This window comes from Campylobacter concisus, assembly GCF_003048775.2.
GTDB lineage: Bacteria > Campylobacterota > Campylobacteria > Campylobacterales > Campylobacteraceae > Campylobacter_A > Campylobacter_A concisus_I.
Map to the genome: position 1 here is coordinate 920,849 of NZ_CP049272.1, position 910,472 is coordinate 1,831,320.

Annotated in this window: 882 protein-coding genes, 18 tRNA genes, 9 rRNA genes, 2 other RNA genes and 10 pseudogenes (1 of these 921 cut by a window edge); 319 read left to right on the forward strand and 602 right to left on the reverse strand. The window is 38.0% G+C overall.

Annotation, left to right across the window (positions count from 1 at the left end; all coding sequences use genetic code 11):
- The 15 genes in view from CVT17_RS04655 to CVT17_RS04725 are tightly spaced (at most 59 nt apart) and all read right to left on the reverse strand, a layout consistent with a single transcriptional unit that may run on beyond the window.
- Positions 1-145, reverse strand: the 5' end (the start) of a protein-coding gene (locus CVT17_RS04655) for a PAS domain-containing protein (protein ID WP_072594212.1). It extends 356 nt beyond the left edge of the window; the window shows 145 of its 501 coding nt (coding positions 1-145); it begins with the start codon at positions 143-145; the stop codon falls past the left edge of the window.
- Between the two features lie 21 nt (positions 146-166).
- Positions 167-1,405 carry a type II secretion system F family protein gene (locus CVT17_RS04660; RefSeq protein WP_107858771.1) on the reverse strand — a complete coding sequence of 413 codons (1,239 nt, stop codon included), beginning with the start codon at positions 1,403-1,405 and terminating at the stop codon, positions 167-169.
- Complete coding sequence (locus CVT17_RS04665; RefSeq protein ID WP_107858770.1) at positions 1,402-3,153, reverse strand: GspE/PulE family protein; 1,752 nt, start codon at positions 3,151-3,153, stop codon at positions 1,402-1,404. The genes CVT17_RS04660 and CVT17_RS04665 overlap by 4 nt, the downstream gene beginning before the upstream one ends.
- A 9-nt stretch (positions 3,154-3,162) precedes the next feature.
- Entirely contained in the window at positions 3,163-3,702 is a 540-nt protein-coding gene (locus CVT17_RS04670) for a hypothetical protein (RefSeq protein WP_107770368.1), read from the reverse strand.
- On the reverse strand, positions 3,699-4,577 hold the full coding sequence (locus tag CVT17_RS04675; protein ID WP_107770367.1) for a transformation system protein: 879 nt from the start codon (positions 4,575-4,577) through the stop codon (positions 3,699-3,701). Before CVT17_RS04675 ends, CVT17_RS04670 begins: the two co-directional genes overlap by 4 nt.
- Positions 4,570-5,397 carry an ATP-binding protein gene (locus tag CVT17_RS04680; RefSeq protein ID WP_054196616.1) on the reverse strand — a complete coding sequence of 276 codons (828 nt, stop codon included), beginning with the start codon at positions 5,395-5,397 and terminating at the stop codon, positions 4,570-4,572. Before CVT17_RS04680 ends, CVT17_RS04675 begins: the two co-directional genes overlap by 8 nt.
- Positions 5,390-6,910 (reverse strand): pilus (MSHA type) biogenesis protein MshL, encoded by a 1,521-nt coding sequence (gene mshL, locus CVT17_RS04685; RefSeq protein ID WP_107858769.1) that lies wholly within the window; start codon positions 6,908-6,910, stop codon positions 5,390-5,392. Before mshL ends, CVT17_RS04680 begins: the two co-directional genes overlap by 8 nt.
- Positions 6,888-7,301, reverse strand: a complete 414-nt coding sequence (locus CVT17_RS04690) for a hypothetical protein (RefSeq protein WP_188116659.1) — start codon at positions 7,299-7,301, stop codon at positions 6,888-6,890. Before CVT17_RS04690 ends, mshL begins: the two co-directional genes overlap by 23 nt.
- Complete coding sequence (locus CVT17_RS04695) at positions 7,301-7,948, reverse strand: pilus assembly protein PilO (protein ID WP_107858768.1); 648 nt, start codon at positions 7,946-7,948, stop codon at positions 7,301-7,303. Before CVT17_RS04695 ends, CVT17_RS04690 begins: the two co-directional genes overlap by 1 nt.
- Positions 7,945-9,465: a C4-dicarboxylate ABC transporter gene (locus CVT17_RS04700; RefSeq protein ID WP_107858767.1), complete on the reverse strand. Its 1,521-nt coding sequence runs from the start codon at positions 9,463-9,465 to the stop codon at positions 7,945-7,947. Before CVT17_RS04700 ends, CVT17_RS04695 begins: the two co-directional genes overlap by 4 nt.
- A gap of 59 nt (positions 9,466-9,524) precedes the next feature.
- Positions 9,525-10,394 carry a GTPase Era gene (gene era / locus CVT17_RS04705; RefSeq protein ID WP_084107945.1) on the reverse strand — a complete coding sequence of 290 codons (870 nt, stop codon included), beginning with the start codon at positions 10,392-10,394 and terminating at the stop codon, positions 9,525-9,527.
- Positions 10,391-11,713 carry an HslU--HslV peptidase ATPase subunit gene (gene hslU / locus CVT17_RS04710; protein WP_021089127.1) on the reverse strand — a complete coding sequence of 441 codons (1,323 nt, stop codon included), beginning with the start codon at positions 11,711-11,713 and terminating at the stop codon, positions 10,391-10,393. Before hslU ends, era begins: the two co-directional genes overlap by 4 nt.
- A gap of 8 nt (positions 11,714-11,721) precedes the next feature.
- Positions 11,722-12,255: an ATP-dependent protease subunit HslV gene (gene hslV / locus CVT17_RS04715; RefSeq protein WP_107858766.1), complete on the reverse strand. Its 534-nt coding sequence runs from the start codon at positions 12,253-12,255 to the stop codon at positions 11,722-11,724.
- Positions 12,256-12,702: a 50S ribosomal protein L9 gene (gene rplI, locus CVT17_RS04720; protein WP_107858765.1), complete on the reverse strand. Its 447-nt coding sequence runs from the start codon at positions 12,700-12,702 to the stop codon at positions 12,256-12,258.
- Between the two features lie 23 nt (positions 12,703-12,725).
- A complete protein-coding gene (locus CVT17_RS04725) occupies positions 12,726-13,949 on the reverse strand; it encodes an argininosuccinate synthase (RefSeq protein WP_107858764.1) in 1,224 nt (407 codons plus the stop codon).
- Positions 13,950-14,150: 201 nt separating this feature from the next.
- Between CVT17_RS04725 and CVT17_RS04730 the strand changes: the two genes are divergently transcribed.
- Genes CVT17_RS04730 through CVT17_RS04755 form a run of 6 tightly spaced genes read left to right on the forward strand, consistent with a single transcriptional unit; the run spans position 14,151 to position 19,726 of the window.
- Positions 14,151-16,253 (forward strand): TonB-dependent receptor domain-containing protein, encoded by a 2,103-nt coding sequence (locus CVT17_RS04730; RefSeq protein WP_107858763.1) that lies wholly within the window; start codon positions 14,151-14,153, stop codon positions 16,251-16,253.
- Positions 16,247-17,074 (forward strand): alpha/beta hydrolase, encoded by an 828-nt coding sequence (locus tag CVT17_RS04735; RefSeq protein WP_107697727.1) that lies wholly within the window; start codon positions 16,247-16,249, stop codon positions 17,072-17,074. The genes CVT17_RS04730 and CVT17_RS04735 overlap by 7 nt, the downstream gene beginning before the upstream one ends.
- 33 nt (positions 17,075-17,107) lie before the next feature.
- Positions 17,108-17,353, forward strand: coding sequence for an RNA-binding S4 domain-containing protein (locus CVT17_RS04740; protein ID WP_103620389.1), 246 nt, complete (start codon positions 17,108-17,110; stop codon positions 17,351-17,353).
- Complete coding sequence (gene tsaE, locus CVT17_RS04745; RefSeq protein ID WP_107697726.1) at positions 17,353-17,751, forward strand: tRNA (adenosine(37)-N6)-threonylcarbamoyltransferase complex ATPase subunit type 1 TsaE; 399 nt, start codon at positions 17,353-17,355, stop codon at positions 17,749-17,751. The genes CVT17_RS04740 and tsaE overlap by 1 nt, the downstream gene beginning before the upstream one ends.
- Positions 17,744-18,472, forward strand: a complete 729-nt coding sequence (lptB, locus tag CVT17_RS04750; RefSeq protein ID WP_107697725.1) for an LPS export ABC transporter ATP-binding protein — start codon at positions 17,744-17,746, stop codon at positions 18,470-18,472. The genes tsaE and lptB overlap by 8 nt, the downstream gene beginning before the upstream one ends.
- A gap of 3 nt (positions 18,473-18,475) precedes the next feature.
- Positions 18,476-19,726, forward strand: a complete 1,251-nt coding sequence (locus CVT17_RS04755) for an RNA polymerase factor sigma-54 (protein WP_230853325.1) — start codon at positions 18,476-18,478, stop codon at positions 19,724-19,726.
- A 98-nt stretch (positions 19,727-19,824) separates the two neighbouring features.
- Here CVT17_RS04755 and CVT17_RS04760 read toward each other — a convergent pair whose 3' ends face one another.
- The 3 genes from CVT17_RS04760 to CVT17_RS04770 are packed head-to-tail and all read right to left on the reverse strand — an operon-like array spanning position 19,825 to position 21,107.
- Positions 19,825-19,998, reverse strand: a complete 174-nt coding sequence (locus CVT17_RS04760; protein WP_196373551.1) for a hypothetical protein — start codon at positions 19,996-19,998, stop codon at positions 19,825-19,827.
- Between the two features lie 42 nt (positions 19,999-20,040).
- Positions 20,041-20,871: an adenylosuccinate lyase gene (locus CVT17_RS04765; RefSeq protein WP_107858761.1), complete on the reverse strand. Its 831-nt coding sequence runs from the start codon at positions 20,869-20,871 to the stop codon at positions 20,041-20,043.
- Between the two features lie 50 nt (positions 20,872-20,921).
- Positions 20,922-21,107, reverse strand: coding sequence for a hypothetical protein (locus CVT17_RS04770; RefSeq protein ID WP_107858760.1), 186 nt, complete (start codon positions 21,105-21,107; stop codon positions 20,922-20,924).
- Between the two features lie 112 nt (positions 21,108-21,219).
- Here CVT17_RS04770 and CVT17_RS04775 point away from each other — a divergent pair.
- Together CVT17_RS04775 and CVT17_RS04780 are read left to right on the forward strand one after the other, a co-directional pair.
- A tRNA-Arg gene (locus CVT17_RS04775) sits at positions 21,220-21,296 on the forward strand.
- Positions 21,297-21,367: 71 nt separating this feature from the next.
- Positions 21,368-22,102, forward strand: a complete 735-nt coding sequence (locus tag CVT17_RS04780; protein WP_107708489.1) for an imidazole glycerol phosphate synthase — start codon at positions 21,368-21,370, stop codon at positions 22,100-22,102.
- Here the strand turns inward: CVT17_RS04780 and murG are convergent.
- Together murG and CVT17_RS04790 are read right to left on the reverse strand one after the other, a co-directional pair.
- Entirely contained in the window at positions 22,094-23,116 is a 1,023-nt protein-coding gene (murG, locus tag CVT17_RS04785; protein ID WP_107858759.1) for an undecaprenyldiphospho-muramoylpentapeptide beta-N-acetylglucosaminyltransferase, read from the reverse strand. The two genes, CVT17_RS04780 and murG, sit on opposite strands and share 9 nt — an antisense overlap.
- Positions 23,113-24,273 (reverse strand): FtsW/RodA/SpoVE family cell cycle protein, encoded by a 1,161-nt coding sequence (locus CVT17_RS04790; RefSeq protein ID WP_021091312.1) that lies wholly within the window; start codon positions 24,271-24,273, stop codon positions 23,113-23,115. Before CVT17_RS04790 ends, murG begins: the two co-directional genes overlap by 4 nt.
- Before the next feature lie 92 nt (positions 24,274-24,365).
- Between CVT17_RS04790 and murI the strand changes: the two genes are divergently transcribed.
- Entirely contained in the window at positions 24,366-25,154 is a 789-nt protein-coding gene (gene murI, locus CVT17_RS04795; protein ID WP_107770358.1) for a glutamate racemase, read from the forward strand.
- 70 nt (positions 25,155-25,224) lie between these two features.
- Here the strand turns inward: murI and CVT17_RS04800 are convergent, their stop codons facing one another.
- The 8 genes from CVT17_RS04800 to pbpC all read right to left on the reverse strand — a co-directional run bounded on the left by CVT17_RS04800 (position 25,225) and on the right by pbpC (position 39,518).
- A complete protein-coding gene (locus CVT17_RS04800; RefSeq protein WP_196373552.1) occupies positions 25,225-25,815 on the reverse strand; it encodes a DedA family protein in 591 nt (196 codons plus the stop codon).
- A 138-nt stretch (positions 25,816-25,953) separates the two neighbouring features.
- The gene (locus CVT17_RS04805) at positions 25,954-26,733 is read right to left on the reverse strand and encodes a MetQ/NlpA family ABC transporter substrate-binding protein (protein WP_107770357.1); all 780 of its coding nucleotides are present in this window, start codon (positions 26,731-26,733) and stop codon (positions 25,954-25,956) included.
- A 75-nt stretch (positions 26,734-26,808) separates the two neighbouring features.
- A complete protein-coding gene (locus tag CVT17_RS04810) occupies positions 26,809-27,591 on the reverse strand; it encodes a MetQ/NlpA family ABC transporter substrate-binding protein (protein WP_107770356.1) in 783 nt (260 codons plus the stop codon).
- 259 nt (positions 27,592-27,850) lie between these two features.
- Positions 27,851-28,525, reverse strand: a complete 675-nt coding sequence (locus CVT17_RS04815; RefSeq protein WP_087585899.1) for a methionine ABC transporter permease — start codon at positions 28,523-28,525, stop codon at positions 27,851-27,853.
- Positions 28,525-29,481: a methionine ABC transporter ATP-binding protein gene (locus CVT17_RS04820; protein WP_107770355.1), complete on the reverse strand. Its 957-nt coding sequence runs from the start codon at positions 29,479-29,481 to the stop codon at positions 28,525-28,527. Before CVT17_RS04820 ends, CVT17_RS04815 begins: the two co-directional genes overlap by 1 nt.
- A complete protein-coding gene (locus CVT17_RS04825; RefSeq protein ID WP_107858758.1) occupies positions 29,481-32,105 on the reverse strand; it encodes a valine--tRNA ligase in 2,625 nt (874 codons plus the stop codon). The genes CVT17_RS04820 and CVT17_RS04825 overlap by 1 nt, the downstream gene beginning before the upstream one ends.
- A 122-nt stretch (positions 32,106-32,227) precedes the next feature.
- The gene (locus tag CVT17_RS04830) at positions 32,228-37,348 is read right to left on the reverse strand and encodes an alpha-2-macroglobulin family protein (protein WP_107858757.1); all 5,121 of its coding nucleotides are present in this window, start codon (positions 37,346-37,348) and stop codon (positions 32,228-32,230) included.
- 1 nt (position 37,349) lies between these two features.
- A complete protein-coding gene (pbpC, locus tag CVT17_RS04835) occupies positions 37,350-39,518 on the reverse strand; it encodes a penicillin-binding protein 1C (protein ID WP_107858756.1) in 2,169 nt (722 codons plus the stop codon).
- 65 nt (positions 39,519-39,583) lie between these two features.
- Between pbpC and CVT17_RS04840 the strand changes: the two genes are divergently transcribed.
- The 5 genes from CVT17_RS04840 to CVT17_RS04860 are packed head-to-tail and all read left to right on the forward strand — an operon-like array spanning position 39,584 to position 46,639.
- Entirely contained in the window at positions 39,584-41,617 is a 2,034-nt protein-coding gene (locus CVT17_RS04840) for an ATP-dependent helicase (protein WP_107858755.1), read from the forward strand.
- A gap of 54 nt (positions 41,618-41,671) precedes the next feature.
- Positions 41,672-42,865, forward strand: a complete 1,194-nt coding sequence (locus CVT17_RS04845; protein ID WP_107770350.1) for an efflux RND transporter periplasmic adaptor subunit — start codon at positions 41,672-41,674, stop codon at positions 42,863-42,865.
- Positions 42,866-44,794: a MacB family efflux pump subunit gene (locus CVT17_RS04850; protein WP_107770349.1), complete on the forward strand. Its 1,929-nt coding sequence runs from the start codon at positions 42,866-42,868 to the stop codon at positions 44,792-44,794.
- Position 44,795: 1 nt separating this feature from the next.
- Positions 44,796-46,142 (forward strand): TolC family protein, encoded by a 1,347-nt coding sequence (locus CVT17_RS04855; RefSeq protein ID WP_107770348.1) that lies wholly within the window; start codon positions 44,796-44,798, stop codon positions 46,140-46,142.
- A 32-nt stretch (positions 46,143-46,174) separates the two neighbouring features.
- On the forward strand, positions 46,175-46,639 hold the full coding sequence (locus CVT17_RS04860) for a flagellar protein (protein ID WP_230853270.1): 465 nt from the start codon (positions 46,175-46,177) through the stop codon (positions 46,637-46,639).
- Positions 46,640-47,147: 508 nt separating this feature from the next.
- On the opposite strand, the gene CVT17_RS04865 is transcribed toward CVT17_RS04860, so the two are convergent.
- Entirely contained in the window at positions 47,148-47,579 is a 432-nt protein-coding gene (locus tag CVT17_RS04865) for a GatB/YqeY domain-containing protein (protein ID WP_107770347.1), read from the reverse strand.
- A gap of 30 nt (positions 47,580-47,609) precedes the next feature.
- Complete coding sequence (locus tag CVT17_RS04870; protein WP_107770346.1) at positions 47,610-48,512, reverse strand: disulfide bond formation protein DsbA; 903 nt, start codon at positions 48,510-48,512, stop codon at positions 47,610-47,612.
- A 130-nt stretch (positions 48,513-48,642) separates the two neighbouring features.
- Here CVT17_RS04870 and CVT17_RS04875 point away from each other — a divergent pair, with 130 nt between their 5' ends.
- On the forward strand, positions 48,643-50,181 hold the full coding sequence (locus CVT17_RS04875) for an inorganic phosphate transporter (RefSeq protein ID WP_107770345.1): 1,539 nt from the start codon (positions 48,643-48,645) through the stop codon (positions 50,179-50,181).
- Between the two features lie 105 nt (positions 50,182-50,286).
- Here the strand turns inward: CVT17_RS04875 and CVT17_RS04880 are convergent, their stop codons facing one another.
- Complete coding sequence (locus CVT17_RS04880; RefSeq protein WP_107770344.1) at positions 50,287-52,860, reverse strand: ATP-dependent Clp protease ATP-binding subunit; 2,574 nt, start codon at positions 52,858-52,860, stop codon at positions 50,287-50,289.
- A 208-nt stretch (positions 52,861-53,068) separates the two neighbouring features.
- Here CVT17_RS04880 and CVT17_RS04885 point away from each other — a divergent pair, with 208 nt between their 5' ends.
- The 6 genes from CVT17_RS04885 to CVT17_RS04910 are packed head-to-tail and all read left to right on the forward strand — an operon-like array spanning position 53,069 to position 57,964.
- On the forward strand, positions 53,069-54,385 hold the full coding sequence (locus tag CVT17_RS04885) for a S41 family peptidase (RefSeq protein WP_410369078.1): 1,317 nt from the start codon (positions 53,069-53,071) through the stop codon (positions 54,383-54,385).
- A 17-nt stretch (positions 54,386-54,402) separates the two neighbouring features.
- The gene (gene purC / locus CVT17_RS04890; RefSeq protein ID WP_021091373.1) at positions 54,403-55,113 is read left to right on the forward strand and encodes a phosphoribosylaminoimidazolesuccinocarboxamide synthase; all 711 of its coding nucleotides are present in this window, start codon (positions 54,403-54,405) and stop codon (positions 55,111-55,113) included.
- Between the two features lie 8 nt (positions 55,114-55,121).
- Positions 55,122-55,358, forward strand: coding sequence for a phosphoribosylformylglycinamidine synthase subunit PurS (purS, locus tag CVT17_RS04895; RefSeq protein WP_021091323.1), 237 nt, complete (start codon positions 55,122-55,124; stop codon positions 55,356-55,358).
- The gene (gene purQ / locus CVT17_RS04900; RefSeq protein ID WP_107770343.1) at positions 55,355-56,020 is read left to right on the forward strand and encodes a phosphoribosylformylglycinamidine synthase I; all 666 of its coding nucleotides are present in this window, start codon (positions 55,355-55,357) and stop codon (positions 56,018-56,020) included. The genes purS and purQ overlap by 4 nt, the downstream gene beginning before the upstream one ends.
- Positions 56,014-57,309 (forward strand): SH3 domain-containing protein, encoded by a 1,296-nt coding sequence (locus tag CVT17_RS04905; protein WP_107858754.1) that lies wholly within the window; start codon positions 56,014-56,016, stop codon positions 57,307-57,309. Before purQ ends, CVT17_RS04905 begins: the two co-directional genes overlap by 7 nt.
- Positions 57,290-57,964, forward strand: a complete 675-nt coding sequence (locus CVT17_RS04910) for a lysophospholipid acyltransferase family protein (RefSeq protein ID WP_230853327.1) — start codon at positions 57,290-57,292, stop codon at positions 57,962-57,964. The genes CVT17_RS04905 and CVT17_RS04910 overlap by 20 nt, the downstream gene beginning before the upstream one ends.
- Before the next feature lie 146 nt (positions 57,965-58,110).
- On the opposite strand, the pseudogene CVT17_RS09570 reads toward CVT17_RS04910, so the two are convergent.
- Both CVT17_RS09570 and CVT17_RS09575 read right to left on the reverse strand, forming a co-directional pair.
- Positions 58,111-59,163, reverse strand: a pseudogene (locus tag CVT17_RS09570) (methyl-accepting chemotaxis protein); the annotation flags it as partial.
- A 27-nt stretch (positions 59,164-59,190) separates the two neighbouring features.
- A pseudogene (locus tag CVT17_RS09575) lies at positions 59,191-60,087 on the reverse strand (Cache 3/Cache 2 fusion domain-containing protein); the annotation flags it as partial.
- Positions 60,088-60,334: 247 nt separating this feature from the next.
- Between CVT17_RS09575 and htpG the strand changes: the two are divergent.
- Positions 60,335-62,191 carry a molecular chaperone HtpG gene (gene htpG, locus CVT17_RS04920; protein ID WP_107858751.1) on the forward strand — a complete coding sequence of 619 codons (1,857 nt, stop codon included), beginning with the start codon at positions 60,335-60,337 and terminating at the stop codon, positions 62,189-62,191.
- Positions 62,192-62,249: 58 nt separating this feature from the next.
- On the opposite strand, the gene CVT17_RS04925 is transcribed toward htpG, so the two are convergent.
- The 18 genes from CVT17_RS04925 to mltG form a co-directional block, all read right to left on the reverse strand.
- Positions 62,250-66,956, reverse strand: coding sequence for a hypothetical protein (locus CVT17_RS04925; RefSeq protein WP_107858750.1), 4,707 nt, complete (start codon positions 66,954-66,956; stop codon positions 62,250-62,252).
- 225 nt (positions 66,957-67,181) lie between these two features.
- On the reverse strand, positions 67,182-68,039 hold the full coding sequence (gene sdhE / locus CVT17_RS04930; protein ID WP_087585917.1) for an 8-methylmenaquinol:fumarate reductase membrane anchor subunit: 858 nt from the start codon (positions 68,037-68,039) through the stop codon (positions 67,182-67,184).
- A 2-nt stretch (positions 68,040-68,041) separates the two neighbouring features.
- Complete coding sequence (gene sdhB / locus CVT17_RS04935; protein WP_107858749.1) at positions 68,042-69,007, reverse strand: 8-methylmenaquinol:fumarate reductase iron-sulfur subunit; 966 nt, start codon at positions 69,005-69,007, stop codon at positions 68,042-68,044.
- A 9-nt stretch (positions 69,008-69,016) separates the two neighbouring features.
- Positions 69,017-70,879 (reverse strand): 8-methylmenaquinol:fumarate reductase flavoprotein subunit, encoded by a 1,863-nt coding sequence (gene sdhA / locus CVT17_RS04940; protein ID WP_107858748.1) that lies wholly within the window; start codon positions 70,877-70,879, stop codon positions 69,017-69,019.
- 396 nt (positions 70,880-71,275) lie between these two features.
- Positions 71,276-72,289, reverse strand: a complete 1,014-nt coding sequence (locus CVT17_RS04945; RefSeq protein WP_107858747.1) for an ABC transporter substrate-binding protein — start codon at positions 72,287-72,289, stop codon at positions 71,276-71,278.
- Positions 72,290-72,300: 11 nt separating this feature from the next.
- The gene (locus CVT17_RS04950; protein ID WP_107858746.1) at positions 72,301-73,077 is read right to left on the reverse strand and encodes an ABC transporter ATP-binding protein; all 777 of its coding nucleotides are present in this window, start codon (positions 73,075-73,077) and stop codon (positions 72,301-72,303) included.
- On the reverse strand, positions 73,074-74,084 hold the full coding sequence (locus CVT17_RS04955; protein WP_107858745.1) for a FecCD family ABC transporter permease: 1,011 nt from the start codon (positions 74,082-74,084) through the stop codon (positions 73,074-73,076). The genes CVT17_RS04950 and CVT17_RS04955 overlap by 4 nt, the downstream gene beginning before the upstream one ends.
- Positions 74,077-74,916 carry a class I SAM-dependent methyltransferase gene (locus tag CVT17_RS04960; protein WP_107858744.1) on the reverse strand — a complete coding sequence of 280 codons (840 nt, stop codon included), beginning with the start codon at positions 74,914-74,916 and terminating at the stop codon, positions 74,077-74,079. Before CVT17_RS04960 ends, CVT17_RS04955 begins: the two co-directional genes overlap by 8 nt.
- 91 nt (positions 74,917-75,007) lie before the next feature.
- On the reverse strand, positions 75,008-76,513 hold the full coding sequence (locus CVT17_RS04965) for a TonB-dependent receptor (protein ID WP_230853271.1): 1,506 nt from the start codon (positions 76,511-76,513) through the stop codon (positions 75,008-75,010).
- A 231-nt stretch (positions 76,514-76,744) separates the two neighbouring features.
- Positions 76,745-77,194, reverse strand: coding sequence for a TonB-dependent receptor plug domain-containing protein (locus tag CVT17_RS09340; RefSeq protein ID WP_230853272.1), 450 nt, complete (start codon positions 77,192-77,194; stop codon positions 76,745-76,747).
- Between the two features lie 210 nt (positions 77,195-77,404).
- A complete protein-coding gene (locus tag CVT17_RS04970; RefSeq protein ID WP_107770336.1) occupies positions 77,405-77,833 on the reverse strand; it encodes a heat-shock protein in 429 nt (142 codons plus the stop codon).
- Positions 77,834-77,872: 39 nt separating this feature from the next.
- Positions 77,873-78,424 carry a 2-oxoacid:acceptor oxidoreductase family protein gene (locus tag CVT17_RS04975; protein WP_021085834.1) on the reverse strand — a complete coding sequence of 184 codons (552 nt, stop codon included), beginning with the start codon at positions 78,422-78,424 and terminating at the stop codon, positions 77,873-77,875.
- Positions 78,421-79,266 (reverse strand): 2-oxoglutarate ferredoxin oxidoreductase subunit beta, encoded by an 846-nt coding sequence (locus CVT17_RS04980; protein ID WP_107858743.1) that lies wholly within the window; start codon positions 79,264-79,266, stop codon positions 78,421-78,423. The genes CVT17_RS04975 and CVT17_RS04980 overlap by 4 nt, the downstream gene beginning before the upstream one ends.
- Positions 79,256-80,386, reverse strand: a complete 1,131-nt coding sequence (locus CVT17_RS04985) for a 2-oxoglutarate synthase subunit alpha (protein WP_107858742.1) — start codon at positions 80,384-80,386, stop codon at positions 79,256-79,258. Before CVT17_RS04985 ends, CVT17_RS04980 begins: the two co-directional genes overlap by 11 nt.
- On the reverse strand, positions 80,383-80,694 hold the full coding sequence (locus CVT17_RS04990; protein ID WP_021091402.1) for a 4Fe-4S dicluster domain-containing protein: 312 nt from the start codon (positions 80,692-80,694) through the stop codon (positions 80,383-80,385). The genes CVT17_RS04985 and CVT17_RS04990 overlap by 4 nt, the downstream gene beginning before the upstream one ends.
- Positions 80,695-80,702: 8 nt before the next feature.
- Positions 80,703-81,596, reverse strand: coding sequence for a malate dehydrogenase (locus CVT17_RS04995; RefSeq protein WP_107770332.1), 894 nt, complete (start codon positions 81,594-81,596; stop codon positions 80,703-80,705).
- Positions 81,597-81,600: 4 nt separating this feature from the next.
- Positions 81,601-83,775, reverse strand: coding sequence for an NADP-dependent isocitrate dehydrogenase (locus CVT17_RS05000; RefSeq protein WP_107858741.1), 2,175 nt, complete (start codon positions 83,773-83,775; stop codon positions 81,601-81,603).
- A gap of 83 nt (positions 83,776-83,858) precedes the next feature.
- Positions 83,859-84,803, reverse strand: a complete 945-nt coding sequence (gene mltG / locus CVT17_RS05005; RefSeq protein WP_107858740.1) for an endolytic transglycosylase MltG — start codon at positions 84,801-84,803, stop codon at positions 83,859-83,861.
- 73 nt (positions 84,804-84,876) lie between these two features.
- Here mltG and CVT17_RS05010 point away from each other — a divergent pair, with 73 nt between their 5' ends.
- Positions 84,877-87,342 (forward strand): AsmA-like C-terminal domain-containing protein, encoded by a 2,466-nt coding sequence (locus CVT17_RS05010; RefSeq protein ID WP_107858781.1) that lies wholly within the window; start codon positions 84,877-84,879, stop codon positions 87,340-87,342.
- 224 nt (positions 87,343-87,566) lie between these two features.
- Here the strand turns inward: CVT17_RS05010 and hypA are convergent, their stop codons facing one another.
- The 16 genes from hypA to flgH form a co-directional block, all read right to left on the reverse strand.
- Positions 87,567-87,908, reverse strand: coding sequence for a hydrogenase maturation nickel metallochaperone HypA (gene hypA, locus CVT17_RS05015; protein ID WP_103593337.1), 342 nt, complete (start codon positions 87,906-87,908; stop codon positions 87,567-87,569).
- Positions 87,908-88,900: a hydrogenase expression/formation protein HypE gene (gene hypE / locus CVT17_RS05020; RefSeq protein ID WP_107770329.1), complete on the reverse strand. Its 993-nt coding sequence runs from the start codon at positions 88,898-88,900 to the stop codon at positions 87,908-87,910. The genes hypA and hypE overlap by 1 nt, the downstream gene beginning before the upstream one ends.
- 8 nt (positions 88,901-88,908) lie before the next feature.
- Positions 88,909-89,997 (reverse strand): hydrogenase formation protein HypD, encoded by a 1,089-nt coding sequence (gene hypD, locus CVT17_RS05025; RefSeq protein ID WP_107770328.1) that lies wholly within the window; start codon positions 89,995-89,997, stop codon positions 88,909-88,911.
- Positions 89,997-90,236 carry a HypC/HybG/HupF family hydrogenase formation chaperone gene (locus CVT17_RS05030; RefSeq protein WP_054196671.1) on the reverse strand — a complete coding sequence of 80 codons (240 nt, stop codon included), beginning with the start codon at positions 90,234-90,236 and terminating at the stop codon, positions 89,997-89,999. The genes hypD and CVT17_RS05030 overlap by 1 nt, the downstream gene beginning before the upstream one ends.
- Positions 90,236-91,048: a hydrogenase nickel incorporation protein HypB gene (hypB, locus tag CVT17_RS05035; RefSeq protein WP_107770327.1), complete on the reverse strand. Its 813-nt coding sequence runs from the start codon at positions 91,046-91,048 to the stop codon at positions 90,236-90,238. The genes CVT17_RS05030 and hypB overlap by 1 nt, the downstream gene beginning before the upstream one ends.
- A 170-nt stretch (positions 91,049-91,218) precedes the next feature.
- Positions 91,219-91,824, reverse strand: a complete 606-nt coding sequence (locus CVT17_RS05040) for a GDYXXLXY domain-containing protein (protein WP_107770326.1) — start codon at positions 91,822-91,824, stop codon at positions 91,219-91,221.
- Positions 91,821-93,080, reverse strand: coding sequence for a DUF2157 domain-containing protein (locus CVT17_RS05045; protein WP_107770325.1), 1,260 nt, complete (start codon positions 93,078-93,080; stop codon positions 91,821-91,823). The genes CVT17_RS05040 and CVT17_RS05045 overlap by 4 nt, the downstream gene beginning before the upstream one ends.
- Positions 93,081-93,175: 95 nt before the next feature.
- The gene (locus CVT17_RS05050) at positions 93,176-93,544 is read right to left on the reverse strand and encodes a Na+/H+ antiporter NhaA (protein WP_087577088.1); all 369 of its coding nucleotides are present in this window, start codon (positions 93,542-93,544) and stop codon (positions 93,176-93,178) included.
- A 16-nt stretch (positions 93,545-93,560) separates the two neighbouring features.
- A complete protein-coding gene (gene nikR / locus CVT17_RS05055; RefSeq protein ID WP_021091291.1) occupies positions 93,561-93,974 on the reverse strand; it encodes a nickel-responsive transcriptional regulator NikR in 414 nt (137 codons plus the stop codon).
- 45 nt (positions 93,975-94,019) lie between these two features.
- The gene (hypF, locus tag CVT17_RS05060; protein ID WP_107770324.1) at positions 94,020-96,245 is read right to left on the reverse strand and encodes a carbamoyltransferase HypF; all 2,226 of its coding nucleotides are present in this window, start codon (positions 96,243-96,245) and stop codon (positions 94,020-94,022) included.
- A complete protein-coding gene (locus CVT17_RS05065) occupies positions 96,229-97,701 on the reverse strand; it encodes a hypothetical protein (protein ID WP_107770323.1) in 1,473 nt (490 codons plus the stop codon). Before CVT17_RS05065 ends, hypF begins: the two co-directional genes overlap by 17 nt.
- The gene (locus CVT17_RS05070) at positions 97,698-98,240 is read right to left on the reverse strand and encodes a HyaD/HybD family hydrogenase maturation endopeptidase (protein ID WP_012001820.1); all 543 of its coding nucleotides are present in this window, start codon (positions 98,238-98,240) and stop codon (positions 97,698-97,700) included. The genes CVT17_RS05065 and CVT17_RS05070 overlap by 4 nt, the downstream gene beginning before the upstream one ends.
- Positions 98,240-98,920 (reverse strand): Ni/Fe-hydrogenase, b-type cytochrome subunit, encoded by a 681-nt coding sequence (gene cybH, locus CVT17_RS05075; RefSeq protein ID WP_021091370.1) that lies wholly within the window; start codon positions 98,918-98,920, stop codon positions 98,240-98,242. The genes CVT17_RS05070 and cybH overlap by 1 nt, the downstream gene beginning before the upstream one ends.
- Positions 98,921-98,929: 9 nt before the next feature.
- Positions 98,930-100,648: a nickel-dependent hydrogenase large subunit gene (locus CVT17_RS05080; protein ID WP_107858739.1), complete on the reverse strand. Its 1,719-nt coding sequence runs from the start codon at positions 100,646-100,648 to the stop codon at positions 98,930-98,932.
- A 9-nt stretch (positions 100,649-100,657) separates the two neighbouring features.
- Positions 100,658-101,803, reverse strand: coding sequence for a hydrogenase small subunit (locus CVT17_RS05085; protein ID WP_107858738.1), 1,146 nt, complete (start codon positions 101,801-101,803; stop codon positions 100,658-100,660).
- A gap of 344 nt (positions 101,804-102,147) precedes the next feature.
- Positions 102,148-102,855: a flagellar basal body L-ring protein FlgH gene (flgH, locus tag CVT17_RS05090; RefSeq protein ID WP_072594280.1), complete on the reverse strand. Its 708-nt coding sequence runs from the start codon at positions 102,853-102,855 to the stop codon at positions 102,148-102,150.
- A gap of 68 nt (positions 102,856-102,923) precedes the next feature.
- Here flgH and pta point away from each other — a divergent pair, with 68 nt between their 5' ends.
- Together pta and CVT17_RS05100 are read left to right on the forward strand one after the other, a co-directional pair.
- Positions 102,924-104,291, forward strand: a complete 1,368-nt coding sequence (gene pta / locus CVT17_RS05095) for a phosphate acetyltransferase (protein ID WP_107858737.1) — start codon at positions 102,924-102,926, stop codon at positions 104,289-104,291.
- Position 104,292: 1 nt separating this feature from the next.
- Entirely contained in the window at positions 104,293-105,489 is a 1,197-nt protein-coding gene (locus CVT17_RS05100; protein WP_107858736.1) for an acetate kinase, read from the forward strand.
- Positions 105,490-105,635: 146 nt separating this feature from the next.
- On the opposite strand, the gene lpxD is transcribed toward CVT17_RS05100, so the two are convergent.
- The 12 genes from lpxD to CVT17_RS05160 all read right to left on the reverse strand — a co-directional run bounded on the left by lpxD (position 105,636) and on the right by CVT17_RS05160 (position 118,162).
- The gene (lpxD, locus tag CVT17_RS05105) at positions 105,636-106,589 is read right to left on the reverse strand and encodes a UDP-3-O-(3-hydroxymyristoyl)glucosamine N-acyltransferase (protein WP_107770316.1); all 954 of its coding nucleotides are present in this window, start codon (positions 106,587-106,589) and stop codon (positions 105,636-105,638) included.
- Positions 106,589-107,050, reverse strand: coding sequence for an acetolactate synthase small subunit (gene ilvN / locus CVT17_RS05110; protein WP_223154493.1), 462 nt, complete (start codon positions 107,048-107,050; stop codon positions 106,589-106,591). Before ilvN ends, lpxD begins: the two co-directional genes overlap by 1 nt.
- A gap of 2 nt (positions 107,051-107,052) precedes the next feature.
- On the reverse strand, positions 107,053-108,747 hold the full coding sequence (locus tag CVT17_RS05115; RefSeq protein WP_230853328.1) for an acetolactate synthase large subunit: 1,695 nt from the start codon (positions 108,745-108,747) through the stop codon (positions 107,053-107,055).
- A 270-nt stretch (positions 108,748-109,017) separates the two neighbouring features.
- Complete coding sequence (mnmH, locus tag CVT17_RS05120) at positions 109,018-110,025, reverse strand: tRNA 2-selenouridine(34) synthase MnmH (RefSeq protein ID WP_107770314.1); 1,008 nt, start codon at positions 110,023-110,025, stop codon at positions 109,018-109,020.
- Positions 110,012-110,494, reverse strand: coding sequence for an HIT family protein (locus CVT17_RS05125; RefSeq protein WP_021091390.1), 483 nt, complete (start codon positions 110,492-110,494; stop codon positions 110,012-110,014). The genes mnmH and CVT17_RS05125 overlap by 14 nt, the downstream gene beginning before the upstream one ends.
- The gene (gene trpC / locus CVT17_RS05130; RefSeq protein ID WP_107770313.1) at positions 110,494-111,279 is read right to left on the reverse strand and encodes an indole-3-glycerol phosphate synthase TrpC; all 786 of its coding nucleotides are present in this window, start codon (positions 111,277-111,279) and stop codon (positions 110,494-110,496) included. Before trpC ends, CVT17_RS05125 begins: the two co-directional genes overlap by 1 nt.
- Positions 111,276-112,541 (reverse strand): tetratricopeptide repeat protein, encoded by a 1,266-nt coding sequence (locus CVT17_RS05135; RefSeq protein WP_107858735.1) that lies wholly within the window; start codon positions 112,539-112,541, stop codon positions 111,276-111,278. The genes trpC and CVT17_RS05135 overlap by 4 nt, the downstream gene beginning before the upstream one ends.
- The gene (locus CVT17_RS05140; protein WP_021091298.1) at positions 112,520-112,885 is read right to left on the reverse strand and encodes a YkgJ family cysteine cluster protein; all 366 of its coding nucleotides are present in this window, start codon (positions 112,883-112,885) and stop codon (positions 112,520-112,522) included. The genes CVT17_RS05135 and CVT17_RS05140 overlap by 22 nt, the downstream gene beginning before the upstream one ends.
- Positions 112,882-113,589, reverse strand: coding sequence for a tRNA1(Val) (adenine(37)-N6)-methyltransferase (locus tag CVT17_RS05145; RefSeq protein WP_107858734.1), 708 nt, complete (start codon positions 113,587-113,589; stop codon positions 112,882-112,884). Before CVT17_RS05145 ends, CVT17_RS05140 begins: the two co-directional genes overlap by 4 nt.
- Positions 113,586-115,838: a vesicular transport factor Uso1p gene (locus CVT17_RS05150; protein WP_107770310.1), complete on the reverse strand. Its 2,253-nt coding sequence runs from the start codon at positions 115,836-115,838 to the stop codon at positions 113,586-113,588. The genes CVT17_RS05145 and CVT17_RS05150 overlap by 4 nt, the downstream gene beginning before the upstream one ends.
- 2 nt (positions 115,839-115,840) lie before the next feature.
- Positions 115,841-116,797, reverse strand: coding sequence for an NAD(P)/FAD-dependent oxidoreductase (locus CVT17_RS05155; protein ID WP_107770309.1), 957 nt, complete (start codon positions 116,795-116,797; stop codon positions 115,841-115,843).
- 24 nt (positions 116,798-116,821) lie between these two features.
- Positions 116,822-118,162 carry a class II 3-deoxy-7-phosphoheptulonate synthase gene (locus CVT17_RS05160; RefSeq protein ID WP_107858733.1) on the reverse strand — a complete coding sequence of 447 codons (1,341 nt, stop codon included), beginning with the start codon at positions 118,160-118,162 and terminating at the stop codon, positions 116,822-116,824.
- Between the two features lie 144 nt (positions 118,163-118,306).
- Here CVT17_RS05160 and rarD (CVT17_RS05165) point away from each other — a divergent pair, with 144 nt between their 5' ends.
- From rarD (CVT17_RS05165) to CVT17_RS05185, 5 genes are read left to right on the forward strand one after another with little or no spacing between them, the layout of a single operon-like run.
- Positions 118,307-119,194: an EamA family transporter RarD gene (gene rarD, locus CVT17_RS05165; RefSeq protein WP_107858732.1), complete on the forward strand. Its 888-nt coding sequence runs from the start codon at positions 118,307-118,309 to the stop codon at positions 119,192-119,194.
- Positions 119,195-119,210: 16 nt separating this feature from the next.
- A complete protein-coding gene (gene rarD, locus CVT17_RS05170) occupies positions 119,211-120,065 on the forward strand; it encodes an EamA family transporter RarD (RefSeq protein ID WP_269059515.1) in 855 nt (284 codons plus the stop codon).
- Entirely contained in the window at positions 120,058-120,510 is a 453-nt protein-coding gene (locus tag CVT17_RS05175; RefSeq protein WP_107858730.1) for an aryl-sulfate sulfotransferase, read from the forward strand. Before rarD (CVT17_RS05170) ends, CVT17_RS05175 begins: the two co-directional genes overlap by 8 nt.
- Positions 120,511-120,548: 38 nt before the next feature.
- Complete coding sequence (locus CVT17_RS05180) at positions 120,549-122,288, forward strand: McrB family protein (RefSeq protein WP_230853274.1); 1,740 nt, start codon at positions 120,549-120,551, stop codon at positions 122,286-122,288.
- Positions 122,285-123,481 (forward strand): McrC family protein, encoded by a 1,197-nt coding sequence (locus CVT17_RS05185; RefSeq protein WP_107858729.1) that lies wholly within the window; start codon positions 122,285-122,287, stop codon positions 123,479-123,481. The genes CVT17_RS05180 and CVT17_RS05185 overlap by 4 nt, the downstream gene beginning before the upstream one ends.
- 79 nt (positions 123,482-123,560) lie before the next feature.
- On the opposite strand, the gene CVT17_RS05190 is transcribed toward CVT17_RS05185, so the two are convergent.
- From CVT17_RS05190 to CVT17_RS05255, 14 genes are all read right to left on the reverse strand, one after another.
- Complete coding sequence (locus tag CVT17_RS05190) at positions 123,561-124,616, reverse strand: glycoside hydrolase family 3 N-terminal domain-containing protein (RefSeq protein ID WP_107792937.1); 1,056 nt, start codon at positions 124,614-124,616, stop codon at positions 123,561-123,563.
- The gene (locus CVT17_RS05195) at positions 124,613-125,503 is read right to left on the reverse strand and encodes an NAD(P)H-dependent glycerol-3-phosphate dehydrogenase (protein WP_107858728.1); all 891 of its coding nucleotides are present in this window, start codon (positions 125,501-125,503) and stop codon (positions 124,613-124,615) included. The genes CVT17_RS05190 and CVT17_RS05195 overlap by 4 nt, the downstream gene beginning before the upstream one ends.
- A 12-nt stretch (positions 125,504-125,515) precedes the next feature.
- The gene (gene gatB, locus CVT17_RS05200) at positions 125,516-126,937 is read right to left on the reverse strand and encodes an Asp-tRNA(Asn)/Glu-tRNA(Gln) amidotransferase subunit GatB (protein WP_107858727.1); all 1,422 of its coding nucleotides are present in this window, start codon (positions 126,935-126,937) and stop codon (positions 125,516-125,518) included.
- A 164-nt stretch (positions 126,938-127,101) separates the two neighbouring features.
- Positions 127,102-127,785, reverse strand: coding sequence for a F0F1 ATP synthase subunit A (locus CVT17_RS05205; RefSeq protein ID WP_103628838.1), 684 nt, complete (start codon positions 127,783-127,785; stop codon positions 127,102-127,104).
- Positions 127,786-127,850: 65 nt separating this feature from the next.
- Positions 127,851-128,612, reverse strand: coding sequence for a TSUP family transporter (locus tag CVT17_RS05210; RefSeq protein ID WP_103582860.1), 762 nt, complete (start codon positions 128,610-128,612; stop codon positions 127,851-127,853).
- A gap of 154 nt (positions 128,613-128,766) precedes the next feature.
- Complete coding sequence (locus tag CVT17_RS05215; protein WP_103582861.1) at positions 128,767-129,303, reverse strand: superoxide dismutase family protein; 537 nt, start codon at positions 129,301-129,303, stop codon at positions 128,767-128,769.
- Positions 129,304-129,369: 66 nt separating this feature from the next.
- Positions 129,370-130,137 (reverse strand): TIGR02757 family protein, encoded by a 768-nt coding sequence (locus CVT17_RS05220; RefSeq protein WP_107858726.1) that lies wholly within the window; start codon positions 130,135-130,137, stop codon positions 129,370-129,372.
- Positions 130,134-132,005: a flagellar hook-associated protein FlgK gene (flgK, locus tag CVT17_RS05225; protein ID WP_103600858.1), complete on the reverse strand. Its 1,872-nt coding sequence runs from the start codon at positions 132,003-132,005 to the stop codon at positions 130,134-130,136. The genes CVT17_RS05220 and flgK overlap by 4 nt, the downstream gene beginning before the upstream one ends.
- Before the next feature lie 3 nt (positions 132,006-132,008).
- Positions 132,009-132,440 (reverse strand): flagellar export chaperone FlgN, encoded by a 432-nt coding sequence (flgN, locus tag CVT17_RS05230; protein ID WP_107770297.1) that lies wholly within the window; start codon positions 132,438-132,440, stop codon positions 132,009-132,011.
- Positions 132,441-132,453: 13 nt separating this feature from the next.
- On the reverse strand, positions 132,454-132,657 hold the full coding sequence (locus CVT17_RS05235; protein WP_072594307.1) for a flagellar biosynthesis anti-sigma factor FlgM: 204 nt from the start codon (positions 132,655-132,657) through the stop codon (positions 132,454-132,456).
- A 58-nt stretch (positions 132,658-132,715) separates the two neighbouring features.
- The gene (locus tag CVT17_RS05240; RefSeq protein WP_054196705.1) at positions 132,716-133,015 is read right to left on the reverse strand and encodes a rod-binding protein; all 300 of its coding nucleotides are present in this window, start codon (positions 133,013-133,015) and stop codon (positions 132,716-132,718) included.
- Complete coding sequence (locus tag CVT17_RS05245; protein WP_107770295.1) at positions 133,015-134,067, reverse strand: flagellar basal body P-ring protein FlgI; 1,053 nt, start codon at positions 134,065-134,067, stop codon at positions 133,015-133,017. The genes CVT17_RS05240 and CVT17_RS05245 overlap by 1 nt, the downstream gene beginning before the upstream one ends.
- A gap of 64 nt (positions 134,068-134,131) precedes the next feature.
- Positions 134,132-134,698: a 16S rRNA (guanine(966)-N(2))-methyltransferase RsmD gene (gene rsmD, locus CVT17_RS05250; protein WP_107858725.1), complete on the reverse strand. Its 567-nt coding sequence runs from the start codon at positions 134,696-134,698 to the stop codon at positions 134,132-134,134.
- Entirely contained in the window at positions 134,695-135,039 is a 345-nt protein-coding gene (locus CVT17_RS05255; RefSeq protein ID WP_103600853.1) for an ornithine carbamoyltransferase, read from the reverse strand. The genes rsmD and CVT17_RS05255 overlap by 4 nt, the downstream gene beginning before the upstream one ends.
- A 120-nt stretch (positions 135,040-135,159) precedes the next feature.
- Between CVT17_RS05255 and CVT17_RS05260 the strand changes: the two genes are divergently transcribed.
- Genes CVT17_RS05260 through CVT17_RS05275 form a run of 4 tightly spaced genes read left to right on the forward strand, consistent with a single transcriptional unit; the run spans position 135,160 to position 137,919 of the window.
- Positions 135,160-135,555 carry a FlaG family protein gene (locus tag CVT17_RS05260; RefSeq protein WP_107697661.1) on the forward strand — a complete coding sequence of 132 codons (396 nt, stop codon included), beginning with the start codon at positions 135,160-135,162 and terminating at the stop codon, positions 135,553-135,555.
- A 2-nt stretch (positions 135,556-135,557) separates the two neighbouring features.
- Positions 135,558-137,318: a flagellar filament capping protein FliD gene (fliD, locus tag CVT17_RS05265; RefSeq protein WP_107858724.1), complete on the forward strand. Its 1,761-nt coding sequence runs from the start codon at positions 135,558-135,560 to the stop codon at positions 137,316-137,318.
- A 9-nt stretch (positions 137,319-137,327) separates the two neighbouring features.
- A complete protein-coding gene (gene fliS, locus CVT17_RS05270) occupies positions 137,328-137,699 on the forward strand; it encodes a flagellar export chaperone FliS (RefSeq protein WP_072594313.1) in 372 nt (123 codons plus the stop codon).
- Entirely contained in the window at positions 137,692-137,919 is a 228-nt protein-coding gene (locus CVT17_RS05275; RefSeq protein ID WP_054196712.1) for a hypothetical protein, read from the forward strand. The genes fliS and CVT17_RS05275 overlap by 8 nt, the downstream gene beginning before the upstream one ends.
- Before the next feature lie 14 nt (positions 137,920-137,933).
- Here the strand turns inward: CVT17_RS05275 and rnpB are convergent.
- The 4 genes from rnpB to CVT17_RS05295 form a co-directional block, all read right to left on the reverse strand.
- Positions 137,934-138,259, reverse strand: an RNA gene (gene rnpB / locus CVT17_RS05280) — RNase P RNA component class A.
- Between the two features lie 180 nt (positions 138,260-138,439).
- On the reverse strand, positions 138,440-139,057 hold the full coding sequence (locus CVT17_RS05285; RefSeq protein ID WP_159070453.1) for a Type 1 glutamine amidotransferase-like domain-containing protein: 618 nt from the start codon (positions 139,055-139,057) through the stop codon (positions 138,440-138,442).
- A gap of 457 nt (positions 139,058-139,514) precedes the next feature.
- Positions 139,515-140,639: a tRNA pseudouridine(13) synthase TruD gene (truD, locus tag CVT17_RS05290; protein ID WP_107858722.1), complete on the reverse strand. Its 1,125-nt coding sequence runs from the start codon at positions 140,637-140,639 to the stop codon at positions 139,515-139,517.
- The gene (locus CVT17_RS05295) at positions 140,617-141,438 is read right to left on the reverse strand and encodes a thiamine-phosphate kinase (protein WP_107858721.1); all 822 of its coding nucleotides are present in this window, start codon (positions 141,436-141,438) and stop codon (positions 140,617-140,619) included. Before CVT17_RS05295 ends, truD begins: the two co-directional genes overlap by 23 nt.
- A 61-nt stretch (positions 141,439-141,499) precedes the next feature.
- Here CVT17_RS05295 and CVT17_RS05300 point away from each other — a divergent pair, with 61 nt between their 5' ends.
- Positions 141,500-142,513 (forward strand): hypothetical protein, encoded by a 1,014-nt coding sequence (locus CVT17_RS05300; protein WP_107858720.1) that lies wholly within the window; start codon positions 141,500-141,502, stop codon positions 142,511-142,513.
- 11 nt (positions 142,514-142,524) lie between these two features.
- On the opposite strand, the gene CVT17_RS05305 is transcribed toward CVT17_RS05300, so the two are convergent.
- The 7 genes from CVT17_RS05305 to CVT17_RS05335 form a co-directional block, all read right to left on the reverse strand.
- Positions 142,525-142,965, reverse strand: coding sequence for a hypothetical protein (locus CVT17_RS05305; protein ID WP_107770286.1), 441 nt, complete (start codon positions 142,963-142,965; stop codon positions 142,525-142,527).
- Positions 142,962-144,386 carry a Mur ligase family protein gene (locus tag CVT17_RS05310; RefSeq protein WP_107770285.1) on the reverse strand — a complete coding sequence of 475 codons (1,425 nt, stop codon included), beginning with the start codon at positions 144,384-144,386 and terminating at the stop codon, positions 142,962-142,964. The genes CVT17_RS05305 and CVT17_RS05310 overlap by 4 nt, the downstream gene beginning before the upstream one ends.
- Positions 144,383-145,165, reverse strand: coding sequence for an alpha/beta fold hydrolase (locus CVT17_RS05315; protein ID WP_107770284.1), 783 nt, complete (start codon positions 145,163-145,165; stop codon positions 144,383-144,385). Before CVT17_RS05315 ends, CVT17_RS05310 begins: the two co-directional genes overlap by 4 nt.
- Complete coding sequence (locus CVT17_RS05320; protein ID WP_021091404.1) at positions 145,155-145,385, reverse strand: type II toxin-antitoxin system Phd/YefM family antitoxin; 231 nt, start codon at positions 145,383-145,385, stop codon at positions 145,155-145,157. Before CVT17_RS05320 ends, CVT17_RS05315 begins: the two co-directional genes overlap by 11 nt.
- Positions 145,386-145,449: 64 nt before the next feature.
- The gene (locus CVT17_RS05325; RefSeq protein WP_107858719.1) at positions 145,450-146,490 is read right to left on the reverse strand and encodes a D-alanine--D-alanine ligase; all 1,041 of its coding nucleotides are present in this window, start codon (positions 146,488-146,490) and stop codon (positions 145,450-145,452) included.
- 10 nt (positions 146,491-146,500) lie between these two features.
- The gene (ruvA, locus tag CVT17_RS05330; protein WP_107770282.1) at positions 146,501-147,055 is read right to left on the reverse strand and encodes a Holliday junction branch migration protein RuvA; all 555 of its coding nucleotides are present in this window, start codon (positions 147,053-147,055) and stop codon (positions 146,501-146,503) included.
- A gap of 17 nt (positions 147,056-147,072) precedes the next feature.
- On the reverse strand, positions 147,073-148,986 hold the full coding sequence (locus CVT17_RS05335) for a flagellar assembly protein A (RefSeq protein ID WP_107858718.1): 1,914 nt from the start codon (positions 148,984-148,986) through the stop codon (positions 147,073-147,075).
- A 123-nt stretch (positions 148,987-149,109) separates the two neighbouring features.
- Between CVT17_RS05335 and murJ the strand changes: the two genes are divergently transcribed.
- From murJ to CVT17_RS05385, 10 genes are all read left to right on the forward strand, one after another.
- A complete protein-coding gene (murJ, locus tag CVT17_RS05340) occupies positions 149,110-150,510 on the forward strand; it encodes a murein biosynthesis integral membrane protein MurJ (protein WP_107858717.1) in 1,401 nt (466 codons plus the stop codon).
- A complete protein-coding gene (gene cysS / locus CVT17_RS05345; RefSeq protein WP_107858716.1) occupies positions 150,497-151,891 on the forward strand; it encodes a cysteine--tRNA ligase in 1,395 nt (464 codons plus the stop codon). Before murJ ends, cysS begins: the two co-directional genes overlap by 14 nt.
- The gene (locus CVT17_RS05350; protein ID WP_107858715.1) at positions 151,884-153,608 is read left to right on the forward strand and encodes an ABC transporter ATP-binding protein; all 1,725 of its coding nucleotides are present in this window, start codon (positions 151,884-151,886) and stop codon (positions 153,606-153,608) included. Before cysS ends, CVT17_RS05350 begins: the two co-directional genes overlap by 8 nt.
- 53 nt (positions 153,609-153,661) lie before the next feature.
- Positions 153,662-154,735, forward strand: a complete 1,074-nt coding sequence (locus CVT17_RS05355; protein ID WP_107770541.1) for a quinone-dependent dihydroorotate dehydrogenase — start codon at positions 153,662-153,664, stop codon at positions 154,733-154,735.
- 11 nt (positions 154,736-154,746) lie between these two features.
- Positions 154,747-155,988 carry a M16 family metallopeptidase gene (locus tag CVT17_RS05360; RefSeq protein WP_107776514.1) on the forward strand — a complete coding sequence of 414 codons (1,242 nt, stop codon included), beginning with the start codon at positions 154,747-154,749 and terminating at the stop codon, positions 155,986-155,988.
- A gap of 26 nt (positions 155,989-156,014) precedes the next feature.
- Positions 156,015-156,884, forward strand: a complete 870-nt coding sequence (dapA, locus tag CVT17_RS05365; RefSeq protein WP_035167707.1) for a 4-hydroxy-tetrahydrodipicolinate synthase — start codon at positions 156,015-156,017, stop codon at positions 156,882-156,884.
- Complete coding sequence (locus tag CVT17_RS05370; RefSeq protein ID WP_087577136.1) at positions 156,884-157,672, forward strand: enoyl-ACP reductase; 789 nt, start codon at positions 156,884-156,886, stop codon at positions 157,670-157,672. The genes dapA and CVT17_RS05370 overlap by 1 nt, the downstream gene beginning before the upstream one ends.
- A 33-nt stretch (positions 157,673-157,705) precedes the next feature.
- On the forward strand, positions 157,706-158,251 hold the full coding sequence (gene pgsA / locus CVT17_RS05375; RefSeq protein WP_107858714.1) for a CDP-diacylglycerol--glycerol-3-phosphate 3-phosphatidyltransferase: 546 nt from the start codon (positions 157,706-157,708) through the stop codon (positions 158,249-158,251).
- Positions 158,252-158,448: 197 nt separating this feature from the next.
- The gene (gene rseP, locus CVT17_RS05380; RefSeq protein ID WP_107770273.1) at positions 158,449-159,558 is read left to right on the forward strand and encodes an RIP metalloprotease RseP; all 1,110 of its coding nucleotides are present in this window, start codon (positions 158,449-158,451) and stop codon (positions 159,556-159,558) included.
- The gene (locus CVT17_RS05385; protein WP_196373553.1) at positions 159,555-160,193 is read left to right on the forward strand and encodes a YggS family pyridoxal phosphate-dependent enzyme; all 639 of its coding nucleotides are present in this window, start codon (positions 159,555-159,557) and stop codon (positions 160,191-160,193) included. The genes rseP and CVT17_RS05385 overlap by 4 nt, the downstream gene beginning before the upstream one ends.
- A 58-nt stretch (positions 160,194-160,251) precedes the next feature.
- Here the strand turns inward: CVT17_RS05385 and CVT17_RS05390 are convergent, their stop codons facing one another.
- The 7 genes from CVT17_RS05390 to CVT17_RS05420 all read right to left on the reverse strand — a co-directional run bounded on the left by CVT17_RS05390 (position 160,252) and on the right by CVT17_RS05420 (position 166,201).
- Positions 160,252-160,821, reverse strand: a complete 570-nt coding sequence (locus CVT17_RS05390) for a ComF family protein (protein ID WP_107770272.1) — start codon at positions 160,819-160,821, stop codon at positions 160,252-160,254.
- Positions 160,821-161,378 carry a YajG family lipoprotein gene (locus tag CVT17_RS05395; RefSeq protein WP_107770271.1) on the reverse strand — a complete coding sequence of 186 codons (558 nt, stop codon included), beginning with the start codon at positions 161,376-161,378 and terminating at the stop codon, positions 160,821-160,823. The genes CVT17_RS05390 and CVT17_RS05395 overlap by 1 nt, the downstream gene beginning before the upstream one ends.
- Before the next feature lie 11 nt (positions 161,379-161,389).
- A complete protein-coding gene (locus CVT17_RS05400) occupies positions 161,390-162,112 on the reverse strand; it encodes a hypothetical protein (protein ID WP_107858713.1) in 723 nt (240 codons plus the stop codon).
- Entirely contained in the window at positions 162,106-162,336 is a 231-nt protein-coding gene (locus CVT17_RS05405) for a 2-hydroxymuconate tautomerase family protein (RefSeq protein ID WP_009294206.1), read from the reverse strand. Before CVT17_RS05405 ends, CVT17_RS05400 begins: the two co-directional genes overlap by 7 nt.
- A 173-nt stretch (positions 162,337-162,509) precedes the next feature.
- Complete coding sequence (lepA, locus tag CVT17_RS05410) at positions 162,510-164,300, reverse strand: translation elongation factor 4 (RefSeq protein ID WP_107770268.1); 1,791 nt, start codon at positions 164,298-164,300, stop codon at positions 162,510-162,512.
- 118 nt (positions 164,301-164,418) lie between these two features.
- Positions 164,419-165,339, reverse strand: a complete 921-nt coding sequence (locus CVT17_RS05415) for a cation diffusion facilitator family transporter (protein ID WP_107858712.1) — start codon at positions 165,337-165,339, stop codon at positions 164,419-164,421.
- Positions 165,317-166,201: an ABC transporter six-transmembrane domain-containing protein gene (locus CVT17_RS05420; protein ID WP_107858711.1), complete on the reverse strand. Its 885-nt coding sequence runs from the start codon at positions 166,199-166,201 to the stop codon at positions 165,317-165,319. Before CVT17_RS05420 ends, CVT17_RS05415 begins: the two co-directional genes overlap by 23 nt.
- Positions 166,202-166,364: 163 nt before the next feature.
- Between CVT17_RS05420 and CVT17_RS05425 the strand changes: the two genes are divergently transcribed.
- From CVT17_RS05425 to CVT17_RS05435, 3 genes are all read left to right on the forward strand, one after another.
- Complete coding sequence (locus tag CVT17_RS05425; RefSeq protein WP_107770265.1) at positions 166,365-166,739, forward strand: cupin domain-containing protein; 375 nt, start codon at positions 166,365-166,367, stop codon at positions 166,737-166,739.
- 43 nt (positions 166,740-166,782) lie between these two features.
- Positions 166,783-167,403: an NAD(P)-dependent oxidoreductase gene (locus CVT17_RS05430; protein WP_230853329.1), complete on the forward strand. Its 621-nt coding sequence runs from the start codon at positions 166,783-166,785 to the stop codon at positions 167,401-167,403.
- A gap of 115 nt (positions 167,404-167,518) precedes the next feature.
- Positions 167,519-167,935, forward strand: coding sequence for an Rrf2 family transcriptional regulator (locus tag CVT17_RS05435; protein ID WP_107770263.1), 417 nt, complete (start codon positions 167,519-167,521; stop codon positions 167,933-167,935).
- A 149-nt stretch (positions 167,936-168,084) separates the two neighbouring features.
- Here CVT17_RS05435 and CVT17_RS09580 read toward each other — a convergent pair whose 3' ends face one another.
- The 11 genes from CVT17_RS09580 to CVT17_RS05490 form a co-directional block, all read right to left on the reverse strand.
- Positions 168,085-168,528 carry a ComEA family DNA-binding protein gene (locus CVT17_RS09580; protein WP_107770208.1) on the reverse strand — a complete coding sequence of 148 codons (444 nt, stop codon included), beginning with the start codon at positions 168,526-168,528 and terminating at the stop codon, positions 168,085-168,087.
- Between the two features lie 224 nt (positions 168,529-168,752).
- A 5S ribosomal RNA gene (gene rrf / locus CVT17_RS05445) occupies positions 168,753-168,871 on the reverse strand.
- A gap of 133 nt (positions 168,872-169,004) precedes the next feature.
- Positions 169,005-171,908 (reverse strand): 23S ribosomal RNA (locus CVT17_RS05450).
- Positions 171,909-172,234: 326 nt separating this feature from the next.
- Positions 172,235-172,310 (reverse strand) — tRNA-Ala (locus tag CVT17_RS05455).
- Positions 172,311-172,322: 12 nt separating this feature from the next.
- Positions 172,323-172,399 (reverse strand) — tRNA-Ile (locus CVT17_RS05460).
- A gap of 94 nt (positions 172,400-172,493) precedes the next feature.
- Positions 172,494-174,004: ribosomal RNA gene (locus CVT17_RS05465) — 16S ribosomal RNA — on the reverse strand.
- Together the 16S, 23S and 5S rRNA genes with 2 tRNA genes alongside form the textbook arrangement of a ribosomal RNA operon.
- A gap of 264 nt (positions 174,005-174,268) precedes the next feature.
- Entirely contained in the window at positions 174,269-175,609 is a 1,341-nt protein-coding gene (locus CVT17_RS05470) for a DUF945 family protein (protein ID WP_107770262.1), read from the reverse strand.
- Entirely contained in the window at positions 175,606-176,172 is a 567-nt protein-coding gene (locus tag CVT17_RS05475) for a DedA family protein (protein ID WP_107770261.1), read from the reverse strand. Before CVT17_RS05475 ends, CVT17_RS05470 begins: the two co-directional genes overlap by 4 nt.
- A complete protein-coding gene (locus CVT17_RS05480) occupies positions 176,172-176,768 on the reverse strand; it encodes a lipid-binding SYLF domain-containing protein (RefSeq protein ID WP_054196777.1) in 597 nt (198 codons plus the stop codon). The genes CVT17_RS05475 and CVT17_RS05480 overlap by 1 nt, the downstream gene beginning before the upstream one ends.
- A gap of 9 nt (positions 176,769-176,777) precedes the next feature.
- Positions 176,778-178,331, reverse strand: coding sequence for a ribonuclease Y (gene rny, locus CVT17_RS05485; RefSeq protein WP_107770260.1), 1,554 nt, complete (start codon positions 178,329-178,331; stop codon positions 176,778-176,780).
- Positions 178,264-178,896, reverse strand: coding sequence for a 5-formyltetrahydrofolate cyclo-ligase (locus CVT17_RS05490; RefSeq protein WP_107770259.1), 633 nt, complete (start codon positions 178,894-178,896; stop codon positions 178,264-178,266). The genes rny and CVT17_RS05490 overlap by 68 nt, the downstream gene beginning before the upstream one ends.
- Before the next feature lie 49 nt (positions 178,897-178,945).
- Here CVT17_RS05490 and CVT17_RS05495 point away from each other — a divergent pair, with 49 nt between their 5' ends.
- The 4 genes from CVT17_RS05495 to radA are packed head-to-tail and all read left to right on the forward strand — an operon-like array spanning position 178,946 to position 182,114.
- The gene (locus CVT17_RS05495) at positions 178,946-179,578 is read left to right on the forward strand and encodes a TlpA family protein disulfide reductase (protein ID WP_107770258.1); all 633 of its coding nucleotides are present in this window, start codon (positions 178,946-178,948) and stop codon (positions 179,576-179,578) included.
- A complete protein-coding gene (gene ftsY, locus CVT17_RS05500) occupies positions 179,578-180,444 on the forward strand; it encodes a signal recognition particle-docking protein FtsY (RefSeq protein WP_107770257.1) in 867 nt (288 codons plus the stop codon). Before CVT17_RS05495 ends, ftsY begins: the two co-directional genes overlap by 1 nt.
- Positions 180,437-180,799 (forward strand): VanZ family protein, encoded by a 363-nt coding sequence (locus CVT17_RS05505; RefSeq protein WP_107859011.1) that lies wholly within the window; start codon positions 180,437-180,439, stop codon positions 180,797-180,799. Before ftsY ends, CVT17_RS05505 begins: the two co-directional genes overlap by 8 nt.
- Entirely contained in the window at positions 180,774-182,114 is a 1,341-nt protein-coding gene (gene radA, locus CVT17_RS05510) for a DNA repair protein RadA (protein ID WP_107859010.1), read from the forward strand. The genes CVT17_RS05505 and radA overlap by 26 nt, the downstream gene beginning before the upstream one ends.
- 143 nt (positions 182,115-182,257) lie before the next feature.
- Here the strand turns inward: radA and CVT17_RS05515 are convergent, their stop codons facing one another.
- The 4 genes from CVT17_RS05515 to fliL all read right to left on the reverse strand — a co-directional run bounded on the left by CVT17_RS05515 (position 182,258) and on the right by fliL (position 184,051).
- Positions 182,258-182,467 (reverse strand): hypothetical protein, encoded by a 210-nt coding sequence (locus CVT17_RS05515; protein ID WP_196373554.1) that lies wholly within the window; start codon positions 182,465-182,467, stop codon positions 182,258-182,260.
- Complete coding sequence (locus CVT17_RS05520; protein WP_196373555.1) at positions 182,457-183,029, reverse strand: hypothetical protein; 573 nt, start codon at positions 183,027-183,029, stop codon at positions 182,457-182,459. The genes CVT17_RS05515 and CVT17_RS05520 overlap by 11 nt, the downstream gene beginning before the upstream one ends.
- A gap of 144 nt (positions 183,030-183,173) precedes the next feature.
- Positions 183,174-183,518 carry a holo-ACP synthase gene (acpS, locus tag CVT17_RS05525; protein WP_107770253.1) on the reverse strand — a complete coding sequence of 115 codons (345 nt, stop codon included), beginning with the start codon at positions 183,516-183,518 and terminating at the stop codon, positions 183,174-183,176.
- Complete coding sequence (gene fliL, locus CVT17_RS05530; protein ID WP_084042196.1) at positions 183,515-184,051, reverse strand: flagellar basal body-associated protein FliL; 537 nt, start codon at positions 184,049-184,051, stop codon at positions 183,515-183,517. The genes acpS and fliL overlap by 4 nt, the downstream gene beginning before the upstream one ends.
- A 58-nt stretch (positions 184,052-184,109) precedes the next feature.
- Here fliL and ybaK point away from each other — a divergent pair, with 58 nt between their 5' ends.
- On the forward strand, positions 184,110-184,592 hold the full coding sequence (gene ybaK, locus CVT17_RS05535; RefSeq protein ID WP_107859009.1) for a Cys-tRNA(Pro) deacylase: 483 nt from the start codon (positions 184,110-184,112) through the stop codon (positions 184,590-184,592).
- Here ybaK and CVT17_RS05540 read toward each other — a convergent pair.
- On the reverse strand, positions 184,581-185,567 hold the full coding sequence (locus CVT17_RS05540; RefSeq protein ID WP_107770251.1) for an SAM-dependent methyltransferase: 987 nt from the start codon (positions 185,565-185,567) through the stop codon (positions 184,581-184,583). The genes ybaK and CVT17_RS05540 overlap by 12 nt on opposite strands.
- The gene (locus CVT17_RS05545; RefSeq protein WP_054196787.1) at positions 185,564-186,172 is read right to left on the reverse strand and encodes a trimeric intracellular cation channel family protein; all 609 of its coding nucleotides are present in this window, start codon (positions 186,170-186,172) and stop codon (positions 185,564-185,566) included. Before CVT17_RS05545 ends, CVT17_RS05540 begins: the two co-directional genes overlap by 4 nt.
- Before the next feature lie 117 nt (positions 186,173-186,289).
- Between CVT17_RS05545 and CVT17_RS05550 the strand changes: the two genes are divergently transcribed.
- Positions 186,290-186,952: a lipid-binding SYLF domain-containing protein gene (locus CVT17_RS05550; protein ID WP_107770250.1), complete on the forward strand. Its 663-nt coding sequence runs from the start codon at positions 186,290-186,292 to the stop codon at positions 186,950-186,952.
- Positions 186,953-187,042: 90 nt separating this feature from the next.
- Here CVT17_RS05550 and CVT17_RS05555 read toward each other — a convergent pair whose 3' ends face one another.
- Positions 187,043-187,252: a hypothetical protein gene (locus CVT17_RS05555; RefSeq protein WP_002942234.1), complete on the reverse strand. Its 210-nt coding sequence runs from the start codon at positions 187,250-187,252 to the stop codon at positions 187,043-187,045.
- A gap of 150 nt (positions 187,253-187,402) precedes the next feature.
- Between CVT17_RS05555 and CVT17_RS05560 the strand changes: the two genes are divergently transcribed.
- From CVT17_RS05560 to modD, 10 genes are all read left to right on the forward strand, one after another.
- Positions 187,403-187,849, forward strand: a complete 447-nt coding sequence (locus CVT17_RS05560) for a Fur family transcriptional regulator (RefSeq protein ID WP_054196789.1) — start codon at positions 187,403-187,405, stop codon at positions 187,847-187,849.
- Positions 187,850-187,950: 101 nt separating this feature from the next.
- Complete coding sequence (locus CVT17_RS05565) at positions 187,951-188,274, forward strand: HMA2 domain-containing protein (protein ID WP_021091233.1); 324 nt, start codon at positions 187,951-187,953, stop codon at positions 188,272-188,274.
- The gene (locus CVT17_RS05570; RefSeq protein WP_084042189.1) at positions 188,267-188,917 is read left to right on the forward strand and encodes a ferritin-like domain-containing protein; all 651 of its coding nucleotides are present in this window, start codon (positions 188,267-188,269) and stop codon (positions 188,915-188,917) included. Before CVT17_RS05565 ends, CVT17_RS05570 begins: the two co-directional genes overlap by 8 nt.
- A 31-nt stretch (positions 188,918-188,948) precedes the next feature.
- Positions 188,949-189,260 carry a hypothetical protein gene (locus CVT17_RS05575; RefSeq protein ID WP_051288446.1) on the forward strand — a complete coding sequence of 104 codons (312 nt, stop codon included), beginning with the start codon at positions 188,949-188,951 and terminating at the stop codon, positions 189,258-189,260.
- A 9-nt stretch (positions 189,261-189,269) separates the two neighbouring features.
- Positions 189,270-189,584, forward strand: coding sequence for a hypothetical protein (locus CVT17_RS05580; protein ID WP_103589312.1), 315 nt, complete (start codon positions 189,270-189,272; stop codon positions 189,582-189,584).
- Entirely contained in the window at positions 189,584-189,907 is a 324-nt protein-coding gene (locus CVT17_RS05585) for an oxidoreductase (RefSeq protein WP_107770248.1), read from the forward strand. The genes CVT17_RS05580 and CVT17_RS05585 overlap by 1 nt, the downstream gene beginning before the upstream one ends.
- A complete protein-coding gene (locus tag CVT17_RS05590) occupies positions 189,891-191,966 on the forward strand; it encodes a heavy metal translocating P-type ATPase (protein WP_107696246.1) in 2,076 nt (691 codons plus the stop codon). Before CVT17_RS05585 ends, CVT17_RS05590 begins: the two co-directional genes overlap by 17 nt.
- Positions 191,967-191,980: 14 nt before the next feature.
- Complete coding sequence (locus tag CVT17_RS05595) at positions 191,981-193,444, forward strand: alanine/glycine:cation symporter family protein (RefSeq protein WP_230853275.1); 1,464 nt, start codon at positions 191,981-191,983, stop codon at positions 193,442-193,444.
- Positions 193,445-193,456: 12 nt separating this feature from the next.
- Positions 193,457-193,714 carry a helicase gene (locus CVT17_RS05600; RefSeq protein ID WP_103625175.1) on the forward strand — a complete coding sequence of 86 codons (258 nt, stop codon included), beginning with the start codon at positions 193,457-193,459 and terminating at the stop codon, positions 193,712-193,714.
- Position 193,715: 1 nt separating this feature from the next.
- Entirely contained in the window at positions 193,716-194,549 is an 834-nt protein-coding gene (gene modD / locus CVT17_RS05605) for a ModD protein (RefSeq protein WP_107770246.1), read from the forward strand.
- Between the two features lie 355 nt (positions 194,550-194,904).
- On the opposite strand, the gene CVT17_RS05610 is transcribed toward modD, so the two are convergent.
- The 5 genes from CVT17_RS05610 to abc-f form a co-directional block, all read right to left on the reverse strand.
- On the reverse strand, positions 194,905-196,845 hold the full coding sequence (locus CVT17_RS05610; RefSeq protein ID WP_107859008.1) for a BCCT family transporter: 1,941 nt from the start codon (positions 196,843-196,845) through the stop codon (positions 194,905-194,907).
- A gap of 126 nt (positions 196,846-196,971) precedes the next feature.
- Positions 196,972-198,417 (reverse strand): DKNYY domain-containing protein, encoded by a 1,446-nt coding sequence (locus tag CVT17_RS05615; protein WP_107770244.1) that lies wholly within the window; start codon positions 198,415-198,417, stop codon positions 196,972-196,974.
- The gene (locus CVT17_RS05620; RefSeq protein WP_107859007.1) at positions 198,417-199,928 is read right to left on the reverse strand and encodes a DKNYY domain-containing protein; all 1,512 of its coding nucleotides are present in this window, start codon (positions 199,926-199,928) and stop codon (positions 198,417-198,419) included. Before CVT17_RS05620 ends, CVT17_RS05615 begins: the two co-directional genes overlap by 1 nt.
- Before the next feature lie 73 nt (positions 199,929-200,001).
- Positions 200,002-200,340: a hypothetical protein gene (locus tag CVT17_RS05625; protein WP_196373556.1), complete on the reverse strand. Its 339-nt coding sequence runs from the start codon at positions 200,338-200,340 to the stop codon at positions 200,002-200,004.
- Positions 200,341-200,437: 97 nt separating this feature from the next.
- Complete coding sequence (gene abc-f, locus CVT17_RS05630) at positions 200,438-202,369, reverse strand: ribosomal protection-like ABC-F family protein (RefSeq protein WP_107859006.1); 1,932 nt, start codon at positions 202,367-202,369, stop codon at positions 200,438-200,440.
- Positions 202,370-202,473: 104 nt separating this feature from the next.
- Between abc-f and CVT17_RS05635 the strand changes: the two genes are divergently transcribed.
- The 3 genes from CVT17_RS05635 to CVT17_RS05645 all read left to right on the forward strand — a co-directional run bounded on the left by CVT17_RS05635 (position 202,474) and on the right by CVT17_RS05645 (position 204,987).
- A complete protein-coding gene (locus CVT17_RS05635) occupies positions 202,474-203,793 on the forward strand; it encodes an MATE family efflux transporter (protein ID WP_107859005.1) in 1,320 nt (439 codons plus the stop codon).
- The gene (locus CVT17_RS05640; RefSeq protein WP_196373557.1) at positions 203,769-204,431 is read left to right on the forward strand and encodes a M48 family metallopeptidase; all 663 of its coding nucleotides are present in this window, start codon (positions 203,769-203,771) and stop codon (positions 204,429-204,431) included. Before CVT17_RS05635 ends, CVT17_RS05640 begins: the two co-directional genes overlap by 25 nt.
- Before the next feature lie 70 nt (positions 204,432-204,501).
- Positions 204,502-204,987, forward strand: a complete 486-nt coding sequence (locus CVT17_RS05645; protein WP_021091236.1) for a tetratricopeptide repeat protein — start codon at positions 204,502-204,504, stop codon at positions 204,985-204,987.
- 164 nt (positions 204,988-205,151) lie between these two features.
- Here the strand turns inward: CVT17_RS05645 and CVT17_RS05650 are convergent, their stop codons facing one another.
- Positions 205,152-207,218: a TRAP transporter permease gene (locus CVT17_RS05650; protein ID WP_103619015.1), complete on the reverse strand. Its 2,067-nt coding sequence runs from the start codon at positions 207,216-207,218 to the stop codon at positions 205,152-205,154.
- Between the two features lie 87 nt (positions 207,219-207,305).
- The gene (locus CVT17_RS05655) at positions 207,306-208,247 is read right to left on the reverse strand and encodes a TAXI family TRAP transporter solute-binding subunit (RefSeq protein ID WP_072594373.1); all 942 of its coding nucleotides are present in this window, start codon (positions 208,245-208,247) and stop codon (positions 207,306-207,308) included.
- 314 nt (positions 208,248-208,561) lie between these two features.
- On the opposite strand from CVT17_RS05655, the gene CVT17_RS05660 reads away from it, so the two are divergent.
- The 4 genes from CVT17_RS05660 to CVT17_RS05675 are packed head-to-tail and all read left to right on the forward strand — an operon-like array spanning position 208,562 to position 211,774.
- Positions 208,562-209,434 carry a phosphate ABC transporter substrate-binding protein gene (locus CVT17_RS05660; protein ID WP_107859003.1) on the forward strand — a complete coding sequence of 291 codons (873 nt, stop codon included), beginning with the start codon at positions 208,562-208,564 and terminating at the stop codon, positions 209,432-209,434.
- Between the two features lie 4 nt (positions 209,435-209,438).
- Positions 209,439-210,296 carry a phosphate ABC transporter permease subunit PstC gene (pstC, locus tag CVT17_RS05665; RefSeq protein WP_107859002.1) on the forward strand — a complete coding sequence of 286 codons (858 nt, stop codon included), beginning with the start codon at positions 209,439-209,441 and terminating at the stop codon, positions 210,294-210,296.
- A complete protein-coding gene (locus CVT17_RS05670; protein WP_107859001.1) occupies positions 210,283-211,140 on the forward strand; it encodes a PstA family ABC transporter permease in 858 nt (285 codons plus the stop codon). Before pstC ends, CVT17_RS05670 begins: the two co-directional genes overlap by 14 nt.
- Positions 211,109-211,774: a phosphate ABC transporter ATP-binding protein gene (locus tag CVT17_RS05675; RefSeq protein WP_107770236.1), complete on the forward strand. Its 666-nt coding sequence runs from the start codon at positions 211,109-211,111 to the stop codon at positions 211,772-211,774. The genes CVT17_RS05670 and CVT17_RS05675 overlap by 32 nt, the downstream gene beginning before the upstream one ends.
- 26 nt (positions 211,775-211,800) lie before the next feature.
- Here CVT17_RS05675 and CVT17_RS05680 read toward each other — a convergent pair whose 3' ends face one another.
- Genes CVT17_RS05680 through CVT17_RS05695 form a run of 4 tightly spaced genes read right to left on the reverse strand, consistent with a single transcriptional unit; the run spans position 211,801 to position 214,814 of the window.
- The gene (locus CVT17_RS05680; RefSeq protein ID WP_107770235.1) at positions 211,801-212,673 is read right to left on the reverse strand and encodes a carbon-nitrogen hydrolase; all 873 of its coding nucleotides are present in this window, start codon (positions 212,671-212,673) and stop codon (positions 211,801-211,803) included.
- A 1-nt stretch (position 212,674) separates the two neighbouring features.
- Positions 212,675-213,601 (reverse strand): cation diffusion facilitator family transporter, encoded by a 927-nt coding sequence (locus tag CVT17_RS05685; protein WP_107770234.1) that lies wholly within the window; start codon positions 213,599-213,601, stop codon positions 212,675-212,677.
- A 2-nt stretch (positions 213,602-213,603) separates the two neighbouring features.
- Positions 213,604-214,572, reverse strand: a complete 969-nt coding sequence (locus CVT17_RS05690; RefSeq protein ID WP_107770233.1) for an agmatine deiminase family protein — start codon at positions 214,570-214,572, stop codon at positions 213,604-213,606.
- Positions 214,569-214,814: a CBU_0592 family membrane protein gene (locus CVT17_RS05695; RefSeq protein WP_021089339.1), complete on the reverse strand. Its 246-nt coding sequence runs from the start codon at positions 214,812-214,814 to the stop codon at positions 214,569-214,571. The genes CVT17_RS05690 and CVT17_RS05695 overlap by 4 nt, the downstream gene beginning before the upstream one ends.
- Before the next feature lie 110 nt (positions 214,815-214,924).
- Here CVT17_RS05695 and CVT17_RS05700 point away from each other — a divergent pair, with 110 nt between their 5' ends.
- From CVT17_RS05700 to CVT17_RS05715, 4 genes are all read left to right on the forward strand, one after another.
- Entirely contained in the window at positions 214,925-215,578 is a 654-nt protein-coding gene (locus CVT17_RS05700) for an amino acid ABC transporter permease (protein ID WP_107770232.1), read from the forward strand.
- The gene (locus tag CVT17_RS05705) at positions 215,565-216,233 is read left to right on the forward strand and encodes an amino acid ABC transporter permease (protein ID WP_107770231.1); all 669 of its coding nucleotides are present in this window, start codon (positions 215,565-215,567) and stop codon (positions 216,231-216,233) included. The genes CVT17_RS05700 and CVT17_RS05705 overlap by 14 nt, the downstream gene beginning before the upstream one ends.
- 1 nt (position 216,234) lies before the next feature.
- Positions 216,235-216,972 (forward strand): amino acid ABC transporter ATP-binding protein, encoded by a 738-nt coding sequence (locus CVT17_RS05710; protein WP_107770230.1) that lies wholly within the window; start codon positions 216,235-216,237, stop codon positions 216,970-216,972.
- Between the two features lie 93 nt (positions 216,973-217,065).
- Positions 217,066-217,926, forward strand: a complete 861-nt coding sequence (locus CVT17_RS05715; RefSeq protein ID WP_021091264.1) for a cysteine ABC transporter substrate-binding protein — start codon at positions 217,066-217,068, stop codon at positions 217,924-217,926.
- Positions 217,927-218,334: 408 nt separating this feature from the next.
- Here the strand turns inward: CVT17_RS05715 and CVT17_RS05720 are convergent, their stop codons facing one another.
- The 4 genes from CVT17_RS05720 to groES all read right to left on the reverse strand — a co-directional run bounded on the left by CVT17_RS05720 (position 218,335) and on the right by groES (position 222,070).
- Complete coding sequence (locus CVT17_RS05720; RefSeq protein ID WP_107770229.1) at positions 218,335-219,702, reverse strand: phosphomannomutase/phosphoglucomutase; 1,368 nt, start codon at positions 219,700-219,702, stop codon at positions 218,335-218,337.
- Between the two features lie 133 nt (positions 219,703-219,835).
- On the reverse strand, positions 219,836-221,470 hold the full coding sequence (groL, locus tag CVT17_RS05725) for a chaperonin GroEL (protein ID WP_002940160.1): 1,635 nt from the start codon (positions 221,468-221,470) through the stop codon (positions 219,836-219,838).
- Between the two features lie 22 nt (positions 221,471-221,492).
- Positions 221,493-221,801: a monooxygenase gene (locus tag CVT17_RS05730; protein ID WP_107775559.1), complete on the reverse strand. Its 309-nt coding sequence runs from the start codon at positions 221,799-221,801 to the stop codon at positions 221,493-221,495.
- Between the two features lie 8 nt (positions 221,802-221,809).
- Positions 221,810-222,070, reverse strand: coding sequence for a co-chaperone GroES (gene groES, locus CVT17_RS05735; protein ID WP_107770227.1), 261 nt, complete (start codon positions 222,068-222,070; stop codon positions 221,810-221,812).
- A 166-nt stretch (positions 222,071-222,236) separates the two neighbouring features.
- Between groES and CVT17_RS05740 the strand changes: the two genes are divergently transcribed.
- The 3 genes from CVT17_RS05740 to CVT17_RS05750 all read left to right on the forward strand — a co-directional run bounded on the left by CVT17_RS05740 (position 222,237) and on the right by CVT17_RS05750 (position 227,391).
- Positions 222,237-224,780: a tryptophanyl-tRNA synthetase gene (locus tag CVT17_RS05740; protein ID WP_107859000.1), complete on the forward strand. Its 2,544-nt coding sequence runs from the start codon at positions 222,237-222,239 to the stop codon at positions 224,778-224,780.
- A gap of 29 nt (positions 224,781-224,809) precedes the next feature.
- On the forward strand, positions 224,810-225,787 hold the full coding sequence (locus CVT17_RS05745; protein ID WP_196373558.1) for an MFS transporter: 978 nt from the start codon (positions 224,810-224,812) through the stop codon (positions 225,785-225,787).
- A gap of 248 nt (positions 225,788-226,035) precedes the next feature.
- Positions 226,036-227,391 (forward strand): hypothetical protein, encoded by a 1,356-nt coding sequence (locus tag CVT17_RS05750; protein ID WP_107858999.1) that lies wholly within the window; start codon positions 226,036-226,038, stop codon positions 227,389-227,391.
- Between the two features lie 600 nt (positions 227,392-227,991).
- Here the strand turns inward: CVT17_RS05750 and uvrB are convergent.
- Entirely contained in the window at positions 227,992-229,968 is a 1,977-nt protein-coding gene (gene uvrB, locus CVT17_RS05755; protein WP_107858998.1) for an excinuclease ABC subunit UvrB, read from the reverse strand.
- Positions 229,969-230,093: 125 nt separating this feature from the next.
- Here uvrB and CVT17_RS05760 point away from each other — a divergent pair, with 125 nt between their 5' ends.
- The 9 genes and pseudogenes from CVT17_RS05760 (at position 230,094) to CVT17_RS05800 (ending at position 239,284) form a co-directional block, all read left to right on the forward strand.
- Entirely contained in the window at positions 230,094-230,327 is a 234-nt protein-coding gene (locus tag CVT17_RS05760; protein ID WP_107858997.1) for a hypothetical protein, read from the forward strand.
- 13 nt (positions 230,328-230,340) lie between these two features.
- Positions 230,341-230,577: a hypothetical protein gene (locus CVT17_RS05765; RefSeq protein WP_054196819.1), complete on the forward strand. Its 237-nt coding sequence runs from the start codon at positions 230,341-230,343 to the stop codon at positions 230,575-230,577.
- Complete coding sequence (locus tag CVT17_RS05770; protein WP_103592913.1) at positions 230,574-230,990, forward strand: type II secretion system protein; 417 nt, start codon at positions 230,574-230,576, stop codon at positions 230,988-230,990. Before CVT17_RS05765 ends, CVT17_RS05770 begins: the two co-directional genes overlap by 4 nt.
- A complete protein-coding gene (locus CVT17_RS05775) occupies positions 230,990-232,843 on the forward strand; it encodes a primosomal protein N' (protein ID WP_107770223.1) in 1,854 nt (617 codons plus the stop codon). The genes CVT17_RS05770 and CVT17_RS05775 overlap by 1 nt, the downstream gene beginning before the upstream one ends.
- A 51-nt stretch (positions 232,844-232,894) precedes the next feature.
- Positions 232,895-234,356, forward strand: a pseudogene (locus CVT17_RS05780) (MBOAT family O-acyltransferase).
- 10 nt (positions 234,357-234,366) lie between these two features.
- A complete protein-coding gene (locus CVT17_RS05785) occupies positions 234,367-235,461 on the forward strand; it encodes a hypothetical protein (RefSeq protein WP_107770221.1) in 1,095 nt (364 codons plus the stop codon).
- Positions 235,462-235,528: 67 nt separating this feature from the next.
- Complete coding sequence (gene ispG / locus CVT17_RS05790) at positions 235,529-236,587, forward strand: flavodoxin-dependent (E)-4-hydroxy-3-methylbut-2-enyl-diphosphate synthase (RefSeq protein ID WP_107770220.1); 1,059 nt, start codon at positions 235,529-235,531, stop codon at positions 236,585-236,587.
- A gap of 10 nt (positions 236,588-236,597) precedes the next feature.
- On the forward strand, positions 236,598-238,010 hold the full coding sequence (locus tag CVT17_RS05795; RefSeq protein WP_072594392.1) for a replicative DNA helicase: 1,413 nt from the start codon (positions 236,598-236,600) through the stop codon (positions 238,008-238,010).
- Entirely contained in the window at positions 238,010-239,284 is a 1,275-nt protein-coding gene (locus CVT17_RS05800; RefSeq protein ID WP_107859045.1) for a ComEC/Rec2 family competence protein, read from the forward strand. Before CVT17_RS05795 ends, CVT17_RS05800 begins: the two co-directional genes overlap by 1 nt.
- Here the strand turns inward: CVT17_RS05800 and CVT17_RS05805 are convergent.
- From CVT17_RS05805 to CVT17_RS05840, 8 genes are read right to left on the reverse strand one after another with little or no spacing between them, the layout of a single operon-like run.
- A complete protein-coding gene (locus CVT17_RS05805; protein ID WP_087586594.1) occupies positions 239,281-240,144 on the reverse strand; it encodes an EamA family transporter in 864 nt (287 codons plus the stop codon). The genes CVT17_RS05800 and CVT17_RS05805 overlap by 4 nt on opposite strands.
- Complete coding sequence (locus tag CVT17_RS05810; RefSeq protein WP_107770217.1) at positions 240,137-241,372, reverse strand: TolC family protein; 1,236 nt, start codon at positions 241,370-241,372, stop codon at positions 240,137-240,139. The genes CVT17_RS05805 and CVT17_RS05810 overlap by 8 nt, the downstream gene beginning before the upstream one ends.
- Positions 241,369-244,395 carry an efflux RND transporter permease subunit gene (locus CVT17_RS05815; RefSeq protein WP_107770216.1) on the reverse strand — a complete coding sequence of 1,009 codons (3,027 nt, stop codon included), beginning with the start codon at positions 244,393-244,395 and terminating at the stop codon, positions 241,369-241,371. Before CVT17_RS05815 ends, CVT17_RS05810 begins: the two co-directional genes overlap by 4 nt.
- Positions 244,392-245,135, reverse strand: a complete 744-nt coding sequence (locus CVT17_RS05820) for an efflux RND transporter periplasmic adaptor subunit (RefSeq protein WP_107770215.1) — start codon at positions 245,133-245,135, stop codon at positions 244,392-244,394. The genes CVT17_RS05815 and CVT17_RS05820 overlap by 4 nt, the downstream gene beginning before the upstream one ends.
- Positions 245,132-246,397 (reverse strand): TolC family protein, encoded by a 1,266-nt coding sequence (locus tag CVT17_RS05825; RefSeq protein ID WP_107770214.1) that lies wholly within the window; start codon positions 246,395-246,397, stop codon positions 245,132-245,134. Before CVT17_RS05825 ends, CVT17_RS05820 begins: the two co-directional genes overlap by 4 nt.
- A complete protein-coding gene (gene fliP / locus CVT17_RS05830; RefSeq protein ID WP_107859044.1) occupies positions 246,397-247,128 on the reverse strand; it encodes a flagellar type III secretion system pore protein FliP in 732 nt (243 codons plus the stop codon). The genes CVT17_RS05825 and fliP overlap by 1 nt, the downstream gene beginning before the upstream one ends.
- A 2-nt stretch (positions 247,129-247,130) precedes the next feature.
- A complete protein-coding gene (locus CVT17_RS05835; RefSeq protein ID WP_107859043.1) occupies positions 247,131-247,910 on the reverse strand; it encodes a flagellar motor protein MotB in 780 nt (259 codons plus the stop codon).
- Complete coding sequence (locus tag CVT17_RS05840; protein ID WP_021091276.1) at positions 247,910-248,677, reverse strand: motility protein A; 768 nt, start codon at positions 248,675-248,677, stop codon at positions 247,910-247,912. Before CVT17_RS05840 ends, CVT17_RS05835 begins: the two co-directional genes overlap by 1 nt.
- A 136-nt stretch (positions 248,678-248,813) precedes the next feature.
- Between CVT17_RS05840 and glmU the strand changes: the two genes are divergently transcribed.
- The 7 genes from glmU to truA are packed head-to-tail and all read left to right on the forward strand — an operon-like array spanning position 248,814 to position 255,186.
- The gene (gene glmU / locus CVT17_RS05845) at positions 248,814-250,121 is read left to right on the forward strand and encodes a bifunctional UDP-N-acetylglucosamine diphosphorylase/glucosamine-1-phosphate N-acetyltransferase GlmU (RefSeq protein ID WP_107859042.1); all 1,308 of its coding nucleotides are present in this window, start codon (positions 248,814-248,816) and stop codon (positions 250,119-250,121) included.
- Positions 250,108-251,280: a bifunctional phosphopantothenoylcysteine decarboxylase/phosphopantothenate--cysteine ligase CoaBC gene (gene coaBC, locus CVT17_RS05850; protein ID WP_107859041.1), complete on the forward strand. Its 1,173-nt coding sequence runs from the start codon at positions 250,108-250,110 to the stop codon at positions 251,278-251,280. The genes glmU and coaBC overlap by 14 nt, the downstream gene beginning before the upstream one ends.
- Entirely contained in the window at positions 251,277-251,963 is a 687-nt protein-coding gene (locus CVT17_RS05855) for a hypothetical protein (protein ID WP_107859040.1), read from the forward strand. The genes coaBC and CVT17_RS05855 overlap by 4 nt, the downstream gene beginning before the upstream one ends.
- Before the next feature lie 3 nt (positions 251,964-251,966).
- The gene (gene uppS / locus CVT17_RS05860; protein ID WP_107859039.1) at positions 251,967-252,638 is read left to right on the forward strand and encodes a polyprenyl diphosphate synthase; all 672 of its coding nucleotides are present in this window, start codon (positions 251,967-251,969) and stop codon (positions 252,636-252,638) included.
- Between the two features lie 7 nt (positions 252,639-252,645).
- Positions 252,646-253,434, forward strand: a complete 789-nt coding sequence (locus CVT17_RS05865; protein WP_107859046.1) for a prepilin peptidase — start codon at positions 252,646-252,648, stop codon at positions 253,432-253,434.
- Positions 253,427-254,455 (forward strand): LptF/LptG family permease, encoded by a 1,029-nt coding sequence (locus tag CVT17_RS05870; RefSeq protein WP_107859038.1) that lies wholly within the window; start codon positions 253,427-253,429, stop codon positions 254,453-254,455. The genes CVT17_RS05865 and CVT17_RS05870 overlap by 8 nt, the downstream gene beginning before the upstream one ends.
- Positions 254,455-255,186 (forward strand): tRNA pseudouridine(38-40) synthase TruA, encoded by a 732-nt coding sequence (gene truA / locus CVT17_RS05875; RefSeq protein ID WP_107770209.1) that lies wholly within the window; start codon positions 254,455-254,457, stop codon positions 255,184-255,186. The genes CVT17_RS05870 and truA overlap by 1 nt, the downstream gene beginning before the upstream one ends.
- Before the next feature lie 341 nt (positions 255,187-255,527).
- Here the strand turns inward: truA and CVT17_RS09585 are convergent, their stop codons facing one another.
- The 11 genes from CVT17_RS09585 to mqnE form a co-directional block, all read right to left on the reverse strand.
- Entirely contained in the window at positions 255,528-255,971 is a 444-nt protein-coding gene (locus CVT17_RS09585; RefSeq protein WP_107770208.1) for a ComEA family DNA-binding protein, read from the reverse strand.
- A 224-nt stretch (positions 255,972-256,195) separates the two neighbouring features.
- Positions 256,196-256,314, reverse strand: a 5S ribosomal RNA gene (rrf, locus tag CVT17_RS05885).
- A 133-nt stretch (positions 256,315-256,447) separates the two neighbouring features.
- Positions 256,448-259,351: ribosomal RNA gene (locus CVT17_RS05890) — 23S ribosomal RNA — on the reverse strand.
- A gap of 326 nt (positions 259,352-259,677) precedes the next feature.
- Positions 259,678-259,753 (reverse strand) — tRNA-Ala (locus CVT17_RS05895).
- Between the two features lie 12 nt (positions 259,754-259,765).
- Positions 259,766-259,842: transfer RNA gene (locus CVT17_RS05900), tRNA-Ile, on the reverse strand.
- Between the two features lie 94 nt (positions 259,843-259,936).
- A 16S ribosomal RNA gene (locus CVT17_RS05905) occupies positions 259,937-261,447 on the reverse strand.
- A gap of 363 nt (positions 261,448-261,810) precedes the next feature.
- Entirely contained in the window at positions 261,811-262,512 is a 702-nt protein-coding gene (locus tag CVT17_RS05910) for a pilus assembly FimT family protein (protein WP_087577762.1), read from the reverse strand.
- Positions 262,513-263,730, reverse strand: a complete 1,218-nt coding sequence (locus CVT17_RS05915) for a glycosyltransferase family 39 protein (protein ID WP_107770207.1) — start codon at positions 263,728-263,730, stop codon at positions 262,513-262,515. It abuts the gene before it with no gap.
- A gap of 9 nt (positions 263,731-263,739) precedes the next feature.
- Positions 263,740-264,180, reverse strand: coding sequence for a phosphoribosyltransferase (locus tag CVT17_RS05920; RefSeq protein WP_107770206.1), 441 nt, complete (start codon positions 264,178-264,180; stop codon positions 263,740-263,742).
- 12 nt (positions 264,181-264,192) lie between these two features.
- Entirely contained in the window at positions 264,193-265,485 is a 1,293-nt protein-coding gene (locus CVT17_RS05925) for an NCS2 family permease (RefSeq protein ID WP_107858936.1), read from the reverse strand.
- Positions 265,486-265,496: 11 nt separating this feature from the next.
- Positions 265,497-266,561, reverse strand: coding sequence for an aminofutalosine synthase MqnE (mqnE, locus tag CVT17_RS05930; RefSeq protein ID WP_107858935.1), 1,065 nt, complete (start codon positions 266,559-266,561; stop codon positions 265,497-265,499).
- A gap of 110 nt (positions 266,562-266,671) precedes the next feature.
- On the opposite strand from mqnE, the gene CVT17_RS05935 reads away from it, so the two are divergent.
- The 7 genes from CVT17_RS05935 to CVT17_RS09595 all read left to right on the forward strand — a co-directional run bounded on the left by CVT17_RS05935 (position 266,672) and on the right by CVT17_RS09595 (position 273,178).
- Positions 266,672-269,167 (forward strand): HD domain-containing protein, encoded by a 2,496-nt coding sequence (locus CVT17_RS05935; RefSeq protein ID WP_107858934.1) that lies wholly within the window; start codon positions 266,672-266,674, stop codon positions 269,165-269,167.
- Between the two features lie 3 nt (positions 269,168-269,170).
- Positions 269,171-270,982, forward strand: coding sequence for a glutamine--fructose-6-phosphate transaminase (isomerizing) (gene glmS / locus CVT17_RS05940; protein ID WP_107770202.1), 1,812 nt, complete (start codon positions 269,171-269,173; stop codon positions 270,980-270,982).
- Positions 270,983-271,129: 147 nt separating this feature from the next.
- Positions 271,130-271,918, forward strand: a complete 789-nt coding sequence (locus CVT17_RS05945; protein ID WP_107770201.1) for a peptidoglycan-binding protein — start codon at positions 271,130-271,132, stop codon at positions 271,916-271,918.
- 1 nt (position 271,919) lies between these two features.
- A complete protein-coding gene (locus tag CVT17_RS05950; protein ID WP_084041528.1) occupies positions 271,920-272,342 on the forward strand; it encodes a gamma-glutamyl phosphate reductase in 423 nt (140 codons plus the stop codon).
- Positions 272,343-272,484: 142 nt separating this feature from the next.
- Entirely contained in the window at positions 272,485-272,706 is a 222-nt protein-coding gene (locus CVT17_RS09590; protein WP_223154482.1) for a DUF4172 domain-containing protein, read from the forward strand.
- A gap of 81 nt (positions 272,707-272,787) precedes the next feature.
- Entirely contained in the window at positions 272,788-272,985 is a 198-nt protein-coding gene (locus CVT17_RS05960; RefSeq protein WP_141081831.1) for a hypothetical protein, read from the forward strand.
- An 88-nt stretch (positions 272,986-273,073) separates the two neighbouring features.
- Positions 273,074-273,178, forward strand: coding sequence for a Fic family protein (locus tag CVT17_RS09595; protein ID WP_107770537.1), 105 nt, complete (start codon positions 273,074-273,076; stop codon positions 273,176-273,178).
- A 179-nt stretch (positions 273,179-273,357) separates the two neighbouring features.
- Here the strand turns inward: CVT17_RS09595 and CVT17_RS05970 are convergent, their stop codons facing one another.
- Entirely contained in the window at positions 273,358-273,852 is a 495-nt protein-coding gene (locus tag CVT17_RS05970; protein WP_107770200.1) for a hypothetical protein, read from the reverse strand.
- 11 nt (positions 273,853-273,863) lie between these two features.
- Positions 273,864-275,063: a tetrahydrodipicolinate N-succinyltransferase N-terminal domain-containing protein gene (locus CVT17_RS05975; protein WP_107770199.1), complete on the reverse strand. Its 1,200-nt coding sequence runs from the start codon at positions 275,061-275,063 to the stop codon at positions 273,864-273,866.
- 163 nt (positions 275,064-275,226) lie between these two features.
- On the opposite strand from CVT17_RS05975, the gene CVT17_RS05980 reads away from it, so the two are divergent.
- Entirely contained in the window at positions 275,227-275,829 is a 603-nt protein-coding gene (locus CVT17_RS05980; protein WP_107858933.1) for a YagU family protein, read from the forward strand.
- Positions 275,830-275,912: 83 nt separating this feature from the next.
- Here the strand turns inward: CVT17_RS05980 and CVT17_RS05985 are convergent, their stop codons facing one another.
- The 6 genes from CVT17_RS05985 to thiC form a co-directional block, all read right to left on the reverse strand.
- Positions 275,913-276,365, reverse strand: coding sequence for a hypothetical protein (locus CVT17_RS05985; protein WP_107858932.1), 453 nt, complete (start codon positions 276,363-276,365; stop codon positions 275,913-275,915).
- A gap of 171 nt (positions 276,366-276,536) precedes the next feature.
- A complete protein-coding gene (locus CVT17_RS05990; RefSeq protein WP_107858931.1) occupies positions 276,537-277,226 on the reverse strand; it encodes a cytochrome-c oxidase in 690 nt (229 codons plus the stop codon).
- A 104-nt stretch (positions 277,227-277,330) separates the two neighbouring features.
- Positions 277,331-278,668 carry a PFL family protein gene (locus CVT17_RS05995; protein WP_107858930.1) on the reverse strand — a complete coding sequence of 446 codons (1,338 nt, stop codon included), beginning with the start codon at positions 278,666-278,668 and terminating at the stop codon, positions 277,331-277,333.
- A gap of 9 nt (positions 278,669-278,677) precedes the next feature.
- Positions 278,678-278,944, reverse strand: a complete 267-nt coding sequence (locus CVT17_RS06000) for an ACT domain-containing protein (RefSeq protein WP_107776492.1) — start codon at positions 278,942-278,944, stop codon at positions 278,678-278,680.
- A 138-nt stretch (positions 278,945-279,082) separates the two neighbouring features.
- A complete protein-coding gene (locus tag CVT17_RS06005; protein ID WP_107793769.1) occupies positions 279,083-280,183 on the reverse strand; it encodes an Mrp/NBP35 family ATP-binding protein in 1,101 nt (366 codons plus the stop codon).
- Positions 280,177-281,475, reverse strand: coding sequence for a phosphomethylpyrimidine synthase ThiC (thiC, locus tag CVT17_RS06010; protein WP_107858929.1), 1,299 nt, complete (start codon positions 281,473-281,475; stop codon positions 280,177-280,179). The genes CVT17_RS06005 and thiC overlap by 7 nt, the downstream gene beginning before the upstream one ends.
- A 147-nt stretch (positions 281,476-281,622) precedes the next feature.
- Between thiC and CVT17_RS06015 the strand changes: the two genes are divergently transcribed.
- From CVT17_RS06015 to CVT17_RS06030, 4 genes are read left to right on the forward strand one after another with little or no spacing between them, the layout of a single operon-like run.
- Positions 281,623-282,741 (forward strand): bifunctional 2-C-methyl-D-erythritol 4-phosphate cytidylyltransferase/2-C-methyl-D-erythritol 2,4-cyclodiphosphate synthase, encoded by a 1,119-nt coding sequence (locus tag CVT17_RS06015; RefSeq protein WP_107858928.1) that lies wholly within the window; start codon positions 281,623-281,625, stop codon positions 282,739-282,741.
- Entirely contained in the window at positions 282,738-283,628 is an 891-nt protein-coding gene (locus CVT17_RS06020) for a response regulator (protein ID WP_107858927.1), read from the forward strand. The genes CVT17_RS06015 and CVT17_RS06020 overlap by 4 nt, the downstream gene beginning before the upstream one ends.
- A complete protein-coding gene (locus CVT17_RS06025) occupies positions 283,606-284,787 on the forward strand; it encodes a sulfate adenylyltransferase (protein ID WP_107858926.1) in 1,182 nt (393 codons plus the stop codon). The genes CVT17_RS06020 and CVT17_RS06025 overlap by 23 nt, the downstream gene beginning before the upstream one ends.
- Before the next feature lie 8 nt (positions 284,788-284,795).
- A complete protein-coding gene (locus tag CVT17_RS06030) occupies positions 284,796-285,263 on the forward strand; it encodes a phosphatidylglycerophosphatase A family protein (RefSeq protein WP_107858925.1) in 468 nt (155 codons plus the stop codon).
- 53 nt (positions 285,264-285,316) lie between these two features.
- Here the strand turns inward: CVT17_RS06030 and CVT17_RS06035 are convergent, their stop codons facing one another.
- From CVT17_RS06035 to CVT17_RS06045, 3 genes are read right to left on the reverse strand one after another with little or no spacing between them, the layout of a single operon-like run.
- On the reverse strand, positions 285,317-285,778 hold the full coding sequence (locus CVT17_RS06035; RefSeq protein WP_107858924.1) for a response regulator: 462 nt from the start codon (positions 285,776-285,778) through the stop codon (positions 285,317-285,319).
- Positions 285,779-285,827: 49 nt separating this feature from the next.
- Positions 285,828-286,781, reverse strand: a complete 954-nt coding sequence (hemH, locus tag CVT17_RS06040; RefSeq protein WP_107858923.1) for a ferrochelatase — start codon at positions 286,779-286,781, stop codon at positions 285,828-285,830.
- Positions 286,781-287,650: a Gfo/Idh/MocA family protein gene (locus tag CVT17_RS06045; protein WP_107776484.1), complete on the reverse strand. Its 870-nt coding sequence runs from the start codon at positions 287,648-287,650 to the stop codon at positions 286,781-286,783. Before CVT17_RS06045 ends, hemH begins: the two co-directional genes overlap by 1 nt.
- A 167-nt stretch (positions 287,651-287,817) precedes the next feature.
- Between CVT17_RS06045 and alaS the strand changes: the two genes are divergently transcribed.
- The 6 genes and pseudogenes from alaS to CVT17_RS06075 all read left to right on the forward strand — a co-directional run bounded on the left by alaS (position 287,818) and on the right by CVT17_RS06075 (position 294,617).
- Positions 287,818-290,376 carry an alanine--tRNA ligase gene (alaS, locus tag CVT17_RS06050; protein WP_107770185.1) on the forward strand — a complete coding sequence of 853 codons (2,559 nt, stop codon included), beginning with the start codon at positions 287,818-287,820 and terminating at the stop codon, positions 290,374-290,376.
- Entirely contained in the window at positions 290,373-290,873 is a 501-nt protein-coding gene (locus CVT17_RS06055) for a 3-isopropylmalate dehydratase (RefSeq protein WP_084042051.1), read from the forward strand. The genes alaS and CVT17_RS06055 overlap by 4 nt, the downstream gene beginning before the upstream one ends.
- Positions 290,870-291,412: a septum formation inhibitor Maf gene (gene maf, locus CVT17_RS06060; RefSeq protein ID WP_107686902.1), complete on the forward strand. Its 543-nt coding sequence runs from the start codon at positions 290,870-290,872 to the stop codon at positions 291,410-291,412. The genes CVT17_RS06055 and maf overlap by 4 nt, the downstream gene beginning before the upstream one ends.
- Positions 291,409-293,337: a transglycosylase domain-containing protein gene (locus CVT17_RS06065; protein ID WP_107691670.1), complete on the forward strand. Its 1,929-nt coding sequence runs from the start codon at positions 291,409-291,411 to the stop codon at positions 293,335-293,337. The genes maf and CVT17_RS06065 overlap by 4 nt, the downstream gene beginning before the upstream one ends.
- Before the next feature lie 9 nt (positions 293,338-293,346).
- Complete coding sequence (locus tag CVT17_RS06070; protein WP_107770183.1) at positions 293,347-293,634, forward strand: ComEA family DNA-binding protein; 288 nt, start codon at positions 293,347-293,349, stop codon at positions 293,632-293,634.
- Between the two features lie 281 nt (positions 293,635-293,915).
- Positions 293,916-294,617: pseudogene (locus CVT17_RS06075) on the forward strand (phosphoethanolamine transferase).
- A 214-nt stretch (positions 294,618-294,831) separates the two neighbouring features.
- Here the strand turns inward: CVT17_RS06075 and glyS are convergent.
- The 13 genes from glyS to CVT17_RS06140 all read right to left on the reverse strand — a co-directional run bounded on the left by glyS (position 294,832) and on the right by CVT17_RS06140 (position 304,860).
- On the reverse strand, positions 294,832-296,850 hold the full coding sequence (glyS, locus tag CVT17_RS06080; RefSeq protein ID WP_107858922.1) for a glycine--tRNA ligase subunit beta: 2,019 nt from the start codon (positions 296,848-296,850) through the stop codon (positions 294,832-294,834).
- A complete protein-coding gene (locus CVT17_RS06085; protein WP_159070458.1) occupies positions 296,847-296,999 on the reverse strand; it encodes a hypothetical protein in 153 nt (50 codons plus the stop codon). Before CVT17_RS06085 ends, glyS begins: the two co-directional genes overlap by 4 nt.
- A 3-nt stretch (positions 297,000-297,002) precedes the next feature.
- Complete coding sequence (locus CVT17_RS06090) at positions 297,003-298,406, reverse strand: endonuclease/exonuclease/phosphatase family protein (RefSeq protein ID WP_107858921.1); 1,404 nt, start codon at positions 298,404-298,406, stop codon at positions 297,003-297,005.
- On the reverse strand, positions 298,403-298,882 hold the full coding sequence (locus CVT17_RS06095; RefSeq protein ID WP_085658320.1) for a tRNA (cytidine(34)-2'-O)-methyltransferase: 480 nt from the start codon (positions 298,880-298,882) through the stop codon (positions 298,403-298,405). The genes CVT17_RS06090 and CVT17_RS06095 overlap by 4 nt, the downstream gene beginning before the upstream one ends.
- A 74-nt stretch (positions 298,883-298,956) precedes the next feature.
- On the reverse strand, positions 298,957-300,144 hold the full coding sequence (locus CVT17_RS06100) for a CCA tRNA nucleotidyltransferase (RefSeq protein WP_107858920.1): 1,188 nt from the start codon (positions 300,142-300,144) through the stop codon (positions 298,957-298,959).
- On the reverse strand, positions 300,104-300,520 hold the full coding sequence (locus CVT17_RS06105) for a CiaD-like domain-containing protein (protein WP_103623912.1): 417 nt from the start codon (positions 300,518-300,520) through the stop codon (positions 300,104-300,106). The genes CVT17_RS06100 and CVT17_RS06105 overlap by 41 nt, the downstream gene beginning before the upstream one ends.
- Entirely contained in the window at positions 300,517-300,762 is a 246-nt protein-coding gene (locus tag CVT17_RS06110) for a hypothetical protein (protein WP_021091490.1), read from the reverse strand. Before CVT17_RS06110 ends, CVT17_RS06105 begins: the two co-directional genes overlap by 4 nt.
- Entirely contained in the window at positions 300,759-301,826 is a 1,068-nt protein-coding gene (leuB, locus tag CVT17_RS06115) for a 3-isopropylmalate dehydrogenase (protein WP_107858919.1), read from the reverse strand. Before leuB ends, CVT17_RS06110 begins: the two co-directional genes overlap by 4 nt.
- A gap of 4 nt (positions 301,827-301,830) precedes the next feature.
- Entirely contained in the window at positions 301,831-302,310 is a 480-nt protein-coding gene (locus CVT17_RS06120) for a 3-isopropylmalate dehydratase small subunit (RefSeq protein ID WP_107858937.1), read from the reverse strand.
- Positions 302,311-302,433: 123 nt separating this feature from the next.
- A complete protein-coding gene (locus CVT17_RS06125) occupies positions 302,434-302,616 on the reverse strand; it encodes a YgaP family membrane protein (RefSeq protein WP_107858918.1) in 183 nt (60 codons plus the stop codon).
- A gap of 5 nt (positions 302,617-302,621) precedes the next feature.
- Complete coding sequence (locus CVT17_RS06130; protein WP_021091464.1) at positions 302,622-302,783, reverse strand: YgaP family membrane protein; 162 nt, start codon at positions 302,781-302,783, stop codon at positions 302,622-302,624.
- Positions 302,784-302,793: 10 nt separating this feature from the next.
- A complete protein-coding gene (locus CVT17_RS06135) occupies positions 302,794-304,131 on the reverse strand; it encodes an NAD(P)/FAD-dependent oxidoreductase (RefSeq protein ID WP_107858917.1) in 1,338 nt (445 codons plus the stop codon).
- A gap of 84 nt (positions 304,132-304,215) precedes the next feature.
- Positions 304,216-304,860 carry a Crp/Fnr family transcriptional regulator gene (locus CVT17_RS06140; RefSeq protein WP_107858916.1) on the reverse strand — a complete coding sequence of 215 codons (645 nt, stop codon included), beginning with the start codon at positions 304,858-304,860 and terminating at the stop codon, positions 304,216-304,218.
- A gap of 83 nt (positions 304,861-304,943) precedes the next feature.
- Between CVT17_RS06140 and CVT17_RS06145 the strand changes: the two genes are divergently transcribed.
- A complete protein-coding gene (locus CVT17_RS06145) occupies positions 304,944-305,903 on the forward strand; it encodes an SLAC1 anion channel family protein (RefSeq protein WP_107858915.1) in 960 nt (319 codons plus the stop codon).
- 20 nt (positions 305,904-305,923) lie between these two features.
- On the opposite strand, the gene CVT17_RS06150 is transcribed toward CVT17_RS06145, so the two are convergent.
- The 7 genes from CVT17_RS06150 to CVT17_RS06180 form a co-directional block, all read right to left on the reverse strand.
- A complete protein-coding gene (locus CVT17_RS06150; protein WP_107858914.1) occupies positions 305,924-306,775 on the reverse strand; it encodes a hypothetical protein in 852 nt (283 codons plus the stop codon).
- Positions 306,776-306,943: 168 nt separating this feature from the next.
- Complete coding sequence (locus CVT17_RS06155) at positions 306,944-307,840, reverse strand: DUF4299 family protein (RefSeq protein WP_107770174.1); 897 nt, start codon at positions 307,838-307,840, stop codon at positions 306,944-306,946.
- Positions 307,841-307,859: 19 nt separating this feature from the next.
- Positions 307,860-308,219 carry a DsrE/DsrF/TusD sulfur relay family protein gene (locus CVT17_RS06160; protein WP_085658300.1) on the reverse strand — a complete coding sequence of 120 codons (360 nt, stop codon included), beginning with the start codon at positions 308,217-308,219 and terminating at the stop codon, positions 307,860-307,862.
- Between the two features lie 74 nt (positions 308,220-308,293).
- A complete protein-coding gene (locus tag CVT17_RS06165) occupies positions 308,294-308,893 on the reverse strand; it encodes a LysE family translocator (protein WP_107770173.1) in 600 nt (199 codons plus the stop codon).
- Between the two features lie 108 nt (positions 308,894-309,001).
- Positions 309,002-310,048, reverse strand: coding sequence for a type II asparaginase (locus CVT17_RS06170; RefSeq protein ID WP_107858913.1), 1,047 nt, complete (start codon positions 310,046-310,048; stop codon positions 309,002-309,004).
- A gap of 85 nt (positions 310,049-310,133) precedes the next feature.
- Entirely contained in the window at positions 310,134-310,469 is a 336-nt protein-coding gene (locus tag CVT17_RS06175) for a branched-chain amino acid transporter permease (protein WP_107858912.1), read from the reverse strand.
- Positions 310,466-311,128 (reverse strand): AzlC family ABC transporter permease, encoded by a 663-nt coding sequence (locus CVT17_RS06180; RefSeq protein WP_107858911.1) that lies wholly within the window; start codon positions 311,126-311,128, stop codon positions 310,466-310,468. The genes CVT17_RS06175 and CVT17_RS06180 overlap by 4 nt, the downstream gene beginning before the upstream one ends.
- Positions 311,129-311,231: 103 nt before the next feature.
- Here CVT17_RS06180 and CVT17_RS06185 point away from each other — a divergent pair, with 103 nt between their 5' ends.
- Entirely contained in the window at positions 311,232-311,681 is a 450-nt protein-coding gene (locus tag CVT17_RS06185) for a tetratricopeptide repeat protein (protein WP_087577719.1), read from the forward strand.
- 191 nt (positions 311,682-311,872) lie between these two features.
- On the opposite strand, the gene flgG is transcribed toward CVT17_RS06185, so the two are convergent.
- Both flgG and CVT17_RS06195 read right to left on the reverse strand, forming a co-directional pair.
- Positions 311,873-312,661, reverse strand: a complete 789-nt coding sequence (gene flgG / locus CVT17_RS06190) for a flagellar basal-body rod protein FlgG (RefSeq protein ID WP_021091447.1) — start codon at positions 312,659-312,661, stop codon at positions 311,873-311,875.
- 15 nt (positions 312,662-312,676) lie between these two features.
- Positions 312,677-313,486: a flagellar hook-basal body protein gene (locus CVT17_RS06195; RefSeq protein ID WP_103648248.1), complete on the reverse strand. Its 810-nt coding sequence runs from the start codon at positions 313,484-313,486 to the stop codon at positions 312,677-312,679.
- A 190-nt stretch (positions 313,487-313,676) separates the two neighbouring features.
- On the opposite strand from CVT17_RS06195, the gene CVT17_RS06200 reads away from it, so the two are divergent.
- Together CVT17_RS06200 and rpoD are read left to right on the forward strand one after the other, a co-directional pair.
- A complete protein-coding gene (locus CVT17_RS06200; RefSeq protein WP_107770166.1) occupies positions 313,677-316,616 on the forward strand; it encodes a TonB-dependent hemoglobin/transferrin/lactoferrin family receptor in 2,940 nt (979 codons plus the stop codon).
- A 152-nt stretch (positions 316,617-316,768) separates the two neighbouring features.
- The gene (gene rpoD / locus CVT17_RS06205) at positions 316,769-318,625 is read left to right on the forward strand and encodes an RNA polymerase sigma factor RpoD (protein WP_103604792.1); all 1,857 of its coding nucleotides are present in this window, start codon (positions 316,769-316,771) and stop codon (positions 318,623-318,625) included.
- A gap of 288 nt (positions 318,626-318,913) precedes the next feature.
- Here rpoD and CVT17_RS06210 read toward each other — a convergent pair whose 3' ends face one another.
- Genes CVT17_RS06210 through CVT17_RS06230 form a run of 5 tightly spaced genes read right to left on the reverse strand, consistent with a single transcriptional unit; the run spans position 318,914 to position 323,231 of the window.
- Positions 318,914-319,432 (reverse strand): flavodoxin family protein, encoded by a 519-nt coding sequence (locus CVT17_RS06210; RefSeq protein ID WP_107770165.1) that lies wholly within the window; start codon positions 319,430-319,432, stop codon positions 318,914-318,916.
- Positions 319,429-320,646, reverse strand: a complete 1,218-nt coding sequence (locus CVT17_RS06215; protein ID WP_107770164.1) for a radical SAM protein — start codon at positions 320,644-320,646, stop codon at positions 319,429-319,431. Before CVT17_RS06215 ends, CVT17_RS06210 begins: the two co-directional genes overlap by 4 nt.
- 8 nt (positions 320,647-320,654) lie before the next feature.
- Positions 320,655-321,464, reverse strand: a complete 810-nt coding sequence (locus tag CVT17_RS06220; protein WP_107858910.1) for an ABC transporter substrate-binding protein — start codon at positions 321,462-321,464, stop codon at positions 320,655-320,657.
- A gap of 19 nt (positions 321,465-321,483) precedes the next feature.
- Complete coding sequence (locus CVT17_RS06225; RefSeq protein ID WP_107770163.1) at positions 321,484-322,251, reverse strand: ABC transporter ATP-binding protein; 768 nt, start codon at positions 322,249-322,251, stop codon at positions 321,484-321,486.
- Entirely contained in the window at positions 322,248-323,231 is a 984-nt protein-coding gene (locus tag CVT17_RS06230) for a FecCD family ABC transporter permease (protein WP_107770162.1), read from the reverse strand. Before CVT17_RS06230 ends, CVT17_RS06225 begins: the two co-directional genes overlap by 4 nt.
- A 232-nt stretch (positions 323,232-323,463) precedes the next feature.
- Between CVT17_RS06230 and CVT17_RS06235 the strand changes: the two genes are divergently transcribed.
- Positions 323,464-324,198: a HugZ family heme oxygenase gene (locus CVT17_RS06235; RefSeq protein WP_196373559.1), complete on the forward strand. Its 735-nt coding sequence runs from the start codon at positions 323,464-323,466 to the stop codon at positions 324,196-324,198.
- Positions 324,199-324,480: 282 nt separating this feature from the next.
- Here the strand turns inward: CVT17_RS06235 and CVT17_RS06240 are convergent, their stop codons facing one another.
- The 7 genes from CVT17_RS06240 to CVT17_RS06270 all read right to left on the reverse strand — a co-directional run bounded on the left by CVT17_RS06240 (position 324,481) and on the right by CVT17_RS06270 (position 331,758).
- The gene (locus CVT17_RS06240) at positions 324,481-325,236 is read right to left on the reverse strand and encodes a flagellin (protein WP_188116648.1); all 756 of its coding nucleotides are present in this window, start codon (positions 325,234-325,236) and stop codon (positions 324,481-324,483) included.
- Between the two features lie 84 nt (positions 325,237-325,320).
- On the reverse strand, positions 325,321-326,613 hold the full coding sequence (hisD, locus tag CVT17_RS06245; protein ID WP_103579500.1) for a histidinol dehydrogenase: 1,293 nt from the start codon (positions 326,611-326,613) through the stop codon (positions 325,321-325,323).
- Entirely contained in the window at positions 326,610-327,461 is an 852-nt protein-coding gene (locus tag CVT17_RS06250; RefSeq protein WP_107858909.1) for a pyridoxal-phosphate dependent enzyme, read from the reverse strand. Before CVT17_RS06250 ends, hisD begins: the two co-directional genes overlap by 4 nt.
- Positions 327,454-328,545, reverse strand: a complete 1,092-nt coding sequence (locus CVT17_RS06255; protein ID WP_107858908.1) for an OmpA family protein — start codon at positions 328,543-328,545, stop codon at positions 327,454-327,456. Before CVT17_RS06255 ends, CVT17_RS06250 begins: the two co-directional genes overlap by 8 nt.
- Positions 328,542-329,855 (reverse strand): MotA/TolQ/ExbB proton channel family protein, encoded by a 1,314-nt coding sequence (locus CVT17_RS06260; RefSeq protein WP_107770157.1) that lies wholly within the window; start codon positions 329,853-329,855, stop codon positions 328,542-328,544. Before CVT17_RS06260 ends, CVT17_RS06255 begins: the two co-directional genes overlap by 4 nt.
- A gap of 4 nt (positions 329,856-329,859) precedes the next feature.
- Positions 329,860-330,924, reverse strand: a complete 1,065-nt coding sequence (fbaA, locus tag CVT17_RS06265; protein WP_107770156.1) for a class II fructose-bisphosphate aldolase — start codon at positions 330,922-330,924, stop codon at positions 329,860-329,862.
- A gap of 15 nt (positions 330,925-330,939) precedes the next feature.
- Positions 330,940-331,758, reverse strand: coding sequence for a peptidylprolyl isomerase (locus CVT17_RS06270; protein WP_085658279.1), 819 nt, complete (start codon positions 331,756-331,758; stop codon positions 330,940-330,942).
- Positions 331,759-331,853: 95 nt separating this feature from the next.
- Between CVT17_RS06270 and nth the strand changes: the two genes are divergently transcribed.
- Positions 331,854-332,486: an endonuclease III gene (gene nth, locus CVT17_RS06275; protein ID WP_021091542.1), complete on the forward strand. Its 633-nt coding sequence runs from the start codon at positions 331,854-331,856 to the stop codon at positions 332,484-332,486.
- Here the strand turns inward: nth and dsbD are convergent.
- Entirely contained in the window at positions 332,479-334,209 is a 1,731-nt protein-coding gene (gene dsbD / locus CVT17_RS06280; RefSeq protein ID WP_107858907.1) for a protein-disulfide reductase DsbD, read from the reverse strand. The two genes, nth and dsbD, sit on opposite strands and share 8 nt — an antisense overlap.
- Positions 334,210-334,314: 105 nt before the next feature.
- Here dsbD and ppk2 point away from each other — a divergent pair, with 105 nt between their 5' ends.
- Positions 334,315-335,124, forward strand: a complete 810-nt coding sequence (ppk2, locus tag CVT17_RS06285) for a polyphosphate kinase 2 (protein ID WP_021091543.1) — start codon at positions 334,315-334,317, stop codon at positions 335,122-335,124.
- A gap of 51 nt (positions 335,125-335,175) precedes the next feature.
- On the opposite strand, the gene CVT17_RS06290 is transcribed toward ppk2, so the two are convergent.
- The 4 genes from CVT17_RS06290 to CVT17_RS06305 form a co-directional block, all read right to left on the reverse strand.
- Positions 335,176-335,607 (reverse strand): trehalose-6-phosphate synthase, encoded by a 432-nt coding sequence (locus CVT17_RS06290; protein WP_107858906.1) that lies wholly within the window; start codon positions 335,605-335,607, stop codon positions 335,176-335,178.
- A 126-nt stretch (positions 335,608-335,733) separates the two neighbouring features.
- Complete coding sequence (gene dnaK, locus CVT17_RS06295) at positions 335,734-337,608, reverse strand: molecular chaperone DnaK (RefSeq protein WP_021091424.1); 1,875 nt, start codon at positions 337,606-337,608, stop codon at positions 335,734-335,736.
- 35 nt (positions 337,609-337,643) lie between these two features.
- Complete coding sequence (gene grpE / locus CVT17_RS06300; protein ID WP_107858905.1) at positions 337,644-338,186, reverse strand: nucleotide exchange factor GrpE; 543 nt, start codon at positions 338,184-338,186, stop codon at positions 337,644-337,646.
- Positions 338,183-338,977 (reverse strand): HrcA family transcriptional regulator, encoded by a 795-nt coding sequence (locus tag CVT17_RS06305; protein ID WP_107776503.1) that lies wholly within the window; start codon positions 338,975-338,977, stop codon positions 338,183-338,185. Before CVT17_RS06305 ends, grpE begins: the two co-directional genes overlap by 4 nt.
- A gap of 346 nt (positions 338,978-339,323) precedes the next feature.
- Here CVT17_RS06305 and CVT17_RS06310 point away from each other — a divergent pair, with 346 nt between their 5' ends.
- Both CVT17_RS06310 and CVT17_RS06315 read left to right on the forward strand, forming a co-directional pair.
- Positions 339,324-339,569 carry a DNA-binding protein gene (locus CVT17_RS06310; protein WP_072594609.1) on the forward strand — a complete coding sequence of 82 codons (246 nt, stop codon included), beginning with the start codon at positions 339,324-339,326 and terminating at the stop codon, positions 339,567-339,569.
- Complete coding sequence (locus CVT17_RS06315; protein ID WP_021091517.1) at positions 339,570-339,743, forward strand: hypothetical protein; 174 nt, start codon at positions 339,570-339,572, stop codon at positions 339,741-339,743.
- A 103-nt stretch (positions 339,744-339,846) separates the two neighbouring features.
- Here the strand turns inward: CVT17_RS06315 and kdsB are convergent, their stop codons facing one another.
- The 6 genes from kdsB to CVT17_RS06345 are packed head-to-tail and all read right to left on the reverse strand — an operon-like array spanning position 339,847 to position 345,173.
- Entirely contained in the window at positions 339,847-340,560 is a 714-nt protein-coding gene (gene kdsB, locus CVT17_RS06320; protein WP_107858904.1) for a 3-deoxy-manno-octulosonate cytidylyltransferase, read from the reverse strand.
- On the reverse strand, positions 340,557-342,020 hold the full coding sequence (gene thrC / locus CVT17_RS06325; protein WP_107858903.1) for a threonine synthase: 1,464 nt from the start codon (positions 342,018-342,020) through the stop codon (positions 340,557-340,559). Before thrC ends, kdsB begins: the two co-directional genes overlap by 4 nt.
- The gene (gene cutA, locus CVT17_RS09600) at positions 342,017-342,331 is read right to left on the reverse strand and encodes a divalent-cation tolerance protein CutA (protein WP_107770150.1); all 315 of its coding nucleotides are present in this window, start codon (positions 342,329-342,331) and stop codon (positions 342,017-342,019) included. The genes thrC and cutA overlap by 4 nt, the downstream gene beginning before the upstream one ends.
- Before the next feature lie 50 nt (positions 342,332-342,381).
- The gene (locus CVT17_RS06335) at positions 342,382-343,302 is read right to left on the reverse strand and encodes a tetraacyldisaccharide 4'-kinase (RefSeq protein ID WP_107770149.1); all 921 of its coding nucleotides are present in this window, start codon (positions 343,300-343,302) and stop codon (positions 342,382-342,384) included.
- The gene (locus tag CVT17_RS06340) at positions 343,295-344,425 is read right to left on the reverse strand and encodes a DegT/DnrJ/EryC1/StrS family aminotransferase (RefSeq protein ID WP_084109354.1); all 1,131 of its coding nucleotides are present in this window, start codon (positions 344,423-344,425) and stop codon (positions 343,295-343,297) included. The genes CVT17_RS06335 and CVT17_RS06340 overlap by 8 nt, the downstream gene beginning before the upstream one ends.
- A gap of 10 nt (positions 344,426-344,435) precedes the next feature.
- Complete coding sequence (locus tag CVT17_RS06345; RefSeq protein WP_107858902.1) at positions 344,436-345,173, reverse strand: NAD+ synthase; 738 nt, start codon at positions 345,171-345,173, stop codon at positions 344,436-344,438.
- 120 nt (positions 345,174-345,293) lie between these two features.
- Here CVT17_RS06345 and CVT17_RS06350 point away from each other — a divergent pair, with 120 nt between their 5' ends.
- Entirely contained in the window at positions 345,294-345,896 is a 603-nt protein-coding gene (locus tag CVT17_RS06350) for an MBL fold metallo-hydrolase (RefSeq protein WP_107770148.1), read from the forward strand.
- A gap of 150 nt (positions 345,897-346,046) precedes the next feature.
- Here CVT17_RS06350 and CVT17_RS06355 read toward each other — a convergent pair whose 3' ends face one another.
- From CVT17_RS06355 to CVT17_RS06370, 4 genes are all read right to left on the reverse strand, one after another.
- On the reverse strand, positions 346,047-347,345 hold the full coding sequence (locus tag CVT17_RS06355) for a porin (protein ID WP_107770147.1): 1,299 nt from the start codon (positions 347,343-347,345) through the stop codon (positions 346,047-346,049).
- A 196-nt stretch (positions 347,346-347,541) separates the two neighbouring features.
- Positions 347,542-348,075 carry a thioesterase gene (locus tag CVT17_RS06360; RefSeq protein ID WP_107770146.1) on the reverse strand — a complete coding sequence of 178 codons (534 nt, stop codon included), beginning with the start codon at positions 348,073-348,075 and terminating at the stop codon, positions 347,542-347,544.
- 8 nt (positions 348,076-348,083) lie between these two features.
- Positions 348,084-348,953, reverse strand: a complete 870-nt coding sequence (gene cmoB / locus CVT17_RS06365; protein WP_230853330.1) for a tRNA 5-methoxyuridine(34)/uridine 5-oxyacetic acid(34) synthase CmoB — start codon at positions 348,951-348,953, stop codon at positions 348,084-348,086.
- Between the two features lies 1 nt (position 348,954).
- Positions 348,955-349,122, reverse strand: coding sequence for a hypothetical protein (locus CVT17_RS06370; protein ID WP_002942642.1), 168 nt, complete (start codon positions 349,120-349,122; stop codon positions 348,955-348,957).
- Between the two features lie 93 nt (positions 349,123-349,215).
- On the opposite strand from CVT17_RS06370, the gene CVT17_RS06375 reads away from it, so the two are divergent.
- The 4 genes from CVT17_RS06375 to CVT17_RS06390 are packed head-to-tail and all read left to right on the forward strand — an operon-like array spanning position 349,216 to position 352,171.
- Positions 349,216-350,295 (forward strand): transglutaminase-like domain-containing protein, encoded by a 1,080-nt coding sequence (locus tag CVT17_RS06375; RefSeq protein WP_107858901.1) that lies wholly within the window; start codon positions 349,216-349,218, stop codon positions 350,293-350,295.
- Entirely contained in the window at positions 350,292-350,615 is a 324-nt protein-coding gene (locus CVT17_RS06380; RefSeq protein ID WP_107770143.1) for an aryl sulfotransferase, read from the forward strand. The genes CVT17_RS06375 and CVT17_RS06380 overlap by 4 nt, the downstream gene beginning before the upstream one ends.
- Positions 350,608-350,865: a heavy-metal-associated domain-containing protein gene (locus CVT17_RS06385; RefSeq protein ID WP_107770142.1), complete on the forward strand. Its 258-nt coding sequence runs from the start codon at positions 350,608-350,610 to the stop codon at positions 350,863-350,865. The genes CVT17_RS06380 and CVT17_RS06385 overlap by 8 nt, the downstream gene beginning before the upstream one ends.
- Positions 350,866-350,881: 16 nt before the next feature.
- Entirely contained in the window at positions 350,882-352,171 is a 1,290-nt protein-coding gene (locus CVT17_RS06390) for a M28 family peptidase (protein ID WP_107858900.1), read from the forward strand.
- An 87-nt stretch (positions 352,172-352,258) separates the two neighbouring features.
- On the opposite strand, the gene CVT17_RS06395 is transcribed toward CVT17_RS06390, so the two are convergent.
- Genes CVT17_RS06395 through CVT17_RS06425 form a run of 7 tightly spaced genes read right to left on the reverse strand, consistent with a single transcriptional unit; the run spans position 352,259 to position 358,763 of the window.
- Positions 352,259-353,536, reverse strand: coding sequence for a dihydroorotase (locus tag CVT17_RS06395; RefSeq protein WP_107858899.1), 1,278 nt, complete (start codon positions 353,534-353,536; stop codon positions 352,259-352,261).
- Positions 353,537-353,538: 2 nt separating this feature from the next.
- Positions 353,539-354,468, reverse strand: coding sequence for an aspartate carbamoyltransferase catalytic subunit (locus CVT17_RS06400; protein WP_107858898.1), 930 nt, complete (start codon positions 354,466-354,468; stop codon positions 353,539-353,541).
- A gap of 16 nt (positions 354,469-354,484) precedes the next feature.
- On the reverse strand, positions 354,485-354,895 hold the full coding sequence (locus tag CVT17_RS06405) for a tetratricopeptide repeat protein (protein ID WP_107858897.1): 411 nt from the start codon (positions 354,893-354,895) through the stop codon (positions 354,485-354,487).
- 9 nt (positions 354,896-354,904) lie between these two features.
- Positions 354,905-355,132, reverse strand: a complete 228-nt coding sequence (locus CVT17_RS06410; RefSeq protein ID WP_021089755.1) for a hypothetical protein — start codon at positions 355,130-355,132, stop codon at positions 354,905-354,907.
- The gene (locus CVT17_RS06415) at positions 355,129-356,154 is read right to left on the reverse strand and encodes a DHH family phosphoesterase (RefSeq protein WP_107858896.1); all 1,026 of its coding nucleotides are present in this window, start codon (positions 356,152-356,154) and stop codon (positions 355,129-355,131) included. The genes CVT17_RS06410 and CVT17_RS06415 overlap by 4 nt, the downstream gene beginning before the upstream one ends.
- A gap of 9 nt (positions 356,155-356,163) precedes the next feature.
- Positions 356,164-358,356, reverse strand: a complete 2,193-nt coding sequence (flhA, locus tag CVT17_RS06420; protein WP_107770138.1) for a flagellar biosynthesis protein FlhA — start codon at positions 358,354-358,356, stop codon at positions 356,164-356,166.
- 2 nt (positions 358,357-358,358) lie between these two features.
- Positions 358,359-358,763 carry an RrF2 family transcriptional regulator gene (locus tag CVT17_RS06425; protein ID WP_072594593.1) on the reverse strand — a complete coding sequence of 135 codons (405 nt, stop codon included), beginning with the start codon at positions 358,761-358,763 and terminating at the stop codon, positions 358,359-358,361.
- A 146-nt stretch (positions 358,764-358,909) separates the two neighbouring features.
- Between CVT17_RS06425 and rpsO the strand changes: the two genes are divergently transcribed.
- Positions 358,910-359,182 carry a 30S ribosomal protein S15 gene (gene rpsO, locus CVT17_RS06430; protein ID WP_004317763.1) on the forward strand — a complete coding sequence of 91 codons (273 nt, stop codon included), beginning with the start codon at positions 358,910-358,912 and terminating at the stop codon, positions 359,180-359,182.
- 394 nt (positions 359,183-359,576) lie between these two features.
- Positions 359,577-361,856 carry a molybdopterin oxidoreductase family protein gene (locus tag CVT17_RS09455; protein WP_307781498.1) on the forward strand — a complete coding sequence of 760 codons (2,280 nt, stop codon included), beginning with the start codon at positions 359,577-359,579 and terminating at the stop codon, positions 361,854-361,856.
- Positions 361,857-362,004: 148 nt separating this feature from the next.
- Here the strand turns inward: CVT17_RS09455 and cmoA are convergent, their stop codons facing one another.
- The 12 genes from cmoA to CVT17_RS06500 form a co-directional block, all read right to left on the reverse strand.
- Positions 362,005-362,709, reverse strand: coding sequence for a carboxy-S-adenosyl-L-methionine synthase CmoA (gene cmoA / locus CVT17_RS06445; protein WP_107858895.1), 705 nt, complete (start codon positions 362,707-362,709; stop codon positions 362,005-362,007).
- Positions 362,706-363,599 (reverse strand): bifunctional riboflavin kinase/FAD synthetase, encoded by an 894-nt coding sequence (locus CVT17_RS06450; RefSeq protein ID WP_107858894.1) that lies wholly within the window; start codon positions 363,597-363,599, stop codon positions 362,706-362,708. Before CVT17_RS06450 ends, cmoA begins: the two co-directional genes overlap by 4 nt.
- Positions 363,565-364,278 carry a 23S rRNA (cytidine-2'-O)-methyltransferase TlyA gene (gene tlyA, locus CVT17_RS06455; protein ID WP_107858893.1) on the reverse strand — a complete coding sequence of 238 codons (714 nt, stop codon included), beginning with the start codon at positions 364,276-364,278 and terminating at the stop codon, positions 363,565-363,567. The genes CVT17_RS06450 and tlyA overlap by 35 nt, the downstream gene beginning before the upstream one ends.
- Positions 364,268-366,211, reverse strand: a complete 1,944-nt coding sequence (gene ligA / locus CVT17_RS06460; protein ID WP_107858892.1) for an NAD-dependent DNA ligase LigA — start codon at positions 366,209-366,211, stop codon at positions 364,268-364,270. The genes tlyA and ligA overlap by 11 nt, the downstream gene beginning before the upstream one ends.
- A 41-nt stretch (positions 366,212-366,252) precedes the next feature.
- Positions 366,253-366,597: an NADAR family protein gene (locus tag CVT17_RS06465; protein WP_230853276.1), complete on the reverse strand. Its 345-nt coding sequence runs from the start codon at positions 366,595-366,597 to the stop codon at positions 366,253-366,255.
- A gap of 82 nt (positions 366,598-366,679) precedes the next feature.
- Positions 366,680-367,819, reverse strand: coding sequence for a dihydropteroate synthase (gene folP, locus CVT17_RS06470; RefSeq protein WP_107858891.1), 1,140 nt, complete (start codon positions 367,817-367,819; stop codon positions 366,680-366,682).
- Positions 367,816-368,436 (reverse strand): DNA polymerase III subunit delta', encoded by a 621-nt coding sequence (locus tag CVT17_RS06475; protein WP_107770132.1) that lies wholly within the window; start codon positions 368,434-368,436, stop codon positions 367,816-367,818. The genes folP and CVT17_RS06475 overlap by 4 nt, the downstream gene beginning before the upstream one ends.
- Positions 368,437-368,979, reverse strand: a complete 543-nt coding sequence (locus tag CVT17_RS06480; RefSeq protein WP_072594585.1) for a HobA family DNA replication regulator — start codon at positions 368,977-368,979, stop codon at positions 368,437-368,439.
- A complete protein-coding gene (locus CVT17_RS06485; protein ID WP_107770131.1) occupies positions 368,979-370,181 on the reverse strand; it encodes an aspartate kinase in 1,203 nt (400 codons plus the stop codon). The genes CVT17_RS06480 and CVT17_RS06485 overlap by 1 nt, the downstream gene beginning before the upstream one ends.
- Positions 370,181-370,645, reverse strand: a complete 465-nt coding sequence (locus CVT17_RS06490; protein WP_021091471.1) for an RNA pyrophosphohydrolase — start codon at positions 370,643-370,645, stop codon at positions 370,181-370,183. Before CVT17_RS06490 ends, CVT17_RS06485 begins: the two co-directional genes overlap by 1 nt.
- A gap of 63 nt (positions 370,646-370,708) precedes the next feature.
- Complete coding sequence (locus tag CVT17_RS06495) at positions 370,709-371,806, reverse strand: PepSY-associated TM helix domain-containing protein (RefSeq protein WP_107698298.1); 1,098 nt, start codon at positions 371,804-371,806, stop codon at positions 370,709-370,711.
- Between the two features lies 1 nt (position 371,807).
- A complete protein-coding gene (locus CVT17_RS06500) occupies positions 371,808-373,754 on the reverse strand; it encodes a TonB-dependent receptor domain-containing protein (RefSeq protein WP_107698297.1) in 1,947 nt (648 codons plus the stop codon).
- Positions 373,755-373,860: 106 nt separating this feature from the next.
- Here CVT17_RS06500 and CVT17_RS06505 point away from each other — a divergent pair, with 106 nt between their 5' ends.
- The 6 genes from CVT17_RS06505 (at position 373,861) to CVT17_RS06530 (ending at position 378,882) form a co-directional block, all read left to right on the forward strand.
- Positions 373,861-374,745 (forward strand): AraC family transcriptional regulator, encoded by an 885-nt coding sequence (locus tag CVT17_RS06505; RefSeq protein ID WP_107858890.1) that lies wholly within the window; start codon positions 373,861-373,863, stop codon positions 374,743-374,745.
- 54 nt (positions 374,746-374,799) lie between these two features.
- Positions 374,800-375,846, forward strand: coding sequence for a radical SAM family heme chaperone HemW (gene hemW / locus CVT17_RS06510; RefSeq protein WP_107858889.1), 1,047 nt, complete (start codon positions 374,800-374,802; stop codon positions 375,844-375,846).
- Between the two features lie 67 nt (positions 375,847-375,913).
- The gene (tatB, locus tag CVT17_RS06515; RefSeq protein ID WP_085658241.1) at positions 375,914-376,312 is read left to right on the forward strand and encodes a Sec-independent protein translocase protein TatB; all 399 of its coding nucleotides are present in this window, start codon (positions 375,914-375,916) and stop codon (positions 376,310-376,312) included.
- Positions 376,312-377,070: a twin-arginine translocase subunit TatC gene (tatC, locus tag CVT17_RS06520; protein WP_107858888.1), complete on the forward strand. Its 759-nt coding sequence runs from the start codon at positions 376,312-376,314 to the stop codon at positions 377,068-377,070. Before tatB ends, tatC begins: the two co-directional genes overlap by 1 nt.
- The gene (gene queA / locus CVT17_RS06525; RefSeq protein ID WP_107858887.1) at positions 377,063-378,085 is read left to right on the forward strand and encodes a tRNA preQ1(34) S-adenosylmethionine ribosyltransferase-isomerase QueA; all 1,023 of its coding nucleotides are present in this window, start codon (positions 377,063-377,065) and stop codon (positions 378,083-378,085) included. The genes tatC and queA overlap by 8 nt, the downstream gene beginning before the upstream one ends.
- Positions 378,082-378,882 carry a hypothetical protein gene (locus CVT17_RS06530; protein ID WP_107858886.1) on the forward strand — a complete coding sequence of 267 codons (801 nt, stop codon included), beginning with the start codon at positions 378,082-378,084 and terminating at the stop codon, positions 378,880-378,882. The genes queA and CVT17_RS06530 overlap by 4 nt, the downstream gene beginning before the upstream one ends.
- Positions 378,883-378,897: 15 nt before the next feature.
- On the opposite strand, the gene ruvX is transcribed toward CVT17_RS06530, so the two are convergent.
- The 4 genes from ruvX to ilvC are packed head-to-tail and all read right to left on the reverse strand — an operon-like array spanning position 378,898 to position 382,462.
- Positions 378,898-379,281, reverse strand: a complete 384-nt coding sequence (ruvX, locus tag CVT17_RS06535) for a Holliday junction resolvase RuvX (protein ID WP_107858885.1) — start codon at positions 379,279-379,281, stop codon at positions 378,898-378,900.
- Positions 379,278-380,048: a DNA-processing protein DprA gene (locus CVT17_RS06540; protein ID WP_107858884.1), complete on the reverse strand. Its 771-nt coding sequence runs from the start codon at positions 380,046-380,048 to the stop codon at positions 379,278-379,280. Before CVT17_RS06540 ends, ruvX begins: the two co-directional genes overlap by 4 nt.
- Entirely contained in the window at positions 380,045-381,436 is a 1,392-nt protein-coding gene (locus CVT17_RS06545) for a divergent polysaccharide deacetylase family protein (RefSeq protein WP_107858883.1), read from the reverse strand. Before CVT17_RS06545 ends, CVT17_RS06540 begins: the two co-directional genes overlap by 4 nt.
- A gap of 3 nt (positions 381,437-381,439) precedes the next feature.
- The gene (gene ilvC, locus CVT17_RS06550) at positions 381,440-382,462 is read right to left on the reverse strand and encodes a ketol-acid reductoisomerase (RefSeq protein WP_107770120.1); all 1,023 of its coding nucleotides are present in this window, start codon (positions 382,460-382,462) and stop codon (positions 381,440-381,442) included.
- 143 nt (positions 382,463-382,605) lie between these two features.
- On the opposite strand from ilvC, the gene CVT17_RS06555 reads away from it, so the two are divergent.
- The 11 genes from CVT17_RS06555 to CVT17_RS06605 all read left to right on the forward strand — a co-directional run bounded on the left by CVT17_RS06555 (position 382,606) and on the right by CVT17_RS06605 (position 389,869).
- Positions 382,606-383,424: an HDOD domain-containing protein gene (locus tag CVT17_RS06555; protein WP_107770119.1), complete on the forward strand. Its 819-nt coding sequence runs from the start codon at positions 382,606-382,608 to the stop codon at positions 383,422-383,424.
- The gene (locus CVT17_RS06560) at positions 383,421-385,340 is read left to right on the forward strand and encodes an RNB domain-containing ribonuclease (RefSeq protein WP_107770118.1); all 1,920 of its coding nucleotides are present in this window, start codon (positions 383,421-383,423) and stop codon (positions 385,338-385,340) included. Before CVT17_RS06555 ends, CVT17_RS06560 begins: the two co-directional genes overlap by 4 nt.
- Positions 385,333-386,331 carry a DNA polymerase III subunit delta gene (holA, locus tag CVT17_RS06565; RefSeq protein WP_107770117.1) on the forward strand — a complete coding sequence of 333 codons (999 nt, stop codon included), beginning with the start codon at positions 385,333-385,335 and terminating at the stop codon, positions 386,329-386,331. The genes CVT17_RS06560 and holA overlap by 8 nt, the downstream gene beginning before the upstream one ends.
- Positions 386,332-386,408: 77 nt before the next feature.
- The gene (gene rpsF / locus CVT17_RS06570; RefSeq protein WP_021091458.1) at positions 386,409-386,828 is read left to right on the forward strand and encodes a 30S ribosomal protein S6; all 420 of its coding nucleotides are present in this window, start codon (positions 386,409-386,411) and stop codon (positions 386,826-386,828) included.
- A 13-nt stretch (positions 386,829-386,841) separates the two neighbouring features.
- Complete coding sequence (locus CVT17_RS06575) at positions 386,842-387,399, forward strand: single-stranded DNA-binding protein (protein WP_107770116.1); 558 nt, start codon at positions 386,842-386,844, stop codon at positions 387,397-387,399.
- Between the two features lie 15 nt (positions 387,400-387,414).
- Entirely contained in the window at positions 387,415-387,675 is a 261-nt protein-coding gene (gene rpsR, locus CVT17_RS06580; RefSeq protein ID WP_107770115.1) for a 30S ribosomal protein S18, read from the forward strand.
- Between the two features lie 563 nt (positions 387,676-388,238).
- Positions 388,239-388,314: transfer RNA gene (locus tag CVT17_RS06585), tRNA-Lys, on the forward strand.
- Between the two features lie 13 nt (positions 388,315-388,327).
- A tRNA-Glu gene (locus CVT17_RS06590) sits at positions 388,328-388,403 on the forward strand.
- Between the two features lie 16 nt (positions 388,404-388,419).
- Positions 388,420-388,495 (forward strand) — tRNA-Val (locus tag CVT17_RS06595).
- Positions 388,496-388,507: 12 nt separating this feature from the next.
- Positions 388,508-388,584, forward strand: a tRNA-Asp gene (locus CVT17_RS06600).
- A 265-nt stretch (positions 388,585-388,849) separates the two neighbouring features.
- The gene (locus CVT17_RS06605; protein WP_107776425.1) at positions 388,850-389,869 is read left to right on the forward strand and encodes a bifunctional 3,4-dihydroxy-2-butanone 4-phosphate synthase/GTP cyclohydrolase II; all 1,020 of its coding nucleotides are present in this window, start codon (positions 388,850-388,852) and stop codon (positions 389,867-389,869) included.
- Between the two features lie 37 nt (positions 389,870-389,906).
- On the opposite strand, the gene panB is transcribed toward CVT17_RS06605, so the two are convergent.
- Positions 389,907-390,716, reverse strand: coding sequence for a 3-methyl-2-oxobutanoate hydroxymethyltransferase (gene panB / locus CVT17_RS06610; protein ID WP_107770113.1), 810 nt, complete (start codon positions 390,714-390,716; stop codon positions 389,907-389,909).
- Positions 390,717-390,802: 86 nt separating this feature from the next.
- Here panB and CVT17_RS06615 point away from each other — a divergent pair, with 86 nt between their 5' ends.
- Together CVT17_RS06615 and ssrA are read left to right on the forward strand one after the other, a co-directional pair.
- On the forward strand, positions 390,803-391,207 hold the full coding sequence (locus CVT17_RS06615; protein ID WP_035167557.1) for a histidine phosphotransferase: 405 nt from the start codon (positions 390,803-390,805) through the stop codon (positions 391,205-391,207).
- 26 nt (positions 391,208-391,233) lie between these two features.
- Positions 391,234-391,592: a transfer-messenger RNA gene (gene ssrA / locus CVT17_RS06620) on the forward strand.
- Between the two features lie 49 nt (positions 391,593-391,641).
- Here ssrA and CVT17_RS06625 read toward each other — a convergent pair.
- From CVT17_RS06625 to CVT17_RS06635, 3 genes are read right to left on the reverse strand one after another with little or no spacing between them, the layout of a single operon-like run.
- On the reverse strand, positions 391,642-392,529 hold the full coding sequence (locus CVT17_RS06625) for a cache domain-containing protein (RefSeq protein ID WP_107770071.1): 888 nt from the start codon (positions 392,527-392,529) through the stop codon (positions 391,642-391,644).
- Entirely contained in the window at positions 392,522-392,893 is a 372-nt protein-coding gene (locus CVT17_RS06630; RefSeq protein WP_107770070.1) for an HIT family protein, read from the reverse strand. The genes CVT17_RS06625 and CVT17_RS06630 overlap by 8 nt, the downstream gene beginning before the upstream one ends.
- A 15-nt stretch (positions 392,894-392,908) precedes the next feature.
- A complete protein-coding gene (locus CVT17_RS06635) occupies positions 392,909-393,949 on the reverse strand; it encodes an AI-2E family transporter (RefSeq protein WP_087579026.1) in 1,041 nt (346 codons plus the stop codon).
- A gap of 51 nt (positions 393,950-394,000) precedes the next feature.
- Here CVT17_RS06635 and CVT17_RS06640 point away from each other — a divergent pair, with 51 nt between their 5' ends.
- On the forward strand, positions 394,001-394,177 hold the full coding sequence (locus CVT17_RS06640) for a hypothetical protein (protein WP_159070457.1): 177 nt from the start codon (positions 394,001-394,003) through the stop codon (positions 394,175-394,177).
- Here the strand turns inward: CVT17_RS06640 and CVT17_RS06645 are convergent.
- From CVT17_RS06645 to galU, 13 genes are all read right to left on the reverse strand, one after another.
- The gene (locus CVT17_RS06645) at positions 394,165-395,244 is read right to left on the reverse strand and encodes a cytochrome C (RefSeq protein ID WP_107858882.1); all 1,080 of its coding nucleotides are present in this window, start codon (positions 395,242-395,244) and stop codon (positions 394,165-394,167) included. The genes CVT17_RS06640 and CVT17_RS06645 overlap by 13 nt on opposite strands.
- Before the next feature lie 23 nt (positions 395,245-395,267).
- Positions 395,268-396,278: a Holliday junction branch migration DNA helicase RuvB gene (ruvB, locus tag CVT17_RS06650; RefSeq protein WP_021090089.1), complete on the reverse strand. Its 1,011-nt coding sequence runs from the start codon at positions 396,276-396,278 to the stop codon at positions 395,268-395,270.
- 49 nt (positions 396,279-396,327) lie between these two features.
- On the reverse strand, positions 396,328-397,434 hold the full coding sequence (locus CVT17_RS06655) for a sensor histidine kinase (RefSeq protein WP_107858881.1): 1,107 nt from the start codon (positions 397,432-397,434) through the stop codon (positions 396,328-396,330).
- Complete coding sequence (locus tag CVT17_RS06660; RefSeq protein WP_107858880.1) at positions 397,418-398,086, reverse strand: response regulator transcription factor; 669 nt, start codon at positions 398,084-398,086, stop codon at positions 397,418-397,420. The genes CVT17_RS06655 and CVT17_RS06660 overlap by 17 nt, the downstream gene beginning before the upstream one ends.
- 90 nt (positions 398,087-398,176) lie before the next feature.
- Entirely contained in the window at positions 398,177-399,112 is a 936-nt protein-coding gene (gene nrfD, locus CVT17_RS06665; protein WP_107858879.1) for an NrfD/PsrC family molybdoenzyme membrane anchor subunit, read from the reverse strand.
- A complete protein-coding gene (locus CVT17_RS06670; protein ID WP_004317626.1) occupies positions 399,105-399,668 on the reverse strand; it encodes a 4Fe-4S dicluster domain-containing protein in 564 nt (187 codons plus the stop codon). Before CVT17_RS06670 ends, nrfD (CVT17_RS06665) begins: the two co-directional genes overlap by 8 nt.
- A gap of 9 nt (positions 399,669-399,677) precedes the next feature.
- Positions 399,678-401,951 carry a thiosulfate reductase PhsA gene (phsA, locus tag CVT17_RS06675; RefSeq protein WP_107858878.1) on the reverse strand — a complete coding sequence of 758 codons (2,274 nt, stop codon included), beginning with the start codon at positions 401,949-401,951 and terminating at the stop codon, positions 399,678-399,680.
- Positions 401,952-402,244: 293 nt separating this feature from the next.
- Positions 402,245-403,732: an anaerobic C4-dicarboxylate transporter gene (locus CVT17_RS06680; protein WP_107858877.1), complete on the reverse strand. Its 1,488-nt coding sequence runs from the start codon at positions 403,730-403,732 to the stop codon at positions 402,245-402,247.
- Between the two features lie 91 nt (positions 403,733-403,823).
- Positions 403,824-405,224 (reverse strand): aspartate ammonia-lyase, encoded by a 1,401-nt coding sequence (locus CVT17_RS06685; RefSeq protein WP_072595163.1) that lies wholly within the window; start codon positions 405,222-405,224, stop codon positions 403,824-403,826.
- A gap of 688 nt (positions 405,225-405,912) precedes the next feature.
- Positions 405,913-407,502 (reverse strand): ABC-F family ATP-binding cassette domain-containing protein, encoded by a 1,590-nt coding sequence (locus CVT17_RS06690; RefSeq protein ID WP_107859023.1) that lies wholly within the window; start codon positions 407,500-407,502, stop codon positions 405,913-405,915.
- Positions 407,503-407,562: 60 nt separating this feature from the next.
- Positions 407,563-408,108: a DUF1287 domain-containing protein gene (locus CVT17_RS06695; RefSeq protein ID WP_107859022.1), complete on the reverse strand. Its 546-nt coding sequence runs from the start codon at positions 408,106-408,108 to the stop codon at positions 407,563-407,565.
- A gap of 3 nt (positions 408,109-408,111) precedes the next feature.
- Entirely contained in the window at positions 408,112-409,332 is a 1,221-nt protein-coding gene (locus CVT17_RS06700; RefSeq protein WP_107770744.1) for a glucose-6-phosphate isomerase, read from the reverse strand.
- Entirely contained in the window at positions 409,329-410,150 is an 822-nt protein-coding gene (galU, locus tag CVT17_RS06705; protein WP_103630602.1) for a UTP--glucose-1-phosphate uridylyltransferase GalU, read from the reverse strand. The genes CVT17_RS06700 and galU overlap by 4 nt, the downstream gene beginning before the upstream one ends.
- Positions 410,151-410,276: 126 nt before the next feature.
- Here galU and CVT17_RS06710 point away from each other — a divergent pair, with 126 nt between their 5' ends.
- From CVT17_RS06710 to CVT17_RS06775, 14 genes are all read left to right on the forward strand, one after another.
- A complete protein-coding gene (locus tag CVT17_RS06710) occupies positions 410,277-410,912 on the forward strand; it encodes an IMPACT family protein (RefSeq protein ID WP_107859021.1) in 636 nt (211 codons plus the stop codon).
- A 36-nt stretch (positions 410,913-410,948) separates the two neighbouring features.
- Entirely contained in the window at positions 410,949-411,776 is an 828-nt protein-coding gene (lgt, locus tag CVT17_RS06715; protein ID WP_107859020.1) for a prolipoprotein diacylglyceryl transferase, read from the forward strand.
- A gap of 106 nt (positions 411,777-411,882) precedes the next feature.
- Complete coding sequence (locus tag CVT17_RS06720) at positions 411,883-412,581, forward strand: fumarate reductase cytochrome b subunit (RefSeq protein WP_107859019.1); 699 nt, start codon at positions 411,883-411,885, stop codon at positions 412,579-412,581.
- A gap of 14 nt (positions 412,582-412,595) precedes the next feature.
- Complete coding sequence (locus tag CVT17_RS06725) at positions 412,596-414,614, forward strand: fumarate reductase flavoprotein subunit (RefSeq protein ID WP_103583750.1); 2,019 nt, start codon at positions 412,596-412,598, stop codon at positions 414,612-414,614.
- Positions 414,607-415,326: a fumarate reductase iron-sulfur subunit gene (locus CVT17_RS06730; protein WP_021091811.1), complete on the forward strand. Its 720-nt coding sequence runs from the start codon at positions 414,607-414,609 to the stop codon at positions 415,324-415,326. The genes CVT17_RS06725 and CVT17_RS06730 overlap by 8 nt, the downstream gene beginning before the upstream one ends.
- Positions 415,327-415,688: 362 nt before the next feature.
- Positions 415,689-415,901 (forward strand): winged helix-turn-helix domain-containing protein, encoded by a 213-nt coding sequence (locus CVT17_RS06735; protein ID WP_107859017.1) that lies wholly within the window; start codon positions 415,689-415,691, stop codon positions 415,899-415,901.
- A gap of 13 nt (positions 415,902-415,914) precedes the next feature.
- Positions 415,915-416,589 carry a restriction endonuclease gene (locus CVT17_RS06740; RefSeq protein ID WP_230853277.1) on the forward strand — a complete coding sequence of 225 codons (675 nt, stop codon included), beginning with the start codon at positions 415,915-415,917 and terminating at the stop codon, positions 416,587-416,589.
- 234 nt (positions 416,590-416,823) lie between these two features.
- Complete coding sequence (locus CVT17_RS06745; RefSeq protein WP_107697618.1) at positions 416,824-417,555, forward strand: phosphatidate cytidylyltransferase; 732 nt, start codon at positions 416,824-416,826, stop codon at positions 417,553-417,555.
- Positions 417,537-418,646, forward strand: coding sequence for a 1-deoxy-D-xylulose-5-phosphate reductoisomerase (dxr, locus tag CVT17_RS06750; protein WP_107859016.1), 1,110 nt, complete (start codon positions 417,537-417,539; stop codon positions 418,644-418,646). Before CVT17_RS06745 ends, dxr begins: the two co-directional genes overlap by 19 nt.
- Complete coding sequence (locus CVT17_RS06755) at positions 418,633-419,868, forward strand: uracil-xanthine permease family protein (protein ID WP_107770737.1); 1,236 nt, start codon at positions 418,633-418,635, stop codon at positions 419,866-419,868. The genes dxr and CVT17_RS06755 overlap by 14 nt, the downstream gene beginning before the upstream one ends.
- Positions 419,868-421,160, forward strand: coding sequence for a M99 family carboxypeptidase catalytic domain-containing protein (locus tag CVT17_RS06760; protein ID WP_107770736.1), 1,293 nt, complete (start codon positions 419,868-419,870; stop codon positions 421,158-421,160). The genes CVT17_RS06755 and CVT17_RS06760 overlap by 1 nt, the downstream gene beginning before the upstream one ends.
- Positions 421,157-422,164, forward strand: coding sequence for a tRNA (adenosine(37)-N6)-threonylcarbamoyltransferase complex transferase subunit TsaD (tsaD, locus tag CVT17_RS06765; RefSeq protein ID WP_107770735.1), 1,008 nt, complete (start codon positions 421,157-421,159; stop codon positions 422,162-422,164). The genes CVT17_RS06760 and tsaD overlap by 4 nt, the downstream gene beginning before the upstream one ends.
- A gap of 95 nt (positions 422,165-422,259) precedes the next feature.
- Positions 422,260-424,347, forward strand: a complete 2,088-nt coding sequence (locus tag CVT17_RS06770; protein ID WP_107859015.1) for a dynamin family protein — start codon at positions 422,260-422,262, stop codon at positions 424,345-424,347.
- Positions 424,340-426,172 carry a dynamin family protein gene (locus tag CVT17_RS06775; protein ID WP_107859014.1) on the forward strand — a complete coding sequence of 611 codons (1,833 nt, stop codon included), beginning with the start codon at positions 424,340-424,342 and terminating at the stop codon, positions 426,170-426,172. Before CVT17_RS06770 ends, CVT17_RS06775 begins: the two co-directional genes overlap by 8 nt.
- 49 nt (positions 426,173-426,221) lie before the next feature.
- Here CVT17_RS06775 and CVT17_RS06780 read toward each other — a convergent pair whose 3' ends face one another.
- Positions 426,222-428,675 carry a molybdopterin-dependent oxidoreductase gene (locus tag CVT17_RS06780; RefSeq protein ID WP_107770732.1) on the reverse strand — a complete coding sequence of 818 codons (2,454 nt, stop codon included), beginning with the start codon at positions 428,673-428,675 and terminating at the stop codon, positions 426,222-426,224.
- Positions 428,676-428,837: 162 nt separating this feature from the next.
- Here CVT17_RS06780 and CVT17_RS06785 point away from each other — a divergent pair, with 162 nt between their 5' ends.
- Genes CVT17_RS06785 through CVT17_RS06795 form a run of 3 tightly spaced genes read left to right on the forward strand, consistent with a single transcriptional unit; the run spans position 428,838 to position 430,323 of the window.
- On the forward strand, positions 428,838-429,131 hold the full coding sequence (locus tag CVT17_RS06785) for a putative quinol monooxygenase (RefSeq protein ID WP_107770731.1): 294 nt from the start codon (positions 428,838-428,840) through the stop codon (positions 429,129-429,131).
- Positions 429,132-429,163: 32 nt separating this feature from the next.
- Positions 429,164-429,385: a hypothetical protein gene (locus tag CVT17_RS06790; protein WP_021091847.1), complete on the forward strand. Its 222-nt coding sequence runs from the start codon at positions 429,164-429,166 to the stop codon at positions 429,383-429,385.
- A 50-nt stretch (positions 429,386-429,435) separates the two neighbouring features.
- Positions 429,436-430,323 (forward strand): hypothetical protein, encoded by an 888-nt coding sequence (locus CVT17_RS06795; RefSeq protein WP_107859013.1) that lies wholly within the window; start codon positions 429,436-429,438, stop codon positions 430,321-430,323.
- 234 nt (positions 430,324-430,557) lie between these two features.
- Here CVT17_RS06795 and CVT17_RS06800 read toward each other — a convergent pair whose 3' ends face one another.
- From CVT17_RS06800 to CVT17_RS06825, 7 genes and pseudogenes are all read right to left on the reverse strand, one after another.
- On the reverse strand, positions 430,558-433,296 hold the full coding sequence (locus tag CVT17_RS06800; protein ID WP_107859012.1) for a M16 family metallopeptidase: 2,739 nt from the start codon (positions 433,294-433,296) through the stop codon (positions 430,558-430,560).
- Between the two features lie 74 nt (positions 433,297-433,370).
- The gene (locus CVT17_RS06805; protein ID WP_087579056.1) at positions 433,371-434,087 is read right to left on the reverse strand and encodes a transporter substrate-binding domain-containing protein; all 717 of its coding nucleotides are present in this window, start codon (positions 434,085-434,087) and stop codon (positions 433,371-433,373) included.
- A 194-nt stretch (positions 434,088-434,281) separates the two neighbouring features.
- Positions 434,282-434,893: pseudogene (locus tag CVT17_RS09605) on the reverse strand (methyl-accepting chemotaxis protein); the annotation flags it as partial.
- Positions 434,894-435,448: 555 nt separating this feature from the next.
- Positions 435,449-436,234 (reverse strand): annotated as a pseudogene (locus CVT17_RS09610) (nitrate- and nitrite sensing domain-containing protein); the annotation flags it as partial.
- Positions 436,235-436,619: 385 nt separating this feature from the next.
- Entirely contained in the window at positions 436,620-437,393 is a 774-nt protein-coding gene (locus CVT17_RS06815) for a basic amino acid ABC transporter substrate-binding protein (RefSeq protein WP_107770727.1), read from the reverse strand.
- An 11-nt stretch (positions 437,394-437,404) separates the two neighbouring features.
- Entirely contained in the window at positions 437,405-438,133 is a 729-nt protein-coding gene (locus tag CVT17_RS06820) for an amino acid ABC transporter ATP-binding protein (RefSeq protein WP_107770726.1), read from the reverse strand.
- Positions 438,126-438,836: an amino acid ABC transporter permease gene (locus CVT17_RS06825; protein WP_085658195.1), complete on the reverse strand. Its 711-nt coding sequence runs from the start codon at positions 438,834-438,836 to the stop codon at positions 438,126-438,128. Before CVT17_RS06825 ends, CVT17_RS06820 begins: the two co-directional genes overlap by 8 nt.
- Positions 438,837-438,986: 150 nt before the next feature.
- Between CVT17_RS06825 and putP the strand changes: the two genes are divergently transcribed.
- Complete coding sequence (gene putP / locus CVT17_RS06830) at positions 438,987-440,474, forward strand: sodium/proline symporter PutP (RefSeq protein ID WP_103649160.1); 1,488 nt, start codon at positions 438,987-438,989, stop codon at positions 440,472-440,474.
- A gap of 58 nt (positions 440,475-440,532) precedes the next feature.
- Here putP and mnmC read toward each other — a convergent pair whose 3' ends face one another.
- The 14 genes from mnmC to CVT17_RS06900 form a co-directional block, all read right to left on the reverse strand.
- Complete coding sequence (gene mnmC / locus CVT17_RS06835; RefSeq protein ID WP_107858494.1) at positions 440,533-442,401, reverse strand: bifunctional tRNA (5-methylaminomethyl-2-thiouridine)(34)-methyltransferase MnmD/FAD-dependent 5-carboxymethylaminomethyl-2-thiouridine(34) oxidoreductase MnmC; 1,869 nt, start codon at positions 442,399-442,401, stop codon at positions 440,533-440,535.
- Positions 442,398-443,840 (reverse strand): N-acetylmuramoyl-L-alanine amidase family protein, encoded by a 1,443-nt coding sequence (locus tag CVT17_RS06840; RefSeq protein WP_107770724.1) that lies wholly within the window; start codon positions 443,838-443,840, stop codon positions 442,398-442,400. Before CVT17_RS06840 ends, mnmC begins: the two co-directional genes overlap by 4 nt.
- The gene (locus tag CVT17_RS06845; RefSeq protein ID WP_021091713.1) at positions 443,837-444,928 is read right to left on the reverse strand and encodes a nitronate monooxygenase; all 1,092 of its coding nucleotides are present in this window, start codon (positions 444,926-444,928) and stop codon (positions 443,837-443,839) included. The genes CVT17_RS06840 and CVT17_RS06845 overlap by 4 nt, the downstream gene beginning before the upstream one ends.
- Positions 444,929-446,134 carry a tyrosine--tRNA ligase gene (gene tyrS, locus CVT17_RS06850; protein WP_107858495.1) on the reverse strand — a complete coding sequence of 402 codons (1,206 nt, stop codon included), beginning with the start codon at positions 446,132-446,134 and terminating at the stop codon, positions 444,929-444,931. It lies immediately after the preceding gene.
- 10 nt (positions 446,135-446,144) lie between these two features.
- Positions 446,145-448,334: a RelA/SpoT family protein gene (locus tag CVT17_RS06855; RefSeq protein WP_107858496.1), complete on the reverse strand. Its 2,190-nt coding sequence runs from the start codon at positions 448,332-448,334 to the stop codon at positions 446,145-446,147.
- Positions 448,321-448,536: a DNA-directed RNA polymerase subunit omega gene (locus CVT17_RS06860; protein ID WP_084041541.1), complete on the reverse strand. Its 216-nt coding sequence runs from the start codon at positions 448,534-448,536 to the stop codon at positions 448,321-448,323. The genes CVT17_RS06855 and CVT17_RS06860 overlap by 14 nt, the downstream gene beginning before the upstream one ends.
- 18 nt (positions 448,537-448,554) lie before the next feature.
- Complete coding sequence (gene pyrH / locus CVT17_RS06865; protein ID WP_107858497.1) at positions 448,555-449,271, reverse strand: UMP kinase; 717 nt, start codon at positions 449,269-449,271, stop codon at positions 448,555-448,557.
- A gap of 73 nt (positions 449,272-449,344) precedes the next feature.
- Complete coding sequence (locus tag CVT17_RS06870; RefSeq protein ID WP_107858498.1) at positions 449,345-450,565, reverse strand: murein hydrolase activator EnvC family protein; 1,221 nt, start codon at positions 450,563-450,565, stop codon at positions 449,345-449,347.
- A complete protein-coding gene (locus CVT17_RS06875) occupies positions 450,562-451,377 on the reverse strand; it encodes an FtsX-like permease family protein (protein WP_107858499.1) in 816 nt (271 codons plus the stop codon). The genes CVT17_RS06870 and CVT17_RS06875 overlap by 4 nt, the downstream gene beginning before the upstream one ends.
- Positions 451,364-452,035 (reverse strand): cell division ATP-binding protein FtsE, encoded by a 672-nt coding sequence (locus tag CVT17_RS06880; RefSeq protein WP_021091805.1) that lies wholly within the window; start codon positions 452,033-452,035, stop codon positions 451,364-451,366. The genes CVT17_RS06875 and CVT17_RS06880 overlap by 14 nt, the downstream gene beginning before the upstream one ends.
- Positions 452,019-453,206, reverse strand: coding sequence for a tRNA (guanosine(46)-N7)-methyltransferase TrmB (gene trmB, locus CVT17_RS06885; protein ID WP_107770719.1), 1,188 nt, complete (start codon positions 453,204-453,206; stop codon positions 452,019-452,021). The genes CVT17_RS06880 and trmB overlap by 17 nt, the downstream gene beginning before the upstream one ends.
- Positions 453,206-453,631 (reverse strand): hypothetical protein, encoded by a 426-nt coding sequence (locus tag CVT17_RS06890; protein ID WP_223154479.1) that lies wholly within the window; start codon positions 453,629-453,631, stop codon positions 453,206-453,208. Before CVT17_RS06890 ends, trmB begins: the two co-directional genes overlap by 1 nt.
- 106 nt (positions 453,632-453,737) lie before the next feature.
- The gene (locus CVT17_RS06895) at positions 453,738-454,412 is read right to left on the reverse strand and encodes a fibronectin type III domain-containing protein (RefSeq protein WP_167496279.1); all 675 of its coding nucleotides are present in this window, start codon (positions 454,410-454,412) and stop codon (positions 453,738-453,740) included.
- Complete coding sequence (locus tag CVT17_RS06900) at positions 454,345-455,316, reverse strand: RluA family pseudouridine synthase (RefSeq protein WP_107770718.1); 972 nt, start codon at positions 455,314-455,316, stop codon at positions 454,345-454,347. The genes CVT17_RS06895 and CVT17_RS06900 overlap by 68 nt, the downstream gene beginning before the upstream one ends.
- Positions 455,317-455,368: 52 nt before the next feature.
- Here CVT17_RS06900 and CVT17_RS06905 point away from each other — a divergent pair, with 52 nt between their 5' ends.
- Positions 455,369-456,475, forward strand: coding sequence for an FtsW/RodA/SpoVE family cell cycle protein (locus CVT17_RS06905; RefSeq protein ID WP_087577608.1), 1,107 nt, complete (start codon positions 455,369-455,371; stop codon positions 456,473-456,475).
- 37 nt (positions 456,476-456,512) lie between these two features.
- Here the strand turns inward: CVT17_RS06905 and CVT17_RS06910 are convergent, their stop codons facing one another.
- The 4 genes from CVT17_RS06910 to CVT17_RS06925 form a co-directional block, all read right to left on the reverse strand.
- Positions 456,513-457,790 (reverse strand): aminotransferase class V-fold PLP-dependent enzyme, encoded by a 1,278-nt coding sequence (locus CVT17_RS06910; RefSeq protein ID WP_107770717.1) that lies wholly within the window; start codon positions 457,788-457,790, stop codon positions 456,513-456,515.
- A 70-nt stretch (positions 457,791-457,860) separates the two neighbouring features.
- Positions 457,861-458,466, reverse strand: coding sequence for a thiamine phosphate synthase (gene thiE / locus CVT17_RS06915; protein WP_107770716.1), 606 nt, complete (start codon positions 458,464-458,466; stop codon positions 457,861-457,863).
- The gene (locus tag CVT17_RS06920) at positions 458,459-459,205 is read right to left on the reverse strand and encodes a hydroxymethylpyrimidine/phosphomethylpyrimidine kinase (RefSeq protein ID WP_107770715.1); all 747 of its coding nucleotides are present in this window, start codon (positions 459,203-459,205) and stop codon (positions 458,459-458,461) included. Before CVT17_RS06920 ends, thiE begins: the two co-directional genes overlap by 8 nt.
- A complete protein-coding gene (locus CVT17_RS06925) occupies positions 459,202-460,533 on the reverse strand; it encodes an aminotransferase class V-fold PLP-dependent enzyme (RefSeq protein ID WP_107858500.1) in 1,332 nt (443 codons plus the stop codon). The genes CVT17_RS06920 and CVT17_RS06925 overlap by 4 nt, the downstream gene beginning before the upstream one ends.
- 110 nt (positions 460,534-460,643) lie before the next feature.
- On the opposite strand from CVT17_RS06925, the gene CVT17_RS06930 reads away from it, so the two are divergent.
- Genes CVT17_RS06930 through CVT17_RS06940 form a run of 3 tightly spaced genes read left to right on the forward strand, consistent with a single transcriptional unit; the run spans position 460,644 to position 463,125 of the window.
- The gene (locus CVT17_RS06930) at positions 460,644-461,480 is read left to right on the forward strand and encodes a DUF234 domain-containing protein (RefSeq protein WP_107858501.1); all 837 of its coding nucleotides are present in this window, start codon (positions 460,644-460,646) and stop codon (positions 461,478-461,480) included.
- Positions 461,477-462,466: a sensor histidine kinase gene (locus CVT17_RS06935; protein WP_107858502.1), complete on the forward strand. Its 990-nt coding sequence runs from the start codon at positions 461,477-461,479 to the stop codon at positions 462,464-462,466. The genes CVT17_RS06930 and CVT17_RS06935 overlap by 4 nt, the downstream gene beginning before the upstream one ends.
- Complete coding sequence (locus CVT17_RS06940; RefSeq protein ID WP_107858503.1) at positions 462,463-463,125, forward strand: cysteine hydrolase family protein; 663 nt, start codon at positions 462,463-462,465, stop codon at positions 463,123-463,125. The genes CVT17_RS06935 and CVT17_RS06940 overlap by 4 nt, the downstream gene beginning before the upstream one ends.
- Here the strand turns inward: CVT17_RS06940 and CVT17_RS06945 are convergent.
- The 16 genes from CVT17_RS06945 to CVT17_RS07020 all read right to left on the reverse strand — a co-directional run bounded on the left by CVT17_RS06945 (position 463,122) and on the right by CVT17_RS07020 (position 483,033).
- On the reverse strand, positions 463,122-463,796 hold the full coding sequence (locus CVT17_RS06945; protein ID WP_107858504.1) for a DUF6882 domain-containing protein: 675 nt from the start codon (positions 463,794-463,796) through the stop codon (positions 463,122-463,124). The two genes, CVT17_RS06940 and CVT17_RS06945, sit on opposite strands and share 4 nt — an antisense overlap.
- 14 nt (positions 463,797-463,810) lie before the next feature.
- Positions 463,811-467,428 carry a DNA polymerase III subunit alpha gene (gene dnaE / locus CVT17_RS06950; RefSeq protein WP_107858505.1) on the reverse strand — a complete coding sequence of 1,206 codons (3,618 nt, stop codon included), beginning with the start codon at positions 467,426-467,428 and terminating at the stop codon, positions 463,811-463,813.
- A gap of 312 nt (positions 467,429-467,740) precedes the next feature.
- Complete coding sequence (locus CVT17_RS06955) at positions 467,741-468,592, reverse strand: universal stress protein (protein ID WP_021091781.1); 852 nt, start codon at positions 468,590-468,592, stop codon at positions 467,741-467,743.
- 17 nt (positions 468,593-468,609) lie between these two features.
- The gene (locus tag CVT17_RS06960) at positions 468,610-470,808 is read right to left on the reverse strand and encodes a polyribonucleotide nucleotidyltransferase (RefSeq protein WP_107858506.1); all 2,199 of its coding nucleotides are present in this window, start codon (positions 470,806-470,808) and stop codon (positions 468,610-468,612) included.
- The gene (locus tag CVT17_RS06965) at positions 470,798-471,496 is read right to left on the reverse strand and encodes a hypothetical protein (protein WP_021091548.1); all 699 of its coding nucleotides are present in this window, start codon (positions 471,494-471,496) and stop codon (positions 470,798-470,800) included. The genes CVT17_RS06960 and CVT17_RS06965 overlap by 11 nt, the downstream gene beginning before the upstream one ends.
- A complete protein-coding gene (locus CVT17_RS06970; protein WP_107770708.1) occupies positions 471,497-473,656 on the reverse strand; it encodes an LPS-assembly protein LptD in 2,160 nt (719 codons plus the stop codon).
- On the reverse strand, positions 473,649-474,098 hold the full coding sequence (locus CVT17_RS06975) for an RDD family protein (protein ID WP_072595114.1): 450 nt from the start codon (positions 474,096-474,098) through the stop codon (positions 473,649-473,651). The genes CVT17_RS06970 and CVT17_RS06975 overlap by 8 nt, the downstream gene beginning before the upstream one ends.
- Complete coding sequence (purD, locus tag CVT17_RS06980; protein ID WP_107770707.1) at positions 474,095-475,339, reverse strand: phosphoribosylamine--glycine ligase; 1,245 nt, start codon at positions 475,337-475,339, stop codon at positions 474,095-474,097. The genes CVT17_RS06975 and purD overlap by 4 nt, the downstream gene beginning before the upstream one ends.
- Before the next feature lie 233 nt (positions 475,340-475,572).
- Positions 475,573-476,211: a uroporphyrinogen-III synthase gene (locus CVT17_RS06985; RefSeq protein ID WP_107770706.1), complete on the reverse strand. Its 639-nt coding sequence runs from the start codon at positions 476,209-476,211 to the stop codon at positions 475,573-475,575.
- Positions 476,204-477,364 (reverse strand): multidrug effflux MFS transporter, encoded by a 1,161-nt coding sequence (locus CVT17_RS06990; RefSeq protein ID WP_107770705.1) that lies wholly within the window; start codon positions 477,362-477,364, stop codon positions 476,204-476,206. The genes CVT17_RS06985 and CVT17_RS06990 overlap by 8 nt, the downstream gene beginning before the upstream one ends.
- Positions 477,365-477,477: 113 nt before the next feature.
- A complete protein-coding gene (locus CVT17_RS06995; RefSeq protein WP_107770704.1) occupies positions 477,478-478,122 on the reverse strand; it encodes a cupin domain-containing protein in 645 nt (214 codons plus the stop codon).
- 555 nt (positions 478,123-478,677) lie between these two features.
- Positions 478,678-479,046 (reverse strand): TIGR02328 family protein, encoded by a 369-nt coding sequence (locus tag CVT17_RS07000; protein WP_084042241.1) that lies wholly within the window; start codon positions 479,044-479,046, stop codon positions 478,678-478,680.
- Positions 479,030-479,434: a YbgA family protein gene (locus tag CVT17_RS07005; RefSeq protein ID WP_103649135.1), complete on the reverse strand. Its 405-nt coding sequence runs from the start codon at positions 479,432-479,434 to the stop codon at positions 479,030-479,032. The genes CVT17_RS07000 and CVT17_RS07005 overlap by 17 nt, the downstream gene beginning before the upstream one ends.
- Positions 479,435-479,818: 384 nt before the next feature.
- Complete coding sequence (gene guaA / locus CVT17_RS07010) at positions 479,819-481,351, reverse strand: glutamine-hydrolyzing GMP synthase (RefSeq protein ID WP_107770703.1); 1,533 nt, start codon at positions 481,349-481,351, stop codon at positions 479,819-479,821.
- A gap of 10 nt (positions 481,352-481,361) precedes the next feature.
- Complete coding sequence (gene nhaD / locus CVT17_RS07015; protein WP_021091705.1) at positions 481,362-482,750, reverse strand: sodium:proton antiporter NhaD; 1,389 nt, start codon at positions 482,748-482,750, stop codon at positions 481,362-481,364.
- 115 nt (positions 482,751-482,865) lie between these two features.
- The gene (locus tag CVT17_RS07020) at positions 482,866-483,033 is read right to left on the reverse strand and encodes a hypothetical protein (protein ID WP_167496277.1); all 168 of its coding nucleotides are present in this window, start codon (positions 483,031-483,033) and stop codon (positions 482,866-482,868) included.
- Between the two features lie 30 nt (positions 483,034-483,063).
- Between CVT17_RS07020 and CVT17_RS07025 the strand changes: the two genes are divergently transcribed.
- The 4 genes from CVT17_RS07025 to CVT17_RS07040 are packed head-to-tail and all read left to right on the forward strand — an operon-like array spanning position 483,064 to position 488,936.
- A complete protein-coding gene (locus CVT17_RS07025) occupies positions 483,064-483,513 on the forward strand; it encodes a hypothetical protein (RefSeq protein WP_107858573.1) in 450 nt (149 codons plus the stop codon).
- Positions 483,507-485,324 carry an excinuclease ABC subunit UvrC gene (gene uvrC, locus CVT17_RS07030; protein ID WP_107858507.1) on the forward strand — a complete coding sequence of 606 codons (1,818 nt, stop codon included), beginning with the start codon at positions 483,507-483,509 and terminating at the stop codon, positions 485,322-485,324. Before CVT17_RS07025 ends, uvrC begins: the two co-directional genes overlap by 7 nt.
- Complete coding sequence (locus CVT17_RS07035) at positions 485,321-486,076, forward strand: hypothetical protein (protein WP_107858508.1); 756 nt, start codon at positions 485,321-485,323, stop codon at positions 486,074-486,076. The genes uvrC and CVT17_RS07035 overlap by 4 nt, the downstream gene beginning before the upstream one ends.
- Positions 486,066-488,936, forward strand: coding sequence for a response regulator (locus CVT17_RS07040; protein WP_107858509.1), 2,871 nt, complete (start codon positions 486,066-486,068; stop codon positions 488,934-488,936). The genes CVT17_RS07035 and CVT17_RS07040 overlap by 11 nt, the downstream gene beginning before the upstream one ends.
- Here the strand turns inward: CVT17_RS07040 and CVT17_RS07045 are convergent.
- On the reverse strand, positions 488,933-490,204 hold the full coding sequence (locus CVT17_RS07045; protein ID WP_107770698.1) for an anthranilate synthase component I family protein: 1,272 nt from the start codon (positions 490,202-490,204) through the stop codon (positions 488,933-488,935). The two genes, CVT17_RS07040 and CVT17_RS07045, sit on opposite strands and share 4 nt — an antisense overlap.
- 152 nt (positions 490,205-490,356) lie before the next feature.
- Between CVT17_RS07045 and CVT17_RS07050 the strand changes: the two genes are divergently transcribed.
- On the forward strand, positions 490,357-491,097 hold the full coding sequence (locus CVT17_RS07050; protein WP_107770697.1) for a sulfite exporter TauE/SafE family protein: 741 nt from the start codon (positions 490,357-490,359) through the stop codon (positions 491,095-491,097).
- Positions 491,098-491,124: 27 nt separating this feature from the next.
- On the opposite strand, the gene CVT17_RS07055 is transcribed toward CVT17_RS07050, so the two are convergent.
- The 24 genes from CVT17_RS07055 to lpxB form a co-directional block, all read right to left on the reverse strand.
- The gene (locus CVT17_RS07055) at positions 491,125-492,585 is read right to left on the reverse strand and encodes a class I SAM-dependent methyltransferase (protein ID WP_107770696.1); all 1,461 of its coding nucleotides are present in this window, start codon (positions 492,583-492,585) and stop codon (positions 491,125-491,127) included.
- Positions 492,585-493,664 carry a phosphoserine transaminase gene (gene serC, locus CVT17_RS07060; protein ID WP_107770695.1) on the reverse strand — a complete coding sequence of 360 codons (1,080 nt, stop codon included), beginning with the start codon at positions 493,662-493,664 and terminating at the stop codon, positions 492,585-492,587. Before serC ends, CVT17_RS07055 begins: the two co-directional genes overlap by 1 nt.
- Before the next feature lie 2 nt (positions 493,665-493,666).
- Positions 493,667-494,833: an exodeoxyribonuclease VII large subunit gene (gene xseA / locus CVT17_RS07065; protein WP_107858510.1), complete on the reverse strand. Its 1,167-nt coding sequence runs from the start codon at positions 494,831-494,833 to the stop codon at positions 493,667-493,669.
- On the reverse strand, positions 494,826-495,548 hold the full coding sequence (gene ubiE / locus CVT17_RS07070; protein WP_107770693.1) for a bifunctional demethylmenaquinone methyltransferase/2-methoxy-6-polyprenyl-1,4-benzoquinol methylase UbiE: 723 nt from the start codon (positions 495,546-495,548) through the stop codon (positions 494,826-494,828). Before ubiE ends, xseA begins: the two co-directional genes overlap by 8 nt.
- 12 nt (positions 495,549-495,560) lie before the next feature.
- Entirely contained in the window at positions 495,561-496,967 is a 1,407-nt protein-coding gene (locus tag CVT17_RS07075; protein ID WP_223155869.1) for a CHAD domain-containing protein, read from the reverse strand.
- Positions 496,968-497,107: 140 nt separating this feature from the next.
- Positions 497,108-497,518 (reverse strand): Fur family transcriptional regulator, encoded by a 411-nt coding sequence (locus CVT17_RS07080; protein ID WP_107858511.1) that lies wholly within the window; start codon positions 497,516-497,518, stop codon positions 497,108-497,110.
- A 72-nt stretch (positions 497,519-497,590) separates the two neighbouring features.
- Positions 497,591-499,417, reverse strand: coding sequence for a 1-deoxy-D-xylulose-5-phosphate synthase (gene dxs / locus CVT17_RS07085; RefSeq protein WP_107770692.1), 1,827 nt, complete (start codon positions 499,415-499,417; stop codon positions 497,591-497,593).
- The gene (gene fliH / locus CVT17_RS07090) at positions 499,410-500,273 is read right to left on the reverse strand and encodes a flagellar assembly protein FliH (RefSeq protein WP_107770691.1); all 864 of its coding nucleotides are present in this window, start codon (positions 500,271-500,273) and stop codon (positions 499,410-499,412) included. Before fliH ends, dxs begins: the two co-directional genes overlap by 8 nt.
- Positions 500,270-501,301, reverse strand: coding sequence for a flagellar motor switch protein FliG (gene fliG, locus CVT17_RS07095; RefSeq protein ID WP_021091747.1), 1,032 nt, complete (start codon positions 501,299-501,301; stop codon positions 500,270-500,272). Before fliG ends, fliH begins: the two co-directional genes overlap by 4 nt.
- Positions 501,301-502,998, reverse strand: a complete 1,698-nt coding sequence (gene fliF / locus CVT17_RS07100; RefSeq protein WP_107770690.1) for a flagellar basal-body MS-ring/collar protein FliF — start codon at positions 502,996-502,998, stop codon at positions 501,301-501,303. Before fliF ends, fliG begins: the two co-directional genes overlap by 1 nt.
- Positions 502,988-504,100 (reverse strand): histidinol-phosphate transaminase, encoded by a 1,113-nt coding sequence (hisC, locus tag CVT17_RS07105; RefSeq protein WP_107770689.1) that lies wholly within the window; start codon positions 504,098-504,100, stop codon positions 502,988-502,990. Before hisC ends, fliF begins: the two co-directional genes overlap by 11 nt.
- A complete protein-coding gene (gene pheA / locus CVT17_RS07110; RefSeq protein ID WP_107770688.1) occupies positions 504,100-505,179 on the reverse strand; it encodes a prephenate dehydratase in 1,080 nt (359 codons plus the stop codon). The genes hisC and pheA overlap by 1 nt, the downstream gene beginning before the upstream one ends.
- Positions 505,163-506,386 (reverse strand): diaminopimelate decarboxylase, encoded by a 1,224-nt coding sequence (gene lysA, locus CVT17_RS07115; protein ID WP_107770687.1) that lies wholly within the window; start codon positions 506,384-506,386, stop codon positions 505,163-505,165. Before lysA ends, pheA begins: the two co-directional genes overlap by 17 nt.
- 55 nt (positions 506,387-506,441) lie before the next feature.
- Entirely contained in the window at positions 506,442-507,506 is a 1,065-nt protein-coding gene (locus CVT17_RS07120; RefSeq protein WP_107858512.1) for an LptF/LptG family permease, read from the reverse strand.
- Entirely contained in the window at positions 507,503-508,051 is a 549-nt protein-coding gene (gene pth, locus CVT17_RS07125) for an aminoacyl-tRNA hydrolase (protein ID WP_107776346.1), read from the reverse strand. The genes CVT17_RS07120 and pth overlap by 4 nt, the downstream gene beginning before the upstream one ends.
- Positions 508,052-508,063: 12 nt before the next feature.
- On the reverse strand, positions 508,064-508,600 hold the full coding sequence (locus CVT17_RS07130; protein WP_107858513.1) for a 50S ribosomal protein L25/general stress protein Ctc: 537 nt from the start codon (positions 508,598-508,600) through the stop codon (positions 508,064-508,066).
- A gap of 118 nt (positions 508,601-508,718) precedes the next feature.
- Positions 508,719-509,711: a transaldolase gene (locus CVT17_RS07135; protein WP_107858514.1), complete on the reverse strand. Its 993-nt coding sequence runs from the start codon at positions 509,709-509,711 to the stop codon at positions 508,719-508,721.
- A 6-nt stretch (positions 509,712-509,717) separates the two neighbouring features.
- Entirely contained in the window at positions 509,718-510,344 is a 627-nt protein-coding gene (serB, locus tag CVT17_RS07140; RefSeq protein ID WP_085658146.1) for a phosphoserine phosphatase SerB, read from the reverse strand.
- 8 nt (positions 510,345-510,352) lie between these two features.
- Positions 510,353-510,850, reverse strand: coding sequence for a chemotaxis protein CheW (locus CVT17_RS07145; protein ID WP_072594427.1), 498 nt, complete (start codon positions 510,848-510,850; stop codon positions 510,353-510,355).
- Between the two features lie 9 nt (positions 510,851-510,859).
- On the reverse strand, positions 510,860-513,214 hold the full coding sequence (locus CVT17_RS07150) for a hybrid sensor histidine kinase/response regulator (RefSeq protein WP_107770750.1): 2,355 nt from the start codon (positions 513,212-513,214) through the stop codon (positions 510,860-510,862).
- An 8-nt stretch (positions 513,215-513,222) separates the two neighbouring features.
- Positions 513,223-514,176 (reverse strand): chemotaxis protein, encoded by a 954-nt coding sequence (locus tag CVT17_RS07155; protein WP_021091802.1) that lies wholly within the window; start codon positions 514,174-514,176, stop codon positions 513,223-513,225.
- Positions 514,176-514,967 carry a UDP-2,3-diacylglucosamine diphosphatase gene (locus tag CVT17_RS07160; RefSeq protein ID WP_084109472.1) on the reverse strand — a complete coding sequence of 264 codons (792 nt, stop codon included), beginning with the start codon at positions 514,965-514,967 and terminating at the stop codon, positions 514,176-514,178. The genes CVT17_RS07155 and CVT17_RS07160 overlap by 1 nt, the downstream gene beginning before the upstream one ends.
- A gap of 63 nt (positions 514,968-515,030) precedes the next feature.
- Entirely contained in the window at positions 515,031-515,516 is a 486-nt protein-coding gene (gene greA / locus CVT17_RS07165; RefSeq protein WP_072594430.1) for a transcription elongation factor GreA, read from the reverse strand.
- 3 nt (positions 515,517-515,519) lie between these two features.
- Positions 515,520-516,554: a lipid-A-disaccharide synthase gene (gene lpxB / locus CVT17_RS07170; protein WP_103599820.1), complete on the reverse strand. Its 1,035-nt coding sequence runs from the start codon at positions 516,552-516,554 to the stop codon at positions 515,520-515,522.
- A 102-nt stretch (positions 516,555-516,656) separates the two neighbouring features.
- On the opposite strand from lpxB, the gene surE reads away from it, so the two are divergent.
- Both surE and CVT17_RS07180 read left to right on the forward strand, forming a co-directional pair.
- Complete coding sequence (gene surE / locus CVT17_RS07175; RefSeq protein WP_107858515.1) at positions 516,657-517,433, forward strand: 5'/3'-nucleotidase SurE; 777 nt, start codon at positions 516,657-516,659, stop codon at positions 517,431-517,433.
- Positions 517,423-518,073 carry a tRNA threonylcarbamoyladenosine dehydratase gene (locus tag CVT17_RS07180; protein WP_107858516.1) on the forward strand — a complete coding sequence of 217 codons (651 nt, stop codon included), beginning with the start codon at positions 517,423-517,425 and terminating at the stop codon, positions 518,071-518,073. Before surE ends, CVT17_RS07180 begins: the two co-directional genes overlap by 11 nt.
- Positions 518,074-518,413: 340 nt before the next feature.
- Here CVT17_RS07180 and CVT17_RS07185 read toward each other — a convergent pair whose 3' ends face one another.
- From CVT17_RS07185 to gap, 40 genes and pseudogenes are all read right to left on the reverse strand, one after another.
- Positions 518,414-519,928, reverse strand: a complete 1,515-nt coding sequence (locus CVT17_RS07185; protein WP_084109476.1) for a 2-isopropylmalate synthase — start codon at positions 519,926-519,928, stop codon at positions 518,414-518,416.
- Positions 519,929-520,073: 145 nt separating this feature from the next.
- The gene (pssA, locus tag CVT17_RS07190) at positions 520,074-520,805 is read right to left on the reverse strand and encodes a CDP-diacylglycerol--serine O-phosphatidyltransferase (protein WP_107858517.1); all 732 of its coding nucleotides are present in this window, start codon (positions 520,803-520,805) and stop codon (positions 520,074-520,076) included.
- Positions 520,798-521,424 carry a phosphatidylserine decarboxylase gene (locus CVT17_RS07195; RefSeq protein ID WP_107770754.1) on the reverse strand — a complete coding sequence of 209 codons (627 nt, stop codon included), beginning with the start codon at positions 521,422-521,424 and terminating at the stop codon, positions 520,798-520,800. Before CVT17_RS07195 ends, pssA begins: the two co-directional genes overlap by 8 nt.
- A 2-nt stretch (positions 521,425-521,426) precedes the next feature.
- Complete coding sequence (ftsH, locus tag CVT17_RS07200) at positions 521,427-523,352, reverse strand: ATP-dependent zinc metalloprotease FtsH (protein WP_107770755.1); 1,926 nt, start codon at positions 523,350-523,352, stop codon at positions 521,427-521,429.
- Positions 523,345-524,178, reverse strand: a complete 834-nt coding sequence (locus CVT17_RS07205) for a 50S ribosomal protein L11 methyltransferase (RefSeq protein ID WP_107858518.1) — start codon at positions 524,176-524,178, stop codon at positions 523,345-523,347. The genes ftsH and CVT17_RS07205 overlap by 8 nt, the downstream gene beginning before the upstream one ends.
- Positions 524,178-524,543 (reverse strand): chemotaxis response regulator CheY, encoded by a 366-nt coding sequence (locus tag CVT17_RS07210; protein WP_002939933.1) that lies wholly within the window; start codon positions 524,541-524,543, stop codon positions 524,178-524,180. The genes CVT17_RS07205 and CVT17_RS07210 overlap by 1 nt, the downstream gene beginning before the upstream one ends.
- 63 nt (positions 524,544-524,606) lie before the next feature.
- Positions 524,607-525,317, reverse strand: a complete 711-nt coding sequence (hisA, locus tag CVT17_RS07215) for a 1-(5-phosphoribosyl)-5-[(5-phosphoribosylamino)methylideneamino]imidazole-4-carboxamide isomerase (RefSeq protein ID WP_107770757.1) — start codon at positions 525,315-525,317, stop codon at positions 524,607-524,609.
- Entirely contained in the window at positions 525,317-525,928 is a 612-nt protein-coding gene (gene hisH / locus CVT17_RS07220) for an imidazole glycerol phosphate synthase subunit HisH (RefSeq protein WP_107770758.1), read from the reverse strand. Before hisH ends, hisA begins: the two co-directional genes overlap by 1 nt.
- Positions 525,925-526,821, reverse strand: coding sequence for a PDC sensor domain-containing protein (locus CVT17_RS07225; protein WP_103560684.1), 897 nt, complete (start codon positions 526,819-526,821; stop codon positions 525,925-525,927). Before CVT17_RS07225 ends, hisH begins: the two co-directional genes overlap by 4 nt.
- Positions 526,822-526,823: 2 nt before the next feature.
- A complete protein-coding gene (gene pglF / locus CVT17_RS07230) occupies positions 526,824-528,605 on the reverse strand; it encodes a UDP-N-acetylglucosamine 4,6-dehydratase (configuration-retaining) (protein ID WP_107770759.1) in 1,782 nt (593 codons plus the stop codon).
- Entirely contained in the window at positions 528,606-529,697 is a 1,092-nt protein-coding gene (pglE, locus tag CVT17_RS07235; protein WP_107858519.1) for a UDP-N-acetylbacillosamine transaminase, read from the reverse strand.
- A 48-nt stretch (positions 529,698-529,745) separates the two neighbouring features.
- Complete coding sequence (gene pglD, locus CVT17_RS07240; RefSeq protein WP_107770761.1) at positions 529,746-530,336, reverse strand: UDP-N-acetylbacillosamine N-acetyltransferase; 591 nt, start codon at positions 530,334-530,336, stop codon at positions 529,746-529,748.
- Positions 530,323-530,928 carry an undecaprenyl phosphate N,N'-diacetylbacillosamine 1-phosphate transferase gene (gene pglC / locus CVT17_RS07245; protein ID WP_021088589.1) on the reverse strand — a complete coding sequence of 202 codons (606 nt, stop codon included), beginning with the start codon at positions 530,926-530,928 and terminating at the stop codon, positions 530,323-530,325. Before pglC ends, pglD begins: the two co-directional genes overlap by 14 nt.
- Positions 530,921-532,036 carry a N,N'-diacetylbacillosaminyl-diphospho-undecaprenol alpha-1,3-N-acetylgalactosaminyltransferase gene (pglA, locus tag CVT17_RS07250; protein ID WP_107858520.1) on the reverse strand — a complete coding sequence of 372 codons (1,116 nt, stop codon included), beginning with the start codon at positions 532,034-532,036 and terminating at the stop codon, positions 530,921-530,923. The genes pglC and pglA overlap by 8 nt, the downstream gene beginning before the upstream one ends.
- 2 nt (positions 532,037-532,038) lie before the next feature.
- A complete protein-coding gene (locus CVT17_RS07255) occupies positions 532,039-534,138 on the reverse strand; it encodes an STT3 domain-containing protein (RefSeq protein WP_107858521.1) in 2,100 nt (699 codons plus the stop codon).
- Complete coding sequence (gene pglJ, locus CVT17_RS07260; protein WP_107858522.1) at positions 534,131-535,255, reverse strand: N-acetylgalactosamine-N,N'-diacetylbacillosaminyl-diphospho-undecaprenol 4-alpha-N-acetylgalactosaminyltransferase; 1,125 nt, start codon at positions 535,253-535,255, stop codon at positions 534,131-534,133. Before pglJ ends, CVT17_RS07255 begins: the two co-directional genes overlap by 8 nt.
- Positions 535,252-536,295: a glycosyltransferase gene (locus tag CVT17_RS07265; RefSeq protein ID WP_107770765.1), complete on the reverse strand. Its 1,044-nt coding sequence runs from the start codon at positions 536,293-536,295 to the stop codon at positions 535,252-535,254. The genes pglJ and CVT17_RS07265 overlap by 4 nt, the downstream gene beginning before the upstream one ends.
- Positions 536,292-537,350, reverse strand: coding sequence for a glycosyltransferase (locus CVT17_RS07270; RefSeq protein WP_107770766.1), 1,059 nt, complete (start codon positions 537,348-537,350; stop codon positions 536,292-536,294). The genes CVT17_RS07265 and CVT17_RS07270 overlap by 4 nt, the downstream gene beginning before the upstream one ends.
- Complete coding sequence (locus CVT17_RS07275; protein WP_107770767.1) at positions 537,347-538,279, reverse strand: glycosyltransferase family 2 protein; 933 nt, start codon at positions 538,277-538,279, stop codon at positions 537,347-537,349. Before CVT17_RS07275 ends, CVT17_RS07270 begins: the two co-directional genes overlap by 4 nt.
- Positions 538,280-539,041: a glycosyltransferase family 25 protein gene (locus CVT17_RS07280; RefSeq protein ID WP_107858523.1), complete on the reverse strand. Its 762-nt coding sequence runs from the start codon at positions 539,039-539,041 to the stop codon at positions 538,280-538,282.
- Positions 539,042-540,559, reverse strand: coding sequence for an MATE family efflux transporter (locus tag CVT17_RS07285; protein WP_107858524.1), 1,518 nt, complete (start codon positions 540,557-540,559; stop codon positions 539,042-539,044). It abuts the gene before it with no gap.
- Positions 540,559-542,685 carry an STT3 domain-containing protein gene (locus tag CVT17_RS07290; RefSeq protein ID WP_107858525.1) on the reverse strand — a complete coding sequence of 709 codons (2,127 nt, stop codon included), beginning with the start codon at positions 542,683-542,685 and terminating at the stop codon, positions 540,559-540,561. Before CVT17_RS07290 ends, CVT17_RS07285 begins: the two co-directional genes overlap by 1 nt.
- 8 nt (positions 542,686-542,693) lie before the next feature.
- Positions 542,694-543,926 carry a nucleotide sugar dehydrogenase gene (locus CVT17_RS07295; RefSeq protein ID WP_107858526.1) on the reverse strand — a complete coding sequence of 411 codons (1,233 nt, stop codon included), beginning with the start codon at positions 543,924-543,926 and terminating at the stop codon, positions 542,694-542,696.
- Positions 543,923-544,363: an ecotin family protein gene (locus tag CVT17_RS07300; RefSeq protein ID WP_107770771.1), complete on the reverse strand. Its 441-nt coding sequence runs from the start codon at positions 544,361-544,363 to the stop codon at positions 543,923-543,925. Before CVT17_RS07300 ends, CVT17_RS07295 begins: the two co-directional genes overlap by 4 nt.
- Entirely contained in the window at positions 544,360-545,682 is a 1,323-nt protein-coding gene (locus tag CVT17_RS07305) for a UDP-glucose dehydrogenase family protein (protein WP_107770772.1), read from the reverse strand. Before CVT17_RS07305 ends, CVT17_RS07300 begins: the two co-directional genes overlap by 4 nt.
- An 8-nt stretch (positions 545,683-545,690) precedes the next feature.
- Positions 545,691-546,674: a UDP-glucose 4-epimerase GalE gene (gene galE / locus CVT17_RS07310; RefSeq protein ID WP_107858527.1), complete on the reverse strand. Its 984-nt coding sequence runs from the start codon at positions 546,672-546,674 to the stop codon at positions 545,691-545,693.
- Between the two features lie 80 nt (positions 546,675-546,754).
- A complete protein-coding gene (locus tag CVT17_RS07315) occupies positions 546,755-547,603 on the reverse strand; it encodes a DNA ligase (protein ID WP_107858574.1) in 849 nt (282 codons plus the stop codon).
- Positions 547,603-548,181: a DNA-3-methyladenine glycosylase I gene (locus CVT17_RS07320; protein WP_107858528.1), complete on the reverse strand. Its 579-nt coding sequence runs from the start codon at positions 548,179-548,181 to the stop codon at positions 547,603-547,605. The genes CVT17_RS07315 and CVT17_RS07320 overlap by 1 nt, the downstream gene beginning before the upstream one ends.
- Positions 548,182-548,190: 9 nt before the next feature.
- On the reverse strand, positions 548,191-549,249 hold the full coding sequence (locus tag CVT17_RS07325) for an NAD-dependent epimerase (RefSeq protein ID WP_107858529.1): 1,059 nt from the start codon (positions 549,247-549,249) through the stop codon (positions 548,191-548,193).
- 45 nt (positions 549,250-549,294) lie between these two features.
- Positions 549,295-549,972, reverse strand: coding sequence for a DUF4272 domain-containing protein (locus CVT17_RS07330; protein ID WP_230853278.1), 678 nt, complete (start codon positions 549,970-549,972; stop codon positions 549,295-549,297).
- 42 nt (positions 549,973-550,014) lie between these two features.
- Positions 550,015-551,358, reverse strand: a complete 1,344-nt coding sequence (locus CVT17_RS07335) for an FAD-dependent oxidoreductase (protein WP_107858531.1) — start codon at positions 551,356-551,358, stop codon at positions 550,015-550,017.
- A 128-nt stretch (positions 551,359-551,486) separates the two neighbouring features.
- On the reverse strand, positions 551,487-552,968 hold the full coding sequence (locus CVT17_RS07340; protein WP_230853279.1) for a TonB-dependent receptor domain-containing protein: 1,482 nt from the start codon (positions 552,966-552,968) through the stop codon (positions 551,487-551,489).
- 15 nt (positions 552,969-552,983) lie between these two features.
- Complete coding sequence (locus CVT17_RS09365; RefSeq protein ID WP_230853280.1) at positions 552,984-553,484, reverse strand: TonB-dependent receptor plug domain-containing protein; 501 nt, start codon at positions 553,482-553,484, stop codon at positions 552,984-552,986.
- A gap of 432 nt (positions 553,485-553,916) precedes the next feature.
- A pseudogene (locus CVT17_RS09370) lies at positions 553,917-554,117 on the reverse strand (DUF2625 family protein); the annotation flags it as partial.
- Between the two features lie 21 nt (positions 554,118-554,138).
- Positions 554,139-554,282 (reverse strand): hypothetical protein, encoded by a 144-nt coding sequence (locus tag CVT17_RS09375; RefSeq protein ID WP_230853282.1) that lies wholly within the window; start codon positions 554,280-554,282, stop codon positions 554,139-554,141.
- 86 nt (positions 554,283-554,368) lie between these two features.
- Entirely contained in the window at positions 554,369-554,521 is a 153-nt protein-coding gene (locus CVT17_RS09380) for a DUF2625 family protein (RefSeq protein WP_230853283.1), read from the reverse strand.
- A 136-nt stretch (positions 554,522-554,657) separates the two neighbouring features.
- Positions 554,658-555,476, reverse strand: a complete 819-nt coding sequence (fabI, locus tag CVT17_RS07350) for an enoyl-ACP reductase FabI (RefSeq protein ID WP_087577534.1) — start codon at positions 555,474-555,476, stop codon at positions 554,658-554,660.
- Between the two features lie 436 nt (positions 555,477-555,912).
- Complete coding sequence (locus tag CVT17_RS07355; RefSeq protein ID WP_107858532.1) at positions 555,913-556,593, reverse strand: triose-phosphate isomerase; 681 nt, start codon at positions 556,591-556,593, stop codon at positions 555,913-555,915.
- The gene (locus tag CVT17_RS07360) at positions 556,590-557,792 is read right to left on the reverse strand and encodes a phosphoglycerate kinase (protein ID WP_107858533.1); all 1,203 of its coding nucleotides are present in this window, start codon (positions 557,790-557,792) and stop codon (positions 556,590-556,592) included. The genes CVT17_RS07355 and CVT17_RS07360 overlap by 4 nt, the downstream gene beginning before the upstream one ends.
- 16 nt (positions 557,793-557,808) lie before the next feature.
- On the reverse strand, positions 557,809-558,807 hold the full coding sequence (gene gap, locus CVT17_RS07365; protein ID WP_107858534.1) for a type I glyceraldehyde-3-phosphate dehydrogenase: 999 nt from the start codon (positions 558,805-558,807) through the stop codon (positions 557,809-557,811).
- Between the two features lie 79 nt (positions 558,808-558,886).
- On the opposite strand from gap, the gene nadD reads away from it, so the two are divergent.
- Entirely contained in the window at positions 558,887-559,768 is an 882-nt protein-coding gene (nadD, locus tag CVT17_RS07370; RefSeq protein WP_107770781.1) for a nicotinate (nicotinamide) nucleotide adenylyltransferase, read from the forward strand.
- On the opposite strand, the gene CVT17_RS07375 is transcribed toward nadD, so the two are convergent.
- Positions 559,752-560,735, reverse strand: a complete 984-nt coding sequence (locus CVT17_RS07375) for a YeiH family protein (protein WP_107776311.1) — start codon at positions 560,733-560,735, stop codon at positions 559,752-559,754. The genes nadD and CVT17_RS07375 overlap by 17 nt on opposite strands.
- Positions 560,736-560,838: 103 nt before the next feature.
- Between CVT17_RS07375 and CVT17_RS07380 the strand changes: the two genes are divergently transcribed.
- Positions 560,839-561,774 (forward strand): sugar transferase, encoded by a 936-nt coding sequence (locus CVT17_RS07380; RefSeq protein ID WP_107858535.1) that lies wholly within the window; start codon positions 560,839-560,841, stop codon positions 561,772-561,774.
- A gap of 92 nt (positions 561,775-561,866) precedes the next feature.
- Here CVT17_RS07380 and argS read toward each other — a convergent pair whose 3' ends face one another.
- From argS to gpmI, 6 genes are read right to left on the reverse strand one after another with little or no spacing between them, the layout of a single operon-like run.
- Positions 561,867-563,450 (reverse strand): arginine--tRNA ligase, encoded by a 1,584-nt coding sequence (argS, locus tag CVT17_RS07385; protein ID WP_107770784.1) that lies wholly within the window; start codon positions 563,448-563,450, stop codon positions 561,867-561,869.
- A gap of 9 nt (positions 563,451-563,459) precedes the next feature.
- Entirely contained in the window at positions 563,460-563,681 is a 222-nt protein-coding gene (gene tatA / locus CVT17_RS07390; protein WP_107770785.1) for a twin-arginine translocase TatA/TatE family subunit, read from the reverse strand.
- Positions 563,682-563,731: 50 nt separating this feature from the next.
- Complete coding sequence (gmk, locus tag CVT17_RS07395; RefSeq protein ID WP_054197076.1) at positions 563,732-564,343, reverse strand: guanylate kinase; 612 nt, start codon at positions 564,341-564,343, stop codon at positions 563,732-563,734.
- The gene (locus tag CVT17_RS07400) at positions 564,344-565,786 is read right to left on the reverse strand and encodes a Highly acidic protein (RefSeq protein ID WP_107858536.1); all 1,443 of its coding nucleotides are present in this window, start codon (positions 565,784-565,786) and stop codon (positions 564,344-564,346) included. It lies immediately after the preceding gene.
- Between the two features lie 57 nt (positions 565,787-565,843).
- Entirely contained in the window at positions 565,844-566,605 is a 762-nt protein-coding gene (fliR, locus tag CVT17_RS07405; protein WP_103600644.1) for a flagellar biosynthetic protein FliR, read from the reverse strand.
- Positions 566,606-566,609: 4 nt separating this feature from the next.
- Positions 566,610-568,073 carry a 2,3-bisphosphoglycerate-independent phosphoglycerate mutase gene (gene gpmI, locus CVT17_RS07410; protein ID WP_107858537.1) on the reverse strand — a complete coding sequence of 488 codons (1,464 nt, stop codon included), beginning with the start codon at positions 568,071-568,073 and terminating at the stop codon, positions 566,610-566,612.
- 79 nt (positions 568,074-568,152) lie between these two features.
- On the opposite strand from gpmI, the gene mraY reads away from it, so the two are divergent.
- The 7 genes from mraY (at position 568,153) to CVT17_RS07440 (ending at position 575,712) form a co-directional block, all read left to right on the forward strand.
- Positions 568,153-569,217 (forward strand): phospho-N-acetylmuramoyl-pentapeptide-transferase, encoded by a 1,065-nt coding sequence (gene mraY / locus CVT17_RS07415; RefSeq protein WP_107770789.1) that lies wholly within the window; start codon positions 568,153-568,155, stop codon positions 569,215-569,217.
- A gap of 8 nt (positions 569,218-569,225) precedes the next feature.
- Positions 569,226-570,443, forward strand: coding sequence for a UDP-N-acetylmuramoyl-L-alanine--D-glutamate ligase (gene murD, locus CVT17_RS07420; protein WP_107770790.1), 1,218 nt, complete (start codon positions 569,226-569,228; stop codon positions 570,441-570,443).
- A gap of 144 nt (positions 570,444-570,587) precedes the next feature.
- Positions 570,588-573,491, forward strand: a complete 2,904-nt coding sequence (locus tag CVT17_RS09385; RefSeq protein WP_230853284.1) for a hypothetical protein — start codon at positions 570,588-570,590, stop codon at positions 573,489-573,491.
- A gap of 33 nt (positions 573,492-573,524) precedes the next feature.
- Positions 573,525-573,980 carry a M23 family metallopeptidase gene (locus tag CVT17_RS07425; protein ID WP_230853285.1) on the forward strand — a complete coding sequence of 152 codons (456 nt, stop codon included), beginning with the start codon at positions 573,525-573,527 and terminating at the stop codon, positions 573,978-573,980.
- Entirely contained in the window at positions 573,977-574,450 is a 474-nt protein-coding gene (locus CVT17_RS07430) for a hypothetical protein (protein ID WP_072594473.1), read from the forward strand. Before CVT17_RS07425 ends, CVT17_RS07430 begins: the two co-directional genes overlap by 4 nt.
- A gap of 17 nt (positions 574,451-574,467) precedes the next feature.
- A complete protein-coding gene (locus CVT17_RS07435) occupies positions 574,468-574,920 on the forward strand; it encodes a hypothetical protein (protein WP_107770672.1) in 453 nt (150 codons plus the stop codon).
- A 234-nt stretch (positions 574,921-575,154) separates the two neighbouring features.
- Complete coding sequence (locus tag CVT17_RS07440) at positions 575,155-575,712, forward strand: hypothetical protein (RefSeq protein ID WP_107770671.1); 558 nt, start codon at positions 575,155-575,157, stop codon at positions 575,710-575,712.
- A gap of 505 nt (positions 575,713-576,217) precedes the next feature.
- On the opposite strand, the gene CVT17_RS07450 is transcribed toward CVT17_RS07440, so the two are convergent.
- Positions 576,218-577,249, reverse strand: coding sequence for a 3'-5' exonuclease (locus tag CVT17_RS07450; RefSeq protein ID WP_107858541.1), 1,032 nt, complete (start codon positions 577,247-577,249; stop codon positions 576,218-576,220).
- A 63-nt stretch (positions 577,250-577,312) separates the two neighbouring features.
- Between CVT17_RS07450 and waaC the strand changes: the two genes are divergently transcribed.
- The 8 genes from waaC to CVT17_RS07490 are packed head-to-tail and all read left to right on the forward strand — an operon-like array spanning position 577,313 to position 584,107.
- Positions 577,313-578,287, forward strand: coding sequence for a lipopolysaccharide heptosyltransferase I (waaC, locus tag CVT17_RS07455; RefSeq protein WP_107770668.1), 975 nt, complete (start codon positions 577,313-577,315; stop codon positions 578,285-578,287).
- On the forward strand, positions 578,280-579,173 hold the full coding sequence (locus CVT17_RS07460) for a lipid A biosynthesis lauroyl acyltransferase (RefSeq protein WP_107858542.1): 894 nt from the start codon (positions 578,280-578,282) through the stop codon (positions 579,171-579,173). The genes waaC and CVT17_RS07460 overlap by 8 nt, the downstream gene beginning before the upstream one ends.
- A complete protein-coding gene (locus CVT17_RS07465; RefSeq protein ID WP_107770666.1) occupies positions 579,167-579,871 on the forward strand; it encodes a glycosyltransferase family 2 protein in 705 nt (234 codons plus the stop codon). Before CVT17_RS07460 ends, CVT17_RS07465 begins: the two co-directional genes overlap by 7 nt.
- Positions 579,868-580,929: a putative lipopolysaccharide heptosyltransferase III gene (gene rfaQ / locus CVT17_RS07470; protein ID WP_107858543.1), complete on the forward strand. Its 1,062-nt coding sequence runs from the start codon at positions 579,868-579,870 to the stop codon at positions 580,927-580,929. The genes CVT17_RS07465 and rfaQ overlap by 4 nt, the downstream gene beginning before the upstream one ends.
- A gap of 4 nt (positions 580,930-580,933) precedes the next feature.
- Positions 580,934-582,007: a glycosyltransferase family 4 protein gene (locus CVT17_RS07475; protein ID WP_107770664.1), complete on the forward strand. Its 1,074-nt coding sequence runs from the start codon at positions 580,934-580,936 to the stop codon at positions 582,005-582,007.
- On the forward strand, positions 582,004-582,801 hold the full coding sequence (locus tag CVT17_RS07480; RefSeq protein ID WP_084041301.1) for a polysaccharide deacetylase family protein: 798 nt from the start codon (positions 582,004-582,006) through the stop codon (positions 582,799-582,801). The genes CVT17_RS07475 and CVT17_RS07480 overlap by 4 nt, the downstream gene beginning before the upstream one ends.
- On the forward strand, positions 582,801-583,304 hold the full coding sequence (locus tag CVT17_RS07485) for a hypothetical protein (protein WP_084041300.1): 504 nt from the start codon (positions 582,801-582,803) through the stop codon (positions 583,302-583,304). Before CVT17_RS07480 ends, CVT17_RS07485 begins: the two co-directional genes overlap by 1 nt.
- 17 nt (positions 583,305-583,321) lie before the next feature.
- Positions 583,322-584,107 (forward strand): glycosyltransferase family 25 protein, encoded by a 786-nt coding sequence (locus tag CVT17_RS07490; RefSeq protein ID WP_107858544.1) that lies wholly within the window; start codon positions 583,322-583,324, stop codon positions 584,105-584,107.
- 9 nt (positions 584,108-584,116) lie between these two features.
- Here the strand turns inward: CVT17_RS07490 and CVT17_RS07495 are convergent, their stop codons facing one another.
- The 3 genes from CVT17_RS07495 to CVT17_RS07505 are packed head-to-tail and all read right to left on the reverse strand — an operon-like array spanning position 584,117 to position 586,965.
- Positions 584,117-584,887 carry a polysaccharide deacetylase family protein gene (locus CVT17_RS07495; RefSeq protein WP_084041298.1) on the reverse strand — a complete coding sequence of 257 codons (771 nt, stop codon included), beginning with the start codon at positions 584,885-584,887 and terminating at the stop codon, positions 584,117-584,119.
- A complete protein-coding gene (locus CVT17_RS07500; protein WP_087580315.1) occupies positions 584,884-585,933 on the reverse strand; it encodes a glycosyltransferase family 4 protein in 1,050 nt (349 codons plus the stop codon). Before CVT17_RS07500 ends, CVT17_RS07495 begins: the two co-directional genes overlap by 4 nt.
- A 3-nt stretch (positions 585,934-585,936) precedes the next feature.
- Positions 585,937-586,965, reverse strand: coding sequence for a glycosyltransferase family 2 protein (locus CVT17_RS07505; protein WP_159070446.1), 1,029 nt, complete (start codon positions 586,963-586,965; stop codon positions 585,937-585,939).
- 86 nt (positions 586,966-587,051) lie between these two features.
- Between CVT17_RS07505 and CVT17_RS07510 the strand changes: the two genes are divergently transcribed.
- A complete protein-coding gene (locus CVT17_RS07510; protein ID WP_107858546.1) occupies positions 587,052-588,221 on the forward strand; it encodes an O-antigen ligase family protein in 1,170 nt (389 codons plus the stop codon).
- Between the two features lie 61 nt (positions 588,222-588,282).
- Here the strand turns inward: CVT17_RS07510 and uvrA are convergent, their stop codons facing one another.
- The gene (uvrA, locus tag CVT17_RS07515) at positions 588,283-591,111 is read right to left on the reverse strand and encodes an excinuclease ABC subunit UvrA (RefSeq protein WP_107858547.1); all 2,829 of its coding nucleotides are present in this window, start codon (positions 591,109-591,111) and stop codon (positions 588,283-588,285) included.
- 174 nt (positions 591,112-591,285) lie between these two features.
- On the opposite strand from uvrA, the gene CVT17_RS07520 reads away from it, so the two are divergent.
- The 14 genes from CVT17_RS07520 to CVT17_RS07585 all read left to right on the forward strand — a co-directional run bounded on the left by CVT17_RS07520 (position 591,286) and on the right by CVT17_RS07585 (position 603,418).
- Positions 591,286-591,570 (forward strand): NADH-quinone oxidoreductase subunit I, encoded by a 285-nt coding sequence (locus CVT17_RS07520; protein ID WP_021091598.1) that lies wholly within the window; start codon positions 591,286-591,288, stop codon positions 591,568-591,570.
- A 108-nt stretch (positions 591,571-591,678) separates the two neighbouring features.
- On the forward strand, positions 591,679-592,092 hold the full coding sequence (ndk, locus tag CVT17_RS07525) for a nucleoside-diphosphate kinase (RefSeq protein WP_107858548.1): 414 nt from the start codon (positions 591,679-591,681) through the stop codon (positions 592,090-592,092).
- A 16-nt stretch (positions 592,093-592,108) separates the two neighbouring features.
- Positions 592,109-592,468 (forward strand): hypothetical protein, encoded by a 360-nt coding sequence (locus CVT17_RS07530; protein WP_107775990.1) that lies wholly within the window; start codon positions 592,109-592,111, stop codon positions 592,466-592,468.
- A 12-nt stretch (positions 592,469-592,480) separates the two neighbouring features.
- The gene (rpmF, locus tag CVT17_RS07535; protein WP_002942540.1) at positions 592,481-592,627 is read left to right on the forward strand and encodes a 50S ribosomal protein L32; all 147 of its coding nucleotides are present in this window, start codon (positions 592,481-592,483) and stop codon (positions 592,625-592,627) included.
- 3 nt (positions 592,628-592,630) lie between these two features.
- Positions 592,631-593,620 carry a phosphate acyltransferase PlsX gene (gene plsX, locus CVT17_RS07540; RefSeq protein WP_084041292.1) on the forward strand — a complete coding sequence of 330 codons (990 nt, stop codon included), beginning with the start codon at positions 592,631-592,633 and terminating at the stop codon, positions 593,618-593,620.
- Positions 593,621-593,623: 3 nt separating this feature from the next.
- Positions 593,624-594,631 carry a beta-ketoacyl-ACP synthase III gene (locus tag CVT17_RS07545; protein ID WP_107858549.1) on the forward strand — a complete coding sequence of 336 codons (1,008 nt, stop codon included), beginning with the start codon at positions 593,624-593,626 and terminating at the stop codon, positions 594,629-594,631.
- Positions 594,632-594,868: 237 nt separating this feature from the next.
- Positions 594,869-595,468 carry a peroxiredoxin gene (locus CVT17_RS07550; RefSeq protein WP_021091673.1) on the forward strand — a complete coding sequence of 200 codons (600 nt, stop codon included), beginning with the start codon at positions 594,869-594,871 and terminating at the stop codon, positions 595,466-595,468.
- Positions 595,469-595,590: 122 nt separating this feature from the next.
- Positions 595,591-596,673 carry a PilZ domain-containing protein gene (locus tag CVT17_RS07555; protein WP_085658080.1) on the forward strand — a complete coding sequence of 361 codons (1,083 nt, stop codon included), beginning with the start codon at positions 595,591-595,593 and terminating at the stop codon, positions 596,671-596,673.
- Between the two features lie 8 nt (positions 596,674-596,681).
- Positions 596,682-598,970, forward strand: coding sequence for an ATP-binding protein (locus tag CVT17_RS07560; protein WP_107770657.1), 2,289 nt, complete (start codon positions 596,682-596,684; stop codon positions 598,968-598,970).
- 58 nt (positions 598,971-599,028) lie between these two features.
- Complete coding sequence (plsY, locus tag CVT17_RS07565; protein WP_107770656.1) at positions 599,029-599,640, forward strand: glycerol-3-phosphate 1-O-acyltransferase PlsY; 612 nt, start codon at positions 599,029-599,031, stop codon at positions 599,638-599,640.
- The gene (locus tag CVT17_RS07570; protein WP_107770655.1) at positions 599,637-599,963 is read left to right on the forward strand and encodes a dihydroneopterin aldolase; all 327 of its coding nucleotides are present in this window, start codon (positions 599,637-599,639) and stop codon (positions 599,961-599,963) included. The genes plsY and CVT17_RS07570 overlap by 4 nt, the downstream gene beginning before the upstream one ends.
- A gap of 76 nt (positions 599,964-600,039) precedes the next feature.
- Complete coding sequence (hsrA, locus tag CVT17_RS07575) at positions 600,040-600,711, forward strand: homeostatic response regulator transcription factor HsrA (protein ID WP_021091657.1); 672 nt, start codon at positions 600,040-600,042, stop codon at positions 600,709-600,711.
- Positions 600,712-600,749: 38 nt separating this feature from the next.
- Complete coding sequence (locus CVT17_RS07580) at positions 600,750-601,967, forward strand: sensor histidine kinase (RefSeq protein ID WP_196373560.1); 1,218 nt, start codon at positions 600,750-600,752, stop codon at positions 601,965-601,967.
- Between the two features lie 2 nt (positions 601,968-601,969).
- Positions 601,970-603,418: a Ppx/GppA phosphatase family protein gene (locus CVT17_RS07585; RefSeq protein ID WP_107858550.1), complete on the forward strand. Its 1,449-nt coding sequence runs from the start codon at positions 601,970-601,972 to the stop codon at positions 603,416-603,418.
- Between the two features lie 60 nt (positions 603,419-603,478).
- On the opposite strand, the gene CVT17_RS07590 is transcribed toward CVT17_RS07585, so the two are convergent.
- The 10 genes from CVT17_RS07590 to CVT17_RS07635 all read right to left on the reverse strand — a co-directional run bounded on the left by CVT17_RS07590 (position 603,479) and on the right by CVT17_RS07635 (position 611,873).
- A complete protein-coding gene (locus CVT17_RS07590) occupies positions 603,479-604,357 on the reverse strand; it encodes an excinuclease ABC subunit A (RefSeq protein ID WP_107858551.1) in 879 nt (292 codons plus the stop codon).
- Positions 604,354-604,671 (reverse strand): flagellar motor switch protein FliN, encoded by a 318-nt coding sequence (fliN, locus tag CVT17_RS07595; protein ID WP_021091807.1) that lies wholly within the window; start codon positions 604,669-604,671, stop codon positions 604,354-604,356. The genes CVT17_RS07590 and fliN overlap by 4 nt, the downstream gene beginning before the upstream one ends.
- Positions 604,668-605,087, reverse strand: coding sequence for a chemotaxis protein CheX (locus tag CVT17_RS07600; RefSeq protein WP_084041241.1), 420 nt, complete (start codon positions 605,085-605,087; stop codon positions 604,668-604,670). Before CVT17_RS07600 ends, fliN begins: the two co-directional genes overlap by 4 nt.
- 78 nt (positions 605,088-605,165) lie before the next feature.
- Complete coding sequence (gene trpA / locus CVT17_RS07605) at positions 605,166-605,915, reverse strand: tryptophan synthase subunit alpha (RefSeq protein WP_107770651.1); 750 nt, start codon at positions 605,913-605,915, stop codon at positions 605,166-605,168.
- On the reverse strand, positions 605,908-607,089 hold the full coding sequence (gene trpB, locus CVT17_RS07610; RefSeq protein ID WP_107770650.1) for a tryptophan synthase subunit beta: 1,182 nt from the start codon (positions 607,087-607,089) through the stop codon (positions 605,908-605,910). The genes trpA and trpB overlap by 8 nt, the downstream gene beginning before the upstream one ends.
- Positions 607,082-607,693 (reverse strand): phosphoribosylanthranilate isomerase, encoded by a 612-nt coding sequence (locus CVT17_RS07615; protein ID WP_107770649.1) that lies wholly within the window; start codon positions 607,691-607,693, stop codon positions 607,082-607,084. The genes trpB and CVT17_RS07615 overlap by 8 nt, the downstream gene beginning before the upstream one ends.
- Positions 607,680-609,296: an anthranilate phosphoribosyltransferase gene (trpD, locus tag CVT17_RS07620; protein WP_107858552.1), complete on the reverse strand. Its 1,617-nt coding sequence runs from the start codon at positions 609,294-609,296 to the stop codon at positions 607,680-607,682. Before trpD ends, CVT17_RS07615 begins: the two co-directional genes overlap by 14 nt.
- An 83-nt stretch (positions 609,297-609,379) precedes the next feature.
- On the reverse strand, positions 609,380-609,952 hold the full coding sequence (gene recR / locus CVT17_RS07625) for a recombination mediator RecR (protein ID WP_107858553.1): 573 nt from the start codon (positions 609,950-609,952) through the stop codon (positions 609,380-609,382).
- Entirely contained in the window at positions 609,949-611,205 is a 1,257-nt protein-coding gene (locus tag CVT17_RS07630; RefSeq protein ID WP_107858554.1) for an ArsS family sensor histidine kinase, read from the reverse strand. Before CVT17_RS07630 ends, recR begins: the two co-directional genes overlap by 4 nt.
- The gene (locus CVT17_RS07635; RefSeq protein WP_021091583.1) at positions 611,202-611,873 is read right to left on the reverse strand and encodes a response regulator transcription factor; all 672 of its coding nucleotides are present in this window, start codon (positions 611,871-611,873) and stop codon (positions 611,202-611,204) included. Before CVT17_RS07635 ends, CVT17_RS07630 begins: the two co-directional genes overlap by 4 nt.
- A 122-nt stretch (positions 611,874-611,995) precedes the next feature.
- Here CVT17_RS07635 and dnaJ point away from each other — a divergent pair, with 122 nt between their 5' ends.
- A complete protein-coding gene (gene dnaJ / locus CVT17_RS07640) occupies positions 611,996-613,138 on the forward strand; it encodes a molecular chaperone DnaJ (RefSeq protein ID WP_107770647.1) in 1,143 nt (380 codons plus the stop codon).
- A gap of 642 nt (positions 613,139-613,780) precedes the next feature.
- Here the strand turns inward: dnaJ and pyk are convergent.
- Positions 613,781-615,232 (reverse strand): pyruvate kinase, encoded by a 1,452-nt coding sequence (gene pyk, locus CVT17_RS07645; RefSeq protein ID WP_107858555.1) that lies wholly within the window; start codon positions 615,230-615,232, stop codon positions 613,781-613,783.
- Between the two features lie 91 nt (positions 615,233-615,323).
- On the opposite strand from pyk, the gene CVT17_RS07650 reads away from it, so the two are divergent.
- A complete protein-coding gene (locus CVT17_RS07650; protein ID WP_107696007.1) occupies positions 615,324-616,379 on the forward strand; it encodes a TRAP transporter substrate-binding protein in 1,056 nt (351 codons plus the stop codon).
- Positions 616,380-616,500: 121 nt separating this feature from the next.
- On the opposite strand, the gene CVT17_RS07655 is transcribed toward CVT17_RS07650, so the two are convergent.
- Genes CVT17_RS07655 through gatC form a run of 9 tightly spaced genes read right to left on the reverse strand, consistent with a single transcriptional unit; the run spans position 616,501 to position 623,958 of the window.
- The gene (locus CVT17_RS07655; RefSeq protein ID WP_107858556.1) at positions 616,501-617,289 is read right to left on the reverse strand and encodes a shikimate dehydrogenase; all 789 of its coding nucleotides are present in this window, start codon (positions 617,287-617,289) and stop codon (positions 616,501-616,503) included.
- Entirely contained in the window at positions 617,286-618,131 is an 846-nt protein-coding gene (locus CVT17_RS07660) for an SPOR domain-containing protein (protein WP_107770644.1), read from the reverse strand. The genes CVT17_RS07655 and CVT17_RS07660 overlap by 4 nt, the downstream gene beginning before the upstream one ends.
- Positions 618,132-618,144: 13 nt before the next feature.
- Entirely contained in the window at positions 618,145-618,687 is a 543-nt protein-coding gene (locus tag CVT17_RS07665; RefSeq protein WP_103600211.1) for a DUF1882 domain-containing protein, read from the reverse strand.
- Entirely contained in the window at positions 618,687-619,931 is a 1,245-nt protein-coding gene (locus CVT17_RS07670; RefSeq protein WP_107770643.1) for a serine hydroxymethyltransferase, read from the reverse strand. The genes CVT17_RS07665 and CVT17_RS07670 overlap by 1 nt, the downstream gene beginning before the upstream one ends.
- Positions 619,928-621,436: a lysine--tRNA ligase gene (gene lysS, locus CVT17_RS07675; protein WP_230853332.1), complete on the reverse strand. Its 1,509-nt coding sequence runs from the start codon at positions 621,434-621,436 to the stop codon at positions 619,928-619,930. Before lysS ends, CVT17_RS07670 begins: the two co-directional genes overlap by 4 nt.
- A 4-nt stretch (positions 621,437-621,440) precedes the next feature.
- Positions 621,441-621,908: a Fur family transcriptional regulator gene (locus tag CVT17_RS07680; RefSeq protein ID WP_021091630.1), complete on the reverse strand. Its 468-nt coding sequence runs from the start codon at positions 621,906-621,908 to the stop codon at positions 621,441-621,443.
- A 1-nt stretch (position 621,909) separates the two neighbouring features.
- Positions 621,910-622,521 (reverse strand): CvpA family protein, encoded by a 612-nt coding sequence (locus CVT17_RS07685; RefSeq protein ID WP_107770641.1) that lies wholly within the window; start codon positions 622,519-622,521, stop codon positions 621,910-621,912.
- Positions 622,521-623,660: a type IV pilus twitching motility protein PilT gene (locus CVT17_RS07690; RefSeq protein WP_103577001.1), complete on the reverse strand. Its 1,140-nt coding sequence runs from the start codon at positions 623,658-623,660 to the stop codon at positions 622,521-622,523. Before CVT17_RS07690 ends, CVT17_RS07685 begins: the two co-directional genes overlap by 1 nt.
- A gap of 10 nt (positions 623,661-623,670) precedes the next feature.
- Positions 623,671-623,958 (reverse strand): Asp-tRNA(Asn)/Glu-tRNA(Gln) amidotransferase subunit GatC, encoded by a 288-nt coding sequence (gatC, locus tag CVT17_RS07695; RefSeq protein ID WP_072594515.1) that lies wholly within the window; start codon positions 623,956-623,958, stop codon positions 623,671-623,673.
- A gap of 127 nt (positions 623,959-624,085) precedes the next feature.
- Here gatC and CVT17_RS07700 point away from each other — a divergent pair, with 127 nt between their 5' ends.
- The 7 genes and pseudogenes from CVT17_RS07700 (at position 624,086) to CVT17_RS09460 (ending at position 627,881) form a co-directional block, all read left to right on the forward strand.
- Positions 624,086-624,649 (forward strand): hypothetical protein, encoded by a 564-nt coding sequence (locus CVT17_RS07700; protein WP_103588521.1) that lies wholly within the window; start codon positions 624,086-624,088, stop codon positions 624,647-624,649.
- Positions 624,649-625,656 carry an L-seryl-tRNA selenium transferase gene (locus CVT17_RS07705; protein WP_107858557.1) on the forward strand — a complete coding sequence of 336 codons (1,008 nt, stop codon included), beginning with the start codon at positions 624,649-624,651 and terminating at the stop codon, positions 625,654-625,656. The genes CVT17_RS07700 and CVT17_RS07705 overlap by 1 nt, the downstream gene beginning before the upstream one ends.
- Positions 625,653-625,985 carry a hypothetical protein gene (locus tag CVT17_RS07710; RefSeq protein ID WP_107858558.1) on the forward strand — a complete coding sequence of 111 codons (333 nt, stop codon included), beginning with the start codon at positions 625,653-625,655 and terminating at the stop codon, positions 625,983-625,985. The genes CVT17_RS07705 and CVT17_RS07710 overlap by 4 nt, the downstream gene beginning before the upstream one ends.
- Positions 625,972-626,601, forward strand: coding sequence for a type III pantothenate kinase (locus tag CVT17_RS07715; RefSeq protein ID WP_107858559.1), 630 nt, complete (start codon positions 625,972-625,974; stop codon positions 626,599-626,601). The genes CVT17_RS07710 and CVT17_RS07715 overlap by 14 nt, the downstream gene beginning before the upstream one ends.
- Complete coding sequence (hisG, locus tag CVT17_RS07720; protein ID WP_084109560.1) at positions 626,598-627,206, forward strand: ATP phosphoribosyltransferase; 609 nt, start codon at positions 626,598-626,600, stop codon at positions 627,204-627,206. The genes CVT17_RS07715 and hisG overlap by 4 nt, the downstream gene beginning before the upstream one ends.
- Positions 627,207-627,390: 184 nt before the next feature.
- Positions 627,391-627,569 (forward strand): annotated as a pseudogene (locus CVT17_RS07725) (cytochrome c3 family protein); the annotation flags it as partial.
- 117 nt (positions 627,570-627,686) lie between these two features.
- On the forward strand, positions 627,687-627,881 hold the full coding sequence (locus CVT17_RS09460) for a NapC/NirT family cytochrome c (protein WP_320205177.1): 195 nt from the start codon (positions 627,687-627,689) through the stop codon (positions 627,879-627,881).
- A gap of 552 nt (positions 627,882-628,433) precedes the next feature.
- Here CVT17_RS09460 and CVT17_RS07735 read toward each other — a convergent pair.
- The 15 genes from CVT17_RS07735 to CVT17_RS07805 form a co-directional block, all read right to left on the reverse strand.
- Positions 628,434-629,078, reverse strand: coding sequence for an ABC transporter ATP-binding protein (locus tag CVT17_RS07735; protein ID WP_107770637.1), 645 nt, complete (start codon positions 629,076-629,078; stop codon positions 628,434-628,436).
- A complete protein-coding gene (gene tsf, locus CVT17_RS07740) occupies positions 629,078-630,142 on the reverse strand; it encodes a translation elongation factor Ts (RefSeq protein WP_107770636.1) in 1,065 nt (354 codons plus the stop codon). The genes CVT17_RS07735 and tsf overlap by 1 nt, the downstream gene beginning before the upstream one ends.
- Positions 630,142-630,930 carry a 30S ribosomal protein S2 gene (gene rpsB / locus CVT17_RS07745; RefSeq protein ID WP_107770635.1) on the reverse strand — a complete coding sequence of 263 codons (789 nt, stop codon included), beginning with the start codon at positions 630,928-630,930 and terminating at the stop codon, positions 630,142-630,144. Before rpsB ends, tsf begins: the two co-directional genes overlap by 1 nt.
- A 145-nt stretch (positions 630,931-631,075) precedes the next feature.
- Entirely contained in the window at positions 631,076-631,291 is a 216-nt protein-coding gene (locus tag CVT17_RS07750) for an acetyltransferase (RefSeq protein ID WP_021091731.1), read from the reverse strand.
- A gap of 77 nt (positions 631,292-631,368) precedes the next feature.
- On the reverse strand, positions 631,369-632,148 hold the full coding sequence (locus CVT17_RS07755; RefSeq protein ID WP_107858560.1) for a DUF4198 domain-containing protein: 780 nt from the start codon (positions 632,146-632,148) through the stop codon (positions 631,369-631,371).
- Between the two features lie 154 nt (positions 632,149-632,302).
- Entirely contained in the window at positions 632,303-633,034 is a 732-nt protein-coding gene (gene pgeF / locus CVT17_RS07760) for a peptidoglycan editing factor PgeF (protein ID WP_107770632.1), read from the reverse strand.
- Between the two features lie 9 nt (positions 633,035-633,043).
- Positions 633,044-633,658 carry a riboflavin synthase gene (locus CVT17_RS07765; protein ID WP_107770631.1) on the reverse strand — a complete coding sequence of 205 codons (615 nt, stop codon included), beginning with the start codon at positions 633,656-633,658 and terminating at the stop codon, positions 633,044-633,046.
- A 215-nt stretch (positions 633,659-633,873) separates the two neighbouring features.
- Positions 633,874-634,845: a YwqG family protein gene (locus tag CVT17_RS07770; RefSeq protein WP_196373561.1), complete on the reverse strand. Its 972-nt coding sequence runs from the start codon at positions 634,843-634,845 to the stop codon at positions 633,874-633,876.
- Entirely contained in the window at positions 634,736-635,590 is an 855-nt protein-coding gene (locus CVT17_RS07775; RefSeq protein WP_107858562.1) for a CbrC family protein, read from the reverse strand. The genes CVT17_RS07770 and CVT17_RS07775 overlap by 110 nt, the downstream gene beginning before the upstream one ends.
- Before the next feature lie 192 nt (positions 635,591-635,782).
- A complete protein-coding gene (gene accA, locus CVT17_RS07780; protein ID WP_107858563.1) occupies positions 635,783-636,718 on the reverse strand; it encodes an acetyl-CoA carboxylase carboxyl transferase subunit alpha in 936 nt (311 codons plus the stop codon).
- Position 636,719: 1 nt separating this feature from the next.
- The gene (locus CVT17_RS07785; RefSeq protein ID WP_107770628.1) at positions 636,720-637,931 is read right to left on the reverse strand and encodes a beta-ketoacyl-ACP synthase II; all 1,212 of its coding nucleotides are present in this window, start codon (positions 637,929-637,931) and stop codon (positions 636,720-636,722) included.
- 33 nt (positions 637,932-637,964) lie between these two features.
- Positions 637,965-638,198 (reverse strand): acyl carrier protein, encoded by a 234-nt coding sequence (gene acpP, locus CVT17_RS07790; protein WP_021091725.1) that lies wholly within the window; start codon positions 638,196-638,198, stop codon positions 637,965-637,967.
- Between the two features lie 88 nt (positions 638,199-638,286).
- Positions 638,287-639,030: a 3-oxoacyl-ACP reductase FabG gene (fabG, locus tag CVT17_RS07795; RefSeq protein WP_021083753.1), complete on the reverse strand. Its 744-nt coding sequence runs from the start codon at positions 639,028-639,030 to the stop codon at positions 638,287-638,289.
- A 56-nt stretch (positions 639,031-639,086) separates the two neighbouring features.
- A complete protein-coding gene (locus tag CVT17_RS07800) occupies positions 639,087-639,506 on the reverse strand; it encodes a hypothetical protein (RefSeq protein ID WP_107770627.1) in 420 nt (139 codons plus the stop codon).
- Positions 639,507-639,875, reverse strand: coding sequence for an L-arabinose ABC transporter (locus tag CVT17_RS07805; protein ID WP_230853286.1), 369 nt, complete (start codon positions 639,873-639,875; stop codon positions 639,507-639,509). It abuts the gene before it with no gap.
- An 84-nt stretch (positions 639,876-639,959) separates the two neighbouring features.
- Here CVT17_RS07805 and CVT17_RS07810 point away from each other — a divergent pair, with 84 nt between their 5' ends.
- On the forward strand, positions 639,960-640,481 hold the full coding sequence (locus tag CVT17_RS07810; RefSeq protein WP_107770626.1) for an ATP/GTP-binding protein: 522 nt from the start codon (positions 639,960-639,962) through the stop codon (positions 640,479-640,481).
- Between the two features lie 18 nt (positions 640,482-640,499).
- Here CVT17_RS07810 and CVT17_RS07815 read toward each other — a convergent pair whose 3' ends face one another.
- A complete protein-coding gene (locus CVT17_RS07815) occupies positions 640,500-641,240 on the reverse strand; it encodes an EI24 domain-containing protein (protein WP_107770625.1) in 741 nt (246 codons plus the stop codon).
- Positions 641,237-641,932, reverse strand: a complete 696-nt coding sequence (dut, locus tag CVT17_RS07820; protein ID WP_107770624.1) for a dUTPase — start codon at positions 641,930-641,932, stop codon at positions 641,237-641,239. Before dut ends, CVT17_RS07815 begins: the two co-directional genes overlap by 4 nt.
- Positions 641,933-642,061: 129 nt before the next feature.
- Here dut and CVT17_RS07825 point away from each other — a divergent pair, with 129 nt between their 5' ends.
- Positions 642,062-642,250 (forward strand): hypothetical protein, encoded by a 189-nt coding sequence (locus tag CVT17_RS07825; RefSeq protein ID WP_021091806.1) that lies wholly within the window; start codon positions 642,062-642,064, stop codon positions 642,248-642,250.
- On the opposite strand, the gene CVT17_RS07830 is transcribed toward CVT17_RS07825, so the two are convergent.
- Complete coding sequence (locus tag CVT17_RS07830) at positions 642,247-644,319, reverse strand: EAL domain-containing protein (protein ID WP_159070447.1); 2,073 nt, start codon at positions 644,317-644,319, stop codon at positions 642,247-642,249. The genes CVT17_RS07825 and CVT17_RS07830 overlap by 4 nt on opposite strands.
- A 373-nt stretch (positions 644,320-644,692) precedes the next feature.
- Between CVT17_RS07830 and CVT17_RS07835 the strand changes: the two genes are divergently transcribed.
- Positions 644,693-645,232: a hypothetical protein gene (locus CVT17_RS07835; protein ID WP_107858565.1), complete on the forward strand. Its 540-nt coding sequence runs from the start codon at positions 644,693-644,695 to the stop codon at positions 645,230-645,232.
- On the opposite strand, the gene CVT17_RS07840 is transcribed toward CVT17_RS07835, so the two are convergent.
- Together CVT17_RS07840 and ciaB are read right to left on the reverse strand one after the other, a co-directional pair.
- Entirely contained in the window at positions 645,225-647,108 is a 1,884-nt protein-coding gene (locus tag CVT17_RS07840) for a putative bifunctional diguanylate cyclase/phosphodiesterase (RefSeq protein WP_230853287.1), read from the reverse strand. The genes CVT17_RS07835 and CVT17_RS07840 overlap by 8 nt on opposite strands.
- A 453-nt stretch (positions 647,109-647,561) precedes the next feature.
- Complete coding sequence (gene ciaB / locus CVT17_RS07845; protein ID WP_107858567.1) at positions 647,562-649,403, reverse strand: invasion protein CiaB; 1,842 nt, start codon at positions 649,401-649,403, stop codon at positions 647,562-647,564.
- 90 nt (positions 649,404-649,493) lie between these two features.
- Between ciaB and CVT17_RS07850 the strand changes: the two genes are divergently transcribed.
- Together CVT17_RS07850 and CVT17_RS07855 are read left to right on the forward strand one after the other, a co-directional pair.
- A complete protein-coding gene (locus CVT17_RS07850; protein ID WP_103629349.1) occupies positions 649,494-649,907 on the forward strand; it encodes an acyl-CoA thioesterase in 414 nt (137 codons plus the stop codon).
- A gap of 148 nt (positions 649,908-650,055) precedes the next feature.
- Complete coding sequence (locus tag CVT17_RS07855) at positions 650,056-650,694, forward strand: Crp/Fnr family transcriptional regulator (RefSeq protein WP_087577832.1); 639 nt, start codon at positions 650,056-650,058, stop codon at positions 650,692-650,694.
- 80 nt (positions 650,695-650,774) lie between these two features.
- Here CVT17_RS07855 and CVT17_RS07860 read toward each other — a convergent pair whose 3' ends face one another.
- The 11 genes from CVT17_RS07860 to CVT17_RS07910 form a co-directional block, all read right to left on the reverse strand.
- A complete protein-coding gene (locus CVT17_RS07860) occupies positions 650,775-651,641 on the reverse strand; it encodes a formate/nitrite transporter family protein (RefSeq protein WP_107858568.1) in 867 nt (288 codons plus the stop codon).
- A gap of 162 nt (positions 651,642-651,803) precedes the next feature.
- On the reverse strand, positions 651,804-652,250 hold the full coding sequence (locus tag CVT17_RS07865) for a hydrogenase 3 maturation endopeptidase HyCI (RefSeq protein ID WP_021091859.1): 447 nt from the start codon (positions 652,248-652,250) through the stop codon (positions 651,804-651,806).
- A complete protein-coding gene (locus CVT17_RS07870; protein ID WP_084109581.1) occupies positions 652,250-652,594 on the reverse strand; it encodes a formate hydrogenlyase maturation HycH family protein in 345 nt (114 codons plus the stop codon). The genes CVT17_RS07865 and CVT17_RS07870 overlap by 1 nt, the downstream gene beginning before the upstream one ends.
- A complete protein-coding gene (locus CVT17_RS07875) occupies positions 652,591-653,415 on the reverse strand; it encodes an NADH-quinone oxidoreductase subunit B family protein (protein WP_021091627.1) in 825 nt (274 codons plus the stop codon). Before CVT17_RS07875 ends, CVT17_RS07870 begins: the two co-directional genes overlap by 4 nt.
- A complete protein-coding gene (locus CVT17_RS07880; RefSeq protein ID WP_054197155.1) occupies positions 653,412-653,951 on the reverse strand; it encodes a formate hydrogenlyase complex iron-sulfur subunit in 540 nt (179 codons plus the stop codon). Before CVT17_RS07880 ends, CVT17_RS07875 begins: the two co-directional genes overlap by 4 nt.
- Positions 653,948-655,684 carry an NADH-quinone oxidoreductase subunit C gene (locus tag CVT17_RS07885; RefSeq protein WP_107858569.1) on the reverse strand — a complete coding sequence of 579 codons (1,737 nt, stop codon included), beginning with the start codon at positions 655,682-655,684 and terminating at the stop codon, positions 653,948-653,950. Before CVT17_RS07885 ends, CVT17_RS07880 begins: the two co-directional genes overlap by 4 nt.
- Complete coding sequence (locus CVT17_RS07890) at positions 655,681-657,162, reverse strand: hydrogenase 4 subunit F (protein WP_087577837.1); 1,482 nt, start codon at positions 657,160-657,162, stop codon at positions 655,681-655,683. The genes CVT17_RS07885 and CVT17_RS07890 overlap by 4 nt, the downstream gene beginning before the upstream one ends.
- A 2-nt stretch (positions 657,163-657,164) precedes the next feature.
- The gene (hyfE, locus tag CVT17_RS07895) at positions 657,165-657,809 is read right to left on the reverse strand and encodes a hydrogenase 4 membrane subunit (RefSeq protein ID WP_107858570.1); all 645 of its coding nucleotides are present in this window, start codon (positions 657,807-657,809) and stop codon (positions 657,165-657,167) included.
- A 1-nt stretch (position 657,810) separates the two neighbouring features.
- On the reverse strand, positions 657,811-658,731 hold the full coding sequence (locus CVT17_RS07900) for a respiratory chain complex I subunit 1 family protein (protein ID WP_084041928.1): 921 nt from the start codon (positions 658,729-658,731) through the stop codon (positions 657,811-657,813).
- A 9-nt stretch (positions 658,732-658,740) separates the two neighbouring features.
- Entirely contained in the window at positions 658,741-660,708 is a 1,968-nt protein-coding gene (locus CVT17_RS07905) for a proton-conducting transporter membrane subunit (RefSeq protein ID WP_107858571.1), read from the reverse strand.
- Position 660,709: 1 nt separating this feature from the next.
- The gene (locus tag CVT17_RS07910) at positions 660,710-661,279 is read right to left on the reverse strand and encodes a 4Fe-4S dicluster domain-containing protein (RefSeq protein ID WP_103577080.1); all 570 of its coding nucleotides are present in this window, start codon (positions 661,277-661,279) and stop codon (positions 660,710-660,712) included.
- Between the two features lie 462 nt (positions 661,280-661,741).
- Here CVT17_RS07910 and CVT17_RS07915 point away from each other — a divergent pair, with 462 nt between their 5' ends.
- From CVT17_RS07915 to CVT17_RS07925, 3 genes are all read left to right on the forward strand, one after another.
- Complete coding sequence (locus tag CVT17_RS07915; protein WP_107858572.1) at positions 661,742-662,827, forward strand: MBL fold metallo-hydrolase; 1,086 nt, start codon at positions 661,742-661,744, stop codon at positions 662,825-662,827.
- 44 nt (positions 662,828-662,871) lie between these two features.
- Positions 662,872-663,159, forward strand: a complete 288-nt coding sequence (locus CVT17_RS07920) for a hypothetical protein (RefSeq protein ID WP_107770675.1) — start codon at positions 662,872-662,874, stop codon at positions 663,157-663,159.
- A 552-nt stretch (positions 663,160-663,711) separates the two neighbouring features.
- Positions 663,712-663,864 carry a hypothetical protein gene (locus CVT17_RS07925; protein ID WP_159070448.1) on the forward strand — a complete coding sequence of 51 codons (153 nt, stop codon included), beginning with the start codon at positions 663,712-663,714 and terminating at the stop codon, positions 663,862-663,864.
- A gap of 3 nt (positions 663,865-663,867) precedes the next feature.
- Here CVT17_RS07925 and CVT17_RS07930 read toward each other — a convergent pair whose 3' ends face one another.
- From CVT17_RS07930 to petA, 3 genes are read right to left on the reverse strand one after another with little or no spacing between them, the layout of a single operon-like run.
- Positions 663,868-664,911, reverse strand: coding sequence for a c-type cytochrome (locus tag CVT17_RS07930; protein WP_107770612.1), 1,044 nt, complete (start codon positions 664,909-664,911; stop codon positions 663,868-663,870).
- A gap of 2 nt (positions 664,912-664,913) precedes the next feature.
- Positions 664,914-666,158, reverse strand: coding sequence for a cytochrome b (locus CVT17_RS07935; protein WP_103641610.1), 1,245 nt, complete (start codon positions 666,156-666,158; stop codon positions 664,914-664,916).
- Positions 666,159-666,168: 10 nt separating this feature from the next.
- Entirely contained in the window at positions 666,169-666,672 is a 504-nt protein-coding gene (gene petA / locus CVT17_RS07940; protein ID WP_021091707.1) for a ubiquinol-cytochrome c reductase iron-sulfur subunit, read from the reverse strand.
- Between the two features lie 321 nt (positions 666,673-666,993).
- Between petA and CVT17_RS07945 the strand changes: the two genes are divergently transcribed.
- From CVT17_RS07945 to CVT17_RS07960, 4 genes are read left to right on the forward strand one after another with little or no spacing between them, the layout of a single operon-like run.
- Positions 666,994-669,264: a sensor histidine kinase gene (locus CVT17_RS07945; RefSeq protein ID WP_103600573.1), complete on the forward strand. Its 2,271-nt coding sequence runs from the start codon at positions 666,994-666,996 to the stop codon at positions 669,262-669,264.
- Positions 669,254-670,351: a hypothetical protein gene (locus CVT17_RS07950; RefSeq protein WP_103600574.1), complete on the forward strand. Its 1,098-nt coding sequence runs from the start codon at positions 669,254-669,256 to the stop codon at positions 670,349-670,351. Before CVT17_RS07945 ends, CVT17_RS07950 begins: the two co-directional genes overlap by 11 nt.
- Complete coding sequence (locus CVT17_RS07955; protein ID WP_107770611.1) at positions 670,348-671,040, forward strand: hypothetical protein; 693 nt, start codon at positions 670,348-670,350, stop codon at positions 671,038-671,040. The genes CVT17_RS07950 and CVT17_RS07955 overlap by 4 nt, the downstream gene beginning before the upstream one ends.
- Before the next feature lie 12 nt (positions 671,041-671,052).
- Positions 671,053-672,858, forward strand: a complete 1,806-nt coding sequence (locus CVT17_RS07960) for an HsdM family class I SAM-dependent methyltransferase (protein ID WP_196373562.1) — start codon at positions 671,053-671,055, stop codon at positions 672,856-672,858.
- A gap of 141 nt (positions 672,859-672,999) precedes the next feature.
- Here the strand turns inward: CVT17_RS07960 and mnmG are convergent, their stop codons facing one another.
- Complete coding sequence (mnmG, locus tag CVT17_RS07965; protein WP_107858977.1) at positions 673,000-674,862, reverse strand: tRNA uridine-5-carboxymethylaminomethyl(34) synthesis enzyme MnmG; 1,863 nt, start codon at positions 674,860-674,862, stop codon at positions 673,000-673,002.
- 168 nt (positions 674,863-675,030) lie between these two features.
- On the opposite strand from mnmG, the gene CVT17_RS07970 reads away from it, so the two are divergent.
- The 6 genes from CVT17_RS07970 to CVT17_RS07995 all read left to right on the forward strand — a co-directional run bounded on the left by CVT17_RS07970 (position 675,031) and on the right by CVT17_RS07995 (position 681,793).
- Positions 675,031-678,483 (forward strand): acyl-[ACP]--phospholipid O-acyltransferase, encoded by a 3,453-nt coding sequence (locus CVT17_RS07970; protein WP_107858976.1) that lies wholly within the window; start codon positions 675,031-675,033, stop codon positions 678,481-678,483.
- Between the two features lie 225 nt (positions 678,484-678,708).
- Positions 678,709-678,840 carry a transporter substrate-binding domain-containing protein gene (locus tag CVT17_RS07975; protein ID WP_223315380.1) on the forward strand — a complete coding sequence of 44 codons (132 nt, stop codon included), beginning with the start codon at positions 678,709-678,711 and terminating at the stop codon, positions 678,838-678,840.
- A gap of 9 nt (positions 678,841-678,849) precedes the next feature.
- Positions 678,850-679,602, forward strand: a complete 753-nt coding sequence (locus CVT17_RS07980) for an amino acid ABC transporter substrate-binding protein (RefSeq protein ID WP_107858975.1) — start codon at positions 678,850-678,852, stop codon at positions 679,600-679,602.
- A gap of 9 nt (positions 679,603-679,611) precedes the next feature.
- Entirely contained in the window at positions 679,612-680,364 is a 753-nt protein-coding gene (locus CVT17_RS07985) for an amino acid ABC transporter substrate-binding protein (protein ID WP_107858974.1), read from the forward strand.
- A gap of 23 nt (positions 680,365-680,387) precedes the next feature.
- Entirely contained in the window at positions 680,388-681,056 is a 669-nt protein-coding gene (locus CVT17_RS07990) for an amino acid ABC transporter permease (RefSeq protein ID WP_107858973.1), read from the forward strand.
- Positions 681,056-681,793, forward strand: coding sequence for an amino acid ABC transporter ATP-binding protein (locus CVT17_RS07995; RefSeq protein WP_107858972.1), 738 nt, complete (start codon positions 681,056-681,058; stop codon positions 681,791-681,793). The genes CVT17_RS07990 and CVT17_RS07995 overlap by 1 nt, the downstream gene beginning before the upstream one ends.
- A 33-nt stretch (positions 681,794-681,826) precedes the next feature.
- On the opposite strand, the gene fldA is transcribed toward CVT17_RS07995, so the two are convergent.
- The 4 genes from fldA to CVT17_RS08015 all read right to left on the reverse strand — a co-directional run bounded on the left by fldA (position 681,827) and on the right by CVT17_RS08015 (position 684,655).
- Entirely contained in the window at positions 681,827-682,318 is a 492-nt protein-coding gene (fldA, locus tag CVT17_RS08000) for a flavodoxin FldA (protein ID WP_107770607.1), read from the reverse strand.
- Between the two features lie 11 nt (positions 682,319-682,329).
- On the reverse strand, positions 682,330-683,043 hold the full coding sequence (locus CVT17_RS08005; RefSeq protein WP_107770606.1) for a UDP-N-acetylmuramate--alanine ligase: 714 nt from the start codon (positions 683,041-683,043) through the stop codon (positions 682,330-682,332).
- 3 nt (positions 683,044-683,046) lie between these two features.
- Positions 683,047-683,358, reverse strand: coding sequence for a DUF2325 domain-containing protein (locus CVT17_RS08010; protein ID WP_002939277.1), 312 nt, complete (start codon positions 683,356-683,358; stop codon positions 683,047-683,049).
- A 133-nt stretch (positions 683,359-683,491) separates the two neighbouring features.
- A complete protein-coding gene (locus CVT17_RS08015; RefSeq protein ID WP_107858971.1) occupies positions 683,492-684,655 on the reverse strand; it encodes a sugar transporter in 1,164 nt (387 codons plus the stop codon).
- A 169-nt stretch (positions 684,656-684,824) separates the two neighbouring features.
- Here CVT17_RS08015 and nifJ point away from each other — a divergent pair, with 169 nt between their 5' ends.
- The 4 genes from nifJ (at position 684,825) to CVT17_RS08035 (ending at position 691,018) form a co-directional block, all read left to right on the forward strand.
- A complete protein-coding gene (gene nifJ / locus CVT17_RS08020; RefSeq protein ID WP_107858970.1) occupies positions 684,825-688,427 on the forward strand; it encodes a pyruvate:ferredoxin (flavodoxin) oxidoreductase in 3,603 nt (1,200 codons plus the stop codon).
- Positions 688,428-688,602: 175 nt separating this feature from the next.
- Complete coding sequence (locus tag CVT17_RS08025) at positions 688,603-689,208, forward strand: LemA family protein (RefSeq protein WP_103579474.1); 606 nt, start codon at positions 688,603-688,605, stop codon at positions 689,206-689,208.
- A gap of 51 nt (positions 689,209-689,259) precedes the next feature.
- Entirely contained in the window at positions 689,260-689,766 is a 507-nt protein-coding gene (locus CVT17_RS08030) for a DNA-deoxyinosine glycosylase (protein WP_107858969.1), read from the forward strand.
- A 106-nt stretch (positions 689,767-689,872) separates the two neighbouring features.
- Positions 689,873-691,018 (forward strand): toxin-antitoxin system YwqK family antitoxin, encoded by a 1,146-nt coding sequence (locus CVT17_RS08035; RefSeq protein WP_107858968.1) that lies wholly within the window; start codon positions 689,873-689,875, stop codon positions 691,016-691,018.
- Between the two features lie 394 nt (positions 691,019-691,412).
- Here CVT17_RS08035 and CVT17_RS08040 read toward each other — a convergent pair whose 3' ends face one another.
- Complete coding sequence (locus CVT17_RS08040) at positions 691,413-691,961, reverse strand: NAD(P)H-dependent oxidoreductase (RefSeq protein WP_054197179.1); 549 nt, start codon at positions 691,959-691,961, stop codon at positions 691,413-691,415.
- Between the two features lie 65 nt (positions 691,962-692,026).
- Between CVT17_RS08040 and CVT17_RS08045 the strand changes: the two genes are divergently transcribed.
- Positions 692,027-692,338 (forward strand): hypothetical protein, encoded by a 312-nt coding sequence (locus CVT17_RS08045; RefSeq protein ID WP_107858967.1) that lies wholly within the window; start codon positions 692,027-692,029, stop codon positions 692,336-692,338.
- A gap of 9 nt (positions 692,339-692,347) precedes the next feature.
- Here CVT17_RS08045 and CVT17_RS08050 read toward each other — a convergent pair whose 3' ends face one another.
- The 9 genes from CVT17_RS08050 to CVT17_RS08090 form a co-directional block, all read right to left on the reverse strand.
- Positions 692,348-692,770 carry a threonylcarbamoyl-AMP synthase gene (locus CVT17_RS08050; RefSeq protein WP_021091590.1) on the reverse strand — a complete coding sequence of 141 codons (423 nt, stop codon included), beginning with the start codon at positions 692,768-692,770 and terminating at the stop codon, positions 692,348-692,350.
- The gene (locus CVT17_RS08055; protein WP_107858966.1) at positions 692,767-693,654 is read right to left on the reverse strand and encodes a DMT family transporter; all 888 of its coding nucleotides are present in this window, start codon (positions 693,652-693,654) and stop codon (positions 692,767-692,769) included. The genes CVT17_RS08050 and CVT17_RS08055 overlap by 4 nt, the downstream gene beginning before the upstream one ends.
- A 5-nt stretch (positions 693,655-693,659) precedes the next feature.
- Positions 693,660-694,337 carry a DUF799 domain-containing protein gene (locus CVT17_RS08060; RefSeq protein WP_103629292.1) on the reverse strand — a complete coding sequence of 226 codons (678 nt, stop codon included), beginning with the start codon at positions 694,335-694,337 and terminating at the stop codon, positions 693,660-693,662.
- Positions 694,327-694,731: a DUF4810 domain-containing protein gene (locus CVT17_RS08065; protein WP_107858965.1), complete on the reverse strand. Its 405-nt coding sequence runs from the start codon at positions 694,729-694,731 to the stop codon at positions 694,327-694,329. The genes CVT17_RS08060 and CVT17_RS08065 overlap by 11 nt, the downstream gene beginning before the upstream one ends.
- Positions 694,716-695,384, reverse strand: coding sequence for a CsgG/HfaB family protein (locus CVT17_RS08070; RefSeq protein WP_107858964.1), 669 nt, complete (start codon positions 695,382-695,384; stop codon positions 694,716-694,718). Before CVT17_RS08070 ends, CVT17_RS08065 begins: the two co-directional genes overlap by 16 nt.
- Before the next feature lie 46 nt (positions 695,385-695,430).
- On the reverse strand, positions 695,431-696,789 hold the full coding sequence (locus CVT17_RS08075; RefSeq protein ID WP_107858963.1) for an MATE family efflux transporter: 1,359 nt from the start codon (positions 696,787-696,789) through the stop codon (positions 695,431-695,433).
- Between the two features lie 78 nt (positions 696,790-696,867).
- The gene (locus CVT17_RS08080) at positions 696,868-698,199 is read right to left on the reverse strand and encodes an acetyl-CoA carboxylase biotin carboxylase subunit (protein WP_072595397.1); all 1,332 of its coding nucleotides are present in this window, start codon (positions 698,197-698,199) and stop codon (positions 696,868-696,870) included.
- Positions 698,199-698,645: an acetyl-CoA carboxylase biotin carboxyl carrier protein gene (gene accB, locus CVT17_RS08085; protein ID WP_107858962.1), complete on the reverse strand. Its 447-nt coding sequence runs from the start codon at positions 698,643-698,645 to the stop codon at positions 698,199-698,201. The genes CVT17_RS08080 and accB overlap by 1 nt, the downstream gene beginning before the upstream one ends.
- Before the next feature lie 109 nt (positions 698,646-698,754).
- On the reverse strand, positions 698,755-699,597 hold the full coding sequence (locus CVT17_RS08090) for a DUF3737 family protein (RefSeq protein ID WP_107858961.1): 843 nt from the start codon (positions 699,595-699,597) through the stop codon (positions 698,755-698,757).
- A gap of 118 nt (positions 699,598-699,715) precedes the next feature.
- Between CVT17_RS08090 and dcd the strand changes: the two genes are divergently transcribed.
- From dcd to CVT17_RS08130, 8 genes are all read left to right on the forward strand, one after another.
- On the forward strand, positions 699,716-700,276 hold the full coding sequence (dcd, locus tag CVT17_RS08095; protein ID WP_021091674.1) for a dCTP deaminase: 561 nt from the start codon (positions 699,716-699,718) through the stop codon (positions 700,274-700,276).
- Between the two features lie 216 nt (positions 700,277-700,492).
- Positions 700,493-701,488, forward strand: coding sequence for a UDP-N-acetylglucosamine 4,6-dehydratase (inverting) (gene pseB, locus CVT17_RS08100; RefSeq protein WP_107770592.1), 996 nt, complete (start codon positions 700,493-700,495; stop codon positions 701,486-701,488).
- Positions 701,485-702,603 (forward strand): UDP-4-amino-4,6-dideoxy-N-acetyl-beta-L-altrosamine transaminase, encoded by a 1,119-nt coding sequence (gene pseC, locus CVT17_RS08105; protein WP_107770591.1) that lies wholly within the window; start codon positions 701,485-701,487, stop codon positions 702,601-702,603. Before pseB ends, pseC begins: the two co-directional genes overlap by 4 nt.
- Positions 702,600-703,280 carry a pseudaminic acid cytidylyltransferase gene (gene pseF, locus CVT17_RS08110; RefSeq protein WP_107770590.1) on the forward strand — a complete coding sequence of 227 codons (681 nt, stop codon included), beginning with the start codon at positions 702,600-702,602 and terminating at the stop codon, positions 703,278-703,280. The genes pseC and pseF overlap by 4 nt, the downstream gene beginning before the upstream one ends.
- A complete protein-coding gene (pseG, locus tag CVT17_RS08115) occupies positions 703,281-704,153 on the forward strand; it encodes a UDP-2,4-diacetamido-2,4,6-trideoxy-beta-L-altropyranose hydrolase (RefSeq protein WP_107858960.1) in 873 nt (290 codons plus the stop codon).
- Positions 704,138-704,596: a UDP-4-amino-4,6-dideoxy-N-acetyl-beta-L-altrosamine N-acetyltransferase gene (gene pseH, locus CVT17_RS08120; protein ID WP_107858959.1), complete on the forward strand. Its 459-nt coding sequence runs from the start codon at positions 704,138-704,140 to the stop codon at positions 704,594-704,596. The genes pseG and pseH overlap by 16 nt, the downstream gene beginning before the upstream one ends.
- 3 nt (positions 704,597-704,599) lie before the next feature.
- Positions 704,600-705,631 carry a pseudaminic acid synthase gene (gene pseI, locus CVT17_RS08125; protein WP_107770587.1) on the forward strand — a complete coding sequence of 344 codons (1,032 nt, stop codon included), beginning with the start codon at positions 704,600-704,602 and terminating at the stop codon, positions 705,629-705,631.
- Complete coding sequence (locus CVT17_RS08130) at positions 705,628-707,649, forward strand: motility associated factor glycosyltransferase family protein (RefSeq protein WP_107770586.1); 2,022 nt, start codon at positions 705,628-705,630, stop codon at positions 707,647-707,649. The genes pseI and CVT17_RS08130 overlap by 4 nt, the downstream gene beginning before the upstream one ends.
- 264 nt (positions 707,650-707,913) lie before the next feature.
- Here CVT17_RS08130 and CVT17_RS08135 read toward each other — a convergent pair whose 3' ends face one another.
- Positions 707,914-709,419, reverse strand: a complete 1,506-nt coding sequence (locus tag CVT17_RS08135) for a flagellin B (RefSeq protein WP_107858958.1) — start codon at positions 709,417-709,419, stop codon at positions 707,914-707,916.
- 189 nt (positions 709,420-709,608) lie between these two features.
- On the opposite strand from CVT17_RS08135, the gene topA reads away from it, so the two are divergent.
- From topA to crcB, 3 genes are all read left to right on the forward strand, one after another.
- On the forward strand, positions 709,609-711,726 hold the full coding sequence (gene topA, locus CVT17_RS08140; protein WP_196373589.1) for a type I DNA topoisomerase: 2,118 nt from the start codon (positions 709,609-709,611) through the stop codon (positions 711,724-711,726).
- Between the two features lie 684 nt (positions 711,727-712,410).
- On the forward strand, positions 712,411-713,250 hold the full coding sequence (locus CVT17_RS08145) for a biotin synthase (RefSeq protein WP_103579450.1): 840 nt from the start codon (positions 712,411-712,413) through the stop codon (positions 713,248-713,250).
- Positions 713,250-713,603, forward strand: coding sequence for a fluoride efflux transporter CrcB (crcB, locus tag CVT17_RS08150; RefSeq protein WP_107858956.1), 354 nt, complete (start codon positions 713,250-713,252; stop codon positions 713,601-713,603). The genes CVT17_RS08145 and crcB overlap by 1 nt, the downstream gene beginning before the upstream one ends.
- 665 nt (positions 713,604-714,268) lie before the next feature.
- On the opposite strand, the gene CVT17_RS08155 is transcribed toward crcB, so the two are convergent.
- Positions 714,269-714,751, reverse strand: coding sequence for a hypothetical protein (locus tag CVT17_RS08155; protein ID WP_107858980.1), 483 nt, complete (start codon positions 714,749-714,751; stop codon positions 714,269-714,271).
- Positions 714,752-714,868: 117 nt separating this feature from the next.
- On the opposite strand from CVT17_RS08155, the gene CVT17_RS08160 reads away from it, so the two are divergent.
- The 3 genes from CVT17_RS08160 to CVT17_RS08170 are packed head-to-tail and all read left to right on the forward strand — an operon-like array spanning position 714,869 to position 718,115.
- Entirely contained in the window at positions 714,869-716,032 is a 1,164-nt protein-coding gene (locus CVT17_RS08160; protein WP_107770581.1) for a cation:proton antiporter, read from the forward strand.
- 2 nt (positions 716,033-716,034) lie between these two features.
- On the forward strand, positions 716,035-717,312 hold the full coding sequence (locus CVT17_RS08165; RefSeq protein WP_107858955.1) for a citrate synthase: 1,278 nt from the start codon (positions 716,035-716,037) through the stop codon (positions 717,310-717,312).
- Positions 717,309-718,115: a 3'(2'),5'-bisphosphate nucleotidase CysQ family protein gene (locus CVT17_RS08170; protein WP_107858954.1), complete on the forward strand. Its 807-nt coding sequence runs from the start codon at positions 717,309-717,311 to the stop codon at positions 718,113-718,115. Before CVT17_RS08165 ends, CVT17_RS08170 begins: the two co-directional genes overlap by 4 nt.
- A 3-nt stretch (positions 718,116-718,118) precedes the next feature.
- Here CVT17_RS08170 and CVT17_RS08175 read toward each other — a convergent pair whose 3' ends face one another.
- From CVT17_RS08175 to CVT17_RS08205, 7 genes are read right to left on the reverse strand one after another with little or no spacing between them, the layout of a single operon-like run.
- Entirely contained in the window at positions 718,119-719,675 is a 1,557-nt protein-coding gene (locus CVT17_RS08175; RefSeq protein ID WP_107858953.1) for a class I SAM-dependent methyltransferase, read from the reverse strand.
- A gap of 8 nt (positions 719,676-719,683) precedes the next feature.
- Positions 719,684-720,181, reverse strand: coding sequence for a redoxin family protein (locus CVT17_RS08180; RefSeq protein ID WP_085658673.1), 498 nt, complete (start codon positions 720,179-720,181; stop codon positions 719,684-719,686).
- Between the two features lie 48 nt (positions 720,182-720,229).
- Positions 720,230-720,907 (reverse strand): molybdate ABC transporter permease subunit, encoded by a 678-nt coding sequence (modB, locus tag CVT17_RS08185; protein WP_107770578.1) that lies wholly within the window; start codon positions 720,905-720,907, stop codon positions 720,230-720,232.
- The gene (locus CVT17_RS08190) at positions 720,904-721,761 is read right to left on the reverse strand and encodes a sulfate/molybdate ABC transporter ATP-binding protein (protein WP_107858952.1); all 858 of its coding nucleotides are present in this window, start codon (positions 721,759-721,761) and stop codon (positions 720,904-720,906) included. The genes modB and CVT17_RS08190 overlap by 4 nt, the downstream gene beginning before the upstream one ends.
- Entirely contained in the window at positions 721,758-722,153 is a 396-nt protein-coding gene (locus CVT17_RS08195) for a TOBE domain-containing protein (RefSeq protein ID WP_107793245.1), read from the reverse strand. Before CVT17_RS08195 ends, CVT17_RS08190 begins: the two co-directional genes overlap by 4 nt.
- Positions 722,150-722,905 carry a molybdate ABC transporter substrate-binding protein gene (gene modA, locus CVT17_RS08200; protein WP_107858951.1) on the reverse strand — a complete coding sequence of 252 codons (756 nt, stop codon included), beginning with the start codon at positions 722,903-722,905 and terminating at the stop codon, positions 722,150-722,152. Before modA (CVT17_RS08200) ends, CVT17_RS08195 begins: the two co-directional genes overlap by 4 nt.
- Positions 722,906-723,688 carry a TOBE domain-containing protein gene (locus CVT17_RS08205; RefSeq protein WP_103583155.1) on the reverse strand — a complete coding sequence of 261 codons (783 nt, stop codon included), beginning with the start codon at positions 723,686-723,688 and terminating at the stop codon, positions 722,906-722,908.
- Between the two features lie 165 nt (positions 723,689-723,853).
- Between CVT17_RS08205 and CVT17_RS08210 the strand changes: the two genes are divergently transcribed.
- Genes CVT17_RS08210 through CVT17_RS08220 form a run of 3 tightly spaced genes read left to right on the forward strand, consistent with a single transcriptional unit; the run spans position 723,854 to position 727,613 of the window.
- Complete coding sequence (locus tag CVT17_RS08210; RefSeq protein WP_103588304.1) at positions 723,854-724,564, forward strand: MlaA family lipoprotein; 711 nt, start codon at positions 723,854-723,856, stop codon at positions 724,562-724,564.
- A 2-nt stretch (positions 724,565-724,566) separates the two neighbouring features.
- Positions 724,567-725,169: an ABC transporter substrate-binding protein gene (locus tag CVT17_RS08215; RefSeq protein WP_107858950.1), complete on the forward strand. Its 603-nt coding sequence runs from the start codon at positions 724,567-724,569 to the stop codon at positions 725,167-725,169.
- Complete coding sequence (locus tag CVT17_RS08220; protein WP_107858949.1) at positions 725,169-727,613, forward strand: efflux RND transporter permease subunit; 2,445 nt, start codon at positions 725,169-725,171, stop codon at positions 727,611-727,613. Before CVT17_RS08215 ends, CVT17_RS08220 begins: the two co-directional genes overlap by 1 nt.
- Positions 727,614-727,620: 7 nt before the next feature.
- On the opposite strand, the gene CVT17_RS08225 is transcribed toward CVT17_RS08220, so the two are convergent.
- On the reverse strand, positions 727,621-728,196 hold the full coding sequence (locus tag CVT17_RS08225; protein WP_107858948.1) for a BON domain-containing protein: 576 nt from the start codon (positions 728,194-728,196) through the stop codon (positions 727,621-727,623).
- A gap of 75 nt (positions 728,197-728,271) precedes the next feature.
- Between CVT17_RS08225 and CVT17_RS08230 the strand changes: the two genes are divergently transcribed.
- Positions 728,272-728,369 (forward strand) — tRNA-Sec (locus CVT17_RS08230).
- A 6-nt stretch (positions 728,370-728,375) separates the two neighbouring features.
- Here CVT17_RS08230 and CVT17_RS08235 read toward each other — a convergent pair.
- Entirely contained in the window at positions 728,376-729,035 is a 660-nt protein-coding gene (locus CVT17_RS08235; RefSeq protein ID WP_107770571.1) for a molybdate ABC transporter permease subunit, read from the reverse strand.
- Positions 729,036-729,043: 8 nt separating this feature from the next.
- Positions 729,044-729,742 (reverse strand): molybdate ABC transporter substrate-binding protein, encoded by a 699-nt coding sequence (modA, locus tag CVT17_RS08240; RefSeq protein WP_107858947.1) that lies wholly within the window; start codon positions 729,740-729,742, stop codon positions 729,044-729,046.
- A gap of 124 nt (positions 729,743-729,866) precedes the next feature.
- Here modA (CVT17_RS08240) and CVT17_RS08245 point away from each other — a divergent pair, with 124 nt between their 5' ends.
- The 11 genes from CVT17_RS08245 (at position 729,867) to CVT17_RS08295 (ending at position 738,647) form a co-directional block, all read left to right on the forward strand.
- Positions 729,867-730,955 (forward strand): nicotinate phosphoribosyltransferase, encoded by a 1,089-nt coding sequence (locus CVT17_RS08245; protein ID WP_107770569.1) that lies wholly within the window; start codon positions 729,867-729,869, stop codon positions 730,953-730,955.
- Between the two features lie 8 nt (positions 730,956-730,963).
- On the forward strand, positions 730,964-731,461 hold the full coding sequence (locus CVT17_RS08250) for a chemotaxis protein (protein ID WP_107770568.1): 498 nt from the start codon (positions 730,964-730,966) through the stop codon (positions 731,459-731,461).
- A 112-nt stretch (positions 731,462-731,573) separates the two neighbouring features.
- Positions 731,574-732,389, forward strand: coding sequence for a menaquinone biosynthesis family protein (locus CVT17_RS08255; RefSeq protein ID WP_230853333.1), 816 nt, complete (start codon positions 731,574-731,576; stop codon positions 732,387-732,389).
- Positions 732,386-732,655 carry a flagellar biosynthesis protein FliQ gene (fliQ, locus tag CVT17_RS08260; protein WP_223154533.1) on the forward strand — a complete coding sequence of 90 codons (270 nt, stop codon included), beginning with the start codon at positions 732,386-732,388 and terminating at the stop codon, positions 732,653-732,655. The genes CVT17_RS08255 and fliQ overlap by 4 nt, the downstream gene beginning before the upstream one ends.
- On the forward strand, positions 732,652-733,449 hold the full coding sequence (locus tag CVT17_RS08265; protein ID WP_087577894.1) for a UDP-N-acetylmuramate dehydrogenase: 798 nt from the start codon (positions 732,652-732,654) through the stop codon (positions 733,447-733,449). Before fliQ ends, CVT17_RS08265 begins: the two co-directional genes overlap by 4 nt.
- An 8-nt stretch (positions 733,450-733,457) precedes the next feature.
- Positions 733,458-733,946, forward strand: a complete 489-nt coding sequence (locus CVT17_RS08270) for an addiction module antitoxin (RefSeq protein ID WP_107858946.1) — start codon at positions 733,458-733,460, stop codon at positions 733,944-733,946.
- Between the two features lie 62 nt (positions 733,947-734,008).
- Positions 734,009-735,106 (forward strand): recombinase RecA, encoded by a 1,098-nt coding sequence (gene recA / locus CVT17_RS08275; RefSeq protein ID WP_087577896.1) that lies wholly within the window; start codon positions 734,009-734,011, stop codon positions 735,104-735,106.
- Positions 735,106-736,356 (forward strand): phosphopyruvate hydratase, encoded by a 1,251-nt coding sequence (gene eno, locus CVT17_RS08280; RefSeq protein WP_107858945.1) that lies wholly within the window; start codon positions 735,106-735,108, stop codon positions 736,354-736,356. Before recA ends, eno begins: the two co-directional genes overlap by 1 nt.
- A 104-nt stretch (positions 736,357-736,460) precedes the next feature.
- The gene (locus CVT17_RS09465; RefSeq protein WP_180378667.1) at positions 736,461-736,643 is read left to right on the forward strand and encodes a hypothetical protein; all 183 of its coding nucleotides are present in this window, start codon (positions 736,461-736,463) and stop codon (positions 736,641-736,643) included.
- A 5-nt stretch (positions 736,644-736,648) separates the two neighbouring features.
- Positions 736,649-737,509, forward strand: coding sequence for an AMIN domain-containing protein (locus tag CVT17_RS08290; protein ID WP_107858944.1), 861 nt, complete (start codon positions 736,649-736,651; stop codon positions 737,507-737,509).
- A 76-nt stretch (positions 737,510-737,585) separates the two neighbouring features.
- On the forward strand, positions 737,586-738,647 hold the full coding sequence (locus CVT17_RS08295; RefSeq protein ID WP_107775523.1) for a tyrosine-type recombinase/integrase: 1,062 nt from the start codon (positions 737,586-737,588) through the stop codon (positions 738,645-738,647).
- A gap of 222 nt (positions 738,648-738,869) precedes the next feature.
- Here CVT17_RS08295 and CVT17_RS08300 read toward each other — a convergent pair whose 3' ends face one another.
- From CVT17_RS08300 to CVT17_RS08330, 7 genes are all read right to left on the reverse strand, one after another.
- On the reverse strand, positions 738,870-741,860 hold the full coding sequence (locus CVT17_RS08300) for a molybdopterin dinucleotide binding domain-containing protein (RefSeq protein WP_107770562.1): 2,991 nt from the start codon (positions 741,858-741,860) through the stop codon (positions 738,870-738,872).
- Positions 741,861-741,873: 13 nt separating this feature from the next.
- Positions 741,874-742,611 (reverse strand): 4Fe-4S dicluster domain-containing protein, encoded by a 738-nt coding sequence (locus tag CVT17_RS08305; protein ID WP_107770561.1) that lies wholly within the window; start codon positions 742,609-742,611, stop codon positions 741,874-741,876.
- A gap of 192 nt (positions 742,612-742,803) precedes the next feature.
- Positions 742,804-743,937 (reverse strand): glycerate kinase family protein, encoded by a 1,134-nt coding sequence (locus tag CVT17_RS08310; RefSeq protein ID WP_107858943.1) that lies wholly within the window; start codon positions 743,935-743,937, stop codon positions 742,804-742,806.
- Positions 743,934-745,328 (reverse strand): GntP family permease, encoded by a 1,395-nt coding sequence (locus tag CVT17_RS08315; protein WP_107858942.1) that lies wholly within the window; start codon positions 745,326-745,328, stop codon positions 743,934-743,936. Before CVT17_RS08315 ends, CVT17_RS08310 begins: the two co-directional genes overlap by 4 nt.
- A 166-nt stretch (positions 745,329-745,494) precedes the next feature.
- Positions 745,495-746,463 (reverse strand): phospholipase A, encoded by a 969-nt coding sequence (locus CVT17_RS08320; RefSeq protein WP_230853288.1) that lies wholly within the window; start codon positions 746,461-746,463, stop codon positions 745,495-745,497.
- The gene (locus CVT17_RS08325) at positions 746,453-747,028 is read right to left on the reverse strand and encodes a molybdenum cofactor guanylyltransferase (protein ID WP_107858941.1); all 576 of its coding nucleotides are present in this window, start codon (positions 747,026-747,028) and stop codon (positions 746,453-746,455) included. Before CVT17_RS08325 ends, CVT17_RS08320 begins: the two co-directional genes overlap by 11 nt.
- A 105-nt stretch (positions 747,029-747,133) precedes the next feature.
- Positions 747,134-747,622 carry a hypothetical protein gene (locus CVT17_RS08330; RefSeq protein WP_107858940.1) on the reverse strand — a complete coding sequence of 163 codons (489 nt, stop codon included), beginning with the start codon at positions 747,620-747,622 and terminating at the stop codon, positions 747,134-747,136.
- Between the two features lie 128 nt (positions 747,623-747,750).
- On the opposite strand from CVT17_RS08330, the gene CVT17_RS08335 reads away from it, so the two are divergent.
- On the forward strand, positions 747,751-748,008 hold the full coding sequence (locus CVT17_RS08335) for a SemiSWEET family transporter (protein ID WP_021091682.1): 258 nt from the start codon (positions 747,751-747,753) through the stop codon (positions 748,006-748,008).
- A 466-nt stretch (positions 748,009-748,474) separates the two neighbouring features.
- Here the strand turns inward: CVT17_RS08335 and leuC are convergent, their stop codons facing one another.
- Together leuC and CVT17_RS08345 are read right to left on the reverse strand one after the other, a co-directional pair.
- Positions 748,475-749,740, reverse strand: a complete 1,266-nt coding sequence (gene leuC, locus CVT17_RS08340; RefSeq protein WP_107770556.1) for a 3-isopropylmalate dehydratase large subunit — start codon at positions 749,738-749,740, stop codon at positions 748,475-748,477.
- An 84-nt stretch (positions 749,741-749,824) separates the two neighbouring features.
- Positions 749,825-751,942: a TonB-dependent siderophore receptor gene (locus CVT17_RS08345; RefSeq protein WP_107858939.1), complete on the reverse strand. Its 2,118-nt coding sequence runs from the start codon at positions 751,940-751,942 to the stop codon at positions 749,825-749,827.
- A gap of 231 nt (positions 751,943-752,173) precedes the next feature.
- Here CVT17_RS08345 and CVT17_RS08350 point away from each other — a divergent pair, with 231 nt between their 5' ends.
- Genes CVT17_RS08350 through CVT17_RS09395 form a run of 3 tightly spaced genes read left to right on the forward strand, consistent with a single transcriptional unit; the run spans position 752,174 to position 754,107 of the window.
- Complete coding sequence (locus tag CVT17_RS08350; protein WP_107858978.1) at positions 752,174-753,496, forward strand: NFACT RNA binding domain-containing protein; 1,323 nt, start codon at positions 752,174-752,176, stop codon at positions 753,494-753,496.
- Between the two features lie 3 nt (positions 753,497-753,499).
- Positions 753,500-753,844 carry a hypothetical protein gene (locus CVT17_RS08355; protein WP_107858938.1) on the forward strand — a complete coding sequence of 115 codons (345 nt, stop codon included), beginning with the start codon at positions 753,500-753,502 and terminating at the stop codon, positions 753,842-753,844.
- Complete coding sequence (locus CVT17_RS09395; protein ID WP_230853334.1) at positions 753,844-754,107, forward strand: Rrf2 family transcriptional regulator; 264 nt, start codon at positions 753,844-753,846, stop codon at positions 754,105-754,107. Before CVT17_RS08355 ends, CVT17_RS09395 begins: the two co-directional genes overlap by 1 nt.
- A 149-nt stretch (positions 754,108-754,256) precedes the next feature.
- Here the strand turns inward: CVT17_RS09395 and CVT17_RS09615 are convergent, their stop codons facing one another.
- The 7 genes from CVT17_RS09615 to CVT17_RS08390 all read right to left on the reverse strand — a co-directional run bounded on the left by CVT17_RS09615 (position 754,257) and on the right by CVT17_RS08390 (position 760,999).
- Positions 754,257-754,700 (reverse strand): ComEA family DNA-binding protein, encoded by a 444-nt coding sequence (locus CVT17_RS09615; protein ID WP_107770208.1) that lies wholly within the window; start codon positions 754,698-754,700, stop codon positions 754,257-754,259.
- 224 nt (positions 754,701-754,924) lie between these two features.
- Positions 754,925-755,043 (reverse strand): 5S ribosomal RNA (gene rrf / locus CVT17_RS08365).
- 133 nt (positions 755,044-755,176) lie between these two features.
- Positions 755,177-758,080 (reverse strand): 23S ribosomal RNA (locus tag CVT17_RS08370).
- A gap of 326 nt (positions 758,081-758,406) precedes the next feature.
- Positions 758,407-758,482, reverse strand: a tRNA-Ala gene (locus tag CVT17_RS08375).
- Positions 758,483-758,494: 12 nt separating this feature from the next.
- Positions 758,495-758,571: transfer RNA gene (locus CVT17_RS08380), tRNA-Ile, on the reverse strand.
- 94 nt (positions 758,572-758,665) lie between these two features.
- A 16S ribosomal RNA gene (locus tag CVT17_RS08385) occupies positions 758,666-760,176 on the reverse strand.
- A 448-nt stretch (positions 760,177-760,624) separates the two neighbouring features.
- A complete protein-coding gene (locus CVT17_RS08390; protein WP_107770866.1) occupies positions 760,625-760,999 on the reverse strand; it encodes a RidA family protein in 375 nt (124 codons plus the stop codon).
- 96 nt (positions 761,000-761,095) lie between these two features.
- Between CVT17_RS08390 and CVT17_RS08395 the strand changes: the two genes are divergently transcribed.
- Positions 761,096-761,569, forward strand: a complete 474-nt coding sequence (locus tag CVT17_RS08395; protein ID WP_084041562.1) for a cysteine permease — start codon at positions 761,096-761,098, stop codon at positions 761,567-761,569.
- Positions 761,570-761,601: 32 nt separating this feature from the next.
- Here the strand turns inward: CVT17_RS08395 and CVT17_RS08400 are convergent, their stop codons facing one another.
- The 3 genes from CVT17_RS08400 to CVT17_RS08410 all read right to left on the reverse strand — a co-directional run bounded on the left by CVT17_RS08400 (position 761,602) and on the right by CVT17_RS08410 (position 764,568).
- A complete protein-coding gene (locus CVT17_RS08400) occupies positions 761,602-762,162 on the reverse strand; it encodes a Fe-S-containing hydro-lyase (RefSeq protein WP_107858996.1) in 561 nt (186 codons plus the stop codon).
- Positions 762,163-762,171: 9 nt separating this feature from the next.
- Entirely contained in the window at positions 762,172-763,017 is an 846-nt protein-coding gene (locus CVT17_RS08405; RefSeq protein ID WP_107770864.1) for a fumarate hydratase, read from the reverse strand.
- Between the two features lie 240 nt (positions 763,018-763,257).
- On the reverse strand, positions 763,258-764,568 hold the full coding sequence (locus CVT17_RS08410) for a hemolysin family protein (protein ID WP_223154498.1): 1,311 nt from the start codon (positions 764,566-764,568) through the stop codon (positions 763,258-763,260).
- A gap of 201 nt (positions 764,569-764,769) precedes the next feature.
- Here CVT17_RS08410 and CVT17_RS08415 point away from each other — a divergent pair, with 201 nt between their 5' ends.
- Positions 764,770-766,083, forward strand: coding sequence for a sodium-dependent transporter (locus CVT17_RS08415; RefSeq protein ID WP_085658562.1), 1,314 nt, complete (start codon positions 764,770-764,772; stop codon positions 766,081-766,083).
- 44 nt (positions 766,084-766,127) lie between these two features.
- Here the strand turns inward: CVT17_RS08415 and CVT17_RS08420 are convergent, their stop codons facing one another.
- Entirely contained in the window at positions 766,128-766,574 is a 447-nt protein-coding gene (locus CVT17_RS08420) for a DUF411 domain-containing protein (RefSeq protein WP_084109804.1), read from the reverse strand.
- Positions 766,575-766,682: 108 nt separating this feature from the next.
- Here CVT17_RS08420 and CVT17_RS08425 point away from each other — a divergent pair, with 108 nt between their 5' ends.
- From CVT17_RS08425 to CVT17_RS08445, 5 genes are all read left to right on the forward strand, one after another.
- On the forward strand, positions 766,683-767,651 hold the full coding sequence (locus tag CVT17_RS08425; protein ID WP_103641008.1) for a putative transporter: 969 nt from the start codon (positions 766,683-766,685) through the stop codon (positions 767,649-767,651).
- 437 nt (positions 767,652-768,088) lie between these two features.
- A complete protein-coding gene (locus CVT17_RS08430) occupies positions 768,089-768,892 on the forward strand; it encodes a M48 family metallopeptidase (RefSeq protein ID WP_107770861.1) in 804 nt (267 codons plus the stop codon).
- Between the two features lie 502 nt (positions 768,893-769,394).
- A tRNA-Ser gene (locus tag CVT17_RS08435) sits at positions 769,395-769,482 on the forward strand.
- A 337-nt stretch (positions 769,483-769,819) separates the two neighbouring features.
- On the forward strand, positions 769,820-770,113 hold the full coding sequence (locus tag CVT17_RS08440) for a hypothetical protein (RefSeq protein ID WP_107770801.1): 294 nt from the start codon (positions 769,820-769,822) through the stop codon (positions 770,111-770,113).
- On the forward strand, positions 770,113-770,325 hold the full coding sequence (locus CVT17_RS08445; protein WP_196373563.1) for a molybdopterin biosynthesis protein MoeB: 213 nt from the start codon (positions 770,113-770,115) through the stop codon (positions 770,323-770,325). Before CVT17_RS08440 ends, CVT17_RS08445 begins: the two co-directional genes overlap by 1 nt.
- Before the next feature lie 7 nt (positions 770,326-770,332).
- Here CVT17_RS08445 and CVT17_RS08450 read toward each other — a convergent pair whose 3' ends face one another.
- From CVT17_RS08450 to CVT17_RS08515, 14 genes and pseudogenes are all read right to left on the reverse strand, one after another.
- Positions 770,333-770,866, reverse strand: a complete 534-nt coding sequence (locus CVT17_RS08450) for a chemotaxis protein (RefSeq protein WP_107770799.1) — start codon at positions 770,864-770,866, stop codon at positions 770,333-770,335.
- A gap of 88 nt (positions 770,867-770,954) precedes the next feature.
- Positions 770,955-773,069: pseudogene (locus CVT17_RS08455) on the reverse strand (TonB-dependent siderophore receptor).
- Positions 773,050-774,150 (reverse strand): PepSY-associated TM helix domain-containing protein, encoded by a 1,101-nt coding sequence (locus CVT17_RS08460; protein WP_107858995.1) that lies wholly within the window; start codon positions 774,148-774,150, stop codon positions 773,050-773,052. The pseudogene CVT17_RS08455 and the gene CVT17_RS08460 overlap by 20 nt, the downstream one beginning before the upstream one ends.
- Positions 774,151-774,549: 399 nt before the next feature.
- Positions 774,550-774,957, reverse strand: coding sequence for a tetratricopeptide repeat protein (locus CVT17_RS08465; protein ID WP_107858994.1), 408 nt, complete (start codon positions 774,955-774,957; stop codon positions 774,550-774,552).
- A 135-nt stretch (positions 774,958-775,092) separates the two neighbouring features.
- The gene (locus tag CVT17_RS08470) at positions 775,093-775,920 is read right to left on the reverse strand and encodes an ABC transporter permease (RefSeq protein ID WP_107691631.1); all 828 of its coding nucleotides are present in this window, start codon (positions 775,918-775,920) and stop codon (positions 775,093-775,095) included.
- Positions 775,913-776,566: an ABC transporter ATP-binding protein gene (locus CVT17_RS08475; RefSeq protein ID WP_107770796.1), complete on the reverse strand. Its 654-nt coding sequence runs from the start codon at positions 776,564-776,566 to the stop codon at positions 775,913-775,915. Before CVT17_RS08475 ends, CVT17_RS08470 begins: the two co-directional genes overlap by 8 nt.
- 9 nt (positions 776,567-776,575) lie before the next feature.
- Positions 776,576-777,475 carry a NapH/MauN family ferredoxin-type protein gene (locus CVT17_RS08480; protein WP_103589144.1) on the reverse strand — a complete coding sequence of 300 codons (900 nt, stop codon included), beginning with the start codon at positions 777,473-777,475 and terminating at the stop codon, positions 776,576-776,578.
- Positions 777,476-777,477: 2 nt separating this feature from the next.
- Entirely contained in the window at positions 777,478-777,939 is a 462-nt protein-coding gene (locus CVT17_RS08485) for a c-type cytochrome (RefSeq protein WP_084109871.1), read from the reverse strand.
- Positions 777,939-778,487 carry a c-type cytochrome gene (locus CVT17_RS08490; RefSeq protein WP_107770795.1) on the reverse strand — a complete coding sequence of 183 codons (549 nt, stop codon included), beginning with the start codon at positions 778,485-778,487 and terminating at the stop codon, positions 777,939-777,941. Before CVT17_RS08490 ends, CVT17_RS08485 begins: the two co-directional genes overlap by 1 nt.
- Positions 778,484-779,161, reverse strand: a complete 678-nt coding sequence (locus CVT17_RS08495; RefSeq protein ID WP_084041224.1) for a 4Fe-4S dicluster domain-containing protein — start codon at positions 779,159-779,161, stop codon at positions 778,484-778,486. The genes CVT17_RS08490 and CVT17_RS08495 overlap by 4 nt, the downstream gene beginning before the upstream one ends.
- Positions 779,154-780,410 (reverse strand): nitrous oxide reductase family maturation protein NosD, encoded by a 1,257-nt coding sequence (gene nosD, locus CVT17_RS08500; RefSeq protein WP_107858993.1) that lies wholly within the window; start codon positions 780,408-780,410, stop codon positions 779,154-779,156. The genes CVT17_RS08495 and nosD overlap by 8 nt, the downstream gene beginning before the upstream one ends.
- The gene (locus CVT17_RS08505; protein ID WP_072595072.1) at positions 780,403-781,158 is read right to left on the reverse strand and encodes a cytochrome C; all 756 of its coding nucleotides are present in this window, start codon (positions 781,156-781,158) and stop codon (positions 780,403-780,405) included. The genes nosD and CVT17_RS08505 overlap by 8 nt, the downstream gene beginning before the upstream one ends.
- An 84-nt stretch (positions 781,159-781,242) precedes the next feature.
- Positions 781,243-783,831 carry a Sec-dependent nitrous-oxide reductase gene (nosZ, locus tag CVT17_RS08510; RefSeq protein WP_107858992.1) on the reverse strand — a complete coding sequence of 863 codons (2,589 nt, stop codon included), beginning with the start codon at positions 783,829-783,831 and terminating at the stop codon, positions 781,243-781,245.
- Between the two features lie 12 nt (positions 783,832-783,843).
- Positions 783,844-784,662 carry an ATP-dependent protease gene (locus CVT17_RS08515; RefSeq protein WP_107858991.1) on the reverse strand — a complete coding sequence of 273 codons (819 nt, stop codon included), beginning with the start codon at positions 784,660-784,662 and terminating at the stop codon, positions 783,844-783,846.
- A 417-nt stretch (positions 784,663-785,079) separates the two neighbouring features.
- Between CVT17_RS08515 and moaC the strand changes: the two genes are divergently transcribed.
- Genes moaC through CVT17_RS08530 form a run of 3 tightly spaced genes read left to right on the forward strand, consistent with a single transcriptional unit; the run spans position 785,080 to position 787,046 of the window.
- Entirely contained in the window at positions 785,080-785,556 is a 477-nt protein-coding gene (gene moaC / locus CVT17_RS08520; RefSeq protein WP_180381432.1) for a cyclic pyranopterin monophosphate synthase MoaC, read from the forward strand.
- On the forward strand, positions 785,531-785,797 hold the full coding sequence (locus tag CVT17_RS08525; RefSeq protein WP_021091143.1) for an HP0495 family protein: 267 nt from the start codon (positions 785,531-785,533) through the stop codon (positions 785,795-785,797). Before moaC ends, CVT17_RS08525 begins: the two co-directional genes overlap by 26 nt.
- 10 nt (positions 785,798-785,807) lie before the next feature.
- Complete coding sequence (locus tag CVT17_RS08530; protein WP_107770035.1) at positions 785,808-787,046, forward strand: hypothetical protein; 1,239 nt, start codon at positions 785,808-785,810, stop codon at positions 787,044-787,046.
- Positions 787,047-787,154: 108 nt separating this feature from the next.
- Here CVT17_RS08530 and CVT17_RS08535 read toward each other — a convergent pair whose 3' ends face one another.
- From CVT17_RS08535 to rpsJ, 43 genes are all read right to left on the reverse strand, one after another.
- Positions 787,155-787,949: an undecaprenyl-diphosphate phosphatase gene (locus CVT17_RS08535; RefSeq protein WP_107770034.1), complete on the reverse strand. Its 795-nt coding sequence runs from the start codon at positions 787,947-787,949 to the stop codon at positions 787,155-787,157.
- Between the two features lie 57 nt (positions 787,950-788,006).
- Positions 788,007-789,917 carry a transketolase gene (gene tkt / locus CVT17_RS08540; protein WP_107858990.1) on the reverse strand — a complete coding sequence of 637 codons (1,911 nt, stop codon included), beginning with the start codon at positions 789,915-789,917 and terminating at the stop codon, positions 788,007-788,009.
- A 133-nt stretch (positions 789,918-790,050) separates the two neighbouring features.
- Positions 790,051-790,950 carry a polyprenyl synthetase family protein gene (locus CVT17_RS08545; RefSeq protein ID WP_107858989.1) on the reverse strand — a complete coding sequence of 300 codons (900 nt, stop codon included), beginning with the start codon at positions 790,948-790,950 and terminating at the stop codon, positions 790,051-790,053.
- Positions 790,947-792,056 carry a DUF7488 domain-containing protein gene (locus CVT17_RS08550; protein ID WP_107770031.1) on the reverse strand — a complete coding sequence of 370 codons (1,110 nt, stop codon included), beginning with the start codon at positions 792,054-792,056 and terminating at the stop codon, positions 790,947-790,949. The genes CVT17_RS08545 and CVT17_RS08550 overlap by 4 nt, the downstream gene beginning before the upstream one ends.
- The gene (locus CVT17_RS08555; protein ID WP_002941513.1) at positions 792,053-792,367 is read right to left on the reverse strand and encodes a YbaB/EbfC family nucleoid-associated protein; all 315 of its coding nucleotides are present in this window, start codon (positions 792,365-792,367) and stop codon (positions 792,053-792,055) included. Before CVT17_RS08555 ends, CVT17_RS08550 begins: the two co-directional genes overlap by 4 nt.
- Before the next feature lie 3 nt (positions 792,368-792,370).
- Entirely contained in the window at positions 792,371-792,718 is a 348-nt protein-coding gene (gene panD / locus CVT17_RS08560; protein ID WP_002941539.1) for an aspartate 1-decarboxylase, read from the reverse strand.
- 2 nt (positions 792,719-792,720) lie between these two features.
- Entirely contained in the window at positions 792,721-794,004 is a 1,284-nt protein-coding gene (locus CVT17_RS08565; RefSeq protein WP_107858988.1) for a UDP-N-acetylmuramoyl-L-alanyl-D-glutamate--2,6-diaminopimelate ligase, read from the reverse strand.
- Positions 793,982-794,536 (reverse strand): histidine kinase, encoded by a 555-nt coding sequence (locus CVT17_RS08570; protein ID WP_103580096.1) that lies wholly within the window; start codon positions 794,534-794,536, stop codon positions 793,982-793,984. Before CVT17_RS08570 ends, CVT17_RS08565 begins: the two co-directional genes overlap by 23 nt.
- Positions 794,523-794,798, reverse strand: coding sequence for a NifU family protein (locus tag CVT17_RS08575; protein ID WP_021091089.1), 276 nt, complete (start codon positions 794,796-794,798; stop codon positions 794,523-794,525). The genes CVT17_RS08570 and CVT17_RS08575 overlap by 14 nt, the downstream gene beginning before the upstream one ends.
- A gap of 209 nt (positions 794,799-795,007) precedes the next feature.
- Positions 795,008-795,925, reverse strand: coding sequence for an NrtA/SsuA/CpmA family ABC transporter substrate-binding protein (locus tag CVT17_RS08580; protein WP_103580097.1), 918 nt, complete (start codon positions 795,923-795,925; stop codon positions 795,008-795,010).
- Positions 795,926-796,001: 76 nt separating this feature from the next.
- Positions 796,002-796,694: an ABC transporter ATP-binding protein gene (locus tag CVT17_RS08585; RefSeq protein ID WP_103580098.1), complete on the reverse strand. Its 693-nt coding sequence runs from the start codon at positions 796,692-796,694 to the stop codon at positions 796,002-796,004.
- Positions 796,691-797,440, reverse strand: coding sequence for an ABC transporter permease (locus tag CVT17_RS08590; RefSeq protein ID WP_103580099.1), 750 nt, complete (start codon positions 797,438-797,440; stop codon positions 796,691-796,693). Before CVT17_RS08590 ends, CVT17_RS08585 begins: the two co-directional genes overlap by 4 nt.
- Positions 797,437-798,045, reverse strand: coding sequence for a hypothetical protein (locus tag CVT17_RS08595; RefSeq protein ID WP_103580100.1), 609 nt, complete (start codon positions 798,043-798,045; stop codon positions 797,437-797,439). Before CVT17_RS08595 ends, CVT17_RS08590 begins: the two co-directional genes overlap by 4 nt.
- A 123-nt stretch (positions 798,046-798,168) precedes the next feature.
- Positions 798,169-799,173 (reverse strand): hypothetical protein, encoded by a 1,005-nt coding sequence (locus CVT17_RS08600; protein ID WP_103580101.1) that lies wholly within the window; start codon positions 799,171-799,173, stop codon positions 798,169-798,171.
- A 282-nt stretch (positions 799,174-799,455) separates the two neighbouring features.
- A complete protein-coding gene (rplQ, locus tag CVT17_RS08605; protein ID WP_002941584.1) occupies positions 799,456-799,812 on the reverse strand; it encodes a 50S ribosomal protein L17 in 357 nt (118 codons plus the stop codon).
- Between the two features lie 11 nt (positions 799,813-799,823).
- Complete coding sequence (locus tag CVT17_RS08610; RefSeq protein ID WP_103580102.1) at positions 799,824-800,840, reverse strand: DNA-directed RNA polymerase subunit alpha; 1,017 nt, start codon at positions 800,838-800,840, stop codon at positions 799,824-799,826.
- Between the two features lie 14 nt (positions 800,841-800,854).
- The gene (gene rpsD / locus CVT17_RS08615) at positions 800,855-801,481 is read right to left on the reverse strand and encodes a 30S ribosomal protein S4 (protein ID WP_103580103.1); all 627 of its coding nucleotides are present in this window, start codon (positions 801,479-801,481) and stop codon (positions 800,855-800,857) included.
- Between the two features lie 25 nt (positions 801,482-801,506).
- Positions 801,507-801,899 carry a 30S ribosomal protein S11 gene (gene rpsK, locus CVT17_RS08620; protein WP_021091081.1) on the reverse strand — a complete coding sequence of 131 codons (393 nt, stop codon included), beginning with the start codon at positions 801,897-801,899 and terminating at the stop codon, positions 801,507-801,509.
- Positions 801,900-801,921: 22 nt separating this feature from the next.
- Positions 801,922-802,290 carry a 30S ribosomal protein S13 gene (rpsM, locus tag CVT17_RS08625; protein ID WP_002941610.1) on the reverse strand — a complete coding sequence of 123 codons (369 nt, stop codon included), beginning with the start codon at positions 802,288-802,290 and terminating at the stop codon, positions 801,922-801,924.
- Positions 802,291-802,293: 3 nt separating this feature from the next.
- Positions 802,294-802,407, reverse strand: coding sequence for a 50S ribosomal protein L36 (gene rpmJ, locus CVT17_RS08630; protein WP_002941545.1), 114 nt, complete (start codon positions 802,405-802,407; stop codon positions 802,294-802,296).
- 189 nt (positions 802,408-802,596) lie between these two features.
- On the reverse strand, positions 802,597-802,815 hold the full coding sequence (infA, locus tag CVT17_RS08635; RefSeq protein WP_002848031.1) for a translation initiation factor IF-1: 219 nt from the start codon (positions 802,813-802,815) through the stop codon (positions 802,597-802,599).
- Between the two features lie 34 nt (positions 802,816-802,849).
- On the reverse strand, positions 802,850-803,608 hold the full coding sequence (gene map, locus CVT17_RS08640) for a type I methionyl aminopeptidase (RefSeq protein ID WP_072595226.1): 759 nt from the start codon (positions 803,606-803,608) through the stop codon (positions 802,850-802,852).
- Position 803,609: 1 nt separating this feature from the next.
- The gene (gene secY, locus CVT17_RS08645; protein ID WP_054197277.1) at positions 803,610-804,872 is read right to left on the reverse strand and encodes a preprotein translocase subunit SecY; all 1,263 of its coding nucleotides are present in this window, start codon (positions 804,870-804,872) and stop codon (positions 803,610-803,612) included.
- Positions 804,872-805,273 carry a 50S ribosomal protein L15 gene (gene rplO, locus CVT17_RS08650; RefSeq protein ID WP_021089212.1) on the reverse strand — a complete coding sequence of 134 codons (402 nt, stop codon included), beginning with the start codon at positions 805,271-805,273 and terminating at the stop codon, positions 804,872-804,874. The genes secY and rplO overlap by 1 nt, the downstream gene beginning before the upstream one ends.
- Before the next feature lie 15 nt (positions 805,274-805,288).
- Entirely contained in the window at positions 805,289-805,732 is a 444-nt protein-coding gene (gene rpsE, locus CVT17_RS08655; protein ID WP_002941646.1) for a 30S ribosomal protein S5, read from the reverse strand.
- A gap of 15 nt (positions 805,733-805,747) precedes the next feature.
- Positions 805,748-806,104, reverse strand: coding sequence for a 50S ribosomal protein L18 (rplR, locus tag CVT17_RS08660; protein ID WP_021091120.1), 357 nt, complete (start codon positions 806,102-806,104; stop codon positions 805,748-805,750).
- A gap of 10 nt (positions 806,105-806,114) precedes the next feature.
- Complete coding sequence (gene rplF / locus CVT17_RS08665) at positions 806,115-806,651, reverse strand: 50S ribosomal protein L6 (protein ID WP_054197279.1); 537 nt, start codon at positions 806,649-806,651, stop codon at positions 806,115-806,117.
- A gap of 193 nt (positions 806,652-806,844) precedes the next feature.
- Complete coding sequence (gene rpsH, locus CVT17_RS08670) at positions 806,845-807,240, reverse strand: 30S ribosomal protein S8 (protein ID WP_107770023.1); 396 nt, start codon at positions 807,238-807,240, stop codon at positions 806,845-806,847.
- Between the two features lie 9 nt (positions 807,241-807,249).
- A complete protein-coding gene (locus tag CVT17_RS08675) occupies positions 807,250-807,435 on the reverse strand; it encodes a type Z 30S ribosomal protein S14 (RefSeq protein WP_002941532.1) in 186 nt (61 codons plus the stop codon).
- A gap of 1 nt (position 807,436) precedes the next feature.
- On the reverse strand, positions 807,437-807,982 hold the full coding sequence (gene rplE, locus CVT17_RS08680; protein ID WP_002941643.1) for a 50S ribosomal protein L5: 546 nt from the start codon (positions 807,980-807,982) through the stop codon (positions 807,437-807,439).
- A 5-nt stretch (positions 807,983-807,987) separates the two neighbouring features.
- Positions 807,988-808,224 carry a 50S ribosomal protein L24 gene (rplX, locus tag CVT17_RS08685; RefSeq protein ID WP_002941666.1) on the reverse strand — a complete coding sequence of 79 codons (237 nt, stop codon included), beginning with the start codon at positions 808,222-808,224 and terminating at the stop codon, positions 807,988-807,990.
- The gene (rplN, locus tag CVT17_RS08690) at positions 808,224-808,592 is read right to left on the reverse strand and encodes a 50S ribosomal protein L14 (protein ID WP_021091075.1); all 369 of its coding nucleotides are present in this window, start codon (positions 808,590-808,592) and stop codon (positions 808,224-808,226) included. Before rplN ends, rplX begins: the two co-directional genes overlap by 1 nt.
- Positions 808,592-808,843 carry a 30S ribosomal protein S17 gene (rpsQ, locus tag CVT17_RS08695; RefSeq protein WP_021091107.1) on the reverse strand — a complete coding sequence of 84 codons (252 nt, stop codon included), beginning with the start codon at positions 808,841-808,843 and terminating at the stop codon, positions 808,592-808,594. The genes rplN and rpsQ overlap by 1 nt, the downstream gene beginning before the upstream one ends.
- A 1-nt stretch (position 808,844) precedes the next feature.
- Positions 808,845-809,039, reverse strand: coding sequence for a 50S ribosomal protein L29 (gene rpmC, locus CVT17_RS08700; protein ID WP_002941625.1), 195 nt, complete (start codon positions 809,037-809,039; stop codon positions 808,845-808,847).
- Positions 809,026-809,451 (reverse strand): 50S ribosomal protein L16, encoded by a 426-nt coding sequence (gene rplP, locus CVT17_RS08705; RefSeq protein ID WP_021091116.1) that lies wholly within the window; start codon positions 809,449-809,451, stop codon positions 809,026-809,028. The genes rpmC and rplP overlap by 14 nt, the downstream gene beginning before the upstream one ends.
- 2 nt (positions 809,452-809,453) lie before the next feature.
- Positions 809,454-810,152 (reverse strand): 30S ribosomal protein S3, encoded by a 699-nt coding sequence (rpsC, locus tag CVT17_RS08710; RefSeq protein ID WP_002941650.1) that lies wholly within the window; start codon positions 810,150-810,152, stop codon positions 809,454-809,456.
- 1 nt (position 810,153) lies between these two features.
- The gene (rplV, locus tag CVT17_RS08715; protein WP_009295259.1) at positions 810,154-810,486 is read right to left on the reverse strand and encodes a 50S ribosomal protein L22; all 333 of its coding nucleotides are present in this window, start codon (positions 810,484-810,486) and stop codon (positions 810,154-810,156) included.
- A gap of 11 nt (positions 810,487-810,497) precedes the next feature.
- Entirely contained in the window at positions 810,498-810,779 is a 282-nt protein-coding gene (gene rpsS, locus CVT17_RS08720; protein ID WP_002941639.1) for a 30S ribosomal protein S19, read from the reverse strand.
- Between the two features lie 2 nt (positions 810,780-810,781).
- On the reverse strand, positions 810,782-811,615 hold the full coding sequence (rplB, locus tag CVT17_RS08725) for a 50S ribosomal protein L2 (RefSeq protein ID WP_103641425.1): 834 nt from the start codon (positions 811,613-811,615) through the stop codon (positions 810,782-810,784).
- A 1-nt stretch (position 811,616) separates the two neighbouring features.
- Positions 811,617-811,898, reverse strand: a complete 282-nt coding sequence (locus tag CVT17_RS08730; protein ID WP_002941535.1) for a 50S ribosomal protein L23 — start codon at positions 811,896-811,898, stop codon at positions 811,617-811,619.
- Between the two features lies 1 nt (position 811,899).
- Positions 811,900-812,514: a 50S ribosomal protein L4 gene (gene rplD, locus CVT17_RS08735; protein ID WP_021092445.1), complete on the reverse strand. Its 615-nt coding sequence runs from the start codon at positions 812,512-812,514 to the stop codon at positions 811,900-811,902.
- Entirely contained in the window at positions 812,511-813,089 is a 579-nt protein-coding gene (gene rplC, locus CVT17_RS08740) for a 50S ribosomal protein L3 (protein WP_002941563.1), read from the reverse strand. Before rplC ends, rplD begins: the two co-directional genes overlap by 4 nt.
- 20 nt (positions 813,090-813,109) lie before the next feature.
- Positions 813,110-813,418: a 30S ribosomal protein S10 gene (rpsJ, locus tag CVT17_RS08745; RefSeq protein ID WP_009295257.1), complete on the reverse strand. Its 309-nt coding sequence runs from the start codon at positions 813,416-813,418 to the stop codon at positions 813,110-813,112.
- Positions 813,419-813,675: 257 nt separating this feature from the next.
- Between rpsJ and CVT17_RS08750 the strand changes: the two genes are divergently transcribed.
- The 4 genes from CVT17_RS08750 to CVT17_RS08765 all read left to right on the forward strand — a co-directional run bounded on the left by CVT17_RS08750 (position 813,676) and on the right by CVT17_RS08765 (position 819,277).
- Positions 813,676-816,654, forward strand: a complete 2,979-nt coding sequence (locus CVT17_RS08750) for an Eco57I restriction-modification methylase domain-containing protein (protein WP_107858987.1) — start codon at positions 813,676-813,678, stop codon at positions 816,652-816,654.
- A 44-nt stretch (positions 816,655-816,698) separates the two neighbouring features.
- Positions 816,699-817,793 carry an ATP-binding protein gene (locus CVT17_RS08755; RefSeq protein ID WP_107858986.1) on the forward strand — a complete coding sequence of 365 codons (1,095 nt, stop codon included), beginning with the start codon at positions 816,699-816,701 and terminating at the stop codon, positions 817,791-817,793.
- A gap of 78 nt (positions 817,794-817,871) precedes the next feature.
- Complete coding sequence (locus CVT17_RS08760; RefSeq protein ID WP_107691607.1) at positions 817,872-818,726, forward strand: S-adenosylmethionine tRNA ribosyltransferase; 855 nt, start codon at positions 817,872-817,874, stop codon at positions 818,724-818,726.
- Positions 818,726-819,277, forward strand: coding sequence for a ribonuclease HII (locus tag CVT17_RS08765; protein WP_107858985.1), 552 nt, complete (start codon positions 818,726-818,728; stop codon positions 819,275-819,277). Before CVT17_RS08760 ends, CVT17_RS08765 begins: the two co-directional genes overlap by 1 nt.
- Before the next feature lie 45 nt (positions 819,278-819,322).
- On the opposite strand, the gene tpx is transcribed toward CVT17_RS08765, so the two are convergent.
- The 3 genes from tpx to CVT17_RS08780 form a co-directional block, all read right to left on the reverse strand.
- Positions 819,323-819,847, reverse strand: coding sequence for a thiol peroxidase (gene tpx / locus CVT17_RS08770; protein ID WP_107858984.1), 525 nt, complete (start codon positions 819,845-819,847; stop codon positions 819,323-819,325).
- A gap of 14 nt (positions 819,848-819,861) precedes the next feature.
- A complete protein-coding gene (locus tag CVT17_RS08775) occupies positions 819,862-821,004 on the reverse strand; it encodes a trans-sulfuration enzyme family protein (RefSeq protein ID WP_107858983.1) in 1,143 nt (380 codons plus the stop codon).
- A 217-nt stretch (positions 821,005-821,221) separates the two neighbouring features.
- On the reverse strand, positions 821,222-821,677 hold the full coding sequence (locus CVT17_RS08780) for a DIP1984 family protein (RefSeq protein WP_107687371.1): 456 nt from the start codon (positions 821,675-821,677) through the stop codon (positions 821,222-821,224).
- A 99-nt stretch (positions 821,678-821,776) separates the two neighbouring features.
- On the opposite strand from CVT17_RS08780, the gene CVT17_RS08785 reads away from it, so the two are divergent.
- A complete protein-coding gene (locus CVT17_RS08785; protein ID WP_107858982.1) occupies positions 821,777-822,943 on the forward strand; it encodes a MalY/PatB family protein in 1,167 nt (388 codons plus the stop codon).
- Positions 822,944-823,440: 497 nt separating this feature from the next.
- On the opposite strand, the gene sodB is transcribed toward CVT17_RS08785, so the two are convergent.
- Complete coding sequence (sodB, locus tag CVT17_RS08790; RefSeq protein ID WP_107858981.1) at positions 823,441-824,058, reverse strand: superoxide dismutase [Fe]; 618 nt, start codon at positions 824,056-824,058, stop codon at positions 823,441-823,443.
- Positions 824,059-824,528: 470 nt separating this feature from the next.
- On the opposite strand from sodB, the gene CVT17_RS08795 reads away from it, so the two are divergent.
- The 3 genes from CVT17_RS08795 to CVT17_RS08805 are packed head-to-tail and all read left to right on the forward strand — an operon-like array spanning position 824,529 to position 827,358.
- Entirely contained in the window at positions 824,529-825,521 is a 993-nt protein-coding gene (locus CVT17_RS08795; protein WP_107770014.1) for a DctP family TRAP transporter solute-binding subunit, read from the forward strand.
- The gene (locus tag CVT17_RS08800) at positions 825,521-826,063 is read left to right on the forward strand and encodes a TRAP transporter small permease (protein ID WP_103629383.1); all 543 of its coding nucleotides are present in this window, start codon (positions 825,521-825,523) and stop codon (positions 826,061-826,063) included. Before CVT17_RS08795 ends, CVT17_RS08800 begins: the two co-directional genes overlap by 1 nt.
- An 11-nt stretch (positions 826,064-826,074) precedes the next feature.
- Entirely contained in the window at positions 826,075-827,358 is a 1,284-nt protein-coding gene (locus tag CVT17_RS08805; protein WP_021091123.1) for a TRAP transporter large permease, read from the forward strand.
- Between the two features lie 25 nt (positions 827,359-827,383).
- Here the strand turns inward: CVT17_RS08805 and CVT17_RS08810 are convergent, their stop codons facing one another.
- Genes CVT17_RS08810 through CVT17_RS08830 form a run of 5 tightly spaced genes read right to left on the reverse strand, consistent with a single transcriptional unit; the run spans position 827,384 to position 832,205 of the window.
- Positions 827,384-828,436: a GGDEF domain-containing protein gene (locus CVT17_RS08810; protein WP_103641186.1), complete on the reverse strand. Its 1,053-nt coding sequence runs from the start codon at positions 828,434-828,436 to the stop codon at positions 827,384-827,386.
- Complete coding sequence (locus tag CVT17_RS08815) at positions 828,429-829,508, reverse strand: GGDEF domain-containing protein (RefSeq protein ID WP_230853290.1); 1,080 nt, start codon at positions 829,506-829,508, stop codon at positions 828,429-828,431. Before CVT17_RS08815 ends, CVT17_RS08810 begins: the two co-directional genes overlap by 8 nt.
- Before the next feature lie 46 nt (positions 829,509-829,554).
- Complete coding sequence (locus CVT17_RS08820) at positions 829,555-829,713, reverse strand: hypothetical protein (protein WP_180997316.1); 159 nt, start codon at positions 829,711-829,713, stop codon at positions 829,555-829,557.
- A 10-nt stretch (positions 829,714-829,723) separates the two neighbouring features.
- A complete protein-coding gene (locus tag CVT17_RS08825) occupies positions 829,724-831,568 on the reverse strand; it encodes a mechanosensitive ion channel domain-containing protein (RefSeq protein WP_107770013.1) in 1,845 nt (614 codons plus the stop codon).
- A complete protein-coding gene (locus CVT17_RS08830) occupies positions 831,561-832,205 on the reverse strand; it encodes a carbonic anhydrase (protein WP_072595207.1) in 645 nt (214 codons plus the stop codon). Before CVT17_RS08830 ends, CVT17_RS08825 begins: the two co-directional genes overlap by 8 nt.
- A 170-nt stretch (positions 832,206-832,375) precedes the next feature.
- On the opposite strand from CVT17_RS08830, the gene CVT17_RS08835 reads away from it, so the two are divergent.
- The 5 genes from CVT17_RS08835 (at position 832,376) to frr (ending at position 835,355) form a co-directional block, all read left to right on the forward strand.
- Entirely contained in the window at positions 832,376-833,074 is a 699-nt protein-coding gene (locus CVT17_RS08835; RefSeq protein ID WP_107770012.1) for a Bax inhibitor-1/YccA family protein, read from the forward strand.
- A complete protein-coding gene (locus CVT17_RS08840) occupies positions 833,061-833,450 on the forward strand; it encodes a thiamine-phosphate pyrophosphorylase (protein WP_107770011.1) in 390 nt (129 codons plus the stop codon). The genes CVT17_RS08835 and CVT17_RS08840 overlap by 14 nt, the downstream gene beginning before the upstream one ends.
- A 66-nt stretch (positions 833,451-833,516) precedes the next feature.
- Positions 833,517-833,846, forward strand: a complete 330-nt coding sequence (gene secG, locus CVT17_RS08845) for a preprotein translocase subunit SecG (protein ID WP_072595204.1) — start codon at positions 833,517-833,519, stop codon at positions 833,844-833,846.
- 2 nt (positions 833,847-833,848) lie between these two features.
- Positions 833,849-834,808, forward strand: coding sequence for a polysaccharide deacetylase family protein (locus CVT17_RS08850; protein WP_107770010.1), 960 nt, complete (start codon positions 833,849-833,851; stop codon positions 834,806-834,808).
- Positions 834,798-835,355: a ribosome recycling factor gene (frr, locus tag CVT17_RS08855; RefSeq protein WP_072595202.1), complete on the forward strand. Its 558-nt coding sequence runs from the start codon at positions 834,798-834,800 to the stop codon at positions 835,353-835,355. Before CVT17_RS08850 ends, frr begins: the two co-directional genes overlap by 11 nt.
- Before the next feature lie 522 nt (positions 835,356-835,877).
- Here the strand turns inward: frr and CVT17_RS08860 are convergent.
- The 5 genes from CVT17_RS08860 to CVT17_RS08880 form a co-directional block, all read right to left on the reverse strand.
- Positions 835,878-835,967, reverse strand: a tRNA-Ser gene (locus CVT17_RS08860).
- 58 nt (positions 835,968-836,025) lie between these two features.
- Entirely contained in the window at positions 836,026-836,181 is a 156-nt protein-coding gene (locus CVT17_RS08865) for a hypothetical protein (protein WP_180997929.1), read from the reverse strand.
- A 32-nt stretch (positions 836,182-836,213) separates the two neighbouring features.
- Positions 836,214-836,287, reverse strand: a tRNA-Cys gene (locus CVT17_RS08870).
- 6 nt (positions 836,288-836,293) lie between these two features.
- Positions 836,294-836,380 (reverse strand) — tRNA-Leu (locus CVT17_RS08875).
- Positions 836,381-836,388: 8 nt separating this feature from the next.
- Positions 836,389-836,463: transfer RNA gene (locus CVT17_RS08880), tRNA-Gly, on the reverse strand.
- A gap of 105 nt (positions 836,464-836,568) precedes the next feature.
- On the opposite strand from CVT17_RS08880, the gene CVT17_RS08885 reads away from it, so the two are divergent.
- From CVT17_RS08885 to CVT17_RS08915, 7 genes are all read left to right on the forward strand, one after another.
- Positions 836,569-836,644 (forward strand) — tRNA-Ala (locus CVT17_RS08885).
- 102 nt (positions 836,645-836,746) lie between these two features.
- Positions 836,747-837,481, forward strand: a complete 735-nt coding sequence (locus tag CVT17_RS08890) for a spore coat protein (RefSeq protein WP_107858875.1) — start codon at positions 836,747-836,749, stop codon at positions 837,479-837,481.
- 75 nt (positions 837,482-837,556) lie between these two features.
- Positions 837,557-838,681: a PepSY-associated TM helix domain-containing protein gene (locus tag CVT17_RS08895; RefSeq protein ID WP_107770008.1), complete on the forward strand. Its 1,125-nt coding sequence runs from the start codon at positions 837,557-837,559 to the stop codon at positions 838,679-838,681.
- Positions 838,682-838,752: 71 nt separating this feature from the next.
- On the forward strand, positions 838,753-839,775 hold the full coding sequence (locus CVT17_RS08900; RefSeq protein WP_009494790.1) for a ribonucleotide-diphosphate reductase subunit beta: 1,023 nt from the start codon (positions 838,753-838,755) through the stop codon (positions 839,773-839,775).
- Positions 839,762-840,253 carry a hypothetical protein gene (locus tag CVT17_RS08905; protein WP_196373564.1) on the forward strand — a complete coding sequence of 164 codons (492 nt, stop codon included), beginning with the start codon at positions 839,762-839,764 and terminating at the stop codon, positions 840,251-840,253. Before CVT17_RS08900 ends, CVT17_RS08905 begins: the two co-directional genes overlap by 14 nt.
- Positions 840,254-841,021, forward strand: coding sequence for a carbon-nitrogen hydrolase family protein (locus tag CVT17_RS08910; protein ID WP_107770006.1), 768 nt, complete (start codon positions 840,254-840,256; stop codon positions 841,019-841,021).
- Between the two features lie 60 nt (positions 841,022-841,081).
- Entirely contained in the window at positions 841,082-841,714 is a 633-nt protein-coding gene (locus CVT17_RS08915) for a protein-L-isoaspartate(D-aspartate) O-methyltransferase (protein ID WP_107770005.1), read from the forward strand.
- 36 nt (positions 841,715-841,750) lie between these two features.
- On the opposite strand, the gene CVT17_RS08920 is transcribed toward CVT17_RS08915, so the two are convergent.
- The 7 genes from CVT17_RS08920 to CVT17_RS08945 form a co-directional block, all read right to left on the reverse strand.
- Positions 841,751-842,335, reverse strand: coding sequence for a hypothetical protein (locus CVT17_RS08920; protein WP_107770004.1), 585 nt, complete (start codon positions 842,333-842,335; stop codon positions 841,751-841,753).
- 222 nt (positions 842,336-842,557) lie between these two features.
- Positions 842,558-844,246: a TonB-dependent receptor domain-containing protein gene (locus CVT17_RS08925; protein ID WP_196373565.1), complete on the reverse strand. Its 1,689-nt coding sequence runs from the start codon at positions 844,244-844,246 to the stop codon at positions 842,558-842,560.
- Entirely contained in the window at positions 844,177-844,554 is a 378-nt protein-coding gene (locus CVT17_RS08930; protein ID WP_196373566.1) for a hypothetical protein, read from the reverse strand. The genes CVT17_RS08925 and CVT17_RS08930 overlap by 70 nt, the downstream gene beginning before the upstream one ends.
- Before the next feature lie 233 nt (positions 844,555-844,787).
- Complete coding sequence (recJ, locus tag CVT17_RS08935) at positions 844,788-846,362, reverse strand: single-stranded-DNA-specific exonuclease RecJ (RefSeq protein WP_107770002.1); 1,575 nt, start codon at positions 846,360-846,362, stop codon at positions 844,788-844,790.
- The gene (locus CVT17_RS09435) at positions 846,352-846,474 is read right to left on the reverse strand and encodes a hypothetical protein (protein WP_257638069.1); all 123 of its coding nucleotides are present in this window, start codon (positions 846,472-846,474) and stop codon (positions 846,352-846,354) included. Before CVT17_RS09435 ends, recJ begins: the two co-directional genes overlap by 11 nt.
- A 240-nt stretch (positions 846,475-846,714) precedes the next feature.
- The gene (locus CVT17_RS08940; RefSeq protein WP_084109917.1) at positions 846,715-847,266 is read right to left on the reverse strand and encodes an NAD(P)H-dependent oxidoreductase; all 552 of its coding nucleotides are present in this window, start codon (positions 847,264-847,266) and stop codon (positions 846,715-846,717) included.
- Between the two features lie 105 nt (positions 847,267-847,371).
- Entirely contained in the window at positions 847,372-849,006 is a 1,635-nt protein-coding gene (locus CVT17_RS08945; protein ID WP_107858874.1) for a CTP synthase, read from the reverse strand.
- Between the two features lie 125 nt (positions 849,007-849,131).
- Between CVT17_RS08945 and CVT17_RS08950 the strand changes: the two genes are divergently transcribed.
- The 4 genes from CVT17_RS08950 (at position 849,132) to CVT17_RS08965 (ending at position 854,036) form a co-directional block, all read left to right on the forward strand.
- Positions 849,132-849,347: a DUF4492 domain-containing protein gene (locus CVT17_RS08950; protein WP_021091886.1), complete on the forward strand. Its 216-nt coding sequence runs from the start codon at positions 849,132-849,134 to the stop codon at positions 849,345-849,347.
- A gap of 1 nt (position 849,348) precedes the next feature.
- Positions 849,349-850,884 (forward strand): cytochrome ubiquinol oxidase subunit I, encoded by a 1,536-nt coding sequence (locus CVT17_RS08955; RefSeq protein WP_107858873.1) that lies wholly within the window; start codon positions 849,349-849,351, stop codon positions 850,882-850,884.
- Positions 850,877-852,001 (forward strand): cytochrome d ubiquinol oxidase subunit II, encoded by a 1,125-nt coding sequence (locus CVT17_RS08960; protein ID WP_107858872.1) that lies wholly within the window; start codon positions 850,877-850,879, stop codon positions 851,999-852,001. Before CVT17_RS08955 ends, CVT17_RS08960 begins: the two co-directional genes overlap by 8 nt.
- Before the next feature lie 265 nt (positions 852,002-852,266).
- Positions 852,267-854,036, forward strand: coding sequence for an aryl-sulfate sulfotransferase (locus CVT17_RS08965; protein WP_107858871.1), 1,770 nt, complete (start codon positions 852,267-852,269; stop codon positions 854,034-854,036).
- A gap of 35 nt (positions 854,037-854,071) precedes the next feature.
- Here CVT17_RS08965 and CVT17_RS08970 read toward each other — a convergent pair whose 3' ends face one another.
- Both CVT17_RS08970 and CVT17_RS08975 read right to left on the reverse strand, forming a co-directional pair.
- Positions 854,072-854,422 carry a hypothetical protein gene (locus tag CVT17_RS08970; RefSeq protein WP_107858870.1) on the reverse strand — a complete coding sequence of 117 codons (351 nt, stop codon included), beginning with the start codon at positions 854,420-854,422 and terminating at the stop codon, positions 854,072-854,074.
- Positions 854,423-854,496: 74 nt separating this feature from the next.
- Complete coding sequence (locus CVT17_RS08975) at positions 854,497-854,700, reverse strand: hypothetical protein (protein WP_107858869.1); 204 nt, start codon at positions 854,698-854,700, stop codon at positions 854,497-854,499.
- Between the two features lie 244 nt (positions 854,701-854,944).
- Here CVT17_RS08975 and ilvD point away from each other — a divergent pair, with 244 nt between their 5' ends.
- Both ilvD and rmuC read left to right on the forward strand, forming a co-directional pair.
- On the forward strand, positions 854,945-856,618 hold the full coding sequence (gene ilvD, locus CVT17_RS08980) for a dihydroxy-acid dehydratase (protein WP_107858868.1): 1,674 nt from the start codon (positions 854,945-854,947) through the stop codon (positions 856,616-856,618).
- A gap of 80 nt (positions 856,619-856,698) precedes the next feature.
- Complete coding sequence (gene rmuC, locus CVT17_RS08985; RefSeq protein WP_107858867.1) at positions 856,699-858,267, forward strand: DNA recombination protein RmuC; 1,569 nt, start codon at positions 856,699-856,701, stop codon at positions 858,265-858,267.
- Between the two features lie 29 nt (positions 858,268-858,296).
- On the opposite strand, the gene CVT17_RS08990 is transcribed toward rmuC, so the two are convergent.
- The 13 genes and pseudogenes from CVT17_RS08990 to CVT17_RS09050 all read right to left on the reverse strand — a co-directional run bounded on the left by CVT17_RS08990 (position 858,297) and on the right by CVT17_RS09050 (position 869,705).
- Complete coding sequence (locus tag CVT17_RS08990; RefSeq protein WP_084109925.1) at positions 858,297-858,587, reverse strand: DUF5339 domain-containing protein; 291 nt, start codon at positions 858,585-858,587, stop codon at positions 858,297-858,299.
- Between the two features lie 115 nt (positions 858,588-858,702).
- Positions 858,703-859,347, reverse strand: coding sequence for a ferritin family protein (locus CVT17_RS08995; RefSeq protein ID WP_103600576.1), 645 nt, complete (start codon positions 859,345-859,347; stop codon positions 858,703-858,705).
- A gap of 93 nt (positions 859,348-859,440) precedes the next feature.
- A complete protein-coding gene (locus CVT17_RS09000; RefSeq protein ID WP_107858866.1) occupies positions 859,441-859,665 on the reverse strand; it encodes a DUF2798 domain-containing protein in 225 nt (74 codons plus the stop codon).
- The gene (locus CVT17_RS09005) at positions 859,662-860,222 is read right to left on the reverse strand and encodes an NAD(P)H-dependent oxidoreductase (RefSeq protein ID WP_107858865.1); all 561 of its coding nucleotides are present in this window, start codon (positions 860,220-860,222) and stop codon (positions 859,662-859,664) included. Before CVT17_RS09005 ends, CVT17_RS09000 begins: the two co-directional genes overlap by 4 nt.
- A 29-nt stretch (positions 860,223-860,251) precedes the next feature.
- A complete protein-coding gene (locus CVT17_RS09405; protein WP_230853292.1) occupies positions 860,252-860,461 on the reverse strand; it encodes a tannase/feruloyl esterase family alpha/beta hydrolase in 210 nt (69 codons plus the stop codon).
- Positions 860,427-861,824 (reverse strand): tannase/feruloyl esterase family alpha/beta hydrolase, encoded by a 1,398-nt coding sequence (locus CVT17_RS09010; protein ID WP_230853293.1) that lies wholly within the window; start codon positions 861,822-861,824, stop codon positions 860,427-860,429. Before CVT17_RS09010 ends, CVT17_RS09405 begins: the two co-directional genes overlap by 35 nt.
- 8 nt (positions 861,825-861,832) lie before the next feature.
- Positions 861,833-862,513: a putative quinol monooxygenase gene (locus tag CVT17_RS09015; RefSeq protein ID WP_107858864.1), complete on the reverse strand. Its 681-nt coding sequence runs from the start codon at positions 862,511-862,513 to the stop codon at positions 861,833-861,835.
- Positions 862,514-862,528: 15 nt separating this feature from the next.
- On the reverse strand, positions 862,529-863,965 hold the full coding sequence (locus CVT17_RS09020; protein WP_107858863.1) for a subtype B tannase: 1,437 nt from the start codon (positions 863,963-863,965) through the stop codon (positions 862,529-862,531).
- Between the two features lie 70 nt (positions 863,966-864,035).
- The gene (locus tag CVT17_RS09025) at positions 864,036-864,776 is read right to left on the reverse strand and encodes an SDR family NAD(P)-dependent oxidoreductase (protein WP_107858862.1); all 741 of its coding nucleotides are present in this window, start codon (positions 864,774-864,776) and stop codon (positions 864,036-864,038) included.
- A complete protein-coding gene (locus tag CVT17_RS09030; protein ID WP_107858861.1) occupies positions 864,773-865,414 on the reverse strand; it encodes an NAD(P)H-binding protein in 642 nt (213 codons plus the stop codon). Before CVT17_RS09030 ends, CVT17_RS09025 begins: the two co-directional genes overlap by 4 nt.
- A gap of 29 nt (positions 865,415-865,443) precedes the next feature.
- The gene (locus tag CVT17_RS09035) at positions 865,444-866,589 is read right to left on the reverse strand and encodes an iron-containing alcohol dehydrogenase (RefSeq protein WP_107858860.1); all 1,146 of its coding nucleotides are present in this window, start codon (positions 866,587-866,589) and stop codon (positions 865,444-865,446) included.
- Positions 866,590-866,663: 74 nt separating this feature from the next.
- Positions 866,664-867,338: an anaerobic ribonucleoside-triphosphate reductase activating protein gene (locus CVT17_RS09040; RefSeq protein ID WP_107769992.1), complete on the reverse strand. Its 675-nt coding sequence runs from the start codon at positions 867,336-867,338 to the stop codon at positions 866,664-866,666.
- A gap of 84 nt (positions 867,339-867,422) precedes the next feature.
- Positions 867,423-869,705: pseudogene (locus CVT17_RS09050) on the reverse strand (ribonucleoside triphosphate reductase).
- A gap of 387 nt (positions 869,706-870,092) precedes the next feature.
- Here CVT17_RS09050 and CVT17_RS09055 point away from each other — a divergent pair.
- Complete coding sequence (locus tag CVT17_RS09055) at positions 870,093-870,458, forward strand: hypothetical protein (protein ID WP_107858859.1); 366 nt, start codon at positions 870,093-870,095, stop codon at positions 870,456-870,458.
- 59 nt (positions 870,459-870,517) lie between these two features.
- Here CVT17_RS09055 and CVT17_RS09060 read toward each other — a convergent pair whose 3' ends face one another.
- Positions 870,518-872,893 (reverse strand): ribonucleoside-diphosphate reductase subunit alpha, encoded by a 2,376-nt coding sequence (locus CVT17_RS09060; protein ID WP_107769989.1) that lies wholly within the window; start codon positions 872,891-872,893, stop codon positions 870,518-870,520.
- A gap of 219 nt (positions 872,894-873,112) precedes the next feature.
- Positions 873,113-874,444: an adenylosuccinate lyase gene (gene purB / locus CVT17_RS09065; RefSeq protein WP_107769988.1), complete on the reverse strand. Its 1,332-nt coding sequence runs from the start codon at positions 874,442-874,444 to the stop codon at positions 873,113-873,115.
- A gap of 184 nt (positions 874,445-874,628) precedes the next feature.
- Here purB and CVT17_RS09070 point away from each other — a divergent pair, with 184 nt between their 5' ends.
- Entirely contained in the window at positions 874,629-875,537 is a 909-nt protein-coding gene (locus CVT17_RS09070) for a pseudouridine synthase family protein (RefSeq protein WP_107858858.1), read from the forward strand.
- Between the two features lie 277 nt (positions 875,538-875,814).
- Here the strand turns inward: CVT17_RS09070 and rlmN are convergent, their stop codons facing one another.
- From rlmN to CVT17_RS09090, 4 genes are read right to left on the reverse strand one after another with little or no spacing between them, the layout of a single operon-like run.
- Positions 875,815-876,951: a 23S rRNA (adenine(2503)-C(2))-methyltransferase RlmN gene (rlmN, locus tag CVT17_RS09075; RefSeq protein ID WP_107858857.1), complete on the reverse strand. Its 1,137-nt coding sequence runs from the start codon at positions 876,949-876,951 to the stop codon at positions 875,815-875,817.
- Positions 876,948-877,628: a purine-nucleoside phosphorylase gene (locus tag CVT17_RS09080; protein WP_107858856.1), complete on the reverse strand. Its 681-nt coding sequence runs from the start codon at positions 877,626-877,628 to the stop codon at positions 876,948-876,950. Before CVT17_RS09080 ends, rlmN begins: the two co-directional genes overlap by 4 nt.
- Positions 877,628-878,383, reverse strand: coding sequence for an imidazole glycerol phosphate synthase subunit HisF (gene hisF / locus CVT17_RS09085; RefSeq protein WP_107858855.1), 756 nt, complete (start codon positions 878,381-878,383; stop codon positions 877,628-877,630). Before hisF ends, CVT17_RS09080 begins: the two co-directional genes overlap by 1 nt.
- Positions 878,380-881,664, reverse strand: coding sequence for a DEAD/DEAH box helicase (locus tag CVT17_RS09090; protein WP_107858854.1), 3,285 nt, complete (start codon positions 881,662-881,664; stop codon positions 878,380-878,382). Before CVT17_RS09090 ends, hisF begins: the two co-directional genes overlap by 4 nt.
- A gap of 106 nt (positions 881,665-881,770) precedes the next feature.
- Here CVT17_RS09090 and rsmA point away from each other — a divergent pair, with 106 nt between their 5' ends.
- From rsmA to CVT17_RS09110, 4 genes are read left to right on the forward strand one after another with little or no spacing between them, the layout of a single operon-like run.
- Positions 881,771-882,613, forward strand: coding sequence for a 16S rRNA (adenine(1518)-N(6)/adenine(1519)-N(6))-dimethyltransferase RsmA (gene rsmA, locus CVT17_RS09095; protein ID WP_107858876.1), 843 nt, complete (start codon positions 881,771-881,773; stop codon positions 882,611-882,613).
- Positions 882,579-884,708, forward strand: coding sequence for a ribonuclease J (locus CVT17_RS09100; RefSeq protein WP_196373567.1), 2,130 nt, complete (start codon positions 882,579-882,581; stop codon positions 884,706-884,708). The genes rsmA and CVT17_RS09100 overlap by 35 nt, the downstream gene beginning before the upstream one ends.
- Before the next feature lie 9 nt (positions 884,709-884,717).
- Positions 884,718-885,671: a KpsF/GutQ family sugar-phosphate isomerase gene (locus CVT17_RS09105; protein WP_107858853.1), complete on the forward strand. Its 954-nt coding sequence runs from the start codon at positions 884,718-884,720 to the stop codon at positions 885,669-885,671.
- Position 885,672: 1 nt separating this feature from the next.
- Positions 885,673-886,446, forward strand: a complete 774-nt coding sequence (locus tag CVT17_RS09110) for a pseudouridine synthase (RefSeq protein WP_009295179.1) — start codon at positions 885,673-885,675, stop codon at positions 886,444-886,446.
- A gap of 430 nt (positions 886,447-886,876) precedes the next feature.
- On the opposite strand, the gene CVT17_RS09115 is transcribed toward CVT17_RS09110, so the two are convergent.
- The 15 genes from CVT17_RS09115 to pyrE form a co-directional block, all read right to left on the reverse strand.
- Entirely contained in the window at positions 886,877-887,386 is a 510-nt protein-coding gene (locus CVT17_RS09115) for a hypothetical protein (protein WP_107858852.1), read from the reverse strand.
- Complete coding sequence (locus tag CVT17_RS09120; protein WP_103600596.1) at positions 887,383-888,336, reverse strand: hypothetical protein; 954 nt, start codon at positions 888,334-888,336, stop codon at positions 887,383-887,385. Before CVT17_RS09120 ends, CVT17_RS09115 begins: the two co-directional genes overlap by 4 nt.
- Entirely contained in the window at positions 888,333-889,001 is a 669-nt protein-coding gene (locus tag CVT17_RS09125; protein ID WP_107858851.1) for an ABC transporter ATP-binding protein, read from the reverse strand. Before CVT17_RS09125 ends, CVT17_RS09120 begins: the two co-directional genes overlap by 4 nt.
- Positions 888,998-890,107, reverse strand: a complete 1,110-nt coding sequence (locus CVT17_RS09130) for an ABC transporter permease (RefSeq protein WP_107858850.1) — start codon at positions 890,105-890,107, stop codon at positions 888,998-889,000. The genes CVT17_RS09125 and CVT17_RS09130 overlap by 4 nt, the downstream gene beginning before the upstream one ends.
- The gene (locus CVT17_RS09135) at positions 890,097-890,282 is read right to left on the reverse strand and encodes a hypothetical protein (protein ID WP_054197437.1); all 186 of its coding nucleotides are present in this window, start codon (positions 890,280-890,282) and stop codon (positions 890,097-890,099) included. The genes CVT17_RS09130 and CVT17_RS09135 overlap by 11 nt, the downstream gene beginning before the upstream one ends.
- A gap of 1 nt (position 890,283) precedes the next feature.
- Positions 890,284-891,405 (reverse strand): nitrous oxide reductase accessory protein NosL, encoded by a 1,122-nt coding sequence (locus tag CVT17_RS09140; RefSeq protein ID WP_107858849.1) that lies wholly within the window; start codon positions 891,403-891,405, stop codon positions 890,284-890,286.
- A gap of 70 nt (positions 891,406-891,475) precedes the next feature.
- Positions 891,476-892,300 carry an SEL1-like repeat protein gene (locus CVT17_RS09145; RefSeq protein WP_107858848.1) on the reverse strand — a complete coding sequence of 275 codons (825 nt, stop codon included), beginning with the start codon at positions 892,298-892,300 and terminating at the stop codon, positions 891,476-891,478.
- 8 nt (positions 892,301-892,308) lie between these two features.
- Positions 892,309-894,924: a cytochrome c biogenesis protein gene (ccsA, locus tag CVT17_RS09150; protein ID WP_107858847.1), complete on the reverse strand. Its 2,616-nt coding sequence runs from the start codon at positions 894,922-894,924 to the stop codon at positions 892,309-892,311.
- Positions 894,925-894,938: 14 nt separating this feature from the next.
- Entirely contained in the window at positions 894,939-895,904 is a 966-nt protein-coding gene (gene nrfD, locus CVT17_RS09155; protein WP_103582149.1) for an NrfD/PsrC family molybdoenzyme membrane anchor subunit, read from the reverse strand.
- Position 895,905: 1 nt separating this feature from the next.
- Positions 895,906-896,577, reverse strand: coding sequence for a 4Fe-4S dicluster domain-containing protein (locus CVT17_RS09160; RefSeq protein ID WP_072595319.1), 672 nt, complete (start codon positions 896,575-896,577; stop codon positions 895,906-895,908).
- A gap of 20 nt (positions 896,578-896,597) precedes the next feature.
- Positions 896,598-897,356 carry an FKBP-type peptidyl-prolyl cis-trans isomerase gene (locus CVT17_RS09165; protein ID WP_107769978.1) on the reverse strand — a complete coding sequence of 253 codons (759 nt, stop codon included), beginning with the start codon at positions 897,354-897,356 and terminating at the stop codon, positions 896,598-896,600.
- A gap of 44 nt (positions 897,357-897,400) precedes the next feature.
- Entirely contained in the window at positions 897,401-899,467 is a 2,067-nt protein-coding gene (locus CVT17_RS09170) for a multiheme c-type cytochrome (protein ID WP_021090404.1), read from the reverse strand.
- Between the two features lie 95 nt (positions 899,468-899,562).
- Entirely contained in the window at positions 899,563-900,990 is a 1,428-nt protein-coding gene (locus tag CVT17_RS09175) for a c-type heme family protein (protein WP_107858846.1), read from the reverse strand.
- Positions 900,980-901,669, reverse strand: a complete 690-nt coding sequence (locus CVT17_RS09180; protein WP_054197345.1) for a response regulator transcription factor — start codon at positions 901,667-901,669, stop codon at positions 900,980-900,982. The genes CVT17_RS09175 and CVT17_RS09180 overlap by 11 nt, the downstream gene beginning before the upstream one ends.
- Positions 901,670-901,913: 244 nt before the next feature.
- Positions 901,914-902,522, reverse strand: a complete 609-nt coding sequence (gene pyrE, locus CVT17_RS09185; protein ID WP_087584876.1) for an orotate phosphoribosyltransferase — start codon at positions 902,520-902,522, stop codon at positions 901,914-901,916.
- A gap of 119 nt (positions 902,523-902,641) precedes the next feature.
- Between pyrE and CVT17_RS09190 the strand changes: the two genes are divergently transcribed.
- The 3 genes from CVT17_RS09190 (at position 902,642) to thyX (ending at position 907,351) form a co-directional block, all read left to right on the forward strand.
- The gene (locus tag CVT17_RS09190) at positions 902,642-904,009 is read left to right on the forward strand and encodes a Na+/H+ antiporter NhaC family protein (RefSeq protein ID WP_087577364.1); all 1,368 of its coding nucleotides are present in this window, start codon (positions 902,642-902,644) and stop codon (positions 904,007-904,009) included.
- Positions 904,010-904,131: 122 nt separating this feature from the next.
- Positions 904,132-906,603 carry a flagellar hook protein FlgE gene (flgE, locus tag CVT17_RS09195; RefSeq protein WP_107858845.1) on the forward strand — a complete coding sequence of 824 codons (2,472 nt, stop codon included), beginning with the start codon at positions 904,132-904,134 and terminating at the stop codon, positions 906,601-906,603.
- A gap of 118 nt (positions 906,604-906,721) precedes the next feature.
- Complete coding sequence (gene thyX, locus CVT17_RS09200; RefSeq protein ID WP_107789070.1) at positions 906,722-907,351, forward strand: FAD-dependent thymidylate synthase; 630 nt, start codon at positions 906,722-906,724, stop codon at positions 907,349-907,351.
- Positions 907,352-907,405: 54 nt separating this feature from the next.
- Here the strand turns inward: thyX and CVT17_RS09205 are convergent, their stop codons facing one another.
- From CVT17_RS09205 to ruvC, 4 genes are all read right to left on the reverse strand, one after another.
- Positions 907,406-908,512, reverse strand: coding sequence for a DNA adenine methylase (locus CVT17_RS09205; protein ID WP_107769972.1), 1,107 nt, complete (start codon positions 908,510-908,512; stop codon positions 907,406-907,408).
- A 1-nt stretch (position 908,513) separates the two neighbouring features.
- On the reverse strand, positions 908,514-909,029 hold the full coding sequence (luxS, locus tag CVT17_RS09210; protein WP_107769971.1) for an S-ribosylhomocysteine lyase: 516 nt from the start codon (positions 909,027-909,029) through the stop codon (positions 908,514-908,516).
- 134 nt (positions 909,030-909,163) lie between these two features.
- Positions 909,164-909,853, reverse strand: coding sequence for an MOSC domain-containing protein (locus CVT17_RS09215; RefSeq protein WP_107769970.1), 690 nt, complete (start codon positions 909,851-909,853; stop codon positions 909,164-909,166).
- 17 nt (positions 909,854-909,870) lie between these two features.
- On the reverse strand, positions 909,871-910,350 hold the full coding sequence (gene ruvC, locus CVT17_RS09220; protein WP_180378673.1) for a crossover junction endodeoxyribonuclease RuvC: 480 nt from the start codon (positions 910,348-910,350) through the stop codon (positions 909,871-909,873).
- Positions 910,351-910,472: the final 122 nt, after the last annotated feature.

Sequence of the window (910,472 nt, forward strand, 5' to 3'; positions counted from 1 at the left end):
TGTGCGGTTTTCCCAAGAGATCACCTTGTTTTACTCCTACGATATTTAAAAAAGGCTCGTTGCAATAAGTAATCCTTCCTTTTGTATCCGTTTTTGAAACTAAAAATGCGTTCTCATCAACGCCATATTCTCTTTCTATAGGCATTTTACTCCTTTAAATGTTGATTTAATTTTTAACAGCTTTCGCCATATCCCACATTGGCATAAATATACCAAGGGCGAGCAAAAGCACCATAGCTGCGATAAATATTAGTAGTATCGGCTCAATATAGTTTGAAATATTATCAATAATATCATTAAATTTCACTCTATAATAATCAGTAACTTTTTGTGTCATGTCGTCTAAGCTACCACTTTGTTCGCCAGCACCTATCATCTGTATGAGCATACCCTCATAAAGTCCAGTTTGCCTAAAGGCCTCGGTTAAGCTTATGCCACGGCCAACCAGTACTTTTACAGCAGTTAGCTTATTTCTTATATCTTGATTTGATACGGTGACGACAGCAGTATCTAGCGCATCAGCGATAGGAAGTCCTGCGCGAACAAGCTCTGTAAAGATTAGATTAAATCTACTCATATTTGCAAAAAATATTATCTTGCCCACAAGATAGACTTTTAGTAGATATTTATCGACCTTATCCCTAAAATTTTCATCATTTGAATATTGCTTTTTTAGCAAAAAAGCAAAAGCAACAAGAACAACTATTATATATATACCATAATTGCTCATTATGTATTCAATGTTTAGTAAAATTTTAGTAGGAAGGGGGAGGTCGGCATTAAGCTGGCTAAAAATTTCTCGAAATTGCGGAACAACTGATGTCATGAGCACAATAAAAGCCAAAATTATAGAGCATATTACGGTTATTGGATACCTTATAGCTTTTTTAAATTTTTGTTGGTTATCCCAGACTTCTTGCAAGATAGAAGCTAGCTTTGATAATGCATCAGCCATATTACCAGTGCTCTCTCCAAGCCTTACCATAGCGACAGTGACATCACCTAGCTCTTCTTGAAAATTTTCTATACTTTGAGTTAAACTTGCGCCTTGATTTAGGTCTTCATCTAGTGTTTGAAATATTGTTTTTAGCCTTTTATCCTCAGTAGCATTTGCTGTCTCTTTTATGCCATCATGTATTGATATACCAGCATTAGTCATAACGCTGAGTTGCCTTATGGTAGCGACTAGAGCTGGAATTTTTACTTTCGAAGAAGAGAAAATTTTGTTAAATTTTTCTTGCAAATCCAAAAAGTCATTGTTAATGCTTGAGACCTGAGCTTCTTTTATCTTTACTATCATGCCTTGAATATTTGCACGATTTTTAACATCATTTTTGCTATTGGCCTTTAGGCTCATCTTTTGGCGTTTGCCATCTTTTATATATTCTATTTCGTAAAATTTCATATCTTGGCAACTCTATATACTTCTTCGATTGTTGTTACACCATTTGCTGCGCGTATAACGCCATCATGGAACATATCTATAAAGCCTTCGTCATAGGCAGCCTTTTTAAGCTCTTCTTTTGAAGCGTTATTTGCTACGATACTTGCTATGTGATCACTGATAGATAATATTTCACTTATCATTTCACGCCCTAGATATCCGGTTTGTGAGCAGTGTTGGCAACCTACGCTTTTATAAAACTGATAATCTTCAGGGAGAAATTTCTTAATCTCATCAAGAGCTTTTTGAGATAGCGTGACTTTTTGTTTGCAATACGGACAAAGCTTTCTTACAAGCCTTTGAGCCTCAATGCAAACTAGTGCACCACTTACTAAATATGGCTCAATGCCCATATCAACCATACGAGGCAAAGCGCTAATAGCGTCATTTGTATGAAGTGTGGAAAAGACTAAGTGACCAGTTAGTGCCGCTTGAATTGCGATCCTAAGCGTCTCTTGATCTCTGATCTCGCCTATCATAATAATATCTGGATCTTGCCTCAAAATAGAGCGAAGAGCCGAGATAAAAGTAAGCCCAGCCTTCTCATTGACATGTACTTGTTGGATCATATTTAGCTGATACTCGACCGGATCTTCAACGGTAATAATCTTAGTTTTTACACTTTTTATATCATTTAATGCACCATAAAGTGTAGTCGTTTTTCCTGATCCTGTCGGACCAGTAACTAGGATGATGCCATAAGGTGCTTTCATACTCTTTTTAAACTTAGCAAAGTTATCTGGATGCATACCAAGGTCTTCAATGTTTATGATAACTTTTGATTTGTCCAAAATTCTTAAAACTATGCTTTCGCCGTTTAAAATAGGTAGTGTAGAGATACGAAAATCGTACTCTTTGTCTAAAATTTGAGCTGAAAATCTACCATCTTGTGGGCGGCGACGCTCCGCGATATCCATATTTGAAAGTAGCTTCATTCGGCTTACCATCGGAGGATAGATATCTTTATCAAATATAAATGTCTCACTTAGCATACCATCTATCCTGCTTCTTACGATACAGTTTGTCTCGGTTGGCTCGATGTGAATATCGCTCGCTCTGCTTTGAATAGATGTTTTTAAAATTATCTCAATTAGCTTTAAAATTCCAGAACTTTCTGTGCTTTGCCCTTGGCTACTGGAGCTTGAAAGCTCTTTTCTGATCTCTGTAATAACGTCTTTAATGCTTTCATTAAGAGCTATTTTGTTTATATATTTTTCTATCTGGGCTGGATCGGCGCAAGCTACTTTTAATAGCTTTCTGTTAAATAAATTTTGAACTTTATCTTGAATGATCACATCAAAAGGATTTTTAAAAGCAACATAAACGCTTATCTCGTCTTCTTTTACAGGGATCGCATTATATGATCTTAGCTGCGAGGTGCTTAGCTTTTCACTAATACGGTAGTCGATGTCTATATCATCAAGATCAAAAAATGTAATTTTAAATTTATCACATACATATTGGATGAAGCGTTTTTGATCTATCTGAAGACTAGTTGAAATTTCATCAATGTCAGTGTGTCCTCTTCTATAAATATCAGATAGAATTTCAAAAAAAATCTCTTCTTCTAGCATATTTTCTTCAAGCAAGATAGCCAAAAGACTTTTTTCGTTTATTTTTTTTATCTCTGCAATCTTTAAAATTTGCTCATCATTTAGTTTATTAAGTTGCTCTAATGTTTTTAGCGTTAAATTTTCTAAGTTATTCATCTCTTCTCTTTATCTATACTCAATCTGCGAAGTAAGATCGTCATTTTTAAAAATTTTTAAAATCATTTTTGCAAAATTTGAGCCAACGATTGCACTAAGTTCATATCTTGTATCTGAATTTGGTTCTTCAAAAATAAATACACCAAGCTCCTCAACGTATTCTTTTTTGACAAATTTATCAAATATAAATGAAAGAATGTAATCGCTCTTTGGAAGCCTAATATAGCTTATATCAGCCCCATCCAAGATAGCATGAAGCAATAGCTTTTTTTTAAGCAATATATCAGCAAAATATGCTGCATTCTCTCTTGAGCTTTGTGTTTTTGATAGCTTGCTTGCTGGAAGAGCGAGCCTATCTATATCATTTATTTTTAAGCAAGATATACCAAAGATATTAAGAAATTCTTCATTTTGTGAATCTTTTAAAAGATCTTGTATTTTTTGATTACAAATTTTAGGATATTCAGCTTTTTCAAAATAACTTTTAATGTCAGCCGTCCCAAACGCAAAGGCATTTAATGATAAAAATATAATAAGTAAAAATTTCACAACGTATCACTTTTTATCTTATTTATTAGCTCATTTATCTCGGGCTTATTTTTATTTTTATTATATTCTTCTAATGCGCGCAAGGCATCATCTTTTTGTTTTAGCATATATTTTGCCTTAGCAAACATGACCCAAGACTCCTCAATGCTACTATCTAAATTATTTGCCGATAGTGCCCATTTTATAGTGTCGCTATATCTTTTGTCTTGATAGCATCTTCTTGCTATTTTAAGGGCGATTTCTGGATTTTTATTTTTATTAAAATTTTCTTTTAGCATAGAAATTTCATTGTTTTCACTTGAAATTTGAATATCAATTTTTGGCTTTGCCTTTGGTTCCAATTCTATTATCTCTTCATTTGGTAGAGGCTGTTCATTTTGCATATTTTCATTTTCAGTTGGTAAATTTAGCTTTAGCCAACCGCCACCACTTCTTTGTTTTTTATCTGATGCTTGTTCTTTACTATCTTCATTCAGCTTTATGGATTGTTCTAGCTTTTTAGCTATTTTCTCGGCGAGTTCATCTTGTTTTTTATCTGATTCAAATCTCTCTTTTGCTTGCTCACTTTTTTGTTTGCCATCTTCTAAAATATTTTTGCTGACATTAGTTTCAGCAAAGGTTATGTTTTTTTCTTTTATATCTGTTTGTATTGTCAAATTTTTCTCAACTAAAGCTGGAGTACTAGTTGTCTCTTTTTTGTTTTTAGCATTTGAGAAAAATAAAAAAGCACCAAAAATAAAAGCAATTAGCAATACCGTAATTATTAAAAGGCCTAACTTTTTATGTGATAACAATTTTAAAAAGCTATTTTTATTCTTTTTTTCGTACTCTTCATAGAGCTTTTCTAGCCTTTGAATTTCTTGTAATTCAAGCATGAATTATTCCTGTATCAAGTGCAGACATTGTCAAAATTTTAATATTTGCGTCCTCGCTACTTAATTTTGATGGCTGATTTTGTTCATAATATTCACAAATTTCATAAAATTTATACATAATTTTATTTAGTGTACGTAAATTTCCGCAACAAAGCTCATAGGCCTTGTCATAGTCTTTTTTCTGAAAATTTAGGTATTTATCGTAGCCTTTTTGTCCTATTTTTCTTTGCAAATAAACTATGATTTCATTCGTGTTTGCACTTCCAAGCTCTATACTCTCCCAAATTCTAGTTTGAAAATAGTCCTTTGCTAACACATCTTCATTTTCAGTTTTATGAATAGTAAATAGAAATTTAAATAATCTTGTATCGGCCATTAGCCTTATTTTTTCGATCAATTCAGTAGGATAAAGTTGTGCTTCATCCAGAATGACAACTATTTGGTTTTGTAAAATTTCATCTTTATTTTTAAATTCTTTTGAGTAGTGTGCGACAAAACTTTCAAAATTATTTATATTATCAAGCTTATTTCCGTATATATCTTCACAAAGAGCTTCTATAAATGTAGCCTCGCTAAAAAAAGGATGCGGAAAAAAAATTAATTTTTTATCCTTTTGAAGATCAGAGGCTATCTTGTTTAACAAAAAGGTCTTTCCACTACCAGGCTTGCCATAAAAAAGTATAAGTTTTAATGGCTTTTTTAGAGCCGAAACGATCTTATTGTAACAAGTGATTGAGTTATCTAGATTAACAAAATCAGCTACTTCGTCTTCGTTGATAAAGATATCTTTTATATCTGTATAAATATTCTTGTTATTCATAGATCGTTTTAGAAAAACCTAAGTCTTTTAATGATTGATTAAGTGGCTTTTTTTTGTTAAAATCAACCACATGAGGAGTGATGACAAAGATAAGCTCTGTTGTTTTTATATTGTCTCTTGTGCTTTTAAAGATACCACCTATAAGTGGGATATCAGAAAGAAGAGGTACGGAAGTATTATTTTTACCCTTTGTCTGGCCTATTAATCCACCAAGAATAATAGTATCACCGCTATCAACTTGAACAACAGTTGAAAGCTTCTTTTGCACCGTATCTGGAGCAATCTCTCTTAACGCATTTTGTCTTGTGTCGTCTTCTGCGTATTTAAAGTTACTAAGCGATGGATTGATTCGAAGCATGATTTTATTATTATCAGAGACTTCTGGTAATAAATTTAATAATATGCCTATAAAAACAGAGTATTGTTTATAAGTAGTTGTCAGCCTATCACTATTGCTGTTTCCATTGTCGGTCTTTTGTTGAACACGGTAGTTTATGTTATCACCAACTGAGATTAGCGCTTGCTGATTATTAAGTGTTGTTACTTTTGGGCTTGATATAACCTTTGTCTTTCCATTTGTTTCAAGAAAATTTATCATTCCATCAAGACTAAAATTTAAATTAGCTGCGATATTTAATGTACGGCCAAATCCATCACTTAGGCTATTGCCTTTATTTGTCCAAGTAGCACTTGAGCTCGGATTATTTCTTGAATTACCAATGTATGTATTAAATCCAAGTTCAAATTTACTCCAATCAACACCTTGCTTATATTCATTATTTAATTCAACTGAAATAATAGAAACATCAATAATTACTTGTTTTTTTAGTCTTTTTTGCATTTCATCTATATATTTTTCGACTCGCTTAAGTTGAGAAGGAGTGGCCGTAACAGTGATAAGGCCTGCGTTTTGATTTATGATAGGATCAGGCGCTGTGATATGTTCGCTACTATTATTTAAAATAGCTTTAAGCTCAGCATCTAGTTTTTCCCAAAAGTCAAACCTCTCAGTAGTTTTTATAAGGTTGCTTGAGCCTTGAGAACTATCATCTTGGGAATTATCGCTACTACTTGAACCACTAGAAATTTCAGATGGAGTAGCATCCACTGAAGCTTGGGTGACAGCAGTTCCTTCTCTAATAGAAGTTATATAATCTAGTTTAAAAATTTGAGTTTTTAAAGATGAAATTTTTAATACATTATTTGAAAACTCGTAGCTTAAATTTTTCTCACTTAAAAGTAGGTCAAAAACTTCGCTAAGACTCATATTTCTGATATTAACGCCAAAAACTTTATCTTTTAGCTCCGTTTTACTATAAGTATCCTTTGCAACAATACTAAAGTTACACATCTCTGAAAGCTGATTTAACACATCTACTAGCGCAACATCATCTGAAATTTTCATATTAAAATTCTTGCTTAAACAACTACTTTCGTTGGCACTAGCATAATTCATATTTAGACAAATTAGTGCACCTATTATTAATATTTTATTTAATCTTAATCTCAACATTTTTACTTCCATTTTTTAAAATTAGCTCTTGTTTTTCATCGCCTTTTACTAAAAAAACACTATTTTTAGTAATATTGGCTATTTTGTAACCATCAACAATATCACCGACAGCATACCACTTGGAATCAATATTTGCTTTGTTTAATAAAATTGCTTTTAAACTAAGCCCTTTTGAAGCTTGAGGGGCAATTGATAAATTTTGATCTGTTACCGTCTTGATAGGTTCTTGCTTAAAAGGATTTTTTATGCTCGAAAGCTCAATATCACTAAGACCGCTTCTTTTTTCCTTTATTTTTTCAAAAATTTTATCATAAGAGTCCATTTCCTCTTGAAGCTGATTAGCAAAAGCAATATTTAAAAATAAAAAAGCAAATAAAATTTTTATTTTCATTAGTATTTCATCCCCCAAACAGATATTGAGATCTTAGCGCCAAGCTCTTTTTGGGTAGAATTTACATCCATTTTATGAAGATCAACCACTAGCTTTGATTCTTCAAGGCCATTTATATATGAAAGTATATCTTTAAAACCTCCCAAAAATGTCAAGTCAATATTTAAAATTTGCTCAATTTTTTGGAAATTTGGCTCTTTTATATCACTTTTTAACTCTAAAATTTTTATATTATTTTGCTTCGCTAAAGATACGATATTGTCTAAGAAATTTGCCCAATTTTGATCGTTAAATAATAAAAACGATAGTTCTTTTAGCTTTAAGTCAAAATGAGCATTAAATTTTAAAACGCTAGAATATTTGCCTTTAAGTGTTTCAAGTATTTTTGACTCTTCATTTATTTTAAAATTTTTATCCCCACTAGGTGAGCTAGTCGATCTTAAATAATCTCTTGTTCTTGAAAGATCATTGCTAATTTTAGTATGCGCATTAAGTCTTTCATCATAAAAATCTTGCGACGGATCAAAGCAAAGCATATAAACAATATAAATAATAATTAAAGCTGAACCCAAAAAAATTATATTTGTTTCGCTTTGCTTTTTTGCATCAAAATACTTATCTATTTTACTTAAAACGTCTTGTCTCATTGTCTAATCTCTATACTTATATTGCTTTCATATTCGTTGTTTTGCCTATCTTCTTTAATTTTTCTTGTATTTACTGAATATTTAGGCATCTTGCTAATATCTTTTATTAGCTGCGTAATCCTTTTTTCATTATCGCTAACAACCGTTACAGTTAAATTTTTATCATTATTTTTAATATTTGTTATAAAAATGCTATTGTTATTTATCATATCGGTAATTTCAAAAAGATTTAAACCTTTCATTACGTAGTGATCTTTTTTGTTTTCAATTTCTTGAAGCAATCCTTTTCTAAAATTTAACTTCTCTTCCTCTTTATCAGTTAATCCTTTTATATCGTTTTGCTCTTTTTTTAGTATTTCAAGAGTATTTCTTATTTGTGCTGCTTGTGCATTAAGAACATCAAGCTCATCGCTTAGTCTTTGCGAATCTGCCTCTAAAATACTGCCAGCTATATAATTATAAAATGGATAGGACATGCTTAGGCAAAAAGCAGCGGCACATGTCAGTATAAATTTACCGCTTTTTCTCTTTGTGAACGGATCAGGCCTAAGTAAATTTGAGAAGTTAAAATCGGCATTAAAGGCCTCTTTTTTGTAAAAATTTGCATATAAAGCCATCATGTTATATCGTTCGCTAATGGCTAAATTTTTAGAATTTATTACAGTGCTTGTATTTAATTTCGTAGCATTTGTGCCGAGCTTTGTATTGATAAATTTTTCAAAACGCTCTATTTTATAGTCACAGTCAATATAGATATTTTTTATATTTATGCTATAGATTCTATTGACAACATTTATCGTGTCATTTACGTAAAATATGTAGTCCTCAAAAACAGTATTTAGATCGTAGCTAAAGCCTTCTTCATTGCTATCTAAAAGTCCTCTTGTCTTTAGGATATCTAAAAAGCTTTCTAGGCTTACTCTTTCGCCACTTTGCTCTATAAATTTATCTTTTAGATAATTTAGTGTGTATCTTAAACCTCTTGATGTAAGGTATTCCCCATTTACATAAATGCTTATAAATGCTTCATCGGCCCTAAATGTCAAAAAACAATCACTCTGAGTGCTAGGAAGTAAGCCTTTTTTATATATAGCACTATATAAAAGCGGCTCTACAACGACATAATCTATAAAAGGTACTCTTTTAGAAATATTTTTAAAAATTTTATTTATCGTTTCATTTGTAGCAATAAAAACATTAAAAATTCTATCTTCTTTTTCAACATTGCTTTCAAAATAAACTATTTTATAGTCAATCGCAGGATCAAGAGAGAGCTCTTCGTAAATTTTGATCGAGATATTATTTTCAATATCCTCATCATCTATTGTTCTTGAGATGTTTATGGTAGCTGTTATTATATCTTTGTACTCGATGTAAGATATAAAGAAGTCTCGCTTTAAAATATTCTTTGAGAGACTTAGCGAATCGACATTGCTATTAGAAAATCTAAAACCTTCATATTCATAAGGATCTAGCGTAACGATTGGATTATCGTTAATTTTTCTAAGCTTTAACATAAAAATTTACCTCATAATGCTCTAATTGGGCTGTATTTTAATATTTTTACAATAAAAAATCAATATCCAATTATTTTATTAAGGCTCTTTTCTTCTTTACTCCAGCCTTTTTTAACGATTACATCGAGTTTCAAAAAGACCTTTGATCCGGTTAAATTTTGTATTAACTTTCTTGCAAAAATTCCTATTCGTTTTATCGTTTCACCATTTTTTCCGATGATCATACTTTTATGGATTTCACGCTCAGTGATGATACTTGCAAAAATTTCAGTAATGCCAGGTTTTTCTTTTACGCTTTTTATGATCGCATCGCTAAGATATGGGATCTCATCGCTTAAATTTTCATAGATCGCTTCAAGTATAAATTCTCTAAAAATTTCCTTCTCATTTGTCGGAGTAAGAAATTCTGGATCGTAAAAGTACTCATGCTCTGGCAAAAGCTTGCAAATTTCATCAAGAAGCGGCTTTTTATAGGTAGGCTGCTTGGTGCTAAAAGTAAGTAAGGCTGCAAATTTATCTTGAAATTTTTGATACTTAGTGATCTTTTCAAGTACCTTTGCATTTGAGCTCTCATCGACTTTTGTTAGTACTAAGATGTGTGGTTTTTCAGGATTTAGTGCCAGAAATTTCTCATAGTCTTCTGTATCATCATGGATGGGCGCTAAAAATACGATGAGATCACAGTCTCCCATCGATTTTATCGCTTGGCTAATTAGCAGTTGATTTATCACCTTGTTGCTTTCATGAAGTCCTGGCGTGTCGGTGAAGATGATCTGATCTTCACCATTCATAACGATGCCATTTATCTTTCTGCGAGTTGCGTTTTGCTTGTGCGAGACAATGGCGATCTTTTCGTTTAACAAAGCATTTAAAAACGAGCTTTTGCCAGCATTTGTGCGTCCTATGATGCTAACAAAGCCTGATTTCAAAGTATATACCTCGCTAGGTCTTGATCCTCAACCACGTCTTTTAGGCGCTCTTTTACGAGCTCTTTTGTTACATTTATCTTCTCGCCGCTCTTTTCGCTAGCCTCAAAGCTAATATCTTCTATCACGCGCTCGATTACCGTATGAAGGCGTCTAGCACCGATGTCTTCCATCTTTTCATTTGCGGCATGAGCGATCCTTGCTATCTCTTTTATCGCTTCATCGTCAAATTCTAGCTCGACATTTTCAGTTGAAAGAAGTGCGATGTATTGCTTTAAAAGCGAATTTTTTGGCTGAGTTAAAATTTGATAAAGCGCGTCCTCATCAAGGCTATCAAGCTCGACTCTTAGTGGGAAACGACCTTGAAGCTCTGGGATGAGATCGCTTGGTTTGCTTATATGAAAGGCGCCAGCTGCAATAAATAAGATATGATCTGTCTTTAAATTTCCAAATTTTGTATTTACATTTGAGCCCTCAACGATCGGTAACAAGTCTCTTTGCACGCCTTCTTTGCTAGGATCTTGCCTGTTTGAGCTACCTGAGCCAACGGCTACCTTATCGATCTCGTCTATAAAGATGATGCCCTCGTTTTCAGCTCTTCTTAAAGCCTCAGTTTTTACGCTTTCAAGGTCTAAAATTTTATCATTTGCTTCGCTTTGAAGGGCTTTTTTGGCGTCTTTTACCTTCATCTCTTTTTTGATGTTTTTACCGCCGATGCCAATTATCTTTATAAAGCTCTCTTGCATCTGCGCCATATCAGGTGGTACGTTTGAGCCAGCTTCAAGCGGGTTTTGCTGTACCTCGATCTCTATGCTTAGCTCGTCAAGCTCGCCGTTTCTTAGCCTATTTAGCATTTTTTCATAGCTCTTGGCATACTCTGCTTGTTTCTCTTCGCTAGCACCTTTTGGAAGTGGCGGCAATAGCTTTGAGACGATCTTTTCTTCGATGTAGGCGTTGATTTTGTCTTGGTTTTTCTCGCTTTGCTCGTTTTTTACGAGATTATATGAGGCCATTGCAAGGTCTCTTACCATGCTTTCAACATCGCGGCCAACAAAGCCAACCTCAGTATATTTACTAGCCTCAACCTTGATAAATGGCAGACCCATCATCTTTGAAAGACGCCTTGCGATCTCAGTTTTACCAACACCAGTTGAGCCGATCATCAAGATATTTTTTGGCATGATGTCATCTTGCAAGCTCTTTTCAAGCTTCATACGGCGATATCTGTTGCGAAGTGCGATCGCTATGATCTTCTTGGCGTCCTTTTGACCGATCACATAGTCATCTAAAAATTTAACAATTTCTCTTGGTGTTAAGTTCATTTTCTCTCTTATTCTAAAACATAAGTTTTGATGTTTGTATTTGTATAGATGCAAATTTCGCCGGCGATCTTAAGGCTCTCTTTGACTAGCTCCTCTTCGTCGATATCAGCAAATTTATCTAGAGCACGAGCCGCTGAAAGTGCGTAGTTTCCGCCGCTTCCGATAGCTGATATCTTGCCATCTTCTGGCTCGACCACATCTCCAGTGCCACTAAGCAAGAAAATTTTATCCCTATCAAGCACAAGCATCATCGCTTCAAGCTTTCTTAGATACTTGTCTTTGCGCCACTCTTTGCTAAATTCTATCACCGCCTTTAGCAAATCGCCTTTTGCATGTTCTAAATTTTTCTCAAACATATCAAAGAGATTAAACGCGTCAGCGGTGCTACCAGCAAAGCCAGCTAGGACTTTGCCGTTGTGAATTTTGCGGATTTTTACGGCATTGCCTTTTAAGACAGTATTACCAAAGCTCACTTGTCCGTCGCCGCCGATGACTGATTTGTTTTTGCCTTTGTAGGCTAAGATGGTTGTCGCATGAAACATCTACTCTCCTTGCACATCAACCTTCAAGCTCGCATTTATCGAGTGTCCTAGCTTTACATGAACATCATAAAGGCCGACTGCTTTTAAGTGAGTGTCCATGTCGATCGCTTTTTTTTCGACTACTAAATGGTGAGTTTTTTCAAGCTCTGCTGCGATCTCCTCTTTTGAGACCGAGCCAAAAAGAGAGCCATTTGCGCCAAGAGTTTTTTTGATGACGACTGTCACTTTTGCAAGCTCTTCTTTAAGTTTTTCTAAATTTGCGATCTCATATTTTAGCTCTTCGGCCTTTCTTTTTTGGGCCGCTTCATATTGGCGAAGGACATCTGGAGTAGCTGCTTTTGCAAAGCCTTTGCCGATTAAGAAGTTGTTGCCGTAGCCATCTTTTACCTCTTTTATCTCGCCAGCTTTACCAAGCGCTTTTACATCTTTTATTAATAATACTTTCATTTTTATCCTTTTAAATTTTATTTTTAGTCAAATTTTCGCCCATTTTTGCGTGCGATGATGAAACGAAGCGCATTTAGCTTGATAAACCCAGCTGCATCTTTTTGATCATAAACGCTATCTTCTTCAAATGTGCAGTATGCCTCGCTAAATAGATTATCATTTTTACTGCTTCTGCCAAGAATGGTCACATTGCCTTTATAAAGTTCAACTTTAACAGAGCCGTTTACGTGCTCTTGACTCTTGTCGATGAGAGCTTGGAGCATATTTCGCTCAGGTGACCACCAGTAGCCGTTGTAAATTAGCTCGGCGTATTTTGGCATGATCTCATCTTTTAAGTGAGCAGCACCGCGATCAAGCGTGATGCTCTCGATCGCCCTATGAGCTTTTAGCATTATCGTGCCACCAGGTGTTTCGTAGCAGCCGCGGCTCTTCATACCAACTGAGCGGTTTTCTACTATGTCAAGTCTGCCGATACCGTGTTTTGCGCCAAGGCGGTTTAACTCGGTTAAAATTTCAGCTGGGCTCATTTTTTTGTCGTTTACGCTCACTGGATCGCCTTTTTCATAGCCGATCTCGATGATCTCACTCTTATCTGGAGCATCTTTGGGGCTTACTGTCCATCTCCACATATCATCTTCTGGTGCGTGACTTGGGTCTTCAAGCACTAGACCCTCATAGCTTATGTGAAGTAAATTTGCATCCATTGAGTATGGGCTTTTGCCTGGTTTTTTGGTGATATCTATGCCGTTTTTCTCAGCGTATGCCAAAAGTTTTTCACGACTATTTAGATCCCACTCGCGCCATGGAGCTATAATAGTTAGGTTGTCGCCAAGCGCGTAGTATCCAAGCTCAAAGCGAACTTGATCGTTGCCTTTGCCTGTTGCTCCGTGACTTACGCCATCAGCGCCAACAAGTCTTGCGATCTCGCTTTGGCGTTTTGCTATTAGTGGGCGTGCTATCGATGTGCCAAGCAGATACTCGCCCTCGTAGACTGCATTTGCTCTAAACATTGGAAATACATAATCACGTACAAATTCTTCTCTTAAATCTTCTATAAAAATATTTTCAGGCTTTACACCAAGTGCTAGGGCTTTTTTACGTGCAGGCTCTAGCTCTTCGCCTTGGCCGATGTCAGCTGTAAATGTGACTACTTCGCAGTTATATTCATCTTGAAGCCATTTTAAAATGATACTTGTGTCAAGTCCGCCAGAGTATGCTAAAACCACTTTTTTTACGTCTTTTTTCATAGCTCTTCCTTTTGTTAAAATGGTCGTATTTTAGCCTAAATTGATTAATTTTTAATAAACTAATTTAATAAATAATGTAAGTTTTTTCTTAGAAAATTTTATAAAAAAGATTAGTATTTAGAATTATGATAATTAATATTGTTTTAAAAGATACTTCGCTAAATTTCAAACTTTTTCAAATTAAATTTTAAAAGGATAGTCGTGAGAAAAACAAAATTTATTGCCATCTGCCTTAGTGTTTGTGTGGCAAATTCACTCTTTGGAGCAGAGCATAAAGACAATAACGAAACAAGGCTTGATGGCGTCGTAGTAAGTGCGAGTGGCTTTTCGCAGCAGATCAAAGAAGCACCCGCGAGCATAAGCGTGATAAGTGGCGATGAGCTTACAAAAGATAGCTTTACTTCGCTCCACTCTATCGCTCAAAAGGTGCCAGGTGTAAATGTCGTTGGTGGCGAAGACGGAGCAGCTAGCGGTATCTCAATACGTGGCATGGAGAAGTCTCAAACGCTAGTTTTGATTGATGGTAAAAGAGTAAATTCAAGCAGCGCAAATCCAAAGGGCGGAGCAGGGGATATGAACTCAAATTTCATCCCACCAGCCGAGGCGATCGAGCGTATAGAGGTCATCCGTGGTCCTATGAGCTCGCTTTATGGTAGCGACGCGGTTGGTGGCGTGATAAATATCATCACTAAAAAAGATTTTTCAAAATTTAGTGGCAATGTCGGCATCTCAACCACGATAAACACTCATAAAGGTATAGGCGATGGCAGGCAAGGCGACTTTTATCTAAATTTACCTCTTTATAAAGACCTTTTTACACTTCAGCTTTGGGGATATAAAAAGCTAAGAGATGAAGATGGCTACATCGGTGGCTATCAAAAGAGTGATAAGAGAAATTTAAGCGCAAAACTTTGGATCACGCCAGATGAACACAATAAATTTTACATCCTTGGCTCAAACGAAAGGCATGATTACTCAAGAACTGTTGGCAAGTCAGCCGATCCAAATCCGAGAATGAACGTCTTAAACGCTTATGACTACGAGAAGAAGAGCTATGGAGTGGGCTATCTTGGCGAATTTGATAACCTAAATGCCGATATCAGCTACATTTATGATGAGACACAAAGAACGAGCCTTTTTGACAGCCTCATACCTGCAAAAGCTAAAAATCACAACTTTAATTCAAAATTTACAACCTTTCTTGGTGCTCACGCACTAACTTTTGGCTATGACTTTAGCAAGCAAAATGTCGGCACGACCTTCATCGTCTCAAACGCCTCAAGGAATGGTCTTAAAAATCCAAAAAGTTACTCAATGAGTGAGCATGCGGGATTTATCGAGGATGAGTGGCAAATTTTAGATGAGAAGCTATTTTTAACGCTTGGCTCAAGACTCACGCACAACGAATTTTTTGGTAACCACCTCTCGCCAAGAGCCTACCTAGTCTATAATGCCACAGATACGCTAAGTCTAAAAGGCGGCGTAGCAACTGGCTATAAAACGCCAAATGTAAATCAAATTTCTCCTGCGGTTGGCACTATCCAAGGTGGCTGGAGAATAGTTGATTTTGGTAACAAAGATTTAAAACCAGAAAAAAGCATAACTTACGAAGTTGGAGCATATTATGACAATCAGGCTGATTTTAGAGGCTCGGTAACGCTTTTTAGAAATGAGTTTAAAGATAAGATCCTAGACACTGATGGCAGTAATGTCAATAAAATTCCTGCCTTTGGCACTTGCGCAGGTGCACCACACGTTAATTGTCCTGGCTGGGGAACTTACTTTAACATAGAAGGTGCAACTGTTTGGGGAGTGGAGTTAAGCGGAGACTATGACGTTCTTTCAAATCTAAATCTAAGCTCAAACTACACCTATAATAAGTCAAAGATAAAAACTGGCAACCCAACGATAAATACGCCAAGAGGCCCTATGAAATTTAGTGAGACAAATCTTGGCAGACTTGATGCAAAAAGCCTTACAGCAACGCCAGAGCACGCATTTCATGCAACACTTGCTTATAAGCCAATTAAGAGCGTAAAAACATTCTTCACCACAAACTATGAGAGCAAGCTTACTAGCGTGAAATTTGGCCCTGGCAACAAAGTGAGTGAAAATGACAAAAATTTACTCACATTTGATACAGGTGTAAGCTGGGATGCAAATAAACACCTAACACTTAGCCTAAATGCCTACAATATCTTTGATAAAGTAAGATACGATGAGGCGCTAGCAGACGACGGCAACTACTACTGGTATCCGCAAGAGGGTAGGAGATTTTGGTTTAAGGTCGCTGCAAAATGGTAAGAGCGTTTAAATTTTTGCTTTTTACGCTTGGTGTGGCACAGACTTTGCACGCAGGACCCAGCCAAACGCCTGAGCCACTTAGCCAAAAAGCTGCTAGTAAATTTGAAATTTCAACCTTTAAAATGAGCGCAAATGATGAAATTTATAAAATTTTCACAGCCAAGCTAAAGGGGCAAAATGAGTTTAAAAATGTACTCTATCTACTGGATGCAAATGCCCAGTTTAACATGCTTTTAAATGAATTTGATGGCTCTTTTGCCCCGCTAATAATAGGCATAGGATATGATACAGACAAAAGCTACGAGGTAGAAAAACGCACAAGAGATCTCACACCAAAAGCAAAGGGTGAGGAATTTGACAAAGGTGGCAGCGCAGATGCGTTTTACTATTTTTTGACAAGAAATTTAGTGCCGCTTATCGATCAGAAATTTAACGTGCAAGACCTCCCAAGAAGCCTTTATGGACACTCTTTTGGCGGTCTTTTTACGCTTTATGCCATGCTTAAAAATGAGGGTATTTTTCAAAATTTCTTTATCGCTTCACCATCTCTTTGGTGGGGCGAGTCTGAGATATTAAAACAAAACGTGAGAGAGGGTAAATTTAAAGAGAAAATAAGAGCTAAATTTGTCTTTCTTAGCGTTGGCGAGCTTGAAAAGAGAAAAGGCAAAACAGACAAAGCTGGAACTTTAAAGGCGAGCGATCTAGCTCAAATTTTAAAGCAAAGTGGCATAAATTCCCACTTTGAGCTTTTTAAAAATGAAACCCACGGCAGCGTCATACCTCTAAATTTAAAAGAGCTTTTAAAATATCTGAAGGATTAAAAATTTAAGGCTATTTTTGTTAAAATCCGCCTCATGAGAGTAGATAAATTTTTAAACGTAGTAAATATCACCAAAAGGCGTGCCGTTAGCGAAGATATGTGCAAAAGCGGTGTTGTGAGCATTAACGGCGCGCAGGCAAAAGCGGCAAAAGATGTAAAGATCGGCGATGTTATTACCATCAAATTTCTAGCTCGTGAGGCGAGATACGAGGTGCTAGCGATACCAACTACAAAAAGCATACCAAAAAGCGCTCAAAGCGAATATGTAAAAGAGCTTTGATGGTTTTTGAGCTTTTAGAAAATGAGCTTGACGAGCTTGTGCGGGTGCTGCCAAAAAGTGGCGTGATGCTGCTAAGTGGCGATCTAGCAAGTGGCAAAACGACGCTTGTAAAGGCTATTATCAAGGCTCACGGCATAGATGAGAGTGTGACATCGCCGACATTTTCTTTGATGCAAATTTATGGTAAAGATATCTACCACTACGACATCTATCAGATTGGATTTGATGGGATGGCCAAAAATGGTCTTTTTGAAAATTTATTTGAAGAGGGGCTTCACTTGGTAGAGTGGGGCGATGAAAATTTAGAAAAGGCTCTAAAGAAAAACGGCGAGAGCTATACGATGATAAAAATTTCTCCTAGCAAAAATGGCAGAAAATACGAGGTTATAAGTGCATAAACTAGAAGTAAAAGATCTAAAAAAGACGATCAAAAAAACTGAAATCATAAAAGGCATATCTTTAGAGGTAAATAGTGGCGAAGTGGTGGGGCTTCTTGGACCAAATGGTGCTGGAAAGACGACTACTTTTTATATGATCTGTGGGCTCATCTCGCCAACTAGCGGAGATGTCTTTTTGAATGATCAAAAGATCACAAGCGTCCCGCTTCATAAAAGGGCACACCTTGGCATCGGCTATTTACCGCAAGAGTCAAGCATATTTAAAGAGCTAAGTGTAGAAGAAAATTTACTTCTTGGAGCTGAAATTTTAGACCAAAACGCAGAAGAGATCTCTAAAAAAGTAAATGAGATGCTAAATATGCTAAATATTGAGCCTATCCGCCTAAGAAAGGGCGTTAGCCTAAGTGGCGGCGAGCGCAGACGCTGTGAGATCGCTAGAAGTCTCATCATAAAGCCAAAATTTTTACTGCTCGATGAGCCATTTGCTGGTGTTGACCCGATCGCAGTTAGCGACATCCAAAGTATCGTTAGAGACCTTAAAAAGCTAGGTATCGGCGTTTTGATAACAGACCACAACGTCCGTGAGACGCTAGCCATTTGCGACAGAGCCTACGTTATCAAAGATGGCTCACTTCTAGCAAGTGGCAGTGCGAGTGAGGTAGCAAACAACAAGCTCGTTAGAACGCACTATCTTGGCGAAGAATTTAAGCTACTTGAGTAGATGATGCTAAGGCAAAAGCAAACTTTAGCACCAAAGATCAAACTAAACCAAACGCTGCGAAGCTGGCTTCCCATACTTCAAAGCGGGCTTGATGAGCTAAAAGAGACGCTTGAACCTTTTATAAAAGACAATCCATTTGCCACAATTGAGCATAAAAATTTAGAAAAAAGCGAAAAAAAGCGAAATTTTTTCGAGCAAGCCAGTAAAAATTCAGTAAGTGAGAGCATCGAGACTTTAAGCATCTATAAAGAAAGCCTCTATGAAAAGCTAATTAGTCAGATCAATCCACCACTTTTTCCCACGCAAAAGTCACAAGATATCGCGTATAAGATTATTGAGTGTTTAGATGACGAGGGTTATTTTTCCTATGATAATGAAATTTTTGCTGATTTTTGCGAGAGCGAAGTGGAGCGAGTTAGAGCGAGATTTGCCTACCTTGAGCCATGCGGCGTGGGCGCAAAGGATCTTAAAGAGAGCTTTTTGTTTCAGCTTGGCGAGGCAGAAGCAAGTGAAGATATCATAGAGTGCGCGAAAAAGATCATCTTAAATTTTGAAAGTATAGAAAAGCTTAGAAAACTTAAATTTTACGACGATGCGCTAAAGATAATAAAAAAGTTTAAAAATCCACCGGCTATCGAGTATCTAGAAGAGGCGAGCCAAAAGGTGCCTGACATCTTCGTGCTAAGCACAAGTAGCGGCGTGAGTGTGCAGATAAATGACGATTACTATCCTGAAATTTCGATTGACACCGAAGGATTAGACGAAAAAGAGGCCTTTGTAAGTTCGCGCATAAAAGAGGCTAGCGAGCTCATAGATGCTCTTGAAATGAGAAAATCAACACTTTATAAAATAGGGCTTATGATAGTTGAGTATCAGTACGACTACTTCTTGGGCGGCGATATAAAGCCTATGAAGCTAAAAGACCTAGCAGACGAGCTTGGGCGCAATCCGTCAACCATCTCAAGAGCTATTGCAAATAAGTATCTAAGCTGTGCAAGGGGTACTATTGCACTTAAAAATTTCTTTGCAACTGGCTTTGACGAGGAGACTTCAAATGCTGCGATAAAAGAATTTTTACTAGAGCTCATTAGAGGCGAGGACCACAAAAAGCCACTTTCTGATCTAAAAATTCAAGAGCTGATCCAGGCCAAATTTAACATCCAAATCGTTCGCCGAACCATCACAAAATACCGCAAAATCCTAAACATCGGAAGCTCAAGCCAGCGAAAAAGAGTCTATCAGATAAACGGCTAGTTACCACTCATTTACGGCAAAAAGTATGGTTTTGCGCAATTTGCGTAAAGAGTTTGCTACTAAGCCATTCGTACTCTTTACCACGTTTTTGTGTTGTGTTATACCTGCTGCATCGTCGTTACAAGAGCCCATACCACTAAAAACATTACAGCAAAAAGAGCTAAATTTTTCTTTGGCATAAGCGGTGCATTAAATATCTTAATGACTGATTTTGCAGTAGAGTTTAAAAAACCAAGTAACAACAATGGTGCATATGCTAAACATTTCGCCATTCATTTTTGTTCTTTTTAGCAGTCCTTATGGCAAGCCGTGCTTTAGCCAACCATCACAAAATTTTCTTGATTTTTAAAGTATGGCTTTAGACTCTCATAAGCAGATTGAATATTTTTAAATTTCTTTGCGTATTCTTCTTGTATGAGAAGATTTTTGTTGGCGTGCCTGTCTGGGTGATAGATATTTGCGAGTGAAAGGTAGCTTTGTCTGATGGTTTCAAAGTCATCATCTTTTTTGCAACCCAAAATCTCAAAATTTTCCTCAAGCAAATTTGCAAGCACAGAAAATCTACTTATAAATTTTGATGAGCTTTTTATCTTGATGCCTTGTTTAAAGGCTTTGTAATCTTTTTCATCATAGATAAAATTTACGCTAAATTTTGGATAGCTTCTTTTGTAGAGTAGTTTGTTTAATGTATATATGTCGTTGTCGTTTGAGATAGTAATGTTTAAAAAATCATCATTTTTGCTAAAAGCAACATTGCTTTTTACTAGACTCTCGCTGATATAGTTGGCAAAATCTCTGCAAAGTGCATCCTTTAGTTCAAATTTGGCTTCATTTTTTACAAAATTTACATTTAGGCTAATGACAGGAGTTAGAGTATTTTTTTGAATAAAACCAAGCTTTATAGTTTTATAGTTTGCAAAACGAATATCTAGTTTATCTTCACTTTGTTTTTCGTAAAGTTTTTTTATAAATTTTAAAAAGCATTTGCGTTGTGGGATCTCGCTCTCTTCATAAAACGAGATAATTTTATTTTTATTTGACAAAATTTTGGTGAAATTTTTACTTATCATATCTCTAAGCTCACAAAATAATTTATCGTTTTCGGTTAAAATGCTTAGAGATTCTAGTGTTTGTGTAACTTTCATTGCCTACTCCAAATAAAATATTACATGTTTTAGCAATAAGCATTCCAAATTTATATTTTTCTTATATCTTGACCTTTGATGTACTCAGCAAATTCGTCTTTTAACTTATTCTCTTTATACGAGATCGCCTCTTCTTTTGTGTGAGAAACGGCCTCTTTTTGTATTTTTTTAGCTCCGCCTTGCTCTTTGGCGAGTTCTTTTTTTATCTCTTTTAAGCTATCAAAAAAATCATTCATTTTTACATCCTTTTTCTTTTTGTAGAATTTTACTAAAACAGTTATAAAATTACAATGAATACAATTTTTTTTTAAGGAAAGTTTGGTTAATATCTCGACTTAACTTTCTTGTGCGCTCGTAGCTCAGCTGGATAGAGCATTTGATTGCGGTTCAAAAGGTCAGAGATTCGAATTCTCTCGGGCGCACCATCTTTTTAATTCTTAATGACAAACTTCATGATTTTTATAGTAAAATAAGCAAAAAAATTAAAAGAGAAAAAATGGATTTTCAAAATATTCAAAAACAAATTTCGGTACTAAAAGAAAGTTTGACAGCATTAGAAGAAAATAGTGAGCATGAGATCGGCTTGGCAGTTGGGGTTGTTGAGTTTAATAAAAACGCTGACGAACTTAAAAAAAAGCTTACAAATTTAAAAGGTGAAAGCGATTTCTTTAAAAGTGTCTTCAACACAGAGGACTATTATGAAAACATTAGTACTTATTTGGAGCAGATAAAGAGAAGCTTAAATTATAAAATTGAGAAAAACGGCGTGAGCTTTAAGGCAAATGAAAATTTACAAGAAAGCTATGTCGCTATTTTAAATATAATAGAAATTTTGGTAGCAGAGTATCAAATACAAAACAAAAATAAAGCGAAAAATCTCTTTTCTAGGACAACAGACACTACTCAAATAAAATCACTGCTTGCGGAGCTAAATACTCTACAAGAGCGTATACATAATGTTTTGCATATTCATTCTAGGATAGTTTCAAATGTTATTTTACAAAATTTTAAGATAATTTATACGTTCTTTTATAATTGTATTAAGGCAGCGAAACAACGCAAAGATGAACTTTTACTGGTGGAGATCGCGGGTATAACTGATAAGATAATAACTATGATAAAACCAGTCTTTAGTGCAAAAATTTTAAATACAAATGAGCTTATTTATCACTACTTGATCTTTGAGCTAAAAGAACTAAAAGCTTGTGCGATAGGCGAGGAGCTAGTTTAAAATTTTATCAATTATCTCTTTTGCTCCATTTGGCAAAAGGATCTCTTTTAGAGCTTTACTGCTTTTGTTTAGATCAAAATTTTCTATAATTCTTATAACTTCGTCTTTGTCTAAAATTTCTCCATTTTGCAAGCAAATTTCAGCAATGCCCTTATCTTTTAAAAATTTAGCGTTATAAAACTGATGATTGCCAGCAGCATAAGGAAATGGCACAAAGATAGATGGCAAAGCATTTGCACAAAGCTCCCAAAGCGAGCTAGCTCCTGCTCTTGATATGGCAAGGTCAGCTTTGCTCATCTTATTTTCTATCTCTTTACTAAATTCAAAAATTTCTAAATTCGTTTCATTAAAGCCAAGTTCATCATATTTTTTTTTAAGTTCATCAAAGCCGTTTTTACCACATTGATGAATTATATTTATGCCTTTTTCTTTAAGATATGGAGCTAAATTTATAGCTAGCTCGTTTATCGCTTTTGCGCCTTGCGAGCCGCCCAAAAACAAAATAGTTTTTAGCTCCTCTCTCACTCTTGCACTATTGAAAAATTTCTTTGCTACGGGATAAGGGTAGGGCGAAACTTCATCATAAGAGATAAAAAAGCCTTTCGCATAAGGCCTTAAAATTTTATTTAATTTGCCCATTACAGCATTTTGTTCGTGGATAAAAAGTGGTACTTTTGAGATGATTGCCGCAATGGCTGCTGGAGCTGCTGAATAGCCACCAACGCTAATGACTGCCTTAACGTCATTTTGCTTAAGAATTTTTCTACATTTTAAAGCAAGATTTACGATATTTGTTAGTGATTTTAGCTTAACAAAGCCTCTCTTATTTACCACACCACTGCTTGGTAAGAAAAATTTTTGTAAAAAGTTATCGTCATTTTCAAACCAAAATTTATCTTGTCCACTAGTTGAACCAATAAAAATGGGCTTGATACCACGAGTATTAAGCTCCTCACAAAAGCTCTTTGCAATCGCTAAATGTCCACCAGTACCTCCACCGCAAATAACAATCATAATTTTGCCCTTTTACTAACCATCAAAACCATGCCGATACCGATACAAATCGCAAGCACAGAGCTACCACCGTAACTAAGAAATGGTACAGCAATACCTTTGATAGGCGTGATCGATGTGATGCCATAGCTATTCATTAAAAATGAAAACGATAAGATAAGCCCGACACCAAGCGTAAATAGATGATATACCTTATTTTCGCTTCTAGCTGAAATTCTAAAAATTCTATAAAGTAGCGTTATAAATATAGCTACTATACACAAAATACCAAATACACCGACCTCTTCAGCAATACCAGCTAGTACAAAGTCAGTATGGACCTCGCTTAAAAAGCCAAGCTTAAATATACCAGCGCCAAGCCCTTCGCCAAAAAATTCGCCATGCTTTATAGCGTTTAATGAGTGAGAAATTTGATATGGCTCTGGCGCATCAGCCACTCTTAATACATCTGCAACGCTATCAGGCAAGAAAGAAAGCACCATATTTTGTATCGTGCCCCACCATGACTTTATACGTAAAATTCTATGCTCAGAGCTGATTATCGCTACTGTCATAACAAAAGCAGCTCCTAAGATACCGATGCTAAAAAGTCTCGCACTTGCTCCTGCAAAAAGTGCCATCGTCACAAATGTAAGCGCCAGTACGACCACTTGACCAAGGTCATTTTGCATAACAGCGATAAGAAAGATAGCAACACCAAAAAGAATAATATAAGGCATAAGTATCTTAATCTCGTCTAGCAGGGTCCTTTTGCCTTCACTAAATTTTCTAGTAAAACTCCAAGCCAAGAAGTAGACAAAACCGATTTTAAAAAACTCAACTGGAGCTAGTGAAAAACCAGGTAGCCTGATCCAACGCCTAGCACCACCAGCATCAGTCACCATAGAAGCTGGCAATGCATGCATTAGCCCCATGGCGATACCGCAAGATATAAGAAGGCCAAACCCTATCCAAACAAGCGTCTTTTCAGGATTTAGCCTAGAGAGCCACCACATAATGAAAATTCCGATACAACCAACAATAAACTGGCGGATAAAAAAGTGAAACTCGTCGTAATTAAAAAATAAAACCGTAAAAACTGGCAAAGATAGTGAAAAAATAATGCTTATAGCGATCAAAGTCGAACAAAGATAGAAAATGATCTTATCAACTGCCAAAATTTAACTCCAAGTTTAAAAAGTGCCAAAGTATAATAAAAAACGGCTTACAAAGATATTATTTGCTATAATTGCAGGCTTTAAGGAAGGGTATGAAAATAGGTATATTTGACTCAGGGCTTGGCGGGCTGAGCGTCTTAAATGAAGCTTTAAGCAAGCTTAGCGAGCATGAATTTTTATATTACGCAGACGTTAAAAATGTCCCATACGGACAAAAGAGCAGGGATGAGATCTTAAAATTTAGCTTTGATGCGGTGAAATTTCTCATAGAAAATGGCGCAAACGCCGTTGTAGTAGCTTGTAACACGGCAACAAGCGTAGCGATAAAAGAGCTTAGAGCAAATTTAAATATACCTATAATCGGCATGGAACCAGCTGTAAAAAAAGCTCATGACTTAAGCCATGATGATGCCTTAAAAACGCTTGTCATAGCCACTCCGGTCACCGTAAATGGTGCAAAACTAAAAGAGCTGATCGCAAATTTACACGCAAAAGATAAAACTGAGCTACTTGCTCTACCACGCCTTGTAAATTTTGCTGAAAATGGGGAATTTGACACCGAGAATGTGAAATCATATCTAAAAGAAGAGTTAGCTAAATTTGATCTAAGTAAATTTGGTTTTTTAGTGCTTGGCTGCACACATTTTAACTATTTTAAAGATAGCCTAAGAGAAATTTTGCCGTCAAATATAAGCATAATTGATGGCAATGAAGGGACAATAAATCGCCTTATAAGTGAGCTTGGACTAAAAATTTCTACTTTAGATCAAGCCCTAAAAGTTAGATTTTTCTATTCTGGTGATGAAGTATTCAGTAAATTTGAGCTAGATAAAATTTCAAGAAATTTAGCTAGATTAGAGAAGATGAGAGAGATTTACTAGACTAAATTTAGCTAAAACCTTGAGCCAAATTTTAGAAAATACATTAAATTTTACATACTTTTATATGTATTTAGGCTTTTCTTTGCTTTATTATATAGACCACGCTTATTACAGTAACTACAGCCAAAAGAGTGATCGTGATTAATAAAAGTGTCTGTTTGCTAGGATTTGAACCTAGAAAATAGCCAACTCCAAGCAAAACAGTACACCAAATCCCAGCTCCAAGTGTGGTAAATAGACAAAATCTAAATATATTCATCTTGGCAAGTCCAGCTGGTAGGCTGATGTATTGGCGAATGCCAGGAATCAGACGTGAGTTAAATGTAGAAATTTCGCCGTGTTTATTGAAAAATGCTTCAAATTTATCCATTTTTTCATGAGTAATTCCCACAAATTTGCCGTATTTTAAAACGATTTCACGCCCCAAAAAGTAGCAAAGATAGTAGTTAAAAATAGCTCCAAGCAGGCTTCCAAGCGTACCTGCAAGAAAGGCCAAAATTAAACTCATTTCACCTTTATGCGCCAAATAACCAGCTGGTATCATCGCTACCTCACTTGGAAATGGAAAAAATGAGCTTTCTAAAAACATCATGATAAATATGCCAGCATAACCCCAGCTACTTACGATCGCAACTATAAAATCAATAACATCATGCAGCATTTAAATTCCTGAAAAATTTTAAAGTGAGCCATTTTAGCAAAGCATAGCTTAAGCTTTTTGACAAAAATAAAGAGAGTTTGTAGCTTATTAAAACCAGATGAAAGTAGAAGCAAAATAGGGCGAAAGCTCGCCCAATTTTTAAAATGCAGGTATAACTTCGCCTTTATAGCGAGTAATGATGAAATTTTTAGTATCAGGGCTAAGCACCGCATCAATCAAAGCTTTGATCTTAGGGTTATTTTCGTTGCCAGCCTTTGTGACGATAATATTAGCGTAAGGACTGTTGGCATCTTCAAGCAAAAGTGCGTCTTTTGCCACGCTCATACCAAGATCAAGGACGAAATTTGTACTAATGGCAGCGATATCGACATCGTCAAGCGTTCTTGGTATCTGAGCACCTTCAAGCTCTACAAACTGTAAATTTTTAGAATTTTTAGTTATGTCATTTACGGTTGCAACTTTTACGTTTTTATCGATCTCTATAAGACCAGCTTTTTCTAAAATTCTAAGCGCTCTGTTGCCGTTTGATGGATCGTAAGCGATCGCCACTTTTGCGCCATCTTTTAACTCTTTTATATTTTTTATCTTTTTAGAGTAAAAGCCAAGTGGCTCAACATGGACATTTGCAACACTTACAAGATGCAAGCCTCTAGCCTTGTTTTGCTCCTCAAGATATGGTAAATGCTGAAAGAAATTTGCGTCCAAGCTGCCATCTTCTGTGGCAACATTTGGGATAGAGTAGTCTGAAATTTCAGAGATAACAAGGTTGTAGCCTTTATCTTTTAGCTTTGGCTTTACAAATTCTAAAATTTCAGCGTGTGGTACTGGCGAAACGCCAACAACTATGGTATGGTCCTTGTCGGCTGCGTGAAGGCTTAGAGCAACTAAAGATGCGGTTAAAAGTTTGATAAATTTCATTGTTTTTCCTTTTTTATTTGGTTTAAGCGACGCTAAAAAGGTAAAAGCTTCCACGTCGCTTATTTAAAATTTTAATTAAAATGCTGGAAGAATCGCGCCGTTGTATTTGATCTCGATAAATTTCTTAACTTCTGATGAGTTTATAGCCTTATCAAGAGCTTTTATTTTAGGGCTATTTTCGTTACCAGACTTTACTACAACGTAGTTTACATACGGGCTATTTTTGCTTTCAAGCACAAGTGCGTCTTTTACCGGATTAAGATTGGCATTTAGAGCGTAGTTTGTGTTGATAACTGCGATAGTAACGTCATCAAGTGTTCTTGGTACTTGAGCAGTCTCTATCTCTTCAAATTTAAGCTTTTTAGGGTTATCAACTATATCAAGTGGAGTTTTTAGTGGATTATCGTTTAGCTTAATAAGTCCAGCATTTGCAAGGATATCTAAAGCACGGCTTTCATTTGTCGGATCATTTGGGATAGATACGGTCGAACCATCTTTTAGATCTTTGATGTCTTTTATCCTTTTAGAATAAACTCCCATTGGCTCAAGGTGAACGCCAACTGTTTTTATAAGATGAGTGCCCTTGTTTTTGTTAAATTCGTCCAAATATGGAAGGTGCTGAAAGAAATTTGCATCTAAATCGCCATCTTCTGTTGCAAGGTTTGGCGTAGTGTAGTCGTTAAATTCTTTGATTTCAAGCGTATAGCCATCTTTTGCCAAAATAGGCTTTACAACCTCTAAAATTTCAGCATGTGGGATAGGTGTAGCACCAACGATTATTGTTTTTGATTTATCAGCTGCATTTGCACTTACACTAAGACCAAGAGCAACTAAAGAAGTGAGAAGTAGTTTTTTCATTTATTATCCTTTTTTAAAATTTGCCAAGCACCAAAAAAGGATAAATTTAAGCTAGAGGGTTAAATTTCTTTTTAAGCGCTTAAGCTAGTTCTAAGCACTTAAAAAGAAATTTTGTGCTTAGAGATTAGTCTTTCGACAACGCGTTTTTTACTAGGCGGCACATGTGGCACATATCTGATTTCATCTTTTATCCTTTCAGCTAAAAATTAATTCGGGCAATTTTAAGGAAAAAAGCTTAAAATCAGATAAAAACAAAGGCCTATTTTTTAGAAATTTTATATAAGTAGTTACCTAAAACTTGAAAAATTTGAACCATAATGATAAGAATAACCACGGTGTAGAGCATGATATCTGGGCGAAATCTTTGATATCCGTAGTTTATAGCGACAGATCCTAGTCCGCCGCCACCAACTGCTCCAGCCATCGCTGAAAAGCCGATATTTACGATAAGCGTTAGTGTAAAAGCCGAGATGATGCCAGGAAGCGCCTCTACAAACATCACGCGAAAGATGATCTGAAATTTCGAGCTACCAAAGCTTTGAGCAGCTTCGATGATACCTTTATCAACCTCTTTTAGCGCATTTTCAATGAGTCTTGCCACAAATGGAGCTGCTCCGATAGTTAGCGGAACGATCGCAGCTGTGGTACCGATACTTGTACCTACGATCATTTTTGTGACTGGAAATAGCACGATGATGAGGATGATAAACGGAAAGCTTCTAAGTACGTTTATAACGATATCAAGGATAAAGTAAAGCTGTTTGTTTGGCTTTAGTCCATCTTTGTCTGAAAGTATGAGCAAAACCGCAGGTATAAGGCCTATGGCAAAGGCAAGTAGGGTGGAGACGATGCTCATATATAGCGTTTCGCCGATAGCTGGCAAAAGTATCCTAGAAAAAACATCTGGAAATTTAGAAAAATCAATACCAAACATCAAGCAACCTCCCATAAAACGCCACTTTGCTTGATGTAGTTAAGTACGTTTTCTTTATCTTTTTCATCTATGTTTATGACAAGCGAGCCAAGAACATTTTCGTTTAGCTTCTCAAGCTTACCCCATACTATGTTAAAGTCGATATTTAGGCTTCTTGCCATGTGTGTGATCACGCTGTTTTGAGCCACTTCTTTTGGAAAAAATAGCCTGATATTTGTGCCAGTGCTCGGCAAAATTTCCACTTCACCCAAAAACTCTTTCATCTTCTCGTCTGGCTTTAAGAATAACTCTTCGATGCTTCCAGAGCCTATTATCTTGCCGCCTTCAAGCAAAATCGCGCGTTTTGCGATCGATTTTACTACCTCCATCTCGTGCGTGACGATGACGACGCTGATGTCTAGCTCTTTGTTTATCTTTTCAAGCAATTCTAAAATTTGATTTGTCGTGTTTGGATCAAGAGCCGAAGTCGCCTCGTCGCTCAGTAAAATTTTAGGATTTAAAGCAAGCGCTCTAGCGATCGCTACACGCTGTTTTTGACCACCACTTAGCTCGCTTGGATAGCTTTTTGCCTTACTTTCAAGACCGACTAAATTTAAAAGCTCTTTTACTCTTTTTTCGGTCTCATCGTTTTTGTAACCCCAAAATTTAAGCGGAGTAGCGACGTTTTCAAAGACATTTTTTCTAGCCATTAATGCAAAATGCTGAAATATCATCCCAACATCTCGCCTTAAATGTCTCTGCTGTGTCTCATCTAAATTTTTTATCTCTTGATCAAAGACTTTTAAGCTACCGCCTTGATAGCTTTCAAGCCCATTTATGCACCTTAAAAGCGTTGATTTACCAGCACCGCTGTGTCCCACGATAGCAAAAATTTCACCCTTTTTAACCTCTAAATTTATATCAAAAAGGATCTGCGTATCACCATAAAATTTGCTTAAATTTTCTATCTTTATCACTATTTTTCTCCAAGAGCTTCTAATTCTTCACATACTTTTTTAAATTTAGCCTCAGCGCTTCGCAAAGCCTCTTTGTTTGTCTCTATGACCTCTTTTGGTGCATTTGCCACGAAATTTTGATTATTTAACATACCTGAGAGCTTAGCTATCTCTTTTTCAAGCTTCGTCTTTTGAGACTTGAGTCTTGTGATGATACCGCTCATATCAAGCCCTTCAAGCGGGACAAATGCCTCTAAATTTTCGCTCACGTCTCTTATTGAATTTTCGATTTTCTCATCTACAAAGCCGATCTCTTCGCATTTTGCAAGCAGTTTGATGTACTCTTTAACCTCGTCAAGGTCTATTTTTTCATTAAATTTAACAAAGGCTTTTGCTATCTTTGAGTTGCCAAGATCGATAGTAGCTTTTGCACGGCGAATAGCGACGATCGCTTCGATAACTAGCTCAAATTTCTTCTCAACCTCTAAATTTCGCTCTTTTATCTCTGGGTAGCTCATCACCATAAGCGACTTTGCATCTTCCAAATTTATACCGCTAAGCTCTTGAAAAAGATACTCTGAAAGAAACGGCATGAATGGATTTAGCAATTTCATCACCTCTTTAAATATACTTCCAAGCTCTTTTACGCTCGCTTTATCAGCCTTGCTAAGCTCGATGCCCCAGTCACAAAACTCATCCCAAAGGAATTTATAAAGTGTGTTTGCCGCGTCGTTAAAGCGGTATGCGTCGATGTTTTCACGAACCTCTCTCACGCACTCGTTAAAGCGGCTATTCATATAAATTCCAAGCTTTGTTTCAAGCTTGATATCCTCTAAATTTGGAAATTTACTCTCATTTAGCATGAGGTATTTGCTTGCGTTATAAAGCTTGTTGGTGAAATTTCTTACCTGCTTCATCTTGGCGTCGCTTAGCTTGATGTCGCGTCCTTGAACGGCTAGAAGCGTTAGCGTAAAGCGCAATATATCGGCACTATACTCATTTATGCTATCAAGCGGGTCGATGACGTTGCCAAGGCTTTTACTCATCTTTCTGCCAAACTCATCCTTTACAAGCGCATGCAGGTAGATGTCGTCAAACGGCAGCTTGCCAAGGGCATTTTCACCCTGAAACATCATCCTAGCAACCCAGAAAAATAATATATCAAAGCCAGTTATTAGAAGGTTGTTTGGATAAAACTCAGCGAGGTCTCCTTCAAACCATTTTTCATTTTTTAGCTCATTTTCATTGCCCCAGCCAAGCGTGCTAAATGGCCAAAGACCAGAGCTAAACCACGTATCTAGCACGTCTGGATCTTGGTGGAAATTTTTACTTTTACACTTTTTACATTCACACGGCTCGCCCTCGTCAGCCCACATATGACCGCACTCATCGCAGTAAAATACTGGAATTTGGTGCCCCCACCAAAGCTGGCGTGAGATACACCAGTCTCTTAGCTCTCTCATCCACGCATTAAAGCTGTTTATCCAGTGTGGTGGGTAAAATTTAGCAAGGCCTTCTGAGACTTTTTGTATCGCCTCGTCTGCGATCTCTTTTTTGACAAACCACTGCTTTGAGATGTATGGCTCGACGACATTTTTGCAGCGGTAGCAGTAGCCCACTTGGTTTTCGTAGTCCTCGATTTTCTCGACATTGCCAAGTTTTTCAAGCTCGGCCACGACGATATCTCTAGCCTCAAGTCTCTCAAGACCTGCAAATTTATCGCACTTGTCGTTTAAAATACCCTTTTCATCAAATACAGTAATAAACTCAAGGTCGTGCCTTTTGCCAACTTCGTAATCGTTTTGATCATGCGCAGGCGTGACCTTAACAAGGCCTGTACCAAACTCCATATCGACATGCTCGTCTGCGATGATATCGATCTCTCTATTTACGATAGGTAGAACAACCTTTTTGCCGATTAAATTTTTATAGCGCTCATCGTTTGGATTTACCATTACGGCGGTGTCGCCAAAGTAGGTTTCAGGCCTAGTAGTAGCAACCACTACAAATTCGCTTGGCTTATCTGCAAAGTAGTATCTTAAATGATAAAGCTTGCCTTTATTTTCTTTGTGTTCGACCTCGATGTCAGAGAGTGCGCCATCGTGCGTACACCAGTTTATCATGTAGTTTTTCTGAACTATCAGCCCTTTGTTGTATAAATTTACAAAGGCCTTTTTCACAGCTCTTCTTAATCCCTCATCCATTGTAAATCTTTGTCTGCTCCAAGCCGGAGTGATGCCGAGCTTTCGCATCTGGTGGACGATCATGCCGCCGCTTTTTTCCTTCCACTCCCACACTTTTTCTACAAATTTCTCACGTCCAAGCTCTTCTTTTTTGATCCCTTGTGCTAGGAGCTGCTTTTCAACTACGTTTTGAGTAGCGATACCAGCGTGATCAAGGCCTGGCTGCCAAAGTGTCTTGTATCCGTCCATCCTTTTATAACGAGTCATGATATCTTGAAGTGTGAAGGTTAGGGCGTGCCCTATGTGAAGCGAGCCAGTCACGTTTGGAGGTGGCATCATAATGCAAAATTTACGTCCATCTTTTTGGATATCTTTGTTTGCGTCTATCTCGAAGTATCCGCGTTCTTCCCAAATTTTATAAAATTTGTCTTCTATCTCTTTTGCATTGTAAAATTCTGCCACTTTTGTCTCCTCAGTTTCGTTTAAAAAATGCTTAATGTTATCTAAAATTTGTTTAAAAAAATCTTTGCAAAAGTGGGGAAATATGGGCTTGGGGCGGTTAAACGCCCCAAAATTTATATGGCTTATTTGACAGTAAAGCTTCGCTGAGCTAGGTCGTAATCGTTTTGTCTTTCGTTATACATATTTTCAGTTGTGACCGCGCCAAGCGAGCATTTGCCACCAAGTCTTACACGATAAGGTGTATAAAGCACAGCCTCTCTTTTGTCGCTATCTAGTGCATAAAAACTTAAAACGTGATCATCTTTTATGCTCTGATATTCAAGCTCAATGCTATCTTTAAGGCTCTTATTAAAACCACTCAAATTTTCATTTATTGGCTCAAAGCAGCTGCTTACGATCTCGTTTATTACTCCATTTTTAACCATAGCTTTAGAATTTATCACTATTTTTGAATAGACAACATCATTTACTCTTAGGCTGTCAAGACCTAGCTCTTTGCCTTTTTCATCGACAAACGTTCTATAAATATCAAGCTCTTTTGGCTCTATTTTATGCTTGATCTCAAGTGGCACATAAGCGTAGCTTAAAATAGTGGCATATAGCTTGTTTTCACCAAGTGGTGTAATGGTAAAATTTCCATCTTTTGCTGTAAATGATACGCTTAAAAGGCCATCAAATTCTTTGCTTTCGCCATTGTAGCTAAGCTTAAATTTATTATTTTTCTCGCCAACATCTTTGCCAAAGTAAGCATTTAGTGCTCTAAGGGTAAATGCACGCTCTTGTGTTGAGCTAAGCTCATTTAAATTTGTGATCAAGAAATTTGCAAGATCATCTGAGTAGTCGTTTTTCTCAAAATATTTTGAGTGCAGATACAAGATAAATGCATTGTCTCTCATCTTTGAGCCAAAGCTAGAATAATCCCTGCTGTAATCAGCCGCCTGAGCTTTTTTAATATCTTTTAGCGCCGCCTTTGCTTCGTCATTTAAGCCGTTTAGCTTTAGAGCCGCTGCCATTAGATATTTATTAAGTGCAGTCGTATTGTAAGCTTTGTGATCATAAATTTTATTTAGCACTGATTTATCAGCAACATTTGCGCGGGAGCTTACATAGATAGCATATAGGGCTTCAATGTCTGTATTTGTATATTTTAAGAGCGAATTTAATGCTCTTTGCTTTACATTTTTATTTAGCTCATATCCAGCCTCTTCAAGATCAAGTAGCACGTCAGTTGCATAGATCGAAGCAAATGCATTTGTACTACCTAGATCGCTCCAGTAGCCAAAGCTACCATCTGGTTTTTGCATCTTAATTAGCTCACTCATACCGCTTGCAATAAATCTCTTTTGATCATTTTTTTCAAGCTCATCTTTTGGCTTTAAATTTAAAAGCGCAAGCAGCCTTGAGCTCCTTTGCTCCGCACATCCATAAGGGTACTCGACTAAATTTTTAGAAGCTGCTAATAATACGCTTGAGACCGAGCTTGACGCATCTATACTAACATTGTGAAAGCCTTTTGGAAGAGAGATCATGCTCTCTTTATCAAAGACGCTACTTTTTGCATAGGTGCTAATCGTATAAGGATTAACTACATCAAGTAAATTTTGAGCAGTTTTTGAGCTGTTTTTGTCGCTTATTGTTATATTGTATTCGCCAGCTCCAGCTTCAAGAGCTGAAATTTTAAACGTAAAGGCTTTATTTTCAAGCGGCTTTAAATTTATATTTTCTTTTGTTTTGATGCTTAAATTTTTACTGCTAGCCACTTTTATGGTTAAATTTTTATCCTCATTTGTTGTGTTTATGAGCCTTAAGTTTGCATTTAGCTCATCACCTTTTAGCAGATAAACTAACGCACTTGGCTTAATAATCACATCATCTTTTACTAAAATTTCTTTATTTATAGCGTTCATACTACTTTCATTATTTGCTACGACATCTACTCTAATGGCAGAGTTAAAGCCATTTGGCGTTTTAAACTCGTATGAAATTTCACCATTATCGTCAGCTTGAAGACTTACTAAATTTGCATATGTTTTTACTTTTTTACTATCGACCGGGCTAGCATGTTTTGCCATTTTTGCCTCCATGGCAAGTGCCGCCATATCGCCACCAAAGCTTAAAGTTTTGCCCTCAACCTTATAGTTTGTTAGCATATTATAAATGTCATAGTCAAAAACGCCATCTGGTAAAATTTTGTCAAAAAATTTAAGTGGATCAGCTGGCTTTTGTGACGTTATATCAAGCACGCCAACATCTGTGATAAATAAATTTACATAAGTTTTTGGCTTTGTTTTTATAGAAATTTTTATATTTTCATCGCTTTTTGCCGTATTTGGTGCATCAAGGCTTAGATCAAGTATCCTTGATGACTTATCAGCTTTAGCATAAACCTTACCGTAAGTCCTAAACGGAGTTAATCCGCCATCTGTCATGCGGTAGATATTTGCACTCACGTAAAGTCCGCTAAAATCAAAGTCAAGTTTAAATTTCACATTTGCTGAGTTGTTTTTTATCTTAACAACCTTGTAAGCTTTCACGCCACCATCTTCAAGTGTAACAAGGGCGATGCCTTCTTTTATAGCTGAGCTTATATCAGCACTTAGTTCATCGCCTTTTTTGTAGATATTCTTATTTAGTTTGATTTGAGATTTGCTAAGCTCTTTTGTAGGCGCTAGAGTTGAGTAGTTGTAGCCACTTACGTCCATATCAAGGCTTGTGCTTGCTCCACTTACTAGATTTGTAGCGATGATCACATATGAGCCACTTTGTGTAAATTTATAGCTAAACTCGCCATTGTCTTTATAAAAATTATCCACATCTTCTAGCGTTTGAAACCACTTTATATAGCCATTTGCATCTCTTTGGTATTGCCAAGTGACACGTTTTATATCAAATTTTAAATTTGATTTTACGGCCTTTTGACTTGACATATCTACTACAACCGTTTTTATTTTTACATCTTCGTTTGGCTCAGCAAATGTCGTACTTGCTGCGATACCGACCATATCCTTGTAAGGATAGAGCGTAAAGCTTTTTGTATCGCTTACGTTTTTACCATCATCATTTACATTGAAATTTATCACGCCTGTTATGATAGAAGAGGCATTTTTAGTACTAAAGCTAAGATCTATCATTTGACTTGATTTACCATCTTTTGAAAGAGTGAGATCGTTTTCAAAAGATGGATAAGCGCTTGGTTTTAGCGTATTGTTTTTAAATTTATACTCTTTAAACTCGCTATTTTTATATTCATCATCAAAAAAGCTAACCTGCATACTGCCATCAAGCTCACTAGCAGCGCCACCAAAGAGATAGTTACTAGCTAGATTTGCTCTAATAAGCTCATTTGCGAAGAATTTATCTCTCTCAAGCGTTATCTCATTTTTTATCCTATTTGGCATAAAACTCTCAACAAAAAATGGAACATTTGAGATCACTTTGCTTGCGTAAATTACTTGCATATTAAATCTACCGCTTAGATCGCTTAGTATCTCTTTTTCAAAATTTACCATGCCAACGTCATTTGTATTTTTTGAAATTTCAGCACTACTTTTGCCTTGTGGATCGAAAAATTTTATCTTTATAGGCATATTTTTTAAAGGATTAAAATCTCTATCTCTTAGATAGATTGCACCCTTTAAACTCTCATTTGGTCTTATGATATTTGAAGCAAAATGAACGTACGCATCGATACTCTCACTGGCATTTTGGCTCATAAATTTTGCTTCATTTAGCGCTTCGTCTTCTTTTAAAATAAGAAAATTTTGCTCTTTTCCAAGAGAGACAACCACTGAGGAGATATCTTTGTAAATATCTTTTTTATTGAATTTAAAAACGCCTATATCATTTGTCGCACCAACTGCGATCTCTTCGTTTTTCTTGCCATAAATTTTTACATTTGCATTTGGAAGCATTGTATTTTCGCCAAGACGATTTGCAAATACGAAAATTTCATCCTTACCAAGCTTTGCATTTACGGCGATATCACTTAGATAGACTACTTTTGAGACGCTCTTATCTTTGCCGTAGTTTAAATTTATCTTATAAACGCCGTCTCCAGCTCCGGCAAAGTCAAGTTTGATTTTATTTAGAGAAATTTCATTTAATGCGCCATCAAGCTTATAACTTTTGCTTGCTACTTTTGTGCTGAAGTTGCTTAACTCTTCGTTGTTGTCATTAAAATTTAAGAAATATCTAAAATTTTGATCGCTTAGCTTTTCAATGCTTACATTTAGCTCAGGCAAATTTGCACTTCTGATACCGATCTCACCGACGCTTGAGATATATGGTTCATTATTTATAAAATTTGCAAACGGAGTAAAATTGCCAGCTACTACTTCATAGCTACTTTCTTCTCTTACTACATTTCTATCATCGCCAAAGCCTGGCTTAATGGTGATTTCATAACTATTTTGTGGCTTAAAATCGTCACTTGTGATATCAATGTAGTAATAATACTCGCTAAGTTCTGAGTTTTCTTCATAGTTGTCACTATATTTAACATCACTAATGCTAAAGTTTTTTACACCTTTAATGTTTATAAATTTTTTTAAGTTAATGTCGTCATCAAGCCAATTTTTTAGATAAATTCTAAAGCCCAAGATGCCATTATCAAGGCTTACTGGATAAATTTCTGGTATCTCAAGACTCTTTGCATTATCATTTATATTTACGCTTTCTTCGCTTATTTCATCGGCAAAATTTACTATCGTTTCACCTGAAGGCGTTGCGCCAAATTTGCTCTCAAATTTTTCACCAAAATCAAAAACTGGATTGCTTAAATTTTTATCAAGATTAAGCTCAAAGCTATTGTTAGAAAGCTCAATTGCTTTAAATTTCGCATCTTTTACGGCAATATTTTTGATAGCTTCAATATTTACTTCATCATTAAATTTAAGTATATATTTGCTATCGCTTATTTTTTCTATCTTTGTTAGCTCAAATTCTTTCGTAGCAAAACTAGCAGTGCTTCCATTTTCAAGCTTGCAGCTATAATCCAAACCAGCATGCATATCTTTTGTAAAAAGCAGCAAGCTTTGATTATTAAATCTAACCGTACCATTTAATGCTGGTTGGCACAAAAGTAGCTTTTTATCGCTTAGCATACCAACAAAATTTTTATCTACTTTATCTTCTAGTCCAAACTCTACGCTTAGGGGTGATTTTATCTGTGCTGTACCATTTAGGCTCAAAGCATATAAATTTGTCATTCCCAAAAGTGTTAGAAGCGCTACTTTTTGCCACATTTTATCTCCTTATTTTTATTGTTATTTCACTTTGATTTGAGTTTTGATCAAGGCATTTTATGCTGTGCTCGCCAAGAGTTAGATCAAACTTTTTTTCGCTTGCATTTTCTATCTTAGAAAAGCTCAAATCATCTATTTTTAGGTAAATTTCATCGCCTAAAAACGCGTAGCATTTTACCATAACTTGTGTAATATTTTCATCTGTCACTATCTCTTCATTGTCATACGGATAGGCAAAAACTGGCTTTTTGTCTTTAAAAATTTCAGCACAAGGACTTTTTTGTATCTCATCTTTATCCAAAAGCTCATTTTTAACCAAAAAATCAAGCTCTTCGCCTCTTAAACTTTCGCACTTATCCTTTAAATCTACACCATTTATCCTATCATCAAGCGCCATTTTTTTACACTTTTCATAGTTAAAGGCATCAAGGCAGGTCGGTAGCTTTTCTATGCCATCTGGCTCACTCATAAATCTTAACTTCTCTTTTTGAGCGATTATCTTAAACATATCAAAAAGACTCTTTGATACGTCATTTAGTCCTGTTAATTTATCAGTTTTACTGGCATTAAAATTTCCAATCCAAATAGCAATTGTGTAATTTTCATCAACGCCTATTGCATAAAGATCACGTGAGCTTGCACTTGTGCCAGTTTTAAAGGCAATCTTTGGCGTGTTTTGCGCGTATTGCCAAGCGTTTTTTAGATATGATCTTGAGGCTTCGCTTAGCATTTTAGCGGTTAAATAAGCACTTTGAGGCGAGATGAGAGTTACATTTTTCTCCTCATTTTTGTAGTTTTTGCCAGCAAACTCAAGCGGCCTATAAATGCCGTCATTTGCATAAATAGTATAAAGATGAGCAAGATCAAGCAGGCTCATTTCAGCACTTCCAAGCGTTATAGAAGCTCCATAATACTCTTTATCTTCATCTACTAAATTTACCTTTTCAAGTAGTTCGTAAAGCGAATTGTCTTTTAGTTTTAAGTTTAAATTTATAACCGGAATATTTAGGCTGAAATTTAGAGCATCTTTTGCGCTTACGATACCTAAAAAATCATTACTAAAATTCTTTGGAGCATACTCTTTTATATAAATTTGCGTGTCTATTAACTGCGAATTTGGCGTTATAAGCCCACTATCAAGTGCTAGCGAATAAATAAAAGGCTTTAATGTGCTGCCGGTGTTTCGCTTCATATTTAGGGCTGAGTTTTTGCCATCGCGTGCGCGCTCATCGTGCGAGCCGATAAAGGCAACAACACTCATTTTTTTATTATCAATGACCACGGCTGCTGCGTTGTTTGCGTTTTTAGCCTTTAGCGAAAACATCGCATCTTTTAAAATTTTAAGCATATCTTTTTGTAAATTTAGATCCAAACTCGCCTTTGAAATTTGGTTTTTAAAAGCGACATTTGCATAATCTTCCGCGGTTACGATAGCTTTTGCTCTTACATTTTTAAATGGCTCAGCCTGCGCTCTTTTAAAGGCGCTAAGATCGATTAAATTTGCCTTGTAAAGCATCTTTATGACCCTGTTTTTTAAGGCATTTATGTTTGAAACGCGGTCTAGTCTATTTTTATTTGGATTTTTTGGTATCGTGCTTAAAAGTGCGGCCTGAGCGTAGCTTAGCTCATTTAGCTCCTTGCCAAAATAAAAAAAACTTGCCGCCTTTGCACCCTCGATATTGCCACCATATGGGGCTAAATTTAGATAAAAATTTAAAATTTCATCCTTGCTAAAGTGAAGCTCAAGCTGAAATGCTCTAAAAATTTCTCTTATCTTATTTTTATAGCTTCGATCACTTGGCTCAAGCATCCTAGCTACTTGCATCGTGATGGTACTAGCCCCTATGCGGTTGTCACTTCTTAGGTTGTGAAAAAATGCTCTAAAAATGGAGGCAAAATTTACTCCAAAATGGTAGTAAAAATACCTATCTTCAAAGAGCACTACGCATTGTTTTAGTGAGTTTGGGAAGCTTTGCTCGTGAAATCTCCAAATTCCATCACTACTAAGCTTCATATTTATAATGTTGCCATTTTTATCAAGCAAAATTTTGGCTTCGTCTTTTTTAAGCGCGTCTAAATTTAGTGGATAAATTTGATCAAGTATCAAAAAGATAGCGACCACTAAAGCCAAAAATAGGGCAAGGAATTTTAGAAATTTAAACTTTTTCATCCGCGTGATTATAGCTGTTAAAGTTTAAGTAGCTATAATTAGGCCTTTTTAAAAAAGAGGAAACAATGCCTTTATCTAGGTTAAACAAAGAACAATACACCGCCGCAACTGCGCCATTTGGACACAATCTCATCATCGCTTCAGCTGGCACTGGCAAGACTAGCACCATAGTCGCGCGCATCGCTCATCTACTAAATTTAGGCGTAAAACCAGAGAAAATTTTGCTTCTAACTTTTACAAACAAAGCAGCCAGCGAGATGATAGAGCGCTTAAATAGGTATTTTGATAAACAAATCACTTCTAAAATCACCGCAGGCACCTTTCACTCGGTCTCATTTTCGCTTTTAAAAAGCCTTGATAAAGGCGTCACGCTAAAGCAGCCAAGCGAGCTAAAGACGCTTTTAAAAAGTCTTGTTGAGAGGCGTAAATTTTACCATTTAAGCGACGTCAAGCCTTACGGCGGAGCCTATCTATATGACCTTTACTCGCTATTTCAAAACAGCGAGCAAGGCACCACCTTTGGCAAATGGATAAGCGATAAGAGCGAAGAGCAGGGCGTTTATGCCGAAATTTATGAAGATGTCTTAGAAGAGTTTGAGGCTGAAAAGGCTAAATTTGCCTACGCTGATTTTAACGACCTTCTTATCAAAATGCGCGACGAGCTAAAAAATGGGACAAATTTAGCTTATGATGAAATTTTGATCGATGAGTATCAAGATACAAACACGCTTCAAGGCAGCCTCATAGACGCATTTGCGACAAAGAGCCTCTTTTGCGTGGGCGATTTTGATCAGAGTATCTACGCATTTAACGGCGCAAATATCGAGATCATTGGCTCATTTAAAGATCGCTTCCCAAGCGCAAACATTTACGCTTTAAATGTAAATTACCGCTCAAGCTCAAGCATACTTGCCCTTGCAAACAAGGTCATAAACAACAATCCAAGGCTTTATGAAAAGCACCTCACAGTTAGCCGCGAGGGAAATTTCAAGCCTCCAAGGCTACTTGTCTATAACGAGCTTTTTGATCAGTATCAAAATATCGCCGACATCATCTCGCTCTCGCCATTTAATAGAGAAAATATCGCCATAATTTTTAGAAATAACTCATCAGCGGACGGTATCGAGGTTGCGCTAAAAGAGCGAGGTATCAGCTCAAAGCGAAAGGGCGGGGTGAGCTTCTTTGAGAGCCGTGAGATCAAGGCGCTCATCGACATCATGGGAATTTATGTCAATCCAAAAGATATAATGGCATTTATCCACATCTGCGAATACGCAAAAGGCGTTGGTAGCGCCGTTAGCAAAGAAATTTTTGACGCGCTGCTTAAGCTTGGGCATGGAAATTTGATAAAAGGGATAGTTGAGCCAGATGAGAGCGTAAATATCTCATCAAACAAAAGGCGAAACTACCAGCTTGGCCTTTTTGACGATCTTGACGAATTTGCCGAAGTTTCAAGGTTTTCTAAGCTTGGCTTTAGTGATAAATTCCTAGGCCATCCAGTGCTAAAACTACAAAAGCTAAGCGAGAGTGGGGCGCAGTTTTTATATGAAATTTACAACTTTTTAAGAGGAATGAGAAATATCTCAAAGCCAGCCACGATGATAAATGAGATAAAAACTAGCAAAATTTACTCTCTAATCGTTGAAAATCTCAGCACAAAAAGGGCAACTCTAAAAAACGGCAACGTCGACCTAGCACTCAAAGAAGAGGTCAAAGAGCGCATAATGGCAAAGAGCGTGGTGCTAAGCGAGCTAGCTAAAAAGTATCAAGATATCAGTAAATTTTATAACTTCTTAGCCCTTGGAAGCAACGAGATGAGCGAAGGGCAGGGCGTTAGCTTGCTTAGCGTGCATGCGAGCAAAGGGCTTGAGTTTGACCAAGTTTTTATCGTCGATCTTGCGCAAAACCGCTTTCCAAATTTAAAGCTAATGAGCATGGGTGGCAGCCTAGAAGAAGAGAGGCGGCTCTTTTACGTAGCCGTAACTCGTGCAAAAGACGAGCTCTATCTTAGCTATGCAAAATACGACAAGATAAAGAAGGTGACCTACCAACCAAGTAGGTTTTTGATAGAGGCTGGCATGGCGAAAGAGGAAGTTTAAAGAGAATTTTAATCTTATTAAGTAAAATTGACCAATTTTTTACAAAGAGAAGCAATGAAAAAATCTAAAATTTTAATAATCCTGCTTATTTTAGGCGTCGGTGGATATTTTATCTATGATAATTTTTTTAAGATAAAAGATGAAAAGGTGGAATTTATCACCAAAAAGGCAAAAAGGGGATCATTTAGCAAGAAAGTCGATGCAACTGGAGAGATTTTTGCTACCGAGCTAGTTGATGTGGGTGCGCAGGTAAGCGGCCAGATAAAAAAACTCTACATTAAGCTTGGAGATCAGGTCAAAAAGGGCGATATGATCGCAAGTATTGATAGTTCGACCCAGCAAAATAGCATAGATAATAAAGAAGCTCAGCTTGCTATCTACAAAGCTCAGCTTGAAAGTGCAAAAGTGGCTCTAAATATCGCTAAAACGCAGTTTGATAGAGAAAATGCACTTTTTTCCAGAAACGCCACTTCAAAACAAGAATTTGAAAGCGCAAAAAACACTTATAGCACAAATAGTGCCAAGATAAAGGAGCTTGAAGCTCAGATCAAGCAGACAAATATCGAGCTAAGTACTGCTAAGATAAATTTAGGTTACACAAAGATCACCGCTCCAAGAGATGGCACCGTAGTAAGCGTGCAGGTCGAAGAGGGACAGACTGTAAATGCCAATCAAACTACTCCAACTATCGTAAAGATCGCAGATCTTAGCTATGTTAAGATGAAGATGCAAATAGCCGAGGGCGACATCACAAAGATAAAAGTTGGTACACCAGTTGAGTACTCGATCCTCTCTGAGCCAACGAAAAAATTTCAAACGACGGTTAGCTCAATCGACCCTGGCTTAACGACATTAAGCGATGGTAGCTATGGCTCTAGCAGTAGTAGCAAATCCACAAGCTCAAGCACTTCAAGCAACTCAGCTGTTTATTATTATGCTCAAAGCATAGTTGAAAATAAAGATAAAATTTTAAGAATAGGCATGACAACGCAAAATGAACTCTTAATAGCAAACGTAAAGGACGCTATCATCGTACCAAGTATCGGCATCAAAAGAGATGAAAACGGCACATTTGTCTATGTTTTAAAAGATGGCAAAGCGGTAAAAACAGCGGTCAAAACCGGCATAAAAGACAACCTCGATACGCAGATTATCAGCGGTGTAAATGAGGGTGATGAGATCATCACATCACAAGGCTCAGCAAGCGAGATAGCCAAGATGATCGAAAAAGAAAATAAGAAGTTTTAAGTGATAAGTCTAAAAAATATCACAAAAAGCTTTAAGCTAGGTGAGAATGAAATAGAAATTCTTCATGGCATAAATTTAGAGATAAAAAAGGGCGAATTTATAGCTATCATCGGTCAGTCTGGCTCTGGTAAATCAACTCTGATGAACATCCTTGGTTGCCTTGATAGCCCAAGTGGCGGGCAGTACTTGCTAGATGGCAAAGATATATCAAAATTTGATAGCGACGCACTTGCTAAGCTTAGACGAGATAAATTTGGCTTTATCTTTCAAAGATATAACCTGCTTAGCACAATGAATGCTCTTGAAAACGTCGCACTTCCTAGCATCTACGCAGGAGCAAATAAGAGCGACCGAGAAAAAAGAGGGATGGAGATCTTAGACTCTCTTGGCCTTAGCGAAAAAGCAAAAAATTTACCAAATAAACTCTCAGGCGGACAACAGCAAAGGGTCTCCATAGCAAGGGCTCTGATGAATGGTGGCGAGATCATCTTGGCTGATGAGCCAACAGGCGCGCTTGATAGCAAAAGTGGTCTTAGAGTGATGGAAATTTTAGTGGATCTTTACAAAAAAGGTCACACCATCATCATCGTCACGCACGACCCAAAGATCGCCGAGTACGCGAGTAGAGTGATCGAGATAAAAGATGGCAACATCGTAAACGATAACGTAAAAAATAGTGAAATTTTTGAGGTCAAAAAGCAAACTCAGCCAGAAAAAAGCAAATTTACCTACTATAAAGATCAGCTAATTGAAAGCTTTAAAATGTCGGTAAATGCGATGCTAGCTCATAAATTAAGATCACTTTTAACCATGCTTGGCATTATTATTGGCATAACCGCGGTCATTAGCGTCGTAGCTCTTGGCAAAGGCTCACAGGAGCAAATTTTAGCTGGCATCAGAAAGATCGGTACAAATACTATCGATATCATGCCAGGAAAAGGCTTTGGCGATATGCTCTCAGGCAGGGTAAAAACGCTCTCTATAAGTGACGCAAATATGCTCTCAAAGCAGTCATTTCTGGACTCAGTCACTCCAAACACAAGTACTTCAGGCGTACTAACATATGAAAATATCTCCTTAACAGCGACACTAAAGGGCGGTGGAGTAGGGAGCTTTGACGTAAATGGACTAAAGCTAGAAAAAGGAAGAATTTACGATGACGACGAGGTTTTAAACTCAGATTCTGTCACATTAATAGATCAAAATACCAAAAACAGTATATTTAAAAATGAAGACCCTATCGGCAAGATCATTCTTTTTAACAAAAAGCCACTTCGCATTATAGGCGTTTTGCAAAAAGATGAGTTTAAAGTCGGTGATGCTAGCTTGCTTAAAATTTATGCTCCATACACGACTGTGATAAACAAGATAACGGGAGATAAATTTATTAGCTCAATAACCGTAAAAGTAAATGAGAGTGTAAATGCTCAGATCGCAGAAAAGAGCCTAACCGATCTTTTAACGATAAAACACGGCAAAAAAGACTTCTTTACAAGAAATTCTGATAGCATCAAGCAGACTATCGAAGAGACGATCTCAACCATGCGCCTTCTAATATCAAGTATCGCCGTAGTTTCACTAGTAGTTGGTGGTATAGGCGTGATGAATATCATGCTAGTTTCAGTTACAGAGCGTACCAAAGAGATAGGCATAAAAATGGCAATCGGAGCTAGGCAGAGCAACATCTTGCAGCAGTTTTTGATAGAGGCGGTGCTACTTTGCTTAATTGGTGGAGCTATCGGCATAGCCTTTTCTTATGCGATCGGCTACATATTTAATAACTTTTTAGATGGCTTTAGCATGATCTTTTCAAATGGCTCAATCGTACTTGCGCTTGTTACATCGATGGCTATTGGCATCATCTTTGGCTACATGCCAGCTAAAAATGCCTCAAAACTAAATCCAATAGATGCGCTTTCAAGGGAGTAATATGAAATTTCTAAGCCTAGCTTTAGTGCTCGTTTTAAGCGGCTGCGCTGTTAAAAATATAGATGAAAACTATAAGCAAATTTTACTTGAAGATAACGCCAGTGGCGAGCTAAATTTAGACACTTCTTGGTGGAAGCAGTATGAGCAAAGCTACCTTGATGAGCTTGTAGAACTTGCTCTTAAAAACAACACCGACCTTGCAAAAGCTGCGATAAATGTAAATAAAGCGCTCGCTCAAGCTGGCGTTTTAGAAGCAAATTTGATCCCTAGTTTTAACGCTGGTTTTGAGGCTGGAAGCAGTAAAAACATAAAAGAGGGCGGTGCGGTCACTAGAAGTTTTGGCTCAAGCATAGGGCTTAGCTACGAGCTTGATCTTTGGCAAAAGCTAGCAAACAGCAAAGATGCGGCGATGTTTGAAGCGGATGCTACTAAATTTGATCTAGAGGCTAGCAAACTAAGCGTTATAAACTCAGTAGCAGATGCCTATTTTCAAATTTTATATCTAAACGAGAGCATCAAAACTTATGAGCAAATTTTAGAAATTTATAACAAGCTAAATGAGATAGTTGGGCTTAAATTTAAGCTTGGCAAAGAGGAGGCGCTAAGCCTAAAACAGATAAACTCGCAGCTCTTAAGCGCTCAAAATAAGATAGAAAGTGCTAAGAAAGAGCTAGTGAGTGCTAAAAAAACGCTTAGGATTTTGCTAAATGAGAGGCCGGATTTTGAGCTTAAATTTGAGGGCCTCACGCTAAGCCCTGTAAAAAGTGTGGGCGTTGATCTAGATGTGCCAACAAGCGCCATAGCAAACCGCCCTGATCTAAGAGCGGCCATTTACCGCATAGAAGAGGGCATCTTAAACTACAAAGCGAGCCAAAAAGAGTTTTATCCAAGCATCACGCTAGGAGCCAGCCTTAAAAGCAGCACCGACAAAAAAGAGGAAGCCTTTAGCCTTAAATTTCTAAATGGAAATATCGCTTTAAATTTACCGTTTTTAAACTACTCTAAGCTAAAGTCAAATTTAAAGATTAGTGAGGTAAATTTTGAGCTTGCAAAGCTAAACTACATAAGCACTCTAAATAGCGCATTAAACGAAATAGACGCATTTTATAAAGGCTACCTAAACGACGAAGCGCTGCTTATAAACTATCAAGAGCAGATAAAAAACTACGAGGAAATTTCAAAAATTTACGAACTAAAATACTCCTATGGCAAGGTCGAGCTAAAGCAGTTTTTAGAGGCTAAAAATAGCGAGCTAGAGGCAAAAATAGGGCTTTTAAAAGCAAAATACACGCTTTTACAAGACGAGCTAAATATCTACAAAGCCATGGCAGGCAAATTTAATAGGTAAATTTATGAGCTCGGCTTGGGACTATGAGGCAAATGCGTGTAGCAGTGATGGCAAATTTAGCACCAAATTTGAAGGCTACGAGGTCGCCATGGGCGCTCCCAACCATTGGCGAGCTACGGCTTTTTATAAATAGCGAGCACTGTCTAAATTTAAAAAATGAGCCTTCAAACCACGAAAAAAGACTATCAAATTTTGATCAAAATTTAGTTAAAGATGACGATGCGCTTCAAATTTTACTTAGCGAAAGGGCGACTGCTTGCTTTTTGTTTTCAGAGGACTCTAAATTTCTAGCTTTTTCTGAATGGACGGCAGATAAAATGCAGATCGTAAAGGTAGTGCACCTAGCCGATATGAGCATAAAAACTGATAATAGGCGCAAAAGAGTAGTGGAATTTCTCTCATTTGATGATGGCTTGCTTGAAATTTTAGACTCGCCGATCTTTATGCCTAAAAACTACACACTGGATATCCGCACACTTTTTGACGATAAAATTTAATTCTTGAGCGAGCGCTTTATGTACATTTATCGCAGTTTCTGCAAGGTTAGTGCTCTGTGCTTAAAAGTAAGAACCACAAACTCCAAAGATAGCTCTTGCTCACTTTTTCAAAATAGGGTAGATCAAATTTTAAGTTATATATAAGATAAATACAAATTTCACATTTTTTGAAAAGTATAAAATTTAACTAATTTTCTTACAAATATTTTTATGTCAAATTTAATGGATAAATTAAAATCATACAAAAGATAAAATCCAAAATAAGCCTATAAATCAATATTTAAATTCATATAAAAGAAAAAATAAGAAAATTAAAATAACAATTTGAAAATTATAGTTTTCAATACAAATATATAAAAAATCTTGTGTTTTACCTTTTAACATATTCATATAAGTATTATGCTTTTAAAATTATCTTTTTAAAATGAAAGTCGTATTTGATTTTTTGAAAACTTACAACATTTAGAAGTAAGTTTTCAAAATTAGAAGTTTTATAAGATTGTAGATTTTAAGCCAAAAGCTCTTTTGCGATCATACTTATGCGTTTTGCTTCAGCACTTGCTCCGATCTCATCTTTTGCCATTTTCATTACAGTGCCTAAATTTTTACCAACTCTTTCAATAATCTTTTTTATTTTCTCTTTAAGCTCTTCATCACTTAGTTGTGCTGGCAAATATGCCTTAATAAGCTCAATCTCGCCCTGCTCTTTTTTAGCCAAATCCTCTCTAGCACCTTTTATATAAAGCTCAACTGAGTCAGCCCTCTTTTTGATCTCCTTTTGAAGCAGTGGAAGTACTACTTCATCAGTCATTTCGATCCTTTGATCGACTTCAACTTGCTTAAGTGCTGCATTTAGCGTTCTTAAGGTATCTCTTTTGAACTCATCTTTTGCCTTCATAGCCTCTTTTATATCAGCTAAAATTTGCTCTCTTATGCTCATTTTCTCTCCTTTAAATTTTTGAAATATTAACTAAAAATTTGTGATAATTTCTTGAAATTTTCCTTGCAGATAGGTCACCCCAACACCTTCTCTAAGCCCATCGTCGATAACTATAAATTTAGCTTCTTGCCCGCTTAGTAGCTCTTTTAAGAGTAGTGTCCCAGCGATGAGCGGATACTTTCTACTTCTTCCAACTGCCGCGTCAGCGCTTTTGTCATCCATCTTTAAAAGCTCATCCACAAACCAAGCAAGATCATCATTTTTAAGCTCAAATCCGCTTACTTTTTTTGGATCATAGTTCTCGTAGTTAAGTCCTAGTCGTAGCGCTGCGATAGTAGTTGGTACGCCAGAAGTCAGCACGATAAATCTATTTTTTAAACTATTTAAAAATTCTCTTGCATCTTTTGTATAAATTTTTGCATTTTCTTGCATTAAATCAAGTGTTTTAAATTTTTCAAAAAATGTAATAATGCCAAATTTAAAGCTCATAAAATTTCCATCTTCACCGATCTCTGAGCTTGCTCCACCGATGTCAATGATACTAAAATTTTCACTGATTCCAAGCTTTTTAAAAGCATTTTGAACACCCAAAAATGTAAGCTTTGCTTCTGCTTTACCGCTTATTAGATGAAAATTTATGCCAAATTTCTCTCTTATCTCGCTAAAAATTTCCTCACTATTTGACGCAACCCTAAAAGCCTCAGTTGCGACTGCTACGCATTTAAATTTATCAAAGTCAAATTTACTTTTAGCCTCCGCTATCGCTTCAAAGAGCCTATTTTTGGACTCATCTGCTATCTTGCCACTTTCATTTAGCCCTCTAGCAGCTCCTACTATATTTTCATAAATTTGCTCGTTACTAAAGCCATTTTCCTCTTTTTTGACAAGCGCTACGCGAAATGTGTTTGAGCCAAGATCGATCGCTATAACCAAAATTTATCCTTAAAAATTTTTGCAGATTCTAACATATGATAATTTAGTATCATTTAAAGTTGAAAAATTCTAAAAACTTTAATATTTTTCAAGATATAATCCCTATCAAAAACCTTATAAGGGGGCTTGATTGCTTCGAGATAACTTATTGGCATTTGTTATTTTTGCAATTTGTAGCGTTGGATTTTTCGTTTGGGGCTATCAGTACATCCCGACAAATAACTACTTTTTATTCTTGATCGCTGGCATGTTTGGTCTTTTTATGGCCTTTAATATCGGTGGAAATGACGTTGCAAACAGCTTTGGCACAAGCGTTGGCGCTAAGACTCTTACGCTTAAGCAAGCTCTCATCATCGCAGCCATTTTTGAGCTTAGCGGTGCTATATTTGCAGGATCAGAGGTTACAAATACGATTAGAAACGAGATCGTAAAATTCCCAAGCGATCTAAACCCGATGAAATTTGTCATCATCATGATCTCAGCCCTTCTTAGCTCTGGGCTTTGGCTATTTTACGCATCCAAAAAAGGTCTGCCAGTCTCAACCACCCACTCGATTGTCGGTGGCATCGTTGGCGCAGGACTTGCTATGGGCTTTATGATAAAAGATCCAGAACCATTTAGCATGGTCTCATGGAGCGAGATCGGTAGGATCGCCGTAAGCTGGGTCGTCTCACCACTGCTTGGCGGCGTGATGTCTTACATAATATTTGGCTACGTAAAAAGTAAGATTATTGAGCCAACACATGAACTTAAAATGAATCTAAAAGCTCTAAAAGCTGAGCGAAAAGCTTATAAAGAAAGCTTCATAAAAGCACTAAAAACAAAGCCGGCTGAGGAGCAAATAGCTACTCTTTCAAAGATTGCAGTTATCGATGAGGACGAGATCGAAACCACTGAATACAGCGAGTATCGCTCAAAAATCCGCATTATGAAAGATAGTGAAAAAGAGATAGATACCTTTAAAGCGATGAAAAAGCATATCCCGATCATCGCTGGATTTGCCGCGATGGTCATCTCATCAATGATGCTTTTTAAAGGGCTTGAGCATATAAATTTAGCCTTTAGTATCATCCAAACCGTCTGGATCATCTTTGTGATTGGGGCTCTAGCATATCTTGCAAGCCTTGCTATCATAAATGTCATGAGCAAAAACGATAGCGAAAAGAGCATCAATAGAATTTTTTCATGGTTTCAAATTTTTACCGCTTCATCTTTTGCATTTTCACATGGTGCAAACGACATCGCAAATGCGGTTGGACCATTTGCAGCCGTACTCGACGTGCTAAAAACTGGCTCTATAAACGAAAGCTCACCGATACCTAGCATCGCGATGGTAACCTTTGGCATCTCGCTTGTCGTTGGACTTTGGTTTTTAGGCAAAGAGGTGATCACCACCATCGGCTCAAAACTAGCTGAAATTTTACCGACAACTGGCTTTAGCGCCGAGCTTGCCTCAAGTATCGTCATACTTCTAGCCACAAAGCTTGGCATACCAGTTAGCTCGACGCATATCCTAATAGGCGCAGTTTTAGGTATCGGTATCGTAAATAAAAATGCAAACTGGAAAATGGTAAAACCAATCATCCTTGCTTGGCTCATCACACTTCCTGCAGCTGCTATCTCATCGGCTATATTTTACTTTGCTCTTGCTAAATTACTAGGCGTTTAGTTATATTTTTAAATAGCTAAACCGCCCTATTTTTTAGATATTTTTTGTATAAATTTTTATATGAAAGCTTGGCAAGTTGATCCAACCTGCCAAGTAAATTTGAAGTTATTTTTTCTTAATGATGATCTTCTCGCCGTCGCTATCGATGGTGATCTCATCGCCACTTTGAAGCTCATCTTTTAAGATCATATCAGCGATCTTATCCTCAACTAGCTCATAAAGCGCTCTTCTAAGAGGTCTTGCGCCATAAACTATGTCAAAGCCAGCTTTTGCGATAAATTTCTTAGCCTCTTCGCTTAAAATTGCCTTGATACCGCGGTTATGAAGAGTTTTTTCAAGCTCTTTAAACATGATCTCAACGATAGAGATTAGGCCTTGCTCATTTAGAGGGTTAAAGATGATAGTATCATCAAGCCTATTTAAAAACTCAGGTTTAAAGTAGTTTTTAAGCTCGTTTTTAACAGCCACATCACGATCTTCGCCCTTTAGCTCCATTATGAAATTTGAAGCAATGTTTGAAGTTAAAATGATGATAGTGTTTTTAAAATCAACCGTTACACCTTTGTTATCAGTCGCACGTCCGTCATCTAAAATTCCCAAAAGTATGTTAAATACATCTTTATGGGCCTTTTCAACCTCGTCAAAAAGTATGACTGAGTAAGGTCTTCTGCGAACTGCCTCTGTTAGCTGACCGCCCTCATCGTAGCCTACATATCCTGGAGGCGCACCAAGAAGCCTGCTCACGCTATGTTTTTCCATATATTCGCTCATATCAAAGCGGATAAGCGCCTTCTCATCGTCAAATAAGAACTTAGCCAAAGCCTTAGCAGACTGAGTTTTACCAACGCCTGTTGGTCCAAGAAATAAAAATGAACCAATCGGTCTTTGACCCTCATTTAGTCCAGCTTTGTTTCTCTTAACAGCACGTGCAAGTGCGTGTAGTGCGTCATCTTGACCGACAACGCTCTCTCTTAGATGCTCTTCGATGCGCAGATATTTCTCTTTTTCGCTTGTTAGCATCTTCTTAACTGAAATTCCGGTCCATTTGCTCAAAATTTCAGCCACAAGCTCTTCATCGACTTGATTTTTAAGAAGCACGCCCTCTTTTTTCATGTAATCCCATTTTTCTTCAAGCTCGTGTTTTTGCTTTTTAGCTTCTGCTATCTTGCCGTATTCTATCTCGGCAGCTTTTTGAAGATCGCCATTTCTTTTTGCTATTTCAGCTTGTGATTTTAAGCTATCTATCTCTTTTGTAGCTTTTGAAATTCCGCCAAAAACAGCTTTTTCATTTTCAAATTTTGTATCAAGTGCTAGCTTTTTCTCATTTAGATCAGCTATCTCTTTTTCGATCTCGCCAAGTCTTTCTTTATTTTTATCCGCATCTTCCATCTTTAGAGCTTCTTTTTCTACTTGAAGCGTTACAATCTCGCGTTTTATCTTTGAAAGCTCATATGGCTCGCTCTCTATTTGCATCTTAAGCTCAGCTGCTGCCTCGTCTATAAGGTCGATCGCCTTATCTGGCAAGAAGCGGTTTGCGATGTAGCGGTCACTTAGCCTTGCTGCGGCAACTAGCGCACTATCTGTTATCGTGATACCGTGGTGAACTTCAAGACGCTCTTTTATACCACGTAAAATTTGAAGTGCCTCATTTACACTTGGCTCTTTGACGTCTATTGGTTGAAAACGTCTTTGAAGTGCTGCATCTTTTTCAAAGTATTTTCTATATTCTTTTAATGTTGTCGCACCAACAGCGTGAAGCTCGCCGCGCGCAAGAGCTGGTTTTAGGATATTTGCAGCGTCCATTCCGCCCTCGCTCGCACCAGCTCCAACTATGGTGTGAATTTCATCTATAAAAAGTATAATATTGCCAGCTTTTTTCACCTCGTCGATGACAGCTTTTAATCTATCTTCAAACTCACCTCTATACTTTGCACCAGCTACGACTGCACTCATATCAAGTGCGATGACACGCTTGTTTGCAAGGCTTGTTGGCACATCGCGAGCCACTATCTTTTGAGCTAGCCCCTCAACGATGGCTGTTTTACCAACACCTGGCTCACCAAGCAAGATAGGGTTATTTTTGCTCTTTCTTATTAAAATTTGCATCATCCTAGTGATCTCTTCATCACGGCCGATGACTGGATCAAGCTCTTTATTTAGCGCTTTTTGCGTTAGATCGATACCAAATTTCTCTAAGCTATCAAGAGTATCATCGCCAGTTTGGCTATCTATCTTTTTACCGCCTCTTATGCTCTCAAGGTTCTTTTTGATCTCTAAGATATCGCAAAATTTGCTTAAAATTTGTTTGATCTCACTAAGTTCAAGAGATGAGATGATCCATGTATCAACAGCTATGTAGCTATCGCCCATACTTACCATCAACGCTTTTGCATTTTCAAGAGAATTTATAAGCTCTCTTGAAACTGAAACATTATCTTTTGTAATGTTTGAGCTACTTGGAAGTGAAGAAATTTTACTTTTTACTTCAAGCTCGACAGCATCTTTACTTACATTCATTTTATTAAACACTTGGTTTAAAATAGAATTACTATCTGCAAGCAAAGCCCAAAAAATATGAAGCGGAACAACTTGCGGATTTTTAGAAAATATCGCTAAACTAATACCTTTTTCAAGAGTTTCTTGCATCTGAGCTGTTAAATTTTCTGTTATATCAGCCATTAAATCTCCTTGGATTATTTTATATGGTCGCCATTATATAACTTTAGTCTTATATTGTCAAGTATTTTTATAATGCTTGTCACTCTTTTTATTTAATTGCTAAAATTTACCGTTATAAATTTTGTATCAAAAACTATCCAAAAGCAAAAATATAAGCTTAAATTTATACTTTTTTTAGCCAAAAGCTAATAGAATTGAGCCAAAAATTATAGGAGAAATTTTGAATAAATTTAGTAGATTTTTTGCACTAAAAATTACAGGTGCTTTGCTTATCTCAAGCGTAGCAGTGAATGCACTTTTTGCAAAGAGTGAAGACGAAGCAAGTGCGAAGCTTGAAGCACTTTCAAAGCTTACAAAAACAATTTCAACCGTTGAAAAATACTATGTTGATGACATTAAATTTAAAGAGATCATCGATAAAGCCATCGCTGGTTTAATGCAAAATTTAGATGCCCATTCAAGCTTTTTAAATGAAAAAGCTTACAAAGATATGCAGGTGCAAACAAGTGGAGAATTTGGTGGCCTTGGCATAACAGTTGGCATGAAAGATAGCGCACTAACCGTTATCTCACCGATAGAAGATACCCCAGCTGATAAAGCAGGTATAAAATCGGGCGATATCATCTTAAGAATAGATGGTAACTCGACTATCGGCACAACGATAGATGAAGCTGTAAATAAAATGCGCGGCAAGCCAAAAACTCCAATAACTATCACAATTTTACGAAAAGGTGAGCAAAAACCATTTGACGTAAAAATAATAAGAGATCTTATAAAGGTTGAATCTGTCTATGCAAAAATGATAGAAAATGACAACATTCTTTACGTGCGTGTCACAAATTTTGATAAAAATGTTGTTACAAAGGTAAAAGAAGCGATCAAAGAATATCCAAAAGCAAGTGGCATCATACTTGATCTTAGAAACAATCCTGGCGGACTTTTAAATCAAGCTGTCGATCTAGTGGATCTTTTTGTAGATAACGGCGTCATCGTCTCTCAAAAAGGTCGCGATGCATCTGAAAATGTAGAGTATAAAGCAAGCGCTAGTAAAACTCTTTCAAAACTACCGCTTGTTGCACTAGTAAATGGCGGAAGTGCTAGTGCTAGCGAGATCGTAAGTGGCTCACTTCAAGATCATAAACGTGCTGTAATAATCGGCGAAAACACCTTTGGCAAAGGAAGCGTTCAAGTAATCCTTCCAATAGACGATACAGAAGCATTAAGGCTAACCATCGCAAGATACTACTTGCCAAGTGGCAGAACCATCCAAGCGGTTGGCGTAACACCCGATGTAATCGTACATCCTGGTAAAGTACCACAAAGCGACGATAGTGCGTTTAGCATCAAAGAAAGTGAGCTAAAAGCGCACCTAAAAAGCGAGCTAAACAAGATAAATCCTACAAGCGAGGGCAATAAAACTGAAGCAAAAGATGATAAAAAGATAATCACGCAAAAAAAAGTTGATGAAGATATTCAATTAAAAACAGCAATTGATACGATCAAAATTTTAAAAATAAAACAATAAATTAGAAGGAGATCTCCATGCAAAAAAGAGAGCTTATTTACGAGGGAAAAGGTAAAAAAATGTATGCCACAGACGATGCAAATCTGCTTGTGGCTGAATTTAAAGACGATCTAACAGCATTTGATGCTCAAAAAAGAGGTAACGAAGCTGGTAAAGGCGCATTAAATAATAAAATTTCAACACAGCTTTTTAAGCTTTTGGAGAGTAAAGGTATCGTGACTGACCTAGTTGAGACTATTAGCGACACTGAGCAAGTAGTCAAAAAATGCGAGATCATACCTCTTGAAGTTGTTGTTAGAAATATCGCAACTGGTTCACTTAGCAAAAGGCTTGGCATAAAAGAAGGCACAGTTCTACCTTTTACTCTTGTTGAGTTTTACTACAAAAACGACGATTTGCACGATCCATTAGTAACAGATGAGCACTGTATCATTATGGGATTAGTAAAGAGCGAAAAAGATCTTCAAACTCTAAGACACACAGCAAGAGAGATCAACTCTATATTATTTAAATTTTTTGCCGAAAGAGATCTAAAACTAGTTGATTTTAAAATAGAATTTGGTATCGACAAAGATGGCAATATCATTTTAGCTGATGAGATAAGCCCTGATAGTTGTAGATTCTGGGATGCTAAAACTAATGAAAAACTTGACAAAGATAGATTTAGACAAGATCTTGGTAGCGTAAAAGTTGCTTATGAAGAAGTTTTAAGAAGAATTTTATCATAAGGACAAAGATGAAAGCTGTTGTAAATATAGCATTAAGAAGTGGGGTCCTTGACCCTGCTGGCAAAGCAGTAGAGCACGCTTTAAATTCTCTCGGATTTAGCGGTGTATCAAATGTCAGGATAGGCAAACAAATTGTTTTAGATATCGATGAGAGTGATAAAGCTAAAGCGAATGAGCAGCTAAAAGTGATGTGCGAAGAGCTTTTAGCAAATACCGTCATCGAAGACTATGAGATCGTGCTATGAAAGTAGCGATAATACTTTTTCCTGGCACAAACTGCGAAGAAGACACAGCTCACGCATTTAAATTACTTGGATGCCAAACACAGATCATTTGGCACAAAGAAGATAAGATTGATGCTGATCTAGTCGTACTTCCAGGCGGTTTTAGCTATGGAGATTATCTAAGAACAGCTGCGATAGCTAAATTTAGCCCAGCGATGCAGGCTGTAAAAGAGCATGCAAAAAAAGGCGGCTATATCTTAGGAATTTGCAATGGTTTTCAGATGCTGCTTGAGCTTGGGCTCTTAAAGGGTGCAATGAGAAGAAATGAAAATTTAAATTTCGTCTCAAAATATCACCACCTAAAGGTAATCTCAAATAACAATAAATTCTTAGCAAATTTAGCCAAAAACGAAGTAGTAAATATCCCTATCGCTCATGGCGAGGGCAACTATTATACTGATGAAAACACTCTAAAAAGCCTTTACGACAACGATCAAGTATTGCTAAAATACTGTGATGCTAAAGGCAACGAAATAAATCCAAACGGCTCAGTCGATAGCATAGCAGGAATTTGTGATGAGAGCAAAAAGATTTTTGGTCTTATGCCTCACCCAGAGCGCGCTTGTGAGAACATTTTAGGTACAGATGATGGTATAAAGATGCTAAAAGGCCTAGTTTGGTAAAACATTTTCTTTTTATCTCCCTACTCGTACTAAATTTATTTGCTGTAAATACCGATGAAGTAAGCGTTTTTGACATGATGGACGAAGCTAGAGAGGATAAATTTGTAAATAGCCCTACTTCAAATCCAAAAACTCAAAAACCGCCAAAAGAACAAGATTTTTCAAGAAAATTTGTATCACCACAGCCAGAGCGTATCACTCCAGAGCAGATGCGAAACATCGTGCCAACAAATGAGCCAGATATTAGCGTCCCAGACAATCAAGTATATGACAATATCAAAGTAAAAGAGCTTCTTTTAAAAGCCACAAACGTACCAAAAAATGTTGTTATAGGAGAAATTTTTAGTGTTGAGATAGTGGCTGATACACAAAATGACTTTGAGTTTGAGTTTGAGACACAGCTTGATGAAACAAATATCAAATGGCTAAATAAGAAAAATTTTCAATGGGTAAAAGGTGAAGACAACAAATATGTAGGTACTTTTTATCTTGAGGCAACAAGCATTGACGCAAAGACTTTAAAAGTTAGCTTAGCCCTAAAAAGAAATGGCGAAAACTATCAAAGCTCAAGTATAAATATCTTTTTACCAAAGCTAAAAGAGCTTAGAAGTGATGAGAATTACAACCACATCGTGGCTGATAATCTTGAAGTTAAGAAATTTAAGACAACAAAATTTGATGATATAAACAATATCATGGTTGTAGAAATTTATGGTAACAACGTAGATCTAAGTGCTTTTAATATAGAAAATAAGACAATTTTAAAGCAAGGCGTAGATACGATAAATGGCGACTTTAACTCACAAAGTGCATATTATTTTGCAGTATTTAAGCCAAACAAAAAATCGCTTGACTTTAACTACTACAACCTAAAAAAGGCTAAATTTGAAAGCTTTTCTTTACCAGTGAGTGTCGAAGATGACGATGTTAGCACACAAATCGGACTAAACCCAAAACAAAGTGAATTTAGCACCTATAAAGATGTCACGATCTACTCTTGTGCGGTAATTTTTATATTATTAGCTATTTGGCGCAGAAGGCTTAGCTACTTTTTCGTAGCAACCATTTTTATAGCACTTGGAATTTATACCTACAACCCTTTTGGTAAGGCTGTTCTAAAACCAGATATTAGCGTTTCTATATTGCCTACAAAAAACTCAACTATCTTTTACACATCCCGTAAAAATGAAAATGTAGAAATTTTAGACACAAAAGGCGACTACTCAAAAATTTTATTTGCGGACGGTAAAATCGGCTGGGTAAAAAAGGATAATCTTGTCAAAAATTAGAGCTTTATTTTTTGCTATTGAGTTTGTTATCAGCGTTGTTTTAGTCGTCTTTTTTATGTGGCTATTTAATAACAAAAATAGAGCCATAAGAAAATTTTGGGGAAGATCGCAAAGGTTTTTTGGTGGATATAAACTTGAAGTGATAGGCAATTTTAGTGACGAGGCAAATATCTTACTTATAAACCACCAAAGCATGCTTGATATCATAGTCATCGAAGAGCTTCACCCAAAAAATGTCTGCTGGATCGCAAAGGCACAGATCGGTAAAATTCCTATAATTGGTAAAATTTTAAGCTTACCAAAAATGATAGCGGTTGAGCGTGAAAATAAACATTCACTAATAAAGCTTTTAAGTGAAGCAAAAGATAGGGTTGAAAATGGTCGCGTTTTAGCCATATTTCCCGAAGGAACTAGATCTCAAACTAATAAGCTTTTACCTTTTAAGGGCGGTGCAAAACTATTAGTTGAAAAGCTAAATTTAAAAGTTCAACCTATCGTTATAGTAGGAAGCGATGCTATGAAAGTAAAAGAATTTAGCTTTAAAAAAGCAGATATCAAGCTCTTTTGTCTTGATTTAGTCGATACTTCAAAAGACAACTGGCTAGAGACGACTAGAGAGAGTATGCAAAAAGTCCTAGACGAAAATAGAAAATAAATTTGGCTTTGCAAATTTACAAAGCCCCCTGCTTCTATATCATTATCTATAAAAATTTGATTTTATATACTAGAAATTTTTATCAATAAATTTAAAAAGGTCTAGCGGGAGCTAGACCTAAAAATATTAGCTTAAGAGGTAAGCTTTCAAGTCCTAAAGACACTAAGTTTTGAATTTAATGCATCTGTCATCTTGTTTAGATGTTCTGCTGCTGAAGCTATCTCTTCGACACTTCTAGCATTTTCAGATGAAATTTGGTTGATATTTGAGATGCCTTCCATGATTTCATTTACATTTTTGCCAGTTGCTATGTAGTCTTGCATAGTCTTATCAGACATTGCTATAGCGTTATTCATTGTCTCACTCATAACATTTATAGTTTTTTCAACGTCGCTTGCCACGTGAGTTAGCTCTTGGATCTGTTTAGAGTTGATACCCATTTGCTCACTGCTATCATTGATCGCTTGAACGATGACATTGATAGTTGCATTTATCTCAGTTAAGCTCTTTTGAGTCCTCTCAGCTAGCTGTCTAACTTCATCAGCAACAACGGCAAAGCCACGTCCATGCTCACCTGCTCTTGCAGCCTCAATAGCGGCATTAAGTGCAAGTAAATTTGTCTGATCAGCTATATCATTGATAACAACAAGAACTGATTTTACCTGCTCGGCATCACGGCTAAGCTGATCGATCTTATCAGCCATTTGATTTTCTACATTAGCAGAATCAATAATCTGCGCTGATAGCGATCTTATAGCTTCAGTTGCCGTTTTTATATGTGTGCTAGCCTTTTGAAGGTCATCTTTGCCAGCTTGAGCTACCGCTAGAGATTCTTTCATATTTTCTTGCATTACTTTACATCTTTGATTTGTCTCTTCTACTATTTCAGTTGATTTTTCTACACGTTTGCCTGTTTGTAGAGATGTAGAACTAAGCTCATTTGCAACGGAGCTATTTTCGCTTGAAAGGTGCTTTGTATCACTTATTAATACCCTTATTCTTTCAATAAAATCATTTATATCTCTACTTATCTTAGCTATCTCATCTTTACCATAAATAGGAATTTTAATTGTAAAATCAGATGTTATCGCATTTAAATTTGTTCCTAGTCTATCGATAGGACTTGCAACCATCTTTTTAAGTAAGAGCATCGAAACAGCTATCAAAAGTAAGGTAACTATGATACTTGCTATGATGAAATTTTTACTAACTACTTTTAGTGGTGTTAAAAAATCATCAGTAACAGCTGAACCTAAAACCATCCAGTCTAGTTTATCAAATGACTCAAAAGCAACTATGCAGTCAACCCCATCAATTATAATAGGCTCAATGCCCTTTCCTTTTTTAACAATATTATCCATAGTAGTTTTTAATTCACTACTTAGCTCTTGATTTGCCTTGGTTGGATGAAAGTCAAATTTACCAGTTTTAGTATTGTAAAGAGAAAAATATCCATGCTTACCAAGTTTCATCTCAGAAAAAGTCTTTTTCATATTGTTTAATCCCTCGGTAGGATCATAACCAACAAATAAAATTCCTATTACCTCGTTATTTTCAATAATAGGATCATAAATACTCATATAGTTGCGTCCAAATAAATTTACAACGCCTATATACCTCTCTTTATTCATGATATTTTTATAGGCTTGACCGTTTTTGTCAATCATCGTACCAACAGCTCTACTACCATCAGCCTTCGTCACCGATGTACTAACTCTTAAAAAATTATCACCCGATTTTGCAAAAATGGTTGAAATTCCGCCTTTTGTAGCTTTATTAAATTTATCCAGAATATCGTAGTTGTTGTTTAAAATACCATTTTGAGATATTAGATCTATCGCCTCGTATTTGTCAGTCTTGCTCATCTGGTGATTAGTTGAAATTTTTCCAATCATCTCTTTAAAAACACTCATTATTAGCTCTGCACTACTTACATTATCTTTTTCAAATAATTTAACCGTATTCATAGCAAGCTGGACGTTTTGTTCTACTGTTGTAAGCACACCATCTTTTATCTCGCGCTCTAAAATATTTGATGTATATACAACAAAACATGTCATAGATACTGCCAAAACCGTAGCAATCGTTGCTGAAACTTTTACCAAAATGCTTCGTAAATTCATTTTGTCTCCTTTTTCCAAAATTTTTCACCTTGATTATAGCACTATTTTAAACAAACTTTATACAAGAATGCATAATTAATAATAATTAATAAATTATCATTATTATTTTATTCATAAATTATAACTTTTTTAAAACCATTTTAAAAATTTGATTTAAAAACCTTGATAGTAATGCTATCAAGGTTAAGTATATTTTTATCACTTTGTGTTATAATCTGCCAAAAATTTTAAAACAAGGAAAAGAAAAATGGCAGATAAATTTGAATTTCAAACCGAGGTCAATGACCTTTTAAATTTGATGATCCATTCTCTTTACTCAAACAAAGAGATATTTTTAAGAGAGCTCATCTCAAACTCAAATGACGCTCTTGACAAGCTAAACTACTTATGCTTGACTGATGAAAAGTATAAAAGTCTAAGCTACACTCCAAGGATCGACATCAAAGTAGATGAGAAAGCTAAGACTTTAACCATCAGCGACAATGGTATCGGCATGGATAAGGACGAGCTTATAGCGAATTTAGGTACCATTGCAAGAAGTGGCACAAAAGGTTTTATGAAAAATTTAAGCGGCGATGCCAAAAAAGATAGCTCGCTGATCGGTCAGTTTGGTGTTGGCTTTTACTCAGCATTTATGGTGGCAAGTAAGATCGAGGTCATAAGCAAACGAGCACTTAGCGACAAAGCCTATAAATGGACATCTGATGCAAAAAGCTACGAGATAGAAGATGCTAAAAAAGATAGCTTTGGAACGGACATCATCTTGCACTTAAACGATGATGAGTTTGCAAATTCTTGGCGTATAGAAGAGATAGTCAAGAAGTATTCAAATCACATTCCTTATCCTATATTTATGGATAAACAAAGCTATGTCGCTCCAAAAGAAGGCGAAAAAGAGGGCACGTATGAGACCAAGAACGAGCAGATAAACAAGGCAAATGCGCTTTGGAGGCTAAATAAAGCCAGCCTAAAAGAGCAAGACTATAACGACTTTTATAAGCAAATTTCTCACGATAGCAGCGATCCTCTCCTTTACATCCACACAAAAGCTGAGGGTAAGATCGAGTACTCAACTCTATTTTATGTACCAAGCACCGAGCCGTTTGACCTATTTAGAGTTGATTACCAAAGTGGCGTGAAGCTCTATGTGAAAAGAGTTTTCATCACAGATAATGCAAAAGAACTCTTGCCGCCATATTTAAGATTTATCAAGGGTATCATTGATGTTGAGGATCTACCATTAAATGTAAGCCGTGAAATTTTACAAGAAAATGCGATCATGCGAAGCGTCAAAGAGCAAAGCGTGAAGAAAATTTTAAGCGAGCTTGCAAAGTTAAAAGATAACGACCGCGAAAAATACATAAAATTTTACAAACTATTTGGCAAGGTTTTAAAAGAGGGGCTTTATGGATTTAACGCTGAAAAAGAGCAAATTTTAGATCTTTGTCTATTTAAAAGCTCAAAAAGAGATGGACTAATCAGCCTAAAAGAATACAAAGAGGCAATGAAAGAGGATCAAAAGTCGATCTACTACATCAGTGGCAACAACGAAAATATGCTAAGAAATTCGCCACTTCTAGAGAGCTTTAAGAAAAACGACATAGAAGTGTTAATAATGGATGAAGAGATCGATACGATCGTTATGCCAATGGTCAATGAATTTGACAAAACACCTCTAAAATCAGTCTCGCACGCTGATATAAATGATGAGATAAAAAGCGATGAAAAAGTAGACGAAAGCAAAGTTGCAAATACGCTTGTTAAAATGAAAGAAATTTTAAAAGATGAAGTCAAAGATGTAAGACTAAGCTCAAGACTCTCAAGCTCGGCTGCGGTGCTAATTTATGATAAAAACGATCCCGATTATGCTATGCAAGAGATGCTTAAACAAATGGGACAAAGCGCAAACGCTCCAAAAGTTAAACCGATCTTGGAAATCAACGCTGATCATGAAATTTTTGCAAAACTTGAGAAAAATGAGGCGATGGTTTATGACATAGCGCCTTTACTTCTTGATATGGCAAGGCTAAATGAGGGCATGAGCCTAGAAAATCCTGCTAAATTTTCAGAATTACTAACGAAAGTCATGTTAAAAGCTATCTAATTTTATAAAGCCCAAGAGAAATTTTGGGCTTTAACCTACTTCTATAAATTTAAATTTCTTATAATAAATCGACCTGTACGCCATCTTGTATCTCAAGAAAAACAGTGTGTCTTGTGTTTATTGTATTTCCATTGATGGTTTCTTGGCGAGCAAATGTCGCTTTATAGACTTGATTTACTGCGTCACCCTCACTTGTAACATCTACTTTGTTGTACATGTCACCGACAACGCTATGTTTTCTATTTAGCGTAGCAACATCAGCTTTTGTAGCTTTTACAAAGTCATGCGTGAGCTGTACTAGGTCCTTGCTGTCGCCTATTACTTTTAGAACTGTATTTACGCTATCACTAGCTGCACTATTGCTTGCATCCCTTGTGTTTCTGCTATCAATAATATCAAAGACACCATCTGGGCTAAATTTTATAGATACCGCCTGATCGGCACTTCCTAGCTGGATCTTTTCAAAGTTATTTATCTTTTTAACGTTATCTAAATTTGAAAAATCCACATCATCAACGACTATCAGAGTGTCCACGCCGCCTCTGCCATCTATCATTCTACCCTTACTATAAACAAAAGCATCGTCTAGGTTACCACCTTTTATATCGCCCTCTTGTCTTAGATATACTAGATCGCCAAAATTTGATTCGCCGTATTTACTAGCGTCACTTAGCTCGTAAGAATTTGTAGTCCCTATCTTTTTTAAATGTCCATTTTGAATAAGTGCTTCAACATAATTATTACTAAATAGATGCGTGCCGCTACCTTGTGCTCCAACTAGCATAGATGAAGGATATGGATCTTGGGGGCCATAAGTGTTTGCTACACTTTTTGGAAGCATATATAAAGATAAGTTCATCTCACCAGTTCCGTCCATATACTCCATATCAAGTTTATAAAAACCAGCTTTATCAAATGTAAAATCCCTACTCCACCACTGGCCATTTTTACCATATGATGCTTCCGTAGCTGGGTTTATATATGTTGTTGGACTTCCAAATTTTTGTGTCGTTCCATTTATAGTAAGCTCTGCATAGTTATGCAAGTCTGCTGCTCTTACAGAGTATATTCCAGGTGCACTTACATATATCCAGCCTTTCATCTTCATAACAAGATCAGATCCAACAGGATTTGACTCACCAAGAGTATAGTTGCCGGGTCTACCTTTTAAAACACCATTTGCAAAGCCTATGTTATCACCAGTGCCAGCAGCAGTATCGACACCATTTCTAAATTTCTTTGGTGCATATGGATTAGACGCATCGTATAAGGCACTATCTCCATGTCTACCAACTCTAGCTAAATCCTCTGCATGCATATTTCCTTGATTAGACAAAGTCTTATAGTGTGTTCCTGAAGCAAACTGCATAACATCATAGGTAGTAGAGGCACTTGGGGAATAAATTTCCATATAGTCTTTATAAATAGACTTACCTCCTCGCGTACTATAAACACCAGAATTGTTACCAACTCTAGCTCTCCATGACGGATCTACGTAGTTGTAAAACCACATATCAGCATCAAGACCGCTGTTACCAATAAATGTAACAGTACTAATAGATACGTTTCCTGCGGCGTCAGAATTTTTTATCATAAAATTTGCCCCAGTGCTATTGGCTGATATGGCAAAATTTTCAGAATAGCTATGTGTATTATCAAGAGACGAGCTTTTGTGAACAGAATTTAGCAAATCATAAAGATCGACTTTATTTATGGTATTTTTATTAAGAGTGTTGTTACCATTTGAGTCGGTTCCGATACTGCCTGAAATATCTACACTAGTAACATCAGACGTGGCATTTGGTGTAGCTATCGCATCTGGAGTAGCATCAAGATCGACTCGAACCAAGAGATCATCATCTTTTGTTTCATCACTCTTTAAAACAGTCGCTCTAATATTTGAGTATCTTTCATCTAGCTTTATCCCAAGTGCTTCAAAGTCCATATTTACACGCTTGTCCGCACCTACAACTAGATCTATATAGTTTTGTCCGTTTGGTAAAATTTTAGCATTACCAAGATTATCTTCAAGAGCTAAACGAAGCTTGGTTCCAGGAGCACGGTCTACACCAAAGACTATATTTGGTTGCTCATCGTTAGTAAGAGAAATATTGTACTCTTTTATAGTTTTGCTCTCATTATCAAAGTTATTTTTCTGAATAACTTTTTCATTATCTCCTGCCCTTAAGTATTTTGCGATATTTATAACTCCTCCATCTATCTGCGTAGCAAGCTTTACATCGTCAATATACTCTAAAATTCCAAAGTCAAATAATCTACCACGGACACCATCAGTCGTCGTAGCCTCGCCAGGTGTTGTGATAGTCGCTCTAACCGGCGTAGAATAATCCATAGAAATAGGAACGTCTGGTATGCCAAATTTACCACCAGCTATTGGAAGCGGTGCTGAACCATCACTTGGTATGGCTGTTAATCCATCGTCGCTTATGGTATATTTGACAGTTGTTGTAACAGATGGTATGGTAGGAGTTGATATCGTGACATTTATGCTGCTTCCTGGTTTTGTATTATTAGGTAGGTAGATATCAAGATCGCTTTGAGTAGATGACGAGCCAGAAGGAGTTGTGATACTATCTATCAGTCCATCACCATCATTATCCCTTGCAAACTGCACCTTTATGCTATTATCTAGAGTTATCTTGTCTGTGACTGGGGCCGCTTTATTGCCAGCTTTGTCAGTAAATGTAGTTGTAAAATTTGTCGTAAGCCCATAAAGCCTTGTGGTGGTCTCTATAGTGCCATTATTTACACCGATAGGCACACCATCATCTCTCGTGACACTATATACACCAGACGCGTTTTGAGAAATTTTAATAGTGATTTTATCTGTTTTACCGTCACTTCCTGCGATATCTATCTCAAATTTATCACCATCTTTTGCATCGTTTGGAATTTTTATCTTTATCGGTGTCTTTACGCCATCAGGGCTAAAGCCACTCTCCTTGCTGGTTAGAACACCATCTTTATCGCTATCTTTTGCAAACTGTACATGCGGGGATTTAATAGGTGCAACTGTATCGCTTGAAATTTCACTCACGCTTGAAGCTTTTGGGGTGCCAGTCGTGCCATCAATGATCGTCGTACTTAGCCTTTTTATGCTTGGATCGCTCGAGTTTGTTGGATCAGCAATTGTAATCTTGCCATTTTCTATAGGGATAATCTCTGTGCCACCATCAAGCGTAGCGGTAAGTCCGTCAGATGAGATGGTATATGTCTTTGTTACGCTTGTTGGTGTGCTAGCTGGATCATCAACTTTGATACGGATCTTGTCGCCAGCTGTAGCATTGTTTGGCACATAAATATCTATCATTAAGGCCGCGCTACCACTTTTTGCGAGCTCGGCTAAATTTATCATGCCATCTTTATTCTCATCAAGTGTAAAAACAGCGATTGGGTCATTGTTGTTTGCTATGGTTATGGTTTCAGTTGCGCCTGGATTGCCCGACTTACTTATCATTTGGATATTCACATTTGTTGGAGTTGAAGATGAAATTTTAACCGCATTTGCTACGTTAAAACCGACATTTCCACCACTTTCACTTGTGAGCAGATAGCTCTTACCGCTCTCTTTATCTACAAGCATATTACCAGATGTTTTAACCAGCACTTTTTCATGTAAAGTTCCGTCAGGATCAGTGGTAGTTAGTTTTATCTTGTCGCCTATTTTCATATTTGGTGATAAGATGACCTTTGCATCATCACTTGGTGTGCTAACTGTTGGACTAAAGCTATTTTCGCTTGCATCTATGACGCCATCTCGGTTTAAATCTTTATCCAAAACTACCTTTTTAAAAGCAAGAGTTGGAGTGATAGTATCAACACTTGTGGCTATATTTGCCACAGATGAATTAGTACCATTTGCTAGAGTGATACTAGAATTTACACTAAATGTAGCATTTGGAGCGACAGTGACACTTGGAATGATAAATTCTTTTTGCTCTGGGTTTATAGCATTTGGCACAATAGGTAAAATTTCACTTGGATTATTTATATTTATCACGCTTGTACCAGCTTGATCAACTTTATAAACAAGCATAGTCTTTACACCGTTATTTATGACTTCTAATGCCACTTTATCATTTGGCTTGAAGTCATTATTAAAAGCAACCGCTATACTTGTATGGTTTGGATCACCACCTGCTTCTGCAATATTTATATAGCCGTCGCCATCAATGTCTTTTAAAATTCTAACACTTGGTGCTGCAATAACTGGAATACTCTCTTTTTGCTCTACCGCTGCTACCGTACCGCTAATAGACCTATGTGCCAATGCCGACTCTTTTAATATGACTGGCAGTACAACCGCACCACCATCAACACTAATAATATTTGAGATATGACCTTGTGTATCAAAATTTAAACCATTTATGCTTGCAAAGCTACTACCGTGGTTTGAGCCATAAGAACTATGACTTGCGTTATGAGAGCTGTCGTCTTCGCCTTTGTTTTTTGTTTCTTCATTCTCAACAAAAAAATTTCTCTTATCTTCTTCTATCTGGGCTTCGCTGCCTTGCGTATTAAAATTTGCTTTTGATAGCTCTTTTGTGATGACGATAGTTTGGGGCTCAAGTAGCGCAATAGGCGAAGCGTGATAGAAATTTATAACGACTGTATCACCGCTGCTTTGTGTTATGATCTCGTCGCCTAAAAATATCTCATCTCCCTGTTTTAGTGCGATCAACTTTCCATTGCGTTTTACAAATACTTTTCCACTTATTTTTGCGACTATACCAACGTTTTGCATATTTAGTCCTTTAAATTTAATAATCAATCCATTTAAAATTTCACGCGATTATAGCTAAAAAATATTTTATATAAATAAAAGAATTTACATAATAAATTTTATTATTTTTGACCCATTTTTATATTAAAAAATAAATTAAAATTTTTATAAAATGCCAAATTTGCTTTGTTTGTAATAGAAAAATAAATTTTAAGAATTTCCCACGCCAAAAGACGTGGGATAAATTTACGCTATCTTGGTAGCGTCGATGATATTTAGATCAAGTCCAAGATCTTCAACAGATAGTCCAAGTGCAAGACCTACAAGCTGAGATAGGTGAATGATAGGCTTTCTCACATTTGAGTGGTTCTCATCTTGATATCTCTCTTGGTAGATGTCAAGTTGCATTTGACAAAGTGGGCATGGTGTGACAACTACGTCAGCGCCGTTTTCATCGGCGTTATTTACGATCTGGCTTGACATTTTTCTTACAGATGTACCAGCTGGGTAACTAGCGTGAAAACCACAGCAGTCAAGTCTTTTCTCAAATGGCACGATAGTAGCACCAAGTGCGCCTACAACAGTTTCAAAGCTCTTTGGATTGACTGAGCTTTCCCTGTTATGAAGATCTTTTTCAGGTCTTAGGCTATGACAGCCGTAAAATAGCGCTACTTTTAGCCCACTAAGTGGCTTAACAACCTTTGCTCTTAGCGTTTCTACGTTTTGATAAAGCACCCAAAGAAGGCTTGTGATCTCAGTTGAGCCATTATATTTCATATTACCTTCAGCCAAGAAAGTATTTATGCGGTCCTTTGCACCCTTATCAAGCGTAGTTTTAGCTCTTGTTAGAGTTAGCATACAAGTTGAGCATGTAGTAAGCATCGGCATATTCATCTGCTCTGCAAGTGCTATATTTCTAGCATTTGCCACAAGCGTAGCGATAGGATCAACGTCTTGTGCTTGTTGGGCACCACAGCAGCTCCAGCCCTTTATTTCGTGAAGCTTCCAGCCAAGTATCGGAGCGATAGCCTCAAGCGACATCTTAGCCTCTTTAGCTGCTTGAGAGAGTACGCATCCTGGGAAAAAAGCGAATTCGTTTTGCATAGTTACTCCTTACTAGCAGCTTTGCGAGCCGCATTTATCATTTTTACTAGATCATCATGTCCTTCAATATCCTCTTCGCCGAAAATATGAAGCGGATTCATCTTACCTGCAAGCATTAAATTTGCAGCGATATCCATTTTGCCCATATTTCTAAACACTCCCTCAGAGCGAAGTGCAAGCTTGATCTCATTTAGTCTGCCTGAGCCATCAACTAGATCGGTTAAGAACGCCTCAGCGTGATCTGGCCCCATACCATCATCAAAGCCTTTTTGTATAGCCATGATGCGAAGATCAGTTATGTCTTTGCATGCGCTTATGCCTTTTGGACAGCGATCAGCGCACTCTTGGCACTTTACACACATCCAAAGACCATTATCTATAGCTGGTTTTAGGTGCGGCATAGGATCTTTACTGCGTGAGTCAAAGGCAGCTCTATAAGCATGAACAAATACAAATGGCTGCATATAATCGCTCGCATCAGCTTCAAGTTTATTACACTCGCTAGCGCACGCACCGCAAAGTATGCAGTCCCATTCAAGCGCTACTTTTTCATACTCTTTTTGACTTTGCTTACAGCCTTTTTCTGCGCTAAATTCTGACTTAGCAGTGATGCTAGGCCTAATCTTGCGTAAATTTTCGATACTTGGCTCCCAGTCCACCATAAGATCAGATATAATCCTGAAATTTCCAAGTGGAGAAATTCTTATACTCTCTGGATTGTCATACTCAGCCAAAAGCTCGTTCATCTTCGTATCGCAAGCTAGATACGAGTGACCATTTACTCTAACAGCACACGCTCCACATATCGCTGAGCGGCAAGATGCTGTGAAATTTAGCGTCGCATCCTTTTTTTGTTTGATATCAAGAAGCACCGTTAAAAGAGTTTTGCCTTTGATCTCTTCATTTGTTAGCTCATAAGTTGATTCATATTTTTTAGTTCCGTCAAAGCGGTCGATAATAATTTTCATCCTAGCTCCTTACTCTGGCTTCTTGCCATCAAGTGAAAATATGCCTGTCACAACGTCTTTGTAGCTAAGCTCAAGCTTGCCGTCTTTTAGTGTGACTATGCTGTGTTTTAAGAAATTTATATCATCTCTTTTTGGATAGTCCTCTCTTGTGTGAGCGCCACGGCTCTCAAGACGATTTTGCGCTGCAAGGCATGCTGCACGAGAAAGAAGTATAAGGTTGCCAAGCTCGACATAGTCGGTAAATGCTGTGTTCATGACTGGGTTTTGATTTGGCACTTTAAGGGTGTCATATTTTGCTTGGATGGCTTCTAAATTTTTAGAGAGCTGATCAAGTTTTGCGCCAGTTCTAAAGATACCCATTAGATCCCAGTTGTTTTTACCAAGCTCTTCGCGAAGTGCGTACATATCATTTACACCGCCCTCGCCTGTTGCTATGGCTTTAAATTTATCCTGCCACATTTTTGCTAGCTCAGAAGTCTTTTTACCGCTTGCAAATTTTGCATTTTGCGCATAAGCTCCAGCACCCTTGCCAGCTAGATCGCCAGTTACAACTGCGTCAGTTAAGCTGTTTCCACCAAGGCGGTTTGCACCGTGGATAGATACGCATGAAGCCTCACCACCTACATAAATTCCAGGGATTTTTGTGCTCATATCATCAAATTTAGCTACCTCTATGCCACCCATTGAGTAGTGAGCTGTTGGACGGATAGGCACTGGTTGCTCAATTAGATCGATATTTTGGAAAAGCATAGCTGTGTGGCGAATTTTTGGAAGCTTTTTCATAATAGTATCTTTGCCAAGGTGGCGAACGTCACAAAGCACATAAGCGCTCATGCCCTCTCCAAAGCCTCTGCCTTCGCGAATTTCTGTCTCGATCGCACGAGCGACAACGTCACGAGGAGCTAGTTCCATCTTTTCGTGATAGTTTTTCATAAAGCGCTCGCCCTTGTTATTTAACAAGTATCCACCCTCGCCGCGAGCAGCTTCTGTGATTAGTGTGCCACCATTTTGAACGCCAGTTGGGTGAAACTGAAGCATCTCAGGATCTTCAAAACCAAGACCTGCTTTAAGCGCAGCAGCGATGCCATCACCAGTTGCTATAAAAGGAACTGATGTGCGGTTATAGAAAATTCTAGTGTATCCGCCAGTTGCGATGACTAGAGATTTGCAAAGAACTGGGTAAATTTGACCATCTTGGATGTTGCGAAGAACGACGCCTTCAACCTTGCCATCCTCAAGACCGATCTCAAGTAGCTCATGATCCATTAAAAATTTAACGCCAGCTGTGATAGCGTCATCAAGACAAGCGTGCATCAAAATGTGACCAGTTTTATCAGCCGCGTAGTTACAGCGTTTTTTACTAGCGCCACCCATGAAGCGAAACGCAACATCGCCATTATCTTTACGGGACACGTCGCCATTATCTATACGAGAAAAGAGCATGCCGTTGTGATCTAGCTCGTGAATGACTGCGCCTGCTGCCTCGCAAAATTTCACAACTGCATCTTGATCGGCAAGATAAGCCGCACCTTTAACTGTGTCATAAGCGTGAAGCTTGAAGCTGTCGCCATTACTAAAGTCAGTAACGCCGTTTATTCCACCCTCTGCCATACAGGTCGCATTACGTGATGGCATCATCTTTGTAGCAACAACGACGGTTGAGTTTGGATATTGCTTGCGAACGGCTGTTGCTGCACGAAGTCCAGCACCACCAGAGCCGATTATTAGCACATCAACAGATGGTAAGCCACTTTCATTGCCTTTTGGCAACTCACCAGCAAAAATATTGGTCGCACCAGCTGTTGTAGCTAGCGCACCTACGCTGATACAGGCACTTTGTAGAAATTCTCTTCTGGTAAATTTTTCACTCATTGATAACTTCCTATCTTAGTAAATTTTTAGCGTTTAAAACGCACCGCCAGTTTATTTCTTAATATTTTTTAAAACAGCTATATTAATTAAATAATTAATAATGAAAGATTACATTAAATTTACTTAGAAGAAACATAAAGATTTATTTTAGATTAAGAAATGAGAGCTGATATTAAAATCAAAAAAGATAAAATGGGCTTTTCAAGGTAGTTTATATAAATTTAGCGGTAGAAATTTTATAAGATATATAAAAATTTCTACCGATTTGAAGTTTACTTTTATTTTTGAGTTTTTAAGTTTTAAAAGCACTTTTTTAGGATATTAGAAAGATAAATTTACTTTTATACTTAAATAAATATATTAAATATAATAAATAACATTATTTTTGTCCTATTATCAAAATTCACCCTTTGGGTGCAAAATTTCTTTTAGCTCGCTATCACTTAGCTTGTAGTTATAAAATCTCTCATAAAACTCTTTTGTTTTTTGCTCTAAATTTAGATCGCTAAATTTCTCTGGGTAAAATGTCTTAGCCAGCCAAAGCGGATAGAGCGCACCTTCAGCACTTCTTACGCTCCAAAGATAAACGCCACTTGGCACTACAAAAATTTCTCCATTTTGCACAGCTTTTAGCTTGGCAAATGATGCGTTTTTAGCGATAGCATCGGCACTTTTTTGTGAATTTGTGATGATAATGTCTGGGTTAAAGATGATGACTTGCTCTTCATTTATCGCTTTTGAAATTTTAAAATCCCCATCGCTTAGCTCTGAGCTTAAATTTATACCACCAGCCACGCTAATATACTCTGCGCCGATATCCTTTGAGCTAATGGTATTAAAGTTCCCAGAGCTATAGTTAAGCACTAAAACTCTCTTTTTTGGCGTTAAATTTGCTGTTTTTTGGCTTACAAATTTTATGTTGTCGTTAAAATAGTCATTAAACTCATGTGCCCTTTTTATGCTCTTTTCGCCCCAAATTTCAGCGATCTTGCTAAAGCTATCTTGTATCTCTTTGATACTTTGAAATTTATCTATCTTCACAACTGCGATGCCAGCGCTCTCTAACTGAGCCTTGCTATTTTCATCAAACATCATGCCAACTGGCCCAAAAACAACTTGCGTTTTTGAAGCGATGATCGTTTCAATGCTGCTACTTAGCATGCCGCTTTTATTTTCGTTGCTCTTTATCTTTGGAAAAATTTTTGACATTAGTGGAGGCAGTTTTGGCGCACCGCTAATTATGTGATCTTCGTTGCCAAGCATCGCGGAGACCTGCACAAATGCCCCTATCAAAGGCGTTGCACGCTCGATAACATCAGGCACTTCTACCTTTTTATTATCGCTATCAAGCACCACTCTTGCTTGCAAACTAACAAGCAAAAAAGCCAAAAGTAAAATTTTCTTAAACATATTTTCTCCTTTTAATCCACCATCACGCAAGAGTAATGCTCGCGCTCATCGATGATATTTTTCACCACTCGTATATCTACACCGTAAATTTTCTTTAAATTTTCACCATTCATCACCTCGCTAGCCTCGCCGTAGATGTAGTTTTTATCACGCCCAAGCATCGCAACTTTTGCGTTTAGATAAAAGACTTGCTCTGGCTGATGAGAGGTGAGGATGATGATGTAGCCTTGCTTTGCGAGCTTTTTTATCTCTTTTAAAACTCGCATTTGGTTGCCAAAGTCTAAATTTGCCGTTGGCTCGTCAAGTAGCATCACCTTTGAGCGCTGCGCCAAAGCCCTAGCTATCAGAACCATTTGCCGCTCGCCGCCACTTAGATCGGTGTAAATTTTATCTTTAAAACTCTCTAAATTTAGCGTCTTTAGCGCATCTAGTGCTATCTTTTCATCCTCTTTGCTAGGGCGTTCAAATATACCAAGTCTTGCATTTGCACTCATCATCACCACATCAAAAACGCTAAAAGCAAATGGCGGAGTGTGAGCTTGCGGGACGTAGCTTATAAAGCTTGCTCGCTCCTTTTCGCTCATTTTTAGCGCGTCTTTGCCGTCTATTAAAATTTCTCCCCCAAGTGGCTTTAAAAAGCCAAGTATCGTCTTAAACGTCGTCGTTTTGCCAACGCCGTTGCTACCAAGCAGGCAAAAGATGTCGCCATCTTGTAAATTTGCATTGAAATTTTCTATAACGACCTTTTTGTCGTAGCCACAGCTTAAATTTTTTATCTCAAATTTCACGCAAAACCCTTTTTGCTCTTATAGAGCAGATAGACAAAAACAGGCGCGCCAACTAGCGAAGTGATGACGCCAAGCGGGATCTCACTTGCCATTAGGCTACGTGAAGTGGTATCTACTATCAGTAAAAATAGCCCTCCGCCAAGTAGCGAAGCTGGAAAGAGTGTGATGAAATTTGCTCCCACGACAAAGCGCATGATGTGAGGGATGACAAGCCCCACCCAGCCCACGATACCGCAAAATGAGACGCAAGTAGCGGTTAGAAGTGTCGAGGCGATGATGATTATGATGTTATAAAATTTCACATTTAGCCCCATCGCCCTAGCCTCTTCTTCGCCAAAGCTAAGCGTATTTAGCTTATAGCGAAGCATGAAAAGTGGCACAAGGCAGATCATAACTACGCAAAAAAGCAGAGCTAAATTTTTATATCCGCCGCTTCTTGCAAGGCTTCCCATCAGCCAAAAAGTGACTTCTGGTAGCTTATCTTCGCTATCGGCTAGAAATTTTATAAGCGAGCTAAGCGCCCCAAAAAGAGATGAAATGACGATGCCAGTTAGCACCATCACGAGTAAATTTAACCTGCCTTTTGCGATGACGCTGCTTATAAAAACGACAGCAAAAACCGCAAATAGACCACAAGCAAAGGCGCTAAGCTGCACGCCTATGTAGTTAAAATTTAAGATGATAGCCACGCTCGCCCCCACAGCTGCGCCACTTGAGACACCAAGGATGTCAGGCGAGACTAGAGGATTTTTAAAAAGACCTTGATAGACAGCTCCAGAGCTAGCAAGCGCTGCACCAACAAGGACGGCAAAAAGCACCCTTGGCAAGCGAATGAGCGTAAAGACCGTGTAGCCTTGCTCGTCGCTTGGCTGCTCGTTTAAAATGGCTGATCTTATAAACTCAAAAATTTGAGCGTAGCTTATCTCGTAGCGTCCGATACCTAATGAAAAAAAGAGCACCAGCAAAAGAAGCGCAAATAATGCGAAAATTATATTTTGACTACTCAAATTTCATCTCCCGCACGTCCCACCAAATGAGATAACTCTTGGTTTCTCTTTTAAATTTAAAGCCGCTTTTGGTCTTTGTGAGGTAGCTTTTTACATTTTCTTTGTAAATTTCTTCTTTTTCAGGCGTGATCTCACCGACAAATCTAAAATAAGAAAACGCCTCTTCAAGGCTAGCAAAATCCCTCTCATAAATGGTATCGATTATCTTTAAATTTGGATTTGCTCCCATGTCGTAAGCGATATTAAAGATAAAGTTATAGCCAAATCTCCTATCGCTAAGACCTGCCTCTTTTTCATCTTTTATCCCTTTTAAGAAGTCTTGCCAGAACGTTTTTAAGCTTGGATAATCCATTAAAAAAGAGGTCATCACGACATATTTTTTAGCAAATTTGTAAAGCTTTTTTATATCAAAAAGCCCAACTGAGCGTGATGCTAGCACGATGTCATACTTTGGCAAGTCCTTTATGCTCGCCTCATCGCTCCAGTCTTTTTGGATGAAATTTATATTTTTCGCTCCAGCCTCTTTTGCGTTTTTTTTAGCGTATTCAAGCATTTTAACAAACGGATCTAGCGCACTAACGCTCTTTGCTAGCTTTGCAAGTGGCACGCTAAGCCTTGCTGGACCACACCCCACGTCAAGCACACTGTCATCTTTTGTGATAGGTAAATTTGAGAGCAAATTTAATGTAGAAGCTGCCTCCATGCGCGTCATCTCGTTATACATATTCGCGACATCGTCCCAATTTACGCCACCTTCTTTGCCTTTTACCTTTTGCAAAGTAGGCAAAAACACTCGCTCCAAAATCGCTTGATAATCAACTAGCCCTTGCATCTCTCTCCCTTTGGTTATTTAAATCTGCCCTACAAAAAGGGCAAATTTAAAGAGCCTAAAGCCAAAATAAATTTGGCTTTAGTTTTTGGTTTTAGAATTTAACTTGAGCTGAAAGCATGAAGGTTCTGCTTTGTCCTAAGAAAAGTGAGGTTCCTTCTCTGTCTGGTATCTCTCCATTCACGTCAGATGGGAACATTCCCGCCCAGTATTTTTTATTAAAGAGGTTATTTATGTCAAATCTTATAGTTGTCTCTTTGCCTAGCCAAGCTTTTGTAGTGTATCTAGCTCCAACATCTGTTGTGAAGTAGCCATTTACACTATGAGCATTAGCATTGTCGATGTAGCGTTTACCTGTATAGTGGAAATTTGTTGTAAATGCAAGTTTATTTGTGCTAGGAACTGCGTAGTCAAACAAGACATTTGCTTGAAATTTTGGCTCACCGATAACTATTTTGCCTTCAGATACGCCATCTTTAGCATTTTTTATCTTAGCATCAAGAAGTGTAAAGCCACCATACATGCTTAATGTATCAACAAGCTTTCCGCCAGTAGTTAGCTCAAAGCCGCGGTTTCTTTGTGTGCCTTGAACTTTAAAATCAGCACTTGCTCCACTGCCAACTAGATATGCTATAGGACGCTTTATCTCAAAGATAGCAGCTGATAGGTCGAGCTCACCTAGTCTAGCTTTTGCACCAATCTCATATTGTTTGCTTCTAAATGGTTCTACCACTAAAGTCTCGCCTTTTCTAGCTCCGTTTGAAAATGTATATGTTGTTCCTTCGCTTGAGATACTATCTGCGTATGTTGTATAAAGGCTTACGTTTTCAAGTGGCTTATAAACAAGACTTACGCCATAGTTAAAGCCACTTTTATCATAGTTTTTCTCTTTAGAAGGATCTAATTTATAGCTTTTAAACCAGCTTCTTGAAACTGATAAGATAGTGCTGAAGTAGTCATTAAATTTAATATCATCAACAACAGATATATTTTTCATATCGCTACTACTACTTTTATATCTGCCACTTCCTTTTGCTACATGTGGATCGTTAAAGATTCTTGGATTATACAAATTTGACGTACCAAGATTTGCTCTACCACCACTATTTCTAGCACTATAAATGTTCCAGCAATATCCATTTGTAGCTACGGCAAAATTATGTGATAAAGAACCTGTTTCAAAATTTGTCAAACCTTTTAAGAACCAACTATCTACATCAAATCTACCAGATGCGCCACTGCCACCACTTTTAACAACTCTGTAATCTCCATTTTCATTTAAAAACGTCCCGCTTGTACCGTACATATCTCTGATAGCTTTTTGCCACTGATAGCCACCCTCAAAGTACCAGCTCTCACTTGGAGCATATTTTAGTTTTACGCTAGCTGTTGTTGTTTTTAGGTGATTACCACCAAATGTTTGTTCAAGCCCTCTTTTAGTATCTTTTACAGGGCTTGGTACATCAAATTTTGCCACTCCGTTTGTTAATGGCATACTAAAAGCACCTGGCATACCTGAGTTTTTATGCTCGTAATGGCTAAAGTTTGTCTCAAGTATTAAATTTTCTGTAAGGTAAAAATCAAGTCCTAATGAAGCCAAGCGACGAGAGAATTTACTATCTTTGGCATTCTTTTCACCGCCTGAGTAGTAAAAGACGCCTCTATATCCAACTTTTTCAAATTTATTTGAAGTATCAAGTCCGACGCCTAAATTTGACCTTGAGCTATAATCAGTCCAGATGATATTTTGAAGCGGAACTGGACGCTTGCGAGAGTAGAGGAAATATCCTGAAGGTGTAGCACCGCCATAAAGTGAGCCGGCAAGTCCGTTTTAGATTTGCAAACTTTCAAACATCGCCATAGGAACAGCTGTGGTAGATGTAGAGTAAAAGCCGTCCCAAAGGACATTGCCAACAACACTACCTTGAAAACCACGAGTTTGCGGACGACCGATTTCAGCTCCACCACGATATTGAATTTGTGCTGATGGGAAATATCTAACTGCTTCTTCAAAACCTTGGACACCTTGATTATCAAGCACCTCTTTTGAAATTGTATTTACTTGATAAGGCATATCTAAAACTTTTTTGTCAGCCAAAGGACCAGCAGCGACTCTTTTGTTTAAAATTCCCTCATCTATACCACTTTCGCTGATGTTATCACCGACAGAATTTACTTCAACGCCCTCAAGCTTTGTCGTTTGCACAGCAAAAACTTGACTTAAAAAACCACTGCACATCAAGAGCGCAGCACATGTTGCAACCGAGATTTTGTAACTCAATTTTTACTCCTTTTTATAAAAATTTTACGTCTGAAATATTACTAGAACAAATCTTAAATATAATTTATTAATTTATTAAATATATGAATATATATTTAATAAATTAATAGAGGTAAAATAGGTCATTTAAATAATAATATGAGATAAATTTATCGTTTTATTTTGTAGAAATTTTGGTTATTTTTTTATAATGAAGCGTTTTTTATAAGGCTAATTTTTAGTTAAAAAGTAATAAATCTCGCCGTAGTGTCTGACTGAGATGATCCAGTTTAAATTTATATCAAATATCTCAATATCATCAAGTGATGGATACCAGATATCGCTAAAAAATTTATCTAAATCATCAAAGCGCAAAATATCAATGCTCTCAAATTTATTAAAATTTATGTAAATTTCATTTGGCGTGGCGATGCCAAGCTTGCTAAAAGCGGTCTTGAGATCAAAATTTTCTTCGTCCGCATTAAAGCCATCAAGCTTGCTAAATTTATCTATCTTAAAAAACTCATCTATATTATCTAGGCTAAATTTATGAAGTAAATTTTCTCTTATCTTTAAGCACTCATCGTTTGACAAGCTCCTAATGATCGGCATCTCAAAGCCATATTCTTTGCGGAAATTTTCTAGTTTTATCTGATCCATTTTGGGAGGTTTTGGCTAAATTTAAATTTAGCCAAAAATTTATTTTAAAAGCTCTTTTGCGTATTTTAGGCCTAGCTCGTAAGCTTTTGCATTTGCCTCTTTGACCTTAGCTGGCACGCTTGCTAGCATCTCTTCACGCACTAAATTTTCATCCATGCACCCACTCATCGCCACAGCCACACCAAGGGCCACGACGCTTTGAGTGATGACGTTACCAACCTCGTCTTTTGCGATAGAGATGATAGGAATTTCATAAATTTTCCAGCGCTTTTTATCCTCATCGCTCACTTTTACCAAATTTGGCTCGACAACGATCGCGCCGCCCTCTTTCACGCCACTTTTAAAGGCGTTGTAGCTTATCTGCGCGGTGGCAAGCATAAAGTCTATCTCGCCCTCGTTTGCATAAGGGTATAAAATTTCTTTCTCGTCAAGTATGATATCGACCTTCGTTGGGCCGCCACGCACCTGAGATGTGTAAGTAGAGGCCTTCACGCCGTATCCGCCTGCTTTTATCTTGGCAGCTGAGAGGATCTCGCCTGCTAGTATGACGCCCTGTCCGCCAACGCCGACAAATCTTAGTTGTGACTTCATGCTAGCTCCTCAAAATTTATCGCTTCATTGCTCATTGCAGCCTTTCTTACCTTGTCGTAAGCTTTGGTGTATTCGATCTTTTCTTCATCTTTGTGAAGCACGCCAAGTGGGAAAATGCCCTTTTTCTCTTCGTCACTTAGCATGTCAAATTTGACCTTGCTCGTCGTGCGGCCTTTTATCCACTCTAAATTTTTCACCGCCTCGCCCATTTTATTTTTGCGGCCTAAATTTATATGGCAGTTTGAAAATACATCAAAAAAGCTGTATCCATCGTGGCTAAAGCCCTCTACAAAGAGCTTTGTTAGCTTCTCTGGCTCGATGACGCTACCACGCGCGACAAAGCTAGCACCTGCGGCGGTTGCGAGCTTACAGGCGTCAAAGCTAGGATCGATGTTGCCGTATTGCGCTGTGACCGTCCACATGCCCTTTGGCGTGGTTGGGCTGGTTTGAGAGTTTGTTAGCGCGTAGATGAAGTTGTTTATAAGGATGTGATTTAGCCCGATATTTCGGCGGCATCCGTGTATCGTGTGGTTGCCTCCGATCGCTAGTCCGTCGCCATCGCCAGTTACCACGATGACGTGTTTGTCTGGATTTGCCATCTTTACGCCAGTGGCGTAAGCTACGGCTCTGCCGTGAGTTGTGTGGATGGTGTTGCAGTCGAGATATCCGCTAAAGCGACCAGAACAGCCTATGCCTGAGACCACGCAAACATCGTTCATATCCCAGCCTATGGTGTCGATAGCGCGGATGAGCGCCTTTAGTATGACGCCGTCGCCACAGCCCCAGCACCAAAGAGTAGGCATTTTGTCTATTCGTAAATATTTATCATAATTAAAAGCCATAAATTTCTCCTATCTTCGCCTCGATCTCGCTTGGACTTATCGGTCTGCCGTTTGCTTTTAGCAGTTTTGCAAAGTCATCTCTTAAGATGATCTTTGAAATTTCGCCACTATATTGACCTAAATTTAGCTCACAGACTAAAATTTTCTTAAATTTATTTGATATCTCTTTTAGTTTTTTAGCTGGAGCTGGGAAAAGTGTGAGTGGCTTAAATAGCCCTACTTTTAGCCCTTTTTCACGTAAATTTAATATCGCTTGCTTAGCCGAAAGCGCCACGCTACCAAAGGCGATGATGCAAATTTCTGCATCTTCAAGCATAAACTCTTCAAATTTCTCGCACTCATCTACGTGTAAATTTATCTTATTAAATAGCCTATTCATCGAGTATTCAACGATCTTGCCATCTTCTGTTGGAAAGCCAGTTGAGCCGTGATGAAGCCCAGTGATATGGTAGTGGTAGCCTTTAAAGAAAGGATTTAGCGTGGCTGGCTCATCTGGTGCGGCCTCATAAGGTTTATACTCTTTTGGCTCGCCACTAAATTCTCTTCTTTTATAAATTTCTAGCTCGCTAATCTCTGGCAAACGCACCCTTGCTTGCATGTGTCCTATCGTCTCATCAAGTAGCAGCATAACTGGCGTCATAAACCTAGCTGCGAGGTTAAACGCTCGAACTGTTTGCGTATAGCACTCCTCTAGACTGCTAGGAGCTAGCACTATCATATTTACATCGCCGTGAGTTGGGTTTTTGGCCTGCAAGATATCGCCTTGTGCGACGCGGGTTGGTAAGCCAGTTGAAGGGCCACCGCGCATGACGTTTACAATGACAAGCGGTATCTCAGCGATAAAGCCAAGGCCTATTTGTTCAGCCTTTAGTGAAATTCCAGGCCCTGAGCTAGCAGTCATCGCCTTAGCTCCGCTCGCACTTGCACCAAGAGAAACTGAAATTCCAGCTATCTCATCTTCCATTTGTATAAATGTACCGCCATGTTTTGGCAAAAGCACGCTTAGCTCATGGGCGATCTCGCTACTTGGAGTGATCGGATATCCGCCAAAGAAGTTACAGCCACACTCGACCGCAGCCCTTGCTACTAGGGCATTTCCAGTTGATACTAGCTCTCTCATGCGCTCTCTCCAAGCTTTGCAAATTTATTTGCCTTTACGGCCGCAGCTCGCTCTTTGCTCTCAGGCGTTAGCTTTGCAAATTTAAAGCCTTTTTCAGCCACATAAATGGCAAAATCAGGACAGTGAAGCTCACAGTCGCGACAGCCTATGCATGAGTCAGCATAGACGACCTCTATCATCTTACCAAGCACCGCTTTTGGCTCAAGTCTCATCGCTAGCACGCCTGCTGGGCAGTAGCTCACGCAGACATCACAGGCCTTACACCTGCTCTCATCGACCCAAACAGGTACATTTTCTTTTATTATCATCTATATTCCTAATCCAAATTTTCTTTTAAAAATTTAATGTTTTTTCTAATATCAGCTTCGCTTTTACTTAGCTGCTCTTGCTCACTTTCATTTATATTTAGCTCTAAAATTTCTTTTAAGCCCTCACGTCCAAGCCTTACTAGCCTGCCGCAACTTAGCTCATCATCAAGAAGTACGCTAGCACTTAAAATTTCATCACTCTTGCCCATGATCGCTTCACACATTTTCACAACTGCAGCCGCTGGTGCGTAGTAAGCTGAAGTGCCAAGGAGCTTAACGATCTTTGCACCACCAGTGCTTGTCTCTTTTTTAAGAGTTGCAAGCTCATTTTCGTTTAAATTTTCGCTGATATTACTAGCTGATACGATCATCTCGTCGTTGTGAGCTCCAATTATCTTTGTCTTTAGCTCTTTTGCATCTTTATCTTTTAGAAGCGCTAGCTCATATCTGCATCTTGCGCCATCAAGCTCACCAGCCATGCCGATCACTTTATTTTTGCTAAAACCACTAAATTTATGAGCCGTCCAGACCATCACATCAAGCGGATTTGTCACGACGATTATCACCGCATTTGGTGCAAATTTTGCGATATTTTGAGCCGTTTGTTTTACGACTACGGCGTTTTTAAGGAGTAAGTCCTCTCTTGTTTGACCCTCTTTCCTTGGGCTTCCAGCAGTTACCACTACGATATCACTGCCCTCTATTAGCATAAAGTCATCGCCACCACAAACGGTAGTTTTCGCATTAAAAACGCAGCTTGACTGCGCTAGATCGATCGCTTTTGCACGTGCTACGTCACCAAATATATCCACAAGCGCGATCTCATCGCAAACTTCTCTCATGCAAAGCGCATAAGCTATGCTTGCACCGACGTTTCCAGCTCCAACTATACTTATTTTCATTTTCTCATCCTATTATTTGATTTAAAATTTTACTTGGTCTCATGACCTCATTTGCCCTCACTTCATCTGGCAAATAATATCCGCCAAATTCCACGCTTGCACCATCATTTTGTCTTATCTCTTTTAAAATTTTGCTCTCATTTTTTTCTAGCTCGTCTGCTAAATTTTCAAAAATTTTGCTTAAAATCCCGCCACTTTTTGCCATTTCTCTTGCCCAAAATAGTGCCAGATAAAAGTGCGACTCCCTGGTATCAAGAGTGGCATTTGGCGTTTTGTTTTCGTCCAAATAGCTAGCAACCGCTCTATTTAGCGCATCACTTAGCTCTTTTGCCTCTTTTTTTTGCTTAACAAACGCTAGATGTTCAAGCGAAGCACTAAGCGCTAAAAACTCGCCGAGACTATCCCAAAGTAGATGGTTCTTCTCTTTTAGCTCTTTTACAAGCGTTGGGGCCGTTCCGCCAGCACCTGTTTCAAACATCGCTCCACCAGCAAGTAGCGGCACAACTGAGAGCATTTTTGAGCTGCCGCCTAGCTCAAAGATCGGGAAAAGATCGGTTAAATAATCTCTTAAAACGTTACCAGTTACGCTTATAATGTTTTTGCCAGCTCTTATCAAGCTAAGCGTTTTTGTGGTTGCTTGCTCGTAGTTTAAAATTTCAAATTTTACGCCAGCGCTAGCAAATTTCTCTTTAAATCTTTCAAATTTAGCTATCAAATTTCTATCATGTGCACGGCTGTTATCTAGCCAAAAAATAAGCTCATCTTTTGAGATTTCGCCTCTTTTTAAAGCAAGCTCAAACCACGCATTTATCGCGTCTTCTTTAGCCTGAGTCATCCTAAAAATGTCGCCCTTTTTGACGCTAAATTTAAAAACGTTCTCGCCTGCCTCATCAAAAACTACAAATTCTCCGTCTTCTTTTGCGATAAAAGTCTTATCGTGGCTGCCGTACTCCTCAGCCTTTTTAGCCATTAGCCCCACATTTGCCACGCTACCGATCTTGCTCACATCAAGCGCGCCATGCTCCTTAAAGTCCGCTACGCAAGCCTCATAAACCCTAGCGTAGGTCCTATCTGGGATCATGCAAAGCGAGAAATTTAGCTCGCCGCTTCTATCTTTCACCTTACCAGAGTTTCTAATGAGTGCTGGCACAGAGGCGTCAATGATGACGTCATTTGGCACGTCAAAGTTGCTAGCATTTTCATTTAGTGCCCAAATTTTTGCCTTTTTGCTAAAAATTTCATCAAATTTAGCCAAAATTTCATCTTTATTTTTAAGAGTTGAAATTTTAGAAAACATATCTTTTAGTCCGTTTTTAGCCTCCACGCCGTGAGCTTTAAACTCTTCACCAAACAGCTCAAAAACCTCTTTAAAATAGCTTTTTATCGCATACGCAAAGATGACTGGATCGCTAACTTTCATCATCGTGCATTTTAGGTGTAGGCTCAAGGTCAAATTCTCTTTTTTTGCCTCTTCAAAACAGCTTTCATAAAATTTATCTAGCTCATCTACGCTTAAATATGTAGCGTCAACTATTTCGCCGCTTTGGATGGCAAGCTCTTTTAAAAGCTCTTTTTTGCCCTCTTTACTTATGAAATTTACATAAAATTTCTCATCTTTACTAGCGATAATAGAGCGCTCATTCTCATAAAAGTCGCCCTTTTGCATATAGCAAATTTTTGTCTTATTTGTCTTGTTCCAGTCACCATTGCTGTGAGGATGTTTTTTGGCAAATTCTTTAACCGGAGGCAAGACTCTTCTATCTGAGTTTCCTTGTCTAAGAACTGGATTAACCGCACTGCCAAGCACTTTTTGGTATTTTTTAGCGATCTCTTCGTCGTAGTCTGTGATGATCTCATCTGGATAAAAAGGCACGTTTATGCCTTTGCTTCTAAGCTCCTCTATCGCTGCTTTTAGCTGAACGAGCGTGGCTGAGATGTTTGGCAACTTTATAATATTTGCCTCTTTGTGACTGGTCAGCTCGCCTAAAAGCTCCAGCTCATCGGCCTTATTTAGTCCAAGCTCTTTGCTAAAAGCAGATAAAATTCTCCCAGCCAGGCTAATATCGGCCCTAGTTATGCTAATGTCAGCGCGTGATAAAAAGCTCTTTACGATAGGAAAGAGAGAGTAGCTTGCAAATAGCGGTGCTTCGTCAGTTTTGGTCCAGATAATGTCACTCATTTTAGCCCTTTTATTTTTTTAAAATTTATCACTTTCTTTATTAAATCTCGTTGTATTTTAGGCATTTGTCGCAAATTCTAGCTCTATTTTCCTATATTTTGGTTGTGCTCGCTTAAGGTTTTTGAAAAAATGTGTTTTTTCACCTTTTTGTCAAGCACAAAGTATAAATAATCGCTCTTTGCAGGATTTATCGCCGCTTTGATCGCGCTTATTGAGACCGAGCAGACTGGACTTGGCGGAATGCCGTCGTTTAGATATGTATTAAACTCGCTCATATCGCTTCTTATGCGCTCAGCCGTGATCACATCGTGTGAATAAATTCCATAGTTTAGTGTGCCATCCATTTGCAGCCTCATGCCTTTATTTAGGCGGTTATAAATGATTGAGGCGACAAGTGGCATCTCGGCATCATTCGCCGCTTCTTTTTGAATGATCGAAGCGATCGTTAAAATTTTAAACCATTTTTTCTCATTGTATTCGCCAAAAATTTTATTGCTGATTTCGCTTTGAGCCTTTCTTGATGAATTTACAAGATAAAAAGCAAGGTGCCTTTCGCTGATGCCTATTGGAATTTTATATGTATTTGGCATCAAAAAGCCATCACTCACTGGAGCAAGAGCGTTATATTCGCCATTTAGCTTAACTGGATCAAGTCCTAGCTGGGTGGCGATCTGGTTTAAAAAAACGATAGTCGTTTCGCCTGGTATTAGCGTTATCTCGGTTAAAGCCGCTTTTGATTTTGCAAGTTTTTTTAAAAAATCAACCCTTGAAATTTTATCTTGACCGATCTCTATCCAGCCAGATTGCGGAGAGCCGATAAAAAGTATGGCGTACTTGTCTATCACGCTTAAGTTAAAGTTGCGATTAGCTAAATAAGATATAATCTCGCCCACACTTCCCTTTGGTATAAAAACGACCTTGCTTGTGTTTATAGGGCGTGCCAAATAGACAAAAATACTTAGGAAAATGATGGCTACGATATCAAAAAAAATGTCTAAATATGGCTTTTTAATAAAATTTTTTATCATCTTGATTCTTTCATTTATCTTACTTTTAAAATACGGCATAAAAATTAACGATTTCGAGTTTTACGGCGTAAAATTGGAGCAATTATATATAAAATTAGATAAAAAAATAATTGCAAGAGCAAAGCAGATAAGGCTTCCAAATTTTAAGAAAGAGAGCAAGCAAAAAAGCAGCGACGAGCGCCTTTTAAACCTTAGTAAAAGCGTAGATTTTATAGATACGATTTTTCAAGAAATTTCACTTGAAAATGTGCAAGTAGGAGATGATTTTAAACTAAAAATTCTATTTTTAGATGATATATTTTTTGTTGATAGCCCTTATTTAAATGTGGATATTAAATTCCAAAACGAACAGCAAGACGGAATAGATCTTTTTAGTGTTAGAAATTTAAGCTTTAAGGATTTTAACGTCAGCATTAGCGGCGAAGGAAGTGCAGATTTTGATAAAAATGACTATAAATTTGAGGGAAATTTCACCTCTCATGAGCTGCATGGCAAGCTAAATTTTGCCCTAAAAGATACATTTTTAACTTACAAAGCTTATGATGTCGAGGCTGGAAGTATCAAAAACTTCATTGACGAGCTTGATAGACGCATAGAGCTAAATAGTGAAGTTAAAAACTGGATATATGGATACATCGTTGCTGATGATTACGAGCTTAAAGAGATAAATGGCAAGGCTGATCTAGCTAAAAATAACTTTTATCTAAATGATCTAAATGCCACCGCAAATACTAAAAATTTGCTCGTTAAATTTGAAAAAGGCTTGCCAGCCGTAAATGTAGGTGAGGCAAATATCACGCTTAAAAACTCAAAGCTTAAATTTGATCTTATTTCGCCTATTTACAAGGGCAAAAAGCTTGATGGCTCAAGCGTTGTGATAAATAATATCTTTGATGAAAAAAGCGCAAATTTAGAGCTTTTTATAAAGACAAAATCGATCTATGATGAAGCTATAAATGAGATATTAAAAGCCTATAAAATCATCGTGCCAGTAAGGCAGCTTAGCGGAAAAATGGATGCTAGCTTAAAAATTTTGATAAAGCTTGATGAGAAAAGCTTAGAAAATTTTGATGAAAAAAGCGTCATTGCAAATGGAGAATTTAAGCTAAGTGACGCGATTTTAGAGATTGCTGGAAGTAAATTTAATACCAAAAATGCTCTCGTAAAGCTTATAAATACGATAAATTTAAGCATCGATGCTACTGGCTTTGGGCTTGACTTTTTCAAGGCAAATGCCAAGGCTGATATAAATTTACAAAAAAGTACTGGCGAGATAAAAGGCGTGATAGAAAGCTTTGATCTAAAAGAAAAAAATGATGAAATTTTAGTCTTTAAAAATGAGCCATTTAACGCATTTTTGGACTTTAGCAAGGCTGATGAAACTTTGCTTAAGATAGAGCCATTTGGGCTTGATATGAGCTTTGGCAGTGAAAGTAAAATAGCAACAAAAAATAGTAAATTTTTCATAGAGAGCTCGCCTGTTTTGAAGGAAAATGGAGTGCATGGTTTTGATGAGCTTAGCATAAAAAGCAAGGATTTTACTGATCTTGAAATTTTTGCCAAAGAGGCAAACTTTGATTTGCCGTTTTTAGATAAAAATGGCTCAAAATATGAAAACGATGATCTTAAAATTTTAGTCTCAAAAGCTGGTGTGAAGGTAGATAGTGCAAGTAAAAAGCTAAGCCTAGACATAAAAGAAAAAGCCATAAACGTAAAAACTAAAGATCTAAATTTGCTAGTGCTTGACGATAACAAAACCAGCGAGCAAAGCACGCCGCTTGAGCTTTTAGCAAAAAATGGCGATATCATTTTAAGGGATCTAAACAAGACTTTGCCATTTGCTAGCTTTAGCGCCGAGAAAAAGGGCAAAAGCACCTCGCTAAACGGACTAGCAAAGCAAGGCAGAGTTGGATATTTTAGCGATGAGAAAAGCATAAATTTAGACGCAACTGATATAAGCGGCGAATTTATCAACGACCTTTTTGGCATCAAGAGCTTTGAGGGCGGTAAATTTCGCCTAAAAATGCTTGGAGAAAACTCTAAAAATTTCAAGGCTGAGGTGAGATTTTTTGGCACGTATCTAAAAGACTACATCTTTTATCAAAGGCTTTTAAGCTTTTTAAACTCGGTGCCGTCGCTTCTTAGCTTTAAAACGCCTGACTTTAACGACAAAGGTTTTACTGTTAAAAACGGCAAAATTTTACTTACTAGAAAAGGCGACGTGATCGAGTTTTTAGCGATTGAGATGATAGGCACGAGCGCAGATATCGGCGGACGTGGCACTATCGATCTAAAGAGCAAAAAGATAAACATCGACCTTGAGCTAAAGTTACTAAAAGACGCTAGCAGTATCATTGATAAAATTCCACTGGTAAATCAAATAATCCTTGGCAAGGACCGCTCGCTCTCAACAGTCATCGCCATACGAGGCACTACCGATAAGCCTGAGTACTCGACGCAGATCCTGCAAGACGCCCTGCTTTCACCACTAAAGATAATAAGAAACGTGATTCAGGCTCCGTTTTTGATATTTGAGTAGTTTAAATCTGCAACGCACGAAAATTATAGAAAAATTATTGACTACTTCTAAAGCCAAGAGTGGGCACTCATTTTTGATTATATATATTATCCTCGGCTCGCAAAGTGCGTAAAAAGGATATCAAAAGCTAAAGATCAAGGTTTTGATAGCTATTTTTTGATACTAGTGCTATTAAAATATTTTAATAAAAAACATAAAATTTTACATATAAAAATATGTAAAATTTACTTCATCTCAAGGCGCATCAGATACATATCCTCGCCGTCAGTTACCTTTAAATTTTGGCTTTTGCACTTTGGACAGGTGAAGTCATTTTCATTAAGCTCTCCGCCAAATCCGCAATCCAAACACTCTACAACAATGCCTTGTAAATTTATGACAAGCTCAGCGTTTTCACAGATCGTACCAGCCTTATAAACATCAAAAGCGCTCTGCAAATAGTGTGGCTCCACTCCACTTAAACGGCCGACCTTTATCTCGATCTTGCTTATCTCTTTGGCATTTTCTTTGGCGGCGTTTTTCTCGCAAAGGCTAACTAAATTTTGAACGATACTAAGCTCGTGCATTAGCAGATCCTTGGTAGTAGCTCGCCCTTTGGCGGCTCGAGAAATCTTCTTGATTTATAGGCGTTTTCGATGATGACGCGCTCGTTTTTAGCTTCCATTACCTCGCCTATTATCATCGCGTTTTTATCAAATTCTCGCAAAATCACAAGTGCGTCCTCGGCCTGGCTCTCATCAACTGCTATCACAAAAGTACCCTCATTTGCGAGCTCATAAGGCTCAAATCCAAATAGCTCACAAACACCCATCACTTCGTCTGCGACCTTGATATTTTCTTCAAAAACCAAGATGTCAAATTTACTAAATTTAGCCCACTCGTTTAGTACTGCACTTAGTCCGCCTCTTGTCGCATCACGCATGCACTGCGGCTTTATGCCAGCGCTAAATAGCTTTAAAGTAACCTCTTTTAAGCTCTTGCAGTCACTTTTTAGATCAAGTCCAAGCTCAAATTCTTCTCTTGCTGCTAGTACCACGCCGCCGTGTCTGCCAACATCTCCAGAGATTAAAATTTTAGCCCCAGCTTTTAAATTTTTAAGCTCCACGCCTTCGCAAACTATCTCGCCGATGCCTGCTGTGTTTATGAAAATTTTATCGCATTTTCCCTTTGGTACGACCTTTGTATCGCCACAAACTACGCTCACACCGCTATCTTTACAAGTTTTTGCAAGCGAGCCAAGCACACGCTCAAGCTCTTCTATACTAAGCCCTTCTTCGATGATGAGCGAGCAGCTTAGGTATTTTGCGCTTGCTCCAACCATCGCTAGGTCGTTTATTGTGCCGCAAGCCGCGATCTTGCCGATGTCGCCACCATTAAAAAAAATGGGAGTTACCACAAAGCTATCAGAGCTAAATGCGATCTTGCCGTTTAAATTTAATATCGCTGAGTCGTTGCTCTGCCTTAAAATTTCATTATCAAAAATTTTAAATATCGTCTCGTTAATAAGCGAGTTCATCTCCTCGCCGCCGCCGCCGTGACTTAGCATTATCTTTTTCATTAAATTCCTTAACCAACTCTTGCGTATTTAAAATATGCCGCACAAGCGCCCTCGCTTGAGACCATGCACGATCCTATCGGATTTTGCGGGTTGCAAACCTTGCCAAAGACTTTGCACTCTGTTGGCTTTGCTAGCCCTCTTAAAATTTGCCCACAAATGCAAGCCTTGCTCTCGCCAGCGCTCTCTATGCTGCAGTCAAACTGCACTCTGGCGTCAAGGTAGGCAAACTCATCTTTTAGTTTCATGCCGCTTTGCGCTATCTCGCCAAGACCTCTCCAGACAAAGTCGCAAGGCTCAAAATACTTAGCGATAAGCTCTTTTGCCTTGAGGTTACCCTCTTCTTTGACCGCCCTTGCGTACTCGTTATAGACTTCATAAGTGCCTGCGTTTTGCTGACGGACTAAATTTAGAACACTTGCCATGATATCAAGCGGCTCAAAACCACTAATGGCGATTGGTCTTTTAAACTCATTTGCTAGCTCTTTGTAAATTTTACTTCCAGTGATGACGCTTACGTGGCTTGGGCCTAAAAATGCGTCTATCCTCACGTTTTCATCGCTCATTATAGCTCTAACTGGAGCTGGGACTGTTACGTGATTTATGTGAAAATATAAATTTTTAATGCCCTCTTGCACCACTTTTTCAACTAAATTTGCGCTCATTGGCGTTGTAGTTTCAAATCCGATCGCAAAAAATATGACCTTTTTGTCTGGATTTTGCTTAGCTATATTTAGCGCATCAAGTGGCGTGTAAAGTGCTCTTATGTCGTGTCCCTCGCCGCGAAGCTTTTGCAAGCTTGTCTTTGAGCCAGGCACTCTTAGCATGTCAGCTAGCGTGCAAAAGATCACATTCTCCATGCTAGCTAGCTTACAGGCCTCGTCTATGCGGCTCTTTGGCATCACACAAACTGGACAGCCTGGGCCGTGGACGAAATTTATATGCTCTCCAACTAAGCTTGGCAGTGCAAATTTCATAATGCTATGCGTATGGCCGCCACAAATTTCCATGATACTTAGGGGCTTTGTGCTCTCTTTTTTTATGAGTTTTGAAAGGGCTAGGATTAAATTTTTATCGCGAAAGTCATTGATAAGATCCATCAAATTTTCCCCGCGTTCATATCATCAGCGATCTTTTGATAGACCTCTAAGCTCTCAAGCGCAAACTGCGTATCGATCTTTTGCATAGCGTATCCAACGTGGATTAGCACATATTCGCCAACTTTTACTTCTTCAGAGATGAGATCTAGGCTTACCTTTCTAGTAACGCCCAATGTCTCAACGGTGGCAACGTTATTTTCATCTATTTCTATTACTTTTGAAGGGATTGAGAGGCACATTATCTTAGCTCTTTTTTAAATTCCAAATAACTTATCCATTTATCAATGCCCTCACCTGTTTTGCTGTCTATCACAAAGATGTCAACCTTTGGATTTAGCTTTCTAGCGTCATTTTTCACTCGCTCGATGTCAAAGTCAAAGTGTGGTGCAAGCGAAGCTTTTGTGATGAGAAGCACATCAGCAGCCCTAAACATCACTGGATATTTGCTCACCTTATCATCGCCCTCTGGCACTGAAAGAAGCACAGCATTAAAATGTGAGCCAACGTCGTAGCTTGCAGGACAGACTAAATTTCCAACATTTTCTATAAAGACTAGATCAAGCTCGTTTAGTGGCAGGTGATGAAGCCCTTCATGCACCATAAATGCATCCAAGTGACAGGTCTGACCTGTACTTATCTGATGAGCTTTTGCGCCAGCTTTTACTATACGGTCGGCATCTTGATTGGTTTCAAGATCGCCCTCAACAACGCCTATTTTAAACTTACCAGCCTTTATCGTAGCCTCAAGAAGCGTGGTCTTACCAGCGCCTGGGCTACTCATCAAATTTACACAAAGTATCTTTTTCTCATCAAGATGAGCTCTATTGTGGGCGGCCTCTTTATCGTTTTCAGAGAGAATTTTCTCTATCACGTCTATGGTTTTGCTCTCGTTTAGCACAGGGTGTGCGTGAGCCTCATGGCTATGCTCATGTGCGTCATGAGCGTGATCTGTATGTCCATCATGAGTGTGTGGGTGCGAGTGAGTGGTGCCATTAGCGTGAGTGTGAACGTGGGCGTGATTACCCATTGAACAACCGCAATCTTTACACATTTTTTCATCCTTTTTTATTAATTTATGGAGATTTTAACTCTTAAATTTAAAAATAAAATTAAAATTTAGGAGTTTTTGCAAATAGATCAAAATTAATTAATTTATTTAAATTTTTATTTAAATTTAAAAATATAAATGAAATTTGCAAAAGAATTTTGACTAAATTTACTTTACTCTTTTTGCCTAATCTCATCCAACTTATCAAAATTTTCATCACCAAGTAGTTTTTTACTATTTTTTTGGGCATTCTTTTGGATTATTAGATCCTTTAGTCTAGCTTTGCCATTATCCATCACCATCAAAACAGCATACGCATCAACGTCTTCTTCTCTCATTTCATCTTCAGTATTAGCTGCACTATCAGGTGACATATAAAAGTGCTCTATGCCGTATTTTACGAGCGAGTAGCCGTCATATCTACCAGCTAAAAACACTCCATTTTCTGGCTTGCTTACACTAAATTTTTCAAAGCTGTAAGTACCATTAACATCTGGCTTTAAAACAGCATAAACTCTAGCCCCATCTCTTACTCTATCATCGTATTGGTCGATATAGCGGTCATCTTTATCATTTTCGTCAAAATTTCTTGAATGAAAATTTGAAAATTCATAGTTTAAATCAACATAGTTTCCGCGAAAAAGATCTCTTGGATCATAAAGATTTACCCTTACTCTTACCTCTTGTCCAAAATAAAGCGGCATAAGCGCGTAGCCAAGCATAATGCCAATAAGCGAAATTTGAAAAACTACAGCTACTATTAATACTTTTATCTTCATTTTTTACGTCCTTTTCTAGCGACAACTAGCACTATGAAAGCAAACACCATAAATAGCGCCGTAGCACCAATATAATCACCTATAAGTTGGAAATACCTCACGGCTGCAACCAAAAATATCATACAAAGACCAAGTTTTAACTCACCCTTTTTGATAAGAACCGCAGCTGTTATGATATTTGCGAGCGAAAAAAATATATTTGCGTAGCCAGGACCGTAGCTAAAGACAAATGGCAACGATACGAGCAGTGCCCCAAGCAGCAAGCCACTCTTGTTTTTTTCTTTAAAAAATAGTGCAAAATAAGCAACGCTAAATAAAATAAAGACAAAGCCAAAATTGCTTTTAAAAAACGACTTCACAAACCAAAGCTCTTCATCTCCAACCTCAAATAAATTTCTTTCTTCAAATAAAAATAGACAAAATAACAACACAAAAACGCCAAAATTTTTACCAAATTCTTTCGCAAATGCACCAAGCCCTACTCTAAATTTATCTAGTAGCGGCGAAATGCTAATAAGTAAAAGTGCATAAGATAGCGATACAATCGCAACCATCGGAAGTCCAAACAAAAATCCATAATCAAATATCGCTCTAAAACCACTAATGTAGCCGCAAAATGAAATGATGTATATAAAAATATCTATAAAAAGCACAAAAGCAAGCCATTTTGAGTCGTCTTTGTAAAGCGTATATGCGCCAAGCACTATAAAAATGATAAAGCCAAAGCCAAAGTCGCTCTGATAAGCTATCATAAAAAACCAAACTGTCGCAAAGATAAGGCTTTGGGCTACCAACACACCTTTTTTACTAGCAAAAGAAACCGCAAACGCTCCGATACTCCAAAGCAAGATACCGCCGCTTGGCTCATCACTAATGTTATAAATTTGAGCAATAAGCGCAATCGCCGCACCAAAGCAGAAATTTCCAAGAAAAAACATCGCCGTTGATAGATTTTCCTTTCCCTTTGCGAGATAGTAAATTCCACCAAAATTTACAAGCCCAAGCACAAACAATACAAGTGCTAAACGTCCTAGTCTTGGTATCTCTTCCCAATTTGCACCAACGAGCGTAAAAAAGGCTAGCGCAAAAAAGAGATATGCTACGAGTTTTAAGACAAAACTTATCTTGTCACTATGGGCATCAGGGTCGATGTCATATAAATTTGCTATTTTTATAGCAGTCTCTTTATCGACTATGCCGTCACTTTGCCACCGATCCAGCTCTTTTGTTAGAAAAATTCTATTTAAAAAGTTCATTATTCACACTCTCTTTTATAAGATATACAAAACACTAAATTTCCAGCAAGTGTCTTAAATGTCGTATTTATGTCCATTGACACTGCCTTAGTCTTTCAACAAAAAATATAATTGTGATTTAAAATATAAAAAAATACAGAAGCTAAAATGCCACCGATGATAAAAATTTTTAGCAAGGTAGCTTGGGCCAGACTCCTAAGCTTTGCTTTAAAAATTTCTCGCTTAAGCCTAAACCCAAGTAAAAAGAAAAAAACGGCAATCAAACTATCATTTACCAAAAGGATAAGGGGCTTTTGTATCGGCGATCTGCCAAAATTTAGCCTTGTATCGATTTGTAAAAATGAGTTATAAAAACTGCTTAAAAAAACATTTTCAAAGATAAAAGCCACTAAAGCAGCAGCGATAGGAAAGATACCACCGCTAGCTTCACCTATAAAAAAATCCCAAAAATTCCTAAAACACATAAAGACCCTTAAAAAACTAAAACCTAGGAATAGCTGCCCTTGTGAGTTTAGAAAATTTTACACCCTTTAAGCCGGCGATCCTTTCAGCAAAGCGTTCAATTTTGCCAGCCTCGCCTCTTATTGAAATCGTTTCTAAGCAGTTATGGTGATCGACATGAACATGGTTTGTGCAGATGATTTTCACATCAGAGCTATGCTCTATATCCATCTTTTTATTCACCAAATCGTTGTGATGATGCATATAAATGAGCGTCAAAACCCCGATCAACTCCTCACTAGCGTCCTTCCAGCTATCACTTACGATCTTTTCGCGTATCAAATCCCTCGTAAATTCGCTCCTAGAAGCGTAGCCTTGTTCGCTAACCTTTTTATCTAGTTCGTCTAGTAACTGACTAGGTAAAGAAACACTAAAACGTATAACACTATCCATTTTCTGCTCCTTTCTTGTTTGATTACCGTTTATAATCATTATACATCACTTATTAGAAAATGTGGATAAATAATAATAAATTTGCCCTAAATTTACGTTAGAATCGTTGCTACAGAATTTTTTATTGATATAAAATTTTAAATTTACTTTAGTAAATTTTTTGTAAATAAGTTCGAGTAAAGTCTTATTTTGAAAAACTCCGCCGCTTAGTAAAATTTCCATTTTTTCTTTTTTTGAAATTTCAAAAATAATATCAGCCAAGCCATTTATAAATGCCGTTGCAGCCACTCTTGGCTCATCTTTTAAAGCACTTTTAAAAGCTTCTTTAAAGCCGATCACTCCATCATCTAGGCTAAATTTATAACACACATCTAAATTTTTATCATAAAGTGCTTCAAGTCTCATACCACTCTCGCCCTCAAAACTCGAGTGGAAAAGCCCACAAATAATCGCCCCAAATGCGTCAAATATCCTACCAACTGAGCTAGTCTTTACTAAGTTTAATCCTTTTTGCTCCATTTTTTTAAAATTTGCAAGCATTTTTTCATCAAAATTTACTAGAAATTTACGTCCCTCGTCCTCAAGAGAGTATTTTAAAATAATAGAATATGCGATTAGATAAATATTTTTGATGCTGTTTTCGCCCCCAAATAGGCTAAATTCATCAAAGTGATAAACTCGCTCGTAACTCTTTTTATCTAGCCTAAAGACCTCGCCACCCCAAATTTTGCCATCTTCCCCGTATCCAGTGCCGTCAAAACAAAATCCAAGATACTCTTTGTCTACTAGTTCATTTTCAAATATCACGCTTAGCAAATGTGCGTAGTGATGCTGCAAATGAACTAGCTCAAAGCCCTGATCCTTTGCCCATTTTGTATTTAAAAAATTTGGATGCAGATCGGCTATAACTTTGTCTATTTTTAGATCATAAGTCGTTTCAAAAAGGGTAAAAATATCCTTAAATCTATCAAAAGTCGCTACGTTTTTTAGATCGCCGATATACGGGCTAATCATCAAAAGTCCGTCTTTGTATATACAAAATGAGCTTTTTAGCTCGGCTCCAAGGGCTAAAAATGTCCCTTTTTGCTTAAAATTTGTATGGATGAAATTTGGATTTAGCCCACGGCTCGTTCTTGTAAAAATCGGCTCATCACCAACGCAAAATGCGATACTATCGTCACTCGGTGAGTAAATTTCTCGGTCGTGATCAAGGTAAAAGTCTATGACATCACCTAGTTTTTCTCTTAGCTCGCTCTCATCTTTTATCACGACTTCACCTGAGATGTTTGCGCTAGTTGCGATGATGTCGTGCTCTAAATAATCAAAAAGCAAAAGATGTATGCCACTAAATGCGAGCATGACGCCAAGCTTATTTAAATTTGGTGCGACACTTTTTGCGATATTTGAGCCGTTTTTTGCTTCAAGTAAGACGATCGGCTTTAAATTTGAGCTAAGAAGCTTTGCCTCCGCCTCTGAAATTTGCGCTATTTTTCTAGCATTCTCTAAATTTTTACTCATCAGAGCAAAGGGCTTGCTTGAGCGGTGTTTTCTAGCTCTTAGCTCGCTAACTGTGCCTTCATTTGTCGCGTCACAAACCAGATGAAAGCCACCAAGCCCTTTAATGGCTAAAATTTTGCCCTCGTTTATGAGCTTAGCTGCCTCTTTGGCTGCTTCATTTTTGCTAGCCAAGACTTTGCCAAATTTATCTTTTAGATAGAGTTTTGGTCCGCAGTTTGGGCAAGATATCGGCTCTGCGTGATAGCGGCGATTAAGCGGATCTTTGTACTCGCTCTCGCAAAATTTGCACATTTTAAACTCGTTCATCGTCGTATTTATCCTGTCGTAGGGCAATGCTTTGATGATGGAAAATCTCGGTCCGCAGTTGGTGCAGTTTATAAATGGGTATTTGTAGCGTGGATTTGTGGGGTCATAAAACTCGCGTAAGCAGTCATCGCAAAGCGCGTAATCAGGCAAAATTGGCGCTTGCTTGGTCGCTGACTTTGAAGCGATGATCTCAAGCTTTTCATAAATTTTATCTATCTTAAATTTCTTTAGTTCATCAATCCTAGCAAGGGCTGGCAGCTTCTCATAAAGCTCTTTTTCAAAAGCCAAAAAGCTGGCCTCTTCGCCACTAAAATTTAGCTTCACGCCCTCGTCATCGTTGTAAATTTCACCAACAAGCTTAAAATTATGCGCCAAAGTATAGACAAAAGGTCTAAAGCCCACACCTTGGACTAAGCCTTTGATCTCATATCTAAAGCTTGATCTCAACGCCAAATCCGGGGTCAAAATTTGTTTTTATATTTGGGTTTAGGTGCTTTTTTATCAAGTTGCTAACTACCTTATTATAAAATAAATCCCCGCCTAAAGTAACATTTTTGATGTTAAATTTATCTCGTTTTTCATAGCTAAAATCGCTCAAAAAATGCGCCAAAGACTCGGTGCAACCAAAGCTGATATTCTTCTCTCCAGCGCCAGCAAGGACAAACGAAATGATACTTTTTACAAACTTAACCCCGTCTAAACCAAAGTCATCTTTCATCTTATAATCGATCCTAACTCCCTTTTGACCGCTAAAATCAGCTGCCATAAGGAGCAAATTCTCCCCTGCTTTTTTAAACTCATCACTTAAGCCAAGTATGCGCCCAGCTATGCAAAATAGCGAGAAAAAGCTAGCATTTGAGCTAAATTTACCACTTGGCAGGGCATGCTCTTTACTGAAATTTTCAAGTAGCCTTTCGCCGCCTTCCTGGGCTCTTATAAGCTCATAAATTTCTTCAAAGCTACTAAATTTTGGCAAAAATAGAAGCTGCGTTTTGCTTGATTTTGAAAGCAGGCAAATTTCGTCATCACTAAATTTGCTAAATTTTAGCCCCAAAGCTATATCGCTAAAATTACTAAGCCCAAATTCCTCGTTTTTTGCATAGAAAAATGGGCTTAAAACTGCGCTACTTTCAAGCAAAGTAAGCCTTGAAAGAGCATTTTTTTGCTCCTTTACTTTAATGCTTAAAAAGCTAAAATTTTCTTTATTTAGCTGCTCGCAAAGGGCGTAAAGAAAAAGGTCATTTGGCGCCATCACGTCAAAAAATAGCGGTGCGCCCTCGTGGTTTTGCCTGTAAATGGCTGTCGTTTTTAGTGCCAAAAGTGGCTTTTCAAAGCTAGCAAGCGCAATCTGTGCCCTATCATCGGCGATGAAAATTTTTGGTAGCTCTTTTAAATTTACAGGCATCAAGAAATTTGCATCAAAATTTACGCCAAGAGAAATTTCATATAAATTTTCATCTTGCTCTATGCAAACACTTTTGCCGTTTTTTAATAAATTTAGGCAGGTTTTTAGCTTTTCATTAAAATTACCAAGCGTTATCTCGCCATCAAATTTACTCAAAGAGAGCACGCCGCTTTCATTTAAAATAGCCTTGCCGTTAGCCAAAAATGCCGCCGCTTGAGATGGGCTAAGCGTGCCAAATTTTATCTCTTTTAGCTCATTTGCTTCATCAAGCTCATCTGCCACATCAACCTCGCTATGCTTTATAAAAAGGCTATAAGGCAAAATGGCGCTAGCTCTGTCTGCTAGGGCGCTAAGCTCATTGGCAAAGCCACTTACTTTTAGGCAAATTTGATCATTTTTACAGCTTATAGAGTGCTTAAGCTCCCCAGCTAATGAGCGTAAAAATGGTGCCAAAAAGGCTGGGTATTTAAAGCAGTAAAATTTAAAAGCAAGTATCATTTTAAACCTTTTTTGGCGTAGTCATCGAGGGTGTCGTTTAGGGTGAAATTTGCTACCTTCTCGCACTTAAAATCAAGCTCTTTTAAGTGATCAAGCAGCGTTTTTTCTAGGATATTAGAAGCTTTTATCACTTCATCTGAGAGGCTAAAATTTGATGATTCTATGCGGCTAGGCACGATGCCTAAGATTTTGGTTGTCGGCCTATCGCCTGCAAGCTCCATTAGATGAAGGGTTTGAAGCATCTCGATCTCGTGAGCCGAGCCGTCCCAGCTGATAAAATTTGGCACATTTAGAAAATCAAAAAAATAGACATCGCCCACGCTTGCGCCATTTGCGCTAATGCAATCAACGACGATAAGATAGTCAAATTCGCTTATTATGTGAGTTAGAGCGAGGGCTAAAGTGCCCCCGTCCATTAGAGTAAGCTCGTTTTTAGAGCTTGTAAATTTATAGTTTTTAGCCATCAAATTTACAAAATGAACACCTATGCCCTCATCGGCAAACATCACGTTGCCGATACCAAGAACCAGCACTCTCATCAGTGTTCTTTTACAAATTTATAGCCACTAACGATAGCGTCCATCGCTCCATTTTTGCCTTTAACAGCGTTAAATACCGCCATATAAACATGAATCGGCACAAATATCATAATGACCCACATACAAATTCTATGTATCGTTCTGACATTTGCTAGTCCGCCCATAAGCTCTTCAAAAAATCTCGCTGGCTCATAAAGTGCTCCGCCAAGTCCCTCATGATAAACATGAACGTAAAGCACAAGACCACTTAGGCAAATAAGAGTCAAAATAAGATAAAAGAAAAAGTATGAGGCAAACTGCAAAGGATTATAAACGCCCCTTAAATGCGGATGTGGCCCCATAAAAAGATAGTATTTGATCTGTGCGATCCAAATTTTTGGATTTAGAAAATCAACCACACTCATCCACTCTTTTTTACTATGTTTATCAAAGACAAATAGATAAAATTTAAAGATAAACGCCGCTATTAGCACAAAGCCAGCGATCTGGTGAGCCATACGCCACTTTGCTTGCATAAAATTTGTAGGCTCGCTCGTGATCTCTGGACTCACAAAAACGTACGAGATATAGTAGCCACTCACAACTAAAAGTGTGATCGCTGCAAATCTAATCCAGTGTGTCAGCCTAACGCCGATGGAGAATTCGTATTCGCTGATCCTGTCAGCATTTTTATGTGACATCTTTTCTCCTTACAAATTTGGATTTATCTTATAAGTACTCAAATCATTTCCCTTCGTATCCATAACATGCACAGCACACGCGATGCAAGGATCGTAAGAGTGAATTTTTCGTATTATCTCAAGTGGTTTTGAAAGATCAGCGATCTTTAAACCAACTAAGCACGCTTCGTAGCTGCCCATTTGATTTTGTGCGTCTTTTGGAGAGGCGTTCCATGTGCTTGGCACGACTGCTTGCCAGTTTGTGATAACACCATCTTTTATGCGGCACCAGTGGCTAAGCGCACCTCTTGGAGCATTGCCTTGGAAATTTCCTTTGTACTCTTTTTTGTTATCGATTACATATTTTGCGCAGGTCTCTTGATCTGATTTTAAATTTTCTACTAAGGCATTAAATGCGTCCATTGTATGCTCTGCGACTACTTTTGCCTCAAGCATACGAGTAGCGGTTCTGCCTAGAGTTGAGAAAACTGCGCTTAATGGCAAGCCACTCTTTGCTAAAAACTCATCAACTACCTTTTTAACTCTTTCATTGCCTCTAGCGTAGTTTATAACGATACTTGCTATTGGTCCTACTTGCATAGACATGCCATCATATCTTGGCGCTTTGATCCAGCTATATTTGCCTTTTGTATCAAAAAGCTTACTGTGAGCTAATTTACCCTCGGCGTCTATGCTCTCGCCGTCAATAAGGCCTGTGTAGTTTGCCTCAGTCTCGCCGTCATATGGGTGAAGTGCTTTGTCGTTTTTATACCAAGACCTAGTAGCTTCTTCGGTGATTTTATTTTCATCGATATCATAAACCTTGTTAAGATCGCCATTTAAAATATAGCCACCTTTAAATAGATGGTCATTTTTGCCGATCAAAAACTCATCGTAGCAGAGTAAATTTGCCACACCAACGTCGTTTAGAACGCTTGGCTCATTACCATAAGCTTTAGCCGCCATCAAGATATCTGGATAGTAAGCTCTATCAACAAATTCTTTGATCTCGGCAAATTTACTCATATATTCGCCCATTCTAGCTGGATCCATAAGGTCCATCACACAGGTCACACCGCCAACTGTTAGGCTTTGTGGATGTGGGTTTTTTGCGCCAAAGATTGCCATCATCTGAGCTGCTGTTCTTTGAATCCTTAAGCACTCTAAGTAGTGAGAGAGGACGATTAAATTTTGCTCTGGAGTAAATTTATATGTACTATGTCCCCAGTATGCGTTGGCAAATGGTCCAAGATTGCCCTTTTTAACAAAGGCTTCAACTCTCTCTTTTACCTCTTTTAGCTTATCAGCTCCCGTGGCAAATGGCAAACCAGTGTATTTAAACGCCTCTTCGCTAGCTTTATGCACATCTGCGCTTAGTGCAGAGACCACGTCTGCCCAGTCCATGCCATGAAGCTGATAAAAATGTACGATGTGATCGTGAAGATATAAAGCTGCGTTCATAAGCGTTCTAGTTAGCTCTGCATTTAACGGAGGCTTGATACCAAGAGCATTTTCAACTGCGATGATGCCTGCTCGGTAGTGTGAGTATGTACAAACACCACAAATTCTTTGCATGAAAAAGCCAGCATCTCTTGGATCTCTACCTTTTACGATCTGCTCTAAACCACGCCAAAGAGTTGAGCCAGAATACGCCTCTTTTACAACATTATTTTCATCTACAACAACTTCTATTCTTAAGTGTCCCTCGATACGTGTTATAGGGTCTATTACTATTCTTTTTTCACTCATTTTTTCACCTTATTCTTTATCTTTACTCATAGAAGCTATAACAGCGTGAGCTGCTATGCCAATGCCTGTAAGAGCTAAAATTCCGATGCCAACTTTATCGCTGATATTATCAGCTCCAAGACCTAAAACAGTATCAAAGAGTCTATCTGCCATAGGCTCTTCAAATGGTCCCATCGTATCCCAGAAGTCTGGCTCTGAGCAGCCTATACAGCCGTGACCTGCTTGAACTGGCCATGATGTGTGCTGGTTAAATCTCTCGCGTGAGCAGTTATTAAATGTATATGGACCTTTGCAACCTACTTTGTATAAGCAGTAGCCATTTTTTGCACCTTCATCACCGAAATTTTGGACAAACTCGCCAGCGTCAAAGTGACCACGTCTTTCGCAAAGATCGTGAATTCTTAAACCATAAGCCCATTTTGGTCTATTGTAAACATCAAGTGCTGGAAGTGTGCCAAAAAGCAAGAAGTGAAGCACGTTGCCAACGATATTTTTCTCACTTGGTGGACAGCCCGCAACATTAATAACTGGCTTATCAGTTACCTTTGAAAGTCCCACTGAATTTGATGGATTTGGCCTTGCAGCTTGAATGCCACCAAAGCTAGAACAGGTGCCGATCGCAAAGATAGCAGCTGCGTCTTTTGAAGCATTTACAGCATGAGTTTTACCTGTTGTGCCACGAGGTCCAACAGTTAGAAAATTTTCAGTCGCACCAGTTGGGATACCGCCCTCAACTAGCAGGATGTATCTGCCTTTGTATTTTTCGATTGCACTCTCTAAATTTTCTTCAGCCTGCCAACCAGAAGCTGCCATGATAGTTTCGTGGTATTCAAGGCTTATGTAGTCAAATATAAGACTATCTATGCTTGGAGCATCGGTTCTTAGTAAGCTCTCGCTACAGCCTGTGCATTCTGCCATATGAAGCCATATCACAGGAAGCCTATCGCTAAGCTCAGCAGCACGAGCAACCATCGGTGTCATCGCACTTGGTAGAGCCATAAAAGCTGTCATCGCACCAGCCCACTTCATAAAATCACGCCTCGTAAAGCCCTTCTCTTTTAAAAGCTGCGCAATACTCGAGTCGCTTTTCATCTTAGGCAACGCACTAAGCTCACTTAAGCGTCTATCTATCTTTTGACGCAAGTCATTATTCATATAAGCTCCTTTGCTTGAAAATTTTGCTTTTGTTAATAATATCTTTGTTTAAAGAAGTAAAAAATTATTTTATAAAATTAATATTTGTAATTAAATAAATTTTAACTAAAAAATTTAAAATCCCTTTTTTGCGATATATTTTCAAAATATAAAAAATAATATTTTGAGAAATTCTATTTTGTTTTGATGAATTTTCAATATTTTAAGCATATTATTCTGAAAGTAAATATCAACTATAATTCTTAATGATTTTTAAAAATTTAGCATATTTAAGACGAGAGAAATTTTTGAGATAAAAATTTTTAAAAGCCCAAATGGATGAAATTTAGGCTTTTAAAGTTGCATTAAAATGGCCAGATAGCTTCCATAAGCCTTGTACCCCAAGGTTTTTTGGTAGATTTGTCTAGCTCGCCCTCTGTTTTATACAAAATTTTAGCGTCAGCTATATATTTTGAGTCGATTTCGTTATTTTGTGAGATGTCGTAAGGTCTGATGACACCACTTACTTGCATGATCTGCTTTTCGCCGTTTATAAGTAGCTCGCGGCTACCTTCTATGAAATAGTTGCCGTTATTTAGTATTTTTATGATCCTGGCTGAAATGGTTGCGGTAAATTTCTCGCTTCTATTGCTCGTGCCACTTCCTGTAAATTTATTGCCACCGCCTGCTTTAAAGCCGATATCGCCGTATTTGTTTAGATTATCAGCTATATTTGAAAGTGGAGCAGCTCCAGCCGTAAACACACCGCCACCAAGCGAGATAGTGCTATCTTTATTTGTACTTTTACTTCCAGTTGAAGTTTGGCTTGCATTTTCTGAGATAACGATAGTCACGATATCATTTACATTCATCGCTTTTCTATCTGAAAAAAGAGGATTTTCGCCCTTGCCAAAGAGGCTGCCGGCGTTGCTTTGTCCAGTGCCACTATCTTTTGAAGGGAGTTGCTCGACATAAACTGGGGGTTTCATATTGATATGAGGATCAGCACTTGGTGTGCAGCCAGTGCAAATAATGCCCGCAGACAAGACGAGCCAAATCGTTTTATGATTCATAAAAAATGCCTTAAAATAAGTATCTTTGTGCTAAAATTAAGCAATTTAAGTTCCTAAAAAGGTCGCAAATGAAAAGTTGTTACGTTTTTACAGACAAAAATTTAGCACAACTGCAAGAAATTATAGCTACAAAATTCAAAAAAGTTGAGATTTTTAAGATAATCCCAGATGAAAACGATAAAAATAACTTAATAAATTCAAATGAAAAAGAGTTTTTTCTAAAATTTATAGATAAATTTGAAGAGTTAAAAGCCAAAAGCGACTTTGTCATAGTTCTTGGCTGTGAGAGCTTTAGTGTCTTTGGCAAAAGCGAGCTAAATTTAAAGCTAGCAAGAAATTTAAACGCTCCAATTTTTGACGAAAACGCAAGCGAGCTAAAAGCGCTAAATCCAAACTCAAAGCTTCTAATCACCGATAAATTTGATGAAATTTTGAGCTACAAAGCTGACATCATCACACCATTTAAATTTCAAAGCTTGCTTCTAAAAAGAGCTAAAGCGGCAAACAAGACCGTCGTTTTGCCTGAAAGTGACGATGAGAGAATTTTAAAAGCGGCTCATATCGTACTAGAAAAAGACGCGGCAAATATCATATTGCTAGGACTTGAAAATGAAATTTTAAAAAAAGCGGCCGCTTGTGGGCTAAATCTAAGCAAAGCCAAAGTGATCAATCCAGAACAAAATGAGCTGACAGATGAATTTGCAAAGAAAATTTATGAGCTAAGAAAACATAAAGGCGTTGATGAAGCCAAGGCAAACGCGCTTGCAAAAGATAAAATTTACTTTGCTACGATGCTAATTCACGAAGGCTTAGCCGATGCCTTGGTAAGTGGCGCTACGATGAGCACGGCTGATACGATCCGCCCAGCTTTGCAGATCATAAAAACAAAGCCAAATGTAAGTGTGGTAAGTGGGGCATTTTTCATGGCACTTGAAGAGGAAATTTTACTCTTTGCCGACTGCGCCGTCACGCCAAATCCAAGCGCAGATGAGCTAGCTAGCATCACGCTAAGCAGCGCTCAAACGGCAAGTGCTTTTGGACTTAGCCCAAAGATCGCCGTGCTAAGCTACTCTACGGCTGATAGTGGAAGTGGGCCCGATGTGGAATTTATAAAAGAAGCTGCCAAAAAGGCGAGCGAGCTTGATGCAAATTTAAAGATCGCAGCGCCAATTCAGTTTGACGCAGCAGTTGATCTAAGCGTGGCTAGTAAAAAGATGCCAAACTCAGAGGTTGCTGGGCATGCAAATGTCTTTATCTTTCCAAATTTAAACTGCGGAAACATCTGCTATAAAGCGGTTCAGCGAAGCGCAAACGCTCTAGCCGTGGGTCCGATACTTCAAGGGCTAAAAAAGCCAGTTAATGACCTAAGCCGCGGTTGCCTCGTTGAAGACGTGGTAAATACTATCTTAATCAGCGCCATACAAGCAGGAGAATAATATGAGAATTTTGGTTTTAAACTCGGGTAGTAGCTCAATAAAATTTCAACTTTTTGCAATGGATACCAAAACCAGTCTAGCAAGCGGTCTAGTCGAGCAAATCGGTAGCTCCAGCTCAAGAGCGGTACTAAAAGCAAATGGCGAAACCTACGAGATAAAACGCTTCATAAAAGACCACCATGACGGACTTGAGGCGATGAACGAGCTCTTTGTCACTTCACACACCTTGCACGATCTAAGCGAACTTGATGGTATCGGACACAGGATAGTTCACGGCGGCGAGAGCTTTTTTAGCTCAATGATCGTTGATGATAGTGTCATCAAAAAGATCGAGGAGATAAGTCCGCTTGCCCCACTTCACAATCCAGGGCACCTTGCTGGCATTAAAAACGCGATGAAAGAGAGCAAAAATGTGCCTCACGTGGTCGTTTTTGACACGATATTTCATCAAAGCATGCCAGAGTACGCCTACCGCTACGCCCTACCCTATGACGTTTGCAAGACTCATCACATCAGAAAATACGGCTTTCATGGCACATCACATAGATATGTTTGCAAGCAAGCAGCCAAAATGCTTGGCATAGAATTTGATAAATTTAACGCTATCTCACTTCATCTAGGTAACGGCGCCTCAGCCTGTGCGGTACAAAACGGCAAAAGTATCGATACCTCGATGGGGCTTAGCCCACTTGAAGGACTCATAATGGGTACAAGAAGCGGTGATATGGATCCAGCTGTGGTCATTTACTTGCTAAATATCGGCGTTTTAAAGTGGAACGAGATCGATAACTTTTTAAACAAAAAAAGCGGACTTTTTGGAATTTGTGGCTCAAGTGACATGAGAGAGGTTGTGGCTAAAATGCAAAATGACGAGCGAGCAAAGCTTGCATTTGAGATGTTTTGCTACCGAGTAAAAAAATATATTGGCTCATATTACGCCATTTTAGGACGCGTTGATGCACTTATATTTACTGGCGGTATCGGCGAAAACGCACCAAATACAAGGCAAAAAATTTGTGATGAATTAAAACATCTTGGCATTCACATAAATCACGATCTAAATTTCCAAGACATGCGAGGCGAGAGATGCATAGACGGGGATGATGCTAAGATAAAAACACTCATCATCCCAACAAACGAAGAGCTAGAAATCGCGATAGAAACGGCTAGAGTAATAAAAGAGAGCAAAGCCAAATAAATAGATATTTAAAATAAAATGATTAATTTGTGTTTTGCCAAACTCAACATATAAATTTTAAGTCTAGCTCGTTTTAAAATAGAATTAGCATTTTTAGGCTACGAGATAAAAAGCTTTTGCGATTTTAAGCTCGCAAAAGCTTGCAATCAATTTTTCTTAAAAAATCTCAAAATTTTTGCTTGGAGTTTAAACTGATCTGAAAGCTCCATTATTGGATAAGCTCCGGCGTATTTTTTGCCACCAGGCAGATCTTTGCTAACACCACCACGTGCTGCTATCTGTGCGAAGTCACCCACTTTTACATGACCAGCCGAGCCGCTTTGTCCGCCCATAACGACGTTTCTGCCTAGCACTGTTGAGCCAGCAAGGCCAGTTTGTGAGACGATGAGGCAGCCATTTCCAAGCTCGCAGTTATGGCCTATTTGAACGAGATTATCTATCTTTGTGTAGTTTGCGATCATCGTGCTTTCAAAGACGCCACGATCTATCGTCGTGCAAGCACCGATCTCGACAAAATCACCCAAAACTACGTTGCCATTGTGGTAAATTTTTACATGCTCGCCAGTTTTTGTATGTGCATAGCCAAAGCCATCGCTTCCGATCACACAGTTTGCCAGTAGGTGGCACTCGTTACCGATGACGCAGTCGTTGTAGATGACGACATTTGGATGGATGATGCAGTTTTTACCGATAGTTACGTTATCGCCCAAAAATGCCCCAGCCATGACTACCGTATTTTCGCCCACGCTCACATTTGAGCCTACATAGACATTTGGCATTATCTTTGCACTCTTGGCGATATTTGATGGCTTTGGCTCACAAAAAAGTGGCTTAGCATAATCTTTACTAAGCAAGGCAAATGCAAGGTGCGGGTTATCACACACAAGTGCGACCATGCCAGCTGGCACCAAGCCTAAAAGCGATTTTGTCACCAATATGGCTCCAGCATTTGAAGTGCTTATAAATTTGGCATTCTTCTCGCCATCACAGTATGTTAGCTCGGCCTTATTTGCATTTTTTAAAGAATTTAGAGCAAAAATTTCAAGATCTTCTCCGCTAAAAGTAGCATTTACTTTTGAGGCTATTTCACTTAGTTTCATCATATATCCATTATCACAGATCCGCCGCGCACGACATCAACTGGGTTAAATTTCTTTATCGATTTTAAAAAGTTCTCTATCCTACTCGCATCGTCAGCCACCATGACAACGATGTAGTTTTCGTTTGTATTTGTAACGATACCGTTATACGACTTTAGTATCGCCTCAAGACCGGCAAAATTTTCACCAAGTGGGATTTTCACAAGAGCCATCTCTTTTTCGACAAATTCGCCACTTTCTATGACTTTATACGTTGGGATGAGCTTATGAAGCTGTTTTACGATCTGCTCTAAAACTCTCTCGTCGCCACTTGTTACGATACTTAGCCTTGAGAAGTTGCTCTCAGGTATCGGAGCAACGGTGAGCGTATCGATGTTGTAGCCCCTGCCCGCAAAAAGCCCAGAAATTCTAGCCAAAACGCCGTGTTCATTTAAAACTATAACCGAAATCGTTCTTCTGATACTCATTTTTCTTCCTTGCTCTTTAATATCATATTATAAATCGCAGCTCCAGCTGGAACCATAGGAAGCACATCCTCAAAGCGGTCGATCCTAACGTCGATCATCGCTGATTTTTTGCTATCGATCGCCTCTTTTAAAGCCTTTCTAAACTCATCCTTGCTCTTGCAAACAAAGCCAATTCCGCCAAATCCTTCAGCTATCTTTACAAAATCAGGCTGCAAGCTAAGATCAGTCGATGAGTAGCGTTTTTCATAAAAAAATGTCTGCCACTGACGAACCATACCTAAGAAGTTGTTGTTTAAAATGATGTTTATAACTGGCATATTTATCTCATGAGCAGTCATTAACTCTTGGATATTCATAAGTATTGAGCCATCACCTGTAAAATTTATAACAAGATTTTCTGGTTTTGCACATTTTGCGCCGATCGCTGCAGGGAGGCCAAATCCCATTGTGCCAAGTCCACCACTTGTGACAAGCTGTCTTGCTCGGTTAAACGGATAAAACTGCGCCACCCACATTTGGTGCTGTCCGACGTCTGTTGAGATTATCGCATCAGCTCCTGCTATCTTTGCGGTCTCTTCGATGACCCATTGTGGCTTTAAGACCTTGTCGCTATCTGTGTAGCCAAGTGGATTTAACTTAGAATATCTATCTAAAATTTCTCTCCAAGGTGCGTAGTTTTCAGGCTTTGCATTGACTTCTTCATGAAGCTCAGTTAGCACGTTTGTAAGATCGCCAACGATTGGATAGTGAGCATTTATGATCTTTGAGATTGAGCTTGGATCGATATCGATGTGAATTATCTTTGCATGTTTGGCAAACTCATCCGTCCTGCCAGTGATCCTGTCACAAAATCTAGCTCCAAGCGAGATGAGAAGGTCGCACTCGCTAAGTGCCATATTTGAAGCGTAGCTGCCATGCATGCCCGCCATGCCTAAATTTAGCTCATCTTTTGCATCAAGCACTCCAAGAGCCATCAGCGTCTCAACCGCTGGGATGCCAGTTTTTTGCATAAATTTACGGATAATATCACTAGCTCCAGATGCGACCGCGCCACCACCGATGTATAGAAGCGGCCTTTTAGCTTCATTTATCGCAACTGCTGCTTTTTTTATCTGTTTTGAGTTGCCCTTATAGGTTGGCTTGTAGCTTGGGATAGAAATTTCCTTTGGATAGACAAAGTCACCAAGTCTTGATGTGATATTTTTTGGGATATCGATATGAACCGGTCCTGGACGGCCTGATCTTGCGATATAAAAGGCTTCTTTTATGATACGAGGTAGCTCTTCAACGCTATTAACTAAAAAGTTATGCTTAACACAGGGGCGTGAAATGCCGACCGCATCGATCTCTTGAAAAGCATCTGTACCGATCATAAATGTTGGCACCTGGCCGCTTATAAGCACGATTGGAATACTATCACTATAAGCTGTTGCAAGGCCAGTGACTGCATTTGTAAAGCCAGGGCCACTTGTCACAAAAGCAACGCCAACTTTACCACTAACCCTAGCGTATCCATCGGCCGCATGAACGGCTGCTTGCTCGTGGCGAACCAAAACGTGTTTAAAATAAGTCTGCTTGTATGTTTCGTCGTAGATATTTAAAGCTGCACCGCCAGGATAGCCAAAAACTATCTCAACGCCCTCTTCGTGCAAGGCCTCGCTTATCATCTGTGAACCAGAAATCTGTTTTATCATCACTTTAGCCTTTTGATAAATTTATCGCAGATTATATCCCAAAGCATTTTAAATCCATTTTAACTTTCTAGCGAAATTTAGGTATTGCTTTGATTTTCTTGAAAAATTTTTAACTAGCTTAGAAGAATAATACAAAATATTTTACATAAAATTAAACATATTATTTTTAGTAAAATTGATAAATTTAAGTGAGCAAAGACTATAAAATTTTAAGAGCTAAAACTCATTTGTATAAATTTTAGGCTTAATTTTTTAATTAAAATAAGCCTAAAATTTTGCTTCATTTTTTATATCATTTAGCTTTTTAACGGCTTCGTCAAAGTTATCAGAATTTATGAAAACATTAATATTTTCATTTTTCTTATAGACTTTATCGTAGTATTTTGTGAGTAAAATTTCAGCTACTTTAGCAATGTCATTTTCATTAAATTTAGCCACAGCTTCATCTCTAGCTTTTTTATCGATAAATGGTGAAATTTTCTTCATACACTCGTCAAAAAAAGCTTTATCCACACTTTTATAGTCATCTACTATACAAGAAATTCTTTTTTCTAAACTTGCACTTACTTCGACATTTATGCCACTACGCATTGCCTCATAAAGGCTCTTTGGCAAGCTTAATGAGCCTATCCTTCTGCTCTCACCCTCAATAAAGCAAATTTTATCTTCTAGCGTTATGAGCTTTTCAAATAACGCATCTTCAAAGCTTTTTTGACTTGGCTGCGCGCCATTTATCGCCCCAAAGACAGAGCCTAAATGATTTGCCATAGCTTCAAGGTCTATTGACGGGCTTAGAGTCCTTATTAGCTTACTTTTATAGCAGCCAGTATTGCCAAAAAGAGTGATAAATTTTGTGCTCAAAGGTCGATTTAGAAATTCTAAAACATGATTTCTATAAGCTTTATAGCCACTACTAAGCCTAAAAACTCTATATCCTATCATGCTAAGCACATAGCCAACAGAATTTGATCTAAGCCCACCTTTAGCGCAGTAGATACCAATAGCTGAACCAACCTTGGCTCTTTTATAAACCTCATCAATGATATTTTGTAAATTTTTGCAGATATATTTTGCGCCAAGACTCTTTGCTAGGAATCTATCGCTTTTATAGAGCGTGCCTACCTCTTTATGTTCTATGTCATTTAAAGCGTATAAATTTATGGCATCTTTTATGTGAGAATATAAAAATTCATGTGGCGATCTTGCGTCTATTAAAATTTCAAAAGAGCTTCTTTTCTCTAGCCACTGCTCTACATCAAGCTCAAATAACGGCACTAAATGCCTTTTTTAGTTTCTCAAAAAGTGGATGAAATGGTGTGCCATTTACTCTAACATCAGAGATGGTGGTTATAAAATTTGTATCTCCGCTCCACCTTGGCACAAGGTGATAATGCACATGCTCAGCTATCCCAGCTCCCGCTGCCTTGCCTAAATTCATACCTATATTTACGCCATTAGCATAAAGCTCTTTTTTTAAAATTTCAACTCCAAGCCTTACAAATTTACTCATCTCAAACCAAGTCTGCTCATCAAGCTCTTCGATCTTGTCGGTATGCTGATTTGGTATTATCATAAAATGCCCTGGAGAATACGGATATAAATTCATAATCCCAAAACAATGTTTAGCTCGAAAAAGCACACCATTTTTATCATCATCATCTGAGTTTATAACATCACAAAAAACACAGCTATCTTTTTTAGCGCTAAAGTATTCGCTTCTCCAAGGGGCACAAAGGTGCTGCATTACTCGCCCTCCTTTATCTTTTTGACGGCATTTTTTATATCATCTTGCCTCATAAAATGCTCTCCTATCAAGAAAGCATCTACGCCTATTTTACTTAGCTCTCTAAGCTGTTCATGCTCGTAAAGGCCACTTTCAGCAACTATTATCTTGCCATTTGGCAAAAGTGGTATGAGCTTCTCACAAAGGCTCATATCCATCGTAAAATCATCTAAATTTCTGTGATTTATACCTATTATATTTGCTCCTGCAAAGATAGCCTTTTTCACATCACTCGCGTCGTGAGTTTCAACCAAAACTTCAAGCCCTAAGTGATGAGCGTAGTCTAAAAGCTCTTTTAGCTCATTTTGAGTTAACGCTTTTGCGATGAGCAAGATAAAATCCGCCCCATAAACAAGAGCTTCAAGAATTTGATACTTATCAACGATAAAATCTTTTCTAAGGATCGGCCTTGATGCGTAGCGCCTAACTTGAGTGATATACTCGATGTTGCCTTTGAACCAATGTGGCTCAGTCAAGATACTAAAGGCATTTGAGTACTGCTCGTATTCTTGAGCTATTTTTATCGGCTCAAAATCCTCTCTTATCACGCCCCTACTTGGGCTTGCTTTTTTGATCTCAGCTATGATTTTTATAGGCTCATTTTGACTTGCTCTAAGTGCATTTAAAACATCTCTTGGCACGTATGGATTATACGCGAGCGAGCGACCAAGCCACTCCTCAGGGAAGTCTGCTTTTCTTTTTTCAAGATCATCTTTGGTTTTTTTAATTATCTCATCAAGTATCATTTTTTAAGCCTTTTGTTTAGATTTATTATACAGCGCTCTATTAGGTGCAAATGCTCTTTTGCCTCTTTTGAAGCTCTAAAATCAACATCTTTCATCGCGTGCTGCATAATGCTTTTTGCCTTTTTGCACTCACCAAGCTTAAAATATCCCCACGCTAGCGAATCCTCATAATAAGGCGACTCAGGCGAGATAGCAAGCGCCTTTTGCACAAGCTCTATACCCTTTCTAGGGTCAATATCATGATCTATCAGTAAGTAGCCATAATAGTTAAAAAACATATCATTTTCTAGCTTTGGCACGCTAGCTTCAAATTTATCTAAAATTTCAGACATTTTTTGTTCGTTCAAGTTGTCTTTATTCATCTCGTATTCGTAAATCGCGGCTTTTGCTAAAAAATTTAAATCCCTGCTATCGTTATAAATTTTAACAGCAAGTATATATGCATCACCAAAATTACTAGTTGCTGCATAAAGATCCATAAGTGCCACATCGTTGTAGCTATATTTTTTTAAAATTTCAATTGCTGCTTTGTAATTTTTATCATAGATAAAAAACTGCACGATCTTATCAATATACGAAGTATCGTGATTTAGCTCATAAAGCTCTTCAAAGAGCTCGATCACTTTTGGGAAATTTCTTTGCTGGGAGTAAATTTCAGCCAAAAGCTCGCAAGTCTTTAGCGTGCAGCCTTGTTCATCTCTAAATTTTTCAAGATATTTTGTAGCGTCTTTTATCTTATCCATGCGATTTATCAAAATATCAACGATACGGAGCAAATTTTCTTCTTCTTGCTTTAGCGAGTATGCCTCTTCAAAGTATTTTAGCGCAGTCGTTGTTTCATTTTGCATCATACAAATAGTGCCAAGCATGAGTAAATTTTGGGCATTTGGCTCTTTTGTGGCAAGCTCTTGCATTAAACTTTTAGCCTCATTTAGCTTTGAAAGATTTACTAAATTTGCCACCTTTATACGGATAAAATCGCTATCGTCTTTTAAGCTTTTTTCGCCTTCACTTATCAAAGCGTCTAAATTTTCATTTTTTGTAGCAAAGGCGAGTTTGATCGCCTCTTTTAAATAAGCTTTTTGATTCGTATCTTTAAAAATGTTTGAGTAAGCTTGAATGCTAGCATTCACATCTCCACTATCTTGAAACAATAAAGCCTGCATTAGACGTAAATTTATACTTTTATTATCGTCAGCCAAAAGTAGCTGCGAGTTAAAAAATACGCTCATAAAAAATACTAAAATTTTACGCCAATGCATTCTGCTTTTAGCTCCTTTAAATTTTTTTTAAAATAATTCCAAAACGGAAAAGTCCTACACTGCTGTGGCCTTAGCTCATAAACTGAGCAGTTTTTATTTTTTTCATCAAAAAATACACAAGCAAAGCCATCTTCATAAGGCTTCTCTTTTATGCTACACCTTAGCCCAACTCTTATTAAAAACTGCTTTTCAAACTCATCTTTACTCATATGAAATGCAGTGCAAAATTTTGAAATTTCTTCTTCATTTATCCAGATGTAGCCACTCTCTCCCGTGCAACACTTACCGCCGCAGCTCTCGCAAAAGCTGGCATCAAACTCATAGCTAAAGCCTTGCACTCTCACGTTAGCTCCTGATAATCAACGCTGTTTGTATCAGCTTTTTTAAAAATTTCAATCGCCTCTTTTGTATGCGAGCCATTTTCGCTCATCACTAAAGGCGGCAAAATTTTTAGCTTTGAGTTTGAATTATTTCTTACCTCAAATAAGGCTAAATTTGCTGGCTTATCAGCCTTTGTATGAATAAATTTTAGGCTTACTAAATTTAGTTTAAACTCTTTTAGACACATTGCGATCAGACTAAGATCATCAGGTGCGTAGCAAAAAAACGCCCTTTTGTGAGGCTTTAAATTTATGCTTATACCTCTTATAAAGTCTTTTAAACTTAAAGAGCTTGTGTATCTACTAGCTTTTATATGCTTATCTTCGCTCTGCTTTGCACCCTCGTGATAAAATGGCGGATTTGAGACGATGAGGTCAAATTTCTCACTATCTTTAAAATCTGCAAAATTAGCATTTATAATTTCTGCCTCCAAGCCGTTCTTACTGGCATTAAATTTAGAAATTCCACCATTTATTTGTAAGATATCAAGCAAGCTTAGGCTGGAATTTTTAAAGTCGCGTTTAAGCAGAAGCCCAAGTATCCCGCACCCTGAACCAACGTCTAAAATCCTGCCTGAAAAATTTTTCAAACTTGAGCTTATAAAATCATAAAGTACCAGCGTATCGCTGTTGTAGCGATAGCCACTTTTTAGCTGAGCCAAGATCATCTATAAACCTTGATGATAAAGCCACGCGTGACATCTTTTACGATCACTTCGGAGCTAAAGCTGATCCTTGCAAAATCGCCAAATTCTTCTTTTATAAGCTCGGCTGCTGCCTTTGCGCGCTCTTTACCAACGCCATAATTTACATAGTTATTTAGCCTGCCAAGATCATCTTTTTTGATGCTTTGCGCTACATTTGATGGGATGACAAAATTTTTCTTATCTACGATCGGAATTATCTCATAAAGGTAGTTTGAGTTAAATCTTTGCAAAAATTCGCTCACCTTATTCTTACACATCACGCTAATCTTATCTTTTGCGTCCATGTCATCACACTCAAGGCTAGAGATCAAAACTAGCTTTGTTGGCGTCTCTGGCTTAGTTGTCGCCTGCAAGATATTTTTTAAATTCACATTTTCATTTTCAAGCTCATCTTGTCTATTTAAATTTTGCTCGATATCTTTTTGAAGTTCGATGATTTTGGCATTTACTGGACTTCCTTTTGCGCTAGATGAGCTAAGTTCGTTTATTTTAGAATTTAACCTCTCAATCGTCTTATTGCTCTCATTTAACTTATGTTTTGCACTTTCAAGCTCATTTTGTAAGCTTAGTAAATTTTTACCACCGCTTTTATTACTATCAGCAAAAAGGGCCGACGTATCAGCTATCTTTTTTTGCAAAATATTTATTTGCTGGCGCAAAATTTCATAGTTTTGCATATCGATCTTTAGCGTTCTTTTTTGAGCTTCTAGCTCATTTTGCTTTGAAGCTAACATTTGACTAGTTTGTGTAAGATTATTTTCCAGCTCTTTTATCTTTTCATCTTTTAAATTTATCTTTGCACTTAAATTTTTTAATTCGCTGTCATTTAAACCAAGCTTTTGGGTCTGCAAAGAGATAGTTTGGTTTTGCTCAAACAAAGTTTTTAAAAATTTATTCGTCTTTGTATCAAGCGTCTTTAACTCATCTCGTGCATTTTTAAAGCTCTCTTCACTTAAATTTAGCTTTTTATTTAGCTCACTTAGACTTGCATTTGCATCTAAATTTTGCTTCTCTAGCTTTTTATTTATCAAATTTACTCGCTCAAGCTCTTTTTTAAGCGAATTTATATTTTCATTTGCGAGTTTATTTTCCTGCTCGCTTTTAAGATTTTTTTCTTTTAAATCATTAAAACTTTTATGAAGTGCCGCAAGAGAGGCATTTAGCTCTAAATTTTTACCATTATAGTTTTCAACTGCCAAATCTTTTGAGTTTAAATTTTTCTTTATCTCATCAAGCTCATAAATTCTGTCTTTTAAGGCAGTCTTGCTTGACTCAAGAGCCTCCTCAAGATCAATTATCTTATTTGCCTTTTTTGAAAGCTCATCCTCCATAACGCTTTTTTGCGTTTCAAAGCCATCAGTTAGTGCATTTATCTCTTTTTCATAGCTAAATTTTTGTGTCTTAGCGTCATTTTTTGCTCGCTCGATCTCCTCTTTTAAAAGCAAAATTTCTTTTTTTTCGTTTTTATCTTTTTCATTTTGAGTATTTTCATACTCTTTTATTAGCGCATCTTTTTGAGCCAGTGTCGTATTTAGCTCTATATTTTGCTCTTTTAAAGCTGTGTAATTTGCCTCAGCTGCCTCTTTAAATTTAGCAAAATTTGCTTCGATATCTTTTACCTTACTTTCATCGCCATTTTTTGCCTCATTTATCGCATTTTCAAGGTCTATTATCTTTTTTTCATAGGCTTTTGAGCTCTCTATCATATCAGCTTGAGCTTCATTTAGCCGTTTTGTGAGAGTTTGTATATTTTCAAAGTGTTGTGCTTCAAGCTCGCCAAGCGTCTTTTGGTTTTTCTCAACTATCTCATTTTTTTCATTTTTGATATTTTTTTTCATCTCTGAAATTTTGCTTATAAAGTCTAAATTTTTCTCGCTGATATCGACATTATCAGTAGCTAAAATTTTATTTTTTTTACTTAGCTCACGAACTTGCTCCTGAAGTTCGTTTACATCATTTGATAAATTTTGATCGTTCATTTCAGTAAAATTTTGGATATAGCTTTTTGGAGTTATATATCCGCCATATTCGTAAAGATCGTCTTTGCTGATGTATTTTTGTCTCTCTTCTTCTGGCAAATTATCAAAATTTATAGAATAAATCGTTTGATTAGTATCTTTTAGCGTCTCATCTTCTTTTGGAGATTTAAAAAACGATAGGCAAAAGCCAACTATCAAACAAAAAATAGCTAGTAAAATTTTATTTATCAAGCTTATGCCTTGCCCTTTAAAATGTCTTTTATGACGTGATGAGCGTGATTTAGAGCAACGACTATTGAGCCGCCATTTTTTAGCACGATATCACCGCCCACATAAAGTCCTGGCACGCTACTTTGGTAGCTACTATCAACTATTGGAGTGCCTTTTTCATCAATTTTTATCTGACATTTTTGTAAAAAATCAACCGGACTTGAGCCACCTATTGCATAGACAACTCTGTCATAAACGCGAATTTTGCCATTTTCATAATGCACTCTAACTTTGCCTGATTCGTTATCTATCTCTTTTATATCGTGATTTAGCCTAACTTTTATCTTGCCGTGCTTTTCTAGCTCCCAAAGTGCGCTTAAATTTGTCTCATTTACGCGGCTAAAATTATCTTTTCTATAAGCGATTGTGGTTTTATTGTATTGGCAAAGCTCGATCGCATACTCAACCGCTGAGTTTCCGCCACCTACAACAAGCACCTTTTCGCCGTTTGTGCAGCTATCAAGGTTAAAATTTACAACCGCGTTTAGTGAAGGTGGGATTTTATAATCAGGCTTATTTGGTCGTCCCATTTTGCCAATTGATATCATTACATTTTTAGCTTCATAGACGGCTTTTGAGGTAGTTACTTTAAAAATTTCTCCATCTTTTTTTACACTCTCTACTTCAGAGTTAAAAAAAGCTTCAATCTTTTCAGTATCAAGCAGCTTGTCAAAATAATCAAGCGTGCTCTCTTTCGTGCCATCCTCAAATGAAACTACACCATGTATCGTGCTATCTTGCCCTTTATACTCTTTATCTACGCGTTTATTATCTTTATAAAATTTTCTTATCGTTTGGCTGTGATTATCGCCTTTTTCAAGAAGCAAAACGTTGTTTAAGCCATTTCTTTTTGCCTCAACTACGCTAGCAATTCCACAGGGTCCGCCACCAACAACAATTAGATCATAAACATTCACCATCTTTTTCTCCAAATTTTATAAATTTTAAGCTTTTTTAACCAGATCAGCCATCAAAAAAGCAAGCTCAAGTGCCTGATCAGCATTTAGTCTTGGATCGCACTGCGTCTCATATCTCTCTTTTAGCGAGCTTTCAGTGATGTTTAGCGCGCCGCCGGTACACTCTGTCACATCTTTACCAGTCATCTCAAGATGCACGCCACCTGCTCTTGTGCCCTCAGCTTTATGAATTTCAAAAAAGCTTCTAACCTCGCTTAAAATTTTACTAAATTCACGAGTTTTGTAGTTATTTGAGGCCTTAACAGTGTTGCCATGCATCGGATCGATACTATAAACGATATTTAGCCCCTCGCGTTTTAACTCTCTTAAAATTTTTGGTAAATTTTCACCGATTTTATCTGCACCCATTCTGATTATCACATTTAGTCTGCCAGCTTCATTTTCTGGATTTAGTTTATTTGCAAGTGCGACGACATCTTCAGCCTTTGCACTTGGTCCGATCTTTACGCCGATAGGATTTTTCACACCACTTAAAAAATGTACGTGAGCGTCATTTATACCACGCGTTCTTTCGCCTATCCAAAGCATATGAGCCGAGCAGTCGTACCACTCACCGCTAAGACTATCAACCCTAGTCAATGCCTCCTCATAAGGTAGCAAAAGTGCCTCGTGAGATGTATAAACCGCGGTTTGATTTATGACTGGCGTATTTGCTGAAGTGATGCCACAAGCTGCCATAAATGAAAGCGTCTTTGTTAATTCATCAGCTAGTTTTGCGTATTTCTCGCCGATCTCTGGCTTTTTAACAAAGCCTAAATTCCACTTATGCACTTGATGAAGGTCGGCCAAACCACCTCTTGAAAAGGCTCTAAGTAAGTTCATCGTAGATGCGCTTTGATAATATGCCTCTATCATGCGTTTTGGATCAGGCACTCTTGCCTTTTCGTCAAATTCAAAGCCATTTATGATGTCGCCTCTATAGCTTGGAAGCTTAATGCCATTTACCTCTTCAAAATCGCTACTTCTAGGCTTTGCAAACTGCCCTGCCACGCGGCCCACTTTGACCACTGGATAGCCACCAGCAAAGGTTAAAACTATCGCCATTTGAAGTAAAACCTTAAACATATCTCTGATGTTGTTTGCATTAAAATTTGTAAAGCTCTCAGCGCAGTCGCCACCTTGAAGCAAAAATGCCTCGCCATTACAAACTTTTGCAAGTTCTTCTTTTAAACTTCTAGCCTCGCCAGCAAAGACCAAAGGAGGAAGCGATTTTAATTTTTCTTCGACCTCTTTAAGCTCTTTTAAATCTGGGTATTTTGGTTGTTGCAAGATATTAAATTCTCTCCAGCTATCGCGGTTCCAAGTCATTTATTTTCCTATCTTTTTTGCCTTAAATTAGACGCTGATTATATCACGGCAAACTTAAAAAATAAAAGCCATTAATGGGCTATTAAAGATATTTTGCCTACAATCGCTACTTTAAATTTACCCAAAAAGGAGCAGAATTTTTTCATGATAAAAGGCATATTTTATTCGCTTTTGGCATCTGTTTTGTTTAACTGCATCTACTACATGTCAGTGCTCATGAACCCCATCAGCACGCAAGCTCTTATTGGATACCGCATGATCTTTGCCATGCCTTTTGTCATCGCCGCCATTTTTTTGTTAAAACAGCAGCGAAATTTCAAATTTTTACTTCTAAAAATAAAGCTAAAACCTAAAATTTTACTAGTTTTGCTTGCTACCTCGCTCATTGTCTCATTTCAGATGTGGCTCTATCTCTGGGCTCCAAGTAACGGCGCAGCGCTAAAAGTCTCGATAGGCTACCTCATCATGCCAATAGTCATGGTCCTTTTTGGACGGATATTTTTCAAAGAGCACCTCTCAAAAATAAAGTTAGCATCGATATTTTTCGCTGCCATTGGCGTCTTTAGCACAGCGGTCATAAGCGGTGGCATCTCGTGGGAGAGCGCTGTAGTTTTTTGCCTTTATCCAGTCTATTTTGCCATTAGAAAGTACTACAACCTTGCAAATTTCTCAAGCTTTGTTATCGAGATAATTTTTATGTTTTTATTCTCATTTTATTTTGCGCTCACAGCCGATATGGACTACGTAATGAGCCAAAATCCAAACATCTACTATCTGCTCATCTTGCTTGGTGCTATCAGCGGCATAGCCCTCATCGCCCAGATCCTCTCAAGCACGCTCGTGCCGATAAATGTACTAGGTTTGCTTACATATTTTGAGCCTATAATGATGCTTTTTGTCTCATTTGCCATCGGCGAGAGACTGGAGAAAAGCTCATACTTTTTAATGATCTGCCTAGCCATCTCTGTCACACTTTTGATGATAGATAGTATAAATTCTATAAAAGGCGACAAAAATACCAAGACTAAATGAGAGCCAAAAAGGCGTTATTCTCGCGCTTAGCGCCTTTTTTATGTGGGGGTTTTTGGCGGTTTATTTCAACCTCTTTAGCAAAGATATCGATGCTTATGAAATTTTAGCCCACAGAGTCATTTGGTCATTTTTCTTAATGGCTGGAGTGCTTTATTTTAGTGGCAAAATGGGCGAAATTTTTACTTTACTTAAAGATATTCGTTCGCTAAAAACCTTATTTTTGAGTGGTATATTTATCACCACAAACTGGGGCGTTTATGTATATGCAGTTAGCAATGGCAAAATTTTGGACACAAGCCTGGGCTATTTTATAAATCCACTAATAAGTATGCTTCTTGGTGTTATCATCTTTAAAGAAAGGCTAAATAAAAGCGGAATTTTAGCCATTTGTATAGTCGTTTTAGCCATTAGTGTACAAATTTATGCCCAAGGTGGATTGCCATTAGTTTCCATTATCTTGCCACTTTCATTTGGATTTTACGCAGCAGTTAGAAAGATGGCAAAGATTAGCGCATTTAACGGGCTTTTTATAGAGACATTTTTTATGTTCCCATTTGCACTTGCTTACGTCCTTTACATAGCATTTTTAGATAAAAGCCACTTTGGACTAAATGAAGACTCACTTTTAATGATCGCTTCAAGTATCGTAACCATCGTGCCACTTGTCGCATTTAACGCAGCCGCAACAAGGATAAATTTAACAACGATTGGCTACTTGCAATACATCTCGCCGACCATCGCGATCCTTTGTGCGGTCTTCATTTACGGCGAAAATTTAGACGGCTATAAGGTCATCTCGTTTTGTATGATCTGGCTGGCACTTGCGATAATTAGCATAGATAAATTTAGAAAAAGGAGTAAAAATGAATAGCGTGACGATTTATTTGCTACTTGCGTTTTTTGCAGCGCTTATTTTATATTTTCAGATACAAAAACTAACCAGAAAGCTCGACGAAGAGGGAGCGGTTCCAGCTTATCAAAAGGCCGCACAGGAGGTTTTAGAAAATTTAAGCAATGCTGAGAAATATCCAAAATTTTGCAACGTAATATTTAAAAAAATAAACGCCTTAAGGCAAGATATTTTATTTGAAGATGCGCTAAATAGTGAGTCTGATAAAGATAAAGCGTTAGATGCTCTAGAGCAAATAAGAGAAAAATTAGAAACTTTATCAAAGCAAGAAAACTTAAGCTGGGAGAGCGAACTCTTTGCGATCTTGGACGAGCTAGATGGCTTTATAAAGATAAATTTCAAAAACGGCGAAGATAGAGCAGAGGAGTTAAGAGAGGAACTAAAGAGAGAATTTGATGGGTTGTGATATCAACTCAAATAAATTTTATATTTAAGGGAATAAGCATGTTTGAAGATATAGACTACGACGGTTTTAAGATTTATTGTGATGAGAATAAAAAAATGATAAAGAGCTCTACTGAATCCTATCAGTCCTATCTAAGAAGCTCCATTAATTTTTTAAAAGATAATAAAATTTATTCATTTTCTGATTATCACAATGCAGATAAAAAATACTTAGAAAAAGAATTTATAAAAACAGGTAGAGACGAACAAACTTTTAATAAATATATGCGTGCAGTAAATTATTATATAGAATTTAAAAGTGGCAAAGGAGACACAATGCCAATAACAAATAACCAACAACAAGAAAGAAAAGCAAATTTTTCACTAAATCAAATTTTATATGGCCCTCCAGGAACTGGAAAGACATATAAACTTTCAAAAATCATGAATAAATTTACTCAAAATCTCGATGTAAAATCGAGCAATGATACTGATGCACTATATGAAATGTTAAAAATAGAAACCTACACTTGGTCTCAAGTAGCAGCAGCTATCTTGTATGATGCGGCTATGTCAAACACTAATGGCGGTTGGCTTAGGTTAAACAACGGCATAGTAAATCACATTTTATTTAAATTAAAATCAATAAAATCGAATTCAAAAAAACCAAACCAGACAATATCAACAGACTTGCTGGTTCATACAAAAATGGATTGCAAATATGTAAATGTAAAAAGAAAAGGCTCACCTTTTATATTTGAGAAAAACGAGAAAAATGAATGGTGTGTAGATATAAAGCTACTTAATGATGAGTGCCCTGAAGCCATAGAGCTTTACGAAAAATACAAAGAGATAAAAGAGCAAAAGGTAGGAACAAGCTACACTAAAGAAAATTTTAAATTTATAACATTTCACCAAAGCTATGGATATGAGGAATTTGTTGAGGGCATAAAGCCTCTATTTGATAGCGAAAACGAAGATGGCGATATAACTTATGAGATATCAAAAGGAATTTTTTATCAGTGCTGCGAAAATGCCTTGCTTCTTAGTAATTACAAGGGCAAGCTTAGTGATTTTTGCGATTTGCCAAAAAATGAGCGACAAAAGTTTTTTAATGAAAACACACCAAAATATGCCATCTTTATCGATGAGATCAACCGTGGGAATATCTCTAAAATTTTTGGGGAGCTCATAACTCTTATAGAGCCGTCAAAAAGGCTCGGAGCGACTGATGAGATAATGGTGGAGCTACCATACTCAAAAGAAAAATTTGGAGTGCCGTCAAATTTATACATAATAGGCACGATGAATACGGCGGATCGCAGCATAGCCCTTATGGATACGGCACTTAGAAGAAGGTTTGAATTTGTGGAGATGATGCCAGAATACAATAATCTAAAAGAAGTTGCTGGCATAGATATCGGACAAATGCTAAAAACGATAAACGAACGCATAGAGTATCTTTACGACAGAGACCACACGATAGGACATGCTTATTTTATAAATGTGTCAGATATGGAAACGCTTGCAAATGTCTTTAAAAACAAAATTTTACCGCTACTGCAAGAGTATTTTTATGACGATTGGGAAAAGATAAGGCTAGTGCTAGGAGATAATCAGAAAAACAAAGATCTTCAGTTTGTTAAAATCAAGAAAAATATGGCTACAAAAGAATTATTTGGACCAAAAATCGACGATATAGACGATAAAGTACTATATGAGATAAGCGATCAAGAAACTTTCAACAACCCTCAAAGTTATATAAAAATTTACGAACAAAACAAAACGCAAGAGCAATGACCAAATACTTAATAGAGTTTGAAAAATTTCGCCCGGAAGACGACAAAGACCTATTTAAAGCCGTAGATGCATTTACTAGAGAAAATTTTGCCGCAGTAGAGTTTTTAAAGCCCGGTAGAGACAAAAAGAGCGATTTTTTACAAGCTCAAAACTATGTCGGTATCATCCAGACAAAAAGTGGCGATAGTCTTGAGATACTTCCAAAAATCCATGATAATGACAATGGCGGCAATAAAGAAGCGGTAGAAAATTCTAAAAGAATTTTACTAAGAATGTTAAAAACTTTAAAAAACCATCCATTTAAAAATATAAACATAGCAAATTTAAAAAGCCTAAATTTGCCGCTTCTTGAAATTTTTATATCGATGTTCTTAGATGAAGTATCAAAACTCGTAAAAATAGGCATAAAAAGCGACTATGTAGAGCTAGAAGATAATCTAAAATTTTTAAAAGGAAAGCTGAAAATCTCGGAGCAAATACGTAAAAACATCGTCCATAAAGAGAGATTTTACGTTTGCTATCAGGAATTTTCCATAGATAGAGCCGAAAATCGCCTCATAAAAAGTACGCTCGAGTTTTTATACAGGCACTCAAAATCAAGCAAAAATCAACGGCTTATTAGGGAATATTTATTTATTTTTGATGAAATTTCATCTAGCTCTGATATAAACGCAGACTTTAGCCGCTTAAAACTAAATCGCCAAACAAAACACTATGAGCAAGCGCTTTTATGGAGTAAGATATTTTTACAAAACAAGTCGTTTAGTCCGTATAGAGGTAGCGATGTGGCTTTTGCTTTGCTGTTTGATATGAATACGCTTTTTGAAAGCTATGTCGGAAATTTTATAAAGAAAAAGCTTCCATATACTATATTGCAGCATCGAGGAAAATATCTTATTGAAGAGCCAAAAAGAGACTTTTGGTTAAAGCCAGATATATTCTTAAAAGATAAATTTATAGCTGACGCAAAGTGGAAGATCGTAAAGTCAAGAGATGATATCTCACAAGCCGACCTATATCAACTCTACGCTTATGGTAAGAAATACGAGTGCGGCAGGCTTTATCTCGTATACCCAAGAATAAGTGGCGTTGACCAAAAAGCTATGAAATTTAAATATGAAAACAATATGTGGCTTAATGTTTTATACTTTGATTTAGAAAAAGACGAGATTGTTAGAAATTTACTAGTCTAAAGTACTTTTTAAAGTCTCTTAAAATTCCACTAATTTTCTATTTCTTTATAAAGTGGATTGCAACTCATTAGGGTGACCATTAAAGCTTCGCCTTTAGAGCCATTATCCTCTTGTATGAAGCGTCGATTCGCTCTTTGCTGATCTTTTTCTCATTTACCGCGTCAATTATGATCTGAGTGACTAGATCGGCTGTCCTTTGGTTATTTATCTTGAACTCGCTAAAAAGTAAGATATCGCCACCAGCATTTATAAATTTCACCACTTTTTGAGCCAAAGCTTCGTCGCCAACGCCTTTCATCAGCATATCATCGCTAATGACTACGCCATTAAATTTAAGCTCATTTCGCAAAAGATCGGTTATTATTTTTTTAGAAAGTGTGGCTGGATTGTCCTCGTCGATGCCTTTTACAAAAAGGTGTCCGACCATAATAATCTGCGCTCTACCTGTGCTTATGGCGTCTTTGTATGGCAGTAGAGCATCTTTGCTTAGCGTTACCTCGCTCTTATTTTTATGTGAGTCCTCTTTTGAGCTGCCATGCCCTGGAAAGTGCTTGATCGTAGTTATCACACCCTGCTCTTTAAATGCGTCCATAAAAGCATCAGCATAGATGACCACCTTGCTTGCATACTCACTAAACGCCCTTTGCTTAGCAGCAATGATCGGCGAGTTTTCATCGTGCAGATCGACCACTGGAGCGAAATTTAAATTTATGCCGCACTCTTTTAAATTTATAGCCATTTTTGAGTAGAGATCATATGCACTTTTGATGTCAAGCGTACTTGCGACCTCGTATGCGCTAGGATATGGGTCGTCAAAGCTCTTATCTTTCATTCGGCTCACATTTCCACCCTCTTCGTCTATAGCTATAAAAATTTTAGGACTTTTTTCTTTGATTGCTTTTATGCTAGCTTTTAGCTGGGCTTTGTTGGTGACGTTTCTGCCAAGTAGCATCACACCGCCAAATCTCTCATATCCAGCGTCGCTTAGCATAGCGCGAAACGCAGCGTCTTTTGTACTAGCTCCATTAAAGCCAACCATTATCATCTGCGAGACTTTGGCTCTTAGGCTCACTTCTGCGCCATTAAGCCCCAAAGCAAAAATGGCCACAAAAAATATAAATTTTAATGCTTTCATCTTCTTCCCAAAAGCGATTTTACGCTCTTAAAAACATCTTTGCCATTTAGCATATTTTCAACCTCACTAGCAATTGGGACATATATACCTCTCTCTTTAGCGATCTTGCTAATAGCCCTTGCAGTATCCACACCCTCTGCCACCTCGCCAAGCTCATTTAAAATTTTCTCTAGTCTCTCGTGCCTTGCGATGCCAAGGCCTACGCGGTAATTGCGTGAAAGTATCGATGAGGCGGTTAGAAATAGATCCCCTGCACCGCTTAGCCCCATAAATGTCTCATCTTTTGCGCCAAAAAATTTACCAAATCTAGCCATCTCTACAAGCCCACGTGAAATGAGGCTTGCCCTTGCATTGTTGCCAAGACCAAGTCCGTCACAGATGCCACCAGCTATGGCGATCACGTTTTTATACGCCCCACACACCTCAGCGCCGATCACATCATCAGAAGTGTAGGCTTTCATGTAGCTTGGGAAAAATGAGGCAAATTTTGAAGCTAAATTTTGGTTTTTAGAATTTACCACCAAGGCGCAAGGCAGCTTTTGCATGATCTCTTTTGCAAAGGTCGGCCCTGAAAGAAAGGCCAAATTTTCTCTATCAACAAAGTCTTCATAAATTTCATTTAGAAATTTAAGATTTGCCGTATCTATGCCCTTGCTGGCGACTAAGATCTTTTGACCTTTGTTTTTGTAGTTTTGCTTTAGCCATAAATTTGTAGCTTGCGTTGGGATTGTGCAGACTAGGTATTCGCACTCCAAAGCTTCATCCAAGCTTACAAAATTTGGCATCTCTCTTGGCGTTCTTGAGCTGATGACACACTCGTTATTTTCACTAAATGCGTGAAATAGTGCACTGCCCCACTTGCCAGCTCCGATGACTGCTATGCTCATTTTAGCCCTTTTTTAGCCTATTTTGGCCTTTAAAAGCTCATTGACCTTGCCTGGGTTAAAGGCACCCTTGCCCTCTTTCATCACCTGACCAACAAAGAAGCCAAACATCTTGTCTTTACCATTTTTATATTCTTCTACTTTGTCGGCGTTTGCAGCTAAAATTTGATCTATGATCGCAATAATCGCTGAGTCGTCGCTCACTTGTTTTAAGCCAAGCTTTTCTATGACACTATCGACGTCCGCATCATTTTCCATTATGTAGTCTAGCACCTCTTTTGCAGCCTTGCCGCTTATCGTGCCATCTTCTATACGTTTTAGTAAATTTATCATTTTAGCACTATTAACGGGGCTTGTCTCGATCGTTACGCCGTTATTTAAGCGACCAAGAAGCTCAACTATAAGCCATGTAGTAGCTAGTTTTGGCTGAATTCCAGCAGCGATCAACTCCTCAAAATATCTAGCCATCTCAACGCTTTGAGTTAAATTTAGCGCATCGCTCTCTTTTACGCCTAGCTCACTAACATATCTTGCGACCTTTTGCTCGGCAAGCTCTGGAATTTTTATCGCTTCATTATACATCTGCTCTGACACTTCAACAGGCAGCAAGTCAGGGTCAGGAAAATACCTATACTCTGCACTATCCTCTTTTCCACGCATTGATCTTGTCACTAAATTTGTCGTGTCAAACAGCCTTGTCTCTTGATAGACCTCTTCGTCATATTTGCCATCTTCCCAAGCTGCACTTTGGCGCTCTACTTCGTAGTCGATCGCTTTTTGGATAAATTTAAATGAATTTAGGTTTTTTATCTCAACTCTTGTATAAAGCTTGGTATCACCTTTTGGACGGATAGAGACGTTTGCGTCGCAGCGGAAGCTTCCCTCTTGCATATTTGCATCACTGATATTTAAAAAGCGAAGGATTGAGTGCAATTTTTTAAGATAAGCCACCGCCTCATCACTGCTTCTAAGGTCTGGCTCACTAACTATCTCAAGAAGTGGCGTGCCGGCTCTGTTTAGATCAACCAAACTCTCGGTTTCTTCATGGATGTTCTTTCCAGCGTCCTCTTCAAGGTGTGCTCTTGTTACGCCGATGCGTTTTTTAGTACCATTTACGTCGATTATTAGCTCGCCACCTTCTACGATAGGAATCTCAAACTGTGAAATTTGATATGCCTTTGGAAGGTCTGGGTAGAAGTAGTTTTTTCTATTAAAGACTGATTTTTTATTTATCTTAGCGTTTATCGCCGTACCAAAGCTGATCGCTTTTTTGACAGCTTCTTTGTTTAGCACAGGTAGCGCTCCAGGAAGTGCTAGGCAGGTTGGGCAAACGTGAGTATTTGCCTCGTCACCGAAGCTAGTTGAGCAAGAGCAGAAAATTTTAGTTTTTGTATTAAGCTGAGTATGAACTTCTAAACCGATAACGACTTCAAACATATTTTTACCTTTAAATTTATGCAAATTTTTAGTGCGTATTTTAGCGATACTTTCTTTTAAAATATCTAAAGGGGAGCTTTAGCGATCTATTTATATAGGTTAAAAAGGTTTTTGGAGAATAAATTTAAAAAGAGAAAAGCCATATAAAAATATGGCTTTAAATTTTAATGCTCGTGCTCGCTAATAGCGACTGCACCAGCTAGATAAACGTAAGTTAGCATCATGAAGATAAATGTTTGCAAAACAGCCATAAGTGTTAGAAGTGCAAAGGCTGGAAGTGGAGCAAACCATGGTGCAAGTGTAAGCATCGCAAGTAAGAACAAGTCATCGCCCTTGATGTTACCAAAAAGACGGAAAGATAGCGAAACTACACGTGAAAGATGCGAGATGACTTCAACTGGAAACATAATAGGAGCTAGAAATTTATTCGGTCCCATAAAGTGTCCAAAGTATTTGAAAAATCCATTTTCTCTAATGCCCTCAAAGTTGTAATAAACAAATACAACTAAAGCCAAAACTAGAGTTAAATTTAGACTTGATGTTGGTGACTCAAATCCAGGAATAATACCTACAACATTTGAAAAAAATACGATAAAACCGATAGTTGCAACAAGTGGAAGATATTTCCTAGCTAGTTTTTCACTGCCTAAAGTATCTCTTCCCATCGATATAACGCCCTCTAAATAAGCTTCAACTATATTTTGAAGACCTCTTGGTACAAGCTGCATCTTACTCCTTGCTATATAAGCAACTATGATAACAATCAAAGCTACAAGTAGAAAGTGAAATGCATAGATAAAGGCGTGGGAGTTGTTTAGAAAATTTGAAAACAAAAACAAATCTTTCATTAATTTACCTTGGATTTAGAATTTTGCGTGATTGTAACAAAATTATTGTTAAAACATTTTTAATTTTAAACTCTGAAATAATCGAAAATCAATTTACAAATAGTCACTGCAACTACCACTAGAAACATTGTTCTAATAAATTTTACCTCTTTTTTGATGACTAAATTTGATCCAAAATATGCGCCTAAGATTTGACCAACTGCCATCAAAAGTCCAACAGCCCAAAGCATCTGTCCGCCAGCTATAAAAATGCCAAGAGCAACGATATTGCTAGTAAAATTTAAGAGTTTCGTATGAGCGACAGCTTTTTTTAAATTTAGCCCAATTAGTGCCACTATCGCAAATGTCCAAAAAGAGCCTGTTCCTGGGCCAAAAAAACCATCATAAAAGCCAAGTATTAGCCCAAAAAATACATAAAATAGCTTTTCATTCATCTTTGCAGCTCTATCATTTTCGCCGACTTTTGGCATAAAAAGCGTATATATAAAAATAGCAATCAGTAAAAATGGGATAATTATCTTTAAAAAATTTGTATTTAAAAATAAGATAACCACCGCTCCGATGATAGCTCCAATAAAAGTAAAGACGATACCTACAAAACACTCTTTATAATTAATCAATCCCCGTTTTGTGAAATTTAGAGTCGCTGTAAAGCTACCAAAGACACCTTGAAGCTTATTTGTACCAAGTGCAAGGTGTGGTGGCACACCCATCGCCATAATAGCTGGAAGCGTTATAAGCCCACCTCCACCAGCGATAGAATCGATAAAACCACCTAAAAACGCAGCTACAAAAAAAACGACATAGCTAAGTAGATCAAATTCCATTTTTTGCTCTTTTGATAATTGAAATAAAAGCAGATTGTAATTTATTTGTACTTATCTTTTTGTAAAATTTTTATATTTGAAATGAGAGATTTTTAAAATTTATAAATTTTAACGAGCCTTTGGATCTAGCTCAAAGACTCGTTTATTAAAGTGACTACTTAATAACGCCACAAAGCATTCTAGCACCGCCACCGCCAAGTGCTTTTGGGTTGTCGCTATGATTATCACCACCAACATGAACCATTAATGAGTGACCTTTTAGCTCGTCAAGACTCTTTATCTTTGGAGCTAGCACTGGATAGTTCGCATTGCCCTCAGCATCTACGTAAAGTGCTGGCAAATCGCCTTTGTGACCTTTATCATCCCAAGCAAAAGAGTGCATTTTTGTGCCAGCTGGATCCCAGTGACCGCCTGCTTTCATGCCAAGGCCTTTTTCAGTCGCGCCACAGTCAGCATTTTCATGGATGTGAAAGCCGTGTAGCCCTGCAGTAAGTCCTTTTAAATTTGGAAAAAATGCAACGCCGTAGTTTGTCTTAACAGCTACTACTTCGCCGACACTCTTATCGCCCTTCTCGCTTAGCTCATTAACAGGTATAACTAGATGCTCTCCAGCCTTTGGATCAAAGTGATGGCCTTCGTGAGCAAAAAGCAAAGTTCCTAACACTGCACTTAGTAAAACGATTTTTTTCATACAAGCTCCTTATGGATAAAATTGTATGGCAAGTCTACCCTAAATTTAAAAATTTAGCAATAATTTTTATTGATTAAGATTTTTTATGATAGTTTCTAACTCTTTACTCTGCCCTATTCTATAAAGCGCAAAGTCGTATTTTATCGGATCAAACTCATCAAATTCTCTAAGTTTTTTTGTAAGATCCATGACTGCTTTGAAATCGTAGCTCTTTCTGTTTATAAGTCCTAAATTTAAAGAAACTCTATGCGTATGCACGTCAAGTGGCATCAAAAGCCTATCTTTTGGTAAATTTTTAAACAGTCCAAGGTCAATGTCGCTATCCCTTACCATCCAGCGAAGATACATATTGTAACGTTTATATGGGCTTTGTGGCTCTTTGTCAAAACTCTTACAAAAGAAAAACTCATATCCGTCAGAGCGGTAAGAATTTAGCTTATATATAAATTTTATAAGCTCATTTACGCCCTCTATCATCTCGCCATTTTTTGCAAGACCTTGGCGTAAAATTTCTTCTATGTCACCCTCTTTTTTTAGGCGTGAGAGAGTGATAAAAATTTCTTTTACATCTTTTTCATTTTGAAAGCGGTATTTGAAACTTGAAAGATTTTTCTTGATATTTTGCTCGCTCTCATCAAGCAAACCAAAATCAAGCGAATTTAGAAATTTCACTATCATTTTTGCGTTGCCATAAGCAAATAACGCACAAATGAGCGCTATGTTTGGCTCTTTAAATTTAGTGGCTACCTGAAGTGGATCTGGGGCTTCAAACAGCCCCAAATTTGTATTTTTGCTAAGTACGTGCGAGTCTAAAAGGCTCTTTAGTTCGATCATTGTTTTAGTGAAAGAAGCGTGTCAAGCATTTGATCAACGGTTGTGATGATCTTTGCTGCTGCGCCATAACTTGCTTGAAAGCGGATCAAATTTGTAAGCTCTTCATTGGTGTCTACGCCACTTGTTGATTGAAATTCCTCTTCAGCTGTCTTTTGCAAAGATGTATTTGTATCGTGGATCGTATTATTTGCCTCTGTATCACTCGCCATGTCAGTCGTAAGATAGCGGTAATATCCCTCGATCGTCTCATCTCTATCAAGCGCTATACCACTTGAGTAAAAGGTCTGCTTTTGATACTGAAGCTGGATCATTTTATTTGCAACTTCATTATTTCCGATAACTGGCTTTGAATAGGCACGAAGCTTTGTGTGGTCTTGGGTAAAATTTTGATTTATGCCGATACTATTTGAGTCAGTACCTGAAAAAAATCTATTTATGCCAACAGCGCCTGGAAAATTTGTACCGTGATCGACTATCGATATACTATAAAGCCCTTGAGCTTGTTTTGGAATGAGAGAAAATGTACCTTTTTGAGTATTTTTATCATAAAAATATGACGCCTCAAAAAAGTCATCAACGTCATTTAGCATATTATTATCTTTATTGTCATCTGAGTTTGAGTTAAAGTCTTTTACGATAGAGTTGCCATATCTTGTATCATTCATCGTCGTCGTACCATTTACATTTATAGTTTTTCTGGCCACGACATTGCCTTTGTTATCATAAACAATAGCTTCAAAACTTCCGTTTCTTATACTATTATCATGATTCATCAATGTCTTATCGCCTTCTAAATAACTTATCGGATCTGAGTTAGAAATTTCAACTGCGGATTCGGCATAGATATTATTTGTACTTGTTATTAAGGTTTTACTAAATGTATTTAGATTATCAATGTATTTTTGGATCGTTCCGTCGCTAAATTTATCATTATCTGGCTCGTAGTTTCTACCCCTAAGATCGAGTGCGGCTCCGATTTTACCGCCTGTAATCTTTTCTTCCATTGGGATTCTTCTACCGTCTTCTCTCTCATAATAAATTTTTGTATATCGTCCACTTTCGGTTGAACTCATAGAAATTTCATGAAAATTTACACCATCAACGATACTTACACCGCCAATGTTTAGATTGTAGTATTTTCCTTGATCTGTTATTCCTGTATCTACCCTAGAATTGCTCTTTAGATCGCTTTTATAAACTGCTGTATTTACCAGCTTTGACATAGCAAGCTCAAGCTCATCACGTTTATCACGAAGATCGTTTGCATTTATTTTTATACCAGCGTCCGCGCCTGATTCTATTCTTTGGATTTGCTTATTAATATTTGCTATTTGCCTGCCTAGCGAATTTATCTCATTTATATTTATTTTTATTGTTTCATCAATCTTTTCATGCATATCATAAAGCATCTTTGATGAGCGGTTGATACTTGCAGTCAATACACTTGCTTTATTTATCAAATTTACTTTCTGAGCACCTGCATTAGGGTTTGAAGCAAAGTTATTCCACGCGGAAAAATACTCCTGAATATCCTTCACCATTCCATTATCTTTTAGATCAGGAAAATATTTTGTAGCTTCTTGCAAAATTCTTTGTTTATAGGCTGTATTTTCTAAATTTGACGATGAGTATTTTAGTCTTGAGTAGGCAAACTCATCATGAAGCCTTGTTATAGTATCTACTTGTGTGCCTGTGCCAACTCCACCAGGGACTGTATTCATCGCTGGAGATGCAGATTGGACAACACGCTGCCTTGTATAGTAGTTGCTATCGGCGTTTGCGATATTATTTCCGGTTGTACTTATTTGAAGCTGGGCTGCATTTAGTCCTGAAACACCCGTGCCTAATGACATAAAAATATTAGCCATTTTTTAAACCCTTGATTTATAAAAATTATTATCTATGCTATTCCCATCTTGGCCGTATTCACTTGCTTTAGTGCCAAAAATCTTTTCATTAAGTGAGTCAAAAAATTCTTTAACAGCAACAACATGCCTTGCATATTCTTTATTAACTTTATGTAAATTTTCAAGCTTTGAACGCATAAGAACAAGCTTTGACTTCACTTCATCGTCTAAAACACTAGCAAGTGTAGTCGTACCGCTCTCTTTTGATACCTTTAAAAGCTCTTTATCTAGTGCTCTTTTTATATCTTCAAATGCACGAACTAAGGCATTTTTTTTCTTTACACTCTCATCAACACTTGAGTGCTTAGCTTCTTTTATATTTGCGATATCTTGTATGGTTAAATTTATGAGCTCATCAAGCTCGCCTATAGCCTCGTCCAAAAGCTTTTTTATCATTTAAATTCCTTAATTACAGCAACGCATCAGCCACAGCCCTAGCCGTTTTTGAGATATCAACCTGATAAGTACCATTTGCTATGGCATCAGCTATCTCTTTTAGCTTTGCGTTTTCGTTTGTTCTTACTTCTTTACTCTGAGTTTCGACCTTGGCATCGCTATTTTTATTTAGCGTATTTGCCTGAAAATTTGGTCTTTGATTTAAAGGCCTTATCATATTCATACCTCTTAAAATAAAATATTTATATCACTACATCGGCAGAATATAAATTTACTTAAGAGTCTCTCTTTAAAAAATCGTACAAAAGTTCTGAAAAACCAAGATTTCCACTCAATGCTTTACTCATTGCATCGTTATACATTGACCTATAGATATCGCTACCAGCAGCCTTTGGATATAGCGAGTTGTGCTCATCTTCTTTTAAAGCAATATCAAGCACAGCCTTTACCATATATGCCTCAAACGCATCAGTTTGCTCTTTTAAAAGTGCATCTTGTTTAGCATTTGCGTTTTTTATCTTATTTGTAGAAATTTCATTGTATGAATTTAGCGCTAAGGTGTTATCTATTTGCATTATATTATCTCCAAATCAACTTGTATCGCACCAACTCGCTTTAAATTTTCAAGTATCGATATAATATCGCTTGGTGTTGCCCCAAGCTTATTTAAAGCTCTTGTTACATTTGCAACGGTTGTTTTTTCACCTGAAATTTTAAGTAAATTTTGACTAGGTGCAACAGATGTGTCGCTTCCTATATTTACATCGTTTTGCGCTGCTTCATCGTAGCTATTTGGCTCTATTTTTATTGTGATTGCACCATGTGTTAAGACAACTGGACTAACCACAGCATTTATGCCACTTACTATCGTGCCAGTTCTTTCATCAACCACTATCTTTTCATCTGGCTTATACTCCACATCAAGATCAAGCACAGCACTTACAAGCTCGATAATACTAACATCATCTGGCTTTTTAACGATAACCGTTCTTGGATCGATCGCCTTTGCGGTATCGTCAGAGATATTTGCATTTATAGCATTTTGGATATCAAGAGCGGTTTTAAAATTTGTATCTTTTAGGCTTAGTCTTATACTATCTTGATTGTAAATATCATAAGTAACTTCTCGTTCAACCAAAGCTCCATTTAGGATAGAGCCAACGGTTGGGTGGTTGCCACCTGTTCTGCCCACGCTTTTACCACCGATACTTAAAGCACCCTGAGCCAAAGCATAAATATCACCATCAACGCCTTTTAGTGGCGTCATGAGAAGAGTACCACCTTGCAAACTTTTTGCATCGCCGATAGATGAGATCACGACATCAAGCTTATCGCCATGCCTTGCAAATGCAGGAAGCTTAGCTGTTACCATAACAGCAGCTGCGTTTTTTGACTTGATATCATCTGGGTTTATCTTTACGTTTACACCTTGAAGCATGTTTGATAAAGACTGGATCGTAAATTTTGACGTTGAGCCATCACCTGTGCCGTTTAGTCCGACAACTAGACCATAGCCTATTAGCTGGTTATCTCTTACGCCAACTATACTTGCAAGCTCTTTTATCTGCGTAGCAAAAGCTGAAGTAGCTATCACTGAAGCTGCTACAAAAGATAAAAATTTTTTCATATTTTTTCCTAAAATTTAGCTATTTTAGGTTTTTAAAGCAAAAGATGTTCCAATTTTTTATAAATTATTGGAAGTAAGAGAGCGAAGTAACTCCAAATTTTTTAAATTTTACAAGCTTATATGTAGAAATTTCATCGCTAAATTTAAAGTCACTGTTGTGCTCAAAAACTATCATGTAAATTTTCTCTTTTTTTAGCTGTGATATTAAATTTACAAGCTTTTCGTAGATATCATCAAAGCCAGCTCTTATGTCAAACGGTGGATCAAGGTAGAGCAAGACTTTACCACTTTGAGAATTTACAAGATCAGGCAAGACAGAAAAAGTATCACCATTTATCGCTTTTAAATTTGTAACTCCAAGGCTAGCAAGGTTGCTTTGCGTAATCTTAAAAGCAGCTCTATCTTTTTCTATAGCGATAGCCTCACGCGCTCCGTTGCTAACGGCCTCGCTTGCCATCACGCCACTTCCACCAAAACCCTCTATAAATGTAAGTGAGTAAATTTCATCTCTAATGACGTTAAAAAAGGACTCTTTTACGATGCTTTTTGTGCTTCTAGTCGTGCTTAGGCTTGGTAGTTCAAGCCTTTTGCCTTTAAATTTACCACTTGAAATTTTAGTGTAAAGCTTCACTGATTTGCCCTTAAAATTTCAAGCAAATCGGCTTTAAATTTATCTATCAAAAGTGAGATTTTCTCTTCTAAGCTCTTTTCATTTTTAGCTTCATTTAGCTCATTTACTTTTGAAATTTGCATAGCTGAGTAAAATTCTTCAAGCGTATCAAGGAGTGTCGTTTTAGTAAAAGGATGAGAAAGATGAGCATTTTTACCTATTATAAATAGCGGTTTTTTTGTCACGATCTCGCGGTCACTCACTACAAAATCACAATCCTTATGATGAGCAGCCAAATTTCCACAAAAAAGCAGCAGTGTCTTTTGAAGTAAAATACACTCGCACTCAAATGAAATTTTCATATCTCTTCCTATAAATTTTTGCTCGATTTTAGCCTAAATAATCAAAAATTTATATAAACACTAAAGGATTTTAAAATTTTACCGATGTAGAAGATAACGTAAGTTTTAAGGAGTAAAACTATGGAAATCTTTAAGGCAGCAGCAAATCAGGTGCTAGATACGAGCATGAGCACATCTGCTCAGCGTCAAATAGATAGCAGACCTATTGAGCATTCTGATATAAAATTAAATGCTGATAAAAACAATGAAACCAAAGATGTTAACGAGCTAGACGGACTTAGCAACGAAGAGCTTGCCAAAAGAACAAGAGAGGTCACTGACAGACTAAACTATCAAATGCAGCAACTCGATACTAATGTAAGGTTTGCTTACAATGAGAAGCTAAATTTAATGGTCGTGCAAGTAAAAGATGCTAAAACTGGCGAAGAGATAACACAACTTCCAAGCAAAGAGGCTATAAGAATAAGTGAGTATTTCAAAGAAAGTATCGGAATACTTTTTGACAAGGAGAGTTAAAAATGGCAGTAGGTAATGTAACAAATTTAGGCATCGGCACAAAAAATAGCGGACTAAATGATGATCTTATCAAGAAATTAAAAGAAGCAGATGAAGCAGGACAGATCAAGCCTTTAACAAAAAGGCTAGAGAGAAACGACCTAAAGCAAAAAGACCTTGCAGCGCTAAAAACTCTAGTTAGCAACGTAAACGTAAGTGGCAAAACACTTGGCGGAGAGGCACTTTATCTAAAAAGAACTACAAATAATGCTGGCAAAAGCGTAACAGCCTCAGCGGCAAATGGTGTTAGCGTGCAAAATTTTAGTATCGATGTGCAAAAACTTGCTCAAAAAGATACATTTCAAAGCTCAAATTTCAAAAACGCTTCAAACTTAGTAGGTGCGACAAATAACGGCTCTTTTGACATTGAGATCGATGGACAAAAATTTTCTATTAGCGTAACTAGATCAACCACATATCAAGATATTGTAGACAAGATAAATGATATTAGTGGCGGTAAATTGCAAGCTAGAATTTTAAACGTTGGCGGAGATAAACCAAATCAAATCATGCTTCAATCAGGCAACACTGGCGCAACACAGACTATTAAATTTTCAAATGATACAGCTGGCGTTTTAGATAAGCTAGGCTGGGATAGTACGCAGTTTCAAGATAAAGATGCAAATGGCACTCTGCTAACAAATCCTGATGGCACACCAAAGATGACATCAAATTTTGAAAAAAATAGAATTTTAAAGGCACAAGATGCGGAATTTACATATAACGGAGTAAATGTAAAAAGAAGCAAGAATACTTTCAACGACTTAAGACCGGGAATTTCTATTACATTAAATGAAACTGGTAAAACAAACGTAAGCGTCTCTCAGGATACAAAAGAGGTAATAAAAGCGGTTGAAGAATTTATCAAAGACTACAACCTAATGACCATGAACCTTGGTATAGCCACAAAATATGACGAGGAAAAGGGGGCTGGCACTTTCCAAGGCGTTAGCGAAATTTCAAGTTTAAGATCAAACATTGGTCGTCTTGTAAATGGACAAGATAGCGAAGGCAAAGCATTAAGTAAATATGGCATAGTGCCTGATAAAGACGGACAGCTTCAGCTTGATCTAAATAAACTAAATGCAGCTCTTAGCAAAGATCCTGAAGAGATTCAGAAATTTTTCATGGGATCAAGCAAGATCGAGCCAATAAGCTATATGGGAGCATCGACTGTTAGCGCTGGAGCATTAGACATAAAAGCTGGCGATCTTACGATAAACGGCAAGTCAGTTACATTCTCAACTACTGCCACAGCCACAGCCGAAGAGAACGCGCTAAAACTTCAACAAGCCATAAATGACGCTGGTATAACTGGAGTTACAGCTAGTCTTGATAAAAGTGGCAAAAGAATCGTCTTAAAAAGAAGCGATGGCGAAAATATCGAGGTAAAAGGTAAAAATTCAGCCTTAACAGCTCTAGGTATGAATGAAGCTACTATAAATCCAGTAACCAAAAAGACAGATGGGCTATTTACAAAGCTAGCTAAAATGCTTGATGGTGTCGTTGGCAAAAGTGGTACGATGGTTGCTATGCAAAATCAGTTAAAAGACGAGAATGAGTCGATCACAAAAAACAAAGAGAGCACACAAAAGCTTTTAGATGAAAAGTACACAACAATGCAAGAGCGTTTTATCAAGTATAACGCTATCATAGCAAGCTTAGAAAATCAGTTCTCAACACTAAAATCAATGATCGATGCAGAGATAAATAGCAGAAAATAAGAGAGAAAGATGAATCAAAGTGCATATAGTGCATACGCACAGTCTAGTTTTGGGGGCATTGAGTCCCCAACTAAATTAATAGAAATGCTTTATGACGGGATTTTAAAATTTATATTTCGTACAAAAAAGGCGATAGAAGCTGGAGATATAGAGAAAAAAGTTTATTATATAAATAGGACAAACGCTATTTTTGTTGAGCTTTTAAATTCGCTTGATTATTCTCAAGGCGATGTAGCTCACTATCTTAGCGGCCTTTATACAAGACAGATGCAGCTTCTTGCTATGGCAAATATACAAAACGATGTCGCAGCTTTAAATGAAGTAACCAATGTTGTAAAGCAACTATCTGAAGCATGGAGAGAGGTAACGTCAGGTGAATAGTTGGATCAATGAGTTTAAATTAGCATTGATAAACGAAGATACAGGCAAGATAGCTGCTTTATCACAAAATTTTAGTGAAGATATGTTTACTAGCCTAGCTCTAGCACAAGAAGCACAAGCACTAATTGGCGGTGCAATAGAGCTTTTAAAAAGTAAGTCTTCACACATCCAAAATGAGCTTATAAAGCTACAAAAAGCTCAAAAATACGTAACAAACTAATCAATTTTTATAAATTTAAAGGCACGGCGTTAAGCCGAGTTCTGTCTTGAGCGATCATTTATCTACGCTTGCTTTTACAAACAAACTCTAGCGAAGGGTTTTAATATAAGACCAAAACCATCCCTTCTTGCTGCAGGTTGGGTTTATATGGCCACGCAAGTTACCAAGCGTGCCGGTGGGCTCTTACTCCGCCGTTTCACCTTTACCGCCGAAGCGGAAGTCTGCTTTCTGTTACACTATCCCTTAGGTTTCCCTAGCCATCCGTTAGATGGAACCTTGTCTTATCGCAGCTCGGACTTTCCTCTTTTGTAAAAACAAAAGCGATCACTTACCGTGCCAGGTCAAAATTATAGCGGTTTTGGCTTAAATTTATAGCTTTAGCTTTTATTACAACTACACTTACTTCTTCTAAGCCATATAATTTTACACACAAAAAGCGACTTTATAGACAACCTTTTGAGCAAAAGCCTAGCTTAACATTTTATATAAATTTTACTCTTAAAACAGCTGTATTTTTATCTCAAAGTGAAATAAATTCAGCATTATTCATAGGTCGTAAATCGTACGAGTCCCCAAATTTCTCCATTATCTCGCACGTGGCCTGCGTAAAAGGCTCGCAGCCAAAGTGTGGCACGACGCAAAAATTAACTAAATTTAACCCCGTAAAATCGCTCATATTTGGGCTATTTTCATCCATTAGCGTAGCATATTTCGTATCTGGAGCCGCCGCTATCGCTCCCGCCGACTCACCGATATAAATTTTGCCCGCTTTGACTGCATTTTTTATAGCTTGCCAGACGCGCGATTTTTGCAGCTCGTTAAGCAGATAAAACGTATTTCCGCCGCTAACGTAAATGATGTCGCACTGACTAATAGTAGATAAAATTTTATCTTCACAAGATGGCTCATCTTGGCTAGATACTAGCGCTGCCGAATCCTTGGCGCAAGAGACGTCAAGGTGTCTTAGCTTCGCACCAAAATTTTCTAAAATCTCCGCCGCTTCGCCGACGTAGAAATTTACCTCTTCAAATTTGGCCGCAGTATCTATAAAAACAATATCTTTGCCTTGAAAATTTACCACTTCATTAATCTTGCTCGCAACCTCCGCAAAGTAAGAGCAAAGAAAAATATTTGCCATTTTTAATCCTTTTAAAATATAAATTTGCAAACCCATTATATCCAAACGAGCCTAGAAACACTTGTGTTTCGCGTCGCCAGCGCATCTTGCTTTACGGGTAAAATTTAGCGATTTTAGGATAAGGATCTTGGTGCAAAAATTTGATAAATTTAGCCACAAATTTAAATTTAAAATAATAAAGTAAAGTATTTTTGTACCGCTTGGCTCACAGCTTTTAAAGAGCGTCAGGCGAGGTGAATTTTGATTTGTGAAATTTAAACTTGAAAGTTAAGGCGAAGTTTTGCGAGATGGTTTTAAATGTTTTATGTGCCACTATGCTCGTAGCTAAACAAAAGAAGTAAATTTCGTCCAAAAATAAGGCATACAGCCTATCGCAGAGCAAAATTTATACTCTGCTTGCAGTTACCGGCATAGACACAAAAATCATTTAAAAGCGCTCACAAGACGAGTCGCCGCCCTATTCAAAGATGTTTTTATGCAAGATTTCTTCTAGCACCACCGTTGCGTAGCTGCCTTTTTGCAGCGTAAAATTTATCGTAAAGTGCGCTTTTTCCTCGTTGTATTTGTAGCTTGTATCCTCCAAGTAGCACCACGCAAAGCGCCTAGATCCCGTCATTTTAGCTTTGTGTTCATTTGCCTGCGCGAAAACTTGATCCTCTACCATTCTCGCCGCCCCCTGCGCCTCATACGCCTTCGCGCCCGCGATCAGCCCGCAGCTAGTGATATCTCTAGCGTCAAATCGCGCGCCCTCCGCGCCCAAATCCTCGCACAAAAAGCACTTGCCGTGCGGGTAGTGGCCCAAAACTTCGCCCTCTATCAGTTTAAAAAATCTCTTTTGCGATTTTAAATTTTTCAAAATCGCACTGTCAAAATACGGGTAAATTTGAGCTAGCTCTCCTAGGCTAAAATCCTGCGCAAACCTCGAAATCTCCACGCGTCTGCTAAGCCAGCGGTTAAAAAGATCGCTTTGATATGCCGAGATCAAAAAGTCGTTTAACTTTGGATTTTTACTCTTTTTGCCGTTTATCGTCCCATTTTTAAGTATCTCCAGTCCAGTTTCGGCGTTGTCGCCAAATTTACCAAAACGCTGATAGCCAAAGTAGTTTGCATAGCCCATTTTATCAATACTAACAAATGCTTGCTCTAGCTTTTTGGCATTACTTGGTAGCACCTTTTTTAAGCGGATAAAAAAGCTATTTCCCTTTAGATGTCCGATGCGAAGCTTATTTTTATGCGCATTTAGGCTTAAAATTTTCATCTTTTCGTGGCTAAAATTCGCTAAATTGCTCTCAAATTTGCGTGGCATAGAGATAAACTGCGTCGTCATGCCCTGCTTGTCCTTTAGCCCAGCATAGCCAAAGTCGCGCATCTTAGCTCCAGTGACCTCACTTAAGACGTGCAAGGCCTCTTGTGTCGTCATATCTTTTTTAGAAATTTCAACGATCAAGTGCTCGCCATCCCCACTAAATTCGTAAAGCGGTATCTCACGCACGACAAAATCATCTGAATTTTTAGAAAAATAAGCCTCGATGGGTGCATGAGTGAGCGCATAAAGTGGCTTAAAAGTGGTGGTTTCTTGCATTTTGTTTTAACCTTTTATTTGAAATTTTTGCAAAGACGTTAATCTTTGTCCGTGTTTTTGCGGCGATCCTTTTGATAGCGTTTAAATTTTTAGGACAAAAAGTAAATAAAATTTCATACTCTTCGCCGCTACTAAGCTCAAATTTACTTAGCTTTTTTGTAAATTTAGCACCCTTTTTGCTAGCCTTTAAAAGCTTAGCAAGATCAGCATTTAGCCCATCTGAGATATCCATAGCGGAGTTTATAAGATGAGCTGCTTTGTAGAAAAAATTATCTCTTAAAATAGGTTTTTTAAATCGCGAGTTTTTTGAAATTTTAGCTAGCCTCAGAAGCGAATTTAGCCCCTTTTTGCTACCTCCAAGCTCGCCCGTAAAAGCTACCAGATCTCCGTATTTTGCATTTTTTCTAAGCACAGCTTTACCATTTAGCTCGCCAATTATACTAACGCTTATATTTAAAATTTTGCTACTTATCGTGTCGCCACCGATTATCTTTACGCCAAACTCCTCGCACGCTCTGTTTATGCCAGCGCTTAGCTCTTTGATTTGCTGCGGCAAAAAATTCTTTGGCAAACTAAGTCCAAGAAGCGCAAATTTTGGCCTAGCATTCATCACGATTGTATCTGAAAAATTTACGATCATCGCCTTGTAGCCGATCTCTTCAAGGCTTAGCCAGCCATGCTTAAAGTGCGAGTTTTCAGCAAAAATATCCTTGCTAAAGACCTGCTTGCCAAGCACAGCCGCATCATCGCCAATATAAGCGTTACCAAAGCATTCAATCGTGAAATTTTCTTTATCCATCGGGCCATTATAATGAAACTCCTTTTAATTTTAGGATAAAATAAGCCAAAAAAGGAGCTAAATGCAAAAAATAGAAATTTTTAGATTTAATGCAAAAAAAGATATTTTGTCGTATTTTAAACCATATTTTTTAGAAATTTTAGATTACGCAAACCTTGATGAACTATTTTTGCATATTAAAAAAATTGATCCATATTTTCAGCCAACAACTGGCTTTGTGAAAGTAAATGATGTCGTAGTGAGCACTGCTGAACCATTAGTAAATTTATATGAAAAAATTGCAGACGAGCTTGTGATTTCGCCACTTGATGAAAAACGAGCGGTTTTAGATCTTGAGATAAATGATGACGACTTTTGGGAGAAATTTAAGCCATTTGATAAATTTTGTGATCAAGCAGACAAAGAATTTTATGCAAGCTTAAAGCCATATTTTTATGCTGATTTTGTGAGAGAATACGAGCCAAATTTTATAGGTGCAGCTGCTATCATACTGGCTCACCATCTTTATAAAAAAGAAAAAAATGATGAGATTATGAGGCTTATCAACAATGAAAATGGTATTTTAATAGCTTGCAAGATTGATGATTTTATCTTTAGCGGAAGCGAAATTTATAACGAAGCGATTAGGTTTTTTAAAGAAATTTTAGGGATAAAAGAGAATGAAACCTCAAAAAATGAGCTTGAAAAGATAAAGAGCTTGGATAAATTTAAAGAGTTTAAAATAGCCGTAAGCGATAAAATCCCTGAAAATTTAGATAAATTTAGAGCAAATTTTATAAATCTAAACAATAAATTTCCTTGTGGATTTGAACTTTTAAAAGCAAACGAAAAGCTTGCATTTACACTTGCAAGTAAGACTATCTTTAATGCGTTTGATAGCGGGGCTGATTTTTTACTAGCTAGCAATGAGGCTGAGTTTTATATGTTTGACACGCTTTCAAAAAAGCTTGAAAAATTTGTAAACAGAAGTTTGCAGGATTTTTATATTTTAAGAGTTAGCGAACTGATCGAGCTTGAAAATGGCAAAATTCCAGCAAGCCTAAAAGAGCATACGCTAAAAGTAATTTTAGTCTAAAACTAGAGAATTTATTTTTGCAAAGTTGCATTTTGCTCGCTTAGGGCTTCTTCTTTTTCGTCTTCTTGTCTTATCTCATCGTACCTTGCTTTGGCATTTTCATAAACACCAGCTGGAAGGCTTATGTTTAAATCGTCCCTTAAGCTCATCACATCATCACAAGCATTTTGGTAGCCAAGGTCGCAACTTTTCATGTAATAACTCACGCCAAGCTCAATATTTGAGTGCTTTTTTAGATCACTATCCATTTGCTCATTTATCTCTTCATTTATAAACATATCGCCCAAAGCTTCGCACGAAAGCACATCTTTTTGCTCACAGCCATCATAAAAAATTTCATACGCAGCTACGTAATCTCCGGCATTTAGCGTCTCAATGCCTCTGTCATAATCATCAATATCAAAGCCAAATGCCAAATTTAAAGCTAGGATTAAAAAAATTATCTTTTTCATATAAAGCTCGGTGCGTCGTTTGAAAATAGTATGAGATCGCCAGCACGCGTATTTTGAGCTAGAATTTCTTGCATTTTATTTTTATCCTTTAAGATGATGATCTTTGGCTTTACGATGTGCTTTAGTAAAACTTCAGCATTTAGCGAGCTTGTGATGATAACAAGATCAAAAATTTCATTTATCACCTTGGCTAAATTTGCATTTTGCTCCGCGTCACTCTCGACGATGCCTGGTGTTAGCAACACTTTTCTGCCAGCGTAGGTGCTTACAAGCTCGTAGCTTGCGCTCATGCCTGAGAAATTTCCATTAAAACTATCGTCAATTATCAGCTTGCCGCCAGCCTCGATCTTGCTTAGGCGGTGCTCGACGTTTTTCATCTTAGATAGCGCTTTATCTACCGCCTCATCGCTCATTTTTAGATATCTTGCCACCTTTATACAAACGGCTAAATTTGTAGCATTAAATTTACCAAGCAGCGGCGAAGCGTAACTCTTGTCATCAAGCATAAATGATATTCCATCTAAATTTGCATTGATATCTTTTAGACTCTCATCGTAAATTTCTATATTTTCGCTTGGCTCTTTTTTTGTCGAACTATGTAAAAATGCCATTTGCAAACGAGCGCTTTGAAGTGCTTCAAGCTTGGTAGAGCGGATATTATCAAGCGTTTTAAAATACTCAATGTGTTGCGCGCCGATTTCGCCTACGATTACGATTTGCGGATTTAGAAATTTAGTGATCTCTAAAATGTCACCCTTTAGCCTAGCACCTGCTTCAACGATGTAAATTTGCGTTTGCTCGTTTAAATTTTCATTGATATCTTTGATGATGCCAGCCATTGTATTTACGCTGCGAGGCGTCTTGTAGCAGACGAAGCTATCTTTTAAAATTTCAAATAAGAAATTTTTGATACTCGTTTTGCCGTAGCTTGCTGTGATCAAGATGATTTTTAGATCTTTATTTGCACCCAGTTTTTTAAGCGCCTTGTTTTTAAAGCCTTGAAATTTAATCTTTTCTAAAATTTCACTAAAAAATAGGCTCACAACCAAGACAAAAAGTGGCATCGGGGCTAAAAACGCCTTGTGGATGATGAAATTTAAAGCATAGTTTAGGATAATAGCGCAAGCAAGGATCACAAAAAAGTGCTTGATCCTGGCGGTAAAGACTAGCTTTTTATCAAGTTTTTTATGCCACAGATAAAGAGCTGGCAAAAGCGCAAAGTAAAAGTAGATAAAAAACCACTTGCCAGTCGTATAAAATAGCACCAAAGGCACGATGAAGAAAAAGACGTGCCAAGCGGGCTTTGTGAAGTGAAAGAGTACGCGCTCAGGCCTATATGAAAACCACTGAAAGCAAGTAATCACATAAAAAGCGAGCGCAAAGATAAATAAAACTGTGCTTATGCTTAAAAATACATTCATCTTATCTCCTCGATACCGCTCTCATCGTCAAGCACAACATTTTTTGCTTCATTTGGCTCAAAATTTATCCCTTTTTCTATCTCGTCACTTATAAATTTAGCGTGAAGTAAAAAGAAGAAGTGATCGCCACTAAGCGGGAAAAATGAACTATTTTTTATAAGCTTATGTATGCTCTCCCCGCTTGTTATAGGCGTTGCCTTGTCATTTTCGCCCCAGAATATCAAAGCCTTACCACTAAAGCTGGCAAAATGCTTTGTAAAATCCTCATCAACAACGTTTTTTAGGGTCTCATACATCACTCTACTCATACCACTCACATCTTTTGTAGCAAAGAGTTTATAAAATTTTCCAAATCCAAAAAGCTTAAAAATTTTAAAAATAGCGATCTTTGCTCGCACGATAAATGGCTTTTTGACAACTATGCCAGCTGAGCTTAAAAGCACAAGATGTGGCGGTTTTAGAAGCGTTGCGACCTTACCACCAAAGCTATGACCTACGATGATATCTGGCTTTATGCCAAGCTCATCACAGAAATTTTCAACAATTTTTGCATAATCGCTTGTTTTTAAAGGATCAGTAATTGAGCTTTTACCAAAGCCTGGCATATCGATATAAACATGGCACAGCTCGCTCAAATATGAGCCAAAAGCCTTTTTCATTATCTCTTTATTAGCGCCCCAGCCGTGCAAGAAAAGCACTATTTTTTTGCATTTTGGATTTACTACTTCGTAGCTGATCTCATACTCGTCTGAGCTGTATTTTACCGCCCTACTCGCCATCGTTCTCTCTTTTTTTTGCAGTATAAATACTCTCAAGCACGCTCACTGCTTCGCAAAGGCGCTCATACTCTTCCATATTTAAAAGCACTGCTTCAAATTTATTATTTTTAACAATGACCGCTCTTTTTAATTCATTAGCTCCCACACGAGAGAGCACTGAACTAAAATTTCTAACCACTTCAGTTGCTGTATAAATTTCATCTTTTGTAAAAGTTACCATTGTCGCTCTTTATGTAAAATTTTACGTAAAATATCACAAACTACTTTATAATCTACTAAATGGCCTAAATTTTTCCGCGACCTTTTACTGAAGTGATCGAGTTTATAAAGCTATAATCGATCTTTATATTACGCTCTCTTGGAAGTGAGTTTGCAAGAGCATTTAAAGTGCTTTCAAAATCCTCAAATAGATAGTTTGCAAGGCTTCCTGGATTTGGATTTATCTCATTTAGATAGACCTCATCATCTATCACAAAAAAGTCGCATCTAATGATCGCCCCGTCAAATCCACAATCATAAATTTTTGAAAAGTTAAATTTAAGCTTTTGCTTTAGCTCTTCAGAAATTTCAGCCTCTTTTACCTTATTTTCATTTGAAAAGCTAAGATACTTTTGCTCGTAGTCAAGAAATTCTTTCTTTTTTGGCTCTTCGATGATAGAAAATTTTATCTTTCCATCTATCTTACAGCCTGCAAGGTTGTACTCTTTTACTCCCTTTATAAAAGGCTCGACAAGCACATCCTTATCAAACTCAAATGCCACATCTTTTGCATAAGCTAGCTCGCTGGCGTCATGCACTATGTTTACACCTATGCTACTTCCAAGTCTTGCTGGCTTTAAGATAATAGGATAGTGAAATTTTGGCTCACTTTGACGAGTTAGCATCTCATAGTCAAGCGCCTTTACACCAGCCTTTTGTGCTAGAAATTTAGTAAGCTCTTTGTTGTAGCTAAGCGCACTTACTTCAAGCCTTGGACCTATATATTTTATGCCGTAAAAGTCAAAAAGTGCCGCTATCTTGCCATCTTCGCCGTCCATGCCATGGATCAAATTTATAATGACGTCGCACTCTACTTTTTTATCGCCAAAGAGAGAGTGTATGAAAAATTCGCCCTTAGACAAAATGAGCTTTTTTGAATTTTTGTATTTACCAGAGCTAAAGAAATTTGCTCTCATATCTTTCTCTTCGATCAGGTAAAAATCTCTATTTGCGTCGCAAAATATAAATTTTAGCTCTTGTTTTAGGACATTTTTTAAAACTATCGCACTAACTATGCTTATCTCATGTTCATAGCTCTTTGCTCCAAATATCACACCTAAATTCATCTTTTTATCCTTATCCTAATTTCTTTAATGCTTCTTTTATAAGATCACTTGTATTTTCACTCTTGCACTCAGGCAAAATTTTCACTATCTTCTCACGCTTAAAGCCAAGCGCTTCAAGTGCTAAAAGTGCCTCATTTTGGTAGCTTGGCACACTCTCGTCACTTATTAGCTTTGCGTCGCTTAGCTCAGCTATGATGCGTCTAGCTGTCTTTGGTCCGATACCTGGCACGCTTTTAAAGGTGTCTGCGTCGCCGCTTATTATGGCATTTGTAAATGCCTGTGAGCTAAGACTTGAGCAAACCGCCATCGCTGTGCTAGCTCCGATGCCATTTAGCTTGATAAGCATCTCAAACATCTTTTGCTCATTTGCGTCTAAAAAGCCGTATAGTAAATTTGCGTCTTCTCTTATGATCTGCGTTATGGCAAGCTCGATCTTTTCGCCTTTACTAAGTTTTGCTGAGCAAAAAAGTGAGATAAAAATTCCATAGCTTACGCCACTATTTGTTTTAAGTATCACAAATGCGGGATCTTTTTTGCTAACGATACCTTCGATCGCTTTTATCATCATTTAACCTTTTATTCTTAAAAATTTGTATCTGTGTAGTCTTCTAATTTATTTGACTTTTTGATCTTATACTCAGCCTCATCGCCATCGCCGATCTTCTCCAAAGTAATAGCATGAGCAGTTTCATTTTGCTTTGAGATATAAGTGACATTTTGTGGAGGATCAACGATAACAAATCTAATCTCATTTAGTTCAACCCAGTTGCCTCTATTTATCACTTTTGCAGAAAATATTCCATTTTGCATGATCTCAAGCTCATCTTTTAGAGTAGCTAGCAACTCTTTTTTATCTTTAAAAATTTTTAGCAAAGTGTTGTATTCATTGACTAGACCTTGATACTCTTTTAGCTTTTTCATGAAGGTAACTGGCGGTATCACTTTAGCTTTTGAGAGCTCTTCTACCTTTGCTTTTATGGTATAAATCGAGTCTTTATTTTCATTTATGACATTTTTCTTTGTTTCAATATTTTTTAGAAGCGAAGCAAGCTCTGCTTTTGTATATTCGATCTTATTTAATTGCTCTTGCGTAGCCTCAGCACTTTCGGGCATTTTGCTAGTATCGATTATAAATTTATTATCAGTGCCTCTTAGATATCTTACGTCTATTAAGTGTGAAGCTGTGATAGTGCAGTTTGAGCCGAGCGTATTTATTTGGATATTTTGAGCGGTTATAGAGCCACCAACGACGCTATTTATCTTAACTCTTTTTGCTACGACGTTTCCGCCTTCTAGCCTATCTATCTCGACATTTTCAGCTTCAACCTTACCGATATGGATAGAAATTTTTGCATTCTTTGCATAAATTTTAGCCTTTTGGTGTGTTTGACCGCCGATTATTACTTCATTTGCTTTAACCATCGCATTTGCACCGACGTTTCCTTTTACCTCGATCTCGTCAGCCTCTACGATGATGCCAGTGCCGATGGCATCTTTTATAGTATCAGTTTCCCTAACCACCAAAGTCACATTTGTATCAGTGCCTGCTTGAATAGAGCCAGTTGTTTTAAAATTTGCTTCATTTATCTCTATACGCTCTTCAATATCAAATGAGCCATTTTTCTCAACTACATATCCTGATTTTTTAGCGATATATATTATGCTATCGTCATTTTCTACTCTCTCTATATTTTCGCTTATACTTATCTCTTTGCCAGTATCTTCTTTTGGCTCTTCTACTGCTAATAATTTGCCTCTCGCATCACGGCCATTTTGCCCTTCGTGAGACTTTTTCTCTTCCATTATCACTTCATCTTGTGCCACGCCAAAAACAAAACCTCTATCAGCGTAATCAATCTTGTCTTCTTCTTTTATCGCATCAAGTTTATCTTTGTAGTAGTAAAGTATCTTTGCATCGGTAGCTTTTTTTGGATTTATACCTTGTGTTATATTTAGTATGTAGTCTTTATCAAGTTCGCCCTTTACATGCACAACTGAGGCGATTTGTTTTAGCTCGTCTTTTAGTTTGCCGATCCTTATACCTATTAAAATTTGAGCCTTCATAAGCTGTTTGGCGATATATTCAAAAAGCTTATCTTCGTAATGATGTTCGTATTCACAATCTTTTGTGGCTTTTACCTTTGCGACTACTTTTGTAACCATTGAATTTACACCGATTTCTATCTTTGGAAGCTTTGGCACAGCATTTAGCCTAACATCAAAAAATTCCACGTCATAGACCTGCTCGATCTCTAGTGTCTCGTCAAGATAAAATGCATTATCATCAAAAAAGTCTAAATTTTCTTCGGGGACAAAAACTGGCTCTTCATTATCTTTATTTTTATAATAAGTCAAAATATCTAAAATTTTAAAATCTATAAATTCTACCGGTACGCTGTGTTGCTTGCTTAATTCTTTAAGCGATATATAAGGTGTTGAAGTTTGAATTTGCGTTGGCGGTAAAAATCTCTCGTTTTCTTGCACGTTCTCGCTCAAAATTGATCCATTTCACATAAAATTTGGCTCTTATTATCGCCAAAATTTTATTAAATTTGGGTTATGTAAGCTTTAAAGCATCTTTTGTTACTATTGTGTTTTCAAATTTAATTTAGGTGAGCGATGTTTATAAAAGGTTTTTTTTCAAACTCAGTTGGCATTATGGTTTCAAGAATTCTTGGACTTATAAGAGACCTTTTAACAGCTTCCATCCTTGGAGCTGGCATATTTAGCGATCTTTTTTTTATCGCTTTTAAAATACCAAATTTATTTCGGCGTATCTTTGGAGAAGGTGCCTTTACGCAGGCATTTTTGCCAAATTTTGCAAATAGCAAGAAAAAAGCGATCTTTCAGGCTGAAATTTTCATCAAATTTCTACTTTTTATAGGCGCATTAACGCTTCTTGTAAATTTATTTACGCCCTACTTTATAAAGATCATCGCAAGCGGTTTAAGCGAGCAAAATATCATGGATGCAGTGCCGCTTGTGCGTATAAATTTCTACTATCTAGCCCTTGTTTATATCGTCACTTTCATGGGTGCGCTGCTTCAGTACAAAGGGCACTTTGCAACGACTGCGTTTTCTACAGCGCTACTAAATTTAGCCATGATCGCTTCATTACTTTTGGCTCGTGGCAATAGTGAAAGCGTGGTCGCACTTTATCTTAGCTTTGGCGTCGTTGCAGGCGGTATTTTGCAAATTTTGGTGCATCTAATCGCTATGAAATTTAACGCTTTAAATAAAATTTTTTGGGGCGGTCTAAGCGGATACTTTAAAGGCAAAAGAGCGCAGAGCAAAGGTTTTTTTATAAATTTTTATCACGGCTTGCTTGGCTCAAGTGCGATGCAGATAAGCGCATTTATGGACACTTGGCTAGCTAGCTTTTTGGTAAGTGGCTCGATAAGCTATCTTTTTTATGCAAATAGAATTTTTCAGCTCCCACTTGCCATCTTTGCGATCGCGCTCTCTCAGGCACTTTTCCCAAAGATCACCAGACTTTTAAAGCAAAAAGACGAAGCAAACGCCCTAGTTTGGACAAAAAAGAGCTTTTACTTGCTACTTTGCGCCCTACTTGCAGCCACGATCACAGGCGTCGTGCTAAGTGAGTTTATCATCTGGCTATTGTTTGAGAGAGGAAATTTCGTAAGGGCAAACACCATTGAATGTGCCAAGGTGCTAAGTGCCTATTTGGTGGGGCTTACGCCATTTGGACTGGCTAAAATTTTCTCACTTTGGCTCTATGCAAATATGAAGCAAAAAGAGGCAGCCAAAATTTCTATCGTCTGCCTTGTGATAAATTTGATCCTAGCTGTCATTTTGATGCAGAAATTTGGAGCAGCTGGTCTTGCATTTGCAAGCTCACTTGGGGGATTTTTACAGCTTATTTTATACATAAGAGCCTTTGGAGCTAAGCGATTTTTAGCTATAATCGAGCCTAAATTTATAGCCGCCATCGCTATTTTGGCGGTTTTGCTCTATTTTGGTTTAACATTTTTAAAGGATATATTTAATGCGAATTTTTGATACTTCTAAAAGAGAAAAGGTTGAGTTTAGCCCAATAAAAGAAGGTGAAGTTAGCATCTACCTATGCGGTCCAACGGTCTATGACGACGCACATTTGGGGCATGCAAAGTCAGCCGTTAGCTTTGATCTTTTAAGAAGGGTTTTAAAAGCGCTTGGCTACAAGGTTAAATTTGCAAGAAACTACACCGACATCGACGATAAAATTTTAAATAAAATGGCGCAGACTGGTCAAAGCCTAGAGGAGATCACAAACAAATATATAGCGCATTACGAGAGCGACATGGGCGCTTTAAACGTGCTTGATCCAGACTTTAAACCAAAGGCTACGCAGTGTTTAGAGGCGATCATTAGCTACATCAAGGTGCTTATGGATAGAGGCTTCGCGTATAAAACGAGCGATGGAATTTACTTTGATACGAGCAAGGATAGTGGATATTTTAGCATTAGTGGTAAGGATAATAACACCGATCTAATCGCGCGCGTGGCTAGTTTTGGCGAGAAAAGAAATGAAAAAGACTTCGTGCTTTGGAAATTTGACGAGAAATGGTACGAGAGCCCATTTGGCAAGGGTCGCCCTGGCTGGCACACCGAATGTGTGGCTATGATAAGAGAATTTCTAAGTGACAAAGAAAATGATAAATTTGAGATCGACATCCACGCTGGTGGCATCGATTTACTCTTTCCGCACCACGAAAACGAAGCAAGCCAGTGCAGATGCGCCTATCATAAAAATTTGAGCAAATACTGGATGCATAACGGCTTTATAAAAGTAAATAACGAAAAGATGAGCAAGAGCCTAAATAACAGCTTTTTTGTAAAAGACGCCCTAAAAAACGTTCATGGTGAAGTACTTAGATATTACTTGCTTACGAGCCATTACAGGGCGCATTTTAATTATTCAGATGAAGACTTAGTGGCTTCAAAAAAGAGGCTAGATAAAATTTATCGCCTTAAAAAAAGGGTTGATGGCGTGCAAGCTGGCGCTATAAACGAGAGCTTTAAAAATGAGCTACTTGAGGCACTAAGTGATGATCTAAACGCTTCAAAAGCACTTGCAAGTATTGATGAGTTTGTAAAAATAGCAAACGAAAGGCTTGATAATAGCCCAAAAGATAAAGTCTATAAGGCCGAAGTAGTGGCAAATTTGGAGCTCATAAGTGAAATTTTGGGCATTGCTATCACAAACTATGTGGAGTATTTTCAATTTGGTGTAAGCAACGAGCAAAAAGAGCATATCCAAAAACTTCTTGATGAGCGCGCGGTAGCTAAAAAAGAGAGAAATTTTGCAAGGGCTGATGAGATAAGAGATGAGCTTTCCAGCCTAAATATCTCTATCATGGATACACCAAATGGCGCAGTTTGGGAGAAAAACAATGAATAACTTTGGCTTAAAAGATGTACTAAAACGATTTGGCCCATATTTTAAAGACTACATCCCACACTTCATCCTAGCCTTCATCGGCATGGGGCTTGCAAGTGGTGGAACAGCAGTCAGTGCGTATCTGGTGGAGCCAGTATTAAATAAAATTTTCGTTGAAAAAAACGAAACATTGCTTTATTTGTTGCCATGTGCGATTATTGCCATTTATGTGTTAAAAAATATAGGTACATTTATGCAGGCTTATTTTACGGCATATATCGGCCAAGATACGATTAGAAGATTTCGTGAAAAGATGGTCGAAAATTTACTAAATTTGGACATGAAATTTTTTAATGATTTTAGAACAGGCGAGCTAATAAGCAGAACCACGAACGACATAGAGCGCATAAGATCTATTGTTTCAAGTTTCATACCTGAGCTTATTAGAGAGCTTGTAACTATCATAGGCCTGCTTTGTGTAGTCATATATCAAAGCCCTAAATTGGCGTTTTTTGCACTTGTGGTCATGCCAGTAGCCATTTATCCGATCTCGCGCCTTGCAAAGAAGATGAAAAAAATTTCAAAGCAGTCGCAAGAAAAGACATCCGATATCACTTCAGCCTTGAGTGAAATTTTTACAAATATCGAGATCATCAAGGCAAATAATGCCCAAAAATACGAGCATTCACGTTTTGTTGAAGAAAATAACAAATTTTTCAAGCTAAATCTTAAAACCGTAAAAATTGAGCAATTAGTAAGTCCACTAATGGAAACAATTGGCTCAATAGGCGTGGCAGCTGTCATCATAATAGGAGGCAAAGACGTCATCGACGGAAATATAAACATGGGTGCTTTCTTTTCATTTTTAACTGCGCTTTTCATGCTCTACACTCCACTAAAACGTATCGTAAATATATACAACAAAATGCAAGACGCCATCGCCGCGAGCGAGAGAACCTTTTTCTTGATGGATAAAGTAAGTGAAATAAAAGATGGCGAAAAAGAGCTAAGTGAAGAGATAAATTTGATTAAATTTAATGATGTCCGCCTAAGCTACGGTGACAAAGAGGTTTTAAAAGGGATAAATTTAGAGGCTCGTAAGTCAGAATTTATAGCCCTTGTTGGCTCAAGTGGTGGCGGAAAAACCTCGCTCATGAATCTGCTCATGAGATTTTACGACGTAAATAGCGGAGAAATTTTAATAAATGAAACAAATTTAAAAGATATCAAAATCCACTCACTTCGCCAAAATATCGGCCTTGTAACACAGCGTGTCTATATCTTTAACGACACGATCACTAAAAACGTGGCTTACGGCAGAGAATTTAACGAAGATGCCGTGATAAATGCGCTAAAGATGGCAAATGCTTATGAGTTTGTAAGCAAACTAGATGATGGTATCCACTCTATCTTAAATGAATTTGGCACAAACCTTTCAGGCGGTCAAAGACAACGCATCGCAATAGCAAGAGCGCTTTATCAAAACCCGCAAATTCTCATCTTTGACGAGGCCACTTCAGCACTTGATAATGAGAGTGAAAAAGAGATCACAAAAGCCATAAACAACCTAAGAAGCAAGAAGATCATCTTTGTCATCGCTCACCGTTTAAGCACGGTTGAAAGCGCTGATAAAATTGCGGTTTTAAGCAACGGAAGGATAGTTGATACTGGAAGTGACGAAGAGCTTAGTAAGAGAAATGAAATTTATGCAAAACTTAAAGGCAAAGCCTTAGTTTAAGGCGATTTTTGCTAAGATTTGCACAAATTTTTAGGCATTTTAAAGAGGTTAAAATGAGCTTAAACTACGAAACTTTAAAATCTATATTTTTTAAATTTGATCCTGAAACTGCCCACAAAATCGCAGAACTTGCAATGATCGGAGCAAATAAAATTTTTCCAGGATCATTAAGCTTTGTAGCAAACAAGTGCGTGGTAGACGACAATGCACTAAAACAAAATTTATTCTCAAGCACTTATCACAATCCAGTTGGCATAGCTGGGGGCTTTGATAAAAATGCCACAATGTTTGAAGCACTCACGGCTCTTGGCTTTGGGTATTTAGAATTTGGCACATTTACTCCAAAACCTCAACCTGGCAACGACAAACCAAGACTTTTTAGGCTCGTAGACGAAGAGAGCATCCAAAATGCGATGGGCTTTAACAACGATGGTTGCGAGGCTATTAAAAATAGAGTCAAAAAACTTTATCCTTATACTTTACCTATCTGGGCAAACATCGGTAAAAATAAGGTCACACCAAACGAAGATGCAATAAAAGACTATGAAATTTTAGTAAGAGAATTTAGCGAAATTTGCGACACCTTTGTCATAAACGTCTCATCGCCAAACACGCCAAATTTAAGAGCCTTGCAAGATGAGAGCTTCATAAAAGAGCTTTTTAGCGTCATTTTACCACTTACTAAAAAACCAATCATCTTTAAAATAGCTCCTGATATGAGCCACGAAGATGCGATCAAACTTTGTAGCTGCGCGATAGAAAACGGCGCTAGTGGCGTGCTTGTCTCAAATACAAGCGTTGATTACTCGCTCTCTCACTCGTCAAATTTAAAAGATTTTGGCGGACTAAGTGGTAAGGTGATCGCTCAAAAGTCAAAAGAGATATTTAAAGCCGTGGCAGACGAGCTTTATGGCAAGACGACACTTATCGCATGTGGCGGCATAGATAGCGGTGCAGAGGCATATGAGCGCATAAAAATGGGAGCAAATCTAGTGCAAATTTTTACAAGCTTTATCTTTAAAGGTCCGATGGTCGCAAGAGATATAAATTTAGAAATTTTAGAGCTTTTAAAGCGAGACGGCTTTGCCTCTATTAGCGAAGCAGTCGGCATAGATGTTAAAAAATAAAAGGCAAAAGATTGATAAAATTTAATAAAACAAAACTAGAAAACGGACTTGAAATTTATCACATACCAGTAAATCCGGACTCAAAAGTGATAAGCGTCGATGTCTTTTATAAAGTTGGTTCAAGAAACGAAGTGATGGGCAAAAGTGGCATCGCTCACATGCTCGAGCATCTAAATTTCAAATCAACCAAAAATTTACGAGCTGGGGAGTTTGATGAGATCGTAAAAGGCTTTGGCGGCGTAAATAACGCAAGTACAGGCTTTGACTACACCCACTACTTTATAAAAGCTTCAAATGAAAATTTAGATAAAACGCTTGGGCTTTTTGCTGAGCTTATGAAAAATTTAAGCCTAAAAGACAAAGAATTTCAGCCAGAGCGAGACGTCGTGCATGAAGAGCGTAGGTGGCGAACAGACAACAACCCTATGGGTTATCTATATTTTAGGCTCTACAACCACGCATTTATCTACCACCCATACCACTGGACGCCAATAGGCTTTATAAAAGATATCGAAAACTGGAAGATCGCTGACATAAAAGAATTTCACGCCACATACTATCAGCCCAAAAATGCGATTTTGATGATAAGTGGCGACATCGGCAAGGATGAGGCATTTAAACTGGCTAAGAAAAATTTTAGCGATATAAAAAACAAAAGAGCCATCCCAAAATCTCACTGTAAAGAACCTGAACAAGACGGCGCAAGAAGAGCTATCATCTATAAAGATAGCCAAACACAAATGCTAGCGATCGCTTATAAAATCCCAAATTTTAAACACGCTGATCAAGTAGGGCTAAATGCGATCAGTGAATATCTAGCCACTGGCAAAAGCTCTATTTTACAGCAACGTCTAATCGATGAGCTAATGCTCGTAAATCAAATTTATGCTTATAATATGAGCTGTGTTGATGAAAATTTATTTATATTTTTAGCAGTTTGCAACCCAGATGTCGAAGCAAACGTGGTTGAGGCTGAAATTTTAAAGATCATAGATGATTTAAAAAATAAACCAATCGACAAAGATGATGTTTTAAGAGTTAAAAATTTGATAAAAACTGATTTTATTTACTCATTTGAGAGTGCAAGCAAGGTTGCAAATTTATATGGTTCATACCTTGCTAGAGGCGACATAAAGCCACTTTATGAGCTTGAAAAAAATATCGATAAGATAGATGCCAAGCTTTTAAAAGAGATAGCAAATAGATATTTTAATGAAAAAACCAGCACAACAATAATATTAAAAAAGGAATAAACGTGGAAAATTCGCTTCAAGGTGCGATGACCGCACTCATTACGCCATTTAAAAATCAAAAAGTAGATGAAGTCAGTTTTGAAAAGCTAATAAAAAGACAGATAAAACACGGCATAGATGTCGTTGTACCAGTTGGAACTACTGGCGAGAGTGCAACACTGACGCATGATGAGCATAGAATTTGTATCGAAATAGCCGTAGATGCGTGTAAAGGTACAAATGTAAAAGTACTAGCTGGTGCTGGTAGTAACGCGACTCACGAAGCTATTGGTATCGCTAAATTTGCTCAAGCTCATGGCGCTGATGGCATCCTTTCAGTTGCACCTTATTACAACAAACCAACACAAGAAGGGCTTTACGAGCACTACAAAGCCATTGCAAATAGCATTGAAATCCCTGTGCTTCTTTATAATGTTCCAGGCAGAGTTGGCGTGGATATCTTGCCAGCGACTGTTTTTAGGCTTTTTAAAGAGTGTAAAAATATCTACGGTATTAAAGAGGCTACAGGCAGCATAGATAGATGCGTAGATTTACTAGCTCACGAGCCAAATTTAGTAGTCATTAGCGGCGAAGATGCGATCAACTATCCTATCATATCAAATGGTGGCAAAGGCGTTATCTCGGTTACTGCAAACCTCTTGCCAGATCAAATTTCACAGCTTACGCACCTTGCGATGAACGAAGAGTACAAAAAAGCAAAACTAATAAACGATAATCTATATACTATAAATAAAACGCTCTTTTGCGAAAGCAATCCGATACCGATCAAAGCGGCGATGTATCTAGCTGGACTCATCGACTCTTTGGAGTACCGCTTGCCACTTTGCAAACCAAGTAAAGAAAATTTTAAAAAGATAGAAGAAGTAATAAAAAATTACGAAATAAAGGGTTTTTAATGAAGGACACACTAAACGAATTTAAAGGTAAAACGCTAGTTATCAGCGGTGGCACTAGAGGCATTGGTAGAGCCATAGTTGAAGAATTTGCAAAAGCTGGCGTAAACATAGCATTTACCTACAACTCAAACGAAGAGCTTGCAAAAGAGCAGGCAAAAGAACTTGAGGCTACTTATAAGATAAAAGCCAGAGCTTACGCGCTAAATATTCTCGAACCAGAGACTTACAAAGAGCTATTTTTAAAGATAGACGAGGATTTTGATAGGATTGATTTTTTCATCTCAAATGCTATCATCTCAGGTCGCGCAGTAGCTGGTGGATACACTAAATTTATGAAGCTAAAACCAAGAGGCATAAACAATATCTTTACAGCAACCGTAAATGCCTTTGTCGTAGGCACCCAAGAAGCTGCAAAACGCATGGAAAAAGTTGGCGGTGGTAGCATCATTAGCCTATCATCTACTGGAAATTTAGTCTATATCGAAAACTACGCAGGTCACGGCACAGCAAAAGCAGCCGTTGAAGCCATGGCAAGATACGCTGCGACCGAGCTTGGAGAGAAAAATATCCGCGTAAACGTCGTAAGTGGCGGTCCTATCGAGACAGACGCACTAAGGGCCTTTACCAACTACGAAGAAGTACGCGACATGACGGCAAAGCTTAGCCCACTAAACCGCATGGGACAGCCTGCTGATCTAGCTGGAGCATGTCTATTTTTATGCTCATCTAAGGCTAGCTGGGTGACTGGGCATACATTTATAATAGATGGTGGCACGACTTTTAAATGAGAATAGTGAAATTTTAAGCATAAAGGCATATTTGTGAGTTTAAATTTACCAAACGCATTGGCATTTTTTAGGATACTACTGGCTCCACTTATGTTTTTTATGCTCGTAAATGCGCCAGGAATTTTTACACAAATTCACATAAGCTGGATAAATTACTTCGCAGCTCTTATTTTTGTGATCGCCTCGGTGACTGACTTTTTTGACGGCTACATCGCAAGAAGCTGGGATCAAAAGACCAAGCTTGGCGCTATCCTTGACCCGCTAGCTGATAAGATGCTGATATTGGCTGCATTTTTAGGTCTTATGATGCTTAGTAGAGCGAGCGCTTGGGCTGTTTATCTAATCTTGGTAAGAGAATTTTTTATAACTGGCTTTCGTGTCGTGATGGCAAGTGACGGCGTCGAAGTCGCTGCATCAATGGCCGGCAAGGTAAAGACCGTTTCACAGATGTTTGCGGTTGGATTTTTACTGATGAGCTGGCCTGGTGGCGAACTTTTGCTCTGGATATCTGTTGCGCTTACGCTTTATTCTGGGTTTGAATATATCTTTGCCTATATAAAGGCGATGAAAAAGAGCTAAAATTTCTTTCGTTCGTGAGGCCCAAAGTTTTTACTTGCAAAATTTATATAAACAATAAAAACTTCATTTTCTAAATAAGTAAAATTAAGTTAAAAATTTCTCCTAGCTAAAAGAAATTTTTAGCTAAATGCCGTTTGAGAGTAAATTTATAAACTTTGGCTAAAATCTCATCAATTTTTTTCAAAAAAAGGTAAGTTTTGAAAGGCATTCTCTTCACGCTAGCCCTGCTTTGCATCGGGCTTTATGCGTATTCGTTTTATTTTTTAGTGACCGTTTTAGCCATTAGTTTTCTCATATTTTTTCACGAGCTTGGCCACTTTTTGGCAGCAAGAACACTTAGTGTAAAGATAAACACCTTTAGTATTGGATTTGGCGAGAAAATTTACACCAAAAACGTTGGCGGCACCGACTACTGCCTAAGCGCGATCCCACTTGGTGGATACGTACAGCTAAAAGGTCAAGACGACACCGACCCAAAGACCAAAAACTACGACGTGGACAGCTACAACGTGCTAAGCCCTATAAAGCGAATTTACATCCTCTTTGCAGGGCCATTTTTTAACTTTATCTTGGCATTTTTAATATACATTTTACTTGGATTTATCGGTGTTGAAAAACGTGCGCCAATAGTTGGATATATAGTTGAAGGTTCAGCAGCCGCGAGCGCTGGCATAGCAATAAACGATAAAATTTTAGAGATAAATGGCGTAAAAATAACCGAGTGGGAAGAGATCAGCAAAAATGTAAAACTTGAGCCAAGCACCATTTTGATAGATAGAAACGGCTCAATTTTAAGCATAAATTTAACACCAAAGATAGGCGAGACGATAAATTTATTTAATGAAAAGATGCAGCAACCACTAATCGGCATTAAGTCAAACGGCGAAGTGATAAAAATTTATCACACAGGTCTTGGCAGCCTAAAATTTGCCTTTGGCGAGACTATCGAGGCTTCAAAACTCATCTTTAAAAGCGTTACTAAGATAGTCAGTGGAGCCGTGCCACTAAAAGAGGTTGGCGGTATCGTGCAGATTGCCGATGTCACCTCAAAGGCCGCTCAGATCAGCCTTAGCGTGCTACTTCTCATCACTGCGCTCATCTCTGTGAATTTAGGTGTTTTCAATTTATTCCCCATCCCAGCACTTGACGGCGGACACATACTTTTTAACCTATATGAGCTAGTTTTTAGACGCGAGGTAAATGAGCGGGTGCTAGTCATACTCACCTACTGCGGCTGGGTGCTACTGCTTTGTATAATGGTGCTTGCGACCTTTAATGATATCAGGAAACTAATCGGAGGTTTATGATGATAGTTTTAAAAGATCTACTTGAAAAGATAGAAAATTTAAGCAAAGACGTGACGCTAATCGCCGTTAGCAAAAATGTGACATGCAATGAAGTAAGGGAGCTTTACGCACAAGGGCAAAGAAATTTTGGCGAAAACAGAGTCCAAGAGCTAGCCAAAAAAGAGCTAGAACTGCAAAATTTTACTGATATAAAATGGCATATGATCGGTCGCTTGCAAAATAACAAAATAAATCAAATGATAAGTCTAAAGCCCACACTATGGCAAAGCTGCGATAGCTTTGAAAGGGCTGTAGAGGTCGATAAAAGACTCGATTACAAGCTCGATACTCTGCTTCAAATAAATTCGGCTGATGAAGACACAAAGCAAGGTGTAAGCGTAGCAAATGCGGTAGAAATTTATGAGCGTATCCAAAGCGAGTGCAAAAATATCAATCTAAAAGGTGTGATGAGTATCGGAGCACATGTGGATGAGCCAAAAGAGATTCAAAAAAGCTTTGAGCTAACTTATAAAATTTTTGATAGCCTAAAGCCAAAAGGTGCAACTATCTGCTCGATGGGCATGAGTAGTGACTTCGAACTAGCGATAAAATGCGGCTCAAATATGATTCGCCTTGGCACTATGCTTTATTTATAATTTTATCGCTTTTGCCTGATTTGCCTCTACTGCTGGGACTCGATAAATTTTTACTAAATTAATATTTAGCGTCAGCCAAAACTAGAGCAAAAAGTACTTTTACACCAACTTTTTCTAGAGTATTTTTAGCCTCAAGTATCGTTGTGCCAGTGGTTACGATATCATCTACTAAAATAACTGGCGCAGTGATCTTTTTTAGGATTTTAAAATTTCTTGGGTTATTTTGTCTAAATTGCAAATCCTTACCACTATAGCTGATCTTACTGATTGCATGCAGCGCATGAAATATGGGCTTTAGATTTTTAGCCCTTAGTGCATTTGCCAAAATAGCCGTGTGCGAGTAGCCAAAATGAACTCTATCATCTATTGGCAAAGCATAGACTTGCTCTGGAAAGCTAAAGCTTTTAGCAAATTTATTAAATGCAAATTTGGCTAAGTTTTTATATATAAAATATCCGTGCATTTGGTGCTTGGAGTGGATGAGTTCTTTTATTTCAGAGTAGCCGTAAAAGCTATAAATTTTAAAGCCCTCTAGTTCTCTTACTATCGGGCTTGGCTCGCTTAAAATTTGTGAGCAAATTTTACAAAACGTATTTAATGTAAAGCTCTTGCAAAACGCACAAAACATTAGCTATTTAAAATAGCAATTGCAGTGCGTTTGATAGCATCATTTATTATTTCAGTCAAAAATGATTTAAATGCTCCACCTGTGGGAATTAACTCAAATTTGGTTTGATTATTTGAAATATTTTTAACAATGCTTTGATCGCCTTTTTGGATCTTAAGTGTAATCTTAATATTACCTTTTGTATTATCAGTACCATATCCGCTCATATTTGCTTCAAACTCGTTGATAAAAATTTCAACCACGACGCCACCCATGCCATTCACATTTGCACCGCGCGCCATAAGCTCTTTTTTGAGCGAATCACTAAAATAAGTAGCAAGATCGTTTTGGAGCACGACATATTCTTTTACTGTTCCTTTGCTATCAGTAATCGTAGCAATGGTACTTTTGTTTTTGCGGTTGTCATGCACTGCACTTATATAGGCCTCAAAGCCGCTATTTTGGTGGTTCGCAGCAGCCTTATATGGATCAAATGCGACAACACTTTGACTTGGTGCACAACCAGTTAAAAATAAAACAAAAAGTCCAAAAATAGCTAAAAATTTAAATTTATTCATCGTTTTTCCTTTTAAAGTTTAGTGATCTCATCGGCTACTTTTATCGCAGCTTGCTTAACTAAAAGTGCGATAAAAAAGTCAAACTGACTAGACTCTGAAGCCTCTAGCTTCTCCACATGGTGCCTAGTCGAGATAGGTAAAGTTTTTTTGAAATTTATATTTGAAAGCACAAGAAGACCTTTTAGATGTCCATTTAAAATTTCTGAACTTCCCGAATAGCTTCCCCTAAGCTCGTCAAATCTAAAATCAAGCCTGTATGTATAAGGCGATGTTTGAGTATCGACAACAACGATCCCGCGAGAATTTAACTCACGTTGCAAAAACATGTAAAAAAGCACTTCAAGGCGCGGATTTGAGTTAAAAACTGCACTGTTTCCTTCGATACCTGTGTAATATATCGATCTAGCGCTATTTCTAGCATCGACAATCCTGTGAAAATAAACTTTTTTTAGCCCAACATTAGTATCGATCATGTTTTTTTCCAAGCAGCAGTTTATTGCTACATCACTTTTATATTTGACACCATTTATAAAAAGACCATCACCCCTGCCTTTACAAGCACTGCAATCAGCCGGTATCCTCATAACCTCTTCAAAATACATCTTATCTTCGCTGTTTATGCTCGCACTTTGCACGCCATCTATTCCTTCACATGATAGACAAAGGCTAGCTTTAGCCACACAGCCAGTTAGAAAGATAGCTGCAAAAACTGCCAGTAATGTCATTCTTAGCATTTTACTTCCTTTTGCTCTTTTTGTTTTTTACGGAGATTTTTCACACTCTCGCCTGCGATGCCGTAGTTATTCGTATCGATCTCATCGATAATGACAACGGTATTTTGAGCACTTCTACCTAAAATTTCACTTATTAGCTTTGTAACTCCACTTATCATCTTCTCTTTTTGCTCAACACTTGGGCTATCGCCCTCTTTTGTCACACAAATTTTCACAAATGGCATAGCGCTCCTTTTTTGTAAATTTAGTATTTAAACCTATCAAAACAACACAAGACAAGTCATAATGTCGTGAGATGATTTTGGATGTTGCGCATAAATTTTCGATCAAGATAGGACAAATAGTCCATCGAAGAGAGAAAATTTAAAGCTCATTCAAAGGCGCTCACGGCACGCCGCTAGTCTATTTTTAAGACTGATAAGAATGCCTCTTGCGGCAAATTCACCTTACCTATCGCCTTCATCCGTTTCTTACCCTCTTTTTGCTTCTCAAGCAACTTCCTCTTACGAGTGATGTCGCCGCCGTAGCACTTGGCTGTTACGTTTTTACCCATTGATTTCACTGTCTCACGAGCGATTATTTTATTGCCGATGCTAGCTTGTATTGCCACTTCAAAGAGCTGACGAGGCACGATCTCTTTCATCGCCTTTACAAAGTCCCTACCCTTTGTCTGCGCCTTGCTCTCAGGCACGATGATAGAGAGTGCATCGACCGTCTCGCCAGCCACTTTTACATCAAGCTTTACTAGATCGCCTACGCGGTAGTCGCTAGGCTCATAATCAAAGCTCGCGTAGCCTTTAGTGCTTGATTTTAGCTTGTCATAAAAGTCCATCACGATCTCGTTCATCGGTATGTCGTACTCTAGCAGCACGCGGTCAGTCGTGATGTAGTCCATCTTTGTTTGTATGCCACGGCGGTTGTTTAAAAGCGTGATGATGTTGCCCAAAAACTCACTTGGTGTGATGATAGTCGCTTTCACATATGGCTCAAGGATCGAGTCTATTTTATTTACTGGTGGCAGCTGGCTTGGGTTTTGTATCTTTAAATTTAGCCCATCAGTTTGGATGACTTCGTATGTCACGGTCGGCGCTGTGGCGATGAGATCAAGGTCAAATTCACGCTCCAGCCTCTCTTTAACTACCTCCATATGAAGAAGACCTAAAAAGCCAACCCTAAAGCCAAATCCAAGTGCGACCGAGGTCTCTGGCTCGTAACTTATCGAGCTGTCATTTAGCTTTAGCTTATCAAGTGCGTCACGCAAATCTTCAAATTTATCAGTTTCGATCGGATAAAGTCCCGCAAAAACAAATGGCTTAGCCCTCTCAAAGCCACCTACTGGCTCTTTTAATGGATTTCTAGCCTGTGTAATCGTATCGCCCACCTGGACGTCACTAACATTTTTAAGTCCGAGTACAACGATGCCTACTTCGCCAGCAGAAAGACTCTTTGTCTTGATCGGTGCTATAGGATTTGGATACATGAGGTCAAGCACGATGTGTTTTTTACCTGTGCCCATAACCAAAATTTCATCATTTTTTGAAATTTCACCATCATAAACACGCACAAGTGCAAGCGCGCCAAGGTAGTTGTCAAACCAGCTATCATAAATTAGTGCCTTTGCAGGCTTATTTGCATCACCATTTGGCGCAGGAATTCTTGTGATAATCGCTTCAAGCAGCTCTTTTATGCCGATGCCGCTTTTTGCGCTCACCTCAATCGCTCCAGAGCAGTCAAGTCCAATAATATGCTCGATCTCATCCTTTACTCTAGCAGGATCAGCCGCAGGTAGGTCGATCTTATTGATGACTGGGATGATCTCTAGGTTATTTTCAAGTGCGATATAGACGTTTGCGATGGTTTGTGCCTCTACGCCTTGACTAGCGTCCACTACTAGTAGTGCGCCCTCACAACTGGCTAAAGAGCGGCTCACTTCGTAGCTAAAATCGACGTGGCCCGGAGTGTCTATCAAATTTAGAACAAAATTTTCACCGTTTAGTGCGTAGTTTAGGCGAACAGATTGGGCTTTTATCGTGATGCCACGCTCTTTTTCGATATCCATCGTATCCATGATCTGGCTGCTCATCTCACGGTCACTGACGGCGCCACACTCCTGTATGAGGCGGTCAGCAAGCGTGCTTTTGCCGTGGTCGATATGAGCGATGATGCTAAAATTTCTGATGTTTTTCATATAAGCTTTACTTTTTACTAAATTTTGGGCTTTATTTTGCCTAAAGTTGATTTAAATGCCAATAAATATATTTTTATCATAAGCCCGTCACTAGAGCTTGGCTCTATTCTTAAAAATCTTAATGACAATGTCCAAAGTGCTCATGTCCTTCATCGTCATTTAACTCGCAGATGAGACCAGCTTTGTGCCCAAGGCTCTCGCTCTCAAACTGAAGCGTGACATGGCCGATGCCTGCATGAGAAAGCTCGTGCTCGATCTGCTTTATCATCTTTGAAATTTCAGCCACGCTTAGCGCATCATCCACCACCACGTGGGCTATGAGCGCATTTGTGCCAGCATTTATCGCCCAAATATGCAGGTCATGCACGATTTTAACGCCATCTACGCCTTTTATAACGCCTAAAATTTCATCCGTATCAAGCTTAAGCGGCACGGCTTCGATCAGGATATTAAAGCTATCTTTTAGCAAGCTAGCGCCACTTTTTATGATCAGCATCGAGACAAAAATACTTGCGATGCTATCGGCCTGCGTGAAGTTAAATTTCATCACAAGAAGCGCTGCAACGATGGCGCCAACTGAGCCAAGCGTATCACCAAGCACATGCAGATAAGCACCTTTCATGTTTAAATTTTCTTTTGTATCAGCGCTTTTATGCATATAAATAGCTACGACTAAATTTACCACAAGCCCCAAAATACTAACAAAAAGCATCGTTTCAGCCTCTATCTCTGGCTCACTAAAAAGCCTAATGATAGCTTCGACTATGACAAAGATAGCCAGCGCGATAAGAGCGATAGCATTTATGAAAGCAGCGATGATCTCGACCCTTTTGTAGCCAAAGGTCTTTTGTAAATTTGCCCTTTTTTCTGCGATCTTAAAAGCTACCAGCGACAAAAAGAGAGCCGCAGCGTCTGAGAGCATGTGAAATGAGTCGCTAATGAGCGCAAGCGAGTTTGAAACAAAGCCAAAAACGGCCTCAACTATCATAAACGTGAAAATTAGAAAAAATGAATTTCTAAGAACGCTCTTGTTGTGCATCATTATCCTTCTTTTGGGCGTCAATCCTCTTGCCTATATCTTTTAAATTTGAAAATTCCTCGATGAGCTTTGGCGAGTCGTCAAGACTGATGACGAAATTCCATATATAGGTCATCACAGAGTAGATGTGGCCGGCATTTGTCTGCTGCGAGCTTAGCACTATTATCGCCACCAAAAAGAGCAGCGAAGCACTAATGCCGATGATAAAATAGCTCATCGCCTCCCTGTTTGAGATCGCTATACGAAATTTAGAAACGACGTCGTAGTGCCTATTTAGCGTGCTTTTGTTAAAAACACCTATCACCTTTGCCTCTTTTTCTAGGCGGTCATTTAAGCGAAGATAAAGGTCGTCATTTTTCTTGATATATCTTGGTAAAAATATAAGAAAAACGATCATCACGACAAAGCACGCCACAGCGACCTTTGACTCGACAAAAATGAGCATAAACGCTGAGCCGATGATCGAAATAACCGATGTAAAAAACATAGGAAAATGCGTCTCAAAGAAATTTACAAACTCTCGCGAGAGCGCTACTCTAGCGATGATGGCGGAGTCGTCTTTGGCATTTTGTTTTTCATTCATGATGACATTTACAGCAAGCTTTGCGTAGATATTTGCAAAAACTTGCGTATCCACGCGGCGCCTAATGGCTCCTACAAGCCACGCTATGAGCACAAAAAGTGCGTAAATGAGGGCATTTAACGTATTTCCTTGCATGATTGCGTTTATCGCAAAGCCCGCAAATATCGGATAAGCAAGAAAAAGTCCGTTCTCTGCTAACACCAAAGCAAAGGTCAAAATGAGATTTTTATTGTGATCGGTCGCTATGCTCTTTAGCGTTTTAAAGGCATTATTTTGCAAATTTTAACTCCAAGTTATCATAAATCTTTCGTAAATTTTAGCCTAAATTTGCAAATTTTGATAAATTTTTGTTGTAACTCTTGACATTACAACTAAAAAATATTATACTTCGCTCATCAGTTGTAAATAAAAAGATTACAACAATAAAAAAAAGGAAAACAAAATGAAAAATTTTCAGGTTGCAAAGATCGCAAACGAGCCAAGAGTCGAGCTAAAAGAAGCTTTAAATTTAAGTGGCTGTGAGGTATCTATAAACGAGCTTCCAGCCAATGTGAGCGTGCCATTTGTCCATGCACATAAGCAAAACGAGGAGCTTTACATCATCCTAGAGGGTGAGGGTGAGCTTTTCATCGACGGTGAGGTGCTAAAAGTAAGCAAAGGAGATGCGGTGCGCATAGATCCAGATGGCAAAAGGTGCTTTAAAGCTGGCAAAAACGGCATCAAAATGATCTGCATCCAGACAAAACGCGGTAGCCTAGAGCAATACACAATGAGTGACGGCGTGATAGTTGATGACGTAAAGCCAAGTTGGCTGTAAATTTAAAGACAAATTTAAAGGAAAAACAATAAAAATAGCAATCATCGGAGCAAACGGCAAAAGCGGTGTAAATTTAGTAAATGAGGCACTAAAACAAGGTTACGACGTCACAGCGATCGTTAGAAACAAAGAGTATAAAAACGAAGACGTTAAGGTTGTCTATAAAGATATTTTCGAGCTTACAAAGGCTGATCTAGCAGGCTTTGATGCTGTTATCAGTGCATTTGCAGCATGGAGTGAAGAAACCTTCCCACTTCACAAAAAAGTGGCCGCTCACCTTATAAATTTACTAGAAGGCGCTAGCACAAGGCTTATCGTAGTTGGCGGCGCTGGTACGTTATTTGTTGATGACAAGGGCACAATGGTGATGGATACGCCAGACTTTCCGGCTGCATATATGGGTGTAGCAAAGGCGACAGCGGAGTCTTATTTTGAGCTAAAAGATAGGAGCGATTTGCTTTGGACATACGTAAGCCCAGCAGGCGACTATGACCCAAATGGTGCTCGTACTGGTAAATACGTGCTTGGTGGAGATAATCTCATCTTAAACTCAAAAAATGAGAGCTATATAAGCTATGCAGACCTTGCGCTTGCGATCATAGACGAGCTAAAAAACAAAAAATTTATACAAAAACGCTTCACAGCAGTTGGCGAGCGAGCATAAAAATTATAGATTTGACATAGCTGGCACAAAAAGTCGGCTTGTCAAATCTAAACTGAAAATAAACTGCTTTTAGTAAAAATTTAAAGTATAATCAGAAAAAATTTCAAGGACAGTTATGCAAGTAGGGATCAAGTTTTCAACCGCGATCCATGTAGTTTTAGCAGCTTGTTTTTTCAAAGGCGAGAAAGTCACGAGCGAATTTATAGCAGGTAGTATAAACACAAATCCTGTCATAGTTAGGCGTCTGCTTGGCACTCTAAAGGCTGCAGGACTCGTGAATATCGTAGCTGGAGTTGGTGGTGTGAGTCTTGCGAAAGAGCCAAAAGATATAACCCTCCTTCAAATTTTTAACGCAGTAAATAATAAAGAAAAACTTTTCAAGATCCACTCTGACTCACCTAAAGCCTGCCCGCTTGGTAGCAAGATCGAAGGTCTCTTAACCACCCCCCTCCTAAAAGCACAAGAAGCTTTAGAGGATAGTTTAAGAAGCATTACTTTACAAGATCTATTAGATGAACTTATTAATTTGTAAACTTAAAAAGTAAGCAGATTAAGTTATAAGATTTAAAAAGTAGGCTGATATATAAAAAATCAATCTATTTTATTTATTAGGAACGCTATGCGCTCCTAACTATTTTTATGTATCTTTATGTAGGAATTTTTATAAATTTCTAGATTTTATTACTCTTTGCTTTTCTCTTTTTTAGCTTTACTCTTTTGTGCTTTATCTTTTAGCTTTTCTTTCTTATCTTTTATCTCTTTTATACTATCGTCTTTAACACTATCTTTTTTCTCTTTTACTTCATCACTCTTTTTACTTGCTTTTTCTTTTATCTCATCTTTTTTAGATTTTATTTTTGATTTTGTGTCATCTATCTTTGTAGTGCCTGATACTGATATATCTGATTTTAAATTTTCAAATGTCTTGTCGCCTATACCATTTACATTTTTTATGTCTTCTATTGAGTTAAATTTATTCGCTTTTCTATACTCTATTATTGCATCTGCCTTTGAAGATCCTATACCATCTAAACTCATTAACTCTTCTTTTGTGGCGGTGTTTAAATTTATGGCTGCTAGTAATGTAGAAGCTGCTGCTAATAGTGAGAATATAATCTTTTTCATTTTTGTCCTTTTTGGGTAAATTTGGGTTTGGAGTCTATCATATTTGGTGTTTTTAGTCAATACTCGCATAAAAGAGCATAAGCTAAAAGATATTTATAAACATAGAGATAAAAAGTCTGATTATTTAAAAAATAAATAAATATAAGATTTGATATTTTGTTATAAATTAAGAAATAATATTTTAAAAGATAATTGTTTAGACAAAGAAGATTAAAAATTAACAAAGCCCGCAACGACCTACTTTTCCAACATCCCAGTAAGGGAGAGTATCATCAGCCAGGACGAGCTTAGCTTCTTGGTTCGAGATGGAGCAAGGCGTTTCCTCGTCTGTATAGTCACGGGCAGTGTTAAATAAAAGATATATTAGATAAATCTCTTATTTAACACTACTTGATAAAGTTAAAAGTCATAAACAAAGTTTTGCAAAAACATATCTTATTAAGTTTTTATCCTTAACAAGGAAGTGATGCTTATAAAAAGATAAGCAGACGAGCTATTAGTACTGGTCAGCTAAAGGACTTTCATCCATTACACACCCAGCCTATCAAACACATAGTCTATATGAGCTCTTAAAAGAAGATTCATCTTGGAGTTGGCTTCCTGCTTAGATGCTTTCAGCAGTTATCACATCCCAACATAGCTACCGAGCGGTGCTCTTGGCAGAACAACTCGTACACCAGTGGTTGGTTCGACCCGGTCCTCTCGTACTAGGGTCAACTCTCCTCAATCTTCTTACGCCCACGGCAGATAGGGACCGAACTGTCTCACGACGTTCTGAACCCAGCTCGCGTACCGCTTTAAATGGCGAACAGCCATACCCTTGGGACCTGCTCCAGCCCCAGGATGCGATGAGCCGACATCGAGGTGCCAAACCTCCCCGTCGATGTGAGCTCTTGGGGGAGATCAGCCTGTTATCCCCGGGGTACCTTTTATCCTTTGAGCGATGGCCCTTCCACACAGAACCACCGGATCACTAAGACCGACTTTCGTCTCTGCTTGACGTGTATGTCTCGCAGTTAAGCTGGCTTATGCCTTTATACTCTACGAACGATTTCCAACCGTTCTGAGCCAACCTTTGTAAGCCTCCGTTACATTTTGGGAGGCGACCGCCCCAGTCAAACTACCCACCAGACATTGTCCTACTTGAGGATAACTCAAGCTAGTTAGCTATCAGAATAAAAAAGAGTGGTATCTCAACAATGGCTCACCATAAACTGGCGTCTATGGATCAAAGCCTCCCACCTATCCTGCACATTTTTATCCCAATAGCAGTGTCAAGCTGTAGTAAAGGTCCACGGGGTCTTTCCGTCTTGCCGCGGGTAGGAGGAATTTTCACCTCCACTACAATTTCACTGGATCCCTCTTCGAGACAGCTCCCATCTCGTTACGCCATTCATGCAGGTCGATATTTAATCGACAAGGAATTTCGCTACCTTAGGACCGTTATAGTTACGGCCGCCGTTTACTCGGGCTTCGATCAAACGCTTCGCAGAGCTAACGTCATCAATTAACCTTCGAGCACCGGGCAGGCGTCACACCCTATACATCCTCTTACGAGTTAGCAGAGTGCTGTGTTTTTGGTAAACAGTCGGGAGGGACTCTTTGTTGTAACCTTCAATGCTTACGGAGTAAATCCTTAACAAAGTTAGGCACACCTTATACCGAAGATACGGTGCTATTTTGCAGAGTTCCTTGAAGAGAGTTCTTCCACGCGCCTTAGAATACTCATCCCACCCACCTGTGTCGGTTTACGGTACGGGCAACTATAACTAAACTTAGAAACTTTTCTTGGCTCGACAGTATCGGCAATTCGCTATCCATTCCGAAGAACTTCAAACGCCTGTGGGGTCTCGGCTTAAAAAGATCCGGATTTGCCTGAATCTTAACCTACACCTTTCGACTAGCACTACCATCCGCTAGCTTGCTTAACTCTAAGCGTCCTTCCATCGCACATTATAGTTGGCATTGGAATATTAACCAATTTTCCATCGCATACCCCTTTCGGACTTTGCTTAGGACCCGGCTAACCCTACGATGACGAGCATCGCGTAGGAAACCTTGGGTTTACGGCGTTGGGGATTCTCACCCCAATTATCGCTACTCATGCCTGCATGCTCACTTGTATTCGCTCCAGCACTCCTTACCGGTATACCTTCAACGCAAATACAACGCTCTCCTACCACTTAGTAAAACTAAGTCTAAAGCTTCGGTACTCATTTTAGCCCCGTTATATTTTCCGCGCAGAATCACTAGACCAGTGAGCTATTACGCTTTCTTTAAAGGATGGCTGCTTCTAAGCCAACCTCCTGGTTGTTTAAGTAACTCCACATCGTTTTCCACTTAAATGAGATTTAGGGACCTTAGCTGTTAGTCTGGGTTGTTCCCCTCTCGACGACGGATTTTATCACTCGCCGCCTGACTGCCATGATTACACACTAGGTATTCGGAGTTTGATAGGGTTTGGTACATTGGTGTATGCCCTAGCCCATTCAGTGCTCTACCCCCTAGTGTTACTACATGACGCTATACCTAAATATATTTCGGAGAGAACCAGCTATCACGATGTTTGATTGGCCTTTCACCCCTATCCACAAGTCATCCCATAGCTTTTCAACGCTAGCGGGTTCGGTCCTCCACCGGCTCTTACACCGGTTTCAACCTGCTCATGGATAGATCACATCGTTTCGGGTCTGCAACGTCTGACTAAACGCCCTATTAAGACTCGCTTTCGCTACGGCTCCGGGTTTCCTTAACCTTGCCAGACATCACAACTCGCAGGCTCATTATGCAAAAGGCAGTCCATCACCCTGATAAATCATAGGGCTCTGAATGATTGTAAGCAAATGGTTTCAGGTTCTATTTCACTCTGATCACCTCAGTTCTTTTCACCTTTCCCTCACGGTACTTGTGCACTATCGGTCTAGTAGTAGTATTTAGGGTTGGATAGTGGTCTACCCAGCTTCAGACAGAATATCACGTGTTCCGCCCTACTCAGGATACTGCTAAGTAAAACAAAGCTTTCATATACGGGAGTATCACCCTCTATGCTTAATCTTTCCAAATTATTCTATTAGCTAAGTTTAGTCTATATTGCAGTCCTACAACCCCGTTAGTAAACTAACGGTTTGCCCTCTTACGCGTTCGCTCGCCGCTACTAGCGTAATCTCTTTTGATTTCTTTTCCTGAGGGTACTAAGATGTTTCAATTCCCCTCGTTCGCTCCATATTAGGTAGTTAAGCTCGCGCTTAACTGGGTTGCCCCATTCAGAAATTCCCGGATCAAAGCCCCTTGACGGCTCCCCGAGACTTATCGCAGCCTGGCACGTCTTTCATCGCCTCTACTAGCCAAGGCATCCACCACTTGCTCTTTGTAGCTTACCTTTTCTATATTAGATTATTCTAATTCGCATCACTTCCTTGTTAAAGATAACTTTATGTTACTAAATTTAAATCCCAGCTCTCAAGACGGAAAGCATTGACTACTATTTAGATAAGTTTTAAATCCTAAATAGATTGTGATGTCAAACTTTTGCATTAAATGCAAAGAGAATAGAAATTTAAATCTTTAACAAGTCCTGTAAAATTGTTTTTAAAACTTGCTTGTGACTATTAACAATATTAATTAAAAGAACATTTAGACAAAAGTCTAATTAGAAAGTTTAATTTTTAAGCTCTCTAATTAGACTTAATATAGTTAAACTATTTTATGGTGGAGAATAGCGGGATCGAACCGCTGACCTCCTGCGTGCAAAGCAGGCGCTCTCCCAGCTGAGCTAATTCCCCAATTAAATTCTCTGGTGGGCCTAACAAGACTTGAACTTGTGACCTCACCCTTATCAGGGGTGCACTCTAACCAGCTGAGCTATAGGCCCCTATAGGTCTATCAATCTTTCAAAACTAAACAAGGATGATTGAGAATATCTTTCTTATAGATATCTTGTGAGAGAATATCTATATGTACTCTAGAAAGGAGGTGATCCAACCGCAGGTTCTCCTACGGTTACCTTGTTACGACTTCACCCCAGTCGCTGATTCCACTGTGGACGGTAACTAATTTAGTATTCCGGCTTCGAGTGAAATCAACTCCCATGGTGTGACGGGCGGTGAGTACAAGACCCGGGAACGTATTCACCGTAGCATGGCTGATCTACGATTACTAGCGATTCCGGCTTCATGGAGTCGAGTTGCAGACTCCAATCCGAACTGGGACATATTTTATAGATTTGCTCCATCTCGCGATATTGCTTCTCATTGTATATGCCATTGTAGCACGTGTGTCGCCCCGGACATAAGGGCCATGATGACTTGACGTCGTCCACACCTTCCTCCTCCTTACGAAGGCAGTCTCATTAGAGTGCTCAGCCGAACTGTTAGCAACTAATGACGTGGGTTGCGCTCGTTGCGGGACTTAACCCAACATCTCACGACACGAGCTGACGACAGCCGTGCAGCACCTGTCTTAACATTTCTGCAAGCAGACACTCTTCTATCTCTAGATGATTTGTTAGATATCAAGTCCGGGTAAGGTTCTTCGCGTATCTTCGAATTAAACCACATGCTCCACCGCTTGTGCGGGTCCCCGTCTATTCCTTTGAGTTTTAATCTTGCGACCGTACTCCCCAGGCGGTATACTTAATCCGTTAGGTGCATTACTGCCAAGACTAGCTTAGCAACAACTAGTATACATCGTTTAGGGCGTGGACTACCAGGGTATCTAATCCTGTTTGCTCCCCACGCTTTCACGCATTAGCGTCAGTTGAGTTCCAGCAGATCGCCTTCGCAATGGGTATTCCTGGTGATCTCTACGGATTTTACCCCTACACCACCAATTCCATCTGCCTCTCCCTCACTCTAGATTACCAGTTTCCCAAGCAGTTCTATGGTTAAGCCATAGGATTTCACAAGAGACTTGATAATCCGCCTACGCGTCCTTTACGCCCAGTGATTCCGAGTAACGCTTGCACCCTCCGTATTACCGCGGCTGCTGGCACGGAGTTAGCCGGTGCTTATTCGTTAGGTACCGTCATTGTTCTTCCCTAACAAAAGGAGTTTACGCTCCGAAAAGTGTCATCCTCCACGCGGCGTTGCTGCTTCAGGGTTTCCCCCATTGAGCAATATTCCCTACTGCTGCCTCCCGTAGGAGTCTGGACCGTGTCTCAGTTCCAGTGTGACTGATCATCCTCTCAGACCAGTTATGCGTCATAGCCTTGGTGAGCCATTACCTCACCAACTAGCTGATACAATATAGCCTCATCCTACACCGAAAAACTTTCCCTATCTAACTTATGTAAGACAGGAGTATAGAGTATTAGCAGCCGTTTCCAACTGTTGTCCTCTAGTGTAGGGCAGATTAGCTATACATTACTCACCCGTGCGCCACTAACTCATAAGAGCAAGCTCTTACTTGTCCGTTCGACTTGCATGTATTAGGCACGCCGCCAGCGTTCACTCTGAGCCAGGATCAAACTCTCCATATTAATTACCTAGCAAAATTTATTTGATAGGATTTTATTATGAAGTTTTTAATCAAAAAAACTTTTAGTTTTATTTATTAGTTTGTCTAATCTATTATAATTATAAAATAATAGACTGGCTCAATCGATCACTTGTTTAGATTTCAAAGATTGACTAATAGTTTAACAATTGTAAATTAAAAGAACTTTCTGCTCTGCGTTTTGCAAAACAGAAAGTGAAGTATATAGAAGTGATGCTTAAATGCAGATAAAAATCAGGCTAATTTTTTAAAAACCCATAAAGAAATTTTGAAGTCCAACTTTTCCATTAAATATAATATCTTTTTTGCTTGGATCATATTTAAATTCGCTTATTACTTTTTTGTCCTCTTCTTTAAAATATCCAGCAGATATCAAAGTAGGCTCAACAAAAGCTACTTCTGGCACTAATGTATTAAAAAAATTCGCCAGACTTTCATCGACACTTATTTTTCCACTAAGAGATAATTTATCAAAAATTTCTGACTGATTTGTTCCCTTTTTAAAGCCATTTACTGCTGCATCTAAATTTAGCTTTAGAGCCTTATCTCCCTTTTTGAAACTTAATGTATCTATTTTTATACTTGGATTTTTTTCTAATACTTGATCTATTATTTCATCAAAATTTAATCCAGCTAAAACATTATAATTTTCTTCATTATTTAAATTATTAAGCTTGTCTAATACATTATTTAATGCAGGCACATTGATATTTGCGATTTTGCTATCAAAGACAAAATCTGTATATTTTACTTTATCAACTGCTACTATACCTATTTTTATAACATCGTCTGATCTTCCAAGATCATTTGAGATTTCAAATTTTGAGTCATACTTAAAGTCATCTATCAAAATATTACTTATATCATTAGATGCGAAAGACACCCTTTTAAATTTAACTTTTGCCAAATAAGGTACAAGCTGGCTTTCTAAAATTTTTGAAAACTTAACTGGCTCTTTATAACTTGAGTCAATATAAAACCCTTCGATATTTAGATCAACTTTATTGTATTCACTAAAATCTTTCAAAACAATCTTATCTGCTTCAACCTTTAAGCTGTTTATACTATCTTTTGAATCAAGCGTCATACCAATCTTTATATCTTTTGTATTAAATGCAGTTTTTTGCTTATCATTAAATTCAATATTGCTAAATTTAATATCCACATCTTTATTGCCAGTTAGGCTGACTTTTGTTTTAGTTGTTGCAATAACATTTGAACCCATAAATGTTGCGATAATATTTTTAATCATATCGTTTTGAATAGAAATTTTTGAGTCTATTTCAAAGCCATCTATAAAAGCAAGCACTGTATGAGAAATTTCATTTTCTACTTTAAAAACCAAATCCTCATTTACATTTTTACCAAATATATTTTCCAAAAGATCTTTTGAAACACTAAAATCAAATGATCCTTTTGAACCAAAAAAACCTTTTTTGTAATTGTTATTAGAAATTTTAAAGCCCTTAATATTGTTTAGATCATTCACTATCCTTTGATAGTTTTTCTCCACCTCATTTGAAGCAAAATAAACCGCTCCAATGGCCACCACGATAACCACGATTAAAGCAGATATCACCTTTTTCATGCTTTTCTCCTTTTTGTAATATGTTGTAAAAAAAACCAAATTCCAAGCAACAAACAAACCATAGCAAGAGGCATAATATATCCATGCTCGCCAAGATAGTCGCTTACACCTACAAAATAATCACCCGCTTTAAAGCTGGCAAATCCGATAATGACCGCCCAAAGCACTGACGAGATCAAATTTATAATGCTAAATTTATAAAATGAATATTTCGTAAGTCCAAGCGCGATAGGAACCAAAGTTTTAACTCCGTAGATAAATTTTTTGATAAATATTATCTTATCGCCGTGTTTTTTGGCCAAAATTCCTGCATAAGCGAGCTTTCTTTTATGATTTTTGATATAAGGCATAAGTGAGTTTTTATTAAATCTTGCGACATAAAAAATTAGCGTGTCACCGATTGTATTTGCCACAGCAGCGACAATTATACTAAGAGTGATATCCATCTTGCCAGCAAAACTTAAAATTCCAGCGGCGATTAATGCAACCATGCCGCCACCAAGGCTATAAAAAAACAATACAATATAGCCATATGTTGAAACTGAGTTTATAATATCTTGCATTAATCTCCTAAAAGTTTAGATGCGGAGGCTATTAGCTGTTCATAGGCATAGCCACTTTGCTTTAAAATTTCTTCTCTTGCACTGATGACTGCTCCACCAAAGCTAGCTCCCGCAAAGAAACCATCATTTGCAGCATACGCGTAGATGTCGCTTGAAAATTTAAAATCGCTTACTTTACTGTAATTGCGTCCAATGTCACCAAAAGCTACTGAAAGCTTTGTATCAAGCGTGATCTTGGCATCTTTAATATCGTGGATAATGCTATCTTTAAATATAAAAAGTACAAGTGAACTATCTTCATAACCAAGCTGTATACCGATACTGCCGCCACTTATGCTAACTGGTAAAATTTCACTTGGCGAGTTAATGTTACCAACAACCATGATGCCATCTCCGCCCATGCCACCAACTACAAAACCGACCTTTTTAACACTTGGAAAGATGATCGTTGCTTTTGACTGCTCGATTAGCTCTTTTATAGGAGCATTTCTAGCACCTCTCATAGTTGTTATAAACGAGTTTGCCGAGTCTAGCACGAGCTCCTCGCTAGCAAAGCCAAGTGAGAAAAATAATAAAATTGAAAAAAGAAATTTCATATCTTGCCGTTATTTTGCAAAATCAACAGCACGAGTCTCTCTGATGACACTTACTTTTATCTCACCAGGATACTGTACCTTGCTCTCGATCTCTTGAGCTATCTCTTTTGCTACAAGCACTGCCTCATCGTCGTTTATGAGCTTGGCATTTGCAATGACGCGAATCTCACGGCCAGCGTTGATCGCATAAGCTTGCTTGATGCCATCTTTGCTTTTTGCGATGTTTTCGATCTCTTCGACACGCTTTAAGAAGCTCTCAAGTACCTCGCGCCTTGCACCTGGACGAGCTGCACTTAGTGCGTCAGCTGCGCAAACAGCCGCACTTTCTATACTTGTTGCCTCTTCGTGACCGTGGTGAGCATAGATAGCGTTGATAACTACTGGATGCTCTTTGTAGCGCTTACAAATTTCTGCTCCAAGATCAACGTGACTGCCCTCGTACTCGTGAGTTAGTGCCTTACCGATATCGTGAAGTATGCCAGCTCTTTTTGCAAGTTTCTCATCTCCGCCACACTCAGCTGCGATGATGCCAGCAAGGTGAGCTACTTCAAGGCTGTGAGCCAAGGCATTTTGACCATAGCTTGCTCTAAATTTAAGCTTGCCTATTAGTTTTATGATCTCTGGATGAATTTTATTTAGACCAAGATCCATGACGATATTTTCGCCCTCTTCTTGTATACTTTGCTCAAATTCTTCAGTCACTTTTTTGTGAAGGTCTTCTATCCTTGCTGGCTGAATTCTTCCATCCTCCACCAAAAGCTCGATCACTCTTGTTGCGATCGCACGTCTGTAAAGATTGAAGCTGCTTAGTATAATCGCGTGAGGTGTATCATCGATGATGATATCAACGCCAAGCACCATTTCAAGGGTCTTGATGTTACGTCCTTCTTTGCCAATGATCCTACCTTTTAGCTCATCGTTTTTGATATTTACGACATTTATCAGACGCTCAGCCGCAAATTCTCCAGCAAATCTTGACGTAGCCTGCGCCAAGATGTAATTAACCCTCTTTTTAGCCTCTCTTTTTGCCTCTTCTTCGTATTTCCTAACGATATGAGCGATATCCGCACGAGACTTCTCCTCGACCTTTTTAAGCACGACCTCTTTTGCCTCTTCTTCCGTTAAGCCAGCAGCGTGCTCAAGTACCCTTATCGCCTCTTCTACTTTGTTTTGATAAGTCGCTTTTAAATTTAAGCCCTCTTCGTAAGTTATCTTTGCGTCTTGCTTATCCTTTTCAAAAAGCTCTTTACTTTCGTTTAAAAGCTCTTGCTCATTTAGCAAAATTTTCTCTTTTTTGGTTAGTTCATCAAATTTACTTGCATACTCTTTTTGAAGCTTTGTCGTCTTGTCATCGTATCTTTTTTTAGCCTCAAATTCAGCCTCTTGTACTGAAATTTTAGAATTTTTAAGCGTTAGCTCAGCTTCGTATTCTATTGCTTTTGCCTTTGCTTTTGCTTGTTCTAAGAAGATGTTGTAGTTTGCATCATTTATCTTTTTAGCGTATAGATACCCTGCTCCAACGCCAGCCACACCGGCTCCTAAGCCTATTAAAACCTCTATCATTTATTCCTCTTTTTATATAATTTTTATTTGGGGTTATATAAAAGTCTGCTACCGCGTCTTGTGCATTTGAAAGCACATTTTTGGTGTAAAAGTCTTTTATCTCAAGAAAAACTATCCGTTTTGGCTTAATAGGCAAAGAGTCAAAAAATCTATCATAAAATCCTTTTCCATGCCCTATCCTAGCCATAGCTCCATCAACCCCAATCGCTGGAACTACTGCCATATCAAGTCTAACATTATCCATTTTTTTGCCAGATGGCTGTCTGACGTTAAATTTATAAGTTATAAATGGCAGTCGCAATCTTACCATCTTTAAGCTAAGACCTACCATAAAAGGGGCAAAAATTTCACATTTATGTGATAAATTTCGCCTTATTTTAAGTACATCGACTTCGTAGTTAAGTGGCAAATAAAACAGTACTTTCTTAGAATTTGTAAAATTTATCAAATTTAAAAGAGTTTTCGTAGCTTTATAGTGCGAGCATTTGGCCTTAAATTTAGTAAGTTTCATCAAATTTGCTCTTGCATTTTTTCTAAATTCATTTTTTTCTAAATTAACGCTCATTTTATGCTCTTTCTTGTATAATCCTGAAATCTTATTCAAAAGGAAATTTATGACATTAAAACGAGCAATTATAACATCACTTTGCATTTTTGCATTTTTTGGATGCGGCGACGAGAACAAGCAAAAAAAAGAGCAAAATACAAGCGAACAAACGCAGGGCAAAATTTTAGATAAAAATGCTAGCAAAGATGAAAATTTAAGCAAAGACTCACTCACTCCAAAAATGAGTGAAAGTGCCCAAGAAAACGAGGTAAAAGAGATAAATCTAAAGCTGCTAAATGGCACAACTATGCAGATTACAAAAAGAAGTAATGGCTTTGATGTAAAAGATGGTAAAAAAGCAACTCTTTATGTATTTTTCGCCACTTGGTGTCCTCCTTGCAAGGCTGAGATCCCACACTTAAATAACCTAAGCGAGAAATTTAAAAACGAGCTAGATATCGTTGGTGTGCTACTTGAAGACAAAAGTGAAGATGAAGTAAAAGATTTTGCTCAAAAATATAAAATAAAATATGAAGTCGCAGTTGGTGAGGGAAATTTTTTATTTGAAAAAGCGATGGGCGGTATAAAAGGCTTGCCTGCGTCAGCACTTTTTAAAGCAAATGGCGACTACGTTCAGGGCTACATCGGTCTTGTACCTGAAGAGATGCTTGAAAACGACATAAATAGGGCAACAAAATAATGCTTGATTTTCTAAAAAAAGGCCTTGAGAAGACTTTTGGAGCGATAAGCTCAGCGAAGAAGTCAAAAAAGATAGACAAAGAAAGCTTAGAAGAAATTTTACTTGAGGCCGACGTAGCTTACGAGATCGTGGAAGAAATTTTATACTACTTACCGCCACAAGATGAAGTGAGCAGAACTGATCTTAGGCGCGTTATGAGTAGCTATTTTATCTACGAAAATGAGCGTGTGATCGAGCCTGATAAGCCATTTGTCGATCTCATCCTTGGCGTAAATGGCGCTGGCAAGACGACAACGATCGCAAAGCTTGCAAATTTATATAAAAATAATGGCAAAAGCGTCATTTTAGGCGCTTGTGATACATTTAGAGCTGGGGCTATCGAGCAGCTGCGCCAGTGGTCGCTTAGGCTAAATGTGCCAATAGTCGCCACACAGCAAGGGCATGATCCTTCGGCTGTTGCTTACGATACGATCAGCTCAGCCCTTGCAAAAGGTATCGACCGAGTCATCCTTGACACAGCCGGCAGACTTCAAAACCAGACAAATTTAGCAAACGAGCTAGAAAAGATCGTTCGTATTAGCAAAAAGGCTTACGAAAAGGCGCCCCACCGCAAAATTTTGATTCTTGATGGCACGCAAGGTAACGCCGGAGTTGCACAAGCAAAGGCGTTTAACGATATCGTCTCACTTGATGGTGTCATCATCACAAAGCTTGATGGCACTGCAAAGGGCGGAGCACTATTTGGCGTAGCAAGAGAGCTTGAGCTACCTATATTTTATATAGGCGTTGGCGAGAGCATGGACGATATCATCAAATTTAATCCAGACGAGTTTTTAGACGAGCTGATGGACGCCATTTTTGAGTAGAGTGAAATTTCTTAGTAAAATTTGCTTTTTTATCGCTCTTTTGGCAATCGATTTTCTTGCATTTACTCCAAAAAGTCCCACGATCATCGAAAATTCGTGGGATAAAGCAAACTATTTTTTAGCTTTTTGCGTCCTATACATCCTGCTTTATCTTGGCTATGAGTTTAAAATTTTTAAAAATTTAGCCATACTTTTAGCCTTTGGCGTGCAAATAGAGCTCGTTCAGGCATTTTTACCAAACAGGAGCTTTAGCTTGCTTGACATCGTGGCTGACATGATCGGAGCGGCTTTTGGAGTGATGATAATTGAAATTTTAAAAAGGATAATTTATGGCAAAAGCAAAGCCAGTTTTTGAGTGTCAAGCGTGTGGTAATCAACAAGCAAAGTGGCTGGGCAAATGCCCGCAATGTGGAGCCTGGGACAGCTTTGTTGAGCTTAGTCAAGCAGAGATAAAGATAAGCAAAGAGATAGCAAAAAGTAGTGGCGCACCCAGCAAAGCCATAAGTATAGACGAAGTTGAAATTCAAAATTTCACGAGATTTAGCACCAAAGATAGCGAGCTAGACCTCGTTCTTGGTGGTGGCGTTGTCGAAGGCTCACTTGTGCTTATAGGCGGCAGCCCAGGAATTGGCAAATCAACATTGCTTCTAAAAATTGGCTCAAATTTAGCAAAAGACGGCAAAAAAACGCTCTATGTAAGCGGCGAAGAGAGCCAAAGCCAGATAAAAATGAGAGCTGATAGGCTAAATGCTGTGGATAAAAATTTATACCTGCTAACTGAAATTTGCCTAGAAGATATCATGCTAGAGGTGCAAAAGAGCGACTACAAGGTGCTAGTCATTGACTCCATACAAACGCTTTATAGCCAAAATATAAGCTCCGCTCCAGGCTCGATCACGCAGGTTCGTGAGATCACATTTGAGCTGATGAGACTTGCAAAGAGCCAAAATATCTGCGTTTTTATCATAGGTCACATCACCAAAGAGGGTTCGATCGCAGGACCTAGAGTGCTTGAGCATATGGTCGATGTGGTGCTTTATTTTGAGGGCGACGCGAGCAGAGAGTTAAGAATTTTACGTGGGTTTAAAAACCGCTTTGGCTCGACGAGCGAGGTTGGCATCTTTGAGATGAGCCAGCACGGGCTCGTGAGTGCAAACGAAGTCTCCAGTAAATTTTTCACACGTGGCGGAGCGATGAGTGGCAGTGCGATCACCATCATAATGGAAGGCTCAAGGGCACTTAGCATCGAAATTCAGGCACTTGTTTGTGAAAGTGCCTATCCAAAACGAAGCTCGACTGGCTTTGAGAGAAACCGCCTAGATATGCTGCTAGCCCTACTTGAGCGAAAGCTAGAAATTCCACTTGGACACTACGACGTCTTTATAAACGTTTCAGGTGGCGTTAAGATAAGCGAAACTGCGGCAGATCTAGCCGTCATAGCAGCGATAATCAGCAGCTTCAAAAACCGCCCTATCAGCAAGGATAGTGTTTTTATCGGTGAGCTAAGTCTAAATGGTGAGATAAGAGAAATTTTTAACCTAGATCAGCGATTAAAAGAGGCAAAAACACAGAAATTTAAAAATGCTATCATCCCAAACAAACCGCTTGACACACAAGGTCTAAAGTGCTTTTACGCCAAAGATATCACGCAAGTGCTTGAATGGATGTAAATTTATCTTGCCAGCAAATTAATATCAATACTTTGCTGGCTAAGCCATGTTTTGAAATTTATCTTTTGCATAAGTCTAAGAACATCTATGCTTTTTCTTTGAAATTTAAATTATAAAAATTCCATTCTTTGCTTATAAAATACCTATGCCCTCTTATCCACTTTAAGCTTTGCCACTTTTTCTAAAATTTCAAACATGCTCTTGCCACTATCAAATTCACTCTTTATAAATTTATAGATCTCCTTAAATCTCTCATCGGCTTCAAGCTTATAGGTTTGAGACTTTTTAGTAACTTGTATAGGTGTAAATTTCTTCTCTTTTTTATCTTCTTCGTTTTGTGTTTCAAGAATCATTGATGGAATTTATAGTCTCTTTTGTTAGCTCCTCATCAAGCTCTAAACCAAAGCGCTTTTTTAGTGCAAATTTAGTCCAATTAGCTTTAAACTCATCAACGCTCATATTGCTATCAAGTAACTCGGCTGTTTTTGTTCCACCAAAGGTAAAATCAGAGAAACCATGCTTTCTGGTATATCTTTTTATAAATTCATTAACGGATAAAGTCTCTGAGTCACCAAAAGCTCTCTCAAGCCCTAAAGCACCACTATCATCTATAAAATTCTTTAGCTCATCTATCTCACCTTTTGAAAAAGTATCGTCATAGCCCATAAGCTTGCCAAGTATGCTTACTCTCGCCTCTCCTTCACCTTTTACAAAGCCAGTGAGTGAGTGTTCATATCTGTCATATTCCCTTGCTTTAGCTTTATCGTCTAGGCTCATATACTTAGGAAATGTCATGCCATGACCCATATCGTTACTAAGTATCTCATTTATATCGTTAAATTGAAAGCCCATCTCTCTTGCTATGTTTTCTCTTGAGAGATAGTTAGGGGTTGAAAGATTATTAGAAATTTGCATTTTACTATCCTTAGTCTCTTTAGCTCCATTAAATCTTAATTAAAGATATCGTCTTTTCTTTAAAAAATTTTATAAAAATACATTTTTTAAATTTATTGGAAGTAGTTAAAAGATATTAAAAAGCTTTGTAAAAATGTATAAATTTTAGACAATCATCACTGCAGCTACGGCAAATCCGCCATCGTGAGTTATGCTAAGGCTTGCTTCTTTGATATTAAAATTTGTATAAATTTTTGGGCTAAATTTTATCTTTGGTGCGTTTTTTGCGTCTTTGCTAAGCTCAATGTCCAAAAAGCCACACTCTTTGCTGATACCCACACCAAGAGCTTTGCTAGCTGCTTCTTTGGCCGCCCAAAATCCAGCCAAAGTCGCATCATTTTTTGCTAGCGCGATCTCGTCATCACTAAGAAATTTTTTTAAAAAAAGCTCGCCGTAACGAGCTTTGAGTCTAGAAATTCTATCTATCTTAACGATATCAATGCCTATCATTGCACCACAAAATCAGTAAAAAATATGTTTTTTATGTAGCCATCATTTAGCACTTCATTTAGCTTGCCTACGATCTCGTCTTTTAGCCTATCTTTGCCTTTTGCAGTGCTTACTTCTTCGTAAGTTTTTGACGAAAGTGTTCTAATGATAATGTCTCTTAAAAGTGCTTTTTTCTTATCAAGCTCAGGAGTTAGCAACTCATCGCTTTGCTCCATATCGATCTTAGTTTTAAGAAATCTTGAGCCATTTTCGCTAAGTAAATTTACAATGAACTGATCAAGCGGATATATCGGTCCCATATTTGAATAGTCGTTGCTACCATGCTTTGCCTTATTTTGAGCTGGCATGGACTGCGTTTGAGTCTGAGCTGGTGCTTGCATCATGTTTGCCTCTTTTGGCTCGTCAGAACTAAGCATCAAAAACGCGACTAGCCCTCCAATAACTAGCAGCAAAACAAATATCGCAATGATAATTATCATTAATGCACCATTGCCACCTTTTTTTGCTTTTTTCTCTTCAACTTCTTCAGCCATCTTTCCTCCTTTAAGTTTTGGCTATAATTATACAAAAAATTCGCAAAAATGAGAAAAAATGACACATAAGACAAATGCTGCTAGAGCTTTAGATAAGCTAAAAATTAATTATGAAATTTTAGAATATGAAGTTGATTTAAACGATCTTTCAGCCCTCCACGTAGCAGCTAGCACTAAGCAAAATATAAAGCAAATTTATAAGACTATCGTTTGTGAGTGTGAGCCTAAAAATTTCGTTGTTGCTTGCTTACAGGGCGATTTGGAGCTTGATCTAAAAGCACTTGCTCACGCGTGTGGCGCCAAACGCTGCGAGCTTATAAATTTAAAAGACTTAGAAAAGATCACTGGCTACATCAGGGGTGGCTGCTCACCGCTTGCGATGAAAAAGCATTTTGCAACATTTATCGATGAACGCGCAAAAGAGCAAGAATGCGTGTTAGTAAGTGCTGGAGTAAGAGGCAAACAGATAAAGATAGCTCCAAATGATCTTTTAAAGGCTTGTGAGGCAAGTTTCGCCAATATCGCTAGGCTAGCTCTTTAAAAACTCTATAAATTTAAACTTCTCGCCTAAAAACTCGGGCGAGAGTAGAAATTTCGCCTGTTTAGCTGCATTTTCATAGGCTTGCTTGCTACCCTTTTCAAGCACCAAAGATAAAATTTCATCCACACCAAGATCGCAAACTAAAGCCTCGTTTTGTTTTTTAAATTTAAGCATCTTAAAGCCAGCCTCACTAAAAGCCTCTTTTACTTGCTTAAAGCAAAGACTATATGTTAGATCCGAGCTTTTAAAATATGGCTCAAGATCTGAAATTTCAAATAAAGAAAATACTTGATGATCTTTAAAAACTCTTAGGCTAAACTCATTTTTTGGCTCAAATTCGCCGTAGTCAAAGCTTAAAAATCTCACCTTTTTTGCCACACTTGCAAGTTGGGGCGCAAATTTAGCGTAGCTAGTTGATATCTCGCCCTTTTTTATGCCAAATTTCTTTGCAAGAGCTAGCAAGTTTTGATCTGCTTTTTGCCAGTGAAATTTTAGATCATCATCCACAAAAAGTATATTTTGTCCGTCTATCACCTCGCAACCAAATGCGTCAAGTAGCTCATTTGAGATGACAAAAATTTCATCAAACGAGCACTCGCATAAATTTTCATAGTGTTTTATTTTGATGTCATCGCCAAAGCGTTTTGCAAAAGTCTCAAGCTGTCTTTTACGTAAAATTTTATGAGGTTCGATGATTATAAACTCTAATTTTGGCAAAATTTCTGGCTCAAGCGTAAAAATTCCTTGCGCAAAATCAGCTAGCATATCGCCAGAGTTTGCGCCAATCTCTACGACCTTGCAAGAGCTAGAAATTTCGCCGTTTTTAAGCAGCTTTAAAAAGTAGTTTGCAAGGCAAGCGCCAAAGAGATAGCCAACGCTTACATTTGTATAAAAATCGCCCTTTTTACCTATATCTACGCCAAATTTATAGTAGTTTTCATTGACCCAGATATTAAAAAACTCGCTAAATTTCATAGATCAGGTAGCTTCCAACCTCTGTAAAATGCAAACATCCTAACTGTAATACCAGCAGCGAGCAAGAGCATAGTAAAAAATATATTGGTTAGGCCTAGATGATATAGCACAAAGTAAGCAAGCCCCACGCCAAGGCTTATCGTGCCGTAAAGTCCGGTGCGTAAAAACCATGGAATTTCGTTTAGCAAAATATCTCTTAAGATACCGCCGCCAACGCCGTTAAAAAAGGCGATCATCATGACGCCAAAGATGTTGTAGTTGTACTCAATGGCAACCATCGCACCAACGATCGAAAAACAAATAACATCGATCGCATCGGCGAAGATAAATACAAATTTTCGCTCCAAACCTTCTCTTTTTATGTGTAAATTTGCCACTCTTGAAACAATCAACATAAAAATGACAACGCTTACCGGCATATAGTGTGTAAATGAATAAACCGCCCTACCAACAAGCATATCACGCATGATACCGCCACCAAGTGCAGTCAAAAATGCAGACAAAAAGACTCCAAGCCAGTCACACTCCTTTTTTACTGCAAATAAAAAGCCACTAAGTGCAGCTGATGCGATACCGACGTATTCGACAAAAAGTATTAAACTCATATTTTTTCCTTAAAAGGTCGCATTTTATAATGAACTCTCATAAAAAATCATTAATAATATTTTTACCATTAGTTTATTTTAGGCTATAATAACGAAAAATTTAAGGAAGGAATTTTAATGAAAAGACTATTGATCATATTTCTTGCTGGTTTATTTTTCACGCCAAACTTAAATGCTGATGTGATCCAAAATCAAAAGCTAAAAAATGCAATAAATATTTTAAATGCTTTTGGTGCAAGAAATTTAAAGCCAAACACTAAATTTGAAGGCATAAAAGCGATCGCCATAATCCCTGATGTGACAAAAGCAGGCGCTATCGTTACTGGCTCAACAGGCAAAGGCGTATTTATCGCTAAAAACGATGATGGTGAATGGTCAAGCCCATTTTTTGTAAATTACACATCTGGAAGCATAGGCTTACAGCTTGGTTACAGCTCAGCTGACATGATCATATTATTTAAAAATTCAGAAGCTTATGCAAATTTATTTAATGCAAAAGATACGATCAGTCTAAAAGCAGAAGCAACTGGTGGCGTTGGTAACGAAGTAGCGATCACAAGTGATTTGCCTGAAATTTCAGCATTTGCTGAGGAGCGTGGCAAGACAAGTGGTGCTTTTGTAGGCGTTAGTCTAGATGTGGCAAGGCTTAAAATAAATATACAAGATACAAATGATTACTATGAGCGAATGTATGATTTTGAAAATATCTACAACAATAGTCCAAAAGCTAGTAAATACACTCTAAAATTTAAAGAAATAATCTCAAAATACTTCTTATAACTCAAATTTCTTGGCTCATTAAGTGAGTCAAGAGCTCTTTTTATTTTTACTTTTTTATTAATTTTATAGAAGTTATGGCTTAGCTTTTTGCTAAACCATAAATAGTGAAACAAAGCGTTTTTTAGGGATTGGAGAAAATTGAGTCATATACTCAAACGCTTCTTCGTAATCGCCATCTGTATATTGTGCAACTTGTTCGATGAGCTCATAAAGCTCCTCGTCGTCCATAGAATCAAAACTGCCTCTATTTTCTAAAACCTCTAACAAAACGGCGTCTAATTCAAGCTCGTCGTAAGTCATTTTATTCCTTAATTTTGATTTAAAAAATGCGACACTATACCAAAACAATCTTATAAAATACTTTACTTGAAATTCGTAAGAAATTTTATGCTTTTTTTATAAGTAAAGTTGTAAAATCCTTATATTCATTATCATTTTAGTTAGGTTTTTGTGGATAATTTTGAACTATTTTATAAGCATTTTAAAGAGTTTTTGGAAGCCTTTGGGCAAAAAAGCTCAGAGTTAAAAGAACAAATTTTGCATGTACTTTTCATTAGCAACTCTCATCTAAGTGCTCAAGAAATTTCTTCAGAAATTTACAAAATTCACAAGAATGAAATTTCAATGACATCAATTTACTCGTTTTTAAATTTTCTCGAAATGCATCATCTTGCAAACTGCTTTGAAGAAAATGGAGTAAAGAAATTTGAGCTAAATTTAAAATCCTCGCACGATCATTTGATATGTGAAATTTGTGAAAAGATAGTTGATTTTGAAGATGAGATGATAGAGCAAAGGCAAGAGCAAATTTGCAAAGAAAAAAATTTTAGTGAGCAGTCGCATACGATGATACTTTATGGCATTTGCAGTGATTGCCAAGAGAAAAATGGAAATTAAATTTTATCATTTCATTTTACTTTTTGATAATGAAAAACAAAAAAATTTCAGATTTATTTAAGCTGTGAAATAGATAATATGCAATTAAAAAAAGGATGAAAATGGATATAAAAACACAAACTTTAGCACAAGTTGCAAGCTATTTTTCAATGATAGCTCACACAAACGGTAGACTAAGAGTAAGAGTTAGTCCAAAGATAAAAGAGCTAAGTAGCAGCGTAAATTTAGCTAGCCTAGATGATGTGATAGCTCAGATAAATGGTATAAAAAATGTAAAATTTAACAAGCTAATCGGCTCTGTAACGATCGAATATGATCATGAAATTTTTCCAAAAAACCTTTGGGAAGATCTTTTAAAAGGGCAAAATTTGGAAGAGATTTCAACTAGAGTAAATGAAGTTGCAAAAGAAGTGAAATATGCTTAATGAACTTTTAAATGCATCATATACCAGCGAAAAGAATGCACTTAGCTTATATGAAAATTTAGCTTCATTTGGTGATGTTTTTAACGAGATCGCAAATATCAGAAAAAATGCGATCATCTTGATAGAAAAATTTGCGAGCACACATGATTATGAGCTTGCTTGCGAAAATGAAGCTATATTTTTGCCGGCAAAAAATAAAGAAGATGCGCTGATACAAGCTTTAAACTATGAGTTAGAGCTAAATAAAATGTATGAAAAATTTTGTGAAAGCTTAGATGATGAAGAGCTAAAAGATCTATTTTTTAGACTTTGGGCTACTTCAAATAACGAATATGTCGCCTCTTTAAAACAACGCTTAAAAGAAATTTATAGTGGCTGTGAAATAAAAAATGAGCTAAATTTAAATGAAATTTCACAAAATTTTGAGCAAAATGGCATAACAAATATTTTAGAAAACTATCAAAATGACTTTAATGAGATAACTAAAAGCTTGCAAAATATCGCAAGTGGCAAGGCTGATAAAAGCGAGTTAGCAAAGATAACTAATAATCCAAATTTCTCGTTTTTTAGCGGACTTGCGCTTGGGGCATTAGGCATTTCAGTAGTTAGTAAAAATTTTAATAAGGATGAAGAAAATGAATAATTTACAAAATCAAACAAAGAAAGGATTTAAAATGGCATTACCATTTTTAGCAGGTTTAGCAGTAGGCGGTTTAGCAATAGCTGCTTGGAATAAAAGAGATAAGATCAAAGAGTACGCCCAAGATGGCTTTGATAAAGGCAAAGAGGCCGCAAAAGATCTTTACAAAAAAGGTAAAAGTGTTGCAAAAGATGCAAAAGACTTTATAGTAAAAGAAGAAAAAAAAGCAAAACGTGGTGCTAAAAAAGTAGAAAAAGAGGCTGAAAAAGTGGTAAAGAAAACAAGAAAACCACGCGCTAAAAAGCCAGCCGCTCCAAAAGCTATCACACCAAACGATATAGCTTAAGGATAGAGAATGCAAGAAAATAGTCTTTTTACACTTTCAAGCACAAGACTTCCATTTGATCACTTCATCAGCGGTGCTTTAATCGCTGGTATGGGTGCAGCTGCACTTGGCTTTAGCGACTATCTAAATAATAGAGCGACTAAAAAAGATATCGCTAAAAAGATAGCAAAATACGCTGTAACAGGTGGTTTTGTAGGTGCTGTTGGCATTCATGCTTCAAATTTAATAGCACAAAAAAAATATCTAAATGCGGCAGCTTTTACAGCAGCTGGTATCGGCGGTCTTTTGATAGCAGAAAAACTAATAAAATTGGAGAGTAAATAATGAATAACCCTTACATTAATGAAGAAAACATAGCAAGTGAAACTGCAGCTAACAATGCAGCAGCTGCTCAGCCAAGCGCAATCGATAATGCAATAAACAATGCAGCTCAAAATTTACCATTTGTGCCTGAAAATTTTAATGCTGCTGGCTTTGTAAAAGGTCTAGTTTTAGGTGGTATCGCAGCTTATGTACTGACTAATCCAAAAGCACAAGAGTGCGTATTTAAAGCGATTATCAAAGGTGGCGAGCTTATAAATGCTGGCATAGAAGAACTAAAAGAGCGTTTTGAAGATGTCAAAGCAGAACTTGACTCACAAAAATAAGATCACTCTAGCTCACAAGAGTAAAAATAGAGCGAGGTTTATTTGCGAGAGCCTAAACGCTAGAAGCGACGTCAGCGCTATCGAGGCTGCGATCTCAGAGCGAACTGATGCACTAAGTGTTCGTGTAAATAAATACGCAAAAAGTATTATCGTTGAATACAATAAAAACTACGATAAAATTTTAAACTTTATAAAGAGCTATGAATTTCCAACAAAGGCTAAAGATCCAAATTTGCCAAGCAAGGCAAATATCTATAAGGCTGCTGCTGCACTTGGTATAACACCATTTATGAGCAATAAAACTCTAAAATCAGCCGTGACTCTTTATGCCACAGCGCCAAATTTAATAGAAGGTGCAAAAGAGCTAAGACATGAGGGCGTCACTTCAAAAGTGCTTGAGGCAACTGCCATTGGTACTAGCCTAGCAATGGGCGATCATTTAGCAGCAAATAGCACAAATTTGATGATAAATATCGGCGAATATATGGAAGAAAGTGCTAGTCACAAAAGCGATGATCTCATCAAAGAGCTAGCAAAACCAAATATCGAAGAAGTCTGGGTCGAGAGAAATTTAAATGGTGAAAAGACGCTTGAAAAAGTAAAAACCGAAAATTTAAAAAAGGGCGACATCGTAGTAGTTGGAGCTGGTGAGACGATAGGCGTTGATGGTTATATCGTTGAAGGTAACGCCGATGTAAATCAAGTCTCAATGACCGGAGAGGCTGAACCTATACCAAAAGCTAGAGGTGACCGTGTTATAAGTGGCACCGTGGTTGATGAAGGTAGGATAAAAATTTGGGCTGAAAATGTAGGTAGTGATACAGCAACAGCTAGGATCAAAGAGTACATACAAACTTCACTCAATGAAAAATCAGCCATTGGCGTAAAAGCGTTAAAACTAGCCGATAAACTTGTGCCTGTTACGCTCTCGCTTGCTGGACTTTCATACATTATAAATAAAAATATGAATAGTGTTGCTAGCGTACTTCAAGCGGACTACTCTTGCGCATTAAAGCTTGCTACACCAGTTGCTTTTAAATCAAGTATCTCAAAAGCAGGCAGAAATGGCATTCTTGTAAAAGGTGCAAAAGCGATCGAAGCTTTAAGCTCAGTTGACACTTTTGTATTTGACAAGACCGGCACTCTGACGCATGGACGCCTAAGCGTAGTTGAAATTTATTCATTTAAAGAGGGCTTTTCTCAAAATGATATATTAAATTTAACTGCAAGTGCCGAGGAGCACTACTTTCATCCAGTAGCCGAAGCAATAGTGGAAGCTGCAAATAAGCGTGGCTTCCACCATATTCATCACGATGAAGTTGAATTTATCGTAGCTCATGGCGTAAAAACTGCGATGCACGGCAAAGAGGTGGTTATAGGCAGTAGACACTTCTTGGAAGATGACGAGATGATAAGTTTTAAAGCTCATGAAGCTTTAATAAGCAAAGCATTAAATAGCGGCTTAACCTTACTCTACGTAGGATATGATAAAGAGCTAGTCGGCGTCATCGCTATGAAAGATGATATGAGAGAAAACGCAAAAGATATGGTTAAAAAGCTAAGAAGCCTTGGCGTAAAAGAGGTCGTCATGCTAAGCGGCGACATCAAAAGCAAGGCTGAAGAGGTGGCACGCGAGCTAGGGCTTGATAGGGTCTATGCAGAGTGCTTACCAACAGATAAAGCAGCTATCATCGAAGAGCTAAAGAGTGAGGGCAAAAAAGTAGCCTTTGTGGGAGATGGTATAAATGATGCTCCAAGCCTAACTAAGGCAAATGTGGGTATAAGTATGCACAAGGGTGCTGATATAGCTAAAGCGACGGCTGACATAAGTCTTTTAAAAGACGACATCATGAGCGTAGCTCTCGTAAAAGAGCTAGCAAATAAAACAATGGACTTAATTAGCTCAAATTTCCGCTCAACCGTCGGCGTAAACACAGCTATACTAAGTGCAGCGACACTTGGCATGTTAAATCCAATAGCAACTGCCATGCTTCATAATGGTACAACGATTTGGCTTTTATTAAATTCAATGAAGGGCGTAAAATTCAAATCAAAATAAATTTGAAAGGGTAGATGGTGCTTGATAGTTTCTTAAATTTTTTAAACGGTAAAATGGACGTAGCCAACGACTTTTTATATGGATATTTTTTAGTCATTATTCTTGTGGCTACGGGAATTTATTTTAGTTATTTGACTCGTTTTGTGCAGTTTAGGATGTTTTTTGAGGCTTGCAGAGTCTTAGTAGAAAAAAAAGACAAGTACAATAAGCACCATTTAACGCCATTTCAAGCACTTATGATCTCGACTGCTTCGCGCGTTGGAATAGGCAATATCGCTGGAATTTCAGCTGCTATCGCCGCAGGCGGTCCTGGTGCTCTTTTTTGGATGTGTTTGATGGCTTTTTTAGGATCAGCTTCGGCTTTTATAGAGAGCACACTTGCACAAATTTATAAGACAAAAGATGTTTTTGGGTTTAAAGGCGGTCCAGCTTATTACATCAAAAATGGCCTTGGCATAAAATGGCTGGCTTCGCTTTTTGCAGTAATCCTCATCATCACCTACGCATACGGCTTTAACGGCCTTCAAAGCTACACCATGACATCAGCCTTTGAAATTTACTACGACAAAGCTGGTAGCAATGTGAGCTTTGCACAAAGCGGTCTACCTGTTGGCATCGGCCTTATACTTACGGCATTTGCAGCGGTAATGTTTTTTAGTAAAAGTCACATCATCGGCAAAGTAAGCTCATACATCGTGCCTTTTATGGCACTTGCCTATATCTCATTAGCACTTATTGCTATCGTTTTAAATTTCAAAGAAATTCCTGATGTTATCAAGATGATCTTGGAAAATGCTTTTGATTTTAAAGCCATATTTGGCGGATTTGCCGGTAGCGTGATCGTAATAGGTATCAAAAGAGGCCTTTTCTCAAACGAAGCTGGCATGGGCTCAGCTCCAAACGCAGCAGCCGCAGCACATACTAGCCACCCAGTAAAACAAGGCCTAGTTCAAGCAATGGCAGTCTTTATAGACATGGCTATATGTATCGCTTCTGGTATGATCGTGCTATTTTCACAGGCATATCTTACGAAGCAAACTGGCTCAAGTGGCGAGGTGCTAACAGCACTTCCTCTCGTTCAAGCTGCAATGAAAGAGTATTTTGGTGAATTTGGAGTTCATTTTACCACTCTTGCAGTCGTACTTTTTGCCATCACTTCGCTTATTGGCAACTACTACTACGCTCAGGCAAATATGAAATTTTTAACCAAAAACCACAAGCTTACGTTGCTATTTAAGATAACGGCTGTCGTTATGATATTTATTGGTGCTCAAATGAATTTAAAGCTCGCTTGGAATATCGCTGATATCACAATGGCTGCAATGGCAACTATTAATATTATCGCTATATTCTTACTTTCAAAAGTAGTGATAATAGCAGTCAAAGACTACGAAGCTCAAAGAAAAGCTGGGATAAATCCAGAATTTGACCCAGAAAGTCTTGGCATCAAAAATACAAGTTGCTGGAATAAAAACTAAATGGAGAAGAATTTGAAAAACGATACAAAAATAAGTGGCAAACTACTTGACATAAATACTCACAGAAAGGTAGCAAAGGTCGGTATGGGCGTTACTTTAGCGACAGTTTGCTTAACGGCACTTTGCATGAATGGCAGAGGTATGAAAAAATTACACACAGTTTCAGGCATTGCATTTACTTGCTTTGCTCTTTATCATGCTGGGCTTTATGACAATGGAATCTTTAAAAAAATGATAATAAAAGCAAAAAATGAGGCAAAAAAGGCATAAAATGATACTTAGCGACGCAGAAATTCTAAGCTATATAAACGAAGATATACCTTACTTTGATCTTACTACGTCGCTTCAAAATATCGATAAAAAAGCCTTACTTGAAATTTATTCACGTGATGAAATTTGTGCTAGCTGCGTTGATGTAGCCGCAAGTGTTGCAAGGCTACTTGGGTGCGAGAGTAAAATTTTTGTGCAAAATTCTCAAATCTGCAAAGCTGGCGATGTGATCATAAAAATTTATGGAAACTATGAAAATGTGCATAAAGCTTGGAAGTTAGCTCAAGTCGTACTAGAATATGCCAGCGCCATCGCAACTTATACAAACAAAATGGTAAATGCCACAAAGTGCGTCAATGAAAAATGTGAAATTTTAGCAACCAGAAAGAGCTTTCCATTTGCTAAGAAATTTTGCGTAAAAGCCGTACTTGAAGGCGGTGGTGGCATCCATAGGCTTGGGCTTAGCGATAGTATTTTATTTTTTAAAAACCACATGAAAGCCTACGGTAGCTTTGATAAATTTTTATCGCATTTGCCAGAGTTTAAAGCAAAAATGGCTGAGCGAAAAGTATGCATTGAAGCTGAAAATTTAGACGAAGTAAGCAAGCTTTTAAAAGCAAATTGCGACGTCGTGCAGTGCGATAAATTTAGTCCAGAGCTCATCGAAAATGTACTCTCTTTAAGAGATGAGATTTCGCCAAATACCATTATCCTAGCAGCCGGTGGTATAAATTTATCAAATGCAAAAGATTACGCAAATGCCGATGCGATAGTAACATCAGCGATGTATTCAAAAGGCGTTGCTGATATCAGCACCAGACTTGAGATTTTGTAAATTTTTACAACGACGATACAGCAAAACATCTATCAAAGTTAAAAATTTACAGAAAATGCATTTTGGCTCTGGAATTTGAACGATACGCAACAAAAAATTAACATTTTTTATTTCAAATTTATCTCATAGCTACAAGCAAAAATACAAACTAATAAAGTTAAATTTTCTAATTTGTTTTCTCTAAAAAACAAGGACACTCATATCTTGCTTTACACCACGTGCATAAATTCAATTAAATTTTAAAATTTACAAACAAGTATATCACGCTTTTAAATTCAGTAACAAACGATAACGAGTGAGTAAAATTTAGAATTTGCCTAGAAATTTTCAAATTCCAGGCAAATTTCACTCAAATTTACTCTCTAACGACGTGTAAAAACTGCATGTGTTTGCGGTATTGCTCGATGACGTCGTTTATCAGCGTGGCCTCGCTCCAGCCAAGCACGTCATAGTCCTGACCGCCCTCTTTTAGATAGACCTCAGCTCTATAGTAAAGATCATCGCCGTCAAGCTCTCTGGTGTAGTCTGGGCTCTGACTTTTGGTGAGATAGACGCCATATCTAAAATCCATCTCATCGCCAAGCCCAACGTTTAAATTTACAAAATTTTCGCCATTTGTGACCTTTGCTTCAAGGCCGTTTTTGGCAAATTCCTCTTTTAGCTCATTAAACGCTTTTAGCACGACTTCGTTTAAAAATTTCTTGCCATCTTTCTTGCCTGGAAGCGTGATAATCGCACTTAGGCGCTCTTGCCACGGCTTTGAAAGATCACTAAGAGGCATATTACTAAAGTTATTTGTCTCTTTTTTGGTAACATCGACACGCAGCGCCTTAAATAGCCCGTAAATAGCGCCAAGTAGCACGATCGCAAATGGCAGTGCTGTGGTGATAGTAAGCGCTTGAAGTGAGGCAAGTCCGCCAGCTAGCATCAAAAATGCCGCCACGATGCCCACTGCAACGCCCCAAAAGACCTTTTGCCAAACTGGTGTATCGTCCTTACCGTTTGAGCAAAGCATGTTCATAACGATCGCTGCAGAGTCAGCTGAAGTGACGAAAAATATGACGATCATAAAGACTGCGATCACGCTTAGCACGCCTGAGAAGCTAAATTTTTCTAAAAACATAAATAGCGCTGAGGCTGAGTCAGAATTTACAGTCGTTGCTAGCTGGCTAAAGCCATTTTGCACGAGTGAGATCGCTGAGTTGCCAAAGAAGCTCATCCAAGCAAAAGTAAAGCCAGTCGGTACTAAAAGCACGCCTATGACGAATTCTCTTATCGTCCTGCCCTTTGAAATTTTGGCGATAAACAGCCCCACAAACGGCGACCAAGAGAGCCACCAAGACCAGTATAGCAGCGTCCAGCCGCCAAGCCAGCTATCATTTTGCTTCTCGTAGGCGTAAAGGTTAAATGTGTTTGAAATGAGCGTAGAGACGTAGTCGCCGCTGTTTTGCACAAACGACTTTAAAAGTTGTGTCGTATCGCCCAAAAATAGTATCAAAAACATAAAACATATAGCTAGCGCGATGTTTGCGTTTGATAAGATTTTGATGCCCTTATCCACGCCACTTGCCGCTGATATGGTTGCAGCCAAGCAAAGCACTATTAAAAGCGTGATGTGCATGGTCGGCAGCCCAAAAACGTGTGTAAGACCCGCATTTACCTGAAGTACACCATATCCAAGCGAGGTCGCCACACCAAAAAGTGTCGCCACAACGGCAAATGTGTCAATAGCATTGCCTATCTTGCCATAAATTTTATCGCCAATTATTGGATAAAACGCCGATCTAAGCGTGAGTGGCAAGCCGTGCCTATACGAGAAAAAAGCAAGTATTAACGCCACGATAGCATAAACCGACCATGCGCCCATGCCCCAGTGAAAAAAGGTGATATTCATCGCAAGCTTTTGCGCTGCGATAGTTTGCGCGTCGCCAACTGGTGGGTTTAGATAGTGCATGAGCGGCTCAGCCACACCAAAAAATACTAGCCCGATGCCCATGCCAGCAGCAAACAGCATAGAAAACCACGAGATATTTTTGTGCTCTGGCTTTACATGGTCAGCTCCAAGCTTGATCTCGCCAAGCTTACTAAAGCCAAGGATGATGACGCTAAGAAGTATGACGGCAACAGCAAGGATGTAAAACCAGCCAAATTTGGCCGCGATGTAGTTTTGCATACCTTTAAAAAACTCATTTGAGAAATTTGGGAATATCGCTGCAAATGCCGTTATTAAAACTATGATAACAAGCGATGGGATAAATACTGAATTGTTAAATTTTGACCTTTGAAATTTAAACATTTTTCTCCTTTTTTGTAAATTTCAGCTTCATTTCAAAATAACAAAAAAGAGTAAATGGGTCAAATTTTCTCTTTAAATTTTTATGAAATTTTAAGCTTTAGCCACCAAAAATAGCCACTTTGAAATTTATCTCAAGTCGCTTTTATCTCTCTTTGGTTTTGCAAGAGTTATTAGCACTATGACGACAAAAGCAATACCAAATGTGATATACAAAATGATCTTTGGCGAGTCATACTCTATCCTCGACCTTGCGACCTCTTCGCCGCTTGCCTCCACTAGCTCGCCGCGCTTTATCATCTGACTGATATCTTTTGCGCTAAGCTCTTTAGACGCTCTTGTTAAAATTTCAATTACGCTAAGATCAGCCACCTCATAAACGCTATGTCTAATACCATAAAATGGCTTTATACTGCTAAAAAAATAGACCTTATCGCCGTTTGCATAGACTGCGCCATACTCGCCATCTTTTACCAGCCCTATCTTGCGCCAAGATGAGCTTGGGGCAAATTTATATAAAGAGACGGTTTGTGCCACTAAGTGCCTGCCGTGCTTTGAGCGTTGCCACTCTTCGCCTTGCTGTAAAAAATACGCTGAACTCTCATCTACAAAAACGTCAGCATAGAGCCTTTTTAGCTCGCCTTTTAGCTGGTAGTCTGAAATTTTAGCTTGCTCGTTTTTACTGCCATCCCAAAAGTAAATTCCATCTTTGCTTGCAAAAAGAGGCCAAAAAGAGTGCACGTTATCCACGCTATAAATGGCGCTATAAGGCATATTTTGAGCGCTAAATTTGAACTCATTTGCAAACACCGCACCACTTTTTGGCTCAAAAAGATATTCTATATCGTGCTTAGCATCGTAGCAAATCCGGCGCGTCTCATCTGAGTAGCTTGCATCAAGCCTATAAAAGCCCATAAACAAGCTTTTGCCATCTGTGTAATATCCGCTAGCAGCGCCACTTTCTGTCGTGATGTATCTTAGCTCGCTAGAATCTGCGTCAAGCTTTTCGCCCTTGTAGTAAAGCGTAGCTCCATCTCTTGCAAAGCCAGCGTCAAATATGGGCTCTAAATTTGTGCTTTCAACCCTTTTTGTCCTGTAAAAATAAGGGCTATCATCGTAGCTTTTTATAAAGATGTGAGCAAGGTTTTTCATAATGGCACTAAATTCGCTAAATCCTGGCTCTTTCTCGCTTCTAGTAGCGCAATAATAGCTTATCTTGCCATCACTTATATAGCCATTACCAAGCACTTTTGTGCTTTTTGGATCAAGACCTGGCAAAATTTCTCTAGTGCAATAGACATGATTTTTATCAGCCGCCACATTTGAGTAGTCGTATGCGTGTTTTAGCTTTAAGACCCTAAAACTAGCCTTATGAGCGCCTTTTAGCTCATACTTGCCACTACCTGAAATTTGAACGTAAATTTTACCCTCAGGCGAGCGGTAAAACTCGCTATTATCAATGTTTGCAAAGCTTCTTTGATACTCGCCCTCATGCCATAGATAAAGCATCGCCAAAACAAAAAATAGCGTCAAGATGACTAAAAAATAAACAAACCTAATAGTAATTTTTCTCATTATCTATAATCATCCACCCTTTTTTTAAGCTCGTTTTTTTGCTTTTTGTTTTTAAAAATAGCGCCAACCACCGAGACTATAAACGCAATAGCTAAAAATATCCAGTAGGCATATTTTTGCGAATACTCATCAAAGTCGCTTATCGCATCGATCACCACCTCGCCCTCAGCTGGCACCATAGCGCCTTGATCTACCATTTTTACTATCTCATCTAGTTTTAAATTCTTAACATTTGAGCCATAAGGACGAGTGAGAATTTCAACCACACCAAGGTCGTTTATATCATAAACGCTGCTGTTAAAATGCCAGCCGTAGCCGACGTTATCAAAATAATAGGTCTTATCGTCGTTTGCATAGACCGCTCCGTAGCTATCGTTTCTTACAAAGCCGATCTTTCGCCACTGCTCTTTTGTATCAAGCATTACGATGCAAGTGTGGCGTGAGCTTAGGCTGTGGTTATTTTTTGTGTTATGCCAAATTTCATAGGTTTTTAAAAAATATGTCTTGCCATCACTTATTACCACGTCGCCATATAGCGGCGTTATCTCGCCTTTAAATGGATCATCTCCGTCCCTTACAAACTCGCCCTCATCTATGCTGTTATACCACTGCCACTTTCGCTCCCAGTGATAGATCCCACCTTTACCGCGAAAAAGAGCGTGATAGGCGTGCTTATCTTCTAGGTTAAACAGTGGCTCGTATGGGGCAAATTTTGGGTCAAATTCATGGTCATTTGCATAGACCATGCCGCTACTTGGCTCATAAAGATAGTGAATGCGCCATATCTCGCCGATATCACGCATTTGCGGGCTAAATTTGATCCCTAGTTTTGTGCTGTCATAATAGACATTTTCCCCATCAGTCGTAAAATGCACGCTCTTTCTGCCAGATACCTGCTCGATATAACGCATCTTGCTGGCATTTGCGCCATCTAGCTCTTTACCCTCATGATAGACCTTTACTCCGTCACTCGCGTAGCCAAAGCCCAAGATCGCTGCTAAATTTGCGTTATCAACCTGCCTAAATTTATAGATATGAGTTTGCGCTTTTGGTGTGTTAAACATTTTGTGCGAGAAGATGTCCCAAAACTCTTTAAGTGCGGAAATTTCGAGGTTTGTCTCGCTTACGCTATCGCAAAAATATGTAATCTTGCCGTCACCAAAATAGCCATTGCCAAGCGCTCTAACGCCATTTGGATCAAGCCCACTCATCACGAGGTTACCGCAATATACAGCCTCATCGCTAGCGCCAACGTTTCTGTTGTCGTATTTGCCGGTGTCAATGTATCTAAATTTACTGGCCCTCACGCCTATTAGCTCAAATTTACCGCCACTTGGCACCATGGCATAGACTTTGCCATCTTTGACGTAAAAAAAGCTATTATTTAGCTCTTTACTATCGCCAATGTCGTCATCTAAAATAGTAGTCAAACCAAAGATAAAAAAGTAGGTAGCAAAAAATATCACAACAATGGCGATTATTACAGAGATTAGCGGATGTTTTTTTAGCATTTTAGCCCCATTTCAAACAAATTTAGCGACCTTATCAAGCCACAAACCTTTCATACATTTAAATTTCAAAGTTCTATCCAAATATAAAATATCTAAATATCATAAGCCTAATATATGCAGATTTGCCCATCCAAAATAGAAAACAAGTGGCTGCTAACATAACAAAAAGCCTATAAATGCTAAATTCCAACGTGATCCCATAATAGATAACCCCCAAAGAAATAAAACAAAGATACAAGGCAACAAGCAAAAAGAATAAATTTTCTATCCTTGCAAAAAACCCTGACTCTTCGCTGCTTTTTGCGATTAGCCTAATTGTCTCTATCTTATTTAAAAATCCAACCCTCTTATATTTTATCCGGACTAGATCACCTACTTCATAATTTATATATTTTAGGCGAAAATGTCTCACTAAACCTCATCTTATCAACGATAATACTAAGGCTTACAACAGAATTTTTCTAACAACTCTCGTATTTAGCGCGCTTATCCTACCGATCTTTTTCAAGCTACTCTAGCTCCTCGGCGATCTCAAGCACTTCAAAATACTCATTTTCTAGGCTTTCTAGCTCAGCTTTTGCCTTTTCAAGCTCTTCATAAAGCTTAGTTAGTCCCACTTCTTGATAAATTTTTGGATCGCTAAGCTCCTCGTTTAGCTCGGTCACTCTTGCTTCAAGGGCCGAAATTTTATCTGGATATGTATTTAAAATTTGCGTTTGTTTGTAGCTTAGTTTTACGCCGGTTTTGCTCTTTTGCTTGGCTTCATTTTGGTTATTTGCAAGCTCTTTTTCAAATTTATCAAGCTCTTTTAGCTCATCTTCAAGCTCCAAATAGACGCTATATTCTTCATGCAAGACATTTATCTTTGTGCCCTCAAACGCCCAAAGTTTATTTGCCATCTTATCGACAAAATACCTATCGTGACTTACTAGTAAGATCGCTCCCTCAAAGCTTTGCAAGTAGTCTTCTAAGATATTAATAGTTGCGATGTCAAGATCGTTTGTCGGCTCGTCAAGCACCAGCACATCGTAGGTTTTTGTAAAAAGAAGCGCAAGTGCCACGCGGTTTTTCTCGCCGCCACTTAAAACGCCTATCTTTTTATCCAGAAATTCCTTTGGGAAGAGAAAATTTTTAAGATAGCCATAAACATGCATATTTCGTCCACGAACTAGCACGTGATCGCCGCCATTTGGGCAAAACGTCTCTATTAGGCTTTTATCATCATCAAGGACATTTCTAGCTTGATCAAAGTAGCCGATGCTCACCTCGCCTCTTTTTATCTCTCCACTACTTGGCTTTTCAAGTCCTAGTAAAATTTTAAGCAAAGTGCTCTTGCCACTGCCGTTACGCCCCACAATGGCGATCCTCTCGCCCTGCAAGACCCTTGCGTCAAATTTCTCAAAAAGCACTTTGCCGTCTATGCTTTTGCTTAAATTTTTAAACTCGAAGAGCATTTTTTTGCGGTTTTGGCTCTGCGTTTGGTTGAAATTTTTACTCGCACGCTCCAGCTCAAGTCTCACACGCCTTATCACGCCTGGGTTTTTCTTGGCTTCTTCTCGCATAGCAAGCACCCGCTCTTTTCTACCCTCGTTTCGCTTTAGCCTAGCTTTCACGCCTCTTCTTAGCCACTCCTCTTCAGCCTTTAGCTGTTTTAGCAGAGTCTCATGCGACTTTGCAAGGCTTGCTAAAATTTCCTCTTTTTTGGTTAGATAGTTTGCATATCCACCCTCGAAATTTTTTAAGCTTGCATCCTCGACCTCAACGCACCTGGTTGCCAGCGCATCGATAAAATACCTATCGTGGCTTATGAAAACTATACTTTGATTTGAGCTCTTTAGCATATCTTCAAGAAATTTGACCATGTAAACATCAAGGTGGTTTGTCGGCTCATCAAGCAGCAGCACATCTGGCTTTTTAAGGATGAGCGCACCCAGTGCCACGCGTCTGATCTCGCCGCCACTTAGCGAGCAAATGGGTCTATTTTCATACTCTTTTAGCTTAAATTCTTGCAAAATTCGCTCGATCTTATGCTCGATATTCCAGCCATCCTTTGCCTCTATAAACTTTAATAGTCTCTCTTGCTCTTTTAAAATTTCTTTGTTCTCTGGGTCATTTGCTAGCAAGACGCCACTTTTTTCATACTCGCTTATCGCATCAAATATCTCTTTTAGCTCATTATTTAGTGCCTGCCTTACGGTAAAAGTCGCGTTAAAATTTGGAGTTTGAGCTAGCATCTCGACGCTTATTAAGTTTTGCACTATGCGTCTGCCACTATCTACTGCCACTTCGCCAGAGATGATCTTCATAAGCGTGCTTTTACCGCTGCCGTTTTTACCGATGATCGCTATTTTTTCATTTTCATTTACACTAAAATTTACAGCGTTTAAAATCTCATTTGCGCCAAATTTTTTACTTACGTCTATCAGGTCGATTAATGCCATTTTTCTCTCATTTTTTAAATTTCTCGCGATTATATCAAAAAGGGAGCTAAAACCTAATTTTGGCTATAATCGCCAAAATTTTTAAAATAATTAAGGAAAATTTAATGAACTTATCTATGAGAAAACTCGTAGTTCCGATATTTTTGGATATGTTTTTACACTTCATTACGCTTATCATCAACACCTACATGGTTACAAAAGTGAGCGTACATCTTGTGGGTGCCATGGGTGCAGGTAATCAGGTGATGGATCTTTTTATGACTATTTTTAACTTTCTAAGTATCGGCTGCTCGGTCGTCGTCGCACAAGCCTTGGGAGCTAAAAAGAACGATCTTGCCTCAAACGTTATACACGCAAGTATCACGTCAAATACGCTCTTTGGTATCTTCTCGGCTACCATTATCTACGTCTTTGGCTACAACATCTTAAATTTACTAAACGTGCCAAAAGAGCTTATAAATGATAGCTTCTCATATCTTCATATCCTTGGCTTTGCCCTACTTTTTGATGGTATCGGCATGGTGCTAGCTGCAGTACTTCGTGTTTATAACCTAGCAACTGCTGTTATGCTAACTTCGATTTTAATGAACGTAATTACGATTTTAGGCAACGCTATCTCCCTTTTTGGCTGGTTTAATCTGCCAAATTTAGGTCTGCAAGGAGTCGCTATCTCGACACTTGTTGGCAGATTAGTAGGCATTTTTGTGCTAGCTTATATGCTAAGTCAAAAGGCAAAAGTTAAAATTTACTTTAAAAAGCTACTTGTCGTGCCATTTGAAATTTTAAAGAAAATCCTCTCAATCGGCCTTCCAAGCGCAGGCGAAAATTTACTCTGGATGGCGCAATACATGGTCGCTTTTGGCTTTGTGGCAAGCATGGGCGAGGCTAGCCTTAGCGTGCAGACCATTTACTTCCAGATCACGCTTCTTATCTTGCTTTGTGGAGCGAGCATTAGCGTGGCAAACGAGGTCATTGTAGGACATTTAGTTGGAGCAAGCGAGTTTAACGAGGCCTACACAAGGACATTTAGGGCGCTAAGACTTGGAGTTTTTATAACGCTTGTAGTCGTGCTTATAGCTTATGCGCTAAAGTATCAAATCATGGACGCACTGAATTTAAACGAAAATTTACGTGCGATCATGCTACCGCTTTTTACACTTTCGATATTTCTTGAAGCTGGCAGAACCTTTAACATAGTCATCGTAAATGCCCTTCGCGCAAGTGGTGATGCAAAATTTCCACTAGCAACTGGGCTTATCTTTATGTGGGGGCTTTCGCTGCCACTTGGATATTTTTTAGGCATCTATCTTGGCTGGGGAATTATCGGCGTTTGGATAGGATTTTGTGCTGATGAATGGCTAAGGGGCCTTGCAAATACGTGGCGTTGGAGAAGCAAAAAATGGCAAGAAAAACGCCTAGTTTAAAGCAAAAGAGCATAAATTTAGACTTTTATGGACTAAGCGTTTTAATAAATTTTAAAACAAATGTAAAATCCATGCGTTTAAAAGTTGGCAAGGACGCTAAGATCACACTATCTATGCCATTTTACAGCACACAAAAGATGGCTCTTAGCTTTCTTGAGATGCACAGATTTTGGCTTGAAAATACTTACAAAAAAGCTCTTGCAAATTTACCAAAAGATGATGAGATGAAATTTCTTGGGCAAGTTTATAAGATAAAATTTGATGAAAATTTTAAAGAGCCATTTTTTGATGGCGAGTTTGTCTTTACGCCAAATTTAAAAAGCCTTGAGTGTTTTAAAAAAGTAAGAGCAAAAGAGCTATTTTTAGAGCTTGTAAGCCATTTTCAGCCTTTTATAAATAAACCAATCAAGCGCATCGTCATACGAAATAGCAAAACTCGCTGGGGTAGTTGCAACCACAAAAAAAGCTACATAAACCTAAGCCTAAGACTCATAGAAAAGCCGCTCTCAGCCGTGCGCTACGTCGTTCTTCACGAGCTAACACACCTACTCTATCCGCATCATCAAAAAAGTTTTTACGATTTTATAGAAAAAATCATGCCTGATTATAGAAAGCAAGAGCAAATTTTAAAAGCGTAATTATTTTTCATCAAGTAAGTGTAAATTTAATATGATAAAATTGCGAGAAATTTTACAAAAGGAAATTTAAATGAAAAAAATGATTCTTGTATCGCTTTTAGCTGCTTGTGCTTTCGCAGGCGATTTTGAAGATGGCTTAAAAGCGTATGCTGGTTCAAATTTTAAAGAAGCTTTGGCTAAATTTGAAGCAGGATGTTTGGCAAATGACGTAAAATCTTGCGTAAAAGTTGGAGCGATTTACCAACTAGGAAAAACAGCTCTACCTAATCCAAGCAAGGCCTTAGAGTACTATAATAAAGCTTGCGAAGCTGGTGAGGTTGAAGGTTGCTCGGCAGCTGGTGGACTTTATCTAAACACTGAGCCGCAAAAAGCAAGAGAACTTTTTAACAAAGCTTGTGATAAGAATGATGGATATTCTTGTGAGATGGTAGGTTCTATCTTGATAGAAGCTAAAGAATTTAAAAAAGCTTATGAATTTTTAGTAAAAGGCTGCGAATTAGGCGATAAGATGTCTTGCGAATTTGCAGGCGATCTAAGACGCTCAAAACAACTATAATTTTTAGGCTTTCGAGCCTAAAAATTTCTTATTTAATTTATTACACCAATATCCTTAAACAAAAAATCCTAAAAAACACTTATTTTAAATAGAAATTACTCAAAGTATAAAGGTAGTCTAAAAATTTATATTAGAAATTTAGGCAAGAGTGCTCTTGCCTAAGATTAGATTATTTTTATTTGATCAAGTGGTTTGTCTTTAATGCCCCATTGAGTCATAAAAACAAATCCATAAAGTACAGCAGCTACGATATAAGCAGTATATTCGTTTGGTATAAGATTAAATTTCACACATATATTTGGTACAAGAGCTAGTGGCACAACAGGGATCAAAAGAATACGCTCCCAAATTCTAAGCTTTGTGACATAGTAGCCTTGAAGTAAGCTTGAAAAAGCAAACATTCCCACGATCGCCATACCAAAGACAAGTAAAATTTCAAGTGGATTGCTCATCCAGATTATTCCTTTTGAATCAAGCGGGTCGCCCTCATTTACGCTTTCTATTAGCATAAGTTTGTTGTTAAAGAAAAAGGCAAATGGCAAGATCGCCGTTCTTAGATCGTAAAAGAATCCTTGAACGCCAACGGTTATAGGATTCGCTTTGGCGATACCAGCTGCTGCATAAGCTGCGATGCCAACTGGTGGCGTGTCATCAGCTAAAATTCCAAAGTAAAAGACAAAAAGATGCACAGCAATGGCTGGGATTAAAAAGCCATTTTTGTGCGCCAAAAATAAAATAACAGGTGCCACAAGGCTTGAAACTACGATGTAATTTGCCGTCGTTGGAAGACCCATTCCTAGTATAAGTGACATCATCGCAGTAAGAAGCAATATCATAACTATATTATCACCAGCAAGTAACTCAACTAAATCTGAAAGTACTTGACCAAGGCCAGTTAGAGAGATAGAACCCACGATGATACCTGCAAGTGCGGTTGCAATGGCGATCGTTGTCATACTTTTTGCGGCTGCGACCATCGCCCAAAATATATCTTCAAAGCCTATTAATACATCATTTATTCCAACTTTTTCGCCACTTGCTAGTTTTTTAACTGGCTCTTGAAAGATCATTATTAAAAATAAAAATCCAATCGCATTAAACGCCGCAGCGATAGCTGACTCTTTTGCGATTAATAGTGTATAAAGCAAAATTAAAATCGGAGTTATATAGTGAAGTCCGCTTACAAAAATTTTAAATCTTGAGTGAAACTCGCTTTGGTTTATACCTTTTAAACCAAGCTTCACACTCTCTAAATGCACGATGAAAAATAGCGACAAATAGCACGCAAATGCAGGAATAACCGCTGCCATCATAACATTTGTATATGTCATACCCAAAAACTCAGCTATGATAAAAGCAGCCGCACCCATGATAGGTGGCATGAGCTGTCCGTTTACGCCAGCAGCAACCTCGATAGCACCGGCTTTTGTACGTGAAAGACCAGCCTTTTTCATAAGTGGTATGGTAAATGTACCAACGGTTACGACGTTTGCTGTGGAGCTGCCTGAGACCATGCCTGTTAGGCCACTTGCGATGACCGAGGCCTTAGCCGGACCGCCTCTATATTTTCCAAGAAGAGAGAAAGCTAAATTTATGAAATATTGCCCAGCACCTGCCCTCTCAAGCAATGAGCCAAAAAGAACAAAAAGATAGATAAAACTAACGCTAACTCCGATAGGCACACCAAAGACACCCTCAGTTGTCAAAAACATATGGCCTGCGATCTTTTCAAAGCTGGCACCCTGATGAGCGATGATGTCTGGCATATAAGGGCCAAAGTGATCATATATTAAAAATAATATACAAATAATTGGAAGTGCTGGCCCCATTACGCGCCTACCAGCCTCAAGCAAGACAATGATCGCCAAAAACGATATTACGATATCTTGTGTGATGTAGTCCCCTGTCCTATCAGCTAGCTCATAAAAATAAACAGCTGGATAAAGCACGGCTACAACGCCTACCACACAAAAGACCAGATCGTAAAATGGCAAACTAGAATGTGCCTTTTTATGAAAAGTGACTGGGTAGAGTAAAAATACAAGCCCAACCGCAAAGGCTAAGTGTATCGAGCGCGAAATGTTGGTATTTAGTGGAAAATAAGCTATGTAAAGCTGAAAAACTGACCAAGAAAAGCATACGATCGCAATGAAATAGTTGTAAAAATTGCTATTTATCTCCCTTGTTTTTACTTCGACAAATTGTTCTTCGTTGTCTTTGACTTCGTTCATCTCTCTCCTTTAAAATTTAAATATATAAATTTAGAAAAAATTTGCATATTTAAATTTTATCCAGAGGCAAAAGCCCCTGGAAATGGATTATTTTAAAATACCAGCCTCTTTAAATGCAGCCTCTGCAGCTGGGTGAAGCGGAGCTGAAAGACCTTGAACAAGATCTTCTTTGTTTACTGATTTTAGCGCTGGGTGAAGAGTTTTATACTCATCAAAGTTGTCTAAAATAGCTTTTATCACAGCTTTTACAGCCTCGTCCTTTGTATCTTTATTAGTTACTAAAACAGCTTTTACACCGATAGTATTTACATCGTGATCGACGCCATCATATGAGCCTTTTGGGATCACACCTTTTGCGAAGTATGGCTTCTCTTTAAGAAGATTATCAATCTCGCTGCCTTCGATATTTAGGATATCGATCGGCAAAGATGTCGCAGCATCAGTGATGTTTGCGGTTGGGTGGCCGACAACAAAGCTGTATCCGTCTATCTTTTTATCTTTTAGTGCGTGTGGGCATTCACCAACTGTTAAAACGCCGCGGTAGCCTAGTTTTGAAACGTCAAAGCCCTTTGCTTTAAAGACTTCAAGTGTACTCACTTCGTTGCCACTGCCTGGATTTCCGACGTTGTATTTTTTGCCTGCAAATGAAGCAAGATCGCTTGTTAGACCGCTATCTTTTGCCACAACAAATGCAAGAAGCTCAGGATAGATCGCAACTACTGAGCGTAAATTTTCATCTTTCGCTCCGTCAAATTTGCCAGTACCGTTAAATTTATCATAGACAACATCGCTTTGAACAAAGCCAAATGTAAGCTCTTTTTTCAAAACGTTATTCACGTTATAGACTGAGCCGCCAGTTGATTGGACTGAGCATTTTACATTAGTATTTTTGTTTGCTAAACGGCAAATCGCTCCACCTATCGGATAATAAGTGCCTGTCATGCCGCCAGTACCGATACTGATAAATTCTTTTGCTGAAAGAGTTGTTGCTAAAAGCAAGCCAGCAAGTGCCAAAGAAGTAGTTTTCATCTAAGATCCTTTCAAGAAATTTAAGGCTATTTTATTCTATAAATTTAGCTTTTTACCTTATTTGATATGATATTTTCATGCCGTTTTAGTAAAGTTGCAACCATTCTACACAATCAAGACTTAAAAAAATATTTTCTTAAGACTAAATTTATATTTATTTATTAGTCAAAATAAATTTGATAAACCGGCTATTTAAATATTATTTTTTATTGTATAATCCACCGCAGTTCTAAGTTTTAGAAAAACTGTTGCAAATTTACAACTAATCAATAGCTTTTACAAATGTTAATAACAATCAAATTTTGGAGGTTTTTATGAAAAAATCACTTATGTTGGCTGCTTCTATGCTGCTTTTATCTTTAAATTACGCTTCTGGTGCGGATGAAAAAACGCAAGTTAGCTTTAGTGGCTCATCTACTCTAGCTCCGGTCATCGCTAAAATTTCAACTGACTTTATCGAAAAGTACGAGACTTGGGACAAGGTTGATAGTGCTTTACCAAACAAAAATATCACCATCTTTGTCTCAGCTGGCGGCTCTGGCGCTGGCGTAAAAGCCGTGCTTGATCATGTCGCTGACTTTGGCATGCTAGCTCGCGATATAAAAGATAGCGAAAAAGCAAAGATAAAGGACATGAAAGCCTACACGCTTGGCATAGACGCACTTTGCGTGGCTGTAAACCCAGAAAATGAGGTGATAAAGCTAAAGGGCGGAAATTTAAGCAAAGACGAGATCGTCAAAATTTTCTCAGGCGAGTATAAAAAGTGGAGCGATCTTGACAAATCCCTACCAAATGACGAAATAGTCGTAGTTACAAGAGATCTTGGCGGCGGTGCTCACGAGGTATTTCAAAAAAAGATCATGAAAGATGTCAAAGTTAGTAAAAACGTCATCCAATCACCTTCCATGGGCGCGCTTGTCTCAAAGATCATCGAAAATAAAAACGCTATTGGCTATGCATCTTTTGGTATCACAAACCAAAACAAAGGCAAGCTAATACCGCTAAACGTTGACGGCGTTGAGCCAACTGTTAAAAATATAGTTGATGGCAAATACTACATCTCTCGTCCGCTCATCATCGTAAAAAGTGGCGATCTAAGCAAGAGCGAGCAAATTTTTGTTGACGTGCTAAATTCAGCTGAAGGTCAAAAGACTATCGAAAAAATGGGATTTATACCAGTAAAATAGTCTAATGACAGGGCAAATTTTTAAAGGCGCGATATATCTTTTCACACTTTTATCCGCCATGCTTTTGCTTTTACTCGTGGGATTTTTACTGATAAATTCCACGAGCTTTTTTGCAGAAGTAAGCCTTTTTGACTTCTTACTAAATGGCGACTGGGACGTTAGCACAGAGCCTTTTAGCTTTGGACTCTTTAATATCCTAGTCGCAAATTTTGCAGTTGCGTTTTTAGCTTGCATATTTTCATTTTTTATCTCGCTTGGCGTTACTATTTTTATCTGCTTTTTTGCGAGCGCCTGGCTTAGGCACGTGCTAGACTGGATGATACGGATACTAGCTGGCATACCCTCTATCATATATGGATTTTTCGCACTTTACACGGTTGTAAAAATTTTAGAGTCAGGGCTAAAAATGTCCGCTGGCGAGTCAGTCTTGGCCGCTAGCCTCATCCTTAGCGTCATGATACTGCCCTTTTTTACCTCGCATTTGCTTCAAAGTGTTGATCTGCTAAAACAAAATTTCAAAACAAACTCAGACGCGCTTGGCGTAAGCACTGGATATTTTATAAGAAAAATCATTTTTAGAAAATCTATAAAAGCTAGCATTTCAGGCTTTATACTCGCATTTTCAAGGGCAGCTGGCGAGACAATGGCTGTGATGATGGTCATAGGCAACACCCCGCTTTTTCCGCACCTACTCTCAAAAGCTCAGACCATATCATCTCTAATAGCCCTTGAAATGGGCATGAGCGAGGCTGGTAGCTTGCACTATCACGCTCTTATTGCAAGCGGATTTGTCCTGCTTGTTTTTATATTTATGCTAAATATTTTTATATTTAAATTTGAGAAAAACAATGAATGCTTTTAAAGATTTTATAGTCAAATTTTACGCTTATCTTTGCGTATTTATAGTGGTTGCGGTGATATTTTGGATATTTTATTTCATCTTTGCAAATGGCATCTCTCAGATAAATTTAGACTTTCTAACCAAAAACCCGCAAGGTTTAAATTTAGGTGAGAGTGGCGGCATAAGAGACGCTATCATAGGCTCATTTTTGCTGATGCTACTATCTATGATATTTTCTGCACTTCTTGGCGTTAGCTGCGCCATTTATAGGCAAATTTACTGCACCTCTGGCACGATCAAGCTTGGACTTAAATTTATCATCCAAACGATGGCTTCTATTCCTTCTATCTTGCTTGGGATGTTTGTTTATGGGCTTTTTATAGTTAGCCTTGATATCCCAAAGAGCCTGCTAACAGCTAGCATTACGCTTGCTTTGATGGTCTTTCCATTTGTGGAAGTTAGCACAGAAAAGGTGATCTCGCAGATAGATGAAAAGATGTTAAGAGATAGCTTTGCACTTGGCGTTGATAAAAATTTCATGGCTAGAAAGCTAGTTTTGCCAACTATTAGAAAAAATATCATATCTATTTTAATACTCGCTGGCAGCTACGCCATAGGGGCAACTGCGCCACTACTTTTAACAGGGGTCGTCTTCATGGCAAAGGCCGAAGGCCTGCTCTCGCCAGTCATGGCGCTACCTTTTCACCTGCACATGCTCTTAAGTCAGTCAGTCGCAACGCAAAATGCCTACGCCACGGCGCTTGTGCTCATTTTTATACTTATCATTTTGCATCTGCTTTCAGCCGTAGTTTTATTTGATATAGGAGAGAAAATTGCCAGATATTTTAAACATAAAAGAGCTTAGTATCTTTTACCAAGATAATGAAATTTTAAAAGATCTAAATTTAAATGTCGCCCAAAACGAGATCATCTGTCTAATGGGAAGCTCAGGATGCGGTAAATCGACATTTCTTTCGGTACTAAATGGCTTTTTGGAGCAAAAGGGCGGCAGATATAGCGGAGAGATCCTATTTAAAGGCGAAAATATCAAAAATAAGGGCAAAATTTGGCTCAGACGAAAGCTAGCCATACTCTTTCAAGACGCCACGCTCTTTCCTTTTAACGTTGAGAGAAATTTGACCTATGCGATGGAATTTTATGAAGGCAGCATAAAAGATAAGCAAAAAAGAGTAGAAGAGCTCTTAAAAAGCGTAAATTTACTGGGCGAAATAAACGACCTAGATATGCCAGCTAGCAAGCTCTCTGGCGGTCAAAAGCAAAGACTTTGCATCGCAAGGATGCTAACTACAAAACCTGAAGTGCTCATGCTTGATGAGCCTTGCTCGTCGCTTGATATGAAAAATGTCTTGATTATAGAGGAGCTTTTAAAAAGCTTGTCGCAAAGATACACCATCATCATCACCACGCACAACGAAGAGCAGGCAAAAAGGCTTGGCGGCAGGATAATTCGCATCGTAGATAAGAAATTTACATTTTAAAAGAGCTAGAATTTCTAGCTCTAAATTTAGTCTATAAACCTCTTTGTGATATTTGCGTAGGCATCGATCCTGCGGTCTCTTAAAAATGGCCAAATTCTGCGCACTTCTTCACTTCTTTTCATATCTATCTCAACGATCTTGCATAGCTCATCTGTGCTGTTTGCGCGGAAAAGCTGCTCGCCTTGTGGCCCAAAAACAAAACTATTTCCCCAAAATTTTATCCCATCCATGACGCCGCTATCATCTTTTTCAAAGCCCACACGATTTACTGCGACCACTGGCAGGCCATTTGCCACGCTGTGGCCTCTTTGCACTGCCACCCACGCTTCAAGCTGTCTTGACTTTTCATCATCACTATCGCCCTCAAACCAGCCAATAGCCGTTGGGTAGATGAGAATTTTCGCCCCTTTTAGCGCCATTAGCCTTGCTGCCTCTGGATACCACTGATCCCAACACACCAAAACTCCAAGCTTGCCAATACTGGTTTCAATAGGCTCAAAGCCGATATCACCAGGCGTGAAGTAAAATTTCTCGTAAAATCCAGGGTCATCAGGGATGTGCATTTTTCGGTATTTGCCAGCCACGCTGCCGTCGCGCTCGAAGACAAAAGCGGTGTTGTGATAAAGTCCGTCAGCCCTCTTTTCAAAAAGAGAAGTAACTAAAACCATGCCATTTTCTTTTGCCACCCTGCCCCAAAAAGCGACGTCTTCTTGCCAATCATTTGCGTGATCAAAGAAATTTGTATCCTCGCTTTGGCAAAAGTACTGCGTCTGGTGCAGCTCTTGGCAGACGACTAGATCGGCACCGCCCTTTTTTGCCTCGGCGATTAGCTCAAGCGTCTTTGCGATAGTCGCCTCTTTTGTGCCTTTAAATTCTTGTTGAAGTAGTGCTACTTTCATCTCATTTCCCTTCTTTGTCGTTGTACGGGTCTAAATGCGTGGTTATCTGCCACGAATAATCCCTAAATTTCTCTCTTATCTCGGCTTCAAGCGAGTCGGCCACCTCGTGCGCGTCGTAAAGCGAAATATCTTTGTCAAAAACTAAATGCAGCGTTAAAAATATGGCATTTGCGCTCTGCCTTGTGTTTAGATAGTGAAAATCAGAAATTCTTTCTTTTGCCTTTATCATTTTGATGATCCCCTCTGTGACTTCAGGGCTTGCTGCATGATCCAACAAGATACCAAAGGCGTCTTTACCTAAATTTATAGCACTTTGAGCGATGTAGCCGCTTATCACGATACCAAAGATCGCATCTATCATCACAAATCCGCTAAATTTAATGATAAGCAGCGAGATGATGACTGCAAGGTTGCTAAAAAGGTCGATCTTATAGTGCAGAGCGTCTGCTTTTATGATAAGGTTTCCGCTTTTTTTAGAAATTTGGTTTAAAAATAGCACCAAACATAGCGTCACCATGACCGAAAATACCATCACGCCAAGGCTTAAGCCAAGGTCTATCTCTAAATTTGGCTCGCTAAATTTCTTAACGCTCTCATAAAATATATATCCAGCAGCCAGCACGATGATGACGCACTCAAATAGCGCTGCCAACGCCTCTAGCTTTGTGTAGCCAAAGTTAAATCTCTCATCAGCTTGCTTTCTTGACTTTCTAAGCGCAAATAAATTTAAAAGCGAAACGATAAAATCAAGCATCGAATCAATCGCCGAGCCAAGCACAGCAACTGAGCCACTAAAAAGTCCAGCTGTAAATTTCACAAGTGCGAGTAAAAAAGCGCAAGCTCCGGCTGCAATAACTGCCTTATTTTCGCCTTGCGTGCACTCCTGCTTATTTATGCGGTTAAACTCATAATCAAACGGACTTGACAAGACTAAGACCTTTTATATCTATTTTGGCTTGAGCAGTGAAGCGAGCCATTTTGACGCACAAAAACTAGCGAATTTACACCGATGACCTTCCTATCTGGAAGCGCACGAGCTAGTAAATTTAGTACCTTTTCATCGTTTTCGTCATTATATGTTGGCACGATCAAGGCACCATTTATAAAGATGAAATTTGCATAGGTGCAGCCAAGCCTTTTGCCATCATAAAATTTAGGCTTAGGAAGTGGCAGAGCAAGTAGCTTAAAGCCAGTTTTTTTAAGCTCATCTTCCATCATTTTAAGCTCATCAAAGTGCTCATCACTCTTGTCATCGCAAGCTGCGTAAGCTATCGTATCAGGCGTGATAAAGCGCGCTAAAGTGTCGATGTGGCTATCTGTGTCATCGCCTCTTATAAAGCCATTTTCAAGCCAGATGATACGCTTTAAGCCAAATAAATTTTTTAGTTTTTCTTCGATCTGCTCTTTGCTAAGCGCTTTGTTTCTATTTTCATTTAGCAGGCATTTTGAGGTGGTTAAAAGCACGCCATCTCCGTTAAACTCGATGCTTCCGCCCTCTAGTATCATATCAACTGGCTCAAGCTTAGTTTTATAAATTTTAGCCAGCTCCAAATTTATCGCATCATCTTTTGAACTCTTAAATTTACCGCCCCAAGCGTTAAATTTAAAGTCATAGCTCTTAACGCCGTCCTTGGTGCAAACGTCGATCATGCCGTAGTCTCTGATCCAAGTATCATTAGTCTCAAGCTTAACAAACTCTACATTTTTAAATTTTTTAAATCTATCAAAATTTGCCTCATCAGGGCAGATGAGCACCACCTTTTCATAGGGCGTAACAGCAGCCACAAGCTCCTCATAGCCCGCCAAAATCTCCTCTAAATAAGGCTCCCAGTCGCTCTTACTATGTGGCAGCGATAAAAACAAAAGCTCCTGCTCTTCCCACTCTGCATACGCTCTCACGCTCTCTCCTTGTAAATTTTATAAATTCCATATATCGTAATGATTATCCAAAAGACCTCTATCAAAAATGAACCGAGGTTAAAGTGCACAAAAAGCGAGATTATAAGTAGCACAGCACCTGCTAAATTTATTATCTGGTAGGCTAGATCGCGGCTATTTAGGCGGCCGATCTGAAGTAAAAAATAGCCCATTACGATACAAATCATCCCTAAAAAGCCGATGATCTGAAAAAGGTCGATCAAATTTTATCCTTTTTGCAAGCTTAAATTTAATGCAAGATCATATCTAATTAGTTTTAAATTTATGATTATAAGATAAAATAACTCCATTTTTCAGATTGGATTAAAGTTTTATGGATTTTGAGTTTATTGAGAAATTTTATCCGCTTTATATTAAGGCTGGAGTGCTTACCTGTGAGATCGCCTTTTTAGGGATCGTTTTTTCTATTTTGATCGGTATTTTTTGTATGGCTGTGAAATTTTACAAGCTAAAATTTCTATCAAAAGTGATTGACTGCTACGTCGAACTCTCAAGAAATACGCCACTTCTTATACAGCTTTTCTTTTTATATTATGGCTTGCCAAAGCTTGGAGTGTCGATGAGCGGCTTTGCCTGTGCGGTCGCGGGACTTAGCTTTCTTGGAGGCAGCTATATGAGTGAGAGCTTTAGACTTGGCTTTGAGGCGGTTAGAAAGTCGCAGATAGAAGCGGGACTTAGCATCGCACTTAGCAAAAACCAGCTCTTAAGATATGTTATCTTGCCTCAAGCATTTAGCGTAGCAGTGCCAAGCATTAGTGCAAATATTATCTTTTTACTAAAAGAAACAAGCATCGTTAGCATCGTGGCACTCGCCGATCTAGTTTACGTCGCAAAGGATCTCATTGGGCTTTATTACAAGACAGATGAAGCGCTTTTTATGCTGGTTATTAGCTATCTCATCATCATCTTGCCAGTCTCGCTGGTGCTTAGCTACATCGAAAAAAGGGTGAGAAATGCAAGGAGTTAGTATTTTATTTGACACGCAAAATTTACTAAGACTCTTTGACGGTCTAGTCATTAGCACAGAAATTTCATTTATCTCTATCTTTATCTCTATAATCGGTGGCTTAGTGTTTGGCGTGCTTATGAGCATGAAAAACAAATTTATCTATTTTATTTTAAAAATTTGCCTAGAAATCGTTCGCATAATGCCTCAGATCGTTTGGCTATTTTTATTTTATTTTGGTGTCAGTAAGGCGTTTGATATTCACATTTCAGCATTTACAGCCTCACTCATCGTCTTTAGCTTGTGGGGAATTTTTGAAATGATGGACATCGTGCGTGGTGCAATAACATCAATACCAAAACATCAATTTGAATCAGCCGCATCGCTTGGACTTAGTAAATTTCAAATTTACTCTCACGTCATTATCCCACTTGCCACAAGAAGGCTAGTGCCTGGAGCTGTAAATTTACTAAGCCGTATGATAAAAACAACCTCTATCGTCGTACTAATCGGCGTTGTAGAGGTGGTCAAAGTCGGTCAGCAGATCATCGAGCGAAATGTATTTACAAATCCTATGGCACCATTTTGGATATACACGCTCATATTCTTTTTATATTTTGCGATCTGCTATCCAGTCTCAAAACTATCAAAAAAACTAGAAGAAAAATGGAGTTAAAATGAGCGAAAACATATTAGAACTTAAAAAAATAAATAAATTTTATGGAGAGCTTCACGCCTTAAAAGATATAAATTTAGAGGTAAAAAGCGGTGAAGTGGTCGTGCTTCTTGGACCATCGGGCTGTGGCAAAAGCACAACTCTTAGATGTATAAACGGCCTTGAGAGTATCGCAAGTGGCGAGATAATAATTGATGGTGAAGTGATTGATGCTAAATTTAATGATTGGCAAAGGATCCGCCAAAAGGTCGGCATGGTCTTTCAAAGCTACGAGCTTTTTGATCACATGAATGTTATAGATAACGTCCTTCTTGGACCTTTAAAGGTGCAAAAAAGAGATAGAGCCGAGGCTGAAAAAACCGCTGATATGTGGTTGAGCAAGGTTGGACTGCTTGATAAGAAATTTGCCTATCCAAAGGAGCTAAGTGGCGGCCAAAAGCAGCGTATAGCTATAGTAAGAAGCCTTTGTTTAAACCCTGAAATTATGCTATTTGACGAGGTTACGGCTGCGCTTGATCCAGAGATCGTTAGAGAAGTGCTTGACGTGATACTAAATTTAGCCAAAGATGGAATGACGATGCTAATAGTTACCCATGAAATGAGCTTTGCGAGGTCGGTTGCAAACAAGATCGTATTTATGGACGCTGGGGCGATCGTGGAGATCAGCGAACCAGAGGAATTTTTTACCAACCCAAAGAGCGATCGCGCGAAGAAATTTCTAAATTTATTCTCGTTTTAGAAAAAATAAGAGATAATTTGCCGTTTTTTCAAAATGCGTTTAGAGCGAAATTTTAACGCTCTTATTTATTTAACTTTTTTACAAGGAGAAAGAGTGAGAAAATTTAAATTTTTCTTATTAGCATTAATCGCTACCGTCTTTCTAACGGGTTGTGGTAATGACAAAGGTGCCGACACGGCAAAAGCTGCTTCAAACGAAGCTGATGCGATCGCAAAGATCAAAGAGCGCGGATATGTAAGAATTGGCGTTTTTAGCGACAAACCACCATTTGGCTATGTCGATAAAGACGGCAAAAACCAAGGCTATGATATTTACTTTGCAAAACGTATCGCAAAAGACCTACTAGGCGATGAGAGTAAGGTAAAATTTGAGCTAGTTGAGGCTGCTGGTAGAGTTGAAGTTTTAGTAGCTGATAAAGTAGATATCACGCTTGCAAATTTTACAAAAACACCTGAGCGCGCACAAGTTGTTGATTTTGCGCTTCCATACATGAAGGTTTCACTTGGTATCGTAAGCCCTGAAGGTGCGGTGATAAAGAGCATCGATGAGCTAAAAGACAAAACCCTAATCGTAAATAAGGGCACAACCGCAGACGCGTTTTTTACAAAAAATTATCCAGACATTAAGCTTGCAAAATACGACCAAAATACTGAAACATTCGCAGCTTTGGTTGATAAAAGAGGTGCTGCACTAGCGCATGATAACGCCCTACTTTTTGCCTGGGCGAAAGAGACTCCAGGTTTTGTTGTAGGCGTTGAAGCACTTGGTGATGTGGATGTTATAGCACCAGCTGTTAAAAAAGGCAACAAAGTTTTACTTGACTGGCTAAATAATGAGATCATTGAGTTAGGCAAAGAAAATTTCTTCCACAAAGACTATGATGCTACACTAAAACCGATCTACGGCGACAGTGTAAATCCAGAATCACTTGTCGTTGAAGGTGGCAAACTCTAAAAATTTAATGGCGTAAATTTTTACGCCATCTCTCTATCTTTTAAATTTAACGAATACACTTGTGAAGTTTTTTACCGGTAGGTTACACTGCATAAATTCCACAAAGGGCGGATATCTTACATGTCTGAGCAGTAAGCTAGTAGGCGAGCTCCTTGCAATAATGAGCTATTTTTAAAAAAGAATGCCGACATTAGATATAGGCTACTTGTGGATTTAAATTACATTATCCGCATGAAGGTTCAAAAAAGCTAAGATGCATGTTTTTGATAAATTTAAATTACAGATAGTATGTATGCAGAGAAAAATCCGCGAAAGCTAGGCAAGAAAGATAGATCTTAGTTTTTGAATGTCTAAATAAAATTTTAAAAGGCATTTTGGAGTAAATTTAGCCCAAAATGCCTTTGCAAGCTACATTAAGCTCTTTAGTAGATTTGTTACTTTTTGCTCGATCTCTTCTAAAAATTCCTTGCTCTTTGCCTCAAATCTAGTAACAATAACTGGCGTTGTATTTGACGCGCGTACCAGCGCCCAGCCATTTTCAAACTGAATCCTTATACCATCAATATCAATGATATTTTTTATCTTTGGCAGGTCGCAACTCTCATTTTTCACACAATCTTTTAGCTTGGCAACTATCTTAAATTTAGCCTCATCAGTCGTCTTTACCTTGATCTCATCGGTGCTAAAGACAAGTGGCATCTTATCAAGCTCGCCATCAAGGTCAAAGCCCTTGTGAACTAGCTCAAGCACCCTCATCATCGCATAAAGCGCATCGTCAAAGCCAAAATAGCGCTCTTTAAAAAAGATATGACCACTCACTTCAGCCGCAAGATCTACGTTTAGCTCTTTCATCATCTTTTTTATATTGCTGTGCCCAGTTTTCCCCATAAAAACTTCGCCGATCTTTGCGATCTCATCATACATATTTTGCGAGCATTTAACCTCACCAAGCACCTTTGGATGTTTCATATTTAGAGCATAAAGATATGCTAGTTCATCGCCTTTTATATCTCTTTTTGGCGTTATCACGGCGATCCTGTCGCCATCTCCGTCAAAGCCAAATCCAAGGTCAAATTCTTTCTTTTCGATAAGAGAAAATAGCTCTTTTAAATTCTCTTTTTCACTTGGATCTGGGTGGTGATTTGGGAAATTTCCGTCTGGATCTTCATATAAAATTTTTGCATTTAGTCCAAGAGCCTTGACGATGGGCACCAAGCTCACGCCAACAGCACCATTTGCGCAGTCGATGACAAAGGGCTTTTTGAAATTTTTAAGCTCACTAAATTCTTTTACAAAAAACTCAACATATTTTTCTAAGATATTAAATTTCTCACAGCTATCATCGTCTGCGATCTCTAAATTTGAGGCGATTATCTCGTTCACCTTATCTTTTAAAATTTGCAGATCTTTGCCAAAAAAGCTATCTTTTTTGATAGTGATCTTAAAGCCGTTGTACTCTTTTGGGTTGTGAGAGCCCGTGATCATGATATTTGCGTCGAAATAATCAGCATAAACGCTAAAGTAGCCAATAGGAGTTGGAAGTAAGCCGATGTTGTAAATTTTAAAGCCACCAGCCTTGTTTAGACCACTTAGTAGATACCTAAAAAGCGTGCTGGCACTAAGTCTTGCATCAAAGCCAACACTTAAAGTTTTTACGCCAAATTCGTTAAATTTCTTACCCAAAGCATAGCCGATGGCCTTGACGCTATCTTCTGTCAAGTCTTTCTCAAAAATACCGCGGATGTCGTATTCTCTAAAAATTTCATCATATTTCATTGTAAATTCTCCCTAAAAGAAAGCAAAATGATACAAGAATAAATTTAAAAAGGAGTAAATAATTTTATAAATTTAGTGAGGCTAAAGTTTAAATATAAATTCGAGCTAGAAGGCTCTAGCTCGAAAAGGGCTACTACATCATGCCGCCCATACCACCCATTCCGCCCATGTCAGGCATTGCAGGCATTGCTTTTTCTTCTTTTATCTCGCTGATAGTTGCCTCAGTTGTTAGTAGCAAGCTAGCCACGCTAACAGCGTTTTGAAGCGCAACTCTCTCAACTTTAACTGGGTCGATGATGCCAGCTTCAAACATATTTACATATTCGCCAGTTGCAGCGTTAAAGCCAAAATTTGCATCTTTGCTTGTCTCAACTGCGTTTGCGACAACGCCTGCGTCAAAGCCAGCGTTCTCAGCGATTTGGCGAAGTGGAGCACGAAGCGCTCTTCTAACGATCTCAGCACCGATTGCCTCGTCACCTTGTAAATTTAGATTTACACTCTTTGAAGCAAGGATAAGAGCTGAACCGCCACCTACTACGATACCCTCTTCAACAGCTGCACGAGTAGCGCTTAGAGCGTCATCTACACGGTCTTTTTTCTCTTTCATCTCAGTTTCAGTCGCAGCACCTACTTTGATAACTGCCACGCCGCCACTTAGTTTTGCAAGGCGCTCTTGTAGTTTTTCTTTGTCATAGTCGCTTGTTGTTTCTGCGATTTGTGCTTTGATCTGAGTTATTCTAGCGTCGATAGCTGACTTCTCGCCTGCGCCATTTACGATAGTTGTGTTGTCTTTGTCGATAACTACGCTTGAAGCTTGCCCAAGGTCGTTTATAGTGGCGCTTTCTAGTGTTCTGCCTAGCTCTTCGCTGATAACTTCGCCACCTGTTAAAATAGCGATATCTTCAAGCATTGCTTTTCTTCTGTCGCCAAAGCCAGGAGCTTTAACAGCTGAGATGTTTAGCACGCCACGAAGTTTATTAACAACAAGTGTTGCAAGGGCCTCACCCTCGATATCTTCAGCGATGATTAGAAGTGGTTTGCCACTCTTTTGTACTTGCTCAAGCACAGGGAGTAGATCTTTTAAATTTGTGATCTTCTTGTCAAATAGCAATATAAATGGATTGCTTAGCTCAACTTGCATCTTTTCAGGGTTTGTGATGAAGTATGGGCTTAGATATCCGCGGTCAAACTGCATACCCTCAACAACGCTTAGCTCGTCTTGGATAGACTTTGCCTCTTCTACTGTTATTACGCCATCTTTGCCGACTTTCTCCATCGCATCTGCGATAAGCTTGCCGATGCTTTCGTCTGAGTTAGCAGAGATGGTAGCGATCTGAGCGATCTCTTTTGAGCCTGATACTTTTTTAGAGATATTTTTTAGTGCGTCTATAAGAGCTGCCACTTCTTTATCCATGCCGCGTTTTACTTCGATAGGATTTGCGCCTGCAGTTACGTTTCTAAGGCCCTCTTTAAATATCGCGTGAGCTAGCACAGTCGCTGTTGTCGTGCCGTCACCTGCTTGGTCATTTGTCTTGCTTGCCACTTCTCTAACTAGGCTTGCACCCATGTTTTCGATAGTATCTTTTAGCTCAACTTCTTTAGCCACGCTAACGCCGTCTTTTGTGATGTTTGGCGCGCCAAAGCTCTTTTGGATAAGGACATTTCTGCCTCTTGGTCCCATTGTCACTTTTACAGCGTCATTTAGTTTTTTTACGCCCTCGTATAAGCGGTTTCTTGCATCATCAGAGTAAAAAATTTCTTTTGCCATTGTTTTTCCTTTCGGTTTTAATTTATTTTAAAAAATCAGCCTTATTTATCATTGACAAAGGCATATTAATATCAAAAATTTTGCCGCGAATATTTGAATAGCCGTTTTTAGCTAGTCTTTCACTGTGCATTTTTAGATATTTTTCCGCATTATCCTTATTGTCAAAAAGATAAATTCCGCCGGCTTCTTTTGTTTGTTTGTTCTCAGTCCAAATTTTCCATATCATACCGGGTTCCTGGTTAATGCTTTTAGCCAAATCCTCAAAAGCTTTTGACATCTCGTCTCCAAAAAGACCTTCTTGCGGAAAATCAACATACATAATTGCAGCCATCTGCAGCCTTATTTTAAAACGCCTAAAACATCGTCGATGTTTAAAACAAGATATGTTTTATCATCTAAATTTATCTCAGTGCCACCGTATTTTGCAAATACAACTTTATCGCCAACCTTTACACCCTCTACCTCAGCACCAACTGCTTTTATTTCTCCGCTTAAAGGTTTTTCTTTTGCGTTATCAGGTATAATAATGCCCGAAGCTGTGGTTTTTGTCTCCTCTACGCGTTCGACTAGAACACGCTTGCCTAATGGTTGAAAGTTCATTGTTCATCCTTTTGGTTTAATTGTTTTTTAGCACTCTTTATTTTTGAGTGATGAGATCCTAGCACTTTTTTCTAAAAAAGTCAATAATTTATAGTTAAATTTTATTAAAACTTTAGTCACTTACACTAAAGTTTTATGATATGTAAAACTAATATAAAGGAAATTTATGAAAAAAATAGCCTATTTAGTAGCAGCTTTGGCGCTGATAATCCTTTGCATTTTTGGCTTTATCTTTAGCTCTTTTGGCAATAAATTTATAGCCAGCAAGATAGAAAAAGAAGCACTTGCTCGCGGTATCGATGTGAAATTTAAAGATTTTAGCTTAGGATTTAGCACGCTAAATTTAGAAGCGACCGTGATGAATGCCATAAATTTAAGGGCAAGTGGCGAGCTTTCACTGCTTGCTCAAAGCATGAACTTAAACATAGATATAGACGCCGACAAGTCGAAGGCTAGCAAGCTTGGATTAAAAAAAGATGTCGCACTTAAAGCAAACATAGCTGGTAAATTTAGCGACTTCAAGCTAACAGCAACTGGCACGGCGATTGGCTCAAACATAAATTTAAACGCAAATTTAAAAGACTACCTGCCAAAAGCTCTAAATCTTGATGCTAAAAATATCGAACTCTCTGAGATATCAGCTCTTGCTAAAAAGCCAAATTTAGCTAGCGGTAAGCTTGATCTAACGAGCAGTATGCAAGGGGTTGATGAGAAAAATGAGCCGATCATTAACGCTCAAATTTTAGCAAGCGGTGCAACGATAAACAAAGAAATTCTTAAAAACGAATTTGGGCTAAATTTAGCAAAAGATATAAGTTTTAAAGGCGGCGTAAATGCTAAATTTGCAAATGAAAAAGTGAGCGCAAAAACCCTTATCATCGCACCTGAAGCTACTTTAAAAGCAAATGAGACGATCTATGATCTAACTAGTAAAAATTTAAAGAGCGACTTTTTGCTAAACGTGGCTGATCTTGCCCTTCTTGGCAAGCTTTTGGGGCAACAACTAAGTGGCTCTGTGGACGCAAACGGCGAAATTACAATGCAAGAAAATGCCCTTCAAAACCTAAAAGCTGAGATAAACGGCCTTGGCGGCAAGATAAATGCAAATTTTGATAGCAAAAACTTAGCCCTAAATGCAACTAGCATCAAGCTAAAAGAGCTTCTAGCGCTTGCCTTGCAGCCTAGCTACGCAGACGGGCAGATAAATTTAAACGCAAATTTTAGCGGCTTTGACGAGCTAAAAAAGCTTGCTGGCGAGGCTAAATTTGAGATAAAAAACGGTCTTATAGATAATGGTCTTGTAAAGCTTAAAAACGCAGCTAAATTTGAGCTAAAAGGCGGCGCCACCGCAAAAGGTGAGCTTGTAAATTTTGACGCAAACGTGCTTAGCGACCTTGGCGAGCTAAAGGATATAAAGGGCGTTTTTGACCTAAAAAATAACCAAATTTTTAGCAAATTTGCCCTGCTCATTAGCGACCCTGAGAAATTTAAAGCGGTTAGCGGCTTTGAGGTTGGCTCAAAGATGGTGCTTGCAGGCGATGTGAAGGTCAAAGAGAGCAAGATAGATGAGCTAAATTTAGGCGGCGATGCCTTTGCTGGCAAGCTAAACGCTACTATAAAAAATGAAAATTTTGATCTTAGCCTAAAAGAGGCGCAGTTAGGAGAGATCTTGGCACTTAGTGGCAACGACAGGCTGGCAAACGCTAAGACAAACGTCCAAGCAAAGGGGCAAAATATCTTTAGTAAAACCCCAAGCGTCGCCGCAACGATCGCTTTAAATGATGGTAAATTTAACGCCGCAGCACTTAGCAAAATGCTTGATAAAAAATTCCCTGAAAATGAGAAATTTAGCTCAAATTTGAGCCTAGACTACAAAGGCGACATGGCAAAATTTAGTGGCGACTTTCTTAGCTCGCTAGCTGATATAAAGGGCATAGACGGCAGCTTTGACGCGGGCAAAAGCACGCTAAACTTAAAGCTTCAAGCGATAGTTTCAGAGCTAAATAAGCTTGCATTTTTAGCTGGCCGCGAGCTTCACGGAAAATTTGCAGCCCTCATAAAGGCAAATGGCAAAGTGGACGACCTTGTAGTAAAAGCCACTTCAGATGATCTATTTAAGGGCAAACTAGAGGCAAACTACAAAGGTGGCGCGCTTGATGCGGTGCTAAAAAATTTTGAAGTCAAAGGGCTAACGCAGACTTTGGGGCTAGATCATCTATATGACGGCAACGGCGATGCTAAATTTGACTACGAGACAAAGCAAAAGCTCGGCAAATTTGACATCTTGCTAAAAGAGGGTCACCTAGCCAGCACAAACCTCACAAACAATATAAAAACTTTCACCGGCAAGGACATCACAAAAGAGATTTACAAAGACGGCAAAATTTACGGCGATATAAAGGGCGATAATGTCGTTTTCAACGTAAATTTAAGCTCACCAAAAAGCGACATAAAGGTTGCAGGCGGCACTTATAATACCGCCACAAAAATGCTTAACGCGCCGCTTGTTTGCAGGCTTGAAAAGACCGATCTAAATGTTAAAATTTCAGGCACGACAGACAAGCTAAAATACGACGTCAGATCGCAATATCTTGAGAATAAGGTCAAAAAAGAGATAGGTAGATTTTTAGATAAAAAGCTTGGCAAAGACGATGAAGGCACAAGCGGCGAAAAGCAAAATTTAAAGGGGCTTTTAAGGGGGCTATTTTAGGTAAAAAGACGGAAAATTTAAAGTATCTAATGGGGCTTGGGCACTTTTGTAGCGACATAAACCAAAGTGCCCTTGGTGCGATGCTACCCTTTTTTATCGCGAGCTACCGCTACGACTATGCCACGGCTGCCTCGCTCGTGACCGCCACAAATTTAGCAAGTTCGCTCATCCAACCACTTATCGGCCGCCTAAGCGACAAAAAAGAGCTGCCATACATCATCCCGCTTGGGCTGCTGCTTGCGGGCGGTGGCATGAGCCTAACTGGCTTTGTCACAAACTACTACCTCATCTTGGTTTGCGTGATGATAAGCGGTATCGGCGCCGCACTCTTTCATCCAAGTGCCGCAAGGATCGTAAACTACGCCTCAAACGCCAAAAATAGAGCCAAAAGCATAAGTATATTTTCATTTGGTGGAAACGTGGGCTTTGCGGTTGGACCCATTTTAGTCGCCGTTTTTGTGGGAAATTTTGGCCTAAAAGGGACGTTAATTTTCATAATCCCTCAAATTTTTCTGACACTTTTATACCTTAAAAAGGGTAAATTTATAAAAGCGCTAGAAGGCAATCATAAAAAGCAAATTTCACAAAAAACAAGCGCTCTAAAAGACGATCTGGGCGCATTTTTGAGGCTTTGTCTGTGTATATTTTCACGCTCTATCGTCGCATTTGGCTTTTCGGCATTTTTTAGCATCTACCTCATCAAAATTTTTGGTCTTAGCAAAGAGGCTGCAAATGTAAATTTAAGTATGTTTTTTGCTGCAGGCGCGATCTCTACGCTATTTGGCGCAGCGCTAGCAGATAGATACGGCCTAGTTAGGCTCATCAAAATAAGCCTAAGCATCGCCGCGCCGCTAGTCGTGCTAATGCTCTTTATCGACAGCTACGCGCTATTTCTCGCGGCCTCCATGTGCGTGAGTGGCTACATCAGCCTATCTTTTACCCCCTCAACCCCTTTGCACAGCTTTATTTGCCAAATCAGATCAGTTTATAGGCTTAGTCAAGCATAACGCTTAGCCTTAGTATCACGATCGGCGGCATATTCGCAACGGTCATTGGCAAGATCGCTGACATCTTTAGCCTAACGCACCCATTTTACTTTATCGCCGCAGTTTCGCTTATATGCGCAGCTTCTAGCTACTTTTTAAAGCCGGTTACGAGATAAATACAAAATTAAAATAAATTAACCTGATTTAAAATATTTGAATATTTTTAAACTAATTACAATAAAATAACTGATTTAATTTAAGGAGTAAATTTGGAACCATTTCAACAAGAAAAAAAATATATGCTAAAAAGCGCCAGAGAGTTGGGGCTTATATCTTGTATCGTGGTGATATTTAAGTATCTAGTTTTCGTTTCAGGACTTTACAAAACCCTTAATCGTGATTTCAGTCTTATCCTCAAAGCATGCTGCGACTCTATCAGTTGGCTACTTTTATTTTTTGCCATTTCATTGATATGTTCTGTTTATAATTCCTCAAAACTAAGAACATATTTTAAAATTTTTACTATTTTCATTTTGATACATGTGATTTTAACTCTTTTGACTTTTAAAATTGTTATGTATCTAGGAGAAAGAAATTTTAACAATGATGATTTTATCTTTACGATATTGAATTATTTTTATAGCGACGAAGAGATCATGTATAATCATGACCTATTTAAACAGCTATTTATTTATCGTAGCTATTTATTGAGAGTATTATTCGTAACAGCATCACTATTTTTATTTATATCTATCGCAAAATTAATAAAAACAACAAAAGAAAAAATGTTTTGGACTTATGCATTATTTGGCGCATCTCATATAGCAAGCTACTTTATTAAAATTGATCACAAAATTTATGATTATATTGACATTGGAGCTTTCTTTCTTGCTTTAATCGCATGGTGGCGACTAAAGACACAAGTAAGTAGTGACGAAATCCAAGCAACTAGCGAAGGTGGGATTTTAAATGTGGCTACTATCAAATCTTCAAGCCAATTAGCCGCGACAGCTTGTTTATTTGGCCTTGTTGCAACTTTTTTTTACTATATATTTTTTGAATATTTGTCAGCACATCAAGAAAGAATGTCGCTTCGACCAATAATATTTATAAAGCCTCTTGTTTATGCGGTAGTATTAGTGGCTATTTACTCTGCCGTTAAGCAGATAGCACATACGTTAAATGAGATAAGACTACATACAAATTTCTTATTTTTCTCTATCCTTTTTGTGATATTTACAATAGCAAAAGCAACAACTGACTACATGTATATATATGCTTACGATTATACTTTTTTTAATATCTTTGGTACGCACAATGCCTCAATTAAATCTTTAGTTTCTAGTGCCAATACAATCTTATACATTGGAGTATTTGCTCATTTGTTAGCTACAGTATTTTTATTTTTATTTACAACAAGATTAGCAAGTGCAACTAAAAGTAGGCTATTTTGGATAAATTTTATATTATTTGCGATAAGTTCGGTCATACTTTTAGCACTACTATTTCCAGGTAGACCAGACTTTATAGGCCTTTTAACCAAAAACATAGATCTTTTTAATATGGCAGAGTTTTTCTTTTTATTAATTGCTTGGTATAGCGTGAAAAAAGATACAAGAGAATAGGATAGATCGTAAAACGGCATTTGGCGATAAATTTATAATTTAAACAGCTAAAGACAAGATGATTTTTGTCTTTAGCTTCGCCATGAGGAGACAAGGTGAAATTTCGCGATACGAATGGGCTCAAAAGCGGTAGTATTTTGCGATAGATTTAAATGTTGCGCAGTTAAAATTTGCATAGATTAGACACATAAAAATTTAAATTTTGACTACTGAATCATCAAGACAAAATATCTTGTGATGATTTTAAATGCTACGAAGAAATTTTCGACCGAAGATAGAATATATAAGTTCAGCTCGTAAAATTTAAGCCGTCAAGACAAGAAATTTTTGTTTTGTTTAGTAATTTTAAAACCCCAAGAGGCAGTATTTTTTGCTAGATGAGGCGAAATTTTACGATACAAAGGAGCATACATCATAGTATGTGACTGAAGTAGAGTGAAATTTTAACGACGTATAGCAGAAAAAGACAAATCGCCAAAGACAAGAAATTTTTTGTTTTAGACAAGGCGGATGAGCAAAAACAAGGGAGCGTATATATGATACGTGACCGAAGTTTGAAGCGATATCCAACGCAGTATAAAACAAAAAGGGCTTGTCTTTTTATAATTTTCTCATCTTCGCTATCTCGTCGCGCAATGCCGCCGCCTTCTCAAACTCCAGCTGCGCTGCCGCTTCAAGCATCTGTTTTCTTAGTTCTTTTACTATCGCAGCTCGCTCGCTAGCTGGCATCTTTTCTAAATTCTTACCGCGCTTGTAAATTTCACCATCATCTTCGACATGCAAGCTCTCTTCGATATTTCTACTTGCAGAGTGCGGTGTGATGCCGTGAGCTTTGTTGTACTCATCTTGAAATTTACGCCTAGCAGTCGTCGTATCGATCGCCTCTTTCATCGAGTGCGTGATCTTTTTGGCAAACATTAGCACCTTGCCATTTACATTTCTAGCCGCACGCCCCATTGTCTGTATAAGGCTCGTGGTCGAGCGCAAAAAGCCCTCTTTATCAGCATCCATTATAGCTATCAGGCTCACTTCAGGCAGGTCAAGCCCCTCACGGAGCAAATTTATGCCTATTAGCATGTCAAATTCGCCACTTCTAAGCCCTCTAATGATCTCATTTCGCTCGATCGCGTCGATGTCTGAGTGCATATACTTGACCTTTATGCCAAGCTCGATGTAGTAGCGACTTAGCTCCTCGGCCATCTTTTTAGTTAGCACCGTAACTAGCACGCGCTCACCTCTTGCGATCACCGCCTTTGCCTCGTCAAATAGCGCCTCAACTTGATTGTCACTATCTTTTATCTCGATAAGAGGATCAAGCAGCCCAGTAGGTCGCAAAATCTGCTCATAGACGTGCCCCTGGCTGATACCAAGCTCGTATTCGTTTGGCGTGGCTGAAACAAAGAGAAATTTCGCCTTTTTACTTATAAACTCATCAAATTTAAGCGGCCTGTTATCAAGCGCTGATGGCAAGCGAAATCCATACTCCACAAGCACCTCTTTACGGCTCCTGTCACCCGCGTACATGCCCCTAAACTGCGGCAAACTAACGTGGCTCTCATCGACGATGACTAGATAGTCTTTGCCGCTTATCTCAAAGTAGTCAAACATCGAGTATGGCGTCTCTCCGGGCTTTTGTCCAGTTAGGTGGCGCGCGTAGTTTTCGATGCTTTTACACATGCCAGTGCTCGCCATCATCTCAAGGTCAAACTCCACCCTTTGCTTTAGTCTTTGCGCCTCGACTAGCTTGCCCTGCTCGTTAAATTCTTTCAAACGCGCATCAAGCTCCTCTTCGATCTCTTTCATCGCGATCTTTAGCCTATCGGCACCCACGATGAACTGGCTAGTGGCATAAAGCGTAAATTTAGAGATGTCCTTTAGCCTTTTGTTATCAAGCACGTCAAAATGATACATCGCATCGATCTCATCGCCGAAAAACTCGACTCTTAGGGCTTCGTCGTTATAGTAAGCTGGATAAATATCCACCACATCGCCATTTACACGAAAATCCCCTCTATCAAAGTAGTTGTCATTGCGCTTGTAGCCCATATCCACAAGCTGCTCTAAAAGCTTTCTTTGGCTTATCTTCTCGCCCACGCTAAGATATGCCACCATCCCTTTATACTCGCTTGGATTACCAAGGCCGTAGTTTGCAGAGACTGAGGCGACACAGATGACGTCATCAAAGCTTAGCAAGCTAGCCGTTGCAGAGAGGCGCAGGCGCTCAAGCTCCTCATTTACCGAGCTATCCTTTTCTATATATAGGTCGCTTCTTGGGATGTAGGCCTCTGGCTGGTAGTAGTCGTAGTAGCTTATAAAGTACTCGACGTGATTTTTTGGGAAAAAGCCCTTAAATTCGCTGTAAAGCTGAGCGGCAAGGGATTTGTTATGCGTCATGATGAGCGTTGGCATATTTAGCTCACGTATGACGTTTGCCATGGTAAAGGTCTTGCCAGACCCTGTCACACCTAGAAGAGTTTGGTATTTATTGCCTGATTTTATACTTTTTACTATCTCTTTTATCGCTCTTGCTTGGTCACTGCTTGGGCTAAATTTAGATGAAATTTCAAATTTACTCATTAACTACCTTTAAATTTGGGCGAATTTTATAGCAAAGATAGTGCTTTGTCAAATGAGAATTTTAAAAAGAATTTAGCCTCTGCGTGTTAGAATACGGCATTAATTATTATTTTAAAGGAACCTTTATGTTTGAAGATAATGCGATCTTAACCACACTAAGCGATAAAGTAAATGACCTCATCACAAAATACGATGAAGTTTGCAGAGTAAATGAAGAGCTACGTAACGAGATCGTAACATTAAAAGCACAAAATGAGGCAAAGAGCAATCAGATCATGCGCTTAGAAGAGGATCTTGACAAGAAAAATACCGAAGCTGACGATGTAATGAGAAAAATTGAAGCTGTCCTTGGCAGATAAGCTTGGCTAAAATATGAAAAAAATTACGCTCACGATATCATCTCGCGACTATACGATCACGCTTGATGATGATTTTGCTAAATTCTTTGAAGATGACTGGCAAAATTTAATGGGCGGACGCCAATTTATCGAGCCAAAAGAGCTTTTAAATGCCTTTATAGAAAAATGTTATGAAAATTATGCTGTGATAAAGGCAGTAAAAAATTTAACTGGCAACGTTGATGAGATATTAAAGCGAGAAGAGAGATGAAAAGACGAGCTTACACCTTGCTTGAGCTAATATTTATAGTAGTTATACTAGGTATTTTAAGCACAGTCGCTATACCTAGACTATTTTTTTCTAGAAGTGATGCTACCGTCTCAAATGCAAAAACTCAACTTGCTGCCATAAGAAGCGGAATTTCACTAAAATACAATGACAATATCTTGCAAGCAAAGCCAGAATTTCCACAAAAACTAGACGATGGCGATCCAAGTAAACTCTTTAAAAATGTTATAAATATACCGATAAAAGATAGCGGTAGCAAAAATGGCTGGCACAGAATAAGTGATGACAAATACACATTTAGACTAGATGGCAAAGTAGCAAATTTCAAATACGACAAAAATACTGGTGATTTTGGTTGTAGTGATGAAAATGAAATTTGCAAATCACTTCAGTAATGCATTATTACATACTCGCATTTTATGGGCTAAATTTAGCCCCGCTCACTTATGAAAGCGATCAAAAACTAGAAAAATTTCAAGGCGTAAAGGCTTCTTTAAGAGGAAAAATTCTTACTGCTTTTATCGTAAAAGAGACTGGCAAACCAGAGTTTAAAACAAGCAAAATTTTAGAAATTCTACCGATTAATCTAACTTCAATGCAAAGCGAATTGGCAATATTTATCTCAAAATATTACACATGCGAGCTTGGCGTCAGCCTAAATTTATTTGAACCAAATGACACTATTGCAGTAGATAAAATTTATGAAAATCAAAATTTTAATGTGACACCCAAACTAAGCAAAAAACAGCAAGAGGCTTTGGATTTTATAAACAAACGTAAAATTTCACTCATCTTTGGCGACACTGGAAGCGGAAAAAGCGAGATTTACATAGCAAAGATTAGAGAAATTTTAAACGCAGGCAGCCAAGCGCTATTTTTAATGCCTGAAATTTCACTCACACCACAAATGCAAAAACGCCTTGAGAGCTTCTTTGGTGAGGCAGTAGCAGTCTGGCACTCAAAGATAACATCAAAGAAAAAAGAGCAAATTTTAAAAGATATAAAAAGTGGCAAAATTAGGCTCGTTGCAGGTGCGAGATCGGCTTTATTTTTGCCACTTGAGAAGCTAAAACTTATCATCATAGACGAAGAACACGACGATAGCTATAAAAATACAGGCTCAAAGCCACACTACAACGCAAGAGATCTTGCCCTCTTTTTAACTAGTAAATTTGATCTACAAGTGGTGCTTGGAAGTGCCACGCCAAGCCTTACTAGCTTTTACAAGCAGGAGCATTTTCGCTTAAAAGGGACATATTTTGATTCGCAAAAAAATTACATTTTCGATGAGAGCGAGACCGGAATTAGTGAAATTTTAAAAGATGAAATTTCAAAAACACTCGCGAATAAAAAGCAAGCTGTCATCTGCCTGCCAACAAGGGCAAATTTTAAATATCTAGTCTGCAAAAACTGCGGTGAAACGTTAAAGTGCCCATTTTGCAGCATCGGTATGAGCTATTACAAAAAACAAAACGTGCTAAAGTGTCAATACTGCGAGCATAAAATGGCCGTGCCAAAAATTTGTCACCAGTGCGGTAGCGAGATGATAGAGGCCAAAAAAATTGGCACTAGCGAGCTACTTGAGCGGCTGCAAGCTGAGTTTGCGAATGCTAGGATCGCTAAATTTGATAGAGATGAAATAACGACGCAAAACAAGCTCGTAAAGGCTTTGAAGGAATTTAACGACAGCAAGATAGATATCTTGCTTGGTACGCAAATGCTAAGCAAAGGGCATGATTATCACAACGTAGAGCTTGCTGTCATCATGGGATTTGACGAGCTTTTAAATTTTCCTGATTATAAGGCCAGAGAGCGAACGCTCGCTCTTGCCATGCAAGTAGCTGGAAGAGCTGGCAGAAACGGGGCTGGTAGAGTTATCATTCAAAGCAAACAAAGAGAATTTTTTGAGAGCTACATCAGTGATTATGACGCATTTCTAAAAGAAGAGATTGGCTACCGCGAGGGGCTTTATCCGCCATTTATCAGGCTTCTTCGCATTATCATCTCGCATAAAGATGAAAACATAGTAAAAAATACAATGAATGAATTTGTGCAAAGAATAGAACCTTTAAGAAGCGATGAGCTTGAGATCATAGGATACGGAAAGTGCCAGATAGAGTATCTTGGAAGCAAATTTAGATATGAAATTTTACTCCGCTCAAACTCTCATATACCTCTTTTAAAAGCTGCAAACCTCTGCAAAAGCGAACTTAGCGATATTGATATAGACCCGGTCAACTTTAGTTAGGGATTAGCTAATGTTTACTATAATCTCGCCAAAAATTTAACGGATACATCAATGCTTTTTAACTCTTACGAATTTATATTTTTATTCTTGCCATTTACATTTTTTATATACTTTTATCTAAATAAAAAGCGTCTTACAGAAGTAGCGAAAGGATTTTTGGTACTGTCATCTCTCTTCTTTTACAGCTGGTGGAATGTCCTTTATCTGCCGCTAATCTTAGGCTCCATGGTGTTTAACTACTGCTTTGGAGTGGAGCTAAATAAAGAGAATAGTAAAATTTCTAAAAAATTTATTCTTATACTAGGGATTACGGCAAATTTAATACTCCTTGGATATTTTAAATATTCAGATTTTTTCATAAGCAATGTAAATTTTATCTTTAATACTCATATATCTCATTTAAATTTACTTTTGCCTCTTGCGATCTCGTTTTTTACTTTTCAGCAAATAGCCTATTTGGTTGATAGTGCTATGGGGGGGGGGTACGAAGCAGTATGACTTTTTAAACTACTGCTTATTTGTTACATTTTTTCCGCAGCTAATCGCTGGTCCGATCGTGCATCACAAAGAGATGATGCCGCAGTTTGCAAATGCTAGAAATAAAATAATCAACTACAAAAATATAGCGCTTGGTCTATTTATCTTTTCGATAGGTCTTTTTAAAAAGGTAGTTATCGCTGATAATTTTGCTATTTGGGCAACAAACGGATTTGATAACGCTATCGTTTTAAATTTCTTTGAAGCTTGGGCGACTAGCCTAAGCTATACATTTCAGCTATACTTTGACTTTAGTGGATACTGCGATATGGCTATCGGCGCGGCGCTTCTTTTTAATATAAAGCTTCCAATAAATTTTAACTCACCCTATAAAGCCTTAAATATTCAAGACTTTTGGCGTAGGTGGCATATTACTTTGAGTAGATTTTTACGAGATTACGTCTATATCCCGCTTGGCGGCAACCGCAAAGGCAAGGTGCGAACGTATATAAATTTAATGGCGACTTTTGTAATAGGCGGTATTTGGCACGGGGCTGGCTGGACATTTGTCTTTTGGGGATTTTTGCACGGCGTAGCCCTGGTTATACAAAGGATTTGGAGCGAGCTGGGCTTTAAACTAAATAAATTCGTAGCTTGGTTTATAACCTTTAACTTCGTAAATATCGCATGGGTCTTTTTTAGAGCTAAGAACTGGGATGACGCTTTAAAAGTACTAAAAGGGATGTTTGGGCTTAGTGGAATAGTTTTACCAAATTTTCTAGCAGCAAAGCTTGAGTTTTTATCTAAATATGGAGTTGGTTTTAATAACTTTATAGAAAGAGTTGGAAATAAAAATACTTTTTTATTCATGTTACTTGGCTTTATTTTAGTTTTGGTGTTTAAAAAAATAGTATAAAAAAACTAGAACAATTAAAAATTTAATTTTAGAAATATTCTATTATCTACTGTTATTTTTTTTACATTAGCCATTCTTTCACTAAATAAGATCTCCGAATTCCTATATTTTAATTTCTAAAGGATATAAAATGAAACCTATAAAATGGATAAGAATTTGGATTATAACGACAATAATTTTATTTATTTTAACCTTCTTGATAATTTTTACAATTAATCCTTATTACATATATGAAGTAAACTTATTTAATTTTAGAAAGGTAACAATTTACGATAAATCAAGAGAAATAGAACCTGTAATAATAAAACAAATAAAGCCATTTTCAATTGCACTAGGAACATCAAGACCAAAATATGGCATAGATGTTAGTCATGAATATTTTAAACCTGTCTCATATAATCTTGCAATTAGTGGTGGAAGCATATATGAAAACAAACAGCTATTTGAACTTTCAATACAACAAAAAAATTTAAAACATGTTTTGCTATGCCTTGATTACAGGATGTTCAGCCAAAAAGATAAAGAGAATGATGGAATAATAAGTAATTCTAGTAAAATAAAATATATCTTTAGTCTTGATGCCTTAATGGATAGTTTTAAGACAATGTTTGAAAATGGAAATGCCGCTGTTTTACATAACGGCAACACAATACTTTTTCTTAAGCATAATAATTATGCAAATGAATTCAAATCAGTAGAAAAAGATTATTACAAGAACAATTCAAAAAATTATACCTATACCAACACTGGTAAAAATAGTTTTCTTGATTTTGAAGAGCTTTTGGAAATAGCTTATAAAAACGATGTGGATACGGATATAATCTTTAATCCATCCCACATACGACTTTGGGAATCTCTTGATTATTTTATTGGACTTGATACTTGGTATAAATGGAAAAAGGATATCGTATTAACAGTAGAAAAAGTGGCTAAAAAATACAATAAAAAGCCATTTAGAGTAGTTGATTTTGCCGTTTATCACGAGATAACTAATGAAAAAATACCTACTGATGGTGCCAAAATGAAATTTTATTTTGAAAGTAGTCACTATACACCAAAACTTGGAAATATAGTATTAGATAGACTTATGAATAAAAGTAGCTACAAAGATTTTGGCGTAGAAATAACTAGTAAAAATATTGATGCTCACATAGAAAAACAAAAGAGCCTTCGAAGTAAATTTATAAACACTCAAGAATATAGGCAAGAAGTTTTTGGGGATTAGGGTTAAACAAATTTATTTAAAAGCCAAGATTTTATATAATCCCCAATAAAAATTTAAAGGTAAAATTTTGCAACGATACCCAACAAAACAGATAAAAATTCGTAATGTTTTAATAGGTGGCGACGCACCAATATCCGTGCAGTCGATGACCTTTTCAAAGACAAAAGACGTAAAAGGTACGCTAGAGCAGATACAAAGGCTTTATTTTGCAGGCTGTGACATCGTGCGCTGCGCAGTTTTTGACAAAGAGGACGCCAGCGCGCTAAAACAGATAGTTGCAGGCTCACCTATTCCAGTCGTTGCAGACATTCATTTTAACCACACCTACGCGCTTATAGTTAGCGAATTTGTCGATGCTATCCGCATAAATCCAGGCAACATCGGCTCAGCCAAAAACATAAAAGTAGTCGTTGATGCCTGCAAACAGCGAAATTTACCTATCCGCATAGGTGTAAATTCTGGCTCACTTGAAAAGCAGTTTGAGGACCGCTACGGCCGCACGGTGGAGGCCATGGTGGAGAGTGCGATGTATAACATCAAGCTTCTTGAGGATTTTGACTTTACAGATATCAAAATTTCGCTTAAATCAAGCGACGTTGAACGCACGATGCAAGCTTATAGAGCGCTTCGCCCAAAGACAAACTATCCATTTCACCTTGGCGTTACTGAGGCAGGTACGACATTTCACGCGACTATCAAGTCCGCGATCGCTCTTGGTGGGCTTTTGCTTGAAGGCATCGGCGATACGATGAGAGTTAGCATTACAGGCGAGCTTGAAGAGGAGATCAAAGTCGCAAAGGCGATCTTAAAAGATAGTGGCCGCCAAAAAGAGGGACTAAATATTATCTCATGCCCAACTTGTGGGCGTTTGCAAGCTGATCTAATGGCGGCAGTAAAGCTCGTAGAAGAAAAAACAAAAGGTATAAAAGAGCCGTTAAACGTCTCAGTCATGGGCTGCGTGGTAAATGCGATCGGTGAGGCAAAAGGCGCAGATGTTGCCATAGCATTTGGCAAAGGAAATGGCATGATCATGCGTCACGGCGAAGTGGTCGCAAGACTGCCTGAGAGCGAGCTTGTAGATAGATTTTTACAAGAGATCGATGACGAGATAAAAAGTAGGGACTAAAGGAAAAGTTGTGGCAAAGCAAAGAGTTAACGAGATAGAATTTACCAACCTTTACGACATTGATATGGAGCGAGCTATACTAAGCTCCATTTTGCAAAACAACGATATTTTAGGTGAAATTTTTGACATTGTTAAGGCAAAGGATTTTTATCTAAAAGGGCATTCGCAAATATACGATGCAATGGTAGCTTGCCTAAATAGCGATGATCCTATAACTATGCCATTTTTAAAAAATAGACTTGGCGAAAAATACGACGAAGAGCTAATACTAGATATTTTGGGCACAAATTCCCTAATAGACATTCAAAAATACGCAAACGAACTAAGAGAAAAATCCATAAAACGAAGTCTTGTAAAAATCGCTCACAACATACCAAGCAAAGTAAATGAAGATAAGCCAAGCCGCGATATGGTCGATGATCTTAGCCAGGAATTTTACTCTTTGATAGAAGGTGGAAGCACTGGAGTTATAAAAGAAGGCAAAGAGATCATCATGAAAATGATGGATCATATTAATGCTCAAGCTTTACTTGGCGAGAAAGATATCGTTGGGCTTGATACTGGATTTAAGAAGCTAAATGAAATGATAAAGGGCTTTAAAAATGGAGACCTCATCATCGTCGCAGCTCGTCCAGGCATGGGAAAAACGACACTTTGTTTAAATTTTATGAGTCAGGTTTTAAAAAATAATGCCGGAGTTGTTTTCTTCTCGCTTGAAATGCCAGCTGAGCAAATAATGATGAGAATGCTAGCAAGCAAGACCTCTATCCCGCTTCAAGACATAATGACTGCAAAGATGGATGATGAAGCGTTGGCTAGATTTAGCGATGCTTGCGAAGAGTTTGCTGCTAGCAAGCTTTTTGTACATGATAGCGGCTATGTAAACATCCATCAAGTAAGAACACAAATGCGAAAACTAAAGGCTATGCATCCTGAAATTTCACTTTGCGTGATTGACTACATCGGTCTTATGATGAGTACAAATAACTACGCTGATCGTCACGTCCAAATAGCTGAAATTTCTCGTGGATTAAAGCTTTTGGCACGTGAGCTAGATATGCCAATCATCGCTCTTTCTCAGCTAAACAGAAGCCTTGAATCTCGCGCAAATAAACGCCCTATGCTAAGCGATCTAAGAGAGTCAGGCGCAATCGAGCAAGATGCTGACATTATTCTTTTTGTTTATAGAGATGAGTTTTATCTAGAACAAGAAGAAAAAGAGAAAGAAAAACGCGCAAGTGCCGAGGGCAAAGAGTATAAAAGTAATCATGTCTTTAATAAGCTTCAAGAAAAGGCTGAGATCATAGTTGGCAAAAACAGAAATGGTGAAACTGGCTCAGTTGATGTGCTCTTTCAAAAGCAACACTCAAGATTTGAAGATATGTCTGCAATGCCTGTATCTGATGTTTCATTTGAAGGCTGATGCGTTTTAAAGCTTTAAAAAATAGAGAAATTTTTACTATATTTTGCCTGTTTTGCCTTTGCGTTTTTTCTATAAATTTGGCTATTAGCTATCATAAATATCAAATTTTTATGGACAAAGGCGAACAAGAGCTAACAGCAACCGTGATTTCTAGCTATGAAAAGCTTGGAGATGACGGCAAGAAAAGGCAAATTTTAAAGCTTAAAACTGATGAGTTTACATTTTATACGCTTGGAGCTAAAACAGATGACTTTAAAGCTGGAGATAATATATTTCTAAGCGTCATAAATTTAGACGTTAGTTTTAAAGACTATCTTGCTTCCTCCTTTTACATGCCTAGCTTTTCACGCGAAAAACTGCCACAAAAAGCCACGCTAAATATCAATCAAAAATTACAATCACTAATCTACGCCCAGCATGAAAATAGTAAAATTTCACAGCTCTACTCGGCTCTATTTTTAGGCACAAGTATTGACGGCAAGCTAAGAGATGATGTCTCGCACCTTGGTATAGCGCATCTTATAGCCATAAGTGGCTATCATTTAGGTTTTATAAGTGCGGTTATATTTTTTGTATTTAGGCCGCTTTTAAAATTTTTATATGCGAGATTTTTACCTTTTAGAAACTACAACTTTGATCTAGCCATTGTCGTTTTTATAGTCTTGTCATTTTACTTTTTTATAATAGGCTTTATACCAAGCTTTTTGCGAGCATTTTTAATGAGCATTTTAGGATTTTATTGCACGTTAAAAGGCGTCAAAATTTTAAACTTCAAGACACTTTTTATAGTGGCACTTGTTAGTATATCGCTCTTTCCACAGCTACTTTTTAGCATAGGTTTTTACTTTTCACTCATGGGCGTTTTTTACATATTTTTATATTTTAAACACCTAAAAGATAAATTTTCACCCTTCGTCCATCTTATACTTTTAAATTTATATGTTTGCTTTGCAATGGAAATTTGCGTGCTTTATTTCTTTCCGCTCATTAGCTTACAGCAGCTTAGCGTCCTTGCTATCAACTACATCTTTAGCGTTTTTTATCCATTAAGTGCTGCACTTCATATCGCTTCGTATGGCGACATTTTTGATGGCTTGCTAAATAATGTTTTAAATTTTAGACTAAGCTCGACTAAAATTTTTGTGCCAGCTATTATTTTTATCTTTTATAATATCGCTTCACTTCTAGCTATAAAATTTAGATCCATATTCTACATTTTACCGCTGCTTGGGCTTTTGTGCTTTGCTATTGCTAGCTATAAAATTTACGCCTAAGCGATCTTCATACCATAAAATTTCATTATCTTGTTGTGAATTATCAAAGATATATACATTATAACAGCGCCTAAAATTAGCCTAGTTAAGTCTGTATCCTTTTGCCAAAAGACTAAATTTACGATGATGGCAGCTGGAATGAGAGCATTATTCATGATGGCAAGCACACCGCTATCAACCTCGCAAGCACCTTTGTTCCACATAAAATACCCTAGCCCACTAGCGACCACTCCAAGCCAGAGAAGCACTAAAATTTGCGTTGAAGTAAGTGAAAATTTGGCTGGGTTGCCAAGAGTAAGAAGCGCAACGACAGCTACAAAAAATGCACCAAAGTGAAAGTAGCCAAAGACATTTTTTTGATCCACGTCAAATTTTTCTAAAAGTGCCTTATATGCGCTCTGCCCTGCTCCAAAGCAGATATTTGCCGCTTGCACTAGCAAAAAGCCCTTTAATACACCATCGTTTATAGCACCGTATTTTATAACCAAAGCTCCAAAAACCGCAACGCCAACGCTAAATAGATAAAGTGGTCTAAATTTAAAGCTAAATGCGTCATAGATGAGCGTCACATAAAACGGCGTAAAAATGGTAAAAAGTGCGACTTCTGGCACACTTAGATACAAAAATGAATTGTAATAAAATAGATACATAAGTCCTATTTGCACCGCTCCGATCGCCATGATGCCAAATGCTAGTTTTGGGCTGATGCCACGAAATTTTGTAAATGGCAAAAAGACTAAGCTCGCAAGCGCAACCCGAATAAAAACAGCCAAATAACTATCAACCTTGCCAGCTAAAAACTCACCTATCAAACTAAAGCTAAACGCCCATAAAATGGTTACAAAGATCAGTTTATTCAATTATCACCTCGTTTATTTTTCTTGCACATTCGAAAAAGTACTCAAGTTTATTTAGCTCAAGTAGATCGCCATCAAGTATGAAATTTGCCCTATCACTAAAATTTTTCTCACTCACAAACAAAAATTCTTCATATTTTATCTCGCCATCAAGATAGCCATTTAGCAGATCAATAAAATCACTATCAAGCTTATCTTGCTTCAAATCTTGCAAATTTAACTTTGCACTTAAGCCTTTGATCGTGCTTTCTAGCTCTTTTAGGCGAGTGATTATCCTATTTTCCTCATCGCTTAGATCAAGTGCCGCCTTTTGCTCTTCAATGCGTTTAACTTGACTTTGCTTGCTAAGACTTAAGCTATCAGGTAGCTTCCACTCAAACTCCACTCTAGGCTTGTTCGCATCAGCGTAAGCGCCTATCATCTGCGAAGTCGTCCTCTCACCTTTTTTAAAGCTGTTATTATTCACACTTTGCGTATCTTTTAAGTAAATTTTTGGAGCAAATTTGCTCTTTTGCTTCTCATTTTCTTGCTCTTTTATAAATTTTTCTTGCTCCATTGCCCCAAGTTTTGCGCTTATATCATCTTTACTAAAATCAGGCATCATTATCTTTGAGCCAGCGTTAAAGCCGATCTCGCCGTTTGAGAGCAAATTTATCCTTGAGTTTAGCTCGGCTAGCTTAAGCCCAAGCTCGTCAAGCTCAGCTCTTTTTTTACTAAGAGTGAAATTTATCGCATCAAACTCAGCTTTATTTATCTCGCCATACTCAAACCAAAACTCATTTTCAGCCGCAGCCTTAGCAAAGCTATCGACAAATTTTGTCTCTAAATTTATAAGTGAATTTAGGGCAACGGCATTAAAATAGACCTTTGCGATCTGAAAAGCAGTGAGGTTCATCAGCTCTTCATCTTTGTAGATTTTCTCCACACCTTTGTGATCTAAAATTTTATCAGCAGCCTCGCTCGCACCGCCATCAAAGATAAGATACTCAACCTTTGCCGTGATCGAGCCTGCCTTTGTCATATATCCGCCCTTTATCTCATCAGGTACAAAGGTATATCTGCCATCAAGGGATAAATTTAGCTTTTTACTCTTATTTTTATTTATATATTCATTTTTATTAAATTCTTTTAAACTCTCAAGCCTTGCACTTTGCGCTAGAGCGATGATCTCTAGTAAATTTCCAGCCCAAAGAGGCAAAGCAAAGAGCAAAACTGTTAAAATTTTCTTCAAATTCTCTCCCTTTCATAAAATTTTCTTATAAATTTATCAAGATTATAAACCCATGCAAAGAGCACTGGCACGACAAGTAGGCTTAGCAAGGTCGAGCTAATGAGCCCAAAGATGATACTTATAGCCATAGGTGAGTTTGCCTCAAAGCCAGCACCCCTGCTAAGGGCAAGTGGCAACATGGCAAATATCATCGCAAAAGTTGTCATCAAAACGGCTCTTAGTCGCTTTTTTGCAGCCATTTTCACAGCTTCGTTCGCCTCCATGCCGCTATTTGCAAAGTGGTTTGCAAAATCAACCACCAAAATGGCGTTTTTACCGACCATGCCAAAGAGCAAGATGACGCCAACCATGACAAATAGACTAAATGGATTGCCGCTTATAAAAAGGCCAATCACGACGCCACAAAAGGCAAGCGGCATGGCTAACATAATGAGAAATGGCAGCAAAAAGCTCTCATAAAGTGCAGCTAGCACCATGTAAATAAGCACCGCACTAGCGCTTACTGTAAAGATAAAAGAGGCATTCGTATCGTCCATCAGCTCGACAAATCCAAGAAATTTATACTTGAAATTTGCTGGCAAAATTTCATCAAGCTTCTTTGAAATTTCATTTGCCACGCTATTTAGCGGAGCGTTATTTTTGGTATTTGCTAGAAATTTTATCTCATCAGCTCTATTAAATCTCGAAATACTAGCTGGCTTTTGCTCAAAACTAATCGTCGCTACGTCACCAAGTGTCACGAAAAAGCCCTCTTTGCTTCTTATCTTGGTCTTTAAAATATCATTTGTATCGCTTCTAAATTTATCATCAAGGCGCATATAAAGCTCATACTCTTTGCCATTTTCGTTTTCAAAAACAGAGACCTCGTTTTGGCCAAATGCGCTATAAACGGCGCTTGCAACGCTGGCTTTGTCTAAATTTAGCCTTTTTGCCTTATCTTCATCTATAGAAATTTGCACACGCTTTAGCAGATCTTCTTCGGGCGAATTTACGTCCGTTGCGTCATTTATCTCTTTTAGCATCTTGCTGATCTTTGGCACAAATTTCTCTAGATCTTTGCCATTTTCAGATGTGATAGTAAGCTTAACTGGTTGCACATCGCCACCTTCAACCACCGGAAGATCAGCCACGATGACGCTCATATCATCACTTTTTAGCTTGTCACGAAACCTCTGCATGATAGCGTTTTGCCGCTCGTGATTAGCTCTATCTTTTAGCTCCTTTAGCCTAACGTAAGCCTTTACAAGATAAGGCTGCTTGGCGTCTGTGTAGCCAAGGATGAAGTAGGCGTAAGCTACTTGCTTGTCTGAATTTACAAGCGCGATCTTATCTTTTAGCTTTTGCTTGCTAGCCTCCAGACTAAGGGCAGGATCAAGCTTAAAGTAGATATTAAACTCCGAGTTATCTTCGCTTGGCATGAAGTCACCGCCTACAAATTTAGCCAGCCCAAACGAGCAAACAACGACCACAATCGTTATGGCTAAAAATATGAGCTTAAATTTAAGCGCTAAGGCTAAAATTTTCTCATAGCCATTTTCAAGCGCCTCAAAAAAGGGCTCACTTTTTTGAAAAAAGCTGCTTTCTTTGGCATTTACAAACCTAGCACTTAGTGTTGGCACAAGAAAGATGCTCACAAAAAATGAGATGACGATGCCAGCTGCCACGCTCATGGCAAATGAGTTAAAGTACTTTCCAACGATGCCACTCATAAAGGCTATTGGCACAAAGACGCAAAGCAGCACGAGCGAGATCGCAAAGACGCTAAATGCTATCTCTTTTATGCCTGCAAAGCTTGCTTTTAGGGCATTTGGCTCATCTTTTAGCTTACTAGCGATATTTTCGGTGACAACTATCGCGTCGTCGATGAAAATTCCGATGCCAAGTGTGAGCGCTATGAGACTTAGGCGGTTTATGTCGTAGCCTAGGGCATTTATGATGAAAAATGTCGCTACTATGCTAGTTGGTATCGCTACGACTGAGATGATGGTGATCGAGAAATTTCTTAAAAAAAGATAGACGATCACGATGGTCAGCAAGACGCCAAGGATCATATCAAAGGCGGTTTGATCGATGTGCTTTTGTATCACTTCGCTCTTATCATAAGCTACTTTTACGTTGTATTCGTTACCAAGCAGGCTTTTAAACTGATCTAGCTTTGACTTAGCTAGAGCGATCATGGTTAGAGCGTTTGCGTCTGGAGCTAGCTCAAGGCCAAGCAAGACGCCATTTTTTTTATCCATTATCGCTGCTTCGTTTGCGTCTTTGTAAGCGAGATCAACACTTGCGATATCTTTTAAAAAGACCCCTTGTTTGATCGTTAAATTTCTTATCTCATCTATGCTTTTGGCGCTAAAATTTGACTTGATCGCCATTTGGATTTTTTCATTTTCTATCTTGCCAAGCGGTGCTTTTAAATTTTCAACCTTTATCAAATTTGCCACTTCGTTTGCGCTAAGGGCATTTTTATCAAGCTTAAATCTATCTAGTAAAATCTTCACCGCTGGCTCTAAAAAGCCATTTGTCTTAACCTTTGAAACGCCGCTAATGCGTTCTAAAAATGGCTTTGCCACGTCATCTATCTCTTGCATAAGCTTAGTTTCGTTGCCATCAAGCCTTGTGATAAAGAGGCTAAAGACAGATGAAGAGAGCCCATTTAGCTTTTCTATCTCGTAGTTTGCGTTTAGGCGTGCCTTTTGCATTTTATCGCGGACGTCATTTGTGGCGCTCTCTAGGTCTTTGTTTAGCTCAAATTCGATGCTAACTACACTTAGATTATCAAAGCTTGTTGAGTAAATTTTCTTGATACCTTCAATGCTTGAAATTTCATCTTCGATCTTTTGTGTGATCTTAGTTTTTATATAGTTCATATCGCCGTTTGCGTAGGTCGTGATCTTTACTATCGGGATATTTACCTGCGGATATAAATTTACATTCATCGTCTTTAGCGAGTAAATACCAAAGACAACGAGGCTTAAAAATATCATAAGCGTAGTTATAGGGCGATTTATGGCTGTTTTTATCATTTTCTTTTACTAACTAGCACTCTGCCTTGACCAAACATGCCTGGCTTTAGTCCGCTGTCATAAGCCTGGGCGTAAAATTTCCTGGTCTCTCTTTTAATCTCTGGATAGATGAGTGCGATTTTTACCTCTTTTTCATCGTTTGTTGCGTCAAGTTTAAATTTAAACATGTCGCCAACTTTTACTAAATTTGCATATTTTTCATCGATCGCTATTAAAATTTTAGCCTCTTCGGAGTTTAAGACAAAGGCTGGCTGAAGCGGCGAAACACCCTCTCCAAGCTCAATGTTTTTACTAGCGATAACACCATCAAATGGAGCTTTTAAAACAGCTTTTTTAAGGCGATCTTGCGCACTTAAAATAGCAATTTGTGCACTTTGAACCCGAAGTATCGCTTCGTCAAATTTAAACTTTACTTCGTCAAATTCTTGCTTTGAAGTGACATCCTTTACTTGAGTAAATTTGTTTAAAGTATTTTTTGCAAATTCACTAGCATTTTTTGCTAGTTCAAGATCATTTTTTGCCTTTTTAAGAGCGATTTCTAGGCTACTTTGATCAAGGCTAGCTAAAGTGTCGCCCTTTTTAACGTGGCTTGATACATCTACAAAAATTTTATCCACCTTGCCGCTGCTCTCAAATGCAAGCTTTGAGCTTTGCTTGGCATAGACTTCAAAATCAGCAAAAATCTCTTCACTAGCAAATGAAAAAATGCCAAATATCATTAAAATTATCAGCTTTTTCAATCTCTAATCCTCTCTAAAATCGGCTCGCCATTCTCAAAAAAGAACTCCGCTTTTTTGATCTCAAACTCATCTTTTACACTCTCAAAAAGGCTAATGGCATCAAATTTTTGAGAAAGCGCCTCAAGCAGATCGCTATATCCCAAAAGCCCAGAGTTATACTTCTCATAGCTAGCTTTTAATGCCAAATCGCTTGCTCTTACATATTCGTTTAGTGAAGCAATTTTTGAAGTAAGCACCACGATTTCACTTTGCAAATTTTTAAGCCTTGTCTCGTTTTCACGCTTTTTATACTCCAAATTTAGCCTTGCCTCATCAAGAGCGATCTTTTGGGTCTGACTCATCTTGCTAGTGGCAAAAAAATCAAAAATTTTCCATTTAAAAGCGATACCAAATTTATTACCATGAGTATCTTCTTTTAGATATTTATCCACGTATGAGCGGTAAGAACTAAGCCTGCCTAGGTCGATGTCGTAATTATTTTTATAAAATCCATATGTGTCATAAAGCAAAATTTGAGGCAAAAAACCAGCCTTTGCCTCACTAAGCTTGGCCTCGCCTAAAAATATATCTTGGCTTAGTCTATCAAGCTCGGCATTTTTTGAAGCTAAATTTGAGCTAATATCAGCCATCTTTGCTCCGGCTACTGGCAAAATTTTCTCACCAGTTAGCAAATTTATCTCATTTAAGATTTGCTCCATTTTGTTTTTGTATTCAAGCTGCGTGCTATTAGCTAAGTAATATTTAGCCCTTACATTCTCAAGCTCATCTTTTGCGGCAAGGCCTGCTTTGTTTGCCTTTTCAAGCTTATCTAAAACGCCTTTTAAAAAATTTGCCTGAGCCTGCTTGGCCGCGATTATATTTTCAAGCGCTAGAGCATTAAAGTATAAATTTACAGCCTTAAGTGCAAGATAGTTTTTGGCTTCATCGCTTGCGATCACGGCTTTGTTTTTTAAAAGCTGGCTCATCTTTAGCTTAGCCTCTCTAGCCCCGCCATCATATAGTAAAAAATCAATTCTAGCCAGCACGCCGGCTGACTCTTTGGCAACTATGCTTGGAAAAGTGCTTGCATTTTTGCCATATGAGCCCTCTAAGCTAAGGCTTGGCATATATGAGCTTAATGTAGCTTCATCGTTTAAATTTGCTCTTTTTAGCTCAAGCTCTTTGATCTTTGAAATTTCATTTTGCGTTGCTTTGTTTGCGATCACACTTAAATTTGAACCAAGCAAAAATACCGGCAAAAAAATGAATAAAAATTTTTTCATTAGTGAAAGCTTTTTACAAGATTTCCTATTAGCAAATTCCAGCCATCAACAAGCACAAATATAAGCAGTTTAAATGGTAGTGAGATCATTACAGGAGGAAGCATCATCATACCCATGGCCATCAGCACTGAGCTTACGACCATGTCGATGACAAGAAATGGCAAATAGAGCAAAAACGCTATCTCAAAAGATGTCTTTAGCTCACTTATCATGAAAGCTGACATTGCAATACTTAGCGGTATCTCTTCGATATTGGCTGGATTTTGCAAATTTCTAATCCTAAAGAAAAGCGCAAGGTCTTTTTCTCTTGTGTTTTTTACCATAAATTCTTTAAAAGGCTTTAAGCTCTTATCAAGCATCTCTTCATAGCCTATTTGCTCAGCTATATAAGGCTTTATGCCATCATTATAGCTCTTTTGTCCAACTGGCTCCATGATAAAAAATGTAAGAACCATCGCAAGCGAGATGAGCACTGTTGAAGGAGGCACTTGTTGCGTGCCCATCGCTTGGCGTAAAAAAGAAAATACGATAACAAGCCTTAAAAAACTTGTCATCATAAAAATGAGCGAAGGAGCAAGTGCAAGTGCGGTGAGGATTAGTAAAACATTTAAAGAATTTACAAGCTGCTCGGCATTTGTTGGAGAATTTAGACTTAAATTTATAGTTGGTAGCGTAGGATCAGCTCCAAAAACCGTGCAAAGTAAAACCGCTAAAGCAAGCAGTGCTTTCACGACTAATTCCTCATATCAAGGATACTTTTCTTAGTAGCCTCTTTATTTTTTGGCTCAAGCGATATGAAGTGAATTTCTACTCTATTGTTCTTAGCTCTGCCATCTTCTGTGCTGTTACTAGCGATCGGATCAAACGAAGCTTTGCCAGAAGCTATTATTCTATTTTGTGGCACGCCATCGTTGATTAGCTCTTCAACCACGCTTAAAGCCCTTGCAGTTGAGAGCTGCCAGTTATTTTTATAAGCTGAGTCTTTGCTTGGTTCTATATTATCTGTATGGCCGATAATATCGGCTTTTACATCATTAGGCATTTTCGCCACAATCATGCCTATTCGTTTTAAAAATAGCTTCGCATCTTCACCAGAAATTTCAGCACTATCTTTCTCAAAAAGCATAGCTGCTGGAAGCCTTACGATAAAGCCATCTTCACTCTCTTCCATCGTAATTTCAGGTGCCCCGCTAGCAGCTAGTAATTCATTTATCTTTTTAACATTCATATTTAGCTCACTTTGTGAGCCCTTTTGCTTACTTATCTTTTTTGCACGAGTATTTTCTGGATCCGTCTCTTTTTCTATCTGATTTTCAGGCCTAGCACCACCTTCAAGCACACTTAAAGCACCAGCTAGTGAGCCAACAGCGGCCTCCATCTTTTTAGCATCCATTGTCGCCATAGAAAGTAATAAAACGAAAAAACAAAGCAAAAGCGACATAAGATCGCCAAAAGTAGCTAGCCACTCAGGCATACATTTTGGACACTCTTCTGGTTTTATTAACTTACCCATTATTCAAACTGACTTTTTCTATCTTTTGGTGGTAAAAATGCTAATAGTTTAGCTTCAAGCGTTCTTGGATTATCGCCTGCTTGTATCGACATAATACCCTCAAGTACAACTTGTTTTTCAAGTGCTTCATCAGCATCGCGAATAGAGAGGATGTTTGCCACAGGTGCACCTATGATGTTACCTATCATCGCGCCATAAAGCGTCGTAAGCAAGGCAACCGCCATTGATGGGCCAATCGCACTAGGATCTGACATGTTAAGAAGCATCGCAACAAGACCAATGAGCGTTCCTATCATACCCATAGCACCCGCAAAACCGCCAACTTGCTCAAAAATTTTAATATTATTTGAATGTCTTGTACTAGTTTGATCGATATCGATCTCTAAAAGCGCTCTTATCGCATCTGGCTCATTGCCATCGACCGCCATTGAGAGGCCTCTTTTTAAAAACTGATTTGTCTCATTATTTACTTCGCTTTCGAGCGATAAGATACCATCACGTCTAGCTTTAGTTGAATAATCAACTATTTTTTTTATAGTCTCAGGTAAATTTACTACGACTGATGGCTTAACAGCAATGCCATAAAATTTACCAATTCCTTTAAGCGTCTCCATCTTGAAGCCAACCATCATAACGCCGATAGTACCACCAAAAACGATCATCACAGAAGGGATATCGATGTATGGTCCTATACCAACGCCTATCGCCATTGATCCAAACAAAAGCACCAGGGTCAAAACCCAGCCGACGACGGTTCCTAAATCCATTTAAGCTCACTTTATTTATAAATTCTTAAGAATTGCTATTTTATTAGCTTTTTGTTGAAACAATCGTTAAATTAAAAAAAATGTTTGGCATTTTTTGCTACAATCTGCGAAATTTTTAACGTTAAAAGGCTTAAAAATGAACAATACTTCAATCATAATCCTAGCTGCTGGTCTTGGTACCAGGATGAAATCAAAACGTCCAAAAGTTCTATTTGAACTTTGCGGTGAGCCGATGATCATTCACATCTTAAAGCAAGCTTATGCGATAACAAATGACGTTAGTGTCGTGCTTCACTACGAAAAAGAGTTAATTAGCAAAAAGATAAAAGAAATTTTTCCTCAAACTAAAATTTTTGAGCAAGATCTAGCAAATTTCCCAGGCACTGCTGGAGCGATAAAAAGCGTAAATTTAAGCGGCGAAAAGGTGCTTGTGACTTGTGGCGACATGCCTCTTGTAAAATCAACCGATCTAATGCGTCTAGCAAATGCCGAAGCTGACGTGGTTATGAGCTCATTTGAAGCAGTAAATCCTTTTGGCTACGGCAGAGTCATCATAAAAAACGGCAAAGTTGAAGGCATCGTCGAGCAAAAAGATGCAAGCGAAGCGCAACTTGCGATAAAAAGCGTAAATGCTGGTTGCTACTGCTTTAAACGCGAGGCGCTAGAGCAAATTCTACCACTCATAAGCAACCAAAACGCACAAAAAGAGTACTACCTAACTGACGCCATAAAAATAGCAAATGAAAAGGGCTTAAAGTGCGTCGCAGTAAATGTTAATGAGCAAAATTTCATGGGCATAAATGATAAATTTCAGCTTAGCATTGCAGAAAAGATCATGCAAGATGAGATCAAGCAAAATTTGATGAAAGCTGGCGTCTTGATGCGCATGCCTGAGAGCATTTTCATAGACAGCAGAGCCAAATTTGAAGGCGAGTGCGTACTCGAAGAAAACGTAAGTATCCTTGGCGAGTGCGTCATCACAGAGAGCATCATCAAAAGCTCATCGGTGATAGAAAGCAGCGTCATCAAAAACTCAGACATCGGTCCGCTAGCTCACATCAGACCAAATTCTGAAATTTCTGACACGCATATAGGAAATTTCGTCGAGGTTAAAAAAGGCGTTCTTAGCGGCGTAAAAGCTGGACACTTAAGCTATCTTGGTGACTGTGAGATAGAAAGTGGCACAAACATCGGTTGTGGCACGATCACATGCAACTACGACGGTAAGGCAAAATACAAAACCAAGATCGGCAAAAACGTCTTTGTTGGCTCAGATACGCAACTAGTCGCCCCTGTAAATATCGCTGACAACGTCATCATCGCAGCTGGTAGCACCATCACAAAAGACGTTGAGAGCGGCGCTCTAGCTATCAGCAGAGGTCGCCAAGAGAACAAAAGCGGCTTTTTTGAGAAATTCTTTGGCAAAGACGATGTTAAAAAATAAGAAAATTTTACTAGCCGTTTGCGGCAGTATCGCCTTTTACAAGGCATTCGAAATTTTATCGCTGCTTAAAAAACAAGGCGCTGATGTTTATGTGGCTTTAAGTGACGGAGCGCTTGAATTTTGTAGTGTAAGCGGCTTTGAAGCGTTAAGCGAGCATAAAATTTTAAGCTCACAAACGCAAAACTGGCAAGACGGCGTAAATCACATAGCCTACTCTAAAATGGATCTAGTCCTAATCGCACCTGCCTCGGTAAATACGATAAATAAGCTAACAGCTGGCATCTGCGATAATGTCTTTATGCAAACGCTAATCGCCGCCTCACACGTGCCTTTGGTTGTAGCCCTTGCTGCAAATAATAATATGATCGAGCACTTCGCGACGCAAAATTCGCTTGAAATTTTAAAGAAAAACGACGCCTTAATAGTTGAGCCGGTTTTAAAAACTCTAGCTTGCGGAGATATTGGCAAGGGCGGTCTTGCAAGCCCTGAAGTGATAGTTGAAGCGGCAATAAAAAAGCTTAGCAAGCCTCTTTTTGTAGGCAAAAAAGTAGTGATCACTGGTGGCGCAACGACAGAAAAGATAGATGACGTTAGAGCTATTACAAATTTCTCAAGCGGTAAGATGGCGATGGCGATTGCAAGGGCTTTTTACTACGCTGGTGCTGATGTTACGCTACTTGCTAGCTTTGAAACCGCAAACGAGCCATTTGAGATTTTAAAATTTAGCTCAAGCAGCGAACTTTTAGAGCTTTGCAAGAGCGAGTGCGAGAGCGCGAATTTACTTGTGATGTGTGCTGCAGTAAGCGATTTTATGCCGACAAAAATTGATGGCAAGATAAAAAAAGAGGACGTCGGCGAAATTTTAAGCTTAAGTCTAAAGAGAAATGTCGATATTTTGCAAAGCTTAAAAGAATTTAAATGCAAAAAGATCGGCTTTAAGCTTGAAATCTCAAGCGAGAGCGCACACAAAAACGCTAGAGCAATGCTAGAGCAAAAGGGGCTTGACGCAGTTTGCCTAAATATCTTGGGTGAGAAAAATGGCTTTGCAAGCGAGCAAAATGAGGTAAATTTCATCACGAAAAATAGTGAAACTTTGCTGCCGCTTGCCACAAAAGACGAGATCGCAAGACATATCGTGGAGCTAGCGGCAAATTTATGATAGAGAAAATTTCTCGCATTCAAAAAATAGCAAAAAATGCAAATTCTCCGTTAGTAGCTATAAATTCGTCACTTCCACTTAGTATCTTGGTAAGCCAAAAGATCGGTTTTAACAGATACATTTTAAATTTTGCAAATAGAAATTTAAACACAAAAAGCGCAAAAGAGCTAAACGTAGGCTCGAGATACTGGGGCGAGGTGCAAAGCCAGGGCGAAAATATCGTCATAAAAAATTTATACGAAAAGCCAAGAATTTTAGACGAAGATGTCTTGGCTGATGGGCTAAATCTTATCGAAAATTTGATAGAAAATGAGAATTTATCGTGGCTTTATGACCATTTATTTAAAAGCTTAAGTGAAGCTAAGACAAAAGACGAGATGAAAGTGCTAGCGAAAATGCTCTTTGCTTTGCAAGAAAATGTCTTGCATATACCATTTATTTATAATGGCATAAACGGCGTTTTTCAGCTAAAAAAAGAGGAGAGTAATATGAAAATTTTTTTAATATTTTCAAATTTTGCTCCACTTATTTTTAAATTTAAAGACGAAGTTTTATACGAGATCACGACTCCATTTAATAATGTAGCTAGCTTGTTAAAAAGTGAATTTAGCGCCAACATAACAGTGCAAAATGTGAGTGCTCTTTGGAGCAAAAAAGAACAAATTATTGATATAAAAGGCTAAAGATTGAATGAATTAAACCACCTTGCTATTATCATGGATGGAAATGGACGCTGGGCTAAAAAACGTGGATTTTTACGGACAAATGGGCACGAAGCTGGAGCAAATGTAGTAAGCGATATGTGCGAATTTTGTATCGATAATGGAGTGAAAATTTTAAGCCTTTACGCGTTTAGTACTGAAAACTGGAAAAGGCCGCAAAAAGAGGTCGAGTTTTTGATGAATTTGCTTAAGAAATTTCTCATTTTAAAGCGTGATGATTTTATAAAAAATGGGATCAAATTTAACACAATCGGCGACATTTCACCATTTAGCGACGAGCTAAAAAACGAGATAGAAATCACCAAAAATGCAACAAGAGAGAATAAAAATTTATTATTAAATTTAGCTATAAACTACGGCTCAAAAGATGAGATCATAAGAGCTGTGCGAAAACTAAATTTAAAAGGCTGTGAGATAAGTGAAGCAAGTCTAAATGCAGCACTTGATGAGAGTGAGCCGGTGGATCTTCTCATTAGAACTGGTGGCGAGAGTAGGCTCTCAAATTTTATGCTTTGGCAAGCAAGCTACGCAGAGCTATTTTTTACGCCCACACTTTGGCCTGACTTTAGCAAGGATGAGCTTGCAAATATCGTTAGCAAATTTAAAAACATAGAGCGAAGATTTGGCGGAGTTTAGCGAGATAATGGATAATTTAGTCATCTTTTTTGCCGTTTTTGCTTTTGTTTTGGGTATTTGCGTGGGCTCATTTTCAAATGTACTGATATATCGCTTGCCACGGAATGAAAATATAAATTTTCCAGCTTCTCACTGCCCAAACTGCTCTCACAAGCTAAATTTTTATCACAATGTTCCAATTTTTTCGTGGATATTTTTAGGTGGCAAATGTGCCTTTTGCAAGCAAAAAATAAGCCTCATCTATCCAGCAATCGAGTTAGTTTCTGGGGTACTTTTTTTAATCTGTTTTTTTAAAGAATGTAGCGAAATTTTAAGTGTAGAAACATTGCTTTACGCGCTATTTTTAGGGCCTTGCTTTGTTATGTTGCTAGCTCTTAGCGTCATAGATATAAGATATAAAGCTGTGCCAGATCCGCTTCTTTTTGCGGCGCTATTTTTCGCTTTTATCTACGCTTTGATGCTTTTTATATTTAAAGGAAATTTTGCCCAAATTTTAAATTTATTCCTTTTTGCACTTATCTTTTGGGCGCTTAGATTTGTCGTAAGCCTTGCCATAAAAAGAGAAGCGATGGGTAGCGCAGATATCTTTATAGCAGCGATCATCGGAGCTATCTTGCCAGTCAAACTGGCTCTAGTGGCGATCTATCTTGCAGCACTTTTTACACTTCCAGTCTATGCGGTCGTTCAAAAAAAGGGCTACGAGCTAGCCTTTGTGCCATTTTTAAGTCTTGGCTTACTTATTACATACGCTTTTAAAGAGCAAATTTTAGAAATTTTAAGGTTTATTTATGAGTAGAGTGAACAGATATCTTTTGTTTAACTTCATAGGGACTTTTGCGTCGCTATTTAGTACGCTTTTTTTGATCATGTCGATCGTATTTTTCATCCAGATCGCGCGCATCACTTCTTACATTGAGATCAGCTTTGGCGAGCTTTTTAAACTCTACTCATTTATGCTTCCACGCGTACTACTTTTTGTTGTGCCTATCGCATTTTTTGTATCACTTGCGATGACTCTTTTTAGATTATCAAAAGAGAATGAAAGTATCGTTATTTTTACGCTTGGTGGCTCACCAAATAAGATTGCTAAATTTTTCTTAATATTTTCAGCATTTTTAAGCACCGCTCTACTTGTAATCGCTACCATAATGATACCAATAGCCGCACAGCTAAATGCAAATTTTATTGATTATAAAAAGACTGTTGCAAAGCTAAATTTAAAGCCAACTCAGTTTGGACAAAAATTCTCTGACTGGATGGTCTATGTGGGTAGTGAAATGCAAGATAACAACGGCACTACTTATAAAGATATCGTGATGTTTAATCCTTACATTAAAGACTCCCAACGCTTAATCACTGCAAAAAATGCAAAGATCACTAATACAAATCAAAGCATCGAACTCTCTTTATTAGATGGAAAAATGTATGACATAAAAGATGAAATTTATCACCAAAGTAACTTCAAATCTATGAAGATAAGGACTGCCCAAAGTGAAGAGATAAGCAATATAGGCAGTATAAAAGAGTACTGGACGGAGGCAAATAGTAGCGAAAAAAGAAGAAAAGATATTAGTACGTATGTACTTGTTGCACTATTTCCACTTGCCAGTACACTTTTTGCTATAAGCTTTGGCATCGTTACTTATAGATATGAAAAGGGCATGGTTTATGTTGGGACATTTGGCGTTTTATTTGGGTATTTTACGCTCATAATGCTATTTTCATCAAAGCCAGCTTTTGCGATTCCACTCATATTTTTCGTCTTTTTATTGGCAGGAATTTTACTTTTTAAAGCCAAGATCATGCGAAGATACTAATGAAAATCCAACTAATTTATAGCTACGATGGCTCCAAATTTCAAGGCTCGCAAACTCAACCGCATGAAAATGGCGTAGAAGATGAGCTTTCGCGTGCCCTAGCTCACGTCGGAATATTTGAAAAAATAGTCTCTAGCTCACGTACAGACAAAAACGTCCATGCGATCAATCAAAGCTCAAGCGTAATTTGTGGCGATCATTTTAAAAATTTAGAGCATCTAAAAGAGCTAATCAACCGCCATGCTCATCCAAATATTCATATAAAACGTATAAATTTAGTTGATGAAAATTTTCAAGCAAGATTTGACGCCGTAGCAAGGTCTTATAGATACATTATAGATCACGGAAAATTTGATGTTTTTGGCTCAAACTATAAAGTCTTTTTGCCAAAATTTGATATCAAAAAAGCAAATGAAATTTTATCTAATTTTGTTGGTGAGCATGATTTTAGCTCCTATATGAAAACAGGAAGTGATACAAAAAGCCCAGTGCGAGAAATTTTTAAGGCATTTTGTTATGAATACAAAAACCAAACTATCATCGTTTTTAAAGCGAATGGCTTTTTGCGCGCTCAAGTACGGCTTATGGTTGCAAATCTACTTAAAGCTTTGAGTATCAAAAATGGTAGTGAGCTCATCAATGCTTCGCTTAATGGATGCTCTGCCCTAACTCGTATCCCAGCTCCAGCTGAAGGGCTTTATCTAAATAGAGTTTTTTATAAATTTAACTAGGTTTTTAGAATATTCAATAGTAAGCTTATTTAAAATATTAAATAGAAAATCTTATAAGTTAAGATTCTTAGCTAGTTTACACACTCTCCTACTTTCTTAACCACCCCCCTCCTAAAAGCACAAGAAGCTTTAGAGGATAGTTTAAGAAGCATTACTTTACAAGATCTATTAGATGAACTTATTAATTTGTAAACTTAAAAAGTAAGCAGATTAAGTTATAAGATTTAAAAAGTAGGCTGATATATAAAAAATCAATCTATTTTATTTATTAGGAACGCTATGCGCTCCTAACTATTTTTATGTATCTTTATGTAGGAATTTTTATAAATTTCTAGATTTTATTACTCTTTGCTTTTCTCTTTTTTAGCTTTACTCTTTTGTGCTTTATCTTTTAGCTTTTCTTTCTTATCTTTTATCTCTTTTATACTATCGTCTTTAACACTATCTTTTTTCTCTTTTACTTCATCACTCTTTTTACTTGCTTTTTCTTTTATCTCATCTTTTTTAGATTTTATTTTTGATTTTGTGTCATCTATCTTTGTAGTGCCTGATACTGATATATCTGATTTTAAATTTTCAAATGTCTTGTCGCCTATACCATTTACATTTTTTATGTCTTCTATTGAGTTAAATTTATTCGCTTTTCTATACTCTATTATTGCATCTGCCTTTGAAGATCCTATACCATCTAAACTCATTAACTCTTCTTTTGTGGCGGTGTTTAAATTTATGGCTGCTAGTAATGTAGAAGCTGCTGCTAATAGTGAGAATATAATCTTTTTCATTTTTGTCCTTTTTGGGTAAATTTGGGTTTGGAGTCTATCATATTTGGTGTTTTTAGTCAATACTCGCATAAAAGAGCATAAGCTAAAAGATATTTATAAACATAGAGATAAAAAGTCTGATTATTTAAAAAATAAATAAATATAAGATTTGATATTTTGTTATAAATTAAGAAATAATATTTTAAAAGATAATTGTTTAGACAAAGAAGATTAAAAATTAACAAAGCCCGCAACGACCTACTTTTCCAACATCCCAGTAAGGGAGAGTATCATCAGCCAGGACGAGCTTAGCTTCTTGGTTCGAGATGGAGCAAGGCGTTTCCTCGTCTGTATAGTCACGGGCAGTGTTAAATAAAAGATATATTAGATAAATCTCTTATTTAACACTACTTGATAAAGTTAAAAGTCATAAACAAAGTTTTGCAAAAACATATCTTATTAAGTTTTTATCCTTAACAAGGAAGTGATGCTTATAAAAAGATAAGCAGACGAGCTATTAGTACTGGTCAGCTAAAGGACTTTCATCCATTACACACCCAGCCTATCAAACACATAGTCTATATGAGCTCTTAAAAGAAGATTCATCTTGGAGTTGGCTTCCTGCTTAGATGCTTTCAGCAGTTATCACATCCCAACATAGCTACCGAGCGGTGCTCTTGGCAGAACAACTCGTACACCAGTGGTTGGTTCGACCCGGTCCTCTCGTACTAGGGTCAACTCTCCTCAATCTTCTTACGCCCACGGCAGATAGGGACCGAACTGTCTCACGACGTTCTGAACCCAGCTCGCGTACCGCTTTAAATGGCGAACAGCCATACCCTTGGGACCTGCTCCAGCCCCAGGATGCGATGAGCCGACATCGAGGTGCCAAACCTCCCCGTCGATGTGAGCTCTTGGGGGAGATCAGCCTGTTATCCCCGGGGTACCTTTTATCCTTTGAGCGATGGCCCTTCCACACAGAACCACCGGATCACTAAGACCGACTTTCGTCTCTGCTTGACGTGTATGTCTCGCAGTTAAGCTGGCTTATGCCTTTATACTCTACGAACGATTTCCAACCGTTCTGAGCCAACCTTTGTAAGCCTCCGTTACATTTTGGGAGGCGACCGCCCCAGTCAAACTACCCACCAGACATTGTCCTACTTGAGGATAACTCAAGCTAGTTAGCTATCAGAATAAAAAAGAGTGGTATCTCAACAATGGCTCACCATAAACTGGCGTCTATGGATCAAAGCCTCCCACCTATCCTGCACATTTTTATCCCAATAGCAGTGTCAAGCTGTAGTAAAGGTCCACGGGGTCTTTCCGTCTTGCCGCGGGTAGGAGGAATTTTCACCTCCACTACAATTTCACTGGATCCCTCTTCGAGACAGCTCCCATCTCGTTACGCCATTCATGCAGGTCGATATTTAATCGACAAGGAATTTCGCTACCTTAGGACCGTTATAGTTACGGCCGCCGTTTACTCGGGCTTCGATCAAACGCTTCGCAGAGCTAACGTCATCAATTAACCTTCGAGCACCGGGCAGGCGTCACACCCTATACATCCTCTTACGAGTTAGCAGAGTGCTGTGTTTTTGGTAAACAGTCGGGAGGGACTCTTTGTTGTAACCTTCAATGCTTACGGAGTAAATCCTTAACAAAGTTAGGCACACCTTATACCGAAGATACGGTGCTATTTTGCAGAGTTCCTTGAAGAGAGTTCTTCCACGCGCCTTAGAATACTCATCCCACCCACCTGTGTCGGTTTACGGTACGGGCAACTATAACTAAACTTAGAAACTTTTCTTGGCTCGACAGTATCGGCAATTCGCTATCCATTCCGAAGAACTTCAAACGCCTGTGGGGTCTCGGCTTAAAAAGATCCGGATTTGCCTGAATCTTAACCTACACCTTTCGACTAGCACTACCATCCGCTAGCTTGCTTAACTCTAAGCGTCCTTCCATCGCACATTATAGTTGGCATTGGAATATTAACCAATTTTCCATCGCATACCCCTTTCGGACTTTGCTTAGGACCCGGCTAACCCTACGATGACGAGCATCGCGTAGGAAACCTTGGGTTTACGGCGTTGGGGATTCTCACCCCAATTATCGCTACTCATGCCTGCATGCTCACTTGTATTCGCTCCAGCACTCCTTACCGGTATACCTTCAACGCAAATACAACGCTCTCCTACCACTTAGTAAAACTAAGTCTAAAGCTTCGGTACTCATTTTAGCCCCGTTATATTTTCCGCGCAGAATCACTAGACCAGTGAGCTATTACGCTTTCTTTAAAGGATGGCTGCTTCTAAGCCAACCTCCTGGTTGTTTAAGTAACTCCACATCGTTTTCCACTTAAATGAGATTTAGGGACCTTAGCTGTTAGTCTGGGTTGTTCCCCTCTCGACGACGGATTTTATCACTCGCCGCCTGACTGCCATGATTACACACTAGGTATTCGGAGTTTGATAGGGTTTGGTACATTGGTGTATGCCCTAGCCCATTCAGTGCTCTACCCCCTAGTGTTACTACATGACGCTATACCTAAATATATTTCGGAGAGAACCAGCTATCACGATGTTTGATTGGCCTTTCACCCCTATCCACAAGTCATCCCATAGCTTTTCAACGCTAGCGGGTTCGGTCCTCCACCGGCTCTTACACCGGTTTCAACCTGCTCATGGATAGATCACATCGTTTCGGGTCTGCAACGTCTGACTAAACGCCCTATTAAGACTCGCTTTCGCTACGGCTCCGGGTTTCCTTAACCTTGCCAGACATCACAACTCGCAGGCTCATTATGCAAAAGGCAGTCCATCACCCTGATAAATCATAGGGCTCTGAATGATTGTAAGCAAATGGTTTCAGGTTCTATTTCACTCTGATCACCTCAGTTCTTTTCACCTTTCCCTCACGGTACTTGTGCACTATCGGTCTAGTAGTAGTATTTAGGGTTGGATAGTGGTCTACCCAGCTTCAGACAGAATATCACGTGTTCCGCCCTACTCAGGATACTGCTAAGTAAAACAAAGCTTTCATATACGGGAGTATCACCCTCTATGCTTAATCTTTCCAAATTATTCTATTAGCTAAGTTTAGTCTATATTGCAGTCCTACAACCCCGTTAGTAAACTAACGGTTTGCCCTCTTACGCGTTCGCTCGCCGCTACTAGCGTAATCTCTTTTGATTTCTTTTCCTGAGGGTACTAAGATGTTTCAATTCCCCTCGTTCGCTCCATATTAGGTAGTTAAGCTCGCGCTTAACTGGGTTGCCCCATTCAGAAATTCCCGGATCAAAGCCCCTTGACGGCTCCCCGAGACTTATCGCAGCCTGGCACGTCTTTCATCGCCTCTACTAGCCAAGGCATCCACCACTTGCTCTTTGTAGCTTACCTTTTCTATATTAGATTATTCTAATTCGCATCACTTCCTTGTTAAAGATAACTTTATGTTACTAAATTTAAATCCCAGCTCTCAAGACGGAAAGCATTGACTACTATTTAGATAAGTTTTAAATCCTAAATAGATTGTGATGTCAAACTTTTGCATTAAATGCAAAGAGAATAGAAATTTAAATCTTTAACAAGTCCTGTAAAATTGTTTTTAAAACTTGCTTGTGACTATTAACAATATTAATTAAAAGAACATTTAGACAAAAGTCTAATTAGAAAGTTTAATTTTTAAGCTCTCTAATTAGACTTAATATAGTTAAACTATTTTATGGTGGAGAATAGCGGGATCGAACCGCTGACCTCCTGCGTGCAAAGCAGGCGCTCTCCCAGCTGAGCTAATTCCCCAATTAAATTCTCTGGTGGGCCTAACAAGACTTGAACTTGTGACCTCACCCTTATCAGGGGTGCACTCTAACCAGCTGAGCTATAGGCCCCTATAGGTCTATCAATCTTTCAAAACTAAACAAGGATGATTGAGAATATCTTTCTTATAGATATCTTGTGAGAGAATATCTATATGTACTCTAGAAAGGAGGTGATCCAACCGCAGGTTCTCCTACGGTTACCTTGTTACGACTTCACCCCAGTCGCTGATTCCACTGTGGACGGTAACTAATTTAGTATTCCGGCTTCGAGTGAAATCAACTCCCATGGTGTGACGGGCGGTGAGTACAAGACCCGGGAACGTATTCACCGTAGCATGGCTGATCTACGATTACTAGCGATTCCGGCTTCATGGAGTCGAGTTGCAGACTCCAATCCGAACTGGGACATATTTTATAGATTTGCTCCATCTCGCGATATTGCTTCTCATTGTATATGCCATTGTAGCACGTGTGTCGCCCCGGACATAAGGGCCATGATGACTTGACGTCGTCCACACCTTCCTCCTCCTTACGAAGGCAGTCTCATTAGAGTGCTCAGCCGAACTGTTAGCAACTAATGACGTGGGTTGCGCTCGTTGCGGGACTTAACCCAACATCTCACGACACGAGCTGACGACAGCCGTGCAGCACCTGTCTTAACATTTCTGCAAGCAGACACTCTTCTATCTCTAGATGATTTGTTAGATATCAAGTCCGGGTAAGGTTCTTCGCGTATCTTCGAATTAAACCACATGCTCCACCGCTTGTGCGGGTCCCCGTCTATTCCTTTGAGTTTTAATCTTGCGACCGTACTCCCCAGGCGGTATACTTAATCCGTTAGGTGCATTACTGCCAAGACTAGCTTAGCAACAACTAGTATACATCGTTTAGGGCGTGGACTACCAGGGTATCTAATCCTGTTTGCTCCCCACGCTTTCACGCATTAGCGTCAGTTGAGTTCCAGCAGATCGCCTTCGCAATGGGTATTCCTGGTGATCTCTACGGATTTTACCCCTACACCACCAATTCCATCTGCCTCTCCCTCACTCTAGATTACCAGTTTCCCAAGCAGTTCTATGGTTAAGCCATAGGATTTCACAAGAGACTTGATAATCCGCCTACGCGTCCTTTACGCCCAGTGATTCCGAGTAACGCTTGCACCCTCCGTATTACCGCGGCTGCTGGCACGGAGTTAGCCGGTGCTTATTCGTTAGGTACCGTCATTGTTCTTCCCTAACAAAAGGAGTTTACGCTCCGAAAAGTGTCATCCTCCACGCGGCGTTGCTGCTTCAGGGTTTCCCCCATTGAGCAATATTCCCTACTGCTGCCTCCCGTAGGAGTCTGGACCGTGTCTCAGTTCCAGTGTGACTGATCATCCTCTCAGACCAGTTATGCGTCATAGCCTTGGTGAGCCATTACCTCACCAACTAGCTGATACAATATAGCCTCATCCTACACCGAAAAACTTTCCCTATCTAACTTATGTAAGACAGGAGTATAGAGTATTAGCAGCCGTTTCCAACTGTTGTCCTCTAGTGTAGGGCAGATTAGCTATACATTACTCACCCGTGCGCCACTAACTCATAAGAGCAAGCTCTTACTTGTCCGTTCGACTTGCATGTATTAGGCACGCCGCCAGCGTTCACTCTGAGCCAGGATCAAACTCTCCATATTAATTACCTAGCAAAATTTATTTGATAGGATTTTATTATGAAGTTTTTAATCAAAAAAACTTTTAGTTTTATTTATTAGTTTGTCTAATCTATTATAATTATAAAATAATAGACTGGCTCAATCGATCACTTGTTTAGATTTCAAAGATTGACTAATAGTTTAACAATTGTAAATTAAAAGAACAACGATAAAAAGAAAAGGCTTTATTAACCAATGAAGTTAAAGGTGGTTTCTCGTTTCGTGAGCTGGAATTATATACGAGTAATACTTAAAGATAGTTGAAATAATTAGGGAATTTGAGAAAAAATTGTTGGATGTTTTAAAAATTTAAATTGTGTATTTTTATTAGTGGGTTTATAGGGTTTAGTTTATATATGCGTATCCACTTCTTTTTTCTATATTTATAGAGGCTACATTGTTATTTTTATCTGTTAAAACTATCTTACAATCACCTTTTAATAGTCTTGAATAAGGTCTTTTCGCTCCTTTATTGTTAGTAACACTTACCACTCTCATAGGCCTACCTAATTCGTCAAAATCAATGGTTTGTGTTTTGCCTTTTCCGCAACTACCGACAAATTTAACCGATTTTATGCCATATTTTTTTTCAATATTTAAATCTATATTAATTTTATTACAATAGGATTGAGGAATGCCTCTCCAGCCCGCACTTAAGAATTTGTTTGATTTTTGTGTATCGATGGCAACCTCTTCTTTGGAATTTAAATTACCACTAAATTTATTACCACTACCTCTTTTATCATAAAAAATACTATATTTCCAAGATTTAACTCCAGGCTCATCTACTGAGCACTCTTGCAAACTAGTGTCATTGATAGCTATCCCCCATCTCATTTTAAACCAAAATTTTTCATTTTCAGAATGTACAAATTTATCATCTTGCATGGCAAGGTGCTGGGCGTACCTTATATGCGTTAGCATCTGCGTGGCTGCCTCTCTGGCTCCGTTTATTTCTAGCCTTGGTATGATCATTGCTGCAAGTATGCCCACGGCAATAATCACAAAGATAAGCTCTATAACAGTAAAACCCTTGTTTTTATGCATCTACCTGCCTCTTACATCAAAATTTGCGATTACTTTTCCCATTTTTTCTATGCAAAATTTTGATTTTCCATCTAGATCGGCGCTTACCAATAAATTTTTAGACTCATCTCTTACGTCTATACCATAAAATTTAAGTCTTAATGCAAGCTTTTTATTATCAGTGTATAAATCCTTAATTTCCGCTTCTTTTAATTTAGCAGCAAGCTCTTTTACAACATCAAATTTATAGACAAAATGCTTTGTTGGGCTACCTAAAAATAGGTAAAAAATTTGATTAAATACGATCATCGACCAGTTTAAGGCTAAAAAAAGCATCACTAAGGTCGTGCAAATTTTATAGCCTTTTCTAAATTTTGGCAATCTTACACGATACGAATTAAAAAAAACTCTTACCATAAGTGGCGTTGCGATCACGCAAAATGGCAAAAACTGCTCAAGTTCTAGCCTTTGGCGCACTGAGACTATCATACAAAAGCAAAACGAGCAAATCGCAATAAACCATAAAAGATCTTTTTTCTCTTTAACCCAAATTCTATAAATCGTATAGACAAAAAAGATAAAAATAAACGGCGAAAAAACAGCGGCAAAGATACCAAAAGTATCGATAAAGTGCCCACTTGGCCTACCATTTGTATCAAAGCCAAAAAAGTAAAGTGTTAGTAAAAACAAAATAGCACTTAGCCAAGCAAGAGGCGGCTTTCTTTTGTAAAGTGCAAATATAAAAAATCCTGCGTAAAATATCAAAAAATCGCCATCTATAAAAAAAGCAAGACAAAAAAATGTTACAAATAAAATTTTATTTTTAATATGGAAAAAGTATATACATAGAAGCGCCAGCATAACGCAAAGCCCAGCATTATTGACGATAAGAGCTGAAGCTAGCGTGCCAGGAAGTAAGATAAAAAGCAATACCGCAATAAGTCTGTCAAATTCTAATTTAATGTAAAATTTGCTTATCTTATACATTAAAACGACACTTATTACATGAAAAGCGATCATCACAGATCTTAGAGCAAGATCTGTTTGATCAAAAATTTGAACGCTTAAGTTTAAAACATGGCTAAGAAAATTTTGTTTGTTAAAAAAAATTTCAGCTTCACTATAACTTATACTAAGAGAATTTGCCGTATAAAGTAAAAATATACAATCAATCAAACATATTAAAAATACGCTAAAGGCGACGTGATGTCCAACAAATTCTCTAAATTTATCTAGCAAAAATTTTCCTTAAATATGTATATCCCAAAAAAACTCAATCCAATCGTGAGCCTCTTTTACCTTAAATTCTGGCAAAAGCAGAGCTTTCTCTTTATAAAAGACGGTCGCTATTTTTATATCTAAATTTGGATAGCGTTTGAGCAGCTCTCTTTTTATCTCGACCATACTCTCGCCACTATCGATGATGTCATCAACGAGTAAAATTTTAGTGTATTTGCTAAGATCTGGCACGTTAAAGATATTAATCGTATCAAGCTTATTTGTATCTTCATAATGGATAGAATTTAGGGTAAATAAATTTCTATTTTCAAGCGCGACAGCTAGCGAGTGGCCAAGCGTTAGACCGCCCCTTGCCACAGCTAGTATCACCTCTGGATCAAACTCATCTTTTATCTGTTTTGCCATCTTTTTAGCATCAACGGCAAATTCATCGTAGCTATAAAATATCATCTTTCATCCTTATCAATGCACTAAAAATACGATAAAACTAATGAGCGCTAGCACGACTACGCCTAAATTTATATCGCTAAATTCTCTCTTTATGAGCTTAACTATGACGTATGACATAAAGCCAAATGCAAGGCCATTTGTGATCGAATAGGTAAGTGGGATGAGCACAACTATAAAAAATGTCGCAACCGCAATGGCTGGATCTTTGAAATTTATACTAGCAAGCTCAGCAAACATAAGCACACCAACCATTACAAGGATCGGATAAATGGCATTGCCAGGGATCGCTTTAAAAAGTGGTAACATAAATAATGTAAGTATAAATAAAAGTCCGCAAAATACAGCCGTTAGACCGGTTCTACCGCCCTCTTCTACACCGCTAGCACTCTCTACAAACGATGTGGTCGTACTTACGCCTACAAGTGAGCCAGCTGCCGTAGCAATAGCGTCAGCTTCAAGAGTTTTTTCAAGTTTTACGACGCCATCTTTTTTGTTTTCATCAAAAATTCCAGCCCTTGTGCCAACGCCAGCTAGCGTGCCTATCGAGTCAAAAAGATCAGTCACAAAAAATGTGATAACAACTGGTAGTAAGGCTAGGCTAAAGGCACCTTTTATGTCAAGCTCTAAAAATATCGGTGAGATAGAGGCTGGGGTTGAGAAAATTTCTGTTGGATGAGGAGCGATGCCAAGCACCCAAGCGATCACAGAAGTAGCAAGCACAGCTAGGATAAACGCACCCTTTATATTCCACGCCCAAAAGCAAATAACCAAAAATAGCCCCAAAACGCCAAGAAGCACGTTTGGATCTCTGAAATTTCCTATGCCAACCAAAACCGCGTCGTTATTTACGATAAAGCCCATTTGCTGAAACGCAACAAAGCTGATAAATGTGCCTATACCAGCGCTTATCGCTCTTCGTAGATCAAGTGGGATGGATCTAATTATCCACATCCTAAAATTTGTAAAAGACAAGACGACAAATATCACGCCGCTTAGAAAAACAACGCCAAGAGCCGTTTGCCAAGCCACTTTCATACCGATGCAAAGACCAAATGTAAAATAAGCGTTAAGTCCCATGCCAACGCTCATCGCAACTGGCGTGTTCGCCCAAAGACCATTTAATATCGTAGAAAAGATGGTAATTAGCGCAGTTGCAGTGATTAGTGCCTCATAAGGCATACCAGTTTTGCTCATAATGATCGCATTTACCGGCACGATATACATCATCGCCAAAAACGTCGTAAGTCCCGCTCCAAATTCCTGCTTCACACTCGTTTTGTTTTGTGCTAAGTCAAAAAATTTCACCCCAAGCTCCTTTAGTAAATTTTAAGTTCGTTATATAAGCTATCACGCTCAACCGGCGTAAAACCAGATGTTTTAATAAGATCACAAAATGTCTTTAGCGTAACGCCATTTGCGCTATTTGCGCCAGCTGCACTTTGAATGCTCTCTTTTTCTATCGTACCATCAAGATCATCAGCGCCAAATTCCTGAGCGATCATCGCTAAATTTAGCGTCGAAGTAGCCCAGTAAGCTTTGATATGTGGGACATTATCAAGCACAAGACGTGAGATCGCCAGAGTCTTTAAAATTTCAGCTGATCCTAGAAATTTCACATCTTTTAAGTAGTTGTTTTCTCTTTGATAGACAAGCGGTATAAATGCGTTAAAACCGCCAGTTTCATCCTGCAAGCCCCTGATTCTAAGCATATGATCTATTCTGTTATCACGGCTTTCTATGTGACCAAAAAGCATCGTTGCGTTGCTTTGCTTGCCTTTATCGTGCCACATTTTGTGGATTTTGAGCCAGTTTTCGCTGCTTACTTTGCCTTTGCAAATTTTAGCCCTGACCTCTTCGTCAAAAATTTCAGCCCCGCCGCCTGGCATGCTATCGACGCCGTATTCGAGCATCTTTTCTATCACCTCATCATAACTTAGTCCGTAATGCCTTGATAAAAAGTCGATCTCAGCTGCCGTCATCGCCTTTACGTGAAGTTCTGGATGAGCTGCCTTTATCTTTTTAAAAATTTCTAAATACCACTGCCAGCCACTTTTTGCATTGTGAGCGGAGACGATGTGTATCTCTTTTACTCCGTGACTCACACTCTCATCAACAATCTTTAAAATTTCTTCGTGGCTCATTAAGTATGGATTTGGATTTTTTCTGTGAGCCGAAAATGCACAAAATTTACAGATATCAGCGCAGATATTTGTTGGATTGATATGGCGATTTACATTAAAAAAGACCTTATTGCCGTGCAGTTTTCTGCGCTTTTTATCGGCAAATTTAGCCAAGGTAAAAAGATCAAGCTCATAAAGCGAAAAAGCCTCTTGTTTGCTTAATCTCTCGCCACTTTCTAGTTTTTGTAATAGATTCATTATCTTTATCGTCCTAAAGCTGAACTTAAGGCTTTATTATAGGCAAATAAAGCTTTGTTTTTGCAAAAATTATGTAACATTTGCCAAGATATTTTTAACAATGGAAACATTAAATGCTGGCTGATAAAAGTACCAAAAATAGCAATAATTATTTAAAAATCAAAGAGAAATTTCTTGATTTTAAGGCAAATTTACCAAAACATTTTCAAAAAAATCAGGGTAGAAATTTTGCAAATTTTTTAGCCAAAGAATATGATGATTTTATAAAATCTTATTTAAATGAAACTATGCGAGATTTTTTTGATGATTTTGTGCCGCAAAATGACAGCTTTGCTTTTAGTGTTTTAGCTACTGGAAAATACGCCCAAACTCTACTTAGCGCAAATAGTGAGCTTGAAATTTTACTAGTTTATAAAAATTTAAAAGGCTACAACATAAAGAATTTCTTAAAAGAATTTAGCGAAATTTTAAGTAGCTCTGGAATAAATTTTTATATAAAAAGCGCTGAAATAGATGAAATTTTTACAAATTACAAAGACGATCTCAAATTTAAAAGCGAAACATCGCAAGTCCGATATATCTGTGGTTCAAAAAGTCTCTACCGCTTAGTAAAAAGCGAGATCGTAAAATTAAAAGAATTTGATAAAAAAGCCTTTTTAAACTACCATTTAAAGGCATTCTTGCCATTTTCTAGCATCAGCTACTTAGCCCAAGAGCCAAATCTAAAAAGTGGCTTTGGTGGGATAGATGAAATTTATCACCTAAACTGCATACTAAACTGCCTAGATAGCGACATTTCAGTTAGATCACAAGCCCTAAAAGTGATGAATGAAAAAGAGATCGCTAGCTTTAACCTAAATGTGGACTTTTTACTAAGCCTGCTAACTGCCTTAAATTTAACGCAAAATTCTGATACTTTTAGCGCTTCAAGCGTTGAGATCACGACAAATTTTATGCAAACAAAGTCTAAAAAACTTCAAGATAACGAAAGCGTTATCAGCCAAAAAATGCTAAGCTCAATGAATAATATCGCTATTTATTCGAGGTTTATCGTCGCTTCTCTTTGTAGGCCATTTTTTAAAAGCGAGCTAAATTTTGATCAGAGAAAATTTGCAAGGCTAAAAAATGGCTTTTACGAAATAAATGGCGTTATTTACGTGCCACTTCATAAAAAGCCAGCTCTCATCGAGGATCTCATAAATGAGCTTTTAGAACTAAAAGATGTGGATTATAAATTTGACATAAGCGCGATCTTTTACATCAAGCGAGCCATCATCACAAAAAGCGGCTTGGAGCACGCTATAAGCGAGTTTAAGAAGATATTTTTAAGAAAAAATTCCTACGCGATTTTAAAATCATTGCTCGATGCGCAAATGATACAAATTTTAATAAAGCCAATGGAGCATATCAGCCAGCTAGCTCAGTACGACGGCTATCACGAATTTACAGTCGATGAGCATAGTATTTTAAGCGTAAAATTTCTTGAAAATATAAAAGATAAATTTATAAAAAATCTCTATACCGAGCTTTGCTTGGAGGGTAAAACAATGCTAAAGATCGTGACTTTAATGCACGACGTTGGCAAGGGGCTTGGTAAAGATCACGCAAATATCGGCGCTAATATCTTTAGAGCCTATGCAAACAAGCTAAATTTAAGCCAAAAAGCCGTAAATATCGGCGTCATCTTGATAAAATACCACACGCTAATGAGCAACGTCTCAAACAGAGAGGACATTTATTCGCAACGCGTTATTTTTGCTTTTATCTCAAAGCTGGGCGACAAACAGGTTTTAAAACTACTTTACATCCTTAGCTACTGCGTGATAAACGCCACAAATGAGAGACTTTATAATGCCTACACAGCAAAGCTTTTAAGAGAGCTTTATGAAATTTCTCTTAGTGCATTTAGCGACGAAAATTTACTTGATGAAGCGACAAGGCGCGTAAAAAAAGAGCAGTCCATAAAACGAAATAGCGAGTTTTTGGCGCTTGAGTCAAAGCTGCAAGAGAAAATTTTTAAAATCACATCAAATCTTGTCTTTATAAAATATAGTGCGAGTGAGATCATAAATTTAAGCAAGGCTGCAGATAGCTTAGATGCGACAGAAATTTTTATAAACAACTCTAAAAATTTAAGCATTCAGATCTATACAAAAAAGAGCCTAAATTTAAGTGCCCTGCTCTATGAATTTGCTAAATTTGACCTAGCATACATGGAAATTTTTGAGCTATTTGAGAAGAAATTTTATATCAGGCTTGATTTTAACCAAAATGTTAAAAAAGAGGAGCTTGAAATTACTAAAAATTTAGCTCTAAAATCCCTAAATAGCGAGGTTTTAAAAGAGCCTTTGAAACCAAACATTAACAAAGATGAGATAAACTTCGAGCTAAATCACTCAAAAGATTACGCCAAACTTAGCATCAACGCAAAAGATCAGCGCGGGCTAATGGCTTATGTGATGAGTGTTTTTGACAGGCTTCATTTTCAAGTCACGAGTGCTAGAATCCAAACGGTCAAAAATAGAACAAGAAATCTCTTTTTGATCGAGAAAAACGAGCGACTTGAGAGTAAAGGCGAAGAGATATTAAATTTATTAATAAGCGAGTAAAACATGTGTGGAATCGTAGGATACATCGGAGATAAAGAGAAAAAAGAGGTCATTTTAAGCGGCCTAAAAGAGCTTGAGTACCGAGGATATGACAGCGCTGGTATGGCTGTGATGAGTGATGACAAAATCGACTTTTTTAAGGCTGTCGGTAAGCTTGAAAATTTAGCCCTAAAGACAAAGGACTTTACATCAACTGGCTTTGGCGTGGCGATAGGTCACACACGCTGGGCGACGCATGGCAAACCAACTGAGATAAACGCTCATCCACACCTTGGCGAGCACTCATTTGTCGTTCATAACGGCATCATCGAAAACTACAAAGAGCTTAAAGATGAGCTTGAAGCAAAGGGCGTGAAATTTGTCAGCCAAACCGATACTGAGGTGATCGTGCATCTTTTTGAAGAAATTTTAAAAGAGAAAAAAGACCCATTTAAAGCTTATGAGGCGACTATCGCGAAGCTAAGAGGTGCATATGCGACGCTACTTATCACCAAAACTGCGCCTGATAAGATATTTTTTGCAAAAGATGCCGCTCCTATGGCGATAGGTAAGAGTAATGAAAAAGAGCTATATTTTGCTTCATCAGACGCTCCACTTATTGGCAATGCAACAGAAGTGGCATATCTTGATGACAATAATTACGGCTATGTGAGCTTAGACGAGATAGCTGTTTTTAAACACGGCAAAAAGGCTAGCATAACATTTAACGCCTTGCCAAAAGACAAAAGTTATGCCCAAAAAGAGGGCTATACATTTTTTATGGAGAAAGAAATTTACGAGCAAGGTGCAGTCGTATCTGAAACCATCATGGGCAGAGTCAAAAACCACAAAGTCACCCTTGAAAATTTAGACGATGAATACCTAAAAGGTATCGATGATGTAGTGCTTTGTGCGTGTGGCACGAGCTACCATGCAGCGCTAACCGCAAGCTATCTTTTTGAAAGACTTGCTAAAGTTAGAACAAAGGTCGAAGTAGCAAGTGAATTTAGATATAGAAAGCCTTATCTAAACAAAAACTCGCTATTCATCGTAATCTCACAAAGTGGCGAGACAGCCGACACTCTTGAAGCACTTAGGATAGCTAAAGAGGCTGGGCTAAAGACACTTGCGATTTGCAACGTCGATAACTCATCTATCGTTAGACTAGCTGACAATACTCTTCTAACTCGCGCTGGCATCGAAAAAGGTGTGGCAAGTACAAAGGCTTTTGCAACGCAGATCATCGTGCTTTGGATGCTTGTGCTTCAAATGGCGGCAGCAAAGGGATCTATCAGCAAAAAAGAGCTTGATCACGAGATCAAAACGCTTCTTCACATCCCACAAATTTTAAATATCAATAACTCTCTTCAAGAGAAGCTTCACCGCCTAAGCAAGCATTATTTACACGGACATGGCTTCTTCTTTATCGGTAGAGATATCTTCTATCCACTAGCACTTGAAGGTGCGTTAAAGCTTAAAGAAATCTCATATCTTCACGCCGAGGGCTATCCATCAGGCGAGATGAAGCACGGTCCTATCGCACTTGCAGATGAGAAGCTATTTACAATCGCTTTAATGCCTCAAAATTTACTTTATGAAAAAGCAAAAAGTAACGTCGAAGAGCTTGCTGCAAGAGATGCCTACATCCTAGCGATAAGCCCACTTGAGTTTGAGCTAAGCGATGACTACGTAAAAATAAGCGCACAAGATCACTATATGAGCGAATTTTTTGAGATGATGCTTGTACTTCAGCTACTTGCACTTGAAATTTCTGTTAGACTTGGCAACAACGTCGATATGCCAAGAAATCTTGCAAAAAGCGTGACTGTCGAATAACTCGTGTGGCTGGCATCTTGCTGGCTACTTAAATTTTTATAAAAGTAGTTTTGCATTATGCTACTAAACATAAATCTTATATTAATATTTTTATAATATTTGCTTATATATAATGTTAAAAAACCAACTTAAATATTAAGGATAAAAATGAAGTTAAGTTCATCTTTACTAAGCATAGGCCTTGGAGTTTTACTTTTAAGCGGTTGTGCAACTGGCAATAGCAACGGTGTAACTGGCAGTGCTGCTGGAAGCAATAACAATAATGCTAACACAAAAATAGAAAAATGCAGTAGCACTCTTGGAACACTTGCGTTTTATGAAGACCAAAATTCTGATTGGTATTCATATTTAACACACAACTACAAGCTCACATCAACTATTCCGGTTTTGCGTCTTCTTGCGCAACAAACTGGTTGTTTTGTTATAGTTGAACGTGGCGCTATGATGGATAATATGATGCAAGAGCGTGCACTTGATAGATCAGGCGAACTACGTGGTGGTTCCGGCTTTGGTAAAGGTAAAATGGTAGCAGCTGATTATACTATTCGCCCTGAAATTTTCTTTAGTAACGAAGATACGGGCGGTGCAGGTGCTCTTGTTGAAGCACTTTTTGGTAGTGTAGCAGGTGCTATAGCTGGTGGTTTTTCAACAAAAGAGACACAAACCACATTGGTTCTTATAGAAAATCGTTCAGGTGTTCAATTAGCGGCAGCTATTGGCTCAGCTTCTAGCACTGACTTCTTTGGCATGGGCGGCGGTGCTGGCGCTTCTCTTGGCGCGGGACTTGGCGTATATTCAAGAACACCTGAGGGAAAAACACTTGTAAATGCTTTCCTTGATTCAATGAATCAATTAGTTATTGCTCTAAAAGACTACAAAGCACAAAATGTAAAAGGCGGTCTTGGCAAAGGCGGAAGTCTAAAAGTAGGAGAATAACATGAAATTTTTAGCCATTTTATTTTGTTCATTGACTTTTTTGTTTGCTATGAGTTATGAAAAAAAAGTTGAAGCTAGGCTTTGTGGTCTTATAAATCAAAGAGAAATGGCTAAAATTTATGGCGATATAAGAAGCATTGATAGCTTTGACAAAAAAATAGAAAGCTACAAATTTCGCAACGGAATAGAAAAATTTGACGAGGATAGTTGCCGTGCAAATGGCTACTATCCTGTTGATCCAAACTATGCGCCATATCCGCCTAACTACCGCCCATACTATCGAAATGAGTACGAAAGATATGATAGATTTCAGCGTGGTTACCGCGGAGGCTACTATAACGATGACGACTATGATGATGGTTTTGAGCGTGGATATAGACGTGGTTATAAGGATGCTAGAAGAGACTATAGGCTAGGTAGATAATCTTATCTAGCCTTAACTTTAACTGGCTCTTTTCTAACAAAAAAACGACTTCTACAAATAGCAAATCAAAAACAATACATATACCAAATTTTACTGCTATAAATAAGTTCAGTGCATTGATTAAAAATTACAAAACCTGTGGATACGACAACATCCCAACTACCCAAATTTTTCTTTCGACAAAAGAGTAATAGACACCCTTACAAATAAGCTAGAGCAAGACCATAAAAATTTAAAAGAGCTAACAAGCAATATCAGCAGAGACGATCTTTTAAAGGTGCAAATTAGTGCACTTGAAGATGAAATAATAAGTTCATCTCTCATAGGGGGCGAAAGGCTTAAAAGATCAAGCATTCGCTCGTAGATAAAAAAGAGGCTAGATGAAAATTTTGACTGGCTAGCTGATACTCATGCGACTAGACACAGTGTTAATCTAGTCTCGCTAATGTTTGAAGTAAATTTAAACAAAGACTATATGAACCTCGAGCGGCTACATGGCTGGCACAATACCTTGTTTGAATATATCCAAAGCAAAACTTACAAGATAAAACGAGCCAAGTTTAGAGATGATGAGATGAGCGTCGTCTCAGGCTCTCCAGAAAATGTGCAAATCCACTATGAAGCCTTGCCAGTAGAGGTATAGAAGATGAGATGAGAACTTTTAAAATTTTATCAACAAAAGCCTTGAAAACGCATATCTAAAAAGTTTTATTGCACATCTTTAGTTTTTTATCCATCCTTATGATGACGGTAATGGACGCATAACAAGGGCTTTGGCGCACTACTTTTTAAGAGAAGATGGTGTTAATCCATTTTCTATCTCTAGCATTATTTAAGCAAATAGAAAAAATTATTATGAAATTTTAGAGCAGATAACAAATCTTGGAAATAATTTAAATTTTGATTTCACAGAGTGGATAATGTAGCACACCTACAAGCGGTAAATAGCGCTATAAACAAGCTATAAGCTTACTAAAAATATAAAATTTCTATCGTAATTTAAGAGTCAAAGCCATTAAAATTTATCTTTACCTAGTATCGTTGTCAGCTGTTCTTTGATTCTATCATCAAATTCACTAACGCTTATGACACCCCTACTTTCGCACATCTTGGCATCATTAACATCGCAGTAGTCACTAAGTGCATTTTTGTATCCGCCCCTTATGCAAGCCTCTCTGTCTTCTAAAAATCCAGCACCACCAAGGATAAGCACGCCAAGATCAAAACCTATCTTAAATTTCGCACTCGCTGAGCTTTTAACCCAGCTTAAAAATATCTCATCGTATCTTAATCCAAGTGCTCCAACGCCATCTGGCACGACTAAGATATCCACACCATAAAGGCTTTCAGCATAAATTTCTGGATGAAGCCTGACACCAAATTCATCGACAACCTCAGGCTTTAGTGCGTAAGTCTTGATATTAAAATTCTCAAATTTATGTAAAAAATCATAAATTTTGGCAAAGCTTAGTAGATTTAGCTTGTCAAACATCAAAATGCCAACTTTCATGCTAGCTCCTTTTAATGAAGTGCCTCATTTAGCTTGATCGCCCTTTTGCTCGCACTTGCAGTGATCTGACCTGTTTGGCTATTTTGTCTAAAATGAAGTCCATTTAGCCCACCAAGCTCAAGCGCTTTGTAAATTTCAGCTTCAAATTTAAACTCTGGATTTAGTTTGGCTAGCTTTTCGCGCTCGCTAGCTGATATATAGACTTTTGTGCCCTCAAGCACTGCTATGCCAGCATCCACGATGCAGTTATCGCCAAGAGGTATGCCTGTGACTGAGTTTGCGCCAAGCAAGCAGTGTTTGCCAATGCTTACAGGGTTCCCGTTTGTGCCACTTAGCACGCCAAGTATGCTAGCTCCGCCACCTACGTCACTACCATCGCCAACTACGACAGAGCTACTAACCCTACCTTCAACCATCACCCCACCGGTTGTACCTGCGTTAAAGTTAATATAGGCAGCACCAGGCATAACGACTGTGCCAGGATACACGGCAGCGCCCATGCGAACCTTAGCTGAGTCTAAAATTCTCGTGTTATCAGCCGGAATGATATGGCTTAAAAATCTTGGAAATTTATCCACACTAACGATCGCTGGGTATTCGCCAAACATCTTTAGAGAAATTTCATTTTCTCTTAGCCATTCAAGCTCAATCGGCGTATTTTGGCTAGTCCATGCAACATTTGGTAACGTACCAAAAGCTCCATCAAGCACGATCGTTCTAGGTGCAACTTTACCAAGTGAGATCAAGTAAAGCTTAAGATATACGGCCTCCACGCTAAGTGGTTTTGCATCATCAAACAAAAATACAAGCTTAAATTTATTCTCATTTAGTTCAAGATCGTCATCGAATGCCATTTTTACGGCATGCAAATTTTGTACATTTTTATGAGAACTTATCTCTTTTTCAAAAACACTAAAGAGCTTGATAGCTTTTTTCACCACTTTTGGCGTAAGATCAGCTACAAATTCAGAGCCATTAAAATCAACCTTAACATCACATTTTTGCAAAGCATAGATATAAGCAGCAGCGCTTAAAAAGCTCTCTTTGTAATTTACAACAGCAAAAGTCGCTTGCAAAATTTTATCTGTATTTTTTTGTCCACGATCGATCCTAGCGATACCAAAAGCAAGCGGATCTTTGTAACCATCTTTTTTCCTAAATTCTTCAAAAAATTCCTTAAATTCATTTGCATCTTTAAACTCTTTAGACATCTATTCTCCTTTAAATTTTTTTCTTAGTCTAGCCAAAAATGGCTAAAAATTTTATGATTTTAAGTCCATTAAAATTTTAAATATTTTTATATTTTTAATAATGATTAATCTTATCATAAAGTAAATTGCAATAAGATTTTGCAAATTTAAAGAAGGGGTTTAAATGTCAAATTTAGTAACAAAACCTAAATTTGCTCTGGCTGCGTTAATCGGCCTTATCGCTGGTGTTGTCTCAGCCTTTGTCAAATGGGGAGCGGAATTCCCACTTCCTCCAAGAAGTCCGATGAATATGTTTAACGCTGCTTGCGGGCCAGAAAGTGCCATTAGAGCAGCCGATGCGATCGATTGCTCTAGAAATTTCTTAAATCCGCCTTATGTATTTTTAAGAGATTATTTGGGAGTGACCGATCCAAATGCCGCTATTTATGAGTTTGCAGGGCATGCGTTTAACTACGTAATGATGACGCATATATTATTTTCGATCGTTTTTGCGGTTGCTTATTGTGTTTTGGCTGAAAGATTTCCAAAGATTACAATATGGCAAGGCTTACTAGTTGGCATTATCGTAAATATCGCTGTTCACGTGATCACACTACCTATTTTGGGGCTTACTCCACCACTTTGGACACTCCCTTGGTACGAGCATGTATCTGAATTTGTCGGTCACATGATATGGTTCTGGTCGATAGAGATCATCCGTCACGACCTAAGAGCTAGGATCACAAAAGAAAAAGATCCAAGTGATTATTGCTGCTGCAACGCATAAATGCAAATTTTTGCTGTTTTGGGCTAAAACCTAAAACAGCAACCAAATTTATCTCACCATTTAAAAGCAAAATTTATCCGCGATTAGCACTCTTGGCTAAGCTCTAAATTTTCTAAACGAAGTGGCTTTTCACCTTCAAAAATCAACCCAATACCAAAAGGCTCGCAAATATCAAGCGCACCCTCAGCAAATCTCATCAGCCACTGCTTATCATGCGCATAAAAGGTGCATTGAGGCGAGCTAAAGGGCAGTTCGTAAACTGGCACATCAAGCGCTCTAAGCTCATCCTTGCTCAAAAGGTATTTTTGCTTAAGCTCATCTTGCAAAAACGTAAGCGCATCTTTTATGTGCCGGTCGATATCCTGAGCGATACGCTCTGCTAGCAAAGTAGTCTCATCATCCACATCTACCCCATTTGCCGAGATAAGGCAAAAGAGCACCTGCCCAAAAATTTCACTTTTTAGCTCCGTCTGGGCGTACCAAATAAAACCTTCATCCGTTGCTACTTTTTCAAGCTTGCCAAATTTTAAAGTCATTTTTTATTCTCATTTTTTGTAGTTTTGCTACTCCTATGAAAAGAGCCAAATTTAAGCAAATTTGTAATGAGCTAAAATTTATCATCTAAAATGAAGATAACTTGTAAATTTGCCCTTTTAGCATAAAGAAAAAGCTAAATTTACAAGCAAATTTTCAGTTTTTCTCGCTATTTAGAAGCAAAATTTCTCATCAGTGCCATTTTGCTTGCGCATAGCCTTAAAGTTAGCGAGATTATCCTTGTCTAAAAAGTAATCTTTCTCCTTTTTATTGCGGGCTTCTAGCTTTTCTATGCCTTTTGCAAGGGCTGCTTTTCTATCTTCGTGAGGCGAGCTAAATTCTGGCGAAAACATCGCTTCATAGGCATTTTTCTTGGTCCATTCAAGCGCTTTATCAGCGATATCTTGTTGCTTTTTGATATCGCAAAATGCATAAGGATTGACCACGTCGCCAACAAGCTTCATAAACGCCCCTATCGCGGCCACCACGTCAGTAAATTTCTCGCCCTCCATGTCTATAACGCCTCTTAGCAAGATCGCGCGATTTTTTGCCGCATAAAACCAAAATACCGCATCATCGCGAAGTCCAAGATCGTATGCGCGAGCTGAAAGGACAAAAAGAGTTATCGGAGAGACCATTTGTGGGGCGTCTTGCACGATCTTTTCAGCCTTTTTAAAGTCCTCTTCTCTGCCACTTTTTAAAAGCTCATCTATCTTGTCATAGACCTTGACGTACTCCACCTTGCCAGCATTTGCTGAGTAGTATGGCGTGACGTAGATGTCGATACTTCTAACTTTGCCGTCATTTGCAAAGCCACATACCGCTCCAAAAAGTAGCGCCGTAAGCAGTGATAAAATTTTCATTTTAGCTCCTTGGCTTAAAAATTTTTATTATTCTAACTAAAAGCAGTTGAAAAGATTAGGATAAATTTAAGAAAAAGTCCGCAAATTTAAGCGGACTTTGAAGATTAATTTTTAAAACTATGAATAGGTGCTGGAATTTGTCCGCCACGAGCGATGAAGTCGGCACTTGAGGCTTTGTTTATCTTCATCACAGGCGCTCTTCCTAAAAGGCCGCCAAACTCGATCATATCGCCCTCACGTCCAAGAGGTATGATACGAACGGCCGTTGTTTTTTGATTTATAACGCCGATAGCCGCCTCATCAGCGATCATCGCAGCTATGCTTTCACTTGGCGTATCCGCAGGTATGGCGATCATATCAAGACCAACCGAGCATATCGCGGTCATCGCTTCAAGTTTTTCTAAATTTAGCGATCCAGCGCGCACCGCAGCTATCATGCCCTCATCTTCTGAGACCGGGATAAATGCACCGCTTAAGCCGCCAACTTGATTGCACGCCATGACGCCACCTTTTTTGACCGCGTCATTTAGCAAAGCAAGTGCCGCAGTCGTGCCATGCGTACCAACAGCCTCAAGCCCCATCTCTTCAAGCACACGAGCTACCGAGTCGCCCACAGCTGGTGTCGGAGCAAGAGAGAGATCGACGATACCAAATTTAACCCCAAGGCGCTCACTCGCCATTTGACCAACTAACTGGCCGATACGCGTGATCTTAAACGCCGTTTTTTTAACGGTCTCAGCCACCACGTCAAAGCTCTCGCCACGCACCTTTTCAAGGGCTCTTTTTACCACGCCAGGGCCAGAAACGCCGACATTTATCACCACATCGGCCTCGCCCACGCCATGAAATGCACCAGCCATAAAAGGATTATCCTCGACTGCGTTTGCAAAGACGACAAGCTTAGCACAACCCATCTCAGATGCTGCCGCCGTCTCTTTTATAATGCGTCCCATATCACGCACAGCGCTCATATTTATGCCGGTTTTCGTTGAGCCGACATTGACACTTGCACATACTTTTGAAGTCTGAGAAAGTGCTTGTGGGATAGAATTTATCAAAATTTCATCGCCCTTTTGATATCCCTTTTGAACTAAAGCTGAAAAACCACCTATAAAATCAATACCAACTTCAATCGCCGCCCTATCAAGCGTCTTTGCGATCATCACGTAGTCTTTTGCGTCCGTTGCGGCGCCGATTATCGAGATAGGCGTCACGCTCACTCTTTTATTGACGATTGGTATGCCTAGCTCAGCAGAAATCTCGTTGCCCACTTTGACTAGGTCTTTGGCTTTAGCGGTGATTTTTGCGTAAATTTTGTCGCAAGCTTTGTTGATATCAGGATCGATACAGTCAAGCAAACTAATGCCCATCGTGATCGTTCTGATGTCAAAATTTTGCTCTTCGATCATCGAGATCGTTTCGGTTACGTTTTTGATGTCCATTGTTTTTCCTTAGATTGTATGCATCGCATCAAAGATAGCGGAGCTTTGGATATTTATCTTTACTTTTAGACTCTCTCCAAGCTCGTTAAGCTCTGCTCTTAAGGCCGTAAAGTCTTTATTTTCTTCACTTGAAACCACTGCCATCATCGTAAAAAACTCATCTAAAATAGTCTGTGAGATATCATCTATGTTTAGTCCTAGCTCGCTAAGCTTTGCTGAGACGCCAGCAACGATGCCAACTCTATCTTTTCCAACTACGGTTACGATCGCTTTCATGTTTTCTCCTATTAAATTTTAAATGATTGCATTTTGGCTCCAAAATTTAAGCCAAGCATCAAGCAAAGCTAAATTTTGGTAGCCAAATTCAAACTGGCAAATTTTAAAATTTGCTCTAAATTTTATCTTTTGTAAATTTTACTTCGAGCAAGCACTCTTGCCGTCATTTACGGGCTGGATCGCTGAGTTATCAGCTCCACCATCACTATTTATATTTTCTATCACTTCCCAAAGTCTAGCAGCCGCACTCTCGTAGCGTTTTGCAGTGACTGAGTTTGGCTCGTAAAAACTAACCGGCCTACCATTATCGCCACCCACACGAACAGCTGGCTCGATAGGGATTTCAGCTAAAATTTGCGTATTGTAAGCTTTTGCTATCTCTTCAGTCGTACCTTTGCCAAAGATGTCATACTCTTTGCCATTATCTGGGCAGATGAAACCACTCATATTTTCGATGACGCCAGCGATTGGGATGTGAAGTTTTTCAAACATATCAAGCGCACGTTTGCTATCGTCAAGCGCTACCACTTGTGGCGTTGTGACGCAGACACCTGCCGTTACCGGCACGCTTTGAGCTAGAGTTAGCTGCGCGTCTCCCGTTCCTGGAGGCATGTCGAGAAACAAGACATCAAGCTCACTCCAAAGCACGTCTTTTAATAGCTGTTCGATCGCTTTCATGATCATCGAGCCACGCCATATGAGGCTCATGCCCTCCTCCATCAAAACACCCATACTCATCATCTCAACTCCGTGGCTAAGTATCGGCTTTAGCTTGTTACCAACGACTTGTGGCTGAGTATTTACTTCGCCAAGCATTCTTGGGATATTTGGTCCGTAGATGTCAGCGTCTAAAATTCCCACTTTCTTGCCTAGTTTTGCCATTGAGATGGCTAAATTTAGAGTCGTGGTTGATTTACCAACGCCGCCTTTACCTGAGCTTACCATTACGAAATTTTTAACTTGTGGCGCGATATTTTTGCCACTTTGAGTGTTACTTTTCTCCTCAGGTATCTTTGGCTGGATCAAATTTAGCACATACTCATTTGAGCCCATGACACGTTTGATGTCCGTTTTTAGCTCGTTTGCCACTTCTGGGCTTGAGCTGACGATCTCGACTTCTATTGTAATTTTATCGCCGATTTCTACATTTTTTACAAAGCCAAAGCTAACTATATCTTTTTCAAAACCAGGATATATAACACCTTTTAGCCTATTTAAGACCTCTTCTTTATTTAACATTTTTCTCCTTTATCTAGATCTTTTGAAATTTTATATGCACAAAATTTTGGTCCGCACATCGAACAAAAATGAGCGCTCTTAAACGCGTCCTCTGGCAAGCTTTCATCGTGAAGTTCTCTAGCCTTTTTTGGATCAAAGCTAAGCTCAAACTGCTTGTTCCAGTCAAACGCATATCTCGCATCACTCATCTCGTGATCCTTTTCTATCGCTCCCACCTTTCCAAGTGCGACGTCTGCGGCGTGAGCTGCTATCTTGTGAGCTACGATGCCCTCTCTTACGTCATTTTCATTTGGCAAGCCAAGGTGCTCTTTTTGCGTCACGTAGCAAAGCATGCTAGCGCCGTGATATGCCGCCATCGTGCCGCCGATCGCTGACGTGATATGATCGTATCCTGCACCTATGTCTGAGACAAGCGGCCCAAGCACGTAAAATGGGGCGTCATGGCAGAGCTCTTGTTCGATTTTCATATTATACTCAATTTGATTTAATGGCACATGACCAGGGCCTTCGATCATCACTTGCACATCTTTTTGCCACGCACGAAGCGTAAGCTCCCCAAGCACCTTTAGCTCGCTAAGCTGTGCCTCGTCTGTCGCATCAAAAAGGCATCCTGGGCGAAGTCCGTCGCCAAGCGAGAGCGAGACGTCATATCTTGCACAAATTTCTAAAATTTCATCAAAAATTTCATAAAATGGATTTTGCTTATTTAGCTTTGACATGTAGCTTGCGCTTAAACTGCCACCACGGCTTACTATGCCCATTTTACGCTTTTTAACAAGCGGCAAAAACTCACGCAAAAATCCAGCATGTATCGTAAAGTAACTAACTCCTTGCTTTGCTTGCTTTTCAAGTATCTCTAAAATGAGCTCATTTGTGATATTTGTAACCTCTTTTGCCTCTTTTAAAATTTCATACATAGGCACTGTGCCAACTGGCACGCTTGAATGCTCGATGATCGCACTTCTAATAGCATCCAAATCGCCGTCCGTGCTTAGATCCATAACCGTATCAGCGCCAAATTCTAAGCAAATTTCAAGCTTTTTAAGCTCCGTGCAAATGTCACTACTTAGACTTGAGTTGCCGATATTTGCATTGACCTTTGTCTTTAGCTTTCTGCCTATGCCCATTGGCTTTAAATTTTTATGATTTATATTTGCTGGGATGATGATGCTACCTTTTGCAACCCCATCCATCACTAAATTTTCACTAAGCCCTTCGATCCTTGCCACATAGCTCATCTCTTGCGTTATCTCGCCGCGCCTAGCATAATACATCTGCGTCTTATCTCTCATATAAGGCCTTTTTTGATTTTTAAAAACCTAATTTTAGTCCTTTTTTGATTTAAACTAACTAAATAAGCTTTTAAAAATTTACTTTTTAAAAAGAAATTTTGAAGTTTTGAGATGTATAATTCTGTAACAATTTTCAAAGGAGTTATCTTGCTTGATATATCACTTATAATGCTTGGAGCAGGAAATTCTAGCCGTTTTGAGCTACCAGTAAAGAAGCAATGGCTTCGAATAGGAAGCGATCCACTTTGGCTATTTGCCACTAAAAATTTGAGTAACTTTTACACATTTAAAGAGATCATTGTCGTTAGCAAAGAGTGCAAATATATGTCAAAATTTGCTCCAAATTATAAATTTGTTGATGGCGGCGAAACCAGACAAGATAGCCTAAAAAACGCGCTTGAGCTAGTAAATAGTGAATTTGTCTTAGTTAGCGACATCGCTCGCCCTTGCATCTCAAGCGAGCTTTTTCACAAAATTATAGAGGCAGCGAGTCAAGCTGATTGTGTAGTTCCAGCGCTAAAGATCGCAGACACCGCTTATCTTGGCGAAAATGTGGTTGATAGAGATAAGGTAAAACTGATCCAAACGCCGCAACTCTCGCGCACAGCACTTCTTAAAAAAGCTCTTAGTAGCGGTGAAATTTACACAGATGATAGCTCGGCTATGAGAGCCATTGACGCAAGCGTATGGCAAATTTTAGGTGATGAGATGGCAAGAAAGATCACTTACAAAGAGGATCTTGCTAAAATTTCTGCTTTAAAAGAGCCTGAAAATGAAGTCTTTGTAGGAAATGGCTTTGATGTGCATGAGTTTGAAAAAGGTCGTCCTTTGGTTCTTTGTGGTGAGAAGATCGACTATGAGTTTGGGCTAAAAGCTCACAGCGATGGCGACGTGGCACTTCATGCGCTAACTGACGCTATCTTGGGAGCTGCTGGGCTTGGCGATATAGGTGAGCTTTTCCCTGATACGGATGCTAAATTTAAAGATATTAGCTCCATTTACTTACTTGAGGAAGCTTACAAAAGGGTGCAAAGCGTGGGCTTTGTGCTAACAAACGCTGATATCACGATAATGGCACAAAAACCAAAAATTTCAAAACTAAAGTCAAAAATGGAGGCAAATATCGCAAAAGCTCTAAATTTAAGCCAAAGCCGCATAAATGTAAAGGCAACGACTACTGAAGGGCTTGGCTTTGTTGGTAGATGCGAAGGGATCGCCGTAATGGCAAGCGCAAGCCTTAAATTTTACAATTGGAAGCAAATATGAAAATTTTAATAGTAGAAAATGAAATTTACCTAGCTGGCTCGATGGCTAGTAAACTAGCTGACTTTGGCTACGACTGCGAGATCGCTAAAAGCGTAAAAGAGGCATTGAAGTTTGAAAATTTTGATGTAGTGTTACTTTCTACCACACTTCCAGGGCAGGATTTTTACCCTGTTATTGAAAAATTTAAAAGCTCTATCATCATTTTATTAATCGCTTATATCAACAGCGACACTGTGCTAAAACCGATCCAGGCAGGGGCAGTTGATTACATCCAAAAGCCATTTATGATAGAAGAGCTGGTTAGAAAGATAAAGCACTTTGAGGAATTTAGAAATTTCAAAAACGAGATCAAAAACTACGAAAGCTACGTAAATTACGCTTTAAAAGAGTACGAAATTTCTAGCTTTGAGGCAAAAAAGATAAAATTTCCACTGCTTTTAAAATCAAGCAAAAGCGGATACAGCGATAAATTTATATTTAGCTACGTAAAAGCTTGCAAATTGCCATTTTTATTTTTAGGCAAAGCCTGTTTCTCTGAGCTTGAAAAGGCACTAGCCAAAAATGGTGATGAGCTAATCTATATGACAAATTTAGAGGAGCTAAAACAAGAAGAAAAAGAGAAAATTTTAGAAATTTGCAAAAAGAAAAAGATCGCGATCTCAACTAGCGATTTTGCACAAAAAGCACCATTTGACGAGCTTGAACTCTCAGGACGCGATAAAAATTTCAATATCGATGAGATCGTTACGATCGATGAATACATAAAGTACATAATCGTTAATTATCAAGATAAATTCCCTGATACAGAACTTAGCAAGAAGCTTGGAATTTCTAGAAAATCACTTTGGGAAAAGAGAAAGAAATATGACGTCAGCAAGAAAAAATAGTGAAATTTCTATAAATACCGAAGTTTTTGGTGCTTTAGAGCTAATAAAAAATAAAATTCTCTCAGATTACGACTCGCTTATGGATGATGAACAGATAAAAGAGGTGAGTAAAAAAGGCTATTTTAATGGCGAGCCGATGCCGTATTCTTTTGGATTTGCTCCATTTGGCGAGCTAAATCAAAATATTGCTAGCAAGCTTACTCCTGGACAAAAGGTAAATCTAAGTCTTGATGGTAAGATCGTTGGACACATTAATGTTGCTAAAGTCTTTAAATTTGACGAGAGCATGAGGGCTAAAAATATATTTTTAGCAAACGAAGCCAGCAATGATAAAGAGCTAAATTTAGGCAAATACGGCATTAGTGGCGAATTTGAGCTTTATGATGAAAGTATGCAAATAAGTAAAAATGCACTAAATGATCTAATAAAAGAAGATGGTGCTAAAAAGATAACGGCTGTCTTTTTAACGGCTGATCCATTTAATAGAGCTCACGAGCGCCTTGTTAGAATGACTATTGATAAGGCTGATTTAGTAATCATTTTTTTAATACGAACACGTGAAGAAAAGCATGTTGATTACGAGATTAGAAAGCAAGTGCTAGATTATTTTATACAAAATTATTTGCCGACAAAAAAGGTCTTTGTCTTTGCTCTAAAAAATACGACTCTTTTTAGCTCACATGCAAACCCAACGCTTGAGTGCATCGCTGCTTCAAGATTTGGGGCAAATAAGCTAGTCATCGGACAAAACCACTCAGGAATCGGGATGTTTTTTGATCACAATGAAGCTCATACGATTCTTGATATTTATAAAAACGACCTAAATTTAGAGGTAATCGTGCTGCCAGAGCTAGTTTATTGCAACAAATGCAAGACACTAGTTAGCACTAAAAGTTGCCCACACGGACAACACCATCAGATCAAATATCATCCAGATGTTATCAAGGAGCTGCTATTTAACGGCATTATGCCACCAGCCATTCTTGTGAGGCCAGAAATTTCTGCACTGGTTTTAAGCAAACTCTTTACAAATCGCTTCAAAGATGTGCAAAAGCTTTGTGATGATCTTTTTGTAAATTCAGGACTACTTGAAAACAAAACTGACCGCGACTTTTACGAAGAGCTTATGAAGCTTTATCAAACGTCATCACTTACTTAAGGAAATTTATGCAAAAACTATTTTTAACTTTTTTTGGATTTGGACTTTTGCCAAAAGCACCTGGCACTTGGGGCTCTATCGCTGGCGCTGTGGTAGCTTATTTTGTACTTTATTTTTTATCATCAACCACACTTTTTCTAGCTAGTATTTTGCTCTTTTTGATAAGTATTAGCGTTATAGATGATTTTGAAAAAAAGGTAAATTCTCACGACGAAAGTTTTATTGTTATAGACGAAGTTGCTGGAGTTTGGCTTGCTATTGCCATTAGCGGAGCTACGATCTCTCAACTCATACTCTCACTTGTGCTTTTTAGAGTGCTTGATATCAAAAAGCCTTCGATAATAGGTAGGATCGACCGCAATGTAAAAGGTGGCCTTGGCGTAATGGGCGATGATATGGTGGCTGGTTTTTTTGCTGGAATAATTAGCGCAATAATATATGGGGTTGCTATAAAATTTGGCATAACTTTGCCGTAAAAATATAGATTTTTGGCAAAGTTATATAGGCTTAAATATCTTTTATATAAATTTTAAGCAAGTCCTAGCTCATTTAAAACAGAACTTAAATTAACCGAGCTACTATTCTTACTATTAAGATTTTTTTGCTTCTCTAGCAGAGCTTGATTAGCAAGTGCTATATTTAGCTCTTTGCGGTAATCACTTAAAATTTTATCCATTATTTTAAGCAGCTCATTTTTTTGATCCTGTGTTTTTGCGGGATCATCTATGCCTAGAAGTTCAGTTAGCTCCTTTTTCTTTTGGGCTATTTTTTCTTCTATCTTGTTAGAATTTAGCTCACTTATAAAACCAACTGCGCCAATTTCAGTAAGTCTTTTTTTAAACTGTTCAATCTTATCTGAAATTTTTGCATCGCTTGCGATCTTATCCATAGCAAGGCTTAAAATTTCATCAAAACTATTTTTTTTATCCTTAGTTTTGCTTGAGCCTGATTGCAATAAATAATCGATTATGTCGTTATTTTGTACCTTCATATATCTCCTTTTGCTGTATTGAGATATATTTTATAAGCAAGATTTATTCCTAAAAGTTAATCTCTTTGGCTGTTTTTGCTTTTTGTAAGATAAAACTAGCAAACTCATCACTAAAATTTGGGCACCAAACAACCTTGTAGAAGCTAAAATTTAGCTCTTTTGCAATCTTTGCATATTCAATAACTAGCTCAAAAATGGTCTCAGAGTTATCTATACAAAAAGAGAGCGGATAGATAAGAGCCTTTTTACTCTTACACTTTGCCAAAATTTCATTTAGTGAGGGCTCTAGCCATTTTACAGGCCCAAGACGCGACTGGTAGGCTAGATTTATCTCTTTGAAGTTTAGTCCACTATCTTTTATCATTTTGCTTAAAATTTGCACATGCTCATTTATGTGCTTTTCGTAGACATCACCTTTATCGATAATTTTTTGAGGCAATGAATGAGCTGAAAAGATAAGCTCCACATCGCTCACATCTATATTATTTATCGCTTCATTTATGTGCGAGATTATGATTTTATTATAAATTTCATCATCATAAAATGGCCCGCAAAGAAAAAATTTAGCCTTTATCTCTAGCTCATCTTTTGCTTTTTTAAAATCATCTAAACTCGAAGTTATTGTAGTTTGCGAATGATGAGGATAAAGTGGCAAAAGCACTATCTCATCAAAATTTTCGTATTTTTTAAGCACATCTTTTGCAAATGGTGAAGTATAGTTCATTGCAAAATCAACTGCATCAAACTCATTTTGTAAGCTTAAAATTTTATCGCAAAGCTTAGCTGTAAGCTCACAAATAGGTGATTTGCCACCTATTTGTTCGTAGTTATGCTTAGCCGTTTTTAGCCTACCTTTTGTGATCATAAAAGCTACAAATTTTCTTAAAAATTTATTCTTTATACCCAAAATATACGGGTCGTTAAACATATTTTTTAGAAAAATTTCTACATCAGCAAGGCTATTTGCCCCACCCATATTCAAAAGCAAAAGTGCCTTTTTCATCAAAACAACTCCTTAATTTTTATCGCATCATCAATGCTTGAAAGCTCGCTACTTTCGCCGCTTTGACAAAGATCATAAAAGGCATCATATTGGGCTTTTATTTCATTGTTTAAAGGATCGGTTTTTAAATTCATCTGACCATTTTCATTTACTCTGTGAAGTTTGTAATCAATAAGATCACCAAAATAAACACCTTCTTTGGCATTTACTTCTATTTTAAAACGTTCTAATGAACCACAAAACGAATCGGTAATGCTCACCAAAATTTGATTTTTCATTTTAATGTTTATTCCAACATTGTCGCATATTTTGGTATTTGTTTTATTTGCCTGAGTATAAAAAAAGCTACAAATTTCACTATCTACTAAATTTTTCGCAAGGTCTATATCGCAAAGTGAAAGCTCATTTATAATATTTCCTTCGCAAAGTGGTCTAAAATGCGCAATTGAAATGCTATAAATTTCTTCTTCTTTTAAAAGTGCCTTTTTTAATGAAACGATGGTTGGGTTAAAGCGCTCATCAACGCCAGTGCAAACTCTTACTTTATTTACCACTGAGGCATATTTTATCTCTTTTAGTTCGCTCACACTTTTAAATATCGGCCTTGAAATCAAGATATTTTGGCAATATTTTGCACACTGACAAAAGGCCTCTACGATCTCATATTGAGGCAAACAAAGTACGACAGCTTGCGGTTGGGCAACTTCTATAAATTTCTTAAACTCATCAAAAAACGGAGCTCTGCAAACATCATCTCTATTTTCTTTATCAAAAACTCCACAAACTTCAAATTTGTCAGAACGCCTCAGCTCCATATAGTGCCGCTTGCCAACCAGATTGTATCCAACAATGCCAATTTTGAGTTTCACTAAAGACCTTTTAGTTATAAATTTTTAGGCTATTTTAATTGCAAATCGCTTTTAAACAAATAAATTTATAAAATATATTAAGCAAAAATTAATTTTGTATTTTTTTATAAATTTACAAACGATTTTTAGCTAAAATCGAGCAAAATTTAAAACTAACGAGGATAAAAATGCAAAATTTAGATATAAGAAAGGCATATCTTGATTTTTTTAAATCAAAAGGTCACGAAGTCGTAGCTTCAGCGCCACTCGTGCCAAACGATGCAACACTACTTTTTACTAATGCCGGTATGGTGCCGTTTAAGAGCATTTTCACAGGCGAAGTGCCACGCCCAACACCACCTATCCGCACTAGCTGTCAGACCTGCATAAGAGCTGGCGGAAAGCACAACGACCTAGATAATGTCGGCTATACAGCGCGCCACCACACATTTTTTGAGATGCTAGGAAATTTTAGCTTTGGTGAATACTTTAAAAAAGAGGCGATCACTTACGCTTGGGAATTTGTAACAGAGGTACTAAAACTACCAAAAGACAAACTTTATGTAACCGTTCATGAAAGTGACGATGAGGCATTTGAAATTTGGAGCACTCACATCGCAAAGGAGAGAATTTACCGCTTTGGCGATCACGATAACTTCTGGCAGATGGGCGATACTGGACCATGCGGCCCTTGCAGTGAAATTTTTTACGATCAAGGCGCTGAACACTTTAACACACCTGAGGACTACATGGGTGGCGATGGCGATAGATTTTTAGAGATCTGGAACCTTGTTTTCATGCAGTATGAAAGAAGTGCGGACGGCAAGCTAAGCCCACTTCCAAAGCCAAGCATTGATACTGGCATGGGACTTGAGCGCGTTACTGCTATCTTGCAAGGTAAATTTAGCAACTACGATAGCACCCTTTTTATGCCGCTCATAAACGAAGTAGCAAAGCTTTGTGGCAAGCCATACGTCTATGAAAGTGGCGCTAGCTACCGCGTCATAAGCGATCACATCCGCTCGGTTACATTTTTGCTAGCTCAAGGTACAACATTTGACAAAGAAGGCCGTGGCTACGTGCTTCGCCGCATCTTACGCCGTGCGATCCGCCATGGATACTTGCTAGGCATAAAAGAGCCATTTATGTATAAGCTTGTCGATAAAGTTTGCGAGCTAATGAGCGAGCACTACACCTATCTAAATGAGAAAAAAGCGGCTGTAAAAGAGCAGATAAAGCTTGAAGAAGAGAGATTTCTAGCGACTATTGCTAGCGGTTTGGAGCTATTTGAGAGCGAGCTTAAAAATACAAAAGAAATTTTTAGCGGAGAGGCTGCGTTTAAGCTTTATGACACATTTGGCTTTCCGCTTGATCTAACAGCTGATATGCTTAGAGAAAAGGGCCTAAAAGTCGATGAGGCAAGGTTTGATGAGCTTATGAGTGAGCAAAAAGCACGTGCAAAAGCTGCCTGGAAAGGCAGTGGCGACAAGAGCGCGAAGGGCGACTTTAAAGAGCTACTTGAAAAATTTGGCGAGAATAAATTTATAGGCTACGAAGAGCTTAAGAGCAAAAGTAAAATTCTAGCCCTGCTTGATGAAGAATTTAAAAATGTAGATAGTTTAGATGCTGGCAAAGAGGGCTGGGTGATGTTTGATGTCACTCCATTTTATGCTCAAAGTGGCGGCCAGTGCGGTGATAGCGGTAAGATAGTAGGCAAAGCAAATGTGCTTGATACGCAAAAATTTCATGGACTAAATTTATCTTTAGTAAAAACTACCGTGGCACTAAAAGTTGGCGATGAAGTAGAGCTTGAAGTTTCTAGCGATAGAGCAGAAACTGCACGTCATCACAGTGCCACACACTTGCTTCATGCAGCCCTTAGAAACGTGCTTGGCACGCATATCGCTCAAGCTGGCTCAAGTGTAGAAGCAGATAGGCTAAGGTTTGACTTCTCTCATCCAAAAGCACTTACTAGCGAAGAAATTTCAAAGGTTGAAAATTTAGTAAATGAGTGGATACTAAATGGTGCTAACTCAAAAACAGAACTTATGAAACTTGAAGATGCTAAAAATAGTGGAGCTATCGCACTATTTAATGAAAAATACGCTGATAATGTAAGAGTCGTTAGCTTTGGCGACGTCAGCAAAGAGCTTTGCGGTGGTACACACGTTAAAAATATAGACGAGATCGGATCGTTTTTCATCACAAAAGAGAGCGGCGTAAGTGCTGGCGTTAGGCGTATCGAGGCTGTTTGCTCAAGGGCTGCGCTAAATTTAGCAAAATCATTTAGAGCTGAGATTGATGAGCTAAAAGATGAGCTAAAGAGTGCCGAGCCACTAAATGCGGTCAAAAAGCTAAAAAATGAATTAAGAGTTTTAAAAGATAAACTAAAAAATGCTAAAAATTCTCATGAGCTAGTCTATTTAGACATAAATAAAACCAAGCTTTGCGTCACAAGCGTAGATGGTGGAGATATAAAAACCTTGATAGATGAGTTTAAAAATGAGCATGAAAGTGCTGCTATTTTGCTAATCCAAGCTGATGAGAGTGGCAAAATTTCTCTTGCAGCTGGAGTTAAAAACGCTCCTTTAAAGGCAGGCGCTTGGGTAAAATTTGCAGCGCAAATCCTAGGTGGCAATGGCGGTGGCAAAGATGACTTTGCAACAGCCGGTGGCAAAGATGCATCAATGATAGAAGATGCGATAAAAGATTCACTTGAGTACGCAAGGCAAGCCTTAGAAAAATGAGTCATTACGATATAGCTTTTATAAAATTTGACCAAGTAGTACTATTTTTGCATGTGTGCTTTGTAGCTCTTTTTGTGGGGCTACAAGCCGGTCTTGTACTTGTTGGAAGCTACTTTATAAAAAATAAATTTGAAGACAAGGAACGCTACCACATATTACTTCACATTATAAGACGCTTTGGCATTGCGATTTTCATACTAATCCTTTGCGTGATAGCGACAAGTGTGGTTATAATTTTTGGATTTTATGATGCAAATTTAACAAATCCTATGGCAAGTGCGATGGTGGCAACAAAATGCGCAATAGAACTATTTTTGCTATTAAATTTAAGCTATATATTTTATAGATACAAAAAGGCCTTAAAAGCACTAAGATCGCATGAAATGATCGAGCTAAACGAAAGTTTGATCGTTATAATTTATTACTTCACACCGCTAAATTTATTAGCTTCTTTAGCAGCTATTTATCTTGGCATAAGCTATAAGGTATTTTTATGATAATACTCGCTTCAAGCTCGCCAACAAGGGCAAATTTATTAAAAGATGCTGGTATAAATTTCACTCAAATTTCTTTCCAGTTTGACGAGAGCAAGATAGAAAAAAATGTAAAGCCTGAAATTTATGTCCAAAATGTCGTAAAAGCTAAAAAAGAGCAATTTTTAAAAGAAAACATGGGTCTTAAAAATTTGCTCTTTGCAGATAGCTGTGTGGCGTGTGGAGATAAAATTTTAGGTAAAGCAAAGGACGAAAAAGAAGCGATTGCCATGCTAAATTTACAAAGCGGTAACGAATGCAGCGTCTATACGGCGATGATATTTTTAGGCGAATTTGAGCTTATAAACGTAAGTAAAACTACGTATAAATTTAAAAAATTTGACGAGCATGACCTTAATGAATACATAAAAAATAATGAGTGGCAAGGCAAGGCTGGAGCCATGACGATAGAAAATTTTAATAAAAAATATATCATCTCCCAACACGGCGAAACTAGCACGGCCATGGGACTAAATTTAAAAATATTAAAGGCATTTTTATGAAATATATCTTGGCATTTATCTTTATAGTTGCCATTTCGCTTGGCGGAGCATTTTTATATTTTTACTCACAAGTTAGATTTGATGCTTACGCTATTATTGATTATAAACCAAAGCTTACAACGCAAATTTTTGATAGAAACAACGAACTCATCGCGAATATCTTTGAAGAAAATAGAATTTACGTAAAGTATAACGACATCCCGCCGCGTGTCATCGAAGCGCTCGTAGCTATCGAGGATACAAGCTACTTTGAGCATGGTGGCATAAACGTAGAAGCTATGGCAAGAGCTGCCATAAAAGATATTAAAGCTAGAAAGCTAGTAGAGGGAGCTTCAACACTAACACAACAGCTCATTAAAAATTTGGCTCTAAGCCGTGAGAAGAAATTTACAAGAAAGATAAAAGAGATCGTGCTTGCCATGAAGCTTGAAAGCGAGCTTAGCAAAGAAGATATCATCGAAAGATACCTAAATCACGTCTATTTTGGACATGGTTACTATGGCATAAAAACAGCAGCTGAGGGATATTTTAGAAAAGAGCTAAATGAGCTAAGCATAAAAGAGGTTGCCATGCTAGTTGGCTTGCCAAAGGCTCCAAGCACTTATGATCCTACAAAGCACCTTGACCTATCACTTAGCCGTGCAAATAGAGTGCTTGAGAGAATGTATAGCATCGGCTGGCTAAACGAGGATGAGTACCGCAAGGGTGTGCTTGAAGAGCCAGCGGTCTTTGACGATACACTCACAAGAAATAAAGCCCCTTACGTAGTCGATGAGATAATAAAAGAGGCTTCAAAGAAATTTGACGATATAAAAACTGGTGGCTATAAGATACAAAGCACAGTTGATCTAAATGTTCAAAAGATCGCTCAAGAAGCTCTAGTCTATGGCTACAATGAAATTTTAAAACGCGACAAAAAAGCAAATGCAGAAATCCTAAATGGAGCTATAGTAGTCACTCATCCACAAAGCGGTCAAATTTTGGCACTAATTGGCGGTATCGACTACGCAAAAAGCAGCTATAACCGCGCCACTCAAAGCAAGCGCCAGCCAGGATCTAGCTTTAAGCCATTTATCTATCAAATAGCACTTGATAGTGGCTACTCAGTCGTTTCTCAAGTGGCTGATATCGCTAGGACATTTGACATGGGAAATGGCAAAGAGTGGACGCCAAAGAATTATAGTGGTGGCTTTCAAGGCTACATCACTATAAAATCAGCAATAACCCAGTCGCGTAACCTCGCAACCATAAATTTGCTAAACGATCTTGGTCTTAGCTCGGTTCGCAAACAGCTTACTGATATGGGCTTTAACGATATCCCAGAAAATTTATCTATCGCACTTGGAAGCTTTGGGATTTCACCGCTTGACTTTGCAAAATTTTACTCGATGTTTCCAAATGAGGGCGAGATGGTTGAGCCGACACTTATTAAGCATATAGAAAATAGCTTTGGGGCCTCGATGGATTATGAACCACAAAGAAAGCAAGTGCTAAAACCAGAACAAGCATTTTTGATGACGACACTTCTTCAAAATGTCGTAAATAATGGTACTGGACGTAACGCAAAAATAAATGGCATCCAAATAGCAGGCAAAACCGGCACAACAAATAATAACATCGATGCTTGGTTTTGTGGTTACTCACCTGATATCGAAGCGATAATCTGGTACGGAAATGACGACAACAGCCCTATGAAAAAGATTGAAGGCGGCGGCAGGACAGCAGCACCTGTGTTTAAAAAATTTATGGAAGGCTACATTAAGCTTTATCCTACTTTAAGACGTGCATTTGAGCAGCCAGATGGTGTTTATAAAGGCTATTATGGCGGCAGTGACGAATACTACACAAACGACTCGCCACTACCTCAAAATATACCGGCAAATGATATCATACAAGACCAAGAAAACGATGGATTATTATTTTAGGAAGATAAGATGAGGATTAAAATTTTACTTTGTTTAGCAGTCGCAAGTATTGCATATGGCGCTAATCTAAATACAGCCAGCAAAAACGAGTTAATGGAGCTTGGGCTAAGCAAAGGCCAAGCGTTAAACATTATAAAATACAGAAAAGCCCATAAATTTAAAAGCATCGATGAACTTGAAAGAGTCCAAGGTATTGGTTTTAACGATATGCAAAAAGTTAAGGCAAAACTTAGCATAAAAGAGAATGCGAAAGTCAAAAAATCTGAAGCAAAAAACTCCAAAGGCAAGAAAAAATAATCTTATTTTTTATTTAAATTTTCTAGTCATTTACACTTGAGTCCTATTATTATGACTTTCTATAAAATAATCCACTCTTTTTTCTATACTCTTTTTCTTATATTTGCAATTATTTTTATCTTATTTTTAGAGAACACTCGAATTTAAGAACCGCATTGCTCCCATACTATCCCATCTACTCAGCTGTAAAACTAGTAAAATCGATCACACAAAAACCACTACCTTTTACTTATGTAACAGATGATGCGGTACTAGCTGATGATAAAAAGAAAATTTTAGTTTTGATAGTTGGCGAGACGCAAAGGAGCAAAAACTACTCGCTAAATTGCTACGCTAAAAACGATACAAACAAATTCACCAAGCAAAAAGATGTGGTAAGTTTTACAAATTTCTACTCATGTGGAACAGCCACAGAGACTAGTGTGCCTTGCCTATTTTCAGACTTAAAGCGAGAAGATTTTAGCAACCGCGAAGCAAAAGCTCGTGAAAATTTAGTTGATATCATCAATAAACTTGGCATAAAAACATACTTTTTTGGCAACAATAGCGGCGGTTGCAAGGGTGTTTGTGACAATCTTGATCAAAACTATACTTCAGATCATTGAGCAGAAAGCTTTGACGAAGTGATATTTAATGAAGCAAAAAAGGTCATCGAAGATGCAAATTCCACCACCTTTATCGTGCTACATCTTCAAGGCTCGCATGGCCCTATCTACTACAAAGGCTACCCAAGCAAATTTAAAGAATTTACCCCAACTTGCGATACTGCCGAGCTAAATAAATGCACGCCAGATGAGATAGCAAATACCTACGACAACACCATTTTATATGAGGACTATCTACAAAGTGAGCTGATAAACGCTCTTGAAGCAAGAAAAGACGAATTTGAAGTCACCATGTTCTTTTTCTCAGATCACGGAGAGAGCTTAGGCGAAAATGACATATATTTACATGATCTAACCTTACTCCATCGCTCCAGATGAGCAAAAGCACATCCCAGCCATAGTCTTTTCAAGCGATAGAGAACTTTTAAAAAGGCTAAAAATTAGAAAAAATGAAAGCCTTTCGCATGATTTTATATTTAGCTCAGTTCTTGGATATTTTGGGGTGAAAACTAAGGCTTACGAGTCAGAATTTGATATTTTTAGGTAGCAAATAAAAAGCCAGCCCAAGCAAGAGCCTGAAGCTGGCGTAAATTTAAAAGCTGATCTCTTTTATATCAGCTACTTTTAGTATCTCGCTATAAATTTGACCGATGATTGCGATGCGATTGTTTCGCACTTTCTCGTTTTCAACGTTTATCATAACTTTGTCAAAAAACTCATCGATCTGTGGTTTTAATGCAAATAGCGCCTTTAGCCTTGGCTCATACGCTAGGCTCTTATCGACCGCTTTAAATGCATCATTTAAGGCCTTTTCAGCATCTATCTCAAAGAGGTTCTCATCGACCTTGCTAAATTTATCATCTTTTATGATGTTTGCAAGGCGTTTAAATGTCGAGAAATTCTCTCTAAAATTTGGCTCGCTAGAAATTTTAGCAAGTGCCTCTATCATCTTGGTTAGCTCCAAGATATCCTTTTCGCCGCTTTTTATGCAAGCTTTTACGATAGAAGAGTTTGCGTCAAAGAAGGTATAGAGCCTATCAAGGATGAAATTTATAAGCACTTCAACGTCAAATTTCTTGTAGTCTTTTGCGATATCTTCTAAAATTTCTTTTACGTTAAATTTCAAATTATGCGCCAAAACGATCTTTATCACGCCATTTGCCGCGCGTCTTAGGGCGTATGGGTCCTTGGTGCCGCTTGGGATTTTGCCGATACTAAAGAGCCCCATTAGCGTATCAAGCTTATTTGAAAGCGCTACAACCGAGCTAAAGACCTTGCTTGGGCACTGCGCCTCCTCGCCGTCTGGCAGATACTGCTCTTTTATGGCTAAAACGACGTTTTCATCTTCATTTTTAGCCTTTGCGTAGTAAGCACCCATGACGCCTTGAAGCTCGGTAAATTCATAAACCATCTGCGTTGTAAGATCAGCCTTGCTTAGCATTACAGCTCGCTCTAGCTTCGCCTCATACTCGCCAGCCTCTTTTTTAAGTAGCTCATCATAGTTATTAGCTAGTTTTTTAGCCACTTTTAGCTCTCTAAGCTCTTTTTCATAGATACTTCCAAGCTCTTTTAGGTAGGTTATATTTTTTAGTTTTTCTGGGCTAAATTCTGCCTTAAGGTCGCTTTGCCAAAAGAACATCGCATCACTTAGCCTTGCTCTTAGCACCTTTTCGTTGCCCTTAATAATAAGCGAGTAGTCATCTGTGATAGCGTTACTAACGACAACGAAGCCATTTGCGAGCTTACCATCTTTAAATACTGGGAAATAGCGCTGATTTTCTTTCATAGAAGTGACGATGACCTCGCTTGGCACCTCTAAAAATTCCTCTTCAAACGAGCCAAGAAGTGCTGTTGGGTACTCGGTAATCGCCACGACTTCAGCTAGAAGATCTCTATCTATCTCGATTTTTAACCCGCTTTTTTGGCTGATCTTTTCAAACTCATCAAGGATTATTTTTTCTCTCTCGGCAGCTTCAAGCACGACGCCGCGACTTTTTGAGCCTTCAAAATACTCTTTTATATTTGATATTTTTATCATGTCGTAGCTAACGCTTCTGTGCGGATAAGTAGAGTCGCCACTTGCCACGCCAAATTTATTAAATTTAATGACCTCTTCACCAAGCAAACACAAAAACGATCTTATCGGGCGGATAAACTCGAACTCGCCATTGCCCCAGCGCATAGACTTGCCAAAATTTAGGCTCTTTAGAAACTCCTCAACCATGTCGCCCATTATCTTAGCGACTGGCTCGCCCTTTACCTCTTTTTCGTAGTAAAGCACCTCTTTGCCATCTATCTCTTTAAATTTAAGCTCGCTCTCATCTATGCCACATTTGCTAGCAAAGCTAAGTGCCGCCTTTGTAAAGACTCCGTCTTTTAGCGCTACTTGCTTTGGCGCGCCAACGAAACTAGCCACGCTATCAGGCTGTGCTTGTGGAAATTTCTCATGAAAAAAGACCAAACGACGTGGCGTGTAATAAAATTTAAACTCACTTGTGATGTTATATTTTTCAAGTACAGCCTGCCATTTAGCATTGATGCTTGGCAACTCCCTTAAAAACGGTATCGCTGGAAGCTCCTCGACTCCAATCTCTAATAATAACTCTTTCATATTTCACTCTTTTTATTAAAATTTTCTCTTTTTTCTCTTATCATCTCTCTTACTTTCTCCTTTTCTTGCGCCTGCAAAATGACGCCCCTTATCATAAAAATGGCAAATAAAACAAACGCCACTATCATAAAAATATCTAAAATTTGCACTTTCTACTCCACGACGATTTGATTTTCTCTTTTGTAAATTTGCACTCTTACATTTTCAAAAATTTGTTCGCCTTGTTTTAGCTTTTTCTTACTATAAACCCTAATCTTTCCATATGGCGTATGTAAATAGCGACCTACTAGATTGCCAGAAATTTTAGCTATCACGTCGCCACTTCTTGCCTCATTTAGATGTGAAGCATCGAGTAAATTTTCACTCACGTCTTTAGTGCCGTATTCATTTATTATCTCATAAGAGCTCACCTCAAGAGCATCTTTATAAACTTTCATGCGCCTTACCAAAATGTCTAGCTCTTTGCCCACAGTTACGTTATTTTTGGGATCATAGACATAAATTCCACGGTGATCTTTTGAGATGATAAAGCCTTTTTTATCTTTTAGTATAACAACTGCCCTATCAACAAGCACTGGTAAGTCCTCTGGATTTGCAAAAAGTGCGTCTATATCAGCATTTTTATACTTTTGCTCGCTTGTTTTTTTACTAGCTTTGTCTTTATCGGATTTAAAAATTTTACTTACTATTCCGCTTTTAGCTGGGCTTGGATCAGTTGAGATTTTAAACTTTAACGCAAAGTGATCTGAGTAAAGATCGCTCCTAGCAAAACCATTTTCATCGACTGCAAAGCTTGGTTTAAAGACCTCAAAACTGCCTGAGATATAGCTAAGATCGCCACTTTCTATAAAACTAGGTGAGATTAAAACATGATCGATCGCCCTCTTTTTACCGTGCACTGCGTGAGAGTATCTATCATTTGGCGCTAATTCCTTGTAAAGGTCGTAAAATTTACGTGTTACAATGATATCGTTTAAGATAGACTTTTGCCCAAAAGGCGAATTAAAATCACCCAAAATAATCGCATTTTTCTCTTTGCCTAGAGCCGTTCTTAACGTTTTTTCAGCCTTTTTTTGCATATTTATGCCATTTTTATAAGTTGGAAAGTGATTTACAAATATGCTAAATTTCTTACCTTCTACCTCAAAAACAACCTTTAAAATATTTCTCGTCTTTACATTTGGAACTTTAAAAATTTCACTGCCACTTGGCTGCAACTTTGAAATAAGCCCAAGCCCAACAGGCGAGTTTTTCTCCTTTGTAAAGCTTACAAATTTATACTCGCTATCACTTACCAGAGCTTTTAAAACCTGCTCATTTTCGATCTCTTGAAGTGCAATAATGTCAGTATTTAGTGCATTTATGACTTGTCTTGTCCTTTGTAGTTTTGAATCAGCCGCCTCGCAGTCCCACTTTGATACGCCTACTTTAAAGTCAAGATACTCGCTACCATCATCTTTGCAATCAAATAAATTTTGCACATTATAAGTTGCGATGCTAATTTCACTCGCAAATGCCGCTAAAATAGTAAAAACCAAAGCAAAAACTACTCTCAAATCTCACTCCTAAAGTCAAATTCAGTGATATTTTGCCTGATCGCCTCATAAGCGATAATGCCAGCGCTCATAGCTAAATTTAAGCTCCTGCCCTCTTTTCCCATTGGTATGGTTATGGCGTTTTTAAAATTTATATCCATAAATTCTCTTGGCAGTCCAGTACTCTCGCCACCAAAAAATATAAAATCTCCTGGCTTAAACTCGGCCTCGTAGTAAAGCCTATTTGTCTTTGTAGTAGCGAAGAAAAATCTATCCTTGTGGCTTAAGTTTGCTTCTAAAAATTCTTCCAAACTATCCCAAATTTTTGGATTTAAAATTTTCCAGTAGTCAAGCCCTGCTCGTCTAACAGCCTTTTCACTCAGATCAAACACAGTGGGCTTAACGATATGTAGCTTTAAATTTGCATTAACGCACATTCTACCGATAGCTCCAGTATTTTGCGGTATCTGAGGATGAACTAAGACTATGTTAAACATAAGCTTTCTTTGCCTTAAAAAGTGTTATAAACTAGCCTATTTTAGCCAAAATGGGCTTTTAAGAGTTTTAAAGACTAATCTTTTCTAGGCTTATGCTCGCTTAGATATTTTGAAATTTCAAGCTCTTGCCTACGTTTTATCTCTTTTGCGATCTCTTCGTTTTTAAAACCAGCTGATAAAATTTCTGCCACATCAACTTTTGCATCAAATTTTGCCTCATAAATTCCAAGCTTCTTGGCACGCTCTATCCGCTCTTTATTATAAGCTCCAAGCCATGATTTTATGGGCATATTTAGGGCAATTTGCATTAGCTCTTTATCGCTTGGTATATCCTTAAAATAAGGCTGCTTTAAGATAGAAAAGTAGCTCTTTGGTAGACGCATTTTCTCTAAAATTTCTTTTGCATTAGACTCAAAATTTCCAAAAAGTAGATATAAAAATAATCTCTCATCATCCACAAATTCTCTAGCACTCTTAAGATAGCTTAAAAACCCATCATCCATAGAAATTTGCACGCCAAAAATTTCTTTAAAAAGTCCAAGTTCAAAAAGATAGTAAGCTCCCTTTTCAAGATGCTTTGCACGAAAAAATTTAATAAGCTCAGTATTTATCCTATCTCTGCTTAGATGCTCTAAACTAAGGCTTTTCATAAGAGCTAGCGTCTCATCAGCTATGCTAAAATCAAGCCTCGCGCTAAACTGTACACCACGAAGTACCCTTAGTGGATCTTCTTTAAATTTATCACTATCAATGTGCTTTAATGTCTTGTTTGCTAGATCTTGCTTTCCGCCGTAAAAGTCTAAAATTTCTCCGTTAAAGATATTCATCATCATGGCATTTATCGTGAAATCTCGCCTAAGGCTCGCTATTTTGGGATCATTAATATAGCTTACCGCAAAGTCTTTGTGTGAATTTCCAGTTTTGCTCTCACTTCTTGGAAGCCCAATGTCGTAGTTTTTGTATTTATAAATGAAGTAGCTTTTACCAACACCGCTAGCACCTATACTAGCCATTAGCTCATTAAATTTAGTAGGCTCAATATCATAAACCTCGATGTCATAATCATAAATTTCTCGCCCCAAAAATGCATCTCTCACGCAGCCACCAACTAGATAGACACGTGAAGTAAATGGAGCAAATAGCGATCTAAAAAAGTCTAGCTCGCTATTTTTATAAATTTCATTTTTGATTTTTATCTCATTTTTTAAGCCGTCTAATGGCTTATTTTGAGAGATTTTGGAGTCTATTTTCGATATTTGCAAGGGTAAATTCTAAAAATTTTGTCGTTAGCTCAAGCCTTGAAGCAAGATTTTGTTCACTAGTTTGTTTAAGCCCTTCAAAAAGCACTTCTATGCGTTCAGCAAGGTTTGCTAAGAAAATTTTCTCTTCGCTCACCTCTCTATTTTTTATTGGACTTACTGGCTCCTCTTTTACCTCAAACGCTTGCTCATTTTGTAAATTTGCCTCAACTTTTAGCTCGTTATTTAGCGCATTTTCATTATTCTCTATGGCCAAAAGCTCTTTTTTTAGATTCTCACGCTCGAGCTCTTCTTGCTTCTTACTTTGCAATGCTTCTATTTTTTCAAGCTCAGCGCTAACCTCACTGATTGCCATTCTAGCGATATCATCAAGCTTCATAATCTTATCAACCACCTTTTAAATTCATTTATCTCTTCATCACTTTTCATCGCTATAAAAAACTCTTTCATCTGCTCGTTTTTTATCGCTCGCTCTTTGCGAAGTCCACTCAGGCGGTTTATCGCGCTAAGAGCGTCTTTGTTTGACGGATCTTGCTTTAAGATATTTTTATAAATTTCAAGTGCATCATCTTTTAGCCCCTGAGCTTCGTAGATCAGTGCTTCAGTGATTGTGTTTTTCATTTTTTGATAAATCCTGCGATAACATCACCTATCTCGCTAGTTGAGCAAATTTCAACCGCATTAAAAGCGGCGATATCTTTTGTTCTATAACCTTTTGCTAGTGCCTCTTTCACAGCATTTTCTATCGCATCTGCGGCTTCATTTTCACTAAATGCGTATCTTAGCATCATAGCTGCGCTTAAAATTGTTGCGATTGGATTTGCTATGCCCTGCCCTGCGATGTCTGGAGCTGAGCCGTGTATTGGCTCATAAATTCCCACTTTGCCGCCCATGCTAGCACTTGGCAAAAGTCCTATCGAGCCACAGACCATACTCGCCTCATCACTTAAAATGTCGCCGAATAAATTTTCAGTAAGTATGACGTCAAAATTTGCTGGCGCTCTTACTAGCTGCATCGCTGCGTTATCGACATACATAAAGCTAAGTTCTACTTCAGGATAGCCCTTTGCCACTTCGCTAGTCACCTCACGCCAAAGCTGACTTGTCTCAAGCACATTTGCCTTATCGACCATACAGACCTTTTTCTTGCGAAGCATTGCTGTTTCAAAGGCGATCTTTGCGATGCGCTCGATCTCCATTTTAGAATAAACCATCGTATTAAACGCTCTATCTTCGCCTTTTTCACGTGGCTGTCCAAAATAAAGTCCGCCCGTTAGCTCACGAACCACGACAAAATCAACGCCTCTTAAAACCTCTGGCTTTAGCGTGCTAGCATCCACTAGCTCATCAAAAACAATGGCTGGGCGTAAATTTGCATAAGCTTCAAGCTCTTTTCTAATCTTTAAAAGCCCACTCTCTGGCCTTAGATGTCTTGGCAAGCTATCCCACTTCTCGCCGCCGATCGCCCCAAAAAGCACAGCATCAGAGTTTAGAGCAGAACTAAGAGTCTCATCTGGCAAAGGCACGCCAAATACATCATAAGCTGCACCACCCATAAGCTTGTAGTCGTACTCAAATTTTATCCCAAACTCAGCACTTACGACGTCTAGAATTTTGATCGCTTCGTCGATTATTTCAGGGCCTATACCATCGCCTTTTATAACACAAATTTTATACTTTTTCATGTTTTTATTCCATCTTTGCTTTTGCATACTCTATAAGTCCGCCAGCATTTAAAAGCTCTTGCATAAAAGGCGGTATAGGGCTAAATTTATACTCTTTGCCACTGGTTAAATTTACGATCACGCCGTTATCAACATCTATTTTTAGTTTATCACCAGCGTTTATCTCATCTGTCTCTTTTATCTCAAGTATCAAAAGTCCTGTATTAAAGCTATTTCTATAAAATATTCTCGCGTAGCTTTTAGCTATCACCGCGCCAATGCCAGCAGCTTTAAGTGCGATAGGAGCGTGCTCGCGAGAGCTACCACAGCCAAAATTTTCGCCTGCTACAATGATGTCGCCTTTATCTATCTTGGTACTAAAATTAGGATCGGCGTCCTCCATTATATGTTTTGCTAAGATATTTTCGTCGGAAGTATTTAAGTATCTGGCGGCGATAATTATATCGGTATCGATATTGTCGCCGAATTTCCAAACTTTATTCATCGTTTCGCCTTTTTTAAATTTTCGAGATTTTAGCCAAAAGTAGCTAAATAATTCATCAAACGGCGAATAAAATTTGCGGCCCAAACGGCTAAAGGGCAAGGCAAAGGGCGTTAAACGCCCCTTTTATTTTTTTAAATTTAAAGAACACCTGCCCAGGAATTTACACGCCGGGCAAAAACCCGTAACGCCGACGATAATCGGGATTAACCCGATTAACGCCCAGTAGCTCTCATAAAAATACCAAATCGCTACCGTAAAAATTAGCCCCAGTACGACCCTAATAATTCTACTTTTCGCGCTTACCATATTTTTTACCTTTTTTTAAAAATTTTATAAAGCGGGCAGTAACCGTAATATCCCGTTAAAAGCGGAATTAGTCCGACCGTCCACAACCAGCAGTCGCAAATAAATCCGAAAATAAAAAACCAAATCGCCGCTATAATCAAACGTATAGTTTTATCTAAAACGCTCATTTTATCTCCTTTAAGCTAAAGCTTTTAGCATTCCGTTCATAACCATAGGTTTAAATCCGTAAATTTTAACCAGCCAACTCATATAGCTCTCTCTAGTAGCGCCGAAGCACTCCAACGTCGGAGCCGTCCCCTCCCAGTCGAACTCTACCATTATGGCCTTGCCGTATTTGGTGATAAAAGGGCAAGCCGTATATCCGGTAAATTTCTCGCTAGGTTCTCGTCCTTTTATCGTATCGGCTAAATTTTTAGCTAAGATCGGATACATTTTCCTAACGCTAGCCCCCGTTTTGCCGGCCGCAAATCCGCAAATATCGCCAATACCGAATATATTTTTAAATTTTGTACTTTGCAGGCTGTATTTATCGACGGCTAGAAAATTTAACTTGTCGCCCTCTTTAGTTAGGCCGGCGCGAGCTAAAATTTCGCTTCCTTTTTGCTTAGGCGGCAGGTGAAGCCAGTCGTATTTTACGTCGATTAGCTCAGACGCGATTTTATCTTCGCCGTTTTGTCTATACGCCGTCCAAAACTCGAAAGTAGCGGTATTTGAGCTTTTATCGACGGCTACGATTTGGTGGCGAAGATTAAATTTTATCTTTCTTTTTATCATTATTTGAGTCATCGCCGCGGCATAAGTCGGATCGCCGAAAAGCTTGCCGCCGCCGACGTAAAGATTAACGCTGCCTTTATCGCGGTTGCCGGCCAACCTCAGCCTATCTTCACTCATGCATGTTACTTTTTTATTAGCGCCGCTGCATTTCATCGGGGTTTTTTGATCGCAAAATACCGCCGCGCCGCCGTTTTGAGAGAATTTTTTCATCAGCTCGTTGCTCTTTACGGCGCCTTGTAGAGTGTAGACGGAGGATATATTGCCGCTCATATCGTTAATATCCTCTAAGCTTAGCCCCTTAACGGCTTCAAAGTCGTATTCCACGCCGCTTGCTACGATTAGATAATCATACCCCAGCTCGCTCCCGTCGTCTAAGACGAGCAGATTGGCTTCGGGCTTTATTTCCGATACGTTTTTGCGTATCCACTCGGTTCCTTGCGGGATATAATCCGCTTTTTCGTAAACGACGTCGCTAGCTTCGTAAATTCCTACGGCGATTAGCGTAAAGCCCGGCTGATAGTAAAATTTCTCGTCTTTATCCACGAGAATTACCTTGGCGTTAGGCATATCTCTTCTAAGTTTAGCCGCCAATGCGATACCGCTAAGTCCCGCGCCCATTATGACGATTTTAGAATTTATATCGTCGTTTTCGTCGCCCGTTGCCGAGCAACCGCTCATACTAGTAGCTAGTCCCGCAGCCCCCATTAGCTTTAAAGCGTCTCTTCTTTGCAGTCCTTTCATAAATTCTCCTTTTAAACGAGTTTATGAAATGCTACATAAAAAAGGCCGCTCTCTCCGTAACAAAGTTACTTTAAAACGAGAATTTTAAGAAACTAGCCTTATTTCGCCGCGACTTTGCGTTATTTGTCCGCTTCTCTCAAGCTCTTTTAGCACCCTAGACACCGCTTCTCTAGCGCTTCCTAGATGATTCGCCAGCTCTTCGTGAGTTATTTTTATAAAATTTTCGTTTAGATTTTCGATGCTTTGGGATAAGAAATTCATAATCCGCGCCGAAAGCGGCGAAAACAAAGCCTGTTCCATAACGTTTATCGTTCTGGCAAACCGATCGGCTACGATTTTTAGAGTAAAATTTAAAATGCTCGGATATTTTTCTTTAAGAGGTTTGTAAATTCGCGCCGGAATAACGATAATCTCGCTGTCTTGCTCGATTTCTACGCTTACCTTATTTTCTAGCGAATTTATAGAACACGTATCGCACAGCACGCAACTCTCGTCTTTAGTTAGCCTAAATATCGTTATTTCCTTTGCGTTAGACGATACGAACGCCCTTAAAACGCCTTTTAGTATAAAGATAAATCCGAAGCAATCGTTTCCGGAGTAAAATATATCGCCCTTTTTTACGGTTTTTAGATACGCGTTAGCAAAGATCGCATTTAGATCCTCGCTTGCTAGATCGAAATTATTCGTAAATCTCTCGCGCAAAATTTTTTTTAACTCTTCGCTTAACATTTTGCCCTTTCGTGACTTCGTTACAAAAATTTAACCTTATTATAGGTAATATTGCATAAAAATTTAATACGAAAAGAAAAACAATGCACGACGTTAAGCAAAACGACTCGCAAAGCAAAATAAAATCGCTGCCGATTATGCTTTTTGCCGGTACTATGGGGCTTGGAGGGCTTTGCGCGGCTTATAAGAAATTAAGCGAGATATTTGTTTTACCCGGCGAGATATTCTCGGCGCTTAGAGCGCTAGACTGCACGGTATTTTGCCTACTTTCGGCGTTTTACCTCTTTAAGCTTTTAAAATTTAAAGAAGAAGCAAAGGCCGAATTTTCGCACCCTATAAAGATAAATTTTTTCGGCGGGTTTATTATTTCGCTTTTTCTTTTAGCTCTAGCCTACAAAGACGCGCCGCGACTATACTACTCGCTTTTTTACGCGGCTTTAGGCTTGCAAACGATTTTTACGCTTTACGTAATTTCTTTTTGGATCGACGAAAAATTCGATATCGCGACGCTAAATCCGGCATGGTTTATCCCCGTAGTGGGCAACTTGCTAATCCCGATCATAGCCGAAAAATCTCAAGCGATCTGGTACTATTTTAGTTTGGGGCTATTTTTCTGGATTATTTTATTCGCCGTTATATTTTATAGGTTAGTTTTTTGCGATAAGTTAGCCGACAAATTCGTCCCGACGCTAGTCATTACGCTAGCGCCGCCCGCTATGGCGTTTTTGGGATACGTAAAATTAACCGAGCGATTCGACGCTTTTGCGGCGATACTACTTAATATAAACGTATTTTTCGTAGCGCTTATACTTTTTTCGTATAAAAGATTTATTAAACTCAAATTCGCCCTATCGTGGTGGGCTTTTACCTTCCCGACGGCCGCTAGCTCCATAGCGTTTTTAAAAGCTTACGAAATTACGCAAAGCGATTTTTACTTAGTTTTAGGAGTCGGCGCTTTTGCGGCTCTAGTCGCTTTGATTTTGATAGTCGGATTTTTAACGGTTAAATCTATAATAAACGGCGAAATTTTTTCGGAAAAATAACCTTAGCTCAAAAATTTACTTTAGTAGTATTTGTAGCTGATTTCTAGCTTTTTATATAGACCGATTTCCGTTATGTCGCCGTTTTCGTAGTATTTGTCCGCGGGCTTAAATTTGACCGAGGTTTTACGCGTCAAATTCCCCCGCTCGTCCCTCGTTATGTCTTTAAACTGCAAGATTTGCCAGATTTTTGCCTCGGAGCCGAAGTAATTTACCGACGTATACTCCATCTCGTCGCCGTTTGCGGCGTAGTAATAAACCCACTTTGAGTTTGGGGCTTGCGTGATTTTTTCGTATTCTCCGTTTGGCTTGCGCTCAAAGCTTATCACTATGGCGTGGCGCGGCTCCATATTATTTTCTATCCGCGTTAAAACGCCATTTTCGTCGTAGACGTAGCTATCGTCCGTCACTAGCGTCCCGCCGGAATACGCCGCCCGAGCGATCATTTTGCCGTCCTTGCCGTAAGTGGTTTTCTCCGTGCGGGGGTAAAATCTATCCTCCACATGCTGCTCTTTGGCCGTCGCGACTAAATTTTCGCCGTCAAATTCGTATTCGTAGAGATAAACGGCGCTATCTTGATATTTTTTGCGGATTAGTCCGTCTTTGCCGTACTCAAACAAAACCGAGCTGTTTGGCACGCCGTTTATATGCTCGGTTTCTTGCAGTATATAGCCGTTTTCGTTAAACTCCGTCCGCTTTACGCGCGTATTTTCTAGCGTCCCGGAGCCGTCCGTAGAGTATTCATACTCCGTAGCCGTCATGCTTTTGACCTCGCCTTTTAGCTCTCTTTTACTCCAATCGCTTTGCGGTAAAACGGCCGAGTTTAGATAGCAAACCGCCGATGCCGCCGCTAAAATAGCCTTTAAAATTTTCATTTTTATCCTTTTTCAAATCACGCAAAGCCTAGATTAGTTTAGGCTAAAAAGCGGCAATACCAGTAAAATTCTATCTTTTACGAGTTTAAATCCGCGCTTGAAACCGACTTAAATTTTTAAGCAAGCCTGAGGCGAATTTTCATTTCCTTACGGTTTATCAACTTAAGCCTAAGCCTCATTTGCCTTTTTAAAAATTTCTCTCATCTCTTCTTCGCTAAGCGGCTCAACCAGTATATTTGCGGCGTCTATGAAGCGATATTTTTCTTTTGGCAGATTTACCATAAAAGCGCCATATTCGCATTCGCCAAGCACGTGCGCGTCCTTATCGTCTACGCCGACTACTAGCGTAAGTATCCAGCGCGAGACCTTTCTCTCTCCTAGAACTTCTTGCGCCTGCCACGACGGAGAGGGAGCGTAAGGCAAGATAGTCGGTAAATTTTCGCTAAGCGTATATGCGCCAAAAATTTCGTTGCCGTCTTTATCTTCGTATAAATTCTCTCTTGCACTATAAGCGTCAAGATACTGCACCCGCCTCATCATCTCATCGAATTTAGCCGCAGGGCTAGCGCTTGCAAAAATTTCATCTATCATAACCGCGTCAAACGCCACGTCGCGCTCTAGGCCAGAGATATAAAGCGTTTGATTTTTCTCTTTTGCGTCCTTTAGAGCTTCAAGTCCCCACATTATGTCGGCTTCATAATCAAATTTTAAAATTTGCTCGCTATCGTAAATTTCCTCGTTGTCGCACTCTATTTTCGAGCCGGTTTTGGCTGAAATTTTAGATAAAAGCAAAATCGCCGTCTGCCAGTCGCCGACGCCGCTTGGAGTACAGACTCGGACGATATATTTGCCGTCTTCATAGTTTAACTCAAAGCCGCGAGCACTCTTTTGCCATACGCCAGCAATCATCACGTTTTCGTTTAGCGAAAGCTCGATCGGCTCGTCGTTTTGACCATTAAAAAAGCAAAATCCCTCTATAAACTCTAAAATTTCACGCTCGCTTAGCGCCTTTTCATATCCGCCCAAAAGCTTCTTTTTATTTTTCACCTTAAATGTTACGCTCATAAATTCTCTTTCGCCTACTCTAAAACGTCATCACTTGATCGCACTGCCTAACCCACTCGGACAAGATATCCATGCTGCCTTTCACCTCAGCCTCGAAATAAGGCTCTCCCGCATGCAAACCGCACCTCGTTTGGCAGCTACCGCAAACCTTTAGCATAGCGCCGCTAGCGTAAAGCTCTTTTAACATCGCTACTAGATCTACGTCGTAGTTTTCCGGCTTTTTGGTGCTATTTCGCGCAAGGTCGACCGCGTCGTTCATTAGAAAAATTCTAACCTCTTCGCCTTTTTCTTTTAGCGTTTTAGCTAACCTTAATGCGTTGTAGGCGTTGTCGGTACCGTTGTATGGTTGATTTGTAAGTATAAATAGAAATTTTTTCATCTTTTTCTCCTTTTGCCAAAAATGTAGTGCAAACCGAGCAAATTTTAGCCAAGCTATATAAAAAGAGGCTAAATTTATCTAAAAAGCAAAAGTACTCCGATCGTGCAGACGATAATGGCGGTGCAAATTTCAAGTAGCCTTAGGTGCATTTGTAAAAATTTCTTTAGCATAGCTCCACCGAGTGCGTAGATATTTAGCGAGCAAAACTCGATGGAAACGAGCGTTGCCGTGATCACGCACATACGAGTTAGACTAAAGGGATCGTCTTTGTCCAAAAATGTAGGCAGTAAAGCCGAGAAAAATATCCACGCCTTTGGATTTGTGACGCAAACGATGAGTCCGTTTATAAACATCTGCTTTTTGCTTGGCAAATTTGAGACGTTTGTTACGCTAAGCTCGCCCTTGCCAAAAAGAAGCATCGCGCCAAGATAGAGCATATAAAGCCCTGCGATGATGTTTAGCGCCTTAAATGCGTACTCAAAATGATGAAGCACCGCACCCACGCCAAGCATACAGCAAAATGCCACGAAAGCAAGCGAAAGAAGCTGTCCGGTCATCATAATAAGCGAGTGTTTATAACCAAAGCTCATACCGATACTCATCGCATAGGTCATGTTGATGCCCGGCATTAGCGAGATAGGAGCAAGCGTAGCAAAAAAGAGTAAGAAGTCCATAAAAAGCCTTGAAATTTAGCTAACAAATATAAAAATTTAAGCTATAGATCTGATCCTGCGATCAAATTTATAGCTTAAATTTAAAAGGCGGACTAAGCCGCCTCTTTTTTAGTGAGTTAAGAAATACTCTTGAATTTTGGCTTTGTCGCTTGTTTTTGTAAGCGCAAGCATCAAAAGCACTCTGGCTTTTTGCGCGTTTAGATTATCGCTTGTTAAAAAGCCGTATTTTGCGTCGTCTACTTCGCCGTTCATAGTTGTTTCGCCGCTACCTACACGTGAGTCGCGAACTACCACTACGCCAGCTTTTGAAGCCTCGCCAAGTGCGTCAAGTACGCTAAAGTAAGGGTTGCCATTGCCAAGACCAGCGCTAACGATACCTTTTGCGCCGTTTTTAACAGCTATTTTTACAAAGTCAGGATTGTCATTTGCGTGAGAGTAGATGATATCAACTCTAGGAAGTTCTTTTACGCCCTCTAGGTCAAATGCTGATTTTGCTGTGTGTTTTCTAATCGGATTCATATAGTATTTTACGTTGCCATAAAAAACTGTGCCGATCTTACCGCTGTTTGGTGATTTAAATGTATCAACGCCTGTTGTGTTGGTCTTTGTTACCTCACGAGCCGCGTGAATTTCGTCATTCATAGTGACCACAACACCTTTTCCTACGCTATCTTTGCTAATAGCTACGTTTACAGCGTTAAATAAATTCAGTGGACCGTCTGCGCTTAGTGAGCCGCTATTTCTCATCGCACCTACAAGCACGACTGGCTTGTCGCTTTTAACGACCAAATTTAGAAAGTACGCCGTCTCCTCCATAGTATCTGTGCCGTGAGTAACGACGATACCATCGGCTTTGCCGCTATTTAGAAGTTCGTTGATTCTATTTGCAAGCTTTAGCCAAACTTCGTTGTTCATATCCTGTGAGCCGATATTTGAAATTTGCTCGCCTTTTATGGTAGCGATCTTGTTGATATCTGGCACGGCTGCGATTAGTTTATCGACCGTAACAGTTCCAGAAGTATAGCTCGAATTAAGCGATCCTGAGCCGCTTCCCGCTATCGTTCCACCAGTAGCTAGTATGTAGATGGTTGGCTTTGCAACCGCTAAAGTAGCACCTAAAATCATGAGTAACACCGCCTTAAAGATTAAACGCATTTTAGCTCCTTTGCATTAAAATTTGCAAAGTCATTATAATGCCATTTATTTAAAAAAATTATTAACTTTTAAATTTTATATTTATTTAAAAAATTCTTATCAAAAACATATAAATTCCGGTTGAAATAACTATGCTAAGAAGGGTATTTTTAAATTTTAAATGCATCAAAATAGCTGTAAAAACTGCTACTATTTCGCTTAAGCCATAAGGAAACTCGCTAAATTTCGTATCTTTTAAGCCGTAGCAGACCAAAACGACCATTATCATCATGCCCATATGCTTCTCAATGGCGTCTAAGTAAGGGTTTGGCTTATAGTTTTTCAGTACATAAAACGGCGTTGCTCTCGTTATAAAAGTAGCCAAGGCGCTTAAGAGCACCGCCACAAAAAGAACCATCTCGCTTGAGTTTACACTTATCAAATTTTATCCTTGAACAAAAGCAAAAATACAAAACAAAGCGCCATTGAGCCAACAAGCACAAATTTAGCTGGAAATAGGCTCACTCCAAGCACGCCAAAAAATGTCGCCGCAAAGAGCACACGGTAGTTTTTATCATTTTTAAACATCTCTATCACAATAACTATAAAAAGTGCTGTCAAGCTAAACTCAAGCCCTTTTGTATCAGCCTTGATAAAATCACCAAGTATCACTCCAAGCAGCGTCCCAGCCGCCCAGTAAGACCAAGAAAGGATATTTAGCCAAGTAAAGACAAAGCTGCGATCACTCGCCTCTTTTAGCTTTAAATTTTTAAATATCGCAAAGGTCTCATCTGTTAGCAAAGCGATGTTTAAAAGCTTAAATTTGATCCCGCTATACTCTTTTAAAAGTGAAATTCCATAAAAAGTATGACGCAAATTTACTAGATAGCTCACGATAAAGACCTCAACGTGGCTCGTGCCAACGCTAAAGAGCGAGAGCATCATAAACTGCGCAGCCCCGCCATAAGCTAATGTGCTAAGTGCCACTGCGATAAATGCGCTAACTCCCATGCTTTTTGCCAGCACGCCAAATGCGACACCAAGTGGGAAATAGCCCATAAAGATAGGGATGGATAGTTTAAAAACGTAGTTAAATGTCAAATTTTTGCCTTCATAAAAAGCCGAAATGTTAGCAAAATTTGAAAAATTTAGAGTAAAAATGGAGCTAATTTTATAAAATAATAAAAATTTATGGAGCCAAAAGATGAAAAAGGTAATTCTAATTTTATTTTGTATTCTATTTTCTTGGGGTAAAAATTTAGATACCACCAAGCTTGAAAGTGAATGCACTTTAAATAACATAGAAAGTTGCACCGATCTTATATATATCTACTTTAATAAAAATGAGCGCGATAAAATGGCAGCTATGGCAAACAAGGCCTGCGAGCTAGGCAATCCACATAGCTGTCTATTTTTAGGAAATATATATCTACAAAAAGACACTCTAGCGCAAGAGAAAGAAGAAGGACTTAGACTTTATAATAAGGCTTGCGAACTAAAAAATGTATTTGCTTGCTATACCATTGCACTTATCTACGAAACAGGAGATGCTGATATACCAAAAGATAAAAATAGAGCAAAAAACTACTATAAAAAAGCCTGCGAGCTTGATTTGGATGAAGCTTGCAGTAGCTTAAAAATTTTAATTAATTAAAAATTGCTTTTATTCTTACTCATAAAAGTAGAAATTTTAGACAAAATGTGCCAAATTTTTATTTAGCCCAAATTAATGCGTCTGTTTTATCGAGTCCTTGCCTTTTGGCGTTTTGTTTAAAAAGCAAAATACCTCAAGCATGAAAGAAAGTAGTATAAGCCCAACAATAATTAGAGTCGCGTTCATACTACCTACCTTTTAAGCCCATTTACTATTTCAAGCATCGAATCACTCGTAGTTATAGCCTTTGAGTTTGCCTCGTATGCGCGCTGACCGGTTATAAGATCGGTCATCTCTTCAACTAGCTGAACGTTACTCATCTCAACAAACCCTTGTCTGATCGTGCCAAGTCCATCAAGTCCTGCAACACCTACCACCACGTTACCGCTAGCGCTTGTTTCCAGGTAGTTGTTATCACCCATTGAGTGAAGGCCAGCTGGGTTTATGAAATTTGCTAGCTCGATCTGACCTATCTGAGCCATCTCTCTCTCGCCTGCTTGAAGCACTGACACGGTGCCATCTGTGCCGATAGAAATTTGCGTCGCATTCGCAGGCACGGTAATCTGAGGGATTAGCTGATAGCCATCGCTATTTACGATCGTGCCATTTGCGTCAAGCTTAAATGCGCCATTTCTAGTGTAGGCTGTCGTGCCATCTGGTAGCTGAATCTGAAAAAATCCGTTACCAGCTATTACCATATCTAGGTTGTTGCTGGTCTCTTTAAAATAGCCCTGAGAAAAAATTTTATTTATCGCCGTTGGACGCACGCCAAGACCCACCTCGATACCAGTTGGGCTTGTAGTAGTCTGACTTGTAGCCGTACCTGCGTACTCCATGACTTGATACATAAGATCAGCAAATTCAGCCCTATTTTTCTTGTATCCATAAGTATTTACGTTTGCAATGTTGTGTGAGGTTACGTCTATCTGCGTCTGCTGAGCTATCATACCAGTGGCCGCAGTGTAAAGTGATCTCATCATAGTTTTATCCTTTTATTAAGCTTTTAGGGCTAGTTTTTGAACAGCATCTTGGTTAAGGTCGCTCATGTGGCTTGTCATAACCTTTTGATACATATCAACTAGGCGCTGGGTTTCTATTAAACCGACCATTTCTAAAACTGGATTTACGTTTGACATCTGAGCATATCCTTGCATTACACTATCAGCTTCATCAAGCTCATTTATGTCGTCAAAATTTCTAGTTTCAAAGAGGTTGTCGCCGACCTTTTTAAGATCTCTTATCTCTCTTGGCTGAGCGATAAAAAATTTAGAAAATTGATTATTATTTGAATATAAATTTCCATTTTTATCAGCAGTTAGCACCTCACCTTGTGGTACTTGGATGCCTCTTTGACCAGGATTTTGTGCCTCGTAACCACTTGGCAGCACCTTATAGCCCTCTTTTGTGACGATGTAGCCATCACCATCAAGGCTAAAAGAGCCGTTTTTGCTAAGTTTTACGCCATTTGGGGTATCAACTAAGAAAAATGCGTCATCTCTTTTTATCGCAAAATCAAGCGTGTTTGAGCTGTATTTAAAGCCACCAGCACTAAAGTCGGTGTATTCTTCGCTCACTTGTGGCACGCGATTAAGCGTTCTATTTAAAAATTTTGCTCCATCTTTTGTGTGATTTTTAAGTGGAAGCTCATCTTGTGTCTCTTTAAAAATTCTCGCAAAATCTCCGATAACTACGTCATTTCGCTTGTAGCCGATCGTATTTACATTTGCAAGATTGTTTGAGATCACATTTAGTCTGTTAAACTGCGTTACCATGCCAGCAGTGGCTTGATAATAACCATTTTGCATGCATTTTCCTAAAATTAATTATTGTCACGGTTTTTAAAGCAATAGCTGTTCCAAAATTTTAATTTTTTAATTATTAAATATTTCATAAAGTTTAATAAATAATTTATTTATTTAATGTTAAGATTCGCGACTTCAATATAGATAATGACTATTAAAAACAATAAAAATACAAAAAAGGATACATATTATTATGAAAAAGACTTCACTAGTTGTTTTACTTTGTGCTGGCTTAAATTTGTTGGCCCAAGAAAGTGAGAATATAAAAGAAGTTGAACTTGGCGGAGTAGAGGTAACTGCGGAAGAAGAAAACGTAAAGAATAAAAAGATTAGTGAAGTAAAAAAGACGGCAAGCGAGCTTACTAAACAACAAGTAAGCGATACTAGAGATATGGTGCGCTATGACACTGGTGTCAGTGTGGTTGAGACTGGTCGCTTTGGCTCTAGCGGATATGCTATAAGAGGCGTTGATGAAAACCGCGTAGCTATCAGTATCGACGGGCTTAATCAAGCTGAGACACTTTCATCACAGGGTTTTAAGGATCTCTTTGAAGGATATGGAAATTTTAATAATACAAGAAATGGCGTAGAGATAGAAAACATCCAGCAAGTAAATATTACAAAAGGTGCAGATAGTATAAAAACCGGCTCAGGTGCGCTTGGTGGCTCTGTAATGTTTGAAACAAAAGACGCCAGAGACTATCTTACAGAAAAAGACTGGTTTTACGGCTTTAAAGCACAAAAATCATCAGCCAACGATGAAAAACTATTTTCTCATACGATGGCCGCACGAGCAAAATGGTTTGATATTCTCTTTATCACTACAAAAAGAGATGGTCATGAGATGAAAAACTGGGGATACAATACATACGATGACAATGTGCTTGGCAAGGAAAGAGAAAAACCGGATCCTTATACCATAAACACAGATAGCAGGCTATTTAAATTTGGTGTAAATTTTAATGAAACGAACCGTTTTAGCATAGGAATCGATAGAAGCACAAAAGAGACAGTAGGTACTGACTGGTCGTATAAATTTGCTCTTTATACTGGCGGTATGTTAAATAACGTGCGTTACAGCACCGATGTAAGGCACGTAAATGATAAAAACAAACGTGAAAATATCTTTTATACATATGAAAACTACGATGAAAACCCACTTTGGGATAGTATGAAGATAACTTATTCAAAGCAAAAGATCCAGCTAAAGGCAAGGACTGATGAGTACTGTGATAAAAACGACTGTCAAGGCCTACTAAATCCATCAGGATTAAAGTTAAATAACGAAGGTAAGCTGGTGGATAAATATGGTGGCGACCTACAAATGAGACAAGTAGAAAAAGAGCCTTGGCCTGGAGCTGGCTTTACTTTTCCTCAAGATATTGTATTTGACAGTCATGGAAACGAAGTAGATGAAACATTCTATGGAAGAACAAATCGCGGAGCAGATAAACTTCTTGTCGATTGTAATCAGTATGATTGCTCTAAGCCTTTAACGCTTTTTAATAAGACAACCAAACGATATGAAACCTACAATCTAACTCCGCAAAACATGCCAGATGGCAATGGAAAATATGCAGAGCTTACTCCAAAAAATAGATTTGAGGAACTACTTTTGCCAAGAGCTCCAGGATATCTTGAAAATAACTGGAAAGATAGAGATCTAAATACCGATACAAAACAGCTAAATTTAGATGCGACAAAGGAATTTAGCCTATTTAAAATGGATCATACTTTAAAATACGGTGGACTTTATAATCAAATAGATAAGAGTATGATAAATAAACAAGGTTATGAGGCACACAATAAGGAATGGTGGGCGAAATATTTCTTTGGCATGGCAAACAAGGGCACAGGCTTGCTACCAAATTTTCAACCAGACAAGTGCATGCCTCACGGCGGAAATGATTACAGTACACTTTGTAGACATGAGGATAATAAATTTAGCTTTTTGATACCTGTAGAAACGAAGACAAAGGCATTTTATCTGGGTGATGATATATCTTTAACTGAAATTTTAAGCGTAGATGCAAATTATAGGTTTGACAAAATAACACACAATCCAAGCTACATACCAGGCAAGACACCAAAGCTGCCAACTGATCTTTTTGCTGGTGTTTTTATACCTTTTACTATACCGCCTGGCTCTAGTGCAGAAGAAGTAAAAAGGATAAAAACTAAAAATGCTGAAGAAAATGCACGTTATCTAGCAAGCCAAAAGAGGGATTTTACACATCATTCGTATTCACTTTCAACAAATTTTGACCCATTTGAGCATATAAGACTTCAGGCAAAATATGCAAATGGTTTTAGAGCTCCAACATCTGATGAAATTTATTTTACTTTTCAGCATCCTGATTTTACGATATTTCCAAATTTAGCTCTTCAACCTGAGATTGCAAAAACAAAAGAATTTGCCGTAACTCTTCATAACTCACCTAGCTTTTTTACAATAAATCTCTTTCAAACAGACTATAAAAATTTTATCGATCTAAAGTATATCGGTCGTGGCACGCTAACATACGGAAATGCCGGTAGTAGAATGCCAGTAGAAATGTACCAAAACGTAAATAGAGCAAGGGCTCGAGTAAGAGGTGTTGAGCTAAGTGCGAATCTAGACCTAGAGCAAGCTTATAGTGGGCTAAGTGGCTTTAATGTCGGCTATAAATACCTATATCAAAAAGGTAGAATGTCGGTAGATGAGAGCGGCAAGCTAGACGCTCCAATGAATGCCATTCAGCCAGCAAAATTTGTCTATAACGTCGGATATCACACAAGAAATAATAAATTTGGAGCAAATCTATATATGACGCACGTAAAAGCAAAACGCCCAGAAGATACTTATAATATCTATGCCAAAGACGATCCGGACGCAAAAAATACATATGTTAGATATGTCAGCAACACATACAGTTTATTTGATTTTGTAGCGTTTTATAGACCGATGAAAAATTTCACATTTACAGCAGGCGTGTATAACATCACAGATAGAAAATACACAAGCTGGGATAGCGCAAGAAGTATAAGGACTTTTGGCACAAATAATATGGTAAATAAAGAAACTGGCAGGGGCCTTGCTAGATTTTACTCACCTGGTAGAAATTTCAAGCTAACATTTGAAATGACGTTTTAATAATTTTATAGCTACCGCAATTTTAGACTTTTGCGGTAGCTTTGTATAGATAAAATTTCACTGTTTTGATGCACTTTTTAAAAAATTTGGGTATAATCCACTTTCTTTTAAACAACACTTAAATCACAATTAGACGATTCGAAAGGAAATTTATGAGCGCCGCAAAAGACTCTTTTTCTCAGATAGAAGAGCTTTTCGCTGAAAATGCAAAAGGCTTTTTAACATACGAAAAATTAGTAAAATTATTAGACAAAGCTCCGACTGCTACGATAGTAAAAAAGATAGAACAACTAGCAAAAACAAATAAAGTCCAGCTCATCACATCTGCTGAGGCCGCAAAGCTTAGAAATTTAGCTGATGCTAAAAAGCGCCAAGAAAACGCTCAAAAAAGCGATCAAGATATCGACGAAGATCTCGATCTTTCAGGCGAAAGTGACCTTTTAGAGTGGTCAAGATCTGATAGTCCTGTCAGGATGTATCTAAGAGAGATGGGGCAGATCGCGCTTCTTACAAAAGATGAAGAGGTAGAGATTAGCAAAAGGATTGAGCTTGGCGAAGATATTATCATTGATGCATTTTGTTCTGTACCATTTTTGATCGATTTCATACTTGACTATAAAGAGCCACTAATCAATAGGGAGCGCCGTGTAAAAGAGCTTTTTAAGAGCTTTGAAGACGAGAGTGAAAACGAAGAAAATGAAGATAGCGAAGACGATATAGACGAGGAAGATGAAGAGAACGAAGAAAACGAAGCTCCTAAAAAATCAGCTAAAAACGATAAACGTGCTGAAAAAGTTATAGAGAGTTTTAAGGCCCTCGAAAAGGCAAAAAAAGAGTGGCTAAAGACTGCAAACAAACAGGATAAAGTTGAGAGCGACGACACAGCTTCAAAGATGACTCTTGCATTTAAAAAGAAAATTTTAAAAGAGAAGCTGATGGATCTTGGCCCAACAAGCAAGTTAATTAGCGAGATCGTAAAATCAATGGAGACAGCGCTAAAAAGTGATGACGAATTTGACAGAGAGCTAAAACGCTTGGAGTATCGCTTGCCAATGTTTAGCGACGAACTTAAGAAAAATCACAAAAGTATACTAAAAGATATCATCAAACTTAGCAAAGAAGAGATCGCAGCTCGTGTGCCAGAAGCTACAATGGTCTCAACTTATGTCGAGATCAAAAAGCTATTTACTACAAAAGAGGCAAGCAAGCAAGGCTTTGATCTTGAGCCAACAAGGCTAAAAGAAATTTTAGAGCAGATCAAACGTGGAAAGAAAATTTCTGACGAGGCAAAAGCTAGAATGGCTAAGTCAAACCTCCGTCTAGTTGTAAGTATCGCAAAACGCTATACAAATAGGGGCTTACCATTTTTAGATCTCATCCAAGAGGGTAACATTGGCCTTATGAAGGCGGTTGATAAATTTGAATACAGAAAAGGTTATAAATTTTCAACCTATGCCACATGGTGGATCCGCCAGGCTATCTCGCGTGCGATCGCCGATCAGGCAAGGACGATTAGGATACCTATCCATATGATAGAGACGATAAATCGTATCAATAAAATAAATCGCAAATACCTCCAAGAAGAAGGTAAAGAGCCTGATGTAAGCGTTATCGCAAAAGAGGTTGGACTAAGTGTTGATAAGGTAAAGCAAGTCATCAAAATAACAAAAGAACCTATCAGCCTCGAAGCTCCAATCGCAAACGAAGAGGATGGAAAATTTGGAGATTTTGTAGAGGATAAAAGCTCGCTTTCTCCAATTGATCAAATTTTAAAAAGTGACCTGAGAGAGCAAATTGACGATGTGCTTTCGCAGCTAAATGAGCGTGAAAAAGCAGTCATTTCGATGAGATTTGGCTTGCTTGAAGATGAGAGTGACCGTACACTTGAAGAGATCGGCAAAGCACTAAACGTCACTCGTGAGCGTGTCCGCCAGATAGAAAGCTCAGCTATCAAAAAACTAAAACACCCAAAAGTTGGTAGGAAACTCAAAAACTACATCGAAGGCTAAAAGCCTTAATCTAGCTCGAATTTCACACAAATTTGAGCTAGAAGCTAAAATCAAAATTTTATACTCACATTAAAGCAAATATCTCCCACATAAATTTTAGTCGCAAAAGTAACAAAGCTAAAATCTACAAAGCTAGTTGGCCTTTAAAGCATATTGTTGTAGTAAATTTTAGCTTTCTATTTACTAGCAAGGATTGATTATAATCTTATAATCACAGCACACTCACCAATAAAAATAAAATTTGCAAGATCATTAAAATTTTAGAGCAAAAATAGGCACAAAATGAGTTTAAATTTTAACCCCTCTAAATGCTTCCTTTGCGGCTTTTACATCAGCCTCATCTGGGTGCGTTTTGGCTCGCTCCCATCGCTCTAGTCGCTCAGGCGTTAGAGCAAATCTCGGATCATCGGGCATAGCTTTACCAAGTTTTTTTAGTTGCTCTATTACTTCAGGAGCAATCGCACCTTGACAGATAAACGTGCGCAAAATTTTATTGCCATTTTGCATAAATAGCTCTTTGCCTTGATCTATCGCCTGCGTGGCATGTGCACTTGGTACATCAGCACCAAGGGTTATAAAAAAGCCTACTTTTTTATTTTTTACACTTTGAGAGATAAATTTTTTAAATTCCTTCTCCGGTGAGCCCTGATCTATATAGTATCCAAGCGCGATAAAATCAAACTCACTCAAATTTATCTCACTCGCATTGGCAAAATTTATCGCCTCACAGCTAAGCTCACCAGCAATAGCCTCTGCTATCTTTTTTGTATTTCCACTTTTTGATGTATATATCACAATACTTTTCATAAAAACTCCTTCTTAGAAATTTCCATCACTGCATTTGCGATAGAATTTCCCCAAAATACGCCATCTTTTGTAAAATTTAAAGAGTCGTTTTCGATTTTTAGATATCCACTTTCCTCACATTTTTTAAAAAGATCCATAAGCTCATTAGCACACGTCTGGCTCACAAATTTAAAAACACGCTCAAGGCTTATTTGTGGATACTGAAAAAGATTTACAAATCTATCAAACTCCATCTGTCTAGCAGTCATGTGACCCATAACTTTCATCTTTTGACTCATGTTATAGATACCAAACTCCCCTAGCCTACCGCCAGCGCCTTTTCCAAGAGGCAAGACATCAGCGCCTGCGTGAGATAGTCTTATATATTTATATTGGTCCCTACCCTTTTTGGCCACCTTTGTATACTCTAAAATTTCATAGTCGCCTTGACTTAAAATTTCGTCTAAAAATGCGTGATGCAGGCTCTTATCGACTTCTACGTCATAGTAATCCTCGCTTATGGTCTTGCTAAGCACTGAGCCATCTAAAAACTGAAGCGAATAAAAACTCGCACTGTCAATGCCGAGCTCACGCACTAGCTTAGCATCTCTTACTACCTCGTCTATGCTTTCATTAGGATAGTTATATATAATATCAACACAAAGCATTCCACTAAATTTCTCACGCAGATCACGTAGATGTTTTACGGCTCCATCTGAACTATGTGTGCGATTTAGCAGCTTTCTGCCAGCCTCACTAAATGTTTGCACGCCAATACTGTATCTATTTACACCAAGCTCGTTTAAAAGGCGAAGCTTGCTTATATTTAGATTATGAAGCGTACTTTCTAGGCTAAATTCACACTCAGGCAAGATATTAAAGCTGCCCTTAAGTGCGTTTATCACCTGCTCTAAGTGCCTCTCTTTTAATATCGTTGGGGTGCCGCCACCAAAATATACACTACCTATTTTCTTGCTTTTTAAGTAGTTCGTGGCGGAGTATTTTTCTATCTCGCTTAATAGAAATTTTGTATACTCATCAAGCTCATCCTCAAGCTTTGTCCTATTCATCGAGCAAAACGAGCAGATGTTATCACAAAACGGTACATGGATGTAGATCACTCCTTCATTTTCATCTGGCGCACTCTCTAAAAATTCCCATAGCTCATCTTCACTCACCATATCAGGTCTTTTTGAAGGAGCTACGCTATGACCTTTTATACGTTTGTTAAACATTTGTATACTCACTTGTTAAGTGTGTTAAATAGCTCGTTTGCGGCATCATTTATGCGAGGTGTACCGCGCAAGACAAGACTTGATGGGACGTTTAAAATTTTAGAGTTCTTGGCCGCACTAGTTGCTTTTAGCACTGGATTTTGCGATAAAAAATCACTACCATCTTTCATGCCTACAACTATTATGAAGTCTGGATTTTGCGCTAGGATAAATTCATTTTGAACGATTGGCATCGCTCCAGCTAGGCCACCTGCTACGTTTTTCATACCAAATTTAGTAAACATATCCCCAGGCAAGCTAGCATCGTTAAAAGCAACTAGTGGGGTAGCTGCATAAACGCCTAAAATTTTCTTACCGCTTAAATTTGAGTTTTGAAATTTTAAAAAGTCCTGCTTTATCTTAGCCACAAGCTCGCCAGCACGCTCTTTTTTGCCTGTGATATCGCCCATTTTTTCTATATTTTTGCAAATATCATCTACACTATTTGCCTGCATCGTAAGTGTCTTTATACCAAATTTAGCAAGGTCGGCGTTTACACCATCAGAGTGAAAGCTAGTAACTACAAGGTCAGGCTTTAACTCGACTATACGCTCTAAATTTGGCTTTGTATAAGTGCCAACGCTCTTTAGCTTTTCCGTCTTATCCTCAGGCCAAATCTTACCAAACTCAAGAGTAGAAATAGCTGCGATCTGATCTTCAGCCTCCAGCATATACATCATCTCAACCACTGCAGGATCAAGCACAACGATATTTTTAGCACTTAGGCCAACACCACTAAAACCAAGCAAAAAAGCAAAAACTAAAAATAATTTTTTCATAAAATCTCCTTTAAAATTATCATTTTGGTAAAACAAATGGCATATCATTTTTATATATGATATCTGCCTTAAGGCCGTAAATTTCATCTAAAATTTCTGGATTATAAAGCTCTCTGACACTCCCTTTGTGAGCTATCACACCGCCTTTTAGCATTAAAATTTCATCACATATTAGTGAGGCTAAATTTAGATCATGAAGCACAGCTATGGTGACTAAATTTAGCTCACGAGTAAGATGCGAGCAAAGCTTTAACACCTCTATAGCATGGCTTAGATCAAGAGCTGATGTAGGCTCATCTAGCAGCAAAACTTTAGGCTCGCTAACTATTGCACGAGCAAGCAAAGCTCTAGCAAATTCGCCACCACTTAATGAGTTTGCCACTCGGTCTTTAAATTTATCCAGTCCGAAAGTCTGTAAAGCCTCATCAACTAGCGCAATATCGTGAGAGCTATAACCACTAAAAGAGCTTTTTAGATGAGCATATCTGCCCATCAAAACAAGCTCAAAAACACTTAATGGCATCGTAAGTGCGCTTTTTTGAGGTACAAAACTAGTCGTTCTTGCAAGCTCCTTTGTGCTGTAGCTTTGTACATCTTTTTCTAAAATTTTGACACTTCCAGTGCTTGGAGAAAGCAAATTTAAGATACATTTTAAAAGTGTTGATTTGCCACATCCATTAGAGCCCAAAAGACCTATAAATTTTCCACTTTTAGCAGTAAAGCTTATATTTTTTAGCACACTTGTTTGCGCGTATGAAAAGCTTAAGTTTGATACTTCTACGCTCAATGCACACTCCTTTTTAGATAAAGTGCTAAAAATAGAAAAAATGGCGCTCCAAAAAACGCACTAATAACGCCAACTGGCACTTCAACCGGGCTTAAAACACTCTTCCCCACTACGTCACAAGCTAGCAAAAACGCTCCTCCTCCAAGAGTAGAAAGCGGCAGTAAAATAGCGTTGTTTGAGGTATTTAAAAGCATTCTAAAAGAGTGTGGAATAATGAGCCCAACAAAGCCTATCATGCCGGTAAATGCGACCGAAAAAGCAACCGTGAGCGAAGCTATGACAAGCAGACGCTTCTTAAGTGCATCGACATCTATACCAAGGCTTTTTGCCTCGTCTTCCCCGCTTAAAAGTATCGTTAACTCAAAGCGTTTTAGATAAAAATATATCATGCAAAAGATAAGCGGAACAGCGATAATGCCGACCTTTTGCCATGAAGCAGAACCTAAATAACCCATCATCCATGCCACTATCTTAAAACTATCTTCACCTATAAGATATGTCGCAAAACTCGTAAATGCCCCTAGAAAAGATGAAAAGGCGATACCAACTATAAGAAGTGTAGCAATAGAGCGACTACGATTATAAACTCCAAAAATAGCAAGTGTAAGTAAGCTAGAAGACAAAAAAGCAAAGATGCCATAATAAATTTCAGATAAGCCAAGAAGATATGCCACTACTGCTCCAAATGTCGCAGATGCGGCTATGCCGATGATATATGGATCTGCAAGCGGATTTAAAAAGACGCTTTGCGTTACAACACCCGAGCTGGCCAAAAGCATACCTATAAGCAGAGCCATTACAAGCCTTGGTAGTCTAATGTCAAACAAGATGGTCTCTTTCATCTCGTCTATTTTGTTATTAAATATAAAATTTAAAATCTCACTCATGCTTATGTCAGAACCGCCTATACTAAGCGAGATAAAAGAGAGCAAAACAATGAGCACAATGAGTAAAATGGCAAGCTTGGTACTACCTTGCATAAATTTCCTTTTAATACAAATGGCTAAAAACAACAAAAAGCATAAAAATAAGCAGAAAATATAATTTTTAAATAAAAGATATAAATTTTCTAAAATATTATTATTAACTCATAATTTTAAAAAAATAAGCTTAATTCTCGCTTTAAAAATATTAATGATAATTTTAATCAATTTTAAGTTTTCTTTAGTATGATTTTGCGATTTTTAATTTTATTTTTTAAGGAGAACGGTTTTGAAACAAAGAGCATTAGACCACATGAATAAGGACCATCTGGATATAGTGATCGAATTTTGTAAGAAATTTAGTGGTGTAGCTGAGCCTACAAACGTAAAAATGACTGATATAAACGAAGATGGCATGGAAATAACATGCAATCAGGCAAAAACATTTGTACCATTTTTAAGCAAAGCAGGCGGAGATGGTTTTAGAGAGTCGATCATCGAACTTTATATGAGCATCAAGGGCGATACAAACAGCTCTAGTGTGCAAGGCGGAATGATGAAATTTATAAATAGCTTTAAGACTGTTGTGATCTCAAGCATTCTTGACGGACAAGCGGTTTCGTCGTATTCACCTTTTATAAAAGAAAACGATGAGTTTTATATCTGCATATCATCAGTAGCAGATCACTACCACTCAATAAAACAAAACCCGGATAAAATTTCACTCCTTTTTATTCAGGATGAAAAAGATGCAAAAAGTCTATTTGCTCGTGTAAGAGTAAGCTTTGAAGCTAAAGCTGAGTTTATGAGCGACAGTGTAAGAGATGAATTTATATCAAAATTTGAGAGTGCCTTTGCAAATGAATCAGCACTTGCATTTATTAAAGAGATGAAAGACTTCTATATAGTAAAACTCACCCCAACAAAAGGTAGATATGTAAAAGGCTTTGGCGCAGCATATGACACAGTAGGACTCCAAGTTGTCGATAGTGGCAGAGTAAACAACCCTCACACTAAAAAATAATCACTTTTGTAAGACCATTTGGTCTTACAAATTTACACCTCTTAAAATTTATTTTTTGCTTTACTATAAAAATTTAAATAATACAAATAGTAACATTTTTGCTTTTTATCATAAAAATGGCTTAGGTTTGCCTGAACTTGAGCAAATCTAGCATCAAAATTCCTCAATATGCCTATACCTATAATCTAAACTATAAACATATTTCATCCAAACAAGATAGAATCATTATAAAAATTTATTAGAAACTAAAAAAGAATTTACCGGCGCAAGACCGGTAAAAATTTATTCAGCTAGAAGTTTATCTAGTTTTGCGGCCAAGCTCGTAGTATCATGAGCTTTGGCTAAGCTCGCAGCATGTAGCTTTAAATTTGCTTGTAAATTTTCTTCCAAGCTCTTTGCGATATCGCTGCTATCAAGATTTTCTACACTATTAGCATTTGCCACGCTCCTTGCGGCTAGAGCATTTATGCCTCTAAATACAGCATTTTGTGTTGATCCGATCTCTGAGCGAAGTGAATTTATATTTTTTAAAATTTCACCTGTATTTGAGCCGTCATCTTTTACATTTAAAAGAGCATTTGTACCCAAATTTATATTTTTTGTACTCTCGCCTGTAAAAAATCCAAGCTCAGCATCAAATACGTTTTTACCGTTAAATTTAGCCTCTTTTACGCTATCATTCATAGCATTTCTTAGTGCGTTGATTTCGCTCTTTATGCCTTTTTGTTCATTTGCCGAGAGAGTAGGATTTGTAAGCTTACTTGAAAGCTCACCTATTCTATCCGTACTTTTACTTAAATTTAAAAGCGTTGAGTCAGCGATTTGAAGCATACCGATCATATCGTTTGCATTTGCCAAACCTTCGTTCAAGACATTTGTTTGTGAAAGCAAACTCTCTGCGATTTGCAAATTTGCACCTGATGCTTTGATCTCGCTATTTGCAGAGATAGCATTTAACGCTTTCTTCTCACTATTTTTTGCTTGATCTAAATAATAGTTTCCTGAAGCCTGGTTTGCAGTATAAGTTCCTAACTTCATAACAACTCCTTTTTAATAATTCGCTATGGATTCTACTATAAATTCTATAAAGAGTTGCAAAATCTCTATAAAATCCATTTTTATTTACTCTTCTAGCCTCACTGCAACTGATTTTTTATGAGCGGTTAGTCCTTCAGCTTCGGCTAGCTGCATACATGATTTGCCAAGATGCATGATACCTTTTCTACTCACTGAAATGATCGAACTTCGCTTCATGAAATTTTCAACTCCAAGCGGTGAGTAAAATCTTGCACTTCCGCCAGTTGGCAATGTGTGATTTGGCCCAGCTATATAATCTCCCATCGCTTCAGGTGTAAAGTGTCCAAAAAATATAGCTCCCGCGTGCTTTACCTCATCCATATAGCTTAAAGCGTCATTTGTAGCGATCTCTAGGTGCTCCACTGCGAGCTCATTCATGAGAGTAAAACACTCTTTTAGATCTTTTGCTACTATTATTGCGGCTTTATTTCTTATGCTTGCACTTGCGATCGGCTCACGTTTTAGTGTCTTTAACTCATCTTCAATGTGTCTTTGCACAGCCCTTGCAAAGGCTTCCACTGGCGTTATCAAAAAGGCACTTGCTATCTCGTCATGCTCGGCTTGAGAGAGCATATCGATAGCTATATGTCGAGGATCGGCACTATCATCAGCGATCACGCCTATCTCACTTGGACCAGCGATCATGTCAATATTTACGTCGCCATAGACTAGCTTTTTAGCAGTCGCTACGTAGATATTGCCAGGTCCTGTGATGACATCAACTTTTGGTACTGTTGCGGTTCCGTATGCCATCGCCGCAATGGCACTTGCGCCTCCTACTTTAAAGGCTGTTTTTATGCCGCAAAGGTGCATAGCCGCAAGAAGCAGAGGATTTACCTTTCCATTTGGTGCTGGGGTGCAGACAACGATCTCTTTTACGCCAGCTACAATCGCTGGGATCGCATTCATAAGAAGCGAGCTAGGATATGCCGCCTTACCACCTGGGATGTAAAGGCCGGCACGATCAACTGCGGTGTATTTTGCGCCAAGTAAGATGTCGTGCTCGTCTTTGTAGGTCCAGTCGCTTGGCTTTGTACGCTCGTGGTAGCTTTTTATCCTATCGTGGGCTAAATTTAAAGCTACTCTCAAAGCATTGTCTAGCGAATTATAGGCAGCTTCCATCTCTTTAACGTCGATTATTATGTCGTTTTTACTTGTAACGCTAAATTTATCAAATTTAGCTATCTGCGCAAAAAGTGCACTATCGCCATCTTTTCTTATCTCATCTATTATTCCAGCAACCACCGGCATTACAGCACTCATGTCATTATCACTTCGTTTAACAAGCTGTAAAAATTTACTCTCAAAATCAGCGTCACTACTATGAAAAAATTTCATTTATGCTCCTTTAATTTTAATTTTCTCTCGTATCTTTGTCTTTGTGTAATGTTACCTAAAATTCCGCCCTGGTGGATATATAAAATTTCAGCTCCAAGCTTATCTAAATTTGCAAAAAGCGTGATAAAGCCAACAGGGTCATACACTAGGTCAAATTCTACACCGCTTTTGCACACTTCAAGCCAAATTTCATAAAGCTCTGGGTATAAATTCCCAAAATGATACTTCCTTGGTGGATTTAAAATTTGCACTTTACTATTTTTGTCTAGCTCATAAATTTGCTTTTTTAGATAGTCGCCATCCCCCACGCAAGGAGTTGTAAAAACGTTAAGATCGGTATGCTTTGCCAGATAGCATGCGCTTGTGCCTGTGCCTGAGGGTAAAAAGATATCAGGCCTTATGCCACTTTTTTTGCTCCACTCATTTATCTCATTTGCCTGCGTGATAAAGCCAAGCTCGGCTTCACTCTGCGCTACGCCCTCGTTTATAAATAGTGTGTTTTGGCTCTTTGCTAGCTCTTTAGCAAATTTCTCACGCTCCTCTTTTACAAAAATTTCCATGCCATTTTCAAGTGCAAATTTGAAATTTCCTACTGGATCTTGCTCTAAATTTGAGCTTAGATGAGAGACGACGTAGTAAAATTTGAGTCCCTTTATCTTAGCAAAAAGACTTAGACTATACATCGCATTTGACTGGCTTGAGCCGTGAGATACGATGGCTTGGATGCCGTGTAGATCAGCTTTTAAAAAATACTCTAGTTTTCTTGCTTTGTTGCCGTTAAACTCGCCTAGCAGGTCATCTCTTAAAAGCCAAAATTCTCGCCCTCTTAAGCAAATTTTATCAATCACCCTTAAACTCCAAAAATTTCTCTATCTCGTTGATAGCCTCTTTGTTTGAGAGTGAAAATTTGATCTCGATACGTCTTGAAGCGTCCTTGTCCTCGGCTCCGTCTTTAAAAACTAGCTCATTATAGCTTCGTCCGCTTGCAACAAGCAGCTTTCTAAGTCGAGTATCGTCACTAAATGAATTTATAAATTCCATCACAGCGTATGCTCTTTTTTGTGAAAGCTCTAGGTTATAAATATAGCTTCCGTCGCTATCTGTAAAGCCTTCGATTATGATTTGATCAATGTTTGACGCGATATCTTTGTCATTTAAAAGCACGTCGAAATATTTACTAAGCGTAGCCTTTAACTCCTCTTTGACCTCTTCTTTTAAGACCGCACTGCCTTTATCAAAAAGTACTGAGGAGCTAAGCTTTAGTGCGCCTGAGTTTGGGTCGATCTCGATGCTTGAGCCTAGCCTATCCTTTAGGGCTGAGATCACTTTTACTCTAATACCAGTTAAATTTTTCACTCTGTCACGAGTGACGTTTAGATCCCTTAAAAGCTCGTCATATCTAGCCTCTCTTTGGCTCACTTGCTCTAGCAAAAAGGCGATCTTGGCTAAATTTTTCTCACTGCTTTCGTTTGCGTCGCTAAGCGCTCTATCTTTTGATGAAATTTCATCATTTAGCACGATCATCTTTTGATTTAGATCAAAAATACTAGCATTTAGCTCTTTTATGCTCGCATTTGCGTCTTTGTTTTGCTCTATAAGCTGGGCTAGTTTTTCTTTTAGGGCGTCTATTTGGATGACAAAAATTTCATTTGATTTTTTTAAATTTATGTTTTCGTCGCTTATCTTTGAAAGCTCGCTTTTTAGGGCTTCATTTAGCTCTTCAAGGGTAAAATTCTTGCCCTGGGCATCTTTTAAATTTGCTAAAGCTGCGATGATGGCTTGCTCTTTATTTTCAAGGGTATTTTGAGTTAGGACGTATTTTACGACGACAGCACCGATTAGCAGCATAAAAACAAAGAGCAGACCCGCCATCAAGTCTGCGTACGAAACCCAAAAGCTCGATTGATCCTCGTTATTTTTGTTTATTTTCATTGCACTAGATTTTCGATTTTTTCTATTACAGAATTTGCTTCTTTATCGATCTCGTCTATGTTCTTCTTAAGCTCAGCTATGAGGCTCTCGCGCTCTTTCTCACGCTCCAAGCTCCTACCCTCTTGCTCATAAGCTGCCTTAAATATCGTCGCACTCTCCACAAGCGAGGCTCTAAATTCCCTTAGTGCGTCGTTTTGCTCTTTCATGAGCGAGTAAGAAAATTCTCTTAAAACCTTGTCAAAGCTCTTGATAGTCTGCTCAAATTTGAGCTGGCTCTCTTTCGTGGCGTTTAAATTTCTACTAAAAATTTCGCCAAGTTTTGCATGCTCGGTTAAAATTTTAACCTCCATATCTTTAAAGGCGTTAGAAAATGCGCTTACTGCCTTTAGCATATCAGAGTGGATTTTTACAAATTCATCTTGTTTTAGGCTAGCTTCATTTAGCATTTTTAGACTTGCGCTAAGCTCGGCCTTGCTTTGATTGATGATATTTTTCTCAACCTCACAAAGCTCTTTTAGGCTGTTAAATTTCTCATTTGTCAGTTCGCTTAGCTCTTTTACAAATTTATCGTCAAGCACCATTTTAAAGGCGTCGTGACTATCTTTAAAGTAGCCTACACTTGCTTTCATGAAATTTGCATTTAGCTCATTTTCCTGCCAAAAAAACTCACGGCTTAGCTCTTTTTGCTCGCTATAAAATTTCTCAAATTTACTAACGCCTATCTTTTCAAAAAACATCCACCAAAGCGCTAAAAATATGCCGTAGATCGATACATAAAATGCCGTAGCTACGCCATTTAGTAGTATAGCGATCTCTTTTTCTAGGCCGTTTGAGGTGCTTGAGCTAAAGCTTGGCATGGAGATGGCGATACTGATAAATGTGCCTAAAATTCCAAGCATAGGAAAGACTGCTTGACCGATGTTTGCTAGATTGTCATTTCTAAAATTTCTTGTATAGCTCTCAAAAAAATCTTCAAATTTAGCATTTGCCTTTTTGACACTTGAAATTTCAAAGAGGTGAGCAATGATAAATTCTTTTAGCCTTATCTTGTACTCTTTTGCATTTGCTAAGAAATTTGAGTAAGCTACCAAGGCACTGTGGCGTGAAAAGACAAAAGCGACAAAAAGTATAACGCCCATCATCACTATGGTGTGAAGCTTCATCTGAAAATTTATAACGCCAAGATACGCTAGTATCGCCAAGATATAGATGACTAAAGGGATAAAGATAACTTTAAAAAAGACAAAGAAAGAGTGAGCTTGGTGCTCTTTTGGCACGCTTAGCTCACTAAAATCATTTTGATTTTGCATAGGATTAGTTCCTATTTAGGCAGTTTAAGTCGCTAAAAGCAGTCTGAAGACGCTTAACCATGCTCTCCTCACCACTTCTTAGCCATTTCCTTGGGTCGTAGTATTTTTTATTTGGCTTATCATCGCCTTCTGGGTTGCCGATCTGACCTTGCAAGTATGCTCTATTTTTAGCCTCATACTCGCGCACACCGTCCCAGAAAGCCCACTGAGTATCGGTGTCGATATTCATCTTGATAACACCGTAACTTACAGCATCTTTGATATCTTTTAGCTCACTACCGCTACCGCCATGAAATACAAAATTTACAGGCTTGTCACTTTTTGTATTAAATTTCTTTGCCACATAGGCTTGTGAGTTTTTAAGAATTTCTGGTCTTAGTACGACATTGCCTGGTTTATAGACGCCGTGAACGTTGCCAAAACTAGCTGCGATGCTAAATTTATCGCTTATCTTACTTAGTCTTTCATAAGCAAGAGCGACATCTTCTGGCTGAGTGTAAAGAAGCGCGTTATCAACGCCTGTATTATCCACGCCGTCCTCTTCGCCACCAGTGACGCCTAACTCGATCTCTAGGCTGATGCCAAGCTCGCTAAGTTCTTTTAGATATTTCTCGCATGTGCTTAAATTTTCTTCCAAGCTCTCTTCGCTAAGATCAAGCATGTGAGAGCTAAAAAGTGGCACGCCGTGAGCTTTTTTATATTCATGACTTGCTTTTACTAGCTCATCTATCCAAGGTAAAAGCTTTCTAGCAGCGTGGTCAGTGTGTAAAATGACTGGCACACCGTAAGCCTTAGCCAGTAAATGAACATGCTTTGCTCCAGCGATCGCACCAAGAACGGCTGCGTTTTCGCAGGCTTTACCAGCGTAAAAACCTGCACCACCATTACTAAACTGAACGATAACAGGCGAGTTAGCAACCTTTGCTGCTTCTAAAACAGCATTTACTGAGTCGCTGCCTACGACATTTACAGCAGGTATTGCAAAACCTTGCTCTTTGGCATAAGCATAAAGTTTTGTTACATCATCTCCGCTTAAAACACCAGGTTTTACGATATCTAAAACGCCCATTTTATCCTCCAAATTTTATTTGTATTCTATCTTTGCTTTTTGGCGTAGAGCTTCACTTTTTTGTCTAACAGCAGCTTGGAATTTCTCCATTTTAACAGCTTGCTCGATCTCCGCTTTTGCTTGTTCAAAGCTTACAGTGCCAGCAGCTTTGCCATCTTCTTTCAAGATAACATGGTAACCAAACTGAGTTTTAACTGGCTTAGTTGAAACTGTGCCATTAGCCATTGAAAATGCTGCGTCTGCAAAAGGTTTTACCATTTGGCTTTGACCAAACCAGCCAAGTGCACCACCATGTGCAGCTGAACCTTTGTCGATTGATTTTTGGCTTGCTAGCTCTGCAAATTTCTTTGTTAATGCCTCACCTTTTAAATTTTTAAGTTGAGCGATGATGTCGTTTGCTGTTTTCTCATCTTCAACTAGGATATGCCTTGCTTTTGCTTGAGCTGGCTCGTTCATACTTGCTTTGTTTTTATTGTAAAAATCTTTTAGCTCGTTATCGCTTACTTTTATGCCGTCAAAAAGCTTTCTCATATAAAGCTCAACCGCGATGCCTTCTTGCGCTGCTTTTACAGCTTTGATGTACTCTACATCTTTTTCAATACCGCTTGACTTAGCATCTTTTAAAAGAAGTTTTCTATTTATTAGATCGTCGATTATACGTTTTTTCTCATTTGGTTGAAGCTTGCTAGCGTCAAATCCTGGCATAGCTGCTGATAAAAGGCTTGAAATATCGCTATCGCTTATAGCATCACCATCAACTGTTGCAACTACTGCTGCATTTAGAGTAACAGCTGCTGCTAAACTTAAAACTGCTGGAAACAAAAATTTTTTCATATAAATCCTTTAAAAAATTGATTTTATGGGCAAGATTATATCAAATAAAGCGATAACTTTTCATTTAACTTAAGAAAATAAGGTAAAATACGAAAATGAGAACAAAAAAAGATATTTTAGAGATAAAAAGAAGACTTTTAGAAGAGTTTAAAGACGCCAAAAGCGAGCTTAAATTTAGAAATTTATATGAGCTACTTGTCTGTGTCATGCTCTCAGCCCAGTGCACCGACAAAAGAGTAAATTTAATAACTCCAGCTTTATTTGAAGCATATAAAGATGTCTATGAGCTAGCTAGCGCAAATTTAGCAAGCCTAAAACTAATGATAAATTCGTGCAGCTTTTTTAATAACAAAGCGGTAAATTTAATCAAAATGGCAAACAGCGTGGTTGAGCTTTATAATGGAGAAATTCCACTTGATGAAGAGAAGCTAAAAGCACTTGCTGGAGTTGGACAAAAGACCGCTCATGTCGTGCTTTTAGAAGCTACAAATGCAAATGTTATGGCTGTTGATACGCATGTTTTTAGAGTGGCGCACAGACTTGATCTTAGCCATGCAAAAACGCCAGAAGCCACTGAAGCTGATCTTAGCCATGCCTTTAAAACAGATCTTGGCAAGCTTCATCAAGCCATGGTGCTCTTTGGGCGCTACACCTGTAAAGCCAAAAAACCGCTTTGCCATGAGTGTATCTTAAATGATCTTTGTAACAGCAAGGACAAGATTATTTAATCTTCTCAAGCTTTGCTAGAAAATTTTTAGTATCTATAAAACCGATAGTTCTAAGAAATTTTAGTTCATCGCCGCCATTAAATAACAAAAGTGCAGGCGGATCAATAAGCCCAAAATTTCTTAGCATCTCATCATTTTGTGGTCCACCATTTGTTACATCGATACGAATAAGTGCAAAATTTGCCAAAGCATCCATAACATCGCTATCTTTAAAAGTGATCTTTTCTATCTCTTTGCAGCTTACACACCAATCAGCATAAAAATCTACTAAAACAGGTTTGGTTGAGGTTTTTATTATCTCATTTAGTTCATCTAAATTTTTAACGGAATTAAATTTTAACGCACTATCACTTTTTGCCAAATTTAGTCCAGAAAGCGGAGAAAAAGCCTCCTTTGAACCCAAAAATGAACCAACTATTAGCATAACTGAATATATAAAAACTAGGATAAAAAACGCTTTTTTAAACTTAGCCCAGCTTTGCTCTGCTACTTCAAATGCCCCAAAATAAACCGCCATAAAAACGCCTATAATGCCATATCCTAATAGCTCAAAAAATTCTCCGAGCACACGCGCAAGGATCCAAACCGCCATGATGAGCATCAAAAAACCAAAGAATTTTTTCACTTCATCCATCCAACTACCAGGTTTTGGCAAGAGCTTTCCAGAGCTTAGTCCGATAATAAGTAGCGGCACGCCCATACCAAGCCCCATGACAAAAAGCATAATGCCACCATAAAAGACATTTCCGCTTTGAGCGATATAAAGAAGCGCACCAGCTAATGGTGCTGCTACGCAAGGTGATACGATGAGAGCTGAGGCAAAACCCATAATAAAAATTCCAACATAGCCTGAACTATTTTGCGATTTTTTACTTATCAAATTTTCAAATTTTGCTGGCAATTTTATATCATAAAATCCAAACATACTAAAGCTTAAAATGACAAAAATGGCCGCAAAAGTGCCAAGTACATAGATATTTTGCAAAGCGCCTGCGATACCAAAGCCAAGTAGGCTAGCTGCCACTCCAGCTAGTGCATAAGCTAGGCTCATCGCGACAACATAGATAAATGATAGTAAAAAGCCTTTTTTTGCGTTTAAATTAGCACCTTTTGAGACGATTATGCTTGAAAGTATCGGTATCATCGGAAAGACGCAAGGTGTTAGTGAAAGCAAGAGACCATAACCAAAAAAAGTAAGAAGCGAGATAAAGAAATTTTTATCTCCAAGCCCATTTGCAATATCTTGCTCGCTAGAAAATTCTTCAGCAAAGCTATCGGTATCGCTTTTTTGCTCTTTTTTAAAAGTGGCAATGCTAAATTTTCCAGCTTGGTCAGTTATCTCATAAATTCTGCTTTGCGGGCGGTAGCAAATGCCGTTTTTAGCACAGCCTTGATAGTTAATGTCAAGTATTGCTTTGCCATTTGAAAGATTTTCTTTTACTAAATTTAATGGGATAAAAATTGAAAAATCTTTTGGATAAATTTCATATTCTCCCGTATTTTCGCTACTTGGCAAATTTAATAGCTCATTTATCTTTTTGCCAGCTAGTTTAATCTCGAAACTCTCTTTATAAAGATAGATATTTTCACCAAAGTTAAACTTCACTTCAACATTTTGACTATCAATGCTTGGAGTTAAAACAAAGGCTTTGCTAACATCTAAAACCTCGGCAAAAAGCGAGCCTGCAAATAAAATAATCGAAAAAAGAAATTTTAAAAACATACTAATCCTTGCTAAATTAAAAAAGATGATTTTAGTCTAAATTCTTAAATTTATTCTATTTTATTGTAAAATCGTGAAAATATGTGAAATTTTAAAGGAGCAAAGATGTCAAAAGACAAAAAACACCAAAAAAGTGAGAAACTTGGCTACGAGGAAGAGCTTAGACTACTTCAAATTGAACTTTTAAAATTTCAAAATTACGTAAAAGAAAAAGGCCTTAGAGTACTTATGCTAATGGAAGGGCGCGACGCAGCCGGTAAAGGAGGAACGATAAAACGCTTAACCGAGCATCTAAATCCAAGAGGTTGCCGTATAGTAGCGCTTGCTAAGCCAAGTGATGTCGAAAAAACGCAGTGGTATTTTCAAAGATATGTGACTCATCTACCAAGTGCTGGAGAGATCGTGATCTTTGATAGAAGCTGGTACAATAGAGCTGGCGTTGAGCCAGTAATGGGCTTTTGCACACAAGAAGAGCATAAGGAATTTTTACGTGAAGTGCCAAAATTTGAAGAGATGATCATAAACTCCGGCATAATTTTCTTTAAAATTTATCTTTCAATCACAAAAGATGAGCAGAAAAAACGCTTCAAAGAGAGACAAAATGATCCGCTAAAGCAGTTTAAAATTTCACCCGTTGATCAAAAAGCACAAGAACTTTGGGATCAATACTCTATCGCTAAATATTCGATGCTTCTTGCCTCTCACAATAGCATTTCACCATGGGTCATCGTCTCAAGCGATAACAAAAAAGAAGCTAGGCTAAATGTCTTTAAATTTATTCTAAGTCACGTTGAATATCCAAAAAAGATAAATGACTACTTGGAATTTGACAAAAACGTCGTAAGAGATGGAAGTGAAGAGATAAAGCGCATAGAAGAAGGGCTAAATAAAGATAAGTTAAAGAGTATTGATTAGAATACTTTTAACTTCTAGCTAGCGATTTGCTTAGATTTGTTAGCTAAATTTTTAAGCCCACCACATTACTTTTGCTAAAATGACCATTATCAGGCAAAGTACTAGAGCTATTAAATGTGAAAATTTACCAAATGGATCAGGCTTTTTTAAAAGAACTACATTAAGAACAGAGATAAAAGTTACAAGGCACATTATGAGTAAGACAAAAATTTTTACAAGTAGCAGCTTTTGAAAGTTGCTTTGCCACCAGCCAAGCTCACCTCCAAAATAGTCTTTTGCCATATAAGCGCCACTTATTAAAAGCAACAAAAATGCTGTGCCAAAAACCTTTGCGCTGCCTTTTGTGTAGGCCTTTTTAACTATTTCAAGGGTTTTAACATCAACCGTTTTTTTAGCAAACGGATATATGCAAACATCGAAAAATACGTATCCTATAAATACAATGGCACAAATTAAATGAGTAATCAAAAAAAATAAGTACATTTTTTAGCCTTTTTGTTTGGCATTATATAAATTTTAACTATTTAAACTGCTTATTTTGAATCAATCTTAAGAATTTATGAAGATAAATTTATAAAAGAGCAAGGCAAGCGCCCTGCTCTAGGAGTTTTACTCGACTTCAGCGTCTATAACGTCGTCGTCTTTTTTATTATTTCCGCCGTTTGCTCCAGCGTTTTCATCTTTTTTATACATAGCTTCTGCAAGTTTGTGGCTAGCTTTGCTTAGAGCTTCTACTTTTGCATCGATCTGCTCTTTTGAAGAATTTTCATCTTTTAAGACCTCTTTTAGATCATTTAACGCAGCTTCGATGTTACTTCTATCTTCAGCTGGAACTTTCTCGCCAAGCTCACTCATACTCTTTTCAGTTTGATGAACTAGTGCGTCAGCTTGGTTTCTAGCTTCAACTGCGTCTTTGCGTTTTTTGTCCTCTTCTTTATGAAGCTCGGCGTCTTTTACCATGTTGTTTATCTCTTCTTCGCTTAAGCCGCTTGATCCAGAGATAGTGATGTTTTGAGCTTTGCCAGTTGCTTTATCTTTTGCTGAAACGGTTAAAATTCCGTTTGCGTCGATGTCAAACTCAACTTCGATTTGAGGTACGCCTCTTGGAGCTGCTGGGATGCCTTCGAGGTTAAAATTTCCAAGTGATTTATTATCCCTTGCAAACTCACGCTCGCCTTGTAAAACCATGATAGTAACGGCACTTTGGTTATCTTCAGCGGTTGAGAAGACTTGGCTTTTCTTAGTTGGTATGGTTGTGCCTTTTTCGATGATCTTAGTCATCACGCCGCCAAGTGTTTCGATACCAAGACTAAGCGGAGTTACGTCAAGAAGTAGCACATCTTTTACGTCACCTTTTATAACCGCACCTTGGATAGCAGCACCGATGGCCACGACCTCATCTGGATTTACACTCTTATTTAGCTCTTTGCCAAATGCTTTTTTAACCTCTTCTTGAACGAGTGGCACACGAGTTGAACCACCGACCATTACGACCTCTTTGATGTCGCTTTTATTTAAACCAGCGTCTTTTGTTACCTCGTTTATCTTAGTGATAGTCTCGCCCACAAGTGAGTCGATCATGCCCTCAAATTTAGCACGAGTTAGCTTTTTAACAAGGTGTTTTGGACCAGTCGCATCAGCTGTGATAAATGGTAAATTTATTTCAGTCTCTTGAGCTGAGCTAAGCTCTTTTTTAGCGTTTTCTGCCGCTTCTTTTAAGCGCTGAAGTGCCATGATATCGCCTTTTAGATCGATACCATTTTCATTTTTAAACTCGCTTACTAGCCAGTCGATTATCTTGTTATCAAAGTCATCACCGCCTAAGAATGCGTTACCGCCAGTTGCCAAAACCTCAACAATATTATCGCCAGTTTCTAGCACTGTAACGTCGAATGTACCACCACCTAGGTCATAAACTAAAATTTTCTCAGCCTCTTTTTTATCAAGACCATAAGCAAGTGCAGCTGCTGTTGGCTCGTTGATGATACGAAGTACGTTTAGTCCTGCGATCGTTCCAGCCTCTTTTGTAGCTTTTCTTTGGCTATCATTAAAGTAAGCTGGCACTGTAATAACCGCATCTGTTACCTTTTCACCAAGGTATGCTTCAGCGTCTTCTTTTAGTTTGATAAGAATTTTTGCTGAAATTTCTTGTGGAGTATAAACCTTACCAGCGATCTCAACCGCGCAAGCACCATTTCTGTCTACGACGTGATATGGCAAGCGAGCCTTTGCCTCTTCAGCATTTTTTTCATTGCTCATCAAACCCATGATACGTTTGATAGAATATATCGTTTTTTCAGGGTTTGTAACTGCTTGACGTTTTGCAACGTCACCTACTAGAATTTCACCCTTGTCTGTGAAAGCAACAACAGATGGAGTTGTATTTTTACCCTCTTTGTTTGGGATAACCTTGCTCTCGCCACGCTCAAAAACGCTCACACAAGAGTTTGTTGTACCTAAGTCTATACCTATAACTTTTGACATATTTTTCCTTTTTATTAGATTTTATTTTTATAAATTTAGTTTGCCACACTGACCATAGCTGGGCGCAAGACCCTACCATTTATCATATAGCCTTTTTGCAAAGCTTGTACGATTTGACCACTCTCTTTCTCCTCGCTATCGACCCTTAAAACGGCATTATGCACGCTTGGATCAAACTCAGTATCAGTTGGTATCTCGCTTACGCCATGCTTTTCAAAACATTTTTTAAACTGATTTATAGTTATCAAAATACCTTCTTTGATCTTTTTAGCAAATTCATCATCCTCTGGATCAAAATTTGCAGCGATCTCAAGAGCATCAATGACTGGTAGTAAGTCCCTAGCAAATTTCTCATTTGCATAGTTTGCAACGTCCGTTTTCTCTTTTTCATAACGCTTTTTGATATTTTCAAACTCAGCATTTGCTCTATAATATTTATCGGTTATCTCCCCGAGCTCTTTTTCAAGTTTTTCAACCTTTGAAATATCGCCAAGCGCGTCCAAATTTACGCTATCATTAGCTAGTTCTTGCACAGGCTCAACCTCAGGTAGGTTTTGCTCTTTTACCTCTTCGCTCACGCAGCCTCCTTTATTAGATTTATAAATTTTACATAGTCAGTATAAATACTGCCAGCACAGATCATCTTTGCTTCGTTGCCAAGATAGTTCGCACTAAATTTAAGCCCCATAAAATTTTCATCAAACATAGGAGAAAATGTAAGTTTTTCATCCATTTGCAGACTAAAACTTGGGTCAAAAACCATCTTAAAACGTCTATCTTTAAACATATCAAAGGCTAAAATTTCGTTTTCTTGGAAGTAAATTTTAGTCCTTTTAAGCTCTCTTATTTTGCTTTTTAGTTCACTTAAGCCAACTTGAGAGCAGATAAGCTCAAGCTTGTTTAAACTAACTCCAGCAAGATTACTTAAAAATTTATACATCCTAGCATCAAATTTAATAACGATCTCATCTTCACCAAAATTTAAGATCATATACCTATTATTTAAATTTAAAATTTCTAGCAATTCATTATCGATTGTGCCAAAAATCATACAATAAAGCTCAAATTCATCACATAGTTTTTTCAGCCCTTCGGCGTCATTTATCTCTAAATTTATATCACTTATAGCAAAAATTTCACTCCAATATCTTCTCATCGCAGCAATTGTCGGAATTCTACCGCCACTAATGTGAAGCTTTGTGATCTCACCTTCATCTGAAAGTTTTTTAAAATAAACGCGTATCGTAGAAGCCGGAATAGCGGCGCTCATACGAGAGCCAAGCTCATTTGAACCAATAGGCATATTATCCTGCAAATAAGCCTCAATGATAGAATTTAGTATCAAATCACGTTTATTTGTTTTACTCACTTTTAGCACTCTTTCTTTTTAATTGCTAAGCGGATTATACAACTTTAGTTTATCAATGTCAAGTATTTAAGTTAAAATAATTTATTTATGTATCTTTAGTCTATATAACTAAGCTTCTTTAATATTAATTGCATAAGCCTTTCCGAAAATAAAATTACAAAAACAATTAAACAAACTTAAAAGTCTTTTATATTACCTCTACGTTCTAATATTTTTATACGTTTTTACGTACTATTGTAATGTTTTATAGTATAATTTATAATATATTTTAATTTATTTATACGTATTTCTATTATTTATATATTGTTTTATGTATATTTAATAAAATAATCCGTATAATACTTTAATGATTGAAACAAGTGATATATTTAATTTGCTTCACAATGCAGTTGAGGCAAAAAATATCGGTAAGAAAATTTCACAAGCAAAAATGGCAGAAGAGCTTGGTGTACCAATGAGAACATATCAAGATTGGAGGCTTGGCAACTCAAAGCCACAAGCTGCTGCTGCAGTTTGCAAACTGCTTTGTGAGCTTGACGACGATGAAATATTATTTGTTATCAATAAGATGAGAAAGTTATTAGGAAAATAGATGGAAAATTTGACACAAAAAGAGAGAATAGACCTTGAGAGCGTGTTCGCAGCTATCTGCACTAAGAAAGAGCCTAAATTTTTAGGTTTCTATAAAGACTTCTACTCGAGTGCAATTTTAAAATTTTACGTAGTTAAAGACAGAATTAAAAAAATAAAAATCAAGAAAAATTAGTTTTATATTGTTTGAGCAAAAACACTTTTTGGTACTTTTAAAGGTTAATAATTTAGATAAATTCTCCTTAAATATTGACGTTATTTAAAGAGAATTTACCGACTTATTTTTTACCAAATTTAGCTAGAGCTCTTTGGTAGTCCTCTTCACTATCGATGCCGATACTTTGGCTCTCAACCTCTAGCATCGCTATCTTTTTACCATTTTCTAGGGCGCGTAGCTGCTCGAGCTTTTCGGTATTTTCAAGGCTTGAAGTGGCAAGAGTACAAAACTCTTTTAAGCTTTTTACACTATATCCGTAGATACCAAGATGAGCTTTGTAGCTTTTACACTCGATTCTGTTAAATGGTATCCTTGATCTTGAAAAATAAAGCGCATATCCCTCAAAATCAGTCACCACTTTGACTAAATTTTTATCATCCGCAAACTCATCGTCCATCTTTTTATAGCAAGAAAACATAAAGGCTTTTTCTCTGTTTTGCTCGCAAAAAGCCCTAAAATTAGCGATATTTTCAGGCTCAATAAATGGCTCATCAGCCTGAACATTTATGATGATCTCGCTCTCACTTAGACCCAAAATTTGCGCTGCTTCGTTTATCCTGTCAGTGCCACTTTGATGATCTTTGCTAGTTAGTACCGCTTTTATGCCGTGGGCCTTGGCGATATCTAGCACACTTGGCTCATCCACAGCAACCGCCACATCATCCACGCCACTTACTCTAAGAGCCGTTGCCACAAACATTGGCACGCCATTTATCTCTTTTAAAATTTTGTTACTAAACCTTGTTGAGGCAAGGCGGGCTGGTATAATTATCATCGCTCGATCCATTCTAAGACGCACTTTTCGATCTCGTCTTCTTTTATAATATTTTTGTGTAAAATTTTTGCGCTAAATAGCGAGTTTATCGAGCTTGGCACGCTGTCATTTAAGATTTTAGCAGTCTTTGCCAGCGCATCTTTTTCATCTTTTGTATCTTTTATCTGGCACGCTTTGATCATGCTTGGCGTAAATTTCACCCAGTGCGCGGTCGATGTGATGACATTTATGCGGCCAGCATCCACCATTTTAAAGCAAGTAGCCGTATGCGGATCAATCGCGTAGCCGTCCTTTGCGAGCTTTGCGATATATGCCTCGCACTCTTTGTCGTCGCACCAGCTAGCCTCAAAGTCCTCTTTTAGCGCTTCAAGCTCTTGTTTGCTAAGCTTATAAAATTTATTTTTAGCTAGGCTTTGCATGAGCTCATTAGTTCTAACGCTTCCAAATTTATCAAACAGCAAGCGCTCGACGTTTGAGCTTATTAAAATGTCCATGGCTGGGCTTATCGTCTTAACCAGCTTTTTGTCCCTTAGATCGTAAACGCCGGTGGTGAAAAACTGCGTCAAGATGTTGTTTGTGTTTGAGGCGATCTTGATCTTACCGATCCTTGCGCCCATTTTTTTAGCATAATACGCCCCAAGTGCGTTGCCGAAATTTCCACTTGGTACGATGATGTCAAAGCTCTCGTTTGCCTTAAGCACCTTTTGCTTTAGTAAATTTGCGTAGGCGTAGGCGTGGTAGATGATCTGAAAGAGAATTCTGCCAAAATTTACCGAGTTTGCTGCGCTTAGTTTAAGGTGCTTTTTCTTCAGCTCAGCCTTAAATTTATCGTTTGCAAGCAGCGTTTTTAGCGCCCTTTGAGCGTCGTCAAAGTCGCCTTTTATGCCAAAAACCTTTAAATTTTCACCTTGTATGGTCTGCATTTGCAGCTTTTGCACCTCGCTCGTGCCACCATCTGGATAGAGGCAGACGACCTTGATGTTTTCGTCGTTTGCAAAGGTTTGAAGTGTCGCAGGACCTGTATCACCGCTAGTTGCACACATGATAAGGTATTTTTCGCCTCTTTCTTTGGCTAGCTGGCTAAGAAGTGAGCCAAAAGGCTGAAGCGCCATATCCTTAAATGCCCTAGTTGGGCCGTGATATAGCTCATTTACATATAAATTTTTATCTATTTTTTTAAAAATGACTGGATGCTTTGGATCATCAAAGCTTGCGTATCTCTTGAGGGCTTTTTTGAAAAAGGCCTCTGGCACTTCAAATTTAAATAGTGAGATGATGTGAAGTGCGAGCTTTTCGTAGCTTAGGATTGAGAGCTCTTGCCACTTTGCCTTCGTGATCTTTGGTAGCTTTTTTGGCGCGTAAAGTCCGCCATGAGCGGAGCTTGGACTAAGCATGGCTGTGCTTAAATTTACATTTTTTATCTTTTCATCTTTTACGCTTCTTGTCGGTGTTAGTCTCATTTTTTGCCTTTTTTGGTTGATTTTTTTATCCATTTTTCATATTTTTTAAAGATCTCTTTTGGCTTAAGTGCCAAAATTTCTGGGGTTTCGTAGCTGTGGTGCTTTCTTATAAATTTAGCTACTTTTTTAAAATTCACGTCCGTTTTTATGAGTAAAATTTGCTCTTTTTCACCAAAAAGCTTCTCTTGCCAAAGATAAATGCTTTTTGCGCTAAAGCTACTTACACAAGCTGCAAAGCCCTTTTTTACGAGCCTCTTGCTTAGTTTTTTTGCCTCTTTTTTCTTTGCGACTGAGGTGATTAAAATTCTCATTTTGATCTAAATTTTCCTTTTAAAAAGTGGCTCATTATAACAAAATGGGCTTAAATTTGTCGCTCTAAAACCTTTTGAAACTCCTCGCTTAGCGTAACTTCAAGCGTGATAAGCGATACTGGCAAACCAAAATCTTTTGCCTTTACATAGTCCTTTTGCGTCATCAAAAGCGAGGTGGCACCGTAACTTTGCAAAATTTCACTTAGTTCATCTTTTGAAAAATCATAATGATCAGGGAAAAAGACCTGTCCCACACACTCGCTAAAAAACGCTTCAAGGCGGGCTGGGTTTGCTATGGCAGTAACTAGTACCATTTTTTCGCTTTTATTTAAAATTTCACTCTTTCTAAAATGAGTTTGCCCTTCGATCGCTATAAAATCAGCGAATTTATAAAAGCTAAATGGATATCTATAAGCCCCGCTTGGTAAGCAAAATTTTAGTCTTGGCTCTGGGTTTGGACGCACCAAGATGTCAAATTTAGCTATGTCAAATTTAGAAAACCCGTCATCCATCAAAATATACTTCGCTCCATGGGTTTTGGCGTACTCTATGGCTAATTTCCTATCTTCGCTTACTATTACATTTGCATTTTTAAGGCTTGTAGCATATATCATCGCTTCATCGCCGCTTGCTGCTACGTCAAGTAAAATTTCGCCGTTACGAGCGACAACCTGCATACCTTTGCTCTTTCTTTTATAACCTCTAAGAATAATAAAAGCGCCCTCGTAATTTTTAGCAATTGCCACGCAAAGCGGGGTCTTACCACTTCCTCCAAGTGTCAAATTTCCCACGCTTATTACCTTTATGCCAAAGTCTATTTTTCTAGCAGTAAATTTCTTAAGAACTACAATAAAAAAATAGATAAAGCTTAGTGGTAAAAGTAAAAATGCCAGTAAAATTTGAAAGAAATTTGGGCGAAAAAAATATTCATTCGCCCAAGCATGCAAGAAAATATTTAATTTCTTAAACACGAGTTTTAGAAATTTCTTTTACTTTGTTGCAGACGTATTGCACCTCTTCATCGCTTAGACTATGATAAATAGGCAGTGACAATACTTGCTGATAATTTTTTAAAGCATTTGGAAAATCATTTACTTTAAGTGAGTATTTGTTTTTGTAATAACTTAGTAAATGTATCGGTATGTAGTGCAATGATGTGTGAATGCCGTGCTCCAAAAGCTCTCTAGCAAAGCCATCACGATTTTTATTTATCTTAATAATATACTGAGTATAAATGTGCTCGCGTTTTTTGACAGGGATTGTTATATTGTGGCACTCACCAAGCTCTTTATCATAAATTTTTGCGATCTCTTGTCTTCTTTGTATGAGTTTATCTGTTCTTTCTAGCTGCGCAATAGAAAATGCTGCATTTATCGAGTTTATATCATACTTTAAGCCAATATCAACGACATCATAAATATAACTCAAGCTACCAAATTTATCAATGCCATTTACAAGAGCATAGTTGCGAAGTAGTTTTGCTCTTTTATAAATTTCCTCATCATTTGTCGTAAAAAATCCAACCGTTGATATAGGATTTTGTACACGCGAATGTGTCTGAAAGCATGACAAAAAGGAGTCTGAACCAACTTTTTTACCATTGTATGTTAGTCCCATACCACGATTTGCATCATCTAAAATTTTTACACCGTATTTCTCACAAACCGCCGTTATCTCATCCATCCTAGCACTTTGACCTGCGATATGAGAGATAAAAGCACATTTTAATTTTTTGTGATTTTGCTCTTTTAGCACTTTCTCAAGGGCGTCCGGGCAGATGTTAAAATCTTCTTCATCAACATCCACAAAAATAGGTTCAGCATCAAAATGTCTAACAGCTTGTGCAATGCTAGGAAAGGCATTTATAGAGCAAATGACCTTATCTCCGCGTTTAGTGTCAAGCGCACTTAGTGCCAAGTGATGTGCGGCTGCGATATTATTTGTGGTAACTACAAATTTTGCACCAAAATACTCTTTTAACTTCTCTTCAAATCTAGCAACGATATTAGTAGTATTTTCAGAGTGCAAAGCCTCCTCAATAAGCTCACTTTCACGCTCAGTGATAGTTGGTCTATAAAACGGAATCTCTCTCATCTTTAATCCTTTAAATTTTCACTATCAACGGCATTTGTCGTTTAAACCTGTTTGAAACAACTCTATTTTCTATATCCGATACTGCTTTTAATCCGAACTTTTTGATGACTTGCTCCTTGTTATTTTCTAAATTTTCTAAAATCTCATCAATAACAGCATAACTGTAACCTATGTCACCTTCGTCACTTTGACCATCCCACAAATCAGCCGAAGGTGCTTTGTTGATAAAATTTTTATCAACCCCAAGATGTTTTGCAAATTCAAAAATTTCACTTTTGTAAAGCTCTCCGATAGGATTTATCGCACATGCCAAATCCCCAAATATCGTACCGTATCCAAGCATAAGCTCACTTTTATTGCTTGTTCCGATAACTAGAGCGTTTATACTAGATGAATAATCATAAAGCAAGCTCATTCTAACTCTAGCTGCTAAATTCCCTTTTCTTAAATTGCTTAAATTTACATCTATCGTTTCGTAAAAGGCATTTAAAATACCCTCTATGGATAAAACCTTATATTTTATGTTTAGTTTTTCGCATAAATTTAAGGCGTCATCCATATTTTGTCTGTTTGATGATGCTGTTGGCATGATGAGTGCATAAGTTTCATTTGGTTTTGCTCTTGCACACAAAGTCGCTACCACAGCAGAATCAATACCTCCACTAACGCCCAACAACAAATTTTTATCTTTAGTTTTATCTTTTAAGCTAAAAACTAAAGTTTCTTCGATCTTTTGATACTCCTTCATTCTTCCTTTGCCTAGATTTGCTTCCTTTTGCAAAAATTATACTAAGTGAATTTAAAATTTTTCTTTAAGTTTAAGTAAAAAGATGTAAAATTTTAAGAAATAATAAATTTAAGGTAAAAAATGAGAGTAATACACAAAAGTTTTGGAGATTTTGGCACTAATTGTTACATTGTTACAAAAAATAGCTCATCTATAGTGATAGATCCAGGAGATGGGGCAAAAGAATGGGTTTTACAAAATGCCAAAAATTTAAAAGCCATCCTTTGTACTCATGGGCATTTTGATCATATTTTTGATGCTGGTAAGTTAAAAGATGAGCTAGAAATTCCGGTTTATATTAATAAATTTGACGCTTTTATGTGTGAAAATGACATTTTTGGCTATATGAAAAGTGTATTTAAGCCAGATGTTTTAGTTAGTAACGATGAAAATTTCCAGATTGATGATTTTTACATTAAATTTCACCACTTTCCAGGACATACGCCAGGTTGTTCGATGATAGAGATAGATGACGTGATGTTTAGCGGAGATTTCTTATTTAAAGGCAGCATAGGGCGCTGGGATTTTCCATTTTCAGATAAAAATGAAATGCTCAAAAGCCTAGAAAAATGCAAACTAATTGATGACGACTTTACACTTTGTCCAGGACACGGCGAAAGTAGTATGCTAAAGAGCGAGCAAGACAATATTGATTATTGGGTAGGTCTTGTTAAAAATAGTTAGAGTCATATGCTGCAAGACAAACTTTATTTATTAGAAAAAATTTGAGTTTATTGCCTGTTTTTATTGACTATGTGTATTCTAGGATTATTGATATTAAAGGATTAAAAATTAAAGAGAGTCCGAGCGAAAACTCGCTCGGATAAAAGGTTTTTAGAAGCTATATTTTGCTTCAAATCTTATACGATCTTGCTTGAAGCTTTCGCCATCTTTTTTGTCTTTAGCAGCTGCATACCAAGAAAGGAATGTAAGTTTTTTGCTGTATTTGTAGCTAGCATCAAGATACCATTCGCTTCTTTTTGCTTTATCTTTATCGGCAAGAACATATAGACCATTGCTGTATCCTTTGCCTTTAGTATATCCAGCACCAAAGCCAAATTTATCTATATCGTATCCAGCGTTAACAAACCAGTAGTTGTTGTCGCCTTTGATGTTATTATAGAATTGCTTACTGCTAGCCATTGCACCATTTAGGATCTTAGCTGGGTTGATAAGCTGACCATTTGCATCAAGAGTTACAAATGAAATTTTGTTGCTATTTTTAGCATCGCTAGTTTTATTTTTAGCATCAAAATCTAAGTAACCAGCATTAAGTTTAGCACCAAATAATTTTGTGCCAGCTTGAACTGCCCAGAAGTCAGCATCAGCTACTTCTTTGTGGTCTGAATCATTATGAACATATTGACCTTTTAAGTTTAGGTTTATATCATCAGTCACATTAAAGCTTACAGCAGCCTCAGCACCATAAAGTGTAGCTATATCTTGAAGATTTGCAATAGCAGCTTTGAATGATACAGGGTCATAGCTACCTACTGCACCTAGATAGTAAAGGTTGCCTGGAGCATTATGGAATTTTGAGGTGCCACTAATTGTAGTTAGTAATGGTCCATCCACTTCATCAGTGTTATCTTCTATAGCATCGTACGCTGCAGCTGTTAAGCTAAGACCTGCTACATCAGTATTTACTACTTTTAGACCTGTAGCTGCTATATCACCATCATCATAGAATGTTTTGATAAGTTGTTTACCAGCTGTGATAGTAGTATCAGATACTTTGTATCCTAGATACATCTCGTAAACACCAAATGTGTCAGTTGTATTTGTTTTGTCAGTACCACCGCCAATAACCGTATCGTATTTATTGCTATAAGTAATTCCGTTATTATCACCAGAACCGTCTTTTGAAGCATACCTTAGTGTTAATACGCCAAAGAAATTATCATCAATAGCAGCCTTGAATGATGTTTGCATTCTATATGCATGACCAGCAAGACTTGACTTTTGAGTATTGTATGTAGTAGTGTTTTTAAAACGATCGTTTGTATAGCGATATCTTGCAAATCCTGAAAGATCTACATTTTTTATAGCTTCTTCAAGTGGAGTTGCACTTGCAACACTTGAAAATGCACCTAAAGCAACCAAAGCAGCTAAGCTAACTTTTGTAATTTTCATCTAAATCTCCTTTTGATAAAAAGTTTTGAAAGGATATTATCATAGAAAAATTAATTTTATTGCTTAATTTTTCTTAAAATTTTAAAAAATATTACCAATTATTTACCAAAATAGGATAATGAGATAAAGATTGTCTTTTTAAAATTTCGTTTTATTTTGGATTAAATATAAAAAAATCAAAAATTCTTACTTACTTTTAGCTATTAGTCTTAGCTTCTTCTCGTTCTTTTTTCTGCCTTATAGCAGCTTCTTTTTGGATATTTTTTTGTTGAGCCAAGAAGATATGCTCTTCAAGTGTGACAAGTTGAAATACTCCTTCAAAAATTTTTATATCTTTAACGTATCCAAGCACTTTTACTTCTCTTTTTCTGCTCTCTTCAAATCTTGCTTGAGCGTCAAATTCCACCACGTCACCAAGCTTTAGCGGTCCAAAAAAATTTATCCTAGCTCCGATACTAACGCAAAATTCTTCATTAATAGCTAAAAGGGCAGCATGATTTGCGCCCATAAAAATAAACCCACTATGAATAAGCCCCTCAGTATCGCATACCATATCATCTGTAGTAAAAAATCTAGTCTTTGCGTGATTTTTTTCAAGTAAAAATGCCGTTCCACTAAAATTTAGCTTTGTAAGTGGAGCGGTTTTGATCTCGTTTCTTAATGGATTTTCATCTTCTGGTAAGATTATTTGCGATTCATCTTTTATATCATAGATATTTTCTTCTGCCATTTTTATCCTTAAATTTTAACTCTAACATATGCTCTTTTTGGCGCTGGGTAGCCCTCGATGGTTTTAGTACTGTCATCTGGGTCTAAGAAATTTTCAAGACTCTCACCATCTATCCACTGCGTTTTTCGCTGCTCATTTAGATCAGTCGCCTTTGTTTCAAGTAAGGTAAAATCCCTAAATTTAGCCCTCTCACACCAGTTTTGAAGTGCCGAGAGGGTAGGCACAAAGTAGATATTTGGAATTTTTGAGTATCTATCCTTTGGACTTAGCGCAAAGTCACCCTCCATATCAATATACATAGTATCTAAAAATAGCTCTCCTCCAGGATTTAGTGCGGTTTTTAGCTCTTTTAGCATCTTGATAGGATCGCTTCTGTGATAGATGACACCAAGGCAAAAAATGGTGTCAAATTTCGCTCCAAACTCTGGCAAACTCTCGACGCCAAGAAGCTCATAAGCGATATTTGAGCGGATAAATTTGTTTAAAAATTTAAACTGCAAATATGTATGCACGCTAGGATCAAAGCCAGTTATGCTTTTTGGGGCGTATTCAAGCATCTTAAACATATAATATCCATTGTTGCAACCCACATCAGCCACGCTTTTGCCAGCTAAATTTAGATGCGGGGCGAGGATATTAAATTTAATAAAACTTTGCCACTCGCTATCTATATATATATCATCAATTTCAAATGGCCCTTTTCGCCAAGGCTTTAGGCTAAGGGCGAGATCAAAAATTTCATCTTTTTTAGCTTGGTCTAAATTTTTAAATTTCACATTTACACTATCTTTTAGCTCAAGCTCGCAGTCAAAATTTGCTAAATTTTCTATCCTATTATAAATTTGCTTTTGCTGCTCGTTAAATTTGCTAAGATCCACGCTATTTCCAGTCGACGATGTTGTGCGGACACTCTTTTTGGTAGGTGCCAGTCGCGTCATAATACTCTTTACAATCATTATAATATTGAGTCGAAACTCCACGCTCGTTCATATAAAGACAACCATTGCAAAATAGCGCTATAAAGCCTAAAAATATAATCTTTTTCATGTGGCGGATTTTATCATAAATAAAAATTTTATGCTAGAATAGCAGGCAGTTTTAGAGCCAAGTTTGGCTAATATTAAGCAAAAAAGGCATTTTATGCAAAGAAGAGATTTTTTTAAATTCAGTAGTTTTTTAGGTGCAGCGAGTCTGCTTCCAAGTGTAACTCTAGCTAGCGACGAGCCAGCAAACCCAGTGGTTAGAAATTTCGACGTAAATTTCAAACACCAGCTGCTTGAAAAGGGCAAAAGCTCAAAAATTTGGTTACCACTCCCACTAAGCACCACTTATCAGCAACTAACCAAAGACTACGTCATAAACACAACCGCTAAAAACGTCTATATTTCAGATACGCTAATACCAACAATGTATGCTGATTTTGAAGAAAATGAGCCAAGACCTATCTTAAATGTGCAGTTTAAAATTCAAACAACAGAGCGTAACACTGACTTTAGCAAGGTAAATTACGATCCAAATGAGAAGGTTGATCCTGCGATTTTGGAGTTTTTAAAACCAACTTCACACATCCCAACTGACGGCGTCGTAAGAGCAAAAGCGCTAGAGATAGTTGGAAATTTAAAAGGCGACTTGGAGCGTGCAAAAGCGATCTACACGTGGGTTGCAAACACTATGCAGCGCGATAACAGCATCCTTGGATGTGGCACAGGCGACGTTAAAGCCATCCTAGAAAGTGGCAAATTAGTTGGCAAATGCACCGACATAAACTCAGTTTTTGTTGGACTTTGCAGATCAGTTGGTATTCCAGCAAGAGAAATTTTTGGTATCAGAGTTGGTCAGTCTAGATTTTCAGATCAAATGGGTAGCGCAAAAGATGGCGTAGCTAAAATTTCAGGCGGACAGCACTGCAGGGCCGAGTTTTACCTAAAGGGCTATGGTTGGATACCTGTTGATCCAGCTGACGTCACAAAGGTGAGACTGGGTGAGAAATTAACAAATGATGACGCTAAGATCGTAGCTGTTAGAGACTTTTGTTTTGGTAACTGGGAGATGTGCTGGATAGGCTTTAACTACGGACGTGACTTTATCTTAAAACCAGAGCCTGAGCAAACTCCACTAAATAACTTCGGTTACCCATACGCTGAAGTCGATGGCAACACACAAAATTATTATTCGCCAAAAGAATTTAGCTACGACTACGTCTCAACAGAGCTAAAATGAGAGCCTTTTGGCTAATACTCACATCCATAGGTAGCGCCATCGGTGCTACCTTGTGCTGCTTGCCAGCGCTTCTTTTTTTGCTTTTTGGCACATCATTTTCATTTCTTTCTTGGACGCAAAATTTATACGAGTACCGCACTATTTTAAGCGTTATAGCCGTCATTTGCTTTGTGATTTCAGGAATTAGTCTATTTTACAAGCCAAAAAGCTGCAACCTAAGCTACAAAAAGAAAAAATGGATACTTATATATATACTTTTTGGAGTGATTTTGCTTTTACTCCTTACATACCCAGAGCTTTTAGGAGAAATTTATGCGTAAAATTTTAGTTTTAGCCCTTTTAGTAGCAGCAAGCTACGCTGATAAAAAGATAGAAATTTTAGTGCCTAGCATGCACTGTCCGCTTTGCACGGCGATAGTAAGAAAGGCTGCTCTTAGCGTTGATGGCGTAAAAAAGGCAGATGTATCGCTAAAAGAGCGAAAAGCTGTCGTTATAGCAGATGATAAGGTCGATGAAAAAGAGCTTTTAAAAGCAGTCGATGCGACTGGCTATAAGGGCGAGATAAAATAAATCTACGGAGGCAAATATGTCAAAGAGTGAAATTTTAACGAAATTTGAGACACTTGCTGCGATACCACACTGCAGTTATGAGACCGATAAGATGCGTGATTTTCTAGCTAGCTATGCAAAAGATAGGGGCTGTGAGGTCGCAGTCGATAGCTTTGGCAACATTCATGCGTTTAAAGGCAAGCCAAAAATTTGCTTGCAAAGCCACTACGATATGGTCTGTATGGGCGATGCTCCAAAGATCGAAATAGTTTACGGCGATGATGGCTACATGAGGGCTAAAAACTCATCTTTAGGCGCAGATAACGGTATAGGCGTAGCTATCATGATGCAGATGATAAGCGAATTTGATGACATAGAGTGCCTCTTTACAAACAACGAAGAAGTTGGCATGATCGGGGCCACTGGCTTTAGTGGCGATCTCAAAGCCGATAAGCTTTTAAATTTAGACAGCGAAGAGGACGATAGAGTCACTATCGGCTGCGCTGGCGGTGTAAATTTATTTGCCACTATCTCGCTTAATAGCAAAAAGACAAAAGAGGGCACGCTTTATGAAGTAAAAGTAAGTGGGCTTCCTGGCGGACACTCTGGCAACGAGATACATAAAAATATCCCAAATGCGATCAAGGTTTTAGCGGCATTTGTGACTAAAAATGGCTGTAAGCTTGTCAAATTTGAAGGTGGCGAGCGAAGCAACTCTATCCCAAGTGGCGCAACCGCACTGGTTCTAAGCGATAAAGAGCTAAAAAGTGAGTGTGAGAATTTAAGCGTGAAAAAGCTTGGTACTGGCGATGAAATTTTAGAAAATGGCGAGAAAATTTTAGCTCTTATTAACTCATTTTCACAAGGCGTAAGAGCCTATAACTGCGAGCTAGGCATACCACAAGATAGCGTAAACCTCTCACTTGCAAAGATCAAAGATGATGGCACACTTGAAGTGGAGTTTTTTGCAAGGTCAATGAGTAAAGACGGGCTAAATAGGATGGAATTTGAAATTTCTGAGCTTGCAAAAGCACTTGGCTTTAGCGTCATCGCAAAAGATAGAAACCCTGCTTGGAAGCCTATAAATGATAAATTTGCAAACGATATCTTAGAAGAGCTAAAAATTTATAAGCCAAATGCAAGGATAACAGCCGTTCATGCTGGACTTGAATGTGGCGTACTTTTGGAGAAAAAAGCGGGTCTTAGTGCTTGCTCAATAGGACCAAACATCCACTCACCTCATTCAACAAGAGAATGCTGCGAGGTTGAATCTGCGCTTTTTATAGAAAAAGTAGTTCGCGGTATCGTTAAAAAATATAACTCATAAAAAGTAAAATTTGCTAGAAATTTCTAGCAAATTTTATATCTCAAAGCATCTAAAGCAAATTTGCCCGCAAGTGCGAGCAACTTTAGACTATTTCCCAAACTCATAAACGATCTTGCCACTTTTTATCGTGGTAGTCGCTGCGCCTTTTAGTTTTTTACCAAAGAGTGGAGAATTTATAGATTTTGAGCGGTTTATCTTTTCATCATAAACGTAATCGATCTCAGGATCTATCACCGCGATGTCAGCTAGCATGCCCTCAGCAAGCCTGCCTTTATCTTTTAAATTTAGCATCTTAGCTGCATTTGTAGATGTTAGCTCCACCATGCGCTCTAAGCTTATAACGCCCTCATTTACGAGCTTAAGAGTGAGTGGCACAAGAGTTTGAAGTCCGATGATACCAAATGGCGCCTTGTCAAATTCCACTATCTTTTCATCTGTGTGGTGTGGGGCATGATCGGTCGCGATAACGTCTATAAGTCCGCTTTTTAGCGCTTCTCTTACCGCTTTTACGTCGCTTATCTCACGAAGTGGCGGTGACATTTTGAAATTTGTATCGTAGGCATTTTTTAAAATTTCATCGTCGCTAAAGCTAAAGTGGTGTGGTGTGGCTTCGCAAGTGATGTTTATGCCCTCTTTTTTGCCCATTTCGATGATCTTTAGCGAGTACTCCGAGCTTACGTGAGCGATGTGAATGTGCGCTTTAGTGAGCTTTGCAAGCAGCATATCACGGCTAACTGCGATCTCCTCTTTCTCTCTCGCCATGCCGCGAAGTCCAAGTATGGCTGAGACCTTGCCCTCGTGCATGACGCCCTGTCTGCAAAGTGAGCAGTCCTCTGAGTGGCTTATGCAAAAGCTACCAAACATACTTGAATACTCAAGCGCCGCTCTCATCACGCTTGAGCTAGTCACTGGCAAGCCATCGTCGCTAAATGCAACTGCGCCAGCTTCTATAAGATCGCCCATTTCAACGATCTCGTTGCCACCAAGCCCTTTGCTGATAGCAGCGATTGGCAAAAGATCGATCAGTCCGCAGTTTTTAGCCTTTTCTATCATCGCCCTTGTGATCGAGGCGTTGTCATTTACTGGGTTTGTATTTGCCATGCAAAGGCAGGTGGTCACTCCTCCAGCCACGGCCGCCTGCGAGCCTGAGATGATGTCATCTTTATACTCTTGACCAGGATCGCGAAAATGCACGTGCATGTCGATAAGTCCTGGCATGACGAGCTTATTTGTGGCGTCGATGACCTTCTCTGCCTCAAATTTCTCACTTCCGATTTTGGCTATTTTGCCGTTTTCTATTAAGATATTTGCCTTAAATTTCTCGTCGCTATTTACGATAGTGCCGTTAATTATTGCTATTTTCATCGTTAGCCCCTATTTTTTGCAAGCGTATTTAGTATCGCCATTCTTATAGCAACGCCGTTTTCAACTTGATTTAGTATGACTGAGTGCGTGCCATCAGCCACATCTGAGTTTAGCTCCACGCCCCTATTTATCGGTCCTGGATGCAGTACGATCACGTCGTGTTTTGCTAGCTTTATCCTGTTTTTATTTAGTCCAAAGAATTTCGAGTACTCCCTCGAGCTTGGAAATGCCACGTCCGCACCGCCGCGCTCTAGCTGAATGCGAAGCATGATGATGACATCACTGCCCTCGCAGGCTTCTTCCATATTTTTGCAAATTTTAGACTCAAAGACCTCAGCATCTTTTGGCATCATCATCCTTGGCGCAAAGAGCTTTAAATTTATGCCAAATTTCTTCATCGCCCAGATGTCTGACCTTGCCACGCGGCTTCTAGCGATGTCGCCGATGATCGCCACATTTAGGTTTTTATCTAAAATTTTACCATGCTCTCTTAGTGTGAAAAGATCAAGCAGAGCTTGGCTTGGGTGCTCATTTGTGCCGTCTCCTGCGTTTACGACGCTAGCCTCTGTTCTATCAGCTGCAAATTTTGCCGCTCCAGAGCTTGGATGACGAAGCACGATGATGTCAGTTCTCATAGCAGCCATGTTATTCATCGTATCATTTAGGCTCTCGCCCTTTGTCACGCTTGAGCTTGATGAGCTGAAATTTATCGTATCAGCTCCAAGTCTCTTTGCTGCAATCTCAAAGGATGTCCTAGTTCTTGTCGAGTTTTCATAAAATGCGTTGATCGTGGTCTTTCCACGAAGATAGTCATTTTTTTTCACTTGGCTTAAATTTAGCTCCTTAAACTCTTTCGCCGCCTCTAAAAAATATAAAATTTCTTCTTTGCTAAGCTCTCTAGTTCCTATCAAATCTTTATGTTTGTAGCCCATTTTAAGCCTCTTAAATTTATTTTGCTAGGAAGTCGCAAGCTGGTTGGTAGCCGTTATCACAAGCTTTTTTAAATAAAGCCTTTGCTTTTTCTTCGTTCTTTGCTTCGTTTGCGTCTTTATCTTTTACAAGACCATAAGCGATCATTTCGCCTAGTTTTTCGCAAGCCATGCCTTCGTTTTCGTCACACATTTTTGTAAAAATTTTCTCAGCCTGAGCTCTATCTTTTGCTACGCCGTCGCCGTTAAATAGCATGATCGCATTCATCGTGCAAGCTTTTTTCTCGCCCTCGCCGCATGCTTTATTAAAAGCAAGATAGGCCTCGTTAAAATTTTTCTTTGCATAAAGCTCATTTGCTTTGTCTAAATTTTCATTTGTCATAGCATTTAACGCAAAAACCGCTGCCACTAAAACTAAAATTTTCTTCATTTTCTTTCCTTATTTAAATAATTTTGAATGATGTTTTTTCATATACTCAACTATCTCTATGACCTCGTCGCTACCGCTAGCATCAGAATTTTCTAACGCATCATCGATGCACTCAACATAAAGATTTGCCGCCTCTTCAAGTTTGTCTTTTTTTACTCCAGCATAGTAGAACATCGCCTCAAGCACCATACTAAGCTCATAGCTAAGTTCTTCTACGCTCACCTCTTCTTCTTTCATATTTCCTCCTGTGTTTTTTTAGTTATTAGATCAACTATCTGCGCCTTGATCGGCTCGTAGCTAAAGCCATCTTTGAAATTTGCAAATAGTCCGCCGCTTGCGTTCACGTGTCCGCCGCCACCAACTAGATGTTTTGCCATGGCACTAACGTCAAGCTTGCCATTTGCACGAAAACTTAGCGTTTTTTTATTTGTCACATCGATAAAGAAGTCAAATTCAGGATTTACCACTAAAAAGTCGTTACCGATAACCGAAACATTGCCGATATTGTAAGTTAAAATTCCTTTATGATCTTTATAGTTTATGCTAAATTTCTCTTTATTTTCACTAAGTTTTTTTACGACGTAGTTTGAGATTAGATTGCTTAGCGTATCGTCTTTATCCTCTTTGAAAAATGACTTTTTAATAGCATGCACCTGCATGTCAAGCCCGATATAGTCGTTTTTTTCGTTAAGAAATTTGCTAGCTTCTTTTAATAGATGATCCATATAGAGGTTGTTTTCAGCTTCAAACATCACCTTGTTTATCTCTTTAGCATTTGCAACAAGTCCTAAGCAAACTTTGCCCATTTCGAAATTTTTATCATCTTTTAGCCAGATATCCACGGCATTTACGACGTCACTAAAAATTTCAAGCTCTTTGTTTTTGCCAAAAATACCTGCAAAAAAGTCGTAAGTGATCTTTGTGGCGCACCTTGAACTATCTAAAAAGTACCAAGCATAAGCGTTCGCGCACTCGGCACCGCTTTGGTGATGATCTAGCAAAAATAGCTTTATATTTTTACCCTCTATCATCTCAGTAAAGCTCTCACACTGAGCTAGAGTTAAATTTAGATCGGTGATCAAGATAATGTTTTTATCATCATTTGAGGCATCTATCTCAGTTAAAATTTGAGCAAATTTATCATCTATCTCTCTGCCGTAGTTTGAGTTTAGAAATTTCACATCTTTGAAGTAAAAATTTGTTATGTATTGCGCGCCGTATCCGTCAAGATCGGTGTGCGAGAGGTGATAAATTTTCATCGTTTTCCTTTATAAATTTTCTATTTCTATGACGCCAACCGTTTCAAATGGCGTATTTGCCGAGATCTCAGCAAAACTTAGCACCACGATGTCGATGGCAAAATTTGCACAGATATTTGCTATAAATTTGCGCAAGCTTGGCTCCACGCAAAGTACCATCTCTCCGTGCTGGCTCATCGGACGCTTCTCTTTTTCATGTCTTAGAGCCTGAACGATCGATGAAGTTTGAGCCACATTTATCATAAGATGATACGCGCCATCTTTATACTGCACCGCGTCCATAAGCTTTTGCTGCGCAGCACTATCTAAAATGTAAAAATTTAGCTGACCTTTCTCATCGACATAAAGCGAAGTGATGACACGTGAGAGCGCTGCACGCACGTGCTCGATGATCATGTCTAGGTTTTTACTAACCTCGGCGATGTCGCTAATTGATTCAAGTATGCTAAGCAGATCTTTGATCGGGATATTGTCTTTAAGCAGCGCTTTTAAAACCTTTTGGATCAAATTTATAGGTGCGATCCTTAGCGTATCCTCGACCACAACTGGGTAGTCGATCTTTAGTTTGTCTAATAAATTTTGCGTCTCTTGGCGAGTTAGAAGCTCAGCTGCGTTTTGCTTGATAAGCTCACTCATGTGCGTTGAGATGACGCTTGCAGGATCAACTATCGTGTAGCCGCTAAGTATGGCGTCCTCTTTGACGCTAGCATCGATCCAAAGAGCGTCTAGCCCAAAAGCTGGCTCTTTTGTCGGAATCCCCTCGATATCTTCGCTAACTAGGCCACTATCCATCGCTAGAAATTTATCAGCATAAATTTCACCCTGACCGATCACGATACCTTTTAGCTTAAAGCGGTATTCGTTTGGCGGTAATTGAAGGTTATCGCGGATCCTTATCTTTGGCATCAAAAAACCAAGACTTGAAGCAATATTTCGCCTCATAGCACGAATTCTCTCAATGAGATCCACGTCAGCTAGCTTTAGCAGGCCATATCCTAGGTCGAGCTCTAAAATTTCAAGCTTCAAGATGTCATTTATCTTTGTCTCTTCTTCTCTTGCGATCTCTTCGTCGCTCTTCTTTGGAACCTTAGTAGTGGCACCACTAGCAGCTGCTCCTGCTCCACCTTGCGTAGCGGCTCCAGCTTTTTTAGAAGCTGTTTTGTCTTTTGACGCAAGGCTTAAATTTAGCCCGCCATCTTTGGTCTGTTTGATAATGTAGCCAAGCCCCAAAAATAGCAGCGCTATAAAGCCAAGAGAAAGGGTTGGAAGTCCAGGAACAAGGGCAAACATAAATAGTATGAAGCCCACTATCAGTAAGGTTTTATAATCCCCTAATAGCTGATTTAACGTACCTTCTGCAAAGTCCTCATCGTCCTTGCTAGCCCTTGTGATGATAATAGCAGTCGCTGTTGATGTGATCAGTCCTGGGATCTGACTCACAAGGCCATCGCCGATAGTTAGGATCGTATAATACTGAGCAGATGTCGCCATATCAAGGCCATGCTGAAACGAACCGATAGCAAAGCCGCCGATGATATTAATGATAGTGATGATGATGCCAGCGACGGCGTCACCTTTTATAAATTTAGACGAACCATCCATCGCGCCATAAAAATTTGCTTCGCCGATGATGGCTTGACGTCTTTCGCGCGCTGTTTTTTCGTCAATCAGGCCTGCATTTAGGTCCGCATCTATCGCCATTTGCTTACCTGGCATCGCATCAAGTGTAAAACGCGCTTGCACTTCACTTACACGGGTTGAGCCCTTTGTTACGACCATAAAATTTATGAGAACCAAGATGCAAAAGACGATGGTGCCGATGACAAAGTTGCCGCCAACGACGAAATTTCCAAAACTTGAGATGATCTCGCTGACCGCTTCTGGGCCGTTGTGACCTTCGCTTAAGATCATACGCGTGGTTGCGATATTTAGCGAGAGGCGAAAAAGCGTAACGATAAGGATCAGTGTCGGAAATGTGCTAAGATCGGTTGGTTTTGGCACATAAATCGAAATTAAAATTATAAGCACAGAAATCGAGATCGAAAGTGCCAGGAAAAAGTCAAGCACCGTGCTTGGAAGCGGTACGATGATGATAGCAAGGATGGCAACAATGATACCAACGATGCTAAGACTTTTAAACTTAACAATTGGCGCAAGAAACGGCGCAACAAGAGTTAAGATGTTATTTTTTTGCTTTGCCAACTTTACTTCTTAACGATGTCACTTAGTTTTATCGCATCAAGCATCTCGTCGATCTTGCCTTGAAGACCGCTAAACATCGACCAAATTTGACAGCTCGAGGCTTTGTTTGACGGGCAGCCATCCGCAGAAGATGAGCACTCAAAGACGTTAAGTTCACGTTTTTCAGCGCACTCTATTATCTTTTTTATGCTTAAATTTTCAGGTTCGTTATTTAGCGCGAAACCGCCATTTGCCCCTTTAAACGACTTTAAAATTCCATCTTTTGCAAGATTTTGTAAAATTTTGGCTAAAAAGCTTTTTGAAATTTTAAGTTCATTTGAGATCGTATCAACATCAACTGGAGATGATTTTTGAGATATTAAAATAAGTGAAAGTAGAGCGTATTCGCTTGCCTTTGTAAAAAGCATTTATCTTCCTTAAATCTTTAAATAGCCCTAATTTTATTAAATTTTTACTGCATTTTTCATTAATTTTTAAAAAGCGTAGTTTTATCTAACTTTATGTTTTAAATGATATAATCGCTCTTCCAAAATTCACCAATCAGGAGGTCATTATGGCTTTGGATTCGGCTAAAAAAGCTCAAATAGTTGCGAAATTCGCTAGAAAAGAGGGAGATACAGGCTCTCCAGAAGTTCAAATAGCTCTTTTAACAGCTAGAATAACTGAACTTACAGAACACCTTAAAATTTTCAAAAAAGACTTTTCATCACGTTTAGGTCTTTTGAAACTAGTTGGTCAAAGAAAAAGACTTTTAAAGTATCTTAAAAACAAAGACTACACTACATATTCAAAACTAATCTCTGAGCTTGGCTTAAGAGATAAATAATCCATCGGAGAGCGATCTGCTCTCCTTATTAAATTTCCTTTATCCATATTTTTTATTCAAAATTTACAGCTCAATTTTAAAATTTTTCTATCTTTAGTATTAATTTATCTACTCACAATATGATTAACCTTTTTAAATAAAGTAAAATTAGAATTAATTTCTTTATTTTATATAAAAAGCTAAATCTCTATATCTTTATTTCTTTTATAATAAATTTATCAATTTTAAATAAATTTTAAAATCCCTAAATAATTGACTTTATTGGAAGTAAATTAATTTTAGCTTAAATTAGAAATTTATTTTTATAGATAAAGAATTTTTATTAAAGATTAAGAATCTGACTACTAATATTATCCATATAAAAATATGCATATATTGCATAGCAAAGGAGAAAATGATGAAAGAAGGCAAAGTCATCTGTCCTTATTGTGGGACAGGCTGTCAAGTAACCTTGCATGTGGAAAACAATGTCGTTCGTGCCGCCACTGGCGTTGAAGACAATCCAGTCAATCAAGGAAATTTATGTTTAAAAGGCTTTTATGGCTGGGATTACGTTGCAAGTCCAGATAGACTCACAAAACCATTAATTAGAAAGAAAAATGGCGTATTTTCAAAGGATGGTGATTTTGAGGAAGCTAGCTGGGATGAGGCGCTTGATCTTGTCGTAGAAAAAATGAAAGAGACCAAGGCAAAATATGGTCCAGACGCATTAGCCGGAAATTTCTCAGCACGCTGTACGCTTGAGGACAACTATGTCGCTCAAAAGTTAATGCGCGCTGTAATTGGTACAAATAACGTCGACCACTGCGCTAGAATTTGACACGCTCCGACAGTAGCAGGACTTGCTAAAACAATCGGAAACGGAGCTGCCACAAATAGCTTTACAGAGATTGGCACTTATAGTAACTGTATATTAATGATAGGCTCAAATCCAGAAAATGGCCACCCAATCGCAGCTATGCACATCCAAAGAGCGCTAAACCGCGGTGCTAAACTGATCGTTATTGATCCTATTAAGACCGAGTTTGCAAGCAGAGCTGACATTCACTTACAACTAGAGCCTGAGCACAACATCCCAGTTATCAACGCACTTCTTTATACTATCATCGAAGAAGGCCTTGTAAATGAGGAATTTGTAAGAGATCACACAATAGGCATTGAGTACGTCAAAGAAGCTGTAAAAGACTATGCTCCAGAGGTCGTGGCTAAATACACAAGGCTAAATCCAGAGGATATCAGAGCGGCTGCTAGAATGTACGCTACCACAAAGCCAGCTGTCATCACTCACGGCATGGGTGTAACTCACTTTAACCACGGCGTTGGCGGAGTTTGCGATGTGTCAAATTTATTCTTGATCACCGGCAACATCTGCGAGCTTGGCACAGGCGACTTACCACTAAGAGGCCAAGAGAACGTTCAAGGCTGCTGTGACATGGGTGTTTTGCCAAATATCTTCCCAAATCTTGGCTCAGTAACTGATCCAGAGCAAAGAGCTTGGTTTGAAAAAATGTGGCACCTAGAACCTGGATTTTTGAGCTCAAAAATAGGCGTTCATAAAACCGAAGTACCTGATGCGATCCTTGATGGCAAAGTACATTTCTTCTGGACTATCGGCGAAAATCCAGTCATCTCTGAGCCAAATACAAACCACTTCTTAAAAGGTATCGCTCATGTTGATTTCTACGTCGTGCAAGATCTATTTTTAACTGAGACTTCACTAAAAGCTGACGTCATACTTCCTGGCGTTGCAAGTAGCGAGAAAGAAGGACTTTATACAAACGCAGAACGCCGCGTACAGCACAATGAAGCAGTCATCACACCTCCAGGCGATGCTAGACAAGACTGGTGGATCGTTTGTGAGATCGCACGTCGTTTAGGTGCAACAGAGGGCTTTAACTTCAACTCACCAGAAGAAATTTGGGAAGAAGTTAGAAAATGCGACCCTAGACGATATGGTGGCATGAGTTATTACCGTATCAAAAAGTATCACGGACTTCACTGGCCATGTCCAAACGAAGATGATATGGGCGGTCAGAGCTTGTATCTTGATAAGAAATTTTTCACACCTGATGGCAAGGGTCGTTTTGTGCCATGCCTCTTTGTGGATAAGGCCGATAAGATCGAGAGCGCAAAACTTGAGTTTGCTAAGAAGATGAATATGTCGCCTGAGTATCCTATCATGGCTGGCTCAGTCGATGAAAAGACTGACGATGAGTATCCGATACAGCTTCTAACCACTAGAAAGGTCTATCAATACACCGTTGGCACTATGACAAGACGCTCACGAGCGATCGAAGAGGGTGGAGATAGTATCGGACCTATCGCCGAGATGAATCCAGCACTTGCAGCAAGATATGGCTTAAAACAAGGCGACTTCATCAAAGCATGGAGTAGATACGGCTACATCGTCGTAAAAGCTGAAGTAACAGACATCGTGCCTGATGGCATCATCCAGATGACTTTCCACTACTGGGAGAGCTCTTGCAATGAGCTAACAAGCAGTGGCTGGGACTACATCAGTAAGACTCCGACATTTAAAGCAGCTATTCAGATCAAAAAGATCGATGAAGAAGAATTTTTACGAGTTCGCGAACTAAAACGCATAAAATTCCAAACTTCAAAAATCATCTACGATGACTTCCACCATCACGGAAACGCAGCGATAAATGAGTAAATTTAGCGGGTAACTCCCGCTAAATTTCTTTACTACCAAATTTCATAATCCAAAAATTTTGACATTGCGAAGCCAAAAAATCTAAATTTTAACTTCACTATTTGTGGTTAAATTTTATATTTAAATACAAAAGCAGATATTTTTAAATTTATTTAAACGACAAAAAACTCATAAAATTTCCCCATTTAAATGTGCTCTCGACACGCTTAAAGCCAGCATTTAGGACTAAATTACTATTTTCTTCTTCGGTATATGGCACCAACACATTTTCAAGCGCCTCTCTTTTTTGAGCGATCTCATAGCGTGAGTAGCCTTGTGCCTGCTTGTAGTCCTCGTAAATTTCTATGACGCTTTTAGTAAGCTTTTTATCTTCAAAGATGATCTTTTCACTAAACAAAAAAACTCCATTTTCATTTAGTCCGTTATAAATTTTTTGCACTAGATCAGCCCTTTTTGGCGGTCTGATAAACTGCAAAGTGTAGTTTGCCAAAACTGCGTCAAAGCCCTCTAGCTCGCACTCTAAAATGTCATCCAAGATAAACTCTATATCAGCTCCATAAGCTTTTGCCTTGTTTTTTGCATTTGCTAGCATCGCCTCAGAGTTATCCACACCGCTTAACACGAGATCGTTTCTAAGGTTGTTTAGCAAAAGCAGACTATTTGCCGTAGAGCAGCCAAGGTCGCACACTTTTGCTGATTTTGGCAAAATTTTAGCAAGCAACTTTGCGTTTAAATTTGAACTAACGTCGTAAAACGGCACCGAGCGCGATATCATATCATCAAAAACGCTCGCCACAAAGTCATCAAACTCAAACTGCTTGCTTATAGGCTCTTTAAAAATTTCATCTCTCATATACCAGCTCCATATCCGTCAAAGTATCTCATCGTCTCTCCAAAAAAAAGATCGCACACGCCCACACACTGCCTAGCTTCGTTTATATCGCGTTTTATCTGCTCTTTTAGCTCGCTAAGAGAGTTAAATTTCTTATTATCGCGCAAACGTTTTATGAAGCAAACGGCGACGTGCTTCGTCACTTTTGGCGCAACCTCGTCTAATATGTGTGTCTCGACGCTAAAATTTCCATCTGTACTAAGCCTATTGCCTATAAATGTGACCGAGCCGTAGGTATATGAGCCTATCCTAGTTCTTGTGGCATACACGCCGTCTTTAGGCAACAGATAGTTTTTTACATCCAAATTTAGCGTTGCAACTAGCTCCTTTGCACCGATGCCCTGCCCTTTTATCACGTTGCCCTCGATTGAGTACTCCCTGCCTATTAGCCTGTTTGCCTCATGGATATTTCCTTGGCGTATCAGCTCCCTAATGGCCGAGCTATGCACGCCCATGCCGTCATAACAAACCTCATCAACGACCACTACCTCGCCATCAAAAATTCTTTTCAGATCGTGCTTGTCCCACGCTCTATTTCTACCAAATCTAAAATCAAATCCAACAACAATCTTTTTTAAATTTTTAAAATCATGTTTTAAAAGTGCGATAAATTCCTCGCCGCTAAGCCCTTTAATAGTGTCAAAATCATACAAAAAGCAAGGATAGTTTGAGTACTCCGCTCGCTTTAGCTTTGGCGTGATGTTGGCTTTATTTTTATCGATCACGACAAGTCCGCCAAACTCGCCAAGCTGCTTTAAAAGCTGTTTATGCCCTCTATGCACGCCGTCAAAGTGCCCGATCGCAACGGCAGTGATGTTATCTTTTGTTAAAAGCGTAGAAAAATTCGGCATTTCCCTCTTTCCCTTTTACTTCGCACTCTTTGCAAGCTATCATTTTAAATCCTAAGCCATTAGCCATCACTTCAAATCTCTTCATCGCTAAATTTATAGCTTTCATATCAGTGACGACGCCTTTTTTATTTCGTTTTACGCCAACACCCACTTCAAATTGTGGCTTAAAAAGCGTGATAATGAGCGAATTTTCACTTGCTAGCTCACAAATGGCAGGCAAAATTTCAGCTAAAGAGATAAAGCTAACATCGCAAGTTATTAGATCAAATTTGTTTAAATTCTCTTTTGCAAACTCCCTGACGTCAGTTTTCTCATAAATTTTTACTCGATCATCGCTTCTTAGGTTAACGTCAAGTTGATCAGTGCCCACATCCACACCAGTCACGCTTTTTACGCCACGCTCAAGCAAAATTTGCATAAAGCCACCAGTCGAGCTACCTATATCAAGCGCATTTTTGCCAGCTAGATCAAATTTCATCGATTCCAAAAAGCTCTTTAGCTTAAGTGCCCCTCGCCCAACATAAATTTCATCAAGCAGCGAAATTTTAGCTTCGCTAACCTCGCTTGAAACCTTAGTGCAAATTTCGCCATTTGTTAGCACCTTGCCAGATTTAATGAGCTCACTCGCCTTGTTTCTGCTTATGTTTAAAACGCTTGCGACGTAGTTATCAAACCTCAAGTTTTAGCCTCTCATATTCGCTCTCATCGATCACTCGCACGCCTAGCTCATTTGCTTTATCAAGCTTACTGCCAGCCTCCTCGCCAGCTAAGACAAAGTCCGTTTTTTTAGAAACTGAGTTTGAAACCTTTGCGCCAAAACTCTCAAGCTCGGCCTTTATCTCATCTCTTGGGCGACTTAGCGTGCCAGTTATCACGACCGTTTTGCCACTTAGCGCGTTTGAGACGCTTTGCACCTGCGCCACGCTTGGCTGCACGATCTGGCTAAGAGCTAAAATTTCTGCTCTATTTACCTCGGCAAAATCAATTAGACTATTTGCCATCTCCACGCCAAAGCCCTCAAGCGAGGTTAGCTCTTCAAAGCTAGCGTCAAGCCAGCCCAGCCCAAAGCTACTTGCTAGCTTTTTAGCCGCTACTTCGCCGATGTGCTCGCAGCCAAGCCCCGTGATAAAGCGCGATAGCTCTGCACCTTTGCTAGCTTCAATAGCATTTAAAAGGTTATTTACCTTTTTCTCTTTAAAGCCCTCAAGCACCATGAGATCATCAAATTTAAGGCCGTAAATGTCTTTTATGCAGGCAATTAACCCCTTGTCAAATAGCAAATTTACGATCGCATCACCAAGGCCGTCTATATTTAGGCATTTTTTCGATGCGTAGTGAATTATTGAGCCAACCACTCTTGCCCTACAGCTTAAATTTTGGCACTTCAAAAACGCTCCCTCATCAAGCAAGTGCGAGCCGCAAACTGGGCAAAATTTAGGCCTCTCTATCGCCTGCTCGCTGCCATCTCGCCTATCTTTATAAACTTTTGTTATCTTTGGAATGACGTCTCCTGAGCGGATGATGCCGATATAGTCGTTTTTCATAACGCCAAGGCGCTCTATTTCATCAAAGTTATGAAGCGTGGCTGATTTTACGTTGGCGCCGTCTATGTTTACCTCATCAAGTACGCCAACAGGCGTTACTACACCGCTTCTGCCAACTTGAAGTGCGACATCTTTTAGTCTAGTCACCTTTTCAATGGCTGGAAATTTAAACGCCACCATAAATTTTGGAAATTTGACCGTATAGCCCAGCTCTTCGCAGCGTGTAAGGTCGTTTACGCGTATCACCATGCCATCCATCATCACGCTCTTTGAGTCACGATTTGCCAAAAGCTCGTTGTATGCAGCCTCAAGCTCATCTTTTGTTAAAATTTTAAAAAAATCATCTCTTTCAAAGCCAAGATCACGCACAAATTTCATCACCTCGCTGTGATCTTTTAGCCCAAGAGTATGCTCGCCCACGCCCCAAGGTATAAAAAGTAGCTTTCTTTTAGCAGTCACCGCACTATCAAGCTGTCTTAGGCTTCCGGCAGCTGCATTTCTAGGGTTTGAAAGCGGTGCCTCGCCCTCTTTTGCTCGCTCTGCGTTTAGCAGCTCAAAGTCTTCTTTTCTTATAACGACTTCGCCCCTGATTTCAATCAGCCCTTTGTAGTTAATGCTCTTTAAAACAGAATTTATCGTCTTTGCATTTTGCGTCACGTCTTCGCCTGTAATGCCATCACCCCTAGTAATCGCCCTAACCAAAACGCCGTTTTCATAAAGCAAATTTAAGCTCGCTCCATCAAATTTTGGCTCAGCAACAAAGACCAAATCTTCTTTCTCGCCACGCTTTAGCCACGCATCAAGCTCGGCTAGATCAAAAATATCTTCCATACTCCACATGCGTTTGATGTGATTAGCCTTGCTAAAGCCCTCTTTTACGGTGCCGCCCACGCGTTTTGTAGGTGAAAAGATAGAAATTTCGCTTGGATTTGTCTGCTCATAATCAAGCACAGCGTGATATAGCGCGTCATACTCCTCGTCACTTGCAAGTGGCTCATCCTCGTCGTAGTAGGCCTTTGCCCACGCATTTAGCGTATCTACCGCTTTTTCGTACTCTTGTTTTGTCATTTTTGCTCCAAATTTACACCGCATTTTATCTTAAACATACTTTATAAATGATCCAATTTTAGCTCTCTCGTATCAAAAAGATGGACATTTTTATAGACCTTTGCTATCTCATCCCTCGCTCTCATCAGCGCAAAGCCAAGTAAATTTTGCCCTCTCCACTTCATAGGATTTTGCGCATTTTCATCGCTTGCGGCTAAACCTATGCCCCAAATTTTATCAACTGGGCTTGCCTCAACTAAAACTTTACTCCCAGTTTGGATCAAAAAGTCTCGCAAAGGGGTATTTTGGCTAAATTTTAGATAACTCGCATTTAGCACGCCGCCAAATTTGATCTCATCCCAGACCTTAGCGTCAAAGCCTCGCACCTGCCTACCAAGCGCCTTCATCTGCACTGGATCTTTAGCGGATAGAATTTGTGCCGCAGAGCCTCTTTATCGCCAAAGCATTCAGCCTTTTTAGCCTTGCACTCTACCAAAGCGTGGTTTGCTTCATCGCCTCGTGCATATTAAAAAGCTGCTTGTGCTCGGCTACATCGTGCGTTCTTATGATCTGCGCGCCGTTTTCGAAGGCTTTTAGATGCAGATAAAGCGAGCCTGGCAAGCGGTCTTTGACCTCGCTTGGGTGGTAGTGATTTATGACTGATTTGCGGCTCGCACCAACTAATAGCGGGCACTCAAATTTCAAAAAATGCTCCAAATGCTTAATAAGCAGCAAATTTTGTTCAGCCGTCTTGCCAAAGCCAATACCCACATCAAGCACTAGCTTTTTGGCGCCAAGCTCCTTTGCTAGGGCTATCTTTCGCTCAAAAAAGTCTGCTATCTCGCCGATTAAGTCGTTATATTTTGGTGCGACCTGCATAGTCGCAGGATCGCCTTGCATATGCATCATACAAAACTCAGCGTCATATCGCGCCGCAAGCGTGGCAAGTGAGGCGTTTGCAGTGATGTCATTTATCATTTTAAAGCCATGACTTAGGGCAAATTCAAGGCAATAAGGATCAAAGCTATCAAGGCTAAATTTCGCCCTTTCATGTAAATTTAGCTTATAAATTTCCTCCACGATATCTTTTATGCGCCTAAATTCCTCTTCACGTCCGCAGTACTCGCTCCCTGGCCTTGAGCTAACGCCACCAAGGTCGATGTAGTCTGCACCTGCTTCGATCATACTTTCAATCTTTGCTATGCCATTTTGAGTATTTATGCGGCTTTGCTCGTTAAAGCTATCTGTGTTTATATTTGCAACGCCCATTATAAGAGGCTTTGCGGGCTTTATAAATTTTGTCTCTAAAAAGGCTGCTAAATTTTTAAGTCCAAAGTCTTGCAACTTCTCTTTTTTAGCTAGCTGCCTAAGCTGCGCATTTGTCGCCATTAGCAAGGCTTTATTTAGACTCTGCTTACCCAAAATCGTATCTTTATGCGTCACAAGCTCAGCTCCAACGCTTAGGGCATCTTGCTTTAGGATATTTGCCGCTGGGGTTTTTATCTCATCTATAAAAATAAAATTTATCTCGCTCTTTTCATGCATGAGCTTCGTACCAGCAGGGCTTGGCGAGATAGCTTTGCAAATTTCATCAAAGTCACTTTTGTTATTTATCTTATAAAATTTCAACGTCGTCCTTTTTGAAATATAGTAAGCAGCAGTGGCGTTAGTACGGCGTGAGACTTGGCATTTAGATCCGCAAGCTTGATAAGCGAGAAAAAATAATCCATCTCATCGCCGCTAAATTTATACCCACTATCAACCGCCTTTGTCACGATAATACCAACAAGCTCTTTTAACTCGTTTTTGCCAAATTTCTGAGCTTGCTCATCTGCGATCTTTTGATCGATAAAGCTTGTTAGCTCTTTTAAGCTAAGTGTTTTTAAATTTAGATCAAGGGTTACTTTTGGCTTTTTGATTAAATTATTTTCTATGAGCATTCTTGATCTAACCGTTGGTAGAAGTAAATTTTTACTCTGCGTTACTATTATAAATTTGATATTTCTTGGAGGTTCTTCAATGATCTTTAAAAGTGCATTTTGAGCCTCTGTCCTAAAAGAATTAGCATTTATTACTAAAATTTTTTCATCTTTTTCGGCAATGTAAGCTTCTGCGATGACCTCCTTTGCATTTTCTAGCAAAAAATCATCGCTTATAAAAAATCTTAAATTATTTATGCCAAACTCGCTTTCAAGCTTGGCTTTTAAACTTTCAAAATCGCTTGTAACGACGATTTTATTAAGCATTTAGAGTATCACCTTAGCAAAAAGCGCTGCATCAATGCTTTTATCAAAAATTTTGCAAAGGCTTATTAGTTTAACGTCTAAATTTTCATCGCTCGAGCTAAGAGTAAAGCTGTTTTGCGCCTGCTCGTCAAATAGCCACATATAACTATCCTCATCACTTTTGGCTAAATTCGCATATCTATCAAGGCTCTTTCCGATATAAAAAAACAAGTATCCGTTTGGAAAAGCAAGACTTAGCATATCTTTTAGAAGCTGCTTTTGTTCATTTGTCTCTATCTCATCAAGCGATGGATAAAGCGATCTTAGGCTAAAAAATGGCAAAAATGGCCTTATACTTTTTGAATGGTTCATCTTTTTTAAAAGATAAATTTCAAACCATCTTCGTTCTTCATCGCTTATAGTTATAAAAGCCCTTCCTTCAAGTAAAAATTTAAGCCTAGATGCGAGCAAAGGCGTCCATTCGACACGCCTTTCCTCCATCCAGCTCATCAAAGGGCCTTCGTCCCTAATAGCCTTTAGCGTCCACTGAATAAAATCTTGCATTATTTATCTAGCTTATAAGCATCATGAAGTACGCGAACCGCTAGCTCGCCATATTTTTGATCAACGATCATTGAAATTTTTATCTCGCTTGTTGAGATCATTTGGATATTTATACCCTCTTTTGCAAGCGTTTCAAATGCCAAACATGCTACGCCGCTATGGCTTTTCATGCCGACGCCAATAACTGAAACTTTTACGATCGCGTCATCAAATTCTATATGTTTTGCAGCTGAGAGCTTTTGCATAGTCTCTTTTGCTATCTCAAGCTCATTTTGTGGCACTGTAAAGCCTAAATTTGTAGTGCCGTCATGTCCTACGTTTTGGATTATCATATCTACGTTTATGTTTTCATGAGCAAGAGCCGTAAAAATTTCTGCTGCGATGCCAGGCTTATCAACTACGCCTCTTAGTGTTACTCTTGCTTGATTTTTATCTAGTGCTATTCCGCTTACTAAAACTGCTTCCATATTGTCATCTTCCTTTGCTATTAATGTACCTTCGTTGTGATTAAAACTACTTCTTGTAATGAGTTTTACATTTAGTTTTTTTGCTAGCTCTACTGAGCGATTTTGTAGTACCTTTGCGCCAGCAGAAGCGAGCTCTAGCATCTCATCATAGCTTATCTTCTCAAGTTTTTTTGCCTTTTTTTCTATCCTTGGATCTGTCGTATAAACGCCATCAACATCGGTAAAAATTTCGCATAGATCAGCATCAAGCGCCCCTGCTAATGCAACTGCACTAAGATCACTGCCGCCTCTACCAAGGGTTGTGATATTACCTTTTTCATCTATACCTTGAAAGCCAGCCACAACTACGATTTTGCCAGCTTTTAGCTCGGCTTTTAGCCTAGCAGTCTCTATCCTTTCGATCCTTGCTTTTGTATGAATATCATCAGTAATTATGCCTGCCATCGCACCTGTCATACCTACACACGCATAGCCTTTTGCATTAAGTGCGATCGTTAAAAGCGCGGTCGTTACTTGCTCTCCAGAGCTTAAAAGCATATCAGTGGCGACGCCATCTGGATGTTTTGAAAAATACTCACTATATTCAACCAATTGATTTGTAACTCCGCTCATCGCAGAAACTACCACAACTACGTCTGCACCGCTATTTTTTGTCTCAATGACTCTATTTGCCACAGCTTCGATGCGTTCAAGTGTTCCTACGCTAGTTCCGCCAAATTTTTGAACGATCAACATCAAAAATATCCTTTCTCTTTAAAATAACTCAAAACCTTTTCATAAATAGGCTTTTTAAAGTGATTTATTCCCTCTAAACTTCTACCAAAATCTACAAATTTATACTCGCTAAACTCTGGATGCTCTGTCTTTAAATTTATGCTGGCACCATTTTTAAGTCTAACCAAAAAATATTTTTGCGTCTGTCCATCAAATGGATAAAATTTCTTTGCCGCATTTGCTGGAAAGTCGTAGCTTAGCCACTGCGGATACTCATCTAAGATATCGATTTTATCAGTTCCGATCTCTTCTTTAAGCTCCCTTTTTAAGGCCTGCTTTGGACTCTCACCTTCGTCTATTCCGCCTTGAGGAAACTGCCAAATATCGTCCATATCCACCCTTTTTGCGACTAAAATTTCACATTTAAATGGATACAAGCTAGACAAAATAACAGCTGCCACATTTGGTCTGTATTTTTTTTGCATGATTTTTCCAAAAATTTTATTTGGGATAATAACTAAAAAGAGTTAAGAGATAGATAAATAAAACTACTTTTTACGCCGTTTGTAGTAAATCACACAGCCGCTAAAAAGTAGCACGCCAACTCCACAAGAAGCCATAAAAAAGATAAATTTTCCAGCCTCTTTGAATGTATATCCAGCGTGCAAATCAAGCATAAATTTATAAATTTCAAAAGATTTTGGCATGGTGTTTTTTAAAATTTCTCCACTTGCCGTATCGACCGCAAGTCTAACGCCATCACTCTCACTAGCGCCTTTTGGCAAGTAAAAGATCATAAATTTTACGCCGTCTTTATTGAGGATAAAATTTAAAGCATCAAACTCATTTCCAAATTTTAAGGTAAAAATTTCATAAGCTTTATGAAGATTTTCTACCTTTTGCTTTTCATTTAGGCTAAAGCCATTTTTGCTAGTAAAATTTGGCTTTTTAAAGACCTTCTCTTCGCCACAAATTTGATTTATAACCTTAGCAAAGCTCTCATAAGAAAAGTATAGACCGCTAACACAGATAATAAGCAAAATGGCCCCCAAATAAAGCCCTAAAAATCCATGCAACGAATATAAAAATGCAAATTTCTTTGCCTTTAGATTTAGCTTAAAGGCGCTAATAAATTTGCTTCTAAATCTCCAAAATTGTATAAACGCTCCAGTTAATAAAATCGCAAGTAGTGCAAGCGTTGAAATCGCCACTATCTCGCTTGCGAATTTAGATAAATTTTCATTTTTAAATAGAGCTAGCCCTAGATTTTTATGTAAATTTAGAGCTAGCCCTATAAATTTTTCCACGCTATTTTCAGAGACTACCTCACCCGTATAAGGATCTACAAAGAACGACTTAAACTCGCCACTCTCGCTTGTGCCGCTTACCACATAAGCTCTATTTGCCTCGCCTTTTATCTTTATATAACTAAGGTTAAAATTTGGCCAAGTCTTACTAAAGACCTTTAAAATTTCATCTATTTTTAAAGCACTTTTATTAGTTGCTATGTCTATCTCATCTTTACTAAAAGCTTCAATTATCTCATCGTGATACGAAATAATCGCTCCACTAATTGAGATTATCAAAAGTGGCAAAGCAAAGATAAGAGCTAAAATTAAGTGAAATTTCCGCCAAATTTTAAACATTTTAGAACTTCAAATTAAAGCCAAGTTCGATCTTTTGTCCATCAACTATCAAAACATCATATCTGCCTGATCTTGTCGTAAAAAACTCGTTAAATAGATTATAAACGCTTAAGTTTAGGCTGAAATTTTTAGTTACATTGTAGTTTATGCCAAGATCTGCGATAACGTAAGCTCTCATATCATCAGCATAGCTAAATGAGTTTTTAGTTCTACCATAATAATTTATCTGTGACCAGAAATTTAGCCATCTATTTAGCTCGTAGTTTGCTCCAAATTTAAATGTATGAAGCGGGTAGTTGTTTAAGCTTTTGCCAACTTCTGATCCATCTTTTTGTTTTGATTTTGTATAAACATAGCTTTGATTTAGTCTAAGAGCATTTGTCACCTGCCACTCATTTGTTAGCTCAACTCCGTAAATTTCAGCCTTACCGATATTTATACTCTCCCAAATACCATTTGGATAAATTTTGCCTTTATGCCTGCAAACACTGCCTCTTGAGCAGATAGGTCTGTAACTTAACATATCTTTAAAACTTGTGTAAAAGCCAGTTAAAGATGTTTCAAAACCTTCATTATTATTATAAACGCCACCAAATTCATAACTTACGCTTGTCTCTGGCTTAAGGCTGCTTCTACCAAGCTGTGCTCCGCGTCCTCCGGCAAATGGCAAAGCAAGATCTTGCGTGCGCTGCTTGATATCAGGTGTCGCATAACCTGTGCTAACTCCGCCTTTTAGAGCAAAAAAGTCATTTAAGTTATAGATACCATAAATTCTTGGTGAAACGTGCGAGCCATAGTTCTCATCGTAGTTATAGCGAATACCTGTGCTTAAGATAAAGTCTTTTGTAAGATGATAGTCATCCTCGCCGTAAAGTGAAACATCATACCTCTTTACATTCGCAGCGTCCGCTGTGGTTGCCTTTTCATCTAGCTTTTCTCTTTTAGCATTTAGTCCTAAGGTAAAGGCGTTATTATCAGTAAAATATGAGCCTTTTGTATCAAAATTTAGAGTCTTTAGTGTCAAATTTTGTTGTGCTATCTCTTTTATCTTGCCATAAGATAAATAGCTTTGAAGCAAGATATTATCAAGCCTTGCTTCGTGGCTTAAATTTATCACATCGCCCTTTATCCTCTCACTAGCAACTGAGTTGGTACCAGTTGATAGTGTTTTGCCTTTAGTTCTTTTATATTTTACATCGCTTCTTGCAAGCTCAAGCGTAATATCATTATTTTCATTTGGCTTCAAAAATAGCTTCGCACCAAAATTTCTATCCTTTTGCTCTCTATTTGCGTAAGAAATTTTATCTTCTGATTTATTTAAATTTTTACCATAAACAGAAACACTTAAAACATCGTCAATTAGTCCAGAGTGCAAATAAAGGCTGTTGTAAAACTCACCGCTTATATTTTTATTTCTAGCAAATTTATAGCTTGAGCCAAGATTTGCGCCAAATTCATTACTAAACTCATCTGTAATAATATTTATAACTCCGCCTAGTGCGTCACTTCCATAAAGCGAGCTCATAGGTCCACGTATCACTTCGATACGGCTTATCGCACTTGCTGGCGGAATAAAACTATATGAGCCTCCAACGCTTCTAAGGCCTTTATAGGCGTTATCACCTGGTACTGGCATGCCATTTACTAAAATTTTAGTAAATCTTGGAGAGAATCCACGTATAGAAATTCCTCGTCTATTTGCCGCTTCTGGAGTCGTCCCAAAAAGACTTGGGATATCCTTTGTCATGCTCTCGATATCTTTATGATTTTTCTTTTCTAATGCCTCTTTAGTTATAACGCTAAGCGTTGCTGGTGCGTCTTTGATATTTTGCTCAAATCCTGTTGCACTCACTACTTTAACCTCTGGTAGAACCTTATCTTCATTTGCAAAAAGCGGTAAATTTATAAAAATTGCCGCACAAATAGAAATTTTTAATGCACTTTTCACAAAAACTCCTTATAAAAATTTAATGCACATTTTACTAAAATTAAATAATCGTTATCAATATCATACGTAACGCTAAAGGGATTAAATTTAACGCTTGAGGGATAAAATGATAAATTTAGACAAAAAATATGGAACGAGCAAGATATCTCAAAAGGAAAAACAAGTAAGCGTAGAGTTTTTCAAGCAAAGCAGTGGCATCAGCTATCTAAAAAGTGAAATTTTATGTAATGGCAGGATAAAAATAGATCGTCATAAGTCTAAAAAATACCTATTTTTAATGTTTAATGAGGATAAAAACGATCTTTGCTTTAAGCTTGATAGGAAAGAGTATATTTTAAACAAAGATGAATTTTGCATTGGGCTTGTTAATGATGATTTTAAAGGCGTCTTTGAGTATCAAAATAAATTTTATAAGACAAAAACATTACTTTTTGACGAAAGTTACGCAAATAAGCTTGAGATATTTGCTGGGCTTAGATTTGATGATAAATTTGAGCTATTAAAATATAAAAAAGATTTAGCTCAAATTTGCGTTTTAAATGAACTTGATACGACAAATTTATATGAAGGCGCGATGAGGGAAATTTTTATCGAGTCAAAAATTTTAGAGCTTATTTATAAAAGTAAAATACTAAAAGAGAGCGAAATTTCACTTAGTAGTGACGAAGAAGAGACTCTTTTAAAGGCTAAAACAATCTTATTAAGCCGTATGCAAAATCCTCCAAGCATCAAAGAGCTAGCCCATCTTTGTGGCACAAATGACTTTTGGCTAAAGAAAAATTTTAAGCTATTTTTTAAAGATACGATCTATCAACTCTTAGCAAAAGAGCGTCTAAAGCTGGCTTTTACTCTTTTAGAGCAAAACGATATCAGCATAAAAGAAGCCGCAAATATCGTAGGCTACGCAAATACTGCACATTTTGCAAAAATTTTTAAGATAAATTTTGGCTTTTTACCAAGCAAACTCTTAAAGACCAAAAGCTACTTTTAAACTGCTATAAATGCCAAATTTCTTATAATCGCCAAAATTTAAAAAGAGAGAAATTTGCAAGTTTATATCCACGTGCCATTTTGTGAAAGCAAATGTCCTTACTGTGCTTTTGGCTCAAGCGATGACGAATTTAACAAGGTTAGCACCTATTTTAAGGCACTTTGCCTTGATCTAAATTTTCAGCTAAAAAGCCAAAACGTAAAAGAAATCTCAACTATCTTTTTTGGTGGAGGTACACCAAGTACGGTAAATGCTAAATTTTATGATGAAATTTTTAGCATTTTAGCGCCTCTTTGCACGCCAGAAACCGAGATTACACTTGAAGCAAACCCAAACTCAGCAACCCTTACTTGGCTAAAGCATGTTAAAAATTTAGGCGCAAATCGCATAAGCTTTGGCGCTCAAAGTTTTTTTGAAGATAAGCTAAAATTTCTTGGGCGTATTCACAGCAGGGAGCAAATTTTTAAAGCGGTTGAAAATGCCGGGGCAGCTGGCTTTAACAATATAAATTTAGACCTCATCTATGACACCAAATTTGATACTAAAAAACGCCTTTTGGCTGAAACTGAAAATCTAAAAAGCCTTGCTATCACGCATCTAAGCGCCTACTCGCTCACTCTTGAAGAAAACACCCCATTTGCTGGCAAAAAAAGCTATAAAAAGGATAGTGACACTTTGGCTAAATTTATGATAGAGCAAATTGGGCTTGCTGGCTTTGGGCAGTATGAAATTTCAAATTACGGGCAAATTTGCAAACATAATCTTGGCTACTGGCAGGGCAAAAACTACCTTGGTGTAGGGGCTTATAGCGTGGGCTTCGTGGATGGCACGAGATACTACGCCAAAAATAGCATAGATGCCTACATCTCACAGCCAACTTACAGAGAAAAAGAAATTTTAAACGAGAGTGAGCTAGTAAGAGAGCATATATTTTTAGGGCTTAGAAGCATTGTTGGCGTGGAGGCTGAACGATTAAGTGAGGCACAGAAAAAAAGGGCAAATTTTCTTGTAGAAAATGAAAAACTGCTCTTTAAAAATGGTAAATTTTACAATCCAAATTTCTTACTAAGCGACGAGATCGCACTCTTTATCGAGGGCTAAATTTATAAAATTTTGAGCAAAGTCAAGATAAAATACAAAGCTTAAATAAAATTTAATAGAGGCAAAAATGTTTGGAATGAGTTTTTCTGAAATCTTAGTTATCGCCATTATTGCAGTGTTAGTTTTAGGTCCTGACAAGCTGCCAAGCGCGATGGTTCAGATTGCAAAATTTCTAAAAATGTTTAAAAAAGGCATAAACGACGCAAAATCAACATTTGATCAAGAAATGAAGATAGCTGAGCTAAAAGAAGACGCTCAAAAATACAAAGAAAGCATAACTAAAAGTACGCAAAATGTGCGTAAAAAGCTCACTTTTGAAGAGCTTGATGAGATCAAAAAAAGCGCAAATGACATCACAAACGATATACAGAATGTCGTAAGCGATACCAAAAAAACGGTAGAAAATATACAAAATCCAACAAATTTAGTTAAAGATGCGATCTTAAACGATAAAAAAGAGGCGTAATGTTTGAAGAGCTAAGACCCCATTTAATCGAACTTAGAAAGAGACTTTTTATAAGCATAGTAAGCGTTTTTGTCTGTTTTGGCATCTGCTTTACGTTTTGGAACCCACTGCTTGCGTGGATGAGCGAACCGCTAAAACAAGTCTTGCCAGCTGGCTCAAATATCATATTCACTCAAATTCAAGAGCCATTTTTTACAGCGATGAAAGTTGCATTTTTTGCTGGTGTCGTGATCGCGCTACCTATCATTTTTTGGCAGTTTTGGCTATTTGTCGCCCCTGGACTTTATGACAATGAAAAAAAATATGTGATCCCATTTGTCATCTCAGCTTCATTTATGTTTGCGTGCGGGGCGGCGTTTTGTTACTACGTGGTCATCCCACTTGGCTTTGCATTTTTGGTAAATTTTGGTGGCCAGCTCTTTACGGCGCTACCAAGCATTGGCGAATATGTTGGCTTTTTTGCAAAACTACTAATTGGCTTTGGAATTTCATTTGAGCTTCCAGTCATTACATTTTTTCTAGCAAAGATCGGCCTAGTCGATGACAAGATATTAAAAGAGTACTTTAGATATGCAGTGGTTGTTATCTTTATCTTTGCAGCCATAGTGACACCTCCTGATGTGATAAGTCAAGTCTTAATGGCACTACCACTCATCGGACTCTATGGAATTTCAATAATCGTCGCCAAAAGAGCTAACAAGAGCGACGATGAAGACGAAAAAGAAGAACAAGACAGCGACGTAGCAAGCGATGAGTAATATAAACGACGTCTCAAGTTATGATTATTTTTTGCCGGAAGAGCTCATCGCAAAAGAGCCAGTTTTGCCAAAAGAAGAGGCAAGATTGCTTGTCTATTTTAAAAATACAAAAGAGATAAAACACTACAAATTTAAAGATCTCTCCAGCCTTATTCCAAATGATGCTGCAGTTATTTTTAATAACACAAAAGTTATCAAAGCTCGCATTTTAGGACAAAAAGAAAGCGGCGGGGCTTGCGAAGTAATGCTAAATCAGCCCATAGGCGAGAATAAATTTAGCGTCTATATAAGAGGCAAAGTAAGCTCTGGTAGCGTTTTAAATTTTCCTGATAATCTAAAAGTAAATGTGCTTGAGCTAAATGACGATGGCACAAGGGTGGTAAATTTTACGCGAAATGGCGTCTTGCTTGATAATGTTCACCTTTTTAGTGAGCTTGAAAAGATCGGTCACGTACCGCTTCCGCCATACATTAAAAGGGCTGATACAAAGGATGATGAGAGCTGGTATCAAAGCATATTTGCCAAAAATAGTGGTGCAGTGGCAGCTCCGACAGCTAGCCTTCACATAAGCGAACAAATGCTAGAGCAGATAAAAGCAAAGCATGAAGTCGCCTACATTACGCTTCACGTTGGCGCTGGGACATTTAAAGGCGTTGAGTGTCAAAATATAAATGATCATAAAATGCACTCTGAATTTTACGAGCTAAGCGAGCAAGCTCAAGAGATTATAAATTCTAATAAACCAATTCTTGGCGTTGGTACTACGGTTACTAGATGTGTTGAAGAATTTGCAAGAAGCAAGCAAGCAAGTGGCTTTTGCAAGTTATTTTTAAACCTAAATAATAAGCCTATCAGGCAAAACCACCTTCTTACAAATTTTCATCTACCAAAATCAACCCTAATAATGCTAGTTACTAGCTTCATAGGACTTGAAGAGACGATGAGAATTTATAAAACGGCAGTTGATGAAAAGTATAGATTTTACTCATACGGCGACGGGATGTTGATAATATGAAAGATAAGCCTATCGATATCATAAACAGAATGGAAATTTTTCTTAGCGCCATATACAAAGACGCACAAGACACTAAAAATTCCATCATTTTTAGCTACGATCCAAGCTATCCAAGGTTTTTAAAATTTGATGCTACAAATCTCATAAAAACACTTGAAAATATTTGCAAATTTTTCCTTTACTCTACCGAATATGCTGACATTTACATTCTCTTTCAACTTAAAAATTATAGTCCCAAATCTGTACATTTTGACATTAAGATAAAATCTAGCCATAGCGTAATGAGGCCAAGCCACTACTATCTCAGCAAGATAAATAACTATCTAAAAAAAGCAAATGAATCTATGATCTCTCATAATGATGGAGAATTTTTAATATCTTTTAGCGCGGCACTAACAGGCGATAGAGCCATCCAAAGACAAATAAATATCAAAAATCAAACAAATACAAATATCTTAGTTGCTTGCGATGACGATGCTTTATTTGACACCATTAGTGCTCAGATAAATTTTTTAGGCCTAAAGGTTATCGGCAAAAACGACCTTAGCAATCTAATGAGACACATAAAAGATTCTATTTTTACTCCATTTGTTATTTTTATCGATAGTAAAATTTTAAAAAATGAAGCGATGTTAGAAGATATACTTGAGTTTAAAAATATTAAAAATTTTCGTATTGTAGCTATTTGTAAAAGCGATGAGTCGGCTAACGATCTGCCAAATCATGTCACAGTATTAAAGCAACCCTTTAGCACAGATAGCTTTCAGCTAGCTTTTAAAAATTCACTCGAGAAATAGACCGATTTTTACTTTTTAATTTATCCTAAGATATCTTTTTAAAATAATAGTGGCTGAAATGCTATCTAGCCTACCATCTCGCCTTGTATTGGTGTAAATTTCACTAGCTTCACTGCTGCTAAAGGCCTCATCTTGATAGACAATATTTGCCTTTACATCAAGAAGTGAGACAAAATGCTCGATACGTCTTCTCATCTCATCTTCACTACTACCACCGATTGGCACGCCTACCACCAGCGTATCTGGGGCATATTCATTTACCTTTTGGCTCACATCTCTTGCGGCTTGATTTCTATTTTTTCTAAGCACTGGCTCAAGCGGAGTCACGATCTTGCCAAAACCAAAAGCAAGCCCTATTCGCTTTAGCCCAACATCAATAGCCATAAATTTCTCTCTCATAGCACGCTCTTTACTCTTAGATTTGAAATTTCAACTAGCCCTTCAAGCTCGTACTCATAGATTATATCGCCAAATTTTGCCAAAACTTCATCAAGACTTACGCCATTTTTACAAAATTTTAAGATCTCGTCACTAGTCTTTTCTTGCTCTCTTATCTCACCAAAAAGTGAAGCAAATTTATGATAGTCATCGATAAGCTCGACTTTTTTATTTGCAAGCAAAAAATTTGTCCCATCGCTTTCGCCAATGCGCTGTGGCAGTACATAAACTGGGATTTTAAGCTCGTTTGCAAGCCTTGCACTTTGCATTGAGCCACTTTTAAGATCAGCTTGCGCGACAACTAGAGCTTCACAAAGCCCCACAACTATGCGGTTTCGCTCCAAAAATCTATAAGCAAGTGGCGGCTCACCTTCATCATACTCACTAAGAGCCAAGGCTTTGGTGTAAATTTCATTTATCGCCGCTTTATTTTGGCTTGGATAGATGGTATCAAGTCCGCTCGCAAAAATGCCAATCGTTCGTGGCATAGCAGCTTTATGAGCTGCGATATCAACGCCGATTGCTCCACCACTTACCACACAGATATTTGCACTTTTTAGTACTGCGCAAAGTGCTGTGACACACTCTTTTGTATAAACACTTGCCTTTCTTGAGCCAACAACTGCGATCTTTGGCAAAGATAAAAGCGAAGTATCTCCGATAAAATTTAGCTGCTTTGGTGGATTTTTTAGCCTATTTAGTGGCTCTGGGATAAAGTCAAGTCTCATAAAATATCTTTTAAATAAACCACATCAACATCTTTTAAAAGATTATTTTTGCTCTCTTTTATCACTGCGATCGTATTTTTCTTTGGATGTCCAATGGCGATCGCATAGCCTCTTTTTTTAGCCAAATTTACAGCAACCGCAAGTTCACGCCTAACAGCGCTAGCCGATGGATCGTCATCTAAAAATATATCTCTTGAAATGTATGGCTGATTATGTTTTTTTGCAGCTCTTGCTACTGCGGTTTGAGCAATAGTTTTACTATCGACAAAGACAAAGCCCTGCTCTATCAGCGCCCTATAAGCCTTATCCATAGCGTCAAAATCGCTTGTAAAGCGCGATCCTGTGTGATTGTTTGTATATTTTGCGCGCGGGAAGTCTTTGCGTATCTTTTTTATCTTTTCGTGCATGCTCTCAAAACTCTCATTGATCGTGAGAGTACCTATTTCTGGGCTATCAAAGTGTTTTGCTTGCATCGGAAGATGTATCATATAAAACTCAAATGTTCTTGCGATATTTGGCGTATCTGGATGAGTCTTTGTCGCTGGAAAAATAGACGGCGTAATTTTTAAGCCAAGCGATTTTATCATACTTGCATGTTCAAATGTCGCCACATCATCTATTATGATGACGAGCTTTGCGCGCCCTTTTATGCTAGCGTTCGGTGTAAAAGGTACCGCTTCAAAGCTATCTTTTTTTATATTTTTTTCTTCATATTTTGTTTTTTCTATCTTTTTGGTAGTTAAAATTTCAGCTTTTTTAGCTGACTCTACTTTTGTATTCTCGCTTTTAATTTTCTCTTTTTTTTCTATTTCAGCGCTTTTATTTTGATCGACTTTTACTTCAAAATTTTGAGATTTTAGCTCGGTTTTTTGTTCGATTTTTGAGTTATAAAATGGCTCTATCTTTTGTTCATTTTCTATTACGCTAGGTTCTGTATTTTTATAATTTGCGAGTAAATTTTTAGTATCGTTTTGCTCTTTTTTTATCTCTTCTTTTTTGGCTTCATTCTTTACTTCAGCTATCTTTTTTTGCTCTTTTGGCTCAAATTTTGAATTTAAAGCAAGCTCACTTTTATGCTTAGGATCGGTAAAAATTTTACTTAAATTTTCATCTTCATCAAATTTTAGAGGGTATTTTCTCTTTTCGTATTCTTGTTTTTTCTCTTTACTAGCAACCTTTGGCTCAGCTTTTTTAGAAATTTGCTTCTCTATCTTTGGTTCATTTGTTTTGCTTATCTGCTCTGCACCATTATTTTTTATACTAAGAGCTACGCTAAGTGCTATTATCAAAATAGCTGCAATAATGCCGATACCAAGATAGGTTTTATTGTGAGAGCGACCTGTACTCTTTTTTGTAGGTCGCTTCTTTGTAGTCTTTTTTTCGCTCAAGGCTTAGTTTTTATTTTGATCTATAAGTTTGCCGTTAGTTATCCAAGGCATCATTGCGCGAAGTTTTTTGCCAGTTTGATTTAGCAAACTTCTCTCAGCTATACCGCGTTCAGCGTTCATTCTAACATAACCCGCTTTTCTCTCTAGGATGAAGTCTTTTGCAAATTTACCATTTTGAATCTCTTTTAAAACTTCCTTCATAGCTTTTCTGCTCTCTTCGCCAACCACTCTTACACCGCTTACGTAATCACCGTATTCAGCTGTATTTGAGATAGAGTAACGCATATCGGCCATACCGCCTTGATACATCAAATCAACGATTAGTTTTAGCTCGTGCAAGCATTCAAAATACGCCATCTCAGGCTCATATCCAGCCTCTACAAGCGTATCAAAACCAGCATTTACTAGCGCGCAAAGACCGCCACAAAGAACAGCTTGCTCACCAAACAAATCTGTTTCAGTTTCATCTTTAAATGTTGTCTCAATGATGCCAGTTCTACCGCCACCTATACCGCAAGCATAGCTTAGAGCGATCTCTTTTGCCTTTCCACTTGCATTTTGCTCAACAGCGATAAGATCAGGTATGCCGCCACCCCTTACAAATTCGCTTCTAACTGTGTGTCCTGGGGCTTTTGGAGCTATCATAATGACGTCTATGTTTGCTGGAGCTTTTATCTGACCAAAATGTACGTTAAATCCATGTCCAAACGCGATAGCAGCGTGATCTTTTAAATTTGGCTCGATCTCATTTTTATAAATTTCAGCCTGAAGTTCGTCTGGAGTTAATATCATGATTACATCGGCACCCTTTGTGGCTTCGCTAACAGTTTTTACCTCAAAGCCTTTTGCTTCAGCTTTTGCCCAGCTTTTGCCGCCTTTTGCAAGACCTATAACAACACTTACCCCATTATCTCTTAAATTTTCAGCATGTGCGTGACCTTGTGAGCCAAAGCCGATGATTGCTACTTTTTTACTTTGAATAAGACTTAAATCACAGTCTTTATCATAATAAACATTTATAGCCATTGTTACTCCTATTATTAAAATTTGGCAAAATTATAACTTTAGCCAGCAAAAATTCGGCTGAAACATGTAGAAACTAATTTTAAGTTTTATGATAATTTATTTTGCTAAAATACGCTGAAAATTCAATAAAAAGAGATAACTCAATGAATGAATCAGTTTTTAAAAAGATCAAAGCACTTCCACCGCTAGATGATACAGTTATACAAATTCAACGCCTACACGCGGATGAAAACAGCTCAATAAGCGATCTTACAAAAGTAGTTGAAAAGGATCCGATGCTAACAGCAAATATTCTACGTTCCGCAAACTCTCCACTTTATGGATTTTCTCAAGAGATCACAACCATCGCAAGAGCTATTTCTCTTTTTGGTATGGCTACCATTCGTGGTTTTGCACTTTCAAGCACCATTAAAAAGAGTTTTTCTATCAATTTAGAGCCTTACGGTATTACTACGCAAGATTTTTTAAATATCTCGATCATTCAGAATGCATTGATGTACAACTGGCACTCTAAGATCAATCCTAAGAGTCTAGAAATTCTCTCTCCAGCTTCATTTATGCTTGAAATTGGAAAGATAGTCCTTGCTCACGAGCTAGTCGAAAGCAAACAAGATGCTGATTTTAGAGAAAAGATCAAAAACATATCTAGCCCAATCGATCTTGCCTTGTTTGAAACAGAAATTTTAGATATGTCAAACGAAGAAGTTACGGCCAAAATTTTTGAACAATGGAATCTTGAAACAGAGCTTAGTAGCTCAATATTATATTCAACCAATCCAGAAGAAGCGCCAGATCATATAAAAGATTATGCAAAAGCCCTAAAGGTGATAAAAACAGCTGTAAATATCTTTAATCAACTTGATGATATAAGCATACAAAATACACTGCCGCTTCTTGACGAATATGGCTTTAGGCATGATACGTTCTTAATGGCTGTCGCTAAAGTCAAAGACAATTTGTGAAAGAATTTTTAACTTCACTACTCGTCGGCATCAAAGAAAAGGAGATATCAAACGAAGATAAAGAAGTCTTACGTAATCTCCTAAATCTTGGTGCCGTAAGCTTACATAAAGATAAATTTTACCTAAACAACGGCTATGTCTGCGGCAAGCTAGACATCAGCCAAAACGCAACTGGCTTTATCATGCCATTTGACAAACGCTTCAAGCAAGACATTATCGTAGAAAATAAAAATTTAAACAACTCTCACCTTGGCGATATCGTGTTAGCAAAGCTTTTGCCACTTAAGAAAAAACGCCAGAGTGCTAAAATAGTGATGAGTCTAAAGCTTGCAAATGAGACAAGCGTGGTCTACACAAAACGCTTTGGGGCAGCTATTTTAGGTGTAAATTTAAAAACTGGACTAAGCACAACCCTAAAAGCGACACAAAAAAGCCTAAAAATGCTTCCTCTTGGGACGCTACTAAAGATAAATAACCTAAACAACGAGATAGTCGAGGTTTTAGGAAATTTAGAAGATCCGCTAAGCGACGAGAAAATTTCGCTTGCCATTTATAATAAAAATGATAAATTTAGCGAGGCTTGCGAGCTTGAGGCAAAGGCTTTTGGCGACGAAGTTGATGCTAGCATGTATCCAAACAGAATTGATCTAAGAAATTTAGAGTTTTGCACGATAGATCCGGTTGACGCCAAAGACTTTGACGATGCCATATATTTTGATGAGAAAAAGCGCGAAATTTACGTTGCTATCGCCGATGTGAGCGAGTATGTGACTGCCTATAGTGCCATTGATAGTGAAGCTAAAAAAAGAGGCTTTTCTATCTACTTTCCGCACATTTCAGTGCCGATGTTGCCGCGCGCGCTAAGTGAAAATATCTGCTCGCTAAAGCCAGACGTGCCGCGCCTTGCATTTTGTTTTAAAATTTCACTTGATGCAAACAACGAGGTAAAAAAAGAGGAGCTTTTTGAAGCGATTATCCTTTCAAAAAGGCGCTTTAACTACGATGAGATCGATGAAATTTTAGAGGGCAAAAGAGAGTGTGAAATTTCATGGGTCAAGCCACTTTTTAAACTCACCACAAAGCTTCGCAAAAAAAGGCTTTTGCATGCATTTGACTTTAGGACAAAAGAGCTTAGAATGAGCCTTGATGAAGAGGGTCAAATTTCTCAAACCAGGTTTGAAAGCGACTCTGACTCACATAGACTAGTCGAGGACTGCATGCTTTTAGCAAATAAAGCTGCCGCAAAGCTCATCACAAAGGGTGTTTTTAGAAACCACGCTTCGCCTGATTTTAAAAAGATAGATACATTACTTGAAGATTTGCAACTTTTGGGGCTTGACCTTACTTATGAAAACGATCTTGCAAATTTAATAAGGAAGATCCAAATAAAAGCCGATGAACTTGGCAACCGCGAAGAGATAGATAAGCTCATCATCAAGTCGCAAAAAAAAGCTGAATACTCGAGTGAAAATTTAGGCCACTTTGGGCTTGGATTTGATAGATACACACACTTTACAAGCCCTATTAGACGCTATTCTGATCTCATTTTGCACAGACTTTTAAAGGCTAAAATTTCAAAAGATGAGAAGCTTTACAACTTCTTGCTTTTAAACATCCAAAGCACCTGCGCAAATTTAAGCGAACTTGAAAGAGAAGCCGACAAGGTGGCCTACGACTTTATGGATAGGAAATTTGCACGCTGGGCAGCCGCAAACATCGGCAAAGAGGTGCGCTGCTATGTGAGCGAAAACCAAAATGTCTTGGTTGCCAAGCTTGATGATCATTTTGTTGGAGCTAGGATTTTCATCACTGGATACAGTGCAAATTTACTTCAAAAGCTTGTCGTAAAGATCACAGAGGCCGACATCGCGAGTGCTAAAATTTTTGCAAAAGTGGTAAGAAAGATCGATGTATAGAAAAGATTTGGAGCTGAATTTAGCAAATGCAAATTTAAGCAACTACTTCTTACTTTTTGGAGCGGACGAGTTTCAGATCGAGCTCTTTGGCAAAGAAATTTTGAGCTTTTACTCTAGCGAAGATGCGAATTTATTAAGCCTTTATTTTGACGAGTACAACTACACGCAAGCAAGCTCTCACCTAAGCGAACAGTCACTTTTTGGTGGTAAAAATATCCTTTATGTAAAAAGCGACAAAAAGATCCCAGCAAAAGAGCTAAAAGAGCTCATCTTACTTTGCTCAAAAAGCCAAGATAATTACTTTTTATTTGAGCTTTATGAGTCCGATATGAAACTAGTTTTTGATACGCAAAAGGCTTTTGGGACAAATTTTGCGAGATTTTTTAAGCCATCAACTCCAGATGAAGCGATAAATTTACTAGCCAAAAACTCAGCCAAAATAGGCCTAAACATAACCAAAAACGCACTTTATGAGCTTTACTTTACACATAATGAAAATTTATACCTTGCAGCAAGCGAGCTAACAAAACTAAAGAGCCTAAACACACACATCGAACAAGATGATGTAAAAAGGCTGGTTTTTGGACTTGGCGGGATAAATTTTGATGATTTTTTTAATAAATTTATGGCCCTAAAAGACATAAAAAACGACTTTTTTACCTATCTAGAAGATCCAAATTTTAATGAAATTTTACTTCTAAACTCACTTTACAAAGCATTTTTTAGGCTATTTAAAATTTACTCTTACATTAAGATAAATGGTCGCTTAAATTTAGATGAGGCAATTGGTTATCAACCGCCTGTAAATGTAGCAAATTTATTAAAAACAAATAGCTTGAAACTAAATTTAAACGCCTATTTGGAGATATTTAAAACGCTAAATTTAGTCGAGTTAGAGCTAAAAACAAACACAAAAATGGATAAAGAAATTTTTGTATTATCAACTATTTTAAATTTACAACATCTCATATCAACAGCAAATATTAAGTAACTTTAAGCTAAAATCCACCCTTGCTTAAAGCAAAATCCTTGCTCACAAAGTGAGCTAAATATCCATAAGGAGAAAAAATGAAACATTACGAGCTTTTATTTATTCTTAAGCCGACATTAACGGAAGAGGAAGTTAAAGCTAAGGTTGACTTTGTAAAAGAAGTCATAACAAAAAATGGCGGCGAGATCGCTACTGTCGTTGAGATGGGTACTAGAAAGTTAGCCTATACCATCAAAAAATATGAGCGTGGAACATACTTTGTTATCTATTACAAAGCGCCACCAGCACTTCTTGCAGAGCTTACAAGAAACGTAAGAATCACTGAAGATATCATAAGATTTTTAAGCGTTAAATATGAAAATAAACGCGAAATCGCAGCTTGGGAAAGACTTTGCAAAGGTATCAAACAAACCATAAAAAAAGAGCCTCGCGAGCCAAGAGCACCGCGTGAGCCAAGAGTTGAAAAAGTAGACGAGCAAACTTTTACAGAAGAATAATCAAGGATAAAAAATGTTCAATAAAGTAGTACTAGTTGGGAATTTAACAAGAGATATCGAGCTAAGATACACTACTAGCGGATCTGCTATAGGAAATTCCGGTATTGCTGTTACTAGAAAATTTAATACTAACGGCGAAAAACGTGAAGAGACATGCTTTATTGACATATCGTTCTTTGGCAAATCAGCTGAGATAGCAAATCAATATTTAAGCAAAGGCTCCAAACTTCTGATTGAAGGAAGATTAAAATTTGATCAATGGACAGACAATAATGGACAAAACCGTTCAAAGCACTCAATTGTAGTTGAAAATATGGAGATGCTTGGCGGAAATAGCGGAGCTAATGGACAAAGTCAAGGTGGATTTAATCAAAATAGTTCGTACTCACAACAACGAAATAATGGTTTAAATAATAGCTATGGTAATGGTGGATATCAAAATTCAGCATCACAAAGACAGCAAATGCAACCACAAAATAAAAAAGTACAAGAAGAGTACTATGAGGAAAAAATCCCTGATATAAACATTGACGCCGATAATTTTGATGGCGACAACGAAATACCGTTTTAATTTAAAGGATAGAAAATGGCAGAAAAAAGAAAATATTCACGTAAATATTGCAAATTTACAGAAGCAAAAATTGATTTTATAGATTATAAAGATACTTCTCTTTTAAAGTATTGTTTATCAGAGAGATTTAAAATAATGCCAAGGCGTTTAACTGGCACATCAAAAAGACACCAAGAGATGGTAGAAAAAGCGATCAAAAGAGCTCGTCATGCAGCAATCATACCTTACATAGTAGATCGCGATGATGTAGTTTCAAATCCTTTTGATGGACTATAATTATTTAATTTATTAAACCCCTATTAATGGGGTTTAATCCTAATCTTAAATATCCTAGATTTATGTTCTTATAGATTTTTATTTATTGACTGCAGTTTAAAATATTTTTCAAGTACTATCTATAATTTTGGTTTAACTTACACGAGGCAATTAGAATTTATTCAGGTGGATATCTCAAAATATATGCTGTCTTTAAATAACTCTATAGCATCAATTTATTAGTTCAAAATAATTTATTTTGCCATATGTGCAATTCAATATCATTGATCCATATTATTCACAATTTCCACCACGAATCACATATCATCTATCGTATAGCAATAGCTATCCATATGAGGCTAAAAGGTAAGGTACTTAAATGTCAATAAACTTTATTTGATAATCCATTTGGTATCCGTACATCTTGCAAGTGGCCTTTATTATGTATTTTATTTTAAAAATTTACTGATGCCAAACCGGCCTAACAATGCAACTAATGTTAGCCAAAAAAACAAATTTTAAACACCCTTTTCTTGACATGTAATAATGTTTTTTGTATAATCTCAATTCTCTTTTAAATAAATGTCTTGCTAGCTCAGTCGGTAGAGCATCTCACTTTTAATGAGGGGGCCGTTGGTTCGAATCCAACGCAGGACACCATTTTTGGGTTTATGACCCTTTCGTCTAGTGGCTCAGGACTCTACTTTCTCTGTGTAGAAACAGAGGTTCAAATCCTCTAAGGGTCGCCAGATACTTAAATTTTTAGGTCGCTTAGCTCAGTTGGTAGAGCGCCACCCTTACAAGGTGGATGTCATAAGTTCGAGTCTTATAGCGACCACCATTACTTTTAGGTGCAGCGGTAGTTCAGTTGGTTAGAATGCCGCCCTGTCACGGCGGAGGTCGCGGGTTCGAGCCCCGTCCGCTGCGCCATCTATTATTCTTTGACTTTCATTTTCACCATTACTATAATTCTTAAAAATAGTGTATTTATTAAAAAATTTATGTTTTAAAATTTTACATATAAAATAAATTAAAAAGTAAAATCTAATTTATCGCCACTAAATCGCATATATTTAAAAATAAATCTTTTTCTAAAATTTCTAAATAATTGATACAAGACAAATCAAAATTAATATTTTTATCTCTAAGTTATCAAAAAATCAATATAATCGTAAAAATTTAATAAGGGAAATTTATGGCATTTGAAAATGTATTAAAAGCGATTGAAGATATAAAAAATGGCAAAATGGTAATTATGGTCGATGACGAGGACCGTGAGAATGAAGGAGACTTGGTCTTTTCAGCGGCAAGTAGCGATATGCAAAAGGTTAATTTTGCGATCACTCATGCAAAAGGTGTGCTTTGCCTTGCGATGGATGAAGCAAACGCAAAAAGACTTGATTTGCCGCTAATGGTTTCTAAAAATACATCTAGCCACGAAACCGCATTTACTGTCACAATTGATGCAAAGGAGGCAACGACAGGCGTAAGTGCTTATGAGCGTGATATGACGATTAGACTTGCTGCTAGTACTGATTCGGTGCCTGAAAATTTTGTAAGGCCTGGGCATATATTTCCGCTTATTGCAAAGAAAGGCGGCGTACTCGTTCGAACAGGTCATACTGAAGGATCAGTTGATCTTTGCAAACTTGCTGGCGTTAGTCCAATGGCAGCAATTTGCGAGATCGTAAAAGAAGATGGCACAATGGCCAGACGTGATTATCTGGAAGAATTCTGTAAAAAATTTAACCTAAATATGATAAGCGTTTCTGAATTAGTAGAATACAGACTTAGCCACGAAAGCTTAATAGAGGTTTCGCCCGCAAAGAGTGTAAAAATCTGTGGTTTTGAAGCAAAAAGATATGACATAAAAGATCACGAAAATAAAAATCACGCTGCCTATGTTTTCGGAGAGACAAAAGCGCAAACTAATGTAAAATTTCAAAAAATAAGCAAAGACCATGAGCTTTTAAGCGGAGATAAATTTGATAATTTATTAAAGTCGTTGGATTTTTTAAGTAAAAATGGTGGAGTGTTACTATTTTTAGACAGTAATAAAAACAATGCAAGCTCACAAAAAGATTATGGCATTGGGGCACAAATTTTAAAGTATTTTGGCATAAGCGAAATTGAGCTTTTAAGCTCAAATAAAAATAAAGAATTTGTAAGCCTTGCAGGTTTTGGTCTTGATATAAAGGGCTATAAAGAAATTTAATTTTGCCACGTTCTATTTAATGCGGATATTAACCATGCTAATAGCAAAATTCTTCACTTGGAAAATTTTTGCCTTTTACATCATTTGCGTAGGATTGCACACTCTTTCTTACAATATCCGCTCCATCAAGATAGCGTTTTACAAATTTTGGTTTAAAGTCTTCAAAAAACCCAAGCATGTCAGACCATACAAGCACTTGTCCATCGACGTTTACTCCAGATCCGATACCAATGACTGGCACATGAACCTGCTTTGTTATCTCGCTAGCCACGCTACTCATCGTACCCTCAAGCAAGATACCAAATGCTCCAACTTGCTCAAACGCCAAAGCCTCTTCAATTAGCTTTTTTGCCTCGATCTCGCTTCTTCCCTTTATCTTATAGCCGCCTTCAAATTTATAAAACTGAGGCTTTAAACCAATGTGAGCCATAACGTTTATGCCCTCTTCGCAAAGACGCTTTACTAAATTTACTTGATGCATGCCAACTTCGAGCTTTACCGCATCGGTATTTGTCTGTTTGAAAAATTTCATCGCATTTTTTATCGCTTGCTTTTCATTTGTGTAACTACCAAATGGCATATCGGCCATGATAAAAGTATTTTTAGCTCCATTACAAACGGCCTTTGTATGATAAAGCATGGTATTCATGTCCGCACTTATCGTACTTTCTTGCATATTAAAACTCATATTTAAGCTATCGCCAACCAAAATAATATCAGCATAATCATCAAAAAGCTTAGCAAATAACGCATCATAGGCAGTTATCATTATAATAGGCTCAATGCCTTTTTTATTTTTTATATCATTTATGCTTAGTTTTTTCTTCTGAGTTTTTTCATTTTTCATTGCAAGCTCCAAGGATTTTTAGCTAAAAGGCTAACAATTTTATCAAATTTTTGCTACAATTACGCCAATTTCTTAAGGACATAAAAATGGGTATATTAAAAAGGCTTGAAATAGATTACTCTTATGATATAGTTGAAGAATTTTTATCTCACTATGCTTTAATGTGCGATTTACTTGAGCCTTTGATAATAAATTTAGGAAGAGCTGATAAATATAAAGATAGTATCTTAGAGCTTACTAGGATTTTTCATAATATTAAATCAGCAGCAGGATTCATGCATCTTGATCCGATATTAAAGCTTACAACTTTAGCTGAAGAGATAACTCAAGAGGCAAGAAGTCTAAAAGGGCCAGCAAATGATAAATTTATAGATTGGTTGCTGCTTATTAGTGATCAGTTTAATAAATATAAAGATGATGTCGAGAACGATTTTGAATATTTTAGCGTTCTTGAGCCAAAAATCATTGATGTGCCTGCAAAACTTAACTAAATAATTCACTAACCATTTTATTTTTTGGGAGCGACTTGGCTTCGACAGGAGCAGAGTGTGTACGGTGGCACGTCGCTTTGAGCAAAGCGTAAAAAGCTCAAATTAAATTTAAACGCAAACAACGTTAATTTCGCTCCTGCTTACGCTAAAGCTGCGTAAGTTCAGTTGAGCCTTGCTTAGTCTAATTCTAGCTAGGACAAAAGCAAGTAATTTAGCTAGAGTAGGCTCGCAAAGTGACTGCTTGCTAGCTGAAATTTTAGTCTTAGTCTAAATTTTGGTTTTGGAAAGTGAGCCTTTTTAGATGAAATTTTCACTTTTGCTAAGCGTGTAGAGGCTGTATGCATTTTGTTTTTGGACAGGGGTTCGATCCCCCTCGCTTCCACCATTCTTTTTATTTACACTATAAATACAAAAATTTATCAGATAAATAGAATCTAAAAGAGTTCTTCTGACTCAAAATAATTTTGTGAAATATTTCGCTCTTTTTCATTGGTATTTACATGAAGCACATAATAGCCTATCTGTGTATTACTAGCGTCTATTAGTGGCACCACGCAAAAGTAGTGTGTTTTATAAACGTAAAATTCATATTCTTTAAAATTAATATCACGCAAAAAACCTACAATATTTAAATTTGCACTGCTTAAATTTTCGATGTAATAATCATTTAAAATTTGATCACTCGGAATGCTTTTACGTGATGGCATCTTGTCTTTTGCCAAAAGAACAAATAGATCAATTCCTTGCTTTTTAAAATAATTTCCAAGTGAGTCAAAATTTAACAAAACCTCGATGTTGCCAATAATTCTACCATCACGTATTACGTTTGAGACAGCCCTTATATGCGTTCCAGCATACCACGCCTCGATGCCGACCATGGGCTTGTTTTGATGCCTTGACTCTTGCACTAAAAACCTACTACTAGCGATCATATCACCATATCTGTTTAGATCCCAGCTCCTTACATAGCTTTTTAGATCTTTATCATAAATGTGAAGCTTAATGTTGTTATACATCGATGCTGCGCCAAGGGTTTTGGTTAAATTTTCGATATTTTTTATGCATTCATCGCGGCTTTGTCCTAGCAAGCACATTTGTATAGACTCATTTTGAGCAAGCAAGATAGAGATCGCCATTGATGAAAATTTCTCATCATCTATACTTTTATTAAGCTGTTTTACCTGGTAATCGAAAAAGACTCGCATATTATTTTGCATCTTTTCAGCCATATAAGAGCTGTAAAGAAAGTAAAAAAGCCCTCCAAGTACTATGATAAAGATAAAAACGATATAGAAATTAAAATATTTTTTATATTTATTCAAAACTAGCCCTTAACTTTTCTTCTAAAAATTTTGCAAATTTATCAAATTCTGGCAACACAAGCTCACTTTTTCTTTTTGGATTAGCCCAAACACTATCTGGAAAAAATGCATCATCACTAAATCTAGCAATAACATGAATATGCACGTGTGGCACGTAGTTTCCGAAGCTTGCAATGTTTATTTTGGTTGGTTTATAAAACTCAAGCATCGCCTTTTCAGCTACTAGCATCGCTTCAAATAGCCTAGCCCTACTCGCTTCATCGCAATCGCTTAACTCACGAAATGGCTTAATGGTAAAAATTTTTATCCATGGAAGTTCGTTGTCTTCACGCTCGATTTTTATAAATTTATCTTCATAGATCATATTTGTTCCTATTTTTTATACAAAATTTCTCTCTCTTAAAAGCGTATAAAGCTTGATAGTCGAGATAAAAAATGTCACGATCGCTGGTCCAAGGATCACACCCCAAAATCCAAATGTCGTGATACCTGCAAGCATCGCGAAGAATATAAGAAGTTCATTTATTTTTGTTGGTATTTTAACCAGCTTTGAGTTTATAAATTTAATAACAAGTGGCTTTAATAGCGTATCAGCTGCAAATGAGATCACTACGATCGTATAAATTGCGATAGTTATCGCTGCTGCTGTGTTGCCATTTGCAAACTCATAAATGCTAATAGGCCCCCATGCCAAAATACCACCAACGACTGGGATGAGTGAAGCAAAGCTAAAAAAGATGCCAGTTAGCACGCCGTCATAGCCGTAAAAGCTTGTGATAATAGCAAATAAAAAGCCTTGGATTATCATATTTGCAATGGTTGAATAAAAGACCACACTCATCACGTTACCAACCTCGCTTAAAATAGACTCTGTGTCATCTTGCTTTAGCGGAAGTGCATATTTTAGATAGCTGATTAGTTCATTGCCATAAAGATTGCAAAAGAAGAAAAAGACCAAAATAATAATCATATCAACGCCAAATTTAAGGCTTAACTTACCTAGACTTGCAAGATTTGTCGCAAGTTGAGAAAAAAGCATCTTAATATCAAGTCCACCGATAAATTCTTTTATCTTTGGCTCTAAAAAATTTATCGACTCAGGCATCCTAAAATCATAATTTTTGATAAATTCGATAGTCTTTGTGACATTGTTTATATCAAAGCCAGCTGCGTATTTTGCGATCTCAACCACCGCATAAAGAAGTGGGGCGATAAATAAGCAAAGAAGCACAGATGTGGTAAGAGCCGATGAAAGCGTCTTGCGGTTTTTAGTGAGCGATAAAAATGCGATTTGGACATTTGAAACCGCGACAGCAAGCAGCGCAGCGATAAAAATATCAAGCAAATATGGTTTAAAAAGATAGACCACCAAAGCCAAAGCACAAAATACAAAAATTCCAAAAAATAGTCTATTGTTCATCTTGCTCCCTTAAAATGGGATTATTATAGCAAATTTATCAAAGTTGCTCATTTGCTTCCCAAATTGCTTAAGCTCTTTGCCATCAAGCTTGCAAAGCTAGCAAGTGTGGCTAGGCTTTTGACATTTTTAGCATGCTACTGGCGCTTAGTAAATTTAGATAAATTGATAGTTTTACGTAAAATTTTTAGCTCAAAAGCTCCTATAAATTTAGCCTTTTACGTACACTGAAAATTTGCCCCGACGATCTCGCATTCATCACAGATTTGAACATAAATAGTTCCCTCGCCATCTACTAGACTTCCAAGAGGAATTTGTGCTATGTATTTCATGCTTTTGCTACATTTTGGACATTTTAAATGCTCGGCATCTTGCTCCCACTGCGGATATCCTCCAAGCAAAATTTCGCTATCTATCATATATGAGTAGTGAGCGCAAACCTCGCTGGCTAGCTCGAAATTTTGCCCATCAAGAGTCGTCACAGCATCTCTTAAATAGTCATCACTCTCGCCCTCACCTACTATCTCTGTTTGCATATTATTGCCATCATTTTGGCAAAAATACTGCACAAGACCAATGCATGTTGGACAAAATTTAAGTACAGCATCGTTTTTAAGCTCTAGCCCAAGTCGCTTTAGACTCTCTTTTTTGATGATAAATTCCAGCATCTCGCCGCTACAAAATTTACATTTTTCATCGTTTAGTGCTTTAAATTTAATGCTTGCATCTGCGTTTTGGCTTGGCTGGCAGGTAAAACACCTATCAAAAACTAGGCTTCTTCTCTTGCCGCTCTCATCAAAGCTCCAGCCTGCAACCTGAGCGTATCCATCGGTATCAACGTGAAGCTTTGCCTTCCAAGGCTTTGGCGCTTTATAGAGCTTAAAAAATAGCTCTCTTACCACCTCATCGCCCTGCCACGCAAGCGCGCAAAGGATGTGATTGATTTTTACGATATTTTCAGCGCCATTTAGACTATTTATGAGCTCATCTCTCACGTCACTTGGGGCATTTTTGTAAATTTCAAATGGGTAGTATTCGCCCTGCTTGGTCACTTCTCTTATGATCTGCTCGTCGCAAATGCCATGCAGGTAGAAAATATAGACAAGATCGCTGTAAATTTCACCGTATTTACCTATCTCATCTACGTGGGCTAGGACATTTTTTAGCTTTTGTTTGATCTCATCTTCGCTTAAATTTTCATAAAACTCCAGCTTCTCTTTTTGTCTGCAATCGTAGCAGATCCCATCAAAGTAAATCGTCCTTTGCTTGCACTTAGGACAAAGATGTGGCTCGCCCATTTTTGCTCCAAATTTAAATTTCTCTACTCAAAAAGCCCTTTTTCGATGTCAATCTTGACGTTAAAGGTCTCAAAGCACTTCGCACTTGCGATCCTGCCCTTTGCTGTGCGCTCGATAAAGCCATTTGCAAGCAGATATGGCTCGATAACATCTTCAACCGTGCCCTCGTCCTCGCTAAGTGCCGCAGCGATCGTGCTAAGCCCCATAGGACGGCGCCTTGCTTGCATCAAAATTTCTAAATACCTAATATCCATCTCGTCAAATCCAAGCGAATTTACACCAAGCGCGTTAAGCCCCTCTTTTGCGCGCTCGTGGCTGATGATTTGCTCGTCATTTACCTCGGCAAAGTCGCGAATCCTCTTTAATAGTCTAAGAGCGATCCTAGGTGTGGCACGTGAGCGTTTGGCGATCTCTAAAGAAGCGTTTTTGTCGCACTCTTTGCCAAGCTTAGCTGAGGCGATCTGCACAATACGGCTTAGCTCGCTGCTTGTGTAAAACTGCAGCCTAAAGTCCATCCCAAAGCGGTCTCTTAAAGGCGCTGAGATCATACCAGCACGTGTCGTTGCGCCAATAAGTGTAAATTTTGGCAGGTCTATCTTGATAGTCTGGGCAGCCGGCCCTGAGCCTATGATGATGTCTAGCCTAAAGTCCTCCATCGCAGGGTAAAGCACCTCCTCGATAGCTGGGCTTAGGCGGTGGATCTCATCGATAAAAAGCACGTCGCCCTCTTGTAAATTTGTAAGGATCGCCGCTAGATCACCACTCTTTTCTATCATCGGCGCTGCGGTCATTTTGATACTTACGCCCATTTCGTTTGCGATGATGTGAGCAAGGGTCGTCTTACCAAGTCCTGGAGGGCCGTAAAATAGCACGTGATCTAGGCACTCATTTCGCTTTTTGGCTGCTTTTATAAAGACATCTAAATTTTGCTTGATCTTTTCTTGTCCGATGTAGTCTTCAAATTTTGTCGGTCTAAGCGAGACTTCAAAGTCATTTTCAAAGCTTACTTTTTCGATTTCAACGATTCTATCCAAAGTTTTTCCTTCTAAATTTAAGGCTTCATTTTACGCTTTTATGCTTAATTTAAGCTCGTTTAAATTTATAGTAAAAGGTGCTGCCCTTGCCATAGACGCTATCAACGCTGTATAAAATATCGTGTTTTTGACAAATTTCGCTGACGATATTTAGCCCTAAGCCAAAGCCGCCTTGGATTTCATCCTCTCTAACGTAGCGCTTCCAGACCTTTTTGACGTCCTTTATCCCCTTGCCAAAGTCTTGCACACTAAGCTTTATGCGCTCATCCTCAAAGCTTAAATTTATTAGTATCTCGCTCTCCTTTTGGCTGTATTTTATGGCGTTTGTGATGGTGTTATCGATGATGCGCTGAGCTTCGACCTTGCTTAGCATAGTAAATGCATCGCTTGCTAAATTTGTCTTTACAACGATGTGCTTAACTTCAGCCACACTTGAGAGAAATTTCACTCGCTCTATTATGTATTCGCCTAAATTTAGCCGCTCAAGTGGAAATTTTATGTAGCCACGCTTTATAAAATACTCGACATCTTCGTAGGTTATTTGCATCTGTTTTAAGGCGTTTTTGATGCGAGTTATATACTTGTTTTCAAGCCCAAGCATCTCAAGGTTCATGCCAGCTACGCCAAGTGGGGTCTTTAGCTCGTGCATGGCGTCATTAAAGAAGTTGTTCATATACTTTTGAAACTCTTTATAAGGCTTAACGCTGCTTAGATATAAAAAATAGACGATAAAAAGCACAGCCACAAGGATGACAAGGAGCATAAGTGCCGCTAGAAATATGCTTTTTTCATTATCAAGCTCTTTTTCAACGACAATGTAATAAGGCGTTTTATCCTTTATAAAAAAACTTTTATAAAACAAGCAGCCATTTTCTTCAAGTGTTACAAATTTAAAGTTGCTTGGCTGCTTGGCGAGATTTGAAATAATAGGATTAAAATTTACATCATAGATTGCAAATTTATACTTTAAAGAAGGAGTTATATTTTCATTTTTTAAAAACGAATTTTTGATAATAGTTTCATGCTTCATTGCGCCAAAAAGGGCTTTTGAGGTGCTATTTTTTTGGCTTAAATTTAGGATCACAAAGCTTTGAAAACAAAAAAGCGACATTATCACAAATGTCGCTATGATCTGGATCTTAAAGCTCTTGTGCATCTATTTTATAGCCTATGCGCCTCTTTGAGATGATAAAGTCGTTTGTCGTTTTGTTTCTTATCTTTAAAACGTGCATTCTTATATCAGCGCCCTCTATATCTTTATCGTTCCAGACAAGATCTCTAAGCTCTTCCATGCTGACGTAAGAATTTAGATGTGAAACTAGACACTCAACAAGTGCGACTTCTTTTGCACTAAGATCGACCATTTTGCCGTTTTTAAATAGCGCACGCTTGTTTAGATTAAAGCTAAACTCGTCATTGATCTTTACTATGTTTTTATCATCAGTTCCATAGTATTTTCTCATAAGCTCAGCTACTCTAAATTTAAGCTCAGCAAGCTCAAATGGCTTTTTTAGGTATTCGTTACAGCCAAGCTCATAGCCAATCGCCATATCGCCTATATCAACTAAAGATGTTGTTATCATGATAGGAGCGTTTGGATTTAGACTTCTTATGTACTTGATAACTTCATGTCCATTTACGCCAGGTACTTTTATATCAAGTATAAAAAGATGATAGAAATTTTTCTCTATCAAATCACACGCCTCTTGGCCATCACTCACCGCTGTAACTTCATAACCAAGCGTCTGTAAAAACTCACAGACGCTCTCTTGAAACCCTAAATCATCTTCTAAAAGCAAAATTTTCAAATCTCTCTCCTAAAAAATAAGTTTTATTAAGATTTAGCACTATTGTAATATTTAATAGGTAAATTCAAAATTAAAATTATTTTTTAAGTATTAAATAAAAATTTGCCCCGCATAGACAATGTAACACCTTAGCAAAAAGACGCCACATATTACGAATAATGCGTTGATCACGGCAAATTCGCGTTTAAAATCATGCACCTTTAAAACGCTTAAGTCTAAAATAATAGGCAAAGCCATACCAAAACCAATGACGCCAACATAAAACATTAGCCCAAGAGAATTTACGCTAAGTGCGTTTGCTACGCTCTGCGCACCACTTGTGCTTGCACCTTTTACAACCATAAAAAGAGCAACTATGAGCAAAAACTCGGCAATAATTGCAAAAAAATCAAATTTTAATAAATAGTGTGCAATATCGTTTTGCCTTTTTGCCTTATCTTTTAGCACGCCAACAAGTAACGTAAATGCACCAGCACAGCTCAAGCCTGATACTAAAAATAATACCGGCAAGACTGATGTATTCCAAAGTGTGATCTTATGAGCTGCACTTAGTAAAAAGCCTGTATATGCACCAACGCCAATACCTAGGATAAAAAGCAAAATTTCAAGTAGGCTTGAAAGCTTGCTAGCTAAATTTGCAACCACGTCAAAAAGAGAAATTTTAAGCATTGCGATCTCGTTTTTAAATGCGCCAAGCGCGTATATAACGCTAAGAGGCGTATAAACTAGAAGCAGTGCAACACCTATTGACATGACTGAGTCGAAGTTGTAAAGCAGAAGTATCCAGTAAAAGCTAAGCGGCTTGCCAAGATCAAGCACCAAAAGAGCAAGTCCAAGGACGATCGCCACTGGAGCGATAAGAGCGGCTGCTTTAAAGTAGTAGTTATCCTTGCCAAATTTATTTGAGATAAGCACAGCAACGATGCTAGCACCTGCACTAAGTCCTGCTAAAAATAGATAAAAAGCTATCGGCCAGCCCCAGTAAATTTCTGTGTATTGAGCTAGGCTTCCTGACATGTTATTCATGGTGTGCTCCTTTTGTATTTGCGATCATCGCAAGTGAAGGTTTTGTATTTAGCTCCGCTTTTGGCAAGTAGTATTTGCTCTCTTTTAGTTTCTTTGAAATTTTAGAGTTTTCATCATTTACATCGCCAAAAGTTAGGGCATTTGTAGGGCAGACGCTAACACAAGCTGGGTCTTTGCCCTCTTCTAGCCTGCTCTCATAGCAAAATGTGCATTTACCTATCTCGCCATCTGGCAAGACATAGCGAGCGTCGTATGGACAGGCTAGGATGCAGTACTTGCAACTAACGCAAATTCTGTGATCAAGCAGCGTCACGCCATCAGCAGTTTTAAAGCTAGCGCCAGTTGGGCAAACCTCAACACAAGGTGCATCTTCGCACATAACGCAGCTTTGACGTAAAAAGTCAGTCTTTAAATTTGGAAATGTCCCACTCATCTTTGCATGCACCTGAAAGCGGTAAAGTCCCCTTGGCACGTTGTTTGCACTTCTGCAAGCTACTGAGCAGCCTTGACAGCCGATGCATAAATTTTCATCATGTATCATCATATATTTTTTCATTTTCTATCCTTACGCTTTACTTATGCTAACGCCAACATTTGTAACCATAGTCGCAGCCACCGGACCCTCAGCTGGATCAAGAAGCACGCTTGTGTTAAGTCCCACGTGATCTATGCTCTTAAGGCCTGGCGTGATGTGTCCAAAGCCGTGATAGATAAAGAGCGTATCTTCTCTAATGCCCTCAGTCACCATAAGCTTGCCCTTTTGCTCGCCAAATTTATTTTTGACCAAAACCATGTCGCCGTCACGTAAATTTTGCTTTTTAGCGGTGTTTGGATTGATCCAGATAGGGCTATCGCTCATGAGGTCATTTAAAAATGGCACTGCTTGGGTGTGGCCGTTAGTATGGACAGGCGTTTTGCCACAGGTTAAGCAAAGCTCGTGTCCGTCAAATGTATCCATATCTTTGTCATTTAGCGCGCCATATCCTGCGAACTGCGCTTCAACATCAGGTAAAAATAGCTCTATCTTGCCGCTTTTTGTTTTAAGCTTAGCCATATCATCCATTAGACCATTTTCGCCTACAAATTTAGATGCGACTGGATATTTAGCGACAAATTTATCGATCATGCCCTTTTCTCTAAACAAAATTCCCGGCTCATCCCACGTGATAAAGCCATCTTTTTCCAGCGTAGCAAGTAAATTTACATCTCCGCCAGCTTGTTGCATCCTAAACTCACGTATGTCGTTCCAAGTATAAAGCTCATCTATCTTCATGCGGCGTGCTAGCTCTCTAAAGATAAACGCCCCATCTCTTGTGTCGCCAACTGGATCAATAACTTTATTTCTTATCATATAAGCTGGCTTTAGACCTGACTTATCCTCTATGCCCTCGTCGCGCTCTAGGTAGCTACTCTCAGGCAAGATGACATCAGCAAAGGTCGCCATATCGTTTAGATAAACATCACTTACCACGATAAAATCAAGCTTCTTCATCGCCTCTATGCTCTTCATCGTCTCAGCAACATTTATTAGGTGATTAAAGCGAATGTTAAACCAGCCTTTTATGGCGTATGGTTTCTCGCTTAAGATAGCGTCATTTATATCCATCAAAACGCCATGTTTTCTGCTTACAAATTTATGCCTACCAGTCTCGCCAGCAAAGTCTAGTCTAGTGACTTTTGGTACTTTAAATTTATCATCTGGATTTTTAAGAACTGGAAATTTATCCTCGCCAACTAGTTTGTTAAAGGTTTTAGCATTTTTACCACCAAAAAGACCACCTTTGACCTCCCAGTTGCCCATCATCGCATTTGCCACCATGATGGCCTTTGTCCTCATATATTCAGCTTTTGTGGTGGTTGTCTTATGACCAAAATCAAAAATAACTCTTGGGGCAGCTTTATAAATTTCATCAGCGATTCGCCTAACATCACTTGCTTTTATGCCAGTGATTGTCTCTTGCCATTCAGGCGTTTTGCCCTCTACGCTTTTAACGATCTCATCAAAGCCGGTTGTAAATTTTTCAATAAATTCTTTATCGTAAGTGCCATTTTGTATCCATGTATTTATGATAGCTAGCACAAAAGCTAGGTCAGTACCAGGTCTAACTGGCAACCACTCATCAGCCTTTGAAGCCACCACGCTAAATCTTGGCTCAAGCACAAGTAGCTTTGTATCTTTTTTAGCCGCAAATTTAGCAAGCTTTTTAGCATCGGCTATAACTATGCCTTCAAAAAGATTGTGGCCAAAATTTACAACGTATTTTGCATTTGCAAAGTCTCTTTTTAGCTTAGCGATGCCATACATCTGCTCGCAGACCATTTGATAGGTGATCGGACAGCACGAAAAGTGTGAAAAGCAGTTTGGCGAGCCGTAAGATGAGGCAAAATTTACCATTAGCTTATGCGTTTGCGAGCTTTTACAGGTAAAAACGAAGCTTTCAGGGCCATACTTTTGCTTGATCTCAAGCATTTTTGAAGCAACTAGATCAAGTGCCTCGTCCCAGCTAGCTTCACGCCACTTATTTTCTCCTCTCTCACCAACCCTGATCAAAGGCTTTTTGACTCTATTTTCGTCATAAAGCTGACTAAAACCAGAGCCACCTCTTGCGCAAAGCGAAGTTGCCGTACCACCAGCTTTTGGATTACCGCTTAAGAAGCAAATTTTATTATCAACGACCTTTGCTTCAATAGGGCATCTTGAAGAGCACATCTCGCAAAAGCTACGGACGTACTTCTCATCTTGCTTTGCAGCATTTTCCAAAGCACCACCCGGTAAGGACGATGCAACCATACTAACTCCAGCACCAAATTTTAAAAATTCTCGTCTATTTAAGCTCATCTTTCTCCCTTTAAAAGATATTTGCCTTTAGTTATTCTAGTATTTAAAGTTGAAAATAAAATTAAATTTTACTTAATATTTATATTTAGATTTTTAGTTTTAAAAAATGAGTATTCTAATATCAAAATGAGTAAAATTCTAAAAATGATAAATTTAATTAATATAATTTTTAACGCGATCTTATAAAAAATTTAAATATAAAATTTTGATTAAAGATTTTGAATAGAAAATAAAAATTTTAAAGGAATTTAAAAAGCCGAGAGAGATCTCGGCTTAAGCTTGATTTAAAATACTTATAAAAGTATCGGAGCTATCAAAAATCCAAGTGCAACAGAAAAAGCAATAGCTAAAACGCCTGGAATAAAAAAGGAGTGGTTGAATATATATTTACCTATCCTAGTTGTTCCAGTATCATCCATTTGAACGGCTCCAAGTAGTGTCGGATATGTTGGTAGCACAAATAATGCTGAAACTGCAGCAAATGATGCAACCAAAATATATGCGTCACCGTTATTTGCAGCAGTTAAACCAAGTGCGGCTATAACTGTAGGAATAAGAGCCTTTGCGGTAGCAGCTTGAGAATAAAGAAGCATACTAGCAAAAAATAGCGCAACAGCTAGCATAAACGGATAGTCTTTAACAAAATCGCCGGCAAAATTTTTGATCGCATCGGTGTGATTTACCACGAAAGTATCTCCAAGCCACGCTACACCTAGCACGCAGACGCACGCGGTCATACCGCTTTTAAATGTAGCTGTATTAAATAGCTTATCGACTTTAACGCCACAAGTTAGTGTGATTAAAGTAGCGATAACTAGCATAAAGCTCATAATAGCGTTATCTCTAGTTAATACCAACACCTTTGTAGGTTTATCTGGATCTTCTACATATTTTACATTAGTAGCTGAGTCAGTTTTGATTTTTATATCTTTTGCGACTAGTTCATTAAATTTATCTGGACTTTTGGTCTCATAAATCTTTTCATAGCCTGTTACATAGCTTGGTTTTATCCAACCTACATTTTTACTAATAGCAGTAGCATATAAAACGACAGAGATAACGCCAACTAGGAATATTAAAACAGATAGTTTAGCTCCTTTTGGAAGCTCTTTTTTCTCTTCGATTTTAACATCTTTGATTAGCCCCTCTTTAAGTCTTCTTTGATACTCTTTATCGCTACTTAGATCAAGATTATAAAATATATTTATAACAAGAGCTGTTAGCATACAACCAATAAAAGTTGTAGGTATCCAGATAGCTAATAGTAATGGATAGCTAATGCCAAGTCCGCCCAAGGCATGCTCACCAGCCATAAATACAACCGCTGCTGAAACCGGGCTTGCAGTAATAGCTATCTGACTAGCAACAACAGCTATACTAAGAGGCGCGCTAGGCTTAATATTTTGTGTCTTTGCAACTTCGGTAATAACTGGAATCATAGAAAATGCTGTGTGTCCAGTACCGGCAAATACAGTTAGCAAGTAAGTAACGACCGGGGCTAAGAAATTTATATATTTTGGATGTTTTCTTAGTATCCCTTCGGCTATTTGCACCAAATAATCAAGGCCACCAGCTACTTGCATCGCTGTAATAGCAGCTATAACGGACATAATGATTAAAATAACATCCCAAGGTATACTACCTGCTTTTAATCCAAGTCCTAAAGTTAAAACTACGACGCCAATGCCACCAGCATAACCAATGGCCATACCGCCTAGTCTAACACCCAAGAATATCGCACCAAAGAGTACGATCAACTGTAATATCAATGAAATATCCATTGAAAACTCCTCTATTAAATTTTATAACTAAAATTTTTACTTAAGCGTGTCAGAATTTTGACACGCTTTTAATAATACTTTGCTTAAATTTTTACCTAACCATGCTTGGATTTAGCATATTTTTTGGCTCTAAAATTTTATCGATCTCTTCTTTGCTTAGATAACCTCTCTCTAGGCAGATATCACCAACTGCTTTACCAGTTTGCAAAGCTTCTTTAGCAATACTTGCTGATTTTTCGTAACCGATGTATGGGTTAAACGCAGTTACGATACCAACTGAGCCTAGAACTGATTTTAAGCAAGCTTCAGGATTTGCTGTTAGTTTTCTTACAGCTTTTTCAGCTAGTGTTTTCATCGCATTTTCAAGGATAAATATAGAGTTAAATAGCGCATAAGCGATGCCTGGCTCAAACGCATTTAGCTCAAATTCGCCTCTTTCTGAGCAAAGCATGATAGTTACGTCGTTACCGATTACTTCATAGCACGCTTCGCCTACAACCTCAGCGATAACTGGGTTTACTTTGCCTGGCATGATTGAGCTGCCTGGTTGCATTTGCGGTAAATTTATCTCACCAAGACCGCATCTTGGGCCTGAATTCATCAAACGAAGGTCGTTTGCGATCTTGCTTAGGCGGACAGCTGCAGTTTTTAACGCACCACTTACGTGAACAAAGTCTGCTGTATCTTGTGTAGCTGCGATGAAATCATCAGCTTTTTTGAAATCGACACCAGTGATATCTTTTAACTTTTTAACAACTACATTTTTATAATCAGGGTGGCAGTTAATACCTGTACCAATCGCAGTTGCACCCATATTTAGATATGTCATTGACTCGCGTGCAGCTGTGATCTTTTCTATATCGCTCTTAATGTAGCTTGCAAATGCATTAAATGTATTTCCAAGTGTTGTAGGAACTGCGTCTTCAAGCTCAGTTCTACCCATTTTAATGATATCTTTAAAATCTTTTGCTTTTTTATCAAGTTCATCTTTTAGCAGATTCATCGCAGCAAGCAAATCAGTAAGTTTTGCGTAAGTTGCTACTTTTATTGAGCTTGGGTAAGTGTCGTTTGTGCTTTGTCCAAGGTTTGTATGATCGTTAGGATGGATGTATTGATACTCACCTTTTTTATGACCCATGCTCTCAAGTGCGATATTTGTAATAACCTCGTTTGCATTCATGTTTGTACTTGTTCCAGCACCACCTTGAACCATATCAACCACAAATTGATCTAAAAACTCACCAGCTATTACTCTATCAGCGGCTTTTGCTAGAGTATCAGCGATCTTAGGATCTAAAACGCCAACCTCTTTATTTGCAAGTGCAGCTGCTTTTTTGATTTGTGCAAATGCTTTTACAAAATATGGATACTCTTTTAAAGTTCTACCACTCATGTGAAAATTTTCGGTAGCTCTAAATGTTTGGATACCATAATAAAAATCGTCAGAGATTTCCAACTCACCTATAAAATCGTGTTCTTTTCTGGTTGCCATAACCATTCTCCTTATAAAAAAATGTATTAATGAAATTATATAGATATTTAATATTTTAAATATTAATTACTACTTATTTTTTTTAAGCTTTGACTTTTAGCCTAGATAAAACGACTTTTAGAGAAAAAATTTTTATAGTAGCTTTTAAGCTATATTTAATAATATAGCTTAGATAAATTGTTATTTTAATAATAATATCACTTTTTATTATAAAAAAAGCTCATAATTAGCTCAAATTTATTTAAATTTTTTTAAGCTTAAAAAGGTAAATATATAGAAAAAAATAACATAAAAATAAATATTAAATCACACTTTTTTTATATCCAAAAAAATATAAAAAAATAAAGTTAAATTTTATTTCTAATATTACTTTAGAAAGTAAAAAAACTAAGTAAATATCACCATATTGCAAAGTAAATTTATTAAATTTCTTTAAGTAGAGCCCTTAAACTAAAGCATCATAAAAAAATATTATTTAATAAATTTTTATTTTTACAAATCTTACTAATACTTTAGAAAAAAATTCTTATTAATTTTCTTTCTTATTTATAAAGTCTTTTTTTATTGGATTTTAATAATTTTTATAAGCTATTTTTAATTTATATAGCTAGATTAATACTTGCAAGATTTTGTAGTAAATATAAATTTTAATCTTGCCCCTACAATAAGGAGCAAGAAATAACAAATTTTAGCTCTCAAGCCCCAAATTTGCTCTGTATTCTTCATATGTGCCTTTAAAATCAACCACTTCGCCATTGCCTTTTAGATGCAAAATTCTATTTGCAAAGGCGTCTATTAGCTCCCTGTCGTGGCTCACGCAGATAACTGAGCCATTAAAGTTATAAAACGCCTCACCAAGCGCGATGATAGCTTCAAGGTCTAGGTGGTTATTTGGCTCATCCATGACAAGTAAATTTGGCCTATGAAGCATAAGCTGAGCTAGTCTTACTCGGTGTTTTTCGCCACCACTTAGCGCGCCAACTGCCTTTTCTTGCTCGGCACCGCTAAAGAGCATCCTACCAAGGCACTTTCTGATCTCGTCTATGTCCTTGTTTTTAGCATCTTGCAAGTACTCATAAAGCTTTAGCTCGCCATCTATCTTATTTACCGTATCTTGCGCAAAATATCCTAGCTCGATGGTCGCGCCTATATGCACCTCGCCCGCGTCAGGTTTTATCTCGCCCATTATGATCTTACAAAGTGTGCTTTTACCAACGCCGTTATGACCGATGATGGCTAGCTTGTCGCCCTTTTCAAGCTTAAAGTTAAAATTTTCAAATATCACCTTATCATCAAATTTCTTACTTACATTTTTAAGCTCTATTAGCTCGTTTCCTATCTCACGGTTTGCACGAAAAAGTATGCTAGGATCACGCCTACTTGATACTGCGATCTCTGCGATATCAAGCTTTTCAAGCTGTTTTGCACGTGAAGTTGACTGCTTTGCCTTGCTCGCATTTGCTGAAAATCTCGCGATAAATTTCTCCAGCTCCTCTTTCTCTTTTAGCTTCTTGTCACGCTCCATCTCATGCTGCTTTGCGATCAAATTTGCAGCCATATACCAATCATCGTAGTTGCCTGAAAACTCGCGAATTTTCTTAAAATCCACATCCAAAATGTTTGTGCAAACTCTATTTAAAAAATGCCTATCGTGACTGATAACCACAAGTGTGCCCTCGTGGCGGTTTAGCTCGTTTTCTAGCCATGCGATCGCGTCTATGTCAAGGTTGTTTGTCGGCTCGTCTAAGAACAAGATGTCTGGCTTTGGAAATAGCACTTGAGCTAGCAAAACCTTAACTTTATCTGAGTTTTCGACCTCGCTCATAAGCTTGTCAAATTCATTTAGCCCAAGCGAGCTTAGGATTTTTTCTATCCTAGTCTCGTACTCGTAGCTTGGGTCTTCTTCAGCACTTATCATCTCAAGCTCACTTAAGCGCTCATTTATCTCATCTGTAAATTCCTCGCTCATATAGAGCTTCTCTTTCTCTTTTACAGCGTCATATAGGCGCTTGTTGCCATAAAGCACGGCATCTTTTAGCGTGAAATTTTCAAACGCAAACTGATCTTGCCCAAGCACGCCAACCTTTAGTCCATTTTCTATGATGATCTCGCCGCTAGTTGGCTCGATAGCTCCGCTTAAAATTTTTAAAAATGTCGATTTACCAGCGCCATTTGCACCGATTAGTCCGTATCTATTGTGGCGATTTAGCTTTAAATTTACATCCTCAAATAGCAAACTGCTTGCAAATCTTTGAGTAAGTCCCCTAACTTCTAACATTATTTTTCCTTGAATTTGTTTTTTGCGATTTTGCCTAAAATTTGATTAAAAAGCCATTTGCTACTTTAGTCTAAAATGCCCTGTGATCTTGTAGCTATAAAGTATGTTTTCTTCTTGCACGCCAGAGCCGATATTGTGGATGACAAGCGGCGTTTGTCCTTCAAATTTATCTGAGATCACACCGATGTGAGGTAGATTTCTTGGTAGCATCCATGTGACGATATCCCCTGGCAGAAATTTATCATCTCTCACCTCAAAACCTTTTCTTTTTAGATAGGTAGCGATGTTTAAAACACGCCTGTGATCGATGTTTTTATCAGCCTTTTTAAGTCCCCATTTTTTAGGATAGCTTGCAAAATTTCTACTCATATCTTCAAAAATGAGCCTTTGCAGATCCATATCCTGATGACGTAGCGCCCTTACCACAACGTCTGTGCAAACGCCCTTTTTGATATCCACGTCGCCCATAGGATAGGCGAGCCTTTCGTAGCTTGGATCGTAACTTAGCGTCACACCGATCTGCGACCTAGCGTCATTTACAAATTTACTCGCCGAAAAGGCAAAAATTTGCGTGGCAAAAAGAGCCAAAAGTAGAAATTTCTTCATTTTCTACTTTAAAAGCATGGTTTTTAGGATACGTTTTCCTATCTCAACGCCTGGCTGATCGTAGGTGTTGATGCCTAGCATGATACCAGTGGCCGAGGTTAGTAGCTCGTAGTAAAAAATGAGCCAGCCAGCGTGAAACTCATCAAGCCTCTCAAGCGTGATAGTATCGACACTTATGCCCTCTTGCATCAGTGCCATAACTGTCGCGTCGCACTGTAAATTTATAAGCTCATTTAGGCTTAGACCTGCCACAAAATCGCACCCTTCAAGCCCTTTTAGGCTTAAATTTGGAATAGTCTTGTCGCTTGCGTGATCTTTTATCTTTATAAATGTCACGCTCTTATCTTTTACGCCGTCCATTATAAGCTGCAAAAAGCTGTGCTGATCGCGACTACCGACAAGTCCAACTGGTGTAAGGCCGACCCTTTTATAGCCTCTTTTTTTACCAAGGCTCTCCGCCCACAGCTGCACGTACCAGTCGTTAAATTCAAAAAATCTATCGCAATAGCTAAAAATGACATTTATACTGGCATTTCTGCTAGTGGCGTAGTGGTAGGCTTTAGCGACTATGGAGCTATCTTTTTGCTCGATGTATTGCTCCTTGCAAGCAAGCGCGCCCTCCAGTAGTGCCTTTATATCGTAGCCACAAATACCAAGAGGCACAAGGCCGATCGCACTTAATACACTAAATCTCCCGCCAACGTTTTTTGGGATATTGAAAAATTTAATCCTATTTTCTTTGGCAAAATTTTCTAAATTTGTCCCAGGATCAGTTATGATGAGGAAATTTTTGCCTAAATTTTGAGGTTTAAAGTCATCAAGCAAGCACTTAAAAATAGTAATCGTCTCGATCGTGTTGCCTGATTTTGAGCTTATTATAAAAAGTGTCTCGTCAAATTTTAGCCCACTAAGTGCGCTTTTGTAGCTGCAAGGATCGACGTTATCTAAAAATAAAAGCTCTCTTTTTATCCCCTTTGTGCCATTAAGCATTGATTTTAGCGCCTTTACGCCAAGACTGCTGCCGCCAATGCCAACAAGTACTACATTTTTGATATAAGCTAGCCCCTTTTCATACTCCTCGATCTCGCCAAGTAAATTTTGCCCGAGCACTGGCAGGTGGTAGTAGCCTATCTCGCCGCTTTCGTATTCGTCGTTTATGCGTTTGGCGTAGGAGTCGATGACCTCGCTGCTTGCAAAGTTAAATTTAAATGAAGTCTCTATCATTTACTGCGCTCGTAAAAGAAATTTGTAGCCTCGACAAAGCCATCGATGCTGCCGCAGTCAAACCTCTTGCCCTTAAATTTATAAGCTAGCACCATGCCATCTTTTGCCTGCGTTTTTAGCGCGTCTGTGATCTGAATTTCGCCGTTTTTGCCTGGTTTTGTTCGCTCTAAGATGTTAAAAATATCTGGCGTTAAGATGTAGCGACCAATTATCGCTAAATTTGTCGGAGCCTCAGCAGGATCAGGCTTTTCAACCATATCATCGACCATTATGAGATCATCTTCTATAAACCTGCCGCTTACGACGCCATAAGACTTAGTCTGCTCTTTTGGCACCTCCATCACCGCAACGACGCTGCAGCGATACTTTTCATAAATTTTAACCATCTGTGAAAGCACGCCCTCGCCGTTTTCATTTATACATAGATCATCTGCCAAAATGACCCCAAATGCCTCATCTCGAACTAGCGTTTTACCCGTATAAATGGCGTGTCCAAGCCCTTTCATAGCATTTTGCCTAGTAAATGAAAATGTGCATGAGCTCATTAAATTTCTAACTTCGCTAAGCAACGACTCTTTTTGGCTGCCTGCGATCTCTTTTTCTAGCTCGTAGCTGATGTCAAAATAGTCCTCAAGCGCCCTTTTTCCGCGTCCTGTGACAAAGGCCATATTGTCCATGCCAGCCTCAAGCGCCTCATCAACGCCGTAGTGAATGAGTGGTTTTGTAAGGATCGGCAACATCTCTTTTGGGAGTGATTTTGTAGCTGGTAAAAACCTCGTTCCATATCCAGCCGCTGGAAATAGGCAAGTTTGTATCATTTTAGTCCTTCGTGAAAAATTGCAAAATTCTACTATCTTTTCCTTAATAATATAAATTTGTCTGAATTTACAAGGCTTTAATTAGCAAATTGATAAGATTTTTAAAATTTTTAAAAAAGAGCAAATTTGCAGACGATTGATAGGATTTTCAAAGCCCAGCTTGATATAAAAAAGTCAAATTTCTTAGCATTTTTGTGCCCGATAAGCTCGTTTAAAAGCTTGCACGAACACCTAAAAGAGGAGCATTTTAAGGCTGTTCACGTAGTTTGGGCAACAAGGGAGTTAAACAAATACGGACAGATAGTCGAAAATCAAAGCGACGATGGCGAGCCAAAGGGCACTAGCGGTCAGCCAAGCCTAAACGCGCTAAGGGGCGCTGATCTTATAAATGTTGGCGTCTTGATAGTCAGGTATTTTGGCGGGATAAAGCTTGGCACTGGAGGGCTTGTAAGAGCCTACTCTGGGGCTGTAAATGAGGTGATAAATGAAGCGATAAAAGATGGTGGCATGATGAAATTTGAGATAAAAGATGAGATCAAATTTTTTACGCCATTTTCGTTGATGAGCCGCTTTGAACACTACTTCGCCACTAAAAATTTAAGCGAGTTTGAAAGAGAATTTAATGACTCTGGAGCGATCTGGAGCGTAAATTTAAACGAAGCCGAGTTTGCCGAGCTATTTAAATTTTGCAAAGAATTTGAAGCAAGCGAGTTTAAATTTCTAGCCTTGCCACTTGGCAGCAAAGCGCTGTTTATTTATTAATTGTAAAATCGCATAAATTTAAAAAGAAAGTAAAAAATGGAAATTTGGAACGACATTTATAACCACTTCAACCCAGTCGCCTTTAGCCTCTTTGGCTTTAGCGTGCACTGGTATGGTCTTATGTATATTTTGGCCCTTGTTTTGGCACTCGCCATGGCAAAGTATCTCGTTAAAAAAGATGATATCCCTATCTCAAATCAACTTTTAGACAACTACTTTTTTTGGGTAGAGATAGGCGTTATTTTAGGCGCTAGACTTGGCTGGGTTTTAGTATATTCAGGCGAAGTAAGCTACTACTTGGCGCAACCTTGGCAAATTTTTAATCCATTTCATAACGGCGAGTTTATAGGAATTCGTGGCATGAGTTACCACGGAGCAGTAGTTGGCTTTTTGCTTGCGACATATCTATTTTGCAAAAGGTATAAACAAAATTTATGGCAGCTACTTGATCTTTGTGCCGTTTGCATACCTTTTGGCTATACATTTGGCAGGGTCGGAAATTTCTTAAATCAAGAGCTTTTTGGACGCGTCACAGACGTGCCTTGGGCGATAAATGTTTTTGGGCAATCAAGACATCCTAGTCAGCTTTATGAGGCATTCTTAGAAGGTTTAGTTATTTTTATTATTTTATTTTTATATAGAAAATTTAAGAAATTTAATGGCGAGCTGATAGCGCTTTATGCTATTTTATACACTTTTGCAAGATTTATTTGCGAGTTTTTTAGAGAGCCTGACTCAGGGCTTGGATTTATTATTTTTAGTCTTTCAATGGGTCAAATATTATCACTTATCATGTGTGGTTTTGGAATTTTTGTTTATGCCATGCTTTATAAAAAATTTCAAAGCTCTAATATAAGTGTTTAAAAAATATTAAAGTAAAAATCTGATAGCATTAGCTTTATCAATTAATACTAATATTTAAATTAGTATTAAGAAATGATAATTTATTTCAAATTTCTTAGGAGGGCTCATGACCGGGCTTATAGAAGGTTTTTTGGGAAAACGGTCGGACGACAAAAAAAGTCGCACTCCAGCCGCTTGGGATAGATGGCAAAGTATTACAGGGTTTATTCTAGCCTGTTTTATATTGTGCCATATGGTTTTTACTTCTACTATACTACTTGGCAAAGACGCATTTAACGCTGTCGTAGGGTTTGCGGAGGCTAAATTTTTATTTGGAGAAACTACTTGGTGGATCACTAACGTTATAGCCGCGGTAATATTCGCCATTTTTATCGCTCATGCATTTTTAGCTATGAGAAAATTTCCAGCAAACTACAGACAATATCTAATGTTTAGAGGCCACAAAGACCGCATGAAGCACCTTGATACTACGCTTTGGTGGTTTCAGTTTTTAACCGGTTTTGCGCTATTTTTCGCAGCCAGCGCGCACCTAGTGGATATAGTCTTTGGCGGACATATTACTGCCGACAAATCAGCGGCTGCATTTCATCAACTAGAAATTTTCTACTTCGCACTACTTGTTTTTATGGTCGTTCACGCTAGTATCGGTATGTACCGCTTGTATGTCAAATGGATAAGCATTGATGGTGCAAATAAGCACGAAATGTTTGCCAAAAGAAATAAGGCAAAAACAATTGTATTTGCCGTTTATGGCATACTTGCTATAATTGCGCTAATTGCCGATTTCGTGTGGATCAGCCATTAAAAAGGAGCTAGAAGATGAATGTAAAATATTATGATGCATTGGTAATTGGTGGTGGTCTAGCTGGTCTTAGAGCTGCTGTGGCTGCTGGAGGAAAGGGCTTAAGCACCGTCGTTTTAAGCCTAATACCTGTAAAACGCTCGCACTCTGCGGCTGCGCAAGGCGGCATGCAAGCCTCTTTGGGAAATTCAAAAATGAGCGAAGGCGACAACGAGGACGTACACTTTGCCGACACGGTAAAAGGTAGCGACTGGGGCTGCGATCAGCAAGTCGCGCGTATGTTTTGTCAAACCGCGCCTAAGGCGATCCGCGAGCTAGCGGCTTGGGGCGTGCCTTGGACTCGTATAACAAAAGGCGAGAGAAGCGCTATCATCAACGCTCAAAAAACGACCATTGTAGAAAAAGAAGAGGTCCACGGACTCATCCACTCTCGCGACTTTGGCGGAACTAAAAAATGGAGAACATGCTTTACGGCAGACGCCACCGGTCACACTATGCTTTTTGCCGTAGCGAACGAAGCTCTAAAGCACAACGTAGAAATCCACGACAGAAAAGAAGCTATCGCGCTAATCCACGCAAATAACCGCTGTTACGGCGCGATCGTTCGCGATCTAGTTAACGGCGAGATCACGGCATACGTCGCAAAAGGTACGCTAATCGCTACGGGCGGCTACGGTAGGGTTTATAAACACACTACAAACGCCGTAGTTTGCGAGGGTATAGGTGCGGCCATCGCTCTTGAGACCGGCGTAGCTCAGCTAGGAAATATGGAAGCTGTTCAGTTTCACCCGACTCCGATCGTTCCAAGCGGTATCTTGCTAACGGAAGGTTGCCGCGGCGACGGCGGAATTTTACGCGACGTGGACGGATATCGATTTATGCCTGATTATGAGCCTGAGAAAAAAGAACTAGCTAGCCGCGACGTCGTAAGCCGCCGCATCATGGAGCATATCCGCGCAGGTAAAGGCGTACCTAGCCCATACGGATATCATGTTTGGCTAGATATCTCTATCCTAGGACGCGAGCATATAGAGAAAAACTTACGCGACGTTCAAGAAATTTGCGAAATCTTTAACGGCATCGATCCTGCCGACACCGAAGTATATACCGACGAGAATGGACGACAGCGCGGTAAAGGTTGGGCGCCGATCCTACCTATGCAGCACTACTCTATGGGTGGCATAAAAACTAAGCCTACAGGCGAGAGCCCGACGTTAGCAGGTCTATTTAGCGCCGGCGAGGCTGCGTGCTGGGATATGCACGGATTTAACCGCCTAGGCGGCAACTCCGTTTCAGAAACTGTCGTAGCGGGCATGATCGTTGGGGACTATTTTGCCGATTACTGCGGTAGCCACGAGATAGATATAAATACCGCAGATATCGAAAAATTCGTTAAAAAAGAGGAAGACTATCTAAAAAGCCTTGTTGAAAAAGAGGGCAAATTTAACGTATTTGAGATCAAAAACAAGATGAAAGACATCATGTGGGAGCACGTGGCGATCTTTAGAACAGGCGAAGGTCTAGCCGTAGCGGTAAAAGAGCTAGAAGAGCTTTATAAACAATCTTTAGACGTCAAAGTTACAAACAAGGCGCTATTTGGCAACCCTGAGCTTGAGGAAGCCTACCGCGTACCAAAGATGCTAAAACTAGCCCTTTGTATCGCAAAAGGCGCGCTTGATCGCACCGAGAGCCGCGGAGCGCACTGCCGCGAAGACTATCCGAAACGCGACGACCTAAACTGGCTAAACAGAACTCTAACTAGCTGGAAAGAGGGCGATACACTACCGACTATCGTGTATGAGCCACTTGATATTATGAAAATGGAGATGCCACCAGCATTTAGAGGCTATGGTGCGAAAGGTAATATTATTGAGCATCCAGATAGTGCCATCCGCCAAAAAGAGGTTGATGAAATTCGTGAGAAAATGCAAGCTGAAGGTAAGAGCAGACAAGAAATTCAAGAGGTTTTAATGCACTATGATCTTCAACCAAAATATAAAGCACCAAACGAAAGAGCAGGAATAGGATATGAGTAGAAAAATAACCATAAAAGCATTTAAATATAATCCGTTAAGCAAAATTTCAAAGCCGCATTTTGCGACCTACGAGCTAGAAGAGACTGATGGTATGACATTGTTTATCGCGTTAAATATGATTCGCGAGAAATTTGACCCAGATCTTAGCTTTGACTTCGTTTGCCGTGCTGGAATTTGTGGAAGTTGTGGCATGCTTGTAAATGGTAAGCCAAGATTAGCTTGTAGAACTCTTACTAAGGATTTTGAAAGCGGAGTAATTGAGCTTATGCCTTTGCCAGTATTTAAGCTTTTAAAAGACCTAAGCGTAGACACCGGCAACTGGATGAATGCGATGAGTAGGCGCGTGGAGAGCTGGATACACACCGACCACGAGACCGATATCTCTAAGCTTGAGGAAAAAGTTGAGCCTGAAGTGGCTCAAGAGGTATTTGAGCTTGATCGCTGCATCGAGTGCGGTATCTGCGTGGCTGCGTGCGGTACGGCTATCATGAGGCCTGATTTCATCGGTGCGGTCGGACTTAACCGCGTAGCTAGATTTAAAATCGACGCGCTTGATAAACGAACCGACGAGGACTTTTACGAGCTTATCGGCGATGATGACGGCGTGTTTGGCTGTATGACGCTGCTAGGCTGCGAGGATAACTGCCCTAAACACTTACCACTTCAAAGCCGCATAGCTTATATGCGTAGAAAAATGGCTGCTATAAAGTAGAAAAGGGGCTGTAAAAGCCCCAAATTTACTTCTAAATTTATTAAAAAAGACTGCAAATAGATGCCAAAAGGCATAAAAAGATATCAATAGATACAAATAAGAAAAATAAAAATATCAAAAAAGGGATTGATAAGAGTGCGCCCATTATATAACCAAGTGGAAATACGATAAATATAAAGACGATTCCAACACCAGAAACAAAACAAAAAATTAGTGCAAATATCGTAGCAAAGGTATTTACAAATAAGCTAATATTTTCTAAAAGAAAATTTGTTAGGCCAAGACATCTCATGTTTTGATTATAGCTTTTAAGCCAAAAAATTTATATAATTTCAAAAATTTGCTTCATTTAAGGATATAAAATGTTACCAAGCTATAAAGATATGATGCTGCCTATTTTGGATTTTGTCGCACAAAAGAAAGAGGCAAATAGAGCTGAAATTTCTAAATTTATAATTGAGCATTTTAAGTTAAAAGATGAAGATCTTTTGCAAAAAATAAAAAATAGGACACCAACCTATATGAGTAGAACAAGTTGGGCACTATTTTATCTTAGCTACAACCACACAAGTTAGATCAAAACCAAAAATGATACCTCTTGAAAAAGTTGGTAGAAGCCTATTTGCCATAACAAATTTTGGCAAAGAGCTAGTAAGTAGCAAGGACAAAAAGAGCAAATTTCTCTCTTGGTACGATGAAATTTACAAACAAGAGATAAGGCAAGAGAAAAAAGAAGCCACAGAAAATACCCCAGATGACAATATAGATGAAGCACTTTGCAAGATAAAAGAAGAGCTAAAAAGTGAAATTTTATCTAGCATTTTAGAAAAAGAGCCAAGATTTTTTGAATACCTTATAACAAAATTACTTGAAAAGATGAATTATGGAGCTGGAAATCTTACGAACAAAGGCCCAGATGGCGGGATAGATGGCATCATAGACGAAGATGAACTTGGGCTTTCTAAAATTTATATCCAAGCAAAAAGATACAAAGACGGCAGTAATATCCGTAGGCCAGAGATTCAGCAGTTTATCGGCGCTATTTCAAATAAAAATACTAAAAAAGGCGTCTTTATCACTACGGCAAAATTTACTAAAGAAGCTGAAAATTTCGCCAAAGATAATCAAAATTTTAGTGTGGTTTTGATAGACGGTGACAAGCTTGCAGAGCTAATGATAAAATACAAAGTCGGCGTTCAAACAAGCCAAATATATGAAATTTGCAAAATCGATACCGACTTTTTTGAGGAAAATAATTTTTAAAAATTTTAAGCTATAAAGCACTAGCGTATATGTATTTATTAAAAGCAGTTGTGTGGGCTAATTCCGGTCTTGCTTTATTTATATGTTAAAAAGCAAATTTAAATCTTTACTAACGCCAAAATAGTCCAAATTTACCAGCTTAAAATGCTTTTTAAATCAAATTTTACTCTTATAAACGCCGTCTAAAATTTAAGTGTTATAATTACAGCGAAATAACGATTTTAAGGAGAGGATATGCAATCTCGCATAATCACTGGCGTTTTGATGTTTGTTGCTATTTTAGTAGTTTTTTTTATTGATAATTATATTTTAAATTTTATCTTGCTCGGCGCTGTGCTTTATTTTGCTTTTAATGAGTCGCTCAAGCTTTATAATATCGATCACAAACAGCTAGTTTTTGCCGCACTTGCTTTTTACGTGCTTACATATTTTACAAATCCAATTTTCATAGCGATCCTTGCTATCATGCTGGTTGCTTCGATCCTAGCTCACATAAAAAGTGAAAATTTAAAGCTAGTCGCACCTTTTGTCTATCCAACCACGCCGATCTTTATGATATGGATGCTTTACTCAGAGTATGGCGTAGGCTATCTTGTATGGCTTATTTTAAGCGTAGTTGCAAGCGATAGTGGTGCATTTTTTGTTGGCAAAATGTTTGGCAAACATCCATTTAGCCCAAGCTCACCAAACAAAACAATAGAGGGTGCAGCAGGCGGTGTGGCGATAGGCACTGTGATTGGCTGCATTGTTGGAAATTTTGTAACTGAAGGATTTTTCCAAATTTTATTCTCAAGCTTTTTAGTCTGCGTGTTTGCGGTTTGGGGAGATTTGTTTGAGAGTTACCTAAAAAGACTTTGCGGCGTCAAAGATAGTGGTTCGCTCTTCCCAGGACATGGAGGCATGCTTGATAGAATAGATGGCTATTTATTTGGTGTAGTTGCCCTACTTTGGTCGCTCTCGTGGTAATACTTGGCTCAACTGGCTCAATCGGCAAAAATGCCCTTAATCTTTGCGAAAAATTTGGCGTAAATGTTGAGGCGTTAAGCTGCGCTAAAAATGTAGATTTACTAAATGAGCAAATTTTAAAATTTAAGCCAAAATTTGTCTGCGTAGGCGATGAAAAGCTAGCTAAAAACGTAAAAAACATAGAAGCTAAAAATATCTTTTTTGGCGAGGCTGGACTGCTACAAATGCTAGAAATTTCAAGCTCAAAAAAGGTAATAAACGCCCTTGTTGGCTTTGCTGGCCTTGCTCCTAGTCTAAAGACACAAACTCTTGGAAAAAGACTTGCCCTTGCAAACAAAGAGAGCCTTGTCGTTGGTGGCAAATTTCTAAAGACTAGAGAAATTTTACCAATAGACAGCGAGCATTTTGGGCTTAAATTTCTACTTGAAAATAAAACTGCACCAAAAAGACTCATCATCACAGCAAGCGGTGGCGCATTTTATAAAAAGCCGATCAAATTTCTAAAAGACGCCACACCAAGTGATGCTTTGAAGCATCCAAACTGGGATATGGGCGCAAAGATCACGATTGATAGTGCGACGATGGCAAATAAGCTTTTTGAGGTGATGGAGGCTTATTGGCTTTATGGCATCAAGGAGATCGAAGCTGTGATAGAGCCAACTTCTGCGATACACGCCGTAGTTGAATTTATAGACGGCTCAAGCACGATGCACCTCTCGCGACCTGATATGAAGTTAGCTATCGCTCATGCTATCTTTGAAAATGTCAATGAAAATATCGTTTCACACGCAAATTTACTTGATCTAAAAAAAATAAAATTTCATAAAATCAGCCTTAAAAAATATCCCATTTTTTCTCTAAAAGATGAAGTCCTAGCAAAGCCTGATCTAGGCGTAGTGATAAATGCTGCAAATGAGGTTGGAGTATTTAGCTTTTTAGAGAAAAAATGCTCGTTTTTGGATATCTCAAGGCTCGTTTTAAGCTCTGTTAAAAATTTTAGAGATATTAAAATTTCAAATATTGATGAAATTTTTGAAGCTGATAAAGAAGTTAGAAATTACGCAAAAAGGATGTTAAATGCAAAGGTATGAGGGTTATAAATTTGATCCCAAACAAAGCTTAATCGGCGTTCAGTTTTTATTTGTCGCCTTTGGTGCACTGGTATTAGTGCCGATACTTACGGGTCTAGATGCAAATGTAGCTCTCTTTACGGCTGGTCTTGGCACGCTACTTTTTCAGCTAATTACTAGGAAAAATGTTCCGCCTATTTTTTTAGCAAGCTCCTTTGCTTTTATCGCGCCACTTCAGTACGGTATCGAAAAATGGGGCATAGCCGTGACGATGGGGGGCGTTATATTTGCTGGATTTTTCTACGTTGTTTTAAGCCTCGTGGTCCGATTTGGCGGAGAGAAAATTTTGCATAAAATTTTGCCTCCAGTTGTCGTTGGACCTGTCATCATGACAATAGGCCTTATCCTTGCTCCAAATGCCGTCAAAATGGCAACATCAGCTACTAAAATTTATACCCAAAATGAGGCGATGATCGTCGCTGGCATTTCGCTAGTGGCTACTATTTTAGTGATGATGCTTGGACGTGGCATGTTTAGGCTCATACCTATTTTGCTTGGTATTATCACCGGATACATCGTAGCTTACTGCTTTGGCATGATTGATTTTACCCCTATCTTTAATGCACCTTGGTTTAGAATGCCAAATTTCACCACACCAAAATTTGAGTTTGAAGCGATAATTTATATGATACCTATCGCTATCGCTCCAGCGATCGAGCATATAGGCGATATGCTTGCTATATCAAATGTTACAAAAGAAGATTTTCTAAAAAATCCGGGCCTTAAAAACACACTCCTTGGAGATGGTCTTGCCACTTCGCTTGCTGCTTTTTTTGGTGGTCCGCCAAACACTACATACTCAGAGGTCACAGGCGCAGTTAGCCTTACAAAGGCTTATAATCCAGCGATTATGACCTTTGCAGCGATCACTGCCATCGTGCTAGCCTTTGTTGGCAAGCTAGGAGCGGTGCTTTCAACTATCCCAGCTCCAGTCATCGGCGGTATCATGCTGCTACTTTTTGGTATCATCGCAAGCGTTGGCATGGAGACGCTTATAAAAAACAAAGTCGATCTTGCAGACCCTAGAAACATGATAATCGTAGCCCTCATCTTCATCTTTGCCATCGGCGGCATGGTGCTTGACCTTGGAGCAGTTAAATTTTCAGGTATAGGGCTTGGCGCGGTTACTGGGATAGTTTTAAATTTGCTTTTACCAAAAACAAAGCATTACGAAGGATATTAATGCGTAAATTTTTACTTTTTTTACTAACCTTTGCCACTGCTAGTTTAGCCAATACTTTAGACTATGCGCTCATCAAAAAAGGTGAGCCAAGCGAGAACACGATGTTGTTAATCGGCGGTATTCAAGGCGATGAGCCGGGTGGATTTTTGGCAGCCTCTATCGTGGCCACCGACTATAACATCACAAAAGGTTCGCTTTGGGTCGTGCCAAATTTAAATTTCCCAAGCATAATCGAGCGAAGTCGTGGCACAAAAGGCGATATGAATAGAAAATTTGCCCATGTCGATAAAAACGATCCTGATTACAACTCAGTGATGAAGATAAAAGACGTCATAACCGACAAAAACGTTACGCTCATCTTAAATTTGCACGATGGAAGTGGCTATTACAGAGATAAATTTATAAACAAAGACGAAAATCCAGATAAATGGGGCAATACTTGCATCATAGATCAAAGTACGCTTCCTGGCTCAAAATATCCAGAGCTTGAAAGTATCGCTTCAAGCGTAAAAGATGTGCTAAACAAGCATCTAATAGATCAAAAACACCAGTATCACATCAAAAATACACACACCGCAATGGGTGACAAAGAGATGCTAAAAAGCCTAACTTACTATGCTATCACGCAAAATAAATCAGCCTTTGCAAACGAAGCTAGTAAAAATTTAAATGCCGAGCAAAGGACTTATTACCATCTAATCGCCATTGAAGAATACATGAAAAAAGCTGGCATTAGCTTTACTAGGCCATTTAATCTTGATGTTAAAAGCGTAAAAAGAGCGATCGAAAAAGAGATTAGACTTGAGCTTGAAAATTCATATGCGATAAGCCTTAAAAATCTAAAGCCTTTAATAAATTTTGTCCCACTTAAAAAAGGCGAGTTAAATTACAGCTCACCAAATCCGCTAATAGCCGTCATAAAAGAAAATGGTAGCTTCAAAGTGCAATACGGCAACCGCTTTGTTACTAGATTAAAACCACAATATTTTGAATTTGCGAAGCCGCTTGATGAAATTTCACTAATAAGCGACGGTAGCGAGCTTGCATTAAAAAGTGGCGATAAATTTAGCGTGAAAAAGAGCTTTAAAGTAAAAGCACTCAAAAACGTGCGCGTAAATGTCATAGGATACGGCACAAAAAGTATAGATGAGAGCGAGCAAGAAGTGACTAAAAATAGCCTAAATAAAAGCTACAGCATCGATAAAGACAGCAAAATTTACCGAGTCGAGTTTTATAAAAACGAAGATGGCAAAGAGAAATTTGCTGGCATGATCTTAGCGGAGTTTAAATGATACTTGGCATCGAAAGTAGCTGTGACGATAGCTCGGTCGCACTAATAGATGAACGCACTTTAGAGAAAATTTATTATAAAAAAATTTCTCAAGAGGAGGAGCACGCTATCTTTGGTGGCGTGGTTCCTGAGCTTGCAGCTAGACTTCACACAAAGGCACTACCAGCACTTTTAGAGGATATCTTGCCAAATTTTAAAGATATAAAAGCAATCGCTGTGACAAATGAGCCAGGTCTTAGTGTGAGCCTAATAGGTGGCGTCAGCATGGCAAAAGCGCTAAGCGTAGCTCTAAATATCCCGCTAATTGCCGTAAATCATTTAGTTGGCCACATTTACTCACTATTTTTAGATCGCGAAGCCACCTTTCCACTTGGCGTCCTGCTAGTTAGTGGCGGGCATACGATGATCTTAGAAGTAAGCGAAAATGGTGAAATCACTGAGCTTGCAAGTACTGGCGATGATAGCTTTGGTGAGAGCTTTGACAAGGTTGCTAAAATGCTTGATCTTGGCTATCCAGGCGGTGCCGTAGTTCAGCAAAATGCCCTACTTTGCAAAGACAAAGAGAGGTTTCATTTTACCATTCCACTTCTTCATGACAAACGCCTTGAATATAGTTTTTCAGGGCTTAAAAACCAAGTCAGAGTTGAAATTTCTAAGCTAGAAAGTATCACACAAAAGGATATCGCTGACATCTGCTACACATTTGAAAATACTGCCTGTGAGCACATTTTAAACAAGCTTGAAAAGGTCTTTTGTTTAAGAAATTTTAAGCGTTTTGGCGTAGTTGGCGGCGCAAGTGCAAATCTAAATTTACGAAAAAGACTTGAGATGCTTTGCCAAAAAAATGAGTGCGAGCTTTTGCTAGCTCCACTTGAGTTTTGCTCTGATAACGCCTTAATGATAGCAAGAGCTGGGCGTGAGAAGTACCTAAAAGGCGAGTTTGTAAACCATAGCGAGCTAAATATAAATCCAAGAGTTAGCTTTAAAAAGCTTGAGTTAAATTAAACTTTTTAAAAAACATAAATTTTGCGCCTAAATCTTGATAGCTTCGTAAGTAAAAACGTAATAAAATCTAAAAAATTTCAAAAAAAGAATCTTTAATGGACGAGTTTTTAAATCACGCTTGGCATTTAAATAAAATTTACGCTAATACTGATGTGAGCGTGCCTTTTTACCCAGATCTACTGGCGCTTCTTTTATCTTGTGATGAGAAAAATTTAGATGAGTTTATGGATCTTGCCGAGTTTAGAGTTATCTTAAAAAAGCTAGGTGTTGGACTTGATATCTTTAGCATACAAAGTGCCCAGCTGGCTACGCTAAAAGCACTAAATGAAGCAAAAATTTTAAGCGATGAACTCATAATATACTTACAAAAGCTACGTGATGAAAAGATAATTAGCCATGAAAAATTTGATTTTTTAATAAAATTTATAAGCAAAAACTCAAATCAAAATAAAGCTGAAATTTCTAATGCGAAGCCAAAAGATCATTTTCACAAGAGCTTGGATTTTCTAAACAAGATAAATGAAAAAGCAAGCATGCTTGATGAAGATAAAGAATTTTTATTAGCTTTAGAAAATGCCAAGAAAAAATCAAACGAAACGCTTTTTAACATCGCAGTAAGTGGCGTCATAAACTCTGGCAAATCAACCCTTTTAAATGCCCTTTTAAACAAACGTGTTCTTGGTGCTTCAAATGTACCTGAGACTGTAAATTTAACCATCTTAAAACACGCTACAAATAGCCATGCAAAAGTAAATTTTTATAGCCCTGATGAGCTGGTAAAGCTTGGACTCACAAGCGAAAATTTACCTGCAAGTAGCGTAGAGATCAGCCTAGATGAGATCAAAAACTATACATCTTCAAGCTCAAAAACAGCAAATCTGGTAAAAAGCGTAGAGCTTTATGATGATTTGGAGCTTTTGAGGGATAATGTCTGCATCATAGATACGCCTGGCATAGATGATGCCGTTATCTTAAGAGAAGAAATAACTACAAATTTTATGAAAGAGTGCGACCTTTTGGCTCATCTCATGAATGCTTCGCAAAGTGCAACGCAAAAAGACGCACTATTTTTGAAAAAATGCCTTGAAAACTCGCACATCGTAAGAGTTGCTATCGTGCTAACTCACGCTGACGAGTTGGACGCAAAGGATATTAATGAAACGCTTAACTACGTAAAAAAGGCGATCGGCGAGCAGATAAATGATATCAAGATAGATTATTTTGCCCTTAGTGCAAAGGCTTATCTTGATGGTGCTTTAAATAGTGGTGTGCCGGAGTTTAAAGAGTATCTTTACGATGTGCTTTTTGGCAAAGACTCTAAAAAATCAGCTCTAATTTTAAACTCATATCAAAAAGAATTACAAAATATTTTAAAAACAAAACTCGAAGCCACAAAGGCTGAAATTTTAGAGCTTAAAGCATTTGGTTTAGAGCTAGAAGCTTTGCAAAACGAGCAAGCAAATATCAAAAATTCTCTTAATGAAAATTTCATAAAACTTGAAAGACTTTTAGAAGGCGAGCTAAAAAAGCTCGATGATAAAAATGCAAAAGATATCTATAAAATGGGGCTTGAAGCATTACTTCAAAATCTAAATGAAAAGATTAAGAGCGAGATCACTTACTGCAAAAATAAAAGAGAAAATTTAAATCTAAAACGTCTTACACAAATAGCAAAAACTACACTTTGTGACGGGGTTGCGGCACTTATGAGAGAGGCCAGAAATGAAACTTTGGTGCAGACAAAGTCGTGCGAGCAAAATATCGCTTTAAGTTTTGATGGCTTTAAGGTGAGTGAAAATAAAATTTTTAGCATAAATGACTTTTTAAAGCAAATGGGTGTAGAGCTTGATTTTAGCGAGCTTTTAGATGAGCTTGAAGCTAAAATTTTAAGTAAAAATGAGCCAGATGAGGCGCTTTTGAGTTTAAGAGAGAATTTACTTAACAATAAAAGCATATCGCAGTTTTGTGAGATACTAGCAGAACACGAAAAAAAGCTGCTAAAAGAGCGAGTAAAGGTTTATGAAATGAGTCAAAAAGAGGCTTTAAACCAAAGGCTTTTAGTGCTCAATGAAAAACTTAATGAGCTAAATTTACAAAATCAAAGCTCAATTTCAAAGCTTAAGCAAAAGACTTCCTTGCAAGATGAAATTTACTCACTTTTAGAGGATATTAAAAATGTTTAATGAGTTTATAAATGCCTACAAAGCGAGATACTTTAAGGTTTTTACAAATGATTTTAAGGGCGAGCTAGCTAGGCTCGTAAATGATCTAAGCGATCCTAGCTTGCATATAAGCGAGCAGATAAAAGAGAGCTTAAATTTACTAATAGATACTCTAAATGAGCCACCACTAATAGCTGTTATCGGTCAATTTTCAAGTGGGAAATCAACATTTTTAAATGCACTTCTTGGTCAAGATATCTTGCCGTCAGGACTAACTCCAGTCACCGCAAAGGCTGTGAGGCTAAAATTTGCAAAGATGCCACTTTTAAGCGTGAAATTTATAAATGGTAGCGAAAGCCTGCTAGCAAGTAGCGATCTAGCCGAGCTAAATAAGCTAGGCGAGCAAGTTTCTAGTATGACGCTTTATGCGCCAAGTGAAATTTTAAAAGAGATAAATTTCATCGACACTCCTGGCCTAAACTCGCTAAGAGATGCTGACACAAAAGAGACAAAAAATACGCTAAAAAAGGTTAGTGGTGCGATATGGCTAAGTCTTGCAAACAACGCCGCAAAGGCAAGTGAGCTTGAAAGCATTAAAGAAATTTTAAAAGCAAATGATCTAAAAGCGATCTGCCTAATCAACCAAAAAGATAAGCTAAGTGAGGAAGAGCTTGAAAGTTTGCTAAAACACGCTGGGCAAACTTATGGCGAGCTTTTTGAGGATATCATCGCTATCTCATCAAAGCAAGCCCTTCTTGGCATAACAAATAATGACAAAGGCCTACTTGAAGCTTCAAATTTTAACGAAGCTCTAAAGGCTATTAAAGAGTGCTTTTTAGACAAGAGCTTTAAAGAAAATTTCATAAAAGCAAGGGCAAAAAAGATCGTAAAACTCCTAACTAACGAGCAGGAAAAACATCTAGAAATTTATGACAATGCGCAGTTGATTTTAGATGAATTTAGTGGCTCATTAGATGAGAGACTAGAGGCGATAAAAGAGGAGTTTAAACCAAAGATCGCTTTAAGATATAGCCAAATGAGTGAAGTCATAAAACTTGCCGCCGATGAAGTATTTAAGCTACTTAAGCCTTTTTCAAAGACGAAATTTAACGCTTCAAAGACGCTTTTAAACAAAGAAATTTATAAGCGTGAAAATTTTGAGGTAATAAGTCTTGATAGCGACGAAGTCTTTTCAAAACTTATCTACGAAGATGTGGTTTTTAATAAATTTTTTAAACGTTACAAAAAAGATCTAAAAGAGCTAGAAAATGCGATAACCTCAGCATTTAATGAGCTTTATAAAAATTTAGAGGATAAATTTTTAATATATAAATCTCGCTATGAAAATTACGCTAGCTTTGATGATCAAGTCTTGGCTTACGAAACAAAATCCATAAACACCTATGCCGGACGGACATATGAAAATTTTTTAAGAGAGTATGAAACGGCTAAATTTAAGGCTATACAAAAGGTCTCTTTGTTTTTTGAAAAGCTTGATATAAAGCTAGCCTCAAACTATGAAAATGCGCTCAAACTCGCGGTTTATTTCATAAAACAAAAGATAGAAAAGACGCTAGAATCGCACCTGCAGATGAATACGCCACTTTATATCCCAAGCGCAAAAGATGTCTATGAGCGTATGCTTGATGCGTTTAGCCTTTATGAGTTTGAAGCTTTAATGTGCTCAAATAGCTCGTTTTTAAATAAAATTTTGCTTGATATAAAGAGCGATTTTAATGAAATTTATACTTTAAAAATAGCAATGCTTGATGGCTTAAAAACAAGAGTTAAAGAGCAAATTTCAAAGATCGAAGAGCTTTGTGAAAATTCATTATTACTAAGATAAATAAAAATTTTTAAAGCTTAGAGCTATCCATTTAAGGATAGCTTTTATTTTATGCGTGCATTATGCCGATCTTTGGTGCGTCAAATGCAGTTACGCGCTTTGGCACGCCTTTAAATTTCTCGACATTCACAAGGCTTGTGTGAGCAGTGTTGCTCTGGCTCATCTTGCTTGATGGCACGTCTTTTGTGAGCACATTTAAATTTCCGTGCAAGCAAAGGCTCTTTTCGCCCGGTTTTTCAGGGTCATACCATGCACCTTCGCTTACTATCACGACATTTTGTGGCACGTCCTCAGTCACAAAGGCACCGCACAAAATTTCACCTCTATCATTAAATACACGCACCACGTCGCCCATTTTTATCCCTCTAGTCTCGGCTGTTTTTGGATTTATAAGCAATGGCTCGCGCTCTGCGATCTCGTTAAAGTTGCGAAGCACGGAGTTATTTAGCTGTGAGTGAAGCCTAAATTTAGAGTGCGCGCCGCTAATTGCGATAGGATATTTTTTATTTTTTGCGCCAAGCCACTCAAATGGCTCAAACCAAGCTGCATGCGGTGGGCAGTCATCATAGCCAAAGCCAGCGACAGTCTCAGAGTAAATTTCTATCTTGCCAGATGGCGTTTTTAGCGGATTTGCCACTGGATCGTCGCGGAATTTCTTGTAGTTTGTAAAGTAGCGTTTTTTCTCATCGACTTTATCAAATCTAAAATATCCCTTCTCCCAAAATTCCTCAAAACTAGGCATGCTCTCATACCCAAGCTCAGCAGCCTTTTTAATGGCATCTTCATATATTGTCTTGACCCACTCTAGCTCGCTTTTACCCTCGCTAAATGCCTCTTCCCTGCCCCACTCTTTGGCAATCAGTCTTGCGATCTCGTAATCGCTCTTACTCTCGCCAAATGGCTTAACTAGTGGCTTCATCGCAAATAGATACTCGCCTGTAGAGTTTGCCATTTCGATGTCAGTTCGCTCGTATTCAAGCGCAGCTGGCAAGACTATATCGCTAAATTTAGCTGTACTTGTCCAAAACGGCTCGCAAGTGATGATAGCATTAACGTTTCGCATAGCTTTTATCGCTCTATTTGCGTCAGGATGCCTTGTGAAAGTCGAGCCATTTGCATTAAACATCACTCTAATCTTTGGCAGTTTATAGCTCTTGCCGTTTCTTGTTATCTCCTTGCCTGGGCTTAGAAGCGCATCTATTAGCCTTGAGTTTGGCATTTCGTAACCATTTGTCTTTGGCACCAGCCCGCTATCAATAAATTTTTGAGGTACCTTCGTCTCAAATGCCGCAAGTTTAGGCGCTATGAAGCTCTCATCAGCATTTTTGTGCATACCGTCATTTGTGACAAAACCACAACCCTCTTTACCGATATGTCCAAGCATCGCATTTAGCGTCACAAGCGCCCAGTATGCCATCTCGCCGTGATCTTGTCTTTGGATGGCGTAGCCACTAATTATCACTGAGTCATTTTTAGCTAGATCCTCGCTAAATTTAGCAAGCTCTTGCTCGCTCACGCCACAAATTTTGCTTGCCCAAGCTAAATTTTTATTTACCCCGTCAGTTTTGCCAAGCATATAGTCTTTAAATTTATCAAAGCCAACTGTGTATTTTTCTATAAATTCTTTGCTGTAAAGCCCTTTTTCATAAAGGTAGTTACACATACCTATCATCATCGCTGTATCGGTGCAAGGCACGACTTCAAGGTATTTTGAGTCAAAGTATTTTGCGCTATCGTTGTGATAAACATCGACGCTATAAATTTTCATCTCGCCGCTCTCGCCTTTTTTTCTGATCTCATCATAGTATTTATATGAGTTATGAAGCGGCACGCCAATGGCGATCTTGTTTGAAACTACTGGATTTGTACCCCAAAATACGATCGTTTTGGCATTTTTTAAGATAGCCTCCCACTTTGTTGGCGCTAGCGCAGGATCGACGAAGCCAGTGATGTGAGGCATGATGACAGTCGCTGCGCCGTATGAGTAGCCACCTAGCTCATTTACGTAGCCACCAAGCACGTTAAGTAGCCTTTTTGCGGTCTTTTGGCTGTGGCCAACTTTGCCAAGGCTACCCCACTGATAAACCTGTCCGTAGATCGCTTCAGCACCGTATTTATCAAAATTTTCTTTTAAAATTTTTGCACTTAGCTTTATAGCCTCGTCCCAGCTCACACGCATAAATTCCTCTTTGCCACGAAGCTCTGGTTTTGGGTTGTTTGGATTGGCTAAAAAGCTCTTTCTAACAAATGGATATTTTACTCTGCTCTCGTTTTGGATGTAGTCAATGACTGCGTTATTTAGCTCGTTTGGATAAGCATCGCCCTCAAATGGCACGGTCTCAACCACGCGACCTGCGATAGTTCTTACATAAAATGCGCCAAATTTATTTGCGCTTAGTCCGCTTTTCTTGTCAAATAACGCTTGCTCTGCGCTTCCAAGCTCGTTTGCTTGAAGGCTAACCGCGCCTAATGCACTTAATCTTAAAAAGTCTCGTCTTTTCATTTTCTCTCCGATTTTGGTTAAATTTATTGTTTTTGGTTGGTTTTAGAAATTATAAATTTAGGGTTTTGTATCATTTCATCGTTTAAAGGCCTTGTAATGTAATACGCAAACTTGCGTCTAAATTGCGCTATTTTAGCCAAAAATTTTTTAAAGGATGAGCAGATGATTGGATTTTATGTAAATGTAAAGTTAAAAGCTGGGTGTGAAGCAAAATTTGAAGAAATTTTAAAAGAGATCGTGCCAGCTTCAGGAAAAGATAAAGGCTGTATAAGCTACGAGTGCGGCATGGTTGTGGGCGGTAAAAATGAGTATTGTTTTATGGAGATTTGGGAAGATCTTGCAAGTCAAAAAGAGCATATGAAAAGCGCTCACATGGTGAAAAATGCAGCCGCGCTGGAGGCTTGCAAAGAGAGCCAAGAGGTAAAAATAGTAAATTTTGTAAGCGTAAAGGAATAATATTTGCTTTAAAAAGGGCAAAATCCACAAAAATGAGCGAAGAAAAAATGCTTGAGATGATAAATGCGACTGCTGATATTATATTTATGGCCGTACTTAGGGGGCGAGTGAGCTTTGAGGCTTGCAAAAAAGATAGAGAATTTATCGACTCTTTAAGAGAAGAGCTACTTGGCAAAAATCCAAATAAATTTAAAATCGCGCAAAACTCATACCAAATGATCGCCATTTTTGAAAAATATCGCAATAAAAAATAATCCACTTAAAATTTAAATCTGCTTGCCGATATTGTGTTAAAGGATTTGACATGATAAACGCGCTAAATGGATTTAATCAAAGCTTTAACCACCAAGACGCTTTTAGTAAGCGCCAAGCCACAAACGCAAATTTAAATAAAGTAGAAATTCCCGCTGAAACTGCGGACATCAAGCATCTACCGCTCTCTGGCTACTCATCAAATGATAAAATTTCTATCTGGGGCAAGATAAATGGCCTTGATAGTGGGACGAGCAAAGATGAAGTCACTAGCCTTAAAAATTTCATCGATAGCACGAAGCTTTGGCGACTAAACTCCATCATCACTAGCGAGAAAAACGGCTTTAGCGTAGATGAGTTCATCAAAAATCACAAAATGAACGTAAATAACAAAATAACTAACAATGCTTTTGGTGCTCTTTATCTAAGCCGCGAGGCTACAAATTTACTAGACTCTGATCTAAGTATCGATGAGTTTAAAGATAAATGGCTGGAATTTACCGCCGAAAGGATACTTGGCGAGCATGCAAATGTAAAAATTTCTTTTAAAGACGGGGCTTTACATTACGAGCAAAGCTCGGATAAAAAACGTATAGAATTCTTAGGTCAGCCTATGTTGCACCGTGTGAGCTACGCTGATAAAAACAGCAAAGATGAGTTTTTAAAATTTCTAAAAACAAGTTATGAAAAGGGCGAGAGCATCGCTGATGTGCTTCAAAATATCGCTCTTACACCAGTTAGAGAAAATGGCGATGAAGGGATGGAAGAAGAGAAATTTAAGCCTATGCAAGTCACCAAAAAGAGCGTAACTTACACGGATAAAGATATAAAACGTGAGTTTTTTGAGGAATTTATCAGGCGTGAGGTCGAAAATGGAGCGAGCTTTGATGATCTGGTGCAAAAGCTAAATAAGCTAAAGCCAAAGGATATACTCGCATAGCTTTGGCTTTATGTTTAAATTTCTAGGGGCTGGCTTGATCCGCTAAATTTCCACTTAGGCTTAATTTAAAGAGCTAACTTGACTTCTCAAATTTCTGCTTAGTCTTAAATTTTAAAGAGTTAGCTTTGCTCTTTAAAATTCTATTTATATTTAAATTTCTTGAAGCCAGCTTGGCTCACCAAATTTCTACTCAGGCTAAATTTAAAAAGCCAGCCAGCTTTGCCCCTTAATTTTCTACTTCGGATTATTTATGCTTATCACCATATTTTTCTCATCAAGATATAGCCTAGCTGCCTCTTTGATCTCGTCATTTGTGATGGCTTTTATCGCGCTTATATACTCATCAGCCGTATAAAGTGGCATGTTAAAAATTTTATTTGAGATGATGAGCTTTTGCCAAAAGTCAGGCTTTTCGTAATCTTTTTTTATAGAAATTTCACTCTGTGCCTTAAAATCCTCCAAATGCTTTGGTAAGAGCGCACCACTACGCTTTATGCTAGCTATTATCTGCTTTATCTCAGCGATGATATTGTCCGTGTTTGCAGGATCGCATGTAAAGCTAATTAGCATATCTGAATGCTCAAAAGGATAGCGTGAGAGCTTGGCATTTAGGCTAAAGCCATATGTTTGGCCCTTATCTTCTCTGATCTTTTCTCGAAGCGCCGTTTTTAAAATTTCACTTAATGCTCTTAGTCTAATCGCTTTTTCAAAGCTATATTTCGCATCAGAATTTATGATGTTTATACCAACATCACTTCTTTTTGTGCTTTGATACTCTCTTTTAAAGGTGTGCTGCCCCTTGATACTTCGCACGCCATCGTCTTTAAATTCTTCAGCCTCGCCAAGCTTTGGTAAAGTGGCGATATACTTTTTGATAAGTGGCAAAAGCCTCTCTTCGTCGGTGTCGCCGATGATTACAAAAGTATATGAGGCTGCATTTGTAAATTTATCTTTGATGATCTCTTTTAGCTCATTTAGCTTTAACGCATCGATATCAGCCGTCTCAAGTGGCGCGACACGTTTATTGTTTTCATAAAAAAACTTGCTAAATTCGGTGCTAAATTTATATTCAGGCAAATTTTGCTCTTTACTTAGCTCATCTTTTGCTCTTTGCTTTATCCTCTCAAGCACGTTTGCATCGGCTCTTGGAGCGTTAAATTCTAAATTTATAACAGCTAGCAGCGAGCTAAGATCGCTTGTGCTTGATGAGCCATAAATGCCTTGCGTGAGTGCTTCTATACCCTTTTCATAGCTTACGATCTTTCCATTTAATGCCTTTGAGAGCTCATAGTTATTAAATTTACCAACGCCGCTTTCATTTGTGAGCGCAACTGCAAAGCTACCAAGCTTTGGATCAGTCAAATTTGATGTGCCTCCTTTACTGACGGCCGCAAATAAAATACTATCTTTTTTGGTGGCTAGTGGCTTAAAGATGACTTGCGAGCCATTTGATATTTTGTAGGTGTAAATTCCATTTTTTTCATCAAAGCTTCTTGAGCTTATCTCTTTTGGCTCTAAATTTTCATTGCCTAGGCTCTTATCGTTGTTATTAGCAGATAGGTTTGTGTTATAAGCAGGCGCCTTGGCAAAAAGCTTTAAAAACTCATCTTTGCTAAGCTTAAAACCATCTTTGCTAAAAATTCTTACACGCTCATCAGAAATGGCTAAAATTTGTCTAAATCTAGCATTCACATCAGCTAACGTAATCTCGTTTAATAGCTTTAAACTAAGCTCTTTGTCGTCTTCGTCGCTTAACACAAAGCCACCATTTTCTATCATGTTTAAAATTTGACCTGCGTAAACGCTTGATTTTTTAGTCTTTGAGCGTTTAAATTTAGCCTCTACATTTGCCACAAACGCCTTTTTTACATCTTCAAAATCATCTTTATTAAAGCCAAACTCTTTAATGCCTTTTATAACGCCAAGCATATCTTTAAGGCTTGCGTTAAAATCGCCTCCAAGTACATTTGTTTCAAAACTATAAATTTTCTGCTTTGCTTGAAGTGTTTGAGCTATAAAATCAGTGCTTAAATTTGATGAATTATTTGCATTTTTTTGCTCATAAAGCATATTTATCAGGCTTGCGATAAGTGCGTCTTCTAGATTCCTCTTTGCGTCAGCCTCATTTACAACTGGGCTAAATTTATCAAAATAGCTAAGTCTAACTAGCTCCATTCCGGTCTCATTCGAGTCATAGTTAAAAATATTTAAACCACTTTTAAAGCTAATATTTTTTTCTGGATGAATGTAAGAATTTGTATTTTTTGCTTGGCTAAAGCTTTTTTCGATTAAGCTTTTTATCTCATTTTTATCAAAGTCGCCAACAGCAACAAAGCTCATAAATCTTGGCTGATAAAGCCTCTCGTAAAATTCTTGCATGTGCTTAGCATCTACGCTTTTGATGACGTTCATGTCGCCTATTGGCACTCTTTTTAGATAGATACTGCCCTCAAAAATATCCTTTGTTTGAGCCAAATAAAGCCTATATCCTGGCGTATTTCTCTGACGCTCTTCTTCCATTATGACACCACGCTCCTTATCAAGCTCCTTAGGATCTATTTTAACGCCATCTATCCAATTCGAAAAGACTTTAAACGTATCTTGTAAATTTTTCTCATTTACATTAATCGTTAAGACATAGCTCGTCTGATCGTAGCTCGTCTGCGCGTTTAGATCGGCTCCAAATTTCACACCAAGGCTCTCAAGCTGCTTAATGAGCTCATTTTTACTAAAGTCACGGCTGCCATTAAATGCCATGTGCTCCAAAAAGTGAGCAAGACCTTGCTCGCCATCTTTTTCATCAGTTGAACCAGAATTTATAACAAGATAAAAAATAGCTGTTTTTTGTGGAAATTTATTCTCTTTAATATAGTATTTTAGCCCGTTTTTTAGCTCTGCATTTAACATATCTTTATCGTTTTGAAGCGCAAAAAGACCCATTGCTAGACAAAAAAGCAACAAAATTTTTCTCATTATTTTCCTTTTTAATTTTAATCGATAGACAAAGCAGAATTTAGCATAAGCCTGCAAATTTGCAGGCTAGAAGATTATTTTAGATCGTATTTTTTAAGTAAAGCTTCATAGCTTCCGTCTTTTTTCATATCATCTAAAATTTGATTTATTTTTTCTATTAACGCACTCTCTTTTCCTTTATCAAATGCTATTGAAAAGCCCTCGCTACCATCAACTTCTTTGAAAAACGCTTCAAGTTCTGGATTTTTCTTAATAAAGCCATATCCAATAGAGCTATCAAGGATGACTGCGTCAAATTTACCAACTTTTAATCCCATGATGAGTGGCACAGTATCTTCTGAAGGCACTACTTTTACACCATTTATAGCATTTGCTGCTAGCTCTTGGACGGTGCCTTGTTGCACGCCAACTCTTTTGCCAGCTAGCTCTTCTTTAGCTTTTAATGCGTCATTGCCTTTTTTCTTTAGATAGAGATTTTCAGTTAGATAGTATGGCTTTGTAAAATCAATCGATTTTAATCTATCTGAAGTCGCACTCATCGCGCTTATAATGCCATTTATTTTGCCGGCTTTAAGTGCTGGGATAAGGCCATCAAAACTCATATTTATGATTTTATATGAAAAGCCTGCACGCTTTGAAATTTCATCGATCAGCTCGATATCAAAGCCTGTTATTTTGTTATTTTCATCGATATATTCAAATGGAGGATAATTCGCCGCTGTGCCAAATTTTAGCTCGTTTGCACAAAGAGCAACAAAAGCTGTGAGTAAAAGAGCAAAGATCTTTTTCATAATAGTGTCCTTTAAGGTGATTTAGTGGCTTAATTATCAGTATTTCTCTATTAAAAATTGTTTAAATCCGCAATAAAAGAAAAATGCTATAAATAATCGTATAGCAAAGTAGCATATAAATTTTTATAGATAAGTTCTATCCCTTAATTATTTTAAGGGATAGAATAATAGGAGCTCTAGGAGTAAGTCAAAGATTAAAATTTACTTTTTCTAACTTCGTTTACTATCGCCTTAGCCATGTCGTCAACATCAGATGTTACTTCATTTGCTTTATTGACAATTACTACATTTTCTTTTGTAAGTGTGTCTATTTGAGCAACTGATTGGTTTATCATATTGATTCCTTCACTTTGCTCTTTTATAGATTCGCTCATTTCATTGATTGATTGAGCTAGTACGTTTGTATTTGCTTCGATCTCTGTTAGAGATTTTTGAGTTCTCTCTGCTAGTTTTCTAACCTCATCTGCAACAACCGCAAAGCCTCTACCATGTTCTCCTGCACGTGCTGCCTCGATCGCAGCATTAAGAGCTAGTAAATTTGTTTGATCAGCTATATCTCTAATAATAGTTATGATGTTTTTAATCTCATCACTTTGTCTAATAACATCAGATGTTTTTTGAGATATTGCATTCATTGAGCTTGACATTTGCTCTACTGCGGCAGCAGACTCCTGAAGTGAGCTTGCTTGTACATTTGCGCCTTGAGTTAGTTCTTTCATTGACTGACTTAAAGACTCAGCCTTTTCTTCTAGCACATGAGCTTGATCTAAATTTGCCCTTAACATCTTGGCTATCTCTTCACCAAGAGCATTTATGCCAACCGCCATCTTGCCATCATCTTCAAGCCTTTTAGTAAAGTCTTGTTTTTTAAAGCTTTCTAGTAGATTTAACACGTCATCACCATTTTCCGCAATAGCATGTTTTAGTGCGATTTGTAAGTCTTTGAAAGTTTGTTTTAGCTGGCTAAGTGCAGGATTTGAAGTATCTGCGTTAAGCTGAGCTACGTAGTTACCTTTGCCAATTTGATTTACAAAAGTATTTGCTTCTTTAATGAAATTATTTTGCTCAGATAAATTTGCCTCGATTTGTTTGATATTCTCATTTATCAGTGCACTCATCTGTCCGATCTCGTCGCTACCACTACGATCTAAAAATTCAGCCTTATTAGATTTATAATTTAAGAAGTCAAAAAATCTAACTAAGCCATTTTTAGTCTGATCTATACCAGAGATCAGGTTTTTACCTATTAATGTAGATACTAGCAACATAAGCAAAATACAAATCGCAATCACAATAGAACTTATAATAAGTTCGGTATTTGCATCACCCTTAATACGTCTTGCATCTTTTTGCATATTATCAAGTAGTTTAAGTTCAAGCTCTCTCATCGCATCTATTGAAATGCTTATCTTTGAAAACCAACTTGCTGCATCATAAGATACATCTTCAGTGGCAACTACATTTTTAATAATATTCATCGCATCTATAAAATCAGCCTTTTTTCTAGCGATAGCATCAAATTCGTCACTAAATTCTTTTGGATTGTAATCGTCAAAATCCTGCATAAATTTATTTATAACGCTATTTAGTGCAACTACTTTATTGTAGTCCTCTTTGCTTATGCTCTTTTTAGTAAAAACCCCATTTAAAGTAGCACGCAAAATACCAAAAGACTCTTTTATCTCACCAACAATAATGATACGCTTTAGATCATCTACCAAGCTAGGCTCGAGCTTATCGCTATATCCATTTATAGCAATAACCTCTTTTCTTAAAATTTTTGTTATACGGCTAATTAGATCATTGCCACTTTTTTGATCTACATTTGAGCGGATACTATTTATCTCTGAAGCTATTTCATTTTTCTCTTCAAGCTTATCAAGAGCAGCATCTACTTTTTTACGCTGCTCTAATAAATTTTTATTATCCCCTCCTGCTAACACACCTGAGCTAAATCCGCGTTCTTTTTGCATTTCATGGATAAAATTGTTTTGATTTATTATTGTATCCACGATTTTCTCGCTAAATTCTGCTTTTGAGCGAGTTTTTAAGATACCATTTAGCATGTATGCACTCATGATACCAAGGCCAATAAGACTGACGATAACTATCGCCATAATCTTAGATTTAATACCTAGATTATTCATTTTCTCTCCTTTTAGTTTTTCTTAATATTTGCTTCAAAAATAAAGCCATACGACTTTAATACTTAAAATTTATCAACCAAAAAATGCTTTTGGTTATTTTTATAAAAAATATTGATTAACATATTTATGTAAAATTTTAATTTATATTTAGCTTTATTAAATAGTAGGGAATTTTTTTAACAAAATTGTGATACATGCAAATAGAAAAATAGCACATTTAAAAATAAATGCCGTTCTCATCCTGAGAAGCTTCATTTTTTTCTCCTTGAAAATAATTAAGTCATTTTATTAATTTTACTTTTAAAAAGATGTTAAATTTTAAAAATTAGAAAAAAGTGAGTTTTTGCAGAGAATTCCTGCTTCTCTGCAAATTTTGTATTTAGATTTATTTCTTTAATCCATATTTATCTAGCATTTTGTCAAATTCGCCAGATTTTTGTAGCTCATCGATCGCTGCGTCTATCTTTTTGATAAGCTCAGTGTGTTTGCCTTTATCAAACGCCATCGCAAATCCTTCCGTACCATCAGGAACTCTTAAAAATTCTTCCAAATCTGGATTTTGTTTTAAATATTCAACTCCTATCGGACTATCAGTTAGCACAACATCGATTTTACCAGCGTTTAGTGACATGATGGCAGCTGCTACATTTTCAGCAGGTATCGACTTAGTAGTTATGCTTTTGGCTGCTTCTTCTTGAAGTGTGCCAACTTGAGCTGAAATTTTCTTATCTTTAAGATTGTCTTTATTTACATCTGAGCCTTTTTTTCGGATAAATAAATTCTCTGAAAAATAATATGGCTTGGTAAAATCAACCGATTTTCTTCTCTCATCAGTTGCGCTCATTCCGCTTATAGCAATATCGATTTTACCGGTTTTTAATGCTGATATCAGTCCATCAAAGCTCATATTTGCAACATCAAATTTTATCCCAGTTTTTTTGGTGATCTCATTTAATAAATCTATCTCAAAGCCAACAATTTTATTGTTTTCATCAAGATATTCAAAAGGTGGATAATCAGCGCTCGAGCCAACTTTATAAACTACATTTTTACTAGCTCCTTCGGCATTATTTACTGCATTTTTTTTATTAGCATCATCGCCACAACCTAGTAAAAATAAAACCAAGCTTGCCATCAAAAATTTTAAAATTTTACTCATTTTTTACTCCTTTAATGATTTAAAATTTTGCCTAAAAACTCTTTTAAACGCTCATGTTGCGGATTTGTAAAGACATTTTTCGGTGTGTCATCAACTGCGATTTTGCCTTTATCCATAAAGAAAATTCTATTTGCCACATTTCTTGCAAAGCCCATCTCATGGGTCACCACAAGCATCGTTATGCCCTTTGCAGCAACATCTTTCATAATATCAAGTACCTCTCCGATCATCTCAGGATCAAGCGCACTTGTCGGTTCATCAAAAAGTATCACTTCTGGCTCCATCGCTAGGCTTCTAGCGATCGCGATACGTTGCTTCTGCCCGCCTGAGAGTTTGTGCGGATAGGCAAATTTCTTATCGCTTAGCCCAACACTTTTTAGCAACTCATCGGCTCTTTTTTCTGCACTTGCTTTATCTAAAATTCCCGCTTTTACCGGAGCTAGAGTTAAATTTTGCAAGACGTTTTTATTTGCAAAAAGATTAAAGTGCTGAAAAACCATACTCACTTTTTGGCGAATTTTATTTATATCTGATTTTTTATCTAAAATATCTTCGCCATTTATCTTGATGTGCCCGCTATCTGGCTCCTCAAGGCGGTTTATGCAGCGTAAAAATGTACTTTTTCCACCACCACTTGGACCAATTATCGCTATAACTTCACCTTTTTTTATATCTACACTAATATCATTTAAAACTCGCAAATCGCCATAACTTTTGTTTAAATTTTTAATCTCAATCATGGCGATTTAATCTCCTCTCAAGTAGTTTTGTCAAAAGTGTAAAAAATTTAACACTTACATAATAGACAATGCCTGTAAAAATGACTGGCTCCGGGCTATAAAAGACCGCTTGCAAGCTCTTACTTTGCATCGTGATATCAACTACACTTATATAGCCCACGACCGATGTCTCTTTAAAAAGTGATATAAACTCATTTGCAAGAGCTGGCAAGATATTTTTTGTAGCTTGTGGGAAAACTATCTCGCGCATCGAAACATAGTAGTTTAGTCCCATCGCACGAGCCGCTTCCATTTGTCCTTTATCAACGCTGTTTATGCCACTTCGCACGATCTCGGCCACATAAGCAGAGCTATTTAGTCCAAGTGCGATGAGAGCTACATAAAAGTTATCACTCCATGTTGCAAAAATGACAACTGAAAATATTAAAAGTTGAAGTATTACAGGTGTTCCACGTAAGATATCGATATATTCATCGATTATAAAATTTAAGACTTTAATATTTAAAAATTTAATAAACGCCAAGGTAAATCCAAGTGTTATACCTATGACAATACCGCCTATAGTAAGCCCTAAAGTCACTCCATAACTTTTGATATAAGCGATCTCTTGAGCCTCACTAAGATCTCTTGGATAGAAAAAATATGCTCCAAGTGAGACGATAATTATAAAAAATAGAAATTTAGCTAAATTTTGAGCCTTCAACTTCGTCCTTCTCTTTAAAATATGGCTTTAAATAATACGAAAAAATTTATATCATTTTGCTTAAAAGTGTTTAAGGATCGGCACTGAATGTTGTAATTTAAAAAAATTTATATTAACATAAGCCATTTATCTTAATTTGAAAGGAAATTTATGAGCTTTGGGTCTTATTTAGCCATCGCCATCTATTTTGGCTTTTTGCTCTTTATCGGACGATATTTCTACGATAAAAACGCAAGTATGAACGAGTATCTGCTAGATAACCGTCGAATGGGTCCAGTAGTTACTGCACTTAGTGCTGGTGCTTCTGATATGAGTGGTTGGATGCTACTTGGCGTGCCCGGAGCCTTATACGCAACTGGTATAGCAAATGTGTGGATGATAATTGGTCTTATCATTGGAGCTTACTGCAACTATCTATTTTTAGCAAAGAGGCTTAGAATTTATACTGAAGTTGCGAGTGATAGCATCACAATACCAGACTTTTTAGAAAATCGCTTTAAAGATAGGACTAAAATTTTAAGAATCATCTCTGGTCTTATCATTTTAATCTTTTTCACACTTTATGTAAGTAGCGGCATCATCGCTGGTGGAAAGACATTTGAGAGCTTTTTTGGTTTAAAATTTGCCTACGGAGCGATCTTTACACTTGTTATTGTGGTCTTTTACACATTTTTTGGTGGATTTAAAGCAGTTAGTATAACTGACGCATTTCAGGGGCTTTTGATGTTTTGTGTCCTAGTCTCGATCCCAGTCGTGGCATATCTAAATTTAGACTTGCCAAGCGATACAAATTTACTAAAAGAGATAAGCAAGCTTGATGCAAACCACCTAAATCCATTTAGAGATCAAACTTTTTGGGGAATTTTAGGACTTATGGCTTGGGGATTTGGCTATTTTGGTCAGCCACACATCATTGTTAGATTTATGGCGATACGCGATTCAAAAGAGCTTGCTAAAGCAAGAAGGATCGGCATTGGTTGGATGAGTATTGGGTTGCTTGGTGCGATTATGAGCGGACTTATTGGCTTTGTCTACTTTAGTCAAAGAGGCGGGCTTAACGATCCTGAAACGGTGTTTTTAAAGCTTGGTGAGCTACTTTTCCCACCATTTTTTATAGGCATTATCATCTCAGCTGTGCTTTCAGCGATAATGAGTACTATCTCAAGTCAGCTTTTAGTTACATCTAGCTCGGTAACAAAGGACTTTATCTTTGCATTCTATAAAAAAGAGATTAGTCAAAATACACAAACAGCGATCAGTCGCTATGCTGTCGTAGTAGTGGCCATAGTTGCTACTATACTTGCCTTTATCTCGACAGATAATGTTCTAAACGTCGTTGGCAACGCTTGGGCTGGATTTGGTGCGAGCTTTGGACCGGTACTACTTTTTAGCCTTTACTGGAAGCGCATGAGCGCACTTGGAGCATTAGCTGGTATGATAGCTGGAGGTGCGACCGTAATATTTTGGATCACGTCAGGGCTAAACGCTTATGTTTATGAAATTTTACCTGGCATCATAGCGTCTTGCATAGCGATCATTAGCGTAAGTATCTGGGGCGATGCGATAAATAAAATGACGAGCGAACCTCACGAGCAAGTTATAAAAGATGAATTTGAAAAGATGAAAACAAGGCTTTAAGCCTTATCTTATAAGAAATTCCTAGTATCTTGTGCTAGGAATTTCTGCTAATTTTCTCTTAAAATTTTAATCCCTTTTTTAGTTTTCTTATCAAAAATCTAGCTGGATGAAGCTCATGAAATAGCGATCTTTCTATGCAAAGTGGGCGAGCAAGCACAAGATCCATTATCAAATTTGCTCCAAGTATCGCTGTGCCAAGGCCACGTGAGCCGTGAGCAAAATTTACAAAGACATTTTTTTCGTAGCTTGCTTTTGGATTGTTATCTTTATTTTTGCTCCAAAATAGCCCTTTGTAGTTTTGTTTATAAAATTCCTCATCATGCAAAGCACCAATTATCGGAAATCTATCTCCACTATAGCTTCTATATCCCACACGTGAGCTGATAATTGTTGCTTTTTTGATATCAAAAAACTCGCTTACATCGCTTAAATTTTTAGCATTATCCTCAACTTTAGCCGTATCGCAAATTTCATTTCTGGCATAAGTTGCACCGATAACTTGTACGCCTTTGACGGCTGGGCAGATATAGCCTTTTGCACTTAGTGGCAGGGCATTTTTTAGCACTGGTTTTAGGTGCGTGACTTGACCTCGGACACTGCTTATTTGCATGTCGTAGCCATTAAAAATTTCACTACTCTTGCTACCAGTACAAAAGACCAAAATATCAGTTTCTAAATTTTTACCGTTTTTAAAATTAACACTGATTTTGCCGTTTTGTAGATGCGCCCTGATCTCATACTCGTGATTTAATAAAATTTCAAAACTGCCTGATAAAAATTTACAAATTTCTCTTGGTCTAGCGTATGCGCCATCTTTTATAAATATGCCAGGATATGGTTTTAAGTTCTCATCGAATTTAAAAATATCCTCTGCATTTTGATCCTGCCATGAGGCGTACCTTTTAACGAGCTCATCATCAAATGCGTAGTCGATGCAGCCGTTAAATTTGATAAGGCTTTTTGGCAAAGTTGCCTTGTAAAATCTCACTGCTTGCAAAAATGCGTTTAAATGCATGCGGCCTAAATTTACCCCAGGCTTCGTAACTAATGGCATCAAAGCACCACAGTGATTGCCTGAGCCATTTGTAGCCACTTCACCCTTTGCCTCGGCGATCACCACTTTAAAGCCATTTTTGGCTAGCTCGCCAGCTGTTGCAAGTCCAGCCACTCCTGCTCCTATGATGAGCGCTGTTTTGCCTTTTACGCTAGAGGCTGGCTCGCATCTCGCAAACCAAGCATCTTTTAAATTTTTATCTTTTTTCTCTAGCACGGCGCTACTCATCTGGCGTTTTCTAGCGTATCCCTCTTTTAGGCTTAGCAAAAAGCCAGCACCCTTTAGCCCGTCTTTTACTATTTTTGCACACGAGTAGGTTCTAGCAATCGTGCCAACCTTGCTTAGTCTTGCGATCTGCCTAAAAATTTCTTCGCTCCAGATCGAGCCATTTTTACTTGGAGCAAAGCCGTCTAGAAACCAGATGTCAGCGCTAAAATCAAGCTCAGGTAAAATTTCTTTAGCCTCGCCGTAGCAAAGATCAAGTGTGATATTTGGACCAAAATTTATGCGGTGTATGCCCTCAATAAGAGGTGGATAGAGCGAAACTAGCTTTTTGGCATAAGCTTTAAAAATGCCTAAATTTTCATAAATTTTTAAAAGATCATCTTTTTTAATAGGGGTTTTTTCGATGCTAACAAAGTGAAGTTTTTTAGAACTATTTTTAAATTTCTTAAAAAGTGTGAAGAAATTTAGCCCGGCACCAAATCCTGTCTCAGCGATGACGAAGCTATCTTTACTCTGCCAAATTTCATCAAGTGCGCTTGCAAAGACAAATTCACTCTCAAGCCAAGGTTTGTCGGTATTAAAATAGATATCGCCAAACTCCTCATTAAATGGAATTTGCCCTTTAAAGCTTAAATTTGCATTTTTCATCTATTTTTTGCAAAATATCCGTCAATGCCGTTTGCAATGCCATTTGCAAGAGCGTTTTGATAGGCATCATTAAAGAGCTTTTCACCCTCGACTGGATGCGTGATATAGCCGATCTCAACAAGAACTGCTGGCATAAGAGCGCCTACAAGCACCCAAAACGGTGCCTCTCTCACACTGCCATCACTTGCAGCATAGACCTTTCTAGCACTTGCTAAAATTTCTTTTTGGATATCGATGCCAAGCTTGTTTGACGCGATGATCTTCTCGCGGTTTAGCACGTTTAGAAACGTCTGCTGTGAAAAGTAATTCATCTCTTCGATATCTGATTTGTTCTCAAGCGCGGCCGCGTTTTTACTACGTTCACTTCTTGCAGGCGATAAGAAAAATGTCTCAATGCCGTGCATGCTCTTTGCCTTTGTGGCATTTGGAGCGGCATTTGCGTGAATGGAAACAAATAGATCAGCCATCTTATCATTTGCAAATTTTGTTCTTGTTCTTAAATTTATAAAGACATCGGTTGACCTGGTAAAAAAGACCTTGTAGCCACGCGCTTTTAGTATGTCGCCAAGCTTTTTGGCTACACCTAAAACGGCTGTTTTTTCTTGCAGTTTGCCATTTACCGCGCCAGGGTCTGTGCCGCCATGACCCGGATCGATGACGATCGTTTTGTTGCGTGAAAATTTACCAGTCGCAACTGGTGGCAAAGGTGCTGTCACTGGCTCACTTTGTGCAGGCTGCGGCTTTAAATTTGGCTCAGGCTCTTTGTGTGGCACTTCTTCATTTTTATTTTTAGTTTTATGAAGTGGTGCTTTTACATTTTCGTTTGAGATAAAATTTTGAGCGCTGATTACAAGCAGATCGCCTGTCGCATTTGCTTTTATAGTCTTTTGGACCTTATCAGAAAAAATAACTCTAACAGTATTTTTATCATACTGCGAGATGTGAATGTAATCAGATATAAAATTTTTATAAGTTAGCGGATTACCATTTAATCTACCATCGATATCCATAATGTTTTTATATGTATTTTGTTGCTTTAAAAAGGATGTTTTTAGTTTTGCAGTATCGATTTTTGTATTAAACTTAAGTACTAAAGTGTCATTTACCTTGGTTGCACTAAGCAGCGTCAAAGTAGCAGTACTAGGCGTACTGGCGCTCTTTATGCCATTTAGTGCATTTAGATCTTTTATATACCCACTTGAATCAAAACCAAGCGATTTCGAGCTGGTTATGAGTCTTGTGAGCGCTTGTCTTTTTATATTTTTATCGTTTTTTATGATCGCGTCGACATAGATGTCTTTTATATCGTTGTGAAATTTGATCTTTGCACTTCTGCTTGAGCTAGCAAAATTTTTATCAAATTTTGCAAATATCTCTGAATTTGTTGCAGCAAAAAGAAAATTACAAACAATAAAAAAGAGTATTATCGCTCGTTTCATTCACCATGTACCAGCTTGTGCATTAGCTCTTTTACGCTTATTAGCTCTTTTAGTTTATATCCGTTTGCTCCAGTGAAAAATAACCCAGTCTCTTTTTTGCCGCTAAATGAGTCAAATAGCCTATCAGCGATGCAATATCCAACCTCTTTAGCTCCTTTGCCCCTTTGACAAGGGCTCACACAGTTGCTTATACACTGGATCTTTGGTCCCATCCTTTTTTCTACCAAATTTATCAAATTTGTTCTAATCCCACGAGCCGGATAGCCAACTGGGCTTTTTATAAGCTCAATGTCTTTTTCCTCGGCTGCTAGTATCACTTCTTTAAAGCCAATATCCGCGTCACACTCATGAGTGCCGATGAAGCGTGTACCCATCTGAACGCCGTCTGCGCCTAGCGATATTGCTTTTTCGATATCATTTTTATCCCAAATTCCACCGGCTGCGATGAGCGGAAAGTCGCCCCACTCTTTTATCTCGGCCTTTACTTGTGGAATTAGATTAAATAGCGAAAACTCAGGATCAAGGCACTGCTCGTAAGTAAAGCCCTGATGTCCGCCGCTTAGTGGTCCTTCAAGCACGACAGCATCTGGTAAGCGGTCATATCTTTGTAGCCAACGTTTACAGATGATCTTTAGTGCTTTTGCACTTGAGATAATAGGAACTAGTGCAACCTCTTTAAAATTTTGTGTAAATTCTGGCAAATTCGTAGGTAGTCCAGCACCTGATACGATGATATTTATACCGGCTTCACAAGCGTCTTTTACCACTCTTGCGTAATCATTTGCAGCATACATTATATTTACGCCAAGTGGCAAATCTCCACAAATTTTTCGTGCATTCTCAATAATTGCTCTAAGACCTCTTGTTGAGTAGAAATTCTCACTTCCAAATGGCTTTGCATTTAGCTCTTTGTTTATAAATTTACGATTTTCATAATATCCTGTGCCAACTGAGCTGATTATTCCAAGACCGCCTTCTAGGCTGACATTGCCAGCTAGTTTGTCCCAGCTGATACCAAGTCCCATGCCGCCTTGAAATATCGGATACTTTATCTCATATTTTCCTATTTTTAATGGCTTTAACTCCATCTATTCAACCTTTACTTTTGCAAATTTACGCTTACCGACTTGCAAGATATATTCACCTGCTTCTAATTTTAATTGCTCATCACTAATCTTTTCTTGATTAATGCTAACTGCATTTGCCTTTATGTCGCGTCTTGCTTGAGAATTTGACTCACTTAGCTCACACTGCGATAAAGCTTCCACTATCCACGCTGGTGCTTTTAGGCTAAATTCTTTTATATCAGTTGGGAGCTGATTTTGAGAGTGGACACTATTAAACTCAGCCATCGCAGCCTTTGCAGCCTCCTCGCCGTGATACCTTGCTGTTATCTCGTACGCAAGGTCCTCTTTTGCTTTTTTTGGATGATACTTGCCGTTTTTTACGTCATTCATTAAATTTTCTATCTCGCCAAGGCTTTTTGTGCTTAAAAGTTCGTACCAACGCCACATTAGCTCATCGCTTATACTAAGCGTTTTTGCAAACATATCATTTGCATTTTCAGTTACGCCGATATAATTTCCAAGACTTTTGCTCATCTTATTTACACCATCAAGCCCCTCAAGAAGTGGCATCATGATAACAGCTTGCTCTTTGCCAACATTATATGTCCGCTGTAAGGTTCTACCCATTAGAAGGTTAAATTTCTGATCCGTACCGCCCATCTCGATGTCGCACTTCATCGCAACGCTATCATAACCTTGAAGAAGCGGATACATAAATTCACAAATTGAAATTGGACTGCCAGATTTTATCCTTTTTTCAAAGTCGTCACGCTCTAGCATTCTAGCGACTGAAAATGTGCTAGTTAGCTCTATCATTCCAGCAGCTCCAAGCTCATTTGACCATTTTGAGTTAAACATTATCAAGGTCTTTTTTGGATCTAAAATTTTAAAAACTTGCTCCTCGTAAGTCTTGGCATTTTTTAAAACCGTCTCTTGATCTAGCTTCTTTCTGGTAGCTGATTTGCCGGTTGGATCGCCTATTTGAGCAGTGAAGTCGCCTATCAAAAACTGTACGATCGCGCCATGTTTTTGAAGTAGTGCCATCTTGCTTAAAACGACTGTGTGACCTAAGTGAAGGTCTGGAGCAGTTGGGTCAAAGCCAGCCTTTACATAGAAATTTTCACCTTTTTCATAATAGTTTTTTATTAAATTCTCAACTCTTTCAAAGTCAATAATCTCGGCGACACCGCGTTTTATCTCTTGTAAAATTTCAGCTATATCTTGCATTATCTTTCTCCTAGTTATGGTATGGATCGCTTTGCGAAACGAAATCTATAATCTTATATCTATCTTTGATCTTCTCTCTTAGCTCGTTTGCATCGATATTTTCGGCTATCTCAACACTTATTTCAAATGTATCGCCACTAAGGTCATTTGCTTCATTTAGCGAGATTGTAGCCAAATTTACATCTAGTCTAGCAAGATATGTTAAAAATTCAGCCAACGCGCCTTTTCGGTTCTCAAGATTTAATAAAATTTTATATCTATGTGGGGCATTTCTAGTCCATTTGACAAAGATGATTTCATTGCCCTTATCCATAAGCTTTCCAGCACGCTCACAAAGTTTGTGGTGCACTGTCACATTGTGCCCATTTTTAAAGCCAACTATACTATCGCCTCTTTTTGGATTACAACAATAGTCAAACTCGACATTTGAAATTTTATGATTTGAATAGATTACAATATTTTCAAATTTTTGCTTTTTAACCTGATATTTGTCGCCCAAAGAGATCATAAAAGGACGCTCTTTTTTTATATACTTTTTAAGCATATTTACGACCTCTTGCAAAAATTCGCTTTCAGTTGCAGCACGAAAAACTTTTTTGCCTAAATTTTCATGCTCTATCCAGTCTAAAATTCTATCTTTTGAAACGCCAAAAACCGACTTTAAAATATCAACTGCAATTTTATAATTTATATCTTTTATCTTTTGCTTGCAGTATGTTCTTATTGTAGCCCTTGCTTTACCAGTTCGAACGCTATTTATCCATGAACAGCGAAATTTTGCCTCCTCGCCAGTTACAATCCTTACAATATCACCGTTTTTTAGCTCTGTTAAAAGTGGCATCCTGACGCGATTTATATAAGCTTCTTTTGCGTAAAGTCCGATCTCTGTGTGAATCTCATAAGCATAATCAAGTGCAGTAGCCCCGCGTGGAAGTGTAAAAACCTCACCTTTTGGCGAATAGACCGCAATATCTTCTATATAAAGACTATCTTTTGCATATTCATAAAGCTCTTCGACGTTACTTTCAGCTTCATTGTTTTGCATACCAATGTCGTTTAGCCAGTCAAGTTTTGGATTAAGTAAACTGCCCTCGCCATTTTTGTATTTCCAGTGAGCTGCGACACCGTATTCGGCGGTTTTGTGCATATCGTAAGTACGAACTTGTGCCTCAAAAATACTCTTATTATCAAAAATAGTTGTATGTATCGTTTGATAGCCATTTTGCTTTGGAAGCGCAATATAATCCTTAAATCTCGAAATAAGAGGATTAAAATTTATATGCAAATTTCCAAGCGCAAGGTAGCAATCAAGCGGCTTTTGCACAAGAATTCTAATGGCGAGCAAATCAAGCACCTCTTCAATCGAAATGCCTTTTCTTTGCATTTTTAAATAGATTGAGTAGTAATGCTTTATACGTTTTTGTATCTCAAAAGTGCCCTCAATAAAGCCGTTTTCAAGCAAAATTTGATTTACTTTTTCGTAAAAAGCATTTAGCTTAAGGCTAAGCTGCTGCTTATTTTTATTTAAAAAGCTATCGATCTTGGCGTATTCTTCTGGCATCGCATATTTAAAGCTTAGATCCTCAAGTATGTTTTTAATCGATGAAATTCCAAGCCTATGAGCGATCGGAGCGTAGACCATAACCGTCTCTTCAGCAATACGTTTTTGTTTTTCTACTTTTAATGCATCAAGGGTTAGCATATTATGAAGCCTATCACAAAGCTTAACCACAAGAACTCTAACATCTTCTATGGAGATTAAAAGCATTTTTCTAAAAGTTAGTGCCGAGCTTGCTAGTTTTTCGTTACTACTTGAGCTTGCAAGCTTGTTTTCTCTTATAGCAACTATCTTTGTAAGCCCCTCAACCAGCTTTGCCACTTCATCGCCAAATTCAGCCTGAACTTCGCTCAGTGTAACTTCAGTATCTTCAACTACATCGTGAAGTAGTGCAGCTATGACCATACTCTCATCTCCACCCATATTTGCTACTATTGATGCTACTAAGATAGGATGGATTGCGTATGGCTCGCCACTTTTGCGGTATTGACCAGCATGAGATGTGACACAGCTATCTATAGCTTTGTCTAATTTCTCGCTTCGTTCGCAAAGAGAAAAGAGCAGCGTTATAGCTTCTGAAACATTTTTACAAGGTAAAATTTGTTCTATTAGCTGCTCTAAAAAAAGACTATTTTCCTTCAACTATTGCCTCTAAGCCTATTTTGCCCTCAGCTACTTCAAGTAGCGCAATGTCAGCAAATTTCATCTTTGAAGTATCAGCATTAACAAGAGTTTGAGCTCCGTTTGCCAGTGCTTCTGCGCGCTTTGCTACGATAAGTGAAAGTTTATATCTATCATCACCAACTTGCTTTAACGCTCTTGCTGTTATTTGTTCTGTTCTCATATTTATCCTTTTTAAAATTTATTTTACTACTGAGTATAGGGCTGCTTCTTCTTCATTTATTATTTTTAATAAATTTCCAGCCTTAAACATATTACAAACCAAAATCGGCAGTGAGTTATCTTTTGCTAAAGCTATGGCAGTATCGTCCATAACCTTGATATCATCACTCATCGCCTTTTCGTAGTTTAGTGATTTTAGAAGTTTTGCATCTTTGAATTTTTTAGGGTCTTTATCATAAACGCCATCAACTTTTGTCGCTTTTATGATCATATCTGAGCCGATCTCAATAGCTCTTAAAGTTGCTGCTGTATCAGTTGTAAAGAAAGGATTGCCGGTACCTGCAGCAAAGATGACAACTTTGCCTTTTTCCAAATGGCGCTGCGCACGTCCAACGATGAAAGTCTCACAGATCGCCTCCATCTTGATCGCGCTTTGCACTCTTACCTCTAGCCCGCTTCGCTCTAAAGCTTCACGCATCGCGATTGAGTTTATTACAGTTGCTAGCATGCCCATGTGATCGCCACTCGTTCGTTTAATGATACCATCTTTTGCGGCACTCACACCGCGTATAATGTTGCCACCACCTATCACGATGCCAACCTCGATACCATTTTCGACAAGCTCTTTTATCTCATTTGCTATAAATTTAAGCACCGCCGTATCTATGCCAAAACCATTCTCTCCCGCTAAAGCTTCGCCTGAAAATTTAACCAATACGCGTTTTCTTTTACTCATTGTCTTGCTCCTTAAAATTCACGCATTTTAGCCAAAAAGGCTTTAAATTTAGTTAATAGCACTTGCAAGGCGGCTATTTTGAGATCATCTCAAGTGGATCAATGTGGTAGTTTCTTTGCGTCACTTCAAAGGTTAGATCATTTCTAACTCGGCCTATAACGTAGCCTTTTTGCACAACTGAGCCGACTTTTACAGTCGGTGCGATCTGGCTTAGGTGAGCATAGATCGTGTGGATGCCATTTTCGTTTTCTATAATGACAACATTTTCAAGCATCGGAGTTGCTTTTGCAAAGACCACTTTGCCATTTAGCACGCTTTTGACCTTGGCATCTGGTGTGGTTGAGCGAAGCGTGACTGACTCGTTAAAAATTTTTATGTTATATATTGGATCTACGTAATTTCCAAATTTTTGCTTTACGGTGTAGCTATCAAGAGGAGCGATTGTCTTTGCACCTGAATATTTTTTGACCGAGCTTGTTTGATAGCCTCCACTCATTGGCTGGCTTTTTTCGCCTTTTTTACCACCTTTGCTTGCAGCTACTTTTTCTTGTTTTTCTCTAGCAGCACGTGCGGCTTCATCTTCTTGTTTTTGCATGATAGCGAGCTGCTCTAGCGTCTTTCTTAGCTCATCTTGCTGGGCTTGAAGCTTGGCTAGCTTTTTGCTATAAATTTCTTTATCTCGTTTTAGTCCGTTTATAGTATTTTTTTGCGTACTTTCTAAATTTTGCAAGTCACTTTGCTTGCGTCTATAGTTTTTGATGCTTGAGTTTATCTCATTTATCTTATTTGATTTACTTTTTATCTTTTCGATTGTATCTTCATAGTTTTGACTAAGTCTTTTAAAATCCTCTTTTGCAATGGCATTTAGTTTGGTTAAAATTTGAGATGAGATGATACTCTCCTCGCTTTGCTTGCCCTCGGTTGCAGACATCAAAAGATCAAACGATAAATCTTCTGCGATGATCCTTATCATGTTTTGCTCAAGCTCCTTTTGAGTGCGTTCTAGCTCTTTGTTTTGCTTAGTTAGATCATCAAGCTCGATAAGGGATTTTGAAGCATTTGTTTCAAGGACTGAAATTTGATCCTTTAAATTTGTGATATCGCCACTTATACCACGAAGTTTTTTCTCGCCATTTACAATATCACCAGCCAAATCATCTAACTTTTTACTAAGCTGCTCGCTCATCGCCTGACTCGATCTTAGCGAGTTTTTGGAGTCTTTGATCTTCTCTTTGGTATTTGACGCAAAAGCTAAGCTAAAAGCTAGCAAAAATATAAAAATTCCTTTTCTCATATCGTGCTTTTTCTAGCCTTACTCATCACTAAACTAACGGCAAAAATGCTTAAAAACATAGCCACGCCAAATAAAATAAAAACATCCCTTGAAGGATCAAGGCTAGGCAAAACCACATCGATGCTTACGGCATTTTCTCTAAAAATTTCAATACTAGGCAAGAAAAAGAAAAATGCTCCAACAACGATGGTCGCAACTATGCTATCAACCATGGCTGATTTATAGAGCATGGCTGATTTTAGCCAAAATGGTGCTCCAAAAAGCGTCATGATCTCGATGCGCTCTCTATGCTCAAATAGCCAAATTTTAGCCTGCTTAAGCATGAGCATGAGTCCAACCACACAAAGTATCGCCATAAAAGCATACGATATACTTTTGGCTAAATTTAGCATTTTAAAGACCTTGTCATGGGTCTTTGAAAATGTCTCGACCTTTGTGATGCCATCAAATTTTAAAAGTTTTTGCTTTAGATCATCCATGTACTGCGGTGTCGGAAATTCGCTAAGTTTTAGTGAGTAAAATTTTGGCAGTGCATTTTGAAGGATGGATAAATTTTTAGCCGAGATGTCGTTTGATAGGCGATCTATTATCTTTTGCGGGCTTAGTGGCTCTACACTTGCTAGAGTGCTAACCACTGGCTTTAGCACTGGTTCGCTTAGCTCTTTGTTTGAGACAACCACGATGTTGTAGTCATTTCCCATGAGTCTTTCATAATCTCTCACAATCTTATCGGCAGTTAGGCTAAACTGCACGGAGAACAAAAGAGCGATTAGCGGCAGGATGAATCCAAGATGATTTTTAAGCGATCTCATGCACGCCTCCATTTTCTATGACGAAGTGACGGTATGGGATACGAAGCGTTGAGGGAATGTGATGAGTCACCACAACGACGCTTGTGCCTAAAAATTCCCTAGCTGATTTTAAAAGCGACCAGATGACGTCGCTCGAGTATTCGTCTAAATTTCCAGTTGGCTCGTCGCATAAGAGCAAATTTGGATTGTGCGCTAGAGCCCTTGCCATCGCTACTCTTTGCTGCTCACCACCGCTTAGCTCACGAGGATATTTATCGGCTTTATGAAGCATATTTACATGTTTTAAAAGCTTTGCTACTTGCTTTTTACTCACATTTTGATTGATGCCTTTGATGATGAGGGGTAACATGACGTTTCTTTCCACATTCCATTCATTTATCAAGCGATAATTTTGAAATATAATGCCAACTCGCTGCCTAAGCTCACAAAGTCTTTTATCATCGATGTCGTCCATTTGAGTCATGCAGACATTTAGCTCTCCAGCAAGAGGTGAAATTTCTCCGTAAAATGATTTTAAAAGCGTACTTTTTCCACTTCCACTCTTGCCTGTTATAAAAACAAAATCATTTGCATAAATATCTAAATTGACGCTATTAATTACAATTTCATCGCGTTCATAAGCTAGGCTCAAATTTCTTGCACTAATTATCTCTTGCATCAGCCAAATACTCCTTCAAAAGCTTGTGTGCAGCTAAATTCTCACGAATTAAGATCGGTTTTTTTATAAAATATTCGCTTTTTTCATCGCTTATTTTGATAAAACATTGCTCAGGTTTATTAAACGCTCCAAAAGCAACTTTTAGCAAAATTTCATCTTCGTTTATAGTGTAAATTTCTTCGAAATGTAAAAAATAATCCTCTTTTTTGATGATAAAATTTTTAAAATTTTTAATAATATTTTTTACGCTTGTCTTTTCTTTAAAGCTAAAATCCCCAGCTAAAACACTCTCACCACTTTCAATCTCACAAGTATAAATGACGTCATAAATATCCTTATCTTGACGTCTCCAGCGATCTTCATACTTACTAGTTACTTCTAAATTTCTATTTTTGAAAGCTTCTATTTTTGAGTTTGTAGGCTCTAAAAATTTACTCAAGCTAAAGTCGCAATACTCCTTGCTATCAGTCCTTAGCTCAAATTTGCCGCCTACTTTTAGTATCCTCTCGCACTCAAGCGCAAATGCCGATGAGACCACACGTCTATGCTCTGCTTTATCCCACGGCACTGGAAAGTGTAAAAATACTCTATCAACTAAATTTGAGCCAATAAGCGAGAGTAAAAGTCTTGCGTCAGTATTGATTAGACGTACGTTTTCTAGGCCATTTGCCCTAGCTAGCTTTGCTACTTGCTCGATGCTTGGCTTATAGACTTCTATTCCGATAACTAGGGCATTTGGATTGTTTTTAGCTTGATAAAGCAAGTGCCTGCCAGAACCAAAGCCGATCTCGATAAAAATCTCTTTAAATTTATCTTTTAGCTCGCAAAAAGCTGGCACAAACTCTTCAAGACTTAAAATTTCACTCACTTTTTTGGTCAAATTTGTCTTTTTCACGGCAAATGCTTGACTGATGATGTCGTTACAACTTTGCTCTTTAAAAAGCTCAAGTGCTTCTTGTAAAAGACCGACTTTAGCAGGCTTTGTAAGCTTTTCTCCCTTTACGACGATGCCGCTTTTACCGGATTTTACGACTAGAAAAAAGCTCTCTTCTTCATTTTTTGTGTAGATGAGCCTCTCGTTTCGGCCATTTGCCTGCCAAAGAAATTTGACTTTGTCATTACCAAATGGAAATGAAAGCTCTTTTAAAGACGAAGCAATGAAATTTGGCATTATTTTATGCTAACTTCTGCTTTTGATGACTTATCAGAGGCGATGCCGTACTCATCGATAGCTACGACGCTGTAAGAATAGCTAGCTCCTTTTTGTACGCTATCATCTCTAAGTCCAGTACCATCTATGCCACTAAAAATTTTCTCACTTGCGCCACTTCTATAAACAGTGTACGAACTAGCTCTATCAACTACACTCCAATTTACATTTACTCCGCTACCATCGTAGCTAGCACTAATATTTGGAGTCTTTGGCGCACCAAGTGTTATCCCCACGATTGGCTCTTCTTGTTTTAAGCTCTCAAGGCCGTCTTTATCGACTGCTGTGACTCTGTAATACCTCGTAGCTGCATTTGTATTTATGAGATCTTCATAGGTGTTGCTAGTCGTTTTTGCCAGATATGTGTAAGGCAAAATTTTACTCACTGTCCTATAAACCTTAAAATAAGCAAAATCCTCAGCCGGCGCGTAATCCCAAGTTAAAATTATCTTTTTTGGTGCATTTTTTGTTGCCTGAAGGTTTGTTACTGATTTAGGGTAACTCCTTTGTCGTTGCACTGATATTTTGGCTTGGTTTTGAGACAACACCTGAAGAAGTTTTAACTAAAATTCTATATTCATAAGACTTACCAGGCTTTACCTCAGTGTCGATATATTCAGCATTTAGTCTGCCATTTACCTCTGCGATTTGGCTAAATTTATTAGCTCCTGCATCACTTCTTTGAATAATATAGCTTGCCACGGTGCTATCAGGATGCGGTCTCCAGATCACTTTTACACGTCCTGGAAGCCCTGTAATAGCTTGCGAAAACGGTACTGAGTCAAGCAGTGGCTTTGTAGTTGCTGTTGCGATCGTGCCCGGTTGAGAGATGGCGTTACTTGAGTAGGTTCTCATTTGGTATGAGTAAGTTGTCTCTGGAGCTAGATTGCGGTCCACATAGTGCGTAGCAAAGCGGTCTTTGATGTCTGCAACTAGCTGCATTTTTGAGTTTGCGTCATTTGGATTTGAGCGGTAAAGATAGTAGCCAACGACGCTCTCATCGGTCACTGGATTCCACTCGAAGCCAACTTCTGTCATATCTGAAATAGTTTTTAAACTTGTAATCGTAGGCAGTGACATACTTTGCTGAGTCGGTACGCTAGAGCCGCATCCCGCTAAGAAAGCTGCTAAAAATGGTGTCAATATGCGTAGGGCAAATTTTTTCATCAAAAATCTCCTTGGGAATTTTTTTGTAAATTATCTGGTTAAAGTCATCATACGTTTTTGCGGTAAATTCTACCCTTTTGCCAGTTCTTGGATGGATAAAATAAAGCATATAAGCGTGAAGCATAACCCTGCTTATTTTATCGCCTTGGCTCTTAAATCCGTATAAATCATCGCCTAAAATATGGCGGTTTATGCTAGATAGGTGCACTCTTATCTGATGAGTCCTGCCTGTGAAAAGTTTTGCTGCTATTAAATTTATGCCATTTTCGCTTAGTAAATTTACAAAGGCACTTTTTGCAAATTTAGCGTCCGCAACGATCGCTTTTTTTAGGCGGTTGTTTGGATTTCTGCCGATTGGCTTTTCTATGATGACATCCTCTTTTAATGGCAGGTCGGTGAGCGCTAGATAAATTCGTCCCATGCTCTTATCGCTTAGCTGCTCGCTAAGTTTTGCGTGAGCGAAGTTATTTTTAGCAACGACGATAGCGCCACTCGTGCCCTTATCTAGTCGGTGGACGATGCCAGCTCTTACATCGCCATTTAAATTTGAGAGCATAAATCCTTTTTTATTTAGCCATTCAACAAGTGTCGCCTCTTTTACACTTGGAGCTTGGTGAACAACGATTTGTGGTGGTTTATTTAGCACTATGAGATCGTCATCTTCGTAGATAATAGGGATATCAAAATTTACTTCGTATTCGTTTTGTACCTCTTTTTTTGGGGCGAAATTTACACAAATTTCATCGTTTTCACTTAACAAAAAGCTTGGTTTTGAGATTGGTTTTAAATTTACGCTCACAAGAGAGTCTTTTATCAAATTTAAAGCTTGATTGCGTGAAATTTGAAGCTCATGTGCTACTGCTACGTCGAGTCTTGAGCTGTTTAAAACATTAAATTTAACCAAAATCAAAGCCTTGTTTGTGATATAATCTAGCCCAAAAATTAAGGTTTGCTTCTTGATAAAACTAGATCGGCGTATTTTAACACATTTTGATTTTATTCAGCCGTTTTTAATAATCCCAATTATCATAATTTCATACATCCTAGTTTCCGAAGCAAACGACATTTTAGCAAACAAACAGCTTGTGTATTTTGGTATAGGTTTTGCATCGTTTTGTGTAGCATTTTTACTGCCCATTAGACGTATCGACTGGATCATTCCGATGTTTTACTGGGTCTGTATCGTGCTACTTTTAAGTGTCGATCTCTTTGGCGTTAGCAAACTAGGAGCTAGGCGCTGGCTAGAAATTCCCTTCGTTCATTTCACGCTTCAGCCCTCAGAGCTCATGAAGCCAGCATTTTTGCTGATGTTAGCCTATCTCATTAAACAGCGTCCTCCAGAGGCTAATGGATACGGAGTAAAAGATTTTTTAAGACTTAGTTTTTATATACTTTTACCATTTGTGCTCATCATGAAAGAGCCTGATCTTGGCACTGCGCTAATACTCTTAATAGTTGGCTACACCATCCTTTTTGTAATCGGCGTAAATAAGAAAATTTGGATCACTATCATCCTTGCGATAGGCTTTTTGGCGCCGGTTTTGTATGAAAATTTACATGACTATCAAAAAAAGAGAATTCACGATTTCATCGCTGAAGAGCCAAGCTATCACGTCAAACAAAGCATCATCGCCATAGGTAGCGGCGGATTAAAGGGCAAGCCAAAGGACGAAGCAACGCAGACGCACTTTAAATTTTTGCCAATCGCCACTAGTGACTTTATCTTTGCCTACAATATCGAGCGTTTTGGCTTTTATGGTGGATTATTTTTGCTTGGACTTTATGGGGCACTTATAACACATCTTTTAAGTTTAAATTACGGTCTAAAAAACGACTATTTTACACAAGTTACCACCACGGGGATTGCTGCACTAATCTTCGTTTATGTGGGTGTAAATGTCTCGATGACGATCGGTTTTGCACCAGTTGTGGGCGTACCACTGCCATTTTTTAGTTACGGCGGAAGCAGCTTTGTTACATTTATGGTGCTTTTTGGAATTTTGCAAAATTTGCTAACTTTTAGATTTGATAGAACTTATAGCTTTATAAAAATTCACTTCTAAATTTTTCTCCGCAAATATCAAGCATATAGTTTTTGCTCTATCCTTCTTTGTGCTTTTTGATGCAAGAATTTATAGCATTTATAAGATATTTTATATCCTCTTTTGTATGCATATAGTGAATGCTAACACGTACCCAGCCAGGTTTTGCTTCAAAAATGGTATTATCTTTTAAATTAAGCAAATCATGTCCATACGGCCCAGCGCAATCACAGCCTGCACGCGTTTGTATACCAAAATCACTACTTAAACTAGCAGCAAAATCATAAGGCGAAATGCCTTTTACGTTAAATGCAAAAATAGGTAATCTGTCTAAATTTTCAGGGCAATAATTTATCACCTCATCTATCTTTTCTAGCTCTTTGCAAAACATCTCACCTAGCTCACATTCAGCTACTTTTATATTATTAAGTCCGATTTCGTTTCTTAGTTTATAGGCTAAATTTGCACGGATTAGCTGCATTATCGGTGGCGTGCCGCCCTCTTCTAAATTTTCAACTTCATTAGTAAAAACATGCGATGTCCTGCTTACGTACTTGACTGTGCCTCCAGCTGCAAATGTAGGCAAATTTTTACAAAGCTCTTTTTTGATAGCCAAAAGCCCACAACTCCCAACTCCACCAAGCAGCTTGTGAGGCGAGAGAAACAGTGCGTCAAAATATCTGCAATCAACATTTTCATAAGCACTAAGAGTGGCTGCATCAAGTGCCAAAATGCCATCATATTTTTTAATTAGCGAGTAAATTTTTTTATAATCAGTTTTAACGCCAGTAACGTTTGAAGCAGCACTAAAGCTAGCTATTATCTTTCTTTTTGCATTTTGCTTTAATGTATTCTCAAGCATCGCATAATCTATCTCATTGTTTTCATCAAGCTCTATGCGTTTTATATCACAAAGCCCTTCTCTTAAGCTAACTTCAACGGAGTGATGCTCATAAGGGCCAATGATCGCTAATGGCAAGTTTAATTTTCTTAAATTTGCTTCACCGATCAAAGCTCTTGTAGCTGGTGAGATATAAATTCCCATTATTTCCTGAAATTTCTTTATCGCAGCCGTTGCTCCTTGACCAGTCGCGATAAGATAAAAACTATCGTCAAGGCCCAATAAGCTTTTTAACTCAGCTCTTGCATTTTCATAGCATTTTTGCGTTAACACCGCGCTTGAACTACTATCTGAGTGAGTGTTTGCGTAGGTTTTTAAAAATTTTAAAATTTCATCTTCAATGGGCTTATAAGCAAGACCTGAAGCCGTGTAATCAAAATAGTAAAGGCCTTCTTTTAAAATGATATTTTTTCTTACTTCATCGATATTTAGCAATGTTTTCCTTTTATTTAAAGCAGGGATTATAATTAAATTTTCATAAAAAAGCTTGCAAAATAAGCATCTTTTAAAGCAATAAATTTCTTTGTAAATTTTCTATATTTTTCTTTATTGTGCCATCTTTATAGATAGCGGATATTAAGGCGATCATGTCTGGCTTTACTCTAGCGACGCTTGCAATGTTACTAGAATTTATGCCTCCTATGACACATACATTCATTCCCATTTCTTTTGCTTGTGATACAGTTTGAGCCTTGCAAAGTGGCGCATTTGGTTTTGTTGGACTTTTAAACATCGCTCCAAAAGCCACATAGCTAGCACCATTTTGTTTTGCCTTAGTAGCAAGCTCCAAGCTATCATAGCAGCTAACCCCCACGTAAGCGTCATCTCCTAAAATTTCAAACGCCTCTTTTATGCTCGCATCATCTTTTCCCAAATGCACAGACTTCGCCCCTATACGAGATGCAAATAAAACATCGTCATTTACGATAAATCTAGCCCCAAATTTCTCACATAAATTTAAAATTTCACTAGCCAGTCTCTCATTTTTAGGTATTTTTTTAGAGCGAAATTGAAAAAATTTCACCCCACACTCTAAAATTTCTTTAGTGTATTGCAAGGCTAAATTTTCAGGCATCAATACATCGTCGCTAATCGCGTAAATTTCAATCACTTATGCCAACTTTATGATTTAGTAGACGTTTGCCAAATTTTGTCGTAATTGCATTTTTAATAGCATTTAAAATGTATTTTTTGGCTAGTTTTATGGCCTCTTCTTTTGTGTGTCCATTTGCTAGCAAGCAGGCCAGCGCACTTGCAAAGCTACATCCAGCTCCGTGCATGATCTCTGGTTTTATTAGTGGCTCTTTAAATTTAAGCACGTCACCATTTTTTTTAAAAAGAGTATCTTCACAAATTTCTGCAACCGTGCTTCGCTTTAAGATCATATCGCAAGGTAAATTTTTGCTATCAAGTTCCAAAACTTTGGCTTCATCGATATTTGGCGTGATAATGTCTGCAAATTTAAAAAGCTCTTTTAAGCTTGCTATCGCATCATCCTCAAGAAGCTTTGAGCCTGATTTTGCTACGCAAACTGGATCTATTACTATTTTAATGCCTTGCTTATAAAATTTTTCAAGCCAAGCACCAACGCAAGATATAAGCTCTTTATTAAAAAGCATACCAACCTTTATGGCATCTATGTTTAGCTCCTCGTCTACCATTTTGATCTGCTCATTTAGATTTGTAACATTTGTAGCAAAGATATTGCTAACGCCATTTGTATTTTGTGCCGTAAGAGCCGTGATAGCCGTCGCTGCGTAGCAAGAAAATGCCTCGCATGTCTTAATATCAGCCTGTACGCCAGCGCCACCAACACTATCACTTCCTGCAATGATTAATATATTTTTCATCTATCTCCCTTGCAACCTGAAATTTTATCAACACTAAAAGGATCATCGACCTTCCAAATACTTGAATACTTCTTAATGCTATTTTTTAATGCATCTACTAAATAATCCACGTCTTGTAGCGTATGCGTATAGTGGAGTCCAGCCCTTACCCAGCCTGGCTTATGGGTAAATAGTGCATCTTCTTTTAAGTGAAGCAAATCATGTCCATATGGCCCAGCACAAGAACATCCTGCACGCGTTTGAATGCCATATTCTTTGCTTAAAACTTTAGCTAGTTCATAAGGCGAAACACCAGTCACATTAAAAGAAAATATCGGCAAACGCTTTATGTTATTTGTATGATAGCACGTAAGCTCAGGAATTTCTGCTAGTCTTTTCTCAAAATACTCTCCAAGCTCGCTCTCGTTTTCATATATTGTCCCAAATCCTATCTCATTTCTTAGCCTATAAGCCAAATTTGCCCTTATAAGTCCTAAAATAGGCGGAGTGCCAGCCTCTTCTAGCTGCTCACTATCTTTTACAAATATAGCGTAGTTTTTGCTGACATAACTTACCGTTCCACCACCAGCAAATGTCGGCTCATCTGAGTTTGCAAGTATCTTTTTTATAGCAAGAAGCCCACAACTTCCAACTCCACCAAGCAATTTATGAGGAGATAAAAAAAGAGCATCAAAATAGTCACAATCAATATTTCCATAAGCGCTAAAACTTGCAGCATCAAATGCCACAATGCCACCATAAGATTTTATAAGAGTGTAAATTTTGCGGTAGTCGCTCAAAATTCCAGTCACATTTGAAGCCACACTAAAAGTTGCAATGATCTCACGACCGACATTTATCCTTAAAATTTGCTCCAAATGGTTAAAGTCGATCCCTCCATTTTTATCAAGCCTGATACGCTCAACCTCACAAAGTGCTTGCCTAAAGCTTATCTCATTTGAATGATGCTCATAAGGGCCAAGCACTACAAGTGGAGAATTTTCATCTGGCTTTAGGGCATATCTTTTTTTAAGTGCTGGCGGTGCATAAATTCCTAAAATTTCTTGAAATTTCTTTATCGCACCGGTAGCTCCATTGCCACAAGCAAAAAGATAAAAACTATCATCAAGTCCTAGTAAGCTTTTTAATTCACGTCTTGAATCTTCATAAATTTGAGCGGTTTTATAGGCGTTTGATGAGCTGATAGAGTGCGTATTTGCATATGTTTGAAGTATTTTTGCCATCTCATCTTCGATAGGTTTATAAGCTAGCCCTGAAGCTGTAAAATCAAAATAATAAATGCCATTTTTTAAAATTATATTTTCTCTAATATGCTCTAAATTTACCAAATCACAACCCTTGTTTTTTGCGTAGCATTATAGATTACTTTAGCTAAAATATACTACAATGCCCAAATAAAGGAGCCGATATAAAAGCTTTAAAATCAACATTTGAGCGAATGAAACACCTTGATATAAATGAACTTATTAAATTTCATCTCGTCTTTGATGAGTTTGATTTAAAGCACTCATATTATGATGTTTTTGAAGCGATCGAGGCTGAAATTTTAAACAATTTCTTAGCCTTGATGCCAAGATTTTACTTCGAATCCGATACAAACGATGCTATAAAATCTGCCCTCATAAAACTCGCACGAAGCGATAGAAAAAAATTTAGCGTAAATAAAATTTTACCTCAAAGCCTAGCTAGCAAAGTCTACGCAAAGCTTTTTGAAAAGAATTTTTTACTGCTAGAAAAAAGTAGAGAAGTACTGCCAAAAAGATCAAAAAAACAAATGCTAAAAAAAGAAGAAAGGGGCTATAAAGTTGAAGATAAAATACATTTTAATAGCCATTTTTCAAGGTTTTGGTTTAGATTTATAGAGCCAAATTTAAGCTTACTAAAAGCTGGTAAAAATGATGAAATTTTAGCCATTATAAAAAAGGAATTTGACGAATATGCAAGCCTTGGATTTGAAATTTTGTGCGGTGAGCTCATGGCAAAAAAATTTATGATTAATGGCATATTTTTAAGTAGCTTTTGGAGCAGAAATATAGAGCTTGATATGCTATTAAATATAGGTGGCAAGATCATAGTCGGCGAGGCAAAATACAAAGAGAGAAAGGTTTGCAAAAACGTGCTAAATTTACTATTAAAAAAATGCGAAAAACTAAATATTAAGCCAGATATTATTGCTCTTTTTTCAAAGAGTGGATTTAGTAGCGAGCTAAGAAATTTAAAGGATGAAAGGCTAAAGCTTTATGAAATTAGCGATTTTGAGGAACTTTTAAAATGAACGAACACGATATCCAAGCTGGCTTAAAAAGCCTGATAGAGCAGACTTATCTGATAGAAAATGAATATAAAAATTTAACATCATCTTACGCAAGCTTGCAAAATTTCATTAAAGATATTGTAGAAATTTTGCCAAATGCTATCTGGGTGTTAGATGAAAATGATGAGATCTTTTTACAAAACTCAGAAGCAGTAAGGCTTGGTAAAATTTTTAAAGAGATACCAAAAAAAGAGGGCGAGATAAATGTAGATGGACAAATTTATCTTTTTAAAACAAGCTCTAAAGACAATAAACTAATAATCTCCGCAACAAATATAACAGTAGAAAAACGCACCGAGCGCCTTGCCTCTATGGGCCAAGTAGCAGCTCACCTAGCCCACGAGATCAGAAATCCAGTAGGCTCCATCTCGCTTTTAGCTTCAACTCTACTTAAAAGAGCTGATGAGCGCACAAAGCCTATCGTAAATCAAATACAAAAAGCTACATGGCGAGTCGAACGCATAATCAAAGCCACTCTACTTTTTACAAAGGGTCTTAACATAAATGCACAAATTTTTGACTTCTCGCAGCTTAAAAAAGAGTGCGAAGAGGCTATAAATTTTTACGACTATTCAAAGGATATTAAATTTAGCCTAGAATTTCCAGATGGCAAATATACGGGCGATCTTAATCTGCTAGCCATCGTCTTTCAAAATATTTTATTTAACGCCATTGATGCCATCGAAGAGAGCGATGATGATGAAGGAGAGATCATTTTAAGCTATGAAAAAACACCAAGTGAGCATAAATTTATCATTTATGATAGTGGTGAGCCTATCAAAGATAAAGCCATAGTCTTTGAGCCATTTAAAAGTAGCAAGCTAAAAGGAAACGGCCTTGGACTGCACCTTTGCTTGCAGATCATAGAGGCTCACAAAGGCAGTATCGAGATCACACTAAATCCAAAAACATTTTGCATAAATTTACCAATAAAGGAGAAAGAATGAACATACAAAACGAACTTGAGGCTTTTAAAAAATCTCTTCAAACGCTTGATCTGAGAGAAATTTCAAACAATGGAGCAAAAAACGTTGCATTTATCTGTATCGATATGATAGAAGCATTTGCTGGCAGTGGCGCGCTCGCTAGTCAAAGAGTAGCTGCTTTATCAAAAGGGATCGCAACACTTTTTGATAGAGCGTGGAAAGATTTTGGCTTTAGAAATTTTATCCTTATAGAAGATAGGCACACCAGTGATTCAAAAGAATTTGAGAACTTTTTGCCACATGCTATACTTGATACAAATGAGATAAAAACCGTAAAAGAGATAGAGAATCTAAGCTTTTTTAAAGAGTTCAAGACATTTTATAAAAACTCTTTAAGCATCGCATTTAATAAAGAATTTGAGAAATTTTTAGAGCAAAACCCACAAATTGATACTTTTGTTATTACCGGAGATTGCACTGATATGTGCGTTTATCAGTGCGTTAGTTATCTTAAACTACGAGCCAATGAATACAATAAAAAATCAAGAGTTATCGTGCCGTTTGATCTTACGCAAACATATGACATACCAGGACACAATGGCGATTTTTACCACGAGATGTTTTCTCTTCATATGAAGCTAGCACTTGGTGCTGATGTGGTAAAGAGTATTAAATTTTAAAGCTTACTTGAAATATTTATGAGCCTATTTAGCTCGTCAAATTTAAAGCTAAGCTCGTTTTTATTCGCTACGATCTCATTAGGACTTTCGCTAAATTTCATATCACAGCTTAGCAAAAGTCCTTTTATAAAGATTTTGTGATCTAGTTCGTAAGTGCTTAAACACTCATTTACTACGCTCAAAAGCTCATTTGCTAGCACTGGCTCTTCAAAGACCACATCTGATCTAAAAGCCACATACGCAGCTCCGCCCTCGTACTCTATCCTATAATAATTTTGTTCATCAAAAGCGGTGCAAAGAATCATACTAATCGTGTGACCATTAAAATTTTCATCTAGCTCAAATTGTGGCGTACTAAATGCACTAAGCCCAAATTTTTCGCCAAACTCACGTGCTTTATTTGCAAGCTCAAGTAACCTCTCATCAAAGCCATTTATATTTTCATAACCCCAAAGCCACGTATTTGACGAGAAGCTTTCAGAGCCAATAAACTGCATGTCAAACTCACGCCCATCAAAGTAAATTTTGCCACTATCAAAATCAACCTGCCAGTTGCTACCTTCAACAAGTAGCTTAAATGCACATTTTTGAAGTAATGTCGCTTTGCCAACACATGCGCTAAAAAGCTCGCTCCAGTTACTTTTATCTACGCCAAGCTTATCTAAAAACATCGCTTCTCCGGGTATTAGCAAGCTATTGCTTGAAGTGCTTTTTCTTTAAAGCTGTCATTTACAACAAATTTTGTCTTATAGACAAAAATTTGAGCCGTATTTTCATTTTTTATCTTAATAACAAGGCGTTTATCGTTGTGTGTGCCACTTTTTATATGTTCGTTATAGCCAAGATTATAAAGATTAGTGATCTTATCTTTGCTAAGCTCACTAAGGCATAAAAGTACCTCTAGCTCAGCATACTCTCTTGCTTTTTGAGGGGCGCTCGCCTCTTCATTTTTAGAAAATTTAGAGTTTTGTTTTAGCTTTCTTGTTTTAAAGTCTAAATTTTGCGCATCTTCTAGGCTATAAACCTCGTTTAAATTTGTCCTTACAAATTGATCATCTTTTGTGATATTTATCCTAAAAGCATAAGGTAGGTCGCGTTTTGCTTCATCTTTTACTATATCTTCGATGTTGCCAAGCTCTCTTTCAAAGACTGCGATCTCGATATTTCCGTGAAAATCAAGCACGTTTATAGTGCCCATTTTCTTGCCACTTTTGGTTATCCTTGTGCTAAAGTCCTCGATCTTACCAACGACTAAAATTTCAGCGCTTTGCGGCAAGCTCTCAAATTCTGAGCTTAGAGTGTATTTTATCTTATTAATCTCATCTTTATAATCATCAAGCGGGTGGCCTGAGAGGTAGATACCAACACTCTCTTGCTCAAATTTTAAAATTTGCTTGATGTCAAATTCATCATTTATCGTGACAAAATTTATCTTCACATCGTTCATGCTCTCATCTTCGCCAAATAAGCTCTCAACAGCATTTTTACGGATCTGAGCAGCACTTTTGCAAGCTTCTATGATATTTTCTACATTTTGCATAAGCATCTTACGACTAAAGCCAAACTCATCAAAACATCCAGCTTTTATGAGGCTTTCAAAGACCTTTTTATTGACCTTAAATGGATCGATCCTTGAGACAAAGTCATCCATACTCTTAAATTCGCCATTTGCTTCACGCTCAGTGATAATGTTTTCAATAGCCGCTCCGCCAACGCCTTTAATCGCACCAAGCCCAAAGATAATGCCGTCATGATCGCCATTTTTAACGACGCTAAATTCTTTAGTTGATTTATTGATAGATGGTGGCAAAGTGTCTATATTTATGCGTTTTATCTCATCGATATAGCGAACGATCTTATCGACGTTGCTCTCTTCGCTTGTAAGAAGTGCAGCCATAAATTCAGCCGGATAGTAAGCCTTAAGATAAGCAGTTTGAAAGGTAACATAAGCGTAAGCTGCGGAGTGAGATTTATTAAAGCCATATCCCGCAAATTTTACAATTAGCTCGAAAAGATCGTCTGCTTTTTGTCCATTTAGCCCTTTTGCCTCAGCACCTTTTACAAACTCACCCTTTAGTCTGTCCATCTCTTCTTTGATCTTTTTACCCATCGCACGACGTACAAGGTCCGCCCCACCAAGGCTAAAGCCGCCTATAGCTTGAACGATTTGCATAACTTGCTCTTGATAGACGATGACGCCGTATGTTGGCGCAAGGATTGACTCAAGCTCTTTAAATGAGTAGGTTATCTCGGCCTCGCCATGTTTTCTTTTGACGAAGTCATCAAGCATACCACTCTCCATCGGTCCTGGGCGGTAGAGTGCTAGCATCGCGACGATATCCTCAAAGCAGTCTGGGCGCAAGCTAGTTCCTAGCTTTCTCATGCCCTCACCCTCGATTTGGAAAATTCCTATCGCTTGGCCGCTTTGTATCATTTTATAAACATTAGAATCGTTTTTATCGATCTGCTCCCAAATGATGTCCTTGCCAGTTCGTTGTTTTACCAGCTTTATGGCATTATCGATAACCGTTAGTGTTTTTAGTCCAAGAAAGTCAAATTTTATTAAATCCACATCCTCAAGATATTTAAGGCTATACTGCGTAACATATCGATCTTCTGGGCTATTTGGCTGACGAAATAGCGGAGTTTTATTCCACAGCTCCTCATTTGAGATAACGACACCTGCTGCGTGCTGGCCGGCATTTCTGTTTAGCCCCTCAAGATCAAGTGCAAATTTCCAAATTTTAGCAGCCTTTGGATTTTGACTTATTAGCTCAGCTATCTTTGGCTCTTTTTCATAAGCATCTTTTAGCGTAATACCAAGTTCATCAGGTATTAGCTTTGCCATCGCATCGGCTTCGGCGTAAGGCATATCACAAACTCTAGCAACGTCTCTAATGACACCTTTTGCAAGCAATTTACCAAAGGTAATAACGCCAGCAACGTTAAATTTTCCGTATTTTTGCGTAACATAGTCAATTATCTCGCCGCGCCTACTTTGGCAAAAATCCACGTCGATATCTGGCATGCTAACACGCTCTGGGTTTAGAAACCTCTCAAAAAGTAGGTTGTATGGGATCGGATCAAGGTCAGTGATCTTTAGCGAGTAAGCAACCAAGCTACCAGCCGCAGAACCACGTCCTGGGCCAACTGGCACGCCTCTACTTTTAGCCTCATTTATGAAGTCCCAAACGATCATCATGTAGCCTGGAAAATTCATTTTATTTATGATGCCAATCTCTATCTCAAGGCGCTTTTTGTATTCGTCATGTAAATTTTCAGGGACAAATTTTAGCCTCTCTTCAAGACCTTTTCTACATTCATACTCAAAAAAAATAGCATCATTTTTAAAGCTATATCTATTTTCAGGCTCTGGAAGTGTTAAATTTCTCTCTTTAGCATACTCAAGTGTAAATTTAAAATTTGGCGGAGTTGGGTTGCCAAGCTTGATCTCAAGGTTGCACTTATCCACGATCTCTTGGGTATTTTCTATCACTTCAGGGATATCTAAAAATAGCTCACTCATCTGCTCTTTGCTTTTTACAAAAAACTCATGGACGCTGTGGCGAAGTCGGTTTGGATCATCTAAAGTTTTGTTCATCGCGATACACATAAAAACCTCATGCGCGTCAGCTCGCTCTTTAAAAGTGTAGTGAGTATCGTTTGTGGCGATGACCTTTATGCCAGTCTCTTTGGCGATGCGTAAAATGTCATCATCAATGCGTTTTTGATCGCCGATGCCGTGACGCATGATCTCAAGATAAAAGTCATCTCCAAAAATTTCTTTATATTCAAGTGCGACCTCTTTTGCTCTCTCATAGCCCTTTGCGCCAAATTTGACGTTACGATCGCTTAAATTTAGATGCCAACTCACCTCGCCCTGCAAGCAAGCAGAACTACAAACCAAGCCCTCGCTGTGCTCTTTTAATATTTTTTTATTTATACGAGGATAGTAGTAAAAGCCCTCGATGTAGCTCATGGAGCTAAGATACATTAAATTTTTATAGCCAGTCTCGTTTTTGGCGATTAGTATAAGGTGAAAGCGCTGCTTAGTACTCTTATCATCAAGCTGCTCGCCATTATGCACGTAAGCTTCAATGCCAATTAGCGGCTTTATACCCTCTTTTTTCATCGCCTTGTAAAAATCTATCGCTCCAAACATATTGCCGTGATCAGTAATCGCCGCTGCTGTGTCGCCTCTATCATGAAGCACATGAGCTAGCTCTTTTATCTTGTTTGCTCCGTCTAGTAGGGAGTATTCAGTGTGTAAATGTAGGTGTGTAAAGCTAGAATTTTCACTCATTTTTTATCCTTTTTTAATGAGTGGATTTTACAAAATTTTGGCTAATAAGGTGCTTGATAAAAACTTAACGTGAGCTTTAAAATTTAAAGATTTTGTAGTTTGTGGCTAAGAACGAAGCGCGCTGTCATCTGACGCACTATGCTATTAAGGTCTTGTAAATTTTAAAATTTCATGAACGAGTAATTTCGGCTCTAAAAGTTGAGTTAAGCGGTCAGTGAAGCCAAAATTTAGTAGTCAATTCTTGCGAGTGAATGGAATTTTAAAATCTATAAGAGTGAAAAAGAATTAGATCGCGGACTAAGCCGCAATCCATTATAAATAAACTGGGATATTTGTGTGTTCTAAGAAAAATCTTGAAGTGCCACCAAGCACCATTTCCATAAGACCATTTTCACCATATCTGCTAGCAACGATTAGATCAGCGTTTCTATCAATAGCTGCTTTTAAAAGTGCTTCGCCAGGTATCATCGTAGTAGCAATCACTTCAAAAGTGGCTGATATGCCATGAATTTTGAAGTACTCTTCAAGCTTTTTAAGATTTAGTTCAGCATTATCTCCAAGGCTTGCTTTTGAGGTAATGCACTGAACCTTTTTTGCCTTTTTTAAAAGATCAATCGAGCCTGTTAATGCCCTTGAGCTTTGCGTCGTGCCAGTCCAGCTAACAAGGATATTATCGGCTTTAAACTCACGCATTTTTCTAGGGATTACAATCGCATTTTTACCGCTTTTTAAAACAGCTGACTCAAATGTACCAGTGATCTTTCCATCAAGTGGCACTGCAGCCACTACTAGATCGCAAAATTTACTCTCTTGCTCCACTATCGCGCTTCTTTTGCCGCTGTGAATCGTAAAATTTGCGGTGCAAACGTCTTCAATGATTTCACTAGTTACTTTTATGCCAAGCTCGGCACAAATTTTATTGAAAATTTTCTCATTCTCTTCATGCTCGACAGCTAGTTCAGATTTAGCTGATTTTAGAAATTCTTCAAAAAGCACTCCTCCACGAAGCGTCATTTTCATATTATAAACTACGCTTGGGTCAAGCTGACAAGTCATAATTTCCATATGTGTGTTAAACCACTGAGCAACCTTTAGGGCACCATAAATTCTTGGCTCGATATCGTCTCCAGCTCCTATTGGAAAAAGCAACTTTTTGTATTTCATCATCTGTCCTTTAAAATTTATTCAACCAAAGAGAGCGAAATTTTATTTCCTTTTTGCTCGCTCACACATACTTTGACCTGGTCGCCTATATTTAATGGAGCTTTTATCTTTGAGATATGAAGCAAGCCATCAATGCCATCTTTTAGCTCGATAAACACACCAAAATCAACCACACTCTTTACAGTTCCCAAAAACTCATCACCGATATTAAAATTTGGTTTTGAACGCTCTTTGTCGTGTTTAAAAGGCTTTTTGCCAAATGAACGTCCATTGTCTTTTGAAGTGATAGAGATGATGTAGTCTTTTGCAGCATCGACATTTTTCTTTGCTCCACCTGCGATTTTCACCTCGCCTTTTTCTCTATCAAGATCGATTGAGACTTCAAATTTCTCAATGATCTCTTTTATAGTCTTGCCAGCTTGTCCGATGATGTCTACGATTTTGCTTGGATCGACACTAAATAATTCAAGCTTTGGAAGCACATCTTCATTTATTTCTATATTTTTATCCGCTTCTGTCATCAAAGATAAGATATGTCCTCTACCACGTTTTGCTTGATAAAGTGCCTCTTTTAGCACTTCTAAACTAATGCCACCAAGCTTAATATCCATCTGAAGCGCTGTGATGCCATCACTTGTACCTGCTACTTTAAAGTCCATGTCACCGTCATGATCTTCAAGTCCCATGATATCTGTTAGCACTGCATGCTTATCGCCTTCAAATATTAATCCCATAGCGACACCTGCGACAAGTTTTAAAGTATTTACGCCAGCTGCTCTAAGTGCGAGCGAGCCACCACAAACGCTAGCCATCGAGCTTGAGCCGTTACTCTCTAAAATTTCTGAAACGACTCTTATTGTGTATGGAGAAGCTAGATCGATACTTGGCGCAAGGGCACGTTTGGCTAAATTTCCATGTCCAAGCTCGCGTCTACCAGGAGCTTTTAGTGGGCTTGCCTCACCTACGCTAAAGCCTGGAAAATTGTAGTTAAACATAAATTTCTCTACAAAAGGTACTTTTTCAGTGAGGATGTCATACATTTGAGCGTCGCTGTCAGTGCCAAGAGTAGTGACAACCAAAGCCTGCGTCTGTCCTCTTGTAAAGAGGCATGAGCCATGTGCATTTGGAAGCACATTTGTCTCAATACTAATAGGCCTAACCTCTTCAAGACCACGCCCATCAGCTCTTACGCCTTCATTTATTATCTGCTCTCTAACGATTTTCTTTTTATATTTACCAAGGACATTTGTGATAACAGCCTCGTCCCAACCCTCTTTTTGTGCTACCTCATCGCTTGAAATTTGTTTCGCGATCTTGCTAAGTTCGCTCGCGCGCTCGCTTTTTGCCATTTGATTGATAGCATTTTTGACTTCAGCTTTATAAAATTTATCGATATAAATAGCGATATTTTCATTTTCTATCTCAGGTTTTAGCTCAAGCACAGCGTCTTCTTTTTTATGCTCTTTAAATGCTTCTTCATAAGCGCTACTAGCTCTTAATATCGCCTTACCAGCAAAATCAATCGCCTCAACCATCATATCTTCGCTAAATTCATTCATTAGCTGTTTTTGAGCCATGCTGTCACTTAAGCTCGGATCTATCATCGGCTCAATCGCAACCATTGGGATAAGCTGCGTAGTTTGCTGAGGCAAGCTTCTCATCTCGATCATCAAAAGCTCATCTTTTGTGCCAGCTACATAAAGATCTATCGCACTTTGTTTTAGTTCAGAGTTGCTTGGGTTGATCACAAATTTTTCATCTATGTAGCCAACTCTAACGCCACAAACTGGGCGATTTACTGGGATGTCGCTAAGATACAACGCAACTGAAGCCGCATTTAGGCTCACAACTTGCAAATCAACCTCAGGATCAGCTGAAAGCACCATTACAACGATTTGAGTTGGATATGCGTAACCTTTTGGAAAGAGTGGTCTAAGAGATCTATCAATGATGCGAGCTGTTAGCGTTTCAAAGTCGCCTGGCTTTGTCTCACGCTTAACGTAACCGCCAGGAATTTTTCCAGCGGCGTAAGCTTTTTCAATGTATTGCACCGTTAGAGGTAAAAAATCCTCCTCAACTTGTGTGTCCTCTCTTGCAACAGTTGCTAAAACTACGGTATTTTTCACCCTTAAAAGTACCGCTCCGCTAGCTTGTTTTGCTACTTTATTAAGGTCAAAAATTTCAACCTGATTATTGACTTCTATACTATATTGCATTATTTTTATCTCCTTGTTGTTTTTGTAACGGCAAATAATAAGGGCTCTCTTCTAATATTGACATGATACGCTCACTCGTAGCTTCGATCTTTTTCTCGTAATACGAATCCACATCGATAAAATCAACGATCTTATTTATCGTGTAAATTTCATCAACCATATCATTTAAATTTGTAAAGACATCAGTAGCAATCACTGGCGTTGCGTATGAGATGGATTTTACCTTCACATCAAGCAACGTCTTTATGCAAATGAGTGCCGTCATACCAGTCTCGCACCCCTCATCGATTAGTAAAATATTTTTATCTTTTAGCTCTCCTATCAAATTTCCTTTTCGGTATTTATAAACGTTTTTTAAAATTTTTTCTTCATATTTTCTATGTGCTTCGCCGTAAATATAGTCATAGCTTATATTAAAAGCTTTTATAAGTTTATCGTTTAATACTATATCTTCTGTCTCGCTAACTATTGCAACATCACATTCGCTATTATTTGGCGCAGGTATTGGCTCGCTAAAGAGCATCTCGTAGCTTAAATTTAAACTTCTACAAACTGCATCTGTGAGTATAACTGACTCAAGCGACATACAAACAACTATCGTCTTTTTATCTACGAGCTCTTTTTTTGGCAAAATTTCAATTAGCTTGCTAGCTGCTTCTAATTGATCCTTAAATTTAGCCGTTATCATTTAGTTGGCACTCGATTTTGTGCTACTTTGTGAGAAGTCATAGTGCAAACCACCCATTGGATAGAAATTTATCGTGAAATAAATACCATTTTTTCTAGTTGACGCTGAGCCGTTTATTGTTGTTGTTGGCTCTACATCTTGTTGATAAATTATCCCGTAATTCCAGCATTTTCTTTGATGAAGCACGCCAACTCTCCAGCTTTTTGTGTAACTTCGCTCAATATCATATTGCCAGCCACCAATAAGACTATACTGATGAGGTAATTTTACTCCAAGACCACTTGTAAAATAGCTATCTTTTGTCGCACTATTTTTTATTTTGCTATCATTTTTCTTCATGGTGTGAAGCATATTTAGCCAAAATAGATCATTTGTGTATGAAAATCCGCTTTGTACCTTTTTTAGCTCTTTGCTCTTGTGTGAATACTCAAGCTTATTATAAAGGCTTAAATTTTCAAATGGATATAGATAGATAGCATTTTTTAAATTCGAATATTCATCTTTTTTTGTGTAATATCCTTGAGAAATACTATGTTTTATAATCTTTCTACCATTAGAGTTAAAGAAATACTGAGTCAAATAACCAGAAATTTCTTCCTTACTCTGCTCTTGAGTCAAGAAATTTTCATACTCATTTAGATTTTTATCATAGATAAACTCATCATCTAAATTTCCTTTTCTATAGCCTGGTAGTAGATATTCAGCTCCAAAATTTAGAGTGTGATAAAAGCTTTCATACGCTTTTGCAAGATCAGTGTGAATGGTAAATTTGTGGTAATTATTTACAAAATTTGTATGCTTATCTTCTCTTTTATCATCAAATGAATTTATCTTATTCTCGTAATTTATTCTTGAAGCGTATAGATACTCGTAAAACGAAAACGTTAAGCTATCATCAAGCAGTGGCACATGCACTGAAGCTGGAAGTGTAAATTCATACTGAGTCGCTCTAACGCCTATCTTTCTATCATATCTATGTGACTGAAGATCGAGTGAATATAAGATATTTGGCAAGACAATATCATCTGTAAATTTATGATACTGAAGCGATGGAAGCTCTTGAAGCGTGTCTTTGTTCTCATTTTTTGAGCCAATTTTTTCAGTGTCTATGTAGTATTTTGCATAAGCACCAAAATAATGATCGTCGTTTGCGATGAAATAGTTAAATTTAGAAGTTACAAGCGAATCATAATCATCGTCTCTGCCCTTTAAATTTAAATAATCTATATCATTTAGCTTTGTTGCATCTATCCAAATTCCCTCTTGCAAATCCGCTTCGCTAAGGTATCTTATAAGCTTATCTCTTTCGTATTTTAGTCCGATGCCTTTATGTGTTTTATTTTTTAGTTCAGCCTTATTTGAAGTCTCTCCTTTTTGCTTGGCTTGGTAGCTGTTTTTATCAGTAAATGATCCAAAGCTGATTTCGCCCCTTGAATCAGGCGACTCAGTAAATCTAAACGCACCATAAATTCCAGCACCTCTGTTTGTTCTTATCTGCGGATCAAGCTCGAAGTCCCACTCATTATAAGGTGCAAAATAAATCGGTTGTTTGTAATAAAAGCCTTCAGATTTTCCGTATCCAAGCTCAGGCGGCAAAAGACCTGTTCTTCTTGTGGTATCTGTTGAAAAACCAAAATATGGCAAATAAAAAACTGGCACATTAGCTATACGAAAGACTGGGTTAAAAAGGTGTAAAAATTTGCTTTGTTTATTTAGCATAGCTGAGCTTGAGGTGATGCTCCAGTCAGGATCTTGAACATTACAGCTTGAAACCATCGCTTTTTTTACTCTATAGTACTCACTATCAGAGCTACTTTCATCGCTTCTCATCCACACTTCCATGTCTTTATTCATCATAAAAAGCGATTCAAAAGCAGTGTCATTATTTTTTAAATTTAGCTTTGCATAGTTTGAGCGAGAGACTTCACTCTTTCCTTTCATCATATTGACATTTCCAAAAAGCTCGATAGTCGAATTATTTTGATCATACACAGCACAATCAGCTGTCACAAGATAATCTTGTGAATATACAACAACATTTTTATTGGCCGTGACGATGCCTTTATCTTGCTTTACATCATCAGCCAAAAGCTGCACATCTTGCACAGCTGCACTTAGATTTAAAATACATATCGGAACTAAAAATAAAATTTTACGCATTTATCACCACTGTTTTTGCTATTTTGTCTTGCCAAGTCTGTCTAGCTGGATTTGCAAATGCCCATGCAAAACCAAGATAAAAACAAGCTTCACTAACCAACCTAAAAATCGCTCTTACCAAGCTTGAAATAAAATTTGGTCTATCTAAAATTTCTACATTAATGCACATCGTCTTTGTTAGCATTTGTCCAAGACTCGCACCATAATACCAAACAAAAAATGCATGATAAATAATCTTTAGTGCGACTATTTGCCAAAAGAAATTTAAGGTCAAATTTCTGGCTTCATCATAGCTCATAACCGACAAAAAGGCATCCCAGTAAATGATCAAAAACAAAAAAGAAACAATACATTCATCAATTGAGTAAGCTAGCACTCTTTTTGAAAATGGCGCTAGCGAAATTTCTTCTTTTTCAAGTTTTTCAACTATCTGCATACTCATTTTAATGCCTGCCAGGCAATATCTTTTCTATAATGTGCTCCGTCAAATTTTACATTTTCGCAAAGCTCATAAGCTCTATCACGTGCCTCTTTTATACTCTTCGCAGTGGCTACGCAGACTAATACTCTGCCACCATCTGCATAAATTTCTCCGCCTTGCTCGCTAACACCAGCATAAGCAATGTGAGCATCTTTTACATCATTTAAAACTGAAATTTTAGCTTTTGGACTACTTTTATACGGATAGTCCTTACTAGCCATCACAACGCCAACTGCAAATTCATCTTTTAAACTAATAGGCTTTAGCTCGCCCTTTGCAGCATTTAGTAAAATTTCGCTTAGATTTCCGTCAATTAATGGCATCAATACCTCGCACTCAGGATCGCCAAATCTTACGTTAAACTCAAGTACATAAGGCTCATTTTTCACGATCATTAGCCCTACAAAAAGTACTCCACAAAACGGACTACCCTCGTTTTTCATCCCTTTTAAAGTTGGCTTTACAACCTCTTCTTCGACCCTTTTTATCAGCTCTTTTGAAGCAAGCGGACTTGGAGCATAAGCGCCCATACCGCCAGTATTTGGACCTTCGTCGTTATCAAGCAGGCGTTTGTGGTCTTGTGCCACTGGCAAGCTTACAAAATTTTCGCCGTCGCAAATAGCAAAAAAACTTAGCTCAAAGCCGTCTAAAAACTCTTCAACGACAACAAATTTACCAGCCTCGCCAAAGCTAGCTCCACTTAGCATGTCACTAACTGCCTCTTTGGCTTCCTCTTTAGAATTTGCGATGATAACGCCTTTTCCAGCACAAAGACCATCTGCCTTTACGACCATCGGCGCGCTTAGGGTATCAATAAATTTAAATGCTTTTTCTTTATTATCTGTATTTAAATATCTTGCGGTTTTTATGTTATTTCTAGCCAAAAAGTCCTTCATATAGGCTTTGCTAGCTTCAAGTCTAGCAGCTGCTTTGCTTGGTCCAAATATGAGCAATCCCTCTTTTTTAAATATATCTACCACACCTTCGCTAAGAGGCGCTTCAGGTCCCACGATAGTTAGCTCGATACTATTTTTTTTAGCAAATTTTGCAAGCTCATAAAAGTCTTTTATATTTAAATTCTCGCCAAGGCGTGAGGTCGCACCATTTCCAGGCGCAAAGTATAAATTTATATTTTTTTCGTTTTTTAGTTTTAGAGCAATGGCGTATTCGCGGCCGCCACTTCCTATTATGAGAATATTCATTTCATCTCCGTAAATTTAAAAAACCCGAGTAGGCGTCGCATAGAAGAGTGGCCCATAAACAAAGCCAATCTTGCAAATAGATGGATACCAAACGGTTGCAACTTCTCGCCTTTTCAGACTCAAACGAAGCCACATCACAAGGCATCCATACTTTTTCGCTAACAAAAAAGTGTTGGACCCCGTAAAATGCTGACTCGCTTCACTCAGGCAATAAAATTATATAAATTCTTTGCTTAAAGTAATGTTTTGGCAAGCGCGATACAGGCGTTTATATCTTGACTTTGGCTTACTATTGGCTCGGTAAATTTTAGCTCTTTTGCAGTGACCTTTCCAATACTTATCACTTGATAGCTCTCATCCCAGCCAAAATTACTAAGAAAATTTTTGACATTTAGTGGAGAAGCGAAGATCAAGATACTATTTTTTGGTGGTTTTAGCTCCATTTTGCAAGGATTTAAGACATTTTCATAGACGATGATCGCCTTTATGTTTACTCCGCCATTTTGCAAAATTTCTAAGAAATTTGAAGCGCTATCTCTACCTTTTAGATAAAGAACCTTTTTGCCCTTTAAAAGTGGCAAAATTTCTCTTGCAAAGTCATCTCCGTGAGCGTTCTTTCCGGTGTAAATTTCGCTAAATCCAAACTCTCTTGCGGCCGCCGCACAACTATTTGCGATGACAAAGACTGGCAAATTTATTGCTTTTATATTGTTAAATTTTAAAGCCTTAAAAGCATTTTTTGAAGTTGCTACAAACGCGTCAAATTCGCTTAAATTTATCTCAAATTTCAAAAACTCTATCTTGCTAACGCTTAAATTTACAACGCTCTCATCAGCCGTTTTTGTATTTGAAATAAGATAAATTTTACGCAACTCTTTTTAACCTTAAAAAAGATATCAAAGCAAGTAATGTGCAGGCTAAAATAACAATAGAAGTCGAATAAAATATATCGCCAAGCCCAACTAGCGGAGAAACGACGCCGCCTAAGAAAAATGGACAAAATCCAAGTATCGCTGAGGCTGAGCCTGCGTATTCTCTGCCTTCATTCATAGCTAGCGATGAAGCAGTTGGCAAGACAAATCCTGTAAAAAGAAGTAATAAGAAAAATGCGATAATGACGCCGATTACTTCAAATTTAAAACAAAGCATGAAAGCAATAAAAATGCTAGCAAACAAGGTACCAAAAAGCCCAGTTTTGAGCGCTTTTCGCTCATTTAAAAGGCTAGCAAGCCTTGCTCCTATAACAAGCCCTAAACCATTTGAAGCAAAACAAAAGCTATAGCTTACTGGGCTTAGAGAATAAAATTCTTGAAAAATAAACGAAGATGACGCTATATAAGCAAACATCGCACCCATCGCAAATGTCTGAATGCTTACGAAAAGCATAAATTTTTTCTTTCTTAAAATTTTGCCAAAAACACTATAAGTCACTAGCAAAGGCATTTTTAAGCGATTTGACTGACTTAAGCTCTCTTTGAAATAAAAGTTTGCGATAAAAAGTAAAATACCAATGATAGTAAGTGCCATAAAGATGCCACGCCAGTCGGTAAATTTAAGCAGCAAACTACCGCCAATTGGTGAAAGTATCGGGGCTAGACCATTTACGACCATCATAAGGCTAAAAAATTTAGTCATTTCATGGCCCTTATAAAGATCACTAACAACAGCCCTTGAAATAACCAAGCTGCCTGCACTTGCAAGCCCTTGAATAATTCTCATAAAGATAAAAAACTGGATATTTTGCGAGAAAAATATAAAAATAGTGCTTATCGTATAGACGATGAGCGAGATGGTAAGGGGCAGTTTCCGGCCAAATTTATCACTTATTGGGCCAACTATGAGCTGACCTATGGCTAAGCCTGCCATCGATGTCGTGATCGTTAATTGTGTAGCTGTGACGCTTGTTTTAAACCACTCGGTAATAGCCGGAAGTGCTGGCAAATAAAGATCTGTAACAAATGGTCCAAAGGCAGAGAGAGCGCCTAAAAATAGTAACAAAAATAGTTTGGAATTTTCTTTTTTCATAATTCTTCTTTAAATTTTAAAAAAGATTATATTATGACTTTGCTTTTTGGGTTATTAAGGGTAAATTTAACGTGATCTATAAAATGTAAAAGCCCTAAAAATAGGGCTTGGTATTACATTTTGTCTTTAGTGACAATTAAGAGCATTTTAAATTTATCTTTTATCTTTAATCCGTGTGGTATTTTGCCTGGTAGCACGATGGTATCGCCTTTTTTGATATCAAAATGTTCATCACCAATAGTTAGCTTCATCTCGCCATCAAGTGCGATAAGTAGTGCATCACCTGGAGCTGCGTGAGTTGATAGCTCTTGGTCTGTGTCAAAACTAAGCAGCGACATCGAGCCATTCTCATTTTTAACAAGCGTTTTGCTCACGATTTTGCCTTTTTCGTATTCGACTGCATCAACTAAGCTAAAAATAGCTGCCTTAGGTAAATGATCTATCATTAAGTCCTCCTTAAAATCAATTGAAATATATTTCGTTGGTTCGTTAAAAACTAGCTTACGCCACACTTTTTTCTCTATCAGGCAAGCTTGCTCGCCACCTATATGCATCTGCTTTTCACCGTAGTATAGGGTAGCACCACCCTCTACAACCCATGCAAGACTGTCACAAAACAGCATCTCATGATCTAGCTCCTCGCCCGTATCAAAAGCAAATACATCGACATGAGCGTTCTCGCAATCAAAAATTCTCTTGCTAACAACGCTTTTTGCGACGACTTTCGTGTCGGCGTTTAGATTGTAAATTTTACTCATTTTATATCCTTTTTTTGCAAAATTATAAAAGGTTAAGAGCTAAATTTCATTGACCAATGTTAATAAAAAGAGAAAAAATATCCTAATTAAAACTAATGTATATAAGGAAGTTCCATTTACAAAAAATTTCATAAAGGGATTTTTGTGTCTACTCTCACTCAATAATTACCATATCATATTTGTTTCTTTTGTTCTATAACAGTATCTTTTTAGTTTCTGTTTTTAATATGCGTAACCCGGCTTCCTTGCCGTAGTTTTGTAAGCTTCGTTAAGTAATAATCCAATACCCATTTGATGGAATTTCTTTTCTATGCCAATTACAAAAATATCTGTACAATCTTTGCCAATTGCATTTATACAACAAAACCAACCAGCTCATCATTTATATGATAAGCGAGAAAAGTCTTTTCTGTGAATCACGAATATATTATTCTGTACTTTCCAGTATTCCAAACCATTCTGAAAGGTCATATAATATTTCTCTTGACACAGCTTGCTTTTCTAATTTATCTTCAACTTCTTTTATTTTTATATCAATTTACTCTTCCACAACTTCTATACTTTTAAATGTATACCTTTGTTTCTTAAATTCTCTATGCAATCAGCTAGATATTCGATATTGTGCTCTTTGTAAATTGGACTGCTTATAATTTCTTCTTTAAGATTATCGTACTTTTCTGCTGTCCTTCCTCTATAATTTTTATCTTTCCATTCCGCAGAAACATTATATCCCCTTTTTTCCATCTCCTCCATAACCAATACATGGTAAATAAAAAGATGATATGGGGAATATGTAAACACATAGTCTACGGTTTTATGTTTCTTTTTCCATCCATTGCCCCTCAAAGCACAACATTCCCTGTGTTGTCCAAGAAGCTGATTTTTAGGCAATAAGTGGATAAGTTTTTCATGCCATAGTCTCATATTTTTCTCCTGTTAACAAGGTTGATTTTTCTAAATATTCATTAGGGTATTTCTTTAGTAAAGTGTTAATGCATTCAATTACAGCCTTCTGACTATTCTCCCCTGCCATATATCCATTTAATATATCAAATAATACCTGCTTTTCAATTGTATTTGCATCTTTTCTGAAATATCCCCATATATGAAGAATGGCATTACTAAAATCTTTTTTACTCTCCTTCATATCTCTTGTTTCCTGTATTTTTTCATTTAGCCATACAACATCCAGTTCTTTTTCCTTCAAGTACTCCCTTATCTCCAGATATGCTTTTTGCGATTTGCTTAGTACAAAATATTTATTTTTTGCCCATAACTCTTCACATTCTCTTCTTGTATCTTTGTGTCTCATGTTGACGCTTCTTTCAAAATATTCAAACCAAAACAAATCCCATACAATGTATCACAATTTAAGCATTTATTAATAGCATTTAAATTTTTATTTAGGTCATGTATAAATGAATATCCCGCATTGCTATATGTTAAAGTGGGCTCCGATACAAAGAATTTTTATTACTACAACCTATTCAAATTTATCAACCGCTGTTTTCACAAAAGCCTCCCAGCAAAATAATGGGAGGCTCTCTAAACAATTTATCTAAATTTAAAACTCTCTTTTAAACCTACTTTTCTCATTTTTAGTATCAAAACAGTATCACTAAGGAGCTTTTTGCTTCCGTAAGCCGTTGTGATATTGTATTTTCAACGGTTTTACAGCAGAAATATTTTTGTTACTCTACTCCCACTCGATAGTTGCAGGCGGTTTGCTCGAGATATCGTAAACTACACGGTTTATGCCGTTTACCTCGTTTATAATGCGGCGGCTTACGTTTTCAAGTAGATCATAAGGAAGCCTTGAAAAGCTTGCAGTCATGCCATCACTCGCGTCAACCACGCGCACGCAAACAGCGTTTTCGTAGGTGCGATTATCGCCCATTACACCAACAGAATTTACATTTAAAAGTACGCAGAATGCCTGCCAAGTTTTGTTATACCAGCCAGTACTTTTTAGCTCATCACGCAAGATCACATCGGCTTTGCGAAGTAGCTCTAGACTTGGTTTATTTACTTCACCCATGATGCGGATAGCAAGGCCCGGCCCTGGGAAAGGGTGGCGGAAGACTAGATCACGGCTTAGTCCAAGCTCAAGACCTAGTTTTCTAACCTCGTCTTTAAAAATTTCTCTTAGCGGCTCTATTAGCTCAAATGTCATCCAATCAGGCAAACCACCAACGTTGTGGTGGCTCTTTATCGTCTTACTTGAGCCAACTACTGAGCTTTCGATGATATCAGTATAAAGAGTGCCTTGAGCTAGAAATTTCACATCACCATGCTTTTTGGCCTCTTGCTCAAAAATTTCTATAAATGTCTCGCCTATAATCTTACGTTTTTTTTCAGGATCAACCACGCCAGCCAAGCGTCCAAGAAAAGTCTCGCTCGCGTCTATGCTAACAAGCTCAACGCCAAGCTTTGTTCTAAATGTAGCTTCAACTTGCTCTTTTTCGTTTGTTCTAAGAAGTCCGTTATCAACAAAGACAAGGATCAAATTTTCAGGCACAGCAGCTGCTAAAAGTGCCGCGGTTACAGAGCTATCCACGCCACCGCTAACTGCACAAAGTACCTTGTGAGTGCCTACTGTTTTTCTTATCTCTTCTATCTTGTTTTTTGCAAAGCTTCCCATGTTCCACGTGCTCTCGCAGCCGCAGATATATTTAGCGAAATTCTTTAAAATTTGCGTGCCGTATTCGCTGTGTTGCACCTCTGCGTGAAACTGGATCGCATAAAATTTTCGTTTATCATCGCCAAAAGCACAATAAGGTGAATTTTCACTAACAGCGATCACTTCAAAGCCCTCTGGCAAGTCCTTTACATAGTCACTATGACTCATCCATACGATTTGTTTTGAAGGTGTATCTTTAAATAGCTCATGCTCTTTAATAACGTTAAGCTCGGCCTTGCCATACTCTTTTTGATCAGCCGCTAAAACCTCAGCCCCATGTGTGTGAGCAAGTAGCTGCATGCCGTAGCAAACGCCAAGTATAGGGATATTTAACTCAAAGACGCCATTATCGCAAAAATAAGCATCTTTAGCATAAACGCTAGCTGGACCGCCACTTAAAATGATACCTTTTGGCTCTTTTGCCTTTATCTCACTAAGCTTTGCATTAAATGGCAAAATTTCAGTGTAGACGCCCTCTTCTCTTAGCCTTCTAGCTATTAGCTGAGTGTATTGCGAACCAAAATCCAAAACTATAATCGTATTGTTCATTTATAACCTTTTAAAAATAGATATGAAAAATTTCAAACTGCACATACCAAACAATGATTGATACGATATATCCTAGAACCACCATCCAAGCGTATTTCATATGTGCACCAAAGGTATAAATTCCTTTTAATTTACCCATTACTCCAACACCAGCTGCTGAACCAAAGCTGATCATCGAACCACCGATACCAGCAGTTAGTGTCACTAGTAGCCACTGACTCATCGCCTCGCCTGCATCAGCTCCCATTGCTGGATTTGCTTTTAAAACAGCTGACATAACAGGGACATTATCAACGATCGCTGAAAGGAATCCAACGCCGATATTTACAGCAGTTGAGCCAAATTTATCATAAAGTGATACAGCGTAATTTAAAAATCCAGCAAAATGAAGAGCGCCAACTGCAGCTAAAATTCCAAAGAAGAAAAATAGTGTGTTGTTTTCGATCTTTGACATATAGTGAAATACATGCATTGGCTCTTCATTTTTGTGAGCTTTTTTGAAATAGTAAGTATAAAGACTAAGTAGTGAGAAACCAAACATCATTCCCCACATCGCTGGCAAGTGGAAAAGCTGATGCATCATAACTGCACAAAAGATAGTAAATGCGCCTATAAAGATAACCGCTTTACCGCCCTTTTTCATAACCACTTTTGGCTCGTTTGCTACGTCAAAATGCGGTGCAGTACTTGGCACCACGCGAGAAAGTAAAAATGCCGTTACAAACCAGCCAGTGATAGATGCTGGAAAAAGTGCGAAAAAGTCGACAAATGGTGCTTTTCCAGCAGCCCAAGCCATAAGCGTAGTGATATCGCCAAATGGACTCCATGCTCCACCCGCATTTGCGGCTACGACGATATTTATCGCACCGGCTACTAGGAAATTTGTATTATTTCTATCTATTGTTAGAAGAACGGTTGAAAGAATAAGCGCTGTTGTTAGGTTATCAGCTACTGGGCTTATAAAAAATGCCAAAATACCAGTTAGCCAAAACAGCTTTCTATAAGTATAGCCTTTTGATACGAGATTATATTTAAGTGCATTAAATACGTCTCTTTCGATAAGTGCTTCGATAAATGTCATCGCCACCATCAAGAAAAATACGATCTGAGCGATCTCTAAAATCAGGTGATTTACCTCATGTTCAAGCGAATGCACATCCATGCCATTTATAAGCATATAAACGCCGATAAGCAGGAACATAAACGTACCGATAAAGATAGCAGGTTTTGCTTTGTCGATATGGAAATTTTCTTCTGCTGCTATGAAAAAATATCCAACAACAAAAATTATAAGCGATAAAATTCCTGCCCATGTAGTAGTTAAGTCAATAGCTGCGGTTTCTCCATCAGCACCAAAAGCCATCGCGAAAAACAAGCCTAGAAGTCCAAAAAACCTCATTATACTCTCCTTGTAGAATAAAAAATCTTGGTATATTACTTAAATGAGCCTAAAAATTAGGTTAGTTAAAATTATTAAGCTTACATTACATTTTTATTTAAATATGAAAATTTTACTAGATTTTGTTTATCTTATCAGTTTTCTTTTCTTTTACGGGAGCATTTCCATAAAATGGATCATCCTTGTAACCACAACCACTAAATGCAAAAAGAGTAAAAATTAAAATAAAAAATGATAAGATAAGCCCATGAAAAACGCTAAATTTTTGATAAATACTATTCATGAAAATCCTTTGTATAAAGAAAAATTAAGCATGGCAAATGAGTGCCAACAGCTTTTAGAGCTTATGGGGAAAGCAAAACGATTTTATATAGCTTTTTGCTACGTTAGAGAAGACGTTTTGACCTTTGTTCTTACTCATCCCACTGGGCTTTTAGAGCTTAGGCGTGATAGTAGTATAAATGATATAAAAAGGTTATTAAAAACCTTTTGCAATTTTAATAAAAATAGCGTTTTTAACAGCATTCTTACTCCAAAACCTATTAACGAAATCAACTATACAAAAAACAAAAAAGAAGAAAATATAAGATTTGTCGTGAGCAAATTTTTAAAATTTTTTAATCAAAAAGAGCAAAGTGCCATCTTTTATACGCCAGCTAGCAAAGGTGAGTTTGAAAATTTAGCAAAAGACGAGCAAATACACCAAAAATTTGAAGAGCTAAGAGAAATTTTGCTCAAGAAAAATGAACAGGCAAGATGCTAATAGACGAGATCAGAACGCTTCCAAACGAGCCTGGCGTATACCAGTATTTTGACGCACAAAATAGACTTTTATACGTTGGTAAGGCCAAAATTTTAAAAAACAGGGTCAAAAGCTACTTTAAATTTACCCCAAGTCTAGCTCCAGCCGAAAAGCTAAGTCCAAGAATTTCAAAGATGATAAGCGAAGCCGTGCATCTTGAATACATCGTCACACCAAGCGAAGCAGACGCGCTGATACTTGAAAATTCTTTCATCAAGCAGCTAAAACCAAAGTACAACATCTTGCTTCGTGACGACAAGACCTACCCTTATATTTTTATAAATTTAAATGATGATTTTCCAAGATTTGAGATCACTAGAAAGGTGATAAAAGGCTCGAATATCCGCTATTTTGGACCATATTTTAGTGGAGCTAGCGAGCTACTTGAAGCACTTTATATAAATTTCAACCTAGTTCAGAAAAAATCCTGCATCAAAGGCAAAAAAGCCTGCCTTTTTTATCAGCTAAAACGCTGCTATGCTCCGTGTGAAGGCAAAATTTCAAAAGAAAACTACGCTAAGATCGTAAATGAGGCTATCGCGGCCTTACAAAATCCAAATTTACTCATCACTCGCCTTGAAGAGCTCATGCTAAACTACGCCAAGGCTGAAGACTACGAGCAAGCAGCCGCGACTAGAGATAAAATACAAACACTTAAAAACATGCAAACAAAGGTCGAGGTCGATCTTGCCAAGCTTGAGGACTTTGAGGCATACTCGGTCGCTTGCGTGCACGATATGATCTGTGCGGTAAGATTTAGCGTGCAAAGTGGCAAGATAACTGGCGTAAAAACTGACATCACGCAGGCCAAAAACGCTCAAAAAGACGAGATAAACGAAGCTTATAAGCAGGCTATTTTAAAAAGCTTCATAGCTGGACAGCCGATAATTAGCACCAAAATTTATGTGCATGAGAGCTTTGAAGATAGTGAGCTGGTGGAGGAAATTTTAAACGAGAGATTTGGGCGTAAATTTAGTATCACTTGCCCAAAAATAGGCGATAAGCGTAAAATTTGTGAGATCGCTACAAAAAACGCTGAAGTTAGCATCGAAAAATATCTAAAAACGCACGATAATGAGCTATTAAACGAGATAAAAGAGTATTTTGGTCTTGCTCACACGCCTTACGTGGTCGAAGCCTACGACAACTCACACCTTTTTGGCGAGGCAAGTGTCGGAGCGATGGTACGCTATGAACACGGCGAGTGGGCGAAGCAAAACTACCGTCACATGCATCTAAACTCTAAAAACGACTACGATCAGATGAAAGAGAGCCTAACAGCTAGAGCGCTTAGATTTGACAAGCTTAGCCCACCTGATCTTTGGGTCATTGATGGTGGTGAAGTGCTTTTAAACTTAGCCTGTGAAATTTTAGCAAGCAGTGGCGCAAATGTCGATGTGATAGCCATTTCAAAAGAGAAGATCGATGCCAAAGCTCACCGCGCAAAAGGTGAGGCAAAGGATAAAATTTACACAAAAAATGGTAGCTTTAGCCTAAGCACGAGCGATAAAAAGCTGCAGTTTTTCCAAAAAATGCGTGATGAAAGCCATAGATTTGTCATCAGTTTTCACAGAAAAACAAGGCAGAAAAACGATATGCAAAGATCAATTCTAAAGCAGGCTGGCGTATCTGAGGGCAGTATCGCGAAATTAATCAGCTTTTACGGAAGTTTTGATAAAATCAGCGAAGCGAATTTAGACGAAGTGGCAAAAATAACAAATAAAAGCGTAGCAGAAAAGCTTGCAGTGCTCAAAGAAGGAAATTTGAAGTGATAATATATGATGAAAATTTAAAAATATCTGCGATAACGCAAGATTCACTTGAGCTATTGGGTTTTGATAGTTTGGATGACTTTTTGTTGCAATACAAAGATATAAGTGAGCTAGTCATAACAAGCCAAGAAAGTACAAACTACAACTTCTTGGAATTTTTACAAAATACGAAAGATAATAGCGCTAGAGTAAATTTAAAAAGAAAAGATGGTGGTGCTATCTTACTAGAAGCGAGATTGCAAAATGCCATTTTAAAAAATGGTGAGAAATTTTTTATCGTGCTTTTAGAGAAGCAAGACATAATAAACAACCAAAATCTAATAGCAGCAGTAAAAGTAAAACCTACATTAAGACTGCCCGTTTTTAAACTAAACGCATGGTATCTTTTTGACACGCAGACACAATCACTTATCGATGATTCTTGGTTTGAAACATCGCTTAAAATACTAAATTTAAATAAAAAAGATTTTGCGTCCTACTTAAATATCTTTTTGCATAACGCAAGAGAAATCCTTATCCAAATCCAATCAGCCATAATCGCAAAAGACGAGATAATGCTCAAAAAATACGTAGATGAGATAAGGGAAGCTGCATTAAATTTAAAGCTTAATAACCTTGCAAATGAGCTTAACGCTCTTTTAGATAACAATCAAAATGGAAAGATGAAAGAGATGTCTCTTTTTACCAAAAGACTAATTGAGATAGAAAATATCGTCAAAAAATATAGCAAAAAGAGTATCCATGAAAAATAATAAATTTTATATATTGTTAGTGCCAATAATAATTTCAGCGATCTTTTGCGCATATAGCGGAAATGAAAGCTATAAAAAATTTACAGAACTAAAAGATCTAAATGAAAAACTATATAAACAATCCTTAGTATTTCAAACTATAAAATCTGTAATACAAGAGCACGATACGCTAATAGGCAAAAGCCAAGAAGATATAAGAAGGTTGCGGGATAACACTTTAAAAAATACACAAAAATTTATAAACTCTATAAGAAAAGACGATCGCACTGAGATACGAAATGTAAATAAATTAAAAGAATTGCTAGCAAATCTAAACCAAAATGATAAATTTGATGAACTATTTTATGAATTTTTCCAAAATATAAATGGAGAAATAGATAGCGATTTTAAACAAGACTTAGACCGAGACTTTCCACTTATAATAAAAGCTTATGCCGCAACTTTAAGTAAAATTTACAATCAACTCTCTTTAGCAAACAACACAAAATACTATGTAAAAAATATCTTTATAAATGGCCCTTTATTTTCAATAAATAGCAATGTGAGAGAAAATATATATTCCGTAAAGGACAACACGCCAAATCTTGATATGCTTCCAAAAAGTGAGCTAAAAGAGAATATCTATAAAGACTTTAACCAGTTTGAAGCCAACTATCAAGCCAGAAAAATAAGAGAAGTTAAAGCCAAGATCGCATTTTCTGAGAAGCTAAACATCGAAGATATCATCTTAATCAAACAGTATGAAGATGATAAATTTATACTTTTATTAGATAGTGCCATAAACATAAAAAATGAGCTGTTAGAACTTACTAAGAGCGAGAAAATAAGATTTGGCATAAAGACCTTCTTTGAGTTTTTGCTTTGTGGCTTGCTCATTTTATCTTTGCTTAGCATTTCTGCTAGGTTGAAATTTTTAAAGGTGCTTATCGATAAGTCAAAATACATATCAAACTATATCCTATCATCAAAAGAGACAAGTGCGGATAATGCGATATCAAAACTTATAAAAACTTATGAAGATCTAAAAGAAACCTATATAAAAGATAGCAGCTTTTTTCAGATAAAAGATAGATATATTTTATCCGTGAGCAAGAAGCTAGAGTCTATCAATAAGGAAATTTTTACATCGACTGCGGCTTTAAAAATAGAAACAAATAATAGCAAAAAGCAAGTATTTATAGACACGATAGAAAAAAATGCAAATATCATGACTTCACTTTATAACAATGCTAAAAATATCTCAAATGTTAAAAAATATAGCGAATGCAATAAAACCGAGATATTTGATCCTCAAAAAAGCTTCGAAGAAATTTTGCAAGCAAATATCGTCTATTCGCAAAGCAAAAAGATAAATTTTATAAGTTACCTTGATCCAAGCCTTACAAATGAACTAGAAGGAAATCTAAATTCATTAAAAACCGCATTTAACTCTATCTTTTTGGCGTCTTTATCAATGTCTTTAAGACATCAAAACATTATCATCACTATCAAAAAAGTTCAAAAAGAGTTTGATAGAAGCGGGCTTTGTTCTGTAAGCTTTAGCATAAAAAATAGCTCAGCTGCCATGAGCGAAAAGCAAATTTCAGATATATTTTTAGATGATGAGAATAGCTTAAATAATGATGAGAGCGAGTTTTATCTAAAAATCGCTCAAATTTATTTAAAAAATTTAGAAAGCAAGCTGGAGATTAACTCGTTTCCAAGTATTGGCAATGAGTTTAAATTTGTAGTCATTTTTAAAACAACATCAAACTATAAAGACTTTGATATAAAATGCGATCATAAATTAGCATTCTTGCAAGATGTAAATATCGCTTACAACGAAGCTTTTGAGCAGACTACAAAAGACCTTGGGCTCAAAGTGGATATGCTAACAAGCACTAGCCCATCTATTACAAAAAATTATGATGCTATATTTTTAAGAAATACCAATAAGCAAGGTCAAGATATTAAAAATCCGCTCATTTTAAAAGATCCGCTAACTCCATTAAGCATCACAAGACTACTTTGCTTAGGTGAAGCTGATATTATGAATAAAAATTTAAACGATAAACCAAAAATTTTAATCTGCGATACTAATGAAATTTACATAGATATAACAGCAAGTGGTTTTAGTAAATTTAACTGCGAAGTTGTTGGAGTTTGTAATAAAAAAGATCTAAAACAAGCCATAAAGCAAGGCGATTTTGACCTTATATTTGTTGGCTCAAAATTTTTCGAAGCTGAAAAAAATAGCCTTCAAAAAAATCTTGATCTTATAAAAACAGCCATACAAAATGCAAAAATTCCAATTATACTAATGCTTTCAAATACTTCAAATATAGATGGAGAGAGTGTCAAAGAATACTTCAATGCCTATATAAAAACGCCAATAAATAGCGACGAACTGGCTCAAATTTTTAGAAAATTTTTGCCAAATTTTGGCGAGATCGCAATAGACGAAAGCTATCTAACAAAAAGCGAAAATATTATTTTATTTAAGAAATCTCCAATGGAAAATAAAATATTTAGCTCAGCTTTAGGAGAATTTTACAACACACTTGAAACCACAAATAGCTTTGATGAGCTATTAACAAAAATAAAGACCAAAACTTACGGAATCGTTCTTATAGATGAAAATGTAAAAGACTTCAACTATGAAGAGCTAACAAGAGTTGTTGATAAGATAAGACAAAGCCAAAAGGTTGATACAAGAGTGCTGATATTTGGCGCACAAGAAAGAAGTGAATTTCCTTTTGTAAAAGTGCTAGCTAAAAATATCACAAAAGCAGAGCTCTCAGCTACCGTAAGGGAACAAATCGATTCTATGGGCACTAGCTACGCTAAAAGCTCTTATGAATTTATTAAGTTTAACGCTTAAAACTCTTTTGCGTTATTTTTAAATACATTTAGCACGCTTGCTCGTTTATGGTAAATTTCGGCGTATTCTCTTTCGCTCTTTGAGTCATAAACTATACCAGCTCCAGCCCCCACAAATACATCACTAAAGCCATTTTCACCTGACACAAAGATGGCTGAGCGAATAAGAATAGCAACCTGAGCATCGCCATTAAAATGCAAAAATCCAATGCCGCCGCCATAGATATTTCGCTCATAAATTTCAAGCTCGTTTATGATCTGCATCGCTCTGATCTTTGGCGCACCGCTAAGCGTGCCAGCTGGGAAGATGCTAGCTAAGACATCAAAAAGATCAAGCCCTTTGGCGCACTTGCCATAGACATCGCTTACGATATGAATTACTTTTTCATATTTTTGGATATGCATAGTATTTTTTACGGATACACTTTTTGGCTCTGAAACCCTGCCGATGTCATTTCTAGCAAGATCAATTAGCATTTTGTGCTCAGCCAGTTCCTTTTCGTCACTTAAAAGCTCATTTTCAAGTGCCGCATCTGCATTTGCATCACTTCCTCTAGGCCTTGTGCCTGCGATCGGAGCTACAAAAATTTGCTCACTTTTCATCTCAAAAACAAGCTCTGGCGAAGAGCCAACCACATCACCATAAGGTGTAGGAAAATGAAACATATATGGACTTGGATTTGTAAGTGAGAGCTTTTTATAAAATTCCAAACTGCTCATATTCGTTGAAATTTCAAGCAATTCACCAAGTACCACCTGAAAGACATCACCACATCTTATATACTCTTTTGCTAACTCAACCATATCCTCAAAGTGTTTCTTTTCTCTACTAAGATCAGTTTTTATACTAAATTTACTCTGCTCTTTGCTTTTGCATTCAACTTTCGCATCAAGCAAAAAGTCATAATATTTATTCTTATCTCCATAAAATGTATAAATTTTACTCATCTTGTCAAAGTGCAGATAGGCCTTTGCATCGGCATAGATAAATTTTGGAAATTCATACTTTTTGGCTTTCTCTTCTCCGATATATTCAAAATATCTCACACCATCATAGGCAAAAACACCAAAAAGTCCCGCAAATGGAGCTAAAGATTTATTACGATTTGTATCAAAATAACTTCTAAGCCCATAAAAGTCCATATCCTTTTCATCGATGTATTCGCAATCAATACCTATAATCGTTTGGGTCTTATCCTCGGCCAAGTAGCTATTTTTAAATTTTTCTCTAATCACTTCATAATAAAACAGTGGTTGTTCTAAGAGCATTTTTTTCCTTTAAATTTTTGATGATTATAAAAAAAGTTCGCTTTTAGTTTTTAAAATTTTTATCAAATTTCTAAATTTATGCCCAAATTTCACCTTTTTACTATTTTTTTAACACCGCTTGGCTAAAATTTGGCACTCGTAAAAGGAAATTTATGCTCTTTGTTGAACTTTTTATAATTGGTATCGGTGTTGGATACATCGCTGGCTTTTTTGGCATCGGTGGCGGCACGGTCGTCGTTCCTATAATGGTCGCCTTTGGATATGACATAAAAACCGCTATTGGCATAAGCGTTATGCAAATGATATTTAGTGCGACTTTTGGCTCGTATCTAAACTACAAAGCTGGCCTTTTAAAACTAAATCGCGGCGTAGTTTTAGGGCTTGGGGGCTTAGTTGGAGCTAGTTTTAGTGGCATTATTGTTTCATATGCGCCAGCGATTTTACTTGAGTCACTCTTACTTGCGACATTTATCTTATCCCTTTTAAAGTTATATTTTATGCCAAATAGTGACGGCTCAAACGCAAATAACTCACTTTTTTTGCTATTTTTAGTTGGTCTTTTTGTAGGTGCTCTTGCTATTAGTATTGGCATCGGCGGGGGCGTCTTTATCGCTCCTATCTTGGTAGGCTTTTTGCGTTATGAGCTGAAAAAAGCGGTCTCAATGGGCGTATTTTTCGTTATGTTTGCAGCCATCGCTGGCTTCATCTCGCTCTCGCTAAATGGCCATATCTCATACGCTGAGGGCGCATTTTTAGGTCTTGGCTCGCTAATAGGCGCATACTTTGGCACCAAAAAGACGCAAAATACCGACAAAAAAACACTTAAAAAATGGTTTTTACTCTTTTACATAGCGATGATATGTTTGATATTAAAAGATATGTTTTTTGAATAAGAGCATGGCTAAATTGCCACGCTCTTTTTAAATTTCTTCAAAAAAGTAAGCTTCGCTTAGTTTAAAAGCAAGCTCTTTTAGCTCATCTTCGTTTAAATTTACGCCCTTTGCAATCTCTTTAACGCTGGCCTTGCCGTCAAATTTCAATGCAGCTTTGATCTCTTCAACGCTTAAACTAAGCTTGCCATTTAGCTCATTTGCTAAAGAAATAACTGGCGAGTTAGCCTCCAGAAAATACCCCAGATACGCAGCAGCTCTAGGCTTTAGCCTAGTTTTTTTAGGCTCATAAGCAAGTGCAGCAAGCTTTGTGGATGAAATTTTAGTGTTTTGATCATTTAAAATTTCAAGTAGCCCCATAAATGCTTCACTCTTGCTCTCACCAAGTGCAGCCTTTACTTCACTTAAATTTAGACTTTGCGGATAGGCTTTGCTCAAAATTTCTTGCGTTTTTGTCCTTGGCTGCTCACTAAAATATGCAAAATAAATCCTATCAAGCTCGCTCTCTCCAAGCACCGCATCAAAGTCCTCAGCGCCACCAAGCCTTTCTTTGTGCGCGATGAGGCTCTTTCTAAAAGATCTATTAAACAAAAAGTCGTTTAGCTGCTCTTTTTTGATGCGAGTGTTGTAGCTTTGCTCGATGTGCGCGTCAAAGCGATAAATTCCAGTTGAGCTTGCAAAGATGTCATTTAACGAAGCATCTATAACATAGCAAAGTCCGTGTTTATCGATGTGTTTAGCAAATTTATGAAAGTAAGTTGGCTCGTTGCTAGCCTCCAAAAAGTCGTGCAAAATGTAATAATCACTACCCTTTGCGATGATGCCTTGTAAGAAATTTAGCTGCGTCAAAAGTAGCTTCATGCTGTCTTTATAGACGACGTCGCTTTGGTTTTGTAAGCTAAATTTCAAATAATCCTGCAAGAAATTTAACTCACCTTTTACACGAGCAAGTGCTTCTTTGCTGTCGTTACCTGAGCTTACAAAAAGCATAAAATCTCTTAAAATATCAAGGCTCTTCCAGCCAGGATAGGTATTATACGAAACATAAGCGATGCCATCCTCGCTAAGTAGTGCCTTAATCGTGGCAAGCAGTGCATCTCTTACATTTGGACTCACCCAGCTATAAACGCCATGAGCGATAATATAGTCAAATTTCCCAAGCTCTTTTATATCGCTTTCGTTCATGTGCAAAAAATTTCGCTCAAGAAGAGTAAAATTTTCTAAACCTATCTGCTTTGCCACCTTGTTACCTTCAGTCACTTGATGGCTTGAGATGTCGATACCAACGACTTTTGCGCTTTTGTGCGAAATGGCAAATGGCAAGATATTGCCACCATATGATGAGCCAAGCTCAAGCACTCTAGCCTCTTTTAAGCTAGCTGCTTTAAGCCCCAGAAATTTAGCAACCGCTTCTATCCTAACTGGCGAGCAGTCGCTAAATGCAGCCGAGAAATAAGGAATTTCATCATAAGCTTTCTTTGTTTTATTCATTAGCTATGTTTTCTTGCAAATTCTCTCATAAATTCGCCAAGTTTTTCAACATCGCTTTGACTAACGGCATTGTAGATAGAGGCTCTTATGCCGCCAAGATGTCTGTGACCTTTTAGCCCTAGCATGCCCTCTTTTAGTGCTTCTTCGACGAAAACTGGCTCAAGTGCGTGATCTTTTGGTATCGTAAAGCTCACGTTCATATCTGATCTGCTTGATTTTTTAGCGTGGCCTAGATAAAAGCCATTTGAGCTATCTATGATGTCATAAAGCGTGCTTGCTTTTTTTGCATTTATCTTCTCAACCTCAGCAAGTCCACCAAGATCTAGTAGGTGCTGCATGGTTAAATTTAAAAGATAAATTCCAAAAGTTGGCGGTGTGTTGTAAAGTGAGTTTGCCTCTACGTGCGTTTTGTAGCGCAAAAACATAGGGATATTTTGGCTGCTCACACGATCAACTAGGTCTTTTCTTAAAATGACGATAGTCACGCCACTTGGGCCTGCATTTTTCTGAGCGCCACCGTAAAGCAAGCCAATACTGCTAAAATCAAGCGGTCTAGCGAAAAAATCACTCGAAGCATCGACAACAAGGGGCGATTTAGTCTTTGGCATAGCCTTATACTGTGTGCCATAAATCGTATTATTTGAGCAGATGTAGGCGTAGTCGGCATCGTCACTAAATTTCACATCAGGGATGTAAGAGAAATTTTCATCTTCGCTGCTTGCTACGACATCTACATTTACGCCAAGCACTTTTGCCTCTTTGATCGCTTTGTTTGTCCAAACGCCAGTGTTTGCGTACTGCGCCTTGCCACCTTGATATAAATTCATCGGTATCATGCTAAATTGCAAGTGTGCGCCGCCTTGCAAAAATAAAATTTCATACTCATCGCCGACATTATAGAGCTTTCTTATCTTATCCATCGCACCAAAGTGGATCTCCTCAAAGGTCTTGCTTCTGTGGCTAATCTCCATGATCGAGTAGCCCTCGCCTCTGTAGTCGGTAAATTCGGCCTTTGCGTGCTCTAAAACCTCTAGTGGTATCGCGCTTGGGCCTGCGCTAAAGTTGATTTTTCTACTCATTTTTACTCCTTGATAATTGCTTTTTTATGTGTATTTTGCGAGATAAGCTCTATCTCATCGTCTATTTTTAAATCCCTAAGATCAACTCTCTTGCCATCTTTTCTAACCTCGATAAGCCCTTTTGTACTCTCAAAAAAGAGCTCCCTCATCTCATAAGCCTTCTCTAGCGAGTTAAGGGCTGAGCTAAGGACTAAAATTTTTCTTTGGACAGCATTTGCTATGGCATTTTGCTTATTTGTCACCTCGCTAAATTTTAGCTCGATCCTAGCTTTTAGAGCGTTTGATGAAAATTTAGAAAGTAGTAAATTTAGCAAATTTTGCTTTTTGGTTATCTTTAAGCTTAAAGCGCTATCAAGATCATCGCTGAGCCTATCAAGATACTGAAAAAAAGCCTCTTCATCAGGTAGCAGATCAAGCATAGCTGCACTTGGCGTAAGCGATCTGCGGTCTGCTACAAAGTCGCTTATAACATAGTCTATCTCATGTCCAATAGCGCTTATGACTGGCGTTTTGGTGGCGTAAATTTCACGCGCCAAGCCCTCGTCGTTAAAGCACCAAAGATCCTCTTTGCTGCCGCCTCCACGAGCTAAAACGATCACATCAACGCCGTATCTATCAGCTCTTTTTAAAGCCTTTATGAGCGAGCTTGGGGCATTTTCACCTTGAGTTAAGGCATCAAAGATATAAATTTCGCTTAATTTCCAACGACTCGTCACGACCTTTAACATATCCTGAAGTGCCGCCGAAGTAGCGCTTGTGACAAGGGCTATTTTTTTAGGTAAATTTGGTATCTCTTTTTTTGTGCCGATATCAAAAAGGCCCTCATTTTCGAGCTTTTCTTTAAGCTGCCTAAACGCAAGCTCAAGCTCACCCTCGCCATCTGGTAGCATCGCACTAGCCACTAGCTGATACGATCCACTTGGCGAATAAATAGTCACTTTGCCATAAATTTTGACCTTCAAGCCATCTTTTGGCAAGAATTTCACTTTTTGGTTGTTCATACGATACATCACAGCTGAGATGCTTGACTTTTCGTCTTTTAGCGTGAAGTACCAGTGCCCAGAAGCGTGCTTAGTAAGGCGCGAAATTTCTCCACTTACCTCGACATAGTCAAGTGTCGCTTCAAGCAGCGCCTTTGCTTTTTCGTTTAGCTCAGATACGCTAAGCATTGATCTCTTTGACCTTTTTGGCGATAAATAGCGTCGAGATGTCCATACTAAAGCCCTTACAAAGCTCTATCTCAAAGCCAGCAGTGGCTAGCTCATCGCAAAAGCTCTTTGCATCCAAGAAATTTTCTATCGAGCTTGGCAGATACTCGTATGCCTCTTTATTTTTTGAGATAAAGCCACCAATTTTTGGCAAAATTTTACTTAGGTAAAAATCTCTTAGCGAGGTTATAAGCCCCTTTTTCTGGCGTTTTGTAAATTCAAGCACGGCTACGTAGCCATTTAGAGCAAGTACTCTGTTAAACTCTCTAAGCGCAGCCTTTCGCTCAACCACATTTCTGATACCATAGCTTATGCTTAAAATTTGAGCCTCGCCACTTGTAAGCGTAGTGTTGTCAGCGTAGGCCTCTATAAATTTAAAATTTGGAAATTTTGCCCTAGCCTCTTTTAGCATACCACTTGAGGGATCGATACCAGTAAGGCTTTTTATCTCAACGCCAAATTCTTTTGAAATTTCACTCCAAAGCCCCATCATATCGCCAGTACCGCAAGCTACATCTACAATATTTATGCTTTTATTTTTAAAAATTTCTAGCATATATCTGCAGGCAAATTTCCTCCAGCTCACATCCACACCAAGACTTAGCACCCTGTTTGCGACGTCATAAGTCGGAGCGATCTGGTTAAACATATCAACGATTTTTTCTTGTTTTTGCATAAATTTGCCCTTTTATATGTAGTAAATTTTTAAATTTCTTGAAATTTTGCGAGTTACTTTTATAAATTTAAGACGCTTTTTTAGTATCTCTTCTCTACTTTTATAAATTTGCTTGTAAATTTTACTCTCTAGCCTCTCTTTATCTGGCATTTCTGGAAGTCTTTTAAGGATGCCGAGCCAAACGTCATAGTCTTGAAGATTGCCAAAAATTTCTTGCATCTGCTTTAGCTTCTCTTCATACTTTTTAAGCCCTTCAAAATAAAAAATTTCACATAAAAACTCGTATGTGTATCTCATCTTTTTAAGCTCTATCCTAAGATCATGAAAGCTCTCATTTGGGCAGTCTTGATTAAGGCTTTTTATCCTTTTTTGAGCTAAAACCAAAAGCGTTCTAAGCTTAAACGAACCAAGGCGCGAAAGGCTTACATCAAAGAGTTTTGACTTATAAAATTCACCCTCGTTTAAAAATATCTCCCACTCTTTTAAAAATGCGTAGTTTTCTTCGTCACCAAGGTAGCTTTTTACATTTTCATACTCTAAATCTAGAGCCTTTTTTACAAAATATATAGGCTCGTTTGCATGTTTTTGCTCGTTTAAAAAGCTCAAAAATACATCCAAATCTCGCTTTTTGTTTGTCGAGTTTGCAAGCATTTTAAAATTCTCACCAAAAAAAAGTGTCACTTTCTCATCAAAAACGCCACTAAAAATTTTAAGGATCGACCTAACCTTTCTTAAATTTACGCGAAGATCATGCAAAACTTCTTCATCTTTATCTATCAAATACTGGCTTTTTAGCCTTTTTATTACTTTAAAAATACTAACGAAAAGGACTCTTAGCGCCTCGCCGCTTTTTAGATTTGTAGCAAAATTTGGCAAAATTTCTTTTTCTTTTATGATCTTATAGGCTCTTTTGTAGTCAATTTGTTCATTTTCATTAGCATGAATGGCAAGAAATTTGTTTTTATATCTTTTATCACAAGTTACGTCACTTAGGCAAAAATTTTCTAAAAATGGTGGTAGTTTGAAAAAGACGGCCTCATTTTCATCGCTAAATTCGATTTCAAATGTACAAAGCCCGTTTAGTTCATTTTTAAAAATATCGATATTGCAAGGATTGTTATTTAATTTAAAAATGTATCTATCTTTTAAGATGACGCTACCGATGCGGTTTTTAAGAGCCTTTTTAAACTCCGCTTTTTCGCAAAATTCTTCATTTTCTTCCCTGATTAGATCTTTACCAATCTTTACAGTTTTTATAAATTTATCCTCTTCACTTCGAAAGCGGATCTCTTCATTTTGCGTTATCTTGGTATAAAATTGAGAAATTTCAAGGTGCTTAAAAACTACTCCAGCTTCTTTTAAAAAATCTAGAATTTGAGAATTTTTGAGTAAAAATTTACGCTCTATCTCCAAACTCACATTTTTCTCCAAATTTTTTTGTTCATTTTAGCAAGTTAGTGCTTAAAACAATGAGAAAAATGCTAAATTTAGGCTTATTTTAAAAGTATTTTTATTAGGAAAAAAGATGGAATTTATGTTGCTAAATAGCAACATAAATTTTATTTACAGTGTTTACAGCTTTTTACGCTAGCTACGATATTTAGACGTTCTATTATATTTCCAATCTTCTTTTCTAGTGCCTCTTGATATTTGCCAAGCTCAGCTTCATCGTAGCTCACGTCCTCGACGCTTCCACAGCTTTCACAGACAACATGAATATGTGGATATTCGTAGATGTCGTATCTAGCCTTTTGATTGACGATATTTACTTCGACTACGAGACCTTCGTCTTTTAAAGTATTTAAATTTTTATAAACCGTTGCTAGAGAAACCGATGGACTCTCTTTTAAAATCTCATCATAAAGCTCATCAATCGTTGGGTGCGTGTGGCGATCAAGAATTCTTAAAACGCTAAGGCGCTGTGGCGTGACTTTTAGCCCGGATTGCTTTAATAATGATACGTATTGCATAGTGCTTTTCCTTATTTTTATTTTGGCTTATGCTAGCAAAAATAATATTAAACGTTACTTTATTAAATGATATTAATTATTTTCTAGTAAATTTTTGGTAATCTGCTCGGCACTTATACCAAGATGTTTTTCAACCTCGGCGGTTGAACCATGTGGGATAAATTTATCTTCATACTCGAAGCTAATGACGCTTATATTTGAAATTTTATTTTCTTGTAAAAATGCACTTACTATCTCGCCAATACCGCCTTTTTTGGCACTATCGCTAAAGATGTACCACTTTTTAGTGCGTTTTGCAAGATCCAGTAAAAGCTCACTATCAAGCGGCTTTGCAAAGACGAGATCAACCAATATCACATCAAGCTTGTCAGCTAGTAAATTTCTGACCAAATTTGCTCTGCCAACGCCGTTACCATAGCCTAAAAATGCGATATCACTCTTTACATCAGCTAAAATTTCACCCTTGCCAAACTCAAGCGGTTTAGCCTTAAACTCATCTCTTAATATAAATGCTCCGCGCGGATATCTAAATGCGCTAACACCCTTGTAAGAGTAGGCAAATTCCATAACATTTTTCATACTCTCTTCACACCTTGGGGCAAAAAGAACCATATTTGGCACAGCATTTAAAAAGCTAATATCAAACGCACCTTGATGCGTTTCGCCGTCCTCGCCCACAATGCCAGCCCTATCCATCGCAAATGTGATGTTTAAATTTAAAATAGAAGCATCGTGAATGACCTGATCGTAGGCTCTTTGCATAAAAGTCGAGTATATCGCAACAAACGGCTTAAAGCCCTCTTTCGCCATGGCTGACATAGAGGTAACTGCATGCTGCTCGGCTATCGCTACGTCCCAAAAACGATCTGGAAATTCTTGTATCAAAGCGTCCATGCCAGTGCCTGTTGGCATCGCAGCTGTGACACCTACAATATCACTATGCTCTCTTGCCATTTTTAATAGTTGCTCGCTAAAGATCGCCGTGGCTGACTTATTTGACTGTCTTTTGATAAATTCGCCACTTTTTAGATCAAATGGTCCAACTCCATGCCAATTTTCATAGTAACCCTCAGCAAATTCATATCCTTTACCCTTTAGTGTCTGCACATGCACGATGACTGGTTTTTTCATACCTTTTGCCGTCTCAAATGTACTAAGAAGCGCGCCTAAATCGTGTCCATCAACTGGGCCAATGTACTCAAGCCCAAGCTCTTCAAAAAACATACCAGGAGTGATGAGTCTAATGCCCTCTTCGATACGTCTAGCCATATATGCGGCCGAATCTGGCATATAGCTTAGAAATTTCTCAACCCTGCCTTTAAATTTTTGATAAAACTGTCCTGCCATCATCTGGCTTAGATACTTGCTAAGTGCGCCTATTGGCTTACTTATGCTCATCTCGTTGTCGTTTAGGATGATGACGCAAGGATATTTTCTATCCCCCAGCTCATTTAGCGCCTCGTACGCCATTCCGCCACTTAGTGAGCCATCGCCTATAACAGCTACTGGGATACGATCTTCGTTTTTAAGTTTTATCGCCTTTGCAGCACCAACTGCTAAAGATATAGACGTCGAGCTATGTCCTGCTACAAAGTAGTCAAATTTACTTTCGCTTGGCTTTGTATAGCCGCTGATACCATTAAATTTTCTAAGCGTATCAAAGCTCTCCCAGCGTCCAGTTAGTAGTTTGTGTGCGTAGCTTTGATGGCTTACATCAAAAATAAATGGATCTTTTGTCACATCAAAAATTTTATGCATCGCTACAATGATCTCAACTGCACCGATGTTTGAGCTAAGATGACCGCCATTTTTGCTAACAGTGGCTAAAATTTTATCCCTGATATCATGACAAAGTGCGTTTAGTTCATCAACATCTAAACTTTTAACGTCTTTATTCATTATTTACCAGCATTTTTAGTTTTTCTAGCCTTGTTTGCATAGTTGCATCGATATTGCCACCATCACTTATAATAACCACACCGCCTTTGCTTATAGCATCATCAGCGCTTATTTTGACGTGCTCATTCTTGCTAAATTGCTCTTTTATATATTCGCTATCTTCGGGATTTACGCGAATTTCTATATTTTTGACATTACTTAGCTCTTTTATAAGCGAGCTTGCTAGATGATGAGCGATCTGATTTGAAGAGGCTGAAATTTCTTTATCGATTACTTCTTTTGCGATTTTTATAGCAGTTTGCCCAAGCTCTTCTTCGATCTTCTTTAAAAACTCATCAAATTTAACATACTGCTCATCTAGCTTTGTAGCTGAAGCACTAAATCTAGCCTCAAGTTCATTTATTCTTGCTTCATTTGCCGCATTTGCCTGGGCGATACCCTCATTTTTACCATCCTCTTTTGCGCGAGAAATTTCAGCCTCAAGGCGTTTAGCAAATTCGCTCTCTTGATTTTCTATTTGCATTTGAAGTTTGATGATATTGCTACTTAGCTCATCTGTTTTTTTAAGCAATTCTTCAACAAAGCTCGACTCGCCTGCTTGCTGTATTTGTGGACTTTGAGCCTGAGAAGCAAAGTGGTTTTGTGAGTTTGTTTGCGTTTGATGGCTAGCTTGAGGAATGAAATTTTCACCTTTTTGTGCAAAATTTTGCTCGCTTAGCTCTTCACTAAGATTATTTTCCTCTATCAATACAGGAGCACTATCTGCGGCTCGCTCTCCAACTCCAAGTACCTTAAATCTGTAATTTTCTATAAAGTGAGCTGGAGAAGTCTCACTGGTTATTACGCTGCTTTTCATTCTATCATCTCATCTGCTTCGCCGACTTGGAACACACCTTGATCAGCTAGAGTTTGCACTGTCTCTACTATGCGTCTTTGAGCCTCTTCAACATCTTTTACACGCACCGCACCAAGATATTGCATCTCCTCTTTAAAGGCTTCTGCTGCACGCTGAGACATATTTGATAAAAATTTATCCTTTATGCCATCGCTTGAGCCTTTAAATGCGACCATAAGGTCTTTTTTGTCGACATTTTTAAGAATTTCTCTAATCGCAGTTGCATTAAGGTTAATGATATCTTCAAAGGTAAACATAAGCTCTTTGATCGTTGTTGCGAGCTTATCATCGCTTTGTTCGATACGCTCAATCGTGCTTTTGCTGGCTTTTTGTCCAAGTCTATTAAGCACTTCTGCCACAGCTCTTGGACCGCCAACTTCGACTTTGTATGATGTAAGGCTTTCGAGTTTGCCCTCAAGTACGGTTGAAACACGCTTAATCACCGATGGGCTAATATCACCAAGATTTGCCATTCTAATGACAACTTCGCTTCTTAACTCATCTGAGAAAAAGCTAAGCGTTTCAGCAGCACTTGTTGAGTCCATGTGAGCTAGTATTAGCGCTATGGTTTGAGGGTGCTCTTTTATGATAAAGTCTGCAAGCTGTTGTGGTTTTATCTTATCAAGATAGCCAAAGCTTTTTGAGTTTTCCATGCTTTTTGCAAGCTTATCTAAAATTTTCTGAGCAGCCTCTGGACCAAATGTGCGGTAAAGAATTTCTTTTGCGTACTCTAAACCGCCACTTCTCATATATTGATTTGACTGCATTAGCGCGTAAAATTCTTCTAGTACGGCACTTGCGACTTGCTTATCAATATTTTTCGCAGTTGCGATATAGCCTGAAATTTCAGTGATGACATCAACATCCATGTGAGAAAATATAAGAGCAGTTGCCTCTTCGCCAAGCTGAATCAGCAAAATAGCAATCTTTTCAGGCATCGATAGATCATCATATATCATTTTTTGCTTGTCATTTAGCTTTATTGACATCAAATTTCCTTACGCATATTAAAGTCGCTGTCATTTTTTACCATATCTTGAAGTAGCATTGCTATCTCTTCATTTCTTTCTGTGATGACCGCTCTCATTTTCTCAAGTAAAACATCGTATTTTAATTCATCTTCATTAAACTCGCCACTAAGTCCTAGTTGCTCTTCGACCTTTTTGCGAGCAGCTTTAAATTTCTCAAGTGTATCTTCAGCATCTACCTCAATATCTTCAAGTCCATCTTGAACTTGTTCCTCTTCTTCTTTTGTCTCTTCAAGCATCTTTTGCATAAATGGCACAATAACTTTTTTGTAGAAGATGTAGAGCAACAATGCTGCAAAAATATATTTTAGTAGCGGCATAAATGGCACTACATAGTTATTCACAAAGCCATCCATCTTCTCGCTAGTGCTTATATCTTTACCAGTTTTAAACTCAAAGTTATCTAAGCTTACTTCATCGCCCCTATTTTGGTTATAGCCGATTGATTGTTTGATTAAATTTGTGATTGACTCTCTTTGCTCTTTGGTAAGTGGGGCAAATTCAAGCTCGCCAGTTGGCTTGCCATCACTATCTTTTTTACTCTGATAAAGTCCGTCTATAACGACAGCCGCACTCACTCTGTTTATGCTAGCAAACTGCCCTTTGATGCTTGTTACTTTCTTTGAAATTTCATAGTTTGTCTGCTGTGAGCTTTTATTGTACTGCTCTTTTAAAGTGCTATCATCAAGTCCTTGAACAGGGCCAATGTTGCTAACTGCACCCGGGACACCACCTACTTCATTTGGTGCTGAGCCTTGACGCTTTTCTTCGATATTGCTTTCGCTTCTAACGACGTTATTTGGGTCATAAACTTCACTTTTTGTATCTTTTTTGTCAAAGTCAAAGTCGATATTTACCTTTGCTACGACCTTGTCCGCACCGCCCACGATAGGAGCTAGCACATTTACGATCTTTTGCTCATAATTATTTTCAAACTCGCGCTTATAGCGGATCTGCTGAGCTATAGCGTCACTATCAAACTCACCGTCTTCATCGCCAAGTGCGACGCCATCTTGATTGACGATCTTTACATTTTCTGTGCTTAAGTTTGTAACAGAGGCAGCGACAAGGTTTTTAATACCAAAAATTTGCTTTGCGTTTAGGCTAACGCCTGGCTTTAGCTCAACAACGATAGACGCTGTTGGAAGTGCTTGTCTTTCAGTAAAGACGCTCTCTTTAGGGATAGCGATACGAACAGTCGCTTTTTGGATAGAAGAAAGACTCTCGATCGTTCTAGCTAGCTCGCCCTCAAGCGCTCTTTGAAATTTTACTCTCTGCTCGGCATCAGTCGCACCAAATTCTTGCTTATCAAAAATTTCAAAGCCGATTTTGCTCTCTTTTGGTATTCCAAGCGTTGCAACAGCGATGCGCTCTTTATAAACATCACTCGTTGGTACAAGGATAGTGCCTTCGTTTGCTAATTTATATTTAATGCCATCTTTGTTTAGCTGATCAAGTATTAAGGCAGAATCATTTGGGCTAATGTTTTCAAAAAGAACGCTATAACCTGCAAAATTTTCATTTTTGCTTTTATAAAGTGTTAAAAATACCAAAAATGCCACGACCAAGACGATAGAGCTAGCTGCAACGATTTTTTGCTTTAATGAAAGCTTCTGGTAAATTTGACTTATTTGATGAAGTAATGCTTTAAAATCCATATTCCCACTTTAAAATTTGCTTTAACTCTTCAAAAACTCTATCATTTTGCCAGCTAAGACCGATGGTGATTCTCACCGCATTTAAGGCGTAGCTTTTTAGATCTCGCAAAATTATACCCTTTTTTAGCATCTTTTCGCATATCTGGCTTGATTTTAGCTCGTTAAATTTAAAAGTGATGAAATTTGTATAGCTTGGGATAAATTCTATGCCATTTTGCTTTGCAAATTCCTCATATCTCTTCATTTGCTCGAAATTATTCTGCATGGTTTGCTGCACGAACTCATCATCTCCAAGTGCTACTATCGCAGCTCTTAGGCTTGGAGTTGTGATGTTAAATGGGGCTCTTAGCTTTGAAAGTGCGCCTATGATCTCTTCATTTGCCACGCCGTATCCCACGCGCATGCCACCAAGTGCGTAAGCCTTTGAAAATGTTCCAAGATAGATGACATTTTTAAGCTTAGCCACATCGCTTGGCCTTATCTCTTTTTTGCTATCTTTAAATTTTGCAAATTCGTTGTAGGCACAATCAAGCACCACAAGTGTATTTTCATCGATCTTTTTTATAAATTTAAATATCTCTTCAGCATCTAAACACTCACCCAAAGGGTTGTTTGGCATACATAGAAAAATGACTGAAATTTCATCTTTTTTTGCGTTGTAAATTTCCAAAAATTCATTTAGATCGTGTCCCATGCTCTTTGTGCGATAAATTTTTGCTCCAGTTTGCTTTGCATAAATTTCATACATTGCAAAGGTCACACCAGCCATCAAAACGCCACTTTGTTTGTTTGCTTTTGCGTGCAGTGCATACTCTATGATCTGGTCGCTTCCAGAGCCGATTATCAAATTTTTACTGCTAACATCATATTTTTTAGCCAGCCCTTCTTTTAGCTCAAAATAGCTGTCGTCTGGATATAGATGTGCGTTCTTAGCGACCTCTTTTAATGCCTCTTCCACTCTTTTGCTTGTACCAAATGGATTTTCATTACTGGCTAGCTTGATCACGTCTTTTGCTTCGATGCCAAATTCTCTAACTACAAGCTCGATTGGCTTTCCAGCCTCGTAATTTACTAGATCATCTAAAAAGTCATTAAATTTCATTACTCATCTCCATTTAAATAGCTTCCAAGCCATGTTATCTCAGCGCCACTCTCTTTTGCGAGTTCAAAGGCATTTTGTACCTTCTCATCGTCGATATGCCCTTCAAAATCAAGATAAAACACTGACTTAAATTCACGTTGCTTGATAGGACGTGACTCAAGTTTTGTGATATTTATATTTTCATTTTTAAAGATAGAAAGCAGATCAGCAAGGCGTCCTGGACTGTGATCCGTCTTTGCAAGGATCGAAGTTTTTGAGTTTTCAACTCTTGCGTTTTTAAAATCGCTTAAAATCAAAAATCTCGTTCTATTTGCCATATTGTCTTCAATCGTCTCATAGACGATTGGCACATTGTAAATTTTTGCTGCGATCTTTGAGCAAATGGCAGCTGAATTTCTATCCATTGATGCCATGTATGCAGCTGCTGCGGTTGATTTTGCTGGGACAAATTCAATTTCATTTAGCATATGATCTTCTAGAAATTTACGGCATTGATTATACCCTTGCGGATGTGAATAAATTCGCTTTATCTCTTTTAAATTTTCATTTATGCTAACAAAGCTGTGATGGATATCCACATAAAGCTCAGCAACTATTTTTATATCACTGAATTTACTCAAACAATCAAGCGTAGCGCCAACAGCGCCTTCGGTGTTGTTTTCAATAGGCACAACGCCGTATTTTGCCTCTTTTTGAGCTAGTTTTGTAAAAACTGCTTCGATGGTCGCAAGTGGCAAATATGAACTCATCGCACCAAATCTACTCTGAGCCGCCTGATGCGTATAAGTGCCCTCAGGCCCTAGATAGACGATCTTTTGAGGCATTTCTAAATTCCTACTTACAGCAAAAATTTCAAGATAAATGGCTTCAATAGCAGCTTTATTTAAAGCTTTGTCTTTGCTAAGACTAGTTAGTCGGTTTATAATAGCTCGCTCACGCTCAGGACGATATATAGGCGTTCCGCTAGTTTGCTTTAGCTTGCCGATTTGCTCAACTAAAATCATCCTTTCATTTAGTTTATTTAAGATGAGATCATCAATCGCATCGATCTCTTTTCTAAGCTCATTTAGCTCTTGCATCAGCGCTCTCCAAAAATTCTCTCTCAAGTGCCACGACATCTTCAAAGCTCTCTCGTCTTCTTATCAGCCTATCTTTGCCATCAAGCACGCAAACTTCAGCGGCTCTGTTTCTTGTGTTGTAGTTTGAGCTCATGCTAAAACCATAAGCTCCAGCACCTTTTACCACAATAATATCTCCACTCTCACACTCTGGCAACTCTATATCTTTTGCCAAAAAGTCGCCACTTTCACAAACTGGACCGACCACGTCACAAGTGCCTAAATTTTTATCCTTGCCACAAACAAAAATTTCATGATGAGCACCATAAAGACTTGGCCTAATAAGATCATTCATCGCACCATCAGTGATGACAAATCTCTTTTTGCCGTTAAATTTTTCATATAAAACGCTTGCGACAAAATAGCCAGCATTGCCCACTATGAAGCGTCCTGGCTCGCAAACTATGGTCACATCTTGACCCTTTAGTGCAGCTAAAATTCCTTGAGCATAGTCATATAAATTTATCTCTTTTTCGTCGTTATAGATGATGCCAAGTCCGCCACCAACATCGAAAAATTTGATATCTATCTCAAGTGCTCTTAGCTCTCTTAAAAGCTCACTAACGATATTTGCAGCATCAATTATCGGGCTAAGTGATGTTAGCTGAGATCCGATGTGAAAGTGTATGCCAGTTGGCTCAAGAGAGTCTGAAGCTTTAGCGTGGATGTACATTCTTTTAGCTGTTTCGGCATCAACGCCAAATTTATTTTCATTTAGCCCTGTCGAGATATATGGGTGAGTTTTTGCATCGACACCTGGATTTACCCTAATGCTAATTCTTGCCTTTAAGTTTAGCCCTTTTGCGATTTTTTCAAGTCTTAAAAGTTCAGCAAAACTCTCGACATTTATGAGTAAAATTTCATTTTTCAAAGCCTCTTTTAGCTCATCATCGCTCTTGCCAACGCCACTAAAAATGATCTGATATCTCTTTGCACCTGCTAAAAGCGCTCTTTTTACTTCGCCAATGCTAACACAATCAAATCCAGCTCCAAGATCAGCTAGAAATTTTAAAACACTTAAATTTGAGTTTGCTTTCACCGCATAGCAAATGAGAGATTTTCTAGCAAAAAATGCATTTTTTAGTGCTTCATAGCGGTTTTTTATGTAGTTAAAATCATAAACGTAAAGTGGGGTTTTGTATCTATTTGCAAGCTCTTTAAAATCCATAAAATAGCCTTTATTAAAATGGCTTGATTTTACAAAAAGCTTACCAAAATTTGGCTTAACGATGCGATTTTATGAGATAAATGGCGTATACAAAAAGTAAAATAACTGGCAAAACTATGCCGATTTCTGGCAATATCACAGAAGTTTGTGCAAATTTTGCAAGAATAAAGAGCAGTCCCCAAACGACAAGAGTTATCACAACAAAAATAAAAGTCGAAAGTGCAAGATTAAAAAATCTACCAGTTACAGGCAAATGATAGTAAAAAATGAGCAACAAAAATGGTGCAAAAAATGGTGCAATAGCAAGGTTGTAAAAAGCTGTTTTTGCGCTATCAAGGCCGATGCCTTCATTCTTAAATGTCTTTATAAAATTTATCGCATCTGGGATATTAAATTTTGAGTTTTCAACACTAGCAGCGCTTTCAATACTCTTTGGCTTAAAGCCTTTTAATGCATCTAAGTTCTCACTTTGTATTTTATTAAAACCAGCCTCACCAAGCTCTAAAATTTGAGGCAAAAGAGTTTGATTAACATCTTTTAAAATCCACTCATTGTCTTTAAAATTAGCGTGATTTGCAAATGTAGTTGAGAGTAAATTTGTGCCATTTATCTCAAAAATTCTAACATCATTTGCTATTTGATTCACAGAATTTAGCTCTTTTATGTAGATAAATTTGCCTTCAAATTTTAAAAACGAATCATTTGTGCTTTTTGAGAAAGCCGTATTTTTAGCGATGCTTTTTTGATAGTCGTGTGCATAGGCAAATGGAGTAAAATTTAAGCCAACATAAAAAATAGTTATAAAAAGTGCAATAAAAAATGGTGGAAAAATTAAGCTATTTTTACTAATGCCAAGCGCATAAAAACTGATTAGCTCATTTGATCTGACCATATTTACATGTAAAATTATTAGTGCAAAAATGAGCGAAAGTGGCAAAACATAACCAATAGCGCTAAGTGATGTAAGCCCAACATAAAGGAGCTGAAGGTTAGCAGATGGTGGCAGATCTTTTAAATTTGTAAGTAGATCAATGCCTACATAAAATAGTTCAAGTGCTAAAAATACGACAAGAAAAGATTTTATATAGACCCAGCCAACGTATCTGGCGTATAGTTTCATTTGATAAGACCTTTTTTTATCGTAAATTTTTGCGAAATTTCATTGATGTCACTCTTTAGTAGCTCGCAAACTGTATTTTTTGTGTAGGCTAAAATTTCATCTAAAGCCTTTTTCTCCTCATCACTAAACTCTCCAAGAACAAAATTTTTAGCATCACCAAGGTGCCCAATGCCAACACGCACCCTTTCGTAGTCATTGCCTATTAGTCCATCGATCGATTTTATGCCGTTATGGCCGCCGCTACTGCCGCCTTTTTTAAATTTAACTGCACCAAAACTAAGATCAAGGTCATCGTGTATTACGATTATTCTATCTGGTTTATAAAAATCTTTGACCGCTTTTACACTTTGTCCTGAGAGGTTCATAAAGGTTGTTGGTTTTAGCAAGATAATGTCATTAAATTTAAAAACTTCGCCTTGGAATTTGGCTGAGCTAACATCTTTGTAATTTGAGTCTTTTAGGAGATCTATAAGCATAAAGCCTATATTATGTCTAGTGTTTTCATATTTGGAGCCAGGATTTCCTAGCCCCGCTATTAGTGTCACAAAAGCCCTTTTTTATTTAGCTTTAATAACTCCAAGTACCGCAACACGGTCAGCGTCTACAATAGTAACGCCCTTAGGAGCTGTGATATCACGAACCAAAATCGTATCATCAATGTCAAGTTTGCTTACATCAACGTAAAATGAATTTGGTAAATTTTCAGCTGTGCATTTTACGCAAAGACGTCTTTTTGATTGGATCAAAACGCCCTTATTTTTAAGACCAATAGGTGTTCCAACTGGCTTAACTGGGATCATATATTTTGATAAAACGCCTGGAAGTGCTACTTTTAGATCTACGTGTTTAAGATCACTTGTAACAACATCTCTTTGGTAATCAACAATAACGACATTATAAACTTTTCCGCCTACTTTTACATCAAAAGCAAGGCTCTCTTTTTTGCGTGCTTCTTTAATAAAGTCATTTACTTTAAAAGCAGCTGCAACATTCTCTAATCCCTTGCCATAAATGTTGGCGATTAGATAACCATCTCTTCTCAAAGCCTTTGCAGACTTCTTACCGATACTCTCTCTAACGATTCCTTCTAACATCGTTTTCCTTTCATAAAAAAATAGGTGCTGATTTTATCCAATGCTTTATAAATTTCACATAAAGCTTATTTAAGAATGATCACTTTTATTGTTTGTGTATTAGCTTGGACTTCTTTGTCTAAAGTGATTTCATAATATCATCAAATGCTGATACAAACTGCTTTAAACCGTCGCTTAATAAATCTTTATAAATGACATTTATATCTATCTCATTATTTTTTATAATCTGGAAAAAGCTTGAGATATTTTCTTTACTAGGCACATTTTTTGCCTCTGCTTTTTCTTTTATAAATTCTTTTATCGTCTCTAATGGTGCTGTATTTATAGAATTTTTATACATTAGCTCTCTAACGTAATAATCCCCTCTTAAACCGCCACCTTTTACACCTGTACTTGCAAAAAGTGTTCTTACATTTTCTAGTCCAAAATCTTCAATCAGGTGGTATATATTCGCAGCATTCATTATGCCGACTTGTCCAGTTGGCAAGCTCTTTGCAGCCATAACCTCATCAAGCTTTCTATCAAATCTACTTACAAAAACACTTATCACACCTTTTGGCATAGTAGTATCCATAAAGCGGCTTGCATAAGCCTTACTACCTTCTTTAAATGCTTCAAGGCAGTTTTTAGCCTGATCTGGTGAGAATATAAGCGTAGCATTTACACTAATTCCCCTTGCCATAAGCGCGCTCATCGCCTCATAACCATCTTTTGTAGCTGGAATTTTTATCATAACATTTGGCATTGATATTAGATTATAAAGTCTGATACCTTCCTCTATCGTTGCGGCTGTATCGTCACTTAAATTTGGATCAACCTCAATGCTTACAAAGCCATCATCGCCGTTTGCATAATTTCTTAACATTTTACATGCTGCGATTTTTATATCTTGAGTAGCCAAAATTTCATAAAGATCTTTTGGATGGCGTTTATTGCTAGTTTCTATGATCTTTTTATAAGCAGGTGAAGCAAACGCTGTTTTAAAAATAGCTGGGTTGCTTGTAGCACCGTTTATAATATTATTTTCCAATAAAGAGTTAAATTCGCTTTGTAAAAAATTTCTCTCTATAAAATCACACCAAAGAGAGAATTTAGCTTCGTTGTCATACATTAATTTCTACCTTATAAATTTTAAAATTTCACGCAAGTCTTTAACATCAACACAATGTGTCGCTTCTTTTTTTAAGATATCTTTTGCACAAAATGCAATGCTAAGGTCGCACTTTCTAAACATCGATATGTCATTGGCCCCATCCCCAACACACATTATCTCGTCCTTGCCTAAATTTAATAGTCCACACAAGCGGTCAATCATATCTCCCTTTGAACTACCAAACATCATCTCTCCGCCAACTTCGCCACTTAAAATTCCATCTTTATGATGCAAGATATTTGCAAAATTTGCATCAAAATTAAGTTTTTTTTGCATTACATCGGTTGCATTGTGAAATCCACCGCTAAAAACCACGACTTTGATACCCTTTTGCTTTAAAGCTTCTATTAGCTCACCAGCTCCTGGCATTATGGGTAAATTTTTGCAAATTTCATTTACTTTTAAAAGCGGCAATCCTTTTAAAAATTTTACTCTTTTTGTAAGACTTTCAAAAAAATCAAGCTCACCGTTCATTGAACGCTTAGTTATATTAGCTACTTCTTCACTAGCATTATTAGCGGCGGCGAGAATATCTATCGTCTCGCCGTCCATTATTGTAGAGTCAAAGTCAAAAACACAAAGTTTTATCAAGCTATGCCCTAAAAATCACGTTTTAAAAGGCTTTCTACCTTCAAGATCGTAAGAATATTTTGGTCACGCTTTCCGATACCATAAATCATGCCTTTGTCTTTTACTAAAGTCTCTGGTGGCGGATCGATCCTGTTACGGTCTATTCTGATAGCCTCCGTCAAGCGGTCTATCACAAAGCCAGCGATATTATCCGCATCTTTCATAACGATATATCTTGTGCTTGGGCTTTGTTTTGTGACATTTAGTGAAAAACGCTTACGCAAATCAATAAGCGGAATAACATTTCCACGTAGGTTAAACACGCCAAGAACATAATCAGGTACACTAGGAACACGTGTATATTCAATAGGTTTGATTATCTCTTGGATATTTAAAATAGGTATTGCGTACTCTTCCTCGCCGACAACAAATCCTACTAGCTGAACTATATCCTCATTATTTTTTAACTCAGGACCATTCATTTGCTGCTTTTGTTTGCTTAAAACTTGATTTAGTTTATTGTTCATCCCTTACCCCTAAGCTAATTTTATATTCTTTCTAACGACATTTTCTAAGTACTCGGCTGAATATGGTTTTGTAATATACTCAGTCATTCCAACTTCTACGCCACGCAATCTATCTGTTTTTGACGTCCTTGATGTAACAGCAATAAGTGGTAAATTTCTATACTTAGAGTATTTTCTAATTTCGCCAGCCAGTGTATATCCATCCATTCTTGGCATCTCAATATCTATCAAGATCGCATCAAAGGAGTGCTCTCCAGATTTTACGATATTTAATGCCTCAACACCATTTGTAGCTTCTATTATTGTTACCCCAGTTGGTTCAAGCGCTTTTTGCATGATAGTTCTATCCATTTTTGAGTCATCAACTATCAAGACTTTATAATCACTTGGTTTTTCCTTTGCTTTTGTGCTATCTTCTATTTCGGCTCTAATGTCTACCTTGATATCTTTTGCCATCTCCATCATAGCACCAACGTCAATAATCAATGTTACACGGCCATCACCTCTAATAGTCGCACCAGCAATACCTGGGATATTTTGTAAATAATCACCCATTGATTTAATAACAATCTCTTCTTGTCCAACCAAAGTATCGACGATAATGCCTAGTTTTGCTTCAGCAACACCGATTATTACGACATAAGTTTGATCTCCGCCATCAAATGCCTTTTCAACACCAAATACGTCAGAAAGTCTAACAAGAGATAAGACTTCATCTCTTAGCCTTAGTACATTTTTGCCATCGATAGTATAGATATCATCAATCGGCACGCGAACAGTTTCAAGAACACTAGCAAGTGGAATAGCGTAAAATTCTTCTTGCGTTCCAACAAGTAGCGACTGAATAATCGCAAGCGTGAGTGGAATTTTAAGCTTCATAACTGTGCCTTTTCCAACTTCACTTTCAATATCAATGATACCATTTAGTTTTTCGATATTTGTCTTGACAACGTCCATACCAACACCGCGGCCAGATACGTTTGTAACTTTTGCTGCAGTTGAAAATCCTGGTCTAAAGATAAGTCCAAATGCCTCTTTTTCACTCATCGCATCAGCTTCGCGTTCAGTGATGATGCCTTTTTCTATCGATTTAGATTTAAGCATATCTGCATCTAGACCCTTACCATCATCAACTATCTCAACAACGATATGATTGCCTTCATTATAAGCTTTTAGCTGAACAAGGCCTTTTTCTGGCTTACCTGCTGCCTTTCTTGTCTCAGGATCCTCAATGCCGTGATCGCATGAATTTCTGATGATGTGAACTAGTGGATCGCCGATCTCTTCTACGATTGACTTATCAAGCTCAGTCTCTTCACCTGAAATTTCAAGATCGATTTGCTTACCAAGATCGCGGCTAAGATCGCGTATCATACGTGGGAATTTATTAAAGACTTTTGCTATTGGAAGCATTCTTGTTTTCATAACAGCAAGCTGAATATCAGTCGTAACTAGACTTAGGCTTGAGACTACTTGATTTAACTCTTCAAGAAATTTCTCACCCTCATATCTCTCTTCCACGTCATCATAAATTTTTAATAAGCGGTTTTTACCAAGAACAAGCTCACCAATTAGATTCATTAAGTGATCAAGCCTTTTTACTTCAACGCGTATAGTTTGTTCCTGCGCTACTGCACCACTACTTGCTGCTGGGACCTTTTTATCTCCATCCTTTTCTTTACTCTCTGCTTTTGCAGCTGGAGCTGAAGTACTACTTGCAGCCGGAGCTATCTCACTAGGAGATTTTGGAGCTATACCTTTTGAAGCACGCCTTGCTTGATCCTCAGCCTTTCTAACTTTTAAGAGTCTTTCTATCTCTGCTTCAACTTCTGAATCGCTTAATTTTGAAAGTTCAGCATCACTTATCTCTGGCGCTTCTTCGGCAGGCGCGGTTGGCTCTGGCTCTTTTGCCAGCTCTGGTGCTGGCTCAGCTACTGACGTGGCAGGAGCTTCAGGAGCTGCTGCTGGAGCCTCACCTTCAGAAATTTGAGTAAGTCTTGCGCAAATGTTTTTAATATCAATGCCAGCAGCTGTATCATTTCCATGATCTCTAATGCTACTTAACAAGCCTTTCATCATATCGACTGACTCAAGAACTACGTCCATAATGTCTGGAGTGATCTTTAGCTCGCCTTTTCTGGCTTTATTTAAAACATCCTCCATATGGTGAGTAAGCTCTGTTAAAACATCAAAATTTAAAAAGCTTGAACTACCTTTTACTGTGTGAGCAACGCGGAAAATTCTATTTAATAATTCCAAATCTTCAGGGTTTGACTCAAGCTCAACAAGGTCGTGATCTATCTGCTCAATAAGTTCGAAAGCCTCTATTAAAAAGTCTTCCATTATTTCTTTCATATCATCCATGTTTCACCTCATTTTGCAGATTTAGAATGTGCTTCAATAACTTTTAGCACTTCTTGATAAAATATGCTTGCATCAAATTTTGTAAGATACGCAGCACCACCAGCTTCTTTGCTCTTGATTTCGCTAAAATCATTACTCAATGAGGAGTTAAATACTATTGGAACTTCTTTAAATCTTTCATCGTTTTTAAGAGTTGAAGCAAAGCGGTAGCCATCCATCTGTGGCATTTCGATATCACTTAAGATAACTCTAAGCTCTCTTGATAAGTTATCTCCGTATCTTTGATAAAGCTCTTCCATTCTCTCCAAGCCCTCAACGCCATTTTTAGCCTCGACTACACTAAGTCCCATCTTCTCAAGTGCATCTTTTACTAGTTTTCTAGCAGTCGAGCTATCATCTAAAACTAAAGCAGCACCTTTTAATTTTTGATCGTCTGTTACATCAAATTCGATCTTTGGTGAGTAAATTCCAAGCTCTTCTACTATGCTTTCAAGATCAAGGATAAGTAAAACTTCATCATTTTCTATTCTTGTCACGCCTGTTATTTTGCCTTTGTCTAAAGCGCCAGAACCTGAAGCAAAATTTGCTGGCTCGATATCTTTCCAGCTTATACGCCTGATCCTTTTTGCCTCATGGACGATAAAACCGATCAAAATACCACTAAACTCAGCAATAATAACACGTGGCTTTATAACTACGCCTTCGGTTGGCTCGATAATATTCATCCATCTTGCCAAATTTATGACAGGGATCACCACGCCCCTTAAATCAAAAATTCCCTCGATATACTCAGGAACGCCTGGAAGCTCTGTAAGATTTGGCATCTTAATGATCTCCCGCACCTTTGCGACATTGACTCCGTATATTCCTTCATATACTTTGTTTTCGGTCTTTTTAAAGATACGAAAATCAACAAGTTCCATCTCGTTTGAGTCCGTTTTTAGTACGTTATCTCCAAACATCAATGTCCTTTCAAACTCATTTTGAGCAAATTTAATTTTTGCTGGGCGTATTCTACAACAAAATAACTTTGCTCACATGCAAAACAAGGTAAATTTATATAAAACTTATCGTAAATGTTAAATTGCTCGCCTTGATGATAGTGTCCTTCTATCACGATATTAGCCTCATATCCTTGCAAATGCTTGCTCATTAGCTCCTTAAAATTAGGAATTTTATAGTCCAAATTTTTCTTAGTAAGTCTGGCTAATATCGCTTTTGATATTTTAAAATTTAAAAATTTATCCAAAGCATTCATAAATTTTAAAAACCATCTAAGGCGCAAAAATCTAAGTGCATATTTATCTATAAAAGGTAAAAATATATCACCATGTGCGATCTGAACGCGTTCTTCATTGATCGTTTTGAAATTTGCTGGCTGATCGTAAATATCATAAACCCTAACGCTTTTATAGCGCAGCATCTCGTGCCCATCCCAAATTTCTCTTGTTTTATTAAATAAATTTGAAAGTCTAAAATCGTGGTTGCCCTCGAAGTAAACAATTTCTACCTTTTGTGAAATTTTATTTATAAGGCTTAAGTGCTCAGAGTAAAATTCTCTTGTATATTCGCCCTCGCCCGTTAGAAAGTCAAACATATCGCCTAATAAAAAAATTTGTGGTGGCTCTTTGATCTCGCCACTATTAACAGCTCTTAAAAATTTTAAAAAGCCATCGCGGTTTACGTTTTCATGGGCATCAGCTAAAAAGATCGCGCCTTCTTTTATAATGGGGGCATATAGATATTCGCTCAAATTTTGCCTTAATTAAAAATTAGCAGAGCCAAAAAGTAGTTTCTAGCTCTTTGTCCCATCTTTTTAGTCAAATTTTATAGGCTTGTAGCAAATTTTTACGATCTCAACGTCGCTTCTGCCTTTTGGTAAATTTAGCACAACTTCATCTCCCTCAGCCTTGCCCAAAAGTTGCTTTGCAAGAGGTGAGTTTATCGAGATATAGCCTTTATCGATGTCGCTTTCGCTAATGCCAACTATCGTATATGTATGCTCTATTTCGGTTTCCTCGTCCATTATCGTCACACTTGAGCCAAATCTAACTCTATCATGCTCATAGCTACTTGGATCAATCACTTCGGCATTTGCTAAAAGTGCGCTAAGCTCAGCGATCCTAGCGTCTATAAAGGCTTGCTTTTCTTTTGCAGCGTGATACTCGGCGTTTTCTTTTAGATCACCGTGGCTTCTTGCGATATCTATCTCAGTTACGATTTGAGGACGTTGCACCAGCCTTAAATCTTTTAGCTCAGCTTCTATCTTTTCATATCCATGCATTGTCATTGGTTCACTCATTTTTTACTCCATATTTTTTAAAATTTTTACTACATTTTTACTGCTGCCATGCGACAAATACTCTCTCAATTCGTCACAGCCTTTTAAAAATTTCTGCCTATCGCAGCTCTCATAAGCTCTTAGCAAATTTTCAGCCGTTGCAAACTCTTGGATAAACTCCTCATGAAGCGGCTCTTTGCCCATGAAATCAAACATTATATTTGCAAGTCCAGCGTGCTTGATCTTTACAAATTTTCTAGCGATGAAAACATCTATCGCTTTTGCCTTATATGCTAGCACAAATGGCGTGCCAATAAGTGCCGCTTCAAGCGTAGCCGTGCCTGAGCAAATAAAGGCAAAGTCGCTCTCATACAAGGCTTCAGGCGTGTTTGAGATGAGCTCAAAATCGCTCACGTCACCATAAATTTCACCCACTTTATCAAGTAAAAATGGTGGCACAACAAGTAGCCTTTTTGCTTCTATCTTTTTAGCAAGCTCTCTATAGACTGGCATAAGTCTTGAAATCTCTGACCTTCTTGAGCCTGGCAAAAACGCCACTTTGCCGCTACTGCTTAGACTAGCTTTTTTAAGTCTTATCTCATCCATCAAAGGATGTCCCACGTAGGTTGATCGGCTGTAAAATTTCGCATCAAATGGCAAGATCGAAGCCAGGTTGTCACAATACCTCTCAACCACGCTTACTCTTTTTGGCTTCCACGCCCAAACTTGAGGCAAGATGTAGTATGTCACAGCTGCTTTTGCACCAGACTCTTTGATCGCCTTTGCGAGCGGCAAGTTAAAGGCTGGACTATCTATTAGCAGCACTGCATCAGCCTCTTTTGCCATCTGGCTCATCACTTTCATCGCCTTTTTTGCCTTAAAAATGAGTGGCAAAACCTCGACAAAGCCCATCGCAGAAAACTCACTGCTTTTCATATATGGCGTGCCAAGCTCTTCGCTAAAAATTCCCATTAGCTCAAATTTGCCATCAAAATTTTTCAAAATTTCTTTTAAATGCAAATTTGCCGATGGCTCAAGAGCGGAGACTAAAATTTTCATTTACACACTTTCATCAGGTCTTTTTTTGGGGGCATTATACGCAAAAATTCTTTAAAATTTTAAGAAAGCTGTGATAAAATCCAACCCTTTAAAGGATAAAATTTGAAAGAAATTTTGATAACAAATGACGATGGATTTGAGGCGACTGGCCTACTTGCCTTAAAAGAAGCTTTAAGCGAGCTAGATGGTGTGAACGTCACGATCGTAGCTCCAAGCTCTGAAAAATCAGCCTGCGCTCACTCTTTGACGCTCACAAGGCCACTTAGATTTATAAAACTTGATGATAACTTTTTTAAACTCGATGACGCTACACCTAGCGACTGCGTCTATCTCGCACTTCACGCACTTTATAACAAAAAGCCAGACCTAGTGATAAGTGGTATAAATCACGGAGCAAATTTGGGCGAAGATATAACCTACTCTGGTACGTGTGGAGCGGCAATGGAAGGGGTTTTGCAAGGCATTAGAAGTATCGCTTTTTCGCAGTTTTATGCAAACAACTCACTAAATGAACTTGGCTTTGAGCTAGCAAAAGAGATCGTTAAATTTATCGTGCCAAAAGTGCTAAATGATGAAATTTCGCTAAATCAAAGAGAATTTCTAAATGTAAATATCCCAGCCGTAACAAGTAAAAATTTCAAAGGTTATGCCGTAGTGCCAGCTGGCAGACGCACCTACGCCACGCATGCCACGCTTAATCGCAACCCAAGAGGCATCGAGTACTACTGGCTTGGAAACGCTGCACTTGAATACGAAAAAGGCGAGCCAAGTGACATCAGCAAGGTAAATGAGGGCTTTGCGACGATAACGCCCATAAAACTAAATATGACTTCATACGAGAGTCTGGAGAGTCTAAAGGGGAAATTTGATGCAAAATGATAGATTTACAAGGATAAGATGGCTCTTTGGCGAGGATGGTTTTAGCAAACTTCAAAGTGCGAAAGTGCTAGTTTGCGGAGCTGGTGGTGTGGGCGGAATGTGTGTGGATGTGCTTGCTAGAAGCGGGGTTGGGCACATCACTTTAATCGATAAAGACATCTTTGACGTGACAAATCAAAATCGCCAAATTTACAGCGAAAACGTGGGCGGCATAAAGGTGGAGGAATTTGCCAAAATTTATCCTTGTATCACGCCTATTCAGACGCTGATCACGCCAGAATTTATTGCTGGTTTTGACTTTAGTAAATTTGACGTGGTGATCGATGCGATCGATGATATTACCGCCAAGATCGCCCTTGCAAATGCGGTAGATCCTAGCAAATTTATAGCCTCGATGGGCGGTGCAAAAAGGATCGATCCAACTAAGATAAAGGTGGCTAGCGTGTGGAAAACCTCGGTCGATCCACTAGCTAGAAAATATAGATATGAACTCAAAAAATCAGGCTTTAGCGGTAAATTTGACGTGGTCTTTTCGATAGAAGAGCCACTTTGCAAGCCGCTTGGAAGCTTCATGGGCGTGACTGCTTGCTTTGGACTAAATTTAGCTTCACTGGCTGTTAAAAAGATAGTTGGGCAGTAAGTCAAACATTTATTATCCGAGCAAAATTTCAAATTAAAGCTGGCATTTTTTGGATATAAATTTAATAGCTAGCTCTACAAAATACGAATTTAACAATCCAAGATGAGAATCTATCAAATTTTAAAATTTATGAGCGAGTAATTTCGGCTCTAAATTTAGTGGCGAATATTTATGAGCCCTAAAATTAGTAAGTTACTAAGGCGAGTGAGTAAAGATTTTAAAATTTGTAAAGATAGTAAAATCTATTTTTTTAAATAGAGACTTTGAATTTTAAAAATTTATATAGTTTTCGGATTAAATTTAAAGTAGCCAGCTGCAATTTTAACAGCCGGCTAAAATTTTAGTTTTTATGTATGCGAAGGTAGCTATTTAGTGCGCCAACATAGGCTTTTGCGCTTGCCATCATAGTATCTATGTCAAGTCCATGGCCTATTACAGCCGTTTTGCCCTCAAACTCGACCTTTACATCAACCTTTGCAAGTGCGTCCTTACCTTGAGAAACGGATGCCACTTTATAGTCTTTTAGCGTGCCACTAATGCCACTAATGCGATCAACTACCTTAAATATCGCATCAGCAGTACCATTTCCTAGGGCTGAGTCGCTGATAATCTCATCATTGTGTTTTATGCTAATTGAAGCACTCGCAAGGCTTCCGCCGCTACTTTGAAGAAGAGCCGTGATCTCATAAGCTTGTGGAATTTTTGTAATCTCTTCAGCTACAAGAGCCCTAATATCGTCATCAAATATCTCTTTTTTCTTATCAGCTAGCTCTTTAAATTTTTCAAATGCCTTATTAAGAGCATCGCTATCAAGGTCAAATCCAAGGCTAGCAAGCTTATCTTTAAAAGCATGTCGACCGCTATGCTTACCTAAAACAAGGGAATTTTTCTCAAGGCCTATACTCTCGGCACTAATTATCTCATAGGTCTCTTTGTGTTTTAGCACGCCGTCTTGATGTATGCCACTCTCATGAGCAAATGCGTTTTTACCAACGATAGCTTTGTTTGGTTGAGGCTCAATGCCTATAATACTAGCAATCAGTCTTGAAGTTGGATAAATTTCTTTTGAGATAATGCCTGTATAAAATGGAGCAAAGACGTCTTGGCGAGTTTTAATAGCCATCACGATCTCTTCAAGCGCAGCATTTCCAGCACGCTCACCTATGCCATTTATCGTGCCTTCGACCTGCCTTGCACCAGCTTTTATAGCCGCTAACGAGTTTGCTGTAGCCATACCTAAGTCATTGTGATTATGCACAGAGATTATCGCTCTATCGCCTACAAATTTTACTATTTCACTAATGCGAGCAGTTATCTCTTCAGGATATAAATAACCAACTGTATCAGGGATATTTAAAGTTTTTGCACCCGCATTTATGGCAGCGTCACAAATTTCTTTTAAAAAGCTCATTTCACTTCTACAAGCGTCCTCGCAGCTAAACTCCACATCATCGCAAAAGGTTTTTGCGTATTTTATAGACTCGACTGCGCGTTTTATTACTTCATCTGGACTCATTTTTAACTTGTACTCCATATGAATTGGGCTTGTCGCTATAAATGTATGAATTCTCTTATTTTTAGCCGGAGCCAATGCCTCACCAGCTGCCTTGATATCACGTTCAACTGCACGTGCAAGAGAGCAAACCGTGATATTTGAGGCTTGCTTTGCTATTTGATTTACTGCATCAAAATCCCCTGGGCTTGCTGCTGCAAATCCCGCCTCCATAACATCCACACCAAGCCTTTCAAGCTGAAGTGCGATCTGTAGTTTTTCAGCTGTATTCATCGATGCGCCAGGGCTTTGCTCACCATCCCTTAAAGTCGTATCAAAGATTATAATTTTATTCTTATCCATTTTTGTCCTTTTGTATTTTTTATATTTAAATTTTAAATTTGATGAGTTAAGTAAAGAGAAATTTGCTACCTAAGTAGCAGCAGTAGAGAGTTTTTGATTTCGATTTTTGGTAAAAATTTACGTGATTTTATGACGCCATTTTCGCTCATTCGCTCTCCTTTTTTTTGGAATTTTTACTAAACATTATAGTGGCTCTTACTATACCATAAAGCATATAGATGCTCATAACCAAAGTCGCACTTTCAAATGGATATAGATAAAGTATCGAAAACGCAACTACAAGAGCTACTAAAATTCTTATCACATGGGTTTGTTTTAAATTTATTTTTTTAAAACTTGGATAGCGGATGTTGCTAACCATTAAAGCTGCCAAAATAGCTTCAAGTAGCATCAAGCACCACTCAAATCCTTCCAAAAAAGTATAGTCAATATAAATTCCAACCCAAAGTACGCTCACAATAGCTGCTGATGGTATAGGAAGCCCGATAAAAACATTTGGCTCATATGTACCAGTAGTGACATTGAAGCGAGCAAGCCTAATAGCTCCAAAAACTACAAACATAGCAGCTATAAGTGCCCCAAATCTGCCAAAATTTTTACCAATAGTCAAATAAAATAAAATAGCTGGTGCTACACCAAAAGCAACAAGATCTGCAAGGCTATCAAACTCTACCCCAAATTTACTAGTTGTCTTTGTAAGTCTAGCCACGCGTCCATCAAGTCCATCTAAAATAAGCGATAAGATTATATAAATAATGGCTTTAAAATAGTTGCCTTGAATAGATGAAATAATGCTAATAACACCCAAAAAAGCACTAGCTGCTGTAAATAAATTTGGCAAGATATACATTAGTTGCATCTTTTGTATGTTATTCATCTCTTTTTCCCTCTTCAAAATATCCCAAAAGTGAAGCAGCCTTTACGCTTTCTCCGACGCTTACACATATTTTAGTATCTCTTGGTAGGTATAAAATCACCTCACCACTTCCTAAAAAACCAAATTTTCTAGATGCTTTCAGGCTAGCAACATTTGAAATTTCTAAACTTCGACTGAAAGCTCCAGCTATAATTTTCATAACAAATTTTATATTCTCTTTTTCAAAGCGAATAATCGCTCTTTCATTTAAAAATTCTGAAATTTTCATAGCTTGACACAAAAATAAGCCATGTCTTTTGCGTATTTCAGCTACTTTTACATCACTTACAGCCCTTAATGTACCAACATCAAAAAAAGATTTTTTTATGACGATCTTAGCTACTTCATTATTGTCAAAATTTGAAGCACTGATCTCTTTTATCTTGCCATCAATTGGCGATAGTAAAGCCAATTTATCATCAGAAAATGGCTCTCTCTCAGGGTCTCTAAAAAAATAAAGCCCCAAAAAAAGTAAAATAGCAAAAAGTAGTGGCAAGATCCCAAACAGCAAAGATAAAACAAATAAAATTAGAAAAAATAATATAAATTTATATCCTGCTTTCGCGATATAGCCACTCATTTTTATTCCTCTTTTTTACTCTTTTCGTCTTCTTCTATCTCTACGAGTCTGCTCTCTAGATCATTTTCGATCTCATAGTTTTTAATGATCTCTCTAACTCTTTTTCCTTCGATTGTTTCTTCTTCATAAAGTGCTGATACCATATTTTCAATAGCGCCTTTATAAATTTCAAGAAGACCAAGCACAGCTGTATATCTTTCATGAAGAAGTGTTTTTACAAACTCATCAACCTTTTCAGCCATCTTATCACTGTAATCTTTGATGCTTTGACCGCCATTTAAAAACGTAGCACGTTGTTTTTCAAGCACCATAAGACCAGCAACATCACTCATACCATACATACTAACCATAGCTTTTATGATATCAGTCGCACGCTCTAGGTCGTTACTAGCTCCGGTTGAAATTTCTTTAATAAACACCTCTTCAGCAGCCCTACCAGCCAAAAGCACATCTACTTCTGCTATCAATTCATGCTTTTGCATCATAAATTTATTCTCTTCAGGCGTATTTAGAGTATAGCCAAGTGCCGCAAGACCACGTGGCACGACTGAGACTTTTGTTACCCTTTTTGCACCTTTTGTTAGCTCAGCTATCAAGGCATGACCACACTCATGATAAGTGACGATCCTTTTTTCTTTTGGATTTACGCGGCGAGACTTTTTCTCAAGACCAGCAATCGATCTCTCAACGGCCTCCACAAGATCGGCCTGCTCGACAAAAGTCTTTGACTTACGTCCTGCAAGAAGTGCTGCCTCATTTATGATATTTTCAAGATCAGCACCAGCTAAACCAGTCGTAAGCCTTGCAATATCTTCGATATTTACATCCTTACCGATCTTTACATCTTTCATGTGAACTTTTAAAATGTCGCAGCGTCCTTTAAAATCAGGCTTATCAACAAGCACTTGCCTATCAAATCTACCTGGCCTTAAAAGCGCAGCATCCAAAACTTCAGGTCTATTTGTAGCAGCTATAACAATGACTGGCGACTTGTCCGCATCAAAGCCGTCCATCTCAGAAAGAAGCTGATTTAGCGTCTGCTCTCTCTCGTCATTGCCGCCCATCGGACCAGAATTTCTACTTTTACCGATCGCATCGATCTCATCTATAAAAACGATCGCTGGAGCCTCTTTTTTAGCATTTTCAAAAAGATCTCTAACCCTACTTGCGCCAACACCGACAAACATCTCTATAAAGCTTGATGCCGACATAGAAAAAAATGGCACGCTAGCCTCGCCCGCAACTGCTCTTGCAAGAAGCGTTTTACCAGTACCTGGAGGGCCAACTAGTAAAATACCTTTTGGAATTTTAGCTCCAAGTCTTAGATATTTATCTGGGCTTTTTAGATAATCAACTATCTCTTGAACCTCTTCTTTTGCCTCTTCTACGCCTGCAACATCGTCAAATTTAACTTTTGGTTTTTCAGAATTTATAAGCTTTTTTGCACTTCCTATGCCTAGTATGCCACCGCCGATATTCTTTTGCATACGACTAGCGATAAACATCCAAATAGCAAAAAATATAAACACCGGTATGATCCATGAAAATATAAGATCTCCAAACCAGTTATTTTCGCTATAAACACTGTAAGTTATACCGTTTTGCTCAAGTATGCCAATGAGCGTTGGATCATTTATGCGCTTTGCGAGATAGATGGTTTTGTCACTACCAACGCCTTTTATCGTAGTTTCAGATATCGCAACTTCATTTAGCTGCTTATTTTTTAGCATATCCTTAAATTCAGAATAAGCTATCATCTTGCTTTGAGCGTTGCTACCAAGCCCAAATGAGCCGCCTAGTCCGTCGCCACTAAAGCTTCTAAAAGCTAGAACTATAACTATTGCAAAAATAGCAAAGATAAAAATGGGATTTTTGTTGAAAAACCCGTTATTATCGCCATTATTTTGGTTATTATTTTGATTATTCATCCATTTCCTTATAAACAAAGCTAACCCAATCATTAGCCTGTTTTATCTCAACTAGCTCCAAATCCTTAAACGTATCTTTAATCCTATCTTCGTATTTGTTCAAAATTCCAGACAATACTAGATAGCCGCCTTTTTTTAGCGATTTTTTCAAGTCATTTGAGAGCATAAAAATGACATCAGCAATAATATTTGCTACGACGATATCATATTTTTGCTCTAAATTTGCAATAGAACCTGTCCAAATTCTATTAAATTTAACCTCATTTAGCTGGGCATTACTTTGCGAGCTTTGCGTGGCCTGCTCGTCTGTATCGCAGGCATCGACCTTGCAGCCAAGCTTTGCTAATGCAATACTTAATATCCCACTTCCGCATCCCACATCTAAAGCGGTATCGCCACTTTTTGCATATTTTTGTAAAAGTTGCAAGCAAGAATTTGTGCTTTCATGGTGCCCTGAGCCAAAGGCTAGAGCTGGGTCGATTATGATATTTGTTACGCCTCTAAGTGGCTCTTCCCAGCTAGGTCTAATATAAATTTTATCAACCAAAATAGGTTTAACTGCCTTTTTATATTCGCCTAGCCAGTCTTTATTTTCTTTTAAATTAAGAGAAATTTTTAAATCATTTGAAATTTTACGAACACTAGAGAGTCCTTTTGCATACTCTTCAATACCCCAAGCTATATCTTTTAGATCATACTCTTCCCTGATGATGATCTCGTGATCTAGCTCTTCAACACAGGTAACTCCAAAAGAGAAAACTAGCTCTAAAATTTCATCATAAAAATTTGATGTTTTTATGCTTAATTCGTAAAATTTATCTTTCATTAACCAAGAACGTCTTCAAGCTTCTCTTTTAAAACTTGTGGCGTAAAAGGTTTAACGATGTAGTTATTAACACCTGCTTTTAAAGCTGTTATAACTTCGGCTTTTCCGCCCTCTGTTGTTACCATTATGATAGGCATATCAACATACTTTTGCTCTGCTCTTACCTTTTTAACAAGCTCAAGGCCATTCATCTCAGGCATATTCCAGTCAGTTATAAGAACTTCGATACCTTCATTTTGAGTTAAGATATTCCAAGCCTCAAGACCGTGCTCAGCCTCAAGAATTTCTTGATGTCCTAACCTTTGTAAAGTATTTTTTATGATTCTTCTCATTGTTGAACTGTCATCTACAACCAAAATCTTCACATAATATCCTTTTAGTAAAAATTGCCCTATTCTAGCTAATTTAAATTTATAAAAGCTTTAACGCTATCTAAGTAGTTTAAAGGCCTCTTTTAGGTCAAGCAACCCCTCATAGTAGGCTTTCCCAACTATTACGCCACTAATCTCATTTGTAGCTTTTAGCATCAAAATATCATTTATATCACTCACGCCACCACTTGCTATTGTCTCAAGCTTGCTATTTCTAGCTATTTGCAAGCTAAACTCAACGTTAACTCCGCCAAGCATTCCATCCTTGTTAATATCGGTGCAAATCACAGCCTCCACGCCGACATCTGCAAATTTTCTTGCAAGATCAACTGCTTTTATATTTGAGATCTCACCCCAACCTTGTACGGCCACGTAGCCATCTTTTGCGTCAATGCCGACTACAACTCTATAAATTTCAGCCATTTTTGCTGTAAATTCTGGATCATGAAGGGCAACTGAGCCAAGGATCACCCTGCTAACTCCAAGGTCTAAATAGCGTTTTATTCGCTCTTCATCTCTTATACCACCACCCACTTGGACGCTTAAATTTGTAGCCTTTGTAATTTTTTCAATTGTTTTAAAATTTATCGTCTCTCCAGCAAATGCACCATCCAAATCAACCACATGAAGCCATTTTGCGCCATAATCTTCAAATTTCTTAGCAAGTTCACTTGGCTCGTTGCTATAAATTTTTGCACTTTGCATAAGACCTTTGCTTAGCCTAACTGCTTGTCCCTCTTTTAAATCAATCGCTGGAAAAATTTCCATCATAACCTCGCAAAATTATCTAAAATTTTAAGTCCAGCTTCATGACTTTTTTCTGGATGAGGCTGAAAGCCAAAGATATTTTCATGCCAAACCGCACTTGTAAATTCATATCCGTAAGTTGTCTTTGCCAGTGCAAATTTATCATCACAAACCACATGATAGCTGTGTACAAAATATAAATACTCAAGCTCTTTTAGTCCTAAATTTAATGGGCTATTTTGCTTAAATTCCAAAGCATTCCAGCCAATGTGAGGTATTTTTAATGGCTTATCGAAATTAGTTTCATTAAATTTTACGACCTCGCCAGCTATCAGTCCAAGCCCAGCATGTTCGCCAAATTCAAAACCTTTTTCAAATAAAAGCTGCATGCCAAGACAAATACCAATAAATGCTTTACCGCTTTTTACTGCTTCTCTTACAGCTTCGTCCATGCCGTTATTTTTTAGCTTTGTCATCGCCTCACCAAAAGCTCCAACGCCTGGCAAAACGATGTGAGAGTACTCTTTTAAACTATCAGGCTCACTTACTAAAACGCACTCATGTCCAAGAAATTTAAAAGCATTTATCACGCTTTTGATATTGCCCGCACCATAATCAATAATAGCGATCATCTGTTCTCTTGTCTTTTTACGCTGAAAAGATAAAAGCTAAGTGCCGCCATCAGCATCGCCACACCGCCTATTAGATAGATAGCATTTATGATATTTTCAGGTGCAGTGATAGCAAATTTAAAGACTAGCATGAGCGCCTCGATTGCAAGTGCGATGATAATTGAGCCGATAAATCTCACCATCGTTTTATAAATAACGCTATTTTCCTCGTGATTTTTACCTAACACCTCTTCTTCAAATATCGTCTTAACAAGGTCAAAAATGGCGAGGGCTAGCGTTAAAATGATAGTTGATTCAAAAATTTCTTCGACATTTATATGCTCGATGCTCTTTGAGATAAAGCTCTTTACACCGTGCCAAAACAAAAATGCGCAGATCATAAAAAGCGATGCACAAAAAAGTGTATAAATAGTCTTTAAAAATCTACCAAAATGCTCCTCAACAAAGCCGCTATCGACCATATTTAGGATATTTTCTAGGCTTATATCGATGCAGGCGATAAATTTAAGCTCATTTTTTTCATTATAGATAGGCACGCTTGCTGTGACGCATAAACCTCCATTTAGGCTTGATGGATATGGATCGCTTAAAACGCATCTTTTCTCACGCACTGCAGTGTAGTAGTAGGCTTTATTTGCGCGGTTTTCGCCCTTTGGAATTTTATACTTCTCATTTAGGCTGATCGAGTCTTCGATCTGCACGCCATTTTCGTCTAAGATATACAGTGCGTCAAAATTTTCTATCTCGTGGCTGATCTTATCAAAGCCAGCTTTTATGTTCTCTAAACAAACTCCGGGCAGTCTATTTGGCAAATTTCTACTAAATAAATAACAAATATACGCCCTTGCCTTATATCTCGTGTCACTAAATCTCTTAATATCTTTTATAACCAAATTTAACCTTTTAAATTTAATGCGTGATTGAACTCAGGAACGATCTTTTTAAGTGCAGGTGCTACCTCATCATCTTCAAGCTGCAAAAGCTCACTTATCTGCGAGTTTAAAAGCGCTAAATCGTAAGGCTCTGAATGCGTTACAAAGATCGATTCATATTTTGTTTGCACATCGTCTTTGTTGATAAGTAGCTCTTCATAAAGCTTCTCGCCTGGTCTAAGACCCACAAATTCTATGCCCAAATGCTCTTTATTTGAAAGAAGAAGCATCTTTTTAGCAAGATCTACGATCTTAACAGGCTCGCCCATATCAAGTACGAAAAGCTCTCCACCTTTTGCGATAGAGGCTGCTTGAAGGACTAGCTGACAAGCTTCTGATGTAAGCATAAAGTATCTTGTGATCTCTGGGTGAGTGACGCTTAGTGGCTTATTTGCAGCGATCTGCGCTTTAAATTTAGGTATGACAGAGCCGCTTGAGCCAAGGACGTTACCAAAGCGAACGCAAACTATCTCGCATACACCTGCTTCATTTGAATTTAGTGCGTAAAGCTCGCAAACACGCTTAGTTGTACCCATTATGTTTGTTGGGCGCACAGCCTTGTCTGATGAGATCATGACAAATTTCTTAACGCCATATTTTTTAGAAATATCGACTGCATTTTTTGTGCCAAGGATGTTGTTTTCAACTGCTGAGCGAGGATTTAGCTCGCAAAGTGGCACGTGCTTATATGCAGCCGCGTGGATAACGATCTCGGGTTTAAAGTCAGCAAAAACTTCTTCAAAATCCTTTAAATTTGTGATATTTACAAGCTTGCTAATAGTTCTTTTATCTTTTGTATCTTCGCCTATTTTATAAAGGTTAAACTCGCTGTGCTCGACCATTACAAGCTCACTTACACCAAATTTTAAGCATTGCTTACAAATTTCACTTCCTATGCTACCGCCAGCTCCAGTGACAAGCACTCTTTTATCTTTTAAGAAATTTGAAATAGCCTCTGGATTTAGGTCTTTTGGCTTTCTAGCAAGTAAGTCTTCGATTGAGATATCCTTGATCGGCTCATTTTCGATAAGAGAGAAGAGCTTCATATCTCTTATGCCATATCCGCTTAGCTCATCAACTAAGGCTTGAAGCTCATCTTGATCTAGCGCAAGCGCAATGATAGCGGTCTTTGCATCATAATCTTTTATAAGGCTTGGTATCTCTTTTTTATCTTGCACTAAAAAACCATCACAATAAGTACCAACAAGATCACTCCTGCCATCTACCACTCCAACCGCGTAGTAGTCAAGATACCCTTGTTTTAAGCCACGCAAGACGTGAAGCGCTTTTGACGTTGCGCCTATAACGATACAAGGCTCACCTTTGTGAGGTTTGTTTGAAAAGTCAAGCACCATGCGTTTTGAAATTCTTAAAAGCCCAACAAGTAAGCATGAAATAAGAAGATCAATGAAAATAACGCTTCTTGGATATGGATTTAAAAAATCTTGAATGATAAAAAAAATGATCGTAAATAAAACAGCTGAGCAAACGTGAGCTAAGAAAATTTTTCTTGCTTCATTTAATCCAAAAAACCTCCACGGCACCTTGTAAATTTTAAACATCCACATAAAAAAGAGCTTAAATACGATCAAAAATCCAGCCGTTACAAAAAGCCCTTGCACGTAGATATCTGGGATGTCAGCGTTAAATCTTAAAAGATAAGCCGCATATATCGAAAAGATAAATATAAAAACATCGCCAAGAAGGAAAAATACGAGCCTTTTTAACTTCGTTGCATGAAACATTTACGCATTTTCCTTGACTATTTTAATCACTCTTGCTTGCGTCTCCTCGCTCATATCGCTACCGCTTGGCAAGCAAATTCCTCTTGAAAATAGATCTTCGCTATATCCATCGATAAAACTTAACGCACCATTAAATACAGGCTGCAAGTGCATAGGCTTCCAAAGTGGGCGACTCTCGATGTTTGCATCAGCTAGTGCTTTTATAACTTTTAAATGCGCATCTTTTTTGGCAAAAACGCCAGTTGTCAGCCATCTGTTACCACGAGAATTTGCTAGCTCTGGCATAAATTCTAAAACGTCGCCAAGCTCTTTTTCATAAATTTCAAAGACTTTTCTCTTTTGCTCGACCCTTTTTTCCAAAACTTCCATCTGAGCCACGCCAATAGCGCCTAACACGTTACTTAAACGGTAGTTATAGCCATAGTCTTTGTGCTCATAGTGAAGCAGTGGCTCTCTAGCTTGAGTGCTATAAAATCTCGCTTTTTCTACAAATTCCTTGTCACCAACTAGCATACCGCCACCTGAAGTGGTGATTATTTTATTGCCATTAAAACTATATGCACCCATCACGCCAAATGTGCCAAGTGCCTTACCGCCATAAAATCCGCCAAGTGCTTCAGCTGCATCTTCAACTAAAGCGATGCCCTCGTTTTGGCAAATTTTACAAATTTCTTTCATCTTTGAAGCTTGACCGTAAAGATGAGTAACGACTAATACCTTTGGCTTTTTAGGTAAATTTGAGATCGCTTTTTTAAGTAGCTCTGGGCTTAAATTCCAGCTCTCATCGCAGTCTATGAATACTGGAGTTGCTTTTTCATAAAGTATAGGCGAGACTGAAGCCATGAAAGTAAAGCTAGAAGCCAGCACAAAGTCGCCCTCTTTCACGCCAAGGACACGAAGTGCTAGGTGAAGCGCCGCCGTTCCAGCGCTTAGTGCAAGAGCATCTTTTGCTCCGGTGTAGCTTTTTATACTTTCTTCAAATTTATTAACATACTCGCCAAGTGGCGCTATATAGTTGCTTTCAAAAACTTTTTTTATATATTCCTGCTCTTTTCCGCTCATATTTGGTGGAGATAAAAAAACCCTATCCATTTCATCCCTTTCGTGATTTTTTGGCGATTTTAGCACTTATTTTTAAATTTATATCTTAGCGCGCTCGCATGCAGGTACGCCGTAAGCCTTTATGCCATCTTTTATATCTCTTACAACCACACTTCCAGCGCCGATGATGCAATTTTTGCCAATACTTATGCCTTGAATGATGCTTGAGCCGATACCTATGTGCGTAAATTCGCCCACGCTAACATTTCCAGCAAGGGCTGCATTTGGGCTGATGTGAGCAAATTTGCCTATCACGCACTCATGCTCTATCACCGCACCAGAGTTTATGATAGCGCCCTCTTTTATACGAGCTTTTGCGTTTATAACGGCATTTGGCATGACAACTACGCCTTTTTCTATCACAGCACTTTCGCTCACAACCGCGCTTTTATGGATCAAATTTACTATCTCAAAGCCAGTAGCCTCCACCTTTTGGCTGATCTTTTGCCTAGTTTTATTATCACCTATGGATATTATGATGTCGGCTTTTTCAAGCTCTGGGCTAAATTTACACTCGCTAGCATCATCTAAAAAAACTATCTCATCATAGCCTCTATTTCTAGCGATGTCAGCAACCACAAGGCCATGCCCACTCGCTCCGTATATGTAAATTTTCTTAGTTTTTGCCATTAAATTTCTCCGTCGTCGCCTGCCCCTCTTTGCTGACACCACTTCGTTTTAGCACCTTTTCTATGGTCTGCAAAGCGATCTTTACATCAAGCATAAAGCTTAAATTTTTAGCGTAATAGACGTCATATTCAAATTTTTTCTCCCAGCTTATGGCATTTCTGCCATTTACCTGTGCTAGGCCCGTGATACCAGGGCGCACGTCGTGGCGGTGCTTTTGCGTTTCGTTGTAGATGGGTAGGTACTCGACCAAAAGCGGCCTTGGTCCGATGAAACTCATATCGCCTTTTAGCACGTTAAAGAGCTGTGGTAGCTCATCAAGGCTAAGAGAGCGGATCAGTTTGCCAAATTTACCAAGGCGCTGCTCATCTGGCAAGAGCTCGCCATTTGCGTCACGCTCGTCGCTCATCGTTTTAAATTTATAAATTTTAAAAATTTTCTCATTTAGACCCGGTCTTGCCTGCGTAAAAATTACGTCACGGCTCACCTTAAAATAGATAAAAATCGCCGTTGCTATAATGATAGGCGACGTTAAAATGAGCAAAAACAAAGCCCCCAAAATATCAATCACCCTCTTTAAAAAATTTCTATACATCTATAAATTTCCTATAAATTTCTATATATCTTTTCGCGATTTGCTTCTCGTCAAACTCGCTAACCGCCCAGTTTCTGCCGTTTTGCCCAAGTCTAGCACAAAGTGCTTCGTCATCAAGCAAAATTTTTATCTTTCCAGCAAGATCATTTGCGTCTTTTACCTTGCATAAAAGTCCGTTGTAGCCGTCCTTTACAGCTTCATTGCAGCCTGTCACGTCACTTGCAACGACTGCTTTAGCCATGCTCATCGCCTCTAAAACCGTTCTTGGAAAGCCCTCTTTATAGCTAGGAAGTGCTAGCAAATAAGAAGCCTTTAAAAGCTGCGGTATGTCGTTTCTAGCGCCAAGATATCGCACCTTGCCACCTTTTAAAAAGCTCTCGTCAGCAGTTGATTTATTACCAGCAAAGCCCTCGCCCACAAAGACAAATTCGCAGTTTTTGTAGCCATTTAAAATTTCAGCTGCCTCGTAAAATTCACGAACGCCCTTGTGCCACATGGCTCTTGCGATCATTAAAATTACCTTTTTATCACCCAGGTCAGCTGCCTGCGTGATAGCTGGATCAAATTTAGCAGTATCCACGCCGACACTTTTTATGCGATACACTTTGCTTTTATCTATCAAATTTTTTGAGATCAGATAGTCTGGATCTGCGTCATTTACGAAGATGCAAGCATCAGCCTTTGCAAAAGAGAGCTTATAAAGGCTCTCCATGACAAAACGCACAGCCTTTGTCTTAATATCATCATCGATATAAAAGCTACCAAGGCCTTCAACCAAATTTATCACGTGCTTTATGCCAGCGTTTTTAGCAACAAACGTGCCAAAGACATTTGACTTGTGAGCGCCAGTTTGCAGCAGGTCTAAATTTAGCTCACCTAAAATTTGAGATAGTTTTTTTGAGTTATTTATCACGGTTAGTGGATTTAGACTAGCCTTATCAAGCTCGTAGGTGACAGCATGAAAGCTTTTAGCAAGCTCATTAGTGAAATTTCCTTTTGGAGCGATAGCAAAAACCTCATGCCCCATATCTTTTAAAGCCTGCATGATAGGGCGTCTAAAAAAGTGTATGCTCATATCAGCGTGGCTTAAAAATCCTATCCTTGCCATCTCTACCTCTTTAGCCTATAAACTTTTGCCGCCCCATCAAGTATGACTGGCTCAAAGACCTTTGGATCGTATCTTTCAAGCACGAAAAGCTGGATGTAGGCGCTATTTAAAATGCTCTCATCAAGAATGATGAATCTACCATAATCCCTCATAAAAATGACAGAAATATTTGAGCTTTCGTTATTTTTATACTCTTTGACATTTAGCTTGCCAGCCTCGTTATAATCAGTCTCTATGAAAGATTTAAGAGGCAAGATGTTGCCATCATAGATTAAATTTGTGACATCGCTTGTGAGCGTAAAACCACCATTTAGTCTAATGCCATTTTCATTTTGAGAGATCGCTCTTGTGACGATAAAAAGGCCGTTGTTTAAATTTTTACCGCTTTTTAGATCGATCTTGCTAAATTGCAAAATGGTCGGAAAAATACCAAGCATCCTATCTGGAAGATAGTAATAAATATCCCTTGTCTTTGCTGGCAAGCTAAAATTTGCCTCTTTTATATCGCTAAAAAACTGATCGATGCTTGCATTTCTCTCTTTTAAAATTTGAGCCAAATTGCCATTAAATCGCTCTTTAAAATTTCTCTCAGTGTATTCTACATCAAGCCTTGCCATATTTGCCGAGCTCATCTCGTCGCTTCCAAGCGCAAAACTCACAGCAAAATTTTCACGTCCAAGGTGCTTTCCACCGTCAATGAGCGCCTTAACATCGCTGTAATATCTAATCGGATATCCATAGTCCCACCACGCAACCACGTAATCCTCGCGTCCTGCGATGCCTTTTAGCTTATTTAAAATTTCAACCTCTTTGTGCACAAAAACTGGCTCAGCTTTGTAACCATAGATATGAATGAGCGCTGGAGTAAGAGCAAGCACGGTTACAAAGGCTCTCGCAAGATTTAGCACCGCTCCTTTTAGCTTTAAATTTGAAAGTATAAACTCCACCAAATAGCCAAATCCAAGTGCCATGATAGGCACAGCATAAATAGTAAATCTAAGGCCGCTTTTAAAGGCTAAAAAACCAAGAGCTAGCATGCCAAGTGAAACAGCAAATGAGCGGTATTTAAAGCAAAAAAGAGCAACGCCAGCAAGCGAGATCAAAAATGTGATGACATTTGCGCTGATCCTCTCGCAAAATAGCGTAAAATCAACGATGCTTGACTCTTGGATGGTTTGATTGACATTAAAAAAGTGAAAACTCATGCCGCCAACTTCAGGTGCATCTCTAAAGACGTAAAATTTAAGCTGAAAAATAATAGGATTTAGTCCGCCACGAATGACAAAGACGATAAATATAACTGCCAAAATGCCAAGAGCAAATTTTAAATTCATCATCTCTTTTTTAAATAAGCAAAGCAGATAAATAGCTATAATAGCGATAAATTTAAGCGTTAGATCAAGATTTGAAATGGCAAGTAAAAGCAGCAAAATTTCAAGGTAAAAAAGTGGATTTTTCCTATCAAAAACGAGCGTGTAAAGTAAAAATAGCCCAGTTAAAATGCTAATAAGCGAAAATGCGCTCGCATACCACCACATATAAATAAGCACGCTTAAAGGTGCGATTATTAGGCTCTTTGCGTCCTTTTTCTCAAGTACTCTAATAAGTCCCCAGACAACAAAGACGCTAAGTGGGATGATGAGCATATCAGTGTCGTAGTAGCCTGCCATAGTGCGGTTGTAGTAGCTATTTGCGACCACTGCAAGAAGTGCGGCGATAAAGCCAGCAAATTTTAGCTTATACTCATTTGCGATTAAGATAACCGGCACAGCCACAAGCGATGAGAAAAATACGCTCATATAAATCATCACCGTCTCAAGCTTAACGCCCAGAAATTTCACGATCCAGTAAGTAAGCGTCGAGAGCGGATAGCCGTAGTAGCTAAGGTCATTTTCTTGGTGAAAGCCAGCCAGCATGTCCCTTGCGCCCTCGGCAAATGCGTAGCCGTCGTTTGTGCTGATCATTAGCTCGTTGTTCCAGAAAAAGACTGGATACTCACTCGCCCAAAAGACCCAGTAAAGCCTGCAAACCATGCCAAAGAGGACTGCGACAAATATCATCAAGTATAAAGAGTAATTTTTAAAAAATAAATTTCTATTCATTAGGATTTTCCAAAAAATTTATAAGCTTGCTCGCTATATTTTCACTATCAAAAAATTTAGCCCGATTATACGCAACCTTTTCAAAATTTTGCCTTATTTCAGGCGCATTAAGCACCTTTATCATCGCCTCTTTCATCGCATTTTCATCATCAACAGGCACCAAAATGCCAAACTCGCTCTCGCCCAAAAGCTCCTTTGCACCACTCTTATGCTCGGTCGAAATAATTGTTTTTTCGCATGCTAGTGCTTCAAGCAGGACATTTGAAAAGCCCTCAAAACGCGATGCACAAAGCAAGCAAGAGGCGTTTTTTATATGCCTAAATGGGTTTTTATCAGTGCCAAGAAGCTTTACTCGATCACTAACGCCAAATTTATCTATCAAATTTTGTAGCTCATCTTTTAAAGGCCCTTTGCCAAGGATGCCAAGCGTGGCGCGAGGGTCGTTGATAGAAGCTATTATTTTTATTAGCATGGCTTGATTTTTACCGCTATCAAGGCGGCCTATGTTTATGAAAAATGGCTTAAAGTCGCTCTCAAGTGGCTCATCTTTTAGCAAATTTATAGTTTTTAGATCAAGAGCGTTATAAAGCACCTTTGTTTTTGCCTCACTCATGCCAAAATTTCGCACCAGATCCTCTTTATTGCCAGCTGCATTTGCAAGGATTAGATCAGCCTTTTTATAAAGATGAGTGAGTAAAAATTTATTAACCCTGCCGCTTAGATCGTTTTTATATAGGATCGACGGACAGCTTCGCTCACTGATAACTAACCTAGCCTTTAGCCCTAAAATCCTAGCAACCCCAGCAATATAACAAGGGCGGTTCATCAGCACAAACTGCGTGTCGATGTTTAAGCTTTGACAAAGATTTTTATACTTAAAGGCAAGCATTGGCATCGCTAAAAAGAGCCTTGCGAGCTTCTTTAGTCCGCTCTCGTAAGGATCGCTATTTTCTATAAAGTGGATCTGCACCTCGCTTGGGATCTCGTAGGCGATGACCTTACTCATTAAGATGAGATGAACTTCATAGCGTTTAACCAAAAATGGCAGTAAATTTGCCACATTTCGCTCAGCTCCACCAGGCCCCATCGAGTATAAAAAAACGGCTAATTTTTTCACTTATCAACAACCTTTTTTATAAATTCTCGCCACTGCTTTATAATATTTTCTTTGCTAAATAAATTTGCACTTTCGCTGGCGTTTTTTGCTAGTTTTTGCCTTAAATTTTCATCTTTTAAGAGTATCTCGAGTTTATCTTTTAGATCATTTGCATCGCCAGTTTTAAAGATAAGTCCGTTAATGCCATCATTTATAAGCTCTCTTGCGCCCACGGTGTCGCTACTTAGCCTAGCGCAACCAAAAGCGCCTGATTCGATTAGCACGTTTGAAAGCCCCTCGCTTCGTGAGCTAAGAGTAAAAATTTTTGCCTCACTATAAAGTTTACTAACATCGCTCATATGGCCTAAAAATTTGACATTAAGCCCTAAATTTGACGCCATTTGCTTCAGTTCGGCTTCTTGCCTGCCACTGCCTGCGATCTTTATCTCCCAGCCATCAAGCAAGCTCTTATCCACCTTGCTAAGCGCCTCAAAATAGATATCATAGCCCTTTACCGCCTCCAGCCTTGCCACGCTTAAGATGACGTTTTGCTTCTCGCAAATTTCAGGCACGTCGATAAAAAGTGGATTATGGATGACCTCGCGGTTTTTGGCAAATTTATAGTAGTCGTAGTCATTTTTACTTAGCACGCTTAAGCCATCTACAAAGCGGTAGGCAAAATCACGCATGGCGCTTGCGATTTTGCTTTTTAAGTAGCTATGCTCGTGATGTTCGGTCGCTATTAGTTTGCTATTTAGCCCTAAATTTGCCAGCACACAAGCGACGTTTGTCCAGTCGATAAAGCTCATTATAAGATCAGCTCTTTGCTCTTTAAAAAGTGCTCTAAGGGTGAGGATTTTCTTAAATTTTAAAGCGATACCTGAACCAGTGACGTTAAGATTTATGATATTTATATTGTCACTAAATTTATAAAGCCCAAGATCCTCTTCAAGCAGGGCGATAGTGATCTCATTGTCCTTGCTAAGCTCATTTGCAAGCACGTTTAGCACACGCTCAGCTCCGCCGTTTCTAAGTGCAGCTATGACAAAAAGAATTTTCACTTCACACCTCCAAGCCTTAAAAGCTCTAGCCATTTTTTATAAATTTGCTCCACGCTAAACTCATCAAGTCTAGCCCTTGCATTTTTAGCAAATTCGCCCATTTTTGCCTCATCTTGGAGCATTTTTGCAAGCTTTTCGCTCATCTGATCAGCGTCATTTATCTCACAAAGCAAGCCATCAAAACCATCTTTTATAAGCTCTTTTGCCCCGCTAGTCCTTGTCGCAACCCGCACGCAGTCATAGTTTATCGCCTCGATCAAGGTATTTCCAAGGCCCTCGAAATTTGAGCAAGAAAGCAGCACTTTTGCTCTTTTATAAAGTGAAGCGATGTCGCTAACGTTGCCTAAGAATTCGATATCAGCGCCCAAATTTTTGGCTAAATTTTCTAAATTTGCCCTCTCTCCGCCATCTCCAGCGACAGCAAATTTATAGCCACTTTGCTTTAAGTTTGCAGCCACCCTTACAAACATTTCGCAGTTTTTTATCTTATTTAGCCTGCCAACAAAAATTACTAAATTTTCTTTAGTAAAGCTCTCGCTGCGCACCTCCTCAAAGAGTGGGTTGTAAATTTTCATCACATTTTTGCAAAATTTCGAGTAATATCCAAGATCCTCGTCGCTTAAGACGCTAAGTGCATTTGCAAATAGATAACTAAGGCGTCTTAGCACCTTAAAAATGGCTCTTTTTGGCGCAAGATAGTTTGTGTGCTCGCTTATGATTATAGGCGTTTTTAGCCCAGCCGAGCTAAAGAGTACCAAGGTATTTACGGCATCTAAAAAGGATATCACAGCGTCAAATTTGCCCTCTCTTATGAGCGTCCTTAAAGCAAGCACCTTTGAAACTCTCTTTTTTAAATTTCCAACCAAGCCAAGCTCATCAGCCCCAACGCCTAAATTTATGAGCTTCACTCCACTTGCCAGCTCGTAAAATGGCTCATCTTTGTCGAATTTAACAAGGCTCACCTCATGATCCATACTAAATCGTGATGCGATCACCGCGCAAACTCGTTCCGCACCGCCACTTCTAAGCGTTGATGTGACAAATAATATCTTCATATGCCAAACCTTTGTTTAATCTTTACTCTAAGCTTTGAAAGTGCTGGTAAAAGACCGCTTGGGAGCGGACTAAGCAGTAAGAAAATAAACGCCTCTTTGCTAAATTTAATGCTAAGACTTTTAAAGATACACCTTAGCATAAGGCCATATTCGCCTGCTATTTTGGCGTAGTAAGCGGCATTTTTATACTGCATAGCTAAAAATTTTGGCTCATTTTTTATAGCAATGTCGTAGTGTAAATTGGCTGTTTTAATGTAAGCGTTTGCCACATTTAACGCGTGCTTGCCGGCATTTAGCGTAGCACTATCGCTTCTTGCGATGCGGTAGATATAAAGTGGCTTTTTAAGATAGAAGACATTTTTTTCAAAAAAGCGGATATAAAGCTCATTTTCGCCGCCAAAACTGCTCTCATCAAACCTAAAATCATCTATAAATTCACGCGAAAAAAGTTTAAAATACTCGCCATTTATCCGTCCGCAGTGATAATCAACCTTGCTCATCGCCCCACTCTTACTATAAGGGCTTCTACCAGCTATCACCTCGGTCATCACGCCATCTTTCTCGCAGATCGCATCTGCAAAAACGCACGAATACTCGCCACTTTTTAAAATTTCATAGCACTCTTTTATAGCCTCTGGCAAAAGCTCATCGTCATCGTCAAGCAAGCAGACAAACTCGCCCGTTGCGTTGTCAAAGCCGTTATTTTTATTGCCATTTGGGCTCTTTTTGTGAGCGCTGTTTTTTACAAATTTGATCCTAGCGTCGTTAAAACTCTTACAAATTTCACTCGCACTCTCGTCATCGCCGTCATCGGTTACAACTATTTCTAAATTTTTATAGCTTTGAGCTAGAGCGCTTCTTATGGCCTTTTTTAAAAGCTCTGGACGCTTATAAGTCGCGGTTACGATGCTGATTAATGGCTCGCTCATTTAGCCCCTTTTAAAAATTCTCTCATAGCCTTGAAGCTTTTCAAGACGTGAAAAAAATATAAATTTAATTGTCTTGATATAGGCATTTAAATTTGCGCTGTATCCCCTCTCAAGGCGCTCGCCCTCGATGTTTGAGCCGCTAAGATCAGTTGGGTGCGCAAAGAGGTCGCAAAAATACATCTGCATATCATTAACGCCAAGCAAATAGTCCCAAACATCGGTCGTGCAAAGCGCACGTTTATGAATTTCAAGCAAATTTTTAGCGCTTTTTTTAGTTAGCACATAGGCCCCTGCTCTATAAATGCTTGAAAATGAGTGCTTTGAGACCTGCCAAAGTGGCCTACTTAGGCTAGTATCCACCTTTTTGCCAAAGGCGCTAAACCTGCCTTCTAGCCCATCTTGCATGCCGCATATCAGCACGCTATTTTCAGGCATCTTGCTAGCTGCCAAAAATGCCTCTTTTATAGCTTGATCACTCCCAATCACGTCATCTTCAAAGATGAGGGCAAATTTGGCTTCACTCGCCAAAAATTCCTCGTAGGCTTTCACATGCGAGAGCGAACAGCCAACCTCTGCTGGGCTTAAAACCTTGCCGTAAGCTTTAAATGACGGCGAAATGATCTTATAGTACTCCCTCGCGTTTAGCTCCCTGCCATCAACTGCGTCTATTAGCTTAAAGCTATCATAAGAGCTAAATTTTTGCTGCAAAAGCTCGCGCCTTTTGGTGTCTTTAGCCAAAGAGATCAGATAAATTTCATTCATTTAAGACCTTTTAAATTTTTTTAAAATTTTACGCCAAACTATGCCTCGCTCGTAAGCATTAAAAAATAAAAAATATCCCAAAACATAAGCTGCGCCGGCGTATATCGCAGCAAAGATAGCAAATTTTAGCCAGTTATCTAAGCTTACAAGGTCCTTGCAGGCAAACATCGCAAGCACGCAGAGCGCAAAAATGGCTAAATTTTTAAAATAAACCCCGTAAAATGTGGTGAGCTTTACCTCTAAATTTAAAGCAGCATTTATAAGGTCAAAGCCGAGAATTCTTATACTATAAAAAATGGCTGCGACGATGACGATACCATAAACGCCGTAGTCACTAAATTTAAGCAGCACGATCTGCGCTATGATCGTGCTAACGCCAAGGATAGTGTTGGCAATGGCTGGTCGGCGAAGCTTGTTTGTCGCGCTATCAAGGTTAAAAAGCGAAAAAACAAAGCTTATAAATACGATCGGCACTAGCGTGATCATCGAGATGTTGTAGATAAATTTAACCTCGTCAGCACTTTTAAAAGGTAGCCAAAGCGTGTAGAAATCCAGCCCAAAAACGACGAAAAATGCAGCCGGAGCGCTCATCACAAAGGCGATCACCTTCATTGAAAATTTAGCCTCGTTTATGAGGTCCGTGATCAAATTTTTAGAGTAAAGCTCGACAAATTTTGGTGCAAAGATACCACTAAGCTGCGCTACAAAGCTCTCAAGTATGATAGGGGCGGCCTTAGCAACTGATAGAAGACCAGTGGCGTTTGCATTTACGAAAATGTTGCAGATAAAAAGATCCATGCCTGTTAAAAGTATGCGGTTTAGCGCATTAAAGCTATTCCAAATGCCAGAGCTTAAAAGCTCTTTTATCTTAGAAAAGTCAAATTTACTAAGGCTAAATTTTAGCTCTGGCGTGATGCGAGCCGACATAAAAATGGTGCTAAAAAAGACAAAAAGGCTAGCAACTAGCGCTGAAATGGCGATGTATGAAATGAATGGCTTAAAAAAGAAAAAGAGTGCCACGATGAGGATCGCTAGGATCGCGCTTGAGATGGCATTTCTGATGGAGAGCAGATAGAGCTTATTTGTCACAAACGCACAAACCGTCAAAACGCCGTTAAATAGCCCAACGCAGAAATTTATAAAGTAAAAAACAAGGGTCATTCTGACGTCAAAAAGTAAATTTTCAGGGACGTTTAAAAAGCTTTGCAAATTTAGTATGAAAACAGAGCTAAGCACCACGACAACGGCGCAAAAGAAGATATTTACAACAAGGACTGATGAGTAGTAGGTGTTTGCAAGGCTTAGATCTTTTTTGTGCCACGCATGAGCGACAAAACGCCCACTGACTGAGTTTATCGCTACGCTCACGACTGCTGCGTAGCTAACGATGGCGTTGCTAAGGCCCACAAAGCCAAATGCCTCGTTGCCAAGGCTTTTTAAGATAAATGGCGTAAGAAAGAAATTTATACCCATAGATACTACAAAAACGACGATCGAGCTTATTAGATTGATTAGCATTAGATTTTTAACCTATAAATTTTTACGCCACCTGAGATGACAAATGGCTCAAAGTATCGCTCATCAGCTCGCTCAAATATAAAAAGCTGCACAAGAGCTGAATTTAAAGCATTTTCATCAAGCAACAATATCCGTGCATAATCTTCCAAAAAAATGACATAAATTTTGGCGTTTTCATCTATGATTTTTTCATCTATTCGCAAATCTTTTCCAGCACCTTTTACTTTATAAAATGATTTTACGGCTATTTTCTCGTCGTTATGTATGATAAATTTTTGCTCATTTGTAGGTAAAACATAACCATCTCCAAGGTCGATACCAGCTTCGCTAACGCCATTTAATGCACTAACATGATAAAAATTCTCTTTTTGCCTTTTACCAGTTGTGACGTCGATATAGCTATATCTAAAGATATTTGGCGCGATATCAATCATATTTGGCACAAGATAGTAAAAAACCTCTTTTTTTGCAGCTGGCAGAGTGAAATTTTCGCTTTTAAGCTGACTTAAAAAAGTATTTACGTCGCTTGTGTTGTAGTCTTTTAAAATTTTATCTATTGGCCTTATATTTTGCTCAAGTGAGATGTCATTATACGTAACTGCCACTCTTGCAAGTCTAGCCAAAAATGCCTCATCTTTTCTCAAAGCAAGGCTAACAAAATAATTATTTTCACCACCTTGTCTACCAGGATCGTTTAAAGTCATAACATCAGCAAAATACCTTATAGCATACCCGTAATCCCACCATGAAAATACATAATCATCGCGCTTTGTGAGCTTTTTAAGTTCATCAAGCGCCACTGCTTCATCATGGTTAATCACAGTGTTTGGCCTATATGAATAAGCAAAATCTAAATTTATAGCAAGAGCGGCTACGGCAAAAACTAAAAATGATAAATTTTTAATGAAATTTCTAAGATCAAATAAATTTAAAAAAAAATGCAAAAAATAACCAAAACCAAGCACAACAAGTGGTGTTACGTACATAACAAATCTAACTCCACCAAAGAAAGAGAGGAGTCCAAGTCCAAGCATTGGTAATGTAAGTAAGAATGGACGAAATTTCAAGCAAAGTAATAAGTATCCAATAATAGCTGCCAGCAGTATAAGAATATTTCCTGACATAAAATATATAAAATACAAAGGACTAGCACTTTTTACTTCGCTGATGAAATTATATTCATTTATAAAGTGAAATTTATCGCTAAGAATTTCATTACCTTTAAAAACATAAATACCCATTTTTGAAGTAATGAAATCAAAACCACCAAAATAGATAAAAATAGCTAGCATTAAAGTAAGAAAAATGGCTAATTTTCTAGCTGAGAGTAAATTTTTATATTTGCAAAAAAGAGAGAAAAATAAGGCAATAACTGCTAAATTAAAAATTAAAATTTTATTTGCTATTAGTGGATCTTTAGTAAAAACATTTGAGCTTACGATGCTTATAAACATAAAAAATATCGCTTGATAATTTTGCAATCTATCTCGTATAAAAACTAGCGTATATAGTAAAAACATAAAGAAAATGCTTAAAATAAGTGCATATGAGCTTTGATACCACCAAAGATAAAGCGATACAAAGACTCCAGGCAAAACGATAAATTTTTGTTCATTTGCGTTCAAAAGCCTTATCAAAAAATAGATGATAAAAAGTGCAAATGTGACATTTAACATGTCACTATCAAAATATCCAGGCGATGTCCTTGAAAGATAGCTTGGCAAGATAACACTCATAAACGCTGCCACAGCCCCAGCTTTTAGTGCTTTAAACTCATGTGATATCAAAACAACTGGAAGTGCGATAAGAGGAGCTAAAAAGACGCTCATATAAAACATCACGCTTTCGATCTTAAAAGGTAAAATTTTGCAAATATAAAAAACTATAGTTGAGATTGGGTGATTAAAGGGGCTAAAGTCATTTTGCTGATGAAAGCCAGCCAGCATATCTCTAGCACCCTCTGCGTAATAGTAGGCGTCATTTGTCGTAAGCATAAACTCGCCATTAAAGTAAAACTCTGGCATCTCCTTTGCCCACAATACCCAGAGCATCCTAGCCGCAAATCCAAACAGATAAGCAGCCAGAAATATAATTAAAATTTTACAATTTACGCTTACTTTGTGCACTAAATTCCTTACAGCCTAGCGTCAGCCTCTGGGTAGATATTTTTTATATCGTAAACTAAATGGCCTTTTAAATTTAGCTTTTTAAACTCATTGTGAGCTACGGCAATCACGATGCAGTCGTAGTCATCTAGGCTATACTCTTTCACTAAATCAAAGCCGTACTCGTGTTTTACCTCAGTGCTATCAGCCCAAGGATCGGTCACATCGACCTTGCAGCCAAAGTCTTTTAGCTCATCAACTACGTCTATAACGCGAGAATTTCTTATATCTGGGCAGTTTTCTTTAAATGTCATACCAAGAACAAGCACGCGCGCTTTGTTTATAAGCACACCTTTTCTTATCATTAGTTTTATAACCTGATCAGCTGCGTATCTGCCCATGTCGTCGTTGATACGGCGGCCTGCTAGGATCATTTCAGGATGATAACCTACTTCTTGAGCTTTGTGAGTTAGATAATATGGATCTACGCCGATGCAGTGACCACCAACTAGACCTGGGCGGAAATTTAAGAAATTCCACTTCGTACCTGCAGCCTCAAGCACGTCGATAGTGTTGATGTGAAGCTTTTCAAAGAGCATCGCAAGCTCGTTTATAAAGGCGATGTTTATATCACGCTGAGTGTTTTCGATGACCTTTGCAGCCTCGGCTACTTTGATACTTGAGGCCTTATGAGTGCCAGCTGTGATGATAGAGCGATAAATTTCATCAACCTTGTCAGCGATCTCTGGAGTTGAGCCACTTGTGATCTTTTTGATCTTTGTAACAGTGTGCTCTTTGTCGCCTGGGTTTATGCGCTCTGGAGAGTAGCCGCAGAAGAAGTCTTTGTTAAATTTAAGCCCACTCTTTTCAAGAAGTGGCACGCAAATTTCTTCTGTAACGCCTGGATAAACGGTGCTTTCATAGACAACAATGTCGCCTTTTTTAAGCACTTTTGCCACGCTCTCAGTCGCTTTTACCACTGGAGTTAGATCAGGGCGTTTGTTCTTATCTATCGGAGTTGGGACGGTCACGATAAAGAAGTTGCAACTTCTGATGTCATCTAAATTTAGGCTAAATTTCATGCCATTATCGATCGCTTTTTTCATCTGCTCATTGCTAAGCTCAAGCGTTCTATCATAGCCACTTTTAAGCTCTTCTATACGTTTTGCATTTACATCAAAGCCTACTACTTCGTACTTTTCGCTAAAAGCTGCTGCAAGTGGAAGTCCCACATATCCAAGTCCTACTACTGCTATTTTCATTTATTTTTTCCTTTCTTTTTTGCTTCTATCTTTTTTACGCGCTCATACATTCTTATTTCCGCACTTACACCTTTTGGAGTTATGATCCTAATAGGGCTAATGCCTGGTAAAATTTTAGTAAATTCATAATAAACCCGTCTCTTTTTCTTTGCGTCCTTGCAGAGCATCATCGTTTGCGCTAGCTCATCCCCGCCATTAAATTCGTAATAAATCCCGTGCGCGTCTTCTTTTTCCTCGAGTTTTCCGCCGAGTAAAAAGGCGAAGTTGCAGTCGATTTCTATCTCTTTAAAAAATGCGACTTCGTATTTAAAATAATCAGGTGGCATCTTTGAAATAGGTAGCTCAAAGATATTTTCCTCGGTTTTTGGCGCGTTTTCGCCTGCAAAAAGCGCAAACGGAAGCACGCAAGCTACGATAAAAAGTAAAAATTTTCTCATGCCTTTACTCCGATTTGAAAATACTTAAATCCATGCTCGGCTAAAATTTTAGCGTTGTATTGATTTCGTCCATCAAATATGACAGCATTTTTTAGCCTCTCTTTGATCTCCATAAAATCAGGCGATCTAAACTCACTCCACTCAGTCACAAGCACCATAGCATCGGCGTTATTAAGCGCGTCATATTTATTTTTAGCGTATTTTACATCTAAATTTGGCATATATTTTTTAGCTTCTTCGCTTGATTTTGGATCATAAGCGACCACTTTTGCGCCAGCTTCGTCTAAAAGCTTTATCAATGTTATCGAGCTAGCCTCGCGCATATCGTCTGTGTTTGGCTTAAATGCAAGCCCCCAAAGAGCGATAGTTTTGCCCTTTAGATCGCCGCCAAAGAAGTTATAAATTTTATCAAACAGTACTCTTTTTTGAGCCTTATTTCTTGACTCGACCGCGTTTAGAAGCTCTGGCTCAAAGCCATTTTGTCTAGCTGTGTAGATGAGTGCCTCGACGTCTTTTGGAAAGCAGCTGCCACCGTATCCGCAGCCTGGATAGATGAAGCTATAACCGATACGAGAGTCGCTGCCGATGCCTTTTCTTACTAAATTTACATCAGCGCCCACGCGTTCACAGATATTTGCTATCTCGTTTATGAAGCTTATTTTGGTTGCTAGCATCGAATTTGCAGCGTATTTTGTCATCTCGGCTGATTTTACGTCCATACAAATGAGTCTGTCGTGATTTTTCATAAATGGCTCGTAAAGCTCTCTCATCACGCTAAAGCCCCACTCGCTGCTAGCTCCGATAACTACGCGATCTGGCTTTAAAAAATCTTCAACCGCCGCGCCCTCTTTTAAAAACTCTGGGTTTGAGACGACTTCAAATTTAACCTTTGCATTTCTCTTTTTAAGCTCAGCCTCGATCACCTCATGCACCTTAGCTCCTGTGCCTACCGGAACGGTTGATTTATCGACTACGATTAGCGGTTTGCTTAAATTTTCTCCGATAGATTTTGCCACCGATAGGACATATTTTAAATCCGCCTGTCCATCAGCGCCCATAGGCGTACCAACTGCGATAAATAGCACATCCGCATGCTCTAGTGCTTCAGTTATTTGCGTGCTAAATTTAAGCGAGCCATTTTTATAGCACTCACTCACGATATCAGCAAGCCCTGGCTCATATATCGGTACGACGCCGTTTTTTAGTGCCTCGATCTTTTTTTCATCGACATCGACGCAGATCACGCTGTTGCCCATTTTAGCAAAGCATGCACCGCTTACTAGTCCAACGTATCCGGTTCCGATTACTGCTATTTTCATGTTTGTCCTTAAATTCTCTTTTCCCACTCAAGGGCGGTTTTTATAATGAGCGTTAGATCGTCTCTTTTTGGCTTCCAGCTTGTTAGAGAGCGCAGTTTGCTCGCATTTGAGATAAGGATAGCTGGGTCGCCGTCCCTTCTTGGCGCATTTAGCACCTTAAAATTTACCCCACTCACCTCTTTTGCGGTCTCGATAACCTCTTTTACGCTAAATCCTCTGCCGTATCCCACGTTAAAAGTTTCGCTACCATTTTGACTGATGTAGTCAAGCGCGCTTATGTGAGCATCTGCTAGGTCGCTAACGTGAATATAGTCTCTTACGCATGTACCATCTTTTGTCGCATAATTATCGCCAAAGATGCCCATATTCTCACGCTTGCCAAGTATAGTTTGCACAGCTACCTTGATAAGGTGCGTGGCATTTGGATAATTTTGACCGATCAGCCCCTCTTCGTCTGCACCTGCCACGTTGAAGTAGCGAAGTATTGCAAATTTAAAATTTTCATTTGAAGCGGCGTAGTCTTTAATGATCTGCTCACTCATAAGTTTACTTCTGCCGTATGGATTTATCGGATTTGTAGGCGTTGTTTCGCTCACTTCCGCCACGTCTGGCTCGCCATAAACTGCGGCAGTTGAGCTAAATATAAATTTATTTACATTGTAAGTTTTTGCGTATCTTAGCACCCTCGCAACGTTTGCGGTGTTGTTTAGATAGTATTTTAGTGGCTCGCTCATACTCTCAAAAACCTCGATAAACGCCGCAAAATGGATGATTGCATCAAATTTACCATTTTCAAAAATTTCACTTAGATCATCTTCTAAATTTGCATTTATAAATTTGAATTTTCCGATTTTTTGGAGCGCCTCAAGTGCTTTTTGTGAGCCCTTGCAGAGATTATCGATGATGGTTATCTCATCATTGCCTTGCTTTAAAAGTGCTTTTACTACGTGGCTGCCGATGTATCCAGCACCACCTGTTATTAAAATCTTCAAGTTTAAGCCTTTCGTAAAAAGTGGTTAATTTTATCAAAAATAGAGTAAAGCAAAAGTAAAGCAAGGCTTTTGAATAAATTTTAATCTTCTCTAACCCTTAAAAATATTGGAAATCTTGGCTTGCCATTAGCAGTTAAATTTTGAAATTTATATGTGATGATAGAGCCTATTTTTGGGGGATTTTGGCGCTTTTCATCGCTTAGTCCTGATCCTATTTTAAAGATAGTGCCAGATTTTGGCTCGCCAGCTTTTTCTTCGTCATCTTTACCACCAAGTGCTTTGCAGGTAAGCGAGCCAGCAAATTTTGCGTATTTGCCGCTGCCTTTGTTTATAGCGGTCACTTCACACTCGGCGTCTTTAAATTTCTTAAATTTAAGCGCATTTTTACTTCGTTTTCGCTCGTACGGCGCATTTGGCTCACGCACGACTGCTCCCTCTCCGCCCTTTACAATAATGTCCTCTGTAAATTTTAAAAACTGGGCGTTATCACGCATTTTTATCTGTTTTATGATGATTAAATTTTGATTTGGCTTATTTTTTAAAAATTTAGCCAAAACTTCAATACGGTCAAGCAAGTCACCATTTGCCTCAGGCACATCAAAAATATGAAATTTAAGCCTGTTCCACGCCTTTTCGTCTGGCAGCTTATCCATCACGCTTGCTTGAATTTCTTCAAATTTAAGCTCCTTTGCGTAAAGCTCGCCATCGAGTGCAAATTTTGGGAAATTTTTAGTAAAACTTAGCGGTGCATTCAGCTTTTTGCCCTGCCTTGAGAGTAAATTCTCTCCGTCCCAGTAGGCACGCACACCATCAAGCTTTTCGCTAGCTAGCCAGCCTGAGACGTTTTGCTCTTTATACTCGCTAAGGCGCAGCAAGTCAAGAGAAAATGCAAAATTTAAAAGGAGTAGAACCGCAAAAATTATTCTGATCAGGCTTTTGCCTTGCAAAAACAATAGTCCAGATGATCGTCTACAACGCCCACACTTTGCAAAAAGGCATAGGTGCTAACAGAGCCTAGAAATTTAAGCCCTCGCTTTTTTAGCTCCTTTGCCACAAAGTCAGACATCAGCGTAGTAGCTGGCACTTGTTTGATATCTTGATAGTGATTTATGATCTTTTTGCCGTCAAATTTCGGGTCAAATTTTTTAAGTAAATGCCCCCACAGATAGTCATAAAAGCTGCCAAATTCTTTGGTTACGGATAAAAATGCAATGGCGTTTGCAGAAAGCGATTTTAGTTTTAATCTGTTTCGAATCAACCTCTCATTTTGCATAAATTTCGCTATTTCGTCCTCGCCATAAAGCTTGATCTTCTCTGGATCAAAGCCATCAAACGCCTCTCTCATGGCCTCTCTTTTTTGAAGCACTCCATGCCATGAAAGTCCCGCCTGAAAGCCCTCCAGAACTATCATTTCGAAAAATTTTCTATCATCTTTTACGACTTTACCCCATTCGTTATCGTGGTAAGCGATATCAAGCTCGCCTTTTGCCCATTCACATCGCCTCATCTGTGTCCCTTAAATCTCAACTCCGTAAAACTCGCAGTACCACTCGACAAATTTAGCCACGCCGTCATTTACTTTTGTATTTGGCTTGTAGTCAAAGTCAGCCACCAGATCGCTCACATCTGCAAATGTCGCTGGTACGTCGCCTGCTTGAAGTGGGAGGAAATTTTTCTTGATCTCGCGGCCGATCTTTATCTCAACCGCCTTGATGTAGTCCATGAGCTCGACTGGGCTATTATTGCCGATATTATAGACCTTAAACGGCGCTTTTGAAGTGGCAGGATCTGGATGCTTTGCATCCCAGTTTAGATTAGGTTTTGCTGGGTTGTCGATACACTTAATGATACCCTTTACAATGTCATCCACGTAGGTAAAGTCACGCTTCATCTTGCCGTAGTTGAAAACATCGATAGTTTTATCTTTAAGTGCAGCATCAACAAATAAAAATAGTGCCATATCAGGGCGTCCCCATGGTCCATACACCGTAAAAAAGCGAAGTCCAGTCGTTGGCACGCCAAAAAGATGACTATAAGTGTGCGCCATCATCTCGTTGCTCTTTTTAGTCGCTGCGTAGAGGCTTATAGGGTGATTTACCGCCTCGTGCGTAGAAAATGGCATGTTCTCATTTAAGCCGTAAACCGAGCTTGAGCTTGCATAGACTAAATTTTTTATCTCATTGTGGCGGCAGCATTCTAAGATATTCATAAAGCCTGTGATGTTGCTGTCTATATAGGCTTTTGGGTTTATGAGAGAGTAGCGAACACCTGCCTGCGCAGCTAAATTTACCACTACGTCAAATTTCTCGCTCGCAAAAAGCTCTTTCATCGTCTTTTCGTCGGCCAGATCGGCTTTTATAAATTTTAAATTTGGATGCGTTTTTGAGGTGATTAGCTTGCCATACTCTATCTCGCTCGTCTCAAAACCAGCTGTTTTTAGGCGTGCAAGCTTTAAATTTACATCATAGTAGTCATTTATAACGTCATATCCGACAACCTCATCGCCGCGTGCTACAAGGGCATTTGCAAGGTGAAATCCTATAAATCCAGCTGTTCCAGTTACTAAAATTTTCATATTTTTCCTTTCATTTTTGGCTTATTTTAGTGCAAAAATGTAAATTTACGTATTTAGATCAGGGTGGTCCCAAGCGTTAAATTCAGCTCTTAAGTCGTCATTTTCCAAACCTTTGCAACATAGCCACTCAAGCCCTGCACGTCTTTCCATAACGACCTCTTCGTCAAGTCCAGCAACCTTTTTGCCATTTATCCTTGCGTCCACACATGCCCAGTGATAACGATAAACTAGGTCAAGTTTGCTTAAAATTTCATCCAAACTGCGCGGTTTTGAGCGGTTTTTGAGCCCACCCTCTCTAAATACATTCATCACAAAATCACAGTCGCAAATTTTATCCATCTTACCGATATCTTCAGCTATGCCAAGCGCCCAAAGCAAGATCCAAAGCGACTCATATTTCCAGCCCATATTTACGGCCAAATTTATATCGGCTCTACCCTCTACGACCTCTTTTTCTTTTACACTTAGATCGCCATAAAAATCGCCCAAAAAGTCTTTAGCCCAAGCTATTTCATCTTCACTTAAGTGGCCATTGTCGCGGATAGTGCAAGCACACATGATCGCTGTAAATGAGCAAACCGCACGAGCAATGATCTCGTCAATGCTTCTTGGCGTAACTTCACTATTGTCATACCTTAGTGGCAGACTCTCAAGCACAGCCACACCCTCTTTTTTTAAAATTTTTATACTCTCATCTTTTCTTTGTTGCGCTGTTTTTGGCATATCCGCACCTTTTTTAAAAATATCAAACACTCCCATTTTTATTCAAAAAAACTCAGCGTTAAATTTCTCTTCGTTAAAATTTTTACCTAAAAATTTACAGGCTTCGATCATATCAGTTCTTGCTATTTCAAAACAACTAGTAGCCCCAGGGCTTGGAGTCATATTAAAACTTATGCCCTCGCCTGTGCTTATCTTGCCCTCGCCAAGCTCAAGGCACTTTTTATTACGGTCGATAACTTGCGGTCTTACGCCGCCAAAATTTATAGCATAGCTTAGGTCATTTTCACTTAGGCTTGGCACGATCTTTCTAGCGTCTTTTACAAATTCTTTTTTATTGATAAATGGCACTTCAAATAAGAAATTTCTTAAAATATAAGATCTGATGTCGCTATCTTTTAAGAGATTTGTAAAGACTTCAAAGACATTTTTATCAAATTTTAGGCATTTACAAAAGTCAAAAAAGCTTGAACAGCCGTGGTATCTCTCTAGTTTTGGTATGACTAGGGCTGTTGGTCCAAAGCGAGTGTTTCCATTAGCTAAGATATCTGGATCGCCGTGAAGCGCGGCAAATGGTAGCTTATCGTTTTGCACCATATAAACTTTGCCATTTAGCAAGCGTTTTTTTGCGAAATAAAAGCTTCCAGCAACGGGCAATGTGCTAAGATGAAGCCCATAACCCATTTTGTGAGCCAAAAATAGCGAATGCCCTCCAGCATCTACTACGACGTAGTTTGCAGTGATCACCTCGCCATCATTTATCTTTATGTGAAATGTATCGCCAGCCTTTTTTATATCAGTTACTTCTGAGTTTAGGCTGATCTCATAGCCATCTCCGCCTAAATTTAGCGCATTTTGCACAAGTGAGTTTGCTAAGCCACCAAAGTCCATCGTCGTAAACTGCCCATTTTGCGTGCCTATGGCGATGATGTTTTCTGGCCTCTCATTACCATTTGCGTCAAAAACGACGTTTGGCTCGATCTGTTTTAACTTCTCTTTGTCATAAATTTCAAGGTAAGGAAAAAGCTCTCTAAAACTCTCATATCTTTCTTTCATGCGCTCTACTTCGACATCTCCGATAGCTAGTGCCATCTTTTGATGAGCGAACATATATTTACCATCAAGATTGTATTTTAGAGCATATTTTACTGGCATATTTGCCACACGAGAGACTTTTTTTGCCTTTTCTAGTGTATAGTTTGTCTCAATATCGCCACAATGAATGGTTTGTGAGTTGCCTTTGCCGTTTGAATTTAGAGTAGCTACGCCGTCATATTTTTCTAAAAGTGCGACCTTCTTTATATCGCTAAATGCAGCCAACTCATAAAAGAGCGCCGTCCCACTAATACCTGCTCCGACAATTACCACTTCAAAGTGCTTCTGCATCATTTTTTTCTCCCAAAAAGTTTAGTTGTCAAAATGATACTATATTAATTTTAAAACAAACAGCATGGTGAAAAAAGCTAGAATTTTTATACAAAAGAGAAATTTGGCAAGGTTCTCACCTTGCCTTGAAGTTAAAATTTATAAGATACGTTTACTTTGAAATTTCTACCTGGCTCCCAGTCTACGAAAATTGGCTTGCCTGTATATCCAGCTTCTCTTTGAGACTGCGAAGCATAAGTTTTATTAAAGAGGTTATAAATTCCAGCATTTATCTCTAGCCCTTTAAACTTACCGCTGCTTGGCGTATAGCTAGCGTAGATATCGCTAACTGCGTAGCTTGGTATCTTGACATTTTTATCATTGCCAGCTGAGACGGTATTTTTTGATGCAAAGTAGATTAGGTTGTAACCTATTAGCGTATCAATGCTAGAAAATGCATACTCTGCGTTAAATGTATATTTATCGCCCTGATCGCGGTAGCCGATGACGTTTGAGGTGTAGTAGCCGCCGTTTGCTTTAGCGACCCTATCTTTATATTTTACCTTTTGATGAGTGTAGCTAGCAGCTAGGCTCAGCGCGTCTAAATTTAGCCTTGCAAGTAGCTCAACGCCGCTTATGTCTGCCCCGCCAGCATTTTTTCTAATCATTATCGGATTTGTTCTACCACCTGCTGCGTTATTATCGACTATTAAATTTTTATATTTTGTCATGAAATATTTTGCAGATAAGCTATATGAGCTAGCTTCATTTATATCGCCGTGGTATTTAAGACCAGTTTCGTAGCTGTTGCCAGTTGTAGGTTTCAGATCTTTGTTTGCTTCCCAGCTTCTGCTTCCACCTGCCATCATCAACTCCATAACGTCAGGCCCTCTAAAGACTCTTGCATAGCTTGCAAATGCGTTAAGTCCTTTAAGGATCTCATAGTCAAGCGCAAGCGCCGGGGTAAATTCATCAAATTTATAGGTATAACTCTTTACGTTTCCGGCTCTACCATCATAGCTTTTTAACTCGTGGCGAGTGTATCTGATGCCAGGAGTAACGGTTAGCGAGCCAAAATTTAGCACGTCTTCTGCGTAGATTGAGTAGTTATTTACCTTTTCAGGATAGTTATTATTCGGCTTATTAAAATTTTTACTTTGATAAAACTCGGCTCCGTATCTAAGCGTCTGCGTCAAAGCGCCGGTCTCAACTACGCTTTTAGCCTTTGCATTTATGCCGTTTGTTTTTACGCCTAAAATTTTTAAGACTGGGTCATCTTTTTTATGCTCGGTATTGTATACCGTTACGTCTAAATTTAGAAGATCACTTGGTTTATACTCGTATTTTAACGTTGTAGTATCACGCTCATATTTGCGGTTGTCAAAAGCATTTGAATCATCATACCAGCTACTAAATTCTGCTCTTAAAGGATAAATGCCTTTGAACTCATTATGCTCTCTTGAGATAGAAATTCTATGTGCGTCAAGGAAGCTGTAACCAAGCTTTAAAAGATAGCTAAGATCGTTTCCATCGCCACCTATCCTTCTTTTGTTGCCACTTTTGCCGTAGTCGTAGCCTTTGTGATTAATAGCGGCTATAAAATCAAGCCCCTCAACTGGAGCAGTAAATAGCATAAGACCTTGTGAAAATTAGCTGTTATTTGAGGCGTATCCTGTTTTTATCTTTGCGCCGATGATCTCGCCGCTTTTTAGCAAGTCTTTTGCATCGACCGTTTTAAAGGCGACCGAACCACCAAGCGCGCCTGAGCCATTTACCACTGATCTTGAGCCAACCTCGACATCAACGGCTTTTATAAGATCAGGATCTATAAGCAAGTCAGCGTTATGGTGAAATGTATTTCCGTTTTGCTTCGCGCCATCTATCGTGATATTTAGACCGCGGTCGCTAACGCCCCTCATATAAATTTTTTGGTTCATGCCGTTTGTGCCGCCCACATAAACGCTAGGAATATCTCTCATCACGTCTTTTACTAGGCCGGCGTTTCTAGTTGAAATTTTGATGTCATCAACGCCATATCCGCCACTGCTACTTGTTACCTTAACTCCGTTTAATACGCTCTCGTCTGCCCCATTTGCACAAACTGCTATGCTTGCTGCAAGAGAGAGTTTAAACAAGCTTTTAAATCTCATATTTCCTCCTAATTTGGTTATTAAAATTACTATTTTAATTTTATAGCATAATTTTGAGATTGAATATTATAATTTTAAGTATAGATTTTTGATAAATTTTTGAGTTTCTAGATAAAAATATAAACTATTTTTAAATTTTAATTATCTAATGAAGTAAATAAATATCGAAATAAAGGACTAAATTATATGATTTTATCAAGGTAGTAAATAAGGTTAATTTTTAATAGAAAAAGTCTTATAAGTATAAAAATTCTTAAATTTTGTAGATAATTTTTATCAAGAAAGGCTTAAGAAATCTAAAATAAATTTTACTTTTTTAGCGCTCAGAATTGTTTTTATAAACACTCTTAAGTAGATTATGAAAAAATTTTATAAATTTTAAATAAGATAGAGCAAAACTCTTGAATCTAATGGAAGCATCATGCAAATTTATTAGACGCTCTTAAAGACAAAATTGAAATATTCATTCATGCAAATACTATCTTTTTTCATATCTTTTAGTCTTAGCTTTATGTCGACGCCTTGCCAAACTATCGGCAGTAGTACAAATATTATCCTATCAAGACTAAAATTTCTCACATCCTCACACCAGCAGTCCCAGCGATAAAGCTCGTAAAATTTAGATATGTCGCCACAAAGCGACCATTATAAAAACTATGAGTAGTCAAGCTGTGTATCCTCCCATTTGCCAATTCTGGTGCGTAGTAAAACGTTGCCTACTTTACCACCAAAGGCGACGCCATTTAGCAAGAAAAATTTATCCAAAATAACGTTTGTCACGAGTAAGTTGCTAGGCATATGCTCTTCTTCACTAAAGCTCTTTCAAGATTAAATCTATAAATTCCATACTTCATCTGCTCGCATCCTGGGACAAGCAGGCACAGTCAACCTCCATTCATCACGATGCCACCATACCTATAAACAAGCGCATCCATCGACGATCGAGTGGCTACTTGAAGCCTAAAAAAAATCGCTCTTTGCGCCCTGCCCTCATCAAGAGACAAAATTCCATAGTCGTTTTGGTCTCTTTTAGCCACTCCTTGATCAGTGCCCAGCCTGGCCTATTGCGTCTATAAGCTCATCTAAAGCTCATTTTGTATGCACTTGCGGTAAATTTAATGAATTTTAAAAGAAGAGTTTGGCGAGTTACCCCGCCAAATTTGTATTAGTAGATTATTTTGCGTCCCAAGCTAGGATAGTATTGCCCTCGGCATCGGTAGCCACGTCGCCCATGCCCATGATGTTATAGCCGCAGTCTACGTAGTGAACCTCGCCTGTTACGCCGCTAGCTAGGTCGCTAAGTAGATACATCGCGCTGTTGCCGACGTCTTCAGTCGTAACGTTGCGTTTTAGCGGGCTATTTACTTCGTTATAGCGTAAAATCATCCTAAAATCGCCTATTCCGCTTGCAGCAAGCGTTTTGATAGGGCCTGCGCTGATCGCATTTACGCGGATATTTTTAGCGCCAAGGTCGTGCGCTAGGTAGCGAACTGAGCTTTCAAGTGCTGCTTTAGCGACGCCCATTACGTTGTAGTGAGGTACAAATTTCGGTCCGCCTAGATATGTGAGCGTAAGCACCGAGCCGCCTTCTTTTAGCACCGGTAGCACCGCGCGAGTAAGGCTTAGCAGCGAATAAACGCTAGTGCCCATCGCGATGTCGAAGGCCTCTTTAGTTGTGTTTACAAACTCACCCTCAAGCGCTTCTTTCGGTGCGTAAGCCACTGCATGCACAACAAAATCAATCTCGCCAAGGTCTGCTTTGATGCGATCCGCAAGACCGTCTAGGTGAGCGGGGTTGTTTACGTCGAGCTCATAGACGAATTTGCTACCAAACTCCTCTGCGATTGGCTCTACGCGTTTTTTCAGCGCATCGTTTAGGTAGGTAAACGCCATTTGCGCACCCTGGGCATAACAAGCTTCGGCGATACCGTAAGCGATGGATTTGGCGTTAGCGACGCCGACGATTAGGCCTTTTTTGCCTTTTAAAATCATTTGTTCTCCTTTTTATTAAAGCTACTTAACTTTTTCTACTTCATAAGCTTACAGCTACAAGCAGAGTTATTTATCTTTCGTTAAAATTTTAAAAGCAATACTCAAAAACTATATGCTTACTCTGCTTATTTTTTAAATCCTACCTTGACTAAGCGAAAAATCCTTCGCAATTTGACTTAAAATTCTATTAAATTAAAATTTGCAAAATTTCGCAAAACGCCAAATTTTAAATGCAATTTGATAGCGGCAGTATCGTAAAGCTAGACTAGGCGACTTAAAATTTTGCAATCCAAATTTAACAAAACGTCAAATTTTGAATATAAATCGACAAGCGGAAATATCGCTAGGCGGATTTAAATGTTTCGCAGTAAATTTTGTCCCAAGACTAGGCACATAGCCTGTCACAGAGCGAAATTTACAAAATCATTTAAAGACGTCAGCGAGATGACGCGCTAATAAGTTCCAAGAAACCAGAAGCGTCCCAGCTTGCCGTACCTACTAGTACTCCGTCGCAGTTTTTAATACCCGCTATCCCGCCGATATTTGCGACATTTACGCTTCCGCCGTAAAGTAGCGGCGCGCTCGTCTGCTCGCGGATGAAATTTAAAACATTCTTGATTTGCTCCGCACTAGCGCTCTTGCCCGTGCCTATCGCCCAAATTGGCTCGTAGGCGATCAGCAGCCTCTCGTAGCCAAGGTTGATATTTTTTAGCTGTTCGGCCAGAAATTCCTTCGTGCCGCCAGCTTCGTTCACGCTCAAATTTTCGCCGATGCAGTAGACGATCTGCCAGCCCGCCTTTACGGCAAAATCAAATTTAGCTCGCAAAAGCTCCTCGCTCTCGCCAAGCTCGCGCCTTTCGGAGTGCCCGATCAGCACGCTTTTTACGCCAAACTCGTCCAGCATCGCCTTACCGATCTCTCCGGTGTGAGCGCCGCTTTCGCATGGGTAGAAATTTTGCGCACCGAGTTTAAATTTATGAGTCGCGAGATCAAGCGCGCTAAACGGAGGAAAAACCGTCACGTCGTCGTTTGCGCATAAATTTGCGTCTAAAATTTCAGCGTATTTAGTAAAGCTCGCTCTGGTGTGATTGCACTTTAAATTTGCTAAAAACCTCACTCCGCAACCTTTCTAAGCGGTTTTATGCCGGGTAGTTCCTTGCCCTCGATGAGCTCCAGGCTAGCACCTCCGCCCGTGGAGATAAAGGTCATCTCGTCAGCATCTCCCGCGCGCTCGACGACGTCGGCCGTATCGCCGCCGCCAACGACCGTAGTAGCGTGAGTATCGATGATAGCGTGGCTCATTTTGATGCTACCCTTGCTAAATTTATCCATCTCAAAAACGCCCATCGGCCCATTCCACCAGATGGTTTGCGCGTCGGCGATGACCTCTTTAAAGAGCCTAATAGACGCCGGTCCGATATCTAGCCCCATCCAGCCGCTAGGTATTTCTTGCGCGGGGACAAACTTCACGGCGCTTTCTGCCGAAAACGTCTGAGCCGCGACGACGTCTACAGGCAGGTAAATTTTAACGCCAAGCTCCCTGCCCTTGCGCAAAATTTCTCGCGCGTCCTCGATGAGATCTTCTTCAAGTAGCGAATTTCCGATATTTTCGCCCAGAGATTTTAAAAACGTGAACGCCATACCGCCGCCGATTATCAGCTTATCCACGCGCGGAAGCAGGTTGTGCAGGGCTTGTAGCTTGCCGCTAACCTTACTACCGCCCACGACCGCCACAAACGGACGTGCCGGGTGTTTGATGAGATTTTGAGCGAAATTTATCTCTTTTTGTAGCAAAAATCCCGCCGCCTTGTGCTTCTCGTCGTAAAATTTAGTGATCGCTTCAACCGAGCTGTGTGCTCTGTGGCAGACGCCGAATGCGTCGTTTATGTAAAATTCGCCAAATCCTGAAAGCTCTTTTGCCAAAGCCTCATCGTTTTTGGTCTCGCCCTTTTCAAAGCGCAAATTTTCAAGAAGTAAAATTTCGCCCGGTTTTAGTGCGGCAACTTTAGCCTTGGCATCCGCTCCGACGACGTCCTCGGCAAATATCACGTCTCTATCAAGCAGCCTTGAAAGCCTCTTTGCCACGCCTCGCAGCGAAAATTTCTCCTCAAAGCCGTTTTTGGGACGTCCGAGGTGGCTGGCCAAAACCACGCTGCAACCGTTATCCAGGCAGTAGCGGATAGTAGGGATCGCCGAGCGGATACGGCGGTCGTCGGTGATGTTTAAAAACTCGTCCATCGGCACGTTAAAATCGCACCTAACAAATACCTTCGCGCCACCCAGCTCAAGGTCGTTGATCGATAAAATTTCACTCATTTTTCATCCTTTAAATTTACTTCGTAGCTACGATCTTAGCTAGATCCACAAGCCTTGTCGAGTAGCCCCACTCGTTGTCGTACCACGCAAAGACCTTCACCATATCATCAGCTATGACCTGCGTAGTGTCGCTCGCCACGATGCTGCTGTACGCGCTCGTGCAAAAGTCGCTACTAACCCTATAATCGTCATCGACAAATAAAATTCCCTTCAAATTCGACTCAGCAGCCGCTCTAAACGCCTCGTTTATCTCCTCTTTGCTGGCTGGTCTTTTTAAAACCGCCGTTAGATCGACCATAGAGACGTTAGCGACAGGTACGCGGACCGCTTGACCGTGCATCTTGCCGTTTAGCTCGGGAAGTACTTTTGCGATCGCCTTTGCGGCTCCGGTGGTCGTAGGCCCAATATTTAGAGCCGCAGCGCGCGAGCGGCGGAAGTCTTTAGCTTTTACGTCTACTAGGCTCTGTCCGTTCGTATAAGCGTGGATCGTGGTCATAAGCCCTTTTACGATGCCAAATTTATCGTTTAGCACCTTTGCGACGGGTGCTAGGCCGTTTGTGGTGCAGCTTGCATTTGAGACGATCGCTTCACCTGCGTATTTGTCATCGTTTACGCCGACTACGAACGTCGCCGTGTCGTCTTTTGCCGGAGCGCTCATGACGACTTTTTTGATACCGCGAGCTAGGTATGGCTCACATTTTTCGGTGGTCAAAAACTTGCCCGTACACTCCAAAACCACGTCTGCGCCGTAGTCTGCGTAGCTAAGCTCGTTTAGATCTCTTGTTGAAAAAACTCTTATCTTTTTACCATTTACTTCTATAAAATCGTCGCTTATCACCTTAACGTCTTGCTTAAATTCGCCGTGCACGCTGTCGTATTTGAGCAGATAGCGCGTCATGTCGCGCGTCGCCGTGTCGTTGATAGCGACAAGCTCAACATCGTCTCGCTCTAAAATAATACGAGCAGCGCACCTGCCGATACGCCCGAAGCCGTTTATTGCTACTTTAACTGACATCTTAGCTCCTTTTGATATAATTACGCCTAATTCTACAAAAAAGAATTTTAAAACAAATATAAACAAGGCACTTTAATAGATGAAGTTAGCACTTTTTGGCGGGAGCTTTGATCCGGTTCATTTAGGACACGATAGCATTGTGAAAATGGCACTAAGTGGCCTTGATATCGACAAGCTCATCATCATGCCAACTTTTATAAGCCCCTTTAAGAGTGAATTTTCAGCTCCGCCAGAGCTTCGCCTAAAGTGGATAAGAGAAATTTGGGGCGGCCTAGAGAAGGTCGAGATCTCAGACTATGAGATAAATTTAGCTCGCCCAGTGCCTACCATAGAGACGGTTAAGTATTTGTATGAGAAATTCAAGATAGAAAGATTTTATCTCATAATAGGCGCAGACCACCTAGCCACACTTGATAAATGGCATGGCTACGAGGAGCTAAAAAGCTTAGTGCAGTTTGTGATCGCCAAGCGCAATCACATAGAAATTCCACGTAATTTACAAAAAATGGACGTGCACGTGGATGTTAGCTCGTCGCAGATCAGGCATCAAAAGGGGCTTGATGAGCTGCCTAGCAAGATAAAAGATGAAGTTATAAATTTTTACCAAGGATTAAAAATGCAAGAGAGATCGATGCAAGAGCGCACCGAAAGTATAGTTAAGGTTTTAGATGCAAAAAAGGCTGAAGAGATACAAGTGTTTGATATGAGTGGAGATGATTATTTTGTAAAAGCCGTAGTTATCGCTACAACGCTTGGCGAGAGGCACGCTTACTCGCTGGCTGAGGATCTAAAAGAGGAGCTTAAGCCTATTGGAGAGAAATTTATAGGCACGGAGAGCTCGCCTGATTGGATCGTGATGGACCTTGGCGACATTTTGATACACCTTTTAAGCCCAGCCTACAGGGCAAAATACAACATCGAAGAGTTTTTGCAAAAGCTAAAAACTAGCAAAGAGTCTTAACAAAAATAAGCGAAGAACAAATAAGCCATAAAAATATAAAAAATGCTAGCAAAAATGGCTTTTTGCCCGTCGCTTTAAATATACTCCTATCTATCCCAAATCCCAAAGCACACATAGCAACACAAAGGCATATGCTAGCGGTTAGCTTTAAAATTTGTACCAAATTTTCGGGGAAAAATGGCAAAGATCTAACGCAGATCGCCACTAGGAAAAATAGCGCAAACCATGGTATGCTCTTTAGCTTTGAGCCGCCACTATTTTGGCTTAAATTTAAGAAATTTAGCAAAAACAAAAATGGCACAAGCATGATGACGCGAAGCATTTTTATGATGACGGCGGTGCTACTTGCTGCGCTGTCAAATGCCGCTGAAGCTGCGACTACGTGGGCTACTTCGTGAAGTGAGCCGCCGATAAAAAAGCCAGTTTGGTGTGGCGTGAGAGCTAGAAATTTAGTGATAAATGGATAGATAAACATGCCGATCGTTCCAAAGAGCACCACCGTGCAAATGGCGATAGCAAGCTTGTTTGCGTCTGCTTTTATCTCATTTTGTGTAGCCATAACAGCAGCTGCACCGCATATACTTGCCCCTGAGCCAATGAGCACGGCACTATCCTTGCTAAGCCCCAAGGCTTTGGCTACAAAAAGCGCAAAGCAAAAGGTCGCAAATACCATAAAAGCTGCATATATCACGCCAAGAGTGCCGACACTTGCGATCTCGCTAAGGCTTATATTAAAGCCAAAAAGTATGATACCAAGCCTTAAAATTTGCTTCCCAGCGATCGCTACGACGCCACTACTTTTTAAAATTTGAGTCTGTTTGGTAAAAAGATTTGCAAAAATGGCGCCTAAAATGATGGAGATGATGAGCGGATTTGTGTGAAATTTAGCTAAAATCGTGTTTGAGAGCGCAAAAGAAATGGCAGAGATCAGCGCTAAAACAAGCACAGCAAGAAATTTATGAGACATATTTTAACCTTAATCTATTTTTTAAAAATGCAATTAGCACGTTTGGGTATAATTAGGCGAATTTTATAATGCAAATTTAAAATAAAGATAAAGGGATAGGACTATGATCATCCTTGGCGAAAAATATGCTTTTACCAGCCTAGAACTAGAAAAGCTTAGAAAGAAATTTGGTCAAGTAAATTTTTTATCCCATGAAAATAGCGACGCAAAAGCCTTGCGAAGCGCACTAGAAAATCTCATAAAATCAGGCGATCAAAGGCTAATCGTGCTAAATACCGCAAAGCCAGTTGATGGCAAATTGGTTAGATTTCTCACGCTTTTGCAGTTTAAAACGAAGTATAAAAAGATAAAATTTCTAAACGTAGAGAATTTTTTAGAAATTTATCTGCACAAATGTTATATCCCAGAAAATGGTGAAAATCTTAATTTTTTAGATGAGATAAGGCCTTATGGTGCCTTTGCTTACGCACTCAAGCGAATGATCGATTATGCTAGCTGCTTGATACTTTTTATCTTGCTTTTTGGCCTAAAATTTTATGTAAAAAGAAAGATAGACGAGCAATCGCCTGGAAGTCTTTACTTTTTACAAAGTAGAGTTGGGCTAGATAACAAGGAATTTGAGTGTATAAAATTTCGCTCGATGATGGAAAATGCCGAGAAAGATGGGGCAAAATTTGCTAGTGAAAATGATGAGAGAGTGTTTGAATTTGGCGAATTTATGCGAAAAACTCGTATAGACGAGGTGCCGCAGTGTATAAATGTCTTTCGAGGACAAATGCATCTGATAGGTCCAAGGCCTGAGCGAAGACACTGGATAAATTTCTTTGAAAAAGAGATCCCTTACTACAATGAACGCCACATCGTTCGCCCAGGGATTACTGGCTGGGCGCAGGTAAACTACCCTTATGGCTCAAATACACACGACGCCAAACAAAAACTAATGTATGATCTTTACTACATCAAACACTGGTCGCTTTGGCTGGAGATAAAGATCATAGTAAAAACTATTGCAATTGTATTTGAGAAAAAAGGTGTTTAAATTCTCAAGAGCATCATGAGTTTGAGATATTTTTAAATAAACATTTTTTTCAAATTTAATTTTGTTGCTTTTAGCCAAAATAAATGTAAATTCTACATCCTATCTTTAGCTGTAATTCCCATTATATTAAATGCTGTTTTTATCGAGATAGCAACGACTGCAAATACCTTTAACAGGCTATCTTCGTTTTCATTTCCAACCACACGGTTTTCGTTATAAAATTTATGAAAACTAGCAGCTAGTGACTTCAAATAGTCTGGGATCTTTTGAAGCTGTCTTGAGATAAAAGCATCCTCTAAAATTTCGGGTAAGATTAGCGCCTCAAAAAGTAAATTTTTAGCATTTTCATCTAGGCATTCAAAATTTGCATTTATCACGTCACAAACGTTTTTCCCAGCCTTTGCGAAGACTTGATTTATCCTAGCATGAGCGTAGTTTATATAAAAGATAGGGTTTGAGCTATCCTCTTTTTTAAGCTCATCCACGTCAAATTCCAAACTACTTGTGTTTGCTTTGCTTATAAAGATAAATCTAAGCGCCTCAGCACCGATCTCGCTTGCGATATCACTCATTAGCACGGCATTACCAGCGCGCTTGCTCATCTTGTATGGCTTGCCCTCTTTTAGCAGGCTAACCATCTGCATAAGTATCACTTCAAGCTTGTTTTCATCGTATCCAAGAAAATTTATCGCAGCCTTAAGCCTTGCGATATATCCGTGGTGATCCGCGCCCCAAATGTTTATGTAGTGGTCAAAATTTCTCTCAAATTTAGCATTATGATAGATAATGTCGCCAGCTAGATATGTTGGTCTGCCGTCATTTCTAACCACAACCCTATCGTTATCATCGCCAAGCGTAGTCGAAGCGATATAAGTAGCGCCCTCTTTTTCATACATTTGATTTGAACGTTTTAGCTTGTTTATAGTTGGCTCTAGGCCGTCATAAAGAGCCTTTTCACTAGCCCAGCTCTCTATAAATATCCCAACGTCAGCTAAATCTTTTTTAATGATCTCAAGCACGATATCCTTGCCAAACTCGGCAAGTTCGAGGTTTCTACTCTCATCATAAAAAATTTCCTTGCTAAATTTCTCATTTGCAAGCTTGGCAATATCTAAAATATAATCCCCGCGGTAGTATTTCTCTGGATAGACGACGCTTTCGTTAAAAAGCTGCTCTTTTGCCGCAAGCGATATCGAAGTACCAAGCAGATCTATTTGATTACCAGCATCGTTTATATAGTATTCTGTTGAGATAGCATAGCCAAGTCTTTTGCCAAGTCTTGCCAAAGTATCACCATAAACTGCGCCTCTAACATGCCCGATGTGAAGCGGTCCAGTTGGATTTGCACTGATGTATTCTATTAAATAGCTATCTTTTTTCGCATCTTCTTTTGCAAAATTTTCGCTATCTAGCAAAATTTGCTTTGAAATTTCATCTAAAAACTCGCTTTTTAGCTTAAAATTTAAGTAGCCATTTACCGCACTAGCTTCAACTATTTTGCTATCACTAAATTTATCAGCAAACTCGCTAGCTATCATGGCTGGTGACTTTCTTAACTCCTTTGCTAGGCTAAAAAGTGGCGTAGCATAGTGGGCTAAATTTTTATCCTTTGGCTTTTCAAGCACAAATTCACGCTCCAAAACCTTTGAAATTTCAGCTTTTATTTTATTTTTCAACTCTAAAACCTATGCGTTTTTGGTTGTTTCTTCTATTTTTTGACCAGCAGCACTCTCGTCTTTATGCTCGACTTTCTCACTTTTTTCAGGTGTTGTATCTTCCATCTCAGCCTTAAAAGTCTTTATGCCTTTGCCTAGTCCTTTTGCAAGTTCTGGGATCTTCTTTGCTCCAAAAAGTAAAACAATAATCGCTAAAACAACTAGCCAGTGACCAATACTAAAAGAACCCATTTTTTCTCCTCAATAAATTTTTCAAAATGTTATCATAAATTCCTGAATTTCTAGCAATCTATCCACTCATCAATAACGCGTCTTAAGTCTATTTTCGTGCTTTTTAACCTCATCGCTCTAAGAATTGATTTTAGGCCTTTATAACTCTTTTCAATGTCATCATTTACCAAAAAATAATCATATTCTAAGATGTGCTCCATCTCGCCAACTGCGTTCATTAGGCGATTTTCTATCGTTTCGTCGCTATCAGTTCCGCGGTTTTTTAAGCGTTTTTTAAGCTCTTTTTTATTTGCAGTCGTGATAAAAACTGAAGTTATGTAGCTTCTAAATTTTTCAAGTGCGATGTGAAAGCCTTGCACGTCGATATCAAATATAACTATCTTCCCAGCCTCAAGCGCTGCTAAAACTGGTTTTAGGCTCGTGCCATAATAGTTTTTATGTACCTGCGCCCATTCTAAAAATTCGCCCTTTTCTATACCGCTTTTAAACTCATCTTCTTTTATAAAATAGTAATCCACTCCATCAACTTCGCCTTCTCTTTTTGCCCTTGTCGTGCTTGAAATAGAAAAATAAAGATCCTTCTCTTCCTTTAAAAGGCGACCCAAAAGCGTACTTTTTCCACTTCCACTAGGCCCAGAAACTACTAAAATTTGTCCTTGCAACTACTTTTCCTCAAAACTTATATTTATCTTTATGTTCATATCTTTTAGCACATCTCTTAGCGAGCTTTCGTTTAACGACTCATGGACGTGTTTTGTGATCTTTTTGGTTAGCTCTTCTTTATAGTCAGCATCGATTTTTGTTTCATCGCATGAGCTAGTTTGTGGAGCAATATTTAATCCAAATGCCGCTTGCATCGTATTTTCATCTATTTCTTCAATAGACGCTACATCAAAATTTAGGCTACCCAACGTCTCTTCTTTAAAATTTTCTTCTTCAAATACCTCATCTACCATACCTAGATCTTCTTGAGCAAGGACTTCTTCAGAAATTTCTTCATGATCTTCTTTGACTGGCTCTTTTTCAAGGTCTATATCTTCGTCTAAAGAAATCTCCTCTGTTTCTTTGGTAGATTCTTTATCTATATCTTCCTCTAAATTTTGACTAGCTTCATCTATCAAATTTAGCTCGCTGCTTTCAGGCTCAAAATTTTCATCACTACCAAAATCAGTCTCTAGCTCATCAAAATTTTCGCTATCTTCACTAGCTTCTTCGTTTAGCTCTTTATCCAAAGATTCGATCTCACTGAGCTCTTTTTTACTTTGGCTTATATCATCTACAAAATCTTCATTAAGCTCGGCAGTTTCTAAATTTTGAGAATTTTGCTCAACCATTTTATCAAGCTCGTTTTTCGCCTCTTCATCCGCCAAGTCGCTCTCGCCCATATCATCTATCTCATCCACAAGCGAACTAAGTTCATTAAAGTTATCACTATGCTCTTCTTTTATCACAGGCGGCTCATTATTTTGCTCTAAGGATTTATCCAGATCTTCTGAATCAGCCATATATTTGCTAGCTATGTCATTTATAATATCATCATCTATGAGTTCAGTGTCTGTTTCATCAAAACTGATATCTTTATCCTTTAAATCCTCGGTCTCTAGTTCACTTAGCTCCTCTTTTAAAAACTCATCATCTAAAGCCTCATTATCAAATTTATCTGCCTTATCATCTTCTTTTGCTAAATTTTCAAGCCCCATGTCAATTTCTGGAAGCTCAAAATTTTCTAAATCATCAAAGTTTTTATTGCTTTCGTCAAAGTCATTAAAATTTGCAGACTCATCTAGTCCAAGCTCAAGTTCTTTATCATTGTCAGTATCTTTGTTTTGCTCAAATAAACTAATAAATTCTGTTGGCAAAAAGGGCTTTTCAAGCATAACATCAGCAAAATCTGGCTTTTCACCGCCTCTAGGTGCTAGATACATTATCTTTTGATTTAAATTAACATCGCTGCTATCCATATCACTATCGATGATAATATAATCAAATTGATCTCCAACACTATTAATATCGTCAAATTCGCTATATTCTATGCCTAGTTTATTTAAACTTAACGTTATAAGGCGAGAAACTGCTGGGTTTTTGTTTACAAGTGCAACTTTCATAATCCCTCCTTGAAGAGCTTGAGGCTGTATTTTATGATAAATTTCATTGCTATTTACTTAAAAAAATAGTGCTGGCATATCGTTTAAAATCTGCACCATCATATCAGTTATGATTTTTATAATGCCAGCTAAAATAGCTATCAAAACCGAAAAGCCGATACTTACCTTAATAGGATAACCAACGACTAATAGGTTAAATTGTGGCATAGTTTTCATAAGCATGCCAAAAATAGCATCTGAAAGTATAGAAAGCGCGATAATAGGGAAAGCCAGAACAAATCCAAACATAAAAAGATTGCCAAAGAGCTTTAGGGCGTAGCTCATCACACCGCTTCTTGGATAAAAATCTCCAAGCGGTATAGCAGAAAGTGAAGTGGAATAAAACTGCAATATTAAATGGTGCCCATCAAGCATCAAAAATGCAAGAAGCGCGATAAAATTTAAAATATTTGCGATCACTGGTGAATTTGTACCGGTTTGTGGATCAAGCACTGAAGCCATCGAAAAACCCATAATCATCGAGATCTGCTCGCCAGCCATTTGAAGTATTGCAAAAACGATATTTAGCAAAAGCCCAGCGCAAAGTCCGAGCATAGCCTCACTTAAAATTTCCATGATCAAAAAATTTATAGCATGCTCATGAGCGTGAGATAATGGAAAAAGCACAATACAAAGAGCAAAAACTAGCAAAGTTTTTACGCTAAGCGGGATTTGATTGTGAGAAAAGAATGGAAAAAATACGATAAGCCCACTAAGACGTGCAAAAAGGAGCATAAAGGTTATGACTTTATCAGCTCCAAAAAACTCGACTAACTCCATTATTTTATATTAACGCCTCGTCCATCTCAGCTGGAATTTCAAGCCCCATGATCTTTAAAACACTAGGAGCGATATTATTTAGACCGCCGTTTTTTACTTTTTTTACGCCATCAGCCATCACAAAACAAAAGACATCATAAGTCGTGTGATTTGTCAGTAGCTCACCGCTGCTATCACGCATCTCTTCGCAGTTTCCGTGATCACTCGTGATGATCATCGCATAGTTTTTCTCTTTTGCCTTAGTGTAAATTTCTCCAAGAGCCGTATCTACTGCCTCTACTGCTTTTATAGCAGCCTCATAGTTGCCAGTATGCCCCACCATATCGCCATTTGCGAAATTTACCACGATGAAGTCTTGCTCGTCATCCATGCCTTTTAGTACGGCTTTGCAAACTTCTGCTGCGCTCATCTCTGGCTTCTCGTCGTAGGTTTTTACCTTTGGACTAGGGATTAGTACCCTCGTTTCATTGCTAGCTAACTCCTCGACGCCACCGTTAAAGAAAAATGTGACGTGGGCGTATTTTTCAGTCTCAGCCGTGTGAAGCTGCCTTAGTCCAGCCGCTGCTATGACCTCGCTTAGGGTGTTTTTTATCTTTTCATTTTTAAATAGCACTTCAAAATTAAAATTTGCGTCGTATTCGGTCATAGTAATTAGATTTTTGATAGCAAAAGGTCGCTCAAACTCGCTAAATTTCTCTTCGCCCAGAGCCTCGCAAATCTCTCTTACTCTATCATTTCTAAAATTTATAAAGATCACGCCGTCATCTTCGCCCATGCCCTTAAAGCCATTAAAGCTTGCTGGCTTTACAAACTCATCTGTCACGCCCTCATCGTAGCTTTTTTGTAGATACTCACTTGGCGATAAGCTGCTTAAATTTGCTCCATTTACCAAGCTATCGTAGGCCTCTTTTACACGTTCCCAGCGTCTATCCCTATCCATCGCGTAAAATCTTCCACAAACGGTAGCTACCTTAAATTTAGCCTCTAAGCTTTTTATGAAATTTATGCCACTATTTGGGCTAACGTCGCGTCCGTCGGTGATAGCGTGAGCAAAAACTTCGCAACCATTTTTGCTGGCAAGCTCACACATACCATCAAAATGCTCCATATGTGAGTGCACGCCGCCATCGCTATAAAGCCCTATGATGTGAATCTTTTTGCACTTTTTAAAAAGAGTTTTTAGGGCTTCATTTTCTGCTATAGAGCCATCAGCGAAGCTACGTGAAATTTTGACCAAATTTTGATACAAAACTCGCCCACTTCCTATGCACATATGCCCTACTTCGCTGTTTCCCATCTGCCCTTCAGGTAGTCCCACAGCGTTTCCAGATGTCTTTATGAGCGAGTTTGGAATTTCTTTAAAAAATTTCTCATAATTTGGCTTTTTAGCCGCCTCAAATGCGTTAAATTTACCGCTTTTATTAAATCCAATACCATCAGTTATTATTAAAATAGTTTTTTGACTCATTTTGAAAATTTATCCTTAATTTTAGATAATTTTTAAGGCCATTATACTAAAATTGCTTTTTTTAAAAATAAAGGCTCTCATGTTTTACTATATCTATGAAATTTTAAATTTTAATATCTTTCAATACATCACCGTTCGTGCTGGTATCGCTTTTTTCATCGCTTTTGCACTCACAACTTATTTGATGCCCAAATTTATCGCTTGGGCAAAGGCAAAAAACGCTGCCCAGCCTATCTATGAGCTTGCCCCGCAAACTCACCAAAAAAAGGCCAAAACGCCGACCATGGGTGGACTTGTTTTTGTCTTTACAGCCGTACTTTCCACGGTAATTTGCGCAAGGCTTGATAACGCATTTGTCTTAACATCGCTCTTTTGCCTAGTTTGCTTTACGCTGCTTGGCTACAAGGACGATTACAGTAAAATTTTAGGAGCAAAAAATCACGCCGGCCTAAGCCCAAAAGCAAAACTATTTTTTCAATTTCTCATCGCCTTTTTGATCGCATCATTTTTGTACTTTAGCAAAGAGTTAAACACTGAATTTTACCTACCATTTTATAAGCAACCGATCTTTGACATGAAAATTTTTGCCATTTTCTTTTGGACGCTAGTCATAGTCGCTGCTTCAAATTCGGTAAATTTAACAGACGGGCTTGACGGGCTAGCTACTGTGCCATCGATATTTTCACTTTTAACACTTGGCGTTTTTGCTTATATCTGCGGACACGCTGTCTTTAGCTCATATTTACTCTTGCCAAAGATCATAGGCGTTGGCGAAAGCGTTGTTGTTTCTTCAGCTCTAATTGGCTCATTAATGGGCTTTTTATGGTTTAACTGCCATCCGGCCGAAGTCTTTATGGGTGATAGCGGTAGCTTAAGCGTTGGAGCATATATTGGTTTTATGGGCGTTGCGACAAAAAACGAAATTTTACTCATCATCATTGGCCTCATCTTTGTGGTTGAAACCCTAAGCGTTATCTTACAAGTGGGAAGCTTTAAAATTTTCAAACGCAGAATTTTTCTCATGGCGCCTATACATCACCATTTTGAGATAAAAGGCTGGGCGGAAAATAAGATCATCGTTCGCTTCTGGATCATCGCACTTTTAGCAAACCTAATCGCACTAACTGCGCTAAAGATCAGATAAGGAAAGTCATGAGAAAATCACTATTTGGCTATGGTGGCACGACAAAGGCAATTGCAAAGAATTTCACAAAAGACGGTCTTTGGGATATCTATGATGATAAATTTAGTGAAATTTCAAAAGATGAGTTTGGTAATGCCATTTTGCCAGTTAGCGAATTTGATCCAGCAAAAAGCAGCCTAGAGATACCAAGCCCAGGCATCCCGCCTCATCACGAGCTTATTAAAAAAGCTAAGAATTTAGTTAGCGAGTATGACTATTTTTATGAAATTTATAAAGAAAATCTGCCATTTAACATCTGGATAAGCGGCACAAACGGCAAGACTACGACAACCAAGATGACGCAGCACTTGTTAGAGAGCAAGGGCTCAGTCATGGGCGGTAACGTTGGTATCGCGTTAGCAAATTTAGACCCAAACGCTAAAATTTGGATACTTGAGACTAGCTCATTTACCCTGCACTACACAAAGCGCGCTACACCTGGTATCTACGTGCTTTTGCCGATCACTCCAGATCATCTAAGCTGGCATAGTAACATGAGCGAGTATGAAAAGGCTAAGCTAAAGCCGCTTGCTAGCATGAGCGAAAGTAGCGTGGCGATAGTGCCTGAAATTTACGCCAACACACCAACAAAGGCAAAAGTGATCGCTTACAAAGATGAGAGCGATCTGGCCAAATTTTGTGGCGTAAGCGTAGATGATATAAATTTTAAAACGCCATTTTTGCTTGATGCGCTGCTAGCACTTGCGGTAGAGAAAATTTTATTTGACCGCTGCGATGTCGCGCTTTTAAATACCTTCGTCATCGAGGCAAATAAGCTTGAAGAATTTAGCGATAAAAATGGCAAAACCTGGGTCAATGACACAAAAGCGACTAACATAGATGCGAGCATACAAGCCGTAAAACGCTACAAAGATCATTTCATACATCTAATACTTGGTGGCGATGATAAGGGTGTTGACATGACGCCACTTTTTGAATACTTAAAGAGCTTAAGAGTAAAAATTTACGCCATTGGCTCAAATAGTGACAAACTCATGAAATTAGCGACTAAATTTGGCATACCGGCTTTAAAATGCGACTTTTTACAAAATGCTGTCAATGAGATAAATAAAGAGCTAAAGACTAGCGAGATAGCGCTTCTAAGCCCGGCAGCTGCGAGCCTTGATCAGTTTAAGAGCTATGCCGAGCGAGGCGATAAATTTAAAGAGTTTATAAAGGCGCTTTAAATTTACAAGCTCTTTTAAATAGCCTTGTCAAAAATAAAAACATGCAAATTTATGTTTTTGATATAAATTTTTACTATAAAGTTTTATTGTTGAATACTTTTTAAGTTTGTGCTAATATTTAGCAAAAATTTCCAAGGAAGTTTAATGCCTCTAACGCCCAGAAATGATGTAAATTTTAAAAGAAATTTAATAGATATCATAAAATTTTCATATGACAATGACATAAGCAAACCATTTATATCTAACAACAAACTACTCATCGGATATGGCTTTAGTTTAAAAGATGATATAGAACTTATTTGTACTCAAATTTATAAAAATAACAAAGACAAAGTCATAAAAGATGTCAAGCAAACTATTGCTAACACCACGAGTAAGACTACCATAGAAAAGATAAATACAGATGAACTTTTTAAAAAGATAAATGATGCCGCAAAAGAGGCTTATGCAAAGTCTGGAAATGCTGATACTTTGCCTGAGTTTGAATTCAGCTCAGAAGATCAGTTAAATGCCATCTTGGAGCAAAAGCTTACGCCGCTAATCCAAGAGATAAATCAAAAATTAAACAACTCGCCACTTAAAAATTTACAAGCCGTTTCACTTACTTCAGATACACAAAATAACCAAATTTCAAGAGAGCATGTCGCGCTTTTAGCACTTCTTTATATCAGCAAGAAAAGCAATATTGATCCATCCATAGCAAGCTACATCAAAAGCAAAAATCGTTTTAAGGCCTGGTTTTGGCTAGCATATGAGAGCTTTAGTGATGAGGCAAGCAATAAAACATCTCTTTTGCGAGAAAAAATTTCAACTCAGTTTGGGCTTTATGAAAGTGATGAACAAAATGTTAATTTTGCCGAGTGTATAGATGTTTTTAGTCATTTAAATATATCCAAAGCAAAATATAAATCAAAAAACCAAAACAATAAAGAAATCATCCAAAACGTCACTCATTTAGAATTTATGAAGCTTCAAGAAAATGGATCAAATTTAAATGCATCAGATGCATCAAAATGTGAGGCTTTATTTCAGCCATTTGTTACAAAGATAAATTCTTTATTAAGCACTCAAAGTACAAAGACCTTTAGCCTTGAAAACATATACTGCGTAAATTTAATCAGCTCAAATGCTTCAAACACTTCAAGAATAAATAAGCTCCTAAGGCAAAGAGAGGAGGAATTTTACAAACAAGAAAATATACTCTTGCTATGCCCAAGGAAAATGACAACTCCTATTAGAGTCTTTCAACCTAAAAAGAGCGAATTTACCGTTGTTCTAGCTAGTCAGACTCCATTTGATTGCAGTGAGCTAAACCCAAAAGAGCTAAATTCTAGTAGGCCAAACTATAGTAAGGTAAATTTATGCGAGCTAATACTTACTGACTTTAAATTTGACTCTTACGAAGATAGTAAAAATGAAGAGATAAAGTTTAAAAATGCAAAGAGCAAAGATACGGTAATACTCTATCAAGAAAACAAAAATGAAGAAGATAAGATAAATGGTGCTACCTTTACTAGCATAAAGCAAAATAGCGATGATATAGAGTATAAGCTAGAAGATGGCGTTATAAGCATGAAGTACTTTAAAGACCAAACGTCTAACAACAAACACCTAAATTTCTCTTTATTAAATTTCGCTAAAGAGAATAACTTTACCCTAAGGGATGATAAAGACTCAGCTATGTTTGATATAAAGCTTCGTCTAGCTCATGGCAATAATGTAGTGCCTACATCAGCATCAAGTTCAGGTCTTACTCTTACAATAAACAATCTCATCATTGAAAACGAAGATGGTAAGGCAAGTGAAGATATAGATAAGATATATCTTCATCACTGCTTTGATAAAAGTATATATGAGAGTATATCTTTAGTAAAAAATGAAGACTCAGATATCAAAAACTCATATACAGCTACATTTAATATCCCAATAGACAAAGAGAATAAAGGAGATACTAAATTTATACTTTATTCAAGTGATCTAAGTAAAGTTTATAGCACTAAAGATATTCATGCTCACTCTGATACAGCTGTAATATCTTTAGGATATCAAGATAAGAGTAGCTCTAACTTTTGCTATAGCAATAAGGTCTCGTTAAGAGATATAACAGATCATATAACAAATGTAATCTCTGATAGTGAGTATCCATTTAAGACAAATGAGCCAATAAGCTTAAAGGCTATATATAAACAAGAAAAAGGTAGTAAGAGATATAAAGAGATACTTTGGGGATATAAGGTAATAAATAGTAAAGAGTATGATGAGCTATCCAAATCAAATCCAAAAGATGTAGTAGGCTTAAAAGATCAAAAGGGTAAAGAGATAACATTTAAAATTTCAGATGTTATACAAAAAGATGATCTAGATAAACTAAAACAAGGTGGTCATACTATAGTATTTTTTGCATATCTTGAAGGTGATAAGGATAAATTTAAGTTTTTTACAAGATATGGCAAAAATCATATAAGAATAGATATAAAGATACCTCTATATATTAAATTTAAAGACGATAAGCTAGTTATATATGAGTTTGAGCATGCTATAAAAGAGAAGACATTTGATGCTAAATTAAATCTTAGTGATAATAAAGACGATGCTTTAATAAAAAATGATAATTACTTATATATAAGTAAAGATATCTCATCAAATGAGATAAATATCTATGAAGATGATAAGCTAAGCAAAGAGCTAAAAAGTGATGAGAAGACAAATAAGAGCTATCAAATTTATGCAAAAGAAGAGATCTCTAGTAATAATCAGTCTAATGCAGATAAAGATGATAAACTTGGTATAAATTTATTAAGTAAAGAGAATATGGATAAATTTATTAACTCTTTTAATGAATCAAAGAGTTTAACTAGAGTAGATAAAGGTATGTGGGAAGATGGGGATGAGGAAGTCTTAGTAAAAGTGGAGATGAGCAATGAGATAGTTTTTCCACTAAAAATCAAGCCTTTAAATAATAGAGGTATGGAATATGACTGGACGCTTATGTTGGGAGACAAGGGCGAGAGCCAAGCAATATTTGGCAGAAATAGAAACAATGGCTAAAGACAACACGCCGCAAGAGATCTATATACAGATATGCCTTTTAAAAAGAATGTAGACATAAAAACATTTAAGTCAGATGTAGAGATAGTATCTATAGCTGATGGCGAAGTAATAAAGACTGGTAATTTTTACTGTAAAACCGATCACATAACGATACAATACGACACAGTAGAATTTGGTAGCTTTATAATAAGATATGGCGAGGTTAATCCTTCAAGAGTAAAAGTAAAAGCGGGTGATATGGTACGAAAAGGTCAGGTTATAGGATATTCTGGACTAATGATTGATAACGGTGATCACCCAAATATAGTTGATAAAAAAATAGTAACCATGCTTCACTTTGAGTACTTTACAAATGGAGCCAACAAAGATGATCCTTTAACTGTCACTAATGATTCGAACAATAAATTTAAAAGACGTAAGGATCTAGCAGACCCACTGGAAATACTAAAGGAAGGATACAAAAATACTTTTGGAGAAATATTATGAGGATAATCTTTAAAATAATCTTAGCTTTACTTATAGCTGTAAATTTATCATTTGCAACAGATGATTATATAGATGATTATTATGATAGCTGGAAGCAAAAGACAATATCAAAAAAGTTTTTGAGTCAAGGTTGCAAAACAATATCAAAAGACATTTGGAATGAAAGCAAGGTTTCCTATCGTCAAACAACTATATTAAATATATACAAAGAGCCTATTTTAAATTTATATGGCGACTACGACTTAAAAATTAAAGAAATACAACATCTAAAAAATCAAAAATACAAAGAGTGTAATAAAAATTTTTGTTACGACTTTGATTTTAAGTGGTTAAACAACAAAAGTCTTTTGGTACAACTACATTTTCATGCTGATAAATATTCTAAATCAAGCTGTGAATTATGGCTATATGAAGAAGAAGATGGTAGCGTAGATGTATATAGTTTTACGTCTAAAAATTTACCCGATTAATAATGAACGATATATTTATGAAATCAATCTTTAAAATAATCTTAGCTTTACTTTTAGCTGTAAATTTATCATTTGCAACAGATGATCATGATAATAGCTGGGAGAAAAAGACGATACCTAAAAAGTTTTTGAATAAAGACTGTAAAAAGCTTGCAAAGAAAATTTGGGTTGAAAGTATGGTCACTTACCGCAGAGATACAATATTAAATATGTACAAAGAGCCAATTTTGAATGTTTTTATTTATGAACCTCCTATAAAAGACATAGAATGTATGAAAAATATAAGATACAAGACCTATGATGCAAATAACTATTCTTATGACTTTGATTTTAAATGGATAAACAAAAATACTCTCTTGGTTCAGTTCTTTGACACTAATCCTGAAAATATCTGTGAGCTATGGCTATATGAGGAAAAAGACGGTAGCGTAGATGTTTATAAATTTACATCCAAGAATTTACCTGACTAATAAATTTGATAAAAGAATAGAAGATGTAACCTACTTTAGTAGCCGAATATGGAAAGTACGCGATAATGAGTGCTGCTTGGTTTTGGCTTTCCAACAATTTGCACAAAATAGCAGATGAGAGTAAAAATGACTCAAATAACGAAAATGTAGTGGATAAAATAACATATGTTATTAATAGGGGAACCGACGACCAGAGTAAAAGAGATAGAAAAGAAAATTATACAAGGATTAGAAATGCTGAAATTTTTCAAATTTTTAAATAGTGCATTTTTATTAGTATCATTGCTGGCTTGCAATGGTATGGGAAAAGATGAAATACAAAATTTTAAATACAAAGACGTATCTAACTATTATTTTAAAATAGGCAGCAATAGCTATTCTGTAAAGATTTTACGTAATTATAATGATGACAATCTAGGTCGCGCGATAGATATAAAAGAGTGCGCAATTATTTACAAAAACAAGACAAAAAAATGGAGTTTTTGTTATGACGATATGTCTATGTGGAGCGTTACAGCTAATGGCGATATAGTTGAGTTTAAAGGCGGAACTCAAGACAGAGACGGAAACATGGTGGATTTTTATATACTTTTTAAAAACTTAGCCTCAGAATTTTATTTATATGAGTACTTTTGGAAATTTGGATATATAGATGAAACTACAAACGATGAAAAAATTAATAAAGTAGAAAATTACTACGCAGATCATGGTAAAAAGAATAGACTTTATATAAATCAAATCACTCCAAAAATTCTTAATGACATGAGAAAAAACTTTTATAAAAATAAGTAGTAATTAGATAATTTGAGTAACGTATTAATATTTATATGACAAAATTTATATGTTTTTGAGCTCTTAATACTTAGCAAAGCCACTAAAATATCGACTGGAGAATTCGAACAAATAGAAAATAGTGAGGTAAAGGTAATTTAACAGTCATAGATGATCCAATTGGCATCAAAAATACTTTGCAAAAATAAATATAATAAAAAATTTCTACTACAAATTCTGGCATCAAACTTGGTGACAAACAAGACCAAATTTTAAAGAAGCTAGGCAAGCCAAACGATCTGCAAGAAGAAAATGCCACCTCTATTGTCACCTACATCACTGAGCAAAATGAAAGCAACCTCTTGCAAGAATTTGATATGCCACTCTACTATGAGAAATTCATCTTTTCTAATGGAGTTTTAAAAGAGTATGAATTTGGATTTGAATACCCGTGATATTCCGCGGATCAGGATATTAATTCCATAGAATAGCAAAAGATATTTTACAGCCTAAAAGCATAGATTTTCTATTCTTCGTCCAAATTTATTTCAGGTAGTTTCTCTTCGTCAAAACTCTTATCTTTTTTTGTAGCTGACGCAACCTCGCTAGCTTTTTTTAAAAGCCCATCAAGTCCTTGTCTTACCAAACGCTCATTTAGCTGCTCTGGTGTATCTTTCACACCATCAAGATCGCTAAAATCGTCAAATTCTTCATCGTCTTCTTTTTGGATCTTTATCTCGTAATCAAGCTTGCCATCAAGTCTAGCTAGCTCGTCGCTTATCGCAGCGCAAAAGACCTCAGTGTATCCTCTGTGAGCGCAGTTTTTGGCTAGAAATTCACTCATCACGTTTAGGTGATTTATATAGTCATCTTGTAAGATATTTGCCTGTAAAAGTTCAAATTTTAAAAAGAGCCAGTAGGTGTTAAGCACGTCGCTTTCGCAGTACTCGTTTATCTTATCAAGCTCGCCTGCGTAGTAGAGTTCAAGCACTTGATCGCCGTGCACATCGTACTTGCCAGGTAAATTTAAGCTAGCGCAAAGCGTATCAAGCTTTAGCCCTCTTACGCTTCCAAAATCGCTTATAAAATCAAGCAGATCAAGGTGAAATTTAGGCGAATATCTGGTTCTATAGTTTTCCCATTTATTTTTATTTAGCTCTTTGTTTTCGCTCTCGTAATACGCGGCTGCATTTAGATTGTAGCGCATCGCACGCACCATTAGCATCGGTAGGTCAAAGCCACGGCCGTTAAAGCTAACAAGCCTTGGGTTATAGTCATTTATAAATTTTAAAAATTTAGCGATGATCTCGCGCTCATCCTTGCCCTCCATCGTGCTAACTTTTAAAAATTTGCCGTACTCATCAGCCATAACAGCAGAGATCGCGACCACTCTATGAAACATCACAGGCAAAAAATCACTCCCACTGGCCTCTTTTTGCAGCGCCATCGCTTGCACGCTCACATCTTCATCGCTCCCATCAATGCCATAAATTTTTCTTATCAAATTTGCATCAGGTATCGTCTCGCAGTCAAAGACACATATGTAACTTTTCGCCATTTTAGCCCTTTTTTAAGCATTTTTTTTTAAAATCATACCAAAAATTTATATCTAAAGTGATCAATGCAAAACAAAAATCAACTAAAAATAGCCATCGTCAAACTCTCCGCTCTTGGGGATATCGTGCATGCAGCTATTGTGCTTCAGTTTATCAAAAAGCACTATCCAAATACCCATATTACGTGGCTAGTTGATGCTCGTTTTGCAAGCCTTTTAAAAGATCATCCGCTTATCGACGAGCTAGTCGTTTTACCGCTTAAACAAAGCTTTAAACAAAGCTACAAGATACTAAAAACGCTTGGTAAATTTGACAAAGTGATCGATCTGCAAGGGCTTTTTAAATCAGCCGTCGTCGCGAAAATAATAGGCAAGCAAACTTATGGCTTTAGCAGAGAAAGTGTAAAAGAAAAGATCGCAGCCAGGCTTTATAGACATAAATTTAAAATTGATTACAACGAAAATATAATCATTAGAAATTTGGCACTTGTGGCTTTCGCTCTAAATTTTAGCTTTGAAGCAAGTGAAATTTTAGAAAAAGCGCCTTGCTTTGAAGCAAGTGAAATTTATAAAAACGAAAGTGGCAAAAAACGCGTTTTAATCGCTGCCTTTGCAAGCGAAGAGAGCAAAATTTATAACAAATTTAAAGATGTGATTAGGCTACTTGATGGATGTGAAATTTACCTTTGCTACGGAAGTGAGAGCGAGAAAGTAAGGGCTGAGGCGATCATCTCAGGCACCTCAGCAAAGCTACTTGAAAAACTTAGCATAAAAGAGATGATAAGCTTCATTACAAGCTGTGATTTAGTAATTGGCAACGATAGTGGCCTAACGCACCTTGCTTGGGCTGTAAATAGGCCTTCTATCACACTTTTTGGCAACCGTCCAAGCCACAGAAATGCTTACATCACGGATAAAAATTTAGTTATAGATATGGGCAAGCAAATAGATGCGAGAAGTATCGATAAAAACGACTTTTGTATAAAAGAAATTTACCCAGAAACGATTGCAAATTTTGCAAAAAGGCTACTAAATGGATAGGCTCTATCTAGCTGGCTTTTATACTTTAAAATTTCTTATATTTTTACTGCCTAGCTCGCTTCAAAACATGCTTGCTAAATTTTTAGCATTTGCGTTTATGAAGCTTAAAAAAAAGAGATTTCACGTCGTGATGACAAATTTAGACCTTGCTTTTGGCGAAACGAAAACTAAAGAAGAGAAGCTAGAAATCGCCAAAAAATGCTACTACAACTTTGCAAAATATCTTGGTATAAATTTCATCCTAAATCAAAACACGACAAAGCAAAAGATACTTGAACAAGTTGTTTTTAAAAATGAGCACTTTTTGCTTGATGCGATAAAATCTGGCAGGCCTATCATAGTTACAACTGCGCATTTTGGGCAGTGGGAGATATTTGGCCTAGCTGTCGCAGCTCGCTTTGGAGCCTCTTCAGCACTTGGCAGAAAGCTTGATAGCAGTGTCATGGATAAAATTTTAAGAGCAAATAGATCGCAGTTTGACGTGGAGCTAATAGATAAAGATGGTGGTGCAAAAGATATTTTAAAAGCGTTAAAAGCTAGGCGAATAGTAGGAATTTTAGTCGATCAAAATACCGCACCAAAAGATGGGATAAAGGTGAAATTTTTTGGCAAAGATGTGCTTCACACGCCAGCTGCGAGCGTGCTAGCGCAAAAGACAAATGCCCTTATCATAAATGCGTTTATCTACCAAAAAGAGAAAAATTTAAATGAAATTTACTTTGAGCAGCCTATAGACATAAGCACGTTTGACAAAGAAGAGGCCGTGCAAAAAGCGACACAAATGCAGTGTAGCGCGTGCGAAGCGATGGTGAGGGTAAGGCCAGAAGAGTACTTTTGGTTTCACCAAAGGTTTAAGAGATTTTACGAAAATGAGTATAAATGCTAAGTATCGTCATCTTAACTTTTAACAGCCAAAAATATCTACAAGAAGTGCTAGAAAGTACAAATTTTGCAAATGAGGTCATCGTGGTTGATAGTGGCTCAAGCGATGGCACAAAGCAAATTTGTAATGGCTTTAGCAATGTAAAATTTCACGAGCAAGCTTGGCTGGGATTTGGCGCGCAAAAGCAAAGAGGCGTGGATCTAGCCAAAAATGAGTGGGTATTTGTGCTTGATAGTGATGAGGTGATCACAAATGAGCTTAAAAATGAGATCATCAGCACACTAAAAGAGCCAAAATTTATGGCCTACAACGTAGCTAGGCTAAATTTTTTCTTTGGCAAATCGATCAAAAATATGGGGCTCTATCCAGACTATACAGTGAGGCTTTTTAACAAAAATTTTGCCAAATTTGATGGCAGAGCCGTGCATGAAAAAGTCATTTTAAATGACGGCTCACAAAAGCTTGGATCGCTTAAAAATCACTTCTTGCACTACGCGTACGAGAGCATCGAGCAGTTTATCGCCAAGCAAAATCGCTACTCAAGCATGGGGGCAAAAAGAAATTTATTTAAAGCTCTAACAAGCCCAGCTTGGACATTTTTTAAGCTTTATGTGCTAAAAGGTGGCTTTAAAGAGGGCTTTACTGGCTACGTTATAGCTAGACTTTACGCCCAGTACACATTTTGGAAATATATAAAATGAAAATACTTGTAATTAAATTTAGAAATATCGGCGACGTACTTTTGACTACGCCGCTCATTGAAAATTTGCACCACTACTACCCAGACGCAACCATAGACTTTGCCCTAAACAAAGGTACAGAAGCGATGATCGAAGGAAATCCTTACATAAACAAAATTCACATTTACGATAGACAAAGTGCAAATTCTGGCTTTTTAAAAAAACTAATTACCGAGATAAAATTTATAAAAGCCATCAAAAAAGAGAAGTACGATATGGCGGTGCAAACAACCACGGGGGATCGTGGTATCATCATCTCAAAATATGCAAAGATCAAAAAAATAGTAGGCTTTCTTGGCAAAAATCAATCAATAAATAAACTTCTAAACGTCAAAGCAAAATACTATGAAAATTTTTCACATACGATCGATCATAATCTAAACGCTTTAAGGGCTTTGGGATTTGAACCGGTTAGCAAAAAGGTGAGTGTATTTTCGGACGAGAGTGTGGAGCATCTAAATTTACCAAAACGCTTTGTACATATGCATCTTACAAGCCGCTGGATGTTTAAATGCGCAAATGATGAGAGTATGGCAGAGCTCATCGACTACTGCGAAAATGAGCTTGGTGTAAAGGTCGTGCTAACAAGTGATAATAAAGAAAATGAGCTAGAAAAGCTAGCAAGCGTACTAAAAATTTGTAAGAGCGAGCCTATAAATTTAGGTGGCAAGCTAAATTTGAAACAAACGATCGCCCTATCAAAGCACTCAAGCCTTTTTATCGGTGTTGATACTGCTATAATGCACATCGCTGCGGCAAATGACGTTCCAGTCATAGCCTTTTTTGGTCCAAGCAATGCTTTTGAGTGGGGGCCTTGGGATAACTCGCTTATGGAAAATGGCTACACAGCGCAAAATGGCATACAAAGCATGGGCAAGCATATCGTCTATCAAAAAGATTGGGACTTTGTGCCTTGCGATAAAGAGGGCATATCAAAGCATGGCATAGAAAAGACATTGATGGATTTTAGCGACGAAATGCCAAAAATAAAAGCCAAAATAAAAGAAATTTTAGGATAGGTAGATGAATATTCTTCACACGCAGACACTTTTTAACTGGGGTGGCGAGCAAAATAAGACGCTAAATGAGATGCGTTTTATGCGCGAGATGGGTCACAATGTCATACTTTTTTGCAACCCAAATTCTCAGATAGAAAGCGTTGCAAAAGAAGAAGGCTTTAGTGTTATAGCACAAGAGATGAATAAGAAAAATTTTCATAAAAGCGTACCAGCACTTTGCGAAGCAATAAGCTCGAACAAGATAGATGCCTTGATCACACATGGCTCTACTGATAGCTGGGTTGGAGCAATTGCTGGGCTATTTTACAGAAGCAAAGGCGTTAAATTTTACAAGGAAAGGCATAATCTTTTTCCTATAAAAGGCTTCCTTTCAAAACTAATGCACAAAAGACTATTTGATAAAATTTTATACATCTCAAATAGCGTCAAAGAGTACCTGCTAAGCATCGGCGTTAGCGAAGATAAGCTAGTTTTTATGCCAAGTACAGTCGATGTGGAGGCGATAGATGATACAAAAAGCACATTTAGAGATAAGTTTAATATATCTCAAGATGAGCTAGTTATCGGTACATTTACTTCGCTTTACCGCAAGAAAGGTGTCTACGACTTTGCAAATGCAGCAAAAGAGATTTTAAAAGAGAAGGACGCCACAATAGTTTTTGCAGGAAATATCAGCGAAAGCACAAAAAATGAGATTGCCTCGATTTTTAGCAAAAAAGATAAGATCATCTTCACTGGCTTTAGAAATGACGCGGCAAACGTTATAAAAAGCTTTGATATCTACGTATTTGCTTCGCACTCTGAGGGGCTTGGCACAGTTTTGCTTGAGGCGATGAGCTCAAAAGTGCCAGTTGTAGTCTATGATAACGCGCCGATGAACGTGCTAGTTAAAGATAAAGAGCGTGGGCTTTGTGCTAGAAATTTAGATGAAATTTCACTAAAAGAGTGCATTTTAGAGCTGATAAATGAGCCTGAAAAAGCCAAAATTTACTCACAAAACGCCTTTAAATTTGTGGATGAAAACTTTAGCCACAAGGCGCTAAAAGAAGCTATTAAAAATTTACTGGAGCAAAAATGAACTACCCAGTTTGCGTGCTAACGATGCACCACTGCAATAACAATGAAAATGACTTTGCCATTAAACCAGAGCTATTTAAAAAAGCGCTTCTTATGGCGCTTGATGAGGGCTATAAATTTATAAATTATGGCCAGTTTAAAGATATCGTTGCCAGCAGGTCAAAAGCCTCCAAAAAGAGCATTTTACTAACCTTTGATGATGGATATTTTGACAATTATAAATTTGCATTTCCTATCTTAAAAGAGCTAAATATCCCAGCCGTTTGCTTTTTGATAACAGACAAGATCAAGGATTTTAAAAGGCAAGACTACGACTTTGCATTTAAAGAACATAAAGAAATAGACTACGAAAAGGACGGTGAGTATTTTTTAAATTTAGACGAAATCAAAGAGATGCGAGATAGTGGGCTTTTTGAGTTTGACAGCCATACGGCGAGCCACTTTTCTTGCAAGAGCAACGATGAAGTAAAATTAAGAGAGGAATTTTCTAGCTCGCTGGCTAAGATAAAAGAGCTATTTCCTGAAAAACAAGAATTTGGCTTTTGCTTTCCCAAAGGGCACTTTAACGAGCTTTCACTAAAAGTTGTAAGAGAGTATTATGACTTTGCTTTTAGTGTGATAGATGGCGGATTTTGCGTAGGAGATGATAAATTTAAGATAAGACGCATAGACATATCAAACAATGCGAAGAGCGAGAGTGACTACATTTTTAGGGTTAAAAAGAAGCTTTTTATATATTCAACGCCGGTGCTAGGAAATTTATATTCAAATTTTAGAAATAGAGGCTATAAATAATGCTTGAAGCATTAAATGAGGCTTGCAAAGAAATTTTAAAAGATAAAAAACGAGCCTTAATCGCTCTTACTGGGCTTCATGGTAGTGGCAAAAGCACACTTGGTAAAGAACTAAGGCGCAAAGGCTTTGGAGACTTTAAACCGCATCAGATAGCTGTCATAGACGATGGTGTAATGAGCGTAAATCTCTTTTTTATACGACCAAGGATAAAAATTAAAGCCGATCACAAAGATGAGCTAAGACCATTTTTTAAATTTATCATGCCATTTATAAAGGTTGTGATCTACGCAAGCGCCAGCCCTCTTGCACGCATCAGCAAATGCGATATACTCTGTATTTTAAGCATGGATGAAGAGGATAGAATCGCTGGAATTTATAAGAGAAACTCCGGCGAAGATCTGGACAACACTCAAAAGCATATAAACAAAAAAGAGCTTGATCTAGCAGGTCTTGAGTATAAATTTAAATTAGAGTTCAAATCGCCAATAAAGCGAAATATTTAAAATCACTGGAGTAAAAAGTGAACTATCCTATCTATGTTATATCACTAAAAAGAGATGAAAAGCGAAGGCAAAATTTACAAAAACAATTTAACAGATATGATGAATTTAAAATAATAGATGCGGTTGATGCTAAAAATTTTAGTGTCAATGAGTATTACGGCGCCATGATAGATTGCTTGTTAAAATCTTGTGATGAAGATTATAAATTTAAGATACCGCCATTAATTGCGACACCAGGTGAGCTAGCATGCACAATGTCACACATAAAAGCTTATGAGGATTTTTTACAAGGCAACGCGGAATTTACTTTAATATTAGAGGATGATGTTATTGGAAATGACGAATTAATAAATGAGGCCTTTTTGCTATGCAAAGATATAAGTAGTGATAGCATTTTGATATGCGGTGTGCAAGATGGATTAAATAGTAGATTTCGTGCTTTTGGCAAAAAAATAAAAGAAAATTTATATCTTATCTCACCATACTCATACGCTAGTATATATAGAACGGCTGCTTACATTCTAACAAGAAAGAGTGCAAAAGCTCTACTTGATTTTTACAAAGATGGCCTTTACGGAGCCGATAAATGGGAGGCAATCTTAAAAAACACTGATATAAAAATGTACTTTAGCAACATCTTTTCTCATCCAGAGGAGCTAGGCTACTCTAGCTTGGAAAACCAAAGAAAGCAAAAAGAGAAGATAAATTCTCTTTTTAAAAAATATAATAAAAATTTCTCATACAAGGTTTCAAGATTCTACGAGAAGCATATAGTAAAAAATGAGAAAATTTTTACCAAATAATTTAGCCCACTAGGACCTTATAGCCGCGTAAATCGAGCCTAAAATATCATTTTGATATATAAACATAGTCTTTTTTAGCCATTTTTCATCACGTTTTGTAACAATGCGTTTTATCTCTTCAAGGTTGCCATCAGCCTTGTTTATACCACGTTTTGTAGTGAAAAATGCGCTATATCCGTGCTTTTTAGCAGAACTTAGGTATTCATCACTATATTTGCCTCTTGGCCAGCAAAGTGCCTCATCATCAAAGCCAAAGTTTTTCTTCATAAACTCACGGCAAAGACCAAATTCCTCGTCTAGGCTCAGCTGCCCAAAATATCCATCAAAATGGCCATGTGTATGTGAGTGAAAGTAAAAACAATCACTCATTTTCTCGATCTGCTCTAAATTTAATATCACATCTTGCGGCCTGCTTGGAGCAAGCCTCTTGCACTCGTTGTGATCAACATTTAAAAAGTTAGCAGGCCTCATCTCGTGTGCCTTTTGTGCCGCTTCTATCCAGCCAGTAATTATAAAAATATTTGCCTTTAGCCCAAATTCCTTCACAATAGGATAGGCGTAAATGTAGTTATCCATCCAGCCATCATCAAATGTTATGCAAACGCTCTTTTTAGGCACCTCAAGCTCGCCCTTTTTGTACGCGATAAATTCATTTACGCTTAGAGTTTTATAACCATTTTCGGCTAAGAATTTCATATGCGATCTAAACTCATCCACGCTACTAGCGATAAAGCCGCTCTTTTCAAGCACGTGGTGATACATCAAAACCGTTACGCTCATTTTACAAGTTCCATATATAAATTTTGTGTATTTTCTATCATTTTTTCGATACTAAATGTCTCTTTTACGTACTTTCTGCCAAACTCGCCCATCTGTTTTCTTAAATTTTCATCCAAAATGAGCTTTTCAAGCACCTTTTTTAACCCCTCTTTATCGCCATTTTGAAATAAAAATCCACTCTTACCATCGCTCACAGCCTCACCAAGTCCGCCCACATCGCTTCCAATAGTAGCAAGCTTGCACGAAGACGCCTCAAGTAGCGCTCCGCCGATAGCCTCCATGTCTGAAGGTAACACACAGATATCAAGTGAGCCCAAAAAATCGCTCACATCGGTTCTGTTGCCGAGCATAAAGATATTTTTTTTATCTTTTATATACTCTTTTAGGTTCTCATTTTGAGGGCCGTCACCTACGATGAAAAGGGCTGACTTTTCTAAATTTAGCTCACTAAAAGCATCGATTAAGAGCTTGTGGTTTTTAGCAGCCCTTAGCACTGCCACAATACAAATGCCTACTACATCGTCACTTAGGCCAAATTCTTTTTTCATATTTATCTTAAATTCTGGTGTGTACTTTTGCGTATCGATACCTGTATAAATTTTGACGACTTTTTCTTTTTTCACGCCTCTTTTTATAAGATCCTCGCATACTGAGTCGCACACGCCGACTACTTTTGTACTTAGATTATAAGGCAAAGGCGATGTTATAGGCAGCTGTAAATGCCTAGTACGAACCACGCTAACGCCACAAATTTTACCCACAATCGCTCCAATGGCACCATCTTTGCCTGAGTGCGTTGAGATGATTTTTATATTATTTTGCTTTACAAATTTGCAAATTTTTAAAATTTCAAAGATATTGAAAGACTTTTTGAGATTAAACTCAACGAATTCACACTCTATTTGCTTCTCAAAGCTTTTTGAGCCAGGATTTAGCCCATAAAAAACCTTAAATTTACTCTTATCTAGCCCATTTATCACACGCTGTGTACGGTGTTCTTGCCCACCAAATCCAAGAGAGCTTTCAAGCTCAAGTATATTTATCATTTTCTACTCTTTAAATTCTTTCATTTTTTTATTTGACAAAAAGCCATTTATTGTATTAAAGATTTTTAAAATTTTTGATACATTTTCGTACGATTTTACATTTTTTAGCACTTTAAGCAAAATTCTCTGTTTTAATCTAAGCTTTGAAAAACCAGCTGAGTTTATGATGCTATCACTATCTTCATAAAAGAGATCAAGTACCTTTACATAGCTACTATTTTTTAGATTTGGTCTTGCCAAAATGGCTGGCATATAGACGCTTTTTATCTTTCTAAGCTCTAGATCTGGAACCATTTCAAGAGCTAAATTTTTGTTTTTTAAAATCGAGATTATGTCATCATAAACAAATTTATGATCCATCACAGCTTTTAATTTTTCAAAGCCAGCAGTGTTGTTGTCTCCTATCTTATAGTAATAAAAAGCCTTATTTAGCTTTACAAGAGTTTTTGAAGCGATAACATTTCTCACTACAGTGTGAAAATCTTCAGCTTGCGTGATCCCAACTGGAAATAAATTTTCTTTTAAAATTTTAGTCCTAATCGCCTTGTTTGCCGCATTATGCAAGACTTTGTTGTGCCTTGAGGCTAAAAGCCTTTTTAAATACTCGTTTTTATCGATTACGCCATCCTCTTTTGTCTCAAAATCCTTAAAAAGGAGCTTTTTATAATCATAGACCTTACACATATCTGTTATCACTATGTCGGCATCAAATTTTTCTGCGATATCATAAACGCATGAAGCATAATCTTTTTCCACATAGTCATCAGCATCTACGCAGATAGTATATTTCCCACTAGCTAGTAATATACCGTCATTTCTGGCAGCACTAACACCGGCATTGCTCTTTGTTTTTAATATTATTTTATCTTTATATTCTTCTAATATTTCTAGCGTATTATCAGTACTTCCATCATTAATAACTATAATCTCAATATCATCCATGTCTTGAGATATAAGCGAATTTAAACAATCCCTAATATGCTCTTTTTTGTTAAAAACAGGCACTACAAAGCTTATTTTCACATCAGGCACGATACTTCCTTTTAATTTTTGTTTAATTGTATATTATTTTTAGTTCAGCAATGATAAAATGCCCACTTAAAATTTAAAGGATCTGCATGAAAAACGACATTGTCTCTAAGCTCTACAATCTCTTTTTGGTTATTGTCTTATTTACACTGCCGGTAACTGAGGGTTTAAAACAAATTTCACTCACACTTTTCGTCTTGGCTGGAATTTATATTTGCGTCAAAGAAAAAAGGCAATTTAAATTTGATCTCATAAATATCTCGCTTTTTATCTTTGTTTTGGCTACTTTTATAAGTTGCCTTGTAAATGGAGTTTCTGCATCAAGAGCGCTTGATCCGCTAAGGTGTATGCTATTTTTCTTTGTAGCCAGAAGTGTCGGCGTAGAAAAAATAAATTTTAAATTTTTATTTTTTGCCTTATTCGCCGGTTTTATCGTTGCATTTATTCCAGCTTGTATTAAAAAATTTACTTCAAGTGATCCGGCTGCACTTTTTGAGCTTAAATCAATAGGACACGTAAATCATAGCGCTATTTTTATGCTACTAGTTTTTTGTGTAGCATTAGTTTCCATAAATAGCAAAGAAATTTTTGAAAAGTATATAGGCATAAGTGTTGCCGGATTTTGCGTCCTTGGTATAATGATAGCTGGCTCTAGAGCTACAATGTATCTTTTACCAATCATTATTTTTACTTACTTGCTTTTTGAAATTTTAAATAAACAGATAAAAATAAAATTTTTATTAAGTTTGATAATTTTATTTAGTGTAATAGCCATTTCTTATATGTACATATCAACAAATATCACTCAAGATGAAAGGTTATATAGTCAACTAACAAAGGGGGTAACTGGATCAGAGACTAGATATCCAATCTTTGCTAGCGCGTTTTATACGTGGTTAGAACACCCTTTATTTGGGATAGGTTCTGGTGAGTTTAAGATCATTGATATAACAAAATATTTTCCAGGCAATGTTGAAGTTCATGTTAGTCACGCACACAACACCTTTTTAACATTTTTAACAGAAAAAGGTATCGTTGCCTTGCTTGCATATTTGGTATTTCAACTATCACTCTTTATAAAATTCATTAAAAATTTTAGACAAAATAGCATAGTTTTTCTTGCTCTTTTAATGCTCATGGCTAATAATATAATTTCACTTGCAAATACAACATTTCACCATGAAAATGCACTTTTAATGCTACTATTTTGGGCCCTAGCTTTAAGTGCGATAGATGAAAAATCGACCTTAAAAATTTAGTTAATACTGCAGTACATATCAACCGTTTCAAATTTTACAAAGAAACGGTTGAACAAAATTTTTATTTTTTCTTCATCTCCTCAAGCTCTTGCGCTAGAAATTCCCCTGTGTAGCTGCCAGTTTTTTTGTAGTTTTTAGCTACATCTTTGACGCTGCCACAAGCTATCACTTTACCACCTTTTGCGCCGCCTTCTGGCCCCATATCTACGATATAGTCGCAGTTTTTGATAACATCCATATTATGCTCTATCACAAAGACCGAATTTCCAAGATCAACTAGGTGATTTAGCACCTTTACTAGCCTATCAACATCGGCAAAATGAAGTCCTGTCGTTGGCTCATCAAGGATGTAAAGCGTATTTCCAGTGTCGCTTCTACTAAGCTCTTTTGCTAGCTTTACGCGCTGCGCCTCGCCGCCACTAAGTGTGACTGCGTTTTGTCCAAGCGTGATGTAGCCAAGCCCCACGTCTTGAAGTGTGGTGAGTTTTGAAGCGATCTTTGGCACAGCCTTGAAAAACTCAACCGCCTCATCTATACTCATATTTAGCACCTCGGCGATATTTTTGCCTTTGTATAAAATTTCCAAGGTTTGGGCGTTGTATCTAGCACCATTACAAACGTCACAAACCACGTTTATATCAGGTAAAAAGTGCATCTCGATAGTGATCTCGCCCTCGCCTTGGCACTTCTCGCAGCGCCCACCTTTGACGTTGAAGCTAAAGCGCCCTATTTTATAGCCTCTAAGCTTGGCCTCTTTAGTCTGCGCAAATAAATTTCTTATCTCATCCATCACGCCAGTATAAGTCGCTGGATTTGAGCGTGGAGTGCGGCCGATCGGGCTTTGATCGAGGTATATGACCTTGTCTAAATTCTCAAGTCCGCTTAAATTTACCCCAGCTATTTTTTTTACTTTTTTGGCTCTATTTAGCTGCTCCTGCGCCTCTGGAAGCAAGGTCTGAAGTATTAGCGAGCTCTTGCCAGATCCTGAGACGCCAGTGATACCCACAAGGTTTCTAAGTGGAAATTTCGCGGTTAAATTTGAGATATTGTTGATATTTACATTTGAAATTTCGAGCCACTTCTCAGCTTTTCTATTTTTTTGATAGTCGATCTTTTTCTTACCGTTTATGTATTGTGCAGTCTGAGTGTCTGATCTTAAAAGCTCTTTTGAACTGCCTGCAAAGACCACGTTACCACCAAATTTACCAGCTCCAGGGCCAATATCTACGATAAAATCAGCCTCTTCTATCGTTTTTTTATCATGCTCGACGACGATTACAGAGTTGCCTTTGGCTTGTAAATTTCTAAGCGTCTTTATGAGCTTTAGCGTATCTCGCTCGTGTAGGCCAATACTTGGCTCATCAAGCACATACATGACGCCACTTAGCCCACTTCCTATCTGACTCGCGATCCTGATACGCTGCGCCTCACCGCCACTGATCGTCCTAGCATCACGCCCAAGCGACAAGTAGCCAAGCCCCACGTCATATAAAAAGAAAAGTCTCTCATTAATCTCTTTTAAGATAGGCTTTGCGATCGCCTTATCATAGTCGCTAAGATAGGCGAAATTTTTCTCATTCGAGAAAAAAGCGGTGCAGTTTTCTATGCTCATATCTAAAATTTCACCAAGTCCAAGGCTAGCGACCTTGACCGCTAGACTTTGAGGCTTTAGCCTGTGACCGTTGCAAGCATCACAAATTTTCTCGCTCATATACTCGTCAAAGTCTTTATAATCCTTCAAAAGACCATGTGAAATTTTAACAACACCATCAAACTTTCTAAGTAGTTTATTTCGTTTCCAAAAAAACTCAACTTCTTTGACATTTCCATATAAAACAAGCCTCTTTTCATCTTCACTTAGCTCATAATATGGCTTTTTGATATCGATGCCATTTTGCTCACAAAAAGCAAGTAAAAATTTATAGTAATAGCTCATGTTATAGCCATAAAGCAACTTGATCGCACCGTTTTCTATCGACTTTTCCTCATCGATGATCTTACTCATATCTAGGCTATATCTTATGCCAAGTCCGTCGCAGTGCTCGCAAGCACCCTTTGGCGAGTTAAAGCTAAAACTAAGTGGCTCAAGCGGCGTAAATGAAATTTTACAGTCAAAGCAAGCCATGTGCTCGCTGTAATGTATAAAGCTCTCTTTAAGTCCTAATTCATCAGCATTTGCGATCTCTATCTCGACCTCACCAAAGCTCTCATTTAGCGCCTTTTCCACGTCGCTTGCAAGGCGCTCGTGATTTTGCTCATCGATAGCAATCCTATCAACGATGACCTTTATCGTGTGTTTTTTTGTTTTTGCAAGCTCTATCTCCTCATCAAGCCTCACCACCACGCCATCTATTTGCGCCCTTACAAAGCCTTTTTGGCGTAAATTTTCGATCAAATCCGCCCATGTACCCTTCTTCTCACGAACTAGCGGCGCGTAGATGATCACTTTTGCGCCAAGTGGGAGCTTTGAAATTTCATTTATGATATCGCTCGCACTCATTTTCGAGATAGGTTTGCCACATTTATGGCAGTGTTGAACGCCGACCCTTGCGTATAAAAGCCTTAGATAATCATAAATTTCTGTAATCGTACCGACCGTTGAGCGAGGGTTTTTAGAGGTGGTCTTTTGATCGATCGCAATAGCAGGTGTTAAACCCTCAATCTTATCAACATCTGGCTTACCCACACGGTCTAGAAACTGCCTAGCATAGCTGCTAAGGCTCTCCATATATCTTCTTTGCCCCTCAGCATAAAGCGTGTCAAAGGCTAGCGTACTTTTGCCACTTCCGCTAAGACCGGTAAAAACCACTAATTTATTTTTAGGAATTTTAAGATTTATATTTTTTAAGTTATGTTCTCTTGCGCCAGTTATTTCAATAATATCGTTCATTAAATTTATACAACCTTTTTAAAATTTTAATCTGTAAATTTAGTCTAAAAGTGATAAAAGATTTATAAAGTAGTTTTTCTAAAATTTAAGATCGTAGTTAAATTTAAGGGCTTATTTATATCATTTTCAGCTTTTTTTGATATTCTACGCCAAATTTTAATCTAAGGAGAAAAAATGTCTGTAAAAATAACTGATATATGCATAAGCTGTGGTTCATGTATTGATGAGTGTCCAGTTTCAGCCATCGTTGATGATAGCGACAACCCAACTGGTGCAGATACATACTATGTTTATTCAAATAAATGCGTTGAATGTGTAGGCTATAACGATGAGCCAGCCTGTGCATCTGCCTGTCCAACTGATGGTTGTATCGTATGGGACGCTGTTGTAGCAGGACAACCTTCTCGCGATCAGATCGGTGCTGATGCACGCAATGGCTCTATTCCAGTTATTCAATAAATTTATATTTATAAATTTTAGGCTCGATTTGAGCCTATTTTATTTTTAAGCTTTATTTGATATAATTGCCAACTTCAATTTAAATAACCTAGATTTAAGGAAAAATTTATGCAAAGAACACTTTCTATTATTAAGCCTGATGCTGTTAAGAAAAATGTTGTTGGAAAAATTATAGATAGATTTGAAAGTAACGGCTTAAGAATCGCAGCTGCAAAGAAAATCCAACTTAGCAAATGCGATGCAAAAACATTTTATGCAGTTCATAAAGATAGACCTTTCTTCAACGATCTAGTCGAATTTATGATAAGCGGGCCAGTTGTGGTTATGGTTTTAGAGGGCGACAATGCAGTTGCTAAAAACCGCGAGCTAATGGGTGCAACTAACCCAAAAGAAGCAGCTCCTGGCACTATAAGAGCTGATTTTGCTGATAGCATTGATGCAAATGCGGTTCACGGAAGTGATAGTCTAGAAAATGCTGTGAATGAAATAAATTTCTTCTTTGCTTCAAGAGAAATTTGCTAATTTTAGGTCAAGAAAATTGATTATATCTTTTTCTAAAATAGCAAACAAAGATATAAGCTTTGAGCTAGTAGGAAATGATAATTTAGTTTTTATTGGAATTTTAAAAAGAAAAGACCCTTTTTTGGTAAAATGCCAAGGCAAAATAAAAGGGAATATAAATTATGTTTGCGATCGATGCGGTGAAGTATTTATGCTACCTATCGATCAAGATGTAGAGCTAAATTTAAGTGACGGTATTTATAAAGATATCGAAAATGAGCTTAGCGATACGATGGAATTTTTCGATGGCAATATTAATTTAAAAGAAGTCTTTGAGAGCGAGTTAGAAGCTTTTAAAAGTGATTATTTCTATTGTGAAAAATGTAAAAATTTATAAAGGAGAGTAAAAATGGCAGTACCAAAGCGAAGAGTGAGTCATTCTCGTGCAGCAAAACGTAGAACACATTATAAAGTTACACTTCCAGTACCTGTAAAAGACAAAGATGGTTCTTGGAAAATGCCTCACCGTATAAACAAAACTACAGGTGAATATTAAAATATGATTCGCATTGCTATCGATGCTATGGGTGGTGATTTTGGTGCAGATCCTATAATATCTGGTGTTATTGAAGCACTAAAAGAGACAGAATTTAAAGCTGTATTAGTTGGCGATAGCAATGTCATCAAACCACTCATTCCACAATCTTATTTAAAAAATATCGAATTTTTAGAAGCTAGCGAAGTTATCTCAATGGCAGATGGTGCAACTGATGCACTCAAGAGAAAAGATAGTACGATCTACAAAGCAATTGAACTCTTAAAAAATAAGGAAGTTGATGCTGTAGTTTCTGCTGGTCATAGTGGTGCAACTATGAGTTTAGCTACTCTAAGAATTGGTAGACTAAAAAATATTTCTCGCCCAGCAATTGCAACACTTATGCCAAATTCAAAAGAATCTGCTACTTTAGTTTTAGATGTTGGTGCAAATGTTGATTGCAGAAGTGAGCATCTGTTTCAATTTGCCATAATGGGTGAAGCCTATGCAAAAGAAATTTTAGGTAGAAAAGAGCCAAAAGTTGGTCTTTTATCAAATGGTGAAGAAGAAAGCAAAGGCAATGAAGTTAGCAAAGAAGCATTTAAATTAGTTTCTAGGCTTGATAGCTTTGTTGGCAATGCAGAAGGTAATCAAATTTTTGATGGCAGTATCGATGTAATGGTTTGTGATGGTTTTATGGGAAATATTCTTTTAAAAACTAGTGAAGGCGTTGCAGATGCTATAGGTAAAATTATCAAAAAACAAATTAAAAAATCACCTCTTGCTATAGCTGGCTCTGTACTCATGAGAAAAGTTTTTAAAACGCTCAAAAAGCAGGTTAGCTATGACGAATATGGCGGTGCACCGCTTCTTGGTGTAAATGGTTGTGTTATCATAAGTCACGGCAAAAGCAATTCAAAAGCTATAAAGAATGCAATTTTTCAAGCAATAAAATTTGCTAATTCAAATATAAATAAAGTTATCGAAGAAGAACTTTCGCACTTTGCAAGGTAAAATATGCCAAAAGCTTCACTGATTTCTATCGCTTCTTACATTCCAGAAAAAATTCTGACAAATTTTGACTTTGAAAAAATGGTTGAAACAAGTGATGAATGGATAGTAAAGCGAACAGGTATCGAACAAAGGCATATTGCAACTAGCGAAACAACAAGTGACCTTGGTACAAAGGCTGGTGAATTAGCCATAAAACGCTCAGGACTTGATAAATCTCAAATCGATGCAATCATCTGTGCCACAATATCTCCGGATCATCTTTGTATGCCTTCTACTGCTTGCAAAATAGCTGCAAATTTGGGTCTAAATTATGGAGTTACAGCATTTGATATAAGTGCGGCTTGTACAGGTTTTATTTATCTTTTAGAGCTTGCAAATTCTCTCATTGTTAGCGGTGCCAAAAAAAATGTATTAATTATCGGAGCCGAAAAATTAAGCTCTATTGTTGACTATACAGATAGAAGCACTTGTATACTATTTGGTGATGGAGCAGGCGCGGCTGTAATTAGTAGTGGTAATGAAAATGAGATCATTGATATCCATACAGCAAGTGACGGCAAGCAAGCTGAACTTTTAATAACTCCAGGATGCGGGAGTGTATTTCCAGCCAGTGAGGAAACACTAAAAAATAGATTAAATTTCATTCATATGAGTGGAAATGAAGTTTTTAAAATAGCAGTTCAAACACTTAGCAAAAGCGTAATAGAAATTCTGCATGCAAACAAAATGCAAAGCGAAGATATCGATTTTTTTATACCTCATCAAGCAAATATAAGAATAATAGATGCAGTAAAAAATAGATTAAATTTTAAAGATGAGCAATGTGTCTTGACTGTTGATAAATATGGCAATACAAGCTCTGCTTCAATTCCGATGGCTATAAATGATGCCTATGAAGACGGCCGTATCAAAAATGGTTCAATTTTGCTTCTTGATGCATTTGGTGGCGGCTTTACATGGGGATCAGCGATTCTAAAATTTGGTGGAAAAAATTTTAGCGACTTACAATAATTACAGCAAGTAATTTTCTAAATTTTTAGTAACGCTTTTACTAATTTCTTTCAAGTATTCTCATCAATAAAATTTTTAAAATTCAAATTTTTAACACTTTTAACAAAAATCCATTTTCTACTCTTATCAATAACGCTAAATTTACTACAAAAAAATTTCTAAAATATGTTTAAACTAAATTTAATTTTGAATAGATATAATTTCGCAATCAATAAAATTTATTATTAAGGAGAACAAATGTTAGTAACAAAAAAAGCACCTGATTTTACAGCTGCAGCAGTTTTAGGAAACAATCAAATCGTAAATGATTTTAATCTTTATAAAAATATTGGCGAGAAAGGCGCGGTTGTATTTTTCTATCCAATGGATTTTACTTTTGTTTGCCCAAGCGAAATTATCGCATTTGACAAAAGATATGACGAGTTCAAGTCACGTGGTATCGAAGTTATCGCAGTTTCATGCGACAACCAATTCTCTCACTTCGCATGGAAAGAGACCCCAGTAAACAAAGGCGGTATTGGTAAAGTTCGCTTCCCTATCGTAGCTGATATGACAAAATCAATCGCTCGCGGATTTGACGTACTTCTAGAAGATGCTGGTGTGGCACTTCGTGGCTCATTCTTACTAGACAAAGATGGCACTGTTCGCCATGCAGTTATCAATGATCTTCCACTTGGTAGAAACATCGATGAGATGATAAGAATGGTAGATACTATGCTATTTACAAATGAGCACGGTGAAGTTTGCCCAGCTGGCTGGAATAAAGGTGATGCTGGCATGAAACCAAGCACTGAAGGTGTTGCTGACTACCTTTCACACAACGAAGGCAAACTATAATTAATAGAAATTTCTAGGTATCTTTACCTAGAAATTTCTCCTCCAAATAAATTTAAATACTTTTTTAATATAACTTTTTATATCATAGCCTTGGCTTTAATCAATAACATTCCGGAGACTACATGGATTTTAAAGGCAGGCAAGAGCTTGTAATAAATTGCGAAGATAGCATACTTAAATTAAGAGATAAATTTATCGACGATGGTATCAAATTTTGTAGACAGCTAACATTTATCGTACCGCACGATCAGGTAAAAATTTGTCTTGAAAACATCTTTGATACACTGCTTATTCAAAAGCCAAATGCTACGCAGCTACAAGATGATTTAAATAATCTAATACCAAAATCAAACGCAAGAGACGAATTAATAAATTTCCTACTTTTAAATTTGACCTTAAATTTTAGTCACTCTTGTGACAACAGTACCTTCGTAGGTTATTTCGTAAATGCCGTTTCAAGAATCAAAGAAATTTTATGTGGTGCCAAAGACCAGCAAGAAACAAATGTAAAAGATATGATCGAAACCGGAACATTTTTTTATGAAGATCCGATCAATACTTTCACTCGCATGAAAAAAGCCAAGGTAAGGCCAGAGCTTTTAAATTTATATGATGGACTAAATATAAAATATGAGGCTGAAATTTTAGAAGTTAAAGAAGATAGTGTCGTTTTTCGCGTGGATATGATGCAAATTTTAGCTATGAAGCAAGATGGTAAAGGTTTTATTTTGCCAAATAGCTTTTTCTCAAAGCCATTATGCGCTGATATTGTTAATTACAATATAGTCAATAAAGGCGTCACTCTTTCAAATTTCTTACGAAATACGACGATGTACGCATATAAAAGAAAATTCCAACGTATCTTACCAAATCGTTTTACCAAAACTATTATCAAAGGCAAGCAAGACAAGATCGAAGGTAGCCTTTATGATGTTTCTGAAGGCGGCATAAGCGTATTAAGCCCGCAAACTACAAATTTTCAAGATGGAGAAGAGCTAGAAGCGACCTTTGAAATCTTAATCGCACCAGATAAAGTAAAAAACGTGACTTTAAAGCTAAGACTTGTTACAGAGCTGGCATATAAAGGCTACATAAGATACTGCATGAAGCTTATTGATGATGATGAAACTATAAAAGATTTTACACAAAAGCGCATAAAAGAGACACTTGATGAGCTTCGCTCACGTATAAATTTATACGAATAAGGCAATCAGTGAAAACAATACAAGAAAATTTAAAACTTTTTTATATCGGACTAAAAGACAAAGAGCCATTTTTTTATAAAAATAAGGATCTAACCACCCACGCAGCCATCATCGGTATGACAGGTAGCGGTAAAACAGGCCTTGGTATCACGCTTTTAGAAGAAGCCTGCATAGACAATATCCCTTCTATCATCATCGATCCAAAGGGCGACATCACAAATTTAGCTCTCACTTTTCCGCAGATGAGGCCGGAGGATTTTTTACCATACATAGATGAAGCAGAAGCAACCAACAAAGGTCAAAGTGTAGAGGAATTTGCCGCTGCTCAGGCCGAGCTTTGGAGAAATGGCATAGAGTCGAGCTTTCAAGATCTTGAGCGGGTAAAAATTCTAAAAGAGAGTGCAAGCTTTAACATCTACACACCAAAAAGCTCAGCTGGTATAGGCGTGGCGCTACTTAGCGACTTTGCCTGCCCAAATATCAATGACGAAGAAATTTTTAGCAACTATATAAATTCGCTTGCAGCCTCGGTATTATCTCTTGTAGGTATAAATTCTGAGGACATGAACTCAAAAGAACAGCTTCTCATCTCAACCATATTTGATACTAAATTTAAAGAGCAAAAAGATGTAAGTATCGAAGAGCTTATTAATTTCATAGCAAATCCGCCGTTTAAAAAGATAGGTGTCTTTGACGTGGATACATTTTATCCAAGCAGTGAGCGCCTAAAGCTTGCCATGAAGATAAACGCACTCATCGCAAGCCCAAGCTTTAAAGGCTGGACGCAAGGCGTTAGACTAGAAATTTCAAAGATGCTATTTGACGAAAACGGCAAAGCAAAGTGCAATATCTTTACAATCTCGCACCTAAATGATACTGAGAGGATGTTTTTTGTTACCCTTTTACTAAACGAGATCATCGCGTGGATGCGCGGCACAGAGGGCACAAGCTCACTTAGAGCGATCCTTTATATGGATGAAATTTTTGGTTTTTTCCCGCCAAACGCAAACCCTCCATCAAAAACGCCTATGCTCACGCTCTTAAAACAAGCCCGTGCATTTGGCCTTGGCTGCGTATTAAGCACGCAAAACCCAGTCGATCTTGATTATAAAGGTCTAAGCAACATCGGCACTTGGTTCATCGGTCGCCTCCAAACAGCGCAGGATAAAGCACGCGTGATCGACGGGCTAAGCGGCATCGCAGGCTCAAGCTTAGACAAAGCTTCACTTGAAAATCTCATATCAAATTTAGCCAAAAGAAATTTCTTACTTAAAAATATAAACGAAGATGGCTTAAACGTCATCTCCACGCGCTGGGCACTTAGCTATCTAAAAGGTCCGCTCAGCCGTGAGCAAATTTCAAATTTGATGAAAGATAAAAAAGAAAATTTAAGTACTCAAAGCGTAGATAAAAGCGAGATGAAATTTAGCGCAAAGCCTATCATCTCAAATGAGATCACACAACTTTATGCTAACTCAAAAAGCCTCACGCCAAATTTATTTGCAAGTGCGAAGGTGAGAATTTATGACACCAAAAAAGGCATAGATAGCATTTGCGAGGTGAGCTATCTTTATGAGCTTAGTGAAAATGACAATGAGCCAAACTGGGATGAGGCTAGCGAAGGCATGCACATCAATGCAAGCTTAGACGAACCAAGTGACGCAAGCTTTGCAGCTGTGCCAAATTTTATTTTAAAAGCTAAAAATTTTGACAATGTTCAAAAAGATTTTAAAGAGTATCTGTATAGAAATTTTAAATTTAATACCTTCGAAGCATTGGGAATTTATTCAAAAAACAATGAAACAAAGGAGCAGTTTTATATCAGGCTTCAAGATAAGTGCAATGAAATTTCAGAAGAACACACCGCAAAACTTACAGCAAAATTTGAAAAAGAGCGAAAAAGCTTACAAGACAAGCTAAACAAGGCTCTAGCAAAGCTTGATAAAGAGCAAAAAGAGATGACCACAAGTGGGCTTGATGCTGCCATAAATATAGGCGCTAGCATACTTGGAGCGATATTTGGCAACAAGCTTTTATCTCGTCAAAATGCGGGCAAAATCGCATCAAGTGCAAGAAGCGCTAATAGAGTCTTAAAAGAGCGAAGTGATGTAAAGCTTAGTGAGCAAAGTGTAAATGATATAAATTTAGCCATAAGCGAGCTTGAAGAGAAATTTGCACAAGAGTGCGATGTGTTAAAAGAAGCAAATGATGTTAAAAACATCACGATAAACGAAACGCAAATTTCACCAAAGAAAAGCGATATCTATGACGAGAAAGTCGTACTTTTGTGGAGATGATTTATAAAATAATTAGTATTTTTTTACTATCATTTCTGTTAAATTTAAAAGGTAAAATATGCAAAATTTAATACTTTATGCCATTAGTTATCTACTTGGAAGCATTCCGTCTGGTCTCATTCTTGCAAAAATTTTTGGGCATGTTGATATAAAAAACGAAGGTAGCAAGAGCATCGGTGCGACAAATGTTTTAAGAGTTTTAAAACAAAAAGATCCAAAACTAGCCAAGAAACTAGCCATTTTAACGATAGTCTGTGATGTTTTAAAAGGCGTTTTGCCACTTGTTGTCGCTTCATATTTGGGAGCTAGCCAAAGTGTGCTTTGGACTATGGCGGTCTTAAGCGTAGCTGGACATTGTTTTTCTATATTTTTGGGCTTTCAAGGCGGCAAAGGCGTGGCAACTGGAGCTGGAGTGATCGCATTCTTCTTACCAGTTGAGATCATTATCGCTCTTGTCGTTTGGTTTGTGGTCGGAAAATTTTTAAAAATTAGCTCTCTTGCTTCACTTTGTGCGTTGATAGCTCTGATTGCATCAAGCTTTATAATCCACCCAGAGTTAGATGAAATTTACACACACGCTCCGATACTAATCATCGCATTTTTGGTGGTTTATAAACACATACCAAATATCGTTCGTTTAATATCTGGCAAGGAGAAAAAAGTCGTATGAAAAGCGAGATGACGACGATCATTAAAGATTACAAATTTGAAACGATCATCGGAATGCTTGATTTTGAGCGAGTCGCTAAGCAAGAGGTGCAAATAAATCTAGAAATTTGCTCAACTAGTTTTATTGATTATGTTTTAATTATTGACTTTGTTAAAAATTTTTATAATGAAAGACAGTTCCAAAGCGTTGAAGAGTCGCTTGAAGAAACTAGCAAAGCGTTAAAAGAGAAATTTAGCTCACTAACTAGCCTTAAAATGGAAATTTTAAAAACTGAAATTTTACCAAATGCAGTTGTCGGAGCAAAAATAAACACTATTTTTTAAAAATTTATTAAACTATCTTGAAATATTGCTTAATTTATGATACAATCGCCCATAAATTTTAGTTTAAGGAAGCAAAATGCGTATTTTAATAGTTGAAGATGAAGTGACGCTAAATAAGACGATTGCTGAGGGCTTGCAAGAGTTTGGCTATCAAACTGATAGCTCTGAAAATTTTAAAGATGCTGAGTACTATATAGGCATTAGAAATTACGATCTAGTTTTGACTGATTGGATGCTTCAAGATGGCGATGGCATAGATCTTATAAACATCATCAAACATAAATCTCCACGCACTTCAGTTGTAGTTCTTTCTGCAAAAGATGACAAAGAAAGCGAAATAAAAGCACTTAGAGCTGGTGCTGATGACTATATCAAAAAGCCATTTGATTTTGACATCTTAGTAGCTAGACTTGAAGCAAGACTACGCTTTGGCGGCACAAATATTATAAAAATCGATGAGCTCATTATCAATCCAGATGAAGAAAAAATCACATATTTAGGTCGTGATATTGAGCTTAAAGGTAAACCTTTTGAAGTCCTAACTCATCTTGCAAGACACTCAGATCAGATCGTATCTAAAGAGCAACTACTTGATGCTATCTGGGAAGAGCCAGAGCTTGTAACTCCAAACGTCATTGAAGTCGCTATCAACCAAATCCGCCAAAAAATGGATAAACCACTAAATATTTCAACAATTGAAACTGTTAGAAGACGCGGATATAGATTTTGTTTTCCAAAAAAAGCCTAAGGAATAGATTTATACTACAATTAGCATCTGGTGCTATGATGCTAATTGTAGTTATTTCGGTAATGCTTTATCACTATATAAGGGTTACCGTTTTTCAAAGTGTAGTTAATGAGCTAAACTATCAAGCAGAAGCTTATAAAAAAAATCCTCAGAATTTCAATCCTTTAAATTCAAAAACATTTACGATAGAAAATCCAAACAAAACTCTAGCAACGATAAAAACAGACGAGCCACAAGATAGAGAAACATATATCGTAACACAAAAATCAAAGGATCAGAGTAAAACTATTTTAATAACAAAACTTGATGAAAGCAGTTATTTAAGCCTAGAAAAAGATACTACTCTTCAAGCCCATATAGTAGAAGAAATTTTTATAGATATTATAATCGTAAATGTATCAGCGATACTTTTGGTACTTTTTTATGCACTATTTTTATCAAGAATGCTTTTAATACCTATAAAAATTTTAAGTCACAAGCTTACAAATTTAGACGAAAAATTTCTTCATGAGATCGATATAAAAAGTCTACCAGATGAGTTTTTACCACTTGGGCAGAGCATAAATAGATTAATCTCTCGCATCCAAACATTTGTCTTATACCAAAAAGAACTTTTTGTAGGCGTGGCACATGAGCTAAAAACACCGCTGGCTGTAATGAAAACAAAAAATGAAGTTACGCTTTTAAAGCCACGCGAGAGTGAAAAATATATCGAAGCTCTAAAATCAAACAATGAAGCTATAAACGGCATGAACGCGATGATAAGTTCTGTGCTTGAGATCGGTCGTCAAGAGGGGGCTCAGTTTGAAGAGCCAGTAAATACCGATGTTATAGGATTTTTAAAAAAACTTGCAAAAAACTATGAGATACTTGCAAAAAATGATGAAAAAAATATAAAACTAGACCTAAAGCCAGAAATTTTAAATCTAAAAATACAAACTAGCTTACTAACCCACATTGTGCAAAATTTTGTTCAAAATGCCATTAAATTTTCACCAAAAAATAGCACCATTAAGATTAGCTCCAAGCTCATAAAAAATAAATTTATCGTCGAAGTAATAGATGAAGGAATAGGCATAGATGAGAGCAAAGATTTATTTGCCCCATTTAAAAGATATGGCGACAAAGGTGGTGCTGGACTTGGGTTGTTTCTAGCTAAAGGTGCGGCACAGGCTCTTGGTGGCGAAGTAGACATTAAAAATAGAAACGATAGAAGCGGTGCAGTCGCAAGCCTAGTTTTAAATATAAAAGGATAAAAATGGCAAAGAGAACCGCAGTAATCGACCTTGGCTCAAATTCTATGCGAATGGCGATATTTGAGAGAACGTCACGCTTAGCGTTTTTTATACTAGCTGAATATAAAACAAAAGTGCGTCTAGGCGAAGGCGGATATGGCTCAAACAATGAAATATCCGAAAGCTCAATGGAAAAAGCGCTAAAGGCCTTTAGCGAATTTTCAAATATCATAAAAAGCTACAAATGCAATAAAATCTTATGTGTTGGTACTTCAGCGCTTAGGGATGCTCCAAACGCAAATGTTCTGATCTCTCTTTTAAGAAAAAAACTTGGCATAAATTTGAAAGTCATAGACGGCAAAGAAGAGGCTACTTTTGGTGCGATCGCAGCCAAAAATTTACTCCATAACATCGATGAATGCGTCACTATCGATATCGGTGGCGGATCAACTGAACTTGCCAGAATAAGCAAAGGCAAAATAATAGATACGCTCTCGCTTGACATTGGTACAGTTAGATTAAAAGAGCTTTTTTTTGATAAAAAAAACTTAAATAAATTGCCAAAATTTTTAGAACAAGTCACAAAACAAATAGATGAGCGATTTAAATGCCAAAATATAATCGCTATTGGTGGCTCTCTTAGAGCGATATCATCTGCCATAATGAGCAAAAATTTATATCCGCTCTCATCACTGCATGGCTTTTGCTATAAGCTTAACGACGAGCAAGCCTATATCGAGAGCATCGCAAATATTAGCGTGCTTGAGCTAAATAAATTTCCTATTAAAAAAGATAGATACGACACCATTAGAGAGGGCGCACATATCTTTTTGGCCCTCGCCAAAGCTCTAAATGCCAAAAATATTATAACAAGCGGGGTTGGTGTAAGAGAGGGAGTGTTCTTAAAAGATTTTTTACGCCCTAGCCTTAAATTTCCGCAAAATTTTAATCCAAGTATCAAAAGTTTGCAAGATCGTTTTATATTATCATGCAATAAATCGGTCACAAAGTATGCAAAAGATATATTTATGGTATTAAAAAAGCTTCACGGTCTAAGCGATAACTATCTTGAAGTGCTTTTAGTTGCTGCAAAACTTCACAATGTCGGTCAAGAGATTGGCTTTTATGGCGATCATAAAAACTCAGCCTATATAGTCTTAAATGCCTTAAATTATGGCTTTTCGCATGAACAAAAAGCATTGATTGCAGTAGTAATTGGCACAAACGGAAAGAAAAATATATATGAATTTGAACGGTATAAAAATTTACTTCCAAAAGCCGAGTGTATAAGATGGCTAAGTTTTATACTCTCACTTGCAAAGGCACTTGATCTAACCTGTGAAAGGCTGAATTTAAACTTCGAATTTAGTGGGCATACGCTAAAAATAGAAGGCGCAAAAGAATTCGCTATGGCAAAAGAAGAGATAAAAAAGATCACAAAGCCTGAAATTTTTGCTATTTCGTTTGTATAAATTTTGAAACTAGCTTTAACGCATAAAATTTAAATTGGATGAGAATTTTATCTAAAACTACTAAAATTCTCCGCTCATTTTATCTTTATAGTTACTTAAACTATTTTTTCGCTCTTCTAAAAATGAGCTTAGTTTTTTCTTGTTCTCTTCGAAAAATATAGCAAAATCTTGCTCATTTTGTATCTTGTCTTCACCAAAGCTATCAAGCATTACATTTGAGCTACCAACTATCACCAAATAACGCCTATTTTCATAGCTTAATAGCATTAGCTTATTCGTGCGATCAAGATACTTTTCATATATTATATTGACGTTACTATTTTGATTTTTAAGTAGCCAGTTCATTGATTTTGTATCATTTTGAGACTGATTTCTAGGTGCTTTAAATCCGCCAAAATCATTACTCTTTGAAGTAATATATCTTTTAAATACATATAAAAATATAAGAAGCGCAATAAGCACACTTAAGACTATAAAATACCTTGAGTCTATATTTAACATAGGCTCTTCATCTATCTTTGGAGTGCTAGGGCTCTCTATTTTTGCACTAGCTTGAGGCATATTTTGTATTTGAGGTTTTGCATTTTTTAAAGTTACACGAATGCGGAGCCCAAAACTATCAGTTGTCTTTGATGCATTTACGATAATAGCATCGTTTGAGCGCAAATTTAAGACAAGTGAGTTTTGCTTTGGCTCTATCTCAAGCTCTTGAATAATCTTTGAGTTTATATCTTTACTAGCACTTTGATCGTAATTTAGCGAATTTAATATCAAAGATGTTGTGTCTTTTTCGCGCTTTTGAAAGATATTTCCTTCATAAGGTGCATCAAAGCTAAGCATAATATCGACTCTATCAGCACGTTCATAGATATTGTAAGTTAATAGGTTTGAAGCTAAAATTTGAGTTGCAAAAAGTAAGAAAAATAGTATAAATTTCATAAAAGTTCTTTTTTGAAGTATTGAATAACTGACTTTGAATCCAAAATTTCATTTATCCTGATGGCTAAATTTTTCTCATAAACCATTACTTCGCCTTTTCCAAAAATTCTATTATTTATATATAGCTCCACACTCTCACCAGCTGGCTTTTCGAGGTCTATAACCGAGCCAGCTTCAAATTTCAAAAGTTCATTTATGCTAACCGTGGTAGTTCCTAGCTCAGCTATGAAATCAACGCTTATATCCATAAGCTCATCATAGCTCTTAAAAAGCCCTAGCTGCTCTAGCGTCTCTATCGCACTCTCGTCGTTCATTGTATGTCATAGCCTATTTGAAATGTTCTATTTTTTATTTTATATACAAATTTCTCTTTTAGCTTGATGCCAAAATTTTCAACTTCGCCTAAAAATTCAGGCGTCCCGAGCTTATAAGCATTTGGCTCTTTTTCATTTAGTAAATTTTTAGCTTTGCCAATGATCTGATTTGCTATCTCTTTACAAAGATCGTCTAGATCACCACCATCAACATCTTCGTGACCAAAAAAGGCATTCATGAAAATTTTCAAAGTATCTTTTTTAAAAAATAGGTAAAAATGATACTCGCTTTTGCCCTTATAGACTGGTATGCTAGCTCCGTAAAATCCTTTACCTAGACTCTTACCAAACTCTAAATCTAGTCCTAAAGTATCCTTGCAAAGATAGCTTGTAGCTTCATCTATAACTTTTCTCATATCTCTTCCTTAAGACTTGAAATGCATTTTCAATTATACTTTGGCTTTACTAAATTAGCTATAAATTTATTAAGCATTTTAAAAGAGTTTATCTATCTCTTTTACTAGCTTTTCACCACTAAATTCGGCACAAAGCTTAACTATCTGCGTACCTATGATTGCTCCGTCAGCATATTTTTTCACTTCGCTAACATCATCTTTATTTTTGATGCCAAAGCCCACAGCCACTGGCAGATCGCTCTTTTTCTTAAGCTCTAGGACCAAATTTTTTATCCTATCTTCATCAGCCCTTTTTGAACCGCTAACGCCGATCGCACCAAGAGCGTAGATAAATCCTGAGCCAAATTTTAAAATTCCATCCGCTCTACTACCAGATGTGACGCTGATAAGTGGTATCAGGCTTAAATTTAGCTCTTTGCATTTTAGAGCAAATTCCTCGCACTCCTCGCAAGGCAGATCCGGCACGATAAAGCCGCTAACTCCAGCCTCAACTGATCTTTTTAGAAATTTATCAACACCGTAAGCAAAGATGATGTTGTAATAAACCAGAAAAACGAGTGGTTTTATCACTTTTGCCTTACAACTCTCAAGCATATCAAAGACAACGTCGGTATTTACGCCATTTTGCACCGTCTCAAAGCTAGCTTGCGCGATGAGTTTTCCGTCAGCCAGTGGGTCAGAGTAAGGGATGCCGATCTCGACTAGATCAAGTGTGCTCTCATCTAAATTCTCTAAAAATTCCTTCGTTTTTTCTAGGCTTGGATATCCAGCTACGATGTAGCCGATGTTTGCTTTTTTGCCGCTAAATGCACTTTTTATCTTATCCATAAATTTTTCCTTTTTCGTAGCCTATAACTGTGTTTATATCCTTATCGCCCCTGCCTGAGACGTTTACGACGATGACGCTTTTTTTATCTAGTTTTGGGCAAAGCTTTTCTAGATATGCCAGTGCATGCGCGCTCTCGATGGCTGGGATGATACCCTCCATCTTGCTTAGAAAATACAAGGCATTTATACACTCATCGTCGGTTACGGCTTCGTATTTTACCCTTTTGATGTCGTTTAAGTGGGCGTGCTCTGGGCCGATGCCTGGGTAGTCTAGGCCTGCTGAAATGCTATGCACTGGCGAGATCATACCGTACTCATCTTGCAACACGGTCGTTTTCATGCCGTGGATGATGCCGGTTTTACCTTTGCTAAGCGTAGCTGCGTGATAAGGCGTCTCTATGCCAAGGCCACCAGCTTCTATACCTACTAAATTTACGCTCTTATCGTCCAAAAACGCGCTAAAAATGCCAATAGCATTGCTGCCGCCACCAACGCAAGCGATGACGTAATCCGCCTTTTTGCCGTAGTCTGCAAGCTGAGCTTTGGCCTCTGTGCCGATCACGCTTTGAAAATCACGCACGATCTTTGGATATGGGTGTGGGCCAACAGCTGAGCCAATGACATAAAACGCGCTTTCTATCTCATTTACCCACGCTTGTATGGCCGCAGTAGTCGCCTCTTTTAGCGTTTTTAAGCCATCTTCTACGCTCACCACTTTTGCGCCAAGAAGCTGCATACGAAAGGCATTTAGCTGCTGTCTAGCCACGTCTGTTGCGCCCATATAGACATCACACTCTAAACCAAAAAGTGCCGCTGCAGTCGCTGTTGCCACGCCGTGCTGACCAGCTCCAGTCTCAGCTAAAATTTTCTTTTTACCCATCTTTTTAGCAAGTAGCGCTTGAGCCAGGGCGTTATTTATCTTGTGCGCGCCCGTGTGGTTTAGATCCTCACGCTTGAGGTAAATTTCATGTCCGTAGTGCTCGCTTAGGCGCTTTGCAAAAAAGAGCGGACTAGGCCTGCCAACGTAGTTTTTCAAAAGATCATCAAGCTCGTCTTTAAACTCTTTTGTCTTTGCGATGCTCTCATAAGCATTTTCTAGCTCATCAAGGGCAAACATCACCGTCTCAGGCACGAACTGCCCGCCAAATTTTCCAAAATACGCCTTACTATTCATCTTCTACCTCACCTATGATCTTTAAAATTCTCTCTATCTTTTGCGCATCTTTTATGCCGTTTTCGTCCTCGACTTTTGAGTTGATATCGACTAGATATGGCTTAAATTTGAGCGCCTCTTTTATGTTGTGCTCGCCTATGCCCCCAGCCATGCCAAATTTAAACTTAACCTCTTTTAAAATTTCCCACTCAAAGCTAGTGCCGTTTCCGCCAGCATTTTCGCCCTTGCAGTCAAAAAGCGCCATATCAAAATGCTTAAAATCAACCTCTGGCAAGCTATCTTTCACGCTAAAAACCTGCCAAATCTCAAGCCCCATATCTTTTAAATTTGCCTCTAAATTTTCACTCACCGCTCCATGCACCTGAGCCACGTCAAGACCAGCAAACTGGCAAATTTCCATTATCTCACAATCACTTTGCTCCGCAAAAACGCCAACTACTTTTTTGCCCTTGCTGTGAGCAAATTTTGCTATCTGCCTAGCTAAATTTAGCTCAACCTTTCTTTTGCTTTTGGCAAAGATTAATCCGATAAAATCAACATCTAAAGCGCAAACCGCACTTGCCTCATCTAGCGTTTTGATGCCGCAAATTTTAACTAGTGCCATTAGCCCCAGCCTTTATAAACTCTTCATAAAATTTATACGCCTTGCCAGAATTTATCGCTTCAAGCACCATTTTTTTGGCCTCGTCTGGGCTCTTTGCACCATCAGCTGCGTAGAGTGCAAACATCGCATTAAAGACCACGATGTCAAATTTTGCCCCCTGTTCCTCGCCTTTTAGCGTGCGGATCAATGTTTTGGCGTTTTCTTCAGGTGTGCCACCCTCGATGTCGCTGTGAAGCGCTCTTTTAAAGCCAAACTGCTCTGGCGTGATGCTATACTCAAAAATTTCGCCATTTTTTAACTCCACAACGCTTGTTTCGCTACAAAGCGTGATCTCGTCTAGTCCGTCATCGCCGCGAACGACCAAAGCGTGCTTTCTACCAAGAATCTTAAGCGTCTGGGCGTAGAGCTTTAGCACTGGTTTGTGATAGACGCCAACTAGCTGGTTTGTAAGGTTTAAATTTGGATTTAAAAGCGGCCCAAGCACGTTAAATACGGTTCTTATGCCAAGTCTTTGACGCACTTCTCTCACCTCGCCAACTAACGGGTGGAAAAATGGCGCGTGGAAAAAGGCTAAATTTTTACTAGCTAAATTTTCGCGCTGTTTTGCCAGTGATTTTTCACTTTTTACACCTAAAATTTCAAGCACATCAGAGCTGCCTGACTTGCTTGAAACTGCCTTATTGCCGTGTTTTGCGACCTTTACGCCAAGACTTGCGAGGATAAATGCCACAGTAGTTGAGATATTTATCGTCTTAAAGCCGTCGCCGCCAGTGCCACAAAGATCGATCATAGGCGTATCGTCGCGGTAAGTTTGCGAGTATTTTAAGATATTTTTTGCAAGTGCAGCGAGGCTTTTTGGATAGAGGCTCTTTTCGCTAATGAGAACCAAAAGGGCTGAAAGCTGCACTATCTCGTACTCTTTGCTGGCTATTATCTCGCAAATTTGCTCAAAGTCGCTATCATCAAGTGGAATGCTCTCTTGAAGCTTTATAAGATATGGCTTAAGAGAGCGAATTTTTGGCTCTTTTACCTCATCTTTTGCCTTGTAATTTATAAAATTTTCAACGATCTTTTTGCCGTATTGTGTGAAGTAGCTCTCGGGGTGAAACTGGATGCCAAAGATCGGCTTATCTTTAACGCTAAGTGCCATAACTAAGCCATCATCGCTCACCGCATCAGCGCTTAAGCTAGCTGGGAGCTCATCGACATAGAGCGAGTGGTAGCGCATAACCTCAAAGCGCTCAGGCAGCCCTGCAAAGAGTAGCTCTTTGTTTTTCACGTCGATAAATGAGGTCTTGCCGTGAAGTGGGTCATCTAGTCTTTTTATCTTTGCGCCAAAACTAAGTCCTATGGCCTGGTGTCCAAGGCAAATGCCAAGCACCGGCACGCCAAGGTCGGCTTTTAGAATTTCTAAACAAACTCCGCTATCTTTTGGGTGCTTTGGCCCTGGGCTTAGGATGATCTTACTTGGGTTTAGTTTTTTGATCTCTTCAAGCGTTATCTTGTCGTTTCTAACGCATCTAACCTCTTCATTAGTGAGCTCTTTTACGTACTGCTCGACGTTGAAGACAAAACTATCGTAGTTATCTATAAGTAAAATCAATCTCTATCCTTTTAAATTTAGCGGCGGCTGCGCGGACTAAATATTATAAATTTAGGTGAGATTATAACTAAAAGAAATTTTAATTAGGCTTTTGTACGGCTTTCGTAGGCTTTTAAAAGTGAAAGCATGTCGACGTTTTCTAAATTTACACCAGTTGGCACGCCCTGAGCGATCTTGCTAAATGAAATTTCACTCATACCAAGCTTGTCCTCGACATAAAGCATGAGCGCGTCTGAATTTAGCCCCGGCGTAAAGGCAAAAACGACCTCTTTTGAACCATTTTGCGTGATAGCGCTTCGCAGCCTCTCTATGGCATCTTCGTCGATCTCATCAAGTACAAAATAAAGTCCATTGTAGATGCCATTTTGCTCAAAAACCAAGATATCTTTTGGACTTTCAACCAGCAAGATGACGTCGCTGTCCCTACTCTCATCGCTGCAAATGTCACAAATTTCATTTTCGCTTAGCCCGCCACAACGCTCACAGCGCTTGATAAATCTCACCGCGTCTTCGATATTTTGAGCGAGCCTTAGCCCTGCAAAGCTATCTTGCATGCAGACAAAATAGGCAAACCTTGCGGCTGATTTTTTACCAACACCAGGGAGCTTTGCAAAAGACTCAGTTAGTTCGTTAAATTTTTCTAAGCCTCTTTTCATGCTCGCTTCACCTTTGATCTAAGTAAAATTTTAAATACATGATAGCCGTCATCATAGTCATAAACAAGCTCAAATTTTTGCATCTGACAAATTTGCTCGATGATATAAAGTCCAAGCCCCATACCACTTCCTGCACTCACCTTATCGCCTCTAACAAAGGCTTGTTTGTAGTAGTCAATCGGATGATTTAGCTTTTTGCCTAAATTTTTAACCGCTATAAATTCGCTATCGCAGATCAAGATGGCCTTTTTGTCCTCTGCGTATTTTAGGGCATTGTCTATCAAATTTTTAATCGCCAAACTAAAAAGCTGAAAATCCACTCTTAATATGACGTCATCTCTGATGTCGCAGCTCACTCGCTCTTCAAATTTATCAAGCATGAGCATATCCTGCACCTGCTCTAAAATGAGCGAGAAATGGCACTCTTGATAGTTTAGCGCGTAGCTTTTAGAAAGGAGCTGCTCGACCTTGCTAAATTCATTTATCAGCATCTCAAGTCGCTCAAAAACGTTTATGAGCCTCATCTTTTGGGTCTCATTTGCAACCATTTCAGAGACGATCCTACCTTTGCCAATCGGAGTCTTTAGCTCATGCATGATCGCACGCAAAAATAGCTGCCTTGAGCGGATGAGCTCTCTTATCTTGCAAACGGCATTATCAAACTCAACAGCGACTTGTCCGATCTCATCTTGCTCATTTTCATTTAGCCTAGCCGTCATCGCCATTTCCATATTTCCACTGGCAAATTTTCTGATATCTTTACTAAGTCTTCTAAGTGGTGAAAGACTTCTAAGAACAGAAACATAAAGTGAGATGAGAAGGGCTGAAACTATCAAAAATGCAACCCAAAGCGGATCATTTACGTGTCTTGCGTCGTTACTTTCAAGAAGTAGCTGAAAAGATGGGTTTTTAATAAGCAAATACAAATCGCCTTTGTAATTAACTGATTGCACCACTCCAAGAGGTGTGTGCTGCGTAAAAACAACGGTTCCATTTGTGGCTATTGAAGTGGCTAAATTTTTATTTCCAACATACTCTAAGTAAAAATTTTTAAAATAATGTTCTAAATCTCTTGGGGGATTTCCACGTTCATAGAGTGCGACAAGATAGTTCATCGCACTTATTTGTCTATCCTTTAGTTTTTCTAAAGCGCTTTCTTGCTGAATGTTTGCAAAAGTTACAAAGAGCAAGCACATCAGCGAGAAAGCTATGGCAAAGATAATAGTTATCTTCGTAGTTATGGAATATTTCATCCGATAAGCTTATATCCTATGCCTCTTACTGAAAATATATGTTTTGGGGCTTTTGAACTATCACCGATTTTTGATCTAAGGCGTCCGATAATAACATCTAAGCTCTTTGAATCTTTATCTTTTAGGCTTTTGCAGTTATAAACTAGCTGTTCGCGTGATACTGAAAAGCTGTGTTGCTTAATGAGATAAGTTAAAATTTCATACTCAGCTGGAGTAAGTGCCAACGGCTCATTATTAAAGTAAATTTCGTGGCGTTTATCATCGATCCTAAATGCGCTATCAACGACCTCTTCTTGTACTTCATTTGTCTTTTTGTATCTTCTTATAAGACTTGTGATACGAGCATACATCTCTTTTGGATCGTATGGTTTTGGCAAATAATCATCAGCACCGAGCTGAAGACCAACGACCTTGTCGCTAATATCGCTTCTAGCTGAGCTTATGATGATAGGAATGTCGTATTTTTGGCGAATTTCTTTACAAACCTCAAGCCCATCAATGCCCGGCAAAGTAAGATCAAGTATTAACAAATCATAGTTTTTTATCCCAGCACTAAGCCCTAAATAAGGGTCTTCAAAATTCGTAACTTTTATATTAAAACTATCAAGATATTCAGATAAAATTTGTGCAAATTCTGGATCGTCTTCTATCATTAAAACATTAACCATGAATTATCCTTTTTATTAAAAATAGTAGAGATTATACGGCAAAAATGTAAATTCTTTTTTAAATTTAAACTTTTTTGGGTAAAATCCCATATTTAAAATAAGCTTAATTAACAAGGAAAAATGTGGAATTTGACTATTACGAAATCCTTGAAATTTCAAGAAATGCAAGCGGAGATGAGATCAAAAAAGCCTTTAGAAGACTTGCTTTAAAATATCACCCAGATAGAAATTCTGGCGACAAAGAGGCTGAACTAAAATTTAAACAGATAAATGAAGCTTATCAAGTTTTAAGTGACGAGCAAAAACGCTCTATCTACGACAGATACGGCAAAGAAGGCCTTGAGGGTCGATTTGGTAGCGGTGGCGGATTTAGTGCCGATTTTGATCTTTCAGATATTTTTGACTCATTTTTTGGTGGCGGTTTTGCGAGTAGTTCTAGACAGAGAAAAAGATACTCTGAAAAATACTCAGCCGATCTTGAAATTCCTATAAATTTGGAGTTTAACGAAGCTATTTTTGGTTGCGAAAAAGAGATAAAATTTGATCAAAAAGTACCTTGTCCAACATGCAATGCAACTGGCAGTAAAGACGGCAAAAGTAAAACTTGCCAGCACTGTGGCGGAAGTGGCAGGATAACACGTGGAAATGGCTTTATGAATATCGTCCAAGAGTGTCCATATTGTCACGGAAGCGGTGAAGTAATAAGCGAACCATGCCCCGATTGTAACGCGAAAGCTTATAAAATACAGCAACAAACTGTAAAGATTACCATCCCTGAAGGCGTTGATAGCGGCATGAGAATGAGAGTAGCTGACAAAGGCAATATCGGCACAAACGGCGTTCAAGGCGATCTTTATGTAAGCATAAACGTAAAAGAAGACAAGCATTTCATTCGCCACAACGACGATGTTTATCTAGAAATTCCTGTCTTTTTCACGCAAGCTATACTTGGCGAGAGTATAAAAATTCCAACGCTTCGAGGAGAAACTGAGCTAAAACTACCTGTTGGAGCAAAGGATAAGCAGCAATTTATCTTTGAAAATGAAGGTATAAAAAGTGTAAATTCGCGCAAAAAAGGTAGGCTAGTAGCACAAATTTCTATTCAAACGCCTGAAAAACTAAGCGATGAGCAAAAAGAGCTTTTAAATAAGCTTCAAGCTAGCTTTGGTATAGAATCGGGCAAATCAAATACCGATGAAAGCGTCTTTGATAAGATAAAAAGCTGGTTTAAAGGCGATGAGCCAAAAGGCAAAAAGAAAAAATAAATTTAAATTTGTGACGTTAAATTTGACGTCACAAATTCTTTCAAAATAAATTTTATATATCCTAATTTTTACAAGTAAATTTCATACAAATTTTAAAATTTCATAAGCGAGCAATTTCAGCTCTAAAATTTGAGCTAAGCGGTAAATGAAGCCAAATTTTAGTAGTCAATTCTTGCGAGTGAATGAAAGTTTTAAAATTTACAAAGCAATCTAGTTAAATTTAAATGCTTGTTTCTTTTGTTAAGGGGGAAGAGGCTTGAATTACGAAGTCGCTCCCTTCCCCTTAACAATCCCCTAACCCCGACGACGTTAGAAGTAGCATGCCTCAGTACTAACGCACTGCATGCGTTATATTAAATTTCAAGCAAATTATAAAATTTATTATCGAGCATATCGCAGCTCTAAATTTAGTGCTAAACGAAGTGTGGCCTAAATTTAGTAGTTTGCTAAGGTGAGAGAGTAAGATTTTAAAATTTGCAAAATTGCTTTGTTATATTAAGTAGGCATCAGGCAAATTTTAAAATTTCATGAGCAAGTAATTTCGGCTCTAAGATTTGAGCCAAGCAAAAAGCAAGAACAAATCTTAGCAGTCAATTCTTACGAGAAAGCAAAATTTTAAAATTAACAAGAGAGTATATAAATTTACTCAGTTGCAAGCTCCAAATAATAATCAAGCTGATCGCGTCTGATGATGCGTATAAGGTTCGTGCTACCCTCAACGCCCGTAGGGTGACCGGCTGTGACAAGATAGGTCTTGTCGTGTTCAACATATCCCTCTTCATACGCCTTTTTCATGACATTTGCTAAAAGTGAGCTAAGCTTTGTTTTTTCTAGTACAAGTGCTGGCGTAACACCCCAAGCAAGAGTAAGCATGTGTGCTGTTTGTTCATCGTGAGCTACTGCGATGATGTCGATATTTGTGCGGTTTCTAGCTAATTTTATAGCCGATTTTCCTGAGCCAGTGATTGCGATTAATGCATCTGCCTTTATGCGAACAGCAAGAGATGCGGCACTACTTGCCACCATATCAGTCTCGTCAAAAAAGTCAAACTCATCAAATTTATTATATGGATAGATGCTTTGAGTTTGGATGATCGTTTTACTCATCGCCTCTACGACCGCGACTGGGTTTTTACCGATCGCACTCTCTTCACTTAGCATAACAGCATCAGTACCGTCTAGCACAGCGTTTGCTACGTCGCTGATCTCCGCTCTTGTGGCAGTTTCATGCTCTGCCATGCTTAGCATCATCTGAGTTGCTGTGATGACTGGTTTGCTTGCTGCATTTGCCTTTTTGATGATGAGCTTTTGGATAGTTGGGACCTTATAAAATGGCACTTCTATCCCAAGATCACCACGAGCTACCATGATACCATCACTCTTTGCGATGATATCGTCTATATTTTCAACCGCGTCAAATTTCTCGATCTTAGATAAAATAGCAGCTCTTGAGCCAAATTCTTTTAAGATATTTTTTGCCTTTATTACGTCACTTGCATCTTGCACGAAGCTAATAGCGACAAAATTTACGCCATGCTTTGCGCCAAATTTCATATCTTCTTTATCTTTTGGTGTGATGATCTCTATACCAAGAGCTGTATTTGGGAAATTTACGCCTTTGTTTGAGTTTAAAATTCCATCATTTTCAATGATAGTTTTTACTATTTCTTTACCTTCGCTAACGACCTTTGCTCTTATAGAGCCATCATAGAGATAGACATACTCGCCAACCTTTAGCATTGGCAAAATTTGAGGCTGATTTAGACTTACTTTATAAATTCCTTTTTCCACTTTTTCACCAATAATCTCATCAGCATGGATACTAAGTTCATCACCAGCCTTTAGATAAAATGGCTCACTAAGCTTGCCAACTCTGATCTTTGGGCCACAGATATCTTGTAAAATTCCTATTCTTTTATTTAGCTTTTTTTCGATATTTCTTATCTTGTCAATGTTTGATTTATGGTATTCGTGTGTCCCATGGCTAAAATTTAAACGAAAGACATTGACACCTGCTTTTACCATCGCCTCCATTGTCTCTTCATTATCACTCGCTGGCCCCAAAGTAGCTACGATTTTTGTCTTTTTTATCATTTTTATGCCTCATAAATTTGATTTTTGCGATTATAACACATTTTAATAATGTAATTTTTTGTATAATAGGCAAAATTTCAAAGGAGAAGATATGAATAAATTTTTATTAGCGTCTCTTGGTTTAGCAGCTGTTGCTTGCGTTGCTATGGGAGATGATAAAGTTTATAAGCTAAAGCTTGCTAGCTCATGGGAGAGTACTATGCCAGTGCTTGGTGATGTGCCAAAAGAGCTAAAAGATAAAGTTGAAAAGATGAGTAATGGCAGACTTGAGCTAAGGATTGATTATCCATCAAAGCATAAATCGCCTTTTGCAATGCTTGATTTTGCTAAAAGCGGTCAATACGACATTACCTACACAAGTAGCTACTATTATAAAGGCAAAGATGCTAAAACTATATTTTTTACAGCAACTCCATTTATGATGAATACTGATGAGCAAACAGCTTGGTATGAATTTGGCGGTGGCAAGGAGCTTGAGGCAAAAGTTTACGATCCATACAATATCAAAATTTTTAGAGCTGGAAATACCGGTATGCAAATGGGTGGCTGGTTTAAAAAAGAGATCAAATCAGTCGATGATATCAAAGGCTTAAAGATAAGAATTCCGGGCTTTGGTGGTGAAATTTACGCTAAACTTGGCGCTAACATCAATACTATCCCAACTGGTGAGCTTTACATGGCCCTTGAGATGGGAACGATCGACTCAGTCGAATGGGTAAGCCCAGCTTATGATATGGCACTTGGCTTTCACAAAGTGGCAAAATACTACTACACAGGCTGGCAAGAGCCAAACGGTGAAACTCAATTTTTCTTTAATAAAAAATCATACGAAAAACTTCCAGATGATCTAAAAGCGATCTTTGAAGCAGCTGCAGCAGAAGTAGCAAGAGATGCAAATACAAAAGTATTTTATTCAAATGTCGAGTACTGGGATAAAATGAAGAGCGAGTATCCAGACATCCAAGTAAAATCTTTCCCACCAGAAGTAATCGCAGCTCTTAAAAAAGCCACAAATGAACTTCTTGATGAAGAGAGTGCTAAAGATCCATTATTTAAAGAGATCGTTGAATCTCAAAGAGCTTTCCTTAAAAAAGCAAGAGAATGGACTAAAATTTCAGACTACGCTTATATCAAAACAAACGAATAGTAAAATTTAGCAGGGATTTTCCCTGCTTTTTATATTTATTCTAATTACTTTCAATAAAATTTTTAATCAAAATGTTTTTATACAAGCCATAAATTTTTACAAAAATAAATACTGGTGGCTATTATAGATAGAAAATTTCTCTCATTGAGCGCTCTATCTTTGACTCATCGAGTGTATTGTTAAAAAATAAATTTAGTGCTAGAACTGCTTGATACAAAAGCATATCGGCGCCATCTTTTACACTAAGGCTGCTTTGCTTGGCCATTTCTAAAAATGGTGTCTGTTTGCCATAAATCACATCAAATGCGAATTTAGCATCCTTAAAAATGCTTTTTAAAATTTCTTTAGGTGCTGGTAGAAAATCATCCTTTAAACCAGCAGAGGTCGAGTTAATGACTAGATCAAATTTTTGCTCTTCGTAGTTATCCCAGCTAAAGCATTTGTACTCATCTTTAAATTTCTCAAGCCTATCTTTGCTTCTATTTAGTATGCAAACATCAACGCCTTGTTCTTTTAATGCATAAGTTATGGCATTTGCAGTACCGCCAGCTCCAAGGATAATTGCTTTTTTTACATCTTTAAAATTTTTTATTGCCCTTAAAAACCCAGGCGCATCTGTATTGTATGCATAAATTTTGTCATTTTTAAGCACAAGCGTATTTGCAGAGCCTATTTTACGGGCTATATCTGAAGCTTCATCGGCTAAATTTAAAGCCCACTCTTTATGTGGAAGCGTTACGTTTGCACCATTTAATTTTAAGGATTTAAATTTATTGATTAATTCGCTGCCATCTTTTAGCAAGACTCTTGTGTAAAGTGCTTTTAAGCCCAGGTCTGCAATGGCTTTATTGTGCAGCCTCGGAGATACCGAGTGAGCTATTGGATCTCCAAAGACTGCGAATGTTTTCATTTTGCTCTAAAAATAAAAGCGTCTTTATTGATATCTTTTCTAATATCACCTACTGCTTTTTGAAGCGTTTTTTCATCAAATGGGCCAACTAAAATTTTAGTCAGCTCGCCAACTTTTATAGTCTTGTAGCTATATCCCTTGGCAGCAATCTTCTTCATATATTCAGCATTTGGATTAAATTTACTAGTCACAAATACTTGAACATAAGAGCCTTTTGTGGCAGGTTCAGTTTTAGCTACTTCAGCTTTTTTGTCCGTTTTTTCTATTTTGGTTTCAGCTTTTTTTTCAATCTTTTTATCTACTTTATTTTCAGTCTTAGCTGGTTTTGCCTCACTCTTTTTATCAGTAGCTGCTACTTTTTCGACTTTTTTAACTGGAGCATCTACCTTTGTCTCAGTTTTTTTTGCTGGTATTTCAGCAGGCTTTTCGATAGGCTTAACTATCTCTTTTGGCTCTTCAGTTTTAGAAACAGGCTTATTGTTTTCTTTATCTTTTAGCTTTTTGATCATATCTTCAAATTCATCTTGTTGCTTATTTTCAGGCACGATCGGTACTTGCTCAAAAAGCTGTGTATCGCCTTTTTTATTGTCTGAATTTGTATCAGCTATCGGAGCTTGTCTATCTACTGGTTGCTCAGCTGGTACTGGAGGAAGCACTAGTCTTGAATCAGCTTCATTTTGAGCTTGTGAAGGATCGCTTGAATTTACTAGCTTCATAGCCACTACAATGATCAAAAAAAGTATAATAAGAGCTGCTATAAATATCAGAAGTTTTTTTAGCTTCAATCCTCTTGCGTCATCGTCTCTTTCTAAAAGAATATCTTTTAACTCATCGTTTTCCACTTTTTATCCTTAATTACATATATTTTGACCAACTTGCCCCACGCTCCTTTTGATAGAGCTTATAAGGTAAAGTTAGTATATTAAATTCTTTTGGCATATCGATATTTGGAAACATCCTCCACTCTTTAGGCAACTTCTGTGAAAGCTTTGCGTTGAGCACGTTTGCCAGCTGGCAAGCCTCATTTAGCGTAGTGTGACCTTTATGCACATAAAGATGCAGATGGCCTGGTGTCTTACTCTCGTAGGCTGTAAAATTTATAAATCCTTCTTCTCTTAAAAGAAGCTGTGCTTTATGCCAAAATCTATCAGGGGTTCTGCCGTTATAGTCAAAGACTATATTTTCAACTTTATCGTATGCATTTATTAAAGAGTGTGCGATAACGGCCTTACCCTCTTCATGCTCTTTCATAATATTATAGGTCAGTGGCTCATTTATCTTTTCAAATTTATCAAAGAAAATTTTGCCTCTGTATTCTATTTTATTAACGATCGTATCACGCTTGATATAATAGTGAGTTGTAATAATCTTTATAAGTGCCGTATCAATACTTTGCATCAAAATGTCGCTTTATCATAGATTATAAATTTATGAGCAAGTTCAACTAGCTCAGCTTTTGTCTTCTCTTGTAAAGATGTGTTGTTTATGTCGCTTAGCACATCAGCTATTTTGTTTGCTATTAGTTCAAATTCAGCTTCTTTCATACCACGAGCTGTAAGCGCAGGACTACCAACACGTATACCACTTGTGATAAATGGGCTTCTTATCTCGCCTGGAACCGTATTTTTATTTACTGTTATGCCTGCATTTCCAAGAGCGATATCAGCGTCTTTACCGCTAAATTCGCGATTTAAAAAGCTCATTAAAATTAGGTGGTTATCGGTACCACCACTCACTAGGTCAAAACCTCTTTTTATTAGTATTTCGCCTAATTTTTTAGCATTTGCTTTTACTTGTTTAGCATAAATTTTCCACTCAGGACTAAGGTTGTGCTTAAAGCCAACTGCCTTTGCTGCGATGACATGAACTAGTGGTCCGCCCTGGATGCCTGGAAAAATAGAGGCATTTATCTTCTTAGCATACTCTTCGTTGTTTGTCATAATGATACCGCCTCTTGGGCCTCTTAGGGTTTTATGGGTGGTCGAACTTACAACGTCGCAGTATGGGAAAGGACTTTGATGCTCACCAGCTACGACTAGACCAGCGATATGAGCAACGTCTGCAAAGAGTATCGCACCAACAGCGTCAGCTATCTCTCTAAATTTTTTAAACTCAATCTCTCTTGTGTATGCGCTTGCGCCACAAACGATCATTTTTGGTTTTACTATCTTTGCGATATCCATGACTCTATCGTAGTTTATGCGGCCATCAAGCTCGACGCCATAGAAAAAGCTCTCATACATCTTGCCAGAGCTACTGACCTTTGCACCGTGTGTTAAGTGTCCACCATGGCTTAGATCCATGCCTAAAATTTTATCGCCTGGATTAAGTAAAGCGCCATAAACACCTTGATTTGCCTGAGAGCCTGAGTTTGGTTGAACGTTTGCAAATTCACATCCAAAAAGCTCTTTACATCTATCGATTGCTATTTGCTCGATCTCATCGACAAATTCGCAGCCACCATAATATCTCTTGCCAGGATAGCCTTCAGCGTATTTGTTTGTTAGGATTGAGCCCATTACTTCCATAACTTCTGGATATGTAAAATTTTCACTAGCGATCATCTCAAGGTGATCACATTGGCGTTTTAACTCTAAATTTACTAGATCGTAAATGTCCTTATCATAGCTTTGCAAACTCATTTTTCATTCTCCTTTATCTCATTTTTAAGTGGCCTCATCGCTGGGAAGAGCACAACATCGCGAATTGATTTTTTATCCGTTAAAAGCATAACAAGCCTATCGATGCCTATACCCTCACCTGCAACTGGTGGCATGCCGTATCCTAGGGCTTTTACATAGTCCTCATCCATCTCATGCGCCTCGTCATCGCCTGCATTTTTAGCATCGATTTGCGCTTTAAAGCGGTTGTATTGATCGATTGGATCGTTTAGCTCGTTAAAGCCATTTGCTAGCTCGCGACCAGCGATAAATAACTCAAATCTCTCAGCCACATCAGGATTTGCGTCACTTCTTCTTGAAAGTGGACTGATCGAAATCGGATAATCAATAACAAATGTTGGGTGTATAAGCTTACTCTCTACGTAGTTATCAAATAACTCAGCCTGTAAGTGACCAAGATCGAGCTTCTCATTTGCTTCAAAGCCATCAGCTCTTAGTTTTGCTAAAATTTTATCTTTGTCGTTTATCATGTCCTCATCTAGTCCACCGATCTCAACTAGAGCCTTTTTGTAGCTTATTCGCTTAAATGGCTTACTAAAATCAATCTCCATGCCATCAAAATTTACAACTTTTTCCATATCCAGCTTGTCCAAAATGACATTAAAAAGATCCTCTGTAATGCCCATCAGATCATGATAGTTATGATATGCCCAGTAAAACTCTATACTTGTAAACTCGGGATTATGAGTAAGATCCATACCTTCGTTTCTAAAATTTCTATTCATCTCATAAACAGCCTCAAAGCCACCTACTATAAGGCGTTTGAGGTATAGCTCAGGTGCGATCCTTAGATATCTCTCAACTCCAAGAGCATTGTGAAAAGTGATAAATGGCTTAGCATTTGCGCCACCTGCTATTGGGTGTAGCATCGGTGTTTCAACTTCTAAAAAGCCCTTTTCTTCAAAAAATCTTCTAATCGTACTAATAATCACTGAGCGTCTTTTAAAATCTGCTCTAACTTCAGGGTTCATTATCATGTCGAGATATCTTTGGCGATATCTTGTCTCAACATCAACTAGACCATGGTACTTCTCAGGAAGTGGACTTATCGACTTTGAAGCAAGGCTAAGCTCGCTTACATGCATAGAAAATTCGCCAGTTCTTGTTATAAACGCATAACCTCTGACATAGACGATATCGCCTATCTCTACGTATTTTTTAACGATTTTAAACCACTCTGGATCAAGCGTTTTATTACTAAAGTAAATTTGTAAATTTCCATCTTCATCTTCAATATTTGCAAAGACGGCTTTTCCAGCATCACGAATTAGTTTTATTCTACCTGCAAGACCTACTAGCTGACCTTCGGCCTTTTTTTCTTCTGTATCATTAATGTAGTTAAATTTTAGTCTAAATTTAGAGATATTCATATCTCTTCTAAGAAAATGCGGATATGGATTTATGCCTAAATTTCTTAGTTCGTCTATGCTTTGTAGTCGTTGAATCTCATGTTGGTTATCAAATATCACCTTACTTTCCCTTTATATTATTTTTTGAGCATTTTTCACAAATTCCATAAAGCTGCATCATATGACCAGTTAGTTTAAAGCCATGATCTTTTGCGATACTGATTTGTCTTTTTTCTATCATTGGATCTTCAAATTCTATGATAAGACCGCACTTTCTGCATATCATATGGTCGTGATGTGGCTTTGTGGCAAGCTCAAATTTTTTGCCTTGTGAACCAAAGCTGATTGATGTCACCATTTCTGATTCTTCAAGTAGATTTAGTGTTCTATAAACAGTTGCGATACCAATATTTAGCTCAGGGTGCGTTTCTTTTATAAAAAGATAAAGTCTTTCTGGAGTAAAGTGTTCACCATTGTTGTATAGCGTTTTTAGTAAAATTTCACGCTGTTTCGTGTATTTTAAACCATTGTCGCGAAGCACTCTTTTGAATTTCTCAAGCAACGCATCATATTCTAAATTTTCTATCATTTTATTCCCCTTTTGTGATATTAGAGTCGGTATTTACACTAGCATTTGCATCCATTGAGATAAATGCGTCAGTTTTATTTGTATCCATTGGTCTTGCCACTATCTCATCTAACTCACTTTTGATATTTTTCACATCAAGATTTGTTATCCATTTGCCAGTTTCTATCAAAACCGGATAAACTTTACTATTCGCAAAATAAGGAGCAATTATATTATTTAGCGAAGTACCAGATATTACAGCAGCTACTGCCGAAAATGTTAAGAAAATTTTTCCACTTCCCATAACAAATCCACCAAGTCTATCCAAAAAACCAAGCCCACTTACTGAAACTATTTTTGATAAAAATTTACCAACTAGCAAGCAAACTAGCCAAAAAACTAGCCAAAGAGAGATAAATGCAACAAACTGTAAAAATGAAGGATTTTCAAATTTATATATATTTTTAGTTATAAACTCACCAGATAGATCTGAAAACCTGCTAGCTATAATTAAGCCGCCGATAAGTCCGATAAGTCCGAAAGCTTCTTTTATAAGTCCATTTAATATGCCTTTTATGCCAAGCATCAAGACAAGAGCAATAATAATAATATCAAACCACGTTATTAAATCCATTATATAGTTCCTATTAAATTTTGAAGTTCTTGCTGGCTAGTTGAATAAGCTAGCGCATTTTCTTTTGTAATCTTACCCTCTTTTAGTACTTTCATCAAAGCCTGGGTTTGCGTACTCATACCAGTTTGTTGTTGATTTAGCTGCATCTGAGAGTAAATTTGATGTATTTTGTTTTCACGTATCAAGTTTGAGATAGCCATATTGTTTATTAAAATTTCATGCACAGCACACCTTCCACCGCCTATCTTTGGGATCAGACTTTGTGAAACGACAGCAGTTAGCGAAACGCTAAGCATATTTCTTACTTGTAATTGCTCGCTCCCATCGAAACTATCAACGATCCTATTTATAGTTTGAATGGCCGAATTTGTGTGAAGCGTACCAAAGACTAAGTGTCCAGTCTCAGCCGCCGTAATAGCCGTTGAAATCGTCTCTCTATCTCTCATCTCGCCTACAAGTATGATATCTGGATCTTCACGAACCGCAGATTTTAGAGCCCTTGAGTAAGAAGTTGCGTCAGTGCCGATATTTCTATGAGAAAATAGAGCTTTTTTATTGTTATGCACAAACTCGACTGGATCCTCAATTGTAATAATATGCTTTCTATAATTTAAATTTATCTCATTAAGCATGGCTGCGAGAGTTGTTGATTTACCACTTCCTGTCGGTCCAGTAACCAAAATAAGACCTTTTTCACGCTTAATAATGTGTTTAAAAATTTGTGGGGCATTTAACTCATCAAGAGATGGGATATTGATTGGGATTATACGAAAAGCAGCAGCTAAATCACCATTCATGGTATAGTAATAGTTGCCACGAAAGCGACCAATATCTGGAAGCTCGATCGCAAAGTCAAGCTCTTTATTATTCTCAAGTTCACTTTTTTGTTCATCAGTAATCAAAGCAAAACATAAATTCTCTATATCCTTGCCTCTTAGTACGCCAAAATCAATAGGCTTTAAAGCACCATCTACTCTTATTTGCGGCTCAGATCTTGAAACAAGGTGAAGATCGCTTGCCTTATCACTCACAACAGTTTTTAAAAGTGTTTTTATATCGCCAGCAAGATTATTAAGGCTATTATCTTCTGGTATTTTTACACTTAAATTCTTTGCCTGAAGCTGTTCGATTAGATCCATATTTTTACCATTATTCTATTATTTTTGGTACAGCAAAAAAATGCCCTTCACGTGAAGGAGCGTACTTTAAGATCGTATCAATCACATCACTTGGTCTTGGCTCATCTTCTCTTAAAGGTGTGCCACCTTTTATAGAGCTAACTACAGCTTCATCGCTGCTTAGATCAAGTTCATTTAAAATATCAACAAAAGATACAATCTCGCTTAGTTGTTTTTTTACTTCTTCTCTTTTTTCATCACTGATTTGTAAGGCAGAAAGTTTTTCTAATTTATTTAAAAGAGTATCATCTATTTGCATTATATAAGTAACCTTATTAATTAATTTTGAGCCATTATATCACATTCAAGCTTTAATTTTGGGATAGTTTTAATTTAATTATGTTAAAATCTGCGAATTAAAATTTTTTAAAAATAAAGGAAAAGCGTTGGCTATAAAAGAAGATCTAACACAGATAAAACAAGAGATTGGTGCTCAAGAACAGTTTTTAGAAAGCATGATCAAAGGTGAGCGTTTCTTTAGAAAGTATAAAAAATTTATGATAATTGCCATTATTGTTGCTGTCGTTGCAATTATTGGATTCTATTCGAACAAAATAATAAATGATAATAGAATTGAAGATGCAAATTTGGCTTACTCAAAGCTCATTTTAAATCCAAACGATGCAAATGCCTTAAACATTTTAAAAGAAAAAGAACCAAATTTATATGCGCTTTTTTCACTTCAGCAAAAGCTTGATAAAAATGAGACAAATGGTATTAGCGAGCTTGCAAATTTAAAAGTAAATCCTATAGTAAAAGATATCATTCTTTCACAAAATGGTAATGCAAACAATCAAATTTTAAGCGAATATAGCACACTTTTAAAAGGTTTTGAGCTCTTAAAACAAAACAAAATCAAAGAAGCAAATGATGAGTTTAATAAAATTTCACTCGACTCTCAACTTCAAACTTTAGTTAAAAATTTAAAACACTATCAGGGAATAAAATAATGAAAAAAATTACTCTTTTCTTGGCTTTTGCCTTGGCTTTAGTTTTAAGCGGATGTGGCACAAAAAGACAATATTTCGAGCCAGCTCAAACCTCTGGCAAAATTTCTTTGTCAAAAGATATGCCATCTTATATCAAATCAGCAAATGCAAATGGTGCCACTCTTGATAACGGCAATATTATCACCAAAAATGGTCTAAATACAAACATCAAGTTGCCTGAAAATTTTAATTTCTTAAATGAAAACAACGGCTTTATCATCTCAGCTAGTATAAATGGCGATCTAAATGTGACAGATCCTAGCGGACACAGCGTTTATAGCAATAAATTTCCAACAGCAATCGTTGCTGCTTCTCTTGATCAAAACCTATTAGCAGCTATCAGTGCATCAAACCACATCTATCTAATAGACATAAATAATGCAACAATAATAATGGAATATAGCTCGTCTAATATAGCAGCAGTTGATTCAAGAATCGTAGCACCATTTTTTATGAGCTCGCTTATCGTTTATCCGGCATTAGATGGCAAAATTTATATAGTACAAAAAGAGACTGGTAGAATTTTACGTGACGTGGTCGTAAGTTCTGAAAATTTCTTTAATAACATCATATTTTTAGGCGTTGAAGGCGATAACCTAATAGCAGCAACAGCCAAAAAACTAATCGTCATCAACCCAAGCCAGACAGTTTATTATGACGGTGAGATCAAAGACGTGCTAGTTCATAACGATGAAATTTACATCTTTAAAAAAGATGGCACGATCGTAAGAACAGACCTCATGCTAAAAGAGCAAAATAAGGTAAATTTCAAATTTGCTATCTTTTCAGCAGCTACTATCATCAACAATAAGCTTTATGTCATCGAAAAAACAGGCTATGTTATAAAGACAAATTTAGATCTCAGTGGAGCTGAAATTTATGAGTTTAGCGATGAGATAAAAGATAAAAGCTTTATGGGTAATGGCGCCTTTTATTATGATAATGAGCTTGTTAATTTAGGGCAATGAACCAAAAAATTTGGGAGCTTTTTGAAGCCAGAAAAATCCTTTTAAAAGATATCAAAGCACTTAATATAAGTGAATTTAGTACAAAAAAGACGCTTGATATCTTTTGGGGAGTGGACAATAAGAGCTTTTACAATCTTGTCTTTTTAAGAACAGCAAAAAGTAGATTGCTGCGTAAAGAGGCTTTGGAGCTTGAAGAAATTTCTAAAAAAATAGAGATGAAATTCCAAACAAATCTAAGAAAAAAAACTATATTTTATAGCTCTGGCATTTGTTCTAAAGCCTTAAAAGAACTACAAGACAATAATTGGCGATGTTATGATTTTGTGTAATATAGGCAATACTAACGCTACATTTTTAGAAGATGGCAAAATCTCACGTATGAAAATTTCTGAGTTTAAAAGCTATAAACCAGAAAAAAAAGTATATTTTATATCCGTAAATGATAAAATTTTAAATCTTTTAAAAGATAATAAAATGTTTGTAAATTTAGAACCATTTTTTACTATTGATACGATATATCAGGGTCTAGGCGTAGATAGAATCGCTGCATGTTACTCTATAAATAATGGCGTAATTGTTGATGCTGGAAGTGCGATAACAGTTGATATTATGGCAAATTCTATCCATCTTGGAGGATATATCTTACCAGGCATTTCAAGTATGCTAAATGCCTACAAAAACATCTCACCACGACTTGATATCACTATAAATTCACAAATTGACATAGATGCACTACCACAAAAAACAGCCGATGCTGTGAGTTATGGCATTATTAAACCAATAATAACTCTACTAGATAAGCTAGCCGGTGACAAAAAAGTCTATTTTACTGGTGGAGATGGCGACTTTTTGTCAAAATTTTTTAAAAATGCTATTTGCGACAAGATGCTAGTTTTTCGTGCCATGCAAAAGCTAATAACTGAAAAGAAAGATATGATAATATGATAACAGTAGCACTACCAAAGGGAAGAATAGCTGAGGCAACACTAGAAATTTTTAGAAAAATTTTTGGTTCAAGTTTTTTATTTGAAGATAGAAAATTAATCCTTGAAGAAGGAAATTTTAGATTTTTAATGGTTCGCAACCAAGATATCCCAACTTATGTCACTGAAGGTGCAGCTGATATCGGTGTAGTAGGGCTCGACGTACTTGAAGAGCACAAGCCAAATGTTGTAAGGCTACTGGATTTAAAAATCGGACAATGCAAAGTTTGCATTGGCATAAAAAACGACTCTGAACTAGATCTAAACCAACCGGAGCTAAAAATAGCCACAAAAATGCCAAATATAACAAGAAATTATTTTACAAAACAAGCCGTAGCTGTAAAGATCATCAAGCTTTATGGCTCGATCGAACTTGCACCACTAGTTGGCTTAAGCGACGCGATAGTTGATGTCGTTGAGACTGGCTCAACTATGAAACAAAATGGACTAAAGATCGCTGGTGATATCATGCAAAGCTCAGCTTATCTAATAGCAAATAAAAATAGCTTTATCATTAAAAAAGATGAGATTTTAGAGCTTTACAAAAAAATCAAAGAGGAAATTTAAAGTCCTGCTGTCTCATCATAAAGTATAAAAATTTCTCTAGTGATATAAAGTTCAACTATTCTCTTATAAATTCTTTTAGAATAATGCATTGGTAGCTATTGGCGCACATTAGCACTTAGCAATACAAATTTAATCATGAGAGATTATTATTTAATCAAATTTTAGTCTATTGATTGCCATCAAAAACCAAGGCAATGATCCTAGCAAATTTAAAGCGACCAGTGATAATGGCTTCTTATCCTGTCATAAGAGTAAAAGCTCTTAGCTGATGGACTAAAATTTATGGATACTCTAAAAGCAAATCCTCACAACTCAGTTTATGATGGTCCGACTTTATACTGCGATGAGTGCCACGAGCATAAAATTCCACAATGAATGGGGAGGGTAACACCTTGAAAATTTCAAAAACTATTAGTGCCTATAATCTTTATAAGTAAAATTTTGGATTTTTAGTTGTTTTGCCAGTTCATTATGCACTTTATGATACAAGCGGAGATAAATTTCTGTATAGTTTGTCATGAGATGGATCCTGTGGTCATTGCATATAACTACGACATCCACAGTGGTAATGGTAAAACAGGCATCAAAGCAAGATGCGTAGACTGCCACATACCACATGACAATATCGCAAAATACGCTCTAACAAAGGCAAAAAATAACATCTTAGAGGGCTGAGTATATTTCTTTGGTGATCATGATGTGATTGATTGGCATAAGGATATAAAAAATCTCGAGTATTTCGTATTTGATAATAGCGACACTAGCTCCACACAAATGTAATAGATAACAACACTTCAGCACAAATTCAAAAGATGCATGCTCACCATCAACAACTTAAAGAGTTAAAATGTGCAAGCTACCAATATGATGTATGACATGGGTATGGTTTAGAAATTACCTTGAATACCGAAAGCTAACATATAAAATTTATGAGAAGATTATATTAGAGCAAAAGATTGATACTAAGAAAAAATTTTGAAAGATGATTATAACCCTACAAAAGAAGAAGAGGAATTTTTAAAACAAAAGGGATAAGAATAATACAAAACATATTGGTGGGTAGTCTAAACTTTCTATTAATCAGGCAAGTAATTTAGTCTTACCTTATTCTACTTCTTACATAAAGCTTTTTAATACAAATTTTTATTATAAAGATATAGATAAATCTAAATCGGAAAAATTTATAAAAATATTAAAGATAAAATAATAAATTTTAGTTTTTAAATTTTAAGAAATTTGCACAAGCTCTTTGTTCTCAAGCTTGTATGAGTTGTCGCATTTAGCTGCTAGATCGTTGTCATGAGTAACTAGCACAAGGGCAGCGCTATTTTCATTTATATAGTCAAATAAAACTTGCATCACTTCATTTGCTGTTTGCTTGTCAAGGTTACCCGTTGGCTCGTCTGCAAAGATGATCTTTGGCTTCTTGGTAAGTACTCTAGCGATACTCACACGTTGTTGCTGACCACCGCTTAGCTCACCAACTTTTTGATTTATCACATTTAAAATTTTAAGTGATGCAAGATCATTTTTTTCTATTTTTTCACTAGACAAGATGCTTGCAAGCTCAATATTTTCATAAGCACTAAATCCTTTAAAAAGATAATGCGACTGGAAAATAATGCCAAAATGAAGCCTTCTAATGTCTAAAAGCTCGTTTTGAGAAAGCTCATAGATAGATTTATCTTGATAGATGACCTCACCAAAATTTGGTTTCAAAAGAGTTGAAAGTATATGTAAAAGTGTTGATTTTCCACAACCGCTAACGCCGGTTATCGCAATACTTTGTTTTTGATTGAGAGTTAAATTTATATTATTAAAGAGCGTATAATCATACGCAAAGCCTAGATTAGACGCTCTTAAAATTTCCATTAGCCTATTTGAGCAGCAACTTCTGCAGCAAAGTCATCTACTTTTTTCTCTAAGCCTTCGCCAAGCTCGAAACGAACGTATTTTACGATCTCGATCTTGCCGCCAAGCTCTTTGCTCTTCTCTTCGATAACTTGTTCGATAGTCTTTTTATCGTCCATTACATAAAACTGACCTAAAAGCGTAAGGCGTTGGTCAAGCACTGTGTTGTCAGCGTAAAATCTCTCGATCTTACCAGGGATGATCTTATCCCAAATTTTCTCAGGTTTGCCCTCAGCTTTTAGCTCTTCTTCGATCGCTTTTGTAGCTTTTGCAAGCTCAGCCTCACCTATCTGGCAGCGGCTAGCATACTCAGGGATGTGGTGAAGTGGTTTGCCTAGGCGTTTTAGCTCTTCATTATCTTTTTCAAGTTCAGCGCGAAGTGCGATAAATTCTTTTTCAACAAACTCTTTGTCAAGGTCTTTGTAGCTTATAACGCTTGGCTTCATAGCAGCTGCGTGCATACATAAATTTCTTATAAATTCAGCTGCTTTGTTTGCAACTTCAGCACTTTCGCAAGCTGCACCGATAAGTACGCCAACGCGGCCATTTGAGTGAACGTAGCCATTTACCACGCCCTTATCATCAGCGCTAATAGTCTCAAAGCGGCGAACTACAAGGTTCTCACCGATAGTTGCGATCTGAGTTTTGAAATAATCTTCAAATTTAACACCATTTAAAGTGCTCGCATTTAGCTCTTCAACTGTTGCTATGCCGCTTGATTGGATGTGAGCTGTTGCGTCTTTTGCAAGTGCTTGAAACTGTGGGTTTCTAGCAACAAAGTCAGTCTCAGAGTTGATCTCGCTGATAGTTGCTTTTTTACATTTTGAGCAAACTTCAACGCTTACTAAGCCCTCGCTTGCAAGGCGGTCAGCCTTTTTAGCAGCTTGACCTAGGCCTTTTTCACGAAGGATGTCAACAGCTTTTTCCATGTCGCCATTTGCTTCACCAAGTGCCTTTTTGCAGTCCATCATACCAGCTCCGGTTGATTCGCGGAGCTCTTTTACCATTTGTGCAGTTATTTCCATTACTCTTCGTCCTCGCCAAAGTCTTCTTCGCTCATAGCCTCAGCTATTACTGCGTCTTTCTCATCTTGGCTTACTTCTTCGCCAGCAGCTTGCTCGCCACCATCTTGCTCAAGAAGTGATTTACCTTCGTTGATCGCTTCAGCCATCTCTTGGCAGAAAAGCTGAACAGAGCGGATCGCATCGTCGTTTCCTGGGATTGGATAATCAACAACGTCAGGATCGCAGTTTGTATCGATCGGTGCTACAACCGGAATTTTTAAACGATTAGCCTCTTGAACAGCGATCTTTTCTTTAACTGTATCAACAACAAATATCATATCAGGTAGGCTTTTCATATTGCGGATACCGCCAAGAGTCGCGATAAGTTTCTCTTTTTTGCGGCGAAGCATCAATGCCTCTTTTTTAGTTAGTAAATTTATCGAACCATCTTCTTCCATAGTTTCGATGACTTCTAGTTTGCGGATAGACTGGCGGATAGTACCGAAGTTTGTCATCATACCACCTAACCAGCGGTGATTTACATAAGGCATTCCACATTTTTCAGCATACTCTTTTATAGCGTCGATAGCTTGTTTTTTAGTGCCTACAAATAGCACTGACTTGCCTTCAGCAGCTGCGTCACGAACAATGTTGTAAGTGTAGCGGAAGTAGCGGATAGTCTTTTGTAGATCTATAATATAGATACCTTTTCTCTCGCCAAAGATAAATTTTTTCATCTTTGGGTTCCAGCGGCGTGTTTGGTGACCAAAATGTACGCCACACTCTAATAAATCTCTCATAGTTACCATGAGTTTCTCCTTGTTTTAGGCATTTTGCCTTGAATTTAGTTTTATCCTCCACGACCATTAATGCTTTCGCACAACCAAATTTAGGATTGTCGTGTGTGAAATAAAGGGGGATTATACTTAAAGTAATATGAATTTAAACTAAAGTTTATTTACTTAATTGTGAGTCTTCTTCGATTTTTATTAACTTAGCAAAAATTTCTGCCATTGCTTGCCTTTGTTCGGATGAAATTTCAAGCTTCTTAACATTTAAAAGAATACTTACAAACTCCTCGTTTTGTAGCGTTTCTACGCCAAATTTTCTTGCGTTTGTAGTGATTTTTAGCACAAGAGGATTTTTTGATTTAAAGTTTTCGTAAGGCATTCTTTCTCTACTTTCAAAATTACAAAGCGATTATAAAAAATTTATAATAAATTCGGACTCAAATTTATATCAAACTTTTATTCTTTTATCTCAAAACTAAGTGTCGTTTTTAACGTCTCTTTGTCACACTTCGTAGCATCTGGATAAGGTCTTTCATAAATCACCTCAAATACCCAAAAACCTGGCCTTAGAGCTAACACTTCAGTGATGCCTTGCTCATCTGTCATACCGTAAAATGCGTGCTTATGGTCTAAAAATCCAGCAAAAGTACCAGTTAGTTTGGCTCGCTCTAGCGGCTTTCCATCAGCAAAAACCTGCAATTTAAAAGGCTTATCCACTCTAAAATCCGCTGGGTTTTGTAGCGGTGCGATCTCGATTTTAACTCCAATAGGTTTAGTTACGAAGTCGTTTGTTTCACCTAAATTTAAGACTCTTTTAGATGTTATCGTCATCAGCCGGCAAATCTGTATATCGCTTAGATCCTTTAGATCAAGCTTAGTTTTGTCTATTAACCACTTGCCATCACTACGCTTTTTAAGCGAATACATAGGATTTTGCTGTGCTAGTAAGATATATGTGCCTTTGTCTAATCTTTCGCCATCGTAGCGGTAGTTCTCGCCACTTTGTATAAGCTTCTTTTTGTTACCATCTTTACTTATTACAGTAATTGGCGCAAAAAGATGGACACGTTCGGCCATAATAGGCTCTAGCTTTGGAAAATCGTCGCTATAACCCATGTTTGCGATAAATTTTCCTAGTTTTTCATCATTAGCTCCATCTACCCAAAACATGTGTGCTTGCGCCATATAAAAGGCTCCTGTTAACATAATGGCAGTCAAAATTTTACCTATTTGCATGATTTTCCTTGTTGTTCTTTTTGAGATTCAATGTCAAATTGTAGCTAAAAATTATTATATTTAGCCATTTTTAGATCAAATTAAATATCAAAACATTCAATACAATTTAGCTGGCAAATTTTAACAGGCAAGCAATGAAGCTAAAAATTTACTTTTATTTTTTAGTATTTATCGATGTGGCTCTATTCATCACAAATCCGCAAAAACGCCCGGTCCTACTCTGTTTGCGGTATGAGAATAATTCATCTCTCTCAAAAGTGCAACGAGGATCTAGCGATATTTGCTCTACTCCAAGCTTAGCAAATTCGTCTAATAAAGCTGCGTTTATATCAAATTTTCCATCATTTTTGTATCGATTAAATTCACCAAGATCTAGCTTGCCTACTTCGTAGTTTTGCACTTTGATATTTGCGCCTATAAATACGCGTAAATTACTAGCGCGACAACCAAACTCACTCGTCATCAGCCCCACTGCATTTGTGCAAATTTTACTAGTAACACCTGCGCGTCCCGCATGCACAGCTGCGACTACGCCAAGATGTTCATCTATTATCAAAACAGGTGCACAGTCAGCGACTAAGACGCAAAGCGCCACGCCTTTTAATGATGTTATCACACCATCACACGGAGGTAGATCATCGTTAAAATGTTGCAAAATTTCCACTTTATTTGAGTGGATTTGGCTCATAAATTTTAAATTAACAGGCATAATGCCAAGCGCCGTTGCTAAAATTTCACGATTTTGTGCGACCTTTAGCGGATCATCGCCAACATGATCTGCTAAATTTAAGCTCTCAAAAGTGCCCTCACTCACACCGCCAAATCTATTTGTAAAGCCAGCTAATACGCCATTTTTATCAAAGACGATCTCTAAATTTTCACGCATTTTATCCACCTAGTAAAGGCTAGAAATTCGCTCAACATCGTCCCAGCTAAGGCCACTATCTTGCTTGCAAAAAAGCTGCCTAGCTACATATCTAGCCAAAAGATCACTTTCGATATTTACGCGCCTGCCAACCTTAAAAGTGCCAAAAAGGCTATCTCTAAATGTGATTGGTATGATTGTGAGCCTTATACCCTTTGGCAAAATTTCATTTATAGTTAGACTCACTCCCTCGACGCCCACCGAGCCTTTATTTGACATCAAGCTCATAGCATCGCGCGGCAGGTCGATATAGAAATCAATCCCGTTCTCATTCTTTTTGATATTTGAAATTTTACCGATAAAATCGATATGTCCTTGCATTAAATGCCCATCTACTCGGTCTCCTAGCCTCATCGCTGGCTCGATATGCACTCTTTCTTTTAAATTTTCAACCGCGATATTTGCCCTACTCTCTGCGCTTAGCTCCACACTAAAGCCATCTTCATGCAGTTTTATTACGCTCAGGCAAGCACCATTTACAGCAATGCTATCGCCTAAATTTGGACGAAAATTTGCCTTTAGCCTTAAAATATTTTGTGAATAACTAACAACCTGTGCGATCTCACGAATCAAGCCATTAAACATATTTTGCCTTTAAAATTTTTAAGGATTTTACTAAATTTTGCCTAAATTTGGGCATTACCATCTTTGATTATTTTATATATTTAAGTAGTTAGTGGTAGAAATGGAAGTGAAATTTTGATAATCGAACTAAAAATGTTAGTAAAAATTTATTGTGTAACCCTAGTATAAAATTTCCCTATAAATTTTAATTTTTATCTTTTATAAATTCGGTAGCCTTAACTTGTCTGTAAAATTAGCCACGTCTTGCTAAAATCGCGTGCTACCAGATCATCCCTCTTTATCCACAGATAAATTCTGCCCTCTCCGTCCCAGTCCATATCGCCCTCATCATCACTATCTATCTGCAAAAGCAGCTGCCACTGGGCAACATTTTTCTCAAATTCCGCTATTCTTGGGTGGTGATAGGCGCTACCATCACCACAGCTAAGTCCATTTGCAACCAGCTCACACTCTAGCTCCATGCCATCTTGGACATTATCGGAGTGCCCAAGGAGCTTATTTTCTTTAGCCTGCCAGCTTGGCTCAATAACCTCATGATAAGCCTCCCACTCAGCTTCACTAATTTTACTAAATGGCACAATCGAGCTTTGTAAATTTGGCAAATTTATCTCATTTTCAAAGCTAAGCAAGCGCGCATTAAATGTGAAATTTTCTCCCTCTAAACTCTCCGCTCTCCTACGAGAAAGTGGCCCATCATTTACATCAGAAAAGATCACTGCAAAGCCATTTTTATCAGTAGGATCATAGCCCCAAACACGCAAATTTCTATCATAAAAGAGATAGAGCATTCCGCTTTTTGGCAGTAGTGAGTCAATGTCAAATTTGCTAGCTTCAGCAAAATTTATCTGTGCCACAAAACTCAAAGCGCCATTTTCATTTGAAGGCCATGATAAACCATCTGGCAGATCTGGCGAGCCGCCAAATTTAGACGCTCCAACAGCGATATCATCGTCATTTTTAGCTTGCACATCTATCCTTATGGCATTTCTTGCTAGTGGCGATAAAAGTTTAAAAAGTTCATCCAGCCCACGTTCTTTACAACCTTTAGAAATTTTTGCAATATCCATATTTTCCTCTTTAACAAGCATCAACGTATATATGATACTTCTTACAATGCAGACAACGAAACAAATATCCGGCAATATCGCCAGCTTTAACAAGATGTTCGCGTAGCATTTTATCGTCATATTCGGCTCTTTTTGCATAGTCCTCAAAGACCTCGTCTGCTATGCCCATTTCTTCAAGCTCTCTTGTACCAATGTCACCTAAAAATTCGCAATAATCATCACAACAAACTATCCAATGCTCGCCCTGCCAGCTCTCGTAGCCCGGGGTTCTTCTAAAGAGTTCGTCATCCTTTTTAGCATCACTTGTAGATAGTTTATCAGCATCTTGCACAAATGTTGCGTCAAATTTCTTAGCAGCCTTACCACTAGAAATACAAGTAGGACAAAGATACGAAATATCCTGCTCGCAATAAATGCTACCGCTATAATAAACTTCAGTATCTTTGCCACAACACTCACACACTATGTTCATATCATCTTTAAATGCGCCAGTTTTTAAAGGATTGGGATGGTAGATAAATTTTGGTAACGTGATAGCTTTATCTTTTTGAGTCAAAATTTGATCTCTACTTTTTGGGCGAGGCAGCGCCCATTTATCATTTTCGTCAATGAATTGCACTAGATAGCCAAGTGCCTTTAGCTGCTTTTTATCACTTTTGTCATGTATTTTTAAAAGTAAGTCGTAAGCACTCTTTCTCATAGATAAAAGCTGATAAACATCGACTAAAACATACTTTGCGCAAATGTCATCACAATTTTCCAACTCTTCTTTAAACTGATAGAGTGCCTCAATACTAGAAGCATTGTCATTATTTTTATAATATTTTTTTGAAAGAGTGATGTATTTTTCTTGAAATTTATTCATTAATACTCTTTATGTAGATTTGATATTAATAATTTTAGTGTTTAAATCTTAAAGATATAAAAGCTAGTGTAAAAATTATGGCTGTTAAAGTGATTAAATTTATATTGATTTTTAAATTGTTTTAGTATTTTGGTAGATGATGCCACAAACAAATTTGATAAGTATTCTTATAAAATTGTTGTGACTATAAATTTATTCTTCAAATGCTCCGATAGAGAGAATTTTTTCTATTCTTTTTGCTACAAGATCATTTACATCAAGCTTTTCAAGCTCAGCTAGCTCTGAGATAAAATAATTTGCAAGTGCTTTTGCAGCACCATCTTTATCTCTATGAGCTCCATTTATCGGCTCATCTATAACAGCATCAATCAGTGATAGACTTTTTAAATCATCAGCTGTTATCTTCATAGATTTTGTAGCTTGTTCTTGTTTAGCTGGATCATTCCAAAGTATTGCTGCACAGCCTTCTGGTGATATAACTGAAAATACAGAATTTTTCATCATGGCAAGTCTATCAGCCACACCAATAGCTAAAGCGCCACCACTTCCACCTTCGCCTATGACAACAGCAATTATTGGAGTTTTTAAATTTGCAAACTCAAACAAATTTCTAGCTATGGCTTCACTTTGTCCTCGCTCTTCAGCTCCAACACCTGGATATGCGCCTGGAGTGTCTACGAGAAATAAAATAGGTAGATTAAATTTCTCAGCCATTTTTGCAACTCTAAGAGCTTTGCGATAACCCTCAGGATGAGGCATACCAAAATTTCTTCTTAATTTATTTTTAGTGCCACGGCCCTTTTGCTCGCCTATAACGACAGTCTTTTTACCTCCGATATAGCCGATGTAGCAAACTATTGCTGGATCATCTCTAAATGCCCTATCTCCATGAATCTCATATCCATCAATCAAAAACGCATTAATATAATCAATAGAATATGGTCTATCTGGATGACGAGCAAGCTGCAAACGTTGATATTCGTTTAAATTTTTATATATTTTTGATATCTCTTTGGATAAATTCTTATTTAAAATTTCAACAGCATGTTCATCGCCTCTGATCTTAGCATTTGCTATATCTTCATCAATTTGTTTTATGCTTTTTTCAAAATCTAAATAATTTGACATCTTAATCCAACTTTTTAAATATTACGACGCCGTTTGTTCCACCAAAGCCAAATGAGTTGCTCATAACAGCTTTTATATCAGCTTTTCTAGCTTTATTTGGAACGTAGTCTAGATCGCACTCTGGATCAGGAGCTTCGTAGTTTATTGTTGGAGGGATAATTCCGTCTCTCATTGCCATTATAGATATAACAGCCTCGATCGCACCAGCACCACCTAGACAGTGTCCGGTTTGACCTTTTGTTGAGCTAACTGGTGGACATTTATCACCAAAAACTGCTTTTAGTGCCGCAGTCTCATTCTTATCATTTACAGGTGTTGAAGTACCGTGCGCATTTACATAATCTATCTTTACACCTTTTGCCATATCAAGTGCTTGTTTCATCGCACTTAATGGACCTTCAAGTGTTGGTGACGTGATATGATGAGCATCTCCACTCTCGCCAAATCCAACTACTTCAGCATAAATTTTAGCACCTCTTGCAATAGCTGACTCATACTCTTCAAGTACAAGCGCACCAGCTCCTTCACCCATTACGAAACCATCGCGATTTGCATCAAATGGCCTTGACGCCTTACTTGGTTCATCATTTCTAGTTGAGAGAGCTTTCATTGCTGCAAAGCCACCTATGCCTACACCACAAATAGTAGACTCAGCACCGATAACTAGCATATTTGTAGCTTGACCGATCATTATACACTTTGCAGCTTGCGATATCGCATGAGTGCTTGCTGCACATGCCGTTACACTAGATAAATTTGGACCCTTAAGCCCGTGATTTATAGAAACTATGCCACCTAGCATATTTACAAGTGCCGATGGAATAAAAAATGGCGAAATTCTCTTTACGCCTTTTTCAAAGTATGTAATTGAGTTTTTCTCAATATTTGGCAAACCGCCTATACCAGCTGCTGAACTAACGCCAAATTTATGAGCATCAAACTCTTTAAAATTTGCATCAGCCATAGCTTCATTAGATGCTTTTATGCCAAGCTGTATGAAACGATCTACTTTTTTCACCTCTTTGCCGTCTAAAATGCTATTTGGATCAAAATCAGTTATTTCGGCAGCAATTTTAACAGGAAAGTCACTTACATCAAAGCTTGTGATCTCTTTCACACCTGTTTTACCCTCACAAATAGCCTTAAAAGAACTCTCTTTATCAAGACCAAGTGCGTTTATCATGCCTATACCAGTTACAACGACTCGTTTCAATACATCTCCTTAAATCAAACTGTGTAAATTAAATTATTTACCTAGTTTTTCTATATAATTTACAACGTCTTGAATGCTTATTAATTTCTCTGCTTCACTATCAGGAATTTCTACTTCAAATTTCTCTTCTAAAGCCATAACTAGCTCTACAACGTCAAGTGAGTCAGCGCCTAAATCTTCGATGATTTTAGACTCTAGTTTTACCGCTTGTGGATCTACACTTAGTTGCTCTACAACTACGTCTCTTACGTCTTCAAATACTGCCATTTTAAGGTCTCCTTATAAAAAATGTCTGTTATCTTATAATATTTACGCTTTTATTTATTTTAAATTTCAAAACTTGTCTGAAATTTACCTACATATAAAGTCCGCCGTTTATTTTAAGCGTCTCGCCAGTTACATAGCTTGCGTGATCACTTAGTAAAAACGCCACTGCCTCAGCCACCTCGCTAGCGCTACCAAAACGTTTTAGCGGGATGTTATCACTATAAGTTTTTTTCACCTCATCACTTAGCCCATGCGTCATATCAGTCTCGATAAAGCCTGGGGTTACGCTGTTAAAGCGGATATTTCTGCTTGCGCCCTCTTTTGCAAAGCTCTTACTCATAGCGATCAGTCCGCCCTTGCTGGCTGAATAGTTTACCTGTCCTGCATTTCCCATCTCGCCAACGATAGATGCGACATTTACGACCGCTCCAAAGCGCTTTTTGCTCATCACTTTTAAAGCCTCTCTACATCCTATGAAAGCTGAAGTTAAATTTGCATTTATCACATCTGTAAATTCGCTAGTTTTCATGCGAAGCGCTAGCTTGTCATTTGTGATACCAGCGTTATTTACAAGGTAGCTTAGCTCGCCGTCGCTATCGACTATCAAATTTATACCTTTTATAAACTCATCTTCGTCAGTTGCGTCAAATTTTATCACTGCAGCCTTGCCGCCATTTTGCTCGATCTCAGCCTGCAAGGCGTCTGCTATCTCAGGTTTTGAACGGTAATTTATCCACACTTTTAAGCCCATATTTGCAAGCGTCTTTGCGATCTGTGCGCCAATACCTCTGCTTGCACCTGTTATTAGCACGTTTTTTCCGCTAAATTTCATAAATTCTCCTTATTTTTCTAATTTTTCAATGATTGTAGCTTATATAAGCTTAACGTCTAAATTTTGCCACCTTTTTCCCATTTTATCTTCTTGCCAAAACCAAGAATATTACTTGTAAATTTTAGTTTTTCAAGGCTTATAGACCAAATTTTTGGATTCATTGCCTTTGCATAAAAAAACCTTTTGAAATAAATTTCTATTTCGTTTTCTTTAGCTTCTCTCATCACTCCTTGAAACTGTACGCCCTCTATCTTGCCAACAATCTTTGTATCAAGAGCGACCGTACCAGCAACAAGCTTTGAGTTTTTTAAAAATTTAACATGTGAGCTCTCATCAGAGCTAGCTAACAAAAGGCTAAAATTTAGCTCATCAAAGGCGTAAAATGCGCTAAAAGCATAAGGCTGCCCCTCATCATCAATGGCGCAAATGCTAGCAAGATGCATCTTTTTAAAAAATTTAACTATCCTCTCATCCATCTAAATTCCTCTAAAAATATCAAGAATGGCTTGAAATTTAAAGATGACTACGGCGATTATTAGCATCCAAAGCGTAAAAATAATAAGCTCTATTAAAGTAAATTTATCTTTTGCAACTTTTTTAAAAACAAACATCGTTAAAAAAGCTCCCAAAAAGCCACCTATTAGCGAAAAATAGTGGATTGCATTTACTTTTACAAAGCTTGGCAAAAGCCCTTTAAAAAATAGTGAAAACATCAAAATGGCAAGCAAATTTGCAAGTATCAAGTAGTAGCCAACGACTGGTAAAACTGGGTAGAGCCTAGCAAAGCCAAAGCTTAAAACAGTGATAAGCATAAGCAAAAAGATCCTAGTCCCAAAACAACACATCGCCCGTCCTTTTTTGACGCATTTTACAAAATTTTGCTTTATGAAATTAAAATTTTGCCGATGTAGCCTCAAAAGGATTTAAAAATGCAAACAAATTTTTACTCTCAAGGAAGCTACAACAACATGAGCTTTTCGATGAAAACTAGCTCAGGCGATGAGATAAGCTTTTCAATGTATGACAACAAAAGTTTGGAGTTTTCAAGCCAAAAAAATGGCACTTCAAGCCAAAGAAGTCTAACTCTAACCCACGAATACGGCTATGAGTTTTTATATAAAGGAAACGGCATAGACGAGCAAGATATGAAAGAGATCGAAGAGGCGATGAAGCAAATTCGCCCACAGGTTGATGAATTTATGAAAAACGTCAAAGAGGGCGACAAGATCGCTGGTAGTAGCCAAAGCATAAGTAATCTTTCAAACAAGATCAAGCAGATGCTGCCTGACACAAAAGATCTAAATCACAAAAATTTCATAAATGACAATATGCTAAAGATGTTTGACGAGCTTCTAGCTAAAAATGATGCAAATAAAAATCTGCTAAGTGCCACAAAAAGGCTATTTGATACTTTGCTTGATGAGAGCAACAAGCTATCTTACTACGCTTAAATTTAGAGCCTTTTGGCTCTAAATTTTAACTAGTGCCTCTCTTTGATAAAAGAGGTGCGACAAAACTATCACAAAATAAAGCTGAAAAAATAGCCCAACAAGCGGCACAAGCGAGATGAGATAAAACAAAAACGTAAAAGCTACAAATTTTATCCCACCACCCTCAAGCAAAGCAAGCTCGAATTTATCACTATCAAGCGCATTTGAGCCAATGTCTATTAGTAAAAGCTTGTAATAGATATAAAAAAACGGCACATTAATGATGAAAAAATTTACAAATGGCACAAACAAAAGCGGTAGGCAAACGAGCAATATCCCAAGAAATTTCATGATCTCAATCATCATCACCTTTAGCACTCTAGCCGTGCTAACCTCGCTTTTAAGCACGTAGTTATAGTGTCTTTTGTTTATCTCTTTAGTAACAACTGGAGTTAAAAAGCCAGCTACGACTAGAGCGATCACGATGCTAACAATGATCGTTAAAAAGGTGCTCAGAATATAAAAAAGTATGCTAACTATCCATTTTGTGGCGCTAAAGCTTAAAATTTTAATAGCGATAAAAGAGAGCGCCGAGTTTGCCTCTAAAAAGGTAAAATTTTCGTTTTTAGCACTATCACTTAAAAGGTCAAATATCTCACCGCCGCCCCAGACCGTAAGCCACGCAAGACTAAAAATGCTAAGACAAAGTGGCAAGATGGATAGCACTATAAATTTGGCTGTAAAAAAATCTTTAAAACCTAGACGAAGAAGGTTTATCATTTTACCTTTTTATATTCATGCTCAAGTGCGGCATAAATTTCACCTATCTTGCTAACGCCATTTGACAAAATTTTGCTCATCACTTCATTGTCTTCGCGTCCATTCCAGTTTTTCTTGTAGCTTCCCTCTTTATAGCCGTTGTTTTGGCGGAAGCGATTTAGCACGTTTTTGGCGATATAGCATTCGTAAAGCGAGTACAAATTTACTCCACATTTTAAAGACATAGAGAAGTAAATTTTTAAAATATCAAATATATCGTAGTCAAATCCGCTGCACTCATGTATGAGCATTTCAACGTCATTCATTATCTCATAAATGCTCTCGTCTTCGATCCTTAATGGCTCTTTGCAAAACTCACTAAAACCGCTTGATTGGCAAATATCATCGGCTAAAGTTTCTATATCTCCAAGCTGTTTTGATTTATAAATTTGCAAAGCTAGACTCATTATAAAGTGCCAGATATCAACAACTTCTATGCGTAAATTTTGCTCATCAGTCTTAGCATCGATGCTCTTCCAGTGCTTCCAAGCAAAGCTATCAATCAGTTCAGCACATTCCATATATATGCAGCGCTTCCAGCTGATTAATTTATTTTTATTAGTATAACCATTTTCCCAGCCAAGCCCATTTGTCTCATCATTTAGGCTTTGCTGCATCTTTAACATCTCTAAAATAATCGTTCTTTCATTCATTTTAGGCCTTTAAAAATTTTAAAGGATTATAACAAAAAATTATTAAATGCCACGAGGCAAGCTTGACTTAAATCATTTTATGTATAAAATTTAGGAGCTAAAATAGGCAAAAATTTCAAAGGAGAAAAAATGAGAGAAAAAGATCTAGTGGTTTGCAATGTTTGCGGACTAAAAAGCAGTGATGATACAAATGCGGTTTTTATCCACGCTCATAAAAATGGTGAAGAAGTTGATATCTGCACCAGTTGTGTTCCAAGCGTAATCCATGGCTCAGGCATGGTCGTAAAATCAAACGAAGAGATAAAGGCTGAAATTTAAACTTTAGCTATCATTTGAGGATCTTGTCTTACAAGGTCTTCAAATTCTTCTGCACTCATAGGACGAGATAAGAAAAGTCCTTGCACTTCATTACAATCAAGCTCTTTTAAGAAATGAATATCTTCTTCTTTTTCTACTCCTTTTGCGCCAACTTTTATCTTCATTGCCTTTGCTAAATCTATAATTGCAGATACGATTTGTGCATCTATTTTGCTATTTGATGCTTGAGCAACAAATTCACTTGCTATTTTTATACGCTTAACACCGTACTTTCTAATATAAATAAATGAAGTATATCCAGAGCCAAAATTATCTATACAAACATCTATATTATTTTCTTTAAGAATAGAAAAAATTTTATCGAGCGTTTTAGAATTATTTGTCCATATTTCTTCGCCAAATTCTATTTCAAAAAGCTCTGGATTTATATGATGCGAGCGTAAGCTAGAAATAAAATCTAAAACAAATTTTTCTAATTTATTTTGAATCTGCGCAACATTTATGCTTATTTTTGGTATCAAGAGTTTTTCTTTTTGCCATCTATCTACATACTCTATGGTCTTTGAAACCAAAAGCGAGCAAATATCGTTTAAAATATCACTATTTACATTGACCTCTTTCATAAATTTGCTTGCTTCCATCAAGCCAAATTTTTCTGATTTCCAATATAAAAAAACCTCCGCGCAGATCATTTTTTCGATTTTTAGATCAAATATTGGTTGAAAATATACATGAAGGTCTTCTTGTAAATTAGCTTTTTTAAGCGCGATCTCGATACTTGAGCTTAGGTGCATTTCATTGCTAATTTTATCACTATAAACCATAGGATTTAAAGCTGGATTTTTCTTGGCATAATACATTGCCATATCTGCATTTTTTATAATATTTCTTGGATTTGACGAGCTATTTTTTGTTGCTACGTCTATGCCTATTATACACTTAAGTCCAAAGTGATATCTATCTATTTGAATTGGTTTTTCAATAGCATCTTTTAAGGCAATTCCAAGATTTAAGCGTTTTGTATGACTATTTATCTCCATTTTTGCTAGTACGATAAATTCGTCCGCACTAATCCTTGCTATGGCTTCTTGTCTATTGCAAACTTCAAGTATCCTTTTTGCAACTAGCTTTAAAATTCTATCGCCTATTTCATGCCCGTAAGATGTATTTATGCTTTTAAAACGGCTTAAATTTATATAATAAACTGCGATTTCCTCATCTTCAGAGATGCTTTTGCACATTATTTCAAGCTCATTTACTATAAAATTTCTATTGCCAAGATCTGTCAAATAGTCCTTCTCAGACATATCTTGGAGCCTTAAATTCGCGAGCATAAGTTCATTGGTTCGCTCATGCATCGACTTTTCCATCTCTCTATGAAGATTTCTCTCATAATCTAATATTTTTCTACTTGCGATAGAGCTTTTAACGTAGTAATTAACAATAGCATTTACAACCAAGATAAATAGTGAGATAAGTGCGCTAAAAGATGTTAGATCTTCTTGTAATAGCAAAGGTAGAACTATTATTATTGGTAGCCATTTTGATCCTATTGAGATATCTTTATCGGTATTTGTAACATATTTATTTTTAGCTTTTAAATGAAAAGCTCCTATCATCAAAAAAAAGAAAGGAACGATATATAAAAAATCTATTTTATGGCCAAAATTTACATTTGAGATCTGACTATAAAAAATAAATAAATTTAGCATCGTAAATAAAATGCTAGCTGATATAAGGTAAAAGCCACTAATTTTTATATGAAGCAAGCTGCTTGTAAAAATCTCACTTAAAGTGATAAAAAGTATAAGAAAATTTATGGCTACAATAGAGAGAAAAACGATATTTGATCTATTATTTATCATCGATGAAATATCTATTTCGTCAAAAATACCATATATTAACATTGCTATTAAAAAAAAGACACTTATGCTATCCATAATAATGGCTAGTTTTTCTTGACTGGCTGCAAATTTTGAATACAAAAATATACTAACGCCAGCTAAAATAGATATCATCGGCAACATAAAAAACACATCAAGATACGCATAAGAACTATGAGCCCGCAATAGTACATCTTGATTTAACACCATTAATGCATCGCAAATAGACCATAAAAAAACACCAAAGCATATTGCAAGCCAATGCGTTATTTTGGTTTTTACTTTATGCATTGAAGTATAAATGCCAAAAGTTATCATAAAGAAACTAAGCAAAATAGATATTTTTCCAATTAGATTATAGTCTAGTAAAGATGCTAATAGTGCAAATACGAATAGCGCTACAACTACAACTAAGATCCATTTTCGCATGCCAGTTATAGATGATTTTGATATTAAAAAAATAGTGTCCCTCTCCTAAGAAATAGTCCAAATTATACAAAAATTGACTTTGCTTTTGGTTATAATTTCCCAAAAATTTTAAAATTCACAAAGGTATCTTATGAAGTGCAATATCGTCATAAATGGACAAAATTTAATAGATTATAAATCTTTTATCTTATTTTTCTCAAAGGCGGCAAGAAAGCAGTATTTTATAAACACATTTATGATATTTACTGAAGCCATCATAGCTGGTTTTGTTGCTGATATGCTATTAAAAAGTAAAATTTTTACTGTCATCGGAGCTGTTTTTGCTATATTTTGGATCATTTTTTATCCTATTTTTTTAAAAAGAAGTCGCATAGCTGCATTAAAGAGAATTGAAATTTCAGATGTTCAAAAGCAAATGAATTTTGAAGTAAATGAGGAATTTCTGGCTTACTATGAAGGCGAACCCAAAGAAAATGAAAAATTTGACCTAAATGAAGCTAGTGAAATTTATGAACTCAAAAATATCTTTATCGTTTTTTTAGAAGAAAAAATTCATCTAATAATCCCAAAAGATGAAGCTAGCTCAAAAATGATAAATGAGCTGGCCAAACTTTGCCATAAAGATATTTTGAAATTTGAAAATTTTAGCGCAAAGAGTGTGCTTAAATAGCGCTTATTATAAGCTTTTCAAAATCCTCTGCACTCATTGGCTTGCCCCAAAGATACCCTTGCACCTCATCACATCCAAGCTCTCTTAAAATTTTAAGCTGGGTTTCATCTTCGACGCCTTCAGCAATAGTCTTTAGCTCTACATTTTTAGCCAAAACTATAACGCTTTTTACCACATCTTTATCTATATCATTTTTAGCAATATTATCTATCAGCTCTTTAGCGATCTTTAGGCGACTCATAGGATATTTTTTGATGTAATTCATTGATGAAAAACCGGTACCAAAATCATCTATGGATATGCAAATTCCTCTATTTGAAAGCTCAGATAACGCACTTTGCATCATCTCTTCAGCATTGACGAGGCTAGCCTCCGTGATCTCAACATCTACACAAGATGGATCGATGCCGTATCTATCTATATAGCTTAAAAATTTAGATGCAAAATTTATATTATCAATCTGTTTTGGTGAGATATTTATGCCTATTTTTAGATTCATATTATATTTCTCATTCCAAAAGGCCATTTGTTTTATAGCATTTTTTGCCACCCATTTTCCTATCGCATTGATAATAGAGCTTTGTTCGGCTATTGGGATAAATTTTGATTGATCCACTGGACCTTTTATAGGAGAGTTCCACCTAACAAGAGCCTCTGCTCCTACTATTTTTTTACCTTCTATTAGATACTGAGGCTGAAATTTTAGCTCAAATTCTTCATCAAAGCTTATGCTATTTAGCAATATTTCTATATAGTTTCTATCCTGAATCATGCTTTTTATATCACTATAAAAAACATGCTTTTCAGACGCATCTTTTTTTGCTGCTTCTAGTGCTGCTTCTGATTGCATGATAAAATCATCAGCCAAAATTTCACTAGTTTGTGTCGAGCTAATCCCTATTTTCGCATCAAGTACAATTTTATAATCATCTATAACGATTGGCTCTGAAATAGCTTTTAGTAGATAATGTAAAAATTCCCTGCAATGTACATTTTCGTTTTGCTTGATAACAACGATAAAGTCATCTCCACCAGACCTTGCAAATAAAGAATCGTTTGGTGGCAATATTGACTCAATATTTAAAGCAAACTTTGCTATTACATCATCGCCGATATAATGCCCATACGAGTCATTTATCGCTTTAAAATGGTTTATGTCAATACTATAAATATCTATCTTTTCGCCAAGTGCCTTTGACTTTATCATCTCTTCAAGCCTTGCGATAAAATACTGGCGATTTAGAGCATTCGTTAGATAATCATATTTACTGATCCTTTGTAGGTGTTTATTTGTCTCTTCAAGCTCTTTTACTTTACTTTCTATCTGATTATTTAATACTTTTTTGATATGTATTTCACGTTTAATTAAAATATCCATCTTTCTAACATTAGAAAATGTATAAGATAATGCCCCGTATGCAAGCAAAGTAACTAAAATAGAAAATAACCATGTCAAATTTATCTTCCAAGAGTACAAGATCATGATCGTCAAAAATGCGGCAAAAACAAATAGCTTTTGTATTAAAATTTTATCAAAATCATTTCTGAGCGCCCTAAATTTTAGATTTGCCTCGCCCTCTCTTAAATGAAGCGTAGCAACAAACAACATAAAAAATGAACTCTTAAATACAATGTCGTATCCAAAAAAGGATATTTCATCTATCCAAAAGTCCATTGTAGTGGTAAAAACATCATAAGTGCTTATTGCAATAAGCGCTATCAAGCATAAAAGTATAGATAGTCTTCTTTTTGAAAATTTAAGTGAAAAAAACGCAGTAAATGAAGTACAAAACATAAATAAATCTATGGCGATGTAACTTAGATTAAAAAAATCTTTTTGGCTTAAAACTTGAGTTAAATTTCTATTAAAAATCATAAACCACATAAAGCTAAAATATATTGCGGAAATAGAAACTGAGTCCACAAATACTTGCATTAAAAATAAATTTTTCAAATTTTTGATCAAAATATAAAAAGCAGAAAATGCAAACATAAAATATGAAACTACGTATGAGATTTGTATAAAATTGACTTTAGAAAGAAATTGTTTAAGAAAATCAACCTTATCATATAGCATCCACATAGTGTCTGATGCTACCCAGCAAGTAAGGCCTAGTAATATATATATCCAATATGTTTTTAAATTTCTTGTCTCTTTTAGCTTTAAAAAGATAAATAATGTGATCATAAAATCAAATAGGGTAGTAATTATGTCTTCATAAAAACCACTAGCAATAAAATAACTAACAACATATACACAAAAAAGTATCAACATAAATAAAAAAGATACTTGATTTTCGTTGCTTATTTTACTTATCATGTTCCGTCTTTATATATCTTTCTCTGCCTTTTTGGCTAAACTTTGCCATCTTTGCCACTCGCCACTATCATCGACGTCGTTGCCGATAGCTTCGTATCTAGCGTAAAAATGCTCAACAAATTTCTTACACTCTTCATCTTTTGGCAAATAGCTTAGTTCATCTTTTTGGCAAAATTTCTCCAAAAATGTGCTCGCATCAACTTTTTTAGCGTATGTTTGTGCTAGATCGTAGTAGTTTTCTAAGCAAATTTCTTTAAATTTAGCGTAAGCTTGCTCGCTCATATCCACGCTTAGTTTGCCATTAAATTTAAGTACGCCAGCCCTAAAAAGTAAGCTAAGATGTATGAGCCCCTCGCAGTAATACGCCCTCACCTCATCAACCTTTCGCCAAGCAATAAGCCCAACTGCACGGGCTATTAGCTCGTGAAAGACGGCCATTTTATACTCCGCCTCTTCGTGCAAGAAAAAATTTACTAGTCCACCAGTTGTCGCCTTGTACTCTTCTATAAATTTAAAGACGCCACTTTTATTCATGCTCATCTCAGTATCAAGCCCGATAAAGAGAATGTGTCCAAACTCATGACCGATCGTTGAAATTTCATAGACTTTTTTCCAAATTTTTGGCTTTAAAAATAAAATTTCTCTACCAAAGTCCAAAAATTCCTTGCTAAAAATTTCAGCCCCAAGCTTCATAAAAGGCTTTGCCTTTGCTCCCTCATAGACGTGATTTACAAAGGCAAAAATTTTCTTACCACATTTTGCACTCACACTCTCATCGTTTGGCACGACTTGAGCGCTAAAAAGTCCGTTTAGCTCCGCTGCGTAATAGATCATCGGCACGCTTATATAAAGCTGCGTTCTAGCGATATTTTCGCTAACTGCCTTATTTGTCTCAGCGTTATCAAATTTTATCTTTTCGCAAACACTCTTATAAGTTTTTGCCACTTTCTCTTTAAAATTATGCTCATCTATGCCCTCGCTATCAACAAGCCTGATATCCCACTCAAGTGCGACTGCATGCGTGTAGGCATCCTCGTAGTACTCTAGTGGATGGCCTGGCTGAAGTGCGCCTTTTACATCCATCCACGCTATCTCGGCTTCTTGCCAAGCGTTTATCACCTTTGCGTTGTCCTCTTCGCAAAAGGCATTTTGTAGCTTTTCAAGGTATTTTACGTAAGATTTTTGCTCGTCATTTTGGGCTAAATTTCTTAAAATTTCAAGATTTTTAGCAAAGACGCTTTTAAGCTCTCTCACCTCATCTTTAAAAGCAAGTGCGTAAGGCAAAAAGCTAAATTTATCACCTTCTTTTACTACCGCGCCATACGTTCTATCAGCCCTTGTACCGTTTGAGTCACACTGAAATAAGCCGTTTTTAGTAATAAACTCATTTGCCTGGCTTAGATCTTTAAATTTAGCCTCAAACTCTTTGTTTGTAGTGTCTATTATCTTTTCTTCCCATGAAATTTGCCACGCATTTAGACTAAGCCCAAGTTCATGTATCGCCTGCACAAAAGCTTGGTTAAATGGATCTAAAATTTTCTCTTCTTTGGCCTTTTCTAAAAGCTTGGCGTGCAGGTTTTCATATAAATTTCTAACGTAGCCATACATTAAATTTAGCACTCGTTTTTGCTCATCTTCGCCTAAATTTAGCTTTTTTAGCTCATTTTGAAGCGGATCTACTTTAAGATCTACTATCCTTCTTGCAAGAGCCAGTTTCTGGCTTGGTGTACCAGCAAGACCACAAATTTTAACAGCCTCGTTTATGATATCATCGTCTAAATTTTTATAAATAGCATTTAGCTTGTTTTTTTGCTCTTTTGTGAGTTCATTTAATCTTTTAAAATCGTTCATATTTTCATCCCCTGAAGTTGCAAGATTTTAGCATAAAGCCTTAAAATTTGCTACAATCAACCAAAAATTTTAACATCTAAAAGGCAAAAAATGGATATTTTAAAAGATTTTGGTGAGCCACGTATCAAACAAGTTATGTTGCCAAAGGACACAAACTCAGCTGGAAATATTTTTGGTGGCTGGATAATGAGTCAGATCGACCTTGCAGGTGCACAAGCTGCAAGAGAAATTTCTCCCGAACGCGTTGTGACAATTTCTATGAAAGAGATCATTTTCAAGCAACCAGTCTTTGTTGGCGATGTGCTAAGCTGCTACGCTAAAATCATCTCTGTTGGTAAAACCTCGATAACAACGCAAATAGAAGTAACCGCCCTTAGGCTAAATCCGGGCGGTTTTAGAGAGACTATACACGTTACAAGCGCTATTGCAACCTACGTCAGTGTAACAAAAGATGGACTTAAAAAGCCAATCGATGAGAAGCTAAAGCAGCTTCATGGATTTTAAAAATTTGGTTGCGATTTATGCAACCAAATTAAAAAATTAATACTACTTTTAAAAATTATTGAAATTCTTAAACTAAAAGCAATATTTTTCAACTTCTTTAAATGCTTTGTGAAGTAAAATCAGGCTCTATACATTTTTTGGGAGAATCATGAAAAAGTCACGTTTAGGCCTTTTGCAAACACAAATTTTAGATATCCTAACTCAATCCGAGCTTGATAAATTTGAGTACAAAAACCTTCCAAAAACAAGCATCATCTACGCAGAAGAGATCAAGATCATCATCTTAAAAAGTGGCTGTGCAAAGCTCTCATTTTTTGAAGATGGAGAGGAATTTATCCTTTATCATTTAGAAGCGAGCAACATCGCCGTGCTTGATGATAATTGCGCTTTTGAAATACTTGAAGATGCTGAAATTTATGCTATAAATTTAAACAAAATAGGTGAAATTTTATCAAATGCAAATGTCGCAGATGAAATTTTAAAAGCTGTGCTAAATGCAGTAATCGTGCAACGCCAGATCATAAAATCCATACTTTTTGAAGATGCAAAAGGTAGGATTGCAAATTTTTTGATCGAGCTTGCAAAGGAGCAGGACCTAAAGCAAAATGGATATCACTACATATTTTTGCCATTTTCTCTAAAAGTGCTCTCAAGTTTTGTGGGGCTCAAACGACAAAGCGCTTCAACTGCATTTAATGAACTTATAAAAGATGACATCATAAGAAAGATCACACCACACGAGTTTTTAATAATTGATTATGAAAAACTTGAAAGTTACACAAACTAAAAACCAAAAATTTTTATAATAGCTAGCAAAGAGTAGTCTTAAAGGATTAGTCTTTGCCAAGAAGCAAAGACTAAAAATTTTTAAGCTTTTTTCTTCATATCAAATTTATTCGCCATAAAGCCAACTAAACCAACAAAGAAAAGTCCGCCACAGATATTACCAAGTGTAACTGGAACTAAGTTTTTACCGATGAAATTTCCCCAGTTTAAAACTTCTAGCTTTTCAGCCGTGATGCCATGTCCTAGAGCTGCAGCTGCAGCAGCTATATCTCCGCCGTTTGCTGCTATATAGTGAGCTTTTGAGATGATGGCTTCAGTGATTATGAACATATTTGCCACGCAGTGCTCCATTGAGCAAGCCACAAACGCGCCGATCATCCACATAATAGCAAAGAATTTACCAGATAGATTGCTCTCGCTTGTCGCAGTCCAAATAGACATACAAACAAAGACGTTACAAAAAATTCCGCGGATAAATAGCTCATGAAATGGTGCTGTGATTTTACCAATAGCAGCTGGCACGAAGTGTTGTAATATGTAGCCATCATACTTTAGCGGCAAGCCTGAATAGTAGTACATATAAGCGATCAATGCGCCGCCAACGAAGTTAAATATCCAAACGATAGCCCAGTATCCGATAGTCTTACCTAGTTTTAGCTTTCCTTCATATGCGCTAACACCACTTAAAACTGAGCTTGTAAAAAGATGTCCGCCATAAAAGACAACCATCATAAGACCACAGCTAAATGTGATACCACCGATAAAATTTGAAAGACCAATTGACTGATTTTCAGCCATACCAACTGTCGAGTGAGCCCAGAAAATATCACCCATAGCAATAGCAGCTCCAGCCATGATAGCAAGAAAAATAATACTAGTAAGCGGCATATGAGCCTTATGCTCCATAGAGCTTGAGACCGCTTGAGCGGTTTCTGCCGGATTTAACATCACATTCTCCTTTTTATTTTCAATCTCGCACATGAGCCAAGCTCATCTTTGCGACCAAAGTTTAACACTTTGCAAAATCACTAAAGTCAAATCAATGCTTGCGGTTAAAAGCAAATTTTGCCTTTAGTAACCAAAAAGACTAAATTTAGCTATTTGCTAAATTTAACCGACTAAATTTTTATCAATCTCTACAATTCTTAAAAAAGCTTTTCTGGCACTTTTTTTAGCCTGCTCGCTTAGTCCTTCTTCGAAATTTAAGACATTTTCGAGCAAGACGCTAATGCCAAGAAAAAGCGTCTTAGGGCAAATTTTTCGCAAATAGCTCAAAAGCACTGGCGTTGGGAGATTGTGAGTTGAGTAGATGTAGTCTCTATCGTCACTTAGGTCGAAAAACTCTATCTTATCCTCATCAAAGCCGCTCATCGCATCAACTACTATCAAAATATCAGGCGCAAATTCTCTAATAGCTGAAAATTCATTCTCAGGCACATCTTGCCCAAAAAAGACCTTCCACTCTTTTAGCTCAGCTTCTACGATGCGACCTACTTCATTACCCACATCATCATCGCCACGCATAGGATTACCAATGCAAAGGATGGCCTTTTTCATCAAAAGTCCTTCCTAAGCACGATATATCCCTCTTTTAAATTTGTCAAAATTTCTTTAAGCTTACACTCACAAAGCTGCGGCAAGAGTTTAGCGATATGCTCGGCAAAAATTTCAACTTCAAAATATTTGCTTAAATTTCCGATCTTAAATTTCACGTATTCGCCTGAGTTTTTGATCATCTCGTCAAATTCCTCATCGCTTAGCTCTAAAATTTTCTCGCTAAAATCAATTGTGCCAACGCCATGTCCCACGCAAGTTGAGAAAATTTTTATCTCCTTTAGCTCGCGTGGTAACTTGTCGTTGTCGTCCATATGCCTTTTTGTAAGCTTATAAACTTGTATCATCTCTTACTCCAAACCTCGCTATCAACGTCTATCGCAAAGCTTTTATCAGCTTTTGCATATTTTAGATAGACATCATTATGCAAAAGCCCCATGCACTCAGCATATCTAGGATCTTCCTCTTTTTTGATAGCTGTAAGCACAGCCTCTCTTGAAATGCTTGGGTCATGGACATCTTTTGAACATTTGATAGCATTCATATATTTTTCAAAAAGGATTCTACCAAAGATATAGCTCATTAGCCTTCTGCTTTCAGCTTGCAAGTCACGCTCGAACAAGATATCGCCTATGACCGACTTCTCAACTGAAGGTGGCAATGTGTTATCTTCCTCATAGCTTTTTTTATGAAGTTTTTGATCGATGATACCAAGAGCCATGCCAAGGCCGTAAATAATGCTTGCTGGGTGTGGAGGACAGCCTGGGATATAGACATCGACTGGGATTATCTTATCGATGCCGCCCCAAACGCTATAAGCGTCGTGGAAAATTCCGCCACTGCTTCCGCACGCACCAAGAGCAACTACGATCTTAGGATCTGGAGTCGCTTCATAAGCACGAAGAAGCGGATAATACATCTGTCTTGTTACAGGACCAGTACAAAGCAAAATATCAGCGTGTCTTGGGTTTGCTACAAGTTTAAAACCAAAACGCTCAGGATCCCACATCGGTGTAATAGCTGCAAAAATTTCTATCTCACAGCCGTTACAGCTTCCGCAGTCGATCCTATAAACGCTAAAGCTTCTTTTGATATTTTTTAGATGCTCTAGCTTTGCAGTTAGATCATTTGCTGTTTTTATGTCCTCTGGGACTTGATATAGACTCATTTTATAGCCTCCTCAATGCCTTTTGTTAGCCTCTCAGCAGATTGATTTTTCTTGCACTCTGGGCAGATGTAAAGGTAGTCTTTTGCCTCTTCGAGTCTGCCTGGGAGTAAATTTGCTGTGCCAAGCTTTTCAAGGGTGAAATTTATAAGCCTTTTTGGTGTAAATGGCTTGCCGCAGCATTTACAAGTTTGCATCTCAAGCTCGCCTCTTTGTATAAGAGCGCTCTTGTCAAATTTAACCGCGAGCTCAAAGCTATCACTTAGGCGAACGGCTCCAGTTGGGCAAACCTCATCGCAGCGACCGCAAAATATGCAGCGTCCGCAGTCAAATTCCCAAACAAGCTTTGTTTGCTCCTCGTTCATCTTAAGCTCTATTGCGTTACTAGGACAAGCGATACCGCAAGCTGCACAACCTATGCAAAGATCGTATGTATAGTTTGGCTGACCACGGAAATTTTCAGGAACAATATATGGCTCAAATGGATAGGCGTATGTCGCTTTTCCATATTTTTCTGTGATGTCAAATAACTTCATCATCTTAAATCCTTTTTACTAACCCCGCCATCTTGACAGAATTTTTTAAGGTCTTTCTCTGTTAAAATTTTGCTCTTTTTAGTTCTTACATCGACTAATGTAACACGCTCAGTGCATGAGTAGCAAGGGTCAAGTGAGCAAACGATAAGTGCAGCGTCACTTATGTTGTTTCCTCTAAATTGATATCTTAGGCTTGGCCAGTTGTTATAAGTAGCCGCTCTACATCTCCAGCGATATACTTTTTGAGCGCTGCCTTGCATGATCCAGTGAACATTCTCGCCACGTGGTGCTTCATCATGACCAAGTGCAAAATTCTCAGGTTTGATCATAGTCACAGGATCGATCATGATCGGAGTTTGAGGCATTAGCTCAAAGCATTGGCGGATGATGTGGATAGAGCTTTTTAGTTCTTTATATCTAACCATCTCACGAGCAAAAACGTCGCAACCATGCTCAACTGCTACTTCAAATTCTATCTGTTTAAAAAAGTCGTATGGGTGATCGTAGCGGTTATCACGTTTAAAGCCAGAGCCTCTCATATTTGGACCAACTGGGCTAAAGTCACGTGCTATTTGGCGGTCTAGGATTCCTACACCTTTCCAGCGACCGATTTGGCGTTTATCCTCCATAACTGCGTCCCAAATTTCTGAAATTTGAATGTCAAGTTTATTTATGATCTCGATGCCTTTTTTGATCTCTTGGTTTGTCATATCACGTCTTAAGCCACCCATAACGACGTTACCGTATGTTTTACGTCCGCCAGTTACTAGTTGAGCTAGCTCCATAGAGTACTCACGAACCCTAAAGATGTGCATAAATGCGTTGTAGTTGCCAGTAACCTCACAAGCTAGACCGATATTTAAAAGGTGGCTGTGAAGACGCTCGATCTCAAGACAGATAACACGTATAGCTTGAGCTCTTAGTGGAATTTCAAGCTTGATAGCTTTTTCTGCTGCTTCGATACAAGCAATAGCGTGAGCATAACCACAAATTCCACAAACACGCTCTGCAAGATAGCCCATTTGATCATAGTTCATTCTATTTTCAGCTAGCTTTTCCATACCGCGGTGTTGATAAAACAAGCGGTAGTCAGCGTCGATGATCTCGTCGCCGTCACAGAAAAGTCTAAAGTGACCTGGCTCATCTGAAGTAATATGTAGTGGTCCAAGTGGCACATCAACTACTGCATCACCTGTTGGAAACAAAAACTCAGAATCAGGCTCATCTCTATGATCAACCGGATCAGGGCGGTAGCGATAATCCATCGCATCTTTTCTAAGTGGATGAAGTCCATCTGGCCAGTCATCACTTAAAACTAGACGCCTTTTGTCAGGCAAACCTTCGGCTACCAAACCAAACATATCATAAGCTTCTCTTTCATACCAAACACAAGCTGGCACTAGCGGAGTAACAGATGGAAATGTCGGATCGCTTCCTGGGATAAGCGTTTTAACAGTGATAAAGCACTTATCCTCAGGCGCAAAGTCGTCCGCCTCGCTCATCTTGCTACCTTCCATTGAAAGAGCATAATAAAGAGCAAAGCTGCCATTTATCTGGCGCTCGTCATTTGGTATCATTGTGCTTATGAAGCCGCCAATATCATAATAAAGCGTTTTAACAGCTAGTGGAAGATCGTTTCTATCAACCAAAACTGTGATCTGATCGTCTGCTTGACGAGTTACTTCTAAAATTTTTACCTTGGTTTTTAGGATTTCAACAAATTTATCGCCTCTCATTTTAAAGCTCCCATCATTATATTAACACCGTTATCTACTAGCGTATAAAAGCTATCTACGTGCCATACGCCAAAGATTATGATAAGGGCACAAAGTGCTATAAGAGGTAAATTCTCTAACAAACTCATCTCTTTATTATGAACAACCACACCTTTTGGCTCGCCAAAGCTTGCCATGTTAAAGTGTGCAAAGTCAGCTATGAAAATAACTGCGAGTGCAATAGCAAATAGTGCAACTGCGATGTATTGACCGCTTGTGATAGCTCCAACAAAGACGTTATATTCGCTAACAAATATAGCAAACGCTGGAACACCAACAAGTGAGCAAACAGCCGCACCAAACATTATAGTTGTGATCGGTGCGATCTTAACCATACCGCCCATCTTACTCATATCTTTGTGACCATAAATTCTTGCAATGTTGCCTGTTGAGCAAAATGCCAAAGCTTTTGTAAAGCTGTGAGCTAAGCAGTGAAATATCGCTGCAAATAGACCAAATTTACCGCCAACACCAAGTGCAAATGCGATAACACCCATGTGAACGATTGAGTGATAAGCAAACATTCTTTTTACGTTGTGTTGTCTGATTAGGAAAAATCCCGCTACAAAAAGAGTGATAGTTCCTGAAACGATCATTATGCCCTCAACAAAGCTAAATCCAACTGCTTGAGCTGTGATAGCGTAGTATCTTAAAAGTGCAAGCATCGCACATTTTAAAAGTACACCTGAAAGCAAAGCTGAGATAGGTGCTGGACCTTCAGCGTGAACGTCTGGTAGCCAAGTGTGTGTTGGAGCAAGACCAGCTTTTGTACCAAAACCAATTAGAGCAAATACAAAGATAAGTTTTGCTGCGTCTGGGTTTAAATTTTTAGCATTTGCCATTATTCCAGAAAATAGCATAGAAGCTTCGCCATCTCCTAGAGTGCTGAATGTGGCTGAGTATAAAAGAACAGTCGCATAAAGTGCAAATGCTAGACCGATTGAGCAAAGAACGATGTATTTGTAACCACTCTCTGTTGATTTTTGATCTTTGTGGATAGCGACAAGAAATACTGAAGCAAGAGTTGTTGCCTCGATAGCTGCCCACATAAACGCAACGTTGTTGCAAATAACGCTTAAAGTCATTGTAAAGATAAATACATGGCTTAGTGCATAATATTTTTTAAGATCGCTTAAGTGGATGTGTCCATCTTCAAGCTCCCATCTCATGTAGTGGATAGAGTAGAAATTTACTATAAATCCAGTTACAGCGATAAGCACCAAGAAAACACAGCCTAAGCTATCTAAAAACAAAAATTTATCAAAACTATAAAAAGTTCCGCTACTTAAGACTTTAAGAACATTGTTAAGTAAAGCCACCGATGTCGCAGCAGAAAACAAAACGTGAAGTCCGCTTAATACCGCATAATTTTTAGGACTCAAAAACAAGACCAAAGCACCAAGGAGCGGTAAGATAAGTATTAAAGCTAAACTATCCATCTCTAACCCCTTAAATTTGAAGCTTTAGAAGTATCTAAACTATCATAAGCTTTATAAAATCTAATCGCTAAGACGCTCATGATGATAACGGCAAATATCGCATCTGTTAAAATTCCAAGCTCAACTAACTCATGTGAGTTATAAGCCATTAGAGCAAGGCTTAGGTGGATACCGTTTTCAAATAAGCAGTAAGCTAGAATTTGTTTTATAAATGAGTTTCTTAGCATGAAGCCAAAAATTCCCATCATAAAGACCGTTCCAGCTGCGATTAGCATGATCTCTTCTTTGATAAGAGAGAATTTTAAAAATATAGGGTGGATACTCATTGAAAGAGCTAGAGAAAATCCCATAGCAATGACAGGGCTTACAAAAAATCCACCAACTGGCTCATCTTCGCTAACTACACCTAGCTTTTTAACAAGCCAGAATAAGATAGCTGGTACAAAAATAACTTTGGTAAAGAACGCAACGATCGCCCAAGTTGTGAGCTGTTCGGCATTAAATTTCTCAGATAGCAAGAAAAATATGCTAACTAAAAGTAGTGTCTCAATCGCATAAGCAATGATTGAGAGTTTTAAGCTTCTAAGACCAAAAACCGCAAGCGAAGTTACGATCATGCAAATGGCTAAAATATCAAGTGTTTGCATCTCACACTCCTACTACATAAAGTGTTAGTGCAACAAACGAGATAGCAAGTGCACCAAGCGCATTTTTGCGTAAAGATGAAGTCATTTTAAAGCGTGGACCAAAGTTGTCTATAAAGACAGCCGCTACGTAAAATACTCCAGTTTTTATCACAAAAACGATAATAGCTAAGAAAGGATTGCTAAAATTCCATGGCTCAAATATAGTTAGGAAAAGTCCGATCATAGCAAACTGTTTTAATATAAGTGATGCTTGAACTAAACCAAGGTCGCTACCTGCGTACTCGCCAAGCAAGCCTTCTTGAAGCTCTTGTTCAGCTTCAGCTACGTCAAATGGCTTTCTGCCAGTCTCAACATACATGCACCATAAAAATGCGATAGAAGCTACGGCAAAGCTTGGGATTTGATATCCAATAACACCGGTTTTTACCATCTCTTGGATCTCAATTAAATTTGATGTTTTAGCTGCAAGCATAACTACGATTAGGCACATAATCATAACTGGCTCGACATATACGCCAAGCATTTGCTCCCTGCCGCCACCTGTTGCTGCAAATGGGTTGCCGCTATCCATTGAAGCTGCACCAAATACAAATCTAAGCAACGCGCCAAGATAAAGGATCACAAATATATCTGAATATGCTCCAAAAACAGTATCTTTGCTGTATGTTATAGGTATAGCAGCTAGAACTGCAGCTGAAGTTGCAAAAAGGAAAAATGGAGCCCATCTAAATACCCAGTGTGAGCACTCAGGGACGGTTCTTCCTCTTCTAAAAAGCTTTATAATGTCGCGATATGTTTGAAAGAAATCGCTACCTTGTTTTGATTGAAGTCTAGCCCTTAGTTTTCTTGCCATACCATCAAACAAAGGAGCTACCAAAACGATAACGACTACTTGAAATATCATTAAAAGTATAGTTTGCATTTTCGTCTCCTAAACTAAAAAGTAGCCCACAGCAAGTATGGCACAAAGATAAATTAGGATATAAAGCGTATAGATGTTTGTGTATCCGCTTTGAACGATGCCTAGTTTATCGGCAAATTTCATACACCATTTAATGACTGGCTCATAAAACATTCCCCACCAGATATCTTTTGGATGGTTGTGATATTCAACCGCGTCAAAATAATTTCTAGTAACGATCTTTTTATCAGCTCTAAATAGCCATTGCATGATCTTTCTAAGATCGCCTGTAAATGGACCACCTGTCATTTGCATACGTGAACTATATTTAAAGCCGCAAGCCCATGGATCAGTTTCGCGTGGTTTATCTCTATTTGCTTTCATAACAGCAAGGATGATAAATGGCAAAATCATAGTCGCACATAGGACTAAAGCGATAAGTGGAGTTGAGATCATACTGCCTATTGGTGAAGTTACATTTATAGCTCCAAGGCTAGCCTTATAGTCGCTTATAGCGATAGAATTTACAGCTTGCATGATGTAATCAACTATGTAGTTTGCGCCAAGACCAAATCCAACGCAGCCTATCATTAGGATGATCATGCCAAGAACCATGCCTATTGGACTCTCTTTAGCATTTTCCCAAATTTTTTGATCTCTTGGAGTGCCTGCAAAGATAACAGCGTAAAGTTTGAGGTGCATACCAACCAAAACGCCAGTTAGTGCAAGAGCTACGACACCAAGAGTAAATGCATATCTAACTAATGTTCCTTCTCCCATCGCACCTTGAAGCATACCTTGATATGTAAACCACTCTGAAACAAAGCCATTTACTGGAGGTAAAGCTGCGATACCCATGATACCTATAAACATACCAAGGCTTGTCCATGGCATCTTTTTAGCAAGACCACCAAGGATATCCATATTTTGTGTATGAGTAGCATGGATAACCGAACCAGCGCAAAGGAAAAGTAGGCCTTTAAATATAGCGTGGTTAACTACGTGGTAGCAACCTGCTAGAAAACCTACTGCTGCAAGTGTTAAATTCCCAGCTGCAACACCATAAATTCCTGTGCCAAGACCTAGCAAGATGATACCTATGTTCTCAACTGAGTGATAAGCAAGTAAAGCCTTGAAGTCGTGTTGGCAAAGAGCGTATAAAACACCAAATAGTGAGCTAGCTGCACCAAGAGCGAGTATCGTAAGACCAAAATATGTGCTAAGTGGTAAGTAAAGTGTAAATTTAACTAGTGTAAATAGAGCAACTTTGATCATAACGCCCGACATAAGGGCTGAAACGTTTGATGGGGCTGCTGGGTGAGCTTGTGGAAGCCAAACGTGAAATGGCCACATACCAGCTTTGCTACCAAATCCAACTAGGAATAGTATAAATGTAGCAACAGAAGCGCCAAATGGCATCTTAACACCCATGAACGCACTAAATTCTGTACTTCCTGCATAGTAAGCAGTGATAAGCAAGCCACAGGTGATACAAAATGCACCAATTTGTGCGATACCAAGATAAACCATGACCGCTTTTAGAGTGTTTTTACCATCATTTACTATGATAAGGAATGATGAAATAAGAGTCATAAGCTCCCATAAAACAACAAAGCAAAATACATTATCAGCACTAATTACTAGAAGCATTGAAAGGATGAATGTATTAAACAAACATGCAAATACGCCAACGTTTGCTTTTTTGATGTACTCATCTGCATAGCTCATACCATAAACGCTGCTTGCAAATCCGATGAAAACAACGACAAAGCTAAAGAAATTTCCAAGTGGATTTAGCGCAAATTTTGGCGAATACAAAAAGCCATCCATAAGAGCAAAGCTATCGCTTACTCCCATATTTGCAACAAAGTGACACATCGCGTAAAAACAGCTTAAAGCACTTAGACCAAAACCAACCTTTACAGCGGCCTTTGGAGCACAATAAAGCAAGATGCTAACGACGGCACTTACAAGAAATAGCATATAAACCGTAGTCATCTTATGCTCCTTGTCCGTTTAAAATTTTAGTAGCAAATTTATTCGCTGCTTCATAATCTATCCTCTTGCCAAGTTTATGTTTACCCTCTTCTGGATCAATCATAACAAGAGCACTCGTCGGACAGACATCAACACAGGCTGGTCCGTTCTCACGACCAAAACACATATCGCATTTAACAGCGATGTTTTTTGCGCCTGATTGTGACTCTACCTCAAGGTTATACTTTGGCTCGACAGCGTAATTTACTGAAGGCATAAGCTCCGCACTTGAGCTTATCGCACCGTAAGGACAAGCGATCGTGCACATCTTACAGCCTATACAAATTTCCTCATGAAGCTCGATGCAATTATCATTAAATCGCAACGCTCCAGTTGGACACACATTCGCACAAGGACCATCGTCGCATTGTCTGCACTGAGTTGGCATAACGCCAGTAGCTTCTCTTAGCACACTTAGCCTTGCACGTGATAGCTTGCCGCGTTCATAAGCGCTCTTAAAACATGCAGCCATACAGGTTGCACATCCTATACAGCGTTTATAATCGGCAATCACAAATTTATGTTTTTTCATAAATTCCTCCCATTAAACAAGGCTAAACTGCCCTGCTCACTTTTAAAGTGATGGTTAGTCACCAAAATAGAGATAGTTAAATTTTTATTTAACATCTCAAACGCTCCTTCCTAATTTTTGTAATAATTCTATAACTTACAATGAATAAATTCCGTCATCTATCTGACAAATTTTGTATTTTTAGAATTAAATTTTTATTTTATATATTTTTAAGATTATCTACTTAATGTCGATTTTTAGGTGTATTTATTTGCTAAAGGATAATATTTATTAATAAAATTTTCCTATAAAGAGTAAAAAAATATCTTAATTAACTTTAAATTTATAAGTTAATTATCTGTGAGCGTCTAATGGGCAAAATTACAAGGTTGTTAGTCTGTTTTTTTTGATTAGTGCTGCGGCGTCTACCGAAATTGCTACATCTCTTTTCGTCGGCAGCGTCAATTGTGTATAAGAGACAGGATGGAAATTTTTACAGTCATAGTTTTGTTTATCGCTTCAGGTTTTGCTTTTATGAAATTTGCCCCTGTTTTTGGCGGCACACCAGATGCCAAAAGCCAAAAGCTGATAGAAGCTTCGCCAAATTTTAACGGCAAAGTTTTTATAAATTTAGAGCCGACGATTGATCTAGTAAAGAAAAATCCACAAGCATCTATGCTAAATTTCGCCATCCAAGCGCTCTTTCCACCAAAAGGCAAGCTACCAAAGCGCCCTTTGCCAAATTTAAAATTTGACGCAAACGCCCTCAAAAATGGCGAATTTATCTGGCTTGGGCACGTTAGCCTAATCTGCAAGCTTGATGGCAAAACCATCGTCACAGATCCAGTTTTGCACCGAGCATTCCCTCTCCCACTTGGCGGCAAGCCCTTTGCCTACGAGCACGCCATCACCGCTAGCTACTACCCAGAGGTGATCGACATCGCCCTCATCTCGCACGACCACTACGACCATCTTGACTATAAAACGATACTAGAGCTAAAAGATAGGATAGCCAAATTTCTAGTGCCACTTGGCGTCAAAGCTCACCTCGTAAAATGGAGAGTAAGCGCAGATAAAATTTACGAGTTTGACTGGTTTGGTGATCAAAAAATAGGAAATTTAAACTTTACTTTTTGTCCCTCAAGGCACTTTAGCGGGCGCACATTTAAAAGAAATACCACTCTTTGGGGCGGCTGGGCGGTAGAGGAGGCTGGCTTTAGCTTTTATTTTAGCGGAGATGGCGGATACGGCAAGCATTTTAAGATGATAAATGAGAAATTTGGCGCCTTTGATCTAGTTTTTATCGAAAATGGTGCTTACGGCGATGGCTGGCCTTACGTGCATATGAAGCCAGAGGAGTCAGCGCAAGCACTAAAAGATCTTGGTGCAAAGCTTGGTGTACCGGTGCACTGGGGCAAATTTGATCTATCTTATCACGCTTGGGATGAGCCGATCAAGCGTTTTGAAAAGGCAGCGATAAAACTTGAGCTAAACTACGCAATGCCGGTGATCGGAGAAGTTTTCACTATCCAAAATCCGCCTAGGAAAAAGTGGTGGGAGAAAATTTAGGAATAAAATTTGCTCTAAATTTTAAAATCCAAAAGGAAATGCTGATGAAAATTTCTGAAAATTTAGCAAATCTAAAAAATGTCATCGATAAAGCTGCAAAAAACGACCTTGATATGAGCGCAACTGGAAGCTTTTTACAAAATTTAAAAAAAGCGAATAAAGAAACTGAAAAAATTTATAAACAGCTAGAAAAAGAGCTAAAAAGCGATGCGCAAATGTTTAAACAATTTGACTTCATGCAGATGATAACAAAGCTTCAATACGGCAACCTAAAGCCAAATGAACGTGAAAAACTGCTCAATAAAATGAGCAAGATTGCCAAGGAAATTTAATTTAAATAGGCTTGATGCGGAGCTAAATTTTGCTATTTTTGTGAAATTTAGTGGGTTTTGGTGAGTGATTTGCTTAAAATAAATTTATTTAAATAGCGACCGTTAAAACTCAGATATATTTCTATTTTATGCCGAAATGCTTATATATTCATAGCTCACATGGTAGTATAGGCATACTACCGCTTTTAGGCTTTTAGATAAATTTTTAAATTTCATAAATGAGTAATTTCGGCTCCGATTTTAGTGGCAAGCCTTGCGAGACCTAAAATCAATAGTCAATTCTTACGAGAGAATGAAAATTTAAAATTTGTAAAGCATATAGACCATATAACTCCTATTCTTTTATTAAGGGAGAAGGGAGCTTAAATTACGGTCTGCTTGCAGTTGCGAGCTAGCAAAGCAAAAGAACTACTCCCTTCACCCTTAACAATCCCTCTTCCCTGACACGTTCAAAAGGGCATGCTCTAGCGCTAAAGCACTGCATGCAGTTTTGTTAATTTCAATCAAACTTTAATGAGTAATTTCGGTTCTAAAATTTGAGTTAAGCGGTAAGTGAAGCTAGATTTTAGTAGTCAGCTCTTACGAGTGAATGAAATTTTAAAATTTATAAGAGTATTTGATCAAATTTACAAAAACGAATTTAAAGAATACCTATTTATATATGTAAATTTACCAGAGAGGATTAAGAGCCAAAGAGGCTCTTAAATTTTAGTGTAGTTCGCTCCAAACTTTGCGTTTCCAAAGCCAAGCAAAAATTCCTAATATAAAGAAGTAGATCATGACATAAAGCCCTGTACTCTCGCGCTCAGCCTTCTTCTTGTCACCTACTTTTTGGATATAAGCTACCACGTCGTCTTCAGCAGCTTTATTCAAGCCAACTCTTGGCATTGCAGTGCCTGGTAACATCTTTTGAGTATCGTTTATAAATTTATGTAAATACTCATCGCCTTTTGAACGGATCATCATCGATAGGTCAGGTGGGTTTGAGCCCATATAAGCAGCAAGGCTTACTTTGTTGCTAAATGCATATTTTTTGTCATATTTTATATCATGACATCTTTGACATGCATCAGTGAAAACCTTTTCTTCAGTAATCTTATTATTTGCCTTTTCATAATCAGCAGATACCTTTTTCAAATAAGCTACTATATCGGCAGTCTCAGCATTTATATCACCACCAGCACCCATAAATGCAGTCATCGGAAATGGATGCTCGTCATTAAATTTATGAGTTAGCTTTAAAGCCATATTTGGATTTTTAATGAGTGCAGCTAAGAATTTATCATCATAAATTTTACCAGCCGTACTAAGATCTGGTGGCACTACACCAAAGCTTTGACTAGCTGTCTCAGCATCCATACCAGCTGGCATACCTGCTGCTTCTATACCGTGGCATCCTGTACATCCAGCTGCTACAAAAGTATCAGCACCCTTTGTAGCGTCACCTTTTGTAAGATCAATAGAGTTAATGTCATTCCAAAATGCTGTATAGTCATCAAGAATTTTTTGTGCTACTTCTACATCTTTTGTAGCCGCATCTATACTTGCCTTATTTCCGCTAGCCTTAGCAGTCTCAAGTGCTGCCTTTTTTTGCCCTAAAAAGTGCTTTGCATAGTCAGTATCTTCTTTTGAGAAGTTATACTCAGCATTTGCAGTATGAGGGTGAAGCTTTGTGTGAGCATAAGGCTCGATACCCCAATATAAAACACCTGAAAGAATAACAACAATGGCAAAAATTTTAAGCTCTTTCATAATTAGCCCCTCTTTCTTTCAAGTATTGTTATAACTGGCAACGCAATTATAAATAAGAACAAGAATAGCAATGATGAATAAAATCCTATCCAGTCATTATAACCACCTGTTGGGAGCTTACCATATATAGATAATACGATAAGATCGATAACTAAGACCCAAAACCATATAAAAAATAGTGGTCTTTTGTGAGCTGGAGCTACAAGGTCGCTTCTATCAAGAAGAGGTATAAGCATGAATGCAACACCCGCAAACGCAAACGCGATAAGACCGATGTTATAAGCAGAAATTCCAGCTATATCAAAGAAAAAGCCACGTAAAATTTCATATTGCCACAAGAAATACCACTCTGGATAGATATGTGGTGGGGTTTTTAGTGGATTTGCTGGCTCAAAGTTGATAGGATCCATTGCAAAGTTGAAGTGATAGCAAACAAGATAGATGACAAATATCATAAAGAATGATACATACATAAAGTCTTTTGCCAAAAATCCTGGCCAAAATGGTATAACTTTAGATTTCGCTCTATCGCCATGTAGATACTCTTGTGCCTCTACTTCAAAGTCTATATCTTCACTTGTTAGGTTATTAACATGCGGAACTCTTAAAGAGTAGAAGTGAATAACCAAAACAGCTATCGTTACAAGTGGCAATAAACAAACATGAAGCATAAAAAATCTAGTAAGTGTTGAGTCGCCAACTGCGTAATCGCCTCTAATCCACTCAACTAAAGCATCGCCAATAACTGGCACACCGCCAAAAAGCTGAGTGATAACAGTTGCCGCCCAGTAGCTCATCTGTCCCCATGGGAGCATATAACCACTAAATGCCTCTGCTGAAAAACAGATAAATAGCACCATACCACTTATCCAAATGACCTCTCTGCCTCTTTTGTATGAACCATAGTAAAGTCCAGTAAGCAAGTGAATATACATAATAAGAAATATCGTAGAGGCTGAAACTGCGTGAATATGACGCCAAAGCCAGCCATACTCGACCTCTTGCATGATAGTATAATTTACACTATCAAATGCTAAATTTACATCTGGTTTGTAATACATTAAAAGTAAAAAACCAGTAACGATTAAGAGCATAAAAAGCGTTGTTAAAATAACGCCCATTGCCCAAAGGAAATTTATATTTTTTGGAATCCAGTATTCGCTAACTAGAACCTTCATAAGTTTTGTAAAAGCTAGGCGTTGATCAAGCCAGTCAATAACGCCAGTTGATTTATGAGCTAAAGACATTGCTATCCTCCTAAGCTTTTGCTACTAATTTTTCGTATTCTGGGCTTGTTTCGCCTAGAACTAGCTTGGTTCCATCAATCTTAAATGGTGGTATATCAAGTGGTCTTGGAGGAGGTCCGTATGTCTGCATTCCGTCGGCATTAAATTCGCCGCCATGACAGGCACATACAAACATTTGTTTACTTGCTTTATACTCAGGTATACAGCCAAGATGCGTGCAAAGTCCGATAAGAACTACGTATCTAGCATCCCCTACGACAACATCTCTTTTGTCATTTTTAGCCATATCAGGACTTTTTTTGAGGATGAAAATAGGCTTTTTACGCCACTCAACCTGCCTCATTTCTCCATCTTTGATCGGACTTAGATCAACTGTTGTGAAACCAGCAGCTTTTACACTTGGAAGCGGATCCCAAGTCTTTTTAACAGCCACTAGTGACATAGCGCCGCCGACAGCTGCCACAGCACCAAACGCAAGGCCGATAAAGCTACGTCTTTCTTGCTTTACTGACATTAAATCCCTTTCTATAAATAAATTCTTAACGATTATACTCTCAAAAAATTAAAAAAGTATAATTTCTTTATGCAATTTGCAAAAATAATGTTACTTTAAGCTATAAATTCATATTTTTTAAATAATTTTAGAAATTTATTTTAAAGCAACTTCTTTGTTTTCTAATTTAATAAAAATAATAGTCATATACAACAGGCCAAATAAATAATTTTAAAACCTAGTTAATTCACAAATCATTATTTTATAGAACATATGATATTATTAGATTATTATTTTAATAAAATATTCACGATCTTAATTATACTAAAAAGAGAGAATAGAATGGATGAAAATAAAATAAGAGAAGAATTAAAATACACCCTTGAGACTGAACCCTCAAATTATTCAAAAATTTTAAAACTATCATCTGAATTATCTAAATTCGATGAACACAATATACGTTTTTCTATAGATGCTGGGATAATAAATAGATTAGGCAAAGAACTTGTAGCTAGACATGAAACTGCTGTATCTGAGCTGGTTAAAAACTCTTATGACGCTGATGCAATAAAAGTTGAACTAACCTTTATTGATTCATTTGATGTTGGTCGAGTTCTTATTATTAGTGATGACGGTGTTGGTATGACCAAAGATCAGTTAATAAATGGTTTTATGCGACTAGCATCAAGTGATAAAATTCATTATCCGTTCTCTCCAATATACAAAAGAAAAAGAGCCGGTCAAAAAGGAATAGGTCGTTTTGCTGCCCAAAGGCTTGGAAGACAATTAACAATAATAACACAGACAGAAGATTCCAAGCAAGCACTTGAAGTAACTATAAACTGGGATGATTTTAAAAATGATCAAGATTTAATGTTTATCGATAATAAGATAGAGCATAAAGATCGAATGCCAAAGAAAAAAAGCGGAACAAAATTAATTATAAAGGATTTAAGGGATAAATGGACAGAGCCTCAGATTAAAAGAGTTTATAGATATGCATCTGAAATTTTACAGCCTTTTCCTCTTGCAAAAGTAAAACTAAAAACAGAAGATCCAGGATTTAAGCTTATATGTAATAGAAAAGAAGGTGACCTTACTGAAGTAATCGCAAATGACAGTACGATGTTTTTTGAACATGCTTTAGCTGAAATAACAGGTTTCGTTGATGAAAATGGGTATGTTAAAATAAGCATTGAGAGCAGCAAATTAAATTATAGTGTTAAAAATGTTATTTTAAATCAAAACAACCCATATAAAGAAATACGAAATATTTTTCTAAAAGCATATTATTTTGTCTATGGAGTTTCAGATATACCATTTCAAATTGAATCTTTTATTAGGGAAAAGGCTAAAGAACTAGGTGGCATAAGATTATATAGAAACGGCTTTAGAGTTCTTCCTTATGGTGAAAATACAAAAGGGATTTCAAATGACTGGCTGGGCCTAGATGCTTCTGTGAGAAGAAGAACGATCTTGCCTACTCATGCAAACATTAACTTTTTTGGTTTTATAGAGATAAATGGACAGGATGACAAATTTGAAGAGCTTTCAAGCAGAGAAGGATTGCTTGAAAATAAAGCCTTTGTGGAGTTAACGGATTTTGGTTATAAAATTTTAACAGATGCAGCAATCAAAATAGCTTCAGAGAGAGGCGTAAAAACAAGGACCAATGAAAAAAATTGGAAAAAAGAACCTGAAGAAAAAATTTCAGAAATAATCGAAGAATTAGAAGACATAGTATCATTTAGTGAAGATGAGCAAACATCCGATTACAAAGAAGACAATGATGGTATAAAAGAGAAGTTAAGAAAACTCAAAGAAGCTCATGAAGAGCAAATACAGAAGCAAAAAGAGTTATTAGAAGAAAAGAATCTTTTAAGGATTTTAGCAGCTTTAGGGCTAACAATTGGAGAATTTATTCATGAAATAAAACAATATCAAGCTGTTTTGGAAGCAGATATTGAAAATATTAAAGAGTACATAAACAAAGCAGGCAGAGGCCATGAGGTATCTGATAGGATTCGTGAAAATCTTAAAAGTCTATCAACATATACATCTTATTTTGATGAAACTATTTCGGAAAATGTTCAAAGAGAATTGTCGCCAGTTGAACTTGAGTCGGCTGTTTTGGCTTTTAAAAGGGCCATACATAATGATTTAATAAAGCGCAAAATATTGTTTAATTATGAAACAAAACAAGCCTTGCTGTATACTTGCCCAATGCACAAATCAGAATGGGCTTCTATTTTATTGAATCTTTATACAAATGCCAGAAAAGCTATACAAAAAGCTAATAAAGGAAATGGTAGTTTGTATATTGAAATTGGAAGTACGGAAAAGAATGTATACTTAGAGTTTTCAGACAATGGAAATGGGATTCCGCTTGAAAATCGTGATAAAGTTTTTAATCCTTTTTTTACAACAAGTGCACCAGTTGGAAAAATTTCAAGAAATTATGAAGAGATGACAGGAACTGGATTAGGGTTAAAAATAGTAAAAGATATTATTACAGGTTATGGTGGAATAATATATGTAAAAGAACCTATTGAAGGGTTTAGCACTACATTTAGAATAGAGTTACCATGGAAGAAAGGGTATTATGAGTTTTAAGTTCTTATATATCGATGATGCAAGTGATCAAGTGACTAAAGGATTAGCAGAAAGACTGTCTTCTAAAGAGTTAGGATTATTGGTTGAGTATAAACACGTAAGTATTTTTGATAAATTTAATATACAAGACACCATAGGCACAATAAGTCAATATCAAGGATTAATTCTTGATCTTAGATTAGACAATGAACCTTATGATGGTAAAAATTTTCCTTTTACTGCAACAGAATTTGCCCAGCATATAAGAACTTTAACAACCAAAGGAGAGTTAAAAACAGATATTCCTATTATTATTTTTTCAACGGAAGCAAAATTAAAAGACATATATTTTAAAGACATGACGAGCAATAATCTTTTTGATAGATTTATTATGAAAACTCAAATTTCTGATTTGGTATCAAAGAAATTATATTCGCTTGCGAATGGGTATAAAAAAATAGCCGAAACAAAAGACTTTGAAAATTTACTACAAACAAACATAAAGGCACTGGATGAAAGATTTTTTAGTAGATTTAAAATCGAAGAAATAATTCCTGTTCATGAGTATGCACAAGTAATATTAAAAGATTTAATTTATGTAAAAGGATTTTTGATAAATGAGCAGTACTTGGCTGCTAGATTAGGAATCGATATTGATAAATCCGGAGACTGGAGTAGCGTAAAAAAGCTTTTTGAGGAGGCTAAATATACAGGGGTATTCTCGGATGGATGGAATAGATGGTGGATGCATAAAATAGATGAGATATTTGAAAAGATAGCAAATACTTATTTATCATATTTGAGCGCAAAAGACAAAGTTGAGATTTTTAAAAGTAAAGGTATTAAAAATATTGTTTTTCCAGAGCCTATTCAAGGAAATTCTAGCTACAGGTTTTGGACGGTTTGTAAAGCTTTGGAAAAACCGCTTGATCCAATAGAGGGATTTAAAGTATATACTCGTAATGAGCCAAAGCCTTGGCAAGAATACGAATACATATCATTAGAGGCGTTGCTGCACCCTTATTCTTTGCAGGAAAAAAATATAAAACCACATCCTTCCGAGTTAGATGGTATTAGTTTTGCCATTAAAAATGCAAAAAAACAATGAATTATACTGAATATATAAAATATCTGCGAGAATTTAAAGCTCTTTTAGAGAAAGAAGGATTAAAATGTATAAATTTAGATTCCGCAATATCAACAATCCACAATTATAAAGACTTGAAGTATGAGATAAAGCCGCCTATTAGAATAAAGCTCAATGGCAAATTTCCCAAAAGACTATCCCATACAAACACAGGAATACTAGAATTAGAATTTGACTTAAAACTTCATGGTAGTTTTCAAAATTTAGTTGACGGCAAAGATCCTTTTGAATCATATGGATTAAATATTACAATCTTTGGCTTAAGTGAGTCATCTGGTAATATTTTGGTGAATGCAATTCACCTTGATAGACATGACGGTACTCAATCAAATACCGTACATCCATATTATCATTTTCAGTTTGGTGGAAACAAATTAAAAGAACACGTTAAAGAATATGGGCAGGTTTTAATTTTAGATTCTCCAAGAATCATGTATCATCCTATGGAATTTATTTTGACAGTTGATTTTATAGTTTCAAATTTTTTACCAGAAACTTGGGAAAAATTAAAAAAAGAAAATGTGTATATTACAATTTTGAGAGAAATGCAAAAATTGTTTATAGAGCCATATTTTAGATCGATTACCAATTTTTTCCATCATACCCCAAGTCAATGGAAATACGATGAACTTTATCCTCAATTAGTCTAGGTAAATACATAAATGAATCAAAAAATTTTTAATTATTTAAAAAAGTATAATAAAGAAGTTTTTCTTGTAAATAGACTTCTTGTTTCCACATATGTGTATTTAAATAATCTAAAAGTAAACAATAATAAGAAAATACTCAAATTAATTATATGTGAACAGGATGGAGATGAGTATAAATTTTTAAAAGAGTTTATGATTTTGGTTGAAGAAGTTAAAAGAGATTTTACTTACGAATACCTTCTTGAACTGTTTGAATTTGTGATTTCTCCATCAGACAAATTAGTGAATGGAGCAGTTTACACGCCTAAAGATATTCGAGAATTTATAACTTATGAAGCATTTAAGCAACACGATAATATTGCAGATGTACGCAATTTTAAAATAGCAGATATATCTTGTGGATGTGGCGGCTTTTTAATAAATGCGTCCAAGTATATTAACAAAACTACCGGTAAGCCCTATAAGGAAATTTACAGAGAAAATATATTTGGATTAGACATTCAGTCGTATAGTATAGAAAGATCAGAAATATTACTATCATTATTTGCAATAAAACATGGGGGAGAGGATGAAGAATTTGAATTTAATCTGTATTGTGCTGATTCTTTGGAGTTTGATTGGTATAAAGAAAATACTCAAATAAGAACAAGCAATGGTTTTGATATTATACTAGGCAATCCGCCATATGTATGTTCTAGAAACATGGATAAAAAGACAAAAACTTTAATTTCAAAATGGAGCACCTGTGAAACAGGGCACCCCGATCTTTATATACCATTTTTTCAAATTGGATTCGATCTTTTAAGACCAAATGGGATTTTAGGTTATATAACCGTAAACTCTTTTATAAAAAGTCTTAATGGGCGAGGAGCAAGAAGCTATTTTCATGAAAAACAAGTAGATTTAAAAATTATTGACTTTGAAGATGAACAAATTTTCAGATCAAGAACGACATATACATCAATATGTTTTTTGTCAAAAAGACAATCGGATACGGTTAGATATCTGCCATTAAAAAAATCCCAACTAAAAGATAATTTTAAATATCATGAATATCTGTATAGTGAGTTGTCTGCTCAAAATGGCTGGTATTTTAAAAATAAAACTTTAGTTGAAAAAATTGAAACTATTGGTACTCCATTAGGAAATATATATAATACAAAAAGCGGTATTGCTACTTTAAAAAACAGCATTTATATTTTTAAGCCGGTAAAGGAAACTTTAAAATACTATTATATTGATACTAATACAAAAGTGGAGAAAGAAATTTGTAAAAATGTCGTAAATTCTAATCTTTTAATTAAAAATGAACAAGTTGACAGTTTTATTGAAAAGATTATTTTTCCATATGATTATGATGAAAAGAATCAATTTTTTATAATTCCGGAGGAAAAACTTTCAAAAAAATATCCTAATGCATACGAATACCTATTAAAAAATAAACATGTGCTATCATTAAGAGATAAAGGACAAGGAAAAAATTATCCTTATTGGTACGCATTTGGAAGAAATCAATCGTTAGAAAAAAGCAAATATAAACTATTATTTCCCCAATTGGCTAGAAAGGATTTTAAAAGCTATATTTCAGACGATGAAAATTTGTATTTTTATAATGGTATGGCAGCAATGTCCAACAACTTAGAAGATCTACAAATTTTGAATAAGATATTTATGTCGGATATTTTCTGGAAATATGTTTCAAGTATAAGTAAAAATTATTCCTCAAACTATTTCTCTCTTGGAAGAAACTATATAAAAAAATTTGGGGTATATAATTTTACCGAAGAACAAAAAAAATATATAATTAATGAAAAATGATTTTTTTTAAGAATAAATATTTTTTTAATAAATTTTACAGCTAGTGGAATATTATACTATTTCTGAATGATCCAACAAGGTATTAATATATACATGGATATGTTACCGTCATGTCTTTAGAAACTATTTTTTAAAAAATTTTTATAATCTTTTCTCATTCATCTTTATATAAATATGTAAGATATCAATCGCAGCTGGCGTAATACCTGAAATTTCACTCGCAGCAAAGAGCGTCGGCGGAGCAAATTTCTCAAGCTTTTCGACCACTTCATTACTAAGGCCACTAACACTTCTAAAGTCAAAATTTTCAGGAATTTTTACATCCATCATATCTTTCATTTTTTCTATCTGATTTTTTTGCTCATTTATGTAGTGCTGATATTTACACTCGGTTAAAATTTGATCCACACTCGCATCATCTAAATTTGCAAATTTCTCATCAAGCTTTCTTAGTTTCTCAGCCGTAAAGCTCTTACGTGCGACAATCTTTTGAAGGCTCACATTTTGGCTTATTGGCTCTTCATCAAAACTAGCTAAAAGCTCTAAATTTTGCTTACTTGGCGTAATTTGCGTATTGTTAAGGTAAGCAAGTCCATCTTTTAAATTTTGCCTGATAGCTTCAATTTCATTAAAAGTCTCATCATCAAGCAGTCCAAGCTCATGTCCATATCCGCCAAGCCTTAAAATGGCATTTTCCTCACGCAAAAGCAAGCGGTACTCTGCCCTACTCGTAAACATCCTATATGGCTCTTTTGTCCCTTTTGTGACAAGATCGTCGATCAAAACACCAATATAAGCCTCATCACGGCGCAAGATAAGCGGTTCTTTATTTTCAAGTGAAAGCGCTGCATTTATACCAGCCATTAGCCCCTGAGCGCCGGCCTCCTCGTATCCGGTTGTGCCGTTTATCTGCCCAGCCAAGTATAGCCCTTTTACCTTTTTAGTCTCCAAACTATGTTTTAGCTGTGTTGGCTCGACATAGTCGTACTCGATCGCGTATCCGTGCCTTACGATTTTGGCGTTTTCAAAGCCCTTTACAGAGCGAAGCATCTGCACTTGCACCTCATATGGCAGGCTCGTTGAAAAGCCATTTATGTAGTACTCTGTCGCTTCAAGGGTCTGAGGCTCGACAAAAAGGTGGTGTCTGTCTCGGTCACCAAAGCGGTTTATCTTATCCTCTATACTAGGGCAATACCTTGGTCCTATACCCTCGATCTGTCCTGTAAAAAGTGGCGCTTTGTCGAAATTTGAGCGGATTATCTCATGCGTGGTTTCGTTTGTATAGGCGATGTAGCATGGCAGCTGTGTTGGTGAGAAATTTTTAGTTCTAAAGCTAAACGCAACCGGCTTTGCGTCGCCATCTTGCTTTTCTAAAATTTCAAAATTTATCGTTTTTGCGTCGATCCTTGGGCATGTCCCAGTCTTTAGCCTGCCTAAATTTAGCCCAAGCTCTCTTAGACTGCCGCTAAGATCTTTTGCACTTAGCTCGCCCACGCGGCCAGCTTCTAGCTTGTTAAATCCAACGTGGATTAGCCCGTTTAAAAATGTGCCAGTTGTAATTATTACCTTTTTTGCGTTATAAATGTTATTTAGGTGGGTTTTAACGCCGGTTACTTCGCCATTTTGGCTTAAAATTTCAGTGGCGATCTCTTGAGAAATTTCTAAATTTGGCGTATTTAAAAGCAAATTTCTCATATAAACTCTATATCTATCCATATCTATCTGAGCACGGCTACCACGCACAGCTGGGCCTTTGCTCTCATTTAGCACGCGAAACTGGATGCCAACAGCATCGGTTGTAAGTCCCATTTGGCCACCAAGCGCGTCTATCTCTTTTACAAGATGTCCCTTTGCAAGACCACCGATAGCTGGATTACAGCTTGCAGCGCCTATTTGCTCGGCCAAGATCGTGATAAGTAAAGTTTGCTTGCCCATTCTAGCAGCTGCAAGACTAGCCTCAATACCTGCATGTCCGCCGCCAACGACGATTATTTCATAGTTCATGATAAAATTTTCCTATTTTTTGATTGCGTGATTTTATCCAAAAGCATATAAAATTTAAATTTTTTAAAAATTCTTATTGCCAAATTTAATGTAGAGTTTTTTATTAATAATATTTTAAATATTTTGCTGTTAGATTTACAAAATTTTTAAAATCACAAAGGTCTTTCTATGATGAGTTTATTAAAAGTTGCTGGCTTTTTGCCCTACCTTGCGATCGCATTTTTAAATGCAAGCGTCGATCTAGCACACAAAATCACCATACAAAATGTTCTTTTAAAAACATACGATGGCGATATACTTTTTATCCTAACAGCCGTCATAAACGCAATGATCTTGCTGCCATTTATATTTTTATTTTCGCCCTCAAGCTTTATAAATGATAAATTCTCAAAGACAAAAGTCATAAGAATTTGTGCTATTTTTGGCCTTGTCATTAGTGTCGCGGTACTTTTTAGCTATCTTGCAGGTGCTTTTGGCGTAGCTTTTGCACTCACACTCATACTAGCCGCTCAAAGTGCGATCTACTCGCCAGCAAAATACGGCATCATCAAAGCTCTAGTCGGTCCTGAGCGCCTTGGCACAGCAAATGGTATCATCCAAGCGCTCACCATTGTTGCGATACTTTTTAGCTCATTTTTATTTTCATTTATATTTGAAAATTTATACATTCAAGGTGAAAACTCAGAAGAGATCTTAAAAAGCGTCTATCCTATTGGCATCTTTTTAGTCGTATTTAGCGCGCTTGAAGCATATTTTGCCTATAAGTTACCTTGCATCGATGAAAAAGACGAAACAAGCGAAAATTTTGATATTAAAAAATATATTCGCCTTAGCTATTTAAGAGAAAATTTAAAAGAAGTAAGGTCAGATAAAAATATCTGGCTAAGCATCGCTGGGCTTAGTATATTTTGGGGAATTTCTCAGATCATCATCGCAGCTTTTCCAGCTCATTACAAAGCCGTTTTTAATGACGACAGCTCACTAGCAGTGCAAGCAATTCTAGCAGCAAGCGCCATAGGCATCGCATTTGGCTCATACGTGGCTGGCTCTATGTCAAAGCTTCACATCGAGCTTGGTATCGTGCCGATGGGTGCTATTGGTATATTTTTCTCGCTTTTATTTTTCGCATTTGGCTCAAGCATCGGCGTAGTGAGCCTTAGCTCATTTGCGTTTGGCTTTTTTGGAGGCATATTTATAGTGCCGCTAAATGCGATGATCCAGTACTTTGCCCCGCAAAAGACCACCGGCAAGATAATGGCGGCAAACAACTTCTTACAAAACGTCTCAATGCTGCTATTTTTAGCTATTGGCATAGGTTTAGTATATTTTAAAATTTCAACCACTGGGCTCTTTGTCTTTACAGCGCTTGTTTGCTTGATCGGTAGTTTTTACGCCATTTTGCAGCTTCCACATCTTTTTACAAGGCTACTTTTGTTGCCATTTTTAAAGACAAAGTACCGCTTTTTTGTAGAAGGACTTCAAAATTTACCACAAAGTGGTGGCGCTCTACTTCTTGGCAATCACATCAGTTGGATCGACTGGCTCGTGCTTCAAGCTGCAAGCCCAAGGGGCATAAGATTTGTCATGTATAGAACGATCTATAACAAATGGTATCTAAAGCAAATTTTTAAATTTTTTAAAGTGATCCCAATAGGCGCAGGGGCCAGCAAAGAGTCGATCGAGTTAGTTAGAGAGTGCCTAAAAAATGGCGAAGTGGTCGCACTTTTCCCAGAGGGTCACATCAGCTACAACGGCCAGATAAATGAATTTCAAAAGGGCTTTGAGCTTATCATAAGAGACCTAGAAGAAATTTGCATCGTGCCATTTTACCTTCGTGGCCTTTGGGGTTCAAGCTTTTCAAGAGCTAGTAAATTTTACAAAGATCTCACTTCTAAAAACGGCAGACGCGACATCATCGTCGCCTTTGGCAAGCCAATAACTACATTTATAAACGCTGCAAAGATGAAGCAAAAGGTGCTTGAGCTTAGCTTTTCATCGTGGGAGAGCTTTATCTCAAGGCAAAAACCACTAACAAGCGAATGGTTAAATAACGCAAAAGAGGATAAATTTAAAGAGTGCATGAGCGACAGCACTGGGTTAAATTTAAGCAACTTGAAATTTATAACAGCCGTTTTAGTCTTTATCAAAATTTTCAAACGAGAGCTAAAAGATGAGAAAAATATAGGCATCTTGCTACCTAGCTCAAGTATCGCAGCAATAGTAAATATGGCGCTTCTTGCCATGGGCAAAGTGAGCGTAAATTTAAACTACACACTAAATGAGACCTCGCTAAATCACGCCCTAAGAAAGGCAGATATAAATACAGTCATCACCTCTAGCAAATTTCTTGAAAAACTAGCACTTAAGGGCTTTGATCTAAAAGATGCGATGAGCGAAAAGGCTAAATTTGCAGAAGATCTCTCAGCTAGCATCTCAAAAAAAGAGAAATTTTTAGCGCTTTTAACTGCGTTTTTTGCTCCAGCTTGGCTTATTAAGCTTTGCTATTTTAGGCCAGTGAGCTTAGAGGATACGGCTACTATTTTATTTAGTAGTGGCAGCGAGGGCGAACCAAAAGGCATCGAGCTAAGCCATAAAAATTTACTTGCAAACATTAAGCAAATAAGCGAACTTTTAAATTTCAAAAAAGATGATGTGATCTTAAACTCACTCCCAGTATTTCACTCATTTGGACTAACAGTCACAACGCTCATGCCGCTTTGCGAGGGCATAAAAATGGTAAGCGTGCCTGATCCAACAGACGGAGCGACTATCGGCAAAATGGCTGCAAGACACAGCGCTAGCATCATCTTTGGTACCTCGACCTTTTTTAGGCTCTACACCAGAAACAAAAAGCTTCATCCACTGATGTTTCAAAGTGCCAGAATGGTCGTAGCTGGGGCTGAGAAGCTAAAGCCTGAGATAAAAGACGAGTTTAGGCTAAAATTTGGCATAGAAATTTATGAAGGATACGGCGCAACCGAAACGGCACCGGTGGCTGCTGTAAATATGCCAAATATCCTAGAAAAAGAGAGTCTAAAAGAGCTTACATTTAATAGACCTGGCAGCGTTGGCATGCCTCTGCCTGGCACTATCATAAAAATAATCGACCCTGAGACTCTTGAAGAGCTTGAAACTGGCGAGGACGGACTCATCGTCATCGGCGGATCGCAAGTGATGAAAGGCTATCTAAACGACGAAGCTAAAACAAACGAAGTCATCACGCACATTGACGGCGTAAGATACTATAAAACTGGCGATAAAGGCCACATAGATGAAAACGGCTTTGTATTTATCGTCGATAGGTATTCAAGATTTGCCAAGATAGGCGGCGAGATGATAAGCCTTGGAAGCGTCGAAGAAGAGCTTACAAAGGTGCTTGGAAATGACGTCGTCTTTAGCAGTGCAAATGTACCAGATAGCAAAAAGGGTGAAGCGATCGCACTTTTAGTAAAAAGTGGCACAGAGCTTGAGAATATTGAACAAATTTTAAAAGAGAGCAGCCTAGCTCCGATCATGATGCCAAGCTATATCTTCATCGTTGATGATATCCCAACACTTGCAAGTGGCAAGGTTGATTTTAAGGGCGTAAAAGCTCTAGCGGTCTCACTTCTAGCGGAGTGAGGCGCCGCTCTCTTTTTTGTGATAAAATAGCGCCAAAATACTACCCAGCTCGCAGTTGCGACCGATATTTGCATAAATCTTAAAAATTTTCTGCAAAGAATTTTGTATAAAAATTTCTATTGCTTTTTAAATTTGGTGCAATTCGTGCGATTGTTTGCTAAATTCTGCCTTTACAAAATCTTACTGGCAGATCATAAAAGATGATGCCATACAAATAGTGAACAAATGGGCTATAACGTAGAAAAAGGTAACAAAGAGCTGCTAATTAAGATAAATTTTGCCCTAAATGAGCTTAGCAAAGAAGGAGCTTTAAGTGAAATTTCGCTTAAATACTTCGGCAAAGACATTTCTAAATAAGGAGAATCAATGAATTTTAAGCCCATTTTTGGCTTTATCGCAGGTGCTTTTTTAGCTTTAAATTTAAATGCTTCAACTATCAAAAAAGGCGAGCTTATAGTTGCAACTGAAGGCACTTACTCACCTTACTCATTTTATGACGAAAAGGGCGAGCTAGTAGGCTATGACGTAGATATCGCAAAAGCTGTGGCAAAGAAGCTAAATTTAAAGATCGACTTTCTAACAGCTCCTTGGGATGCGATGCTTGCGGCATTTGACGCTGGTAAAGCGGACGTGGTGTTTAACCAAGTAAGCATAAACGAAGACAGAAAGAAAAAGTATGACATGAGCGTGCCTTACACTATGCCATATCCCGTAATAGTCGTACATAAAGATAATAACAACATCAAAAGTTTTGCTGATCTAAAGGGTAAAAAAAGCGTGCACTCTGCAACTAGCAACTGGGCAGCGATAGCTGAGAAAAATGGCGCAACAGTGGTTGTGGCTGATGGCTTTAGTAAAGGTGTGGAGCTTATCATCTCAAAAAGGGCTGACGATACGATAAATGACAACGTCACATTTTTTGACTACATCAAACAACGCCCAAATGCACCGCTAAAGATCGCATACACCAGTAACGAGCCGATGCCAACAGCCGCACTTCTTAAAAAAGGCAACACTGAGCTACTAGAAGCTATAAACAAAGCACTTGATGAGCTAAAAGCCGAGGGTAAGATAAGCGAAATTTCGATGAAATATTTTGGAAAAGATATTTCAAAATAAAGGATCAAAATGAAATTTACAAATTTATTAAAAGTAGTAGCCGTGCTTGCAATGGCTCTAAATTTGCAAGCAAAAACTATAAAAGATGGCGTGCTAACAGTAGCAACTGAAGGCACTTACGCCCCTTTTACATTTTATAATGACAAAAATGAGCTTGTAGGATATGACGTAGATATCGCAAGAGCAGTAGCGCAAAAGTTAAATTTAAAAATTGAGTTTCTAACAGCTCCTTGGGATGCGATGCTTGCGGCATTTGACGCTGGTAAAGCGGACGTGGTGTTTAATCAAGTTAGCATAACTGATGAGAGAAAGAAAAAATATGCTTTTTCAGTGCCTTATACTGTAACATTTGGCGCTATCATCACTAGAAAAGATAATAACGATATAAAAAGCTTTGTTGATCTAAAAGGCAAAAAAGATGCCGACTCAGCAACTAGTAACTGGGCGAAAGTAGCCGTAAAATACGGCGCTGAGCTAGTTGTGACTGATAGCTATGCGAAAAGTATGGAGCTTCTTATATCAAGACGTGTAGATGCTGTTGTAAGAGATAACATCGTATTTTACGACTTCATAAAAGAGCGTCCAAACGCGCCTGTAAAGATAGCTGCCTCACTTGACGAGAAAGACTACACAGCAGCAGCTGTTAAGAAAGACAACGCCGAACTTGCAGAGCAAATTTCAAATGCTCTAAACGAACTTTCAAAAGAAGGCAAACTAGAAGCCATCTCAAAAAGCTACTTTGGCAAAGACGTCTCAAAATAAATTTATAAACCAACAAGGCAAAAATGGAAAATTTAGATAGAGTGATCGAGCTTGTTTCAAGCTCGACACTACCGATGATCATCGCACTTTTAAAAGTGACGATCCCACTTACTTTACTCTCGTTTTCGCTAGGGCTTGTCATCGCCATTATCACAGCAGTAGCGAGGCTTTCAAATATAAAAATTTTAAAATTTATATTTGCCACTTATGTTTGGATATTTCGCGGCACACCACTTCTTGTGCAGCTTTTTATCGTATTTTACGGGCTTCCTAGCATAGGTTTCACGCTTGATACTTGGAGTGCGGCGACTATCGCTTTTAGTCTAAACGTGGGTGCTTATGCATCTGAGTCTGTAAGGGCTGCCATACTTTCTGTGCCAAAAGGTCAGTGGGAGGCTGCCACATCGCTTGGCATGACGCACTATCAAATTTTAAAGCGTATCATCGCGCCTCAAGCAGTGAGGATCTCCTTACCGCCGCTTTCAAATACATTTATAGGCCTTGTTAAAGACACTTCGCTAGCAGCTTCTATAACGATGGTGGATATGTTTATGGTCGCTCAAAGGATCGCAGCAAGGACCTTTGAACCACTCATCCTCTACATCCTAGCAGCACTCATCTATCTAGTGGTTTGCACACTCTTAACCTATCTTCAATCAAGCCTTGAAAAAGCTGTCTCAAGGTATGTCTAATGGCTATAAATTTTAAAAATATAAGCAAATCTTACGGCGATCATTTGGTGCTAGATAACATAAACACAAGCTTTAAAGAGGGGCAAACAACTGTGATAGTTGGCTCATCTGGTTGTGGCAAATCAACACTTCTTAGATGTATAAATTTACTTGAGATCCCACAAAGTGGCACTTTAGAGGTAGATGATAGGAGTGTAAATTTTAAAGAGAAGCTTAGCTCAAAAGAACTTTTAGAAATTCGCAAAAAAACTGGTATGGTCTTTCAAAGCTTCAACCTCTTCCCACACCTAACAGCACTTCAAAATGTCACTGAAGCTCCGATCTACGTTCAAAAAAAAGATAAAAACGAAGCGATAAAAGAGGCAAAAGATCTTTTAGCCAAAGTGGGGCTTAGTCACAAAGAAGACACCTATCCAAACAGGCTCTCAGGCGGTCAAGCGCAGCGTGTAGCCATCGCTAGAGCACTAGCTGTAAATCCATACTTTTTACTGCTTGACGAGCCTACAAGTGCGCTTGATCCAGAGCTTGAGGCCGAAGTTTTAAAGGTAATCTTATCTCTTGCAAAAGAGAAAAAGTCTATGATCATCGTCACTCATAATATGAATTTTGCTAGAAAGATAGCTGATAGAATTTTGTTTTTAGATAAAGGCGTGATCGCATTTGATGGCTTGGTAGATGAGTTTTTCAATAGCCAAAACGAAAGAATAAAAAGCTTTATCTCGGCTATGGATATATGAAAATTTTAGCTAGAAAATCTAGCTAAAATTACATTAAGCAAAGTAAGGTTTTATCTGCTCGATCCAAGCTGAAATTCTACCCTCAGTTTTGTCGCTTTGATTGTCAGCGTCAAGCGCTAAACCTACAAATTTTCCATTTTTTACGGCATCAGAGCCATCAAATGTATATCCGTCAGTGCTAACCTCACCAACTACATTTGCGCCAGCTTTTACGACCTCATCATAAAGCTTTGCCATGCCATTACAGTACTCATCAGAGTAGCTCTCGCTATCACCCATGCCAAAAACAGCGACTGTTTTTCCGCTTAGATTTAGCGCTTTAAAGTCAAACGCATCCCAGTCATCTTGAAGATCGCCACTACCCCAGGTTGATGTACCAAGGATGAGCTTATCAAAGCTATTTAGTTTTGCTGCGTCTACATCGGCAACGTTTAAAAGCTCATTTTCAAGGCCTAGACCCTCACTTATAAGTTTTGCTGCATCTTCGGTATTTCCCATGCTGCTTCCATAAACTATACCTATCATTTTTATCCTTTTTAAAAAATTTTACTAATAATCGTATAAGGCACAAGCTTGATCAAACCTCTCGCACAACAGTGTCTAACCTCAACGTGTCGCCTAAATTCCTCATTTCTAGGAAAAACGATATAAACCATCTCACACTCGTGACCAAGCACACCGACGGCTCTATCTATATCGTCGTTTAAATTTCTCATATCATCAAAGCTCACTTTTTTAAAGCTTGGCATGACACTGAGCAAATTTTTACCATCTTTTTTGACCGAGATGACACCGCTATTTAGCATGACCTCTTTGTCTTGATGGCGGAGGCGTATTTTATCATAAACAAATTGACAAAACATCTGTGCCGCATCGATACAAAACTCAAATTTCCCACTTACATAAAGCATTTTTATCATCTTTGCAGCCGCCATCTTTGGCTCTTTTGCTATAAATTTGATCTTTGAAAAGTCGCCTTTTAAATAAGCATTTATGATGATATTTGATGAAAAACAAAAGCGATCTGCTGGCTTACAATTTAGACATTTTCCGCGAAGCAGGAAATTTATCCTGGCCTCAAAAATTTCTTTGAAATTTAGAAATTTAGCGTAAGAAAGTGGTATTTTTAGCTCACTTTCTACACCAGAATTATAAAGTGCAATAAAAATTTTTGCACGTGAAAGCCTATCAAGCTTTGCAAAAATATTTGGAGTTATTTCGCCAATATCTGATAAAAGCCCGAATCTCATTGATTATTCTTTGCATCCAAATTCCTTATCTAGCCCAAAGACCTTGCAGTACTCGCAAAATACGCAACTAACGCTTCTTTTTGCACAAACAATTGGAATATTTCTCTTTTTTGCTTGAGTTTTAATAGTCTTCATCGTGTTGTGGTTTAAAAAACTAGTTAGCATCACCACGCACTCAGTATCTTGAGGGATTGGCTTGCGATTTACACGGTTTTCATTTCTAGCATCCCAGTGTTCTATCTTCTCAGCTCCCAAATCATGTAAAACTGCCTTGATAGGCGTTATCTCATCTGCACCGATAACTAAAACTGACATAATAAGCTCCTAAAATTTATTCATTTTCTGATAATGATTATAAGGAAGTTTAACTAAAATTTTTCTTAGTTATGATATTTATTATCACTTATATGTAGAAATTTGTAACGTTTTGCTTAGAATATTTAAACATCTAAATTCTCTTAACCTTAGATACCGCAAACAAAAATATGATAAGTCCGCTTGCGGCAAAAAAACTACCAACATTCCCGATATTTTGCTCGCCTAAATGAACTATCGTTTGATGCCCTATTAGCGCCCCTGCTCCGATGCCTATGTTATAAATAGCCGAAAATATCGCCATTGCGGCATCAGTTGCATTTGAGGCTAAATTTAGCACTTTTATTTGAAAGCTCATATTTACACCAGCTATGCCAAGCCCCCAAACAAAGGCCAAAACTAGCATTAAAACTTCATTTTTAGCAATAAAATTTAACAAAAGCAAGCAACATAAAATAAGCATAATAGAAATTGCAGAAAATGCATTTGGAATAAGCTTATAAAATTTAGAGAAAAGCAGGCTTGCGACTACACCAGCAACGCCAAATATAAGCAAGAATATTGTGATAAATTTTCCATCAAAGCCACTGATATCTTTTGCAAATGGCTCAATGTAGCTATAAGTGCTAAAATGCGCGCTTATGATAATTGCCGTTAGTAAAAATATGACCATTAAAAGGCCATTTCTTGCAAGCTCTGGCAAGCTTTTAAGTGAGCCTGAGTTTTTACTTGGCAGAAGTGGCAAAATTTTATATAGCCAAACTCCAACACCAACAGCAAAAATTCCGATCAGTCCAAAGGTCACACGCCAGCCAAGTGCGTCACCTAAAATTCTTCCAAGTGGCAGACCAAGTATCATCGCTAGTGATGTACCAAGAGCTAGCAATCCAAGAGCTTGCGAGCTTTTATTTATCGGAGCTAGCCTAACAGCAAGTGAAGCAGTGATAGCCCAAAAAATGGCATGGGCAATAGCTATCATCAACCGAGCAATAATTAAAATTTTAAAATTCCAAGCAAAGGTGCAAAGCATATGAGCTACAACAAATACGATAAAAACTTTTAAAAGAAGAGATTTTCGTTCTAAATTTGCAGTTAAAAGCATAAGCGGTAAAGAGAGTATAGTGACGCTCCACGCATAAATCGTGATGATAAGACCAGTATCGGCGGTGCTCATATCAAAGTCTTTTGCAATATCACTTAAAAGTGGCACTGGGACAAACTCAGTAGTGTTAAATATAAAAGCACAAAAAGCAAGAGCTATAACCCTTAAATAGGCTACCCTATGAACACTTATCAAATTTTATCCTTAAATTTTTTCATTAAGGTAATGGAATTTTGCTTAAAGTTAGTAATTTAAAAGGCAAAATTCTCAGAATTTATTAATGACATAGATTAATAGTAGATTTTGGAAACTAGCTCTATAATAAAAGATTTTTAAAAATCGTAAGAAAATTTAAGGCGGAAAAATGGCTAAAATAATGAAAACTATGGACGGAAACGAGGCTGCGGCGCACGCGGCTTACGCATTTACCGAGGTTGCGGGCATATACCCGATCACCCCTAGCTCGCCGATGGCTGACTACACCGATATGTGGGCGGCTCAGGGCAAGAAAAATTTATTCGGCATGCCGGTTAAAGTAGTCGAAATGCAAAGCGAGGGCGGGGCGGCGGGCACTGTGCACGGCTCGCTGCAAGTAGGCGCCCTAACTACGACATACACGGCTTCGCAAGGCCTTTTGCTAAAAATCCCGAATATGTACAAAATCGCAGGCCAGCTACTGCCGGGCGTCATCCACGTGAGCGCGCGCTCTATCGCGGCTCAGGCGCTTTCTATCTTTGGCGATCATCAGGACATTTATGCCTGTCGCCAAACGGGCTTTGCGATGCTAGCAAGCGGCTCTGTGCAGGAAGTCATGGATATCGCGGGCGTCGCGCATCTAGCGGCGATCAAGGGTCGCGTGCCGTTTTTACACTTTTTCGATGGATTTCGCACGAGCCACGAGATACAAAAGGTCGAGGTGCTTGACTATGCGCACTTTGATAGGCTTCTTGACCGCGAGGCGCTGCAAAAATTTAGAGACGAGGCGCTAAGCCCTGAAAGCCCGAAGACTCGCGGTACAGCTCAAAACGACGATATCTACTTCCAGACGCGCGAGCTAGCTAACCGCTACTACGACGCGGTGCCTGATATCGTAGCCGAGTATCTAAAAGAAATTTCAAAAATCACGGGACGAGACTATCGTCCGTTTAATTATTACGGCGATCCGCACGCTACGCGCGTCGTGGTTGCGATGGGTTCGGTAACGCAAACTCTAGAAGAAGTCGTCGATCACCTGCGCGCAAAAGGCGAAAAAGTAGGCGTGCTAAAAGTGCATCTATACCGCCCGTTTAGCCTAAAATACCTCTTTGACGTAATGCCTGAGACGGTAGAAAAGATCGCCGTGCTAGACCGCACGAAAGAGCCCGGAAGCCTCGGCGAGCCGCTATATCTGGACGTCAAGGCTGCGTTTTACGGACACAAAAATCAGCCCGTGATCGTGGGCGGACGCTACGGCCTAAGCTCAAAGGACGTCGATCCTGCACAAATGCTGGCGGTTTTTGAGAATTTAAATTTAAGCGAGCCAAAAAACGGCTTTACCGTCGGTATCGAGGACGACGTGACCTTCACCTCGCTAAAAGTCGGCGAGAAAATTTCGCTAAGCGACGCAAGCGTGAAAGAGTGCCTATTTTACGGCCTTGGCGCGGACGGTACCGTTGGAGCGAATAAAAACTCAATCAAAATCATCGGCGATAAAACCGATCTTTACGCGCAGGCGTATTTTGCATACGACAGTAAAAAATCGGGCGGCTACACGCGCTCGCATCTACGCTTCGGTAAAAACCCGATCCGCTCGACCTATCTCGTCTCAAATCCCCACTTTGTAGCCTGCTCGGTCGCGGCGTATCTTGAAATTTACGACGTCATAGACGGTATCCGCGAGGGCGGAACGTTCCTGCTAAACTCGATCTGGGACGCCGAGCAGACGGTCGCTAAACTACCTAATAAAGTAAAGAAAATTTTAGCTGAGAAAAGAGTAAATTTCTACATCATCAACGCCACTAAGCTAGCTCGCGAGATCGGGCTAAAAAACCGCACGAATACCATCATGCAGTCGGCGTTTTTTAAACTTGCAGACATCATCCCATTTGCCGACGCGCAAAAATACATGAAAGAGTACGCACACAAAGCCTATGCCAAAAAGGGTGAAGCGATCGTGGAGATGAACTACAAGGCTATCGATATGGGCGCGGATGGGCTGGTCAAGGTCGAAGTAGATCCTAGCTGGGCAAATTTGACGGATGACGCCGCTAACGAGGAGAAATACGTCGGCGACGAATTTATAGAAAAAATCGTCAAGCCTATCAACGCCGCCAGGGGCGATAGCTTGCCCGTTTCGGCATTTGTGGGCTATGAGGACGGACACTTTAAATCAGGCACGACGCAATACGAAAAACGCGGTATCGGCGTAATGGTACCGAAGTGGATCGAGGGCAACTGCATCCAGTGTAATCAGTGCGCCTTCGTCTGCCCGCACGCGGTGATCCGCCCGTTTCTAATCGACGAAAACGAGCTCGCCGCCGCGCCGCAAACCGTGCAAGATCACGTCCTAGACGCCAAAGGCAAAGAGGTAAAAGGGCTAAAATACAAAATCCAAGTTAGCCCGCTTGACTGCACGGGCTGCGAGCTGTGCGCTCAAATTTGCCCGAGCAAGGAAAAATCGCTCGTCATGGTACCGCTAGCCGAGGAGATGGAGCGACACGAGCAGGAAAACGCCGATTATTTATTTAAAAAAGTAACCTACAAAGACGATCTGATGAGCAAAGATAGCGTCAAGGGCGTGGGATTTGCGCAGCCGCTATTTGAGTTTCACGGTGCGTGTCCCGGATGCGGCGAGACGCCTTATATCGGGCTTGTTACGAGACTTTTCGGCGACCGTATGATCGTGGCAAACGCCACCGGTTGTAGCTCGATCTACGGCGGTAGCGCGCCTTCGACGCCTTATACGACGAACAAAGAGGGCAAGGGCGTAGCGTGGGCGAATTCGCTATTTGAGGATAACGCGGAGTTTGGCATGGGTATGAACGTCGCGGTAGAGACGCTGCGCCACCGTATCGAAGACGTCATGCTACGCACCAAAGACGCCGCGCCAAATGCCCTAGCCGCGCTATACTCCGACTGGATCGCACACAAAAACGACGGCGAGAAAACGACGCAAATCGCTAAAATTTTAACACCGATTTTGGAGCAAAATTTAAGCGTAGAGGGCGTAAAAGAAATTTTAGAGTTAAAAAGATATCTCGTCAAAAAATCCCAGTGGATCATCGGCGGCGACGGCTGGGCCTACGACATCGGCTTTGGCGGGCTTGATCACGTGCTAGCTAGCGGCGAGAACGTAAACGTGCTCGTGCTTGACACCGAGGTCTACTCAAACACCGGCGGCCAAAGCTCAAAATCAAGCCGCGCAGGCTCCATAGCGCAGTTTACCGCTAGCGGCAAGCCGATGCAAAAAAAAGATCTAGGCTACATCGCGATGACCTACGGAAATATCTTCGTAGCTCAAATCAACTCAAACGCCAGCCAGGCAAACACGATAAAAGCCATCGCCGCAGCCGAAGCCTACGACGGACCTAGCCTCGTGATAGCGTATTCGCCGTGTATCGCGCACGGTATAAAAGGCGGCATGGCGCTCTCGGGCGGTCAAGGCGAGCTAGCGACCAAATGCGGCTACTGGCCGACCTACGTCTACGATCCGCGCCTAATCAAAGAGGGCAAAAATCCGCTCAAAATGACCTCAAAAGATCCTGATTGGTCGCTTTACGAGGAGTTTTTGCTAAACGAGGTTCGCTACAACTCGCTTAAGAAAACCAATCCGCAGCACGCGGACGAGCTGCTGGCTAAAAACAAGGCCGACGCACAAAGACGCTACCGTCAGCTAAAACGCCTAAGCTTGGCTGACTTTAGCGACGAGATCGAGTCTAGCGCGCCTGAAAGCGCCGAGGATGCCTCTGCCGGCAGCGTAGCCGAGTAAAGAGTAAATTCTCCCGCTTAAATTTATCATGTGGGAGAATTTTGTTTTTAGATAATTTCACTTAAAAAATAAAATAACCCACAAAAAAAATAAGCAAGTTTCTAAATCCTTAAAGTGAAATTAAGTCGTAAAAAGTCAAAATCGTATATCTTAAAACAAGTAAAAAGGAGCAAAGATGCTTATTACTATAATTGTTGTTGTTATTGCCCTAGCGGCTTATATTATTAAAATATACAATAAACTACAATTAATGATGCAAAACATCAGAGAGAGCTTCGCAAATATCCAAGCTACGCTCAAAAAACGTTTAGATCTATCAAATCAAATAATAGATATAGCCAAAGATTATGCAAGTAGCGAACAAATGATTCAACTTGGCGTTTCTGGAAATGGAGTCGCAAAAGTAGCTGCTTTGGCTCAAGCCTTTCCGGAACTAAAGGCTAACGAAACATATCAAATGCTAATGTCGCAGTTAGAAAAAATCGAGAGCGAACTCCTAAATAAACGTGAAAGCTACAATGCTGAGGTAAAAAGCTATAATTCTTATAAAAATGCGTTCCCGCAAGTCCTAATAGCCTCAAAACTATCTTTTGAATCAGTCGCTTATTTTGACATTAATGATGAGGACTTTAGTGAAAATTTAAAAATATTTAAAAAAGATGATTCGGCTAGAATACAAGAAATTTTAAGTGACTCTAATAAGAAAATCACCGATATTGCAATGAATGCAAAAAAGATGATTAACGATAAAATTTCAAATAATCCAAACCAAAAAGAGTAATTTTTTATAAAATCATAAATGGTTTGAATGACTAAAATTTAAAAGATATAGATGAACCAAATTAGTCCATTTAAACCGATTTTTGATAAAAACTCTAAAATTTTAATCCTCGGCTCATTCCCTTCCGTAGTTTCTCGCAAGCTGGGCTTTTACTACGCAAATCCACAAAACCGCTTTTGGCGAGTGCTGGCCGGGATTTTAAACGCTCCGCTGCCTACAAGCATGGATGAAAAGATAAATTTTCTACTCGCTCACCGCATCGCTATCTACGATGCCGCGATCTCGTGCGAGATAAAGGGCTCGAGCGATGCTAAAATGACCGCCGTTGAGCCTGCAAATTTGGAGCCGATTTTTAGCGGAGCGCGCATAGCGCAAGTTTACGCAAACGGCGGTAAGGCGCACGAAATCTGCGAAAAATACCTAAAAAATCAAATTTTAAACGCAACGGGTAAAGAACCCGTCAAGCTACCCTCGACCAGTCCCGCAAATGCAAATTTTAGTTTTGAAAGGCTCGTGCAAGAGTGGACGATCGTCGCCGAAGCGTTAAAAGACGGCTAAATTTGATGCGAGCCTTCAAATTTAACTCATCCAAAATAATCGCACCTTCACCTTAAATTTAGTTTCAAATTTTAAAATAACCCAAATTAAACAAAGCAGGAAAACCATGAAAATCTTAAAATTTCTATTTTTACTTCCGCTTCTAGCCATCGGTGCGCAAGCGCTGGAGCCAAAAATCATAATGAAGCCCGAAGCGAGCCTAAAAAATGGCCTTTACTACGTAAAAGGCAAGCTCTACGACGGCACGTTAAAGATGCTGCGCTACAGCGTCGAGGACCTATATGACGTAAATGCGATGGGCATGGTCTATCCGAGGCTAAAACCTCTGCCGCCCACGCTTATACGCGAGATAGACGTGCAGGGCGGCACGGCGGTGCGATATCGAGACTATTTTGACGGCAGAGACAAGCCCTCAAACGAATATCCCCTAAAAAACGGCGTCCGCGAGGGCACGGCTAAGCACTACCATGCAGATAGCGGCGCTCTGATGGGCGAGAGCGAATACAAAAATGGTGTCCGCGACGGGCGTTATCGCCGCTACTACTTTGACGAGGGCGGCGCGTTAAAGCAGGAGGGCTTTTTCAAGGCGGACAGGCGAGAGGGCATTTTCACGGACTATTACATTAGCGGCGAGGTTAGCGCACGCAGTCCATACGCGGGCGGGCTTCGAAACGGCGAGGACTTCGACTACTACAAAAGCGGTAAAATTCGAGGCGTGCGAACCTACAAAGAGGGCAAGCGAGAGGGCGCGGAGACGTGGTACTACGAAAGCGGCACCGTGGAGGAGACTGGCGAATACAAAAATGACCGCAAAAACGGCGTTTGGAAGCGATTTTACGAAAACGGCAAAACGCGCGTGGTAGAAAATTACAAAGACGGCGAAAAGGACGGCGTCGCGCGCGAATACTACGTGGGCGGCAAGCTACGAGGCGAATACGAGTACAAAGACGGCCGCCAAACGGGCGCGGGGCTGGACTACTACGAGAGCGGGGCGCCGGCGGCAAAAGTAATGTTTAAAAACGGGCGCTATCACGGGCTGTACGAGGAGTATCACGAAAACGGCAAGCTAAAAGCCAGAGTGATGTTTGAGGACGGGCTGGAGGTCGGCGAGGCGCGCCACTACTACGCAAACGGCAAACTAGAGGCCGAGGGGGAGTTTGAGCGCGGCAGGCTCATCCGCGCCAAAAAATACGACGAAGCGGGTAAGCTAATCAGCGATAAACAGGGTAAAAACAGACTTCCGAGGGAGTAAATACTAAAATAAGTTGTTACTGGCATCATTTGAATTTTTATCAAACCAAATATTTGCATCTTTTATATTTTGAATATTTTAATTAGCTTTATTTAACCACTATCATTTTAAATGCAAGATACTTTTATTTTTTTTGCGCGCAGATAAATTTTTAGCAAAGCTGCGACGAAATCGCTGCGACAACAATAGCGTACAAAAACGGCTCGAATGCATACTATCAAACGCAAAACGATCCTACGAATACGGCGAGTGAGTAAAAAGCGCAAATTTTACTAAAAAACGTATTTTTTAATATCACGCAAACATCGTATAACACGTACCAGTCAGACGTATTGCAATGCTTTTAGCCACGTTGTTGTCGCGAAATTTTAACTCGCGGTCGCAAAAGACGAGGCTAAATTTGATATTCGCCTGGGCTTAGCTCTCCTCGTAAAAGCTTGCCAAAGCGCGCAGCTGCGGCATCTACGGCATCGTCGCCAAACTCGCCCGGCTCAAATCCGCTACTAATAAACGGCACGGCAAACTCCATCCCGCAGTAGTTTGCCGCGATCTTAAGCGGCGTTAAAATTTCATCCAAGCTAAAGCCGATCGCGCCCTGTTTAGAGTATTCGCTAAGCGGAGTACTGACGCTTAGCGCAAGCTGCAAGACCTTGCCTTTAAGCGCGCCGGAACCCACCAGCTCGTGCGAAAAGACGATGTCGATATAGGCTTTTAGCATAGGCGGCACGTTTAGCCAGTGCATCGGGTACAAAAATACGATGCGCTCGGCAGCCGCTAACGCGTCTTGCTCTGCGCGGGCGTCTATGCGCGCGATATCTAAGCCGTAAAGCCCCTCCAAATGCCGCACCTTAGCGTCCGCTGCGGCCTTTGCTACCTGAGATAAGGCTTTGTTTACGCGCGATGCGGCGAGATTTGGGTGCGATAAAATCACAAGAGTTTTCATGTTGTTTCCTTTGTTAAAATTTGCGGAATCATATCGCTAAAAAGCTAAAAGTAGATTAAAAATGCTTGCCAGAGCGAGACTTTTACAAGCAAGAAAGCAAAAAATTACATTTTTATAAAACAGACAACTATATCTACAACTATCCTTATAGCGTCAGTTATCTGCTATCACAATTCTTTCTAAGTGAGTTTAAAAAAGATGAAGCAAAATTTTGCAAAATTTATAAACAATTTTTAATAGAGTGTGGCACAAAAAGCGTGGAAGAGCTAATGAAAAAACACTTTAAAAAAGATACGACAAAGTGCGAATTTTGGCTGATTGGCATAGATGAAGCGCTAAAAAATTTAGATGAGTTTAAAAAGGTAGTGACCGTATAAATTCACTAGTTATCTTAAACGTTTTATTTTTTTTCGAGAAATTTTATAAATTTTTGATGGAGCATCTTCGAAAAAATGATCATCTACTATTTCATCAGCCACGCTCATAGCCCAAGCTTCATTAAAATTTTGCCCATTTTTGTTCGCACTGCTTGAATAAAGCCAGTCAAATTTAGCTAAAAATTTTTCGTGCTCGCACTCTTTTACGACTCTAATAGCCTTTAAATTTGGATACAAAAATGTAGCTTTTCTTGAACGGCGTATAAAATTTTTATACTTTTTTGGCACTCTAACAAGCTCATTTAAAACGCTAAATTTCGCTGTCGTGATAAGGCAAGGTTTATTTTCATCACGCATTTTGGCCTTATTTATCTCTTTATAATCTTTACTCAAAAAGCCGGCTGTCGTATCGGTTTGTGCTAGAAATATCATAATTTTTCTCTTTTTGATAGTAAAAATATACAAGAGATTATTAGAGCAAATCCTAAAAAATCCCAAAATACAAATTTTGTCCCAAGCCAAAAATAGCCAAAAAATGCTGCACTTAGTGGTTCTATGCAGGCTAATAAACTAGCTTTTGCTGCGCCTATGAGCTTAACACCTATCATATAAAAGCTAAATGCAAAAATGGTGCCAAGCGTAATAACAGCAATAAATGCCAGCCATTGATTTATCCCATTAAGCCCAGCAAAATCCCAAACTCTCATATAGCAAGCAAGCACTACTCCACCCATAACCATTCCCCAACCAAGCGTGAGAGTGACTGAATACTTCGCATTTAGCCTTGCTGGAGCTAGGTTATAAACGCAGACGCAAATAGCGCTCACCAAGCACCAAAATAGCGCTTTTGGCGAAATGACAAGAGATGAAATTTGCGCATGTGTGCTCAGGAAAAATACGCCAAGCATGGCTAAAAATAGAGCCAAAATTTCAAGTATTCTTGGGGCGCTTTTTTCTTTTATGCAAATGACCATTAAAATTAAAGCAGGAGCAGTGTATTGAATAACAGTCGCAACTGCGGTATTTGAAAGCTCAATGGAGTAAAAATAAGCATACTGCGTCATCATAAGCCCAAGCAAGGCATAAACTAAAAACTCGCCAAGTAGTTTTATATCTTTAATCGGAGCAAAAACGGTACTTGGTTCTTTAAAAGCATAAAAAATCACAACAACAATGCCAGCTAGCATCAGTCTATATGGCACCAAAAAATCAGAACTTATACCAAGTGAAAATAGATACTGCCCACAAACCCCGCTAAATCCCCAAAGGATACCGCCAACCAAAGTAAGGAGTATCCCAAGACGATGAGTATTCATTAAATTTATCTATCTTTATGAAGCTGTGCATCTTTGCCATAATACGGCGAATATGGTCCATAAAGTATGCAGTTATGGCAATCTCTTGAAAATAAATAAGCATCTGCCATCACTGCTAGATCGTATGATCTATCTGAGATGGTATTTGCCACCTGCGAGATGACAGCTGAGACTAACATGCCAAGTAGGCTACTTTGACCGCTGCTGCTATCTTCTGCTGCCATAGCACTGCCTTGCCAAAGAGTAGCGCCGCTTTTTATATCGATAAGCTTTGCTTCAAGGACAACCTTTGTTGAGCTTGAGATGACTGCATAGCTCGTACCATAATCTTTTATATTTATGTAAAGCACACTATCTGCATGGAAAATTTTATCAAGCTTATTTAGTGGCACGGCTGCGATCTCGCTTGGCTCGGTTATGCCATTTAGCTTAAAGGTATCATTTACAAGAGCTACTGGAAATACGTAGTACCCTGCTTCACTTAATGGTGCGACTGCATTTGCCAAAACAGCAGCTGGACCTGAAATTTCTGTGCTATCGTTTGTTGGCATAAGCACTAAGATAGAGTGAGGTCTTTTTTGTAAAAATTCTGAGTAGTCGTATGGCTCAGGCTCTTTTATAGAGCAACCCGTAAAAAATACTACCAAAAATATGGCGGCTATAAATTTCAGGCTATTTTTCATTATTTGCCCCCTCTTTTTGCTCTACTTTTTTTGGAGTTAAATTTTTAGAGCCTTTGATGAAATTTATATACTCCCTTGACTCTGGGAAATTCTCTACTTCTTTGTCAAAATTTGCATTTGCAGCGCCTAAATTTCCGTTATTTAGATACAAAAGTCCAAGGTGTGCGTATACGCCAGGAGCGATCTTGTAGCCCTTTTGTGTTGATATCTGCACCAAATTTTCTAAGCGTGAAATTTGCTCGTTTGTATCGCCCTCTTCATTTAGATAGCTATATAGCGAGCTACTATATGATCCATCCCAATAATAAAGCGATCTTGGAGCGTTTGAATGGCCGCAACCCGCTAAAAATAGCACAAAAAGCGCGAGGCCAGCAAGCTTTATTTTACTTGCCATGCTCCACTTTCTATGCCATTTACTAGATTATTTACCGCTTCAATAATAGCTAGGCTTAAAACCTTGCCATTTAGCGTAGAGTCGTATCCTGCTGTGCCACCAAAGCCGATGATCTCTCTGTTTGAAAGGGTGTATTCGCCAGCACCGCTAACCGAATAGACAACCTCAGCTGTTCTGGTATCAACGATATTTAAATTTACCTTTGAATAGGCAGTTTGTTGCTTACCTTTGCCAAGTATGCCAAATAGCTGATGATCGCCCGTAGTTTTTCGTCCAAACTCGGTCACATCACCAGTTATCACGTATCTTGCACCTTTTAGATTTTGAGCAGTTTTACTTAGCTCGCTCTCTTGTTTGGTCACTTTCATATTTGATCTATCAAGCACCAAAAATCTACCACTTTGCTGTAAATTTGTGATCAAAATGCTTTGAGCTTGGTTGCCAAGCCTATCCTCGCCATCAGCAAATACACCATTTTGGTAAGCTGATTGATTATTAAATCGGCCTATCGAAACTGAAATTTTTTGACCATTGTAAACTGTGCCGTAGCTTGCTACTTTTGGAGTCTCAACAACCCTTGAGCTCTCACTCGCACATCCAGCAAAAAGAGCTGCCGTAAGCAAAACTGCACCAAATTTAAATATATTTTTCATTTTTATCCTTTGCGACAAAATCGCTTGTATATTACTAAATTTCTTTTTAAATAGCTTTAAATTTCATCCATGTACCTTTTAGATATCTAATTGTAAAAAGCACCGCCTTTACAGCCCAGTCAGCAAACATTGCAAACCAAGTACCTATCATACCAAGATCAAATGTAAGTGCAAAAATATAGGCCAATATGACTCTACAAGCAAACATGCAAACTAAATTTACAATCATCGGATATTTAGCGTCCCCAGCAGCACGAAAAACGGTCGGATATGTGTAGGCAAGTGGCCAAATAAGACACATAGCGATACCGTGATACCAGACGATCTGCCTTGTTAAATTTATGGCTTCTTCCGAGAGATTATAAACAAGAAGCAATGGCTCAAGTAAAAGCAAAATTACTGCTGTGCTAAAAAGCTGCACGATGTAGATGCTTATCATTGATTTTCTTACGTAAAATTTAGCCTGAGCAAAGTCGTTTGCGCCGATGCATCTAGACACTACGACGCTTAGGCCTGTGCCTATCGCCATGCCAGGGAGCACTTGAAACATCACGATCGTCCCTCCCACGGCATTTGCAGCGATACTTGCTGTACCAAAGAGTGAAACAAGACTCAAAACGATGATACGACCCACATAAAACATCGAATTTTCAAAGCCATAAGGTACGCCGATGTTTAAAATTTTCTTGATGATTTCGTAGTCAAATTTATAGATGAAGCTCTTTCTTATGTGAAGTTTTAGTCTTATATCAAGAAGCAAATAGACTATAACAAAGCAAGCAAGCATCTTGGCTATAAGCGTACTGATGGCAATACCTAAAATACCAGTATGAAATGTATAAATACTAATGGCAGTTAGAAGTACGTTTAATAAATTTGCAGCCGCCATAATATACATAGGAAGCTTGGCATTTGACATCGTGCGAAAGATCGCCGCAGCTGCTGCATAGACAGCTAAAAATGGCGCGGAAATGGCCGAGAAAACAAGATAGTGGCTAGCATCATGCCTTACTTGCTCACCAATATCACCAAAGACATAATCTAGGATAATATCTTTTAAAACTATGATGACCGCTGCGATAAAAAGGGCAAAGATAAAACTAAACCAAACGAGCTGATTTGCTGTGATTTTGGCATTGCCACTTTGTTTATTACCAAGATACTGGCTAGCAACCACTGAGCCGCCAGTAGCTATAGCAGTAAATATGCTAATAAAAAGCGCCATGACAAATTCCACAAGACTAATCGCACTTACAGCGCTTTCACTAACACTTGCTGCCATTAGCGAGTTTGCAAGCCCTAAGCTATACTCTAAAAACTGCTCAACCGCAATAGGGAAAAATAGCTTTGCAAGGTCGGCATTTGAGAAAAATTTTGTATTTTGATCTTTGATTTTGTTTACCATGCTTCCCCTAAGATAAACTTAAAAATTTTAATATATTTAAGCCAAGATCTGCTTTTTTGCAAATCCTGACTTAAAAATTTAGTGTCTTGAAAGATAATTTGTATCGTAGTTATTGCTTAAAAAGTCTTTGTTTTCCATCATAGCGATGTGAAAATCTTTTGTTGTTTTTATGCCATTTATTATGAGTTGATCAAGAGCTACTTTCATCTTATGGATCGCCCTATTTCTATCAGTGTCCCAAACCACAAGTTTGCCGATCATACTATCGTAATACGGCGGTATCGAGTAGTCTTGATAGATATGGCTATCCATTCTTACATTGCGGCCACCTGGGCAGACATATTTTGTGATCTTTCCAGGACACGGCGTAAATGTATTTGGATCTTCAGCTGTTATCCTGCACTCGATCGCATGACCTTTTAGCTCAATGCTCTCTTGTGATGGTAGTGCCTCGCCTTCAGCCACTTTTATCATAAGCTCGATGATATCAAGTCCGCTTACCATTTCGCTCACTGTGTGTTCAACTTGAAGTCTTGTATTCATCTCAATGAAATAAAAGTCTAAATTTTTATCAACCAAAAATTCAAACGTACCAGCTCCCTCGTAGCCGATCGCTTTTGCCGCCTTTATGGCAGTTTCGTGAAGTCTCTCTCTTGTCTTTTCGTCAAGCAGAATAGCTGGACTCTCTTCGATTAGTTTTTGGTGGCGACGCTGCATAGAGCAATCACGCTCGCCGATATGAAGCACATTGCCATGGCTATCGCCAATTACTTGAACTTCGATGTGGCGTGGGTTTAGGATATATTTTTCCATATACATTGTGCCATCGCCAAATGCACTCATCGCCTCGCTCTCAGCAGACCAAAATGCTTTTTCTAAATCAGCCTCTTTTTCAACCACGCGCATACCACGTCCGCCACCACCTGCTGCAGCTTTTAATATGACTGGATAGCCTATCTTTTTAGCTAGCTCTTTTGCTGCTTTTGTGTCAGCCACAGCACCGTCTGAGCCAGGTATGACTGGTACGCCAGCTCTTTGCATGACTTGCTTTGCCTTACTTTTATCACTCATTAAAGCCATTGCAGCGACACTTGGTCCTATAAATTTGATCTTGTGGTGTGAGCAAATTTCAACAAAATTTTGATTTTCACTTAGAAAGCCATAACCAGGAAAAATAGCGTCTGCTTCGCTGATCTCAGCTGCACTTATGATAGCTGGGATATTTAGATAGCTGTCGCTTGAGCGCTCTTTGCCGATGCAAATGGCTACGTCGGCATATTTTACGTAAAGTGCGTCTTTATCAGCGGTTGAATAGACTACAACAGCTTCTTTACCCATCTCCTTTATCGTTCGCAAAGCACGAAGAGCGATTTCGCCTCGGTTTGCGATTAAAATTCTTTTTAATTCCATTAATTTTTCTCCACGCCAAATAACGGCAATCCAAACTCAACTGGCTGTCCGTCAGAGACTAGCATCTCAGTGATCTGGCAGTCAAACTCAGCCTCGATCTCGTTCATTATCTTCATAGCCTCGATGATGCCTACTACATCGCCTTTCCTTACTCTTTGACCTACTTTTACAAATGGAGCGGCACCTGGGCTTGGAGCAGCGTAGAAAGTACCTACCATAGGAGATTTTATGCTATCTTTTGGTGAGTTTGCAGCTGGTTTTACCTCTGAATTAACGACTACATTTACAGGTGCTGGAGTTGGCGCTTGTGCTGCTGGTTTAGCAGGCGCGCAATAATCTGAAAATTTTTCAAGCTCTACCTCAAAATCACCACTTTTTATTTTGATATGATTCATCTCCATATCATTAAAAAATTCGATAAGCTCTTTTATATCTTCTTTTTTCATAGAAATTTCTCCTAAATTTTTATATAAGCGTCTAATTGTAGCGAAAATTAGATAAAAAATTTTTTTATGAAGCAAAAACGAGAACTCAAAGCTACTCTTTTTTGCTAAGTTATTTTTCAGTAATAATTATCTTAATGCCTTTAGTATCAACTAAACTTTCATCGATGATGATCTCATCTATCTTTGCTGCCCTTATCACGCCACTTTTTGGATTTTTTATGCTTTTTATCGCTCCGCTTGTGCTTACATCGACACTTGAATATTCAAACGCAAGACTCGTGTCCATAAAAATGCAACCTTTTACGATCAAATTTTCCACGTAACAAAGTGCTTGCAGACTCTTTATCGTGCAGCTTATGAGCGTTACATTTTTTGAGTTCCAAGCTAGATATTCACCTGAGATTAGGCAGTTTTGTGCGGTCACGTTTTCGCAGTTCCAAAATGCATCTTTTGAGATGAGCTTTGAGTTTGTGATATGGACATTTTTACAACCATCAAAGCAGTAGTTCCCGTCTAAATTTAGCCCATTGATCTCTAAATTTTCGCTATTTGCCCCAAAGTAATCGCCCCTAGCAAAGACGTTTTTTATCTTCACATCCGCGCATCCCCAAAGTGTTTCACTAGCATCTGAGAAATTTACATTTTCTAGCGAAATTTGCGAGCTTTTTCTAAAGCTTTTTGGAGCGTTGATGAGCGCGTCTTTGAAGCTTAAATTTGCACTGTACCACATGCCAGCTCTTGCTAGAGGCTCCAAGTATCCGCCATTTAGCGTGACATCACTTGCGTACCAAAGTGGGTATTTGTAGGCAAAAACGCACTCATTTAGCTTTAAATTTGAGCTGTGCTTTAGCGGCGACTCGCCATCCTCAAAGATACAGTTTGTAAAATTTACACTTCTTGCCCCAAACATCGCACGCTCGCCAGTAAAAATTTCTGCATTTTTCTCTTGCATTTTTGTCCTTTATTAATTTTTGCTGTTAAAATTATACTAATTTTCATCTAATTTATTCGCTTTATTAAATTTACTTTAAAGACGCAAAGCGTTATAATCGCCCAAAAAAGGAGCAAAAATGGGTTTAAAGTCAGATTCTTGGATAAGAAAAATGTCTGTTGAGAAAAATATGATAGTGCCATTTGCTGAGGAACAAGTGGGTCGTGGCGTCGTTAGTTACGGCGTTTCTAGCTACGGCTACGATATCCGCGTTGGTGATGAATTTAAAATTTTTACAAACATCGGCGGAACCGTAGTCGATCCTAAAAATTTCGACGAAAAAAACGTAGTAGATTTTAAGGGAGACGTCTGCATCGTCCCGCCAAATTCGTTCGCTCTGGCGCGCACTATAGAGTATTTTAACATGCCAGATAACGTACTAGCGATCTGCCTTGGCAAAAGCACCTACGCAAGGTGCGGCATCATCGTAAACGTCACGCCTTTTGAGCCAGGATTTAAGGGGCATATCACGATAGAAATTTCAAACACGACTCCACTTCCTGCAAAAATTTATGCGAACGAAGGCATCGCACAGGTGCTATTTATCGAGGGTGACGAGCCTTGCGAGGTAACCTATGCTGACAAAAATGGTAAATATCAAGCTCAAGAAGGCATCACACTGCCAAGAATTTTGAAATAATTTTTAGCCTTTGCGACCTTGCAAAGGCTAAATTTTAAACACTACTTTTATGATTTCCTCTAAACATTAATTAAAATTTGACGAAATAGAATCTAGAAAGATAAAAAAGTTTTAATAAATTTTAAAATTTTGGCATAGCTTTTGCTTAAATTTTTATAAAATACAATTTAGATTTAGCTATTTATACCCCAAAAATAGTTAGTAAAGGGCGCAATAATGTTTAATGATAAATCAATACTAATCACCGGCGGAACAGGAAGTTTTGGTAAAAAGTACACCGAAATTTTGTTAAAAAAATACAAGCCAAAAAGGCTAGTTATCTACTCACGCGATGAGCTAAAGCAATACGAAATGGCCCAGGTCTTTAAAGACAAGGCCATGCGTTTTTTTATCGGCGACGTGAGGGACTATAAGCGCTTGAGAACTGCGATGAACGGCGTAGACTACGTCATCCACGCAGCTGCGATGAAACACGTGCCAATCGCAGAATACAACCCAATGGAGTGCATCAAAACAAACATTGACGGCGCTCAAAACGTCATAGACGCCTCTTTGGAGTGTGGCGTTAGCAAGGTGATCGCTCTCTCAACCGATAAAGCTTGCAATCCTGTAAATTTGTATGGAGCCACAAAGCTAGCAAGCGATAAGCTCTTTGTTGCTGCAAATAATATTGTTGGGGATAAAAAGACAAGATTTAGCGTCGTAAGATATGGAAATGTCGTTGGCTCTCGTGGATCAGTCGTGCCGCTCTTTAAAAAACTGATCGCACAAGGTGAAAAAGAACTTCCTATCACGCATGAGAAGATGACCAGGTTTTGGATCACGCTTGAACAAGGTGTAAATTTCGTCCTTAAAAACTTTGAGAGGATGAAAGGCGGCGAAATTTTCATACCAAAGATCCCATCTATGACGATGGTCGATCTTGCAAAAGCCCTTGCACCAGAGCTTGGCGTCAAGATCATAGGCATTCGCCCAGGCGAAAAGATGCATGAGATGATGATCTCAAGAGACGACGCGCATCTTACATACGAATTTGATGATTACTACGTTATTAGTCCGTCTATCCAGTTTTTAACAGCGCAAGACTTCTCGACAAATGCTCTTCATCAAAAGGGCAAACCAGTGAGCGAGGACTTTGAATATAGCTCAAATACAAATAAAATTTGGCTCGATAGAGCAGGCCTTCTTGAGATGATAGGAGATGCTAAATGATCCCTTACAGCCGTCAGCAGATCACAGAAGAAGATATCAAGGTAGTAGCAGATGCACTAAGAGACGACATCTTAACAGGTGGTCAAAAGGTCAGTAAATTTGAAGAGGAGCTGGCAAAGTATGTTGGCGTAAAGCACGTGATCGCTATGAACTCAGCCACTTCGGCCCTTCACGTAGCCTATCTTAGCCTTGGTGTAAAGGCTGGCGATGAAGTGATCACGACGCCCATCACCTTTGCAGCCACTGCAAATGCAGCTTTGATGGCAGGAGCGCAGGTCAAATTTTGCGACGTAAAAGCAAATGGCAACATCGATGAAGAGAAAATTCCAGCTCTAATCACTCCAAAGACAAAGGCGATAACTGCGGTTGATTACGGTGGCAACCCTGTGGAGCTAGATAAGATCATAAATTTAGCCAAAAAACACGGCATAAAAGTGATAGATGACGCCTCTCATGCCCTTGGTAGCGTGCAAAAAGGCGTAAAAGTGGGCGTTAAGGCTGATATTAGCATATTTAGCTTTCATCCAGTAAAGCCTATCACCACGCTTGAGGGCGGCGCGCTTGCTACAAACGACGATGAGCTCGCAAGGCTAGCAAGGCTATATAGAAGCCACGGCATCACCAAAACAAAGCTTTGGGATAGCGACATGAGCTTGCTTGGATACAACTACAGGATCACAGACGTGGCCTGCGCTTTGGGGCTTAGCCAGCTAAAAAGACTGGACGACTTTATCGCCAAAAGAAATGAGATAGCTAAATTTTATGATGAGAAATTTAGCGGGTGCGAGTATCTTAAAACTACAAAGATTCCAGCAAATACAACTAGCTCAAGGCACCTATATCCAGTGCTTTTGGATGAGAAATTTTGGGATAAAAAAGAGCAAATTTTTGAAGAGCTTTTGCAAAAGGGCGTTGGTGTGCAGGTGCACTACAAGCCAACATATAAATTTAGCTTTTATAAAGCGCTCCTTGGCGAAATTTCACTACCAAATGCGGAGAAATTTTATAGCGCTGAGCTTAGCATCCCTTGCCATCACGGCATGAGCGTGGATGATGCTAAATTTGTCGCAAGTACGCTTTTTGACGTGCTAAAAAGCTTTAGTGAGCAAAAATGATCTGCATCATACCAGCAAGAGGCGGTAGCAAGAGGATACCTGGCAAAAATATCAAAGACTTTTTAGGCAAGCCTTTAATCGCATATAGCATCGAGGCTGCGCTAAATTCTAAAGTTTTTAGCGAAGTAATAGTAAGCACCGATGACGAAATGATCGCAAATGTGGCTAGAGAATTTGGAGCTAGTGTGCCATTTTTTAGGGAGGCGAGCTTAAGCGATGACTACGCGACGAGCACTGACGTGATAAAAGACGCGATAAGGCGCACAAATTCTAGCTTTAGTGACGTCTGCTGCCTTTATGCCACAGCACCGCTTATAACGGCTGAAATTTTAAAAGAAGCCGCAGACGAGTTTAAAAAGCAGGAGTGTAAATTTTTATTTTCAGCAACTGCGTTTGATTTTCCTATACAAAGGGCGATAAAACTTGACGAAAACGCTAGAGTTAGCATGTTTTATCCGCAGTTTGAAAAGACGCGCTCACAAGATCTTGAGCCTGCGTTTCATGACGCTGGGGCATTTTATTTTGGCAAAAAAGAGGCTTGGCTGGAGTGTAGTGCCTTGTTTGCACCACACTCAAAGGCATATTTACTACCAAGAAATTTAGTCTGTGACATCGATACGATAGAAGATTTTGAGTTTGCTAAAAAGCTTTATTTGATAAATAACGGAAAGATCTGATTGAAAGAATTTAAAGGACTCCCCCTGCTAAAAACGCTCGTGCGCGCTGATAGTAGCAGCAAGATAGGGCATGGGCACATCAGGCGAGACCTTTTGCTTGCTAAAAAATCTAGCGACATCTCATTTGCTTCACTAAGACTAGATGGTGATATTTTTGATGAGATAAACTACCCTAAATTTACTCTAACAAGCAGCGAGATAGATGAACTTTGCGAACTTATAAAAGATAATAAATTTGAGCTTCTTATCATCGACCACTACGGCTTTAGCTTTGAAGACGAAAGAGCTATAAAAGAAAAAACCGACGTTAAAATTTTATCATTTGACGACACTTATGAAAAACATTGCTCAGACTACATTTTAAACGTAAATTTATATGCGCAAAAGGCAAGATATGAGGGGCTAGTAGAAAAAAGCTGTGAGGTATTTTGCGGGAGTGAGTTTTTGCTAGTTAGAGATGAGTTTTATGAAGAAGCGCAGGTAAAAAGGGAGAAAATTTACGACTACGCTATCATTCTTGGAGGCACTGATATCTCAGGGCTAAGTGCTAAAATTTCAGAAAAACTGCTCTTAAAAGGGCTAAAAACAGCCGTCATAACAACTAGCGGAAATAAAAACTTAAGCGCACTAAAAGAGATATCTAGTAAAAATGAAAATTTTAGCCTTTTTGTAGATAGTAAAAGCGTAGCAAGGCTGATGAATGAAGCCAAAATGCTCATCATAACAGCAAGCTCGCTTGTAAATGAGGCTTACGTTTTGGGAGCTAAATTTAAAGCCATTTGTGTAGCGGATAATCAAAAAGAGATATTTGCTTGGCTCAAAGAAAATGGGTATGAGGCTTACTGGGGAGATGAAATTTGTTTGAGCTTATAAATTTTACCTCACTTAGTGGCGAGCAAAAGCTGATGGTCTTAAAGTGGCGAAACGACGAGCGGATAGCTAAATTTATGAAAAATAAAAGCGTTGGCAAAGAGGAGCATTTTGCCTTTTTAGAGAGATTAAAGAGCATTCAAGATAAGATCTATTTTTTAGTAAAAGATGAGGGTGAATTTATCGGAGTGGTGAGCTTCGTTGATATAACGAAAGAAAGCTGCGAATTTGGCGTTTATAAAAACCCGGAGCTAAAAGGAGTGGGCAAAAAGTTGCTTGATCTCATAAAAGACTACGCTTTTTTTACATTAAAGGTTGGCTCGCTAAAGGCAAAAGCTTATAATAGTAACGAAAAAGCGCTCGCGCTTTATAAAAATTTTGGCTTTAAGATCTATGCAAAAGATGGTGAGTTTAGCTATCTTGAGCTTAAAAATAAAACGGACTAACGGATGAAAATAGGAAATTTTGATACAGACAAAAAGGTCTTTATAATAGCAGAGCTCTCTGCTAATCATAGCGGCAGCCTAAAAACGGCGGTAGATACGATAAAGGCAGCCAAGCGCGCTGGAGCTGACGCGATAAAGCTTCAGACATATACACCTGATAGTTTGACTCTAAATTCACACCTGGACGACTTTGTCATTAAGGGCGGACTTTGGGATGGGAGAAATTTATACGAGCTTTATCAAGAGGCGCTAACGCCAAAAGAGTGGCACGCTGAGCTTTTTAAAGTAGCAGAAGAAGAAGGGCTTATCTGCTTTTCAAGCCCATTTTACAAGGACGACGCCAACTTCTTAGAGCAGTTTAACCCGCCAGCTTACAAGATCGCAAGTTTTGAGGTAACGGACTATGATTTTGTAGAGTTTATAGCTAAAAAAGGCAAGCCCATTATCATCTCAACTGGCATAGCCTATGAAGAAGAGATAAGAGATGTGGTGCAAATTTGTAAAAATGCAGGCAATAGTGACATCGCTCTTTTAAAATGCACTTCAAGTTACCCAGCGCCGCTAAATAGCATGAATTTGCAAACTATAGCTGATATGAGAAAGAAATTTAGCGTTGAGGTCGGCTTTTCAGATCACACATTAGGCGTGACAGCCCCAGTTGTTGCGGTTAGCCTGGGTGCTAGGATAATTGAAAAGCATTTTATACTTGATAAAAGCGTAAAAAGCGTTGATAGCGCATTTAGTCTTGATGAGAGCGAATTTGCTCTTATGACAAAATGCGTTAGAGAGGCCGAGGAGCTTTTGGGTGTGGTAAACTACGAACTAGATGAAAAAGCGGTTTTAAATAGGAGATTTTCACGCTCACTTTATGCAAGCGCAGATATAAAAAAGGGTGAAATTTTTAGTGAGCAAAATATAAGGAGCGTGCGTCCAGGGTACGGCCTGCACCCTAAATTTTTAAAAGAGCTGATCGGTAAAAAAGCAAAAAGAGATATAAAATTTAGCGAGAGATTAACAAAGGAGGATTTGATATGAATAACAAAAACGATAAGGCATCCAATAAAAAGGCAAAACCATCTAAAGATAATGTATCAAATATCCAAAATCCTATCTTTCAAAAAAATCTTCAAGCACTATTTCAACAAGATGAAATTCTAGCAGCAAGGCTTTGGTCTATTGCTGGTAATGAAGACTATGAAATTTTTATAGGGAAAGACCCAATTGATATAAATTTAATAAACAAGCATACTTTTAAATATATCTATGAAAATCCTGGAGCAGACATTTTAAAGCTACTTGAAGATATAGAAAGTGACTATAAACGTTATCCGATACTATTTTTTTATGGACTAGGCAATGGCGTACTCTATAAAGCACTAGCAAAAAATGAAACACACCAAAAAATCGTGGTCATAGAGCCAGAGATCGAGATCATATATCTTGTTTTAAATGTTATTGATCTATCAAGCGAACTAGAAAGTGGGCAGATAATACTTTTTTATTCAAAATTTGCAACCTATACACATTTTTATTATCTGGTTACAGAAGCAAAACTAAACTCATATGCAAAAACCTATGATAATCTTATGATTCATATGCCTTTTTATGATCAATTTGAAGAGGACTACATAAGAATAAATAAAGAGATTACAAGAGCATTTTCTCAAATAGTAGTTGCTCACGGCAATAGCATAGACGATCTTTTATTAGGCACAAGACAAAATTGTGAAAATTTAGTGCCCATGATTAGCAATTATTGCTACACAAGTCTTGTTAAAAAAAGATATGGTCTTATGGATACAGCTATAATTGTATCAACTGGTCCAAGCCTAGATAAACAGCTTAATACGCTTAAAAAATTTGCTCCATATGTTAGCATTATAAGCGTTGATGCCTCTTATCCAATCCTTGCAAGGCATGATATCAAGCCTGATTATGTAATGTCGATTGAAAGAATAGAACCAACTTCTAGTTTTTTTGAAAAAAAACATCCAAATATTGATGACAATATACACTTTGTTGTTGCCTCAGTTACACACAAGCAAACTATTAAAAATATCTTGCCAAGAAAACTAGTACTAACTATGAGACCTCAACAAGAGGAGTATATGTTTGGTCTAAAAAGATATGGATATTTAGGCGTAGGACATAGTTGTGCAAACATGGCCTACCAGCTAGCCTATGTCTTAGGACATAAAAATATCGTTTTCATAGGACAGGATCTAGCATTTGGTAAAGATGGGGCGAGCCATGCGAAAGGTCATGCTTTTGCGCAAGCGGATGAAAATATATTTGTTAAAGCTTATGGCGGAGAGGGAGAGGTTAAAACAACGTATGTTTGGACCCTATTTAAAAACCAGTTTGAAAATGACATCGCCCAATCAAGCTTAGATAATATAAAATCATATAACTGTACCGAAGGTGGTGCTAGAATAGAAGGCACTATAGAAAGGCCATTTTTAGAAGTAATGCATGAGCTTTGCAAAGGCAAAGAGATTAAAAAACTGCCTAATATCAAAAAAGACAGTGAAACGACGGTAAATAAAAACCTTTTAAAAGCTTATAAAGTCATACTTGCAAAAATAAAAGCTCAAAGTGAAGTCAAACAACAAATAGAAAAAGTCTTTTTAGAAGTAGTGCCTAGTATAGATAAATTGCTTGAGCTCAATAAAGAAAATAAAATAGAAAAAAAGCACTTTGATGAGCTTCTTAAAATAACAAAAAAGATAGATAAACTAAAAGATGTAATCGCAAAACGTAATTATCAAAAATATGTAGATAATATATTGCAAATTTCAGTCTACTATCAAGAACTTGAGCTTGCAAAAATTTCTGTAGCACCAAGTGACACAACCATCCAAAAAACCAACAAGCTTCTTATGTGGGTAAATATGCACAAGTACTGGATGTTCTCCGCAGCTGGCGGACTAAATGCCGACATTGAAGTTACTAAAAAAGCTTCAAAAGCACTTGTTACTGAGCTAAAAAAGAGAAAACTAATAACTAAAAACGAGATAGGAAAAGCGAAAGAAAATTTTATACTGAGTATATAAGCTAATTTGTAAGTAGAATTATTTTACTTACAGTCTTTTTATTTGGCTTACTAGTTTTAGTAAGCCTCTGTCACGATTATAAATTTATAACACAACCCATTATAAACCACTAGAGCAAAGATAAAATAGATACATTACTATTTATTTTTAGTAGATAAAGCCCCAAAGTTAGACTTTGGGGCGTGGGTTTGCGTATTGTAAAAGCATTAACACTCTTAAGGCTTTGTTACTGCGACAAAGCCTCTATCTAAAACCTTAATGAAACTATTGTAGAAGCTTCATTACGTTTTGTTGTACGCTGTTTGCTTGACTCATAGCATAAGCACCTGATTGAGCTAGGATGTTATGTTTTGAGAAGTTAGCAGACTCACTAGCAAAATCAACGTCTCTGATTTGAGACTCTGCTGATTTTACGTTAACTTGAGTTACAGTTATGTTATTAACTGTAGCTTGAAGTTGGTTTTGAACTGAACCAAGGTCTGAACGAACTTGATCAAGTGTTTTTTGAGCAGACTCAGCAATACTCATAACAGCCATCGCACCACGAAGTGTCATAACACCAGCAGATTGAGCTACTGATAAAGCTCCACTCATTCTTTGGAAGCCCATAGCAGTTGCTAGGTTTTTATCTATTTGACCTCTTATGTCTCTTAGTGATACTGATTGTTGAGCACCACCATTAGCAGAGAATGCTAATGATAGTTTAGCAACGCCACCAGCATTTAACTTAATATCTCTACCATCAAGGCGAACTAGGTTTAGTCTACCTACGAAACCGGTTAAAGATGTACCCTTACCAGCATTACCTTTGCCACCAAGACCTTTTGAGATATCTTTACCACTTGCTACGATAGCACGGCCATCGCGGCTTGTTAGGACCATTTTACCTGTTTCAGCATCAACAGAAGCTTCAACGCCGGTTTGATCTTTTACAGAGTTGATAGCATTTACAAGCGCACCGTTTGCATCATTTGCTTTAACTTCCAAGTCGCCAATTTTAACGCCATTGATTGTTAAAGACTGAATTAAGCCACCGACAATAGCAGCACTAGCTTTCCAAGTAACATCAGCTGTAGCTCTAACACCAGTTCTATCAGCAACTTTATTGATATTCTCAGCTAGAGCACCAAGTCCTTTACCTATACCTGTTGAGATAGTAGCAGCTGTAACGCCAACATCATTTACACCATCAACGTTTAAGAATTTAAGATTTACTACACCCATAGCTGTAAGTAGTCTTGAACTCTCAAAACGTGTAAGACCGATCTTATCAGATGTGGTCGCACCAATACTTGCTTTAACAGTTTGGTTTGAGTAAGCACCTATTTGGAATTCTTTATTAGAGAATGTTCCGTTTAGCAGTTGCTGACCGTTAAATGAAGTAGTGTTACCGATATTGTCAAGCTCTTCCATTAGACGAACGATATCAGCTTGCAATGCTTGGCGTGATTGAGTTGTTTGGCCGTCTTGAGCTGATTGAGTAGCTTTTGTCTTGATAGTATCAAGAATTTTTAGCTGCTCGTCCATAGCTTTATCGGCAACTTGAATGATACCAATAGCATCATTACCGTTTGCAATAGCTTGACCTAAAGCTGAAGCTTGACTTCTTAAGCTATCTGCGATAGATAGACCTGAAGCATCGTCTGCAGCTGTTTGAATCCTAAGACCTGAGCTAAGTTTGTTAAGTGACTTAGATAGGTCAGTGTTGTTGCTAACTGCGTTAGCGTGTGTGTTAAGTGCGTTTACGTTTGTGTTAATACGAAAACTCATTGTAAATCCTTTTAATTTTTTTAGTTACGACTTCATGTCGCACAAAAACTATATCGTGAAATTTTTTAAAAACTTTATAGGTATGAATGAAAAATTTTTAAAAGATAGACCCTGGGCTTGATTTTTTATGCCTTGATACTTTAAAAATTATTTTTGCTACAATTACGCCAAAAAAATTAAAGGCTATATATAATGAAAAGCTTAATCATCGTAGAGTCGCCTGCAAAAGCGAAGACTATAAAAAATTTCCTAGACAAAAACTACAACGTCATCGCCTCAAAAGGTCACATCAGAGACTTACCAAAAACTAGCTTTGGCATCAAGATAGAAGATGATAAATTTACCCCAGAGTACCGCGTCAGCAGTGATCACTCCGCCATCGTAAAAGAGATAAAAGAACTCGCCAAGGGCGCTGATGAAATTTACCTCGCGACCGATGAGGATAGAGAGGGTGAGGCGATCGCATTTCACATCGCAAACGCTATCGGCAAAGAGCCAACCAGCCTGCCTCGCATCGTCTTTCACGAGATCACTAAAAGTGCCATACAAAATGCTCTAAAAAGCCCAAGACGTGTCGATATGAATAGCGTAAATGCCCAGCAAACAAGGCGCTTGCTAGACCGCATCGTGGGCTACAAGCTAAGCCCGCTTTTAAATTTAAAGATACAAAAAGGCTTAAGCGCTGGACGTGTGCAAAGTGCGGCCCTAAAGATAATAGTCGACCGCGAGCGTGAGATACAGGCATTTAAGCCAGTTGAATACTACACGATTGATACATTTTTCAAAAAAGACCTAGACGCCGAGCTGGTTAAATTTGAAAACCAAAAGATCGAAAAGCTAACTATCCAAAATCCAGACCGCGCAAAATACATAATCGAAAATTTACAAAATGAGAAATTTAGCGTCCGTGAGATCGAGAGCAAAGACAGAAAGATCCAGCCAAACCCACCATTTATGACCTCCACCCTTCAGCAAAGTGCGAGTAACCGTCTTGGCTTTAGCCCTAAAAAGACAATGATGATCGCTCAAAGCCTCTATGAAGGTGTCCAAACTCATGAGGGCTTCATGGGTGCGATCACTTACATGAGAACGGACAGTTTAAATTTAGCCAAAGAGGCCGTCGCAGCCGCTAGAGAGCATATCCTCCAAAACTACGGCAAAGAGTACCTGCCAGCTAAGGCAATAAGCTACATAACAAGCTCAAAGGCCGCACAGGAGGCTCACGAAGCGATACGTCCTACAAATTTAAGCTTTACGCCACAAATCGCTGCTAAATTTTTAGAAAAAGATGCGCTAAAACTTTACACGCTCATCTACAATAGATTTTTAGCATGTCAAATGAGCGCATGTGTCAGCCAAACGCAAAATGTCTACGTCGCAAGCGAAAAAGGTGAGTTTAAGATAAGCGGCAGGAGGGTGCTATTTGACGGATTTTATAAGGTTTATGGCGAGCTTGATAAAGATAAAATTTTGCCAAATTTAAAAAAAGGCGACGAGATGAGCTTGCAAAGCATAAAAAGCACGCAAAACTTCACCGAGCCGCCTTCTCGCTACTCTGAAGCTGGTCTTGTTAAAAAGCTTGAAAGTCTTGGTATCGGTCGCCCAAGTACATATGCGCCAACTATCTCACTGCTAACATCAAGAGACTACGTCAGGATTGAGAAAAAGCAGCTCATACCAAACGAGATCGCATTTAGCATGATAGGTGTTTTAGAGGAGCACTTTAGCAACATCGTCGATAGTGAATTTACCTCACATCTTGAAGAGAAGCTCGATGAGATCGCACTTGATAAGGCTGACTGGCAAAAGGTGCTAAGTGACTTTTACTATCCATTTATGGAAAAAATTAGTGCTGGCAAGACTGGCATAAAAAGTCTAAAAACAGCTACTCCAATCGGCGAGAAGTGCCCAGATTGCGGAAGCGAGCTCTTGCTTAGAAAAGGTAGATACGGCGAATTTATTGCTTGCTCAAATTTCCCAAAATGCAAATACTCAAGAAATGTCACAAAAGATAATGAAAAGAGCGCAGAGACAGGCACTACTGGGGCAACCAAGCCAAAACGCGAGCTTAAAAAGCTTGACGTGCCATGTCCAAAATGTGGCGGCGAGATCGTCGAGAGATTTAGTAGGCGCGGTAAATTTTATGGATGTGCCAACTATCCAAAATGCGACTTCGTCTCAAACTACGAGCCAGTTGAGCAAAAATGCGACGAATGTGGCGGCGATATGATCAAAAAAGAGCTTAAAAAAGGTACATTTATAGAGTGCACAAAATGTAAGAAAAAGACGCTTATTTCTGAAAACTAAAAAATTCTAGCCAAATTTGAGTCCTTGAGCCTAAATTTAGCTTTTATAAATTTGGGCTTTAAATGCCTGATACCACCGCTAAGCTTGGCTAGTATAAAGGGCAAAAACCTTGTCATCAACTACACTTAGTCAGATGGTAGCTTCACATCGCAGTACGCACTTTTTTTGGTGAGCTTAGCGCTTTGCCAAATTTAAAAATAGATCTTTTAAAAGAATGAGCGGAAATTTATAAGAGAAAGTAATGTCATAAGATTTAAGCTTTTCGCATAGTTTTTAATAAATTTATATCTTGGAGCAAATTTTAAAATTTCACTCGCAAGAATTGACTGCTAAAATTTGGATTCGCTTATAGCTTAACTCAAATTTTAGAGCCGAAATTACTCGTTCTTGAAATTTTAAAATTTATCTGATGCTTACCAGATATACGAACGCATTCGACGCAAAGTGATATCACATGCACTTCTAACGTGCGAAGGGCTTAGATGATTTAAAGGGGGATAAGGGGACGGCTTTGCTTCGTTAGCTCACAGCTACAAACAAACCGTAACTCAAGCCCCCTTGCCCCCCCCCTTGTATAAAAATAAATTTATACATTTCATCAAACTATTTTTGCAAATTCATAAATCACCCTACTTAAATTTTAAACCTATCAAAGCTATAATACGCCCCAAAAAAGGATGAAAAATGAAAACAATTATGCTCTGTGCGATATGCTCAGTCACTCAAGGAAACTGCGCCGAGGACTGCGCTTACTGCACGCAAAGCGCCAAAGCTGGTGCCGATATCTCAAAATTTAAAGAAAAAAGCGTGCAACAGGTGGTGGACGAAGCCAAAATGGCTTATAAAAACCATGCTCTTGGATTTTGTTTAGTCACAAGTGGTGCTAGACTAAATGACAAAAAGACCGACTATATCGCATCTTTAGCAAGAGCCGTGAGCAAAGAAGTGCCAAATTTGATGCTCATCGCATGTAACGGCATGGCGACTTACGAGCAGCTTAGCGAGCTTAAAAAGGCTGGCGTTTTTAGCTACAACCACAACCTTGAAACAAGCCGAGAATTTTTCCCAAAAATTTGTAAAACTCACACTTGGGACGAGAGATATCAGACAAATTTAGATGCAAAAAGAGCAGGTCTTATGCTTTGCACTGGTGGCATTTACGGTGTTGGCGAGAGTGAGGCTGACAGAGTGAGCTTTAGAGCTAGTTTAAAAGAGCTTGAGCCATTTTCATCACCGATAAATTTTTTCATCAAAAACGAAGCTCTAACTCTTGATCTGCCTCCTCTTAGTGCGGATGAAGCCCTAAAGATCGTACGTGACACCAAAAGCGCTCTACCAGAAACTAGAGTCATGATAGCTGGCGGTAGGGAGAAAATTTTAGGCGATAGACAATACGAGATCTTTGAAAATGGCGCCGATGCAATCGTCATTGGCGACTATCTCACCGCAAAAGGCGAGAAAGCTAGCAAGGATATCGAGGAGCTTACAAAGCGTGGTTTTAGCTTCGCTAGTATCTGCCATTGATGCTTGTAAATTTACTTTTCGCAGGACTTGGAGGCTTTATCGGAGCTGGATGCAGGTTTTTAGCCGGTGAGCTCCTAAAATTTAGTCACTTTCCGCTAGCCACGCTTGGCGTAAATACGCTTGGTAGCTTCATTATCGGCGTTTTGTTTTGTCTAAATTTAAGCCAAAGCGCGAGAGTATTTTTGGTCGTTGGCATACTTGGCGGATTTACAACATTTTCAAGCTTTAGCCTTGATAGTGTGAAATTTTTAATAGAAGGCGAGCTGGTAAAAGGCTTTTTAAATATCTTTTTAAACCTTGTCTTTTGCCTACTTGCAAGCTATCTTGGCATTTTGCTTGGTAAAAATTTGTGAGGTTTTTAAGGTACGCAACAAAATAACTTTATCTATACCATTTTTAAATTTTAAAGCTTCACTCACTCGCCACTAAATTTAGAGCCGCGATATGCTCGCTTTAATTTACTCAAATTTATCTGATAACAAATCGCATGCAGTGCGTTAGCACTGGAGCATGTCACCTCTAACGTTGTCGGGGTTAGGGGATCGTTAAGGGGGAAGGGAGCGACTTCGTAATTCAAGCCTCTTCCCCCTTAACAAAGAAACAAAACTTTAAATTTCTAAAAACCTTAATTTATAAATTTTAAAATTCCATTCACTCGCAAGAATTGACTACTGATTTTGGGTCTTACAAAGCTTGTCGCTAGAGCCGAAATTACTTGCTTATAAAATTTTAAAATTTGATAGAGTTTTAACCGCATTCAGTGCGCCAGCACTATTGCGTGCACTTTGAGCGTATTAAGGGATTGGGGATATAAAAGGGAATAAGTGGGCGACTTCGTGTCTGCCATGCAGTTGCGAGCTTGCGAAGCAAAATTCAAGCCACTTTGTCCCCATTTAAGTAAACTTCATCAATCTATGTGCAAATTTTAAATTTCATTCACTCACAAGAATTGGCTAGTAAAATTTGATGAAATTTGACAAAACCGCATGCAGTGCAAAACATCGCCACATCCACCTTTCTACCTAGCTTCTACCTTTGGCATCTGAAGCATAAAATTTCTAGCTTCACTTAAAAGTACAGGCTTAAGCCCATCTACTAGAGTTTTTGGATCATAAATTCTCTCATATGAAAGTATTAAGACTCCATCATTTTTAAGTAAAAAGTGGATTATTTCTATATTTTTACTGCTAGTTTCATCTTTTATGAGAGCTAAAATTTGATCATTCTCTTCGCAATAAAGCACTTCTTTAGCCTCTTTTATATTCTTTTTTAGCTCAGCAAGCATACTTTCACTTTTTATGTTTTTGTCAAATTTCACTCTAAAGCCTACAAAATGTTCATCAAAATTTTCATTTTTTAAAAAGTAAAAGCTCTCATCTTTGGCTGTATTTTTCTTATAAAAAACGCTTCCATCAAATTTAAAACTTTGAACTAAACTTAGCTCGTCTGCAAAGCTAAAAATTCCAAAAAGCATCAAGGCAAAAAATAGAAATTTACGCATAAATTTACACTCCAAATTTTTAAAAATTTGTCGCCATTTTGCCCAAAAATCGCTTAGCTTAATCAAAAAATAACAAAGCTTTTTATACAATCAAACATTTTTAATTTAAGGATCTTTTTGCAATTACATCAAGCTAGCGAGCTTAGTATTCTTGTCGTTTTGGCATTTATCGTCTTTGCTTCGCCTTATATTTCTAAAATTTTACGCATTCCTGTCGCTCCTGCTGAGATAATACTTGGAGCACTGGCTAGCTACATCGGGCTTGTCGGCGAGAATGAGATGTTTAAGCTAATTAGCGAAGTTGGCTTTTTCTTTTTGATGTTTCTAGCCGGCATGGAGATCGATCTTAGAATGCTTATAAACATTGACCGTAAAATTTTACGTCTGGGGCTTATCTATCTTGCGCTCATTTACTCGCTAGCAACTGCACTTACGTTTAGTTTTGATCTTAGTTTGCTTTATATTATCATTATCCCGATAATGGCCGTTGGTATGATATTTACGCTATTTAAAGAGTATGGCAGAGACGTGAAATGGCTAAATTTAAGCATGCTTATTGCAACTATTGGTGAGCTTATAAGCATTACGCTTTTGACATTTATAGCTGCCTATTTGCAGTTTGGAGCTAGTATAAATTTATGGCTAACGATTGGCTATTTGATCTTATTTTTAGCTATCAGCGTGCTTAGCTTTAAAATTTTAGATGTGCTTTTTTGGTGGTACCCGGGGCTTAAAGTGATCCTTATGCCACACTACGACAAGGATGAAAAAGATATTAGGCTAAGCATTGCTGTATTTTTTTCGATGATTGCACTTATGCTTTATTTGAATTTAGAAGTTGCCTTTGGCGCGTTTATCGCAGGTATGTTTATAACGACATTTTTTGATCATAAAAAAGACTTACCACACAAGCTTTCAAGCTTTGGATTTGGTTTTTTGGTACCGATATTTTTTATACACATAGGCTCAACCTTTAAACTCTCAAGCCTAAGCTCAAATGAAGTGATAAAAGATGCTATTTTTATATTTTGTGCGATGCTTGCCACAAGGCTTTTTTCAAGTGTGTTATTTGTAGGAAAATTAGGATTTAAGGGGATATTTTTGTTTTCCCTCTCACAATCCATGCCACTAACGCTTCTAGTAGCAGTTGCTACTATCGCACACAGATCAGGTGAGATAAGTGACTATTCTTACTCATCTTTTATCCTAGCAAGCCTAGCTCAAGCTATAATAGGGACAATAATTATAAAATTTCTAATGCAATCAAGAAGTAAGGAGTAAAAATGTCATCAAATACAGCTACGCTAACTGATAACAGGACCGGCAAGAGTTACGAGTTTCCTATACTAAAAGGCACTATGGGACCTGATGTGATAGACATCTCGACATTTTTTAGTGATACTGGAATGTTTACTTTTGATAGAGGCTATACTTCAACTGCGATGTGTCGCTCAGCGATAACTTATATAGACGGCTTAAAAGGCGAGCTAATGTATAGAGGTTACGATATCGCGTATTTGGCTGAAAATAAGACATTTTTAGACGTGGCATATTTACTCTTAAACAAAGAGCTTCCAACAAATGATCAGTATATAAATTTTAAAACCGAGCTTAAAAAAAGAAGCTTTATACATGAAGGTATGATGAAGCTATTTGACGCATTCCCAGACAAAGCGCACCCTATGGCGATCTTACAAGCAGCGGTCTCAGCCCTAAGTGCGTTTTACTCAGATCACCTAAATATGGATAAACCTGAAGAGTATCACGAGATGGCTATGCGTATAATCGCTAAAATTCCAACGATCGCAGCCTTTAGTTACCGCTACTCACGCGGGCTTCCTATCATATATCCAAATTTAGATCGTGGCTTTACTGAAAATTTCCTCTACATGATGAGAGGCTATCCATACGAGCATGTCGATCTTAAGCCTATCGAGATCAAGGCACTTGATACGGTCTTTATGCTGCACGCAGATCACGAGCAAAATGCTTCAACGACTACTGTTAGAACCGTTGGCTCAACGCACGCTCACCCATACGCATGTATAAGTGCGGGCATCGGCGCGCTTTGGGGCTGGGCTCATGGCGGTGCAAACGAGGGTGTCATCCGCCAGCTTGAAGAGATTGGCTCGGTCGCAAATGTCGATAGATACATCGCTAGAGCAAAGGATAAGAACGATCCATTTAGACTAATGGGCTTTGGCCACAGGGTCTATAAAAACTTTGACCCACGCGCAAAGGTACTTAAAAAGATGAGGGATCAGCTGATGGATGAGATCGGTATAAACTCAGAGCTCATCAAGATCGCCAACCGCATCGAGGATATCGCGCTAAATGATGATTATTTTGTGAGCAGAAATTTATATCCAAATGTTGATTTTCACTCAGGACTCATCCTAAAAGCGCTTGGCATACCAAATAATATGTTTGCCGTCATCTTTGTCATCGGCAGGACTCCAGGCTGGATCAGCCAGTGGATCGAGCTAAAAGAGCAAGATACGATAAAGATCGTCCGCCCAAGACAGCTCTACGTCGGAGAGACAAACAGAACACCAAAATGAGCGAGCTTTTAAATTTAGCTAAAAAAGCAACCATTAATGCTGGAGCGCAAATAATGAAATTTTACTCCGCTAATAATACGGCTCTTAAAGTCTGCCTAAAAGATGACAGCTCGCCACTAACTAGCGCCGATCTAGCTGCAAATGAAGCGATAATAAAAATTCTAAGCAAAAGTGGGATAAAAATTTGCTCTGAAGAGAGTATCTTACAAGAAAGCGACAAAGATGAGTTTTGGCTCGTAGATCCACTTGATGGCACGAAAGAATTTCTAGCTAGAAACGGTGAATTTTGCGTTTGTATAGCACTTATAAAAAAAGCTAGACCGGTGCTTGGCGTGATATTTATCCCGGTTAGCAAAGAGCTTTTTTACGCCGATGAAAATGGTGCTTTTAAAGAAATTTTAGATAACAATGATGAAATCATAAAGAGAGTTGATCTAAACAAAAAAGATAAAAATTTAGACAATCTAATCTTTTCAAGTAGAAGAGGCGATGCCAAAGAGATAGAATTTATAGGACAGAGCTTAAATTTTGAGCAAAGGTACATCGGCTCAGCCATAAAATTTTGCCGTTTAGTCGAATTTGGTGGAGTTTATCTGAGATTTGCTCCAAGCTATCTTTGGGACAATGCTGCAGGAGATGCGCTCGTAAATTTTTGTGGCGGAAAAGTATTTGACGCTAATAGTAGCAAAGAGATGAGCTACGAGCTTGCTGATTTAAAAAGTCCATTTTTCATAGCTCTCTCAAAAAACACACTAAATCTAAAAGATAAAATCACACAACTATATAAACAAAGTAAAATTTAAACTTTAAATTTCTTCTAGTAGATAAAGCAGACTAGCTATTTTTGCTGTGCCTAGCACGTAGCTCATTATATTTGCTGCGACTTTATCTTTTTTAAGCACTTTGCCATTTATATCAAATACATCTTCATTGTTCTCTTTGATAAATTTTAAGGTTTTTGCTGCGACATCTTCTAAGCTATTTTTACCATCAAGTAACAAAAGTATGTAATAATCGATATTGTTAAGCTTTCTTGAGATACTAAATTTATTAGCAAAAACAACATCGGCATTATTTTTATGATTTAAAAAATATCTTACATAATTTATTAAATTTTGACTTAGCCTTGAATGTCCAGGCCTATACTCGATATTTTTTTGCTCATCTTTTAAAATCATTGCATCAGACGAGTTTGTTAAAATTCTTACAAAGGCGCTATAAACCATGAGCTTATCTTCTGGCAAAATTTCTAAAATCTGAGAAAGGTTTATGCTGGCTGGATACATCTTATAAAAGACCTCGCAAAGCCATGATATATCTTGTGGCATAGCGCCATAACTATCTTGCCACTGGTTATCTTTCTTTATAAAATCTGCCACAACGTGAATTTTATTGATATCGCTTGGGCCTATTTGTTTATTGGCTATGCTCTCATAAGTTTTACTATGGACTATTAGGCTTTGTCTAAATACTTTGTTGCTAATCATATCCATGAATTGCTCTAGATCGATTCTGTCCTTAAACTTGTTATTTTTGTATTCATCTACTACGGCTGTGCCAACATCTGGGGTAAAAATATCATCAAGCGTATATTCACAAAGATAAGTAAGCTCATTTTTGGCAAGCTTGGCATTAAAATCTTTAAAATAAAATGGATCATTTGTGTATTCTAAAAACTCATGAGCTATGTAAAAGTCATCTTTTGAGAGCACATGTTCTGTTACAAAAAGAAGCATCTTAAGAGGTATCTTCCCTTCATAAATTTCTTCATCTCTTGTTAGTAAATATTCTTTATAGACTAAAAGTGCTTCTTTGGCTGCTTTTAACCTCTCTTGCATGCTCTCTTTATCCTTTGCGGCAAGTAGCATTATATCTCTTACGATATCTTTTACTTTCCAGCCAGGATAAACATTATAAGAGATAAATGCCACGCCGTTCGTGCTTAAATTCTCTCTTACAACTTTTAATATAGCTTCTTTTACAAAGTCAGGTACCCAGCTAAAAACGCCATGAGCAATGATATAGTCAAATTTTTCATCACTGTTAAATTCGCAAATATCGCCATGTATAAGCTCTAAATTTGTAAGCCCCATCTCTTTAACGATCTCTTGTCCACGCCTTATCTGCTCTCCACTGAGGTCTATGCCAACTACTTTTGCGTTTTTGTTATTTACTGCAAATGGGATCAAATTTCCGCCAAAGCTACATCCTATCTCTAAAACTCTTGCATTTTCACATGGCGGTGGAGTTATGCCAAGAAGTGTCGCACAAGCTTCAAGCCTATATGGCGATGACTGGGCAAAAGCTATTGATTTATAAGTTAGCTCGTCATAAGACTTTTCGATTTTGCTATTTTGGCTCATTTTAGCTCCTAGTAGTCTTTTTCTTTGATTTTTTCTAGCATATTTTTAGCATCATTCTCAGGATCATCCACTATATATGCGCGCCTTATCTTGCCATCTTTAATGATAAGTGTTTGCCTAAAGTAAAATTTATGTCCATTTGATGCAGAAAAAACTGGAAGCTCAAGCGCCCTCTCAAGCATAAACTCACTATCGTTTAGAAACATAACACCAGTTGAAGTCTCTTCTTGAAATTTCTTTTGAGCTGCGATATCTTGTGAGCTAATGGCCACTACCATGAAACCAAGATCGTTAAAATCTTTTAAAAATTTCTTGTAGTTTATCGCTTGTTTGGTGCAGCCCTTCATACCAGGTGTATTTTGTAGTTGCTCACTTAAAAGACTAAAGTCCTCGCCTATCTTTGGGTAGATAAAAATAACGCAGTCATGCGTTCTTGCAAAGGCGGAAAAATCAAATTCCTTACCGTCTAAGGTATTTAAATATATACTTGTAGGCACTTTTATCATACTTCATCCTTTAAAATTTTTTACTATTATATCTTTATAAGCTTTGTCTTAAGCTTTTTTAGAATTTAAAAGATAAACTACGAAAAGAACAAAAAAGCTAATTATTAGCATCAAAAGTGCATAGATATGAGCCTTGGTGTAATCAAGCATTTCAACCGCTTCAAATATCGCAATGCTCGCAACCTTGCTCTCTCCAGCTACGCTACCGCCTATCATTAAAACAACACCAAACTCACCCATAGTGTGAGCAAAACTAACGACAGTGGCTGTTAATAAATTTGATCTGATACTTGGCAAAATCACCCTAAAAATAGTCGTGAGTTTATTTTTACCAAGACTATAGCTCGCTTCAAAAAGGCTCTTTTTTAGGCTATTTAGCCCAGCATAAATCGGCCCAAACATAAATGGCAATGAATAGATACAACTTGCCACAACAAGGCCTGTGAAGTTAAAAACAAGCCTAACTCCAAAAATTTCTTCAATAAATTTACCAAAGGCCGAATAAGGCGAAAGAAAAATGAGTAGATAAAAGCCAAGAACACTTGGTGGCAAGACCAAGGGCAGTGAGATTACCGACTCTAAAAACGACTTGCCAAAAAATTTTTTCTGCGACATAAAATAAGCAAGTGCAATGCAGGCAAAGAACAAGATAAAAGTAGTTATAAAAGATAGTTTTAACGAGAGCCAAAACGGCTCGTAATCGATACTTTTTAACTCGTCTATCATGCTTTTTCCAAATTTACGCTAAATGCTTTTGTGCTAACTACTACCATATCGCCTACTTTTAGATTCATTGCTTCGCTGCTACTTAGCACCACTTCACAAATTTGACGGTTTATTAATACATTTGCCACGTAAATAGCATCACGTTTTTTTATCTCTAAAATTTTAGCGTTAAAGGCAAATTTCTGCGATCCTGCACTCTTTAAAAATATCTCACTTGCGCTACCTGATCTTGAAATTTTGCCGTTTTCAAGGACAAAGACTTTATTGCAAAGCTTATAAATTTCAGCGATATCATGGCTTACTAAAATAATGCTCATCTTAAACTCATCATGAAGTGCTAGTAAATAGTCTTGAAGTTTCTCACGCATAGCATTATCAAGCGCACTTAACGGCTCATCAAGTAGTAAAATTTCAGGCTTTCTCATAACCGCACGAGCCAAAGCAACGCGTTGCTTTTGACCGCCAGAAAGAGTGCTAATTTTTGCATTTTTTAGACTTGTTAGGCCGCAAATATCAAGAAGCTTGTTCGCTAGAGCTAGATCATTTTTTGCAAAGAGTAAATTTTTAAAGACATTCATATTTTCAAAAAGTGCATAGTCTTGAAATAAAAAGCCAATATTTCGCTTTTGTGGAGCCAAATTTGTCTTTTCATCAAAGAAAATTTTATCTCCAACCTTTATAAAGCCACTTTGTGGTGCTTCAAAGCCAGCGATCAAGCGTAAAATAGTAGTCTTTCCGCCACCGCTTGCTCCATAAAGTGCAACAAAATCGCCATTTTCAAAGCTAAGGTCTGCCTCAAGTAAAAATTTTCTGCCACCGCCATTTAGCTCTTTTTTACAAGAAATTTCTATCATTTTTGAGTACTTATGTGAATGCTTGTAGATTTTATATAGGCAAAGACTTCATCGTTTTCACCTATGTTCATAGTTTTTAATGCGTGATTTGAGATAATAGCTTCAAAGTAAATTTCGCCACACTTTAAGCTAACAACACTTAAAATTTCACCAAAATTTATAGCTTCAATCACGCATTTTAGCTCGTTTTCAAGCGAGCTATTACTTAGTTTGTCTTTTGACAAGATAACATCGGAGCTTTTAAAACCTAAGTCAATCTCATCATCTAAGGCGAATTTGCTAGCCTCATTCAAAACTAGCATAAATAAATTTGCCTCTAAATTTAGACCCTTTAGCTCAAATAAGCTAACGTCATCTTTAGTTAAAATCCCAACGATCTTTGCTCTTATCATTTAGCTGGAACGTTATAACCAAATTTCTTGAAAATTTCTCTTGATTTATCACCTAAGATAAACTCATAAAATGCTTTTGCATCATCATTTTTTTCAGCATGTTTTAGAAGAACTATGCCTTGATCGATCGGAGTGTATAGCTCTTGTGGAACAAAGATGTAATTAACGCCCTCTTTGTATTTTGACATTTTCTCATCAAAAAGTGCGCTAGCAGCGATAAAACCTACATCAGAAGCACTTAATGCTTGAGATAGAGTTTCAGAAATTTTTTGAGCATAGACGATATTTTTTTCTACTTCGTCATAAAGTTTTGCGTTTTTAAGAGCCTCTATACTAGCTTTGCCGTATGGTGCAGTTTGTGGATTTGCGATAGAGATCGCTTTTAGGCCACGAACAACCTCAATACCTTTTTTGAAATCAACATTTCTAATAGAAAAAATAGCAACAGCGCCTTGTGCATAAACTTTTGGTTCGGTGCTTGCAAAACCTGTGTCATAAGCTTTTTGCGCAAAGCCCATATCAGCAGCCATGAATATATCTGCTGGAGCCGAGTTTTGTATCTGTGTAACAAGGCCACCACTTGCACCAAGAGTTAGGTTGATTTTGGCATCTGGATGAAGCTTATTAAACTCTTTTATAAGCTCTGGAAATGCGTATGTTGTGTTTGCTGCAGCATATACATTTACTTCAGCGCCAAATGCGTTTATGACAAGCAAAGCCGCCACACATAAAAATTTAAAAACTTTTTTCATTTAAACTCCTATAATGATTTGTGATGATTTTACTATTGCTAAAAGTGTATCGCCAACACCTATTTGCATATCCATCGCACTATCTTTTGTGATGATAGCAGTTAAAGTCTGCTCATCGCTTAGTTTTAAAGTAATTTCAGCGTTTACAGCACCTATCTTTGCTTCGATCACCTCGCCTTTTAATTGATTTTTTGTGCTTATTTTTATATCTAGATCCCTAGCCAAAATAACAGCTGGAGCTTTAAAAATATAAATAACTTTTTGCCCAACTTTTAGGCCTAAATTTTTCTCACTTTCAACCGTGATGTTTGACTCAAGCGTGCAGCCATTACTTAGTTTTGCGACTATTTGAGAATTTACCGCACCGCGGTTTATGCTAATAATCTCACATGAGAGCTGATTTCTAGCACTTAAGTTCATATTCATTCTTTGAAGATTTATAATGTCTACATCCTCAAAATCTACTTTTTGACAAATTTTTTGCAAAAAATCCTTTTGAGTCTCAAGAATAGCATCATAAATTTTTATCAGTTTATTGGCATACTCGCTTAGCTCGGAGCCACTATTTTTCTTATTTCCATCAGCCCTAATGATAAGGGGCTTACTACTTTTGTTATTTATCGTATCAAGGCAGTCCCAAGCATTTTTGTATGATATACCAACCAATTCTGCTGCTTTTGTGATACTTTTTGTCTCTTTTATGGCCTTTAATAATGTAATATGTTTAGCTAAAACCTGTGTATCTTCGCCTAAAAATAGTTCTAAATTTATATCTGCTTTCAAAATTTTTACCTTTACTATATTAGAGAATAATTTGTGAAGTATATCTAATTATATTAATCCTTAAGCTTAAAGATTTAAGCCAATTTATAAATTTCTCTTAATTTCTTGTAAAGTTTTTAAAAGATAAAATCGAGCTACATTTTACAAATAAAAATAAGGCTTAGTATGAAATTTTTGCTTTCTATCTTTTTTAGTTTGCTTTTAGCCTGTGCTAATACGGATATAAATACGAATAGTGAAAGCGATGAATTTGATGTTGAATTTGAAGCAAGAAAAGATGTTTTTGACCCGCTTAGTGGCTACAATAGAATGATGACACATGCAAATGACTTTATCTATGTAAATATGCTAACTCCGGTGGCAAAAGGCTATGCCTATGTTGTGCCAAAAACAGCTAGAACAATGGTTTCAAATTTCTTTGATAATCTGCTTTTCCCAGTTCGCTTTGTAAATAACTTACTTCAGTTTAAATTCCAAAATGCTGGCGAAGAGACATTGAGATTTTTAGCAAATACGATAATAGGTTTTGGCGGACTAACAGACGGAGCAAAATACTACAATCTCAAAGCTCACGATGAAGATTTTGGACAAACGCTTGGATATTGGGGACTTGGCAGCGGTTTTCATATAGTCTGGCCACTTATTGGACCATCAAATTTAAGAGATACTGGTGGCATGGTTGGAGATTATTTTGCTGATCCTATTAGCTACGTTGATCCTATACTTTTATCCACTGGCATCAAGTCATATAGAGCGTTTAATAGCTTTTCACAAGATCCAACTGCTTATGAAAAACTAAGAAAAGATGCTATTGATCTTTATCCATTTTTACGCGATGCTTACGAGCAAAGACGCGACAAGCTTATCAAGGAGTAAATATGAAAATTTTAAAAATTCTAACTATGATTTTACTTTTTACAACTAGCCTTTTTGCTATTTCAAAAGAGCAGATCAAGCCTGAAGTAGAGATGAAAACAACAAAGGTTATTGAAATTTTAAAAGATACAAATTTAGACAATAATGCAAAAACAAAAGAAATTTTTGCTCTTCTTGATCCATTTTTTGACTATAAGCAAATGGCAAAGATAAGCCTTGGTAAACGTTACAACAGCTTAAATAGCGATGAGCAGGTTAAGTTTGACGCAGCATTTGAGCAAAAACTAAAAAGCTCATACATAGATAAACTTTTAGGGTACAAAGATCAAGAGATACATATAACTGGCGAGAGTGAACCACAAAAAAATAGGTACTGGCTCACATCTGAGCTTATAAATGATGGCAAGAGCTACGAATTTGTCTATAAATTTTATGACGCTAAAGAGCGTGGTTGGCTCATTTACGATCTTGATATCGTTGGTGTAAGCATCATTCAAACATACAGAAGTCAGTTTGGTGATGTGCTAAATAACGCTGATTTTAATACTCTTTTACAAAAGCTAAACGAAGCTGTTTTGCCTGATCAAAATAAAACTAACCCTTAATGCGACAAATTTTTAAATTTATCATTGCTAAAAACAAGCTTATTATTGCTCTGATTTTAGCTTTAAGCGTAGTTTTTGGCTATCTTAGCACCAAGCTTAGCGTCGATGCATCAGCTGAAACGCTACTGCTTGAGCATGATCCTGACTTAAAAGCTTATAGAGAGATAGCCAAACGCTACGACTCACCCGGATTTTTAGTGGTCGCTTTTACTCCAAAAGATGATCTTTTTTCATCTAAAAATTTAGAACTTATCAAAAATTTAGGCGATGAACTAGCTAAAAACGATATGGTAAATAGCGTCATCTCTATAATAAATATTCCGCTTTTAAATAGTGTAAAAGGCGGGATTACTGGCATCTTAGATCACACTCCAACGCTAAGTGATAAAGATATAAATATCTCAAAAGCAAAGTTTGAGTTTGCCAAAAGTCCGATTTACAGCGGAAATTTGATAAGCAAAGATCTAAAAACAACAGCGATTGCTCTAAATTTAAAACAAGATGAGAAATTTAATGAGCTTGTAAATGAGAGAAATTTACTTAGCCAAAAAGAGTCAAACGGCACTATCACACAAGCTGAGCGACTTAAGCTAGAGGCTCTTGCCTATGAGTTTAAAGCCTACCGAGATGAGCTTAGAAAGAGCGATCACAAAAACCTTGAGGCCATAAAAGCAACCATAGCTAAATTTAACGCAAATGACGAGCTATTCTTAGGCGGTGCAAATATGATCGCTGATGATATGATAGGCTTTATAAAGAGCGATCTTTTAGTCTATGGCTTAAGCGTACTTGCTCTTCTTAGCTTTAGTTTGTGGCTATTTTTCAGGCAGGTTAGATGGATCGTCTTGCCGATGTTTATCTGCGCGGTAAGTGCCATTTTTACGACTGGGATTTTTGGTATGTTTGGCTGGGAAGTGACGGTCATTAGCTCAAACTACATCGCACTTCAGCTCATCATCACCATCTCAACAGTCATCCACCTAGTCGTTAGCTACAGAGAATTTTACGCAAGACATCCAAAATACAGCCAAAATCAGCTCATCTATCTGACACTTCGTGACAAATTTTCTCCATCTTTTTGGGCGATATTTACGACAGTCATTGGCTTTAGCTCACTAATGAGTGCCGATATAAAGCCAGTTATCATGCTTGGCATTATGATGAGTGCTGGCATTAGCGTTTCACTTGTGCTTGCATTTTTGCTATTTGGTGCGATAAATGTAAATTTAAATAAATTAGCTCCCATTAGAACCTTTGAAAATAGCTTTAAATTTACAAAATACTGCGCGAATTTGGCTCTAAACTCAAGAAAGATTATTTACGTAGTTTGCGCTCTAGTTGTCTGCTTTGGTGTTTATGGTATCAGCAAGATAAAGGTTGAAAATAGCTTCATTAGCTACTTTAAAGAAAGCACAGAAATTCGCCAAGGAATGCAAGTCATTGATACCAAGCTTGGCGGCACGATACCAGTTGATGTGATAGTGAAATTTAAAGAGCAAAAACAAGAAAAAAATGCCGAGCAAGATGAGTTTGAAAATGAGTTTGAAAGCAACGCTAAGGATGCAAAATACTGGTTTAATAGCTATCACACAAGGGTTGCTGAGAAGATTCACGACTATTTAAAAGAGCAAAAATTTGTCGGACATGTAAGCTCGCTAGCAACCCTTATAAAAGCCATAAAAGAGCTAAATAACGGTGCGAGTGATGATTTTTTATTAGCTGCGATGTATGAGAAATTACCACAAAATTATAAAAATATCTTATTAAGTCCTTATGTAAGCGTTGAAGATGATGAGCTTAGATTTAGTATAAGGATCGTCGATAGCGACTCCGAGCTTAGACGAAATTTATTTCTAAAAGAGCTTAGAGAAGGGCTAGCACAGCTTACTAAAAATGACAATGTAAGCATAGAAGTGGCCGGCATGATGGTGCTTTATAATAATATGCTTCAAAATTTACTTAGCTCACAAGTTGATACTTTTGGACTAACTGTCGCTATACTTTTTGTCATATTTTGCTTTATTTTTAGAAGCATAAAGCTAGCAACCATTGCGATAGTTTCAAATTTAATCCCGCTTTGCACGCTCTTTGGCGTGATGGGATTTTTTGGTATTCCGCTTGATGTGATGAGTATCACGATCACAGCCATTAGCATTGGTATCGGTGTTGATGATATCATTCACTATATCCACCGCTTTAAAGAAGAAATGCTTACAAAAAGTGTTTTTGAGAGCATTAAAGTCGCACACGCAAGCATCGGATATGCGATGTATTACACATCATTCACTATTTTTCTTGGTTTTAGTGTGATGATAACCAGTAACTTTATCCCGACCATATATTTTGGCTTACTAACCGATCTTGTTATGGTATTTATGCTTCTTGGCGCACTAATCATCTTACCAAGCCTCATTGCAAGCTTTGTAAAAAAGCGCGATATTTAAGCTAAATTTATTTGATGACTTTGATGAATGAGTAGACATCGGCCACGCCGTCAATGTGTTTAGCGTACCAAATAGCATGTTTTTCTTGCTCAATGCTATCAACTACGCCACTAAATACAACATCACAGCCAACGATGCTAACACGTATATTTGTGCCCTCAACTATACTATCTTTAAAAAGATTTTGCTTTAAGTTTGCAAGAATTTTTAGACTATCGCATGGATATTCTGGCTTCTTGGTACGAAGATAGGTATAAATTTTTCGCACACCATCTGTACTTTTGGCTAGTTCTACTAGCTTATCTTCAAGCTCTTTACTATCAACAAGTCCGATCAGATAAGCATCTCCGTAAAAAACCTCTATCTCGATATCGATATTGCTAAGTCCTTTTGAAAACAAAATTTTGCTTTGCAATTTGCTTTGTATAAATTTATCTCTTGTGATCGAGTAAATACCACGTTTATCACGTGAAATAGAGTATGCATCATATACATTTAGCGGCGCAGTTGCTGGGGTTAGTACTGAAGAGCAAGAGCAAAAAAATAGAGCCAAAAATGCAAAAACGCTAAATTTTAAAATCAGAAATCCTTTTGTAATTTCAAAAAGTTTATAGAAAATGGGCTAAAATTTATCTAAATCTGCTAAAATAACGCACACGGAGGATAAAGTAATCTGGTGATGCTCACGGGCTTCAAACCCGATGACTGGGCGGTTGACCGTCTGGTGGGGAGTTCGATTCTCTCATCCTCTCGCCATTCACTTTAAATTTTACTTTTATCAAGCAAATTTATAATCCCAAACAAAATAAAGCTTAATACAACCAAAACAAGGCTTAAAACTAGTGCTTCATCGCTTTTGCCATCGTATACGGCATTATAAATGGCAAGAGAGATAGTGTCGGTCTTTCCTATTATATTTCCACCAAGTATAAGTGTTATGCCAACCTCGCCAAGCCCACGCGAGATCGCTAAGATAAAAGCCGCTGCTACGCTTTTTGCAACACATGGGAAGAGCACAAAAATAGCTGTTTGAAATTTATCTTTTCCAAGGCTATATGCTGCTTCACTTAGGCTTTTTGGAAGTGAGCCAAGAGCAGAAGCGACAGGCTTTACAAATAGTGGCAACGAAGCTATAAAAGCAGCTAAAACAAGAGCCTTAAAACTAAAAATAATTTCTAAATTTAAAGCCTTGCCGACGATGCCATTTTTGCCAAGCAGATAAAGTAGTAAAAATCCAGTCGCAATGGGTGGAAAGATGAGAGGAAAAGTTACGATCATCTCTAAAATAGCTCTAAATTTAGCCTTACTAAAAGCTAAATAATAAGCCAAAGCCAGCCCAAAAATAATAAGCAAAGCCCCTTGGCATAAAACGACCTTTATGCTTAAAACCAGAGGATCAAATAGCCAAGAGAGCTCTTGCAAGCTTAGCCTTATCTTATGCCAAATTTAGTGTAAATTTCTTTTGATCTCTCGCTTTTTAGCTCATTTATAAATTTCTCACAATCAGCCTTTTTATCGCATCCTTCAAGCTTCGCAGCTACAATGTTTGCTGGAGCGTAAAGCGATTTGTCTATCAAGACAAAACTACCAAATTCATCTTTGTGTGCATTTAGTTCAGTTTGGTTGATGAATCCAGTATCAACTTCGCCGTTTAATATATAAGTAACGACTTGTGGCACACCAGCAACTGCTAAAATTTTATCCTTTAGCTCGCCACTTAAATTTGCTTTTTGCATAAATTCATTCGCTCTTTTACCATAAACTGTCTTTACAGCATCTGGTATAGCGATCTTAGAAAGCGCTTTTAGCTCTTCAACTTTTTCTATTTTTACACCTTTTTTAGTAGCCAGCACCAAGGCACCTGAGCCTAAATTTACGTATTCAGCGATCTTTAGATCAGACTTTTTCAAAAAGTCTTCATCGCCCACGATCACGTCAGTTTTGCCCTCTTTTGCCTGAGCCATGATAGCTGTGATGTTTGCAAAAGAGGTGTCGATATTTACGCCATCTTTTTTGAGATTTTGCGCGACTGCTTCAACTATCTTTTTATATCCGCCACCCGCACTTACTAGCAAATTTTCATTGCCAAATGCAAAAATTGCGGCCATTAGAAGTAAAAACTTTTTCATATTTTTCCTTTAAAAGTAAAATTTCAAGATTTTATAAAATATACTCTTATACATTCTTAAAATATATTTTTATAATTTTCACTTTTCTACCAAAATGCTATAATCACGATAAAAAAGGACAGATATGAACGAACTTGAGCTAAAGATGCAAGGCAAGATAGATAGGCTAACAGACAATACTTTTAAGTTAGATCCAAGGATCGGCGAGGGCTACTTTACTGCGAAATATTTTCTAAAAGTAAATGAGATAATTAAGCAAAACCTGCCTGATCAGCACGTGACGATGCAGTTTTTCCAAAGGCGCGATGATATCGTGCTTTGCGGCATTGACGAGGTTTTAGCCGTCATCAATAAATTTGCCAAAAATCCAAGTGAGCTTGAAATTTACGCACTTAATGATGGCGATATCATAAATGCAAACGAGCCAGTTTTAAAGATAAGTGGCAAGTATGAAAATTTTGGCTTTTTAGAAAATGTGATCGATGCGACGCTTACTAGAAGAAGCTGCGTGGCGACAAATTCAAGAGATGTGATAAGAGCGGCAAACGGCAAAGACGTTTTTAGCATGGCGGATAGGCAAGATGACATCTGCACGCAACCAGGCGACGGCTATGCATCATTTGTAGGCGGCATCAAAAAGGTCGCCACAGATGCTCAGGGCGAACTTACTGGGCTAAAAGGTGGTGGCACCATGCCTCATGCGCTTATTCAAATGTGCGGTGGAGATATAGTAAAAGCCTCGGAAATTTATGCTAAGACCTTCGAAAATGAGAAGATCACGGCCTTAGTGGACTATAATAACGACGTGATCACAGATGCATTAAAGGCTGCAAACGCATTAAAAGAGAGGCTTGGCGCGGTTAGAGTCGATACTAGTAAAAATTTGATTGATAAATATTTTGATGATAAGGATACTAGCGGGTTTGACCCACATGGCGTTTGCAAGGAGCTTATATTTGCTCTAAGAGAGACGCTTGATAAAGCTGGCTTTAAATACGTTAAAATCGTCGTTAGCTCAGGCTTTAGTCCTAAGATTATAAAAGAATTTGAAGCTTATAACACGCCAGTTGATACTTATGGCGTGGGAAGTTATCTTGTTAAAAATGACATTTGTGGCTTTACTGGTGATCTAGTCGAGCTAAACGGCAAAGATGAGGCAAAATTTGGTAGGAAAAATTTTGCCTCAGATAGGCTAAAGAGAGTGAAATTTTAAGAGAAAAGATGAAATTTATAAAAATTTTAACGTTTCTAGCGCTTTTTCTAACCGTTTGCACCGCCGCAAACTACGCTAACGCCTTTGAAAAGGTTGGCATCTTTGAAGACGGAGTTTATCGTTTTAGCAAAAATGGACTTGGCGTCAAAAAAGACCTGCTTGTAAAGGTGATCTCTGTGCAAAACGCAGAAATTCCTCACAAAAAGATCATCTCGATGCTAAATATCCCTAAAAAATCTAAAATAAATGACTTTAAAACAAGCGATGCTGGCGCAATAGTGTGGCCATTTTACGAGTTTGAGGGCAAATTTTTAACGACAATAATCGTTGAAAATATAAAAAAAGAAGACAGCGATCAAAAACTGCTTAAGATGCTTGAACTTAAGCATCCGTTTTACTCGACAATCTTCGCTCGAAGAAAAGAGGCTAAAGGCGCCATAGACGTGAAATACGTGCTAAATTTCAAAGAGGCAAAGCTGGTAAAATCGTTTAAAAACCGCCCTTAAAACTTTATTTTAAATAAATTTCATTAAAATGGCATAATCAAAAAAAGGATCGTCTTTGCAAAATTTCAAGAATATAAATGTCGCTCACTCGCCGGATGCTGACGATATTTTCATGTATGCTGCGGTCAAATTTGGCTGGGTTAGCAGTAAAAATTTAGCCTTTACATCAAAGGCGCTTGATATAGAAACGCTAAACGAAGAGGCGCTAAAAGGCACTTATGAAGCCACAGCGATCAGCTTTGCACTCTATCCAAAAATTTGCGACGAGTATGCGCTTTTACGCTGTGCGGTGAGCTTTGGCAATGGATATGGCCCAAAGCTTATCAAGCTAAAAGGTAAGCAGCTAAAGCGAAATTTTAAGGTCGCACTCTCTGGCAAAAACACGACAAATGCCCTGCTCTTTCGCATAGCCTACCCAGAGGCAAGGATCGTTTATAAAAATTTTCTTGAGATCGAAAATGCTGTGCTTAGTGGCGAGGTCGATGCTGGCGTGCTAATACATGAAAGTATCTTAAATTTCTCAGACCAGCTCTGCGTAGAGCGTGAAATTTGGGATATCTGGAGCGAGCTAAACGGCGAAAATTTACCACTTCCACTTGGTGGTATGGCGCTTAGACGAAGCCTGCCCATAACCGATGCTATCGAGTGCGAGAGAGTGCTCAGCGAAGCTGTCAGGATCGCCACTTCGCACAAGCCATTTTTATCTCACATGCTAATGGAGCGAAATCTTATTAGAGTTGGCAAAGAGGAACTTAAAACGTATCTAAATTTATACGCAAACGACGAGTCAATAAGCATGAACGAAACGCAGCTAAAAGCGCTAAATAAGCTCTATCAAATAGGCTATGACAAAGGCTTTTTTGAAAAGCCAATCGACGTAAACGACTACCTAATCCCAACTGAATACAACGAAGCAAGGTTTAGTTGATGCAAAGTACGCTTGTCTCGCTTGGAGTTGAAACCTTTAAGATCGCCCTTTACATCAGCCTTCCGATGCTGCTAAGCGGCCTAATCGCAGGTCTTATCATCTCCATTTTTCAAGCGACCACACAGATAAACGAAACCACGCTAAGCTTTGTGCCAAAAATTTTGCTAGTCGTCGTTGTTATCATATTTTTGATGCCTTGGATGATCTCGATGATGGTTGAATTTACCACTCGCATGTTTGAGTTTATACCGGAATTTATCCAGTGACGAGGCTTGTTGATTTTTCTAAATTTACCTCGGTTAGGATAGGCGGCGTGCATGAAGTTTTTGAGGTAACTAGCCTTGAAGATCTAAGCTCACCTTACTTTTTAGGCGCTGTGATGATAGGCGGAGGCAATAACCTTCTTATCTCGCCAAATCCCCCAAAAATGGCGATGCTCGGCAAAAGTTTTGACTATATAAATTTAGAAATTTGTGATGAAAAAATTTACCTTGAGATAGGTGCTGCGACAAAATCAGCCAAAATTTATAACTTCTGCAAACAAAATAACATCGCTCACCTTGAGTTTTTAAAAAATATCCCAGGCACACTTGGCGGACTTATAAAAATGAACGCTGGACTGCTTAAATTTAGCATAAGCGACAACCTCACACATGTGCGTCTGGCTCGTGGCTGGGTGAGCAAAGATGAGATAAGTTTTAGCTACCGCCACAGTGGCATAGATGAGGCCATTTTGGGGGCTAAATTTGATCTTCATAGCGGCTTTGACGCAAGCATATCTGAAGCTATAAGCGCAAAAAGGGCAAATCAACCAAAAGGAGCTAGCTTTGGTAGCTGCTTTGTAAATCCAGAGGGGCACTTTGCAGGGGCTTTGCTTGAGGCGGTCGGGCTAAAAGGATACGCTATCGGCGGAGCGAAATTTAGCGAAGAGCACGCGAATTTTTTGATAAATTTTAACCACGCAAGCTTTGAGGACGCCACTAACCTTATAAATTTGGCTAGAGCTAGAGTTTTAGAGAAATTTGGCGTAGAGCTTAAGACTGAAGTTTGCATTTTATAAGGATGATGATGAGTGAGTTTTTGAGCGAAGTTTTTACCCTTTCATTTTTATTTATAGCTATTGGGTTTTACGCCATTTATAGGGCTAAAAAGGCGCAAAGCGAGCATGAGAAAAATGTGGCTAGTTATGATAAAAACTTGCTAAATTTTGCCAAAATTTTAGGTGTTCAAAATCACATCGATCTAGTTAAATTTGATGAAATTTTGGCTGAAGCCTTAAAAGAAAAACTAATTTTTAAATTTAATAAATCTACCTCGCAAGAGGAATTTATCTCTTTTATAAAAGATGAGAATTTCAAAACCAAACCCCAAATTTCACAAAATAATATCGATGAAGCCTTTCTTACACTTTGTGCTAGCTCGCTTGTAGAGCCGCTAAATTTTGCGATACTAAAAAACGAAGATCAAATTTATGGATTTTTGTTTGAAAAAGAGCATCTTTTTGCTCTTATTGATAGCGCTGCACTGCTTGGCGAAAATATTATAATTTGCAAGTAAATCAAGTAAAATTCATCTCTTTTTAGATAAAATCAAGCCAAATTTCAACTATAAGGTAAAAAATGGCAAAAGAAAAAGATAGTGACAAAAAGATAGCTATCCCAGAGAGCGAAGCGGACAAGAAAAAGGCGCTCGAGCTTGCGCTAAAGCAGATCGATAAAGCTTTTGGTAAAGGCACGCTTTTAAGGCTTGGCGATAAAGAGGTTGAGGCGATCGAGTCGATACCGACTGGCTCGCTAGGACTTGACCTGGCTCTTGGCATAGGCGGCGTTCCAAAAGGCAGGATCGTTGAGATCTATGGACCAGAAAGCTCTGGTAAGACCACGCTCACACTTCACATCATCGCTGAAGCGCAAAAAGCTGGCGGAATTTGTGCATTTGTCGATGCAGAGCACGCACTAGACGTAAAATACGCTTCAAATTTAGGTGTAAATACCGACAACCTCTACGTCTCTCAGCCTGACTTTGGCGAGCAGGCACTTGAGATCGTTGAGACACTTGCAAGAAGCGGTGCGATCGATCTTATCGTAGTTGATAGCGTCGCAGCTCTTACTCCAAAGAGCGAGATAGACGGCGATATGGGCGATCAGCACGTTGGCCTGCAAGCAAGACTAATGAGTCAGGCACTTAGAAAGCTAACTGGAATTTTAAGTAAGATGAAGACAACTGTTATCTTCATCAACCAAATTCGTATGAAGATCGGTATGATGGGATATGGCACGCCAGAGACCACGACTGGCGGTAACGCGCTTAAATTTTACTCATCTGTAAGAATAGACGTTAGAAAGATAGCCACACTTAAACAAAACGACGAGCCTATCGGCAACCGCACAAAAGCAAAAGTCGTTAAAAACAAGGTCGCGCCTCCATTTAAAGTGGCTGAATTTGACATCATGTTTGGCGAGGGTGTGAGCAAAGAGGGCGAGATCATCGACTATGGCGTAAAGCTCGACATTATCGACAAATCAGGCGCGTGGTTTAGCTACAAGGCCGAAAAACTAGGTCAAGGTAGAGAAAACGCCAAAGCCTATCTAAAAGAGCACCCAGAAATTTCTGATGAGATAGTAGCGGCGATCAAAGGCTCAATGGGGATCGATCACCTAATAAGCAGCGGCGCAAAAGACGAAGACGACGACACAAACGAAGCAGGAGATGAATAATGGTATTTATTGAAGATGTAGAAGCTCACGAGGTTTTAGACAGCAGAGGCAACCCAACAGTTCGTGCTACAGTTAGACTAAGCGACGGAACCGAGGCAAGCGCGATCGTACCAAGCGGCGCAAGCACTGGCAAGCGTGAGGCGCTCGAGCTTCGCGACAAAGACGAGAGATATGCTGGCAAAGGCGTTTTAAAGGCTGTTTCAAACGTAAATGAAAAGATCGCAGAAGCGGTGATAGGACTTGATGCTTACAACCAAAAAGCAGTCGATGCTGAGATGCTTGAGCTTGATGGCACGCACAACTACTCAAATTTAGGCGCAAACGCAGTTCTAGGCGTATCTATGGCAGTAGCTCGCGCAGCTGCAAAGAGCCTAAATATCCCGCTTTATCACTACCTTGGCGGTGCAAACGCTAGCATCTTGCCAGTACCGATGTTTAACATCATAAATGGCGGCGCACACGCAAATAACAGCGTTGATTTTCAAGAATTTATGATCATGCCATTTGGCTTTAGCACATTTAGCGAGGCACTAAGAGCTGCAACTGAAATTTATCACAAGCTAAAATCTATCCTAAACGCAGTCGGACACAGCACGGCTGTCGGCGACGAGGGCGGTTTTGCTCCAAATTTAAAAGACAATGAAGAGCCACTAAAACTGATCTCACAAGCTGTAAAAGAGGCTGGATATGAGCTAGGTAGCCAGATAAAGCTAGCCCTTGACGTCGCTTCAAGTGAGCTTTATAAAGACGGCAAATACGAGCTTGAAGGCAAGAAATTTAGCAGCGACGAGCTCATTAGCTACTACGAAAAACTTTGTGAAAAATATCCGATATTTTCTATCGAAGATGGCCTTAGCGAGGATGACTGGAGTGGTTGGGCTGAGCTTACAAAAAGGCTTGGCAGCAAAGTGCAGCTAGTAGGCGACGATCTTTTTGTCACAAATGAGAAAATTTTACGCGAAGGTATCGAGAAAAAGATCGCAAATGCAATATTAATTAAGCCAAATCAAATAGGCTCAGTCACACAAACCATGCAAACTGTCCGCCTTGCTCAAAGAAACGGATATCGCTGCATAATGAGCCACAGAAGCGGTGAGAGCGAAGATGCATTCATCGCTGACTTTGCAGTCGCACTAAATACTGGCGAGATAAAGACAGGTGCCACTTCAAGAAGCGAGCGCAACGCGAAATATAACCGCTTGCTCGAGATCGAGCTTGAGGCTGGAGAGTTTTTGGGGGATAATATTTGAGCGAAATTTTAGACGAATATGGCAACACCGATGGCATATTTCATAAAATTTTAAAATACATTAGACCGACATTACGCTACGTCATAGCCACCATTTGCGTGGCTATGTTTGCTTTTTATGTAGGCAATATGATGTTTGGCAAACGCTCACTTGATGTTATGCTAAGCCTTCAAAGTAAAAAAGAGAGGCTTAGCGAAGACGTGGAAATTTTAAAAAAAATGAACGCGCGTCTGCAAAAAGATTATTTTGAATTACAAGGCCTTGAGCCAGACTTTAATAAAAAGTAGGAATGATGAAAAAATTTTGGTTAGTTTTATCTATATTTGCAGCAAGCGTCTTTGCTAGAGAGAACCCATTTATGCCTATTAGCGAGCTAAATACAAGCGTTATGACAACAAATATCATAGAAAAATTTGACAGATTTGATTCTCTTTCGTTTAAATTTCCAAGCGATGCGGCACTTTTACTAGATGTCACCATAAGATATAGAGCAAATGACGGCACCATAAAGGAAAAAAGACTAGCTGATATAAATAAAACTATCGATTACAGCGATGAATTTGCTTTAAATAAGGTAAAAAATCCAGAACCAGTCGTGGCAAAAAAGCTAGATGTTTCAGTCACAATGGCAAATATGCCTAGTCAAAAAGTAAGCACTCCTGTGATAATAGAAAAAAACGAAACTAAAATTTCAAATAAAGATAGAAACAAAACTTCAGATATGCCAACTCCAAATGTTGTAGTAATCGATCTTAGCACAGACAAAACAAAAGAAACTACCATAAAGCCTGAACAAAAGGTGGTCGAGATAAAGATCGAGCCTAGTGCAAAGCCAGTTGATAGTGTCAAAAATGGAAAAGATGTTAAATTTCTAGGTTTTATAAGCTTTCTAGCCAACGACAAAGAGCTAAAAATCGCTACAAAAGCTAAAAATTTAAAGCATTTTGCTTATGAGAAAAATAAGATCGTTCTTGACTTTGCAAGGCCGCCAAGAAGCTTTAAAACCAAGAGCTTAAAACTTGAAAATGAACATTTTAAAAATGTGATCATAGGTTGGCATGATAGATATTTCAGAGTGGTTTTAGAGCTTGATAAGATGCATAAATATAAGCTTGAAGCCGTTGAAAATGGATATTTGCTTAAGCTTTTATAGTTGAATTTTAAAAAGAGTAGATTTTATAAAATTTCAAATATAATACTTTTCAAAATAAAATTTTAAGGCTATTGGTTTGAAATATCCACTTGATTGTAAAGATAATTTTGAAAACTCATTTATTTTTTGGCTCACCCGCTACGTCAAATTTAAACTTAGCTCACTTTCGAATAAAGAGCTTAGAGATCCAAAGGCGCTTGCAAGTGTGAATTACGCTCTAAGCCGTGAGGTAAAGAACATTGACCAGCTTGATGGCTTGGTAAAAAGCGCGAGAAATGCGGGGCTTACTGGTATAAATACCTACTTTAATCCGCTTAAAAAAATATATGAAACGATGAAATTTTACGAGCTTAGCAGCCTAAAACAGATCGATGAAGAGCTGTTAAGCGAAATACTAGCTAGCACGACTGGCGGACTAAGCGACGCTAGTAAGAAAAATTACCGCATCTCAGTGATAAATTTCTTTGCATTTTTAGACAAACAAAACGAAGAGGACGGCAAGGCCCATGTTTTTGATATAAATTTAAAAAACTGGGGCGGAGTTAGTGGCAACAAAGGGCAAAAGTTGCCTGAGTTTATGGGCGAAGATGAGGTCAAAAAATTTCTAGATGTGATCGAAGAAAGTGACTTTAAGCAAAACTCAAATCGCAATAAGCTCATAATAAAAACGATAATTTTTACTGGCATTCGTGTGAGCGAGGCTCTAAATTTAAAGCGAAAGGATATCACTGAAGATGGCGATCTTTTTATCATTAGGATCCGGGGCAAAGGTAACAAATACCGCATCGTTATGATAAAACGCCACCTAATAGAAGCTCATCTAAATGCGATTGCAATAAACTACATCAACAAAGAGGGCTATCTTTTCATCAATAAAAAAGGTACCAGACTGACGCAAGCCTATGTAAGTCGCATAGTGGAGCAGATCCTTTTTAAGGCTGGTATTAGAAAAGAGAAAAATGGTGCTCACATGCTGCGCCACACCTTTGCAACGATGCTTTACAAAAAGCAAAAGGACCTTGTTTTGGTGCAAGAAGCTCTAGGTCATGCAAGCTTAAATACCTCGCGAATTTACACACACTTTGATAGTGACAAGCTAAAACTCGCTGCAAAAGTAGCTGAGGATCTAGCAAACTAGAGCGCTTAAAGCCAAAGCAAACTAGCAATACTAAATTTAACCCATACAAAATTTAAAACATTATTTAACTATGAAACCCTATAAATATATGAGGAAATTTTGGCTTGCAAGCAGCCCAAAAGTTTGCTCTGTATCTAAATTTACAATCCGCAAGGCAAAAACTCTTACAAAAAGTGAAATTTGGCAAGCAAATTTTACTCTACTCGCCAAATTTATATCAAACTAGCCGATCTTTCTTATATTTGCAGGAAGTGCTTGTCTAGCGCAAGTACCAACCAACCAGTCATTTAAACTAAATTCGCCATTTCTTTTTGGATCAAGAAGTCCAAGCTTATTATGATTGACCCCTTTTTCTAAATTTGCGATCCCAAAAGCTGGCTTTCCATCGACGATGTGCGTTCTTATACCAAACTCATCATGACCAAATCCATGCTCGATACTAATAACTCCGCTAGCAACGCCATCCGTCACAAACGCCTCGCCAACTTGTGCTCCATAAGGAGTAGTCACTTTGACCTTATCGCCTGAGCGAATGCCCTGCTCACTTGCGATATCTGGTGCTATCCTTATGAAGTTGCTAGGATGAACAGCTCTTAGCCTTGGGCTAACAAAGGTGTAGAAGTGTTGGATATTTGACTTTCTTGAGCTTACTGTGTATTTCCACTCAGAGCGTGGGAAAAATTTCTCAAGCGGCGTGCCGTCACTTGCTACTGGTAGCATCAGACTTGGCACTCCTGGCATATATTCGCCTGTTATTGAGTGTCTATGCCCACCAAGTGGCTCATAGTAGATAGAAGCTGGCGTAGGCGCTGGCACTTTTACGGTTGCTTTATCACCTTTATATGCGCTCTCGTAGCTATCGTATCTGCCACCTTTTGCTAGTATGTGCGCCACTTTTGGCTTCTCTTCGTCTTTTAGATAAGGATCGAGTTTTGTCATCACTCTTGATATCTTACTAAGCTTTTTGTCCTCGTCGCTTATATCTTTCACACCCTCGCCATCAAAGGCTAAATTTGCTAGTGCAGCCGCGTAATACTGCTCTTTTACGTCAAGGTCCATGAAATTTCCGTCTTTGTCTTTGAAGGCATTTTTGCCAAAGCCTTTTAGTCCAAGCCTCTTTGCCACGGCTATATAAAATGCCTCAACGTCGATCGCGCCGCCGTTTTTATCCTTTGCCTGCTTTGAGCTAACAGCTGGATAGCGCACGACTGAAGTTTTAGCGATCGTTCCCCAAAGAGAGTTTGGAAGTGCCCAGTTTTCTAAATTTACTCCGTCTGGTACGATGTAGTCAGCATAGGCGTTTGTCTCGTTCATAAAAGCATCGATGCCCACAAAAAGTGGTAAATTTTTACTATCTTTTAGTACGTCTAAAACCGCTCTTTCAAGTCCTGCTTGGCCGTAAAGTACGTTTGTCATGTAGTTTATGAAAACTTTTACTTTGTATGGATAGCCGGCCTTGTGACTCGTAAGTGTTTCGTTTACAAGTGGCATTGAGATAGGATACCATGGCTGAGTTGATGGATAGCCGCTGCCGCCAGCTGCCACTTTGCGCTTATACTCAGAGCTTGTTTCGTAGTATTTGCCTGATCTTGATAAATTTAGACCATTTGGCTTATAAGCGCCTTCAAAACTCTCAAGGTCATATCTGCCCTTTAAAAACTCGTGTGTGCCGGCACTTGCATTGACGTTGCCGCCTTTGTAGCCGTAAGTGCCCATTAGTGTGTTTAGACAAAGTATCGCGTAGGTAGTCATACCAGCTTGCGTATGCATCATACCACCATGCACGTTTGTGCTCACCTGTCTGCCGTTTTTGGTGAAATTTTCGCAAAGCCAGATGATATCTTCAATGCTCACGCCACAAATTTTTGAGTACTCCTCTAAGCTATGTTTATAAGCTGATTCTTTTAAAAGCTGCATTGAGCTTTTTACCTCGACCTTTTTGCCGTCTATTAAAATTTTACCTTTGTAGTAGAGCTTGGCTGGTTCATTTACCTTGTAGCTTTGTATCTTGCCATCTTGTGAGCAAACCTGCCATTCATTGTTGATAAGTGCAAATTTACCATAGTCTTTGTGGTCTTTTTCGGTGATGACTAGATGCGTGGCATTACACCAGTGTATCTCGCCTGCTAGCTTTGCCTGGTCTAAATTTGGCTGGATAAGGTAGTTTGTAGCGTATTTTTCATTTTCTATGATCCAGCGTATCATCGCCATAGCTAGAGCTGAGTCGGTGCCTGGCTTTATCGCTATCCAGCGGCCTTTGTCTGAAGAGGCGTATTTTACAGCATTTGTAACGCTTGGATCGACCACTGCGTAGCTAAAGTCATCTCTAGTGCCTCTTGCGTAAGAGAGCATTTTTGCCTGTTTTTGGAAAGGGTTGCCACCATTTGACGGCGAAGTGCCCCAGTAGATGACAAATTTAGAGTTTTCATAGTCTGGTTTTGTATGTGCAAAGCCCTTTGCGTTGTGCGCAATCTTGCCACCGACCCTAAAGCCACCACCGCAAATTCCGCCGTGAGAGTAGTGATTTATAGTGCCAAATGACTTTTTGACAAAGCGATCAACGATGTCAGAGCGCCCGTCATATAGATAAAAACTTAAAAATTGATTGCGTTTGGTACCGTACTCTGGATTTTCACTATCGATTAGCTCGTCGCTATATATTGCTCTTAGCCCGTCCACGTGCCCCTCGCCAAAGAGATCTCCGCCCTCCACTACCTCTTCTACTAGCTGCTCAAAGCTTATGCTCTTCCACTTTCCCTCACCCCTTTTACCAACTCTCTTTAGTGGCGTTAGTATCCTTGCAGGTGAGTCTATCATCTCAGGCAATATCGCTCCTCTAGCGCAAACTGTGGCTCGCTTCTCATCTTCGCCGCTTAGTGTTGTAGCAAGGAGTGCGTCATTTATCGATGTGTCAAAATTTGCCCAGTGTACATTTGAGAGTGGGTGGTATGGGTTGCCGCTACATCTTAAAACTCGGTCGTTTTTGTCATCTACGTGAAGTCTTATGCCACACTTCGTTGTACAGCCGTGGCACATAGAAAAGACAACGCTATGTCCGTCGTTGAGTGAAATTTTGCCATCTTTTACGCTAAATTCAGGCTCTAGCGAGTTTGACTGCGGTTTGTAGTCGTCTTTTTCGCCATCTGCTAGCACAGCGCTTGCGGTTAGTGTTGAGAGTACAGCTGATCTTTTTAAAAATTCTCTTCTTTGCATTGCTTATCTCCTTTTACTGTGCTATCTCTTCGCTCCAGCTGATAACCTTTTTGTATCCATTATCAAGCTCGAGTTTCTTATCGTTTTTAGCCAAAATTTCGCTAACGCCGTGGTAGAACACCTGTGGATTTGTATTTTTAGGGCTATCTATAACCATAGTCTCGTGTGTGGCTAGAAACTTTCTGATATTTGAGTTAGGATCGTTAAGATCGCCTATTATACGGCTACCGCCCACACAGCTCTCTACACATGCTGGCTGAAGTCCCGCTCTTAGTCTGTGGTCGCAGAAGGTGCATTTATCGGCCTTGTAGGTATGTAAGCTAAGATATCTTGCGTGATATGGACAGGCCTCCACGCAAAGCGCACAGCCTATGCACTCTTTTGTGTCGATCTTTACGATGCCGTTGCTTCTTTGATAGCTTGCTCCTGTTGGACAAACGTCGATACAGGCTGGCTTGTTGCAGTGGTTGCAAAGTCTTGGAAGTGACGCAATGACCGCCATTTTACCGCTTTTATCCTTTGCCTCGTACTCGGAAACAATGGTTCTAAAAGCGCCTGGCTGAACGTCGTTTTCTAACATACAGCTCATAGTACATGACTGACATCCAACGCATCTTGTTAGATCTATCGCCATGCCATAGCGAACATTACTACCGCTAAAATCCTTTGGCGCAGCCTTTAGTGCGGTCGTAGCAAAAAATAATCCTGCAGCTGCAATGAAGCTGCGACGAGAATTTAAGGTCTGTTGCATAAAATTCTCCTTTCTTTTTAGAATTTTTTCTTATTTTAGCATAGTAAATATTTTTTCTAAAGTTTATTTTATATTTTTGCAAAATGTATTAAATTTTGAGAATTTTTGTAGCACTTAAAAGATAGAACTTGGATAGTAAAATTTAGAAAGAAGTGGGAAAAAGATAGAAAATAAACTTCTATCTTCTTAAATTTATGCTTTGTAGTTTAGCATATAAAGGCGAATGACTTGCTCTGCTGTCATCTTTAAATTTCTAATCGCGACATCTTTTCTCATCGCTTCTTCAAGACTTACTGGCTCATTTAATATACAAAAATAGGCATCAATCCCATTTTTGTGGCAATCTTTGGCGCATTTTTGCACGCTTCCAGCAAATGCGATCACTGGCTTATGATACTTTTTGGCTAGTTTTGCAACCCCAGTTGGTGTCTTGCCCATTGAGCTTTGAAAATCCATACGGCCTTCACCAGTGATGACTAGATCAGCCTTTTTGATCTCATCTTCAAGTGCAATAGTCTGCGTAATGATCTCAATGCCTGGGCGAAGTTTCGCTCCTAAAAATGCCACGAATGCAAAGCCAAGTCCACCAGCTGCGCCAGCACCTTTTTGTGTGTGAAATTTGCTATTAGTCTTTTCCTTTACAAGAGTTGCAAAGTGTTTTAGCCCATTATCAAGCTCTTTTACCATACGGCCATTTGCACCCTTTTGAGGGGCATAAACATGGGCTGCTCCATTCATGCCATAAAGCGGATTATCTACATCGCAGGCGATTAAAAACTCGCAATCCTTTAGCTCTTTTAAAGCATCTTCATCTGTAAACTCATAAATTTTGGCTAAATTCTCGCCTTTTCCTTCAAGTAAAGCACCATCTTTATCATAAAATTTAAAGCCAAGTGCACTTAGCATACCTGTGCCAGCGTCATTTGTCGCACTTCCACCGATGCCAATGATAAATTTTCTGGCACCTTTAGCAATGGCATCTTTTATCATCTGACCAAAACCAAATGTGCTAGTCTTTAGTGGATTTCTCTCATCTGGGTTTATGAGTGTAAGGCCAGAAGCGCTTGACATCTCAAGTATGGCAAGGTCATCTTTTAGTGCATATCTAGCTAAAATTTCAATTCCAAGTGGATTTTTAACTATCGTATCTATAAATTTCGCGCCAAGTGCATCAGCCATCGCCTCTACACTACCTTCACCGCCATCAGCGATAGGTTTGACGACGACCTCGCAGTCGATCTCTTCTAGTCCTTCTTTTATAGCAAGGCCCGCTTCAAGTGAGCTAAGCGAGCCTTTTAACGAATCAATCGCAACTAAAATTCTCATAAAAGCACCAAAGATAATATATAAACGCTAATCATACCAACGATACCCATTATAAACGTCATAGCCGTTTGTGTGCGGTAGCCTTGATCGGCGGTCATCTTGCTAAAGTTTGTCACAACCCAGAAATAGCTGTCATTTGCGTGAGATACACACATTGCACCAGAGGCTATCGCCATGACACAAAGAGCAGCTGAAATTTCACTAGTAAAGCCAAGTGTTTGCATGAGTGAGTTGTCGGCGCTAAATGCACCCATGATAGAAGCTGTCGTGATGATTGCCACAGTTGAGCTTCCTTGAGCGGTTTTTAGCACAGCTGAGATGATGAATGGGAAGAAAATTCCTATCGCTTTTATAGTAGAGGCATTTTCTTTTATAAAATTTACAAAGCCGGCCTCAGTGATGACATTGCCCAAAACACCGCCAGCTGCAGTGATAAAGAGTATCGGTCCAGCGATCTTTAAAGACTCGTTCGTTATGTGGTCAAATTCTCTTATCTTTCTGGCTTCTACTAATAAAAACACGCAAAAGACCACGCCGATTGCAAGAGCAATGATAGGATTTCCTAAAAATAAAAGTATCTTTGGCAAGAGAGCCGTTTTATCAAACATGCCTTGTTTTGCTAAAACATCGACAATAGAACCAATCGCCATAAAAATGATAGGCATGATGATAGGAGCAAGGCTCAAAAATCCACTAGGTAGCGTGCCAAATTTCTTTAAAAGCTCTTCGTAACTAGCTGTGATAGTAGCATCAGCATCTTTGTCGCTGATAGTCACGCTTTTGCCAACACTCTTTGAAAAGAAATAAACAGCTATCAAAACAGGCACTGAAACGACTGTTCCCATGATGATGACAAGGAGCAAATTTCCGCCAAGACCAAGTGTTCCTGCGGCTGCTATTGGGCCAGGAGTTGGCGGGATGAAGACGTGAGATGCGTATAGGCCGCCACTAAGTGCGACTGACATCGCGACTGGGCTTGCTGAAATTTTCTTATAAAGTGCCTCGCGAATAGAGTTTAAAACGACAAATCCGCTATCACAAAATACCGGAATGCCAACAACCCAGCCCATGATGAGCATAGCAAGCTCTGGACGCTTTTGTCCGACTAGCTTTACGACCATATCAGCTAGCTTTAGTGCAGCTCCCGTTTTTTCAAGCACGGTACCGATGATCGTTCCAAAGATAATAACGATACCGATACTCTTAAATGTGCCACTAAAGCCGACACCTATCATCGCTGGGATCTTGGACAGATCGATGCCTGCGACGATCGCAAGAACCAAAGAAATGCTCATAAGTGCCAAGAATGGATGCACTTTTAGCTTAGAGATCATAACTATCATAAGTATGATGGCTACAACAAAACAGACAATTAGTGAGATTCCGCTCATAAAAACTCCTTTGCTCTGAGATTTTGCTTAAGATTTTAGCAAAATTTGCTTGTATTTTTTCTAATATTTTTAAGTTTTTTGATTAATTAAATTTTTTTGACATATTTGAGTAAATTTATAATTATTTGCCTAAATTTAGCCATTTTATAAGTTCAAAATTTTTAGCTTATTTTAAAACAACAAAACCAAGACCAAATTTATCAGTATGCCTATTATAATCAATCAAACTCTCGCCATATCCAGTAAAATACTGCAAATAGCCATAAACTCCAGTTGAAAAGATAGGAAACATATATGAAATTTCAGCAGCACCTTTATTTGTTTTATCAAAATGTAAGTTATTTCTTAGCATTAGGCTAAAAATGTGATCATTAAGGTTGTAGCTAAGCCTTACATCGCCGTGTCCTATGTATTTTAATATATCTTTATTATCGCCCTTATTGCCCACTACCATCCAAGCTCTTGGCGAAATGCTAAGCTTGCCAAAAACAAAATCACTTTGCACATAAGCTCTATTCCAGCTTCTTGAATTGCTACCATCTCGTCCGTTTGACTCATGCAAAAGTCCAAATTTTAGGTTTTTTACACCTATTTGATTCAAATATTTTGGAGAAGCAAAATTTAGAAAAATTTCTGGCTGATAGTTCGTCTCACGAAACGGCGCTGAAGTTCTTGTTATCTGCCACCAAGATGTCTGCGTGTAGGCTGCCACAAGGCTCTCTCTAAGTCCAAACAGGTCATAAAACAACGGCTTTGCAAGGCTTATTTGAAACTTAGTTTCAACGCTTTTTCGCTCATCGTTTGGCACATTTTTAGCATAAGTTACTGGCAAAAGGTAGTTAAATTTATAAAGCTCGATACCAAGTGTATTTTGTAAATTTTTACCACTTTTATCTTCTCTTAAAAGATTGGCTTGCTTTAGCTTTGCCTCTCTTGGCACTGGCTCGCTTGCTTGCACATTTTGTACCACGTTTTGCTCGTTTAAAGAGCTTTTAGCTAACTCTTTATAAATTTGCATCGCAGCCTTTATGTCGCCACTTTGCTCCAGCTCTTGTGCCCTTTTAAAATCATCTAACCCACTTGCTATCAAAAAACTAAGGGCAAGGCTTAAAAACAATAAAATTTTACTCATCATCTATCTTCTTTTCTTGGATTTTCTTTGCCATTTCGTATTCGTCAGGGAAATTTACGTTAAAAAATTGCCCACTATCTTTAAAATTTACGACTTTGCATTTACAGCTTTTTCTCAAAAGTCCGATTTTATGCTCATTTTTTAAATAAAACTCATGAGCCAAAGTGGCAAGCCCTGGGCTAAAAAAACCACAAAGCGAGTGAATGTGCTCATTATCACTGGCCACAACTATGTCAAATTTATCTTTAAATTTAACAAGCTCCTCTAAGCTTTTAAGATCAAAAAATGGCATATCAGCTGGTATCACAAAAACACTATGATCAAAATTTTTAAGAATGGAGTAAAGTGCGAGCATTGGCGAATAGTTATCGCTATTTTCATCTTTTATAAGCTTTAGTGGTGGGCTAAATTTCTCAAATTTTGAGCTTACATAAACCTCTTCAAAAACTTTGCTAAATTTCGCAACCTCATAATGAGTAAGCGTCTTAAAACCACCAAATGGCAAAAGTGTCTTATCTTGCCCCATACGCGAGCTTTTACCACCTGCTAAAATCACGCAAGTTTGCATCTTTTCCCTTAAGAGAGTTATGAGGCTAAATTTAGCTAAAAGCGGCTTTGATCTACCAAAAATATGTGATAAAAACTTATTTTTGTTTATGCTACTTGTGAAATTTTAAGCCTGCTTTACCCTTTTCATTGTTAAAAATTCCTCGTAGCGACGATCAATGATAGCTTTGATCAAGGCATAATTTTCTTGTGAATTTTCTATATAAAAATAGGCGTTATCAAAGTATTTTTCACCAAATTTTTTCGAAACAAAATCCGTATAATCCTGCAAATACCAACCATACATTTTGGCAAATTTTGTCCGATCAGTCGTATAGTAAGCTTTTGCAAAGACTTTACCAGCAGTATTTAGCTCCGCACTTCCAAGTACGCCGTCCATAGCGTCAAAAAGATACTGACGATAGTTAAAATTTTCGTCCATCTGTGCTATATCGTCCGCAAAATCTGCCGCAAATTCCTTTGAATAAAATTTGTGTTCCATGCACCAGCGAAAGAAAAAAGCAATGTGTGTCGCACCGTTTTCATGCGGTATATCAGTCGGCGCATCTTTCGCACCCCAGTGCCATTTTGCTTTGTCATATACTATATCTGGCATTTTTATCCTTTTAAAATGCTCAATTTTACTAAAACCATCTTAATCGCAGTAAAAATCATGGCCATTTTATCCATTTGCTTGCTATGATTAAAAAAAGATATAATGGCGCTTTTATTTAAGGAGAAGCAATGAGCGAAAAAAATCTACAAATTTTAGGCTGGATCGGCACATGCCTATCAGTTGTTATGTACTTTTCATACATCCCACAAATAATGGGTAATCTTGACGGCAACAAGACGCCTTTTATACAGCCACTAGCGGCTGCACTAAACTGCACAATCTGGACAAGTTACGGACTATTAAAAGCTAAAAAAGACTATCCACTTTCTGCTGCAAACTTCCCAGGTATAATCTTTGGTCTTTTGGCAACTATAACAGCGTTTTAATACGCTAATAAAGCCGGTAAATTTGCAAAAAATAGCGGGATTTACCGGTTAAATTAATCCATACAAATACTTTCAAATTTCTTTAATATTTCACAAATAAAACTAGATATTGAAATAAAAATTTCATAAAAATTTGTCAAATCTTGTCAAAAACGTAAGGCAAAGTATCGTGAGATGGGTTAAGGACTTTGTGCCCCTTGCGGTCGCAACTACAAGCAGAAGCGACATAAAAATTTAGCAAAGATAAGACAATTTAGTCTATTGAGCTAAATTTTTATTAGCTCCGTTAAAAACACTCGCGATACGAGGCGCTTTCAAAATTTATTTAATTATATAAACAAATCGGGTGGCAAGATTCCAAGATAGATTTGGATGTTGTGACGAAACTTTTCACACAGGATAAAACATCTAGTTTATCGAAGTGTGAAAATTTCTAACTCATTCAAAGATACTTAAAAGCTAACGCCTATAAGTCCCTTGGATCGGCGATTTTACCTGCTATGGCTGAAGCCGCTACAACTGCTGAGTTGGCTAGATAAATTTCACTCGTTCTATCGCCCATACGTCCGACAAAATTTCTATTTGTCGTCGAGATACAGCGCTCATTTGCACCTAAAATTCCCATATATCCGCCAAGACAAGCTCCACATGTTGGGTTACTCACAACTGCTCCTGCTTCGATGAAAATGTCGATTAAGCCCTCTTTCTCGGCAGCTCTTGCGATCTTTTGTGTCGCTGGAGTGATGATGAGCCTTGTCTTGCGAGCTACTTTTTTGCCTTTTAGGATCTGCGCTGCGATGCGAAGGTCGCTTAGACGGCCATTTGTACATGAGCCGATAAATGCCTGATCGATAGCTAGATCGTCACTAACCGCCTGTCTTACGCTCTTGCCGTTGCTTGGCAAAAATGGATATGCGATGACTGGATCGAGGTTTGTGACATCTATCTCTAAAATTTTGTCATATTTTGCGCCCTCGTCTGAGTAGAAAAATTTTGGTTTATCGCGTAAATTTTTATCTTTTAAAAACTCTTTTGTGATCTCATCAACCGCGATGATACCGCTCTTTGCGCCAGCTTCGATCGCCATGTTACACATTGAAAATCTATCATCCATGCTAAGAGCGTCTATCACCTCGCCACTAAACTCAAGCGCCTTGTAAAGTGCGCCATCAACGCCTATTTGGCGGATGATCTCAAGGATAAGATCCTTGCCATAAACGTGCCTATCAAGTTTGCCTCTAAAGACGACTTTGATACTCTCAGGCACTTTAAACCAGTTTTTGCCAGTGATCATCGCATAAGCTAGGTCGGTGCTGCCCATGCCAGTACTAAACGCTCCAAGAGCGCCGTGCGTACAGGTGTGGCTGTCTGCGCCGATGATGACGTCGCCTGGGATGACTAGCCCTTTTTCAGGCAAAAGCGCGTGCTCGATGCCCATATCTTTTTCATCAAAATAGTTTTTAAGGTCGTGTTTGTAGGCAAATTCGCGTGAAATTTTAGCTTGATTTGCGCTTAGGATGTCCTTTGTCGGGATGTAGTGATCCATAACGATGGCAAAGCCGTCTGAGTTGGCTAGCTTTTTAGCACCGCTTCGCTCAAACTGCTTGATCGAAATAGGCGTCGTGATGTCGTTGCCTATGATCATATCGATCTTACTTTCGATGATCTCTCCTGCGCTTACCTCTTTGCCAACGTGATCTGAAAATATTTTCTCGGTAATAGTTTGTTTCATAAATTTCCTTTAAATTTTTGAGGCGATTTTAACGAAAATTGCTAAATTTAAAGAAAATTTACTAAGCCAAAAGGCCTAGTAAATTTAGAATTTAACGCTAGCTGTTAGCATAAACTGGCGAGCATAGCCCGGTTGTATCGGTATGATATTAGCCTGCGTGCCGGTCGATGAGGACGTATAATAAAGCTTGTCGGTCAAGTTTTTGACGTTAAACGAGAAATTTGTCTCGTAGCCCGCGATCTTGGTATCGTAGCTGATGAAAGCATCATAAACAACTGCACTATCCATCTTAAATGCCGTTCCTGCTGGTACGGCAGATAAATTTGTCCTCATATAGTATGTATACCACGAGCCAAAATATCTAGCTCCACCGCCGATCCTTAGACCTTTTACGCCTAGGTGGCTAAAGTCGTAGTTGGCAAAGAGGCTGGCTTGGTGCTTTGGCGTAGCTTCTAGCGGTTTGCCCACTAGCACGGCAAACGCTCCGCTATCCTTGCGCACCTCGGTTTTAGTGTACGCGTAGCTAGCGCCCACGCTTAGCCCTTGTGTCACGCGGCCGTTAAAGTCAAACTCAAATCCTCTAGAGCGCGCCTCGCCCACTGGCGTACTCACGCTATTTACGGTGCGCATGATGTTTTTCTTATTGATATTAAAAACCGCCGCGCTAGCCGTTATGCTATCGTTTTGAAATTTAGTTCCCAGCTCTATGCTTTTGCCTTCTTCGGGCTTTATGTCGCCGATGTCGTCGCCGCTGATCGCCATTTGCGGGCTAAAGCTTTGCGCGTAGTTGGTATAAACAGACCACTGAGGCGTTAGTAGATATAAAAGTCCAGTTTGCCACGTAAATTTACCATCTTGCTGATCTGTGCTATTTGGTCCACTAGTTGTGCCGCGAGCTACTTGGTCGTAGTATTCATACCTAGTTCCTAAAGAGTAGATTAAGTTTTCAGTTAAATTTATGCTATCTTGTGCGTAAAATCCGATAGTTTTTAGCTTTTGATACTGGATGCTTGACTCCCTGGCAGTTGGTAGTCCTACTCTTCCATAGATAGGATGATATATGTTTATGCTTAAGTGGTTACCCGTATCTTTTAGGCCGCCTGGTCTATAGCGGTAGTACTCCTTTGCGTCGATGCCAAAGAGCAAGTTGTGTTCTATCTCACCTGTTTTAACATAGCCGTTTAAATTTAGTGATCCAGCATGCGTGCGGTGGATAAATCCGTCATACGCCTCGTTTCGTCTAGCCGCAACGCCCGTATTTAAATTTACGTTCATTAGCCTGATATGACCGTATTCGTGCTTTGAGCGAGAAAACGCGTAAGCGCCCTTTAGTAGCCAGTTTTCACCGAGATTTTTCTCGAAATTTACATCTAGCGTGTCAAGCTTTGTTTTTAGCTTATTAAATGGCTCGTCAAGGCGTCTTTTTTTATCTATGGGTAGTAGTTTTCCAGTGCTTGGAATGAGATACATACCGCGGTCGATCGGATCGGTCGAGTGTGTGCGCGCATAGGCCAAATTTATGCGGTAGTCGTCACCTTTATACGAAAGTGATGGTGCAAAGAGAACGTTTTTATATTCGCCAAACTCTCTCCAGTAGTCCTTTTGCATCGTATCAAATATAAATCTATACGCAAATCCACTCTCCGCAATAGGCCCTGTGGTATCAAAGCCTGTATTCCAGTAGTTGCGGTTGCCGATGCCCGCCCAAATTTCGTTTGAGAAGTCGTATTTTGGCTTTTTGGTAACCATATTTATGATGCCGCCAGGTTCTTGCGCGCCGTAGAGCAAGCTAGCCGGGCCTTTTAGCACCTCGACACTTTCTACGGTTTTATTAAAGCTATGCATGACGCTAGCCGGTACGCCGTTTCGCATGATCGAGCCGTCGCGTCCGCCGCCAAATCCCCTTTTTATGATCGAGTCAAAGATACCGCCCGTGGTGTTGCCGTAGCTAATGCCGCTCACGTTTTGAAGGCTTTCGGCTAGAGTCTCGGGTTTTTTATCCTTTAGCTGTTGTTGCGTCACGACGTTTACCGTCTGCGGGATCTCCAAAATAGGCGTATTTGTCTTACCCACCTCACTCGTTGTGGCTCTGTAGCCATCGTCTGCGCTATCTTCAATGCTGATGCCATCTAAGCTTACATCAGCAGCATTTAAAGCAGAAATAGCAAAACAAAGTACCGCACTAATGCGAAATTTATTCATCTATTATTCCTTAAAATTTTAATATTATAAAAACGGTTATCATTATATATAAACAAAATTTAAATTTTTATGAAAAAATTTACGAAAAATTTATATTTCAATAACATTACAAATGAAGCATTTTTAAAATTAAAAACAAGACCATAAAAACAGATTTTTACTATTCTGTCACAAAGAGCGATGAAGCTTTTGTTAAAACATTTTTGCAACATTTCTGATATAATCTTTAGCATGAAGTACGCACATTTAGTTCAAATAGCAAGTTATTTATCAAATTTTACAAAGATAAACCAAGCAAAACGCATTAATGATATGACCATTTTAATCGAATTTAATGGCGAAAAGATCATTTTTGACCTAAATAAATCAAACTCTGCAATTTATAAAGACGATGAGCAAAAAGAGGCAAAAATTTATCAAGCGCCTTTTGATAATGTGCTAAAAAAGCGCTTTAACGCCTCGCATATAAAAAGCGTTGAATGCTTAAAAGATAATAGAATTTTAAAATTTATTTGTACGCAAAGTGGCTCATATAAAAGTGAAAATTTTATCCTCTATCTTGAATTTACTGGGCGTTTTACAAATGCTGTAATAACTGATGAAAATAACGTAATAATCGAGGCGTTAAGACATATCGATAATAGCTACCGAAAGATAGAAACTGGCGAAGTTTTAAGAGAGCTTCCAGCTATCACCATCAAAGAAAAACCGTGCGAACCCATAACTGACTTTGAAGCGTTTTTTAAAAGCGAAGCAGCTAGAGTAAATGAGTCCAGGATAGCTAGCTTAAAAGAGGCGAAGCTTGCAAGCGTGCAAAAAAAGATAGATAGCATGAGCGAAATTTTAAACTCACTTGAAGACAAAGATGAACTAATGAAAAAAAGCGAGGAAGCTTCGAATTTAGGATCGCTTTTGCTTGCAAATTTGGGAAATTTTAAGGGCTATGAGAGGGAAATTTGTCTGAAAGATTTTGATGGCAACGATATAAAACTAACTCTTGGCGACACACCAAAAAATAGTGCAAATGAGTTTTACACAAGATCAAAAAAATTTCGTGCAAAAGCCATTGGTGTAGATATAGAAAAGAGAAATTTGAAAGAAAAAATAGAGTTTTTTGAAGGATTAAAGTCTCTCTTAAAAGAAGCGAGCAGTCTTTATGAGCTTGAAATTTTAAGCCCAAAAAACAAGGCAAAACAAAGAGAGCGCCAGATAAAAGATGTGAGCGAAAATGCTGAAATTTTCTATGTCAGAGAGTTTAAAATCTTAGTTGGCAGAAACGAAAAAGGCAATATAAATTTACTTGATCTAGCCAAAAAAGACGACATCTGGCTTCATCTAAAAGACGTCCCAAGCGCTCACGTCATCATCAAGACAAACAAGAGCAAAGTGCCAGAAGATGTGCTAGAAATGGCAGCTAAATTCTGCGTGGAATTTAGTGTAAAGGGAGCTGGCAGGTACGAGGTAGACTATACTAAGCGTGAAAATTTAAAGCGTGAAAACGGCGCAAATGTCACTTATACGAACTATAAAACTATCATCATAAATAAAGGCTAAAAAATGGCTGTAACACCTTTAGGAAATAGTAACTTTATAAATCAAAATGCCCCAGTAGTATCGCAAGTGCATGCAAATCAACAAGCCAGATTTGATATGCAATCTTTGATGGCAGCTGAGCTTGCTACACAACAAAGTGAAGAGATCAAAGAGGTGCGTCCGATGGAAGAGTCTTATAAAATAGACCCTGAAAAGGAGCACGAACGCCAAAAAAGCGAAGAAGAAACAAGTGGGTTTGAGAGCGAAAAACAAAATTCAAGAGATAGTGACGAAAAAAATTTGGACGATATAGCAGATAATGAGGAAATAGTGCCTAGCGAACATCATACGCTTGACATAACTATTTGATGCCTAAACACCCCAGCTCCACAAACACCACGTCTCAAGTCAGTGATACTCCCCAACATCTAACCCTCCTTCAAATTTTTAACGCAGTAAATAATAAAGAAAAACTTTTCAAGATCCACTCTGACTCACCTAAAGCCTGCCCGCTTGGTAGCAAGATCGAAGGTCTCTTAACCACCCCCCTCCTAAAAGCACAAGAAGCTTTAGAGGATAGTTTAAGAAGCATTACTTTACAAGATCTATTAGATGAACTTATTAATTTGTAAACTTAAAAAGTAAGCAGATTAAGTTATAAGATTTAAAAAGTAGGCTGATATATAAAAAATCAATCTATTTTATTTATTAGGAACGCTATGCGCTCCTAACTATTTTTATGTATCTTTATGTAGGAATTTTTATAAATTTCTAGATTTTATTACTCTTTGCTTTTCTCTTTTTTAGCTTTACTCTTTTGTGCTTTATCTTTTAGCTTTTCTTTCTTATCTTTTATCTCTTTTATACTATCGTCTTTAACACTATCTTTTTTCTCTTTTACTTCATCACTCTTTTTACTTGCTTTTTCTTTTATCTCATCTTTTTTAGATTTTATTTTTGATTTTGTGTCATCTATCTTTGTAGTGCCTGATACTGATATATCTGATTTTAAATTTTCAAATGTCTTGTCGCCTATACCATTTACATTTTTTATGTCTTCTATTGAGTTAAATTTATTCGCTTTTCTATACTCTATTATTGCATCTGCCTTTGAAGATCCTATACCATCTAAACTCATTAACTCTTCTTTTGTGGCGGTGTTTAAATTTATGGCTGCTAGTAATGTAGAAGCTGCTGCTAATAGTGAGAATATAATCTTTTTCATTTTTGTCCTTTTTGGGTAAATTTGGGTTTGGAGTCTATCATATTTGGTGTTTTTAGTCAATACTCGCATAAAAGAGCATAAGCTAAAAGATATTTATAAACATAGAGATAAAAAGTCTGATTATTTAAAAAATAAATAAATATAAGATTTGATATTTTGTTATAAATTAAGAAATAATATTTTAAAAGATAATTGTTTAGACAAAGAAGATTAAAAATTAACAAAGCCCGCAACGACCTACTTTTCCAACATCCCAGTAAGGGAGAGTATCATCAGCCAGGACGAGCTTAGCTTCTTGGTTCGAGATGGAGCAAGGCGTTTCCTCGTCTGTATAGTCACGGGCAGTGTTAAATAAAAGATATATTAGATAAATCTCTTATTTAACACTACTTGATAAAGTTAAAAGTCATAAACAAAGTTTTGCAAAAACATATCTTATTAAGTTTTTATCCTTAACAAGGAAGTGATGCTTATAAAAAGATAAGCAGACGAGCTATTAGTACTGGTCAGCTAAAGGACTTTCATCCATTACACACCCAGCCTATCAAACACATAGTCTATATGAGCTCTTAAAAGAAGATTCATCTTGGAGTTGGCTTCCTGCTTAGATGCTTTCAGCAGTTATCACATCCCAACATAGCTACCGAGCGGTGCTCTTGGCAGAACAACTCGTACACCAGTGGTTGGTTCGACCCGGTCCTCTCGTACTAGGGTCAACTCTCCTCAATCTTCTTACGCCCACGGCAGATAGGGACCGAACTGTCTCACGACGTTCTGAACCCAGCTCGCGTACCGCTTTAAATGGCGAACAGCCATACCCTTGGGACCTGCTCCAGCCCCAGGATGCGATGAGCCGACATCGAGGTGCCAAACCTCCCCGTCGATGTGAGCTCTTGGGGGAGATCAGCCTGTTATCCCCGGGGTACCTTTTATCCTTTGAGCGATGGCCCTTCCACACAGAACCACCGGATCACTAAGACCGACTTTCGTCTCTGCTTGACGTGTATGTCTCGCAGTTAAGCTGGCTTATGCCTTTATACTCTACGAACGATTTCCAACCGTTCTGAGCCAACCTTTGTAAGCCTCCGTTACATTTTGGGAGGCGACCGCCCCAGTCAAACTACCCACCAGACATTGTCCTACTTGAGGATAACTCAAGCTAGTTAGCTATCAGAATAAAAAAGAGTGGTATCTCAACAATGGCTCACCATAAACTGGCGTCTATGGATCAAAGCCTCCCACCTATCCTGCACATTTTTATCCCAATAGCAGTGTCAAGCTGTAGTAAAGGTCCACGGGGTCTTTCCGTCTTGCCGCGGGTAGGAGGAATTTTCACCTCCACTACAATTTCACTGGATCCCTCTTCGAGACAGCTCCCATCTCGTTACGCCATTCATGCAGGTCGATATTTAATCGACAAGGAATTTCGCTACCTTAGGACCGTTATAGTTACGGCCGCCGTTTACTCGGGCTTCGATCAAACGCTTCGCAGAGCTAACGTCATCAATTAACCTTCGAGCACCGGGCAGGCGTCACACCCTATACATCCTCTTACGAGTTAGCAGAGTGCTGTGTTTTTGGTAAACAGTCGGGAGGGACTCTTTGTTGTAACCTTCAATGCTTACGGAGTAAATCCTTAACAAAGTTAGGCACACCTTATACCGAAGATACGGTGCTATTTTGCAGAGTTCCTTGAAGAGAGTTCTTCCACGCGCCTTAGAATACTCATCCCACCCACCTGTGTCGGTTTACGGTACGGGCAACTATAACTAAACTTAGAAACTTTTCTTGGCTCGACAGTATCGGCAATTCGCTATCCATTCCGAAGAACTTCAAACGCCTGTGGGGTCTCGGCTTAAAAAGATCCGGATTTGCCTGAATCTTAACCTACACCTTTCGACTAGCACTACCATCCGCTAGCTTGCTTAACTCTAAGCGTCCTTCCATCGCACATTATAGTTGGCATTGGAATATTAACCAATTTTCCATCGCATACCCCTTTCGGACTTTGCTTAGGACCCGGCTAACCCTACGATGACGAGCATCGCGTAGGAAACCTTGGGTTTACGGCGTTGGGGATTCTCACCCCAATTATCGCTACTCATGCCTGCATGCTCACTTGTATTCGCTCCAGCACTCCTTACCGGTATACCTTCAACGCAAATACAACGCTCTCCTACCACTTAGTAAAACTAAGTCTAAAGCTTCGGTACTCATTTTAGCCCCGTTATATTTTCCGCGCAGAATCACTAGACCAGTGAGCTATTACGCTTTCTTTAAAGGATGGCTGCTTCTAAGCCAACCTCCTGGTTGTTTAAGTAACTCCACATCGTTTTCCACTTAAATGAGATTTAGGGACCTTAGCTGTTAGTCTGGGTTGTTCCCCTCTCGACGACGGATTTTATCACTCGCCGCCTGACTGCCATGATTACACACTAGGTATTCGGAGTTTGATAGGGTTTGGTACATTGGTGTATGCCCTAGCCCATTCAGTGCTCTACCCCCTAGTGTTACTACATGACGCTATACCTAAATATATTTCGGAGAGAACCAGCTATCACGATGTTTGATTGGCCTTTCACCCCTATCCACAAGTCATCCCATAGCTTTTCAACGCTAGCGGGTTCGGTCCTCCACCGGCTCTTACACCGGTTTCAACCTGCTCATGGATAGATCACATCGTTTCGGGTCTGCAACGTCTGACTAAACGCCCTATTAAGACTCGCTTTCGCTACGGCTCCGGGTTTCCTTAACCTTGCCAGACATCACAACTCGCAGGCTCATTATGCAAAAGGCAGTCCATCACCCTGATAAATCATAGGGCTCTGAATGATTGTAAGCAAATGGTTTCAGGTTCTATTTCACTCTGATCACCTCAGTTCTTTTCACCTTTCCCTCACGGTACTTGTGCACTATCGGTCTAGTAGTAGTATTTAGGGTTGGATAGTGGTCTACCCAGCTTCAGACAGAATATCACGTGTTCCGCCCTACTCAGGATACTGCTAAGTAAAACAAAGCTTTCATATACGGGAGTATCACCCTCTATGCTTAATCTTTCCAAATTATTCTATTAGCTAAGTTTAGTCTATATTGCAGTCCTACAACCCCGTTAGTAAACTAACGGTTTGCCCTCTTACGCGTTCGCTCGCCGCTACTAGCGTAATCTCTTTTGATTTCTTTTCCTGAGGGTACTAAGATGTTTCAATTCCCCTCGTTCGCTCCATATTAGGTAGTTAAGCTCGCGCTTAACTGGGTTGCCCCATTCAGAAATTCCCGGATCAAAGCCCCTTGACGGCTCCCCGAGACTTATCGCAGCCTGGCACGTCTTTCATCGCCTCTACTAGCCAAGGCATCCACCACTTGCTCTTTGTAGCTTACCTTTTCTATATTAGATTATTCTAATTCGCATCACTTCCTTGTTAAAGATAACTTTATGTTACTAAATTTAAATCCCAGCTCTCAAGACGGAAAGCATTGACTACTATTTAGATAAGTTTTAAATCCTAAATAGATTGTGATGTCAAACTTTTGCATTAAATGCAAAGAGAATAGAAATTTAAATCTTTAACAAGTCCTGTAAAATTGTTTTTAAAACTTGCTTGTGACTATTAACAATATTAATTAAAAGAACATTTAGACAAAAGTCTAATTAGAAAGTTTAATTTTTAAGCTCTCTAATTAGACTTAATATAGTTAAACTATTTTATGGTGGAGAATAGCGGGATCGAACCGCTGACCTCCTGCGTGCAAAGCAGGCGCTCTCCCAGCTGAGCTAATTCCCCAATTAAATTCTCTGGTGGGCCTAACAAGACTTGAACTTGTGACCTCACCCTTATCAGGGGTGCACTCTAACCAGCTGAGCTATAGGCCCCTATAGGTCTATCAATCTTTCAAAACTAAACAAGGATGATTGAGAATATCTTTCTTATAGATATCTTGTGAGAGAATATCTATATGTACTCTAGAAAGGAGGTGATCCAACCGCAGGTTCTCCTACGGTTACCTTGTTACGACTTCACCCCAGTCGCTGATTCCACTGTGGACGGTAACTAATTTAGTATTCCGGCTTCGAGTGAAATCAACTCCCATGGTGTGACGGGCGGTGAGTACAAGACCCGGGAACGTATTCACCGTAGCATGGCTGATCTACGATTACTAGCGATTCCGGCTTCATGGAGTCGAGTTGCAGACTCCAATCCGAACTGGGACATATTTTATAGATTTGCTCCATCTCGCGATATTGCTTCTCATTGTATATGCCATTGTAGCACGTGTGTCGCCCCGGACATAAGGGCCATGATGACTTGACGTCGTCCACACCTTCCTCCTCCTTACGAAGGCAGTCTCATTAGAGTGCTCAGCCGAACTGTTAGCAACTAATGACGTGGGTTGCGCTCGTTGCGGGACTTAACCCAACATCTCACGACACGAGCTGACGACAGCCGTGCAGCACCTGTCTTAACATTTCTGCAAGCAGACACTCTTCTATCTCTAGATGATTTGTTAGATATCAAGTCCGGGTAAGGTTCTTCGCGTATCTTCGAATTAAACCACATGCTCCACCGCTTGTGCGGGTCCCCGTCTATTCCTTTGAGTTTTAATCTTGCGACCGTACTCCCCAGGCGGTATACTTAATCCGTTAGGTGCATTACTGCCAAGACTAGCTTAGCAACAACTAGTATACATCGTTTAGGGCGTGGACTACCAGGGTATCTAATCCTGTTTGCTCCCCACGCTTTCACGCATTAGCGTCAGTTGAGTTCCAGCAGATCGCCTTCGCAATGGGTATTCCTGGTGATCTCTACGGATTTTACCCCTACACCACCAATTCCATCTGCCTCTCCCTCACTCTAGATTACCAGTTTCCCAAGCAGTTCTATGGTTAAGCCATAGGATTTCACAAGAGACTTGATAATCCGCCTACGCGTCCTTTACGCCCAGTGATTCCGAGTAACGCTTGCACCCTCCGTATTACCGCGGCTGCTGGCACGGAGTTAGCCGGTGCTTATTCGTTAGGTACCGTCATTGTTCTTCCCTAACAAAAGGAGTTTACGCTCCGAAAAGTGTCATCCTCCACGCGGCGTTGCTGCTTCAGGGTTTCCCCCATTGAGCAATATTCCCTACTGCTGCCTCCCGTAGGAGTCTGGACCGTGTCTCAGTTCCAGTGTGACTGATCATCCTCTCAGACCAGTTATGCGTCATAGCCTTGGTGAGCCATTACCTCACCAACTAGCTGATACAATATAGCCTCATCCTACACCGAAAAACTTTCCCTATCTAACTTATGTAAGACAGGAGTATAGAGTATTAGCAGCCGTTTCCAACTGTTGTCCTCTAGTGTAGGGCAGATTAGCTATACATTACTCACCCGTGCGCCACTAACTCATAAGAGCAAGCTCTTACTTGTCCGTTCGACTTGCATGTATTAGGCACGCCGCCAGCGTTCACTCTGAGCCAGGATCAAACTCTCCATATTAATTACCTAGCAAAATTTATTTGATAGGATTTTATTATGAAGTTTTTAATCAAAAAAACTTTTAGTTTTATTTATTAGTTTGTCTAATCTATTATAATTATAAAATAATAGACTGGCTCAATCGATCACTTGTTTAGATTTCAAAGATTGACTAATAGTTTAACAATTGTAAATTAAAAGAACAACGATAAAAAGAAAAGGCTTTATTAACCAATGAAGTTAAAGGTGGTTTCTCGTTTCGTGAGCTGGAATTATATACGAGTAATACTTAAAGATAGTTGAAATAATTAGGGAATTTGAGAAAAAATTGTTGGATGTTTTAAAAATTTAAATTGTGTATTTTTATTAGTGGGTTTATAGGGTTTAGTTTTTGAAGTATAATTTTGGAGAGTTTTGCTCTCCATTATATTAAATATTAAAATATGTGTATAACTTTTATATAATGTTATTAATAAGCTACAATAAGCTCTATTTCCACAAGTGCGTCTTTTGGCAAGGTCTTAACAGCTACTGTACTTCTAGCAGGATAAGGCTCTTTAAAAAATTTAGCATACACATTATTTACTTTAACAAAATCTGCCATATCTGCTAGAAATATTGTAGTCTTTACAGCATTATCAAAAGTAAGTCCTGCTTCAGCCAAGATATTTTTTAAATTTTCAAGTGATTGCTCAGCTTGGGCCTCTACACTACTACCTGCAAACTCACCCGCTGGTGTGACACCAAGCTGACCTGAGATAAATAAAAATCCATTTGCGCTAATAGCTTGAGAATATGGCCCAATCGCTTGTGGAGCTTTTTTTGTTGAGATTTGTTTTTTCATATTTTCTCCTTTTGAAATTTTTTAAAATCCTACTATAAATTTTCTAAATTTTTAGTCTCCAAAAGCTATAATGGACAAAATTTCAAAAGGATGAAGATGCAAAATATACTCGCACCAAATGAGTTTTTAGATGATTATGTACTCGGTGCTGAGTTAGCTAAAAATGCCGGCATCTCATCAAATGCTTATCTTTTTTGGAAAAATGTCATAAGTGCTAAATTTGAAAACTCAAGAATAGTTTTTCTTAGAAAAAATAGCATTCCAGTCAAATTTCAAAACATTATAAAAACCTGCACACCTTTAAATGGCCTTATTCCAACAGGCGTATTTTGCTCTTTTACTTCGCTTGCTCCATCTCATCTTGTAGCAAAAAATGGCTCTAAGATATACGAGCTCTTTAAATTTTATGAGATTTGCGGTATCAAATTTATAGACTTGAAGAAATTTTATGATGATTTTAATCTTAGCTATTCTTATAGAATTTATATTGAAAAATGCAAATTTTTCTCACCTGCTCCATTTGAAAAACGCATAAAATTAACTGAAACGATGTGTCTTGGATATTACTAAAGTCCGCTAGCTAGCTTGCTAGCGGGATAAATTTATATCTTTTTGTAAGGTGCTTGACCGACTTCATAGAAGTTATTACCTTCGCAGTCAATGGCAACTATTGCTGGGAAATCCTCAACTGTAAGCCTAGCAACTGCCTCTGGTCCTAGTTCTGGATAAGCCAGCGCTTCATATTTTTTGATACTTTGGCTAATGAGCGCTCCGATGCCACCGATAGCAACCATATAAACACAGCATGATTTTTTCATAGCCTCGACTACTGCGTCACTCCTGTAGCCTTTACCGATCATACCATTTATACCAACTTCATTTATCATAGTTGGGGTGTATTTATCCATTCTGCCGCTTGTTGTTGGGCCTGCTGCACCGATAGCTTGATTTGGCTTGGCTGGAGTTGGTCCGACGTAGTAGATAGTCTCACCCTTTAGCTCAACTGGTAGTTTTTCGCCGCGTGCCAATGTTTCAGTAAGTGCCTTATGTGCAGCGTCACGAGCTGCTATGATAGTGCCTGATATTAGGACGTTGTCGCCTGCTTTTAGGCTTTTTGCCACCTCTTTATCAAATGGTGCTGTTATTCTTTTTACTTCTGACATTTTTTCTCCTTAAAGCTCGGCATCTGCGTGGCGTGCAGCGTGGCAGTTGATGTTTATAGCAACAGGAAGACCTGCTATGTGGGTTGGATACCACTCGACATTTACTTTAACAGCAGTGGTGTCACCACCAAGTCCTTGAGGACCAACACCAGTTTTGCAAGCAAGCTCTAGTAGCTCATCTTCTAATTTGGCATATCTTGGATCAGAATTTTTACTATCGACTGAACGAACTGCCGCTTCTTTTGCCAAAAGTGCTGCCTTATCCATCGTACCGCCTATGCCAACGCCTATTGTTAGTGGAGGACAGGCATTTGGTCCAGCGTATTTTACAGCCTCTAAAAAGACTTTTTTTACACCCTCTATACCATCAGCTGGTACAAGCATTTTTAAAACTGATTTATTCTCACTACCAAAACCTTTTGGAGCTACTTTTATCTTTAGCTTATCTCCTGGCACGATCCTAGTGTGAATGACAGCTGGAGTGTTGTTTGTGGTATTTTTTCTTTCAAAAAGTGGTTCAGCAACGACTGACTTTCTTAGATAGCCTTCAGTGTAGCCTTCCGCAATACCCTCATTTATCGCATCTTCAATATATCCACCCTCAATATGCACATCTTGGCCGATCTGCACAAAAACAACCGTCATACCGGTGTCTTGGCAGATAGGTGCAACGCCCTCTTCCGCAAGCTTAGCATTTTGTAAAATTTTGCCCAAAATGTCTTTGCCTAGTGACGAGCTTTCGCTACTTTGAGCCTTTGTAAAAGCAGCCTTTAAATCTGGCGTCACAACATAACAGGCCTGTTTGCAAAGCTTAGCAACGACTTCTCTTATATCTTTTACATTTATTATTTTCATCTTTACTCCTCGTAAAAAACAATTTTTAATTATATTAACTATATTAAAATTTAAGATTAAATTTTCCTGCTGGATATCTACTCGAAAAAAATTTATATGAGTTTATTTACTTGACTACAACTAGAATACTTGTCTAAAACAAATTTAATGAAATAAGTGGTGACAAAATTGAGTCTAGAGCATCACAATATTGATAGAAATTTACATAGCATGGCTTATTTAAGCCATAAATACATAAATTTAAGATTGAATGCTCTCCTCATCATTTTTTATCTTTTTTCTAACTTTGACTCGTGATATGCTGGCTCCATCCATCTTTCTTACTTCGTAGTAGCAGTTTTCATCCTCGATCTTATCCCCAACTACTGGCAAACGACCGATTAGGTTGAAGACATATCCACCGATTGTAACTTGATCTGTCTCTTCGTCAAAGCTTATACCAAGAACCTCTTCAACGCTCTCTAGATCATATCTGCCTTGAAATTCATAAATATTGTCATTTATCTTTTTATAGTGTTGATCGACTTCATCGTGCTCGTCATTAAAATCACCAAGCACCTCTTCCATTATATCTTCCATCGTAAGAAGTCCGGCTGTGCCGCCATACTCATCGACTACGAGTGCTGCTGAAATTTGCTCTTTATTCATCATTACAAGCACTTTTGAAATAGAAAGGCTCTCAGGCACGATGACAAATTTACGAACAATTGAGTCAAAACTCTTCTCTTTATCTTTGCTAAAGTGGAGCTGCAAAATATCTCTAATATGTATCATGCCCAAAATAATATCTTTTGAGCCGTCTATATAAGGAAAGCGAGTATATTTTGATTCAAATACAACTTGCAAATTCTCTTCAAAGCTCTTTTGTTTATTTATGCAGATCATATCGCGTCTTGGCGTCATGATCTCTTTTGCGACTGTGTCACTAAAATCAACTGCATTTTTAATGATCTCAGTCTCAAAACTATCAAGCACGCCGCCCTTTAAGCTCTCACCAACGATGATTTTTATCTCTTCTTCAGAGTGGGCTAGCTCATTTTCTTTAGCTGGCTGGATGCCTAAAATTTTAAGTCCAATGGTCGCTAAAATATCAAAAAGCTTAATTACAGGGGAAAATAGCACCCAGAAAAAGTGAAGAGGACGAGCGATTTTTAACACTGAAGTCTCAGCCTTTGCGATAGCAACTGACTTTGGCACAAGCTCGCCCATTACAACGTGAAGTAGCGTAATAAGCGTAAATGCGATCGCAAAACCAACCGTATGAACTAAGATATCACTAAAGTTGAAGAAATTTTTAAGCGGTGCTTCTATAAGTCTTGCAACTGCTGGCTCACCGATCCAACCAAGAGCAAGTGAGCTTAGTGTGATACCAAGCTGAGTAGCACTAAGATAAGTATCAAGCTTGTTTGACATCTCAAAGGCAAGCTGAGCGTTTGGTTTTTTTTCTTTGATAAGCTCTTCAAGTCTAGACTTACGAACTTTAACAAGAGAAAATTCTGATAAAACAAAAAAGGCATTTAGTAAAATGAATACAATGGCAAGTATTACCATTAAAAGCGAATTATCGCTACTGGGGTTCAATTATGATCCTTAAGAGTTAAAAATTTTTGCCTGATTATAGCGAATTTATATTTAGCGGTCAAATTAATCGCGCTCAAAAGTAACAACATTTCTTAAATTTAAGATTTATAAAAAGTTCTTAAATCATATTTTGATAACATTATTTTCATCACTAAATTTATGGATTTTACAATGAGCAAAAAGAATTTTTCATCGCGTTGGGCATTTATATTGGCCTGTGTTGGATCAGCAGTTGGCATGGCAAATGTCTGGGGCTTTCCTTATAAACTTGGCACAAATGGCGGTGCGGCGTTTTTGCTCATCTATGTTTTTTTCATAGCTCTTTTTTCATATGTTGGCCTAAGTGCGGAGTATGCGATCGGTAGACGTGCAAAAACTGGTACGCTTGGATCATATAAATATGCTTGGCAAAGTAGAAATTTAGGCGTATTTGGCAGTATTATTGGCTGGCTTCCGCTTGCTGGCTCACTTTGCATAGCTATTGGCTACGCAGTCATCATCGCTTACGTGCTAAAAGCCCTTACTCAGGCGCTTACTGGCTCATTTATGAGCGTTGATACGAACGTTTGGTTTAACTCATTTGCACTTCAAGATTACTCAGTCTTGCCTTATCATTTTATTATCGTTGTTGGCACGCTTCTTACACTATTTTTTGGGGCAAAAAGTATCGAAAAAACAAATCAAATAATGATGCCACTGTTTTTTGTATTATTTAGCATTTTGGCTATAAATGTCGCGATGCTACCAAATGCATTTGATGGGTATAAATTCCTTTTTATTCCTGACTTTAGTAAGCTTGCGGACCCGATGGTATGGGTTTCTGCGATGGGTCAAGCCTTTTTCTCACTCTCTATCACAGGATCTGGCATGATAGTTTATGGAGCGTACCTTTCAAAAGATGAAGATATCGTTGAAAGTGCTAAAACAACGGCCTTTTTTGATACTATCGCAGCTCTTGTGGCGGCTCTTGTTATGATCCCAGCGGTCTTCGCCTATGCTATGGATCCAGCCGAAGGTCCAAAGCTACTTTTTGTAACGCTTCCAAAAATTTTACAAAATATGATCGGTGGACAAATTTTTGCCATTATTTTATTTACAGCTGTTATCTTTGGCGGTATCACCTCGCTTCAAAATATGTTTGAAGTAGTCGCCGAGTCACTAATGCATAAATTTCCGTTTCTTAGTAGATTTTGGACACTCACGCTACTTTGTGCAGTTTGCTTTGGCATAGGAGCATTTATGGAGCCTATTAGCAGTTGGGGGCCTTGGATGGACTTTGTGTCGATCTATATCATCCCAATTGGCGCGGTAATCGGTGCTATTTCTTGGTTTTGGATTATTAAAAAAGAAGAAATTTTAGACGAGATAAATTCTGGAGCAAATAAATCTTATGGTAATTTCTGGTATTTTGTAGGCAAATTTATCTACGTCCCGCTAACATTTTTACTTTGTATTATTGCTGTAAGCAAGGGAATTTCTTTTTAAATTTAGCTCGTCAAAAAATGAGCTAAATTTAAAAATTTTTGAAGTTATCTTAGTTTTTTTGTGCCGATGTAAGTGGCAAAAATTTCTTGTGAGCCATCTTTTTTAAATAAAATAACATCGTATTGCTCGGCTTTACTGCCTTGCTCCATACCTTGACTCTCCATCGGCATACCAGGTACTGCGATACCAACTACATCTTTTGGCTTAAGCTCTAGTAGGCGCTTTACCTCATCGGCTGGAACATGACCTTCTATGATATATCCATCGATAATTGCTGTATGGCAGCTTGAAAGCTCTAGCGGCACGTTAAATTCTTTCTTAACTTTAGCTATATCATCTACTTTTATGACCTCTTCGCTAAATCCAGCCTTCTGCATCGCCTCACCCCAGCTAGTACAACATCCACAAGTTGGGCTTTTATAGACCTTCATATCAGCCGCGAACACAAGTGTTGCAAAAAAGCCAAGAGCCAAAAATGCTAATTTCTTCATCATTTTCCTTTACGTAAAATTTGCAAAATGATATAGCTCACATTTAAATTTTATATAAATGCTTAATATTGCTTGCTATAATTCGCCAAAATTTATAAAAGGCACTTTATGTTTTCATCATTTTTTAAAGATAAAAAATGGGCACTCTGGGCTTATGGCGGAGCGATATTTATCATCTTGCTTCTTGTCTATCAAACGCACCTAAATGTCCGTATAAACGAGTGGTATAAAAATTTCTACGACATCGTGCAAAACTCAAAAGATCATGATGTAAGTGAGTTTTGGCGAGAAATTTTTAACTTTATAAAAATCGCTATGCCTTATGTCGTGACTTACACTGTGATCTCGTTTTTTGCTAGCCACTGGGTCTTTCGCTGGAGAGAGGCGATGACGTTTAGATATCTAAAATTTTGGCAAAACTGCGAAAGTGACATCGAAGGCAGTTCGCAGCGTATCCAAGAAGACGTCTACCGCTTTGCCAAAATAATGGAAAGCCTTGGTGTGCAGGTTTTAAGGGCGATCATGACGCTAATTGCCTTTATACCAGTGCTTTGGGAGCTAAGTAAGAGCGTAAGTTTGCCTTATATCAAAGATATCGAGGGCTCGCTTGTTTATATCGCTTTAATAATTAGCATTGGTGGCTTAATTATTTCGTGGTTTGTGGGCATTAAACTCCCACATATCGAGTATAACAACCAAAAAGCAGAAGCGGCATTTAGAAAAGAGCTGGTTTACGGCGAAGATGATAAGTCTAAATTTTGTCAGCCAAACATCATGCTAGAGCTTTTTACGGGCGTAAAGTTAAATTATTACAAACTATTTTTGCACTATGGCTACTTTAACCTTTGGCTCATCTCTTTTTCACAAATTCTTGTAATCGTACCTTATGTCATCATGGGAAATGGCCTATTTAGCGGCGTTATAACGCTTGGTGTGCTTATACAAGCTAGCAATGCTTTTTCTCAAGTTAGAGAGAGTTTTAGCGTCTTTATCGACAACTGGACGACGATAACAGAGCTAAGATCTGTAAATAAACGTTTGAGAGAATTTGAGAGAAATATAAACTATAAGGCATAAGCGTAAATTTACATACCAAATAAACTCTAGTAAATTTTAAAATTTCATGAGCGAGTAATTTCGGCTCTAAAATTTGAGCTAAGCTATAAGCGAAGCCAAATTTTAGTAGTCAATTCTTGCGAGTGAATGGAATTTTAAAATTTGTAAAATAGCTTTATTAAATTCGTAAATTTCTTTTTATTTAAAAGGGAGACAAGGGGACTTGAATTACGAAGCCGTCCCCTTATCCCCCTTTTTGAATCCCCTAAACCCCTCGCACGTTAGGAGTGGCATGCAATCGTGCTGGCGCACTGCATGCGTTTTATTTTAGAAAATTTCTGACAAATTTTAAAATTTGTAAGCCGTTTCAGCTCCAAAAATTAAATTTCCCCCTCATTTAACAATGCATATCCAACTCAGGCTATAATACGCAAAATTTTAGTCCAAAAAGGATAAAAATGAAAAAATTTCTACTTACATTGTTAGCAACTAGTTTGCTCTTCACTGGCTGCTCAAGCGTTACAAAAGCAGGCGTTGTTGGTGCTGATCGTAAGCAGTTTATGCTAGTCTCATCAGAAGCTATGGAGCAAAGCTCAGCCCAAGCCTACGTCAAGACGCTAACAGCTGCTAGGAGTAAAGGCGAGCTAAATGTTGATCCGATCCTTACAAAAAGAGTTCAAGATATCGCTAAAAGGCTAATCGCCCAAACTGGTGTTTTTAGAGATGACGCTCTAAAATGGAAGTGGCAAGTGAATGTCATTAATGAAGATACGCTAAATGCTTGGTGCATGCCAGGGGGCAGGATAGTCGTTTATAGCGGCATCATAAAAAGGCTAAATTTAACAGATGCACAGCTAGCTGCAGTCATGGGACACGAGATCGCACACGCTCTTAGGGAGCACAGCAGGGAGCAAGCAAGTACTGATCAGATGAAAAGCATAGGCATCTTTGCAATAGCTACAGCTACTGGCCTTGGCGATCTTGGAGCTAATGCTCTAAATTTAGCTAGCGAATACACCATATCTCTGCCGTTTTCTCGCTCGCATGAGACCGAGGCTGATCACATCGGTACTGAGCTAATGGCAAGAGCTGGATACGATCCAAAAGAAGCGGTCGAAGTCTGGGTAAAAATGAGCAAGATGAGTGGCGGAAAGGTGCCTGAAATTTTAAGCACTCACCCATCAAACGAGAGCAGGATAAAAGACCTAAAAGAGATCGCAGCAAAGCTTGAGCCAGTCTACCAAGCTGCCAAAAGAAGCTAGGCTTCAAAAAAATTTGAGCGATTTTGAAATGGTTGCTCAAATTTATAACTAGTACATTTTAAAAAACTACAACTGCTGATATTCAGCCAGCTAGCACGAAAGAGCGAGAGCCTTGGTTTAAAACTCATAACAACTTTTGCTCAATCTTTGTCTATAAAGAAAATTGTGAAATTTTAGGCTGGTGTTTGATTAGTGATTTTAATCCTAAAATAGCTTACAAAATAAGTGTAGAAATAAGCATCTATGTAGCCAAAAAAGGCTCTTAAAAAGGATATCGCAAGCAACTTTTAGCCCACAGCCTAAATGAAGCTAGAGAGCTAAATTTAAAGAATATCATCACTTTAATATTTATTGAGAATAAAGCAAGTCCTAGGATATTTTAAAAAATTTGGCTTTGATAATATAGCGAACTGCCTAGCTAAAGTGAAGGATGTTATTATCTTGGGGCTAAACTTTAAAAGCCAAGCATTAAGCAAATCAAGATATAATTCCACTTCTTCATGGGTAGATGTCCGAGCGGTTTAAGGAGCACGCCTGGAACGCGTGTGTGGGGCAACTCACCGAGAGTTCGAATCTCTCTCTGCCCGCCATAAAACTATCTACAACTTAAACCTCTTGACCTTTATTTTATTACTCAAAACATTAGCACTAAGCAAAAGATCACTTTTTAAAACTTATTAAAATCTTGCCCAATTATCTTTTACTTCGTCATACTTAGGCATATAACTAGCATTAAATTTTGCTCCATTCTAGGAGAAATTTTAACTATATTCTTAGATTTAGATTCTATTTGTCTTATCAACAGTTACAAACGCCCAGTGCATAAATTCTTGCTTCGGTTTATATCTGCCGCTGTTAAAATACTCCGCTAGCCGTGCCTCCTCCGTTTCGCTTAGCTTGCCGCCAAGCCCTCAGCGCGTCTTTTGTATGAGCTCCTGCGCGCTCGCGGGCATAGGGCTTAGGCTTAGCAGCGATGATGGCAAGATAAGGGGCAAATTTAATCTAAATGAGCCAAAGCTAAGCGTTGCTAAGCTTACAGAGCTTCCTTTTATCGAAGCGGTTTTGGATGAGAATTTTAAAGAGCTAGCAAAAGATGAGATGATAAATTTAGATGGCACTTTAAAGCCTATATTTTGGGATCACAAGGCAACTTTACTTGTGCGAAAAGACAAAAATGGCAAGTTTAGAAATTCAAACATAAAAGAGCTTCGGGAATTTTGATGATGCAAAATTTCAATGAGAAAAATGAGTTTAAATACGGCAAATTTAACTACGAAAAAGCGCTAGAAATAGCCCAAAACTGCGATAAATTTAAGCTAGATAACGATGAGGAGGAGATGGCTTGTGGAGGTGAGAGGAGCTGCTATGACTGCGCATTTAGGCGCTGGAGTAAAGATAGCTTCATCTGCATGGCACAAGCTAGCAAAGACTGAGCTAGCCCTACGCAACCATTTTTTTATCTTTAAGTTTTCCGCCACGTTTGTACTTTAGTTCGCCGCAAAATCTCTTGCCAAATTTCGCCTCGATGATGAGAACTAGCACGAAAAATATCTTTTCATCATTCATTCGTGCTATCTGGCGTAGAGTTTGGCTAGCGTCATTAAATTTAACTCCATTTTTATGTAAAGTTTCGCAAAAAATAGCCTCGTCAAAGCCCAACATTTGTGAAATTTCAGTTATGCTGTATGGCTCGAGTGAGGCGATGATGCGGTCCATGTTGCAAATGCTTGGATTTTTACTGCGTGTTAGCACATCCATTGTTTCATTTATTAGTTTTACTAGCTTCTTTCTACGATTTATAACGTGAAGTGTTGCAGCAAGCAATATTAAAAAACCTGCGATTTTATGGGCATTTAGTAAGTACTCATTATATTCGCCAAGCGCAAAATTTACACCAGAGAATGCGAGCATACAAAGCCCCAAAATAAGAACTAAAACAAGACAGAATTTATAAATAACCTCTACTTTAAACATGACACTCATCCTAAAATATATTTTTCTAATTATACACTTTAGGAGTTGAAATTTATCACCAGCTTATTTGGCTGGTGATTTAATTAGATTAAAAATTGTAGTTAAAGCTTAGATTAAATGTGCGTGGATCGCCATAAACCATCATATTTTTGCCGATACCCTCGTAGTATTTTTTGTTAAAGAGATTATCGATATTTAGCTGTACATCAAAGTTTTTAGCAAATTTATAACCAAGCATTAAATTAGCTAAAGTGTAGCCTTTTTGTGTGATTTCATCTGCGCCTTTGCCAGTATAAATTTTGCTCTTATACATAGCTCCAGCCCCTACTCTAAAGTCTCTGATCTCATACTTTGCAAATAAATTTGCCGTGCTTCTTGATGAGTCGGTGGCGTATTTCTCGCCATTAGCATCTTTTGCGTTAAAGTGCGTTGCACCAAAGCTTAGGCTTAAGTTTTTAGTGATCTCGCCGTTTAGATCTAGCTCGACACCCTTGCTTGTCACACCCTTGCCAGCTTCATATATATCGGCATTTGTCGCTGGATTTTTCCTGCCAGTCTTTATGCCAAGCTTATCTTGCACGATCTTAAAGATGCCAAGACTTGCTTGAAGTGCCCCGTCAAAATACTCGCCTTTAATGCCCACTTCATAGTCCTTGCCTTGGATCGGATCAAGATACTTGTCATTTGCGCCCTTTACGTTTTGAGGTTTAAATATGCTCGTGTAGCTAGCATATAGAGTGTGGTTTGCTCCGATGTCATAGGTGATGCCAAGATATGGCGTGATCTCATTTGTGAAATTTCTATTGTCTTTGCCACCCTCGATCTCGTATTTGTAGTAGCTCACTCTAGCGCCTAGCAAAAATTTAAGCTCATCGGTGATTGATAGTTTATTTGCCGCGTAAAATGCCTTTTGTATCGTTTTGTCTTTGTTGTTTTGATCTTCGTAAGGGAGCTTTGGATCATCAAGGTGTAAATTTTTAAAGTCTATCCTGCTTCTAGCCGTATAAGCAAGCCCAGCTGGCGTGGTCTTTTGTAGCCAGTAGCTACTTACCTTATCGCTACTTTTTTTATAGTTGTTATACATCGCGCCAAAGACAAACTCATGAGATAAATTTGCTATCTCATAAGGGATATTTGCGTATGCATCGACGTTGTGGATATTCTCCTCTCTTTTGTTTGCATAAACGCTAAGATCATTCATATTGCCAGTACCGTCTAAATTTACCGCTCCGCCGTAGTAGAGTAGATTTGAGTCAGTGTTTGCCCGTCTGAATGAGTAGCTTAAATTTAAGCTCGCTTCATTTTCAAAGTAGTGCTTAAAATCAGCATAAAAATCAAGCGTCTTTATGTCCCACCTAGTCCAAGGCTGAGAGAAAATTTTATTTTTACTAAAATTTGTCCTAGAGCCATCTGTGTAAAATGCTGGCATACCACCCCACCTAACCCCGTGGCGTCTTAGCTCTTGATAAAATGCACCAAGACTAAGCCATGAGTTATCACCTATGTCGCTATCGACTACGCCATAAATCGCGCTATTTTTGCGGTTATAATAATCCATATAAGAGTGCGACTTCTCATGCGTAAATGAAAGCCTTGCTCTGACGCTTCCACTCTAATTTACAGGCGTTTGTACATCGCCATTTACACCGTATCTATCGTATGAGCCAGCGCTTACGCCAAAATTTCCTTTAAGTTCCTTTGCATCTGCTCTTTTTCTTATGAAATTTAAGCTAGCAGCTGGGTTGCCAGCGCCTGCAAGTAGGCCATTCGCCCCTTTTACCACCTCAACTCTTTCATAAGGTAGCAAGCTCATATCATTTGCGCCAAGGCTAAAGCCGCCAAAGCTAGGCATCGAATCAAGCAAGTAATAATCTATCGCAAAGCCACGAGCCGTCGGATATACGCGCTCGTCCCATTTGTTTAGCGTAACGCCTGGGACATTTCTAAGAAGCACTTGATAGTCCTTGATGCCTTGATCTTTTAGCCTAGCTTCTGTTAGCACAGTTAGCGACTGGGGCGTTTGACGAGAGGTTAAATTTAGCCTAGTTGTGCTCTTTACAAGCTCTTTTGCAAAGTAGTTTGCGTCGTCTCTTCGCTCGCTTTCTACGACATCGACTGCTTCTAAAATTTTATCGCTTTGGCTAGCAAAAATTTGAGGTTGCATCAAATTTAATGCAACCAAACTAATTAAAAATTTTTTCATTTTTTCTCCTTTTAAAATTTCTTTTAATCCACAAATAAAGCCCTGAAATGCTCAAAATAAGCGGTGAAATACCAACTAGAAACCAGATAAATTTTGTGATTTGGTTGTAGTTACCAAAGTGCGATTTTCTAAATGCTGAGAGAATTTCTTCGCTTAGATTTGTATTTTTTATGTCCAAAATACTTACTAATTCGCCGCTATTTTTATCGTAAGTTAATATGCTTGAATATTCGTTATGCAAGAAATTTTGATCTTTTACATAGCCAAAAAGGCGTATGTTTGCTCCTTGCATAAAGGGCAGTGAGATGAAGTGTGGCTCAAAGCCAGCAAGATCATTTTTTGAGCGGGCTACCAGCTCGTCAAGAGATAGGCTTTTGTTGTAAATTTTTGCATCTATAACGAAGTCATTTTTAAACTCTGGCATGCGTGCCATTTGAAATTCCCACCAAACACCACTTATGCAAATGAGCAGTAAAATAGGCGTAGAAAAAATTCCTATCATTTTATGAATGTCGCTCATAAAAATATTTAGCCTATTTACACGAAGCCTAAGTAGTGTCAGCCAAAATTTTCTATAAATCACGAAACCACTTATGCAGATAAAAAACGTAAAAATAGCGGTTAGAGTAAGGATAATGTGACCGCTCTTTTCTAGAAATAGCGACTCATGAAGCTCGGTTAAAACTCCAAAAAATCCCTCATCATGTGCAAGTGGCTCGCTCTTTATCTTACCGCTAAAAGCGTCAAAATAGATAAATTTCCACTCTTTTTGGCTGTCATTGTGCTCAATTAACCAAATTTTGTCACGTTTTTTAGGATTTGCATCGATATTTATGCCGACCATCTCGTAGCCGTCAAGCTCGCTTGCGATGATCTCTCTTTGCTCATCAAAGCTGATCCTTTTGCTTAAATTTTCTTTGTTTAAATTTACATTTACGACATTTGGGGCAAGAAGGCTGTTTAGCTCATCTTTATAAACAAGGATCGCACCGCTAAAACAAACTACTGCAAGTGGAATGAAAAATAAAAGAGATAAATAAGTGTGTACTTTATAAAAAAATTTTTGATTTAGAAATTTCACTTTGTTTTAAAGCCTTTTGATGGTAGGTTTTGATAATGGCTCGCAATCTTACACAAAATTTACTTTGATAATATTTAAAACTATTATCAATTATGATTCCAGAAAAGAAAAATTTTTATAGAATGTAAATTGAAAAAAATAAATAGATTTGATTTTTAAAAGAATAAGCAACTCCTCTTTGTGTATACGAAAAGCCAGAAAAGGGGGAAGCAAAGACTTATCAGTTACAAAAAGGAGGGTCCATTTAGGACGATGAAATAGTATTATTTAAGCATAAATTTTAATAAAATTTTTAGTTAATAAAAAAGAAATTCCAAGTAATACTAAAGTAAATCTAACTTTAAAGAAGCTGCATTTAATAAATTTCTTTTAATTAGTGCAAGTACAAAATTAAAATAGCTAATTTTTAGGCACAAGCTCTAATATGTTGCAAGCTCGTTTGCTGCCCATCTTGCAAGCCTTATCAAGAGCCTTTGCAGAAAGATCAAAGCTTTGCTCAGTACCATTTCCTTGAAGATACTTTGTCGCTAGCTCATAGCAAGCCTCACTACTACCATTATCACAAAGCGATCTAAATATCTCAAAAGATTTTTGCGTGTCTTTTTCTATACCAAGACCGCGTCCTAGCATATCTGCATAGATAAAGCAAGAAATTTTATCTTTATTCTCACACTCACTTGAAAGCTTTTTAACAAAATTCTCGCAAGCTTTAGCGTTACTTTTATTAATACACTCTTGCATATTTATATCCCAGTTTGCATTCAAAAACATAAGAGCAAATGCTAAAAATAAAATAGATTTTTTCATAAATTTCCTTGGAAGAAGTTAGCTCCCTTTGGGGGAAAGGGAGCTATTACAAAAAGGAGGTTTCTTGTTGGACAAGTGGAATAATACAAGTTTCGTCTAAATTTAAAACCAACTTTTCTTTAACAAAAAACAATCTCAAACTAAATCTTTTTTACTAAAGGCAAAATAGCCACAAACTAGCAAAATAATGCCTAGTAAGAGCGGATAAATAATCGCGTAAGCTACAAATGTCGCTTTTGGAAAGGTGCTTAAAATAAAATAAGATGCAGTACCGATAACTGCTAAATTTGGATCAAAAAGACTAAGTGCTGCTATCCTGAAAAGCTCTATCGGATTTAGTATAGCAATAGCGTAAATGACATACTCATCAACCGAGCTTCGCATAAGAAGTCCAATTAATGCTAGGTCGATAAATGCTAGCATTATAAGCCAAAGTAAAAACGCTACGCCCTGACCTGTCTCTTGATTTTTAATCACGCTTGAGATAAAAAATCCAAGCGATAAAAAAATGATACTTAAGCTAAAAAGTAGTCCAAAATAAAGTGTTAATACACCCCAAGGTATCGCAACACCTTTTATAAAACCAACAATAACACAAAGCAAAAGAGCAAACAAAAGTGGAACAAAAACAACAAATGTACGACCCAGCGCCTTACCAAAGTAATACTCTCTAAGACTTAGCGGGAAACTAAGGATGTATTCAAGCAAATTTGTATCTCTATCTTGATTTATACTTCTTACGGTTGAGATGAGAATAAAAATAGGCACAATGATGACACAAATTTGAATAAACAAAAGCAGTGCTCTAGTAAGCCCAGAAAAGCCGAGCACACGTGAGTCAGTTACGCCACTAAATAAAAATCCTATCATCAAAGCAGAAAAAAGCGCAGCATATATCACAAACCATCTTGAGCGAAAAGACTCTTTTACATCAAGCTTTGCTATTAAAAAAAGATTATTCACTCTTGCTCCTTAAATTTTCTTCTTTGATGATCTTGCCAAGATCCATATAGACGCATCTATCTAATAAATTTGCTATCTCATCGATACGGTGTGAAATAAAAACAAGTGTTTTGTTTTGCGTGAAGTTATCAAGCAAATTTTTAAAAGAAAGCCTTGCTTTTACATCAAGATTTGCCGTTGGCTCATCAAACATCAAAATTTCACTATCCTTAGCAAATGCAATGGCTATTAGCATCTTTTGTTTCATGCCGCCAGAGAGCTTATAAAATGGCTTATTTAAATTTGCATGCAGATCAAGCTCTAAAAGCTTGCTAAATTTCTCAATCTCTTCAAATTTTACATTTGAGCTTTTGCAAACAAACTCACAAAGCTCACGCAGGTTAAATTTAAGCGGTGGTGGAGTTTGTGGCACAAATGAGATAAATTTCAAAGCCCCTTTTCTATCTTTTAGGGTATTTACGCCATTTATTGCGATGTTTCCGCTATTTGGGATAAACTCGCCTAAAATGATACGCATGAGCGAGCTTTTGCCAGCTCCATTTTGTCCAAGTATTGCTATTTTTTCACCAGATTTTACATTTAGGCTAACATTATCAAGTATCCTTTGCGAGCCAAAAATTTTAGTTACTTCTTTTATATCTATCAAAAATTTTCCTTATATGAGTTTCTTAAAGCCATTGTCAAATTTTAGTGCGTCTTGATGACACACATCAATACACCTGCCACAAAGCGTGCAATCTGCACCAGCTATCCTAAAGATATTTTTGCTCTCGTCAAGCTTTGCCCCTTTTTTTGTCATAAAAAGTACGTGAGGCACTAGACAAACATCAGTGCAAACTAAGCAGTGATCGCATTTTTCTTTATCCCAGCTAACTTTTATGGCATTTGGTTTAGCTAGCACTGAGTAAGTAGCTCCAATAGGACAGACATACCTGCACCAAGCTCTACGTGAGAAGAAAATTTCAACCATAAGCATAGCCACAACGAACCAAATAGCATGAAAATAGCCATAGATAATAAATCTTGAAAAAATCCCAACAACATTAAAAATTTCAAATGTAAGGCTTGCACTAGCAAAGCTAAGGGTTAAAAATAAAATGGTGAAAACATATCGCCACTTTGTGTCAAAAACTCGTGGTTTTACTATCTTTTTAGCGCGTAAATTTTCATGGATCTTCTCAGCTATTTCGCTTATTAATGAATAAGGACAGATCCAAGAACAAAAGCCTCTACCGCCAAAAATGATATAAAATGCCAAGATACTAAGTGAGCCAATTATTAAATTTACATGGATTTCATGCGTCGCCAGAAAAACTTGCAGGCTCATAAAAGCATCTGCCAAGTGAAAACCAAATATCCTTGACGCACTGATGTCGCCTTCTAAAATTTGTATATCGACTCTATATGAAAGCACAAATAAAAGATGAACTAAAACGATGGTAAAAATGCGCCAAAATCGTATGCTAGGACGCTTTTTACCATCTTTTGTAGTTGTGATTAACGTGCTTAGAAAGCTTACATTTCTAATCGTCGCACGAGTGTTATATTTGTCCATTTTTACTTTTTAAATTTAGAAATTTCATCTGCAAGGCTTTCAAGCTCGCTATCACTAACATTTGTGAGTAGCCCCTTCATAAGTGAGTTTTGCACCTTGCCAGCTTTATAATCAGCCAGCTTTTTAAGTAATTCATCCTTGCTTAGGTGTGTTATATCAGGAGCTACGACACCTTTTGCATTTGCGCCATGACACGGAGCACAAGTTGTTAGATATTGCTTGCTAACGCCTTCATTGTGCACTTTAGCCACACTTAGACTTAGCTCTTTTACCTTTTTTAGCTCATCTTCACTAGCAAATTCTTCACTAGACTTTGGCTGCTCTTTTGTAAAATTTTGCTCTACTTTTGGCTGAGCATTAGTTGCTACTTTTTCCTTTTTAGGCGGAGTCTGGCTTAACATAAACACCATGATACCGCAAATCGCTACCGCTAAAATAATGGTTATAATCTTTCCTACTTTCATTATTTGCTCCTAAATTGTATATTAAAATCACTGATTTCTTTAGCTAAATTTCTGATTTCACTATCATCCATTTTTTTAACAAGATCTCGCATCAAGACATTGACTTTTTCTTTATTTTTATAAGCATTTATCATTGTATAAATTTCATTTTCACTTTTTGTTAAAAGTGATGGCCCGATGATGCCATTTGCGTAATCATCGTGACAAGCTGAGCATTTTGTAATGAAATTTTTACTAAGCCTGCCCTTTATAAGTCTTAAATTTATAGTTTGAAGAGGGGTTCTTACCATTGCTAAAGCACCGATTTGACGGCTTACGTTATTATCTTCAAGTCCAAATTTTACGCTCTTTTCGCCGTGCATATCGTATTTTATGAAGTCATTTTGTTTATTTGTGCTTTGGTTATTTTCTTTTTTTTCAACCTTTATACTAGCACTCGTGGCTACATTTATTGGTTGCTCGTTAGCTGCTTTTTGCGCTTTGTCGTCACTCTTTTCACAGCCGACAAATAGCAAAGCAGCAGCCACTAAGGACATTATTAATCTCATTCTTTCTCCTTATAAATTTCATCATAACTCATTTTTGGGGCAATGTTTATAATTTTTACAGGGCAAACCTCAGCACACACCCCACACCCAACGCAGCCATGCTTTATGAGTGGCAAATTTGCTTCACTCATTACTATTGCACTATCGCCAACTGGGCAAATGCTGACGCAAAGGTCACAAATTTGACCGATTTTGCCTTTTATCTTATCTTTTTCTGCCTCTTCTCTATCGTTATAAACTTTGCGGACAAGCAAATCTTCAACGCTATCTTCGCTTAGTTTTTCTCTTTTTAGGCACATACAGGCATTTGCATTACTCAAGACAGCAACGCCCATTTTCACATCATCAACAACTTTTGTAGCATGATCTAACGCACCACTTGGACAGGCGAGCACACATGGGAAAAGATCACATAAATAGCAACCTCTCTTTTTAGGATCGATGTATGCTGTACCATTTGAATATCCATCTTTTATATCAAGCAAACTTATACTGTGATAAGGGCATACCTGCACACACTGACCGCATTTAACACAAAGATCATCAAAGTCATCAACCGCGCCTGGTGGTCTAAGATAGAGTTTATCGCCACTACTTTTTGGCAAAATTTTACCTATGCCATATCCTGCGGCAGCTGCGACTGAGCCTAAGATTATAAATTTTCTTCTATCCACGTTTTGCCTTTAACGCGTTAAAATTTGAAGCATCAAGTGGTTTTATCCTTGGCGTGCTATCTTCAAGTAGCTTTACTGGCTCAGAAAATGGCGCGAGTTTGGCTAAAAAATTTAAGATACTAAAGACACTTGATCCATAGAAAAACTGCAAATTTGGATAGTACTGCCAAAGCTGATCGGCATACGATAGATGCATGAACGGCGTATCGCCATAGCCATCTTTATTTCTATCAAAGCTCTCATACTCATCATAATAATTTTTACTCCACCGATTTAATGCCATTTTATCGCCTGGAGTGTCGTTCGCAACGATATCCATATTGCCTATAAAATCATTATTTTCAAATATGCTTGTCCCCTGAGTAGCGTGAAAATATACGCCAACTACGTTGTGTAAAATTTTATTGCCTAAGAAATTTATCGTTGAGCCTGGCTGAAACGGCGAGTTATCAAGCAAGATTCCTCTTGCATTATAGATAAGTGTGTTATTTTCGATAGTAAAATTTGAAACATCTTTTAGACCAATGCCGATACCAAAAGCGCCATCACTATCCATAACAAGATTATTTTTTATATTTGAGCCAGCCGAATACATAAAAAACATACCGACTGCATTGCCGATAAAATCATTGTTTTCGACTAAATTTTGATTTGCATACATAAAGTGAAGCGAGTATCTACCGCGGATCGCTTTATTTTTTAAAAATTTATTGTGGCTCGCATACCATGCAACCATATCGCGGCTATCATAAATATAATTGCTCTCGATTAAATTTTCATGGCTATACCAGAGTCTAACCGCATCACCTCTAAAGCCAAGACTGGCCCCTTTTTTAGAAGTGATGTTATTTTCAGTGATCTTTGAGCTGCTGCACTCTTTAAAATCAACCCCAAAAAGCACATCACTCAAGTCATTTTGCGTAATCAAGACATTATTTGCTTTATCACAGCCAATGCCAGCATCTAGCTCACCAAGGTCATTTCCGCTACCGCTTATCTTTAAATTTCTAAGCGTAACATTTGAGGCAATAATCTTTACAACTGTACCTTTACCATTTCCTTTTATGTGAGCATTTTTGCCCTCGCCAACGATACTAAGCGGCTTATTTATAGTTATACTTCCTTCATAGATGCCGTCTCCTAGCTTTATAACATCGCCAGGGCTAGCGTTATTTATTACATCTTGAAGTATATTTGCAAAGCTAAAAATAGGCAAGAAAGCAAGGGCAAAATTGAAAATTTTACGCATTTAGCTCTTTTTTCTTTGAAAATACTGCAAGTATGCAAAATACGCTCATAGCGATCATAACCCAAAATCCAATACTTGGATAAGAGTGCGTTGTAAATTGCGCGACGCTACCATCGCCTAGAACTGTTGGCATAAATGGTTTAATCTTAAATGCACCCCACTCTTGCATATTGTGTCCATACCAGTAAAGCCATCCTGCAAATGCACTCATAAATAGCACAGGCGCGATAATGGTTGGAACCATAAGAAGTGAGTTAAATTTACCGTTGTAATACAAAAATGCAAGCATACAAAGCGTTGAAATAAGCAAATAGTAAGGTGCTATCGCTCGCTCTAAATTTCCGCCATGCTCCATAGGATACATACCGATGTAGTGATTTATCGTATTCATCTCATGCACGTCGCCACTATATCCATCTACGTGAAAATATACAGGAATTCCATCAGGAAAGGCTGATTTTGGATAATTTGGAGCTTCAAGAGAAACGTACCAGATAGGAAAAGATGGTGTACCTATCTCTGCTTTTTGTTCGATCATCTTATGAAGATCGCTTGCTACATCTTTTGATAAAAGGTGATTTTTATACTGAAATGAGCTATAAAGATTATAGATACCGTAAGTATAAGATGGTAGTTCATCACCATCAGCTATACGCTCTTTTGCTCCGTGCCAACCAAGAACAGGCAAAGTAAAACAAACAGTCATTAAGACAAGTGCAACAATGGTATAAATTTTATATTTACTCATGATCTCTCCTTTAGATTTTAAAATTTCATCTGCTAAAAATAAAATTTTAAAATTTAAAAAAGGGGCAAAATGCCCCTTTAAAAACTACATACCAGCGTTTTCATCTACCCATTTTAGGTATTCGATGATATTTTTGATCTCTTCATCACTCATATGCTGATTTGGCATTCTAAGGTTAAAGTAATCAATCATTGATTTAATGTAGTCATCATTATAGAACTTAGCAGGATCTTTGATAAATTCTGCTACCCATTTTTCGCCATTTTCATGTCTTAGTAAAACACCAGTTAGGTCTGGACCTGAGCTTACTTGACCGATAACGTGGCAACCATTACAACCGCCTTTTAGATAAGCCTCTTCACCTTTTGCAGCAGCTGGACTCATCGGAGTTGCGATCTCTTTAGCTAGGTTATTTTTAGCTCTTAAGCCAACATCAGCTGTTTTAACCATGTATTGCCATACTTGGTACTCCCAAAGGATAGCGCCGTTTACATCGCCTTTTTTGTAAGCTTCGTCAGCTTTAGCTTTTACCTCTTTAATGTGGCCATATTGATCAAGTGCGTCATCAACCAAAGCTTTTACTTTTGGATATTTCTCATAATGTTTCTCTTTTAGGTATTTAACGACCTCTTGGATAACATCATCAGTTGCCTTATTAGTTGCGATTACTTTGTCGTATTCAGCTTTTAAAGCCTCTGGACTTAGAGTTTTTAGCTTGTTATTTTTTGCAGATTCATATTTTTTACTTGGATCTTTAACAAGTAAATAACCCATCATCTCTAGGTGAAGTGCTGAGCAAAACTCGGTGCAGTAGTATGGGAAGACACCTTCCATATCAGCTACGAAATTTACTGAAGCAGTTTTGCCAGGTTCAAGTGAAGCGTGAATATTGTAAAGGTCGATGCCAAAGCCATGAGTCTCATCTTGAGCGCGCTCTAGGTTTGTTAGGTGAATTGTTACATTATCGCCTTTATTTACTTCGATGTGCTCTGGGTTGATGTGGCTTCTGATCATTGTCGCATAGACAGTTACATTCTTGCCATTTCTCTCAACTCTTTCTTGACCAGCTAGAGTTGCATATGGGCTAGCCTCGCCTGTTCTCGAGTTTGTACCCATATTGTAAGTAAGCGCTGGGCTTAGTTTGCTAGCAGCTATTGAAACAACATCGTGTGGCTCGCCAAGTGGGATTGGCATATCATAGATTAGATCCATTTTTGCACCAGTGATGTCTATTAGCTGGTGATTTTGTGGATGAAGTGGGCCAACTGGGCTAAAGCGATCGATTGAAAGTTTATCAAGAGCGATTGCATATTTACCAACTGGTTTTGCTGATTTGCCTTCCATTGTATCAAGATGGCCGATATTGTAGTGAACATTTATCTTATCAAGCACTTTTAAATTTTTATAGTCCCATTTTACGATTTGACTATCAACGTAAAGTGATGTATAAAGTACGCCATCTTGTGAGTCAAATGATGTATGCAGTGGTCCAAGGCCAAGTTCGACTTGTCCGTGCATTGACTTTTCTCTATCTAATATAGGAATTCCGTATGGGTCAGTGCCAGCATACTCTTTTTTATCGATTAGCTCTTTGATCTTTCTAAAGTCATAAACTGATGTGTGAGTATCAAGCTTTCCGCCAATAATGATGTATCTACCATCTGGGCTTACGTCACAACCGTGTGGGCTCTTTGATTCTGGGATCAAAAATAGCGCACCTGCTTTTACAGCAGCGTCTATTGTAACTACCTTGTGACCATTTATAACTTTATAGTTTTTCTTGTCTTGAACAAGTTTTTCTAAAATTTTCCAGTTATAAACGTGTAAGAAGTCAGTGTCATTTCTACTTGCACCTGCTTCAAATGGAGGGAGACCTTTTTCGATACCGCCAGTATACATCTCAGTATTTATTGAGTTTGTAAAGCCCCAGCCGTAGCTCTCGCCCTTACCAGCATCACTTAGATCTTGCCAGTATGGAGGAAGCTCAAGAGAAAATGACTCTTTCTCGTCGATCTTGCCTTTTGGATAGTCAAATTTCCAAAATGTTACAGCGCCTCTATAAACTGCTTCATAGTCATCTATTGAGTGGTAGTTATTATCAAGTGGAGCTGCATATTGGCTAGCTTCGATAACATACTCGCTATTTGGAGTGATGAAGCTACCGCCGTGCTCACTCTTCATGATAGGGTTTACAACGATTTGAGTTGTCTCAAAGTCATGCAAATTTATAACTGCGATTCTTGGGTTAGCCTTATCGTTGATAAATAGATAATCACCAACATACTCACCATTTTTCTCACTGAAATTTGGGTGGTGTGTATCGCCCCATGTTATCTCTTTGCCTCTGATGTTGCCTTGTTTTAAAACAGCTTTTGACTCATCGTCATAGCCATATCCTTGCCAAGGCTCTGGTGTGAAAACGCCGATGTATTTATAAATTCTCATCGACGGAACGCCATAAACTAGCACTTGACCGCTTTGCCCGCCAGATGAAAAGACGATGAAATCATCTTTTTTACCGCTAGGCTGATAAGTTTTAGCAGCGGCAAGAACATCTTTTTCGCTTAGCCCACGCTCTTTCATGACTTTTTCAAGGTCACTACTAGCAGCACAAGCAGTCGTTAAAGATAGCCCAAGCAACGCAGCACTTGCGACACAAAATAACTTTTGCATTTACTCTCCTTTTTAAAATGAATTTATCTCTAAACTCTTTATCTCATTGTCTAAATTTACGCCATTTAAGACGCCTTTATCTATAAAAATTCTTTTTATCTCATTGCCAAAAAGAGCCTTTTGCCCTTTTAGCTTAAGATCTTTGTCAAATTTATAGACTACCCCATCCCCATCACCTATAAAAATTTCATCCTCTATGCACGCAAGAGCTGAAATTTTAGATTTTAAAACTTGCTTTTTGATTCCACTTTTAAAATCTAAAATTTCTCCATCTCTAAAGCCAAGCAAAATATCATTCCCTTTAAATTTACAGGCACTAAGCGGAGCAAAGCCAACACGCTTTTTCTCTTTTAAATTAAGCTCTTTATCAAGCAAAAATGCTTTGCCATTAAAGCTCGTAAAAAATAGTTCATCATCAATTGGCAAAAGGCTTGAAATTTTATAAACATCTTTATAATTTTTAGTTAAAAGTTTATTTAGATTTTTATCAAAAACGCCTATGCTGACTTCATTTGCCATATCGCAAGCTACGTAAATTTTATTTTTAATTGCCACAATTTGTGAAATTTTACAGCCAACATTTGGCATGGCAAATAAGAAATTTCTCTCATTTGCCACCTCGATAATCTCATTGTTTAAATTTGCGATATAAAAGAATTCTCCATCATTTCCGCACTCTTGATTTTTATAAATCGTATCTTTTAGATCCAAATTTTTAATCTGTCCATCTTTTATAAAGACGATGCTTTGGTTGCTTTCATTAATAAAGCAGCCTAATTGCTGGGCAAAAGCTGTTATCAAAAACAAACTTATACAAAGCAGAAATCTCATAATCCAAGACACTTTCATCATAAATTTAATAAGCAAAAAAACTATACATACTTAACTCTTAAAAGCAAATTAGCGATTAATTTATTTTTTTAAGCTTTTAAAGAAAAATATCAATAAATTTTTTTAAATTTTATTATTTACATTATATAGACATTATGATTTAATCAATACTAATATGGCTTTAATAAAATTTATCATCTATTAAATCACTTATTTTTAGTGCTAATTTGAACAAAAATTTAAATTTGAATTATTTCTTAAGAAAATTATTTAAATTAGATAATTATATTAAGTAATGAGAAATCTTTAGTATTTAAGTAAAAAGCTAAATTTTATACATTTGATATATTTTTAGCTTAAATCCATTGGTAATTTAAATTTGTTTAAATAGGCTATAATCCGCCAAAAAAAGGAGAGATAATGCTAACGCATTTAGATGAGAAAGATCGTCCAAAAATGGTCGATGTGAGCCCAAAAGATCCTACAAAAAGAGTGGCAACTGCTAGCGGGATCATCAAAATGAGCAAAGAGGCCTTTAAAGCGATAAAAGAAAATACTGGCAAAAAAGGTCCAGTCATTCAAACGGCTGTCGTTGCTGCGATAATGGGTGCAAAAAAGACAAGTGAACTAATCCCGATGTGCCATCCACTAGCTATTTTAGGTGTGGATTGTGATATCGAAGAGCTATCTGAAATTTGTGCTTTTAAGCTTTATGTGAGTGTAAAAATAGAGGGCAAAACAGGCGTTGAGATGGAAGCATTAACTGGCGTTAGCGTGGGGCTTTTGACCATTTATGATATGGTAAAAGCTATAGATAAAAGCATGGAAATAAGTAATATCGTGTTAGAGAGTAAAACAGGAGGAAAAAGTGGCGAGTATATGCGATCTAAATAACAAAAAAGCAAAAATTGATTACCCAACGCATTGGGAATACAAAATAATATTTGATGCAGATGTCAATGTAGAAGAAAAGGTAAAAGAGATAGTAAAAGATAGAGAATTTAAGCTAGTCTTTTCAAAATTTAGCAAAGATAAAAAGTATGCAAGCTATGACTTAGCCGTACTAGTTTTGAGCGAAGAAGAGAGGCTAGAGATATTTTCAGCACTAAAACACGAAGCAAAATACGTTTTATAAGGTAAAAGATATGAACAGTTTAGAACAAAATTTACATGATTATAAAAGCAGCGATGGCTTATTAATAAGCATAAAAGCTCTTTGCAATAACTTCTTTCAAGATGCTGCAAACAAAGATATAAATGCTTTGCCAGAAATTTTAAAGGCTAAAATGAATGAGCTTTATGACAAAATGAATAAAGAAGATCTCATAAATGCAAAAAATCTAAAAAGTGCCATGGAGGGAATAAATCAAGCCATTGTCGGTGCTGAAGAAAAGGCACTTTACGAGCTACTTGATAAAAAAGATGAGCTAAATCGTGCAATAGAAGCAAAACGTGAAGAGATAAAAAATAGGCTCAAAATTTCATTTGAAGCAGCTGAAGAGGTCGTAAAAGATAGAAATTTTAGTGAAAAAGAGGAAATTTTAGAGCTTTTAAATAATGCGATCATTAGAGAAACAAGGCTTCTTGGTATCTTAAAAGAAAGTGCTCAAATCGCATTTTTGACAACTCTTGAAGGCGCAAAAGATGTCGAAGAAACAGCTGGTGCGATAGCTAAAAATATGACCTATGTTGCGATAATTGGAGGAGAGTTTAGCAAAGAGCGGATACTTGAAATTTCAAAAAACATCATCATAGCAGCGGCAAATTTAGCAGACGAGGGTCATATCTTTGCAAAAGAGTTGATAAGTGGAGCTATAAGTGGCACAAGAGATGGCATTTTAAGAGCCATAGAAAAGCTTAAAGATGAGGCGAAATTTGCTCCAGATGAGCTCAGGCTAAACTCGCAACTACTAAATTTAAAAAATATTGATGAAGAATTTATAGCCTTGCTTAGGGAACTTGAAAAGGAATTTGAAGGTGTAGCAAGAAACGAGATCGAAAATGTGATAAATAGCGAGCTAGATACAAATCTAGCAAAATTTAAACGTATTAGCGATCAAGCAAGAGAGCAGATCATTTCAAGGATAGAAGAGCTAAAGTCAAACAGCATGGCAAAGCTTATGAGCGAGGCAAATAATAAATTTGAAGCCTTAAAGCAAGAGCTAAATGACAAGAGTAAAAAGCTAAAACTAAATTTTGATACAAACGACAAAATTGAAGAGATCAAACAAGAGATCACTAATCTTGAGAAAAAAGCTAATGAAAAATTTGAAGACATCAAACAAATTGACATCAAATCAGAAGCCAAGAAATTTGGAGATAGGGCTTACCAAGCTGCAAAAGATCTGTTAAATGTTATTAAAAAAGATAAAAAAGAGGATTAAATTATCAAGCTTATCTTGAAATTTTTCCTGAAAGATACTCGCACTACATATTCTTGCCAAGTGTGAAAATTTTTCCACACTTGGCCTTTACTTTTTAAAGCTTTAAAATCATAAAAATAGATAAAGTAAAAATACTCCTAAAATCAAGCGGTAGATGACAAAAGGCAACATTCTAATCCTTGAGATGATACCCATAAATAACTTCACGCACACGTAGGCACTAACAGCACTTATGATGACGCCAAGGGCGATGTCACTCCAAGGAAGCGCATTTGGATCTTTTATGAGCTTTATGCTCTCAAGTCCACCCGCCAGGATGATGACTGGGATCGACATCAAAAATGAGAAATTCGCACTTCCCTTGTGGCTAAAGCCTAAAAATAAGGCTGCTGTCATCGTTATGCCTGATCTTGAGACGCCAGGGATGAGCGCCACAGCTTGAGCAAGGCCGATAATAAGCGCAAATTTTATGGTCATTTCATATTCGCTTTTATTTGTCGAGCGAAGATCTGCAAAGTAAAGTGCTATGCCAAAGACGATCGTAGTAATAGCGATCACAATGCCACTTCTTGCGTACTCTTCGATAATATTGTTAAACAAAAGTCCAAAAATCCCAACTGGAATGGTAGCAAATCCCACGCACCAGACAAGCAAGCTATCGCCTACCATCTTTCGTTGTACGATCGAGGCAAAAAAGTCACGAAGTAGCTTAAAAATCGTATCTTTAAAATAAAAAAGTATCGCACTTAGCGTACCAACGTGCACTGCCACGTCAAAAGCAAGACCTTGATCTGGCCAGCCAAGTAGCTTTGGCACCAAGATAAGATGAGCCGAGCTTGAAATGGGTAAAAATTCGCTTATACCTTGCACCAAGGCCAAAACAATAACGTGAGAAATTTCCATAAAATGCCTTTTTTGATTTTAGATTGCAGTTGGGGATTTTACTCCCCAAGATTAAATTTATATAAGTTCGCTAGCAAAATTTGCAAGTTTTTGCGGAGTAAATCCAAAGTGATCAAATAGCTCGTTAGCCTTTCCGCTAGCGCCAAAGCTATTCATGCCATAAACTGCATCGGCAAATTTATACCACTCAAAGCCAGTTGCAGCTTCAACTGCGATGATAGTCGTGTTTTTATCTAAAATTTTAGCCACGTATTCATCTGGCTGCTCGCAAAGCAGGTCAAAACAAGGCGCTGACACGATGTTTGCGCCAATGCCTTGTTCGCCAAGAATTTCAGCTGCTTTTACGCAGAGTGAAACCTCGCTGCCGCTTGCTATAAATGTAATCTTCGCATCTTTTGCCGAGCTTAGCAAATATGCGCCGTTACTAACCTCACCAAATTCGCCTTTTGCAAGTGGCTCAAGGCCTTGGCGGCTAAGCACAAAAGCACTTGGAGCGTTTAAATTTAGCGCCGCATGCCAGCTAGCTGCGTTTTCGTTGCCATCAGCTGGGCGGAAAGTGTAGAAATTTGGCATAGCCCTAAATGTGCTAAGCTGCTCGATCGGCTGATGTGTAGGACCATCTTCGCCAACGCCGATGCTGTCGTGTGTGAAGACAAAAAAGTGCTTGATGCCCATGAGTGCTGCTATCCTCGCACTTGGCTTTAGATAGTCGCTAAAGATGAAAAATGTCGCTGAAAATGGCAAGAAAAGGCCGTATCTAGCGATACCGTTGTTGATGGCCGCCATAGCGTGCTCTCTGATGCCGTAGTGGATATTTTTGCCATTTGGAAAGTCGCCCATACCCTTTAGCTCAGTCTTATTTGATGGAGCAAGATCTGCGCTGCCACCGATAAAGCCAGGAAGTTTTTTTGCTATCTCATTTAAAATGACGTGGTTTGTATCTCTTGTGGCTAGCTTTTTGTCGCTAAAGTCTGAAAATTCGAGCTTGCTAAAGTCTGGATTAAGAAGCGAGTTTAATAAATTTTTGCCTTCAATGCTTAGTGCCTCAACCTTTTTGTTCCACATCGCTTCTTCAAGATCGCCCTTTTCAACTGCGCCTCTAAACCTTAAAAGCACATCCTCGTCAATGGCAAATTTCTTCTCAGGATCAAAACCAGCTGCAGCCTTTGCCTTTTTGATGATCTCTTCGCCAAGTGGGGCGCCGTGGCTGTGGTGTGAGCCCTCAAGCTCCATTGCACCACGCGCTATGCGTGTGTTTGCAATGATGAGATATGGTGACTCTTTCTCGTTTGCCTGCTCTAGTGCAAATTCGATCTGGTAATAATCGTGTCCATCGATACGTGCGACCTCCCAGCCCTGCGCCTCAAACCTCGCTTTTACATCCTCACTAAAAGCTATCGCTGTGTCGCCCTCGATCGTGATGTTATTTGAGTCGTATATGAGCACAAGGTTATCTAGTCTTAAATTTCCAGCTACCGAACATGCCTCGTAGCTTATACCCTCTTCTAGGTCGCCGTCGCCGCAAAGGCAGTAAATTTTATGATCGATTATTTTATTGTCTGGTTCATTTAGAACGTTTGCAGCGTATTTTTCTGCCATGGCTAGGCCAACTGCATTTGCTACGCCTTGACCAAGCGGGCCAGTAGCAACCTCAACGCCTGGAGTGTGAATTTCTGGGTGACCTGGAGTATTTGAGCCAAGTTGACGAAAATTTTTAAGCTCATCAAGGCTTAGATCGTAGCCGCTTAGGTGCAAGAAGCTGTAAACCAAACTTGAAGCGTGACCACCGCTAAAAACGAGCCTATCTCTATTTAGCCATTTTGGATTTTTTGGATTGTGTTTTAAAAAGTTGCTTAAAACCACCATAATATCAGCTAGACCCATAGGCGCACCTGGGTGTCCGCTGTTAGCGTTTTGCACCATGTCAGCGCACAAAAATCTTATAGTATCGGCTTGTTTTTTTAGCATATGATCTCCTTTTATTGCGCCAGATTATACAAAAAAGTGATTAAAACTTGCCTTGCATTTTTGTCCAAAATGTCTAAATAGTGATATAAATTTTTTAAATTTTTAGTAGTAAAAAGCTAGAAATTTCTAGCTTTTATCTAAGGTGTTTATCCGTAAGCTCTAAGATCATCTTTGCGATGTTTGCATCTATCTGTTTTAGTGTCTCTTCTATCTCGCAAATTAGCTCATCTTTTTTCTTTTTTGCGCCCTCAAGGCCAAGTAAATTTGTAAATGAATTTTTAGCTAGGTCGTTATGCACAGGCTTTCCAGCGGCCGCCTCGTCGCTTGTAAGATCGATGATGTCGTCTTGTATCTGAAAAGCAAGGCCTAGCTTTAGGCCGATATCATAAATTTTCTCGCACTCTATTTCGTCTAAATTTACTATCATGGCACCCATTTTTAGGCTAGCAGCGATCAGCTTTGCGGTCTTGTGGATGTGTAAAAAGACTAGCTCATCAAGGCTTAGCATCTTGCCAGAGAGGCCAAATTTAGCCTTTGCTCTTTTGATGTCCTCTTTGTTCGTATTTTCAAAAAAACAATCCAGCGCCTGACCCAGCACCATGCCGCTAACGCCAGCATTCTCGCTTAAAATTTCCACGCATTTTATACGCGTGTCGGCTGGTAAATCGGCATGTGAAATTTCATAAAAAGCATGCGTATTTAGTGCATCTCCTGCAAGTATCGCAGTAGTCTCGTCGTATGTGACGTGAAGTGTTGGTGTGCCGCGTCTAAGGCTTGCGTTATCCATAGACGGCAGATCATCGTGGATAAGCGAGTATGTATGCATCATCTCAAGCCCCAAAGCCACTCTCATCGCCTTTTGCGTGAGTCTTTTATCCACATTTTCCACCACACCAAGAAGCAAAAGCGCCCTAAAGTGTTTCCCTCCAGCCTTTAGCATAACGCCAAGCGCCTCCTCATAATAAGGGTGAAAGCTAGGCACCTTTGGCAAATTTTCGTTTAAAAATTTTACAAAGTCCTCCAGTAGGCTCATTTTGGCACTCTTGCAAAAAACTGAAAGTCATTTCTGGTAAATAGAAGCGTAAAATTTTTTAATTCACCAAGCTTCTCTAAAAGCTCTTCACGACTACTCACGCTTTGTTTATCAAAACCCAAAATTTTATCGCCGGTCTTGATGCCAAAAATTTCTGCATTTGACTTTGGCTCGACCTTTGTAACGACTAAATTTTTATCCACTGTGATACCATAATCCACCAAAATCTTATCATCAAGCATTGTTTGTGCTTCTTTTGGCATGATGTTGAAATTTGGTATATCAAGGCTTGAAGGGGCGTCTACATCGAGGCTTTGGTTAAATTTCACATCCCCACTTACTGGCACTTGAAAGAGCATTTCTTGCTTATCGCGCTTCACGATGATGTCAAGCTTTGCGCCCTTTGGAGCAAAAAGCACCATCTCATTTAGCTCTCTTAGGCTCTTTGGCTTGATGCCATTTACACTAACTAACTCGTCATCAACCATCATCATCTTGCCACGGCCCAAAGGATCAACAAGACCTACAAAAAATTTATCCTCTTTTTGTAAAAATTTCACACCTATATCGCCGTAATATACATCATCGTAAGATACAAAGTGCTTTAGGTAGCGATTTGGTATAAATTTATCAGTTCCAACAGCTATGCCTATCATCTTGCAGCAAGGTGTGTTTATCTCGCCAGTCGCGTTATACTCGAAGCTTAACGTGTCAAAATCGCCTAAATTTTGCCCTAAAGACTTGATGTGACCCATGACGGTGTTATTAGAGTCGTTTAAGATGCCAACCCAAGTGCTCTTTTTTATGCGCTCCTCGTTGGTCTCATCAGCCATCACGACAGGGCTTAGCTCCTTGCTAGAGCGCACTAAGAAAAGCTGCAAATATGGGTCAAATTTGACATATTCTCCAAGCGGGGCTCCGTCACTTTTTGGCACTGCGATCAAATTTTTAGTGATAGCCACGCCAAAGTGTTTATTTACCGAGACGATTGAGTTTTTGTTCTTTTCAAAGCAGGCATTAAAGTCCTCTTGCGTAGGCCTAGGATCGGCGTTTAGGCAAAGCGCTGATAGCAAAAATGCAAGAGTAAATTTATATTTTAATCTCATTTTATCCCCATCGAAGCAAGGCCGCCAAGCATCCTTGAAGCGGTGTTTTTCTTATCAGCCTCAACTGACTTTAGTACGTCATTCACGGCGCTTATTAGCAAAATTTGCATACTCTCTTTATCTTCAAGCAAGCTATCATCTATGCTGATATCAAGTATCTCGCCGCTGCCGTTTGCTCTAACGCTCACTAGTCCGCCGCCGCTTTTTGCACCAAATTCTTTATTTTTACTCTCTTCTTCCATCTGCTTTGCCTGCTTTTGCACATCCTCAAGCATCTGCCCCATCTTTGAAAAGTCAAATCCCTCAAACATCGCCTACTCCTTTATGATCTCGTTTTTGTTATTTACGTGCACGATGGTTGGCTTAAATTTCTTAGCCTTTTTAAATTTCATGCTAGCGTAAGCCACGATGATGACCACGTCTCCTACGCAGACCTTTCTCGCAGCTGCGCCATTTAGGCAAATTTCGCCTTTTTTGCCCTTTATCACGTAGGTGGCAAATCTCTCGCCATTATTTACGTCTAAAATTTCAACCTTTTGATTTTCTATCAAATTTGCAGCTTTTATAAGCTCCTCGCCGATGCTGATCGAGCCAACATAGTTTAAATTTGCGTCTGTTACGACGGCTCTGTGGATCTTACTAGCTAAAATTTCTATATTCATTTTTACCTCTTTAAAAGCTCTTTTACTACTTCTTTATCGCTAAATGGGTGCTTGACACCCTTTATCTCTTGATATGGCTCGTCGCCTTTGCCAAGTATGACAAGCGCCCAGCCGGGCTCAAGCTTGCTAATGGCTAGCGCGATCGCCTCTTTGCGGTTGGCGTTTCGTATCAAATTTTCATTTTGGCTCATGCCAGCGCAAATTTCATCGATTATGCTCTCTGGCTCTTCGCTTCTTGGATTGTCACTAGTGACTATGCAAATTCTTGCGTATTTTTGGGCTATTGCTCCCATTTTAGGGCGCTTTGTCCTATCTCTGTCGCCGCCTGCACCAAAGACTGCGATCAAATTTAGATGTCTAAGCGAGTTTAGCACCTTTTCTATGCCATCTGGAGTATGAGCAAAGTCTACAATGACTAGAGGATCAGTGCTAACCACTTCCATCCTGCCACTAACACCTTTAAATTTGCTTATCGCATTTGAAAGTGCGGCTGCATCTGGGCGCTCTAGCAGGCAAACTGCGCCAAGGGCTGCGATTAGGTTGTAAAGATTAAACTCACCTTGCAGACTTGAGTCTATCTCCACATCGCCATTTGGCGTCTTGATAACCGCATCTATACCGTCTTTTAGCCCATAAACCACCGGCGCAAAGCTAGCTGGCTTTTTGAGCGAATATGTATAGGCATTTTTTGGGTTAAATTTAACACCACCATCGTCAATATTTATGAGTTTTACGCTCTCATCGTCAAAAAAACTTGACTTTACTCTAGCGTACTCCTCCATGCTCTTGTGGTAGTCTAGGTGATCTTGGGTTAGGTTTGTAAAAATTTTAAGGGCAAAATTTAAGCTCTCTATGCGTTTTTGAGCGATCGCGTGCGAGCTAACTTCCATCACAAAGTACTCGCAGCCCTGCTCGCTAGCTGCTTTGAGGTATGAAAGCGTCCTTAAAATAGCACTTGTCGTAAGCGCCTTGTCATCTATCTGCTTGCCCTCTATAAATGCCCCTCTTGTGCCACTTAGCCCGCATTTTTTGCCTAAATTTCGTAAAGTCTCATAGATAGCAGCAGCCGTTGTGGTCTTGCCATTTGTACCTGTGATGCCAACTATCTTTAAATTTTTATCGATATTTAAGAGCTTTTTGCATTCTTCAAGGCTGATTATTTTAGCGCCATTTTTTACCGCTGCCTCTGCAAATTTTGCATTTGCAGTAGTTTGCACAAAGTATGCACCCTGCTCGCACTCGTTTGAGTCATCTGTTATGAAGCTATTTTCTACTGATATTTTCATCGTTTTGTCTTTTTTGTATCTCTTTAAAAAGCTGATCTATGCGCTCATCGCCACCAAACATCACCGCCGCACTCTCAAGATAGTTTATACTCATTTCGATGAAGTCATTTTTTATCAAATTTCCCAAAAATTCTAAAAAATCATCTTTGTTTGAGATCATAACCTTGGTTGAGAACATGATATTTTCAAAGACCTTTTTGAAGCTCCCGTCCTTATAAACAGCCTTTTTAAAGTCCTCGTAGCTGATCGCGTCTTGCTCTTCAAAATACTCATCGCTAGCCAATCTTGATTCTAAAATTTTTAAAATTTCATCCATTCCTTCATCATCTTCGCCAGCTCTTAGTTTATCCATAAAATAGTCAAATAAAAGCTTTGCTTCCTCTGCATTTTTCTCGCCAAGGGAGCAAATTTGTATCAAAAATAGTAAATTTTTATCCTGTGTCTTTTCGTAAGCTAGAGAGAAGTAAAAGATCGCGTCTTTAAATTTAGAGCGCTTGAAGTGTTTAATGCCTATTTTTTTATAATCTATCAATGTCAAATTCCTCGCCAATCGGGATATTTACGACCTCAAGCTCTGGGTGAATATCCATACGAAGTTGTCTTTCGAGTCCATATTTTAGTGTAGTTGTGCTAGCTGCACATCCATGACAATGCCCTGTAAGTCTTACGTAAATTTTGCCGTTTTTTATGCCAAGTAGCTCCATGCCACCGCCATCATTTTCAAGCATCGGTAATACCTTTTGCAAACTCGCACTGACTGGTTTTAAAAGTTCTTCATCGCTAAATGGGATCATATCTTTTTCCTATTAAATTTTTGGGCTATTATAGCAAAATAAAAATGCAAAAAATAATGGCTATATTTTTGCTTAGCGCTAATTTTGCTTTGTAATGTAAACCTTTTTGACACACCTAGTCAGTTTTGATTATTAAATATTTGAGCTAAAATTTAGTAAATTTTTGATTATTAGTTTTAGGATAAAAGGGCAAATTTCGCCCTTTTTGTTTAATCTATTAGAAGCGATTTTATATCTACTTTTTGCTCGATCATCTTGCTCTCAAGCATAAATTCTTGCGTAGCTTCAAGTGCTTTTATATCTTCAGGCGTGATCTTTGGACTAAAGTCATACTGCGGATACATACTCTTTACCGCCTCTATGCTAAGCCCAGTCTCTTCAGCCGTAAATTTTAATGCCTCTTCCTCATTTGCTTTCATAAAAGCCAAAATTTCATCTTGAGCCTTTTTAAATTTTTCAACTAGATCTTTATGCTTTTTGTAAAATTCTCCGCTTGTGGCAGTGACGATAACTGGAGTGATGACGCCCTTGCCTGTTGTTACGACACTAAGTCCTGATTTTTTAGCATTATAAGCAGCTGGTCCAGCAAGAAGTGCTGCATCGACACTACCATTTTCAAGTGCAGCTTGTGCAGCTGGGATGCCCATAGAAACGAACTCTACGTCATTTATACCTAGACCGCCAAGAGCAAGATACCTAACCAAAAGCTCATTTAATATCGTGCCTTTTGGCCCTGCTATTTTTTTACCTTTTAAGTCTTTAGCGGTTTTTATGCCTTTATCTTTAACAAATATCGCAAAAGCTTCAGGTGCTCTTGAATATGCACTTATGATCTTTATGTCAGCTTTATTTGCTGCTGCAAGTATGACTGAAGTTCCGCCCACGCAGTTTAGAAACTGGAGCGAATTTGAAGCTAGAGCTTGAGTCTGCTTTGCACCTGAGGTGATCTCGGAGTACTCGACTGGCATGCCAAAAGATTTAGCATAAAAGCCTTTAAATTTATCGACGATTGAGGGGACATTTAGCGGCGATTTGACGTAGGTCATGCCGATCTTATCTAGCTCACTTGCGTTTGCTACTAGACAAAGCAAAGAGGCTGCACACAAAATCTTAAAAAACTTTCTCATATTTGCTCCTTTAAAAATTTTCCAAATTATATAACTTTTTGCTTCGTTTTGGTTTTAATTATCATTTTATAAAATGCTAAATTTCGCTCAAAATTTTACGCTTTAAATTTATTAGTTCATCGCAAAGCAAATCTCTTGGCTTAGCTAGATTTGACAGGTCATAGCTTGATTTCATCCCGCCTTTTTCAAGCAAAATGATCTCATCTGCTAAAAATAGGGCTTCATCGACATTATGAGTGACAAAAATGATGGTTTTGCTGGCTTGAAGCTTTAAAATTTCAGCCTGCATGCTGGCTCTCGTAAAAGCATCAAGTGCTGCAAATGGCTCATCCATAAGGATCAAATTTGCCTCGTACGCAAGCACTCTTGCAAGCGAAACACGCGAGCTCATACCGCCAGATAGCTGCGAAACAGCGGCAAATTTAAAGTCGCTAAGCCCTATCATTGATATGAGCCTATCTATCTTTGCCTCGTCTATCTCATGCTTTTTAAGCGCAAATACGATATTTTCATAGACATTTAAAAAAGGCATGAGCCTAGGCTCTTGAAAGACAAAGCCGATCTTTGCTTGCTCTTTAAATTTTATCTCGCCAAGGCTTAGACCCTCAAGTCCAGCAATAAGCCTTAAAAGCGTAGTTTTACCGCAACCACTTCTGCCAAGTATTACAGTGATCTTATCTTTTTTTATAGTTAAATTTAGCTCTTTTAAAACGTCGATACGCTTGTCATTAATAAAAAAATGCTTGGATAAATTTAAAATTTCTATCATTTTTCACTTCGTAAAAGGCTAAATTTAGATATCAAAAATAAAAATATCCTATCTATGAGTACGCCACAAATTCCTATCGTAAAAATGCCAACAAATATCCTATCTGCGCGCGAAAGCTCCTCCGCATCTAGTATGAGATAGCCTAGCCCGCTAGAAGCTGCGATCATCTCCGCTCCCACAATCGCTCGCATAGCGTAGCCAAAACCTATGCGCATACCTACAAAAATATCTTTTATGGCATTTTTTAGGATGATTTTGTAAAAAATTTCAAATTTACTAAAACAAAAAATTTTACCAACCTCAATAAGCTTCACATCGCAGCTAGTTAGCCCTTTTGAAATACTTAAAAACATTGGAAAAAACGATGCTAAGATGATAATAATAATTTTTGGAGTTTCGTTTATACCAAACCAAAGCACCAAAATAGCAATAAGGCTAAGTGGTGGAACATTTCTAAAAAACTCTAGTATCCACTCGTAATAAATACTAGCTTTTGGAAATAGCGCTGCCACTCCGCCAAAAGCAAATGCCAAAACAAAAGCCAAAATATAGCCAACAAATATACGCTTAAAGCTAATCATCACATGCGTTATTAACTCGCCACTTAAGCTCATGTCAAACATCGTTTTAAGTGTCGTAATAGGACTTGGCAAGATATAGGGCGTGAAAATTTCTAGCTCACAAACGACCTGCCAGAGGACAAAGATCACTAGGATCAAAACGCTCTTTTTAAAAATTTCTATCATAGCCCATCTCCATTGTGACAGCCGTTTTCGCAGTATAAAAGCTCAATGATCTGATAGTTTTTAAGCTCGCTAAATTTATATGAAAATGCGTTTTGTATCTTTTCTTTGCTGCATAAGCTTAGTGTTTTTATGCCTAAATTTTCAAAAAAACCAGGAGGAATCGGGCTTGATTCTATTTTGCTTGTTTGTAAATTTATATCGTTTAGCTCTTTAAATTTTTTCCATGTTAAAAATGTAGTTCGCTCTAATTTTAAAGAATTTCCAAGCTCAGCCAAGTCATCACAAGGCGTTGTTATATAAAGCCACTCATCTTCTTTTAGCTTCGAGCTAAGTTCAATGGCGCTTTCTATTAAAATGGGATTTAAGTTTGAAATATTGTTTGAAAATTCTTTAAAATTTGATCTTATAAAATTTACAGCTCTCGGACAGCGACTGTCTAAAACCATGCCCTTAGAGCATAAATTTTTATATGAATTTTTGATATCGCTAACATGATCTTTTTCGCACTCTACTATGTTAAAGCCCTTATTTTGCAAGAGCTCTTTTAACGCAGAGAGGTCATACATATTTTTTACAACGGGATTTAGCCAAAGTAGCTTTCTCACGAGTTCTCCGTAATTTTAATAATAGAAATCAAGATTCTATCATTTAAAAATTTAAACCAAGTAAAAAGAGCCTCTTATGACTAAAATCACAAAAGAAGGGTCGTACAAAAAACTAAACTTAACCTATACTTTTATATCTAATTTCTGTTTTTGCTCCACTTTTTCCATTAGTTTTAGTATATCAACTCCGTTTTTCTCAAGCTGCATTAGCTCCTTAAGATAGGCAAATTTCTCATCTTTGTTGATATCGTAAGTAGCCAGTTTCTCGCTTCGTCCGATCACTGAAGCATAGACTTTGTTGCCATCAAGTTTGTCCGTATTTTGCACATTATAAAGCGAGAGTACGCCCTCTACCACCTCTTTAAAATCCGCCCCGCTCTTCATGCCAGCTTTCATAAGCGTAAGAAATCTCTGTCTGCTCTCTTCGTCAGTGAAATTTATATTTTGTAGCGTCTGGTACTCAATTGGTGGCTTATTAGTGCTCGTTAGCATGGAGATAGCCTTTTTGCCTATCGTAATGCTCTCCACACCGACTCTTTCTCCAAGATACTGCCTAAGCGCATAATCAATCCACTTATCTTTAAACTCATCTATGCTTAGGTCCTTATCAAGTATCTCAAACCCTTCCACATGGCTCTTGTGACCAAGCCCAAGAAGTGTGTTGCCATCAAGTTTTGATGTGTATTCTTTTGCAAAGAGATCAACATCTGTTGGATAATATCCTATGATCTCTTCGTGAGCTCTGCCAAAACCAAGTGCTTTGGTCTGGTTGATAAAATTTTTGAGATCATTTATCTCATCTTGGCTGACTTGTTTGTCGTAACCCATGAGCTTACCCCAGATGCTTATCTTGCCATTAGCAGCCATGCCTGAGAGTGAGAAATTGCTAACAAATGTTAGATTTTCGCTATTTTTTTGAAATTTTATCGTATTTGTTTCATTTAAATTTATTGGCTCACCTCTAGTATCGGTATGACTTTTTTGCTCGTCAACCAAACCGCTAGATAAATTATTTAAAGAATTTTTGTCTATATTGGATTTAGTATTATTAGTATCAAGTTCTTGTGCTCTACTACTTTGCGAGCCAATATAAAAATTTGTCCCAACACCATTTACACTACCTATCATCTCAAACCCTTTGAAATTTATTAGATGCCTGAAACAAATATCGTCTTAATAAAATAAAATTTTAGCATAGAGTTCAAAGGTAAAAATTTAAAATATATGATTTTAGATTAAAGGATTTACAACTTTTAACTATTAAATTTATGATTTTTTGGTTAATAAAATTTGATAAATAATTAAAGAAATTTATACTTTAGAAAGCTTTTGAAAGAAGGATTTTATTTTAAAGGTAAGAGAATTTTATATTCAAGAAATTAAAAAAAGAGAGCCGAAGCTCTCTAATAATTATTCAGCTACTAGCTCTATATAAGCCATCTCTGCTGCGTCGCCTCTGCGAACACGAGTCTTGATGATTCTTGTATAGCCGCCATTGCGCTCTTTAAATTTTGGAGCTACTTCAGTAACTAATTTATTTGTTGTTTCTTTATCTTGTAAAGAAGCAAATACTGCTCTGTGAGCGTTAGAGTCACCTTTTCTGGCTCTTGTAATTAGCTTCTCAACATAGCTTCTAAGCTCTTTTGCTTTTGGTAAAGTCGTCTCTATCTTTTCGCTTTTGATGATAGCTATCGCCAAATTTTTAAGCAATGCAGATCTATGAGATGACGTTCTACCAAGTTTGCGATATCCGTGTTTATGTCTCATCTATTGTCCTTTTATTCTTTTACACTCATTTGTGCTTTAAGCTCGGTTATTTTCTTTCTTAGTTGCTCTTTGCCATCTTTTAACACATCGGCACCAACTGGATAGCCTATCTCTTCCATAACCGCTTTAATCTCTTCAAGAGATTTTTTACCTAAATTTTTAAGCTCTTTAAGCTCATTTTCGTCCATTAATGCAAGCTCGCCAATAAATCTAATATCAGCTTTGTCAAGGCAGTTAAAACTTCTAGCGCTTAAATTTAGATCTTCTACACTAGAAAGTAACTTTGAAAACTCGCCACCTGCACTTGAACTAGCAACTGGAGTACTAACATCAATATCTAAAATTCCTTTAAATACTGACATTTGTTGATACATAGCTTCTAAACAATTTTTAAAAGCCTCTATCGGACTAACTTGACCATCAGTTGTTATAGTAAATACGATCTTTTCATAGTCTGGATCATCCTCAACCAAGACATTTTGTATATCATAAACTGCTTTTTTAACAGGTGTAAAGAAAGCATCAAGTGCGATATAGTCGTCTTCAATCTCTTCTCTGATCTCTTCACTAGGAACATATCCGATACCTTTTTGAATGATAACTGAAAAATTTAACTCAGCATCTTCGTTTATTGTAGCAAGGTATGCGTCTGGGTTAACGATCTCAACTAGATCATTATTTAGATCAGCCCCAGTTATCTCTTTTGGTCCTTTAAAGCTATATTCTATAACTTCGCGCTCACTGGTGCTTTTTAATTTAAATCTGATTTTTTTCAAATTTATAATAAAAAATGCTACGTCTTCTAGCATACCACGCATACTATCAAATTCATGGCTAACGCCTTTTATCTTTACACCAATAGGAGCAAAACCTACCGTACTTGTGTAAAGAAGACGACGCAATGGGTGAGCCAAAGTAACAGCATAACCCGCCTCAAAAGGATATGCTGTAATATTAGCAACATTTTCGCTAATACTTTTAACTTCAATTTCAGTTGGCATATAAGCTGATGTAGTAATCTTTCTCATCTTTATACCCTCTATTATTTTGAATAAAGCTCTACTATAAATCTTTCCTCAACAGGAATGATAACCTCTTCTCTTTCTGGATTTCTAGTGAAAATTCCAAATTTTTTCTCTTTTTCAACATCTACCCAAGCAACAATACCAGTTTGTGCTGTAAGATCTATTGCACGAATAATTTGTGGATTGTTTTTAGATTTTTCAACAATCTCTACTTTTGCACCAGGTTCAACTCTGTAAGATGGTATATCTACTCTTTTACCATTTACTAAAATATGTCCATGAGTTACTAGCTGACGAGCAAAACGACGAGTTGTTGCAAAGCCCATTCTATAAACAACATTATCTAATCTTTGCTCTAATAGTTGAACCAAAAGAGCACCGGTATTACCTTCGCGGCGTGCTGCTTCTTGAAATAATCTTCTAAATTGTTTCTCAGAAACACCATACATAAATTTAGCTTTTTGCTTCTCGCGAAGTTGTAAGCCATATTCGCTTATTTTTGCTCTTCTTTGTCCATGTTGTCCTGGCGCATAAGGTCTTTTTTCAAAAGCACTTTTACCAGCAAGTCTTCTTTCGCCTTTTAACGCAAGAGACACACCAAGACGTCTTTCTAATTTTTCAACAGGTCCTGTATATCTAGCCATAATAATTTCTCCTATTTTTCTCTAATTATACGCGGCGGCGTTTTGGCGGTCTACAACCATTGTGTGGTAAAGGTGTAATGTCTTTAAAGAAAGATACTTTAATTCCTTCAACAGTTCCTACACTTTTAACAGCCGTTTCACGTCCGCTACCTGGACCTTGAACCTTAATACCAACTTCTTTTATACCATGCTCTTTTGCTTTATTTAGAGCGTCTTCAACTGCCTGTTGAGCTGCATAAGGAGTTGATTTTTTGCTACCTTTAAAGCCTAAGCCACCTGCACTACTCCATGCAATAGCATTTCCCATTTCATCAGTTACAGTTACCATAGTGTTGTTAAATGTTGCACTGATATAAACGATACCTTTGGCTATGCTTTTTCTAACTACTTTTTTCTTAACAATTTTTCTTTTCGCCATTTATTATCCTTTAACCCTTGCCTTACTTAGTAGCTGCACCGACAGTTTTACGTCTGCCTTTTCTGGTTCTAGCATTAGTTTTAGTCTTTTGACCACGAACAGGAAGACCTTTTCTGTGGCGAAGACCTCTATAACTTCCAAGATCCATAAGAGCTTTGATATCCATAGCAACTTGTTTTCTCAAATCACCCTCAACGATATGATGCTCTTGAATTTCTTTACGGATAGCTGCCGCTTCATCTTCACTAAGCTCATAAACTCTCTTGTCATAAGAAATTCCAGCTGCGTCAAGAATTTGACGAGATTTGTAAAGACCTATACCATAGATATAAGTCAAACCATACTCTATTCTCTTTTTGTTTGGTAAATCTACACCTGCAATACGTGCCATGCCTTATCCTTGTCTTTGTTTATGTTTTGGATTTTCGCAGATAACACGAATTATGCCACTACGTTTGACAATTTTACATTTGTCACACATCTTCTTTACAGAAGGACGAACTTTCATTTTAGTCTCCTAAAAATTTATTCCACTTTTTTAGGGGCTGCATCAGGTCTAAAGAAAGAATTTAAACCAACTATTTTCAAAATAAGTGGGGAACTTTGAAAATAATTCTTCATACAGCTTTTCGCAAAGCTTGGATTTTATCCAAAACCAGCTTTAAATTTACTTAGCATATTTGCCACAAAATCAAATTTACTTATATCTATAAGTGATCCTGCCCTTGTCTAGGCTATATGGCGTAAGTTCTACTTTTACGCGGTCGCCAGGCATTATCTTTATATAATGCATTCTCATTTTTCCGGCGATATGACATAAAATTATATGTTTGTTGTCAAGCTCAACTTTAAAAGTTGCATTTGGTAGTGCCTCAACAACGTTTCCATCAATCTCAATGACATCGTCTTTTGCCACAAATTCTCCTTTCTTTAAATTTTTACTATAAATTTTATGCTTGGCTTAAAATTTCGGCTTTGCCATTAACTATCGCCATGCAATGCTCATAATGGCTAGTTCTCAAACCATCTTTTGAAGTTACTTTCCAGTTATCACTTCCCAAAACTGGCGTGCCGTCTTTTTGGCAGATCATTGGCTCTATACAAAATACCATTCCCTCTTTTATCTTTGGTCCAGCTTTTGGGTTATGCCCCTCAAGATAGTTTGGAATTTCTGGCTCTTCGTGTGGCCTTTTTCCTATACCGTGACCGCAATATCCACGTAAAGGCACATAACCTCTACCAAGAATAAATTTCTCAAGCTCATAGCAAATTTCTTTAAAATGCATACCAGCTCTTATATAGTCAATCGCAAAATATAGTGCATCTTTTGAGCAAGCGATCAAAGCCTCGTCTTCTTTTGAAATTTTACCAACTCCAAATGTCCTAGCCGAATCACCAAAATAACCATCTAAATTTGAGCCGATATCAACGCTAACGATATCACCCTCTTTTAGCTTATACTCATTTGGGATTCCGTGGATCACTACTTCATTGACGCTTATGCAAGCTGCATTTGGAAAGCCATAAAGACCTTTAAAAGCAGGTTTTGCCCCAGCAGCCCTTATCATATCTTCACAAATTTTATCTATCTCAAGAAGGGAAATTCCAGGCTTTATAATCGTAGAAATGTGATCAAGAGTTCGAGCGACGATCTTGTTCGCCGCTCTCATTTTCTCTATCTCAGCTGGTCTTTTAAGCGTGATAGCCATTTTATAGACCTACTGCACTTAGAGTTTGGTATTTGTTTGTATAAGACTGGGCTTCTATACGCCTCATCGTATCAAGTGCTACTGAAACCACAATAAGTACTGACGTGCCACCAAAATAAAATGGAACACCCATAGTCTTTACAAGTACCCAAGGCAGTGTTGAAATGATACCCAAGTATAAAGCACCACCTAAAGTTAGCCTTCCAGCTACTTCATTTAGATAGCTAGCTGTACTCTCACCTGGTCTAACGCCTGGGATAAATCCGCCTTGTTTCTTTAAATTTTCACTTATATCTTTTGTGTTAAACACGATTGATGCGTAGAAAAACGCAAAGAAGATGATAAATAAAAATGTTAAAAAGTTAAACATATAGCCATTTGGACTTAAAAAGTCGTTGATAGCTTGGATGATCGGATTTGTACTAGCCTGTAAAATAGTACTAGGAAACATCAAAATCGCACTAGCAAATATCGGTGGAATAACGCCACTTAAATTTACTTTGATCGGTATATAGTTCATTATACGTTTGTTTTGATTTTCCATTATCACTTTTCTTGAGTAAGAAATAGGGATACGCCTTTCGCCCATCTCGACAAATATAATAGCACCAATAGTAGCTAAGATAATCACCAAAATAGCGATAACTGTTAGGAAATTCATCTCAGAAGTATTTACTAAATTTACAGTTCCACCGATCGCACTAGGTATACCAGAGACGATACCAGCAAAGATGATAAGACTTATACCGTTGCCTATACCACGTTGCGTTATTTGCTCACCTATCCACATAAGCAGCATAGTTCCAGTTAGCATAGATACAGCAGATATCGCGATAAATAAATTTATATCTATCATGATAGCTTGTTCGCCACCGCGTCCGCTTAAGCTTTGAAGTCCGATAGAAACACCGATTGATTGCACAAGAGTGATGACGATGGTTGCATAGCGTATAATTTGCATATATTTTTGCATACCGTCGCGCTCTTTTTTCATCTGACCTAACTTTGGAAATGTCGCTGCTAGAAGTTCCATAATAATCGAAGCTGTGATGTAAGGCATGATACCTAGAGATATGATACTTAAACGCTCGGCGGCTTTACCACTAAACATATTAAATAGACCCAAGGCATTGCTATTGTTTGAATTGAAAAATTCTTTAATTACGTCGACATTAACACCAGGAACTGGCACATAAGCCAGTATCCTGTATGCGAACAAAAATGCCAACGTGATTAAAATCTTGTTGGTCAGTGTTTTATCCATTATTTTGTTCCGCTAACGCTAACGTTCTCGTCTTTAATCTTTGAAGCAAGAGCTTTTGCACTTGCACCGATTAGTTTTATCTTAGTAACGCTCTTTGAAATTTTATGAACGCTAGCTATTGTTGCTATTGAAATTTCAGCAAGCTCTTTTATAGCTGCAATTTTCTCGACATTAATAACATAAGGTTTTTCAAATTTAGAAGTAAAACCTACTTTTGGAAGACGTCTTTGAAGTGGTTGCTGTCCGCCCTCAAAACCTCTTTTCTCATTGTAGCCTTTTCTTGCTCTTTGACCTTTATTACCTTTGCCAGCAGTTTTGCCATTGCCACTGCCTTGGCCACGACCTATTCTTTTGGTTGCATGAGTTGAACCTGCAGCAGGTGTTAATTTTTCTAATGCCATCTTAACTCCTTTCTCTTAGCTTTTTAGCAAACTAAGTGCTTTTATAGTAGCACGAACGACGTTTGCTGAGTTGTTTGAGCCAAGTGATTTAGTAAGGATATCCTTAATACCTGCAAGCTCGATAATAGGACGTGCACTACCACCAGCGATAACACCAGTACCCTCGCTAGCTGGGCGAAGTAGCATTCTACTTGCGTTGTATTTTACCTCTACATCGTGAGGGATAGTTGTGCCTTTGATCTTAACGTGGATAATATTTTTAAATGCGTCGTCAATCGCTTTTCTCATCGCATCTGGTACCTCTTTAGCTTTACCATAACCAAAGCCAACTAGACCATTTCTATTACCAACAACAACTAAAGCTGTAAATCTAAATCTACGACCACCTTTAACAACCTTTGTAACCCGACCGATATCGACGATTACTTCTTCAAATTCTTCTCTATTATATTTTTCCATCGATTTTCCTTTGGGTTATAGCTTGATGCCATTTTCTCTTAAAGCTTCAGCAAATGCTGCGATAACGCCATGGTATAAATAACCATTTCTATCAAAAACTGCAACATCTATCTTCTTAGCTTTTAAAGCCTTAGCAAATTCTTTAGCTAAAGTGACCGCACCTTCTTTATTTGCTTTTATGCCTATCTTTCTGCCATCAACCGCAGCTAGTGTAGTAGCTGTAACGTCGTCAATCGCTTGAACATAAAGAGTTCTGTTTGATTTGAAAATAGAAACTCTTGGGCAAGTTGCAACACCAGAAATTTTACCTCTGATTCTTCTTTTTCTCTTAATTCTAAGAGCGATTTTTCTTTTTAGTACTTTTGCTGTCATTTACCGCTCCTTACTTCTTAGATGTCTTGCCCGCTTTGCGGATGATGCGTTCTTCTAGATATTTAACGCCTTTGCCTTTATATGGCTCAGGTGGTCTAAATCCTCTAACTTGAGCAGCCACTTGACCTACTACTTGTTTGTCATCGCCTTTGATAGTAATAACGTTTTTCTCAACACTAGCTTCAACGCCTGCTGGTAGCTCATAGTTGATAAGGTGTGAAAAACCAAGAGAAAGCTCTAAAATTTTACCTTTTGCAGCTGCTTTATAACCAACGCCGTTGATCTCAAGCTGGCGAGTAAATCCCGCAGTGATACCAGTTACGATGTTATTAGCAAGTGCTCTATATGTTCCCCAGTAAGCTCTACTTTGGCGATCTTCGCCTTTTGGAGCAAAAACTATATGACCATTTTCTACCTTGACATCAACATGACCTTTTGTGTCAAGCTCTTTTATATGATTGCCCTTTTTAAATTTTAGGACATTATTTTCAACGCTAACGTCTACACCACTTGGGATAGCGATAGGCTGTTTTCCAATACGTGACATTTTTTTCCTTTACTTGTCTAGGGTGTTCCTACATTTGCGAATAAACACCACAATGCCGTAAATTTTATCGTCAAATTTGACGAAACCTTCATTTGAATTTCTAAATTTAGCTTTGGCAAAATCTAAAATTTTACCAAGCTAAAAATTTAACCTTACCTTCATAAGGTTAAAATAGCGTTTTTAATGCAGTTTATTACCAAACCGTGCAAAGAACCTCGCCACCAACGCCGACTTTACTTGCCTCAATACCGCTCATAACGCCTTTGCTTGTGCTAACGATAACTGTTCCGTAACCATTTTTAAAACGCTTAATGTCGTCTTTGCCTTGATAAACACGGCGACCAGGTTTTGAAACCCTTTTAAGCTCGTTTATAACACTTCTGCCGTACTCATCATACTTTAAAACTACATTTATAAATTTCTTGTTACCTTCTTCGATAACGTTGTAGCTCTCTACATAGCCTTTTGCTGCAAGGATAGAAAGAGTAGCCTCAACAACCTTAGAATGAAGCAATTTCGCAGTTTCAAGCTTTCTCATACTTGCATTTCTAATGCGTGTTAATCCATCTGATATTAAATCGTTTAACATTTCTCTTCCTTACCAACTTGCTTTTTTAAGACCAGGTATTAGGCCTTCGTTAGCCATTTTTCTTAGGCAAACACGGCAAATTCCAAAATCTTTATAAACAGAGTGCGGACGACCGCAAATTTGGCATCTAGTGTAGCCGCGAACCGCAAATTTTGGCTTGCGTGCAGCTTTTGCTATCATTGATTTCTTTGCCATTTTACTTTCCTTTTGCAAACGGCACGCCAAATAGCTCTAGCAATTTGAATGCCTCTTTATCATTTTTAGCCGTAGTAGCAATCGTAATATTCATACCATGAGTTCGTAAAATTTTATCATACTCAACCTCTGGAAACATTAGCTGCTCGCTAAGACCAAAGTTATAGTTTCCACGTCCATCAAAGCCATTTTTTGGAAGACCACGGAAGTCTTTAACCCTTGGAAGAGCAACGCTAATTAGCTTATCTAAGAAAGCATACATTTGCTCTTTTCTCAAAGTTACTTTGATACCAACAGGGAAACCTTCGCGAACTTTAAAGCCAGCAACTGATTTTTTAGCATCAGTGATAACTGCTTTTTGTCCAGCGATAAGTGAAATGGTATCAGCCATATTTTGAAGCACTTTCTGATCTTTCGCAGAGTCTCCAGCACCTACACTGATCACAATTTTCTCAAGCGCAGGGATAAGCATTGGATTTTTGATGTCAAATTCTTTTACGAGAGCTGGCTTGATAGTTTCGTTAAATTTATCTTTTAATCTACTCATATCTCTTATCCTTCAACTTTCGCGACGTTTGATATGTCAATTGGCATCTCTTTATTTACGTGACCACCATTTGGAGTTTTTTCGCTTGGTTTGATAGCTTTTTTAGCTATTTTGCATCCCTCAACTATAACCTGACCTTTTTTTGCAAGAACTGCTAAAATTTTACCAGTTTTGCCTTTATCGTCACCAGCGATGATCTTAACGGTATCGCCTTTTTTGACTTTAAATTTTACATTAGCCATTATAAAACCTCCGGAGCTAGCGAAACAATCTTCATAAAGTTAGCATATCTAACCTCACGTCCAACTGGTCCAAAAATACGAGTGCCGACTGGCTCTTTTTTGCTATCAAGTATAACAGCTGCGTTCTCGTCAAAGCGGATTAGCGAACCATTATCTCTTTGAACCTCTTTTTTAGTTCTTACGACAACAGCTTTTACAACCTGTCCTTTTTTGATCTTACCATTTGGAAGAGCTTTTTTAACAGAGCAAACTATGATATCGCCAAGTGTAGCGTATCTTCTTTTGCTGCCGCCAAGAACTTTTATACACATTAACTCTTTTGCACCACTATTATCAGCAACTGCAAGTCTTGTAAAACTTTGAATCATTACTCAACTCCCTTTGCCAATACAGCTTTTAAGCGAAAATTCTTGCGAGCTGAAAGTGGTCTGCACTCGATCGCAACAACTGTATCGCCTGCTCTTGTCTCATTTTTCTCATCATGAACTAAATATTTTTTAAAGCGTTTTACAAATTTATGGTATCTTGGGTGCATAACGCGTCTTTCTACCAAAATAGTAGCTGTTTTATCTCCAGCTTTTTGTAAAACAACACCTTGAATTTCTCTTTTTAATGCCATTTTACGCCCCTTGTCTTGTTGCACTAATTGCAGTGTTGATCTGAGCTATCTCTTTGCGAACAGCACTAATCTCATTAGGGTTGCTTAACTGCATAGTTTTTAGCTTTTGTCTTAAAGTAAATAAAAGCACCTTTTTCTCTTTTAGCAACGCGTTTAATTCTGCAACGCTCTTATCTTTTAACTCAGTATATTTCATTTTCACTCTCTCGCGTTACAAATTTTGATTTGAAAGGAAGTTTGTGTAAAGCCAAAGTTAGAGCTTCACGAGCTAACTCTTCGCTAACACCAGCCATTTCAAATATTATACGACCAGGTTTGATATTCATAACCCACTCTTCAACTCCAGCCTTACCTTTACCCATACGAGTTTGTAGAGGTTTTTTAGTAAGTGGCTTATCAGGGAAAACCCTAATCCAAATTTTAGCCTGTCTTTTTACGTGACGAGTTAGAGCTTGACGAGCAGCTTCTATTTGGCGAGAATTTATTCTGCCAGCTTCAACAGCTTTAAGTGCAAATTCGCCAGTTGCTAAAGATGCTCCACGAGTCGCATAACCACGGTTGCGACCTTTCATTTGCTTACGAAATTTCGTTCTTTTAGGCATCAACATAATTATTTACCTCTTCTTGCTCTACGTGTTTTCTTAGGTGCTTCTTCTTCAGTTTTCTCAGGTTGAACACCTTTTTGAAGAACTTCACCTTTAAAAATCCATACTTTAATACCTATGTTTCCATAAGTCGTATGAGCCTCAGCTACACCATAATCTATCTTTGCTCTAAGAGTATGAAGCGGAACGCGACCTTCTAGATACCACTCGGTTCTTGCCATCTCAGCACCACCTAAACGACCAGCAACTGAAATTTTGATACCTTTAGCGCCTGATTTTTGAGCACCTTGGATAACTTTTTTCATAGCACGTCTAAATGCGACACGCTTTTCAAGTTGCATAGCTACGTTTTCAGCAGCAAGTTGAGCTGAAGCTTGAGCTTTTCTTTCTTCTTTGATATTTACATTTACTTCTTTACCGATAAGTTTGCTAACTTCGTTCTTTAGGTTTTCAACATCTTGACCTTTTTTGCCGATGATGATACCAGGACGAGCTGCAACTACGGTTACACGAAGTTTTTTAGCCGTTCTTTCGATTAGAATTTGGCTGATTCCTGCATAGTAAAGTTTTTTCTTTAAAAATGCACGAATTTTGTAATCTTCACCGATATTTTCAGGAAGACTTTGTTTGGTTGGAAACCATCTAGATTCCCAGTTGCGGTTAATTCCTAGTCTAAGACCTATTGGATTTACTTTTTGTCCCATATTATGCTTCCTTCTTTTCAGGTTTAGATACTTCTACCATTACATGAGAAGTAGGTTTGCGAATTTTGCTCGCTGTTCCTCTTGCTCTTGGTCTAAATCTCTTTAATACAGGACCAGCGTCAACGCGGCAACTAGTTACTACAACCTCTTCTGGCTCAAATCCGCCATTTGCTACTGCTGAGCTAATAGCGTTTGCTATAAATTTAGCACCACGATTTGGCATAAATTGCAAGCTTGCAAGTGCTAGCTCGGCATTCATGCCTTGAACTTCTCTTGCTATAAGTCTTGCTTTTGTAGGAGAAAGTCTTACGAATTTTATAATTGCTTTACTCATATTATCTCCCCTTACTTGCCGATTTTCTTTTGCACTGAGCCTTTGTGACCCTTAAATGTGCGCGTTGGAGCAAATTCGCCAAGTTTATAGCCTATATGATTTTCTGTAACATATACAGGAATAAAGCTCTTGCCATTATGAACGTTAAATGTTAGTCCAATCATTTCAGGTACAATCGTGCTACGTCTTGACCAAGTCTTGATTGGTTTGTTATCGTTTGCATTTTTTGCGGCAATAACTTTTTTCATTACATGATCATCTACGAAAGGACCTTTTTTGAGTGATCTTGCCATCTCTATTTTCCTTTCCTTCTTGAAATTATAAGCTTATCACTAGCTTTTTTACGGCGAGTCTTAGCACCTTTAGTTGGTTTACCCCATGGAGTAACTGGGTGACGGCCTGAATTTTTCTTACCTTCACCACCGCCGTGTGGGTGATCAACTGGGTTCATAGCAGAACCACGTGTTTGTGGGCGGATACCGCGGTAGCGATTACGTCCAGCTTTACCGATAGTGATGTTAGCCCAATCTTCGTTGCCAACTACACCAATACTTGCCATACACTCAGCTAGTACTTGTCTCATCTCGCCACTTGGCATTCTTAAGATAACGTACTTCTCTTCTTTACCCATTAGCTGAGCATAACCACCAGCTGAACGAGCTATCTGAGCGCCTTTGCCAGGTTTTAGCTCCACGTTATGAACGATAGTACCAACTGGGATAAATCTTAATTTCATAGCGTTGCCTGGTTTAATATCTAGTGAGCCCTCATCGATAGATGCGATAACGTCGCCAACATTTAGGCCATTTGGTCTAATAATATAGCGCTTTTCACCATCTTTGTAAGCTATAAGAGCGATACGGCAGTTTCTGTTTGGATCGTATTCGATTGCTTCAACTTTACCTTCTATACCAAATTTGCGACGTTTAAAGTCGATGATACGATAAAGTTTTTTTGCACCTGCCTCTTTATGTCTTGAAGTTATACGACCATTGTTATTTCTACCGCCAGATGCAGGTAGTTTAACAAGCAAGCTTCTAACGCTTGGTTTAGCTGTTATATCTTCAGAGCTTAGTCCAGTGATATATCTGCGACTAGGTGTATATGGTTTATATGATTTTATAGCCATCTTACGCCTCCGTATTTTCTAGGCTTACGCCTTCAGGTAACTTAACGTAGAATTTCTTTATCTCGTCACGTTGGCCTGCTCTTCCTCTAAAACGCTTAACCTTGCCGCTAATTCTAAGTGAATTTACGCGAACAGGCGTTACTCCAAAATACTCTTGTAAAACCGCTTTTAAGCTGTTTTTTGTAACTCTTGGTGAAGTTTGGATAACAACAACGCCTTGTTCTTGAAGGCCTAGAGTTTTTTCTGTATAAATAATTGTTTTGATATCAGTTATATCCGCCATTTTAGCCCTCTTTTGTTATAGTTTTTAGTGCAGCTTTTTCAATAATAACCGAACTAAATGTAGAGACAAGATAAGCATTTACCTCATTTGCATCTACTACATAGCAGTTTGCTAAATTTCTAAAAGCAAGTAGTGTTTTATCGTCTAGTAAATCTTTAACGATAAGCGCGTCTTTTACTTTTAAATTTTTGATGATATTAGCTGCATCTTTTGTCTTTCCAGACTCGATTGAGATGCTATCTACTGCGAAAATTTTACCATCTTGTGCTTTTACTGCCAAAGCGTACTCAAGAGCTAGTCTTTTTTGTTTTTTATTGACTTTTTGAAAATAGTTTTTCTCGTTTGTTGGACCAAATGCAACTGCACCGCCTACCCAAACGTTAGTTCTAGTTGAACCCGCTCTTGCACCACCACGTCCTTTTTGTCTCCATGGTTTTTTACCACCACCGCTTACAAAAGCACGACTTTTAGTATGAGCCGTATTTGCTCTTATACCAGCAAGGTAAGATTTTACATAAAGATATAGGTTGTGCGGATTTACTTCAGCGTAGCTTGCAGGAAGCTCTAGCTCGCCTGAATTTTCAAATTTATCGTTTAATACGTGAATTTTACTCATTTTACAATCCTTATTTTACCCATTGCACCATTGTGACCAGGAACGCAACCTTTTACAACTACGATGCCATTTTGAGCGTCAAAGCTTATTAGCTCGTTTTTAACAGTAACTTTCTCATTACCCATGTGTCCTGCCATTTTCATACCTGGTTGAACACGACCTGGCCATTCGCAGTTACCAATTGAACCGTGGCGTCTGTGGAAACGTGAGCCGTGGCTTTTTGGACCACCACCAAAACCATGTCTTTTTACCACGCCTTGGTAGCCTCTACCTTTTGAGTTAAAGCTAACTTTTAAAATTTTAGCCTCATTTAATGGTGTAAAGTCTAGGTTTCCAACTTCGCTATTAGCTACTTCAAGCGTAGCAAATTTGTTAAATTCTGCAGTCAGATTGTATTTCTTTTGCTGACCAGCGATAGCTTTGTTGTTTGCTTTAGTGTGGGCATACGCTACGATAGCACGTTTGTTTTCGTCGATCTCACATACTTTAGCCTCAACTAGCTTAAGTAGTGTAACTGGCGTACTCTTCGTGGCAATCGTTCTACTCATGCCTATTTTTTCTACAATATATTCCATACTCTTATCCTTTTGTCCGCTTATTTCATCGCACGAACTTCGACATTAACTTCTGGAGCCAGGTCGAGTTTTGTTAGGCTATCTACAGTTTCTGGAGTAGCAGCTACGATGTCAAGCATACGAGCGTGTATTCTCATCTCAAACTGCTCACGTGAGTCTTTGTTGATGTGTGGAGATTTTAAGACTGTATAGCGTTTGATCTTTGTAGGCATTGGTACCGGGCCACGAACGTCGGCACCTGTTCGTTTGACAGCTTCTACGATTGCTGCAACAGTGCGGTCTAGAACTCTATGGTCGTAAGCTTTTAGCTTTAACCTGATTCTTTCCATGTGTTTTCCTTTAAAAAGAACTTGTCGCAAACTCGCGACCTCTTTACATCAAAATAACTCGCATAGGATCAAGCGATCGTACGAGCAAAGACGCTTGTCTTTTCGTAAAGAGAACGCGATTTTACAAAAAAGCTATTATAGTTGTCAAGAAAAACGTTATTTTTTGATGAATTTTGATTAATTATTTCCTTTTAATAAGGAAGATATAAAATTTAAAAAGATAAGATTCCAAGAAATTAAAATTTTAAAGAGAAAAGATGCCGATCTTTAATACAAAATTCTTACTAACCCAAGATCAAGACGAGGAGAAGCTTAAAAAGCGTTATATAAATTTGCAAATGTATCAGGCAAAAGCTAGCGACATTAAGAGCTTCAAAGAAGAGAAATTTCAAACTCAGTTTCTAAAAGATATCTTTGAAGACTGCCTTGGCTACACTTTGGACACTACTAATCCTACAAATTTCAATCTTGAGCGTGAGAAAAAGAACGAAACTGACGGCAAAAAGGCAGATGGGGCGATACTTATAAATGGCGAAGTTAGATGCGTGATCGAGCTAAAAGATCAGACCACACAGCATCTTGATAAAACTCCGTCCAGCCGCGAGCTTAGCCCAGTGGATCAAGCTTTTCGCTATCTTATCTCGCATGAAAATGCCAAATATGTCGTTGTTTCAAATTTTAATGAACTGCGTTTTTACATCGGCAATAAAACAACATTTGAAAAATTTGACCTTTTTACAGCAAACTTTGACGAGTTTAAAAGACTTCATTTACTGCTTAGCTTTGAGAGCATTAGCACGGATCTGCCGCTAAAGCTAAAAGAGAAATTTGCCACTCACGAGCGTGAAATTTCAAACAAATTTTATAAAGACTTTAGCGCATTTAGGCTCACTCTTTTTAAAAATATTTGCAAAAACAATACTAGCGTTGATAAAAATAGGCTTTTAAGCCTAACTCAAAAACTATGTGATAGGTTTGTCTTTATACTATTTGCTGAAGACCGCGGGCTACTAAGACTTCGCACGATAGCTGAGATAAAAGATAAATTTCAAAACCAAGTTACTGAGCTTAGTTTTTATGACTTTTACAAAATTTACTTTAAAGCCATTGATGAAGGCAGTGAACGTCTTGATATCAAACGCTATAATGGCGGTCTTTTTGCCGCAGACACTGAGCTTGATGCGCTAAAGATAGACGATAGCGTACTTGAAGCACAGTTTTTAAGCGACTATGACTTTTTAAGCGACATCGGTGTAAATATCCTAGGACATATCTTTGAAAGCTCACTAAACGACCTTGAAGAGCTAAATGCGCAAATAAATGGTAATGAATTTGATGCCAAACAGAGCAAACGTAAAAAAGATGGCATATTTTATACACCAGAGTTTATAACAGAATTTATAGTTGAAAATTCACTTGGCATGCTTTGTAAAGCTAAAAAAGATGAGCTAGGGCTTGATCTAAATGAGCTATTAGCACCAAAAAACCCAAAAAAATTAACCAAAGCAGAAAGTGAGATCAAAGACAAAATTTATGCTTACCGCGAGTGGCTCTTATCCCTTAAGATACTTGATCCAGCTTGCGGCTCTGGTGCATTTTTAAACCAAGCTTTAGAATTTCTAATTGCCGAGCATGGCGCATTAGACACTTACCGCAAAGTATATGAGGGCGAGGGCTTGGGACTTTACGATATAGAAAGCACCATTTTAGAAAACAACCTTTACGGCGTAGATATAAATGCCGATGCGGTCGAGATCGCTAGGCTATCTCTTTGGCTCCGCACAGCTGTAAAGGGACGAGTTTTGACAGATCTTAGTAAAAATTTAGTAGCAGCAAACTCGCTTTTAGAATTTCCTTTTGACTTTAAATTTGATGTCGTTATCGGCAATCCTCCCTATGTCAGACAAGAGGCGATAAAAGAGCAAAAGCCTGCCTTACAAGAATATAAAGTTTATAGTGGCACGGCTGATTTGTTTGTCTATTTTTATGAGCTTGGCATTACACATCTAAAAGAAAATGGGTTTTTAGGTTTTATATGTTCAAACAAATTTTTCCGTGCCAGCTATGGTGAAAATTTACGTAAATTTATATTAGAAAATACGCAAATAACACACATTATTGATTTTACTGGGGTTAAAGTTTTTGAAGACGCGAGCGTAGATAGTGCAATTACTATTTTTAGAAAAATAAGAGCCGGTGAAAATTCAAAATTTGATTTCCTAGCTTCAAGTACCATAAATTTAAAAACGCAAAAATTTATCCAAATACCACAATCCACGCTAAACGAAACAAATTTTACTTTTTTAGATAAGAGCAAATTTGAGCTAAAAAGCAAGATCGAAAAAGTTGCAGAGCCATTAAAAAATTGGGGCATAAAAATTCATTCTGGTATCAAAACAGGACTAAATGAAGTATTTATTATTGATAGTGACACCCGTGATAAAATTTTAAATAACTGCACTGGAGAAGAAAGAGAGCGGACACAAAAGCTCATTAGGCCGATCTTAAGGGGTCAAGATATAAAGCGTTATGACTATGAGTGGGCTGGGCTGTGGCTCATTTGCACTTTTCCGGCATTAAAGATAGATATTGAAAATTTTCCAAGTCTTAAGGGATATTTACAAAATTTCTTGCCTTATATAGCACAAAGTGGCGAAACCATAAATGGTAAAAAATGTCGCAAAAAAACATCAAATAAGTGGTTTGAGACGCAAGACAATATCGCTTATTATGAGGAATTCGAAAAAGAGAAAATTTTATGTGCAAAAATTGTGCAAAGTCCAAAATTTGCTTACGATACAAATAATAATATTCCAAACAATACTGCATATTGCATAACTGGCGAAAATTTAAAATTTTTATTAGCTTTTTTAAATTCAACAGCTGTTTATAAAATTTTCAACTTTTTCTATGCTGGAGGCGGACTTGAAGGCGAAATAACAACAAATCGCTTAGAAATTTTGCCTATCCCACAAATCACGCCACAAAATGAAAATTTAGCAAACGAGATAATAAATTTGGTCGATGAAATTTTAAAGGCCAATGGAAAAAACAAGCTTTACGAGAAGCACATGTCTGCTTTAAATCTTGATGAAAAGCTAGAAGCCAAAGAAAATATCGACGCGCTAAACGACAAAATCAAGGCAAGCGACGAAAAAATAGACAAACTTGTTTTTGAGCTTTATGAACTAACAAGCGATGAGCTCGCGCTTATAGCGGGGGGGGGGGGGAATTGACGGTATAACAAAAATTTACATATACATCTTACAAAGGGGAGAAAATGAACCAATTAGAGCTTTATTACAATCAGCCGCTTAAATCAAGTAAATTTATCCCCAGGAAATACGAAATCATCTCGCCAAAAACGCTTATCGTTGGCGCCATTTCAAGTGGCAAAACAGCCCTTGTTTATGAGTTTTTGAGCCATTATAAAAGCGAAGAGAGACTTTATGTAAATTTAGACGATCTAAGGATAGACAGAACCTTACTTTTAGCAAATTTAAAAGAATTTTTAGAAAAAAATACCCAGATAAAGGTGCTCGCAGTTGAAAATTTACAAGCTACTGACCTTGCAAATTTAGACTTTTTAAAGGGCGCAACACTTGAAAATATTATCCTTACAAGCAAGGAATTTTCACTCACGATTGACGGCTTTGCTCGCATAAATTTAAACTATCTCGATTACGAGGAATTTATACTATTTTTTAAGAAAAATTTGGATCAAGATCTGCTTTTTAGCTACTTTTTGGCTCACGGCAACGAGATAGCAAGTGCTTTTTTGGACTCCAGCGAGGTCACAGCTCACTTACAACAGCTCTTAAGAGCAAATTTAAGCGAGCAAAGTATTGCGATTTTAAAAGAATGTGCTCCAAAATGCCACGATATGCTTAGTACTTTTGGTATCTACAAAAACCTAAAAGAGCAGATGAAAATCTCAAAAGATAGTGTCTATAACACAGTAGCCAGCCTTAATGAAAATGGCTTTATAGAATTAGTACCAAATTTAGATGAGAGCAGCACGAGTAAAAAGCTCTACTTTACAAATTTTGCACTTCGCAACGCTTTATACCTAAAAAAGGATTTTTTAGCTGTCTTTGCAAATGTCGTTTTTTGCGAATTGCTTAAATTTAAAGATGAAATTTACTACACAAAAGAGATTGATTTCTTCCTTAATAAAAGGAAGATCGCGATCATCTGTGTACCGTTTTCTGCACCAGAGATCATCTTTTTAAAATTTAAAAAACTCCACGCAAGCTTAAAAGAGCTGGGTGTAAGTAAGCTTCAGATAATCAGCGTCGCAAACCAAGCCGAGCTTAGCTTTGAGGGCATAAAATGCGAAATTTTGCCCTTTTCTAGGTGGAGTCTAGGTTTATAAATTTAAACCTTTATTTGATTATTGTTTTAAAAGCTTAAAGTAAAGAAGCTATAATCAAAAAAACTATAAAGGACGGACATGAGAGCATTTATTGGGATTTTTATACTTATAGTAGGTCTATTTGGCTATGAGATAAATCACGAAAACTGGGCAAAATTTTATAAATTTATTGGTGAGGCAAATGGTATAAAATTTGAAGTTTATATGAACTATTTTAAAGATGAATTTGAAAATTTTAAGCAAAGTAAGAGCTTTAAAGTGCCGGCCAAGATAAGCGGACATATCTTTTTTGATGGTACAAAATACGACTACGAAAAAGGTAATCTTGAGCAAAATAGCAGTGAAATTTCGTCGCTAAATGCTGTATCTGATAAGATAAATTTAGACGTTAAAAATGAAAATGGCGAGCTAAAGGGCAAAATAATCGTTAAAAATAAAGCCTATAATGCAACTATCAAAAAAGAAAAAGAGTATGAAATGCTAAATATTGGCATTCAAATGACCGAAGCAAATGGCACAAGATACGAAGCTATAATTAACGATATATTTGCCAAAGAATCGGCTAAAAAAAATAAAAATAAATTGCTCTCGACACTTTATGACCTAAAAAGCGAGCGTAAAAAATGGCCAAATAACCAATTTGAAAGCCTAGATAACATCTACTATATAAATGACAAAATAAAAAGCATCTGTACCTATAAAAATAACAAAACTAGCTGCGATGTTGTCTTACTTAAAACCAACAAAAAGCTAAAGTTAAAGCAGATTTTTAAAGATATGAACGACCCTCATCTAAAAGCAATCCTCGCAACAGCAGGAGTTAGCGAGAATTTTGTACTTTCGCCACTTGGGCTTACCTTTTTAAACGAGGAGCAAATTAGCGTGCCGCTTGATGAGCTAAGACCTTACTTTAGCGATGAAATCGGACTTTAATGGCAAAAATTTGTGGCATAGATGAGGCTGGACGTGGGGCTTTAGCTGGGCCTTTAAACGTAGCGGCCTGCGTGCTAAATAAAGAAATTTCAGGCTTAAACGACTCCAAAAAACTAACCGCAAAAAAGCGCGAGGAGCTTTTTAAAGAGATTATAAAAAGCTCAAATTTTCTCATCATTTACTTCTCAAACGTCCAGATAGACGAACTTGGACTAAGTGAGTGCTTAAGACGAGCACTCAAAATTTTTAAGGCGCATTTTAAGGATTTTGAGATCATTTACGATGGAAATTTAGACTATGGCGTTGGTATCACAACAATGATAAAAGCTGATAGCAAAGTCTCTGGGGTAAGCGCTGCTAGCATATTAGCAAAGGTTAGTCGTGATAGTTTGATGAAAGGCTGGGATAAAATTTACTCAAAATATGGCTTTTCTAGGCACAAAGGATATGGCACAAAGGCGCATCTAGAAGCCATTGCTAAGTTTGGCTATTCAAGCCTTCATAGAAAAAGTTTTGTAGTAAAGTCTTTTGAAAAATCTCTATTTGACTAAGATTAATCATCTAAGCATCAAATAGATGCTTAGATAATGCCTTTTTTAATGGCAGCCACAACCGCAACTACCGCTACTTTTAATAGCATCAAATACAGCATCGTAGTTTGGCTCTTCTGTCACTTCAGGGACGATTTGTTTGTGAATGATTACGCCATCATTGATGACAAATACAGCTCTTGCGAGTAGTCCTTTTAGTGGGCCATCGCTCATTAAAATACCATAGTTTTTAGCAAATTCTCCGTATCTAAAGTCACTTCCTACACGTAAATTTTCTATGCCTTCAGTCGTGCAAAATCTCCCCATCGCAAATGGCAAATCATTTGAGATGATGCTAAGTTTTACACCATGTTTGCCAGCTACTTTTTCGTTAAATTTACGAGCCTCTGCTGCGCAAACGCCAGTATCAAGTGATGGCAAGCAAACAAGTACTTCTACGCCATTATTTCCGCCTACGCTAAACTCGCTAAGATCTTGCGCTACGACTTTTGCTTCAGGAGCATAAGAGCCTACGAAGACCTCATTTCCACTTAAATTTACCTCACTACCTTTAAATTTTGTAGTTGCCATATCTATCTCCTTTATTATTTTTTTGCTTTTTTAAATGCTTGATCAAGATCTGCTATTAGATCATCAGCGTTTTCGATACCAATTGCTAAGCGAAGCAAGTTTTGCTTTATGCCGATCTTATCTAGCACCTCTTTTGGATATGCCTCATGTGTCATCGTCGCAGGCCTGCAAATGAGGCTTTCTACGCCGCCAAGGCTTACCGCTAGATCAAAAATTTCTAGTGATTTTACAAATTTATTTACATCATATTTTTCATCTAACTCAAATGAGATAAGTGCACCAATGTCGCTTGCTTGAGCCGCTTGCATCTTAGCCTCTTGCTCGCTATATGAGCCGGCAAAATGCACCACGCTAACTGCGTCATTATTCTGCAAAAATTTGATTATTTTATGTGTATTTTGTGTTTGTCTATCAAACCTAACGCTAAGCGTTTTAAGCCCACGTATTAGGTAGTATGCGTCCATCGGGCTTATGATGCCACCAAGTGTGTTTTTAGCAAATTTTATCTTTTCGGCCAAAGCATCATCGTTTAGCGTGACGATACCAGCGATCACATCAGCGTGTCCACCGATATACTTTGTAGCGCTATAAACCACGATATCAGCTCCATGATCAAGCACTCTTTGATAATAAGGCGTTAAAAATGTGTTATCCACGATGACTAGAGCACCTTTTTTGTGAGCGATCTTTGAAATTCTAGCGATGTCTATCACTCTTAAGAGAGGATTTGACGGAGTTTCGATAAATATCGCTGCTACATCGTCACTTATATCATCTTCGCTTAAAAAATTTAGATCATCTATAAATTCGCTCTTTATGCCGTGGCTTTCAAAAACGGTTGTAACATATCTATAAGTGCCGCCATAGACGTTACTATTTAGTAGGACTTTTTGCCCAGTTTTTATAAGGCTAAGTGCCGCCGCTGTTGCTGCCATGCCTGAACCAAAGCTAAATGCATATTTGCTGCCTTCAACCTTTGCAAAAATTTCATCAAATGCTTTTTTGGTTGGGTTACTACCACGCGAATATGCAAATTCTTGAAAATTTTCAAGATCATCTTGCACAAATGTACTTGCTAAAAAAACAGGCGGAATAACAGCTTTATTTGGGTTATTTTTAGCTTCAATGCCTTTTACGATCAATGTGTCAAGTTTCATAAATTTCCTTTTAAAAATTTGTGAAATCTTACATAATAAAGATTAATCTTCCCCAAACCCACCCAAAACGTAGCTAAATCAGTAAGTGGTAGTAACATTTATTTTTAAGAATGCATTTTTTAAATTGCTGGGATAAATTTAAGCTTTTGCTCTCTCCCCGCAAGCCTAATAAATTTTTCTTTTTTACTCGCCTTTAGCTACATTTTCACCATAAATTTTACTCTACAAGATCAACTTGCCAGTTTGCCTCTTGTAGCTTCATATCTAGCTCTCTGATCTCTTTGGATAGCTCGTCTATTTGCTTTTGGAGCGTGGCCACATCAACACTACTTAAAATTTTTATCTCGCTATTTGAGTAAAGATCGACCTTTTGGCTTGCGCTTTTGGCAAAATCCCTAAGCACGCTTGCTTTTTGGCTTAGCGTATCTTTTTTAGCGATCATTTCAGTTAGACTCGCGCCTTCAAATTTTGCACTTGAGTTTGTTAAATTTATAGTCAAGATCAGTCTAAATAGCTCATCGCTTAGCCTATCAAGCTCTTTTAAAAGAAGTTTTGGATCTTCACTAGGTCTTTCATTTTCTTGCATTTTTGCATTATCGAGTAACCTACCTTTTAGCTGCTCTAAACGTTTTTGTGTATCGGCTCTTAAAATGAGAGCCTGAGCTAATTTCATCATTTTTTCCTTTTGAAATATAAATTGAGAGAAAATTTCAAATTATATTAGTATCTTTTGGGTTATAATTGATTTAAAATTTTATTTTAAGGAAAAGCTATGAAGTACGATTTTGATACGCTTATTAGCAGAGATGGCACTAACTCATCAAAATGGCGAATGAAAAATGATGTTTTGCCAATGTGGGTTGCTGATATGGATTTTAAGGCTGCACCTGAAATTTTAAATGCCCTACAAAAGCGTCTTGATAATGGCGTCTTTGGCTACTCATTTATCCCAAAAGAGTGGAACGAAGCGATTAAAGGCTGGTGGAAGAGGCGTCATAATGTTAGCTTTGAAAACGATTGGATGTGCTTTTGCACTGGTGTTATACCAGCGATTTCTACTGCGATTAGAAGATTTAGCAATCCAGGAGATCAAATTTTAGTTCAAGCTCCCGTCTATCATGTATTTTTTAACTGCATAAAAAACAACGGCCGTGAAATTTTATCAAACGACCTTGTCTATAAAGATGGCTCTTATGAGATCGATTTTGAAGACCTTGAAGCAAAGCTAGCTCAACCACTAACAACTATGATGCTTCTTTGTAATCCTCACAATCCAATAGGAAAAATTTGGGACAAAGAGACGCTTAAAAAAATAGGTGAGCTTTGCTATAAGCATGATGTTTTGGTTATCAGCGATGAGATCCACTGCGACATAACAGATCCTGGTCTAAGTTACGTGCCATTTATTAGCGTTAGCAAAGAGTGTAAAAATAACTCAATCACATGCATCTCACCAACAAAAGCCTTTAATATAGCAGGACTTCAAAGCTCAGCTATCATCACACCTAATGAGCAGATACGCGCCAGAATAAATGCGGCTGTAAATTATGATGAGATAGGTGAAGCAAACGCATTTGCGATAACTGCGACAATAGCGGCATTTAACGATAGTCAAACATGGCTTGATGAGCTTAGGGAGTATCTTTTTGAAAACAAAAAGGTCGTTATAAATTTCATAAAAGAGCAAAATTTGCCAGTAAAGCTTCTGCCTTCAAATGCGACTTATCTTTTATGGCTTGATTGCAGCGCGTTTTGCGAGGATTCGAGCGACTTTATGAATTTCTTGCGTGACAAAGCTGGACTTTGGCTAAATGACGGCAATGCTTACAGGGGAGATAGATTTTTCCTCCGTATGAATATCGCAACCCAAAGAGCCAGAGTGCTTGAGGGGCTAAAACGCTTACAAAATGGTATAAATTTATACACTTCAAAAAGATAAATTGAGTAAATTTGGCTGAGTGGCTTTTGAATTTTAAGCTACTCCTGCCTAATATTGATACAGCTCGGGGCACTTTTGAAGCAGTGAACATTGCCCCCCCACCACCATTTTTTAACATCAAATCAAGTTTTGCTAATAAATTTAAAGATAAGATGGCCTACACTAGTTTTTATTTGGTTGCTTTAAATTTAAGTATATGACCGCTCTCAATTACGATATAGTAGATTGATAAAGCAAACATTTTATGCCTTTTTGAAGTGGTAAATTCTATGCCCATAGCTTGTAAATTTAGCAGTATGTTTAAAACCAAAATTTTAAAGATGAGCTATCTCGTATTGTTTTTAAATTTAAGAAAAATTGTTTGCTAAAATAAAATTTTGAGCTATTTTTGAAGTTGCACTTTCTTTTAAAACAAGATAGTTTTTGCTGATAAATTTGATGATTTTAAAAATTTAGATAAAAGTAGAAATTTAAAGGCGGGAAAGCCCCGCCAGATACTATTTATGTAGTTCTTTTGTGTAAAACTCAACTGAGCCAAGGCCCTCTTTTAGCGCCCACTCATAAGCTTTGCTCACAAATTCCCAGTTTATGTTCTCATAAAATGTCTCTAGGTATTTTGGACGAGCGTTGAAGTTGTCGATGTAGTAAGCGTGCTCCCACACATCAACTACTAGAAGTGGCACTTTGCCATCGCTTACTGGAGTTTTTGCGTTGCTAGTTTGCACGATCTCTAGCTTTTTGCTGCTTGGGTCAAAGACAAGCCATGCCCAGCCTGAGCCAAAAAGCGTTGTAGCTGCCTTTAAAAACTCCTCTTTGAAGTTCGCGAAATTTGCTTCGATCGCAGCTTTTAGCTCGCTTGGCATCTCGCTTTTTTTAGCGATGCAGTCCCAGTAAAAGTCGTGGTTGTAAACTTGAGCAACGTTGTTATAAAGCCCACCTTCGCTATTTGTTAGAATTTCATAAAAAGATGCGTTAGCAAATTTTGTATCTTTTATAAGATTGTTTAAATTTGCTACGTAAGTTGCATGATGCTTGCCGTAGTGGTATTCACAGGTTTTTGCGCTAACTACTGCATTGCTATTTGCATCAAATGGAAGTTTTCTAAGTTCAAACATAATAATTCCTTAATAATAAAATTTGTTGTTTTGTATTATAGCCATAAAAAATTAATAAATAAAAATCTTTTAAATTTAGCCGCAAAATATAGGCTAAATTTAAGCAAACCTAAACTTACATTTTTTTTGGCGGGCTTTTTAAACTTATAGAAAAGAAAAAAATTTGGAGCAAAAATATCCCATACATTTGGTTAAATGGATTCAAAAAAATTTATTAAATGTAAAAAAATAAAAATAAATTTTATGTGTAAAAAGTAACAAATATAATTTAAAAGTTTAGTTATTGAAAAAAATTATAAAAAAATTTTTTTTGAAAAATATAAATTAGCTTTTTAAAAAGCACATTTGTTACTAAAAATACACATATAAAAAAATAAATAGCTGTGAATTTACGAAACAAAAATTTCTAAATTTTTTTATTTTTTTGAAATTTATAATGCGTTTAACAAAACCATTACAAAGGATAAAAGATGAAATTCTTACAAGCTTTACTTTTCACTTGTGCCATCAGTGGCTTAGCATTTGGTGCAGACAAGGTCTATACGATCAAATTTGCTCACGTTGTCGCAGCTTCTACACCAAAAGGCAAAGCGGCTGACTTTTTTGCTAAACGTGCTGAGGAGCTAAGTGGCGGTAAACTAAAAGTTCAAGTCTTCCCATCAGCTCAGCTACTTGATGATGATAGAGTTTTTGGTGCGTTAAAGCTTGGCAATGTTCAAATGGCAGCTCCAAGTTTTTCAAAATTTACGCCTATTGTGCCGCAGTTTCAGCTATTTGACCTGCCTTTCATCTTTAAAGATGCAGAGCACCTTCATAAGGTCCAAGACGGCGAGGTCGGCGAGGAGCTAAAAGCCCTTGTTACAAAAAAGGGCTTTGTGGCGCTTGATTATTGGGATGCTGGATTTAAGCATTTTAGCTCAAGCAAAAAGCCAGTTCTTGTGCCAGAAGATGCAAAAGGACAAAAATTTAGAATCCAAAGCTCAAAGGTACTTGAAGAACAAATTAAAGTAGTTGGTGGCAACCCGCAAGTACTTCCATTTTCAGAAGTTTACTCTGCACTTCAACAAGGCGTAGTTGATGCGACAGAAAACCCACTTTCAAATTTCTATAACTCAAAATTTCACGAAGTTCAAAGCTCGCTCACACTTTCAAGTCACGGATATTTGGGCTATTTAGTCGTTATGAGCGATAAATTTTGGAGCAAGCTACCAGATGATCTAAAAGCAAATGTAAAACAAGCTCTAAGCGAAGCAACAGCTTTTGAGAGAGAAGAGACAGCAAAAGAGGACGCTCACGTCATAGCTGAGCTTGAAAAATATATAGCAGACACCAAAAAGCTAGAAATTTTCAAGATCGATGATGCACAAAAGGCTGAGTGGCAAAAGGTTATGCAATCAATCTATCCTAAATTTTATGATGTTATCGGTAAAGACCTCATAGAAAAGACTCTTGGAACAAAATAATGAAGAGCTTTTTTAATGTCCTTGATATAGCGATAGCCTCACTAAATAAAACTATCGCAGTAGTTGGGCTCGCAAGTGGAACATTGCTAGCCTTTGCAAATGTTATGGCTAGATATTTTTTCGATAAAAGCTGGTCTTGGGCGAGCGAGCTATCAAACTATCTTTTTATCTGGTCGGCGTTTTTTGCCGCGGCATACGGCTTTAATAAGGGCATTCACGTCAGTGTAACTATTTTGGTGGAAAAATTTCCACCAGCCCTTGCAAAAGCGTGTTTAATCTTCTCTCATGTACTAACTACTGTGTTTTTGTTATTTATCGCTGTTTATTCGATTGATTATCTACAAATTCTTCACGAGATCGAGCAGATGATAATAGACCTTGGCATACCACAATGGGTACCTATGCTAGTGCTTCCTATAGCCTTTGTCACAGCTAGTTACCGCTCGACTGAAAAAGCCATAAAAGTAGCTCTAACGCCTGCTGAAAACGTTGTGAGTAACGAGGCACATGAGCTAGCTCATGGTAGCGTAGTCAAAGATTAAGGAGAAAAAAGATGACAATAGCATTTTTATTTATCCTACTTTTTGCGCTAATGCTAATAGGTGTGCCAGTTGCGGTTTCACTGGGAACTAGCACCGTTTTAACAATGATATTTTTTACAGATATAGACATCGCTACGATCCCACAGCTTATATTTGATGGTATCAATAAATTTTCGCTAATGGCGATACCGATGTTTATCTTGGCTGGAAATTTACTAAGTAAAGGCGGCTCAGCAAGACGTATCATCGACTTTGCAAAGTCTATGGTCGGACACTTGCCAGGTGGCTTGCCTATGAGTGCGATATTTGCCTGCATCATCTTTGCAGCAGTATCTGGAAGCTCACCTGCGACGGTTGTAGCTATTGGCTCGATTATGTTTGCAGCGATAAAAGAGGCTGGCTATCCAAAAGAGTACGCAGTGGGCGGCATAACAACGGCTGGCTCACTTGGAATTTTGATCCCACCTTCAGTTGTCATGATAGTTTATGGAGTAACTGCTGAGGTAAGTATTGGTAAGCTTTTTATGGCAGGCGTTGTGCCTGGTCTTATGCTTGGAGCTTTTATGCTCGTTCAAACCTATGTTGGCGCAAAAAAACTTGGATTTAAAGCGACCAAGGCTGAGCCATTTAAAGTAAGAGTACAGAAATTTGCCAAAGCATTTTGGGCGCTTTTAATCGTTGTCGTGGTCATCGGCGGAATTTATGGAGGAATTTTTACTCCAACTGAAGCTGCTGCGGCAAGTGCGGTCTATGCACTCTTTATCTCACTTTTTATCTACAGAGATATAAAGATAAAAGATCTTTGGGATATCTGCCTAGACTCAGCTCTTACAACAGCTATGATATTTTTCATCATCGCAAATGCCGTTGTTTTTGCATATTTGCTAACTAGCGAGCAGATCCCTCAAGCTATCGCTTCGATGATACTTGACGCAAATATTGGTATGATAGGATTTTTGATATTTGTAAATATCCTGCTCTTTATCATGGGTCAGTTCATGGAGCCTTCAAGCGTCATCATGATCATGGTGCCACTATTGCTTCCGATTTCAACGCAACTTGGCATAGATCCGATACATTTTGGCATTATCTTAGTTGTAAATATGGAGATAGGTATGGTGACTCCGCCTGTTGGACTAAATTTATTTGTCGCAAGCGGTCTTACAAATATGAACTTAAAAGAGGTCATCATGGCATGCTTGCCGTGGACACTTACTTTATTCTTTGGCCTTATCTTGGTTACTTATATACCACAAATTTCTCTTTGGTTGCCAAACATAATGTATGGACATTAAAATTTAGAGGCTCTTGCCTCTAAATTTATACTTTTGGGTCGTAATCCGCGCTCATAACGATATTTTTACCATTTCGCTTACCAGCATAAAGTAGATTATCAGCTTGTTTTATCATCTTTTCTAAGCTAAATTCTCCCGTACCATCATGAGCAACTACTCCAAAAGTCATTGTTGCGTTGATCTTTATGTTTTCAAACTCAACTATATTTTTACTCAAAGTCTCTCTCACACGCTCTACGATACTTACAGCTGCATCTTTTTTTACGCCCAAGACAACTGCTAAAAATTCTTCTCCGCCAAACCTAGCTACTCTATCTTTATCTCTAAATGTATTTTTAAATATGCCTGATAAGCTTCTTAAAACAGCATCTCCTGCGCCGTGTCCATAGGTATCATTTATCTTTTTAAAGTTATCGATATCACACATAACGATAGCAAAGTCCCTATTTTTATAAAGATCGTTTTGACTTAAAATTTTCTGCATTGAAGTACGATTTAAAAGTCCTGTTAATGGATCGTGATTTAAGATATTTTCAGCCATCTCTTTTTCCTCTAAGATGCTTAAAAATATAAATAAATTTGAGCTCTCCAAAAGATACGAAACAACAACCGAAAATACGCAAACCATACTTAAGTTAAAAACAAAAAGTAGATCTTTAAAGCCATCAAAATCTTTTACAAGCTGGCCATCTAAATATACATAGCAGGCTATGGATAAAATTATTTGCACCGCAACTATTATGTAGTTAAAAAATTTATAGGTAAATGAAGTAAAAAATAGTATTAGCGACGATGCTAAAAACAACAACCCAAATCCATATCCCCATCCAAGTGTTAGCATACAAACTAATGCATGAAATAAAATTTCAAGCTGGACTATTACCATTGTTATCTTGTTATTTTCAGGGCTATCGTAAATAAGCCTTAAAAGGAAAAGATAGGTTGCCACCGAAAATACATTCATAACTGCTAGAATTTCTTCTTTCATAAATAAAAAAATAAAAAAATAACAGACGTGAGTTAATAATATTGAAAATATGATAATTTTTTGAGCCGTATAGAGTGAAATTCTACGCATCCGAGCCCTTTTTTAAAATTTCTAATTCGATGCGGTCTTTGCCATTTTGCTTGCCTTCGTAAAGCAGCTTATCTACTAAAGTTATGGCTTGCTCAAAATCCACCTCAATACCATTTGCACATATTAGCATGCCAAAGGTCATAGTAACTGGAGTTTTATCTGGAAGTTTTGCATTGTTTATCTGTTTTTTAAGCCTTTTGCTTACTTCGTGGATAAATTCTATCTTTGTATCGGGCAAGATTATCAAAAATTCTTCTCCGCCCCAGCGGCAAACATAGTCTTTGCCTCTAAATGATTTCTTTAAAGCACTGGCTACATCTTTTAAGACCTCATCACCGCAGTCATGCCCGTATGTATCGTTTATTTTTTTAAAATTATCAATATCGCCTAACATTATGACTAAATTTGTGTTACCACTTCTTTCCTTGTTGGCAATTAGTTCAAATCTTAAAGTTTTTTCTATTGTTCTTCTATTTAAAAGACCAGTTAAAAAATCATGTTTTGAGTCCTTTTCAAGCTCTTCCGTCTCTTTTCTTATTTGCTGATATCCACTAGAAGTGATAATATCTGCAAACATTGAAAGTCTTAAAACAATAAAAAAAGCAAAAACAATACTGCACACGACTATCGCCCCTCGTATAGCTGATGGGATCAGCGGCGCCTCATCTTTATGAATAAAATAAAGAAGTATAAGCAAGATTAATTCTAAAAATGCCATTATATAAGTAAGACTCTTTGAATCAAACGCTAGGAAGTAGTTTATAAAAATTACACCAACAAGTATTATCCAAATTCCAGTATTCCAACCCATAGTAGTAACAATAATAGTAACAAGTAATATGATATTTAGGTGAAATGCAAGAGATATTAATACTCTATATTTTATGTCAAATTTTATTCTAAGCAATATCCCAGCTGCTATAAATAATAAGCACATAAAAAGTAGTGGTGTAGCTATGATCATAAAAAGCAACAAAGATAGTGCATTTGCAACCATCATAACATCTAATATCGTTTTATAGATATCATCGATCGCTTTATAACTACTTTGATCTACAAAATCGTGTGTCAAACAAAACTCCCTATAAATTTATTCCATTAAATTTCATTAAGTATTTCTAATAAGAGTCGTAACTATCCTCGTCCTCGTCACTATCTTCGTAGTTGTAGTCATTTTCATCGTAATTATAGTCGTAACTATCGCTACTATCGTCCTCATCGTCATTAAATTCAGAGTAGTCTTCTTCTACTTCTTCATAATCAAATTCATCACTCATTGTTTTCTCCTTAAATTTTATCTTTGACACTTTCAATATACAAGCTTTGGCTTGGGAATGCGAAATTTAGACCATTTTGCTTTAAAATATCCATAATCTTTAGCATTACATCTTGTTTGACATCTAAAAATTCTCCCCAAACGATAGTCTTTGCAAAACAATAAACTAAGATATTTATCGAGCTATCTGCAAAATCATCAACCACGACAAATAAATTTGATTTATACCCAGCATAATCATCAACCGAAACTATACTTTGTCTATATTTTAGCCCCTTTTTCTTTGCTGTTATATCCTCACTTTTGGCAATATCTGGATGATTTATCAACATAGTTTTTATGTCATCTACACATTTTTTAATCTCGTCAGTTGTTGCTCCATATTCAATGCCTATTAGCATTCTGATACGTCTACCGACTTTTCTTCTACTCCAGTTTCTAACAGGATCACTTGCTAGTTTTGAGTTTGGCACAAAGATTAAAGCATTATCAAAACTTCTGATAGTCGTCTTTCTAAAGCCAACCTCAACGACAGTACCCTCTATATCGCCACAAACTATCCAGTCTCCTTGCGAAAATGAGTTATCAAAGAGCATCATGACAGAAGCAAAGAAGTTTGCGATAATGTCCTTTGCAGCAAATGCAACAGCAAGACCACCGATACCAAGTGAAGCTATGAGCGCTGATATATCAAAGCCAAGCTTTTGAAGAATTAGTAAAAGTGCGATTATTAATACAATTACGTAGACTACTTTTAAAACTAAATTTACAACCTCTTTTCGTCTGCTCTTTTGAGCAATTTTATCGATTATTACTATGCCATAACCATTTAGGATAGTTAAAACAAGCCATGAAAATGCAACTATATAGACGATCGAGAAGATATTTGCTAGAGTTAGTGGCACTGGTACTGGATAAAAGGCAACACCGATACAAATATTTAGTGCATAAATGATAAGAAGCGCAGAGATAGGCTTTTTAACGATATCTACTATCTGATCCTTTGCCTCCTTTACACCTTCGCCCGATGCAATGAGTGACATAAGCCAATATGTAAGCTTGGCGAGAATTCTTGTAAGTGAGACAAAAAATAAAAATACTACGATTATAACTACGATCTTGCCAACGTTAAATTTTGCCGAATTTATAGAAGTTAGCTTATTTATATATTCGACCGTATCGACTAAATTTAACTCTGATAAGATCATGCTTGAGCTTAGAAGATCGGCATTGTTTTTAAGATAGATTAAGATTTCCTCATCAGTTTCTTTTTTTAGATCAAGCTCGGCAAATGCGTTATCGTAAGAGCTTGAAGTCTCATTTAGCGAATCTTTTAGCTCTTTTATGCTGACGTAAGAATTTGTTTGTAAATTTAAAAGTCCGTTATCTATAACCTCTTTTATAGAGTTTGCTTTAGCACCTTTTTTAAATATCTCTTCAAGATTAATTAAAGCCGATAAATAAGCATAATCTATCTTCATTTTCTCAAGCTCAATAGCACTTTGAACGTAAGCATCTTTGTTTGATTGCTTCTCTAATCTAGCTACTTTTTTTTCTAAATTATTTTTTTGCAAAATAAATTTATCAATATCGTTTTGAGTTACTTCAATCTGCATAACATATAGTGGAATTTTTTCCAAAAGGTCATTTTTTTTCTTTTGAAGTCCAGCCAAATTTGAATTATCAGCTTTTGTTGAGTTCGTATCTTTTTGCTGTGCTTTTATGATTTGGATTTGATTGTTTAAAGTCAAAATTTGATTTGTTAGGCTTAGTATATTTTCTTCTTGAGTTTTATTATTTTCAGCACCAAAAAGCATTATAAATGAGAGCAAAATGACAGTTAAAATTTTACGCATTTTCACCCCTTTTATCTGCTAAAAGTTTGAATGTGCCCTCTTTTAAATCGTAGCTAAAAATTTCACCGGTTTCTATAATGTAGTGCCAGCCATAAATTTGAAGATTTCCTCTTTCATACTCCTCTTTTACATTTGGATAAGTCATTATATTTTCGATCGAATTTATCACATTTAATCTCTCAGTTAGCCACGCCATCTTTGCTGGATCGTCGCTTGTAAATTTAAGCACTTCTCTCTTAATTGGTTCTATTAGCTTTATCCAATTTCTAACATTTGGTGTAGTTTTGAGCTTTTTTTCATCCATATAAAGCGCTGCACATCCACCACAGTCAGAGTGCCCGCAAATAATAATATTTTTGATATTTAAAAGCTCTAATGCATATTCGATAGCAGAAGTCGTTGCCAAAAATTCCTCGCTCACTCTATAAGGTGGCACGATGTTTGCGATATTTCGCACCATAAAAAGCTCGCCTGGGAGGCAGTTTGTTATCAAATTCGGTACTACTCTTGAATCAACACAGGATATAAAAAGGGTATGTGGGTCTTGTCTATTTTGTAGACTTTTAAAAAGCTCTTCATGCTCTAAAAAGCCATCTTCCATAAATTTTACCGCACCTTCAAGTAGCGAGTCATCCATAGAAATTTATCTCCATTTTTTATATTTTTACGCGATTATAGCAACTTTTATTTAATCTAAAAAATACTTTAATATATAAATTTTTAACTAATATAATTTGTTAAAATTCTTTTTATTCATTGTTTAATTATTTTAGGCTAAACTCATTCAAAAATTCATAAGGAGATAAAATGAGTCTGTATGATAGGAACTACGCAAAACAAAATCAAGAAGAACTTGCGTACTCTCAAAGCTCACTAAGCACTTTTATAAAACAAACTTATCAACTTTTTGCAGCATCACTACTTTCAGCAACAGCTGGCGCTTATGTAGGTATTAGCATCGCTGGCGTTTTTGCGGCAAATAGATTTTTGTTTTGGGGGCTTGTTATAGTCGAATTTGCACTACTTTTTGGCTTAATGGCAGCTAAACGTAAAGAGGGATTAAATTTAATACTTCTATTTGCATTTACTTTTATAAGTGGCCTTACGCTAACTCCGCTACTTTCAGCAATCCTTACCATGCCAAGTGGAGCTGGTATCGTAGCTCAAGCATTTGGACTAACAACAGTTGCTTTTGGTGCGTTAAGCGTCTTTGCGATGAATACAAAACGTGACTTTACAACAATGGGTAAAATGTTATTCATAACCTTAATTGTTATCATTGCAGCAGCTATTATCAATATCTTTGTTAAAAGTACAATGTTTCAACTTGTAATCGCAAGTATTTCATCGATCTTATTTAGCGCATATATACTTTTTGATACGCAAAATATTATCCGTGGAAACTATGAAACACCAGTTGAAGGCGCAGTTGCTTTGTATCTTGATTTTGTAAATCTATTTACATCATTACTACAAATTTTAGGAATTTTTAATAGAAACGACTAAAGATGAGCGCATCTACCGAGTAATAGATGCGAATCTAAATAGGCTAAAAGAAGGGCTTCGCGTTGTTGAAGATATAAAAAGATACGTCTTTGATGACGCTAAGCTCGCCTACAAAATAAAATCCCTCCGCCACAAAGCAAAGATCCCACAAAAAGAATTTTTAAAATTTAGAAATTCTCAAAATGATGTCTTAAAAACTAGCACAAAAAGCGAGCAAGCTAGAGAAAATTTAGACGAGATAATCACTGCAAATTTCAAGCGTGCTCAGGAGAGTGCTCGCGTGCTTGAAGAGTGCTTTAAGCTCGTAAATTTAGAACAAGCCGAGCTTTTTAAAGGCATAAGATACGAGCTTTATGAGCTTGAAAAAGAACTTTAACTAAAAATTTAAATCTTTTCTTGTATAATCGCAACCAATTATTTTTAAAAATTTAAAGGAAATTTCGTGAGTTTAATATTTTTGATCTTACAGTTTGCTCTAGCTGTCATCATAACTATCGCTGTTTTACTTCAAAAAAGCTCATCTATCGGACTTGGGGCATATAGCGGAAGTAACGAGAGTCTTTTTGGAGCAAAAGGACCAGCTGGATTTTTAGCTAAATTTACCTTTGTGGTAGGCGTTTTGTTTATCCTAAACACACTTGCACTTGGATATTTTTACAACAAAGATCTAAAACGCTCTATCGTTGATAGCGTCGATAGTAAATCTCTAGTCATACCAAAGTCAAACGACGTACCATCAGCTCCTAGTGCACCACAAACTCCAGCAAAATAACAATGATAAAAACACTTTTAGCGTCATTCTTGGCGCTAACATTTGCTTTAGCAGACGCTCATATTTTAGTCTATCATCGCTTTGACGATCCAAGACATACAAGCACTGATATTTCTATTAAAAATTTAAGAGAGCAGTTTGAATATTTCAAAAATAATGGCTATGAAGTCGTTAAACTCTCAAAGCTAGTCGATGCTGTAAATGCTGGCGAAAAAATACCTGATAACTGGATCGTCATCACTGTAGATGATGGTTATAAAAGTTTCTATGACAAGGCCCTTAGTGTATTTAAAGAGTATAACTATCCATTCACCATAATGATATATGTCGAGGCTATTGCTGGAAAATATGGCGATTATCTGACATTTGATCAGATTAAAGAACTTGAGGCTTATGGTGAGATTGGATACCACTCGTACGCTCATCCAAGGATGACAAAACTTAGCGATGAGGCATTAAGAGAGGATTTTCAAAAGGGTGTAGAGACCTTTGAAAAACATATGGGCTATAAGCCAAAATTCTTTGCAGTACCTTATGGTGAGATCGATAGTAGAGTCGTAAAACTTGCAAAAGAATTTGGTTTTTTAGCACTTTTAAATCAAAACTCAGGTGCGGTTTCAGACAAGAGTGATGTTTACGATCTTTATAGAACGCCCGTAATGAACGGTACCAAAATAGCACTAACGTTTAATAGCAAATTTCTAAATGCCCAGTGGATATTTCCGGATAGCTATCCGCAAAATAATGCAATAGACAAACTTATTATAAAAACTGATACAAATGCTAGCGAAGGTAGTTTCTTTATGACTGGCTTTAATGGCTTTAAAAAGGTACCTATGACAAATGGTGTTTTTGAGTGTAAATTTAACCCACCGCTCGATAAACGCAAAGTTTTAATATCACTAAAAGTAGATCATCAACGAAGTACAAAACTTCTAATAAAGGACATCAATGCTAAATAAAATTTACGAAACACAAAAAGAAGGCTGCGAAAAAGCAATAGCTTCATTAAAACGCGACTTTACAACGCTTAGAACGGGCAAGGTAAACATTAATATTGTAGATCATGTAATGGTTGATTATTACGGCTCGCCAACTCCGCTCAACCAAGTAGCTACTGTGCTTACAAGCGATGCTTCAACTATCGCTATCACACCTTGGGAAAAAAGTATGATAAAAGCCATATCATCGGCTATCCAAGCAGCAAATATCGGCGTCAATCCAAATAGTGATGGTGAGAGTGTCAAGCTATTTTTTCCACCTATGACCGTCGAGCAACGCCAAGAAAATGCAAAACATGCAAAATCAATGGGAGAAAAAGCCAAAGTCAGTATAAGAAACGTAAGAAAAGATGCAAATGATGAAGTCAAAAAGCTTGAAAAAGATAAAGCTATAACTGAAGACGAGAGTAAAAAGGGGCAGGATGAGGTTCAAAAGATAACTGACACCTACACTGCAAAAATCGATACTCTTGTAAAAGAAAAAGAGGCTGAGCTTTTAAAAATCTAAAAATTTAGAATTTTTCCTTATCTAGCTACTTTTATGTGGCTAGATATTCTCTCAAAATAATATTTCAAAAAAATATTTATTAGCAAGTAGTTTATTTTTTGTCTGTTGTACTTTTATCTATTAAATATAAATAGAACCTAGACTACATAAAACATAGCCGCCACTTTAACTTTAAACTATTTTCATGGATTGCTTTAGTTTAAATTCTTATTTTGAATTCGTCTTAAATTCTTTATTCAATATTATTAATTTTACATATATTTATACACAGGATTACTACCTATTATGTATTTTGGATGTGCTACTACAAATATTATTTTGAGAATTTAAGATAGTCAAAAATAAAATATAAAAACTCTTAAACTTTTCCTTATCTTACAATATCTTACTTTGAATAAGAAATTTACTACTATTTTTAGTTTTAGTAAATTTTGGACTGAATATTTATAGAAATTTTTTTATAGCCATTATGAACGATAAATCTAGGTAATGCTTTATAAAATAAACAAGGAATTAGATAGGTGGCCGGGAGATAGGGATTCGAACCCCAGGAGGCTTTCACACCTCAACGGTTTTCAAGACCGCCGCTTTCGACCGCTCAGCCATCTCCCGAATTAAAGATTTGTGATTATAACCAACTTTGCTTAAAATTTACTATAATCTCTAAAATTTACTCTGTTTTTTCTTTAATATATGTAGCTCCATCATTTATCTTTTCTTTGGTCCATTCTTTGGCATTATGAGTATCTTCTTTTACGCCATGCCAAGTATTTGAACAACCAGTTACAAAAAATGCTATACAAGCTGCTAAAAATAAATTTCTCACTATTATTCCTTTGAGTAGTTATTTTTGAAGTTTGGAGGCGACACCCGGATTCGAACCGGGGATCAAAGCTTTGCAGGCTCATGCCTTACCACTTGGCCATGTCGCCATATCGTGGTGCCCGAGACCGGACTTGAACCGGTACGGTAAAAACTACCGAGGGATTTTAAGTCCCTTGCGTCTACCATTCCGCCACTCGGGCTAAGTTAATGGAGCGGGAAACGAGATTCGAACTCGCGACCCCAACCTTGGCAAGGTTGTGCTCTACCCCTGAGCTATTCCCGCGTTAAAGTTTGCAATATTATCCAAAAATTGCTTAAAATTTTATTTTGCTAAAACAAATTTCAAAATATTGTAAGCCATAAAAAGATAAAATGCCAAAATCTATTTGGGGTTATAGCTCAGCTGGGAGAGCGCTTGAATGGCATTCAAGAGGTCGGCGGTTCGATCCCGCTTAACTCCACCAGTGCTTTACTGCTTCTTTTGTTTAATATATTTTCACCATTTTTTACTAAAATTTATACTACATATATGTAAAAATTCAGATTTCTTTCGCTAAATTACAAATATGCAAAATTTAAAACAATATGTCAATGAAATTTTAAAAAGTCATAGTGACGGCAATGATCGTATCTTTAGCTTTGAATTTGATGGACAAAAATTTTGGTTAAAACGTATTGAAAAAAACATTGAAGGTGGATTTTTAACTAAAATTTTCAAGCCAAATCCTTATAAATCATTTGCCAACGAGATAAAAAAACTTGAAATTTTAAACGAAGCCAAAGCTCCTGCTCCAAAACTCATTCTAAAAAGTAATGAGTTTTTCGTGATAGAAGATGTCGGTGAACCGATTTCTCAGCTTTTTAAATATAGCAACGATGAAAAATTTAAACATGAAATTCTACTAAAAGCGGCCCGCGCACTAGCTGGACTTCACGCACTAAATTTTGCGCACGGACGCCCAGCTCTTAGGGATATTGCCATAAAAAATGACGAGATAAAATTTTTAGACTTTGAGTCAAAATTTTTTAGCCATGACCTAGAGCTTCAAAAGTGTCGCGATCTGCTTGTTTTTATAGACGAGTTATTTCGTTTTAAAATTTCAGACGAGTTTGCAAGCGAAGTCATTAGTGAATATTTGATAGCTGGTGGGACTCAAATTTACGCGCGCTCACTACAGCTAATTATAAAATTTAAACCACTTTACTACTTGCTAAAACCATTTAAATCTCTAAATAAAAAGGATCTAAACGCAGTCATCAGAACCTTTGAGTATCTCTTACCGATCGCTCAAAATAAATAGCAAATTTCTTACCAAATTTATCTCCTCTTAACAAAAAATAAAATAATATTCGCTATTAAAATTCAAAGGAAAAAAATGTTTTTAAAACGAGGAAAAATCATCTTCAACATCCACCTAATAATCGGACTAATTGCGGCTATTCCGCTAATATTTATGACTCTTTCAGCACCATTTGCGTCTTATAGAGAAGAGATCAAAAGTGCGATAAATAAAAATTTTATAAATCTAATTCCTAGCGAAAAAGAAAATTTAAGCTTAAATGAACTCCTAGCTAAAGCAAAAAATGAGATTCAATTTGATACGCTTGAAAGCTTACAAATAGGTGGAGCAAATGAAGCTTATCGTATAAGCATTACAAAGGATAAAAAGCAATTAAATTTCTTCATAGATCCAAGAAGTGGCGAAGTTATTAGCGAGGACTGGGGTGAGAAATTTCGTATCATTATCTTAAGTCTTCATAGAAATTTAGGCCTTGCTCTGCTTGATAGCAAAGTCCCGGCCAACATCGGCAAGCAAATAGTCGCGGTTAGCTCCATCATCATGGCGCTCCTTGCTATCAGTGGTCTCATACTCTACGCACCAGCGATCAAGCGAAATTTCTTAAATTCACTAAAGATCAAGCCAAAAGCAAAGGGCTACGCCTGCTTCTACAACCTTCACACCAGCCTTGGCACCTACGTGGCGATCTTACTTGTGGTGATGTCACTAACTGGACTTTACTGGTCTTATGGCTGGGTCAGAAGCGGCGTAAATAGTATATTTTTCGATCTAAAAACAGCTCCAATGAAAAAAAGTCTACCACAATCAAATTTACTTCCAATAAGCGACGAAAAATTTAAAGAGATCGAGACTGCGGAACAAATTTTTAAGGATAACATCACGCTAGAGCTAAAATCGCTCACGATAAACGTACCTGAAAATAACCAAACTAACTACACTATAAACTACGAAACAAGTGAGAGCCAAGTGGGCAAACTAAAGCTTGACGCGAGCGCTGGTAAGATCAAAGAGAATAAGCTTATTAGCAAGGCTGAAAGCATCCCAGAGGCTAAAAAAGCTGGCCGCAAAGTGCTTAGTCTGCACACCGGTGAGATGTTTGGCGAGATCGGCCAGATCGTATTTGCAGTATCATGCGTGATCGCAGTTTTACTAATAATAACTGGCTTTTTGATGACCATAAAAAGGACTAAGGCTCTCTAAATAAAAGTAAATTTTTACCTTGCTTTGGGTAAGATTTTAAGAAATTTTTACTACAAACAAGAGAGAAATTTATGAATAGAAAACGTATCTACAACCCAAGTTCAAATGAAAATTTGACCGACAGAAGAGTCTTTAACGGCAACCCACACGGCATTTTAAATTTCACCAAGGCAAAATACGAGTGGGCGTTAAAGCTTTGGGACCTCATGGAGGCAAATACCTGGTTTCCAAAAGAGGTCGATACTACCGATGACGTGCGCGACTACGCCTACAACCTCACAGAGGCTGAAAAGCGCATGTACGACCTAGTCTGGAGCCAGCTCATCTCGATGGATAGCTTTCAGACAAATAACCTAGCTGATAACATCAACCCTTACATCACCGCGCCAGAGATCAACGCCGTGCTAAGCCGCCAAGCCTACGAAGAGGCAAACCACAGCAAGTCTTACGCTGTCATGGTCGAGGCGATCTGTGACAACACCGACCTCATCTACGAGATGGAGAAGCACGACGACGTCTTACGCGAGAAAAACGACTACATCTCAAGCGTCTATGAAGAGCTTGCGGGTGAAGTGACTGACGAGAAACTACTTCTTGCGATGGTTGCGAACCAAATTTTAGAGGGAATCTATTTTTACAGTGGCTTTACAGCGATCTACGCTCTAGCTCGTGCAGGCAAGATGCTAGGCTCAGCGCAGATGATACGCTTCATCCAACGCGACGAGATCACACACCTACTTTTATTTCAAAACATGATAAATTCAGTCCGCAAAGAGAGGCCTGACCTCTTTACACCTGAGACTGAGGCAAAAATTTATGATATGTTTGAAAAAGCTGGAAATTTAGAGATCAAATGGGGCAAATACATCACTCAGAACCAAATAATGGGCTTTACTGATGATATCATCGAGCAGTACATCCACTATCTCATCGACCAACGCCTAGTTGCGATCGGCCTAAAACGCAAATACAATGTCGCTCACCCAATCAAATGGGTCGATGACTTTGCGAAATTTAACGACCAAAAGTCAAATTTCTTTGAAGCAAAGGTGACAAACTACAGCAAGGGAAGCATCAGCTTTGATGACTTTTAAAAATGGAATTTTAGCCCTTGTCTGCGTGCTTTTTGTGGGGTGTGCGAGTAGTAGTCAAAGGATAATTGATCAAGCAAATAAAAATAATCTCGAAAATTTCTACGCCTACAAGCTTGTCAAGGTAAAAGAGACAAGCCAAGCAGAAATCTATCAAGAGATGCCAAACGGCGAAATTGCACCAAGTTTCGCACCGCTAGGATCTGTGCTAGGAAATGACGTGATGCTTGGCATAAACAAACAGTGTGGCTTTGAAGCAAAAGACCTAAAAGAGGTAAGAGTAGTTTCACATGATGAGGATATAGGTCTTGGCTTTGAGGTCTGGGTTTTTAATGATCCACTCTCCCAGAGAGATGATAAAATCACAGCTATAAGCGTTATTTTAAAAGCTACACCAAACATCGGTGGTACGGATATAAACTGCAAAATTCCAAAAGACTGCCACGACGAAAAACCTATGACATTTGTATTTGGAAAATAAATGAGCGAAAATTTAAACCTAATAAGCCTAACTTTAAAGGCAAAAAATGCAACGGATCGCCTAGAGGAGCTTGCAAATTTAGTTGAGGCTGCGCCTAAAAACTCACTCATTCTTGCAAGCGAGCTTTGCATCAGCGGCTATGACTTTGACGGCTTTTTTGCTGGGGCGAACAAAGCGATACTTGGTGGCATGATAGGTAGCTTTGATGCAATGCTGCTTGAACGCTTGCAAGAGGTACTTAGTCCAGATAAATTTCTTGGTTTTACACACCTTACTAGCCTAAACAAAAGCGCAGGACTCGCTCAAATTTCAAATCTAAATCCGCACCAGCCAAAAATTTATAACGAATTTTTGCTTCTTAACTCAAATAATGTCTTTCATTCACAATTTAAAGCCGAACTTTTTAGGCCAAATTTAGAGCATGAAATTTTTGCCGCTGGCGATGTGAGCGAGATAAATGCCTTTGATTTTAGAGGGCTAAAGCTTGGCGTGCTAATCTGTTTTGAACTACGCGATAGCACACTCTGGGCAAAGCTAAAAGGATGTGATATCATCATGGTACCAGCCATGTGGGGCAAGGCTAGAGAGGAAGCCTACCTTAGCCTTTGCAAGGCACTTGCGATCGCAAACAACTGCTATGTCATGATCTCAAGCTCTCTTGCATTAGAAGTTGCTGGGGTATTTTTACCAAATGGCACACTTGTTAAAGAGACGATATTCGATGCAAATTTAATAAAAGAGATCAAAACAAATTTAGGAATTTTATAAATTTTAAGATAAGTTTTAAATCGTATAATAACTATTTAATTTTTATTTAGGATATAAATTTTGACCCAACTAGAAGCGATAAAATGCCAAAATTTGGCTAGCGATATAGCCGATGAGATCACGCTAAGTCCGCTTTTGTTTGACGCGATATCAACAACCGAGCGTGAAATTTTCGTACCTATCCCTGCACATGCTTACAAGCTTGACGCACAACCAATCTTGGGTAATCAGTGGATCAGCTCGCCACTAACTGTAGCAAAAATGACGATGGCACTAGAGTGCGAAAACATGGACAATATCCTAGAAATAGGCTGCGGTAGTGGCTATCAAGCAGCGATCTTAAGCAAGCTTGCGCATAGAATTTTTAGCGTCGAACGTATAGAAAAACTAGCCATGGAGGCAAAAAAACGCTTCGAGGTATTAAAGATCAGAAACGTGCACGTAAGGTATGATGACGGCAACAATGGCTGGCGAAGCTACGCACCATTTGATCGTATCCTGCTCTCGGCAGCTGCTGATGAGATCTCGCCAAATTTATTTAAGCAGCTTAAAAATGGTGGAATTTTAGTAGCTCCAATGAAGAAAGATGGCAAGCAATTTATCGCTAAATTTAAAAAAGATAAAGATGGAAATTTAGAAAAAGAGTACTTAGATGAGTGCCTTTTTGTACCACTTCTTGAAGGTAGAGAGTAACCTAAAATAAGGCAAAGCCTAAGCCTTGCCTAAATATTAGAATTTATAAGTATAGCCTGTATAAATTCCTATAGTCGTATCTCTTAGCTGAGCTCCGCTATTTTTCTTATAAAAAGTCTTATCAGCTTTTAAGCCAAACTCGATCGCGTTATGCTCATCAAATGAGTAGATACCGCCCACTTTTGCACCAACTAGCAAGCCTTTGAAATTTTTCTTACTTGTTTCATTATTAAATCTCTCTCTAACGCTCAAGTAGCCAAGACCTGTGTATCCACCAAGAACGGCTTTAAAATTTTCAGTGATGCTTGGCGTATAATCAATACCGCCTAGAAATTTATGCTTACTCCATTTTGCATCCGATTCACTAGCATTTTTCCTAGCTTTAAAGTCATAATAATAACCACCATAAGCTCTATAGCTGTCAAAGTCATAACCGCCATAAAAGCCAAGACCATAGTGACCTTTTTTGAAGTTATTTTTCTCACTACTTGCTATGTTTTTTGTTTTGATTTTTGAGTTAAACGAATAATCACCTTCGCCACCAACAAATGCACCTTGAGCTAGTGCAACTGAGCTTACCAAAGCTAGAATCAAGCTTGATTTTACAAGTAAATTTTTCATATCTCTCCTTTAAAAAATTTCTGAGATTTTACATCTAAGCTTTTAATCTATATAAAATTTAAATTTAATAAGAAATTTTATACCAAGTGCCAATTTATTACTAATAGTAAATGTAGTAAGTGTGAGTATTATTAAAAAGATAAGAGCAGAAATACTTAAATTTAGCACAGCTTTAGGGCAAATCCTAAGCCCATAGCCATGCCAAATTTATTAAGTTATGCCCTAAAAATGTACCTTAAATTTTGCCCAAAAACTTCTACCCGGCTCATAAAGCCTCGTGCCGTTCGGGATAGTTTCGTAGCCTGCGATACCGCCGCCGTAGCCGCCTTTTGAGTTATGATAGGCGTATTTGGCGTCGTTTAGGTTATCCGCCGCTAGCAAGAATTGATAATTTTTATACTTATAGCCAGCGCTTAGTCCTAGCGTCCAGAAGCTATCGCTCTTGCCCAGGTCCATGCCGCCCACGTCGCCATAGCCTTTTTGCGCGCGGTTTTGCGATGCGTTAGCATAGAAGTCGGCTTTGACGAACCAGTCTGGCTTTTCTAGGCCGGCGCTTAGTTTAAACGTTAGAGGAGAAACCTTAGGCAGTGCGTCGCCGTCTTTTAGGCCGCCCGCGTTTTTAGTCACCTTGCCGTAGACGTAGGATACGCCGGCACCCAGTCTAAATATATCGGCTAGTAGCGTGTCGCCCTCGATCTCGCCGCCGTATAGTAAAGCATCGGTATTAAATACATTTGAAGACATACCCATAGGACTATATTTTATCATTATGTAATCATCCATTTTCGAGACGAAGAAATTCGCGTTTAGCTCGTAGTTTTTATCTTTTAGCACGGTGCCAAAGTCTAGTTGAGTGTTTCTTTCTTTATTTAGCTTAAGATTATCGTCTTTATTCGTTTCCCAGTGATCCGGTAACCTTTGCGCGTGACCTAGTCCCGCATAAAGCGTTAAATTTTGTAGATATTTTTCGTATCTAAAAAAGCCGGAGAATAAATTTTCGCTCCTACTTTTATGCGTTAGCAGCTGCTTTCTCTCGCCCGCGTCCAGCCTAAGTCCGCCAAAAAGCCCATAGTCGTTTTCAAGGACGTATTCGTTTTGAGTGTATATCGTTTTATACGTTACCTTGCGCTGTTTTACGTGCGTCTTTGATAGGGCGGCGTCCATTTGGGCTTTTGTTACACCCTTCATTCCATTTCCGGCGCCTCGCCATTTAAACGTATCTTGAGAGTATCCCGCGCCGATAAAGCTAGTTAGATTATCGAAATTTAGCTCACCTTCTAGCTTAAAGCCGTACATATCGCGTATCGGATGGCTGATGCTGTATCCCTTGCCGCGTCCCGCACCCGGTACCACCGGACGCATGGTGAAGTTGTCCATTATGTGATCGATTTGATGATAGTACGAGCTTAGCCTGATCTTGTGCTCGCCGACGTCTTGTTCAAATTTTAGTCCGAAAGACTTGCGGTCAAACTGCACGCCGTCTCTCATCCTATCGGCATACGCCGCTTCTCCATTACCCAGATCCGCGCTTAGCTGCAAGGCGGTAGTATCCGTGGGCGTTAGCGTACCTACGAGCGAAACGCTGTTGCGTTTATAGTGCGTATGCATTTTCTGTCCGTCGCCGCTTTTATAATCGCCACTCTGGTAGTGTCCGCCAGAAATTTCTATGCTGCCTAGCTCGTTGCCCGCCGCTACGTCCGCGGCAGTTTCAAACCGCTTAAAACTACCGCCCAGCACGCTTACGTTTCCTCCGAAGCTCGGTTTTGATAGCCTTGCTATCTCTCTATCGAAAAATATACCGCCGCTAATGAGCGCGCCGTATCTGACGTCTTGCGGGCCTTTTACGATGCGAACCGAGCTGTAGTTTTGCGCCGAGATGTAGGTGATGGCGTATCCATGCGCATGCCGCAACCGCCGTTTAGCGTGCTGCCGTCGATTAGCACCGGCAGTCTAGCCGCCGTCTGCGAGCGGTAATAAACCTCGCTGCCGCCTCCGCCCTTGCGCTCCATCGTAAAGCCGCTCAAATTTAAAAGCGATTTAGCGATGTCGCCGTTTTCTAGTATCGCGCCTTTGCCCGCTATTTGAGCCTTTGTCGGTTCGTCAAGAACAGACTTTTGTATCTTTGCGGAAACGGTAACCGGAGCCAGGTCTATCGTTTCTTCAGCACCAAGCATTAAATTTGGTACTAAAGCAAATGCTAAAATGTAAGAAATTTTCATGTTTAGTCCTATGAAATTAATATTTAAAATTAAAATTAAAATTAAAGCAAAAATGAACTTAAACAAAGTATAAATATTTATATAACATTAATTTTACAATACAGAAATTTGGCTCAAATAATATTATTTTAGTTGGACTGCATTAAATATATAAAGAAACGATTTTGGCGAATTAAAACCGAAGTAATCTCGGTTTCATTAAAATTTTAGCATTATAAAACCGAGATAAAAATTTATAAAATCTCTTTTATGAGCAGCTGCGGGGTAACAAGTCCGCGGAACGAATTTTTTGATATACAAAAGATAATATCTATCATCTCACCAACTCTAGCATGTCTTGTAAAGTTAAAAAATAGAGCCTCAAGTGTTTTATTATCCTTTTGCAAGATAAGCTTTAAGTGGTTTTGATCCCTGCCTATAAGTCTTTCATTTTTAACAAGAGCATTTTTTATCTTAAAGACTGGACGTGGATTTTTCTGTCCGTATGGCTCATAAAATTCTAAAATTTCAAGCAGTTCAAAGTCTATCTCGCTTGGCATTATGTCACCAAGTAACTCGTCCGAGCTTTTGCACTCTTGCATATTTAGGCATGAGCAGCTTTTATTTATCGCTTCTTTAAATTTCACCAAATTTTCAGGCGCAAGCGTAAGTCCAGCCGCTCCTTTGTGACCGCCGTAGCTTGTTAGTAAATTTTCGTGGCTTGCTATAAGAGATAAGATATCAAGCTTACCAATACTTCTAGCACTGCCTTTTGCACGGCCTTTATCGATACTAAAGACGATAGCTGGCTTTGCAAAGTGCTTTGCTAGGCGGCTAGCTACGATGCCTATCACACCCTCGTGCCACTGCTCACCCCAAGTGATGATGACTTCATCGTCTTCTTTTACGTCCTTTAGCGAGCACTCAAAGAGTTGGCGCTCCTCCTCTTTTCTGGAGTTGTTAAATTCAATGATCATATCAAGGTAGTTGTAAGCTTCCTCGATACTTTTAGCACGTAAAAAGTCAAATGAATTCATTGCATCGTCCATGCGTCCGGCTGAATTTATAAGCGGAGCTATAAGAAAGCTAATATCATCGCACTCAAATTTTTCCTTACCATAAAACTCTTTTATAGCGTGAAATGCGGAACGCTTAGACGCATTTAGCTTACAAATGCCAAGGCGAACAAGCATTCTATTCATATCTCTTAGCTCCATCATATCAGCGATTATCGCGATAGCTAAAAGCTCTAGAAATTTGCTCATATCGTAATTTAGCCCAAAAACATCTTTTAACGCTCCGACCAAATACCAAGCAACCTCAGCACCACAAATTTCAATATTTGGGAAGTTGCAGTCTTCTTGTTTTGGATTGATGATCGCATAAGCTTCTGGGAGAACAGCTGGAGGCATGTGATGATCGGTAATGATAAGATCAATGCCTTTTTCTTTACAGATAATGGCCGCATCGTTTGCAGAAATGCCGTTATCAACGGTGATAATCAAGCTTACATCGGCTGAGAGTTCGTCTATTATCTCAGGATTTAGCCCATATCCGTCTTTAAATCTATTTGGAATTTTTACTAGGTAGTCTTTCACGCCAAGATCATCAAAAAACTCAGCTAAAATAACGCTTGAAACAACACCATCAACATCATAATCGCCCACAATAGCTATGCGTTCGTTTTTCTCGATCGCTTCTTTTATGCGATTAGCGCCTTTATAGATATCTTTTAAGGCACTTGGTGTCGGAATTTCACTAATTTTTTTATGTATGTCGTTACAAAATCTATGCGCTAGTAAATTCCTTATATCCTCTTTATTTAGCATGGTTTTGGCAAGAATTTTTAAAGAACTTACCAACTTTATTTAATGCCACTTGTTCACTTAAATTTACACCCATATTGCCAAAAATTTGGCTATAAAAATACTTCTTTTTCATCGCAATCTTTCGTCTTTATTTTGAATGCTTGGATTATATCTTTTTGAAATTTAATTTCTTATAATTTTAAATGAAAGTAAGATTTTAGGGCTCATAGCAAGCTTAAAAGCTTTGTTAAATTGATAGTCTTTACAAATTTAACGCGCCAAAAATAGTAAGCATTAGCAAAAATTTATACAATTAAATTTATAAATTTTTAAATAGTTTATACCATAAAGTTTAAACCATTTTTGTAAAAATTTACTCCAAATTTCTCAAAAACTCCGCGTATTCTCTAGCGTCGCGCTCCAAATCGTCCTGGCTTGATACGTAGTCCACGCCCGGAGTCTCCTCGGCGCCGTAAAATGCAAAAAAGTCGCGGTAATCGGCGTGAAAATAGTATTTAAACGCAAGCTCAAACGGCGTAAGAACCTCGCGCAAGCTAAAATGATAGCGTCCTTGCGGGCAGTAGTCGCTCTTTTTGATGCCTGCGGTCACGGCTAGCGCCACCTTGCGCCCTGCTATACCATCCGAGCCGCGTCCGTAGGCAAAACCATGCGTCATCACCGCGTCGATCCATGATTTTAAAATCGGAGGGCAGGAGAAGTTGTGAAGCGGAAATTGCAAAACGAGGGCGTCGTGGGCTCTGATGAGCTCTTGCTCACGCGCGGTGTCTATGTTGCCGTCCGCGTAAACCTGCGTCAAATCATGAACGCTAAAGCGCTGCGGCTCTTTGAGAGCCTCTTGTAGCAGGCGCTTGTTTATGACCGAGTTTTGGATATCAGGGTGTGCTAAGATGATTAGAGTTTTCATTTTTGTCCTTAAAAATTTATGGCAAGTAGTGGGATTTATTTGATAAATAATTTAATAAAAACAGCAAAATTTTAAAAGAATTTTTAGAGCCAGATGGCTCTAAATTTAAGATTTAACGTTTTCTAAACTTGCCTTTATAAAGCCTAATATCACAGGATTTGGCTTAGTTAGACGGCTAGTAAATTCAGGATGACACTGCACGCCCACAAACCACGGATGGCCTTTTAGCTCGATAGCCTCTATAAGTCCATCGCTCTCACCGCTTACCAAAAGACCATTTTTCTCAAAAATTTCTTTATATTTTGGATTTGCCTCGTAGCGGTGGCGGTGACGCTCTTTTACACTCTTTGCATTGCCATAAATTTCAGCTAGAAGTGTCTTTGGTTTTATCTCACAGTTATATGCTCCAAGCCTCATCGTGCCGCCAAGTGGGCTTGTGTGCGTTCTTATCTGTTTTTTGCCATGAGCGTCGATAAAGCTATCGATTAGATAGATGATAGGGTTTTTACACTCTTTGTCAAATTCCATAGAATTTGCATCTTCTAAGCCTAAAACATCCCTTGCAAACTCAATGAGTGCTAGCTGCATGCCAAGGCAAATTCCAAGATAAGGGATCTTATTTTCACGAGCAAATTTTATAGCTTGCATCTTGCCTAAAACGCCCCTTTCACCAAAGCCACCAGCGACTAAGATACCATCAACGTCTTTTAAAAGCTCATTTACATTGTTCTCTTCTATCTTTTCGCTATCTATCCAGCGTAAATTTACCCTAGCGTCTAAATTTGCTCCAGCGTGAATGATGCCCTCAGTTAGGCTCTTGTAGCTCTCTTTTAGGTCGATATATTTACCCACAAATGCTATTGTAGTTTCATTTGTTGGAGCGATTATCCTTTTTACTAGGCTATCCCACTTTGCCATGTCTGGTTTTAGCTCATTAAAGCCTAAATTTTCTGCTATCGGCGTTAATATATCTTGCTTTAAAAATGAAAGCGGAATTTGATAGATACTTGCGCTGTCTAAGCTCTCTATGACACAATTTTTCTCAACACCACAGCTTGCTGCGATCTTATCTTTTAGCTCGCGGTTTAGTGGCATTTCAGATCTGCAGATGATGATATCTGGTGTTATGCCTATACGTCTTAACTCACCTACGCTATGCTGGGTTGGCTTTGTCTTTAGCTCGCCAGCTACTTTGATAAATGGCACAAGCGTTAGGTGGATATTTAGCGCTCTTTTTTTGCCAACTTCCACCCTTAGCGCTCTTATCGCCTCTAAAAATGGTAATCCCTCGATGTCGCCAACGGTTCCGCCGATCTCAACTATGAGCACGTCTTTACCTTCGCCTGCTTTTTTGATGCGATCAACTATCTCGCCAACGATGTGAGGGATCACTTGTATAGTCTTTCCAAGGTAATCGCCTCTTCGCTCTTTTTCTATAACAGAGCTATAAACTCTACCCGTTGTGAAGTTATTATCTTGACTTAGGCTCTCATCTAAAAATCTCTCATAATGCCCCAAATCCAAATCTGTCTCTGCACCATCGTCTGTGACAAAGACTTCGCCGTGTTCTAACGGGCTCATAGTGCCTGGATCTACGTTGATATATGGGTCAGCTTTTAAAACACTTACTTTTAGTCCGGAATTTTTTAAAAGAGTCGCTATAGACGCAGCTGCAATGCCTTTTCCAAGTGAGCTTAAAACACCACCCGTGATAAAAATGTACTTCGTCTCTTTTGTCATTAAATTTCCTTAAATTTATTTATTTTTTAATTGCGGATTATACCCCTTAAATATTTAGTAAGGCATTAATCGTATAAATTTTAAAAATTATTCTTTAAGTCTTTTTGTTATAGACTTCAAAAACTATGATAAAAAACTACTTAAACATCATTGCCTCTTTATATATAGAGGGCTTTAAAAACATGAAAATAGGCAAAAAATTATGGCTTCTCATAATAATAAAGCTTATCATCATGTTTGGAATTTTAAAAGCCTTTATCTTTAACGAGACTCTAAATACCAAATTTCAAACCGACGAAGAAAAAAGCGAATTTGTAATTCGTAATTTAATAAAGGAATAAAATGTCTGAGATGGATTTTGTTGATTGGTCTAGGGCTCAGTTTGCGCTGACTGCCATTTACCACTTTTTGTTTGTCCCACTTACTTTGGGGCTAAGTTTTATCATCGCCATTATGGAGACGATATATGTCAAAACTGGCGATAAAGTCTGGCTTGAGATAACGAAATTTTGGCTAAAGCTCTTTGGTATAAATTTCGCTATCGGTGTGGCTACTGGCATCATCATGGAGTTTGAGTTTGGTACAAACTGGGCGAATTACAGCTGGTTTGTCGGCGATATATTTGGCGCTCCTCTTGCGATTGAAGGCTTGCTCGCATTTTTTATGGAGAGTACATTTTTTGCCATTATGTTTTTTGGCTGGGAAAAGGTTAGTAAGAAATTTCACCTACTTTCAACTTGGCTTGTCGCGATCGGTTCAAATTTAAGTGCGCTTTGGATCTTGATCGCAAATGGCTGGATGCAGTATCCAATAGGCATGAAATTTAACCCAGATACCGCCAGAATGGAGATGGAGAATTTCTTTGAAGTCGCGCTAAATCCTCTTGGTATTAGCAAATTTTTACACACAGTAACTAGCGGCTACACCATCTCAGCTATCTTTGTGATAGGAATTTCTGCTTGGTTTTTGATAAAAAAACGCCACATCTTGCTAGCTAAAAAAAGTATCGTCGTTGCTAGCGCATTTGGCCTTATCACATCGGCATTTTTGCTACTTAGCGGCGATGAGAGCGCATATTTTGTAGCTCAAAAGCAGCCTATGAAGCTAGCAGCCATGGAGGGACTTTATAAGGGCGAGAAAAATGCTGATCTAGTTGCTGCTGGTATTTTAAACCTAGCTAAAAAGCTTGGCGACGAGAGCGAGCCATTTTTACTTGAGATAAAGGTGCCTTATGCACTTGGCATCATGGCAAACAGAGAGCTTGACTCATTTACACCAGGTATAAATGACCTACTTTATGGCAATAGCGAACATAATCTAATAAGCGTCGAAGAGAAGATGGCAAAGGGCAAAGTAGCTATCGAAGCTCTTAAAAACTACAAAGAGGCTAAAAAAGCAAATGACGAGAGCTTGATGAAAAGCTCACTTTCAAATTTAGAGAGCAACCTAAATTTCTTAGGATATGGCTATCTTAAGGACGCAAAAGACGCTGTGCCGCCAGTTGCACTTACATTTTATAGCTTTCACATCATGGTCGCACTTGGCACTTATTTCATAGCTCTTTTTGCTATTACGCTCTATCTAAATCTTTCAAGAAAATATAAATTTGAAAACATAAGAGCGTTTTTGTGGATCTGCCTCTTTACCATACCGCTTGGCTACATCGCAGCTGAAGCTGGCTGGATAGTAGCAGAGGTCGGTCGTCAGCCATGGGTGATACAAGATCTCATGACCGTTGGCGTTGGAGCTACGAATTTAGCAGACTCAAATATCAAAATTTCATTTATATTATTTGCTGTTTTATTTACGGTCTTGCTGATAGCCGAGATCAAGATCATGCTTAAGCAAATAAAGATAGGATTTAACGACCATGCATAGTTTAGGTTTAGAAAATTTACAAATTTATTGGTGGTTTATAGTTAGCCTTCTTGGCGGACTTTTGGTCTTTATGATGTTTGTTCAGGGCGGCCAGTCGCTCATCTTTAGCCTTGGCAAGGATGAGCTTAAAAAAGATATGCTCATAAATTCTATCGGTAGAAAATGGGAGCTTACATTTACAACGCTTGTTATGTTTGGAGGCGCGTGCTTTGCGGCGTTCCCGCTATTTTACGCTACTAGCTTTGGTGGTGCCTACTGGGTTTGGCTGGCTATTTTATTTTGCTTTATCATCCAAGCTGTAAGCTACGAGTACCGCAAAAAGCCTGATAACTTCTTAGGCGCTAGAACTTATGAAATTTTCCTTTTCATAAATGGCTCACTTGGCGTTATCCTTATTGGCATGGCGGTTAGTACATTTTTTAGCGGAAGCGACTTTGTGCTAAATGAGCATAACTTTGTCGATTGGAAGACTCCTTTTCGCGGTCTTGAAGCTTTGGCAAATCCTTACTTGTATTTGCTTGGTATAGCGATGTTTTTCTTATCTCGCGTAGGCGGCTGCTTATATCTTATAAACAACATCGCTGATGGCGAATTTATACAAAACGCTAGAAAACAGCTACTTATCAACACCGTGCTATTCTTGCCATTTTTCTTAGGCTTTCTTGCTTGGGTGCTTACAAAAGATGGCTTTGCATACGACGCAAATGGCGTAGTTAGCCTTATGCCTTACAAATATGCTATAAATTTGATCGAGATGCCTATCGTCGGTATATTGCTTCTTGTTGGCGTTGTTTTGGTACTTGTTGGAATTTTCCAAGGAGTATTTACAAAAAGTATTCGTGGAATTTTTGCTTACGGCGTTGGCGTTACGCTAGCTGTAACTGCGCTATTTTTGATAACAGGCCTAAATGGCACTGCATTTTATCCGTCATTTAGCGACCTTGCTAGCTCGCTAACTATCAAAAATGCAAGCTCAAGCCACTACACACTTGGCGTTATGGCATATGTTAGCTTGCTAGTACCAGTAGTGCTTGCTTATATCATCGTCGTCTGGAGAGCGATAGATAGCAAGAAGATCACGCAAGACGAGATCAAAAACGATCATCACGCATACTAAGGATAAAAGATGTTAGAAGCAGGAATTTTTTTGATACTTTGGCCAGTGACATTGTTTGCTAGCTATAAATTTGTTCTTTTTTCTCTTAAGAAATTTGACGCAAATAACTAAAATTTAGGGGCATTTGCTCCTAAATTCTTCTTTTTATTTTCACCCTTTAAAACAACTCTTTTATAAATTTATTTAAGCCACTTTTCATATAAGCGTTAGTTTTGTGTGAAATTTGGGTAGTAAGATATCATTAAATTTTATTAAAGGAGCGAAAATGAGCAAGAATTTCTTAGGTTCTGTTGCCCTTGCGGCTGTTTTGGTTAGTGGTCTTAGTATAGGCATCACTCCACTAGAGGCTGGAGTCCTGGCTCATCACGTAAAGGTTCAAGGCGAGCTTGGATCAGTCTTTATAAACCCTTACGACGTATCGCCTCTAACTGCTATCATTGATAGAGCTGGCAAAGACATCAAAGATATCCACGTCAAAGTAAAAGGCAAGCCAGATGGCGGTATCGACATCGACTACAACGTCTCAGAGCATGCCCTGCTTACGCATGATGGTGTGCCTATTTGGGGACTTTACCCTGACTATCTAAACGAGGTCATCGTTAGCTACACGTTTAACGGAGCTAAAAAGGTAGAAACATATAAAATTTACGCCCAACCTATCGTCACATATAGCCGTGATTTTAGGTTCTCACACATGCAAAAGACTCGCGTCAAAAAGGTCGATCCTGCCTTTAAAAACAGGCTCTATCTCATAAATAATACAATTACAAGCGTCTATAAACCGCTTGATTGGAAAAATGGCGGAGCTGCTAGCTGGAACGACTTTACCGAAAACTACATCGTAGATACCAAAGGCGAGGTTAGATGGTACCTTGACTATCAGAAATTTTACGACCGAAGCGAGCGCAGAGTGATGGATGGAGGCATGATGATGGGCTTTCATCAACTCAAAAACGGCGATATCAGCTTTGGCATGGCTCAAAGATATCTAAGATATGACCTTATGGGAAAAGAAATTTATAACCGCCCGCTTCCAAGAGGCTACATCGATCTAAGCCATGAAGTTATGCCATTAAAGGATGATCACGCACTTCTTAGGGTTGGCAAATACAACTACCACCACAAAGATGGCAAAATTTCTCACACTATAAGAGATCACATCATCGAGGTCGATAACACTGGTAAAGTGGTCGAAGAGTGGGATCTAAATGAAATTTTTGGCAACAACGTCTACCGCAGCAATCTCATAAAAGCGCTTGATGCAAGAGCTGTTTGCCTAAATATCGATATGAACGCAAAAGAGATAAAGATAAGCGACGATCAGCCATTTGGTGACATCACCTCTACTGGCACAGGCAGAAACTGGGCTCACGTAAACTCTATCTCATATGATGAGAGCGACGATAGTATTATCCTCTCACTTCGCCACCAAGGTATCGTTAAAATCGGCCGCGATAAAAAAGTAAAATGGATACTAGCTTCGCCTGAGGGTTGGAGTGAAGAATTTAAAGCCAAAGTACTAACTCCAGTCGATAGCAAAGGCAATAAGATAAAATGCGAAAACTCAAAATGCGAGGGCGAATTTGACTGGTCATGGACTCAGCACACTGCATGGCTAACGCCAAGATACGACAACAAAGGCAGCATAAAACACCTAAGCGTCTTTGACAATGGCGATGCAAGAGGCATGGAGCAGCCAGCCTTTAAAGAGGATAAATACTCTCGTGCGGTTGAGTACAAGATAGATGAGAAAAAGGGCACGGTTGAACAAACTTGGCAGTTTGGTAAGGAGCGTGGCTTTGACTTTTATAGTGCAGTTACTAGCAACGTCGAGTGGCAAAAGGATAAAAATACCTACTTCATCTCAAGCTCAAATGTAAATTTACTCCGTCCTGACAAGACTATCAAAATGGTCTTAGTTGAGATCGATCCAAAGACAAATGAGATCAAATTTGAGATGGACGTGGACTCTGCTTCAAGAGATGATGTCGCTTATAGGGCGATGGTTATTGATCCGGAGGTATTTAGTTATTAGCAGTATCTGGTGTGAGATTTTTCTCGCACCAGCTTTTAGTTGTTGTTTTGAAATTTATATATTGCTTCTTTGATTCTAGTAAGGTTAAAATTTATCGCTCGCTCTAGCTCTGGCAAGTCTATATCTTTATCCGCTTCAAATGCTTTTACCATCTCGCTTAGCTCTTTTATCTCATCACTTGCAAGAACTATGCTTTTAAAATTATCATCGTCTATCTGGTCAAATTTTAAAAAGATCGATGCAAATTTATCTTTCAAAATTTCTTTACTTAGCTTTCTATTTTCCAAAGCTTTCTTTGTTCCACCATTTTTATTACAGGTTCTAAATATAGAATCTATTGTTTCATTCACTTCATCAAGTAAAATTTCTGTTTTTTCACTTTGCATATAAAACTCTCTTAACTATAAAATAAATTTAAAATAAAAGCTAATCGCTCTTGTTTTGGAGATTAGAAGTTGTTTTACTTCTTCGCGTAAAAAGGAAAAATTAAAGTTGTATTTGTGAAGTTATTTTCATAAAAGTTTGTGCCAGAATTTAAAATTTTAGTTTGCATTGGCATCACTTTTATGCCCTCTGTTTTTGCGATCATTTTCTCATCCTTGTTAAAAAATTTTATCGCATTGTATAAATTTTCATAGATCTTGTAAATTGTACCAAGGTACAATAAAGCCCTATAAATCAATATTTATAACACATTGATAATATTTTTACGTTATTATTTTGCATACTGCTTTGATTAAAATTACCGAAATTTCGTAGCTATTTAGCTCATCCTTTTTGGATAAATTTTAAAAATTTAATGTGTTATTTATGTAATAAAAAAATTTTTAAATTTGCAAAATTTTTTTAAAATCTTTGATACTTTATATGTGATAAAATCCTCTCAAATTTTAAAAAAAGGATCAAATTTGAGAAGCGACATAATCAAAAAAGGCTACACAAGAGCCCCACACCGCTCACTTTTACGTGCGACTGGGCTAAAAGACGAGGACTTTGCTAAGCCATTTATCGGCGTTGCAAACAGCTTTATAGAGATCATCCCTGGGCACTTTTTCTTAAACAAATACGCTCAAATTTTAAAAGATGAAATTCGCAAAAATGGCTGTATTCCATTTGAGTTTAACTGCATCGGCGTGGATGACGGCATAGCGATGGGGCATGGCGGCATGCTATATAGCTTGCCTAGCCGCGAGATCATCGCAAACTCGATAGAAACCGTGATGAACGCTCATGCACTTGACGCACTTGTTTGTATGCCAAACTGCGACAAGATCGTCCCTGGCATGGTTATGGGTGCTTTAAGAGTAAATGTACCGACCGTGTTTGTAAGCGGTGGCCCTATGAAAAAAGGCTACACAAAAGATGGCAAGCCAATTGACCTTGCGACTGCATTTGAGGCGGTTGGTAAATTTGAGACCAAAGAGATAGACGAGGCCGAGCTAAAAGATATCGAGTGCAACGCATGTCCAAGTGGTGGCAGCTGTAGCGGTATGTTTACGGCAAATTCTATGAACACACTTTGTGAAGCGATGGGCATAGCACTCCCTGGCAACGGCACTATCCTAGCGCTAACCCCAGAGCGTGAGGAGCTTATTAGACAGGCTGCTCGCAGGATCTGTGAGATCGCACTTGATGAGAAATTTCAGATAAGAAACATACTAAATGAAAAGGCGATCCGCAACGCACTTGTCGTTGATATGGCGATGGGTGGCAGTAGTAACACCGTCCTTCACATGCTAGCTATCTCAAGAGAGGCTGGCGTAAATTTAGACATCAAAGAGCTAAATAAGATCAGCCAAAATATCGCTCACATCGCTAAGATTAGCCCAAGCTTACCAAATGTACACATGGAGGACATCGGCAGAGCTGGTGGTATGAATGCAGTGATAAAAGAAATTTCACGCAGAGATAATGGCATGCTAAATTTAGACAATCTCACAGTTAGTGGCGAAACTCTGGGAGAGCGCGTAAAGGTAAGTGACATCAAAGATGAAAGCATCATTCACAAAGTAGAAAACGCCTATTCGCAAGTTGGTGGACTTGCCATTTTGTTTGGAAATTTAGCCGAGCAAGGCTGTGTCATCAAGACAGCTGGCATCGTTGGTGAGCGTAAATTTAGCGGCAAAGCAGTCTGCTTTAACTCGCAAGATGAAGCCATAGCTGGCATCTCAAGCGGTAAAGTAGATAAAGGCGACGTCGTCGTCATCCGCTACGAAGGTCCGCGCGGAGGCCCTGGCATGCAAGAGATGCTAAGCCCTACTTCGCTCATCATGGGGCGAGGACTTGGCGCGGACGTGGCGCTCATCACAGATGGTCGCTTTAGCGGAGCAACAAGAGGTCTAAGTATCGGCCACGTGAGCCCAGAAGCGGCTGAAGGCGGCATGATAGGCTTGCTGCAAGATGGCGATATCATAGATATAGACGTCGATAAATACGAGATAAATGTTCGCCTAAGCGAGGCTGAGATCGAAAAGAGAAGAGCGGAATTTAAGCCAGTTGATAAACCGCTAACATCTCGCTGGCTAAGACAGTATCAAAAACTAGTCACAAACGCAAGCAACGGAGCGGTGCTAGAAGCATAAAAATTTATCATAAAAGCAAGGAGTAGTCTCTTTGCTTTTATAAAAATATTAAAATTTTCTTCACTTTTTAAGGATACTAAATGCAACAAGATTTATATTTTTATGCCGCCATATTTTTAGGAGTACTATTTTTGATTGCGATATTTGTCATCTACTCATTTAATAGAGACAAACTCGAGCTAAAAAGAAATTTGACACAAAGAGAGCAAGAAAATTTTGAAATTTCATCAAATTTTGCAAATTTATCATCTCAAAATAGTGAAAATTTGCAACTAATCAGCGAACAAAAAGCAAGGCTTATGTCAAATCACGAGCGAATATACGAGCTTATCGGTGAGATCGATTCGCTAAAGACCAAAATAGCACAAAAAGACGAAGCTGAAGATGCGATGGAGCGTGTAATAAACGAGCTTAAAGAGAGTATCGGTACAGCAAATGAACGAGCTAAAAACAATGAAACAAATTTTAATGCGGCACTAACCGAACTAAATCAAAATAAAAATGCTTTAGTTGAAGCAAGTGAGAGAGAAAATAGATTAAAACGTGATATGGCTGTCCTTAGAAATGAAATAGAAGCAAAAGAAAATAGCCTAAAAGAGCAAGAGGCAAATTTATTAAAAGTAAAAAATGAGTTAAATTTGGAATTTTCTAATCTTGCAAATAAAATATTTGAAGAAAAAAGTGCAAATTTTACACAAAATAGCCAAAATTCTTTAGATCTTTTACTAAAGCCACTAAAGGAGCAAATTTCAACCTTTCAAGAGCGCGTAAATGCAGTCCACGATGCATCAGTTAAAGGCATGAGCGCACTAGGAACGCAGATTAAGCAAATAAGTGAAATTGGTATCTCAATGTCAAAAGAGGCAAATTCACTAGCCACTGCACTAAAAGGTAGCAATAAAACACTTGGAAACTGGGGTGAAATACAGCTTGAACGCACATTTGAGGCTTCTGGGCTTGTAAAAGATGAGCATTACCTGACACAACAAAATTTCAAGAACGAAGAAGGCAAACGTCTTATTCCTGATTTTATAGTAAAGATACCAGATGGCAAACACCTAATAGTTGATTCTAAAGTCTCACTTATAGCTTACGAAAAGGCTATCACGGCCAGCAATGAGGAGGAGCTAAATTTAGCATTGAAAGAGCATATTGCTTCTATGAAAAATCACATAGATAGCTTAAATAGCAAGAATTACGGCGAGATCGTACCTGATAGCCCTGATTTCGTATTGATGTTTATACCAATTGAGCCAGCATATATCGAGGCTATGAAATTTGATAGTTCTCTTTTTGACTACGCATTTCAAAAGCGTGTAATACTAGTATCTCACACTACGCTTATGCCTATTCTTCGCACAGTGGCAAATTTGTGGCGAATAGAGCGTGGCAATGAAGAGGCCAAAAATATCGTAAAGAGTGCGATTAAAATTTATGATAAAGTCCGCAATGTGGCCGAGCATATGAATAGACTTAGCAATACACTAAATACTGCAAATAAACATTTTAACGCCCTTGCATCAAGTTTTAGTGGTAGAGATGGCCTTGTTAGTAGACTTGAAAATTTTAAACGCTTGTCCCCAGATGAGCAAAAAGATATAGAAGTAAAAGAGATCGGCGTAAATAACGAATTAGAAAAAGAGGATTAGGATATGGCTAGAAAAACTAGCCATAAAATTTATTTTAAAAGACCTTGTTTTTTCATTTGTTCCATTACTTGAGCAAACATCTCTTTAGCTTGTTTGCAAGTAGCGTCTTGTTGCTCTTTTGGAAGTGCAGCAAGTTGGTCCATTGATTGCTTCTTTTGATCTTCATAAATTTTTACTTGTTGCTCTTGACCAGCTTTTTTGTAAGCTTCGACCATTTTGTCGATGTCTGAGAAGTATGATTTGCAAGTATCTGTAAGATCTGCAGCGTTTAGGCTTAGTGCAAAGCCAAGAGTAGCTAAAACTAAAAGTGATTTTTTCATCTCTTTCTCCTTATAAAAATTTAAAATAATTATAGTACTTTTTGCTTATAAGAGAGTAAATTTGAAATAAAAAATTCATAGCCAAAGCTCTAAGCGCCTTGGCTATTTTGGCTTTTTAGCCTAGGAATTCGCGCTTAAAATACTCTTTTGGAGCTTTGCAAAGCGGGCAAGCACCTGGAGCTTTTTTGCCTCTGTGAACGTGTCCGCAGACCTCACAAACCCAGATATCTTCTTCATCACTCTCAAAAAAGCCCTCTTCATCAAGCATCTTTTTAAGCTCTAGATACTCCCTCTCATGCTCAACCTCAACCTTGCCGATCGCGTTAAATAGCCTCTCAACATCTCTTAGCTCTTCTTCTTTTGCGATCTTTGCAAAGTCTGGATACATTGTCGTATGCTCGTAGTTTTCGCCAGCTGCTGCATCAAGTAAATTTTTATCCATCTTATCGATCGGATCGTTCATTAGCTCGTGATATTTTTTAAACTCCGCTCTTGCGTGCCATTTCTCATTTTCAGCTGCCTCGTAAAAGTGCCTAGCAATAGCATGATAGCCTGCTTCTTTGGCTAGATCACCGTAAAGCTCATACTTGTTTCTAGCTTGTGATTCGCCAGCAAATGCCTTCATCAAATTTACCGCTGTTAAATTTTCAGTGATGCACTTCATCTCTTCGCCGCAACAGGTTAGTGTACCGCCGCCAACCTTTTGCACCTCGATCTCGTTGCCGCATTTTTCGCATTTGTATGTTTCGTACTGTCTCATTTTGACTCCTATTTTGATAAATTTTGAGTGGATTATAACCAAATAATTAAAATAAGTAAATAATAATTTTTATTGATAACGTATATTATTATTTTATTTTTTACACAAAATTTGTGTGAGTTTTGTTACAAATGGAGAGACTAGCAAAAGCACAGGATACGCCACTATAAAGGCTTTTACATAAGCAATTAGCCAAATTTTTACAAAGCCATCAATAAAACCAAGGTTTAGATATGTCAGCACAAATGACATGAAAAAAGCCATAAATGCTGACATTATAAACGCAAAAACATATTTATAAAATTTTGCTGGTATCATGAAATTTTGCCTATCAGCTCCTCTAGCCTCTTTGCATGATCAAGCGCCTTTTGCCTCATCAAAGCAAGCTTTGCCTCATCGTGCCTGCTCTGATATGATAACCCTCCGCTATAAACATAGCCTGCAAACTCCATACCACACATATTTGCTAACGCCTTAAGTGACGGCAAAAATTCCTCTATCTCATAGCGCTGAAGCGCCTCTTTTTTATAAAGCTCCTCAGGCGAGCCAGAAGTAAATGAAAGCACCAGCTTTTTGCCACGTAGCTTATCTCCCTTGCTGCCATGAGAGAAGCCATGAACTAGCACATCCTCAAACCACTTTTGCAAAAGTGACGGCACGCCGTACCAGAAAAATGGATAAACAAGCACGATTACATCAGCTTTTACTAGCTTTTCTTGCTCGGCTTTTACATCGATAGCATAGTTTTTATAAAGCTCGCTTAGTATGTCAAATTTAGCCTCTGGCAGGTGCTTTTTTAGCTCGCCCAAGATGATCTTATTCGCAAAAGAATTTTCAAGGTCGGTGTGACCTGATACGACTAAAATTTCACTCATTTTTGCCCCTTAAATTTACTTTCTTAAATTTACTTACAAACAAAGCTACTTGCCTTGCTAGCATCTCCGCCCACGTATGTAGCCACCTTTGGATAGGCACATACTAAAAATTCCTTGCCAGCGTAGGTCCTACTTTTTGCTAGCATTCTCTTTGGCGCTTCACCCTTTTCATGCCACGCTTCAAGCGCACCAAGCGGATCGACGTCATCTATGCCGTTGCCGCCACCGCAGTGGTTCATCCCAGGTAGCGCAAAAAAATGCCGCGAAATTTTGGCTATTTTCATTATCAGCCTCTAGCTTTTTAAACCAATCCCTTTGATCTTTTGCCGAGAAAACTGGGTCTGAAACGCCAGTTACGATGATTATCTTGCCGCCATTTGCGCTAAATGTGCTAAGGCTTGTTGAGATGGCGTCATTTATCGCTGCGGTCTCGAAAGTCTTTGGCGTGTCTTTGTCAAAGTCAAAATTTATCGTGTCAAAATTTGGCTGTGCTGGCGTTAGAAAATAATAATTCACCGAGCCGCTTGAAAGCGTGATATTTCTAGCGTTTGGCTTGGTGCTTTGTGAGTCGCCCAGCTTCCACTGCCTCCAGCCCTCAGCGCTCACGCCTGAGTCGTAAAACCAGCCGCTATAAATTTGCTCGCCCTTGCTGTTTTTGGCTCCGTTAAAGATTTTCTCTATCGCCTCTATCTTTTGCTTCTCTAAATTTAGACTTTTTGGATCAAATTTGCACGCCTCCCAAGCATTGATGATCCCATCTTTTAGTCCGTCTAAGCCGTCACATTTTTCTAGCACGGCGTGGCTTAGCTTGTCAAGGTCGTCCTTAGTTAGGGCATTTGCAAAAATTTTCTCGCCTTTTTCATTTTTCGGAGCTATCTTCATAAGGGCTTGGTTGTCCCACTGCTGAGCGATCGCCGCGCGAGATAGCCTAAAGCCAGGGTTTGCAGCGATGACGCCATCAAATTCAAGTGGATAGCGCTGGACTGCGATTAGTGCTGCCCTACCGCCATTTGAGCAGCCCATGAAGTAGCTATGTTTTGGCTTTTTGGCGTATGCGGTGGCTAAAATTTGCTTAGATGCGTCCGTTACCTTGCCGATCGCCTGATAGGCGTAGTCTAGCCTTGCTTGCTGATCTAGCCCAAACTCTGCCGTTGGCTCTGGGTGTCCTGAGTTTGTTGTAACTACCGCGTAGCCTCTAAGAAGCGCTGGCGTGGCTGTGCTTGTTCGTATCGGCACTGCGCCAAGAGCAGGTGCTACAAAGCCGTCCATACCGCCCCCACCTTGAAATAAAAATTTCTCATTCCACTGCTCTGGCAGCCTTAGCTCATAGTCTATCGCATACTCTTTGCCATCTGAGCCGGTGCGCTTATATAGTTTGCCATGCACCACGCAGTGAGGCTTTGCTTTGATAGTGTTTTTACTGCCACCAGTTAGCGCAGACATCTTATCGGCTGATACTTCGCCACTCTCATTCCACACCGCGTCTATCATCTCGTTGTTTAAAATTTTCACATCTTTTAAACTCTCACATCCAGCCCTATCAAGGGCAAAAGCTGTGCTACTAACAAGTGCTAGTGCGCAAAAAAGTGAAATTTTCTTCATAACATCTCCTAAAATTTTACCTTGCTAAATGAGATCTCGTTCTTAAGACCAAAGCCGTCAAATTCATCTATTAGCCCCGCTCGCTCTTTGGCGTAAGCCTTGTAGTTTTCGCTGTGGCGGTAGCTCTCAAAGCTAGCTTCGTCTTTGTAAATTTCAACCAGCACCCACTTGTTTGGCGCGTCCTTTTGACTAAAGGCAAACTGTGCAAATGCAGCGTCATCTACGCTTTTTTGCATATATTTTTTGATGATCTTTTCAAATTTCGTATCGCTTTTTGCTAAGAGGCTTAAATTTGTGATGTGAAAGTAGGCATCTTTTAGGCGCTCTGACGTTAAATTTTTAGAAAACGCAGCCCTCTTTTTCACGCTTGTAGCCTTTTTGCTAGCCAAAATTTCAGCGCTTGCGCTTGCAAATTTCTTAAAATGCGCCGAGCTTAGATGCTTTTTATAAGCCGCCTCATCCTCATAAAACTCAAGCACGTAAAATAGCTCTGGCTTACTCTTTGCACTCGCAAAAAAGATCGCCTGCGTGCCTGGCTCACTCTTTGAGCTAAGGATATTTTCCCTGCCAAGCTGCTTTAGCAAGCTCTTGTTATTTGGCGTTGAAAGCAGCTCGTATAAGCTCACTTTCGCCTCCGCCCCAAAGGCAAAAGCTGCCGAAAATACTAATAAAAATAGCTTTTTAATCATCAAATTTCCTTAAATTTATTTCTCAACCACTCTTTTAATCCAAGCAAAAAGCTCGTCTAAATCGTAGTCGCCGCCATGTCCTTGTCCCCAGACCGCTTCAAAATCAACCTCTTTGCCAGCATTTTTAAGCGAAAGCGCGAGCATAGCAGGTACGGCAAGGGCTAAGTCGGTGTCGTTTGTGCCCTGTCTTATGCGGTAAAATTTCGCCGCTTCATTATTTTTAGCGTAGTTCATCGCATTCATCATCTTTATGACGCTAGCGTCTGCCATCTCGCCGCCGCTTCGCTCTTTTGCAAATTTAGTAAAGTGCTTTGCAGGCGTTTTGCTATCGCCAAAGAGGTCGTTTTCAGGATTTTCTAGCCCAAATCCGTCAAAGGCAACCACCGCTTTAGCGCGTTTTAGCGAAGCGATGAAGTCTTCTAGCTTAAATGTATATCCAAGCGAGCAGCCCTGCGTGTCAAGAGTTATAAATTTAGGTGTGAGCGTGTTTTTGTCGCTGCTTTTTGTAGCGGTAAATGCCTTTGAGATGAGGGCGCTTATATACTCTTTGAAGCTGCCCTCGCCGTTTTCATCAAGGCTTAGCGCGTGGCCTTTGGCGTCTTTTAAATTTAGCGAGTTTAGATAGGCTGGGAATTTGCTCTTTAGCTCGCGCGAGAGCTCTTGTTGTGTGGCGTTTAGCTCGCCCGTGATAGTCTTTGGCTTTTTGATCCTGTCGTTAAAAGTGTTCGCGTTAAGACTTGAAAGATCAAGCCTTTCAAATTTATCCAAATCCCCAAACATCCACTCATACGCCTCGTCCTCATGCTCTAAATTTATCACAGGGCAGTAGGCTGAAGCGGCATAAATTTGATCGTCTGCCTTTGTAGCGCCTAGCTCTTTAAGATATGGCTCATACTCTTTTGCCCCTGCGCTTGTGCCAAGAAGTGCCGACATCGCGCCGCCTGCGCTCGTGCCGTTTGAGATTATTTTATTTGCGTCGCCTGGCATAAATTTGTCGTTAAATTTAAGATATCTAACAGCCGCTTTTAGATCGACTATCGCAGCTGGGGCTTTGCCGATAAATTTCTCGCCATCTTTTAGCGTCCTGCCCCTAGCGCCAACGCTTGCCACGACGTAGCCTCTAAGAAGCGCTTCAAGGGTGGCATTTGGCTTTTCGTTTTGGATTTCTGGCTTTTGTGGCATTGCGCTCATGTAGCCACCGATAGCATTTGGCATAAAAATGGCCGTCTTTTGGTCGCCAAATTTATCCTCTGGCACGTAGAAATTTAAAATCTCATAGTCGCTAACTGGCTTTGATACATAGACTATGCCCTCATAAGCTCTAAATTTAAGCGTCCTCTCGCCAACTTGTACGCTTTTTAGCTCAAATTTCTTTTCATTAAATTTAAGCTCGCCACCAAAGCAAGCGCCTACTAAACAAACCCCTAAAATAGCAACTCTAACGCCTTTCATGATCTGCCTTTTTATTTTGTCCTACTTTTTGCTTTACTAGCCTTGGCGTAGGCTACCAGGGCTTTAGCGCCTAGTTATCTTTTGGCTCGTATTTGATCGCGTAGTCAAATTTTGGCTTGCTTAAACTAAACTCAAAGCTATCTCTATCGACCGAGCCAACGCAGTAATGGCTATCATAAAGGCGAAGCAAAAACTCCGCCATCTGCTCGCTCGTGTGGTACTTTTTAAACGCCTTGTCGTAATCGTAGCTCTCTTTGCTAGTTGCCACCATGCCAAATTCTGTCTTTGTGGCAGCTGGAGCTAGGACTTTTGCCTGCATTTTTGCCTGCTTGTCCTGTGCTAGCTCGTGGTAAAGTCCCTCGCTAAAGGCACTTACGAAAAATTTGCTAGCGCAGTATGTGACGGCATTTGGCACGATCTTGTAGCCACCTATCGAAGAGATGTTTATAAGCTGCGTATCTTTGTCTTTGTATTTTTTAGTAAAGAGCGTTGAGAGCGTGACAAGCGAGATGATGTTTAAATTTATCATCTGCGTGATTTTTTCTAAATTTTGCTCGCCGACCTTGTTGTAGTCGCCAAAGCCAGCGTTATTTATAAGCGCTTTTAACTCAAATTTTTCTAAATTACGCCAAAGAGCTAGGGTATTTTCTTGATTTGAAAGGTCGCAAAGCTCTATCACCACATCGACATTTGCAAATTTGGCTATCTCGCTTTTTAGCTCTTCTAAAAGCTCGCCACGCCTTGCAAATGCCTTTACCGCGGCCGCTCCTATGCCTGAGCTTGCTCCAGTGATGGCGATGTATCTTTTCACTTCGCGTACTCCATCGGGCTATAAATTTTGACACCCTCGCTGTGGTCATCTTGCGCTACTTGCACGATCACCTTAGCGATGTCAGACGCTCTCATCGGACGATACTCGTCAAAAAAGCCTTTTGGGATAAATTTAAACGCCTTTATCGCTAGATACTCGCCAAGTCTAAATTCCTTTCTCTCAGCCTCGATAAGTGGCAGCCTAACGACATGAAACGAGCTATATCCAAGCTCTTTTATCTTTGCTTCTGCCTGACCTTTTGCCTTTAGGTAAAACGAGCCTGACTTTCTGTTTGCCCCTGCGGCTGAGAGTAAAACAAAGCGTTTTGCGCCGCACTCTAAGCCAAATTTAGCGAAATTTATCGGATAGGTCACATCGACTTTGTAAAACTGCTCTTTGTGCTTTGCCACTTTCATCGTCGTGCCAAGCGCGCAAAATACATCATCAGCGATAAATGGCACCTCATCTTTAAAATCATCAAAATTTACTATCTTTACTTCAAGCTTTTCATGAGTAAAATTTAGTTCGTGCCTAGCAAGGGCGATAACCTTACTGTAATGCTCGCTCTGGCATAAATTTTTTAAAATCTCACTTCCCAAAGCGCCACTGGCTCCAGCTATAAGGGCGATCTTTTTCATATCTTTCCTTTGTAAAATTTAGATAAATTCTATCTCGCTAAGGCAAAAATTTCACTTATTGCCTCTTTTGTATAAATTTGCTCCAAGCCCCTACCCTTGGTATAGTCATAAACTAAAGCCATTATCTCGTCTAAATTTGTCTCATCAACGCCGATTTCAATGAGGCTTGTTGGCGTGCCGATCTTGCTAAACCACTCTTTTAGCCTCTCTATGCCTGCGTCTGCGTCATCCACGCTAAAAATTTCTTTGCCAAAGCGCTTAAATGCCTTTAAATTTCTACTCTTATACCACTTCATCCAAGCTGGCATAACGACACTTAGCCCAGCCCCATGCGCGCAATCAACCACCGCACCTATGGCGTGCTCGATCATGTGATTTGGATATGAGTAGCCGGCTGTGCCAACGTAAGTTAAGCCATTTAGCGCCATCGTCGCAGCCCAAGCAAACTCGCATCTAGCGCCATAGTTTTCTGGCTCTTTTAGTAAAATTTCAGTCGTTTTCATGACCGTTTTGATGTTTGCTTCGATGTATAAATTTATGATCTCAGGCTGAATGCTTGCCGTAAAATAGCCCTCGATGCTGTGAGCGATGATGTCTGAGGCTGAATAGACCAAGTACTCCTTGCTAACGCTTGCTTGAAGCAGCGGGTTTACCACTGAAACTTTTGGGTAAAGACAAGCGCCGTGCATGGCAAATTTCTCTTTTGTGGCTTCGTTTGTGACGACTGAGCCGCCGTTCATCTCTGAGCCAGTTGCTGCAAGCGTTATGATGTCAAAGATCATAAGTGCTTCGCTTGGGTCTTTGCCTGTAAAAAAGTCCCAAACATCGCCATTATATTTAGCTCCAGCGGCCACAGCCTTTGCCGTGTCAAGCACTGAGCCACCACCTATGGCTAGCACGCTATCGACACCTTGCTTTTTAGCTAAATTTATAGCCTCGTTCACCTTGCTTAGCACTGGATTTGATTTCACGCCACCTATCTTGCAAAACTCGATGCCATTTGCACTTAGGCTCTTTGCTGCGATATCAAAAAGGCCATTTTTTATGATCCTATCGCTACCATAGATGATAAGCGTCTTTTTAACGCCAAATTCTTTCATATATCTGCCGATATTTTGCTCTTTATCTTTGCCAAATTCTATTTTTGTAGGGTTTAAAAAGCTAAAATTTTGCATAGTTTCTCCTTATTAGTTTTAATGATTATAGTTTTGCAAAGCAAAAATTTTTGTTAAAAATAATGAGTAGAAATTTAAAAATTTCTTAGTTTAATAGGAAGTTTTGAGATAATCTTTTTCGGATCAAAGCTACTTTTAGCATCAACTAAATTTCCAAAATTTTCACCTGTGCTAAGGAATTTTTGCAAATAATAATTGCCTCTATATCCAAGGTTATAAAGAATTTCAGACATCAAAGAAATATCTGTTTCGTTTAGAAAGTCTGCATGCACAGTTGTTCTTACTTCAAAATCAAAATTTATCTCAAGCAGATATTTTAGCGTGCTAATAAATTTTTCATATAAATTTGAGCCAGTTACACCAACAAATTTCTCTTTTGGCGCTTTAAAATCAAGTGCGATATAGTCAATCAGCCCTTCACCTATCGCCTCTTTTAAAATCTCAATATGAGAGCCATTTGTATCAACCTTTAGGCAAAAATTTCTTGACTTAACCTCTTTTGCAAGTTTTAAAAACAAAGGATTTGCCGTGCATTCGCCGCCGCTAAAGACGATGCCATTTAGCTTGCCTATGCGGCGGTCCAAGAAGTTACAAACCTCATCCATTTCTATATTGCCATTTGAATTTACAACTTCTATATTGTAACAATACATGCATCGCATATTACAGCCTGCAAACCAAACTACCGCAGCCACTTTGTCTGGATAATCAAGCGTAGTAAATGGCGTTATACTAAAGACTTTATGCAAATTTATGGACCTTTTGAGATTTAAAAGGCACAGAAGATTGTGCCTTTTTTATTTGAGTTTTTATGTTTTTATTGGCTGCGGTGATTATCTTTTGCAGCAACTTGCGTATTCATCAAATTTAATACGCTCTTTATGCTCGCCTTTTTTACCAAGGTTAAAGCTCTCAACTGGGCGATGATAACCCATAACACGAGTATAGACTACGCATTTTGTGCGTTTGTCTTGAACTTTTTCCAAAATTTCTTTTTCTGTCATTTCCTCTCCTTATTTGGAATTGTTTTTCTCTTTTTCTATTAATTCTGCATCACAAAGCGGACAAAATTCATGCTCTCCAGCAATGTAACCATGTTTTGAACAAACGCTAAACACAGGCGTTATAGTGATATATGGAAGCTTATAATTTGAGATTATGCTCTTTACAAGCTCCTTGCAAGCTTTAGGTGAGCTGATCCTTTCTTTCATATAAAGGTGAAATACTGTACCACCAGTGTATGAAGTCTGAAGATCATCTTGCAAATCAAGTGCCTCGTAAGCATCATCTGTAAAATTTGCTGGAAGCTGGGTTGAGTTTGTATAGTAAATATTCTCTCCCCCGCCTGCTTGGATGATGTCTGGATAGCGCTTTTTATCCTCTTTGGCAAAGCGGTATGTTGTGCCCTCAGCTGGAGTCGCCTCAAGGTTATATAAATTTCCAGTTTCTTCTTGAAATGTCCTTATCTTATCGCGTAAAAATTCAACCATCTCAATAGCAAAATCACGTCCAAATTTTGTTGAGATATTCTCTTTATCATTTGTGAAATTTCTAAGAAGCTCGTTCATACCATTTATACCAATCGTGCTAAAGTGGTTATTAAAGTGCTTTAGATATCTAGCTGTATAAGGATAAAGCCCTCTGTCATACATCTCTTGGATAAATTTGCGCTTTTTTTCAAGTGTCGATTTAGCAAGCTCCAAAAGATAGCTAAGCCTGTTATAAAGTGCGACTTTATCACCTTTGAAGTTGTAGCCTAGGCGAGCTAAATTTATAGTGACAACACCGATCGAGCCTGTCATCTCAGCACTACCAAAAAGACCACCACCTCGTTTTAAAAGCTCTCTTAGATCAAGCTGCAAGCGGCAGCACATAGAGCGGACATGTCCTGGTTTATAAGCTTTTTCGTTTTCTATCTTATTGCCATTTTCATCGTAAGTGTATTGTGAGCCAATGAAATTTTGAAAGTAGCTTGAACCCATTTTGGCAGTATTTTCAAAGAGTACATCCGCTACTTCGCTATCCCAATCAAAATCCTCTGTGATATTTACCGTTGGTATCGGAAATGTAAAAGGCTGCGAGCACTTATCGCCAGCTGTTAAAACCTCATAAAATGCCTTATCTATGCGTGCCATTTCAGGCTCGAAGTCCTTGTAGGTCATATCGATCAAATTTTTTCTGCCACGCTCGTTTGCTTTTTTCAAAATTTTCTCATCTTTTACATTTGTAAAGAGGTGTATATCATCGCTCGTTGGGATCTGATCTCTTAGGTCGCTTGGGCAAGTGATGTCGATGGTTACGTTTGTAAATGGACTTTGTCCCCAGCGCGCAGGCACATTTAAGTTAAAAATAAAGCTAGTGATCGCCTTTTTGATCTCAGCGTCACTTAGATCGTCTTTGAAAACATAAGGCGCAAGGTAAGTGTCAAAGCTAGAAAACGCCTGAGCACCCGCCCACTCGCTTTGCAAAATTCCTAAGAAATTTGCCATCTGATAAAGCGCCTCTCTAAAGTGCTTTGGAGCCTTACTCTCAACTCTGCCACGAACGCCGTTAAAGCCCTCGTTTAACAAAGCTCGCAAGCTCCAGCCAGCACAATAACCTGTAAGGCAGTCAAGGTCGTGGATGTGGTAGTCACCATTTCTGTGAGCAAGTCCCTCTTCTTTGCTATAAACAGCGTCTAGCCAGTAGTTTGCGATGACTTTACCAGCGGTGTTGTTGATGAGTCCTGCGTTTGAGTAGCTTGTATTTGAGTTTGCAGAAATTCTCCAATCAGTGCCATTTATATACTCATTTATTGTTTGAGTTGAATTTATGTAAGTCGTATCGTCATTTAGGCCTAAAATTTGCTCACGCTGAAGCTTGTGGGTATGACGGTAGAGCATAAAGCTTTTTAAAACGTCGAAATACCCGCTATTAAATAGCTCTTTTTCGATCGCATCTTGGATGTCTTCGACTGTTATCGCGCTTGACTTTTGAAAGATATCTTGGACAACATTTGTAAAAACTTTCTCATCATAAGCTAAATTTTCGCTTGCAAATGCCTTTTTTATCGCATCTACTATCTTATATGCTACAAATTCTTGTCTTGTGCCATCTCTCTTCAAAATCTCACGCATTACTCGCTCTTTCTTCTAAATTTTTCAATATAAAGTTTAAAAGTATAGGACAAGAAAGCTTAAACAATAGATAACTATTTTATTTTGTTTAATAATATTTATCAAAAAATATAAAATTTTAAAAAGTTTTCTTAAAGGATAAATTTAAGTTATATAAGTATATTAAACTAAATTTTTATTATTTTACTTAAATAATTATTTTAGTTTTAATTTTTAAAATAGTATATTTAAATGTTTCTTTCATATAGATCTTTATTTAATTTATATTAATATTAGCCGGTTTTCAATAAAGGAGTTTAAATAAAAAAAATCACAACCCTCGCCCTAGGTCTACTTTTAGCTGGCTGTGCAGCATCAAACGGCGTAAAATCACCCGAAGATGGCATGATGAAAAGCTTTGCGAAGTGCGCCTTAAAATCAGATAGCACAGTCATTATGCTGGTGCCAAGTAGTGGCTTTCTTGCTGACGCGATAGCTAGCGCAACAACTAGCGTTTCAAACAATGAAGGAGGCTTTTATAACAATCTAACAGCTGAAATGCAAAAGGGCGTAAATGCCTTTGTGATCTACGGCGAAAGCGGCATTACAACGGAGTCACTTATGGCAAATGTATTTACAAGGCTAAAAGAGCATAATGTAAATGGCATGCGGTTTTGCATATCAGCAGGACTAGAAAAGAGCGAGAAGCTAAGCAAGCTAGCAGATGAGCTTGGTTATAAAACTAAGCTTTGTGACACTTCCTTAAATTTATAAATTATAAATTTAATAGACAATTTAAAAATTTAAGAGAGAAATTTCTCTCTTAAATTTAACTACTGACATCCCTCACATTCGATCGAGCGGTCAGCTACGTCGTTTAGTTTTTCGCTGTCAGGCGACTCTGAGCGTAGATAGTAGGTTGATTTTAATCCAAGCTCCCATGCAAGCGTGTAAATTTCACTTAGATATCCGCCGCTTGCTTTGTCTAGGCTCATAAATATATTTAAACTTTGGCCTTGGTCGATCCACTTTTGGCGAATCGCGCCTGCTTTTATCAAAATTCTCTGATCAAGCTCGTATGCTGGTGTGTAAAACTGCCAAGTATCAGGGCTGAGATTTGGCACGACATTTGGGATCATACCGCTTAGGTTGTGCTCAAACCACTTGCGCTTATAGACTGGCTCGATGGTCTGAGTGGTACCAACAAGGATCGAGATCGAGCTAGTTGGAGCGATCGCCATTAGGTAGCCGTTTCTCATGCCGTCGCGCTTGACCTTCTCTCTTAGCTTATCCCAGTCGCAGACATTTTCATCAAACAGCCCGCCTTTGACGTTTAAAAGCGCTTTTGCGTTCTCGTTTGCTGTGTCTATCGGCATGATGCCTTTGCTCCATTTTGAGCCCTCAAATTTTGGATAGACGCCCTTTTCTACGGCTAAATTTGAGCTAGCATAGATCGCGTTGAAGCTTATATTTTCCATTATGCTGTCAATGAGCGCCAAGTGCTCATAGCTACCCCATTTTACGTTTTTCTCAGCTAGCATTTGCGCCTCACCCATGACGCCAAGGCCGATCGAGCGAGATGATAGGTTGGTGTGTTTTACCTTTTTGTGCGGATAGAAATTTAGATCTATAACATTATCAAGCATCCTGATAGCTATCGGCACGACACGCTCAATATCCTCTTTGCTATTTATCTTGCTTAAATTTATACTTGCAAGGTTGCAAACTGCCGTTTTGCCCTCGATGCTCTCTTTTTCTACGATGAAAATTTGCTTGCCTTTTAGGCTATCAAGCGCGCTTAGCTTTTTGGCTTTTTTAGTTATGCCACTATCGACCGTGATGTCTTCTTCTTCGTCAAATAGCTCCTCGCCGCCGTCTTCATAAGTGATCTTGATCTTATAGTAGTTTGGCGCTGTGTTTTGGAAAATTTCGGTACATAAATTTGAGCTTCTGATGATGCCCTCGTGGTCGTTTGGATTTGTTTTGTTGGCATTGTCTTTAAAGCATAAAAATGGCATACCAGTTTCAAAATAGCTGGTTAAAATTTTCTTCCAAAGCTCTTTTGCAAGGATGGTATTTTTCTGGATATTTTCGTCGTTTTCATACTCTAAGTATCTCTTCTCAAACTCCTCACCATAAAGGTCGCAAAGGTCGCTTACTTGAGCTGGGTCAAAGAGGCTCCAGCGACCATTTTCTTTGACACGCTTCATAAATAGGTCGTTTATCCAAAGTGCAGGGAAAAGCTCATGTGCACGGCGCCTCTCTTCGCCTGAGTTTTTACGAAGATCGAGAAAATCGCTCACGTCCATGTGCCAAGGCTCGATATAAACAGCGATCGCGCCCTTTCTAGTACCTAGCTGATCGACCGCCACTGCGATGTCATTTGTCACTTTCAAAAATGGAATGATACCGCCAGCTGCGTTTTTGTGTCCGTCTATACTACCGCCCATCGCACGCACCTTGCTCCAGTCCCAGCCAATACCGCCGCCAAATTTTGAAAGTAGTGCCATCTCTTTGTAGCTATCAAAAATGCCCTCGATATTATCAGGTGTGCTGCCTACATAACAGCTACTTAGCTGGTGACGCGTCGTACGGGCATTTGAGAGCGTCGGAGTAGCGAGCATCACTTCAAATTTAGAGATGAGGTCGTAAAATTTCTTAGCCCAGCCTTGGCTATCTAGCTCGTTTTGTGCAAGAAACATAGCAATTGCCATAAACATATGCTGTGGTAGCTCGATTGGCATGCCATTTTTGTCTTTTATGAGATAGCGGTCATAAAGCGTTTTGATACCAAGGTATGCAAACTGAAGATCGCGCTCAGGCTTGATATAAGAGTTTAGATCCTCAAGATCGTACTTCTCTTTTAGTCCAGGGATGATACGGCCTACCTTTTCGCCTTTTACTAGGTAGTCTTTTAGGTGGTTGTAGCCGTTAAATCCAGATACTTTGTGATAAAGGTCGTATAAAAATAGCCTCGCAGCGACAAATGTCCAGTTTGGGCGGTCGATGTCGATCTTATCAACTGCTGTTTTTATAAGAGTCTGCTGAATTTCCTCAGTCGTGATCATGTCCCTAAACTGGATTTTCGCATCTACCTCAAGCTCGCTAAGGCTTACGTTGCTAAGACCTAGGACGGCTTCGTTTGTGTATTTTTTGATCTTACTGATATCAAGCTCTTCGGTTCTGCCATTACGTTTTATAACTTTCAAAAATATCTCTCCATGTTAAATTTTAATTTGGGATTTTATCCAAAAGGAGATAAAAACTCTCTTTGTTAAAAAAGTGATTTTAGATATAAAATTTGACTCAAAAAATAATATTGTATTTTTAAAAAATTAAAAAATTTGATCTTATTTTAAAATGATTGTAAAAATTTTTGAAGCGATGTCTTGAAGCAAGAAGCATAAATTTGCTTCTTGCATTTAAATTTACTTGCCAAAGACTCTGGCGAAAATTTTATCTACGTTTTTGGTGTAGTAGTTGTAGTCAAAGCACTCTTTGATCTCATCTTTGCTAAGGCTCTTAGTTAGGTCTTCATCGTTTAGCAAATTTTGTAAAAATAGGCTGTGACCTTGCTCATCGATCGCTTTTTTGCCCTCTTGCAAGTCTGCCCAGACCTTCATAGCGTTGCGCTGAACGATCTTGTAGGCGTCCTCTCTAGAGATTCCACGCTGTGGCAGTTGTAAAAGCACGCGCTGTGAAAAGACTAGGCCGCCTGTTAAATTTAAATTTTTCATCATATTTTCTGGATATACGACTAAATTTGCTATCAAATTTTTGATACGAACCAGCATAAAATCAGCCGTGATAAACATATCTGGTAGGATAAATCTCTCGACCGAGCTGTGGCTGATGTCGCGCTCGTGCCAAAGGGCTACGTTTTCAAGTGCTGGCGTAACGTATGAGCGTAGCACTCTGCAAAGGCCAGTGATGTTTTCGCTAAGGACTGGGTTGCGCTTGTGTGGCATCGCGCTTGAGCCCTTTTGTCCTGGGCTAAAATACTCCTCCGCCTCATAAACCTCGGTCCTTTGGTAATGCCTAATGGCAACTGCGATCTTCTCGCAAGTAGAGGCTAGAACTGCGATGGCGCTCACCACATGCGCGTAGCGGTCACGCTGGATCACTTGGTTAGATGCTGGGGCAGCTTTTAGGCCAAGCTCTTCGCATGTTAGCTCTTCAAATTCCATCGGAGCGTGGGCTAAATTTCCCATAGCACCTGAGAGTTTACCGTAGCTGATCGTATCTTTTGCGTCTTTGATGAGCTTTAGCGCCCTTGCAATCTCGTCGTACCAGATAGCAAGAACAAGGCCAAAAGTTATCGGCTCGCCGTGGATACCGTGGCTTCTGCCAACCATGAGCGTGTGCTTGTGCTCGTTCGCTCTGTCTTTGATCGCCTGCATAAACTCTTCAATGTCGCTGATGATGAGCTCTAGACTCTCTTTCATCTGAAGTGCGACGGCTGTGTCGATGCAGTCGCTTGAGGTCATGCCGTAGTGCACGAATCTGCTCTCCTCGCCAAGGCTCTCGCTGACGCTTGTTAAAAATGCGATGACGTCGTGCTTTGTCGTCTTTTCTATCTCGTCGATGCGAGCCACTTCAAATTTAGCATTTCTGCAAATTTTCTCGCAGTCGCCGTCGCTTATGAAGCCAAGCTTATTCCAAGCTTTAACTGCAGCTTTTTCTACCTTGAGCCAAGCGTCGTATTTTGCTTGTATACTCCACTTTTCAGCCATCTCTTTGCGTGAGTATCTTTCGACCATTGTTGAACCTTTTTGTATTAGTTTTCTTTATCATAAAAATAAATTTTAGCCTTGAAAGCTAAAAATCACATAGTATAATTTTATAAAATTTAAGTTTGGATTATATAAAATCCGTGCTGAAATGTCGGTTATACGCTTATAAATTTGTGCTTAATATAGCTCACTCGTTTTAAAAGGATCGCCTTTGCCCTACGTAAATAAATTTATTGCCACTGCAAACAAACAAAAAGCGTATGAAATTTTAATGAAAACTGGCTTTAGCATGAGAGAAGCACAGCGCTTCATAGATAAAGGTAGGCTGATATGTGACGGTAGTGTCGTGAGTGAGAAAAATGCCATTTTGTGTGGCGAGGTATTTTTGATCGACTATGAGGCCAAGCCAAAGGGACTAAAACCGATCTTTGAGTGTGAGAGCTTTGCTGTATTTGACAAGCCAAGTGGAGTGCTGAGTCACCCAAATGGCAGACACTGTGAGTACTCGCTAAATGATGAAATTTATACGCTTTTTGGACGAGATGCGAGCGTGGCACATAGGCTAGACTTTGAGACGAGCGGCGTGATAGTCGTGGGCAAAGATAGAAATTCTACGATTAAACTAAAGAAAATTTTTGAAAATAGAGAGGTTTTTAAAAGCTACGTCGCAATGGTACAAGGTAAGATCGAACGAGAATTTATGATCGATGCCAAAATGGATCTAGCAAACAACTACGACGATGTGAAAATGCGGATGCAAATTTGCAAAAACGGCAAGAGCGCTGTGACTAAAATTTTGCCGATCAGATATTTTGACGATATCGATACAACTTTACTTCGGGCTATTCCTCTCACTGGCAGGCAGCATCAAATTCGCTTACATTTGTTTCATGTGAAACACAAGATCCTTGGCGAACCACTTTATGGTTTGTCACGTCCACAGATCGAGAAAATTTTAGATAAAGAAATGTGTGAGCGTGAACGGATAAATTTAACTGGTGCAAAAAGGCTCTTGCTTCACTCGGACGAAATTTCATTTAAATTTGATGAAATTTTTTACAAGATAAAAAGCAAATTTGACGCTGAAAACGAGTTTTATAGATTTGCAAAAGAGAGCTAACTTTAGTCTAATTTTTTTAATAAATTTCTATTTCTCATAAACCTTTACCTACGTTTTGCCAAAGTTTATCGCTTTTAAATACCACAATAATAATTTTATAGTTTATGCAATTAACACTCCATTTTATTTCTTTATAAGAGTTAGGCTTTATCTTGATGTTAAGGCTTAGAATTTATGCCTATCTTTTTCATCTTTTAAAACTTTTAAAATAAGCCCTAATCCAAGTAAAACCACAATAGTAACAAAGACTATTTCGGCTATATCAAGTACACTCATTCTAACTCACACTGGCTTTACTATTATCTTCAAGCGACTGTGTTTTTAAATTTTTATCACTGGCAATAGCTTTAAATTTTGCATTTTCATTGCGTTGTTTTAACTGTCCACAAGCTGCACTTATATCAAGTCCTTTGCTCTGTCTGATCGTGCAAGTAACGCCGTGATCTCTTAGATATTCTTGAAATTTTAGCATGCTGGTAAGCTCAGGTCGTCCAAATTCACTGCCCTCATGTGGATTAAAATATATAAGATTTACCTTTGCTTTTATGCCATGAAGTAGTTTTACCAACTTTTTAGCATCACTCACGCTATCGTTTAAATCCTTTATAACAAGGTATTCAAACATTACACGCTTTCGCATATCGATAGGAAATCCCCTAACAGCATCCATAACAGCCTCGATGTTATATGCCTTATTTATCGGCATTAGGCGGCTTCTAAGCTCATTAGTAACAGCATGAAGCGATATGGCCAATAACACGCCAAGATCCATCTCACCAAGCTTTTTTATCTGACTGCCAAGTCCGCTAGTTGAAACGGTTTGACGACGTGGTGATATGGCTAGACCCTCATTAAGAGCTAAAATTTTGATAGCTTTACTAACGTTAGTAAGATTATCAAGTGGCTCACCCATACCCATATAAACGACATTTATACGTCTTTCATAAGGTATTTTATTTTCTCTTTTTATCCATAAAATTTGTCCCACAATCTCGCCTGCAGTCAAATTTCTAACAAGCCCACCCTTTGCTGTTAGACAAAAAGCACAGCCCATTTTACAGCCAACCTGCGAACTAACACAAACCGTATAACGAGCATGGCGACTGACCTTTCCATTCTCATCACCAATCTCCTCTTTCATCGGGAGCAAGACACTCTCTATCTTTAGCCCATCTTTTAGCTCAAAAAGATACTTGATCGAACCATCACTACTTTGCTCAAATTTTACACATTTTAAAGGTTCGATATAAAATTTTTCAGCTAGACCTTGGCGCATATCTTTAGGTAAATTTAGCATTTGGCTAAAATCGGTTGCATTTTTCTTATATATCCACTCGTAGATTTGTATTGCTCTGAATGGTGGAGAAACTAACTCTTTTAGCTCATCAATACTAAGATCAAGCAAATTTATCACATATTTTCCTTTATATATTTTGTTAGAATTTTCTTGGCCTCTGCGTGATTTTTTATAAAATCAGCATGTGCATTTTTATCACAAAAATTTGTCGCTACAAAAATTCCATAAGCTGGAATTTTAAAAATTTGAGCTACTCTTAGAACAGAAAAAAACTCCATATTTTCTAAAAAATAGCCTTTTTCAAATATCTTATGAGCCAAATTTTTGTCTATAGTTATGAAATTTGATGAATTTGTTTTGATAGTTCCACGTGAAACGATAGAAGAAATTTCACACTCAATCGGTGAATAAGATCTATTTTCTACGCTAGAAATTTCAATATTTGCCCCAACCGAGCTTTCATAAATTTGTAAAATTTCACCATCTTTATAAAGACCAGCTGAGCCAACGAAAACTATTTTTTCTGGCATCTGATATAAATTTCGTTCAGGATTTTTTGACAAATTTTGGCTTATATTTTTTAGCTCTGGATTTGATGAGTTTGCAAATTTAGCCTCGATCTTTGCAAGATATTGCGAATCGATATTTTTTAAATTTATACCCTTTTCATCCGCTCCAATACATGCTCGTTTCTGCAAAAATTTTGTCAAATTTATCGCCATATCAACTAGGCCCACACCCATTGGCAAAGCAAAGTCAAAAATTTCGTTTTTTCCAGCAGAGATAACTAACATCAGAGCCTAACCTCAACGCCATTTGCCTTGAGATACTCTTTTAGTTTTTTTATCTCGATTTCGCCAAAGTGAAATATCGAAGCAGCCAAACACGCATCAGCCCCGGCTTCAAAAGCCTCTTTAAAGTGCTCCATCTTACCAGCGCCACCACTTGCGATAGTTGGTATAGAAAGCGTGCTAAATACCTTTGTTAGCTCAAGATTAAAGCCTTGTTTGACACCGTCATTATCCATGGACGTTAGTAATATCTCACCTGCTCCACGCGACTCGACCTCTTTCGCCCAAGAAAAGGCGTCTTTTTTAGTATCGATCCTGCCACCATTTATAAAAACACTATAGCCATTTTCGATCTTCTTGGCATCGATCGCTACTACAACACATTGCGAGCCAAATTTCTTAGCCGCCTCATCAATCAAATTTGGATCTTGTATGGCTGATGAATTTAAGCTTACTTTATCGCAGCCAGCATTTAAAAGGCGAGAGATATCATCAATCGTGCGTATGCCTCCGCCAACTGTTAGTGGGATAAAGAGCTTACTTGCAACCCTTTTTACGACATCAACTATCGTATCACGCCCAAGATGAGAGGCAGTGATATCTAAAAAGCAAAGCTCATCAGCGCCCTCGTCATTGTATCTTTTAGCTATCTCGACAGGATCTCCAGCATCAACAAGCCCTACGAAATTTACGCCTTTTACGACTCTGCCATCTTTTACATCAAGGCATGGGATTATGCGTTTTGCAAAATGATTCAAATCTGTCCTTTATCTATTTTTCTAGCCGCTACCTCAAAATATGGCAAATTAGACCAATTTTCTCGGTTACCAATTATATAAACAACCTCTTTTGCTCTTGTTAGTGCTACATTTAGTAAATTTGGCGTACTAGCAGCCCATGCTCTAGCGCCTTTTGTGGCACCACCAAGAACAAATATAACAACATCAGCTTCTTTGCCTTGCATGGTGTGAATGGTACCAGCCCCTTTTAAATTTTTACAAACATCTTTAAAAGGTGTTATTATTTTAACACTATCTTTTAGCTTGGCTAGTTTACCATCTAAAAGCTCTTTAACGATCATGCCTTCGGCTTTATTATAATTACCTATCCATTCATCACTACTAACGTCAATCCACTCTGTTTTGATATTAGGATCACTAAGTTTACTTTCACTATCTCTGCCAAGTATCATCATATCATCATATGTTGTTTCGTTTGAAATTTTAAACATAGGATTGGCACACCTTCTATGAACGATAAGTGGCGAACCAACCCAAATGGACTTACCCTCTCCTTTTATATATGTACCAATATCTTGTACTTTATCGGCTCGAAGTTGAACTGATGATTTTAGTAGATTAAACTCATCCTTTGCATCACAGTAGCGTAAAATAGCGTTATTTAAAGCTGGTGGCAATGTTACAACGGGCTCAAGTTGAAGTGGATCACCAACTACAACAGCCATGTTTGAACGAAGCAGTGCACCTAATGCGTTAGTTAAATTTGCCTGCCCTGCCTCATCTATTAAGAGCAAACCTATATCGCCATTTAGTAGCTCTTTAAAGGTATTATTAAAAGATGCAAAAGTAGAACTAACAACTGGCGTTAGTAAAAATAATCCTTTTATTATTTCACGTCTGTCTTTAGCTTCAAGTCTGTTTTTCTCAGCCATTTTTTCATCATTAAATATAATACTAAGAGCTCGTAAATTTGTTCTAACAGCTTCTTTACAAGCAAAGATAGTGGCTTTATGTAGATTAAGCGCTTCTTTAAAAAGCTTGATTCTCGCGTTAAAAAGCTTTGTCTTATGAAATTTCTCATCAAGATCACGCTCCATCATAAATGGCATACTCTTTTGTATTTCTTCATTACTCTGATTAAAACTACCATTTAAAAAGCTATCAAGCTCTTCGCTTCTACCAATTAATTTTTGACGTCTAATAAAGTCATCATTAAGCTTGTTTAGATGGTCTATCTTGGTATTAAGTTCTAAAATTTTCTCTTCAAGCTGAGTTATTTGAGCTTTTAGTTCGTTTAATTTCGCTTCATTCTTCTCTTTATTTTCACTATTTTGCTTGCTTGCTTTCAAATTTTGCTCAGCTATTTGGCGATTTATCTCACTAACTTTTTGCGCTTCATTGTTATATTTTTCAAAAGCTTGCGTCTTTAAAATTTGCTGGAAAATAAAAAATGATGGCTTTATAGGCGCACTCAGATACTCTTGCAAAATTTCATTTTGGCCAATAAGCTTTGTTAGCTCGTTAGCTTCAGCCACCTTTTGTTCTAGTTCATTTTTGCTCAAATCCAGCTCATCTATTAGTGGCTTTAAAAGCTCTTCTATTTGCTTTGCTGAATTATAGTTTTCAAGTCTTTTATCGATATTTATAAGCTCGCTATTTATACTTTTTAGCTCCTCTTCTTTGATCCTGATCTCGCTAAAAAGTAGATTTACTTCGTGTAGGGCTTGATTAAATTTCTCCTTTGCCTCGTCGTAATCATCAACTCCTTCGCCGGTAGCCAAGTATTTGCCAAGCCCCATTAAAAAGCCATCTTGTTCTATAAATTCTTTAAATTCTTTTGAAATGTCTTCAAACTGACTATGTGTTTTTTCGATCTTTACGCCATTAATCGCGTTAAAAACAAAATTTGACTTATTTTGCTTTGAGCCAAGAGGTATGCAAAAAAGCCCCCATGCAGGTTTTGAGATAAAAGATTTTTCTCCAAAATTTGTCTTTTTATCAGCCGAGAGAAGCCTTGTAGCTATAAATTTAAAATAATCAATCTCGCCTGCATAACTACCAATACTTTTTAACTGGCTAAGCTCTTTACTTAAAATTTCAACCGCACCGTTATTGCAAGAGCTAACAACCATCTCATAGCCCTGAAGTTCTTTATTTAGAGTGAAATAAAGCACCTTATCGCTACTATCTCGAACTGGTGCAAAGATATCATGTCTACTCATTTGTGCGAGCTTCATCGCTCTAAGTGTAACAACTTCAGCCATTACGTCTTTTAAAAGCGTTGTTTTACCAGTGTCTGGAGCACCATTTACGCTATAAATTCCACCACTTTTTTCTTTAAATTTTTTAATGATGTTATTAACGGCAATTTGCTGTGAAAAATTTAAAGCAAAGTCGCTAGCAAAGGCTGATCTTGGATACTCCTCTGCTTTAAAAAAATCTCTAACAAGCCTTTTATTTTGCTCATCTCTTACATCAAGTCTTTCAAATTTATTCTCACTGCCCTCGTCTAACAACTGATCCGTTAGCTTGTGCGTCCTGCCTGACTCATAAAATTTGATGAGTAAATTTATATCATCTATAAAAAAGCTATTTAAAAGGCTCTCGCTCTCTTTGAAATTTGGATCAGCTATCCTTATCTCAAGTCTAATCACATCCTTACAAAATGGCGTCTTTAGAGAGCTTTTTAGCTCCTCATGGACTGCTTTTACATACTCGCTAAGCCTCATTTTTTCTTTATATATAGAGAGTTTGTCTTTTATACGCTCACACTCTTTGCTAAAGTCACTTTGGCTTATCTCTTTTAGATGATTTAGGCGAGCCATTGCCCAAGGAGCTGTTGAGATGAAAAGATCATCAGACGAGTTTGGTGTAAAAAACGGAGTTAAATCATCATCTAAATTTATATCTTTTAAAGCAAAATTTTGATCATCTTTACAAAATACCAAATCACCAGTAAGCTTAAATTTATAGCAAAATGCCTTATCAAAGCTCGTTTGCTCAGATCGCAGCTCATCCAAAATTTGCTCTTTTTCAAATTTCACATTTGCTAACTTTGATATCGCAAGGGCAAGCAAGTCCGTCTCAAAAATGCCGCCATAAATTGAAATTTCTACACCATTTTTTAAAAGCGGCCTATCAAACGCTCTTAAAATTTGGACAAATTTCTCATCAAAATTTGCGATCTCAAGGTCCATTGATTTTTTAAATTTGGTATTTGTCTTTTTCGGCTCGTCTAAGGTTTTTGGCTCTAAATATTGTGATAATAAAAAGTATTTTAAGGTATTTGCTTTGCTCAAATTTATGCCCTATTTCGTTATTGTTTAGTGATTATAATCCATTTTATATATGATTAAACTAAACTTGTAATCATTGTATAAGTAATTTTTGGCTAATATCGCGGCTATGATAAAGGCAAAAAAGCACTTTGGACAGAATTTTTTACAGGACAAAGCGACACTAGATAAGATCATCCAAGCGATACCCAATGACGTAGCAAACGTCGTTGAGATTGGGCCTGGCTTAGGTGATTTGACATTTAGACTTTTGCAAATTTACAAGACGACCTGTTTTGAGATAGATTGTGAGCTGTTTCAAATTTTAAAGGCCAAATTTGCAAATGAGATCCAAAATGGACAATTAAAACTTTTTTGTAAAGATGCTTTAGAGCAGTGGCAGCAAGAGGGCGGACTAAGTAGCGAAAACTACTTTTTAGTCGCAAATTTACCCTATTACGTTGCTACAAAAATGATACTAAATGCGATAGATGACGAAAAATGCCTTGGGCTTATCGTGATGATACAAAAAGAGGTTGCTCTTAAATTTAGTGCAAAGAGCAAGGATAAAGAATTTAGTTCTTTATCGATCCTCACCTCACTTCAAGGCAGGTGTGAGCTTTTGTTTGACGTGGATGCAAAACTTTTTAATCCTCCTCCAAAGGTCACATCTTCAGTCATCAAACTACAAAAAACAAAAAAGATTTTTAGCAAAGATGGGATTTTCGAAGATGCGAAACAATACGAGGCTTTTAAAGTATTTTTAAGAGCTGCATTTGCTTCGCCAAGAAAGACGCTTTTGAAAAATTTATCCACAAATTTTGACAAAAAGGCGTTAGAAGAAATTTTTGAAGACCTAGACTTAGCTCAAAATTTACGTCCACACGAGCTAGATGTCGATTCTTATCTAAAAGTATTTGAAAGATTAAAGGAAGATAATGAACGACAAAAACGAAGAGAAAGTTGTAACTAACCAAAGCAAAAACAACAAAAGACGAAGATTTAGACCAAAAAACAAGCCAAAACAAGAGGGCGAAACTACCGAGCAAGCTTCACTAGCAAGTAAAAGCGTGATAGATAACTTCTTTGCAGCAGAGCAGGCTGAAGCTGAAACGCACGCCGAGCCAAAGAGCCAAAATCCTCGCACAAAAAAGCCAAGAAATAACAAAAATCAAAACAAAAATGGCGAAAACAATAAGCCAAAAGAGCAAAAACAAGAATCACAAGAAACAAAAACCAAAACACAAGAACAAAAAGAAAAGCCTAAAAAAGCCAAAAAGCCAAAGAAAAATTTACCAGCCAAGCTAAACGGCAATGAACAATGGCAGCAAGATATCGCAAGTGCAATGGTGGCAAACAAGGCCGTTCACGAGCTTCGTCTAGAGCCGATGAAGTATCTAAACTCAAGTGAGCATAAAATTCGTATAACGCCACTTGGCGGGCTGGGTGAGATCGGCGGAAATATGACTATCTTTGAAACCGAAACTAGCGCCATCATCGTTGATATCGGAATGAGCTTTCCAAGCGAGAGCATGCACGGCGTGGATATACTAATCCCTGACTTTGACTACGTTCGCAAAATAAAAGACAAGATAAAAGGTGTCATCATCACTCACGCGCACGAAGATCATATCGGTGCAGTACCATATTTTTACAAAGAGTTTAAATTTCCGATTTACGCCACGCCGTTACCACTTGGTATGATAAATAACAAATTTGAAGAGCACGGCTTAAAGCAGGAGCGCTCACTTTTCCGCTCGGTCGAAAAGCGCAAGCCGTATCTGATAGGAGATTTTGAGGTCGAGTGGATACATATCACCCACTCTATCATCGACGCAAGCGCGCTAGCCATCACGACAAAGGCGGGCACTATCATTCACACGGGCGACTTTAAGATCGACCATACGCCGATCGACGGCTATCCAACTGACCTTGGTAGACTTGCATACTACGGCGAAAGAGGCGTATTATGTCTAATGAGCGATAGCACGAACAGCTACCGTGAAGGATTTACCAAAAGCGAAAGCAGTGTTGGCAAGACCTTTGATGCGATATTCTCAAAGGCCAAAGGACGCGTGATAATGAGTACGTTTAGCTCAAACATCCACCGCGTTTATCAAGCGATCGAGTGGGGGCTCAAATACAACCGCAAAGTCTGTGTCATCGGCAGATCAATGGAGCGAAATTTATACACTGCGATGGAGCTTGGCTATATCAAGCTTGATAAGAAAATTTTTATCGATGCAAACGAGGTTGGCAAATTTAAAGATAATGAGGTGCTGATCGTTACCACAGGCTCTCAGGGTGAGACTATGAGTGCACTCTACAGAATGGCTACTGATGAACACAAATACATCAAAATAAAGCCAACCGATCAGATAATAATCAGCTCAAAGGCGATCCCTGGCAATGAAAGCAGTATCTCAACTGTATTAAATTTCCTAATAAAATCAGGTGCAAGCGTCGCTTATCAAGACTTTAGCGAGATCCACGTCAGCGGTCACGCAGCACAAGAAGAGCAAAAGCTGATGCTCCGTCTCATAAAACCAAAATTTTTCTTACCGGTGCATGGCGAGTACAATCATATCGCAAAGCACAAAGAGACAGCTATAAGCTGCGGCGTAGACGAGAGAAACATCTATCTAATGAGCGATGGCGATCAAATGGAGATCTGTCAAAAATACTTAAAACGTGTAAAAACGGTAAAAACCGGCAAAGTCTTCATAGACAATCAAATAAATAAACAAATATCAGACGATGTCGTCATCGACAGACAAAATCTTGCCGAAGCAGGTGTCGTCATGATAATCGCTCAAATTTCACGTCATGGTGCAAAACTTATAAACAAGCCTCGTGTCATTAGCTACGGCCTTGTGGGTAATAAACAAGATGCGGAGTTTAGCAAAGAGATGCAAGAAATTTTGACGCAGTTTTTAAGCAATGTCAAAGAGGAGCTTTTAAAAGATGGTAGACTGCTCGAGTCACAAGTGCGTCAAGTGATTAGAAAGCATATCTTTAGAAAGGTCAAAAAGTACCCAACTATCGTGCCGATTATCTATCTAATGTAAGGGAAATTTATGCAAACAATCAACCAAATCGCAGCCGAAGTTTTAGAGATAGAAGCAAACGAGCTTTTAAAGCACACTAAAAATTTAGCCATAGAAGACGCTGTAAATTTGATATTTAATACAAAAGGCAAGGTCATAGTCACAGGTGTAGGAAAGAGCGGTCATGTAGGTGCAAAGATCGCCGCCACGCTTGCAAGCACCGGCACGCCAAGCTTTTTCTTGCATCCAACAGAGGCTATGCACGGCGACCTTGGCATGATAGGAAAAGATGATGTTTTGTTAGCCATTAGCTTTAGTGGCGAAAGCAATGAGCTTATCAAAATTTTACCTCACGTAAAGCGCTTTGGCGTAAAGATCGTCGCAATGGCAAGAAGTAAAACAAGCTCGCTTGGTAAATTTAGCGATGCATTTATTAGCATAGATGTAGAGAAAGAGGCCTGCCCACTAAATGCCGCTCCAACAGCATCAACTACACTAACGTTAGCTCTTGGCGATGCGTTGGCTGTTTGTTTGATGCAAAGGCGAGGCTTTAAAAAAGAGGACTTTGCAAATTTTCATCCAGGTGGTAGCCTTGGAAAGAGGCTATTTTTAAAGGTCAAAGATGTGATGAGAAGCGAAAATTTACCGATAGTTCACTGGAATGCGAGCCTAAAAAAAGCAATCGATACTATGACACACGGTAAACTTGGCACGGTCCTAATCGTCGATAAAGATGGTGTGTTAGATGCTATTTTAAGCGACGGCGATCTTAGACGTGCACTTATGCGAGAGGACTTTGACCTAGACGAGCCAGCAATGAAATTTGCAACATTGCATCCAAAAGAGATAAACGACAAGGAAATGTTAGCCGTGGATGCGTTAGCTTTAATAGAAAAGTATAAAATTCAGCTTCTAGCCGTTGTAGAAAATGGCGTGCCCGTGGGCGTTTTACACATCCATGACCTTGCAAATTTAGGACTATAAAATGGAAAAAACAAGACTAAATAAATTTATTTCACATAACACAAACTACTCACGCCGTGAGGCAGATGAGCTGATAAAAGCTGGTAAGGTTAGCATAGCAGGACGAGTGGTTAGCGACCTTGCCACAAGCGTGGATGAAGATGACAAAGTACGTATAAATGGTCGTTTGATAAAGCTAAAAAAGGAATTTACTGTTATCGTCTATCATAAACAAAAGGGTGAACTAGTTAGTAAAAAAGATGACCGCGGACGAAAGACGATCTATGATACGCTAGATAAGAAATTTGCAAAATTTGTTAGCGTAGGACGCTTAGACTATGCGAGCGAAGGGCTACTTTTACTAACTGACGCTCCAGCAATCGCCACAGCTTTGATGAATAGCGACTTAGAGCGCGAATACTATCTAAAAGTAAAAGGCGAAGTGACAAAAGAGGTAATTGAGGCGATGACAAATGGCTTTTTCGCCAAGGACGCCACCAAAGGCGCTCACGCAAAAACCACTATAAAATCAATGGAATTTAAGCCATTTCTAGCCTATAAAGTCTTTGGCTCAAGTGGCGGCTATACAAAACTAAAGGTCATCATTAACGAGGGGCAAAACAGAGAGCTTCGCCGCTTCTTTGGCTACTTTGACCTTGAAGTGATGGACCTAAAACGTGTTAGTTTTGGGCGTGTTAGCCTTGATATGCTAAAGCCTGGCAAATGGCGCTACTTCGAAAATAGCGAATATGAAGACCTAAGAGACTTTTTAAAAGTTAATAACGTTAGATACTAAATTTGGCTTGCTTTCTCTAAAAAGGAGGCAAGTCAAACAAAAATAACTACAAATTTATTTAAAAATTTACAAAAATAAAGAAAAAATGAAAAAGGCTGTTCTTTTATCCTTCATTTTACTAGCTACCATCTTTTGTAAGGATCTTTCTGAGCTTAGACTCGAAGTTAGATAAAAGTTCTACGATAAAAAGTGGCTAAACAATAACAAAATGTTTATGACAGTGGAAATATTGATTGTTGCTCTAATTTAGGAGTTTTGTATGAAAACGAATAAGAGTTAAGACAAAATACCGCACTGCAAAAGAATATTTTGGCAAAGCATGTGATTTGGAAGATCAAAAAGGATGCGATTTTACAAAAAACTAAACAAATAAGGCTTTTAATACCAAAAACAACCAAGCGAGCTCTAACAAATTTAGAGCTACATAAATTTATATCTTATTTTCTGAAAGCAAGATGTTTATGTATGGATTTAGTAGTGTCTCACCACGTGCTGCGTATAGTAAGACCTCTTTAAAATAGTTGTCGTTTATGCCATATGTGTGAAACTCGTACGCCCCTATGCCGTATCCCATCGGCGTGATATCAACCCTTGAGTACCAGGCATCTTGCGCTAGAATGTAGCGATTCGTATCTCTTGAATAGACATATAACTTGATCTTATCTTTGCTCTTTTGCGCCATATACCAGATGAAAGAATTTGTGATGTCGTTAAAAAAGTAGATGTCGCCGTTTGGCATGATGGCTTGGGCTGTGTCGTTGTTATCAGCGATCAGTGTCCTGCTCTCATAACATATAAATTTATTTGGCGTAAGTTGCTCGATCGGCTCTGATTTGCCATTATTTAAAACTAAAATTTTATCATCACTTATGTCGGCATTATAGGCAAGTACGACTAAGACTAGAGCTAACAAACACAAAGAAAAAATTTGCTTTATCAAAATAAAAATCCTCTTAACAAATAATATTTCAGGACATAAAGCGAGCATATCAACACGCAAACACCTAACCAGATCGATGAAAATTTAAGTTTGTGTGAGTAGTTTGTCTTTGTAATGATCTCAACAAGGTACGGCATAAGACCGTAAAATACACCAAGAAACAAACTGCCCCAGATGAGGTAGCCAATATAAAAATAGTCACTTTTTAGCATGCAGTATGGGCATTTATGGTTCGGCTGCTCGTAAACATAAAGGCCAAAAAAGTAGGTGATGGCATAGTAACTAAGCACCAAAAACAATAAATTTGCCACAAAGCTTGCCATGCTTTGCTTTAAAAAATTTAGTACCAAAATGACAAAAAATAGCACAAAAAAGACGCTTACTAAGCCAAAATTTGTATAGCCAAATGGTAGCTTTGGAGCTTGAAAAGTGACAGAACAGCAAAAGACCGGCACTTTTAGTGGGATATTGTAAAAAAACGAAATTTCTATACCAAGCTCAAGTAGTATCATGACAAAAAGGCAGATAAAAATGGCGTATTTTTTCTTTAGATAAGGAAAATTTAGAGCCTGCAAGTCAAGCTTATTTATAACCAGCCAAATACCAAGCCCAAAGATCAGCAAAATTTTAGTGAGCATCAATATGCCACCAAATTTATTTGAGCCAATCACGCCAGCTGAGCACATGGCACCGGGCACAATATCAGAGAGTTCATTTAGGCAAAGTGCAAAAAATATAAACAATACGATCTTGATACAGACGCAAAAAAGTAAGATCGTATTTACAAGATAGTTTTGCTTTTCAAGCGAGTATTGAAGCGATGTTAGTGCATTGTAATCCCACGACCTCACGATCCTAACGACATAAAAGAGCGAAATGCTCATCAAAACTAAAAGCACAAACTCCGCTAACAAAAAGGCAATAACGGCGTTTGATAAAAAGACACTCATACTATCTCTCCGTTTTGCAAGCTGACAACCCTATCTGTTGCACTTAGCTCATCAAAAATGCTATCGTGAGTAGCGACAATAACACTCTTTTTTAGAGCTTTAAAAGACTCTAGCAAGCCTAAAAATGCGTGTGCATTTTGTCTGTCTAAATTTGCCGTTGGCTCATCAGCCAAGATGATGTTAGCATCCATAGATAAAGCCCTAGCTACCGCGCATCTTTGACGCTCACCACCACTTAAATTTGATACGTTCTCATCTTTTTTATGAGCGATATTTGCGAGGCTTAGAGCCTTTTTTATCATCTCATCTCGCACATTTGCCTTGAATTTTGTTAGAGCAAATGGAGCTAGTAAATTTTCATATACACTTAGACCCTCGATGAGGTTAAAATTTTGAAAAACTAATCCAAGCCTTTTGTGTCTAAGCTCAGAGCAAAAGGCATCAGGCAGTTTTGCGATGTTAGTGCCATCTATCAAAATTTCTCCACTAGTTGGCTTTTGAAGTAGGGCGATAAGAGAAAGCAAGGTGCTTTTACCGCTTCCACTAATGCCTTTTAGTATCACTAGCTCGCCGTCATTAATATCTAAATTTATATTTTTTAAAGCACAAAACTCATTTTGTTTGTTTTGGTTATAAACCAGGCTAACACCTCTTATATTTATCATTTTAGCCCCTCATTTATGTCACTACTTGCTACTCTCCATGAAGGTATGAGTACAAACGCTAAAAATGGTATCACGCCAAAAACAAAGATCAAAAAGAGCTTATCAAACTCTAAAATAGGCGTGAAATTTGTAAAATTTAAAAGCTCATCACCTAAAAATATCCCTTTTAGAAGTGGAGCGTTTAATACAAAAACAAAGAGATAAGCCAGCATAACACCGAGTAAAAAAGCACTAACACTCACAATGAAATTTTGTATAAATTTTAAAAATATAATGTCTTTTATACAAAAACCAATGCTTCTTAAAATAGCTATTTCACGCTTTTTACTACCATAGGCGAGTGAAATTTGGTTTTTAAGCAAGACAAAGAATATAAGCATAACACTAACGTAAATGCTCATAAAAATTCCGCCCTTATAATAGTAAAGGTGCCTAACCTTAGCCACCTCATCTTCTATACTAAGAGCGAAAGAATTTGGATATAAATTCTCTATCTTTAAAGCTACTTCACTGATCTCATCTGTGTTTGGCACCTCAACGTAGAGCTTTGTATACTCTTCATCTTTTAAATTTAAGATAGCCCTTAGCGTATTTGGATGCAAAAATATAGCGTTATTCGAGATTAAACCACTTTGTGCCGGCATGGTCTTTAATATCTTTACTGGTATCATGCGCTCTTCAGTTAGAAAATTAAAGCTCTCGTCGTAGTAAAGCTCATTCATCGCTGCCTTTACACCTTCTCCGACGATCATCTCATCCTCTTTTAAGCTATCATCTTCATATAGATGAAACCAAACACGCTTTTGAACGAAGTAGTACTCTCCATCAACTACACCCTTTACATCACTTACGCCATCAATCTTCGAGATATCGTAGATATAGCCAGGGTGCATGAGATCATTTTTGCCAGCACGAAATGCACTCACTACGATACTTGATCTATCTTTTACTAAATTTATAAGATCATGTTGGATCGATCCAGAGATGAAAAGTACCGAGCTTAGCACAAAGATAATGAGTGCGAAGAGGCAAAAGCTAAAAAGGTGATCCTTTCTATCTTTAAAAAGCAGAACCACAGCATAGTTTATAAAATTTTTACCTATCATAGACAAAGCCTTTTTGCCCCTTTTGGTTAAAACTAAAAGCAGCATTTGCTCTTGTTATCTTAGAAATTTCTCTTAGTTCATCTTGCTTTGCTTTATGATCAAAGCTAAGATAGTGTGCCGCTAAAAGCGTATAAGAAAGTCCAAAAAATAACGCCAAAAAAACTAGAAATTTCACATTATTTACCGATAAAATTCTTTATCTCGTCAAATCTTATGACACCTTTGCCGGCATGATCTTTTAAAAAGCTCTCTGCCTTTGCTTCATCTTTAAATGGGATAAATTCATCGCCCATTGGTCCATATACGTTTGAGCCATGAACATAAAACGCATCTTTTGCATCAAGCTTTTCTAACGTGTAATAATCGCTCACATAAGCATCTTTCATTTTGCCATCCGCAAAGTAAAATTGCGCCATATCTTTTACGCCATCAAAATAATAATCCTTGCCATCTGCTTTGATGAGCGTAGCCCATGGAGAATTTTTGACAAGCATGCCACATACCGCACATCTTGCGCCCTTTGGTACGACTATTCTCTCAGGTTTTTTTATTTCTTGTTTAGGTTTTGAAGCTTGATCGCTCGAGCCTAAATTTGCTGGAGCGTCCCATAGATACAAAGCGGCAGCTTGTAGGTGCTTGTCGTATTCAGGAGCTTTGTTAGCCTCTTTTGAGTCACATACTTGTTTAAGATGAGCTTTTAGCTCAGAGATAGCTTTAAAGCTTTTTGGATCTGTTTTTTCGCAGTTTGCTTCATAAAATTCTTTACCATGTGCATAAACGCCGTCCTCGCGCTTAGCTTTTATCATTTTATTGTCGCCTTCAAAATCCTGTCCAGCGATCTCGTAAGCTTTAGCAAAATTCATTATCTCACCGCCATTTTCTGCTTGAAATTCTTTTGCGTCAGCTTCGGTTGAGAAAGCGTATTTGCTATTTCTAGTCATTGTGCCTTTAACACTACTACCAACGACATAAAAGGCTTTATTTACATCGATTAAATTTAGATTTTTAGTATCAACGACTTGTGCCTCGCTTGGGATCTTGCCTTCTGTTAGCTCGTATAAGCAGTGAAGTGATGCTACTTGCTTGCCGTTATATACATGATTAGTCTTATAAAATTTAACCAAATTCATTCCACAAACAGCACAATACTCCTTGCCCTCGCCACTTCCTACTAGTGTAGCCTTGCTAGGATCCACGCTTTGAAACATCGGTTTCATTTTGACAGTTTGCTCATTTGCCGAAGCACCAAAAATCAAGGTCGCTAGCAGTGCTGAACCCAAGATAGAACGTAAAATCATATTATCTCCTTTAGTATTTTATTTTTATATTTATAAGCTTTAAATGCCACTGAGCTAACTTTATCAAACATCAATGCTTTCCTAAAATTTCTAAATTCTCACACGCTTCTTTTAAGCCATTTTTGCAGCTTCTAGTAAAAATTTCACGTGCTTTCTCCACGTCTTCTTTTACGCCTTTGCCTTCAGCTAGCATGATAGCGTAGTTGTTGCAGCCCTTTTCATATCCATATATGCATGCTTGCTCATAAAATTTTGTGGCTTTTGTAAGGTTTTGATCAACGCCTTGTGCATATACATATAAAAAGCCAAGATTATCACACCCTATGCCAGCTTCGTTTGCACAAGCCATTTCGTAGTTTGCTTTGGCTTTTATATAGTCTTTTTCTACACCTTCACCCTGCGCGTATAGATAGCCAAGGTTGCTACATCCTATGCCGTCCCCTGCCTTGCAAGCCTTCTCAAAGAGCTCTTTTGCCTTTTTAAGATCCTTTGCTACGCCGGTGCCATTTGCATAAAGCAAGCCAAGCTCCGTGCAACCCTCATTATCCTTACAAGCCTTTTCATAAAATTTAACTGCTTTTACTAAGTCTTTCTCTACGCCTTTGCCTTTTTCATAGACGTAGCCAAGATTACTGCAGGCCATAGAAAAATTTTGATCACAAGCCTTTTCATAAAGCATCGCCGCCTTTGCTTCGTCCTTTTTGACATTGCCATCACCTCTGCTGTAAAGCACAGCTAGATTGTAGCAGCCTGATGCCTTTTTCTCTTTATCGCAAGCATCTTCATAAATTTGTGCTAGCTTGTTGTGATCGTCTTTTGCGCTTAAAGCCTCTTTGATATAGCCAGCGTTTAATAGTCCCAAACAAGCAAATAATAAAACTAAACTCTTTTTCATTATATCTCCTAAATCTCTTTTATATCCTTACCTCTATAAGCAAAGACGATTAGCAAAGCCAAGAGTATCAAAAGCAAATAAAGCAAATTTGAAACGCTAAATCCATCGCCATTTGCGTATGAGTGAAGTCCGCTTAGATAGAAATTTACACCAAAATAGGTAAAAATAACTGAACTAAAAGAGAGCACGCTAGCTACTAAAAAGGTAAAAATATTTTTTAATCTTGGGATAAATCTTAAATGAAGCACAATGGCATAAATAATTATCGTAATGTACGACCAGCTCTCTTTGCTGTCCCAGCCCCAGTATCTACCCCAGCTCTCGTTTGCCCAGACGCCACCAAGAAAATTTCCAATAGTTAGCAAGCTAAGTCCTATGATGAGGCTTAGCTCATTAGTTGCGGTGAGGTATCTTATCTGCTCGCTAAGCTTTTGCTCGTTTTTTTGATTTTTTATAGCCATTAAAAGAAGCCCAAGAAGCCCGAGCACAAAGCTAAAGCCTAAAAAGCCGTAGCTTGCTGTGATGACACTTACATGCACGCTAAGCCAAAATGACTTTAAAACTGGGACTAGATTTGTTATTTGTGGATTTATAAAATTTAGATGAGCTACAAGCAAGCTCACACTTGCAAAAAGTGAAGAGGCTCCAAGAGCAAAGCTTTGACGTTTAAAAAATAAAACTCCAGCTAGTACGCTTGCAAGCGAGATATACACTAAGCTCTCATAAGCATCACTCCAAGGCGCATGCCCTGAGATATAAGCACGAAGAGCTAAATTTAGCAAATGCACCACAAAGCCAAAATAAAATGCAAGGCTAAGCGCTTTTTCAAATCTAAATTTCTTTCCAGAAAATAGCCTATAAAAGCCAAGAGCGAGCGAAACTAGCCCAAGGATCATGTAAAAATATATAAGAAATTTAAAAATTTCCATTTGGTTATAAAACACCTCAAGCTCCACCTTTGCCTCGCTTGGCGCGAGGGAGCCTAGAGTGCTTCTTTGATAGCTTGAAATTTTCTCCAAACTCCTATCAGCCTCTTTACACTCGCCACTTTTTACGCAAAGGCTTAAATTTTCTATATAAGCGCCCAAAATGCTTTTAAGCTCGCTTGAAATTTCACTTGAGCCAAAGGCTTCATTTACGCCTAGCCATGTTAATTTATCACCATTTTTAGCTGGGATAAATTTAAGCATTTCTCCCTTTAGTGCAAGGTATAAGACATTTAATCTCTCGTCAAATTTAATGACATCGTTATCAAATTTATCTCTTTTAGAGGCGGATTTTTCATTTGCAGCTTCTACAAATTTAGCCAGCTTATACTCGCCATTTTCGTTAAAGACATCGCTAAAGCTAGCAAATTTTTCGCTAACTCCCAAAAGCTCGCCCACACGCTCGCTTGTGATCTTTACTATCCTTTTGTCCATCCACTCTTTTGGCGAGATGGCAAAAGAGAGCATTAGCTCCTCGCTGCTAAGCCCAAATAGCGTAGTTTTGGTTGAAATTTTACTTATCACAGCTCTTGAGTAAGAGCCAGCTGGAGCGATTCTGCTATCAGTCTGAGTTAAAATTTTGGCAAATTTACTTGCATGAGCGTCTAAATTTTTATTATTTTCATTAGCAAAATTTGGAGTAGCATTTAAAAGCAAAATAGCCAAAAATACGATTTGCGAACCTTTTATAAAATTTAGCAGCCTAAAAAATCGGCTCTTTTTACTAAATAAATTTGCCACAAAGCCAAGGCAAAGCAAAAAATATCCTATGTAAGTTGGGATTTTGCCAGGATCACGGCTGATCTCAAAAGCGCTTCCAAGCTCATCAGGATCGTATGAAGACTGAAAAATTTTATAGCCTTCAATCGTTAGTGGATTATTTAGCGAGATGTCGTACTTGCCGCCAGCGATACTTACTTTACTTGTATAAGATGATGGACTATTTAGCCCCACATATCGCTCTAAAATAAACTCGTCAAGCTTTAATGAAAATGGTAAATTTAAGGCCTTTGAGCTAAAGTAAAATTTCGCCTCTTGCCCACCAAAACTTAGCACACTAGGCTCCAGCTCATATCCAGCTCCGCCTTTTAGTTTAATACTCTTTTTTTCGCCGTTAAAACTTATCTCTAAACTAAGCGTAGCAGGAGCGTTTTTCTCATCTTTTTTATATCCAAGCAAGTTAATTATAAATTCCTTGCCGTCTATAAAATTTTTAAACTCAAAGTCGTTTTCACCAAATAAGCTTAATTTTAATGGATAACTAAAATTTTCTCCAAGCATTTCGACTTTAAGATAAGGCTTGACGCTTTGCATTACATTTGAGCTTTGCAGAGCTCTAAGATGTATAACGCCCTCTTCGCCAAAATACCTTGTAAGCGTAGCCCCGATGAAGATAACGATAAAAGCAAGATGTATCAAAAATGCGCCAAATTTTTTATACATCTTGGTTTTTACGATGCTAATAGCTAAACAAATAGTGCAAGCAAACATAACACACTCGTACCAAAGCGCTTCGTAAACAAGCACTCTGGCCGTTTGTGTGTCATAAAAATTTTCTAAAAAAGTCGCAAGTCCTGCACCAAAAGCAAGAATAAATAATAATATCAAAGACAAGCGGTAGATATTTAAAATTCTCATCGCTCGCCTCTGCCTTAGATGCTATAAGTTTGTCCCGCATAAAGTATAAACACCCTAAGCAGTAAAACACCGATAACAGCCGCTAATGAACTGATATAAAAGCTAAATTTTAAGCTAGCTACTTTTTTGCCAAATGCAAAATTTAAAACAAAAGGCACAATAAAGCCAACTAGCACAACACCAAGCCAAAAGAAATTTGCCCAAACGCCACTATAAAAAGCAACAGCTGCATTTTGCTGATAACTTGAACCAAGTAAAAGCGATACAAAAAGCATTAAAATGAGTAAAATTTCAGCTCCCAAAACGCTAAATTCTATGCTATGAAGCGAATGAAGGTCGCTTGAATGCGGATCTTCTTTAAATAAAGCTGCTGCAACCAAGCTACTGCCACTTATGCCAGCACTTAGTCCTGAAGCTATAAATAAAGCTGGAAGCACAGCTGTGTTTAAAAGTGGAAATCTAATCAAAACTGAGATCAAAAATCCAGTATAAGCACAAATTATTACAGCAAAAATAAGACAAATACGACTTAAAAATGGATAAAGTGGTATTAAAATTTTCATTATTAGTGCAAAAAGAGCGCTAAAGGATTTTAAACTTTTGGCTAAGAAATTTGAAATTTCATCATTAAATGCATAAAGGCACATCAAAAAGCTAAGCGGTATAAATACACAAAGTCCAGCAACACCGATAGACATAACTGATGTGAAATTATAATTAATCAAAATTTTCCAAAATAAAAGCGGCTTTTCAAGATCAGCTATCAAGCAAACCATACCGAGCATGATGCTAACAAATGCTAAAAGCGAAGCAGCCTTGAAAAATGGACTAAAGCTCTCTTGCTTTTTATAGTGTTTTAAAAGTATGGCAGCGATTAGCGCTCCACCACTCATACCAGCTAGCAAAAGATAAACAGCGATCGGCCAGCCCCACTCTACTCCATGCGAAAATGTTGCAGTAAAATTTAATGCACCATCCATCTTACACCCCCATTTTTACTTTAGGAATATATCTAAGGCTTGGTTTTGTGCCAAGCTCTGCTCTTAGCCTTATGCTATCTTTTACGGCTAGTAGCTTACTGATGTGCGAATCTTCATCGTTAAGATCACCAAAGACGATCGCTTCATATCTACAAGCTTCTACGCAGGCCGGCTCTTTTTCGTCCTTTAAATTTGTATCTACGCAAAAGTTACAGCTTTGAGCTGAGTGCGTAACCTTATCAATATATCTCACATCATATGGACAGGCTACGATGCAGTATTTACAGGCGATGCAGTCATCTATATTTGTAGTTTGTATGCCAGTTTTTTCGTCTTTATGACAAGCCTTGGTTGGACAAACAGCTACACAAGGCGCATCGACACACTGCTGACAAGACACTCTTACAAATCTTTTATCGAGTAAATTTTTAGGATTAGTCTTATCTTCTATAAAAAGTCTCATCTGCCCTTTTGGGACTAAATTTACCTTTCTACAAGCTATCTCACAGTCGGTACAGCCAACACATTTATTTTGGTCAAATATCATACCAAAGTGTGGTTTTTTTACACTTTCTTCACTCTTAAAAGCAAAACCACTACTTGCCGCACCAGCACCAGCAGCCACAACTACCATGCTTTTTAAAAAGGCTCTTCTATTTTTTTGATTTTGCATTTTTAACTCCATTTTATATCTTAATGAGGCTTTTTGATGCCCTCATTTAGTTCTTTTTCGTGAATTTTCTTTGCAGCCTCGGCTAATTCACCTGGCTTTAAGACTTTAACAAGCTCTATCTCAAAAACAATAGTCTCGCCTCCAGGTATGCCCTCCATGCCGCTATCGCCGTACGCAAGTTCTGGCGGGATAACAAATTTAAACTTATCGCCCTCTTTCATGAGCATTAAGCCCTCTTCAAGACCTGGGATCAAATTTAGCATAGAAAGATGAGCTGGAGCCTCTTTTGTCTCATCAAAGACCTTACCATCGATAAAGCTAGCTTTGTAGTTTGCTATGATGATACTCTCTTGTTTTGGAGTCGCTCCATTTTTGCTTGATTTTAAAATTTCATATTGCAATTTTGATTTTGTAGTTTTTACATTTTTATTTTTTGCATTTTTATCCATAAAAGCCTTGCCCTGCTTTAAATTCTCTTTAAGTATGGCGGCTTCTTTTTCTTTTACTATCTTGTCTAAATTTTCAGCTCTTTTGTTTAGTAGCTTTGCTATCTCATCATCGCTTAGTTTTAGCTCTCCTTTTAGTGCATCACTAAAACCTTTGATAACGGCCTCAGCATCGTAGCTAATGCCTATTTGTTTTTGTTCAAGTAACCCTTTTAAAACATATCCGCCACTTGTTGCTCCCATGGCATAAGACTCATTTGAATCTACATTTGCAAGCAAACTAGAAGCACTTAAGCTAAGAAGTAGCGTAAATTTTAAAACCTTATTTTTCATATCAAACCCTTAAGATTAAAGGGGCTAAAACTAGCCCCTAAATGCTATAAATTTTTATTCAAAATTCTTTGAGCTTCTTTTATATACTCTTTTGATGCATCGAGTTTTTGTTTAGTAAATTTAAATCCGTGCATACCCCATGAACCATCTTTTTCAACCATATCGATGATCTCTTGAGCATTTTGGATAAGCTCATAAACTCTTACTTTATCACTTGCATCAAGTTTTTTAGTCTCAAGTAGTGAGTAAAGTCCTTCAATACCAATCTTAACTTCAGAGAATTCATTCTTAACTGGAGTTTGCCATCCCATAACTTCATCATAAACTTGTTTTTGGTTTTTGAAGTGAAGTGTTGGTTTTAGCTCAGATAGTACTGGGCTGTGGCAGCCTTTGGTATCTTTCATATCTTTATCAGCCCAAGATGTTCTAGCGCAAGCCCACATCAAGTCAACGTAGTTATGGCCATTTTTATCTCTCTCAAAGTGCCAATCTTTAGCATCTCTTGGACCTTTGGCAGCATCGCCTGGTACTAGAGATTTCTCTTTTGGATCAACCATGATCTTCCAGATGTGAGATCTTCTTTGAGTATCAAAGCCAGCGTTGTCTTGGAACTGAACAGCATAGAAATTCTCACAACTCATCATAAATGGCATGTGGCAAGATGCACAAGTGTTGTCTTTGTGAGTATCTGCTTTAGATGCGATATATGCTTGAGTCTCGTGGCAATCTTTACACTCTTTTCTAATTTTTGGTTTAGTATAGAATGAGCTTAGATAGCCTTGTTCTGAGTTATAGTTCATACCAGTTACGCTCTTATCACCTACAACTGGACCTGTGTTGTCGTGTGGATCGTGGCAAGTAACACATCTCATACCTTTATCATAGTGAGCTGTAAAGTATGATTGAGAACCTTCAGAACCACATCCTGGTCCCATTGATTTAAATTTAGAGCTAAGTGAGAGATCAAGCTTACCGTTATTAAGCGGATTAGCACGAGCTAGATCTGGGCTAAAGTTAAATCTTTGGTGGCAGCGTTCGCAGTTTGATGTTCTAAAATTTGTAGCTCCATCAAGGTGACCGCCAGCTCCGTGGCACTCCTCACAGCTTACGCCTTTTGAGATAGTGTGTTTTTGAAGCTCTTTAGCATTACCAAGTGCTGCATAAAATTCTGCTTTTGATTTGAAATCGAATTTAACCGGGTGACAAACTTCACAATATGATGAGTTTGCTTGGAAAAACATTGATTTTTTATGTTTTGCGGCGTATGAAGCTAGGCCTCTAACATATCCGCCATTGTCGCCGTACTCTTCAAGAGTGCCAGGAAATTCTGGGACAAGCTCTTTTATCTTTTTAACAGTTGCGTCGTCTAAATTTAACGCCCATGTTCTTTGCCATTGGTTACCACCAGCCACGATCTGGCCTGTACCATCTCTTAGTAAACCACCCTCAACATAGTAAGTACCACGAAGTAGCCACGCATCAACGTAGCCCATTTTGGTTCTTAAGTGACCAACAGTTGCGTAGATAACATCTGGAGTGATACCTTTTGGAAGGATAGAAGCTGTATCTTTGTCAAATACTGGCTCAGTTAGGTTGTTATTAACCTCTGGGTGCTCACCAGGGAAACGCATAGTAGTTGCGTGGCGAGATCTGCTCCACACTTCATACTGAGCTGGGTGACACTCACCGCACTTTTCTGGACCTACAAATTTGTTAGGAAACTGAAGTGATGAAGTGGCTGGAATTCTATACATCATAGAGCTATAGCCCTTACCGCCATCTCTTTTACTAAGCTTTGACATATCAAAGCCATGTCCCTCGGCAAGCCACTCTAAGCCACGGTCGTGAACGACCATTTTACCGACGGTTTTACCACCATATTTTGTAAAAATAGGGTGGTTTTTAAATAACCAGTTATACATCTCTTGCTCTTCTACAACGTAGTCTTGCAAGGAGATAACACCTCTACTTTGCAGTGTGCCTTTAGGATTTGCGATAACATCACGTGCTTTATCGGACATCTGCATATTATGCTCTTCGCAACAGGCTTGTGAAGCGAAGATGCTAACACCCATGAGCAAACCAGCTAAGGCTTTTTGTAGATTTCTCATGTGCCCTCCTTTAAATTTTTATCCTAAAATCAAAATGATTTCATACTGATAATACTAACACCAAAAAAGGGTAGAAAAGGGGGAATTTTAATAAATTATAAATTTTTGAAACTAATTGTAAATGTAATACTATTTTCATCTACGTTTCTAGCAAAGATTAGGGCGTTATTTTTGCTAGCGATTAACCGGCTCATATATAGACCAAGCCCGCTGCCAGACTCTTTTGTGCTAAAGTGTGGCTCAAAGATAACTTTTAAAAACGAAGCCTTTATCGCTCCTGCATTATTTTGCACGCATAAATTTTTACGATTATCTTTTATGAAAGTATAAATTTTTATTACTCTTGGCTTTACATAGCTTTGTTTAAATGCATCTTTTGCGTTGTTTATAATATTTATTAAAATTTGGATTATTTCATTAAAATTCGCAAAAATCGTAAAATTTTCTCTTATATCGATTTCTATTTCGATTTGATATTTCTTAAGTGAGGCGTTTAGAATTTTTATAGTCTGATTTATCACTTCCTCTACGCTAAACTCCCTTTTTAAAGTATTTGGCTTAAAAAAGTTTTTAAAATCATCAACCGTTTCAGACATGAAATTTATCTGCTTGCTAGTCTCTTCTATAAACTCATAAATTTTTGCTTCATCAAGCTTTTTTCGCTCCTGATAGAGTTCTAAATTTATTAAAGCTGAGCTGATTTGAGCTAAAGGCTGCTTCCACTGATGTGAGATATTGCCTATCATCTCGCCCATTGAGGCTAGGCGGCTTTGATGTATCATTAGCTGCTCGGTCTGCCTTTTGCTCTCTTCGCCACGCCTATGCATCTTATAAACAAGTAGCAAAAATATCCCAAATACAAAGGCTATCGCACTCATTATGATGATAACTTCTTTTAAATGGTAAGAAAAAATGGCACGTAGTGGGATTTTAAAAGATAGCATCGCCATCATCTCACTTGCCTCAGAAATTTTTCCATTTGAAATTTCATAACGATCCAACATCTGTTTTGGAGCACTTTCGCTATTGTGACAGGCTAAGCAAGATGTATTTTGACTTTTTATAGGAAGTCCTACAAAAAATTGTGAGCCATTTTCATCTTTTATAATCTTTGAAAACTCACTAAATTTATTCTCTTTAAAGCCTCTTAACACCTGCGCTTCAAATTCATTTGGCTCATGAGCTTTATTTAAAGGCGCCATGGCGACTAGTTTGTAGTCAAAGTCAAGATTGTATTTTTTCTTTTGGATATTATAAATTTCACGGCTTATATATGAAGATGAGAGCAATCTCTCGTCAAAAAAATCCTCTTTTATAATGCCATCATGCTTTAGCTGCTCTATCAATGGACGCTGAACGCCTGCAATGTATTCTCTTACAGAATTTATACTCTCAAGCACATAATACGCCTCTTTTTTGGCATCTTTCATTGCAAGATTATTATAAAAATTTAAAACAAGTGCGGATATTAAGAGATAAACAAAGATAAAAACACTAACGATTAGCTGAAATTTATATTTCACAAAGATAACCTACACCATATAAATTTTTAATCACATCTTTGCCAAGCTTCCTTCTAAGCTCTTTTACGATCGTCTTTATCGCCTCTTTGCTTGGCTGCTCATACTCCCAAATATAATCAAAAATTTGCTCATAAGTTATAGTTTGATTTTTGTTGTTTAAAAAATACTCTAAAAGCCTACTTTCACTCTTGCTTAGATGAGAAATTTCACCATTTATATAAAGTACTTTTTTACCAAAATCGTATTCTAATTCATCATTTAGCCTAAGAGTCGGCTTGCGTCCAACAAGCTCTAAAGCAACGTCTTCTAGGGCTTTTATAAATGACTTTTTATCATATGGCTTTGCAAGATATCTTGTGATCTTTAGCTCAACCGCTCTCCACAAATACTCTTGCTCGATGTGGCTTGATAAGATCACGATAGGAATTTTTTGATTTATAGTTCTTACTTTTTTAGCGATCTCTAGGCCATCGATATTTGGCACGCTTATATCAAGTACCAAAACATCATAAGCATCGCTCATCGCTAGCTCAAGTGCATCATAGCCATCTGTTACGCCATTTACTTCGGCAAAAAATAGTTCCAAAGAAGCACAAATATTTTTTAAAATCGCCTCTTCATCTTCAAGGCAAAGGACCTTTTTGTTTGATAAAACGTCTAAAATATCATATTCTTGCATAGCTTCATCTCGCTTTTTGAACAGATATTATCACTTGGTAGCTTAAAAAATAAGATTATCTAAAAAATAATTCATACCAATATAAAAGACAGATTACTTTTAAAAATTAAACTATAAATTTTTGTTGAAGTGATTTGAAGTCTTGATTAAAATTTTATATGAGAACTATTTTTGGATTTTTCTAAAATTTTAGCTATCGATCAATTTTAAAAAAGAAAGATAGCTATATTTCATAGTATAAATTTTAGTTGCCTCTGCTTCCAGGTTTGATAGCTTTGCTTCCATTTTTACAAAGTGGGCAATGCTCAGGCTCATAAATTTCAAACTCAAAATTTCCTAAAGCAAAAAATGGCTTATCGCTTGGCAGTTTTGCATTTGGCTTAGCTTCATTGTCTAAATTTGTAACCTTACAAAAGCCACGGTTCGCAAGCGCTGCAAAGCCAACTACCTCGCCGCCAAGGCTCTCTATCACGTGCGCTGCTTCAAGTGCCGAGCCGCCAGTCGTGATAATGTCCTCACAAACGATAAATTTCTCACCCTTTTTCACCTCAAATCCGCGTCTTAAGCTCATCACTCTATCAACTCGCTCTGTAAATATAAATCGCTTCTTTGCTGCGCGAGCTAGCTCATAGCCAGCTAAAATTCCTCCAAGTGCAGGCGAGCAAACGCTATCAAATTTAATGCCAAATTTCTCTATCACACGGGCAAGCTCGTCAGCTAGCTTTCCAGCCAGAGCTGGGTCTTCAAGCACCTTTGCACTTTGGAGATAAAACTGCGAGTGATTGCCACTGCTTAGTAAAAAATGTCCCTCTAAATATGCCCCAGCCTCTTTATAAATTTTCTCTAAATCCATCGTTTTTTCCTTTTAAAATTTACTCAAAATCTTAACACAAGCCCACTTAAGCCACTCTTTTTAAAATTTAATAAGCCACACATTTGTATAATCTCTCAACACTCACAAAAAGGACGCTCATGCTTATATTTAACCCTGTTGTTTTTAGCATTTTGGTAATGACGATACTTTGTCTATTGCGTTTTAACATTTTGCTTTCTATCCTTATCTCTGCTCTTGTTGCGGGAGTAATGTATAAGCATGGATTTAGTGGATTTGAAAGTGGTATTGCAGGTGGGATCGATAGCCTCTTTACAGCCCTAAAAGAGACTACACAAAGCCTCATAAGCGGTATGCAAGGCAATCTTGAAACATCGCTTAGTTATATTTTGCTTGGTGCTTTAGCAGCCGCCATCGCAAATACAAATTTAACTGCTATCTTGATAAATGCTTTGAGTAAATTCCTTAGCTCAAATAAAGTGATTTTTACACTAACCATCGCATTTATAGCGTGCTTATCTCAAAATTTAATCCCAGTTCACATAGCTTTTATACCTATTTTAATCCCGCCACTTCTTGCTATTATGAACAAAATGGGGATAGATAGACGTGCAGTAGCTTGTGCTTTGACATTTGGTCTTCAAGCACCTTATGTAAGCCTTAGTGTTGGCTTTGGTCTGCTTTTTCACAATATCTTAAAAAAAGAGCTAGCAAATAACGGCATAACCACATCTATTTCTGATATCTCTTCTGTTATGTGGATAGGTGGCGCTTCGATGCTTATTGGACTTATCCTTGCCATACTTTTTTATGGTAAAAAAAGAGCTTATAAAACTTCAAAATTTGAAAAAGAAGAGCTTGATGAGATCGAGCGTGCAAAAAGCCTTGAGATGACTAAAAAAGAGTGGGCGGTTTTAGCTGGTGCAGTTGTGGCTTTTGGTGTGCAAATTTATACTGAGCTGCTACCTCTTGGCGCACTACTTGGACTTTTGGTCATGGTTGTTTTTGGTGGTATCGAATACAAAAAAGTAGATAAGATCATGGATAATGGCCTTGCTATGATGGGATTTATCGCTTTTATCATGCTAGTTGCTGCAGGTTATGGCACTATCCTAAGAGAGAGTGGCGGAATAGACGAGCTTGTAAAATACGCTAGCTTAGTATCTGGCGGCAAGATAGGCGGAGCATTTTTGATGCTTCTTATCGGACTTCTCGTTACGATGGGTATAGGCACTAGCTTTGGTACGATACCTATTTTAGCTTCTATCTACGTGCCACTATGTGTTAGCCTTGGTTTTGGCGTACCAGCCATCATCTTATTGGTTGGTATAGCTGCGGCTCTAGGAGATGCTGGAAGTCCTGCAAGTGATAGCACACTTGGACCAACAAGCGGTCTAAATGCTGATGGTGAACACAACCACATATATGATACTTGTGTACCTACATTTATATTTTTTAACATACCACTCATCATCGGTGGTATCGTTGGAGCTATGATACTTGGATAAAATTTGGCGTAATTAACGCCAAATTTCTTTTTATTTCTTCTACTTTTTATCAATATAAATTTTTGGAACATCTTTTGCTTTTTGAAAAATATAAAAATTTAAAATGCAAAAAGGATAAGTCAATGATGAGATCACTTTGGTCTGGTGTTTCAGGCCTACAAGCCCACCAGATAGCCATGGACGTAGAAGGCAACAATATCGCAAACGTTAATACTTATGGTTATAAATACAACCGTGCAAATTTTGCTGATATACTAAGCCAAACTCCAAGAGTCGCTACTGCTCCACAAGGTCAGCTAGGCGGTCAAAATGCTATGCAAATAGGTCTAGGAACGACTATAAACTCAACTACAAGAATTTTCTCACAAGGCACACTGACATCTACTGATAAGCAAACAGACCTTGCACTTCAAGGAAATGGTTTCTTCGTCGTATCTCCAGATGGTGGAACTACAAGATACTATACAAGAAACGGTGACTTTGTCCGTGATAAAGCTGGAAATTTTGTAAACAATAGTGGCTATATCGTTCAAGGCTGGACAAGAGATGAAGAGACTGGCACTATTGACTCAACTGGACCGATAAAAAATATTGTGATCAAAGAGGGCCTTACTACTCCAGCAAGAGCGACAACAGAAGTAAAGATAAAAGGCAACCTTGACTCAGGCAATACCATAGGACAAAGAAGCACGCCTATTTATTCACTAGACTCTGTTGCTGGCGGACGTGACTATAACAATGACGGAATTTTAGATCCAAACGAAGTCCATAACGAAAATGATGTAAATAATGATCAGTTTTATACAAACTCAAAAAAAGAACAAAGCTTAACAGAGCGTGGTGTAGATCTAGGTGTTACATTTGATGAGCTTGGAAATGGTCTTGCTTTAAGAGATGGACAAGGTATCTGGGTGAGCTATGCAAATGCTAAAACTGAAAAATTTACTATAGGTAGTGGATCACCAAATAATGTTGGTTCACTTACTAATGGAACTGCAAAAAAATTAAATATAACATTAAATGGTGTAAATATAACCGGAGATGTAACAAACATAAGTGATGTTGCTGCTGCTATCAATGCTCAGTACAATAAAACTGGTGTTAGAGCTGAAATTTCAGAAGGTAATAAACTAACACTTATAAATAGAAATAATTCAGGTACTACAAAAGAGACAAAAAATATTCACTTAACTGTCAATACTGGTGATGAATTAGTAGCAGCAACGACAGCAATGGGAGTGGCAAATGGCGGTTTAAAAAATCGAGATATTATTACAGCTTATCAATATGTCTATACGAGCTCGCAAACAACAGCAGTTCACGAATACAATGATGCGAAAGAAAGGCAAGTAACTACAACAGAAGATCTTCGTGCTGCTATGCAAAAAGATGCAAGGAGTTACGTTGACTACAATGGCGACGGTCAAATAAGAGTAAACTCAGCTGTACCTAATGCTATAAAACAAGCAACAGAAGCTCATAATACAACTCCGGGTACTGGTGGAGCAGCTATAGCTGATACAACATGCCAAACAGCTTATAATAATGCTTATAACGCTGCAGCTGGTACTCCAGATGACAAGCACGCAGCTGGTATCGCAGCACTTAAAAAACTTGCTGATGATTTAAATGATGGTACAAAGATCACTGTAAATAAACTAGGTCAATTTCAACTAGAAAATCCATCAAATGAAGTAGCAGATCATGCACTTTACATGACAACAACTGGTCTTACAAAGCCAGCTCAAGGTACAAATAATTCAGCTGTAAATGAAAACGTTAGACTTACAACTATTATGAAAGCACTTGATGGCGCATTAAGCCCAGGCCAAGCTTTAAGAGCAAGTGGAAAGATGATGATGTCAAGCCACGGCTCAACGGCAGAAATTTTTGACTCACTTGGCTCAAAACACACAGTTAGTATAAAATGGACAAAAACGGGTACCACAACAGATGGTGGAACTGAGTGGAGCATGGTTATACAAGTACCAGAGCCAGCTAAGATAAACTACACAGGCGAAGGCCCAGATAACGTTATAACTGGAACAGCTAGATTTAACGCAAATGGCTCACTTGCAAGTTTCCATCCAGCAACGATAACATTTTCAGCTAACAACGGCTCACAAAGTGGCCAAAACATTAGTTTAAATTTTGGTCTTGGAACTGACTTTAACGGCTTAACAAGCTTTGATAAAGACTCATCAACTGAGTCAATCTCGCAAGATGGCTACACAGGTGGCACATTAAACGGCATAAAAATAGATGAGACCGGAACGATAATAGGCTCATTTTCAAATGGCCAAAGCTTTGGCCTAGCTAAAGTAGCACTTGCTACCTTTACAAATAACGAAGGTCTTCAAAGCGAGGGCGGAAATGTCTTTTCACAAACCGCAAACTCAGGTGAAGCAGTCATCGGTGCAGCTGGTACAGGCGATAAAGGAACGATCGCAGCCTCAAAACTTGAAGCTAGTAACGTCGATCTAAGCCGTGCGCTAACAGATCTTATCGTAATCCAAAGAGGTTTCCAAGCAAACTCAAAAACGATCACAACAAGTGACGAGATGTTAAACACACTTCTTCAATTAAAACAATAACAACTAAGACTTTTACAAAAGGGAGCGTTTGCCTCCCTTTGAAATTTATGCTTTAAATTTACAAATAAAATCAGCCTTATTTTTGTAAAATGCTAGAAAATTTTACAAAAGAGAAAAAATGCAAGTAACACTTCTAAATCACACTCCACTAAATATTTGCTCTCACGCTATCCGCACATGCTGGCAAAGCTTTGATAAAGGCGACAACGGTGGCGAAAAAGATGTTGAGCTAATAGATAGAGTAGGCAATAAATTTAAACACGCCTCGACCTTAGAGCACCTATACTACAACTTCTACATCCAAGGTATCTCTCGTGCGCTACTTCAAGAGCTAGCTCGTCACCGCTTGGCAAGTCTAAGCGTCAAATCAACTCGCTACACACTAAAAGAGCTAAAAAAAGAGGAAAAATTTGAAGTAGGGCAGTTTGAGCGTGCGGCTAAATTTATCGTGCTAACAAATGACGAGCTAGTCGATAACGCAAGCATAAAAGCGCTTGAAAATTTGCGTGAAATACTAGCCTCAACCACAAAAAGCCTTGATATAGTTAAATACTGCTTGCCAGAGTGCTATAAAACTGAGCTTACATGGAGCATAAACGCTAGAAGCTTGCAAAATTTCATCTCTCTTAGAAGCTCAAAATCAGCCCTTTGGGAGATAAGAAATTTAGCAAATGCCATCTACGATGTCTTACCTGAAGAGCATAAATTTATCTTTGAAAAATGCTTGCCAGAAGATGAGCAAAACTAACATTTATGTTAGTGCGGTTTGTGATTTAGAAGTGATGAAACGAGCGCGCTAAATTTACTTTTGTAAAACGTAAAGAAGCTCGTCTACGTGGATGTTTCTAGCTTTTAAATTTCTGCTGCCGCGGTAGGCGTTATACTTTTGGCGCAATAGTTGAACCTTGCCTATTTTATTTAGGTTTTGATCAAATTTATCTTGGTTGATAAAGCCCTCTGAGTTAAACGAAATGAGTACAAATTTTGCCTTTAAATTTGCTATCAACTCGAAAAATGCCTCGCTTGCTGACGATTTTTTATTAAAAACTGATCTGTTCCAGTCCTTTGCTATGCCTGAAACTTTTGAAATTTTACTTGGCTCAGTGTTGCTTGCAATGAGATTTAGCATGAAATAGTTTGAGCCGTATGGGTGCTGATTATAAGGCGGATCAAGATAGACTAGATCAAGCCCATCAAGCTCTTTTGCGAGCAAATTTGCGTCCTTTTGATAGACCTCAAAAGGCACGTTAAAATTTGAGAAAATTGGCTTAGTCAAATTTATATCAGAAGTGATCCTTGAGATGGCGTTTTGCCCCCTGCCGCCAAACTGACCTATGCCCTCTTTATTTTTATGAAAACCTTTAAAAATTCCACTCGTATTTGCATGCACGCTTGCATTATAAAGTAGTGGAGCTATGAAAAATTTTCTCATTTCCTCTGGCAACATCTCATCTATGAGCCTTCTTGCAGTGTCGATGAAGATAGCATTTTTTCTTGTGTAAAAGACTCGCTCGCCAAATGCAATATTTTCATCATCTTTTGGGGCGTAAAGCCTTGTTATAAAGCCCTCAGAAAGGCTCTTTTCTATCTCTTTTCCAAGCTTTTTTTGCCAGAAATTTATCTCATCTCTTAGCTCGTTTGTGGCGTTTTGCAGGTAACATGAGTTTGTAATGAAGCTATAAAGCTCCAAGTCATTTGCGACTAGAAATTCGCTATTTTGCTTTAAAAACCTGGCCACCACGCCACTTCCGCTAAAGAGATCGCAGCAGCTAAGCTTCTCTTTTTTAAGCTCGTCTTTTGCGTATTTTACGCCTAGATCTATAAAGCCTAAAAGAGAGCGCTTGTTACCAAGATAGGTTAAAATTTGCTCTTTTAAATAGGCTTGATTTTCTTGTTTTACTGGCTTCAAATCAGTGCTTTTTTAGTCCCATAGCATCAACGTTAAGCTTGATCTCATCGTTATTTATGATGACTAAACCAAGATCAAGAATTTTCTTTGCTATGGCGTGTGCTTCATCAAGAGAGTGCATCTTATAAGTGCCACATTGAAATTTATTTAGCTCTGGGATTTTATCTTGATCTTTGACCTCTAAGATATCTTTCATTGAAGCAAGCCATGCTTTTTTTACAGCTTCTTCACTAGGCGTACCGATCACGCTCATATAAAAGCCAGTTCTACAGCCCATCGGTGAAATGTCTATGATCTCTACGCCGTTGCCGTTTAGATGGTTTCTCATAAAGCCAGCAAATAGGTGCTCTAATGTGTGAGTGCCTTTTTCTGGCAAAATTTCTTCATTTGGCTTGCAAAATCTCAAGTCAAAAACACTGATATCATCGCCCTTTGGCGTTTTCATACTTTTTGCTAGTCTTACTCCTGGGGCTTGCATTTTTACGTGATCTACACAAAAACTATCAAGTAATGGCATATCTTCTCCTTTAAATTTTTGGTAATTCTAGCGTAAAAAATGTTTAAAATTTAAAGGCTCATGCAAAATTTCACATAAGCCTTGTAATATTTGAATATTTGTGGGTATTAAAATAATAAAAATTTTACTTACTATTATAAATTTCTCATATATTCTGTGCTATAAATACCTTGAATACGTCTTTCCATGTCACTATACCAACTTTTTGGAAGAGTAGTAAGAGAGTTAAATTTCTCTAGTAAATTTAAATTTTTATTTGGAGCGTAAAAAAGTCTATTTACTTCTAAAATGCTCATATGAACTGGATCTTTTTCTATAACTTCTATCACGTCGCCCACTTTGCACGATCCTGGTGTTATGACGCGGTAATACCAGCCAGTAAGGCCAGTTTCAAAGATGTGAGTAGCCATATTTTCATTGCCCCATCTTTTTGAGAGCTTAAAGCATGGCTTTCTAGGCTGCGATACTTGAAGGATTAGTGAGCCGATTTTATGTATATCACCTACACAGACACTACTCTCATCGAGTCCATCAATGCATAAATTCTCACCCATAGCTCCATAAGCCATATTTTTCAATCCTAAAAAACTCTCCCAATCGGCGTAATTTGCAAATGAATTTGCAAAAACTGCCTTTTCAGGGCCGCCATGGTGCTTTGTATCAGCGACACTATCGCCCTCAAAGCCAAGCTCATTTGCAAAAATTTCGCCATTTTGAGCTACTTTAAATATAGCTGAACTCCATGGTGTATTTAGCTTATTAGTAGCACTTTGCGAGCCGTAGTTTTTCACATCTCCTATTAGTAATGCTTTTACTATTGCCATCTTTTTCCTATCAAAATTTAGCTTATTCTTAAATTATTTGCGTGAGTTAGTGCGATTGCGATAGCATCGGTGATATCAAGTGGTTTTATCTCTTTGTTTATACCTAAAATTTTCTTCACCATAAATGCCACTTGCTCTTTATCAGCTTTGGCCTTGCCAGTGACAGTTTTTTTTACCTGAAGTGGCGTATACTCGGCAAAATCACCATGAAGCTGTAAAATTTTAAGGCTAAGTGCTCCGCGAAACTGAGCAAGCTTTAAAACCGTTTTTGGATTATAAGCAAAAAATATATCTTCGATCGCGACCTCGTCGAATTTATGATTTTTAAAGATGAGATCAAGTCCCTCGCAAAGCTCGGTAATCTGATATTGAAGTGTGTTTGGTTTTATTTTTATGAGTCCTGCTTCAAGAAGAGTAGTTTTCAATTTATTTTTTTCAAGTATTGCATAACCGCAATTCTTCGTACCTGGGTCGATTCCTAAAATTTTCATCACTATCTTTTCAATACTTTTTCACGACTTTTTCACGATGTGAAAAAGTTTGTCAGAGTTTAACAAAGGTTTTATTAAAATTAAGATAGTATCACTATAAAAATTCTCGAAATTTAAGGCATAAAAAT

Coding starts and splice junctions, on each gene's coding strand:
- CVT17_RS04740 (WP_103620389.1), top strand. CDS start 17,108: ATGAGAGTAGATAAATTTTTAAACGTAGTAAATATCACCAAAAGGCGT.
- maf (WP_107686902.1), top strand. CDS start 290,870: ATGATAATACTCGCTTCAAGCTCGCCAACAAGGGCAAATTTATTAAAA.
- CVT17_RS06345 (WP_107858902.1), bottom strand. CDS start 345,173: ATGAAGGAGTATCAAAAGATCGAAGAAACTTTAGTTTTTAGCTTAAAA.
- flgH (WP_072594280.1), bottom strand. CDS start 102,855: ATGAATCATAAAACGATTTGGCTCGTCTTGTCTGCGGGCATTATTTGC.
- fliS (WP_072594313.1), top strand. CDS start 137,328: ATGAATCAAAGTGCATATAGTGCATACGCACAGTCTAGTTTTGGGGGC.
- CVT17_RS08580 (WP_103580097.1), bottom strand. CDS start 795,925: ATGAGAAAGTTTTTTAAGATTTTGTGTGCAGCCTCTTTGCTTTGTCTA.
- CVT17_RS05065 (WP_107770323.1), bottom strand. CDS start 97,701: ATGATACTTGCTTTTAAATTTTACTGCTTTAAATACCCAGCCTTTTTG.
- CVT17_RS05490 (WP_107770259.1), bottom strand. CDS start 178,896: ATGAGCGTTAATTTAGAAAAAAATGAATTTAGAAAAAATGCAAGAGCA.
- CVT17_RS04700 (WP_107858767.1), bottom strand. CDS start 9,465: ATGTTAAAGCTTAGAAAAATTAACGATAATCCAATCGTTACGCTAGAT.
- CVT17_RS06490 (WP_021091471.1), bottom strand. CDS start 370,645: ATGCAAAAAAAATACAGACCAAATGTGGCAGCTGTTATTTTGTCTAGC.
- CVT17_RS04660 (WP_107858771.1), bottom strand. CDS start 1,405: ATGAAATTTTACGAAATAGAATATATAAAAGATGGCAAACGCCAAAAG.
- rpsE (WP_002941646.1), bottom strand. CDS start 805,732: ATGGAAAAATATAATAGAGAAGAATTTGAAGAAGTAATCGTCGATATC.
- CVT17_RS05980 (WP_107858933.1), top strand. CDS start 275,227: ATGTCAAATTTAGTAACAAAACCTAAATTTGCTCTGGCTGCGTTAATC.
- pseB (WP_107770592.1), top strand. CDS start 700,493: ATGTTTAATGATAAATCAATACTAATCACCGGCGGAACAGGAAGTTTT.
- CVT17_RS08070 (WP_107858964.1), bottom strand. CDS start 695,384: ATGAAAAATATATTTAAATTTGGTGCAGTTTTGCTTACGGCAGCTCTT.
- CVT17_RS05100 (WP_107858736.1), top strand. CDS start 104,293: ATGAGAATTTTGGTTTTAAACTCGGGTAGTAGCTCAATAAAATTTCAA.
- CVT17_RS09035 (WP_107858860.1), bottom strand. CDS start 866,589: ATGCAAAATTTTAGCTTTTTAAACCCTACAAAAATAGAATTTGGCAAA.
- CVT17_RS06360 (WP_107770146.1), bottom strand. CDS start 348,075: ATGGCAGAAGAAAATATCTATGATATAAAAGATGAATCGCAAATAATC.
- CVT17_RS08805 (WP_021091123.1), top strand. CDS start 826,075: ATGACAATAGCATTTTTATTTATCCTACTTTTTGCGCTAATGCTAATA.
- CVT17_RS07950 (WP_103600574.1), top strand. CDS start 669,254: ATGAGTTTTAAGTTCTTATATATCGATGATGCAAGTGATCAAGTGACT.
- CVT17_RS06785 (WP_107770731.1), top strand. CDS start 428,838: ATGATTGGATTTTATGTAAATGTAAAGTTAAAAGCTGGGTGTGAAGCA.
- purC (WP_021091373.1), top strand. CDS start 54,403: ATGCAAAAAAGAGAGCTTATTTACGAGGGAAAAGGTAAAAAAATGTAT.
- CVT17_RS05540 (WP_107770251.1), bottom strand. CDS start 185,567: ATGAAATTTAGCGAGTTTTTTAATATCTGGGTCAATGAAAACTACTAT.
- fliD (WP_107858724.1), top strand. CDS start 135,558: ATGGCAGTAGGTAATGTAACAAATTTAGGCATCGGCACAAAAAATAGC.
- pgeF (WP_107770632.1), bottom strand. CDS start 633,034: ATGCGTGAAAATTTAGAGATCGTCTTTGATAAAAATGGCGTATTAGCT.
- CVT17_RS09365 (WP_230853280.1), bottom strand. CDS start 553,484: ATGAGATTTAAAAGCTTGTTTAAACTCTCTCTTGCAGCAAGCATAGCA.
- CVT17_RS07755 (WP_107858560.1), bottom strand. CDS start 632,148: ATGCAAATAGGTAAAATTTTGACTGCCATTATGTTAACAGGAGCCTTT.
- CVT17_RS06160 (WP_085658300.1), bottom strand. CDS start 308,219: ATGAAAAAATTTCTATTTATACTTACAAATCAACCATACAACGGTACC.
- CVT17_RS08255 (WP_230853333.1), top strand. CDS start 731,574: ATGTATGCTGCGGTCAAATTTGGCTGGGTTAGCAGTAAAAATTTAGCC.
- recA (WP_087577896.1), top strand. CDS start 734,009: ATGGCAAAAGAAAAAGATAGTGACAAAAAGATAGCTATCCCAGAGAGC.
- CVT17_RS09015 (WP_107858864.1), bottom strand. CDS start 862,513: ATGATTAAAAAGCTATTTTTATTAGTATTTTCGGCAGCTTTTGCCTTT.
- CVT17_RS08830 (WP_072595207.1), bottom strand. CDS start 832,205: ATGGATGACTCGCTACTTGAAGGTGCGGTAAAATTTATGGAAGATGGC.
- pyrH (WP_107858497.1), bottom strand. CDS start 449,271: ATGAGTAAAAGAAAACGCGTATTGGTTAAATTTTCAGGCGAAGCTTTA.
- nosD (WP_107858993.1), bottom strand. CDS start 780,410: ATGCGTAAAATTTTCAATTTTGCCCTTGCTTTCTTGCCTATTTTTAGC.
- glyS (WP_107858922.1), bottom strand. CDS start 296,850: ATGAAAGAGTTATTATTAGAGATTGGAGTCGAGGAGCTTCCAGCGATA.
- CVT17_RS06310 (WP_072594609.1), top strand. CDS start 339,324: ATGATTGAAACAAGTGATATATTTAATTTGCTTCACAATGCAGTTGAG.
- CVT17_RS06930 (WP_107858501.1), top strand. CDS start 460,644: ATGAAACACCTTGATATAAATGAACTTATTAAATTTCATCTCGTCTTT.
- CVT17_RS06775 (WP_107859014.1), top strand. CDS start 424,340: ATGTTTAATGAGTTTATAAATGCCTACAAAGCGAGATACTTTAAGGTT.
- CVT17_RS07425 (WP_230853285.1), top strand. CDS start 573,525: ATGCCTTTTAAAAAGAATGTAGACATAAAAACATTTAAGTCAGATGTA.
- mnmC (WP_107858494.1), bottom strand. CDS start 442,401: ATGAAAAATGCAAATTTAAGCTTTAAAGGGCAAATTCCATTTAATGAG.
- CVT17_RS05865 (WP_107859046.1), top strand. CDS start 252,646: ATGGATAATTTAGTCATCTTTTTTGCCGTTTTTGCTTTTGTTTTGGGT.
- fliH (WP_107770691.1), bottom strand. CDS start 500,273: ATGAAAAGCAGCGTAATAACCAGTGAGACTTCTCCAGCTCACTTTATA.
- pyk (WP_107858555.1), bottom strand. CDS start 615,232: ATGATAAAAAAGACAAAAATCGTAGCTACTTTGGGGCCAGCGAGTGAT.
- CVT17_RS06735 (WP_107859017.1), top strand. CDS start 415,689: ATGTTACCAAGCTATAAAGATATGATGCTGCCTATTTTGGATTTTGTC.
- CVT17_RS05040 (WP_107770326.1), bottom strand. CDS start 91,824: ATGAAGATAAAAGTATTAATAGTAGCTGTAGTTTTTCAAATTTCGCTT.
- rplX (WP_002941666.1), bottom strand. CDS start 808,224: ATGGCTAATGTAAAATTTAAAGTCAAAAAAGGCGATACCGTTAAGATC.
- CVT17_RS06105 (WP_103623912.1), bottom strand. CDS start 300,520: ATGAAGCTTGATGATATCGCTAGAATGGCAATCAGTGAGGTTAGCGCT.
- CVT17_RS09020 (WP_107858863.1), bottom strand. CDS start 863,965: ATGAAAGGCGTTAGAGTTGCTATTTTAGGGGTTTGTTTAGTAGGCGCT.
- CVT17_RS05355 (WP_107770541.1), top strand. CDS start 153,662: ATGAGCTTAAACTACGAAACTTTAAAATCTATATTTTTTAAATTTGAT.
- CVT17_RS08420 (WP_084109804.1), bottom strand. CDS start 766,574: ATGAAGAAATTAGCATTTTTGGCTCTTGGCTTTTTTGCAACACTTGTG.
- CVT17_RS07850 (WP_103629349.1), top strand. CDS start 649,494: ATGGATATTTTAAAAGATTTTGGTGAGCCACGTATCAAACAAGTTATG.
- CVT17_RS05045 (WP_107770325.1), bottom strand. CDS start 93,080: ATGAACTTTTTAAATAGAATTTTTCTAACAAAAGAGCTGGATCGGTGG.
- CVT17_RS08965 (WP_107858871.1), top strand. CDS start 852,267: ATGAGCAAGAATTTCTTAGGTTCTGTTGCCCTTGCGGCTGTTTTGGTT.
- mltG (WP_107858740.1), bottom strand. CDS start 84,803: ATGATAAAAAATTTTATTAAAAAGCCATATTTAGACATTTTTTTTGAT.
- purB (WP_107769988.1), bottom strand. CDS start 874,444: ATGGTCGAAAGATACTCACGCAAAGAGATGGCTGAAAAGTGGAGTATA.
- ccsA (WP_107858847.1), bottom strand. CDS start 894,924: ATGAGAATTTTAAATATCTACCGCTTGTCTTTGATATTATTATTTATT.
- cysS (WP_107858716.1), top strand. CDS start 150,497: ATGCGAATTTTTGATACTTCTAAAAGAGAAAAGGTTGAGTTTAGCCCA.
- CVT17_RS05645 (WP_021091236.1), top strand. CDS start 204,502: ATGAAAAAAATGATTCTTGTATCGCTTTTAGCTGCTTGTGCTTTCGCA.
- rfaQ (WP_107858543.1), top strand. CDS start 579,868: ATGAAAATACTTGTAATTAAATTTAGAAATATCGGCGACGTACTTTTG.
- CVT17_RS04865 (WP_107770347.1), bottom strand. CDS start 47,579: ATGAGCATAAGAGAGCAAATTTTAGCTGATATAAAAGAGGCTATGAAG.
- CVT17_RS05155 (WP_107770309.1), bottom strand. CDS start 116,797: ATGGTGAATGTTTATGATCTAATTGTTGTTGGTGGCGGACCCTGTGGA.
- fliG (WP_021091747.1), bottom strand. CDS start 501,301: ATGTCAATAAAGCTAAATGACAAGCAAAAAATGATATATGATGATCTA.
- CVT17_RS08490 (WP_107770795.1), bottom strand. CDS start 778,487: ATGAGATTAATAATGTCCTTAGTGGCTGCTGCTTTGCTATTTGTCGGC.
- tatB (WP_085658241.1), top strand. CDS start 375,914: ATGTTTGGAATGAGTTTTTCTGAAATCTTAGTTATCGCCATTATTGCA.
- CVT17_RS07300 (WP_107770771.1), bottom strand. CDS start 544,363: ATGAGAAAATTTTTACTTTTTATCGTAGCTTGCGTGCTTCCGTTTGCG.
- CVT17_RS07580 (WP_196373560.1), top strand. CDS start 600,750: ATGCTAATTGTAGTTATTTCGGTAATGCTTTATCACTATATAAGGGTT.
- CVT17_RS07080 (WP_107858511.1), bottom strand. CDS start 497,518: ATGCAATACGTATCATTATTAAAGCAATCCGGGCTAAAAGTCACGCCA.
- CVT17_RS08090 (WP_107858961.1), bottom strand. CDS start 699,597: ATGCAAGAGAAAAATGCAGAAATTTTTACTGGCGAGCGTGCGATGTTT.
- CVT17_RS08820 (WP_180997316.1), bottom strand. CDS start 829,713: ATGAGTGATGAATTTGATTATGAAGAAGTAGAAGAAGACTACTCTGAA.
- CVT17_RS08585 (WP_103580098.1), bottom strand. CDS start 796,694: ATGATAGAAATTTTAAATTTATCCAAGCATTTTTTTATTAATGACAAG.
- CVT17_RS08135 (WP_107858958.1), bottom strand. CDS start 709,419: ATGAGTTTTCGTATTAACACAAACGTAAACGCACTTAACACACACGCT.
- CVT17_RS07600 (WP_084041241.1), bottom strand. CDS start 605,087: ATGAGAAAAGTTATAGATGAAGCTACAAGCTATCTTTGCAAGGATACT.
- CVT17_RS08430 (WP_107770861.1), top strand. CDS start 768,089: ATGAAAAAATTTCTACTTACATTGTTAGCAACTAGTTTGCTCTTCACT.
- CVT17_RS07880 (WP_054197155.1), bottom strand. CDS start 653,951: ATGATGAAGTTATTTGACATCACAGAAAAATATGGAAAAGCGACATAC.
- CVT17_RS08535 (WP_107770034.1), bottom strand. CDS start 787,949: ATGGAAATTTCTCACGTTATTGTTTTGGCCTTGGTGCAAGGTATAAGC.
- CVT17_RS07120 (WP_107858512.1), bottom strand. CDS start 507,506: ATGAAACTATACGCCAGATACGTTGGCTGGGTCTATATAAAATCTTTT.
- CVT17_RS07195 (WP_107770754.1), bottom strand. CDS start 521,424: ATGAGTGGCTATATCGCGAAAGCAGGATATAAATTTATATTATTTTTT.
- CVT17_RS05550 (WP_107770250.1), top strand. CDS start 186,290: ATGAAAAGACTATTGATCATATTTCTTGCTGGTTTATTTTTCACGCCA.
- rpsM (WP_002941610.1), bottom strand. CDS start 802,290: ATGGCACGTATTGCAGGTGTAGATTTACCAAACAAAAAGAGAATAGAG.
- map (WP_072595226.1), bottom strand. CDS start 803,608: ATGGCTATCACGCTTAAAAGACCAGCTGAGATAGAGAAAATGAGAGCG.
- CVT17_RS07485 (WP_084041300.1), top strand. CDS start 582,801: ATGCTTGAAGCATTAAATGAGGCTTGCAAAGAAATTTTAAAAGATAAA.
- CVT17_RS06375 (WP_107858901.1), top strand. CDS start 349,216: ATGCAAAGAAGAGATTTTTTTAAATTCAGTAGTTTTTTAGGTGCAGCG.
- rplN (WP_021091075.1), bottom strand. CDS start 808,592: ATGATTCAAAGTTTTACAAGACTTGCAGTTGCTGATAATAGTGGTGCA.
- pseF (WP_107770590.1), top strand. CDS start 702,600: ATGATCTGCATCATACCAGCAAGAGGCGGTAGCAAGAGGATACCTGGC.
- CVT17_RS09160 (WP_072595319.1), bottom strand. CDS start 896,577: ATGCAAAATCAAAAAAATAGAAGAGCCTTTTTAAAAAGCATGGTAGTT.
- CVT17_RS07150 (WP_107770750.1), bottom strand. CDS start 513,214: ATGGATGATATGAAAGAAATAATGGAAGACTTTTTAATAGAGGCTTTC.
- CVT17_RS07665 (WP_103600211.1), bottom strand. CDS start 618,687: ATGCAAAGTATTGATACGGCACTTATAAAGATTATTACAACTCACTAT.
- CVT17_RS05985 (WP_107858932.1), bottom strand. CDS start 276,365: ATGACTTTAAAATTTGGCAAGCTTGAAAAAGTAGCAACGGATGAAGGT.
- flgG (WP_021091447.1), bottom strand. CDS start 312,661: ATGATGAGATCACTTTACACTGCGGCCACTGGTATGATAGCTCAGCAG.
- pbpC (WP_107858756.1), bottom strand. CDS start 39,518: ATGAAAAAGTTTAAATTTCTAAAATTCCTTGCCCTATTTTTGGCTTTA.
- sodB (WP_107858981.1), bottom strand. CDS start 824,058: ATGTTTGAACTTAGAAAACTTCCATTTGATGCAAATAGCAATGCAGTA.
- CVT17_RS07680 (WP_021091630.1), bottom strand. CDS start 621,908: ATGATAGAAAATTTAGAATATGATGCGTTGCTTGAGAAATTCAAAAGA.
- CVT17_RS09130 (WP_107858850.1), bottom strand. CDS start 890,107: ATGATAGGTAAAAATTTTATAAACTATGCTGTGGTTCTGCTTTTTAAA.
- CVT17_RS08900 (WP_009494790.1), top strand. CDS start 838,753: ATGAATAGAAAACGTATCTACAACCCAAGTTCAAATGAAAATTTGACC.
- CVT17_RS06945 (WP_107858504.1), bottom strand. CDS start 463,796: ATGTTTTTAGATAAGCTTGGCGTAGATAAAAGTAACTGGAGCGAGCTT.
- purQ (WP_107770343.1), top strand. CDS start 55,355: ATGAAAGTAGCGATAATACTTTTTCCTGGCACAAACTGCGAAGAAGAC.
- CVT17_RS07020 (WP_167496277.1), bottom strand. CDS start 483,033: ATGAATAGTATTTATCAAAAATTTAGCGTTTTTCATGGGCTTATCTTA.
- CVT17_RS07935 (WP_103641610.1), bottom strand. CDS start 666,158: ATGTCTTTAGCTCATAAATCAACTGGCGTTATTGACTGGCTTGATCAA.
- CVT17_RS09000 (WP_107858866.1), bottom strand. CDS start 859,665: ATGATACCAGCAAAATTTTATAAATATGTTTTTGCGTTTATAATGTCA.
- CVT17_RS05610 (WP_107859008.1), bottom strand. CDS start 196,845: ATGTTTAAATTTCAAAGGTCAAAATTTAACAATTCAGTATTTATCCCA.
- CVT17_RS07590 (WP_107858551.1), bottom strand. CDS start 604,357: ATGAAATTTATACTATTTTTCTTACTTTTTGCAACTCAAATTTTAGCT.
- CVT17_RS06095 (WP_085658320.1), bottom strand. CDS start 298,882: ATGTTTAACATAGTCTTAGTTCATCCTCAGATACCGCAAAATACTGGA.
- CVT17_RS07800 (WP_107770627.1), bottom strand. CDS start 639,506: ATGGATGAGAGGATAGTTAAATTTTTTAAAAAGATGCATCTTGCTAGC.
- CVT17_RS06820 (WP_107770726.1), bottom strand. CDS start 438,133: ATGATTGAGATTAAAAATTTAAACAAAAGTTATGGCGATTTGCGAGTT.
- CVT17_RS08220 (WP_107858949.1), top strand. CDS start 725,169: ATGCGACAAATTTTTAAATTTATCATTGCTAAAAACAAGCTTATTATT.
- CVT17_RS05435 (WP_107770263.1), top strand. CDS start 167,519: ATGCAAGTAGGGATCAAGTTTTCAACCGCGATCCATGTAGTTTTAGCA.
- CVT17_RS05515 (WP_196373554.1), bottom strand. CDS start 182,467: ATGATTCTTGAAACACAAAACGAAGAAGATAAAAAAGAGAAGAAATTT.
- CVT17_RS07650 (WP_107696007.1), top strand. CDS start 615,324: ATGAATAAATTTTTATTAGCGTCTCTTGGTTTAGCAGCTGTTGCTTGC.
- CVT17_RS07810 (WP_107770626.1), top strand. CDS start 639,960: ATGCAAACAAATTTTTACTCTCAAGGAAGCTACAACAACATGAGCTTT.
- CVT17_RS06795 (WP_107859013.1), top strand. CDS start 429,436: ATGATAAACGCGCTAAATGGATTTAATCAAAGCTTTAACCACCAAGAC.
- CVT17_RS05030 (WP_054196671.1), bottom strand. CDS start 90,236: ATGTGCCTCTCAATCCCTTCAAAAGTAATAGAAATAGATGAAAATAAC.
- CVT17_RS06730 (WP_021091811.1), top strand. CDS start 414,607: ATGAGTAGAAAAATAACCATAAAAGCATTTAAATATAATCCGTTAAGC.
- CVT17_RS07685 (WP_107770641.1), bottom strand. CDS start 622,521: ATGGATTTAATAACGTGGTTTGATATTATTATTATTGCTCTTGTCTTG.
- CVT17_RS06410 (WP_021089755.1), bottom strand. CDS start 355,132: ATGAAAGAAGAAGAGGTGAGCGTAGAAGAACTTAGCTATGAGCTTAGT.
- CVT17_RS07360 (WP_107858533.1), bottom strand. CDS start 557,792: ATGAGTGAAATTTTATCGATCAACGACCTTGAGCTGGGTGGCGCGAAG.
- hypB (WP_107770327.1), bottom strand. CDS start 91,048: ATGTGTAAAGATTGCGGTTGTTCAATGGGTAATCACGCCCACGTTCAC.
- rpsH (WP_107770023.1), bottom strand. CDS start 807,240: ATGTTAAACGATTTAATATCAGATGGATTAACACGCATTAGAAATGCA.
- CVT17_RS07875 (WP_021091627.1), bottom strand. CDS start 653,415: ATGAGTCTATATCAAGTCCCAGAGGACATAAAAACAGCAAATGATCTA.
- ruvX (WP_107858885.1), bottom strand. CDS start 379,281: ATGAGAGAGAAATTTATGGCTATTGATGTTGGGCTAAAGCGAATAGGG.
- CVT17_RS08890 (WP_107858875.1), top strand. CDS start 836,747: ATGCAAAATTTAAAACAATATGTCAATGAAATTTTAAAAAGTCATAGT.
- CVT17_RS06220 (WP_107858910.1), bottom strand. CDS start 321,464: ATGAAAAAATTATTTTTAGTTTTTGCTTTTTTGCTTGGTTTTAGTGGT.
- cybH (WP_021091370.1), bottom strand. CDS start 98,920: ATGTCACATAAAAATGCTGACAGGATCAGCGAATACGAATTCTCCATC.
- tatA (WP_107770785.1), bottom strand. CDS start 563,681: ATGGGTTCTTTTAGTATTGGTCACTGGCTAGTTGTTTTAGCGATTATT.
- gap (WP_107858534.1), bottom strand. CDS start 558,807: ATGTCAGTTAAAGTAGCAATAAACGGCTTCGGGCGTATCGGCAGGTGC.
- CVT17_RS08565 (WP_107858988.1), bottom strand. CDS start 794,004: ATGAAAATATCAGTAGAAAATAGCTTCATAACAGATGACTCAAACGAG.
- CVT17_RS06940 (WP_107858503.1), top strand. CDS start 462,463: ATGAACATACAAAACGAACTTGAGGCTTTTAAAAAATCTCTTCAAACG.
- CVT17_RS08165 (WP_107858955.1), top strand. CDS start 716,035: ATGTCATCAAATACAGCTACGCTAACTGATAACAGGACCGGCAAGAGT.
- rplP (WP_021091116.1), bottom strand. CDS start 809,451: ATGTTGATGCCTAAAAGAACGAAATTTCGTAAGCAAATGAAAGGTCGC.
- CVT17_RS06740 (WP_230853277.1), top strand. CDS start 415,915: ATGATACCTCTTGAAAAAGTTGGTAGAAGCCTATTTGCCATAACAAAT.
- hemH (WP_107858923.1), bottom strand. CDS start 286,781: ATGAAAAAGGCACTTTTGCTTTTGAATATGGGTGGGGCAAATAGCCTT.
- CVT17_RS06260 (WP_107770157.1), bottom strand. CDS start 329,855: ATGCAAAATCAAAATGATTTTAGTGAGCTAAGCGTGCCAAAAGAGCAC.
- CVT17_RS05800 (WP_107859045.1), top strand. CDS start 238,010: ATGCGTTTTAAAGCTTTAAAAAATAGAGAAATTTTTACTATATTTTGC.
- CVT17_RS07585 (WP_107858550.1), top strand. CDS start 601,970: ATGGCAAAGAGAACCGCAGTAATCGACCTTGGCTCAAATTCTATGCGA.
- CVT17_RS06790 (WP_021091847.1), top strand. CDS start 429,164: ATGAGCGAAGAAAAAATGCTTGAGATGATAAATGCGACTGCTGATATT.
- CVT17_RS08775 (WP_107858983.1), bottom strand. CDS start 821,004: ATGAAACTTGACACATTGATCGTAAAAGGCATTGAAGCTAAAAATAAC.
- CVT17_RS08835 (WP_107770012.1), top strand. CDS start 832,376: ATGAGTCTGTATGATAGGAACTACGCAAAACAAAATCAAGAAGAACTT.
- CVT17_RS06240 (WP_188116648.1), bottom strand. CDS start 325,236: ATGAAGTTAGGAACTTATACTGCAAACCAGGCTTCAGGAAACTATTAT.
- CVT17_RS08765 (WP_107858985.1), top strand. CDS start 818,726: ATGGCAAAAATTTGTGGCATAGATGAGGCTGGACGTGGGGCTTTAGCT.
- CVT17_RS07555 (WP_085658080.1), top strand. CDS start 595,591: ATGGATTTTAAAGGCAGGCAAGAGCTTGTAATAAATTGCGAAGATAGC.
- CVT17_RS08075 (WP_107858963.1), bottom strand. CDS start 696,789: ATGGTAAACAAAATCAAAGATCAAAATACAAAATTTTTCTCAAATGCC.
- pglC (WP_021088589.1), bottom strand. CDS start 530,928: ATGTATAGAAATTTTTTAAAGAGGGTGATTGATATTTTGGGGGCTTTG.
- queA (WP_107858887.1), top strand. CDS start 377,063: ATGAGTAATATAAACGACGTCTCAAGTTATGATTATTTTTTGCCGGAA.
- mraY (WP_107770789.1), top strand. CDS start 568,153: ATGTTTTACTATATCTATGAAATTTTAAATTTTAATATCTTTCAATAC.
- abc-f (WP_107859006.1), bottom strand. CDS start 202,369: ATGGCATTAATCGACCTGATAGACGTAAGTAAAAAATTTGGCGCAAAT.
- CVT17_RS06020 (WP_107858927.1), top strand. CDS start 282,738: ATGAAAATTTTAATAGTAGAAAATGAAATTTACCTAGCTGGCTCGATG.
- CVT17_RS06755 (WP_107770737.1), top strand. CDS start 418,633: ATGCAAAGGTATGAGGGTTATAAATTTGATCCCAAACAAAGCTTAATC.
- CVT17_RS09405 (WP_230853292.1), bottom strand. CDS start 860,461: ATGAACCACTGCGGTGGCGGCAACGGCATAGATGACGTCGATCCGCTT.
- rpmF (WP_002942540.1), top strand. CDS start 592,481: ATGGCAGTACCAAAGCGAAGAGTGAGTCATTCTCGTGCAGCAAAACGT.
- CVT17_RS06145 (WP_107858915.1), top strand. CDS start 304,944: ATGCACGACGTTAAGCAAAACGACTCGCAAAGCAAAATAAAATCGCTG.
- CVT17_RS09140 (WP_107858849.1), bottom strand. CDS start 891,405: ATGATTTTACGTTCTATCTTGGGTTCAGCACTGCTAGCGACCTTGATT.
- CVT17_RS08800 (WP_103629383.1), top strand. CDS start 825,521: ATGAAGAGCTTTTTTAATGTCCTTGATATAGCGATAGCCTCACTAAAT.
- rpsK (WP_021091081.1), bottom strand. CDS start 801,899: ATGGCGAAAAGAAAAATTGTTAAGAAAAAAGTAGTTAGAAAAAGCATA.
- CVT17_RS07630 (WP_107858554.1), bottom strand. CDS start 611,205: ATGAAATATTCCATAACTACGAAGATAACTATTATCTTTGCCATAGCT.
- acpS (WP_107770253.1), bottom strand. CDS start 183,518: ATGATAGGCATTGATATCGTTAAGATAGATAGAATTTCTAGACTCAAA.
- CVT17_RS08245 (WP_107770569.1), top strand. CDS start 729,867: ATGAACGAACTTGAGCTAAAGATGCAAGGCAAGATAGATAGGCTAACA.
- pglA (WP_107858520.1), bottom strand. CDS start 532,036: ATGGCAAGGATAGGATTTTTAAGCCACGCTGATATGAGCATACACTTT.
- CVT17_RS06125 (WP_107858918.1), bottom strand. CDS start 302,616: ATGGTAAGCGCGAAAAGTAGAATTATTAGGGTCGTACTGGGGCTAATT.
- CVT17_RS04995 (WP_107770332.1), bottom strand. CDS start 81,596: ATGAAAATAAGTATAGTTGGAGCTGGAAACGTCGGTGCAAGCATAGCT.
- trpA (WP_107770651.1), bottom strand. CDS start 605,915: ATGGATAAGATAAAAAGTGCATTTAGCGGCAAAAAAGCAAACATCGGC.
- CVT17_RS07920 (WP_107770675.1), top strand. CDS start 662,872: ATGAAAATTTCTGAAAATTTAGCAAATCTAAAAAATGTCATCGATAAA.
- CVT17_RS07915 (WP_107858572.1), top strand. CDS start 661,742: ATGGAAATTTTTACAGTCATAGTTTTGTTTATCGCTTCAGGTTTTGCT.
- fldA (WP_107770607.1), bottom strand. CDS start 682,318: ATGATAGGTATAGTTTATGGAAGCAGCATGGGAAATACCGAAGATGCA.
- hisH (WP_107770758.1), bottom strand. CDS start 525,928: ATGATCGCTATTATTGATTATGGTGCGGGCAATATCAAAAGCGTGATA.
- crcB (WP_107858956.1), top strand. CDS start 713,250: ATGCTTGTAAATTTACTTTTCGCAGGACTTGGAGGCTTTATCGGAGCT.
- CVT17_RS08960 (WP_107858872.1), top strand. CDS start 850,877: ATGCATAGTTTAGGTTTAGAAAATTTACAAATTTATTGGTGGTTTATA.
- CVT17_RS04805 (WP_107770357.1), bottom strand. CDS start 26,733: ATGAAATTTATCAAACTTTTAACCGCATCTTTAGTTGCTCTAAGCCTT.
- CVT17_RS06635 (WP_087579026.1), bottom strand. CDS start 393,949: ATGAACAATAGACTATTTTTTGGAATTTTTGTATTTTGTGCTTTGGCT.
- CVT17_RS07480 (WP_084041301.1), top strand. CDS start 582,004: ATGAACTACCCAGTTTGCGTGCTAACGATGCACCACTGCAATAACAAT.
- CVT17_RS08210 (WP_103588304.1), top strand. CDS start 723,854: ATGAAATTTTTGCTTTCTATCTTTTTTAGTTTGCTTTTAGCCTGTGCT.
- CVT17_RS07805 (WP_230853286.1), bottom strand. CDS start 639,875: ATGTGTTGTTTTGGGACTAGGATCTTTTTGCTTATGCTTATCACTGTT.
- CVT17_RS07840 (WP_230853287.1), bottom strand. CDS start 647,108: ATGATTTTTAATAGAAATTTAACTCAAGTTTTAAGCCAAAAAGATTTT.
- CVT17_RS09145 (WP_107858848.1), bottom strand. CDS start 892,300: ATGAAAAAGAGTTTAGTTTTATTATTTGCTTGTTTGGGACTATTAAAC.
- CVT17_RS06760 (WP_107770736.1), top strand. CDS start 419,868: ATGCGTAAATTTTTACTTTTTTTACTAACCTTTGCCACTGCTAGTTTA.
- CVT17_RS04810 (WP_107770356.1), bottom strand. CDS start 27,591: ATGAAAAAACTACTTCTCACTTCTTTAGTTGCTCTTGGTCTTAGTGTA.
- hslV (WP_107858766.1), bottom strand. CDS start 12,255: ATGTTTCATGCGACAACCATCTTAGCCTACAAAGGCAAAAACAAATCA.
- tpx (WP_107858984.1), bottom strand. CDS start 819,847: ATGGCAACTACAAAATTTAAAGGTAGTGAGGTAAATTTAAGTGGAAAT.
- pglD (WP_107770761.1), bottom strand. CDS start 530,336: ATGGCAAAAACTAAGAAAATTTACATATACGGAGCGAGTGGGCATGGC.
- CVT17_RS07375 (WP_107776311.1), bottom strand. CDS start 560,735: ATGTCTCATAAATTTCTTGCTGTGCTTGTTTTAGCGCTGATCTCTGCC.
- CVT17_RS08250 (WP_107770568.1), top strand. CDS start 730,964: ATGAAATTTATAAAAATTTTAACGTTTCTAGCGCTTTTTCTAACCGTT.
- CVT17_RS07900 (WP_084041928.1), bottom strand. CDS start 658,731: ATGCAAACTATACTTTTAATGATATTTCAAGTAGTCGTTATCGTTTTG.
- CVT17_RS05945 (WP_107770201.1), top strand. CDS start 271,130: ATGAAGTTAAGTTCATCTTTACTAAGCATAGGCCTTGGAGTTTTACTT.
- tsf (WP_107770636.1), bottom strand. CDS start 630,142: ATGGAAATAACTGCACAAATGGTAAAAGAGCTCCGCGAATCAACCGGA.
- CVT17_RS08440 (WP_107770801.1), top strand. CDS start 769,820: ATGAGCTCCTGCGCGCTCGCGGGCATAGGGCTTAGGCTTAGCAGCGAT.
- CVT17_RS05475 (WP_107770261.1), bottom strand. CDS start 176,172: ATGCAAGATATTATAAACTCAGTTTCAACATATGGCTATATTGTATTG.
- CVT17_RS08555 (WP_002941513.1), bottom strand. CDS start 792,367: ATGTTTGAGGGATTTGACTTTTCAAAGATGGGGCAGATGCTTGAGGAT.
- CVT17_RS08950 (WP_021091886.1), top strand. CDS start 849,132: ATGATAAAAAACTACTTAAACATCATTGCCTCTTTATATATAGAGGGC.
- CVT17_RS08180 (WP_085658673.1), bottom strand. CDS start 720,181: ATGATAAAAGTGCCTACAAGTATATATTTAAATACCTTAGACGGTAAG.
- CVT17_RS04990 (WP_021091402.1), bottom strand. CDS start 80,694: ATGATAATAAAAGAAAATGTACCTGTTTGGGTCGATGAGAGCAGGTGT.
- flgN (WP_107770297.1), bottom strand. CDS start 132,440: ATGATAAAAAAGCTTTTGGACGAGGCTATAGGCGAGCTTGATGAGCTC.
- CVT17_RS08145 (WP_103579450.1), top strand. CDS start 712,411: ATGAAAACAATTATGCTCTGTGCGATATGCTCAGTCACTCAAGGAAAC.
- CVT17_RS07330 (WP_230853278.1), bottom strand. CDS start 549,972: ATGCCAAAAACAGCGCAACAAAGAAAAGATGAGAGTATAAAAATTTTA.
- CVT17_RS08445 (WP_196373563.1), top strand. CDS start 770,113: ATGATGCAAAATTTCAATGAGAAAAATGAGTTTAAATACGGCAAATTT.
- CVT17_RS07500 (WP_087580315.1), bottom strand. CDS start 585,933: ATGATAAATATACTTGAGCTTGAAAGCTCTCTTGGATTTGGTGGGCAA.
- CVT17_RS07865 (WP_021091859.1), bottom strand. CDS start 652,250: ATGAAAAAGGCCATCCTTTGCATTGGTAATCCTATGCGTGGCGATGAT.
- CVT17_RS06340 (WP_084109354.1), bottom strand. CDS start 344,425: ATGAGAGAGATTCCGTTTTATAGACCAACTATCACTGAGCGTGAAAGT.
- dapA (WP_035167707.1), top strand. CDS start 156,015: ATGACCGCACTCATTACGCCATTTAAAAATCAAAAAGTAGATGAAGTC.
- CVT17_RS06475 (WP_107770132.1), bottom strand. CDS start 368,436: ATGCTTAATAAAATCGTCGTTACAAGCGATTTTGAAAGTTTAAAAGCC.
- kdsB (WP_107858904.1), bottom strand. CDS start 340,560: ATGATAATTATACCAGCCCGCCTTGCCTCAACAAGGTTTAGTAACAAA.
- CVT17_RS06990 (WP_107770705.1), bottom strand. CDS start 477,364: ATGAAAAAAGAAAATTCCAAACTATTTTTGTTACTATTTTTAGGCGCT.
- CVT17_RS09170 (WP_021090404.1), bottom strand. CDS start 899,467: ATGAGAAATCTACAAAAAGCCTTAGCTGGTTTGCTCATGGGTGTTAGC.
- CVT17_RS08310 (WP_107858943.1), bottom strand. CDS start 743,937: ATGAGAATTTTAGTTGCGATTGATTCGTTAAAAGGCTCGCTTAGCTCA.
- CVT17_RS09395 (WP_230853334.1), top strand. CDS start 753,844: ATGCCTAAACACCCCAGCTCCACAAACACCACGTCTCAAGTCAGTGAT.
- CVT17_RS07205 (WP_107858518.1), bottom strand. CDS start 524,178: ATGAAAGATAAATTTTACGAATTAAGCATAAAAACATCAAATTTTTAT.
- ligA (WP_107858892.1), bottom strand. CDS start 366,211: ATGACAAAACAAGAGTACGAAAAAGCGGTAGATACGCTAAATGCGTGG.
- CVT17_RS07435 (WP_107770672.1), top strand. CDS start 574,468: ATGAAATCAATCTTTAAAATAATCTTAGCTTTACTTTTAGCTGTAAAT.
- CVT17_RS06875 (WP_107858499.1), bottom strand. CDS start 451,377: ATGAGATCGCTTAAAAATCATCTTGGATTCATCCTGCCGCTAATCGCT.
- CVT17_RS05775 (WP_107770223.1), top strand. CDS start 230,990: ATGCATTATTACATACTCGCATTTTATGGGCTAAATTTAGCCCCGCTC.
- CVT17_RS05765 (WP_054196819.1), top strand. CDS start 230,341: ATGAAAAAAATTACGCTCACGATATCATCTCGCGACTATACGATCACG.
- CVT17_RS08390 (WP_107770866.1), bottom strand. CDS start 760,999: ATGAAAAAACAAATCTCAACAAAAAAAGCTCCACAAGCGATTGGGCCA.
- CVT17_RS05135 (WP_107858735.1), bottom strand. CDS start 112,541: ATGCATTGGCGTAAAATTTTAGTATTTTTTATGAGCGTATTTTTTAAC.
- CVT17_RS05585 (WP_107770248.1), top strand. CDS start 189,584: ATGAATAACCCTTACATTAATGAAGAAAACATAGCAAGTGAAACTGCA.
- CVT17_RS07655 (WP_107858556.1), bottom strand. CDS start 617,289: ATGAAAACATTCGCAGTCTTTGGAGATCCAATAGCTCACTCGGTATCT.
- CVT17_RS05470 (WP_107770262.1), bottom strand. CDS start 175,609: ATGAAAAAGGTGATATCTGCTTTAATCGTGGTTATCGTGGTGGCCATT.
- CVT17_RS05390 (WP_107770272.1), bottom strand. CDS start 160,821: ATGTTTTGTGCGTTTTGCAAGAGCTTTACATTAAATACGTTTTGTAAA.
- fabG (WP_021083753.1), bottom strand. CDS start 639,030: ATGAAATTTAGCGGAAAAAACGTGCTAATAACAGGTGCAAGCAGAGGT.
- rplF (WP_054197279.1), bottom strand. CDS start 806,651: ATGTCACGTATTGGAAAACAGCCTATCGCTATCCCAAGTGGTGTAGAC.
- dnaK (WP_021091424.1), bottom strand. CDS start 337,608: ATGTCAAAAGTTATAGGTATAGACTTAGGTACAACAAACTCTTGTGTG.
- CVT17_RS05400 (WP_107858713.1), bottom strand. CDS start 162,112: ATGCTAAGAATGACATTACTGGCAGTTTTTGCAGCTATCTTTCTAACT.
- CVT17_RS06605 (WP_107776425.1), top strand. CDS start 388,850: ATGGCATTTGAAAATGTATTAAAAGCGATTGAAGATATAAAAAATGGC.
- CVT17_RS06805 (WP_087579056.1), bottom strand. CDS start 434,087: ATGAAAAAGATCTTTGCTCTTTTACTCACAGCTTTTGTTGCTCTTTGT.
- flgE (WP_107858845.1), top strand. CDS start 904,132: ATGATGAGATCACTTTGGTCTGGTGTTTCAGGCCTACAAGCCCACCAG.
- CVT17_RS07055 (WP_107770696.1), bottom strand. CDS start 492,585: ATGAATAAAACAAAGAAAGCTTATGATGAAATTCCTTATTTCTCGGCT.
- radA (WP_107859010.1), top strand. CDS start 180,774: ATGGCAAAAGCAAAGCCAGTTTTTGAGTGTCAAGCGTGTGGTAATCAA.
- CVT17_RS06745 (WP_107697618.1), top strand. CDS start 416,824: ATGCAATCTCGCATAATCACTGGCGTTTTGATGTTTGTTGCTATTTTA.
- CVT17_RS07690 (WP_103577001.1), bottom strand. CDS start 623,660: ATGGATCTAATCGAACAGCTTCAGGCAAAGAATTTAAGTGTAAAAATA.
- trpB (WP_107770650.1), bottom strand. CDS start 607,089: ATGAATAGTAAGGCGTATTTTGGAAAATTTGGCGGGCAGTTCGTGCCT.
- leuC (WP_107770556.1), bottom strand. CDS start 749,740: ATGAAACAAACTATTACCGAGAAAATATTTTCAGATCACGTTGGCAAA.
- CVT17_RS08040 (WP_054197179.1), bottom strand. CDS start 691,961: ATGAAAACTCTTGTGATTTTATCGCACCCAAATCTCGCCGCATCGCGC.
- CVT17_RS04960 (WP_107858744.1), bottom strand. CDS start 74,916: ATGCAAGGGCTAGTTGATTATCAAGCGATTTTGGAGCGAGTGTTTTTG.
- CVT17_RS05670 (WP_107859001.1), top strand. CDS start 210,283: ATGAATGCTTTTAAAGATTTTATAGTCAAATTTTACGCTTATCTTTGC.
- CVT17_RS06415 (WP_107858896.1), bottom strand. CDS start 356,154: ATGAAAATTTATCACCTCTCGCACACCGATCTTGACGGATACGGCGCG.
- CVT17_RS04765 (WP_107858761.1), bottom strand. CDS start 20,871: ATGAAAGTTACACAAACACTAGAATCTCTAAGCATTTTAACCGAAAAC.
- CVT17_RS05220 (WP_107858726.1), bottom strand. CDS start 130,137: ATGATCGAACTAAAGAGCCTTTTAGACTCGCACGTACTTAGCAAAAAT.
- CVT17_RS04665 (WP_107858770.1), bottom strand. CDS start 3,153: ATGAATAACTTAGAAAATTTAACGCTAAAAACATTAGAGCAACTTAAT.
- CVT17_RS09180 (WP_054197345.1), bottom strand. CDS start 901,669: ATGCAAGAATATGATATTTTAGACGTTTTATCAAACAAAAAGGTCCTT.
- lpxD (WP_107770316.1), bottom strand. CDS start 106,589: ATGAAACTAAGTGAAATAGCCTCAAAAGTAAATGCTACTTTTAGCGGA.
- CVT17_RS05195 (WP_107858728.1), bottom strand. CDS start 125,503: ATGAGCATAGCAGTCATCGGAGCTGGCAAGTGGGGCAGTGCACTATTT.
- tsaD (WP_107770735.1), top strand. CDS start 421,157: ATGATACTTGGCATCGAAAGTAGCTGTGACGATAGCTCGGTCGCACTA.
- CVT17_RS05970 (WP_107770200.1), bottom strand. CDS start 273,852: ATGAAAGTTGGCATTTTGATGTTTGACAAGCTAAATCTACTAAGCTTT.
- CVT17_RS06800 (WP_107859012.1), bottom strand. CDS start 433,296: ATGAGAAAAATTTTGTTGCTTTTTTGTCTAGCAATGGGTCTTTTTGCG.
- rpsJ (WP_009295257.1), bottom strand. CDS start 813,418: ATGGAAAGAATCAGGTTAAAGCTAAAAGCTTACGACCATAGAGTTCTA.
- ruvA (WP_107770282.1), bottom strand. CDS start 147,055: ATGATAAAAGCGATCGAAGGTATCGTTAGCAAAAAAGATCCCGCATTT.
- CVT17_RS05425 (WP_107770265.1), top strand. CDS start 166,365: ATGAAAAATTTTCAGGTTGCAAAGATCGCAAACGAGCCAAGAGTCGAG.
- dcd (WP_021091674.1), top strand. CDS start 699,716: ATGGGTTTAAAGTCAGATTCTTGGATAAGAAAAATGTCTGTTGAGAAA.
- nifJ (WP_107858970.1), top strand. CDS start 684,825: ATGGCTAAAATAATGAAAACTATGGACGGAAACGAGGCTGCGGCGCAC.
- CVT17_RS08795 (WP_107770014.1), top strand. CDS start 824,529: ATGAAATTCTTACAAGCTTTACTTTTCACTTGTGCCATCAGTGGCTTA.
- CVT17_RS08550 (WP_107770031.1), bottom strand. CDS start 792,056: ATGAGATTAAAATATAAATTTACTCTTGCATTTTTGCTATCAGCGCTT.
- hypE (WP_107770329.1), bottom strand. CDS start 88,900: ATGAAAAAGATAATGCTAAGTCACGGCGGCGGCGGCGAGGAGATGAAC.
- CVT17_RS07990 (WP_107858973.1), top strand. CDS start 680,388: ATGGAAAATTTAGATAGAGTGATCGAGCTTGTTTCAAGCTCGACACTA.
- CVT17_RS06845 (WP_021091713.1), bottom strand. CDS start 444,928: ATGGAGTTAAAGCCATTAAAAATAGGAAAATATGAGATAAAGTATCCG.
- CVT17_RS05935 (WP_107858934.1), top strand. CDS start 266,672: ATGCTGGCTGATAAAAGTACCAAAAATAGCAATAATTATTTAAAAATC.
- CVT17_RS08190 (WP_107858952.1), bottom strand. CDS start 721,761: ATGATAGAAATTTCTTGTAAAAAAGAGCTAAATGGCGGTGGCAGAAAA.
- rplV (WP_009295259.1), bottom strand. CDS start 810,486: ATGAGTAAAGCAATTATAAAATTCGTAAGACTTTCTCCTACAAAAGCA.
- CVT17_RS06655 (WP_107858881.1), bottom strand. CDS start 397,434: ATGCACAAGAGCTTTAAGATCCAGATCATAGCGACATTTGTGATAATG.
- CVT17_RS05990 (WP_107858931.1), bottom strand. CDS start 277,226: ATGAAAATTTTATCACTGCTTACGGCGCTACTTTTTGGAGCGGTATGT.
- CVT17_RS07905 (WP_107858571.1), bottom strand. CDS start 660,708: ATGACTACGGTTTATATGCTATTTCTTGTAAGTGCCGTCGTTAGCATC.
- CVT17_RS09080 (WP_107858856.1), bottom strand. CDS start 877,628: ATGTTAGTTATCTCTGCTGGAAAAAACGAAATTTTTGACTTTGCTTTG.
- trmB (WP_107770719.1), bottom strand. CDS start 453,206: ATGCCAAATTTCATTGCTTCGTCTTTAAAAGAGCTTTCATTTCCATTT.
- CVT17_RS04925 (WP_107858750.1), bottom strand. CDS start 66,956: ATGCAAAACGTTGGTATAGTCGCAAAAATAAGTGGAAAAGTATTTGTA.
- CVT17_RS07815 (WP_107770625.1), bottom strand. CDS start 641,240: ATGATAAACCTTCTTCGTCTAGGTTTTAAAGATTTTTTTACAGCCAAA.
- CVT17_RS09110 (WP_009295179.1), top strand. CDS start 885,673: ATGGAAAAAACAAGACTAAATAAATTTATTTCACATAACACAAACTAC.
- ciaB (WP_107858567.1), bottom strand. CDS start 649,403: ATGAACGATTTTAAAAGATTAAATGAACTCACAAAAGAGCAAAAAAAC.
- CVT17_RS08065 (WP_107858965.1), bottom strand. CDS start 694,731: ATGGCAAGTAAAATAAAGCTTGCTGGCCTCGCGCTTTTTGTGCTATTT.
- CVT17_RS09215 (WP_107769970.1), bottom strand. CDS start 909,853: ATGGCAATAGTAAAAGCATTACTAATAGGAGATGTGAAAAACTACGGC.
- eno (WP_107858945.1), top strand. CDS start 735,106: ATGGTATTTATTGAAGATGTAGAAGCTCACGAGGTTTTAGACAGCAGA.
- CVT17_RS08060 (WP_103629292.1), bottom strand. CDS start 694,337: ATGAAAAATAGCCTGAAATTTATAGCCGCCATATTTTTGGTAGTATTT.
- alaS (WP_107770185.1), top strand. CDS start 287,818: ATGCAAAATTTAGATATAAGAAAGGCATATCTTGATTTTTTTAAATCA.
- CVT17_RS06350 (WP_107770148.1), top strand. CDS start 345,294: ATGAGAGTAATACACAAAAGTTTTGGAGATTTTGGCACTAATTGTTAC.
- rpoD (WP_103604792.1), top strand. CDS start 316,769: ATGAGCGCCGCAAAAGACTCTTTTTCTCAGATAGAAGAGCTTTTCGCT.
- hypD (WP_107770328.1), bottom strand. CDS start 89,997: ATGGATCTTATCAATGACTTTCGCGATAAAAATTTAATCCTAGCCCTT.
- CVT17_RS05520 (WP_196373555.1), bottom strand. CDS start 183,029: ATGCAAATTTCTAATAATCTTTCAACCCCTAACTATCTCTCAAGAGAA.
- modA (WP_107858947.1), bottom strand. CDS start 729,742: ATGAAAAAGTTTTTACTTCTAATGGCCGCAATTTTTGCATTTGGCAAT.
- CVT17_RS04985 (WP_107858742.1), bottom strand. CDS start 80,386: ATGAGAGAGCTAGTATCAACTGGAAATGCCCTAGTAGCAAGGGCTGCG.
- CVT17_RS07050 (WP_107770697.1), top strand. CDS start 490,357: ATGCTCTTTGTTGAACTTTTTATAATTGGTATCGGTGTTGGATACATC.
- htpG (WP_107858751.1), top strand. CDS start 60,335: ATGGCAGATAAATTTGAATTTCAAACCGAGGTCAATGACCTTTTAAAT.
- CVT17_RS04735 (WP_107697727.1), top strand. CDS start 16,247: ATGGTAAGAGCGTTTAAATTTTTGCTTTTTACGCTTGGTGTGGCACAG.
- CVT17_RS05760 (WP_107858997.1), top strand. CDS start 230,094: ATGTTTGAAGATAATGCGATCTTAACCACACTAAGCGATAAAGTAAAT.
- CVT17_RS07460 (WP_107858542.1), top strand. CDS start 578,280: ATGGATAGGCTCTATCTAGCTGGCTTTTATACTTTAAAATTTCTTATA.
- CVT17_RS07970 (WP_107858976.1), top strand. CDS start 675,031: ATGATGAGTTTATTAAAAGTTGCTGGCTTTTTGCCCTACCTTGCGATC.
- modB (WP_107770578.1), bottom strand. CDS start 720,907: ATGATAGACGAGTTAAAAAGTATCGATTACGAGCCGTTTTGGCTCTCG.
- galU (WP_103630602.1), bottom strand. CDS start 410,150: ATGATACAAACTTGCCTATTTCCAGCGGCTGGATATGGAACGAGGTTT.
- CVT17_RS09125 (WP_107858851.1), bottom strand. CDS start 889,001: ATGATAAATATAAGAGGTGTTAGCCTGGTTTATAACCAAAACAAACAA.
- CVT17_RS06815 (WP_107770727.1), bottom strand. CDS start 437,393: ATGAGTAAAATTTTAAAATTTTTGATGGCAAGCTTGGTTTTATTTTTA.
- dnaE (WP_107858505.1), bottom strand. CDS start 467,428: ATGAGTGAAAATTCTAGCTTTACACACCTACATTTACACACTGAATAC.
- hisA (WP_107770757.1), bottom strand. CDS start 525,317: ATGGAAATTTTTCCAGCGATTGATTTAAAAGAGGGACAAGCAGTTAGG.
- dut (WP_107770624.1), bottom strand. CDS start 641,932: ATGAATGAAAGAACGATTATTTTAGAGATGTTAAAGATGCAGCAAAGC.
- CVT17_RS05185 (WP_107858729.1), top strand. CDS start 122,285: ATGACCAAATACTTAATAGAGTTTGAAAAATTTCGCCCGGAAGACGAC.
- CVT17_RS08505 (WP_072595072.1), bottom strand. CDS start 781,158: ATGAGTAAATATAAAATTTATACCATTGTTGCACTTGTCTTAATGACT.
- rplE (WP_002941643.1), bottom strand. CDS start 807,982: ATGAGTAGATTAAAAGATAAATTTAACGAAACTATCAAGCCAGCTCTC.
- CVT17_RS05855 (WP_107859040.1), top strand. CDS start 251,277: ATGATAGAGAAAATTTCTCGCATTCAAAAAATAGCAAAAAATGCAAAT.
- CVT17_RS07860 (WP_107858568.1), bottom strand. CDS start 651,641: ATGTTAAATCCGGCAGAAACCGCTCAAGCGGTCTCAAGCTCTATGGAG.
- groES (WP_107770227.1), bottom strand. CDS start 222,070: ATGAACTTTCAACCATTAGGCAAGCGTGTTCTAGTCGAACGCGTAGAG.
- guaA (WP_107770703.1), bottom strand. CDS start 481,351: ATGAACAATACGATTATAGTTTTGGATTTTGGTTCGCAATACACTCAG.
- CVT17_RS06630 (WP_107770070.1), bottom strand. CDS start 392,893: ATGATCTATGAAGATAAATTTATAAAAATCGAGCGTGAAGACAACGAA.
- CVT17_RS07945 (WP_103600573.1), top strand. CDS start 666,994: ATGGATGAAAATAAAATAAGAGAAGAATTAAAATACACCCTTGAGACT.
- CVT17_RS06135 (WP_107858917.1), bottom strand. CDS start 304,131: ATGAAAGGACTGCAAAGAAGAGACGCTTTAAAGCTAATGGGGGCTGCG.
- CVT17_RS08780 (WP_107687371.1), bottom strand. CDS start 821,677: ATGAAATTAGCTCAGGCTCTCATTTTAAGAGCCGATACACAAAAACGT.
- CVT17_RS07270 (WP_107770766.1), bottom strand. CDS start 537,350: ATGAAGATATTATTTGTCACATCAACGCTTAGAAGTGGCGGTGCGGAA.
- CVT17_RS06150 (WP_107858914.1), bottom strand. CDS start 306,775: ATGAAAATTTTAAAGGCTATTTTAGCGGCGGCATCGGCGGTTTGCTAT.
- rpsO (WP_004317763.1), top strand. CDS start 358,910: ATGGCTTTGGATTCGGCTAAAAAAGCTCAAATAGTTGCGAAATTCGCT.
- CVT17_RS06370 (WP_002942642.1), bottom strand. CDS start 349,122: ATGAAAAAGATTATATTTTTAGGCTTTATAGCGCTATTTTGCAATGGT.
- CVT17_RS07130 (WP_107858513.1), bottom strand. CDS start 508,600: ATGTTAGAAGGAATCGTTAGAGAGAGTATCGGTAAGAAGTCTGCAAAG.
- CVT17_RS08415 (WP_085658562.1), top strand. CDS start 764,770: ATGAGCAAAAAGAATTTTTCATCGCGTTGGGCATTTATATTGGCCTGT.
- CVT17_RS06995 (WP_107770704.1), bottom strand. CDS start 478,122: ATGAGTAAAATTTACAATCTAAACGCCGACACGAAAGTCGTCGCAAAA.
- CVT17_RS08750 (WP_107858987.1), top strand. CDS start 813,676: ATGCCGATCTTTAATACAAAATTCTTACTAACCCAAGATCAAGACGAG.
- CVT17_RS08010 (WP_002939277.1), bottom strand. CDS start 683,358: ATGTCAGTTTTAGTTATCGGTGCAGATGAGATAACGCCTATCAAGGCA.
- CVT17_RS05700 (WP_107770232.1), top strand. CDS start 214,925: ATGGATTTTGAGTTTATTGAGAAATTTTATCCGCTTTATATTAAGGCT.
- CVT17_RS04780 (WP_107708489.1), top strand. CDS start 21,368: ATGGATTTTCAAAATATTCAAAAACAAATTTCGGTACTAAAAGAAAGT.
- CVT17_RS07960 (WP_196373562.1), top strand. CDS start 671,053: ATGAATCAAAAAATTTTTAATTATTTAAAAAAGTATAATAAAGAAGTT.
- CVT17_RS04770 (WP_107858760.1), bottom strand. CDS start 21,107: ATGAATGATTTTTTTGATAGCTTAAAAGAGATAAAAAAAGAACTCGCC.
- CVT17_RS08345 (WP_107858939.1), bottom strand. CDS start 751,942: ATGAATAAATTTCGCATTAGTGCGGTACTTTGTTTTGCTATTTCTGCT.
- CVT17_RS06000 (WP_107776492.1), bottom strand. CDS start 278,944: ATGAAAGCGATCGTAACCGTAGTTGGAAAAGATAGAGTTGGCATCGTT.
- CVT17_RS04975 (WP_021085834.1), bottom strand. CDS start 78,424: ATGAAGTCACAACTAAGATTTGTCGGCGTTGGCGGACAGGGCGTCATA.
- purS (WP_021091323.1), top strand. CDS start 55,122: ATGAAAGCTGTTGTAAATATAGCATTAAGAAGTGGGGTCCTTGACCCT.
- CVT17_RS05825 (WP_107770214.1), bottom strand. CDS start 246,397: ATGAAAAAATTTTTATTCATTTTTTTGCCGGTATTTTTGCTTGGTTCA.
- CVT17_RS09005 (WP_107858865.1), bottom strand. CDS start 860,222: ATGAGTGAAATTTTAGTCGTATCAGGTCACACCGACCTTGAAAATTCT.
- CVT17_RS05085 (WP_107858738.1), bottom strand. CDS start 101,803: ATGAATAATGACTTGCGTCAAAAGATAGATAGACGCTTAAGTGAGCTT.
- CVT17_RS07750 (WP_021091731.1), bottom strand. CDS start 631,291: ATGCCTTACGAAAACTTTAAATCAAAAAATCCTCTTGTGCTAAAAATC.
- CVT17_RS05320 (WP_021091404.1), bottom strand. CDS start 145,385: ATGGTAACTTTTACAAAAGATGAAATTTATACAGCAACTGAAGTGGTT.
- sdhE (WP_087585917.1), bottom strand. CDS start 68,039: ATGCAAAACGAATTCGCTTTTTTCCCAGGATGCGTACTCTCTCAAGCA.
- CVT17_RS07450 (WP_107858541.1), bottom strand. CDS start 577,249: ATGGCGAAAAGTTACATATGTGTCTTTGACTGCGAGACGATACCTGAT.
- hisD (WP_103579500.1), bottom strand. CDS start 326,613: ATGAAATTTTTTCATAGTAGTGACGCTGATTTTGAGAGTAAATTTTTA.
- CVT17_RS08305 (WP_107770561.1), bottom strand. CDS start 742,611: ATGCAACAGACCTTAAATTCTCGTCGCAGCTTCATTGCAGCTGCAGGA.
- rplO (WP_021089212.1), bottom strand. CDS start 805,273: ATGGCATTAGAAAAATTAACACCTGCTGCAGGTTCAACTCATGCAACC.
- CVT17_RS05175 (WP_107858730.1), top strand. CDS start 120,058: ATGAATAGCGTGACGATTTATTTGCTACTTGCGTTTTTTGCAGCGCTT.
- CVT17_RS06270 (WP_085658279.1), bottom strand. CDS start 331,758: ATGAAAAAATTTTTGTTTCCAGCAGTTTTAAGTTTAGCAGCAGCTGTT.
- CVT17_RS05565 (WP_021091233.1), top strand. CDS start 187,951: ATGGATATAAAAACACAAACTTTAGCACAAGTTGCAAGCTATTTTTCA.
- pssA (WP_107858517.1), bottom strand. CDS start 520,805: ATGAATAACATACAAAAGATGCAACTAATGTATATCTTGCCAAATTTA.
- CVT17_RS05000 (WP_107858741.1), bottom strand. CDS start 83,775: ATGAGTGACATTATCTGGACCAAAACTGACGAAGCACCGCTATTTGCA.
- CVT17_RS09385 (WP_230853284.1), top strand. CDS start 570,588: ATGCCTCTAACGCCCAGAAATGATGTAAATTTTAAAAGAAATTTAATA.
- CVT17_RS07710 (WP_107858558.1), top strand. CDS start 625,653: ATGAACCAAAAAATTTGGGAGCTTTTTGAAGCCAGAAAAATCCTTTTA.
- ybaK (WP_107859009.1), top strand. CDS start 184,110: ATGACACATAAGACAAATGCTGCTAGAGCTTTAGATAAGCTAAAAATT.
- CVT17_RS08290 (WP_107858944.1), top strand. CDS start 736,649: ATGAAAAAATTTTGGTTAGTTTTATCTATATTTGCAGCAAGCGTCTTT.
- CVT17_RS06720 (WP_107859019.1), top strand. CDS start 411,883: ATGACCGGGCTTATAGAAGGTTTTTTGGGAAAACGGTCGGACGACAAA.
- murG (WP_107858759.1), bottom strand. CDS start 23,116: ATGATTGTTATTTGCGGTGGAGGTACTGGTGGACATTTAGCGATTGCA.
- CVT17_RS05235 (WP_072594307.1), bottom strand. CDS start 132,657: ATGATAAGGCCTTTAAATCAAAGACCAAATTTTCAGGCAAATACGCTA.
- tkt (WP_107858990.1), bottom strand. CDS start 789,917: ATGCTAAAAAAACAAGCCGATACTATAAGATTTTTGTGCGCTGACATG.
- CVT17_RS06170 (WP_107858913.1), bottom strand. CDS start 310,048: ATGCGTTTAATCTTTAAGGCGGTGTTACTCATGATTTTAGGTGCTACT.
- CVT17_RS08155 (WP_107858980.1), bottom strand. CDS start 714,751: ATGCGTAAATTTCTATTTTTTGCCTTGATGCTTTTTGGAATTTTTAGC.
- rny (WP_107770260.1), bottom strand. CDS start 178,331: ATGATAGAGGTTTTAATAGGCTTAGGAGCCGGTGTGGCTGGCGTTGGA.
- frr (WP_072595202.1), top strand. CDS start 834,798: ATGCTAAATAAAATTTACGAAACACAAAAAGAAGGCTGCGAAAAAGCA.
- CVT17_RS04755 (WP_230853325.1), top strand. CDS start 18,476: ATGCTAAGGCAAAAGCAAACTTTAGCACCAAAGATCAAACTAAACCAA.
- panD (WP_002941539.1), bottom strand. CDS start 792,718: ATGAATATAGAAATTTTAGCTAGTAAGATCCACAGAGCCGTCGTAACA.
- CVT17_RS05740 (WP_107859000.1), top strand. CDS start 222,237: ATGAAAAAAATAGCCTATTTAGTAGCAGCTTTGGCGCTGATAATCCTT.
- hyfE (WP_107858570.1), bottom strand. CDS start 657,809: ATGCAAACACTTGATATTTTAGCCATTTGCATGATCGTAACTTCGCTT.
- gatB (WP_107858727.1), bottom strand. CDS start 126,937: ATGTTTGAAGTCGTTATCGGTTTAGAAGTTCATACTCAGCTTAATACA.
- CVT17_RS08990 (WP_084109925.1), bottom strand. CDS start 858,587: ATGAAAAAATCACTTTTAGTTTTAGCTACTCTTGGCTTTGCACTAAGC.
- ftsY (WP_107770257.1), top strand. CDS start 179,578: ATGCTTGATTTTCTAAAAAAAGGCCTTGAGAAGACTTTTGGAGCGATA.
- CVT17_RS06065 (WP_107691670.1), top strand. CDS start 291,409: ATGAAATATATCTTGGCATTTATCTTTATAGTTGCCATTTCGCTTGGC.
- CVT17_RS06005 (WP_107793769.1), bottom strand. CDS start 280,183: ATGTTAAATAAAGAAGAGGTCTTAAATAGGCTAAAAGGTGTTATATAT.
- CVT17_RS08590 (WP_103580099.1), bottom strand. CDS start 797,440: ATGATAGAAATTTTTAAAAAGAGCGTTTTGATCCTAGTGATCTTTGTC.
- CVT17_RS08330 (WP_107858940.1), bottom strand. CDS start 747,622: ATGCCAGATATAGTATATGACAAAGCAAAATGGCACTGGGGTGCGAAA.
- petA (WP_021091707.1), bottom strand. CDS start 666,672: ATGTCAGTAAAGCAAGAAAGACGTAGCTTTATCGGCCTTGCGTTTGGT.
- CVT17_RS05580 (WP_103589312.1), top strand. CDS start 189,270: ATGCAAGAAAATAGTCTTTTTACACTTTCAAGCACAAGACTTCCATTT.
- CVT17_RS08955 (WP_107858873.1), top strand. CDS start 849,349: ATGTCTGAGATGGATTTTGTTGATTGGTCTAGGGCTCAGTTTGCGCTG.
- CVT17_RS08600 (WP_103580101.1), bottom strand. CDS start 799,173: ATGATAGGTAGTGTAAATGGTGTTGGGACAAATTTTTATATTGGCTCG.
- CVT17_RS06780 (WP_107770732.1), bottom strand. CDS start 428,675: ATGAAAAGACGAGACTTTTTAAGATTAAGTGCATTAGGCGCGGTTAGC.
- mshL (WP_107858769.1), bottom strand. CDS start 6,910: ATGTTGAGATTAAGATTAAATAAAATATTAATAATAGGTGCACTAATT.
- CVT17_RS09375 (WP_230853282.1), bottom strand. CDS start 554,282: ATGCCTAGCAACTTACTCGTGACAAACGTTATTTTGGATAAATTTTTC.
- lgt (WP_107859020.1), top strand. CDS start 410,949: ATGGAAATTTGGAACGACATTTATAACCACTTCAACCCAGTCGCCTTT.
- CVT17_RS07985 (WP_107858974.1), top strand. CDS start 679,612: ATGAAATTTACAAATTTATTAAAAGTAGTAGCCGTGCTTGCAATGGCT.
- CVT17_RS04690 (WP_188116659.1), bottom strand. CDS start 7,301: ATGAAAATAAAAATTTTATTTGCTTTTTTATTTTTAAATATTGCTTTT.
- CVT17_RS08130 (WP_107770586.1), top strand. CDS start 705,628: ATGAATAACAAAAACGATAAGGCATCCAATAAAAAGGCAAAACCATCT.
- hypA (WP_103593337.1), bottom strand. CDS start 87,908: ATGCACGAGCTTAGTATCGTTCAAAATTTAGTTAGCCTTTGCGAGAAA.
- CVT17_RS09120 (WP_103600596.1), bottom strand. CDS start 888,336: ATGAGTGTCTTTTTATCAAACGCCGTTATTGCCTTTTTGTTAGCGGAG.
- pglE (WP_107858519.1), bottom strand. CDS start 529,697: ATGGATAGGGTTTTTTTATCTCCACCAAATATGAGCGGAAAAGAGCAG.
- CVT17_RS07495 (WP_084041298.1), bottom strand. CDS start 584,887: ATGAGCGTAACGGTTTTGATGTATCACCACGTGCTTGAAAAGAGCGGC.
- CVT17_RS05285 (WP_159070453.1), bottom strand. CDS start 139,057: ATGGCAAATATTTTTCTTTGCTCTTACTTTGCGGAGGTTGCGAGCAAG.
- CVT17_RS05615 (WP_107770244.1), bottom strand. CDS start 198,417: ATGAGAAAAATTACTATTAGGTTTGTTTATTTTTTAGTCATCTTGACG.
- CVT17_RS05350 (WP_107858715.1), top strand. CDS start 151,884: ATGAATAACTTTGGCTTAAAAGATGTACTAAAACGATTTGGCCCATAT.
- recR (WP_107858553.1), bottom strand. CDS start 609,952: ATGAAAAGAGGCTTAGAAAAATTTAACGAACTAACTGAGTCTTTTGCA.
- nosZ (WP_107858992.1), bottom strand. CDS start 783,831: ATGCAAAAGTTATTTTGTGTCGCAAGTGCTGCGTTGCTTGGGCTATCT.
- CVT17_RS09580 (WP_107770208.1), bottom strand. CDS start 168,528: ATGAAAAAGATTATATTCTCACTATTAGCAGCAGCTTCTACATTACTA.
- CVT17_RS08270 (WP_107858946.1), top strand. CDS start 733,458: ATGAGTGAGTTTTTGAGCGAAGTTTTTACCCTTTCATTTTTATTTATA.
- CVT17_RS08485 (WP_084109871.1), bottom strand. CDS start 777,939: ATGAAAGTAGGAAAGATTATAACCATTATTTTAGCGGTAGCGATTTGC.
- CVT17_RS05770 (WP_103592913.1), top strand. CDS start 230,574: ATGAAAAGACGAGCTTACACCTTGCTTGAGCTAATATTTATAGTAGTT.
- CVT17_RS06030 (WP_107858925.1), top strand. CDS start 284,796: ATGCAAAAACTATTTTTAACTTTTTTTGGATTTGGACTTTTGCCAAAA.
- CVT17_RS09585 (WP_107770208.1), bottom strand. CDS start 255,971: ATGAAAAAGATTATATTCTCACTATTAGCAGCAGCTTCTACATTACTA.
- CVT17_RS06110 (WP_021091490.1), bottom strand. CDS start 300,762: ATGAAAAACACAATCACTGAAGCACTGATCTACGAAGCTCAGGGGCTA.
- CVT17_RS05415 (WP_107858712.1), bottom strand. CDS start 165,339: ATGCACAACAAGAGCGTTCTTAGAAATTCATTTTTTCTAATTTTCACG.
- CVT17_RS08610 (WP_103580102.1), bottom strand. CDS start 800,840: ATGAGAAAGATTACTACATCAGCTTATATGCCAACTGAAATTGAAGTT.
- CVT17_RS06385 (WP_107770142.1), top strand. CDS start 350,608: ATGCGTAAAATTTTAGTTTTAGCCCTTTTAGTAGCAGCAAGCTACGCT.
- nrfD (WP_107858879.1), bottom strand. CDS start 399,112: ATGAATAACATGTCAGGAAGCCTAGCTCAATACACAGAAATTTACTGG.
- greA (WP_072594430.1), bottom strand. CDS start 515,516: ATGAGTGAACCAATGACAATGCATGGATATGAAAAGATAGAAGCTGAG.
- CVT17_RS06700 (WP_107770744.1), bottom strand. CDS start 409,332: ATGATAGAGACTTCATTTAAATTTAACTTTGCAAGCAGCGAGGTCATC.
- CVT17_RS08995 (WP_103600576.1), bottom strand. CDS start 859,347: ATGAGACAGTACGAAACATACAAATGCGAAAAATGCGGCAACGAGATC.
- CVT17_RS06425 (WP_072594593.1), bottom strand. CDS start 358,763: ATGCTTTTTACAAAGGCAAGCGAATACGCTCTACTTTCACTTATTTTA.
- CVT17_RS07955 (WP_107770611.1), top strand. CDS start 670,348: ATGAATTATACTGAATATATAAAATATCTGCGAGAATTTAAAGCTCTT.
- CVT17_RS07280 (WP_107858523.1), bottom strand. CDS start 539,041: ATGAATGAAATTTATCTGATCTCTTTGGCTAAAGACACCAAAAGGCGC.
- CVT17_RS06165 (WP_107770173.1), bottom strand. CDS start 308,893: ATGGACTTCTTACTCTTTTTTGCTACGCTTGCTCCTATCTCGCTAATG.
- CVT17_RS06380 (WP_107770143.1), top strand. CDS start 350,292: ATGAGAGCCTTTTGGCTAATACTCACATCCATAGGTAGCGCCATCGGT.
- sdhB (WP_107858749.1), bottom strand. CDS start 69,007: ATGAAAATTATTATCGACCGCTTTGACGGAACTAAAAAATATGAATCA.
- murD (WP_107770790.1), top strand. CDS start 569,226: ATGAGAAAATCACTATTTGGCTATGGTGGCACGACAAAGGCAATTGCA.
- CVT17_RS05070 (WP_012001820.1), bottom strand. CDS start 98,240: ATGAGAGTGCTGGTTCTTGGTATCGGCAACGTGATGTTTGCCGATGAG.
- CVT17_RS05080 (WP_107858739.1), bottom strand. CDS start 100,648: ATGAGTGAAAAAAGAATAGTAATAGACCCTATAACACGTATCGAGGGA.
- CVT17_RS07380 (WP_107858535.1), top strand. CDS start 560,839: ATGATCATCCTTGGCGAAAAATATGCTTTTACCAGCCTAGAACTAGAA.
- putP (WP_103649160.1), top strand. CDS start 438,987: ATGAGCTTTGGGTCTTATTTAGCCATCGCCATCTATTTTGGCTTTTTG.
- flgK (WP_103600858.1), bottom strand. CDS start 132,005: ATGGCTAATATTTTTATGTCATTAGGCACGGGTGTTTCAGGACTAAAT.
- accA (WP_107858563.1), bottom strand. CDS start 636,718: ATGTCAAATTATTTAGATTTTGAAAAAAGCATAAAACAAATTGATGAA.
- CVT17_RS07185 (WP_084109476.1), bottom strand. CDS start 519,928: ATGGATAAGAATAAAATTATAATCTTTGATACGACTTTAAGGGATGGT.
- CVT17_RS07475 (WP_107770664.1), top strand. CDS start 580,934: ATGAATATTCTTCACACGCAGACACTTTTTAACTGGGGTGGCGAGCAA.
- CVT17_RS06960 (WP_107858506.1), bottom strand. CDS start 470,808: ATGCAATATAGTATAGAAGTCAATAATCAGGTTGAAATTTTTGACCTT.
- CVT17_RS07025 (WP_107858573.1), top strand. CDS start 483,064: ATGGCAAATGAGTGCCAACAGCTTTTAGAGCTTATGGGGAAAGCAAAA.
- CVT17_RS05180 (WP_230853274.1), top strand. CDS start 120,549: ATGTTTGAAGATATAGACTACGACGGTTTTAAGATTTATTGTGATGAG.
- CVT17_RS09465 (WP_180378667.1), top strand. CDS start 736,461: ATGTTTGCTTTTTATGTAGGCAATATGATGTTTGGCAAACGCTCACTT.
- CVT17_RS07275 (WP_107770767.1), bottom strand. CDS start 538,279: ATGAGCGAGCCATTAATCAGCATCGTAACCGCGACTTATAAGCGTCCA.
- CVT17_RS04675 (WP_107770367.1), bottom strand. CDS start 4,577: ATGCTTGAATTACAAGAAATTCAAAGGCTAGAAAAGCTCTATGAAGAG.
- modA (WP_107858951.1), bottom strand. CDS start 722,905: ATGAAAAAAGTTTTTAAATTTTTATGTGTGGCGGCTTTGCTTGTCATA.
- CVT17_RS06725 (WP_103583750.1), top strand. CDS start 412,596: ATGAATGTAAAATATTATGATGCATTGGTAATTGGTGGTGGTCTAGCT.
- CVT17_RS07670 (WP_107770643.1), bottom strand. CDS start 619,931: ATGAGTTTGCAAAGCTATGATAAGGACATTTACGATCTAGTAAATTTA.
- lpxB (WP_103599820.1), bottom strand. CDS start 516,554: ATGAAAATTTTAGTCTCCGCTCTTGAGCCATCGGCAAATTTGCATTTA.
- CVT17_RS06685 (WP_072595163.1), bottom strand. CDS start 405,224: ATGGCAACCAGAAAAGAACACGATTTTATAGGTGAGTTGGAAATCTCT.
- cmoA (WP_107858895.1), bottom strand. CDS start 362,709: ATGAGAGATGAAATTTTTAAAGAGCCTATAAGCAAGCAGTTTGAGTTT.
- CVT17_RS05995 (WP_107858930.1), bottom strand. CDS start 278,668: ATGGACATCAAAAACGTAACCGAAACGATCTCGATGATCGAAGAGCAA.
- CVT17_RS09460 (WP_320205177.1), top strand. CDS start 627,687: ATGATACAAGCGGAGATAAATTTCTGTATAGTTTGTCATGAGATGGAT.
- CVT17_RS07870 (WP_084109581.1), bottom strand. CDS start 652,594: ATGATACAAGTTTATAAGCTTACAAAAAGGCATATGGACGACAACGAC.
- CVT17_RS05840 (WP_021091276.1), bottom strand. CDS start 248,677: ATGGATTTAGGAACCGTCGTCGGCTGGGTTTTGACCCTGGTGCTTTTG.
- CVT17_RS06975 (WP_072595114.1), bottom strand. CDS start 474,098: ATGAGTATGCAGATAGTTGAAAAACTTGAAAAAGAAGAAATTTCGCTA.
- CVT17_RS05975 (WP_107770199.1), bottom strand. CDS start 275,063: ATGTCTAAAGAGTTTAAAGATGCAAATGAATTTAAGGAATTTTTTGAA.
- CVT17_RS06540 (WP_107858884.1), bottom strand. CDS start 380,048: ATGAGACTTGACTTTATCCCAGAGCCACTAAATAGGCTAAAAAATCCA.
- CVT17_RS08050 (WP_021091590.1), bottom strand. CDS start 692,770: ATGATATTTCTAGCACAAACCGATACGACAGCCGGCTTTTTGAGTAAA.
- purD (WP_107770707.1), bottom strand. CDS start 475,339: ATGAATATTCTCATAATAGGAAGTGGCGGCCGCGAATACGCCATTGCT.
- CVT17_RS07340 (WP_230853279.1), bottom strand. CDS start 552,968: ATGCTATTTACTGCTCCAGTTGAGGGGCTTGATTTTATAGCCGCTATT.
- CVT17_RS08545 (WP_107858989.1), bottom strand. CDS start 790,950: ATGAGCCTACTGGAGGACTTTGTAAAATTTTTAAACGAAAATTTGCCA.
- CVT17_RS05655 (WP_072594373.1), bottom strand. CDS start 208,247: ATGAAAACTACTTCTTTGGCACTTGCTGGCTTGCTTTTAGCAACAACT.
- CVT17_RS08300 (WP_107770562.1), bottom strand. CDS start 741,860: ATGCAAAGAAGAGAATTTTTAAAAAGATCAGCTGTACTCTCAACACTA.
- CVT17_RS05575 (WP_051288446.1), top strand. CDS start 188,949: ATGGCATTACCATTTTTAGCAGGTTTAGCAGTAGGCGGTTTAGCAATA.
- pta (WP_107858737.1), top strand. CDS start 102,924: ATGAAAAGTTGTTACGTTTTTACAGACAAAAATTTAGCACAACTGCAA.
- tatC (WP_107858888.1), top strand. CDS start 376,312: ATGTTTGAAGAGCTAAGACCCCATTTAATCGAACTTAGAAAGAGACTT.
- CVT17_RS05480 (WP_054196777.1), bottom strand. CDS start 176,768: ATGAAATTTCTTTTTTCAATTTTATTATTTTTCTCACTTGGCTTTGCT.
- CVT17_RS04760 (WP_196373551.1), bottom strand. CDS start 19,998: ATGGCGAAATGTTTAGCATATGCACCATTGTTGTTACTTGGTTTTTTA.
- CVT17_RS07040 (WP_107858509.1), top strand. CDS start 486,066: ATGAAAAATAATAAATTTTATATATTGTTAGTGCCAATAATAATTTCA.
- CVT17_RS07320 (WP_107858528.1), bottom strand. CDS start 548,181: ATGAGGCGATGTGAATGGGCAAAAGGCGAGCTTGATATCGCTTACCAC.
- CVT17_RS06210 (WP_107770165.1), bottom strand. CDS start 319,432: ATGAAAAGTATTGTGATATATACATCAAAAAGTGGAAATACAAAAAAG.
- rplR (WP_021091120.1), bottom strand. CDS start 806,104: ATGACAGCAAAAGTACTAAAAAGAAAAATCGCTCTTAGAATTAAGAGA.
- CVT17_RS07855 (WP_087577832.1), top strand. CDS start 650,056: ATGAAAAAGTCACGTTTAGGCCTTTTGCAAACACAAATTTTAGATATC.
- CVT17_RS04680 (WP_054196616.1), bottom strand. CDS start 5,397: ATGAATAACAAGAATATTTATACAGATATAAAAGATATCTTTATCAAC.
- CVT17_RS06495 (WP_107698298.1), bottom strand. CDS start 371,806: ATGTTTAAAATTTGGCGGAAATTTCACTTAATTTTAGCTCTTATCTTT.
- CVT17_RS06120 (WP_107858937.1), bottom strand. CDS start 302,310: ATGAATAAAGTTTGGAAATTCGGCGACAATATCGATACCGATATAATT.
- CVT17_RS08760 (WP_107691607.1), top strand. CDS start 817,872: ATGAGAGCATTTATTGGGATTTTTATACTTATAGTAGGTCTATTTGGC.
- CVT17_RS07770 (WP_196373561.1), bottom strand. CDS start 634,845: ATGACGATAAAATGCTACGCGAACATCTTGTTAAAGCTGGCGATATTG.
- CVT17_RS04970 (WP_107770336.1), bottom strand. CDS start 77,833: ATGGATCAGATAAAACTAGAAAATTTCCGCAAAGAATATGGCTTTGAG.
- CVT17_RS08400 (WP_107858996.1), bottom strand. CDS start 762,162: ATGTCAGAAGTAAAAAGAATAACAGCACCATTTGATAAAGAGGTGGCA.
- coaBC (WP_107859041.1), top strand. CDS start 250,108: ATGTTAAAAAATAAGAAAATTTTACTAGCCGTTTGCGGCAGTATCGCC.
- CVT17_RS05405 (WP_009294206.1), bottom strand. CDS start 162,336: ATGCCATTTGTGAAAATTTGTGTGACAAAAGAGGGCGATAGCCCAAGT.
- fliF (WP_107770690.1), bottom strand. CDS start 502,998: ATGGATTTTAAAGCATTACTTCATCAAATAAGTCAAATTTACCAGAAG.
- CVT17_RS04815 (WP_087585899.1), bottom strand. CDS start 28,525: ATGTTTGGTATTGATTTTTCTAAATTTCCAGATGTTTTTTCTAGGATA.
- dsbD (WP_107858907.1), bottom strand. CDS start 334,209: ATGTTTTTAAAATTTCTTTTTTCGATTATTTTATTTGCAGGCTCGCTT.
- CVT17_RS08170 (WP_107858954.1), top strand. CDS start 717,309: ATGAGCGAGCTTTTAAATTTAGCTAAAAAAGCAACCATTAATGCTGGA.
- CVT17_RS07005 (WP_103649135.1), bottom strand. CDS start 479,434: ATGAGACACAAAGATACAAGAAGAGAATGTGAAGAGTTATGGGCAAAA.
- CVT17_RS06645 (WP_107858882.1), bottom strand. CDS start 395,244: ATGGGCGAGCCACATCTTTGTCCTAAGTGCAAGCAAAGGACGATTTAC.
- CVT17_RS08175 (WP_107858953.1), bottom strand. CDS start 719,675: ATGAGCCAAAATAGCAAAATCGAAAAGTCTTATGACGAGCTAACTTAT.
- CVT17_RS09010 (WP_230853293.1), bottom strand. CDS start 861,824: ATGAAGAAAATTTCACTTTTTTGCGCACTAGCACTTGTTAGTAGCACA.
- CVT17_RS07000 (WP_084042241.1), bottom strand. CDS start 479,046: ATGAGACTATGGCATGAAAAACTTATCCACTTATTGCCTAAAAATCAG.
- nadD (WP_107770781.1), top strand. CDS start 558,887: ATGAAGTTAGCACTTTTTGGCGGGAGCTTTGATCCGGTTCATTTAGGA.
- sdhA (WP_107858748.1), bottom strand. CDS start 70,879: ATGAGTGAAAAATTTACCAGAAGAGAATTTCTACAAAGTGCCTGTATC.
- CVT17_RS07615 (WP_107770649.1), bottom strand. CDS start 607,693: ATGGCACTAGTTAAAATTTGCGGCATCAAAACGCTAGATGAGGCAAGT.
- recJ (WP_107770002.1), bottom strand. CDS start 846,362: ATGCTAAATAAAGAGGATATAAGGAATTTACTAGCGCATAGATTTTGT.
- CVT17_RS05570 (WP_084042189.1), top strand. CDS start 188,267: ATGCTTAATGAACTTTTAAATGCATCATATACCAGCGAAAAGAATGCA.
- ftsH (WP_107770755.1), bottom strand. CDS start 523,352: ATGAATAATCAAAATAATAACCAAAATAATGGCGATAATAACGGGTTT.
- glmU (WP_107859042.1), top strand. CDS start 248,814: ATGAACAATACTTCAATCATAATCCTAGCTGCTGGTCTTGGTACCAGG.
- rpsF (WP_021091458.1), top strand. CDS start 386,409: ATGAAACATTACGAGCTTTTATTTATTCTTAAGCCGACATTAACGGAA.
- pyrE (WP_087584876.1), bottom strand. CDS start 902,522: ATGGATTTAGAGAAAATTTATAAAGAGGCTGGGGCATATTTAGAGGGA.
- CVT17_RS08030 (WP_107858969.1), top strand. CDS start 689,260: ATGAACCAAATTAGTCCATTTAAACCGATTTTTGATAAAAACTCTAAA.
- pglF (WP_107770759.1), bottom strand. CDS start 528,605: ATGTTTCATGCAACGAAGTTAAAAAGGCTCGTATTTTTCCTTCTTGGC.
- thyX (WP_107789070.1), top strand. CDS start 906,722: ATGCAAGTAACACTTCTAAATCACACTCCACTAAATATTTGCTCTCAC.
- ndk (WP_107858548.1), top strand. CDS start 591,679: ATGCAAAGAACACTTTCTATTATTAAGCCTGATGCTGTTAAGAAAAAT.
- CVT17_RS08850 (WP_107770010.1), top strand. CDS start 833,849: ATGATAAAAACACTTTTAGCGTCATTCTTGGCGCTAACATTTGCTTTA.
- CVT17_RS06860 (WP_084041541.1), bottom strand. CDS start 448,536: ATGAGAACAGAACAAATAACAGCAAGAGCGTTAAAGCAAGTTGGTGAT.
- CVT17_RS07545 (WP_107858549.1), top strand. CDS start 593,624: ATGCCAAAAGCTTCACTGATTTCTATCGCTTCTTACATTCCAGAAAAA.
- plsY (WP_107770656.1), top strand. CDS start 599,029: ATGCAAAATTTAATACTTTATGCCATTAGTTATCTACTTGGAAGCATT.
- groL (WP_002940160.1), bottom strand. CDS start 221,470: ATGGCAAAAGAAATTTTTTACTCTGATGATGCAAGAAACCGCTTATAC.
- leuB (WP_107858919.1), bottom strand. CDS start 301,826: ATGAAAAAGTATAAAATTTGTGTTATAAAAGGCGATGGTATAGGCCCT.
- CVT17_RS05310 (WP_107770285.1), bottom strand. CDS start 144,386: ATGAATGTATTTTTAAGCATAAGCACAGTTTTATTTATCTTTGCGCTC.
- CVT17_RS08025 (WP_103579474.1), top strand. CDS start 688,603: ATGCTTATTACTATAATTGTTGTTGTTATTGCCCTAGCGGCTTATATT.
- CVT17_RS06400 (WP_107858898.1), bottom strand. CDS start 354,468: ATGGGCTACAAACATAAAGATTTGATAGGAACTAGAGAGCTTAGCAAA.
- holA (WP_107770117.1), top strand. CDS start 385,333: ATGTATAGAAAAGATTTGGAGCTGAATTTAGCAAATGCAAATTTAAGC.
- CVT17_RS06840 (WP_107770724.1), bottom strand. CDS start 443,840: ATGAAACGAGCGATAATACTCTTTTTTATTGTTTGTAATTTTCTTTTT.
- CVT17_RS08410 (WP_223154498.1), bottom strand. CDS start 764,568: ATGGTAATACTTGCCATTGTATTCATTTTACTAAATGCCTTTTTTGTT.
- CVT17_RS07325 (WP_107858529.1), bottom strand. CDS start 549,249: ATGAAAATTTTAGTAACTGGAACAGCTGGATTTATAGGATTTCACCTT.
- CVT17_RS05050 (WP_087577088.1), bottom strand. CDS start 93,544: ATGTGTTTTAGGAATTTTTGGGATTTTTTTATAGGTGAAGCTAGCGGT.
- rplB (WP_103641425.1), bottom strand. CDS start 811,615: ATGGCTATAAAATCATATAAACCATATACACCTAGTCGCAGATATATC.
- hisC (WP_107770689.1), bottom strand. CDS start 504,100: ATGAAATTTAATGACTTTTTAGATGATCTAGTAAATTACGAGGCTGGA.
- CVT17_RS07045 (WP_107770698.1), bottom strand. CDS start 490,204: ATGCTCTTAGAACAACCACTGTTTTATTATGAAGTGATTAGAGAAAAA.
- CVT17_RS05545 (WP_054196787.1), bottom strand. CDS start 186,172: ATGAGTTTAATACTTTTTGTCGAATACGTCGGTATCGCATCAGCTGCA.
- CVT17_RS07890 (WP_087577837.1), bottom strand. CDS start 657,162: ATGGATAGTTTAGCTTTAATACTTATCTTACCGCTCCTTGGTGCTTTG.
- murI (WP_107770358.1), top strand. CDS start 24,366: ATGAAAATAGGTATATTTGACTCAGGGCTTGGCGGGCTGAGCGTCTTA.
- CVT17_RS06025 (WP_107858926.1), top strand. CDS start 283,606: ATGACGTCAGCAAGAAAAAATAGTGAAATTTCTATAAATACCGAAGTT.
- CVT17_RS06970 (WP_107770708.1), bottom strand. CDS start 473,656: ATGCGTAAAATTTTATTTTTAGTTCCGATATGTATTTTAAATCTAAGT.
- CVT17_RS06230 (WP_107770162.1), bottom strand. CDS start 323,231: ATGCAAGGTAGTACCAAGCTTGCCATTTTACTCATTGTGCTCATTGTT.
- CVT17_RS05870 (WP_107859038.1), top strand. CDS start 253,427: ATGAGTAGAGTGAACAGATATCTTTTGTTTAACTTCATAGGGACTTTT.
- CVT17_RS06485 (WP_107770131.1), bottom strand. CDS start 370,181: ATGTTGATCGTTCAAAAATTTGGCGGAACTAGCGTAGGAACACTTGAA.
- hslU (WP_021089127.1), bottom strand. CDS start 11,713: ATGAACTTAACACCAAGAGAAATTGTTAAATTTTTAGATGACTATGTG.
- CVT17_RS08920 (WP_107770004.1), bottom strand. CDS start 842,335: ATGAAAAATTTACTTGTAAAATCAAGCTTGATTCTAGCTTTGGTAAGC.
- CVT17_RS06615 (WP_035167557.1), top strand. CDS start 390,803: ATGGGTATATTAAAAAGGCTTGAAATAGATTACTCTTATGATATAGTT.
- tyrS (WP_107858495.1), bottom strand. CDS start 446,134: ATGCAAGATATAGCTGAAATTTTACAAGAGATAAAACGCGGTGTCGCC.
- fliR (WP_103600644.1), bottom strand. CDS start 566,605: ATGGAGTTAGTCGAGTTTTTTGGAGCTGATAAAGTCATAACCTTTATG.
- CVT17_RS06055 (WP_084042051.1), top strand. CDS start 290,373: ATGAGTCATTACGATATAGCTTTTATAAAATTTGACCAAGTAGTACTA.
- CVT17_RS09100 (WP_196373567.1), top strand. CDS start 882,579: ATGAACGACAAAAACGAAGAGAAAGTTGTAACTAACCAAAGCAAAAAC.
- accB (WP_107858962.1), bottom strand. CDS start 698,645: ATGAAAAAAGAAGATATAAAAGAGCTTATCGAATTTTTTAATGATATG.
- CVT17_RS05680 (WP_107770235.1), bottom strand. CDS start 212,673: ATGAAAGTAGCACTACTTCAACAAGAATTTAAAGGCACAAAAGAGGCG.
- CVT17_RS07285 (WP_107858524.1), bottom strand. CDS start 540,559: ATGCTAATCAATCTAATAAGCTCGATCGTCGTTTTTGTAGTATCTATG.
- CVT17_RS05910 (WP_087577762.1), bottom strand. CDS start 262,512: ATGCATAAAAACAAGGGTTTTACTGTTATAGAGCTTATCTTTGTGATT.
- CVT17_RS06140 (WP_107858916.1), bottom strand. CDS start 304,860: ATGTTAAGCGAAGAGTTAAAAAAAATTTTGCGCGAGAGATTTACGAAT.
- modD (WP_107770246.1), top strand. CDS start 193,716: ATGATACTTAGCGACGCAGAAATTCTAAGCTATATAAACGAAGATATA.
- CVT17_RS05295 (WP_107858721.1), bottom strand. CDS start 141,438: ATGGATAAAGAAAATTTCACGATTGAATGCTTTGGTAACGCTTATATT.
- CVT17_RS06530 (WP_107858886.1), top strand. CDS start 378,082: ATGAAAGATAAGCCTATCGATATCATAAACAGAATGGAAATTTTTCTT.
- CVT17_RS06920 (WP_107770715.1), bottom strand. CDS start 459,205: ATGAAAAATATATTAATCATTGCAGGAAGTGATAGTGTTGGTGGCGCT.
- CVT17_RS07775 (WP_107858562.1), bottom strand. CDS start 635,590: ATGAATAAATTTCAAGAAAAATACATCACTCTTTCAAAAAAATATTAT.
- CVT17_RS05215 (WP_103582861.1), bottom strand. CDS start 129,303: ATGAAAAAAATCGTTTTACTAAGTGCAGTGTTAGGAACTTTGCTTTTT.
- CVT17_RS05595 (WP_230853275.1), top strand. CDS start 191,981: ATGGTGCTTGATAGTTTCTTAAATTTTTTAAACGGTAAAATGGACGTA.
- CVT17_RS05745 (WP_196373558.1), top strand. CDS start 224,810: ATGGGGCTTGGGCACTTTTGTAGCGACATAAACCAAAGTGCCCTTGGT.
- hsrA (WP_021091657.1), top strand. CDS start 600,040: ATGCGTATTTTAATAGTTGAAGATGAAGTGACGCTAAATAAGACGATT.
- CVT17_RS06355 (WP_107770147.1), bottom strand. CDS start 347,345: ATGAAAATTACAAAAGTTAGCTTAGCTGCTTTGGTTGCTTTAGGTGCA.
- uvrA (WP_107858547.1), bottom strand. CDS start 591,111: ATGAACGATATTATTGAAATAACTGGCGCAAGAGAACATAACTTAAAA.
- CVT17_RS07400 (WP_107858536.1), bottom strand. CDS start 565,786: ATGAAAGTTGCACTTGTAAACAAAAACCCAGCAGTTTCTCGCCTTATA.
- CVT17_RS08355 (WP_107858938.1), top strand. CDS start 753,500: ATGGCTGTAACACCTTTAGGAAATAGTAACTTTATAAATCAAAATGCC.
- CVT17_RS05785 (WP_107770221.1), top strand. CDS start 234,367: ATGAAACCTATAAAATGGATAAGAATTTGGATTATAACGACAATAATT.
- CVT17_RS06070 (WP_107770183.1), top strand. CDS start 293,347: ATGAGGATTAAAATTTTACTTTGTTTAGCAGTCGCAAGTATTGCATAT.
- CVT17_RS08035 (WP_107858968.1), top strand. CDS start 689,873: ATGAAAATCTTAAAATTTCTATTTTTACTTCCGCTTCTAGCCATCGGT.
- lepA (WP_107770268.1), bottom strand. CDS start 164,300: ATGAAAAACATCAGAAATTTTAGCATCATCGCTCATATCGACCACGGC.
- CVT17_RS08005 (WP_107770606.1), bottom strand. CDS start 683,043: ATGAGATTCGGGCTTTTATCAGATATTGGCGAAATAACTCCAAATATT.
- CVT17_RS09030 (WP_107858861.1), bottom strand. CDS start 865,414: ATGAAAAAGATCGCCCTTATAGCTGGAGCCAGTGGCGCTTTGGGAAGT.
- CVT17_RS08215 (WP_107858950.1), top strand. CDS start 724,567: ATGAAAATTTTAAAAATTCTAACTATGATTTTACTTTTTACAACTAGC.
- CVT17_RS06035 (WP_107858924.1), bottom strand. CDS start 285,778: ATGAAGGTACAAAATAACGACATAATCGATTATTTATTGCAATCAGGC.
- CVT17_RS06695 (WP_107859022.1), bottom strand. CDS start 408,108: ATGAAGAAATTTCTACTTTTGGCTCTTTTTGCCACGCAAATTTTTGCC.
- dxs (WP_107770692.1), bottom strand. CDS start 499,417: ATGAATAAAGACGTTAAAAGTTTAGATGTTGATGAACTAAACGCACTT.
- CVT17_RS07440 (WP_107770671.1), top strand. CDS start 575,155: ATGCTGAAATTTTTCAAATTTTTAAATAGTGCATTTTTATTAGTATCA.
- CVT17_RS08405 (WP_107770864.1), bottom strand. CDS start 763,017: ATGAAAATAATAAATGTAAAAGATATAAGAGAAGTCGTTGCTAAGCTT.
- CVT17_RS06505 (WP_107858890.1), top strand. CDS start 373,861: ATGATAAATTTAGACAAAAAATATGGAACGAGCAAGATATCTCAAAAG.
- CVT17_RS05145 (WP_107858734.1), bottom strand. CDS start 113,589: ATGATCTTGGCTCAGCTAAAAAGTGGCTATCGCTACAACAGCGATACG.
- CVT17_RS08055 (WP_107858966.1), bottom strand. CDS start 693,654: ATGAATACTCATCGTCTTGGGATACTCCTTACTTTGGTTGGCGGTATC.
- nhaD (WP_021091705.1), bottom strand. CDS start 482,750: ATGAGGTTTTTTGGACTTCTAGGCTTGTTTTTCGCGATGGCTTTTGGT.
- CVT17_RS06465 (WP_230853276.1), bottom strand. CDS start 366,597: ATGAAGGCGCTTGGTAGGCAGGTGCGAGGCTTTGACGCTAAGGTCTGG.
- CVT17_RS04800 (WP_196373552.1), bottom strand. CDS start 25,815: ATGCTGCATGATGTTATTGATTTTATAGTTGCGATCGTAAGTAGCTGG.
- rplQ (WP_002941584.1), bottom strand. CDS start 799,812: ATGAGACATAAACACGGATATCGCAAACTTGGTAGAACGTCATCTCAT.
- CVT17_RS08755 (WP_107858986.1), top strand. CDS start 816,699: ATGAACCAATTAGAGCTTTATTACAATCAGCCGCTTAAATCAAGTAAA.
- CVT17_RS09105 (WP_107858853.1), top strand. CDS start 884,718: ATGCAAACAATCAACCAAATCGCAGCCGAAGTTTTAGAGATAGAAGCA.
- CVT17_RS05210 (WP_103582860.1), bottom strand. CDS start 128,612: ATGGAATTTGATCTACTTAGCTATGTCGTTTTTTTTGTAGCTGCGTTT.
- CVT17_RS05555 (WP_002942234.1), bottom strand. CDS start 187,252: ATGACTTACGACGAGCTTGAATTAGACGCCGTTTTGTTAGAGGTTTTA.
- CVT17_RS09190 (WP_087577364.1), top strand. CDS start 902,642: ATGCTTATATTTAACCCTGTTGTTTTTAGCATTTTGGTAATGACGATA.
- pseI (WP_107770587.1), top strand. CDS start 704,600: ATGAAAATAGGAAATTTTGATACAGACAAAAAGGTCTTTATAATAGCA.
- CVT17_RS04725 (WP_107858764.1), bottom strand. CDS start 13,949: ATGAAAAAAGACGTAAAAAAAGTGGTTTTAGCATACTCTGGCGGACTT.
- CVT17_RS05730 (WP_107775559.1), bottom strand. CDS start 221,801: ATGGCTGCAATTATGTATGTTGATTTTCCGCAAGAAGGTCTTTTTGGA.
- CVT17_RS07635 (WP_021091583.1), bottom strand. CDS start 611,873: ATGGTTAATGTTTTAATGATAGAAGACGATCCAGAATTTGCACAAATT.
- CVT17_RS05385 (WP_196373553.1), top strand. CDS start 159,555: ATGATGATAGTTTTAAAAGATCTACTTGAAAAGATAGAAAATTTAAGC.
- ubiE (WP_107770693.1), bottom strand. CDS start 495,548: ATGCAAAAACAAGAAAAAATCGTTGATATGTTTAACCAGATCGCTCCG.
- CVT17_RS08395 (WP_084041562.1), top strand. CDS start 761,096: ATGCAAAATATACTCGCACCAAATGAGTTTTTAGATGATTATGTACTC.
- CVT17_RS07335 (WP_107858531.1), bottom strand. CDS start 551,358: ATGATGCAGAAGCACTTTGAAGTGGTAATTGTCGGAGCAGGTATTAGT.
- CVT17_RS07735 (WP_107770637.1), bottom strand. CDS start 629,078: ATGGAAATTTTAAGAGCGTCTAATCTAGGCTTTGCGTATGATTATACG.
- CVT17_RS05710 (WP_107770230.1), top strand. CDS start 216,235: ATGAGCGAAAACATATTAGAACTTAAAAAAATAAATAAATTTTATGGA.
- CVT17_RS08730 (WP_002941535.1), bottom strand. CDS start 811,898: ATGGCGGATATAACTGATATCAAAACAATTATTTATACAGAAAAAACT.
- CVT17_RS06680 (WP_107858877.1), bottom strand. CDS start 403,732: ATGGATATTTCATTGATATTACAGTTGATCGTACTCTTTGGTGCGATA.
- CVT17_RS05240 (WP_054196705.1), bottom strand. CDS start 133,015: ATGCAAATAGATAACACCTTAGCGCTAAATTCATACAATGAAATTTCT.
- CVT17_RS04840 (WP_107858755.1), top strand. CDS start 39,584: ATGCCTTTATCTAGGTTAAACAAAGAACAATACACCGCCGCAACTGCG.
- CVT17_RS08895 (WP_107770008.1), top strand. CDS start 837,557: ATGTTTTTAAAACGAGGAAAAATCATCTTCAACATCCACCTAATAATC.
- thrC (WP_107858903.1), bottom strand. CDS start 342,020: ATGAGACTAACACCGACAAGAAGCGTAAAAGATGAAAAGATAAAAAAT.
- CVT17_RS05395 (WP_107770271.1), bottom strand. CDS start 161,378: ATGAATAAATTTAAATTTTTAGCTATTTTTGGACTTTTTGTTTTATTT.
- phsA (WP_107858878.1), bottom strand. CDS start 401,951: ATGAGCTTAAATAGACGAGAATTTTTAAAATTTGGTGCTGGAGTTAGT.
- CVT17_RS06555 (WP_107770119.1), top strand. CDS start 382,606: ATGAATGAATCAGTTTTTAAAAAGATCAAAGCACTTCCACCGCTAGAT.
- CVT17_RS09615 (WP_107770208.1), bottom strand. CDS start 754,700: ATGAAAAAGATTATATTCTCACTATTAGCAGCAGCTTCTACATTACTA.
- nth (WP_021091542.1), top strand. CDS start 331,854: ATGAGAACAAAAAAAGATATTTTAGAGATAAAAAGAAGACTTTTAGAA.
- CVT17_RS04845 (WP_107770350.1), top strand. CDS start 41,672: ATGAAAAAATCTAAAATTTTAATAATCCTGCTTATTTTAGGCGTCGGT.
- CVT17_RS06965 (WP_021091548.1), bottom strand. CDS start 471,496: ATGATAACGGCTAAATTTAAGGATCAATTAGAAGCAGCTAGCAAGCTA.
- CVT17_RS07570 (WP_107770655.1), top strand. CDS start 599,637: ATGAAAAGCGAGATGACGACGATCATTAAAGATTACAAATTTGAAACG.
- CVT17_RS08940 (WP_084109917.1), bottom strand. CDS start 847,266: ATGAAAACTCTAATCATCTTAGCACACCCTGATATCCAAAACTCGGTC.
- CVT17_RS09055 (WP_107858859.1), top strand. CDS start 870,093: ATGAAAAGCTTTGCGAAGTGCGCCTTAAAATCAGATAGCACAGTCATT.
- CVT17_RS06195 (WP_103648248.1), bottom strand. CDS start 313,486: ATGCAAAATGGTTATTATCAAGCCACTGCTGGCATGGTAACGCAGTTT.
- pstC (WP_107859002.1), top strand. CDS start 209,439: ATGACAGGGCAAATTTTTAAAGGCGCGATATATCTTTTCACACTTTTA.
- CVT17_RS06955 (WP_021091781.1), bottom strand. CDS start 468,592: ATGAAATACAAAAAGTTGCTTTTTCCAATAGGAGCTGGAGACGATATC.
- CVT17_RS08530 (WP_107770035.1), top strand. CDS start 785,808: ATGAACAGTTTAGAACAAAATTTACATGATTATAAAAGCAGCGATGGC.
- panB (WP_107770113.1), bottom strand. CDS start 390,716: ATGAAAAATGAAAAAACTCAGAAGAAAAAACTAAGCATAAATGATATA.
- CVT17_RS07835 (WP_107858565.1), top strand. CDS start 644,693: ATGAAGTGCAATATCGTCATAAATGGACAAAATTTAATAGATTATAAA.
- CVT17_RS04830 (WP_107858757.1), bottom strand. CDS start 37,348: ATGTGGCAAAAAGTAGCGCTTCTAACACTTTTGGGAATGACAAATTTA.
- CVT17_RS05305 (WP_107770286.1), bottom strand. CDS start 142,965: ATGAAAAAGATAATTTTTTTAATCCTAGCTTTAAATTTGGCATTTGGC.
- CVT17_RS07520 (WP_021091598.1), top strand. CDS start 591,286: ATGTCTGTAAAAATAACTGATATATGCATAAGCTGTGGTTCATGTATT.
- CVT17_RS05190 (WP_107792937.1), bottom strand. CDS start 124,616: ATGAAAGCATTAAAATTTATATTTTTTGTGGCCATTTTTGCTTTGGGG.
- CVT17_RS06575 (WP_107770116.1), top strand. CDS start 386,842: ATGTTCAATAAAGTAGTACTAGTTGGGAATTTAACAAGAGATATCGAG.
- CVT17_RS08335 (WP_021091682.1), top strand. CDS start 747,751: ATGAGCGAAAAAAATCTACAAATTTTAGGCTGGATCGGCACATGCCTA.
- fliL (WP_084042196.1), bottom strand. CDS start 184,051: ATGGCTGAAGAAGTTGAAGAGAAAAAAGCAAAAAAAGGTGGCAATGGT.
- truA (WP_107770209.1), top strand. CDS start 254,455: ATGAAAATCCAACTAATTTATAGCTACGATGGCTCCAAATTTCAAGGC.
- CVT17_RS05950 (WP_084041528.1), top strand. CDS start 271,920: ATGAAATTTTTAGCCATTTTATTTTGTTCATTGACTTTTTTGTTTGCT.
- CVT17_RS06770 (WP_107859015.1), top strand. CDS start 422,260: ATGGACGAGTTTTTAAATCACGCTTGGCATTTAAATAAAATTTACGCT.
- fabI (WP_087577534.1), bottom strand. CDS start 555,476: ATGATTTTAAAAGGCAAAAAAGGCCTAATCGTCGGCGTCGCTAACGCC.
- CVT17_RS07465 (WP_107770666.1), top strand. CDS start 579,167: ATGCTAAGTATCGTCATCTTAACTTTTAACAGCCAAAAATATCTACAA.
- CVT17_RS08195 (WP_107793245.1), bottom strand. CDS start 722,153: ATGATAAGAGCAAAGATCGTTGGGATTTTAACTAAAGATGACGTTAGC.
- CVT17_RS07135 (WP_107858514.1), bottom strand. CDS start 509,711: ATGTATGACAACGAAGCTAAATTCTCTCTTTGGTGTGATTTTATAGAG.
- plsX (WP_084041292.1), top strand. CDS start 592,631: ATGATTCGCATTGCTATCGATGCTATGGGTGGTGATTTTGGTGCAGAT.
- CVT17_RS06405 (WP_107858897.1), bottom strand. CDS start 354,895: ATGAAGAAAATTTTAGTTTTAGTGGCAGCGGTTTTTGCGTTAAATGCT.
- ilvC (WP_107770120.1), bottom strand. CDS start 382,462: ATGGCTATAAATGTTTATTATGATAAAGACTGTGATTTAAGTCTTATT.
- murJ (WP_107858717.1), top strand. CDS start 149,110: ATGTTTATAAAAGGTTTTTTTTCAAACTCAGTTGGCATTATGGTTTCA.
- pseC (WP_107770591.1), top strand. CDS start 701,485: ATGATCCCTTACAGCCGTCAGCAGATCACAGAAGAAGATATCAAGGTA.
- CVT17_RS05260 (WP_107697661.1), top strand. CDS start 135,160: ATGGAAATCTTTAAGGCAGCAGCAAATCAGGTGCTAGATACGAGCATG.
- CVT17_RS06255 (WP_107858908.1), bottom strand. CDS start 328,545: ATGAAAATAAACAAAAATAACGAGGATCAATCGAGCTTTTGGGTTTCG.
- CVT17_RS07995 (WP_107858972.1), top strand. CDS start 681,056: ATGGCTATAAATTTTAAAAATATAAGCAAATCTTACGGCGATCATTTG.
- CVT17_RS05815 (WP_107770216.1), bottom strand. CDS start 244,395: ATGATAAAAACAGCCATAAATCGCCCTATAACTACGCTTATGATATTT.
- CVT17_RS07430 (WP_072594473.1), top strand. CDS start 573,977: ATGAGGATAATCTTTAAAATAATCTTAGCTTTACTTATAGCTGTAAAT.
- rmuC (WP_107858867.1), top strand. CDS start 856,699: ATGCAACAAGATTTATATTTTTATGCCGCCATATTTTTAGGAGTACTA.
- CVT17_RS05205 (WP_103628838.1), bottom strand. CDS start 127,785: ATGAAAGATTTGTTTTTGTTTTCAAATTTTCTAAACAACTCCCACGCC.
- CVT17_RS05325 (WP_107858719.1), bottom strand. CDS start 146,490: ATGAATTTAGGTGTGATATTTGGAGCAAAGAGCTATGAACATGAGATA.
- rpsD (WP_103580103.1), bottom strand. CDS start 801,481: ATGGCTAGATATACAGGACCTGTTGAAAAATTAGAAAGACGTCTTGGT.
- CVT17_RS05920 (WP_107770206.1), bottom strand. CDS start 264,180: ATGATATTTTATAGCTACGATGAATTTGCCGTTGATGCTAAAAAGATG.
- CVT17_RS07765 (WP_107770631.1), bottom strand. CDS start 633,658: ATGTTTAATGGCTTGATTCGTGAGATCGCACAGGTTGTTAGTTATTCA.
- rsmA (WP_107858876.1), top strand. CDS start 881,771: ATGATAAAGGCAAAAAAGCACTTTGGACAGAATTTTTTACAGGACAAA.
- CVT17_RS05495 (WP_107770258.1), top strand. CDS start 178,946: ATGACATTAAAACGAGCAATTATAACATCACTTTGCATTTTTGCATTT.
- lysA (WP_107770687.1), bottom strand. CDS start 506,386: ATGGATTTTAAAGAGCTTGCAAATAGATACAAAACCCCACTTTACGTT.
- rplI (WP_107858765.1), bottom strand. CDS start 12,702: ATGAAAGTATTATTAATAAAAGATGTAAAAGCGCTTGGTAAAGCTGGC.
- CVT17_RS08945 (WP_107858874.1), bottom strand. CDS start 849,006: ATGACAAAAGAGACGAAGTACATTTTTATCACGGGTGGTGTTTTAAGC.
- CVT17_RS07705 (WP_107858557.1), top strand. CDS start 624,649: ATGAAAAAAATTACTCTTTTCTTGGCTTTTGCCTTGGCTTTAGTTTTA.
- CVT17_RS08325 (WP_107858941.1), bottom strand. CDS start 747,028: ATGCAAACTTGCGTGATTTTAGCAGGTGGTAAAAGCTCGCGTATGGGG.
- CVT17_RS06895 (WP_167496279.1), bottom strand. CDS start 454,412: ATGAAAAAATTTGCCCTACGCATATTGACACCATTTTTAGCAGCTTTC.
- hisG (WP_084109560.1), top strand. CDS start 626,598: ATGATAACAGTAGCACTACCAAAGGGAAGAATAGCTGAGGCAACACTA.
- thiC (WP_107858929.1), bottom strand. CDS start 281,475: ATGAGAGATAAGACGCAGATGTATTATGCTAGGCGCGGCGAGATAACG.
- fbaA (WP_107770156.1), bottom strand. CDS start 330,924: ATGGGCGTTTTAGATATCGTAAAACCTGGTGTTTTAAGCGGAGATGAT.
- CVT17_RS09435 (WP_257638069.1), bottom strand. CDS start 846,474: ATGAAAAAGAAGTATTTTTATAGCCAAATTTTTGGCAATATGGGTGTA.
- CVT17_RS05315 (WP_107770284.1), bottom strand. CDS start 145,165: ATGGCGAGTAGGGCGGTAAAATACAGCTCAGACGAGTATGAGATCAGC.
- cutA (WP_107770150.1), bottom strand. CDS start 342,331: ATGAGAATTTTAATCACCTCAGTCGCAAAGAAAAAAGAGGCAAAAAAA.
- CVT17_RS08320 (WP_230853288.1), bottom strand. CDS start 746,463: ATGATGAGTAAAATTTTATTGTTTTTAAGCCTTGCCCTTAGTTTTTTG.
- CVT17_RS08350 (WP_107858978.1), top strand. CDS start 752,174: ATGAAGTACGCACATTTAGTTCAAATAGCAAGTTATTTATCAAATTTT.
- gatC (WP_072594515.1), bottom strand. CDS start 623,958: ATGCAAATAGATGATACTCTTTTAAATAAATTAGAAAAACTTTCTGCC.
- CVT17_RS05960 (WP_141081831.1), top strand. CDS start 272,788: ATGTTTGAAGTAAATTTAAACAAAGACTATATGAACCTCGAGCGGCTA.
- rplC (WP_002941563.1), bottom strand. CDS start 813,089: ATGGAATATATTGTAGAAAAAATAGGCATGAGTAGAACGATTGCCACG.
- rpmC (WP_002941625.1), bottom strand. CDS start 809,039: ATGAAATATACTGAGTTAAAAGATAAGAGCGTTGCAGAATTAAACGCG.
- CVT17_RS07155 (WP_021091802.1), bottom strand. CDS start 514,176: ATGTTTGGAGATAACGTACTAAAAACGGACTCAAACGAGATGGAACTT.
- CVT17_RS04980 (WP_107858743.1), bottom strand. CDS start 79,266: ATGGCTTTTAATTATGATAAATATTTACGAATAGACAAAATGCCTACT.
- rplD (WP_021092445.1), bottom strand. CDS start 812,514: ATGAGTAAAATTCACGTATTAAACGATAAATTTGAAAATTCAGGCGAG.
- CVT17_RS06670 (WP_004317626.1), bottom strand. CDS start 399,668: ATGAAAAAATATATGATGATACATGATGAAAATTTATGCATCGGCTGT.
- CVT17_RS06395 (WP_107858899.1), bottom strand. CDS start 353,536: ATGAAAATAGCAATAATTAACGGCACTATCGTAAATAGCGACGAGAAA.
- CVT17_RS08675 (WP_002941532.1), bottom strand. CDS start 807,435: ATGGCAAAGAAATCAATGATAGCAAAAGCTGCACGCAAGCCAAAATTT.
- CVT17_RS05660 (WP_107859003.1), top strand. CDS start 208,562: ATGAAAAAATCACTTATGTTGGCTGCTTCTATGCTGCTTTTATCTTTA.
- CVT17_RS07930 (WP_107770612.1), bottom strand. CDS start 664,911: ATGAAAGAGCTTAAAATTTTTGCCATTGTTGTTATTCTTTCAGGTGTT.
- rpsB (WP_107770635.1), bottom strand. CDS start 630,930: ATGGTAACTATGAGAGATTTATTAGAGTGTGGCGTACATTTTGGTCAC.
- truD (WP_107858722.1), bottom strand. CDS start 140,639: ATGCAAGAAACCACCACTTTTAAGCCACTTTATGCGCTCACTCATGCA.
- CVT17_RS06935 (WP_107858502.1), top strand. CDS start 461,477: ATGAACGAACACGATATCCAAGCTGGCTTAAAAAGCCTGATAGAGCAG.
- pheA (WP_107770688.1), bottom strand. CDS start 505,179: ATGCAAGAGCTAAATGAGCTTAGAAAAGAGATCGATGCGATTGATGAT.
- glmS (WP_107770202.1), top strand. CDS start 269,171: ATGTGTGGAATCGTAGGATACATCGGAGATAAAGAGAAAAAAGAGGTC.
- CVT17_RS07295 (WP_107858526.1), bottom strand. CDS start 543,926: ATGAAAATAGCAGTAGTAGGACTTGGATATGTGGGACTTCCACTTGCA.
- CVT17_RS04860 (WP_230853270.1), top strand. CDS start 46,175: ATGCGTGTAGCAGTGATGGCAAATTTAGCACCAAATTTGAAGGCTACG.
- CVT17_RS05620 (WP_107859007.1), bottom strand. CDS start 199,928: ATGCTAAAAAAACATCCGCTAATCTCTGTAATAATCGCCATTGTTGTG.
- CVT17_RS08515 (WP_107858991.1), bottom strand. CDS start 784,662: ATGAGATTTCTGCTTTGTATAAGTTTGTTTTTGATAACAGCTTTTGCC.
- CVT17_RS08930 (WP_196373566.1), bottom strand. CDS start 844,554: ATGAAAATTTCTTACATTTTAGCATTTGCTTTAGTACCAAATTTAATG.
- rpsR (WP_107770115.1), top strand. CDS start 387,415: ATGGCAGAAAAAAGAAAATATTCACGTAAATATTGCAAATTTACAGAA.
- CVT17_RS08825 (WP_107770013.1), bottom strand. CDS start 831,568: ATGCGTAAAATTTTAACTGTCATTTTGCTCTCATTTATAATGCTTTTT.
- CVT17_RS06130 (WP_021091464.1), bottom strand. CDS start 302,783: ATGAGCGTTTTAGATAAAACTATACGTTTGATTATAGCGGCGATTTGG.
- CVT17_RS05370 (WP_087577136.1), top strand. CDS start 156,884: ATGAAGGACACACTAAACGAATTTAAAGGTAAAACGCTAGTTATCAGC.
- CVT17_RS06290 (WP_107858906.1), bottom strand. CDS start 335,607: ATGTACTTATTTTTTTTGATTACTCATTTAATTTGTGCCATTGTATTT.
- CVT17_RS06185 (WP_087577719.1), top strand. CDS start 311,232: ATGAAAAAGGTAATTCTAATTTTATTTTGTATTCTATTTTCTTGGGGT.
- CVT17_RS08910 (WP_107770006.1), top strand. CDS start 840,254: ATGAGCGAAAATTTAAACCTAATAAGCCTAACTTTAAAGGCAAAAAAT.
- CVT17_RS08080 (WP_072595397.1), bottom strand. CDS start 698,199: ATGGAATTAAAAAGAATTTTAATCGCAAACCGAGGCGAAATCGCTCTT.
- acpP (WP_021091725.1), bottom strand. CDS start 638,198: ATGGCAGTATTTGAAGACGTAAGAGACGTAGTTGTAGAGCAACTAAGT.
- CVT17_RS08970 (WP_107858870.1), bottom strand. CDS start 854,422: ATGCAAAGTGAAAAAACAGAAATTTTACTTGATGAAGTGAATGAAACA.
- nrfD (WP_103582149.1), bottom strand. CDS start 895,904: ATGGATGGTGCATTAAATTTTACTGCAACATTTTCGCATGGAGTAGAG.
- CVT17_RS07145 (WP_072594427.1), bottom strand. CDS start 510,850: ATGAACAATAAACTAAATCAAGTTTTAAGCAAACAAAAGCAGCAAATG.
- CVT17_RS05300 (WP_107858720.1), top strand. CDS start 141,500: ATGCAAAAAATAGAAATTTTTAGATTTAATGCAAAAAAAGATATTTTG.
- CVT17_RS08315 (WP_107858942.1), bottom strand. CDS start 745,328: ATGAGCGGAATCTCACTAATTGTCTGTTTTGTTGTAGCCATCATACTT.
- CVT17_RS07715 (WP_107858559.1), top strand. CDS start 625,972: ATGATTTTGTGTAATATAGGCAATACTAACGCTACATTTTTAGAAGAT.
- xseA (WP_107858510.1), bottom strand. CDS start 494,833: ATGCTTAGCGTATCTGAGCTAAACGAAAAAGCAAAGGCGCTGCTTGAA.
- CVT17_RS05635 (WP_107859005.1), top strand. CDS start 202,474: ATGAACTTATCTATGAGAAAACTCGTAGTTCCGATATTTTTGGATATG.
- CVT17_RS06390 (WP_107858900.1), top strand. CDS start 350,882: ATGTCAAAGAGTGAAATTTTAACGAAATTTGAGACACTTGCTGCGATA.
- CVT17_RS07975 (WP_223315380.1), top strand. CDS start 678,709: ATGGGCTATAACGTAGAAAAAGGTAACAAAGAGCTGCTAATTAAGATA.
- CVT17_RS07180 (WP_107858516.1), top strand. CDS start 517,423: ATGCAAAATGATAGATTTACAAGGATAAGATGGCTCTTTGGCGAGGAT.
- CVT17_RS06450 (WP_107858894.1), bottom strand. CDS start 363,599: ATGCCGAATTTTTCTACGCTTTTAACAAAAGATAACATCACTGCCGTT.
- CVT17_RS05720 (WP_107770229.1), bottom strand. CDS start 219,702: ATGAAATATGATGAAATTTTTAGAGAATACGACATCCGCGGTATTTTT.
- secY (WP_054197277.1), bottom strand. CDS start 804,872: ATGGATAAAACACTGACCAACAAGATTTTAATCACGTTGGCATTTTTG.
- trpC (WP_107770313.1), bottom strand. CDS start 111,279: ATGATACTTGATGAGATAATTAAAAAAACCAAAGATGATCTTGAAAAA.
- luxS (WP_107769971.1), bottom strand. CDS start 909,029: ATGCCATTACTTGATAGTTTTTGTGTAGATCACGTAAAAATGCAAGCC.
- CVT17_RS07885 (WP_107858569.1), bottom strand. CDS start 655,684: ATGAGAGGCGATAAATTTGTTGAAATCCTAAAAACCAAGGTAAAAATT.
- CVT17_RS04945 (WP_107858747.1), bottom strand. CDS start 72,289: ATGTTTAAGAAAATTTTACTTTTGGCTTTTTTGCTTGTTAGTTTGCAA.
- uvrC (WP_107858507.1), top strand. CDS start 483,507: ATGCTAATAGACGAGATCAGAACGCTTCCAAACGAGCCTGGCGTATAC.
- CVT17_RS05255 (WP_103600853.1), bottom strand. CDS start 135,039: ATGAAAATTTCATTTGAGTGCGAGTGTATTTTACTTCAAAAGACACTG.
- CVT17_RS04695 (WP_107858768.1), bottom strand. CDS start 7,948: ATGAGACAAGACGTTTTAAGTAAAATAGATAAGTATTTTGATGCAAAA.
- rpsQ (WP_021091107.1), bottom strand. CDS start 808,843: ATGGCATTAAAAAGAGAAATTCAAGGTGTTGTTTTACAAAAAGCTGGA.
- rpmJ (WP_002941545.1), bottom strand. CDS start 802,407: ATGAAAGTTCGTCCTTCTGTAAAGAAGATGTGTGACAAATGTAAAATT.
- CVT17_RS04855 (WP_107770348.1), top strand. CDS start 44,796: ATGAAATTTCTAAGCCTAGCTTTAGTGCTCGTTTTAAGCGGCTGCGCT.
- CVT17_RS05835 (WP_107859043.1), bottom strand. CDS start 247,910: ATGGGTAAGTTAATAAAACCAGAAGAGTGTCCAAAATGTATGCCTGAG.
- CVT17_RS08575 (WP_021091089.1), bottom strand. CDS start 794,798: ATGATCCCATTTAGCGATGAAGAACTTTTAAAACCAGTCAGTGCGAGT.
- CVT17_RS07305 (WP_107770772.1), bottom strand. CDS start 545,682: ATGAAAATAGCAGTAATCGGAACCGGATACGTTGGACTAGTAAGCGGT.
- CVT17_RS06870 (WP_107858498.1), bottom strand. CDS start 450,565: ATGAGAAAAGGAATTTTTATATTTTTGCTAGCTTTTAGCTTAGCTTTT.
- CVT17_RS07255 (WP_107858521.1), bottom strand. CDS start 534,138: ATGAATAGAAATTTATTTTTTAAAAATTACTCTTTATACTTGATGATA.
- CVT17_RS06200 (WP_107770166.1), top strand. CDS start 313,677: ATGAAAAAGACTTCACTAGTTGTTTTACTTTGTGCTGGCTTAAATTTG.
- CVT17_RS09165 (WP_107769978.1), bottom strand. CDS start 897,356: ATGAAAAATAAGGTTTTAAAATTTACGCTACTTCTTAGCTTAAGTGCT.
- CVT17_RS05650 (WP_103619015.1), bottom strand. CDS start 207,218: ATGAACGAAGTCAAAGACAACGAAGAACAATTTGTCGAAGTAAAAACA.
- CVT17_RS07550 (WP_021091673.1), top strand. CDS start 594,869: ATGTTAGTAACAAAAAAAGCACCTGATTTTACAGCTGCAGCAGTTTTA.
- CVT17_RS05125 (WP_021091390.1), bottom strand. CDS start 110,494: ATGCAGCACCTTTGTGCCCCTTGGAGAAGCGAATACTTTAGCGCTAAA.
- tsaE (WP_107697726.1), top strand. CDS start 17,353: ATGGTTTTTGAGCTTTTAGAAAATGAGCTTGACGAGCTTGTGCGGGTG.
- CVT17_RS08465 (WP_107858994.1), bottom strand. CDS start 774,957: ATGAAAAAATCTATTTTATTTTTAGCATTTGCTCTTATGTTTTTGAAT.
- CVT17_RS08450 (WP_107770799.1), bottom strand. CDS start 770,866: ATGTTTAAAGTAGAGGTTATTTATAAATTCTGTCTTGTTTTAGTTCTT.
- rarD (WP_107858732.1), top strand. CDS start 118,307: ATGATAAAAGGCATATTTTATTCGCTTTTGGCATCTGTTTTGTTTAAC.
- CVT17_RS06315 (WP_021091517.1), top strand. CDS start 339,570: ATGGAAAATTTGACACAAAAAGAGAGAATAGACCTTGAGAGCGTGTTC.
- rpsS (WP_002941639.1), bottom strand. CDS start 810,779: ATGGCAAGATCACTCAAAAAAGGTCCTTTCGTAGATGATCATGTAATG.
- CVT17_RS07980 (WP_107858975.1), top strand. CDS start 678,850: ATGAATTTTAAGCCCATTTTTGGCTTTATCGCAGGTGCTTTTTTAGCT.
- CVT17_RS06215 (WP_107770164.1), bottom strand. CDS start 320,646: ATGTTTAACAAACGTATAAAAGGTCATAGCGTAGCTCCTTCAAAAAGA.
- CVT17_RS06880 (WP_021091805.1), bottom strand. CDS start 452,035: ATGCAAGAGATAATTAGTGCAAGAAATTTGAGCCTAGCTTATGAACGC.
- serC (WP_107770695.1), bottom strand. CDS start 493,664: ATGAGTAGAAAAATCAACTTTAGCGCAGGCCCAAGCGCGATACCACTA.
- CVT17_RS07825 (WP_021091806.1), top strand. CDS start 642,062: ATGAGAGAAAAAGATCTAGTGGTTTGCAATGTTTGCGGACTAAAAAGC.
- CVT17_RS06155 (WP_107770174.1), bottom strand. CDS start 307,840: ATGAGCGTAACATTTAAGGTGAAAAATAAAAAGAAGCTTTTGGGCGGA.
- CVT17_RS08480 (WP_103589144.1), bottom strand. CDS start 777,475: ATGGACAAATATAACACTCGTGCGACGATTAGAAATGTAAGCTTTCTA.
- CVT17_RS05705 (WP_107770231.1), top strand. CDS start 215,565: ATGCAAGGAGTTAGTATTTTATTTGACACGCAAAATTTACTAAGACTC.
- CVT17_RS06480 (WP_072594585.1), bottom strand. CDS start 368,979: ATGCAAGATTTTATTCAGTGGACGCTAAAGGCTATTAGGGACGAAGGC.
- CVT17_RS08425 (WP_103641008.1), top strand. CDS start 766,683: ATGTTTTCATCATTTTTTAAAGATAAAAAATGGGCACTCTGGGCTTAT.
- nikR (WP_021091291.1), bottom strand. CDS start 93,974: ATGGATAGTGTTATACGTTTTAGTGTTTCTTTACCTAGTCAGTTACTA.
- CVT17_RS08810 (WP_103641186.1), bottom strand. CDS start 828,436: ATGCGTAGAATTTCACTCTATACGGCTCAAAAAATTATCATATTTTCA.
- uvrB (WP_107858998.1), bottom strand. CDS start 229,968: ATGAGTAAATTTGAAATTTCATCTAAATTTAGCCCAAGCAGTGACCAA.
- waaC (WP_107770668.1), top strand. CDS start 577,313: ATGCAAAACAAAAATCAACTAAAAATAGCCATCGTCAAACTCTCCGCT.
- CVT17_RS06690 (WP_107859023.1), bottom strand. CDS start 407,502: ATGTTAGAAGTTAGGGGACTTACTCAAAGATTTGCAAGCAGTTTGCTA.
- CVT17_RS05640 (WP_196373557.1), top strand. CDS start 203,769: ATGGCAAGAAAAACGCCTAGTTTAAAGCAAAAGAGCATAAATTTAGAC.
- CVT17_RS05245 (WP_107770295.1), bottom strand. CDS start 134,067: ATGAAAAAATTTTTATCTTTTGTAGCAGCTTCAGTGATAGCTACTTCA.
- CVT17_RS04880 (WP_107770344.1), bottom strand. CDS start 52,860: ATGGCTGATATAACAGAAAATTTAACAGCTCAGATGCAAGAAACTCTT.
- CVT17_RS07910 (WP_103577080.1), bottom strand. CDS start 661,279: ATGAAAAAACATAAATTTGTGATTGCCGATTATAAACGCTGTATAGGA.
- rpsC (WP_002941650.1), bottom strand. CDS start 810,152: ATGGGACAAAAAGTAAATCCAATAGGTCTTAGACTAGGAATTAACCGC.
- ppk2 (WP_021091543.1), top strand. CDS start 334,315: ATGTCAAAAGACAAAAAACACCAAAAAAGTGAGAAACTTGGCTACGAG.
- CVT17_RS05160 (WP_107858733.1), bottom strand. CDS start 118,162: ATGACTTGGAACCGCGATAGCTGGAGAGAATTTAATATCTTGCAACAA.
- CVT17_RS08785 (WP_107858982.1), top strand. CDS start 821,777: ATGAAGTACGATTTTGATACGCTTATTAGCAGAGATGGCACTAACTCA.
- gpmI (WP_107858537.1), bottom strand. CDS start 568,073: ATGAGTCAAAAAACTATTTTAATAATAACTGATGGTATTGGATTTAAT.
- CVT17_RS07510 (WP_107858546.1), top strand. CDS start 587,052: ATGAAAAACGACATTGTCTCTAAGCTCTACAATCTCTTTTTGGTTATT.
- mnmG (WP_107858977.1), bottom strand. CDS start 674,862: ATGAACTATGAAATAATCGTCGTTGGCGGCGGACATGCAGGTATTGAG.
- fliN (WP_021091807.1), bottom strand. CDS start 604,671: ATGAACGACGAGAGTGCGATAGAGACGCTAGAGCAGCTAGGGCTTTTT.